The sequence below is a fragment of the Janthinobacterium sp. Bl 1 genome (assembly GCF_058215535.1).
In genome coordinates, this window is record NZ_CM177086.1 from 3644523 (window position 1) to 4558844 (window position 914322).

The 914322-nt window shown below is 62.8% G+C and carries 831 protein-coding genes, 16 tRNA genes, 12 pseudogenes and 1 riboswitch (1 of these 860 cut by a window edge); of the genes and pseudogenes, 365 read left to right on the forward strand and 494 right to left on the reverse strand.

The window, feature by feature from the left end; genetic code table 11:
- Positions 1 to 13: 13 nt before the first annotated feature.
- Complete coding sequence (locus AC4BCN_RS16225; protein ID WP_490491230.1) at positions 14 to 814, reverse strand: AraC family transcriptional regulator; 801 nt, start codon at positions 812 to 814, stop codon at positions 14 to 16.
- A gap of 125 nt (positions 815 to 939) precedes the next feature.
- On the opposite strand from AC4BCN_RS16225, the gene AC4BCN_RS16230 reads away from it, so the two are divergent.
- The gene (locus AC4BCN_RS16230; protein WP_490491231.1) at positions 940 to 2136 is read left to right on the forward strand and encodes an FAD-dependent oxidoreductase; all 1197 of its coding nucleotides are present in this window, start codon (positions 940 to 942) and stop codon (positions 2134 to 2136) included.
- Between the two features lie 73 nt (positions 2137 to 2209).
- Here AC4BCN_RS16230 and AC4BCN_RS16235 read toward each other — a convergent pair whose 3' ends face one another.
- The 3 genes from AC4BCN_RS16235 to AC4BCN_RS16245 all read right to left on the reverse strand — a co-directional run bounded on the left by AC4BCN_RS16235 (position 2210) and on the right by AC4BCN_RS16245 (position 4901).
- Positions 2210 to 3208, reverse strand: a complete 999-nt coding sequence (locus tag AC4BCN_RS16235) for an NADP-dependent oxidoreductase (RefSeq protein ID WP_490491232.1) — start codon at positions 3206 to 3208, stop codon at positions 2210 to 2212.
- Positions 3209 to 3292: 84 nt separating this feature from the next.
- The gene (locus AC4BCN_RS16240; RefSeq protein WP_128143176.1) at positions 3293 to 3595 is read right to left on the reverse strand and encodes a Dabb family protein; all 303 of its coding nucleotides are present in this window, start codon (positions 3593 to 3595) and stop codon (positions 3293 to 3295) included.
- Between the two features lie 127 nt (positions 3596 to 3722).
- On the reverse strand, positions 3723 to 4901 hold the full coding sequence (locus tag AC4BCN_RS16245) for an acetyl-CoA C-acyltransferase (RefSeq protein WP_128143175.1): 1179 nt from the start codon (positions 4899 to 4901) through the stop codon (positions 3723 to 3725).
- A 228-nt stretch (positions 4902 to 5129) separates the two neighbouring features.
- Here AC4BCN_RS16245 and AC4BCN_RS16250 point away from each other — a divergent pair, with 228 nt between their 5' ends.
- On the forward strand, positions 5130 to 6830 hold the full coding sequence (locus tag AC4BCN_RS16250; RefSeq protein WP_128143174.1) for an MFS transporter: 1701 nt from the start codon (positions 5130 to 5132) through the stop codon (positions 6828 to 6830).
- A 91-nt stretch (positions 6831 to 6921) separates the two neighbouring features.
- Here AC4BCN_RS16250 and AC4BCN_RS16255 read toward each other — a convergent pair whose 3' ends face one another.
- Positions 6922 to 7125 carry a hypothetical protein gene (locus AC4BCN_RS16255; protein WP_046682764.1) on the reverse strand — a complete coding sequence of 68 codons (204 nt, stop codon included), beginning with the start codon at positions 7123 to 7125 and terminating at the stop codon, positions 6922 to 6924.
- 116 nt (positions 7126 to 7241) lie between these two features.
- Complete coding sequence (locus AC4BCN_RS16260; RefSeq protein WP_490491233.1) at positions 7242 to 8180, reverse strand: LysR family transcriptional regulator; 939 nt, start codon at positions 8178 to 8180, stop codon at positions 7242 to 7244.
- 96 nt (positions 8181 to 8276) lie between these two features.
- Between AC4BCN_RS16260 and AC4BCN_RS16265 the strand changes: the two genes are divergently transcribed.
- The 3 genes from AC4BCN_RS16265 to AC4BCN_RS16275 all read left to right on the forward strand — a co-directional run bounded on the left by AC4BCN_RS16265 (position 8277) and on the right by AC4BCN_RS16275 (position 9962).
- Complete coding sequence (locus AC4BCN_RS16265) at positions 8277 to 8516, forward strand: DUF2798 domain-containing protein (RefSeq protein WP_070302497.1); 240 nt, start codon at positions 8277 to 8279, stop codon at positions 8514 to 8516.
- Between the two features lie 98 nt (positions 8517 to 8614).
- Positions 8615 to 9013 carry a VOC family protein gene (locus AC4BCN_RS16270; RefSeq protein ID WP_490491234.1) on the forward strand — a complete coding sequence of 133 codons (399 nt, stop codon included), beginning with the start codon at positions 8615 to 8617 and terminating at the stop codon, positions 9011 to 9013.
- Positions 9014 to 9113: 100 nt separating this feature from the next.
- On the forward strand, positions 9114 to 9962 hold the full coding sequence (locus AC4BCN_RS16275) for an alpha/beta fold hydrolase (RefSeq protein WP_490491235.1): 849 nt from the start codon (positions 9114 to 9116) through the stop codon (positions 9960 to 9962).
- A 98-nt stretch (positions 9963 to 10060) separates the two neighbouring features.
- Here the strand turns inward: AC4BCN_RS16275 and AC4BCN_RS16280 are convergent, their stop codons facing one another.
- A complete protein-coding gene (locus AC4BCN_RS16280; RefSeq protein ID WP_490491236.1) occupies positions 10061 to 12148 on the reverse strand; it encodes a 3-hydroxyacyl-CoA dehydrogenase NAD-binding domain-containing protein in 2088 nt (695 codons plus the stop codon).
- 566 nt (positions 12149 to 12714) lie between these two features.
- Between AC4BCN_RS16280 and AC4BCN_RS16285 the strand changes: the two genes are divergently transcribed.
- The 4 genes from AC4BCN_RS16285 to AC4BCN_RS16300 are packed head-to-tail and all read left to right on the forward strand — an operon-like array spanning position 12715 to position 17271.
- Positions 12715 to 14412, forward strand: a complete 1698-nt coding sequence (locus tag AC4BCN_RS16285) for a methyl-accepting chemotaxis protein (RefSeq protein WP_490491237.1) — start codon at positions 12715 to 12717, stop codon at positions 14410 to 14412.
- Positions 14413 to 14415: 3 nt separating this feature from the next.
- Complete coding sequence (locus AC4BCN_RS16290) at positions 14416 to 15240, forward strand: CheR family methyltransferase (protein ID WP_490491238.1); 825 nt, start codon at positions 14416 to 14418, stop codon at positions 15238 to 15240.
- Positions 15237 to 15761 (forward strand): chemotaxis protein CheD, encoded by a 525-nt coding sequence (locus tag AC4BCN_RS16295; RefSeq protein WP_139089177.1) that lies wholly within the window; start codon positions 15237 to 15239, stop codon positions 15759 to 15761. Before AC4BCN_RS16290 ends, AC4BCN_RS16295 begins: the two co-directional genes overlap by 4 nt.
- Positions 15748 to 17271 carry a chemotaxis protein CheW gene (locus tag AC4BCN_RS16300; RefSeq protein ID WP_490491239.1) on the forward strand — a complete coding sequence of 508 codons (1524 nt, stop codon included), beginning with the start codon at positions 15748 to 15750 and terminating at the stop codon, positions 17269 to 17271. Before AC4BCN_RS16295 ends, AC4BCN_RS16300 begins: the two co-directional genes overlap by 14 nt.
- On the opposite strand, the gene AC4BCN_RS16305 is transcribed toward AC4BCN_RS16300, so the two are convergent.
- A complete protein-coding gene (locus tag AC4BCN_RS16305) occupies positions 17268 to 18926 on the reverse strand; it encodes a 3-(methylthio)propionyl-CoA ligase (protein ID WP_490491240.1) in 1659 nt (552 codons plus the stop codon). The two genes, AC4BCN_RS16300 and AC4BCN_RS16305, sit on opposite strands and share 4 nt — an antisense overlap.
- Positions 18927 to 19151: 225 nt before the next feature.
- Here AC4BCN_RS16305 and AC4BCN_RS16310 point away from each other — a divergent pair, with 225 nt between their 5' ends.
- The 7 genes from AC4BCN_RS16310 to AC4BCN_RS16340 all read left to right on the forward strand — a co-directional run bounded on the left by AC4BCN_RS16310 (position 19152) and on the right by AC4BCN_RS16340 (position 24578).
- Positions 19152 to 20630: a protein adenylyltransferase SelO gene (locus AC4BCN_RS16310; RefSeq protein WP_490493609.1), complete on the forward strand. Its 1479-nt coding sequence runs from the start codon at positions 19152 to 19154 to the stop codon at positions 20628 to 20630.
- A gap of 9 nt (positions 20631 to 20639) precedes the next feature.
- A complete protein-coding gene (gene msrB / locus AC4BCN_RS16315) occupies positions 20640 to 21041 on the forward strand; it encodes a peptide-methionine (R)-S-oxide reductase MsrB (protein ID WP_034756083.1) in 402 nt (133 codons plus the stop codon).
- An 80-nt stretch (positions 21042 to 21121) separates the two neighbouring features.
- Positions 21122 to 21751 (forward strand): septation protein A, encoded by a 630-nt coding sequence (locus AC4BCN_RS16320; RefSeq protein WP_128143165.1) that lies wholly within the window; start codon positions 21122 to 21124, stop codon positions 21749 to 21751.
- Positions 21748 to 22050: a BolA family protein gene (locus tag AC4BCN_RS16325; protein ID WP_490491241.1), complete on the forward strand. Its 303-nt coding sequence runs from the start codon at positions 21748 to 21750 to the stop codon at positions 22048 to 22050. Before AC4BCN_RS16320 ends, AC4BCN_RS16325 begins: the two co-directional genes overlap by 4 nt.
- 113 nt (positions 22051 to 22163) lie before the next feature.
- Entirely contained in the window at positions 22164 to 22943 is a 780-nt protein-coding gene (locus AC4BCN_RS16330) for a peptidylprolyl isomerase (protein WP_034756076.1), read from the forward strand.
- 111 nt (positions 22944 to 23054) lie between these two features.
- Positions 23055 to 23831 (forward strand): peptidylprolyl isomerase, encoded by a 777-nt coding sequence (locus tag AC4BCN_RS16335; RefSeq protein ID WP_034756072.1) that lies wholly within the window; start codon positions 23055 to 23057, stop codon positions 23829 to 23831.
- Between the two features lie 66 nt (positions 23832 to 23897).
- Positions 23898 to 24578: a DNA alkylation repair protein gene (locus AC4BCN_RS16340; RefSeq protein ID WP_490491242.1), complete on the forward strand. Its 681-nt coding sequence runs from the start codon at positions 23898 to 23900 to the stop codon at positions 24576 to 24578.
- Here AC4BCN_RS16340 and AC4BCN_RS16345 read toward each other — a convergent pair.
- The gene (locus tag AC4BCN_RS16345) at positions 24541 to 25215 is read right to left on the reverse strand and encodes a TetR/AcrR family transcriptional regulator (protein ID WP_490491243.1); all 675 of its coding nucleotides are present in this window, start codon (positions 25213 to 25215) and stop codon (positions 24541 to 24543) included. The two genes, AC4BCN_RS16340 and AC4BCN_RS16345, sit on opposite strands and share 38 nt — an antisense overlap.
- 107 nt (positions 25216 to 25322) lie before the next feature.
- Between AC4BCN_RS16345 and AC4BCN_RS16350 the strand changes: the two genes are divergently transcribed.
- Complete coding sequence (locus AC4BCN_RS16350; RefSeq protein WP_490491244.1) at positions 25323 to 26021, forward strand: DAPG hydrolase family protein; 699 nt, start codon at positions 25323 to 25325, stop codon at positions 26019 to 26021.
- Positions 26022 to 26030: 9 nt separating this feature from the next.
- Here AC4BCN_RS16350 and AC4BCN_RS16355 read toward each other — a convergent pair whose 3' ends face one another.
- Positions 26031 to 26924: a GNAT family N-acetyltransferase gene (locus tag AC4BCN_RS16355; RefSeq protein WP_490491245.1), complete on the reverse strand. Its 894-nt coding sequence runs from the start codon at positions 26922 to 26924 to the stop codon at positions 26031 to 26033.
- Positions 26925 to 27077: 153 nt separating this feature from the next.
- Between AC4BCN_RS16355 and ypfJ the strand changes: the two genes are divergently transcribed.
- Positions 27078 to 27968 carry a KPN_02809 family neutral zinc metallopeptidase gene (gene ypfJ / locus AC4BCN_RS16360; protein ID WP_490491246.1) on the forward strand — a complete coding sequence of 297 codons (891 nt, stop codon included), beginning with the start codon at positions 27078 to 27080 and terminating at the stop codon, positions 27966 to 27968.
- Between the two features lie 51 nt (positions 27969 to 28019).
- On the opposite strand, the gene AC4BCN_RS16365 is transcribed toward ypfJ, so the two are convergent.
- The 4 genes from AC4BCN_RS16365 to AC4BCN_RS16380 all read right to left on the reverse strand — a co-directional run bounded on the left by AC4BCN_RS16365 (position 28020) and on the right by AC4BCN_RS16380 (position 32593).
- A complete protein-coding gene (locus AC4BCN_RS16365; protein ID WP_128143160.1) occupies positions 28020 to 28778 on the reverse strand; it encodes a substrate-binding periplasmic protein in 759 nt (252 codons plus the stop codon).
- Complete coding sequence (nadC, locus tag AC4BCN_RS16370) at positions 28778 to 29644, reverse strand: carboxylating nicotinate-nucleotide diphosphorylase (RefSeq protein WP_485877033.1); 867 nt, start codon at positions 29642 to 29644, stop codon at positions 28778 to 28780. Before nadC ends, AC4BCN_RS16365 begins: the two co-directional genes overlap by 1 nt.
- Positions 29641 to 30774 (reverse strand): quinolinate synthase NadA, encoded by a 1134-nt coding sequence (gene nadA / locus AC4BCN_RS16375; protein ID WP_034756048.1) that lies wholly within the window; start codon positions 30772 to 30774, stop codon positions 29641 to 29643. Before nadA ends, nadC begins: the two co-directional genes overlap by 4 nt.
- Positions 30775 to 30994: 220 nt before the next feature.
- Positions 30995 to 32593 carry an ABC-F family ATPase gene (locus tag AC4BCN_RS16380; protein WP_034756044.1) on the reverse strand — a complete coding sequence of 533 codons (1599 nt, stop codon included), beginning with the start codon at positions 32591 to 32593 and terminating at the stop codon, positions 30995 to 30997.
- 210 nt (positions 32594 to 32803) lie between these two features.
- Here AC4BCN_RS16380 and AC4BCN_RS16385 point away from each other — a divergent pair, with 210 nt between their 5' ends.
- The 3 genes from AC4BCN_RS16385 to AC4BCN_RS16395 all read left to right on the forward strand — a co-directional run bounded on the left by AC4BCN_RS16385 (position 32804) and on the right by AC4BCN_RS16395 (position 34530).
- Positions 32804 to 33352, forward strand: coding sequence for a DUF2939 domain-containing protein (locus tag AC4BCN_RS16385; RefSeq protein ID WP_490491247.1), 549 nt, complete (start codon positions 32804 to 32806; stop codon positions 33350 to 33352).
- Positions 33353 to 33364: 12 nt separating this feature from the next.
- The gene (locus AC4BCN_RS16390; protein ID WP_490491248.1) at positions 33365 to 34018 is read left to right on the forward strand and encodes a hypothetical protein; all 654 of its coding nucleotides are present in this window, start codon (positions 33365 to 33367) and stop codon (positions 34016 to 34018) included.
- Between the two features lie 65 nt (positions 34019 to 34083).
- Entirely contained in the window at positions 34084 to 34530 is a 447-nt protein-coding gene (locus AC4BCN_RS16395) for a GNAT family N-acetyltransferase (protein WP_490491249.1), read from the forward strand.
- A 69-nt stretch (positions 34531 to 34599) separates the two neighbouring features.
- On the opposite strand, the gene AC4BCN_RS16400 is transcribed toward AC4BCN_RS16395, so the two are convergent.
- Both AC4BCN_RS16400 and AC4BCN_RS16405 read right to left on the reverse strand, forming a co-directional pair.
- On the reverse strand, positions 34600 to 35292 hold the full coding sequence (locus tag AC4BCN_RS16400; protein WP_034756036.1) for a DUF3334 family protein: 693 nt from the start codon (positions 35290 to 35292) through the stop codon (positions 34600 to 34602).
- Positions 35293 to 35596: 304 nt separating this feature from the next.
- Complete coding sequence (locus AC4BCN_RS16405) at positions 35597 to 35965, reverse strand: DUF1488 family protein (RefSeq protein ID WP_181878108.1); 369 nt, start codon at positions 35963 to 35965, stop codon at positions 35597 to 35599.
- A 137-nt stretch (positions 35966 to 36102) separates the two neighbouring features.
- On the opposite strand from AC4BCN_RS16405, the gene AC4BCN_RS16410 reads away from it, so the two are divergent.
- The 10 genes from AC4BCN_RS16410 (at position 36103) to AC4BCN_RS16455 (ending at position 43334) form a co-directional block, all read left to right on the forward strand.
- Positions 36103 to 37776, forward strand: a complete 1674-nt coding sequence (locus AC4BCN_RS16410; RefSeq protein ID WP_490491250.1) for a DUF6138 family protein — start codon at positions 36103 to 36105, stop codon at positions 37774 to 37776.
- A gap of 97 nt (positions 37777 to 37873) precedes the next feature.
- Entirely contained in the window at positions 37874 to 38554 is a 681-nt protein-coding gene (locus AC4BCN_RS16415; protein ID WP_490491251.1) for a hypothetical protein, read from the forward strand.
- 25 nt (positions 38555 to 38579) lie between these two features.
- Entirely contained in the window at positions 38580 to 38912 is a 333-nt protein-coding gene (locus AC4BCN_RS16420; protein WP_490491252.1) for a hypothetical protein, read from the forward strand.
- A 104-nt stretch (positions 38913 to 39016) separates the two neighbouring features.
- Positions 39017 to 39652: a hypothetical protein gene (locus AC4BCN_RS16425; RefSeq protein ID WP_490491253.1), complete on the forward strand. Its 636-nt coding sequence runs from the start codon at positions 39017 to 39019 to the stop codon at positions 39650 to 39652.
- A gap of 85 nt (positions 39653 to 39737) precedes the next feature.
- Positions 39738 to 40586, forward strand: a complete 849-nt coding sequence (locus tag AC4BCN_RS16430) for an alpha/beta hydrolase (protein ID WP_490491254.1) — start codon at positions 39738 to 39740, stop codon at positions 40584 to 40586.
- 113 nt (positions 40587 to 40699) lie between these two features.
- Positions 40700 to 41554, forward strand: a complete 855-nt coding sequence (locus AC4BCN_RS16435; RefSeq protein ID WP_490491255.1) for an undecaprenyl-diphosphate phosphatase — start codon at positions 40700 to 40702, stop codon at positions 41552 to 41554.
- A gap of 58 nt (positions 41555 to 41612) precedes the next feature.
- Entirely contained in the window at positions 41613 to 42182 is a 570-nt protein-coding gene (gene mntP / locus AC4BCN_RS16440; protein ID WP_490491256.1) for a manganese efflux pump MntP, read from the forward strand.
- Between the two features lie 87 nt (positions 42183 to 42269).
- Positions 42270 to 42476, forward strand: coding sequence for a hypothetical protein (locus AC4BCN_RS16445; RefSeq protein ID WP_046682793.1), 207 nt, complete (start codon positions 42270 to 42272; stop codon positions 42474 to 42476).
- A 233-nt stretch (positions 42477 to 42709) separates the two neighbouring features.
- On the forward strand, positions 42710 to 43015 hold the full coding sequence (locus AC4BCN_RS16450; RefSeq protein WP_139089211.1) for a hypothetical protein: 306 nt from the start codon (positions 42710 to 42712) through the stop codon (positions 43013 to 43015).
- A gap of 73 nt (positions 43016 to 43088) precedes the next feature.
- Entirely contained in the window at positions 43089 to 43334 is a 246-nt protein-coding gene (locus AC4BCN_RS16455) for a hypothetical protein (RefSeq protein WP_490491257.1), read from the forward strand.
- Between the two features lie 7 nt (positions 43335 to 43341).
- On the opposite strand, the gene AC4BCN_RS16460 is transcribed toward AC4BCN_RS16455, so the two are convergent.
- Positions 43342 to 43563: a hypothetical protein gene (locus AC4BCN_RS16460; RefSeq protein WP_034756009.1), complete on the reverse strand. Its 222-nt coding sequence runs from the start codon at positions 43561 to 43563 to the stop codon at positions 43342 to 43344.
- A gap of 142 nt (positions 43564 to 43705) precedes the next feature.
- Between AC4BCN_RS16460 and AC4BCN_RS16465 the strand changes: the two genes are divergently transcribed.
- Positions 43706 to 44419 carry an SOS response-associated peptidase gene (locus AC4BCN_RS16465; protein ID WP_490491258.1) on the forward strand — a complete coding sequence of 238 codons (714 nt, stop codon included), beginning with the start codon at positions 43706 to 43708 and terminating at the stop codon, positions 44417 to 44419.
- A gap of 1 nt (position 44420) precedes the next feature.
- On the opposite strand, the gene AC4BCN_RS16470 is transcribed toward AC4BCN_RS16465, so the two are convergent.
- From AC4BCN_RS16470 to queE, 8 genes are all read right to left on the reverse strand, one after another.
- Entirely contained in the window at positions 44421 to 45602 is a 1182-nt protein-coding gene (locus AC4BCN_RS16470) for a DUF418 domain-containing protein (protein WP_490491259.1), read from the reverse strand.
- 14 nt (positions 45603 to 45616) lie between these two features.
- Positions 45617 to 46534, reverse strand: coding sequence for a muramoyltetrapeptide carboxypeptidase (ldcA, locus tag AC4BCN_RS16475; protein ID WP_490491260.1), 918 nt, complete (start codon positions 46532 to 46534; stop codon positions 45617 to 45619).
- A 32-nt stretch (positions 46535 to 46566) separates the two neighbouring features.
- On the reverse strand, positions 46567 to 47484 hold the full coding sequence (locus AC4BCN_RS16480) for an alpha/beta fold hydrolase (protein ID WP_456149859.1): 918 nt from the start codon (positions 47482 to 47484) through the stop codon (positions 46567 to 46569).
- 270 nt (positions 47485 to 47754) lie between these two features.
- Positions 47755 to 48912, reverse strand: a complete 1158-nt coding sequence (locus AC4BCN_RS16485) for a hemin-degrading factor (protein WP_456149860.1) — start codon at positions 48910 to 48912, stop codon at positions 47755 to 47757.
- A 63-nt stretch (positions 48913 to 48975) separates the two neighbouring features.
- Positions 48976 to 51339 carry a TonB-dependent hemoglobin/transferrin/lactoferrin family receptor gene (locus AC4BCN_RS16490; protein WP_490491261.1) on the reverse strand — a complete coding sequence of 788 codons (2364 nt, stop codon included), beginning with the start codon at positions 51337 to 51339 and terminating at the stop codon, positions 48976 to 48978.
- Positions 51340 to 51540: 201 nt separating this feature from the next.
- Positions 51541 to 52050, reverse strand: coding sequence for a tRNA adenosine(34) deaminase TadA (gene tadA, locus AC4BCN_RS16495; protein WP_490491262.1), 510 nt, complete (start codon positions 52048 to 52050; stop codon positions 51541 to 51543).
- The gene (gene queD / locus AC4BCN_RS16500; RefSeq protein WP_034755997.1) at positions 52043 to 52489 is read right to left on the reverse strand and encodes a 6-carboxytetrahydropterin synthase QueD; all 447 of its coding nucleotides are present in this window, start codon (positions 52487 to 52489) and stop codon (positions 52043 to 52045) included. Before queD ends, tadA begins: the two co-directional genes overlap by 8 nt.
- 8 nt (positions 52490 to 52497) lie before the next feature.
- The gene (gene queE, locus AC4BCN_RS16505; RefSeq protein WP_490491263.1) at positions 52498 to 53133 is read right to left on the reverse strand and encodes a 7-carboxy-7-deazaguanine synthase; all 636 of its coding nucleotides are present in this window, start codon (positions 53131 to 53133) and stop codon (positions 52498 to 52500) included.
- Positions 53134 to 53421: 288 nt separating this feature from the next.
- Between queE and AC4BCN_RS16510 the strand changes: the two genes are divergently transcribed.
- From AC4BCN_RS16510 to AC4BCN_RS16535, 6 genes are all read left to right on the forward strand, one after another.
- The gene (locus AC4BCN_RS16510) at positions 53422 to 54321 is read left to right on the forward strand and encodes a sensor histidine kinase (RefSeq protein WP_490491264.1); all 900 of its coding nucleotides are present in this window, start codon (positions 53422 to 53424) and stop codon (positions 54319 to 54321) included.
- 89 nt (positions 54322 to 54410) lie between these two features.
- On the forward strand, positions 54411 to 55397 hold the full coding sequence (locus AC4BCN_RS16515) for a sensor domain-containing diguanylate cyclase (RefSeq protein WP_490491265.1): 987 nt from the start codon (positions 54411 to 54413) through the stop codon (positions 55395 to 55397).
- An 82-nt stretch (positions 55398 to 55479) separates the two neighbouring features.
- Complete coding sequence (locus tag AC4BCN_RS16520; RefSeq protein ID WP_070302789.1) at positions 55480 to 55767, forward strand: type II toxin-antitoxin system Phd/YefM family antitoxin; 288 nt, start codon at positions 55480 to 55482, stop codon at positions 55765 to 55767.
- A 1-nt stretch (position 55768) separates the two neighbouring features.
- On the forward strand, positions 55769 to 56101 hold the full coding sequence (locus tag AC4BCN_RS16525; RefSeq protein ID WP_331776501.1) for a type II toxin-antitoxin system RelE/ParE family toxin: 333 nt from the start codon (positions 55769 to 55771) through the stop codon (positions 56099 to 56101).
- A gap of 79 nt (positions 56102 to 56180) precedes the next feature.
- Positions 56181 to 59057 (forward strand): M16 family metallopeptidase, encoded by a 2877-nt coding sequence (locus tag AC4BCN_RS16530; RefSeq protein WP_490491266.1) that lies wholly within the window; start codon positions 56181 to 56183, stop codon positions 59055 to 59057.
- 657 nt (positions 59058 to 59714) lie between these two features.
- Positions 59715 to 62549 carry a TonB-dependent receptor gene (locus AC4BCN_RS16535; protein WP_338678797.1) on the forward strand — a complete coding sequence of 945 codons (2835 nt, stop codon included), beginning with the start codon at positions 59715 to 59717 and terminating at the stop codon, positions 62547 to 62549.
- Positions 62550 to 62601: 52 nt separating this feature from the next.
- On the opposite strand, the gene AC4BCN_RS16540 is transcribed toward AC4BCN_RS16535, so the two are convergent.
- Both AC4BCN_RS16540 and AC4BCN_RS16545 read right to left on the reverse strand, forming a co-directional pair.
- Positions 62602 to 62856, reverse strand: a complete 255-nt coding sequence (locus AC4BCN_RS16540; protein WP_490491267.1) for a hypothetical protein — start codon at positions 62854 to 62856, stop codon at positions 62602 to 62604.
- A gap of 21 nt (positions 62857 to 62877) precedes the next feature.
- Positions 62878 to 63663 (reverse strand): DNA/RNA non-specific endonuclease, encoded by a 786-nt coding sequence (locus AC4BCN_RS16545; RefSeq protein ID WP_490491268.1) that lies wholly within the window; start codon positions 63661 to 63663, stop codon positions 62878 to 62880.
- A 217-nt stretch (positions 63664 to 63880) separates the two neighbouring features.
- Here AC4BCN_RS16545 and AC4BCN_RS16550 point away from each other — a divergent pair, with 217 nt between their 5' ends.
- Positions 63881 to 64408, forward strand: a complete 528-nt coding sequence (locus tag AC4BCN_RS16550; RefSeq protein ID WP_034755971.1) for an SRPBCC family protein — start codon at positions 63881 to 63883, stop codon at positions 64406 to 64408.
- Between the two features lie 74 nt (positions 64409 to 64482).
- Here the strand turns inward: AC4BCN_RS16550 and AC4BCN_RS16555 are convergent, their stop codons facing one another.
- The 6 genes from AC4BCN_RS16555 to AC4BCN_RS16580 all read right to left on the reverse strand — a co-directional run bounded on the left by AC4BCN_RS16555 (position 64483) and on the right by AC4BCN_RS16580 (position 71523).
- A complete protein-coding gene (locus tag AC4BCN_RS16555; RefSeq protein ID WP_128143133.1) occupies positions 64483 to 65496 on the reverse strand; it encodes a response regulator in 1014 nt (337 codons plus the stop codon).
- A complete protein-coding gene (locus tag AC4BCN_RS16560; protein ID WP_490491269.1) occupies positions 65489 to 66586 on the reverse strand; it encodes a hybrid sensor histidine kinase/response regulator in 1098 nt (365 codons plus the stop codon). The genes AC4BCN_RS16555 and AC4BCN_RS16560 overlap by 8 nt, the downstream gene beginning before the upstream one ends.
- A 1-nt stretch (position 66587) precedes the next feature.
- Positions 66588 to 67931, reverse strand: coding sequence for a sensor histidine kinase (locus tag AC4BCN_RS16565; RefSeq protein WP_034755965.1), 1344 nt, complete (start codon positions 67929 to 67931; stop codon positions 66588 to 66590).
- Positions 67931 to 69325, reverse strand: a complete 1395-nt coding sequence (locus tag AC4BCN_RS16570) for a class I SAM-dependent methyltransferase (RefSeq protein ID WP_490491270.1) — start codon at positions 69323 to 69325, stop codon at positions 67931 to 67933. The genes AC4BCN_RS16565 and AC4BCN_RS16570 overlap by 1 nt, the downstream gene beginning before the upstream one ends.
- Positions 69326 to 69589: 264 nt before the next feature.
- Complete coding sequence (locus AC4BCN_RS16575; RefSeq protein WP_490491271.1) at positions 69590 to 70615, reverse strand: AraC family transcriptional regulator; 1026 nt, start codon at positions 70613 to 70615, stop codon at positions 69590 to 69592.
- Complete coding sequence (locus tag AC4BCN_RS16580) at positions 70615 to 71523, reverse strand: GGDEF domain-containing protein (RefSeq protein ID WP_490491272.1); 909 nt, start codon at positions 71521 to 71523, stop codon at positions 70615 to 70617. Before AC4BCN_RS16580 ends, AC4BCN_RS16575 begins: the two co-directional genes overlap by 1 nt.
- A gap of 315 nt (positions 71524 to 71838) precedes the next feature.
- Between AC4BCN_RS16580 and AC4BCN_RS16585 the strand changes: the two genes are divergently transcribed.
- Together AC4BCN_RS16585 and AC4BCN_RS16590 are read left to right on the forward strand one after the other, a co-directional pair.
- Positions 71839 to 74361 (forward strand): TonB-dependent receptor, encoded by a 2523-nt coding sequence (locus AC4BCN_RS16585; RefSeq protein ID WP_490491273.1) that lies wholly within the window; start codon positions 71839 to 71841, stop codon positions 74359 to 74361.
- A 17-nt stretch (positions 74362 to 74378) separates the two neighbouring features.
- Entirely contained in the window at positions 74379 to 76247 is a 1869-nt protein-coding gene (locus tag AC4BCN_RS16590) for a phytase (RefSeq protein ID WP_490491274.1), read from the forward strand.
- 60 nt (positions 76248 to 76307) lie between these two features.
- On the opposite strand, the gene AC4BCN_RS16595 is transcribed toward AC4BCN_RS16590, so the two are convergent.
- A complete protein-coding gene (locus AC4BCN_RS16595) occupies positions 76308 to 76724 on the reverse strand; it encodes a hypothetical protein (protein WP_338678805.1) in 417 nt (138 codons plus the stop codon).
- Between the two features lie 82 nt (positions 76725 to 76806).
- Positions 76807 to 77286: a hypothetical protein gene (locus tag AC4BCN_RS16600; RefSeq protein ID WP_338678806.1), complete on the reverse strand. Its 480-nt coding sequence runs from the start codon at positions 77284 to 77286 to the stop codon at positions 76807 to 76809.
- A 219-nt stretch (positions 77287 to 77505) separates the two neighbouring features.
- Here AC4BCN_RS16600 and AC4BCN_RS16605 point away from each other — a divergent pair, with 219 nt between their 5' ends.
- Together AC4BCN_RS16605 and AC4BCN_RS16610 are read left to right on the forward strand one after the other, a co-directional pair.
- Entirely contained in the window at positions 77506 to 78384 is an 879-nt protein-coding gene (locus AC4BCN_RS16605; RefSeq protein ID WP_490491275.1) for an EamA family transporter, read from the forward strand.
- 82 nt (positions 78385 to 78466) lie between these two features.
- Positions 78467 to 78880 (forward strand): c-type cytochrome, encoded by a 414-nt coding sequence (locus AC4BCN_RS16610; RefSeq protein ID WP_490491276.1) that lies wholly within the window; start codon positions 78467 to 78469, stop codon positions 78878 to 78880.
- A 59-nt stretch (positions 78881 to 78939) separates the two neighbouring features.
- On the opposite strand, the gene AC4BCN_RS16615 is transcribed toward AC4BCN_RS16610, so the two are convergent.
- The 4 genes from AC4BCN_RS16615 to AC4BCN_RS16630 form a co-directional block, all read right to left on the reverse strand.
- Positions 78940 to 79290, reverse strand: a complete 351-nt coding sequence (locus AC4BCN_RS16615) for a hypothetical protein (protein WP_490491277.1) — start codon at positions 79288 to 79290, stop codon at positions 78940 to 78942.
- 12 nt (positions 79291 to 79302) lie between these two features.
- Complete coding sequence (locus AC4BCN_RS16620) at positions 79303 to 79566, reverse strand: DUF378 domain-containing protein (RefSeq protein WP_070302572.1); 264 nt, start codon at positions 79564 to 79566, stop codon at positions 79303 to 79305.
- Positions 79567 to 79745: 179 nt separating this feature from the next.
- On the reverse strand, positions 79746 to 80276 hold the full coding sequence (locus AC4BCN_RS16625) for a GNAT family N-acetyltransferase (RefSeq protein WP_490491278.1): 531 nt from the start codon (positions 80274 to 80276) through the stop codon (positions 79746 to 79748).
- A 7-nt stretch (positions 80277 to 80283) separates the two neighbouring features.
- On the reverse strand, positions 80284 to 80856 hold the full coding sequence (locus AC4BCN_RS16630; RefSeq protein WP_490491279.1) for a helix-turn-helix domain-containing protein: 573 nt from the start codon (positions 80854 to 80856) through the stop codon (positions 80284 to 80286).
- Positions 80857 to 80972: 116 nt separating this feature from the next.
- Between AC4BCN_RS16630 and AC4BCN_RS16635 the strand changes: the two are divergent.
- Positions 80973 to 82084: pseudogene (locus tag AC4BCN_RS16635) on the forward strand (flavodoxin family protein).
- A 12-nt stretch (positions 82085 to 82096) separates the two neighbouring features.
- Here AC4BCN_RS16635 and AC4BCN_RS16640 read toward each other — a convergent pair.
- On the reverse strand, positions 82097 to 82999 hold the full coding sequence (locus AC4BCN_RS16640; protein WP_490491280.1) for a LysR family transcriptional regulator: 903 nt from the start codon (positions 82997 to 82999) through the stop codon (positions 82097 to 82099).
- A 106-nt stretch (positions 83000 to 83105) separates the two neighbouring features.
- Between AC4BCN_RS16640 and AC4BCN_RS16645 the strand changes: the two genes are divergently transcribed.
- Positions 83106 to 84182, forward strand: a complete 1077-nt coding sequence (locus AC4BCN_RS16645) for a YeiH family protein (RefSeq protein WP_490491281.1) — start codon at positions 83106 to 83108, stop codon at positions 84180 to 84182.
- A gap of 106 nt (positions 84183 to 84288) precedes the next feature.
- On the forward strand, positions 84289 to 84930 hold the full coding sequence (locus AC4BCN_RS16650; protein WP_034755914.1) for a LysE family translocator: 642 nt from the start codon (positions 84289 to 84291) through the stop codon (positions 84928 to 84930).
- On the opposite strand, the gene AC4BCN_RS16655 is transcribed toward AC4BCN_RS16650, so the two are convergent.
- Positions 84931 to 85692, reverse strand: coding sequence for an alpha/beta fold hydrolase (locus tag AC4BCN_RS16655; protein WP_490491282.1), 762 nt, complete (start codon positions 85690 to 85692; stop codon positions 84931 to 84933). It abuts the gene before it with no gap.
- 85 nt (positions 85693 to 85777) lie between these two features.
- Here AC4BCN_RS16655 and AC4BCN_RS16660 point away from each other — a divergent pair, with 85 nt between their 5' ends.
- The gene (locus tag AC4BCN_RS16660) at positions 85778 to 86536 is read left to right on the forward strand and encodes an AraC family transcriptional regulator (RefSeq protein WP_490491283.1); all 759 of its coding nucleotides are present in this window, start codon (positions 85778 to 85780) and stop codon (positions 86534 to 86536) included.
- Here the strand turns inward: AC4BCN_RS16660 and AC4BCN_RS16665 are convergent.
- The 8 genes and pseudogenes from AC4BCN_RS16665 to AC4BCN_RS16700 form a co-directional block, all read right to left on the reverse strand.
- Positions 86533 to 87174, reverse strand: coding sequence for a CatA-like O-acetyltransferase (locus tag AC4BCN_RS16665; protein ID WP_490491284.1), 642 nt, complete (start codon positions 87172 to 87174; stop codon positions 86533 to 86535). The genes AC4BCN_RS16660 and AC4BCN_RS16665 overlap by 4 nt on opposite strands.
- Positions 87175 to 87235: 61 nt before the next feature.
- The gene (locus AC4BCN_RS16670; RefSeq protein WP_338678815.1) at positions 87236 to 87718 is read right to left on the reverse strand and encodes a hypothetical protein; all 483 of its coding nucleotides are present in this window, start codon (positions 87716 to 87718) and stop codon (positions 87236 to 87238) included.
- Between the two features lie 54 nt (positions 87719 to 87772).
- Positions 87773 to 88980 (reverse strand): annotated as a pseudogene (locus tag AC4BCN_RS16675) (MFS transporter).
- Positions 88981 to 89076: 96 nt separating this feature from the next.
- Positions 89077 to 89361, reverse strand: a complete 285-nt coding sequence (locus tag AC4BCN_RS16680) for a DUF6881 domain-containing protein (protein ID WP_338678817.1) — start codon at positions 89359 to 89361, stop codon at positions 89077 to 89079.
- A 131-nt stretch (positions 89362 to 89492) separates the two neighbouring features.
- A complete protein-coding gene (locus AC4BCN_RS16685) occupies positions 89493 to 89780 on the reverse strand; it encodes a pentapeptide MXKDX repeat protein (protein ID WP_139089252.1) in 288 nt (95 codons plus the stop codon).
- Between the two features lie 83 nt (positions 89781 to 89863).
- Positions 89864 to 90595, reverse strand: coding sequence for a molybdopterin-dependent oxidoreductase (locus tag AC4BCN_RS16690; protein WP_490493610.1), 732 nt, complete (start codon positions 90593 to 90595; stop codon positions 89864 to 89866).
- A 49-nt stretch (positions 90596 to 90644) separates the two neighbouring features.
- Positions 90645 to 91241, reverse strand: coding sequence for a cytochrome b/b6 domain-containing protein (locus tag AC4BCN_RS16695; RefSeq protein WP_490491285.1), 597 nt, complete (start codon positions 91239 to 91241; stop codon positions 90645 to 90647).
- Positions 91241 to 92047: a DUF1223 domain-containing protein gene (locus tag AC4BCN_RS16700; RefSeq protein WP_490491286.1), complete on the reverse strand. Its 807-nt coding sequence runs from the start codon at positions 92045 to 92047 to the stop codon at positions 91241 to 91243. Before AC4BCN_RS16700 ends, AC4BCN_RS16695 begins: the two co-directional genes overlap by 1 nt.
- A 131-nt stretch (positions 92048 to 92178) precedes the next feature.
- Here AC4BCN_RS16700 and AC4BCN_RS16705 point away from each other — a divergent pair, with 131 nt between their 5' ends.
- The 10 genes from AC4BCN_RS16705 to AC4BCN_RS16750 all read left to right on the forward strand — a co-directional run bounded on the left by AC4BCN_RS16705 (position 92179) and on the right by AC4BCN_RS16750 (position 103421).
- On the forward strand, positions 92179 to 92763 hold the full coding sequence (locus tag AC4BCN_RS16705; RefSeq protein ID WP_456130796.1) for a sigma-70 family RNA polymerase sigma factor: 585 nt from the start codon (positions 92179 to 92181) through the stop codon (positions 92761 to 92763).
- The gene (locus tag AC4BCN_RS16710; protein ID WP_490491287.1) at positions 92760 to 93407 is read left to right on the forward strand and encodes an NrsF family protein; all 648 of its coding nucleotides are present in this window, start codon (positions 92760 to 92762) and stop codon (positions 93405 to 93407) included. Before AC4BCN_RS16705 ends, AC4BCN_RS16710 begins: the two co-directional genes overlap by 4 nt.
- A 375-nt stretch (positions 93408 to 93782) precedes the next feature.
- Positions 93783 to 95282, forward strand: coding sequence for a DUF4331 domain-containing protein (locus AC4BCN_RS16715; protein WP_081368009.1), 1500 nt, complete (start codon positions 93783 to 93785; stop codon positions 95280 to 95282).
- A gap of 13 nt (positions 95283 to 95295) precedes the next feature.
- Positions 95296 to 95544 carry a hypothetical protein gene (locus AC4BCN_RS16720; RefSeq protein WP_128143105.1) on the forward strand — a complete coding sequence of 83 codons (249 nt, stop codon included), beginning with the start codon at positions 95296 to 95298 and terminating at the stop codon, positions 95542 to 95544.
- A gap of 66 nt (positions 95545 to 95610) precedes the next feature.
- Positions 95611 to 96822 carry a tetratricopeptide repeat protein gene (locus tag AC4BCN_RS16725; RefSeq protein ID WP_490491288.1) on the forward strand — a complete coding sequence of 404 codons (1212 nt, stop codon included), beginning with the start codon at positions 95611 to 95613 and terminating at the stop codon, positions 96820 to 96822.
- Complete coding sequence (locus AC4BCN_RS16730) at positions 96819 to 98021, forward strand: HupE/UreJ family protein (protein WP_490491289.1); 1203 nt, start codon at positions 96819 to 96821, stop codon at positions 98019 to 98021. Before AC4BCN_RS16725 ends, AC4BCN_RS16730 begins: the two co-directional genes overlap by 4 nt.
- Before the next feature lie 128 nt (positions 98022 to 98149).
- Positions 98150 to 98659 (forward strand): sigma-70 family RNA polymerase sigma factor, encoded by a 510-nt coding sequence (locus tag AC4BCN_RS16735; protein ID WP_070302608.1) that lies wholly within the window; start codon positions 98150 to 98152, stop codon positions 98657 to 98659.
- Complete coding sequence (locus AC4BCN_RS16740; RefSeq protein WP_490491290.1) at positions 98656 to 99651, forward strand: FecR domain-containing protein; 996 nt, start codon at positions 98656 to 98658, stop codon at positions 99649 to 99651. The genes AC4BCN_RS16735 and AC4BCN_RS16740 overlap by 4 nt, the downstream gene beginning before the upstream one ends.
- A gap of 93 nt (positions 99652 to 99744) precedes the next feature.
- Positions 99745 to 102207 carry a TonB-dependent siderophore receptor gene (locus AC4BCN_RS16745; RefSeq protein WP_490491291.1) on the forward strand — a complete coding sequence of 821 codons (2463 nt, stop codon included), beginning with the start codon at positions 99745 to 99747 and terminating at the stop codon, positions 102205 to 102207.
- Positions 102207 to 103421: a PepSY-associated TM helix domain-containing protein gene (locus tag AC4BCN_RS16750; protein WP_490491292.1), complete on the forward strand. Its 1215-nt coding sequence runs from the start codon at positions 102207 to 102209 to the stop codon at positions 103419 to 103421. Before AC4BCN_RS16745 ends, AC4BCN_RS16750 begins: the two co-directional genes overlap by 1 nt.
- Here AC4BCN_RS16750 and AC4BCN_RS16755 read toward each other — a convergent pair whose 3' ends face one another.
- Both AC4BCN_RS16755 and AC4BCN_RS16760 read right to left on the reverse strand, forming a co-directional pair.
- Positions 103422 to 103967 carry an RNA 2'-phosphotransferase gene (locus AC4BCN_RS16755; protein WP_490491293.1) on the reverse strand — a complete coding sequence of 182 codons (546 nt, stop codon included), beginning with the start codon at positions 103965 to 103967 and terminating at the stop codon, positions 103422 to 103424.
- 17 nt (positions 103968 to 103984) lie between these two features.
- Positions 103985 to 106063 (reverse strand): TonB-dependent receptor, encoded by a 2079-nt coding sequence (locus AC4BCN_RS16760; RefSeq protein ID WP_490491294.1) that lies wholly within the window; start codon positions 106061 to 106063, stop codon positions 103985 to 103987.
- A 110-nt stretch (positions 106064 to 106173) separates the two neighbouring features.
- Here AC4BCN_RS16760 and AC4BCN_RS16765 point away from each other — a divergent pair, with 110 nt between their 5' ends.
- Positions 106174 to 107397, forward strand: a complete 1224-nt coding sequence (locus AC4BCN_RS16765; protein WP_490491295.1) for a response regulator — start codon at positions 106174 to 106176, stop codon at positions 107395 to 107397.
- Here the strand turns inward: AC4BCN_RS16765 and AC4BCN_RS16770 are convergent.
- Both AC4BCN_RS16770 and AC4BCN_RS16775 read right to left on the reverse strand, forming a co-directional pair.
- The gene (locus tag AC4BCN_RS16770; RefSeq protein WP_128143098.1) at positions 107382 to 107762 is read right to left on the reverse strand and encodes an immunity 22 family protein; all 381 of its coding nucleotides are present in this window, start codon (positions 107760 to 107762) and stop codon (positions 107382 to 107384) included. The genes AC4BCN_RS16765 and AC4BCN_RS16770 overlap by 16 nt on opposite strands.
- A complete protein-coding gene (locus AC4BCN_RS16775; RefSeq protein WP_490491296.1) occupies positions 107763 to 110456 on the reverse strand; it encodes a polysaccharide deacetylase family protein in 2694 nt (897 codons plus the stop codon).
- A gap of 159 nt (positions 110457 to 110615) precedes the next feature.
- Here AC4BCN_RS16775 and AC4BCN_RS16780 point away from each other — a divergent pair, with 159 nt between their 5' ends.
- A complete protein-coding gene (locus AC4BCN_RS16780) occupies positions 110616 to 110738 on the forward strand; it encodes a hypothetical protein (protein ID WP_256267169.1) in 123 nt (40 codons plus the stop codon).
- A 19-nt stretch (positions 110739 to 110757) separates the two neighbouring features.
- Here AC4BCN_RS16780 and AC4BCN_RS16785 read toward each other — a convergent pair whose 3' ends face one another.
- Genes AC4BCN_RS16785 through AC4BCN_RS16820 form a run of 8 tightly spaced genes read right to left on the reverse strand, consistent with a single transcriptional unit; the run spans position 110758 to position 118553 of the window.
- Complete coding sequence (locus AC4BCN_RS16785) at positions 110758 to 111822, reverse strand: ABC transporter substrate-binding protein (RefSeq protein WP_181878106.1); 1065 nt, start codon at positions 111820 to 111822, stop codon at positions 110758 to 110760.
- A gap of 48 nt (positions 111823 to 111870) precedes the next feature.
- Positions 111871 to 112926: an ABC transporter substrate-binding protein gene (locus tag AC4BCN_RS16790; protein WP_128143095.1), complete on the reverse strand. Its 1056-nt coding sequence runs from the start codon at positions 112924 to 112926 to the stop codon at positions 111871 to 111873.
- 39 nt (positions 112927 to 112965) lie between these two features.
- Complete coding sequence (locus AC4BCN_RS16795) at positions 112966 to 113847, reverse strand: ABC transporter ATP-binding protein (protein ID WP_490491297.1); 882 nt, start codon at positions 113845 to 113847, stop codon at positions 112966 to 112968.
- Positions 113844 to 115109: an MFS transporter gene (locus AC4BCN_RS16800; protein WP_490491298.1), complete on the reverse strand. Its 1266-nt coding sequence runs from the start codon at positions 115107 to 115109 to the stop codon at positions 113844 to 113846. The genes AC4BCN_RS16795 and AC4BCN_RS16800 overlap by 4 nt, the downstream gene beginning before the upstream one ends.
- On the reverse strand, positions 115102 to 115866 hold the full coding sequence (locus AC4BCN_RS16805; RefSeq protein ID WP_490491299.1) for an ABC transporter permease: 765 nt from the start codon (positions 115864 to 115866) through the stop codon (positions 115102 to 115104). Before AC4BCN_RS16805 ends, AC4BCN_RS16800 begins: the two co-directional genes overlap by 8 nt.
- Positions 115863 to 116711 carry an ABC transporter permease gene (locus tag AC4BCN_RS16810; RefSeq protein WP_490491300.1) on the reverse strand — a complete coding sequence of 283 codons (849 nt, stop codon included), beginning with the start codon at positions 116709 to 116711 and terminating at the stop codon, positions 115863 to 115865. Before AC4BCN_RS16810 ends, AC4BCN_RS16805 begins: the two co-directional genes overlap by 4 nt.
- Positions 116708 to 117781, reverse strand: a complete 1074-nt coding sequence (locus AC4BCN_RS16815; protein ID WP_490491301.1) for an ABC transporter substrate-binding protein — start codon at positions 117779 to 117781, stop codon at positions 116708 to 116710. The genes AC4BCN_RS16810 and AC4BCN_RS16815 overlap by 4 nt, the downstream gene beginning before the upstream one ends.
- A gap of 22 nt (positions 117782 to 117803) precedes the next feature.
- Positions 117804 to 118553 carry a class II aldolase/adducin family protein gene (locus AC4BCN_RS16820; RefSeq protein ID WP_128143089.1) on the reverse strand — a complete coding sequence of 250 codons (750 nt, stop codon included), beginning with the start codon at positions 118551 to 118553 and terminating at the stop codon, positions 117804 to 117806.
- Between the two features lie 225 nt (positions 118554 to 118778).
- Here AC4BCN_RS16820 and AC4BCN_RS16825 point away from each other — a divergent pair, with 225 nt between their 5' ends.
- Positions 118779 to 119831 (forward strand): ABC transporter substrate-binding protein, encoded by a 1053-nt coding sequence (locus AC4BCN_RS16825; RefSeq protein ID WP_490491302.1) that lies wholly within the window; start codon positions 118779 to 118781, stop codon positions 119829 to 119831.
- Positions 119832 to 119972: 141 nt separating this feature from the next.
- Here AC4BCN_RS16825 and AC4BCN_RS16830 read toward each other — a convergent pair whose 3' ends face one another.
- The 15 genes from AC4BCN_RS16830 to AC4BCN_RS16900 all read right to left on the reverse strand — a co-directional run bounded on the left by AC4BCN_RS16830 (position 119973) and on the right by AC4BCN_RS16900 (position 138262).
- Positions 119973 to 122345: a TonB-dependent receptor gene (locus AC4BCN_RS16830; RefSeq protein ID WP_490491303.1), complete on the reverse strand. Its 2373-nt coding sequence runs from the start codon at positions 122343 to 122345 to the stop codon at positions 119973 to 119975.
- Positions 122346 to 122566: 221 nt separating this feature from the next.
- Positions 122567 to 123721, reverse strand: coding sequence for an LLM class flavin-dependent oxidoreductase (locus tag AC4BCN_RS16835; RefSeq protein ID WP_034755824.1), 1155 nt, complete (start codon positions 123719 to 123721; stop codon positions 122567 to 122569).
- Between the two features lie 28 nt (positions 123722 to 123749).
- Positions 123750 to 124829: an LLM class flavin-dependent oxidoreductase gene (locus tag AC4BCN_RS16840; protein WP_490491304.1), complete on the reverse strand. Its 1080-nt coding sequence runs from the start codon at positions 124827 to 124829 to the stop codon at positions 123750 to 123752.
- A 234-nt stretch (positions 124830 to 125063) separates the two neighbouring features.
- Positions 125064 to 126257, reverse strand: coding sequence for a sigma-54 interaction domain-containing protein (locus AC4BCN_RS16845; RefSeq protein ID WP_490491305.1), 1194 nt, complete (start codon positions 126255 to 126257; stop codon positions 125064 to 125066).
- Positions 126258 to 126434: 177 nt separating this feature from the next.
- Complete coding sequence (hmgA, locus tag AC4BCN_RS16850; RefSeq protein WP_490491306.1) at positions 126435 to 127739, reverse strand: homogentisate 1,2-dioxygenase; 1305 nt, start codon at positions 127737 to 127739, stop codon at positions 126435 to 126437.
- Positions 127736 to 127921 (reverse strand): DUF2783 domain-containing protein, encoded by a 186-nt coding sequence (locus AC4BCN_RS16855; protein WP_092708909.1) that lies wholly within the window; start codon positions 127919 to 127921, stop codon positions 127736 to 127738. Before AC4BCN_RS16855 ends, hmgA begins: the two co-directional genes overlap by 4 nt.
- Positions 127918 to 129690: an FAD-dependent oxidoreductase gene (locus AC4BCN_RS16860; RefSeq protein ID WP_490491307.1), complete on the reverse strand. Its 1773-nt coding sequence runs from the start codon at positions 129688 to 129690 to the stop codon at positions 127918 to 127920. The genes AC4BCN_RS16855 and AC4BCN_RS16860 overlap by 4 nt, the downstream gene beginning before the upstream one ends.
- Before the next feature lie 13 nt (positions 129691 to 129703).
- Entirely contained in the window at positions 129704 to 131044 is a 1341-nt protein-coding gene (locus AC4BCN_RS16865; RefSeq protein WP_490491308.1) for an MFS transporter, read from the reverse strand.
- A 175-nt stretch (positions 131045 to 131219) separates the two neighbouring features.
- Positions 131220 to 132038: a helix-turn-helix domain-containing protein gene (locus AC4BCN_RS16870; protein ID WP_490491309.1), complete on the reverse strand. Its 819-nt coding sequence runs from the start codon at positions 132036 to 132038 to the stop codon at positions 131220 to 131222.
- A 10-nt stretch (positions 132039 to 132048) separates the two neighbouring features.
- The gene (gene msrA / locus AC4BCN_RS16875) at positions 132049 to 132558 is read right to left on the reverse strand and encodes a peptide-methionine (S)-S-oxide reductase MsrA (protein ID WP_490491310.1); all 510 of its coding nucleotides are present in this window, start codon (positions 132556 to 132558) and stop codon (positions 132049 to 132051) included.
- A 56-nt stretch (positions 132559 to 132614) separates the two neighbouring features.
- Positions 132615 to 133958 carry an MBL fold metallo-hydrolase gene (locus AC4BCN_RS16880; protein ID WP_490491311.1) on the reverse strand — a complete coding sequence of 448 codons (1344 nt, stop codon included), beginning with the start codon at positions 133956 to 133958 and terminating at the stop codon, positions 132615 to 132617.
- Positions 133959 to 134066: 108 nt separating this feature from the next.
- Positions 134067 to 135041 (reverse strand): porphobilinogen synthase, encoded by a 975-nt coding sequence (hemB, locus tag AC4BCN_RS16885; RefSeq protein WP_100873238.1) that lies wholly within the window; start codon positions 135039 to 135041, stop codon positions 134067 to 134069.
- Between the two features lie 111 nt (positions 135042 to 135152).
- Positions 135153 to 136055, reverse strand: a complete 903-nt coding sequence (locus tag AC4BCN_RS16890; RefSeq protein ID WP_490491312.1) for a VirK/YbjX family protein — start codon at positions 136053 to 136055, stop codon at positions 135153 to 135155.
- Positions 136056 to 136230: 175 nt separating this feature from the next.
- Positions 136231 to 137583 carry a sensor histidine kinase gene (locus tag AC4BCN_RS16895; RefSeq protein WP_490491313.1) on the reverse strand — a complete coding sequence of 451 codons (1353 nt, stop codon included), beginning with the start codon at positions 137581 to 137583 and terminating at the stop codon, positions 136231 to 136233.
- Entirely contained in the window at positions 137576 to 138262 is a 687-nt protein-coding gene (locus AC4BCN_RS16900) for a winged helix-turn-helix domain-containing protein (protein ID WP_034755791.1), read from the reverse strand. The genes AC4BCN_RS16895 and AC4BCN_RS16900 overlap by 8 nt, the downstream gene beginning before the upstream one ends.
- A gap of 245 nt (positions 138263 to 138507) precedes the next feature.
- Here AC4BCN_RS16900 and AC4BCN_RS16905 point away from each other — a divergent pair, with 245 nt between their 5' ends.
- Together AC4BCN_RS16905 and AC4BCN_RS16910 are read left to right on the forward strand one after the other, a co-directional pair.
- The gene (locus AC4BCN_RS16905) at positions 138508 to 139284 is read left to right on the forward strand and encodes a DUF481 domain-containing protein (protein WP_490491314.1); all 777 of its coding nucleotides are present in this window, start codon (positions 138508 to 138510) and stop codon (positions 139282 to 139284) included.
- Position 139285: 1 nt separating this feature from the next.
- A complete protein-coding gene (locus tag AC4BCN_RS16910; RefSeq protein WP_490491315.1) occupies positions 139286 to 141160 on the forward strand; it encodes an esterase/lipase family protein in 1875 nt (624 codons plus the stop codon).
- A 201-nt stretch (positions 141161 to 141361) separates the two neighbouring features.
- On the opposite strand, the gene AC4BCN_RS16915 is transcribed toward AC4BCN_RS16910, so the two are convergent.
- The 11 genes and pseudogenes from AC4BCN_RS16915 to ppc form a co-directional block, all read right to left on the reverse strand.
- On the reverse strand, positions 141362 to 142357 hold the full coding sequence (locus tag AC4BCN_RS16915) for a response regulator (protein WP_128143074.1): 996 nt from the start codon (positions 142355 to 142357) through the stop codon (positions 141362 to 141364).
- A 13-nt stretch (positions 142358 to 142370) separates the two neighbouring features.
- Entirely contained in the window at positions 142371 to 146078 is a 3708-nt protein-coding gene (locus AC4BCN_RS16920) for a PAS domain S-box protein (protein ID WP_490491316.1), read from the reverse strand.
- A gap of 346 nt (positions 146079 to 146424) precedes the next feature.
- Positions 146425 to 146883, reverse strand: a complete 459-nt coding sequence (locus AC4BCN_RS16925; protein ID WP_490491317.1) for a GNAT family N-acetyltransferase — start codon at positions 146881 to 146883, stop codon at positions 146425 to 146427.
- A gap of 16 nt (positions 146884 to 146899) precedes the next feature.
- Entirely contained in the window at positions 146900 to 147268 is a 369-nt protein-coding gene (locus AC4BCN_RS16930) for a hypothetical protein (protein ID WP_070302650.1), read from the reverse strand.
- A 74-nt stretch (positions 147269 to 147342) separates the two neighbouring features.
- Entirely contained in the window at positions 147343 to 149802 is a 2460-nt protein-coding gene (locus AC4BCN_RS16935) for a TonB-dependent siderophore receptor (protein WP_490491318.1), read from the reverse strand.
- Positions 149803 to 150194: 392 nt separating this feature from the next.
- Positions 150195 to 151157 carry a FecR domain-containing protein gene (locus AC4BCN_RS16940; RefSeq protein ID WP_490491319.1) on the reverse strand — a complete coding sequence of 321 codons (963 nt, stop codon included), beginning with the start codon at positions 151155 to 151157 and terminating at the stop codon, positions 150195 to 150197.
- 2 nt (positions 151158 to 151159) lie between these two features.
- Positions 151160 to 151666 (reverse strand): sigma-70 family RNA polymerase sigma factor, encoded by a 507-nt coding sequence (locus AC4BCN_RS16945; RefSeq protein ID WP_490491320.1) that lies wholly within the window; start codon positions 151664 to 151666, stop codon positions 151160 to 151162.
- 134 nt (positions 151667 to 151800) lie between these two features.
- Complete coding sequence (locus AC4BCN_RS16950) at positions 151801 to 152283, reverse strand: DUF3617 domain-containing protein (protein WP_490491321.1); 483 nt, start codon at positions 152281 to 152283, stop codon at positions 151801 to 151803.
- Between the two features lie 346 nt (positions 152284 to 152629).
- Positions 152630 to 154087 (reverse strand): annotated as a pseudogene (pyk, locus tag AC4BCN_RS16955) (pyruvate kinase); the annotation flags it as partial.
- 86 nt (positions 154088 to 154173) lie between these two features.
- On the reverse strand, positions 154174 to 155184 hold the full coding sequence (gap, locus tag AC4BCN_RS16960) for a type I glyceraldehyde-3-phosphate dehydrogenase (RefSeq protein WP_490491322.1): 1011 nt from the start codon (positions 155182 to 155184) through the stop codon (positions 154174 to 154176).
- 110 nt (positions 155185 to 155294) lie between these two features.
- Entirely contained in the window at positions 155295 to 158048 is a 2754-nt protein-coding gene (gene ppc / locus AC4BCN_RS16965) for a phosphoenolpyruvate carboxylase (RefSeq protein ID WP_490491323.1), read from the reverse strand.
- A 463-nt stretch (positions 158049 to 158511) separates the two neighbouring features.
- On the opposite strand from ppc, the gene AC4BCN_RS16970 reads away from it, so the two are divergent.
- Complete coding sequence (locus AC4BCN_RS16970) at positions 158512 to 158967, forward strand: RrF2 family transcriptional regulator (RefSeq protein ID WP_490491324.1); 456 nt, start codon at positions 158512 to 158514, stop codon at positions 158965 to 158967.
- A 64-nt stretch (positions 158968 to 159031) separates the two neighbouring features.
- Here AC4BCN_RS16970 and AC4BCN_RS16975 read toward each other — a convergent pair whose 3' ends face one another.
- The 4 genes from AC4BCN_RS16975 to AC4BCN_RS16990 form a co-directional block, all read right to left on the reverse strand.
- A complete protein-coding gene (locus tag AC4BCN_RS16975; protein WP_490491325.1) occupies positions 159032 to 160714 on the reverse strand; it encodes a cation acetate symporter in 1683 nt (560 codons plus the stop codon).
- A complete protein-coding gene (locus tag AC4BCN_RS16980; RefSeq protein WP_034755744.1) occupies positions 160711 to 161019 on the reverse strand; it encodes a DUF485 domain-containing protein in 309 nt (102 codons plus the stop codon). Before AC4BCN_RS16980 ends, AC4BCN_RS16975 begins: the two co-directional genes overlap by 4 nt.
- A 129-nt stretch (positions 161020 to 161148) precedes the next feature.
- Positions 161149 to 162330, reverse strand: coding sequence for an NO-inducible flavohemoprotein (hmpA, locus tag AC4BCN_RS16985; protein WP_490491326.1), 1182 nt, complete (start codon positions 162328 to 162330; stop codon positions 161149 to 161151).
- 33 nt (positions 162331 to 162363) lie between these two features.
- Complete coding sequence (locus tag AC4BCN_RS16990) at positions 162364 to 162777, reverse strand: hemerythrin domain-containing protein (RefSeq protein WP_490491327.1); 414 nt, start codon at positions 162775 to 162777, stop codon at positions 162364 to 162366.
- A 232-nt stretch (positions 162778 to 163009) separates the two neighbouring features.
- Here AC4BCN_RS16990 and AC4BCN_RS16995 point away from each other — a divergent pair, with 232 nt between their 5' ends.
- From AC4BCN_RS16995 to AC4BCN_RS17025, 7 genes are all read left to right on the forward strand, one after another.
- On the forward strand, positions 163010 to 163897 hold the full coding sequence (locus AC4BCN_RS16995; RefSeq protein ID WP_490491328.1) for an STAS domain-containing protein: 888 nt from the start codon (positions 163010 to 163012) through the stop codon (positions 163895 to 163897).
- Positions 163898 to 163904: 7 nt separating this feature from the next.
- Entirely contained in the window at positions 163905 to 164267 is a 363-nt protein-coding gene (locus AC4BCN_RS17000) for an STAS domain-containing protein (protein WP_034755734.1), read from the forward strand.
- Positions 164268 to 164277: 10 nt separating this feature from the next.
- On the forward strand, positions 164278 to 164724 hold the full coding sequence (locus tag AC4BCN_RS17005) for an ATP-binding protein (protein ID WP_051991706.1): 447 nt from the start codon (positions 164278 to 164280) through the stop codon (positions 164722 to 164724).
- Complete coding sequence (locus tag AC4BCN_RS17010) at positions 164721 to 165806, forward strand: ATP-binding SpoIIE family protein phosphatase (protein ID WP_490491329.1); 1086 nt, start codon at positions 164721 to 164723, stop codon at positions 165804 to 165806. Before AC4BCN_RS17005 ends, AC4BCN_RS17010 begins: the two co-directional genes overlap by 4 nt.
- The gene (locus tag AC4BCN_RS17015; RefSeq protein WP_490491330.1) at positions 165803 to 167626 is read left to right on the forward strand and encodes an ATP-binding protein; all 1824 of its coding nucleotides are present in this window, start codon (positions 165803 to 165805) and stop codon (positions 167624 to 167626) included. Before AC4BCN_RS17010 ends, AC4BCN_RS17015 begins: the two co-directional genes overlap by 4 nt.
- Positions 167613 to 169127, forward strand: a complete 1515-nt coding sequence (locus AC4BCN_RS17020) for an ATP-binding response regulator (protein ID WP_128143063.1) — start codon at positions 167613 to 167615, stop codon at positions 169125 to 169127. The genes AC4BCN_RS17015 and AC4BCN_RS17020 overlap by 14 nt, the downstream gene beginning before the upstream one ends.
- Positions 169128 to 169198: 71 nt before the next feature.
- Positions 169199 to 170320: a metallophosphoesterase gene (locus tag AC4BCN_RS17025; protein ID WP_490491331.1), complete on the forward strand. Its 1122-nt coding sequence runs from the start codon at positions 169199 to 169201 to the stop codon at positions 170318 to 170320.
- A 227-nt stretch (positions 170321 to 170547) separates the two neighbouring features.
- Here the strand turns inward: AC4BCN_RS17025 and AC4BCN_RS17030 are convergent, their stop codons facing one another.
- Genes AC4BCN_RS17030 through AC4BCN_RS17045 form a run of 4 tightly spaced genes read right to left on the reverse strand, consistent with a single transcriptional unit; the run spans position 170548 to position 173133 of the window.
- Positions 170548 to 171054: a hypothetical protein gene (locus AC4BCN_RS17030; protein ID WP_338678858.1), complete on the reverse strand. Its 507-nt coding sequence runs from the start codon at positions 171052 to 171054 to the stop codon at positions 170548 to 170550.
- Between the two features lie 12 nt (positions 171055 to 171066).
- Positions 171067 to 171429, reverse strand: coding sequence for a hypothetical protein (locus AC4BCN_RS17035; RefSeq protein ID WP_338678859.1), 363 nt, complete (start codon positions 171427 to 171429; stop codon positions 171067 to 171069).
- Between the two features lie 5 nt (positions 171430 to 171434).
- Positions 171435 to 172193 (reverse strand): DUF4303 domain-containing protein, encoded by a 759-nt coding sequence (locus AC4BCN_RS17040; RefSeq protein ID WP_490491332.1) that lies wholly within the window; start codon positions 172191 to 172193, stop codon positions 171435 to 171437.
- Positions 172194 to 172209: 16 nt separating this feature from the next.
- Entirely contained in the window at positions 172210 to 173133 is a 924-nt protein-coding gene (locus AC4BCN_RS17045) for a LysR family transcriptional regulator (RefSeq protein ID WP_490491333.1), read from the reverse strand.
- A 123-nt stretch (positions 173134 to 173256) separates the two neighbouring features.
- Here AC4BCN_RS17045 and AC4BCN_RS17050 point away from each other — a divergent pair, with 123 nt between their 5' ends.
- Complete coding sequence (locus AC4BCN_RS17050) at positions 173257 to 174024, forward strand: SDR family oxidoreductase (RefSeq protein WP_485877223.1); 768 nt, start codon at positions 173257 to 173259, stop codon at positions 174022 to 174024.
- On the opposite strand, the gene AC4BCN_RS17055 is transcribed toward AC4BCN_RS17050, so the two are convergent.
- The 9 genes from AC4BCN_RS17055 to AC4BCN_RS17095 form a co-directional block, all read right to left on the reverse strand.
- Positions 173952 to 174941 carry an NAD(P)/FAD-dependent oxidoreductase gene (locus tag AC4BCN_RS17055; protein WP_490491334.1) on the reverse strand — a complete coding sequence of 330 codons (990 nt, stop codon included), beginning with the start codon at positions 174939 to 174941 and terminating at the stop codon, positions 173952 to 173954. The two genes, AC4BCN_RS17050 and AC4BCN_RS17055, sit on opposite strands and share 73 nt — an antisense overlap.
- Positions 174928 to 175380 (reverse strand): RrF2 family transcriptional regulator, encoded by a 453-nt coding sequence (locus tag AC4BCN_RS17060; RefSeq protein ID WP_456149943.1) that lies wholly within the window; start codon positions 175378 to 175380, stop codon positions 174928 to 174930. The genes AC4BCN_RS17055 and AC4BCN_RS17060 overlap by 14 nt, the downstream gene beginning before the upstream one ends.
- Positions 175381 to 175497: 117 nt before the next feature.
- Positions 175498 to 176904 carry a c-type cytochrome gene (locus tag AC4BCN_RS17065; RefSeq protein WP_490491335.1) on the reverse strand — a complete coding sequence of 469 codons (1407 nt, stop codon included), beginning with the start codon at positions 176902 to 176904 and terminating at the stop codon, positions 175498 to 175500.
- Positions 176901 to 178511, reverse strand: a complete 1611-nt coding sequence (locus tag AC4BCN_RS17070; protein ID WP_490491336.1) for a GMC family oxidoreductase — start codon at positions 178509 to 178511, stop codon at positions 176901 to 176903. Before AC4BCN_RS17070 ends, AC4BCN_RS17065 begins: the two co-directional genes overlap by 4 nt.
- Positions 178512 to 178520: 9 nt before the next feature.
- Positions 178521 to 179045: a sugar dehydrogenase complex small subunit gene (locus tag AC4BCN_RS17075; RefSeq protein WP_490491337.1), complete on the reverse strand. Its 525-nt coding sequence runs from the start codon at positions 179043 to 179045 to the stop codon at positions 178521 to 178523.
- A gap of 28 nt (positions 179046 to 179073) precedes the next feature.
- A complete protein-coding gene (locus tag AC4BCN_RS17080; protein ID WP_070302678.1) occupies positions 179074 to 180240 on the reverse strand; it encodes a porin in 1167 nt (388 codons plus the stop codon).
- A 314-nt stretch (positions 180241 to 180554) separates the two neighbouring features.
- Positions 180555 to 181010: a homoprotocatechuate degradation operon regulator HpaR gene (hpaR, locus tag AC4BCN_RS17085; RefSeq protein WP_223278727.1), complete on the reverse strand. Its 456-nt coding sequence runs from the start codon at positions 181008 to 181010 to the stop codon at positions 180555 to 180557.
- Positions 181011 to 181112: 102 nt separating this feature from the next.
- On the reverse strand, positions 181113 to 182921 hold the full coding sequence (locus AC4BCN_RS17090) for a DUF885 domain-containing protein (protein WP_490491338.1): 1809 nt from the start codon (positions 182919 to 182921) through the stop codon (positions 181113 to 181115).
- Between the two features lie 66 nt (positions 182922 to 182987).
- The gene (locus AC4BCN_RS17095; protein ID WP_490491339.1) at positions 182988 to 184037 is read right to left on the reverse strand and encodes a LacI family DNA-binding transcriptional regulator; all 1050 of its coding nucleotides are present in this window, start codon (positions 184035 to 184037) and stop codon (positions 182988 to 182990) included.
- 103 nt (positions 184038 to 184140) lie between these two features.
- On the opposite strand from AC4BCN_RS17095, the gene AC4BCN_RS17100 reads away from it, so the two are divergent.
- The gene (locus AC4BCN_RS17100; RefSeq protein ID WP_490491340.1) at positions 184141 to 185328 is read left to right on the forward strand and encodes a phytanoyl-CoA dioxygenase family protein; all 1188 of its coding nucleotides are present in this window, start codon (positions 184141 to 184143) and stop codon (positions 185326 to 185328) included.
- Positions 185329 to 185359: 31 nt separating this feature from the next.
- On the forward strand, positions 185360 to 186478 hold the full coding sequence (locus tag AC4BCN_RS17105; RefSeq protein WP_490491341.1) for a Gfo/Idh/MocA family protein: 1119 nt from the start codon (positions 185360 to 185362) through the stop codon (positions 186476 to 186478).
- Between the two features lie 7 nt (positions 186479 to 186485).
- Here the strand turns inward: AC4BCN_RS17105 and AC4BCN_RS17110 are convergent, their stop codons facing one another.
- Entirely contained in the window at positions 186486 to 188492 is a 2007-nt protein-coding gene (locus AC4BCN_RS17110; RefSeq protein WP_490491342.1) for a glycoside hydrolase family 3 protein, read from the reverse strand.
- A gap of 217 nt (positions 188493 to 188709) precedes the next feature.
- Here AC4BCN_RS17110 and AC4BCN_RS17115 point away from each other — a divergent pair, with 217 nt between their 5' ends.
- Positions 188710 to 189747 (forward strand): helix-turn-helix transcriptional regulator, encoded by a 1038-nt coding sequence (locus AC4BCN_RS17115; RefSeq protein ID WP_456149953.1) that lies wholly within the window; start codon positions 188710 to 188712, stop codon positions 189745 to 189747.
- On the opposite strand, the gene AC4BCN_RS17120 is transcribed toward AC4BCN_RS17115, so the two are convergent.
- Entirely contained in the window at positions 189744 to 190580 is an 837-nt protein-coding gene (locus tag AC4BCN_RS17120; protein WP_490491343.1) for an NADPH-dependent F420 reductase, read from the reverse strand. The two genes, AC4BCN_RS17115 and AC4BCN_RS17120, sit on opposite strands and share 4 nt — an antisense overlap.
- A gap of 5 nt (positions 190581 to 190585) precedes the next feature.
- On the opposite strand from AC4BCN_RS17120, the gene AC4BCN_RS17125 reads away from it, so the two are divergent.
- Positions 190586 to 190978: a winged helix-turn-helix transcriptional regulator gene (locus tag AC4BCN_RS17125; protein ID WP_456149955.1), complete on the forward strand. Its 393-nt coding sequence runs from the start codon at positions 190586 to 190588 to the stop codon at positions 190976 to 190978.
- On the opposite strand, the gene AC4BCN_RS17130 is transcribed toward AC4BCN_RS17125, so the two are convergent.
- The 3 genes from AC4BCN_RS17130 to AC4BCN_RS17140 form a co-directional block, all read right to left on the reverse strand.
- A complete protein-coding gene (locus AC4BCN_RS17130) occupies positions 190975 to 194052 on the reverse strand; it encodes an efflux RND transporter permease subunit (RefSeq protein WP_490491344.1) in 3078 nt (1025 codons plus the stop codon). The two genes, AC4BCN_RS17125 and AC4BCN_RS17130, sit on opposite strands and share 4 nt — an antisense overlap.
- Complete coding sequence (locus tag AC4BCN_RS17135) at positions 194049 to 195155, reverse strand: efflux RND transporter periplasmic adaptor subunit (protein WP_490491345.1); 1107 nt, start codon at positions 195153 to 195155, stop codon at positions 194049 to 194051. Before AC4BCN_RS17135 ends, AC4BCN_RS17130 begins: the two co-directional genes overlap by 4 nt.
- A gap of 83 nt (positions 195156 to 195238) precedes the next feature.
- Complete coding sequence (locus AC4BCN_RS17140) at positions 195239 to 195859, reverse strand: TetR/AcrR family transcriptional regulator (RefSeq protein WP_046682893.1); 621 nt, start codon at positions 195857 to 195859, stop codon at positions 195239 to 195241.
- Positions 195860 to 195952: 93 nt separating this feature from the next.
- Here AC4BCN_RS17140 and AC4BCN_RS17145 point away from each other — a divergent pair, with 93 nt between their 5' ends.
- Together AC4BCN_RS17145 and AC4BCN_RS17150 are read left to right on the forward strand one after the other, a co-directional pair.
- Positions 195953 to 197422, forward strand: a complete 1470-nt coding sequence (locus AC4BCN_RS17145; protein ID WP_490491346.1) for an efflux transporter outer membrane subunit — start codon at positions 195953 to 195955, stop codon at positions 197420 to 197422.
- A 122-nt stretch (positions 197423 to 197544) separates the two neighbouring features.
- Positions 197545 to 198000 (forward strand): GNAT family N-acetyltransferase, encoded by a 456-nt coding sequence (locus tag AC4BCN_RS17150; protein ID WP_490491347.1) that lies wholly within the window; start codon positions 197545 to 197547, stop codon positions 197998 to 198000.
- Here the strand turns inward: AC4BCN_RS17150 and AC4BCN_RS17155 are convergent.
- Positions 197988 to 198392 carry a winged helix-turn-helix transcriptional regulator gene (locus tag AC4BCN_RS17155; RefSeq protein ID WP_490493611.1) on the reverse strand — a complete coding sequence of 135 codons (405 nt, stop codon included), beginning with the start codon at positions 198390 to 198392 and terminating at the stop codon, positions 197988 to 197990. The genes AC4BCN_RS17150 and AC4BCN_RS17155 overlap by 13 nt on opposite strands.
- 162 nt (positions 198393 to 198554) lie before the next feature.
- Here AC4BCN_RS17155 and AC4BCN_RS17160 point away from each other — a divergent pair, with 162 nt between their 5' ends.
- The 3 genes from AC4BCN_RS17160 to AC4BCN_RS17170 all read left to right on the forward strand — a co-directional run bounded on the left by AC4BCN_RS17160 (position 198555) and on the right by AC4BCN_RS17170 (position 200172).
- A complete protein-coding gene (locus AC4BCN_RS17160) occupies positions 198555 to 199127 on the forward strand; it encodes an FMN-dependent NADH-azoreductase (RefSeq protein ID WP_490491348.1) in 573 nt (190 codons plus the stop codon).
- A 106-nt stretch (positions 199128 to 199233) separates the two neighbouring features.
- Positions 199234 to 199521, forward strand: coding sequence for a putative quinol monooxygenase (locus tag AC4BCN_RS17165; protein ID WP_490491349.1), 288 nt, complete (start codon positions 199234 to 199236; stop codon positions 199519 to 199521).
- Between the two features lie 78 nt (positions 199522 to 199599).
- Positions 199600 to 200172, forward strand: coding sequence for a hypothetical protein (locus AC4BCN_RS17170; RefSeq protein WP_490491350.1), 573 nt, complete (start codon positions 199600 to 199602; stop codon positions 200170 to 200172).
- 71 nt (positions 200173 to 200243) lie between these two features.
- On the opposite strand, the gene AC4BCN_RS17175 is transcribed toward AC4BCN_RS17170, so the two are convergent.
- On the reverse strand, positions 200244 to 200489 hold the full coding sequence (locus AC4BCN_RS17175; RefSeq protein WP_436481443.1) for a hypothetical protein: 246 nt from the start codon (positions 200487 to 200489) through the stop codon (positions 200244 to 200246).
- 73 nt (positions 200490 to 200562) lie between these two features.
- Positions 200563 to 201132 carry a sigma-70 family RNA polymerase sigma factor gene (locus AC4BCN_RS17180; protein ID WP_490491351.1) on the reverse strand — a complete coding sequence of 190 codons (570 nt, stop codon included), beginning with the start codon at positions 201130 to 201132 and terminating at the stop codon, positions 200563 to 200565.
- Between the two features lie 441 nt (positions 201133 to 201573).
- Here AC4BCN_RS17180 and AC4BCN_RS17185 point away from each other — a divergent pair, with 441 nt between their 5' ends.
- Positions 201574 to 201744 carry a hypothetical protein gene (locus AC4BCN_RS17185; protein WP_175444525.1) on the forward strand — a complete coding sequence of 57 codons (171 nt, stop codon included), beginning with the start codon at positions 201574 to 201576 and terminating at the stop codon, positions 201742 to 201744.
- Positions 201745 to 201870: 126 nt separating this feature from the next.
- Here AC4BCN_RS17185 and AC4BCN_RS17190 read toward each other — a convergent pair whose 3' ends face one another.
- The 5 genes and pseudogenes from AC4BCN_RS17190 to folE2 all read right to left on the reverse strand — a co-directional run.
- A complete protein-coding gene (locus tag AC4BCN_RS17190; protein ID WP_490491352.1) occupies positions 201871 to 203412 on the reverse strand; it encodes a cryptochrome/photolyase family protein in 1542 nt (513 codons plus the stop codon).
- Between the two features lie 42 nt (positions 203413 to 203454).
- Entirely contained in the window at positions 203455 to 205920 is a 2466-nt protein-coding gene (locus AC4BCN_RS17195; RefSeq protein ID WP_490491353.1) for a penicillin-binding protein 1A, read from the reverse strand.
- A gap of 74 nt (positions 205921 to 205994) precedes the next feature.
- On the reverse strand, positions 205995 to 206390 hold the full coding sequence (locus AC4BCN_RS17200; RefSeq protein WP_139089336.1) for a hypothetical protein: 396 nt from the start codon (positions 206388 to 206390) through the stop codon (positions 205995 to 205997).
- Positions 206387 to 207205 carry a class D beta-lactamase gene (gene blaOXA / locus AC4BCN_RS17205; protein ID WP_490491354.1) on the reverse strand — a complete coding sequence of 273 codons (819 nt, stop codon included), beginning with the start codon at positions 207203 to 207205 and terminating at the stop codon, positions 206387 to 206389. Before blaOXA ends, AC4BCN_RS17200 begins: the two co-directional genes overlap by 4 nt.
- A gap of 288 nt (positions 207206 to 207493) precedes the next feature.
- A pseudogene (folE2, locus tag AC4BCN_RS17210) lies at positions 207494 to 208405 on the reverse strand (GTP cyclohydrolase FolE2); the annotation flags it as partial.
- Positions 208406 to 208533: 128 nt separating this feature from the next.
- On the opposite strand from folE2, the gene AC4BCN_RS17215 reads away from it, so the two are divergent.
- The 3 genes from AC4BCN_RS17215 to AC4BCN_RS17225 are packed head-to-tail and all read left to right on the forward strand — an operon-like array spanning position 208534 to position 209612.
- Positions 208534 to 208869 carry an ArsR/SmtB family transcription factor gene (locus tag AC4BCN_RS17215; protein WP_034755664.1) on the forward strand — a complete coding sequence of 112 codons (336 nt, stop codon included), beginning with the start codon at positions 208534 to 208536 and terminating at the stop codon, positions 208867 to 208869.
- Between the two features lie 15 nt (positions 208870 to 208884).
- The gene (locus AC4BCN_RS17220; RefSeq protein ID WP_046682902.1) at positions 208885 to 209142 is read left to right on the forward strand and encodes a hypothetical protein; all 258 of its coding nucleotides are present in this window, start codon (positions 208885 to 208887) and stop codon (positions 209140 to 209142) included.
- A 38-nt stretch (positions 209143 to 209180) separates the two neighbouring features.
- Entirely contained in the window at positions 209181 to 209612 is a 432-nt protein-coding gene (locus AC4BCN_RS17225; protein ID WP_128143036.1) for a hypothetical protein, read from the forward strand.
- Here the strand turns inward: AC4BCN_RS17225 and alkB are convergent.
- On the reverse strand, positions 209584 to 210246 hold the full coding sequence (alkB, locus tag AC4BCN_RS17230; RefSeq protein WP_490491355.1) for a DNA oxidative demethylase AlkB: 663 nt from the start codon (positions 210244 to 210246) through the stop codon (positions 209584 to 209586). The genes AC4BCN_RS17225 and alkB overlap by 29 nt on opposite strands.
- A gap of 94 nt (positions 210247 to 210340) precedes the next feature.
- Between alkB and AC4BCN_RS17235 the strand changes: the two genes are divergently transcribed.
- Entirely contained in the window at positions 210341 to 210811 is a 471-nt protein-coding gene (locus tag AC4BCN_RS17235; RefSeq protein WP_490491356.1) for a heme-degrading domain-containing protein, read from the forward strand.
- Here the strand turns inward: AC4BCN_RS17235 and AC4BCN_RS17240 are convergent.
- From AC4BCN_RS17240 to AC4BCN_RS17250, 3 genes are read right to left on the reverse strand one after another with little or no spacing between them, the layout of a single operon-like run.
- Positions 210808 to 211500: an aspartate/glutamate racemase family protein gene (locus AC4BCN_RS17240; RefSeq protein WP_490491357.1), complete on the reverse strand. Its 693-nt coding sequence runs from the start codon at positions 211498 to 211500 to the stop codon at positions 210808 to 210810. The genes AC4BCN_RS17235 and AC4BCN_RS17240 overlap by 4 nt on opposite strands.
- A gap of 14 nt (positions 211501 to 211514) precedes the next feature.
- On the reverse strand, positions 211515 to 212273 hold the full coding sequence (locus AC4BCN_RS17245) for an SDR family NAD(P)-dependent oxidoreductase (protein ID WP_490491358.1): 759 nt from the start codon (positions 212271 to 212273) through the stop codon (positions 211515 to 211517).
- Positions 212245 to 212982 carry a GntR family transcriptional regulator gene (locus AC4BCN_RS17250; RefSeq protein ID WP_490491359.1) on the reverse strand — a complete coding sequence of 246 codons (738 nt, stop codon included), beginning with the start codon at positions 212980 to 212982 and terminating at the stop codon, positions 212245 to 212247. Before AC4BCN_RS17250 ends, AC4BCN_RS17245 begins: the two co-directional genes overlap by 29 nt.
- Positions 212983 to 213117: 135 nt before the next feature.
- On the opposite strand from AC4BCN_RS17250, the gene AC4BCN_RS17255 reads away from it, so the two are divergent.
- Both AC4BCN_RS17255 and AC4BCN_RS17260 read left to right on the forward strand, forming a co-directional pair.
- Complete coding sequence (locus AC4BCN_RS17255) at positions 213118 to 213672, forward strand: acyl-CoA thioesterase (protein ID WP_490491360.1); 555 nt, start codon at positions 213118 to 213120, stop codon at positions 213670 to 213672.
- 39 nt (positions 213673 to 213711) lie between these two features.
- A complete protein-coding gene (locus tag AC4BCN_RS17260; protein WP_490491361.1) occupies positions 213712 to 215076 on the forward strand; it encodes an amino acid permease in 1365 nt (454 codons plus the stop codon).
- Positions 215077 to 215152: 76 nt separating this feature from the next.
- Here the strand turns inward: AC4BCN_RS17260 and AC4BCN_RS17265 are convergent, their stop codons facing one another.
- Positions 215153 to 216775: a hypothetical protein gene (locus tag AC4BCN_RS17265; RefSeq protein ID WP_490491362.1), complete on the reverse strand. Its 1623-nt coding sequence runs from the start codon at positions 216773 to 216775 to the stop codon at positions 215153 to 215155.
- A 256-nt stretch (positions 216776 to 217031) separates the two neighbouring features.
- On the opposite strand from AC4BCN_RS17265, the gene AC4BCN_RS17270 reads away from it, so the two are divergent.
- From AC4BCN_RS17270 to AC4BCN_RS17280, 3 genes are read left to right on the forward strand one after another with little or no spacing between them, the layout of a single operon-like run.
- On the forward strand, positions 217032 to 218375 hold the full coding sequence (locus AC4BCN_RS17270) for a sensor domain-containing protein (RefSeq protein ID WP_490491363.1): 1344 nt from the start codon (positions 217032 to 217034) through the stop codon (positions 218373 to 218375).
- A gap of 47 nt (positions 218376 to 218422) precedes the next feature.
- A complete protein-coding gene (locus tag AC4BCN_RS17275) occupies positions 218423 to 218809 on the forward strand; it encodes a hypothetical protein (protein WP_490491364.1) in 387 nt (128 codons plus the stop codon).
- 56 nt (positions 218810 to 218865) lie between these two features.
- Positions 218866 to 219309 carry a DUF411 domain-containing protein gene (locus tag AC4BCN_RS17280; protein ID WP_490491365.1) on the forward strand — a complete coding sequence of 148 codons (444 nt, stop codon included), beginning with the start codon at positions 218866 to 218868 and terminating at the stop codon, positions 219307 to 219309.
- 93 nt (positions 219310 to 219402) lie between these two features.
- Here the strand turns inward: AC4BCN_RS17280 and AC4BCN_RS17285 are convergent, their stop codons facing one another.
- Together AC4BCN_RS17285 and AC4BCN_RS17290 are read right to left on the reverse strand one after the other, a co-directional pair.
- On the reverse strand, positions 219403 to 221634 hold the full coding sequence (locus tag AC4BCN_RS17285) for an NADP-dependent isocitrate dehydrogenase (RefSeq protein ID WP_034756379.1): 2232 nt from the start codon (positions 221632 to 221634) through the stop codon (positions 219403 to 219405).
- Between the two features lie 315 nt (positions 221635 to 221949).
- Positions 221950 to 222180: a hypothetical protein gene (locus AC4BCN_RS17290; RefSeq protein WP_128143027.1), complete on the reverse strand. Its 231-nt coding sequence runs from the start codon at positions 222178 to 222180 to the stop codon at positions 221950 to 221952.
- A 331-nt stretch (positions 222181 to 222511) separates the two neighbouring features.
- Between AC4BCN_RS17290 and vioA the strand changes: the two genes are divergently transcribed.
- From vioA to AC4BCN_RS17335, 9 genes are all read left to right on the forward strand, one after another.
- A complete protein-coding gene (gene vioA / locus AC4BCN_RS17295) occupies positions 222512 to 223819 on the forward strand; it encodes a flavin-dependent violacein biosynthesis tryptophan-2 monooxygenase VioA (RefSeq protein WP_456149981.1) in 1308 nt (435 codons plus the stop codon).
- Positions 223816 to 226833 carry an iminophenyl-pyruvate dimer synthase VioB gene (gene vioB / locus AC4BCN_RS17300; RefSeq protein ID WP_490491366.1) on the forward strand — a complete coding sequence of 1006 codons (3018 nt, stop codon included), beginning with the start codon at positions 223816 to 223818 and terminating at the stop codon, positions 226831 to 226833. Before vioA ends, vioB begins: the two co-directional genes overlap by 4 nt.
- Before the next feature lies 1 nt (position 226834).
- Positions 226835 to 228124 carry an NADP-dependent violacein biosynthesis oxygenase VioC gene (gene vioC / locus AC4BCN_RS17305; RefSeq protein ID WP_139089353.1) on the forward strand — a complete coding sequence of 430 codons (1290 nt, stop codon included), beginning with the start codon at positions 226835 to 226837 and terminating at the stop codon, positions 228122 to 228124.
- Complete coding sequence (gene vioD / locus AC4BCN_RS17310; protein WP_490491367.1) at positions 228124 to 229242, forward strand: flavin-dependent violacein biosynthesis monooxygenase VioD; 1119 nt, start codon at positions 228124 to 228126, stop codon at positions 229240 to 229242. The genes vioC and vioD overlap by 1 nt, the downstream gene beginning before the upstream one ends.
- Before the next feature lie 9 nt (positions 229243 to 229251).
- On the forward strand, positions 229252 to 229833 hold the full coding sequence (gene vioE / locus AC4BCN_RS17315) for a violacein biosynthesis enzyme VioE (RefSeq protein ID WP_490491368.1): 582 nt from the start codon (positions 229252 to 229254) through the stop codon (positions 229831 to 229833).
- Positions 229834 to 229925: 92 nt separating this feature from the next.
- The gene (locus AC4BCN_RS17320; RefSeq protein WP_072453407.1) at positions 229926 to 231089 is read left to right on the forward strand and encodes an MFS transporter; all 1164 of its coding nucleotides are present in this window, start codon (positions 229926 to 229928) and stop codon (positions 231087 to 231089) included.
- Positions 231090 to 231218: 129 nt separating this feature from the next.
- Positions 231219 to 232268, forward strand: a complete 1050-nt coding sequence (locus AC4BCN_RS17325; RefSeq protein ID WP_490491369.1) for a helix-turn-helix domain-containing protein — start codon at positions 231219 to 231221, stop codon at positions 232266 to 232268.
- Between the two features lie 121 nt (positions 232269 to 232389).
- Positions 232390 to 233748, forward strand: coding sequence for a Vps62-related protein (locus tag AC4BCN_RS17330; RefSeq protein WP_490491370.1), 1359 nt, complete (start codon positions 232390 to 232392; stop codon positions 233746 to 233748).
- A 65-nt stretch (positions 233749 to 233813) separates the two neighbouring features.
- On the forward strand, positions 233814 to 234101 hold the full coding sequence (locus AC4BCN_RS17335; RefSeq protein ID WP_490491371.1) for a hypothetical protein: 288 nt from the start codon (positions 233814 to 233816) through the stop codon (positions 234099 to 234101).
- Positions 234102 to 234194: 93 nt separating this feature from the next.
- Here the strand turns inward: AC4BCN_RS17335 and yddG are convergent, their stop codons facing one another.
- Positions 234195 to 235100, reverse strand: coding sequence for an aromatic amino acid DMT transporter YddG (yddG, locus tag AC4BCN_RS17340; RefSeq protein ID WP_490491372.1), 906 nt, complete (start codon positions 235098 to 235100; stop codon positions 234195 to 234197).
- Positions 235101 to 235276: 176 nt separating this feature from the next.
- Between yddG and AC4BCN_RS17345 the strand changes: the two genes are divergently transcribed.
- Positions 235277 to 236755 (forward strand): hypothetical protein, encoded by a 1479-nt coding sequence (locus AC4BCN_RS17345; protein ID WP_490491373.1) that lies wholly within the window; start codon positions 235277 to 235279, stop codon positions 236753 to 236755.
- 512 nt (positions 236756 to 237267) lie between these two features.
- Here the strand turns inward: AC4BCN_RS17345 and AC4BCN_RS17350 are convergent.
- Complete coding sequence (locus AC4BCN_RS17350; RefSeq protein WP_490491374.1) at positions 237268 to 238632, reverse strand: MFS transporter; 1365 nt, start codon at positions 238630 to 238632, stop codon at positions 237268 to 237270.
- 59 nt (positions 238633 to 238691) lie between these two features.
- Here AC4BCN_RS17350 and AC4BCN_RS17355 point away from each other — a divergent pair, with 59 nt between their 5' ends.
- Positions 238692 to 239687, forward strand: a complete 996-nt coding sequence (locus AC4BCN_RS17355) for a cupin domain-containing protein (protein WP_490491375.1) — start codon at positions 238692 to 238694, stop codon at positions 239685 to 239687.
- Between the two features lie 205 nt (positions 239688 to 239892).
- Here AC4BCN_RS17355 and AC4BCN_RS17360 read toward each other — a convergent pair whose 3' ends face one another.
- A complete protein-coding gene (locus tag AC4BCN_RS17360) occupies positions 239893 to 240117 on the reverse strand; it encodes a hypothetical protein (RefSeq protein ID WP_338678896.1) in 225 nt (74 codons plus the stop codon).
- Positions 240118 to 240679: 562 nt separating this feature from the next.
- On the opposite strand from AC4BCN_RS17360, the gene AC4BCN_RS17365 reads away from it, so the two are divergent.
- Both AC4BCN_RS17365 and AC4BCN_RS17370 read left to right on the forward strand, forming a co-directional pair.
- Entirely contained in the window at positions 240680 to 241219 is a 540-nt protein-coding gene (locus tag AC4BCN_RS17365) for a hypothetical protein (RefSeq protein ID WP_319991413.1), read from the forward strand.
- Between the two features lie 852 nt (positions 241220 to 242071).
- Entirely contained in the window at positions 242072 to 242278 is a 207-nt protein-coding gene (locus AC4BCN_RS17370; RefSeq protein WP_338678897.1) for a hypothetical protein, read from the forward strand.
- Between the two features lie 2 nt (positions 242279 to 242280).
- Here AC4BCN_RS17370 and AC4BCN_RS17375 read toward each other — a convergent pair whose 3' ends face one another.
- The 37 genes from AC4BCN_RS17375 to AC4BCN_RS17555 form a co-directional block, all read right to left on the reverse strand.
- Positions 242281 to 242955 carry a hypothetical protein gene (locus tag AC4BCN_RS17375; RefSeq protein ID WP_338678898.1) on the reverse strand — a complete coding sequence of 225 codons (675 nt, stop codon included), beginning with the start codon at positions 242953 to 242955 and terminating at the stop codon, positions 242281 to 242283.
- A gap of 75 nt (positions 242956 to 243030) precedes the next feature.
- A complete protein-coding gene (locus tag AC4BCN_RS17380) occupies positions 243031 to 243714 on the reverse strand; it encodes an SOS response-associated peptidase (RefSeq protein WP_338678899.1) in 684 nt (227 codons plus the stop codon).
- Positions 243715 to 243891: 177 nt separating this feature from the next.
- Positions 243892 to 244581, reverse strand: coding sequence for a hypothetical protein (locus AC4BCN_RS17385; protein WP_338678900.1), 690 nt, complete (start codon positions 244579 to 244581; stop codon positions 243892 to 243894).
- Positions 244582 to 244780: 199 nt separating this feature from the next.
- Positions 244781 to 245569, reverse strand: a complete 789-nt coding sequence (locus tag AC4BCN_RS17390) for a DNA adenine methylase (protein ID WP_338678901.1) — start codon at positions 245567 to 245569, stop codon at positions 244781 to 244783.
- Between the two features lie 112 nt (positions 245570 to 245681).
- Positions 245682 to 246206 carry a hypothetical protein gene (locus AC4BCN_RS17395; RefSeq protein WP_338678902.1) on the reverse strand — a complete coding sequence of 175 codons (525 nt, stop codon included), beginning with the start codon at positions 246204 to 246206 and terminating at the stop codon, positions 245682 to 245684.
- The gene (locus AC4BCN_RS17400; protein ID WP_338678903.1) at positions 246203 to 246727 is read right to left on the reverse strand and encodes a glycoside hydrolase family 19 protein; all 525 of its coding nucleotides are present in this window, start codon (positions 246725 to 246727) and stop codon (positions 246203 to 246205) included. Before AC4BCN_RS17400 ends, AC4BCN_RS17395 begins: the two co-directional genes overlap by 4 nt.
- On the reverse strand, positions 246724 to 247053 hold the full coding sequence (locus tag AC4BCN_RS17405; RefSeq protein ID WP_223278734.1) for a hypothetical protein: 330 nt from the start codon (positions 247051 to 247053) through the stop codon (positions 246724 to 246726). Before AC4BCN_RS17405 ends, AC4BCN_RS17400 begins: the two co-directional genes overlap by 4 nt.
- A 168-nt stretch (positions 247054 to 247221) precedes the next feature.
- On the reverse strand, positions 247222 to 249072 hold the full coding sequence (locus AC4BCN_RS17410; protein ID WP_338678904.1) for a hypothetical protein: 1851 nt from the start codon (positions 249070 to 249072) through the stop codon (positions 247222 to 247224).
- The gene (locus tag AC4BCN_RS17415) at positions 249072 to 249902 is read right to left on the reverse strand and encodes a hypothetical protein (RefSeq protein WP_338678905.1); all 831 of its coding nucleotides are present in this window, start codon (positions 249900 to 249902) and stop codon (positions 249072 to 249074) included. Before AC4BCN_RS17415 ends, AC4BCN_RS17410 begins: the two co-directional genes overlap by 1 nt.
- Complete coding sequence (locus AC4BCN_RS17420) at positions 249902 to 250564, reverse strand: DUF4376 domain-containing protein (protein ID WP_338678906.1); 663 nt, start codon at positions 250562 to 250564, stop codon at positions 249902 to 249904. Before AC4BCN_RS17420 ends, AC4BCN_RS17415 begins: the two co-directional genes overlap by 1 nt.
- 8 nt (positions 250565 to 250572) lie before the next feature.
- Positions 250573 to 251277 carry a hypothetical protein gene (locus tag AC4BCN_RS17425; protein ID WP_338678907.1) on the reverse strand — a complete coding sequence of 235 codons (705 nt, stop codon included), beginning with the start codon at positions 251275 to 251277 and terminating at the stop codon, positions 250573 to 250575.
- The gene (locus AC4BCN_RS17430) at positions 251277 to 251558 is read right to left on the reverse strand and encodes a hypothetical protein (RefSeq protein WP_338678908.1); all 282 of its coding nucleotides are present in this window, start codon (positions 251556 to 251558) and stop codon (positions 251277 to 251279) included. The genes AC4BCN_RS17425 and AC4BCN_RS17430 overlap by 1 nt, the downstream gene beginning before the upstream one ends.
- On the reverse strand, positions 251555 to 253114 hold the full coding sequence (locus AC4BCN_RS17435; RefSeq protein WP_338678909.1) for a hypothetical protein: 1560 nt from the start codon (positions 253112 to 253114) through the stop codon (positions 251555 to 251557). The genes AC4BCN_RS17430 and AC4BCN_RS17435 overlap by 4 nt, the downstream gene beginning before the upstream one ends.
- Entirely contained in the window at positions 253111 to 254580 is a 1470-nt protein-coding gene (locus AC4BCN_RS17440) for a hypothetical protein (RefSeq protein ID WP_338678910.1), read from the reverse strand. The genes AC4BCN_RS17435 and AC4BCN_RS17440 overlap by 4 nt, the downstream gene beginning before the upstream one ends.
- Positions 254577 to 260171 carry a phage tail length tape measure family protein gene (locus tag AC4BCN_RS17445; RefSeq protein ID WP_490491376.1) on the reverse strand — a complete coding sequence of 1865 codons (5595 nt, stop codon included), beginning with the start codon at positions 260169 to 260171 and terminating at the stop codon, positions 254577 to 254579. Before AC4BCN_RS17445 ends, AC4BCN_RS17440 begins: the two co-directional genes overlap by 4 nt.
- On the reverse strand, positions 260087 to 260578 hold the full coding sequence (locus tag AC4BCN_RS17450; RefSeq protein ID WP_490493612.1) for a phage tail assembly chaperone: 492 nt from the start codon (positions 260576 to 260578) through the stop codon (positions 260087 to 260089). Before AC4BCN_RS17450 ends, AC4BCN_RS17445 begins: the two co-directional genes overlap by 85 nt.
- Entirely contained in the window at positions 260521 to 260988 is a 468-nt protein-coding gene (locus AC4BCN_RS17455) for a hypothetical protein (RefSeq protein WP_490491377.1), read from the reverse strand. Before AC4BCN_RS17455 ends, AC4BCN_RS17450 begins: the two co-directional genes overlap by 58 nt.
- Before the next feature lie 131 nt (positions 260989 to 261119).
- Positions 261120 to 262322, reverse strand: coding sequence for a phage tail tube protein (locus AC4BCN_RS17460; RefSeq protein WP_139089427.1), 1203 nt, complete (start codon positions 262320 to 262322; stop codon positions 261120 to 261122).
- Positions 262323 to 262388: 66 nt separating this feature from the next.
- Positions 262389 to 262790, reverse strand: a complete 402-nt coding sequence (locus AC4BCN_RS17465) for a DUF4128 domain-containing protein (RefSeq protein WP_139089428.1) — start codon at positions 262788 to 262790, stop codon at positions 262389 to 262391.
- Positions 262787 to 263263 (reverse strand): HK97 gp10 family phage protein, encoded by a 477-nt coding sequence (locus AC4BCN_RS17470; RefSeq protein WP_139089429.1) that lies wholly within the window; start codon positions 263261 to 263263, stop codon positions 262787 to 262789. Before AC4BCN_RS17470 ends, AC4BCN_RS17465 begins: the two co-directional genes overlap by 4 nt.
- 20 nt (positions 263264 to 263283) lie before the next feature.
- The gene (locus tag AC4BCN_RS17475; RefSeq protein ID WP_490491378.1) at positions 263284 to 263658 is read right to left on the reverse strand and encodes a hypothetical protein; all 375 of its coding nucleotides are present in this window, start codon (positions 263656 to 263658) and stop codon (positions 263284 to 263286) included.
- Positions 263655 to 264095 carry a hypothetical protein gene (locus AC4BCN_RS17480; protein ID WP_338678918.1) on the reverse strand — a complete coding sequence of 147 codons (441 nt, stop codon included), beginning with the start codon at positions 264093 to 264095 and terminating at the stop codon, positions 263655 to 263657. Before AC4BCN_RS17480 ends, AC4BCN_RS17475 begins: the two co-directional genes overlap by 4 nt.
- Positions 264092 to 264604 carry a DnaT-like ssDNA-binding protein gene (locus AC4BCN_RS17485; RefSeq protein WP_338678919.1) on the reverse strand — a complete coding sequence of 171 codons (513 nt, stop codon included), beginning with the start codon at positions 264602 to 264604 and terminating at the stop codon, positions 264092 to 264094. The genes AC4BCN_RS17480 and AC4BCN_RS17485 overlap by 4 nt, the downstream gene beginning before the upstream one ends.
- Before the next feature lie 60 nt (positions 264605 to 264664).
- Positions 264665 to 266113, reverse strand: coding sequence for an SGNH/GDSL hydrolase family protein (locus AC4BCN_RS17490; RefSeq protein WP_338678920.1), 1449 nt, complete (start codon positions 266111 to 266113; stop codon positions 264665 to 264667).
- 62 nt (positions 266114 to 266175) lie between these two features.
- Positions 266176 to 266553 carry a hypothetical protein gene (locus AC4BCN_RS17495; protein ID WP_338678921.1) on the reverse strand — a complete coding sequence of 126 codons (378 nt, stop codon included), beginning with the start codon at positions 266551 to 266553 and terminating at the stop codon, positions 266176 to 266178.
- A gap of 57 nt (positions 266554 to 266610) precedes the next feature.
- Positions 266611 to 267975, reverse strand: coding sequence for a major capsid protein (locus tag AC4BCN_RS17500; protein WP_338678922.1), 1365 nt, complete (start codon positions 267973 to 267975; stop codon positions 266611 to 266613).
- Positions 267976 to 268117: 142 nt separating this feature from the next.
- Positions 268118 to 268927: a DUF6651 domain-containing protein gene (locus AC4BCN_RS17505; protein ID WP_338678923.1), complete on the reverse strand. Its 810-nt coding sequence runs from the start codon at positions 268925 to 268927 to the stop codon at positions 268118 to 268120.
- A gap of 113 nt (positions 268928 to 269040) precedes the next feature.
- Complete coding sequence (locus tag AC4BCN_RS17510; protein ID WP_338678924.1) at positions 269041 to 269445, reverse strand: hypothetical protein; 405 nt, start codon at positions 269443 to 269445, stop codon at positions 269041 to 269043.
- A 330-nt stretch (positions 269446 to 269775) separates the two neighbouring features.
- Positions 269776 to 270996, reverse strand: a complete 1221-nt coding sequence (locus AC4BCN_RS17515) for a structural protein (protein WP_490491379.1) — start codon at positions 270994 to 270996, stop codon at positions 269776 to 269778.
- Positions 270997 to 272364 (reverse strand): DUF4055 domain-containing protein, encoded by a 1368-nt coding sequence (locus tag AC4BCN_RS17520; protein WP_490491380.1) that lies wholly within the window; start codon positions 272362 to 272364, stop codon positions 270997 to 270999.
- A 14-nt stretch (positions 272365 to 272378) separates the two neighbouring features.
- Positions 272379 to 273659 carry a terminase large subunit domain-containing protein gene (locus AC4BCN_RS17525; RefSeq protein WP_139089441.1) on the reverse strand — a complete coding sequence of 427 codons (1281 nt, stop codon included), beginning with the start codon at positions 273657 to 273659 and terminating at the stop codon, positions 272379 to 272381.
- A complete protein-coding gene (locus AC4BCN_RS17530) occupies positions 273646 to 274107 on the reverse strand; it encodes a DUF2280 domain-containing protein (RefSeq protein WP_139089442.1) in 462 nt (153 codons plus the stop codon). The genes AC4BCN_RS17525 and AC4BCN_RS17530 overlap by 14 nt, the downstream gene beginning before the upstream one ends.
- A 30-nt stretch (positions 274108 to 274137) precedes the next feature.
- Entirely contained in the window at positions 274138 to 274773 is a 636-nt protein-coding gene (locus tag AC4BCN_RS17535) for a putative metallopeptidase (protein WP_490491381.1), read from the reverse strand.
- Positions 274774 to 275027: 254 nt separating this feature from the next.
- Positions 275028 to 275276, reverse strand: a complete 249-nt coding sequence (locus AC4BCN_RS17540) for a hypothetical protein (protein ID WP_338678929.1) — start codon at positions 275274 to 275276, stop codon at positions 275028 to 275030.
- Positions 275277 to 275418: 142 nt separating this feature from the next.
- Positions 275419 to 275565, reverse strand: a complete 147-nt coding sequence (locus tag AC4BCN_RS17545) for a hypothetical protein (protein ID WP_338678930.1) — start codon at positions 275563 to 275565, stop codon at positions 275419 to 275421.
- Between the two features lie 77 nt (positions 275566 to 275642).
- Positions 275643 to 275716, reverse strand: a tRNA-Gly gene (locus tag AC4BCN_RS17550).
- A gap of 320 nt (positions 275717 to 276036) precedes the next feature.
- Positions 276037 to 276225: a hypothetical protein gene (locus tag AC4BCN_RS17555; RefSeq protein WP_338678931.1), complete on the reverse strand. Its 189-nt coding sequence runs from the start codon at positions 276223 to 276225 to the stop codon at positions 276037 to 276039.
- A 172-nt stretch (positions 276226 to 276397) separates the two neighbouring features.
- Between AC4BCN_RS17555 and AC4BCN_RS17560 the strand changes: the two genes are divergently transcribed.
- Positions 276398 to 277180, forward strand: coding sequence for a PEP-CTERM sorting domain-containing protein (locus AC4BCN_RS17560; protein WP_338678932.1), 783 nt, complete (start codon positions 276398 to 276400; stop codon positions 277178 to 277180).
- 235 nt (positions 277181 to 277415) lie between these two features.
- Here AC4BCN_RS17560 and AC4BCN_RS17565 read toward each other — a convergent pair whose 3' ends face one another.
- The gene (locus tag AC4BCN_RS17565) at positions 277416 to 277910 is read right to left on the reverse strand and encodes a hypothetical protein (RefSeq protein WP_338678933.1); all 495 of its coding nucleotides are present in this window, start codon (positions 277908 to 277910) and stop codon (positions 277416 to 277418) included.
- A 357-nt stretch (positions 277911 to 278267) separates the two neighbouring features.
- On the opposite strand from AC4BCN_RS17565, the gene AC4BCN_RS17570 reads away from it, so the two are divergent.
- Positions 278268 to 279098 carry a hypothetical protein gene (locus tag AC4BCN_RS17570; protein WP_338678934.1) on the forward strand — a complete coding sequence of 277 codons (831 nt, stop codon included), beginning with the start codon at positions 278268 to 278270 and terminating at the stop codon, positions 279096 to 279098.
- An 18-nt stretch (positions 279099 to 279116) separates the two neighbouring features.
- Here AC4BCN_RS17570 and AC4BCN_RS17575 read toward each other — a convergent pair whose 3' ends face one another.
- The 5 genes from AC4BCN_RS17575 to AC4BCN_RS17595 form a co-directional block, all read right to left on the reverse strand.
- Entirely contained in the window at positions 279117 to 279464 is a 348-nt protein-coding gene (locus tag AC4BCN_RS17575) for a DUF1064 domain-containing protein (RefSeq protein WP_338678935.1), read from the reverse strand.
- Complete coding sequence (locus AC4BCN_RS17580) at positions 279461 to 279793, reverse strand: hypothetical protein (protein ID WP_338678936.1); 333 nt, start codon at positions 279791 to 279793, stop codon at positions 279461 to 279463. The genes AC4BCN_RS17575 and AC4BCN_RS17580 overlap by 4 nt, the downstream gene beginning before the upstream one ends.
- A 36-nt stretch (positions 279794 to 279829) precedes the next feature.
- Entirely contained in the window at positions 279830 to 280678 is an 849-nt protein-coding gene (locus AC4BCN_RS17585) for an ATP-binding protein (protein WP_338678937.1), read from the reverse strand.
- Positions 280665 to 281621, reverse strand: a complete 957-nt coding sequence (locus tag AC4BCN_RS17590) for a YdaU family protein (RefSeq protein ID WP_338678938.1) — start codon at positions 281619 to 281621, stop codon at positions 280665 to 280667. The genes AC4BCN_RS17585 and AC4BCN_RS17590 overlap by 14 nt, the downstream gene beginning before the upstream one ends.
- A 106-nt stretch (positions 281622 to 281727) precedes the next feature.
- Positions 281728 to 282255 carry a nuclease domain-containing protein gene (locus AC4BCN_RS17595; protein WP_490491382.1) on the reverse strand — a complete coding sequence of 176 codons (528 nt, stop codon included), beginning with the start codon at positions 282253 to 282255 and terminating at the stop codon, positions 281728 to 281730.
- Here AC4BCN_RS17595 and AC4BCN_RS17600 point away from each other — a divergent pair.
- Positions 282254 to 282460, forward strand: a complete 207-nt coding sequence (locus AC4BCN_RS17600) for a hypothetical protein (protein ID WP_338678940.1) — start codon at positions 282254 to 282256, stop codon at positions 282458 to 282460. The two genes, AC4BCN_RS17595 and AC4BCN_RS17600, sit on opposite strands and share 2 nt — an antisense overlap.
- 29 nt (positions 282461 to 282489) lie before the next feature.
- On the opposite strand, the gene AC4BCN_RS17605 is transcribed toward AC4BCN_RS17600, so the two are convergent.
- Positions 282490 to 282618, reverse strand: a complete 129-nt coding sequence (locus AC4BCN_RS17605) for a hypothetical protein (RefSeq protein WP_338678941.1) — start codon at positions 282616 to 282618, stop codon at positions 282490 to 282492.
- Positions 282615 to 283607, reverse strand: a complete 993-nt coding sequence (locus AC4BCN_RS17610; RefSeq protein ID WP_338678942.1) for a phosphoadenosine phosphosulfate reductase domain-containing protein — start codon at positions 283605 to 283607, stop codon at positions 282615 to 282617. The genes AC4BCN_RS17605 and AC4BCN_RS17610 overlap by 4 nt, the downstream gene beginning before the upstream one ends.
- Positions 283608 to 283675: 68 nt before the next feature.
- On the opposite strand from AC4BCN_RS17610, the gene AC4BCN_RS17615 reads away from it, so the two are divergent.
- Positions 283676 to 284341 carry a hypothetical protein gene (locus AC4BCN_RS17615; RefSeq protein WP_338678943.1) on the forward strand — a complete coding sequence of 222 codons (666 nt, stop codon included), beginning with the start codon at positions 283676 to 283678 and terminating at the stop codon, positions 284339 to 284341.
- Here the strand turns inward: AC4BCN_RS17615 and AC4BCN_RS17620 are convergent.
- Complete coding sequence (locus AC4BCN_RS17620) at positions 284338 to 284766, reverse strand: hypothetical protein (RefSeq protein WP_338678944.1); 429 nt, start codon at positions 284764 to 284766, stop codon at positions 284338 to 284340. The two genes, AC4BCN_RS17615 and AC4BCN_RS17620, sit on opposite strands and share 4 nt — an antisense overlap.
- Positions 284767 to 284800: 34 nt before the next feature.
- Here AC4BCN_RS17620 and AC4BCN_RS17625 point away from each other — a divergent pair, with 34 nt between their 5' ends.
- Positions 284801 to 284992, forward strand: a complete 192-nt coding sequence (locus AC4BCN_RS17625) for a hypothetical protein (protein ID WP_338678945.1) — start codon at positions 284801 to 284803, stop codon at positions 284990 to 284992.
- Between the two features lie 11 nt (positions 284993 to 285003).
- Here the strand turns inward: AC4BCN_RS17625 and AC4BCN_RS17630 are convergent, their stop codons facing one another.
- Positions 285004 to 286818, reverse strand: coding sequence for a DNA cytosine methyltransferase (locus AC4BCN_RS17630; protein ID WP_338678946.1), 1815 nt, complete (start codon positions 286816 to 286818; stop codon positions 285004 to 285006).
- A gap of 35 nt (positions 286819 to 286853) precedes the next feature.
- Between AC4BCN_RS17630 and AC4BCN_RS17635 the strand changes: the two genes are divergently transcribed.
- Positions 286854 to 287450: a hypothetical protein gene (locus AC4BCN_RS17635; RefSeq protein WP_338678947.1), complete on the forward strand. Its 597-nt coding sequence runs from the start codon at positions 286854 to 286856 to the stop codon at positions 287448 to 287450.
- Positions 287451 to 287500: 50 nt separating this feature from the next.
- On the opposite strand, the gene AC4BCN_RS17640 is transcribed toward AC4BCN_RS17635, so the two are convergent.
- From AC4BCN_RS17640 to AC4BCN_RS17660, 5 genes are all read right to left on the reverse strand, one after another.
- Positions 287501 to 287905 (reverse strand): hypothetical protein, encoded by a 405-nt coding sequence (locus AC4BCN_RS17640; RefSeq protein ID WP_338678948.1) that lies wholly within the window; start codon positions 287903 to 287905, stop codon positions 287501 to 287503.
- Positions 287902 to 288687, reverse strand: coding sequence for a KilA-N domain-containing protein (locus AC4BCN_RS17645; RefSeq protein ID WP_338678949.1), 786 nt, complete (start codon positions 288685 to 288687; stop codon positions 287902 to 287904). The genes AC4BCN_RS17640 and AC4BCN_RS17645 overlap by 4 nt, the downstream gene beginning before the upstream one ends.
- A gap of 191 nt (positions 288688 to 288878) precedes the next feature.
- Positions 288879 to 289142, reverse strand: coding sequence for a helix-turn-helix domain-containing protein (locus AC4BCN_RS17650; RefSeq protein ID WP_338678950.1), 264 nt, complete (start codon positions 289140 to 289142; stop codon positions 288879 to 288881).
- A gap of 76 nt (positions 289143 to 289218) precedes the next feature.
- Positions 289219 to 289434, reverse strand: a complete 216-nt coding sequence (locus AC4BCN_RS17655; RefSeq protein WP_338678951.1) for a hypothetical protein — start codon at positions 289432 to 289434, stop codon at positions 289219 to 289221.
- Positions 289435 to 289451: 17 nt separating this feature from the next.
- Positions 289452 to 289739, reverse strand: a complete 288-nt coding sequence (locus AC4BCN_RS17660) for a hypothetical protein (protein ID WP_338678952.1) — start codon at positions 289737 to 289739, stop codon at positions 289452 to 289454.
- Positions 289740 to 289849: 110 nt separating this feature from the next.
- Between AC4BCN_RS17660 and AC4BCN_RS17665 the strand changes: the two genes are divergently transcribed.
- Positions 289850 to 290329: a hypothetical protein gene (locus tag AC4BCN_RS17665; RefSeq protein WP_338678953.1), complete on the forward strand. Its 480-nt coding sequence runs from the start codon at positions 289850 to 289852 to the stop codon at positions 290327 to 290329.
- Between the two features lie 2 nt (positions 290330 to 290331).
- Here AC4BCN_RS17665 and AC4BCN_RS17670 read toward each other — a convergent pair whose 3' ends face one another.
- Together AC4BCN_RS17670 and AC4BCN_RS17675 are read right to left on the reverse strand one after the other, a co-directional pair.
- Positions 290332 to 290463 carry a hypothetical protein gene (locus AC4BCN_RS17670; protein WP_338678954.1) on the reverse strand — a complete coding sequence of 44 codons (132 nt, stop codon included), beginning with the start codon at positions 290461 to 290463 and terminating at the stop codon, positions 290332 to 290334.
- Entirely contained in the window at positions 290460 to 290783 is a 324-nt protein-coding gene (locus AC4BCN_RS17675) for a transcriptional regulator (RefSeq protein WP_338678955.1), read from the reverse strand. The genes AC4BCN_RS17670 and AC4BCN_RS17675 overlap by 4 nt, the downstream gene beginning before the upstream one ends.
- Before the next feature lie 80 nt (positions 290784 to 290863).
- On the opposite strand from AC4BCN_RS17675, the gene AC4BCN_RS17680 reads away from it, so the two are divergent.
- The 25 genes and pseudogenes from AC4BCN_RS17680 to AC4BCN_RS17800 all read left to right on the forward strand — a co-directional run bounded on the left by AC4BCN_RS17680 (position 290864) and on the right by AC4BCN_RS17800 (position 306221).
- Positions 290864 to 291628, forward strand: a complete 765-nt coding sequence (locus AC4BCN_RS17680) for a S24 family peptidase (protein WP_338678956.1) — start codon at positions 290864 to 290866, stop codon at positions 291626 to 291628.
- Positions 291625 to 291936 (forward strand): hypothetical protein, encoded by a 312-nt coding sequence (locus AC4BCN_RS17685; protein ID WP_338678957.1) that lies wholly within the window; start codon positions 291625 to 291627, stop codon positions 291934 to 291936. Before AC4BCN_RS17680 ends, AC4BCN_RS17685 begins: the two co-directional genes overlap by 4 nt.
- Entirely contained in the window at positions 291933 to 292262 is a 330-nt protein-coding gene (locus AC4BCN_RS17690; RefSeq protein WP_338678958.1) for a hypothetical protein, read from the forward strand. Before AC4BCN_RS17685 ends, AC4BCN_RS17690 begins: the two co-directional genes overlap by 4 nt.
- Before the next feature lie 181 nt (positions 292263 to 292443).
- Positions 292444 to 293358, forward strand: coding sequence for a BstA C-terminal domain-containing protein (locus AC4BCN_RS17695; protein WP_338678959.1), 915 nt, complete (start codon positions 292444 to 292446; stop codon positions 293356 to 293358).
- Between the two features lie 627 nt (positions 293359 to 293985).
- On the forward strand, positions 293986 to 294258 hold the full coding sequence (locus AC4BCN_RS17700; RefSeq protein ID WP_338678960.1) for a hypothetical protein: 273 nt from the start codon (positions 293986 to 293988) through the stop codon (positions 294256 to 294258).
- 127 nt (positions 294259 to 294385) lie between these two features.
- Positions 294386 to 294565 (forward strand): hypothetical protein, encoded by a 180-nt coding sequence (locus AC4BCN_RS17705; protein ID WP_139089466.1) that lies wholly within the window; start codon positions 294386 to 294388, stop codon positions 294563 to 294565.
- A 265-nt stretch (positions 294566 to 294830) separates the two neighbouring features.
- Positions 294831 to 294971, forward strand: coding sequence for a hypothetical protein (locus AC4BCN_RS17710; RefSeq protein WP_338678961.1), 141 nt, complete (start codon positions 294831 to 294833; stop codon positions 294969 to 294971).
- Positions 294968 to 295213 (forward strand): hypothetical protein, encoded by a 246-nt coding sequence (locus AC4BCN_RS17715; protein ID WP_338678962.1) that lies wholly within the window; start codon positions 294968 to 294970, stop codon positions 295211 to 295213. The genes AC4BCN_RS17710 and AC4BCN_RS17715 overlap by 4 nt, the downstream gene beginning before the upstream one ends.
- Before the next feature lie 112 nt (positions 295214 to 295325).
- Positions 295326 to 296225 carry a RecT family recombinase gene (locus AC4BCN_RS17720; RefSeq protein ID WP_338678963.1) on the forward strand — a complete coding sequence of 300 codons (900 nt, stop codon included), beginning with the start codon at positions 295326 to 295328 and terminating at the stop codon, positions 296223 to 296225.
- 36 nt (positions 296226 to 296261) lie between these two features.
- The gene (locus AC4BCN_RS17725; protein WP_338678964.1) at positions 296262 to 298043 is read left to right on the forward strand and encodes a YqaJ viral recombinase family protein; all 1782 of its coding nucleotides are present in this window, start codon (positions 296262 to 296264) and stop codon (positions 298041 to 298043) included.
- 32 nt (positions 298044 to 298075) lie between these two features.
- Positions 298076 to 298789: a KTSC domain-containing protein gene (locus AC4BCN_RS17730; RefSeq protein ID WP_338678965.1), complete on the forward strand. Its 714-nt coding sequence runs from the start codon at positions 298076 to 298078 to the stop codon at positions 298787 to 298789.
- Positions 298790 to 299119: 330 nt separating this feature from the next.
- The gene (locus tag AC4BCN_RS17735) at positions 299120 to 299569 is read left to right on the forward strand and encodes a DUF1367 family protein (protein ID WP_490493613.1); all 450 of its coding nucleotides are present in this window, start codon (positions 299120 to 299122) and stop codon (positions 299567 to 299569) included.
- A gap of 27 nt (positions 299570 to 299596) precedes the next feature.
- A complete protein-coding gene (locus tag AC4BCN_RS17740) occupies positions 299597 to 300301 on the forward strand; it encodes a hypothetical protein (protein WP_338678967.1) in 705 nt (234 codons plus the stop codon).
- Positions 300302 to 300314: 13 nt separating this feature from the next.
- Positions 300315 to 301211: pseudogene (locus tag AC4BCN_RS17745) on the forward strand (recombination-associated protein RdgC); the annotation flags it as partial.
- A gap of 75 nt (positions 301212 to 301286) precedes the next feature.
- Entirely contained in the window at positions 301287 to 301544 is a 258-nt protein-coding gene (locus AC4BCN_RS17750; RefSeq protein WP_338682309.1) for a DNA translocase FtsK, read from the forward strand.
- Positions 301541 to 301948 carry a hypothetical protein gene (locus tag AC4BCN_RS17755; RefSeq protein WP_338678968.1) on the forward strand — a complete coding sequence of 136 codons (408 nt, stop codon included), beginning with the start codon at positions 301541 to 301543 and terminating at the stop codon, positions 301946 to 301948. Before AC4BCN_RS17750 ends, AC4BCN_RS17755 begins: the two co-directional genes overlap by 4 nt.
- The gene (locus AC4BCN_RS17760) at positions 301945 to 302661 is read left to right on the forward strand and encodes a hypothetical protein (RefSeq protein ID WP_338678969.1); all 717 of its coding nucleotides are present in this window, start codon (positions 301945 to 301947) and stop codon (positions 302659 to 302661) included. Before AC4BCN_RS17755 ends, AC4BCN_RS17760 begins: the two co-directional genes overlap by 4 nt.
- Positions 302658 to 303068: a hypothetical protein gene (locus AC4BCN_RS17765; protein ID WP_338678970.1), complete on the forward strand. Its 411-nt coding sequence runs from the start codon at positions 302658 to 302660 to the stop codon at positions 303066 to 303068. Before AC4BCN_RS17760 ends, AC4BCN_RS17765 begins: the two co-directional genes overlap by 4 nt.
- A gap of 50 nt (positions 303069 to 303118) precedes the next feature.
- On the forward strand, positions 303119 to 303277 hold the full coding sequence (locus AC4BCN_RS17770) for a hypothetical protein (protein WP_338678971.1): 159 nt from the start codon (positions 303119 to 303121) through the stop codon (positions 303275 to 303277).
- On the forward strand, positions 303274 to 303396 hold the full coding sequence (locus AC4BCN_RS17775; protein ID WP_338678972.1) for a hypothetical protein: 123 nt from the start codon (positions 303274 to 303276) through the stop codon (positions 303394 to 303396). The genes AC4BCN_RS17770 and AC4BCN_RS17775 overlap by 4 nt, the downstream gene beginning before the upstream one ends.
- Positions 303397 to 303471: 75 nt before the next feature.
- Entirely contained in the window at positions 303472 to 303732 is a 261-nt protein-coding gene (locus AC4BCN_RS17780) for a hypothetical protein (RefSeq protein ID WP_490491383.1), read from the forward strand.
- Positions 303729 to 303971 carry a hypothetical protein gene (locus AC4BCN_RS17785; protein WP_338678974.1) on the forward strand — a complete coding sequence of 81 codons (243 nt, stop codon included), beginning with the start codon at positions 303729 to 303731 and terminating at the stop codon, positions 303969 to 303971. Before AC4BCN_RS17780 ends, AC4BCN_RS17785 begins: the two co-directional genes overlap by 4 nt.
- Positions 303968 to 304972, forward strand: coding sequence for a hypothetical protein (locus AC4BCN_RS17790; protein ID WP_338678975.1), 1005 nt, complete (start codon positions 303968 to 303970; stop codon positions 304970 to 304972). The genes AC4BCN_RS17785 and AC4BCN_RS17790 overlap by 4 nt, the downstream gene beginning before the upstream one ends.
- A complete protein-coding gene (locus AC4BCN_RS17795; RefSeq protein WP_338678976.1) occupies positions 304969 to 305328 on the forward strand; it encodes a helix-turn-helix transcriptional regulator in 360 nt (119 codons plus the stop codon). Before AC4BCN_RS17790 ends, AC4BCN_RS17795 begins: the two co-directional genes overlap by 4 nt.
- The gene (locus AC4BCN_RS17800) at positions 305262 to 306221 is read left to right on the forward strand and encodes a tyrosine-type recombinase/integrase (RefSeq protein ID WP_338678977.1); all 960 of its coding nucleotides are present in this window, start codon (positions 305262 to 305264) and stop codon (positions 306219 to 306221) included. Before AC4BCN_RS17795 ends, AC4BCN_RS17800 begins: the two co-directional genes overlap by 67 nt.
- 88 nt (positions 306222 to 306309) lie before the next feature.
- Here AC4BCN_RS17800 and AC4BCN_RS17805 read toward each other — a convergent pair.
- The 4 genes from AC4BCN_RS17805 to AC4BCN_RS17820 all read right to left on the reverse strand — a co-directional run bounded on the left by AC4BCN_RS17805 (position 306310) and on the right by AC4BCN_RS17820 (position 308489).
- A tRNA-Val gene (locus AC4BCN_RS17805) sits at positions 306310 to 306384 on the reverse strand.
- Between the two features lie 80 nt (positions 306385 to 306464).
- Entirely contained in the window at positions 306465 to 307181 is a 717-nt protein-coding gene (gene dnaQ / locus AC4BCN_RS17810) for a DNA polymerase III subunit epsilon (RefSeq protein ID WP_034755584.1), read from the reverse strand.
- Positions 307182 to 307282: 101 nt separating this feature from the next.
- Positions 307283 to 307720 (reverse strand): ribonuclease HI, encoded by a 438-nt coding sequence (gene rnhA / locus AC4BCN_RS17815; protein WP_034755581.1) that lies wholly within the window; start codon positions 307718 to 307720, stop codon positions 307283 to 307285.
- Positions 307713 to 308489 (reverse strand): class I SAM-dependent methyltransferase, encoded by a 777-nt coding sequence (locus AC4BCN_RS17820; RefSeq protein ID WP_219328870.1) that lies wholly within the window; start codon positions 308487 to 308489, stop codon positions 307713 to 307715. The genes rnhA and AC4BCN_RS17820 overlap by 8 nt, the downstream gene beginning before the upstream one ends.
- A 19-nt stretch (positions 308490 to 308508) precedes the next feature.
- Here AC4BCN_RS17820 and gloB point away from each other — a divergent pair, with 19 nt between their 5' ends.
- Positions 308509 to 309318, forward strand: a complete 810-nt coding sequence (gloB, locus tag AC4BCN_RS17825; protein ID WP_338678978.1) for a hydroxyacylglutathione hydrolase — start codon at positions 308509 to 308511, stop codon at positions 309316 to 309318.
- A gap of 78 nt (positions 309319 to 309396) precedes the next feature.
- Here the strand turns inward: gloB and aceB are convergent, their stop codons facing one another.
- Complete coding sequence (aceB, locus tag AC4BCN_RS17830) at positions 309397 to 310995, reverse strand: malate synthase A (protein WP_338678979.1); 1599 nt, start codon at positions 310993 to 310995, stop codon at positions 309397 to 309399.
- Positions 310996 to 311211: 216 nt separating this feature from the next.
- Between aceB and AC4BCN_RS17835 the strand changes: the two genes are divergently transcribed.
- Positions 311212 to 312123, forward strand: coding sequence for a LysR family transcriptional regulator (locus AC4BCN_RS17835; protein WP_034755572.1), 912 nt, complete (start codon positions 311212 to 311214; stop codon positions 312121 to 312123).
- A 393-nt stretch (positions 312124 to 312516) separates the two neighbouring features.
- On the opposite strand, the gene AC4BCN_RS17840 is transcribed toward AC4BCN_RS17835, so the two are convergent.
- The 4 genes from AC4BCN_RS17840 to AC4BCN_RS17855 form a co-directional block, all read right to left on the reverse strand.
- Positions 312517 to 312720, reverse strand: a complete 204-nt coding sequence (locus AC4BCN_RS17840) for a cold-shock protein (protein ID WP_010398811.1) — start codon at positions 312718 to 312720, stop codon at positions 312517 to 312519.
- A gap of 298 nt (positions 312721 to 313018) precedes the next feature.
- The gene (locus AC4BCN_RS17845; RefSeq protein WP_128142938.1) at positions 313019 to 313381 is read right to left on the reverse strand and encodes an Hpt domain-containing protein; all 363 of its coding nucleotides are present in this window, start codon (positions 313379 to 313381) and stop codon (positions 313019 to 313021) included.
- 22 nt (positions 313382 to 313403) lie between these two features.
- Positions 313404 to 314054, reverse strand: a complete 651-nt coding sequence (upp, locus tag AC4BCN_RS17850; protein WP_034755568.1) for a uracil phosphoribosyltransferase — start codon at positions 314052 to 314054, stop codon at positions 313404 to 313406.
- A gap of 145 nt (positions 314055 to 314199) precedes the next feature.
- Entirely contained in the window at positions 314200 to 315882 is a 1683-nt protein-coding gene (locus tag AC4BCN_RS17855; RefSeq protein WP_490491384.1) for an isovaleryl-CoA dehydrogenase, read from the reverse strand.
- Positions 315883 to 316278: 396 nt separating this feature from the next.
- Between AC4BCN_RS17855 and AC4BCN_RS17860 the strand changes: the two genes are divergently transcribed.
- The gene (locus AC4BCN_RS17860; protein WP_490491385.1) at positions 316279 to 318018 is read left to right on the forward strand and encodes a putative bifunctional diguanylate cyclase/phosphodiesterase; all 1740 of its coding nucleotides are present in this window, start codon (positions 316279 to 316281) and stop codon (positions 318016 to 318018) included.
- Positions 318015 to 319511: an HDOD domain-containing protein gene (locus AC4BCN_RS17865; RefSeq protein ID WP_139089488.1), complete on the forward strand. Its 1497-nt coding sequence runs from the start codon at positions 318015 to 318017 to the stop codon at positions 319509 to 319511. The genes AC4BCN_RS17860 and AC4BCN_RS17865 overlap by 4 nt, the downstream gene beginning before the upstream one ends.
- Positions 319512 to 319649: 138 nt before the next feature.
- On the opposite strand, the gene aroC is transcribed toward AC4BCN_RS17865, so the two are convergent.
- Positions 319650 to 320744: a chorismate synthase gene (gene aroC / locus AC4BCN_RS17870; protein WP_046682932.1), complete on the reverse strand. Its 1095-nt coding sequence runs from the start codon at positions 320742 to 320744 to the stop codon at positions 319650 to 319652.
- Positions 320745 to 321163: 419 nt separating this feature from the next.
- On the opposite strand from aroC, the gene AC4BCN_RS17875 reads away from it, so the two are divergent.
- Positions 321164 to 323425, forward strand: coding sequence for a putative bifunctional diguanylate cyclase/phosphodiesterase (locus AC4BCN_RS17875; RefSeq protein WP_456150008.1), 2262 nt, complete (start codon positions 321164 to 321166; stop codon positions 323423 to 323425).
- A 67-nt stretch (positions 323426 to 323492) separates the two neighbouring features.
- Here the strand turns inward: AC4BCN_RS17875 and AC4BCN_RS17880 are convergent, their stop codons facing one another.
- Together AC4BCN_RS17880 and AC4BCN_RS17885 are read right to left on the reverse strand one after the other, a co-directional pair.
- Positions 323493 to 323939 carry a CBS domain-containing protein gene (locus AC4BCN_RS17880; RefSeq protein WP_010398828.1) on the reverse strand — a complete coding sequence of 149 codons (447 nt, stop codon included), beginning with the start codon at positions 323937 to 323939 and terminating at the stop codon, positions 323493 to 323495.
- 128 nt (positions 323940 to 324067) lie between these two features.
- The gene (locus AC4BCN_RS17885; protein ID WP_490491386.1) at positions 324068 to 324691 is read right to left on the reverse strand and encodes a 2OG-Fe(II) oxygenase; all 624 of its coding nucleotides are present in this window, start codon (positions 324689 to 324691) and stop codon (positions 324068 to 324070) included.
- 285 nt (positions 324692 to 324976) lie between these two features.
- Here AC4BCN_RS17885 and AC4BCN_RS17890 point away from each other — a divergent pair, with 285 nt between their 5' ends.
- From AC4BCN_RS17890 to AC4BCN_RS17905, 4 genes are read left to right on the forward strand one after another with little or no spacing between them, the layout of a single operon-like run.
- Positions 324977 to 326287 (forward strand): O-acetylhomoserine aminocarboxypropyltransferase, encoded by a 1311-nt coding sequence (locus AC4BCN_RS17890; RefSeq protein ID WP_490491387.1) that lies wholly within the window; start codon positions 324977 to 324979, stop codon positions 326285 to 326287.
- Position 326288: 1 nt separating this feature from the next.
- Positions 326289 to 327101 carry an alpha/beta fold hydrolase gene (locus AC4BCN_RS17895; protein ID WP_490491388.1) on the forward strand — a complete coding sequence of 271 codons (813 nt, stop codon included), beginning with the start codon at positions 326289 to 326291 and terminating at the stop codon, positions 327099 to 327101.
- 25 nt (positions 327102 to 327126) lie between these two features.
- Positions 327127 to 328518 (forward strand): PoNe immunity protein domain-containing protein, encoded by a 1392-nt coding sequence (locus tag AC4BCN_RS17900; RefSeq protein WP_490491389.1) that lies wholly within the window; start codon positions 327127 to 327129, stop codon positions 328516 to 328518.
- Between the two features lie 26 nt (positions 328519 to 328544).
- Entirely contained in the window at positions 328545 to 330545 is a 2001-nt protein-coding gene (locus AC4BCN_RS17905) for a WG repeat-containing protein (protein WP_490491390.1), read from the forward strand.
- 21 nt (positions 330546 to 330566) lie between these two features.
- Here the strand turns inward: AC4BCN_RS17905 and AC4BCN_RS17910 are convergent, their stop codons facing one another.
- Both AC4BCN_RS17910 and AC4BCN_RS17915 read right to left on the reverse strand, forming a co-directional pair.
- Positions 330567 to 331964: an esterase-like activity of phytase family protein gene (locus tag AC4BCN_RS17910; protein ID WP_338678986.1), complete on the reverse strand. Its 1398-nt coding sequence runs from the start codon at positions 331962 to 331964 to the stop codon at positions 330567 to 330569.
- A 122-nt stretch (positions 331965 to 332086) separates the two neighbouring features.
- Positions 332087 to 333463: a YihY family inner membrane protein gene (locus AC4BCN_RS17915; protein WP_128142926.1), complete on the reverse strand. Its 1377-nt coding sequence runs from the start codon at positions 333461 to 333463 to the stop codon at positions 332087 to 332089.
- 67 nt (positions 333464 to 333530) lie between these two features.
- On the opposite strand from AC4BCN_RS17915, the gene wrbA reads away from it, so the two are divergent.
- From wrbA to AC4BCN_RS17960, 9 genes are read left to right on the forward strand one after another with little or no spacing between them, the layout of a single operon-like run.
- Positions 333531 to 334139 carry an NAD(P)H:quinone oxidoreductase gene (gene wrbA / locus AC4BCN_RS17920; RefSeq protein ID WP_490493614.1) on the forward strand — a complete coding sequence of 203 codons (609 nt, stop codon included), beginning with the start codon at positions 333531 to 333533 and terminating at the stop codon, positions 334137 to 334139.
- Positions 334139 to 334549 carry a DUF2069 domain-containing protein gene (locus AC4BCN_RS17925; protein WP_070302812.1) on the forward strand — a complete coding sequence of 137 codons (411 nt, stop codon included), beginning with the start codon at positions 334139 to 334141 and terminating at the stop codon, positions 334547 to 334549. The genes wrbA and AC4BCN_RS17925 overlap by 1 nt, the downstream gene beginning before the upstream one ends.
- A complete protein-coding gene (locus tag AC4BCN_RS17930; RefSeq protein WP_490491391.1) occupies positions 334546 to 335961 on the forward strand; it encodes an FAD-binding oxidoreductase in 1416 nt (471 codons plus the stop codon). The genes AC4BCN_RS17925 and AC4BCN_RS17930 overlap by 4 nt, the downstream gene beginning before the upstream one ends.
- A complete protein-coding gene (locus tag AC4BCN_RS17935) occupies positions 335958 to 336386 on the forward strand; it encodes a DUF4124 domain-containing protein (RefSeq protein WP_490491392.1) in 429 nt (142 codons plus the stop codon). Before AC4BCN_RS17930 ends, AC4BCN_RS17935 begins: the two co-directional genes overlap by 4 nt.
- Complete coding sequence (locus AC4BCN_RS17940; protein WP_490491393.1) at positions 336374 to 338965, forward strand: FtsX-like permease family protein; 2592 nt, start codon at positions 336374 to 336376, stop codon at positions 338963 to 338965. The genes AC4BCN_RS17935 and AC4BCN_RS17940 overlap by 13 nt, the downstream gene beginning before the upstream one ends.
- Complete coding sequence (locus AC4BCN_RS17945) at positions 338965 to 340041, forward strand: lipocalin-like domain-containing protein (RefSeq protein ID WP_490491394.1); 1077 nt, start codon at positions 338965 to 338967, stop codon at positions 340039 to 340041. Before AC4BCN_RS17940 ends, AC4BCN_RS17945 begins: the two co-directional genes overlap by 1 nt.
- Positions 340042 to 340075: 34 nt before the next feature.
- Positions 340076 to 341938 (forward strand): ABC transporter transmembrane domain-containing protein, encoded by a 1863-nt coding sequence (locus AC4BCN_RS17950; RefSeq protein WP_139089501.1) that lies wholly within the window; start codon positions 340076 to 340078, stop codon positions 341936 to 341938.
- 11 nt (positions 341939 to 341949) lie between these two features.
- The gene (gene leuE / locus AC4BCN_RS17955; protein WP_034755533.1) at positions 341950 to 342624 is read left to right on the forward strand and encodes a leucine efflux protein LeuE; all 675 of its coding nucleotides are present in this window, start codon (positions 341950 to 341952) and stop codon (positions 342622 to 342624) included.
- 10 nt (positions 342625 to 342634) lie between these two features.
- Positions 342635 to 343726 carry a threonine aldolase family protein gene (locus AC4BCN_RS17960; RefSeq protein ID WP_490491395.1) on the forward strand — a complete coding sequence of 364 codons (1092 nt, stop codon included), beginning with the start codon at positions 342635 to 342637 and terminating at the stop codon, positions 343724 to 343726.
- A gap of 124 nt (positions 343727 to 343850) precedes the next feature.
- On the opposite strand, the gene AC4BCN_RS17965 is transcribed toward AC4BCN_RS17960, so the two are convergent.
- Together AC4BCN_RS17965 and AC4BCN_RS17970 are read right to left on the reverse strand one after the other, a co-directional pair.
- Positions 343851 to 345284: an OmpP1/FadL family transporter gene (locus AC4BCN_RS17965; RefSeq protein WP_490491396.1), complete on the reverse strand. Its 1434-nt coding sequence runs from the start codon at positions 345282 to 345284 to the stop codon at positions 343851 to 343853.
- A 197-nt stretch (positions 345285 to 345481) separates the two neighbouring features.
- Entirely contained in the window at positions 345482 to 348244 is a 2763-nt protein-coding gene (locus AC4BCN_RS17970; RefSeq protein WP_490491397.1) for a bifunctional diguanylate cyclase/phosphodiesterase, read from the reverse strand.
- A 157-nt stretch (positions 348245 to 348401) separates the two neighbouring features.
- Here AC4BCN_RS17970 and AC4BCN_RS17975 point away from each other — a divergent pair, with 157 nt between their 5' ends.
- Positions 348402 to 349376, forward strand: coding sequence for a thymidylate synthase (locus AC4BCN_RS17975; RefSeq protein WP_490491398.1), 975 nt, complete (start codon positions 348402 to 348404; stop codon positions 349374 to 349376).
- 32 nt (positions 349377 to 349408) lie between these two features.
- Here the strand turns inward: AC4BCN_RS17975 and AC4BCN_RS17980 are convergent, their stop codons facing one another.
- Entirely contained in the window at positions 349409 to 350389 is a 981-nt protein-coding gene (locus tag AC4BCN_RS17980; protein ID WP_490491399.1) for an ankyrin repeat domain-containing protein, read from the reverse strand.
- 149 nt (positions 350390 to 350538) lie between these two features.
- Here AC4BCN_RS17980 and AC4BCN_RS17985 point away from each other — a divergent pair, with 149 nt between their 5' ends.
- Positions 350539 to 351579 carry an SMI1/KNR4 family protein gene (locus AC4BCN_RS17985; RefSeq protein ID WP_490491400.1) on the forward strand — a complete coding sequence of 347 codons (1041 nt, stop codon included), beginning with the start codon at positions 350539 to 350541 and terminating at the stop codon, positions 351577 to 351579.
- Here AC4BCN_RS17985 and AC4BCN_RS17990 read toward each other — a convergent pair.
- From AC4BCN_RS17990 to AC4BCN_RS18005, 4 genes are all read right to left on the reverse strand, one after another.
- Positions 351576 to 353855, reverse strand: coding sequence for a TonB-dependent receptor domain-containing protein (locus tag AC4BCN_RS17990; RefSeq protein ID WP_490491401.1), 2280 nt, complete (start codon positions 353853 to 353855; stop codon positions 351576 to 351578). The genes AC4BCN_RS17985 and AC4BCN_RS17990 overlap by 4 nt on opposite strands.
- 181 nt (positions 353856 to 354036) lie before the next feature.
- Entirely contained in the window at positions 354037 to 355362 is a 1326-nt protein-coding gene (locus AC4BCN_RS17995; protein WP_490491402.1) for a VWA domain-containing protein, read from the reverse strand.
- Positions 355363 to 355371: 9 nt separating this feature from the next.
- Entirely contained in the window at positions 355372 to 356619 is a 1248-nt protein-coding gene (locus tag AC4BCN_RS18000) for a TerD family protein (protein ID WP_490491403.1), read from the reverse strand.
- Between the two features lie 76 nt (positions 356620 to 356695).
- Positions 356696 to 357271, reverse strand: coding sequence for a TerD family protein (locus tag AC4BCN_RS18005; RefSeq protein WP_034755514.1), 576 nt, complete (start codon positions 357269 to 357271; stop codon positions 356696 to 356698).
- 218 nt (positions 357272 to 357489) lie between these two features.
- Between AC4BCN_RS18005 and AC4BCN_RS18010 the strand changes: the two genes are divergently transcribed.
- From AC4BCN_RS18010 to AC4BCN_RS18025, 4 genes are all read left to right on the forward strand, one after another.
- Positions 357490 to 358248: an alpha/beta fold hydrolase gene (locus tag AC4BCN_RS18010; protein ID WP_490491404.1), complete on the forward strand. Its 759-nt coding sequence runs from the start codon at positions 357490 to 357492 to the stop codon at positions 358246 to 358248.
- Positions 358249 to 358256: 8 nt separating this feature from the next.
- Entirely contained in the window at positions 358257 to 358742 is a 486-nt protein-coding gene (locus AC4BCN_RS18015) for a dihydrofolate reductase (RefSeq protein ID WP_490491405.1), read from the forward strand.
- 238 nt (positions 358743 to 358980) lie between these two features.
- Positions 358981 to 361254: an Orn/Lys/Arg family decarboxylase gene (locus AC4BCN_RS18020; protein ID WP_490491406.1), complete on the forward strand. Its 2274-nt coding sequence runs from the start codon at positions 358981 to 358983 to the stop codon at positions 361252 to 361254.
- A 151-nt stretch (positions 361255 to 361405) separates the two neighbouring features.
- The gene (locus tag AC4BCN_RS18025; protein ID WP_490491407.1) at positions 361406 to 362785 is read left to right on the forward strand and encodes a sigma-54-dependent transcriptional regulator; all 1380 of its coding nucleotides are present in this window, start codon (positions 361406 to 361408) and stop codon (positions 362783 to 362785) included.
- 6 nt (positions 362786 to 362791) lie between these two features.
- Here AC4BCN_RS18025 and AC4BCN_RS18030 read toward each other — a convergent pair whose 3' ends face one another.
- From AC4BCN_RS18030 to AC4BCN_RS18065, 8 genes are all read right to left on the reverse strand, one after another.
- Positions 362792 to 363520, reverse strand: a complete 729-nt coding sequence (locus tag AC4BCN_RS18030) for an amidohydrolase family protein (protein WP_490491408.1) — start codon at positions 363518 to 363520, stop codon at positions 362792 to 362794.
- Positions 363521 to 363529: 9 nt separating this feature from the next.
- Positions 363530 to 364180, reverse strand: a complete 651-nt coding sequence (locus AC4BCN_RS18035) for a hypothetical protein (RefSeq protein ID WP_128142907.1) — start codon at positions 364178 to 364180, stop codon at positions 363530 to 363532.
- A gap of 37 nt (positions 364181 to 364217) precedes the next feature.
- On the reverse strand, positions 364218 to 364928 hold the full coding sequence (locus tag AC4BCN_RS18040; RefSeq protein ID WP_490491409.1) for a GIY-YIG nuclease family protein: 711 nt from the start codon (positions 364926 to 364928) through the stop codon (positions 364218 to 364220).
- Between the two features lie 178 nt (positions 364929 to 365106).
- Positions 365107 to 366135 carry an aminotransferase class I/II-fold pyridoxal phosphate-dependent enzyme gene (locus AC4BCN_RS18045; RefSeq protein ID WP_490491410.1) on the reverse strand — a complete coding sequence of 343 codons (1029 nt, stop codon included), beginning with the start codon at positions 366133 to 366135 and terminating at the stop codon, positions 365107 to 365109.
- Between the two features lie 20 nt (positions 366136 to 366155).
- A complete protein-coding gene (locus AC4BCN_RS18050; RefSeq protein ID WP_128142904.1) occupies positions 366156 to 368318 on the reverse strand; it encodes a hypothetical protein in 2163 nt (720 codons plus the stop codon).
- 10 nt (positions 368319 to 368328) lie between these two features.
- Complete coding sequence (locus AC4BCN_RS18055; protein WP_128142903.1) at positions 368329 to 369684, reverse strand: hypothetical protein; 1356 nt, start codon at positions 369682 to 369684, stop codon at positions 368329 to 368331.
- 4 nt (positions 369685 to 369688) lie between these two features.
- Complete coding sequence (locus AC4BCN_RS18060) at positions 369689 to 370423, reverse strand: hypothetical protein (RefSeq protein ID WP_490491411.1); 735 nt, start codon at positions 370421 to 370423, stop codon at positions 369689 to 369691.
- Between the two features lie 86 nt (positions 370424 to 370509).
- On the reverse strand, positions 370510 to 371076 hold the full coding sequence (locus AC4BCN_RS18065) for a hypothetical protein (RefSeq protein WP_490491412.1): 567 nt from the start codon (positions 371074 to 371076) through the stop codon (positions 370510 to 370512).
- Between AC4BCN_RS18065 and AC4BCN_RS18070 the strand changes: the two genes are divergently transcribed.
- From AC4BCN_RS18070 to AC4BCN_RS18080, 3 genes are all read left to right on the forward strand, one after another.
- Positions 371075 to 371410, forward strand: a complete 336-nt coding sequence (locus tag AC4BCN_RS18070; protein ID WP_490491413.1) for a hypothetical protein — start codon at positions 371075 to 371077, stop codon at positions 371408 to 371410. The two genes, AC4BCN_RS18065 and AC4BCN_RS18070, sit on opposite strands and share 2 nt — an antisense overlap.
- A gap of 79 nt (positions 371411 to 371489) precedes the next feature.
- Entirely contained in the window at positions 371490 to 373277 is a 1788-nt protein-coding gene (locus AC4BCN_RS18075; RefSeq protein ID WP_490491414.1) for a DUF1800 domain-containing protein, read from the forward strand.
- Positions 373278 to 373287: 10 nt separating this feature from the next.
- Positions 373288 to 374727, forward strand: coding sequence for a DUF1501 domain-containing protein (locus tag AC4BCN_RS18080; RefSeq protein WP_490491415.1), 1440 nt, complete (start codon positions 373288 to 373290; stop codon positions 374725 to 374727).
- Here AC4BCN_RS18080 and AC4BCN_RS18085 read toward each other — a convergent pair.
- Together AC4BCN_RS18085 and AC4BCN_RS18090 are read right to left on the reverse strand one after the other, a co-directional pair.
- Positions 374724 to 375566 carry a dioxygenase family protein gene (locus tag AC4BCN_RS18085; protein WP_490491416.1) on the reverse strand — a complete coding sequence of 281 codons (843 nt, stop codon included), beginning with the start codon at positions 375564 to 375566 and terminating at the stop codon, positions 374724 to 374726. The genes AC4BCN_RS18080 and AC4BCN_RS18085 overlap by 4 nt on opposite strands.
- A gap of 131 nt (positions 375567 to 375697) precedes the next feature.
- Entirely contained in the window at positions 375698 to 375976 is a 279-nt protein-coding gene (locus AC4BCN_RS18090) for a hypothetical protein (RefSeq protein WP_490491417.1), read from the reverse strand.
- A gap of 193 nt (positions 375977 to 376169) precedes the next feature.
- Here AC4BCN_RS18090 and AC4BCN_RS18095 point away from each other — a divergent pair, with 193 nt between their 5' ends.
- Positions 376170 to 376859, forward strand: a complete 690-nt coding sequence (locus AC4BCN_RS18095) for a response regulator transcription factor (protein ID WP_070302760.1) — start codon at positions 376170 to 376172, stop codon at positions 376857 to 376859.
- 2 nt (positions 376860 to 376861) lie between these two features.
- Positions 376862 to 378337: a sensor histidine kinase gene (locus AC4BCN_RS18100; RefSeq protein WP_490491418.1), complete on the forward strand. Its 1476-nt coding sequence runs from the start codon at positions 376862 to 376864 to the stop codon at positions 378335 to 378337.
- Between the two features lie 39 nt (positions 378338 to 378376).
- On the opposite strand, the gene AC4BCN_RS18105 is transcribed toward AC4BCN_RS18100, so the two are convergent.
- The 5 genes from AC4BCN_RS18105 to AC4BCN_RS18125 all read right to left on the reverse strand — a co-directional run bounded on the left by AC4BCN_RS18105 (position 378377) and on the right by AC4BCN_RS18125 (position 381881).
- On the reverse strand, positions 378377 to 378718 hold the full coding sequence (locus AC4BCN_RS18105; protein ID WP_139089526.1) for a FlxA-like family protein: 342 nt from the start codon (positions 378716 to 378718) through the stop codon (positions 378377 to 378379).
- Between the two features lie 122 nt (positions 378719 to 378840).
- Positions 378841 to 379410: a dCTP deaminase gene (dcd, locus tag AC4BCN_RS18110; protein ID WP_034755486.1), complete on the reverse strand. Its 570-nt coding sequence runs from the start codon at positions 379408 to 379410 to the stop codon at positions 378841 to 378843.
- A gap of 133 nt (positions 379411 to 379543) precedes the next feature.
- A complete protein-coding gene (locus AC4BCN_RS18115) occupies positions 379544 to 380344 on the reverse strand; it encodes an alpha/beta fold hydrolase (RefSeq protein ID WP_139089527.1) in 801 nt (266 codons plus the stop codon).
- A gap of 58 nt (positions 380345 to 380402) precedes the next feature.
- A complete protein-coding gene (locus AC4BCN_RS18120; protein ID WP_490491419.1) occupies positions 380403 to 381098 on the reverse strand; it encodes an HAD family hydrolase in 696 nt (231 codons plus the stop codon).
- Positions 381099 to 381119: 21 nt separating this feature from the next.
- Positions 381120 to 381881, reverse strand: coding sequence for a sulfite exporter TauE/SafE family protein (locus AC4BCN_RS18125; protein ID WP_034756294.1), 762 nt, complete (start codon positions 381879 to 381881; stop codon positions 381120 to 381122).
- Between the two features lie 149 nt (positions 381882 to 382030).
- Between AC4BCN_RS18125 and AC4BCN_RS18130 the strand changes: the two genes are divergently transcribed.
- A complete protein-coding gene (locus AC4BCN_RS18130; protein ID WP_338679011.1) occupies positions 382031 to 382966 on the forward strand; it encodes a LysR family transcriptional regulator in 936 nt (311 codons plus the stop codon).
- 12 nt (positions 382967 to 382978) lie between these two features.
- Here the strand turns inward: AC4BCN_RS18130 and AC4BCN_RS18135 are convergent, their stop codons facing one another.
- Both AC4BCN_RS18135 and AC4BCN_RS18140 read right to left on the reverse strand, forming a co-directional pair.
- Positions 382979 to 383758: a hypothetical protein gene (locus tag AC4BCN_RS18135; protein WP_338679012.1), complete on the reverse strand. Its 780-nt coding sequence runs from the start codon at positions 383756 to 383758 to the stop codon at positions 382979 to 382981.
- Between the two features lie 29 nt (positions 383759 to 383787).
- On the reverse strand, positions 383788 to 386208 hold the full coding sequence (locus AC4BCN_RS18140; protein ID WP_338679013.1) for a DNA internalization-related competence protein ComEC/Rec2: 2421 nt from the start codon (positions 386206 to 386208) through the stop codon (positions 383788 to 383790).
- Positions 386209 to 386411: 203 nt separating this feature from the next.
- Here AC4BCN_RS18140 and AC4BCN_RS18145 point away from each other — a divergent pair, with 203 nt between their 5' ends.
- The 3 genes from AC4BCN_RS18145 (at position 386412) to AC4BCN_RS18155 (ending at position 390364) form a co-directional block, all read left to right on the forward strand.
- The gene (locus tag AC4BCN_RS18145) at positions 386412 to 387245 is read left to right on the forward strand and encodes a class I SAM-dependent methyltransferase (RefSeq protein ID WP_219329894.1); all 834 of its coding nucleotides are present in this window, start codon (positions 386412 to 386414) and stop codon (positions 387243 to 387245) included.
- A gap of 149 nt (positions 387246 to 387394) precedes the next feature.
- Positions 387395 to 387688 (forward strand): hypothetical protein, encoded by a 294-nt coding sequence (locus AC4BCN_RS18150; protein ID WP_219329895.1) that lies wholly within the window; start codon positions 387395 to 387397, stop codon positions 387686 to 387688.
- A gap of 690 nt (positions 387689 to 388378) precedes the next feature.
- Positions 388379 to 390364, forward strand: coding sequence for a helicase-related protein (locus tag AC4BCN_RS18155; RefSeq protein ID WP_490491420.1), 1986 nt, complete (start codon positions 388379 to 388381; stop codon positions 390362 to 390364).
- Positions 390365 to 390367: 3 nt separating this feature from the next.
- Here AC4BCN_RS18155 and AC4BCN_RS18160 read toward each other — a convergent pair whose 3' ends face one another.
- The 11 genes from AC4BCN_RS18160 to AC4BCN_RS18210 all read right to left on the reverse strand — a co-directional run bounded on the left by AC4BCN_RS18160 (position 390368) and on the right by AC4BCN_RS18210 (position 405676).
- A complete protein-coding gene (locus AC4BCN_RS18160; RefSeq protein ID WP_490491421.1) occupies positions 390368 to 390841 on the reverse strand; it encodes a T6SS effector amidase Tae4 family protein in 474 nt (157 codons plus the stop codon).
- 179 nt (positions 390842 to 391020) lie between these two features.
- Entirely contained in the window at positions 391021 to 392253 is a 1233-nt protein-coding gene (locus tag AC4BCN_RS18165; RefSeq protein WP_490491422.1) for a PQQ-dependent sugar dehydrogenase, read from the reverse strand.
- A 7-nt stretch (positions 392254 to 392260) separates the two neighbouring features.
- Entirely contained in the window at positions 392261 to 393058 is a 798-nt protein-coding gene (locus AC4BCN_RS18170; RefSeq protein ID WP_490493615.1) for a TatD family hydrolase, read from the reverse strand.
- A gap of 12 nt (positions 393059 to 393070) precedes the next feature.
- Positions 393071 to 393796, reverse strand: a complete 726-nt coding sequence (gene lolD / locus AC4BCN_RS18175) for a lipoprotein-releasing ABC transporter ATP-binding protein LolD (protein ID WP_490491423.1) — start codon at positions 393794 to 393796, stop codon at positions 393071 to 393073.
- A 16-nt stretch (positions 393797 to 393812) separates the two neighbouring features.
- Positions 393813 to 395078 carry a lipoprotein-releasing ABC transporter permease subunit gene (locus AC4BCN_RS18180; RefSeq protein WP_490491424.1) on the reverse strand — a complete coding sequence of 422 codons (1266 nt, stop codon included), beginning with the start codon at positions 395076 to 395078 and terminating at the stop codon, positions 393813 to 393815.
- Positions 395079 to 395143: 65 nt separating this feature from the next.
- Entirely contained in the window at positions 395144 to 396421 is a 1278-nt protein-coding gene (locus AC4BCN_RS18185; RefSeq protein WP_034755457.1) for a lipoprotein-releasing ABC transporter permease subunit, read from the reverse strand.
- Positions 396422 to 396526: 105 nt separating this feature from the next.
- Positions 396527 to 397819: a TolC family protein gene (locus AC4BCN_RS18190; RefSeq protein WP_490491425.1), complete on the reverse strand. Its 1293-nt coding sequence runs from the start codon at positions 397817 to 397819 to the stop codon at positions 396527 to 396529.
- Positions 397819 to 399132 carry an HlyD family type I secretion periplasmic adaptor subunit gene (locus AC4BCN_RS18195; RefSeq protein ID WP_490491426.1) on the reverse strand — a complete coding sequence of 438 codons (1314 nt, stop codon included), beginning with the start codon at positions 399130 to 399132 and terminating at the stop codon, positions 397819 to 397821. Before AC4BCN_RS18195 ends, AC4BCN_RS18190 begins: the two co-directional genes overlap by 1 nt.
- Entirely contained in the window at positions 399129 to 401282 is a 2154-nt protein-coding gene (locus AC4BCN_RS18200) for a type I secretion system permease/ATPase (protein ID WP_490491427.1), read from the reverse strand. Before AC4BCN_RS18200 ends, AC4BCN_RS18195 begins: the two co-directional genes overlap by 4 nt.
- Before the next feature lie 103 nt (positions 401283 to 401385).
- The gene (locus tag AC4BCN_RS18205; RefSeq protein ID WP_490491428.1) at positions 401386 to 402057 is read right to left on the reverse strand and encodes a PEP-CTERM sorting domain-containing protein; all 672 of its coding nucleotides are present in this window, start codon (positions 402055 to 402057) and stop codon (positions 401386 to 401388) included.
- Between the two features lie 115 nt (positions 402058 to 402172).
- Positions 402173 to 405676 carry an SdrD B-like domain-containing protein gene (locus AC4BCN_RS18210; RefSeq protein WP_490491429.1) on the reverse strand — a complete coding sequence of 1168 codons (3504 nt, stop codon included), beginning with the start codon at positions 405674 to 405676 and terminating at the stop codon, positions 402173 to 402175.
- Positions 405677 to 406067: 391 nt separating this feature from the next.
- Here AC4BCN_RS18210 and AC4BCN_RS18215 point away from each other — a divergent pair, with 391 nt between their 5' ends.
- The 8 genes from AC4BCN_RS18215 to AC4BCN_RS18250 all read left to right on the forward strand — a co-directional run bounded on the left by AC4BCN_RS18215 (position 406068) and on the right by AC4BCN_RS18250 (position 411747).
- Entirely contained in the window at positions 406068 to 407132 is a 1065-nt protein-coding gene (locus AC4BCN_RS18215; protein ID WP_490491430.1) for a hypothetical protein, read from the forward strand.
- Positions 407129 to 408829, forward strand: a complete 1701-nt coding sequence (recJ, locus tag AC4BCN_RS18220) for a single-stranded-DNA-specific exonuclease RecJ (RefSeq protein ID WP_034755437.1) — start codon at positions 407129 to 407131, stop codon at positions 408827 to 408829. The genes AC4BCN_RS18215 and recJ overlap by 4 nt, the downstream gene beginning before the upstream one ends.
- Positions 408830 to 409027: 198 nt before the next feature.
- Positions 409028 to 409444: a fosfomycin resistance glutathione transferase gene (gene fos / locus AC4BCN_RS18225; protein WP_490491431.1), complete on the forward strand. Its 417-nt coding sequence runs from the start codon at positions 409028 to 409030 to the stop codon at positions 409442 to 409444.
- An 80-nt stretch (positions 409445 to 409524) separates the two neighbouring features.
- Positions 409525 to 409962, forward strand: coding sequence for an MbcA/ParS/Xre antitoxin family protein (locus AC4BCN_RS18230; RefSeq protein WP_034755432.1), 438 nt, complete (start codon positions 409525 to 409527; stop codon positions 409960 to 409962).
- A 2-nt stretch (positions 409963 to 409964) separates the two neighbouring features.
- Complete coding sequence (locus tag AC4BCN_RS18235) at positions 409965 to 410672, forward strand: RES family NAD+ phosphorylase (RefSeq protein WP_490491432.1); 708 nt, start codon at positions 409965 to 409967, stop codon at positions 410670 to 410672.
- 42 nt (positions 410673 to 410714) lie between these two features.
- The gene (locus AC4BCN_RS18240) at positions 410715 to 411035 is read left to right on the forward strand and encodes a DUF2288 domain-containing protein (RefSeq protein WP_128142873.1); all 321 of its coding nucleotides are present in this window, start codon (positions 410715 to 410717) and stop codon (positions 411033 to 411035) included.
- Positions 411036 to 411142: 107 nt separating this feature from the next.
- Positions 411143 to 411415 carry a type II toxin-antitoxin system Phd/YefM family antitoxin gene (locus AC4BCN_RS18245; RefSeq protein ID WP_181878085.1) on the forward strand — a complete coding sequence of 91 codons (273 nt, stop codon included), beginning with the start codon at positions 411143 to 411145 and terminating at the stop codon, positions 411413 to 411415.
- Positions 411416 to 411423: 8 nt separating this feature from the next.
- Positions 411424 to 411747, forward strand: coding sequence for a type II toxin-antitoxin system RelE/ParE family toxin (locus AC4BCN_RS18250; protein WP_490491433.1), 324 nt, complete (start codon positions 411424 to 411426; stop codon positions 411745 to 411747).
- Positions 411748 to 411819: 72 nt separating this feature from the next.
- On the opposite strand, the gene AC4BCN_RS18255 is transcribed toward AC4BCN_RS18250, so the two are convergent.
- The 4 genes from AC4BCN_RS18255 to AC4BCN_RS18270 all read right to left on the reverse strand — a co-directional run bounded on the left by AC4BCN_RS18255 (position 411820) and on the right by AC4BCN_RS18270 (position 416637).
- Positions 411820 to 412542, reverse strand: coding sequence for an ABC transporter ATP-binding protein (locus AC4BCN_RS18255; RefSeq protein WP_456150137.1), 723 nt, complete (start codon positions 412540 to 412542; stop codon positions 411820 to 411822).
- A gap of 10 nt (positions 412543 to 412552) precedes the next feature.
- Positions 412553 to 414496: a branched-chain amino acid ABC transporter ATP-binding protein/permease gene (locus tag AC4BCN_RS18260; RefSeq protein ID WP_490491434.1), complete on the reverse strand. Its 1944-nt coding sequence runs from the start codon at positions 414494 to 414496 to the stop codon at positions 412553 to 412555.
- Positions 414497 to 414503: 7 nt separating this feature from the next.
- Positions 414504 to 415394 (reverse strand): branched-chain amino acid ABC transporter permease, encoded by an 891-nt coding sequence (locus AC4BCN_RS18265; RefSeq protein WP_010398938.1) that lies wholly within the window; start codon positions 415392 to 415394, stop codon positions 414504 to 414506.
- Positions 415395 to 415479: 85 nt separating this feature from the next.
- Positions 415480 to 416637, reverse strand: coding sequence for an ABC transporter substrate-binding protein (locus tag AC4BCN_RS18270; protein WP_034755418.1), 1158 nt, complete (start codon positions 416635 to 416637; stop codon positions 415480 to 415482).
- 377 nt (positions 416638 to 417014) lie between these two features.
- Between AC4BCN_RS18270 and AC4BCN_RS18275 the strand changes: the two genes are divergently transcribed.
- Together AC4BCN_RS18275 and AC4BCN_RS18280 are read left to right on the forward strand one after the other, a co-directional pair.
- A complete protein-coding gene (locus AC4BCN_RS18275) occupies positions 417015 to 417923 on the forward strand; it encodes a hypothetical protein (RefSeq protein WP_490491435.1) in 909 nt (302 codons plus the stop codon).
- Between the two features lie 24 nt (positions 417924 to 417947).
- Positions 417948 to 418361, forward strand: a complete 414-nt coding sequence (locus AC4BCN_RS18280) for a hypothetical protein (RefSeq protein WP_338679020.1) — start codon at positions 417948 to 417950, stop codon at positions 418359 to 418361.
- Between the two features lie 21 nt (positions 418362 to 418382).
- On the opposite strand, the gene AC4BCN_RS18285 is transcribed toward AC4BCN_RS18280, so the two are convergent.
- The 3 genes from AC4BCN_RS18285 to AC4BCN_RS18295 form a co-directional block, all read right to left on the reverse strand.
- Positions 418383 to 421520, reverse strand: a complete 3138-nt coding sequence (locus tag AC4BCN_RS18285; protein WP_338679021.1) for a heparinase II/III domain-containing protein — start codon at positions 421518 to 421520, stop codon at positions 418383 to 418385.
- Between the two features lie 167 nt (positions 421521 to 421687).
- Positions 421688 to 422176: a tetratricopeptide repeat protein gene (locus tag AC4BCN_RS18290; RefSeq protein WP_338679022.1), complete on the reverse strand. Its 489-nt coding sequence runs from the start codon at positions 422174 to 422176 to the stop codon at positions 421688 to 421690.
- The gene (locus tag AC4BCN_RS18295) at positions 422173 to 424203 is read right to left on the reverse strand and encodes a bifunctional 2',3'-cyclic-nucleotide 2'-phosphodiesterase/3'-nucleotidase (protein ID WP_338679023.1); all 2031 of its coding nucleotides are present in this window, start codon (positions 424201 to 424203) and stop codon (positions 422173 to 422175) included. Before AC4BCN_RS18295 ends, AC4BCN_RS18290 begins: the two co-directional genes overlap by 4 nt.
- A 91-nt stretch (positions 424204 to 424294) precedes the next feature.
- Here AC4BCN_RS18295 and AC4BCN_RS18300 point away from each other — a divergent pair, with 91 nt between their 5' ends.
- The 4 genes from AC4BCN_RS18300 to lysS all read left to right on the forward strand — a co-directional run bounded on the left by AC4BCN_RS18300 (position 424295) and on the right by lysS (position 427756).
- Entirely contained in the window at positions 424295 to 424489 is a 195-nt protein-coding gene (locus AC4BCN_RS18300) for a hypothetical protein (RefSeq protein ID WP_338682418.1), read from the forward strand.
- Positions 424406 to 425510, forward strand: a protein-coding gene (gene prfB, locus AC4BCN_RS18305; RefSeq protein WP_115057524.1) for a peptide chain release factor 2 whose coding sequence is annotated in 2 segments (ribosomal slippage) — positions 424406 to 424486 and positions 424488 to 425510 — 1104 coding nt in all. Because the reading frame shifts where the segments join, the coding sequence is not laid out codon by codon here. The genes AC4BCN_RS18300 and prfB overlap by 84 nt, the downstream gene beginning before the upstream one ends.
- A 2-nt stretch (positions 425511 to 425512) precedes the next feature.
- Positions 425513 to 426208, forward strand: coding sequence for an HAD family hydrolase (locus AC4BCN_RS18310; RefSeq protein WP_490491436.1), 696 nt, complete (start codon positions 425513 to 425515; stop codon positions 426206 to 426208).
- Positions 426209 to 426226: 18 nt separating this feature from the next.
- Positions 426227 to 427756: a lysine--tRNA ligase gene (gene lysS, locus AC4BCN_RS18315; RefSeq protein ID WP_490491437.1), complete on the forward strand. Its 1530-nt coding sequence runs from the start codon at positions 426227 to 426229 to the stop codon at positions 427754 to 427756.
- 70 nt (positions 427757 to 427826) lie between these two features.
- Here lysS and AC4BCN_RS18320 read toward each other — a convergent pair whose 3' ends face one another.
- The 11 genes from AC4BCN_RS18320 to ppnN all read right to left on the reverse strand — a co-directional run bounded on the left by AC4BCN_RS18320 (position 427827) and on the right by ppnN (position 438365).
- Positions 427827 to 428828, reverse strand: coding sequence for a Gfo/Idh/MocA family protein (locus AC4BCN_RS18320; protein WP_490491438.1), 1002 nt, complete (start codon positions 428826 to 428828; stop codon positions 427827 to 427829).
- Positions 428829 to 428840: 12 nt separating this feature from the next.
- Entirely contained in the window at positions 428841 to 429863 is a 1023-nt protein-coding gene (locus AC4BCN_RS18325) for a porin (protein WP_490491439.1), read from the reverse strand.
- Positions 429864 to 429882: 19 nt separating this feature from the next.
- Positions 429883 to 430857 (reverse strand): 2-hydroxyacid dehydrogenase, encoded by a 975-nt coding sequence (locus tag AC4BCN_RS18330; RefSeq protein ID WP_490491440.1) that lies wholly within the window; start codon positions 430855 to 430857, stop codon positions 429883 to 429885.
- Between the two features lie 20 nt (positions 430858 to 430877).
- Positions 430878 to 431825 (reverse strand): sugar kinase, encoded by a 948-nt coding sequence (locus AC4BCN_RS18335; RefSeq protein ID WP_490491441.1) that lies wholly within the window; start codon positions 431823 to 431825, stop codon positions 430878 to 430880.
- Entirely contained in the window at positions 431822 to 432568 is a 747-nt protein-coding gene (locus tag AC4BCN_RS18340) for a sugar phosphate isomerase/epimerase family protein (protein ID WP_490491442.1), read from the reverse strand. The genes AC4BCN_RS18335 and AC4BCN_RS18340 overlap by 4 nt, the downstream gene beginning before the upstream one ends.
- Positions 432565 to 433299, reverse strand: a complete 735-nt coding sequence (locus tag AC4BCN_RS18345) for an amino acid ABC transporter ATP-binding protein (protein WP_490491443.1) — start codon at positions 433297 to 433299, stop codon at positions 432565 to 432567. The genes AC4BCN_RS18340 and AC4BCN_RS18345 overlap by 4 nt, the downstream gene beginning before the upstream one ends.
- Complete coding sequence (locus AC4BCN_RS18350) at positions 433286 to 433936, reverse strand: amino acid ABC transporter permease (protein WP_034755387.1); 651 nt, start codon at positions 433934 to 433936, stop codon at positions 433286 to 433288. The genes AC4BCN_RS18345 and AC4BCN_RS18350 overlap by 14 nt, the downstream gene beginning before the upstream one ends.
- Before the next feature lies 1 nt (position 433937).
- The gene (locus tag AC4BCN_RS18355) at positions 433938 to 434630 is read right to left on the reverse strand and encodes an amino acid ABC transporter permease (RefSeq protein WP_128142858.1); all 693 of its coding nucleotides are present in this window, start codon (positions 434628 to 434630) and stop codon (positions 433938 to 433940) included.
- 90 nt (positions 434631 to 434720) lie between these two features.
- Complete coding sequence (locus tag AC4BCN_RS18360; RefSeq protein ID WP_046683003.1) at positions 434721 to 435527, reverse strand: transporter substrate-binding domain-containing protein; 807 nt, start codon at positions 435525 to 435527, stop codon at positions 434721 to 434723.
- A gap of 223 nt (positions 435528 to 435750) precedes the next feature.
- On the reverse strand, positions 435751 to 436800 hold the full coding sequence (locus AC4BCN_RS18365; RefSeq protein ID WP_485877662.1) for a LacI family DNA-binding transcriptional regulator: 1050 nt from the start codon (positions 436798 to 436800) through the stop codon (positions 435751 to 435753).
- Positions 436801 to 436994: 194 nt separating this feature from the next.
- Positions 436995 to 438365 carry a nucleotide 5'-monophosphate nucleosidase PpnN gene (gene ppnN, locus AC4BCN_RS18370; protein ID WP_046683005.1) on the reverse strand — a complete coding sequence of 457 codons (1371 nt, stop codon included), beginning with the start codon at positions 438363 to 438365 and terminating at the stop codon, positions 436995 to 436997.
- A 311-nt stretch (positions 438366 to 438676) separates the two neighbouring features.
- Between ppnN and AC4BCN_RS18375 the strand changes: the two genes are divergently transcribed.
- The 4 genes from AC4BCN_RS18375 to AC4BCN_RS18390 all read left to right on the forward strand — a co-directional run bounded on the left by AC4BCN_RS18375 (position 438677) and on the right by AC4BCN_RS18390 (position 442957).
- Positions 438677 to 440182: a peptide MFS transporter gene (locus AC4BCN_RS18375; protein WP_128142857.1), complete on the forward strand. Its 1506-nt coding sequence runs from the start codon at positions 438677 to 438679 to the stop codon at positions 440180 to 440182.
- A gap of 130 nt (positions 440183 to 440312) precedes the next feature.
- Positions 440313 to 440990, forward strand: a complete 678-nt coding sequence (locus AC4BCN_RS18380; protein ID WP_490491444.1) for a UPF0149 family protein — start codon at positions 440313 to 440315, stop codon at positions 440988 to 440990.
- A gap of 12 nt (positions 440991 to 441002) precedes the next feature.
- Positions 441003 to 442697, forward strand: a complete 1695-nt coding sequence (locus tag AC4BCN_RS18385) for a hypothetical protein (RefSeq protein WP_490491445.1) — start codon at positions 441003 to 441005, stop codon at positions 442695 to 442697.
- Between the two features lie 74 nt (positions 442698 to 442771).
- Positions 442772 to 442957, forward strand: coding sequence for a hypothetical protein (locus AC4BCN_RS18390; protein WP_338679033.1), 186 nt, complete (start codon positions 442772 to 442774; stop codon positions 442955 to 442957).
- A 181-nt stretch (positions 442958 to 443138) separates the two neighbouring features.
- Here the strand turns inward: AC4BCN_RS18390 and AC4BCN_RS18395 are convergent, their stop codons facing one another.
- The 3 genes from AC4BCN_RS18395 to AC4BCN_RS18405 form a co-directional block, all read right to left on the reverse strand.
- Positions 443139 to 443444 carry a hypothetical protein gene (locus tag AC4BCN_RS18395; protein ID WP_128142854.1) on the reverse strand — a complete coding sequence of 102 codons (306 nt, stop codon included), beginning with the start codon at positions 443442 to 443444 and terminating at the stop codon, positions 443139 to 443141.
- Between the two features lie 473 nt (positions 443445 to 443917).
- Positions 443918 to 444436 carry a GNAT family N-acetyltransferase gene (locus AC4BCN_RS18400; protein WP_338679034.1) on the reverse strand — a complete coding sequence of 173 codons (519 nt, stop codon included), beginning with the start codon at positions 444434 to 444436 and terminating at the stop codon, positions 443918 to 443920.
- A 97-nt stretch (positions 444437 to 444533) separates the two neighbouring features.
- The gene (locus AC4BCN_RS18405) at positions 444534 to 444761 is read right to left on the reverse strand and encodes a hypothetical protein (protein ID WP_338679035.1); all 228 of its coding nucleotides are present in this window, start codon (positions 444759 to 444761) and stop codon (positions 444534 to 444536) included.
- A 146-nt stretch (positions 444762 to 444907) separates the two neighbouring features.
- Here AC4BCN_RS18405 and AC4BCN_RS18410 point away from each other — a divergent pair, with 146 nt between their 5' ends.
- Both AC4BCN_RS18410 and AC4BCN_RS18415 read left to right on the forward strand, forming a co-directional pair.
- Entirely contained in the window at positions 444908 to 446089 is a 1182-nt protein-coding gene (locus AC4BCN_RS18410) for a prenyltransferase/squalene oxidase repeat-containing protein (protein WP_338679036.1), read from the forward strand.
- Positions 446082 to 447008, forward strand: coding sequence for an AAC(3) family N-acetyltransferase (locus AC4BCN_RS18415; protein WP_338679037.1), 927 nt, complete (start codon positions 446082 to 446084; stop codon positions 447006 to 447008). Before AC4BCN_RS18410 ends, AC4BCN_RS18415 begins: the two co-directional genes overlap by 8 nt.
- Positions 447009 to 447019: 11 nt before the next feature.
- Here the strand turns inward: AC4BCN_RS18415 and AC4BCN_RS18420 are convergent, their stop codons facing one another.
- Complete coding sequence (locus AC4BCN_RS18420; protein ID WP_338679038.1) at positions 447020 to 449833, reverse strand: heparinase II/III domain-containing protein; 2814 nt, start codon at positions 449831 to 449833, stop codon at positions 447020 to 447022.
- A 168-nt stretch (positions 449834 to 450001) separates the two neighbouring features.
- Positions 450002 to 452269 carry an OPT family oligopeptide transporter gene (locus tag AC4BCN_RS18425; protein ID WP_223278745.1) on the reverse strand — a complete coding sequence of 756 codons (2268 nt, stop codon included), beginning with the start codon at positions 452267 to 452269 and terminating at the stop codon, positions 450002 to 450004.
- A 260-nt stretch (positions 452270 to 452529) separates the two neighbouring features.
- Here AC4BCN_RS18425 and AC4BCN_RS18430 point away from each other — a divergent pair, with 260 nt between their 5' ends.
- A complete protein-coding gene (locus AC4BCN_RS18430) occupies positions 452530 to 454809 on the forward strand; it encodes a penicillin-binding protein 1A (protein ID WP_490491446.1) in 2280 nt (759 codons plus the stop codon).
- Between the two features lie 43 nt (positions 454810 to 454852).
- Here the strand turns inward: AC4BCN_RS18430 and AC4BCN_RS18435 are convergent, their stop codons facing one another.
- Positions 454853 to 455524, reverse strand: a complete 672-nt coding sequence (locus AC4BCN_RS18435; protein ID WP_490491447.1) for a TetR/AcrR family transcriptional regulator — start codon at positions 455522 to 455524, stop codon at positions 454853 to 454855.
- Positions 455525 to 455885: 361 nt separating this feature from the next.
- Between AC4BCN_RS18435 and AC4BCN_RS18440 the strand changes: the two genes are divergently transcribed.
- Both AC4BCN_RS18440 and AC4BCN_RS18445 read left to right on the forward strand, forming a co-directional pair.
- Positions 455886 to 456800 carry a lipase family alpha/beta hydrolase gene (locus AC4BCN_RS18440; protein WP_230517822.1) on the forward strand — a complete coding sequence of 305 codons (915 nt, stop codon included), beginning with the start codon at positions 455886 to 455888 and terminating at the stop codon, positions 456798 to 456800.
- 10 nt (positions 456801 to 456810) lie between these two features.
- On the forward strand, positions 456811 to 457731 hold the full coding sequence (locus AC4BCN_RS18445; RefSeq protein ID WP_490491448.1) for a lipase secretion chaperone: 921 nt from the start codon (positions 456811 to 456813) through the stop codon (positions 457729 to 457731).
- Between the two features lie 3 nt (positions 457732 to 457734).
- Here the strand turns inward: AC4BCN_RS18445 and AC4BCN_RS18450 are convergent, their stop codons facing one another.
- The 4 genes from AC4BCN_RS18450 to AC4BCN_RS18465 all read right to left on the reverse strand — a co-directional run bounded on the left by AC4BCN_RS18450 (position 457735) and on the right by AC4BCN_RS18465 (position 465177).
- A complete protein-coding gene (locus tag AC4BCN_RS18450) occupies positions 457735 to 460521 on the reverse strand; it encodes an ATP-binding protein (protein ID WP_490491449.1) in 2787 nt (928 codons plus the stop codon).
- Between the two features lie 51 nt (positions 460522 to 460572).
- Positions 460573 to 461472, reverse strand: a complete 900-nt coding sequence (locus tag AC4BCN_RS18455) for a putative bifunctional diguanylate cyclase/phosphodiesterase (protein WP_490491450.1) — start codon at positions 461470 to 461472, stop codon at positions 460573 to 460575.
- Positions 461472 to 463058 carry a methyl-accepting chemotaxis protein gene (locus tag AC4BCN_RS18460; RefSeq protein WP_490491451.1) on the reverse strand — a complete coding sequence of 529 codons (1587 nt, stop codon included), beginning with the start codon at positions 463056 to 463058 and terminating at the stop codon, positions 461472 to 461474. Before AC4BCN_RS18460 ends, AC4BCN_RS18455 begins: the two co-directional genes overlap by 1 nt.
- Before the next feature lie 343 nt (positions 463059 to 463401).
- Positions 463402 to 465177, reverse strand: a complete 1776-nt coding sequence (locus AC4BCN_RS18465) for a methyl-accepting chemotaxis protein (protein WP_490491452.1) — start codon at positions 465175 to 465177, stop codon at positions 463402 to 463404.
- Positions 465178 to 465517: 340 nt separating this feature from the next.
- On the opposite strand from AC4BCN_RS18465, the gene AC4BCN_RS18470 reads away from it, so the two are divergent.
- The 7 genes from AC4BCN_RS18470 to AC4BCN_RS18500 all read left to right on the forward strand — a co-directional run bounded on the left by AC4BCN_RS18470 (position 465518) and on the right by AC4BCN_RS18500 (position 473879).
- Complete coding sequence (locus AC4BCN_RS18470) at positions 465518 to 466450, forward strand: 5'-nucleotidase (protein ID WP_456150167.1); 933 nt, start codon at positions 465518 to 465520, stop codon at positions 466448 to 466450.
- A gap of 234 nt (positions 466451 to 466684) precedes the next feature.
- Positions 466685 to 470128 carry a transcription-repair coupling factor gene (mfd, locus tag AC4BCN_RS18475; RefSeq protein ID WP_490491453.1) on the forward strand — a complete coding sequence of 1148 codons (3444 nt, stop codon included), beginning with the start codon at positions 466685 to 466687 and terminating at the stop codon, positions 470126 to 470128.
- 55 nt (positions 470129 to 470183) lie between these two features.
- A complete protein-coding gene (gene serB, locus AC4BCN_RS18480; RefSeq protein ID WP_485878957.1) occupies positions 470184 to 471026 on the forward strand; it encodes a phosphoserine phosphatase SerB in 843 nt (280 codons plus the stop codon).
- A 109-nt stretch (positions 471027 to 471135) separates the two neighbouring features.
- Entirely contained in the window at positions 471136 to 471864 is a 729-nt protein-coding gene (locus AC4BCN_RS18485; RefSeq protein ID WP_490491454.1) for a hypothetical protein, read from the forward strand.
- Positions 471861 to 472781 (forward strand): TIGR04222 domain-containing membrane protein, encoded by a 921-nt coding sequence (locus tag AC4BCN_RS18490; protein ID WP_490491455.1) that lies wholly within the window; start codon positions 471861 to 471863, stop codon positions 472779 to 472781. The genes AC4BCN_RS18485 and AC4BCN_RS18490 overlap by 4 nt, the downstream gene beginning before the upstream one ends.
- A complete protein-coding gene (locus AC4BCN_RS18495; protein WP_490491456.1) occupies positions 472771 to 473625 on the forward strand; it encodes an MbnB/TglH/ChrH family RiPP precursor modification enzyme in 855 nt (284 codons plus the stop codon). The genes AC4BCN_RS18490 and AC4BCN_RS18495 overlap by 11 nt, the downstream gene beginning before the upstream one ends.
- The gene (locus AC4BCN_RS18500; RefSeq protein WP_490491457.1) at positions 473622 to 473879 is read left to right on the forward strand and encodes a hypothetical protein; all 258 of its coding nucleotides are present in this window, start codon (positions 473622 to 473624) and stop codon (positions 473877 to 473879) included. Before AC4BCN_RS18495 ends, AC4BCN_RS18500 begins: the two co-directional genes overlap by 4 nt.
- A 7-nt stretch (positions 473880 to 473886) precedes the next feature.
- Here AC4BCN_RS18500 and AC4BCN_RS18505 read toward each other — a convergent pair whose 3' ends face one another.
- Positions 473887 to 475776, reverse strand: coding sequence for a serine hydrolase domain-containing protein (locus tag AC4BCN_RS18505; protein WP_490491458.1), 1890 nt, complete (start codon positions 475774 to 475776; stop codon positions 473887 to 473889).
- A gap of 86 nt (positions 475777 to 475862) precedes the next feature.
- Between AC4BCN_RS18505 and AC4BCN_RS18510 the strand changes: the two genes are divergently transcribed.
- Positions 475863 to 476225, forward strand: coding sequence for a DUF4870 family protein (locus tag AC4BCN_RS18510; protein ID WP_128142837.1), 363 nt, complete (start codon positions 475863 to 475865; stop codon positions 476223 to 476225).
- A gap of 33 nt (positions 476226 to 476258) precedes the next feature.
- Here AC4BCN_RS18510 and AC4BCN_RS18515 read toward each other — a convergent pair whose 3' ends face one another.
- Positions 476259 to 477425 carry a cystathionine beta-lyase gene (locus tag AC4BCN_RS18515; protein ID WP_139089583.1) on the reverse strand — a complete coding sequence of 389 codons (1167 nt, stop codon included), beginning with the start codon at positions 477423 to 477425 and terminating at the stop codon, positions 476259 to 476261.
- Between the two features lie 218 nt (positions 477426 to 477643).
- On the opposite strand from AC4BCN_RS18515, the gene AC4BCN_RS18520 reads away from it, so the two are divergent.
- Positions 477644 to 478219 (forward strand): PEP-CTERM sorting domain-containing protein, encoded by a 576-nt coding sequence (locus tag AC4BCN_RS18520; RefSeq protein ID WP_338679052.1) that lies wholly within the window; start codon positions 477644 to 477646, stop codon positions 478217 to 478219.
- A gap of 84 nt (positions 478220 to 478303) precedes the next feature.
- Here the strand turns inward: AC4BCN_RS18520 and rimO are convergent, their stop codons facing one another.
- From rimO to phaC, 3 genes are all read right to left on the reverse strand, one after another.
- On the reverse strand, positions 478304 to 479659 hold the full coding sequence (gene rimO / locus AC4BCN_RS18525; RefSeq protein ID WP_490493616.1) for a 30S ribosomal protein S12 methylthiotransferase RimO: 1356 nt from the start codon (positions 479657 to 479659) through the stop codon (positions 478304 to 478306).
- Between the two features lie 194 nt (positions 479660 to 479853).
- On the reverse strand, positions 479854 to 480417 hold the full coding sequence (gene phaR, locus AC4BCN_RS18530; protein WP_010399000.1) for a polyhydroxyalkanoate synthesis repressor PhaR: 564 nt from the start codon (positions 480415 to 480417) through the stop codon (positions 479854 to 479856).
- A gap of 224 nt (positions 480418 to 480641) precedes the next feature.
- Positions 480642 to 482357 carry a class I poly(R)-hydroxyalkanoic acid synthase gene (gene phaC, locus AC4BCN_RS18535; protein ID WP_490491459.1) on the reverse strand — a complete coding sequence of 572 codons (1716 nt, stop codon included), beginning with the start codon at positions 482355 to 482357 and terminating at the stop codon, positions 480642 to 480644.
- 105 nt (positions 482358 to 482462) lie between these two features.
- Here phaC and AC4BCN_RS18540 point away from each other — a divergent pair, with 105 nt between their 5' ends.
- Positions 482463 to 482696, forward strand: a complete 234-nt coding sequence (locus AC4BCN_RS18540) for a hypothetical protein (protein ID WP_223278748.1) — start codon at positions 482463 to 482465, stop codon at positions 482694 to 482696.
- 16 nt (positions 482697 to 482712) lie between these two features.
- Here AC4BCN_RS18540 and pgeF read toward each other — a convergent pair whose 3' ends face one another.
- Positions 482713 to 483498 carry a peptidoglycan editing factor PgeF gene (pgeF, locus tag AC4BCN_RS18545; RefSeq protein WP_139089586.1) on the reverse strand — a complete coding sequence of 262 codons (786 nt, stop codon included), beginning with the start codon at positions 483496 to 483498 and terminating at the stop codon, positions 482713 to 482715.
- Positions 483498 to 484523, reverse strand: a complete 1026-nt coding sequence (locus AC4BCN_RS18550) for an RluA family pseudouridine synthase (protein ID WP_046683027.1) — start codon at positions 484521 to 484523, stop codon at positions 483498 to 483500. The genes pgeF and AC4BCN_RS18550 overlap by 1 nt, the downstream gene beginning before the upstream one ends.
- A gap of 89 nt (positions 484524 to 484612) precedes the next feature.
- Here AC4BCN_RS18550 and AC4BCN_RS18555 point away from each other — a divergent pair, with 89 nt between their 5' ends.
- Positions 484613 to 485416: an outer membrane protein assembly factor BamD gene (locus tag AC4BCN_RS18555; protein ID WP_086140734.1), complete on the forward strand. Its 804-nt coding sequence runs from the start codon at positions 484613 to 484615 to the stop codon at positions 485414 to 485416.
- A gap of 86 nt (positions 485417 to 485502) precedes the next feature.
- Here the strand turns inward: AC4BCN_RS18555 and yaaA are convergent, their stop codons facing one another.
- Positions 485503 to 486273 (reverse strand): peroxide stress protein YaaA, encoded by a 771-nt coding sequence (gene yaaA / locus AC4BCN_RS18560; protein WP_490491460.1) that lies wholly within the window; start codon positions 486271 to 486273, stop codon positions 485503 to 485505.
- Positions 486274 to 486303: 30 nt separating this feature from the next.
- Between yaaA and AC4BCN_RS18565 the strand changes: the two genes are divergently transcribed.
- The 3 genes from AC4BCN_RS18565 to AC4BCN_RS18575 all read left to right on the forward strand — a co-directional run bounded on the left by AC4BCN_RS18565 (position 486304) and on the right by AC4BCN_RS18575 (position 489152).
- Complete coding sequence (locus AC4BCN_RS18565) at positions 486304 to 486738, forward strand: putative toxin-antitoxin system toxin component, PIN family (RefSeq protein ID WP_035819658.1); 435 nt, start codon at positions 486304 to 486306, stop codon at positions 486736 to 486738.
- Between the two features lie 83 nt (positions 486739 to 486821).
- Positions 486822 to 488000, forward strand: coding sequence for a pyridoxal phosphate-dependent aminotransferase (locus AC4BCN_RS18570; RefSeq protein ID WP_490491461.1), 1179 nt, complete (start codon positions 486822 to 486824; stop codon positions 487998 to 488000).
- Positions 488001 to 488048: 48 nt separating this feature from the next.
- Positions 488049 to 489152 carry an HD-GYP domain-containing protein gene (locus AC4BCN_RS18575; RefSeq protein WP_490491462.1) on the forward strand — a complete coding sequence of 368 codons (1104 nt, stop codon included), beginning with the start codon at positions 488049 to 488051 and terminating at the stop codon, positions 489150 to 489152.
- A gap of 89 nt (positions 489153 to 489241) precedes the next feature.
- Here AC4BCN_RS18575 and AC4BCN_RS18580 read toward each other — a convergent pair whose 3' ends face one another.
- The 17 genes from AC4BCN_RS18580 to AC4BCN_RS18660 form a co-directional block, all read right to left on the reverse strand.
- Positions 489242 to 490339 carry a serine hydrolase domain-containing protein gene (locus AC4BCN_RS18580; protein WP_338679056.1) on the reverse strand — a complete coding sequence of 366 codons (1098 nt, stop codon included), beginning with the start codon at positions 490337 to 490339 and terminating at the stop codon, positions 489242 to 489244.
- 95 nt (positions 490340 to 490434) lie between these two features.
- On the reverse strand, positions 490435 to 491337 hold the full coding sequence (locus AC4BCN_RS18585; protein WP_331776308.1) for an alpha/beta hydrolase: 903 nt from the start codon (positions 491335 to 491337) through the stop codon (positions 490435 to 490437).
- A 26-nt stretch (positions 491338 to 491363) separates the two neighbouring features.
- The gene (locus AC4BCN_RS18590) at positions 491364 to 492428 is read right to left on the reverse strand and encodes a tetratricopeptide repeat protein (protein WP_338679057.1); all 1065 of its coding nucleotides are present in this window, start codon (positions 492426 to 492428) and stop codon (positions 491364 to 491366) included.
- A gap of 17 nt (positions 492429 to 492445) precedes the next feature.
- Entirely contained in the window at positions 492446 to 493348 is a 903-nt protein-coding gene (locus AC4BCN_RS18595) for an ExeA family protein (protein WP_034755331.1), read from the reverse strand.
- Positions 493349 to 495133 carry a pilus (MSHA type) biogenesis protein MshL gene (gene mshL, locus AC4BCN_RS18600; RefSeq protein ID WP_034756218.1) on the reverse strand — a complete coding sequence of 595 codons (1785 nt, stop codon included), beginning with the start codon at positions 495131 to 495133 and terminating at the stop codon, positions 493349 to 493351. It lies immediately after the preceding gene.
- A 38-nt stretch (positions 495134 to 495171) separates the two neighbouring features.
- Positions 495172 to 495573: an MSHA biogenesis protein MshK gene (locus tag AC4BCN_RS18605; RefSeq protein WP_219329954.1), complete on the reverse strand. Its 402-nt coding sequence runs from the start codon at positions 495571 to 495573 to the stop codon at positions 495172 to 495174.
- Complete coding sequence (locus tag AC4BCN_RS18610; protein WP_338679058.1) at positions 495558 to 496256, reverse strand: type II secretion system protein M; 699 nt, start codon at positions 496254 to 496256, stop codon at positions 495558 to 495560. The genes AC4BCN_RS18605 and AC4BCN_RS18610 overlap by 16 nt, the downstream gene beginning before the upstream one ends.
- Positions 496256 to 496918, reverse strand: a complete 663-nt coding sequence (locus tag AC4BCN_RS18615; protein WP_338679059.1) for an MSHA biogenesis protein MshI — start codon at positions 496916 to 496918, stop codon at positions 496256 to 496258. Before AC4BCN_RS18615 ends, AC4BCN_RS18610 begins: the two co-directional genes overlap by 1 nt.
- Positions 496915 to 497874 (reverse strand): agglutinin biogenesis protein MshI, encoded by a 960-nt coding sequence (locus tag AC4BCN_RS18620; RefSeq protein WP_338679060.1) that lies wholly within the window; start codon positions 497872 to 497874, stop codon positions 496915 to 496917. Before AC4BCN_RS18620 ends, AC4BCN_RS18615 begins: the two co-directional genes overlap by 4 nt.
- Before the next feature lie 131 nt (positions 497875 to 498005).
- Positions 498006 to 498434, reverse strand: coding sequence for an agglutinin biogenesis protein MshP (locus AC4BCN_RS18625; protein ID WP_319991321.1), 429 nt, complete (start codon positions 498432 to 498434; stop codon positions 498006 to 498008).
- Entirely contained in the window at positions 498431 to 499360 is a 930-nt protein-coding gene (locus AC4BCN_RS18630) for a prepilin-type N-terminal cleavage/methylation domain-containing protein (protein ID WP_338679061.1), read from the reverse strand. The genes AC4BCN_RS18625 and AC4BCN_RS18630 overlap by 4 nt, the downstream gene beginning before the upstream one ends.
- Positions 499357 to 499923: a type IV pilus modification PilV family protein gene (locus AC4BCN_RS18635; protein WP_338679062.1), complete on the reverse strand. Its 567-nt coding sequence runs from the start codon at positions 499921 to 499923 to the stop codon at positions 499357 to 499359. The genes AC4BCN_RS18630 and AC4BCN_RS18635 overlap by 4 nt, the downstream gene beginning before the upstream one ends.
- Positions 499910 to 500434 (reverse strand): prepilin-type N-terminal cleavage/methylation domain-containing protein, encoded by a 525-nt coding sequence (locus AC4BCN_RS18640; protein ID WP_490493617.1) that lies wholly within the window; start codon positions 500432 to 500434, stop codon positions 499910 to 499912. Before AC4BCN_RS18640 ends, AC4BCN_RS18635 begins: the two co-directional genes overlap by 14 nt.
- Before the next feature lie 158 nt (positions 500435 to 500592).
- A complete protein-coding gene (locus AC4BCN_RS18645) occupies positions 500593 to 501051 on the reverse strand; it encodes a type II secretion system protein (protein WP_139089601.1) in 459 nt (152 codons plus the stop codon).
- Positions 501052 to 501127: 76 nt separating this feature from the next.
- On the reverse strand, positions 501128 to 501634 hold the full coding sequence (locus AC4BCN_RS18650; protein ID WP_490491463.1) for a type II secretion system protein: 507 nt from the start codon (positions 501632 to 501634) through the stop codon (positions 501128 to 501130).
- Positions 501634 to 502869, reverse strand: coding sequence for a type II secretion system F family protein (locus AC4BCN_RS18655; protein WP_070305054.1), 1236 nt, complete (start codon positions 502867 to 502869; stop codon positions 501634 to 501636). Before AC4BCN_RS18655 ends, AC4BCN_RS18650 begins: the two co-directional genes overlap by 1 nt.
- Before the next feature lies 1 nt (position 502870).
- Complete coding sequence (locus AC4BCN_RS18660; protein WP_436481238.1) at positions 502871 to 504574, reverse strand: GspE/PulE family protein; 1704 nt, start codon at positions 504572 to 504574, stop codon at positions 502871 to 502873.
- Positions 504575 to 504787: 213 nt separating this feature from the next.
- On the opposite strand from AC4BCN_RS18660, the gene AC4BCN_RS18665 reads away from it, so the two are divergent.
- The 17 genes from AC4BCN_RS18665 to AC4BCN_RS18745 all read left to right on the forward strand — a co-directional run bounded on the left by AC4BCN_RS18665 (position 504788) and on the right by AC4BCN_RS18745 (position 525513).
- Entirely contained in the window at positions 504788 to 505516 is a 729-nt protein-coding gene (locus tag AC4BCN_RS18665; protein WP_490491464.1) for an ABC transporter ATP-binding protein, read from the forward strand.
- Positions 505513 to 506886: an ExeA family protein gene (locus tag AC4BCN_RS18670; RefSeq protein WP_490491465.1), complete on the forward strand. Its 1374-nt coding sequence runs from the start codon at positions 505513 to 505515 to the stop codon at positions 506884 to 506886. The genes AC4BCN_RS18665 and AC4BCN_RS18670 overlap by 4 nt, the downstream gene beginning before the upstream one ends.
- A gap of 107 nt (positions 506887 to 506993) precedes the next feature.
- Positions 506994 to 508943, forward strand: coding sequence for a type II secretion system protein GspD (locus tag AC4BCN_RS18675; protein ID WP_490491466.1), 1950 nt, complete (start codon positions 506994 to 506996; stop codon positions 508941 to 508943).
- The gene (locus AC4BCN_RS18680; protein ID WP_490491467.1) at positions 508940 to 510316 is read left to right on the forward strand and encodes a tetratricopeptide repeat protein; all 1377 of its coding nucleotides are present in this window, start codon (positions 508940 to 508942) and stop codon (positions 510314 to 510316) included. The genes AC4BCN_RS18675 and AC4BCN_RS18680 overlap by 4 nt, the downstream gene beginning before the upstream one ends.
- Positions 510317 to 510323: 7 nt before the next feature.
- Positions 510324 to 512027, forward strand: coding sequence for a GspE/PulE family protein (locus AC4BCN_RS18685; protein ID WP_490491468.1), 1704 nt, complete (start codon positions 510324 to 510326; stop codon positions 512025 to 512027).
- On the forward strand, positions 512027 to 513232 hold the full coding sequence (locus AC4BCN_RS18690) for a type II secretion system F family protein (protein ID WP_490491469.1): 1206 nt from the start codon (positions 512027 to 512029) through the stop codon (positions 513230 to 513232). Before AC4BCN_RS18685 ends, AC4BCN_RS18690 begins: the two co-directional genes overlap by 1 nt.
- Before the next feature lie 7 nt (positions 513233 to 513239).
- The gene (locus AC4BCN_RS18695) at positions 513240 to 514814 is read left to right on the forward strand and encodes a hypothetical protein (protein ID WP_490491470.1); all 1575 of its coding nucleotides are present in this window, start codon (positions 513240 to 513242) and stop codon (positions 514812 to 514814) included.
- Positions 514811 to 515506, forward strand: coding sequence for a hypothetical protein (locus AC4BCN_RS18700; protein ID WP_490491471.1), 696 nt, complete (start codon positions 514811 to 514813; stop codon positions 515504 to 515506). Before AC4BCN_RS18695 ends, AC4BCN_RS18700 begins: the two co-directional genes overlap by 4 nt.
- Positions 515503 to 515910 carry a hypothetical protein gene (locus tag AC4BCN_RS18705; protein WP_490491472.1) on the forward strand — a complete coding sequence of 136 codons (408 nt, stop codon included), beginning with the start codon at positions 515503 to 515505 and terminating at the stop codon, positions 515908 to 515910. Before AC4BCN_RS18700 ends, AC4BCN_RS18705 begins: the two co-directional genes overlap by 4 nt.
- Positions 515907 to 516641, forward strand: a complete 735-nt coding sequence (locus AC4BCN_RS18710) for a hypothetical protein (protein ID WP_490491473.1) — start codon at positions 515907 to 515909, stop codon at positions 516639 to 516641. The genes AC4BCN_RS18705 and AC4BCN_RS18710 overlap by 4 nt, the downstream gene beginning before the upstream one ends.
- A complete protein-coding gene (locus tag AC4BCN_RS18715) occupies positions 516638 to 517348 on the forward strand; it encodes a prepilin-type N-terminal cleavage/methylation domain-containing protein (protein ID WP_490491474.1) in 711 nt (236 codons plus the stop codon). The genes AC4BCN_RS18710 and AC4BCN_RS18715 overlap by 4 nt, the downstream gene beginning before the upstream one ends.
- Positions 517348 to 518121: an ABC transporter permease gene (locus AC4BCN_RS18720; protein ID WP_490491475.1), complete on the forward strand. Its 774-nt coding sequence runs from the start codon at positions 517348 to 517350 to the stop codon at positions 518119 to 518121. Before AC4BCN_RS18715 ends, AC4BCN_RS18720 begins: the two co-directional genes overlap by 1 nt.
- Positions 518121 to 518873: a hypothetical protein gene (locus AC4BCN_RS18725; protein ID WP_490491476.1), complete on the forward strand. Its 753-nt coding sequence runs from the start codon at positions 518121 to 518123 to the stop codon at positions 518871 to 518873. Before AC4BCN_RS18720 ends, AC4BCN_RS18725 begins: the two co-directional genes overlap by 1 nt.
- A gap of 43 nt (positions 518874 to 518916) precedes the next feature.
- The gene (locus AC4BCN_RS18730; protein WP_034755294.1) at positions 518917 to 519489 is read left to right on the forward strand and encodes a prepilin-type N-terminal cleavage/methylation domain-containing protein; all 573 of its coding nucleotides are present in this window, start codon (positions 518917 to 518919) and stop codon (positions 519487 to 519489) included.
- A 27-nt stretch (positions 519490 to 519516) separates the two neighbouring features.
- A complete protein-coding gene (locus AC4BCN_RS18735) occupies positions 519517 to 519879 on the forward strand; it encodes a YgiW/YdeI family stress tolerance OB fold protein (RefSeq protein WP_128142801.1) in 363 nt (120 codons plus the stop codon).
- Between the two features lie 232 nt (positions 519880 to 520111).
- The gene (locus AC4BCN_RS18740; protein ID WP_490491477.1) at positions 520112 to 524593 is read left to right on the forward strand and encodes a PAS domain-containing protein; all 4482 of its coding nucleotides are present in this window, start codon (positions 520112 to 520114) and stop codon (positions 524591 to 524593) included.
- Positions 524590 to 525513 carry a diguanylate cyclase domain-containing protein gene (locus AC4BCN_RS18745; RefSeq protein ID WP_490491478.1) on the forward strand — a complete coding sequence of 308 codons (924 nt, stop codon included), beginning with the start codon at positions 524590 to 524592 and terminating at the stop codon, positions 525511 to 525513. The genes AC4BCN_RS18740 and AC4BCN_RS18745 overlap by 4 nt, the downstream gene beginning before the upstream one ends.
- 123 nt (positions 525514 to 525636) lie before the next feature.
- Here the strand turns inward: AC4BCN_RS18745 and AC4BCN_RS18750 are convergent, their stop codons facing one another.
- The 6 genes from AC4BCN_RS18750 to AC4BCN_RS18775 form a co-directional block, all read right to left on the reverse strand.
- A complete protein-coding gene (locus tag AC4BCN_RS18750) occupies positions 525637 to 526092 on the reverse strand; it encodes a MaoC family dehydratase (protein ID WP_034755282.1) in 456 nt (151 codons plus the stop codon).
- Complete coding sequence (locus tag AC4BCN_RS18755) at positions 526085 to 526573, reverse strand: MaoC family dehydratase (protein WP_072453268.1); 489 nt, start codon at positions 526571 to 526573, stop codon at positions 526085 to 526087. Before AC4BCN_RS18755 ends, AC4BCN_RS18750 begins: the two co-directional genes overlap by 8 nt.
- Positions 526570 to 527715 carry an acyl-CoA dehydrogenase family protein gene (locus AC4BCN_RS18760; RefSeq protein WP_490491479.1) on the reverse strand — a complete coding sequence of 382 codons (1146 nt, stop codon included), beginning with the start codon at positions 527713 to 527715 and terminating at the stop codon, positions 526570 to 526572. Before AC4BCN_RS18760 ends, AC4BCN_RS18755 begins: the two co-directional genes overlap by 4 nt.
- Before the next feature lie 16 nt (positions 527716 to 527731).
- The gene (locus AC4BCN_RS18765; RefSeq protein WP_490491480.1) at positions 527732 to 528922 is read right to left on the reverse strand and encodes an acyl-CoA dehydrogenase family protein; all 1191 of its coding nucleotides are present in this window, start codon (positions 528920 to 528922) and stop codon (positions 527732 to 527734) included.
- Positions 528923 to 529101: 179 nt separating this feature from the next.
- Complete coding sequence (locus AC4BCN_RS18770; RefSeq protein ID WP_338679078.1) at positions 529102 to 529452, reverse strand: VOC family protein; 351 nt, start codon at positions 529450 to 529452, stop codon at positions 529102 to 529104.
- Positions 529453 to 529563: 111 nt separating this feature from the next.
- A complete protein-coding gene (locus AC4BCN_RS18775) occupies positions 529564 to 530151 on the reverse strand; it encodes a TetR/AcrR family transcriptional regulator (RefSeq protein WP_490491481.1) in 588 nt (195 codons plus the stop codon).
- 156 nt (positions 530152 to 530307) lie between these two features.
- On the opposite strand from AC4BCN_RS18775, the gene AC4BCN_RS18780 reads away from it, so the two are divergent.
- Complete coding sequence (locus AC4BCN_RS18780) at positions 530308 to 531516, forward strand: MFS transporter (protein ID WP_490491482.1); 1209 nt, start codon at positions 530308 to 530310, stop codon at positions 531514 to 531516.
- 12 nt (positions 531517 to 531528) lie between these two features.
- Here AC4BCN_RS18780 and AC4BCN_RS18785 read toward each other — a convergent pair whose 3' ends face one another.
- Both AC4BCN_RS18785 and AC4BCN_RS18790 read right to left on the reverse strand, forming a co-directional pair.
- Complete coding sequence (locus tag AC4BCN_RS18785) at positions 531529 to 533118, reverse strand: aspartate:alanine exchanger family transporter (RefSeq protein ID WP_070304919.1); 1590 nt, start codon at positions 533116 to 533118, stop codon at positions 531529 to 531531.
- A 257-nt stretch (positions 533119 to 533375) separates the two neighbouring features.
- A complete protein-coding gene (locus AC4BCN_RS18790) occupies positions 533376 to 534410 on the reverse strand; it encodes a LacI family DNA-binding transcriptional regulator (protein ID WP_139089623.1) in 1035 nt (344 codons plus the stop codon).
- Positions 534411 to 534805: 395 nt separating this feature from the next.
- On the opposite strand from AC4BCN_RS18790, the gene araD reads away from it, so the two are divergent.
- The 16 genes and pseudogenes from araD to AC4BCN_RS18870 all read left to right on the forward strand — a co-directional run.
- Positions 534806 to 536473 (forward strand): L-arabinonate dehydratase, encoded by a 1668-nt coding sequence (araD, locus tag AC4BCN_RS18795; RefSeq protein ID WP_411268310.1) that lies wholly within the window; start codon positions 534806 to 534808, stop codon positions 536471 to 536473.
- Positions 536474 to 536517: 44 nt separating this feature from the next.
- A complete protein-coding gene (locus AC4BCN_RS18800; RefSeq protein WP_490491483.1) occupies positions 536518 to 537330 on the forward strand; it encodes an HpcH/HpaI aldolase family protein in 813 nt (270 codons plus the stop codon).
- Positions 537331 to 537394: 64 nt separating this feature from the next.
- Complete coding sequence (locus tag AC4BCN_RS18805) at positions 537395 to 538498, forward strand: ABC transporter ATP-binding protein (protein WP_490491484.1); 1104 nt, start codon at positions 537395 to 537397, stop codon at positions 538496 to 538498.
- A gap of 48 nt (positions 538499 to 538546) precedes the next feature.
- On the forward strand, positions 538547 to 539797 hold the full coding sequence (locus AC4BCN_RS18810; protein WP_490491485.1) for an ABC transporter substrate-binding protein: 1251 nt from the start codon (positions 538547 to 538549) through the stop codon (positions 539795 to 539797).
- Positions 539798 to 539874: 77 nt separating this feature from the next.
- On the forward strand, positions 539875 to 540789 hold the full coding sequence (locus AC4BCN_RS18815) for a carbohydrate ABC transporter permease (RefSeq protein ID WP_139089627.1): 915 nt from the start codon (positions 539875 to 539877) through the stop codon (positions 540787 to 540789).
- Positions 540786 to 541616, forward strand: a complete 831-nt coding sequence (locus tag AC4BCN_RS18820) for a carbohydrate ABC transporter permease (RefSeq protein WP_034755232.1) — start codon at positions 540786 to 540788, stop codon at positions 541614 to 541616. The genes AC4BCN_RS18815 and AC4BCN_RS18820 overlap by 4 nt, the downstream gene beginning before the upstream one ends.
- A gap of 8 nt (positions 541617 to 541624) precedes the next feature.
- Positions 541625 to 542512 (forward strand): aldose 1-epimerase, encoded by an 888-nt coding sequence (locus AC4BCN_RS18825; RefSeq protein WP_490491486.1) that lies wholly within the window; start codon positions 541625 to 541627, stop codon positions 542510 to 542512.
- Complete coding sequence (locus AC4BCN_RS18830) at positions 542505 to 543413, forward strand: SMP-30/gluconolactonase/LRE family protein (RefSeq protein ID WP_490491487.1); 909 nt, start codon at positions 542505 to 542507, stop codon at positions 543411 to 543413. The genes AC4BCN_RS18825 and AC4BCN_RS18830 overlap by 8 nt, the downstream gene beginning before the upstream one ends.
- A gap of 27 nt (positions 543414 to 543440) precedes the next feature.
- Entirely contained in the window at positions 543441 to 544229 is a 789-nt protein-coding gene (locus AC4BCN_RS18835) for an SDR family NAD(P)-dependent oxidoreductase (protein WP_058049982.1), read from the forward strand.
- A 28-nt stretch (positions 544230 to 544257) separates the two neighbouring features.
- A complete protein-coding gene (locus AC4BCN_RS18840; protein WP_092709685.1) occupies positions 544258 to 545712 on the forward strand; it encodes an NAD-dependent succinate-semialdehyde dehydrogenase in 1455 nt (484 codons plus the stop codon).
- A 65-nt stretch (positions 545713 to 545777) separates the two neighbouring features.
- Positions 545778 to 547181, forward strand: coding sequence for a porin (locus tag AC4BCN_RS18845; protein WP_490491488.1), 1404 nt, complete (start codon positions 545778 to 545780; stop codon positions 547179 to 547181).
- A gap of 82 nt (positions 547182 to 547263) precedes the next feature.
- Positions 547264 to 549285, forward strand: a complete 2022-nt coding sequence (locus tag AC4BCN_RS18850) for an alpha-glucosidase (RefSeq protein ID WP_490491489.1) — start codon at positions 547264 to 547266, stop codon at positions 549283 to 549285.
- 7 nt (positions 549286 to 549292) lie between these two features.
- A complete protein-coding gene (locus AC4BCN_RS18855; RefSeq protein ID WP_490491490.1) occupies positions 549293 to 550054 on the forward strand; it encodes a TSUP family transporter in 762 nt (253 codons plus the stop codon).
- A 43-nt stretch (positions 550055 to 550097) separates the two neighbouring features.
- Positions 550098 to 551657, forward strand: coding sequence for a glycerol-3-phosphate dehydrogenase (gene glpD, locus AC4BCN_RS18860; protein WP_490491491.1), 1560 nt, complete (start codon positions 550098 to 550100; stop codon positions 551655 to 551657).
- Positions 551654 to 553144 carry a glycerol kinase GlpK gene (gene glpK, locus AC4BCN_RS18865; protein WP_490491492.1) on the forward strand — a complete coding sequence of 497 codons (1491 nt, stop codon included), beginning with the start codon at positions 551654 to 551656 and terminating at the stop codon, positions 553142 to 553144. The genes glpD (AC4BCN_RS18860) and glpK (AC4BCN_RS18865) overlap by 4 nt, the downstream gene beginning before the upstream one ends.
- Before the next feature lie 111 nt (positions 553145 to 553255).
- A pseudogene (locus tag AC4BCN_RS18870) lies at positions 553256 to 554221 on the forward strand (IS1595 family transposase); the annotation flags it as partial.
- Between the two features lie 163 nt (positions 554222 to 554384).
- Here AC4BCN_RS18870 and AC4BCN_RS18875 read toward each other — a convergent pair.
- Together AC4BCN_RS18875 and alaC are read right to left on the reverse strand one after the other, a co-directional pair.
- Positions 554385 to 555188 (reverse strand): alpha/beta fold hydrolase, encoded by an 804-nt coding sequence (locus tag AC4BCN_RS18875; RefSeq protein WP_139089636.1) that lies wholly within the window; start codon positions 555186 to 555188, stop codon positions 554385 to 554387.
- A 362-nt stretch (positions 555189 to 555550) separates the two neighbouring features.
- The gene (alaC, locus tag AC4BCN_RS18880; RefSeq protein WP_436481194.1) at positions 555551 to 556768 is read right to left on the reverse strand and encodes an alanine transaminase; all 1218 of its coding nucleotides are present in this window, start codon (positions 556766 to 556768) and stop codon (positions 555551 to 555553) included.
- Between the two features lie 310 nt (positions 556769 to 557078).
- On the opposite strand from alaC, the gene AC4BCN_RS18885 reads away from it, so the two are divergent.
- The gene (locus AC4BCN_RS18885) at positions 557079 to 557762 is read left to right on the forward strand and encodes a pentapeptide repeat-containing protein (RefSeq protein ID WP_490491493.1); all 684 of its coding nucleotides are present in this window, start codon (positions 557079 to 557081) and stop codon (positions 557760 to 557762) included.
- 164 nt (positions 557763 to 557926) lie between these two features.
- On the opposite strand, the gene AC4BCN_RS18890 is transcribed toward AC4BCN_RS18885, so the two are convergent.
- Positions 557927 to 559141, reverse strand: a complete 1215-nt coding sequence (locus AC4BCN_RS18890; protein WP_490491494.1) for an MFS transporter — start codon at positions 559139 to 559141, stop codon at positions 557927 to 557929.
- Between the two features lie 106 nt (positions 559142 to 559247).
- On the opposite strand from AC4BCN_RS18890, the gene AC4BCN_RS18895 reads away from it, so the two are divergent.
- On the forward strand, positions 559248 to 560174 hold the full coding sequence (locus AC4BCN_RS18895; protein WP_490491495.1) for a LysR family transcriptional regulator: 927 nt from the start codon (positions 559248 to 559250) through the stop codon (positions 560172 to 560174).
- 199 nt (positions 560175 to 560373) lie between these two features.
- Here the strand turns inward: AC4BCN_RS18895 and AC4BCN_RS18900 are convergent, their stop codons facing one another.
- Entirely contained in the window at positions 560374 to 562644 is a 2271-nt protein-coding gene (locus AC4BCN_RS18900) for a carboxy terminal-processing peptidase (protein WP_490491496.1), read from the reverse strand.
- Positions 562645 to 563164: 520 nt separating this feature from the next.
- On the opposite strand from AC4BCN_RS18900, the gene AC4BCN_RS18905 reads away from it, so the two are divergent.
- Entirely contained in the window at positions 563165 to 565135 is a 1971-nt protein-coding gene (locus AC4BCN_RS18905; protein WP_181878076.1) for a methyl-accepting chemotaxis protein, read from the forward strand.
- Between the two features lie 49 nt (positions 565136 to 565184).
- Positions 565185 to 565457 carry a putative signal transducing protein gene (locus AC4BCN_RS18910; protein ID WP_034755175.1) on the forward strand — a complete coding sequence of 91 codons (273 nt, stop codon included), beginning with the start codon at positions 565185 to 565187 and terminating at the stop codon, positions 565455 to 565457.
- Positions 565458 to 565464: 7 nt separating this feature from the next.
- On the opposite strand, the pseudogene AC4BCN_RS18915 reads toward AC4BCN_RS18910, so the two are convergent.
- Positions 565465 to 565977, reverse strand: a pseudogene (locus tag AC4BCN_RS18915) (thymidine kinase); the annotation flags it as partial.
- A 324-nt stretch (positions 565978 to 566301) separates the two neighbouring features.
- On the opposite strand from AC4BCN_RS18915, the gene AC4BCN_RS18920 reads away from it, so the two are divergent.
- Both AC4BCN_RS18920 and AC4BCN_RS18925 read left to right on the forward strand, forming a co-directional pair.
- Positions 566302 to 567693: a pyridoxal-phosphate dependent enzyme gene (locus tag AC4BCN_RS18920; protein WP_490491497.1), complete on the forward strand. Its 1392-nt coding sequence runs from the start codon at positions 566302 to 566304 to the stop codon at positions 567691 to 567693.
- A complete protein-coding gene (locus AC4BCN_RS18925; protein ID WP_456150231.1) occupies positions 567690 to 568871 on the forward strand; it encodes a trans-sulfuration enzyme family protein in 1182 nt (393 codons plus the stop codon). Before AC4BCN_RS18920 ends, AC4BCN_RS18925 begins: the two co-directional genes overlap by 4 nt.
- Before the next feature lie 107 nt (positions 568872 to 568978).
- On the opposite strand, the gene AC4BCN_RS18930 is transcribed toward AC4BCN_RS18925, so the two are convergent.
- The gene (locus AC4BCN_RS18930) at positions 568979 to 571186 is read right to left on the reverse strand and encodes a penicillin acylase family protein (protein WP_490491498.1); all 2208 of its coding nucleotides are present in this window, start codon (positions 571184 to 571186) and stop codon (positions 568979 to 568981) included.
- A gap of 15 nt (positions 571187 to 571201) precedes the next feature.
- Positions 571202 to 572038, reverse strand: coding sequence for a hypothetical protein (locus AC4BCN_RS18935; RefSeq protein ID WP_490491499.1), 837 nt, complete (start codon positions 572036 to 572038; stop codon positions 571202 to 571204).
- Between the two features lie 112 nt (positions 572039 to 572150).
- Between AC4BCN_RS18935 and AC4BCN_RS18940 the strand changes: the two genes are divergently transcribed.
- The 5 genes from AC4BCN_RS18940 (at position 572151) to AC4BCN_RS18960 (ending at position 575869) form a co-directional block, all read left to right on the forward strand.
- A complete protein-coding gene (locus AC4BCN_RS18940; protein ID WP_436482696.1) occupies positions 572151 to 572597 on the forward strand; it encodes a DUF2939 domain-containing protein in 447 nt (148 codons plus the stop codon).
- A 124-nt stretch (positions 572598 to 572721) separates the two neighbouring features.
- Positions 572722 to 573225: a DUF2939 domain-containing protein gene (locus tag AC4BCN_RS18945; protein WP_490491500.1), complete on the forward strand. Its 504-nt coding sequence runs from the start codon at positions 572722 to 572724 to the stop codon at positions 573223 to 573225.
- Between the two features lie 51 nt (positions 573226 to 573276).
- Complete coding sequence (locus AC4BCN_RS18950; protein WP_034755154.1) at positions 573277 to 573489, forward strand: hypothetical protein; 213 nt, start codon at positions 573277 to 573279, stop codon at positions 573487 to 573489.
- Positions 573489 to 573878, forward strand: a complete 390-nt coding sequence (locus AC4BCN_RS18955) for a nuclear transport factor 2 family protein (protein WP_456150235.1) — start codon at positions 573489 to 573491, stop codon at positions 573876 to 573878. The genes AC4BCN_RS18950 and AC4BCN_RS18955 overlap by 1 nt, the downstream gene beginning before the upstream one ends.
- A 266-nt stretch (positions 573879 to 574144) precedes the next feature.
- Entirely contained in the window at positions 574145 to 575869 is a 1725-nt protein-coding gene (locus AC4BCN_RS18960) for a methyl-accepting chemotaxis protein (RefSeq protein WP_490491501.1), read from the forward strand.
- Between the two features lie 37 nt (positions 575870 to 575906).
- Here the strand turns inward: AC4BCN_RS18960 and AC4BCN_RS18965 are convergent, their stop codons facing one another.
- On the reverse strand, positions 575907 to 576161 hold the full coding sequence (locus AC4BCN_RS18965) for a hypothetical protein (protein ID WP_490491502.1): 255 nt from the start codon (positions 576159 to 576161) through the stop codon (positions 575907 to 575909).
- 146 nt (positions 576162 to 576307) lie between these two features.
- On the opposite strand from AC4BCN_RS18965, the gene AC4BCN_RS18970 reads away from it, so the two are divergent.
- The 4 genes from AC4BCN_RS18970 to AC4BCN_RS18985 all read left to right on the forward strand — a co-directional run bounded on the left by AC4BCN_RS18970 (position 576308) and on the right by AC4BCN_RS18985 (position 587851).
- A complete protein-coding gene (locus AC4BCN_RS18970; protein WP_490493618.1) occupies positions 576308 to 578593 on the forward strand; it encodes a TonB-dependent receptor in 2286 nt (761 codons plus the stop codon).
- Positions 578594 to 578675: 82 nt separating this feature from the next.
- Positions 578676 to 578762 (forward strand) — tRNA-Leu (locus AC4BCN_RS18975).
- 1518 nt (positions 578763 to 580280) lie between these two features.
- Positions 580281 to 582548, forward strand: coding sequence for a phosphocholine-specific phospholipase C (locus tag AC4BCN_RS18980; protein WP_072453218.1), 2268 nt, complete (start codon positions 580281 to 580283; stop codon positions 582546 to 582548).
- Positions 582549 to 582808: 260 nt separating this feature from the next.
- Positions 582809 to 587851 carry a diguanylate cyclase domain-containing protein gene (locus AC4BCN_RS18985; protein WP_338679105.1) on the forward strand — a complete coding sequence of 1681 codons (5043 nt, stop codon included), beginning with the start codon at positions 582809 to 582811 and terminating at the stop codon, positions 587849 to 587851.
- A gap of 27 nt (positions 587852 to 587878) precedes the next feature.
- Here AC4BCN_RS18985 and AC4BCN_RS18990 read toward each other — a convergent pair whose 3' ends face one another.
- From AC4BCN_RS18990 to AC4BCN_RS19060, 15 genes are all read right to left on the reverse strand, one after another.
- Positions 587879 to 589378: a nucleobase:cation symporter-2 family protein gene (locus AC4BCN_RS18990; RefSeq protein ID WP_338679106.1), complete on the reverse strand. Its 1500-nt coding sequence runs from the start codon at positions 589376 to 589378 to the stop codon at positions 587879 to 587881.
- Positions 589379 to 589877: 499 nt separating this feature from the next.
- Positions 589878 to 590039 (reverse strand): hypothetical protein, encoded by a 162-nt coding sequence (locus tag AC4BCN_RS18995; RefSeq protein WP_161781485.1) that lies wholly within the window; start codon positions 590037 to 590039, stop codon positions 589878 to 589880.
- A 128-nt stretch (positions 590040 to 590167) separates the two neighbouring features.
- A complete protein-coding gene (locus tag AC4BCN_RS19000) occupies positions 590168 to 590494 on the reverse strand; it encodes a hypothetical protein (RefSeq protein WP_319991221.1) in 327 nt (108 codons plus the stop codon).
- Positions 590491 to 590988, reverse strand: a complete 498-nt coding sequence (locus tag AC4BCN_RS19005; RefSeq protein WP_034751859.1) for a glycoside hydrolase family 19 protein — start codon at positions 590986 to 590988, stop codon at positions 590491 to 590493. Before AC4BCN_RS19005 ends, AC4BCN_RS19000 begins: the two co-directional genes overlap by 4 nt.
- 14 nt (positions 590989 to 591002) lie before the next feature.
- Positions 591003 to 591431, reverse strand: coding sequence for a hypothetical protein (locus tag AC4BCN_RS19010; RefSeq protein ID WP_331776196.1), 429 nt, complete (start codon positions 591429 to 591431; stop codon positions 591003 to 591005).
- A 68-nt stretch (positions 591432 to 591499) separates the two neighbouring features.
- A complete protein-coding gene (locus AC4BCN_RS19015; RefSeq protein ID WP_219327189.1) occupies positions 591500 to 593329 on the reverse strand; it encodes a hypothetical protein in 1830 nt (609 codons plus the stop codon).
- Positions 593330 to 594205: a hypothetical protein gene (locus AC4BCN_RS19020; protein ID WP_490491503.1), complete on the reverse strand. Its 876-nt coding sequence runs from the start codon at positions 594203 to 594205 to the stop codon at positions 593330 to 593332.
- On the reverse strand, positions 594184 to 596778 hold the full coding sequence (locus AC4BCN_RS19025) for an autotransporter outer membrane beta-barrel domain-containing protein (RefSeq protein WP_338679109.1): 2595 nt from the start codon (positions 596776 to 596778) through the stop codon (positions 594184 to 594186). Before AC4BCN_RS19025 ends, AC4BCN_RS19020 begins: the two co-directional genes overlap by 22 nt.
- Entirely contained in the window at positions 596775 to 598244 is a 1470-nt protein-coding gene (locus AC4BCN_RS19030; protein WP_338679110.1) for a hypothetical protein, read from the reverse strand. Before AC4BCN_RS19030 ends, AC4BCN_RS19025 begins: the two co-directional genes overlap by 4 nt.
- Positions 598241 to 601420, reverse strand: a complete 3180-nt coding sequence (locus AC4BCN_RS19035; protein WP_490491504.1) for a hypothetical protein — start codon at positions 601418 to 601420, stop codon at positions 598241 to 598243. The genes AC4BCN_RS19030 and AC4BCN_RS19035 overlap by 4 nt, the downstream gene beginning before the upstream one ends.
- A gap of 51 nt (positions 601421 to 601471) precedes the next feature.
- The gene (locus AC4BCN_RS19040) at positions 601472 to 601819 is read right to left on the reverse strand and encodes a phage tail assembly chaperone (RefSeq protein WP_490493619.1); all 348 of its coding nucleotides are present in this window, start codon (positions 601817 to 601819) and stop codon (positions 601472 to 601474) included.
- On the reverse strand, positions 601816 to 602259 hold the full coding sequence (locus AC4BCN_RS19045; protein WP_034751875.1) for a hypothetical protein: 444 nt from the start codon (positions 602257 to 602259) through the stop codon (positions 601816 to 601818). Before AC4BCN_RS19045 ends, AC4BCN_RS19040 begins: the two co-directional genes overlap by 4 nt.
- Positions 602260 to 602338: 79 nt before the next feature.
- Positions 602339 to 603544: a phage tail tube protein gene (locus tag AC4BCN_RS19050; RefSeq protein WP_128142746.1), complete on the reverse strand. Its 1206-nt coding sequence runs from the start codon at positions 603542 to 603544 to the stop codon at positions 602339 to 602341.
- A gap of 331 nt (positions 603545 to 603875) precedes the next feature.
- Positions 603876 to 604418, reverse strand: coding sequence for a DnaJ-like cysteine-rich domain-containing protein (locus AC4BCN_RS19055; RefSeq protein ID WP_139089659.1), 543 nt, complete (start codon positions 604416 to 604418; stop codon positions 603876 to 603878).
- Positions 604419 to 604443: 25 nt separating this feature from the next.
- Complete coding sequence (locus AC4BCN_RS19060; RefSeq protein ID WP_128142745.1) at positions 604444 to 604860, reverse strand: FeoC-like transcriptional regulator; 417 nt, start codon at positions 604858 to 604860, stop codon at positions 604444 to 604446.
- 149 nt (positions 604861 to 605009) lie between these two features.
- Between AC4BCN_RS19060 and AC4BCN_RS19065 the strand changes: the two genes are divergently transcribed.
- Positions 605010 to 605723 (forward strand): S24 family peptidase, encoded by a 714-nt coding sequence (locus tag AC4BCN_RS19065; protein ID WP_139089660.1) that lies wholly within the window; start codon positions 605010 to 605012, stop codon positions 605721 to 605723.
- A gap of 44 nt (positions 605724 to 605767) precedes the next feature.
- On the opposite strand, the gene AC4BCN_RS19070 is transcribed toward AC4BCN_RS19065, so the two are convergent.
- The 9 genes from AC4BCN_RS19070 to AC4BCN_RS19110 form a co-directional block, all read right to left on the reverse strand.
- On the reverse strand, positions 605768 to 607720 hold the full coding sequence (locus tag AC4BCN_RS19070) for a propionate--CoA ligase (protein ID WP_490491505.1): 1953 nt from the start codon (positions 607718 to 607720) through the stop codon (positions 605768 to 605770).
- The gene (locus AC4BCN_RS19075; protein WP_490491506.1) at positions 607701 to 608927 is read right to left on the reverse strand and encodes a hypothetical protein; all 1227 of its coding nucleotides are present in this window, start codon (positions 608925 to 608927) and stop codon (positions 607701 to 607703) included. Before AC4BCN_RS19075 ends, AC4BCN_RS19070 begins: the two co-directional genes overlap by 20 nt.
- A gap of 9 nt (positions 608928 to 608936) precedes the next feature.
- On the reverse strand, positions 608937 to 610493 hold the full coding sequence (locus AC4BCN_RS19080; RefSeq protein ID WP_490491507.1) for an MBOAT family O-acyltransferase: 1557 nt from the start codon (positions 610491 to 610493) through the stop codon (positions 608937 to 608939).
- 156 nt (positions 610494 to 610649) lie between these two features.
- Positions 610650 to 611840, reverse strand: coding sequence for a 2-methylaconitate cis-trans isomerase PrpF (prpF, locus tag AC4BCN_RS19085; RefSeq protein WP_490491508.1), 1191 nt, complete (start codon positions 611838 to 611840; stop codon positions 610650 to 610652).
- Positions 611841 to 611939: 99 nt separating this feature from the next.
- On the reverse strand, positions 611940 to 614534 hold the full coding sequence (gene acnD, locus AC4BCN_RS19090; RefSeq protein WP_490493620.1) for a Fe/S-dependent 2-methylisocitrate dehydratase AcnD: 2595 nt from the start codon (positions 614532 to 614534) through the stop codon (positions 611940 to 611942).
- Between the two features lie 11 nt (positions 614535 to 614545).
- Positions 614546 to 615700 (reverse strand): bifunctional 2-methylcitrate synthase/citrate synthase, encoded by a 1155-nt coding sequence (gene prpC / locus AC4BCN_RS19095; protein WP_139089666.1) that lies wholly within the window; start codon positions 615698 to 615700, stop codon positions 614546 to 614548.
- A 69-nt stretch (positions 615701 to 615769) separates the two neighbouring features.
- A complete protein-coding gene (gene prpB / locus AC4BCN_RS19100) occupies positions 615770 to 616657 on the reverse strand; it encodes a methylisocitrate lyase (RefSeq protein WP_128142739.1) in 888 nt (295 codons plus the stop codon).
- 368 nt (positions 616658 to 617025) lie between these two features.
- On the reverse strand, positions 617026 to 617274 hold the full coding sequence (locus tag AC4BCN_RS19105; RefSeq protein ID WP_034751890.1) for a hypothetical protein: 249 nt from the start codon (positions 617272 to 617274) through the stop codon (positions 617026 to 617028).
- A gap of 123 nt (positions 617275 to 617397) precedes the next feature.
- Positions 617398 to 617634, reverse strand: coding sequence for a hypothetical protein (locus AC4BCN_RS19110; RefSeq protein ID WP_070257673.1), 237 nt, complete (start codon positions 617632 to 617634; stop codon positions 617398 to 617400).
- Between the two features lie 176 nt (positions 617635 to 617810).
- On the opposite strand from AC4BCN_RS19110, the gene AC4BCN_RS19115 reads away from it, so the two are divergent.
- On the forward strand, positions 617811 to 618668 hold the full coding sequence (locus AC4BCN_RS19115) for an MBL fold metallo-hydrolase (RefSeq protein ID WP_139089667.1): 858 nt from the start codon (positions 617811 to 617813) through the stop codon (positions 618666 to 618668).
- A gap of 121 nt (positions 618669 to 618789) precedes the next feature.
- Positions 618790 to 620196 (forward strand): annotated as a pseudogene (locus AC4BCN_RS19120) (MFS transporter); the annotation flags it as partial.
- A gap of 56 nt (positions 620197 to 620252) precedes the next feature.
- Here the strand turns inward: AC4BCN_RS19120 and AC4BCN_RS19125 are convergent.
- Together AC4BCN_RS19125 and AC4BCN_RS19130 are read right to left on the reverse strand one after the other, a co-directional pair.
- Positions 620253 to 621140 (reverse strand): annotated as a pseudogene (locus AC4BCN_RS19125) (LysR family transcriptional regulator); the annotation flags it as partial.
- Positions 621141 to 621146: 6 nt separating this feature from the next.
- Positions 621147 to 622595: a M20/M25/M40 family metallo-hydrolase gene (locus tag AC4BCN_RS19130; protein ID WP_490491509.1), complete on the reverse strand. Its 1449-nt coding sequence runs from the start codon at positions 622593 to 622595 to the stop codon at positions 621147 to 621149.
- A 175-nt stretch (positions 622596 to 622770) separates the two neighbouring features.
- Between AC4BCN_RS19130 and AC4BCN_RS19135 the strand changes: the two genes are divergently transcribed.
- From AC4BCN_RS19135 to AC4BCN_RS19145, 3 genes are all read left to right on the forward strand, one after another.
- Positions 622771 to 623301, forward strand: coding sequence for a GNAT family N-acetyltransferase (locus tag AC4BCN_RS19135; protein WP_128142713.1), 531 nt, complete (start codon positions 622771 to 622773; stop codon positions 623299 to 623301).
- Positions 623302 to 623421: 120 nt separating this feature from the next.
- Positions 623422 to 623868, forward strand: coding sequence for a glycine zipper 2TM domain-containing protein (locus AC4BCN_RS19140; protein ID WP_490491510.1), 447 nt, complete (start codon positions 623422 to 623424; stop codon positions 623866 to 623868).
- 148 nt (positions 623869 to 624016) lie between these two features.
- On the forward strand, positions 624017 to 624967 hold the full coding sequence (locus AC4BCN_RS19145) for a PP2C family protein-serine/threonine phosphatase (protein ID WP_490491511.1): 951 nt from the start codon (positions 624017 to 624019) through the stop codon (positions 624965 to 624967).
- On the opposite strand, the gene AC4BCN_RS19150 is transcribed toward AC4BCN_RS19145, so the two are convergent.
- Complete coding sequence (locus AC4BCN_RS19150; protein ID WP_490491512.1) at positions 624948 to 625367, reverse strand: DUF2177 family protein; 420 nt, start codon at positions 625365 to 625367, stop codon at positions 624948 to 624950. The two genes, AC4BCN_RS19145 and AC4BCN_RS19150, sit on opposite strands and share 20 nt — an antisense overlap.
- Before the next feature lie 148 nt (positions 625368 to 625515).
- On the opposite strand from AC4BCN_RS19150, the gene AC4BCN_RS19155 reads away from it, so the two are divergent.
- From AC4BCN_RS19155 to AC4BCN_RS19180, 6 genes are all read left to right on the forward strand, one after another.
- Entirely contained in the window at positions 625516 to 626364 is an 849-nt protein-coding gene (locus AC4BCN_RS19155) for a class I SAM-dependent methyltransferase (protein ID WP_490491513.1), read from the forward strand.
- 217 nt (positions 626365 to 626581) lie between these two features.
- A complete protein-coding gene (locus tag AC4BCN_RS19160) occupies positions 626582 to 628201 on the forward strand; it encodes an FHA domain-containing protein (protein ID WP_490491514.1) in 1620 nt (539 codons plus the stop codon).
- A gap of 390 nt (positions 628202 to 628591) precedes the next feature.
- Positions 628592 to 629191 (forward strand): metal-dependent hydrolase, encoded by a 600-nt coding sequence (locus tag AC4BCN_RS19165; RefSeq protein WP_034751900.1) that lies wholly within the window; start codon positions 628592 to 628594, stop codon positions 629189 to 629191.
- Between the two features lie 109 nt (positions 629192 to 629300).
- Positions 629301 to 629819: a sigma-70 family RNA polymerase sigma factor gene (locus tag AC4BCN_RS19170; RefSeq protein WP_490491515.1), complete on the forward strand. Its 519-nt coding sequence runs from the start codon at positions 629301 to 629303 to the stop codon at positions 629817 to 629819.
- Complete coding sequence (locus tag AC4BCN_RS19175) at positions 629819 to 630781, forward strand: FecR domain-containing protein (protein ID WP_490491516.1); 963 nt, start codon at positions 629819 to 629821, stop codon at positions 630779 to 630781. Before AC4BCN_RS19170 ends, AC4BCN_RS19175 begins: the two co-directional genes overlap by 1 nt.
- Positions 630782 to 630908: 127 nt before the next feature.
- Positions 630909 to 633380 (forward strand): TonB-dependent siderophore receptor, encoded by a 2472-nt coding sequence (locus AC4BCN_RS19180; protein WP_490491517.1) that lies wholly within the window; start codon positions 630909 to 630911, stop codon positions 633378 to 633380.
- Between the two features lie 9 nt (positions 633381 to 633389).
- On the opposite strand, the gene AC4BCN_RS19185 is transcribed toward AC4BCN_RS19180, so the two are convergent.
- From AC4BCN_RS19185 to AC4BCN_RS19205, 5 genes are all read right to left on the reverse strand, one after another.
- Positions 633390 to 634277 (reverse strand): pirin family protein, encoded by an 888-nt coding sequence (locus AC4BCN_RS19185; RefSeq protein ID WP_490491518.1) that lies wholly within the window; start codon positions 634275 to 634277, stop codon positions 633390 to 633392.
- Entirely contained in the window at positions 634274 to 634672 is a 399-nt protein-coding gene (locus tag AC4BCN_RS19190) for an OsmC family protein (RefSeq protein ID WP_230539349.1), read from the reverse strand. The genes AC4BCN_RS19185 and AC4BCN_RS19190 overlap by 4 nt, the downstream gene beginning before the upstream one ends.
- A 78-nt stretch (positions 634673 to 634750) precedes the next feature.
- Positions 634751 to 635470: an SIMPL domain-containing protein gene (locus tag AC4BCN_RS19195; protein WP_490491519.1), complete on the reverse strand. Its 720-nt coding sequence runs from the start codon at positions 635468 to 635470 to the stop codon at positions 634751 to 634753.
- Positions 635471 to 635532: 62 nt separating this feature from the next.
- Positions 635533 to 637845 carry an SUMF1/EgtB/PvdO family nonheme iron enzyme gene (locus AC4BCN_RS19200; RefSeq protein WP_490491520.1) on the reverse strand — a complete coding sequence of 771 codons (2313 nt, stop codon included), beginning with the start codon at positions 637843 to 637845 and terminating at the stop codon, positions 635533 to 635535.
- Between the two features lie 19 nt (positions 637846 to 637864).
- Complete coding sequence (locus AC4BCN_RS19205) at positions 637865 to 640183, reverse strand: coiled-coil domain-containing protein (RefSeq protein ID WP_490491521.1); 2319 nt, start codon at positions 640181 to 640183, stop codon at positions 637865 to 637867.
- Between the two features lie 332 nt (positions 640184 to 640515).
- On the opposite strand from AC4BCN_RS19205, the gene AC4BCN_RS19210 reads away from it, so the two are divergent.
- From AC4BCN_RS19210 to AC4BCN_RS19220, 3 genes are all read left to right on the forward strand, one after another.
- Positions 640516 to 640752 (forward strand): hypothetical protein, encoded by a 237-nt coding sequence (locus AC4BCN_RS19210; RefSeq protein WP_034751908.1) that lies wholly within the window; start codon positions 640516 to 640518, stop codon positions 640750 to 640752.
- Positions 640753 to 640941: 189 nt separating this feature from the next.
- Complete coding sequence (locus AC4BCN_RS19215) at positions 640942 to 641637, forward strand: YXWGXW repeat-containing protein (protein WP_490491522.1); 696 nt, start codon at positions 640942 to 640944, stop codon at positions 641635 to 641637.
- A gap of 107 nt (positions 641638 to 641744) precedes the next feature.
- Complete coding sequence (locus tag AC4BCN_RS19220; protein WP_175560449.1) at positions 641745 to 642773, forward strand: transporter; 1029 nt, start codon at positions 641745 to 641747, stop codon at positions 642771 to 642773.
- A gap of 51 nt (positions 642774 to 642824) precedes the next feature.
- Here the strand turns inward: AC4BCN_RS19220 and rnk are convergent, their stop codons facing one another.
- Entirely contained in the window at positions 642825 to 643232 is a 408-nt protein-coding gene (gene rnk / locus AC4BCN_RS19225) for a nucleoside diphosphate kinase regulator (protein ID WP_162835757.1), read from the reverse strand.
- A 184-nt stretch (positions 643233 to 643416) separates the two neighbouring features.
- On the opposite strand from rnk, the gene AC4BCN_RS19230 reads away from it, so the two are divergent.
- Positions 643417 to 643569, forward strand: a complete 153-nt coding sequence (locus AC4BCN_RS19230; protein ID WP_181878070.1) for a hypothetical protein — start codon at positions 643417 to 643419, stop codon at positions 643567 to 643569.
- Between the two features lie 251 nt (positions 643570 to 643820).
- A complete protein-coding gene (locus AC4BCN_RS19235; protein WP_490491523.1) occupies positions 643821 to 645713 on the forward strand; it encodes a putative bifunctional diguanylate cyclase/phosphodiesterase in 1893 nt (630 codons plus the stop codon).
- A 122-nt stretch (positions 645714 to 645835) separates the two neighbouring features.
- On the opposite strand, the gene AC4BCN_RS19240 is transcribed toward AC4BCN_RS19235, so the two are convergent.
- Positions 645836 to 647524 carry a peptide chain release factor 3 gene (locus AC4BCN_RS19240; protein WP_490491524.1) on the reverse strand — a complete coding sequence of 563 codons (1689 nt, stop codon included), beginning with the start codon at positions 647522 to 647524 and terminating at the stop codon, positions 645836 to 645838.
- 174 nt (positions 647525 to 647698) lie between these two features.
- On the opposite strand from AC4BCN_RS19240, the gene AC4BCN_RS19245 reads away from it, so the two are divergent.
- Together AC4BCN_RS19245 and AC4BCN_RS19250 are read left to right on the forward strand one after the other, a co-directional pair.
- On the forward strand, positions 647699 to 649756 hold the full coding sequence (locus AC4BCN_RS19245) for a methyl-accepting chemotaxis protein (protein WP_490491525.1): 2058 nt from the start codon (positions 647699 to 647701) through the stop codon (positions 649754 to 649756).
- Positions 649757 to 649981: 225 nt separating this feature from the next.
- A complete protein-coding gene (locus tag AC4BCN_RS19250) occupies positions 649982 to 650791 on the forward strand; it encodes a Crp/Fnr family transcriptional regulator (RefSeq protein ID WP_034751913.1) in 810 nt (269 codons plus the stop codon).
- 64 nt (positions 650792 to 650855) lie between these two features.
- Here the strand turns inward: AC4BCN_RS19250 and AC4BCN_RS19255 are convergent, their stop codons facing one another.
- The 12 genes from AC4BCN_RS19255 to AC4BCN_RS19310 form a co-directional block, all read right to left on the reverse strand.
- Positions 650856 to 652271: a sensor histidine kinase gene (locus tag AC4BCN_RS19255; RefSeq protein WP_139089702.1), complete on the reverse strand. Its 1416-nt coding sequence runs from the start codon at positions 652269 to 652271 to the stop codon at positions 650856 to 650858.
- Between the two features lie 144 nt (positions 652272 to 652415).
- Positions 652416 to 653048 (reverse strand): response regulator, encoded by a 633-nt coding sequence (locus AC4BCN_RS19260; protein ID WP_010399201.1) that lies wholly within the window; start codon positions 653046 to 653048, stop codon positions 652416 to 652418.
- A gap of 210 nt (positions 653049 to 653258) precedes the next feature.
- Positions 653259 to 653654 carry a MerR family transcriptional regulator gene (locus AC4BCN_RS19265; protein ID WP_139089703.1) on the reverse strand — a complete coding sequence of 132 codons (396 nt, stop codon included), beginning with the start codon at positions 653652 to 653654 and terminating at the stop codon, positions 653259 to 653261.
- Between the two features lie 10 nt (positions 653655 to 653664).
- Entirely contained in the window at positions 653665 to 654012 is a 348-nt protein-coding gene (locus AC4BCN_RS19270) for an integration host factor subunit alpha (RefSeq protein ID WP_010399205.1), read from the reverse strand.
- A 170-nt stretch (positions 654013 to 654182) separates the two neighbouring features.
- The gene (gene pheT / locus AC4BCN_RS19275; protein ID WP_490491526.1) at positions 654183 to 656609 is read right to left on the reverse strand and encodes a phenylalanine--tRNA ligase subunit beta; all 2427 of its coding nucleotides are present in this window, start codon (positions 656607 to 656609) and stop codon (positions 654183 to 654185) included.
- Positions 656610 to 656687: 78 nt separating this feature from the next.
- Entirely contained in the window at positions 656688 to 657704 is a 1017-nt protein-coding gene (gene pheS / locus AC4BCN_RS19280; protein ID WP_034751917.1) for a phenylalanine--tRNA ligase subunit alpha, read from the reverse strand.
- A 145-nt stretch (positions 657705 to 657849) separates the two neighbouring features.
- A complete protein-coding gene (gene rplT / locus AC4BCN_RS19285) occupies positions 657850 to 658209 on the reverse strand; it encodes a 50S ribosomal protein L20 (protein ID WP_010399214.1) in 360 nt (119 codons plus the stop codon).
- A gap of 26 nt (positions 658210 to 658235) precedes the next feature.
- Positions 658236 to 658433 carry a 50S ribosomal protein L35 gene (gene rpmI / locus AC4BCN_RS19290; RefSeq protein WP_038493025.1) on the reverse strand — a complete coding sequence of 66 codons (198 nt, stop codon included), beginning with the start codon at positions 658431 to 658433 and terminating at the stop codon, positions 658236 to 658238.
- A 227-nt stretch (positions 658434 to 658660) separates the two neighbouring features.
- Positions 658661 to 659221, reverse strand: coding sequence for a translation initiation factor IF-3 (gene infC, locus AC4BCN_RS19295; protein ID WP_205711303.1), 561 nt, complete (start codon positions 659219 to 659221; stop codon positions 658661 to 658663).
- 12 nt (positions 659222 to 659233) lie between these two features.
- Positions 659234 to 661141: a threonine--tRNA ligase gene (gene thrS / locus AC4BCN_RS19300; protein WP_139089705.1), complete on the reverse strand. Its 1908-nt coding sequence runs from the start codon at positions 661139 to 661141 to the stop codon at positions 659234 to 659236.
- 213 nt (positions 661142 to 661354) lie between these two features.
- A tRNA-Val gene (locus AC4BCN_RS19305) sits at positions 661355 to 661431 on the reverse strand.
- Positions 661432 to 661494: 63 nt separating this feature from the next.
- Positions 661495 to 661571: transfer RNA gene (locus AC4BCN_RS19310), tRNA-Val, on the reverse strand.
- A gap of 136 nt (positions 661572 to 661707) precedes the next feature.
- Between AC4BCN_RS19310 and AC4BCN_RS19315 the strand changes: the two genes are divergently transcribed.
- Entirely contained in the window at positions 661708 to 662172 is a 465-nt protein-coding gene (locus tag AC4BCN_RS19315; protein ID WP_070304716.1) for a hypothetical protein, read from the forward strand.
- Between the two features lies 1 nt (position 662173).
- Here AC4BCN_RS19315 and AC4BCN_RS19320 read toward each other — a convergent pair whose 3' ends face one another.
- Positions 662174 to 663280, reverse strand: coding sequence for an acyltransferase family protein (locus tag AC4BCN_RS19320; RefSeq protein WP_490491527.1), 1107 nt, complete (start codon positions 663278 to 663280; stop codon positions 662174 to 662176).
- Between the two features lie 139 nt (positions 663281 to 663419).
- Here AC4BCN_RS19320 and AC4BCN_RS19325 point away from each other — a divergent pair, with 139 nt between their 5' ends.
- Complete coding sequence (locus AC4BCN_RS19325; protein ID WP_139089706.1) at positions 663420 to 664382, forward strand: M14 family metallopeptidase; 963 nt, start codon at positions 663420 to 663422, stop codon at positions 664380 to 664382.
- Between the two features lie 161 nt (positions 664383 to 664543).
- Here the strand turns inward: AC4BCN_RS19325 and AC4BCN_RS19330 are convergent, their stop codons facing one another.
- Together AC4BCN_RS19330 and sugE are read right to left on the reverse strand one after the other, a co-directional pair.
- Positions 664544 to 664873, reverse strand: a complete 330-nt coding sequence (locus AC4BCN_RS19330; protein ID WP_070217979.1) for an SMR family transporter — start codon at positions 664871 to 664873, stop codon at positions 664544 to 664546.
- 22 nt (positions 664874 to 664895) lie between these two features.
- Positions 664896 to 665216, reverse strand: a complete 321-nt coding sequence (gene sugE, locus AC4BCN_RS19335) for a quaternary ammonium compound efflux SMR transporter SugE (RefSeq protein ID WP_046684095.1) — start codon at positions 665214 to 665216, stop codon at positions 664896 to 664898.
- Positions 665217 to 665429: 213 nt separating this feature from the next.
- On the opposite strand from sugE, the gene AC4BCN_RS19340 reads away from it, so the two are divergent.
- The 5 genes from AC4BCN_RS19340 to AC4BCN_RS19360 all read left to right on the forward strand — a co-directional run bounded on the left by AC4BCN_RS19340 (position 665430) and on the right by AC4BCN_RS19360 (position 669337).
- On the forward strand, positions 665430 to 665789 hold the full coding sequence (locus AC4BCN_RS19340) for a DUF1304 domain-containing protein (protein ID WP_034751924.1): 360 nt from the start codon (positions 665430 to 665432) through the stop codon (positions 665787 to 665789).
- 164 nt (positions 665790 to 665953) lie between these two features.
- Positions 665954 to 666535: a hypothetical protein gene (locus AC4BCN_RS19345; protein WP_139143482.1), complete on the forward strand. Its 582-nt coding sequence runs from the start codon at positions 665954 to 665956 to the stop codon at positions 666533 to 666535.
- Between the two features lie 72 nt (positions 666536 to 666607).
- Positions 666608 to 667780 (forward strand): helix-turn-helix transcriptional regulator, encoded by a 1173-nt coding sequence (locus AC4BCN_RS19350; RefSeq protein ID WP_490491528.1) that lies wholly within the window; start codon positions 666608 to 666610, stop codon positions 667778 to 667780.
- Between the two features lie 139 nt (positions 667781 to 667919).
- Complete coding sequence (locus tag AC4BCN_RS19355) at positions 667920 to 668216, forward strand: ArsR/SmtB family transcription factor (RefSeq protein WP_490491529.1); 297 nt, start codon at positions 667920 to 667922, stop codon at positions 668214 to 668216.
- A gap of 56 nt (positions 668217 to 668272) precedes the next feature.
- On the forward strand, positions 668273 to 669337 hold the full coding sequence (locus AC4BCN_RS19360) for an alkene reductase (protein ID WP_139089709.1): 1065 nt from the start codon (positions 668273 to 668275) through the stop codon (positions 669335 to 669337).
- Positions 669338 to 669442: 105 nt separating this feature from the next.
- On the opposite strand, the gene AC4BCN_RS19365 is transcribed toward AC4BCN_RS19360, so the two are convergent.
- Entirely contained in the window at positions 669443 to 669664 is a 222-nt protein-coding gene (locus AC4BCN_RS19365; protein WP_034751929.1) for a hypothetical protein, read from the reverse strand.
- Positions 669665 to 669914: 250 nt separating this feature from the next.
- Here AC4BCN_RS19365 and AC4BCN_RS19370 point away from each other — a divergent pair, with 250 nt between their 5' ends.
- Positions 669915 to 670526, forward strand: coding sequence for a 1-acyl-sn-glycerol-3-phosphate acyltransferase (locus tag AC4BCN_RS19370; RefSeq protein WP_490491530.1), 612 nt, complete (start codon positions 669915 to 669917; stop codon positions 670524 to 670526).
- On the opposite strand, the gene AC4BCN_RS19375 is transcribed toward AC4BCN_RS19370, so the two are convergent.
- The 12 genes from AC4BCN_RS19375 to tssK form a co-directional block, all read right to left on the reverse strand.
- Complete coding sequence (locus AC4BCN_RS19375; protein ID WP_490491531.1) at positions 670523 to 671083, reverse strand: HupE/UreJ family protein; 561 nt, start codon at positions 671081 to 671083, stop codon at positions 670523 to 670525. The genes AC4BCN_RS19370 and AC4BCN_RS19375 overlap by 4 nt on opposite strands.
- Positions 671080 to 671718, reverse strand: coding sequence for an urease accessory protein UreG (gene ureG / locus AC4BCN_RS19380; protein ID WP_070304690.1), 639 nt, complete (start codon positions 671716 to 671718; stop codon positions 671080 to 671082). Before ureG ends, AC4BCN_RS19375 begins: the two co-directional genes overlap by 4 nt.
- Positions 671719 to 671741: 23 nt before the next feature.
- Positions 671742 to 672422 (reverse strand): urease accessory protein UreF, encoded by a 681-nt coding sequence (locus AC4BCN_RS19385; RefSeq protein WP_139089711.1) that lies wholly within the window; start codon positions 672420 to 672422, stop codon positions 671742 to 671744.
- Positions 672422 to 672946, reverse strand: coding sequence for an urease accessory protein UreE (gene ureE, locus AC4BCN_RS19390; RefSeq protein WP_490491532.1), 525 nt, complete (start codon positions 672944 to 672946; stop codon positions 672422 to 672424). Before ureE ends, AC4BCN_RS19385 begins: the two co-directional genes overlap by 1 nt.
- A gap of 13 nt (positions 672947 to 672959) precedes the next feature.
- A complete protein-coding gene (gene ureC / locus AC4BCN_RS19395; protein WP_490491533.1) occupies positions 672960 to 674660 on the reverse strand; it encodes an urease subunit alpha in 1701 nt (566 codons plus the stop codon).
- A 1-nt stretch (position 674661) separates the two neighbouring features.
- Positions 674662 to 674991 carry an urease subunit beta gene (locus tag AC4BCN_RS19400; RefSeq protein WP_034751935.1) on the reverse strand — a complete coding sequence of 110 codons (330 nt, stop codon included), beginning with the start codon at positions 674989 to 674991 and terminating at the stop codon, positions 674662 to 674664.
- Between the two features lie 21 nt (positions 674992 to 675012).
- Positions 675013 to 675315 carry an urease subunit gamma gene (locus AC4BCN_RS19405; protein ID WP_034751936.1) on the reverse strand — a complete coding sequence of 101 codons (303 nt, stop codon included), beginning with the start codon at positions 675313 to 675315 and terminating at the stop codon, positions 675013 to 675015.
- 22 nt (positions 675316 to 675337) lie between these two features.
- Positions 675338 to 676204 carry an urease accessory protein UreD gene (locus AC4BCN_RS19410; RefSeq protein ID WP_189396508.1) on the reverse strand — a complete coding sequence of 289 codons (867 nt, stop codon included), beginning with the start codon at positions 676202 to 676204 and terminating at the stop codon, positions 675338 to 675340.
- A gap of 130 nt (positions 676205 to 676334) precedes the next feature.
- A complete protein-coding gene (locus AC4BCN_RS19415) occupies positions 676335 to 678551 on the reverse strand; it encodes a two-component system response regulator (protein WP_128142686.1) in 2217 nt (738 codons plus the stop codon).
- A 174-nt stretch (positions 678552 to 678725) separates the two neighbouring features.
- On the reverse strand, positions 678726 to 680891 hold the full coding sequence (locus tag AC4BCN_RS19420; RefSeq protein ID WP_490491534.1) for a sensor histidine kinase: 2166 nt from the start codon (positions 680889 to 680891) through the stop codon (positions 678726 to 678728).
- Positions 680888 to 683938: a sensor histidine kinase gene (locus tag AC4BCN_RS19425; protein WP_490491535.1), complete on the reverse strand. Its 3051-nt coding sequence runs from the start codon at positions 683936 to 683938 to the stop codon at positions 680888 to 680890. Before AC4BCN_RS19425 ends, AC4BCN_RS19420 begins: the two co-directional genes overlap by 4 nt.
- A 145-nt stretch (positions 683939 to 684083) precedes the next feature.
- Positions 684084 to 685430, reverse strand: coding sequence for a type VI secretion system baseplate subunit TssK (tssK, locus tag AC4BCN_RS19430; RefSeq protein ID WP_456150313.1), 1347 nt, complete (start codon positions 685428 to 685430; stop codon positions 684084 to 684086).
- 174 nt (positions 685431 to 685604) lie between these two features.
- Between tssK and tssF the strand changes: the two genes are divergently transcribed.
- The 7 genes from tssF (at position 685605) to AC4BCN_RS19465 (ending at position 694897) form a co-directional block, all read left to right on the forward strand.
- On the forward strand, positions 685605 to 687410 hold the full coding sequence (gene tssF, locus AC4BCN_RS19435) for a type VI secretion system baseplate subunit TssF (RefSeq protein WP_490491536.1): 1806 nt from the start codon (positions 685605 to 685607) through the stop codon (positions 687408 to 687410).
- Positions 687374 to 688399 carry a type VI secretion system baseplate subunit TssG gene (gene tssG, locus AC4BCN_RS19440; RefSeq protein WP_490491537.1) on the forward strand — a complete coding sequence of 342 codons (1026 nt, stop codon included), beginning with the start codon at positions 687374 to 687376 and terminating at the stop codon, positions 688397 to 688399. Before tssF ends, tssG begins: the two co-directional genes overlap by 37 nt.
- Before the next feature lie 29 nt (positions 688400 to 688428).
- Positions 688429 to 688683: a PAAR domain-containing protein gene (locus tag AC4BCN_RS19445; RefSeq protein ID WP_490491538.1), complete on the forward strand. Its 255-nt coding sequence runs from the start codon at positions 688429 to 688431 to the stop codon at positions 688681 to 688683.
- Positions 688684 to 688695: 12 nt separating this feature from the next.
- Positions 688696 to 691293 (forward strand): type VI secretion system Vgr family protein, encoded by a 2598-nt coding sequence (locus AC4BCN_RS19450; protein ID WP_490491539.1) that lies wholly within the window; start codon positions 688696 to 688698, stop codon positions 691291 to 691293.
- Positions 691290 to 693218, forward strand: coding sequence for an esterase/lipase family protein (locus AC4BCN_RS19455; RefSeq protein WP_490491540.1), 1929 nt, complete (start codon positions 691290 to 691292; stop codon positions 693216 to 693218). The genes AC4BCN_RS19450 and AC4BCN_RS19455 overlap by 4 nt, the downstream gene beginning before the upstream one ends.
- A 2-nt stretch (positions 693219 to 693220) precedes the next feature.
- Positions 693221 to 694345 (forward strand): T6SS immunity protein Tli4 family protein, encoded by a 1125-nt coding sequence (locus AC4BCN_RS19460; protein WP_490491541.1) that lies wholly within the window; start codon positions 693221 to 693223, stop codon positions 694343 to 694345.
- Between the two features lie 72 nt (positions 694346 to 694417).
- Positions 694418 to 694897, forward strand: coding sequence for a GNAT family N-acetyltransferase (locus AC4BCN_RS19465; RefSeq protein ID WP_490491542.1), 480 nt, complete (start codon positions 694418 to 694420; stop codon positions 694895 to 694897).
- 102 nt (positions 694898 to 694999) lie between these two features.
- Here the strand turns inward: AC4BCN_RS19465 and AC4BCN_RS19470 are convergent, their stop codons facing one another.
- The 3 genes from AC4BCN_RS19470 to AC4BCN_RS19480 form a co-directional block, all read right to left on the reverse strand.
- A complete protein-coding gene (locus AC4BCN_RS19470) occupies positions 695000 to 695389 on the reverse strand; it encodes an Imm1 family immunity protein (RefSeq protein WP_490491543.1) in 390 nt (129 codons plus the stop codon).
- Complete coding sequence (locus AC4BCN_RS19475) at positions 695386 to 697026, reverse strand: SulP family inorganic anion transporter (RefSeq protein WP_490491544.1); 1641 nt, start codon at positions 697024 to 697026, stop codon at positions 695386 to 695388. The genes AC4BCN_RS19470 and AC4BCN_RS19475 overlap by 4 nt, the downstream gene beginning before the upstream one ends.
- Before the next feature lie 66 nt (positions 697027 to 697092).
- Entirely contained in the window at positions 697093 to 697662 is a 570-nt protein-coding gene (locus AC4BCN_RS19480; protein ID WP_490491545.1) for a TetR/AcrR family transcriptional regulator, read from the reverse strand.
- Positions 697663 to 697789: 127 nt separating this feature from the next.
- Here AC4BCN_RS19480 and AC4BCN_RS19485 point away from each other — a divergent pair, with 127 nt between their 5' ends.
- The 3 genes from AC4BCN_RS19485 to AC4BCN_RS19495 all read left to right on the forward strand — a co-directional run bounded on the left by AC4BCN_RS19485 (position 697790) and on the right by AC4BCN_RS19495 (position 702088).
- Positions 697790 to 698776: an SDR family oxidoreductase gene (locus tag AC4BCN_RS19485; protein WP_490491546.1), complete on the forward strand. Its 987-nt coding sequence runs from the start codon at positions 697790 to 697792 to the stop codon at positions 698774 to 698776.
- A 3-nt stretch (positions 698777 to 698779) separates the two neighbouring features.
- The gene (gene ku, locus AC4BCN_RS19490; RefSeq protein WP_490491547.1) at positions 698780 to 699655 is read left to right on the forward strand and encodes a non-homologous end joining protein Ku; all 876 of its coding nucleotides are present in this window, start codon (positions 698780 to 698782) and stop codon (positions 699653 to 699655) included.
- Positions 699656 to 699775: 120 nt separating this feature from the next.
- Entirely contained in the window at positions 699776 to 702088 is a 2313-nt protein-coding gene (locus AC4BCN_RS19495) for a PAS domain S-box protein (RefSeq protein ID WP_490491548.1), read from the forward strand.
- On the opposite strand, the gene ligD is transcribed toward AC4BCN_RS19495, so the two are convergent.
- Positions 702072 to 704561 (reverse strand): DNA ligase D, encoded by a 2490-nt coding sequence (gene ligD, locus AC4BCN_RS19500; RefSeq protein ID WP_490491549.1) that lies wholly within the window; start codon positions 704559 to 704561, stop codon positions 702072 to 702074. The genes AC4BCN_RS19495 and ligD overlap by 17 nt on opposite strands.
- Positions 704562 to 704771: 210 nt before the next feature.
- Here ligD and AC4BCN_RS19505 point away from each other — a divergent pair, with 210 nt between their 5' ends.
- The 6 genes from AC4BCN_RS19505 (at position 704772) to AC4BCN_RS19530 (ending at position 708048) form a co-directional block, all read left to right on the forward strand.
- The gene (locus tag AC4BCN_RS19505) at positions 704772 to 705083 is read left to right on the forward strand and encodes a hypothetical protein (RefSeq protein ID WP_490491550.1); all 312 of its coding nucleotides are present in this window, start codon (positions 704772 to 704774) and stop codon (positions 705081 to 705083) included.
- A 222-nt stretch (positions 705084 to 705305) separates the two neighbouring features.
- A complete protein-coding gene (locus tag AC4BCN_RS19510; protein WP_490491551.1) occupies positions 705306 to 705665 on the forward strand; it encodes a hypothetical protein in 360 nt (119 codons plus the stop codon).
- Between the two features lie 39 nt (positions 705666 to 705704).
- The gene (locus tag AC4BCN_RS19515; RefSeq protein WP_034751953.1) at positions 705705 to 706046 is read left to right on the forward strand and encodes a hypothetical protein; all 342 of its coding nucleotides are present in this window, start codon (positions 705705 to 705707) and stop codon (positions 706044 to 706046) included.
- A gap of 201 nt (positions 706047 to 706247) precedes the next feature.
- A complete protein-coding gene (locus AC4BCN_RS19520; protein WP_490491552.1) occupies positions 706248 to 707261 on the forward strand; it encodes a serine hydrolase domain-containing protein in 1014 nt (337 codons plus the stop codon).
- Between the two features lie 115 nt (positions 707262 to 707376).
- On the forward strand, positions 707377 to 707739 hold the full coding sequence (locus AC4BCN_RS19525) for a hypothetical protein (RefSeq protein WP_490491553.1): 363 nt from the start codon (positions 707377 to 707379) through the stop codon (positions 707737 to 707739).
- 45 nt (positions 707740 to 707784) lie between these two features.
- Positions 707785 to 708048 carry a hypothetical protein gene (locus AC4BCN_RS19530; RefSeq protein WP_490491554.1) on the forward strand — a complete coding sequence of 88 codons (264 nt, stop codon included), beginning with the start codon at positions 707785 to 707787 and terminating at the stop codon, positions 708046 to 708048.
- A 66-nt stretch (positions 708049 to 708114) separates the two neighbouring features.
- Here the strand turns inward: AC4BCN_RS19530 and AC4BCN_RS19535 are convergent, their stop codons facing one another.
- The 6 genes from AC4BCN_RS19535 to AC4BCN_RS19560 form a co-directional block, all read right to left on the reverse strand.
- Positions 708115 to 708672, reverse strand: a complete 558-nt coding sequence (locus tag AC4BCN_RS19535; protein WP_490491555.1) for a fasciclin domain-containing protein — start codon at positions 708670 to 708672, stop codon at positions 708115 to 708117.
- A gap of 247 nt (positions 708673 to 708919) precedes the next feature.
- Positions 708920 to 710365, reverse strand: coding sequence for an efflux transporter outer membrane subunit (locus AC4BCN_RS19540; protein ID WP_072454085.1), 1446 nt, complete (start codon positions 710363 to 710365; stop codon positions 708920 to 708922).
- A gap of 44 nt (positions 710366 to 710409) precedes the next feature.
- On the reverse strand, positions 710410 to 713610 hold the full coding sequence (locus AC4BCN_RS19545; protein ID WP_128142664.1) for an efflux RND transporter permease subunit: 3201 nt from the start codon (positions 713608 to 713610) through the stop codon (positions 710410 to 710412).
- A gap of 2 nt (positions 713611 to 713612) precedes the next feature.
- Positions 713613 to 714857, reverse strand: coding sequence for an efflux RND transporter periplasmic adaptor subunit (locus AC4BCN_RS19550; RefSeq protein WP_128142663.1), 1245 nt, complete (start codon positions 714855 to 714857; stop codon positions 713613 to 713615).
- A 272-nt stretch (positions 714858 to 715129) separates the two neighbouring features.
- A complete protein-coding gene (locus tag AC4BCN_RS19555) occupies positions 715130 to 715990 on the reverse strand; it encodes an alpha/beta hydrolase (protein ID WP_128142662.1) in 861 nt (286 codons plus the stop codon).
- Positions 715987 to 716199 carry a hypothetical protein gene (locus tag AC4BCN_RS19560; RefSeq protein ID WP_485877982.1) on the reverse strand — a complete coding sequence of 71 codons (213 nt, stop codon included), beginning with the start codon at positions 716197 to 716199 and terminating at the stop codon, positions 715987 to 715989. The genes AC4BCN_RS19555 and AC4BCN_RS19560 overlap by 4 nt, the downstream gene beginning before the upstream one ends.
- Before the next feature lie 148 nt (positions 716200 to 716347).
- Between AC4BCN_RS19560 and AC4BCN_RS19565 the strand changes: the two genes are divergently transcribed.
- The 3 genes from AC4BCN_RS19565 to AC4BCN_RS19575 are packed head-to-tail and all read left to right on the forward strand — an operon-like array spanning position 716348 to position 718730.
- On the forward strand, positions 716348 to 717310 hold the full coding sequence (locus AC4BCN_RS19565) for a LysR family transcriptional regulator (protein WP_128142660.1): 963 nt from the start codon (positions 716348 to 716350) through the stop codon (positions 717308 to 717310).
- The gene (locus tag AC4BCN_RS19570) at positions 717307 to 718278 is read left to right on the forward strand and encodes a D-2-hydroxyacid dehydrogenase (protein WP_490491556.1); all 972 of its coding nucleotides are present in this window, start codon (positions 717307 to 717309) and stop codon (positions 718276 to 718278) included. The genes AC4BCN_RS19565 and AC4BCN_RS19570 overlap by 4 nt, the downstream gene beginning before the upstream one ends.
- Positions 718275 to 718730: a hypothetical protein gene (locus tag AC4BCN_RS19575; RefSeq protein WP_490491557.1), complete on the forward strand. Its 456-nt coding sequence runs from the start codon at positions 718275 to 718277 to the stop codon at positions 718728 to 718730. Before AC4BCN_RS19570 ends, AC4BCN_RS19575 begins: the two co-directional genes overlap by 4 nt.
- Positions 718731 to 718733: 3 nt before the next feature.
- On the opposite strand, the gene AC4BCN_RS19580 is transcribed toward AC4BCN_RS19575, so the two are convergent.
- From AC4BCN_RS19580 to AC4BCN_RS19610, 7 genes are all read right to left on the reverse strand, one after another.
- Positions 718734 to 719237 carry a DUF1993 family protein gene (locus AC4BCN_RS19580; RefSeq protein ID WP_490491558.1) on the reverse strand — a complete coding sequence of 168 codons (504 nt, stop codon included), beginning with the start codon at positions 719235 to 719237 and terminating at the stop codon, positions 718734 to 718736.
- 60 nt (positions 719238 to 719297) lie between these two features.
- Entirely contained in the window at positions 719298 to 720179 is an 882-nt protein-coding gene (locus AC4BCN_RS19585) for a CE1 family esterase (protein ID WP_490491559.1), read from the reverse strand.
- Positions 720180 to 720251: 72 nt separating this feature from the next.
- Entirely contained in the window at positions 720252 to 721475 is a 1224-nt protein-coding gene (locus AC4BCN_RS19590; protein WP_490491560.1) for a sensor histidine kinase, read from the reverse strand.
- Entirely contained in the window at positions 721472 to 722173 is a 702-nt protein-coding gene (locus AC4BCN_RS19595; RefSeq protein ID WP_490491561.1) for a response regulator transcription factor, read from the reverse strand. Before AC4BCN_RS19595 ends, AC4BCN_RS19590 begins: the two co-directional genes overlap by 4 nt.
- A complete protein-coding gene (locus tag AC4BCN_RS19600; protein WP_490491562.1) occupies positions 722170 to 722709 on the reverse strand; it encodes a GNAT family N-acetyltransferase in 540 nt (179 codons plus the stop codon). The genes AC4BCN_RS19595 and AC4BCN_RS19600 overlap by 4 nt, the downstream gene beginning before the upstream one ends.
- Before the next feature lie 15 nt (positions 722710 to 722724).
- The gene (locus tag AC4BCN_RS19605; RefSeq protein WP_490491563.1) at positions 722725 to 723072 is read right to left on the reverse strand and encodes an SMI1/KNR4 family protein; all 348 of its coding nucleotides are present in this window, start codon (positions 723070 to 723072) and stop codon (positions 722725 to 722727) included.
- Positions 723069 to 723632: a GNAT family N-acetyltransferase gene (locus AC4BCN_RS19610; protein WP_034751971.1), complete on the reverse strand. Its 564-nt coding sequence runs from the start codon at positions 723630 to 723632 to the stop codon at positions 723069 to 723071. Before AC4BCN_RS19610 ends, AC4BCN_RS19605 begins: the two co-directional genes overlap by 4 nt.
- A gap of 139 nt (positions 723633 to 723771) precedes the next feature.
- Between AC4BCN_RS19610 and AC4BCN_RS19615 the strand changes: the two genes are divergently transcribed.
- From AC4BCN_RS19615 to AC4BCN_RS19630, 4 genes are all read left to right on the forward strand, one after another.
- Positions 723772 to 725355 carry a GGDEF domain-containing protein gene (locus AC4BCN_RS19615; RefSeq protein ID WP_490491564.1) on the forward strand — a complete coding sequence of 528 codons (1584 nt, stop codon included), beginning with the start codon at positions 723772 to 723774 and terminating at the stop codon, positions 725353 to 725355.
- A gap of 8 nt (positions 725356 to 725363) precedes the next feature.
- On the forward strand, positions 725364 to 726125 hold the full coding sequence (locus tag AC4BCN_RS19620; RefSeq protein WP_490491565.1) for a CPBP family intramembrane glutamic endopeptidase: 762 nt from the start codon (positions 725364 to 725366) through the stop codon (positions 726123 to 726125).
- Positions 726126 to 726384: 259 nt separating this feature from the next.
- Complete coding sequence (locus tag AC4BCN_RS19625; RefSeq protein ID WP_490491566.1) at positions 726385 to 726891, forward strand: P-loop nucleotide/nucleoside kinase family protein; 507 nt, start codon at positions 726385 to 726387, stop codon at positions 726889 to 726891.
- Positions 726892 to 727011: 120 nt separating this feature from the next.
- Positions 727012 to 727716: a hypothetical protein gene (locus AC4BCN_RS19630; protein WP_139143480.1), complete on the forward strand. Its 705-nt coding sequence runs from the start codon at positions 727012 to 727014 to the stop codon at positions 727714 to 727716.
- Positions 727717 to 727756: 40 nt separating this feature from the next.
- Here the strand turns inward: AC4BCN_RS19630 and AC4BCN_RS19635 are convergent, their stop codons facing one another.
- The gene (locus tag AC4BCN_RS19635) at positions 727757 to 728902 is read right to left on the reverse strand and encodes an alpha-hydroxy acid oxidase (RefSeq protein WP_490491567.1); all 1146 of its coding nucleotides are present in this window, start codon (positions 728900 to 728902) and stop codon (positions 727757 to 727759) included.
- Between the two features lie 82 nt (positions 728903 to 728984).
- The gene (locus AC4BCN_RS19640) at positions 728985 to 729956 is read right to left on the reverse strand and encodes a phytanoyl-CoA dioxygenase family protein (RefSeq protein WP_490491568.1); all 972 of its coding nucleotides are present in this window, start codon (positions 729954 to 729956) and stop codon (positions 728985 to 728987) included.
- A 115-nt stretch (positions 729957 to 730071) separates the two neighbouring features.
- On the opposite strand from AC4BCN_RS19640, the gene AC4BCN_RS19645 reads away from it, so the two are divergent.
- The gene (locus tag AC4BCN_RS19645) at positions 730072 to 730947 is read left to right on the forward strand and encodes a helix-turn-helix domain-containing protein (protein ID WP_485878006.1); all 876 of its coding nucleotides are present in this window, start codon (positions 730072 to 730074) and stop codon (positions 730945 to 730947) included.
- 55 nt (positions 730948 to 731002) lie between these two features.
- Here AC4BCN_RS19645 and AC4BCN_RS19650 read toward each other — a convergent pair.
- The 4 genes from AC4BCN_RS19650 to AC4BCN_RS19665 form a co-directional block, all read right to left on the reverse strand.
- Positions 731003 to 731079 (reverse strand) — tRNA-Arg (locus AC4BCN_RS19650).
- A gap of 160 nt (positions 731080 to 731239) precedes the next feature.
- Positions 731240 to 731316: transfer RNA gene (locus AC4BCN_RS19655), tRNA-Arg, on the reverse strand.
- Between the two features lie 78 nt (positions 731317 to 731394).
- Positions 731395 to 731471 (reverse strand) — tRNA-Arg (locus tag AC4BCN_RS19660).
- A gap of 82 nt (positions 731472 to 731553) precedes the next feature.
- Positions 731554 to 731630: transfer RNA gene (locus tag AC4BCN_RS19665), tRNA-Arg, on the reverse strand.
- 425 nt (positions 731631 to 732055) lie between these two features.
- Between AC4BCN_RS19665 and AC4BCN_RS19670 the strand changes: the two genes are divergently transcribed.
- Both AC4BCN_RS19670 and AC4BCN_RS19675 read left to right on the forward strand, forming a co-directional pair.
- Complete coding sequence (locus AC4BCN_RS19670; RefSeq protein WP_490491569.1) at positions 732056 to 734539, forward strand: hybrid sensor histidine kinase/response regulator; 2484 nt, start codon at positions 732056 to 732058, stop codon at positions 734537 to 734539.
- A 330-nt stretch (positions 734540 to 734869) separates the two neighbouring features.
- Positions 734870 to 735859, forward strand: a complete 990-nt coding sequence (locus AC4BCN_RS19675) for a GGDEF domain-containing response regulator (protein ID WP_072453016.1) — start codon at positions 734870 to 734872, stop codon at positions 735857 to 735859.
- Between the two features lie 75 nt (positions 735860 to 735934).
- Here the strand turns inward: AC4BCN_RS19675 and AC4BCN_RS19680 are convergent, their stop codons facing one another.
- Positions 735935 to 736330, reverse strand: a complete 396-nt coding sequence (locus AC4BCN_RS19680; RefSeq protein ID WP_139089750.1) for a hypothetical protein — start codon at positions 736328 to 736330, stop codon at positions 735935 to 735937.
- Positions 736331 to 736612: 282 nt separating this feature from the next.
- Between AC4BCN_RS19680 and AC4BCN_RS19685 the strand changes: the two genes are divergently transcribed.
- The gene (locus AC4BCN_RS19685; protein WP_490491570.1) at positions 736613 to 737326 is read left to right on the forward strand and encodes a sensor histidine kinase; all 714 of its coding nucleotides are present in this window, start codon (positions 736613 to 736615) and stop codon (positions 737324 to 737326) included.
- A gap of 77 nt (positions 737327 to 737403) precedes the next feature.
- On the forward strand, positions 737404 to 737919 hold the full coding sequence (locus AC4BCN_RS19690) for a DUF6265 family protein (protein ID WP_490491571.1): 516 nt from the start codon (positions 737404 to 737406) through the stop codon (positions 737917 to 737919).
- Between the two features lie 51 nt (positions 737920 to 737970).
- On the opposite strand, the gene AC4BCN_RS19695 is transcribed toward AC4BCN_RS19690, so the two are convergent.
- From AC4BCN_RS19695 to AC4BCN_RS19760, 14 genes are all read right to left on the reverse strand, one after another.
- On the reverse strand, positions 737971 to 738465 hold the full coding sequence (locus AC4BCN_RS19695) for a hypothetical protein (RefSeq protein WP_338679168.1): 495 nt from the start codon (positions 738463 to 738465) through the stop codon (positions 737971 to 737973).
- Between the two features lie 165 nt (positions 738466 to 738630).
- The gene (locus AC4BCN_RS19700) at positions 738631 to 739929 is read right to left on the reverse strand and encodes an NAD(P)/FAD-dependent oxidoreductase (protein ID WP_490491572.1); all 1299 of its coding nucleotides are present in this window, start codon (positions 739927 to 739929) and stop codon (positions 738631 to 738633) included.
- 15 nt (positions 739930 to 739944) lie between these two features.
- Complete coding sequence (locus AC4BCN_RS19705) at positions 739945 to 740442, reverse strand: hypothetical protein (RefSeq protein ID WP_490491573.1); 498 nt, start codon at positions 740440 to 740442, stop codon at positions 739945 to 739947.
- Between the two features lie 90 nt (positions 740443 to 740532).
- Entirely contained in the window at positions 740533 to 741297 is a 765-nt protein-coding gene (locus tag AC4BCN_RS19710) for a transporter (RefSeq protein ID WP_490491574.1), read from the reverse strand.
- A gap of 77 nt (positions 741298 to 741374) precedes the next feature.
- A complete protein-coding gene (locus AC4BCN_RS19715; RefSeq protein WP_490491575.1) occupies positions 741375 to 743030 on the reverse strand; it encodes a methyl-accepting chemotaxis protein in 1656 nt (551 codons plus the stop codon).
- Positions 743031 to 743195: 165 nt separating this feature from the next.
- Positions 743196 to 744578, reverse strand: a complete 1383-nt coding sequence (locus tag AC4BCN_RS19720) for a multicopper oxidase family protein (RefSeq protein ID WP_338679171.1) — start codon at positions 744576 to 744578, stop codon at positions 743196 to 743198.
- Positions 744579 to 744580: 2 nt separating this feature from the next.
- Entirely contained in the window at positions 744581 to 745954 is a 1374-nt protein-coding gene (locus tag AC4BCN_RS19725; protein WP_490491576.1) for a TolC family protein, read from the reverse strand.
- On the reverse strand, positions 745941 to 746297 hold the full coding sequence (locus tag AC4BCN_RS19730) for a hypothetical protein (protein ID WP_490491577.1): 357 nt from the start codon (positions 746295 to 746297) through the stop codon (positions 745941 to 745943). Before AC4BCN_RS19730 ends, AC4BCN_RS19725 begins: the two co-directional genes overlap by 14 nt.
- A gap of 120 nt (positions 746298 to 746417) precedes the next feature.
- The gene (locus tag AC4BCN_RS19735; RefSeq protein ID WP_490491578.1) at positions 746418 to 746834 is read right to left on the reverse strand and encodes a hypothetical protein; all 417 of its coding nucleotides are present in this window, start codon (positions 746832 to 746834) and stop codon (positions 746418 to 746420) included.
- Between the two features lie 41 nt (positions 746835 to 746875).
- Entirely contained in the window at positions 746876 to 747412 is a 537-nt protein-coding gene (locus AC4BCN_RS19740; protein WP_490491579.1) for a hypothetical protein, read from the reverse strand.
- Between the two features lie 117 nt (positions 747413 to 747529).
- The gene (locus tag AC4BCN_RS19745) at positions 747530 to 749104 is read right to left on the reverse strand and encodes a sensor domain-containing diguanylate cyclase (protein WP_490491580.1); all 1575 of its coding nucleotides are present in this window, start codon (positions 749102 to 749104) and stop codon (positions 747530 to 747532) included.
- Positions 749105 to 749247: 143 nt separating this feature from the next.
- Positions 749248 to 749805 (reverse strand): NADPH-dependent FMN reductase, encoded by a 558-nt coding sequence (locus AC4BCN_RS19750; protein WP_490491581.1) that lies wholly within the window; start codon positions 749803 to 749805, stop codon positions 749248 to 749250.
- Positions 749806 to 749893: 88 nt separating this feature from the next.
- Complete coding sequence (gene alr, locus AC4BCN_RS19755) at positions 749894 to 751009, reverse strand: alanine racemase (RefSeq protein ID WP_490491582.1); 1116 nt, start codon at positions 751007 to 751009, stop codon at positions 749894 to 749896.
- Positions 751010 to 751022: 13 nt separating this feature from the next.
- Positions 751023 to 752312 carry a D-amino acid dehydrogenase gene (locus tag AC4BCN_RS19760; protein ID WP_070302005.1) on the reverse strand — a complete coding sequence of 430 codons (1290 nt, stop codon included), beginning with the start codon at positions 752310 to 752312 and terminating at the stop codon, positions 751023 to 751025.
- 106 nt (positions 752313 to 752418) lie between these two features.
- On the opposite strand from AC4BCN_RS19760, the gene AC4BCN_RS19765 reads away from it, so the two are divergent.
- Positions 752419 to 752919 carry an Lrp/AsnC ligand binding domain-containing protein gene (locus tag AC4BCN_RS19765; RefSeq protein ID WP_034754979.1) on the forward strand — a complete coding sequence of 167 codons (501 nt, stop codon included), beginning with the start codon at positions 752419 to 752421 and terminating at the stop codon, positions 752917 to 752919.
- A 148-nt stretch (positions 752920 to 753067) separates the two neighbouring features.
- Positions 753068 to 753415, forward strand: a complete 348-nt coding sequence (locus tag AC4BCN_RS19770; protein ID WP_128142633.1) for a hypothetical protein — start codon at positions 753068 to 753070, stop codon at positions 753413 to 753415.
- Here the strand turns inward: AC4BCN_RS19770 and AC4BCN_RS19775 are convergent.
- Positions 753381 to 754325: a DMT family transporter gene (locus tag AC4BCN_RS19775; RefSeq protein ID WP_490491583.1), complete on the reverse strand. Its 945-nt coding sequence runs from the start codon at positions 754323 to 754325 to the stop codon at positions 753381 to 753383. The two genes, AC4BCN_RS19770 and AC4BCN_RS19775, sit on opposite strands and share 35 nt — an antisense overlap.
- 58 nt (positions 754326 to 754383) lie before the next feature.
- Positions 754384 to 755157: a helix-turn-helix transcriptional regulator gene (locus AC4BCN_RS19780; RefSeq protein WP_490491584.1), complete on the reverse strand. Its 774-nt coding sequence runs from the start codon at positions 755155 to 755157 to the stop codon at positions 754384 to 754386.
- A 124-nt stretch (positions 755158 to 755281) separates the two neighbouring features.
- Here AC4BCN_RS19780 and AC4BCN_RS19785 point away from each other — a divergent pair, with 124 nt between their 5' ends.
- Positions 755282 to 756142, forward strand: coding sequence for a tetratricopeptide repeat protein (locus AC4BCN_RS19785; RefSeq protein WP_490491585.1), 861 nt, complete (start codon positions 755282 to 755284; stop codon positions 756140 to 756142).
- Here the strand turns inward: AC4BCN_RS19785 and AC4BCN_RS19790 are convergent.
- On the reverse strand, positions 756125 to 757087 hold the full coding sequence (locus AC4BCN_RS19790) for a GlxA family transcriptional regulator (RefSeq protein WP_490493621.1): 963 nt from the start codon (positions 757085 to 757087) through the stop codon (positions 756125 to 756127). The genes AC4BCN_RS19785 and AC4BCN_RS19790 overlap by 18 nt on opposite strands.
- 142 nt (positions 757088 to 757229) lie before the next feature.
- On the opposite strand from AC4BCN_RS19790, the gene AC4BCN_RS19795 reads away from it, so the two are divergent.
- The gene (locus AC4BCN_RS19795; RefSeq protein ID WP_034754976.1) at positions 757230 to 757862 is read left to right on the forward strand and encodes a cysteine hydrolase family protein; all 633 of its coding nucleotides are present in this window, start codon (positions 757230 to 757232) and stop codon (positions 757860 to 757862) included.
- An 8-nt stretch (positions 757863 to 757870) separates the two neighbouring features.
- On the opposite strand, the gene AC4BCN_RS19800 is transcribed toward AC4BCN_RS19795, so the two are convergent.
- Complete coding sequence (locus AC4BCN_RS19800; protein WP_161781513.1) at positions 757871 to 758035, reverse strand: hypothetical protein; 165 nt, start codon at positions 758033 to 758035, stop codon at positions 757871 to 757873.
- A 202-nt stretch (positions 758036 to 758237) separates the two neighbouring features.
- Here AC4BCN_RS19800 and AC4BCN_RS19805 point away from each other — a divergent pair, with 202 nt between their 5' ends.
- Together AC4BCN_RS19805 and AC4BCN_RS19810 are read left to right on the forward strand one after the other, a co-directional pair.
- Positions 758238 to 759851, forward strand: coding sequence for a restriction endonuclease (locus tag AC4BCN_RS19805; protein WP_070302010.1), 1614 nt, complete (start codon positions 758238 to 758240; stop codon positions 759849 to 759851).
- Positions 759852 to 759971: 120 nt separating this feature from the next.
- Positions 759972 to 760508 (forward strand): YdcF family protein, encoded by a 537-nt coding sequence (locus AC4BCN_RS19810; RefSeq protein ID WP_338679182.1) that lies wholly within the window; start codon positions 759972 to 759974, stop codon positions 760506 to 760508.
- Positions 760509 to 760518: 10 nt separating this feature from the next.
- Here the strand turns inward: AC4BCN_RS19810 and glpK (AC4BCN_RS19815) are convergent, their stop codons facing one another.
- The 8 genes from glpK (AC4BCN_RS19815) to glpD (AC4BCN_RS19850) form a co-directional block, all read right to left on the reverse strand.
- Complete coding sequence (glpK, locus tag AC4BCN_RS19815) at positions 760519 to 762012, reverse strand: glycerol kinase GlpK (RefSeq protein WP_338679183.1); 1494 nt, start codon at positions 762010 to 762012, stop codon at positions 760519 to 760521.
- Positions 762013 to 762089: 77 nt separating this feature from the next.
- Positions 762090 to 763817: an ABC transporter substrate-binding protein gene (locus tag AC4BCN_RS19820; RefSeq protein WP_034779106.1), complete on the reverse strand. Its 1728-nt coding sequence runs from the start codon at positions 763815 to 763817 to the stop codon at positions 762090 to 762092.
- Positions 763818 to 763880: 63 nt separating this feature from the next.
- Entirely contained in the window at positions 763881 to 764183 is a 303-nt protein-coding gene (locus AC4BCN_RS19825) for a DUF2160 domain-containing protein (RefSeq protein ID WP_338679184.1), read from the reverse strand.
- Position 764184: 1 nt separating this feature from the next.
- Complete coding sequence (locus tag AC4BCN_RS19830; protein ID WP_034754968.1) at positions 764185 to 764991, reverse strand: carbohydrate ABC transporter permease; 807 nt, start codon at positions 764989 to 764991, stop codon at positions 764185 to 764187.
- Positions 764988 to 765872 carry a carbohydrate ABC transporter permease gene (locus AC4BCN_RS19835; RefSeq protein ID WP_034754965.1) on the reverse strand — a complete coding sequence of 295 codons (885 nt, stop codon included), beginning with the start codon at positions 765870 to 765872 and terminating at the stop codon, positions 764988 to 764990. The genes AC4BCN_RS19830 and AC4BCN_RS19835 overlap by 4 nt, the downstream gene beginning before the upstream one ends.
- Positions 765872 to 766963: an ABC transporter ATP-binding protein gene (locus AC4BCN_RS19840; protein WP_338679186.1), complete on the reverse strand. Its 1092-nt coding sequence runs from the start codon at positions 766961 to 766963 to the stop codon at positions 765872 to 765874. Before AC4BCN_RS19840 ends, AC4BCN_RS19835 begins: the two co-directional genes overlap by 1 nt.
- 1 nt (position 766964) lies before the next feature.
- Complete coding sequence (locus AC4BCN_RS19845) at positions 766965 to 768059, reverse strand: ABC transporter ATP-binding protein (protein ID WP_338679187.1); 1095 nt, start codon at positions 768057 to 768059, stop codon at positions 766965 to 766967.
- A gap of 80 nt (positions 768060 to 768139) precedes the next feature.
- Positions 768140 to 769684 (reverse strand): glycerol-3-phosphate dehydrogenase, encoded by a 1545-nt coding sequence (gene glpD / locus AC4BCN_RS19850; RefSeq protein ID WP_338679188.1) that lies wholly within the window; start codon positions 769682 to 769684, stop codon positions 768140 to 768142.
- Positions 769685 to 769875: 191 nt separating this feature from the next.
- Here glpD (AC4BCN_RS19850) and AC4BCN_RS19855 point away from each other — a divergent pair, with 191 nt between their 5' ends.
- The 3 genes from AC4BCN_RS19855 (at position 769876) to AC4BCN_RS19865 (ending at position 772492) form a co-directional block, all read left to right on the forward strand.
- Positions 769876 to 770634, forward strand: a complete 759-nt coding sequence (locus tag AC4BCN_RS19855) for a DeoR/GlpR family DNA-binding transcription regulator (RefSeq protein WP_175539324.1) — start codon at positions 769876 to 769878, stop codon at positions 770632 to 770634.
- A gap of 358 nt (positions 770635 to 770992) precedes the next feature.
- The gene (locus AC4BCN_RS19860; RefSeq protein WP_046684031.1) at positions 770993 to 771496 is read left to right on the forward strand and encodes a MarR family winged helix-turn-helix transcriptional regulator; all 504 of its coding nucleotides are present in this window, start codon (positions 770993 to 770995) and stop codon (positions 771494 to 771496) included.
- 78 nt (positions 771497 to 771574) lie between these two features.
- On the forward strand, positions 771575 to 772492 hold the full coding sequence (locus AC4BCN_RS19865; protein ID WP_072452975.1) for a pyridoxal-phosphate dependent enzyme: 918 nt from the start codon (positions 771575 to 771577) through the stop codon (positions 772490 to 772492).
- Positions 772493 to 772495: 3 nt separating this feature from the next.
- Here the strand turns inward: AC4BCN_RS19865 and AC4BCN_RS19870 are convergent, their stop codons facing one another.
- The 7 genes from AC4BCN_RS19870 to AC4BCN_RS19900 are packed head-to-tail and all read right to left on the reverse strand — an operon-like array spanning position 772496 to position 783232.
- On the reverse strand, positions 772496 to 774493 hold the full coding sequence (locus AC4BCN_RS19870; RefSeq protein WP_338679189.1) for a diguanylate cyclase domain-containing protein: 1998 nt from the start codon (positions 774491 to 774493) through the stop codon (positions 772496 to 772498).
- Positions 774490 to 775053 (reverse strand): adenylyl-sulfate kinase, encoded by a 564-nt coding sequence (gene cysC, locus AC4BCN_RS19875; RefSeq protein ID WP_425324060.1) that lies wholly within the window; start codon positions 775051 to 775053, stop codon positions 774490 to 774492. The genes AC4BCN_RS19870 and cysC overlap by 4 nt, the downstream gene beginning before the upstream one ends.
- A gap of 29 nt (positions 775054 to 775082) precedes the next feature.
- The gene (locus tag AC4BCN_RS19880; protein WP_338679191.1) at positions 775083 to 777752 is read right to left on the reverse strand and encodes a molybdopterin-dependent oxidoreductase; all 2670 of its coding nucleotides are present in this window, start codon (positions 777750 to 777752) and stop codon (positions 775083 to 775085) included.
- 20 nt (positions 777753 to 777772) lie between these two features.
- Positions 777773 to 779011 carry an NAD(P)/FAD-dependent oxidoreductase gene (locus AC4BCN_RS19885; RefSeq protein WP_338679192.1) on the reverse strand — a complete coding sequence of 413 codons (1239 nt, stop codon included), beginning with the start codon at positions 779009 to 779011 and terminating at the stop codon, positions 777773 to 777775.
- Positions 779008 to 779361 carry a nitrite reductase small subunit NirD gene (gene nirD / locus AC4BCN_RS19890; RefSeq protein ID WP_034754999.1) on the reverse strand — a complete coding sequence of 118 codons (354 nt, stop codon included), beginning with the start codon at positions 779359 to 779361 and terminating at the stop codon, positions 779008 to 779010. The genes AC4BCN_RS19885 and nirD overlap by 4 nt, the downstream gene beginning before the upstream one ends.
- A 12-nt stretch (positions 779362 to 779373) precedes the next feature.
- Positions 779374 to 781926, reverse strand: coding sequence for a nitrite reductase large subunit NirB (nirB, locus tag AC4BCN_RS19895; RefSeq protein ID WP_338679193.1), 2553 nt, complete (start codon positions 781924 to 781926; stop codon positions 779374 to 779376).
- Between the two features lie 10 nt (positions 781927 to 781936).
- On the reverse strand, positions 781937 to 783232 hold the full coding sequence (locus AC4BCN_RS19900; protein WP_338679194.1) for an MFS transporter: 1296 nt from the start codon (positions 783230 to 783232) through the stop codon (positions 781937 to 781939).
- Between the two features lie 404 nt (positions 783233 to 783636).
- Between AC4BCN_RS19900 and AC4BCN_RS19905 the strand changes: the two genes are divergently transcribed.
- Positions 783637 to 785259 carry a CehA/McbA family metallohydrolase gene (locus AC4BCN_RS19905; protein WP_254798345.1) on the forward strand — a complete coding sequence of 541 codons (1623 nt, stop codon included), beginning with the start codon at positions 783637 to 783639 and terminating at the stop codon, positions 785257 to 785259.
- Here AC4BCN_RS19905 and AC4BCN_RS19910 read toward each other — a convergent pair.
- Positions 785243 to 786175, reverse strand: coding sequence for a LysR family transcriptional regulator (locus tag AC4BCN_RS19910; protein WP_072454080.1), 933 nt, complete (start codon positions 786173 to 786175; stop codon positions 785243 to 785245). The two genes, AC4BCN_RS19905 and AC4BCN_RS19910, sit on opposite strands and share 17 nt — an antisense overlap.
- A gap of 128 nt (positions 786176 to 786303) precedes the next feature.
- On the opposite strand from AC4BCN_RS19910, the gene AC4BCN_RS19915 reads away from it, so the two are divergent.
- The 4 genes from AC4BCN_RS19915 (at position 786304) to AC4BCN_RS19930 (ending at position 790396) form a co-directional block, all read left to right on the forward strand.
- On the forward strand, positions 786304 to 786699 hold the full coding sequence (locus tag AC4BCN_RS19915; RefSeq protein WP_072454079.1) for a RidA family protein: 396 nt from the start codon (positions 786304 to 786306) through the stop codon (positions 786697 to 786699).
- Positions 786700 to 786824: 125 nt separating this feature from the next.
- Positions 786825 to 787460: a DUF4304 domain-containing protein gene (locus tag AC4BCN_RS19920; RefSeq protein ID WP_072452964.1), complete on the forward strand. Its 636-nt coding sequence runs from the start codon at positions 786825 to 786827 to the stop codon at positions 787458 to 787460.
- The gene (locus tag AC4BCN_RS19925; RefSeq protein ID WP_072452954.1) at positions 787453 to 788112 is read left to right on the forward strand and encodes a hypothetical protein; all 660 of its coding nucleotides are present in this window, start codon (positions 787453 to 787455) and stop codon (positions 788110 to 788112) included. The genes AC4BCN_RS19920 and AC4BCN_RS19925 overlap by 8 nt, the downstream gene beginning before the upstream one ends.
- 178 nt (positions 788113 to 788290) lie before the next feature.
- The gene (locus AC4BCN_RS19930; protein ID WP_034754938.1) at positions 788291 to 790396 is read left to right on the forward strand and encodes a prolyl oligopeptidase family serine peptidase; all 2106 of its coding nucleotides are present in this window, start codon (positions 788291 to 788293) and stop codon (positions 790394 to 790396) included.
- Positions 790397 to 790549: 153 nt separating this feature from the next.
- Here AC4BCN_RS19930 and AC4BCN_RS19935 read toward each other — a convergent pair whose 3' ends face one another.
- Entirely contained in the window at positions 790550 to 791173 is a 624-nt protein-coding gene (locus AC4BCN_RS19935) for a glutathione S-transferase family protein (RefSeq protein ID WP_338679196.1), read from the reverse strand.
- Between the two features lie 252 nt (positions 791174 to 791425).
- On the opposite strand from AC4BCN_RS19935, the gene AC4BCN_RS19940 reads away from it, so the two are divergent.
- Positions 791426 to 794131, forward strand: coding sequence for a M1 family metallopeptidase (locus AC4BCN_RS19940; RefSeq protein WP_338679197.1), 2706 nt, complete (start codon positions 791426 to 791428; stop codon positions 794129 to 794131).
- A gap of 530 nt (positions 794132 to 794661) precedes the next feature.
- The gene (locus tag AC4BCN_RS19945) at positions 794662 to 795390 is read left to right on the forward strand and encodes a YceI family protein (protein WP_072452951.1); all 729 of its coding nucleotides are present in this window, start codon (positions 794662 to 794664) and stop codon (positions 795388 to 795390) included.
- Here AC4BCN_RS19945 and AC4BCN_RS19950 read toward each other — a convergent pair.
- A complete protein-coding gene (locus AC4BCN_RS19950) occupies positions 795353 to 795982 on the reverse strand; it encodes a LysE family translocator (protein ID WP_070302025.1) in 630 nt (209 codons plus the stop codon). The two genes, AC4BCN_RS19945 and AC4BCN_RS19950, sit on opposite strands and share 38 nt — an antisense overlap.
- 155 nt (positions 795983 to 796137) lie before the next feature.
- Between AC4BCN_RS19950 and AC4BCN_RS19955 the strand changes: the two genes are divergently transcribed.
- Entirely contained in the window at positions 796138 to 799029 is a 2892-nt protein-coding gene (locus tag AC4BCN_RS19955; protein WP_338679198.1) for a hybrid sensor histidine kinase/response regulator, read from the forward strand.
- On the opposite strand, the gene AC4BCN_RS19960 is transcribed toward AC4BCN_RS19955, so the two are convergent.
- Together AC4BCN_RS19960 and AC4BCN_RS19965 are read right to left on the reverse strand one after the other, a co-directional pair.
- A complete protein-coding gene (locus tag AC4BCN_RS19960) occupies positions 799014 to 799925 on the reverse strand; it encodes an alpha/beta hydrolase (protein WP_072452950.1) in 912 nt (303 codons plus the stop codon). The genes AC4BCN_RS19955 and AC4BCN_RS19960 overlap by 16 nt on opposite strands.
- A 2-nt stretch (positions 799926 to 799927) precedes the next feature.
- Entirely contained in the window at positions 799928 to 803011 is a 3084-nt protein-coding gene (locus tag AC4BCN_RS19965) for an NAD(P)-binding protein (protein ID WP_338679199.1), read from the reverse strand.
- A 244-nt stretch (positions 803012 to 803255) separates the two neighbouring features.
- On the opposite strand from AC4BCN_RS19965, the gene AC4BCN_RS19970 reads away from it, so the two are divergent.
- Positions 803256 to 803804 carry a phosphohydrolase gene (locus AC4BCN_RS19970; protein WP_051991807.1) on the forward strand — a complete coding sequence of 183 codons (549 nt, stop codon included), beginning with the start codon at positions 803256 to 803258 and terminating at the stop codon, positions 803802 to 803804.
- 362 nt (positions 803805 to 804166) lie between these two features.
- Positions 804167 to 804766 (forward strand): response regulator, encoded by a 600-nt coding sequence (locus tag AC4BCN_RS19975; protein ID WP_338679200.1) that lies wholly within the window; start codon positions 804167 to 804169, stop codon positions 804764 to 804766.
- Between the two features lie 415 nt (positions 804767 to 805181).
- Here the strand turns inward: AC4BCN_RS19975 and AC4BCN_RS19980 are convergent, their stop codons facing one another.
- The gene (locus AC4BCN_RS19980; RefSeq protein WP_051991806.1) at positions 805182 to 805403 is read right to left on the reverse strand and encodes a hypothetical protein; all 222 of its coding nucleotides are present in this window, start codon (positions 805401 to 805403) and stop codon (positions 805182 to 805184) included.
- Positions 805404 to 805664: 261 nt separating this feature from the next.
- Between AC4BCN_RS19980 and AC4BCN_RS19985 the strand changes: the two genes are divergently transcribed.
- From AC4BCN_RS19985 to AC4BCN_RS19995, 3 genes are all read left to right on the forward strand, one after another.
- On the forward strand, positions 805665 to 805841 hold the full coding sequence (locus tag AC4BCN_RS19985) for a hypothetical protein (protein ID WP_175444610.1): 177 nt from the start codon (positions 805665 to 805667) through the stop codon (positions 805839 to 805841).
- A 192-nt stretch (positions 805842 to 806033) separates the two neighbouring features.
- Positions 806034 to 806621 (forward strand): chromate transporter, encoded by a 588-nt coding sequence (locus AC4BCN_RS19990; protein WP_139089792.1) that lies wholly within the window; start codon positions 806034 to 806036, stop codon positions 806619 to 806621.
- On the forward strand, positions 806618 to 807202 hold the full coding sequence (locus tag AC4BCN_RS19995; RefSeq protein ID WP_072452948.1) for a chromate transporter: 585 nt from the start codon (positions 806618 to 806620) through the stop codon (positions 807200 to 807202). The genes AC4BCN_RS19990 and AC4BCN_RS19995 overlap by 4 nt, the downstream gene beginning before the upstream one ends.
- Before the next feature lie 2 nt (positions 807203 to 807204).
- Here AC4BCN_RS19995 and urtE read toward each other — a convergent pair whose 3' ends face one another.
- The 7 genes from urtE to AC4BCN_RS20030 form a co-directional block, all read right to left on the reverse strand.
- Positions 807205 to 807903, reverse strand: coding sequence for an urea ABC transporter ATP-binding subunit UrtE (urtE, locus tag AC4BCN_RS20000; protein ID WP_338679201.1), 699 nt, complete (start codon positions 807901 to 807903; stop codon positions 807205 to 807207).
- Between the two features lie 6 nt (positions 807904 to 807909).
- Complete coding sequence (gene urtD / locus AC4BCN_RS20005; RefSeq protein WP_338679202.1) at positions 807910 to 808740, reverse strand: urea ABC transporter ATP-binding protein UrtD; 831 nt, start codon at positions 808738 to 808740, stop codon at positions 807910 to 807912.
- Positions 808737 to 809858 (reverse strand): urea ABC transporter permease subunit UrtC, encoded by a 1122-nt coding sequence (gene urtC / locus AC4BCN_RS20010; protein WP_338679203.1) that lies wholly within the window; start codon positions 809856 to 809858, stop codon positions 808737 to 808739. The genes urtD and urtC overlap by 4 nt, the downstream gene beginning before the upstream one ends.
- The gene (urtB, locus tag AC4BCN_RS20015) at positions 809855 to 811438 is read right to left on the reverse strand and encodes an urea ABC transporter permease subunit UrtB (protein WP_338679204.1); all 1584 of its coding nucleotides are present in this window, start codon (positions 811436 to 811438) and stop codon (positions 809855 to 809857) included. The genes urtC and urtB overlap by 4 nt, the downstream gene beginning before the upstream one ends.
- 87 nt (positions 811439 to 811525) lie before the next feature.
- The gene (gene urtA / locus AC4BCN_RS20020; RefSeq protein ID WP_490491586.1) at positions 811526 to 812779 is read right to left on the reverse strand and encodes an urea ABC transporter substrate-binding protein; all 1254 of its coding nucleotides are present in this window, start codon (positions 812777 to 812779) and stop codon (positions 811526 to 811528) included.
- A 198-nt stretch (positions 812780 to 812977) separates the two neighbouring features.
- A complete protein-coding gene (locus AC4BCN_RS20025; RefSeq protein WP_490491587.1) occupies positions 812978 to 813766 on the reverse strand; it encodes a DUF4349 domain-containing protein in 789 nt (262 codons plus the stop codon).
- 15 nt (positions 813767 to 813781) lie between these two features.
- Positions 813782 to 814393 (reverse strand): transglutaminase-like domain-containing protein, encoded by a 612-nt coding sequence (locus AC4BCN_RS20030; protein ID WP_490491588.1) that lies wholly within the window; start codon positions 814391 to 814393, stop codon positions 813782 to 813784.
- Positions 814394 to 814658: 265 nt separating this feature from the next.
- Here AC4BCN_RS20030 and AC4BCN_RS20035 point away from each other — a divergent pair, with 265 nt between their 5' ends.
- Genes AC4BCN_RS20035 through AC4BCN_RS20045 form a run of 3 tightly spaced genes read left to right on the forward strand, consistent with a single transcriptional unit; the run spans position 814659 to position 819882 of the window.
- The gene (locus AC4BCN_RS20035) at positions 814659 to 815240 is read left to right on the forward strand and encodes a DUF2760 domain-containing protein (RefSeq protein ID WP_128142599.1); all 582 of its coding nucleotides are present in this window, start codon (positions 814659 to 814661) and stop codon (positions 815238 to 815240) included.
- Complete coding sequence (locus AC4BCN_RS20040; RefSeq protein WP_490491589.1) at positions 815237 to 817117, forward strand: Hsp70 family protein; 1881 nt, start codon at positions 815237 to 815239, stop codon at positions 817115 to 817117. Before AC4BCN_RS20035 ends, AC4BCN_RS20040 begins: the two co-directional genes overlap by 4 nt.
- 2 nt (positions 817118 to 817119) lie before the next feature.
- Positions 817120 to 819882 (forward strand): Hsp70 family protein, encoded by a 2763-nt coding sequence (locus AC4BCN_RS20045; RefSeq protein WP_490491590.1) that lies wholly within the window; start codon positions 817120 to 817122, stop codon positions 819880 to 819882.
- Between the two features lie 142 nt (positions 819883 to 820024).
- On the opposite strand, the gene AC4BCN_RS20050 is transcribed toward AC4BCN_RS20045, so the two are convergent.
- The 5 genes from AC4BCN_RS20050 to AC4BCN_RS20070 form a co-directional block, all read right to left on the reverse strand.
- The gene (locus tag AC4BCN_RS20050) at positions 820025 to 821752 is read right to left on the reverse strand and encodes a UvrD-helicase domain-containing protein (protein ID WP_338679208.1); all 1728 of its coding nucleotides are present in this window, start codon (positions 821750 to 821752) and stop codon (positions 820025 to 820027) included.
- 10 nt (positions 821753 to 821762) lie between these two features.
- The gene (locus AC4BCN_RS20055) at positions 821763 to 823808 is read right to left on the reverse strand and encodes an ATP-dependent nuclease (RefSeq protein ID WP_338679209.1); all 2046 of its coding nucleotides are present in this window, start codon (positions 823806 to 823808) and stop codon (positions 821763 to 821765) included.
- 432 nt (positions 823809 to 824240) lie between these two features.
- Entirely contained in the window at positions 824241 to 824663 is a 423-nt protein-coding gene (locus tag AC4BCN_RS20060; protein ID WP_490491591.1) for a GFA family protein, read from the reverse strand.
- Positions 824664 to 824725: 62 nt separating this feature from the next.
- On the reverse strand, positions 824726 to 826267 hold the full coding sequence (locus AC4BCN_RS20065) for a CHASE2 domain-containing protein (protein ID WP_338679211.1): 1542 nt from the start codon (positions 826265 to 826267) through the stop codon (positions 824726 to 824728).
- 119 nt (positions 826268 to 826386) lie between these two features.
- A complete protein-coding gene (locus tag AC4BCN_RS20070; protein WP_338679212.1) occupies positions 826387 to 827715 on the reverse strand; it encodes a serine hydrolase domain-containing protein in 1329 nt (442 codons plus the stop codon).
- 226 nt (positions 827716 to 827941) lie between these two features.
- On the opposite strand from AC4BCN_RS20070, the gene AC4BCN_RS20075 reads away from it, so the two are divergent.
- Both AC4BCN_RS20075 and AC4BCN_RS20080 read left to right on the forward strand, forming a co-directional pair.
- Positions 827942 to 829084, forward strand: a complete 1143-nt coding sequence (locus AC4BCN_RS20075; protein ID WP_490491592.1) for a sigma-54-dependent Fis family transcriptional regulator — start codon at positions 827942 to 827944, stop codon at positions 829082 to 829084.
- Between the two features lie 143 nt (positions 829085 to 829227).
- On the forward strand, positions 829228 to 831036 hold the full coding sequence (locus AC4BCN_RS20080) for an NAD(P)-binding domain-containing protein (RefSeq protein WP_490491593.1): 1809 nt from the start codon (positions 829228 to 829230) through the stop codon (positions 831034 to 831036).
- Between the two features lie 247 nt (positions 831037 to 831283).
- Here the strand turns inward: AC4BCN_RS20080 and AC4BCN_RS20085 are convergent, their stop codons facing one another.
- A complete protein-coding gene (locus AC4BCN_RS20085) occupies positions 831284 to 831850 on the reverse strand; it encodes a YceI family protein (protein ID WP_034756709.1) in 567 nt (188 codons plus the stop codon).
- A 464-nt stretch (positions 831851 to 832314) separates the two neighbouring features.
- Here AC4BCN_RS20085 and AC4BCN_RS20090 point away from each other — a divergent pair, with 464 nt between their 5' ends.
- The 4 genes from AC4BCN_RS20090 (at position 832315) to AC4BCN_RS20105 (ending at position 835434) form a co-directional block, all read left to right on the forward strand.
- Entirely contained in the window at positions 832315 to 832773 is a 459-nt protein-coding gene (locus tag AC4BCN_RS20090; protein ID WP_128142592.1) for a YbaN family protein, read from the forward strand.
- A gap of 324 nt (positions 832774 to 833097) precedes the next feature.
- Positions 833098 to 833907: a methionine ABC transporter ATP-binding protein gene (locus AC4BCN_RS20095; RefSeq protein ID WP_139089807.1), complete on the forward strand. Its 810-nt coding sequence runs from the start codon at positions 833098 to 833100 to the stop codon at positions 833905 to 833907.
- Positions 833900 to 834574 (forward strand): methionine ABC transporter permease, encoded by a 675-nt coding sequence (locus AC4BCN_RS20100; protein ID WP_035820173.1) that lies wholly within the window; start codon positions 833900 to 833902, stop codon positions 834572 to 834574. Before AC4BCN_RS20095 ends, AC4BCN_RS20100 begins: the two co-directional genes overlap by 8 nt.
- 32 nt (positions 834575 to 834606) lie before the next feature.
- Positions 834607 to 835434: a MetQ/NlpA family ABC transporter substrate-binding protein gene (locus AC4BCN_RS20105; protein WP_485878104.1), complete on the forward strand. Its 828-nt coding sequence runs from the start codon at positions 834607 to 834609 to the stop codon at positions 835432 to 835434.
- Between the two features lie 89 nt (positions 835435 to 835523).
- On the opposite strand, the gene AC4BCN_RS20110 is transcribed toward AC4BCN_RS20105, so the two are convergent.
- Both AC4BCN_RS20110 and AC4BCN_RS20115 read right to left on the reverse strand, forming a co-directional pair.
- On the reverse strand, positions 835524 to 836141 hold the full coding sequence (locus tag AC4BCN_RS20110; protein WP_490491594.1) for an OmpW/AlkL family protein: 618 nt from the start codon (positions 836139 to 836141) through the stop codon (positions 835524 to 835526).
- A 146-nt stretch (positions 836142 to 836287) separates the two neighbouring features.
- Positions 836288 to 837184 (reverse strand): LysR family transcriptional regulator, encoded by an 897-nt coding sequence (locus AC4BCN_RS20115; protein ID WP_338679215.1) that lies wholly within the window; start codon positions 837182 to 837184, stop codon positions 836288 to 836290.
- A 248-nt stretch (positions 837185 to 837432) separates the two neighbouring features.
- Between AC4BCN_RS20115 and fur the strand changes: the two genes are divergently transcribed.
- From fur to AC4BCN_RS20150, 7 genes are all read left to right on the forward strand, one after another.
- The gene (gene fur, locus AC4BCN_RS20120; protein WP_035820181.1) at positions 837433 to 837873 is read left to right on the forward strand and encodes a ferric iron uptake transcriptional regulator; all 441 of its coding nucleotides are present in this window, start codon (positions 837433 to 837435) and stop codon (positions 837871 to 837873) included.
- 81 nt (positions 837874 to 837954) lie between these two features.
- Complete coding sequence (locus AC4BCN_RS20125) at positions 837955 to 838320, forward strand: MerR family transcriptional regulator (protein WP_490491595.1); 366 nt, start codon at positions 837955 to 837957, stop codon at positions 838318 to 838320.
- Between the two features lie 59 nt (positions 838321 to 838379).
- Positions 838380 to 838970, forward strand: a complete 591-nt coding sequence (locus AC4BCN_RS20130) for an NAD(P)H-dependent oxidoreductase (protein ID WP_490491596.1) — start codon at positions 838380 to 838382, stop codon at positions 838968 to 838970.
- Positions 838971 to 839142: 172 nt separating this feature from the next.
- Positions 839143 to 840351: a SpoIIE family protein phosphatase gene (locus AC4BCN_RS20135; protein WP_490491597.1), complete on the forward strand. Its 1209-nt coding sequence runs from the start codon at positions 839143 to 839145 to the stop codon at positions 840349 to 840351.
- A 65-nt stretch (positions 840352 to 840416) separates the two neighbouring features.
- Positions 840417 to 840974: a SiaB family protein kinase gene (locus AC4BCN_RS20140; protein WP_034756676.1), complete on the forward strand. Its 558-nt coding sequence runs from the start codon at positions 840417 to 840419 to the stop codon at positions 840972 to 840974.
- Between the two features lie 22 nt (positions 840975 to 840996).
- Complete coding sequence (locus AC4BCN_RS20145; RefSeq protein ID WP_490491598.1) at positions 840997 to 841395, forward strand: DUF1987 domain-containing protein; 399 nt, start codon at positions 840997 to 840999, stop codon at positions 841393 to 841395.
- Positions 841396 to 841398: 3 nt separating this feature from the next.
- Positions 841399 to 842139 (forward strand): GGDEF domain-containing protein, encoded by a 741-nt coding sequence (locus AC4BCN_RS20150; RefSeq protein ID WP_070305132.1) that lies wholly within the window; start codon positions 841399 to 841401, stop codon positions 842137 to 842139.
- A gap of 1 nt (position 842140) precedes the next feature.
- On the opposite strand, the gene AC4BCN_RS20155 is transcribed toward AC4BCN_RS20150, so the two are convergent.
- From AC4BCN_RS20155 to AC4BCN_RS20195, 9 genes are all read right to left on the reverse strand, one after another.
- Positions 842141 to 842854 carry a substrate-binding periplasmic protein gene (locus AC4BCN_RS20155; protein ID WP_257620125.1) on the reverse strand — a complete coding sequence of 238 codons (714 nt, stop codon included), beginning with the start codon at positions 842852 to 842854 and terminating at the stop codon, positions 842141 to 842143.
- Between the two features lie 157 nt (positions 842855 to 843011).
- Positions 843012 to 843107: transfer RNA gene (locus AC4BCN_RS20160), tRNA-Sec, on the reverse strand.
- A gap of 12 nt (positions 843108 to 843119) precedes the next feature.
- Positions 843120 to 845075, reverse strand: coding sequence for a selenocysteine-specific translation elongation factor (selB, locus tag AC4BCN_RS20165; protein ID WP_490491599.1), 1956 nt, complete (start codon positions 845073 to 845075; stop codon positions 843120 to 843122).
- A complete protein-coding gene (selA, locus tag AC4BCN_RS20170) occupies positions 845072 to 846481 on the reverse strand; it encodes an L-seryl-tRNA(Sec) selenium transferase (RefSeq protein ID WP_490491600.1) in 1410 nt (469 codons plus the stop codon). Before selA ends, selB begins: the two co-directional genes overlap by 4 nt.
- On the reverse strand, positions 846478 to 847524 hold the full coding sequence (gene fdhE, locus AC4BCN_RS20175) for a formate dehydrogenase accessory protein FdhE (RefSeq protein WP_072452904.1): 1047 nt from the start codon (positions 847522 to 847524) through the stop codon (positions 846478 to 846480). The genes selA and fdhE overlap by 4 nt, the downstream gene beginning before the upstream one ends.
- Before the next feature lie 179 nt (positions 847525 to 847703).
- Complete coding sequence (locus AC4BCN_RS20180) at positions 847704 to 848375, reverse strand: formate dehydrogenase subunit gamma (RefSeq protein ID WP_490491601.1); 672 nt, start codon at positions 848373 to 848375, stop codon at positions 847704 to 847706.
- Positions 848362 to 849285 carry a formate dehydrogenase subunit beta gene (fdxH, locus tag AC4BCN_RS20185; RefSeq protein WP_128142584.1) on the reverse strand — a complete coding sequence of 308 codons (924 nt, stop codon included), beginning with the start codon at positions 849283 to 849285 and terminating at the stop codon, positions 848362 to 848364. Before fdxH ends, AC4BCN_RS20180 begins: the two co-directional genes overlap by 14 nt.
- A gap of 13 nt (positions 849286 to 849298) precedes the next feature.
- Entirely contained in the window at positions 849299 to 852370 is a 3072-nt protein-coding gene (gene fdnG / locus AC4BCN_RS20190) for a formate dehydrogenase-N subunit alpha (protein ID WP_485878116.1), read from the reverse strand.
- Between the two features lie 280 nt (positions 852371 to 852650).
- Entirely contained in the window at positions 852651 to 854810 is a 2160-nt protein-coding gene (locus AC4BCN_RS20195) for a TonB-dependent receptor (protein ID WP_490491602.1), read from the reverse strand.
- 382 nt (positions 854811 to 855192) lie between these two features.
- Between AC4BCN_RS20195 and AC4BCN_RS20200 the strand changes: the two genes are divergently transcribed.
- Complete coding sequence (locus tag AC4BCN_RS20200; RefSeq protein WP_490491603.1) at positions 855193 to 856908, forward strand: methyl-accepting chemotaxis protein; 1716 nt, start codon at positions 855193 to 855195, stop codon at positions 856906 to 856908.
- Between the two features lie 25 nt (positions 856909 to 856933).
- Here AC4BCN_RS20200 and AC4BCN_RS20205 read toward each other — a convergent pair whose 3' ends face one another.
- Complete coding sequence (locus tag AC4BCN_RS20205) at positions 856934 to 857386, reverse strand: hypothetical protein (protein ID WP_051991793.1); 453 nt, start codon at positions 857384 to 857386, stop codon at positions 856934 to 856936.
- 33 nt (positions 857387 to 857419) lie between these two features.
- Positions 857420 to 858907 carry a SulP family inorganic anion transporter gene (locus AC4BCN_RS20210; RefSeq protein WP_490491604.1) on the reverse strand — a complete coding sequence of 496 codons (1488 nt, stop codon included), beginning with the start codon at positions 858905 to 858907 and terminating at the stop codon, positions 857420 to 857422.
- Between the two features lie 459 nt (positions 858908 to 859366).
- Here AC4BCN_RS20210 and AC4BCN_RS20215 point away from each other — a divergent pair, with 459 nt between their 5' ends.
- A complete protein-coding gene (locus AC4BCN_RS20215; protein WP_092714238.1) occupies positions 859367 to 859921 on the forward strand; it encodes an inclusion body family protein in 555 nt (184 codons plus the stop codon).
- Between the two features lie 150 nt (positions 859922 to 860071).
- On the opposite strand, the gene AC4BCN_RS20220 is transcribed toward AC4BCN_RS20215, so the two are convergent.
- The 29 genes and pseudogenes from AC4BCN_RS20220 to AC4BCN_RS20360 form a co-directional block, all read right to left on the reverse strand.
- Positions 860072 to 860145, reverse strand: a tRNA-Cys gene (locus AC4BCN_RS20220).
- A 42-nt stretch (positions 860146 to 860187) separates the two neighbouring features.
- Positions 860188 to 860263, reverse strand: a tRNA-Gly gene (locus AC4BCN_RS20225).
- Between the two features lie 83 nt (positions 860264 to 860346).
- Positions 860347 to 860422, reverse strand: a tRNA-Gly gene (locus AC4BCN_RS20230).
- Positions 860423 to 860477: 55 nt separating this feature from the next.
- Positions 860478 to 860553, reverse strand: a tRNA-Gly gene (locus AC4BCN_RS20235).
- A gap of 71 nt (positions 860554 to 860624) precedes the next feature.
- Positions 860625 to 860700: transfer RNA gene (locus AC4BCN_RS20240), tRNA-Gly, on the reverse strand.
- Between the two features lie 92 nt (positions 860701 to 860792).
- Positions 860793 to 860868: transfer RNA gene (locus tag AC4BCN_RS20245), tRNA-Gly, on the reverse strand.
- Between the two features lie 225 nt (positions 860869 to 861093).
- The gene (gene pgsA / locus AC4BCN_RS20250; RefSeq protein ID WP_034749601.1) at positions 861094 to 861678 is read right to left on the reverse strand and encodes a CDP-diacylglycerol--glycerol-3-phosphate 3-phosphatidyltransferase; all 585 of its coding nucleotides are present in this window, start codon (positions 861676 to 861678) and stop codon (positions 861094 to 861096) included.
- 127 nt (positions 861679 to 861805) lie between these two features.
- Positions 861806 to 861943 (reverse strand): annotated as a pseudogene (locus AC4BCN_RS20255) (helix-hairpin-helix domain-containing protein); the annotation flags it as partial.
- Positions 861944 to 862000: 57 nt separating this feature from the next.
- A complete protein-coding gene (gene uvrC, locus AC4BCN_RS20260) occupies positions 862001 to 863881 on the reverse strand; it encodes an excinuclease ABC subunit UvrC (protein WP_490491605.1) in 1881 nt (626 codons plus the stop codon).
- Positions 863878 to 864318, reverse strand: coding sequence for a holo-ACP synthase (acpS, locus tag AC4BCN_RS20265; RefSeq protein ID WP_490491606.1), 441 nt, complete (start codon positions 864316 to 864318; stop codon positions 863878 to 863880). Before acpS ends, uvrC begins: the two co-directional genes overlap by 4 nt.
- A 20-nt stretch (positions 864319 to 864338) precedes the next feature.
- Entirely contained in the window at positions 864339 to 865100 is a 762-nt protein-coding gene (pdxJ, locus tag AC4BCN_RS20270) for a pyridoxine 5'-phosphate synthase (protein ID WP_139089823.1), read from the reverse strand.
- A 30-nt stretch (positions 865101 to 865130) separates the two neighbouring features.
- The gene (gene recO, locus AC4BCN_RS20275; RefSeq protein ID WP_490491607.1) at positions 865131 to 865973 is read right to left on the reverse strand and encodes a DNA repair protein RecO; all 843 of its coding nucleotides are present in this window, start codon (positions 865971 to 865973) and stop codon (positions 865131 to 865133) included.
- 28 nt (positions 865974 to 866001) lie between these two features.
- Positions 866002 to 866904 (reverse strand): GTPase Era, encoded by a 903-nt coding sequence (era, locus tag AC4BCN_RS20280; RefSeq protein WP_046683972.1) that lies wholly within the window; start codon positions 866902 to 866904, stop codon positions 866002 to 866004.
- Between the two features lies 1 nt (position 866905).
- Positions 866906 to 867721, reverse strand: a complete 816-nt coding sequence (gene rnc / locus AC4BCN_RS20285; protein WP_034749615.1) for a ribonuclease III — start codon at positions 867719 to 867721, stop codon at positions 866906 to 866908.
- Between the two features lie 74 nt (positions 867722 to 867795).
- Positions 867796 to 868713, reverse strand: coding sequence for a signal peptidase I (gene lepB / locus AC4BCN_RS20290; protein WP_034749618.1), 918 nt, complete (start codon positions 868711 to 868713; stop codon positions 867796 to 867798).
- Positions 868714 to 868716: 3 nt separating this feature from the next.
- On the reverse strand, positions 868717 to 870507 hold the full coding sequence (gene lepA, locus AC4BCN_RS20295; protein WP_034749621.1) for a translation elongation factor 4: 1791 nt from the start codon (positions 870505 to 870507) through the stop codon (positions 868717 to 868719).
- 317 nt (positions 870508 to 870824) lie between these two features.
- Entirely contained in the window at positions 870825 to 871070 is a 246-nt protein-coding gene (locus AC4BCN_RS20300; RefSeq protein ID WP_490491608.1) for a glutaredoxin family protein, read from the reverse strand.
- A 54-nt stretch (positions 871071 to 871124) separates the two neighbouring features.
- Positions 871125 to 872615 carry a DegQ family serine endoprotease gene (locus tag AC4BCN_RS20305; RefSeq protein ID WP_490491609.1) on the reverse strand — a complete coding sequence of 497 codons (1491 nt, stop codon included), beginning with the start codon at positions 872613 to 872615 and terminating at the stop codon, positions 871125 to 871127.
- Positions 872616 to 872848: 233 nt separating this feature from the next.
- Entirely contained in the window at positions 872849 to 873184 is a 336-nt protein-coding gene (locus AC4BCN_RS20310) for a sigma-E factor negative regulatory protein (protein WP_034750189.1), read from the reverse strand.
- Between the two features lie 71 nt (positions 873185 to 873255).
- Complete coding sequence (gene rpoE, locus AC4BCN_RS20315; RefSeq protein WP_034749631.1) at positions 873256 to 873879, reverse strand: RNA polymerase sigma factor RpoE; 624 nt, start codon at positions 873877 to 873879, stop codon at positions 873256 to 873258.
- A 66-nt stretch (positions 873880 to 873945) separates the two neighbouring features.
- Entirely contained in the window at positions 873946 to 874446 is a 501-nt protein-coding gene (locus AC4BCN_RS20320; RefSeq protein WP_490491610.1) for a hypothetical protein, read from the reverse strand.
- Between the two features lie 162 nt (positions 874447 to 874608).
- Entirely contained in the window at positions 874609 to 875859 is a 1251-nt protein-coding gene (gene fabF / locus AC4BCN_RS20325; RefSeq protein WP_034749634.1) for a beta-ketoacyl-ACP synthase II, read from the reverse strand.
- A 29-nt stretch (positions 875860 to 875888) separates the two neighbouring features.
- On the reverse strand, positions 875889 to 876128 hold the full coding sequence (gene acpP / locus AC4BCN_RS20330) for an acyl carrier protein (RefSeq protein WP_008449912.1): 240 nt from the start codon (positions 876126 to 876128) through the stop codon (positions 875889 to 875891).
- Between the two features lie 178 nt (positions 876129 to 876306).
- Complete coding sequence (fabG, locus tag AC4BCN_RS20335; RefSeq protein WP_070280212.1) at positions 876307 to 877050, reverse strand: 3-oxoacyl-ACP reductase FabG; 744 nt, start codon at positions 877048 to 877050, stop codon at positions 876307 to 876309.
- Between the two features lie 49 nt (positions 877051 to 877099).
- Positions 877100 to 878041, reverse strand: coding sequence for an ACP S-malonyltransferase (fabD, locus tag AC4BCN_RS20340; protein ID WP_035820249.1), 942 nt, complete (start codon positions 878039 to 878041; stop codon positions 877100 to 877102).
- A gap of 135 nt (positions 878042 to 878176) precedes the next feature.
- A complete protein-coding gene (locus tag AC4BCN_RS20345; protein WP_128142573.1) occupies positions 878177 to 879175 on the reverse strand; it encodes a beta-ketoacyl-ACP synthase III in 999 nt (332 codons plus the stop codon).
- 15 nt (positions 879176 to 879190) lie between these two features.
- Positions 879191 to 880258, reverse strand: coding sequence for a phosphate acyltransferase PlsX (gene plsX, locus AC4BCN_RS20350; RefSeq protein WP_034749647.1), 1068 nt, complete (start codon positions 880256 to 880258; stop codon positions 879191 to 879193).
- Positions 880259 to 880468: 210 nt separating this feature from the next.
- A complete protein-coding gene (gene rpmF, locus AC4BCN_RS20355; RefSeq protein ID WP_034749653.1) occupies positions 880469 to 880651 on the reverse strand; it encodes a 50S ribosomal protein L32 in 183 nt (60 codons plus the stop codon).
- A 202-nt stretch (positions 880652 to 880853) separates the two neighbouring features.
- A complete protein-coding gene (locus AC4BCN_RS20360) occupies positions 880854 to 881351 on the reverse strand; it encodes a YceD family protein (protein WP_046683963.1) in 498 nt (165 codons plus the stop codon).
- Positions 881352 to 881573: 222 nt separating this feature from the next.
- Here AC4BCN_RS20360 and AC4BCN_RS20365 point away from each other — a divergent pair, with 222 nt between their 5' ends.
- Both AC4BCN_RS20365 and AC4BCN_RS20370 read left to right on the forward strand, forming a co-directional pair.
- On the forward strand, positions 881574 to 882182 hold the full coding sequence (locus tag AC4BCN_RS20365) for a Maf-like protein (RefSeq protein WP_128143315.1): 609 nt from the start codon (positions 881574 to 881576) through the stop codon (positions 882180 to 882182).
- 94 nt (positions 882183 to 882276) lie between these two features.
- Entirely contained in the window at positions 882277 to 883026 is a 750-nt protein-coding gene (locus AC4BCN_RS20370) for an SAM-dependent methyltransferase (RefSeq protein ID WP_490491611.1), read from the forward strand.
- 186 nt (positions 883027 to 883212) lie between these two features.
- Here AC4BCN_RS20370 and AC4BCN_RS20375 read toward each other — a convergent pair whose 3' ends face one another.
- On the reverse strand, positions 883213 to 884130 hold the full coding sequence (locus AC4BCN_RS20375) for a 23S rRNA (adenine(2030)-N(6))-methyltransferase RlmJ (RefSeq protein ID WP_034749665.1): 918 nt from the start codon (positions 884128 to 884130) through the stop codon (positions 883213 to 883215).
- A gap of 275 nt (positions 884131 to 884405) precedes the next feature.
- On the opposite strand from AC4BCN_RS20375, the gene AC4BCN_RS20380 reads away from it, so the two are divergent.
- Entirely contained in the window at positions 884406 to 884834 is a 429-nt protein-coding gene (locus tag AC4BCN_RS20380; protein WP_490491612.1) for a thioredoxin family protein, read from the forward strand.
- A 6-nt stretch (positions 884835 to 884840) separates the two neighbouring features.
- Here the strand turns inward: AC4BCN_RS20380 and AC4BCN_RS20385 are convergent, their stop codons facing one another.
- Both AC4BCN_RS20385 and AC4BCN_RS20390 read right to left on the reverse strand, forming a co-directional pair.
- Complete coding sequence (locus AC4BCN_RS20385; protein ID WP_490491613.1) at positions 884841 to 887114, reverse strand: xanthine dehydrogenase family protein molybdopterin-binding subunit; 2274 nt, start codon at positions 887112 to 887114, stop codon at positions 884841 to 884843.
- A gap of 10 nt (positions 887115 to 887124) precedes the next feature.
- Positions 887125 to 890250, reverse strand: coding sequence for a sensor domain-containing protein (locus AC4BCN_RS20390; protein ID WP_490491614.1), 3126 nt, complete (start codon positions 890248 to 890250; stop codon positions 887125 to 887127).
- Positions 890251 to 890513: 263 nt separating this feature from the next.
- Here AC4BCN_RS20390 and AC4BCN_RS20395 point away from each other — a divergent pair, with 263 nt between their 5' ends.
- Positions 890514 to 891020 carry a DUF1993 domain-containing protein gene (locus AC4BCN_RS20395; protein ID WP_034779265.1) on the forward strand — a complete coding sequence of 169 codons (507 nt, stop codon included), beginning with the start codon at positions 890514 to 890516 and terminating at the stop codon, positions 891018 to 891020.
- Between the two features lie 107 nt (positions 891021 to 891127).
- On the opposite strand, the pseudogene AC4BCN_RS20400 reads toward AC4BCN_RS20395, so the two are convergent.
- A pseudogene (locus tag AC4BCN_RS20400) lies at positions 891128 to 891319 on the reverse strand (DUF1289 domain-containing protein); the annotation flags it as partial.
- Positions 891319 to 891891 carry a DUF1415 domain-containing protein gene (locus AC4BCN_RS20405; RefSeq protein ID WP_034749682.1) on the reverse strand — a complete coding sequence of 191 codons (573 nt, stop codon included), beginning with the start codon at positions 891889 to 891891 and terminating at the stop codon, positions 891319 to 891321. The gene AC4BCN_RS20405 and the pseudogene AC4BCN_RS20400, both read right to left, overlap by 1 nt.
- Positions 891892 to 892218: 327 nt before the next feature.
- Between AC4BCN_RS20405 and AC4BCN_RS20410 the strand changes: the two genes are divergently transcribed.
- From AC4BCN_RS20410 to AC4BCN_RS20430, 5 genes and pseudogenes are all read left to right on the forward strand, one after another.
- Positions 892219 to 893631, forward strand: coding sequence for a transglycosylase SLT domain-containing protein (locus AC4BCN_RS20410; protein ID WP_034749684.1), 1413 nt, complete (start codon positions 892219 to 892221; stop codon positions 893629 to 893631).
- Between the two features lie 102 nt (positions 893632 to 893733).
- A complete protein-coding gene (fabI, locus tag AC4BCN_RS20415; RefSeq protein ID WP_490491615.1) occupies positions 893734 to 894522 on the forward strand; it encodes an enoyl-ACP reductase FabI in 789 nt (262 codons plus the stop codon).
- A 72-nt stretch (positions 894523 to 894594) separates the two neighbouring features.
- A pseudogene (locus AC4BCN_RS20420) lies at positions 894595 to 894871 on the forward strand (hypothetical protein).
- A gap of 5 nt (positions 894872 to 894876) precedes the next feature.
- A complete protein-coding gene (locus AC4BCN_RS20425; RefSeq protein ID WP_490491616.1) occupies positions 894877 to 895398 on the forward strand; it encodes a helix-turn-helix transcriptional regulator in 522 nt (173 codons plus the stop codon).
- 379 nt (positions 895399 to 895777) lie between these two features.
- The gene (locus tag AC4BCN_RS20430) at positions 895778 to 897184 is read left to right on the forward strand and encodes a DEAD/DEAH box helicase (protein ID WP_035820280.1); all 1407 of its coding nucleotides are present in this window, start codon (positions 895778 to 895780) and stop codon (positions 897182 to 897184) included.
- An 87-nt stretch (positions 897185 to 897271) separates the two neighbouring features.
- On the opposite strand, the gene AC4BCN_RS20435 is transcribed toward AC4BCN_RS20430, so the two are convergent.
- The 4 genes from AC4BCN_RS20435 to AC4BCN_RS20450 all read right to left on the reverse strand — a co-directional run bounded on the left by AC4BCN_RS20435 (position 897272) and on the right by AC4BCN_RS20450 (position 898863).
- Positions 897272 to 897730, reverse strand: coding sequence for an acyl-CoA thioesterase (locus AC4BCN_RS20435; protein ID WP_034750191.1), 459 nt, complete (start codon positions 897728 to 897730; stop codon positions 897272 to 897274).
- Between the two features lie 83 nt (positions 897731 to 897813).
- Complete coding sequence (locus AC4BCN_RS20440; protein WP_034749696.1) at positions 897814 to 898182, reverse strand: hypothetical protein; 369 nt, start codon at positions 898180 to 898182, stop codon at positions 897814 to 897816.
- Between the two features lie 129 nt (positions 898183 to 898311).
- A complete protein-coding gene (locus tag AC4BCN_RS20445; protein ID WP_162995739.1) occupies positions 898312 to 898449 on the reverse strand; it encodes a hypothetical protein in 138 nt (45 codons plus the stop codon).
- Positions 898450 to 898689: 240 nt separating this feature from the next.
- Positions 898690 to 898863, reverse strand: coding sequence for a hypothetical protein (locus tag AC4BCN_RS20450; protein WP_175560443.1), 174 nt, complete (start codon positions 898861 to 898863; stop codon positions 898690 to 898692).
- Positions 898864 to 899001: 138 nt separating this feature from the next.
- On the opposite strand from AC4BCN_RS20450, the gene AC4BCN_RS20455 reads away from it, so the two are divergent.
- The 3 genes from AC4BCN_RS20455 (at position 899002) to AC4BCN_RS20465 (ending at position 902516) form a co-directional block, all read left to right on the forward strand.
- Positions 899002 to 900234: a glycosyltransferase gene (locus AC4BCN_RS20455; RefSeq protein ID WP_490491617.1), complete on the forward strand. Its 1233-nt coding sequence runs from the start codon at positions 899002 to 899004 to the stop codon at positions 900232 to 900234.
- A gap of 189 nt (positions 900235 to 900423) precedes the next feature.
- Complete coding sequence (locus AC4BCN_RS20460; protein ID WP_128142565.1) at positions 900424 to 901407, forward strand: EDSAP-1 family PEP-CTERM protein; 984 nt, start codon at positions 900424 to 900426, stop codon at positions 901405 to 901407.
- A gap of 110 nt (positions 901408 to 901517) precedes the next feature.
- On the forward strand, positions 901518 to 902516 hold the full coding sequence (locus AC4BCN_RS20465) for an EDSAP-1 family PEP-CTERM protein (protein ID WP_490491618.1): 999 nt from the start codon (positions 901518 to 901520) through the stop codon (positions 902514 to 902516).
- A 40-nt stretch (positions 902517 to 902556) separates the two neighbouring features.
- On the opposite strand, the gene AC4BCN_RS20470 is transcribed toward AC4BCN_RS20465, so the two are convergent.
- The 5 genes from AC4BCN_RS20470 to AC4BCN_RS20490 form a co-directional block, all read right to left on the reverse strand.
- Positions 902557 to 903657, reverse strand: coding sequence for a nitroreductase family protein (locus tag AC4BCN_RS20470; RefSeq protein ID WP_490491619.1), 1101 nt, complete (start codon positions 903655 to 903657; stop codon positions 902557 to 902559).
- Positions 903658 to 904527 (reverse strand): ThiF family adenylyltransferase, encoded by an 870-nt coding sequence (locus tag AC4BCN_RS20475; protein ID WP_034749708.1) that lies wholly within the window; start codon positions 904525 to 904527, stop codon positions 903658 to 903660.
- A gap of 82 nt (positions 904528 to 904609) precedes the next feature.
- Positions 904610 to 906184, reverse strand: a complete 1575-nt coding sequence (locus AC4BCN_RS20480) for a methyl-accepting chemotaxis protein (protein WP_490491620.1) — start codon at positions 906182 to 906184, stop codon at positions 904610 to 904612.
- Between the two features lie 122 nt (positions 906185 to 906306).
- A complete protein-coding gene (locus AC4BCN_RS20485; protein WP_010399555.1) occupies positions 906307 to 906504 on the reverse strand; it encodes a hypothetical protein in 198 nt (65 codons plus the stop codon).
- A gap of 95 nt (positions 906505 to 906599) precedes the next feature.
- Positions 906600 to 909434, reverse strand: a complete 2835-nt coding sequence (locus AC4BCN_RS20490) for a M16 family metallopeptidase (RefSeq protein ID WP_490491621.1) — start codon at positions 909432 to 909434, stop codon at positions 906600 to 906602.
- A 185-nt stretch (positions 909435 to 909619) separates the two neighbouring features.
- A riboswitch (FMN riboswitch) is annotated at positions 909620 to 909770 on the forward strand.
- Positions 909771 to 909865: 95 nt separating this feature from the next.
- On the opposite strand from AC4BCN_RS20490, the gene ribB reads away from it, so the two are divergent.
- A complete protein-coding gene (gene ribB, locus AC4BCN_RS20495) occupies positions 909866 to 910513 on the forward strand; it encodes a 3,4-dihydroxy-2-butanone-4-phosphate synthase (RefSeq protein WP_490491622.1) in 648 nt (215 codons plus the stop codon).
- 4 nt (positions 910514 to 910517) lie between these two features.
- Here the strand turns inward: ribB and AC4BCN_RS20500 are convergent, their stop codons facing one another.
- The gene (locus AC4BCN_RS20500; protein ID WP_490491623.1) at positions 910518 to 911870 is read right to left on the reverse strand and encodes an MFS transporter; all 1353 of its coding nucleotides are present in this window, start codon (positions 911868 to 911870) and stop codon (positions 910518 to 910520) included.
- 115 nt (positions 911871 to 911985) lie between these two features.
- On the opposite strand from AC4BCN_RS20500, the gene AC4BCN_RS20505 reads away from it, so the two are divergent.
- The 3 genes from AC4BCN_RS20505 to AC4BCN_RS20515 all read left to right on the forward strand — a co-directional run.
- A complete protein-coding gene (locus AC4BCN_RS20505) occupies positions 911986 to 912861 on the forward strand; it encodes a LysR family transcriptional regulator (RefSeq protein WP_070302052.1) in 876 nt (291 codons plus the stop codon).
- Between the two features lie 61 nt (positions 912862 to 912922).
- Entirely contained in the window at positions 912923 to 913741 is an 819-nt protein-coding gene (locus AC4BCN_RS20510; protein WP_128142558.1) for an MlaE family ABC transporter permease, read from the forward strand.
- Positions 913742 to 913793: 52 nt separating this feature from the next.
- Positions 913794 to 914322 carry the 5' portion of an MlaD family protein gene (locus AC4BCN_RS20515; protein ID WP_034749726.1) on the forward strand. 482 nt of this gene lie beyond the right edge of the window, so 529 of the gene's 1011 nt are visible here — the first part of the coding sequence; the start codon lies at positions 913794 to 913796; its stop codon lies off the right edge, out of view.

Below are 914322 nucleotides of genomic sequence, written 5' to 3' on the forward strand. Positions count from 1 at the left end.
CAGGTGCTGCGGCTCAAGCGTTCGATTTCAGGTAACGTCCAGGTGTTTCACCGAGTACCTTGCGAAACATGACGACAAAATTGCTCGCGTTCTCGTAGCCCAGGCCCTCTGCGACATGCTGGACCGTGGCGCCCCTGGCCATCCATTGCAAGGCGAGCAGGATATGCAGTTGCCTGCGCCAGCGTCCGAAACTCATGCCGGTTTCCCGGGACACGAGGCGTGACAGCGTGCGCGCACTGATGCCCATCCGCTGCGCCCATGATTCGATGTTGCCGGGATCGGACGGGCGCGCCATGATCCACTCGACCAGTTTGCGTAGCCGCTTGTCTGTCGTCAGGGGCAGATGAACCTGGCCGGGCTGCGCCAGCGCCATTTCATCGAGAAGAAGTGTCATCAGTCGTGACGCCATGCCGCCCTCTTCGTAGCGCATCGGCAATGCCGCTGAACGGATCACCAATTCACGCAGCAGCGGCGTGGTCGACAAGGTGCAGCACTCCTGCGGCAACGCGTCGTCCACCGCAGGATCGACATACACCACGTAACAGTCGACCGTGCCGGCCCCATCCATTCGATGTTGTGTGCCGCCAGGTATCCAAATGGCGCTTCCTGGCGGCACCAGCCAGAAGCCGCCGTCGACCTCGCAGGTGAGCACGCCGCGCATCCAGAGCAGGAATTGGCCTTTTCGATGCTGATGAAAATCCCGCTCCTGGCGGCTATCCATCTCGCGGCCAACGGCGCCAAGCGTGACCACCGGCCTTGGCACGCAATCGGGGTCTTCCCACTCGCTGGACGAATCGTCGCTGAAAACAGGCATCGGGCACCTTTCAAGGAACAAAATCAGTGGCAAGAATTCAATATAACATGGCCTGTTGGCTCATTGTGACCAACACGTGGCGCGCCTAACATGGGCGCTGACATCACAACCACGAAAGCTGTCACATGGAACAAACGAAGAAAATCCTGATCTGCGGCGGTGGCATCGCCGGCCCTGCGTGTGCCTGGTGGCTGGCCAGGTACGGCTACTCGGTGGTGCTCGTCGAAAAGGCCGGCGCGCTCAGGGACGGCGGGCAGAACATCGATGTAAAGGGTGCCGCGCAGCAGGTCCTCAAGCGCATGGGTTTGACGGAACAGGTCGAGGCGCGTGACACGCTGGAGTGCGGACAGAAATGGCTCGACGCCACCGGCAAGGTGGTGGCTGTTTTTCCCAAAGGTAGTATCGGCGGACTGACCAGCGATTTCGAAATCCTGCGCGGCGATTTCGCCCGTATTTTGTTCGATGCGACCAGCGGCACTTGCGAATACCGTTTTGGCACGTCCGTCAGTGGCGTTGAAGAGATTGAAAATGGCGTTCGGGCGACCTTTGCCGATGGCGCGGCAGAGGACTTCGCGCTGGTGATCTGCGCCGATGGCGTGAGCTCGTCGACCAGAGACCTGGCGCTGGCCGCTGAAACGCACATGCGTTACCTCGGTGTCTACATGGCGTTTTTCAACATTCCCCGACGACGGGAAGACGACTTCTGGGCCTGCTCCGTCAACGGCATAGGCGGTACGATGATCAACCTCAGGCCAGGTGGCCTGACGGAAACTACCGTGTTGATGACCTTTCCAGCCGCTGAGCCTGGCCTGCGGAGTCCGACGACGCCGTCGCGGCGCGAGCTGCTGCGCGCGGCGCTGACAGGCCGGGGCAAGGTCGCCGATCGTATCATCGCCGAGCTTGATACCGTCCAGGACTTTTACTTCGGGCCGATGAGCCAGGTGCAAGCATCGACCTGGTCAAAAGGCCGGCTGGTCTTGCTGGGCGATGCGGCGCACTGCCCGACGCCATTCACGGGCAAGGGCACGGCTTTGGCGCTGGTGGGAGCCTACGTGCTGGCCGGGGAAATCAAGAGGTGCGCTACCCACACCCAGGCATTCCAGGCATATGAACGCATCCTGCGCCCGTATGTCGAGCGGTCGCAGCAGGAGCTGAGCCCTCGCCTCATCCGCCTCATGCACGTGCGGACGCGGTTCGGCATAGCCATCGCGCACCTGCTACAACGGTGCGTCGGCAGCGCCCTGATCCAGTGGCTGTTGCGACCGAACGCCAAGACCAGGGCGCGCAGGATCGACGACGATTTCACGCTGCCGATGTATTGAAAGCATTGCTGTGCTACGGGGCGCGGCCGGGCAAGGAACTGGCGGCGCACCCAGTCATTTGAAAACAGCCCGCTTACAACTTCACCAGCTGCTTGCCGAAGTTGCGCCCTTTTAAGAGGCCGATGAAGGCCTCGGGCGCGCTAGCCAGGCCGTCGGCCACGGATTCGCGGAATTTCAGCTTGCCCGTCGCCACCAGGCTGCCCAGTTCCGCCAGTCCCTGCGGCCAGAATTCCGGCTGCTCGGAAACGATGAAGCCGCGCACGGTGAGGCGGTTGGTAAGGATCAGGCGCGCATTGTCGAGCGGCGTCGGTTCGCCGTTGTAGCCGGCGATCCAGCCGCACACGGCCACGCGGCCAAACGCATTGGTGCGGGCCAGCGCCGCATCGAAGATGGCGCCGCCCACGTTTTCAAAGATGGCGTCGATGCCGTCGGGCGTGGCCGCCGCCAAATCGGCCTCCAGATTGCCCGCCTTGTAGTCGACGCAGGCATCGAAACCCAGTTCCTCGACGACATAACGGCATTTTTCCGCACCGCCCGCGATGCCGACGACACGGCAGCCTTTGAGTTTCGCCAGCTGCCCCACGACGCTGCCCACGGCGCCGCTGGCGGCCGACACGACCACGGTTTCGCCCGCCTTCGGCGCCATGATCTGGTTCAAGCCATACCAGGCCGTCATGCCCGGCATGCCGACGGAGCCCAGGTAGGCCGAAGCGGGGATGTGCGTCGTGCCGACCTTGCGCAGCATCGTGCCATCGGACACGGCCACTTCCGTCCAGCCCAGGGTACCCACGACCATGTCGCCCACGGCGAACTTCGGATGCTTCGACTCGAGCACCACGCCCACCGTGCCGCCGATCATCGTTTCATCGAGCGCCTGCGGTGCCGCATAGCTTTTATTCGCACTCATGCGCCCGCGCATGTACGGGTCGAGCGACAGGTACTGGTTACGCACCAGCAACTGGCCATCCGTGATGGCGGGAATCTCTTGAGTTTCCAGGCGAAAATGTGCCGGGTTGACTTCCTCCGTGGAGGCGGGGCGCGAGGCGAGGACGATGCGTTGGTAGGTGGTCATGGTCCTGTTTGGGGGTAGAGAAGTTTAGCGGAAGGCTGGGGTCAGACCCGACGGGTCTGACCCCGGATGTCTGACGCGTAACGATTACACTTCATAGTCCATGCACTGCCGCGCTTCACGCACCGCCCCAAAAAACGGCTTGATTTTCACGTGCTCGGGATGATTCTGGTAAGCATCGAGCGCTTCGCGGCTGGCGAATTCGCTGTACAGGACGATGTCGTAGGTTGCTTCCAGGCCCGGCTGGGCCACGGCGGCTTCGAATTTCAAGATGCCGGGCACCAGGCCGGAACAGGAATCGAGCAGGGCCTTGAGTTTCAATGCATTCGTGGCGCGGTCGGCGCCTTCGGCGTGGTCTTTGAGTTTCCAGAAAACGATGTGCTTGATCATGGTGGCAGGCTGCTTGTTTATTAATGAAGCATTACTGTAACCGCTATCGGCGCGCCTTGCAGGAACCGGGCGCGCAATGCAAACGGGCGGCTCTGGAAGCCGCCCGCTGACTGGGTTCACGCAAACATCACAGCACTTCGAACAGCCCTGCAGCGCCCTGCCCGCCGCCGATGCACATGGTCACGACCACGTATTTGACGCCGCGGCGCTTGCCTTCGATCAAGGCGTGGCCCGTCAGGCGGGCACCTGACACGCCGTACGGGTGGCCGACGGCAATCGCGCCGCCGTTGACGTTCAGGCGGTCCATGGGGATGCCCAGGGTGTCGGCGCAGTACAGCACTTGCACGGCAAACGCTTCGTTGAGTTCCCACAGGCCGATGTCGGCGACAGTCAAGCCCGCCTTTTTCAGCAGTTTCGGAATCGCGTAGACGGGGCCGATGCCCATCTCATCAGGTTCGCAGCCGGCCACGGCAAAGCCGCGGAAGACGCCCAGCGGCTGCAAGCCTTTCGCTTCGGCCACTTTGGCATTCATGACGATGGCCATCGAAGCACCATCGGAAAACTGGCTGGCATTGCCGGCGCTGATGACGCCGCCAGGAATGGCCGGGCGGATCTTCGCCACGCCGTCATACGTCGTGTCGGCACGGATGCCTTCATCGGCGGCAATCGTCACTTCGCGCGACACGAGCATGCCGCTGGCTTTGTCGGCCACGCCCATGATGGTGGTCATCGGCACGATTTCCGCGTCGAACAGACCGGCAGCCTGGGCCGCGGCGGCACGCTGCTGGCTTTGCGCGCCATAGGCATCCTGGCGCTCGCGTGAAATCTGGTAGCGCTTGGCCACGGTTTCGGCCGTCTGCAGCATGGGCCAGTACAGTTCCGGCTTGTGCTGCTGCAGCCAGACCTCGCGGTACATATGCGTATTCATTTCGTTTTGCACGCAGGAAATCGATTCCACGCCGCCCGCCGCATAGATATCGCCTTCGCCGGCGATGATGCGCTGCGCGGCCAGGGCGATGGCCTGCAAGCCCGACGAGCAGAAACGGTTGACGGTCATGCCGGCCGTCGTCACGGGACAGCCGCCGCGCAAGGCCACCTGGCGCGCGATATTGCCGCCTGTCGCGCCTTCGGGAAAGGCGCAGCCGACCAGTACGTCCTCCACTTCCTCCGCTTCGATGCGCGCGCGCTCGACGGCGGCCGCCAGCACGTGCCCGCCCAAGGTGGCGCCATGCGTCATGTTGAACGCGCCCTTCCAGGACTTGGCCAGGCCCGTGCGGGCGGTCGATACGATGACGGCTTCATTCATGCTGTGTCTCCTTGTGGGGATATTATTGGGTGGGATATCTGCGGAATGAGAATAGCACATTTAAGTACGGTCGTTCGCAAAGTTCCGCCGGACATTGATTTGTAAGCTTGGCGTAAGTTTCAAGCAAGCATGACGTAAGGTTCGGAGAACACACTCGCCTCCAGCTGTTGCAAGAATGGTCAAAAAGACCGCGGCACCAGTTCACTATAAAACATAGGGAGACAAACCATGGCATCATCATCCGGCCCGGCCGACGTACGGAAAACTTCTACCAAGGGAACACCGATTACGCCCGAGGAACGCAAAGTCATCTTTGCGTCTTCGCTCGGCACCGTTTTTGAATGGTACGATTTTTATCTGTACGGTTCGCTCGCTTCCATCATCGCCAAGCAATTCTTCATCGGCGACCCCACCACCACCTTCATTTTCGCGCTGCTGGCCTTTGCCGCCGGCTTCATCGTGCGTCCGTTCGGCGCGCTGGTCTTCGGCCGCCTGGGCGACATGATCGGCCGCAAGTACACCTTCCTGATCACCATCCTGATCATGGGTGGCTCCACCTTCATCGTCGGCTTGCTGCCGGGCTACGCCTCCATCGGCATCGCCGCACCGATCATCCTCGTGTTCCTGCGCATCCTGCAAGGCCTGGCGCTGGGCGGCGAGTACGGCGGCGCAGCCACCTATGTGGCCGAGCACGCGCCTGAAGGCAAGCGCGGCTCGTTCACGGCGTGGATACAAACGACGGCAACCCTGGGCTTCTTCCTGTCGCTGATGGTCATCCTGGGCACCCGCCTGGCGACCGGCGAGAAGGATTTCGAGGCGTGGGGCTGGCGCATTCCCTTCCTCGTCTCCGTCATCCTGCTGGGTATTTCAGTGTGGATCCGCTTGGCCATGAATGAATCGCCGGCGTTTGCCAAGATGAAGGCCGAGGGCAAGACCTCGAAAGCCCCGCTGACGGAAGCGTTCGGCAAGTGGAAGAACCTGAAGATCGTCATCCTGGCCCTGATCGGTCTGACCGCCGGCCAGGCAGTCGTCTGGTACACGGGCCAGTTCTACGCCCTGTTCTTCATGATCCAGACCCTGAAAGTGGACCTGGCAACGGCCAACGTGCTGATCGCCATCGCCCTGCTGCTGGCCACGCCGTTCTTCCTGTTCTTCGGCAGCCTGTCCGACCGCATCGGCCGCAAGTACATCATCCTCGGCGGCTGCCTGATTGCCGCGGTCACCTACTTCCCGATCTTCAACGGCCTGACCCACTTCGCCAACCCGCAGCTGGAAGCGGCTCTGAAGAACTCGCCAGTGGTCGTCGTGGCCGATCCTGCTTCCTGCCACTTCCAGTTCAACATGACGGGCACGAAGAAATTCCCATCGTCGTGCGACATCGCCACCGGCTTCCTGTCGAACAGCTCGGTGAACTACACGAAGGAAGACGCACCGGCCGGCAGCATCGCCAAGGTACGCATCGGTACGAAGGAATTTACGTCGTTTAACGCCGTCATGACACCGGACGGCCTGAACTTCGATGCGGACAGCAAGGCAAAAGAAGCGGCGCTGAAGAAAGAACTGGGCGCCGGCATCAAGGAAGCGGGCTACCCTGCGAAAGCCGATCCGGACCAGATCAACAAGCCGATGGTCGTCTTGCTGCTGTTCATCCTGGTGCTGTACGTGACCATGGTGTACGGCCCGATCGCCGCCATGCTGGTGGAAATGTTCCCGACGCGCATCCGTTACACCTCGATGTCCCTGCCCTACCATATCGGTAACGGCTGGTTCGGCGGCTTGCTGCCGACCACGGCCTTCGCGCTGGTGGCCTTCAAGGGCGATATTTATTATGGCTTGTGGTATCCGATCGTCGTCGCCCTGGCGACTGTCGTGATCGGCACCCTGTTCGTCAAGGAAACGAAGGACAACAATATCTACGCCGACGACTGATACGGCGCAAGCCCCGGCTGCAAGGCCGGGGCCCGCAAAGCAAAACGCCGCTGACTGGTCAGCGGCGTTTTTTTATTATGGGCTGGCAAGCTTACTTGTCGCTCTTGCTCTTTTTCAGCTGGTCGCGCTGCTGCACGTATTCCTGGTAGCTGGTCTGGTTGCGCTTGCGGCAGGCATTGCGGTCGTCGAAATTATTGAGGCTGTTGCAGTACTCGCCGATCTTGTCCCGGTTCGCGTCATACAATACTTCGCAGCCGGTCATCGCCAGCAAGAAGGGAACGATCAGATATTTCATTGCTACTCTCATGGATAGGAACGGGATTGCGCGAAAAAACACCAGATTGCCCGCTGGATAAGCAAGCAGCTTTATCTTAACGCGATCCCGGCGGAAAGTACAAGCGCTCGGTATTACTAAATGGAAAGGATTCCCGGTGCAACGAGCTGATCGGCGCTGGCATCCTCGTTCAGCAACGGATTGCCTGCCGCGAACGCCGCCAGGTGCTCGAGCAGCACGCGCACGCGGGCCGGCAGGTAGCGCCGCTGCGTCCACACGGCGTACACGTGGCGCGGCTGCGGCATCCAGTCGGGCAAGACGCGCACGAGGCTGCCACTGGCCACTTCGTCGCGGCATTGCAGAAGCGGACACAGCAGGATACCGATGCCCGCGTCGGCCATCTCCACGGCCAGGCGCATTTCATTGACGCGCAGGCGCGCCTGCGGTTCGATCACCATTTCGGCGCCGTCGCCGGGCCGCCGCAAGCGCCAGCTGCGCAGCGGCTCGGCCACGATCAGCTCGTGCTGTTCCAGCTCCTGCAAGTCGCGCGGCACGCCCGCGCGCGCCAGGTAGGCTGGCGCGGCCACCATCACCAGCGAAGCGCTGCCCAGCCGGCGCTGCATCAGCGAGGAATCGTCGAGCGCGCCCACGCGGATGGCCAGGTCGGCGCCGCTGCCCACGAGGTCTTGCAGCAGGTTCGACAGCTCCAGTTCCAGGCGGATATCCGGGTACTGCTGCATGAAGCTGACCCAGGCCGGCGTCAGCAAGCCGCTGGCAAAGTTGACGGGTGCCAAGACGCGGATGCTGCCCGAGACGGCCGACAGGCTGGCGTCGAGCTGTTGCGTCGCCTGCCGCAAGGCGTGTACCAAGGGACGGCATTGCTCATAGTATTGCCAGCCTTCCGCCGTCGGCTGCAGGCGGCGCGCGCTGCGGTTGAGCAAGCGGTAGCCGAGCTGGCTTTCCAGCTTTTGCAGCCGGCGCGTGACGGTAGCGGCAGGCAAGTCTTCCTTGACGGCGGCCGCATGCAGGCTGCCCGCCTCGACAATAGCGACAAACAAAGCTAAATCATCAAGCATGATTGCATTTTCGGAATTTGAAATTAAAAATATGGCTCTAGTATAGATTGCTGCAAGTCGTTACGCTGCCATATCTTCACACTTTGAAAGTGCTCCATGTCCGAAGCCCTGCGTTTGCGCTGCGTATTTGCCTTCCTGATGTCGCTGCTCATGACCCTGCTGATGAGTGCCTGGGTCACCTGGCTCAATATCGGCCTGCAGGCGGACTTCCTGCCCCGCTGGCGCCATGCCTTCTTTGCCGCCTGGCCCGTGGCCTTCTGCGCCGTGATGCTGTTCGCACCCCGCGTGCAGCTGATGAGCCGCAACATCGTGGCCCGGCTCGCCAGCAGCGCTTGACCCGCAGTCGTCCGCCGGCAGTACCACTCGGTCACTCCCGCCCACGGCCGCCCTGATCCGGGCTATGCTATGGGCGTCTTTTTTACAGCGGAGTGCCCATGCTCGATCACGTTTCCCTCACCGTCAGCGACCTGGAACGCGCCGAGCGCTTCTATGACGCCGTCTTTGCCGCGCTGGACGTGCCCAAGGTGGGCAGCGACCACGCCAACGCCTGGATAGGCTACGGCGAGCGCAGCGACGCGGATCATCCTGAACGCAGCTACTTTTCCGTGCGCCTGGGCCCCAAGCCCGACGACGCGCCGCGCCGCCATTGCTGCTTCAAGGCTTCCTCGCGCGCAGCGGTGGAAGCGTTCTGGCAGGCGGGTCTGGTGCACGGCGGCATCGACCTGGGCGCGCCCGGACTGCGCCATTATCACGCCAGTTATTACGCGGCCTTTTTGTTCGATCCGGACGGCAACCGCATCGAAGCCGTCTGCCATCGCGCCGACGCCGGCTGACAGGACGGGAAATCCGGCTCTGTTCGGCATTTCCACTTCGATATGTTTTGCCTATAATGGCTGCCAAGCCATACCGGTCCGTGCACCAAGAAGGAGATTCATGCATCATCTATTCGTCGGCCGCCCCGCGCGCACCATGCTCCTCTCCAGCGCCGGCTTGCTGCTGGCAGGCTGTTTTTCTGGCTGCTCTCTGTTGCCATCGTCACCCGTCACGCCAGGCATTCCCGCCACCGCGGCCCTGCCCGACGCCAGCATCGCCTATACCTTGAGCGGCCAGAACGGCTTGCCCGTGGTCTTCCAGTCGGCCATGGGCGACGGCAAGGATGTGTGGGCCAAGGTCGTGCCCGAAGTGGCCAGGCAGCACCGCGTGCTCGTCTACGACCGCCCCGGCTACGGCGACAGCCAGAAAACCACCACGCCGCGCGATCCCTGCACCATCGCCGCCCAACAGCGGGCCCTGCTGGCGCAAGCGGGCCTGAAGCCGCCGTATGTGCTCGTCGGCCATGGCTTGGGCGGGCTGTACCAGTATGTGTATGCCAGGCTGTATCCGCAGGACGTGGCCGGCCTCGTCCTGCTCGACCCCACCCACCCGCAGCAATGGAACCGCCTGCAGACGGACGCGTCCACCTACGCCATGCTCGTGAAGACGCGGCGCAAACTCATGTTCAACAGTACGGAATCGGCCGAATTCGATGCCCAGACGCAGTGTCTGCAGCATGTCGACATGAGCAGCCCGCTGCGCGTGCCCGCCATGCTGCTGGTGCGCGACAAGTTCGGCATCGAGGAAATGGGCTCGTTCGAGAACGTGGTGCGGGCCCAGGAAAAGGATTGGCAGCGCCTGTCCGGCGCACCCGCCATCGAGCGCATCACGGGCGCCGGCTACTACATCCAGAAAGACAACCCCGTCATCGTCAACGAGGCGGTCAAGATGGTGGCGAAGAAGAAGTAGTGGTGACGTATTACGCGGGCATTTAACCCCTAGTCGACGCGAAAATCGGGGTCGGACGCCTGAGGGTCGCGTACCCCGTCTCTGCCGTTGGCGTTTTCTTAGCTATTAAAGCCCTTGCCCTCGCCCGCCAGTTTCACCAGCAGCGGCGCCGGCGTCCACGCTTCGCCGTGGCGGCCTTTGGCATAGCCGGCAATCGTGTCGAGCACGTTCGGCAAGCCGACCGTGTCCGCGTAGAACATCGGGCCGCCGCGGAACAGCGGGAAGCCGTAACCGGTCAAATACACCATGTCGATGTCCGAAGCGCGCAAGGCGATGCCCTCTTCCAGGATGCGCGCGCCTTCATTGACGAGCGCATACACAAGCCGTTCGACGATTTCCTGGTCGCTGATCTTGCGCCGCGCCACGCCGATATCGGCGGAGTGCTGGACTATCATGGCGTTGACCTGCTCCGACGGATACGCCTTGCGGTCGCCCGGCTTGTAGTCGTACCAGCCGGCGCCCGTCTTCTGGCCATAGCGTCCCAGTTCGCACAGCAGGTCGGCCGTCTTCGAATACGTGACGTCCGGCTTTTCCACGTAGCGGCGCTTGCGGATGGCCCAGCCGATGTCGTTGCCGGCCAGGTCACCCATGCGGAACGGGCCCATGGCAAAGCCGAATTTCTCGACCGCCTTGTCGACCTGCTCCGGCAGGCAGCCTTCTTCCAGCAGGAAACCGGCTTGGCGGCTGTATTGCTCGATCATGCGGTTGCCGATAAAGCCGTCGCACACGCCCGAGACGACACCCGTCTTCTTGAGTTTTTTTGACAGGGCCAGCGCCGTGGCCAGCACGTCCTTGCCCGTTTCCTTGCCGCGGACGATTTCCAGCAGCTTCATGACGTTCGCGGGGCTGAAGAAATGCGTGCCGATGACATCTTGCGGGCGCTTGGTGAACGCGGCGATCTTGTCCAGGTCCAAAGTGGACGTGTTCGAGGCGAGGATGGCGCCCGGCTTCATGACGGCGTCGAGTTGCTTGAAGACGCTTTCCTTGACGCCCAGTTCCTCGAACACGGCTTCGATGACGATGTCGGCTTGCGCGATATCCGTGTAGGCCAAGGTGCCGGAAACGAGCGCGATGCGCTGCTCGGCCTTCTCTTGCGTCAGCTTGCCCTTCTTCACCGTGTTTTCGTAATTCTTGCGGATCGTGGCCAGGCCCTTGTCCAGCGCTTCCTGCTTCGTTTCCAGCAGCATCACGGGGATGCCCGCATTGGCGAAGTTCATGGCGATGCCGCCGCCCATGGTGCCGGCGCCAACGATGGCCGCGCTGGCGATCGCGCGCACGGGCGTGTCGGACGGCACGTCGGGCACCTTGCTGGCGACACGCTCGGCAAAGAAGGCGTGGCGCAGGGCTTTAGATTCAGGCGACTGCACCAGCTGCATGAACAGTTCGCGCTCGTACTTCAAGCCATCGTCGAATTTCATCGTCACGGCGGCCGACACGGCATCGACGCATTTGAGCGGTGCGGGGAACGGGCCGGACATGGCTTTGACGGTATTGCGCGAAAACTGCAAAAAAGCTTCGTGGTTCGGGTAGTCGACCTTGCGCTCGCGCACTTTCGGCAGCGGGCGCACGTCGGCCACTTTCGTGGCGAAGGCCACGGCGGCGGCCAGCAAATCCGCGCCAGGCGCGATGACTTCGTCGAACAGGGCCGTGCCGGCCAGTTTTTCGGACGCGACGGGCGTGCCAGAGACGATCATGTTCAGCGCCATTTCCAGGCCCAGCACACGCGGCAGGCGCTGCGTGCCGCCCGCGCCAGGCAAGATGCCGAGTTTGACTTCCGGCAAGGCCATCTGCGCGCCAGGCGCGGCCACGCGGTAGTTGCAACCGAGCGCCAGCTCCAGGCCGCCCCCCATGCAGACGCTGTGGATGGCCGCCACGACCGGCTTGGTCGATTGTTCGACGACATTGATCAGGGTGTGCAGGGTCGGTTCCGTGAGCGCCTTGGGCGAATTGAATTCCTTGATATCGGCGCCGCCCGAGAAGGCCTTGCCGGCGCCCGTGATGACGATGGCTTTGACGGCATCGTCCGCCAGCGCCTGGCGGATGCCGGCCACGGCGGCCGTGCGCGTCGCCAGGCCCAGGCCATTGACGGGCGGGTTGGCCAGGGTAATGACGGCAACGGCGCCGTTCACTTGATATTCAGCACTCATGTCTCTTCCTTATTGATTTTTGCTCAGCGATGAGGTGGTTGCAAGGGATGAAGCTTCACTATACCGCATAAAAGAACGATCGTATTATTTTTGTCGTGGCGCGCCCGGCGCCAGCATGCTACGCCATGGTACAACATCGTTTGCGGAAAGATTCTGCTGCAAGCAGCAAGCTCTTGTAGAAGCTATCACTTAGATATTCATTTAATTAATCAAACAGCAATAATAATAACAACGTTTTATTATGCAAAATAATGATTTTGTTATATGCCGGCATGGGGCAATTGCGACAGTTTCTGCATTATTTATTCCCGCCCCTTGTTTTTCGACAGACGCTGGGGAATAATAAAATTGTTGATTCAAATCAATACTCTACAATTTATCTACTAAAGGCAAACCGCAGGGCAAACACTGGCGGCCGTTGATCGCGCACATTCTCACCAATTATCACCAGATGCTGGCGATGCAATAACAGCGCCGCCTTGATTCCTGCCTTAAGCCGATAGCAGAAAAAATAATAAAAGCAGCCTTATTGCCCCCATTCCTCTTCTCACCCCGAAGGAAATACTATGGACGCAGCCAGCCATGTCAGCCACTCGCAGGATCTGGACTTACAAGCGATAAATACTGCATTGAACCGTGTCCAGGCCGTCATCGAATTCGAACTCGACGGCACCATCCTGCATGCGAACGAGAATTTCCTGCGCGTCGTCGGTTATAGCCTGGCCGAAGTGCAAGGCAAGCACCATGCGATCTTCTGCGACCCCGAGTATGTCAAAACGGACGAATACAGCAACTTCTGGTCCAAGCTGGGACGCGGCGAATTCGACCAGGGCGAATACAAGCGCCGCGCCAGGGATGGACGCGAAGTGTGGATCAACGCTTCCTACAACCCCATCCTCGACGCGGACGGCAAGCCCTATAAAGTCATCAAGTTCGCCACCGACATCACGGCCCTGAAAAAGCGCAATGTCGAATACGAAGGCAAGGTCAGCGCGATCGGCAAGGCGCAGGCCGTGATCGAATTCGACATGCAGGGCAATGTGCTGGAAGCCAACGACAATTTCCTCGCCGTCATGGATTACGACTTGAGCGATATCCAGGGCGAGCACCACCGCATGTTCTGCGAACCCGAGTATGCGAGCAGCACCGAGTACAAGAAATTCTGGCAAAAGCTCAACCGTGGCGAATTCGACGCGGGCCGCTACAAGCGCTTGGGCAACCATGGCAAGGTGGTGTGGATACAGGCGACCTACAATCCCATCCTGGACCTGAACGGCAAACCGTATAAAGTGGTCAAGTTCGCCATCGACATCACGGATCAGGTGAACCTGGAAAACAGTATCCAGGCCAAGGCCGCCAACGACAGCCGCAAGGTCAATGCCCTGCTCGACTCAGTGGCGCGCGCGGCGCAGGGCGACCTGACCTGCAATATCGTGCCCGAAGGCGGCGAGCCGATCGATTTGCTGGCCGGCGGCATCAGCAAGATGATCGTCGACTTGCGCGGCGTCATCGGCAACGTGGTGTCGGCGGCCAACGGCTTTGCCGACGCGTCGAACGCCATCGCCGAGCGGGCCACGGGCGTGGCCGTGGGCACGCAGGCGCTGGGCGCCACGGTGGAAGAAATGAACGCCTCCATCGACGGCTTGACGTTTTCCATCAATTCCATCGCGGAAAACACCTCGAATGCCGATTCCCTGGCGAAAGCCACGCAGCAGGAAGCGGAATCGGGCGCGCGCGCCGTCGCCAAATCGATCGAGGCGATGGACTTGATCAACCGCTCGTCGGAAGACATCGGCGAAATCGTCAAGGTCATCAGCGAGATCGCCAACCAGACGAACATGCTGGCCTTCAACGCGGCCATCGAGGCAGCGCGCGCGGGCGAGCACGGCCTCGGCTTTTCCGTCGTCGCCGACGAGGTGCGCAAGCTGGCCGAGCGCTCGTCGCAGGCGACCAAGGAAATCTCCAAGCTGATCAACGAATCCGTCAAGCGCGTGTCGACGGGCAGCGAGATTTCGCGCCAGGCCAGCGACGCCTTCGACAAGATTGTCTCGGGCGTGGCGAAGACCACCTTGGCCATTTCCGACATCTCGAAGGCGGCCAACGAGCAGTTGCTGACGGCGCGCGAAGTGTCGACGGCGATCCAGTACATCGCCGAGGAAACGGAAAAGTCGGCCGCCAACTGCGACAGCATCGCCCGCTCGACCGATGGCTTGAACGAGCGCGCTGGCAGCCTGAACCAGACCGTCTCCGGCTTCGTGGTGTAGGCGATGAGCCAGGCGGCCACCTTGACGCCCGAGGTGCTGACGACCCTGATCGCGCTGGTGCGCCAGCATACGGGCATCGCCATGACGGCGCGCAAGAGCGTCTTGCTGGAACGGCGCTTGCAGCCACGGCTGCAGGCGCTGTCCCTGCACAGCTACCAAGCTTACCTGGAGCGCGTGGCCAGCGACCGCGACGAGGTACCCCATTTCATCGACCTGGTCACCACCAACGACACCCTGTTCTTCCGCACGCCGCAGATCTGGGATTACTTCCGCGACCGCTACCTGCCCGCCTGGGCGCGCGCGCATCCGGACGATTGCCTGGCCATCTGGTCGGCCGCGGCCGCCAGCGGCGAAGAGCTGTATTCGATCGCCATGCTGTGCGAGCAATTCAAGTTGCAGGCGCCCGCCTTCCGCTACCAGATCCTGGCCAGCGATATTTCGCAGCAGATCCTGGGCGCGGCGCGGGCCGGCCAGTACAGCGGGCGCTCCGTCGAGCGCATCCGTTTGTCGCACCCGGACTTGCTGCGCAAATATTTCACGCCAGCACCGTATGGCGTCAAGGTCAACGAGGAACTGCGGCAACACGTCAGCTTTGCCCGGCACAACCTGCTCGAAGCGCTGCGCCCGGCCCGGCAGTTCGACCTGGTATTCCTGCGCAATGTGCTCATCTATTTCGACGCCGAGCACCAGGAAACCGTGCTGCGCCAGGCGCGCCTGAGCCTCAAGGATGAAGGCCGGCTGATTCTGGGCGAGTCGGAAACCATCGCCCGCCTCGGTACCGGCTATCAATTCGAGTTTCCCATGATTTACAAGGCGGGTACCGCATGAGCATCATCATCGACCATGGCCTGCCGCTGCACCATGTTGGCATGGGTCAACTCAGCGTGGGCACGCACGGCGAGCAGCTGCAAGCCTTGCTCGGCTCCTGCATCGGCATCGGCTTCATCTGGAAGAATGGCCCATGCTGCGGCCTGGCCCATTGTCTGTTGCCGGAAGCGCCCGGCGCCGACAGCGCCCTTGGCGCGCGCTATGTGAGCCAGGCCGTGCCTTCGCTGCTGCGCCTGATGGGCGTGCGCCAGGCCGATTACGCCGACATCGACGTGGTGCTGGCGGGCGGCGCCAGCATGTTTGGACCGCGCAACGGGCGGCTGCAGATAGGCCGGCAAAACGCGGAAGCGGCGCAAAAATACCTGGACCAGTGCGGCTTGCACGTCAGCTTTTGCGCGCTGGGCGGCCGCCACGGGCGCCAGTTGCTGATCGATTGCGCCAGCCGCAGCTACGCCGTCACCGATGTGGTGGCGCAACCCGAATTGATTCCACGCAAAGAAGGCGCATATGGATATGCATGAAGCGACGGGCTTGCAAGCGCAGGGCACAAGCGACACGGCCACCGAACTGTTCGGCTCCTTCCACCTGAGCGACGATGAGTTCGCCCTGCCCGCCAGCTGCATCCGCGAAGTGGTGAACTATCCCGCGAAAGTCACGGCCCTGCCCCTGTCGCCCGCGTATCTGGAAGGCATGTTCACCTTGCGCGGCAGCGTCATTCCAGTGGTCAACCTGGGCCGCTTGTTCCGCGCCGATGCGCCGCGCGCCGTGGCCACGGACAAGATCGCCATTCTCGATTTCCAGCAAGTGCTGATCGGCATCGTCTTTCAGGATACGGGCGAAATACTGCGCGTGCCCGCCAGCGCCCGCAGCGCCCTGCAATATGCGGCCGGCGACAGCCACGCCGTCATCGCCGGCACGATCCTGCTCGATGGCGGCGCACGCCTGCTGCAGGTGCTCGACCCGCATGCCTTGCTGCGCATTGAAAACGTGCCCCATGTGCTGGCCCTGCAAGCGACGGGAGCCAAGCTGAGCACGGCCCGCTACCACGCGCAAAGCGAACGCCGCCAGTGCGTCAGCTTCCATGCGGCCGGCGCCACGTTTGCCTTTGAAATGCTGGCCATCCAGGAAATCATCCGCGTGCCGGAACTGCACAGCTCCCTGCTGAACAGCGAACTGTGCCTGGGGCGCATGCATTTTCGCGGCAGCCAGGTGGCGGTCGTCGATTTCGGCGCCCTGCTGCAGGCACCCGCATCCGGCACGGCGGCCACCTGCGATCAGCGCGTCATCGTCGTGCGCCTCGAGGACACGACCGTGGGCTTCCTCGTCGACTCCGTCGACAGCATCGTGCATTTCTTTGGCGACGAAGTGCTGCCGATTCCCCTGCTGAGCAAGGCGCGCGCCGCCATGTTCGCCGGCTGCATCACGAAAGAAGGCTTGGGCGATATCATTTTCCTCGACCACAAGGGCACCCTGTCGCAGGCCGAGATCATCGAAATGCGCGACGGCCACGCGCGCCTGTACCCGGCCGAGACGGAAACGGCAGCCGCCACGCACAAGGCACAACGCCGCGTCTACATCACGTTTACGGTCGAAACCCGCTTCGCCGTGGAAATCGGGCAAGTGCGCGAAATCATCGATTTCAGCGGCGCCATCACGACGCCACCGGGCATGCCGGCCTGCATGCGCGGCATGCTGAACCTGCGCCAGCAAATGATCAGCATCATCGACTTGCGCCAGCTGTACGCGATGCCGGCCTTGCCGGACGCCAGTGCGGGCAAGATTCTGATCGTGGAACGGGGCGCCGAGCGCTACGGCTTTCTCGTCGATCACGTCGACAACATCATGACCATCTCCGACAGCCAGCGCTTTGCCGCGCCGCAAATCATCCGCACGGGCGCGCACGAGGACTTGCGCAGCGAAATGGATGAAATGATCGATATCGGCACGGATGCGCAGCGCCAGACCCTGTCCGTCTTCCAGTGCGATCATCTGCTGGAAAAGCTGGGGGCGGCGCTGCCGCAGGCGGCCTAGTTCTGCATCCCCGGCAGCTGGTGCCCCTTGAACCGCTCGCGCAGCTTCTTCTTCTGGATCTTGCCCGTGGCGCCCATGGGCAAGGCGTCGATGAACAGCACGTCGTCGGGCGTCCACCACTTGGCGATCTTGCCCTCGAAAAATTGCAATAACGCTTCGCGCGTGACCGTCATGCCGGGACGCAGCACGACGACAAGCACGGGGCGCTCGTCCCATTTCGGGTGGAACACGCCGATGCAGGCCGCCTGCAGCACGGCCGGGTGCGCCATGGCCAGGTTTTCCAGGTCGATGGTGCCGATCCACTCGCCGCCCGACTTGATCACGTCCTTGCTGCGGTCCGTGATCTGCATGTAGCCGTCCGTGTCGATGGTGGCCACGTCGCCCGTGGGGAACCAGCCATCCTGCAGCACGTCGCCCCCCTCGTTCTTGTAATACGACGAGATGATCCACGGCCCTTTCACCAGCAGATGACCGTAGGCCACGCCATCCCACGGCAATTCCTTGCCATCGTCATCGACGATCTTCATGTCCACGCCGTAGATCGCATGGCCCTGCTTTTGCAGGATCTTGCGCTGCTCGTCCTTCGGCAAGTCCAGGTGCTTGGTCTGCAAGCCGCCCGCCGTGCCCAGCGGCGACATTTCCGTCATGCCCCAGGCGTGGATGACTTCCACGTCAAACTTGTCGATCAGGGTATCCATCATGGCCGGCGGACACGCCGCGCCGCCGATCACGGTGCGGCGGAAGGTGGAAAATTGCAGATTATTCTGCAAGGCATGGTTGAGCAAGCCCAGCCAGACGGTGGGCACGCCGGCCGAGAACGTCACTTTTTCCGCCTCGAACAGTTCATACAGCGACTTGCCATCGAGCGCCGCGCCGGGAAACACCATGCGCGCGCCGGACAGGGGCACGGAATACGGCAAGCCCCAGGCATTCACGTGGAACATGGGCACGACGGGCAGCACGGTGTCCGAAGCGCGCACGTTCAGCGCGCTGGGCATGGCCGACGCGTACGCGTGCAGCACGGTCGAGCGGTGCGAATACAGGGCGCCCTTGGGATTGCCCGTCGTGCCCGATGTGTAGCACAGGGTGGCGGCCGAATTCTCGTCGAACAGGGGCCATGCGTAGTCGTCGGAATGCGTGGCGATCAAGTCTTCATAGCACAGCAGATCGGGGATGGTGCTGCTGGCGGGCATGCGCTCGCGGTCGCACATCAGCACGAAGTGACGGACAAAGGTGCAGTCGGCGGCGATCTTTTCCACCACGGGGAGGAAAGTCAAATCGAACAGCAAGACCTGGTCTTCCGCGTGATTCGAGATATAGGCGATCTGGTCGGGAAACAAACGCGGATTGATCGTGTGCAGCACGGCCCCCGAGCCGGACACTGCATAGTACGCTTCCAGGTGGCGATAACCATTCCAGGCCAGGGTAGCGACGCGGTCGCCCATGCCGACACCGAGGCCATGCAAGGCGTTCGCCAGCCGGCGCGCGCGCTGGTGGCAATCGTGGTAGGTATAGCGGTGCATATCGCCCTCGACCCGCCGCGAAATGATTTCGCTGCCCCCATAATGACGCGCTGCAAACTCGATAATGCTGGAAATCAGCAGGGGCTGATTCATCATCTGGCCCATCACTGGACTCAAGGGGAATGCCGACATCGTGTCTCCTGGGTTGGATACTCGGTTATTGTTGGAATTTAAAGATTTTCCCTAGTTTCGTACGGTCGTGCGGAAATCGTCAACGCATTTCGATATTGCGATGCAGCATGGAATTTTCGGTTCCGTTTTTTGCCGCGCGGATACCCACTACAGCGCCCGGCGCACGCCTTGGCGCTGTGCGGTAAAATCGCATTCCAGGCTGGCGCACCGTGCCGGTCCATCTTACTGACTGGAATTGCCATCACCGCTCATACCTTACCACTGGATAATGCCTTTGCGGCCTTGCCGCCCGCGTTCTATACGCGCTTGATGCCCACGCCCCTGCCCGCCCCGTACTTCGTGGCCGCCAGCGCGCCAGCCGCGGCCCTGATCGGCCTCGATGCGGCGCGCCTGGCCGAGCCCGATTACGTAGCGCTGCTGAGCGGCAATGCCGTGGCCGAGCGCTCGCAACCGCTGTCGGCCGTGTATTCGGGCCACCAGTTCGGCGTCTGGGCCGGCCAGCTGGGCGATGGCCGCGCCATCCTGTTGGGCGATATCGCCACGGCTGATGGCCCGATGGAACTGCAGCTGAAAGGCGCCGGCGCCACGCCGTATTCGCGCATGGGCGATGGCCGTGCCGTGCTGCGCTCGTCCATCCGCGAATTCCTGTGCTCGGAAGCCATGGCGGCGCTGGGCATTCCCACGTCGCGCGCGCTGTCCATCATGGGTTCGCAGCAAGGCATCATGCGCGAAACAGTCGAGACTGCCGCCGTCGTCACGCGCATGGCGCCTAGTTTTGTGCGCTTCGGCTCGTTCGAACACTGGTTTTACCGCAAGCAGCCGGACGAGCTGAAAATCCTGGCCGATTACGTCATCGATGGTTTTTATCCCCATTTGCGCGCCGCATCAAATCCATATCAAGCCTTGCTGGCCGAAGTATGCGTGCGCACGGCGCACATGATTGCGCAGTGGCAAGCCGTGGGCTTCATGCATGGCGTCATGAATACGGACAATATGTCGATCCTGGGCCTGACCCTCGATTACGGCCCCTTCGGCTTCATGGAAGCGTTTGACGCCGAGCACATCTGCAACCATACGGACCAGCAGGGCCGCTATTCCTATGCCAACCAGCCACAGGTGGGCCACTGGAACTGCTATGCGCTGGGCCAGGCCCTGCTGCCATTGATCGGCGAAGTGGCATTGGCGCAGGCGGCGCTGGACAGCTACCAGAGCGCCTTTGCGGAGAAGATGAATGCCTTGCTGCGCGCCAAGCTTGGCTTGCAAACGAGCCAGGACGACGATACGCAGCTGTTCGACAGCATGTTTGCGCTGATGCAAGCCAATCACGTGGATTTCACCAACTTCTTCCGCGCCCTGGCGACACTGCAGGTGGCCGCCCCCGAGCACGACACGATGCTGCGCGACATGTTCATCGACCGCCCCGCCTTCGATACGTGGGCAGCAACCTACCGCGCGCGCCTGCGGCAAGAGCACAGCATCGATGCCGAGCGGCAAGCGGCGATGAACCAGGTCAACCCGAAATACGTGCTGCGCAACTACCTGGCGCAAGTGGCCATCGAGAAAGCCCAGCAGCAGGACTACACGGAAGTGGCGACATTGCTGGAAGTTTTGCAAAAGCCATTTGACGAACAGCCCGAACACCAGCACTATGCGGCCCTGCCGCCCGACTGGGCCAGCCACCTTGAAGTCAGCTGCTCATCTTAAGGAGTCATTATGACCACGAATAAAGTCAAGAAAACCGACGCCGAATGGCGCGCCATGCTCGATTCGATGCAATACGAAGTCACGCGCCACGCGGCCACGGAACGGGCCTTCACGGGCAAGTTCTGGGACCACCATGAACACGGCGTCTACACCTGCGTCTGCTGCAACACGCCCCTGTTCGCTTCGGACACCAAGTTCGACTCGGGCTGCGGCTGGCCCAGCTATTTCCAGGCACTCGATCCGGCCAACGTGACGGAAATCGTCGACCGCAGCCATGGCATGGTGCGCACGGAAATCGTTTGCGCCGTCTGCGACGCCCACCTGGGCCACGTCTTCCCGGACGGCCCGCCGCCAACCGGCTTGCGCTATTGCATCAATTCGGCGTCGTTGCGCTTCGATCCTCAGCCGTGAGACACAGGAACGCTGGGAGCGATTCTTGCTCCTAAGCCATTCCTAAGATGATTCTAATAAGACCAGTGTAAAGTCTCGCCATGAAATTTCTATTCGACATATTCCCCCTGCTCGCCTTCTTCGCCGCCTTCAAACTGGGCGGCATGTATGAAGCGGCCACGCACGACTTCGTGCAGCAATATCTGTCCGGCTTCGTGTCAGGCGGCCTGATCAAGGCCGACCAGGCGCCGTGGATACTCGCCACCCTCGTCGGCATCATCGCCACCGCCTGCCAGGTCAGCTATCTGCTGCTGCGCGGGCGCAAGGTGGACGGCATGCTGTGGCTGTCGCTGTTCATTTTTGTCGTGTTCGGCGGCGCCAGCATTTACCTGCATGATGATTTCTTCCTGAAATGGAAGCCGACCCTGATCTACTGGCTGTCCGGCCTGGCCCTCTTGATCGCCCACGTGGGTTTCAAGAAAAACCTGATCCGCAAGACCATGGAAGCGCAAGTGCAATTGCCCGAAGTTGTGTGGAACCAGCTGCTGGCCGCATGGATCATCTTCTTCGGCGCCATCGGCGCGCTGAACCTGTTCGTGGCCTTCGTGCTGTACAAGGGCGACATGGCCGCCTGGGTCAGCTTCAAGGCGTTTGGCGCGACGGGCATCTTCTTTGCCTTCATCGTGGCGCAAACCCTGTTCCTGGCCAAACATATCAAGGAAGACGCATGATGAACTCGACCACTGAAAACACCGCGCCGGAAACGCGCATGGAGCGCATTCGTACCCGCCTGGAAACGGCACTTTCCCCTCTGGAATGCGTGCTGGAAGACGACTCGGCGCGCCACCGGGGCCATGCGGGCGCCGCCTCGGGCGGAGGCCATTACAATCTACGCATAATTTCTAGTCAATTTGAGGGGCTCAGGCTCGTCATGCGCCATCGACTGGTGTATGATTCCGTGCACGATATGATGCATAATGAGATACATGCATTGGCGATTGTGGCACTGGCGCCGTCCGAAGTAGTGTAAGGACGGCGTTTTTGGCGTACCGGGGCAACCTGGTATGCCATTTGCCGCAAGCGCCATGCACGCGTTTTCTTTCCATGCGTTTTTTACGAAACTTTCCCTAACAGGATTTAATAATGACTTTTAAGCCAGCCCGCTTGCTGATCGCACTACTCGCCGTTGTCGCGGTACCTGTTTTTGCGCAAAATGTTGCCGTTGTTAATGGCAAGCCTATCCCATCGTCGCGCGTTGATGCAGTCGTCAAGCAAGTCGTCGCCCAAGGCCAGCAACCGGATTCGCCGCAACTGCGCGAAATGATCAAGAAAGACTTGATCGGCCGTGAAGTGCTGATGCAAGAAGCGGAAAACAAAGGTTTCGGTAAAGATGCAGCAGTCAAGCAGCAAATCGAGAACGCACGCCAGGCCATCGTCATCAACGCCCTGGTCGGCGACTACCTGAAAAAGAACCCGGTCAACGACGCTGAAATCAAGGCTGAATACGACAAGTTCGTGGCCCAGACCGGCGACAAGGAATACCACGTGCGCCACATCCTGGTCGGCACCGAAGCGGAAGCGAAAGACATCATCGCCAAGCTGAAAGGCGGCGCCAAGTTTGAAGACCTGGCCAAGCAATCGAAAGATACCGGTTCGGCCGACAACGGCGGCGACCTGGATTGGGCAGCCCCATCGTCGTTCCCGAAAGTGTTCTCGGACGCCTTCGTGAAACTGCAAAAAGGCCAGGTCACCGACACCCCGGTGCAAACGCCTAACGGTTTCCACGTGATCAAGCTGGACGACACCCGCGCGGCAAAACTGCCGACCCTGGAAGAAGTCAAGCCACAGATCGCCGAAGCGCTGCAGCAAAAGAAACTGCAAGCGTATCAGGAAGAAATGATCAAAAAAGCGAAAGTTCAGTAAGAACTGACCTCCCCGGCGCCCTTTTCGGCGCCGGTCGTGTATTCTGCGCCTGAATGCGCACTGCGCGACAGCCGCGCATATCGATTTTTAGTATATTTATTAGGAATGAACATGATTTTGAAGCCAGCCCGCCTGATCTTAGCCCTGGTCGCCGTTGTAGCGATCCCTGCGTTCGCGCAAAACGTCGCCACCGTGAATGGCAAGGCCATCCCATCGTCGCGCGTCGACCAGGTCGTCAAGCAAGTCGTCGCCCAAGGCAAGCAAGCGGATTCGCCGCAATTGCGCGAAGCCATCAAAAAAGACCTGATCGGCCGCGAAGTGCTGATCCAGGAAGCCGACAAGCAAGGCTACGGCACGCGTCCGGAAGTCAAGTCGCAGATCGACAATGCCCGTCAAAGCATCATCATCAACGCCCTGCTGGCCGACTACGTCAAGAAGAACCCCGTCAAGGATGCTGAAATCAAGGCCGAGTACGACAAGTTCAAGGCACAAGCGGGCGACAAGGAATACCATGCACGCCACATCCTGGTTGCCACCGAAGCGGAAGCGAAAGACATCATCGCCAAGCTGAAAGGCGGCGCCAAGTTCGAAGAACTGGCGAAAGTATCGAAAGACGGTTCCGCAGCCAATGGCGGCGACCTGGACTGGGCTAGCCCAGCTTCGTACGTGAAGCCATTCTCCGACGCCATGGTTGCTCTGAAACCAGGCCAGGTCACGCAAACGCCAGTGCAGTCGCAATTCGGTTTCCACGTGATCAAGCTGGAAGAAACCCGTCCGACGAAGCTGCCGGCACTGGAAGAAGTCAAGGGTCAAGTGGCCGAGTCGCTGCAACAGAAGAAACTCGCCGCCTACCGCGATGAGTTGATGAAGAAAGCCAAGATTCAATAATACTGGATGAGGATGAAAAAGCGCTCCTTGGGGCGCTTTTTTTACGCCTGAAGAAAGCGAGATGGAATGGATCTACATGCAGAATTGAAAGCCGCGCTGGAAGCGGCTGCCGAACCGGGCCGCGCGGCGCCCATGCAGGCCTATATGCGCGACCAGTTCATTTTTCTGGGCGTGGCGGCGCCGCAACGGCGGCTGGCCGCCAGGGACTTGCTGGCGGGCTTGGCGGGCATCGATGCCAAGACCTTGCTCGAGCACGCGCAACTGCTGTGGCAGCAGCCGGAGCGCGAATACCAGCACGTGGCGCTCGACATGCTGGCGCTGCACCGGCGCCAGCTGAACATCGGGCAAATCCCCGCCCTGCTGGCCTTGGCACGCCAGCGCGCGTGGTGGGACAGCGTCGACGGCATGGCGGGCATCGTCGGCGAGGTGCTGCAGGCGGAACACCAGCGCGGCGGCGACGGCCATGCGCACATGGATGCGCGCTTGCGCCATGAAGACTTCTGGCTGCGCCGCATCGCCATGCTGCACCAGCTGGGCTGGCGCACCCACACGGATGCCGCCTGGCTGTTCGGCGCGGCGCTGGCGCTGGCCCACGAAGACGAGTTTTTCATCCGCAAGGCCGTCGGCTGGGCCTTGCGCGATTACGCGCGCCACGCGCCGGCAGAGGTGCTGGCTTTTGCCACGGAGCACCGCCAGCAACTGTCTGCGCTCAGCTACCGCGAAGCGTTGAAGCACCAGCCACGGTGAACGCCTGCCCACCGAGCAAGCGCAGCGCCGCATCGATGCGGGGCGCGGCATCCCAGGCCGGCATGGGCGCCAGCAAGCCCAGCGCCATCTGCCGCAGCGGCTCGGCAATTACCATGGCCAGCAGCAAGCCGGCCAGTTCAGGCGCATTGCTGACCGTCATGTGGCTGCGGGCGGCCTGGCGGCCCAGCCAGTCGGCCAACATGGCCGTGCCCCGCTCGATGCCGTTGCGCTGATACACGGCCAACAAGTCCGCGCGCGCGGGAAACTCCGTGCACAGCAGGCGGAACAGGCCGACGGCATCCGCCGTCAGCACGCGCGCCGCCATCGCCTGCAATATCTCTTTTAACAGCGGCAACACTTCGCTAGGCCCGGCCGCATCGTGCGCCATGGCTGGCAGGAACGCATCCGTCCAGCCGCGCACCACCAGGGCGACCAGTTCCTCGCGGTTGGCCGCGTATTGATACAGCGACTTCTTGGCCATGCCCGCGTGGCGCGCCACCGCTTCCATGGTCGTGGCCGCATAGCCTTCGTGCAACAACAGCCAGGTGGCCGCCTGCACGGCCGCCTCGCGCGCTTCCTCGGGTGGCCGCGCTGGACGGCCCCGTCCACGGACAGCCTTGCTCTCTTCTTCCTGCATGCGGGCTCCAAGCTTGATCGATGGGCAATTTTACACTGAAATATATTTAGGAAACGCAATTCGTTTCTTTAATATATAATCGGCCCACCCCAACAAAGGAGAACGATATGACGAAACATATGGAATTCCCATGGAGCATCACCAGCACGGGCGGCTTGCTCGACCCGTTTCCCTTGCACCTAGAAACGGGCATCAAGCGACTGGAGGACGGTTGCCTGCTGGTGGCGGCGCGCACGGAGTTGCACGGCTGCAGCGGGCGCATGCTGGACTGGTGGTTCACGTTTTTCGAGACGACGCAGCACATCAAGTGGTGGCATCCGCACGACCACGTGGCGCATCACGGCTGGAACAATGCGTGGAAAAAGGGGGAGAGTTACTATGGCGCCTCGATCGAGGCAGTGGAATCCCTGGGCGACATTCCGCCCGTAAAAGCCAAGCTGAAGTTCCATGACCCGAAAGACGTGTTTGACCCGGCGCAACTGCAACGGGCCAAGGATAGCGGTGCCCTGTCGGCTGCCATCTGCGCGCGCATCGGCTTTGGCGAGCACGTGCAACTGGACCCGCACGGCGACCCGCTCGATGGCGAAATGCTGCATTTGACGCGTGATACGCCCACGGGTTGCGTGCTGCGCAGCCGCTTCTTGCTGGGCCGCAATAGCCTGGACCCCGTGCGCGACGTGCCCGACGTGCTGGGCCTGAATTTGCTGCGCCATTGCTACAGCGAATTTACCTATCTGTCGCGTTTTTTACCGTCGCTGTACTACGGCGAGCACGCCAATGGGGAAAAGGCGCCGCTGCCCTGGTAAAACATGGTTTTACAACTGCTTGTACATGCGCGCCAGCGGCAGCTTGATGTCATCGGGCAAGTCCAGATGAAACTCTTCCGTCACGGCAAAGCCGCTGGCCAGGTACAGCGGCACGCCGGGCAAGGTGGCGGCCAGTTCCAGGGCGGTAAAACCGGCGGCCAGCGCCTGGCGTTCGCAATGGCGCATCAGCATGCTGCCCAGGCCCTGGCGGGCGGCGCCTGGTTCGACAAAGAAGGCGCGGATACGGCCCGGCTGGCTGGCCGGATCGAGCAACGGGTCCGGCCCGCTCTTGGCGCGGTCGGCGCCATACAGGGTGGCACGCTGGCTCCAGCCGCCGCAAGCCAGCATGGCGCCATCGCGTTCGATCACGAAATACGTCCGGTCGGCAACGAGCTGCGTATCGACGCCGAACACGTGGCGCGTCACGGCCTCGGCCTGTTCCTGCGTATAAAACCCCGCGCTCAGTGCCACGCCGGAGCGGGCGATCAGCGCATTCATGGCAGGCACATCGGCCGGCAGCGCCACGCGCAAGCTGGTCAACGCGCCAAAGCTGAACCAGGCACGGCTGATGCGACCCCGCTCCACCTCATACGTCGCCACCAGTTCCTGGGCCGACACGCCATCGTCCGTGTCGCCATGGACGATTTCATGGTCGATCACCAGCTTGCCGCAGGCGATGCGGTTAAGCAACTGCGCACGTGGCCGGCTGGCCGCGAAACGGGCCGTGAAACGGGGACCGATCTGCGCGCCGCCCTGCGCCAGCAAGGTATCGGGATGCTGGAATTGCTGCGCATCATCTGCGTAGATGGCCAGCAAGGACGGCACGTCGTGCGCGTTGTAGGCGTCCAGTTGCGCCTGGACCACCGCCGTTGGCGAAATGAGTGTATCGTTGGCAAGCGCCATGCATGTACCTGTTGTGGAGTGGGTGGAAAGTTGCAAAGGGTAACATTGTCACCTCTGTCGCAGCGCGGTTTACTGCGATAATAACAAGATTCGTCGCGAGAAACATATTCAGGCGTCACCAATCAATCGCAAATCGCAGCAGGAGTAAATATCATGAAATGGGAAGGCAATCGCGAAAGCGACAATGTGGAAGATCGCCGTGGCGAAGATGGCGGCGGGGGCGGCGGTGGCGGCTTTGGTTTCGGCGGGCGCTCGATCGGCATCGGCACCATCGTCATCGCCCTCGTCGGCTCGTATGTGCTGGGCGTCAATCCCTTGACCTTGCTCAACCTGCTCAGCGGCGGTGGCGGCCAGATCAGTACCCAGCAAAGCCAGGCGCCAGCGCGCCAGCCGCCCGAATCGGACGAGATGGCCCGCTTCGTGAAAACCGTGCTGGCCGATACGGAAGACACGTGGAGTGCCCTGTTCAAGGCCGAGGGCGGCAGCTATGTGAAACCCAAGCTGGTCCTGTTCTCGGGCAGCACGCCGACCGCGTGCGGCACGGGCCAGAGCGCCAGCGGACCCTTCTACTGCCCCGGCGACCAGAAAGTCTATCTGGACCTCGATTTCTTTAAGCTGATGCAGCAGCGTTTCAAGGTCTCGGGCGAATTCGCGGAAGCGTACGTGATCGCGCATGAAGTGGGCCACCACGTGCAAAACCTGATGGGCTTGTCGGAAAAGGTGGACAATGCGCGCCGCACGCAATCGGAGCGCCAGGCCAACGCCATGTCCGTGCGCCTGGAGCTGCAGGCCGACTGCTTTGCCGGCGTGTGGGCGTATCACGCGAACGCCGACCGCAAGATCCTCGAGCAGGGCGACGTGGAAGCGGCCCTCAAAGCGGCCACGGCCATCGGCGACGATGCGCTGCAGCGCCAGTCGCAAGGCCATGTCGTGCCGGATTCGTTCACGCACGGCACCTCGGAGCAGCGCGTACGCTGGTTTACCAAGGGCATCGAGAGCGGCCAGATTGCCCAGTGCAATACCTTCGAGGCACGCCAGTTGTAATGATATCCGCGAGGACCCACGCATGCCGCCCTGCGGGCAGGCATGCGTCTGTCAGGGCAAGCTGACGTCGTAGCGCTTGCCCAGTCTTTTCAGCTCGCCCGTCTCGATCAGGTTATTCAGTTCCTGGTCGAACTGCACACGCAGCTTGTCGAAAGTGGGCGAGCGGGGGAAGGCGAAATAGCCGTTTTGCAGTTCGATGATTCTGGGCAGGGGTTTCACCTGGCGTCCATAGCCGAGGCGGGCGATGACGGGATCGGTGTTGCGGCGGTTGCTGACAAACACGTCGACGTGATTGTGCACCAGCATCTTCAAGCCATTTTCCACGTTGTTGGCCACGCTGACCTGCAAGCCGGGCCGCATGCGCTCCCATTCCGCGCCATACGCCCAGCCATTGAGCAGCACCACCCTGCGGTTCTTCAGCACCGCATAGTCGCCATCCCAGCTGAAGCTGGCGTTCTGGCGCGTATAAAACACCATCTGGTCCTGGTAAAACGGCTTGTCGGAAAAGGCCATGCTGACTATGCGCTCGGGCGTCTTGTAGGGGCCGATCAGGATATCGGCCTGGCCCTGCACCAGCATGGCTTGCGCGCGCGCCCACGGCACCATGCGAAAACGCACGGTGTTACCCGTGCGTGCCGCGATCAGGCGCAGCAGTTCCGCGCCCAGGCCGCCATATTCACCACTGTCCTGGTATTCGAACACGCGCTCGAACTGCGCGCCCACGGCGAGCAGCTCGCGTGCCTGCAGGGGCGCGGCAAATGCCGGCCACAGCAGCGCCAAGGCCAGCAGGCGCCGCCCGGCTTTTTTCATCAGCCGACGATGCGCAAGGAGTAATCGGTGGCCCGCACATCCTTGGTCAGGCTGCCGATCGAGATGCGGTCCACGCCCGTTTCGGCAATGGCGCGCACGGTGTCGAAATTGATGCCGCCCGACGCTTCGAGCAAGGCGCGGCCCTGCGTCAAGGCCACGGCTTCGCGCATCATGTCGTTGCTGAAGTTATCGAGCAAGACGGAGACGGCACCCGCATCGAGCGCTTCGCGCAATTGCGCCAGGGTTTCCACCTCGATTTGCACGGGCACGCCCGCGTCGAGATTGCGCGCGTTTTCCAGGGCCTGGCTGACGCCGCCTGCGGCCGCGATATGGTTTTCCTTGATCAGGATGCCATCGTACAGGGCCAGGCGCTGATTCTTGCCGCCACCGACGCGCACCGCATACTTTTGCGCCAGGCGCAGGCCCGGCAAGGTCTTGCGCGTGTCGAGAATGGACGCCTTGGTGCCGGCGATCACGTCGACATACCGGCGCGTGGCCGTGGCCACGGCGGACAGCAGTTGCAGGAAATTGAGGGCGCTGCGCTCGGCCGTGAGCAAGGCGCGCGCCGGCGCTTCAATCGTGCAGACGACGCTGTCGGCCGTCATCATGTCGCCTTCGGCGTAATGCCAGGCGATGTCGATGCTGCGGTCCAGGCTTTTCATGATGCCTTCGAACCACGGCGCGCCGCACAGTACGGCCGCTTCGCGCACGATGACACGCGCCGTGACGATGTGGTCGGGCGGCACCAGCTCGCCCGTCAGGTCGCACTGGCCCACGTCTTCCAGCAAGGCGGCCAGCAAATTGCCTTCGAACGCGCGCGCCAGGGCCGGATCGAAAGGAGCGAAAGAATTAACGAGAGTACTCATGCTGGGCCGATTCCTTGGAACAATGTGGTTTCTTTGGCCAGGTCCGCGCCCGGCTTGAGGCCCGCCTTCTTGGCGGCGGCGAAGTCGAGCATGCGGTTGATCGAGCGCACGGCCAGCTGGCCGACGGCAGGATCGACGTGGATTTCGTTGTGCATGTTTTCCAGCGTTTGCGCCAGGTTCAGCAAGCCGTTCATGGCCATCCACGGGCAGTGCGCGCAGCTCTTGCACGTGGCGCTGTTGCCGGCCGTGGGTGCTTCGATGAAACGTTTTCCTGGCGCGGCGGCGCGCATCTTGTGCAGGATGCCGTTGTCGGTTGCGACAATGAAAGTATCCGTGTCCATGGTTTGCGCTGCCGCAATCATTTGCGACGTGGAACCCACCATGTCGGCCAGCGCCACCACGTTCGCGGGCGACTCCGGGTGCACGAGCACCTTGGCTTGCGGATATTCTTCCTTGAGCAAATCAAGTTCGATACCCTTGAATTCGTCATGCACGAGGCAGCTACCCTGCCACAGCAGCATGTCGGCGCCCGTCTGCTTCTGGATGTAGGAACCCAGGTGCTTGTCGGGCGCCCACAGGATCTTCTTGCCCTGCGCATGCAGGTGGGCAACGATGTCGAGGCCGATGGACGACGTCACCATCCAGTCCGCGCGCGCCTTGACGGCGGCGCTGGTGTTGGCGTACACCACCACCGTGCGGTCCGGATGGGCGTCGCAGAAGGCCGTGAATTCATCGACCGGACAGCCGAGGTCGAGCGAGCAGGTCGCGTCGAGGTCGGGCATTAATACCGTTTTCTCGGGACTGAGAATCTTTGCCGTTTCACCCATGAAACGCACGCCGGCCACGACGAGGGTCTTGGCCGGATGGTCGCGCCCGAAGCGGGCCATTTCCAGGGAATCGGAGACGCAGCCGCCCGTGGCTTCTGCCAGGTCTTGCAGGTCAGCATCAACGTAATAGTGGGCAACGAGCACGGCTTCGCGCTCGATCAGCAGGCGCTTGATGCGCGTGATCAGTTCGGCTTTCTCGGCCGGGGACGGCGTCGCTGGCGTGCGTGCCCAGGCGTGGGCAGTGCAGCTGGCTCCGTCTTGTGGATGTTCGTACTCGACGGATTTGATGGCTAAAGTTTGCATGGCTGTGTCAAACAAAAACGGGATAGACCGGCGCGATTGCAATAAAGCAGGTGCGCCGGAACGAATGAACCGCGGCGCGTCGGTGTGGTGCAGGCGGATGACGTTGTAATGTCGGATTACGCAGCGCTAATCCGACCAACGTTACCTACAAGATTAACTCACCCTGGCGTCTGTCAAATTAGCGCACAGCGCGTAATCCGACACAACGTTACCCTACAAATTAATCAATACCCTGGCTCTTCAAATAGTCTTCGTAGTTGCCGCGGTAATCGACCACTTCATCTTCCTTGATCTCGATGATGCGGTTGGCCAGCGAAGAAACGAATTCGCGGTCATGCGACACGAAGATCAGGGTGCCTGCGTATTTTTCCAGCGCGATGTTCAGGGACTCGATCGATTCCATGTCCATGTGGTTTGTCGGCTCATCGAGCATCAGCACGTTGTGGCGGCCCAGCATCAGCTTGCCGTACATCATGCGGCCTTTTTCACCACCGGACAACACCTTGACGGCCTTCTTGACATCGTCGCCGCCGAACAGCAAGCGGCCCAGGATGGAACGCACGGCCTGGTCGTCGTCGCCCTCTTTCGTCCACTGGCCGATCCAGTCGGTCAGGTTCGTATCCTTGGCAAAATCTTCCGTCGGATCTTGCGGCATGTAGCCGACGTTGGCGTTTTCCGCCCACTTCACGCGGCCCTGGTCAGGCTGCAGGCCGGCGATATCGCCCGCGATGCAGCGCAGCATGGTGGTCTTGCCGGCGCCGTTGGCACCGATGATGGCGATGCGTTCGCCCGCTTCCACCATGATGGAAAAGTTCTTGAACAGCTGGCGGTCAAAACCTTTCGAGATGTTCTCGACTTCCACGGCCAGGCGGTGCAATTTCTTTTCGCCGTCGAAACGCACAAACGGATAGGCGCGCGACGATGGCTTGATGTCGTCGACCTTGATCTTTTCGATCTGCTTGGCGCGCGACGTCGCCTGGCGGGCCTTCGACTTGTTCGCAGCAAAGCGGCGGACGAATTCCTGCAGCTCGGCAACCTTGTCTTTCGCTTTCGCATTGTTGGCCAGCTGCTGGTTGCGCGCCTGGGTCGAGGCGAACATGTATTCGTCGTAGTTGCCTGGATAAATCTTCAGGGTGCCGTAGTCCATGTCGGCCACGTGGGTGCAGACCTGGTTCAGGAAGTGGCGATCATGGGAAATGATGATCATGGTGGAGTTGCGCTCGTTGAGCACGTCTTCCAGCCAGCGAATCGTGTTGATGTCCAGGTTATTCGTCGGCTCGTCGAGCAGCAGGATGTCCGGATTCGAGAACAGCGCCTGTGCCAGCAGCACGCGCAGCTTCCAGCCTGGCGACACATTGCTCATCGGGCCTTGGTGCAGGTCGATGGCGACACCGGCGCCCAGCAGCAGCTCGCCGGCGCGCGATTCGGCCGTGTAGCCGTCGTATTCGGACACTTTGCCTTCCAGCTCGGCCGCCTGCATGTAGTCGTCGTCCGTCGCTTCCGGGTTCGCGTAGATCGCGTCGCGCTGCTGGATGGCGGCCCACATTTCCGTGTGGCCCATCATGACGACGTCGAGGACGCGCATGTCTTCAAAGGCAAACTGATCCTGGCGCAGCTTGCCCAGGCGTTCGTTGGTATCGAGCATGACGTTGCCGCCCGACGGGTCCAGGTCGCCGCCCAGGATCTTCATGAACGTCGACTTGCCGCAGCCGTTCGCGCCGATCAAACCATAGCGGTTGCCGTCGCCGAACTTGACGGAGATATTCTCAAACAATGGCTTGGCGCCAAACTGCATCGTAATATTTGCTGTAGATAGCATGTGATATTGGGTCTTTATTCAGTTAAAACAGCTAGTTAAATACTTTTCTCCCATTATACAGCACCCACCCTCATCACTCTATAGTGGTCCGCCGAGGGCGCTCCGAGTGCATGCGGAGAAATAATGGCAAGAAAATATGATTGCCGTATTTCCATTTAGCAGATACGCTGCGTGCCATCCATTTTCCACCCTCCACCTCACAGGCTTCACTTGAAAAAAATCACCATCGCCGCGGCCGTGGCCGTCGTTGCCATCGCCGCCACCGCCTATGCCTCGCCGTATTACGCCTTGCACCAGATCAAGGCCGCGCTGGCCGAGCGCAACGCCGAAGCCCTGGCCGAACATGTGGACTTCCCCGCCCTGCGCGCCAGCGTCAATACGCAGCTGGAGGCCAGCATGGCGCGCAGCATCGCGGCGACCGCCGGCAGCGACAACCCGCTGGCCGCCCTGGGCCAGTCGATCGCCAGCGCCATGCTGGGCAAGATGGTCGACACCATGGTCTCGCCTGCCGGCGTCGTCGCGCTGGTCAACAAGAGCGCCGTCAGCCCGCAGGCGGATGCGAATACGAACGCGGATGCACCCGCCGACGGCGCGCAGAAAAAGGCCGGGTATTCGGCAGGCTATGCCGGCTTGAACACCTTCGTCGTGCGTGCGAAGGATGGTAATGCACAGGAAGGTGCGCTGGTCTTGCTGCGCCATGGCGTGTGGGGCTGGAAACTGAGCTCGATCGAGATTGCGTCGGCGATGGCTGCACGTTAACCGGGACATTTCATGCTGAAACACCCAGCTTTATCGCTGGCAATCGCCCTTGCCAGCGCCACGCCACTCGCCCATGCCCTCGATGGCACGGCCGGGAGCAGCCACTCTGTCGCCTCGCGCATGCAAGCCGAAACGTCGAAGGCCGCCGACCCCGACGCGCCCGCGCCGCTGCCCGTGCCCAGCGACATCTCGCTGGCCGAACTGGAGCGCCGCCTGGCGCTGGGTCAGGCGCAGGCCGCTGAAAAACACTATACGAGCGCGCTCGGTCCGGCCGTGCTGAGCACCTTGGCGCAACAGATGGGCTGCCACGATATCATCGGTGTGCAACCGTTCGGCTTCCCGCTCGATCCAACGCAGCCCAACGTCCTCAGCGGTGCCCACCTGCTGGCCCGCTGCCCGGACCGGGCCTACGTGACCATCACGGCGATGTCGATGGCGGGCAAGGCGGGCAAGCGCGCCAGTCTTTCACCGCAATCGTTCAACCAGACGGTGGATGGCCGGCCCGCGCGGCGCCTGTATTACAAGGCGCCCAACGGCCGCCAGAAGGAAACGCTGACCATCATCGACGGCAGTTATGGGTATGCGCTCGAATACTGGTCGCTCGACGACAGCCAGCAAGGCGGCATGGTCGGCAAGCGCCGCATGGACACATTGACGTTGCAATAATAAGCGGGCGAAAATAGCCAGAATACTGTATATTTATACAGTTATTTACTATTTTCCTGCCCAGCATGCCTACACACCCGCACAGCGAATTACCCTACACCATCTGTGTCAGCGCCACGATCGACGCGGAGGTCGAGCAAGCCATCCTCGAGGGCTTGAACGCCTACAACGATGCGATCACGGGATACCAGGACAGGCAGGTATTGAGCGTGGTCGTGCGCGACCGCGACAGCCAGCGGGTGCTGGGCGGCGCCATGGGCCGGACCTCGCTGGGCCTGCTGTTTCTCGATTTGTTTTACTTGCCCGCCGCCTTGCGGGGACTGGGCCTGGGCAGCCAGATACTGGCGCAGTTCGAAGAGGAAGGACGCCGGCGCGGCTGCGCCTCGGCGGTGCTGTACACCATCAGTTTCCAGGCGCCCGAATTTTACGAGCGCCGCGGCTGGCGCCGCTTCGGCGACATTGCCTGCAGCCCCGAAGGCACGAGCCGGGTGTTCATGAGCAAGACCTTGTAGGCTGTAAACAGCAGTGGCTGGCTGCAAAGCTGCCGCCAGCCACTGTCAACCACGCTCAACAAGCGCTGCTTACATGCCCAGCGACTTGAGCAGGTCGGCGTTGTCGTCGTCTTCCGGTTCCGCCGCAGGTGCGGGGGCGGCGTTCCGTTCGCGGTTCGCGAATTCGCCATCCATCAGCGAGTCGGCATCGACTTCGCGCGAATCGAAATCGTGCAGCTTGATGAACTCGGTACGGTCGATCGCCAGTTCCAGGTAGAAAATATTGTTCTTTTCCGTGTAGAAAGTGACGCGGCGCATTTCCGGGCGGTCCAGCGGCGTGTCGACGCTGAGCATCACCTGCTTGTTCAGCACCAGCATCTTCGGCTGGCTCTGGGTGATGTTCGTTTGCAGTTCGCGCCGCACCTTGCCCGTGAAGTCACCCACGATCTGGTTCATCAGCTCGCCCATGATGTTCGACACTTCGTCCGACGTGTAGAAGCTGGCCAGCTCCGACTTCGGCATACCCATGTGCAACATGTAGCGCTCGTAGATTTCCATCGCCGTATCGGCGGCAAAATTGAGCACGACCAAGCCCGTGAAACCGCCATCGAACATCACGAAGCAGCCGATGTCCGGCTTCAGGCCCGTCTTGGTGATGCGCTGCACCATGCCTGAATAATTGACCTTGCTTTGCGTTGCAACGTTGAGCACCCGAACCACCGAGTTGCACAAACTCATCAACAAATCTTCTGTACCGTACACAACATCCTTTTCTGCATCCATGAGCAACCTCTCCTACTATTTTAAAGATGACAGCACTGTTCCCTGTCCGCCGCGAGCCGAAACACGACCGTTTCGCTCAGCAAGCGGACGACTTCACCTTTGCATGCCTGACCTTGCTTGGCAGCGCGCGCCGCGTCGCCGCCGGCCCGAACCACCCTCGTAACTTTTTCTGTATAGAAATAAGTATCATGCGCAGAATACCGAGATGTAACATTTCCGTCCAGCCATACCTGCATTTACTTGACGATCTGTGCGGAAATACCATACCTGGCCAGGCCACGGGCATGGTCGCAGGAAAAAGTAACTAGAAATCAAGTGCGCGCAAGACCACGCCGCTGACCAGCAGATCGCGGCTCAGGTAGGAGAAGGCACGCTGGCCGATGCGCAGACGGTGGGTGTCGAAGATGGCCAGCAAGTCGCCGCCCTGCCCCTGGTCCAGGCTGTGCAATGCCGTAACGGTGATACGGCATGTCTTTTCCGCCCCAAAAACGGACAAATGGAAGCGGATCGCGTCACCCGCCTGCTCGAGCGCGATGCTGTCGCGGAGAATTTCATAGGGCATGGCCGTGCGGCTCCTGGCAAGGTTGTCGCGGCAATGGCGCAAGCTCGGCGCCATTTCCCGCTGGGAATACGCCGAGAATAGCGGCAAGGTGCGCAAGCTACCGTCTGCCACCGAACATAAGTGCATACCAGTAGTCGCTCGTGTGTGGCCCTTGTTGCAGCCAGGCATGACACCTAAAATAGTGTTTTATATTAAACATGATCGTGACGGCATGCGATGGCACCGTCGCACACAATGCAAGGAAGCCAATGAGCACACTGTTAGAACAGGCAACACAAGAAATGACGACGGCGATCCACGCCTGGTTCGATGAGCGCCTGCAGCGCACGGACCTGGAAAGCGCCGTGAATCGGACCACCTTGCAAGCGGGCGTCTTCAGCGACTTCATGCTCGATTACAAACCGGGCCGCACCACTGCCGATGAAATCGACCTGGGCTTCGACGACGACGTCGTCCCCAGGACGCCGGCATCGCGCTTCGATGATGCCGCAGTGCGTGACTTGATCGCGCCGCAGTTGGCGGCGCTGGTGCAAGCCCGTCTGGCGCCGCTGGTCGACACGCCGATGATCGACTACCGCTTCACCTTGCGCGGCAAGTTCCAGACCGCTCAGGGCATGCGGCACCTGCACCTGCTCGAATACGTCAACGACGGCAAGCGCCAGGCCTTGCTGAAAAACATACACAGCTATATCGAACACAAGCTCACGCATGGCCGGCATCCGACGAAACCGCTGGAAACCTTCTTCCTGACCCGCCACCTGCTCGATCCCCAGCTGTTTCCGCAGCCCGATATCGGCTGGACGCTGGCGCAATTCGAACGCATCGAGCAGCTGAACAAATCACGCCCGCAGGCGCTGGCCGAACATCGCGGCGATATCATCCAGGCCGTGTCGGCCTGGGCGGAAAAGCAATTTCTGCCGCAGTTCTATGATGTGCAGCAGTCAAGCTACCGCAGCGCGGAATACAGCTTGAAGGCGGGCGCGGCGCCAGACGCGCAGGCGCTGGCGCCGATTGACCTGCTGCTGTATGGCGCCGTCATGATCTTGCGGCACGAACCGAGCTACGCCAAATCGACAGGCCTCAAATTTCTGGAAATCGCGCGCGAACTGGGCAGCGAACGGGCCGTGCGCATGCTCAAGGAAGGCAGCGGCACCTTCCCCGATGCCGACATCCACGTAAAAAACGCGCTGCTGGAATGCCGCGCCAACGATGTGTTTACCACGATCAACATCACCATCACACAGGAAGAGGAAGGCGCGTATGCACAGGCACTGGCCTTCATCACGCATTTGCTGCAAGCCGGCTTTCCGAAAAGCTACCAGATCAAGCTCAAATCCAAGGTCAAGGCATATTTGCCGATCAAGGGACTGGCGAAATCCGATACGCACCGCTTCTTTGCCAACGCCCTCGCCCATGCGTCCCTGCGGCCGCAACTGGAAGCGTATGCGCGCGCCGCCATCGAGCAATTCGAATTCTATGCCGACACGGAAGGCGAAAAGAATTGCATGCCCGGCAGTTACGCCGTGTTTGGGCTGGGCTTGCTCGATGCCGGCTATTTCCCGCTCGTGCAGCATTACATGGCCAACGTCGACGAGGAACACCAGTCCGTGCAGGACCAGTTCACGGCGGCCTACGCCGAGCAACATGGCGTCACGCGCGACTCCGCTCCCGTGCTGGCGGCGTGCCTGCGCGCGTGCACGGATAACGCAAAGGTCAAGATCCAGGCGGAACTGGAGGATGTCGAGAAACTGGAACTGTTCTGCCAACAACTGCAAGGGCTGGAAGGCTATCTGGTCGAGCACATGCTGTATCCCGTCTGGGGCAAGCTGGAAAAACTGGCGGCACTGGCGCGCAAGGCGCAAGGCCGGCGCAAGGAACTGCTGCTGGCCTTGCTTGCAGCGGCCAGCAAGGCGCACGCCTGAAGTGTGCAACGTTATGACTTTCACCATCTATAATGCGGGCGCCGAAATTGCCGCAAAGCATTTTTTGGCGCCTGACATTGAATCATGGAGAAAACACATGCACAAGCCATTCCCTGCCGCCAGACTGCTGGCCGCCACCTTCGCCGCCGCGCTGATGCAGCCCGCCATGGCGGCTGAATCCACTGCCGTCGAACTGGCGCCGCTGGCCGTCGCCGACCTGTACATCAAGACCATCATCAACCAGGATGAAGCCAGCGTCGCCAAACTCAACGCCTACCTGCGCCCCACCCGCCTGGCGGGCCATCAAAGCGCCGAATACGCGTCGTACAGCGCGCTGAAGGCAGCGGATGCCCAGTTCCCAACGCAAACGGGCAAGCTGATCGCCGACCTGTTCCCCGCCGACATGCGCGCAGCCGTCACGCCGGCCGCCGAACTGCTGGCCGCCAATGTCATCGCTGCCAAGAATGGCGCCGCGTGCCAGGCCACCAAAGCGGACCCGGTGACGGTGCAAAACGGCATGCAGACGGCCGCCGTCAGCTTCGAATGCCAGGTCGTCAAGGTGCCAGTGGCATGGGCGACTGCCGCCCAGCAACTGGCGAAGAGCGGTTGCAAGGTCGAGCAATGCACGGCCGGCCTGCAAAAGATCGCCGCAACCTACACGAGCTCGCCAAAGCAGACATGGCGCGCCGTGTTTGCCGTCAGCCGCGAAAAGAACTCGGAAGCCTGGCGCAACGATTTCGCGCGCGAAACCTTCGATGAAATCTGGGAATACCTGTAATTCTTCACGGAGCTATACACTGCCGATGGACAAGCCCAAACTGACCCCGGTCGCCCAACCCGCAGGCCAGGCCTTGCTGCGCCTGCTCGTCCCCGACCATGTGGAGGTCACGCTGGGCGCGCAAGTGCTGGCGCAAGATCTGCACGCCCTGCACGGCAAGCAATTACTGGCGCTGCTGCGCCGGCTGCGCGCCGCCCAGTCCAACCAGCAGCACTATGCGGGCGCCAGCGTCGAGCAAGCCGAACAGCTGTTCGGCGCCGCCATCGCCGCCGTCAAGGCCGAGCTGGCCACGCGCCCGCATATCCCCAACAAGCAGGAAGCGAAGGCTTTGCGCCAGGCGGCGGCAAAAAAGCGCTGATCGAGGCGCAAGCCGGACTCCGTCAAGACCATCCCGTGCGCGCTAGCACGCCGGCCCCCTTCTATAATCGCAAGCTCTCCTGTTTCCGCTATTGAAAGGCGCCCATGCCCACACGATCTTCCCGCCGCGTATTGAGCGCCCTTGCTTTCTCCGGCCTGGCCGCCATGCAGGCGGCCCATGCCCAAGCTACCGGCCCCATCGACGCGCGCGCCGTCTGGCAGGAACGCTCGCTGTCGGCTTGCCGCAGCGAACAATCGACGGCGGCGCCCGACGTCTGCCTGCTGCGCACCATGCAGCGCAGCGGCGCGCGTCCGCAAGCCATCGCCGCCGCCCGGATGCTGGTCAAGGCAAACAAGGCCGGCTTCATCTCCGCCTGGCGCCCGCTGGGCAAGGCGGCCCTGGCCACCGTCACCTATCCGTTTCGCGCCAACACGAATGAAGGCACCTTGCTGATCGGCAGCGATGGCGCGGCCATCGACGTCGACGAAGGTTCCGTGCGCGAGGAAGACCGCGCCACGCCGGCCTGGCGCGCGTTTGCCACCGCCCATCCGGACTCCGTCCCGTTTGCGCCCGCCGATTTCGTCGGCAGCACGGCCACCGACGATGGCGGCCAGCGCCTGCTGTTTTCCACGCCCCTGATGACCTGCCATGCCTGCGCCGAGGATGGCGCGCTGCTCGTGGCCTACACGGTCGACAAGGCCGGCATCGTGCGCGAGCGGCAACTCTTGACGATCAAGTAATGCTGCATCAAAGATAAGATAGAATCGCCCGATGGCATGTCCATACGCGTACATGCCATCGATCCAACTCTTATCACAGGAAAACATGCGCCGCTCTTGCCTTGCACTGCACCTCATCGCCGCCCTGCTGCTGTCCAGCCCCTTCCACCTCGCCACTGCCGCGCCCGCCGCTACCGCTGCGGCCAGCGCGGCCACGCCGCTCATCATCGGTGAAAGTTTCAGCATCGATTCGCAAGCGCTGCAGGAAAAGCGCCACATCAATGTGTACATGGCGCGCGCGTGGGATACCGCGCCCGAGGCACCGTTGCCCGTGCTGTACATGCCGGACGGTGGGGTGGCCGAAGATTTTCTGCACGTGGCCGGCTTGCTGCAAGTATCGGTAGCAAATGGCACGATGCGCCCCTTCATGCTGGTCGGCATGCAAAACACGCAGCGCCGGCGCGACTTGACGGGGCCGACGGACAGCGCGGAAGACCGCAAGATCGCCCCCGTGGTGGGCGGCGCGTCCGCCTACCGGGCCTTCATCCGCGATGAACTGATGCCGGAAATTGCGCGCCGCTACCGCACGACGGGCGAAACGGCCATCGTCGGCGAATCGCTGGCGGGCCTGTTCGTGGTGGAAACGTATCTGCTGGAACCGCAGCTGTTCGACCATTACCTGGCGTTCGACCCCAGCCTGTGGTGGAATCGCGGCGCCTTGCCGCGCCAGGCGGCAACCTTGCTGGCCAAGGGCAAGCCTGGCAAGCGCAGTCTGTATCTGGCGTCCAGCAGCGAAACGGGCATCGCCATCGAAGTGCAGCGCCTGGCCGACGTGCTGGCGAAACAGGCGCCGTCCGGCTTGCAATGGCATGTGGAAAAGATGCCGGAAGAAACCCATGGCACGATCTATCACCCGGCAGCTCTGAAGGCTTTCCGCGCCGTGTTCAAGCCGTAATAAGCGGCCGGGCAGCAAGACATGGACAAACTGTAATCTGGCGCGGGGCCAGCACGGGACCTCGGGCGGGTAAAATCGGCGGCCCTTCTTTCCCCGCCCGATTACCGATACCCATGAGTTTTCTTCAACTATTTATTCTTTCCATCGTCCAAGGCTTCGCCGAGCTGCTGCCCGTGTCCAGCTCCGCTCACGTCATCATGGCGGAGAAACTGATGGGACTGGATCCGACATCGCCGGAACTGACCATGCTGCTGGTGATGCTGCACACGGGCACCATGTTCGCCGTCATCGTGTATTTCTGGACATCCTGGCGCGCCACGTATTTCAGTTCGGCCAGCGCTTTCCGCAGCAATGTCCTGCTGCTTGCAGCGGCCACGGCCCTGACGGGCATCGTCGGTTTCGGCTTGCTGAAGGGCATTACGCACGTCATGAGCAAGGATGCGCCCGGCTTTGAAATCGAACACCTGTTCGGCAACGCGAAACTGATGGCCGCCGCGCTGGCCGCCGCCGGTGTGCTGATCATCGTCTCCTCGCGCCAGCAAGCGCGCCAGCATGGCACCTTGTCCATCGGCAAGGCGATGGTGATCGGCGCCGTGCAAGGCCTGTGCCTGCCCTTCCGGGGGTTTTCCCGCTCGGGCGCCACCATTTCCGCCGGCATCGCCATGGGCGTGCCGCAGCGCCGCGCCGAGGAATTCAGCTTCGCCCTGGCCGTCGTGCTGACGCCGGCCGTGCTGTTCAAGGAAGGCTGGCGCTTTTACCAGGCCGTGGCAAATGGCAGCCTGGACCACCTGGAACACGGCAACAGCCTGCTGCACCTGCTCGGGCCCAGCCTGCTGGGCATGCTGCTCTCGTTCCTGGCCGGCTTGCTGGCCCTGCGCTGGCTGTCGCGCTGGCTCGAGCAAGGGCGCTGGCATTTCTTTGGCGCGTATTGCCTGCTGGCCTCCTTGGTGGTGCTGTACGTAGGGTAAAATCGCCGGGTTTGCAATTTGCAACCACATCCCAGCCAGGTTCTACTGAAAGCCAACGATGAATTTCGCCGCCACCGCCGCCCTCTCGCTTGCCATGTCCACCGATGCCTTCGCGGCCGCCGTGGGTAAGGGCGCCGCCCTGCACAAGCCGCAATGGCGCGAGGCGCTGCGCACGGGCCTGATCTTTGGCGTCATCGAAGCCATCACGCCCATCATCGGCTGGGCCCTGGGCAGCGTGGCGGCGCCCTACGTGGAAGCGTGGGACCACTGGATCGCCTTCAGCCTGCTGGGCATCATCGGCTTGCTGATGATACGCAATGCCTTGAGCGATAGCGACGAGGAGGAAGCGCCGGCCCAGTCACACTCGTTCTGGGTGCTGGCCGTCACGGGCCTGGCCACCAGCATCGACGCCATGGTCGTGGGCGCGGGCCTGGCCTTGCTGGGCGCGAATATTGTCGTCACAGCCGCCGCCATCGGCTTTTCCACTTTCGTCATGGTGACCCTGGGCGTGATGCTGGGCCGCGTGCTGGGCACGGTGGCGGGCCGGCGCGCCGAACTGGTGGGCGGCTTGGTGCTGATCGTCATCGGCTGCGTGATCCTGTACGAGCATATCGGCCATCAGGCCTGAGGTCCGTACAACCGATGCGCGCGGCCCCGGCGGCGCGCTTTGTGCTACATTCAATGCTCTGCATTCCTGTCTCACAAGGTGACCATCATGGAAACTATTGAGCTGCTTTTTGCCTCGCTGGTGCGCGAAACGGCCGAATCGATACGCGACCACCACATTCCTTTTGCCATCAAACACGACGAGCGCGCCTATTTCGAGTGGATGGATGGACACCCGATCAATGGCTATATCCAGGAAGCGTATCGGGAGATTGAGGAAACCGCCCAACAGATCCGCGCCATTCGCGCTGGGTGATGACGGCTGCCGCAAGCTACTGCGCGCGGCGCCTTGCGGCTGGCGATGCTCACCGCACCAAAGTGCGGTTGCGCTTCTCAGCCACACATCCCCTCCGCTCGCTACGCTTGCGGCAAACGTCGATACGCTCGTTAAAGCTTTTCTGTGAACGTATTGATTCAAATCAAACACTCAACCGTTCCAATCGAATGGATAGTCCAAAGCCATGACAATCAGGTCTGGAGGCGGGATACATGGATCAGGGACAAAAACACCAGATCAGGGGTTATGAATTTCATGTGGCGGGGGCGCTGGAGAAGGATGGGCGCTACCGGGGCATGATTTTGATCAGCAAGCGCGGTGATACGCAGCAGGTGTATGCCAAGCCCGTATTGATAGAAACGCCGAGCAGTTTCAAGTCCGTGCATGCGGCCTTGATCGAAGCATCGGCGTATGCGCAGGAACTCATCTATAACGGCGCCATCAAGGCCTTGCTGCCGGCCGATGCTCAACTCGCTGGAAAACAGGCGTCGCAGCCGCCGGATTTCGTCGGCAACTGACGCAGGCAAGCCCATCCGGTCGTCCGGGGCGGCGCGTATAATGACGCGCTTTCCCGGATGAAAACTCAACACCATGGAATTTGTGAATTTACCGCTGGTCTTCCTCGTCGGCTGCGCGCTGATCGCCTTGCTGGCCAAGAAAAATGGCTACTCGTGGTATCTGTTTTTCTTCGCGATTGCCGTGCCCGCACCCCTGTTGCTGCTGGCCTTGCCTTATGTACTGGGCATGGAAACCGCATCGCTGACTTCCGTACGCCTGGGCGCCGCCCTGCTGCTGCCGTTCGCCGGCCTGCTGCTGGCCTTGCGGGGCAAGCGCTAAGGCGATTTCAGCGCGCCGGCACGCCATCGGCCAGGCGCCAGCCGATCGACAAGGCCAGTTGCTGCGCTTCTTTTTCATTGCTGCAATCGTCATAGTCGCAGGTATCCGCATAGGCGCCGCACGCCTGGTTCTGGCTGACATACGAGCCGACCCAGCGGCCATCGCGGCGCTGGCTGGCCGTGGCGCTGATGATAAAACCTTTGTGGATGGTGGGATTTTCAAAAGACATATTTCCTCCGAGGCGAGAGCGTCAGGGACCTGACTGACCTTACTGTGCGCCCGCGCGCGCAAGCAGTCTGTACGTTTGATCACACACAGAAAGCACGCACGCGCCTGCCTCGCGGCGCCCGGTGATCGGGTATGATTTCAACATGTGTGGACGACTCGATCAAAATGACACGGCGCCCGAGCTGGCGTCATCGTTCGGCTGGACCGACGCGGTATTCGACAGCGAGGCCGAGCCGCACCTGAACGTGTCGCCCGGTACTTACCGGCCCGTGCTGCATATCCAGGATGGCGTGCACAGGGTCGACGATGTCTTCTGGGGCTACCGCCCCGCCTGGGCCGCGCAAGCCGTGCCCGCGCCCGGCAAGAAAAAAATCCCCATCGCCATCAACGCCCGCCTGGAAAAACTCGCGGGCGCCTATTGGAAACCCTTGCTGCGCGCGGGGCGCGGCATCGTCTGCGTGCATGGCTGGTATGAATGGACGGGAGAAAAAGGCAGCAAGCAGCCGTGGCACATCCACCGCAAGGACCGCGCGCCCCTGTTCCTGCTGGCGCTGGCCCAGTTCGGCCCGTACAAGCACAGCCGCGAAGAAGCGGGTTTCGTGCTGGTGACGGCCGACAGCCTCGGCGGCATGGTCGACATCCACGACCGCCGGCCCGTGGCCGTCAGCCTGGAAGACGCGCACCGCTGGCTCGACCCCGCCTTGACACCGGAGCAGGCGCTGCACCTGGCGCGCACCTGCATGCTCGACGTGGAACTGTTCGAGTGGCATGCCGTCGATAATCCGCTCGTGCCGTCGGCCAAACCCAAGCCGCCACCACCGGCCGCGGCGCAAAGCGCGTTCGACTGGGGCGACTAACTCAGGCGGGCAATCGCGCCAGCCGGCACCACAGCGCTTCCATTGGTCCCTGGCGGAAATGCCGCAGCCAATAGCAGCTCAGCAGCACCTGCCCTGCCATGATCAGCACGGCCAGTCCCAGCATCTCAGCCGGACGCAGCGTTCCGCCCCAGCCCAGTCCCGGCCCCTGCAGCAGCCAAGTGCCGATCAGGGATTGCAGCAGATAATTACTGAGCGCCATGCGTCCCACGGGCACCAGCCATACCGCTAGCCAGCGCAGCATGAAAGGACCGGCCAGCATCAGCGCCGCCACATAGCCGGCCGCCAGCACGGGGCCGCCGGCGAACAGGCCCACTTCGAACAGGGCCGTGTCGAATACGGTTTGATACGGATCGGTCACCTGCCACGCGATGGCGCCCGCCGCCAGCAGGTTGAACGGTAAGCCCACGCCCAGCCCTGCGGCACGCACGCGGCGCCATAGCAGCTGGTGGCGCTGCGGCTGCGTCAGCCAGCCCAGGCGCACGGACAAGATGCCCAGCAGGAACAGCACGATGATGTGCGGCAGCATGACGATGGCGTATAGCAGGGAGACGAGAAAATCGTTGGCGCGCAGTCTGGCCACGGCCAGCACATTGCCCTGCGTGTAGATGGCGTAGCGGTCCGCAAAGCCTTGCAGGTCGCGCGCGATGTCCGGCGCGCCGCCCTGCTGGTCCATGGGAATCAGCAAGCACATGAATAATAGAAAACCGGCGGCCACCAGCCAGGCGCGGTTGCGTATGCGGCTCAGTTTGGCGGCTGCCAGCGGCAGGATCAGCATGCCGGCCACCGCATACGAGGTCAGCACGTCGCCGCTCCAGATGAGGAAACCGTGCAGCAGGCCAAACACGAGCAGCCAGCGCAGCCGGCGCCGATAGGCCGCTTGCGCCTGCTCCCAGCTGCCCAGCTGGCGTTTCAGGGAACGTGTCTGCAGGGCAAAGCCGGCGCCGAACAAAAACGCGAAGATGGGATAGAACTTGAATTGCGCCAGCGCCGCCACGCCAAAAATGACGAGCTGGTCGAGTACAGGCGGCTGGGCCGGCAAGGTGCCGTAGCGCAGGGACAAGGTGCCCCAGGCAAAGCCCCAGATATTGACCAGCAAGATGCCAAACACGGCGATGCCGCGCAGCACGTCGAGCTGCAGCAATCTGCCGGGTTTGGCGCTCATGGAGTTCAAGGCGTTCAGGGGCGCGCCAGGGTCGGGTAGTCTGTCACTTGCAGGCTGAAGCCGGACGCATCCGATTGCAGGCGTGCGTGTCCGCCGAACGGCAAAGTGACCCGGCGGCGGATATGGCCGAACTCGAGCCCTGTCAGCACGGGCACGGGCAGGCGTTCGCGCACGTAGGCCAGCATGGCGTCGAAATCGTAGCCATTGTCCATCGGACTCAATTTATAGGCGGAAAAATCGCCGAGCACCACGGCTTGCTGGCGCTGAAATACGCCCGCGTGCAGCAATTGCAGCAGCATGCGCTCGACCCGGTACGGGTGTTCGTTGACGTCTTCCAGGAACAAAATGCCGCCATCGATCTCGGGGAAATACGGCGTGCCGAGCAAGTGGACCAGCATGGCCAGGTTGCCGCCCCACAGCTTGCCTTGCAGCGCGACCTGCGGATTGCCCGCCGCCGTGCCCGTGACCGTGTGCGTGGGGCCGGCCAGGCACGACCACAGTTGATCGAGCGTAAATTGCTCGGGCTCGTCACGGATGAAATCGTCGCAGATCATGGGGCCGGCAAAGCTGGCGCGGCCCGTTTTCGCCAGCAAGCCCATGTGGAAGGCCGTAAAGTCGCTGTAGCCGACAAACAATTTGCCGCTGTCGGCCATGGCAGTAAAGTCGATCTCGGGCAGGATGCGGCTGATGCCGTAGCTGCCGCGCAAGGCGATCACCACTTGCACGTCCGGGTCGGAGGCGGCCGCGTTCAGCTGCGCCAGGCGGCCCGCATCCGTGCCGCCGAAGCGCTGGAATGTGTGGTCGGGGTCGTAGTAATTGTGGACGGTGGCGCCTTGCGCCTGCAAGCGGGCAATGCCGCGTTCCAAAGCCGCCGCGTCGGGCGCATAACCGCCCGGTGCAACGATGGCGATGCCAATCTCAGGTGTCTTCAAAATGCCCGTGCCTTCAAAAATGGTGGGCGCGCCTAGGCTAACTGGGAGCGCATCTGGGGCGCCATCTTACCTTGCAGATGTACATCAATCAAGGCAAGCAGGCGCTCGATCAGCTGGGGCGGCATGTCGTGCCCCATACCTTCGATCACCTCAAGCCGGGCGCCCGGGATCAGCGCCGCCGTATCGATGCCGCAGGCGACGGGGATCAAGGGGTCGGCCGCGCCATGGATCACCAGCGCCGGGCAACTAATGCTCGGCAACAGGGCCGTGCGCTCGCCCGAGGCGGCGATGGCCACCATCTGCCGCGCCACGCCTTCGGGGCAGCTGCCGCGTTGCAGCGCCGCTTCGATGCGCTGGTACAGCAGCTTTTCCGACACGGGATAGGCGGGGCTGCCGATGACGCGCACGGTGGCCGCCATGTGCGCCATCAGCTCGGCGCGGCTGGCATTGCGCTTCGGGCGTTGCAATAACGCATTGCGCGCTGCCCGCGTGGGGCCGGGCAAGCCGCGCCGGCCGCTGCTCGACATGATGGACGTCAGGCTGAGCACCTGCAGCGGGGCGCGCGCCGCCATCACTTGCGCGATCATGCCGCCCATCGACACGCCGATCACGTGCGCCTGCGCAATGCGCAGGGCCGCCAGCAAACCGAGCGCGTCGTCCGCCATGTCATTGAGGGTATAGGAAGTTTTGAGGGGCCAGCCCAGCAGGTTTTTTACGTAGGCCAGCGGCAGATACGGCTTGCCCGCCAGCGCCATCTTGCTCGACAGGCCGCAGTCTCGGTTATCGAAACGCAGCACGCGAAAACCTTGCTCGACGATGCCTTCGACGAAGTCCGCCGGCCAGGCAATCAGTTGCATGCCCAGGCCCATGACGAGCAGCACGCACGGATCGTTGGGGTCGCCGTGGCTTTCATAAGCTATGTTGAGGCCGTTCGCCATGATGGTTGCCATGATTGCCTCTCTTACAGGAACCAGCACGCAGGCACGATCGCTGCGGCCTTGCAACCAGCATACCACTATTGTGCTTCAGACATGAGACCGGCACGCGGCACTCACACTGAAGTGTTGCTCTGCTTGCACATGACAGAACCTACTGCGCGTCGCGACTTGCGGCCTGCGATACTCACCGTACCTAAAGTACGGTTGCGCTTCTCGACCACAATTCGCTTCCGCTCGCTACGGCTCTGTCACGTGCTGACACTCATCAACTTGCAAAAAACATTACTTTGCCTTAGGCAAGGAATCGGCCAGATCCACCCACGCTTGCGGCTGCGGTTTGCCGCGCTCGCGCACGCCGAAGAAAGAGACCACTTGCGTGCCTTCCTTGTCGAAGAATTCGACGGAAGTCACGCCGCCGCGCTTGACGACCCAGCCGCTGCGCAGGGCCGTGTCGCGGATGTGCAGGTTGAAGTCCGGGTCCAGCACGTTGAAGAAGCCGCCGGCGGCCATGGTTTTTTCGATCTTGCCGCTGTAGATTTGCGTCAAGCCTTCATTGCCCAGGAACACCATGATGGCGACCTTGTCCTTGGCCGCGTTTTCCAGCAGGGTGCGCAGCGCTTCCGGCGCCACGCGCTCGACCACGCCGGCCGGCGCCAGGCGCAGCGCCTGTTCGCGCGACAGATGGAACTCGCGCATGATTTGCGCAAACTGGTGCACGTCCGTCATGTCTTTCCAGGCCAGCTGGAATTCCTTGACGTCGATTTCGGCGTCCGGCTTTTCAGCGGCCTTGGGCGCCACGGCCAGCACGTTCAGCTCGGCACTTTGCTGAGGCATGCGGAAGGTGGCCACCAGCTTGTCGTAGACAGGCACGCCAGGCTCGTTGCGCAGGTAGATCTTGTGCACGGCCGTGCCGTTGGCATCAAAAAATTGCAGGCTGCGCGTCGGCTTGCCATCGCGGCCCGCTTGCTCCACGGCAAATGCATATTTCCAGTTTTCAAAGTGGAAACGCAGGTCGATCTGGCCGCCCAGGTAGCCGCCTGCGATATTGCGCTGGCGCGCTTGCGTTTCCGGGTCTTGCTTGGCGTCGGCCTGTTCCGACTTGTCGCCCGCCTGCTTGAACTTGCTGGCGACGCCCGTCGTTTCGATGACGCCGTTTTCATTGCGCGTGATCGCTTGCACGATGCCCAGGTCCAGCGCGGCGCGCATGATTTCACGCGGCTGGTTGCCGTCGGCCTGCAGGCGCGTGACGCCTTTGCCGATATTGGTTGCCAGCAATTGTGCTTCGGACACACCCAGCGCGCGCGCCGCGTCGCGGATCTGCAGCTTCGGCTGTTCCGTGCGCAAGGTGGACCAGCGTTCCGCCAAAGTGGCTGGGGCCGCGTATGCGTTTGCGATCAGCAGGCTGCCTAGCAGGGATAGAACGAGTTTGGATAACTTCATAGAGAGACCATTCAATCAAACATGGAAAAACAGAGGGGCAAGCACCCCTCCCCGGTAAAAAATTTAGAAGTTCAGGCTCAGGCTGGCCGCCACATTGCGGCCCGGCTTGGCGTAGCGCTCGATCTCGGCACGGCTGGCGGCCGTGGTGCCGGCGGACAGGCTGCGCGAGGCGGCGTAATCCCAGTACTTGCGATCCGTCAAGTTGTACACGCCGACGATGATCTTCGCGTTCTTGTGCACGTTCCAGTAAGTCGACAAGTCGAAGATGGTGTACGACGGCACCTTGAAGCGCGGCGCGGTCGAGCCCATCAGCAAGTCGTTCGGCGCCTGCTTGTCGCCGGCATGCAGCGCCGTCAGTTCCAGGCCGAACAGCATGTTGCTGTGGTCGTAACCAAAGGTCAGCGCCGTCTTGGCTGGCGCCACCGAGGCCAGGCCGCCGCTCTCGCCCGTCCGGGTATTGAAGGAGCGGCCCTTGGCCACACCCGTGGCCAGGTCGACGCGATAGCCCTGCATGGCCGGTGCCCAGGCGCCCAGCTCCGCGCGCAGGCTCAGCTCGCCGCCCCAGGTACGGGCATCGCCGATGTTTTCCGGGCGGAACAAACCCTGCACGATGGTGGGATAGTTCACGGGATCGTCTTCCTGCATCACGTACTCGATCATGTTCTTGTATTCCGTCTGGTAGACGGACGCGTGCATGCTCAAGCCCTTGACGATGTCGCCCTTCAAGCCCAGTTCATAGGCCTGGCTGGTTTCCTTGCGCAAGTTCGCATTGCCCAGCACGGCGTAGCCCGTCCCGCGGCCCGTGTAGCTGAAGGAATCATAGGTACCGGTGCGCTCGGCCGCCGTCGGCAGGCGTGTGCCGCGCGTGAAGGTGGCATACGCGTTCATTTGCGGCAACACTTCCACGGACAGGCTCAGGCTCGGCGTGAAATAGGTGTCGCTTTCCTTACGCACTTCCTTGGCCGCGTTCGGCACGGCGATCACATAGTTTTGCAGGTTTTTCGGCTCGTTCTTGCGGTAGTCGGCACGCAAGCCCGGCGTCAGCACGGCTTTCTTGCCGGCCAGATTGAAACTGAGATCGTCGCGCACGTACAGGGCCAGCTTGGTCGTGTCCATGTCGGCCATGCGGTTCTTGTTGGTGATCTGATGCTGGCCCGTGGCAACGATGACACGGTCTTCGCGCCATGGACGGCGCGTTTTCAGCTGTTCCAGCTGCACGCCGTACAGCAGCGCGTTGTCCGCATTGAGCTGCTTGAGCGCTTCCGACGTCAAGCCGATGCTGTCATTCTTGAAGCTGGTGTCGATGGTACGCTGTGCCGGGCTGCCGAAGGTGTAGAGGCCTTGCGTCTTGTCATCGGTTTTCGCATTCTGCAGATACACTTTCGACGTCAGGCGGTCGAACAGGGCAAAATCCTTGAGCACCACGTCATGACCCAGGCTGACGCGCGTGCGCCTGGTGGTGGAATCCTGCTGCACGCCGGTCGGATAATACGTGCTGACCTTGTTGCGCAGATCGCGCTTGTTCTTGCGCTCGAACATATCGACCGTCAAGTCCAGCTTCTGTTCGCCAGGCAAGGTCCACACCAGCTTGGACAGCAAGGCGTTCGAATGCCAGTCGTCGGGGTTGACGGTAGCGCTGCCGCGGCTGTCAAGCTGCTCGCCATCGCGGTGCACGTACACGGCCAGGCCTTGCAGGCTGGCGCCGAGCTTGGCGGCGCCCGTCAGGGTGTGCGCATTGCTGCGGTCGGCCGTCGCGCGGCCGTATTTATAGGCCACGTAATGGTCTTGCCCTTCACCCAGGTAATCTTCGGGCGACTTGGTGACAAAGGCCACACCGCCGCCCAGGCCAGGGCTGGCGCCGCTGACGGCCGTCGTGCCCGAATCGATGCGCACTTCGCGGAAGGTTTCAGGATCGAAATAATCACGGCCCGTGCCGAAGGCGTTGAGGGTATTGCCATCAGGCTTAGGTGCCGCGTCCGGCAAGGAAATGCCATCGACGTCCAGGCTGACCCGGTTGCCTTCCAGGCCACGGATGTTGTAGCCCGTATTGCCCGAACCATCCCACACGCTGCCGGCGCCCGAGGCCGCCATTGGCGTGCTGATCAGTGGCTGGTAGCGCACGATGCCGCCCATGTCCGTCACGCCACGGCGCTCCAGGTCGTCGCTGCTGATGACCGTCTTGGTGCCGGCGCGGCGCTCGTAATCCTGCTTGGCATTGACGACAATTTCCGGGAAGACAGACAGCTTGGCCGGTTCCTGGGCGGCCGTGCCCGCGTTGATGGCGGCATTTTGCGCAACGGCAGGCAGCATCGGTGCGGCGAACAGGCCCAGCAAGGCGGCGCGCAGCACCAGGTTGTGGCGGCGGGCAGGCAGATGAGCTGGGGATACGACGGGTGCAGCGGTGCGCTGCGGAAGCACAGTAGTCATGATGGTCCGGTCTAAGAGTAAAGGCTGGCTCTTGAACCCGGATCGATAACGATGCGCAAGGAAAGTTTGCTGGCGAAAACAATACTGTAACACGAATCATTCTCATTTGAGAATGACAATTGGTCTAGACAGATGTTATTTCGCAACAATTATAAAAATGCCAGCCTGGATGGCTGGCATGGCTGGCATCTTGGACTGATGTCAGGCTGGCGGATGGGCCAGCTTGCGCGCTTCCGCCTGTGCGCGGCGGCGTTCGGCAAAGAAACGCTTGAGAAAAGCGCCGCACTCATCGGCCAGCACGCCGCCTTCGATAGCCGTCTGGTGGTTCAGCGCCGGCTGCTCGAACAGGTTCAGCACGGAACCGCAGGCGCCCGTCTTCGGGTCGCCCGCGCCATACACCACGCGGGCCAGGCGCGCATGCAGCATGGCGCCCGAACACATCACGCACGGCTCCAGGGTCACGTACAGCTCGCAGCCGGGCAAGCGATAATTGCCGAGCTTTTCGGCGGCCGCGCGCAGCGCCATCACTTCCGCGTGCGCGGTCGGATCGTGGCGGCCGATGGGCTGGTTGTAGCCGACGGCGATGACTTCGCCATCCTTGACGACGACGGCGCCAACGGGCACTTCACCGAGGTCCCACGCGTGCTGGGCCTGCTCCAGGGCCAGCTGCATGTAGCGCGCGTCCTGCGCGCTAGCGTGCGTTTCAGTCATCGGTGACTTCTGCCCAGCAATTCGGCGTTTCATGCAGCACCAGCTTATGTAGGTGCAAGCCCGTGCCGAAATGGTCGGTAAACGCGGCCTTCAAAATATCGAAGGCGATGCGCGCCAGGTTTTCCACGGTCGGGATGCGGTCGATGACGACGGTTTTATGGTCGGGCAGGCTGGCCAGGAAGTCGCGCACGGCCGTGTCTTTTTCGTAGACGAGGAAGGCGTGGTCCCAGACGTCGACCAGGTGCTGCTTGGCCAGGGTTTTCACGTCGGAAAAGTCCATGATCATGCCATTGTCGGAATTGCCTTCCGCTTCGATGACCTTGCCGACCAGAGTGATTTCCACCGTGTAGCGGTGGCCGTGCAGGTTGCGGCACTGGCTTTTGTGGTCGGGAATGCGGTGGCCCGCGTCGAATTCGAGCTTGCGTGTGATAGTCAGCATATGTGTTGTTAAGGTATTTGCAGGAGTTTATGGGTTTGCAGGCTCAGCTTCCACTTCGGGTTGCTTTTGCACGTTTCGATAGCCAGCTTCATGTTGCGCGCGGCCAGGGGGCCATCCATCGCCTGCACGAAGAAGTTCTCGAAATCCAGTTGTTCGTAGGCGGCCAGGTCTTGCTGGAACTGGGGAATGACCACCTTGATTTCATTGCCTTTGTGCACGACCAGTGTCGAACCCATCTTCGGGCTGACGCAGATCCAGTCCACGCCGGCCGGCACGGGCAAGGTACCGTTGGTTTCGATGGCGATGGTAAAGCCGACCGCGTGCATGGCGTCGATCAGGGCCGTATCCAGCTGCAGCAGCGGCTCGCCGCCCGTAAACACCACGTATTTGCTCGGTGCGTAGCTGGCCGGCCACAGGCTGTCGATCAGCGCGGCCAGTTCCTGCGGCGTCTTGAATTTGCCGCCCAGTTCGCCGTCCGTGCCGACGAAATCCGTGTCGCAGAACTGGCACACGGCCGTGGCGCGGTCGCTTTCGCGGCCCGTCCACAGGTTGCAGCCGGAAAAGCGGCAAAACACGGCCGGACGGCCCGCGTGCGCACCTTCGCCCTGCAGGGTGTAAAAAATCTCTTTGATGCTATAAGTCACTGTATTTCCTAAGAGCTGGCTGGCGTCCTCGCGCAGGGCGTACGCAGCGATGCCGGCGCATACCGCCGGAACCGCAAAAGCCGATTGACAACCCTCTATTATATGCCGCCTCGACACTTCCCGTGCAAATGCCGTGCCCGTCACCTGACCGTGCGGCGCCAAAGGACCAGAAAGCCACGGCGAAAGGCATAACTGCGCGACTTTTGCGTTTAGACAATATAAATATCCCACAGTTAATATATTTTCTGTAATAAGATTGCCTTCTGGAAAACATTTAGGGAGCGAGAAATGATGCAACGCTGGCTACGCCTGCCGTACCGTCTGAGCATTCTGGCCTGTCTGGCAGCCAGCGCACTCGCCACCCTGCACACCGGATACGCGGCGGGACCGATGCCGCCGGCCGGCGCGCCCTCCCCCTTGATGGCGGCCTGCGCCGTCCTGCTCGGTGCGCTGACGCTGCTGCTGTGGCGCCAGCACCGCCTGGCGCTGCGCCTGCAGGCGCTGGAACAGCTGCGCGAGGACGGCGAGCAGGCGCGCCTGACCAGCGGGCAACAGCAGGCGCGCGAGCAGGAACGCCTGCGCATCGGGCGCGACATCCACGACGACCTGGGCCAGCATCTGCTGACCCTGAAGATCGACCTCTCCATGCTGCAGACCAGCACGCATGAGGCGGCGCCCCAGCTGGCGCAACAGCTGGCCGTGATCGCGCGCAATGTCGACCTGACCATCGCGGCGCTGCGCTGCGTCATCCATGACCTGCGCCCGCCTGCCCTCGACGCGGGCCTGCAAGCGGCATGCGATGAACTGCTGGCCGACTTTACGCGTACCACCGGCCTCGGCTGCGGCTGCGACTACCAGCTCGACACCGCCGCCGGCCGCGCGCATGGCGCCTTGCTGTATCACGTGGTGCAGGAAGCGCTGGCGAACATTGCCCGCCATGCGCACGCCACGCATGTCCAGCTGTGTCTGCAGCAAACAGGCGCCACCGTGGCTTGCCGCATCAGCGACGATGGCATCGGACTGTCGGGCTCGCCGCCGCGCCTCGGTTGCGGCCTGTCCGGCATGCATGAGCGCGTCGCCGCCGCCGGCGGCAGCCTGCACATCGACAGCCGCAGCGGCGCCGGCACCACCTTGCGCGTATCGCTGCCCCTGCCGGTCTGCCACGACGAAGCAATGGTCCATCACTGAAAATATTGCTCAATATCAACACCATCGCTACCCCACGCTGCATCATGGCCAACGAGCCAGCCCCATTCACGCCCAAGAAGGATGCTTTCATGCCGGATAGCCACGCACATGCCAGCCCATCGCCATATGGTGAAGCCCAGGGTTTCGCCGTCAAGATGATGGAATTGCTGGTCGTGCCCACCTTTGTACTCGATGTGCATGGCAGGGTGATGATCTGGAACCGCGCCTGCGAGCAGCTGACGGGCGTGCCGGCAAGCGAAGTGCTGGGCGCACGCGAACCGGGCCGCTGCTTTTACAACGACGAGCGCCCCACCCTGGCCGACCTGCTGCTGGCCGGGCGCGGCGGCGACATGCGCGCCCTGCATACCCAGCAGCAATACCGCAGCAGCACGGGCAGCAACCTGTGCGCGGAAAACTGGTGCGACATGCCGCGCACGGGACGGCGGCGCTACCTTGCCGTCGATGCCAGCCCCATCTACGGCAATCACGGCGAACTGATCGCCGTCGTCGAAACCCTGCGCGACATGACGGATGAAAAGCGCGCACACGTGGAACTGGAACGCCTGGCCACGCGCGATGGCTTGACGGGCTTGGCCAACCGGCGCTGCTTCGACGACACCATCCTGGCCGAGTGGCAGCGCGCCCAGCGGCAGGAGCAGCCGTTGTCGCTGCTGATGGTAGACGTCGACAATTTCAAGGAATACAACGATAGCCACGGCCACCAGGGCGGCGACCTGTGCCTGCGCAAGGTGGCCGGCGCCGTGGCCAGCGAAATGCGCGCCAACGACCTGGTGGCGCGCTACGGCGGCGAAGAGTTTGCCGTCATCCTGCCGAACCAGTCGCTCAAGGGCGCGGCCATCGTGGCCGAACGCATCCGCCACCGCGTCGAGCGGCTGCAACTGCCGCGCAAGCGTCCCGACGGTGCCTGCGTCACCGTCAGCATCGGCGCCGCCACGGCCCTGCCCGGTCCCGGCACGGAGCTGGGGCAGCTGATCCATACGGCCGACTGCGCCCTGTACCGCGCCAAGCACCTGGGCCGCAACCGCATCAGCCTGCCGGAAACGACACTGACATAAGTAACAAGTCCCAGTATCAGGAAACACGACCAAATTTGGTGTATATTTGGTCCTGTCACAATTTTTCGCATCCGGAGCCGCCATGAACCTCAAGGAACGCATCAAGCCGATTTCCTACCTCAAGGCCAATACGACGGAGATCGTCAACGGCTTTGACGCAGGCCAGGACGAGCCCATCATCATCACGCAAAATGGCGAAGCGAAAATGGTCGTGCTATCGATGCACGCGTATCAGGAAGGCAAGCGGCAAGCGCAGCAGATGCAGGAACAGCATGCGTTCATGAAACTGATCGCCATGGGCAACCAGGACATCGCGCGCGGCGACGTCGTGTCCGAAGAAGATTTCCTGGCCAGCCTCGACCAGGCTTGAGATGACGCGCATCGTCGTGCTGAAAAGCGCGCAAGCCGATTTCAATGAGCTGCGCAGCGATTTCAGGGCGCGCCACACTGCCGCCGCCCATGCGCAGTTCATCGTCGCTTTCCGGCAATTATTCTCTGATCTGAAAACCTTTCCCGACAGCGGCACGCCCGTCGAAGCAGCCCGCGAAGTCGGCATGGATGTGCGGCAACGCCTGTGCGAAGAGATCCGCGTCGTCTACCACCATGACCGCGCGCACGACATCGTGTACATCCGCATGTTCCTGCCCACCCGGCGCGATTTTCTCAGCCATCTCACGGCCCGCATCCTGCGGCCCGACTTGTAAAGCCCCTATGCAGGGCGGCACGAATATTCTATGCTGCGGCGTTGCACTTTCCACATTTCCCAAAAAAGAAGGAGCCCCCGTGTCAAGAATCATGCCCGTTTTATTACCCGCTTTCGCCCTGGCCCTGTCGGCCATGGCCTCGTCGAACCTGGGCGCAGCACCCGTCAAACCGGCGGCCGCCCACAGCGCCGCTGCCAGCAAGGCCGATTTGCTGCCGTTCAAGGCGACGGAAAAGACCTTGTCCAATGGCTTGAAGATCATCATCGTGCCGACCGGCTTCCCGAACCTCGTCTCCCTGCAGATACCCGTGCAGACGGGCTCGCGCAATGAAGTCGAGCCGGGCAAGTCCGGCTTTGCCCACTTCTTCGAGCACATGATGTTCCGCGGCACCAAGGCGTACCCGCCCGAAAAATACCAGGAAGTCATCACCCGCGCCGGCGCGCGCCAGAATGCGTATACGAGCGACGACCTGACCAATTACCACACGACGTTTGCCAAGCAGGACCTGGAAACCGTGCTGAAGGTGGAAGCGGACCGCTTCCAGCACCTCGACTACGCGGAAGACGCGTTCAAGACGGAATCGCGGGCCGTGCTGGGCGAATACAACAAGAACAGCGCCAATCCCGTCTCGAAACTGTTCGAAGTGATGCGCGACAGCGCCTACACGACGCATACCTACAAGCATACGACGATGGGTTTTATCCAGGATATCGAAGACATGCCGAACCAGTACGCGTATTCGAAGATCTTCTTCGACCGCTGGTACCGTCCCGAGCGCACCACCATCATCATCGCCGGCGACGTGGAACCGCAGCAAGCCATCGCGCTGGTGGAAAAATACTGGAGCGGCTGGCAGCGCGGCAAGCAGCAGGCGGCCGTGCCCGTCGAGCCCGCGCCGCGCGGCCCCGTCTACAAGCACGTGGCCTGGCCCACGCCGACCCTGCCATGGGTGGCCGTCGGCTTCCACGCGCCCGCGTTTTCCGTGAAGGACAAGGACCAGGCGGCACTGGCAACGTTGCTGTCGCTGTCGTTCGGCCGCACCTCGCCGCTGTATAAACGCCTCGTGCAAAACGAGCAAAAGGTCGACCAGCTGTTCGAGATGACGCCGGACCGTGTCGATCCGACCCTGGCCGTGCTGGGCGCGCGCGTGAAAAATATCGATGACGCCGTCTACGTGCGCGACGCCATCCTGGCCACTGTGGCGCGGCTGCGCGACACGCCAGTGAGCGAAAAGGACCTGGCGGACGCCAAGTCGGCGGAAAAATACGGCTTGATCCGCTCGCTCGACAACACGGAGCAGATCGCCGGCACCCTGGCATCGTTCGTGCATTTCGACCGCTCGTATGCCACCATCAACCAGTACTACCGCCTGATCGATACGCTCACGCCGGCCGACCTGCAGGCAGCCGCGCGCAAATACCTGACGGACGAGGGCCTGGTGGTCACCACCCTGTCGCATCAGCCGATGGCCGCCGCCATCGCCACCACGCCGAAGCTGGCCAGCCTGCTGCCGGCCGCCTCGAACGCGAAGTTCGACGTGCTGGTGCAAAAGTCCGCGCTGCCGCAAATCCGCTACAAGCTGCTGTTTATGGCCGGTTCCGCGCAAGACCCGCAAGGCAAGGAAGGCCTTGCCGCGCTGACGGCGTCCATGGTGGCGTCCGGTGGTTCGTCCGAGCGCAAGATCGACGAAGTCAACCAGGCCCTGTTCCCGCTGGCCGGCAGTTTCAGCCAGCAGACGGACAAGGAAATGACGACGTTTACGGGCTCCATCCACAAGGATAACTGGACGCAGTTCAACGCCATCGCCCTGCCGCTGCTGCTCTCGCCCGGTTTCCGCGAAGACGACTTCCGCCGCCTGAAGGATGCGCAAAAGAACGCGCTGCTGCTGGACCTGAAAGACAATAACGAAGAGGAATTCGCCAAGGAACGCCTGCAAACGAATGTGTATGCGGGTACGCCGTACGGCCACCCGGTGCTGGGCACGGTCGCCGGCATCGACGCCATCACCCTCGACGACGTGAAACAGTTCTGGAAGAGCGCGTACGCGCAAGGCGCCGTCAAGGTGGGCATTTCCGGCGACGTCTCCGAGGCCATGACGGCGTCCCTGACACAGGCGCTGGCAAGCTTGCCGGCCGGTCCAGGCTTGCCAGCCACCGTCAAACCCGCGGGCCGCAAGGCAAACGGCCTGGAAGTGGAAATCATCGAGAAAAACACGCGCGCCACGGCAATTTCCTTCGGCCTGCCTTTGGAGGTGACCCGCAGGCACCCTGACTTCCCCGCCCTGTGGCTGGCAAAAACATGGCTGGGCGAGCACCGTGCCTCGAATTCCTATCTGTACCAGCGCATCCGTGAAATCCGCGGCATGAACTATGGCGATTATGCGTACATCGAAGCCTTCCCGCGCGGCATGTTCCAGTTCTTCCCGAACCCGAACCTGGGCCGCAAGGCGCAGCTGTTCGAAATCTGGATCCGCCCCGTGGCGCCGGACAACGCTCACTTCGCGCTGCGCGTGGCCCTGACGGAGCTGGGCAAGCTCGTCGACAACGGCCTGAAGCAGGACGATTTCGCCACCACGCGCGACTACCTGATGAAGAACGTCTTCGTCATGACGTCGACGCAAGACCAGCAACTGGGCTATGCGCTCGATTCGCAATGGTATGGCACGCCGGAGTTCACCAAGCTGATGCGTGATGGCTTGTCGAAACTGACGCTGGCGGACGTCAACCGCGCCATCAAGCAGCATTTGTCGGCGAAGAACCTGTCCGTCGTGATCGTCGCCAAGGATGCGGCCGGCCTGAAGGAAAAACTCGTCAGCGACGCGTTTTCTCCCATCAAGTACGACGGCAACAAGCCGCAAGCGCTGCTCGATGAAGACAAGGTCATCGGCGCGATGAAGCTGAACATCAAGCCGGCGGCCGTCACCGTGACGCCAGCGGCGCAGGCGTTCGCGAAGTAAGCGCAGCAAAAAATAACGCACCAAGTAAATGCAATCATGGCCGCCAGCATAAAGCTGGCGGCTTTTTTTATGCACAGAAATGGCGCATCGCAACATCAGATTACGATTATCTGCCGATATTATCTCGCCTCGCCGGGAACATCATAGAGGCTCCGCCACCGCACCAGAATAGTGCATCTGCAACATATTACAAATGTAAAAGTTTGCAACTTGAATGGACATCCGCAAAACAACAAAAAGTAACAATGACAGAGAATAATTTTAAATTATTCCTTATAAAACAATAAGTTAATAATATTATGTTGTGTTTTTTTCATTAATTATTTATCAATTTCAAGACATTTCTTAACATAAAATCTTTTTCCTGCCATCAATTTTTTACCAAATATGTAAGCATAAAAATATTCTGTATAAACTGTTGTGTCAACGTGACAATGTTGAAAAAAGCATGGCGCAACTTTTCTGAAAATGTTTTGATAAAGGTCTAGGCAATACTGTTTATACGGTTTTGCAACAAAAATCGCTGAAGCGATCCACTAGACCGGGAAAGTCGCGCATCGTACAACGATGTCCGACCATGTGTTCAGCAGTTGAAATTCGATGGAGAATATTTTGCTTAAAAAAATAGTCTTAAAACAAAGTGTGATCGCAGTCGCCTTGACCTTGTCTTCCTCGCAATTGGTCTACGCGCAACTGGCACCGCAGGAGCCAGCGCTGCAAAAAATTCTCATTACCGGTTCGAACTTGAAGCGGGCCGACAAGGAAGGCACCTCCCCTGTCGACGTGATTACCGCCAAGGATATCAAGGACAGCGGCGCATCGACCGTTGCCGAACTGATGAAACTGGTGCCATCGATGGGCACCGATACCAACCAGGACCAGCTCGGCGGTTCCGGTTTTGCCAAGGGTGTCGCCACCGCTTCGCTGCGCGGCCTGGGCTCAAGCTCCACCCTGATCCTGTTGAACGGACGGCGCATGACGCCATCGGCCTACGCCGACCCGAACAACGGCAACTCCACCCTGTATGACTTGAACAGCATCCCGTTGTCCGCCCTGGACCGCGTCGAAATCCTGAAAGACGGCGCATCGGCCGTCTACGGCTCGGACGCCATCGGCGGGGTCATCAACTTCATCACCAAATCGAACTATCGCGGTGCGCAAATCGCCGGTAACGCGGGCGCCAACGACGATGGTTTGTTCCGCCGCAAGAACGTCAGTGGCTTCTTCGGCACGGGCGACCTCGAAACCGATGGCTACAACGTCTTCGCGGCCGTCGACTTCTCGCAACGCGACCGCGTTGCCCGCCGCGACGCCAAGGATGTCGCCTACTCGACCTACCAGGACTTGAACGGCCGCTTCCGCTCCAACTACTCGAGTTCCGTCTCGAAATACGCGACCGTGTACCGCGAATCATCGCCAGGCTCGCGCAACTTCGGCGTGACGCAAGCGAACGCGCCACAGCGCGTGACGTTCAATCTGGGCTGCGACCCGTCTGAACGCATTACGGGCGGCACCAAGGATGGCCTGCTGCCAACGAGCATCCTGATTGGCCGCACCTTCTGTAACTATGACCTCGATCAATTCCTCGAAAGCCAGGGCGACGGCCGCGATGCCAGCGTGTTGAGCCGCGGCACCTTGAAGCTCAGCAGCAGCATCACCGGCTACGCGGAAGCGGCTTACACGCGCTCCTCACGCTCGTACACGGGCGCGCCGATCTCCCTCGGCACGACCTCCGTCACCAACTACATGGCGACGGGCCTGGCCGACCCATTCCAGGCCATCCTGCCGATTGGCCATCCGGACAACCCGCTGACGAATGCCCGCGCATCGGTTGCCTACCGCTTTGAAAACCTGCGTGGCGGCTCGGAAACGGTCAACCAGAACATGCGTTTGCTGACGGGCCTGCAAGGCGATCACTTCGGCTGGAGCTGGGACACCGGCTTGCTGTGGAACCGCTCGGAACGCGATGAAACGCAATATGGCCGCCTGTACCTGCCAACCTTGCGCAAACTCAATACCGGCACGTCGCTGGCGCAGTTGGCGGCCGATCCGACCATCGGCTACGATCCGAAAAGTGAAGGCGTAGCGGAAATCGTCCAGCTCGACGGAAAGGCCAGCACGGAATTCGGCAAGCTGGGCGGCGGGGCCATGGGCCTGGCCATCGGCTTCGAACTGCGCCAAGAGAAAATCCGCATCGATCCGGACAGCAAGGTGGCCAACGGCGAAATCTACGGACAGTCGAATACCATTATCGACGGCCAACGCAACGTCAAGTCGGCCTTCGTCGAGCTGCGCACGCCATTCACCAAGAGCTTCGAGATGGACTTTGCCGGCCGGGTAGACAAATATCCTGGCATCAAAACCAACTTCGTGCCGAAAGTGGGCGCCAAGTGGACCGCCACGGATACGCTGGCCTTCCGCGGCACGTATGCCGAAGGTTTCCGCGCTCCCGCACTGTCGCAAGTGACGCCAGGCGGCGCGCAATTCTTCCTGCAAGGCGTGTGGGATCCGAAACGCTGCCAGGAAGATGAAAGCACCCCGCGTCCCGGCGGCGTGACGGCCGACTGCAGCAAGTCGATCTCTGGCGTCGGTGGCGCCAATCCGGACCTGAAGCCGGAAACGTCGAAAAGCTACTCGCTGGGCCTGATCTACTCGCCAACCTCCAACATCGACGTGGTCGTCGACGTGTACCGCGTGCGCAAGGAAAAAGAAGTGGCGCTGGGTACGGCCAGCGAAGCGCTGAAGAACGAAGACCGCTCGCCGGAAAACGTCCTGCGCGACCAGAACCCGGCCAACTTCATCACGGACGCGAACGGCAATCCGATTCCCGGCACGGGCACCTTGTTGTCGGTCAAGACGCCTTGGTCCAATCAGGGTTCGACCGAACTGCGCGGCGTCGATTTCGAAGGTCGTCTGCGTAACAAGCTCGGTGAATGGGGTTCGCTCAGCACCGCCTTGCGCGGCACCTACGTCTACAGCTACAAGCTGGAACAGCACGAGGGCGACACGGTCAACAACGTCGCGGGTACCCGTCCTAACCTGTACGACTGGCAATTGTCCACCGGCACCGACATGCCGAAGGTCAAGGCTTCGCTGACCACCAACTGGACGCGTGGCGACCATAGCGTCAACGCCTCGCTGAACTTCGTTGGCAGCGTATCGCTCAAGCGTAGCCGCGACGGCGCCGAGATCTACGACCAGCCCTTCTGCTCCTTTGGCACGAAGAAGCCTACCGATGCGGCGCCGGATCGCAATACCACGATCCCTGGCTACGAAACGGCCTTCCCGGACTGCAAGGTCGCCAGCTGGACCACGGTGGGCCTCGGTTATACATACACCGGCTTCAAGAACCTGAGCCTGGGCATCAATATCCAGAATCTGTTCGACCGCGCCGCACCGTATGATCCCGACTACCCAGCCGTCGGCTACAACGAAGGCTTGCATAACGCCTATGGCCGCTACTTCACCTTCAATGCGCGCTACACGTTTTAATTAACCGCACGCAGAGACCAACGCCTCCTTCGGGAGGCGTTTTTTGTGACCACTACTCGAACGGATTGGCCACCGACGTCACCTCGGGCGGCGGCAGCTGGTCGGGCAGTTCCTGCTTTTCCAGCTGCGCCACCACGTCGGCCAGCAGTTTTTGCAGCTGTTTGGCCAGGGCCAGGCCCGGCTTGTCCAGGGTCAGGTCGATGTCGCCGCTGATGCTGAWGCGGTCCATCCGGGTGACGATGGTCCGGCTGCCGATTTCCAGCACATCGCTTTCATTGGCATACGGGACGAATTTCTTTGCGCACATGGGATTTCCTTTTTGACGGTCTTATTTCCTGGACTTGCTTTTCACCTTGGGCAAACTCAGCATGCGCAACTTTTGCTGGCGCGTCAGCGACGGTAACAGATCGATGCCGATCCTGTCTTCCAGTTGCGCAATGCTCAACACTTCATACGTCTTGGTATCGACGTTTTCAATAAAATAGGCGGCGCCGGCGCGCTGGCGCGGGCTGTACACGGCCTTGTACAGATGGCTGGGCACGATCACCCGGCCCACCTTGCGCAAGTTGCCGCCAATAAAAGCCGGCCCCGTGATCACGTACAGGTCGCCTTCTTTTTTCGCCATCTTGCGCACGGCGCCTTCGATGCCGGCCCACACATAGCGGTTGTTGCGCGAATCTTGCGGCACCATGTTGGCCAGGGTAAAGCTATCGCGCTGGCTCTGGCGGTCCGGCATGTCGCCGTTGGGCGCCATGTGGCCACGGTCGAAGCCGCTGCGCGCATAGTCGGCCAATTCCGCGCGCTGGGCGGCGGGCAGCTTGCGTTCGGCGTGGAAGGAGTTTTCGCGCGACAAGTCCTGCGCCGCTTCCAGATTGTTCGCCGTCAAGTGCTCGGCCGACCACAGCGGCGTGCGCGTGATACCCGAGTGCATTATGCCAAACACGTTGTAGCACAGCTCTTTGGTTGCCACGTCCAGCTTGGGGTTGGTGATTTCCGGCTTGCGGCCATCGACGTAATGGGCGGGGCAGGCATCGGCATGCGCCAGGTTCGCGGCAAAGGCGGAAGCCAGCAAGCCGCACGCCAGGGTCAGCCTGGCGATCGATCGTTGAATCATATTTCCCTAAGTGAAATCATTGCAGGCCAGCATTCTAGCGGACGGCGGCCATCATCACAAACCCGCGCAAACCTGGCGTGCGCGACTGGAAACTGGGTGGCAGGCGGTCCTGCGCAGAGCTGGTGCAAATAAAGGCCAACAGGCCGCGCACAGCCATTCATATCTGCTAAGATTGCCTGGATTCGTTCGCATCGACCATTCAAGATTTGGAGAGCATATGATCAAAAAAACCCTGCTGCTGATCGTTGTCGTCGTCGCCGCCATCCTCGGCTATGCCACCACCAAGCCCGACACCTTCAGTGTCCAGCGCGAAATCACCATCAAGGCCCCGCCCGAGAAAATCGCCGCCCTGATCACGGACTTCCATTACTGGGCCGCGTGGTCGCCTTGGGAAAAGCTCGATCCCGCCATGCGCCGCACGTTTACGGGCCCGGCCAATGGTCTGGGCGCGCAATATGCGTGGCAAGGCAATGACAAGGTGGGCGCCGGCCGCATGGAAATCACGGAAGCGGCCCAGCCCGAACGCACCGTCATCAAGCTGGACTTCCTCAAGCCCTTCGAAAGCCACAACACCACCACATTTACCATGACGCCCGAGGGCGACGGCACCAAGGTGAACTGGACCATGACGGGCCCCAGCCCTTACGTCAGCAAGGTCATGACGGTCTTCGTCAGCATGGATCGGATGATCGGCAAGGATTTTGAAAAAGGCTTGAACAACCTGAAGGCGGCCGCGGAACGCTAAGCCCGCTCGCAGCAAAAGGAAACAGGGCCCGCGCGGCCCTGTTTTATTTGGCGCCTCCTTTGCGGAGGCCATGCTCAGAACTGCTCGATCCAGGCGGCCAGGTGGTCTGGCGTGAGCGCCGGTTCAGCCTGCACTACCTTGCCCTGCAAGCCCGATTCCGTCTTGCTCAGCTGCAGCGACCAGCCGCGCCGCGCCAGCCACAGCAAGCTGGCCAGCCAGAACGAGTGGATGGGCGAGACGGGCGTGGTGGTCGGCGTTTCCAGGAATTCCGTCAGCAGCCGTCCATCGAGGAACAGCGCCGTGCCGCCCTGGTTTTGCAGCGCCGCGCCGAACACGGGCAGCAGCATGTCGATCGCCTGCTCCACGCCACGCCCCGGATGCTCGCGCTCGAGCGTGTCGAGCTGCTGGCGCACGGCGGCGGCAAAGGCCGTGCCGCGGAACGCTTCCGAACTGACCAGGTCGGCATAATCCATCAGCAGCCAGTCCGGCTCGGGCGGTGTGACGCCCGCCGTCAGGGCCGCCGACAGATACGCTTCCACGGGCAGTTGCTGTTCCGGACCGGCCAGGCTGGCGCACAGGGCATACAGGGTGCCGATGCGGTTGGCGACGGCTTGCCGCTGGCGCACCATCAGCTTTTCGCGCAACAACTGGGCGTGTTCATTGCGCAAGCGCGCCAGTTCCAGCGCCTGTTTCAGTTCCATGCGCAGGGCCGCGATATCCCACGGCTTCTGGATGTAGCGGTGGATCTGCCCCTGGTTGACGGCTTCCACCGTGTGCTCGAGTTCGGAATACGCGGTGGTCAGAATGCGCACGATGTGCGGATGGCGGTCCCAGCAATACGACAGCAATTCGTTGCCGTAGGCGCCGGGCATGCGCTGGTCGGAGACCAGCACGGCGATGCGGTCGGCCTGCTCGTCGAGGATGCGCTTGCCCTCCTCGACCGAGGTGGCCGTCAGCACGTCGGCCAGCGGCGCGATGGCACGCTGGAAGTATTTGAGGGCGTTGGCCTCGTCATCGACATAGAGTATCGTCGGCAAGCCTTGCGCCGGCTCACGCTGAGCCGGTAAACGCAGATTGGCGTCAATCATGCTCGTTCCTTATATGTACTGGAAAATTCAGGGTTACCGTGGTGGAGGTGCCAAACTCGGTGGCGATATCGAGGTTGCCGCCGAACGACTGCATCATGCGGTGGCAAAACACCATGCCCCAGCCCTTGCCTTCGCCGCCACCGGCACTGACGGGGTCGATCAACAGCTGCTCGACAATCTCGGGGGCGATGCCGGCGCCATTGTCGCGCACCGTGATGCGGCCGGCATCGATGCGGATGCCGATCGCTGGATGGGTTTGCTCGCCGGCCGAACGCAAGGCATTCGCCAGCACGGACGACAATATCAGCGCGACGCAATTGGGCGACTCGGCGATGGAAAAATCTTCGCCCACTTCGACCGTGATGGCGGCGCGCTGGGCCACGCTCAAGGGATAACTGCCGAGCAAGGCGTCCAGCAACTGGCGCGCGCTGCCGGCGCGGCGTCCGCCCTGCATGCCCGGCCCGGCGCTGGCCAGGCGCACCGTGTCGACAAAGCTGGCCAGGACCGACAGGCAATAGCGCGCATTGTCGTGCATCAGGGCGGCCGCTTCGCCGATCTCGGCCTGCGGCGCGGCGTCCGCCTGCGCGCGCCGCGCAATGCCGCGCGCAAAATTGGCGATGGCCGCCAGCGGCGTATTCAATTCATGCGCAAGGAAAGCCAGCGATTCTTCCATCGCCACCAGGCCCTGGCGGCGCGCGGCCCGTTCGCGGCCCGTCTGCACGGCCAGCTGCAGCGCCGTTTGCATGGCGGCCAGGTCGAGCGGCTTTTCCAGCAAACGGAACAAGGTGCCGCCGTTGATCAGCTCGAGCAGCACGTCCTTGTCCGCATACGCGGTCACCAGCATGCAGACGATGTGCGGATAGCGCTGCGCCACTTCCTGCAGCAGCTCGCTGCCCAGGCGGTCCGGCATGCGGTAATCGGTAACGAGCACGTCTATCTGGCCGGCCTCGTCTTCCAGCAAGGCCAGCGCCGCATCGACGCTCTGCGCCGTCAATACGCGGTAGCGGGGACCGACGGCGCGCTCGAAATACTTGCAGGCGAGCGCTTCATCGTCCACGTACAGCACGCTGGCGCGGCTATCGCTGTCCATGCTAGCGGCCCTCCCAATCGGAGCGCTGCAAGTCGAAATTCATGCTGGCCCATTTGCCCAGCTCGCTTTCGGCGCTCAATGTTCCCCCGTGGCGCTCGATCACGCCATAGCTGATGCTCAGGCCCAGGCCCAGTCCCTGCCCCACTTCGCGCGTGGTAAAGAACGGCTCGAACACACGCGCCAGGTTTTCCGGGGCGATGCCGGGGCCGTTGTCGCGCACGCTGATGCGCAGGCGCTTGTCATCCCAATGGGCCGTGATGCGGATCTCGAACGGCGGCGCATTGCCCTTGCGCATGGACAGGACCGCATTGCCCAGCAAGTTGATCAGCACGCCCACGATGGCCGCCTCGTCGCCGCGCACCAGGGTATCGACCGGCAGGTCGTGGCTGATGCTGACATTCTTCGTTTCATGCCCCACCAGGCGGATGGCCGCGTCGAGCGCGCTGCGGAACTGGAAGTGTCCCGTTTCCAGCTGGTTGCCGCTCTTGCGGTAGGCAAAGGTCTTCAAGTCGGACACGATGTGCTGCACGCGCAGCATGCCCTGCTTGGCGTCGGCCAGGCATTCGCTGACCAGCGCGCTTTGCTTGGCGACCGGGTCTTCGATGGCCACTTCGATGGCCATCATGCAGAAATTCACGGGGTTATTGACTTCATGCAGCATGCCGGCGGCCAGGGTGCCGATGGCGGCCATTTTCTCCTGCTGCAGCATCTGTCCCTTGATATCGGCCAGGCTTTTATTCGTTTCTTCCAGCTGCGTGTTCTTTTGCGCCACTTCCGCCTTCAGCTGGAACAGCATGAAGCGGGCGCGCTCGTTGAAATAGGTAAAGACGGCGCTGATGCTGGCCGACATGATGAGGAACAGACAGTTGACGACAAACGTGCCCGGCAAGTCGAAGCCGCCCGCATGCCAGGCGCAGGCGCCCACGTACAGCAGGCAGGAGATGGCGCCGAAGACCATGTTTTGCCACAGGCCGAAAGCGAGCACGATGCCCGACGAATAGATGGCCAGCGTCATGCCCACGTAATAGATCGAGGTGGCGCCTTCCGTGATGGCGATCATCCAGGCGATCATGATTTGCGGCAGGATCAGCCAGACAAACGTCAGCCCCTGGATGCGGTCTTGCGCCCAGCGCGTGCGCATGGCCAGCACGACGCAAAAGATCAGCACGGACACGACGATGCGCGCGCTCGTAAACGCCGATTGCTTGTCCGGATACAGTGCCGAATCGAGGCCCATGCCCAGCAGGATCAGCACGATGCCCGTGTACGCCCCGCCGCGGCTGAATTCCAGGCGGAAGTCGCGCAAAACGGCCGTATAGCCGGCGTGCAGGCCTGGAGTATCCATCAAGGAATGCTCACTTCCGCGAACACATTCACGCCCGTCGCGTCGACATAGATTTTCGGCTCCGTCGCATGCTCGGGCAGCAGGGCCGACAGGCCCGCTTCATTGCGATAGATCAGATGCCACTCGAGCAAATGCTCCATGCCGAACTTACCAGGGTTGTCGGCGTGCACATTGGTGACGAGCAAACGTCCGCCCGGCCCCACGCGCGAGGCGAAGTGCATCAGCAGGCGCGCGCACACCTTGTCGGACAGGTAGTCGAACAGGCCGGCGCAATACACGGCGTCGAAACTGCCGGGCAAGCCCGTGATGCCCGAGCCATGGCGGCGCTTGAGCAGGTTATGCACGGAATCGTGCACATAATCGATCTCGACCACTCTTCCCGTGCGCTGCATGATGGTGGTCAGGCGCGCGCGCGTCCAGTCCAGGGTCTCGCTGCTGAAGTCGACCAGCTCGAAGGCCAGCCATTGCGCATCGGGGCATGTCTCGAGAAAACGCTGCACCTCGATGGCCGGGCCGCAGCCCACGTTCAGCACTTTGTACACACGCCCGGCGGCGCGGGCCGCAGCCGCTTTCTGCGACAGGAATTCCGTCAGGATATCGATGCGGTTGCGGTGCGCCGTCGCCACAGCCGCCTGCAAGAAGGCCGCATTGACGATCTGAAAATACGTGCTCGGACCCTGGCGCGGATCGTCGAGCAGCTGGTTGACCATCTGGTAGTCGCCCGCATAGCCGAGCGGCTTGGTAAACGTGCGGAAGACGAACGGCGCGCGCAGGATCAAAGGATGCAGCGCCGCCTGGGCAAATGCGCGGTGGGCCGGTGCCCGCTCTTCCTCGACGAGCGACGCTTCCACCTCGAGCTGGCGCAAGTAAAGCTGGGTCTGCTCCATCAGCGGCAAGGCAAGTTCATCGAAGATATCGGGGCGCAGCCGGCCGTTTTCCTTCGGCAGCGAGTCGGACAAGTCGACCTGTTCGACCCAGCGCGACACTTCCGACAAAAAGGCGCGCATTTCGTTGACGACGATCTGGTAGTCGCGGCGGATGCGGAAACGCTCGCCCCAGCCCGCGACAAAGGCGCTGGACTCTTTCGCCACGGCGCCCTTGACGACGACCACGTCGCTCAATTCGCGCCACTCGTCGATCAGGGTCACGGAAACGATGGCGGTCAGGCCCGTGTTGACGCTGCTGATGACGACGGCCTTGCCGACGTAGGCGTTTTTCGCCCCCATGCGCACCGTCACGTCATTGAGCACCTCGCTGACCTGCACAATCGAGTATGGATTGTAGATTTCCATGACCAGCGAATTGCGCTGCAAGTTGAAAATCGTGCCGCGCACCGCCTCACCCTGGGTGTTGCGGAAACTGACGACTGGATCGATCTGCGATTGTGAATACACGATTGAGCATTATCAAGTTGCCCGGTTTCCGGCGCACCACACTGGTGACACCAGATTCCAGGCTGGGTTAAGGCACGGCACACCGGTCGTTTGCCGCCGGCTCCGCCATCGCAATGGCGGTATTGCGGCGTCGCGCGACGCCGTGCCGGAGCGCCTCAAAGCGCATCTGTTCGCTCTCTGATCGAGTGTACTATGGATGTAGCAGAACGGGCAATTGTTCCCTCAGGAACGACTCTCTGTGGCGCTGGCGCGCAACGCCGGCGCTCATCCCGCAATAAACAGTGCGAGCGCATGACGCAGCAACTGTGGCGTTTGCCCCGTCCAGCGCTTGAACGAGCGGCGGAAGTTGGTGGCATCATGAAAGCCGAGGTAGGCGGCCACGGCGTCGTTGTCGTAGCCATGCGCCTGGAACAGATAGATCGCCTTGTGCGCGCGCACCTGGTCCAGCTCGGCCTGAAAATGCGTGCCATGGCGCGCCAGGTGGCGCTTCAGGGTGGCGGGACTGACGCCAAACTCCTGCGCTGTGCGCTCCAGGGTTGGCGCGCAGCGGATATTGGCCAGCAGATAGTCGTACAGCGCACCGAGCAGGCTCTCTGCCGGTATGGGCGCCAGGGCCGCCGCGCGCAAGGCCAGCGCGGCCGCCGTGGCATTGCCGCGCGGCCAGGGTTTGTCGAGCCAGCTGGAATCGATGAGCATGGCGTCGACCTGGCAATCGAAACGCAGGGACTGCCCCAGGTGCACTTCGTGCTGCTCCACGTGACGGGGCCGCGCGCGGTTGAAACAGAAGCGCCACGGCAAGGACTCTCCGGCCAGCCAGCGGCACATCGCCGCCAGCGCCGTCATGTGCATTTCCACCAGAAAAGGCAGCTGGCTGGGTGCGCCGAACGCGTCGACCCAGTACAGCACATGCATGTCGCCCGCTTCGCGCAAACGCGGTTGCAGCAGCGGACACAGCAAGGTATGAAAGTCGCACAGGATGGTCAAGGCCTGGCGCAGGTTCTGCGCCTGCAGCAAGGCATGGCTGGCGGCGCCGTAATGGCCGGGCAGCATTTGCTGGCCCAGCATGAAACTCGTGTCGGCACTGTCCAGGCCGCGCGCCACGTTGGCCAGCAATTGCAGGTATTGCGCGGCGCTGACCTGGCTTTCCGCGGACGGCAGCGCACCGCCGTCGAGGCCCGTGCCCTTGAGCAGCGGCGCCACGGGCAACTCGCGGCTGCGCGCGTAATCGAGCACCAGCGCCGGCTGGTGATGGGCTGCGATGCTGGGGTCGCTTTGCTGGTTCAGCGGCATCAGGCAGGCGCGGCGGTGCCGGCCCTGGAACTGGCGCTCCGGCCCGGCGTTTCGACGGCCCGGCTCAGCTCGGCCAGCACCACTTCCGGCACGCCGTCCGTCAGCGAGCAGGCATGGCGCAGGCTCAGGCGGATTTCACGGTTGTCGTTGGCGTGGTGGCGCATCTGCCCCACCATGGCGCACAGGTGGCGCGCCTTCACTGCCCCATCCTCGCGCGACACGCCCGGCATCAGCACGGCAAAACGGTCGCCCGCATAGCGGCACAGCAAATCGTCATTGCGCAAGTTCAGCAGCAGCATGTGGCCCACGGCTTGCAGCACGCGGTCGCCTTCGCGGTGGCCATATTCGCGGTTAATCAAATGAAAGCTGTCGATATCGAGCAAGACCAGTGCGCAATCGAGACCGGGCCGGCGCTCCTGCTCCAGGCGCATCTGCGTGCGCAGGTAGCTGGCATCGGCCAGTTGCGTGATGCGGTCGAAGGCGCGGTGGTCGCGGAACAGGCGCTCGCGCTTTTGCAGGTGTTCGTTCAGGCGGAACTGCTCCTGGCGCCAGTAATACATGCCGATCGTTACCAGCAGCATGCCAAAAGGAATCAAGCCTTCGAGCCAGTTATCCCATACGGCGCTCTTGTCGACGGCGAAGAATTCGTCGAGGCAATCAGCCCAGGACCCCAGCATGATGGCGCACAGGCCGCCGGCGATCAGGCTCGTCACCAGCCCGCGCGGCCGGCTGCTGAGGGTAAACAAAAACCAGATGCCCGCCATGACGGCCGTGCCGCCTTCGCAAACGATGTCCATCCACTTCCAGATGGCAAACGGTTTAAGGTGCCCCAGTGTGGCGTACAGGAACAAGAACAGGGGCAAGGCCAGTGCGGCGGCAATCAGGCTGTTACGGTGCAATGGCAGCATGTGGGAAAACCTTTAAAAGTGGTGCTGTCGCCACGATAGCGCCCGCCCATGACGGCACGATGACATGCCCCACGCCCGTGCGGCAGGTGCAAACGGCTCAGCATTACCTGGGGCGCTCATGCAAATACGGCATGCCACGCCCCATGTGCCCACGACCGGCAGGTCATTTCAGCTCACCACGCTCCATTTCCAGCCGGAAAGCGTTCACGGGCCGTTGTTTTCAGGGTGGCAAGCCCTTGCCTGTCACGCAACCGTCATATTTGCTGCCTAGAATCCGCCCGGTTCCTTCCCCTAACCGAGCTCTTCATGAAAACCATGCACACTTCGACTCCCTCCCCGCTGCGCCTGACGGCCCTGGCCCTCGGCATCATGGCCGTCTTCAGCGGTCAAAGCCATGCGCAAGATGCGGACGGCCAGCCGGCCGCCACCGTGGTCGTCAGCGGCCAGCGCGCCAGCCTGCGCAACGCCATCGCCGCGCAAGAGAAAGCCGACAACATCATCAGCGTCATCAGCAGCGACGATATCGGCGGCTTGCCCGATAAAAACGCGGCCGAAGCACTGGCCCGCTTGCCGGGCGTGTCCGTGCAGCGCGACCAGGGCGAAGGCCGCTACATCACGGTGCGCGGCCTGGGCCCGGACCTCAACGCCGTCACCATCAATGGCGCCCTCGTGCCATCGCCGGAAGCGGGCCGCCGCGCCGTGGCGCTCGACATCCTGCCCGCCGGCCTGATCCGCACCCTGGAAGTCTCGAAGACCTTGCTGCCGGAAATGGACGCCAACTCGCTGGGCGCCACGGTCGAAGTGAAATCGCTGTCCGCCTTCGACTTGCCGGGCAAGCTGCTGTCGGCCAACGTGGGCGCCAGCTACGATGAAAAGACGGGCAAGACCAGCCCCAGCGGCGGCGCCCTGTGGGCCCAGCGCTTCCTCGACGGCAAGCTGGGCGTGGCAGCCGGCCTGAGCGCGGAAAAGCGCTCGTTCGGCTCCGATGACGTGGAAACGGGCGGTGCCTGGAGCAAGGGTAAATTGTCCAGCCTGGAATTGCGCGACTACCTGCCCGTGCGCAAGCGCGGCGCCCTGGCCGTCAACCTCGATTACCGTCCCGAAGCGGGCAACAGCTGGTTCTTGCGCTCGTTCGTCAGCGAGTTTTCCGACAATGAAGTGCGTGACCGCCTTACCATCAGCAATATCGCGGGCGGCAGCCTGGCCGAAGACCAGACGGCCAGCGCGCGCGCCGAGCGCCGCATCCGCCAGCGCAAGTACACGCAGCAAGTGCGCTCGCTCGTGCTGGGCACGCAACAGAAATCGGGCGACTGGACCCTGGACGTGAAAGGCGGCATGAGCCGCGCCACGGAAGACACGCCGGAATCCTTGAACGATGGCCGTTTCCGCGGCACCAGCAATTTCGCCGGCATCAGCTTTACAGATACGCAGGAGCCCAAGCTGAGCGGCCCCGCCTCGCTGTACGACCCGGCCAGCTACGCGCTCAACGCCATCACCCTGCAAAAGCGCTACTCGAAAGACAATGAACACCATGCGCGCATCGACCTGGCGCGCAAGTTCGACATCGCCACGCTGAAGTTCGGCGCCAAAGTCAGCCGCCGCGAAAAGACCAATGACACGGATCAATGGGCGTATAACAGCAGCAAGGCCACCAGCGGCAACTATTGGGGCGCCGGTTCCACGTCGATGAGCAATTTCGTGCAGGGCCACAATCTCGACTACGACCTGGGCAACATCGGTGTGGCGCTGGACCCGGCCCTGATACGCGCCCGCGTGGCCGGCCTCGACCGCGCCAAGGCGCGCCTGTCCACGGAATCGATCATCAACGACTACCGCATGCATGAAGACATCAACGCCATGTATGTGCAAAACAGCTACGACTTCGACGCCTGGCACATCCTCGGCGGCGTGCGCGCCGAGCGCACCAGCTTTGAAGCGGCCGGCTCCCAAGTGGACAGCGCCGGTGTCGCCACGGCCTTGACGCGCGAGCGTTCGTACACCAACTGGCTGCCGAACCTGCAAACCCGTTATGACGTGGATCAAAAGACCAGCGTTCGGGCCGCCTGGACGCAAGCCGTCGTGCGCGCCAACTTCAGCCAGCTGGCGCCGGGCATCAGCCTGGCCAGCAATACGGAAGCCGTGATCGGCAACCCGGACTTGAAACCGTTGAAGGCGAACAACCTGGACCTCGGCATCGAACGGGTGCTGGGCAACGATGGCGTGATGTCGGCTTACGGCTTCTACAAGGACATCAAGAATTTCACGTACACGACGAATCTGGCCGGTACGGGCCAGTGGGCGGGCTACACGACGGCCACATCGTATGCGAACGGCGACGCGGCCAAAGTGAAAGGTATCGAACTGGCCTACATGCAGCCGCTGCGCATGCTGCCTGCACCGTTCAACAAGTTTCTTGTCGGCGTGAACGGTACCCTGAGCACGTCGAGCGCGCAAATCGGCCGTTTCGACAAGGCGACGAACAAGCAGATGCACCGCGACATCCGCCTGCCGGGCCAGTCGAACCAGGTAATGAACTTGATGCTGGGCTATGAAACAGGCCCGGTCAGCGCCCGCCTGGCCCTCAACTACAAGTCGCCGTATCTGCTGGAAATGGGCAACGACATCCTCGACCAAAGCCAGGACCATATCGTCGCCAGCCAGAAGCAGCTTGATTTCTCGCTGTCGTACCAGATCAACAAGCAGTTCCAGGTACTGTTCGAAGCGGCGAACCTGAACAACGAGAAATACTATGTCTACCAGGGCACGAAGCAATACAACGTGCAGAACGAACAATACGGCCGCACTTTCAAAGTGAGCCTGAAAGCCAGCGCCTTCTGATGATGATTTCAACTAACATGAAAAAAAACGTACTCTGCGGCGCCTTGCTGGCCGCCTTCTGCGCCACCGGTGCCGTCTTCGCCGCCCCCGCCAACACTTTGCCTTCCTTCACGCAAGAGGCCGAGGAACTGGCGCGCCTGCCCGGCGGCGGCTGGCTGACCCTGGACAAGCACGGCTTGCGCCTGTTCAACGCCAGCGGCCAGGAGCAGGACCGCATCACCGTGCGCGCCAAGCAGCTCGACACGCGCATCAATGGCGGCAAAGTGCTGGCCGTCTTCCTGGAAGCGGACACGCAGCGCCCGCTGCCCGTCTCCGTCGACGTGCAGGCCGGCAAGCTGGTCAAGCTGGCGCCGTTTCCCGTGCCCACCTTTTCCGTGGAAGCGTCCTGCCTGTACCGCGACGCCCAGCAGCTCGACCATCTGTTCTTGATCGGCAAGGATGGGCAAGCGGAACAGTGGGTGATGCAAGGTGAACAGCGCAGCCTGGTACGCAAACTCGCTTTGCCGCCGCACGCCAAGCATTGCCGCGCCGACGATGGCGCCCAGCGCCTGCTGGTCAGCGAGGCCAACATGGGCGTGTGGTCGTATGAAGCCGATTCCGAAGGCATGGGCAAGCGCGAAGTGGTGGCCCTGCGCAAGCCGTACGGCCAGCTGGATGGCGGTGCCGGCGCCCTGGCCGTGCTGCCGGGCGGCGTGGCCGTGCTCGACGGCAAGGCGGACAAGCTGCACCTGTACTCCCATCAGGCGGGCAAGTGGTCGGCCCAGCCAGCCCAAGCCGTCGCCTTGAACGTGCGCAAGGGCGACAGCCAGCTGGCGCTCGACGGAAATTCCTTGATGTTGCGCGGCAAGAACGGTTGGCAAGCGCGGCCCTTGAAATGGGCTGGCCAAGCGGAAACATCACCTGCGGTGGCCATCATCGCCCCGCAAGCGCAGACGGAACCTATGGCGCGCCAGGGCGACGCGGCCGACGATCCGGCCATCTGGCTATCGAGCAACCCTGCCGACGCACGCATCCTGGGCACCAACAAAAAGCAGGGACTATTGGTCTACGACCTGCAAGGCAAGCAGACGCAGCTGCTGGAAGTGGGACGCCTGAACAACGTCGACGTGCGGCAAAACATCAGCCTTGGCGGCGGCAAGGTCGACTTGGCTGTCGCCACCCAGCGCGACGACAACACCATGATGCTGTTCACCATCAATGCCGATGGCGTGGTGGCGGAAGCGGGCCGTTTCCCGACCGGACTGAAAAGCATCTACGGCATGTGTTTGTATCAACCGGCCAGCGGCGGTGTGGAAGCGTTCATCAACGACAAGGACGGCACTTTCCAGCAGTACAAGCTTGAAATCAGCGGCATGAACGGCAGCAAGTTCAGCGCCACCCTCTTGCGCAGCTTCAAGGTTGCCACCCAACCGGAAGGCTGCGTGGCCGATGATGCCAACGCCAGATTGTTCCTGGGCGAGGAAACGCGCGGCATCTGGACCACCTCGGCCGACGCCGCCAAGCCCGACGCCCTCACCATGGTCCTGCCCGTGGGCGCACAGTTGACGGCCGACGTGGAAGGCATGGCCATCTACCGCCAGCCGGGCGGCAATACTGATTCTGGCTACCTGATCGTCTCCAGCCAAGGCGACAACAGCTACGTGGTACTCGATGCCAAAGCCCCCTACAAGGTGCGCGGCCGTTTCAAGGTGGGCTTCAATTTACCGGCAGGCATCGACGGCACCTCGGAAACGGACGGCCTCGACGTCACCTCCGCCAACCTGGGTGGCGCGTATGCAGAAGGCATGCTGGTGATCCAGGACGGCTACAAGCGCCTGCCCGATGGGCCGCAGAACTTCAAGTATGTGGCGTGGGGGGATGTGGCGAAGGCGTTGAAGCTGGAGTAATCACCATGGGGCGGCTAGCAATGGCTGCCCCATGTACGATAGGAGTGTTAAAGATTGCCGCTACCTTGTACGCGGCATATCGATGACAAAAGGCAGACTTTTTCCAAAAAAGTCCACGCTGCCCGTCACTGCCAGGCGTTGTGTCGACAATTCCTCCAGGCGCAGATCCGCGACATCACGGTATTTCATCATGTAGAGCGAGGATTCACACTGTGGATTGCCGGCATCGACGGCCAGCCTCCGCACGGGCGCGGCATCAGGTCCCGCGACGAGCAAGCACTGCAGAGAGAAGGACGGCGGATACAGCGCCCACGACCAGGGCGCATCGTCGTCTTCCGTCAGCCGCATGAACACGTCGTCGTCGGCCTCGATCGTGATATTAATTTCCCGCATGCCATCGGCGCGCGCCTCAAGGCTGATCCGGGATTTCGCGACATCCACTTCGAAATTGGTGTCGCCGATACTGAATACATGCATTACGCTATTACTCCTGACTGACGCGTGAATCTACTGCCCGACAGACCGCTGGCGTCAGCCAGCAAACCTGCACTGGCACGCCTCAATCGCCCTGCTGTTGCCAAACCGCCTTGCCACCCTTGATATAGATCAAGGCACTGGCAGAGCCCTCTTTCGCCACCACGATCCCGTCCGTTTTCAGCTTGAGCGCCTTTTCATGATAACTGTGCTGGAGCGAGCCCTTGTCTTCCACTTGCCAGATTTCCAGCCAGGCAAAATCCTCACCACCGTTGGACAAGGCATGTCCCGCACCGACGATCAGAGGCGCCGTCTTCTGTCTGAACAGGAAGACGATACCCTCTTTCTTGCTGTCCTTGTTTTTGACGAGGACAGCCAGGTCGCCCTTGCCGTCGCCATCGAAGTCGCCGCGCAAGACGAAGGGATTAATACGGGCGCTGACGTCAATGCCTTCGCGTTTGGCCAGGCTATCGAGCTGTTGCGCCGCCCAGGCCGGCAATTGCGCCTGCGGCGGCAAGGCCTGCGCACCAGCCATGCCGGTGGCGAACACTAAAGCGACTGTCACTGCCATGCTTCTGCAATTCATGGGACGGCTCCATCGAGACGAAGAATCGGGTGGCACCCGGCGGTTCCGGGTGTGCAGGCAGAATAGCATTATCAGAAAATACTTGCACTGCCTCAACTGTATCCGCTTCACATTCGATGCCCGTGCACACGGATAAGTTACCCTCGCTTGCTGATCTGCCAGCGACTGCCAGCCTCAGGCATATTAAAATACCGTCCCATGACCTCCCCCGCCTCGACCTCTTCCCTCCCCGACAGCATCCTGCTCCCTTCCCTGGCCGTATTGGGAGGGCAGATTTCCGTCAATTTGGGGGCGGCGATTGCGAAGAATCTGTTTCCTGTCATCGGGGTCGAGGGGATTACGGCGTATCGCGTGGGGTTTTCGGCACTGATCCTGCTGGCTATCTTCCGGCCGTGGCGCTACCGGCTGACGCGCAAGGACGTGCTGAACTTGCTGGTATACGGTTCTGTGCTGGGGTTGATGAACTTGCTGATTTACCGGGCGTTTGCGCTGATACCGATTGGCATCGCGGTCGCCATCGAGGTGACGGGGCCGCTGGCAGTGGCCATGCTGTCGTCGCGCCGGCCGCGCGATTTGCTGGCTGTGGCGTGCGCCGTGTTCGGCTTGTATTTGCTGCTGCCCCTGCAAGGCAGTCCGGGCAGCCTGGACCCTGTCGGCGTGGCGTATGCGCTGGGGGCAGCGCTGTGCTGGGCGCTGTACATCATCTTCGGCAAGCGGGCATCGACCTTGCAAGGCGGCCAAGCCGTGGCCTGGGGCATGACGGTGGCAGCCATGGTGACGGTGCCCATCGGCGTCGCGTACTCGGGGACGGCACTGCTGGCGCCATCGATTGCGCTGATGGGCCTGGCCATCGCCATGCTGTCCAGCGCCCTGCCGTACTCGCTGGAAATCTTTGCCCTGCGCCGCTTGCCGCAAGGCGTGTTCGGCATGTTCAGCAGCGCGGCGCCGGCCGTCAGCGCGCTGGCCGCCATGGTGGTGCTGGGAGAAATGCTGAACTTGACGCAGTGGCTGGCCATCGCCTGCATCGTGTTCGCGTCGGCCATGGCGGCGCTCGGCGCACAGGGCGGCAAGCGCTAGCGGTGCTCGACGGGCAGGCAGGTTTTGATGCCCGCCTGTAAAATGCGTCATTGCTTGCCATATCGCGCACTCTGCCCCACCGATGACATCGACACTTCTTTTTCGCCTGCTCTCCCCTTTCGCTGCCGCAGCCGTGCTCGTGCTGCTGGCGCCAGTCGCCGTCGCGCAGGCTGCCGCTCCGGCCGCCCTCAAGGGCAATGCGGAAGCAGGCAAGGCCGCGTTTCGCAAGTGCGCTTCCTGCCACCAGGTAGGGCCATCGGCGCGCGGCGGCTTTGGCCCCAAGCTGACGGGCGTGATAGGCCGCAAAGCCGGTGCCACCACCGACTATAAATACTCGGCGGCGATGAAAAACGCGAACATCGTCTGGACCGAGCAAAACCTGGCCGGCTTCCTGAAAGCACCGAGCGACTTCATTCCCGGCAATAACATGCGCTTCTGGGGCATCGGCAATGCGCAGCAGGTGGCCGACTTGCTGGCCTACCTGCGCACGCAGTAAGCACCGCCCATAACGCATGCACGGACAGGCGCATACCGCATCCAGCCCATGAAGCAGGATCAAGCTCCCAGCGCCTGCAGCACGCCCTTGCGCTTCTTGTGCGCCGCTTCATAGACTCGCAGCCGCTTGCGCTGGGCGGCGGACAGGCCATCGAGCTTGTCGCGGATCTGCGCCACCGTCAATTGCTGGTAGCCGGCGATGGGCAAGTCGGGCGATGACGCATCCGAGGCAGCGCCGCCGGCTTTTTTCCGCCCCTGCGCTTCCTTCGCTTCACCGGACTGCGCCCTTTGCTTGTTCACGATGCGCGCCGCGACTTCTTCCTCGCGGCCCGGATAGCGTCCTTCCTGCTTGAAATCCCGTTCCAGCTTCTTGAATTCGCGTTCACGCTTGGGGCTTGCACCGACAGGCATGTCCCCTCCCGTCTACGTTTTGGCCGGCAACTTGCGCAGGCACAGGTAAATGGAATACAGCGCCGCCAGTCCCACCAGTACATACACGCCGCGCGAAGCGGCCGTCATGGCGCCGAGGATGCTGGCCACGATGTCGATATCGAACAAGCCCACCAGCGCCCAGTTCAAGCCACCCACGATCAAGAGGATCATCGAGATCCAGTCGACCACGTTCAAGCGCTTTGCCGACATTTCCTGTTTTGCCGCACCGTCCGATCCTGCCTGGATATTCGCCATATCAGCCTCCTGTAAGAAGAAAGGACCCGCCGCCGGGTCTATCAAGGAACAGTGTAGGCGCGGCACCGGTACGCGCCAGTCAGACGATGCCGGGCATTCAAGTAGGAAGACTCTGTAATCAGGCGGGTGATTTTATCTGGCAACAAGCCAGACGGCAGCGCGCATCGGGTAACTGCAACTCATTGCCGCAGCTGCTTGTACATGATGGTGGTGGCATCCAGGCGGTTGCCGTCCGGCGCCAGCGCATAGGCGGGGATGCTGCCGGCCACCACGTAGCCGAGCGACAAGTACAGCGCTTGCGCATGGTCACCACTGCGCGTGTCCAGGGTCAGCAGGCTGCGCGGCAACTGGCGCGACTGTGCTTCCAGCGCCTGCATCAGCTGGCGGGCGATGCCATGCCGGCGGAAAGTGGGCGCGACCAGCAGCTTGCGCACTTCGGCCCGGTGCGCCTGGTTGGGATTGGTGTCCCAGTCCAGCTGCACGGCGCCGGCCACCCGGCCATCGACTTCGGCCACCAGCAACAGGCGCACGCCGCGCGTGACGGCCGGCAACACATTATCGGTCCAGAACGCCTGGCTGGCCGCCGTGTCGCAGGGCAAGATAAAGCCGATGCTGGCGCCGTCGTGCACGCAGTCTTGCAGCAAGGCGCCCAGTTCCGGCAAGCGTTCACGAATATCGGTGGATGAAAAATGACGTAGCGATGCGGACATGGCGACCTCAGACAAGAAAGAGAAAATAGCGGGCGCCGCTGTCTGGCGGCGTCATGAACGCGCTGCGGCCGTGCAGCTGGTAGCGCAGGCAGTCGCCGGCCAGCAAATCGTACGCGCGACCGTCGACGGTCACGTTCAACTTGCCTTCCTGCAGTAACAGATGGTGTTCCATGCCGGGCCGGGGCGAGGCGGCATAAGTGATCGTCACGCCCGCATCGAGTTCGCATTCGAGCGCTTCGCCGGCCAGCGCGCGTGACGGGGGCGAGACGGAGCGGCGCCGAAAACCCGTGTCCGGGTCCGTCCATACGCTTTGCTGTGCCCGCCGCAGCAGCGGTGGAAAATCGTCTTCCACCATGCGCAGCAGGCGCGACATGGCCAGGCCGTACGCCGCGCACAGCTTGCCCAGCACGCTAGTCGTCGGGCTGACTTCGCCATTTTCCAGGCGTGACAGGGTGGCGCGGCTGACCTGGCTGGCACTGGCCAGTTGATCCAGCGACCAGCCCTGCTCCACCCGCAACTGTTTCAAACGCGCGGCCAGCCGCTGTTCCGTCTCGTTATCAGTCAATGTTGAATTTTCCATATATGGGAATTTATCCCACAAAAGAGAACTTGGCAAGCAGTTGCTGCACAGTTGTTCAGCGCACAGACCAGCAAGCCCTCCCCAGGCACGATACGCCATCACTTCAAGGAAAAGCCATGGCCTCCACTCCCGCCACTCCCCAGCCACGTCTGGGTCAGGCGCCCGCGCCGCTGGGCAGGGTCGAATTCCATTTGCAGTTCATTCGCTCATATGCCGATCCCGCGTTCGACGCCGTGCGCGGCGCGTTGGTGCAGGTGGAAGAAGTGGCGTGGAAGAATTACCAGGATGGCCGCAAGGCACCCGTGACACAGAAGGCCGGGCCCGGTTTTCTTGACCCCGATTACGACCTGTCCGTGGAGTGGAAAGCCACGCGCGACCGCCTGCTGGCCGCCGAAGCGCGCCAGAAAGACCCCGCCACGGCGTCGCGCGTGCTGCTGATCTGCGGCGCGGCGCGCAATGACGGCTCTTGCCCCGGTGAAATGACGGCTCTTGCCCCGGTGAAATGTCGAAAACGTGGCGCATGACGCAATGGGCCAGGGAAGTACTGCAGGCCGACAATATCGAAACGGACGTGCTGGACCTGAGCTTGCTGACCTCCTCGTATGATTTGCACATTCACCCGTGCAAGGGCTGTGTCTCGACAGCCATGCCATTGTGCCACTGGCCATGCAGTTGCTACCCGAACCATGGCGAACGGCAGACGAATGACTGGATGGCGGAAATTTACGAGCGCTGGACGGCTGCGCACGCCGTCATCATCCTCACGCCCGTGTACTGGTACCAGACGCCCAGCGTACTCAAGCTGATGATAGACCGGCTCGTCTGCGCCGATGGTGGCAATCCCGATCCCACGTCCACGCATGGCAAGAAAGCCGTGGAAGCAAAGGCACTCGAACTGCAAGGCTGGAATTACCCGAAACACTTGGCCGGGCGCGCATATGGCCTCGTCGTGCATGGCGACGTGGCCGGCATCGAAGGCGTGCGGCGGGGCCTGTCCGACTGGCTGGACTGGATGGGCCTGGTTGACGCAGGCGCCAAGGCGCGGCTGGACCGCTACATCGGCTATTACGACAGTTACGCGCAAAGCCATGACGCCCTCGACCATGACACCAATCTGCAGGAAGAAGTGCGCAACGTGGCGCGCGCCGTGGCCGTCGCCGTCCAACGGCTGCGCGCAGGCACGCTGGCGCCGCCCGATGCGGAGCTCCAGCCTCCCCGGCCAAAATGACACCCGGCACAGCTACCCGGCCATGCGCGATGCGTGGCGGCATAGCTCCAGGAAACCGGCCAGGCGCGGCGACAGTATCTTCTTGGACTGGCGGATCAGATAAAAGTTGCGCTCCAATGGCGGCAGCATGGTTTCCAGTTCCACCAGTTGCCCGCTGGCCAGCAAATCGGCCACGACGACGCGCGAAAGGCAGGCAATGCCCAAGCCCGCCGCCGCGCCATATTTGATCGCTTCCGAATTGCTGAACTCGCCTGCGGCGCGCAGATAGTGCAGATACGGCACCAGCGCTTGCTCCACAGCTTCGCGCGTGCCTGAGCCCGCTTCGCGCAGCAGCCAGCCTGCCTGGTTCAGTTCCGTAAAGCTGAGCAGATGGCGCAGCTGCGCCAGCGGATGCGTGGGCGCGGCCACGATCAGCATCTGGTCCGTCAGCCACGGTTCCACCAGCAAGCCCGCTTCGTGGCATGGCCCTTCGATCAGGCCGATATCGACACGGAACTCCGCCACGGCGGCCGCGATGTCGGCCGTGTTGGCAATCGTCACCTGCGGAATGCTGCGCCCGTATTGCTGCGCCGCCTGCGCCAGGATCTGCGGCAGCAGATAGATGCCGATGGTGGTGCTGGCGCCGATCTGCAGGCTGACGGGCACGGACGGGTCGGCTCCCGCGAACTGGCGCTCGATGCTGGCGGCCCCGTCGCGCATCTGCCGCGCCTGCGGCAGCAGCAGGCGACCATTGTCGTTGAGCAGCAATCGCTTGCCCACCCGGTCAAACAGTTGCGTACCCAGCAAGGCTTCCAGCTCATTCAAGGACGCGCTGGTGGCCGATTGCGACAGCGCAATCAAGTCGCCAGCCGCGCTGGTACTGCCCGTGTCCGCCACGGCGAGGAAAATCTGCAACTGCCGCAAGGTCAACGCCATATCATCTACCTATTTTTCAAGTTAAACATACAAAAACAATCCGTTTTACCATTTAATCAGCGAACTGTACAGTCATGCCATACGAATCAAGAACATGGAGTACGGTATGTCATCCCTCTCAACAACGAACACAACAAGTTTCAGCGACCGCTATGGCCGCCTTCTGCCGGGCCTGCTGCTCAGCGGCGCAATCGCTTATGCCGCCATCGCGCTGGGCAAGCTGGAATGGATGCAAAGCCACGGCATGAGCGCGCTGACCCTGGCCATCATGCTGGGCATCGTGCTGGGCAACAGCGTGTACGGCCGCCTGGCGCCCACTTGCGGCGCGGGCGTGGCCTATTCCAAGCAGACTTTATTGCGACTTGGCATCATCCTGTACGGCTTTCGTTTGACCTTCCAGGATATCGGGCAAGTCGGCCTGGCCGGCATCGCCATCGATGCGCTGGTGCTGGCGTCCACGTTTGGCCTGGCCATGTTCCTCGGCACCAAGGTATTCAAGCTGGAGCGCAACAGCGCCATTTTGATTGGCGCGGGCAGCTCGATTTGCGGCGCGGCGGCCGTGATGGCGACCGAACCCGTCGTCAGGGGGCGTAGCGAGGATGTGACCGTTGCCGTCTCCACCGTTGTTGTGTTCGGCACCATCGCCATTTTTTTGTATCCCTTGCTGTACCAGCTGAATCAAGGCTGGCACCTGCTGGGCGCCACGCCTGCCGCCTTCGGCGTGTACATCGGTTCGACCGTGCATGAGGTGGCGCAAGTAGTGGCGGCCGGCAAGTCGATCGGGCAGGAAGCGGCGAATGCGGCCGTGATCGCCAAGATGGTGCGCGTGATGATGCTGGCGCCGTTTCTCGTCATCCTGTCGGCCGTGCTGGCGCGCGGCAAGGCGAAGGCCGGTGGCAAGGAAAAGGCGGCCAAGCTGGCCATCCCCTGGTTCGCCTTCATCTTCATTGCCGTGGTCGCCTTCAATTCGCTGGGCCTGCTGCCAGCGGGCACCGTGGCCACCATCACCGAACTCGACACGGTCCTGCTGGCCATGGCCATGGCGGCCCTGGGCTTGACGACACATATGTCGGCCATCCGCCGCGCCGGCATCAAGCCCCTGTTGCTGGCAGGTATCCTGTTCTGCTGGCTGATTGCCGGTGGCGCCGCCATCAACCACGTCGTTGCCAGCCTGTTTGCCTGACCTTGAGCCTGATTCAAGCCGGGGCCGCTGACGCGGGAGCCGAAAACTTCGTACAATACAGGTGTTTTGACTCTCAAACCGGCTTCGGCCCCATCCAGGAACATCCATGCACCTCTCGAACTGGCTGCTTTTCTGCAGCGTCGCCCTGCTCGTCACGTTTTCTCCCGGCCCGGCCGTCTTGCTGGCCATCTCGAATGCCATCGCCGTCGGCCCGCGCCGCGCGATGATCAGCAGCATGGGCAATGGGTTTGGCCTGTTCATCATTTCCGGCGTGGCCATGGCCGGCATGGGCGTCGTGCTCGCCACCTCGGCCACGGCCTTCATGCTGCTGAAACTGGCTGGCGCCCTGTACCTCGTGTACCTGGGCATCAAGCAATGGCGCAGCAAGACCAGCGTCGTGGCCGATGCGCCCGTGGTGGCCGGCGCGGCGAATCCGAATTCCTTCTGGAAACTGTTCCGCCAGGGCTTGACGGTGGCGCTGACCAATCCGAAAGCCATCCTGTTCTTCTCGGCACTGTTCCCGCAATTCATCACGCCGGGCGAACCCGTGGCCATCCAGTTCACCGTGCTGACGACCTCGTTTGTCGCCTGCGCCATGCTGGCCCACTTGTTCTACGCCAACCTGGCGCGCCTGCTGAAAACCCAGCTGGCCACGCCGGGCCGTGCCAAGCTGTTCAATCGCATCACGGGCGGCGCCTTCGTCTTGCTGGGCCTGAGCCTGCTGCGCCTGCGCAGCAAGGCCGCGTAATTACGCCAGTAGAAACCCTTCGATGCTGGCCGCCAGGGCCAGCGGCGTTTCATTCATCGGATAGTGTCCCGCATTGCCCAGCACTTCGAGCCGGGCTTGCGGGTACCACGCCAGATACGTGCGGCGCATCAGGGCCGCATCAAAACGGGGGTCGTGCTCCCCCACCAGCGCCAGCAACGGTAGTGCCACGCGCGCCGCCTTGATGTCTTCACTGAAATCCGTCCCGCTCCACGCGAGAAAATAGGCGGCAAACGCCGCTTGGTCCGAACTTTCCCAGGAATATTGCGCCTTCCAGTCCAGCCAGGCGGCTGGCAAGCGTTCGCCCGTACTGCGGTCGATGATGGCGCGCCGCGCCTCCACGTTCGCGTTCGCGTCGAGAAATAGTTGCCGGGCCGCCCCATCGAGCGCCACGCCACAGCTGGGTACTGGCGCCACGGCCACGAGTTTGCGCAGGCGCAAGGGCGCCAGCAAGGCCAGCCGTTCCAGCGCCATGCCGCCCATCGAGTGTCCCACCACGCTGAACGTGGAAAAGCCCAGGGCATCGGCCAGGGCCAGCGCGTCGCGGGCGACCTCGTCCATCGAGTAGCTGCCATGTGCTCCGCGCATGCCGCCATAGCCGCGATTGTCCATGAAGACATAGCTGAAAGCGCCGCCATCGAGGGCCGCTTCCATCGGCCCGAACGCGTGCGCATCGCCAAACCAGCCGTGCAGGACGATGATGGCGTGGGGACCATGGCCCACGCGATGACAGGTATTGTGCATATTCACTCCTGAAAAAGAGTGTATGGTAAGCGGCCAGCCGTCGGCCCGCCTTCGATGGCAGGTCAAATACTGTAGAGTACGGGCCATGGATGATTTTTATACGGAAGTGCCGCGCCCCTTGATCGTCACGGCGCGCGACTATGGCGCAGGCGCGATGTTTCCCAGCCACAGCCATGCGCGCGGGCAATTCGCGTATGCGGCGCGCGGTGTCATCAGCGTGCACACACCGCAAGGCAGCTGGCTGGTGCCGCCGCAACGCGCTTGCTGGGTGCCGGTCCAGCTCGTCCACGGCATGCGCATGCATGGCGCCGTGACCATGCACAACGTGTTTATCGACGCAGCCGCCATCGACGGTACCGGCTTGCCGCCCCACTGCCAGGTGCTGGACACACCGCCGCTGCTGCGCCAGTTGCTGGCCGAGGCCGTGACCGTCGACGCCCTGTATGCGGAACAATCGCGGGCCGGACGATTGATGGCCTTGCTGCTCGATGAGATTGCTGCCGCCAGGCCCCTGCCCCTGAGTGCGCCCCTGCCGCAGGAACCGCGGCTGGCAAAGCTATGCATGAACATGCTGCAGCAACCGAGCCTGGACAGCAATCTCGATGCGATGGCGGCGCAGGCAGGCATGAGCCGGCGCACCTTTACGCGGCAATTCCGCATCCAGACGGGCCTGGGCTTTGCCCAATGGCGCCAGCAAGCTTGCCTGCTGGCCGCCATCACACGGCTGGCCGAGGGGCAAGCCGTCACCAGGATCGCACTCGACCTCGGTTATGCCAGCCCCAGCGCCTTCACGGCCGCCTTCCGCCGCGTGCTGGGCCAGGCGCCCAGCGATTATCTGGACTAGGAGATGATGGCGGCGATGCGCTGCGCCAGCGCCTGCGCCAGTTTCTGCACATGGTAGCCGTCGACAAAGCCATGGTGGGCTTGCGCGGAAAACGGCACGCGCATGCGGCCATCGTCCTGCGCCGGACCGAACTTGCCCCAGGTAAAAGTCGGGATGTCGGCGTCGCGGTGACGGTAAATCGGGTGCTCGATGGCCGCCAGTTCCAGCCATGGCAGGCAGGTGATGAAGATATTGTTGCGCTGCTCGCGCTCGGACTCTCCCTCACCTGTGTTGATCAGCGCGCAGCTCGCTTCGGCCAGGCGTTTCGCTTCCAGGCTGCGCGCGATGAATAGATCGAGCTGGTCCGTCATCGCGAAGCGCGTGTAGTTGAGGTTCTCGTCGCCGTTGATGACGGTGTACGAGGCGGGGAAATCGTCGATCCTGATCACTTCGCCCTGGTAGATGCGGTACATGAAGTTGTCGATTTCCCTGACCGTATTGAGCAGGCAGAACAGGAAAAAGTGGAATACGGGGATTTTCCGTTCCTTGCACCAGGGACGGAAATCCGGCACGTCGAGCTGGAAGTTGATGTTGACGAGGGGATTGTCAAACGCCCGGAACAAGTCATAGCGGTCGCGCCGCTTTTCAAAATTTTTCATGCGGCGAGTGTAGACGATGGGGTGATCGCGGGCAAGCTGTACTGCCATCGCCCCGGATGATTCAATTGGAGAACGGCAGGCAGACAAAGTATTCGCTGCCGACGTCCTGGAACAAGGTAACTTCTTCAGCGCCTGCCTGCCTGGTGAACGCAAAGCTTGCATACTCACCCGAACGGGTGCCATCGGCATGCGCCACCTCCTGTGCATACCGCATCGCATACACGGCCTTGATGTCGCTCATATTTGGCACGTTCGTGAGCCGCCGGATGCGTCCCTTGTCCAGCGAAACGCCGAGCGTCCAATATGATCCGGCATGGAACTCCGCCAATCCGGCCTGGTCCGAGTAATGCAGCAACAGGACAGGCGCGATGCCGCTGTTGCCGAATACCGGTTTGCTGCCCAAGGCAGCAAGAAGACGGCCGCAGAGCAAATTATCGCCCTCATGAAAGAACATATTTTTGTAGAACAATTCCTTTTGCGCAAGTATATGCGCGCAGGCCAGTTCAGCAGCCTGGGCATCCCCGATGTTAGCGAGTTGTGGCATGTTTAGCTCTTGAAATGCGTCAAATGATAATTTAAAGGCAATTTTCCATACCCCTCAGTTTGCCAAACCCCGCTGCACCTTCCACGCCAGCGGCAAAGTGAGCAGCAATACGGCCGCCAGCGCCAGCAAGGCAGTGTTCACGCTCGTATGGTCGCCCAGCGCGCCGAACAGCACGGGCGAAAGCGCCCCGCCGCCGATGCTGCCCGTGTAGAACAGGGCAAACGCGTGCTCGCGCTTGCCGGGCTCGGCCAGTTCCGGCACGGCGCCGTACAGCACGGACGAGGTGCCGTTCAGCGCCAGCCCCAGCAGTGGCAGCATGGCCATGACGCCGGCCAGCGGCAGCCACAGGGCCAGCACGATCAGCAGCGAGGTCATCGATTCCGTCAGCCACACGGTCTTCATCATGCCGATGCGCGCGCCCAGATAGCCGCACAGCAGCTTGCCGAAGGCGCCGCCCACGAACAGCAAGGACAGGGCCACGCCGATGCCGGCCGTGCCCGCCCCCTTGCTTTTCAGCAGGAATGGCAGGAAAGTGAGAAAACCCATGCGCACGGCGCTGTCCAGGGTGCCCGTGGCCAGCAAGGCGCGGAAACTCGCTGGCGAGCCATTACTCGCGATGGGCTTGCTAACTTTTTTCTGGCTGACCTGGATGTCGCCGGGCTTGGGCAGCAGCCACCACAGCAAGCCGGCCGCCGCCAGCCCCAGCAAGCCCAGCAGCGAGACGCTGGCTTGCCAACTGCAGACCAATAACAGCAAGCCCACCAGCGCGGGTATCAAGGTCTTGCCGATATCGCCGGCAAAGTTGTAGTGTGACAGCGCTTCCTTCACACCGCCACCCGCCTCGTGCGTATCGGTGACGATGGACGAGGCCAGCGGATGCTGGGTGCTGGCACCCAGGCCGCCCAGCAGCAAGGCGAACAGCAGCACGGCCAGGCCGCCCGCCTGCCCCGCGACCAGGTAGGCGACGCCGGCCAGCGCCGTGCCGCCCACGAGCAGGCGCTCGCGTCCCCAGCGCCGGCCATGCGGCTGGCCAGCAACTGGAAACCGGCCATCATGCCCGAGTACGAACCGCGCAACAGCCCTACCATGGCATAGCTGATGGCAAACTGCGCCTGCCAGATGGGCAAGAGCACATAGATCACGTCCGTCAAGCCGTCATGCACGGCATGTGCACTGCAGGCGGCGAACAGCGAACGGCGGCGCAGGGACTTGTCGGTAGCGGTGGACGTGGCGGACAGCGCGGTGGCGGAGGGGTCGGTCATGAATGACGATACATGCGGGAAATCACGAGGCGATCAGCTTACACCAATCGGCGCGGATCATCTTGATTTGGCAACGCCAAGCAAGCTTGCGCCGCACTAGCATTGATTGCCTAGCGCCTGGCGCCACGCATGCTCGAAGTCCGCCTGGCAAATTTCCACGCCGGAAAACTCGGCATGGGCATTGATCTCGTCTAGCGGTGGGACTGGCACGCTCCCCAGTTCGACAGCCATCGATGCCGCCGTAACATGGGCGAAACCGACGCCGCCATCGATGAAAAATTCCAGTTTGCGCGTTTCATAACCATTACGGTCAAGCTCGGACATCAGGCGCACCGGATCAGCCTTGTTCTCATGGAACCATGTGACGTCGATATAGCGCATCGGAAAATTCCCGCATTGAGAGAAAGATAATGCAAATATAGCATGCTCCAATGGAACTCTGATGCAACTAGCGTCGCTGTCAGCTTCGGTCGAGGCTGACAGCGACGCTAGGCAAGCCGCCGTTCTTATCCTTATTTGGCCATCGCATCCTTGGCCATGCCATCTTTCTTCATTTCATCCTTTTTCATCTCGCCCTTGGCCATGCCGTCTTTTGCCATGCCATCCTTGGCCATGTGATCCTTCTTCATGTGTTTCTTGGCCATCGGCTTCTTCATGCCGTCCTTGTCCATCGCATCCTTGTGCATGGCATCGGCCGAAGCGTCCTTGGCCATGGCATCTTTCTTCATGGCGTCCTGGGCAAACGCAGCGCCCGACATGAGGATGGCGGAAGCGATGATGGCGGTGATGGTGGTTTTCATGATAGGTCCTTGTCTCAGTGTGGGATGGGCGAGATTGCCCGGTGGTAAAGCTGTTGCTGTGCTACAGGTGTTGCCAAAAGTGTTCAAGATCCGCCGAACCAGTTGTATCCCTGATTCTCCCAATACCCTCCCGGGTAGGTATTCGTGACAAAAATGGCCTGGATGTGCTTGGGGTTCTTGTAGCCCAGCTTGGTCGGCATGCGCAGTTTCATCGGGTAGCCATATTTCGGCGGCAATTCCTGGCCGTCATACGTCAGGGCCATGATGGTTTGCGGGTGCAGGGCCGTGGCCATGTCGATGCTCGTAAAATAATCGTCGGCGCATTTGAAACCGATGTATTTGGCCGTCGTGTCGGCGCCCACCCGCTTGAGGAAGTGGGAAAACGGCACGCCGCCCCACTTGCCGATGGCGCTCCAGCCTTCCACGCAGATGTGGCGCGTCACCTGCGTTTCCTGCGGCAAGGCGCGCAACTGAGGCAAGGTCCACGCTTTCTTGTCGGCGATCAGGCCGCTCAATTCCAGGCGCCAGGCCTCGCCGTCGACCTCTTCCACTTCATCTTCGCCGTAATACGCGTTGAACGGAAACGGCCGCGTGATCATGGAATCGGGATAAGTCGGCGCCAGTTTATTAGGGTCGAACAGCCAGCCTTGCACCTGGTCGTTGAAGCGCGAGACCGCCGTCAAGGCTGTCTCGATGCTGGCCGGGTCGCTGGCGCTGCAGCCCGTCAGCAAGGACAGGCCGCCCAGGCTCAAGCTGCGCTGCAGGAACAGGCGCCGCGACGGCTGCTTGATCTGGCGCAAGGCGTCGGCCAGCATGGCCTGGCCCTGCTCTTGCACGATGATGGTTTTTTTCATGCTCATCTCCTTAGCGGCCGCGCAGCATGGCGACGAGGGTCCGCGGCACCAGCGCCACCATCAGCAGGTGCACGCCGACAAAGCCTGTCAGCAGTGCCATGGCCATGAAGTGGACCCTGCGCGCGCTCTCGTAGCCGCCCATCAGCTCGCGCAGCAGGGGAAATTGCACGGATTTCCACAGCACCAGGCCGGACAGCACCAGCACGATGCAGTCGAGCATGACGAACAGGTAGGCGGCGCGCTGCACCATGTTGTAGTGGCGCGGGTCCGCATGGGCCAGCTTGCCCTTCAGCGCGGCCATGAAATCGGCCAGCAGCAAACGCGGCGACAGGGGAAAGAACTGGCGCCGCAAGCGTCCCGAGACGATATTGATGATCAGATACAGCAAGCCATTGGCCACCAGCAGCCACATGGCGGCGAAATGCCACTGCAGGGCGCCGCCGAGCCAGCCTCCCAGGGTCAGGGCGCGCGGCAGTTCGAACGGGAAGAATGGCGCCGCGTTATAGATGCGCCAGCCGCTGGTGGCCAGCACGACGATGGCCACGGCATTGAGCCAGTGCGTGATGCGCAGCCAGGCTGGGTGGATCACGCTTGCTTGTCCGTTCATCACATCGCTCCCTTCGCGCAGGATGCCGTGCTGACGGCTTGCAGGATGGCGCTGCTGTCGCTGCGCTGCACGAAGGCCACCACTTGCAGCTGCTCCGGGCGCCAGCTAGCGGGCAGCTTGACTTCACGACGCAGCTGGGCACGGCCTTGCGCCAGCGCAACCGGTCCCAGCCACAGGCGCACGGCCGCGTCGTGATGCAGGGTGGCGCCGCGGTTTTCGCCGCGCAGCACTTTGGACACGATGGCGCTTTCGCTGATGGCCACGTACAGCTGGCCGCGCGTCTGTGCGTCCGGCGCGCTGGCATTGGCTTCAAGCACCAGTTTCCCACCTGGCCCCGGCGTGGCGGACAGGCCGATGTTGACGGGCGCGGCGGTGGCGTTGATGCGGCGGATGGCGGCCGGCAGTTGCGTATCCCATCTGCGCAATTCCGTGCCGCCGACGAAGAACTGCGGCGTGTAGGCCACGTGGCGCGGCTGGTGGCGCAGCAATTCGGCCTGGCGCGCATCGAATTGCGCCTGCGCCAGCGGATCCGTCCAGCCGATCTGGTCCCAGTAGGTGACGTGCAAGGCCAGCGGCACGATCAGGCTGGCCGCTCCCGCTTCCTTGCGCAAGGCGCTCAGGCGCTGGTCGGCGGGCGGGCAGCTGGAGCAGCCTTCGCTGCTGTAGAGCTCCACCAGCGCCGCCGTCTGCGGCCCGCTTTGCACGGCGCAGCGCTGGCCGACAGCCATCTGCGCCATGGCCGGGGCGGCCACAGTCATGCTCAGTACGGGTAAAAGCAGTGTTGCGAGGCGGTGCTTGATGTCCATGGTCGTTACCCGGTATATTGAATTAAGAAGCGTGCTTGCCTGTCAATTCGCCGCATGCCGCGGATTGGTTACAGCCACCCTCCATTATTTTTTGAATTTATTTTTTCCAACGCCTGTCACCAAAGGCCTGCATGCAACGAATACCTGTAAGCGAACACCTGCATGGCACGGAATTGCGGCTGCATGGCTTGATGCTGCGCGGGCTCGATGGCGATGCGGCGGCCTACCGCAGTTTTTTGCAGGCAAGCAGCCAGCACTTGCGCGCGTTTTTCCGGCGCCGCCTGCTGCGCTGGCCGGACGAGGTGGAAGACCTGGTGCAGGAGTGCCTGCTGGCCATCCACAACCAGCGCCTGACGTACGATACGGGCGTGCCGCTGACGTCGTGGATTCATGCGATTGCGCGCTATAAATTGATCGACTGGCTGCGCCGGCATGGGCGGCGCGAGGCGCAGCACTTGCCATATGACGAAGAAGATAGCGCGCAGGAACTGTTTTCCAGCGCCGATGCCGAGGCGGCCGAAGCCAGCCGCGACCTGGGCAAGCTGCTGGCCACCTTGCCGGCGCAACAGCGCGACGCCATCGTGCATACCAAGCTCGATGGCTGGTCCGTGCGCGACACGGCAGCCGCCATGCGGATTTCGGAAGCCAGCGTCAAAGTGGCCGTACATCGCGGCTTGAAAGCACTGGCAGCCAACTTGAGGATAACGACACCATGAAAACCGATGACTTGATCGCCATGCTGGCCAACGGCCCCGACGTGGCCGCCGCGCCGCCGCCGGGCACGCACTGGCGCGCCGCGTCCACCTTGGGCGCCGGGCTGCTGGCCAGCGTGACGCTGATGGCCATGCTGCTGGGCGTGCGGCCCAACCTGGAACAGCTGGCCCAGCTGCCCGATTTCTGGATCAAGGTGGGCTTTGTCGTCTGCCTCTGCCTGGCGGCCTGGCACGTCAGCCGCCGCCTGTGCGTGCCGGGCGCCGCCACGCGCGCCCTGCCCCTGCTGCTCGCCATGCCGCTGCTGCTGATGTGGGCGCTGGGCGCCATCATCCTGCAGGCAGCCCTGCCCGAACAACGCGCCGAGCTGTTCTGGGGCGCCACCTGGCGCAGCTGTCCCTTGCTGATCGCCCTGCTGTCGCTGCCGATCCTGGCCGCCGTGCTGCGCCTGATGCGCCAGCTGGCGCCCACGCGCCTGCGCCTGGCCGGCGCTGCCGCCGGGTTTGCCGCCGGAGCCATGGCGGCCCTCGTGTACTGCCTGCACTGCCCCGAGCTGGCCGCCAGTTTCGTCGGTTTCTGGTACGTGCTGGGCATGCTGGTGCCAACTGCCATCGGCGCGGCCATCGGCCCCAAAGTGCTGGCCTGGTAAGCACACTCTCCCCGCAAGCGGGACGCCGGTCAAGCGGGTTTCGAGCGTCTATCGTCTCCATATCCGCATACTCACGCATTCCCACGCGCCCCCTGCCCGCCTTCACATACGCCTTGACATAGAGCAACATGCTATCGCCATCACTGGCGCCGCTGTCTGTTCTTGTCCACAAAATATTTTTTCTTACTGACGTGTAATAAGCACGTAGATTCGACCTCGTGCGCCAGCCCCCTGACGATCGACGGCCGTTCATTCCGCTGCCTAAAAATAATTTGCAAGAAATGAATCCGATCGTGCTGGCGCCCCGTACAACTGATGCAGCCCCGTAATTCCCGCTAGTCCTACGTATGCACATAACAATCAGGGAGAATCGACATGTCATTGTTACACTCGAAAACCGCACTGGGCGCCGCCCTCCTGGGCAACCTGCTGGCCTTGGCGATCACGCCATCGGCCTTTGCCTCCAGCCACCGCGAAGCGCCGTTCATCACGCAAAACCCCAAGGTCGACGCCACCGACTTCTATATGTTCCGCAGCTATGAAACGGGGCGCGGTGCCTACACCACGCTGGTGGCCGACTATATCCCCCTGCAGGACGCCTACGGCGGGCCGAATTACTTCGCCATGGACCCGAACGCGCTGTACGAAATCCATATCGACAACAATGGCGACGGCAAGGAAGACCTCACCTTCCAGTTCCGTTTCACCAACACCATCAAGGATGGCCAATTCACCGTGGGCGGCAAGAAGGTCTCGATTCCGCTCGTCATCAATGGCGGCGCCATCGATTCCGTCAACCCGGCCGGCCTGAACGTACGCGAAACCTACAGCGTGACGGTGGTGCGGGGCGACCGCCGCACGGGCACGCGCAGCAGCGTCACGAATGCCACGGGCGGCGGCACGACCTTCGACAAGCCCGTCGACAATATCGGCAACAAGGCCATCCCCAATTACGCCGCGTATGCCGCGCAGCATGTGTACGCCGTCAACATTCCCGGCTGCGCCACGCCGGCGCGCCTGTTCGTCGGCCAGCGCAAGGACCCGTTCGTCGTGAACTTGGGCGAAACGTTCGACTTGATCAACATCAAAGCGCCGGCCACGGAGTTTGCCGCGAATGCGGAATCGGCCGCCAAGGATGACCTGGCCAAGAAAAACGTCACGGCCATCGAGATGGAAGTGCCGACCGCCTGCCTGACGGCCGGCGCCGACCCCGTCATCGGCGGCTGGACCACGGCCAGCCTGCGCCAGGGACGTTTGCTGAATCCTGCTCCCGGCACGGCCACCGCGGCGTCGAAGGAAGGCGGCGCGTGGGTACAAGTGTCGCGCCTGGGCATGCCGCTGGTAAATGAACTGGTGATCGGCCTGAAGGACAAGGACCGCTTCAACGCCAGCAAGCCATCGGGCGACGCGCAATTTGCCGACTATGTCACCAACCCGACAGCGCCAGCCCTGGTGGAAGTGCTCTACGGCTCGGCCGGCGCCAAGGCACCCACCAACTTCCCCCGCAACGACCTGGTCGCCACCTTTTTGACGGGCATCAAGGGCGTGAACCAGCCCGTTACCGTGACGGCATCGGAAATGCTGCGCCTGAATACGTCCATCGCCGCCACCAACGTCGGTGCGCAGAACCGCCTCGGCGTCATCGGCGGCGATAACGCGGGCTTCCCGAACGGCCGCCGCCCCGGCGACGACGTGGTCGACGTGGTCCTGCGCGTGGCCATGGGCAAGCTGTGCACCCTGAACATCGGCTGCGCCCCGGCCGACGCTCCCGCCGGCGGCTTGCACTTCACGGATGGCGCCTTCCTCGACGAAACGTCGTTCACGGCAGGCTTCCCCTACCTGAAAAATCCCGTGGCCGGTTCGCCGCAGCTGTAACCAGGAGAACGCGATGAAAAAGCTCTATGTATGCGGCGCCCTGGCGCTCACGGCCCTGCTGGCCGGCTGCGGTGGCGGCGGTAGCAGCCACGGTGGCGATAATGGCGACGGCGGCGTCAATCCTCCGCCCGTCGTCCTGCTTGACGCATTTTATGTGGCCGTCAGCAACGTCATCCTGACCACCAGCGATGACAAGGATGGCGTCGGCATTGACGCCATCATGGCGACGTCTCCGGACAATACGGAGCCGGTGCCTCTGTAAGCCCCATCGGGCGCCGGGGAGTCAGCTCCCCGGCGCCTGTACCCATTCCCGTCGATGGCGTCCACGATGAAAACACCGATTTCCCTGCTGTGCGCCTGTTTGCCCTTGCTGGCATGGGCCGCGCCCTACACGCCAAAAGATGGCAGCGCCGTCATCGAGCAGCTGCCGCGCCGCGCCGACGCCACGCAGCTGGCCCTGCGCGGCCTGCGCCAGCAACTCGACGCCAAACCACAAGACCTGGCCCTGGCCAGCGGCCTGGCGCAGCGCTACATTGCCCTGGCGCGCAGCGACACGGATCCGCGCTACCTGGGCTACGCGCAAGCGGCGCTGGCGCCGTGGTGGCGGCAAGCGGCGCCGCCCGTCCCCGTGCGCCTGCTGCGCGCCACCATTTTGCAAAGCACCCACCATTTCGGCCCCGCGCTGCAGGATCTCGACGCCGTCATCGCGCAGGAGCCGGCCAACGGGCAAGCGTGGCTGACGCGCGCCACGGTGCTCACCGTGCAGGGCGACTACGCGAAGGCGACGGCCAGCTGCGCCCGGCTGTCGGCCTTGACAACGCAGCTCGTCACCGTCACCTGCCTTGCCAACATCGCCAGCGTCACGGGCCGCGCCGCCGCCAGCGAGCGCTTGCTGGACCTGACCTTGCAGCGTAGCGCCGGCGCGGCGCCCGAACTGGAAAGCTGGGCCGCAACCCTGCTGGCGGAAATGGCCACCCGGCGCGGAGAGTGGGCGCTGGCCGAGGCCCGCTACACCAAGGCGCTGGCGCGGCAGCCGCGCGACAGCTATCTGCTGGGCGCCTACGCGGATTTCCTGCTCGACCGGCAGCGCCCGCAGGAAGTCGCCAAGCTGCTGAAAGAGCAGCAGCGCATCGATGCCCTGCTGCTGCGCTACGCGCTGGCCCTGCAGGCGCTGTCCGGCCAGCAGCCCGCCTTCCTGGCGGCAAAAGCGGAACTGGCGGCCCGCTTCAACGCCGCCATGCAGCGCGGCGACACCGTGCACCAGCGCGAACAGGCCCGCTTCGCCCTGCTTTTGCAGCAGGATATTCCCGCCGCCCTGCAACTGGCGCAGAAAAACTGGGCCATCCAGAAGGAAGTCCCCGACATGCGCATCTTGCTGGAAGCATCGCTGGCCGCACGCAACTATACGGCGGCACAGCCCGTGCTGGCCTGGATCGCGGCCAATGGCGTGGAAGACGTGGCCTTGCAGCGCCTCGTCAGGCAGCTGGGGCCACAGGATGGCGCAAAAATCAGTGCTGCGAAGAAGGCAGGTGTACTGTGAAGCGATACCTGTTCATCCTGCTGCTGTGCGCCTGGCTCTCTCCCGCACAAGCCCACAAGCCCAGCGACAGTTACCTGAGCCTGGAGGTCCACGGCCAGCAGATCGAAGGACAATGGGATATCGCCCTGCGCGACCTCGATTTCGCCATCGGCCTCGATGGCAACGGCGACGGCGCCCTGACCTGGGATGAAATCCGCGCGCGCCACGAGGCCATCGCCGCGTACGCGCTGCAGCGTCTGCAAGTGGCCAGCGACCAGGGCGCGTGCCCCTTGAAAGCCGTCGAACAGCTGATCGACAACCATACGGACGGCGCCTACAGCGTGCTGCGCTTCCAGGCCAGCTGCCCCGGCGCCGCCCCTGCCAGTCTCGCCATCGGCTACACCTTGTTCGCCGACCTCGATCCGCAGCACAAGGGACTCGTCAAAATCGATAGCGGTGGCAATACACAAACGGCCATCTTCGACCCGGACAGCCCGCGCCAGACGCTTTCCCTGGCCGCGCCCGACCGCCTGGCGCAGTTCGGCGCGTACGTGAAACACGGCGTCTGGCATATCTGGATCGGCTACGACCATATTTTGTTTTTGCTGTCCTTGCTGCTGCCGGCCGTGCTGCTGCCTGAAGTATACCAGTCGACAAGCACAAACGCGCTTCAGAATCCGTTGCAACGCGCAGAAGAGAGCCGGGGTCGGACCCTGAGGGTCCGACCCCAGACCTCGATCTGGGTGTTGAGATGCGCATTTTTTGACGTTTTCAAAGTCGTCACCGCCTTCACACTCGCCCATTCCATCACCCTGACCCTGGCCAGCCTGTCGCTCATCTCGCTGCCATCGCGCTGGGTGGAATCGGCGATCGCCGCCTCCGTGATCCTGGCCGCGCTGAACAACCTGCTGCCGCTGTTCCGCGGCAAGCGCCCCGTGGCCGCCTTCGTCTTTGGCCTGATCCACGGCTTCGGCTTTGCCAGCGTGCTGCGCGACCTGGGCTTGCCGCAGGGTTCCTTGCTGGCCAGCCTGCTGGGCTTCAACGTGGGCGTGGAACTGGGCCAGCTGGCCATCGTCGCCGCGTTCCTGCCCGCTGCCTGGCTGCTGCGCAAGACGTGGCTGTACCGGCAAGTGCTGACCGTCGGCTCGCTGGCCATCGCCCTGGTGGCGGCCGTCTGGCTGGTGGAGAGAGTGGTCGACATCAAGCTGATTTCAAGCTGATGGCGTTGTTGGACAGCCACTAGCCGGCCACAAGCCGGCCACAAGCGCGCACAACCGGGCTACAATACGAACAATTCTCAATCGCATCAAGGCCTGTTTGTCCGCGGACCATGGCATGGAAAGGTTGCATGCTACGCCCCGAACTGGAACTGCACCGGCAAATCGAAGTGCTCTACAGCGACCACCACGGCTGGCTGCAGGGCTGGCTGCGCCGCAAGCTGGGCAACGCCTTCGATGCGGCCGACCTGGCGCACGACACGTATCTGCGCATCCTCGCGCGGGGCCGCGCGCCCGGACGCGACGAATCACGCCAGCACCTGGCGCAGATCGCCAATGGCCTCGTGGTCGACCTGTTCCGCCGCCGGCATATCGAATCAGCCTACGCGGACGCCATCGCCGCGCAGCCGGAAGCGGCCGCACCCACGCCGGAAATGCGCGCGCTGATCGTCGAGGCACTGATGGAAATCGATGCTATCCTCGCCAGCCTGCCGCATAAAGTGCGCGACGCCTTCTTGCTGTGCAAGCTCGAAGGCATGGGCTACGCCGACATCGCCGCGCGCCTGGACGTTTCCGTCTCGTCGGTGGAAAAATACATCGCCCGCGCGCTGCTGGCCTGCTGCGCGGCGCAATTCGCATGAGCTCCCAGCTGGACAGCGCCCCCATCGCCCCCGCCGCGCTGCAGCGCGCCGCCGAGTGGATGGCGCGGCTGTGGGCGGAAGACGCCAGCGCGGCCGATGCCGACGCCTGCGCCGCCTGGCGCGCCGCCCACCCCGAACACGAACGGGCCTGGGCCCGGCTGCAGCGCTTCGCCCGGCAATTCGACACTTTGCCGCGCGACGTGGCGCGCAGCGCCCTGGCGCCGGCGCCGCGCCATGCCGCCGGCCGCCGGCGCGCCCTGCAACTGCTGGGGCTGATCGCAGCGGGCGGGGGCACGGCCCTGCTGGCGCACGAAACGGACTTGTGGCAGCGCGCCGCCAGCGACTACCGCACGTCGGTCGGCGAGACGCGCACCATCGTGCTGGCCGACGGCACGCAAGTGGTGCTCGACACGGCCAGCGCCATCGACGTGCGCTACGGCGCCAATGAACGGCGCATCGTGCTGCACGCGGGCGCCATCCTCGTCACCAGCGCGCACGAAACGGCGCCCGTCTACCGTCCGCTGCTGGTGGCAACGCCGCAAGGCACGGCCACGGCGCTGGGCACGCGCTTCAGTGTGCGCCTCGATGACGGCGACAGCCGTGTCGCCGTGTTCCAAGGGGCAGTCGCCCTGCAGCCGCTGCAGCCGATGCAGGACGGCGCCCCCTCGCTGCACCTGCAGGCGGGCCAGCAGGCTGGCTACACGCGCCTGGAAGTACAAGATGTGACGAACGTCGAAAACAGCGCCGCCGCCTGGACCGATGGCAGCCTGGTGGCCGAGCGCATGCCCCTGGACGAGCTGCTGGCCGAGCTGGGGCGCTACCGCCACGGCGTGCTGCGCTGCGACGAATCGATCGCCGGCCTGCGCGTGACGGGCGTGTATTCGCTGCGCGACACGGACCGCTCGCTGGCCAACCTGGCCGCCAGCCTGCCCGTGCAGCTGGTTTACCGCACGCGCTACTGGGTCAGCGTGGGGCCGCGCCAGGCCATCTGAAAAAATAAGTGAAAAAACGTTGAGGGTTTTGGCTTTTCGTTCGGAATACGGGAAGAACCGATTTTTTCCCGCCACTTTCCAAGGATTTGCACCATGCCCCCTCGCCTGACCGCACCTGCGCACAAACTGCGTCCGTTCCCCCTCGCCGCCGCCATCCAGGCCCTCTTCCTCGCAGGCGCCGCCGTGGGCGCCGTCGCCGTCACGGCCCCTGCCGCCCACGCGCAGACGTTAGAGAGTACGCAAGCGAAGCGCCAGTACGCGGTCCCCGCCGGACCGCTGGAACGGGCCTTGACCACGTTCGCCAGCGCGGCCGGCGTCGAACTGTCGGCCGACGCGGCCCTGTTGCAGGGCAAGCGCAGCGGCGGCCTGGCGGGCAGCTACACGGTGCGTCAGGGTTTCGAGGAACTGCTGCGCGGCCAGGGCGTGCGCGTGGTGGCGGGCGCCAACGGCGCGTACGCGCTGCGGGCGGAGACTGCGCCGGCAGCCACGCCGGCCCAGGCCAGCGCCACCCTGCCCGCCATCACCATCAATGCCAGCAGCGAACGCGAAACGGCGACGGGTCCCGTGCGCGGCTATGTGGCGCGGCGCGCCGGCTCGGCCACCAAGACGGATACGGCCCTGAATGAAAACCCGCAATCCGTGTCGGTGGTCACGGCCGATGAAATCAGCGACCGCAATGCCGAATCGCTCGACGAAACCCTGCGCTACACGGCCGGCGTGACGCCGAACCAGCGCCCGCTGGGCAGCGACGATTCCTCGCTGCTGCGCGGCTTCACCATCGAGACGAACGGCATCCTGCAAGATGGCTTGCGCAATTCGGGCCGCACTTTTGGCGCCTCGATCGAGCCATACGGACTGGAACGCCTGGAAGTGCTGCGCGGCCCCGCGTCCGTGCTGTACGGGCAAATTCCGCCGGGCGGCATGGTCAACGCTGTCAGCAAGCGTCCCAGCGCGGATGCCGTGCGCGAAGTGGGAATTGAATATGGCAGCTACCAGCGCCGCCAGCTGAAAGCCGACGTGGGCGGCGCGCTCGATGCGCCAGGCGCCTGGACTTACCGGGTCGTCATGCTGGGCCGCGAAGCCCATACGCGGCTGGACCGCGACCGCGACAACCGCCTGTACTTCGCGCCTTCGCTTACCTGGCAGGCAGGCCCCGCCACGCGTTTGACCCTGCTGGCCCGCTACGAGCAGGACAACCAGCAGTACGCGTTTCCGAACCAGCTGCTCGTGCCTGGCCCGCGCGGCCAGGTCGCCCCAAGTGTGAACCTGATGGGCGACGATAACCGCTTCAAGCGCCGCAATACCATGCTGGGCTACGAGTTCGAGCACACATTCAACGATACGTGGTCGCTGCGCCAGAACCTGCGCTACACGCGCCTGAAAAACGACCGCACGGACATGTTCCCCTGCGGCCTGAATGACGACGGCACGGTGGAGCGCTATTTCATGCCTGTCGATACGGCGTCGAAAAGCCTGTTCGCCGACACGCAGCTGCAGGCGAAGTTTGCCACGGGCGGCCTGACGCACCAGGTGCTGCTGGGCGTCGACTACGCGAACATCCGCAACACGGACGACTACCGCCACCAGCGGGGCTTCATCGAGCCGATCGACCTGTACCAGCCCGTGTACGGCAAGCAGCCCCTGGTGCCGGCCAAGGCGCCCACGCGCGCCGAAGCGCCGTCGCGCCAGCTGGGCCTGTACGCGCAGGATCAATTGAAATGGGACCGCTGGGTCGTCACGGCCGGCCTGCGCCGCGACAAGGCCACGCAGTCGCGCGACGTCACCGATCTTAATAGCGGCGCCATCAAACCCGACTTCCACCAGTCGCCATCGGCCACCACAGGCCGCGTGGGCGCCGTCTACCTGTTCGATGGCGGCTGGGCGCCGTATGTCAGCTACGCCACCTCGTTCTCGCCCGAACTGGGCATCACGGCCAACGGCGACGCCTTGAAGCCGTCGCGCGGCAAGCAGTTCGAGGCGGGCGTGCGTTACGAGCCCGTGGGCCAGCGCGCCAGCTACACGGCGGCCGTGTTCGACCTGGTACGCGACAACGTCACCACGTCCGACATCGGCAACCCGGGTCGCCTGCAGCAAACGGGCAAAGTCAGGTCGCGCGGCGTGGAACTGGAAGCGCGCACGGAGTTCGCCAGCCGTCTGAGCCTGATCGCCCAATACACCTACCTCGATACGGAAGTCAGAAAGAGCAATAACGGCGACCTGGGTTTGCAGCAAGCGGGCGCGCCGCGCCACAGCGCCTCGGCCTGGGCCCGCCAATCGTTCACGCTGGCCGGCAGCCTGCCCGCGTATGCGGCGCTGGGCATGCGTTTTCTCGGCGCCATGCGCTCGAACTCCGACGGCGAAAACCTGAACATCCGCAATGGCGGCATCACGCAATGGGATGCGGCGCTGGGCGTGTCGCGCGGACCGTGGCAATTCGCCCTCAACGTCAACAATGTGCTGAACAAGCAAACCCTGTATGACTGCGGCTACCTGCCCAACCTGTGCTACCGCAATGCGGAGCGCACGGCCAACGTCAGCGCCATGTACCGCTTCTGATGCCATCGCTGCACATGCGCCCCGTCCTGGCGGCGCTGCACCGCTATGCCGGCCTGCTGATGGCCGGCTTCCTCATCGTCGCTGGCGTCACGGGCAGCGCGCTCGCGTGGAAGGATGAACTGGAGGCGGCCATGCTGCCCGCCGTCTTCCGCGTGGCGCCGCCCACGCCTGGTGCGGCGCCGCTCGACGCCCTGCTGCTGCGCGAGTCCGTCGCCACGCGCTTTCCCCAGGCCCAGGTCAGCTACGCGCCGCTGTCCGCGCCGGCCCGCCACAGCATGGTGTTCTACCTGCGCCAGCCCGACGACGCCCCGCTGGCCAGCAACGAAGTGTTCGTTGATCCCTACACGGGCGCGATCCTCGGCCAGCGCCGCTGGGGCGAAATCAGCGAGGGTGCCATCAACCTGCTGCCCTTCATCGAGCGTCTGCATTACGCGCTGGCGCTGGGCGACACGGGCTTGCTGATGTTCGGCCTGATCGCCATCGTGTGGACGCTCGACTGCTTCATCGGCGCCGCCCTGACCTTCCCCGCGCGCCTGAAAAAACGCTCGCCGGGGACGAAACCGTGGCTGCTGCGCTGGCGCCCGTCATGGCTGCTGCGCCGCAACGGCGGCAGCTATAAACTGGTGTTCGACCTGCACCGCGCGGGCGGCCTGTGGCTGTGGGCCATGTTGCTGGTGTTTGCGTGGAGCGGCGTCGCCTTCAATCTGTACGGCGCCTATGCGGCCGTCATGCATCCGCTGTTTGCCCACCAGGGTGCCGAGGAAGTGGTCGCGCGGCACACGCCGTCGCCGGGGCCGCAGCTGGACTGGCCCGCCGCGCGTACGCAGGGCCGCCAGCTGATGGACGCGCTGGCGCGCCAGCACGCATTCACCATCATCGAGGAAAACGCGCTGGCCTACGAACGCGCGCTGGGCGTGTACAGCTACAACGTGCGCAGCAGCCGCGACGTGCGCGCCCACAAGGGCCTGACCACCGTCTTTTTCGATGCGGCCAGCGGCCGGCAACTGGCCACCTGGCTACCCACGGGTGCAGCGAGCGGCGACACCATCCGCAGCTGGATCAGCGCCCTGCACATGGCCTCGATGTGGGGCTGGCCTTTCAAACTGTTCATTTGCGCCATGGGCGTGCTGGTGGCGGGCCTGAGCGTGACGGGCGTGCTGATCTGGCGCCGCAAGCGTCAGGGGCAAGCCAGGGCCAAAGCGCTAAGTCATTAGTCAGGGAAAGCCGATGAAGGCCACTGGCACTGCCGGCGTCAGCCACACGCCATTGTCGGACACGTAAAACACGTGGCCCTGCGCCAGCATGGCGGCCGCATCCACCGTCAGCACGACGGGCTTGCCATGGCGCGCGCCGACGGCCACGGCCGTTTCGCGATTACTGGACAGGTGCACGTGGTTGCGCGCGCCTGCCAACAAACCGCCGGCGCGGATCGCCTCGACAAAGCGGCTGGCCGTGCCGTGGTACAGCACGGCGGGCGGCGTGGACGGCGGCAAGCCGATATCGACGGCGGACAGCGAATGCCCCTGGTTGGCACGGATGCGCAAGCCGTCGGCACTGATCGCGTAGCGCGTCTTGCTGTCGCGCGCCACCACCTCATCCAATTGTTCACGGGAAAGGCGGTGGCCATGTTGGGCCGCCAGCGCCAGTAGCTGGCCGATGTCGGCCCAGCCCTGGGGATCGAGCGCGAGGCCGATTTTTTCGGGCGCGTGGCGCAGTATGAGGGAAAGAAATTTGCTGGTATTTACCAAATGATCTGTCATGCCGCAGTGTAGCCTTGTCAGAACGCATATGACAAGGTCAGGCGCACGGAGCGCGGCTCCACCGGGTGGAAATGCCGGTCGTTCACCCCATCAGCCCCTTCACCGGGCAGGCGCGAGGCATAGTAATAATCGATGTCGCTGGCGCGCTTGTCGAACAGGTTGAATACGTCGAGCGAGACGCGCGTCTTGCGGTTGAGCTGGTAAGCCACGCGCGCGTAGGCTAACGTCGTCGAGGCCGAGCGCACGCTGTTGTCCTCGATCAGCGGACGGGGGCCGAAGTAACGCAGCTGGACGGCGCCCGACCACGGGCCCTGGTCCGTCACGGTCACGCCGAACGAGGCTACCTTGTCGATGGAGCCTGGAATAAAATTGCCGGCCGGATCATTTTCCGTATAGCGCGAGCGCGAAGCGGCCAGGTCCAGGTCGAACAGCAGCCACGGTGCGGCAATGTAGTGGTTGTTCCACTCGATACCGTGGCGGCGGCTGGCGCGGCTCGCCTCCGTCTCGCCCGCGTCGCCGACGAACAGCAATTCCGACGCGATGTCGAGGCGCCACAGGGCCAGCGAGCTTTGCAGGCCCGGCAACCATTCCGTGCGCGCGCCCAGTTCCATACCCTTGGTCGGCACCAGCGGCGTGACGGGCGTGGATGGCGTGCCGTCGGGCAGGCGCCTCTGCGTCGTGCCGCGCGCATCGTTGCTGTGGAACCCTTTTCCATAGTTCACGAAGAATTCCGTCTTGCTCCACGGCCCAAGTATCAATGACAGTTTCGGCGACACCACGTGGTCGTTCGCCGAGCCGCTGTTGCCGTCTATGCTGCTGTCCACCTTGAAACGGTAGGCGTCATAGCGCACGCCCGCCACGGAGCGCAGCCACGGCAGCCATTGCACCGTGTTTTCGCCGAAGAGGCCGATGCTGCTTTCGCGCACCCGGTCTTCGCGCACCGTGCTCTGCCGCACGCGCTCCACCGTGTTGTACAAGCCCACGGGCGAGAGCCGGTCGACACGCGCCTGCACGCCCAGCTTGTTGCGCAGGGGAAGACCGAACAGCTCCATGGTCCAGCTTTCGCTGGCGTTCACGCCGGCCACCGTGCGCCGCTCGCTTTGCTGGAACTGGTCGCCCTGTTCCGGATCGGCAAGGAAATAAGTGAAGTCGCTGTTGAGTTCCAGCTGCGAGCGGATCAGGTAGGCGTCGAGCTCGAACAGCCGGTTGTCCGTGCGCTTGCGCATCGCGTACGACAGGCTGTAGCGCGAGGTGTCGCCGCCATCGCTGGGCGCGAGGCTGCCAAAGCGGCCGATCTGGCCCGATTCCACGGCGCGCAGCGGCACCTGGTCGGTGGCGTTCCAGCTGTTTTTATAGGCCATGCCCGTCACGCTGAAACCGTCGTCCGGCGTGCCCTGGCTGTAGCGCAGCACGCCGCTGTATTTACGCACGCGCTCCGGCACGTCCCAGGGACCGTTATTGCGGTGCACTTCCAGGCCGACCAACAAGGTGCCTGGCCCGGCAGACAACGAATCGGCGACGACGCCGCGCACATAACCGTGCTGGCCGACGGAGACGCTGGCCTGGCCTTGCGGCAATTTGTCGGCCAGGCGGATGCGGGCGCTGCCTGCCGAGGCGAAATCGCCTTCGCCGGCGAAATACGGCCCCTTCTTGTAATCGATGCGCTGCACCAGCTCGGGAATGAGGAAATTGAGGTCGGAATAGCCTTGCCCGTGCGCATGCGTGCGCATATTGACGGGCATGCCATCGACATAGGTGGCGAAATCCGTGCCATGGTCGAGATTGAAGCCGCGCAAGAAATACTGGTTGGCCTTGCCGTCGCCGCTGTGCTGGGTGACGATCAGCCCGGGCACGAATTCCAGCAATTCGCCCGTGCGCAAGGCGGGCCGGTTGACAATCAACTCAGTAGTGATGACGCCCTGGCTGGCCGCATCCGACGTGCCGACGGCGTTGTCGTAGTGGCCAGTCACGCGCACGGTGCGTGTTTCATCGGCAACTGGAGCCGCCTCGGACTGGGCCTGGGCCGCCGCCTGGCGCCCCAAGCCCAGCAATGCCAGCGCACAAGCTGCTACCAGTTTGCGTTTTCTCAATCGCATCGCGTCTCCAGTTTTTATGATGTCAGTATGGGTCCAGGGCTTGGTCTAGCCTACCGGATATATACGCGGCCGGCTGCTTGTTTGGATTCAGCATTTTTCAAGGAGCGACCGTGGAACTGAGCGACAGTGCCGGCAAGGCAACGAAAACCGCCGCCGCGGCCGTGCGCAAGCGCGATGCGCTACCCTACATCCTGCTGTTCATCCTGCTGGCGGGCTTGCTGGCCGTGATGGCGGGCGCCCTGCTGCCGCCCTACTACCAGGCCGTGCCGGCCCTGCTGTGGAGCCTGGGATTTTGCGTCAGCGGCATGCTGCTGGGCTTTTTGTTCGGCATCCCGCGCAGCCTGCCCTCTGGCACCGTCAGCGCCGCACCGCCCGACGAGCGGAACAATGGCAAGAGCCGTCCCACGGACGAGCCACCGGCCGCAGGGACCGACACGGCGGCCGCCGCCCCCAGCAATACGCTGTTCCTGGGCACGCCCACGCCCATGGAAATCAATTCGAATCTGGTGGAAGTGTCGGACTGGCTGACGAAAATCATTGTCGGCGTGGGCTTGATCGAACTCAAAAGCCTGCCTGGCAGCGCACGCAGCATGGCCGCCTTCATCGCGCCCAGCCTGGCCACGGATACGGCCACGGCGATGGCGGTGGTGGGCGGCATCATGCTGTTCTTTTCCGTGCATGGTTTCCTGATCGGCTACCTGCTCACGCGCATTTACCTGTCCATCATGATCAAGCGGGCCGACAGCATGGTCAAGAACGAATCCGTGCGCCTGGAGAGCGGCAAGGAAATCGAGGTGACGGAACTGAGCCGCTTGCAGCAAAAGTCGCTCGATGACATGCAGGAAGCCGTCACGCAGCTGCTGCTGGCCTACCCGCCCGATGGCGGCGCGGCCGTCACGGCCCTGGCCGGCGTGCCGACGGGGCAAAAGCCGTCCAGCCTGGTGCTGTGGCTGGACGACCATCCGCGCAACAATACCTTGCTGGTGGAACAGCTGGAACGGGAAAACATCAAGGTGGACCAGGCCGTGTCGACGCGGCAGGCGCTGGCCATGCTGCAACAGAAACCGTATGCGCTGCTGATCACGGACATGGCACGGGTGGAAAACCGCCGGCGCATCAAGGATGCGGGCGTGCGCACGGTGCGCGAAGTGCGCCAGACCTTGCCGGAACTGCCCATCGTCGTATATTGCAGCAAGGATACGGTCGCCAGCTACGGCACGGAAGCGCAGGCGGCAGGCGCCCGTTTCATCACCACGTCGGGCACCAGCCTGCTGGCGGCAATCAACAAGTTACTGCATGAGCAACGCGAGGATGGCGCTCAGCCACCGGCGTAGGCATAGCTGCCCACGTAATGGAGTGAACTGCGCTGCGGGTGCGACAGCTGGTTTGGCGCAAACACGCAGACGGCTGTGTCGGCCAGCACGCCCTGCCCATCCGCGTCCGCGCACGCCTGCGCCAGCCAGCTGTCGGGATACGACACGCCATCAAGCAACTGCGCCAGCGGCGCGGGCGACGCCAGCATGGTGCTTTCAAAACAAGCCGGCTCATAACACGTGAGGCCCGTTTCCAGGATGAATGGCGATGGCACGGCATCGCCATCCTCCGTGTACGTGGGCGACAGGTAGGCCTGCAGCGCCTCCCAGCTGGGGAAACGGCCGCTGCCGGCAAACACGTGGACGATGGGCAAAGTATTGGCCAACTACAGCTTCTCCATCTTTTGCCGCACGGCCGGCGCCGTGGCAGCCGTCGGCGCCAGTTCCAGATAGGTTTTATAGGCGGCTTTCGCCTTGGCCGCATCGCCGGCCTTGGCATACGCGTCGCCCAGGTTCAGATAGGCAATGGCGCGCGACGGGTCCATCTTGACCGTGTTTTCAAACCAGCGGGCCGCTTCGCGGTATTTTTCCTGCTTGTAGAACACAAAGCCCAGGTTATTCGCCGCCAGCGCGAAATCGGGACGCAGTTTCAACGCTTCCGTAAATTGCGCTTCCGCCGCCGCATACTGTTTCTCCTTGTACAGCTGCAAGCCACGGTCGTTGGCCCGCTGCGCCAGCTGGCGCGTCGAGCTCGGCACGGCGCCCGGCGTGACGATCTTCTGTTCGCCGCCTTGCAAATCCTTGACCGTCACGCTGGCCGCCGCCGGCTTGGCGTCGAGCTTGCTGTTCAGGGCAATGGCTTCCGTCGACAGCTGCGTCGTGTTCGGGCTGAGGAATTCCGTCTCGCCCGGCAATTCGAAGACGAAGTCGCCCCCTTCCGAACCGGGCAAGCTACCGAACGCGGGCGTCTGGTTCGACACGCTGGACACGGCAGGCGCCACATAGGCCGCCAGTTCCGTCGCCGTGATCAGGCCGTCGCCGTTCAGGTCGCCCTTGCCCGCCAGCCCTTGCAGCAGGGTCCACGTGAACACGGAGTGGCCGTTCGGCCCGCCATCGGCCACCAGCTGGTCGCCGCCGCCGGCCGTCAGCATTTGCCGGCCTATGCGCTTGGCATTGTCGCGCAGGAAGGAGCTGGAACCGGCGCCACGCGTCAGGCCCAGGCCGCTATAGCAGGCATCCATGACGAAGAACGCGTGCTTGGCCGTCAGGGACTCCGCGATATTCTGAATTTCCGTCATCGGGATCGCATCCGTGGCGAACTGCGCCGGGTCGGAGTCGACGGGCACGATGTAGCCGAGGTCGCGCCCGGAGCTCAACTTGCGCGTGGCGCCGTGGCCGGCGAAGAAGACGAAGATGCGGTCATTCTTTTGCACGCCGCCATGGGCCAGCTTGTCATGGAAGGCGGCCAGGATGTTGTTGCGCGTCGCTTCGCCATTCTTCAAGGTCACGACACGCTCGGGCGCGAACGCAAATTTCTCGATCAGGGTTTCGCGGATGCCTTGCGCGTCGCGCACCGCATATTGCAGTTTCGGCCACTTGGCGTAATCATCGATGCCGATCACGACGGCCCAGGAATTGGCGTAACCGGTGGTGACGGGCACTTTTTCCGGCGCGGGCGCCGTGCTTTTCGCCACCTGGAAGCTCGTGCCATCCCAGCCTGCGAATTGATAGCCTTCGGCGATCAGCTTGTCGAGCACGGCCGGCAGGGCTTTGACCGTGCGTTCGTGGATGTCGTGGAACAAGATGATGCCGCGTCCCGCCTTGTCGACGGACGCCAGCACCCGGTTCGTGATGGAACTGGGCACGGGGTCGGCCCAATCCAGCGAATCGATATTCCACATCACGGATTTCAGATGGGCATCGGCCAGCGCGGCCATGCCTTCGCTGTTGCGCGCGCCATACGGAAAGCGGAACAGCGCGGCGCGCTCGGGGCTGATGGCTTTCAATAACGTGTCGGTGCCGAGGATTTCGCCCTTCAGCTTGTCGCCCGTCTGTTTCGATAACTGTGCGTGGCTGAAACTGTGGTTGCCCACGGCATAGCCCTCTTTCATCAGCTTGCGGCTCACTTCCGCGCCCGCGTTCAGCTTGGCGTGGCCTTCCGCATCGAGGCGAACCGAGTTGCGGCCCACGTTGAAGAACACGGCCGGCACGCCATATTGTTTCAAAATGGCGCTGATTTCTTCCGTGTAGCGGCGGTGCGGGCCGTCGTCAAAGGTCAGCACGATGGTTTTCTTCGGCAAACCGAGGCCAAAGATTTCCGCCTCATCTTTTTTTGGCGCCGGCTTGGCTTCCGGAATGGAACCGGCCGGTGGCACGGTGTAAGGCACGACGATGCCGTTTTCCTTCAAAATCTGCTCGCGGCTGTAGAGTTTTTTCAGCTGCGCCACGTAATCGTCCCACCGTTCTCGCTTGAGCTCGATGGCGCGCTGGCCCAGGTTGCCGAAGATCTGCCGGATTTCCTTCTCGTAATTGCGCTCGATCTCGCCCAGCGCGTCGAGGTCTTCGGAAATGCGTTTGTGCAGCTTGATCGCCGGCAAGGACGAGTCTTTCGCCACGTCGGCCAGCATGCTTTGCAGCAGCTCGCGAAACGCCAGGCGGTCCGCGTCGTACAGGCCGGGATCGGATTCGATATACGTCAACAGGCTGTCGAGCGCTTCGAAGCGGCCCGGATTGGTGGGCGCCGTCAGCTGGTCGAGCGCGGCATCGAGCTTGGCGATGCGTTCCTGGTTTTCATGGAACAGCGCCTGCCCCACCTTGCGGGCTTCGTCGCGCGCGCCTTCGGGCAAGCTTTGCTCGTCGGCCAGCAGCACGATGATCTTGCGGAAATTGCCCAGCAAGTCGCGGAACTGGCTGGCTACGGCGGCCGTATCGACGGTGGACTGGGGCGCGGCGGCCGGGCTGCCCGAGGCCGGGGCGCCTGGCGTGGCGGTGGCGGCTGGACGGGTAAACGTGTAAATGCCCGCCCCAGCGGCGAGCGCCACGACGACGGTGGCGGCGATCTTGATCGGCTTGGAAGTCACAGGCTTGTCATTCCCTTCACATACTATGCATAGAATTCAGATGGCGCGGATGCGCAGATGCATAATTGTAAAGCACGCCTGGCACATGCTCAGCCCGCACGCTGAATTTCGGCAATAATATGACGGCAAACCTCAGCGAACGTACGAAACGGAAAGACGATGCACAAGAAACTCTGCGCCGCGGCGCTGATGCTGGGCGTGGCCCTGATGCTGCTGCAACTGCGCGCGCATGCGGGCGACGACGTGGTCAATGTGGCGGGACGCGTGTGCTTGCCGCACTGAACCACGCCCCACGCTGGCGCTACACCTTGGCCGGCTCCCAGTAATTGGCCAGGCCCAGCTTTTTCAAGCCTGCCGCCACGAAGCGCGGTTCCAGCAATTCCTCCGCCGTCAAGGGCTGACGGATCAGCTTTTGTTCCTGCGCAAACGCCAGCACCCGGCGGTAATGGCGGTACACGGCGTCGTCGTACAGGGGCGACCAGCGCTCCTTCCACTGCAGGCCCGGATCGTCGTAGCTGCGCCGCACCACGCTGTCGGGCGTGCCGTTGCGCGTGCCATCCTTGATGATCGCTTCGCGGTTGCCATCGAGCGCCGCCCAGTGCTGGGCCCGCAGCCAGGCCGTGGCCACCAGTTCGGCGATGTCGGGATGGGCTTGCGTAAAGTCGCGCCGCGCCCACAGTTCCGCCCGCATCTTGCGTTCGGGCAGCCCCTTGCTGGACCAGATGATGCGGCCGATGCCCTTGTCTTCCAGCGGATAGCCATTGATCATGAACAAGGCGTCGACGGCACCCGTGGCCAGCGCGGCCGTGCCAGGCTTCAAATCCATATTGATCAAACGAAAATCCGTGGGCGACATGCGCTGGTCGGCGATCAGCTGGCGCAAGCCCAGTTCCCACGGCCGGCCCCGGTGCACGCTGATACGCTTGCCCTTCAGCTCGGCCAGGGACGTGGCGCGCGAACTGGTAGGCACCAGCAGGAACTGGTCCGTGCCCCGCCCCGCCGGCACGATCACCTGCGTGCGCACGCCGCCCGCGTTGAGGATGACGGACGGCAAGTCGCCATACGCTGCCATGTCGATGCGGCCGCTGGCGAACGCTTCATTCATGGTCGCGCCCGTGTCGCCCGTGACGGGCAGCCATTCCAGCCGCACGCCCCGTTGCTTCAGTTCGCGCGCCAGCCAGCCTTCCTGCTGTACCCGGTAAGCGATGCCGCCCAGTTCCGCCTTGCCGTTTTCCGCAAAACCCGTCGAGGCGATGCGCAGGGCCGCCGGCGGCGCCCCCGTCCCTTTCGCTGCCGACACCGCCGACACCGCTTGTCCCGCCAGGGGCAGCAAAGCCAGCCCGCCCATCACCGTGCGTCGCCGCATCGCATTCTCCTCATCATCGAACATGGCCACTGTTGACGTGCTTCCCGCTCAAGCCGCCCGGCGCGTCTGCGCCAGCGCCGCTTCGAAAGGACGCGGGTCGATCCAGGCGCGCACGTCGACCTTGCTGGGCAAGAAATTCCAGCGGAACAAAAAGTCGCTGAAATCCTGCAAGCCGGCAACCGACGTTTCCGCCAGGTCCGTATCCAGGCGCAGATGCGCATCCTTGCCATACGCCACTTGCACCCAGTGCTCGCTGGCATTCGATTCGCGCGCGAGGAAACGCCGTGTCTCGTCCGCATGGCCGCGCGCCCACGCTTCGGCCCGCAGCACCTGGTCGACCAGGGTCACGGCGGAATTGAAATGCTTGTCGAGCAAGTGCGCATCGACGCTCAGGGTGCGCGGCGTGCCGTTGTTGGCGCGGATCAGGGGTTCCGGATGAATGCCCGTGTCGATCACCGTATGCAAGCCGAATTGCTGCGCCAGCTGCGCGGCCGAGGCGCCTTTCAGGAAGATGGCGTCCACCTCGCCCCGCAGCAGCCCCAGCAGTTCTGGACTTTGGCCGCCGCGCCGCGCGCCGCTGAACAGATTCGTCGCCGCGCCCTGCTCCGGCGCCGTTTCGCTCTGGCCCGTGTTGACCACATAATCGACCAGTTCCACGTCAGCCACAGCCAGCCCTTCCAGGCTCAGCGCATTTTCCAGCCCGCGCAGGGCTTGCGCGCGCGCAAAGTCGATCTGCGCCTTGGCCCATAAGGGCAAGCCGAAGCGCCGGCCTTTCAAGTCGCGCACGGTGTGGATGCCGCTGCCGGGCAAGGTCAATATCAGCTGCGTCTCGTCCGACCACGACAGGCCGATCACGCGCGTCTCGCGTCCCGCCGCGCGCGCCCACAGGGCGGGAATGTTGCCGCCGTGACGCACGGAATTCTGCAAGGTATGGTCGAAATGCGATTCGCGCACGGCTTCCTGGTCCGATTCGCGCAGCGAGCGCAAGCTGGTGCCGTCGGCGCGCAAGGCTTCTTCCAGCCAGCCTTGCTGCAGGGCTATCCCCAGGCCCGTCGGAACGGGGCAGCGCGTGTACCACAGGGTATCGAGTGTGTCATTGCTCATGGTGTATCTCCAGAGTGGGTGGACCAGTCAAAAAGGAAACTACAGCGCCATCCTGCGCGCCCATTCATTGCCATCCCACAAGCTGCTGGGGTGTTCCTCCTGCGCCACGGGCGCATGCGATTCGTCGAGGTCGCTGAAATCCGCATGCAAGCCATCGCGGATGGACACAAAACCGGGCGAGCCGCGCTGGCGCGGGTGGGCCAGCGGCACGTCCTGCACCCGGCGCACCTTGCCCGGACGCGCGTCGAGCACGACGATGCGGTCGGCCAGATAGACGGCTTCATCGATGTCATGCGTGACCATCACCATGGTGATGCCCTCGTCTTGCCACAGGCGGCGCAGTTCCTGCTGCAAGCGCAAACGGGTCAGCGCGTCGAGCGCACCGAGCGGCTCGTCCAGCAGCAACACGTCGGGCCGCCCCACGAGAGCGCGGGCAATCGCCGCCCGTTGCGACATGCCGCCCGACAATTGATGCGGGTAGGCATCCGCATAGCCATCGAGGCCCACGCGCGTGATTTCCGCCGCCACGCGGGCTTCCCGCTCGGCCAGCGGCACCCTGGTATTGCTGAAGGCCACGGCCACGTTCTGCTGCACCGTCAGCCAGGGAAACAGGCGGTGATCCTGGAACACGAGACCCCTGTGCAGATCCGTGCCACGGATCGGCACGCCATCGTGCAGCAGCAAGCCCGTGTAATCGCTGTCCAGGCCCGCCAGCAGGCGCAGCAAGGTGGATTTGCCGCAGCCGGACGCGCCCACGATGGCGACGAATTCGCCCGGGGCGATGGTCAGCGAAATATCGTCGAGCACGGGCAGCGGCGCGCCTTTTAGCGAAAACGACTTGCTCACGTGCTGCACTTGCAAGCCGCCGCTCAGGTGCTGCTGTTGCGGCGACAAGGCCGAAGGGGAAACGAAATCATTCATGGCGCACTCTCTGCGGTGGGGGCGAGGGAAGGAATGGCGGCGGGCGGCGCCCGGCGCAGCCAACGGCTGCCGTGGAAAACCAGCCAGGCGGCCAGCCACGGAGCCAGCCAGATCAGGAATACATTGCGCAAGCCCGTCAGGTCGGCCAGGCGGCCCGCCGCCAGCGCGCCAGCCGTGCCGCCCACCATGCCGAACAGGGTCAAGTGGGCCGAAACCCTGGCCTTGTCGACGGGCGCGCGGGCGATATTGTCCGTGTTGACGAGGTTATTCACGCCCAAGCCCAGGCCCAGCAGTACGGAGGCCGCCAGGTAGGCGATGCTGTTGGGCCACAGGCCGAGGATCAGCAAGGCGGCCATGATGGCCAGATGGGCGCCGCCATACAGTTGCTCGCGGTGACGGCTGGCCAGCACGATGCGCCCCAGGAACAGCAGCACCAGCACGCAGCTGAGTCCCTGCACGGCCATCAGCCAGACGGAATGATGCGCAGGCCAGTGCAACACGCGGATGGCCAGCAAGATGGAAAACACGCCCACGCTGGACGCCGTGAAGCTGGCGAGAATTTCAAACAGGTACGTCACGCGCACGACGGGCAGGCGCAGCAGTTCGCGCAGGCTGGCCGCTCCGGGCACGGCAACATGGCCTTCCAGCTTGCGCGGCGCCGTATTGCTGGGTAACACTTGCCAGCCCAGCACGGCCAGGATGGCGAACATCAGGGCGGAAATCAAGAAGCCCGCCTTCAGCCCCAGCTGCGCGATCAGGTAGTTGCCGCACAAGGGCCCGAGGAACTGCATGCCCAGGATCAATGTGCCCTTGTACCAGCCCGCCTTGCCCTGCCCCAGTTCCGGCAAGCGCACAAGGAAGACCGTGCTCATGGCTACAATGCGCAGCGAGATGCACAGGCCAACCAAGAACATCAGCAAGGCCACCCATTGCCAGCCGGGCAGCCACGGCAGCACGCAAAAAGCCAGCGCCAGGCTCAGGCTCACTCCCGCATACAAATGCTTGGGATTACCGCGCGACAAGATATAGCCGGCCGGAATGGTCCCGAGCGCCATGGCCAAGGTTTCCGCGCTGCTGATCGCGGCCAGCTGGAAATTGCTCACGTGCAGGTGCAAGCCCAGCAAGGTAGCCAGCACCTTGTTCATGCCGATGGTCACGCCCGACAGCAGGGTCAGGCCGATAAAGCGCAGCAAGAAGGCGCGCAGCTCCCCTTCGCGCGCGCTGGCGGCCGCGTCTGGCTGGAATGGCAACGATTCACTCACTGCTGCGCCCCTTCACCAGCAGGCGCGCGAGGCGCGCAAACGCCACGTTCATCGCTTGCGCCAGCAAGGCGATCACGAGCACGGCCAGCAAGACGACGTCCATGCGGCCCGACACTTCGCCATTGAGCAGCAAGGAACCCATGCCGGGGCCAGCCGAAAACAGCAGTTCGCCGCCCAGGCAAGCGAGCCAGGCAAACGCCAGCGCATGCGTGACGCCCGTCACGATGGCCGGCATGGCGCCCGGCAACAGAATCTGGCGCAGGGTCTGCGTGCGCGTCAGGGTCAGCACCTGCCCCACTTCGCGCAAGCGCCCTTCCACCTGGCGCATGCCCGCATACGTGTTGAGCACGGTCGGGTAAAAGGCGGCGATGGCGATCACCAGCAGTTTGGCGCCATCGCCATTGCCCACCCACAGGCCCAGCAGGGGAATCAGGCCCAGCAGCGGGACTTGGCGGATGCTGTGGAACAGCGGGCCGATCAGCCGGTCCGCCAGCGGCGACTGCGCCATCAGCGCGCCCGTGACGATGCCGGCGCTGCCGCCCAGCAGCAAGCCGGCCAACGTCCTGCCCAGGCTGGCGCGCAAATGCACCCACAGTTCGCCCGTCAAGACCAGATCGCGCAAGCTGTGCGCCAGGTCGCCCAGCGACACGAAGATGTAGGCGGCCGCCGCACCCTGTCCTGAGGCCCACTGCCAGGCGCCCAGCAAGGCCAGCGGCAGCAGCGCGCCCTTGATGATCAATATCAAACGCTGCTTCATTCTGCGACTCCCTTACCATTTCCGTTACGTTTCCAGCGCATCAGCCACGCTTCCAGCGCGTAGCAGAGCCGGTCCAGCCCAAAGCCGATCATGCCCGTCAGCACCACGCCCACCATCACCACGTCGAGGCGGAACATTTGCCGGCCCATTTCCATCATCTGGCCCAGGCCGCTGTCTGCGGCCAGCAATTCCGCACCCACCAGCACCATCCACGAACGCGACAGGGCGATGCGCATGCCCGTCAGCGCGGCCGGCACGATGGCGGGCAAGACGATCAGGCGGATGCGCTGCCAGCGCGAAAAGCAATACACTTGCGCCACTTCAAAATAGCGCGCAGACAGGTTGCGGATGGCGTCATGCACGGCCAGCGCGACGATAAAGAAGCTGGCCTTGGCCACGATAAACACCTTGAAACTCTCGCCTATGCCGAACAGCAAGATAAACAGGGGAATCAGGGCCACCGTGGGCAGCTGGCGCAAGACATTGAACGTGGGATCGACATAGCTGCGCAATCCCGGCGACAGGCCAAGCAAGACGCCAAACGCCAGGCCCGCGCTGGCGCCCAGGCCGAAGCCGGCCAGCAGGCGGAACAGGCTGATGCCCAGGTGCTGGCCCAGTTCGCCGCTGTCGGCCAGGTCGCGGGCCGTCAGCAGCACTTGCCATGGCGACATCAAGATGTGCGCAGGCATCCATTCGAAGGTGGTGGCGGCCGTCCACAGCAGCAGCAAGGCCAGCGGCGAGGCCCACACGGACCAGGGCGAACGCACGAAGCGCTGCAGCAAAGGAACAGAGGCTGCACGCGCTGGCGCAGAGGCGCGCGGCAAGGCGATAGTCAAGGAAGTCATGGCGCCCAGTAAGTTTGCAATTTCAGCTGCGCCAGCGCCTGGTTGACGAACTGGGGCGCGAACAGGCTGTCCACTTGCAGGGGCCGCGCTATCAGGCCCGCGCTCTTCGCATACGCCGCCTCGCCCACGTAATGCTGGCGCAGGCTGGCCGTAAACAACGGCGACCAGCGCGCCTGCCACGGCGTATGGTCGCCCGCCAGTTCGCGCCGCACCACGCTTTCCACCTGGCCTGCGGCCGCCTCGGTGCGCACATACTCATCTTCGCCACCGGCGCCGGCGGCCCGGTGGTGCTCGCGCACATAGGCCGTCACCACGAGCTGGGCCAGCTGCGGATAGCTTTTCAGAAAGCCGCTGTCGGCCCACAGCTCGGCGCGCATCTTCCAGTCCTGCGGCGGCGCCTTGCTGGCCCAGATGATCTTGCCGACCTTTTTATCCTCGAGCAAAAAGGCGTCGCTGAGGGTAAAAAAGGCGTCCGCGCCACCCGTGGCCACGGCCGCCGCGCCCGCCTGTGGATTGAGGTTGAGAATCTTGACGTCGCGCAAGCTCATGCCGTTCGCTTCCAGCAGGCGCGCGAACGGGTATTCCCACGGCCGGCCACGGTGCAGGGCGATCTTCTTGCCCTTCAAGTCCTTGATCGACTTGGCCGTGGAGCCGTTCGGCACCACCAGATAGGTGTTATTGGTGCTGCCGCCGGGCAAGATCAGCCGCGTCTGCAAGCCCGAGGCATTGGCGATAATCGATGGCAGATCGCCATACTGGGCCAGGTCGATCGAATGGTTGGCAAAGGCCTCGTTGACCTGCGTTGCCACGGAATTGGTCGTGACGGGCACCCATTCCAGCTTTACGCCCAGCTTGCCCAGTTCGGCCGCCAGCCAGCCTTGGGAGGCCACCTGGGCGGCCGAGCCGGCAAACACGGTCTTGCCGGACGGCGCCGTGCGGGCCACGACGGCGATGCGCACGGCGGCCGGCAGCGGCTCGGCCGCCGCCGCAATCGTTGGCGCCAGCAGGCTGGCCGCCAGGGCGGTAGCGAGTACTTTGCGCCAGTTCAAACGTAAGAATTGCAATGACATCGTGGGCCTGTTCTTGAAAGGGTTACACGAGGTCGGTGGCAGGCAGCAGAGACAAGGCGCGCGCCGTGTCGATCAGCTTGCTCATCTTCCATTGCTGGAGCAGCACGCCGGGGCCGAAGTCGCGCGAACCGCCGATGGCTTCGGCCGCGATCTGTATCTGCGCGCCCTCTTCCAGCAGCAGGATGAATTCGGCCAGCTTCAGCAAGCCCTGCTTGCCCCACACGGTGGCGCCGCCATTCGCTTCCAGGATGGCCGTCGCATGCGTATTGCGCGCGATTTCGCCGAGGATGAAATCGACTTCCGGCTGGCGGCGGTCGATATAGATGGGAATTTCGCGGATCAGCTGAAAGCGCTGCACGGGCACGTAGCGGATCGGCAGGGTGCGGTGCGTCTGCGCCCACGCGCCCAGGGACGGCGAATGCACGTGCGAGATCGACGTCACCTCGGGCCGTTCGCGGAACAGTTTTAAGTAACGCGCGCCGCCGTTGTTCGCGTCGCCCACGATCACCGTGCCATCGAGCGCCAGCACGGCCGCCTTCAATGGCTGGCCGCGGCGGAACGGGCCCGGATCGTTGACCACCACGACCTTGTCGCCGCCAGGTGTGCGCTCGACAAAGCCCACCGTGCCGTTGGCCGTCAGGCTGCCCGTCTCGCGCAAGCCGTCGAAGGCGATCTGCGCGTCGCGCCGCACCTGCTCGACGAAGGCCAGTTCGGTCGCCGTCAGATCCTGCGCCTGTACTTGTTGTGCTTCCGCTTGTGCCACGTCCGTCATGTCATGCTCCATTTGGTTGGGTTGGAATACGGGTCAGTCATGCCTCTACTTTCGCAAGACGCGTGCCAGCGCCGGGGCCGCGAAAATGGTGAAGCGCTGCTGCCTGCGCAACAGCGGCTGCTGGCGTGGCAGCAGCGTTGTGGAAGCGCGCTGTCGGCAAGCCAGCAAGCGGCGCGGGCACGTTTCCTGCACGGCTCAAGGCTCCACCCATCACCAAGGAATCCCATGACTACCGCACCATCTCCCGCCGTCGATACCGTCTGGTTCACCCGCTGCCCCGTGCCCACGGCGACGGGCCTGGCCTACAAACTGGGCTGGCTGGACGAGGAATTCGCCCGCGACGGCATCGCCCTGAAAACCCTGCAGGAAGTGGGCGGCGAACTGGCGCGCCACCATTACGACCACGGTCTGTCCACGCTCGTGCGCGAAGGCGGAAACCTGCTGGCCCTGCCCGCGCGCGCGCAAGGGGCGCCCACGCGCCTGATCGGCCTGACCTGGATCGATGAATGGCAAGCCATCCTCGTGCGCCCCGGTTCCGACATCACGACGCCGGCGCAGCTGCAGGGCAAGCGCCTGGCGCTGCCAGCGTTTCGCGCCGAGGACTTGCGCGAAAACCGGCGCGGGCGCAGCATCGCACGCGGCATGAGCCTGGCCGGCTACAAGGGCGTGCTGGCGTCGGCCGGCCTCACGCTCGATGATGTACGGCTGGTGGAAGTGGGAGCCGACGCCCAGGCATCGGCCAATCTCGGCGCGGGACTGTGGCAAGGCATCGCGCCGCTGCTGCGCGGCGAAGTCGACGCCGTCTACGTGAAAGGCGCGGCGGCGGCCGAAGCGGCCCGCGCGGCGGGACTGGAAGTGGGGATCGACATCGACGCCCTGCCGGACCGGCGCTTCCGCGTGAACAACGGCACGCCGCGCCCGATCACCGTGCATGAAACCATGCTGGAACAGCATTTCGAACTGGTCGTGCGCTTCCTGACGCAGACACTGCGCGCCGCGCACTGGGCCCGCAGCCACCAGGCCGACGTGCTGGCCATCCTGCAGGGCGAGACGCGGGCCGGCGCCAACGCCGTGGCGGAAGCTTATCGGGATGGCTTTCATCTGGCCCTGGCGCCCGACCTGTCCGATGACAAGGTGGCGCTGTTCCGCCAGCAAAAGGATTTTCAGCTGCAGCACGGTTTTCTTGACCGCGACGTGGATATCGAGAGTTGGATCGACCGGCGGCCGCTGGAGGAGGCGCAGCGCAGGCTGGAGGCGCTGCTGCGGGTGGCGGCTTGATGCGGTAGTGGTGTTGTCGGCTTACGCTGCGCTAAGCCGGCCTAACGCTGCGCTAAGCCGACCTACCGCTGCGCCAGGCCGGCCTACCTGATCAAAAAAATGGCCGGCGAGTTTGCCGGCCTTCACATCAATCAATCTCCATCAGAACTGGATCGTGTACGACGCGCCCACCGTGCGGCCCTGGCCGATGATGACGGTGTCGCCGTTGACGGCGCCAGGCACGAAACTGGTCAAGGTGTGGTTGCGGTAGACCTTGTCGGCCAGGTTGTTCGCATACGCCGTGATGCGGTGCTTGCTGCCCGGGAGCACATACGACAGGCGCGCATTGGCCAGCGCGAAACCGCCCTGGTTCAGCAGGTCGCGCGTGGCGTTTTGCGGGTCGACATAGTAGTACTGCTTCGATGTGTAGCGCACGTCGCCGCTGAAGACCAGCTGCGCGCCATTGCCCAGCGGGTAGCGGTAATCGGCCGCCAGCAAGGCCGTCACGTGGGGCGAGCGCACGAATTCATTGCCGGAGCGATCGCCGCCATTGTTCTGGATGGCGAAATCGTCGAATTCCGTGCGCAGCAGGCCGATATTGGCGTTGATGTGCAGGTTGTCCGTCGGCTGCGCCTCGATCTCGAATTCCGCGCCATTCACGTGAGCCTTGCGTACGTTTTGCAGGTAATTGACGCTTTGCGTGGGGTCGCCGTTGTACACGCCCGTGATATTGACCTGCACGTTCTTGTAGTCATAGTGAAAAACGTTGGCGTTGAAATTCAAACGCCCGTCCAGCCATTCCGACTTGATGCCCGCCTCGAACGAGTTCAGGGTTTCCGGCTTGACCGTGTTCAGCGCCCGCACGTCCGTGGCGCTCGTGTTGTAGCCGCCCGACTTGATACCGTGCGCGTATTTCAGATAACCGCGCAAGGTGCGGCTGAAGCGGTATTCGGGTGTCACGTCATATGTCAGCGCATTCCACGTGGTCGAGGGATTCGACGTGAAGTTGTTGTTGGCGACCGAGGCGGCCGCGTAATTGCCACCCCGGACCGTGTTCCACCAGCTGGCTGCGTCGCCAAACGTCACCGTATTCGATGCGGCCTGCACGCGCTGCAAATCGAGGTCCTTGGTTTCCGTCGTCCAGCGCAGGCCAAAGGTGGACAGGAACTGTTCGCTGAAGTTGACGGTCGTGCTGCCGAAGATGGCCGCGCTGCGCGCCTTGTGCTGGTAGATCGTGCGGTTGTAGCCGACAGGCTGGGTGCTGCCCGCCAGCGCCGGCACGGTGCCGTTGGGCAGGCGCGCGCCGGCCGAATCGGAATCGATCTTTTCATTGAAGTAGAACAGGCCCGCCACCCAGCTCACGGCGCCGTTTTGCGGCGACGTCAGGCGCAGCTCCTGCGACACTTGCCGGCTGCTGGCCTTCGAGCGGCTGCGGCCCACTTCCAGCGGCGTGTTGTCGCTGTCGCCCGTCGCTTCGTTCCTGAAATTTTCATAGCCCGTGATCGACGTCAGGGTCAGCTCGCCCAGCGCATATTCCAGGTTCAGCTGCGCGCCGCCCTGCTTCACGTCGCTGTCGGCCGGCGCGTTCGTGCTCACGTCATCGGGATTGGTGCTGGGGATGTAGCCATTACGGTAGACGCCATTGGCGCCATAGCTGGCCACCGTCGTGGTGGCGCCCTTGGTCGTGTAGTCGCGGTAATGCAGGTTCAAATTGGCCGTCAGGTCGCGCCCGATCAGGGCCTTGAGCTGGCCGCGGATGGCGCTGTCCTTGAGTTTTCCATCGCGCTCGCCCGTAAACTGGTTCTGGAAGCGGCCCTTGTCCTGCTGCTCCGTGTGGAAGGACAAGCGCCCCGCCAGCACCTCGTCGACGAGCGCGCCGCCGATGGCCCCTTCGGCCAGCTTGGTGTCGTAGCTGCTGTAGTCAAGCTTGGCGTAGCCGCTGGACTTGAACGAAGGCTTGCGCGAAATGACGTTGATGGCGCCGCCCGTCGTGTTCTTGCCCCACAGCGTGCCTTGCGGGCCGCGCAGCACTTCCACCCGGTCCAGGTCGAACAAGGGAAAGCCCGTGGCGCTGGAATTGCTGATGTAGACGTCGTCGAGATAGAAGCCGACGGGATTCGGGAAATCGATCTGCTGCTGGCCCGCGCCGACGCCGCGTATCCACCAGCGGGGGCGGCCATGCTGCTGCGTGCCGGCCGAGGCGTTCGGCACGTAATTGAGGATTTCGCTGGCCGAGCGGCCGATGCCCATGTCGAGCAGCTCCTTGCCACCGAGGACCGTGATCGCGCTCGGCACCTTCTGCGCCGATTCCTCGCGCTTTTGCGCCGTCACCGTTACCGATTGCAGGGAGGCGCCCTCGCCCCCGCCGTTCGCGTCGGCCGCGGCAATGACATCGGCGCCAGGCGCCTCGGCATGGACCATGCTGGAAGCGAGCATCAGGCCGCCGATGGCGAAGGCCGAGCGCAGCGCGCGGCGCACCGGCGTCAAATGAAAGGGGAAAGAAGAAACGGCGGCGGGGGCAGTCGAACGGCGCATGGGTGATTATCCTTGAGTAAAGTCAAAACGCGAGATGGTGATGACCTGTATTGCAAGGCGCATGCCCGCTGCCGCAGCGCAGCAAAAAACAGCTCAAGTGCTTGATTTAAAAGGAAGACTATCATCATGATAGTGCTGTTGATTTGGCAGCAGCGGCGCTGCCGCGTGCTGCCTGCGCGACAGCAGGCGGTGGTGCTGCTGTCGCGGCAACAGGGATACGATCAGGCAGCGCGCAAGAGCGCGGACGTGTGTCCGCGCACGAGCGGCAGCACTTCCTCGCCCACCCGGTACGCTTCTTCCAGATGCGGCGTGCTGGCCAGGATGAAGGCATCGGCGCCCAGTTGCACCAGTTCGTCGAGGCGTTCGGCCACTTGCTGGTAGCTGCCGACGATGCCCTGCGTCTGCCCGCCGCGCAGCAGGTTGAAGCCGGACCAGATGTTCGGCGCCGTGATCAAGTCCTTGTAGCTGTTCAGGGTCGTCGGGCGGTTGCCCCGCTGGCGCGCCGCGCCCACGGAATCGCCGCCATCGGCGCCGAGGAACTGGCGCAGGGTCGCGGGATCCACGGCGTCAAAGCCCTTGCGCACTTCGTCCCACGCTTCTTCTTCCGTGGCGCGGGCCACGATATCGACGCGCACGGCGCATTTGATCTTGCGTCCCAAGAGCGCCGTCTTTTCATGCACGCGGGCGAATTTCTCGCGCAGCTGCTCGAACGGTTCCAGCCACGTCAGGTAATAATCGGCGTGTTTCGAGGCCGACCCGAGGGCCGCGTCCGAAGATCCCGAAAAATAAATCTCGGGGAAGTCCTGCTCCGACAGCGGCGTGGCCAGGCCCGCGTCTTCTACTTGGTAGAACTTGCCCTGGTAGGAAAACGGCCCGCCGCGCCACACGCCGCGCACCACGTCGAGAAATTCCGTCGTGCGGGTGTAGCGGTCGTCGTGGCCGGCCGAATCGCCCCACCACAGCTGCGCCGGACCGCCGCCGCCCGTGATCACGTTGTACAGGGCGCGGCCGCCCGTGGCCCGCTGCAGGCTGGCCGTCATGCGCGCGGCCACCACGGGATTCAAAAAGCCGGGCTGGAACGGGATCATGAAGCGGAAGGTGCTCGTCTCGCGCGCCAGCAGCGCGGAAATGGCCCACGGTTCGTCCGTCATGGGGAAAGACGGAATCAAACCGCCCTGGAAGCCCGACAGCTCGGCCGCGCGGGCGATCTCCGCCAGATAGTCGATATAGGTAAAACCATCGGCGCCGCCGCCACCGAGGCCGGCCTGTCGCAGGTTGTCATTGCCGGGAAACCAGTCGCCGCGAAACGGCGTGCGGGCGCGGTGCGAACTCGGTTCGCCATGCGTGGGGATGCGCCAGAAAAAATCGATTGCCATGTAGTGGTACTCCTTCAAATTAGGGGATTCAGGCAGCTTGCCGTTGCGTGTACAAAGCCGCCCGCACACGGGGCAGCACATGTTCGCCGATACGGTAGGCTTCCTCGAAATGGGGGATGGCCGCCAGCACGAAGCTGGAGATTCCCGCCTGCGCGTAGGCCTCAAGCGCAGCGCTGACCTGCTCATAGCTGCCGACCAGGGCGCCGTGGGCACCCGTCTGCGCTTGCGCAAAGCCGGGCCAGAAGGCTGCGGCACCGGCATCGAATGCGCTATCGTCAGGCAATCCTGCCCCGCTGCGGTAGCGGCGCGCGTCGCGCAGCGCTTCCTCGAACGTTTCACGGGCCAGCACGTCGATGCGCAAGCCTGCGGCCACCGTGCGGCCCAGCTGGCGCGCCTGCGCTTGCAGACTGGCGATGGAAGGCTGCAGGGCCTCACGCGGCGCCGCATCGTACACGTGCACGTCGGCCTGGCGCGCCGACAGGGCCAGCGCCTCCGAGCTGACCCCGGTCAAATAGATGGTGTTAACGGGGTGGTTCGCCAGCGGCCCCTTGAAGCCGCCGTCCTGCACCTCGAAGAACTTGCCCTTGAAACTGAACGGCGAGGTGTTCTGCACGCCGCGCGCCACCGTGATGAATTCATCGAGGCGGGGCAGAATATCGGCGTCCGGCACGGCATCGCCCTGGCGCCGGCGCGCTGCCGCATCGCCGCCGTGGCCGATCTGCCAGGCGAAGCGCCCGCCCGTAAAGCGCTGGAAGCTGACGGCGTTCTTCGCCGCATACACGGCCGAACCCCAGGCCGCGTCGAATTCGGCGATCAGTTTCAGGTGCCGCGTGCTGCGGGCCAGGTAGCCGGCGACGATCCAGCTTTCATCGCCCTGCGTATCGTGGCGTATCTGGATGCCGTCGAAGCCGGAAAGGTCGGCCGCGCGGGCGATCTGGTGCAGGTAGTCGAAATAATTGAATGGCGGACGCACGCCGCGCGGGTCGCTCACGCCCGCCTGCAAGGGACTGGGCGCGCCAGCGGCCCGCTCGCCCCTGCGCGTGATGCCGGGCGCCGCGTAACGGCCGTCGCCGCTGGTGGGCAATTGCCAGATGAATTCGATGGTCATGCATGGACTCCTGTCGTGGGTCAAAGAAAAGGTCGCGGCGCATCGTGCGTGGCGATCTGCCCTTCCCTCCTCGCAGAAAACATGCCATGCGCTGGCTACACATCGGCGCCCGAAAATGCTGCTTAGGCAGCAATCGGCTGCAGCCACGGCAGCAATGTGTTGCGCGCGCAGCAGCCATGAAAAAAGCCGGAGCCGCATCGCTGCGGGTCCGGCTCCGATGCCCAAGTCGAGCACCTAATCGATGGCGCCCGCCTTTTTCAAAAAGGTGCGCAAGATGTTGCGGCTCAGGTTCAAGTGTCTGGCCGTGCGTACCTGGTTGCGCTCGTTGCGCTCCCACGCGGCGCGCACCAGTTCCTGCTGCATGGCTTCGAATTCCACGGCTTCGCCCGAGTCGAGCAAGGCTTGCCAGGCGCGGGCAAAGCGCTCGGCGGCCAACAAGTCGTCCTGCCCGGCCGCGCCATGGGTCGCATACGCGATGTCGGCGCCGCCAGCCCACGCATCTGGAGCAGGCGCAGAGACAGGTGCGGCGGCAGGCGCGCGGTGCCAGCCCGACAAACTCAAGTCCTCGTCCCGCACGACGCCGCTGCGGCATACGAGCAGCGCGCGGTGGATGACGTTTTCCAGTTCGCGGATATTGCCCGGCCATGGATAAGCGAGCAAGGCCTGCTGCGCATCGGGGCCCAGTTCCACCTCGCCCAGGTGCAATCGCTGCGCATAGATGGCCATGAAGTGGCGCGTCAGCGGCATGATGTCGCCCGGACGCTCGCGCAAGGGACGCAGCGGCAGGCCGATCACCTGCAGCCGGTAATACAGGTCTTCGCGGAAGCGCCCTGCCCGCACGGCTTCGGCCAGGTCCACGTTGGTGGCCGCGATCAGGCGCACGTCAATGGGGATGGCGCGCCGCGCGCCCAGGCGCACCACTTCGCGCTCCTGCAGCACGCGCAGCAGCTTGACCTGCATCGCCAGCGGCAGGTCGCCGATTTCATCGAGGAACAGGGTGCCGCCGCTGGCCGTCTCGAACCAGCCCGGCTTGCCCTGCTGCGCGCCCGTAAACGCGCCTTTTTCATAACCAAACAGCTCGCTCTCGACGAGGGTTTCGGAAAACGCGCCGCAGTTGATCGCCACAAAGGTCTGTTCGGCGCGCCCGCTCAAGCCGTGCACGTGGCGCGCGATCAGTTCTTTTCCCGTTCCCGTTTCGCCCGTGATCAGCACCGTCGCCTCGCTGGGGGCGATGCGTTCGATCAGTTCGTGCAACTGGCGCGAACGGGGATCGGCAAAGACAAAGGCCGTGGCGCGCACCAGCAAGCTCATTTGCTGCGGGTCGCGGAAGGCGACCAGCGCCTCGCTGTCGCCGTCATCGCCGGCGCCACGGGCAAGGTGGGCGCTGCGCGCGAAATCGCTGCTGAAATTGTGGGCTAAGAGTTCCATGGGCCGACTATACCGCGCTCCATCCGCAGGCGTGAACGAATGGTGCCGCGCTAGCTTATCCGGATTTTGCATATGCGGGGCGTGGACCCGAACCTTGCTGCGGCAAGCAAGCAGGCAATGCGGCCTGCCCAGCAACCCGCACACGCTGCTGGCGCGGGCCGCTAGACCGCCATTTGACTATGCCTGGTCGGGATCGAAATGCTTGCGCAAGCCTTGCCAGCACTCGAAATAGTCATTCTGCAGCAGTTCGCCGTTCAAGGCGAATGGCGTGGGCCTGAGGATGGTGCGCGTCTCGAACATGAAGGCCATGGTGTCGGCCACCTTCACGGGCGCCGACGTGTCGCTATGTGATGCTTTTTCGAACGTCTGCGCATCTGGGCCATGGCCGGACATGCAGTTGTGCAGGCTGGCGCCGCCCGGCACGAAGCCGGCCGCCTTGGCGTCGTAGACGCCGTGGATCAGTCCCATGAATTCGCTGGCCACGTTGCGGTGGAACCACGGCGGGCGGAATGTGTGTTCGGCGGCCAGCCAGCGCGGCGGGAAGATGGCGAAGTCGATCGCGCCGAACAGCGGATTTTCGCTCGGTGCCTGCAGCACGAGGAAGATCGACGGGTCCGGATGGTCGTAGCTGATCGATCCGATGACATTAAAGCGGCGCAAATCGTATTTGTAGGGCGCGTAATTGCCATGCCAGGCCACCACGTCCAGCGGCGAATGGTCTAGGGTTGTGCGCCACAGATGGCCGCCGAACTTGGCCACCAGTTCGCACTCGCCGTCGATGTCTTCATAGGCCGCGTGCGGCGTGAGGAAGTCGCGGCTATTGGCCAGGCCGTTCGAACCGATGGGCCCCATGTCGGGCAGGCGGAAGGCCGTGCCGAAGTTTTCGCACACATAGCCGCGCGCCGCGCCATCGGGCAGGGTCACGCGGAAGCGCACGCCGCGGGGAATCACGGCGATTTCCTGCGGTTCCAGCTCGATCAAGCCCAGTTCCGTGGCGATCGCCAGCCGGCCTTCTTGCGGTACGACCAGCAATTCGCCATCGGCCGAGTAGAAGAAACGCTGCATGGAGCGGTTGGCCGCGTACACGTGGATGGCGCAGCCGCTCATGGTTTCAGCGCTGCCATTGCCGGCCATCGTCTGCCAGCCGTCGATGAAGTCCGTTGGCGTCGCGCTGTCGGGCAGCGGCAGCGGGTCCCAGCGCAGCTGGTTCGGCGGCGTGGGTGGCATGGCGTGGAAATCGCTGACGATGCGCGTGTTGGCCAACAAGGTAAAAGGCGGATGCTGGCTGGCGGGACGGATGCGGTACAGCCACGAGCGCCGGTTCTGCGCGCGCGGCGCCGTGAAGGCCGTGCCCGACAATTGTTCCGCGTACAGGCCCAGCGGCGCCTGCTGCGGCGAATTCTGCCCCTGTGGCAAGGCGCCGGGTACGGCTTCCGTGGCAAATTCGTTGCCGAAGCCGCTCTGGTAGCCGGCGCCTATCATGCCGGCTCCGCCAGGCCATCGGCCGCGTCGCGCAGCAAGCCCTGCACCACGTCGGCCTTGCCGATGGCGCCCATGGCCAGCAAGGCGAAGCGGGCCAGGAACAGGGGCGAGCGCTGTTCGCCCAGGCCGCCCATGGTGTGGCATAGCTCGGTGTAAAGATTGTCCAGTTCGATGTCGGTCATATGATCTCCTTAATAACTTTTACTGACCCGCTGCGCAAAGTGCTGGGGTCAGACCCGGCGGGGGTGCACGCCCCAATGGGGCGCGTACCGCTCCCGAAGGGACTGACCCCGGATTTAGCCAGCGCTGCTGCCACCTGCCCCGCCCTCACCTCACGCCAGCGCCCCAGCACATGCCCATCCGGACGCACGAGGTAAAAACTGCCAGGCTGCGCGTCGAACAGCGAAAATACCTGCGCCGTGTGGTCCCAGGCGTCCCCTTGCACGCCACTGCGGGCGATCGCCACGGTCGTCAACGGCAATGTATCGCCCAGCGCCAGCAATTCCGCAGGCACGCAGCCATCGTCGCTGAAGTACAGCCCCGTGAAATCGCCATCAGTGCGGCTCACCAGATCGGTAATATACCCCGCTTTTTGCCCACCGTTGTGCAGCAGCGCCAGCGGACACTCGGGCAAGACCGTGCCCGGCGCGGGGCCGGCGGCAAACGTCGCGCTATCTGGCGTATTCAAGGCCGACTGCGCATACGCGATGGCGCTCGTCTGGCGCGGGTTGATCAAGGAGCGCACATGTGCATGCTTGCCCGCCAGGCCCAGCACGGCCGTGCGCATGAGATCGAAGGCGAACGTGGGCGGCGCCATGAATTCCGTACTTTTCGTGCCGTGGCGCAGGTTTTCATGGGCGGCGTACACGCGCTCGTCCGAATAGCTGTCGAGCAAGGCCTGCGGTGCCTGGCCCTTGACGACGTAGGCGAGCTTCCAGGCCAGATTGTCCGCATCGTCGATGCCCGAGTTCGCTCCGCGCACGCCGAAGATGGGCACCAGATGGGCCGCATCGCCCGCGAACAGCACGGGGCCGTGCCGGTATTTTTCCAGCGTCAATGCGTTGGCTCTATAGATGGTGATCCACACGGGATGCCACGGCTGTGTCTCCCCCATCATGGCCAGCAGGCTGTCTACGCGGGGTGCCACGTTTTCCAGCAGCACGGCAGCCTGCGCATCCTCGTCGTCGCGCAATTGATAGTCGATGCGCCAGATATCGTCGGGTTGCTTGTGCACCAGCACTGTCGAGCCGGGATTCGATGGCGGATCGAAATACGCGAGCCGTTCCGTCGGACGGTCGCTCTTCAGGTGGATATCGACGATCACATAGCGCCCTTCATAGCTGGTGCCCTGCAATTTCAAGCCCAGCGCCTCGCGCACGACACTGCGCCCGCCATCGGCCGCCACCAGCCAGTCCGTGTCAATCTGGTAGGTTTCGTCGGGCGTGGCAACCGTGACCGTGGCGCCATCGGCGCGCCGGTCCACGCCGGTCACCCGCGTTTGCCAGCGGATATCGATCAGTTCCGGCTGGCGTTCGGCCGCGTCGAGCAGGAATTGCTCGATATGATATTGCGCCAGGTTGACCATGGGCGGCAGCTTCTGGTTCGCGTCTTGCGGCATCGTGAAATGCAGCACTTCCTCGTCGCGGTAAAAACTGCGCCCACCGGCCCACGGCAAGCCTTTGCTGATAAAACCGTCGAGCGCGCCCAGGCGTTCGATGATTTCCAGGCTGCGCCGCGAGATGCAGATGGCGCGGCTGCCCGTGCACACGCCATCGTCGGCCTCGATCAGCACGCAGCGCACGCCGTGGCGGGCCAGGCCCAGGGCCGTGGCCAGGCCCACGGGGCCGCCGCCGATGATCAGTACCGGGACGTGCTGCGTGGATCGGCCCGCCAGCTTACTTGGCGGATACACCTTCGGCACATGGGGATAAGGGTGGAACGTGTCGCTCATGATGGTGTCCTCTTCAAGATTGTTCTTTGCCGCCACGGGCGATGGGCAGGGTCAGCACGATGGCCGCGCCCGCCACCAGCAGCACGCTGGCGTACAGCAAGCCCGTGGCAAAGCTGTGCGTGAAATCCTTCAGCCAGCCCACGACGACGGGGTTCAGGGCCGAGCCGATATTGCCCGTCGCATTGATGACGGCGATGCCGATGGCGCGCGCACCGAGGCTCAGGGCCCGGTCCGGCGTGGTCCAGAAGACGGACATGGCCGTGTACGCGCCCGTCGATGCCATGCATACGCCCAGCAGCTGCACGATGGGATTGGCCGAATACGCGGTGAAGAGCCAGCCGGCGGCCGACAGCAGCATGGGCCAGACGATGTGCCAGCGGCGCTCCTGCAAGCGGTCCGAGCGGCGGCCCCAGGCAATCATGCCGATGACGGTGCACACTTGCGGAATGGCCGCCAGCAGACCGATCTGCGTGTTGCTGGCGTTGCTGTTGAAACTTTTCACGATCAGCGGTGTCCACACGGCCACCATCGCCAGAGTATTGACCAGGCAGAAATAGGCGACGCCGAATTTCAATACCGTGGGCGACAGCATTTCCGCCATCACCGAGGTGTTGTGCCGGGGAGCCACCGGCTTGTGCTCGGCCGCCAGCATGCGCGCCAGCACCTGCTGTTCCAGCTTGCTCAGCCAGTTCGCCTTGTTAGGTGCATCGTCGAGATAGCCATACACGGCCAGGCCCAGGAACACGGATGGCATGCCTTCGAGCAAGAACAGCCATTGCCAGCCCTTCAAGCCCCAGTGCCCATCGAGTCCCAGGATCAGGCCCGACAAGGCCGAACCGATGGCGGCCGTCACGGGCATGGCGATCATGAACAAGGCATTGGCGCGTGCCCGGTAGGCGCTGGGAAACCAGTACGTCAGGTACAGCAGCATGCCGGGCAGAAAGCCCGCCTCCGTCACGCCCACCAAAAAGCGCAGCGCGTAGAGGCTGGCCGGGCCGCTGGCGAACAGGGTCGCCGTCGAGGCCAGGCCCCAGGCGATCATCATGCTGCCTATCCATTTACGCGCGCCGATGCGCGCCAGCACGATGTTGCTGGGGATGCTGCAAGCGATGTAGGCGATGTAAAACAGGGTGGTGGCAAAGCCGAACTGGGTGCCGGACAGGCCCAGGTCCTGCATCATGGTCAGGCCGGCAAAGCCGATGTTGATGCGGTCAAGAAAGGAAAACACGAACAGCAGGAACAGAAATCCCAGCAGATGGCGCGATACCTTGCGCATCACCTGCTGTTCCAGTTGATTGGCGGCCGCGTCGAGGACGGGCGCAGTGGCGGGGGTGGCCGCTTTGGCGATGGTCATGCTTGTCTCCATAAGGTGTCGCCCTCCCCTTGCTGTTTTTATTGGGTGAGAGCGGCCGGGTGATCCCGGCTTGCAACACAGTATGCAGACGACAACGACGCCGGCTGTCCCCATTTTGGGGACATTTTGCGGCCAAAACAGTCAGAAAGACGGAGCCATTGCTACGTCCAAGGAACTAGACAGGCGCTGGCGCCATGCACAGGGCGAACAACTGGCGCTGGCTGGATATGCCCAGGCGTTTATAGGCGCGCTTCTGGTAAGTCGTCACGCTGGACGACTGCACGCCCATGATCTCGGCGATTTCCACGGCCGTGAGGCCTTCGAGCACGCAGCGCAGCACATCCAGTTCACGCTTGCTCAAAGCGGGGCAATGCTGGCGCAGCCTTGCCAGCATCATCGGCGCGACGCCTTGCGTCGCCTGGCCATTCAGGCTGTAGTGATGCTTGACGGCATGGGCAAACAGCGGCGACAGGGTTTCGATGCCTGCCACTTCGCCAGGCTGGAACTGGCCCTGGCTGCTGTCGCGGTAAAAATTGACGGAGAGCCAGATATCGCCCGCCGGCTGCACCAGCAGGGACAAACGATCCGAGACATTCGGTTTTTGATAGCAGGCGGCGCGGTAGCCGGGATGGTCGATCTCGTCGCTGGCTTGCTGGTGCAGCACGATGGCGGGATCGATTTTCCGCCCCGGCGCCGGCGCGATCACGCGCTGGTTGCCATCGAGCGCATAGTAATGGCGCGCGTAGCTGTCGGCAATATCTTGCAGGAAACGTCCACCGCGCCGGTCGGCCACGGCGACAGTCCGTGGCCGGTTGCCAAATTCATAGGCAAAGATCGTGCACTGGGCAATCGGCGCGACCGTGCTGACCGTTTTCAGGATGGCCCCGGCGACGGCATTCACGTCGGCATGGCCGATGGCAGCCATCAACTCCAGGGTACGCCCAAAGTCCAGCTGCCCTTCCGCCTGCCGCCGTTCGACGCGCCAGTAACGCATATCTGCGTCCTTACTGCCCGCGCTGCGGCAAGACCCAGTCCGGCCGGATGTAGTGGCAGGTGTAGCCGTGCGGCAAGCGCTGCAGATAATCCTGGTGCTCGGGTTCCGCTTCCCAGAACGGGCCGGCCGGCGCCACTTCCGTCACCACCTTGCCGGGCCACAGGCCGGAGGCGTCGACGTCGCGGATGGTGTCTTCGGCCACCTTTTTTTGCTCATCGCTCGTGTAATAGATGGCTGAGCGGTAGCTGGTGCCGCGGTCATTGCCCTGGCGGTTTTCCGTGCTGGGATCGTGGATCTGGAAGAAGAATTCCAGGATCTTGCGGTAGCTGATGGTGGCCGGGTCAAAAATGATCTCGATCGCTTCCGCATGCGTGCCATGGTTGCGGTAGGTGGCGTTGGCCACGTCGCCGCCGCTGTAGCCCACACGCGTGGCGATCACGCCCGGATAGCGGCGCAGCAAGTCTTGCACGCCCCAGAAGCAGCCGCCGGCCAGGATCGCCGTTTCATTGTCTTGTGCCATGGTGTCTTTCCCGTTCTAGTCAGAAGCAGCTATCTTACCCTGTCACGCAACTTTCTTCAGCGGGCCAGCAAGCGCTTGAGCTGCGCCGCCTGGTAGGCGCCGATGGCGTCGTTGAACAGGCAGCGGATCAGCGGGTCGTCGACGATGTCGGCTTCCGCCAGCTCCGCCCGCGTGGCGGCATCAAAAGGACCATCGTTGATGCGCATGTACATCGACGTCAGCGATTCACCGAGCACCAGCGCCGCATGGCATTTCACCAGCGGCACTTCGGTGGTCCAGCCGGGTGCCTCGTCCGTCTCCGGCACGAGGTCGATCAAGTCGCCGTGCGTGCGGTAATGGAGCACGGTGGCCGCACCGTCATGGCCGTACAGCGACAATCGCCACAAACGCGGTTGCTGGAAGTAGCTGTCCTCGGGCAGCTCCATGTCGCGGTAGCGTTCAAGCAAACCGTGGCGGCAGAAATCGAGCACCAGCGCCGCATCGGCATCGCTCAAGGGCGCGAAACGGCGCGCGATGTCCGCCGTGGCGGGCGGCGGCGCCTCGGGACGGTAGTCGAAATCCACGTCTTGCAGGCCCACGGGTACCACCCAGGGCAAGGGTTCGGCGCTGCTCACGCCGTGCGCGTCGAGCAGCACGGCCGTCGATGGATCGAGGCGGAAGATGTGCGCCTCGGGCAGCGCGGCGCCGATTTCATCGGCAAAGCGGCGGTAGGTAACCGGGAACATCGCGTGGTTGTACCAGGACCAGTCTTCCTGCACGAACTGGCAAGAGCTGGGCACGATGTACCGTGGCGCCAGCGCGCGCAGCTGCGGCACCCAGTCGTCGGGAAGCTCGACGGGACCAGGCTGCGCTTGCGACGGCGCGATGACGGCGATTTCGCGCATGGTCTGGAATGGCCACAGCACCATGTCCCACGGTGCAAAGGCGGCCAGCTGTGCCAAAGTCTCCGGGCCGATCCAGGAATCGACGACATTGAGCACGTTCAGCCCGGCCGCGCGCACCTGGAACAGCGAGTCGACATCGTCATCGAGCGCGCGGCGCGGAATCACCTCAATGGCCCCCACCTGCACGGGCACGTCCACGTGCAGGCGCTGCACCTGTGTAAAACCGAGCGCGCGCAGCATCGCGAACAGTTCGTCGAAGACGCAGTACAGGTAGATGGGCGTGGCGCGGTCGAGCGCATCGAGGCTGTCGAGCGAGCAGTGGTCGTCGTGGAAGTGCGAGATGAAGACGGCATCCCAGCGCAGCCGGCGCACGGCGTCCAGGTCGAAGCGCACGGACGGAAACGCGTGGCAGTTGCGGCTGAACGGATTTTCGACGATGGGATCGAAGGCGATGGCCGTGCCTTCGCATTCGAAGACATAGCCGGCGTGCAGGATGCGGGAGATTTTCAGGGGCATGGGAAAAGCGGAATGCAGAAAGAACCCCAACGGCGGAAATACCGGGGTCGGACCCTGAGGGTCCGACCCCAGACTTTGCCTTCGGGGTAAAAAGAACGCCGGGCAGGCTCAGTACGGATTATTCAGCACATCCATCGCAAAATACGTAAAGATCATGTCCGCGCCTGCGCGCTTGATGGCGCCCAGGGTTTCCTGCACCACGCGGCGCTCGTCGATGGCGCCGGCCTGTGCGGCGAACTTGATCATCGCATATTCTCCGCTAACCTGGTAGGCGCCGATCGGCAAACGCGTCACTTCGCGCAGGTCGCGGATGATGTCCAGGTAGGCGCCGGCCGGTTTGACCATCAGCGCATCGGCGCCTTCGGCTTCGTCGATCAGCGATTCGCGGATCGCTTCGCGGCGGTTCATCGGGTCCATCTGGTAGGTCTTGCGGTCGCCTTTGAGGGTGCTGCCGGCCGCGTCGCGGAACGGGCCGTACAGGCCGGAGGCGAACTTGGTCGAATACGCCATCACGGGCGTGTCATGGAAACCGGCCGCGTCGAGCGCGCTGCGGATAGCCGCCACCTGGCCATCCATGGCGGCCGATGGGGCGATGATGTCGGCGCCCGCCTGCGCGGCGATGACGGCTTGCTTGCCCAGGTTCAGCACCGTGCTGTCATTGTCGACCGTGTCGCCATGCAGGATGCCGCAATGGCCGTGGTCCGTGTATTCGCAGAAGCAGGTGTCGGACATCACCACCATTTCCGGCACGGCGTCCTTGATGATGCGCGACATGCGGGCCACCAGGCCGTCCGGGTTCAGGGTGTCCGTGCCGTGGCTATCCTTGTGGTGCGAAATGCCGAAGGTCATGACGGAGCGCAGGCCGGCGCGCGCGTAGCGCTCCACTTCCTGCGCCAGCTTCGCTTCGGGAATGCGGCGCACGCCGGGCATGGACTTGATGTCGATGAAATCGCTGCTGCCTTCGTCGACGAAGATCGGCAGGACCAGGTCGCGCGGATTGATCTCGGTTTCGCGGAACAGCTCGCGCAGTTGCGGGGTCGCGCGCAGGCGGCGCATGCGCGAAGTGGGGAATTGTGCTGGCATGGAGTGACTGGCTTCGGGTTAACAACGCCGATAAGTATACGCCGATCGCGCCAGTTGCGCCGGACCGCCCGGCAAAAAAGCCGCGCAGATCAAGAAACACGCCCTGCGCCGTCATTGCGCGTGCAGCAGGGCCGTCACTTGCCAGCGCATGTCGGCTGCCAGCTGCACCAGCATGGCGCCTCGGCGGCGCGCATCGGCCCGTTTCTTCGACGGCACCAGCGCCAGGTCCGGCATCCGGCAGGGGCCGCACGGCAGACGGAAATTGCCGCCGCAGGCCGGCAGCGCATGCAGTTCACGCCACGCCAGGTCGTAGTCGCACGAGATATGCCGGCGCCGGCGCCAGTTCAGCGCGATACGGTTGGCGTTGCTCACCAGTTCCAGATGGCCGCAGCCGAACAAATCGCCCAGGTCGCGCAAGGCGGCCACCATCAGGTTTTTCGGCCGGCAGCCGTGCAGCGCCCGCGTGGTCTCTTTCACCGCCTGCGCGCCGGCGGGCGAGCGCAAGCCCTGCAAGGCGCCCAGCTGGATGACGGCGCCGCCAGACTGGGGGCGGAACAGGAAACTGGCCAAGTACAGCGGCACGCCGTCGCGCGTCAGGCGCAGGCACAGCTCCCCTTCCCGGTGGCTGTCGCGGATGGCCGTCAGTTGCAAACGGTAGGTGGCGCCATCCTTGCCCTCGATGGCGGCCAGCACCAGCGCACGGCGCGCGGCGTACTCCACCAGCGGCCGCGCGCCCGCCTGCCACAGGAAGCGGTAATGCCCGCACAGCAGGTCCACCCGCGCCGCGCAGCCGAACTGGCGGCTGGCGTAGGGACGATAAATCTTGTACAGCAGGCTGGGATGGGCTTGCGCCAGCGCCGCCAGGCCCGGCGTCATGGAGATGAAGGCTTGCCAGCGAACGCGCTGCACAGGAAAGACGATGGCGCCCAGCGCGGCCTTGAGGCGGTGGCCCTGCCGGTGCGATGGCGCCGGCTGCGGCGCGGCGTTGTCGCCGGTGGCGGTAAAAGTATGCATGCAAACGGCTCTATGACTGGTCTGATGAACGGGACGCGGCGACGGCCGCAGGCAGCCCGGAACAGGCGGCTGCGCGCACGCAGCCGCTCTACGCCGGGTAGAGCGGATGATAGAGGGAGGTGAAAATGAAGGGGGTTACAAGTTGGTAATGTGTCGGGGCGCAACCGGGGGCATTCTAGTTCAGCAGGCGTAGCCTCACCCGCAAGCCCGGCGCCGCATCCTCGATCTCCAGGCTGCCGCCATGCAGGGCCGCGATGGCCGCGACGATGGACAGGCCCAGGCCATTGCCGGGCAAGTGGCGGCTCTTGTCGAGCCGGTAAAAGCGCTGCGTCAGCTTCGGCAGCTCTTCCGTTGGCACGCCGGGGCCGTTGTCGCGCACGGCCAGCCAGTTGCCATGCGCATCGCTGCCGGCCGACACTTCCACCGTGGCGCCCGGGCCCGCGTACTTGATGGCATTGTCGACCAGGCTGGCCAGCGCGCTGCCCAGCAGATTGCGGTCGCCGCGCGCCGGCACGCCGTCGCCATACATCTGTACCAGCAGCACGCCCTGCTCGTCGGCCGTGGCCTCGTACATTTCCACGATGTCGGCGCCGATCTGATGCAGGTCGATGTCGTCGAAATTCTCGGGGCGCATGCCCGATTCGGCGGCCGCGATCTGCAGCAGCTTGTCGAACACGCGCGTGAGGTCGTCGATGTCGTCGATGGCCGCCTGCGCCGCGCTCTCGTAGCCTGCGACGCCCTGCTGCTGGCGCAAGGCGCCATCGAGCTTGTTGCGGATGCGGCCCAGCGGCGTGCGCAGGTCGTGCGCGATGGCGTTCGACACGTGGCGCACGCCTTCCATCAGGTGTTCGATGCGGTCGAGCATGCGGTTGATGTCGCGGCTCAGCAAGCCGAATTCATCCTCGCTGGAGACGGGAATGCGCCGGCTCAGGTCGCCCGCCTCGATCTCGCCCGCCGTGCGGCGGATCTGCCCGATGCGCGCTTCGAGCTGGCGCCGGAACAGCCAGGCGCCGGCCACCACCAGCAGGATGGCCACCCCGCCGCCATAAGCCAGCGAGCGCAGCACCAGCGAGCGGATCGACTTGCCCTCTTCCATGTCGCGCCCGACGAACAGGCGCGCGCCGCCAGCCAAGTCGCGGATCAGCATGCGCGCGGGCACCCTGCGCCCTTCGCGCGTGACATCGCGGTGCAGCAAGTGGCCCACGGGGCTGCCCACGTCGGGCCAGGACGACAGATTGCCCGCCACGCGGCGGCCATCGGCGTCCACCAGCAAAAAGATCTCCGTGTCGCTGTCGGTGCGGTCGGTGAGCAGATGGGCAATTTCCGCCGTCGTGCGGCTGCTGCCGCCCTGCTCGTACAGCGCGGCGAGGCGCTCCGAGAGCAGGGTCAGCTTGCGGTCCACGCTGCGATCGAGCACGCCGATGGTGCCGAAGTAGAACACGGCGCAAACGATGCTGATCGACACGACCACCAGCACGCCATAGCCAAGCGCCAGGCGGGCCGCGATCGAGCGGTGCAAATTACGCACTGTCGATCACGCCCAGCGTGTAGCCGACGCCGCGCACCGTGTGGATCAGCGGCGGTGAAAATTCCTTGTCCACCTTGGTGCGCAAGCGGCTCACCTGCACGTCGATGACGTTCGTCTGCGGGTCGAAATGGTAATCCCACACGGCTTCGAGCAGCATGGCGCGCGTGACGGACTGGCCCTGGTGGCGCATCAGGTATTCGAGCAAACGAAATTCGCGCGGCTGCAGGGCGATCTGCCGGTTGGCGCGCGTCACGCGCATGGTGCGCATGTCGAGCACCAGGTCGGCCACCTGCAGCTGCGTCGATTCGGGCACGGGTGCGGCGCGCCGCAGCAGCGCTTCGATGCGCGCCAGCAGTTCATCGATGGCGAACGGTTTCGACAGGTAATCGTCGCCGCCGCTGCGCAGGCCGCGCACGCGCTCGTCGACGCTGGACAGGGCCGACAGCACCAGCACGGGCGTGTTGCGGCCCATGCCGCGCAGGCGTGCGACGATGGCCAGGCCATCGATCTCGCCGGGCAGCAGGCGGTCGAGCACCAGCGCATCCCAGTCTTCGCCGCAGGCCAGGCGCATGCCGTCGATGCCATTGTCGCAGGCGGTGACGTCGTGGCCCGCCTCGCGCAGGCCGGCACAGATATAGCGGGAAGTTTCGGCTTCGTCTTCGATGACCAGGCAGCGCACGGGGAGTTCCTTGTAAAGATCAGGCAGCAAATAGGCGCAGCATACGCCAGGCGCGCGCCACTTGCCAGCCCCGCCGCGTGCGACGCGCGATCACAGGGTCGGGTACAATACAGCCTCGACAATGTTTGGCCGCGCCCGCGCGCGCATTTTTTATCGGCGCCTCCCGGCTTGCCGCGGCCTGCAAACCATCACTGCCACTAACGAACATCAGGCGCGCCTGGCGCGCGCCACAAACCGATACAGCCATGAAATCGACCCACTCTCTCGCACTGGCGCTGGCCATGGCCATCAGCTGCGGCAGCGCCGCCGCCGCAGACACCAAGCAAAGCATGCTGTTCGATGAAATCCCCATCGGCAGCTGGAGCACTTCCGCCGAACTGGGCGCCATCACCACCTCGGGCAACACGGTCGGCACCTCCGTCACGGGCAAGATCGACGCGCGCCAGGAACTCGATGACTGGAGCAACCAGTACATCTTCAGCGGCTATTTCAAGGAAGACGAAACGACGAACGACGATGGCGAGAAAGTGCGCGAACGCTCGGCCGAACGCTTTTCCGCCTCCGCCAAGGCGGCGTACAAGCTGATGGCCGACCATGAAAAACTGTTCGTGCTGGCCTCGCACGTGAACGACAAGTTCGGCGCCTACACCAAGTACTCGACCCTGGCCGTCGGTCATGGCTCGCGCTGGTACCAGTCGACAGACAAAAGCGTCGACGTGGAAATCGGTCCTGGCTATTTCAGCGGCACCAACGACGCGGGCGAATCGGAACACGGCCTGACGGTGCGCGGCGCGGCCGCCATGAAGTGGAAGATCAGCCAGTCGGCCATGTTCACGCAGACGGTCAGCGTGGAACGGGGCACCTCGAACACCCACTCGATCGCCGAAACGGCCCTCAGCACGAAAATCAACGGCACCATGCAGATGAAGGCCGCCTTCAGCGCCCGCAACGACACGCGCGTGCCGGACGACAAGAAGAACACGGATACGCAAACCTCGCTGACGCTGGTCTACTCGTTCTGACATGCGGGCCACGCTGATGCGGCGCCTGTGCCTGGGCGCCCTGCTGTGCGCCGCGGCGCTGCTGAGCGGCTGCGCCGCCGTCACCGTCAGCTCCATTTCACCAGCCGACTACCTGCAGCAGCGGCGCGGCGACATCCTCACAACAGGAAAACTCAGCGCCTCGGCCAGCGAGGTGCTGCGCATCATCGGCAGCGACATCGCCGCCTGCGAAGCCAATACGGGCAGCTGCCGCGCCGACCTGGCCCGCTCCGAGCTTCTCAGCGACGAGCAGCGCCTGGCGACCCTGTCCGAATTGTGGCTGGAAAGCGCGCTGGCGGAAGAAAAACAGGGCGGCCATCCGAGCGCCGAAACGCTGGCCGCCTGGCTCGAATCGGCCCGCTACGCGTATGCCTACCTGTTCTACACGACGCGCACGCCGGGCCAGCGCGCTTTCGAGGAGCGCCAGACGCAAATCCGCGACTACTACAACTATGCCGTGCAAAAGGCCGTCGGCAATCTGTTCCGCCATCGCGGCGAATACCGCCCCGACGGCAATGTGATCCGCGTCGCCGGCTGGCAGATCGACAGCGAACTGTCTGCCCTGCGCCTGCCCGACGACGGTACCCTGCCCGACGAACTGCTGCCGGCCACCTCGCTGTCGTTTTCCGGCCTGCGCAATGTGTACCGGCGCGACGGCTTCGGCGCCGACCTTGTGGCCGTCATGCCGAGGCCCCTGGCGCCGAAAGGCGAGTACGTGCCGTACCAGGAGACGCGTTTTCCCGTCGTCACGGCGCTGATCCGCTTCGACGGCAACAGCCTGCAGGAAGTGCTGGCCACGCAGCAGCTGCTGGTGATGCTGGTCGACCCGACGCGCAGCGAATCAACGCGCATGGCGGGCCATGAACTGCCCGTGGCGGCCAATTTCACGGCCGGCTACGGCCTGTGGCTGGCCCGTTCCGGCTTTGGCGTGCAAGCGCTGCGCACTCTGTTCGGCAGCGCCGACGGCATTTCGCGCCCGCAGGTGCACCTGATGCAGCCCTATGACCCGAACAAGCGCACCATCGTCATGCTGCACGGCCTGGCCAGCAGCCCGGAAGCGTGGATCAACGTGGCGAATGAACTGATGGGCGACGAACAGCTGCGCCGACGCTACCAGATCTGGCAGGTGTACTACCCGAGCAATGCGCCGCTGGCCGCCAACAACGCCGCCATCCGCAAGGCGCTGAACGCGACCCTGGCGCAGTTCGACCCTGCCGCCAAGGCCGACGCCGCGAACGACATGGTCTTGATCGGCCACAGCATGGGCGGCGTGCTGGCGCGCCTGATGGTCTCCGATGCCAGCAACACGCTGCTCGACGCCATCACGGAAGAATACAATTTGAAGGGCAAGAAGGCGGAAAAAGTGCGCGCGGGACTGGCGCCCTACCTGAATTTCACGGCCATGCCGCAGGTGAACCGCGCCATCTTCATCGCCGCGCCGCACCGCGGCACTTCGTTCGCCAACCACAAGGTGGCGCGCTGGATCGCCAACCTCGTCACGCTGCCCATCACCATGCTCGACCAGTTGTCCGACGCGGCCGGCAGTCTGGCGCAGCTCGACACGGGCAGCAGCGAACCGCTGCGCATCCCCAACAGCATCGATAACCTCAGCGACAAGGACCCGTTCGTGCGCCTGGTGGCCGACCTGCCCATCAGCCCGAACGTGCGCTACTACTCCATCATGGGCAACGACACGCCGGACCTGCCGCTGGCGGAATCGAGCGACGGCGTCGTGCCCTACGCCAGCGCCCACCTCGACGGCGCCCTGTCGGAAAAAGTCATCCCCTCGTGGCACAGCGTGCAGGAAAGCCCGCAGGCGATTCTGGAGATACGGCGGATTTTGCGGCTGGCGGATTAACAACCGTAGGTCGGATTAGGCGAAGCCGCCGAGGCCGCAGGCGGTAGTCCGACAACATTATTGGCCACGCCCATAGTGATGTCGGCTTACGCGCTCCGCGCTAAGCCGACCTACCCGACTGGTGCCAATGCCTGGGCTGGCAACCGTAGGTCGGATTAGGCGGAGCCGTAATCCGACAACGTTGTTGCCGTGCTCCCAGCATCACACCGGCTCGCGCCACTTGTCCTTGATCTCCAGCATGGCCGGCAGCTGCTCGATGAACAGCGCCAGCAAGTCCGGGTCGAAGTGCGTGCCGCTGTCGCGCTGCATGGTGGCGATGGCTTCGTCGATCGTCCAGGCGCGCTTGTACGGGCGCTCGCTGGTAAGGGCGTCGAAGACGTCGGCGATGGCGACGATGCGGCCTTCATGCGGGATTTCCTCGCCCTTCAAACCTTGCGGATAGCCGCTGCCGTCCCATTTTTCGTGGTGCGTCAGGGCGATGGTGCGCGCCATTTTCAGCAAGCCGCTCGCGTGCTCGCCGATGATGGCAGCGCCGATTTCCGCGTGGCGGCGCATGACTTGCCATTCGTCCGCATCGAGCTTGCCCGGCTTTTGCAGGATGGCGTCGGGGATGCCGATCTTGCCCACGTCGTGCATGGGCGCCGCATTGAGCAGGTCTTCCGCCCTGCCCGTGCTGTAGCCGGCCGCCAGCGCCAGCTGGCGCGCGTAATAGCTCATGCGGATGACGTGCATGCCCGTCTCGTTATCCTTGTATTCGGCCGCCTGGCCCAGGGTCTGGATCACCTGCAGGCGCGAGCGGCGCAATTCCTCGGCGTCCACCAGCGACAGGTGCGTGCGCACGCGGGCGCGCACGATGGGCGGGCTGACCGGCTTGGTGATGTAATCGACGGCGCCCGCGTCAAAGCCGTCCGCCTCGTCCTTCACGTCGCACAGGGCGGTGACGAAAATGACGGGAATGGGCGCGGTGGCCGGCATGGCCTTCAACTGGCGGCACACTTCATAGCCCGTCATGGCGGGCATCATGATGTCGAGCAGGATCAATTCGACGGGGTTGTTCTGCGCCAGCTCCAGCGCCTTCTCGCCATCCTTGGCGTACAGCAGGCGGTAATCGTCCTGCAGGATCTGGCGCAGCACCTGCAGATTCGTCGCTTCGTCGTCGACCAGCAGCAGGATCGGTTTGTCTTCGTGTAAGGTCATCGTAAGCCCAATATCAGGAAAGGTCGGCAGGCGCTGGCGTTTCCAGCCACGCCAGCAGCTGGCGCAGCACGCCCGCGGCGCGCGCAAATTCAAAGTCGTCGATGGCGCTGGCCAGCGCCTGCAGGCGCTGCTGCTGGCCATGCGGCGCCAGCATGGCGGCGATCTGCGCCATCAGGGCGTCGTCGAGCTGCCCGCCTTCCAGGCTGGCGATGGCTTGCCGCAGCAAGGCACCGGCGGCGTCGGCATCGAGTGGCGCGCCGGCAGCCGGTGTACCCACTGCCACGGCCGGCATGCCCGATTCTTCCAGCTCGCCGGCCAGCGCCATGAAGGCGGCGGCCAGCTGCACCAGCAATTCAGTCGCCGGCAGCTGGCGCGCGATCGCCTGTTCGATGCGGCCCAGCAGGCTTTCGACCTGCACCAGGCACAGGTTGCCCGCCGCGCCCTTGATACGGTGCAGCAGATGGCCCGCCACGCTGCTGCCGCCACGTTCCAGTTCGGCCGTCAGCATGGCGGCGCAGTCGCCATTGGCCTGCACGAAGCGGCCAATCGCCCGCTGCAAGGCTTCGCGGCCGCCCCACAGGGCGATGCCGCGCTGCCAGTCGACCTGGCCCGCGGCAGCACGCGCCGCCGCGCCGGCCGCCGGCGGCGGCATGGACACGGCGATATCGAGCAGGCGGGCGATTTCCGCCGTCAGCTTGTGCATTTCCAGCGGTTTCGAGGCAAAGCCGTTCATGCCGGCCGTCTGCGCGGCGCGCCGGTCCTGTTCCAGCACGCTGGCCGTCAGCGCGATGATGGGCGTCGCTTTCAAACCCTGCTCGCGCTCGTACACACGGATCAAACGCGTCGCTTCCAGGCCATCCATGCGCGGCATCTGCACGTCCATCAGGACGACGTCGAAGCTGCCCTTGCTGAACTCGCGCACGGCGCTCTCGCCATCGCTGGCGGCGATCACCTGGTGGCCGGCCGCGCCCAGGCTGATCAGGAGCAGCTCCACGTTCTGCGGCACGTCGTCGGCTGCCAGGATGCGCAGCGGCGGCAAGGCCACCACGGGCTGCTCGCTGCGGCGCGACACGGCCTTGCCCGGCGCCAGCGGCAACAGCACGTGGAACACGCTGCCCACGCCCAGGGTGCTTTCCACCGTGATGGTACCTCCCATCAGTTCGACCAGCTGCAGCGAAATCGTCGTGCCCAGGCCCGTGCCGCCAAAGCGGCGGCTCATCGAGGAATCGGCTTGCGTGAATGGAGCGAAGATTTTGTCCAGGCGGTCGGCCGGGATGCCGATGCCCGTGTCGTGCACGGCGATATGCACCTGCTCGCCCTGCATGCCGACGGCCACGCGCACATGGCCCACTTCCGTGAACTTGACGGCGTTGCCGATCAAATTCGTCAGCACCTGCTGCACCCGGCGCGCGTCGCCCAGGAAGAATTGGCCCATGCCCGGATCGACATCGACATGCAGCACCAGGTCGCGCGCATGCGCCGTGATGCGCAGGGACGCGGCCACGTGGTCGACCAGGTCCGGCAGCGAAAAGTCCACCAGTTCCAACTCGGTCGCGCCTTTTTCCAGCTTGGCCATGTCGAGGATGTCGTTCAGCAGCTCGAGCAGCGAACGGGCCGACTGGCGCACCGTGCCCAGGTGGCGGCGCTGCAGGCTGTCCAGGGCTGTGCCCAGCAGCACTTCCGTAAAGCCGATGATGGCGTTCATCGGCGTGCGGATTTCATGGCTCATGTTGGCCAGGAAGCTGGTCTTCGATTCGGCGGCCAGTTCGGCGCGGTCTTTCGCCGCGCGCAGGTTTTCCTGCATGGCGCGCCGCTCGCTCACGTCGGTGGCCAGCTTGACCACCTTGAACGGCTTGCCGTCCGTGTTGAAGATCGGGTTGTACGAGGCCTGTATCCACACTTCCTTGCCATGCTTGCCGATGCGCTTGTACTCGCCCGTATTGAATTCACCCTGCGCCAGCTGCTGCCAGAACGCGCTGTAGTCGGGCGAGGTCACGTAGCCCGGCTCGCAGAAGATGCTGTGGTGCAGGCCCAGCACGTCGTCGAGCTGGTAGCCGACCAGGTCGAGGAAGTTCTGGTTGGCCGCCAGGATGCGTCCCTGCAGGTCGAACTCCGCGACGGCCGTCGCGCGCGAGATCGCCGTCACCTTGCCTTCGTATTCGGCGTTGCGCAATTCGCTTTCCGTGATGTCGAGAATGACGCCGTCGATCCAGCGCACCACGCCGTCGTTATCGAGCACGGGGCCGCTGCTTTCGCGCACCCAGCGCTCGCGCCCGTCGCGGTGGATCATGCGGTAGACGTTCTCGAAATCGCGCCGTTCGCCGGCCGCCTGCACGCAAGTGTCGTTGACGCGCTGGCGGTCGTCCGGATGCACGAGGTCGAACAGCCTGACCCGCCCTTCTGCAAAGTCCTGCGGCAGCCAGCCCGTCAGGTTGAAGACGGCGTCGCTGATGAAGATCATCTTCCATTCGGGCGCGAAGCTGCAGTGGAAGGACACGCCGGGGATATTGCGGATCAGGGTGCGGTACTGGCGCTCGCTGTCTTTCAGCGCCTGCTCCATGCTGCGCGACGAGCGCATGTCCGTGACAAACGCCACGAACAGGGGCTGGCCCGGCGTATCGATCTTGCCGATCGCCACGCGCATGGGCAGCACGGCGCCATCCTTGTGGCGGCCATCGAGTTCGCGCCCGCTGTCGAGGATGCGCGAGGCGCCCGTTTCCAGGTAGTCGCGCAGATAGCCCTCGTATTCGGCCGCGTCGGCCGGCTGCAGCAGCACGCTGGCGTCGCGCCCCACGATTTCCGCTTCGCGCCAGCCGAACAGGCTTTCTGCGGCGGGATTGAAGGAGCGCACCTTGCCCTGGCCATCGATGGTGATCAAGCCATCGGCCGCCGTATCGACGATGGCGCGCAGGCGCGATTCGCTGACGCTGGCGTGGCGCAGCAGCTGTCGGTAGCGCAGCAAGCCGTTCGCGGCCGCCACGAAGACGGTCAGGGTGACGGTGATCAGGGCCACGGCCAGGGCCACGAACGAGGCTTGCACCGTGATCGTGTTCTCGCCTGCCGTGGGCGTGCCGGAAAAGCGCGCGGCCAGCATGCCCGTGTAATGCATGCCGGAAATGGCCAGGCCCATCACCACGCTGCTGAGCAGCAAGGACGTTAATGGGCTCAGGCGCTGGCGCATGGCGCTCAGGCCGAAGCGTACCCACAGCGCCAGCATGGCCAAGGTGACGGCCACCAGCAGCGACAGGGCGAACAGCCAGGGCTCGTAGCGCAGGGCCAGCGACGTCTGCATGGCGGCCATGCCGCTGTAATGCATGGAACCGATGCCCACGCCGACGAGCACGCCGCCCACCACCAGTTGCCGCCAGTTGATGCTCGGACGCGCCAGCAAGTGCAGCGCCACCCACGAAGCGGCCATGCCGGGCAGCATCGACAGCAGGGTCAGGCCGGGGTCGAAGGACACGCGCGTGCAGATGTCGAAGGCCAGCATGCCGATGAAGTGCATCGACCAGATGCCGCCACCGAGCGCGATGGCGCCCGTGATGATGGCCGTCTGGCGCTGGAAGCCGCGCTCGCTGCTGCGCGCCATGCCGGCGATCTGCAGGGCCATGAACGAGGCAAAGATGGCGATACCGATGGAAAACAGCACCAGCCAGGCATTGTGCGTGCCATAGATGTACTGCGTGGTATCGGCCGATACGGCAAAGATGGAACTAAACATACTGTCGTGGCATAAGAGAGTGAAACCTAACGTCGCAAAACATGACGGCACACCGCGCGCCGTCGCCGGGCTTTTTACTAAAGCGGCAATACAGCGGAAATGACAACGGTAGCAGTCGACCAGGGCAAGGCTCGGTCATCACGCCCGCGCCTGCCGCGCGGGGGAAAGGTGCCCGTTCAGAGAGAACAGGCGGAATGCGTACGAACTCTGGCGCGGATGTCTGGCCGCCAGCGTGACGATGATTTTTTAAAGAGCCATGAGTATAGTTGCTTTACGAAAATATTCATAGGACTTCAGCAATACAGTTGCCAAAACAAACATATTCTGCAGCCTCGATGCCACAGGCTCAGGAAAGCAAGCGCTCGGCCATCATCTCGCCATCGCCGTCGAGCCCTGTTTCGACGAAACCGGACTGCGCATATAGTTGCCGGGCACGCGCGTTGGCCGGCACATAGTAGAGCACCACCCTGCCCGCGCCGCGCGCGCGCATCTCGGCCAGCAGCAGGGCCAGGGCCGCGCGGGCAAATCCCTGGCCCTGCCAAGGCGCCGCGATCATCAGGCGGTACAGCACGTACGTATCCTGCCGCCCCGCACTGCCCGGCAGCGCATACATGGCAAAGCCGATCAGTTCATCGCCGGCATAGATGGCACGCGGGCGCATGTTGGCGTGACTGGCGGCCAGCGCCAGCGACTCGGCATTGCTGGCAATAAAATCGCGTTGCGCCGGATGCAGCGGCAGCCCGATGATGGCGTCGGCGTTGGCCGCGCACACGGGACGCAGACTCAAGGCAGCGTTGACGGCCATGCTTTTTTCAATCCGCTCAGGCGTTCTGCCCCAGCATGCGGCGGAACCATGCCAGTTGCTCGCGCGTCAGGTAATTGGCGCCATCGCCATGCAGGATGACGATTTCGATCTCGGCGGGAATCGAGGCGACCAGTTGCGCGCCCGTCACGGGAATCTTCGGAAACGCGATGCCGGCCAGGAAGGCCAGGTCTTCCGCCACCGTCACGCACTGGCGCTCGGGATTGGGCGACGGCACGAGGAACAGGTCGATCTGCTCGCTCTGCCCGCCAATAACGACGTGCAATTGGGCAGCCAGCAGTTCGGGCAGGATCAGCTCGATGTTATTCTCGGTGCGCGATTGCTGGAAAGCGCTTTTCAGGGGTGTGAGGACAGGAGTAGCGGTCATGGCAGAGTGAAAAGATAAAGACGGCGGCAGTGTAGCAGAGGCGCCGCAAGGGACGCGCTCTGCTGGCGCAACGGCTACATCTTGTAGTGCAAGGACAGCAGCACGCTGCGCGGCGCGCCGTAACGCTCCAGCCCGCCCGACCACGCATAGCCGAGGCCCTGGTAGTAGCGGCGATCGAGCACGTTGTCGATATTCAGGCGCAGCTGCAGCTGCTCGCTGATACGGTAGCCGGCCGTCAGCCCGACGATGGCGTAGCCGCCCTGCCGCGTCAGGTAAGCCGTATCGCGGCGCTCAATCTTGTCTTGCGCATACACGGAGGCGCCCACATTCCATTGCGCCAGACTGCCGCCCAGCTGGATGTTCGTCATCAGCTTGAACAGCTGCTTCGGTTCGTCCGTGGCGATGCGCTGGCCGATGTTGGCGGCCACGCTGTCCTTGGTGTACTTGGCCAGTACATAGGTGTAGCCGCCCGCGATTTGCCAGCCCGGCAATGGCGAGCCCGACAATTGCAGATCGATGCCTTCGCTCTGCACCTGCCCGGCCGCGCGGGCGCAGTAGATGGCGCCGCCCGTGGGGCAATTGAGCTCATCGGCCATGGCGCGATTATTCTGCTTGATGCGGAACAGCGCGCCGCTGGCATTGAGGCGGCCGCCGAAATATTCGCCCTTGACGCCCACCTCCAGGTTGGTGCCGCTCAAGGGCGGCAAGGTATTGCCGCGCACGTCCAGCGAACTTTGCGGCTCGAAAATCTGCGTGCCGCTCGCATACACGGAGTGATGCCGGTCCACATCGTAGACGAGGCCTGCGTACGGCGTGAATTTCGCATTTTCCGTCAGGCCGCGGCGCCAGGCGGGGTTGGTGGAATACCAGCCCGTGACATCTTGCGCATACCAGCCGAAGCGCCCGCCCAGCACCAGGCGCAGCGGATCGGCCAGGCTGAAGTTGCCTGCCGCATAAACGCCCTTCTCGTCCGTCTTGCGGCCCCAGTTGTACGGCTCGAACGGCGCGCCGCGCATCGGGTAGGCGTAGGGATTCCACTGGCGGATATCGATCACGCGCGTCCCGGCGCCTTCCCAGCTCTGGCCCGCGTCCGAATCGTCATGGCGGTAGCTGGCACCGACGATCACGTCGTGCTGGCGGCCGAACCAGGTGACGGGGCCGCTCAGGCGCCAGTCGGCCACGACCTGCTCCGTGTTGTACTTCCAGCCCGTTTCCGACTGGTTCAGCTTGTATATTTCACCATCGATGCGGCTGTTGGTGGTGTTGCGCGTGCTCGACGAGGCGTCGATGCGCGTGATGGCGAAGCGGCTGCGCCAGCCCTGCTCCAGCTTTGTTTCCAGGTCGGCGAAGACGACATTGTTGTCGCGCTTCTGGAACGAGTCGGCATTGTTCAGGAAGGTCGAGCGGGGCAAGTCCATGTGACGGCCGTCAAGCATGGTCGGCAAGCCGACAAACACGCCGTCCGTGCGGCTGTGCTGACGCGAAAAGCCGATGCCGGCCGTGGTCGATGGCGTCAAGTCCGCCTCGACGATTGCATACACGGTGCTGTTCTTGTTGTTGACCACGTCGACGAAGCTGTCGCTGTCGCGCCAGCTGGCCGCTACCCTGCCCCGCACGCTACCCGACGCGTTCAGCGCATTGCTGGCGTCCACCGTCAATTGCTTGTCCTTCCAGCTGCCCAGGTGAACGGAAGCGTTCAGCAAGGGCGTGGCCGTGGGGCGCTTGCGTATCATGTTGATGCTGCCCGACGGCGCGCCCGCCCCTTCCATCAGGCCCGTGGCGCCGCGCACCACTTCCACCCTGTCGTACATCAGCATGTCGGCCGAGACGTTGCGCTCGTTAAAACCCGTGACGTCCAGCGGCAAGCCATCGACGTTGACGTGGCTCAAGGCAAAGCCGCGCGCGAAATACGTGGTTTCCTGGTCGGACACGCCTTGCGTCTTGCCATAGATGCCGGGCGTGGCGCGCGCCACGTCCTGCAAGGTGGTCAGATCGAAATCTTCCATTTGCTGGCGCGAAATGACGCTGACCGTTTGCGGCGTGTGGCGCTGCGACAAATTCAACCCGGTGGCCGTCGACATATTCCTCGACGTGTATAAACCCGTGCCTTCCGTGGCGCGGTCCGCCTCGGCGCTGACGACGACGGCCGGCATGCTGGCCAGGCCGCCATCGGCCGTGTTGGTATTGATCTTGCGCAGCAGGTAATTGCCGTTGCCACCATCCGCCGCTTCCAGGCCGCTGCCCTGCAGCAGTTTTTGCAGGCCGGCCGTAACCCCATGGCGGCCTTGCAAACCCGGCGTCGCCAGCCCGTCGAGCGCCACGCCCTGCGTGGACAGGTTGATCCCCGCAGCGATGGCAAACGTGGCCAACGCATCGCGCAAGCTGCCGGCGGGAATGCTGTACTCGCGCACGGTGGCGGCCGGGCTGGACTCGGCCGCCACCGCCATGTGCGGCAAGCCGGCGCCGGCGCCGCCCACGGCGAGGAGCAGGACCAGCGCGGCGCGCACGGCGCCGGTGGTGGGATGGAGCGTCATGCGTGCTGCGGTAAAGTTACGGTGCTGCAAAGCCATGTGGACCCTTTCGATGGTTCGGATTGTTCGTTCTCTACCTTGTATGACGAAGCAATCCGGAAAAAGGGACAGGCAAACTGTAAAATAAGTGGCGCTTGTCGGCTTAGCGGGGCATCGTAGCCACGCGTAACGCGGCGCAGCAACGCGTACCAGCCAACGTTGCCTGTCGGCTTACGCCCTACGGGCCAAGCCGACCTACACGCGCACGCCAAGCCGCCCATCTCCGCACAAATCGTAGGTCGGCTTAGCGGGGCGCAGCCGCGCGTAAGCCGACAAGCTCAGCCGCCGTCGCCTGTCCGCGTAACAAATGCGGGCTAGGTCGGCTTACGGGGCGCGCCGCGCGTAAGCCGACAAGCTCAAGCCGCCTCGACACTGATCCAGTAACGCGTGCGGCGTGCCAGCCGGATCGGCAGGGAGCGCTGCAGCAGGAGCAAAATATTGTCCGGGTCGCTCAACTGGAAGATGCCGTCCACGGGCAGGGCCGTCAGCGCGGGATCACAGCGCAGCACGCCGTAACGGTAACGTGCCACCTGCTCGAGCACCTCGCCCAGCGGCATGCGTTCGGCGATCAGCACGCCCCGCAGCCAAGCGTCCGCATACGGCGCCAGCGGCGTCAAGGCAGAAACGGCCACGTCATCGAAACTGCCCTGCCGGCCCGCATCGATCCTGCGCAAGGCGTCGCGAGCTTGCGCTGGCCGGATCTCGACGGCCCCTTGGCTGACGCTGACCTGCGTGCGCGGCGCCAGCAAGGTGCCAAGGTGGCGTACGCTGAAGTGCGTGCCCAGCGCGCGCACGGCGCCATTGCTGCTGCGCACGAGGAACGGGCGCGCCGGCACGGCTGCATCGTGCGCCGTGGCGACATGGATTTCCCCCACATGCAAGCAAACCTGCCGCGCCGCGTGGTCAAAGTGGACGTCAATGGCCGTGTCCGTATTGAGCACCAGTTGCGTGCCGTCGGGCAATGTCATGTGGCGGATCTCGCCCCTGGCCGTGCGGATCGCGGCCCGCGACGCTTGCCACGGTGCGGACTGGCTGGCCAGCCACAGGGCCGGTCCGGCCGCGATCAGCCCGGCCAGGCCGTAGAGCACGGCGCGCCGCTGCGGCGAATGCGGCGCCACGTCCGCCGTCTGGCGCAGAGCGGGCGGCACGCTGGCCAGGGTGCTGCACACCAGCTCGGCCCGCTGCCACGCCAGTTCATGTGCGGGATCGCTGGCGCGCCAGGCCTGGAACGCTTGCTGCTCGTCGGGAGTCAAGGCGCCCCCGTGCAGGCGCACCAGCCATTGCGCCGCCACCCGGGCCGCGCGGGGATCGATGGCCACGTTCACAGGATCAACAGAATGCAGCGCTCGAACGCCTGCACCATGTAGCGCTTGATGCTGCGCTCGCTCACGGCCAGGCGCAGGGCGATTTCTCCGTAGCCGAGGCCGTCGACGTGGGCCAGCAGGAAGGCGCTGCGCACGAGGGGCGGCAAGCCGTCGAGCATGGCATCGATGCGCTGCAGGGTTTCGCGCACGAGCAGCCGCTCTTCCGGCGACTGCATCAGCAATTCAGGCTGTTGCGCCAGCGTTTCCAGCCAGGCCTGCTCCAGCGACAGGCGCCGGTAATGGTCGATCAGCAGCCGCTGCGCCACGGTGGTCAGGTAGGCGCGCGGTTCGCGCAAGGTTTGCCGGTTCTCCGGCGGCGCCATCAGCAGGCGCACGAAGGTATCGTGCGCCAGGTCGGCCGCATGGTCGGCGCACTGCAGCTTGGCGCGCAGCCAGCGCATCAGCCAGCCATGATGGTGGCTGTAGATACCGGCTATCGACTCGCTGGACTGCGCAATGTTCACTGGGGCTCCGATGCGCGCAAGGCAAGGCGCGGCTAATTGATAATAATTCTCATTATCACAAATCATTGCCGCTGGCGTCAATGCCGGTGCCTGCCTATCCCAGGAAACTGTTGTTTCAGCGTGGCTGCGCTCTTCTAGCGGTCGGTATACAAGCTCTTCATCACCATGCCGCCGCGCATTTTCTTTGCGCCCGGCGCCAGCCCCGCCGGACAAGCGCCCTGGAACACGGCTGCCAGTTCCGTGCGCTGCACCTCGCTCTTGCCATTGACTTGCACGGTGGTGTCGGCGCTCAGGGTATATGCCTTGGCCAGATGGCCCTTGAAGGTGCCAGCCAGCCTGGCGTCCGGACAGCTGGACGCGAATTGGTAGCTGTCGCCCTGGCGGCTTTGCGACTCGATCTTGCATTCCTGCTCGAAGCCGGACCACAGGTCGTCGTCGATCAGGCGGTCGCGCGCGTGGTCGACGCAGATTTCCCAGGAAAATGGCGAGGTGGCAGGCGTCACCTTCCACAGCCCCGTGGCGCGCTGCAAACGCTGAACAGGCTCGGCCGCCGAAGCGAACGTGGCCGCGCACAGGGGGAAAATAGTCATCAGGAGCAAGGTGGCGCTGCGCTTCATGGGCATTCCTTTAGCTAAAAGTTTGAATATAGCAAAGAGGAATGCGCGCAGGCCACACGCTTAGCAGTACATCCCGGGCTTTGCCGCCAGCACGAAGGGAATGGCAAACGGCCCCAGAAAAGTCACCAGGATGGCACGGATCGCCGTTATTCGTAAGGAACGGCGTTTGGCGATGAAGAGGCAAGCGAAGGCCGACAGCGACCAGATCAAGGCAGGCAAGTATGCAGTCATCATGAACTCCGGAGGCGCCCTGGAAGGACAGGAGACCATGCTGACACGGAAATGTGGCGACCGCAATGGCAGATTGGGCATCTGCCTTGCGGCGCGCGGCGACGCCATACGCTTWGTGCTGGCCGATCTTCATGATTTTTAGCGCGTTCGTGCCGCCGACCTTGCCCATCGGCTCGCCCCAGGTCAGCACGACGGTGTCGCCCTTGGCCACGACTTTATGCTCCACCAGCAAGTCTTCCGCCTGCTGCAAGACCTTGTCGCGGTCCGTGCCGGACGTCAGTTCCAGGGTGCTGACGTTGCGGTACAGGGCCAGCTTGCGGCGCGTGCCCACGCTCGGGGTCAGCGCGACGATAGGAATGTCGATGTTGCAGCGGCTCATCCACAAAGCTGTGGAGCCCGATTCCGTCAGCGTGGCGATGGCCTTTACGCGCAAATGGTGGGCCGTAAACAGGGCGCCATAGGCGATCGACTGGTCGATGCGCGAGAACGTGGCGTTGAGGAAATCGGCGTCCAGCTTGCAGGTGTCCCATTTTTCAGCGTCCAGGCAGATGGCGGCCATCGCTTCCACCGTTTCGATCGGGTAACGGCCCGACGCCGTTTCCGCCGACGTCATGACGGCATCCGTACCGTCGAGCACGGCATTTGCCACGTCCGACACTTCCGCGCGGGTCGGCACGGCGTTGACGATCATCGATTCCATCATCTGCGTGGCAGTAATGGCCAGCTTGTTCGATGCGCGCGCCATCTTGATCATGCGCTTTTGCAAGGCCGGCACGGCCGCATTGCCCACTTCCACGGCCAGGTCGCCACGCGCCACCATGATGCCGTCGGACGCGTCGAGAATTTCCTGCAGCGCTGGAATGGCTTCCGCGCGCTCGATCTTGGCGATCATCATCGGTTTGTGATCCCACGCTTCGCCGGCGATATTGGCCAGCTGGCGCGCCATGACCATGTCGGTGGCGTTTTTCGGAAAGGACACGGCCACGTAATCGGCCTGGAAGCTCATCGCCGTTTTCACGTCTTCCATGTCTTTCGCCGTCAGGGCCGGCGCCGACAAGCCGCCGCCCTGGCGGTTGATGCCCTTGTTGTTCGACAACTCGCCGCCGATCTTGACGGTGGTGTGGATTTCGCTGCCGACGACCTTGTCGACCGTCAGCACGATGAGGCCGTCGTTGAGCAGCAGCACGTCGGCCGTGCGCAAGTCGCGCGGCAATTCCTTGTAGTCGAGGCCGCAGCGCTCGATGTTGCCCAGTTCACCGTTCTCGCCCCATTTCGCGTCGAGGATGAACTTGGCGCCGTTTTCCAGGAAAATCTTGCCTTCTTCAAACTTGCCGACGCGAATTTTCGGGCCTTGCAAGTCGGCCATGATGGCCACTTCGCGGCCGCACAGGGCTGCCGCTTCGCGCACCATGCGGGCGCGGTCGATATGGTCTTGCGCCTTGCCATGCGAAAAGTTCAGGCGCACGACGTCGACGCCGGCCTTGAACATGCGGACCAGGGTATCGATATCGTTCGAAGCGGGGCCGATGGTGGAAACGATCTTGGTGGCGCGTTGCTGTACTTGCATGGTCATGGTTGCTGCTTTCTAAAATAAGTTGCTACAAGGGCCAGCCTTGTGGGCCGGCCGTCCTGGTGCGCTGGATCAGCGGTACTACGTTCTTACTTGGCCGCCATCAGGGCGACCGTCGTATCGAGCATGCGGTTCGAGAAGCCCCACTCGTTGTCGTACCACGACGACACTTTCACGAGGCGGCCCGAGACCTTGGTCAGGGTCGAATCGAAATTCGACGAGGCCGGGTTATGATTGAAATCGATGGAAACGAGCGGTTCCGTCTGGTACGTCAGGATGCCCTGCAGCGCGCCTTCCGACGCCGTTTTCAGCAAGGCATTCACCTCTTCCACCGTCGTATCGCGCTTGGCGATAAAGGACAGGTCGACCAGCGAGACGTTAATCGTCGGCACACGGATGGCAAAGCCATCGAGCTTGCCATTGAGTTCCGGCAAGACGAGGCCGACGGCGGCAGCGGCGCCCGTCTTGGTGGGAATCATCGAATGCGTGGCCGAACGGGCGCGGCGCAAGTCTTCATGCATGACGTCGGACAGCACCTGGTCGTTCGTGTAGGCGTGCACGGTGGTCATCAGGCCCGATTCGATGCCGATGGCGTCGTTCAGTGGCTTTACCAGCGGCGCGAGGCAATTCGTCGTGCACGAGGCATTCGAGATGACCGTGTCCGTGGCTTTCAGCACCTGCTGGTTGACGCCGAACACGATGGTGGCGTCCACATCCTTGCCGCCCGGTGCGGAAATGATGACTTTCTTTGCCCCGCCCTTCAGGTGGGCCGACGCTTTTTCCTTGGTCGTGAAGAAACCCGTGCATTCGAGCACCACGTCGACACCGAGCTCACCCCACGGTATCAGGGCCGGGTCGCGCTGCGCGAAGACGCGGATGCGGTCGCCATTGACGAGCATATTGTCGCCGTCGATGGTCACGACGCCGGGAAACTTGCCGTGCACCGTGTCGTAGCGCGTCAAATGCGCATTCGACTTGGCGTCGCCCAGGTCGTTGATGGCGACGATTTCGATATCCTGCTGCTTGCCGCCTTCATAAAACGCGCGCAAGACGTTGCGGCCGATGCGGCCATAGCCATTGATGGCAACTTTGATGGTCATGCTGTCTCCTTGATGTTTTCTGCTGAGTTCGTAAAGCCAACCCAAGTGCAAGTACCGGGGCCGTACCCTGAGGGTACGACCCCAGCCTTACTGTGGCTCTGATTTTCAAATTAACCGCTGTTACGCAAGCCCGCCGCAATACCATTGATCGACAAATGGATTCCCGTGCGCGCCGCCGCATCCTGCTTGCCCTCGCGGAAACGTTTCAACAGCTCCACCTGCACGTGATTGAGCGGGTCGATATACGGGAAACGGTTGCGTATCGAACGCTGCATCAGCGGATTGGCTTGCTGCAGCTCTTCCTGGCCCGTGATCAGTTTCAAGGCGTCCAGGGTGGCCGCGTACTCGGCGCGGATGCGGGTAAAAATGGCGTCGCGCAAGGCCTTGTCCTTGACCAGTTCCGCATACTTGCCAGCAATGGCGATGTCGCTCTTGGCCAGCACCATATCCATGTTCGACAGCAAGGACGTGAAGAATGGCCAGTCCGTGTACATGCCGCGCAGCACGTCCGCGCCATTGGCGGGATGGGCGGCCAGGTAGGCTTGCACGGCGGAACCGAAACCGAACCAGCCCGGCAGCATCAAACGGCATTGCGCCCAGCTCAACACCCAGGGAATGGCGCGCAAGTCTTCGATGGACATGGATTTCTTGCGCGAAGCGGGACGGCTGCCGATGTTCAGTGCGGCAATTTCCGCGATCACCGTCGATTCCCAGAAATACTGCTCGAAGCCATCCGTGCCATAGACGAGGTCGCGGTAGGCGTTCAGGGCCGTACCGGACAGCTCTTCCATCGCGGCCAGATGGCCGGCACCGGCCGAAGCCTTTGGTTGCAACTGTGCCTGCGGCAGCAGGGTCGACTGGATGGTGGCGGCCACCAGCACTTCCAGGTTGCGGCGCCCCACTTCCGGGTTCGCATACTTGGCCGTGATGACTTCGCCCTGCTCCGTCAGCCGGATCTGTCCCTGCACGGCGCCTGCCGGCTGGGCCAGAATGGCTTCGTAGCTGGGTCCGCCGCCGCGGCCCACAGAACCGCCGCGGCCGTGGAACAGGCGCAGCTTGATCCGATACTCCTTGAAGACGGTTACCAGCTCGATCTCGGCCTTGTAGAGTTCCCAGCCGGACGTCAAAAAGCCGCCGTCCTTGTTGCTGTCCGAATAGCCGAGCATGACTTCCTGCTGGTCCGCGCGCGAGGCAAGCAAGCCACGGTAGAACGGCAAGCCGAACGCGCGCGCCATGATGGCGGGTCCGGCGCGCAAGTCGTCGATGGTTTCAAACAGCGGGATGATGTTGACGTCCGCTTCGCGGCTGTCCTGGCGCAGCAAGCCCACCTCTTTCAGCAGCAAGGCCACTTCCAGCAAGTCCGACACGCTGGCCGCCTTTGAGATGATGCAGTTCGGCACTGATTCCTTGCCATATTTGACGTGGGCTTCGCGCACGGCGCGGAAGATGTCGAGTTCGGACGTGGTTTCTTCCGAATACTGCGCATACGGCGACGTCAGCAGGCGTGGCGACTCCAGCTCGGCCAGCAGCAGGCTGATGCGCTGCTCTTCATCGAGGTCCAGGTAGACGAGGCCCGGCTGGGCGCCCGCGAACAGTTCGCCCACGACACGCTCGTGCACGTCGGAATTCTGACGCAAGTCGAGCGGCGCCAGCGAAAAACCAAACACCTTGATGGCGCGGCGCAGCTGGCGCAGCCGGCCACGGGCCAGCGCGCGCAAGCCATTGCTGACGAGCGAATGCTGGACCACGTCCAGGTCGGCCAGCAGTTCGGCAGCCGCGGAGTAAGGCTGCACGCCGTCGGCTTGCTTGCCCTTGCCGGAAAGCACGACGCGCGTGTTTTCCAGACGCGCATGGATGCCATGCAGGGCACGGCGGTACGGCTCGTCGACGCGGTGCGGCGAGGCATCGGCCGAGCGTTCGGCCAGCGCGCGCAGCGGCTCGCTGCAGGCGTTCAGTATTTGCGCCAGCGACAGTTGCGAAGCGAGCTTGCGCAATTCGCCGAGGTAAAAGTCGAGCACCTTGTCGGCCTGCGTTTGCAGGGTGCTGCGCAGGATGTCGGCCGTGACGAAGGGGTTGCCGTCGCGGTCGCCGCCTATCCAGCTGCCGACCTTCATGAAATTCGGTAATTCCGCATCTTCCCAGCGGGCATCGCGCTGGGCCAGCATGGTTTCCAGCGAGGAATACAGTTTCGGCAATTCGCGCAGAATCGTGTGGTCGTAGAACGACAGGCCATTGGCCACTTCATCCATGACGGACAGCTTGCTCGTGCGCAGCAAACGCGTCTGCCACAGGGTGACGATGCCGCGGCCCAGCGCTTCTTCGTTTTGCTCGGCCTCTTCCGGCGTCATCTGCACGCGGTCGCGCTCGCTCAACAGGCGGGCAATGGCCATCTGGCAATTCTGGATGCTCTTGCGCTGCACTTCCGTCGGATGCGCCGTGAAAACGGGGCTGACGAACGCATCTTCGAAAAACGTTTCCAATGCATCTGCCTTGCCCGCGTCAAACACGTTGCCGACGGCATGGCTGAGGCTACCCTGGCGTGGCGGCGAGCCGGCGATCAAGTGGGCGCGCGTGCGGCGAATGTGGTGCTGGTCTTCCGCAATATTGGCCAGCAGCGAGAAATAGCTGAAAGCGCGCGTCAATTGCGTGGTTTCTTCCTGCGACAGCGCTTGCAGCGCGTCCGACAGCTGCGCGCGCGCCGCTTCATCATTGTCGCGGCGGAAACGGATGGCCAGCTGGCGCACATGTTCGATGCGCTCGAAGGCGGGGTCGCCCAGATGGTTGCGGATGGCGTCGCCCAGCAGACGGCCCAGCTGGCGGATATCGCTGCTCAGCAGCTCGTCTTTCACTTCATTCATTTGCATGGTATGTATTTCCTGGGGCGGCCATGGCGGCACCGCACAGATTGCGTAGTTCGCGCTTCCCGGCCCGGGAAACGCCCATCGTCGAATTTGTAGTAAATTTACCTTATTGTTTCACCATCCTCTTGATTTCCATCAAAAAAAATCCTACTCAAAGGGCCAACAAGGGCTCGCGAGCTATTTACCAGGGCAACAATATGAAAATTTACTACGCATTTAAGCGAAAGGCAATCAACTTTTGTCTTTCGAGGTTGAAAAGTGACGGCGCAACACACACGGCCGGCGCTCTCCTGTATGCTGCGGTTGAAACAAGGATGTAATCCACATCTTTCACACACCTGACAAAAACGTAGCGAGCGGATGAGAGTTGGGGCCGAGAAGCGCAGCTGTGCGGATGCACAGTGAGCATCGCAGGCCGCAAATCGCGACGCGCAGTAGCTTTGTCGGGTGTTTACTCTCTACTCCCATGCGACTGACTGCCTATACCGACTACACCCTGCGCACCCTGATGTACCTGGGCGTGCACCGCGACCGCCTCGTCACCATCCAGGACATCGCCGACCTGCATGCCATCTCGAAAAATCATTTGATGAAGGTGGTGCACCAGCTCGGCCTGTCAGGCATCGTGGAAACGGTGCGCGGGCGCAATGGCGGCCTGCGCCTGGCGCGCGATCCGGCCGAGATCAATATCGGCACCGTCGTACGCGAGACGGAAAACGATTTTTTTATGGCGGAATGTTTTAACAAGGAAAACAATACCTGCCCGCTGACACCCGATTGCCTGCTGAAAGCCAAGCTGGGCCAGGCCACGGCCGCCTTCCTTGCCGTGCTCGACACGGTGACCCTGGCGTCGATACTCGAAGCGACGCCGGGCGCGCCAGCGCTCGCGACCGGCGTGATTCCCCTGCGCGTGGCAAAGTAAGCGCGCCAAAAACAACAATGCCCGGCGAACCGGGCATTGTTTCCTGCAGCGACTATCTAAAACATCAATGCGCGCTGGCGCCTGCCGCGCCGATGCCCGTCTCCGAACGCATTTGCTGCGCTTCGTAGCCGGCGCGGTCGATGCGCGCGCGCGGGCTCTTGTCGAGCACCGAGAACAGCCAGATGCCGACAAAGCCTGCCGTCATCGAGAACAGCGCCGGCGAGGCGTACGGGAACAGCGCTTCGCCATGGCCGAGCACGTCGACCCACACGGACTTCGACACCACCGTCAGCGCGACGGCCGTGGTCAAACCGAGGAAGCCGCCGATGGTGGCGCCCCGCGTCGTGCAATCCTTCCACAGCACCGACATGAACAGCACGGGGAAGTTGGCCGAGGCGGCAATGGCGAATGCCAGCGAGACCATGAAGGCGATGTTCTGCTTTTCAAAGGCGATGCCCAGCACCACGGCGATAATGCCCAGCACGATCGTCGTCACGCGCGACACTTTCAATTCGTTGGCGCCCGTGGCCTTGCCCTTCTTGATGACGGTGGCATACAGATCGTGCGACACGGCCGACGCGCCCGACAGGGTCAAGCCCGCCACGACGGCGAGGATGGTGGCGAACGCGACCGCCGACATGAAGCCGAGGAAGACGTTGCCGCCCACGGCCTTGGCCAGGTGTACGGCCGCCATGTTGTTACCGCCCAGCAGCTTGCCCGCAGCATCCTTGAACTCGGGATTGGTGCTCACCAGCACGATGGCGCCAAAGCCGATGATGAAGGTCAGGATGTAGAAATAAGCGATCCAGGTGGTGGCCCAGAACACGGATTTGCGCGCTTCCTTGGCGCTCGGCACCGTGAAGAAACGCATCAAAATGTGCGGCAGGCCGGCCGTGCCGAACATCAGCGCCATGCCGAACGAGATGGCCGAGATCGGGTCCTTGATGAAGGAACCTGGGCCCATGATGGCTTCCTTGGTGGCGTGCACGTCCACCGACTTGGCGAACAGCGCTTCCGGGCTGAAGTTGAATTGCGCCAGCACGGCAACGGCCATGAAGGTGGCGCCACCCAGCAGCATCACGGCCTTGATGATCTGCACCCAGGTGGTGGCCGTCATGCCGCCGAACAATACGTAAATCATCATCAATGTACCGACGAGGACGACGGCGATCCAGTATTCGAGGCCGAACAGCAGCTTGATCAACTGGCCCGCGCCCACCATCTGCGCGATCAGGTAGAACGCCACGACGACGAGGGTGCCGGACGCGGAAAAGATGCGGATCGGCGCCTGCTTGAAGCGGTAGGCGGCCACGTCGGCAAAGGTGAAGCGGCCCAGATTGCGCAGGCGCTCGGCCATCAAAAAGGTGATGACGGGCCAGCCGACGAGAAAGCCGATGGCGTAGATCAGGCCATCGTAGCCGTTCAGGAAGACGGCGGCGGAAATGCCGAGAAACGATGCGGCCGACATATAGTCGCCCGCGATGGCCAGGCCGTTCTGGAAGCCCGTGATGCCGCCGCCGGCCGTGTAGAAATCGGAGGCCGACTTGGTCTTCGCGGCCGCCCACTTGGTGACGAACAGGGTGAAGATGACGAAGGCGGCGAACATGATGATCGCCGTCCAGTTGGTCGGTTGCTTGACGGCCTGGCCCAGGTCGGCGCCAGCCGCGAACACGGCATTGCTGGCACCCAGCAGGGCCAGGACGCTCAGGCAGGACCATCCGCGCAGCGCATGCTTGGCGGCGCTCATGCTTGCACCCGTGCCTGGATGGCGTTGCTCAGGTCGTCGAATTGCTTGTTGGCGCGGCGCACATAGATGCCGGTGACGAGCACGGTAAACACGATGACGAACAGGCCGATCGGCATGCCCCAAGTCATCACGCCGGCGCCCGTTTTCGTGGCCAGGAATTCCTTGTTGAAGGCGATGAGCAGGATGTAGCCGTAGTACACGAGCATCATCAGGCCCGTCAGCGCCCAGCCGAAGCGGGAACGCACCTTGACCAGCTGATGATAGCTGGGGTCGCTCTTGATTTTTTGAACCAGATCGTCATGCATTGTGTTGCCTCCTGTTATGTAAAAGCGTGCTCTTTTGTGCGAGCTTGGATTCACAGTACAGCGCGAGGCTTACCCGCCCCTTACGGCAGCGTTTTTTCTCGCGGGGACAACACAAGGCAGGAAGAAAAATCAGTTCAAGGCGGCAGCCGGTCCGAAGAATTCATGGTGCGTCTGCTGTTCCGGCACGCCCAGTTCGCGCAAGTATTGCTTGACGGCCCGCATGAACGGCTGCGGTCCAAGGAAGTAGGCATCGACGTCGCGCGAGGCCGGCAGCCAGTGGCCGAGCTGCTCTTTATTCAGCAAGCCGACGGCGTCCGGTGCATCATGTTCACCGCCATGTTCCGCATAGCAGTAATAGCGCTGCAACTGCGGGTGCTGCGCGGCCAGTTCGTCGATCTGCGCGCGAAACGCATGCACGCCGTGGTTGCGCGCCGCGTGGATGAAGTGCACGGGACGCTTGCCGCGCAGGGCCGCCGTCAGCATGGCCAGGGTCGGCGTGATGCCCACGCCGCCGCTGATCAGCACCAGCGGCTTGTCGCTGTCTTTCAGCACGAAGTCGCCCGATGGCGGCGTCAGCTGTACGGTGTCGCCCGCCTGCACGTGGTCGTGGAAATGGTTCGACACCTTGCCGCCCGCTTCGCGCTTGACGCTGATGCGGTAGGTCTGGCCATTGCTGGCGGCCGACAAGGAATACTGGCGGCGCATGGGCACGCCATCGACGGTGGCCACCACGCCGATGTACTGGCCTGGCGCAAAGTCCAGCACGGGCTGGCCATCAACGGGCGCCAGCAGGAAGGACGTGATCTCGCCGCTTTCCACCGTCTTGCTGCGCACGGCAAAGTCGCGCGCGCCGCTCCAGCCGCCCGGCGCGGCCGCTTGCGCCTTGTAGATGCGCCCTTCTTCGCCGGCCAGGATGTCGGCCAGCTGGCCGTAGGCCGCGCCCCAGGCATCGATGACCGCGTCGCTGGCGACCTCTGCGCCCAGCACTTCGCGGATCGCTTGCAGCAGGCTGGCACCGACGAGCGGATAATGCTCGGCGCGGATTTGCAGGGCCACATGCTTGTTGACGATGGTGGCCACGAGGTCACCCAGCGCATCCAGTTTATCGATATGTTTGGCATACATCAGCACGCCATTGGCCAGCGCGCGCTGCTGGTCGCCGCTGTGCTGGTGCGCCTGGTTAAAGTACGGCAGCACTTCCGGATGGTCGCGGAACAGGTTCTTGTAGAAGTGGCGCGTCAGCGCTTCGCCGCCCTGCTCGAGGATGGGCACGGTGGCCGTGATGATGGCGCGTTGTTCTTGGGTCAGCATGTAAAACTCCTGTGTGGATATGGGTAAGCGGTCTCAGGCCAGCGTCTCTACGGCTGGATATAACTCATGGTCTTCGCGGCGCATGCGCTCGAACAGCGCGTGCAGGACGGTATTGGCTTCGCTGCGGAAGGCTTCCGGTTCGGCTTCCAGGCGCACGGGCGTATTCCAGCGGCCGGCGAAATCGAGGTAGGCGCCGGCGATGCCGTGCATTTCGTTCTCGTACTGGCGCCCCAGCTGGGCCACCTTGGCCACGCCGGACGCTTGGGCGGCCGGATACAGGTAGCGCTGCTCGACGGCCAGGTGCAGCTTGATCAGGCCGCTCATGGCGATGATCTGTTCGGCGATGGCCTGCGCCTGCGCGGCCACACCGCCGCGCGCCAGCTGGCGCAAATCGTCGATGGCGGCCAGGATGGCCAGGTGCTGCTGTTTGAATTTGTCGATATTCATGGCGTTTTTCTCTTGTTGAGTGCTGCCAGTGTAGCGGAATTCATTTAAACATGCAAACTACATGCATCTTTTATTTATAAAAGTATCCTGGAGGAATGCGGAGCTATATGCACCACTATGTGCGGCACAGAACACAAGCTTCCGCGATGCCTGCCTATAATTTGCTCATCACAGCGCGGGCCCGTTTGCGGCCGTGCCGCACCCTCCACTCCAGCCAAGGATGAGCATGAGAATGAAGACGGACACTGCCAAGACGGGCACGGGCCAGGCGCAGCAACTGGCCGCCATCATCAACGAACACCACACGGAACTGCTGGACGGCTGGATGGCCGGCCTGATCGCCCGCCTGGTGCGTCGCGACAAGATCGCGGAAAACGAGCTGCGCCAGCAGGCATCGCAATTCCTGCCGCTGCTGGCGGGCGCGCTGGAAAGCGGCGACTCGTTCGACATCGAAGGCGGCACCTGGGACGATACGCGCCAGCTGATCGCGGAAATATCGCAGTCGCGCGTGCGCCAGGGATATTCGCCGATCGACACAGCCAGCTTCATGTTCTCCCTCAAGGAGCCGCTGTTCGGCTACCTGCGCAAGGCGATCACTGCGCAGCCGGAGCAGCTGGGTGACGCCATCGTCAGCACCAGCAAACTGTTCGACGAGCTGGGCCTGCTGACCATCGCCATCTACCAGAAGGCCCGCGAACAGGTGATTCTGCGCCAGCAGCAGGAATTGCTGGAACTGTCCACACCCGTGGTGCAGCTGTGGCAAAACGTGCTGGCCCTGCCCCTGATCGGCACGCTCGACAGCGCGCGCACGCAGGTAGTGATGGAAAGCCTGCTGCAAAAGATTGTCGATACGGGCGCCCTGATCGCCATCATCGACATCACGGGCGTGCCGACAGTCGACACCCTGGTGGCGCAGCACCTGCTGAAGACCATCGCCGCCGCGCGCCTGATGGGCGCCGACTGCATCATCAGCGGCATCCGCCCGCAGATCGCGCAAACCATCGTGCACCTGGGCGTCAACCTGGAAGACGTGATGACCAAGGCCACCCTGGCCGACGCCTTCGTCGTGGCCCTGAAACGCACGGGTTCCAGCATCAGCTACCAGCAGCAATCACACTGAGGAGCCTATGGAAAGAATCCCCATTTTACGCATGGGCCGTCTGCTGCTGGTGACGATACAGGTGGACATGCACGACCGCCTGGCGATGACCTTGCAGGACGACCTGACCACCCGCATCGTGACGGACCGTGCCACGGGCGTGCTGATCGACATTTCCGCGCTCGACATCGTCGACTCCTTCATCGGCCGCATGATCAGCAACACGGCGGCGATGGCGAAAATCCTCGACGCGCGCACCGTCGTCGTCGGCATGCAGCCAGCCGTCGCCATCACCCTGGTGGAACTGGGGCTGACCCTGGAAGGCGTGAGCACGGCGCTCAACGTGGAGCTGGGCATCAAGATGCTGGAACGGGGCGGCGCATGCGCATGACGGGGGCGCCATGCTAGGCGCGCAGGCACAGGAGCGGACGCAGGCGGGAGGGCCGCAGACGCAGCAGATCCTGCCTTTGCACAGCGACGAAGACGTCGTGCGCTTGCGCAAGCAGGTGCGCGACAGCATGGTCGCCATGGGGTTTGGCCTGATCGAGCAAACCAAGATCATCACGGCGGCCAGCGAGCTGGCGCGCAACACCCTGCGCTACGGCGGCGGCGGCGAAGCGCGCATCGCGCGCGTCTGCGATGGCGCGCGGCAGGGACTGGAACTGCGCTTTGTCGATGCGGGACCGGGCATCGACGATATTCCCCTGGCGCTGACCGATGGCTACACCAGCGGCGGCGGACTGGGACTGGGGCTGGGTGGCGCCAAGCGCCTGGCCGACGCATTTCACATCGACACGGCGCCCGGCGCGGGCACCACCGTCACCATCGCGAAATGGAAGCTGTTTTGAACCACCAGGAACCACAGCCTGACATTCTCAGGCAAAGAAGTTTTCCCATCGGCGAACCGAGCGAGATCGCTGCGGCCCGCCGCGCCGGCAACGAACTGGCGCGCCGCATCGGCTTCGACGACGTGCGCACGGGCCAGCTGGCCATCATCATCAGCGAAGCGGCGACCAACATCGTCAAGCACGCACAGCGCGGCGAAATCCTGCTGCGCAAGGTGCTGCGAGGCGGTACCAGCGGCATTGAAATGCTGGCCATCGACAACGGCCCCGGCATGGCCAATGTGCGCCAGCACATGGCCGATGGCCATTCCACCACGGGCACCTACGGCGTGGGGCTGGGCGCGATACGCCGCCTGAGCCAGGAATTCGACCTGTACACGGCGCCCGGCAAGGGCACGGTGCTGATGGTGGTGGTCTGGGGGCAGCACGCGAGCAGCGCCATTCCCGCCCATCCGAACTGGCGCATCGGCGCCGTGTGCCTGCCGCTGGCGTCGGAGCAGGTGTGCGGCGACGCCTGGAACGTCGTCTGCGAAGGCCATGAACTGAGCCTGATGGTGGCCGATGGCCTGGGCCACGGCCCGCTGGCGGCGCGCGCCTCGGAACGCGCCAGCGCCCTGCTGGAAACCGACACGCCCGGCTTGCCGCCCCTGCCCGCCCCCTTCATCGAACTGGCCCACGGCGCCCTGCGCACGACGCGCGGCGCGGCCATGGCCGTGGCGCATATCGACAGCGCGCGCCGCGAATTGCGCTATGCGGGTGTGGGCAATATCGCCGCCTGCGCCTTCGATGCGCAGCAGCGCCGGCACCTGCTGTCGCATAACGGCATCGTCGGCAGCAACCTGCGCAAGGTGCAGGAGTTCTGCTATCCATGGCAACTTGGCGCGACCTTGATCATGCACAGCGACGGCCTGCACACGCGCTGGGACCTGGAACAGTATCCGGGCCTGGCGCAATGCCACCCCAGCCTCGTCGCCGCCGTGCTGTACCGCGATTTTGCGCGCGGGCGCGACGATGTCACGGTGGTGGTGCTGCGCGAACATGAGGAATGCCAGGCCGTCACCGCGGAAAGGAGCGAAACAACATGACGCAACGCATATTGACGGCCCATATCGGCAGCGAACTCGATGTGGTGGGTGCTCGCCAGCGGGCGCGGCAGATCGCCGCCCTGTGCGGCTTCGGCGTGCAGGACCAGGTGCGCATCGCCACGGCCGTGTCGGAACTGGCGCGCAACGTCTATAACTACGCCGGCAGCGGCAAGGTGCATTTCGCCATCGACGGCCAGACGGCGCCGCAGGTGCTCAGCATCCGCATCGAGGACCAGGGCCCCGGCATCGCGCAGCTCGACAAGATATTGGCCGGCACCTACCGCTCGCCCACGGGCATGGGCCTGGGCATCCTGGGCGCCCAGCGCCTGATGGACCGCTGCCATATCCACAGCACGCCCGGCGAAGGCACGCAGATCACGCTGCACAAACTGTTCCCGCGCGACGCGCGCCTGCTCGACGGGAGCATGATCGGCACGCTGTCCGGCAGCCTGCAGGCGCTGCCTTCGGATATCACGCTGTCCGAAGTGCAGCAGCAAAATCGCGAGCTCCTGAGTACTCTGGCCGAACTGAAGACGCGCCAGGACGACCTGCTGCAGCTGACGCGCGAACTGGAAGACACCAACCGCGGCGTGGTGGCGCTGTTCGCGGAACTCGACGAAAAAGCCGACCACCTGCGCCGCGCCGACCAGATGAAATCGCGCTTCCTGTCGAACATGAGCCATGAATTCCGCACCCCGCTCAGCTCCATCCGCGCCCTGTCCAAGCTGCTGCTCGACCGCATCGACGGCGAGCTGTCGGAAGAGCAGGAAAAGCAGGTGATGTTCATCCTGCAAAGCGCCGTCAGCCTGAGCGACCTGGTCAACGACCTGCTGGACCTCGCCAAGATCGAAGCGGGCAAGGTCGACGTGCACGCCAACAGCTTCCAGGTGGCCGACCTGTTCAGCGCCCTGCGCGGCATGCTGCGTCCGCTGCTGGTGTCCGATACCCTCACCTTGACCTTCATCGACCCCGACCCGGCGCTGCACATCCACACGGATGAAGGCAAGCTGTCGCAAATCCTGCGCAACTTCATTTCCAACGCCCTCAAATTTACCGAGGCCGGCGCCATCGTCGTCAGCGCCACGCCCTTGCCGGAGCAGGACGCCATCCGCTTTTCCGTCTCCGACACGGGCCTGGGCATCGATGCCGAAGACGTGCAGCTGATCTTCGAGGAATTCAGCCAGGTGGAAAACCACATGCAGCGCAAGGTCAAGGGCACGGGCCTGGGCCTGCCCCTGTGCCGCAACCTGGCTACACTGCTCAATGGCACGGTGTCCGTGGAAAGCACGCCGGGCCGCGGGTCGCTGTTTTCCGTCGTCCTGCCCACCAGCTACCATGCGCCCGAAGGTAGCCTGCCGCCATGCGCGCCGGCCAACGACAATGGCAACGACCAGCGCGTCGCCGTGCTGGTCGTGGAAGACAATCCGCCCGTGCGCCTGCTGTATGAAAAATTTTTGGCCGGCAGCGAATTTCGCGTCGTTCCCGCGCGCAGCGTGCGCGAGGCGCAGGAGCGCTGGGAACAGCAGCGCCCCGCCGCCGTCATCCTCGACATCCTGCTGCACGGCGAAACGGCCTGGCACTGGCTGGCCGAGCTGAAGAACGACCCGCTGCGGCGCCAGGTGCCCGTCATCGTCGCCACCGAGATCGACGACGTGCGCAAGGGCCTGGCCCTGGGCGCCGAGGCCTACTACATCAAGCCGCTGTCGCGCCAGCAATTGCTGGCGACCCTGCGCGCGCTGATCGGCAATACACATCACCGGCAGGAGCCGGCTCCGCCGCAAGGCACAACCACATGGGACAATGCGCATGCTACCGGATAACAACAGCGATGCTCTGATCCTGAACGTCGATGACAGCGATGGCGCACGCTACGCCAAATCGCGCATCCTCAAACGCGCCGGCTTCAAGGTCATCGAAGCGTCGAACGGCGGCGACGCGTTGCTGCGCGCCCGCCAGGACCGCCCCAACCTGATCCTCCTCGACGTCAAGCTGCCCGACATCAACGGCCTGGAAGTGTGCCGCCAACTGAAGGGCGGCGCCGAGACGAACACCATCCTCGTGCTGCAGACGTCCGCTTCCTGCATCGGCACGGCCGACAAGATCCGCGCCCTCGACGGCGGTGCCGACAATTACCTGGTCGAGCCGATCGAGGCCGATGAATTGATCGCCAACGTCAAGGCGCTGCTGCGCCTGGGAAGAGTCGAGCGCGCGCTGCGCGACGTGGACCGCCGCAAGGATGAATTCCTGGCCACCCTGGCGCACGAATTACGCAACCCGCTGGGTCCCATCCGCACGGCGCTGGCCCTGCTGTGCAAGCTCGACCCCGTCGTTCCGGCCGTGCAGGACAATGCGCGCCGCACCATCGGGCGGCACACCGACCATCTGGTGCGCCTGGTCGACGACCTGCTCGACGTGTCACGCATTTCGCAGGGCAAAATCTCGCTGCAATGGGAAAGCGTGAGCCTGGCCAGCGTCATCCGCAGCGCGCTGGAAACGAGCTCGCACAGCGTCGAAGCGCGCGGCCATGCGCTGGACGTGAACCTGCCCAAGGAAGAACTGTGGGTCTGCGGCGACGCCGTGCGCCTGTCGCAGATCGTCGCCAACCTGCTGCTCAACGCGGCCAAGTTCACGGCGCCGGGCGGGCGCATCGCCATTACCGCCGTACGCGAAGGCGACAACGTGCGCATCCGCCTCAGCGACAACGGCATCGGCATCGCCGCCGCCAGCATCGACAGCATCTTCGGCCTGTTCGAGCAGAGCGGCCATTCGCCCGACCGGGTGCAGGACGGCCTGGGCATCGGCCTGTCGCTGGTGCGCAACCTGGTGACCTTGCATGGCGGCCAGGTCAGCGTGCACAGCCCCGGCGTGGGACTCGGCAGCACCTTCGAAGTCATCCTGCCGCTCGACGCCAACCTGCCGCAGCCGGCCGCGCCAGCGCCGGAGGCGGCCGCCGGCGGCAGCCAGCGCATCCTCGTCGTCGACGACAACTGCGATGCGGCCGACACCCTGGCAGAATTGCTGGAAATGTACGGCCATACGGTGCGCACGGCCTACACGGGCACGCAGGCGACCGAGCGCACCCTGGAATTCAAGCCCGACATCGTCTTTCTCGACATCGGCCTGCCCGACATGAGCGGCTACGACGTGGCCGTCAAAATGCGCCAGCTGCCGATACCGCAGCAGTTCCTGCTCGTGGCGCTGACCGGCTATGGCCAGGAACACGACCGGCAGGCGGCCCTGGCGTCGGGTTTCAACGAGCACTTCGCCAAGCCCGTCGATTTCGGCAAGCTGGCCATGCTGGGATTGCATATCGCACCGTGAGCGCGGTGGCGGCTGCGTGTTGCCTGGGCGTCCGCTATAATCGGCGGCCGTCTCACCTCTGGAACCATCACATGAAAACCCGCACGCCGCTGCTGCGCATCACCGTGATACTGGGCGCCCTGCATGCCCTGCTCGGCTGGCTGCTGTTGCCTGCCCTGCCTGTCGGTCTGGCCGGCTGGCTGCTGGGCGGCGCCGTCTTGCTGGCCTCGACCATGCTCATGCCGATGACCATCTTCGCCCGCGCCGTTACCAACGATGCGCGCCTGGCCGACCGTTTGAGCTGGGTTGGCTCGCTGTGCATGGGCTTTTTTTCCTCGCTGTTCGTGCTCACCGTGCTGCGCGAACTCACCCTGCTGATTCCCGCCGCCCGACCGCACGCGCAGGCGTCCGCCGTGGCCGTCCTCGTTCTGGCCCTGCTGGCCACCGTTCTTGGCTTCATCAACGCCCGCAAGGTGGCGCGCGTGCGCGAAGTCGACGTGCCCATCGCCGGCCTGCCGGCCGCCTTGCAGGGTTTGACCATCGTGCAGCTGAGCGACATCCACGTGGGCGCCACCATCAAGCGCGCCTACGTGGAAGCCATCGTCGCGCGCGCCAACGGCCTGCAAGCGGACATCATCGCCATCACGGGCGACGTGGTCGATGGCACGGTGGCGCAGCTGGGCAGCCATACGGCGCCGCTGGGCGAGCTGCGCGCGCGCCACGGCGTCTTCCTCGTCACGGGCAACCACGAATACTATTCGGGCGCCGCGCCGTGGGTGGCGGAGTTCCGCCGCCTGGGCTTGCGCGTGCTGATGAACGAGCACACGGTGCTCGAACACGACGGTGCGCGCCTGGCCCTGGCCGGCGTCACCGATTTCAACGCGGCCAGTTTCGACCCGGCCCAGGCAAGCGACCCGCAAGCGGCCATCGCCGGCGCGCCCGCCGATATCCCCCGCATCCTGCTGGCGCACCAGCCACGCAGCGCGCCCGAGGCCGAAGCGGCCGGCTACGACCTGCAACTGTCGGGCCACACGCACGGCGGACAATTCTGGCCCTGGAATCTGTTCGTGCCGCTGCAGCAGCCGTATGTGGCGGGCCTGCACCGGCAAGGCCGCTTGTGGATTTACGTAAGCCGCGGCACCGGTTACTGGGGCCCGCCGAAACGCATCGGTGCGCCGGCGGAGATTACGCTATTGAGGCTGGTGGCGGCGTAATTCGGCTTTGCAGCAGGCATTGCGTTGGAGGTAGTCGTCAAAAAACATCGCATCACAAATCGCCACCTATGCCAAAGATGCGGAATATTCCCTGATCAGAAATCCGCCGAGGCTCCACAAACTCCAGCCCCACCATCTCACAATTTTCAAGATAAGAACTCACATACTCAACGATATTCTTCATACCAGGAAAAAGACCATGCTGGCTCACATTCCCAAGCGAAGCCTCAAAAAATCTCCGGTTGCTCGAACATGCCAGCCGAATTAACGGACCAAAGCCATCCACATAAAAATCGTAGCCCAAAAAACCTGGCATCATCGGGTGGGATACTGCCAGAATTATCAATCCATATCAGATCATCTTTTTCCCGCCCACTTTCCGACAAAGATAGAATAGTTTGGACCTCGGATAAATCACGGCATATTCCACAACTATATATCTTGTTGGCAGCGAGTCCGATTTTTCGCCGCAAGTTCACCAGTTCATAGCCAAGCCTTTTGGCAAAGAAAGCAGTATCGAGACTGCGCCACGGATCTCGATCCATTCCGCGATAAATCGCTGTGCCATGAACAGTATCAATACTTCGCAAGCAGTCCCCGTGAATTTCCCCCACATTGACTGGCGCTGAAACAATCAAATATGTAGTGGCGATATCTAACATTTTATCCTTACCTCCAAGATCAATTCCTGCAAGGAAAATTCGGCCATAAGAAAAAATCTTGCGCGTTTCCACAACTCAAAGGGCTCATCCAGGGCAGCTGCTTATTTTCATGCCAGGTTTGAAGGCAGTGCGTGAATCGGGATGGCTTACCCCGTAAGAGAAAACCATGCAGCCAAAGAAGATTATAAAGACGATATAAAACCATTTTGAACGAAAAAAACCATCTCTGACGTAATCATCAGGGACAATATCGATGCCGGCCACAGTATCACTTCTTAACGTGCGGAAGAGCTTATGCGCGCCATACAACTGAAGAAATGTGCCTGCAACCACCCAGCCCCATGAAAATTCAGGGCTTAACTTTCCGCAGCCAGTTGAAAAATGTACATCGATGAATATTGCAATCGCCAATACGGATACAAAAAATATCTTTTTGGTTTTGGACATTTTATTCACCCTTGCTCCGCCCAGCTGGCCATCCAGCGCGCGAAACGCGCCACCACGGCCGGCGGATTCAAGCGTTCCATCGCGCCTTCCACTGCTTCACTGTCGCTGACCTCGAACAGCAGCACGAATTCGTCGCGCTGCGCGCCCGCGCCAAAACAGCCTTCGGCATCGAGCTGCGCCAGCGCCGCGATGCAGGCGTCGAACACGCCGCTGCGGAAGGTGTCGAAATCGACGTCGAACGGCAAATCGCGGTGCGCCTGCAGCAGCAATCGGTAGGCGCTGTCGAAATACGCGACCCCGTCCTCAAACGCCCATTCGGCCGGATTCCACAACATCTCTTCACCATATTCCGAGGCGGCCAGCGCTTCGCGGCTGTTGGCCGCCGGGCCGATGGTCATGGCGCTGTCGTCGCTCACCAGCGCGAAAGCGTCGATATGCTGGTCCGGATGGGCACGGCGCACGGCAGCGAAAGCCAGGCGCGCAGCATTCGCTACCAGTATTTGCAGCAGCGCGAAATCGAATACGGCCGGGTCGATGAGCATGGCGCGCGCCAGGGTATAACCATCGGCTGCAGCAGCCTGGCACCGGGACGGGTAGGCGGCCTGCGCCTCGGATACGCTGGCGTACTGTGCACGCGTCTCTTCGCCCCAGGTCATGGCCGCGCCGCTGGCCGTCCACACGGTCGTGCCAAAGACACGCGCTTCCTGGAAGCGGGCTGGCTGATCGTTTTCAAAGATATAAAACAGGCTGTAGTTATCAGGCATACGAATTTTTCATTGTTTAATCGGGCCGCATCTGCGCGGCGAAATCGCGCTGGCGGAACTGCTCCAGCAAAAAATCGACGAACACGCGCGTCTTTGCGGGCAGCAGCTTCTTGCTCGGATAGTACACGGACAGAGGACCGGAATCGGCATGCCAGCCGGGCAGCAGCCGGACCAGGGCGCCGCTGCGCAAATGGGCCAGCGCATGCGGCATGGGCAGCAGCGCCACGCCAACGCCGAGAATAGCCGCCTGCGCCATCGCTTCCGGATCGTCGAAGATGGCGCGCGGACGGTATTCGGCCACGCCTTCGCCGCCCACGCCGTCGCGCAGTATCCAGCTGCGCAATCTGCCGCTGCCGGCCGAGCGGCGCGCCACGCCGTCGAATTGGGCCAGATCCGAAGGATGCACGGGCATGGTTTTGCCCCGCATGAAGGCGGGCGACGCCGTGGCGACGATGTGGGCGTGGCCCAGTTCGCGCGCCACCACGCCCGGCGTCAATTCGATGCCACCGCCGATGGCCACGTCAAAACCTTCGCCGATCAGGTCCACTTGCCTGTTGTCGAAATGGCAGTCGAGGATGACGCCAGGGTAGCGGGCGATGAAGTCGCCCAGCAGCGGCACCACGTAGCTGCGCCCGAACGATGGCGCCATGCTGATTTTCAGTATGCCGGCCGGCTGGCCGCCCTCTTCGGCCACGCCGGCGATCGCTTCGCGCAAGGTGGACAGGGCGCCGCCTATCTGCTGCAGGAAACGTTCGCCCCCTTCCGTCAAGGTCAGCCGGCGCGTGCTGCGCTGGAACAGCCGCAGCCCCAGGCTCGCTTCCAGCCGCGCCACGTTCTTGCTGACGGCGGCCGGCGTCAGCCCCAGGCGGCGCGCGGCTGCCGAAAAGCTGCCCAGCTCGGCAGACAGCACAAACGATTGCAAGTGATTGAGGGCGTCCATGCCCCTATTCTACCCGCTCATTTGATACCAATGGTTGAAAGTGATTGTAGCGATTCATGGCTAGCGCGGCAGGAATGAAAGGCAGATACTGAATTCCTCGACTCCCCACTCAGAAAGCTCATCATGCAAACCCAAGCCACCACCAGCACCTCTTTGCCACTGCAAGACAAGATCGCGTTCGTGACGGGCGGCTCGCGCGGCATCGGCGCCGCCATCGTGCGCCGCCTTGCCAGCCAGGGCGCCAACGTCGTCTTCACCTATCAAAGTTCCGCCGCCGAAGCGCAGGCGCTGGCCGCCAAGGTGGAAGCGGCCGGCGGCAAGGCCTTGGGCGTGCAGGCCGATGCGGCCAACGCCACCGCCCTGACGGCCGCCATAGCCAAGGTGGCGGCGCAGTTTGGCCGTGTCGACATCCTCGTCAACAATGCGGGCGTCTTCCTGCCCGGCGCCATCGACGACTTTTCACTGGAAGACTTCGACAAGACCTTGAACGTCAACGTGCGCGCCGTGTTCGTCGCCATCAAGGCGGCCGTGGCGCACATGCCGACGGGCGGGCGCATCATCAACATCGGCAGCACGAATGCGCACCGCATGCCGTTCGGCGGCGCGGCCGCCTACGCCATGAGCAAATCGGCGCTGAGCGGCCTGACGCAAGGCCTGTCGCGCGACCTGGGCCCGCGCGGCATCACCATCAACAACGTGGAACCAGGTCCTGTCGCCACGGACATGAATCCGCCGACGGGCGACTTTGCCGACCTGATGCACGGCCTGATGGCCCTGCCCCGCCACGGCACGGCCGATGAAATCGCCGGCATGGTCGCTTACCTGGCCAGCGCGGAAGCGGCGTTCGTCACGGGCGCCGGGCTGAAGATCGACGGCGGTTTTGCCGCCTGATCGAGTCCGAACATCAGCGAACGGTGCGCCGCCACGCCAGCCATGGCGCCATCGGCCACCGCGAACGCCACGCTGCCCGCCATGCGGCCCGCGTCGCCGCAGCAAAAGACGCCAGGCACGCTGCTGGACTTTTGCTCGTCGGTGCGCACGAACGGTCCCATGGGCCCCTCTTCCAGCAAGCAGCCCAACTCACTGGCCAGGGAACTGGCCAGGCGGGTGCGGGTCGCCACGAACAGGCCGGCCATCGCATGGCAACTGCCGTCAGCCGTGACCACGTCGGCCACGCCGTCGATCCGTGCCACGGGCGTGCGCACCAAGCTTACGCCGCGCGCCTCCAGTTGCGCCAGCTGCGCCGCATCGGGCTCGAACGCGGCATTCAGGAAAAAAGTGACCGTGCCCCAGTCGGGCAGCATCAAGGCATGGTGCATGGACAAGGGGCCGGTGGCCAGCACGCCGATGGCGCCCTGCTCCAGTTCATAGCCGTGGCAGTACGGGCAGTGAAAGACGCTGCCGCCCCAGCGCTCGGCCAGTCCATCGACGGGCGGCAGTTCATCGATCACGCCGGTGGCCAGCACGAGGCGGCGGCCGTGTACGACATGGCCGTCCGCCAGGGTCACGCCGAAGCCATCGCCATCGCTGCTGGCCGCCGCCTGCACGGCCATGCCGTCCAGCCAGGTGACGGTGGCATACGCCATCAACTGGGCCTTGCCTTCGGCCGCGATGGCGGCCGTGCCGCTGCCGTCCTGGGTCAGGAAACCGTGGGAATGGCTGGCGTAGCGGTTGCGGCGCTGGCCGCCGTCGATCACCAGCACGCGGCGGCGGGCGCGCGCCAGTTGCGTGGCGGCGGACAGGCCCGCGTAGCTGCCGCCGACGATGATGGCATCGAACGGAATGCCAGGCGATTCAGGAATGTGCATGCGGTGCTCCTTTGTGTGTGGCGTATTGTTGGCTGAAACGGTTGGCCAGGTCGGCCAGGGTGACGGCGCCAAGGCGCCGGATCAGCAGCGCCTCGGCTTCGTCGAAGGCGCCGGCCAGCGACTGATTGACCACCTGCTCGACCAGGCAGCCCGGCTGGTCGACGCGGTTACCCATGGCGAAGATGGTGGGCGACCCCACGGCCACGTAGATGTCTTGCAGGGTCACCTGGTGCAGGTCGCAGACGATGCGCCAGCCGCCGCCATGGCCCTTGTCCGACGCCACGTAGCCGCGCTCGCGCAAGCCGGCCATCACGCGCCGCACCAGCACGGGGTTGGTGTCCAGGTAAGCGGAGAGTTCCTCGGAGGTCATCGGGCGTCCCGCATGGGCCATGTGCAGCAGCACATGGAGGATCGATGATAGTTTGCTGTCGCGTCTCATGTAACTAATGATAGTACATAATCCCCGCAGATGCAAACCAGTTGCAAATTCCTGCGTAATAAAAAAGGGGCCAGACCTTTTCGAGTCTGGCCCCAGCCTTTGCTTCAGGGTGTACTTTTACGCTGCTGATGTTTCCTTGCGCCTGCGACCCCGCCACCACAGCAGCAAAGCCAGCAGTACCAGCACGCCGACGATGATGCCAGCGCGGGCCAGGCCGATCAGGTTGGACGGCGCGCCGCCATTGCGCAAGGTCGTCACCTGTTCCGCCGTCACCTTGATGGCGGGATTGCCGTACATCCGCTGCACGTAATTGCCGAGGGTGACGATCTGCTCGTCCGACAGGGTCTGGCGGAAGGCCGGCATCAGGTGGCCGGCATGGCTACCCTTGCCGTCCTGCCGTTCCACGCCATCGAGGATGGCCATCACCAGGTTATTGCTGTTGCTGCGTCCCGTCGCCGAGTTGTGGAACAGCGGCGGCAAGCCGCCGTCGAAACTGCCCTCGCCCTTCGCCTGGTGGCAGCTGGCGCACTGCGCATCGTACAGCTGCGCGCCCGACATCGTGTTCAGGTTTTGCGGCAGCGGCACGCCGCGGATGCTGCTTAACTCGTCGCCCGCCTGGCCCCATTGCGTCACCGGTTTCACGTCCGCCTTGTCGCGGATGGCGGGCACGCTCTTGATGTAGTGCGCGATGGCGTTCAAGTCCGCGTCGCTCAGGTGCTTCAGGCTATGGTCGATGGCTTCGGCCATCGGGCCTGCCGCCTGACCCCGGTGCGCGGCGCGGCCCGTGCGCAGGTAGCCGGCCAGGTCTTGCTGGCTCCAGCTGCCGATGCCGCTGTTGACGTCCGACGTGATGTTCGGCGCATACCACGTACCCAGATCGGCGCCGCCCAGCTCCTTCGACAGCTGCTCGGCCATCAGCGCATTGCGCGGCGTGTGGCACGTGGTGCAGTGGGCCAGGCCTTGCGTCAGGTAGGCGCCGCGGTTCCATTCCATGCTTTTCGACGCATCGGCCACGAACGGTTTTTTATCGAGGAAGAGCAGATTCCAGCCCGCCATCGACAAACGGATATTGAACGGGAACGGCAAGTCCGTCTTTTGCGCCGGCGCCGTGTCCACCGCCACCACGCCATGCATGAAGTAGGCGTACAGGGCGGCCGTGTCGTCATCCGTCACCTTGGCGTAGGCCGTATAGGGCATGGCCGGGTACAGGTGTGCGCCATCGGCCCGCACGCCATGGCGCACGGCGGCGGAAAACTGCGCCAGCGTGTAGTTGCCGATGCCATGCGTTGTCGACGGCGTGATGTTGGTGGCGACGATGGCGCCCAGCGGCGTGGCCAGGGCCAGGCCGCCCGCCATCGGCTTCCCGCCAGGTACGCTGTGGCAGGCGATGCAGTCACCGGCCGTGGCCAGGTAGCGGCCACGTTCGATCGCCTGCACGTCCGCGCCCGGCGCTGGCGCCGCCAGCACCGGCAAGGCCAGGGACAGCAAGGCGGCGCCGGCCGCCAGTCTGAAGATCGCCATCATGCCGTGCCTCCCTGTTGTTCGTCGAGGATATGCTTGACGGTGCGCAGCGCCACGGCCAGGCCGTTTTCCGTCGAATTGCAGGTGCCGGACGTGGGCAGCACGCCCGTGCTGCACAGGAACAGGTTGGCGTGGTCGAAAGTACGGCCCCACTGGTCGCATACGGCCTTGGCCGGGTCGGAACCCATCGACAGGGTGCCGCAGATGTGCTGGTTGTTGGCAAACACGCCTTCCTTGCTGTGGCGCAGATTGGTGCCGCCCATCAGCTTGGCGATGCGCTCGAAATCCTGCTTCGAACGCTCGTGGCCCCGCTTGGTGTACTCGTCGATCGCATAATGCGCCTGCGGCTTGGGAATGCCCATGGCATCTTTCTCGCTGCTGAGGGCGATGCGGTTTTCCCGGTTCGGCAGTACTTCCAGCACGTTTTTCAGGCTCATTTCACGGGCCGAGCGGAAACGCAGTTGCTGTTCGAATGCTTCGCCGAAGACGCCCTTGCCGATCAATTCCTTCGATGCGCCGTCGACTCTCGAAATGTTCGTGAAATCCAGGCGGTACGGCGAATGCTGGCTGCGGAAGTCGCCATCGCGCATGGTATTGATGGAATTGGGGCTTTGCGGGCCCCGGCCCAGCCACAGGTCTTCATCGGCGTCGAAGGTGATCGAGGTGCTCGGGTGGTCCATCAGGTTGCGGCCCACCATGTCACTGCTGTTGGCCAGGCCGTTCGGGTATTTGTCCGAGGCGGAAACGAGCAGCAAGCGGGGGCTTTCGATACCGTTGGCGGCCAGAATAAAGGTCTTGGCCGTGACCCGGTGACTGTTCTTGTCGACGTCGTAGTACAGGGCGGCCGTGATGCGACCCTGCGCATCGTGTTCCAGCTTGTAGACATTGGCGTTGCAGACGATCTTGACGCCGGCCGCTTCCGCCTGCAGCGCGGCGATGCCGCCATGGTATTGCGCGTCGATGGGGCAGATAGGCTGGCAGCTGTTGTTGCCGCAGCAGGCCGGGCGGCCATCGTAGCTGACGCTGTTGCGCGCCACCGTGTTGCCCACCACCTTGAACGACGGGTCGAGGCGCTCGCGGATGCGGCGCATGGCGTACGGTTCCGTCACCGGGTCCATCGGGAATGGCTGCTTGCGCGGCGAACCCGTATTGTCGGCACCGGAGACGCCCATGATCTCTTCCGCTTCCTGGTAGAACGGTTCCAGGTCTTCATAGCTGATCGGCCAGTCGACGCCCACGCCATACAGGGTATGGATGCGGAAGTCGTTCGGCACGTTGCGCCACGCCTGCGCTGCCCAATGCCACGAAGTGCCGCCGAACTGGCGGATGTATTCGGCCGGGTATGGATACGGGCCGGCCTGCACCAGGTAGCCGTTGTCCTTCGGCTGGTAGATCGGGTGCGGCGCCGTGGCCACCGAGGGATACGGCGACATCCAGTCGCTGCGGCGCGTCGTGTTGCGGAAACGGGCGACGATTTCACCGCGCGACACGCGCGGTCCCGCTTCCAGGATCAGCACCGAGGCGCCCGCCAGCGCGAGCTTGCGCGCGGCCAGGGAGCCGATGATGCCGGAGCCGATCACGAGGTAATCGGCGGAGAGTTCTTCAGCCATGATGGCTCCTTAAATTGGTTTTCTGGCCCAGCTGCCGTAGGCGCCGTAGGAATACGTGGGAGGTTTGAGCACGTCGGCCACGACGGCCGCGTTCAAGGCCTGCTCGTAGGCGACGCAAACGGCCGCCTCGCCCGTGCCGACGATGCCCAGGTACCAGGCGCTGGCGATCTGGCGCGGCAAGGCCGCCAGCGGCGACTGGGCCGGATCGAGCCCGTCGAGCGCTTCCTGCAGGCCTGCCGCCTGCAATCCCTGCGCATTGATCAGCGCCAGCAGCGCACGCACGTTGGCGGGAAACGCGGCGTCCTGCGCCACCAGCGCGTCATACAGGCGTGTGGCCAGCACGGGGTCGAGCACTTGCCGTCCCACCAGCATGGCCGACACGCCGAGGAAGGCGCCCTGCTCCGCATTGGCGACCGGTTCGGCCAGCGCCCAGGGAATCAGCGCCGCGGCCGAAGCCGACAGCAGGCCGGCCAGCACCATGCGGCGGCCGGGATTCAGAGGGCCGCAGCCCTCCTTATTATGTGTAGCGTCCAATTGAAGCTCCCGTGAGTTCAGCAACCGTTCAGAAAGAATGCTTGAGACCGACCATCACCACCGTCTGCCCGCCGTTCGACGACGGCGTGCCGTTTTGCGAATCGCCGACCGAGGCGACGGCGTTGACGATGGCGCCGTCCTGCCCCAGGGTCTGGCCGCGCGCCAGCTGGCGCGCTTCGATCAGGTAGATCGCCGTGCGCTTCGACAGCGCGTAATTCTGCTCGAACGACAGCTGGCGGTAGCGTGCGCGGTCGGCGATGCCGTTGGCGTGGCTGGCGAAGGTGTCGCTGTAGCCGGCGGACAGGAACCACTGCGGCGTCAACTGGTAGCTCGAGATCAGGCCGGCCGTGTTGAAGATGGCCGTGTCGCGGAAGGCCGAGCGGCTGCCCGCCTGGTATTGCACGTTGCTGGCATTGGCGCCCACCATCCACTTGCCCATGGTGTAGCGCGCGCTGGCGGCGATGAATGCTATGCTTTCCGCCGAGGCGTAGCCCTGGTTGAGGGCGGAGATGCCGAAGCTGCCCGATGCGTTGTCGCTCCAGCCGGCGCCGTTCTGCCCATTTTTCAGTTTCAGGTAGCCGAGCGCGAATTCGGCTGGCGACGTGCTGTACTTGACGGCGGCGCTGAAGCTGCTGCCCACGGCATTGCCGTCTGCTGCCTCGCCAAAACCGTATTGCGCGCTGGCTTGCAGGCCGCGCCAGGCTGGCATGCTGTAGGTGACGGAATTGCTGATGCGCACGGTTGTATCGAGGCCGTCGATATCGCCCGGGTGGGCGCCGGTGGCGCCCGTCAAGACATTGCTCGATGCCAGGGAACCCACGAGCAGGTAGTACGGCGTGTACTGGCGGCCCGCCGTCACGGTGCCGTAGGCTGTCGATTGCAAGCCCACATAGGCCTGGCGGTTGAACAGGGAGCTGGCCGAACTTTGCGCGCCCGTATCGCTTTCAAAGCCGTTTTCCAGCAGGAACAGCGCCTTCAGGTCGCCGCCCAGGTCTTCCACGCCCTGGAAACCGATCTTGCTGGCGGACAAGCTGCCGCTACGCATATAGGTATTCGACTTGCCGCCCTGGTTGCTCGCGTACGCAGTGGCCGCGTCGACCACGCCGTAAATGGTGACATTGCTTTGGGCGCAAACGTTTGCGCCGATGAGCGTGGAGACGGCGAGCGCCGCAGCGCGCATGCATGGTGTGTTCATTTTTTTCCTGACTTTCCTGTTTTATCTGGCGAAATACGGGCGTGGCGCCGCGTTGCAGTTCCCTCCCGCGAGAGGAGCGTCCGCTGTTCTTCTTGATCTGGATCAAGTGAAGCAAATTATACGCTTATTTACTCACATGTAAGTGATTGACTGTAAGGCTTAGTCTTATAGCAAATCCGGCAGGCGTGCGGGCGCAAGCCCCGCAGCACGGGGAAATCACAGGGACAGGCATGGGAAAAGCACCGGCGGCGCATGCTGAAAAACACGCGCCTGATAGCCGTACGGAAAGGGAGAGATGGGAGCGGGGTTGCCGCTCAGCGCAGGATGGCGGGCGCCACCGGCAGGGTTTCAAGAGCAATAAACGCTTCCAGGGCGCGGCGCATGTCTTCGAACACTTGCTTGCCGTAAGCCGCTTCCAGATGCGCATATTGCAGGTCGATCAGCTTCCCCATCTGCATCAGCAAACTGGCGCCCGCTTCGGACAGGTGCACCTTGCGGCGGCGCTGGTCGCCTTCGAACTTGCTGCGCCCGATCAGGCCGATCTCTTCCATGCGCGCCAGGATGCCGCTCATGCTGGGGCTCGAAATCTGGCAGATCTCGCACAGCTCGCGCGGCTCCAGGGTCGGGCTTTCATTCAACGCGCGCATGATGCGCCACTGCTGCTCCGTCACGCCGAAGTGATTGAGGATGGGGCGGAAATGCTGGAGCAGGCTGTCGCGGGCCTTCAGCAGCAGTTGCGGCATGTTCGGATAACGGATCGGTAGCTGCAAGTGGAACTCCTGGGTGGGCCAGCACAATGAGCGTCATTATACGACTGGCCCGCGGACAATAGCGGCAAAATTCCCCTTCCCTGCCGTTCCCGTGCCACGGCGTCAGCTTTTGGTTTTTTTCTGCTCGGGGATGAAGTGTTCACGCACGGCCTTGGCCAGCAGCTCAGGTGGCAGCAAGCCCTGCCCCAGCAGGAAGTTGTTGAATGCCAGGCGGTCGAATTTCTCGCCCAGCGCCAGCTCCGTTTCCGCCCGCAGCTGCAGGATGCGTGTGTATCCATAGAAATAGCTGCCCGCCTGGCCCGGCATGTTGAAGGTGTAGCGGTCCAGCTCCTGGCGCGCCATCGGTTTCGACAGCATCACTTCATCCGTCAGGATGCGCCCCGCTTCCTCGCGCGTGACCTGCCCCAGGTTCAGCATCGGGTCGAGCATGGCGCGCGCCGCGCGCAGCATGCGGAACTGCAGCGCGATGAACTGGCCTTCGGCCGGCTCGTACGGAATCATCTCCGCTTCCGCGTACAGCGCCCAGCCTTCCACGTTGACGCTGTTGAACGCGTACAGGCTGCGCGCCTGCGACACGCCACGTTCCACCATGGCGCTGAACTGCAGCTCGTGGCCGGGGCGGCCTTCGTGCGCGCTCAGGGTCCAGGCGGCGCCCGCGAAATTGAAATCGTCATACGCTTCGCCCTTGCCGCTGGCGGCCGGATTGCTGACAGGGAGGACGAACTGGCCATGTTCTCCCGTATTGCCGATCAGCGGAGGCGGACGCATATGCGGCGCCGGCTGGGCCGCATATTCGGCGGCGGACGCCAGGCGCATGGTCATGGCGCGCGCAGGAATATCGACCACGCGCTGCCGGGCGATGCGCTGTTCCAGCTGCGTATTGACGCTCTTGTAGTGCGCTTCGAGCTGCTCATTGGGAATCGAATCGCTTTTCAGCGCGCGCAGCACCTGGCGGTAGTCCGTGCCGTCGACGCCCTTCAACGCCAGCTTGGCCGCCACCACGGGCGCCAGCGCCTGCATGGCGGCGCGCGTTTCCAGGTAAGCCACTTGCGCCCGTTCGACCAGCGCGCGCGGCTCGATATCGATGCCCACCTGTTTCAGGCGGAATGCATACAGCTCGGGCGCCATGCGGAAATCCGTGCGCGACAGGGGCAGCACCACTTGCTTTTCCCATGCCGCATACTCGTTCAACTGCTGCTCCATGGCCGCCAGCGCGCTCTCGGCGCCAGTGATCTTCATGTCGGCGAACAGCTTGCGGATGCCGGCGATATACGTCGGCACGTTTTCCAGCGACTGCTCCACCTGCAGGCGCACGGGTCCCGACAGGCCAGGCTGGCCGATCTTTTCCGTGAAACGCGCCTTGGCCTGCGCCGTGATCGGCGTGCTGCCCGGGAACTGGCCCACGTAGCGTTGCAGGCGTTCGAGCGCCTTGGCGCGGCGCGCTGCCGGACGCTGCTCCTGCAGCAGGCTTTGCATGCTGCCAAAGACCATTTGTGGCACATCGACCCACGGCAGGGTGTATTTGGCTTCCAGCTGCGTGCCCATGATTTCCTGGTCGACGGCGCCGATCAGGATTTCCAGGTCCTGGCGTATGCGCTCGTCGCGTTCCAGTTCCAGCTTTTGCTGCAATTGCGCGCGCGCCTTCTGCATGGCCGCCACATGGCGCTCGGTGATGTTCGGCCCCAGGTCGGCGGCCAGGCCGTCGTACTGGGCCAGGCCCGTGTCGGAGGCGTCTTCGGGCGAGAACTGCGCCTGCGCCGCCAGCACGATGGCCGCGTTGCGGTTGCTCGCTTCAACCCAGGCCGATGAAGCGCCGACAGTTGCAGGGGCGGCGGCCATGGCGGGCATGGTAAACGCGATGGAGAGTGCGACTACCAGCACGGTCTTGCACAATTGCGGAGTGACGGACATCGGGGGATTCCTTCCTGAGGTGAGCGATGAGCGAAGCGGCGAGTATCGGCCAGCCCCGGGTAACTGTCAATTCAGCCCGTTCAGCGCGGGCAGGTTCCACGGCGTGACGATCTGGATGGCGGACAAGGGCAACGCGTGCGCCAGGGCAGGCAGCGCGCCCTGCGCCCGCAGTATCTCTTGGCAGGCGCGGCGCATGTCCTGGCCCAGGTCATGGTGCAGCACGGCGTGGATGGCGCCCGACTTGAGCAGCGCCACGTTGTCCGCATCGAGGTCGTGGCCGATGAAAACCTGGCAAGGCCGGCCCGCCTGCGCGAATGCCTGCACGATGGCGGCATTGCCGCCGCCGATCGAATACACGGCGGCGATGCCTGGATGCGTAGCCAGTGCTTCACGCACCAGCGCGCCCGTGGCGCCGTCGATGCCGTGGCCTTCGCTCACTTCGACGATGGATAAATGGCGGTGCCGTTCGCGCAGCGCGCGGCGAAAGCCGATCTCGCGCTCTTCCTCGCCATGAAAACGGTTGCTGCTCAGGGTCACCAGTACTTGCTGTTTCCTGGGCCGCTGGCCCGCGCCCAGCCACTGGCCGATCAGACACGCGGCCGTCTCGCCCGCCGCGCGGTTATCCATGCCCACGTAGCTGCGGCGCGCGGAAGCTGGCAAGTCCGTCACCAGGGTCACCACGGGAATGCCGGCCGCCGCCAGCCGGCTCACCGCCTCGGCCACCGGCGGCAAGTCCGGCGCCTTCAGCAGCACGCCGTGGCTGCCGTTCTTGCGGATGCGCTCCAACTGGTCGACGATGCCGTCCACTTCCAGGGTTTCATGCAGATGAAAGCGCGAGCGCAGCACGGCCGGGTGCAGCGACGGTAACTCCGCTTCCAGCGCGGCGCGCACGGCGTCCGTAAAGCGGCGCGGCGCCACCATCAGCACGTCGAGCATGAACTTCCTGCCGGCCAGGCCCACCTGCGTGCTTTGCCGCGCCAGTTCATCGAGCGCCTGCATCACGCGGCGCACGGTATTGGCGTGCACGCCCCCGCGCTGCTTGATCACGCGGTCGACGGTCGCCACGCTGACGCCGGCCTGCAGCGCCACGACCTTGACGGGAAACGGATGCGTCATGCCATGCCCATTTCATTGATGGTTTTTTGATGGATTTTCTGATGAAAAATGCGGATTTTCATCCCTATACTGATTCTACAACTTAAAACTCAGGAGACACCGCATGATCACCCAAGACGCCGCGCCGCCCGCCCCCTTCTGGCTGTCGCAGCAAGATTGCCGGCTCGATGATTTCATCCGCACCGTCAGCCAACGCACCACGCTGGCCGACTATCCCCACGCCGCCGCGGTGGAAGACAATATCCTCGTCTACGACTGCGACCAGGTGCGTGCGCTGGCCGCCAGTACCGCGTCGCTGCGCGCGCTGCAGGCAGAATGGGGGAAGGCGCTGATGGATGGTCCCGGCGTCATCGTGCTCCAGCGCGCCGTCGACGATACGGCGGCGCTGGAACAGGTGAGCAGCGTCTTTCGCGCGCTGATCGCCGAACAGCATGCGAGCGGCCAGGCGGGCGGCGACCATTTCGCCAAACCGGGCGCGAACGACCGCATCTGGAACGCCCAGCAAAAACTGTGTCTGCGCGCGCCCGAAGCGTTCGCGCGCTATTACGCCAATCCCGTGTTTGCGTGGATCGCCGAGGCGTGGCTCGGACCCGCCTACCAGATGACGGCGCAAGTCAACGTCGTCAACCCGGGCGGTGCCGCCCAGGCGCCGCACCGCGACTATCACCTGGGTTTCCAGAGCGCCACCGCCTGCGCCGCCTACCCGGCGCCTGTGCACCAGATGTCGGCCCTCTTGACCTTGCAGGGCGCCGTCGCCCACTGCGACATGCCGCTGGCATCGGGCCCCACCTTGTACCTGCCGTATTCGCAGCGCTTTCAGGCCGGCTTTCTCGCCTGGCAGCAGCCGCCCTTCCGCGATTATTTCGCCCGGCATTGCGTGCAACTGCCGCTATCCCAAGGCGACGCCGTCTTCTTCAACCCCGCCCTGTTCCATGCGGCGGGCCATAACCGTTCGTCCGACATCCGCCGCATGGCGAATCTGCTGCAAGTATCGTCGCCGTTCGGGCGCGCGATGGAAGCGCTGGACCGCCGCGCCATGAGCGCCGCGCTGTATCCGGCGCTGCAGACCTTGCGCGCGCAGGGCGTCCTGTCCGCCGACGGCATTGCTCACGCGATTGCCGCCTGCGCCGAAGGCTATGCCTTCCCCAGCAACCTCGATCGCGACCAGCCCATAGCCGGCATGGCGCCGCCCACGCAGCAGCAGCTCATGCACGAAGCGCTGGCGCAAGACTGGCCCGCCGCCCGCTTCCTCGACGCCCTGGACAGCCATGCCTGGCGCCAGCAAGCCTGATCCCCTACCGCGACAACCTCGGAGACTCCCTATGCAAGACATCAACATCGGCCTGATCGGCGCCGGCTACATGGGCAAGGCGCACACCATCGCCTACAAGGCCGTGCGCAGCATTTTTCACACGGCCTTGAACCCCGTATGCGAATGCATCAGCACCAGCAGCGCGGAAGGCGCCGCCCGCAGCGCGCAGGAACTGGGCTGGAACCGCTCCACGGGCGACTGGCGCGCGCTGGTCAATGATCGCGCCATCGACGCCATCATCGTCGCCACGCCGCCGGCCACGCACAAGGACATCGTGCTGGCCGCGCTGGCCCTGGGCAAACCCGTGTTTTGCGAAAAACCGCTGGGCATGACGGCCGCGGAATCCCTGCAGCTGGCGCAGGCGGCGGAAGCGGCGGGCGTGGCCAACATGGTCGGCTACAACTACATCCGCACGCCGGCCAGCCAGCTGGCGCGACAGATCATCGAATCGGGCGAAATCGGCGAGATCATCCACATCGCCGCCGAACACGTGGAAGACTATCTGCACGACCCGCGCGCGCCTGCCTCGTGGCGCACGCGGGAAGCGACGGCAACGCGTGCCGGCGCGCTGGCCGACGTGGGTTCGCACCTGCTCAACCTGGCCCTGCGTCTGGGCGGCCCCGTCGACTCGCTGGTAGCGGACATGAATACCGTGCACGCGCAGCGACAAGGGCCCACTGGCATGGAAGCGGTGGAGAATGACGACCAGGGAAATGTGATGCTGCGCTTTGCCAGCGGCGCGCTGGGCGCCCTGACCTTCAGCCGCGTGGCGGCCGGGCGCAAGATGGGATACACCTACCGCATCACGGGGACGAAAGGCGCGCTCGCCTTCGACCAGGAAAACCAGAACGAATTATGGCTGTACGACGCCGGCCGCCCCGCGCAGCGCCAGGGTTTCCAGCGCCTGCTGATGGGACCTGCCCACCCCGACTACCTGGCGTTCAGCCAGGGCGCCGGGCACGGCACCGGTTACAACGAGCAGATCGTCATCGAAGCGCGCGACTTTTTGCAGGCGATCGCGGGCGGCCAGCCGGTCTGGCCCACCTTCCGCGACGGCTACGAGGTGGACCGGCTGATAGCCGCCGCGCTGCGCTCCAGCCAAGAGCGCAGCTGGATTTCCCTGCGTTGAACGGCGTTTAGTAGGCCAAGCCGTAACCGAACTTGTACAGCGGACGGGCCGTGTCATACGGCACGTCCGATTTCTGCACTTGCACTTCGGCCATCGACGATGGCAGCTCGAAAGGCAGCTTGCCTTGCGGCTTGGCCTTGCCCGTCAGGACATCGAACAGCGCGCCGTCGCTGACACCGAAGTTGGCGAGAATGGCGCTGGCCTTGTCCTGCACGTTGCCGAGGATGGCCGGACGGTCCAGGTACACGGTGACCACCGTCTTCGGCGCGAATTTCGCCGCGTTCTTGATCGCCTCGTAGTCGGCGTCGCCATCGACATAGTTCAGGCGCCCTTCATGCTGCATGCTGCCGAAGATGTAGTTCGGGTGCAGGATTTCATACGGCGCGGCCACGCGCAGCAGGGCCACGTCCGCTTCCTGCGGCGTGGCGACCACCGTGTAGCCATACTGCTTGGCCACGGCCGCATCGATGCCGTACAGGTAGACCTTCTTGACGGTGGCCGCCAGCGGCAAGACCTTGTCCTTGTTTTCCAGCAGGACCAGCGAGCGGCGCTGCGCGTCCAGGCCAGCCTCGATGAAGTCCGCCTTGCCCACCGTGGTGGCCGCATTGGCCGCATCGACGAACGGATGCTCGAACAGGCCCTGCTTGAATTTCTGGATCAGGATGCGCCGCGCCGACGCGTTGATGCGCTCCTCCGTCAACTGGCCACGCTGCACGGCTTGCGTCAGGTACGGCGCTTCCGTCACGCCGCCAAACTGGTCCATCCCCGCCGTCACGGCTTTCACGTAACGCTCGGCCTTGGTGGCATCTTCCATGCCCCACGGCGTGCCAAAGCCCATGAAGGAAGGCGCGACGCCAGGCGCCGTGCCGTTGCGGCAGTTGGCGTCGCAGTCGGAGGTGATGCCCCAGTCGGACAGGATCACGCCTTCAAAACCGTATTTGCCGCGCAGCAGATCCGTCAGCATGGTCTTGCTGAAGCCGGCCGCCACCTGTTCCAGGGTGATGCCGTCGATCGTGATATTGCCGTCCGGCAGAGCGTAGGTCGGCATGACGGAAGCCGCCTTGGCCGTGAAGGCGCCTTCGAACGGTTTCACGTGATAGGCGAAGTTGTTGCCCGGGTAAGTCATGTAGCGGCCATAGTAATTGTGGCCGTCGTAGCCCTCTTTCGTGGCGCCGTAGCCGACCCAGTGCTTGACGACAGCCACCACGCTGCCGTCATGCAAGCCCGTGTTCCCGTCCTGGAAGCCCTCGATATAGTGCTGCACCATGCGCTTGGCCAGGTCCGCGTCTTCGCCAAAAGTGCCGTTGATGCGCGACCAGCGCGGCTCGGTGGCCAGATCGGCCTGCGGCGACAGGGCCTGCGTGATGCCGACGGCCAGGTATTCCTGGCGCGCGATGTCGCCGAAGCGGCGCACCAGCGCATCGTCGCCGATGGCGGCCAGACCCAGGGTTTCAGGCCACTGCGAAAAACCCTTGGTGCCGGCGCTGGCGCCCACCGTGTACTGGAAATGGTGGCGCGGGTCCGTGCTGATGGAAACAGGGATGCCGTGGCGCGACGTTTCGCTCAGCGCTTGCACCTTGTTGTACTGGGCCGCCATGTTGGCCGAGTCGCCCGCCATGCGCGTGATGAAGGTATTGACGTACTGCTTGACGATCAGGTCCTGCAGGGCCGTCAAATCGTACGCGCCGCCCTGGCCGATGCCGGTGGGGTCGGCCACGGTGGGCGCCGTACCGTGCATCATCAGCCCCGCTTTTTCATCGAGGCTCATGCGCGACAGCAGATCGTCGGCGCGCACCTCGGCCGGCAGGCGCCAGTCTTCGTATCGATCGATCTTGCCGTTGCGGTTCATGTCCTTGAAGGCATAGCCGTCGACCTGGATCTGGCTGTAGGTGGTGGCGCCGAACACGGGCTGCTTGTATTCCACGCTGCCGTTATTGCCGCAGGCGGCCAGGGCAAGCGTGGCGACGCAGCCGGCGACCAGGCGGGCCATCGGTTTCAAAGTGCAATTCATCATTATCTCCAAGACTGTTTTTGTAGGTATCAAGGCGCGGCAGCAAGGCCGGCCGAAAACAATATAGCGTGAGAATGCGTGAGTTTCTTGACCGCGCAGCACGCGTTTTATACCCGCGAGAACAATTTTTGGTTAGATGGCACAACAACCAACAATCTCCTACAAAGTGCTAATATTTGTGAAAAATTACTACAACAAGCAGGATAAGCAGGAGACAGCCTTGCATAAACCCGACACGCGCACGGTTTCGAACCGGATCGCGCAGCAATGCGCGCGCGCCATGCAGGCCGATGGCCACGACCCCGCCGAGTTTTTTCAGCGCACTGGCATCACGCCGGCGCAGCTGGACGAACCGGGCGGCCGCATCAACGCCGAGCGGCACCGCCGCATGACGGCCTACGCGCAGCAACTGCCGCAGCACCGCGGCTTGCTCGACCTCGACGTGACGCACTGGTTCGCGCATTACTCGGGCATCGCCCACGTCTGCTTCAACCGCCCCACCCTGCGCAGCGCGCTGCACGAGCTGCTGCACTTGCGGGGATTGATCGGCGAATTCGATTTCATGCTGATGAGCGAAAATGGCACGCGCATCGAGATCGAATACCTGTCCGAGTTCTGCCCGTCGGGCGGCGCCATGCAGGCGCTGGCCAATTTCCGCATGCTGTCGCTGGTGGCGCGCGCCTACGACGATGGCGCGCCCACAGCCTTTCGTGCCAGCTTCCAGGGCAAGGCGCCATGGTTCGCGCCGGCCATTTCCGAGTGCTTCGGCGCCGCCGCCACCTTTGGCCAGGCGCGCAATACATTGACGTTCGATGCACCGGCGCTCGACCGGCCCTTCGCCCAGTTCAACGCCATGCTGGCGCCGCACGCGCTGCGGCACGCGCAGGGGCAATTGCAGCAGTTGCAGGGAGCGCAGCTGTTTTCGTCCCGCGTGGAGCAAGCCATCATCGATCTGCTGGGCCGGCAAGGCGCGGGCGACGCCGATAGCGCCTCGCTGCTGCCGGCCCTGTGCGACGGCCTGGCGATGAACCGCTGGACCCTGCAGCGCCAGCTGCAGCAGGAGCAGACCTCATTCCGTGCACTGGAACTGCGCGCCAAGAGCCGCGAATCGCGCCGTTTGCTGCGCGAAACAAGCCTGAGCGTGGCGGAAATCGGCGACCGCCTTGGCTTTTCCTCGCAAAGCGCGTTCACCCGCTTCTTCAAGAACCAGTTCGAACTGCCGCCGGCACGCTACCGGCAGGATGCCGCCGGAGCCTAGACGTTCAGTTGCCGGTTCATGGCGACGATGTCGTCATGGCTGGCATGCGCCCCCAGCTTGGCGAACTGCGCCGGCATCCTGTCGCGTATCGCGGCCGCCTTGCCGGGAACCGCCGCAGCAAGCGCCCTGGCCATCGCGGGCGCCTCAAGGTCGCAGCAGTAGGCGGGGGTACAGGGCTGCTGGCGCCAGGACTGCGCCAGGGTGCCGCCATCGACCGCGTCAAATCCGGCCTGCTCCACCAAAGTCCTCGCCGTCTGCATGGCCATCAGGTCGTCTCCGGCGACGGCAATGGCGAGGCGGCCCGGCGTGCCTGCGGGCTGGCCCAGCGCGGCCAGCGTATGCGCCAGCACATTGTTGAAGGCCTTGACCACCGGGCGCCCCAGCTGGGCTGACACCCAGATGCTTTCGGCCATGCCCGCATCGATCTGCGCAATCGCCGCGTCACGCATGCCAGGGTAATAATTACTGGTGTCGATCACGGTGACCTGCGGCGGCACGCCGTCGAACAGGCCGGCAGGCAGGCTGGCCATGGCCGGCAGCGGAATGGCCAGCACCACCACGTCCACGCCGTCGACGGCGCCATGCACATCGGCCGGCACCGCGCCGATGTCGTCGGCCACGCTTTGCACGCCTTTGACGCCGCCGGAATTGGCTACCTTCACCTCATGGCCGGCGGACAGCAGCTTGCGCGCCAAGGTTGCTCCGATATTTCCCGTTCCAATAATTCCTATCTTCATGTTCATGAGCTCCGTGTCGTTGATCGTCCAATGTGCTGTGATTTTAGGAGCCTTATGCAATAATGGGAAGTACCCACCAAAAAGTAAGTAACCCACATATCATGACAGAACAACGGGAATGGAATTGTAGCGATCCGCAAAATCGCCGAGACTGGGCAGACGCCACCACCGAGACCTTGCGCGTACTCGAAGGCAAATGGAAGATCATCATCCTGTGCCAGCTGTTTGCGGCCAAGGCGCCTTTGCGCTTTTCCGACCTGGAGCGTCTGATTGAGGAAGTCAATCAGAAAATGCTGATCCAGCAGCTCAAGCAACTGGAAAAGGACGGTATCGTCGTGCGCAAGGTCTATGCGCAGGTACCGCCCAGGGTGGAATATGCATTGAGCGAGATCGGCCATGCGCTGGGACCGTCGATGCAGGCACTGATCGAGTGGGCCGAACTGCGGCGCGCACGCCTGGCGCACGCCGCTGCCGATCCTGCCGCGCCAGATTAAACCTGCGGCGCCGCCCTTGCCTGCCCCCGTATCCGGAACCAGATCGCATACATGGCGGGCAAGAACACCAAAGTCAGCACCGTGCCGGCAAACGTGCCGCCGATCAGGGTATAGGCCAAGGTGCCCCAGAAAACCGAATGGGTCAGCGGGATAAACGCCAGGATGGCCGCCAGCGCCGTGAGGATCACGGGACGCGCGCGCTGCACGGTCGCTTCCACCACGGCGTCGAACGGCGCCAGTCCGGCCGCCTCGTTCTGGTGGATCTGGCCGATCAGGATCAGGGTATTGCGCATCAAAATGCCCGACAGCGCGATCAGGCCGACCAGCGCATTGATGCCGAACGGCTGCTGGAACAGCAGCAAGGTAGGCACCACGCCGATCAGGCCCAATGGGCTGGTCAGGAATACCATCACCATCGCTGAGATCGAGCGCACCTGCAGGATGATCATCAGCAAGGTCAACGCCAGCATGATGGGGAACAGCGGCAGCATGGCTTGCGTGGCCTTGGCCGATTCCTCGATGGAGCCGGCCTGCTCGATGCGGTAGCCGGCCGGCAGCTTGTCGATGACCGTTTGCAGCTGCGCCGTGATGGCGCCCGAGACGTCCGGCGGCTGCATGCCGTCGGCGATGTCGCCGCGTACGGTAATCGTCGGCTGGCGGTCGCGCCGGCGCATCACCGGTTCTTCCGAGCGCACCTCGACGCTGCCCACCTGCGACAGCGCGATGCGTTCGCCATTCGCGCCGGCCAGGGTCAGGTCGGCGATGCGCGCCGGGTCGAGCCGCACGTCGCCGGCCGCGCGCGCCATCACCTGCACCGTGCGGATATCTTCGCGCACGGCCGTGACGGGCACGCCGCTGAGCAGGAACTGCAGCTGCTGCGCCACCGCGGCCGACGTCAATCCCATCGCCTGCAAGCGCTCCTGCTGCAGGCGGAAATGCAGGGCCGGCGTGCGCGTGCCCCAGTCCGTGTTCACGGTACGCATCAAGGGGCTGGCCTGCATCACTGCTCGCACCTGGCCGGCGATGCCGCGCAACACCTCGGGATCGGGGCCGCTGACCCGGTAAGCGACGGGGAACGGCGAATACGGGCCGAACACCAGTTGCGTGACGCGCACCCTGGCCTCGGGCGCCAGCCCTGCGGCGACGGCCACGCGCAAGCGCTGCTTCAACGCGTCGCGCGCCTGCTGGCTGTCAGTGCGCACGACGATCTTGGCAAACGACGGGTCGGGCAATTCCGGTCCCATCGCCAGGTAAAAGCGCGGCGCGCCCTGGCCCACATAGGCCGTGACGATCTTCGCCTCGCTCTGGCGTGCCAGCCACGCTTCCACCTTGGCCGCCGCGCCGCTGGTCTGTCCGATCGCGCTGCCGTAGGGCAGTTGCACTTCGATCAGCACTTCAGGGCGGTCCGAAATCGGAAAAAACTGCTTCTTGACGACGGCCATGCCCAGCACGGCCAGCACGAACAGGCCGATCACGGTGCAGAACACCAGCCATTTGCGGGCGATCACGCGCCCCAGCAGCCGGCGAAAGCGGTGGTAGCGCGGCGTGTCGTACAGCGCATCATGGCCGCCGGCGACGTGTTTGAGTTCAGGCAGCAGCTTCACGCCCAGGTAGGGAGTAAACACCACCGCCACCACCCACGAAGCGATCAGGGCGATGCCGACGATCCAGAACATATTGCTCGTGTATTCGCCAGCGCTGGAACGCGCAAAGCCGTTCGGCATGAAGCCCACGGCCGTGACCAGGGTGCCGGCCAGCATGGGCGCGGCCGTGTGGCTCCAGGCATAGGCGGAGGCGGCGATGCGGCTGTAGCCCTCTTCCATTTTCACGACCATCATTTCGATGGCAATGATCGCGTCGTCCACCAGCAGGCCCAGACCCAGGATCAATGAACCCAAGGTGATGCGGTCGAAGTTCTTGCCCGTCGCCGCCATCACGATGAACACCACGGCCAACGTCAATGGCACGGCGGCGGCCACCACGATGCCGACCCGCCAGCCCATGCTGATAAAGCACACCAGCATCACCACCAGCAGCGCGGCGAGGAACTTGAGCATGAATTCGTCGACGGCCGCGCCGATATTGACTGCCTGGTCGGTGACCTTGGCCAGGCTCATACCCAGCGGCATGGCGGTGCCGATGGCCGTCACCTCCCCGTCCAGCGCCTTGCCCAGGTCCAGCCCGTTCCAGCCGTCGCGCATGACCACGCCCAAGAGCAGCGCGGGCTCGCCGCCATTGCGCACCATGAAACTGGCCGGGTCTTCCTGGCCACGACGCACGGTGGCGATATCGGACAGCGTCAAGGTGCGCCCCTGCGCCGCCACAGGCGTATCGCGGATCTTTTGCAGCGCGTCGAGCGCGCCGTCGAGGCGGATGAATACTTGCGGCCCGCGCGTCTCGACCGAGCCGGCCGGGCTCAAGGCATTCTGGCCGTTCAGCGCGGCAAACACGTCCTGCGCCCGCACGCCCAGGGTGGCCAGGCGCTCCTGCGAAAACTCGACGTAGATGCGTTCGGCCTGCTCGCCGATGATATTGACCTTTTTCACACCCGGCACGTGCAGCAGCCGCTGGCGCAGGGTTTCCGCCTCGCGCACCAGCAGGCGTTGCGGCTCACCCTTGGCTTTCAGTGCATACAGGGCAAAGGTGACGTCGGCGTATTCGTCATTGATCATGGGGCCGATCACGCCGGCCGGCAAATTGGCCGCCTCGTCGCCGGCCTTCTTGCGCGCCTGGTAAAACTCGGCCTGCACCTGCTCGGGCGGCGTGCCGTCGAGCAGGGTCAGTGTCGTGAAGGCCAGACCGGGCGTGGTATAGGTCTCGGCCCGTTCGTACCAGCGCAGCTCCTGCAGGCGCTTTTCGATCTTCTCGGCCACCTGGTCCTGCATTTCGCGCGCGCTGGCGCCGGGCCAGGCGGTGACGATAGTCATCACCTTGACCGTGAACGCAGGGTCTTCCGCGCGACCCAGCTTGAAGAACGACAGCAGACCGGCCAGCGAAATGAGGCAGATCAGGAACAGGGTGACGGAACGTTCGCGCACGGCCAGCGCGGACAGGTTGAAGCGGGCCGCGCTCATGGATGCGCTCCCGCGGCGGCGGCCGCTGGCGCCTGTTCGACCCTGACCTGCTCGCCCTGGCGCAGCAGATGGGCGCCCAGCGCAACGATGCGTTCGCCCGCCTTCAGGCCATTCACGTCGGCGCCGTCATCGTGCAGCCGCAGCAACCTGACGGGCCGCCAGCTCACTTGGGCCGGCGTGCCGGCAATCACCCACACGCCCTGTCCCTTGCCCGCATCGTGCAGGGCCGCCAGCGGCACTCGTACGCTCGCCGCGCCAGCTTGCGCGCCGGGCAGGCGCAAGGTGACGGTGGCGCCCAGCGGTGCGCTTGACAGCGCCGCGTCGAGCACATAGCGCGCCTCGAAGGTGCGCGTTTGCCGGTCCGCCGTCTGCGACAACTGGCGCAAGGTGGCCGGCACGCTGGCACCGGGCCTGCCGAACAGGGTGGCCTGGCCCGTGGAGCCGAGCGCTGGGCGCAAGGTTTCCGGCAGCTGGATCGCCGCTTCGCGCCGGCCGTCATGGGCCAGGCGCACCACCTCCTGCCCGGCCGCGACCACCTGGCCCGGTTCGGCCAGGGTGTCCATCACGACGCCGTCGGCGTCGGCCAGCAGCACCGCGTACTGCAGCGCATTGCGCGCCACCCCGGCCTGGGCTTCGGACGCCTTGAGCTGGGCGCCGGCCGCGTCGGCCGCCGCCTTCACCTGGTCGTAGTTCGATGCCGAGATGGCGCCCGTGCCGCGCAGGTCGCGGTAGCGCGCTTCTTCATCCGCCGCCTGGCGCGCGCGGGCGCGGTCGGCGATGACGGTTTCGTGGCGCGCCTGCGCCAGCAGTTGCAAGTCGTCGGCGTCGAGGCGCATCAATGGCTGGCCACGGCGCACGGCCTGGCCGGCGTCGACCAGCCGTTCGCGCACCTTGCCGGCCACGCGAAAACCGAGATCGCTCTGCACGCGCGGCGCGACCACGCCCGTGAAGCTGCGCGTGCCCGCCTCAGCGCCCTGCACCGTGACGGCGCGCACCAGCGGCGTGGCCGTGCGCGGATCGGCCTGCGCCTTGTCGGCGCAGGCGCTCAAGGCCAGGGGTAAAGTGGAAATGACAACAGATGAAGCGAGGCGGCGCCAGCGCATAGGAATTCCATGAATGAGTGATCAGAGCGCTCATTCTGGTACCAGTGACCAATTAAGTCAATCGTCACTTATCATTGAATCGCTTACGGAGACAAACTGCGCAACACCAGGCTGGACAGCTGCACCACGGCCGTTTCGCTGCTGTCGACACTGTGTTGCAGCAGCAAGGGATTGACGTAGGGGCGCATCACCAGGTAGATCGCGCTGGCCGTTTCGTCGAGCGGCGTCTTGCGCTCAAAGTCGCCCGTCTTGCGCCCCTGCTGCAAGATATCCTGCAGCAAGGCGCCCATCGCCAGCTCGTAGGCCTGCACGGCCGGCCAGCGCTCGGTGGCGGCCGAAGCGGCGATGTCGTACAGCTTGCGGTCCTGGAAAAACAGCCGCAAGCTGGCCTCGACGCTGGCCCTGAACATGCGCCGCAGCTGCTCTGGCGGCCGCCCGGCCGCCGCGACAGCCGCCTTCACCTCGGTCTCGATCTGGTGCAGGCAGTTGCCGCAGATATGCTCGCCGATGGCTTGCTTCGATTCGAAGAACTTGTAGATATAGGCCTTGGAAAAGCCGATCGCCCTGGCCAGGTCGGAGACGGTCGTCTTTTCATAGCCGTAGCGGCTGAAGTAATCGGTGGCGGCGGCAACGATCTGGTCGCGCACGTCGTGGCCGGCGGGGCCGCGTGCTGGGCTTGGAGTGTCGGGTGTGGTGGAATTCATGGCGACAGCTTAACGCGCCGCGCCGGAATGCACAATAAGTGACTAAACTGTATTATAGTCACACATTATTCTCTTTTGAACTGGAAGACCACCATGCCACTGCCACGCCTGCGCCTCCCCTTTTTGCTGATCGCCGCCGGCCTGGCCGCCACCGGCTGCACCGTCGGCAACGATTACCGCCGGCCCGAACTGCCGCAAGCGGCCCAGTACCTGCACCAGGCGGCGCTCGGCGCGCGCCAGGACGCAGACTCTGCCGAACTGCGGCAGTGGTGGACGGCCTTCGGCGATCCGCGCCTGACCCGCCTGGTGACGGTGGCGCTGGCGCAAAACCTCGACCTGGCGCAAGCGCAGGCCAGGGTCAGCCAGGCGCGCGCGGCCATCGGTGCGGCCGACGCCGCGCTGCTGCCGTCGGCCAGCCTTGGCGGCCAGGCGGCGCGCGCCTACCAGTCCGTGCAAACGCCGCTGGGCCAGGTCTTGAATGCCACGCCAGGCTATGAACGCGCCGGCAGCGCGCGCGAATTGAACCTGCAAGCGTCGTGGGAACTCGACCTGTTCGGCGGCCTGCGCCGCGAACGCGAAGCGGCGCGCGCCGATTACGCAGCCAGCGAAGCGGGATGGGCCGCCACGCGGCTGGCCGTGGCGGCGCAAACGGCCGACCTGTACCTGACGATCCAGGGACTGCAGGCGCGGCTCGAGCTGGCGCGCCGGCAGGCCGGCACCGACGCGGCGCTATTGGAACTGGCCACGCTGTTATATGACAAGGGATTGGCGAACGAGCCGGCGCTACGGCAGGCCGAAGCGTCGCTGGCGCAGGCGCGCGCCGTCGTGCCCGGCCTGGACACGGCGCGCGAAGTGGCGCTGCATGCGCTCGACGTGATGCTGGGCGCGGCGCCCGGCACCTATGGCGATGACATGGCCGCCGCTGGCGCGATGGCGCGCGCGCCGCGCATCACGGCCGGCGGCTCGCCGGGCGACCYGCTGCGGCGCCGGCCCGACCTGATCGCCGCCGAACGGCGCCTGGCCGCCGCCAGCGCGCGCACCGGCGCGGCCGTCGCCGAGTACTACCCGAAACTGAGCCTGGGTGCCCTGCTGGGCAGCGCCACGGCCGGCGGCACCCTGTTCGGCAGCGGCTCCGGCCAGGCCGCCGGCATGCTGGGCCTGCGCTGGCGCCTGTTCGATTTCGGCCGCATCGACGCCCAGATCGAAGCTTCCCGTGGCCAGGAAGCCGAACTGCTGGCGGCCTACCGGCTCGCGGCGCTGCACGCCGCCGAAGACGTGGAAAACGCCGGCTCGGCCCTGCTGCGCCACGAAGAGCAAGCCTGCTTACTGGCGCAAAGCGTGGAATCGCTAGCGCGCGCCCGCGCCGCCTCGCTGGCCGCCTACGAGAAAGGCGTGGTCAGCCGCCTTGACGTGCTGCAGGCCGACTCCCGGCTGCTGCGTGCGGCGGACGCGCGCGAACAGGCGCAAACGGCGTCGGCGCGCGCTGCCGTCGCCACCTACCGGGCGCTGGGCGGCGGCTGGCAGGCGCCGCAGGCGGGGACGGAGGCGGTGGCAGCCCTGTAAATGCGGATGGCGGCCATGCCATTATTGTTCCACCGCTGCCTGGCGCGGGCGGTGGAACAGCATTGCCTTTTGAGTAAGTTTTCCGCATACTCGTACGCCCTACCTTTTCATTGCCTTTGAACATGACCATCAGCCTGCGCCCCGTCACGGCCGACAATTTCGACATCATCAGCGAACTGCCCCTGCTGCCCCAGCAGCGCGACTATCTGGCCAGCAACGACTATTCCATCGCGCAGGCCAGCTTTTACCCCGCCACCATGCATACGCGCGCCGTGTATTGCGCCGAGGAGGTGATCGGTTTCCTGATGTTCGTCTCGCACGATGCCGACGATCCGCCCGGCCACTATCAGATCTGGCGCTTCATGGTCGATCACCGGCGCCAGGGACAAGGCCATGGGCGGGCCGCGCTCGCCCTGGCGCTGGCGGAAATCCGCGCCCGACCAGATGCGCGCAGCATTGAAATTTGCTACAAGCCCGGCAATGCCAACGCTCAAAAATTCTATGCCAGCATGGGCTTCGTGGAAAAAGGCCTGGATGCCGATGGCAACGACATGCTGGCCGTGATTCAGCTGGTCTGACGGTCTGGCGCCGCGTTTGCATCGGCCCTGGCATCGAACGCCAGCCGCGCCGCATCGATGGCGTCGCGGTGGCCATGGGCCCAGGCGCCCAGCGCGCTGATGGGGATCAGCAGCGAGCGGCCCAGGTCCGTCAAGGCGTAGTCGACGCGTGGCGGCACGGTGGGAAACACGGTGCGCGTCACGAGGCCGTCGCGCTCGAGCCCGCGCAGGGTCAACGTCAGCATGCGCTGCGAAATGCCGCCGATCAGGCGGCGCATTTCGTTGAAGCGCTTGGTGCCATTGCCCAGCAAGATCACCACCATCACGCTCCATTTGTCGCCCACGCGCGTGAGGATGTCCGTGATCGGGCGGCAGGAAGCGGCCACGCCCGCATGGCCGCCCTCGTCGCGCATGCGCCGTTCCAGCTCCGCCCCTTGCGCGGCGGCGTCGCCAATAGTCACATCCGTGTGCCCCAGTGTGGAAAAAGTGCCTTCTTGTGCGTTCATTTGATAGTCACTATATTTACCTCGGTTACAAAAACATACCACCCGATCATACCACCCAAGAAGGCCCATATGAACATCCTGCACATCGATTCCAGCATCCTCGGCGCGCATTCCATCAGCCGCCAATTGTCCACCGCCATCGTGGCCCGCCTGCAAGCGGCCGCGCCGGGCGCCGCCGTCCACTACCGCGACCTGGCCGCGCAACCGTTGCCGCAATTTACGGCCGCCCCCAGCGACGCCGACGGCGCAGCACTGGCCGGCGCGCTGGAACAAGTACTGGCCGCCGACATCATCGTCATCGGTGCGCCCATGTACAACTTCGCCATCCCCAGCCAGCTCAAATCGTGGCTCGACGCGCTGGCCGTGCCCGGCAAAACTTTCCAGTATGGCGCCAACGGTCCCGAAGGTTTACTGGGCAGCAAGCGCGTGATCATCGCCTCGACGCGCGGCGGCTACTACGGCGCCGACACGCCGATGGCCAGCCTGGAGCACCAGGAAAGCCATCTGCGCGCCTTCCTCGGTTTCCTCGGCATCACGCAGATCGAGATCGTGCGCGCCGAAGGCGTCAAGGTCAGCGATGCGGCCAGGGCGCAGGCATTGACGGGCGCTTTCGAGCAGATCGGCGCGCTGCAAGCGGCCTGAGGAATGCCGGCTGCGCCGCACGCCGTTGCGGCGCAGCCCATGGTGGCCGGCCGGCAAGGAAGCGCCAGATGCGCTAAGCTGCGGAACCCCAACCACAAGGACCACCATGACCCTGATCATCGTCGCCACCATCGATGCCCAAGCCCAACATATCGACGCCGTGCGCGCCGCCCTGGAAGCCGTCGTAGCACCGAGCCGCGCGGAAAGCGCCTGCCTGCGCTACGAACTGCACCTCGACAACAAGATTCCCACGCGCTTCATCATGCTGGAAGAATGGGCCGACAAGGCAGGCCACACGGCGCATGAAGCGACGCCGCACTTCAAGACGCTGGTCGCCGCCGTGGGCGACAAGGTCGTCAAGATCGACATCGCGGAATTGAGCAAGCTGAAGTAAGGCCGGCGCGCCGCGCTAGCGCGTGGCCGTATTAGAAAGTTGCCATCTATAATATGGCAACTTTTCTTTATGGCCATCATGATTCCATTTTCCAAGATACAAGGCGCCCTTGCGGCCGCCGCCTTGACGCTCTGCATCAGCGCGTCGGCGCAAGCTCCGCTTCCTTTGACCAAGCTGGTGGGCGAATACAATCTGGCCTCGTCGGCGACCGTGCCGGCCAGCACCTGGGGCTATTCCAAGGGACGCATTTTGGTCAAGCAACTCGATGACCGACACCTGATGATCGTCCTGTCCTGCGAGTGGAAACGCGAACCGAAAGCCGTCTGCGGCGATTATTTCTATGCCCAGCAGCGCGACGACGGCCTGTATCTGCAGGACATGAATACCTTCGCCATGCGCCTGTATTTCGATCCCGCCTCGCGCAAGCTCACCATCATTTCGCGCGGCGCCGACGCGAAACAGAGCGTGCGGCACGACGTGTTCGCCGCCACCACCGCGCCGCTCACGGACCCCGCCCTCGTGCGGCGCATGAAACGCGAGCTGTCGAATGCCGACAGCAAGGAAAACCGGCGCGTGTTCGGCCCCTACACCAAGTGGGACTACCAGGAAAACCGCATCGAATTCCAGCGCCAGGATGTGACGGCGCCGTGATGGCGCGCCCGGTCGGGCTTGAGGCACGATACGGTCTGGCACGCAGTGAGCCTGGTGGGACGGCAATGGGCCTAGCGTTTTTCAATTCCGATCATTTTTGGCGGCGATGGATCTTTTCTGCGCTCGCATACCAATACGCGCAATGCGACAGATAGCGACACGCCATTTGTGTGCAAGTATTTTGCTGCCACAGCGGTGCCAAGCATTTCCTGGAAGATAATCGCCACATCTATTTTTTGTGCTGTCAATGCATCGATGCGTCTGGGATGATCAAGCTCCACTTGCACGAGGCCACCGATGTAATTTTTATTTACCATATGAATTTATGTCGAGTATGGGACAAGCACCGTATCCTCCCGCTGCGGGACTACCGCAATGCGGCAGCCGCATTCATTGATCCTTTTCCAGTATCTTGCGTATCTCTGCCCTTACTCTGTGAATACGGCTTCGCACTGTTCCCATCGGGCATCCCATCCTTACTGCAATCTCGTCATAGCGCAGACCCTCATCCTCGCGCAACAATAATGCCCTTTTCAAGGGAGGGGGAAAATTGGCGATTAATCGAATAATTTCCATCCCCGTTTCCATTGCACTGCATATCTCTTCCGGATTATCTTCATCAACCAAGTCCAATGCATCAACGACATTATCTTCGCCATCAATCAAATCAACCGAGCTTGATTTAACTTCCCCGCCACCACAATAATGAGACCTTATACTGCGCATGGCCATTGAATATAACTCCGGATAAAACATCGAATGCCCACATCCTCTTTTAAACCATAGAAAGACATTGAGAAATATAAGCTGAACCATGTCATCAATATCTTCCTCGCGATGAATGGACTGACTTACCAAATTTCTTATACGGATACGATATCTGATATACAGCGCATGAAATGCCGATGCAGTATTCATACAATTAATTTCTAATGAGAAATTTTCATTTCCATCGGACATGCATCACTCACTGTAGCCCAAGTTGATCTCATATCCTAGCAGCAAGAATATATCCTCAAGCTAACACCAAAAAGAACATTGATTTATATCAATACATGCAATACAAGATATTTAATATTATAAAAAAATAAATATATGTTCCATCAATAAATAATTAACCAGGAAATGTTTTTTAAGCACGTAAAAATAACACTGTTCCAGACTTAATTAAATCTATCGAGGTAATTAATGTTTCCCTATGGAAATTTTATATTGCTAGCTTATTGACGTGTTTACCTTCGTGCGCAAGGGTAAATTTTTATGTAGTAATATTGAAAAAAATATTCAAAGCATTTTGGGTGAGCATTCCTGATGATAAAAAAAACAAGCACTTCATACGTCATCGAGTTTACGCAGCGAACGACGCGGGTATTACGGTCGCTCGATGTGGAGTCCGGACGAATGAAGATTGATATCAAAGACACGGCGATGCCGTTCGACACGCGGATAGTCGATGCCTGGGTCAGCATCGAAGACGGCATCCTGTGGCTGGAGCATGAAACGGGAGATGAGTATACGGTGAGAATCAGGCTTGCCACAGTGCTGCGCTGGTCACGTCAACCCAAATGGTAGCCAGGCTGCCGGCGCGACGCGACACTTTTTCCAACCTTCTCTGCTACAGTTTCTTCATGCCACCCTACTGAAAGCGGGGTCCGGCGCAATACCCTCCGAGCAGGTCGCGGGCCATATTGCCTGGCGTTACAGGGAATCGAGCCTGGCCAGCATCGTGGCCGCCTGCTGCCGGAAAGCCGCGATTGTCGCCTCGTCCATTTTCTCCAGCTGGCGATACGCCATGCCTATGCGGGGATTGCGTTCCAAGGTCTCCGCGTTGCGATGGAAAAAATCCCAGTACAGGGCATTGAAGGGACAGGCGCGCTCGCCGATGCGCGCCTTTTTATCGTAATGGCAGCCTTTGCAATAGTCGCTCATGCGGTCGATATACGCGGCGCTGGAGACATACGGCTTGGTGGCCAGCAGCCCGCCATCGGCGAACTGGCTCATGCCGACGGTGTTGGGTAGCTCCACCCACTCGAAGGCATCGATATAAATGCCCAGGTACCAGCCATGCACCTTGGCCGGATCGAGGCCGGCCAGCAGCGAGAAATTGCCGATCACCATCAGGCGCTGGATGTGATGTGCGTGCGCCTGCTCCAGCGACTGGGTAATCGCCTGCGACAGGCAATGCATCTTCGTCTTGCCATCCCAGAACCATGCGGGCAGCGGACGAGCATGGCCAAAGAAATTCTTTTCGACATACCCTGGCATCTGGGCCCAATAAACACCGCGCACATATTCGCGCCACCCCAGGATCTGGCGTATAAAGCCCTCGACCGCAGCCAAGGGGGCATGGCCGGCGTGATAAGCCGCTTGCGCCCTGGCGACGACTTCGCGCGGATTGAGCATTTTCACGTTCAGCGCGAACGACAGCAAGGAATGAAACAAGCGCCACGCCTTGACGCTCATCGCATCCTGGAAGTCGCCAAAATGCGGCAAGGCCCGTTCGATGAAGGCGTCGAGCTGCTGCAGCGCCTCATCCCGGTTCAGCGCCCACGCCAGCCGGTCCGCACGCGGCGCGCCGAAGCTTTTCACGCCGGCCGCGACGATGCTTTCCCATAGCCGAGAATGGTCATGCACGCTGCGCGGGTCTGGCGGCTCGGCGGGCGTGCCGCGCCAGGGCTTGCGGTTATCGTGATCGAAGTTCCACTGCCCGCCGACGGGTTTTTTCGCGTCCTCCATCAGCACTTGGTGCGTGCTGCGCATCTGACGGTAGAAGAACTCCATCAGCCATTGCTTGCGTCCGGCGAAAATATCGGCTGCCTCGTGGCGGGCCGTATAGAAATGGTCGCTGTCGACCATCCGCCATGGAATGCGCGAGCGGCGCCCGGCCTGGTACAACTGCTGGTCGAGGCGCCACTCGTCTGGCGCCTGGTATTCGAAGGCGCAAGCGTCATAGCGAAGAATCAGCGCTTCGACATTCTCCGGTATCGAGCGCGTGCTTGCCACCTCGTCGATGGCGATGTAATGCACGGTGTGACCACGCTGGCGCAGCTGGCGCGCCAGCTCGCGCATGGCAGCGAAGATCGCCAGGATTTTCTGCGCATGGTGCAGCACATAATCGGTTTCCTGCCGCACCTCCATCAAGACATAGATGGTGGCGTCATCGACTTCGGTGAACCAGCGGTGCCGCGCATTGAGCTGGTCACCGAGTATCAGGCGCAGCGAGGGCTTCGGTGAGGTCATGGTCATTCTTTGCAATGGTTGCATTCGCCATGGCGGTGGCGCTTATCCCTGCGGCGCTGGCACCGGCTGCGGTACGGGAGCTGGCGCGGGCGCAGGATCAGGCTCCTGCACCGCCTTGCCATGCGACTCCTGCCCGCCATCGCCTTCGGCCGGCATGGCCAGCGGCGCCGGCGGCGCGCCCTCTTGCAGCAAATCTCCGGGCTCTTCCACCGGTTCGTCCTGTGGTTCCTCAACCGGCTCCACGTGGCGCAGCGGCGGTGGTGGCTTGCCGCCGGGGAAGATGGCGTCGCGCGACAGCTTGCCCGTGTCGAGCGCCGTCTTGAAGAAGTCGCCCACCACCAGCACGGCGTTGTGGCCGCCCTGGCCCCAGTAGTTGCTGCGCATGGTCACGCGCGCGTCATTGAAGCCGACCCAGGCGCCACCCACCAGTTCCGGATGCATCAGAATGAACCAGCCGTCCGCATTGTTTTGCGTGGTGCCGCTCTTGCCGGCCACGTCGGAGCGGATGCCGAAGCGGCTGCGGATGGCCGTGCCCGTGCCGCGGTCGATCACGCCGCGCATCATGTCCGTCAGGGTGGCGGCCGATTCGGCCTGCATGGCGCGCTTGGGCTTGTCTTCGCCGAAACGGGCGATGACCTTGCCTTCGCGGTCCGTGATGTGCGTGACGACAAACGGCAGGCGCGCCTCGCCCTGGGCCGCGATGCTGGCGTAGGCGTTGACCATTTCCAGCAAGGTGACGGGACTGGTGCCCAGCGCCAAGGACGGTACTTTTTCCAGCTTGCTGTCGCGGATACCGAGAGCGCGCGCCAGCTTGATGATCGGCGGCAAGCCGACGTCCTGCATCACTTGCGCCGTGATCGTGTTTTTCGAGTAGACGAGGCCGTCGCGCATGGTCATGTCGCGCCCCGTCGTGCCACTCATGTCCGTCGGGCGCCATTTCGTGCCGTCGGCCGCCTTGATATCCATCACTTCATCGCGGTACACGTGTTCAGGGCTCAAGCCTTTTTCCAGCGCCGCGCCGTACACGATGGGTTTGAAGGTGGAGCCGGGCTGGCGCGCCGCCTGCGATACGTGGTCGAACTGTTCGCGCGCAAAGTCGCGGCTGCCCACCCAGGCGCGCACGGCGCCCGTGGCCGGGTCCATGGCCGTAAAGCCCGCTTCCAGGCGCGTCTTCGACTTGCGCAGGGCTGCCATGAACGCACGGTCGCCCTTCAGTCTCGCCAGCGCCGCTTCCGGCGTGCCGCCGGCGGCCGTCAGCTTGCGGTAATCGCCCGACTCGCGCACGAAAGCGTCGAGCAGGGCCGGATGCGACTTCCAGAAATAATCGAAGGCCACGCTGCCGCCCTGCATGCCCGCGTACATGCCCGTCGAGGTGGACGACGGCACGCCGGCGCGGCTCCATTCCACGTCGGCGATCGCCTGCAAGGCATTAGCCTGGCGCTCGACGGCACGCTCTGCCGCCTGCTGCAAGTCGTAATCGAGCGTGGTGTGTATCACGAGGGCATCGAGTTCCAGGTTGTAATCGTTTTCGTCAGCCCACTCGATCAGCCACTTGCGCACATAGGCCGTGAAATGGCTGTCCGATTGCGCCCGCTCGCTCTGGCGCTCGAAATGCAGGCGCAGCGGCCGTTTCACCAGCTGCTTGTAGCGCGCCTCGTCGATGACGTCGTGCTTGCGCATTTGCCCCAGCACCACGTTGCGGCGCTGCAGCGAGCGTTCTGGATTGCCGACGGGATTGTAGTAATTCGTGCCCTTGAGCATACCGACCAGGGTGGCGCTTTCCAGGATATCGAGGCGCGACGCGGGTTTGTCGAAATAGGTGCGGGCCGCCATCTCGATGCCGTAGGTGTTGTACAGGAAAGGCACCGTATTCAAATACGCTTCGAGGATTTCCGTCTTGCTGTAGGTGGCCTCGATCTTGAGGGCCGTGATCAGCTCCTTCAGCTTGCGGTTCAGGTTGCGCGAGCGGCCGATTTCTTCGGGGAACATATTGCGCGCGAGCTGCTGCGTGATGGTGGAACCGCCCTGGGGGTTGCCACTCGCCGTGTGCAGGATGGCGCCCGCCGTGCGCGTGAAATCGACGCCGTGGTGGTCGTAGAAACGGTGGTCTTCCGTCGAGATCAGTGCGCTGATCACGTTCGGCGAAATCTGTTTCAACGTGACCCGTTCCTGCAAGCCCTGGTCGAAGCGGGCCAGTTCCTTGCCGTCGGCGCTGACCATGGTGCTCGGTGCGGCCGCGCGCGCCTGGCGCAAGTCGTGGATGCTCGGCGTCAGGGGAATCAGCAGCAGCATGTAGAAGGTCAGCAGCGCCAGCACGGCCAGGAAAGACCAAAGCCCCAGCACCAGCGCGCGCCGCACCGGCGGCAAGGTCATCAAGTGCGCGTGACCACGCCGGTACAGGGCCACCGCCCTCGCCCACGCCGCACTTCCTACGCGCAATGCCTGCGCGCGCGCCCATATCCATGCCTGCCTTGCTTTTTCCTGAAACTGCTCCATGCCTGATGCCATGCCTGTAACCTTGTCTGATGCCGGAAAATCCGTTTCAGCAAGTATATAGGGCGGGCAACAAAGCGGGCCGGAATTTACGCCAGGCAAGCATCGAGGCGCGCCACAGTGACGCCGACATACGCGCCCACGCAGCGCGCATCATGCGTCGTAAACGGGTTTTCCAGCTGCAGCAGGCCGCAATCGCAGATGACGGGGTCGACCTGGGTCACGACGCCCAGCGCCAGGTAGCGCCAGCCGTCAAGCCGGCGCAGGCCCTGCTCCCGGCCAGGATTGGCGCGGAAGATGGCGTCCCAGTCGTCCAGCTCGCTGGGCATGGGCCACAGTTCGAGCTGGACTTGCGTGCCGGCGGCCATCTGCCCGCCACCGAACTCGTCCATCACGTGCAGGCGCTGGCCGCCCACTTCGATGACGGCTTCCAGGTACTCGCCTTCGGAAGCGATGAAAGTGGCGGCGACGATGCTGGCCGTCACTTTTGCGCCTGCTCCAGCAGCGCCGGCAATTCTTTCAGCATCGCTTCGCGCGTGCGCAGGCCTGCCGACTGCTCGCCCTTCTGCTCGTCCTGCACCAGGCGCGCGAAGACGATGCTGCGTTCGCCCTTGCTGGCCCAGCCCACGAACCAGCCATAGCCATGCGCTTCATCAAAGCTGCCGTCGGCCTTGCGCGGGAAAGCCGCGCCCGTCTTGCCGTGCACTTGCCAGCCGTCCACATCGGCCAGGCGGGTCAGGCGCCGCGTCTGTTCCATGGCCTGTTTCGACACGGGCAACTGATCGTTGACCAGCTTGCGCAGGAAACCCAGCTGCTCGAGCGGCGAAATCTTCAGCGAGGAGCTGATCCACGAGCGTTCCAGGCCATTGTCCTTGCCCTTGTCGCCCGACACGTCCGCATTGCCATAACGCAAAGCCTTCGCGTATTTCTGGAAGCGCTCGGCGCCCAGCGCCTGCGTGATCTGCTGCGAATACCAGACGACGGAATACTGCATCCAGCGCGACGGGTCCGTATCCTGGCGCCAGGCCTCGCCGCCCCAGTCCACATAGCCCTGGCGGTATGGCAGGCTGGGCTTGTGCTCGTCCTTGAGAAAGCCGGCGTCATAGCCCATCAGGCTGAGCGCGATCTTGAACGTGGATGCGGGCGTGACTCTGTCGAGGCAATTACCCTCCTGCAGCAGGACCGTGCCCGTTTTGGCGTCGGCCATGGCTGTGCAGATGGTGGCGGAATGGGCTTGCGTGGCGGCCAGTACGGCGCCTGTCAGGCCGAGGATGAACTGGAAGAATGCGCGATATTTCATGGGCCTCCGGGGTTGGGGGAGTAGGACAAAGCGAAATTGTACCGGGCAGCACGGCGCGATGCCAGCGCTGATAACATTGCCTTGACGCTAGCGGCCTGCCGCTGCGCCCGGCTGGCGCTCCCTCTTCAGCCGCTCCTCTTCCAGCTCGTCCATGCCCAGCTTTTCCTCGTCGATCAGCGCATGGTCGCGCCGCTCTCGCTCCACTTGCTCTTCCAGGCTGTCTTCGTCAGGCTCCTGCGCGATTTTCTCCGGCATGCTGTGTTCCTCCACGGTGGTTGACTGAGCACCTAACATAACCYTGCCCGCGTGCGCGATTGCGGCCTGCCGATGCTCACTGTGCATATGCCGTACGGTAACACGCGCCTGCGCATAATGTTGCGCCAGCGCCGCCTGCACGCGGCGGGCCGCGTCTTCCACATACATCAGATTAGCACCATTCAAGCGCGCGAACGCCTGCTCGTCCGCCCTTTTCACGGCCGTCTGGAGCGGCGTCGCCAGCGCCGCTTCCACCAGATCGATGAGGGGAAACAGGTCCAGTTCCGCCTGCTCCGTCAACGGCACGGTGACCGTCGCCGTGCTACGCTGGCTGTGCGGCGTGGCCAGGCTCGCGTGTTCCAGCAGCCATGTGCGCGCAGCCGCGCCGTCGATGCCGCCCGCGCCGAACTGCGCCGCAAACGCATCGGCGAGCAGTTGGCGCGCCAGCGCCGCCGAGCATGGACAGGTCGACGAATAGCCGATCTCCACCGTCAGGGATAGCGCAAAGCCCTGCGGAGAACAGCTGGCCTGCAGGCGCACGGGATACGATTTCCAGCCCGACAGTCCCGCCGTCAGCAGCGCCGGCTGGCGCCGCAGCACGGGAAACGCCAGTGCCAGGCGCGCCTGCGTGCTGCCGCAATCGGCGTGGCTGTCCACCATGCGCCGCAGCACGGCGGCCAGCGCGCCCGCATCGAGCGGCTGCGCGGCGGCAAACGCATCGAGCAGCAGATACAGGCGTGACATATGGATGCCCTTGACTGTCGGATTGGGCAAATCGACGTGCACGTCGGCCCAGGCATGCACTTGCTGCGCCTGCCCGCCCTCTTCCAGCCACAGCGGCAAGGCGATGCCCTGCATGCCGACCCACTCGAGTGGCAAGGGGCTGCCCAGGTGGGGGCCGGCCGCCACGTCGGGCAGGGGCGAGGAAATCGATTCGCGCTTCATGGTGGTGGCTCTATATGCAAACAAGTTGCATATCATGGAGAAAAGCCGCCATATTTGCAAGAATCTTGCATTAGAACGTGAGCATGATTTTTCTTGACTAGCTAACACATGTCAGATAATGTTGACACATGACAGATATCAACACACCACTGACGGGCGAGCGCTTGCTGCTCATGCTGGCGGCGCTCGACAACCCGCACCGGCTGCGCATCATCGCGGCGCTGGCCAGCGGCGGGCGCAATTACATCAGCCAGCTGGCGCGCGACCTGGGCATCAGCCGGCCCCTGCTGCATTTGCACCTGCAAAAGCTGGAACACGCGGGACTGGTCACCAGCCAGCTGGAGCTGTCGCATGACGGCAAGGCACTCAATTACTTCGAGGCCAGCCCTTTTGAATTGCGGCTGACGCCGGCCAGCATCGCCGCGGCGGCATCCTCGCTCACTCCCAACCCGGATCAATCCTGAACTGTAGAGGTCATCATGTCTGAAAATATCTTTTTTGCCGCCTTCTTCTTCCCCTGCACGGCCGCCGTCATCATCTTCGCCCTCAAATACACGTCCGGCATCGTGCAGGCGCGCGCCAGGCTGGCGCAGGACGGCGCCTACCAGGAGCTGGCCAAGTCGATGGCCGCCGCACAGGTGGAAACGGCAGCGTCGCTGGCCGCCTTGAGCGCATCCGTGGCGCAGATCCAGGCGCGCCTGGGCAGCCTGGAAACCATCCTCAAGGAAGTCGAATAAAGCCCTTCATCGCCCCCCCATGACCAGGAGACCGCACCATGAATACCGTATCGACCGCCCGTCTGTATGCGCTGCGCGCCATGTATCTGCTGGTCGTCCTGGGCCTCGGCAGCGTGCTGTGGCCCGGCATCGTCACGCCGCACGCGCCGTGGGAACTGATGCGCGGCACCGTGAACTGCATGCTGGCCGCGTTTTCATTGCTGTGTTTGCTGGGTTTGCGCTATCCGCTGCAGATGCTGCCCGTGTTGCTGTGGGAAGCGCTGTGGAAGACCCTGTGGCTGCTGCTCGTGCCGCTGCCGCAATGGCTGCACGGCGGGGTAGATCCCGCCACCATGCAATATGTGTTTGAAATATCGTTCGTCGTGCTCGTCTACCTGGCCATTCCGTGGCGCTACGTGCATGCCCAGTACGTACGCAAGCCAGGTACGCCATGGCGCCAGCTCAGGCAGCCTTGCGGAACGTCAAATTGATGCGCTGCGCGCCCAGCACCGGGTGTTCGCCTTCCTTCAGCGGCGCCACGCCGTGGAAGCGCAGGCGGTCGGCGCCGCCCCATACCACGACGTCGCCATGCAGCAGGCCGATGCGCGCCGCCTTGTCGGCCCGCTCGGCGCCGCCGAACAGGAAAATAGCGGGTAAGCCCAGCGACACGGAAACGATGGGCGCGTTGAAATCGCATTCGTCTCGGTCCTGGTGCAGGGCCATGCGCGCTCCGGGCGCATAGCGGTTGACCAGGCAGGCGTCGGGAACAAAGCCCGGATAGCCGGCCCCCAGCGCCGCCTCCTGCGCCAGGCGCAGGAATACGGGCGGCATGGGAGGCCAAGGCAAACCGCTGGCCGGATCGAGGCGCGCATAGCGGTAGCCGCGTCCATCCGTGACCCAGCCAAGAGGGCCGCAATTGCTCATGGCGACCGACATGCGCAAGCCGCCCGGCGTGGCCATGTGGCGCAGGGGGGCGGCCAGCACGATGGCGTCCAGCGCCGGCAGCACCTCATCCAGGTAAGGCAGCGCAAAACCGCGCAGCAGGATGGACGCGGACGAGCCCGGCACCAGCGGCGCGGGGCCGGCCGGGATTTGCTCTTCATCGGCGAACAGGGACAGGTTCATGTTGCCTATTTTAGCCGCGCCACACAAAAAGCGCGCGCGGCTGTGCCGTGGTGCGCTACAGTAGCGCTTCCAGCCACTACCGCCCTCTTTCACGATGGATCATTACGCCGATTTGCTGCAAACCCTGGCGCAACAGGAAGAATCCCTGCAATTCGAACGCTTTGACAACGATGCCGCGCTGGCCGTGGGCCTGTGGATCGTCGAAGAAGTGCGCAAGCGGGGCAAGGCCGTCACCGTCAACATCACGCGCAATGGCCAAGTGCTGTTCCACCACGCCATGACGGGCGCCACGACCGACCAGGCGGACTGGATACGCCGCAAGAACAACACGGTGCAGCGCTTTTGCCGCAGCTCCTACTACATGGGCATTTCGTATAAAAGCCGGGGCAGCACCTTTGAAGACGTGAAATACCTCGACGACATCGAGTACGCGGGCCACGGCGGAGCTTTTCCCCTGCTGATACGCGGCGTGGGACTAGTGGGCACGGTAACCGTGTCCGGCCTGGCGCAGGCCGACGACCACGCGCTCGTGGTGGCCGCGCTGCAGGCGCAGCTGGAACGCTAGGTTTCCAGCGCCCGGCGCAAGGCGGCGCGCGCCAGCAGCCTTGTGGAATCGAGGGTCGGCAGCGGCGAATTGGCGTCGCTGATGATCAGCGGGATTTCCGTGCAGCCGAGGATGACGGCGTCGCAACCCTGCTCGCGCAAGCCGCCGATGATGGCCTGGAAGCGCGCCACGCTGTCTTGCTTGACCACGCCCGGCACCAGTTCTTCCATGATGATGCGGTTGATCTCGCTGCGGTCGTCCTCGCCGGGGCGCACGCAAGCGATGCCGCGCGCGGCCAGCTTGTCCGGATACACGGCGCTGTCGACCAGCCAGCGCGTGCCCGTCAAACCCACTTTCTTGAAACCACGCGCGGCCGCTTCGGCGGCGACGACGTCGGCGATATGCAGCCACGGCAGCGGCGAACGGGGCGCCATCAGATCGAACGCCTGGTGGATGGTGTTGTCGGGGCAAATCAGGAACTCGGCGCCGGCCGCGTGCAGCTTTCGCGCCGACGCCAGCATCAGTTCGGCCACGCCGGCCAGGTCGCCCCCGTTCAGGCAATCCACGTAGCGCGCCAGCGGCGGCGTGTGCATCGATACTTCCGGGTGTTCATACGCGCCCAGCGCATGTGCGCCCTCTTCGCAGATCGTGCGGTAGCACAGGGCCGCGCCTTCGGCCGAACAGCCGACGATGCCGATATGTTTGCTCATGCTCTTCCTCCTGATTAAATGCGCTGGCCACCGTCAATGGGAATTTCCGCGCCCGTGATGTACGAGGCGCGCTCGCTGCACAGAAACTCCACCAAATCCGCCACTTCGGCCGTCGTGCCCAGCCGGCGCAACGGAATTTGCGTGTCGACGATGTGCGAGGTGCCCGGCGACAGGATGGCCGTGTCGATCTCGCCCGGCGCGATGGCGTTCACGCGCACGTTCAGCGGCGCCATGTCGTTGGCCATTTCGCGCGTCAGCGACGCCAGCGCCGCCTTCGAACTGGCGTAAGCGGAACCGGCAAACGGGTGCACGCGGTAGCCGGCGATCGAGCACAGGTTTACGACGGAGCCGTGCGCGTTCGACAATTCCTGCGCAAAGCCGCGCGTCAGGGCCAGCGGCGCAAAGAAATTCGTGTTGTACATTTCCTGCCACGTCTGCATGTCGGTGGTCAGCGAATTGACGCGCGAGCCGCCCGGCCCTTTCGGCGACACGCCCGCATTGTTTACCAGCGCGTGCAATTTGGACTCGCCCAGCATGGGGCGCAGGGTGTCGACCATCTGCCCGATCTGGCTCAGGTCCGACAAATCCATGCATACATGCGTGTTGTGCTCCTGGCTGCGCGGACAGCCGCCGGGAATCGGGCTGCGCGAGACGGTGATGACGCGCCAGCCCAGGCTGCGGAAGCGTTCCGCAACGGCGTGGCCGATGCCGCGGCTGGCGCCCGTGACGATGGCGGTTTTCTGTTCAATGTCGTGTTGATTCATGTTCGTCATGTTCTTCCTCGTCCTTTTCTTTCTGTGTTGCCCCGGCGTGCATGCGCTCCTGCCGCATCACATACGCGAGCATCTGCGTCCCGCCGTCGAGAATGTCCTGTTCAATCGCGCGCCGCGCGGCCGCGCCGTCACGCTGGCGCAGCGCGCTGATGATGGCGTGGTGGTGGCCCACCCGCATGTCGGGCGAGAAGCTCGCGTAGCCGGCGGCGATCAGCGGCGCCGTCTGCATCCACAAATGGTCGACGAAGCGTTTCAATGTCGGCATGCCGGCCGCCTGCGCCAGGCCCAGGTGAAACGCCTGGTTGCATTGCAGGGCCGCCGGCAAGTCGTGGCGCGCGATGGCCTCTTCGTTCGCCTGCAGCAGGCGCTCGAGGTCGGCCAGGGTGGCGTCGTCGATGCGTTGCGCCGCCTCGAACGCGCCCAAGCCTTCCAGTTCCAGGCGCAGCGCGCGGATTTCCAGGTAGCGCGCCACGCTCAGCACGGGCACGCGGAAGTCGCGCGGCGAGCGCAGCACCAGCGCCTCTTCCTGCACCAGTTGCAGCATGGCGTCGCGCACGGGCGTCACGCTCGTGCCCAGCTGTAGCGCCAGTTCGCGGATGCGCAGCCGGTCGTTGGGCTGGAAGCGCCCGGCCGCCAGCGCGTCGCGCAGCGTCGCATACACGGACTTGCCCAGATTGACGTGCACCAGGCTGTCCAGGGGATGATTCATAGTGGTTTTCAGAGTCAAACAATTATGATGCATCATACATCAATGGATAAAACAGTGTTTTTGCACGCGTGCGCCGCAGACAGGACGCAGCGCAAGCACGTACAATCAGCCGCCACCGTATCGAAAGGATTGCAATTGAACTGGGATTATCCGCACGCCCACACCCTGCCCGTCACGCCAGAACCTGGCGACATCGACGGCTTGCAGCACACGAACAACGCCGTATACGTGCGCTGGTGCGAGCATATCGCCTGGCACCACTCGGCCACCCTGGGGCTGGACCTCGACGATTACCGGCGCCTGGACCGGGCCATGGCGATACGCCGCGGCGAATACGATTACCTGCTGCCGACGCGGGCCGGCGAGGCGCTGACCCTGGCCACCTGGCTGTGCGCCAGCGATGGCCGCTCCAGCATGGAACGGCGCTTCCAGCTGGTGCGCGACAGCGACGGTGCCACCGTCGTGCGCGGACGCTGGGACTTGATCTGCATCGAATTGAGCAGCGGCCGCGCGCGCCGCCTGCCGCCCGAGTTTTTGGCCGTGTACGAACCGGCCATCGTCGCGGCCGGCGCGTGCGCGCAGACGACTAAGCCACCGTTTTGCGCGCCGTTCGGCGAAGATGCGGGGCTTTTCTTGCGCCCCCGCAGTGCAACATGCATTTCGCTCCTGCTTTGCCCGTCCATGCTTTAGAATCAGCGACCTCAGCCCCGTAAAAACAGGATAAAACATATGACGGCAGTCGGGAATACCGAACCACAAGAGCTCAAGCGCGGCCTGAAAAGCCGCCACATCCAGCTCATCGCCCTGGGCGGCGCCATCGGCACCGGCCTGTTTCTGGGCATCGCGCAAACCATCAAGATGGCCGGACCTTCCGTGCTGCTCGGCTATGGCATCGCCGGCGTCATCGCCTTCATGATCATGCGCCAGCTGGGCGAAATGGTGGTCGACGAACCCGTCGCCGGCTCCTTCAGCTATTTCGCCGACAAATACTGCGGCCACCTGCCCGGCTTTTTGTCGGGCTGGAATTACTGGGTGCTGTATGTGCTCGTCAGCATGGCCGAACTGACGGCCGTCGGCATCTACGTGCAGTACTGGTGGCCGGGCGTGCCGACCTGGGTCTCGGCCCTCATCTTCTTTTGCGCCATCAACGCCATCAGCCTGCTCAATGTGAAGGCCTTCGGCGAGATGGAATTCTGGTTCGCCATCATCAAGGTGGTCGCCATCATTGGCATGATCGTCTTCGGCGCGTATTTGCTGGCCTCCGGCGACGCGGGCCCGCAGGCGTCGGTGGCGAACTTGTGGCAGCACGGCGGCTTCTTCCCGAATGGCTGGCAGGGCCTGGTGATGGCCATGGCCGTCATCATGTTCTCGTTCGGCGGCCTGGAACTGGTGGGCATCACGGCAGCCGAGGCGGATGACCCGAGCACGACGATCCCGCGCGCCACCAACCAGGCCATCTACCGCATCCTGATTTTCTATATCGGCGCGCTGGGCATTTTGCTGTCGCTGTACCCATGGCAAAACGTCGTCACCGGCGGCAGCCCGTTTGTCCTGATCTTCCATGCGCTCGACAGCAACCTGGTGGCCACGGCCCTGAACATCGTGGTGCTGACGGCCGCCCTGTCCGTGTATAACAGCGGCGTGTACTGCAACACGCGCATGCTGTTCGGCCTGGCCAAGCAAGGCAATGCGCCGCGCGCGCTGCTGCACCTGAACCGCCGCGGCGTACCGCTGGTGGCACTGGGCGTGTCGGCGCTGGCCACGGGCGCCTGCGTGGTGGTCAATTACTTCATGCCGGGCGAAGCGTTCGAAGTGCTGATGGGCCTCGTGGTGTCGGCGCTGATCATCAACTGGGCCATGATCAGCTGGATCCATTTGCGTTTCCGCGCGCAGAAGAAGGCCGAGGGCAAGACGACCCTGTTCCAGAGCCTGGGCTACCCGTTCACCAACTACCTGTGCCTGGTCTTCCTGGCCGGCATCCTCGTAATCATGTATTTGACGCCGGGCCTGCGCATCTCCGTCTACCTGATCCCCGTGTGGCTCGCCGCGCTGGGCATCGGCTACTGGATCAAGCAAAACAAGGCCAAGGCATAGGCTTGCGCAGTATTTTGCAATCGGCAACAAAAAGCCCGTCTTCGCAGACGGGCTTTTTGCATTCAGCGCGCTATTGCTAAGCGGCGGCGGCCCCGCCCTCGTCCGACTGCACATCGGCTCGCCACATGCTGATGGTCTGGCCCGCATACGATTGCAGCAGGACGTCGTCGCTCAAGGTCAGCATCGCCTGCTGGCGCTGCTCCGCCTTTTTCTCGGGAGTCATGCCCAGCTCGCCCGTCTTGTACGGACCCAGCACAGGCAGCAGGTCGCGCAGCACGGAATAGTTACCTGGCGTGGTCTTGTCCGATTCCAGCTTGCCCAGGAAATACTTCATGACATGCTCGGACTGGTTGCCCTCTTGCCGCAAGCTCGCCTTGACCATCTTGCCATCCTTGTAGCCCACCTGCGCGTCACTGCTGGCCGTATCTTCGATCTGGTGGTAGGTATAGTTCTGCGATTCCGTATTGTCCAGCAAGCGCAGCGGCACGCCGGGAACGAGCGTCTCATGGAAACTGGCGCTCAGCTTCGATTGCTGCTGCTGCCTGACCGAACGCTCATCCTGGCTGGCGCCGGCCTGCTGCGTCTTTTGCGACACGTCATAATTGAAGCCATCCTTTTCCGAACTGCGCATGGGATTGCTGAATTTCACGGTCTGCGACACGGAGGCGCTGAAATCGGCCAGCCCCGTCAGGATGGATTTGTCTTCGGCCGCCAGGCGCCACTTGCCCGTCTCGGGTGTGTCCGTGGCCACCTGCGGCGCGGCGGTATTGCTGTGCAAGGCTGTAAAGCTATCCTTGAGCATGGCCACCAGGCCCGCGTCGCCATGGCCGCGCGACGCCGCCTGGTCGAACTGCTTCATGTAGCTGCCCAGCGCCTTCGCCTGCTTTTCCTTGCTGCCCAGGGTATTGAGCTGACTGGCATCGACCTTCAGCTCCAGGCTGCCGGCCTCACCGCTGAAGCTGACCTTGCGCTGCGCGCCATCGGCCTGGAAGTCCAGGGTTTGAATACTTTCCGGCTCGCCGCGCACCTTGACTTCCGCATGCAGTTTCACCGAAGCCAGCTGCTGCTGGTCAAATTGCATCAAGCCTTCCAGCTTGATTTTCGGCGTACTTTGCCCCATGCCGTCGATGGCTTCCTGGAAGCCCTTCGCCAAGTCGCCCAGCGCGCTCGCTTCAGCGTCGCTGAGGTCGCCACTGGTCGTCATGCTCACGGCCAGCCCGTCACCCTGGCTGTCGAGCGACAGCTTGACTTCCACGCCGCTGCTGGTGGTGATGCTGAGGGACACCCTGTCTTCGCCATTGCCATGCAGGCTGCCCGGCGCGATGCCGGACGCTCCATAGATATTCGGCGTGGTGCTTGGCGGCGGCTGCCGCATCGCCTGCGAGAAATTGTAGTTTCCCAGCTTGGCCTGTCCCAGCATTGCCGCGCCCAGGCCGCTGAAGCGGCCGCCAAACGCATACGACGAAAAACTCTTCGTCATCGCTTCGCTGACCTTGTCGCGCGTCGCGCTTTCCCACACCATCGGCGGCTTCACGAGCGCGGCCGGTTTGCTGTCGTTCACGCTCTCCGGACTGAGGGCAACGATGGAAGACGGCGTGGATGGGGACGACGGCGATGCCGCCTGCGTGCGGTTCGGCGTGGCGGAGGAAGCCCCTGACGGGGCGCTATTCCAGTTTGACAGTGGAGAAATGGAGGTCATGGCGCTGTAACCTTGCAAGTGGCGAGTAGGGGCATCATAAAAGTTCGATATGGTTAGTTTTTTTGCAATCACCTGGCGCCAGGCAAGCCTTGTGTCACGTTATCTGACGTGGTGGCAAGTACTGCGTGGCAATACTGCTATAACGGCAAGAAACGGCAAAGCATGAGTGTCGGGGAAATGAAACATTTTCATACGGATGACCCAGCCGCCCCGCAACAAGTTGATTCACCGCCGGGAATGTCTCAAAATGTATCGTATGGAACACAAGATTCTGCGCGCGCCGGTCGCCAGTTTCACCGATTTGCTGCTCGACGCCGTGTGCATGGTGGACGTGGACGGGCGCTTCGTCTTCGTCAGCGCGGCCTGCGAACGCATCTTCGGCTACACGCAGCAGGAAATGGTCGGCAAGCAGATGCTCGACCTGGTCGCTCCCGCCGACCGCGCCCGTACCCTGGCCGCCGCGCGTGCCATCATGGATGGCCATGCGCAGACGCATTTTGAAAACCGCTACCTGCGCAAGGATGGCAGCCTGGCGCACATCATGTGGACGGCCCGCTGGTCCGCCGCCGACCAGCTGCGCGTGGCGGTGGCGCGCGACATTACCCTGCTGAAACAGGCGCAGGCAAAACAAGCCGCGTTGTACGCCATTTCCGAAGCCATGCAGGCAACGCAAGACTTGCCCGCCTTGCTGCACCGCATCCAGCACATCATCGGCGAACACTTGTCCACGCGCAGCCTGACCTTGCTGCTGCATGACGAACACGGCGCCCAGCCTTTGATGACCTGCCATGCCGACGACAGCGCACCGCAGCCGACGTCGTCGCTGGCCAGCCTGCTGTGCGATGAAGTGCTGCGCAGCGGCCGCCCCCTGCTTCTGCAGGCGGGACAACTGGCCGGCCTGCCGGCGGCGCTGCAAACGGCGGCCGGCGCCCAGTCCTCGTGCTGGCTTGCCGTACCGCTGTATTCGTCCATGGGCAGCATCGGCGCGCTGGCCTTGCAAGGCGGGCAGGACGCCGTCATCGGCACCGAGCAAGACCAGGATTTGCTGCAGTTTGTCGCCAAGCAGCTTGCCACCGCCATCGAGCGCCGGCAATTGCAGACGCAAATGCAGTTCATGGCCATGCACGATGAACTGACCCGCCTGCCGAACCGCCGCCTGTTCCACGACCGCCTGCACACGGCATTCGCGCGCGCGCACCGCCAGGAAGGCCGGCTGTCGCTGCTGTTCCTGGACTTGAACAACTTCAAGCGCGTCAACGACGACCACGGCCATGCCTGTGGCGACCTGCTGCTGCAAACGGTGGCGAACCGCCTGCGCGATTGCATGCGCGAAACCGACACCCTGGCCAGGATGGGCGGCGATGAATTCGTCGTGCTTCTGGAAAGCAATGTCACGCCGGCCGACGTCAAGCTGATCGAACAAAAGATCCACGCAGCCCTGGCCGCGCCGCTGCACCTGGGCAACGGACAGCAATTGCAGATCGCCGTCAGCATCGGCGTGGCCCACTATCCGGAAGACGGCGATACCATGCAGTTGCTGCTGCGCCATGCGGACCGGGCCATGTACGCGTCGAAGGTGCTGGCCGCCGCCTCGCGCTAGCCGATGCCGCTCCTGGCGACAGTGCCCCCATGCTATACTTTCCCGCGATGCTGAGACTCTTCAAAACATGGCTGATCCTGCTGTTGATCACGGCGGTGCCGCTGCAAGCGGCCGCTGCGGGCGCCACGCGGCTGTGCGCGCCGCTCGCTGCCTCGCCTGCCGCCGCCATGACAGCCGCCTGCCAGCATCACGATGCGCAATCATCCACCGTCCCGGACAGCGCCAGCACGCCAGAAGACAGCAAGTCCCCTGCCAAGCACCCCGCGTGCGGCGCCTGTTCCAGCTTTTGCCTGGGCGCGCTGATGCCGCCCTGTTTCCCCCTGCCTACCGCCGTGCTCAACGGCGCGGAACACGCCGCCGTAGCCAATGCCACCCTGCTGACAGGATTCATTCCCGACGGCTTGCGCCGGCCGCCGCGACCGCTTTCCGCTTAAATAAAAGCAGGCCACCCAGGTGGCCACGATAGACCTACTTCGTCTGAAAGCAACACATGATCAAACATTTATTAGTGCGCGGCGCTTTCGCCGCCATGCTGGGCCTGCCCACGTTCGCCATGGCGGCCCTGCCCGTCATTGAAGTCTACAAGAGCGCCTCGTGCGGCTGCTGTTCCGAATGGATCAAGCACCTGGAAACGAACGGCTTTACGGTGCGCGCGAAAAATGTCGAGATGCCGGCGCAATACCGCAAGCTGGCCGGCATTCCCGACGCGCTCGGCTCCTGCCATACGGGCCTCGTCAACGGCTACGCCATCGAAGGCCATGTGCCGGCCAGCGAGATCAAGCAGCTGCTGCGCGAGAAACCCAAGGCGAAAGGCCTGGCCGTGCCGGCAATGCCGATGGGTTCGCCTGGCATGGAAGGACCGCGCAAGGATGCGTATGACGTCTTGCTGGTCAAGGGCAATGGCAGCACCGAGGTCTACAAGCACTACAAATAGACACTGAGGAGAAATGAAAAACGCCGCCGGAATCGCTTCCGGCGGCGTTTTTTATGTCAGGCAGCAAAGAACCTGCTGCCTGTCAGGACTGCATCAGATGCTGTCCAATACCGCATTCAGGCTGGCGCTAGGACGCATGACCGCTTCCGTCTTCGCCGGATCTGGCAGGTAGTAGCCGCCGATATCCGTTTCCTTGCCTTGTACTGCTTTCAGCTCGGCAACGATCTTTTCTTCGTTGTCGGCCAGGGCTTTGGCCACTGGCGCAAAATGCGCTGCCAGTTCCGCATCGTCCTTCTGCGCTGCCAGAGCTTGCGCCCAGTACATGGCCAGGTAGAAATGGCTGCCGCGGTTGTCCAGTTCGCCGGTACGTGGCGATGGCGACTTGTTGTTGTCCAGCAGCTTGCCCGTGGCTTCATCGAGGGTTTTCGCGAGGATTTTGGCCTTCGCATTACCCGTCTTGATGCCCATGTCTTCCAGCGACACGGCCAGGGCCAGGAACTCGCCCAGCGAATCCCAGCGCAGATGGTTTTCTTCCACCAGCTGCTTGACGTGCTTAGGAGCCGAACCGCCGGCGCCCGTTTCGTACATGCCGCCACCGGCCATCAAAGGCACGATCGACAGCATCTTGGCGGACGTGCCCAGTTCCAGGATCGGGAACAGATCGGTCAGGTAATCGCGCAGGATGTTGCCGGTCACCGAGATGGTGTCCAGGCCGCGGAAGGCGCGTTCCAGGGTGTAGCGCATGGCGCGCGTTTGCGACATGATCTGGATGTCCAGGCCCTTGGTGTCGTGATCCTTCAGGTAAACCTGTACCTTCTTGATGACTTCGTTTTCGTGCGGACGGTAGGAATCGAGCCAGAACACGGCAGGCATGCCCGAGTTGCGCGCGCGCGTGACGGCCAGCTTGACCCAGTCGCGGATCGGCGCGTCCTTGACCTGGCACATGCGCCAGATATCGCCCTCTTCCACCGTTTGCGTCAGCAGCACTTCGCCCGTTTCCAGGTCGGTGATGTTGGCGATGCCGCCTTCAGGCACTTCAAACGTCTTGTCGTGCGAACCGTATTCTTCCGCTTGCTGCGCCATCAGGCCCACGTTCGGCACGGTGCCCATGGTCTTCGGATCGAAGTTGCCATGCCATTTGCAGAAGCCAATCATTTCCTGGTAGATCCGTGCGAAAGTCGATTCCGGCATGACTGCCTTGACGTCTTTCGGACGGCCATCGGCGCCCCACATCTTGCCGCCGATACGGATCATGGCTGGCATCGACGCGTCGACGATGATGTCGTTCGGCGAATGGAAGTTGGTGATGCCCTTGGCCGAATCGACCATGGCCAGTTCCGGACGGTGGGCGTGGCAGGCGTGCAGGTCCTTGAGGATTTCATCCTTTTGCGACGCTGGCAGAGTGTCGATCTTGTCGTACAGGTTGCTCATGCCATTGTTGACATTCACGCCCAGCTTGTCGAACAGCTCGGCGTGCTTGGCGAACGCGTCCTTGTAGAAAATGCGCACGCAGTGGCCGAAGACGATCGGGTGCGACACCTTCATCATGGTGGCCTTGACGTGCAGCGAGAACATCACGCCCGTCTTGAAGGCGTCGTCGATTTCCTTCTCGTAGAACTCCAGCAGCGCTTTCTTGCTCATGAACATGCTATCGATGATTTCGCCCGCTTGCAGGGAAACCTTCGGTTTCAGTACGATGGTCTTGCCCGAGGCCGTGACCAGTTCCATCTTGACGTCGCGGGCCTTTTCCAGGGTCAGCGATTTTTCGCCATGGTAGAAGTCGCCATGGTGCATGTGCGACACGTGCGTTTGCGACGATTGGCTCCACTCGCCCATCGAGTGCGGGTGCTTGCGCGCATACTCTTTGACGGCCTTCGGTGCGCGGCGGTCGGAATTGCCTTCACGCAGGACCGGGTTGACGGAGCTGCCGATGCATTTGCCGTAACGGGCCTTCAAGGCTTTTTCTTCTTCCGTCTTCGCATCTTCCGGGTAGTCCGGCAGCTTGTAGCCGCGGCCTTGCAATTCGCGCACGCAAGCGATCAGCTGGCCTTGGGAAGCGCTGATGTTTGGCAACTTGATGATGTTGGTGTCCGGATTCTGGGTCAATTTGCCCAGTTCAGCGAGGGTATTCGGGACTTTTTGCGCGTCCGTCAGGAATTCGGGGAATTCGGCCAGTACACGTGCCGCCACCGAAATATCGCTGGACACCACGTCCACGCCAGCCGGCGCGGTGAATTTTTTGATGATTGGCAGCAGGGAATACGTCGCGAGCAGCGGCGCCTCGTCAGTCAGCGTGTAGATGATTTTGGATTTTTGTGTTGCCATGTTCATTCCCTTGTATGCGGTGATGCCTGGTGGTTAACTTTCTTCATTCCAAACACAGGACGGTTAGCCTTGCTTTGGACGGCTAGTGTGCCGGCGGTGACGCCGTGCTTGCCCACCACGTATTTTAGACTGTCCTGCCGCTGTTTGTGTATCCGATGGCGTCGAATCTTATATAAGACAGCAAATATCTGAAGCAGACGGGAGAATATGGCGGTTTTCCGCATGGAAATAGATGCAAGCAGGCACGCAAGCCATGTATGCACCCGTGGAAACAAATATGTAAACAGAAATATATTCGAGCAAATCCTGTCCCGCTCACTCGTTTTTGACGATGCCGCGCACGTTCGTCAACGCCAGGCAGACGTTCAGGATGATCAAGGCCCAGGCTCCGTCATGCCAGCCCCAGCAGACCCACAGCACATTGCTGAACAGGAAAACCCAGAAGCCGGCAAAGCGCCGCGCGGCCGCGCGCGAACCCACGAGCCAGGCCGCCAGCAGCGAAGCGGCCATGGCAGGCCATTGCAACAATTCGATGAAGTCGGACATGGCACCTCCCGTTTGCGGGGAGCGTAGCAACATTTCCGCGATATCAGCGCACGCTTGGTAGACGGCAACAACATTGATATTTATCAAATTGACAGCCCAAACCCTGGGCTACTGTCGGTGCCATCTTTGATCTGAAACAGAAACTCTGCTGCCAAGAATCGACCATTCCAGACACAACGCCAGTTTTCGCCAGGCTCTTCATTCCCCAGCTGATAACGCTCGCCAAGTGCCGTAACACGCAGCGTCCCGTCCCTTGCATACACGTGCAGGGGGAACTTTTGCTAGCGATTTTGCAGCCTTTTGATTAATGAACGTTAAAAAGGAATTTCGTATGAGCACGTATTCTGACATTTGCATCGTTGGCGCCGGCATAGGCGGCTTGATTTGCGCCAGCCGCCTGATCGGCGCCGCCGCCGACAGGAATCTGCGCATCCGGGTATTCGACCTGAATGCCACCGTGGGCGGCCGCATCCAGTCGCGGAAAATAGATGGAGAGGAAATCGCCGAACTCGGCGCCGCCCGCTATTCGCCGCAGCTGCACCCACATTTCCAGCAACTGATGCAGGGCAGCGGATTGCCGCATGCGGTCTACCCGTTCACCGAGGTCATCTCCCACGATAGCGTGCTGGACGAGCTGAAGGCGACGCTGGATGAGCTGAGCCCGAGGCTGGCAGAGCATCCGAACCTCTCCTTCCTCGATTTCGTCAGCCATTACCTGGGCGCCGCCAAGGCCAGCCACATCATCAAGGCGACCGGCTATGACGCCTTGCTGCTGCCGATGGTGTCGGCAGCCATGGCCTACGACATCATCAAGAAACACCCGGAAACGCAGCACTTCACGGAAAACGCCGCCAACCAGTGGCACTATGCCACCGATGGCTACCACGCGCTGCTGTGCCAGTTGCAGCACCAGGCCCAGGTCGCCGGCGTGGAATTCCAGCTCGAACATCGCTTGCTGTCCGTTGAAAAATCGGGCGCCGACCATGTGCTCGCCTTCAGCCACCACGGCGACACGCAGATGCACCGCACACGTCATCTGGTGATGGCCATCCCGCCATCCGCCATGCCGCGCCTGAACCTGGATTTCCCGGCCGCATGGAGCCCGTTCCAGTACGACTCGCTGCCCCTGTTCAAGGGTTTCCTTACGTTCGACACGGCCTGGTGGGACGCGCTGGGGCTGACCGACAAGGTGCTGATGGCGGCCAATCCCCTGCGCAAGATCTACTTCAAGAGCGACAAGTATGTGCTGTTCTATACCGACAGCAAAAGCGCCAGCTACTGGCGCGACAGCCTGGAACTCGGTGAAGACGTGTATCTGGAGCGTGTCCGCAGCCACCTGGAAGAAGTCCTGCCGCTCGATGGCCAGCCGCTGCCGCAGATCAAGGCGCACTTCCACAAGTTCTGGCCGCATGGCGTCGAGTTTTGCGTGGAACCGGAAGCCGAACACCCGGCCGTCCTGCTGCACCGGGACGGCATCATTTCCTGCTCGGATGCCTATACCGGGCATTGCGGCTGGATGGAAGGCAGCCTGATCAGCGCCCAGCAAGCCAGCGGTCTGTTGCTGCAACGGCTAGCTCAACTGGACGAGGTCGCGGCCGCCAATGATACCTTCATCACTTCCTCGACCGAGCGCGCATGAGCCTACTTGACTTCCCCCGCCTGCATTTTCGGGGTTTTGCCCGCGCCAATGTGCCGACGGGGAATCGCAATACGCACGGCAACATCGATATCGCCACGAATGCGGTATCGATGGCGGGCAAAGCTGTCGACCTGAGCCGGCCGCCGTCCGAATTCCATGCGCACCTGAAACAGCTTGCCCCCCGCTTCAATGCAGAGGGCAAGCCCGATCCGGACGGCGTCTTCAGCCAGGCGGCAGGCTACAACTTTTGCGGCAATAATCATTTCTCGTGGGAAAACGCGCGGATCACGGGCGTCCAGCTGCGGGATGGCGAGGTCGACACGCAGGACGCGCTGGTGGGCGCCAAGCTCGCCCTGTGGGGGCACTACAACGAGTACCTGCGCACGACGTTCAACCGCGCCCGGTGGATCGACAACAACCCGGCACAGCCGGACACCACGCTGATCTACGCCGGCCAGTTCACCTTGAGCGACAAGCTGGCCACGCCCAACACGCCCACCTTGTTCACAGCCGATATCGCGCAGGCGCACTCGGTACGCTGGCTCGGCAGCGGCCATGTCACGGAACGCAGCGGGCATTTCCTGGACGAGGAATTCGGCCGCTCCAGGCTGTTCCAGTTTTCGGTGGCCAAGCAAGATCCGCATTTCCTGTTCAATGGGGATCTGCCGCTGCCGGCCAGCATGCAGGCCTTGCGGCAAGCCCTGGACGACGACGCGGTGCTGGGCCTGACGGTGCAATATGCGCTGTTCAATATGTCGACGCCGCTCAAACCCGATTCACCCGTGTTCTACGACCTGGCCGGCAGCATCGGCCTGTGGCGGCGCGACGAACTGGCAAGCTATCCGGCCGGCCGCCTGCTGCAGCCGCGCCAGGGCAGCCTGGGACCGGTGCTGGTGAAAATGCATGAGGACCGCGTCGCGTTCAACATGCCGACCGCCATTCCCTTCACCACGCGCGACCCGCGCGCCGTCTCGGAACAGCATCCCACGCATGCCCTGGGCGACAAGCAGGCGCTCGGCGACCTGCTGCTGCAGGACGGCGCCGGCACCTTGCTGGCGCGGATACCCGAGCAGTTGTACCGCGACTACTGGCGCCATCACGGCATCTTCGACGTGCCGCTGCAGCACGCCGGCGCGGCCACGGGTTCGCTCAGCCTGGGCAGCGCGCAGGCGCAGTGGGACGAAACCGACTGGGTGCTGCAATCGGACAGCAACCAGCTGTATCTGGAAGCGCCGAACCGCAACAAGCATGAGCAATTTCCGCAGACGATCACCGTGCAAAGCCGCTTCCGCGGCGAACTGGCGGCGCCTGCCCTCCTGCCGGCGCAGGCCGAGAACGGCGCGCTGCTGGCCGTGGAACAGCAGCCGTCGGCGCTCGGAGATGGCTACACGGCGCTGACCCTGACGGGGCGCCAGCCGGGCGCGACCAGGATCGTGCTGGGAGCGGACAAGCATAAACAATACCTCGGCGTGCGCGTGCTGCCCGACGACTGGGATCTCGACGACGTACCGGCCGAACAGGTCGACTACGCTTTCCTCTACCGGCATGTGATGAGCTATTACGAGCTCGTGTATCCCTTCATGTCGGACAAGGTCTTCAGCCTGGCGGACCAGTGCAAGTGCGAAACCTATTCGCGCCTGATGTGGCAGATGTGCGATCCGCAGAACCGCGACAAGAGCTACTACATGCCCAGCACCCGCGAACTGTCGCTGCCAAAGTCGCGGCTGTTCCTGAAGTACCTGACGCAGGTCGAGGCAAAGGCCAAGGCGGCGGTGCCGGAAGCGGCGGTGCCGCCTGTCATCGGCAGCAAGGCCGAGCTGATCGAGGAACTGAAAAAAGCTATCGACCTGGAACTGTCGCTGATGCTGCAATACCTGTATGCAGCGTATTCGATTCCCAACTATGCGCAGGGGGCGGCGCTGGTGCAGGCTGGCCGCTGGCTGCCGGCCGAGCTGGAGCTGGCCTGCGGCGCCGAAGACCGGCGCCGCAACAGCGGCACGCGCGGCGCGCTGCTGGAGATCGCCCATGAAGAAATGATTCACTATTTATTGGTCAACAATGTGTTGATGGCGCTTGGCGAAGCGTTTTATAGCGGCACCCCGGTGCTGGGCCAGTTGGCGCGCAAGCGTTTCGGCCTGGACACGGAATTTGCGTTCGAACCATTTTCCGAACACGTGCTGGCCCGTTTCGTGCGTTTCGAATGGCCCGACTACATTCCCACGCCGGGCAAATCCATCGCCACCTTCTATATCGCGATCCGCCAGGCCGTTGCCGACTTGCCCGGCCTGTTCGAGAGCGGCGGCGGCAAGCGCGGCGGCGAACACCATTTGTTCCTGAAAGAACTGACCAACCGCGCCTATCCCGGCTACCAGCTGGAAGTGTCGGACCGCGACAGCGCGCTGTTTGCCATCGACTTCGTCACCGAACAGGGGGAAGGCGTGGCCGTCGATTCGCCGCATTTCGCCTCGTCGCACTTCCAGCGGCTGCGCGCCGTGGCCGGCAAGTTTTCAGCCTGCGACAAACCGTTCGAGCCGGCGCTGCCGGCGCTGAAGAATCCCGTGCTGGAAGCGCGTGCGGACTGCACCGTGGTAACCGACCGGAAGGCGCGCGCGCTGATGCAGCTGTATCAAGGCTGCTACGAACTGACCTTTTTGATGATGGCGCACCATTTCGCGCAGCGGCCGCTGGGCAGCCTGCGCCGTTCGCGCCTGATGAATGCGTCCATCGACATCATGACCGGCCTGTTGCGTCCCCTGTCGGCCGCCCTGATGAACATGCCGTCCGGCGTGCCCGGCCGCCATGCGGGACCGCCCGTGCCAGAGCCGGTCAGCAGCCTCATCAGCAGCGACTACAGCCTGGGCTGCAACATGCTGGCGCAGAAATGCCAGGCGCTGGCGCAGTACGCGCGCGGCCTTGAGAGCGATGTCATCGGCATGGCGCCGATAGAGATGTTGGAGTTTTTTAATCAGCAACTTACCGATTTATCTCGGGGAAAGATGTCAAGAGAGGCTTGAAATGCATAAAATCATTATCGTCGGCGGAGGCCTGGCAGGTAGCCTCAGCGCCATTTATCTGGCGCAACGGGGACACGATGTCCACGTTATCGAAAAACGCGGCGATCCGCTGCTGGAGAATGCTGTAAACGCGGACCCGGTCAACTCGCGTGCCATCGGCGTGAGCATGACGGTGCGCGGCATCAAGGCCGTCCTGGGAGCTGGCATCAGCAAGCAGGAGCTCGACCAGTGCGGCGAACCCATCGTCGGCATGGCATTTTGCGTGGGCGGCCGGCATCGCATACGCGAGCTGACCCCGCTCGAAGGCCTGTTTCCCCTGTCGCTGGACCGCACCGCCTTCCAGCGCCTGCTGAACCGGCATGCCGCCCTGCACGAAGTGAAGTATTACTTTGAGCATAAATGCCTGGATGTCGACCTGGAAAGAAAGATCGTGCTGATCCAGGGCCCGGACGGCGCCGTGCAGCAGCTGCATGGCGACCTGGTCATCGGCGCCGACGGCGCCCACTCGGCCGTGCGGCGCGCCATGCAAAGCGGCGTGCGCCGTTTCGAGTTCAAACAGAGTTACTTCCGCCACGGCTACAAGACGCTGGTCTTGCCGAACGCGGCGGATCTGGGTTTCAGGAAGGACTTGCTGTACTTCTTCGGCATGGATTCCAAGGGCCTGTTTGCCGGCCGCGCGGCCACCATTCCGGACGGCAGCATCAGCTTCGCCCTGTGCCTGCCTTACACGGGCACGCCCAGCTTGGGCACGCTCAACCGCGAAGCCATGGCCGACTTCTTCAGCCGCTACTTCGGCAACCTGCCGCCGGACCGCCGCAAGGAGATGATCGACCAGTTCATGGCGCTGCCCAGCAACGACCTCATCAATGTCCGTTCCAGCACCTTCCACTACAAGGCCAATATCCTGCTGATCGGCGATGCGGCGCATGCCACCGCCCCATTCCTCGGACAAGGCATGAACATGGCGCTGGAAGACGTCCACGTCTTCGTTTCCCTGCTGGAAAAGCACGGCAATACCCTGGGCCCTGCCCTGTCCGAGTTCACGCAGCAGCGCAAGGTGCAGGCGGACGCCATGCAGGACATGGCGATCGCCAACTATGAAGCGCTGAGCAATCCGAATCTGATTTTCTTCCTGCAGACGCGCTACACGCGCTACATGCACAAGAAATTCCCCCGTGTTTATCCGCCAGACATGGCGGAGAAACTGTACTTCACATCGGTTCCTTACGATGAATTGCAGCAAATCCAGAAGAAACAAAACGTTTGGTACAAACTTGGAAGGGTAAATTAATGAACATTCTCGTTATCGGCGCAGGCCCCGCAGGACTGCTCTTCGCCAGTCAGATGAAACAAGCCCAGCCCGGCTGGAATATCAGCATCACGGAAAAAAACACCCCGGAAGAAGTGCTGGGCTGGGGCGTGGTGCTGCCGGGACGCCCGCCGCGCCATCCCGCCAATCCGCTATCCTATCTGGAGCAGCCGGAACGGCTCAATCCGCAGTTCCTGGAAGAATTCAAGCTCGTGCACCACGACCAGCCCAACCTGATGAGCACCGGCGTGACCCTGTGCGGCGTGGGACGCCAGGCCCTGGTGCAAGCACTGCGCGCCAAGTGCGTGGCGGCTGGCATCGCGATCAGCTATGAAACGCCGCCGGCGCCCCGGGCGCAGCTGGAAGCCGAGTACGATCTGGTCGTGGTAGCGAATGGCATCAATTACAAATCGCTGGAGTTGCCGCCAGCGCTGGCGCCGCACATCGATTTCGGCCGCAACAAATACATCTGGTACGGCACCACTCAGCTGTTCGACCAGATGAACCTGGTGTTCCGCAGCAATGAGCAAGGCATTTTCATCGGCCATGCCTACAAATACTCGGACACGATGAGCACCTTTATCGTCGAATGCAGCGAAGAGACCTACGCCAGGGCCGGCCTGGAAGCGCTGTCCGAGCGCGACGCCGCTGCATATATCGCCAAGACGTTCAAAGCCGAGCTCGGCGAACATGGGCTGCAGAGCCAACCGGGCCAGGGCTGGCGCAACTTCATGACCCTCAGCCGCGACCGGGCCTGCGACGGCAAGTTCGTCCTGCTCGGCGATGCGCTGCAATCGGGGCATTTTTCCATCGGCCATGGCACCACCATGGCGGTGGTGGCGGCCCTGCTGCTGGTCAAAATCCTCAATACCGAAGCTGGCACGGCCGCCGCCCTGGACAGCTTTAATGCCCGCGCCGTGCCTCTGATGCAATTGTTCAAGGACCACGCCAACGCCAGCCGCCTGTGGTTTGAAACCGTAGGCGAGCGTATCGGCCTGAGCAATGCAGAGCTGACCGACAGCTTCGACGCCCGCCGCAAGGACTTGCCATCGCTGCAGGAAGCGCTGATGGCCAGCCTTGGCTACGCGCTGGGCCGCTAGGGAGATACCATGCCGACACACGTCTCCCCACCGCTGCTGCCGATGCAATGGAGCAGCGCCTATGTTTCCTACTGGACGCCGATGCAGGAGGACGACCAGATCACGTCCGGCTATTGCTGGTTCGACTATGCGCGCAACATCTGCCGCATCGATGGCCTGTTCAACCCCTGGCCGGAAAAGGAACATGGACACCTGCTGTGGATGTCGGAAATCGGCGACGCCAGGCGTGAACAAAGCCGCAAGCAGAAAGTGGCTTATGCACGGCAGGCGCAGGCAACTGGCGCACAGCTGCAGGGAACGGCGCTGGCCGACGAGGTGACGCCGTTTCAGGCGCTGTTCCTGCCGCAAGCGGTGCTGCTGGACGGCGGCGCCCGTCACGACGGCCGCCACAGCGTGCTGGGGCGGGAGGCGGATGCCTGGGTAGTCGAGCCAGCGGGCAAGCCGCCATCGGTGTTTTACCTGGAGGCCGGTGGCAACCGCCTGCTGCGCATGGTCACCGGCAACGACCCGCAGCACCGTTCGGTACGCGACTTTCCCAACCTGTCTGTCGGCGACATTCCGGACAGCATCTTTACGTCTTGCAACACCTGACCAGGGCATGGCGCGCGCCAGGGCCGCATGCGGCCGGGGCGCGCGCCATCCCTGGCTAGTGTTTTTTGTTATTACTCTCGAAGGATATTGCTATGCCGCTGGTTGTTTACATTCTGGGGTTGACGATCTTTTCGTTAACCACCTCCGAATTCATGGTGGCGGGCATGATGCCGTCACTGGCCCTGGCCATGGACGAACCGGTGACACGGATCGGCTATCTGATCTCCCTCTACGCCATGGGCATGGTCATCGGCGGGCCGCTGAGCACCATCGTCCTGCTCAAGCTGCGCGTGCCGAACAAGCAGGGGCTGCTGTGGCTGCTGGGCTTTTATGTCCTGGCCCAATCCGTGGCCGCCTCCGCCACCAGCTATGACATCCTGGCCGTCGCGCGGGTGGTCACGGGCGTGGCCGCCGCCACCTGCTTTGGCCTGTCCCTGGCGATCTGCGCCGATATCGTCAGCCCCAACGCGCGCGGACGCGCCGCCGCCGTCGTGATCGGCGGCCTCATGCTCGCTTCGGTGGTGGGCGTGCCGGTCGCCACGCTCATCGACCAGCACCTGGGATGGCGCGCCAGCTTCTGGCTGGTGGTGCTGCTCGCGCTGATGTGCCTGGCGCTCATCACCGTGCTGGTGCCGCGCACCAAGCCATCCGAAGTCGTCAGCCTCGGCAATGAACTGGCAGAGTTCCGCAATCGCCACCTGTGGGCGGCGTATGCCAGCAGCGGCCTCATCATCGGCGCGATTTTCGCGGCATTCAGCTACTTCGCGGCCATCCTGACGGAAGTTACCGGTTTTCCGGCGTCCGCTATCCCCTGGCTGCTGGGCGTTTACGGCATCGCCAATGTAGTGGGCAATGGCGTGGTCGGCCGTTATGCGGACCGCTACACCACCGTCATCATGGTCTGGGGCATGGTCATCCTGAGCATCAGCTTGGCGCTGTTCGCCGTCTTTGCGCACGACAAGACCATCAGCGTTGCCCTGCTGGTCGTCACGGGCCTGGTCGGCATGTCGATGAATCCCGCCATCATCGCCCGGGTGATGAAGACCGCCCATCCGGGGCCGCTGGTCAACACCGTCCATACCTCGGTCATCAACATCGGCCTGGGCGCCGGCTCATGGCTCGGCGGCCTCGGCATCGCCGCCGGCTATGGCTTGCGCTCGCCACTGTGGGTCGGTGTCGCGCTGGCAGTGCTTGGTCTCATCAGCTTGCTGCCTTACCTCGGGCACAAGTCGCGCGATTCGGTACTGTCGCATTAGCGGCCGGCGAGGTGTCTTGACGGCCAGGCCCAATCCCGGCAAGATCATGGTGCTGGCTGACAAGCTGCCGGCAACAGCTACCCTCTAGCGCTGGAGCCACCACCATTGAGCCAGGAATATTCCACGGCGATGCGCGACCTACTTGCCGCGCGTGACGTCAGGCATGCCCGCACGCCGCCCGTCAGCGGGCTGACGCGGCAGCACTTCAGCGTCGCCAGCGAGCACAAGGAACTGCAGCTACTGGCCTGGCGCGATTATCTGGGCCGGTTCCTTGACCTCCAGGTAAGGCGCCAGCAGCTGGGCAATGGTTTTCACGCAGAACTCGACACGTACGTGCTGCCGGACATGGCATATCTGGATAGCCGCACGGACGCGGTTACCCAGCTGCGCAGCAATGAGCGCATCTCCACCGACAGCATGCGCGATTTCGTCTTTCACATCGCCGTGCAGGGCATTATCGAGACCAGCACGGCGCGCCCCAGCGCAAAAGCGCTGCAATACACGCCAGGCATACTGGCCCTGGACATGAACCAGCCGATGCGCATGGTGCGGCCGACGCGGGCGCATGTACTGGCCTTCTTCCTGCCCCGTGCCGCGGTCAGCGCGCACCTGCCCGACGCCGAAGCCATTCATGGCCGCATCGTCGGCTATACCACGCCACTGACGCGCATGCTGCCGGCTTACCTGAATATCCTATGCCAGCGCCTGCCAGCGCTGCCGGCAGACCAGCAAGAGCAGACGCTACGCACGTGCGCCCGACTGATCATTGCCGCATTTGCCAAGCAGCAGCGCCTGGAAGAGCATGGGCGCGCTGTCGCCCGCGCCGCGCTGCAGGGACAGATCGAACACTATATCCAGGCGAACCTGCACGAGGAACACCTGACGCCGGACGGCGTGATGCGGGCGTTTCCCGTCGCGCGCTCGACCATCTACCGCCTGTTTGAATCCCAGGGGGGCCTGGCCGCCTACATCCGCCATTGCCGCCTGCGCGACGCGGCACATGAACTGACCAGCATGCGCCATCTTGCCGTGACGCAGATCGGGCTGGGACTGGGCTTCAACAGCGCCTCCGATTTCTCACGCGCGTTCAGCCGCGCGTATGGCATGTCGCCGCGAGATTTTCGTGAACAATTCGGGAACAGTTCAGGCGCAGTCCGGAATGATCTTTCCTCAAAATAATATTTTTGAAAAAGTGAAACAGGGTGTCAAGTCGGCATGAACCGGGGATGGAGAATCAAGTTCCCTACCCGCCCGCGACAGCTGCGGGACCGGTTCCTACTCTCGACGGAGTTCTGCACCCATGCGTAACGACAACAACGATGCCACCTTCGCCCCCGCCCTGGCTCCGTACAATGAAAAGGCGAACGCCGCCATCGTCAAGGCGGTGCGCGCCAGGGACTGGACAAAGACGGCGGTGCGCTACGGTGAAATTTGTTTGACTTTGGCCAAGCCGGATGAGTTCACCGAAGTATGGAGCCAACTGGACCTGAGCACGTTTCCCCCCGACCTGAACAACATGCCGTGGATCGGCCTTTACCATTTCACAGGCAGCGGGCAGCGCGATGCGAATTGCCTGCCTGTCGGCGACATCGCGGTGTCCACCAGACTGGCTCCGCCGTATCAGCCGCCCCGGGCATCTCCCATGTTTTACCTGTCACCGTGCCCGGAAGCGCCGCCGTCCGTCTTGGGCCCCGCATTGGCGCATCCGACGGGGTTCCGTTTTCTGGTCAATGACAGAGGCTCCAAAAACCCCCGGGACATCTGCTACTGGCAGCCCATTGCGCCCGATGGCTATTACGCGCTTGGCATCTGCTTTAACGCCAGGGAACCGGACAGAAGCAAGTATTGGTGCGTGAGAAAAGACCTGTGCATTTCCGTCGACAAGATCCGCGTATGGCAAGAACACGGATGGCACAGCAGCGGCAGCGTGGAAGCGCCGAAGGCGCGGCCGGACAAATGGAAGGATGTTCAGGATGGATACGTCCTTTTGTCGCCGCTGGCGTATACCTATGGCAGCTTGCCGGCATTTTACTTGCGCCTGCCCATGGCCTGCCTCGACGTGGAACCATTTGATTTTCCCGGCCCGCCACGGCCGGAGCTGGACCCGGCAATTGTGGTCAACCACAAGCTGAAGGCCGGCTTGAGCCCAGTCGTGATCGTCCCGTTTACCGCCATCCCCGGTGACGCCAGCAACGTACCCGACCAGCCATACACGTCGCCCTTCTATTTCATCGCCGCCCAGCCGTATTACTTTTGCTACAACGTTTTATCGCCGACCGGGGGCGGCACCACGACGACAACCTACCGCGTCGGCGTGACCAAAGAGGAATCCACGACCTTCGAACGGTCGACGTCGATCACCACGAATGTCGAGGTCGGTGCCGTGTTCGAAGGTCCCACCGCCTCGGCATCCCTTTCCATGACCAACACATTTTCATTAACGCAGCTGAGCGGCCGCACGGAAGAGACCAGCGTCGAATATTCGGAACAGCTGATCTTCAAGGAAACGGCGCGTGTATGGCAATGGCAATTGCTGACCGACCTGGTGGTGACGCGCTCGGATGGGACGCAGATCAGGCCGATCGCCTACCGGAATCAGGACCGCACCAACATTCCCCCGCCGGACAAGGCGAGCCCGCCAGAAGCCATGGAAAATTGAATCGCCGTTCTTTCCCAGCAGTACAACAGTGTGTTTGACATTTCTCATCCAACCAGGAGGTTTATATGAAACTGCAACGTCTGTTTTGCCTTGTCGCCTTGATCTCGGCCGTTTCCATGGCGGGTGCCGCCAAACAGGACAAGGAAACACCCAAGGAAAATGCGGCGGCCAGCCCGGCCACCACCAAGGCAGAGAAGGATGCCGCCGCGGACCAGCAAGGCCACGCCCCTTGCTGGTCCGCGCGGCAATGCAGCGGCAAATCCAGGCCCAATCTCACGCTTGAAGCGTGCAAGCGGGGCAGCTTCGGCAAGTCGTGGGGACTCGCTCCCGGTCCGGGCTGCAGGACTTTCTGATGGCGATACCTTGATCCTGCCCGCATGGCGCGGGCGTCAATAGCCCCGCCCGCACCGCCTGGCCGGTTGCGTGGCGGCGTGTTTCGGCTAGTGCTAGCTGATGACCGGCCTGGCACGTCCCGCCCGCGTCGCCAGCCAGCACAGGATGGCACCGCCGCACACCATGGCCGCGCCTTGCCAGAAGGCCAGTGACAGCGGCGTGCGCAGCAGCAGCGACGACAGCGCGGCGGACAGCACGGGAATGAAATACGAGGCGCCAGCGAGGATAGTGACGTTACCGTGAAGAATACCCACGTTCCACGCGGCGTAGCCAAAGCCCATGGCGCCCGCGGCCAGGACCAGATAGATGATGGCCTCGGCGGTGAATGCCATCTGGCTGCCCCCTTGCAGCAGGTACTTGGTCCACAAGCTGATGGAAACGAGGATGAAGAACAGGGTCACGCCATTCTTGCCCTGCGCAAGGCGCGCCGTCACGGTGCAATACGCGGCCCAGATCAGCGCGCCCGCGAAGGCCAGGCCATAGCTGAGCGGGCTGCTCCGCACATTGGCCACGGTGCCGGCCACGTCAAAGCCCTGCTCGCCGCCCAGCACCCGGCAGATGCCGGCGACGGAGAGCAGGAAGCCCGGCACGATGAGGAAATTGCTCTTTTGCCCGTTGAACAGGATGGCCGCGACAATGGTGAAGGTCGGCCACAGATAATTCACCATGCCCACCTCGATGGCCTGGCGCGCCGTGCTGGCATAGCCTATCGATAGCGCCAGGCACAGCTCATAGGTAACGAACAGCACGCTGCCCCAGACCAGGTAGCGCCGAGGAAATTCGCTCAGCCTCGGATAACCCACGGACAACAGCAGGAACACTGACGCCACGCTGTACATCATCGCCGCCCCGCCCGTGGGTCCCAGCAAGTCAGTGACACTGCGGATCAGCCCGATAATCGAGCTCCACAGCAGAATGGCGCCCAGCCCGGTCAGGGTGGCCTTGTTGGTATTTTTCATGTGTATGTCATTCAGGTGAGGCAATCAAACGCCCGGCGGCACCAGCCAGGCGCCGGGCTTGCGAGACCATACACGGTGTCGTTCGCCAGGGCAATCAGCGGTGACAATTATTGAGATTTCATCAATTATTTGCGGATACTATGTATTCCAGTAACCAAACTTAAACAGGTGCATTCATGTCCGCTCCCAAGTTAGTGTCCGCCAGCCTCGCCGTCTTGTTCTGCGCCACCGCAGCCGCCGGCACGCCCGCCTACCAGCCCTTCCCCAAAGGCTATGGCTATCTGGAACCGGCAGAAACCCGCGCGCTGCAGACGGCCGTAAAGACAGGCGACAACGCCGTCGTGCGCGCGCACGGCTGGCGTTTGTGGGCCGGCATCATGCAGCCGGCCACCGGCCTGGACTGGCCAGTCTGGTACACCTGGCCCAACGGCACCGACGCGTTCGGCGACACCGCGGCGTTGAGCGGCACTGCGGCAACCGCCACGGCGGACGTGAAGCCAGCCAAGCGCCGCATGGGCCGCATGGGGGCGAGCACTTTGACTCCCGTCAACGTGCAAAACACGCCGTTTTACCACATCCCGCAACAGGTCATCGCCGCGTATCCCGGCGCCATAGTCCGCACGACGGAAGGGGGAAAGACCAAAATCAGCATCCGCGACGGCATCCACTTCGCCTTCAATGGCGATATCATGATCGCGACGGAATCGCTGAGCAAAGAGGCGCTCGATTTCATCCGGGACCCGAAACAGCCCGTCTACAAGCAAAGCACGCTCGATGCCTTGTACAGCAAGGACGATCCAGCCAAGCGCGTGCACAATCTGAATGCGCCACCCAGCTATGTCGTGACCAAGCACATGTATTGGCCCGTAAAAGCCCAGGGATTGACCGCATTGCCCGTGTGGCACAACGACTTCAGCGCCAAATATACCGGTTATGCGGGCTACGAAAAGTGGCGTACGGCCATTGCCATCGACCCGGACGGCAAGCAGGTCGGCCAGATGGCCAAGGTCAGCTATCTGCACGGCCTGTACAAGCACGATACCACCACGCCATGGCCCGTCATCACCAAAGCCGCCAAGGTATACGGTTTGCAGGACTTCTACCACCACAAGGTGAGTGCGGCCGACTGGGCCAGTTTCGACGAAGCCGACAAGGCCATCATCAACGCCGCCAGCTACTGGCTGAACGGCCAGCCCTTCGGCGCCGGCGACTACCTGGTCACGGTCGCCATGCACATCAATACCAAGGAAATTCCCAGCTGGGGCCTGCAAAGCGTGTGGTGGTCGGACCGTCCGGACAGCATGCCGTATGCCGCCAACCGCCCGTCCGACATCCAGGCCACGGGACCATGGAAACACTATCTGCTGACGGAAGCCTACGGCATCCCGGAAAAAGGCAACCCGGACCTGCTCCCCGTCGCCACCAACCCGTACATCGAACTGGTGACGCACCCGGTCGGCACCAGCTGCTACACCTGCCACGCCAACGCAGGCTGGCCCAGCAGCTTTAAAGCCATGACCCCGGGCGTGGCCAGCTATCAAAATCCGCAATGCCCGAACCTGCGCGCCTCGCTCAACCCCAAGAGTTCGTGCCTGGCACCCTTCACCCTCACGGATTTCCAATGGATCATCCCGGATCGGGCCGTGGGTAATTAACATACGCAAGCAATTGCCGCAGCATGGCTTGATGCCGGGAAGCGCATGCTGACGACTCAGGCTGCCGCCCTGAACAACTATCTTAGCACTGCAATAACAAAAAAGAGACTTGCATTTCTACGCAAGTCTTGATTCTGTCGTGTATTCTTGGTGGTRCTGACATTAAAAATATTATTCTGGTCGGCGGTGGCGCCTTCTTCTATCGAAAAGCACTGAAACCGCATTCCCGCATCACGAGCTGCAGGAACTCAAGGATCCGATCTTTGCCAACGTCAAAGGTTTTCAGTTTGCTGGAACAGAACTGGCCAAGCAGGTACGTGCATCGAGCACGGACTAGCATAGTCCCGGCATCGGCCAACTCGTGGCGTGCCCCATCGGTGTAGCGTTCGTACGCGCTAGCAAAAGCTGGCCTTCCCTAGCCATAACTGCCGGCAAAGGATGGTTTATCCGATCGAGGCAGCAGCAGAGCGCCTGCTTTTGCGCGCGATAGCGGCACAGTTTGCTACGATAAACTAGCCCGTCTTCTGCTTCGCGCGCTCGGCCAAATCGAGGACTTTGCGCGCTGGCGGTGGACTGGTCATCACCAAACTCCCAGCCCGCCCAATTGCGAAAAGCAGTATTTGGAGCGTCTGAAGAGGCACTGGGGAGCTCGGCACCGTTCGCTGCGGCAATTCGACTCGCACTCTTGAAGCGATAACGAGAGCAGCGAACAGCATCACCACGCCAGCAATAATGAAAACGCCCGTGACTCCGCCCAACCCGAACATAATGCCACCCAATGCAGCGCCGGCAGCTATTGAAGATTGCACCGCAGCGACGACCATGCCACCAGCTGTCTCCGCTTGATCAGGAACGGCACGGGCTACCCAGTTGGACCAGGCGACAGGTACGCCGCCGAACGCCAGGCCCCACAGAGCGACCAAAAGCATCAGGCCTGTTCCTTGGACTGGCAGCAAGATCATGCCGAATGCCGCCAAGCCCACCAGCGCAGGCATGAGCACTAAAGTAGCACGCAGGCTACGCTCCATTAGCCAGCCGGCCAGCAGCGTGCCAACGAAGTTGGCGACACCAAAACCCAGGAGCATCAGAGACAAATCGTTTACATCTATTTGGACAACGCTTTCAAGAGCGGGGCGAATGTAGGTGAACAATGCATATTGCCCCGTATGGGCAAGTACGCAGCCCAACATCCCGATCCCGATCCCCGGGCGACGGAGCAATCCCAGTACCGATGTGGTGCGCATCGTCGTGCGCGGCGCCATACGGGGCAGCGTGAACAATTGAAACACAAGTGTTAGCCCTCCGACAGCCGCAGCTGCTATAAATGCACTGCGCCAGCCATATAGCCCGCCTAAGTAGCTGCCTAACGGTACAGAAACGACCGTCCCGATGGCGATGCCGCTGAATATGATGGATAGCGCTCGCGGCACCAACCTCGCCGGCACCAGCCGCATAGCCACGGCTGCCGCCATGCTCCAAAAGCCTCCTAACGCGACGCCCAGAAGAATGCGCATCACCAACAATACTGTCAAGCTTGAGGACAACGCCACCAGCAGGTTGGAGGCGATCATCAGCACGGTGAAAGCCAACAAGACGATACGCCGGTCAAAATGACGCGTGAGACCTGGCACCAACAGCCCGGCGAACATGGCCACGACGGCCGTCACCGTCACTGCCTGGCCAGCTAGTGCCTCCGATACGCCAAGATCGAAGGCCATCGGGGTCAATAGACTGGCTGGCAGGTACTCCGCCGTCAGTAAACCGAAAACCCCCATCGCCAGTGAAAACACGGCCATCCATGCTGCTGCCGCTGGCTCTAAAACAGATACATCGTTCGCGTTGGGCGTTTGCTTGGTAGCAAAAACATCGTTGTTCATCTCTAGAATCCCTAAAACAATCGGAGTCGAAAGTCTAGAGCTAAAATTCAGGATGATCTATGATGGCAAGTCTTGATGTTTTGATCGAAACACCTAAAATGAGCAAGCAAAATCAAATTTCTCCATCATCTAATCTCGTCAGTGAACTATTGACGGGTATGCGCCTGCGTGGAGTCCAGTACCGCCGCATTCAGACCGGTCCAGCTTTCGGCATGGGCTTTGAAGACAAGCCAGGCCACGCCTACTTCCACTTCCTGGCCGTTGGCACTGCCTACATCTGTACGGATGATGGTGAGTTGCATCAGCTGTCCGCCGGTAGCGCGGCGTTCATGCCTCACGGCAGGAGACATCAGCTTCTATCGGATGCGGGTATTGCATTTCAGGACATCGAAAAGTTCGATGCCGCGCCCCTTGGTGAATCCGTTAGCGGAGTAGACACATGTCCCAGTACGCACCCCATGCCCAGTGCGGTTATTTTTTACGGCTGCATGGAATTCGATCTCGGCGGGATGCAAGGGATCGGCAAGCTGATGCCAACCGTCATGGTGGCTGACACGCAAGCGCAAGACTATCCTGGGTTACTGCCTGTTCTTGATTCAATGAAGCGTGAAATCTGCGCCGGCCGTATTGGCTTTGCAGGCATTCTGGCTCGCCTCGCGGAGGTCGCGGCAGCAATGATCGTGCGCGGCTGGATTGAATGCGGTTGTGAAAACGCTTCTGGCCTCCTCGCCGCATTGCGTGATCCGCGCCTTGCTCGTGCCATATTGGCGCTGCACCGCCAGCCTGGTCGTGAATGGACAGTTTCACAGTTGGCTGCGGAGTGTCATATCTCCCGCTCTGTCTTCGCGCGACGCTTTGAAACCACCATCGGAGTGCCGCCCCTGCGCTATGCCACGGAATTGAGAATGCGTCTTGCCGCACAATTGCTCACTCACGAAAGAGTGTCCATCGACGTCGTCGCCCGACGCCTTGGCTATACATCTCAAGCCGCGTTCAGTCGTGCTTTCAAGCGCGTCATCGGCAAGCCGCCGGGCGCCTGTCGGCAAATGCCTTGAGGAGAGTCGCTGAGGGAAGCGCGGATCAATCCATTTTTCAGCGACCTCTCGCCAGAAACGCAGCAGGCCGTCGCGACCGCGCGCGCCGCTGGCCAGTTGAACGCCTCGACGTCGGGCGGCCTTGTCTTCATGAACGATGGTGCCGAGCCGAGCAACGGCGAACTGGGCTGCCCTACCTGCGGAAGCAGCGGGCATGCCAGTGATGTTAAGCCGGCATGCGAACCTGCGGTTGCTCAACGCCGATCACCGACGCTTGACGCGCGCCGTTCAGCGGCGACCGATCCTGACACGCCTGCAGGAATACCGCAGCAATCATGCCGCAACCTGCCGTCAGTTGCATGATCGGCATACGAAGGCAACGTCCCAGCGTGCTGTAGCCCGGCAAAAGATCGATGGGTTCAACCGGGAAATCGGTGAGACGGTATGTCAAATCCGAACACTGCACCAGCCTCTCACTCACCTCCCTCGTTCCCTGCGCGGGGACCGCGCTCCAGCGAGAGGGACAATGCCAGCTAATCGAACACGCCCGCTCAGCCCTTTCCATCATTCCCCAGCACAAACAATCGCTGCGCCGCCTGGAACACGCCCAGCGCCAGCAAACCGAGGTACTGTCACAGCTGAACGCGCAAATCACGGCGCTTTTTGACGCCCTGCAACACTTGACCGAAGACGATCCGTACTTCCTGAGCCGGAATCGGGACGATCGCACGGCAGCCGGATAGATAATTTTTCCGCCCAAGGAAAGGATCAAGAGCGCTATCGCATCAGCAGATAACATCCCCGATAGCTGGAAAACGTACTTGTCCTCAGTTGGAACGGGACACCACTGATGCACATCAACGATATTTTCAAAAAATTAATATTATTACATTTGAATAGTTTTTCTTCAGTAGAAACATATAGGATTTGTATTTCTTACATCCTGGATCTACTCGCCAGAGCTCAATTTGAGATAGCAGACTCAACCATTCAACCAAGTCGAAAGGAACAAGATGAAATCCCATATGCGTCATGCCGCAATGATCGTTTCGCTGTTGTCCGCCTCCTCCTGTGCTTTGGCGCAGGTTCCCAATCGATGCCCATCGCTGGCGTTTTATGGCAATGCCGCCACCAGCGGCCTCTGCAAAAGCCTCAGCCCTGCTACGCAAAACCTGCAAGTGTGTGAATTGACGGCCGCGCAACCCGACGTTCACTTGACCTTTGGCCTCCAGCCAAATGGCGTGAACCCGCCCGTACCTCTCCACCTGACAGTGCGCACTCAGGCCAACAACTGCGAACAAGCGACCAATATCGTCCAGAACGCTGCCGGAGCGTTTGTCGCGCAAAGCAACGCCCTGCTCTGTGGCGTCGACCCCGTCACCTATGTTCAACGCATGAACGCTCAAACGATTGTCCCAGGGAGCAACGGTCAAAGCGCTTGTCGCACAGCATTCATAAACGCACAGACGGGCGGCAAATTGACGCCCGCAGTGGCGCAAGGCTATCTCAACGCTTGCAACACCGGAGGCCTCGCGAATGCCGCATGTCCGTGATGTGAAGCGGCAAGCAACAAAGACGACAAGAAATGAGCTGCATTCCGAGAAAGGCTAGCGGGTGTCCAGCAGACTCGTGGCGATTCACAGTGATCCGGAAAGGAGATAAAAATGAGCAAAGGTAGCGGTAATAACGGAGGCCGTAGTGGTGGCTCCCAGGACGGTGGCGGTAAAGGTGGCGGGGCAGCTGGCGGTGGCCGTGGGCAAGGAAATGGCGGAGGGTGGCCAAGTGCAACGGGCAAGCCATCTGGCGGAGGGCGCAGCAATGCACCCGCTGGCGCTGGCAACAAATAGGTCTGGCGCTGGTTTAGCTTAACAATTCCGTCGAGAGGAAGCGCCCGCAAGCTAAGCGTGTGTACTCGCTTGACGTGAAAACGGCCGCAGGAAGCGGCCGTATCATTTGGGGCTGGACAGCGGGTTAACAACCCATTGCCCCAGATTTGCCCCAAGTTCCTATTCAGACAAGATATGAAATCCCAGGTCTTTGAATACAAACTAAAATTTTTGGTGGGAAGTGCAAGTTTCGAACTTGCGACCCCTGCAGTGTGAATGCCATTGCGCATCTGTCTGCGCAGTGCTCTCATAGGGAGAGTTCACCGAATGGGCTCCAGTGACGCCGCCTGAATTGCACTGGATTACACTGAAAATTACACTGAAATTTCGCAGCTCGCGAGGTGACGCGCCTCAAGCACCAACCGGCACACCTTGCCATAATGGTTTAAATATAACGTCCTTGGCGGATCGGTGTCCACATCTTACCCAATATATGGTGCACTTCTGTTCGCCGCGCTGACGCAGCAAGGTTGCGGTGCGGCATTTCCGCGAGTGACCACGCAACCCAGCGTTATTGGCATGAACAGCTTCGCCCTCGCCGCCCGCTACAGCACGCCTGCCAGCTATCAGCACCTCGGCGAATATCTGCAGCTGAATTACGGCAGCACAGCGGCTGGCTGCCAGGTCATCGTACTGGTCGACCAGGCGCAGCGCGTAGCTGGCTGGTCGTCATCAGGCAATCATTGCGTGAAAGCTGGGATAAGCCTAAAAGATGTGCTGGAATGACTTTATCGCAGGATGCGCGCCTCGCTCTTCGACAGCTCGCGTTCCTTGAAATCGATGTCGATCATCCACCCGCCTCGCTCCAATTGCTCGGGCCGGCTCTCAAATGCTTCCCGCAACTGCAAGCCTCCCAGTTCGAACGACTCTTCCGACATCCACTCGATGTGACAGTCTATCAAACGCCCCTCCGGAAAGGTGGAAATCTGGTGCCTGCGCAGCTCGGCGCAAGTGGTGTGCCGCTGTAGCACATTTGAGTAGTCGTCGGCCACAGCCAGCAACCCACGCGAGCCACTGCTCTCGCGCGCAAGTTTTTTCGGCAGCGCTACTCCCGATCGATATAGTTCCTTGATACGGAATCCGACGGCGTGCTCCGGCACGAAAAGCTTACACACCCAGGTCTGGGCGACCTCGCGGGCGTGGCCAGACTCATCCCTCGTTGCCTCAATGCCGCTCAGCACCAGATTCCACCCCTGTGCCCGCACCAGCTTGGGCCTGGCAAGCTGCGCCAGAATGCGCGGCGCGCCTATCGTCTGCAGGCGCGCCACTTTTGACGGGCGTCGATTCCCCTCCAGCGTGACTTCGACCACCAGCAGTTCCAATAGCATGGCGCCCTCGACTACCGGCGCGGGCGCTCCCAGCGCCGCCCCGCCCTCTCGCCGTCGCTTCGCCCATACCTTCATCACGAACTCCAAAAAATACTGTACATATATACAGTATATTGGCGAAAATGAACAACGAGAAGTCGAAATTTGTAACTAGAAGAGCCCGCCCTGCTCCACAGGCGTAACTGGCGCAGGCGCATTCGCACGGGTTCGCGGCTGCATCGGATCGGGCTGCGCAACGAGCAGCTCTGCAGGATACTGCCGATAAACGTCCTCCTCCGACACCAGCGAGCCGTCCAGCCAGCCCTGGTACTGGTCCGGGTCGAGGATCATCACCATGCGCTTTTCATCGTCGGGTTTGTGGAAGCGCTGCATCAGCAGGTGCCCGTCGGCGTTGATCGTCAGCATCGAAAACGACAGCAGCTGATCTGCCGGCCGGTATTCCCAAATGCCGGCAATGGCCACAGGGCCGCCGTCGGCGCGCTCGATGCGCCAGCGCACAGGCTTGCCGGTTTCGTAGTTGGGTTCGAAGAAGTTGGCCGCCGGGATAATGCAGAACTGCTTGCGCTTCCAGGCACTGCGGAAGGATGGCTTGCTGGCCACCGTCTCGGTGCGGGCGTTGTACGTCTGGCGGGCCAGCTTGTGGTCGGCCCAATGGGGCACCATGCCGAACATGGCGGGAGCGATCTCCAGCTCGCCATGCGCTTCATAGGAGGCACGCAGGATGGGCGCCATGTAGCCTGGCCAGGCCTCGGGCGGCAAGTCGAGTTCGGGCGGTCGAATACCGAAGCGGTCTTCGATCTGCTCTTTGCGGCTGGGGGTGTAGTCGGCGCACATACATTTACCTTTTCACAAACAAGAAAATTGAGTATGCAAGATTTTCTCAATGACAACCATGCAGCTAAACCATCATTTCTTATGAATGCTAGCTAGTGCTCTATTTTCTTAAGCATTATCACGCTACACCATCTTGTACAGAGCCGCTCGAGCCCACGAGGACTCAAATGAAATTCCCTAACTTTTAAAGTACAGAGTAAAGAAATTTATAATGCAAAAATAAAAACCAAAGATCGCCAACACATATGGAAGCATCACATCCACAAATGCCTTCCCCAACGGATGCATTTTACGCAAGGCTTTCACCACAACAATTATCTTATTAAAAAAATTAAACTTGAAATCAAATTTATTATTAAAAGTACTTTTATGATTATTTGATTTTATCATATAGCAAGTTGTAAATATAACAGAACCGCCAGACAATTTAAATCCTGTGCTTTCCGTAAAATCACAACCGCCAAAATTTAAAAATTTGCAATTTTCATCATTGTCAAATCCCAATGTCCCGGATATATCCAGAGCATTTTTAACAAGATTAATATCAAAATAGCGCACCACATTTTTCTTTGCAAATCTCGACAAATCTTTATTGAGACTTGATAAGATCGTTTCTCTCACATGTATACGAAACTCTTTCCACAATTTCTTTCTATCCGCCACAGCTTCATCGCTATGAAAAAATCTCAGAAAAACATATAATAATACAAAAATAATAGAAATCCAGGCCCTTGATAAATTTATATCTCTAAGATCAAACCCGAGACCTCCCTTATCAGAAAATTTCGGCCTTAAAAAAGTATAAATCATTATCGAAACACATAACACAACCAGATTTCTCCGAAGCTTATCAGCCGAATCTTCCAAGGCAACTCCTACAATCCAAAGATTAAAATTAAAATATATTTACATTGACATTTTCCCCTAAAAAATAAAATTAAGTCAAGTACATCCAAAAAAATAATCGCCTATAGTCCCCCTCATATTTCCAACCATGCGGCTAATCCCGCGCCAGCGCCAGCACGATCTCGCCGTCCTAGCCACTGGCGCCTGATTGTAGAACTACTTAGAATAGGCCAGCTGGCTCTGCATCCCGATCCCAACTGTAAATAATCAGCTCCCTACGCTCCACCGCCTTACCTCCACCGCCGACGTTGTACTGGATGCCGGTCGTGTCCATCTGGAAGCGCGCGAACACACGCCGGATGTCGGGATGGTCATTCAAGCTCAAGATGGCCTTGCCTTTCAGCCGGGCCATCAACTCGGCCATCTTCTCGTACTGGGCGAACTCAAATTCCACGCCATACCCAGCCATCTCCCAGTATGGTGGGTCCAGGTAAAACAACGTGTGCGGCCGGTCGTAACGCTCCATGCACTTATACCAGTCCAGGTTCTCGATGTAAGCGCCAGACAAGCGCAGGTGCGCGGCCGACAAGTTCTCCTCGATGCGTAGCAGGTTGAGCGGCGGCGCGGTGGTGGCAGTGCCCCAGCTCTGCCCGTCGACCTTACCGCCGAAGGCATGCTGCTGCAGATAGAAGAAGCGCGCCGCGCGCTGCAGATCCGTCAGGGTATGCGGTGGCGTGTCCTGCAGCCACTTAAACACCTCACGGCTCGACAGCGCCCACTTGAACTGGCGCACGAATTCCTCCAGGTGATTTTTTACGACGCGGTAAAGGTTGATCAGCTCACCGTTCACGTCGTTCAGCACCTCGACTTCGGCCGGCGGCCGCATGAAGTACAGGGCGGCGCCGCCGGCGAAAACCTCGACGTAGCAAGTGTGCGGCGGAAATTGCGGGATGATACGGTCGGCCAAGCGTCGTTTGCCGCCGATCCAGGGGATGATGGGTAGTGCCAAAATGTGTACCTCCTAGTGATAAAGTCGAATTCCTCCCATGAGGCAATCCAAGCCTACTCGCCAGGTACCGGCTGATTGCCGCTGTTAGCGCAGCGACAATCAGCCATCCTTTCTATGGCGCCATGCCATTTTCACGCACGAAACTATGGCATGCGCGGCCTGTCGCAGCCACTTCCTCTGTCTGCAGGATCAAGGCTTGAATATCTCGCGCCACCGCGTCAGGAAGTAGCCAGCTGGCGGGATCGGTTGTAGCGCCTCCTTCGGCGCCACTGCCACCGGCCGGGGCGGCAGGTCCACCACTTGCACAGAAGGCGGGCTTGCGCATGCGCTCAGCAGCAGCAAGACGAGCGCGAACATGGTTGATTTCGTCATCGTAGACTTTCTTGATGGCCAGCGCGGTGGCGGCCTGTTGTCGGGCTTGCGCCAGATTCTCGGCGGCGCGCTGCGCCACCGCCTTCGTTTCCGCTGCCGCGCGGGTCTTCCTGTCGGCATCCCACAGCGCCTGCACTGCAGCCCTCCCCTGGGCGTTGCCCTGCGCGCGCTGGTGCAGCATGCCGACGCCGGCGAGCAGGCACACCAGCATAGCGCCGTAAAGCCAGCCAGGCACCACGCTCGCCAGCTTGGCCAGCGCGATCACACCAGCACCTTGCGTGCTTCTCGATACAAAGCCAGGCGCTCGGCCAGGCCGTTCACGCCGCCATTGATGCGGCGCGTCACTCGCTCCTGGTCGCCAGCATCGGCCAAGGCATTCAGGCCGCGCGTCTGCCAGAACCAGCCGGCCGAACGGCAGGCGTTGACGGTCTGCTCGAGCAGCTCAGGCTGGGCCAGCAGATCCAGGCCCAGCGCCTTGCCGCAGGCGGCGTAGTTCGCGCGGCCCGTCACCTGCAGCAGGCCACGCCCACGGAAGCGCACGCCGTCGCCACGTTGCGTGTTGCCCAGGTCGGCGCGCCCCTCGTAGGCCTGGCCGCTGGCCAGCTCACGCACATAGCGCAGCTGACCAGACTCGTGCCCGACCTGAGACAGGAACGAGGCCTGGCGCGCCGGCGTCGTGATCCCGAATTCCACCATGGCCGCGTTCAGCGGCGCCAGGAAGGCAGCCGCGCGCAGGCGAGCCAGCGGCATGATGGACAGCAGCTGTTCCAGCGTAATGGCGCTCACAGGCCACCCCGCACGTCCTTGACAGTGGCGGCCATGTCGCGCGCCAACTCACCGATGTCCTTGTCGCGGCGCTTGTCGAACCAGCGCACCGTGGCGCCCAGCACCCACCAGGCGGGCAAGCCAGCAGCGACCATGAGCGGCGCGGCGATGAACAGGAAGCCCAGCGCCGGGTCGCTGCCGTACAGCACGGCGACGGCGCGCGCGCTGTCGAACAGGCCCGGCATCCAGTTGCGCACGACCACGACCAGGGCTGGGCCCATCAGGGCGGAAAAGAGAATGGTGACGAAGAAGCGCACGCCCGCTTCCTTGGCTGTTTTTGGCCACATGAACATGAATCCCAGTGAGGTTGCAGCAGCGCCGGCCAAGACCGGGATGCCAAAAATTTTGATCAGTGCGCCGCCGGCGGCGGTCGTTTCGATGGCCATGTAGTGCCTTTCAGGTGGTGGAAATGAAAAAACCCGCCGAAGCGGGTTTGTGGTGAATGCGTTTTTTTGCTACACGACCTTGACCATCACATAGGCCCTGCCGTCCGGTTCAATCGAGATAACACGCCCGACGGCCTCCAGATACTGCGAATGCGTGAGGTCTGCCTTGTGGATGGGAATACCCTTGATGCCGGCACCGTCCTGGACCGGCACGATGTAGTCGCCCGGCTGGGCGCCCAGCACGTTCACCGGCACGCGGCCGGCGATGGCGATGCGGTCGACCTTCTGGCGCTCGACTTCCAGAGCCGCGTCGAAGGCGGCCATTGACTCGGCATCCTGCAACAGGGCAAGTTCATGTGCGGCCAGCGCAGCTGCGAAGGCAGCCTGTTTTTCGGCCCATGCCTCATCGCTGTCGCCGGGCTCGGTTACCACGTCCTCATATTCCGGTGGATTGGTGCCGGGCACTTGCTGCTGCATGGCCACATCGGCGCGACGCAGGGGCTGGGTCGGCGTTGGCCCTGCCTGGGGCGACGGGCGCGACCCGATGACGCTTGCCCAGGAGTCGCCACCAACGAACGAGGGCGCGGTCGATTTGATCGAAAACAGGACGGCATCGGCCCACTTGTCAGTTATTTCATTATCAGCAGTGATGCCAATCAGCGCTCCCGGAGAAACAATACCGCAACCCAGGCACTTACGAGTGTACTCAGCATAGTCGTTGCCCGATGCATTGAGCGTACCCTCGGCCATAGCACTACGCCCCGTAGTACTATTAGAACCAACGTACAATACCGCACGTTGACCGCCCCAATTTTGGGTTCCCGCAGACGCCAACACCACCAGACTTGGATTCTGCCCATCACGCCCAACATATAAAATCTCATCACCTTGCGCAGCACCTCGGCAGATATTGTGACGCAACACAGAGGTATCTGTACTACCTGCTTTTAAGAGTTGAAGATAGACTAGGCCATTCCCGCCAAACCTTGCTATGTCCGCTGAGGTCGTGTTGGAGTTTTTGTCGTAAGCCCGAAGGATATACCGGTAGCCTTCTTTGCCTGGCAAGGCTCCGTTTCCACCGGACACGTACCAACCGATACTGCCAGCCGAGTAGGTGCCGACCAGTCCGCCGATGCCCGAAGAAATGACGCTGTTCACACTGCCTGCTGCAGAGCCAACTGGGCAGTTCAAAATATAAGACCCGCCCGTCGTCCAGTCACCAATAAATAAGCCGTTGTTGATCTGCACTGCGTTTTGCGTGCCTGAATACAGGCCGGCTGAGGAAATCCCTCGAATGCGTGGCGGATATACAGCAGCGTTGCCTGAGTCATAGACCAGTGTTCCAGCGGGCATCGCGGTCGCTGAGGCAGGCTGCGCGTAAGTGGTTGCGTTATAGCCTAGAAGGCTAAACGAAGCCGCCCCAAAAGTGCCAGCCCGGAAGTTCAAGTACACCTCAAACGTCCCATTTACCAGCTGGAACACCTGTATTCTGGCGTTGATCGGGACTACTCCATTAAAGGTCGAGTCATAGTAAAACCCGCCTCGAACGCCCAGCATGAGCACGAAAGGGGAGCTGGCATTTGCCGCCCAGCCATCATTCAACACCCCATCAATACGCAGATGCTGCGCATTGCTGCTGCCATCCGCAGCAAATGTGGCAATCCGATACCAGAGGCCAGTCGGCGGATTTTGTCCGAGATAGGCATAACCATATTTGCTGGTTATGCCCACCGTCACCGGAAATGATGTTGTAATTGGAATGCTGGGGTCCAACCATGCGGGCGTCATATAGCCATTCGGGCCACCAAGCGGCGACATACCCACGGCTGGCGCATACGACGCCACCACGGCGCCGCGTCCGGCCAGCTCATTCAGGCGCCGGATCACATCCTTTTGACCATAGTAAAAAAAGTCGGCCATTACAGTTCCTCGATTTCGATGTTGGTGGCGTATGCCTGGTAATACGGGGTAGTGATGGCGGAATTGCTGGCGAGGCGGCCATACACCTGGTGCGCCTGCTCGAGCTCGCCATCGTCGCTGTCCGGATACAGGCTGACCAGTACAGGGAGCGTCAGGCCATTGCCCCGCACAATGCGCCACAGCTCGGCCCGGTCCAGCGGCGTCATATGCTCGAGCGCGAGCGACAGCTTGCGATACATCGCGCCTCGCTCGACAGTCTGGCTGCCGGCGCCGGTGCGGTTCTGGGTGCTGGTATCGAATGACGTGACGCCAGCACCGTAGGAGGCGTTTTGCTCCGGACTCCAGTAGGGACCGACCACCAGGCGCGCGGCCTCGATATAGCCCGCCGGATTGTCTGGGTCCGCCAGGTCAATGACCAGTTTCTTGATGCTGACCATCGGGAGCCAGCAGCGCGCATACGTGCCGCCGCCATAGCTGAAGGCGTTCACGCCCAGCGGCAGCGCGCCCCAGTCCCACATGCCCAGCCGGGCGTACTCGCACGCTGGCACGGCGCCGGTATCGAAATCGGGCACAGCATCCCCTGGCTCGACGTAGCCGCGCACGCGAATCGTCGCCGTCGGCGTCAGGTTACAGAATGGCAGCGCCACGCAGCCGGCGATCTCGGGCGAGGGCCAGGTGGCGGTGATGGTCAGGGCCAGGCCGAGCGAGCGATGCACGTCGTACTTGTCGTCGAGCTGCAGGTTGGCCGGGCCCAGCTCTCCGGTTTGGCTCGATGCGGTCAGCGCGGCCCGATCGGCGGCGTTGTCGTAGACGATGCGAAGGTTGGCCATCAAAGCTCCTGCAGGACACGAATAGGCCAAGCCACAGCGGCGACCTGCCCTATCGTGGTGGCGGCCTCCAGCTCGCCGCGCAACGCCTGGCCCTGGTCGATGACGGCTTGCACGTGCGCGCCGGCCGCCGCGCCCAGTGCCATCGTTTCGGCGGCATCGAGCTCGCGTGTCGTGTTATCGGCCAATACCCATGTCACCTTGTACGGCGTGGCGGCAGAGACCGCCATCATGGCCAGCATGGCGGCGCCGGTGATGCGCGAGATCGACACCGGGTCGCTGTCGAACACGCTGCCATCGAACGCCATACCGCCAGCGAGCGCCGCATCGCGCGCCACCTTGATCTGGTCCCACTGGCGCAATTTCATCGCCTCCAGACCTTGCGCCTGGTCCGCCGTGATCACGCCGCCCGCAAAGATGCTATCCGCAGCACCGGTAAGCCAGGCCTCAGCCGAGGCCAACAATGGCGCGGCACATGCCGTCGCTGGCACCAGGACAGGAGTGGTGTAAATCGGCCCGGTGCCGGCAAGATACGCTGTTTCGTTCGGATAGCTCAGCACCGACAGCATGGCAATCGATTTGACAAAATCGACCTCCAGGCGCCGGGCCACGTGAAATTCGCCAACAGCATGGTTGGGCAAGGTAATGGATTTAAGAATAGGCATGATAACTTTCAGGCAAGGCCACTTGCATCGATGAGAATGGCGGAGATTTGTCGGATGGTGTCGACCGCAGAAGCGCCGCCGTCTTCACGCCGCCAGCGGTTCTGGAAAATATTGCGTTGAACAGTGCCGGCCACCAGCTGCCAGCCGCGCGCTTGGTTCCTGATGATGTAAAAGGCGCCGTCCCGAACAGAGGTCACGTTGTAATCCATCGGCGTGCCCACGATGGCAGGTATCGCCACGCCTGAAGGCATGTCCCAGGACAATGATCCCGCCGCGATATTGAGACGCGCACGGTATGTCAGCGGCTGCCGTGTGAGATCGGCGCAAACACTGGTGTCGTCGCCATACAAGGCTGCGGTGAAACCGGGCACCAGCACCGGGGCGCCGAACACATACACCTCGGTCACCTCCTGGATATCAAAGCCATTGGCATCGAAAGCGCCGTTTCCCTTGTGCACGTTGATGGTCCAAGTGTTGCCGGATTTGCTGATATTGCGCAGCGCCGTGGTGCCGTTCGCCTTAACCGGCAGGGCGACGATAATATCGCCGGCCCAATCGATGGTATAGACGCTCTGCCCTGGGGTTTTCGTGATGGTGCCGCCCCCGGCCTGCGCCACCCCAAACAGTTGCGCACGCCCGATGTAGCCGTAGGTGATGCCGCGATCGGAGATCACCAGCTCATCGGTGTCATTGACGATTTGAACAAAGGACATTAATACACCTCCACGGCAAACCGCCTGGTCGTGCTGGCAACGGATACGGTGACGCGTGGATAGCCCAGTGCCGTATCGGCCACGACGCCCATCGTGCCCGCTTCAACCCACAGCAATAAAGGCACGATTTCGACCGAGCGGCCGGCAAAAATGGGATAGGTCAACACTGCAGTTTCGGTGCTGGCATATTGGCGGACGTCGGCAATGATGCCGCCGGCAACGGTCCGGGAATCCCAGTTCTTGGTGCCGTTATCGTTGAAAAGCTGCAGCGCCGCCATCATGCGTCACCCATTTTCAGCTTCAATGTATTGGCGGAATTGAAAAATGAGAAACCTGAACTAGTAATGTCATACCCGGCGCCGGTGCCAGTGGCAGCGCGCGCTGGACTGCGGATCAGGCTAAAAGTGCCTGTTGCTGCAGCCAGCGTGCCATTAAAAGTCGCCAGACCTGCTACCACGTTGAATCCGGGAGCATAAACATCGCCGTTAGACCCAACACTAAAATATTGGCCGTTCTGCGGGTTCCCTATAAACAGTCCGTCAGCGCTGAGGTGATATCCAACGCCAAAGTTGCCGGTGGCCGGCCAGCCAGGTGCTTTTGTGGGATAGCCGGCGCCTCCGTGCAGCGTCGTACCGTACAAATCGCCTGCTGTCACATTGCCCAGGTTCGCGTTTATTGCCGCCAGGTTATCCACTGACAACGCTTTGGCCGCCACAGATCCATCCACCAGCAGATTGCCGTTCAGTACCGTACCCAGGGCCAGCCAAGCCCCATTATCAAAATACTTCGTCACCGCATGCGTCGCGTCGTACAGCGTGACCACGTCGCGGTTGATCGGCGCGCCGTAGCCGGCGTGGCCCAGCTCATAGACGGCCGAGGCATCCGACCAGGTGGAATAGCCCGGCGCCGTCACGGTGACTGTGCCACGCTGGCCAGCCGCGCCGTCGGCAGCCAGGCGTGCAGCGGCGGCCCATTCGCCGGGCGCGATGTCGTCGGTCGCGGTGCGCGAAGCGGCCGTGGCGCCGGAGGTGAACAGATAAGCGCCGCCGGCTGTTGGCACCTGCGTCGACCAGCCATTGTTCAGGCCCGTGAGCGCGCCCGTGGCAAAGGTGAACGTGCATGCCGCGCTCGGCAGCGCCGGCGCGATGTTGGTGGCACCGCGCTGGTAGATGCGCACGGGCGCCACGTTCAATCCGTCGGCACCGTCCTTGGCCAACTGCACCGCCCCCGCCCACTCATTGGCGGCGATGCTGTCCGTGGCATTGCGCGAACTGGCGGCGGCCACGCGCACGTACAGCGGCGCCGTGCCGGCCGGGATATTCTTCGACCAGCCATTGGCCAGGTCATTGCCGGCCGGCGTCGTGATACTGGCCGTGGCAAAGGTGAAGATCACGTCACCCGGCGAATCACCTGGCGCGGCATCAGCGCGCTTGTAGGCGAAGGCCTGGCCCGTATTCAGCCCGGACAGGCCCGTCTCACCGGCGACGCCGTCGAAGACCTTGCTGATCATGTAGTTGGCGACGTAATCGACGCCGAATTCACGGATGGTGGCTTGCACCAGGGCTGTATCCGTGGTCATGCTGGCAAAATTGACCGTGGCAACATTCCCGTTGACGGTGATCTGCGTGCCGGCGGATACCGAAAACACGATATCGCCCACCACGTTCACTGGCTTGGCGGTAATGGCAATCGAGCCTGGCGCACCGGCGCCGGCACTGTTCACGCGAAATACCGGCGTGCTGCCAGCCAGCAGGATCGCCTTGCCGTCGGCCGTCGTGCTGAAGCGCTCCCCCGAGGCCTGCAGCAGCGTATCGCGCGCACCACCGATGGCCGTCATACCAGCACCCCCACCGTCACGCGCCCGGCCAGCCATTGGTGTGACAGCAGCACCACCACACCAGGCACGCCGTCCCGCAGGCCGAAACGATCATCGCGCAGCACCACGGGCTGCCCCAGTTCCAACATCATCATCTCAGGCTCCCCATCAAATTCGTAAATCGTGCGCTGCACCTTGTTCAGGGCCAAGCGCCGTGCCGCTTCCGCTTGCGCGTCCGCGTTCGTTTTGAGGCAGGTTTCAATCTGCGGCGGGTCGTCCGTCAGCCGGTACCGCGCTTTTACCGCAGCATCGACAGCCGTTTCCGTCAGCCACTCCGTCGCGTACAGCTCGGCGTGCGCGGCCGGGATGCTGGTGGTCAGACTGGCCTGCACCGTGTAGTTGCGGTCGAATGCGATTTTGACGGCCGCCACGACCGGCAGGCGCTGCACGACGTGCAACGAGCCCACCCGCATTTTCTCGGGGCCGATTGGTACCGGCACGCCGGCGGCCGGCAGCGCGATCTGCACGAGGCGCAGTTGGCCGGTGCGCGACATGAGCGCCTGGGCGCCCACGCTGGCCGCCAGCTGCTGGATGGCCTGCGCCTGGTTCGTCCGGTCCGCAACGTACAGGCCCACCAACTGCGGGTGTGCGGCATCGAAGGCGGCCAGGTTGGCCAGGTCGAGGTCCGCCAAGGTGAAGCGATCCGCTGCCTTGCCATACGCGGTGGCAATGCGCTGCACCAGCGGCGCGATGCGCGGCGCGTAGCCGCCGCCCTTGTCGCCCTGCACGCTGACAGTGATCGCCGCCGAATACGGCGGAGTGGTCAGGTTGAAGCGCCCGGCCTGGTCGTTGAGCGCGACGGCAATCGGCTTGCCGTTGGTGCGCACCTCGAAGCTCGACTCGACGGCGCCCAGGAAGCCATATTCCATGGTGACCGGATCGGTCAGCAGCGGCGTGACGTTGTGGCATTCACCGAACGGGATCGGCAGGGTCGCGTCCTTGTTTGGCGAGGTGCCGCCCAGCTTGGCCTCGGCAATCGGCGTATCCAGGCGCTGCAGCTTGTCGCGCAGGGACAGGTTGAGCGTTTCCCGGCGCGAGCTGCCGATGTCAGCAATGATGCCGTCAAACACCAGGCGAAAGTCGCTGCGCGGCCAGCGCGGATCGCCGGCCAAAGCCTTGACCGGACGATTGCGCCACACGTCGCCGAGCCAGCTGTCGAGCTTGCCGTCAGCGTTGGCCAGCTCGATATCGCCGCCAGACAGTCCGGCCTCACCGGTCAGGCTGACCTGTTCGGTGAAGGCCAAGCCGCCAGTGGCCAGCGGAAGATACACGGTGTTGGCCGGCACATCCGTTGGGCCCGTGACATACGGCCGCGAGGCAATATAACGTGTGACCTCGCTGCCACCCACATTCACTTGCGCCTCGATCAGTACCATGTGGATGGCTCGCGGACTTCTCAGCCACGCCAAAAATTGCGCATCGGTCATTCGGAATACTCCACTTGTTTCGCCCAGGCGGATGCCTTGGCGGATTTGTCGATGCCGGCGACGACCGTTTTGGCCGCATGGTCGTTCGATTCGACGGTAGCCTGCATGACGGCGCCGGTTTGCTTGGCCTGATCGGCGCGCAACCCTTTGACCTCTTCCCGCAGGCCCTTGATCTCGGCTACCAGGGCATCGGTGTTGCCACCGCCCTGGCTCGGCGCGCCACCGAAGTAACGGCGCATGGCCGCTGCCGCTGGTGCGTCGACCACCACTTCACCGCGGTGCAGCTCGGCCGCGTAGCCGTCAAACGGCACATTGGCCAGCCCGCCGGCATGGGAGCCGTCGAACTGCACACCCAGGCCGTTCGCCGTGCCCATCGCCGCATGCAGGTTGGCAATGGCTTGCGCCACCGTCAGCACGCTGTCGTTGATGGTGATCAGGCCCGACACCTGGGCCTTGAGGGCATCCAGGCTGGCCTGCTGCACGTCGACCTGCGCCGAGGCCCATTTCAGCGCCTCGTTGTTGGCCGCCACCACGCGGGCGTAATCTGCCGCGTAGCGAGCATCCGAGGCGTTGACCACCTGGGAGGCCGTCAGGAAAGCCTGCTCGGCAGCCGACAGGCCGGACTGCGCCGTCGCGTCGCCGGCATTGGCCGCCGCTAGGGTTTTCTCGAACTGGGCGCGCGCCTCGGCGTATTTCTGCTCCGGCGTCAGGGTGGACTGGTTGCCCAAGGCCATGCTGGCGTTCAAGCCGTTGAGCGTGGTCACCCACGACTTCGACTTGTCCAGCGCCGTCTTGGCCGCTGCCGCCTCGGTGTCGTAGGCCTTGGCCAGCGCATCCTTGGCGGTAATGACTGCCTTGGCCGCCTGGATCTGGTCGAACAGCGCACGATTGACGGCAGCCAGGCTGGAGCGCTGGATAGCCAGCAGTTCCGTTTCGCTTTTCGTCAGCTCGTTCAGCTGCTTTTGCAAGTCCTTGCGTTCGCTGTCGATCTCGCTCGCCGTCTTCGCCACCACGCCGAATTCGTCACCGTAGCGCGTCAGCTCGATGAATGCCTGCGAAACCGCCATCATCGAGGTGTAGGTTTTCTGGCCAGCTTCCGTAGTCAGATCCTGCGCCAAGGCCAATTTTTTGAACTCTTCTACAGTCGTAATCTCCGTGCCCTTGTTCAATGGGGTCAGCACGGTATTCACGCTCTTGCGCAGGGTGTCGGCCTTTTCTTTGTCCGTGAAGAAATTCTCCAGGAAGAAAGCGCCTTGGGACGTGAATTTATCCAGCCCGCCCGACATCTTGAGCAGTTCCTCCCTGGCAGCGATCGAGGAAATCCCTACCGCACCGAAGGTCTTGTTAAACGACCCCAGCACGGCGTCGATGGTGGCGTAGTCGTTGGCGACACGAACTAGGGTTTCAAGGTATCCCTCGCCGACGGCCCGGAAGGATTGCAGCCCCGCGACACCGGCCTCCGCCATCTTGTCACCCATTTTCGAAAACGCAGTTTCCAGGGCCTTCTGTTGCTGCTCCGCGTTCAAGTCTTTGAAACTAATTTTGCCGAGATCGACAACAAATGCATTCAACCGCATTTTGAACGCATCGCCTCCTGTTCCAAGAGCGTCGGCAGCGGACGTGATCGTGTCGCGCATACCAAGGACAATTTTCGTAAATTGATCGTCCACCTCCGCGCCCAGTGCTGTAACAGGGCTGCTGTACTTATCCTTGCGGAAAAGGCCGCCATCTTTCTTGATATCGGTGAACTGACCCACTGACAAACCGCTTCTCTCAACCTGGCCCAAGGTTGCCTTGCCCGCCGTGATGCCGGTATCAAGCGCAGTCACCTTGCCACCGAATATGCCATTGACCACGCTGTTGCTGATCTTGGACAGGAAGCCACCGGTCAGCTTGTCGACAATCGCAGTCAACGGGAACGTGGAAAGTGTTTTCGCGCTGAAATCTGCCAAGCCGCTATTCGTTGCAGGGTCGAGCTTGTTCGTCACACCCGGCGTTTGCGCCAGCAGCCCGCCCAGTCCGCCAATGCCAGACTCGATGTTGCGCAGCGCGCTGAGCATGCCACTGCTGATCGCCAGATCACGAAAGGTGTTATCAGCGATGAGCGATAGTGATTTAGCAATCGATTCGGATTTCGCCGTGGGATCGCCCAGCACCGTGCCGGTGCCGTTGGCGGCCTGGCGTTGCTCGGAAGCGCTCGCGCTTCCGCCACCACCCAGGCCACCAACAACTTTCGCCCCGACGGCCACCACGGCAGCCAACGTAGCGGCGCCGGCAACCAGGTTCATAGGAAACGGTAACGATGCGATGGCTTTGACCACTGCGGTCACAGCCCAAGCGGAGGCCTGCATACCGGCATTGGCCACTGAATTTAACGTCGACCCTGTCTCCACGGTCGTTTCTGTTGCTTTCGACGCGATGAACAAACCTGTAAACGCTGTAAGTAAGCCGCTTTTCATCAGATTACTTTCGATGGCCATCGCCATTTCGTAAGCACGAAATGCTCTTTCTGCAGTTTCCATCACCTTGTAACCGGTGCTGTTTTCCTTGAAGAAGCCCTTGGCGGCGCTGGCCATGTCGCCATAAGACTTGATCTGCGCTTGCGCGCCCTGCTGGGCTGCTGTGGCTTGAGCCTTGGCGATCTTGGTCGGATCACCATGCGCGTCCCTGGTAGAGGCGGCCAATTGTGCAGTGATGGCCTGCTGCTGCACGGCATAGCCAGACAATGCCGTCGTCAGTCCGCCGATGGCAGTGCCGACAGCGCCGAACGAGGCCGTCATGCCTTGCGCTGCCGACTTAGTTGCAGTGTCGACAGCTGTCAGGATGTCCAGCAGCTCCTTGGCCTTGGCCACGTCGCCGCCCTGCTCTTGCGTCGAAGCCTTCCCTTGCACAATGCCAAGGCGGTTCAACGCGTCAATCTTGCGATTGATACCTTCAATGACCTTCTCATTGCCCTCGAAACTAGCAAGGGCAGCCTTTTGCTCTTGAAGGTCTGCGACAGCCATTGCGGTCTTTTGCGCTGGCAACAAGTTGTATGCCCGAATTTGCTCCTCAACGGCCGCGACCTGGGCATTAATAGCCGCGATTTCCTTGTTTGTTGCATCTGATGCGGCGGTTGCGATCGCCGCCTGGCGCAGGCGCTCCTCTTCGTCCCGACTGAAACTCGCGTCGAAGAAGGCCTTTTCGGCAGCATCGCGTTTGCCCAGGATCTCGTTCAACTCCTTCTGATGCTTGGCGGCCTCAACCTTGGTCGCATTATGGTGGCCTTGCAGCGCGCTGATTTGGAGGTCGTATGCATCCACTTCAGCCTCATAAGTTTTAAGGGCGTAGCTGCGCTTGTTCTCATATGCCTGCTGGACCGACAATTCACCACCCTTCAGATACATATCATCGAGCCGACCGAGCGCGTCGTAGTGCGCCTTTGCAGTCGCAGCTTCTTTCGCGTACTGCTTGATTTGATCGGCAAGCTCGGTGTTTTCGACCTGGTCAGATTTCGGCTTGGCCTGATCGGTATGTGCTTTTTTCCGAGCAGCAATACCAGCGGCAATCGCGTCAGGGGTAATAAGAGGTGAATTTGGGTCGGCAGCTCGAATGGCATCAATATTCGACTGGTATGCATCCAAGGCGACCGCAAGCTCACCCATCCCCTTCTTCTGCAGGCGGATATCTTCCGCATGGATCATCGCAGCAGCATGAACAGCACGCGAATTCTTGGTCGCGACTTCACCCTGGGCAAGCGCGACAGCGTCGGCCTTGTTCAATTTATCCACCGCGTCCGTCAGACCAAGAACAATCTGCGTGCGGGCGGCCTGAAGTTCAGGCGTAATTGCATCAGGTGCCCGCCCCAAGCGCAGATTACTATCGGCCAGCCCCTTATCAAATTCCGACAGACGAAAACTGTATTTTTTTACATCGGCCGCTGGCGTGGCCTTGGCGCCGTAGCTTCCGATGGCATCCATAGCGCCGCCGATTGCTTCCTTTACGCCATGCCAGGCGCGCGCCACACCACCAAGGTTGGCAATCATCTGGTCTGCACCATCCTTGGTCGCCTTTGCGAAAGCCGCTGTAGCGACGGCAGACGCACCTTTTGCATCGCCGTCTTTTTCCAAGGCGCGGATTGCCTCATAGACGGAAAGCGTCAAAAAGTGATAGGTATCATCCAGTTTGACGGTTGCGCGGGTAATCACCTCGGTGGCGCGATTGGTGCTGCCTGTCGACTGAACCGCCAGGGACTCGAACTCCTTAATGGTCTTTTTGACGGATTCGCCCGTCGCAGTCTCCAACGCAATGACAGCATCGGTGATGTATGCGATCTGGTCGCCCGTGAACTTGCCAGTGCCGGCCAATTCCGTTACAACCTTCTTCGCCTCGCCAATACTCCCGTGCACCGCAGTCGCGGCATGCGCCAGTTCATTCAGCTTGTCGCTGGTAACTCCTGCGTAGTTGTTGGTCGAGATCAGGGCATTGTTCATTTCTCGCTGCGTGCTGGCGCCTTTGATCATTGCGTACGCCACCGTGCCCAGCGCGGCTGCAAAGCCCAGCACGGCCAGGCCAGTACTACTGAACAGCAAGCCTGCGGCGCCAGTTTGCTCGCCCAATACCATCATCGAACCGCCGAAACGGCTGAATTGCCCTTGACTCAATTCGTGGGCGAGCACGAGCAACTCACGTTTTGCGCTGGCGGACTGGAAGCTAAAGCCCTCCATGTGCCCGCCGGCTTTCTTGGCGCCCTCGCCAGTTTCGGCCAACTTGTTGATCAGTGGCGCCGCCGCATCGGAAACGCCCAGCTGAGCGGCGCGGTATGCTTGCAGCTGCTGGGTCGTCATGCCCAGCGTGGCTACCTGGTCGTGGAGGTTTTTAATAAAGCGGTCGCCAGCCTGGGCGGCCCGATCCTGGGCTCCGGCGGCATCGCGAGCAGCCCGCTCCTCGCGGTGCATGGCATCAATGCTATTGCCCAATGCCGCAGCCTTGATTTGAGCCGCGCTGCCCAAGCCCAACTCGGCCGCGCGATAGCGCTCCAGCTCGCCGCGCGCCATTCCAAAGGTATCAATCTCGCGCTGCAGGGATACAAGCAGGGAATGGTTGGACTCTTCCAGGGTGCGCGCAGCATCGGCGGCCTGCCGCATGATACGAGCAGTATCGTTCATGGCACCGTTGTAATCAGCCTGCTTCTTCCAGGTGCGTTCGGCGGAGTTGCCGAGACTATCAATTCCATTGGCGGCGGCTTCGCTGCTACGCCAGACACCCATCGATGCGCCCATGAACCCATTAAGCGTGTTGCTGCCACCAAGGAAGACAGTGCGAATACGGGTGGTGGTGACGCCCATTGCGTCAATAGAAGCCGTCGCTGCATCAACCTTTTGGCCCACCCGTGCACCAGCATCGCCCAACGCATCGACAGCCGTCGCACCTTCGGCGGCCTTGGTCTTGGCCAAAGCGCTGGCCTCCCCAAGCTTGTCGACGGCTGCCGTGGCGCCAACGGTCTTTTGCTCGACGCGCACTCTGCCTACACCAAGGGAATCCATTGCCTTTGCGCCCTCGACCACTTGGCGCGTATCAATGGAAAGTCCAAGTTGGGCAATATCAGGCATTTATATTTGTCCTTCTTGTTTTGATGGTGCATGAAGAGCACGTCAAGGCGATCGATCAGGCTTTCTTCGAACGGATCGAAACGGACACCGTGGCGCGCCTGCCAGCCCAATATCTCGGCACTGGTCAGCGAATTCACGGCCATGCCGCATTGACGCTTCTGATTCAGCTGGCTGAACCAGGTCCAGATATAGGCCAGCTCGGGCGGCAGCTGCGGTACCGCCGGCGCCTCGGGCGCTCGGTAGAGAGGGTTTTGCCGGGCGGTGTCCAGGTGATCGCCTTTGGCGTTGCCATCGCCTGCCGCTGCCGCTCGATCAAACAGATGATCGGCATACAGCAGCAGATCCTGGGTCAGACCTTCAAAAAATTGGCGTCGTTTTCCAGGGCGGTCGTAACGCGGTCCTGCCAGGTCGGGTACTTATCGTAGGCCGCGGCGATCATGTCCTTGTCGAACGCGGCCGGCGCGCCGTTGCTGGTGAAGCCGTACCAGTCGACGACCACAGCCAGCGCCAGGCGCTTCTGATTGTCATCGATGACGTGCACCAGCTGGTTGGAGCCTTCATCGGTCGAGGCGTCGATGGCCGTCTTACGCTTTGCGGACTTGCGGTAGCCTTCGGCACGCACGGCGTGGCTTTCCTTGCGATACTCGTCGGAATTCTTGCCGACGATCTTGAGGCCGGCTACGGGCTCGCCGTCGGCGTCGAAGATCACGGGCACGTCAAAGATCACACGCGCGGCAGGCGCGGACAGGTTGGCAATGTCGAAGCCGGCAACGGCGATGGCTTGAGCGGTGTTCAGGATTGCTTGAGTGGTATTCATGGGTAATGCCTTTCGCGGGTCATAACAAGTGCCCGTGCCGCCCACCGCTCCCGCGAAGGAGACGGCGGGCGGGCGGTGCTGCGGTTGGCTTGCGCCAAAAAGAAAACCCGGCGCGGGGCCGGGCGGATGGGTTACAGGCTCGTGTCCTGGAAGGCTACGGTGGTCGCTTCGTGCTGGGTGTCGGCGCCCTGGTAGCGCAGGATGTCGAAGGCGCAGGTGATAATCTTGTTTTTCTCGCCATCATCGACCTTAGCCGAGGTGATCTTGATGCGGCCCATGGCGATCGCCATGACGTCGGCCAGCGGCGCCGTGCTGGCCGCCATGGCGTATGCCAGCGGCAGTTCGATTTCTTCTTTGAAGTAATCGATGTATGCCGAATCCTGCATCAGCACGGTGAACTGACCGCTGCCCAGCACCTTGCCGCGCGAGGCGGCCGTGGCGAACTTCGAACCGATCACCGGATCGATCTTTACCTGTCCGTCCAGCGCCAGCGACATGCCCGTGCAAATTTGCGACGGGATGCCTGCGACCGACAGCATCGCAGTGGCACCGGAGAACTTGCCGGTACCGGGCGTGGCAGCCGGTGCCGCGAAGTACGCCGCTGGCGTGGTCGGGCCTTCGAGCTTGCCCATCAGCGTGAAGTCCATGCTCGTGATGCCGTTCGGCTGCACGGCGATATCGACCTTGCTGACCAACTGGTCGATGAAGCAGCGATTCACCGCGATGCCCGGATCCTGTACTTCCGCAGTGAACCAGTCCGTGGTATGCCCGGTCAGCGGAGTGAAGCTGCGCTTGCCGGTCGCGGTCACGGTCACAGGATCGCCGGCGGCTTTGACCGTCATCGCAGAGCCGTCCATGAACTGGCCTGCCAGTACCAGGGCGGTCACCGAGGTAACGAAGAAATTCTTGCCGTTGTTGGCGGTGCCGGTCGTCAGCAGGCCGCTGATGCGCACCACGGTACCGGCACGGTGGCCGTCGGCCAACCAGGAGCCAGCGGTGCGAGTCAGGCCCGTTGCACCCGATGCAACCGTGTTTTGTGCCGTGGTGACGCCGCCAGCGGTGAAGTCGCGGCGCAGCAGCGCGGCCAGCAACACCGCGTAGGTGCCGCAGCTCGCTTCGCCCTTGATGGCCCCCGAGGTCCGGAAATTGCCCAGGCGCGTGTCGCTTTGCTGCTGACTCGGGTCAATCTCGTTGCTCGAGTACTTGTCGGCGTCCGTGTCGAACGTCGCGGTCACGCGCGGGTAGAGGCGGCCGGCGGCCGCCAGCGCCTTCGTGCCTTCCGCTGTTTGCTTGCCAATAACGAGCAGGCTGTCGATGCCGTTTGCAGTGGTCATGGTGTGGATTGCCTTTCTTTGGTCGAAAAAAAAGACCGCCGAGGCGATCTTTGTGGGTGATGCGGGTTACAGGTTGCAGAACCAGCGGATCTTGACCGGGACCATCCAGCGGTCGCCGTCCTCTCGGCCGTCTGCGATTTCAGGCGTGCGCTCGATCTGCACGGTCACATCGCCTTTCGTGAAGCCCGCGCCGCGGCGGAACAGCTCCCTGATCATTTCAGCGCGCGCGCCGGCGGCAGCAGTCCCCTGCCCTGGCGGATACATCAGGCTGACCTGAAAGATGCCGCGCTCTTGGCGCGAGCCGTCGCCCAAGGAATGATTGTCCGGTTCCGCCGGCAGCAAATAGGCCGCTTGATACGGGCGGCCAGTAACTGGCGTGTAAGGCACGTTTTGCCATGCTGTGTCGATTTCTGGCGCGAGGCTGACCAAGGCCACCTCCAGCGCCGAGCGTATTGTTGGTTGGCTCATAATTTATAGCTCGAATAGCCTTGCGCGAACTCGCTTGCAGTGGTGCCGTCGCGCACTCCGTTCACCGCGTTGTCCACAATGGTGCGGAATTCCACGACAGTCAGCATCACGACGCCGACGGGCGCCTGGCGCGACCATCCCTCCTCGATACGCTTCGCGTATGGAAGATTGTTAACTATGTAGATCACGTCGCCCGCCTTTGCCGCGCTGATCGTGCTACCGTGCGCGGCTATTGTGGCGCTGCCATCTTTGTCGATCAGGTCGCGCACGCCGGCGGCCGGCGAGCCGATGGAAAGCTGCCAATTGGCGCGGAAGCGGCCACCGGAATAACCAGGCGGCGGCTTGTGCTTCCAGAACTTGGCGTCACCGACCGGCGAGCGATGCATCACCTTGTTGTCGACCTTCATGGTGATGGCGCGTGTGACCAGGTCCACATTGCCTTTTGTCTTGGCGATGAATTCGGCGATCTGCATGGAAAAGGACATACCTGTCATCAAAGCCCCCTGAGTTGCAGCGTGTGCAGCACGGCCACGTCGACCGGAGCTGTGGTTTCGACGGCCTTCACCGTGTAGCTGGCGCCGCCAAACAGCACTAGGTCGGCGGCGGTAGGCCTCGGCATCGGCGCACCGTTGCGCTGCAGCGGCGACAGCAGCAGTTGCTGGTCACCCGCTTGGATCAGCGTGCCGTCGATGTTCTCGCCTTCGTAGTTGATTTTAACGCCCGTGCCTTCGTAGTCCGTGGTGATGATCGGCGCCGTACCCAGGTCCGGGTCATATTCGCCGGTCACTACCTGGCGCAGCACCACGATGCCGCCCTTGCGGCGCAGGGACTGGTCGGCGCGCGCGGCCGTCTTGGTGTACTCGGTCATGTCGTTCCAATCCAGTTCGCGGCTCTCATTCGCATGCCTGCCTTGCCGGCCAGGACGAATGCACGGTGATTACCGTAATCGTGACAGACCGGGCGACCTTCAAACAGCCCCCAGTTTTCGACCTTGGTATCGGCGAAGATGGCCGGAATTTTTTCCGGCAGCTGATCAAGTGTGATAGGCGTCGTCTTTGCCTGTATCAGCCAAAGCCCGCGTGGGCTGAGCCAGTACACCGGCGCTATCCAGCTGGCCAGCGACGTAGCGGCCAGCTCATTCGACAGCTGCCATTCATTGATGTTGCTGAAATTGCTACCGCTGTCATGCTTCACGACGCGGGTCTTGTCCAGGGCGCATTCAAACACGGTGCGGAAAGTGCCCTCGCCCAGCTTGCGGCCGCAAATCAGGTTGATCAGATCGTTTGTGTCGTCTGCATCCATCATGCTCGCACCACCTTAATCGAATTGCCACCGCCGGCCGAGCCGAAGTAAGGCGCCAGGAGCGCGTCCACCGCCACGAAGCGCTCGCGCGCATCCGTGGTGTTCTGGAAGTACTCCGTTTCCAGCGGCCCGGTCTTGTCTTTCTTGATCGCGTTCGAACCGGTGTCGAGGTCCGGCAGAAGATCCTCGCCGCTGCCAGCGCGCACGGCTAGGTCGATGCAGGCATTGACCACGTCCGCCGGCACGCCGGTGCTCGGCACGGTGAAGCCGTCGACTACCACGTTGTAGCGCGGCCAGTCCAGCGCCTGTTTCTGATAGACGCGGCGGCCGGCCCAGCGCGTGCGGTAAGTGGCCATGAACAGAGTCGACTTGCGCAAGGCGATCTCTTTATCAGCCTCGGCCAGCGCCGCCCAGGCGGTCCTGCCCAAGCTGGCGCAACGCGCGTCTGCCGCGGCGATGCTGGCGTAGGATTCGGCATCAGGCAGGCCGGCGCCGGTTTCAGTGATGAGCATGGATACCCTTATTAATAACAGCCACTTGCTGCACAGAGGTCTTCAGAAGCAGGCTTTTTCTTATGCCGCCAGCAACACTGCGCCATCAATCTGGGCTTGATCTGCCATCGCCACACCATTCTGATGCAAGGTGTCTGCATACAAGCCAAGCGGGTTTGCAAGCTCATACGAGCCGAAACGTGATGCATGATCAATAAGCGGCAGGCCCTTTGCCAGCGCAACGCTAGTGATTGCATCCCAGTACGGCTGGACCAGAGGCGGCGCCGCTCTTGGCCAGGAAGCCAGGCTCGCTGGTAGGAATGTGCTGAGAATGCAATTGCTCCCGCCTGTCTGCACGTTATCCACAATGGTGGTAAGGCGCTGCGAGTACGTGGCCAGGACCATCGCACTGTTCGCATCGTTGACGCCGATATCGAGAATGACGACGTCGGGTGTCATCACGCCAAGCTTGAATGGCTGGGTGCCCTCCCATGGATAGGTGTTGTAGATCAGGTTGGCCACTCCGCCACCCGAGTTTCCGAGAGTCCAAACCGAAATCTTTGGCATCGTCGAGTCATAGCAATCGCAGCCATAAACGAACACGCCAGAGCCCAGCGCCACGGGCGTGAACGTGATGGTATTCGCACCGCGCGGAAACGTCACGGTCTCCTTCTTGATGCTCTGCGCCACGTTGGCATCTATGGTCTTAATAACATTGCCGCCCACGCTGATCGTGAATGAGCCGAAGCCAGGGCGCGTCAAGTAATAGACATCCGCCGTGTCAGTTGGGTTGTCAGGAGTAAACGTCATTGCATTCAACGTTGTCAGGTTCGAGAACGCGATGCCAAAACCCGTCCACTGCACGACGTTGAAAGCGCCACTGTTGGTCCAGCCCGCCCCCATGGTGATGCGTGGATCGTATTGGGGCGCAGTCGCGCCCACCGAATTGATATTGCCATCGCAGAAGAAACTGTCTGTATGAGCTGGCAGGCCTTGCGCATTCAAAAATGCGGCAAGCTGCGCAGCCCTATTCTTTGCCCGGGCCCCGACAAAATTGGCGGTACCTGCCGCGCCGAATCCAGTAGTACGAGAATCGCCCATCAGGGCGACGACGCCACGGCCGGCCTTTGACAGCACGCGCGCTTTAGCGGCGCACCATTTTCGCATTCGAGCGGGATTGAAATTCAATACTCCGGCCGGGCCCGTTGCTGGCAGCAGCGTGCCAGCACTGTCAGCAAGTCCAGCCACATTTTTTACAACGCGCGGCGCGCCCAGCACGGCGTTACCTAAGCTCACATCAACACTCCCTGAGGAACAAGTCACCAGGAAGCGCTGCTGGTCCGCGTACGGCCCGATGGGCGCAAGCGCGCCAACGCCAATCGTCCACGATTGCAGCGAATTCGTGCCACCCAGCACTGGATCAAGGAGATACGCCACGCCAGCCGTTCCGGCGCCGCCGACGACGTTCAAGACTTGGCCCACGGGCAAGATGATGGTTTGCGGCGTGCCGCCGGCGGTGATGGTTGGCATATTGGCTTTCGGGAGTGCGGTTTATGTGGCGCCCCGGCGTGCGGGGCGGTGATGGCCAGGGATTACGCCTTGGCGGCTTTGGCTGGCTTTTCGGCCGTGGCGGTGGCCGTGGCCGATGCAACTTGCGACTGTGCAACGGCGGCATCCTTGGCGAGCTGGAGGCTTACCGCTTCGTCGCGCAAGCGATGCGCTTCGAGCTCGTTGGCCCGGGCCTGCTCGGCCACGCGGTCCTTCTCGGTGGCCAGTTCGCGCTCGCGTTCCAGCAGCTGATCGCGCGCCGCCAGCAGTTCGGCGATGGTTGGCGTACGCTCGGTTGGCGCGCCCAGGTCGTTGTCGTCGCCGTACAGCTCGTGCACGTCTGGGTTGAAGTCGGATTTGTTGATCACGACGAACGGGCCCTGCGTGCGCGGGTCCGTCGATACGATTTTGATGGTGTCCATGATGTATTCCAGGTGAGGCCCGGCAGCACAGCAGTGCTAGCCGGGCCGGGTTGATGGTTAGCCGTGCAGGATGCCGATGAATTCATCCTTGACCGAGCCGCAGCCCCATGCCAGCGCCACTTCGTACTGCATCTGGCGGTACTGGGCGTACATGCTGATCTCGAAGGTGAGATTGGTCAGCGGGTCGGTGACCAGCATGCGATCAACGGCCGAGTCACCCTGCTTCGGCAGCGCCGGTGCGCGCGTAGCCAGTTGGATGGCCGAACGGGCGAAGAACATGTTGCGGAAGCCGGAAGCGGCTACGGTGATAGCGGTGGCCGCAGCCGGAATGGCCTTCAGCAGACCTGGCGCTGCGAGGGTGATCGTGCCGCCGTTCGAGACATCGCCATCGCCGCTCGACACGACGTACTGGTTGGTATCGCCAGCGAAGATGATGGTATCGCCAGCCAGTGAAGTGCCAGTACCAGCTGCTGCCAGGGTGATGACAGTGGCGCCAACAGCATAGCCAGTGGCATTGGTAGTTGCGGCAGCGGCGGTGCCTTTGGAATGCAGTTTGATGCCCGAGCTGTTGCGCAGTGCAAAGCCCTGCAGGCGGTCAGTCATGCCGTTACGCAACATATCTTCTCGGCCGGCCTCGTTCACCTTGAACAGGCCAGATTGTTTGCCGCGCAGGTTGACCATCGCGGCCGAGCCCAGCACCAGCTGGAAGTCCAGGCCTTGGGCACCGTTCTCTTCCAGGATGCGCAGCGCGCCAGCGGTGTCGGTCAGGTCGCCAGCAGTGGCGAACGGTGCGACGTTGGCAGTGCCGCACGCGCGGGACGCTTTGACATACAGCGCTGCCAGATCGCTCTCGACTTCGTTCACCAAGGTACGCATGGCCTGAGAAATCTGATCACGCAGGATCACGTTATAGCTAGCGCCGTTGTTATCCAGGGCAAGTTGCTCTTCGCCATTCCAGCGGATCGGCACGCGGCGCGCCTTGGTGATTACCACGCCTTTTTTTCCCATGTTCTGGTCGCCGTCATTCGGCGGAGTCACGGCTGGGGCGATATCGGTAGCAGTCGCGGCAGGCGCGACTGGCGACGTAACCTCTTGGCCGACCGCCGCCCGGGTAAAGTTCATATCTGCGGAAACTGCCGGGATGAAGCCGACCAGCTCGCGTGCAACCTGGTCCGAAGCACTGTAGATGGTGGTGACCAGGCCGTTCAGCGAGTTGGCGCCGAGGATCAGGCCGGTGCGCGCAGCATAGTTGGAGATATAGCGATATGCCAGTTCGACCAGCAGGCGACCGGTGAAATCAGCTTTTGCCAGCACGGCCACCAGCATCTCGACGGCCTTATGGGCAATCGCTGTGGCCGCCGACGCGGTCAGAGACATAGTCATAGCGCACAGGGCCATGACCGACAGCAGGGTTTTCTTCATGGTAAAGCCTTTAAAAGTTGGTGATTTGGAATTTTTTAAAACAGACAGGCCATCCAGCCCAAAGCACCAACCCCCATCCAGGCGTTGGCTATGCGTTGCAATACTGCGGAAATAGAAAAGGTTTGCTCAATGTCGGCAGTGATTAATCTGTAACGGCACCGCCGCCCTTGGCGAATTCCGCCTTGGCGGCCGGCGTCGCTGCATCAAAAGCGGCGCGCGTCATGGATTTGCCTGCGCCAGCGCCTGCACCACCGCCCGTCGCACCACCACCTGATGCGCCGGAACCCTTGAGGATCTGATCCTTGAACGGGCAGGCTTGTACCAACTGCGCCAGGCCTTCATCGAAGTCGGCGATTTCGCCCGGGCGGGTCGGCGAGAAGATCTTGTTGCCGGCGGCGTCATACGGAACGGTCTTGCCGTCCTCGACTTTGAAGTTGTTGCCGAAATACGCCTTGGCCATTTCGGGTGGGATGGCCAGACGCAGCGGGTGCTTGTCGTCAGTGAACAGCTTCGAGCTGGAAAAGCCGCCGCCGATCATGTGGGTATTCAGTTCGCTGGTGCGCTTTTCCAGTTGCGCTGTCAGTTCCTGCAGCTGTGTGGCGCTTGCCTTGGCCTGCGCCGCAACCTGCTCTTGCGCGGTCTTGGCAGCCGCGTCTTGGATTTCTTTGACTTGAGCCGCCGTCTTCAATTCGCCGGAGCTCAGGCTCTTCACCGTGTTCAGTGCAGCCAAGGCGGCCACGCCGTCTTCGATGCCGTCGAACGACTTCAGGCGCTGCTCGGCAACCTCCTTCGCCTCGCGATGGGTCTTGGCCTCACCGTTCAGGCGGGTGATCGTTCCCAGCGTGGTATCCGCATCGAATGGCGCTTCGGTACCGTTGGGGTGAATGAAGATCGGCAGTTTCTTCTCGCCGTCGATCGCAATGGTTCCGTCTGCGTTGTATTTGAATGGCATGGTCGTTCTTTCCGGGCATCCGCCCTATCAGTGGCCTTCCGGCCGTGCGCCGCGTTGCGTCCGCTTGCGGCAATAAAAAACCGTCTCAAGGGCGGTCGGTGAATTCGTTTGTGCTACATGCGCTCCAGACGCTCGGCTCTCGATACATCATCGGGATGGCTCGACAGTTTGCGCAGCGCGCTGGCCAAGTGGGCGCCGTGCCCGCGCGCAACAGCATAGTCGTCGGCTTCGAGTTCCTGTCGGCGCCGGCGCTGCGGTCCGGGAGTCAAAAGCAGGCATCGCAGCACCAGGTTGGTCCAGGTATGCAGGTGATGGCCGTGACCATGCTCGTGTGCCACGACAGCGGCGATCTCAGCCGGCGCCAGCAGCGTCGGCAATGAGGTCGGCAGCCGCGCCCGGAATCCGTCGAAGTGCACCTGCTGAACCGGCAGGATGGTCACCGCGAGAGTCACCATCAGCAGGTTGAGGGCGATCCACGCGCCCCATACGGCAGCCGCGACTTGCAGTGCAATTTCCATGCGTCCTCGCTTGCGGCATAAAAAAAGCCGCCTGGTTGCACGGGCGGCCTTCATTGGTAATAAGAAAACGCCTGAGCGGTCTAAATCATCGAAACATCGGGCGATATCGCCGCATCATTTCTGGATCGGTGACCATGTTCTGGTCATACTGCTCTTGCGCCGAAAACGTAAGGGCTGTATTCGGGTGCCATGCCCCGGCGCAAGACCCACTCGTCGCCGAAGGGAGTTGACCGAGTTGCTGTTGAGCGAAAGATCCCCACATCACACAAATATTGATCATTCCACCTGACTCCATTACGTCCCCTTGTCTTGAGTCACGACCTGCGATCTTTATTTATATTTGGCCTGCAATTCTTCAAGTGTCAACTTGCGCCCCTTGAGGTTCATCAGGTCGTTCAGCGTGATCTTGCCCGCCTCGTACATCTCGGCGCGGCCTGGACCCAAGTATTCCGCCCGCCAGGCCTTATCCTTGCTGGCCAGGAAGTCCTTGAAGTTCATCTTGCTGCTGACCGCCCCGCCGTCGCTCGGGCGTGTGCTCTCGCCGGGCTCGTCCAACTCGATGCCCAGGTCCGCAAAGGACTTGGTGCGCGTGCTGAGCACGCAGCGGCAGCTGAAATGAATGGCACCAGGACCGCCCGCCCACTCGTGGGTATGATTGATCGGCTCTTGGTCGTGCAGCGAATACTCGTGCAGGTCGCGCATGGCGCACAGCAGGCAGGTGTGCGAATCGAGCGTCTGCAGCCAGACTAGACACTCGATCAGATCCGCATTCTGCTTAAACGAGGCCAGCCGCGCGGCGTTGGCCACGGCCTGCACCGAGCTGTGCACCAGTGCGCGCGCGTTTGCGGCTGAAGTTTTCAAGATGCCCTGCTCGCCCGGCGCAACAGTATCCGGCGCGGCACTGGGCGGCTTGGCGGCCGGATCAGCTGGCGGCACACCCGGCTTCGTTACCGGCCCGGCGGGCGGCGGCTTCGAATCGGGCATTGGAGGCGTGGCAGGCAATGCCGGCTTGTTGGCCAGCGAATCGGCCGCCTTCGCGCTCTTGCCCAGCACGCGCGACACGATCTGTGACGTCGTTTCGCCCTGCGCTGCGCCGAGCCGCACCTGGCTGGTGAATCGAAACTGCGTATCGAGCGCCTGGCGCTTCCACCAGTCCGCCGACGAGGCGCCCTTGATCAGGGTATCGCCGACCAGCTTTTCGAGGTAAGTGGCAGGCGGCAGCTTGGCGCCCAGCTCAATCTTGAGGCCCTGCGTCAGCACCTTAGCCGTGTAATCGGCCTCGATGCGCACCATGCCGGTCAGATTGCGGGTCATTTCGGCCTGCATGCCGGTGTAGTGCGACGAGATCACCGCGTTCGACTCGCGCAGCAGCGCGCCCAAGCGCTGCTTGCCGTAGGTCGATATCTCGCCCTCGTTCAATTTTGCCGCGAGTTCCTTTGACATGGCGCCCATCAGCAGCAGGATCTTATCCTGCGTGCCGGCCGAGAAACGCAGTAGGTTCAGGGAGTGCACGAGGAACATCTCAGCAAGCCACTCTTCGAGCGCGCCCATCTATGCCGCCACCAGATCAGGCGGGGATGACTGGATACGCTCCTGCTCGTCCTCCCACTTCAGGTCTGGCGACACGATGCCGCGGCGCTGTAGTTCGTTGAAGTAGGTTTCGCCGGAGATTTTCCCACTCGCGGCACTCTTGAACAGCAACTCGGCACTGGTCTCGGCCAGCGACGCGGCACCGAAGTCCTTGAAAATGGTGATGTGGCCGCCTTCGGCCTCCCCCACCCATTCAGCCATCAGCTGCAGCGCCTGGTCGCCGGCGTCTTCGACGTTGCCCGCAATCTTCTGCAGCGCGCAAGCGCCCTGCTCGTTGTCTGCCAGCGTCTGCGATTCGGTCACGTTGCCCGGCTTGATCACCAGCAGTTCCGCACCAGCCTGGCGCATGCGGTCTTCCAGATCGAGAATGGACAGACGTCCGGCCTCGATGGCCTTGCCGCCGTGCTCCACGAATTTCAGGTCGCCTTCGGGAGATTCTGACTTGACCGCACTGCCGGCGCCGACGGTGATACCGCCCTCGCCCAGCATCTTGGCAAACAGGATCGGCACGCGCGCGACGTGCAGGATGTTCTGCTGGTCGCTCTTGCTCTGCCAGTGCTCGACGTTGCTATGCGCCAGCTCGAGCAGCGGCGGCGTGGCCTGCATGTAGCCCAGGCGCTTGCCGTAGACGGGCACGAACGCGATGCGCTTCAGTGTGGTGACGCCTTCCTCATGCAGGAACCATTCTTTCTTCCCATTGGACTCACGCTGGCGCCAGGTCTGCCAGGTACCGCGCCCCAAGACGCGCACCTGCTCGATTTCCTTGGTGTCGAAGTCGCCATCCGGCTCGGATACGCTTTCCAGCAACCGCAGCTGGGTCAAGCCTTCCAGGCTGGTGGCATTCTTCGGCAGCCAGCCCAGGATGTTTTGCACGTGCACCTGAATGAAGTACGGACGCACGCCAGCGGCCTCTTCGTCAGCCTTCGTGACCAGGTTGCCAGCCTTTGGGAAGTCAACCAAGATGCCCGAGAAACCGTAGCCCATGGCCTCCTGGGTGATTTCCGACAGAAAGCTGTGCAGATCACGGCCGGACAGGTCGACGTTCTGCAACCAAGGCTGGAGCCGTTCTGGCACGTCCTCGCCCAGTGTCACCGGCTTGCTGAACGGCTTGGCCGACAGCACATCAATAGTACGAGCATAGGCCGGGAACAACGTGGCCACGGCCAGGCGAAGATCGTAGCTCTCGCTGTCCTCGCCCGGCCACTGCGGCAAATACTTCTTGCCAGCCGCCCGCATGGCCTTGGTGCCACCCAGCAGCGCGGCAACCAGGGCGCAATCCTCGTTCAGCTTCGCGGCTTCTGCTGATTGTTTGCGTACGGCGTCGGTCATGGAAATCCTTGTTGTTACATGCGCAGCGGCGCTGTGGTCGTCGTGCTCTTCACGATCGGGTAGCGCTTCACAAGGAAGTAGCCATTCGCATCGTTCGGGTGGTCATGGCCGGATTTCTTGTCCGGTTGGCCGTCGGCGCCCCATACCTGCTGCTCCAGCGCCTCGGTGGTGGTCGGGCACTGGTCGGTGTTGATCTTCCAGCGGCGCTCGCCCTGGGCGTTCAGGATCATCCCGTTATAGGCGTTGACCCGGTCCTTGACCGCTGGATTTGAGTGGTTCACTTCGAGCAGGAAGCCCGCCTGGCGCAAAATGGACAGGTCGGACTCGCTGGCGTTCTTGCTGCTGGTGTTCTGGCCGGAGGCATCCGGGAAAATCTTCACCTGGTGGCCCTTGTCCTTGAAGTCCTCCGCCAGGATCCTGGCCATGGCCGGCGTATCGCGCACTTTCACACGCTCGGCCAGTGTCATCGGCTGGCCCTCGCGGACCACGTTGATGCACGCCGTCATGTTCAGCACGTTGAAGTCGAGGCCTACCTGCAGCGGCTCGCCAGGCAGGATGATCTGCGTCGTGCGGTTCTTGAAGCGGTCGAAGTCCGGATAGACCGAGCCGCTGGTCAGGTTGGTGAACTTGCCGCGTAGGTAGGCATCGATCAGCGCCGGCGGGTAGCTGGCCAGCAGCGACGGGATGTAGTCGGCTGGTAGGTTGAGCTCGTTGTCGAACGTGCTGGCCTGGATCAGTCCATACAGCGTCGCCAACTCGGGCTTGTCACGCACCGCCTTCACGAACTGCTGGTAGACGAACTTGAAGCCCTCCGGCGTGGTGGTCACGTCGATGCCGTTGAGCAGGCCTGGCACGTTGTAGCGCATCCGCGCGATGATCTTGCGCCAGGCCGTCTGCGCCTTGAGCATCGGCATCACGTCCAGCTCATCGATCAGCGCGTGGCCGATCTTGAAGCCAACGATGGTTTCTGGCTTCTCCATCGAGCGGCAGATGACGGTGCCGCGATACAGCCGCCCCTCGTACACCTCGACTTCGTGATCTCCCTGCTTCACCTTGATGCGCAGGCCCATCGCATACGCGACCTCTTCCATCGTGGGATAGAAAATGTCGCGGATCTGCGGATAGGTCGGCGCGAAGTAGCCCTGGCTGATGCCTGGCCACTGCCAGAAATGCATGCAGATGCCGACGCAGCCCACAAAGGTCTTACCGGACCCGAAGCCCGCGACATACGCCTTGTACTTGTGCGGCAGGTTCAGGAATTCCGCTTGCGGAATATTAAGGTCAAGTTGGGTCATCGTTCTTTCGCGCCCCATCCTTGACGCCGATGATGATTTGCACGGGTGTTGGCAGCTGGTCGTTCGGTTCGGCCTTGCCCTTGTTCACGTAAATGTCCCCTACTTCCTTCGCGGCCTGCTCATACAGGCTTGCCACCAGCGGCAAGTTGCGCATGCTCTCGGCCTTCTGTGCCAGCCGGGCCAGGCCGCGCAGGCGAAATGCCTTGCTGGCGATCGGGATTTCCTCGGCAGTGGCGCGGAACTTGGCGCGCGTCTCTTCGAAGATCGTGCGCCATTTCAGGCTCAGGTTGCGGCCCACGTACGTGTTCGGGTCGTAGCAGGACACCTGCTGGCGGCTCACATCGAGGCCAAATTCCTCTTTTACTGCTATCGAAACCTGCGTCGGCGAGTCGAAACAGGCCAGCGCGGTGACGACGTACAGCTTCACCTCGTCCTTGAGTGCGGCCATGTTTTAGTTTCCTGTAAAGCAACGTAAAGGCTACGCAGCCTTTAGCAGACACGTTCCGCACGCCCTCGCAATGTTGATTTTCGCCACTTCTGGCGGGGTCTTTGCTGCGTCGATGATGCGCTGCACGTCCTCGCTGGCACCGTAGCGTCGTACCACGCCGATGAACTCTTCGACGTCATGCGCGCGCATGCACAGCTTCGGCAGGCCGTACTTGTTGAAGGCCGGCGCGCCGAAGTCATCCAGCTCTTGGGCGATGTGATAAAGCTCGTGCTCGAGCAGCGCGCAGAAGTCGGCGTCGCTGCAGGTCAGGCAATACGATGCGTCCAAGGTGATGAGGAAGTCCGGTACCGCGCCGAACCAGTCGGTCATCTGCTGTTGCTGGCGGCCTTTCTGCCACGGCCCACAGCGAAACGTGACCTCTTCGCACTGACCCAGCACGGTGCGGCCAGCCTTCACGAAGCCCATCGGCGCCCACAGGAACTGCACGTCGGCATATTCCAGGTGGGCGTGGTCTTCGTTGTAGAGCTCGCCGCCTTCGGTGAGGATGGTTGCGCGCGCCCACTTGAGCACCTCGGGCGCGGGCAAGTAGCGGCCGCTCAGCGGGTCGGCAAAGGACTCCGGAGGGAATGGACGAGCGCCAGGTGTGGCGAATTGCTTTTTCTTCATCGCTTGCTGCTCCTAACCCACACTATAGGCGAGACGCAGGCCTATCCCGCAATGCCCTTGCCGAGCAGTTGCGCACTTTAACGGGTAGGCGCGCGGCACCCACTGTCCAAACCTCAAAGGAGAAACCACATGAAACGAATTTACCTCAACTTCCGCCGCATTCTGGCCGTCGCCACTGACCTTGCTAAGTTCGCCTACTATCTGCGTCCGTTCTTCGAATGGATTTGGAATGTAGCGTGGCGAAGTATCCTAAATTAGCTCGCGCCGTCGACGTCGAGCATCACGGGCGGCATCGTTGCGCCCACCACCCACAGCCGAACGGCGCCGCCAGCATTCAACGCCGCCAGTTCAGCAGCATCTGGCCGCCAGTACGACACCACGGCAGGCAGATCTCCCACGTGCGTGCGCGTGATCGGCAGCGCGTTGCATGGCAGCTCGGCCTGATCCCAGCCTGCAGGCGCGCAGAGCACGCCGTTGTTTGATGAGTGCTGGGTTTTCTGCATTTCGGCTTTCGTTGTGTCACCGCCCGCCCCCAGCAGGCGCCGCGGTGCATCGCGGCTGGATTCCTCTGGATCTTTGCTACGTCGGTGAGCTGCGCCCGTTTCTTCAAGCTCTGCCACTGGAGCGCGCTGGCAGTCGCAAGTGTCAGGTGGTCAAGGTGTGCAACGCCGGCTTGGCCATCGCCCATAACCAGGGCCAGGCCAGCAACACGAGTGCGACGATGGCGCCGCCGATTACCGCACCCGCCAGAGTGATGGTGATGATCATCCGGCGGAAGTCGATATCGAACATACGGCACCTTAAATAGAAAAGCCACCAGCGCAGCGATGCGACCGGCGGCGAAACCCGGCATGCCGGGCAAGGGAAACTGGAGCGGGTGAAGGGAATCGAACCCTCGTGGAAAGCTTGGAAGGCTTCCGCTCTGCCATTGAGCTACACCCGCGTTTTGGAAAACCCACCAGAGGAATCGTATTTGCATTTCCCTCATGATTGAACAAACAACCAATGAGGCCTCTATGACCAAATACGATTTTTTCTGGCTCTACATACAGCGCACAGCTCAACTTTGCGCGATTGCGAAGATGGTAGCTGAGATATCACGTTGGATTGTTGGTGCTGGGTGACAGCGTCCCAGCGTCGGTTTGGCGCGCAGCCTCGCGGCGGCGCCCGACTGATTGATCTATTTGGTTGCTGGATCGCTACTTCACGGCGCACCTCCTTTTCAGGCCTGCGACGGCATACTCGCGCGCGCATCCGGCCAGTTCAGTTTCGTTCGTCATCCTCGGCCTGCGTCTGGTGCTCCACAGCAATCAATGTCCAGCCCAGCTCGCGGCGCACCTCTTCCCGCGTGGGTAGCCGATCTGGCGCCGGTGCGCGGCTCTCCAGGTAGTCGCGTGCCAGGTAGTGTGGCGGATGGGTGGTTTCGGACAAAGCAACCTCGAAAGCTGTCATTCACGTCGCTATGCTGGTTGTTGCGGCTGTCGAGTTTTTTTACACTCGTACCTCGTAAAACAGCAAGCTCAGGCGATTTTCATTTAAATTCAGCGACTTAGTAAAATGGCACGCTTCCTGCTCTGTTTGGCTCCGGGCATTTGCCCGACCTAACTTATTCCACAGGAAAACCATGAACCGAAAATTTTATTGGGCGACACTGGCGCTCTGGCTCGCCAGCGCCGCTGTGCAAGCGGACAATTTCAAAAATGGTGGCTTCGAAAACGGCAACGCGACCGGCTGGACCACCGGTGAAGGGTACCGCGGCAACACGCTCAACGCCTCCCTCAATCCCGGCAAGCTTCTACCTGGAGGCAGCCTTTACAGTGGCCCCGCTACGCGCTCGGACATCATCGCGGCCGGCACGGTTGACCCGATCATTGGCTCCGATCTGGGCTCGACCGTGTACGCTGGAAAATATTCGTACCGAGTCGAGGATAGGAACAGTGGCGGCTACGCTTCGGTGATCAGCCAATCGGTCAGCAACTACACCGAATCCAATATTTTCTTTACATGGAAGGCCGTGCTTGAAAACGGCGGCCACGCCGATAACGAATCAGCAGCGCTATTCATCTCGCTGCGCGATGACACCACGGGCACTGAATTGGTCAGCCGTTTTTACAATGCCGGTAATGGCGGTGGCGGCGTTGACACACGATTTGAAACGTTTGGCAATTATTACTACACGCCTCTATGGCAAGTCGAACGCCTCACAATCGATTCCAGCCTGTCCGGCCACGACTTCACGCTCTCGGTAGCAGCAGCAGACTGCTATTTCAGCGGCCATACCGGCTATGCGTACGTGGACGGTTTTGGCGGCGTCAATCCGATTCCAGAGCCAGAAACGTACGCCATGATGCTGGCCGGCCTCGGCCTATTGGGCTTCATGACGCGCCGGCGCAACAAGCAGGCCTAGAAATGGGAAAGCCACCCATGAGGTGGCTTATTTGTTTGCTCCCACGACTATAGCGCGTGGTGAGCGGCAAATTCAAGGCGTGCAGGTACGGCGCTGGGTCCGGGTACTGTCGCGAGTTCCAGCTATCGGTGGCGCGATGCGCACATTACGATTTCCGGAAGAATTTTCTTGAACTGAGGATTGAAGTATACCGCAGAAATACTGTTTGTAAACACAGGCTTAAAGAAAACTTGCGCTACATGTCTCCGCCGCGTAACAGACCGCCCGCCCGGCCAGAATGACTGTCGTGAATGGAGCTCAGCTCGCTGACCATATCCTTGACGCGCTCCAGCTCCAGGCCGGCCACGCCGTACACTGCCGCGACGCCGGTTCCTTTGCACGACGTGCACAGTCCATTCCCCAGCAGCACCTTGACACCAGTGCCGCTGCAGCCTTTGCACGTGCCGTCGAGCCAGTGCGCCAGCGACTTCTCGGCTACGCGCCGGTAAAGCGCTTGCGCCGCTGCCGCATCCCAGGCTGTATTTTCTGGCACCCAGCGGCGGAACCGGCCGCGCTTGATCACTTCGGCGGTCCAGATGCGCAGCAGCTGGGCCAGGTTCTGCTGGCTGCCCTCGAACATGCGGTTGAGCGTACCGTCGGCGTACTTCACGCGACAAAGCAGCGCGCCAATGTCGCCGGCAAGCGCTGCAGCGGCCAGCGGGTCCGTCTGGTGGTGCTGCGCGTCGTCCATGAGGTTGCTCGAACCTATCGATGCGATGTAGCGGTCTGTAAAACCCATAATTGCCTTTCGTTGTATTGGCAGATGTTAACACCCATGACGGCCTTGCAGCAGCACATGGTATTAGTCGAATTACATATTTTAAGCTGCGGTCACAATAAAAATAATACCAACTATCAATACCGCCACCTGCGAAATGTTGTACGATAGAAACTAACAAAAAAATCTTTCCAAGAAATACTAGAATGCACATCAAAATAGCACTTACAAGAGAGCTAAAATCTGACCCATTGTGTTAAATCATAAAATATTAATGGGCCATCATAATAACTTTTTCCATATAAAACTTAAATCATAAAGAAATACGATATGACAAATTTTACAGCTTGGGTAAATAACATACTGAGTCTTCTCGCTCCTGGTTGGGTTGGATCTTTGATAGGAATTGTAGGCCTAGCGGCAGCAATAGCAACGTTTTTCCTCACACGACAAAGAACTGCACTTACATTCCACTGTTCAGGAAAAAGACTATTGGGATTAGCCGGGTCTAATTTACCCACGGGAATAAAAGTTGATTACAATGGTCGAAATATACCAAGGCTGACGCGATCGATTATTACACTTTGGAATTCAGGAGAAAAAACAATTGATGGAGATCATATAGCATCATCCGATCCACTCAAGATTGTAACAGACAACAAAGGAACAATTTTATCAGCTACGATTTTACAAGTTTCACGGACTGCGAACGATTTAAAGTGTTCGCTATCCACCACAAAATCAAACGAAGTAGAATTAGTATTTTCCTTTTTAGACACTGACGACGGCGCAGTAATTGAATTACTGCACACTAGTGAGGACATCAATACGAGAATAATCGGCACAATTAAAGGAATCCCTAAAGGAATTAACGGAAAACGTCAGACTGATTATCCAAACAACATAAAGGCGATTTCCTCCATAATCAATCCCATACCATTTTTATGGATTGTCCTAATAATTGGACTCGCAGCAATTTTACTTTCTTTATTTTTCCCGGATGAAATTAAAAATTTCATGGCTTCAAGTCCGCAGCCAGAATTACTTTCGGTATATATAACAGGGGGTCTTTATGTATGTATGTCTGCTACGTTGCTTTATTTTAGGCGTCAAAAATATCCAAAATCACTTCGAATAGACACTGATACTTCGGACGTCTAATCCGATTTAGAACCACAATCAAAATTCCTCTACTTTCCCGCCGCCGCCCGCCTTCTTCGGCAGCACTTGGACGGCAACGAAGCGCAGCGGATACATGTCGGCCGCGATCTTGATCTTCGCGCGTGCATCCTCTTGCCAATGCCCTTTCACTTCGTGCGCCTCCAGCGCGCCGTCGGCCAGCTGCACGGCGAAGTCGGGCGTATAAAACGTGTTGTCGGCCAGGCGGAATTTCAGGCCTTCGAACTTGTACCAGGCCACCTCGCCGGCGGCCTTGCGCAGCTCCAGCGTCTGCGCATACGCGGCTTCGGTCTTGTTCATGGCGCCGACCTTGAGGCGTCCCAGTGCCTGCAAGCCACGGGCCATCATTGCGCTTTCTCTAGGCGATGAGTGACCGCCTTGACGATTGCTGCGCGCGCAGCTGCGTCCCTGTCCGGATAGAACCGGTACCACTCCAGGAAGCCGCTGGCATCGACGCCGACCGACATCGGCATCAGCCGGATCTCAAACTGCACAAGCAGCGGCGCGGCCGCCGCCCAGCCGCCCATCCAGTCCGGCACCATGGCCTGGCCGCGACTTGCGGCGGCGCCAGCCGGCGGCGTGCCGACCAGAGCGCCGCCCACCTCGACGATGTTGGACCAGCCCAGCAGCTCGGCCAGGCGTTTGTTTGCTGCGATTTTGTTTTCTTGATTTTTCATTTAAAGCCTTTTAAGCCGTTTTTTCTGATGGGTACGTCACTTCGTAGCGGCCATGGCCCTTGCGCAGTGCGGCGGTGCCTCAGGCAAATCCTGAGCGGCATTCGCAGCCTGGACGCTCGGGCGCTTCCCCCTGTGCGACTCCCAATCGAAGACCACCAGCCTGCCGCCGCCCTCGCGCAGTCGGTCAAACGCCCGCGCACCCAGGAACTGCTCCAGGCCGGCAGCGTCCAGATTGCTGATGACGATGGTCGGGCGCGCCGCCTCATAGCGGCCGTTGATGATCTCGAAGAGGATCAGCTTTTCCGTGTCGCTACCGTGCTGCACGCCCACCTCGTCGAGGATCAGCAGATCAGGATCGACCAGGTCGCGGATGGCCTGCGCCTCGGTGCGCCCGGCGCCCTTGGCGTAGGTTTCCTTGACGGAGCGCACCGCGCGCATCACCGACGTGAAGACCGCCTGGCGCCCTTGCGCCATGATGTGGTGGGCAATGCCCACGGCCAAGTGCGTCTTGCCGGTACCGACATCCCCGGCGAAGATCAGGCATGCGCCAATGGCCCGGGCGTCTTCGAAGTTCTCGGCGTACCGGGTGGCTACGGCCAGCGCGCGCTCGGCGCCTGAGCAGTCCGGCCGGTACGATTCGAGGCGGCGATCAGCAAAACGCTCGGGAATAGCAGCACGGCCGAGCTTTGCGCTCCATTCGCGCGCCTTAAGTTCCTGGCGCCAGGCGGCGCGCTGCTCGGCCTCGCGCACCTGGTCTTCGACGTTCATGCAGTCCGGGCAGCCGGACCAGGCGCCGCGAATCAGCATTGCCGTGTACTCGCCGTGCATTGGGCAGCGCTCGATCTTCGCGCTGACGAAGCGCTTCTTGCCTTCAAAAGGTGCCATCTGCCCCAACGCCCTTGTGGTAATCCTGCTTGCCAAAGTTTCCATGCTGTGCCGTCTTTCCGCCCAAAGGCGTTCGTTTCATCGTCAGTTGATCCCACTTCTCGCGCAACTTTGCCGGCGAGAGGATGTTCGAGCACCAGAACGCATCTCCCTGGGCCCATTGGAAAAGCTCGCAGATTTCCGCGTGGGTGCGCTTGTCCCGCTCTCGTAGCAGCCGCACGTCGTCAGCCCAGGTGTCGAAGTTCGGCTGCCTGGCGGAGTCGTTGTTCGCCAGCACCCGGCCGAACAGCCAACGTGCGCACTTCTCGTCGTCAGCGCTGTGCTTGCGTTTTTCCCTGGCTTCCTTGATATCGACCACAGGCACCGTTGGAATCGCCGAGTCGGGGATTTTCTCCGACAAGGTTTTATATATTGGTGTTTGGTGATTGGGTATTGGTGTTTGGGTAGCCGTTGCAGGCGTTGCAGGTGCCGTTACAGGTGGCGTTTCAGGTTCCGGGATTTTCGGGGCCTGCAACGCACTCGCCATCGCCCGGAGTTCCTTGATTCCGATATTCCAAGCAGCGTGCTGCCCAGCAGCCGTAAGCTGGGCAAACAGGGCTGCACGCTCGTCTCTATGTCGCCTCATGCGTGTTTCCTCGTTCGCCTTCTTCGCCTCGCGCTCTGGCTCGCCGGCCTGGAATGCGAAGATAATTTCGTCACACGTTTTGTGGTGCCAGCCATCGGCAGCGAGAGAAAAAAACTCTTTGAGAACGACGTCAACCGCCTTTTTTTCTTCACGGCTGCGTGCGCGAACGACACGTTTTATTTCCTCGATGTCCGGATCGAGTGGCATTTCCTTGTCGAGGTAGCGCCGAATCATGCGGCAATAGATCCCGTCCTCGCAGGCGGAAAGGTGCGAGGTATTCTTGTCATAGTCGCCAATATGGTGCTCGAAGTAGTTCAAGGCCGAGCCTCCTGCGCACGCGCCGCGCCGAACAGCGCAGCCACCAGCGGGAAGCCCAAGGTGCCGGGCATGCCGCCAAGCACGAATTTACGGAAGATAATTCGCGTCATTTGTGTTCCATTTTTTGTTTTTGGTCACTGGGCGCTACATCAAGCAGGCCCATCGACCGTAAAATTTCATGTGTAGTGCCGACGGCCGCGCGAAAGGCAGCCTCCAGGCCGGCCAGCGGCAGATCAACCGGGCGCCGGCGCCGGCCGTCGAGCACGTCGTGGCACGCGCTGCAACCAAACGCAGCGACCGTGTCCGGTGCCTTCAGGCCCATGCCCTTCCCGTCCGCCAAGAAGTTTGAATGGCAGAGCACGGTGGTGTCAGGGTCGAAGTTGCAGACGGCCAGGCGCAGGGTGCAGTCCTGTCCGCGCGCGGCGCGCCGGATCGGCGTCGAGACAGGGCCTTTCGACTTCAAGCCGGCCTTGCGCTTCGGCGCCGTGCGCTGGTGCGACTGTACGGAGAGCATGCCGGTGCTGGGCATGGGCGAGATACGCTTGAATGGCGTGCGCGCCAGGGGCTTGCCTGGCTTCATGGGTGAACGGCGCATCATGTTATGATGCCTTTTCGCTAACCAAGGGATCGACATGACAATCACCGCCGCAAGCCCAGCACAAACTAATTTGAACAACGAAGCAGCCGGCCTTGCGCTTCAACAACTCCAGCTCGCGCATGAGGTGCTTGTTAAATTCAGGAGCAACGCAGGCCCCCATGGAAAGGATGAAGTGATTGCGGTTGCGCAAATTATTGCGACCAATTACGCCGGGCGCGTGGGGATAAAGGCAAATGCCTAATTTCCCGAGGACAGGGCAAAGCAAGTTGTTCATAGTTCGCCCTCCGAGAGCAGCTGCGGCTGCACGGCGCCGTTGGCATAAACCGTATCCATGATGGTCGTGGTGACCGGTGAGGCGCGCTTGCCGGGCCATTTGTCGCTGGTTATATTCTTCATCATTCGCAAAGTCCGTAAGCAGAGCTGCACGCCGTTGGCTCGTCCAACGCTGTGAGCAGTGAAAATTGTTTGCCGCCGCGGCTCGTCTTCGACCACTCAACCACTGCTTCGATAGTCGATGCCTGGCCAGCATGCGCCTTGGTGCCCATGTGGAAAAACGATACGGGCGAGCGCGGTCGGCAAACTTCCGAAACCAGAGCCTCCCATTCCGCGATTCGAGCGATGTGCTGAGGGAACCGGCGTGACACCTCGTGCAGCTCCCCTTTGCTGCAGTTGATGCAAGGCATGCAGCCGACGCGCGACATCCCTTGCTTGTAGAGCGGATTTGGCTCGATGCCGGCCAGCCGATGTGCCTCGAACACGTCACCGACGTTCCAGCGCAAGATTGGCCGGTAAGTGAACAGGCCACCGCCAACCACTTCGAAGTGCTTGACGCACGCACCAGTGCCTTGCAGACGCTCGCGGCGCGACTGGCTTTCGTCGATCCGCACGCCCTGCCAGGACCAGATCGCATCGCATTCACGATCGATCAAATCCATTGCGAACTCCGTCAACGGCTTGGTCTTGAGGTATTCCGTGCAAAACTGCCGTTTGCGCGATGGGAAGCCACCCCGCACCATGCAAAGGTCCAGGTATGGGTTTCCAGATGGGTGCAGCAGCTCAAGCGCACGCTGTGCGGCCTCGGCCGTCCAGTGATACATGAACTTGCGCTTCCCATACACGGCAGACTCCGGTTCGCCGGCCGCGATGCGCGCCAGGTTGGCGCGCTTAGTGGCGAATTCATCAGCGAAATCAGCACGCACCACGTCGACCTTGATGCCAAGGGCCGCTGGCAAGTAGTCCAGTGCATATTCCAGCGTGCTCTCATGCTCGTTGCCCGTATCGGCCATGACGAAGCGGCACGCGGCCATACCGTGCTGTTCCAGCGCGAGAATAGCGGTAGCTGTGCTGTCCTTACCGCCTGAAAGTGAAATCAAGTGGATCAGGCTCATGATAATATTGCCTTTTGACAATACATCGCAGCATGAGACATCTCGGCTAGATGCGCACCGGAGAACAAATGATCGCCCCTTGGAAGAAGGAAGCTGCGCAATGGTTTTTTGCGTCCATTATTGTTATTATCTTTACATTTATGATTGTGGCGTTGAGCGCAGTTATCGTAGATCCTAAAAAGGGACCGGCCTCTGCGGACGCCGCATCGTGGGTGCAAGCCATTGGCACGGTGGTGGCGCTGTTCGCCACATATTTCTTTGGCGAGCGACAGGCGCAGCATGCTCTCCGTACTGCAACGACTATTCAGGACCGCGAGCATGCTCGAAAGAAATCTGCATTCCTCGCCATTTGCCTGGTAGCGCGGGATAATGCCGACTGTATTGGGCGGGTTTTTAGTGAAAAGCCTTATGACCCTTTCCGTCGATTTGTTGAATATCAAGAGTCGGCTACGAATGATATCGTCAAGGCACTTCGCGCCATTCCAGTGCACGATGTAGGAAGTGCGAGTGCCACTACTGCGCTGCTGAATTTGACTCAAGATTTGTCGATGCTGATCATCTGGATCGAAGCTTTCGACAGGGATTTCGAGAGCGTGAGGAACAATGTCCAGCATGCCGAACTGAGGCTTCAACTCACCCAGGACGAAATCGGCAGAAGAGTGGAAGAAATTTCCCAACACTACGCGACGCTCAAAGTTGAATTGGGCACGACCGATCAATTTAACCATCATTAATCCTCCATCGCGCGCTTGATGCCAGCGGCGTCGAGGCCAGCAGCCTTGCAACCCAGGCGGGTCGCGTGGAAGTAGGCCTGCGTCTCGCTTTCGTGGCCGGCAATGACCAGGCCTGCATCGGCCAGGCGCTGCATCGCCTCCCGCGCAGCGCCGGAAATGTTCGCGCAATAGTAGTTGCGATAGCCCCAGCGATTCTTCCGCTTGCCCTGTACGGCGCCCAGCATGTGCTGCAGCTTGGCGAAGTCGCCAGGCATGATCGCGGCACGGACGGCGGCAAGCGCGCAGGTGGCGCATTTGCCGTGCTGGGCCAACTGCTTGGCGGTGCTGGCCTTACCGCAAGCGCAGACCTTGCGGATCAACGAATAAGCGGGCGCGGCTTGATTCGCCAGATGATGGCGAATAGTCTGAGCAGGGTTAGTTATCATGATATTATTTCCTTCCCGCAATTAAGGAGGTTTTATGCACACACTCAGCGTCGTTGAAAAATCGCAACTTGAGGCAGCAACAGAGATCACCGCAAAACAGTTGAAAATTGCTGTAGACCTTCACAACAGGCAGTTCCCCGGCATAAACAACTCCGAAGTATTGGCTGCCATCATTCAGGCTTTGGCTACCAACTTCGCTGCGGCAGTAGCCGCCGACCACAAATAAATTTTTAATATTCACGCCACCCTCGCAATCTCGCGCTCATGCGCGAAGTTGGCGCGCATAGCAGCATCAATCCGGCGGCCGAGCCATGCCACGTTCGACACGGCCCAGCTGTTGCCGATGGCCTTGTAGCGCGGCCCGTCAGCTGCCGCGCGCGCAATCTGCTCGCGTGCCATCACGCCGCCGCGCATCAGGTACTTGATCCAGTCCTGATCAAGCTTTTCCGCGCGGATAGCGCGGCCGAACGGAGTGAGGGTGTAGTCGTCGGGGAAATCTTGAAGGCGCTCGCACTCGCGGGGCGTGAGGCGGCGGACTGCCATGCCAGTCAGCACCATTGGCGTACCTTGGCCGGGCTTACCGCCGCCGGTCGACAGCGCGTCGGTGCGGCTGCCGTCGCCGCCTTCCAGGCGGATTTCGGCGCGGCTGTTCTCGGCGAATGCAGCCACAATTGGCTGCCCGCGCCCAGTGCCATCCTCGCTGGCATCGAAGCCTTCGGCTTTAAGAGTGTGCGTGATGTCGCCGGTGATGCAGACCGCCTGCGCTTGCGGGCGGGACGTGCCCAGAGCACCAAAGACGCTGGTACTACTCACGCAGTCCTGGCGCGCGTCGAAGGCGATAGCCGGCGGGCTGCCGGCGTTGGCATGACTGCGGGCGTGGTTTCCAGCACGTAGCGTGGGTGACAGGTCGTAGCTGGCGTCGCCGCCGTAGTCCTTGCTGCTGAAGGCGATGGGCGCGGCCAGCACCAGGAACGTCTCGCTCTCAAAATCGAAGTGAGGCCCGGCATGCGCGCGACAAGCGGTGGCAACATAAATTTCACCTGCTTGGTTGTTGCCACCGAAAGCCATAGGGATAAGCATGCCGGCCTCGGCATCCTGCTGGGTCGCGCTGCCGGCGGCCTTGCCATTAGCCTGCAGCGTTCCAGCGATGAGCGTGTCCAGGCCATCGCCGCGCGGACGCTCAATGCTACGTGCCACCGGAGCGGCTAAGGCAGCACCGAAAGCAAGGTCTTCCCCGTCGCCCTGTGGTGCTCCGCCAATATCCTCGGTACTGACTGGCTGCAACCCGAGGCCGCATTCGTCCTGCACTCCGCCACGGCGCGCAGCGCTCGCTCTAACTGTACCGGCAATGTCTTGCGGCGATTCTCTGCTCGGCGGAGAATCCCGGCGCACGCCGTCGAACTCAAAAAGTACCGTTCCGGGATCGAACCCTTCTCCAGCACTTGCGACAACGAACACACGACGGCGTCGTTGGGCCACTCCGAAATATTGGGCGTCAAGGGTCCGCCACGCGACTGTTCGCGCGGGGCCATACACACAACCAGCGTACGCCCATTTGCCCCCTGGCGGTTCGATTGGATCATCTTCACCGGCAAGGCCAGCAAGGAAGCAGCCGAAGGCATTATCTTTTGTGGAGAGGACTCCAGGGACGTTTTCCCAGAAGACAACGGCTGGAAGAAGTCCAGCTGCTGCGCGTCGTGCGTCAATTTCATCTGCAATCTCGCAAAAAACAAGGGAAAGGTTGCCGCGTTCGTCGTCGAGCGAATTGCGCAGGCCCGCAATCGAGAACGCTTGGCACGGCGTGCCGCCGCAAAACACGTCAGGCGCAGGCACGAAGCCGTCGCGGATCAAGGCGGCGACCTTGGTCATGTCGCCCAGATTTGGTACGTCCGGATAGTGGTGCGCCAGCACGGCGCAAGGGAATGGCTCGATCTCGGCCAGCCAGGCGGCGCGCCAGTCGAGCGGCCCCCAGGCGACGCTGGCAGCCTCAAGACCGCTGCATACCGAACCGAAAGTAATAGGCATGGCCGTAGTGAAGGAATCGCGCTTCATGCTAAGATTCCTTTCAAACAACTTTCGGCAAACGCATGAAATACCCATACCTCACGGTCGTACTTTTGGTAATTTTTGGCGTTGTCGATATCGTCATTTTGGGAAACCACTACGAACTCACGAAGTCCGATTGGTCCGGATGGGTGCAGGCGATAGGATCGATCGCTGCGATTCTTGGGGCTTTTTACATTGCCGATGCTCAGACCAAGCAGGCTTTGAAAGTTGCCAAGGAAAGGCAAGTGCGTGACGATAGACGAAGGGTCGACATAGTAGACGCGCTGCTGTCGAGGATTTATGATTTGGCGGACGAAATGCTTCGCCAAAGCAGAGACAGCAACGTTCACTACTTCCATGGTTTTAATCAAAGTGTTTTGATTGATTTGCGAGAATCTATAAAAACGATTCCGATAATGGAGGTTCCATACGCAGAAATTGTCTTCCACATCACAGCGTTGCCACATGCGCTTGAAGAAGTGGCGCTTGTATTCAGGAATGTAAGATCTGATGGGGAGGAAGATCCAACTACAATTTACGAGCGACTGTTTGCCACCGATCTCGAGCAAAGAATTGATGACTTGCTGAAACTCACCACTGAAGCGCGAACTGTATGCCTCCATTGGTCGCTCCCTTAACCTGTCAAATTTAGTGAGATCCTTTCTCAGCATGCTCTCCGGATCGAAATTCATGAGCGCACCTCCGCAGCTGGCCGGCGAATGACCACGACAGGCATTGCGCCCACCGTACCGCGAAAGTGTGGCGTGGCCGCCTGGCCTGGCTGTTCTGGTTCGACGCCGAGCATCGCCGCGCGCGATGCATCTTTCAGCACGTAGCGAATGCCCACCTGGCGCACATTGCCCTGGATGAAGCGCGAGAAAATCATGCGCAAGCGATGCTCCATGCCCGCTTCTTCGATATCGAAGCCCGCGCGCTCGCAGATTTGGTAGAAAGTGCCGGGCCCGTGCAGCAAGGCCTGCAGCAGTGCGTACGAGCGGGAGCCTTGCTTAGGAAGCGTGACGCCAGAACGGCGGCGTTTCGTCTTGTTTACGCCAAAAGTCGGGCGCGGGATATTGTCATTTTGGCCAGTCACAATGCCACCTCCGCAAGTACCGAGTCGCGCCACTTCACTTGCTGGATGGGTGTGCCGCTTCCGTGCGCCTTACCGGTATCCGCCACGAAAGCATGCGCGCGGCCCTTCTCCGTCGGCACCCAATGGCCTGCGATACTCTCTTGCAGGCCGGCCTCGACCAGAAGCTGGTTGAAAGCCCTGGCGCTCTTGACGAAGCGGCTGCCCAACTCCGTCGGCGTGTAGTAAATCTCCTGGCTGGGCGTGGCCAGGTGCGTGCGCTCCATCAGCTGCAGCATATTGACGCCGGTCAGGGCGGCCGTACCCTGGTTTGCGCTGATCGCCGCGGCGTTCTTGTCGAGGCCGATCAGGCGCGCAATGCCGAAGATGGCGCGGAATTCCTTGGCGGGCGAGATTGCGCTGGGCTTGGGCGCGGCCGGTGCCTGGCCGGTGACCACGGCGTCGAAGGTGCGGATTACTTCCAGGTGGAACTTGGGGCTAATCCACATGGCGTAGGCGTACACCAGCTCCTTGCACACGTAGGTGCCGCCGTTGCGGCCCTGGGAAGTGATGGTTGGCAAACTCTGCACCGGCGCAGAGTTTAATTCCGCTTCCAGCTCCTGGATTTCCGGGCGACGGAAGAAGAATGCAGGTTGATGGCGGCTTTCCGCACCAGCTGCCCTGTGCAAGTCGTTGAGGCAAAAGCGGCCTTCTTTATCGATCGCGATCAGCGTATTCGCTATCGTGATGCCTTTGTGTTGTACAATTTCGGTCATAAATTCTTTCGCGAATTTTTGTTGTTTCAAGGAAGCCCGCCTGCAAGCGGGCTTTTTTCATTTCTGGCCTTGCAGCTCCTGCAGCATTGCTTCGTAGTGCTGGCGCGTCCGGACGTGGCCGGGATCGACCGGCAGTTCGCACTCGGCATGCCCTTTCTACTGGACGCCGTCTTCGCCAAGCGCCGCGTTGGCGCCAGGCTCGGGCTGCGTAGTCGACCAGGTCAAGCCGCCACCTCGGCGCGCGCGATGCGCTTGAGCTCGCAGATCGACACGTCGAACACCTCGTGCATGCGGATCAGCAGCGAGGCGCCGATCGGCAGGCGGCCGTGGCGAATCTTGGAAATCACTGGTGGCGCCACTTCCAGCGCGCGGGCCAGAGCGGCGTCGTTCTTTGGGCCTTTGGCCAGGAGGGTGTCGAGCAAGTTGTTGTTGCCATCGGCGTTGTTCAGCGAGCCATACGGCGTAATTGCAGTTGTTTGCGTCATGTCATATTCCTAATTGATGGTGATTAAAGTGGCAGATTCCGGTCATGTGATGCTGTAGCTGTCGGGTGCGGGTTCGTTATGGCGGCTCGCGCCGCGGCACCTCGTATTTCTTCGCCACTCTGTCGGTGGCATCGCGCCATTTCTGGCGCGCTTCCTTGTGCGCGGCCTTCGCCGCGCCTTCCCCCTTCCCGTCCTTGGCGCCCTGCAGGTCTTTCTCAGCCTGGCGGTAAATCATCGAGCGCTGGAAAACCAGCTCCTTTTCCTCGGCAGTGACCTCGGCTGGTTTATTCAATAGCTGCCTCCATGCCGTTAAACCCGCATCCGCACGACGCGCGGGACCAGGCCGAAGCTGGGGCGCTGCGGCTGGAGTGGGCCCAACTTTTCCCGTGATTTGGGTCTAGCCCCGCTCGAAAACGGCGGCGTATCATTCCGTTTCGGCCTGGCGTCCAGGTGATTGCGGATGATCACGATCGTGCATTCGTTCAGCACGTCGCTGACCGACTTGCGCATCGAAGTGCATGCGGCTTGCAAGGCATCTTTGTTGTCTTCGGTGATGTAGCCCTTGACGAGCGCGGTACGTTTTTGCTTCTGTTTCATGGTTTTCTCCTGGTGGTCGGTGTTACAGGGTTTGGGTACAGCGAAAATGGCCGGGAAATTCCTTCGTGCTACATTGCTATCTCCATAACAACAATTTGAAGGAATTTCCCATGGAACTACCAACTCTCGCGGGAGCATTGGCCTCTCTAAAGCTGGCAGCCGATGCGGCGAAAGGGTTGCTGTCCGAGCGCGATGACCGTTTAGTGACCAAAGTCATCGGGGATATGAATGATCGGATGATGGATGTCCAAAATCAGTGTCTGGCGCTCCTGGATAAGCAATACGCGCTGGCCGAGAGCGAACGTCAGCTGAAAGAGAAGCTGCGAAAAATGGAAGAGAAAGCTGCAGACCTTGATCAGTACGAGTTGCATCAAAACACTCATGGTGCAGTCATGTACCGATCCAAGGTATCGCTCGATCCTTCGGACAAACCGGTATACCTGTGCGCAAACTGCATGGCTGCCGGCGTAAAAACATTTCTTCAACTTCAACGAAGCGGAATGAAAACTGTCTTCTTTTGCAAAGAACATGGCGAAATACGATCTGAGATCCCGGACAAAGTGATGCAACCGGTGCGCATTAGGTTTTAACTTCACGTTGACTCCTTCAGTGGCTTGAGGCATTCATCGAGCGGCGCTCCTGGCGGCAGCTGGCGCGACTCGACCAGCGGGATGCGCACGAAGTCGGCCGCCGGACGAGGCGGGGAAATTGGAAGGCGGATCATGGCTTCGCGCCCACGTCGATGCCGACAGCGGCCCGCAAAGGCACGGTGTCAAAGATGGCATTGGCGGTAGGAGGCTGGCGGCCGGCGTGGCCTGGGTCGACAGCAACTAGCTCCGGCCAAATCTTTTGCCAGTCATCAGGCCGAAGCTCTTGACGGGTCACCTTGCCACCCGTCTCCCCCTCGATGGCTGGGCAGTGCTGAATAGCAACCGGACGGATGTTTTCAATCCACTGGTGCAGCAGCGCTGGGGAAACGTTGATTGCACGAGCAAATTCAGCCTTCTTCGTGCCTGACTCGATGAGGTAGTTTTTGAGGTTCATGTCGCAATAATAGCATTGCTAGTATGAAAGTCAATAGCATAGCTCGTTGCGCTCTTAAATAGCATCGCTATACTCCGCTTATGAAAAAAGAACCCAAGGCCTTAGAAAATTGGCAGATTGAAGACGCGCAGCGACTAAAGTCACTCTTTGACGCGCGCGAGCCAAAGATTTCTCAGGCTGAATTTGGCGCGAAATTCGAGATCGGCTCTCAAGGCATGGTCTGGCAGTACGTGGCTGCACGCCGCCCACTCAATATCAAAGCGGCTACCGCCTTTGCGCGGGGCCTGGGCGTGAACGTCGAAGAAATTAGTCCAACCATCGCTGAAGAAATTGCAGCAGCGGCATCCCATACCGGCGCGTCAGTCGGCGCTCAGGGTGTGCCAGGTGCCAGCCCAGTAACCGATGATGAAGAAATGGCTCCGGTGATGGTCCGTATTCGCATGGTGCCTGAGCATCTGCGCGCTGGCATTACCGGGTTTGAGGCAGATCATACTTTTGAGGATGGCGGACATTTACACGTCCCTCGCCAATGGTTAGAAGAGAATGACCTTACCCCTAACGCCCTCTTGGCCATCAAGATCAAAGGCGACAGTATGGTCCCGATGATGTACGAGGGCGACATTGCCGTAGTGAACGTCAAGGACAAAAACCGGGTAAATGGAGGCGTTTTCGCTTTGAACTACAAAGGCGAGTCGGTTGTGAAGCGTTTGAAGTATGAGCGCCGCGAATGGTATCTGACATCGGAGAATCCCGAATTCCATCAAGAGCCTTGCCGAACAAGCGACTGCAACGTCGTCGGCCGTGTAGTGCGCTTCGAACCACGGAATTTCAAGGATCGCTTATGAGCAACCCGCCCGGCAGGAATCCGACCAAAGGGGGTGCTTTACAGCAGGTCCTTTTCCCAGGTGGCGCTGCGGCTTTGGTAGCCCTGCTGTTCTTCGTTTATGGATCAGTTCACCGAGAGCCGGAAGGCGCAGTTCCAAGCCAACAGCAAGTGGTCGCCCAAGAGAAATCTGCCGCCAAGGATGCGGTTGAATTGTGCCGCAGCCGCGCCACAGCGTTACCGGCCGGTTCGAGTGAAGCGAAAATTGCCCAAGATGCCTGCCAACTTATGCAGACGCAATACGAACAAACATACCGCCTGACGCCATGATCCTAAAATCAATTTTCTTTGCGGCTATGCTGGCCCTGCCAATCGCGGCCATTGCAGCACCTTGCAACAAGGCGGCCGCCCAGGACGTGCGAAAGATGATGGCCGAATTCGCAAAATGGGAACTCGGTAGCGACACCGGTAAAATCAAAGTCACCTGGAACCACAAGACGGATAGCCAATCGACGAACGGAATATTGCGCCTCATGTCCGCATTCGCCGATGCGGATGCCTGCCTCATGGGCTACCCGCGCAAAATTCACTTCTATCGGATGGGCAAGCAGGAAGGTATCGCCTCACCTGATCATGGCGTCAAGCTCACGAACTAGATTCCCGCCACAAAGGCAGACTCACGGGCATCGCGCCGCCGACGGCGAGTATGTGGCGGGTGAGGTAGCGCAACAATTCGTTAGATTTCTTGTAAGCAATTTTATATATAATTTATAAATATGCCATTTCCGCAGTCGCGAGGTGGCCACTATAAATATCTATAAAAACAAGGACTTAACGATGAATATCCCAGGCCAGGTGGCCACCCAGAAACAGATTCCACTCGATCTCGGCATCGAAATTCAGCGCGATGTCAACGGGATTGAAATGGGCGTGTTAGACAATGGCATCCCCTATTTAACCCAACGCGGACTTTCAGGAATTACTGGGATTGCTCGTAACGCCATTCAGAACATAACAAAAGAATGGGAAGAGCACTGGAGCGATGTGGTCCTAGGTAAAGACCGCATTTCGTTTTTCAAGCAGTACTTAAATTCCAAGGGTTTCAATGAACCCAAATTGCACTTAGAGAGCATTCAAAATGGAGTTGTGCATTATGCGTATCCCGACATAGTGTGCATGGCATTCCTTGAGTACTATGCTTTTGAATCAAAAGCTGATAGCGCAACAGCACTTGAAAACTATCGTAGATTTGCTGCTTTTGGGCTTAGAACATTCATTTATGATGCACTACATTACGTCCCCAGCGATAAATGGAAGTATTATAATGACAGGGTTTCACTTCTTAAAGATAGCGCGCCAGTTGGTTATTTCACCATCTTCAAGGAAACGACCGGCCTTGTTGTCGATTTGATTTCAGCTGACCTTACAGTAAATGATAAAACCTTACCAGATATAAGCGTTGGGCTGGCATGGGCGAAATATTGGAAGGAAAACAATCTTGAAGGCTCATTTGGTCAACGCATATTATACGAACACAATTACCCAGATTACTACCCCCAAGCTTTCAGTAATCCCCAAACGCCAAATGCTTACCCCGATGCTGCACTTCCTGTTTTTCGACAATGGTTTAGAGAAACTTACTTGCTAACTAAATTCCCAAAGTACATTCTCACTAAGGCCAAGTTACTACCTGGTGGAGCCGCCGAGGCCATTAAGATTGGTGCGATGTACCAACCACCTTCGCTGTCATGATAAAAGTACTGGCGAGCTAGAACGAGCAGGATTGTTAATGGACTTTGCATCGCACCTTCTTCATTCATAGTCCCGGACACCTGCTCTTACTGCATAATGCATTTATGCAAGTATGCGCCGCCATCATCAAGATCAAGCAAATTCGTTTGGCAGTGGTCCAGGTCAAGCTAGAGGATACATGGCCGGCCACCGGCCCAGCCGCTCTGCTTCATGCACAGCGGTTCTTCCCTACCCTCCCTATTTTGTTGCTGTCGCCACGCGTCGGCGGCTTTTCGCGAAGCTACGCCACCTTCGACATCGCGCCGCTAATCCACCTGATAAACGCTGAAGAGATCGCTTGGCGGACTTACTTACGACAGCCTCCCTCAGAACTGCCCTTCTAAATCACGCAAGCCAGCCCCGACGATTAGGGGCTTTTTTTCGCCTTTCGCTCTCCGTTGCCAAAAATCTTGATTTTTACTAGCAATGCTATTGCGCTATTAAAATAGCTTTGCTATTATTCATTCATCGAAAGCAAACACAGGAGTCCGACATGTCCCCAGCAGAGCTCGCAGCACTTGAAGCGGTCCTCGTCGCTCACGGCGAAGTGATCCCGGCAATCGCAATCCCGGCGCGCGGCTGATCGCCATGAGCGCCCGCGACCACGATGCCACCCAGCTGCAGGCTGAGCTGGCCCAGGCCACGGCCGCAGCACCGGCCCCGCGCTTTCACTTCGACGTGACGATTCGCTTCACAGACGGCACGTACCGCAACAAGGTCCGCGCCCGCAACAAAAGTGTGGCGCATGCCATGGCTCTGACGGATGCGCGCATGGCCTCGCCCTGTAACACCTTCTACGGCAAAGAGCTCGGCCACTTGGTCGAGCTGGCCAAACAAGATCAGCGGTCGCCCGCGCCGTAGTTCAAGGCGGAACAGGCCGGCGGGCCGGATAAATGCCCTGTGGGATCAGCATGCTCCGATTGATCTTCGTGAGGATCAGGCGCCCGGGGAAGCCCGGCGCCACAACCAACCTTGAAGGAAATACAGCATGTCGAATTTCAAAAAAGATCAGAAGGTGAATGTGAAGGGCACGAAAACCGAGCCGCTGCCGCGCCCGGGCAAGTTCGTGCAGACGCATCCGGGCGTCCGTGGAGACTTCCTGGAAGTGCTGCTGGACGGCTCGACGCAAAGCCAGCGCTTCCGCCCTTCGCAGGTGTCGGCAGCCTGATTTCACCCCGGCCAGTCGCCCTGGCCCGTTTCGCCGGCGTAACCGGCGGCCAACAAAGCAAGGGCGGCGTGGGAAGCAGACACGCACCCGAGGGAAAGCTCCCTCGCAGTAAGTCAGTTTCGGGTCGCGTTACCACGACATAGCCAACTGACGGCTGGAGTAGCGCCCAGCCCCTTGCTTTGTTGGTGGCCCAACAGCCGCAGGAATCACACCCCCAACGGATTTTCTCGGGTCGCCAACAACACATTAACCAGAGGAGCAGGACATGAGCTACATCATCACCATCCGCACCGGCCCGCGTGCCGAGGATGTCGCGCACTTCGCGGCCATCGGCAACTTGGCCGCACTGATCGATGCGGCCTACGACGACGGCGCCCTGGGCGTGACTGCGATGGTGCGGCCGTGATCGCCCTCTTCCGCCGCCTGCTGGCCGCCCACCGCCACTACCAGGCGCAGCACCAGCAACGCATGAACAAGATGCGCCTGGCCGGCGTGTGCCGCGAGCTGGCCGGCCTCGAAGAAATGCGCAAGGAACTGATCACCGCGCAGATCGAAGCGCTGATCGACCTGGACGCATCCGCCGCGCGCGCGAAGCAGCTGGGCCGCGCCCACCGGGAGGCGCAGTGGACGTCGTCAGCCAAGCCGTGATGGACGTGGCCAGCCAGGCCCTGCGCAACTGGCATGCAGGCCACGCCATCGTCTACGCCGTCCGCCTGGCACTGCTGAAGGCAGAAATCATAAAACTCACAAGGAAAAAGTCATGAACGCAGTTACCCAAGAAAGCCGCAACGCCACGCAGACAACGCAGTCCGCAGGCGCGCTGGCACCCCGCACCGCTGGCCAGATGATCCTGGACGTCGCCCACATGGATAGCATGGTCCGCCTGGCCGACATCATGGCATCGGGCAAAGCAACTTTGCCGCCGGCATACCGCAATTCCCCGGGCGACTGCCTAGCGGTCATTATGCAGGCGATTTCCTGGCAGATGAATCCCTTCGCAGTGGCGCAGAAGACCCACTTCATCAACGGCAATATCGGGTATGAGGCGCAACTGGTCCATGCTGCGATCACGGCCTCCGGCATCCTGACCCAGGACGACTTCGACTACGAGTACTACGGCCAGTGGGAAAACGTCATTGGCAAGTACGAGATCAAGAAGAACGACAAGGGTGAATATCGTGCCCCGGCATGGTATTTGTCCGACGAAATTGGTTTGGGCGTCCGTGTTTCGGCCACGATCCGCGCCACCGGCAAGGTCAAGGTGTTGGACCTGCTGCTTGCGCAGGCGCGCACCCGCAACTCCACTCTCTGGGCCGACGACCCGAAACAGCAGCTGAGTTACCTCGCGGTGAAAAAGTGGGCGCGCCAGTATGCGCCAGGCGTAATCCTTGGCGTCTACACGCCGGACGAACTGGAAGCTGACTACCGCGAACCGGTCGATATCACACCTCCAGCAACGAGCGCCAACGCCAGAGGCACGCAAGATCTGTTGCCCGAATGCACCGATGAGCTTTTCAAGGAAAAGACGCCTGAATGGCGCCAGATCATCCTCTCCAAGAAGAAAACGCCGGATCAGCTGATCGCCTTCCTGAGCACTCGCGCCACATTCACCGAAGCGCAAAAAATAACCATCGACAGCTGGTCGCGCGAAAACGACTAATCGCCACATCCAACAATAAATCATCGAGGACACATCATGCAACGCGAAAATACTCTCACCCGAGAAATCCACAACCTGCTCCAGGGCAGCGATGACTGGCACGCCTTTCGCTTCGACCACCACGGCGCCAGCGAGGCGGCAGCGATGCTCGGCCTGTCGAAAAAAGTCACCCGCAGCGAACTGGTGCGCATGAAGGCCACAGGCCTGGCCAAGGAGTTCAGCGACTGGGCACAGGAAAACATCCTGGACTATGGCCACGAAGTCGAAGCGCTTGCGCGCCCGTTCGCCGAGCGCATCATCGGCGACGAGCTCTACCCGGCCACACTGTCGCTGGGCCGCGAGAGCGCCTCTTGCGACGGCCTGAACATGGCCGAGACCATCGGCTTCGAGCACAAGCAATGGAATGCGGAGCTGGCGGCATCGGTGCGCGCCGAAGTGTTGCCGGACGAGCACCAGCCGCAGGTGCAGCAGCAGCTGATGGTGACCGGCGCCGAGAAGTGGCTGTTCATGACCTCGGACGGCACCGAATCGAACATGACCTGGATGTGGGTGTATCCGGATACCGCATGGTTCGCGCGCATCGTTGCCGGCTGGGAGCAGTTCGATATCGACGTCTCCAATTACACGCAGGTCGACATTGCCGAGAAGCCGGCCGCTGAGCCGATCGCCGCCCTGCCCGCCTTGGTCGTCCAGACCGAAGGCAAGGTCGTCAGCAGCAACCTGGTTGCGTATAAGGCGGCCGCCGAGAAGTTCATTGCCAAAATCAACACCAAGCTGGAAACCGACGAAGACTTCGCCAATGCCGAAAACACCGTCAAGTATTGCGGCGAGGCGGAAGATAAGCTGGAACTGGCCAAGGCGGCCGCCCTGGCGCAGACCGCAACCATCGACGAAGTGATGCGCACGGTCGACCACATCAAGGCACAGTTCCGCGCCAAGCGCCTGGAGCTGGAAAAGCTGGTCAAGACCCGCAAAGAACAGATTAAGGAAACCATCCTGAACGAAGGCCGGCACGCCTTTACCGCCCACATTGCCGCGCTCGAAACCGAAATCACGCCGCTGCGCCTGCAGCAGCAACAGCCGGATTTCGCCAGTGCGATGAAGGGTAAGCGCACCTTGGGCAGCCTGCGCGATGCCGTCAGCACCACGCTGGCCAACGCCAAGATCGCCGCCAACGCCCAGGCCGCCGACTACCGCGCCAAGCAGGCCTGGTGCCGCGAGCATGCCGCTACCTACGGTTTCCTGTTCATGGACATGGCCAACATCATCGGCAAGCCGATGGATGACTTCCAGCTGGTCATTACCAGCCGCATCGCGGACCACAAGCGCGCCGAGGAAGCGAAGGCCGAAGCCGAGCGCGCCCGGATCCGGGAAGAGGAGCGCGTCAAGGCAGAAAAGGCAGCCGCCGAGACGATCCGCCTGGCCCAGGTGGAATCGGACCGCTTGGCATCTGAGGCGGCGCAAGCGGAGCGCGAGCGCGCGGCAGCCGACACGCAGCGCCAGCTGGCAGAGCAAGCATCGCAGATCGCTGCCGAGCGCGCCGTCGAGCCGGTCGCCCAAGTGGCGGCGCCGAAACCTACCGCCCCTATTGCCGCCCGCCGCGCGCCGTCCGCCGCAGCGCCAGTGCCGGCACCGAACTGCCCAGCGCCAGCACTCGACCTGCTCGACGCCGCAGCCGATGACCTCTACCCATCCGACAGCGACATCCTCGATGCGCTGTTCGACCAGTTCGGCCTGACGTCGGCCGAGGCCATCGAGCGTCTGGCCAAGTTCGACTTTGCCACCGCGCGCGCCGACCTGGTCGCCGAAGCCGCATAAAACACCGCCCCGCCCACCACCTGGAGAAACCCATGAACACAGCAGTCGCAGCACCACAAATCACCCTGCAAGCCATCCAGTCCTCGCAGATCGCCGCCATCGGCCACTGCCCGGCAACCGAGACCCTGGCCGTGCAGTTCTTCCGCAAGGGCGCGCCGGCGGACGTTTATCACTACGCGAACGTCTCGGCCACCGAATACGCAGCCTTCGCTGGCGCCGAATCCGTCGGCAAGCACTTTTACGCGCACATCAAGCCGCATGCCGACAAGCACCCGTACACGAACATGGGCACGCCGGCCGTCGAACAGGCGCCGGTCAAGCTGAGCAAGGAGCTGCTGGCCGGGCTGCTGACGGGGCGCGAGTACGGCAAGGAAATGGCCAAGGAAGAAAAACTGCAGGCCAAGGCGGCCGGCCTGATCGTGATCTTTGGCGCCAGCGACGACCTGATGGAGTTCCGCGGTTTCGTGGACGACGAGCGCGGCGCGCCGACCATCGCACTGCTCGACGCCAAGGGCTTGCTGCCGTTCCGCGAGGATATTCAGCACGACGACGATGCACTAAAGGACTATTTCGCCCGGGCGCCGCAGGTGCGCGCCGTGGATGCCCTGTGGGGCAAGGAAGACGGCTACAGCTGGACCTACCGCACCGACGTGCCGCATGCCACGTTCGAAATCGTGGAAGGCGGCGAACCGTATTGCCGCGGCATTGTTATCGACGTGGCCGACTTGGCTGCCGAGCCTGGCTAATCACATTGGTGATGGACCGTCGTCCTCCTCCGGCTCAGGGTTACCCATTTCATGATCAGTTGCCGGCCGTTGCCGCGTCAGGCCATGGCACACAGCAAGGCAGCCACCAAGGCTGCCACTAGAAAGGCACAGCACGAAGGCCTCAGCCTGTCGGGGTGACTCAAAACTGTAGACAAGGTCGGAAACAAGTACCTCGGTACTGGAGAGCTGCGTGTAAGAGGTGCTCATAGAAAGCCTAATTAAAGTTTTGACTATATCGCCAATCATGCAAAGGAGCAACTAAATGAATGTCAAATCTCAGCCCGTAGGAGCACCGCCTTGACAGAAATTGTGCTCATGAAAATGGCCAACATCCTCGTGCCGCATGACGAGGCGGCGGCCGACTTCATCCAGAAGATGAAGGCCGGCGCGCTTATGCATGCGGACTTCAAGAAGGTGCGGAACTACCAGTTTCACAAAAAATACTTTGCCCTGGTGACTTTTGCCTTTGATCAGTGGGAGCCGCGCGGCGGCCTGACTTACCAGGGCCAGCCAGTAGCGAAGAACAAGGAGCGCTTCCGGAAAGACATAGCGATCCTGGCCGGTTTCTTCGAATCAACGGTGAACCTCAAGGGCGAGGTGCGCCTGGAGGCGAAAAGCATTTCATTTTCGCAAATGGACGAGATCGAGTTCGAGGCGCTGTACAGCACGACCATCGACGTGATCCTGTCCCGGATTTTGACCAAATACACCAGGCAGGACCTGGACAACGTAATTAACCAGCTGCTGGCATTCACATGAAAGCCAGCGGCAGCAAAGAGGAAGATCATGGACCAACTGAAAGAGGCAGTCGCCGCAGCATTTGACAAGGTAGTCGCGTCCGGGGCCATCGAGGAAGCTATACAAAAGCAGATCGGCGCGGCCGTCACCGCCGGCATCATCGAGCACCTGCGCGATTACAGCGACTTCGGCAAAGCGCTCAAGGCCAAGATTGGCACCCTGATCGAAGTCGACCTGGACACGTTAGACCTGCCGTCGTACCGCCAATTGGTGGGCGACGTCATCAAGAAGCGCGTCGGCGCAGTCATGTCCACTGAATTCACCGAGAAGCTGGACAAAGATATTGCCGAGATGCTGGCGCCAGCGCCGGCCACGATCACTCTGCAAGAGCTGCTGGATGAATTCATCGAAAGCAAGAAAGACGCGTGGAACGCACACCAACTGCATGGCGAAAAATTCACGCTGAACATCAACCGTAGCGACCGGCACGACGGCTACATCGATATCTCGATCGATGAAGACCCTGATCAGGAACGGCATACCTCTTGCGCAGTCCATTTGCGGATTCGTGGCGACGGCGAGGTGTGGGGCCTGAGCCTGGCTGGGGACGATATCAAAAACAAGATTTTCGTCGGCCCGCTCTTCAATTTTGAAAAGCGGCTGTTCCAGATGTACACGGCCAAGACGCGCCTGATCATCGACGCGGACGCGGAAGCCGAGGACTTCGACACCACATTCCCTTACAACGATTAAGCGAGCAGCCGCCATGTTTTTCAAAAACCTCCAGATTTACCGCCTTCCCACCCGTTGGGCCATGACGGCCGCCGTGCTCGAGCAGGCGCTGGCGCCGCAGCAGTTCACGCCCGCCACCAGCATGGACTTGGTGCGCCAGGGCTGGGCCGCGCCACGCGGCGCCGATCAGCCGCTCGTGCACGCCGTCGGCAGCCAGTTCCTGCTGCAGCTGAAAACCGAGAAGAAGCTGCTGCCGTCGACCGTGATCAACCAAGTGGCCGCCGCCCGCGCGCTGGAAATGGAAGAAGCCCAGGGCTTCGCGCCCGGCAAGAAGGCCATGAAGGAATTGAAGGAGCGCGTCACCGACGAGCTGCTGCCGCGCGCGTTCGCCATTCTCAGCACCACGGCCGTGTGGATCGATCCGGTGAATGGCTGGCTTGTGGTGGATGCGGCCAGCCCGGCCAAGGCGGATGAAGTGATCAAACTGCTGCTGAAATCCGTCGACAAGCTGCCGCTGGAAAGCCTGCGCGTTCAGCGCTCGCCGGTCGGCGCCATGACGGAATGGCTGCAAGCGGACGAATCCCCGGCAGGCTTCACGGTCGACCAGGATGCGATCATGCGCGCCACCGGCGAAAGCAAGGCGCAGGTGGCGTACAAGCGCCACACCCTGGAAGCGGACGATATCCGCCGCCACATTGCCGCCGGCAAGCAGTGCACGCGCCTGGCCATGACCTGGAGCGACAAAATCAGCTTCGTGCTGGACGAGAGCCTGGCCATCAAGAGCGTCAAGGCGCTGGACGTGATCACGGAGCGGGAATCGGGCACGAAAAATAATGAAGAGCGCTTCGACAGCGATTTTGCCCTGATGACGGGCGAGCTGGCCAAGATGCTGGTCGACCTGGTCGATGCGCTGGGCGGTGAAGTGGACGCCGTGGCGCCAGCGGCGCGCCCAGCCGTTGACGCGGCGCCGGCCAAAGGCCACGAACCAGTGCGCGAGCAACGCGTGGTGCTGGAGTTGAATGGCCAGGCGCCCGGCACCGTCCCGCCTGGAGACGGCAGCGCAAGCGATCCGCTGTACGACCAGGCCGTCGAGGTCGTACGCACACATCGCCGCGCATCTGTATCACTGGTGCAGCGCCACTTACGTATCGGCTTCAACCGGGCCGGCAACCTGCTGGAAGCAATGGAGACGCTGGGCGTGGTGAGCGGCATGGCGTCGAATGGCAATCGCACGGTACTGGCTGCTCCAGGAGCGACAGCATGAGCGCAATATCACGCACGCCAGGACTGCTCACTCTGGGCAAATTTGCGTCAGCACATGGTGGTCCGCTAATGGAATACGCGAACGGCTCGGCCCAGCAACAGGTCTTCGCCGCGATGCCGATGGAAGGGTTTGACCATCAGGCCAACGCGCAGCGCCTGGTCGCCTGCTGGAACGCACTCGACGGCCTGTCCGACGAAGCGCTTGACGGCGGCTGGAACGCGCGCAGCATGAGTGCTTACGCCAAGGGCCTGGAAGAAAAGCTTGCCGCAGCACGGGTGCTGCTGGCCGAAGTGGTGAGACCGCACGATGATCACGTCAAGGCAGTTCAAGCCTCCGGCGAGCAGCCTACCGTTAATCCGCTGGCCATCCGGATTCACGACTTACTGAAAGGAGGTCCGACGTGAAAGAGCACCCCATCCTCATGAACGGCGCCATGGTGCGTGCCCTGCTCGACGGCAGCAAGACGCAGACGCGGCGGATCATGAAGCCGCAGCCAGAACCAGTACCGCATCGCCCGGGCGATTACCAGTGGCCTTGCAACGCGTTCCAGTCGATGGTGAGCGTAGCGGATACGCGCGCGCCTGGCGCCCACGGCATGGCTGGCGACGCATGCCCGCACGGCGCGCATCGCGATCAAATCTGGGTGCGCGAAACCTTCTTTGCCTACGGCCGCTGGGTAACTCGCTACAGCAAGAAGAAGGGCCGCGACGAATGGCACTTCATCGACATGACGGCCGAATGCGACCGCACGTACCAGTACGATGCCGATTTCCCGGGAGTGCCGCTGGCAGCCGGGCGCGGCGGCGCGCTGCCCGGCTGGTACATGCGCCCCTCTATTTTCATGCCTCGCGCGGCCTGTCGGATCCTGCTGGAGATCATATCGGTGCGCGTCGAGCGCCTGCAGGATATCAGCGACGCCGACATTGTGGCCGAGGGCATCGACATGGATGCGCTGGCTGAGGCGCAGGACCGCTACGACATCGTGTGCAAAGGATCTGGCGCCAGTGGGCGCGCAACCGAGCGCACGGCCTGGCGCGACCTTTGGGAGTCGACCGGCGGCGACTGGGATGCCAATCCGTGGTGCTGGGCGATCACATTCAAGCGGGTGACGCCATGAAGCGCCTGAAGGCTTACCAGGTCAGCGACGGCGACGACATGACGGTGATTCGCTACGCCACCAGTAGCGCGGCGGCGCGCCGGGAAGGCGGCAATGAAATCGGCTGCGAGTGGGATGGCGTCGATTCATGCGTGCGCAAACCGGAATACGACCAGTATGCGCCTGGCCCTGTGCCGGCCCAGGCGCTGATCGAAGCCGGGTGGCGGTTCGAATGCCGCCGCCACGGCTGCGGCAACTGGGCAAATCGGGACACGGAAGAATTGACGCTCAGCACTGCCGGCGATCCGTATTGCTGCGAAGCCTGCATGGCCCGCCACTTCGCCCGGCAGCGCGCGAATGCGGCGGCGGGCGCGGCACTGCAAGAACTGGTCGAGGCCAAGCTGCCAAGTTGCCAAGTTGCCATGTGACCGAGGTGTACGTCTATGGGTGGCACTTGGAGGCGGCATATGGAGGCGGCATGCGGGCTTATATCGACTTCAGCTTTCCAGGCGGTCGCTGGCCAGGGCGCTTTGTGTTCGGAGAGGAAGGCTTCCGCGTGCATGGCGATGACTTGCATGCCTTCCGGGCGCTGTATCCGCCACCTGCCGACGAAGCTGCAACAACGGAGGCGGCATGACCGACAACGACGAAGTGCCGAACAGCGAGCGCAGCCCCAGCGCCGCGCGCGTGGCGGCGGCCCTGATCCTTATTTACGTGGCAGCGACCCTGGCGGGCGTCTTGGCTACGACAACCTGAAAGGTGAATGTGAAAAAGATAATTGAATGGGCGCCGGTCGTGCGCGATGCCGAAGGATGGTATAGGCATCCAGATATGCCGGAGTTCGATGAAGATCAAGAGGAGGAATATCGCGCGTGGCTCGCTGCCCAGGGCCTGGACACTACCTACTCTAGCCTGGAATCCGAGGATGATACGCATCCAGCCCATATCGCCTACTTCGGCCAGGCAGGAACGGACGTCTCCGACTGGAACCCGGCGCCGCCTGCCGGTGATGGCTGGTTCACGCTGTCCATTCACGACTCCGAAGATGGCCCGTACTGGGTATGGGGCCGTCGCGAGCAGGCGGCGCAATGAGCAGCCGCAACCTAGCGCCAGCGCCGGAGACCCCGGCCGAGGCGGCATACAAGCTGGACCGGGCCGTGCTGCGCGCGATCCACACCTGCCAGACAGTGCTGTTCGAGGGTAAGCAGCACCACTTGCGCGGCATGAGCACCCAAGTGCTTGGTGGCGGCGTGTCTTCCGTGATTTACCTGATGGGTGACGCGACACCGCGCCAGCCCAGCGAGATAACCTTTTTGGAGCATGCAGAATGATCAACAACGATAGAAATGACGCGCTGGAGCAAGCTGCGCCCTCTTCGGTCGCCGCAGCGCTGCAACACCTGGCCGTACCGGATGGCTGGAAGTTGGTACCGGTTGAGCCGACGCCTGAGATCATTGCTGGCGCCGCAATCGCATCCTGGCCAACCGCAACGCTTGCGGACATCGACCTAGCACGCCAAGCGGCGCCGCTCGTCTTGATGCGGATGAACATGGCGCCGGGCACGACCGTCAATGCGTTGGCTGGCATGTTGGCGACGATGGCGCCGGCATATCGCGCCATGCTGGCGGCCGCACCGGCGGCTCCAGCACAAGAGCAGCTGGCGGCGCCCACCGATTCATTCCAGAGCCGCGTGCAGCCCTGGATGATGGCGTGCTTCGGCGCCGAAATCTCAGCCGATGGTGCCGAGCGCAATCACCGCTTCCTGGAAGAATCCCTGGAACTGGTGCAGGCGAGCGGCTGCACGGCCAAAGAGGCGCATCAGCTGGTCGACTATGTGTACGGCCGCCCGGTCGGCGAGCGCGCACAGGAAGTCGGCGGCGTCATGGTCACGCTGGCCGCCCTGTGCTTGGCACAAGGCCTGGACATGCACGCCGCCGGCGACACCGAGCTGGCCAGGATCTGGACGAAGGTCGAGGCGATCCGCGCCAAGCAAGCGGCAAAGCCGAAACACTCGCCGCTGCCGGCGCGGCGGCCGGCAGCGGCGGGAAGCATGGGCCTGGATGATTTGATGACTGCCTGCGAGAGCGCGTACCGAATAGGCCCATATCATGGGTTTGTCGGCTCCCTTAACGCAATCCGGAACTCTGCCATGCACAAGATTGGAATGGCAGAGGCCGAAGCCGATGAATGCGAGCGCCTGTCTGTAAAAATGAAGGAGCGCGCTGAGAAAGCAGAAGCCCGCGTGAAGGAGCTGGAGGGCGGCGAACTGGATTGCCCTGCCTGCGGCGGCAGCGGGCATGCCGACGACGACGCGGTCGGGAGCGCGCCATGAACATGAGCGAAGTCGAGATGCGCCACATTGCCGAACTGGTGGCGGCGCTGGACAAAGCCGCAGGCAAGAAGCCCGTCAGCACATCCGGGGAATTGAACAGGCAGCAGATCTGCGCCGCACTCGGCGTCAGCGAATCAACGATCCGCCGCCTCGAGCAGGCAGGATTGCCATATACACCGGTCGGCGCGCGGTCCAAGCGCTACGACCTTGAAGAATGCAAGAGCTGGTTAAAGGGAAATCAAATATGTCAGTCTGGAAAGACAGCAAGGGTAAACTCCACGTCGGAATCATGGTCGATGGCAAAAGAATTCACAGAGAGTTGCCGGACGGTTCAACTGCGAGTGATGCCAAGCTGATCGAGGCTGAGCTCCGTGCGGCAGTGGCGCGCGCGCCGAAGCAAAAGCAAGTGCACATTCCGGGCGATATACCAATGACAGCAGTTCTCGCGCTGTTTGTCGAGCATTCTCAGACCCTTCGCAGCGCGGATACGGCAAAACACCATGCCAAGCGACTGGGCGCCTGGGCGGAACGATACAAGGCGAGCCAGGCGCAAGAATTTGCCGACCACGTCATCAAGGACATGAGCAAGCTTATCCCCCACAGGAAAACCGGAAAGCTGGTGCCCGCCTACGCTCCGGCGACAATCAATAGATCATTGGCGTGCGCAAAAAAAGGCCTCCACCTGGCTTGGCGCCAGCGGCTAATTCCGGAAAACTACGGCCTACGGATCGAGTCGGTAGCCGTTAACAACAAGCGCGAAGTTTTTCTGACAGTCGAGCAGGTCAAAAAAATTGCTTCGTTTTGTACACCTATTGCCCAAGCGGCAATATGGGCAGCACTTCTGACTGGTGCCCGGCGTGGCGAACTGTTCCAGATGGAAAGCTCGCATATTGGCCACGACACTATAACGTTCCCTGCAAGCAATACGAAGACGCTGCGCATGCGCGTCATACCAATCATCCCGGCGCTTCGGCCTTGGCTTAAATACTTTCCGCTGGAAATGACATTGTACGGAGTGCAATCTTCCTGGCGCCGCGCACGCGTGAAGGCGGGCATGCCGCATGTGAATTTTCACGATCTTCGGCATTCATGCGCCAGCATCATGTTGGGGCTGGGAGTTGACCTTTACACGATCAGCAAGATTCTGGGTCACGCGAATATACAGACGACTCAGCGCTATGCGCACCTGCAGGTGGATGCGCAGCGCGAAGCGTTGAATAAGCTATCGCTGTTGGTCGTCGCAAAGTAAATTACACTGAAAAATTACACTCAACAAAAAAGCCGACCTTTTTAAAGATCGGCTTTACGTGTAAGTGATTGATTTCACCTGATATTCTTGGTGGGAAGTGCAAGTTTCGAACTTGCGACCCCTGCAGTGTGAATGCAGTGCTCTACCCCTGAGCTAACCTCCCGAAGCGAGGCGAATTATCGCATAGGTGTTGCGGCATCTGCAAGGGCTGGCAAGAGGAAATTTACCTAGCCCCGCTTTTTCTCAGGCGGCCGCTGGCGGCGACGTGACGGCGGTCCAGATGCACTGGCCTTTGGCGGCCTTGTCGAGGCCGGCGATGGTGGCTTCGTGGGCGGCGAGTTCGTCGGCCGTGGCGCTCTGGAAGATGACTTCGGCCAGGGGCACGATTTCCAGCACGGCGCCGTCGGCGGCCACTTCCACTTCTTCTTCCATGCTCAGGCTGTTTTGCCCGCGCGTCATGGCCAGGTAGACGTCGGCCAGCAATTCCGAGTCGAGCAGCGCGCCGTGCAGCTTGCGGTGAGCGTTCGAGACGCCATAGCGGTCGCACAGGGCGTCAAGCGAGTTGCGCTTGCCCGGATGCATTTCCTTCGCCTGCACCAGGGTGTCGATCACGCCAACCACTTGCTCGTGGACTGGCGGCAGGTTCAGGCGCTTGAATTCCGCGTTCAGGAAGCCGATGTCGAACGGGGCGTTGTGGATGATCAGCTCGGCGCCGGCGATGTAGGCACGGAACTCGTCGGCGATTTCCGCGAATTTCGGTTTGTCGCTGAGGAATTCCGTCGTCAATCCGTGGACGGCCAACGCGCCCTCTTCCGAGTCGCGCTCGGGATTGATGTAATGGTGGAAATTATTCCCCGTCAACATGCGGTTGTTCAGCTCGACCGCCCCGATCTCCAGGATGCGGTCGCCCGTACGCGGGTTCAGGCCGGTGGTTTCAGTATCGAGAACAATTTGACGCATGGTGAATTCAGTCTTAAAAGCAAAAAGCGAAGGGCACAGTATAGCAAACCTGTGCCCTCCGGTTACGTCCCGCCCGCTGCTGCAGGGCAGAAATTTAGTTCTCAGGCACGTACCGTTTCCACGCCCAAGTTGGCCAGTTGATCGGCCCGCTCGTTGCCCGGATGGCCATTATGGCCGCGCACCCAGCGCCATTCCACTTCGTGCACGGCCTGGGCGATGTCGAGCGCCTGCCACAGGTCGACGTTTTTCACGGGCGCCTTGGCCGCCGTTTTCCAGCCGCGCGCCTTCCAGCCGTGGATCCATTCGCTGATGCCCTTCTGGACATACTGGCTATCGGTATACAACACCACCTGGCACGGACGTTTGAGCGCCGTCAAGGCTTCGATCACGGCTTTCAATTCCATGCGGTTATTCGTCGTATTCAGTTCCCCGCCATAAATTTCTTTCTTGGCGCCATCGGCCACCATCAGCGCACCCCAACCGCCTGTGCCGGGGTTGCCCTTGCATGCGCCATCGGCGTAAATCTCAACCTTATCCATCTTGCTGTTCCCGCCTTTTATTCGTGACCGGTGCGCCTGCGGGCGCCGTCGCCGGTTTCTTGGTCCACGCCGGACCGATCAAACGCATCCCTTTGACGCGCTTGATCGCCTGCACTATATACACTGCGCCCAGATATGGCCACCAGCGCGCACCCGCCTTGTCCATGAAAGCGTTACGGCGCAGCCATTTTTCTGTCCTGCAGGCAGGTGCGTAGCAGCCGAAGTAGCTTTGACTGACGCCCATGTTGAGCAATTTTAACCAGTCTTTCATGCGCGGCATAGAGATCAGCTCGCCGGCTTGCGGCAGGTAGTGGCGCCCCGTGACCCGCCCCACCCCCTGGCGCATGCCCCACAGGCTGGCCGGATTGAAGCCGCAGACGATCACTCTCCCTTCCGGGATCAGCACGCGCTCGACTTCGCGCAAGACCTGGTGCGGCTCGGCGGCAAATTCGAGTACGTGCGGCAAGACCACCAGGTCCAGGCTTTGCGAATCGAACGGCAACTCATCGAAGGCCGACACGAGGGTCAGGCGCTTCTCTTGCGGCGGACGCGGAGGCAGGCGCGCATCGAGCAGCCATTTGTTCGGCATGCGGTTGGCGGCCAGCGCGTCGAGCTGGGGCAAGCCGATCTGCACGGCATTAAAACCGAAGATATCGACGGTCAGGCTGTCGAGGCATTGCTGCTCCCAGGCGCGCACGTACAGACCGGCCGGCGTCTGCAGCCAGCCGTCAAGCGCTATAATGGATTTTTCGGATGCCACACTGTCCATTCAGTTTTCTCTTTTGCTCATGACACACTCCCCTGAACACGCTCTATCGGTACTTGCCGTGCCCGCCTTTGCCGACAATTACCTGTGGCTGATCCACGACGGCCGCCACGCCGCCGTGGTCGATCCCGGCGATGCGACGGCCATCCTCGATGCGCTGCAAGCCCATCAGTTGACCTTGTCCGCCATTTTACTCACGCATCACCACGCCGACCACACGGGTGGCGTGCCTGAATTGTTGCAGCATTTCGCCGTCCCCGTCTTCGGCCCGCGCAATGAGGCTATCACAGCCATCACGGAACCGCTTGCCGAAGGCGATGTCGCCCATGTGCCCGAGCTGGGTTTGCAGATGAACGTCATCGACGTGCCCGGCCATACGAAGGGGCATATCGCCTACGTGCGCCAGCGTGACGAGCGCAGCGGCGCACCGTGGCTGTTTTCCGGCGACACCCTGTTTGCGGGCGGCTGCGGCCGCCTGTTCGAAGGCACGCCGGGCCAGATGGCCGATTCGCTGGGCAAGCTGGCCGCCCTGCCCGACGATACCGAGGTATTTTGCGCGCATGAGTACACCTTGTCCAATTTGCGCTTTGCCAACGCCGTCGAGCCGGGCAATGTGGCCCTGCAGGAACGCATCGCCATCGACACGGAAAAGCGCCAACAAGGTTTAGCCACCGTGCCGTCGACCATTGCCCTGGAAAAGGCCACGAATCCCTTCCTGCGCTACCGCGAACCGGCGATTTTGACCAGCCTGAAGGTGGAAGGCAAGCTGGCCACCGATGCTTCGCCCGTGGAAGCGTTTGCCGCGCTACGGATGTGGAAGAACAGCTTTTAAGCTTCTGCTTCCAAAAAGAAAAATCCCGGCGGCGCCATCAGGCACCGCCGGGATTTTTATTGATCTATTTGATCAGGATCAGATTTCCTCGTACAGCGGCAAGGTCAGAAATTCGGCGAACGATTCCGACGTCGACATTTCCTCGAAAATCTGGCCGGCACGCACATAGGTCAGGCCGTTGCCGCCTGGCGCATCGCGCTGCACCTTGGCCAGCTCTTCCGGAATCATGGCGCGCACCATCTCGGCCGTCACCTTGCGGCCATCTTCCAGCACACCCTTGCTGGAGCGTATCCACTGCCACACTTGCGAGCGGCTGATCTCGGCCGTGGCCGCATCTTCCATCAGGTTGTGGATAGGCACACAACCATTGCCAGCCAGCCAGCTGCCCAGGTAGTGGATGCCGACGTTGATGTTGTAGCGCAAGCCCGCTTCCGTGATCGGCGCTTCCGGCTGGAAATTCAGCAGGTCCGACGCTTTCACGTCGATGTCGGGACGCTGTTTCTCGATCTGGTTCGGCTTGTCGCCGAGCACTTTGGTGAACTCGCCCATGGCCAGTTCCACCAGGCCCGGATGGGCCACCCAGCCGCCGTCGTAGCCGTCGGTGGCATCGCGCGCCTTGTCGTTGCGCACGCCGCCCATGGCGATATCGTTCTTTTCCGGATCGTTCTTGATAGGGATCAAGGCTGCCATGCCACCGATAGCTGGCGCGCCACGCTTGTGGCAAGTTTTCAGCAACAGCAAGGCATAGGCGCGCATGAACGGTGCCGTCATGGTCACTTTCGCGCGGTCGGCCAGGCAGAAATCCTTGTCCAGCTTGAATTTCTTGATGCACGAGAAGATGTAATCCCAGCGGCCCGCGTTCAGGCCCGAGCTGTGCTCTTTCAGCTCGTATAGGATTTCATCCATTTCAAACGCGGCCAAAATGGTTTCGATCAGCACGGTCGCCTTGATCGTGCCTTGCGGCAAGCCCAATTCATTTTGCGTCATGACGAAAATATCGTTCCACAGGCGCGCTTCCAGGTGCGATTCCATCTTCGGCAGGTAGAAATACGGGCCGGCGCCGCGCGCCAGTTGTTCCTTAGCGTTATGGAACATGAACAGGGCGAAATCGAAAATGCCGCCGGAAATACGCTTGCCGTCGACCAGCACGTGCTTTTCATCGAGGTGCCATCCGCGCGGACGCACGACGAGTGTCGCGATCTTGTCGTTCAGCTTGTACGACTTGCCATTTTGCTCGAGCGAAATCGTCTTGCGCACGGCATCGAACATATTGATCTGGCCCGTGATCTGGTTGTCCCAGTTCGGCGTGTTCGAATCCTCGAAGTCCGTCATATAGCTGTCCGCGCCCGAATTGAAGGCGTTGATGACCATCTTGCGCTCGACGGGGCCCGTGATTTCCACACGGCGGCATTCGAGCGCCTTCGGGATCGGCGCGATCTTCCAGTCGCCTTCGCGGATGTGCGCGGTTTCTGGCAAGAAATCAGGACGCTCGCCCGCGTCGAGGCGCTTGGCCCGCTCCACGCGCACGGCCAGCAATTGCTGGCGGCGCGGCTCGAATTCACGCGTCAGCTTGGCCACCAGCGCCAGCGCGGCCGGCGTCAAGATCTGTTCGTAACCGGGCTGGATATCACCCGTGATTTGCATGCCTTCTGGAAGTGCGATCGTGTTCTGCGTCATGAAGTTCTCCGGTTTTTAGTCAATATAAGCAAAGGTAATCTGGTGATCCAAGTATAAGCTGAACGACTGCGCGGACAAGCTGGACAGAGGCGCAAAAACACTCTGCCGGGCGGCGCGTTTGTTCTATAGTATTGCACTATAAGGCATGGAAACGAGATTAAAAATCACTTCATCTATGCGTTTTTATCACAAGTGATGGCATCGCGGGAGCACGGCATGGGGCAGTTCAGACAGATATCAACGTTCGTGGAAGTGGTGGCCAAGGGCAGCCTGTCGGCCGCCGCGCGCGCGGAAGGCATCGCGCCAGCCATGATAGGCCGGCGCCTCGATGCGCTGGAGCAGCGCCTGGGCGTCAAATTGCTGCAGCGCACGACGCGCAAGCTGGCATTGACGAATGAAGGCGCCGCCTTCCTCGAAGATTGCCAGCGCATCCTCGGTGAACTGGAAGAGGCGGAAGCGGCCGTGGCCGAACGCAGCGTGAAGGCCAGCGGCCATCTGCTCATTTCCGCGCCGGCCGGCTTCGGACGCCAGCACGTGGCACCACTGATTCCCTCGTTTGTCGCCGAGCACCGCGACGTGACGGTGTCGCTGAACCTGAACGACCGCCTCGTCGACCTGATCGGCGAAGGCATCGACGTGGCCATCCGCATCGCCAGCCTGTCCGATTCTTCATTGGTAAGCACCAAGCTGGCGGACAACCAGCGCGTGCTCGTCGGCTCGCCCGCCTATTTGAAACGGGCGGGCACGCCCCGTATCCCGGCCGACCTGGCGAAACACAATTGCCTGGCGATCAGCAGCGAAGGCAGCCAGCGGGGCTGGACCTTCCGCGAAAATGGCAAGAACATCATTTTAAAGGTGGCGGGCAATATGGTCTGCAACGATGGCGAAGTGCTGCACGACTGGGCCCTAGCCGGCAAGGGCCTGGCGTGGCGCTCGATGTGGGAAGTGGGCGCCGAGATCGCCTCGGGCCAGCTGGTGACGGTGCTGGACCAGTTCGCCGCCCCGGGCAATGACATTTACGCCGTGTTCGCCCAGCGCCGCCACTTGCCGCTGCGCATACGGGCGTTCGTGGATTTTTTAAGGCACAGTTATTCGCAACCCGACTACTGGCGCGAACGGGCTATTTGAAGACGCGGGACCAAACCTGCTGCGCGTCGGCATAGGCGGCCTGTGATGCTCACCGTACTAGAGTACGGTTGCGCTTCTCGGCCACCTCTTCCTTCCACTCGCGACGGTTTTGTCCGGCGTCGTGACGCATGAGGAAACAACAACTCCCGGATCAGCATTGGCAAGCGTAGGTCGGATTAGCGTAGCGTAATCCGACACCAGCCCATACATCTTGCCAACACCACCCTTGTCGGCTTACGCGCAAGCGCTAAGCCGACCTACCTGTGACGCAAAGCACGCCGAAAAGAGCCGTGCAGTCCATAAAACACTCGCAAAACCGATGCTTCACGGAAATTCAGGCGAAAAAAAATCCTCGGAGACCGAGGATTTCTTTATTTCGTTTGATCCAGCGTATTAGATTGGCTGAATGTTCGAAGCTTGCTTGCCTTTAGGGCCAGCGGTCACTTCAAAAGAAACGCGTTGGTTCTCTTGCAGGGACTTGAAGCCGTTCGACTGGATAGCCGAGAAGTGAGCGAACAGATCTTCGCCGCCTTCGTCAGGGGTAATAAAGCCGAAACCCTTCGAATCATTGAACCATTTTACGATGCCAGTTGCCATTACAATTTCCTATTTCAGTTAAGTTGGGCTTGCGCCCGTTATATCGTTTGAAGCAAGAAAGAAATGACAGACAAACTGCACTACTACCTCGAATCCAACGATGCCCAATTATACCAACAAAACTGAGAAAAACCATTCTTTCGCAAAATAAACTTACGAACACTACTTTAATAGCCAAATCCCCGTCTTGCGGCGCCCTGTACCAGCGGCATGGACACACTATATCCTAATCTTCGTCGCGGGTGCTTTGCGTTGCATCAAATGAATCATTGCAACCACAGCTATATATTGCGGTCACTCACGCCGTGAAATGGGTGGCGGCCGCATCGCGTCCCGCCCAATCCAGCAACGCCGTCACTTGCGCCCGCACGCCGGGCCATTCCGCCACCGCTTGCGCGGGGGCATTGAGCATGGCGCGCACCAGCTGTTCGATGCGCCGGCATTCCTGGCCCAGCGCGGCGAAGCCGAAGGTGGCGGCCGAGCCGGCCACCGCGTGCAGCGCGCGGTGCAGCTCCGTCAACGGTTCCAGACGGGGACCATCGCTGTCGCAGCGGCTGCTTGCCTGCGTGATCGCTTGCAACAGGGCCGGCACGCCAGCCGCATATTTTTCATTCAGGGCGCGCAAACGCGCGCGAAAGTCCGGGTCGATCAAGGTTGCCATCGCAATACTCGCCTGACGTGGCTTATTTGGTGCCGAAGATACGGTCGCCGGCGTCGCCCAGGCCCGGCACGATGTAAGCGTGGTCATCCAGGTGCGAATCGAGCGCGGCGCAGAACATCTTGACGTTCGGATGCGCGTTCTGGAACACGGTCACGCCTTCCGGTGCGGCCACCAGGGCCAGGAAGATGATCTGCTCGTCCGTCACGCCGCGTTTTTTCAGCACGTCGACGGCATACACGGCCGAATTGCCGGTCGCTACCATCGGGTCGCACAGGATGAAGGTACGCTCGCTCAGGTCCGGCAGGCGCACCAGGTATTCCACGGGCATATGCGTGGCCGGGTCGCGGTACACGCCGATGTGGCCGACGCGCGCCGATGGCACCAGGTTCAGCAAGCCGTCGCTCATGCCGATGCCGGCGCGCAGGATGGGCACGATGGCCAGTTTCTTGCCAGCGATAACAGGCGCGTCGATGGTGACGAGCGGGGTCTTGATTTCGCGCGTGGTCAGCGGCAGGTCGCGCGTGATTTCATAGCCCATCAGCAAAGTGATTTCCTTGAGCAATTCGCGGAAGGTGCGCGTCGACGTGTCGTGCTCGCGCATGTGGCTCAGTTTGTGCTGGATCAAAGGGTGATCGGTAATGAACAAATTCGGGAAGCGTGGGTCTTGTTTCATATTGTTTTTCTTTCTCTACTGTCTGGCGCGGCGGCGAGCCTGGCCGCAAGCGCGCTGTGTATCGATAAAATGATGGATTGCGGCATTATCCCAGCCCGCAGCCCGCCTGTGGCCGGAATTTTCGAAATAATCGGATTTATTGAAATCAATACTCGCGCAGCGCGCGCGCCAGGATGGCCGCACAATCGGTGCCGGCGGGCAAGCGGCCATACGCGCCGCCCGGCGCCTGCACCAGCCGCGATTGCAGGAATGCTTGCGCGACAAACGGCGGCGCATGGCGCAGCAGCAAGGCCGCCTGCACGGCCAGCACGATGCGTTCGGACAATTGCCGGGCGCCAAATTCATCCGTCTGCGGCCCGTCCAGGTCGTCCAGCAGCCGCGCGCGGCAGGCAACAAAGGCGGCGTCATCATCGCCGGCCAGCGCCAGCTCGGCCGCCAGGGCATCGCGCGCGGCCGGCGACTTGCCGAAGGCGCGCAAGACGTCGAGGCACATGACGTTGCCCGAGCCTTCCCAGATCGAGTTGACGGGCAGTTCGCGGTACAGGCGCGCAAGCGGCGCGTCTTCCACATAGCCGGTGCCGCCCAGCACCTCCATGGCCTCGAAGCCAAAACCGGGACCGCGCTTGCAGATCCAGTATTTGCCGGCCGGCGTGAGCACGCGCGCCAGCATTGCTTGCCGAGGGTCGTCCTTTTCATCGAAACAGCGGGCCAGGCGCAGCGCAAAGGCCGTGGCCGCTTCCGATTCGAGCGCCAGGTCGGCCAGCACGTTTTGCATCAGCGGCTGCTCGGCCAGCGGCTTGCCGAACACGGCCCGCTGGCGCGCATGGTGCAGCGCCTGCGTCAAGGCGGCGCGCATGATGCCGGTGCTGCCCAGCACGCAATCAAGGCGCGTATGGCTGGCCATTTCCAGAATCGTGGGTATGCCCCGCCCCGGCTGGCCCACGAGCCAGCCGTAGGCATTCGTAAATTCCACTTCCGACGAAGCATTCGAGCGGTTGCCCAATTTATCCTTCAGGCGCTGCAGGCGGATGGCGTTGCGGCTGCCGTCGGGCAGGTAGCGGGGCAAAAAGAAGCACGACAATCCGCCCTCGTCCGCCTGCGCCAGGATCAGATGGGCGTCGCACTGGGGCGCCGAAAAAAACCATTTGTGGCCGACGATGCGCCAGACGCCGGCAGCCTCGCCGCCGAACAGGGCTTGCGCCTCGGCCGGCGGCACGGGCACGGCGCGCGTGGTATTGCTGCGCACGTCCGAGCCGCCCTGCTTTTCCGTCATGCCCATGCCGACCAGGGCGCCCCGCTTCTGCTCCACGGGCAAAGAGCGGGGATCGTAGTCACGCGAGAGGATTTTCGGCAGCCAGCGCTGCGCGATCTGCGGCAAGTCCACCGCCTGGCGCAAGGCCGGCACCGAGGCATACGTCATCGTCACGGGACACTGCGTGCCGTTTTCCACCTGCCCCACTAATAGATAGGCGGCCGCGCGTGCCACCTGGGCGCCGGGACCGGGCGCGGCCCACGGCGAAGCATGCGCGCCCGCGCCCACGAGGATGGCCATCAGTTCGTGCCAGGCCGGATGGAACAGCACTTCATCGATGCGGCGCCCGGCCCGGTCGAACTGCTGCAACTCGGGCGTGTGGATATTGGCCTGGCGCGCCAGCGCATAGGTTTCGGCGCGGCCCAGCTTTTCGCCCAGCGCGTCGAGCTCCTGCAACGCCGCGCCGCCGCCCTCGCGCAGCAGCGCTTCGATCAGCGCCGGGTCGCAGGCGAACAGATTGACGTTTTCAAACGGCGTGGCCTGGTTGAAAACTTCATGCGTGTCAAAAGCATTCATGGGGGTCTCCCGCGATTTGTTATCATGGCGCCCTTGCCGCCGCGGACGCACCGTCAACACCGTCTACCAGCCAGACTAGCGTAAAGCGCATGGCGGGGCAAGCGCGCCAGTGGAAGCAAGCGCAGATAAATGTTTCCATGCGGAATGAAAATGACTGTGGGGGTCGCGCAGCATGATTTTTTTCATGGAAGGCAGGAATATTTACAAAACCTGAAGCAATGTTGCTCTATTTCATGTAATCGGGTGCTTTTCAATGATACATTTCGTGTGGATCGCGTTCCGATAGCCGCTCTTTCGGCCCCTATGGCGCGCGTCACGCACGACGCACTCTTTCCGTTGGCGCCCTGCCCTGCAGCGAGCGCCGGCACTGATAATAAAAAGGTAAAAGCCAGCACGATGTTTTCCAGTACCCCATCCGCCGCCCACCGCGAGGCCCGCCACGAGTTGGACAACCTCATGGAAGAGGCAGGCGACGTCGTGTTCCGGCTCGATACGGACGGCCTGATCCTGTTCGCCAGCAAGCGCGCGGCCACCCTGTTTGGCGCACCATCGGGCATGACGGGCCACTTGCTGCTGCCGCTGGCCACCGAAGCGTCACGCGCCGCGCTGCAGGCGGCGCTGGAAGACGCGCTGGAAGAACCGGGCCGCCTCGAAGTGCGCCTGCAAACGCCGGACCAGGAAATCTGGTTCGAGCTGCGCCTGTCTTCTTATATGAACGCGGCCGGCGCGGCCGAATTGCTGGTGGTCGGGCGCGACACGTCAGCCCAGCACAATACGGAAGAACGGCTGCGCCACATGGCCACGCACGATGCGCTCACGGGCTTGCCGAACCGCTTGCTGCTGTCGGACCGCATCCGCATGGTGATCGCCCAGGCAGCCCGTTCGGGCCAGGGCTTTTCCGTCGCCACCATCGGCCTCGATGGCTTTAAAAAGGTCAACGATGGCCTGGGCCACCCCGTCGGCGACGCCGTGCTGCGCCTGGCCGCTGCGCGCCTGCGCAAGACCTTGCGCGACAGCGACACGCTGGCGCGCGTGGGCGGCGATGAATTCGTCGCCGTGCTGCCCGGCAGCGCCACCGACGCGCAGATCAAGCTGGTGACGGGCCGCCTGCTGGCCACCCTGCAGGCGCCGTTCGAAGTGGACGGCCACACGATCTACGTGGGCGCGTCCGTGGGCGTTTCGATCTACCCGCTGCATGCGGAAGATGAAGTGCGCCTGGTGGCGCTGGCCGATGCGGCCATGTCGCGCGCCAAGGAAACGGGCAAGGCCCGCTGCCTGGTCTACAGCCCGCGCCTGAACGGTCCGTCGGAACATGACATCTCGCTGGAAGCGGCCATGTTCCACGCCGTGCGCGAAGGCGAATTCCTGCTCTTTTACCAGCCCATCGTCGATGCGCACACGCGGCAAATCCAGGGTTTCGAAACCCTGATGCGCTGGAAGCACCCGACCCTGGGCCTGGTGCCGCCCGTGCGCTTCATCCCGATTGCCGAAGCCAATGGCTTGATCAATCTGCTCGGCGCCTGGGCGCTGAAGGCGGCCTGCGTGCAACTCAAGCAGTTCCAGGAAGTGGCCAAGCGGCCGCTGTACATCTCCGTCAACATCAGCCCACGCCAGTTCCGCAACGACAAATTCCTCGACGTGCTCGATGACGCCATCGCGTTTTCGGGACTCTCGGGCGAACACCTGGTGCTGGAAATCACGGAAGGCACCTTGATGATCGACCCCGTGCATGCGGAAACCATCCTCGTCAAGATGACGGAGCGCCGCGCGCGCATCGCCATCGACGATTTCGGCACCGGCTACTCTTCGCTCGCGTATCTGAAACGCTTCCCCATTTCCGTGCTGAAGATCGACCGCACCTTCATCAAGGACTTGCCCGAATCGAGCAAGGATGCGGCCATCTGCAACACCATTCTCGACCTGGCCAAGCATTTGAACCTGTCCGTGGTGGCCGAAGGCGTGGAAACCGAAGAGCAAATGCACTTCATCGAATCGCGCGGCTGCCAGTACGTGCAAGGCTACCTGACGGGCAAACCGATGCCGGCCCACGCCGCGCTAGCGGCCTTGAGCGACAAAACCTATGCGGCGCTGGTGCCTGTGCCGTCTGCCAATGAACCGCGCGGAGGGGTGCAATGAATCCAGGTCATTTCACGGTACCGACACAGCTGGGCAAAAACACCCTGGACCTGCTGTGGGCGCGCACGCGCCAGCAGGGCGACATGCCCGGCTTCGCGAAAGCCATCAGCGCCATCCTCGGTGCCATGCGCGGCGAGGATGACCACGAATTCGACATCACGCAAACGGTGTTGTCCGACCCTGTCCTCACACACAAGGTGCTCAGGCTGGCCAACAGCGGCATGTATTCCGCGTTTGGCCAGCGGGTCAACACGGTGTCGAAGGCCGTGCTGGTGCTGGGCATCGACGCCATCGGCCATCTGGCATTGGGCCTGAAACTGATCGAAGAGCTGTCACAGGCGTCGCCCGATTCCGTCAGCGCCCATGTGGAAATGGAAAAGGCCGTGCTGGCCGGGATGGTGGCGCAGCAGGTGGCCACCAGCGCCGGCAGCCTGCAGGCGGAGCAGGCAGTCGTCTGCTCGATGCTGCACACCCTGGGCCGCATGATGGTGACGTTCTACATGACGGACTTCTGGGCGCGCATGCAGGCGCATGCGGGTCCCGGCAACGAGGCGGCCGCCGCGCGCGAAATCCTCGGCCTGTCGCTGCCCGAAGTGGGCTATGCCACGGCCGCCCACTGGGGCTTGCCGCAGCACCTGATCAACGGCATGCGCCCGATGGAGCCGTCACCAGACAACTCTCCCGTCAGCGGCGCCGACTGGATGGCGGGCCTGTCGACGATGGCGGCGCGCTGCGCCGACTCGCTGTGGCATGACGACGCGGCCGGCGCGGCGCAGGTGCATGCGCTGATCGACGATTATGCGGGCACACTGGGCATCACGGCGACCGACCTGGTGGTGGCCGTGGACAAGGCCAAGGCGATGGCGGCGGCCGACCTGTCGATCGCGCCCCTGTCGAAACCGGCCGAACGGCGCGCGCGCCAGCTGGCGTCGACGCGCATGCGCGCCGAAGGCAACCGCGTATTGATCGGCGGCCTGGCCGACCTGCGCAGCGCCATCGGCAGCGCCAGCCCGGGGCAAATGGTCTCGATGGCGCTTGAAACGCTGCACCAGGGCTTCGATTTTTCGCGCTCGGTGGCTTTCGTGCGCAACCACAGGGATCATCTGTATTCGGCGCGCATCAGCATGGGCGAAGGCATGGCCGACTTGCAGGATTTGATGGTGTTTGGCGACGCGTATGAACCGAACGTCTTCCACGCGGCCCTCAATAGCGACCGCGTGATCTTCATCGATAATGCGCGCGACCCGAAATTTGCCGCCAAGCTGCCGCAATGGTGGAAAGCGACGCTGTCGGAAGCGCGCAGCTTCGTCGTGCTACCGCTGTCGGCCAACGGCCACCCCACGGGATTTTTATATGGCGACTGGGACGACAGCTTCCCGCCGATCCAATTGAACCAGACGGAATTCAACCTGATCAACGATATCCGGGCTTTGCTGGTGCAATCGGTGGAGATGCGGCACCAGCTGGAATTGGTGGCGAATAAGGTGGCGTGACCGGAAGCGCCAACGATGTTGTCGGATTACGCGGGGCGATGCCCCGCTAATCCGACCTACATTTTGCCGCTACGCATGGCATAGGCCGTAGGTCGGATTAGGGCCGCAGGCCCGTAATCCGACACCAGAACATTCAACTTACTTCAACTTCGGCGTACTCACCGACACATCGCCGCACTGCGCGCGGTGCATCAGGGCGTGGTCGATCAGCACCAGCGCCAGCATGGCTTCGGCGATCGGCGTGGCGCGGATGCCCACGCAGGGGTCGTGGCGGCCGAATGTTTCGACCATCACGGGATTGCCTTCTTTATCGATCGAGCGGCGCGGCGTGCGGATCGACGAGGTCGGCTTGATGGCGATCGACACGCTGATATCCTGCCCCGTCGAAATGCCGCCCAGGACGCCGCCCGCGTTATTGCCGATAAAACCTTCCGGCGTCAGTTCGTCGCCGTGCTCGGAACCCTTTTGCGCCACCGAATCGAAACCGGCGCCGATTTCCACACCCTTGACGGCATTGATGCCCATCATGGCATAGGCAATGTCGGCGTCGAGCTTGTCGTAGATGGGCTGACCCAGGCCGACCGGCACGTTTTGCGCGATCACGTCGATGCGTGCGCCGATGGAATCGCCGTCGCGGCGCAGCTGGTCCATCGCCTCTTCCATGCGCGCGATCAGGTCCGCGTCGCCGCTGGCGGCAAAGAACGGATTCGCATGCACGTGTTCCCAGGACTGGAATGGCACGGGAATGTCGCCCAGCTGGCTCATGCAACCCTTGAACGTGGTGCCGTACTGCTGCAGCAGCCATTTCTTGGCAATCGCCGCCGCGCCCACCACGGGCGCCGTCAGGCGCGCCGACGAGCGCCCGCCGCCGCGCGGATCGCGCACGCCGTATTTGTGCCAGTACGTATAGTCGGCGTGGCCGGGGCGGAAGCTTTCCGCGATATTGCCGTAATCCTTGCTGCGCTGGTCTTCATTGCGGATCAGCAGCGCGATGGGCGTACCCGTCGTCACGCCCTGGTACACGCCGGAGAGGATCTCGACCGTATCGGATTCCTGGCGCTGCGTCACGTGGCGCGACGTGCCCGGCTTGCGGCGGTCCAGCTCGGGCTGGATATCGGCTTCCGACAGGATCAATCCCGGCGGACAGCCATCGATCACGCAGCCGATGGCCGGACCATGCGATTCGCCGAAAGTGGTAACAGTAAACAGCTTGCCAAAAGAATTGCCGGACATAGTAGGAAGTGTGAGGACTGGAAAACTCAATTCTACCAGCCTGGGGGGCATGCCATGCCGCTAATGCCACACCGAGGCCCGATATTCCCCCGCCCAAATCGCCATTTTTACATCCCGTGTATTTTTTCACACAAAAACACCAAATATGAGTTGCAATAATGCAAAACAAGAAATATTGCCCCACAGAATAGATTTAAAAAAACATTTTGCTTATTAAATAGCTATATACTTGGATCAAAGCGCGCCACAAAATACTGGTTATCAAACCGATTTGGGCTGCGCCGAGAGCTCGTCACAAATGCCCAGGGCTAGGCGTCGTTGCCGAAGACAGTACGCAAGTACGGCGAGGCAACGCAACAACGCCATGGGCTTTTTTGACGCGCTCGTAAAAAAATCGAGTCATCCTGGAGAAGCTATACATGCCCGCACCGATCATCCCCCTTGACGCCAACAAGGACGATCACGACGACCTGGTATTCCTCGATGAGCAACCGGCTGCGCCCCTGACGGCCGCACCGCGCAGCGTCTGGCGGGTGATGATCATCGACGACGATGAAGACGTCCACTCCACCACCACTTTCGCCCTCGGCAACCTGGAAATGCAGCACCGCCCGCTGGAATTCGTGCATGCGTATTCGGCCGGCCAGGCGCGCGAACTGCTCAGGCATGAAGACGACATCGCCGTCATCCTGCTCGACGTGGTGATGGAACAGGATGATGCGGGCCTGCACCTGGTGCGCTACATCCGCGAAACCCTGAAAATGACGGACGTGCGCATCATCCTGCGCACGGGCCAGCCAGGCTATGCGCCGGAAATCGACGCCATCCGCGATTTCGACATCAATGACTACAAGACCAAGTCCGAACTGACGCGCATCAAGCTGTTTACCACGGTGACGGCGGCCATCCGCTCGTACGAGCAGATCCGTTCGATCAACAGCAGCCGGCGCGGCCTGGACCGTATCGTCCACGCCAGCACGCAGCTGATGGCGCTGCACGGCGTGCAGAATTTCTCGGCCGGCGTGCTGGCGCAGATCGCCGACCTGCTGGGCATCCGCGCCGACGGCGTGCTGTGCGTACAGGATTTGCAGGACAACGGCAGCAAGGAGCTGCTCGTCTCGGCCTGCACGGGCAGCTTTTCCAGCCTGCCGCACAGCGCCCTGTGCGGCTTGCAAAATCCCCGCGTGATGGCCGCCATCGAGCACACGCTGGCGCAGCGGCGCAATGTGTACGCGCACGACTACGCCACCCTGTACTTCGCGGGCAAGGCCAGCCGTGATGCGGCCGCCTACCTGGTGCTGCCGCGCCCTCTTTCGGCCATCGATGAAAGCCTGCTGGAAGTCTTCTGCAGCAACGTCGCCGTGGGCCTGGACAATGTCGAGCTGGTATCGCACCTGCACAATGCCGCCTTTTACGACCAGTTGTCGAAGCTGCCCAACCGCACGCGCCTGGTGGAGATCCTCGACGCCACCCTGGCCGGCCCCGCGCGCGACGACGCCACGTTGTCTCTGGTCGATCTCGACCATTTTGCCGAGACCAACGACGCGCTGGGCCACCAGTTCGGCGACACCCTGCTGATCGCCGTGGCGGGCCGGTTGCAAACCCAGCTGGGTCCCCAGCTGACGGTGGCGCGCCTGGGCGGTGACATCTTTTGCGTGCTGGGCGACTCGTCGCAAGTCAATCCAAACAAGATCCTCGCCCTGTTCCAGCCGCCGTTCTGCATCGACGGCCAGGACGTGCAGCTGTCCGCCACCCTGGGCCTGGTGCGGCTCGGTGAACATGCGGGCACGGGCGCCGATGCGCTCAAAGATGCCGATATCGCCCTGAAGCGGGCAAAAAGCCAGCAGCGCGCGGGCCACTTCTATTTCTCGCGCAGCATGGGCATCGAAATCCGCGAAAGGGTGCGCATGATGCATGCGCTGCGCACGGCTTTCAGCCAGGACCAGCTGTTTGTCGTGTACCAGCCGCAGATCGACCTGACGACGCGCCGCCCCGTGGGCGCGGAAGCGCTGCTGCGCTGGCAGACGCCGGACGGCAAGTTCATCTCGCCCGACCGCTTCATTCCGATTGCCGAATACTCGGGCATCATCATCGACTTGGGCGAATGGGTGCTGCGCACGGCCTGCCGCGAACTGGTGCTGCTGCGCGAACAGGGCCACCGCAACTTCGTCATGTCCATCAACGTGTCGCAGGTGCAGTTCCGCCATCCGCTATTTTTGGACATGCTGCGCGCGGCGCTGGAAGAGACACAGGCGCCGCCCGAATTCATCGAGCTGGAAATCACGGAATCGATGGCCATGGAAGAGCCGGACCTGCTGATCAAGATGCTGTGGCAGATCAAGCAGACGGGCGTCAGCATCGCCATCGACGACTTCGGCACGGGCTTTTCCTCGCTGTCCTATTTGCAGCGGCTGCAGGTGGACCGCCTGAAAATCGACCGCGCGTTTGTGACGGAAATCACCGGTTCGGCGCGCGGCAGCAGCATCGCCGAGATGGTTATCCAGCTGGGCCGCAACCTGGGCCTGGCCGTGATCGCGGAAGGCGTGGAAGACGAGCGGCAAGCGCAAATCTTGCAGGCGCTGGGCTGCCCGATGGCGCAAGGCTTTCTGTTCGCCCGCCCGATGACGGCCACGGCGCTGGGCACCTGGCTGAACAACGAGGCGCTGCAGGGAGCGGCGTAGACGCCACCCTGGATAGTCAATGCAAAACGCCGGCAGTTGCCGGCGTTGTTTTTACTGCATGGTGGTATCAGTCCGTCGTTTCGGCCGGCCAGTCGCGGATATACGCCTTGAGCATCTGGTTCTCGAAGCTTTGCGCTTCGAGCACGGCGCGCGCCACGTCATAGAAAGAGATGACGCCCAGCAGGGTCTTGGCGTTCATGACGGGCAGGTAGCGCGCATGCTTTTCCAGCATGATGCGGCGCACTTCGTTCACTTCCGTATCCGGGGTGACGGTGATCGGGTGGTCATCCATGTGCTTGCGCACGGTGCCGCCGCCGATCTGGCCCGCGTTTTCATGCAGCGCGTTGAGCACCTCGCGGAAGGTCAGCATGCCGACCAGGTCGCCAAATTCCATGACCACCAGCGAACCGATGTCTTTTTCAGCCATGGTATTGGCCGCGTCAAGCAGGGGCTGGTCAGGCGTGACCGTGTAGAGAATATTGCCCTTGACTTGGAGAATTTCAGATACTTTCATATTGGCCGTCCTGTCCGCGTGATTGGTATTTTAGTTATTCTAGCCCTTACTGCGACTGTAGCCTATGCCTGCGGAAAAATCCAGCCTTGCGCGCAATCAAATCGGGGGGGATCGCGCGCCACGTTCCATTACGCGCGGCGGCGGAACCACCCTGCGATGGACAAGCGTTCGCGCGCCGTCGGCAGCACTTCGTGCAGCATCTCGCCCGACATGAACATGGCCATGCGGCCCGCTTGCGGCAAGACGTCCACCACGGGCGCGCCTTGTGGGTGCAAACGGAGTTCACCGCCGTGCTCGGGCAGCCAGTCGTCGTTCAGGTACAGCACGACGGACACGGTGCGCTTGTCGTCGTCGCGGAAACGGTCAAGATGGGCCCGGTAAAAGGCGCCCGGTGCGTACAGCGCGAAATGGCTTTCATATTCTTCCAGCCCCAGGAACAGTTCGCGGTTCAGCATGCAACGCAGCGCTTCCATATGTTCCAGGTAGCGGTCGCACGCCTCGGAACGGCCCGCTTCCAGCCATTCGATATGGTCGCCGCGGATATCGGGTTGCAGCAGCGGCGCATGGCCGCTGCCCACGCCGGCGCCCTTCATCTTGCCGCTGAGCATGGATTGCACGCATTCGGCGGCCAGCTGACGGCTCAGTTCAGGGGAGATAAAATGCTCTTGCATGAGCCAGCCTGCCTGGCACAGGCCGTCGACGATAGAGAGTCCGGGAACGGCGAGGGAGCCGTCGAACGATATTGCGGGCATAAAATCTTTCCTGGTGGACTTGCGATGAGAGTTCGCCTGAAGCCCAGGAATTCGCTGGCACGTAGCCGCCTTCCCTGCGGCGCGGCGCACGCGCACAGGTCAAACAGCCCGAATATCACTGATCCGGTATCCTACCACCGCCGCACCGCGCCGGTCACTTTTTTTACACTACAGGTTACACGCCCTGCCCGCCAGCACGGCGCCATGCGCCCTGCACAGGAGACCTTTTGCTCAGCTGCAAATCAGGTTACGATCTTGCCACTATAAAAACTTGGCGGAGACACCATGAGCGGCCCGAAATACCCCGGTTTCGACACTTTATCCCTGCATGCGGGCGCCGCGCCCGATCCGGCCACGGGCGCACGCGCCACGCCCATCCACTTCACGTCCTCGTTTGCCTTCAAGAGTTCGGAACATGCGGCTTCGCTGTTCAATATGGAGCGGGCCGGCCACATCTACTCGCGCATCTCGAATCCCACGAACGCCGTGCTGGAAGAGCGCATCGCCGCGCTGGAAGGGGGCGTGGCCGGCATCGCCACGGCCAGCGGCCAGGCCGCCATGCACCTGGGCCTGTCCACCATCGCCGGCGCCGGTTCGCACATCGTTGCCTCGCGCGCCCTGTACGGCGGCTCGCACAACCTGCTGGCCTACACACTGAAACGCTTCGGCATCGAGACGACCTTTGTCGACCCGCGCGACGTGGACTCTTGGCGCGCCGCCATCCGCCCAAATACAAAAGTGCTGTTTGCCGAAACCCTGGGCAATCCCGGCCTCGACGTGCTGGACATCCCGACCATTTCCGCCCTGGCGCACGAACACCATCTGCCGCTGATGCTCGATTCGACGTTTACCACGCCGTATTTGCTGCGCCCCTTCGAGCATGGCGCCGACCTGGTGTTCCACTCGGCCACCAAATTCCTGTGCGGCCACGGCACGGCCATCGGCGGCCTGCTCGTCGATGGCGGCACCTTCGACTGGCAAACGGCGTACGACAGGACGGGCCGTTTCGCCGAACTGTGCGAGCCGTACGAAGGCTTCCACGGCATGGTCTTCGCCGAGGAATCGACTGTAGCGCCGTTCGCCCTGCGCGCGCGGCGCGAAGGCTTGCGCGATTTCGGCGCCGTCATGAGCCCGCACAATGCCTTCGCCATCCTGCAAGGCGTCGAAACCCTGGGCCTGCGCATGGACCGCCACGTGGCCAACACGCGCAAAATCATCGACTTCCTGCTGGCCAATCCGGCCGTGGAATCCGTGTCCTACCCCGAACTGCCATCGCATCCTGATTACGAGCTGGCGAAAACCCTGCTCCCCAAAGGCGCGGGCGGCGTGTTCACCTTCCGCCTGCACGGCGACCGTGCAGCCGGCCAGCGCTTTGTCGACAGCCTCAAGATTTTCTCGCACCTGGCCAATGTGGGCGACACCAAGTCGCTCGTCATCCACCCCGCCTCCACCACGCATTTCCGCGTACCCGACGACCAGCTGGCGCAGGCGGGCATCACGCAAGGCACCATGCGCTTGTCCGTGGGCCTGGAAGACGCGGACGATTTGATCGAAGACCTGGCCCGTGGCCTGAAACTGTCGCAGAAAGGCGCCTGAGATGCTGTTCACCATCGATAATACCGTCGCCTACTGCTACACGGGTGGCAAGGCTTTTAATCCACACCAGCCGACGGCCGTCTTCATCCACGGCGCGCAGAACGATCACTCCGTGTGGGCCCTGCAAACGCGCTATTTTGCCCACCACGGCTGGAACGTGCTGGCCGTCGACTTGCCGGGCCATGGGCGCAGCCTGGGCGCGGCGAAAAGCAGCGTTGAAGAGCTGGCGCGCTGGATACTGGCCGTGCTGGACGCTGCCGGCGCGGCCAAGGCCATGCTGATCGGCCACAGCATGGGCTCACTGATCGCGCTGGAAGCGGCGCATCTGGCGCCGGAGCGGGTCAGCCACCTGGCCATGCTGGGCTCCACCTATCCGATGAAGGTCTCGCCAGCGCTGCTGGAAACGTCGCTGAACGATGAACAGGCGGCCATCGACATGGTCAACATCTGGTCGCACTCGTCGATCGCACAAAAGCCGTCGTTCCCCGGCCCCGGCTTCTATGCCATGGGCGGCGCGCGGCGCCTGAAACAGCGCATCGCCGCCCTCAACCCCGATCACGTGTTTCATACGGATTTTTATGCCTGCAATGCCTACGCGAACGGCGAAATCGCCGCCGCTTCGGTACACTGCCCCACTTTATTCATTTTCGGCGCGCGCGACATGATGACACCGCCCAAGTCGACCAGGCTACTGACCAAGTCAATCGCGCATGGCACGGTGGTGCAGGTCGACAGCGGACACGAATTGATGGCCGAGCAGCCCGACGCCGTACTCGACGCGCTGTTTGCGTTTGCGCAAACGGCAGCCGCATGAACGCTTTTTTTTAGGATAGATGCACATGTTGTTGAATACCCTGTTTGACGAATTGACTGGCCGAGGCAGCGGCACGGAAGCGGAGCGGCACGAACGCTATAAATGGCTGGAACAGCTGCGCTTCACCAACCCGCTGGCGGACGAAGGCGGTCCCATGGCCGGCATTCCGTACTACCAATGGTGCCGGCTGCCGCAGGCGCTCGTCGTGGCGGGCCAGCACACTGATCTGCTGGTCGGCACCACGAGCTCCCAGTACCTGGTCTTCGAGGGCCGCCACGCGGCAGCATTCGCTGCCGAACTGGGCCTGCAATACGATGCCAACAACCGCATCGACCGCCCCGGTGGCCTCGACGAGCTGCTCGACGCCTATGAAGAGCAGGCGGGCGGCAGCTGGACTACCCTGCCGAATGAACCGCCACCGCCACCGCTGGCCGGCTGGGACGACGTCTACTTCCGCGTGCGCGACCTGAGCGACGGCAGAACCATCCAGAGCGTGACCACCATCGCCTATGAAAGCAGCCGCTTTCCCGGCTACACCCTGCTGGGCACTACCATGGTAGGCGTCGGCGCCATCGTCCACGACGACGAGACGGCGCAGTATATGCAGCAAATCTTCGCCGACTGGGCCATCCAGCGCGCTTGCGCCGACGCCTGCCCGGCTTCGTCCACGCCCTGGCCTTGCACGCCGCGCCAGACGCCGCCCGCACCGTTCGATTTTGCCCGCAACCTCGTCTACCTCGACGCTTTGCTGGCCGCCTACGCACGCGCACAGACGCAGGCGGAAGACGATGGCGGCGACGCGGCCTACTGGGCGTGCGCGGCCGCCAGCACGGCTTACCAAGTCTTCTCGTTGCGCTACACGGCAGGCTTGCCCTTGCCGGAAGTGGAGCCAGCGCTGGAAGCGGCCGTTGCCGCCTGCGAGACGGCGCGCGCGGCCCTGGCTACGGCCTACGATGACGACGCCTTGCCCGCCTTCGACTTCGAACAGTTGACCGATTACGCGCGCACCCTGCAGCTGCTGGGCGCGACCCTGCTGTTCGGCCGCCGCGACCTGGCCATGCGCCTGGCCGCCCTGCAAACGGCCTTCGATGGCGAAGACGGCGTGTACGAAGCGCTGCTGTCCGCTGTCGATCCCCAGCGTCCCGCCATCGACGAGTGGTATTTCGCCGAGCCTTATACCGCCCTCTACGACTGCCTGGACGCAGAAGACCCTGCGCAACAGCTCGAGCACTTGCGCCACTACCTGGCCAGCTGGCACGGCGCGCTGGTCCACGAAGACTGGTTCAACGGCCATTTGCGCGCGCAGGGGCTGGGCGGCTACTACGGCCTGTGGGCTTTCGAAGCGGCCGCCGTGGCCAAGCAGCTGGGTCTCGATCGCGGCGCGCTGGCGCACTGGCTCATGCCGCCGTCGCCCTGATCCCCCAATATTTTTAACGAAGAGACATGATCAATACCGCAGCCCTGTTCAGCACCGCATTTTTACCCGGCCAGGCCGGCTTCGACACCGACGCAATCACGGGCCTGGCCGAGTGGCGGCTGGACGTACCTACGCTGTTCAAGCTGCTCGTCGGCGCCGGCACGCAAGCCGTCGTCTGGCCCATCTATGGTGATGGCGAAGACTGCCCCTGCGTGCTGGCCGCGCCGATGGCGCAGGCGCAAGCCAGCTGGCAAGCCCTGTCCACCCTGATGGACAAGCCGCGCGACGCCGCATCCATCGTCGCGCGCGGCGCCATCAGCGCCCTGCTGGCCGGCGGCCAGCCGTGGCTGATCCTCGATGGCGTGCAGCTGATCGCGCACGATATCGGCACGCCGGACTACGCGGCCGGACTCGACGCCCTGCGCGCCGAAGCGCAAATGCTGCACTCCGCCCTGCTGCGCGGCGACCGGGACGCGCTGGCGCCGTTGCTGACCATCGGCGCCGCATCGCCGGCCACCGGCTACTGGTCGGCCACGGCCGATGCGCAGCTGGCCGATGTCGAGGAGCTGGGCACGGACGAACTGCCTTTCCTGCAAGGCCTGGAAGTGGTGGGCTGGGAAGAAGACGCGCTGTGCTATGAAGTGAGCACCGCCGGCGAACCGGACGTCACCGGCCTGGTCACGCCCTATGGCCGCTGGATCGTGCCGCTGTCGCAGCGCTATGTGGACCTGGGCGTTTATTATGCGGACGATGGCTGGATCACCTTTGCCACGGCGGACGCGCCCGACGCGCACGGCGTCATGGACTTGAATGGCACGCTGGTGCTGCCGCCCGCCCCCGGTGCCCTGTACGTGATCAGCCCCCACCTGCTGCAGAGAATCGATCCGGACGGCGCCAGCCGCCTGCTGCGCCTGCCCGACGGCGCGCTGCTCATCGACAGCGTGGATAACATATGCCTGCGCGAAGATGGCTTGATCGACATCAAGCGCCAGACAGATGAGGCTGACGATGACAACAAACGCAATGTGCACGGCGTGGTCGACAAGACGGGCAAGGTCGTGGTGCCGCTCGTCTACAACTCCGTGCACGATTTCGGCACGAAGAAAAAGATCGCCATCGTCAGCCAGCGCATCAACGGGCGCTGCCTGTTTGGCCTGGCGAATAGCCAGGGAGATTTGCTGGCGCCGTGCCAGTACGAAGCCATCGATTGCGCCACGACCTCGTCGCCGCCCAAGCTGCGCAAGAACCTGATCTTCGCCATCGATGCGCAAGGCCTCGCCTGCATGCTGACCCTCGATGGAAAACCGGCTTTCACGCCGCTGTACCCACCGGCCCACCATCTGCGCGGCGTAGCCGTGCAAAGCGACTTTTTATATGTCGTCAAGGATGGCATGGCCTGGAGCATGGATTTCACGGGCCAGCTGCTGGAGCAGTTCGACACCGTGGAAAACTTCAAGGCCAACGTCACAGCGCAGCTCAGCGAGGCCATGGGACTGGGCAAGAAAAAGCCCGCCAGGCGCCGCAGCTTCACGCCCGCGCAAATCCTGGCAAAGGCCGACTGCGGGCAATTGCGCAGCATGGCCGCCCTGCTCTTACAAGGCGATGCGGACCTGGCCGCGCGCTGCGTGGACATGACCCTGGAAGCGCTGGCGGAGGACGACCCGGAAGAAGAGTACGACGGCGACTCGCCCGAAGCGGCGTGCTTTTTCCTGCTGTGGTCCACAGCCGCCGATACGCTGGGCCACGGCACCACCCTGGACTGGAAATCGGTCGAACAGATCGCCCTCATCGGCCGACATATCGGCCTGCCCGCGCTGCGGGACTTCCGCTGGGCGGACCAGCAAGACGGCGACGCCATGGCCGAGGGACTGGCCGCCATCGCCGCCCACCTGGCGCCGCACCAGCTGCGCCTCGTGAACATGCAGGACGGTGAGGATACGTATTATCTGGGCGTGGTGCGGGCGCAAGATGCGGAAGCGTTCAAGGCAGTGGCGCTGCAGGCGGCCTTGCGGCCGGTCCTGCTATGAGGGATTGCCGGCCCGTCGTCTTTATTTGGCGGAACGATCAAATATCGCCTTGTCAAAACGCAGGGTAATGACTTCGGTGTCGTCCGGTTTGCCTGGCTTGCGGCCGTCTTCACCCGGGTAGTTCGTGTCGATTGCCACGACCAGCGTCTGGGCGTCGAGTACTTCGACGCTCTCCACCGAGTCGAAAGGCATGCTGAACTTACCCACGGGCATATTGCTCACCTGCCCGCCTATGCCTTTGGGGTCGGAGATGTTCAGCAAGTCCACCAACAGCGTTTTCTTGAGCGCGCCGTCAGCGTCTTTTTCTTTCAAGTCCACCAGGTACAGGCGCTTGATCACGGCCTTGGCGCCCCAGAAGCCATCGCGTTCGATCAGCACGAACTTGCTGCCGCCGACATTGGTCATGTCGCCGATCACGACGCCATTGTCCTTGACCGCACCATCCTTGCGGTACACGAGGTTCTTGCCCGTGTAGCGCATGGTGCCGGGGTCGAACTCGAAGATGTTCAGGTAGCGCTCATCGGCTGCGACGGGCCGCAGCGACGGGTCGCTTGGCGCCGCTTCCGGCACCGCGTAGAGCAGGCTGCGGTCGGCGTTGTAGGCCAGGCTTTCGAAGCCGCGGCTGCCTGACAAGGTGATGCTGGCGCCCTTGCCCAGCACTTCCGGGTTGGCCGGGCTGCGCAGGAAAGGATGGGGAACCGGGTCGCCCATCAGCGTACCGTTTTTGTCGAAGTGCAGGATATAGGGGCCGAATTCCTCGCCTACGAAGTAAGTACCGTCGGCAGCGCGCGCGAGCGACTCGATGTCGAAATCAAAACCGGTCAGCAAGCGGCCAGCGCGAATGCGCGCATCCACGGCGATACCGCTGTCGGCAAAGACCAGGCCGCCGGTGGTGTTGCTGGGGTAGTTGACGTAGTCGGCCGTGATTTTCAGATCGACGCCCTTGCCATCGTTTAAGAAACCCTTGGCGTCGTTGAAGGCCAGGAAGCTGTTGAGCTTGATGCTGCCAGGCGTCTTGCTGGCGTCAGCGGCCGTGCGGAAGTTGATGCTGGCGTTATACAGGCCGAGCACGAAATCGGCCGAATTGCCCTTGGCGCCATAGCCATTGTCGGCCATGGCAGTCCAGCTGCCGTCGTCATTCCTGAGCAGCGCGGAAAAGCCGGGAATCGGCACGCCACTGGCAAACGGCGGGGTGACGCCCAGCACTGCGGCTGTGAACTGTCCCGTAACCGGCCCTGGCCAGCGCGCCGTGTCAGGCAACGCTGCCCAGCCGGCAAGCTGGTGCGGCAGGCCTTCCCCGTCCTTGGGCGCAGCCTCAGGAGCGGCAGAGGAACTGCCGCCGCAGGCAGCGAGCACGCCGCTGACCACCACGATGGCCAGGCCGCGGCACACATTCAAACCGCTCAAATGACAACGCATATTTGCTTCCTCAACAAGATGAATGAAGAGGAAAGCTTACCGGCCTTCGGTGACCAGTTTATGACATGCTCGCCCTATCGTGCGGGGCATAGGCCGGCAAGGAAGCACGCGGCCGGGGCCCGTCACGCGCAGCGCACTTCCCCAAAATGCTGCGCCAAACTCAAGCCCAGGCCCTGCTCCACGGCGTTTTCCACCTGCGCCGCCAGCGCGGCCGCTTCTTCGGCCGCCTTGATGTCGCGTTCATTCGTGGAACCGGCCGGATAGCCGGAGTTCACGCGCATGCCGCCGAAGACGAATAAGCGATAGACATCGGCCAGGCTGATGCGGTTGACGTTGCCCAGCAAGACCCAGTGGTCGGAACTGTCGGCCACGCGCTTGCCCCATTGCACGCGCACAGCGCCATCCACGTTGACTCGGCCCACCCAGCCCTGCTGCACCATCTTGTCGAGCAGGGTTTCCATTTCTTCGAAACCCAGGCGCGTGCTGCGGCGGATGTCGGCCGCGCCCACCAGGGCCGAATCGGCGCATTGGCAAGCCTGGTGCAGCACTTTCAGAATCGCGACGGCGTCGACAAATTCGCTGCCCGGCGCCGCTTCGTACCACCAGCGCTCATATTTCACGACGGGCAAGGCGGCCACCAGCAAGGCGCCCACCAGGGTGATCATCCAGCTCAGGTATATCCACACGAGGAACAGCGGCAAGGCGGCCAGCGCGCCGTAGATGCGCGAATACGTGGGGAATTCCTGGATGAATTCGCCGAAGCCGCGCTTGGCCACCTCGAACGCCAGCGCCGCCAGCAAGCCGCCCCAGGCCGCGTCACGCCAGTCCACGTCGCGGTTCGGCACGGCGATGTAGAGCAGGGTAAACGCCAGCATGGTCAGGCCGATCGACACCAGCGTATAAAACACGGCGCCGATGAAAGGCACGGCGCCCACCACGCCGCTGGTGGCCATGAAGAGGCGCGAGGTCACCGTCAGCGACACGCCCACCAGCAGCGGTCCCAGGGTGACGATGGCCCAGTAAACCAGTAGACGCTTGGTCCAGCGGCGCTCCTGGCGCACGCGCCAGATGCGGTTGAAGACGCGCTCGATCAAGCCCATCATGCCTATCGACGTGACGATCAGGGCGCCCGCGCCGATGGCCGACAGGCGCGTGGCCTTCGATGCAAACGTGGTCAGATAATCGAGGATGGTGTTCGATATCCCCTTCGGCATCACGCTTTGCACGAAATAATCTTCCAGCGCGTGGCGGAAGGTATTAAACAGGGGGAAGGTGGTGAAGATCGCGAGGGCCAGGGTGAGCAGCGGCACCAGCGCGAACACGGTGGCGAACGTCAGGCTGCCGGCCACTTGCGGCAGGCTTTCCTCGCGCACGCGGCGGCGCGCGAACTGCAGCAGGTCGCGCGTTTCGGACCACGTCAGGCCTCGCACAATGTCGGCACCGATGTGCAGGGTGCGCCACAGGTATTGAAAGAACGGGAATATATATTTTGAAAACATGTGCAAAATCAGAACGGCGCCATGACAGCAGTCGTATCAGGCTGTAAAGCGCCCTATAATACCAATGATGAAGCCAACCAATCTGATTATTCTCGTATTGTTTTATTCACGCCATGGCGCCACGCGCCAGTTGGCCGAGCTGATAGCCCAGGGAGTGGAAAGCGTGCCTTGCTGCGATGCGCGCCTGCGCACCGTGCCCGCCGTCTCGACGGTGGCCGAAGCAACGGCGCCCGAGGTGCCGCCTGATGGCGCTCCATATGTGGAACTGGACGACTTGCAGGAATGCGCGGGCCTGGCCCTGGGCTCGCCCACGCGCTTCGGCAACATGGCCGCCGCCATGAAGTACTTCTGGGATGGCACGGCCAGCGACTGGCTGGCCGGCAGCCTGTCCGGCAAGCCCGCCTGCGTGTTCACGTCCACGGGCAGCCTGCACGGCGGCCAGGAATCGACCCTGCTGTCGATGATGATTCCCCTCTTCCACCACGGTATGCTGGTCATGGGCCTGCCCTACACGCATCCCGAACTGATGACGACATCCACGGGCGGCTCGCCGTACGGCGCCACGCACTGGTCGGGCATCGACGGCGACAAGGCGATCAGCGACGATGAAAAGCGGTTGGCCATCGCCCTGGGCCGGCGCCTGGCGGAAAACGCCGCGAAACTGGCAGGCGCATGATGCACGGCGTACTGCACAAGTATTTTCACTGGGGCGCCATCGCCAGCCTCGTCACACTGATCGTCTGGTGCGTGCTGTGGGAAACCGTCGTCGCCCCGCTGCAGCCGGGCGGCTCCTGGGTCGTCCTGAAGGCGGCGCCCCTGCTCATCCCACTGTACGGCGTCATCAAGCGCGACGTCTACACCCTGCAATGGTCGTCGATGGTGATCCTGCTGTACTTCACGGAAGGCGTGGTGCGCGGCTACAGCGACACGAACGCCACCTCGGCCCTGATGGCCTGGGGCGAAGCGGTCATCGTCTGCATCTATTTTGTCTGCGCCGTGCTGTATCTGCGTCCGTATAAAAAGGCGGCCAAGCGCATGGCCAAAGAACTGCTGGAAAAAGTGAATAAAGTGAGCATCAAGAAATGACTGACCGAGCCGACTTCCTTGCCGCCTGCCGCGACCTGCTGGGCGACACTTATGTACTCACCAACGACGCCGACACGGCGCCCTTCCTCACCGACTGGCGCGACCGGTTTACGGGCAAGGCCCTGGCCGTGCTGCGCCCCGCCACGGTGGAACAGGTGGCGGGCGTGCTGCGCGCCTGCGCGCAATGGCAGGTGCCCGTCGTGCCACAGGGCGGCAACACAGGCCTGGTGCTGGGCAGCATTCCCGACGACGCCGGCACGGCCGTCGTGCTGTCGCTGGCGCGCCTGAACAGCATCCGCGCGCTCGATCCCGTCAACCGCACCATCACGGTGGATGCGGGCTGCATTTTGCAAACCATCCAGGAAGCGGCCAGCGCCGCCGGCTGTCTGTTCCCCCTGTCGCTGGCGGCCGAAGGCAGTTGCACCATCGGGGGGAATTTGGCGACGAACGCGGGCGGCACGGCCGTGCTGCGCTACGGGAATACGCGCGAGCTGTGCCTGGGCCTGGAAGTGGTCACGCCGCAGGGCGAGATCTGGAGCGGCTTGCGCGGCCTGCGCAAGGACAATACGGGCTACGATTTGCGCGACCTGTACATCGGCGCCGAGGGTACTCTGGGCGTCATCACGGGCGCCGTCATGAAACTGTATCCGCAGCCGAAAGCCTGCATCACGGCGCTGGCCGCCATGCCTTCGCCCGCCCACGCGCTGCGCCTGCTCTCGCTGATGCAGGACCATTGCGGCGCCAGCCTGACAGGCTTTGAATTGATGTCGCAGTATTGTCTGCAACTGGTGGCGGAACAGTTCCCGCAACTGCCGCGTCCTTTCGCGGAGCAGCATGGCCAATATGTGCTGCTCGAATTATCGAGCAGCCAGTCCGAGGCGCACGCCGTGGAATTGCTGGAAGCGAGCATCGGCGCGGCACTCGAAGACGAGTTGATCGAGGACGCCGTCGTCGCCAGTTCCGTGGCGCAGTCCGAGGGACTATGGCAGCTGCGCGAACACATCCCGCTGGCGCAGGCGCAGGCGGGCAAGAACATCAAGCACGATATCTCGCTGCCGATTTCCTGCATCGCCGACTTCATCAGCGTCACGGATGCGGCCCTGGCAACGGCCTTCCTCGGCTGCCAGCTCGTGTGCTTCGGCCACCTGGGCGACGGCAACCTGCACTACAACGTGGCACCGCCCGCCGGCATGACGGACCGCGACTTCCTGGCCAACCAGGATGCGATCAACCGCATCGTGCATGACCAGGTCCACGGCTTTGGCGGCTCGATATCGGCCGAACACGGCATCGGCGCGCTGAAGAAGGACGACCTGGCCCGCTACAAGTCGCCGCTGGAACTGCAGCTGATGCGCGCTGTCAAACAGGCGCTGGACCCGCAGAACATCATGAATCCAGGGAAGATATTGTGACATCGCCGTCCCTCCTGCTATGTGCCATGGTCTTGCTGGCTGGTTCCGCCACTGCGCAGGACGTCTACAAATGCGTGCAGGATGGCCAGACCAGCTATAGCGCCACGCCCTGCACGGGCGGGCAGCTGCAGATACTCGAAGTTCCCTCGCCTCCGCCCGCCGTCGACAAGGGCGCGGCCACGCGCCAGGAACGGGTGGCCAGCCAGATGGAAGCGGCGCGCAAGCAGCGCGAGAAGCTCGAAGACCAGGCCCGTGAACGGGCCGCAAAACAGCTGGAGGCGCGCGACAAGCATTGCGCGCAGCTGCGCCTGGAGCAGAAATGGGCGGCACAGGACGCCGTCGGCGCGGGCGATAAAACCCGCGACGCGGCGCAACTGAAAGCGCGGCGTGCCGGCGAACGCCTGGCCGTCGAATGCCTGAATTGAGTGCGCCGCTGGCCAGCCCGGCGACGACGCGCCTGCTGTCGCGCTGGCTGCTGCTGGGCGAATGGCGCTTTCACCCCGTGCGCGCCCTCGTCGCCATCCTCGCCATCGCCATCGGCGTGTCGCTGGGCTTTGCTATCCATCTGATCAATGCGGCCGCCTTCAATGAATTTTCCACGGCCGTCAAAAGCCTGTCCGGCCAGGCCGACGTACAAGTGGCCGGGCGCGAAGCGCTGTTCGACGAAAGCATCTACCCGCAGCTGGCGCAGCGCGACGGCGTGGCCGTGGCCTCGCCCGTGCTGGAACTGCAAGCCGGCGTGGCCGGCAAGAAGGACGGCGGCCCGCTGCACATCCTGGCGCTCGACGTCTTCCACGCGGGCTTCATCTCGCCCGACCTGATCGGCGCGCCCGTCGATGGCCAGCCTTTCGACACCCTGGCCGACGACGCCGTCTTCTTATCGCCCGCCGCCCTGCGCTGGCTGGCCGTGGCCGAAGGCGGCCAGGTCGCCCTGCAATCGGGCACGGGCACGGTGTCCCTGCGCGTGGCCGGTTCGCTGCAACGGGCACGCGCCGGCCAGCGCATCGCCGTGATGGATATCGGCGCGGCGCAATGGCGCTTCAACAAGCTGGGCAAGCTGTCGCGCATCGACTTGAAACTGCGCCAGGGCGTGAATCGCGATGCCTTCCAGGCGGACCTGACTCGCGCACTGGAAGCGCAGTACCCGGGGCGTTTCCAGGTGGGCCAGCCCAATGATGAAAACCAGAATAGCCGCAACAATAACCTGAGCCGCGCCTACCGCGTCAATCTGACGGTGCTGGCCCTCGTCGCCCTGTTTACGGGCGCCTTTTTGGTCTTTTCCACGCAGGCCCTGTCCGTCATCCGCCGCCGCGGCCAGTTCGCGCTGCTGCGCGTGCTGGGCATGGAACGGGGGCAGTTGCTGCGCCAGGTGCTGCTGGAAGGCGCCAGCCTCGGCGTCGTCGGCGCCGCGCTGGGCATCGCCGGCGGCTACGCCATGGCCGCCGTGGCCCTGCGCTTTTTCGGCGGCGATCTGGGCGCCGGCTATTTCGCGGGCGTGCAGCCGCAGGTGCAGTTCACGCCCGTCGCCGCCTTCGTCTATTTCGCGCTGGGTCTCGGCGTCGCCTTGCTGGGCTGCGCCGCGCCCGCGCTGGAAGCGGCCCGCGCGGCCCCCGCCATCGCACTGAAATCGGGTAGCGAGGAAGTCGTGACGACGCGCCTGGCAAAAACCTGGCCGGCGCTGGCTTGTTTGCTGCTGGCCGGCGCCCTGACGTTCCTGCCTCCCGTGTTCGAACTGCCCCTGTTCGGCTATCTGTCCATCGCGCTGCTGCTGATCGGCGCCATCGCCCTGATGCCGCAGCTGGCCGCCGTCGTCTTCCGTTTCCTGCAACGCGCCTGGCTGCGCACGGAAACGAGCAAACATGCGCCCGTGCGCAGCCTGACCCTGGCCCGCCTGGCGAACGCCTCGGGCCAGGCTGGCATCGCCCTCGGCGGCGTGCTGTCGAGCTTTAGCCTGATGGTGGCGATGGCCATCATGGTGTCGAGTTTCCGCGTCTCCGTCGACGATTGGCTGCTGCAGATCTTGCCCGCCGACGTGTATGCGCGCACGGCCGCCAGCGGCGGCACGGCAGGCTTGAACCCGCGCGAACAGGCGAGCATCACCGCCTTGCCCGAGGTAGCCAGGGTGGATTTCCAGCGCGTGCGTTCGCTGTCGCTGGCGCCCGACCGCCCGAACGTGGCGCTGCTGGCGCGTCCCATCAATTTGCAAGACCCGGGCAAGAGCATGGTGCTGGTGGGCGACACCCTGCCCGTGCCCAATGGCGCAAAACCCGTGTGGCTGTCCGAAGCGGCGGCCGACCTGTACAACGTCAAACCTGGCCAGCAGATCGCCCTGCCGCTGGCGGGCGGCTTGCACCAGTTCTTTGTCGCCGGCATCTGGCGCGACTATGCGCGCTCGTCCGGCGCCATCCAGATGCCGCTCGACGATTACCGCACCCTGACCGGCGACAATGACGTGAGCGATGCGGCCCTGTGGCTGGCCAAGGACGCCACGGGCGACGCGCTGCAACAGCGCCTGAAAGCGCTGCCCTTCGGCGCCAGCCTGGAAGTGTCGAACCCATCGGCCATCCGCGCCCTGAGCCTGCAGATCTTCGACCGCAGCTTCGCCGTCACGTATCTGCTGGAAGCCATTGCCATCGTCATCGGCCTGTTCGGCGTGGCAGCCACATTTTCCGCACAGACCCTGGCGCGCGCGCGCGAATTCGGCATGCTGCGCCACGTGGGCGTGACGCGCGGGCAGATCTTATCCATCCTGGCGCTCGAAGGCGGCGCGCTGACGGCGCTGGGCATCGCCACCGGTTTTGTCCTGGGCCTGTTGATCAGCTTTGTGCTCGTCTTCATCGTCAATCCGCAATCGTTCCACTGGACCATGCAGCTGCACCTGCCGTGGCCCTTGATCGCCACCGTGGCCGGCGCCCTGCTGACGGCAGCCGCCGCCACGGCGCTGATCGCGGGCCGCCAGGCGCTGTCCGCTGGCCCCATCCGCGCCGTCAGGGAGGACTGGTAATGCGCCATATCGCCATCTTGTTGCTTGCGCTGGCCCTGCCTGCGCTGGCCGCGCCACCCGCCTTCGCCCCCGTCACGCCGCTGCCGGCCGGCCAGACCCTGCGCCTGCCGCACGACTTCGGCGCCCATCCCGCCTATAAAACGGAATGGTGGTATGCCACGGGCTGGGTAAAAACCGCCGGCGGCGAGCAGCTGGGCTACCAGGTCACCTTCTTTCGCAGCGCGACGGCCACCGACGCGGACAACCCCAGCGCGTTCGCGCCCAAGCAGCTGATCATCGGCCACGCGGCCCTGTCCGACCCGAAAGTGGGCAAGCTGCTGCACGACGAGAAAAGCGCGCGCGAGGGCTTCGGCCTGGCCTACGCCAAGGTGGGCGACACGGACGTGAAGCTCGACGACTGGCGCATGCTGCGGCAAAAAGACGGTACTTACCAGGTCAGCCTGGCCGCGCGCGAATTCAACTTGCAGCTGACCCTCTCCCCCACCCAGCCCGTGCTGCTGCAGGGAGAAGGCGGCTATTCGCGCAAGGGCGCGCGGCCCGCGCAATCGAGCTATTACTACAGCGAGCCGCAGCTGCGCACGACGGGCACGATCGCGCGCGCGGGCGGCAAGCCGGAAGCCGTGACGGGCACCACCTGGCTCGATCACGAGTGGTCGAGCCAGGTGCTCGATGCGGACGCCAGCGGCTGGAACTGGATAGGCGCCAACCTCGATGACGGCGGCGCCCTGATGGCCTTCCAGATCCGCAGCAAGACAGGTGCTAAACTATGGGCGCACGCGACATGGCGCGATGCGTCCGGTAAGATGACGCAGTTCGCGCCCGGCGACGTCGATTTCACGCCCACGCAGCTGTGGCGCTCGCCCCGCACGCAAGCCGAATACCCGGTCGCCACCGAGATCCGCACTGGCGCCACGCGCTGGCACATCAAGCCGCTGCAGCCGGACCAGGAACTCGATTCGCGCCGCTCGACGGGGGCCGTGTACTGGGAAGGCGCCGTGACGGTGGAGCGCGACGGCCAGCCGGTGGGCCGCGCCTATCTGGAAATGACGGGCTACGTCCAGCCGATGAAGTTATAAGCACTACCGAATATGTAAATCAAAGCGAAAAACAATGACAACCAGCACAGAAACAGGCAGCACCAGTTCAACAACCGCCGCAAGCACCGCACCCACGCCCGACACCGGCACCAGCCGCGAACTGAAAAAAGGCAGCCTGGCCGCCTTCAAGGGCTTGATGCCTTTCCTGACGCCGTACCGCAAGCAGTTCTTCCTGGCCGGTATCGCGCTGGTGGTGGCCGCCGCCTCGACCCTGGCCATCCCTGCCGCTTTCAAGCAGATGATAGACCTCGGTTTCGGCGGCGCGGCCGGTTCAAGCAGCATCCAGCACGTCGACCTGGTCTTCCTTGCCCTGTTCGGCGTGGCGTCCATCCTGGCGCTGGCCACGGCCGCGCGCTTCTATACGGTGTCGTGGCTGGGCGAGCGGGTCACGGCCGACATCCGCAGCGCCGTGTACCGCCACGTGGTCACGCAAAGCCCCGCCTTCTTTGAAACGACGCAGACAGGCGAAGTCCTGTCGCGCATCACCACCGACACGACCTTGATCCAGGCCGTCGTCGGCACCAGCATCTCGATGGCGCTGCGCAATGTGCTGCTGTTCCTCGGTGGCCTGGTGATGCTGTTCGTCACCAGTGCCAAGCTGGCCGGCATCATCATCGGCCTCTTGATCCTCGTCGTCGTGCCCATCATCGTCTTTGGTCGCCGCGTGCGCAAGCTGTCGCGCGATTCGCAAGACCGCATCGCCGACGCGTCGGCCATGGCCGGCGAAATCCTCAACGCCATGCCCACTGTGCAGGCATTCACGCACGAGAAAATCGAATCGAAACGCTTCGGCGACTCCGTCGAAGGCGCTTTCATGACGGCCATGCGCCGCATCCGCGCCCGTGCCCTGCTCACCATGATCGCCATCCTGCTCGTCTTCGGCACCATCGTCTTCGTGCTGTGGCTCGGTGCGCGCGCCGTGCTGGAAGGCTCGATGACGGGCGGAGACCTGGGCCAGTTCATCCTGTACGCGTCCATCGTGGCCGGCGCCATCGGCGCCCTGTCCGAGGTGATGGGTGAAGCCCAGCGCGCGGCCGGCGCCACCGAGCGCCTGCTGGAACTGATGGCCGTCAAATCGGAAATCGAATCCCCGGCCACGCCGCTGCCGCTGCCCGCGCGCGCCGCCACCGGCGCCGCGCTGTCGCTCGACGACGTCATGTTCTCGTACCCGTCGCGCCCTGATACCCACGCGCTCGATCACGTCAGCCTCGACATCCGCGCCGGTGAAACGGTGGCCGTCGTCGGCCCTTCCGGCGCCGGCAAGACCACGCTGTTCCAGCTGTTCCTGCGCTTCTATGACCCGCAAAGCGGCAGCATCCGCCTCGATGGCGTCGATATCAAGCAGCTGGACCTGCACACCCTGCGCGACGCCATCGGCATCGTGCCGCAGGATACGGTGATCTTCTCGGCCGACGCCATGGAAAACATCCGCTATGGCCGCGCCGGCGCCAGCGACGCGGAAGTGATCGCGGCCGCCAAAATGGCAGCCGCCCACGAATTCATCGAGCGTCTGCCGAACGGTTATAAATCGTTCCTCGGCGAACGGGGCGTGCGCCTGTCCGGCGGCCAGCGCCAGCGCATCGCCATCGCCCGCGCCCTGCTGAAAAACCCGCCGCTGCTGCTGCTCGATGAAGCGACCAGCGCGCTGGACGCGGAATCGGAACGCCTGGTACAAAAGGCGCTGGAAGCGGCCATGGTCGGCCGCACCACGGTCATCATCGCCCACCGCCTGGCCACCGTTCAGCGGGCTGACCGCATCATCGTCATGGAGGACGGCAAGATCGTCGAGACGGGCACGCACGCGTCGCTCGTCGCAATGAAAGGCATTTACGCCAACCTGGCTGCCCTGCAATTCCATCACGTACAAGTCAATTAAACAGAACCATCATGAACGCACTTTTCCACGCCAATCTGGGCATCACCGATTTCTGGACCTTTTTGCTGGGGACCATCTTCATCGTCATCCTGCCCGGTCCCAATTCCATGTATGTGCTGTCGGTCGCGGCCCAGCGGGGCGTGCGCACCGCCTACCAGGGCGCCTTCGGCATCTTCGCCGGCGACCTGATATTGATGGTGCTGTCGGCCTGCGGCGTGGCCTCCCTGCTGAAAGCCAGCCCTGCCCTGTTCTACGTCGTGAAATACATAGGCGCGGCCTACCTGGGCTGGATCGGCCTGCAAATGCTGATCGGCTGCTGGCGCAAGCTGCGCGCGCCCGCGCCGGCCGACGGTGAAGCGCCTGCCGCGCCAGCGCCTGTCAAGGAAAGCGATCCATTCCGCAAGGCGCTGATCATCAGTCTGATGAACCCGAAAGCCATTTTGTTCTTCATCTCGTTCTTCATCCAGTTCGTCGACCCTGCCTTCCCGAATCCCGTGCTGTCCTTCGTCGGCCTGGGCCTGATTTGCCAAGTGATCAGCTTTACCTATCTGACGGCCATCATCTTTGTCGGCGCGCGCCTGGCCGACACCTTCCGCCGCCGTCGCCGCCTGTCGGCCGGCATGGGTGGCGGCGTCGGCGCCATGTTCATCGGCTTTGGCGCGAAACTGGCCACGGCCACCTTGTGAGGAAAACACCGTGAACGAGCTTGAGCTGCGCCAGCGCTGCCATACCGTCCTGCCGGGCCACCGCCAGCCAACGCCAGCGGCCACCTTTACCGCCATGGCCGCCTGGTGCGACGCCAACGCTGTTGCGCACGACACCTATGGCGAAGGCGCGCTGATCGAACAGTTCGAGAACAAGATCGCCAGCCTGCTCGGTTTCGAAGCGGCCGTGTTCTGCATCACGGGTACCATGACGCAGGTGACGGCCCTGCGCCTGGCGTGCCAGGACCGCGGCTCGCGCCTGGTGGCGCTGCACCCCACTTCACACATCCTGCGCCACGAGCGCGGCAACCACGAATTGCTCGACCACTTCAAGGGCCTGATACTGGGCGACCCGCACCGTCCGTGGACGGTCGACGATTTGCGCGCCGTGCCCGATGCCCTGGGCGCCGCGCAGGTCGAGCTGCCGATGCGCGAAATCGGCGGCCAGTGCCCGTCGTGGGACGCATTGAACGACATCAAGCGGCACTGCCGCGAGCACAACATCCATTTGCACATGGATGGCGCGCGCCTGTGGGAAGCGCAAGCGGGTTTCAACCAGTCCCTGCCCGCCATCTGCGGCGGCTTCGATTCCGTCTACGTGTCGCTGTACAAGGGCATCGGCGGTTTGGGCGGCGCCGTGCTGGCCGGCAGCCGCCCATTTGTCGAACGGGCGCGCGAGTGGTTCCGCCGCCAGGGTGGCAACATCGTGCACCGCACGCCCTACGTGGTGGCCGCCGCCATGCAGTTCGACGCGCGCCTCGCCGCCATGCCGCAGTATTTTGCGCGCACGCAGTGGCTGTACGCGCTGTTGCGCGATTTTCCATCGATTGCCGTCAATCCCGCCGCCCCGCACGCCAACATGCTGCACCTGCACCTGCCCGTCTCGCGCGAGCGGGCCATCGCCATCCGCAACCAGGTGGCGGAAGACCATGGCATCTGGCTGTTCGGCCGCGCCAGCCACGCCGCCCTGCCCGGGCACAGCGTGGTGGAATGGTATGTGGGAGATAACTTGCTGGACCTGCCCGACGACACCGTGCGGCTGGCCTTGACGTTGCTGGATCAGGTCATGCGCATCAAGGAATAACCGTCGCAGGTTAGGTAGGTCGGCAGCGCGTAGCGCGAGGCGACCACCATGGTCACCACCAAAAAAAAGCGCCTGAAGGCGCTTTTTTCATTTCATGGCGGCCGGGTCGGCCGCCACTACCTGCTTAGAACTTGTAGTTGTAAGCGAGACCGATCAACTGCATGCGGGTCTTGAACAGGCCCTTGGTGGTTTCACCGTTGCCGGTGCAGCCAGGGGTCACCGGCGAGCAGTCATTCTTGTAGTTGACGTTGGCATCCTTGAAGTCGATGAAGCTGTAAGCCAGGTCGAGCGAGGAATTGGCGTTCAGCTTCCAGTTCGCGCCGATCGAGTACTGCATGCGGTCGCTGTCCGGCAGCGCTGGATGACGCAGCTCAGCGCTGCGCACTGGCGCCTGGTCATGCGCGATACCGGCGCGCAGCAGCAGGTTTTCGCTGTACTTGTAGTTGGTGCCCAGCGATACGCGGTAGGTGTTCTTCCACTGCTGGCGGATGCGCTCGGCGCCTTCGGCCGTCGGCGGGAACTGGATGTCCAGGTTCTGCAGGCGCGAAGTACGGGTCCAGGTGACGTCGCCCATCAAGGCCCAACGGTCATCCATCTGATGGAAGGCGTTGATCGACAGGGTTTCCGGCGTGCGCACTTCGACCAGCGCCTTGGAATTGACCTTGTTCGATGCCTTGGCGATGAAGGCATTGACGGCGGCGTTGTCCGACACTTGCGAGAAGTCCCAGATCGTGTCGCCTTTCAGCTTGTGCGAAATCGACGAACGGTAGGAAATACCGAAACGCGTACCTTCATTCATCTGGTACAGGTAGCCCAAATTGAAACCGAAGCCCCAGTCGTCGCCATCCATCGATGCGTGGCCATCCTTGGCGCCCTTCAGCGCGGCGCCGGCTGCCTGCGCGGCGGCCAGGCCCTGCGTCTTGGCGATATTGGCCAGGAAAGCTTGTGACGCGGCTGGCGCGTGCTGGGCCAGGAAGGCCACGGAACCCGGCACGTCGACCGCCTGGCCCAGTTCCGCCTTCATGTGTTCGGCGGTGACGCCGAAACCGAAGGAATGGTGTTCATTGACCTTGAAGGAAACGGAAGGATTCAGGGCGATCGCTTCGAGCTTGATGTTGGTGATCGCATAGCGGCCGCTCCAGTTATTGCCGTAATCGAGCTTGGCGCCGTACGGCACGAACAGGCCCATGCCGACAGTCCACTGGTCATTGAGCTTCTTGCTCGCATACAGGGCCGGCGCGAAGACGGCATCCGGCGCGTAGTCCTTGGTCGTGCCGCCCGGCGTGCGGCCGGTGAAGGTCTTCGAACCCGTGTCCTGGTAGGTCGAATGCGGTACCACCAGGGTGCCGCCGCCCAGGAATTGCGTGCCTTCCAGGCGCGACATGCCGGCCGGGTTGTAGAAAATGGTCGATGCGTCGGCCGCTTCGGCGCCGCTGGCATCGGCCGAGCCCTGGGCGGAAACGCTTTGCGAGCCGAAACGGTAGCCCGATGCTTGTGCGGTGGAGGAGATGCCGGCGAACGCGGCAACGATCAGGAGGGGCAGATATTTATGTTTCAAGTTAGTCTCTCTTTATTATATGAAGGTCTTCGGCACACTGTCGCGGGCATCTCAAGCCGCCCCGTCTTGCACTTTTCTTGCCGCCGTGAACTCCAATTCACTGACGGCATGAGCGAAGCATATAATATTTTTTAGAAAAAAGCGAACGTTCGCTCTTTTTATGAAACGGCGTTGTTTTCCACGCCAATCACGGCGTTCTACAGGGCCAGCGCCGGGGCTGGAAGCGGTATCAGAAAGCGCTGGTGCATCAGCGCCAGCATCTGTTCGGCGGGTACGGGGCGCGAGATGAAATAGCCCTGCACTTCGTTGCATTGCAGCGTGCGCAAGATGTCGAGCTGCTCGCGCGTCTCCACCCCTTCGGCCACCACGCTCATTCCCAGCGCGTGCGCCATCGACAGGATGGCGCGCACGAAGACCTCGCCCTGCTCCGAGCGGCCCAGCTCCATCGTGAAGGCGCGGTCGATCTTCAAGCCATCCATGGCGAACTTCTGCAGCTGCGACAGCGACGAGTATCCGGTGCCGAAATCGTCGACCAGCAGGCGCACGCCCAGCGCGCGGATGGCCGACAGCTGCTCCACGGCGCGGTTCTGTTCATCCATCATGGCCGATTCCGTGATTTCCACCTCGATCAGGCGCGCATCGATGCGATGCCGCGCCAGCGCCGATGCCAGCACCTGGTGCACGTCGCCGCGGCCGAACTGACGCGCCGACACGTTGATCGACACGGGCACCAGTTCCAGCCCGCTCGCCTGCCAGCGCGCCATCTGCAGGCACACCTTTTCGATGACGACTTCGCCCAGCTGCGAAATCAGGCCGCTGCTCTCGGCCACGGGAATGAATTCCAGCGGCGGCACCATGCCGTGCTGCGGATGATGCCAGCGCACGAGCGCCTCCATGCTGCACAGCTGTCCGCTCATGGCGTCGACCCGCGGCTGGTAGACGACGAGGAACTGGTCCAGCTCCAGCGCCGCCACCAGGCTTTGCTCGAGTTCGCGGCGGCTGCGGATGGTTTCGAACAGTTCGGGCTGGAAGAAGCGGTGATGGCCCTTGCCCGCCACTTTGACGGCATACATGGCGATGTCGGCGTTCTTCAGCAGCACGTCCGTTTCGGCGCCATCGCGCGGATACAGGCTGATGCCGATCGAGGCACCCATCTTGTGGCGTTCGCTGCCCAGGTAGAACGGTTCGTCGAAGGCGATGGCGATGCGCTGCGCCACCTGTTCGGCGCGGCTGTCGTCCTCCACGGGGTCGAGTACGACGACGAATTCGTCGCCGCCCAGGCGCACCACGTGGTCGCCCGGCCGCAGCACGGCTTTCAGGCGCAAGGAGGCGGCGCGCAGCACCTTGTCGCCCTCGGCGTGGCCCTGCGTGTCGTTGATATCCTTGAAGCCGTCCAGATCGATGAACAGCAGCGCCAGCATATGCCGCGCGATGGCGGCGCGGCCCAGGGCACCGGGCAGGAATTGCTGCAGCCAGTAGCGGTTGGGCAAGCCCGTCAAGCCATCCTCGTTGGCCAGGCGGCGCAAGTCGCGCTCGTGCTCCTTGGCCGTGCTGATGTCTTGCAGGGTGACGGCCAGGCGGTCGCCGCTGCGCACCACGCGCCGGCGTATCCAGCGCAGCTTGAACGGGTTGCCCTCCGGCAGTTCGATCTCTTCCTCGGAAAAACCGGAAACCATGGCGGCCCGGTAATTATGGATCAGGTCGCGGAAATACGGCTCGTGGGCGCGCGACTGCAGGCGCATGCCCAGCAATTGTTCGCGCCGCACGCCAAAATAACCGGCGCCCGGCTCGTTGCAATCGACCATCTCGAAATCGAGGATGCTGCCGTCCGCGCCGCGCAGGGCGGCAATGATATAAAAGCCGTCGCTCGTGCCTTCGGTGGCCATGCGGTAGGCATTGCGCACGCCTTCGGACTGGTGGTGGCGCCACGCCAGGCGCAGTGACAACATGGTGGCGATGGCGGTAAAGGCCAGCAGCAGCATGGTGACGGCCAGGGCGATGCCGATATAGATCGTGCGCGTTTCCTCGTAGGGGTGCAGCATTTCGCCGTCCGACAGTCCGACCACGGCCGTAAACGGATAGGCTTTCAGCGCCTGCCAGCCCACGTAGCGGCTTTGCTTGTCGGAAAAAGCGATCCTGCCGCCCGAATGCAGGGCACCGCTCTCCGTTTCCAGAAAGCTGGTGTCGAGAAACGGCGTGCCTTGTGCGCTCCGGGTCGGTAGCACGCGCGAGCCGAGGCGCGTGCTGAACAGCTCGCCCTCTTCGCCCACCATGGCGGACATGCCGAACTTGCCGAAACTGACGCTGTTATAGAATTCGGAAAAATAGCTGGAATGAATCGAGATCAGCAGCACGCCATCGAAATTGCCATCTTCATCTTCCAGCCGGCGCGTGAAATGCACGAGGCTTTCGTCGGCGCCGGGCACCGTGGCAGCATCGTCCGCATTGGCCGCATTGGCCCGCCCCAGCGCGATGCGCAGCGCGCTGGAATTGCTGCGCCAGTGGCGCAGCAGGAAATCGCTGCGCTCGTTGACCCGCAGGCGCTGCAGCGGCGCCGTGGCCGTCACGGGCTGGCCCTTGCGGTCGAGGATGGCGACGATGGCAAATTGCGGCAAGGCATACATGCCCTGCGTCTTCAATTGATCGAGACGCAGCTGGCCGCGCGAATTTTCCCATTCATACTTGAGCTGCAAGGTCAGCTGGTCCATCTGCTCCAGGGTGCGCAGCAGATACTGGCCATACGCTTTCGACAGCGAAGACACGCTGTCGAGCGCCTGCTGCTGCGCCACCTTTTTTTCCGCCTCCAGCTGCAGCAAGGTGGCCGTCCACAGCACGGCGCACAGGACCAGCCCCAGCAAGGGCCAGGCGAGGATCAGGCGCAAGTTGGCCTTGAGAAAATCGCCCCTGCTCATCTCCACCATGGCGCCGTTATTATTATTTACAAATTGTCGCAAGAACATGGTGCAGCGTCTGCCGTTTCTGTGTATTTCTTTAAGGACACACAAATTACCACAGAGTCATGTTTGCAGGTAAGACAGCAGCGTAATTATGTGTGCGGGTCGCAGACCGCCTGTCGCGCCTGCGTTACAATCACCATCCTTACCGTTGGAGAAATACATGCAGCAATATCAAGATTTGATCAAGACCGTGCTCGAAACGGGCAGCTGGCAAGACAACCGCACGGGCATCCGCACCCTGAGCGTGCCGGGCGCCATGATGCGTTTCGACTTGGCCAACGGCAATTTCCCTGCCGTGACGACCAAGAAACTGGCTTTCAAATCCGTGATCGGCGAATTGTGCGCCTTCCTGCGCGCCTCGCGCAACGCGGCCGAGTTCCGCGCGCTGGGCTGCAAGGTGTGGGACCAGAACGCCAATGAAAATGCGCAATGGCTGGCCAACCCCTACCGCGAAGGCGAGGATGACCTCGGTCCCGTGTACGGCGTGCAATGGCGCCAGTGGCCCGCCTATAAACTGCTGGCCGCCGACCAGCCCGCGCAAATCGCCGACGCGCAAGCGAACGGTTTTACGCTTGTCGCCCCCATCGTCGAAGACGGCGTGCAAAAAGTGCTGCTGTACAAGGCCGTCGACCAGTTGCGCGAGTGCCTGGACACCATCATGACGAACCCGGGCAGCCGGCGCATCCTGTTCCACGGCTGGAACCCGGCCGTGCTCGATGCCGTCGCCCTGCCCGCCTGCCACTTGCTGTACCAGTTCATCCCGAACGCCAGCACGCGCGAAATCTCGCTGTGCTTATATGTGCGCAGCAACGATATCGGCCTGGGCACGCCGTTCAACATCGCCGAAGGCGCGGCCCTGCTGCATCTGGTGGCGCGCCTGACGGGCTACACGCCACGCTGGTTCACGTATTTCATCGGCGACGCGCACATTTATGAAAACCACCTCGACATGGTGGAAGAGCAATTGAAGCGCACACCGTTCCCGGCGCCCAGGTTTGTCATTTCCGAGCGCGTGCCCGACTATGCGAAAACGGGCAAGTACGAGCCGGAATGGCTGGAAAAGATCGAGCCATCGGATTTCTCGCTGGAAGGCTATGAACATCACGCGCCAATCAAGGCCGCGATGGCCGTCTGAGCCGGGTAGCGTAACGCGCGGATCAGTTCATATTATTGAACCGCGCTTTTCAACTCACTCGCCTTCTTTGCGCCGGCCCTCAAAAGTTCCTGAACAATAGCCTGGTCCTTTTTATCGATGGCTTCGTCCAGGGCGGTTGTATGCCAGTTCCCGTCAACGTAATTGGGGTCGACTTTTTGGGCAACTAAAAACTTGACGTGATCGAGGTTCCCGAAGCGGGCCGAATACCAGAGCACATATCCGGTATTGCTGCCCCTGAAGTCGGCGTCGTGGCGTACCAGGAGATCAAAGACTTTCCTGGTGCTCGGATTATTGATATCCTTGAACGCATTTGAAAAATTCTCAATCGAGAAAAACGCATGCCTGGACTGTTTCAGGGAGAATTCAAAAGATTCTGCCCTGGAAAACAGCCATTCCAGCACCTTCAGACGTTGTTCCGGTGACAGTGTTTCGCTGTAAACAGCCGCGTACACCACGTCAGTCCAGTCCTGCTCGTGACCGGCCTCCGCGACAGGAAAACCTTTTATCTCCAGTGCTTCAAGCAGATCGACCCTGCCTGCCTTGGCCAAATCTGCCATCAGGTCACGCACATAGCTCCACGTTTTTTCCCGGTCCGGGATCTGATCGAAATAGCTGAAAAACTCGGCAGGCGTCCCTGAACTGATCGCTTTGAAAGTTTTGGTGGTCGCACTGGAATTGTATCGATAATCGGACAGCTGCCTTTTGGCGATGGATCTGATTTCATGCGATGACAATAAAAGCGCACTTGCAGCCAGCATGCCCAATGCGATCCTGGTGCCATTCTTATTATTCCTGTATAGAAAAAGCGCCAGAATGAAAGTATGGACATGCAGTATGCATGCGATAACGAAGATGAAAAAGGCAATTAACGCATCGCCATTGGGCCCACTGCCATCACTGGCCATGGGGAAGGTCTTGCGCATCAAGAACAAATAGACGATAGCCAGCAGACAGCATAAAAATACACTGGTCTTGAAATACAATTTCATCATTTGATCGAACCTGCCATCATGGAAGCAGGCAACATATTACAATAAAAATATTATTTTACCTGTCCGGCATTGTCCAGAATTTCTACTGGCGGCCGTCAGGGACAGTATCCATTCAACCGAAGTCAGCAGACAAATTAATCAGGAAGACGATGGCGATCACACCACTGGCAGCACTGCACCGCAAACTGTTCGACGAAACCGACGGCGTCAAGTTCGCCACGCTCAAGGATAGGCTGATCAAGAAACACGGCGAGAGCGACCGGCTGGCCGTGCTTGACATATTGAGCGCTTACGCGCGCGACGGCCAGCTGCTGCACTGGCGCACCTCATTGGTACACACCATGGCGGACCTGATACAAGCGCAGGAATTGCAGGAATTTTTCAGCTGGGCCGTGACCATGCCGCAACTGGCCTACTGGGGCATCGACGGCTTGCTGAAAAGCCAGGGCAAGGATGCTTACGAGACCGTGGTGGCGCTGGCTCTCTCGGACTCGCAACCGCTACAAGTCAGGGCCAAGGCCGTGAAAAGCCTGGCCGTGCTGAGCCGCCAGCCATTTGACGCCGGCTTGTCGGCCGTTCCCGACTACTGGAAAGCCGAGAGCCTGCCCCTCGACGATGTGCTGGCCTGGCAGCGCGATGGCTATCCGGACGGTGCGGGGTTTGCGCCACCGGCCACGCATGCGTCTTTGGAAGACCCTCGCTCCCCACTGGAAAAAGCGGCAGCGAAACTGGAAAAAAAACTGGCGGCCGAACGCAAGAAGGACCAGGACCTGGCGCGCCCATCGAACTGGCTGGTCATTGCGGATAATGCCGACCTGGCCGCCATCGACCAGCGCTGGGCTTTGCCGGAACAGTACCGGCGCTTTCTGGCCCGCTACTCTCCGCTGCGCGTGTATATCGACAGCAAGCGCTACTTCCAGGGCTTGAACCTGTACGGCGCGGCAGAGCTGCTCAAGGCACAGCACGGCTACTCGTACAATCCGGTTGACCAGGAAGTCATCGCCGGTTGGCCGGCCCACTACGTGGTGATTGCCGATGCGGGCGCCGATCCGTATTGCCTGGATCTATCTGCCATTGAAAATGGCGACGCGCCCGTCTACACGGCCGAGCACGGCGCAGGCGCATGGCATTTTGAACGCCACGCGGACAGCTTTGTCGACTTCCTCAAGGAAATCGCCAAAGCTGCTTAGCCCGGTTCGCCACCGGGGCCGCCCGGTCCTGGACCGCCTGGCCCGCCTGGCCCGCGTCCGCCTGGCGGACCGAAACGCGGTTCGCGCTCGCCCTCTTTCGCCGCCGACGTGGCGCCGCCGAGGCGGTACGACAGTCCCACGTAAATCATGCGTCCATCGAAGCGCCGCGTGCTCGTCTCGCGCAAGGAAGCGCTGTTGATGACGGTTTCCATCTTGTTGCTGCTGAACACATCGGTCACATTCATGACCAGGCTCAGCTGCGGCGTCACCGTGTGGCGCCAGCTCACATTCAGGGTATTGTTCGGCGAGCGGTAGCCCTGTCCGGACAGCGTCTTGCCTTGCATTTGCAGGGCCAGCTGCACCTGGTTGGCAGTATTGACCTGGTAATTGAGGCGCGCGCGGCCGCTCAGTGCATTCGCCGTGCGCGTGCTGCGGTTGCCCAGGTCGTCGGAACTCGTCTGCTGGCTGCGCGCCAGGTTGCCGCTCGTGTTCAGGGTCAGCGACGGCGTCAGCTTGCCGCTGACGCTGAACTCCAGGCCGCTCGAATGGCTACCTTCGCCGTTTTCCCGCGTGGTCAAGAGTACATTGTCGCTGATAAAGTAGCGGTAATCAACAATGGCGTCCGTGTCGCGCCGGTGGTAGGCGCGCAAGCTGCTTTCCAGGCCCGCGATCTTCGTTTCATAGCCGATTTCAAACGAATCCGTCTGCGTGGGTTTCAGCTGGGGATTACCGGCCGACACATTGAACTCGTCGCGGTAGACCACGTACGGGTTCAGGTCGCCCGCATTCGGCCGGCGGATGCGGTGCGCATAGCTGAAGCGCACATTGCTCTCGTCGCTGACCTTGTAGGTGGCGAACAGGCTGGGAATGTAGTTGACGTAATTGTTGCTGGCCTCGATGCCGCTCGTGATCTGGCGCACGTTCAAGTCCGTGTATTCGGCGCGCAAGCCGGCCAGCGCGCCCCAGCGTTCGGTCAGGCGCATCTGGTAGGAGCCATACAGGGCAACAGTGCGCTCGTCGAGCTCGAAACGGTTGCTGCGCATGGGGTTGACGATTTCCGCCAGGCTGGCCGGATTGATGTCCGTATATAAAGTGTCGAAGCTGCTCTTGTTGTCGGCCACCTTGTAACCGAGCTTGGCCGTGCCGCCCGCCAGCGGGCGCTCGTAGTCGCCGCTGAAGTCGACGATGCGGTTGCCCGTTTCGCTGTGCTGGCGTGCGCGGCTGTCGAAGGTGTTGACGGGCGCCACCGCGTAGGTATTCGCGTAATCGCTGTCGCTCTCGTTGGTCGACGACGACACGCGCAAGTCGATTTTGAGGGTTTCGCCCGGCAATTCACCCTTGTGGTCGTAGCGCGCGCCCCAGCTGTAATTGCGGCTGTCGCCATTGCGCACGGTGCTGCGCACATAGTCGCCGATGGTGCTGCCCGTGCTGTCGCCATTGATGTAGCGGTCGAGCGAGCGCTGGTCGTTGCTGCGTCCGTTATACGACACGCTGGCGGCCAGGGTGTCGTTGGCGTTCAGGTTGTAATTGACGGTGCCGTGCAAGCCCAGCGAGTCGTTCAAGCCATTGTTGGTGGATTGCTGGCTGCTGGGGGCGAAAGCGCCAGTGCCGCGTTCCAGGCGCTCGCGGCTGACCTCGCCCACGGAATTGCGGCCGTCATGGCGCACATTGATGCCGCCCTGATAGCCCCACGGGCCTTCGTTGTAGGTGCCGGACACGGCACTGTTGTAGCGCCCCGCGATGCCCGCGTTCGCGTTGACGGTGGCAAAGCCGCCCGGCTTGCGGTTGCGCCGCATCACCAGGTTCAGGATGGGGCCGCCACCGGCCTCGTTGCCGAACTGGGCGCCGGGATTGTTGATCACTTCCACGGATTCGATATCGTCGGCCGCCATGGCGTTCAGGGTGGCGCCGCGCGAATCGCCCTGCAGCATGGCCGACGGTTTACCGTCGATCAATATCTGCACATTGCTGCTGCCGCGCAGGGACACGGAACCATCGGGATCGACGGCCACGGAAGGCACATTATTCAAGGCATCGGCCGCCGTGCCGTTGCTGCTGCCCACGTCGGACTTGACGTCGTAGACTTGGCGGTCGATACGGCCCGTGGGGCGCTCGGCCGTCACGCTGACGGAAGGAGGCGCATCGGCAGCGGGCGCCTTGGCCGGTGCGGGCTTGACGACGGCGTCGCCGCTGGTAGGCGTGGTTTGGGCCTGGACAGCGGCGCCGGAAACGAGCAGGCTGCCGCCCGCCAGACAGTGAAAGAGGATTTTATGCATTTGCTTAAAAAATAATGGAGACGCTACGGATGAGGCACTACGCCGTGGCGTGAGGGCACAGGTGTGGGCACAGTTAAAGCATGCCACGACTCCATTACGCAAAGCAAATGCGAACCATTGTTATTTACTTCAATTTACAAATCTCTTGCACTTGTGGTCATACAGCCTCATCCGATGGCCACTACCTCAGCAAGCCATTGCCGCGCGCCAGTTTCAGCCAGCCCGGATATTCCGTCATCAACAAGTCATACAGTTCCGCATCGCTGTGCTCGTCGGGCGAGCTGACGGAAAAGTAATTGGCATTGTCGACCAGGCGCCCCTGCAATTCGTCGAGCTTTTCCAGAAACGGAAAATCGGAATCGGCAAAGGCGGAAAGAAACTTGCTTTTCGACTTGCGCCCCTTGCCGATGCCCATGAATTGCCAGAAGATGGGTTCATTGCTGGCCCAGCGCAATTGTTTCTCCGTCGTCGCCTGATCGCTCGTGCCGCCATCGGTGACGAACATGACGTACACGGGCAGCTCGGCCGCGACGGGCCGCGTGCGCTCGCCGCCGCCCTTGTCGGGGAAATAAAACGCGCGGATCGCCTGCATGGCGGCGCCATAGCGCGTGTCGCCTTCGAGCGGATGGCGCTGTATCGCCTGGCTTACATAGGTATTGCAGTTGCTCAAGGCCATGGGCGCCGGATGGTGGACGTTCTTGCCGAACAGGAAAACATCGATCTCGCCATCGTCGTCGAACTTGCAGCCCAGGGCCAGGATGCGTTCGGCAAAGCGCTGCACCAGCCCCTCTTTATACAGCCGTCCCATGGAGCCGGAAATATCGAGGCACAGACACACCTTGGCGCGGTGATCAAGCAGCCCCACTTTTTGCAGGGACACGCCCGCCTGCTTGACGAGGCTGACCAGTTGCGGCGCTTCGCGTTCCACGCGCTTTTCCAGATTGATCTTCGCCTGCATGACGGCCGAGGCCGCTGAGGGGGCAGTCTGCTCGACTTCACCGCCGAAGTGGCGCACCAGCGCATCGAGTCCGCCATTAAAACCTTGTCCCACGGCCATGCAGCGCCAGCCGCCATCCTTGCGGTAGATCTCTGCCAGCATGACGGCTTTTTCCTGTGCAAAATCCGCACCGGCAAACGCAAAGCGGGCCAGCTCGCGTCCACCCGCCTGCAGGCGCACGTGGCCAGCTTGCAGCTGCGACATCACGCCGCCGCCATCGATGGACGCCGTGACGACGAGGCGGTCTATGCCGGCCGGCAAGCGCGCCAGCTGCAAGGCAAACTCGGTCGTGTCGCCGCCGCTGCCGGCACGCGCTTCCACGCCGCCGCACGGCGTGCGCGGCTGGTTGAAAAAAGTCATGTAGCGTTCGTCGGACAGTTTGCCGGCCGCATCGAGGCCGAAGCAGGCCACGTCGAGCGCCAGCCCCTGCGCGGCCACGCCGATCTGCAGCACGCCATCGGGAACGAGATTGGCCAGCGGCAAGCGCTGTCCCTTGGACAAGGTTTCCATCAGTGCCTCCTAGGCGATGTAGCGGCGCGGATTGTCGGCATTGCAGTCATCTTCGTCTTCCTTGTCCTCGCCCTTGAAGACGACGGGACCGTTGAAGGCCAGCTGCAGGTTCTCGCCCTGCCAGCTCAGCCACGGTGTCGCTTCACTGCCCGGCTCCGACGTCTTGCCGGACGGCTCGAGGATGATGCTGTCGTTCGTGACGCGCGCCATGCCGATCACATAGGTGTAGACGGAGTCATCGTCGGCCGCCTTGGACAGGCGGAAGTCGAACGCGCACTCGACGACCTGCTCGCCATACTGCATGACCATCTTCGGCCGCATGGACGCGACCGAGACGGCGCCATTGGCCACCGCCGAATACACGCTGAAGACGAGGCCCACCGTGCCGCCGTAATGTTGCGCCAGCGCGGGGTTGACTTCCACCGTTTCCGTGGCCGGCTCCTTGCCCGCCGCGCCCGCCACGTCGCCCAGGTGGCGCACGTAGGGCATGGCGTCGAAGCTGCCTGCCGTGTCCGGCGCCTGGATGAAGCGCATCTGGCCATTCGGCAAGAGGATACCGACACGCAAATCGAGGTCGTCGTTATCGTCATCGCCATCGCCGTTATCGACCCAGGTGGCCTTGACGGTGAGCTTGCTCGGCGCACCCGCGCCCTTTTCCAGCGACACCTTGTGCGTCTGGCCCGCCTTGGTCAGCGAAATTTTGGACAGGGAAATCTTGGGCGCCGGTTCTGCTTGCGCCTGCGCCACTTCGCCGCCGAAATGCGCGACCAGCGCATCGAGGCCGCCATTGAAACCCTGGCCCACGGCCATGAAGCGCCAGCCGCCGTCCTTGCGGTAAAACTCGCCCAGCATGACGGCTTTTTCTTGCGCAAAATCGGCGCCCGCATACGTGTAGCGTGCCAATTCTCTGCCGCCGTCGAGCAGCCGCAAATGGCCGCTGCCCAGCTGCGCCATGGTGGCGTCGCCATCGATGGCGGCCGTGACGACCAGGCGCTCGATGAACGCAGGCAAGCGGTCCAGCTGATAGCTGAAACCGGCCGCATCGCCGGACGGCGCCGCAGTTTCCACGCCGCCACACGGCGTACGGGGCTGGTTGAAGAAAGTCATGTAGCGGTCATCAGACAGCTTGCCAGCGGCATCGAGGCCGAAACAGGCGAAATCCAGCGTCACGCCGGCGCTGGCCAGACCCAGTTGCACAATATTGCCCGTGACGAGGCCGGACAGCGCCAGGCGCTGCCCCTTGATCAGGTTTTCCATGGAGTCAGGGAGAAAGATGGGAGAGACAGAACCGGGCGGCGGTGCCACCCGGTACATTTACGCAAACAACTGGTTGTTAAGCATTAATACCGAACGAGCGGGCCAGAGGGCCCAGGCCGCCTTTGAAGCCTTGACCAATTGCCTTGAATTTCCATTCGCTGCCGGCACGGTAGACTTCGCCGAAGATCATGGCCGCTTCCGTCGAGCCGTCTTCCGACAGGTCGTAGCGGGCGATTTCCGCGCCGTTGTCGCCGTTCAGGCAGCGGATGTAGGCCTTGCCGACCATGCCGAAGTTCTGCTTGCGGTTTTCCGCGTCGTGGATGGTGACGGCCACGGCGATCTTGTCGATGTCGGCAGGCACGTTGGCCAGGTCGACGGCGATTTTCTCGTCATCGCCATCGCCGCCGCCCGTCGTGTTGTCGCCCGCGTGGACGATGGAGCCGTCGGCCGACTTCAGGTTGTTATAGAAAATGAAATCGGCATCAGAACGGGCCTTGCCATCCGTTTTCAGCAGGAAGGCGCTGCCGTCCAGGTCGAATGCGGCGCCATCGGTGGCGCGCGGGTCCCAGCCCAGGCCAATCACGATTTTCTTCAAGCCAGGAGCTTCCTTGCTCAGATTGACATTGCCGCCTTTTTGCAAACTGATCGCCATGGTGTTTCCTCTTTGTATAATTAGTGGGTTGCATTCGGTGTTTCAGGTCACGTCGCCGGTACCCTGGCTTGATGAGCCATGAGCCTACCATAAAGTGGCTGCTTGCCAGCCGCGCACTATTGAAAATAATGCCATGCAGAAAATACCATGCCGCTGCCCCAATACGCAAAATGACGGATAATGCCGCTCGACAAAAATTTTCCCAACCAAGCTTGCCCTTGAACAATACCAAGATACGGCTCGACTGCATCCCCGGCACCCTGTGCGACGAACGCCTGTGGTCGCGCCTGGCCCCTGCCTTGGGCGGCGCCTTTGATCTGCGGCACGTGCCCCTGCACGAGGCGCGCACGCGCCCGCAGATGCAGGCACTGATCGCCAGCCACAGCGCGCCACGGGCCCATCTGGTGGGCTTTTCGCTGGGCGCCTATCTGGCGCTCGAGCACGCGCTGGCGCACCCGCAGCGTGTCCAGTCCCTTACTTTGATCGCCAATTCCGCCAAAGGTTTGCTGCCGGCGGAAATCGAAGCGCGCCAGCGCATCGTCGCCATGCTGGAACGCAATGCCTATGCGGGCATCACGCGCCAGCGCCTGCGCGAACTGCTGCACCCATCGCACTTACGATACATCGGCATAACGGATCTGATCCGGCAGATGGGTCTGGACCTGGGCAAGGACGTGCTGCTGGCGCAATTCATCACCACCATCGATCGCCCGGACCTGATGGCGCGCTTGCCGGAACTCGATTTTCCCGTGCTGATCGTGGGTGCCGAAGACGACAAGCTCGTCAATCCCGACGACCTGCGCGCCATGGCCGCCCGCTTGCCGCAGGCCACCCTGCACCTGCTGAAAGAGAACACCGGCCACATGATTCCGCTGGAGGCGCCGGGACCGCTGGCCGGCGCCATGCGTGCGCATCTGGAGGCAGCGGGCAATTTCAACGATAATGACGGGCATCGGGCATCGCCCCCACCACTTTGACAGAACCAATGAGCCATCTGACCATCATCGTCGCCACCGACCAGCAAGGCGGCATCGGCATCGACAACACCCTGCCGTGGAAATTGCCGGAAGACATGGCGCACTTCAAGCGCTTGACGACGGGCCACCCCGTCCTCATGGGCCGCAAGACCTTCGATTCCATCGGCCGTCCGCTGCCGAACCGCCGCAACATCGTCATCACGCGCAATCCGGACTGGCGCCATGAAGGCGTGGAAGCGGTGCCATCAGTGGAAGCGGCCATCGCCCTGCTCGATGGCGCGGAAGCCTATGTCATCGGCGGCGCCGAGATCTACAAGCAGTCACTCCCCCTGACACAGCGTTTGCTCATCACGGAAATCGGCCAGACATTCGATTGCGACGCTTTTTTCCCCGCCGTTGACCATGCCGTGTGGCAAGAGACCGCGCGCGAAGCGCATGTTTCAGAGAAATCCGGCCTGCCTTACGCCTTTGTCACGCTGGAACGCAAAGCCTGATAAGGTTGAGAATGATGGCCAGAATGTTGCTGTAATACCCCTGTCACACCCATGCGTCACGCTAGCGTACGCTTGTGATGCTTGGGGGTGATATTTTTTTCCCGCAGAGGCCGCATTTCTGCGAGAATCCCGTTCTTATTTTTTTTCTGCGGCTGCCGGCTTGTATCACCGCCTGAGGTCGCGCCCTAGTCCGCCCCTTCACATCTGTCAGGGGCGGCTTGCTTTTTTGGAGACATGCATGAAATTTCGTTTCCCTATCGTCATCATTGACGAGGATTTCCGTTCTGAAAATACGTCCGGCCTGGGCATTCGCGCCCTTGCCGCCGCAATGGAAAAAGAAGGCATGGAAGTGCTGGGCGTGACCAGCTACGGCGATTTGTCGCAATTTGCCCAGCAACAATCGCGCGCGTCGGCCTTCGTGCTGTCGATCGACGATGAAGAATTCGGCGGCGGCTCCATCGAGGAAACCGACCATGCCTTGAAATCGCTGCGCGCCTTCGTCGAGGAAATCCGCTACAAGAACGCCGACATCCCCATTTATCTGTACGGCGAAACGCGCACGTCGCGCCATATCCCCAACGATATCCTGCGCGAACTGCACGGTTTCATCCACATGTTCGAAGATACGCCGGAATTCGTCGCGCGCCACATCATCCGCGAAGCGAAATCCTACCTGGACGGCCTGTCGCCGCCGTTCTTCCGCGCGCTGGTGCACTACGCCAACGACGGTTCCTACTCGTGGCACTGCCCCGGCCACTCGGGCGGCGTGGCGTTCCTGAAGTCGCCGATCGGCCAGATGTTCCACCAGTTCTTCGGTGAAAACATGCTGCGCGCCGACGTCTGCAACGCCGTCGAAGAACTGGGCCAGCTGCTCGACCATACGGGTCCTGTCGCCGCGTCCGAGCGCAATGCGGCGCGCATCTTCAATGCCGATCATTGCTATTTCGTCACCAACGGCACGTCGACCTCGAACAAGATGGTGTGGCACTCGACCGTGGCGCCAGGCGACATCGTCGTTGTCGACCGCAATTGCCACAAGTCGATCTTGCATTCGATCATCATGTGCGGCGCGATTCCCGTGTTCCTGATGCCGACGCGCAATCACCTGGGCATCATCGGTCCTATCCCGCTGCATGAATTCACGCCGGAGAGCATTGCCCGCAAGATCGAGGCAAACCCGTTCGCGCGCGAAGCGAAAAACAAGAAGCCGCGCATCCTGACCATCACCCAATCGACCTACGATGGCGTGATCTACAACGTGGAAACCCTGCGCGAAATGCTGGACGGCAAGATCGATACCCTGCACTTCGACGAAGCGTGGCTGCCGCACGCCACCTTCCACGATTTCTACAAGAATATGCACGCCATCGGCAAGGACCGTCCGCGCGCCAAGGAATCGATGATCTTCTCGACCCAGTCGACGCACAAATTGCTGGCAGGCCTGTCGCAGGCCTCGCAAATCCTCGTGCGCGAATCGGACACGGTCAAGCTGGACCAGGACGCCTTCAACGAGGCTTACCTGATGCACACGTCGACGTCGCCGCAGTATTCCATCATCGCCTCGTGCGACGTGGCCGCGGCCATGATGGAAGCGCCGGGCGGTACGGCCCTGGTGGAAGAATCGATCATGGAAGCGCTCGATTTCCGCCGCGCCATGAAGAAGATCGACCAGGAGTGGGGCCAGGACTGGTGGTTCCAGGTCTGGGGTCCGTCCAGCTTCAACGACGAAGGCATGGGCCAGCAGGAAGACTGGATGATACGCGCCGAGGATGACTGGCACGGCTTCGGCGACCTCGCTCCCGGATTCAACATGCTCGACCCGATCAAGGCGACCATCGTCAACCCGGGCCTGTCGCTGGACGGCCAGTTCGGCGACACGGGCATCCCCGCGTCCATCGTCACCAAGTACCTGGCAGAGCACGGCGTCATCATTGAAAAATGCGGCCTGTACTCGTTCTTCATCATGTTTACCATCGGCATCACCAAGGGCCGCTGGAATACCCTGCTGACCGCCTTGCAGCAGTTCAAGGACGACTACGACAAGAACCAGCCGATGTGGCGCATCCTGCCGGAATTTGCGGCGGCCAATCCACGCTACGAAAAAATGGGCTTGCGCGACCTGTGCCAGCAAATCCACGATTTCTACAAGGCCTACGACGTGGCGCGTCTGACGACGGAAATGTATCTGTCGGACATGATCCCGGCCATGAAGCCGTCGGACGCGTTCGCCAAGATGGCGCACCGCGAAATCGAGCGCGTGGCCATCGACGAACTGGAAGGCCGCATCACGTCCATCCTGCTGACGCCGTATCCACCGGGCATTCCGCTCCTGATCCCGGGCGAGCGCTTCAACAAGACCATCGTCGACTACCTGCGCTTCGCGCGCGACTTCAACGAGCGCTTCCCGGGCTTCGAGACGGATGTGCATGGATTGGTGAAACGCGAAGTCGATGGCAAGCGCGGTTATTTCGTTGACTGCGTCAAGTTGGACGAGAACGTTTTTAGACTTTGAAGTTCGTTAAAAATCATTAAATAGCGCCGCCTGATGCAAATCAGGTGGCGTTTTTCATTGCGTGCACTACCGCGCACGCTTGCGCCAGATCAAACGGCTGGGGTATCGGGCTTCTAAGATGGGCCACTCGTGCCCTCGTGATGGCTGGCATATGACGCTCAAGGTGTGGCTGGAAATCGTGCAGCAGGCGGCGGCTGGCAGTGGCGCCTTGCTGATGACGGCCTTGAAGCAGGCTCAGGTAACTGTAGCCCGGCGGCACGATGGCGAGGAGGATGGCGCGGGCATCGTGCTGTTTGCCGAGGCCAATGCCGCGCTGCTGCAAGCGCTGCCTGCGCTGTGCCGCCATGCCTCCGTGCTGGCCATTGCCGCCTGCGGCCAGCCCACCAGTTGCGCGCAAAAGCGTGCCCTGATGGCGGCCGGCGCGCTCGATGTGCTGCTGTGGCCGGCCGGTAGCATCGATGCAGGCCAGGTGCTGGCGCGCCTGCAGCGCTGGCAAGCCGTGGCGCAGCTGCTGGCGTCCAGCGCCGTGCGCCAGCAACTGGTGGGCGAGAGCGCGGTCTGGACCGCGCTGCTGCACCAGGTGGTGGAAATGGCCGCCTTCAGCCAGGCGTCGATGCTGATCACGGGCGAGACGGGCACGGGCAAGGATTTACTGGCGCAACTGATCCACCGCCTCGGCAACTGCAGTGGCGACTTCACCATTCTCGACTGCACCACCTTGTCGCCGGACCTCGCTGGCAGCGAACTGTTCGGCCATGAACGGGGCGCTTTTACGGGCGCGGCGGCCGCACGCGACGGCGCTTTCGCCCTGGCCGACGGCGGCGTGCTGTTCCTCGACGAAGTGGGCGAACTGCCGCTGCCGCTGCAGGCACAACTGCTGCGGGCCATCCAGGAGCGCAAATACAAGCGCGTGGGCGGCAATACCTGGCAGCCGACCCAGTTTCGCCTCGTCTGCGCCACCAACCGCGAACTGGAATACGAGGTGGCGCGCGGCGCCTTCCGCGCCGACCTGTATTACCGCATCGCCGGCTGGCGTTGCCAGACGCCACCCCTGCGCGAGCGCCAGGACGATATCCTGCCGCTGGCCCGGCATTTCCTCGCCGAACTGGCGCAGCAACAGCCGCCTGCGCTGGACACGGCCGTGCGCGAATACCTGCTGCTGCGCGACTATCCGGGCAATGTGCGTGAACTGCGCCAGACCGTCACCCGCATCTGGCACCGCCATTGCGGACCCGGCCCCATCACCATCGGCGCCCTGCCGCCCGACGAACGGCTGCTGGCACCGCTCTGGCCCGACCAGCATTTCGAAGCGGCCGTGCGGCGGGCCTTGGTCCAGGGCTGCAAGCTGTCGCACATCACGCGCTGCGCCACCGACGTGGCCATCCGCCTCGTGCTGGCCGAGGAACACGGCAACAACCAGCGCGCCGCCGCCCGCCTGGGCATAACCGACCGCGCCCTGCAGATACGCCGCAAGGCGACCGCCTGCGAGGAGCAGGCCGCTACTGCCGCGACACCGCCAGCCGCCCTTTGATCTGCCTCACGCCAGCCCCGCCAGCCGCAAAAAATTGCCGCCCGTGATCAGCGCCGCATCGAGCGGCGGCAAGCCCAGCAAATGAATCTTGTGCAATTCCAGTCCCGGATGCAGCCACGGACCATCCGAGCCAAACAGGACCTTGTGCGGCCCCGCGCGGCGCACGGCCTGCTGCAGCAAGTCGAAGCGGCGCACGCCCGAGCTATCCGTATGGATATTCGGATGCCGCACAAGGTGGTCGATCAGCGCCAGCTGCGCCGCCCAGTCGTCGCCAAAGCTGCCCAGGTGGGGCAAAATGAAATTGACGTCGGGATACTGCTGCGCCAGCAGCTCGGCCACGGCCACCTCGCCGGCCGGGTCGTACAGCACGGGCAAGCCGAAAAAGCGCGCCGCCTCGCACAGTTCGCCGCTGATGCGCGCGTCAAGCCGGTGCGCCTTGATGCCGACAAAACCGTAACGCTCGACGGCCGTGCGCACCAGGTCCTGGATACGGCCCCGGTCGCGCCGCGCATGCACGAAGGCAAAGCCGTAAAACCGCTGCGGATCGGAGGCGACCAGGCGCGCCACGCCATGGTTGGCGATGGCGTAATCGGAGTGAAAGGTGGCGAACAGCACGCTGCGGGCGATGCCGGCCGACTGCGCGCGGCGCAGATAGGCCTGCAGCGGCGCATCGCTGTCCCACGGCCCGCTCAAGCCGTCGCCCGGTCCCGCATGGCAATGGCAATCGATGATCATCTTGCCACACTATTGCCAGTCGCCCATGACGACGATGCGGTTGCCGCGCCGGCGCCAGCGTCCGCTTTCCTCTTCCTGCTGCGGCGCAGGCGAGCGGAAGTGCGGCAATTGCTGGTGCAGGGCCCGCGTCAGCGCGCTTTCCACGGCGCGCGTGCTGCCATCGCCGTCACTGGCCAGACGCGCCGCCTGTCCCGCGATGCGCACGAAGCGGCGCGCCAGTTCCAGTTCACGATCGGCCGGTGCTGCGCTCTCCATTTCCAGCTCCAGCGCATTGCTGGCCGCGCGCCCCAGGGCCGAACCGAGCGCCGTGCCCACGCCCGGTATCGGGATCATCGAACCGAGGGCGCCGCCGACAAAGGGCAAGGCCGTCTTGGCCACGGCCTTCAAGGCGCCGCCCAGCGGCTTGGCCACCTTGGCGATGGTAGCGCCCACTTTCTTGACGCCCTTCCACACGCTTTTGAAGACATTGCCGAGAAACTGGTCGAGTTCCTCCTCGCTGGCCACTTCCAGCAATTCCATGGCCAGTTGCAGTTCTTCCTCTTCGCTGAAGACGGCCGGCGCGCGGCCCTTGCCCGGCCACTCCCGGCCGAATTCCAGCACTTCAAACGCGGCGCCGGCCCGCTGCCGGCATTGCCCGCATTCACATTCGAGTTGGTGCATGATGCTCTCCTTCGCAGTCGTCAAGGTCCTGTCGTCGTCAGCCCCACATTTCGCCCAGCACGGCCATTTCCAGTTCGCGCCGCTGGTTCGTCAACACGCCGCGCCGGTGGGTAAACATGTCGCTGTGGATACCCTTTTCCAGAATGCGTCGCTGTGCGGCCGACGATAGCGGCGCCACATAGACGTCATGTGCGCTCATGTCGATGCCCATCATCTTGCCGCACAGATGGTGCTGTTTCAGGCGCCGCCGCAAATCATCGGTCTGGCCGCTGTAGGCGCGCCGGCCATCCTTGGTGTCGAACTCGATCACATACAGGCCCGGCCCCGTGGCGTTCGCATCGTTGACGGCCTGCGGAATCGCTCCCACCGCCTGGTAGCGCAAGGCGGCCGCGCCCGGCACGCGGCCCAGGGTGGACGCCAGGATGGGCGGCACTTCGCCCTGCATCTGGCCGTCATCCTGGTCCGGGTCCTGATCTTGTCCCTGATCCTGCCCCTGGCCCTGGTCTTGATACCGGCCCGTGTCCTGATACGGCGCCGGCTCCTGCTGGCCGCCGAACACGGGATACGGCGTCGGATAAATGGTGGGATAGATGGCGCCATAGCCGCCCCAGCCACGGTAGCGTGGCGGATACGGCAAGGGCGGCGGCGGATAGCGGGGCGGCCGGCGCCCCTGGCCCTGGTAGCGTGGCGGCGCGGGACGGCGCGGGCCCCGCAGCGGCGGCCTTGCGCGCAGGCCGCCACCGCGCATGGCGCCGCGCCCACCGCCAGGGCGCGCACGCTCGCCTTCCCATTCACTCTCCCATTCCCCTTCCCACTCGCCCTCGTCCTCCCCCTCTTGCGTCCACTACTGCGACCACTGCTGCGACCATTCCCCCAGCCACTCCTGCTCGCCGGGCCCTCCTGCCTGTCCCGCAAAGGGCAGCATTTCAAACGCTTCGTTCATATCGCCTCCTCGTATGATGTTCAAGCAAGTCCATCGCCTGTTCCAGTTGCCGGGGCGTCTGGTCGGCCCGCAGCAGAAACGTCAGCGCGCCGGGACCTTCCCCCGCTTGCGCCAGCGCCAGCACGCCCGCCTCGCGCAAGGCTGGCTGCAAATGGGCACGCCCGGGCAGGCGCTGCACGGGGAAGCTGCCACCCCGGCAAACGATGCCGGCCGCCGCCATTCCCGCTCTCCATTGCGCCACCCTGTCCGCCAGCCTGGCGCGCAAGGCGTCGCCGTGGCGCGCATTGAGCGCCAGTGCCCGCCGCGCCGCCGCCAGCACGGCCGCCGAGGGCGGACTGGCATGCACGCGCGTCTGGCTGTGCGCCGCGAATCGCCGCAGCAGCTTGCGGCTGCCGGCCAGCACGGCCAGCGGCACGCCGAAGCCCTTGGCCAGCGAGGCGCCGATGAGCAGCGACTCCCCATGCAAGCCATGCAGCCGCGCCGAGCCGCCCCCCTGTGTACCCGTCACGCCCAGCACCTGCGTGTCGTCGAGCAGCAGATAACCGTCGCCCTGGCGCGCCAGAGCTGCATAGCCGGCCAGCGGCAAGACCTGTTCGCTGCCCGGCACATAGCCATCGGCCAGGATCAATGGACGCCGCCCTTGCCTGCCCCAGGCCGCCACCAGTTGCCGCAGCGCCGCCATCTCGCCGCTGGGAAACACTTGCTGCGGCAAGCCCAGGGCCTGCGCCCGCTCGGCGCCCCAGCGCGCGATGGCGTAGCTGCCGCCATCGACAAGGATCACCAGCCGCTCGGCAGCCAGCATGCCGAACAGGTCCCAGAACAGGTGCAGGGTCGACGGCAGCACGCAGGCCGCTTCGCAGCCTTGCAGGGCAGCGAGATCCGCGGCCAGGGCCTGCGCGCCAGGCGGCTCCTGCAGCGCGGCCGGCTGGCCCAGGGTCAGGCTGCTCCACGGCGCCAGCGCGGCCGCCGGATGGCGCATGCCCAGGTACAGGGCACTGGTAAAGTCGAGCATGCACGCGCCCCGCTCCCGCCCTAGACGCTGCGCAGCTGCTGGCTCAGGCGCTGGCGCAGCAACACCGAGGGCATCGTCGCTTCGACCACCGGGTCGCTGCTGTCGACGGACAGGTCGACCCCAGTGGCGGCGCGGTAGCCGTGGATATAGCCCTGCACTTGCGGGCGCCAGAAACGCGCCCAGTTGAACGCCTGGGTCGGCTCATAGATGTCGCTCCAGTTGCCGTAGCGCACGGAGAGCAGCAATTGCTCGCCAAAGATGGCCAGGTTACGGAAATGCATCACGCTCGTATCCGTCCATCCCTGCAGTTTCTTCATGGCGTCAACCCTGTCCATCCACGGTTCCGGATACGCGACCATCACGCGCGTCGGTAAAAATTCACGGAATTCGGGGCGCGCCAGCATCCATTGCTGCATCAGCATCTCGATGCGCGCCGTCGACGGCAAGTCGCCGAACTGGTTGTGCGCGCCCTGCGACAGGATCAGGTGGATTTCTTTCAAAGCATTGAGCACGGGGAAGGCGTCGGCCTTCACGGTGGTGTCGTCATCCTGCTTGTAGAACGAAGTCAGCAGGCGCAGCAAGTGGTGGAACGCTTCCAGGAATTTGGAGCGGCTATCGGCTGGCCGGAAGTGCTGCACTGCCTTGCCGTCCAGGCGCACACCGTAGTGATGGTCATACTCATAGTTCCGGCGCATCACGGTCAGCCGATGCTGTTCATCCTGCGTGTATCCCCACAGCAAATTATTCAGCGGACGCAGCATGTCGATTTCCGTGTTCGACAGGGGGTCGAGATGGTTGCCCGGCGCGCGCAGGTTCTGGAAGCGTTGCGCGATGGCGTTCATGGTTTGCACCAGCATGCCCTCTTCATGCCAGTACGACCAGATCAGTTCCAGCAGGCAAGGATTGGCCAGCTTTTCCTGAATGATGCCAAAGCACAGGTCCACTTCGCCTTCCTGGCCGCGCGGGATGCTGATGGGGATGTCGGGCAGCTTGCGGCGGATCACGGCCAAATAGGGCAAGGTCTGGAAACCGTCGATGTTTTCCAGGTAGTCATTGCGCAGCACGGTTTCCAGGTCGCGCCCCTGGGGGATGTCGCGCCGGTCCAGGTAGGCGTTGTCCTCGGCCGGATTGAAGGCCAGCGGCTGGTTCAGCACGCCGCAATTGACCATCACGAACGCTTCCGTCGCCACTTTCAGCACGCGGTAGGAATCGGCATCGGAAAACGGCAGCGCGCGGCGCTGCTTGAGCTGCTGGAACATCTCCGTCTTTTTGACGAAGCGTTCCTGCTCGAAGCCGCGCACGCTGGCCAGGTCGCCGCAAAACAGGCTGTCCATGAAATGCAGGTAATTGGTAAACGACATCGCCTCGGTGCTGTTGCGTATCAGGGTCCACAGCGGCAAGTCTTCCGTCGGCTCCGTTTCCGTGCGCGTCAGCGACACGCCCACATTGCCCGAGATCGGTTGAGGCTGGCGCTCTTCCGTCTCGTATTCCGCATCCAGCGCCAGCATGGCGTTCGGGCTCATGCCTTCCGGCACGGGCAAGGCGCTGCGCAATTCGGGCCGCTGCGACAGCATCATCTGCCCCATGAAACGGTGCATGCCGGCGCGCCGCACTTGTGTGGTAAACGCGTTGTCCGCGCCGCGCATCGGTACCCATGGCGCGGCGGCCAGCACTTGCACCTGATCGCGCCCGTCGGCGCTTTGGTCGCCGTCAAACGCGATCGTGGCCACGGCGCGGTCGCCCACCCTGCCGAAATGGCAGTCGCTGGGATGGCAGTCGGCCGTTTCAAACGCCAGCGTCACCTGCGGGTTGAGCTGGGGCGTGAAGCACAGCACGGCGCTGCAGCCGGCCTGCACCGTCACGCACTGGGGCGCTGTGGCGGGGAAATTGCCATACACCCCCACGTAGCTGCCCGTCGCCAGGTCGGTAAACACGGTGCCGCCACGCCCATCCGTCCAGCGCACGCCCACCAGCATGGCGGGGTCGGGCACCCAAGTGGCGGCATTGAACAGATGGCAGTCAGCCTCGGCTCCCCGGTACAGGCTGATGGCGGCATTGACGACCATGGCCCCGCTGTCCTGCTCGTGCACGGTGACAGCGATGCTGCCGCCGTGGTGTTTCGGACCCGCCTGGCCCGCCCCTCTGTTCTTGCCACCCATATTGCTGCTCGTCTTGCTGCTCATGTCATTCTCCTCAATGGATAATCAAACGGGATGCCAGGGGCGGCAGCGGCCTGCCGGACTGGCGGCCATGCCGCACGACATCGGCGCACAGCTCCGACGTGTCCAGGGTGCTGCGCAGAGCCCAGTGGGTCAGCAAACGCCCCAGCAGCTCGCTTTCGTCTTCCGGGCTCAAGGTGCCGCTGGCGCGCGCCTGGCCCAGCACGGCGAAGACCAGAGTCGGCGCGGCCTGGTACATCTGCGCCGGCGCCAGGGTCCAGCTGCGAAACAGCTGCGCCAGCATGGCCGGCTGGCGTGTGCGCACGGCCATGGCTTCGGCCAGCGAGCCGCCACGCAAGGCAGGCGGCCGGTGCTGCACCAGCAAGCCCACGAGGGCCGCCATGCTGGCCTGCAACTGCTCCAGCAGCCGCTGCCGGGCCGGCGGCAGGCCAGCCAGCGGGTAGTACGACAGCCACAGCTGCTCCAGGCGGTCCCATTGCGGATGCGGATACAGGGCCCGCCCCATGGCGCAGCTCAGGCGTACCCGCAGCCACGGCACCGGGTGCGGATCGTCGATATTGAGGCGGAAGACAAACACGCGCGGCAGGCTGACCACGCCGATCAGGCCCAGGGTGGCGGCCACGCCGACCCGCGCCAGCGACCAGAAATCGGCCACGATCTCGGAAATCCACCGTTCCCACAGCTGCCACACGTGCACGGCACCGCTGCCGCCGTGCTGCATGGCTTGCAGCACGGGCCGCAGGGACGCCACCAGGTCCAGCAGCGCCGCGCCCTGGTGGCCCACCTCGTGCACGAGCGACGAGGCGATGCTGCTGCCGATCATGCGTTCGCGCGGCAGGCGGATGATGGCGACGGGATTGTCGCCGCCGCCCGGCAAGCGCGTGCGTGCGCGGCGGATGGCCGCGCCCGGGCCCCGGTCCAGGTAGCAGATCACGGGCGGCGCCTGGTACACATTGCCGGGCAGCGCCAGCGCGTCGGCCGCAACGATGTCGAGGCCGGCCAGCCACACACCCGTCTTGTGCTCGCTGCGCTGCGTGATGACTTCGTTGAACAGGTCGAACTGGGTCAGCGCGGCATTGAATTTCAGGCGCAGGAAGGTGAAGCGGCGCTGTGCCTCGGCGGCCGTGGCCATGCTGGCGCCGTCGGCGTGCTCGCGCCGCAGCCACCACTGGAACTGGGCCACCATGCGCCGCAATGCGCGCCGGCCCTGCACCAGCTGGCTTTCGATGGCCGACTGGGCGCTGGGCATCAGGGCGGCCGCCAGCACCGTCGGCTCGATCAGCGCGAACGGTTCCAGCCGCGCCAGCCGCGTCAGCAACGAGCGTGCTTCCTGCGCCAGCATCCAGGCAGCGTAAGCGCCGATGGCCATGATGTCAGACGCCGTACAAGACGATTTTGTGGCCCTGGCGCGCCCAGCGTCCGCTGGACTGGCGCATGCCGCCCTGGCCCTGGCCGCGTCCGCCCCCCTGCGTCATGCTGCCGCCCGCGCCGGCGCCGCTGCCTCCCTGCGTGGCCACCTGGCTGCCGGGGCGTCCCAGCAAGCCGGGCGCGAACTGGCGCGCCGCCGCGCTGGCGGCCGCCTGGGCGATGACGCGCGGGTCGCCCGCACCGCGTGCCTGCGCGGCCCGGTTGACGGTGTCGGCGGCCAGGCGCACGAACTGTTTGGCGCCCTCGAATTCGCGGTCCTCATTCGATGACGTTTCCGCTTCCAGCCCCAGCGCGTTGCCGGCGGCCGAGGCCAGGCCGCTGCCGATCTTGGCGCCCAGCGGGCCGCCAAAATAGCCGCCGATCGCGCCGCCGGCCAGGGGGATGGCTTTTTTCGCTACGCCCTTGAGCACGCCGCCGACCGCTTGCCCCACGGGCGACTTGATGATGCCGCCCGCCACCGAGGCGGCCTTGCGCAGGAAATTGCCGAGAAACTGTTCCAGCTCGGCTTCATTGCTGACCGACAGCAGTTCATTCGCCAGTTCCATCTCCTCGGTTTCGGAAAACATGGCGTTCGCGCCGCCCTCGCCGCTCCACTCGCCCTGGCCAAACTCGAACTGTTCCGCTTCAAAGCCGGACATCTCCTGCCCGTATTCCAGGGTCGTACGATCTAAGTCATGCATGATGAGCTCCTAAAAGTTAGCACCTTGGTTAACACCTCGGTTGACACCTCAGTTGACACTACAGCGCCGGACGGATGGCCGTCCGGCTAACAATCGAGCACGACGATGTGCCCGCCCTCGCGGCGCCAGCGGCCACCGTCCGGCCCCGGCGTTTGCGCCGCCTGCCTGAGCAAGCCTGGCGCCACGCTGCGTGCCACTTGCAGCAGGGCCGTCTCCACCCGCGCCCTGGGTGCGCGCGCGCCCGTACCGCCGTCCTGCGCCAGCGCCGTATTGACGGCATCGATCAGGTGCACGACCTGGCGCGCCAGTTCGAATTCCTTGTCTTCCGGGCTCAATCCTTCCAGTTCCATGCCGAAGATGCCGGCGGCGCGCCGCTTGAGCGCCTGCGGCGAACCGCCATGCAGGGGCAGCAGGGGCGCCACCACCTTGCCCAGCAGCTGACGCAGCGGCCCTTCCAGCGGCGTGCCGCGCACTTGCTGGCCCGCCGCCGTGGCACCCAGCTGGCGCGCCAGAAAGCGATCGAACTGGGCCGGCGCCTGCAATTCCAGCAACTGCGCCGCCAGTGCCAATTCATCTTCCTGCTGCAAAGGCTGCATGCCCGGCGCTTCAGGCAATTCCATTTCGGGACGATAGGCGAGCAGACGGCTGGTCATGGCAGGCTCCGGCAACAAAGGAAGGCACGCGGCCCATGCCCTGTTATTGCAAGGGCCGTGCCAGGAAGGACAAGGGAAAAGCGCGGGTAACGGCGAACGGCATTTCGCCGATGGCGTAAAAACCATGGTTTCCGGCGAAGCTGTTTTCGCTCTGTCCATGAGCTTTCGAACAAGCTTAATCCGAGGCAATTTATTACGTCGTCTATCGACCACAATAGCTGCGTTCGGTAAAAAATATTTTCCATTTGTAAAAAATAAAGTTCGCTCGACAGCATCACCAACAATCACTACAACCTGCCAAAATCCACCAACTGAAAAAGTGGACAAGACGTAAATAGTTCTTTGAGCACAGCACTTTCGTAGGCAAGGCATACAATTAACGAGGTAGATTTTGATTGCCACAAAGAAACTAAATGAACCACCCTACTTTGCGCCGCTTGCTGGCTGTAACACTCCTGAGTTTGCTCACCGCCTGTGGCGGTGGCGGCGACAGCCCGACCGGCTGCATACAGAACCCAAACGTCGCGGCGGTACCGCCCGTGGATGACGCCGGCGACCGCTTCCCGGGCGAAACCGCCCCGCCGCCCCCACTGACCACGCCACCGGACAGCCGAACGACGATGACTTTTACGCGCCAGCAGGCGTCGCGCTTCCTGGGCCGGGCCACGTTCGGTCCGAATATGGCGGCCATCGATGCACTTGCCACCAGCGACAGCAACGCCTGGTTCAGTACGCAGTTTTCCAGGCCACAAACCTTGCATCGAAAATATCTCGATGCGAAATTTCCACCGCGGGCCGACGGCCAGCAAGCCTTCCGCTTTACGGATTTTTACGAGTCGTTCTGGCAGCAGGCCGCAGGCGGCGACGATCAGTTGCGGCAACGCACGGCGTTTGCCTTGTCGGAAATTTTCGTCATTTCCACGCAAAACGAGGCCGTGTGGCCACACGTGCGCGGTGTCGCCAGCTATTACGACATGCTGGGGCAACATGCTTTCGGTAACTTCCGCACCTTGCTGCAAGGCGTCGCCACGCATCCAATGATGGGGCTGTATCTGTCGCACCTGCGCAATCAGAAGGAATCGGCGACGCGTACCCCGGATGAGAATTTCGCCCGCGAAGTCATGCAGTTATTTACCATCGGCCTGTATCAGCTGAACGCCGACGGCAGCTTGAAATTGTCCGGCGGTAAGCCCATCGACACCTACTCGCGCGATGACGTGGCAGGCCTGGCGAAAGTGTTTACGGGCTGGAGCTGGGCCGGGCCGGACCAGAGCCGCGAACGTTTCTTTGGCAGCGTGGCCGATCCGGACCGGGACTGGAAGCCGATGCAGAATTACACCGCCTTCCATTCCACCGGTGAAAAACGTTTCTTGGGCGTCAGTATTTCAGGCGCCACCACCGGCGAAGCCGACTTGGCGCAAGCCCTCGATACCCTGTTCAACCACCCGAACACGGGGCCCTTCTTCGGCCGCCAGCTGATCCAGCGGCTCGTCACCAGCAATCCCAGCCCTGCCTATGTGGGCCGGGTAGCAGCCGCGTTTGCCAACAATGGCAGCGGCGTGCGCGGCGACATGCAGGCGGTGCTGCGCGCCGTGCTGCTCGATCCAGAGGCGCTGGCCCCGGCCGGCACGACCTTGCGCACGGGGAAATTGCGCGAACCGCTGGTACGCCTGGGTAACTGGATGCGCGCCTTTAACGCCAAGGATGCCAGCCTCCGCAATACCCTCTACTACCTCGACGATCCGCTCACGGGCCTGGGCCAGAATCCCATGAATGCGCCATCCGTCTTCAATTATTTCCGTCCCAGCTATGTGCCGCCCAATTCGTCGCTGGCCGCCGCCAGCCTGGTGGCGCCGGAAATGCAGATTACGGCGGAACCGTCCGTCACCGGCTATCTGAACTTCATCCAGGATGCCATCAGCGGTGGGGTGGGAGAAAACCGCGCTCTGAAGGCGGACTATGCGGCCGAGCTGGCCCTGGCCGACCAGCCGGCAGCCCTGCTCGACCGCGTTGACCTGCTGCTATTGGCCGGCAGCATGTCGACCAAGCTGCGCGGGCACATCCTGTCCACCGTCAATAGCGTCCGCATTCCGGCCGCCACCGGGAGCAATGCCGCACAAGTTGCAACCTCGCAAGCCTACCGCGTCACGCTGGCCATCTTCCTGTCGATGGCCTCGCCTGAATACCTGGTCCAGAAATAAGAGAAGCCGCATGCCCATCTCCCCCTTTTCCCGCCGCCGCTTCCTTGGCTCCATGCTGAGCCTGGCCGGCAGCACGGCCGCGCCGTTCGCCCTCAACCTGGCAGCCATGGGCCAGGCTGCAGCCCAGTCGGCCGATGACTACAAGGCGCTCGTGTGCCTGTTCATGGCCGGCGGCAACGACGCCTTCAACACGGTGCTGGCAACCGATACATCGTCCTGGAATGAATACCAGCGCCTGCGCAACACGGGCAGCAATGATTCCATCCACTTGCCCGCCGTGGTGCAGCCGGGCGGCGTGTTGCCCATCGTGCCGGCCACCGCGCAAACGGGACGCAGCTTTGCCCTGCATCCCGCCCTCGGTCCGCTGAAAAGCCTGTTCGATGACGGCCGCACCGCCGTCGTCGCCAATGTGGGCACCCTGATCCAGCCCGTCACCCTGGCGCAATACAAGGCGGGCAGCGTGGCCCTGCCGCCCAAGCTGTTTTCGCATAACGACCAGCAATCGACCTGGCAATCGGGCTTGCCGGAAGGCGCCAGCATCGGCTGGGGCGGGCGCCTGGGCGACCTGCTTGGCTCGCGGAACGGCAACGCCATGTTCACGGCCGTGTCCGCTGCATGCGATACCGTGTTCCTGAGCGGGCGCCAGGTGCGCCAGTTCCAGGTGGGCCAGGCCGGTGCGGTGCCGATCCGTATCATCAGCGGCAGCCTGTATCGCAGCACGGGCAGGGCCGGCGGCCTGCAAGCCATCATCAACGAGGCCGGCAGCGACCTGATGGAGCAGGAACATGTGGCCATCGATCAGCGCGCCATTTCCAGCCAAAGCATCCTCAGCGGCGCCATGCTGGCGGCCGGCGCGGGCGGCGTGCCCAATCCACCGCCCTACATCAATCCGAACACGGGCGCGTCCGGCGTAAACCAGCTGGCCGTGCAATTGCAGACGGTGGCGCGCATCATCGGCGGCCGCGGCGCCTTGGGGGCGAAACGGCAAGTGTTTTATGTGACCCTGGGCAGCTTCGACACGCATGACCGGCAAAAAGTGCTGCATGGCGACCTGATGGCCCGGCTGGCCCATGCGCTCGCGTACTTCGACACGGCCCTGGCGGCCCTGCAGGGCGTGGATCTGCGGCGCCAAGTGACGACGTTTACAGCGTCGGACTTCGGCCGCACCTTCAGCAGCAACGGCGATGGCACGGATCACGGCTGGGGCGCCCACCACTTTGTCGTGGGCGGCGCCGTGAAGGGCCGCGACATCTACGGCGCCTTCCCCGTCACGGGCGTCGGCCATGCGCTGGACGTCGGTTCCGGCGCCCTGCTGCCGACCACGTCCGTCGACCAGTACGGCGCCACCCTGGCCAAGTGGTTCGGCGTGGCCGACAGCCAGCTGGCCGAGGTGTTCCCGAACATCGGCAACTTCAGCCGGCGCGATCTGGGTTTCATGACGGCGACTTAACCGTTCACGGCGATCACCAGCGTGGCGACGTAACCCTGCGTGGCATTGCCCGCCACCGTGGCCATCTGCAGGCTGGCGCCGTCGCTGAAGACATTGTCGGTTGCATAGCCGATCTGCGCCAGGTTGCGCACGCTGGCCGTGTAACCGCTGGCCGCGTAGGCCTCGTTCAGCGTTGCCAGCGGAAACGTGAATTGCGAGGTCTTGATGCGGTTCGAGGCAGAGGCCGCCATGGCCACGCTGGGATAGACCTCGACATGCACGTGCGGCATGCGTCCCGCGTAACAGCCGGGAAAGATGGTCGTGAAGCTGAGATTGCCGGCGCTGTCTGTTTCCTGCACGCCGCGCAGGTAATTTTGCGCCGTCACGCCACTCGAATACAGCGAATACAGGCCATCGCGGTCGCAATGCCATAGATACACGGCGTAGCTGGCCAGACTGGCGCAGCTGCCGCTGGCGTTGAGCAACTGCAACTGAATGGTGAGCGGCACGCCCGCCGCCACACCCGCAGCGCCATTGAAACTGGCGCGGATATCGCTGCGCACGACGCCCGACTGCTTCAGCACGTTGATGATGCTGCCGCCATGCGTGTTCGTGCCATCGGCCGGGTACGGCCCGCCCGTTTCCTCCGGTATTACCGTGCAGGCGCCCGTGGTCGGTATTGTGACGGTGCCGGCCCCGCTGCCTGCCGCCGTATCGCCGGCGTCCGAGCTGCCGCCGCAACTGATCAAAGGCAAGGTGGCGGCGCCGGCCAGCAGCCAGCGCAGCACTTGCCGCCGTTCAGCGGCCTGCCGGCGCATCATTTCGAGATCGGATGCCAGACCGTGATCATGTAATTCCATATATATTCCATCAAGTGGGGCAAACCCGCCAAGGCGGGGCTGAGGCTGGCACACAGGTACAAAACCTGCGTGGCCCGTCGCGAGAGCGCCTGGATGCGCATGCTGACTCTCCCTGTGCTCACGCCGGCCGCTTACTCGGGGCGCTCAAGGTGGCGCGGGCCTTGGCGGTCGTCGTGCAGCTGCTGCGCCTGCTGGCGCTGTTCCGGCGTCAGCACGGCCAGCAATTCCYGCAGCAAAGGCGCCTGGGCGTAGGTGGCGGCGAAAATCTTGTCCTGCTGCGCTTCGTTCAACTCGATGCCGTGCAGAAACGGCGGCAAGCCGGGCGGCGGCCCTGGCTGGGCCAGCGCCAGCAGCGGCATGCTGCAGGCGGACAACAGCAGCAGGGATAGAATGATGCTCAGGTATTTCATCGGGATTTCCTTTCGTGGCGGTCAGCCCTGATTGTCGGCGTCTGGCGTGTAAAGCAACGTCAGGGCCGCGTAAAAGCGCGTAAAGGAAGGGCAGCAAATGTAAGCGAACGTGTGTAAAAGCGGGTAAAACCGCGCTGAACAGCGCCTGTTGACTGCTATCATCGGACGATATTCACCCGAAAAAAGCACAGGCATGAGCAAGGTTTTGTTAATCGATGACGACGTGGAACTGGTCGGCATGTTCCAGGAATACCTGACGCAGGAAGGTTTCGACGCCCGCGCCGTGCATGACGGCGAAAGCGGCGCGGCCGAAGCGCTGACGGGCCTGTACGCGATCGCCATCCTCGACGTCATGATGCCGCGCATGAATGGCCTGGAAACCCTGCGCCGCATCCGCGCCGGCAGCAACCTGCCCATCCTGATGCTGACGGCGCGCGGCGACGATACGGACCGCATCGTGGGCCTGGAGCTGGGCGCCGACGATTACGTGACAAAACCATGCACGCCGCGCGAGCTGACGGCGCGCATCCGCGCCATCCTGCGCCGCGCCCAAGCGGCGCCGCACGATGCGTCGGGCCTGGCGCCGCTGACCGTGGGGCAGCTGACGATGTGGCCGGAACAGCGCCGCGTTGCCTGGGCCGGCGCGCACCTGGAGCTGACGAGCACGGAATTCAACTTGCTGGAAGTGCTGGTGCGCCATGCGGGCAAACCCGTGAGCAAGAATCAATTGTCCGAACTGGGTCTGGGACGGCCCATGGCCCGCTTCGACCGCAATATCGACGTGCACTTGAGCAGCCTGCGCCGCAAGCTCGGCAGCCTGGCCGACGGCCGCTCCTGCCTGCAGACCGTGTACCGCCTCGGCTACCAGCTGATCAAGGAGTAAGCGTGGGCCGTTTGTTCTGGAAGTTTTTTCTGTGCATCATGCTGGCGCAAGTGACGGCCACCATCGGCATCGGCGGCACCTTCTGGCTGAAAAACCGGGCTGCGCAGCAGGAACGGGCCCTCGACATCGACACCAGTCCGCCCGCGCAAATGATCATCGAGGCCGCCAGCGCCACCCTGGAAGCGGGCGGCAGCCAGGCCTTGCGGCAATTCCTGGGCAAGCTAGAGCGCATGCGCGTGTTTGCCGTCGATGCCAAAGGACAAGAATTGATGGGCCGCGCCGTGCATCCCGCCATGCTGGCCAAGGCGCGCGCCATGCTGGAGCAGGGAGAGGGCCAGGCCCATCCCGTCGTGCGCGACGCGGCCGGCAGCGACGGCAAGCGCTACCTGCTGTTCCTGCCCTCGTCCGAGCGCTTTCGCAATGCCGAGGCGGGGGCCGCGCGCGACACGCTGAACGCCGTCGCCATGAGCGGCCCGCGCGCCATGGGGCCCGCTCCACGGCCCCACGAAGCGGGCGCCCCGCCGCGCGGCGAATTCGGCCGCGGCCCGCCGCCGCGCATGGACACGCCCTACCGCAACTTCATTCCCCTGGGCGCCGCCATCGCCGCCAGCCTGCTGTTCGCCTTTTTGCTGGCCTGGTATTTTGCGCGCCCCATCCGCGACCTGCGGCAGGCATTCGAGGCCGCCTCGCACGGCAACCTGGCACCGCGCTTTCAGGCCAGCGGCAAGCGCGGCGATGAATTGACGGACCTGGGCCGCGATTTCGACCGCATGACGGGCCGCTTGCGTAACCTCATGGATAGCCAGACGCGCTTGCTGCATGACGTCTCGCACGAGTTGCGCTCGCCGCTGGCGCGCCTGCAGGCCGCCATCGGCCTGGCGCACCAGCAGCCGGAAAAGATGGCTGCCTCGATGCAGCGTATCGAACGCGAAAGCGAACGCATGGATAAACTGATCGGTGAACTGCTGACCCTGTCACGGCTGGAGGCCGGGGCCGGGCAAGCGCACAGCGAAGACGTCGGCATCGCCGACCTCGTGCACGACATCGTGGATGACGCCCGCTATGAAGCCCGGGCGCGCCAGCTGGGCATCGCGCTGGCCGGAGACGCGGCTATTGCCGACGCCTGCGTCACAGGCCAGCCGGAACTGCTGGCACGCGCCGTGGAAAACGTGGTGCGCAATGCCATCAAGCACAGTCCCGATGGCGGCACGGTGAACGTGGAGCTGTCGCGCCAGACGGACTGGCTGCGCATCGCCGTGCTGGACCGGGGCCCCGGCGTCGCCAGCGCCGACCTGGCCCGCATCTTTGAACCGTTCTTCCGCGCCAGCAATACCCAGCACGGCACGGATGGCCACGGCCTGGGCCTGGCCATCGCCCAGCACGTCATCAGCGCCCATGGCGGCCGCATCGGAGCCAGCTTGCGCAGTGGTGGCGGACTGTGCGTGGAAATGCTGCTGCCCGTCAAAACGCCAGGCTGAGCTGTCGGCGAGCCTGGCGTCTTATTTGTGGATGTGTTGTTACGCCTGCGTATCGATGATGCTGCCCAGGGTCGACGTGCTTGACCTGGCCGGGCTGGCCGCCGTTTCGGCGCCGCTGGCCGTCTGAGAGTCTTGTTGTGCCGCCTGTTGCGCGGCTGCTGCTTGCAATTGGGCAATCTGCGCCTGCAAGGCCTGGATTTGCTGCGCCAGCTGCTGCTGCAGCTTTTGCGACGCTTCCGTCTGCTCGCCCTTCTGCGACTCCGTCAACTGCTTTTGCGCCGCCGTGATCTGCTTTTGCAGCGCCGCGATCTGCGAGCCGCCCCCCGTACTGGCGCTACTGGCCGCGCCGACTGCGCCGCCTGAACCGATTGCCGCTACCATACTGTCTCCTCAGTGTTTCAATACCAAGGTTAACGGCAGGCATGGAGCGCGGATCTAGGGCGGCGGATGTAAAGGCAGGTAAAGACAAGTGAAGAAGGCGGTCGCCCCGCCCTGCACCGCAATCAGGTCTTCGGCAACGTCACGCCAACCTGGCCCTGGTATTTGCCGCCACGGTCCTTGTACGACGTTTCGCACACTTCATCGGACTCGAAGAACAGCACTTGCGCCACGCCTTCATTGGCGTAGATTTTCGCCGGCAACGGGGTCGTGTTGGAAAACTCCAGGGTCACATAGCCTTCCCATTCCGGTTCGAACGGGGTGACGTTGACGATGATGCCGCAGCGCGCATAGGTGCTCTTGCCCAGGCAAATCGTCAGCACGTTGCGGGGAATGCGGAAGTATTCCACGGTACGGGCCAGCGCGAACGAGTTCGGCGGAATGATGCAATAGCCCTTGCCCGACACGTCGACGAAGTTATTCGCGTCAAAATCCTTGGGATCGACGATGGTCGTGTTTATGTTGGTAAACAACTTGAACTCGTCGGCGCAGCGGATGTCATAGCCATAGCTGGACGTGCCGTAGGACACGATGCGGTTGCCGTCGCGTTCCTTGACCTGGCCTGGTTCGAACGGCTCGATCATGCCCGTTGTTTCCGCCATGCGGCGTATCCATTTATCGCTTTTAATCGTCATCGCAGCAGTATCTTTCTAGAATATCGGAATGGCTGGGACCGCACGCCTGGTGCAGGCGCGGCCCGGATGGCAGGATTTTACGCGAAAATCCGCCGCCGTTGGCCCCCATCGCCTGAAAATCCTCGGCGATATTCTATTGTTTCGCCAGCAATGCCGTGATCATTTCGCGCACCACTTGCGCCGTCAGCTCGGGGTTTTCCATGGGAAACAGATGGCCGCCCGGCACCTGGCGGAAAAACCTGCCGACCAGCTTGCGCGTGGCCTTCAAGCCCGCCTGGCGGCATTCCACCGATTCCGTGCCACCGATAAAGCCGATGGGGACGGGAAAACCGTCCTTGACGAGGCCGCCAATATGGTGCGGCAGGCTGCGATACACCTGCGTTTCCACTTCGCGCGTAAAGCGCAGCTGCACCCCTTCCGGATGAGGCACCAGGCCGCTGTCGATGTAGTCGCGCAACACGTTCGGCGCCCAGATGGCGAACATGTCCTTGGCGGCAAAATGTTCATACGCGGCTTGCGCATCGGGCCACAGCTTGCGCCGCCTGGCGGAAAAACGCGATGGAGAGAAGCGCTCGCCCAGCGCCGTGTTGCGCGCCAGCCGCACCAGCAAGGCGCGCCAGCCCGCCACCACGGGCGAATCGAGCAAGACCACGCAGCGCACGAGGTCGGGCCGCTGCTTGGCCACCATCACGCTGAGCATGCCGCCGAGCGAATGGCCGACGAGGATCACGGGCGCGCTGTAGCGGCGCTCGAGCTCGTCGATATACTCGCGCACCAGCTCGGGCCAGCCCGTGCTGACGGGATATGCGGGGTCGTGCGCATGCATGTCGAGCGCCTGCACGTTGTAGTGCCGGCCCAGCAAGCCGAACAGCTTGCGGTAGGTGCCGGCAGGATAGCTGTTGGCGTGGGCAAAGTGCAGTTGCGGGAGGGTCATCGTGGGGCGGTGCCGGTGAATGCGATAGGCAATTGTAATGGCATGCCGGCAAGACGGATCAGAGGAAGACCTCTAATTGCGCGTGCGCCGGCGCCATGCCGGGCACGAACGAGGCCAGCACTTCGCCCAGCTCGGCATTTGAATCCACCACGCAAAAAGCCCCATCAAATGCATGCTCGCGGTTCATGTGATTGCGCACGATGATGCACTCGAGCCCAGCCGCATTGGCGGCGCGCAAGCCGCGCGGCGAGTCTTCCACGGCCACGCAGTCGGCGGCAGCCAGGCCCAGGCGCTGCAAGCCCAGCTGGTAGCCGTCGGGCGCCGGCTTGCTTTCGCCATACATTTCACGCGTCAGCACGAAGTCGAAGTGCTGCAGCAAGCCCGTGGCCGCATGGCTGATCCGGAAATGCTGTTCGTAAGCACTGGTGACCACGCCCATGGCCACGTGTGGACGCAGCGCCGCCAGTACTTGCCCGATGCCGGGCATGGCCAGCCGGCGCGCCTGGCGCAAGCGTTCGGCAAACAGCACCGTGCGCTCGGCCCGCAGGCGCTCGACCAGCTCGATCTCGTGGCCCTGCCCCAGCAGCACATGCCAGGCGCCGTAGTTATTGTCCAGGAACCAGTCAAAGAATTGCTTCGGCGTCAGGTCTATGCCGTAAGGCAAGAGCAAGTCGCGGTTGCTTTCGTAAAACAGCTGTTCGGTATCGACCAGCACGCCATCGTTGTCCCACAGCACGCCCTGGATGGTTTTCATGGCTTGTTGTCGTTCAAAAACTTACTTGAAGAAAATGTCGTAGGACAACTTGACAATCAGCAGCACCAGCAACACGAGGAAGAGGATGCGCACGAAGGCGGCGCCACGGCGCACGGCGATCCAGGTGCCCGTCAGCGCGCCCAGGATGTTGCACACGGCCATCGGTGCGGCCACCGCATACACCACGTGGCCGGCGGGAATGAAGAAGGCCAGCGCGGCCACGTTGGTGGCGATATTCACCAGTTTCGAGCAGGCCGAGGCAAGGATGAAATCGAAGCCGAAGACGCGGATGAACAGGAAAATCAAAAAGCTGCCCGTGCCCGGCCCGAACAGGCCGTCATAAAAACCGATGGCGCCGCCGATGACGATGGCGAGGATGCGTTCGCGCGGACCGATGGGACGCGCTTCGCGGGTCGTGCCGAAATCCTTCTTGATGAAGGTGTAGATGGCCATGATGATGATCAGCACCAGCACCATCGGGCGCACCACCTGTTGCGGCACGTAGGACACGGCGGCCGCGCCGATGAAGGACATGACGAAGGCGCTGGCCACGGCCGGCAGCACCAGCAGCCACGGGATATGTACCTTGCCGACAAATGAGCGGGCGGCAAACGTGGTGCCGCAGGCGGACGCCAGTTTATTCGTCCCCAGCAAGGACGTCGAGGCCATGTTCGGCATCAGGTTGAACAGGGCCGGCAGCTGTATCAGCCCGCCCCCGCCCACGGCGGCGTCGATGAGGCCGGCAAAGAAGGCAAATAAACACAGCAGCGAGATGGTCAGCATGATAGGCAATATGGAATGATCGACAGCGGCAGTATAGGCGCCGTGGATTTTTTCCGATGCAACTTCAAATTGCGGGAAACGCAATCTGGCGTAACGCTTGACGGAATGCGCCCCATGCGGTCTACTGGCCTCTTTTGCCGGGAGTCACGATGTCGATGAAACTGATGTGGGAGATCCGCGCCTTCTGCACCGTGGTCGAAAAGCGCAGCTTCATCCACGCGGCGCGCATGCTGGGGCGCTCGCCATCGGCCGTCACGCGCGCCATCCAGTTCCTCGAAGAGGCCATCGGCGCCGAACTGATCCTGCGCACGCAAAAGCAGTTCACACTGACGACGGCCGGGGAAACGTATTACGCGTCGGCCAAGCACTTGCTGGAAACACAGGCCGAAGCGGAAGACCAACTGGCCGAGCTGAGCAACTCGCCGCAAGGCTGGGTGCGCCTCTCGGCGCCGGAGATCCTGTCCTTGGGCTTCTTGCCGAAAGTGGTGGCGCAATTTTCGCGCGACTACCCGAACGTGTCCGTGGACATCCATTTCTCGGACAAATCGATCGATCCCATCCAGGAAAAGCTCGACTTTGCCATCCGCGGCGCCTTCCCCCAGTCGAGCGAGCTGATCGGCTACCCCCTGTGGAATTACCGCCGCTACATGTACGCCTCGCCCGACTATATCGCCCGCATGGGCGCGCCCGAGGAACCGGAAGAGCTGGCCGGCCACGACATCATCATGCACTCGGCCCCCCGCATCCTGCGCGACTGGCATTTCGTCTCCGGCGAACGCAACGTGCGCTACCAGGTACAGCCGCGTTTCCGCTTCACGTCGGGCATCGCCACTTTTCAAGCTGCCCTGGAAGGCGCCGGCATCGTGCGCCTGGCCAGCTGGCTGGCCGAACCCGCCGTGGCCGCCGGCACCCTGCGCCGGGTTTGCACGGCGTACCGGCTGACCTCGTCGAAGGAGCTCGATCCCAGCATCCATGCGGTCTACGGCACTTCGCGCATGGCCAAGGGCGCGCGGCTGTTTCTCGAATATGTGCGGCAGCGGGGGCTGGAGATACCGGATGAAAGGATGCAATGGCTATCTGATTAACCGATTTCCAAGTCACGATTCAGAAGTTGCCTTCCGCTCTGATCGCGAGCGCTTTCCCTCCTTTTGCGCGGATATGGTCTTAAGGGCCGCAAGAATCTGTTGAAGGTCCCGGATACCTGTTCTAACAATCAGTGCACCGGACAGTACGCCTATTACAGTGGCTGACACATAAATTTCAGCATACTGCCTCACAGCCATAGGCAATCCTAAGGCATCACCTTTTAACATCAATACCAATGCGGTTCCCAGCAAACCAAAGATACGGGCTATATCGAGCCACTTCTCCCACACAATTAGATAGGCATCCAATCGTCTATATTGCCCGATTAAAACTGCGTTCGGAATGGCCCGAAACCTAGCAACGAGGTCACGCTCTCTAAAATACTGCCGGTCCAATTGCTGGGCCATAAATTTACTAGGGCTCGTTAAACTTCGAATCAGCTTCCAAACATCCCATAACGTTACTACTATCCAAGTGATCCACATGATAAGCAAACAGATAAGTGAAGCATTGCTTAGCAGCTCGCGGCTCCACCAGTTCATTTCATGCGCCAAAAGTAATACCAAAATTACTAAAAAACAGCATCCCATTACCGAAAGGGAAATTTTCCATGAAGTTGGCGTTTTTTTCTTCTCGCTATTGGACAACAAAGTAATCCATTCCGAAAAGCTTGGCGGTCGATGAAACAGTGCAATTCCTTTAGCATCAGGCCCATTCATTTCATGGGGGTAGCGATAATTATTCATTTTTAAAAATATACGAGTTAGTAAATGGGAAAAGTGATCGGCCAAGGGGCACATCATAAAATTGCCTTACAGCATTAATAATACCAATACCGCGGCCGGCTGGCCCGATACTGCGTCACATCGATATTGCCCCCGAATTCCAGCACCGCCGCCCCCGTCACATCCGTGCGCAGCCGGGCAATGCCCATGTCGCCATAGCGCGCATACACTTGCGGCTTCGGATGTTTATAGCGATTCCTGTGTCCCACCTGGAAAATCGCCAGGGCCGGATGGACGGCACTCAAAAATGCCGGCGTCGATGACGTACCGCTGCCATGATGGGGTGCGAGCAACACGTCGGCTGCCAGTTCCCCCTCGGCAGAACGGGCCAGCAATTGCGCCTCCTGCGCCGCTTCGATGTCGCCGGCCAGCAGGATCGCGTGCTTGCCTACCGTGATTTTCACGGTGCAGCTGCGGGCGTTCGGCTTCAGGGCAATGTCCGTATGGCTGGCGGGCAATGGGTGCAGCATGGCGAAGTGCACGCCTTCCCAGGTCCAGCTCTGGCCCGCCGTGCAGTGCAGATAAGGCCGGTGCGATTCCCGCTGGAACTCGACGGCCGGATGGCCATCGAACAGCGACGAGGCCAGCCAGCCCACCTGCACGTTCTCGAGCAGGGACATGGCGCCGCCCGCGTGATCGAGGTCGCTGTGGGAAATGATGACGCCGTCAAGTTCGGCGATGCCGCGTGCGCGCAAATACGGCACGATGACCCTGCTGGCGCCATCGGAATCGAGGCTGTAGGCGGGTCCCGTGTCGTACAGCAGACGGTGGCCATGCGTTTCCACCAGCACAGCCATGCCTTGTCCCACGTCAAAGGCCGTGATCCACATCTGGCCAGGTGGCGGGCTGGACGGCAAGGCCGTCAGCAGCGGCAGCCAGCCCAGCATGCCGGCCCAGCGGTGCGGCCATCCGCGTGGTGCCAGCAGCCATGCCGTGCCAAACAATGCCCAGCAAAAACTCCACGTTGGCGGCGCGGGCGCCGTCCACACGGCAAAGCGGCGCGCGCCCAGCCATTCCAGCACCTGCGCCAGCATCTGCACGATGGCGTGCGCCAGCAGCAACAGTCCATCGGACAAAGGCGCAGGCAGCAGGCTGCCCGCCAGCGACAAAGGCGTGACGACCAGGCTGATGACGGGAATGGCCAGCGCATTGGCCACGGGGCTGACCAAGGACACTTGCGAGAACAGCAGCATCGTCAACGGCACCAGCCCCACCGTCACCACGTATTGCGTGCGCGCGCCCAGCGCCACGGCCCCGCGCAGGCGACGCCAGCGGCCAGCCTGCGGCGGCATGGGCGCCGTGGTACGGCCCGCCGTCGCGTACAGCATGGTGGCGACGGCACCGAACGACAGCCAGAAACCGGGCCACAGCACGGCCCACGGATCGAGCAGCACGACGACGCCCAGCGCCAGGCACAGGATATGGACGATGCTGGTGATGCGCCCCAGCCACAAGGCCAGCGCCACCACCAGCAACATATACAAGGTGCGCTGCGCTGGCACGCCAAAGCCGGCCAGCAGCACATAAAGAAAGGCCGCCAGCGCACCGGCCAGCGCCGCCACTTTTTGCGCCGGCAACCGCAAGGGCAGCTGCCAGTCGGTAAAGAATGAGCGGCGCCACAATGCGCCTGCGCCCAACGCGAACAGTCCTGCGATCATGGTGATGTGCAAGCCGGAAATCGAAATCAGATGGCTGACGCCCGTGCGGTTGAACACTTGCCAGTCGGACTGGGGAATGGCGCGCTGATCGCCCACCACCAGCGCCACGATCACGCCCGCATACTGCTTGCCTTCCAGGCTGCGGGCGATGCGCGCGCGCAGGGCTGCGCGGCTGGCCTCCACCACGTTGCCGAAGCCGGGCACGAAGGCAGCCAGGCGCAGGTTCGGCATGTCCGCGCGCGGCTGCGGCCGCACATAACCGGTGGCGCGCACGCCCTGCTCCAGCAGCCACGCCTCGTAATCGAAACCCATGGGATTCGCATTGCCGTGCGGACGCTGCAGCCGCACCGTGAGGCGCCAGCGCTCGCCCGGCTGCACGTCGCCCACGGCGTTCGTCACTGCATCGCGAAAACCCGCGTACCAGGACAGGGCGATCAAGGGCGGCACCTTCGCCCCAACCGCCTTTTCTACGGCAAAGTTGAAGCGCACGCCCTGCTCGAAGCGGTAGGGCAAGCTGGCGATGGTGCCCGTAACAACAATGTCCTGCCCTTCGTCAGCCAGCGCCAGTTGCGGCGCCATGGCCGCCTGGGCCAGCCACGCGGCCCAGTAAAAGCCGAGGCCTACGCCAGCGGCGAGCGCAACAACGCAGCGCCAGCGCGCGTAGCGACGCAGCGCCAGACTAGCCGTCAACCCTGCACCAGCAATTACCCACAGCAGCGCGCCCGCCTGCGCAGGCAAGCTTGCCTGCGTCTGCAACCAGGCGGCGCCAGCGGCAAAGCCGAGTATCAGGGTGCGCATAGGGAGGCAGAATCAAGGCAGAATCAGCTCGTTGCGAAAAGGGCTCAGCTACTGTGATCGCTTTCGACTGTTTGCCGTCTGATCTGGCGCAATGATGCCAAGGATAGAAGTTCAGCACACCATCCGGCACCACCGCAGGCGAAACTTCCCCCATGCTAAGATGGCCATCCGGCGCCTGGGCGCCACGACTTAGCGGACCTGGCATGACCCCACTGACAGCGGCCGAAACCTATTTGCAAGACTTTCACCAAAGACAAGTCGGCGCGACCAGCGCCGCGTTTGCCCATCTGCCGGCCAGTTCGCCTGTCGGGAGTTGGGCTTCGTCCTACGAAGTGTTGACCAGCCTGATACCGGCCGTGGACACGCCCTTGACCGTACTCGACCTGGCCTGCGGCGATGGCCATCTGCTGGGTTTGCTGGCAGCCAGGCGGCAGCCCCGGCTGCAACTGCTCGGCGTCGACATGAGCCAGGGTGAACTGGCTGCCGCGCGCGCCGCCCTGCCGGCCTCCGTGCGGCTGCTGCATGGCCGCGGCCAGGCGCTGGAACTGCCATCGGCCAGCGTCGATTATCTCGTCTCGCACATGGCGCTGATGCTGATGGACGACATCGAACGAGTCGTGCGCGAAATGCGCCGCGTGCTGCGTCCCGATGGTCACTTTGCGGCCATCGTCGGCCGCACTTTCCTGCTGGGCGAAGTCAACGACGTTTTCATGCGCGTGTTCAAGCCCATCGCCAGCACCGAGCTGCCGCCGCTGCGCTTTGGTGACCGCCGCACAGGGTCCGAAGCGGGCTGGCGCGGGCTGCTCGATGGCGCGTTTGCGGACGTCGAATTCGACGACATCGACGTACCATGGACGCCCACGCCGAGCGAACTGTGGACGGCCCTGCTGGACACCTACGATATCGACCGCCTGGACGACGGCGCCAGGCAACGCCTGCGCAACGCGTTCCTGGATGCCGTGGCGCCGCTGCAAACCGGTGACGGATTGATCGCCACCGGCTGGGGGCTACGCGCCGTACGCGCTCGGGCGGCCTGAACTGCCATCGTCGCCAGTGACTGCCGGCATCACCGGCAACAGGCCGCGATAGTGGCTGCCACTGCGCGCAGCACTGCTACTGTCCATTGCAGGTTTGCTGGCAGGCGGACCGTTCGGCGTTGCACTCTGCTTGAGCGGTACCGCCAGCAATGCAAGCACGCCATTCGGCAGCACAGGCGCTAGCGCAGCTTGCAAAGGCTGGCGTCGCGGTCACCGCCAAACCAAGGCCGGACGCAAAAAGAAATGCAGCGAGCTTTTTATTCATGGTGTTCTCCAAAGTTGGATGGCTGATGAATCCCTGCGCGCGCCATCGACTGGCGCAGGGCCACATACACAAGTATGTCGGGTGTCATCGCAAGCTGGCCGTGCGTCAGCGCGAAGTGAAAAGTCCTGCGGCCGCCAGCGGATACTGGAGCACCGCCAAATCAAAGCCGTTCATATAAACGCGGCGCGTCCCGGCCGATAGCCAGACCAGCATCCATAATAATGCCGCGCATCGCCGTCAATTTCCGATATGTTGAAAACATGCGAAAATTCTCCTCGCGAAATCTGAGGTCATGATCAGCCCGCCATTATTAATTGTCAAGACAATTCAATTCATTTCGTACTATCGAATAATTTCTCGCGCAATGAAAAATACGGTCGCAATAAAATCGATAGAATGGGAAGGTTCGCTCAGTCATGCCGGCTGCTGCTGGCGCATGGGAGCGCGACGACAACGACTCACTGCCTGGCAGACGCAAGAAAACAATCTGCACGTGATACGAATATCATCACCATGGATATCAATAGAAACTTACTCTTTGTCATTATCGGCAGTTAAATTTTAATAATAAAATTCACAGAATAAAACAAACTTAATAAAAATACATTCACTAAATTCCGGACGAATAAAATTCAGAGAAAAGAAAATGATAAAACACGAAGCACCAGATATCGCACTCCGTGTTCAAGCAAATTGAATTCGACACAATGGAAGCGCCGCGCTGAATGCCTGCCAGTTTTTTATCCGGGCCGGGGAATCAGCACTTTAAGAATCAGCGCTCCTGCCACAGCCACTCCGTGCGCCGCAAAAAATCTTTGCCCGGCGCACGGTATAATCGGCCTCGCTTACTTCAACACCCAGGCACGACATGACTTCCTCCCCACTTCCTCCCGACACTTCCACCGACATTTCCGACAGCAGCGAAGACAATAACGACGCTACCCTCGTCGCGGAACTGGGGGAGCTGGCCGAGCATATCCGCCTCGTCAAGATGGAAGGCCGCGTTTTCGTGCGCTTTTCCGGCGTGGTCAAGGCCGGCCACCTGGTGGTGCCGTATGCGCTGGTGCCCGCACAGGGCGTGCTGGCGCGGCCAGCCAAGTGGCGCAAGATGGACCGCGAGGCCAAGCTGGCCCTCGTGCGCGAACGGGCCAGCGCGGCCGTGTTCGAGGAGCTGCGCCAGCACGTGCTCGATTTCGTCGCCGATATCGCGGGCTTGAGCGAGGACGTGGATACGGACCCGATGGTCTTCCTGCACACCTTGGCCGACATGCAGACGTCGGAGCCGGCGGGCATGGTGTTCGACCGCATCCGCCAGCGCTTCAATCACGCCATCGAGCGCCAGCAGGAAGAACAGCACGCGGCGCGCACGCGCCAGAGCATCAACCTGGCCGAATACCCGGCCTCGTTCGAAATGGCGCGCCGCCTGCCGCGCCGCTTCATCGCCCTGCTGGGCCCGACGAACTCCGGCAAGACGCACCGCGCCATGGAAGCGCTGGTCAAGGCAAAGAGCGGCATCTACCTGGCGCCATTGCGCTTGCTGGCCCTGGAAAACTACGAGCGCCTGCAGGAAGCCGCGCCGCACGGCAAACCGCTGGCAGTGAGCCTGATCACGGGCGAGGAACGTCGGGTCGTCGACGGCGCCACGCACGTGGCCAGCACGGTGGAAATGCTGGACACGAAAACCGTCGTGGAAGTGGCCGTCATCGATGAGATCCAGATGCTGGCCGACCCGGACCGGGGTGCCGCGTGGACGGCGGCCGTCTGCGGCGCGCCCGCCCACACGGTCTACCTGGTAGGAGCGCCCGAAGCGCGGCGCGCCATCGAGGCGCTGGCCGAGCGCCTCGAATGCCCGCTGGAAGTGCACGTATTAAAACGCATGGCGCCCCTGTCGATGGAGCCGACGGCCGTGCGCAAGGTGCGCAACCTGCGCCGCGGCGACGCCGTCATCGCCTTTTCGCGCCGCGAAGTGCTGATGTGGCGCGACATGATCACGGAAACGGGCCTGTCCGTGGCCACCGTCTACGGCAACCTGTCGCCCGAAGTGCGGCGCGCGCAGGCGCAGCGCTTCCGCGACGGCACGGCCGATATCGTCGTCGGCACGGATGTGCTGGCAATGGGCCTGAACATGCCGATCGCGCGCATCGTCATGACCACCTGCGTCAAATACAATGGCCGCGAAGAGGAAGAGATTTCGGCCGCGCTGGCGCGCCAGATCGCCGGGCGCGCGGGCCGCTACGGCGTGCATGAAGAGGGCCTGGTCGCCGGCTATGACAACGAGACGCATGAAGTGATGCGCGCCCTGCTGAAGGAAAAGCTGCACCCGCTGAACACGAGCGGCTTTGCCGTGGCGCCATCGCTCGAACATCTGCACCGCATTTCATCGGTGACGGGCGAGCTGTCGCTGTCAAAACTGCTGCGCCGCTTCATCCACAATATCGACGTGCCGGATGGCTTCTTCTTCCCCCGCATCACGGAAGACCAGAAGGAGCGCGCCGTCTGGCTCGATACCCTGCCCCTGTCCGTGGCCGACAAATTCACCCTGTCGCTGGTACCGATATCGAGCAAGGTGCCGTCCTTGCAAACGGCGTGGGAACACTGGGCGAAGAATCTGTCGCAGGGGAAAGTCAGCACCTTGCGCCAGCATGCATATGGCGGCGGCACGCAGAATCTGCAGCAGATGGAGGACACTTGCCGCTACTATTCCGCGTATGCGTGGCTCAGCTACCGCCTGCCCGAATTCTTCCCCGATATCGACGTGGCGCAAAACCTGTCGCGCGATGCGTCGGAGCGGGTCGATTCCATCCTGCGCGCACACAATGCGGCCTCGCGCGGACGCTCGAAGAAATTCAGGTAAACGTCAACGGAGTGGCCAGAACCAGACCTCGCCACAATCCCAGTAGCACTCGGTGCCGCACACCTTCACGCCGATGGAGGGCAACAGGATGTCGATATGCCCACCCGCGCCGCCCAGGTAGCCGGGAATGCGGAAAAAAGCGACGAGGCCCTGGCGCTGGCCGATGCCTTCGATGGCCGCACCGGCAGCGAATTTTTCGGGCGCGCCAAACATCGACGGGCTGGCCAGCATGTGCGCCAGCTTGGCCTGCCCAGGCTCGATCAGCGTGCCCTTGAATGGCCCCCTGCGGATGGCCATGCGGCCCTTGACCTTCACGCCGGCCTTGATCAGCGCCAGGCTGACGCGGATGGCGCAGGTGTTGGCAAAGCTATCCTTGCCGATCAAGTCTTCCCAGCCGATTTCGCGGAACAGGGCCGCCTGGTCGACGGCCGCCACGCTCGAGTAATTTTCACGCAGATTGATGAATGCAGGTTTCACGCCAGCCTCCCGTCGTCCCTGGTCGACAGGAACATCAGGCCGATTGTAGGACGATGCGGCAGCCCCGCACTGAGCGGGGTCAAGCATTGGCCGACAACACTTGTAACGCCAACAATGATGTCGGATTACGCGCGGCGTTGCCCCGCTAATCCGACCTACACGTACGAAACCGGTGAAAATTACGGTTTGCCCGGCGCAGCATAATGCAGTTTCAGCACCAACCCATTATGGTCGTCAGCCATATAAATATCGCCGTCCTGCCCCAGCTTCACGTCGACGGGCGCGCCCCGGCCCTGCTTGCCCTTGCGCTCCCAGTTGCTGATCAAGTCGACGGACTTGCCCAGCGGTGCGCCGGCCTTGTCGGGCAGCAGGGCCACCAGGCGGTGGCCGTTGCTGCGGTAGCCGTGGTAGCCGATGATCAGGCTATTCTTGTACAGCGCCGGGAAGCGGCTGGCAGTGTAAAAGGTCATGCCCAGCGGCGCGGCATGGCCGGGCAGCAGGCGCTCGGGCGCCGCATATTGGGCGTCGCAAGCCGTCTTCGGATATTCGGGACTGGCGACGTTGTCGTCATAGCAGTACGGCCAGCCGTAGTGCCGGTCGGACTTGATCAGATTCAGTTCCTCGTGCGGCAGGTTCTCGTCGCTTTTGAGCTGGGGCATGGCGGCCTGGATGGCGTCGCGCGAGTTTTCCGCCTGCCACAACTCGCCCGTCGCAGGGTGAAAAGCCAGCGCCATCGAGTTGCGCAAGCCGCGCGCATGCGTGCGCCAGCTTGTCACGGTGCCGGCCGGCCAGGCCATCGTGTATTCGCGGATGGCGCCCAGCGCTTCCAGTCCTTCCGCCGAAGGACATGCCTTGGCCGGATCGGGCGCCTTGTCGTCGTTCTCGCAATGGTCTGTGCTCGAGCCCACGTTCACGTACAGGTCGCCCTTGGGGCTGAAGCGCATATTCGTCAGCAAGTGCAAGCCGAGGCCCGGCAGGCGCGGCGTCTTGGCCGTGCCGCCGATCACGTCGGTCAGGGTGCGCTTGGCGTCGCGCAGGTCGAAGCGGAAGATGCGCCCTACTTCGCCCACGTAGACCATGCCGTCCGGGCCCTGCACGATACCGTTCGGGCGATCGAGCTTATCGAGCAGCAGCTTGCGCTCGTAGCCGCCACCGGCCGCCTTCGGCTGCAACAGCCACAATTTACCCTGCTTCGGCGCCCATCCCGTCATGTCGGTGACGAGGATGTCGCCATTCGTCAGCGGCAGCACGCCACGGGGGAATTTCAGGCCGTCGGCCAGCACGGCCACGCAAAAGCCGGCCGGTGTGGCGACGTCGAGACGGGGCAAGCCGTCGCACTGGGCGCTGGTCGCAGCCATCGCGGGAGCGAACGCACCGGACAGGCAGGCGGCCAGGATTATCTTGTTGTTCATTGTGATCTCATTCCATCAAAGGTAATCGGGGCATCACGGCGCGCGCGTTGGCGCTGGTGGCAACGGCCACGTCGGCCAATGCCAGGCCGCGCAGCTCGGCCAGCACGGCGCCGATGCGCGGCAATTCTTCGGGGCTGTTGCGGCCTGGGTGCACCCAGGCCGGGGAAATATCGGGCGCGTCCGTCTCCAGCACGATGGCGTCCAGGGGCAATTCCGTGGCCATGCGGCGTATCTGCAGCGCGCGGGTAAAGGTCATGGCGCCGCCAAATCCGAGCTTGAAACCGAGGTCGATATAGCCTTGCGCCTGCTGGAAGCTGCCATTGAACGCATGGGCGATGCCGCCGTTCGGGCGGATCTGGCGCGCGTGCTTGAGGACGATGTCCTGCGAGCGGCGCACGTGGGTGAGCACGGGCAGGTCGAAGTCGCGGGCGATTCTCAACTGCTCGCGCAAAAAATGCTCCTGCTTGGCGCGCATGGCCGGTTCGCACAGCATGGGGATGAAGAAATCGAGGCCGATCTCGCCGATGGCGACAAAACGCGGGTCATTCATGGCCAGCGCCACGGCCTCGCGCAGGGCGATCAAATCGTCTTCGGTGGCGTGCGGCACGTAGATCGGATGGATGCCCAGCGCATAGCAGGCGTTGGGCGCCGCTGCCGCCAGGTCGCGCACGATGGCGAAATTGGCCCGTTCGACGGCGGGGATGACAATCATGCCCACGCCCTGCTGCTGCGCGCGCGCCGCCACCTGCAGCGATTCGCTGCCGAATTCATGCGCGTCGAGGTGGCAGTGCGTGTCGATCCACAGCATGGCGGTTCCTTAGTATTGGTATTGTTGCAGCCCTTCGTCCGTCAGGCGCAGCACGCGGTCGCAGCGCTTGGCCAGTTCGATATCGTGCGTGACGATGACGAAGGCCGTGCCCAGGGTGCGCGACAGTTCCAGCATCAGGTCGAAAATCTGTTCGGCCGTGGCGTGATCGAGATTGCCCGTCGGTTCATCGGCCAGCACGCAGGCCGGCTGCGTGACGAGGGCGCGGGCCAGGGCCACGCGCTGGCGCTCGCCGCCCGACAACTCGCCCGGCGTGTGCGTGACCCGCTTGGCCAGGTTGACGCGCGTGAGGATCTGCTGCGCCAGTTCGGTGGCCGGCGCGCGCTTCATGCGCCGTATCATCAAGGGCATGGCGACGTTGTCGAGCGCGGAAAACTCGGGCAGCAGGTGGTGGAACTGGTAGACGAAGCCCAGCGAGGCATTGCGCAAATCGCCGCGCGCCTTTTCGCTGAGGGTGGCGAAATCCTTGCCCAGCAAGGTCACGCTGCCGCTGGTCGGGGTATCGAGGCCACCCAGCAGATGCAGCAGGGTCGATTTGCCGGAGCCGGAGGCGCCGACGATGGCGACCCGCTCGCCGCGGTGGATGTCGATGTCGATGCCGGCCAGCACCTGCACCTTGTAGCTGCCCTGCGTGAAAGTCTTGCCCAGGCCGCGGCAGGAAAGGACGGCAGAATCGGCGGAAGCGCCATTGGAAGCAGGTTTGTTCAGATCGGTCATGGTCGTAGTCAGTGGTTTATTCATAGCGCAGGGCTTCCGCAGGTTTCACGCGGGCAGCCCACCAGCTTGGGTACAGGGTCGCCAAAAAGGCGAGGATCACGGCCAGCACGCCGATCTTGGTGACGTCGGGCCAGCGCAGGTCGGACGGCACGGTGCTGATGAAATAGATGTCCTTCGAGAGGAACTGCACGCCCAGCAAATGCTCGATGAAGGGCACGATGACGTCGATGTTCATGGCCACCAGCACGCCGCCGCCCACGCCGAGGATCGTGCCCAGGATGCCCACCAGCGCGCCCTGGATCATGAATATCTTCATGATGGAACGCGGCGAAGCACCCAGTGTGCGCAAAATCGCGATATCGGCCTGCTTGTCCGTCACCGTCATCACCAGGGTCGAGACGAGGTTGAAGGCGGCCACCGCGATGATCAGGGTCAGGATGATGAACATCATGCGCTTTTCCGTCTGCACGGCGGCAAACCAGTTGGCGTTCAGCTTGGACCAGTCGCGCAGCCACAGGTCGCCCGGCATGGTTTTTTTCAATTCCGCCGCCACTTGCGGCGCCTGGTTCATGTCGGCCAGGCGCAGACGCAGGCCCGATGGGCCGTCAAGGCGCAGCAAACGCTGGCCGTCTTCGATGTTGATGAAGGCCAGGCCCGCGTCGAATTCATTGTGGCCCGCCTGGAAGATGCCGCTGACGGTAAAGCTGCGCATGCGCGGCAGCACGCCGGCCGGCGTGACCTGGCCCTGCGCCAGCATCAAGGTGACTTTTTCGCCGAGGTTGACGCGCAGGGCGCGCGCCAGCTCGATGCCCAGCACGATATTGAAGGTACCCGGCTGCAGCGCCTTGAAGCTGCCCATGCGCGTCTGGCCGGCCACGTCCGAGACGTTCGGTTCTTCCTCGGGCAGCACGCCGCGCACGATGGCGGGGCGCAGCGCATCGTCGCGCAGCAGCATGCCTTGCGTTTCCACGAACGGCGCGGCGCCCTTCACGGACGGATTCTTGAACGCTTGCGCAGCTTCCGCGCGCCAGTCCGGCATGCTGCCGCTGTTGTCGAACACTTCCACGTGGGCCAGCACGGACAGCATGCGGTCCGTCACTTCCTTCTGGAAGCCGTTCATCACGGACAGCACGACGATCAGCGCCGCCACGCCCAGGCCGATGCCGGCCATGGAAATGAGCGAGATAAAAGAGATAAAACTGTTGCGGCCACTGCGCTTGCCGGCCCGCGTGTAGCGCAGGCCGACCAGCCATTCGAAAGGAAGATTTTTTAACATGCTCATTGATTCGTTAATTCTTTTGGGTAAGAACATACRGGTCTGACCCCGGCAGTTTGTTGACAAGCCAGCTATTCGTAGCGCAGCGCCTCGGCCGGCTTGACTCTGGCGGCGCGCCAGCTCGGGTAGATGGTCGCCACCAGTGCCAGGCCAAAGGCGATCAGGCCGATCTGCGCCACGTCCAGCCAATGCACGTCGGACGGCACGGCGCTGATCTGGTAGATTTCCTTCGAGATGAAGTGCAGGCCGAAGATGCCTTCGATGAAAGGCACGATGACGCCCACGTTCAGCGCCAGCACGACGCCGCCGATCACGCCCAGCGCACTGCCCAGCAAGCCGACCAGCGCGCCCTGGATCATGAAAATCTTCATGATGGAGAATGGCGAGGCGCCCAGGGTGCGCAGGATCGCGATGTCGGCCTGCTTGTCGGTGACCGACATCACCAGGGTCGAGACGAGGTTGAACGCGGCCACGGCGATGATCATGCTGAGGATGATGAACATCATGTTCTTCTGGCTTTGCACCAGCGCATACCAGCTGGCGCTGGCGCGCGACCAGTCGCGCATCCACAGCTGGCCCGGCATCGACGCTTTCAATTCGCGCGCCACCTGCGGCGCCTTGTTCATGTCGTGCAAACGCAGACGCAGGCCGGACGGGCCGTCGAGCTGCAGCAACTGCTCCGCATCCTGCATGTTGACGAAGGCCAGGCTGCCATCGAGTTCATTGTGGCCCGCCTCGAAGATGCCCGCCACCTTGAGCGCGCGCATGCGCGGCATGACGATGCCATTGGCCGGATCGCCCGCCCTCGGCTCGCGTTCCAGCATCAGGGTGACGTTCTGCCCCACTTTCACGTCGAGCGCCTTGGCCAGGTCGATGCCCAGCACGATGTTGTACGAACCTGGCGTCAGATCGTTGAAACTGCCCTGCTTCATCTGGCTCGCCACGCTGGAGACGGTGGCTTCCTGCTGCGGCAGCACGCCGCGCACGACGGACGGGCGCATGGTTTCGTCGTTGAGCAGCATGCCCTGGGTTTCCACGAATGGCGACACGGCTTTCACTTGCGGGTTGGCGTAGGCGGCGCGCTCCTGCGCCTGCCAGTTCGGCATGGAGCCGCTGGTATCGAACACCTCGACGTGGGCCAGCACCGACATCAGCCGGTCCGTGACTTCCTTCTGGAAGCCGTTCATGACGGACAGGACGACGATCAGGGCGGCCACGCCCAGGCCGATGCCGGCCACGGAAATGAGGGAGATGAAGGAAATGAAGCTGTTGCGGCCACTGCGTTTCCCGGCGCGCGTATAGCGCACGCCGACCTGCCACTCGAAGGGAAATTGTTTGATGATGCTCATGCGCTCCCGCGACAACGATGATATGCGAGCGCGCAGTGTGCCACATAATGGGCATTTCATGCATCAAGTCTGCGTGATCCATGTGTGAAACCGCGCACGCCGGCCCTATTTTGCCTCCTGCGCCAGGCCGAACGCATCCAGCAGCCGCCCCGCCAGCGCATATTGCCGCATCTGCGCCAGGGTCAGACGGTGCAGCTGGTCGCTGCGCCGCTGCTGTATCGTGAAATAGCTGTCGCGCGTCTGGATGACCTGCTGCAGGTTGCGCCGGCCCGCTTCGTACTGGATGGTCCCGCCGCGCACGACGAAGGCCATCTTCTTTTCCTGTTCGTCGAGCAGGGCCAGGGTACGCTGCGCATTGGCGATGCGCGGCAGCATGCTGGCCAGGTCGGCGCGGGTGCCCTGCTCGGCGCGCGCCACGTCCGCCTCGGCCGCCTGGGCGCGGCTGATGCTCTCGTCGCGCTGCGCCAGGCTGCCCCCGCCGAGCGGGAATTCCCAGGCAACACCCACCGACCAGCCCCGCTGCTGGATGGTCGACGGCGGCGGCGTGGTCTTGTTATTGAGCAGATGGCTGACATTCAGATCGATTTTAGGGGCCAGGGTGGCCGCCAAACCACGCACGCGCAGCTGGGCAGCTGCCGCCCGCTCGCGCGCGGCGCGCAACTGCGCGTGCTGCGTATCAGCATTCTCCAAAGCCTGCGCCGGCAGCGGCGCAAAGGCGAAATCGGCAAACTGCGCCACCGGTTCGAAGGCCAGCGCTTCGAGCTTGATGCGCGCCGCCTGCTGGTCCGTCAGCAAGCCGTCGTGTACCAGTTCCGCGTCCAGCTGCGAACTTTGCGCCAGTTCGCGGTCCACTTCCGACGCCTTGCCCAGTTCCGCCTGGCGCGTCACTTGCCGCACCAGCTGCGTCACGTCGCGCAGGCGCTCCTGCGACTGCAGCAGGCTGCGTTCCAGGCGCTGCATGTCGAAATATGCTTCGGCCAGCTTTTCCGCGCTGTCCGCGCGTGCCCGTTCCACGTCAAAGGCGGCACCCGCCATCTCGCGCTCGGCCGCATCGAGTTCGGCGCGGTCGGCGCCGCCGTTGTACACATTCCAGCGCACGCTCGCCTCCACCTGGTGCGTGCGGCGTTCCACGTCCAGGGTGCCATCGAGGTCATTGCTGCGCCCCCGCGTGGCCTGCAGCGCCGCCGTCGGGAACAAACGCGAGCGGGCCTGCTTGTAGCGCGCTTCGGCGGTGGCCAGCGCCGCCTGCGCCGCCACCACCTGCGGATCGCGCGGCACGGCGCGCGCCAGCAAGGCGGGCAAGCCGCGCGTGGACTGCGCCTGGAAAGTGGCCGGTGACACCGGTTGGGCCGCCGCGTTTGCGCAGGCGAATGCCATGCAAAGTAAAAAAGCACGCATCACCGCTCCTGCAGGGAAGACTGCAAGCCGCGTAACACTGGCTTGAACACATATTGCAGCACCGAGCGGCGTCCCGTCAGAATGCCCACGTCAACGGGCATGCCGGGCGTAATCGGCAGCACCTTGCCGTGCGCCGTCAGCTGGCTGCGGTCGGTACTCAGCTGCACCTCGAAATACGGCTCGTTGCGTTCATCGGGAATCGCGTCGGCGCCCACGCGCACCACCTGCGCCTGCATGCGGCCATAGGTGGTGGCCTCATACGCCAGCACATTGGCCGAGGCGCGCTGTCCCACGTGGATAAAACCGATGTCCGACGGCTTGACGCGCACGGAGATCAGCATTTCCGAATCGGCGGGCACGATTTCCAGGATAGGTTTACCCGGCTGCGCCACGCCGCCGACAGTCGCCACCAGCACGCGGTTGACGACGCCGTCGACGGGCGCCGTCACGTCGCGCCGGCTCACCTGGTCTTGCTGGCCCTTGACCGTACTGGCCAGGGCGCCGGCCTTGGTTTCGTATTCGCTGCGCTGCGCGCCCCACTGGCCGCGCATGCGCGCTTCCACTTCGCCCGCCTGCGCCTGCGCCTCGGCCAGGGTAGCCGCCAGGCGTGGCACGGAGGCACGCAGGCTGTCGAGTTCCGTGCGCTGCTGCTGTACGCGCTGCTGCGCATTCAGGTAGTCGCCGCGCGAACCGGCGCCCTCTTTAAAAAGCCTCTCCTCGATCGAGAGGCTTTCCAGCGCGATTCTCAAACCCGTGTCGAGTTGCGCGATGCGGCTGTGCGCCTCGGCCAGCTCGCCGCGCCGGCGCGTCACGCCTTCGCGCGCGGCCGCCGTGGCCGACGCGAATTCGCGCTGGCCGTCGCGCCACAACTGCGTTTCCTTGGCGATCAGCTCGGGCGCCTCCTGCTGCCATTCCGGCGCAAACCGGGGCGTGCCGCCGGACAGCAGCGCGTCGAGGCGCGCCCTGCCCGCCAGCGCGGCCAGGCGGTTTTGCACGCTGGCGCCCAGATTGGCCTCGTACTGGGCTGTATCGAGGCGCAGCAGCAAGTCGCCGCGCCGCACGCGCTGGCCCGGTTTCACGAGCATTTCGCGCACGATGCCCCCTTCCAGGCTTTGCACTTCCTGCAGATGGGACGGCGGCGTGATCGCGCCACGGCCATTCACGGACACGTCGAGCTGGGCGAAGGTGGCCCAGGCCAGGGTCAACACCAGCAGCACGGCGATCAGCGCCAGCATGCACAGGACGATGGTCTGCGGTTCGCGTTCCGGGTCCGGGTGGGCCGCTGGCAGCGGGCGGGCGTTCAGGGCGCTCATGCCGCCACTCCCTGTTCCGCCGCAGGCCTGGCCGCCTGGCTGTTCAACACGCGCATGACCTCATCGCGCGGGCCATCAGCCACGATGCGCCCCTTGTCAAAGACGATCAGGCGGTCCACCAGCGCCAGCATGGCCATGCGGTGGGTGACGAGCACGATGGTCGTGTCTTTCAAGGTGCGCAGCCGGCCGATCAGGCGCTGCTCGGTGGCCGGGTCGAACATGCTGCTCGGTTCATCGAGCAGCAGCATGGTCGGTTTCGCGAGCAAGGCGCGGGCCATGGCCACGGCTTGCCGCTGGCCGCCGGACAGGCGCTCGCCCCGCTCGCCCACTTCCGTCGCCACGCCGTTGGGCAGCTGGGTAATGATGTCGTCGAGGCAGGCCAGGCGAATGGCATCGAGCAGGCTGGCGTCATCGGGCTGGCTGCGTCCCAGTTCGATGTTTTCGCGCAGGGTGCCGTGGAACAGGGTCACGTCCTGCGGTACGTAGCCGATCTGGCGGCGCAGGCTCAAAGGTTCGAGCTGGGTGCTGGCCAGGTCATCGAACAGCACGCTGCCGCTTTGAGGGCCGTACTGGTTCAGCAGCAAGCGCAGCAAGGTGCTCTTGCCGGAACCGAGCTTGCCGATCACGCCAACCCGCTCGCCGGGGCGGATGTGCAGGGTGAGTTTATCGAGCAGCGGCGGCGAGTTCGGGTAGGCAAAGCCCACGTCGCGAAACTCGATGCGCCCGGACAGCGGCGGCGCCTGCAGGCTGGCCGCGTCGTCATCGGTCGGCGCTTCCATGATTTTATTCAGGGCGTGGTAGGACAATTTGGTTTGCTCCCAGCGCATGATCAGGCCCGCGATCTGGCTCACGGGCGCCAGCGCGCGGCCCGTCAGCATGCTCACGGCGATGATCTGGCCCAGGGTCAGCAGGTGTTCGCCCATCAGCAAGGCGCCCGTGGCCACCACGGCCACGCCGGACAGGGCCAGCACGGCCGTGTTGATGTAATTGACGCGGCTGACGATTTCGCGCGTCTCGACGCTGTTGGCGGCAATGGCCACCGTCAGGCTTTCCCATTTGCGCCGGCTCCACGCTTCGGCGCCCAGCGCCTTGATCGTGTCGAGGCCATTCATGGTTTCAAACAGGTGCGCCGTGCGCTGCGCGCTTTCCTGCATCGAGGCGGCCACGTGGCGCGCCAGGGCCGCGCGCGAGGCAAAGGCCACCAGCAGCAAAATCGGGATGACGGCCAGGGGCACGAGCACCAGCCAGCCGCCCACCAGGGCGATCACCAGCAGGAACAGCAGCAGGAACGGCAAGTCGCCCAGGGTCGTCAAGGTCGTCGATGCAAAGAATTCGCGCACGGATTCGAAATCGCGCACCGTATTGGCCAGGGTGCCGCCGGAAGCGGGCCGGCTGGCCGCGCGCAGGCGCAAACACTGGGCAAAGATGTTCGACGACAGCGCCACGTCCATGCGGCGCGACGCCGTTTCCACCAGTTCGCCGCGCAGCAGGCGCAGGGCCAGCTCGAAGCCCGTCAGCACCACGACGGCGATCGTCAGCACCCACAGGCTGGAGGTGGCATTGTTCGGGATCACGCGGTCATACACGGCCATCGCATAGAACGGCACCAGCGCGCCGATGATATTGAGCACCAGGGTGCCCAGCAAGGCCCAGCGGAAGACCCAGCGGTTGCGGTTGAAGACATCCCAGAACCAGCGCCCCGCCACCGGCATGCTGTAGAGCAAGCTGCGCTGGTCGAAAAACAGTACGGGCCGCACGGCCACCCAGCGTGCATCGGGCACTTCCTGCGCCAGCGCGGCCGCGTCCAGCCATGCGCTGCCGTCGATGCCGGGCACGTGGCATTCGTATTTACCGTCGGCAATAGTCAGCACCACCAGCGCCTGCCCTTCCCCGTTGTACAGCAAGGCCGGCATTTCCGTAGCGCGGCGCGGCTTGTCTGCAGGCAACGCTGTGCCGGCCAGGGTGGCTTGCGCCAGCGCCTGATTGAGGAAATCGCCGGCGGCCGGGCTCACCTGCGCGGTCACGCTGGCGCGCAGGCGCTCGGCCTGCACGGCCACGCCGAAAAAGCGCGCGAGGAAGACGATGGCGTCGGCGATGGCATCGGTGGACGTACCGGCGGAAGCGGTGGAAGTGTCGGGGGGTGGGGTCATGATGGATTCACAATAAAACGCTGCGGCGCACCGGTCGGGCGCGCCGCAGCGGGAACGCTATCGCTTGCGCGATGAGCGATGAGCAATAATTAGTGAGTAATAATCAAGTCAGCTCGGAAGCGCCCTTGCGGCGGCGCGCCATGAAGCCCAGCAGGCCCAGGCCCGCGACCAGCATGGCCCAGGTTTGCGCTTCCGGCACTGGCGACACGGCCAGCAGGGTTTGCGAAGCCGGGTTGACGCTGCTCAAGCTCGTGTAGTTGTACAGATTCTGGATGGCGCCATTGCCCGTGGCCACGCCCAGCATGGTGTTGGCCTCGCTGACGACGGCATTGCTCAGGCTTTTGAAGCGCAAATCGCCCGTCAGCAGGTTCGTGTTGTCGTTATTCAATTCCCACAGGGCCAGCTGGAAGGCGGCGGCGCTGTTGGCGCTGGTCGACACACTGGCGACGGACGAGGCGTAATAGCCTTCATACAGGCGCTTGACGGAATCGCTGGCGGCGAAGGCGCCGCTGCTGTAGCTGTTCGAACTATTGCTCAGTGCGACGTGGGGATCGAGGCAGAATGCCAGGAAGGTGTTGCTGTCGTACTTGACTTCCCACAAGGTCGGCGAAATGGCGCTGCCCGAGCCAAAGGCGCCGCCGGTAGCCGTAAACAGGCTGACGCTGTGCGAATCGACGACTTGCAGGTTGGAGGCGGCCAGGGCGCTGCCGCTGGCAAGAGCGAACGTGGCGGCGGCGATGGCGCCGCGGACGAACAGGTGCATGGATTGTTTCATATTGGTTTCCCTATTTCTATTATCAAGTGTGGAAAAAACGTGGAAAGCGCCGGCGCCCCGTGACGGGTGCGCCGGTGCGGCATTGCCGGGCAGGATTACGGGCCGGCAAGGGACATCAGGCAGCCATTTCCTGGGGCTGGACATTCGCGTGGGCCATGGCGCGGCGCAAGAGGTCGGCCATCTCGCACTGGGCCTGGGCTTCGGCAGCCGGGGCAGCCTGGGCGGCAGCGACCGTGTTGACCGTGCCACCCTGGCCCAGCACCACGTCGAGCGTGCTGTCGTCGCGCAGCAGGTCAGCCATGCTGGGCAAGGTCACGCCGGCGGCGGCCGCATCCTTGGCATCGACGTTGAAATACACATCCGTCATGTCGACCGTCTTGCCGTCGGCCAGGGTGGCGCTGCTGCGCTCAAGGTGCAGATTGCTGTTGGCGTCGAGGAAAGGCAGTTCCGTGTAGCTGACCGTCAGGCTGGCCACGCCGGCGTCGTGCAAGGACATCAGCTCGCCATCGTCCGTCACGCCGTTGCTGTTGGCGTCGCGCCAGATGCGCAGTTCCGCGAACTTGTCATCGTGCGCATCGACCACGCCGTCGCCGTTCGAGTCATGGCTGGACAGCTTGGCAAAGCCCGTGCCCTTCTCGTTGCCGCCGAACAACTCGGAGATGTTGTCGATCTTGCCATTGCCATTGCTGTCAATGGCCAGCAAGCCGTCCTGGGCCGAGACCCAGCCCGTCTGGATGGCGCTGCCCGTGCCCAGCAAGTCGAAACTGCCGTGGAAGTCGGCGCGGGCGATCGTGTGCACGCCGTCACCGTTGAGGTCGATGACGATGGGCGTGATGGCCGCATCCCAGCTCATGTCGTTCTGGCCCGACGCCAGTTTCAATATGTCCGTGTAGACCACGTTGCCCGTCGTGCCATTGCTGTTGACGTCCGAATCGATGTTGTCGTTCGTGCCCACGTTCTTCGCGCCCCAGCGCCACGTATCCATGGCATAGCCGGCGTGATACACGCCCGACTTGTCGAACTTGAGCGAATAGCTGCCCGGATCGAGGTTGCTGAACAAATAGTTGCCGTAGGCATTCGTGTACGTGGTGGCCAGCAGCACGCCGCTGCCCGAGTACAGTTGCACCTTGATGTTGGCGATGCCGGCCTCGTTGTAGTCCTGTACGCCATCATGGTCGGCGTCGCGCCACACCTTGTCGCCCAGGCTGGCTTTGCGGTAGATGCCCGCATCCCAGCTCATGTCGTTCTGGCCCGCGGCCAGGTTGATCAGGCCCGAGCGCCCCGTGCTGACATCGACGTCGGAATCGGCCGTGTCAACGCCCACATTGGCCTTGGTGTAGTAAAAGCCCGATGGACGGATGACTTCCACCTTGTAGCCGCCGGCCGCCAGTTCGCTGAACAGGTAATTGCCGCTGGCATTCGTCGTCGTCGTGGCGATGACCTGGTTGTACGCATTGAGCAGGTTGACTTTCACGCCCGCCACGCCCAGTTCGCCCGCCTCCTGCACGCCGTTGTAGTTCTTGTCTTCCCACACGCGGTCGCCGATGGAAGCCGTGTTCAGTTTCACCAGGCCCGCATCCCAGTCCAGCTGCACGTCGCCCGACTTCAGGGTGGTCCACGTGGTGGTGAAGCCGGTGGCCGGATTGACGTCCGAATCGGTGGCGTAACCGCCGATGTCGGCCTTGGTGAAGCCGTAGCCGGCCGGCGGCACGAAGCCCAGGTAGTAATTGCCTGGCACCAGGTTGCTGAACAGATAGTTACCGCTGGCATCCGTGGTGGCGCTGGCCACGACGGCCCCTTGCGCGTTGTACAGGTTGACTTTCACGCCACAGACGCCCGCCTCGCCCGCATCCTGCGTGCCGTTGCCGTTCGCGTCGAACCACACGCGGTCGCCGATGGAGGCCGTCTTGTAGAGGCCGGCATCGAGATCCCTGTAGTTCTGGCCGGCAGCGACCGTCACCTGGCCGCTGTTGCCCAGCGTATTGATGTCGCTGTCGAGCGCATCGTTGCCGCCCGCATCCTTGACCGTCGTCAGATAGCCGGCTGGGGCGACGACGGCGATCGAGTAGGTACCGGGATCGACATTGAAGTTGTAATAGCCGGCGGCGTCCGTCAAGGTCGAGCCGATCACGCTGCCAGCCGCGTTTTTCAGCTGCACGGTGACGCCGACCATGCCCGCTTCGCCCGCATCCTGCACGCCATTCATATTGCTGTCATGCCAGACCCGGTCGCCCAGAGTGGCTGGCAAGGCGACGATGCCGGCGTCCACGCTGTGGTTGCTGTCGCCTGAGGCCAGCAGCACTTGCGCCGTGCGGCCGTCGGCATTCGCGTCTGAGTCGCGCTGCTCGTCGCCGCCCTGGTCCTGGCCCGTGAAGGCGTAGCCGGCTGGCAAGGTGGTTTTATCGAACTGCACGCTGTAGGCGCCTGGTTTCAGGTTCGTGAACAGGTAGTTGCCGTTCGCATCCGTCAGCAGCGGGCTGCCGACGGCGTTGCCCGACGCATCAAGCAAGCTCACTTTCACGCCTGCGGCGCCCGCTTCGCCCGCATCCTGCACGCCATTCCTGTTCGTATCGAACCAGACGCGGTCGCCCAGTTCGGCCGCGCGGTACAGGCCCGCATCAACGCTCAAATTGGTCTCGCCCGGCGCCAGAGTGACGGGCGCCATCTTTCCGCTGGCATCGATGTTGCTGTCCTTGGCCGTGTCGCCGCCCTGGTTCGCTGCCGTCGGCACGTAGCCAGCGGGCGCCACCACGGTCACCGAATAGGTGCCCGGATTGACGTCGAAGTGGTAGCCGCCGCTGGCGTCCGTCGTCGTGGAGGCGACCACATTGCCGGCCGTATCCTTCAATTGCACGACAACATTGGCGATGCCTGCCTCGCCCGCGTCCTGCACGCCGTTGGCGTTCTTGTCTTCCCACACGAAGTCGCCAAGGTGGGCCATCGGCACCTTGAAGGTCAGGTAATGGGGCGCCAGGCTCAGGTCTTGCGCATTGCAGCCTTCCGTGCCGCCGTCATCGCGCACCTTGAAACCGAGATCAAAGTCGCCGGCCACGGTCTGGCTGGGCACGAAGACCAGGTGGCCCGCGCGGATATCGTCGATGGAGACTTCCGTGCCCACCGCCACAGCCACGCCGTTGAGCAAGACCTGGCCCGCCGTGGTGGTATTGGTGATGACGATGGACTTGAAGCCGTCGTGCTCGACGTCGTCGTGGAAGCCGAAATCGCTTTCGCTCAGCACCACGCTGGAACCGTCGACCAGAGTGAAGGTCTTGTCGGCCGCATCGGGCGCATCATTGACGGGATCGATGATGACTTGCAAGCTCAGCTGGACGATGTCGCCATTGCCCTTGTCGATCGTCACCTGGATGGTCGAGAAGCTGCCATTGTAGTTGGCGGCCCAGTCGCCGGGACGCACGTACACGGTATCGGCGTCGAGCATGCCGAACAGCGGCGTGTTCTCCGTCGATTCCGTATCGTCCGGCAACAAAACCGTGAAATTCTTGATATTCAGTTCACCTTGCACCGAGTAGCCGGCCTGGATCAGCAGGTCACGGATATCGAAATTCTTGTTGATGTCTTCGCAGACGTGGACCGTGGTCGACAGGTTGTAGGTAGTCATGCGGCCTCCTGACGGCATGCCACGGCGGCTGCAGGAGCGGAAATACGGAGGGCCAGGGCGCAATCAGCCTGGCCGCGCAAAGCGGCGAATGTATACATAGGTGGGCTTCCAAGAAGGGACTTGTTTAAAAATGAAGCCGGCAGATCTTGTATACAGTTTCGAGGGACACAGGAGCCAGACGACGCAACCACGCAGCAGGGGGTGATTGTCTTTCTAATATTTAAGTTGTCGCAATTATATCCAGTATATTTTCAAAAGCAAATTGATTTCCAATAATATCAATAAAATTTTTATAATTTTTTCGCATACCCAGCGCGGGTGGTGTTGCCATCCGGGGCCTGAAAATAGATGCACCTTCTCGGCCCCCACCACAATCGCCTACAATCTCGGGATGAATCAACTTACCCTCGTCCTGCCCTTCGCCTTGCCCACTGCCGAACTGGCTGCCGACCTGCTCAAGGTCTTGCAGGCGCCCGCGCTGGCGGCGCTGCTGTCGCGCACCTCCACTTGCAATTTGGAAATTTTTGACAATACCAACCGCCTGCTGCCGCACGAAGCGTGGCTGGCGCACGCCTTGACCCTGTCGCCCGCGCCCAACGGCGAGGCGGCGCAGGCGGCCTTCGCGGCCCAGGCCATGCGCGGCTACGGCCTCGTGCCGGAACCGGGCGCGCGCTACTTCCTGCTGCATCCGGCCCACCTGGCCATCGCCCGCAGCCATATCAGCCTGGAAGACTTGCGCCAGCTCAAGCTGAGCGAGGCCGATGGCCGCGCCCTGTTCGACATTGCGGCCCCGTATTTCGACGAGATCGGCCAGCCCCTCGCGTATGGCGACGCGGGCACCTGGTTCATGCGCGCCGACGCCTGGTCCGACTTGCAGTGCGCCACGCCGGACGCCGCCACCACGCAAGATTTGTCCGTGTGGATGCCCGAAGGCGAGCATGCGCGCGCCGCGCGCCGCCTGCAAAACGAAGTGCAGATGCTGTGGCATGAACATCCCGTCAATGCAGCGCGCGAGGAGCGGGGCTTGAAAGCCATCAATTCCTTCTGGATCTGGGGCGGCAGCCTGGCAACGGCCGCATCTGCACCTGCATCGGCGCGCTGCGCAGCCGGCTTGCATACGCAGGACGCGCCGGGCTGGCTGGCCGCGCTGGCGGAACCGGCGCAGCGCGATGCCAGTCCAAACAGTGTGCTGGCCAGCACACAGGACGCGATCGTCGTGCTCGGCGGCCTGACCGAAGCGGCGCAGGCGCAGGAATGGGGCATGTGGCTGCAGCAGTTGCAAGCGCTGGAAGCCAACTGGTTCGCGCCCCTGCTGGTGGCCCTCAAGGATGGCCGCCTGGGCCAGTTGCGCCTGGTGCTGAGCCACCGCGACGCCTGGCTGGACTGCACCACCAGCAAGAACGCGCAGCGCAAATTCTGGCGCGCGATTACCCTGAACAAGTTGAAAGCATCATGACCCGTACCCGCATCGCCACCCGTCCCTGCCCCTACCGCGAATCCGAATTGCTGCGCCAGGGCGGTATCCACCCCGTGCTGGCCCGTTTGTACGCGTCGCGCGGCCTGTCCGACGCGAAAGAACTCTCGATCGAGCCGAAAGACTTGATACCACCATCGGGCTTGCTGCACATCGGCGCGGCCGGCGTCTTCCTGGCCGACGCCATTGCCGCCAAGAAGCGCATGGTCATCGTGGCCGACTACGATTGCGACGGCGCCACCGCCTGCGCCGTGGCCATACGCGGCTTGCGCGCCATGGGCGCCGACGTCGATTTCATCGTGCCCAACCGCTTCGAATACGGCTACGGCCTGACGCCGGAAATCGTCGAACTGACGGCGCGCGAAAAGTCACCGGACATCATCATCACCGTCGACAACGGCATCGCCAGCATCGATGGCGTGGCCGAAGCGAACCGGCGCGGCATCCAGGTGGTCGTCACCGACCACCATTTGCCGGCCGACACCCTGCCCGACGCGGCCGTCATCGTCAACCCGAACCAGCCCGCCTGCGGTTTTCCCAGTAAACATCTGGCGGGCGTGGGCGTCGTGTTCTACGTCTTGCTGGCCCTGCGCGCGGAAATGCGCCGGCGCGGCCTCTTTGATGCGCAAACGCAACCGAAGCTCGACAACCTGCTCGACCTGGTGGCGCTGGGCACGGTGGCCGACGTCGTGCGCCTCGATACCAACAACCGCATCCTCGTCGCACAAGGCCTCAAACGCATGCGCAAGGGCCATATGCACGCGGGGGTGGCCGCCCTGTTCCGCGTGGCGGGCCGCGAAGCGCGCAGCGCCACGCCGTTCGACCTGGGCTTTGCCCTGGGACCACGCCTGAATGCGGCCGGCCGCTTGCAAGACATGTCGCTGGGCATCGAATGCCTGGTCACGGACGACGAAGGCCGCGCCTGGGCGCTGGCGCAGCAATTGAACGACATCAATCTGAAGCGCCGCGAAATCGAAGCGGAAATGCAGGATACGGCCCTGCTGCACCTCGACGCTTTCGAACCGGCCAACAGCAGCACCATCAGCGTCTTCGATGAATCGTGGCATCAGGGCGTGATCGGCATCGTGGCCTCGCGCTTGAAGGAAAAATTCTACCGCCCGACCATCACGTTTGCGCCGGGTGCGGACGGCTGGATCAAGGGTTCGGGCCGCTCGATCCCCGGCTTCCACTTGCGCGACGCGCTCGACCTCGTGTCGAAACGGGCGCCTAGCCTGATCGACAAGTTCGGCGGCCACGCCATGGCTGCCGGCTTGACCATCCGCGCCGACGCCTTCGACGCCTTTTCCAAGGCCTTCGAAGCCGTGGGCCAGGCCTGGCTCAGCCAGCAACAGCTGGAACGGGTGGTGGAAACGGACGGCCCGCTGGAAGACGCCTATTACACGACGGCCTTCATCGAGCTGATGGATGGCCAGGTGTGGGGCCAGGGCTTCGCCCCGCCCGTCTTCTGCGACGAATTCCGCGTCGTCAGCCAGCGCATCCTCAAAGAACGCCATCTGAAACTGCTGCTGGAAAAGAACGGCGTGCGCTTCGACGCCATCTGGTTCGGGCATACGGATGCCTTGGGCGAACGCACGAGGGTCGCGTTCCGGCTTGATGCGAATGAATACAATGGCACGACGAAAGTACAGTTGATGGTAGAGCACGCCGAACCTGTGTAGTGACACCTGACCGTACCTACTGCGCGTCGGTACTGTCAGGCTGTGATGCACACCGTTTGTGATCTATTCTTGCTGTGCTAGGACACCTGACCGTACCTCTCGCGTCGGTACTGTCAGGTGTTGCAACGTTTGTGATCTTATTCTTGCTAGGTACAACGATGGCTGGAACACCCCGAAACACCACCTGAAAGCAGCACCATGCTAACCGGTCTGAACCACCTCACCCTGTCCGTGCGCGACCTGGCGCGCAGCATCATCTTTTACCGCGACACCTTGGGCCTGTGCCTGCATGCACGCTGGGACAGGGGCGCGTATCTGTCGGCCGGGGACTTGTGGCTGTGCCTGTCGCTTGACGGGCAAGACACGCCTGTGCTGGCCAGCCCCGGCTACACGCATTACGCGTTTTCCATCGCGCCCGCCGACTTCGCCCCGTTTGCCGCCCGCCTGCGCGCCGCCGGCGCGCCCGAATGGCAGCAAAACCGCAGCGACGGCGACTCCCTGTATTTTCTCGATCCGGACGGCCACCAACTGGAAGCCCATGCGGGCAGTCTGGCGCAGCGGTTGGCAGCCTGCCGGGCGGCGCCCTATGCTGGCATGCAATTCTTTGACGGCTAAGGGTATAGGCGCGCGCATTTGAACGAGGACAGCACAAATTCCCGAAAAGGAGTAATATTATTCCATAAAAGGAGTTCACCATGAATCTTGCCTACGCCTACCCCAAGAGTCGCTTCGAACCGGCCGTGCTCGTCGATCTGAATGCCAAAGCCGAACGCGAGCGATTGTCGCAGGCGGCCTTGAAGGGGTTTTTTAAGCTGGCCGCCGCCTGGAAACTGCGCGACGACGATGCGCGCGAACTGCTGGGCGGCCTGTCCAGCAGCGCCTATTACGAGTGGAAGAAGCACCCGGACCGCGTGCTGGAAGTGGACCGCATCACGCGCATTTCCTACTTGCTGGGCATTTATAAAGCCCTGCACATCCTGTATGGCGACAAGCTGGCCGACGAATGGGTCAGTTTGCCCAACAAGAATCCCGTGTTTGGCGGCCGCACGCCCCTGTCGCAGATGCTGGCCGGCGGCTTGCTGGCCATGCAGACGGTGCGCAAGCTGCTCGACGCGCGCCGCGGAGGACTGTGATCGTGCCTGCACCCCCGCAAGCACAGCTGCCGCCGCTGGCCGCGCTGCGCCAGATCGACACTTGCCGGTTGATTCCATCGCGCTTCGCGGACATGGAAGACTCCGTGCTGGCGCCGCTGGCCGAGGATGACGATCACCTGCGCGAGCTGTTCGAACTCGATAACGCGACGAATGCGCGCCTGGTGGCCGAGTATGGCGGCGCGCCAGGAATTGGCGTGGACGAACTGGTTTTTGGCGTGCCGCACTTTCGCATCATCAACGCCGCGTACACCTATGCCCGGCCGGAAGGGGCGCGTTTCAACGATGGCGAACGGGGTGCCTGGTATTGCGCCTTCGACATGAAAACGGCGCTGGCCGAGATCATTTTCCACAAGACCGTGGAATACCAGGAAATCGACTATTTCGCCGACAGCGTCAACTACCAGTCGCTGCTGGCCGATTTTTCCGCCAGCTTCCACGACTTGCGCGGCCAGGAGCGCTATGCGGCTTGCCTCGACCCGGCCAGCTACATCGCCTCGCAAGACCTGGCCGCCATCCTTCTGGAAGCGGGTTCCATGGGCATCATCTTCCCCAGCACGCGGCTGGCTGGCGGCACCAACCTGGCCTGCTTCCGCCCTGCCCTGGTCGGCAATGTTCGCAAAGGCACCGCCTATCGGTTAACATGGCAGGGTACGCCGACGCCGCACGTGGAAGCCCTCCCGGGCAAATAAACCGCGCGCATCGGCACCCGACTCACCGCAACCTGATTTCGCATGCAAACCAATCCTGAAAAAGACACCGAACTGCGCCTCAAAGTAAACAGCGAAACGGCCCGCCTGGCCTGGAGCGAGCTGGAAAAGCACTTCGCCCAAGGCAACGTCGTCTGGGTCGCCAATGAGCTGGACCTGGTCGAAGTAGCCGTGCGCATCTCGCACGACGACAAGGCCACCATCACGCAATGGATGGCCGATGGCAAAGTAGCCAAAGTCTCCGACCAGCAGGCGCTGGACTGGCAGGCCGCCGACGCGTCCCTGTGGGCCGTCGTCGTCAGCCCGTTCATTCTGGTGCAGCAGGAGAAGCCGACCAAACACTGATGCTGACAGGCTGCGCCAGAAACAAGGAAAATGTGCAACCAACTAAATTCGGTACTTAATTTGGTCATCCGGTGCTATCATCGGCCTGCCAACTTATGGAGGGGAATATGAATTTTCTAAACATTCAGCCAATTAGTTACTTGAAGACCAACACCAGCGACGTGGTCAAACAGGTACTGGAGACTCATGACCCGGTAGCCATCACGGTAAATGGCAGAGTTCAGGCAGTTGTGCTAGACCCCGTTAGCTATCAAAAGATCCAAGATCAGCTTGCCATGCTCCGCATCCTTGCTCTCGGCCGCAAGCAGATTGAGCAAGGTAAAGTCATCGGTCATGATGACGTTGTGGCCCTTCTGGAAGCTGAAGACGACGACAACTGATTACGCAAATGAAAATCATTTGGACTCAATACGCCCTGAACGATTTACAGGACATTCGCTCCTATCTGAAGCAGAGCGAATCCCTTGCTTTTGCCAGGAAGGTGACGCAAGAGATTCTGGCTGAAGTCAGTCCTCTCAAAGATTGGAACATTAAAGGTAGCTTTGTTCCTGAACTTGAAGACCTTCACTTGACGACTCACCGCCAACTGTTGGCCGGCCAGAATCGTATCATCATCGAGTACGGACATAACGATATCGTCTATGTTCATATGATTGCCCATACCAGCCGTGACCTGGAAGCATTGATTCGCCGTCGCCTGCTCAATTCGTAGCCGGCAAGTCCTGCCAGGCACACGGCTGTATAGGATTTGACAATGCGCAGCAAGCGCATTGTCAGGCCATCATTAATGCCCTCCCCCCAGATACGCCGCAATCACCTTCGGATCCGTTTTCAGGCTTTCCGCAGGGCCGTGCACGGAAATGCTGCCGTTTTCCAGCACGTAGCCGTAATCGGCCACGTTCAGAGCGGCGGCGGCGAATTGTTCGACCAGCAGCATGGTCACGCCTTCGGCCTTTAAGCGCGTGATGATGCGGAAGACTTCTTCCACCAGAATCGGCGCCAGGCCCATCGATGGTTCATCCAGCAGTATCACTTCGGGATTAAGCATCACGGCGCGGGCCATGGCCAGCATTTGCTGCTCGCCGCCCGAGAGCGTCCCGGCCAGCTGGTCGCGCCGCTCCTTCAGACGGGGGAACAACTCCAGCGCCTTGTCCAGGTCGCGCTTGATGTCGCCTTTCGGGCGCGCCCGCGTGAAGCGGGGGAAGGCGCCCAGCAGCAGGTTGTCCGTCACCGACATCGAGGCGAACACCCTCCTGCCTTCCGGCGAATGGGCCAGGCCCGCGCGCGCGATCTTGTGCGAATCGAGGCCCGTGACGTCCTTGCCGCCCAGGGTGACGGTGCCCGATTTCGGTTTGAGCATGCCGGAAATGGCGCGCATGGTGGTGGTCTTGCCGGCCCCGTTCGAGCCGATCAGGGTCACCAGCTTGCCCTTCGGGACGTCGAGCGAAATGCCGTGCAAGACTTCGACTTTGCCGTAGGCGGCGTGCAAATTTTGAATGGTCAGCATGGTCTTCCTCTCAGTGCGCCGCTGGCGCCAGGGTTTCGGCGCTGCCGCCCAGGTAGGCTTCGATCACTTTCGGATCGCTCTGCACGAGCGCAGGCACGCCTTCGGCGATCTTCTGGCCGAAGTCCAGCACCGTCACCACGTCCGACAGGGCCATCACCACGTCCATGTGGTGCTCGATCAGGATGATGGTGATGCCATGCTCGCGGATCTTGCGGATGATGGCCATCAGCTCCTTGATGTCGGGCGCCGTCAGGCCGGCCGCCGGTTCATCGAGCAGCAGCAAACGCGGGTTCAAGCCCAGCGCGCGGCCGATTTCCAGCAGCCGCTGCTTGCCATACGGCAGATTGCGCGCCTCTTCGTTGGCCAGGTCGGCCAGGCCCACGAATTCGAGGATGCTGGCGGCCCGCTCGCGCGCGGCCGTCTCTTCGCGCTTGTAGCGCGGCGTATGCAGCATCACGTCGAGCACGTTCGACTTGAAGGTGTTGTGCAGGCCCACCAGCACGTTTTCCGTCGCCGTCATCTCGCCGAACAGCTGCACGTTCTGGAAGGTGCGCGCCACGCCGCCCAGCGCGATCTCGGATGGCGTGCGCCCGGAGATCACGGCGCCGGCAAATTCCACCTTGCCCGCCGTCGGCTTGTAGATCCCCGTCAGCACGTTCATCATCGTGCTCTTGCCCGAGCCGTTCGGGCCGATCAAGCCGTGCACGGAACCTTGCGTGACGTTCAGGTCCACCTGGTTCAGCGCTTTCAGGCCGCCGAACTGCATCAGGGCCTGGTCCACGCGCAGCAGGGTCGCGCCCTGCTGCCCGCCTTGGGCGTGGTCGAACGGCGCCACGCCGTGCGAAGCGACCGCTTGCACATGGCGCCGGCCCTTGCCGATAAAGCTCATCAAGAAGCCGACGATGCCATCCTGCAGGTAGTACACGACGAACAGCGTCATCAAACCGAAGATGGTCAGGCGCCAGTCGACCATGTTTTCCAGCTTGTAGGAAAACGCGGCCAGGCCGATGGTGGCCACCAGGGGCACGATCACGCCGCGCAAGGTGGAGCGCTTTTTCGCCAGCATGAAGGCGGAACCGATCACGCCCAGCACGGCGGCGCCGACGGCGATCTTGCGGAACAATTCGATGTCCGACAGGAGGCTGGGCAGCATGACGACGATCAGGGCGCCGATCAGCGCGCCCGAACGGGTCTTGCGCCCGCCCATGATGACGGCCAGCAGGAACAATATCGTCAGCTCGAAGTTGTAGGTATTGGGCGAGATGTACTCTTCCGAATACGCATACAGGCTGCCGGCCAGGCCCGCGAAACCGGCGCTGATGACGAAGGCGTACACCTTGTAGCGGTACACGGACACGCCCATGCAGTCCGAGGCGATGGGGCTGTCGCGCAAGGCTTCGAACGCCCGGCCCAGGTTTGATTTCAAGATGCGGTGCACCACCACCAACGAGATCACCAGCAGCGCGGCGACCATGTAGTAGTACTCCACTTCCGTCAGTTTGTGGCCGAACAGCACGGGCTTGTGGATCTTGATGCCCATCGGCCCTTCCGTCAGGAAGCTCATTTCATTGATCAGGATTTGCACGATGGTGCCGAAGGCCAGGGTCACCATCGCCAGGTACGGGCCCGTCACGCGCAGGGCCGGCAAGGCCAGGATGGCGCCAAACACGGCCGCGCCCAGGATGCTGGCGGGGATGGCCAGCCAGAACGACACGCCCAGCTTGAACACCAGCACGCCCGTGACGTAGGAGCCGATGCCGAACAGGCCCGCGTGGCCCAGCGACACCTGCCCCGTGTAGCCGACGACGATGTCGAGGCCAAACAGCAGGATGGCGTAGATCAGGATGGTCTCGGCCAGGTGGATGTAATACGGGTTCGGGATGACGATGGGGAACAGTGCGAGCGCGGCCAGTCCCGCCGCGCTCAGTGCCAGCATGGTGATTTTCTTGTTCATGTCGTCCTCAGACTTTCTTGATCGCGGCTTTGCCGAACAGGCCGGACGGCTTGACGGCCAGCACCAGCAGCAACAGCAGCAGGCCTGGCACTTCCTTGTAGCCGGTGGAGATGTAGTAGCCGGTGGTCGTTTCCGCGATGCCCAGTATCAGCCCGCCGACGATGGCGCCCACGCCAGACGTCAGGCCGCCGATGATGGCCACGGCAAACGCTTTCAAGCCCAGCGACGCGCCCATGGTGGCGCCCGTCAAGGTCAGCGGCGCCACCAGCACGCCCGCAAAGGCGGCCGTGGCCGACGACAGCGCGTAGGAAAACGTGATGACCATGCCCGTGTTGATGCCCATCAGGCCGGCCGCGTCGCGGTCGTTGGCTGTCGCCACCACGGCCTTGCCGTAGATCGATTTGCGGTTGAACACTTCGACGGCCAGCATGATGGCCAGCGCGCCGACGATGACGGCCACCTGCATCTGCTGCACGTTGGCGCCAAACACCTGGAACGGCGCGGCCGACAGCGGCGACGGGAACATCAGGTCATCCTTGCCCCAGATGTTTTCCGCCACGTTCTTGAAAATGATGGCCAGCGCGATGGTCGACATGATCCAGCCGAATTCGGACTTGATCTTGATGGCGGGCCGCACGCCTATCCATTCGACGAACACGCCCTGCAAGGCGCCGAAGACGATGACGATGGGGATCATCAACAGATAGCTCATGTACGGGCCGCCGTGGATGGTGCCCACCAGGGAGAGGCCCACGAGCGCGCCCAGCATCAGGGATTCGCCCTGGCCGAAATTGAGGGTGCCGGAAGTGGCAAAGGTCAGCTGGTAGCCGAAGGCGATGACGGCATAGATCATGCCCAGCGCGATGCCGCTGAAGACGAGCTGCAGGAAGATTTCCATGGTATTCCCCGGAAGACGAACGATGAAAAAATGGCCAGTCCTGATTCCTCAAGGCTGGCCACTGCGCGGCGAATGTCCGCCAGGCTTATTTCGCGAGGACGACTTTGCCGTCCTTGACTTCACCGAAGACTGTCAGCTCGGCCGTGATCGCTTCATGGTTGGTCTTGCTGAACGGTTTGTTGTAGGTGGTGACGGCGCCTTCCACCTTCTCATTCAGGTTTTCCAGCGCGGCGCGCACTTTCGGGCCGTCCGTGCCGCCTGCCTGCTTGAAGGCGGCTGCCAGCAGGTAGATGGAATCGTAGCCTTGCGCGGCCGAGACGGCCGATGGCATGCGTCCGCCCGATGGCTTGTAGGCGGCCACGTAGGCATCGATGAAGGCCTTGCGTTTCGGCGTGCTGGCATCCTGGATGAAGGTTTGCGGCATGCGCGTGCCATTGCCGTTCTTGCCCGCGTTGTCGATGAAGTTACCCATGGCCAGGGTCCAGCTGCCGATCAGCGGCACTTTCCAGCCCAGTTTTTCCATGCCGTTGGCGATCTGCGCCAGTTCCGGGCCGATGCCGTAGGTCAGCACGACTTCCGCGCCCGCCTGCTTGGCTTTCAGCAGCTGGGCCGTCATGTCGACGTCCTTGATGTTGTATTTTTCCACGACGACGGGCTTGATGCCCTTCTTGTCGAGCGCCTTTTCCAGGTCTTCCCGGCCCAGCTGGCCGTAGTTGGTGGAGTCGGCCAGGATCGCCACTTTCTTGAACTTGCGGTTCTCGATCGCCTCATGCACGATCATGCCGGACTGGATGGTGTCATTGGCCGCATTGCGGAAGACGTAGTTTTCCGGCTGGTCGGCGAATTGCTTGGTGACGATGGAACCCGTCGCCACATTGTTCATGACGGGAATTTTCGCTTCCTGGTAGAAGCGCTGCGAGGCCAGGGCCACGCCCGTGTTGATGTAGCCGACGGTGGCGGCGACCTTTTCCTTGTTGATGAGCTCTTGGGCGATCTGCACGCCGCGTTCGTTTTTCGCTTCGTCATCGCGCTCGATCAGCAGCAGCGAACGGCCCAGTACGCCACCCTTGGCATTGATTTCAGCGACGGCCAGCTTGACGCCGTCGCGCATCGACACGCCCATCGGCGCGGAACCGCCCGTGAACGGACCTGACACGCCGATCTTGATGGGGTCGGCCGCGACTGCCGCCTGCGAGAAACCCAAAACCAAACTTGCTACAAGCAATTTCTGTTTCAAATTCATTGTCATCTCCTCTGTTACAACGTTTTTAATGCCACTTATTTTTATTGTCGTACGCTGGATAACCGCCCCATCGATAAATCATTGTAGGTGAGTAAACATGCCCCAGCAACAACTACATATGACGCGTCGCAACATGCAGAAAAGCCCAGATTGCTGGCCCGATGTCAGCCTTTTGTAAGGAAAATATGAGGCAAATTGGCGCACCTTGCGCCATCGGGCAACACTGCTGTGGCAAAACGCGACAGGCAAAAGGCGAGCTCGGCGATTCATCAGGACGCTGATCTGGCGCAATACTGGCACTGTCCAGCATGCTAACGTCGCCCTTGCCAGCGCGTACGCGCAGGTCCGATCAGCCACTCCCACCGCATGGAGGCGATATGCAGCGCCCGTCGAACTCGTCCATTTCTCCCCTGCTACTTGGCGCCATCGCCAGCCTGCTGCTGGGCGGCTGCGCCACCAACCTGGCGCCCGTGCGCACGTTTGCCGAACAGACGCAAAAGATGTCGGTCCATTTCGAGCCCATGCTGGCGGGTGGCGTCCACAGCTGCATGGACAAGGCCATGCGCAAGCGCCTGATCCTGGCCGAGCGTTTCGATGCGCAAGCGAGCGAACAGGCGGCGCGCGCCGATTGCGCCGCCATCGCGCAGGCCAGCGCCTCGATCGCCAGCCTGAACGACCTCCTGCTGCGCTATGCCGGTACCCTGGCCGCGTTGGCCGATGACAAGCTGCCTGTCTACAAGGAAGAGTTTGCCGGACTCGGCGATGCGCTGGGCGGCCTGGCACAGCCGGGTGGCGGCGCGCCCCTGCTCGATGCGGGCAAGCTGTCGAAAGTCGTCAAATTGAGCGAACACCTGAGCCGCCTGGCCACGCAGCGCCTGCAGAAATCGGCCTTGCGCGAATTGCTCGACGAGCAGGAAGCCGTCGACATTGTCAGCAACGCGCTCAAGGAGTATGCGCAGCGCAGCTACCGCGCCGGCTTGCAGGATGAATTGCGCGACCTGGACCTGCTGCGTGGCGCCGTCGACAAGGCCGCGCCGCGCGAGCCGCTGGCCGCCAACTACATCCGCACGCGCTTGCACCTGGAAGGCCGGCAATTGCAGGAAAGGGAAAAGATCGTCGCCGCGTACGTCGCCGCCGTCGACGCGCTGCAAGCGAGCGTGGCCGCGCTGCGAGCCAATCTCGACCGCCTGCAGGCGCCCGAACTGGAACAGCAGCTGGCGCAGTTTTCACGCCAGGTCGAGACGCTGCAAAAACAGGCTGTTTTCTATGGCCCCGCCCGCTGGTAAGCGGCGCGCACACAGGAGTATCCCATGGCCCAACTGACCGAACTGACAAAAGACCAAAGCTACGCCATCGCCGACAGCCTGGCGCAGGCTTCGAGCCTGGTGCTGGAATTGCGCATCCGCGAACGGGAGGCTCTGGCGCCGGACGAGCGCGCACTGCTGGAACAATACGAAAATCACCTGGACCAGATGGTGTCCCTGTTTCGCGCGTATGGCATTTACCTGACGGCCGAAGGCGCGGAGCAGGCACGCGGCGATATCGAGGGCGCCATCGTCAAGGGCAAGCTGCAGCTCAAGCGCATCGCCGACATAAAGGCCGCCATCGGTGCGGCGGCCAAACTGGTCGACCTGGGCGCCGCCATTTTGTCGCGCGACCCGTTCGCTATCGGCGAGGCGGCGGCCAGCCTGCGGGTCAAGCCTAAAAAAGACGATCAGGCTTGACCCAGCCGGCAGACAAGCGGCTTACTCGATACTGAGCACGCCCTGGTCGGAACTCAGATGCGTGCCTGTCCCTTCCTGCGTTTCAACCAGGCTCCTGGCAAAGGCGCTACCCGCCGCTGCCGACGTCAACGCATAATGGACGCCCGGTTTCAGGCCCGTGGCCAGGATGGCGCCGGCGGCCAACGGCGAAGTCCAGTCCATGCGGGCAGCTGGCGCCACGTCGCGGTTGAACAGCACCTGCAGCTGACTGCCCAGCAACAGCGCCTCGGTGTTGGCCGCGGCCGCCAGGCGCCGCGTATCGGGCGGCTGCGCTGTGCCTGTGGAACCATCGTTGTTGGCGACAAACAGCGTGTGCAGGAAATATTCGGGGCCATTCACGGCGAGCGCGGTAGGCGATGTGACTTCCAGACGCCAGACACCCACATCCTCATTGGTGGTCTTTTGCTCGCTCTTTTGTGGTGGGTGGTTGAACCACAGGTCGCTGCCATCGGCCTGGCGACGGCGCACCATGAAGCGGCAATCGCCGCTGCTGGGCATCGACTGGTTCGCCGTGACCGGACTCATCTGCCTACACACGGTGCCATCATGATCAAGGCCACCAACTTTATGCACGACAGCATTTTCTGGCAGTACGGTTTGCACGATCAGCATGCCCTCGCCGTTGCGCACGGTGGCGATGCGCCGCTGTCCCGCGCTGTAGCCGAGCTTGTAGCGGCCATCCCCCAGATTGCTGGTACTGGCGGTATTGGCCGCCGGATCGTGCGCCGTATGCAGCAAGAACGTGGCCGGCAAGCCGCGTTTGCTGCGCACGCTATCGAAGATCACCGTCACCGGCTTGCTCCAGAATGCCGGCTGGCGCAGGAACAGCACTTGACGCACGAAACCATTGTTGCGATCCAGCCGCGTTGCCGAATAGGCTTTGCTGGCATTGCCACTGGTATAGGTATATTCCGGCGTATTTTCATAGCGCACGATGCCATCGAGGGCATTGACGCCACCGGGCTGTATCTCGTCTATCGTCGGATAGTTCTGTTGCAGCGCTTGCATCCACTGTCCGCCATCGCGGCTCAGGCCGCTCGTCCCCGTCATGAGACGCTCAGTCTGATCGTCCGCCGTATCGTAGACCGTGATCGTGTTGTGCGCCACGCTGCGTGTGTAGTAATTCCACCAGTGCACGCTTTCATAGCTATCGTACAAGCCCGTATCGAGCAGCAATGGCGCCTTGTAATACAGCGCAAAACTGTTCTGGTCGGCGTGCTGGTGATTCTGTGCCGCGAACGAGGAGGATTTGAAGTCCAGCAAAGTGGCATTCGCATACTCCCACGTGTCGCGCATCACTACCTGGCCCGACACGCGAAAATGGCGCGCCAAGGGCAAGCTTGCTATCGGCACGGCCGCCACTTCCGCTGGCCAGAACAAACGCTCCAGGATCTCGTCGTTCCAGTAAGTACGCTTGCCCACTTGCTCGCGGTAAAAAGACCAGGCCACGCCGTCATCGCCAGCACTGGCCACGCCACGCGACAATTGTCCGAGCAGTGGATTACCTACACGCAAATCATAATTGTCTCCGCTGGCAGGAAAAAGACTGTCGCTACGCAAACCGTAGATATACGGATAGAGCAGCTGCGCCTGCCAATCCGCCTGCAACAGCGGCGTACCATTTGAATTATCGAGCGCCGTACGCCACAGCAACAAGCGCTCGGGGATGCTCGACACGCCATAGGCAAAGCCCATCTGATGGCCGCCATCGGCCGAAATGGCGGCGCGCGCGGCCATGAAGCCCTTGTCGAAATGCGCATACGCCGTGTCAATCATCGGCACGACTTCGGGATACTCTTCCGCGATGGCCAGCAATCCCACCGCCATGTTTGTCACGGCACTGAAGGCGTGGCCACTGACATAGTATTGGGCTACTGAGGGTCCATCAGTGCGGTTCCAGTGTTCATATATGGGTTTCTGCTCGCAATCGAAGACTGTACTCGTGTCGCGCAAGTGCTGCTTGCTGCCACACATGGATGCCACGAGATGGTCGCCCACAACTGCCGTATTTTCAGCAGCAATCGTGTCCTTGATCCTCTGCGCCAATGCGGACCGGTAAGACCCGGTACCCAGTGCGGCAGGCACATTCTCACTGCCCATCAGATCAAACAGCCAGTCATAGACGAGGCCCATGGCGGCCACCCTGCCGCCCATCGACCATTCATTACCAGCGGGAAGCGGGCTCGCCAGCAACATGTCGACATACGTCAGCAGGCCCTGCTTGTATTTGTCCTGCTCCGTTAGCAGCCATGCCATGGACAGCAATTGCGCGCTTTCATAAATCGTTCCACGATGTCCGGTCGCCACCTTGCATGGTTTCGGGTAGTCGGACGACGTCGGTGCGATCGTGGCACAGCTGCGGATGTCCGCCAGGCGGATGTCGGCGGCATCACGGTAATCGGTCCAGGACTTTCTCAGACCGGTATCGAGCGATGCATGCTGCATCAATTCCTGTCCCTGGCCGTCGCGCAAGATGAAATTACTCATGACTTCATTGCGCCGCGCACCGACATCGAATATCTGTTCGTTCGCCGTCCAGTCGGTGAACGGAGCGTCGGCCTTGCCCCAAAATGCACGCACCGGGAGGCCATTAACCTTGATATCGATCGCATGCAGCTGGGCGTCCCACGCCACCCTGATCTCGGTCCACGCGTCCGCCTTAAGATGAACGACGGTCGACGACATCGTTGTCGTGGTCGACGGAGATGTCGGCTTGCCGATAAACATAATTTGCAGACTGATCGTCCCGGGCGTGTCCAGGTGATCCACATGACGGACGAGGATGGTGTTATTCGTGCCGCGGTACTGTCCAAAAATGGCTTGATCACCGCCATCCTGGCTATCCTTGTGCTTTGCCAGCAAACTGAATTGTATGCTGCCTTTAACTGCAGGAAATTTAGCGGATGGATAGTATGGCAATTGCCGTTTCAGTCCATCAATTCCCGCCTGCGTCAGGAACAACTTGGGATGCCCGGCTTTGAGCGGCGCCGGCAGTTGCGCCACGGCCGACGATGCCATCGCCACCAGCAGCAGGCCCAGGCCCGCATGCCGCCATTTCTTCGCCAGCGCCCTCCGACTCACGAGGGGGAAAGATTGCCTTGCCTTTGCCCGGAATGCCATGCGCTTCCTCTATTCAATATTATCAAAAAGATATCTACAGTATAATGCCATGAATATTCCTTGATTGATAATAAATTTACAATGAAGAGAAATAAAATATAAGGAAGGACGCTATTTAAGAAAATTAATATTTCTTGAGAAAAATAAGCAATTCCCCAGCCGCATCATTACGGCTCGGCGGACCGGTGCCCCATCGCATGCGTCGCCATCTTCAGATACAGGAACGACTGCTCCTCGTTGTGCGCATAACCCATCTGCCCCTCGGCCAGGGCCACGGATTTCTGCTGCAGCGCTTCCGGGTAGTCGAGGTCGCAGGCGGCGTCTAGCCAGTAACGCGCCCGCACCTCATCGCTGTCCAGCAGCATGTTCGCCACGATGAACATGGCTGGCGCCACGCCGCGTTGCGCGGCCAGTTCCAGCCAGCGCAGCGCGGCGGCGCCGTCCTGCGGGCCGCCCATGCCGTTCTTGTGCATCAGGCCCAGGTAATATGCGGCCGGGCCGCTGCCCTGCCCCGCGGCCTGCTCGAACAGGGCGCGTGCCTGCGGCTGGGTCGATTCTCCCGCGCGCATCAGGACCTTGGCCCGGGCCGTGAGATCGGGCGCGGCCACAACGGGCGACGCCAACGCGGCGGCCAGCAGCAAGTTTGCCAGCATCATTTCGACAGGTCGAGCTGGTACAGCGCAAAGCCCTTGCCAGCGCCGTCGTCAGCCTTCAGCTGAGTGACGTTGTCGATGCCGGCCGCTTTCGCCAGGTCGATCACGTTTGGCGCCGAGTGGAAAACCACGGGGCCTTTCGTAGCCACCTTGGCGAAGCGCCAGCTGCGCGCCGAGCCGTTTTTCGCGCGTGTCAGGTTTTTCTGCTGCGTGACGTAAGCGATCAGCAGTTCGCGGTTGTTGTCGGGCGAAGCCACCACCGTCTTGCTGCCGTCGAGGCCAGGGAAATTGCCGCCGCCGCTGGCGCGGTAGTTATTCGTCGCGATCAAAAATTCCTGGCTGGCGTCCACCGGCTTGCCCTTGTACGTGAGGCCCTTGAGGCGCTGGCCCGGCAGCTGCGTGACGTCGATCTGGTAGCACACGTCCGCGCTCGTGATCGCGTCGAAGTTGTAGCTCGGATGGGCCGTATTGACCAATTCCTGCGCTTCCAGCTTGTTCGGGTCGATGGTATTGAAACGCTGCGCCGACTGTTCCAGCCAGGCTTTCAGGTCCGCGCCATTCATCTTCACGCCGTACAGCGCATTCGGATACAAATACAGATCGGCCGCGTTATTCAGCGCCACATTTCCCGCCTTGACGTCCGTGTAGTCGGACACGCCGGCCGAACCGCTCTTGAACGGCGACGACATCGACAGCACGGGCAAGTGCGCAAACTGCGGCAAGTTCGCCTTCACATACGCGGCCAGATAGCCCGCTTGCGCCTGATTCACCACCTCGATGGCGCTGACGTCGCCCACGTCGGCAAAATACGTCGACATGCGGAAGTCCGTCTTGCCCACGGGCGTCTGCACGTAGGCAATCGTCGCCGCATGTTCCTCGGCCACCAGTCTGGCGATGGCAGGATCGGGCTGCACGTAACTCTTGTCCGCGTTCTGGATGCCGCGCGCTTCCACCGTCGTGGCGCTCTTGTCGACGACCCACTGCTTGCCGTCGTGGCGCAGGCGCAGGCCGATCACGCCCAGGTGCTTGCCCCACAGATTGGCCATCACCGTGGGTACGCCATTGACCAATCCCTTGACCTTGTCGACGCCGGGCAAATTAAATTGCGGCACCGTGCTGGCGGCGTTCGGGAACAGCTGGTGCGAGTGGCCGATCAGCATGGCGTCCACGCCCGGCACTTGCGACAGGTAGTAATTACCGTTTTCCATGCTCGGCGAATACGGGCTGTCATCGAGGCCGCCGTGCGAGATCGCCACCACCAGTTCGGCGCCCTTGGCGCGCATCTCGGGGATGAATTTTTCCGCCGTCTCGCGCACGCCCTGCGTGTAAACGCGGCCTTCGAGCCAGCGCTTGTCCCAGGCCATGATGGTGGGCGGCGCAAAGCTGATGATGCCCACCTTCACGCTGCTCGTAACGGGCTTGCCATCGGGGCCGGTTGCCGTGATCTGCTTGGCTATGATGTGGTATGGCGCAAACAGGGGCTGGCCCGTCTTGACGCTGTAGACGTTGGCCAGCACTTGCGGGAACGTGGGGCCAGCGCAGCGCGGTTTGCCGGCGTCGACGCTGTCGACGTCGAAGCGGTTGCCCGTCACCTGGCTCAGGAACGCCAGGCCATAGTTGAATTCGTGGTTGCCGATGCCGCCGCCGTCCACTTTCAACAGGTTCATAGCCTTGTAGATGGCCAGGGTCTGGTCGCAGGCCAGCGGTTTCACGAGGGCCTGATAGTCGGCCAGCGCCGTGCCCTGGATGGTGTCGCCGTTGTCGAGTAAAAGGTTGTTCGGGAACTGCGCGCGCGCCTGGGCGATCAGGGCCGCCGTGCGTTCCAGGCCGATCGACGGCTCCGCCTGCAGCTTGTAGTAATCATAACTGAGCACATTCGCGTGCAAGTCCGTCGTCTCGAGCAGGGCCAGGGTGGCGCTGCTGCCGGCCGGCGCGGCCAGCGGCTGGACCGGTCCGGTGGCGGCGGGCGGCAAGGTGCCGCAGCCGGCCAGCAGCAACGGTAACAGGGCAAGACGGGGAGATTGAAGCATGATGTATTCCTGTGGAAAGACAATATCGCCAGCATCATACGCAGCACGGCAGCCCCTATCAAGGCAAAAATATTGTCGCAAATACAGCGAAATGATGATTTTATTGCCCTGTGCGGCATCGATTCGGCACCGCCGGCATCAGAAACGCGCCGCGCTCGCGTATAATTCAGGGTTTGATTTCACCATAGAAGACCAGAACATTATGGAAGCCGAACGCATCAATATCATCTCCGCCCTGCTCAACGACCTGACGGTCCGCGAAGCCGAACTTCGGAGGTATCTTTGACTTCACTGTCAAGTCGGAGAAACTAGAGCAAGTCAACGAAGAACTGGAAGATCCAACCGTCTGGAACGATCCCAAACGCGCCCAGGACCTCGGTAAAGAGAAGAAGGCGCTGGAAGCCATCGTCTTCACCCTGGCCAAGGCCGATGCCGACCTGCGCGACACCCGCGACCTGTTCGACATGGCCCGCGAAGAAGGCGACGACGACACGCTCGAAGCGATCGAGCAGGACGTACAGGAAATCCGCAAGGTCATCGAAAGCATGGAATTCCGCCGGATGTTCAACAATCCGATGGACCCGAACAACTGCTTCATCGACATCCAGGCCGGCGCCGGCGGCACGGAAGCCCAGGACTGGGCTTCGATGCTGCTGCGCCAGTACCTGCGCTATTGCGAACGCAAGGGCTTCAAGGTCGAAATCCTCGAGCAGTCCGACGGCGAGGTCGCCGGCATCAAGACGGCCACCCTGAAGGTCGAGGGCGATCACGCCTACGGCTTCCTGCGCACGGAAACGGGCGTGCACCGCCTGGTGCGCAAGTCGCCATTCGACTCGGCCAACGGCCGCCACACCTCGTTTACGTCGCTGTTCGTGTATCCGGAAGTCGACGATTCGATCGAGATCGATGTCAACCCGGCCGATATCCGCGTCGATACCTACCGCGCGTCGGGCGCCGGCGGTCAGCACATCAACAAGACCGACTCCGCCGTCCGCATGACCCATGCGCCGACCGGCATCGTGGTGCAGTGCCAGAACGACCGTTCGCAGCACCGCAACCGCGCCGAAGCGATGGAAATGCTGAAAGCGAAGCTGTACGAGCATGAACTGCGCAAGCGCATGAGCGAACAGCAAAAGCTGGAAGACTCGAAGACGGACGTGGGCTGGGGTCACCAGATCCGCTCCTACGTGCTGGACCAGTCCCGCATCAAGGACTTGCGCACCGGTTTCGAGACGGGCAATACCAAGGGCGTGCTCGATGGCGACATCGACGACTTCATCTCCGCCTCGCTCAAGCAAGGCGTATAAGGATGAATACATCCGCTCCAGCGCAGCGCGCCTTCCTGTTCGACATGGATGGCACGATCGTCGACAACATGGCCTTCCACACGACGTCGTGGCTGGCGTTCTTTGAACGCCACGGCCATGCGCTGGATGCGGATGCCTTTTTCCGCGACACGGCAGGACGGCAGGGACATGAAATCATCGCCAAGTACCTGGGCGAGGATGCCGACCACGTCACCCTGCTGGCTGAAAAGGAAGTCGTCTACCGCGAGCTGTATGGCCCGCACCTGGCGACAGTCGCCGGTTTCGACCGGCTGATCGCCAGCGCGCGCCAGGCTGGCGTCGGGCTGGTGGTCGGCACGGCCGCGCCGGCCGAGAACATCGCGTTCACGCTCGACGGCCTGGACCTGCGCCACCGCTTCGACGCCATCGTCGGCGCCGCCGACGTGGAACGGGGCAAGCCGCACCCGGACGTTTTCCTGAAAGGCGCGCTGCTGGCTGGCGCGCAGCCGCACAACTGCATCGTCTTTGAAGACGCGCCCCTGGGCGTGGAAGCGGCGCGCCGTGCCGGCATGCGCGTCGTGGTACTCACCACCACCCTGCCGGCCGAGGCATTTGCCGCCTTCGACAACGTCATTGCCATCGTGCCGGATTTCTCCGCACTCGACGTCGACGCACTGTTTGCCAGCGTGGCGCCAGCGCTGGCACCACATCATCAATAATCACCAACGAAGAACACCATGACTACGGATATCCAAGAACAAGCCGCCGCACCCGATGAAAACAAGATCATCGCCGAGCGCCGCGTCAAGCTGGCAGCACTGCGCGAACAAGGCGTCGCCTTCCCGAACGATTTCCGCCCCGAGCACAAGGCGGCCGATCTGCACGCACAATACGGCATCAAGACGCGCGAAGAGCTGGAAGCCGAACCTGTACACGTGGTGCTGGCCGGCCGCATGATGTTCAAGCGCGAAGCGGGCAAGAAAGCCGCTTTCGCCACCCTGCAGGACGCTTCCGGCCCGAAAGCCGACGGCCGCATCCAGATCTACGCCACCTTGGACCTGACCGGCGAAGCGGCCATGGCCGCCCTGCACCACTATGACCTGGGCGATATCCTGGGCGTGACGGGCACGCTGTTCAAGACCAAGACGGACGAACTGACCATCAAGGTGTCGGAACTGCGCCTGATCACCAAGTCGCTGCGCCCGTTGCCAAACAAATTCCACGGCCTGGCCGATCAGGAAACGAAGTACCGCCAGCGCTACGTCGATCTGATCATGAATGCGGAAACGCGCCGCACCTTCAAGGCGCGTACCGCCGCCATCTCGTCGATCCGCCGCTTCATGGAAAAGAACGAGTTCATGGAAGTGGAAACGCCGATGCTGCACACGATCCCTGGCGGCGCGGCGGCCAAGCCGTTCATCACGCACCACAATGCGTTGGACATGCAGATGTTCCTGCGTATCGCGCCCGAGCTGTACCTGAAGCGCCTGGTCGTCGGCGGCTTCGACCGCGTGTTCGAGATCAACCGCAACTTCCGCAACGAAGGCGTGTCGATCCGTCACAACCCTGAATTCACGATGATGGAATTCTACGCGGCCTACACCGACTACAAATGGCTGATGGATTTCACGGAAGCCGTCATCCGCCAGGCCGCCATCGACGCGCACGGCACCGCCACCCTGACCTACGGCGGCCGCGAGCTGGATCTAGCAAAACCGTTCCACCGCCTGACCATCGTCGAAGCGATCAACAAGTACGCGCCGGGCTACACGCCGGAGCAGCTGAACGATGCGGACTTCATCAAGGAAGAGCTGAAGAAATTCGGCGTCAAGCCGTTCGCCACGGCCGGCCTGGGCGCGCTGCAACTGGCGCTGTTCGAAGAGACGGCTGAAGCGCAGCTGTGGGAACCGACCTACATCATCGACTACCCGGTCGAAGTGTCGCCACTGGCGCGCGCTTCCGACACGGTGGCCGGCATCACCGAACGTTTTGAATTGTTCATGGTGGGCCGCGAAATCGCCAACGGCTTCTCCGAGTTGAACGACGCGGAAGACCAGTCGGCCCGCTTCCTGGCACAAGTGGCCGCCAAGGACGCCGGCGATGAAGAGGCGATGTTCTACGACGCCGACTACATCCGCGCGCTGGAATACGGCATGCCGCCAGCCGGCGGCTGCGGCATCGGCATCGACCGCCTGATGATGATCATCACGGATTCGCCGAACATCCGCGACGTGCTGTTGTTCCCGCATTTACGCCGCGAAGAGTAATCACGGACGCAAGCCGATAAAAAGCCGCCTGTTTTTTTAATCAGGCGGCTTTTTTTAATGTGCGGCCGTATCAGCCGGCCACGGTCACGCGCTGGTGGCTGCGGCTGGCCTGCTGCGCCGCCAGCGCCGTGGCCAACGCGCGCATGCCGTCGTCGCCGGTGGCGGCCGGCTGCCCTGCGCCGCGCATGGCGCGCTGGAAGGCGCGCACCGAGCACACGTACAGGTTTTCATGCTCGACGGGGATGTCGATGCTGCCGCCGTCGCGGGTCAGGCTGATGGTGCCGACGGGGCGCTGCGTCATCACGCCGGTGGCGAAGATGGTGCCCTTGCTGCCGATGATTTCCACGCCGGACAGCGAATACGGCGCATTGAACGCATCGTGCACCTGCACCAGGGCGCCGTTGTCGAACTCAATGACGGCCATCAGGCCCTCTTCCAGCCCGGCCACCGTCATGCCGCCGCTGGTGGCGCAGGCGGTGACGTGGCGCGGTTCAGAGTCGAGCAGGAAGCGCAAGGTGTCGACGTCGTGCACGAACATGTCGAGCGTGACGCCGCCCGACTCCGGCGCGTCCAGGCGCCAGCCGCGCAGGTGCTGCGGCAGGTTGTTCGCGTGCAGCACGCGGCCATACAGGGGCTGGCCAATCTCGCCGGCGCGTATCAGCTCGCGCACCTTGCCGTGGCTGGCCGCGTTGCGCAGGTGGTGGTTAATTCCCAGCACCACGCCCGCCTCGGCGCAGCCGTCGACCATGCGGCGGGCGTCGTCAAGGTTCAGCGCCAGCGGCTTTTCGCACAGCACGTGCTTGCCGGCGCGCGCCGCCTGCAAGGTCTGCGCCATGTGCAACTCGTTGGTGGTGCTGATGTACACGGCGTCCGCGCCCGGATGCGCGAGCGCCGCATCGAGGTCCGTGTAGCTGGCGGCGATGCCGAACTGCCCGGCAAAAGCGGCGCCGCGTGCAGCGTCGCGGCTGACCACGGCCAGCACTTCGGCATCGCCCTGCTGGCGGATCGCGTCGACCATCCATTCGCGCGCCACGGTGCTGGCGCCGACCAGTATCCATCCAATTTTCTTCATTCGATTCTCCCGTTAAAAAGTGTGGCGCAGGCCGAGGTTCCAGGCCTGGTTGCCGGTACCGTTGTCGGTGGCGTTGCCCACCACATAGGCGGCGCCGTTGCGGTTGTCGATATGCGCGTAGGCCGCATACAAGGTGCTGCGCTTCGACAGCGCGTAGGTGTAGCCGATGCCGATCTGGGTAGCGTCGCCGTTGGCGGCGCGCCGGTCGTCGCGCCGCACGTACGAGAACAGGACTCTGTGCGGGCCCACCGGCACCGTGGCGCCCAGCATCAGGTCCGCGCTGTCGACCGTGGTAACGGCACCCGCCGTGCTCTTGCTGACGGCGACGGCGCCATGCGCCTTGGCGACGCCGAAGTCCCAGGTGGCGCCCAGCACAGTATTGCGTGCCCTGCCCGCCACCAGCGCGGTCGACAGCGTATTGGCGTCCTGGTGCGCCATGCGCACATACAGCGGCCCGCTGGCATAGGTGGCCGCCGCGCCCGCGTAGCGTTTGGCCGAGGCGTCGCCCGGCACTTCGCCGAAGCCGTACGCCAGTTCGCCGGAAAGGCCGCCGCGCACGGGCGAGCTGTAGGTGATGCTGTTGTCGACCCGGCTGATGTAGCCGGCCGTGAAGACGTTGCTTATCCTGCCCGCAAAACCCAGGTAAAACGGGTCCAGCGCCCCCAGGCTGCTGTCGATGAAGGTGTACTGGCGGCCCAGCCGCAGCGTGCCTGCCGCGCCGGCCAGGCCGACGAAGGCCTGGCGTCCGAACAGCAGGCCGCCCTGGGCCGAAGCGCCCGTGTCGGCCAGGATGCCCGCATCGAAGGTAAATATCGCCGTCATGCCGCCGCCCAGGTCTTCGCTGCCCTTGAAACCGAGGCGCGAACCGTTGGCGATGCCGCTCGTCAGCTTGAGCACCCGGCCCCCGGGGCCACCGTTCTCGGACACCACGCCCAGGTCCGCGATGCCGTACATGGTCACGTTCGACTGCGCGCAACACAGGCCGCCGCAAGCGCCCGCGCCGATGATGATTGCTCTTGCTACCTTGTTCTTCATTTCTTTCCCTGTCTGTGTTTTATTGATACTGTTCTTGGCCGACCAGGTGGCGCGGACGCTCGCCACGCAGGCCGGCCAGCAGGTTGTCCACGGCTTGCTGCGCCATGGCGTAGCGCGTTTCGTGCGTGGCCGAGCCGATGTGCGGCAGCGCCACCACGTTGGCCATGTGCGGCAGCGGATTGTCCGGCGCCAGCGGTTCGCGCTCGAACACGTCGAGACCGGCGCCGTGGATGGTGCCCTGCTGCAGCGCCTCGATCAGGGCTGCCTCGTCGACGATGCGCCCGCGCGAACCGTTGATGAAGATGGCGCCGGGGCGCATCAGCGCGAACTCGCGCCGGCCCATCATGCGTTCCGTCTGCGCCGTCAGCGGCAGCACCACGCAGACGAAATCGGAGCCGGCCAGCAGGTCGTCGAGCGCCACCTGGCGCGCGCCCAGCGCCGCCTCCACTTCGGGCACCGCCTCGCCATTCACGTACAGCACCTGCATGCCGAAGCCCAGCGCGGCGCGGCGGGCGACGGCGCGGCCGATGCGGCCCATGCCCAGCATGCCGATGGTCTTGCCGTGCACGTTGACGCCGTACTGGCTCTCGCCCACGCTGCGCGTCCAGCGGCCCGCCTTGACGAATTCGGCCAGTTCGACAACGCGCCGCGCGCTGGCAAGGATCAGCGCGAAGATCGTGTCGGCCGTCGTTTCCGTCAGCACGTCCGGCGTATTGGCCAGCAAGACGCCCCGTTCGCGCAGGTAGTCAACGTCGAACTGGTCGACGCCCACGGAAATGGTGGAAATGATGCGCAGGTCGACGGCCGGGTCCAGCAGTTCGCGGCCCAGGCGCACGCTGGCGCCCAGCAAGCCATGCGCGCTGCGGATCGCGGCGGCGAACGCGGCGCGGTTGCCCGCGTCGATAGCCTCGAAATACGTCACCTCGCATTCGGCGCGCAGGCGCGCCAGCAGCGGTTCGGCCAGCTTTTTATAGACAACCACATGTTTTTTCACGAGTGTTTCCCCTGTACGTTTCAAGATGGGACCAGCGCGTCGAGCTGGGCGCGTGTCGGCAAGCCTTCCATGTCGCCGGCCACCTGGATGGCAAAAGCGCCGACCCGGTTGCCGCGCCCTACCGCCTGCGCCAGCGGCAAGCCTTCCAGCAAGGCGCTGACCAGGCCGGCCGCGAAGCCGTCGCCGGCGCCCACAGTGTCGACCACGTTGGCCACGCGCTCGCCCGCCACCATGCCGCTATCGCCATCGGCCGTGCGGTAATAGGCGCCCTCGGCGCCCAGCTTGATGACCACGAGGCGCGCGCCCTGCTGCAGATAAAAGCCGGCGACGTCGTGCGGCAGGTCGTGGCCGGTGAGGATTTTTCCCTCCCCCAGGCCGGGCAGCACCCAGTCCGCCTTGGCGGCGAGGCGGTTGATCTGTTCGACCATGACGGCTTGCGACGGCCACAGCGAGGGCCGCAGGTTCGGGTCGAACGACACGGTGCGGCCGTTGGCGCGCATGAAATCGAGCGCCTGGCCGGCGAACGCCAGGCTGGTCTCGGACAGCGCCGCGGCCACGCCCGTGGCGTGCAAGTGGCGCGCGGACAGGAAATAGGCGGGGTCGAAGTGTTCGGGCGCCAGCCGGCTGGCGGCGGAACCCTTGCGGAAGTATTCGACCAGAGGATCGGCGCCGTTCTCGGCCTTCTCCTTGAGCAGGAAGCCGCTGGACTGGCCGGCGACGGCGACGACGCGGCTGCAATCGACGCCCTCGGCCTGCACGCTGGCGCGGATGAAGCGGCCGAACGAGTCGTCGCCCACGCGGCTCAGCCAGCCGACTCTCAGGCCCAGGCGCGCCAGGCCGATGGCGACATTCGTCTCGGCGCCGGCCAGGCGGCGCGTAAAGTGCGCCACGGTCGCCAGGTCGCCCGTTTGCTCGGCAACGAACATCGCCATTGCCTCGCCATAGGTAACAACGTCAAGCTTCATCATGCAGCCTCCAGGATTTGAATGTAGCGGCCCGTTTCGGCCACCAGGTCGGCGCCCTCAAGCGGGAATTCGATGGCCCGCTGCACGCCCGGCGCAAAGTGCGCGAAGACGGCGCGCCAGGCCGGATCGGCTGCAGAAACGGCACACGCGGACAGCCGCCCTCCGTCGTCAAGAACCCCCTTGCAGTGCACATAGCGCACATACGGCGCCAGCAGGCGCGCCGCCTGCTGCGCGTCCTCGCCCACCCAGCGCCAGTTGCCGATGTCGAAGGTCAGCCCCACAGGCAGCCCGATGTCGCGCGCCGCCGCCAGAAAGCCCGCCATGGGGGCCAGCCTGCCGCCATGGGCCGTCTGGTCGTTTTCCACCAGCAGCGCCACGGGCGCCGCCTCCAGCTGCGCCTTCAAGTCCGGCAAGTCCGGCGCGGCCGGGTAATGGCCCAGCGACACCTTCAGGTAGCGCGCCCCCAGGCGCGCCGCCTCGTCCAGCATCTGCCGCAGCAGTTCTTGCTGCAGCTGCCCGTCCGCGTCCCACAATTCGATGGGCGTGGAATACACGCAGTACAGGCCGCGCGCGGCCACCGCCGCGCCCATGCGCGCGAGGTCCGGCAAGTCGGACGTAAACAGTTCGCGGCGGATCTCGATGCCGGCACCGCCCGCATCGGCCACCACGTCGATGAAATGGCTTTGTCCCAGCTGCCTTACCCTGCTTGCGCCGTAGGCCGACGCCGCCACCAGGACGGGGCTCACTTGATCGCTCCCGCGCCGACGAACTGGCGCGCTTCGGGCGTTTGCGGGTTGCTGAAGAAGGCTTCCGACGGCCCACTTTCCCACACCAATCCCTGGTGCATGAAGACGGTGACGTCGGCCATGCGCCGCGCGAACTCCATCTCGTGCGTCACCAGCAGCATCGTCATGCCAGCCTGCGCCAGCTCTTCCATCACCTTCAGCACTTCCTGCGTCAGTTCCGGGTCGAGCGCCGACGTCACTTCGTCGAACAGCATCACTTGCGGCTCCATCGCCAGCGACCGGGCGATCGCCACGCGCTGCTGCTGGCCGCCCGACAGCTGCTCGGGATAGGACTCGCGCTTGTGGTCCAGGCCCACCTGCTTGAGCACGCGCAGCGCCGTGGCGCGGCCCTGGGCATCGGGCACCTTCTTGACGATGCGCGGCGCCAGCATGACGTTTTCTTCCACGGTCAGATGCGGGAACAGGTTGTAGCTCTGGAAGACCATGCCGACGTCCTTGCGCAAGTCGAGCAGGTGTTCCTGGCGCGCCGTCAGCGTGTGGCCGGCCACGACGATGCTGCCGCTGTCGATGGTTTCCAGGCCGTTGATACAGCGCAGCATGGTGCTCTTGCCGGAGCCGCTGCGGCCGATCACGGCGATCACCTGCCCCGGCTCGACGGCGAACGACACGCCCTTGAGCACGTGGTTGGCGCCGAAGCTCTTGCTGATATTGTCGATTTCAACGATGGGCATGGAATTTCCTTTCCAGTGAATGGCTGTAGCGCGACAGCGGATAGCACATCGCGAAGTAGATCAGGGCGACGATGGGGAAGACGATGAACGGCAGGAAGGTCGCATTGCTGACCAGTTGCCCTGCCCGCGTCAGTTCCACCACGCCGATGATCGAGGTGATCGAAGTGTTCTTGATGATCTGCACCATGAAGCCCACGGTCGGCGGCAGCGAATGGCGCAGCGCCTGCGGCAGGATGACGTAGCGCAGCTGCTGGTAGCGGTTCAGCGCCAGCGCGGCCGACGCTTCCCACTGCTGCCGCTGCACGCCTTCGATGCAGCCGCGCCAGATCTCGCCCAGGTAGGCGCTGGCAAAGATCGTCATCGCCGCGCCGGCCGCGATGACCGGCGACAGCTTGTAGCCGAACAGGGCCAGGCCGTAATAGGTCAGGAACAGCACGATCAGCACGGGCGTGCCCTGGACCAGCTGGATGTACAGGGCGCTGATGAAACGCAGGAACGGGCTGCGCGCCGTGCGCAGCAGCGCCACCGCGAAGCCGGCGATGCCGCCCGTGATGAAGACGATCAGCGACAGGCCGATGGTCCAGCGCGTGGCCTCGAGCAGGAATTGCAGGTTATCCCAGGAAAAGTCACTGATCATGTCATGCTCCCATGCGCACCGCGCCCAGACGGCGGCGGCGTTTGAAAACGATCTGGCCCAGTACCCAGAAACTGAAGCGGAACAGCAGGGCCAGCACGATGTACAGCACCATCACGACGATGTAGATCTCGAAGCTGCGGAAGGTTTCCGAGTCGAGCAGGTGCGCGGCGGCAGTCAGCTCTTCGGCGGAAATGGCCGACACAACGCTCGAGGCCAGCATCATCAGGGTGAACTGGCTGGCCAGCGCCGGATAGACTTTTTCCAGCGCCGGCAGCAGCACCACGTGGCGCATCACCTGCCAGCGCGTCATGCCCAGCGCCTGCGCTGCTTCCAGCTGCGACGGATGCACGGCGCCGATGCCGGCGCGCACGATTTCCGCCGCATAGGCGCCCAGGTTGACCGTCATGGCGACGAGCGCGGCGCCGTTCGCGTCGAGCTGCAAGCCCAGCGACGGCAAGCCGAAGTAGATGATGAACAGCTGCACCAGGAACGGCGTGCTGCGGATGATCTCGACATAGGCGCGCACCACCGCGCGGGCATAGGCGGGACCGTTCTTCAGGATGACGGCGGCGCAGACGCCCACCGCCAGCCCCAGCACCATGGACAGGGCGCTCAGGCGTATCGTCAGTGCCGCGCCCCACAACAGGCGGTCCAGCGATTGCATGACGAGTTCGAAATGAAATTCATACGGCATACTCAACTCCTTTATACGTGCGCATCCCCGGCCGCGCCACCGTGGCGGCGCGCCGTGCGGACGAGCACTATCGCTGTACGGGTGGCGGTATCAGAAGGTCGGCAGCGCCGGCAGTGGCGCGCCGCTCCACTTGCGCGCGATGGCATCGAGTTCGCCGTTCAGCTTGACGTAGTAGATGAAGTTGTTGAGCCACTGGTGCAGCTCGAAGTCGCCGCGGCGCACGGCCATCGAATTCGGCTGCAGCGAGTACGAGAAGCGGACCTCGATCTTGCCCGCGCCGCGCGTCTTGATGATGTCGAGCGCCATCGTGCTGGGAATCGAAACGGCGTCGACCTGCTTGCTGAGCAAGGCCTGGGTGACGGTGGCGTCATCCTCGAAACGCACGATGCTGGTGCCGGCCGGCGCCATGCGGCTCAGCGCCGTGTCATTCGTGGTGCCGCGCGTCACGCCCACCTTCTTGCCCTTCAGGTCGGCCAGGGCCTTGAATTTGCCGCCGACCGGCGCGACGATGGCCAGCTCGAACGCGCTGTAGGGCATGGTGAACATCAGGGTCTTGGCCCGTTCCGGCGTGGGCGCCAGGGTCGCCACGAGGAAGTCGACCTTGCCCGATTCCAGCGACGGCACGCGCGACGGCGCCGTCAGCGGTACGATTTCCACGGGCAGGTTCAGGTATTTGCCGATCAGGTTGGCGACGTCGACGTCATAGCCGACGGGCACGCCCTTGGCGTCGATGCTGCCAAACGGCGGCGTGCCGCTGACCACGCCGATGGTCAGCTTGCCCTTCTTGATCAAGTCGCCAAGCGTCTGGGCGCCGGCGTCGGCCGCCGCACCGAAGGCGCATGTTGCTGCCAGTGCGCAGGCCACGATTTTCGCGTAAAACAGTGTCGTCATCTTCATGCTTCAGTCTCCTGTGATCCCGGTACCGGCCTCGTCGAGGCACTTCCGGGAATATTGTCAAATGGACGATTTATTTCGTCTCTTGCCGTGTCATTACAACTTATGCCAACTTCGTGCCAACCATTGCCCTGCCTGTCTATCCATGCCCCTTTCCTGGCTGAATACAATCTATGAAACCGGTTCCATAACCTTCCCAAAAAAAAGGGCAAGGCCCTTTTCCCCGTCAGTCGCCGCCCCGGGTGGAGTTGCGCACAATCAGTTTGCCTGGCAACAGCACCTCGCGCGGCGGGCATTGTTCACCCTGCAGGCGCGACAGCATGCAGGTCATCGCCGAAAAGCCGATCTCGTACGTCTGCTGCTCGATCGTGCTCAAGCCGGCCAGCGGCGACCATGGCAATTCGTCAAAGCCCAGCAAGCCCACGTCCTGCGGCATGCGCAATGCGAGGCGCTGCAGCATCAGTGCCAGTTCCAGCGCCACCATGCCGTTCGAGGCCAGCAGCGCCACGCGGCGGCCGCGCCATTGCGCCAGGCATAGCCGCACCTGCGCGTCGATGGCGGGCCGGTCGTCCAGGTCCACCGCCAGCACTTCGCCCACGCAGCCCGGATGCTCGGCCATCACGGACTGGAAACCGTCGGCGCGCATCAGGCGCGAACTGACGCCCGTCAAGGGCGGCGCAACGAAGGCGATGGCGTCGAAACCCTGCTCGATCAGATGCGCGGTGGCCAGCCGGCCCGCCTGCACATTGTCCAGGCCCACGAGGTCGAAGTCGGCGCCCTCGATGCGGCGGTCGACCAGCACGATGGGCATGCCCGCCTGCTGCAAGTCGGACGACTCGATGTTGCGTCCCTGCGTGTTGACGATCAGCCCTTCCACGCTGTACGAGCGCAGCGCGGCCAGCGACTGGCGTTCGCGCTGTTCGTCATTGCCGGTATTACATAAAATCAGGGTATAGCCATGCTGCTGGCAAGCCGCTTCCACGCCTTGCAGCACGGCCACCGTGTAGGGATTGAGCATGTCCGCCACGACCATGCCGATCAGGCGCGTGCGTCCCCGCTTGAGGCCGCGCGCCATCTGGTTCGGCTGGTAGCCGAGGCGCGCGATGGTGCTGGTGATCTGCTGGCGGATATTCTCGGACAGGGCATCGAGTTCGCCGCCGAGAAAGCGCGACACGCTCGTCTTCGACACGCCTGCCTCGCGCGCCACCTGGGCGATGGTCACGGGCCGTGCCGGCTCGCCGGAAACTGTTTTTTTACTGCCGCGTACTGAATCCAAGCTTGTTCTCCACTACCTGTTGACCTGCATATTTTTATTTTGGAACCGGTTCCAAAGATAGCACCCACGAATCGTTGACGCAAGCGATTTGATTGCCTGTGGCGGCGAAGGAACACGATGGGTGCATCAATGGAAAAGCGCCACCCTCCCCCGACAAACGCAGAGGACGGGCGGCGCGGTGACTAAAAAACTGTTTACTGGACGACGGTATAGCACGGCACGTATGCCGTACCCGCCAGTTTCATGCGGTGCTGCGCCACGAATGAGGCGAGCAGCGCATCCATGGGGCCGGCGATGGATTTGTCGCCGTGGATCTCGAAGTTGCCGTACTTTTCGATCGAACGGATGCCGTCATCCTTGACGTTGCCCGCCACCACGCCCGAAAACGCGCGGCGCAGCTGGGCCGCCAGCAAGTGCGTGGGCTGGTTCTTGTGCAGGCTCAGGTTGCGCATGTTTTCATGCGTGGGCTGGAACGGTTTCTGGAACTCGTGGTCGATCTTCAACAGCCAATTGAAGTAATACGCGTCGCTGTGCGCCTTGCGGAATTCGCGCACCTGGCGTATGCCTTCGAGCATTTCGCGCGCCACCAGTTCCGGATCGTCGATGATGATCTTGTAGCGCTGCTGCGCTTCCGGGCCCAGGGTGTCGTGGATGAACTGGTTGATCTGCACGAAGTATTCGCGCGAGGTTTCCGGGCCCGTGAAGATCAGCGGGAAAGGAATCTCGGCGTTATCCGGGTGCAGCAGGATGCCGAGGATGTACAAAATCTCTTCGGCCGTGCCCGCGCCGCCAGGGAACACCACGATGCCGTGGCCGGCGCGCACGAACGCTTCCAGGCGTTTTTCGATGTCCGGCATGATGACGAGGTCATTGACGATGGGGTTCGGCGACTCGGCCGCGATGATGCCCGGCTCCGTGATGCCCAGGTAGCGGCCATTGTGCAGGCGCTGCTTGGCGTGGCCGATGGTGGCGCCCTTCATGGGGCCTTTCATGGCACCGGGGCCGCAGCCGGTGCAGATATCGAGGCCGCGCAAGCCCAGCTGGTAGCCCACTTCCTTCGAATAGTTGTATTCGGCGCGGTTGATCGAGTGCCCGCCCCAGCACACGACCAGGTTCGGGTTGAGCTGGGTTTGCAGCACGTTCGCGTTGCGCAGGATGTGGAAGACGGCGTCCGTCACGCCTTCCGTGCTCTGCAAGTCGAATTTCGGGTTGCCCGTCACTTCATCGCTGACGAAGATGATGTCGCGCAACACGGCAAACAGATGCTCGTGGATGCCCTTGATCATCTTGCCGTCGACAAAGGCGATGGCCGGCGCACCCTTGATGTCGAGCTTGATGCCGCGCTCGCGCTGGATGATCGAGATTTCAAACGACTGGTAGCGCTCCAGCAGGGCGCGGCCATCGTCGATGGTGCTGCCGCAATTCAAGACCGCCAGCGCGCAGCGGCGGAAGGTGTTGTACAGGCCGCCCTGGCTGGTGTCGAGCAGTTTGTTGACTTCAGTCTTGGAGAGCACGTCCAGGCGGCCTTCCGGTGAAACCAGAGTATCGATAACGTCGTGTTCCATAATGCGAAAAATCCCTTTAAAAATCGATGCTCGAAGGTCTTGCAGCCTTAATATACGACAAGTCAGGCAAGTTGTGCTGTGCCGCCGCAAAATCGCCGGGCCCGCCCTTGCCTGCAAACCGGTTTGACTAATATGAAACAGTCATTCTTGCTAATGCGAATCGAAACCTTCGCTCAGCGCAATTTGTAGATTAGAATGCCAGCCTATTGGAATTCCCGTGCGTGAGGTTCTTCATGAGAGTCCCCGCCGCCCGCAGGCTTCCATAAGTTCGTTGTATCGATTGACTATAATAATTTTTCAGGAGGAACCGCATGAGCGGTGCGACTACGCCCAACAAGGAAGCCGTTATTCCCGAGTTCAAGCAGATTATGGGCCATCCAAGCCCATTGTGGATGTTGTTCATGACTGAATTCTGGGAACGCTTCGCGTTCTACGGAGTTCGCTGGGCGCTGGTCCTGTACATCGTGGCCCAGTTCCATGGCGGCGACGGTTCGGGACAGGCAGCGGCCAACCTGACCTACGGTTCCTTCCTCGCGCTGGTGTACGCCGGCGCCCTGTTCGGCGGCTACATCGCCGACCGTGTCATCGGTTACCAGCGCTCCATCCTGCTGGGCGCCGTCTTCATGGCTGCAGGCCTGTTCTGCATCTCGGTACCGAACCAGGACATCTTCAACCTGGGCCTGGCCACCATGATCGTCGGCAACGGCATGTTCAAACCGAACATTTCGACCATGGTCGGCAAGCTGTACACGACAGCCGATCCGCGCCGCGACAGCGGCTTCACGATCTTCTACATGGGTATCAACATGGGCGCCATGGTTGCCCCTGTCTTCACCCAGTGGCTGGCCGAGTCGATCTTCGGCACCAGCGCCATGCCATCGTACAAGATGGTCTTCATGGCATCCGGTTTCGGCATGCTGATCAGCCTGGTATGGTTCGCCATCGGCCGCCGCGCCCTGAAAGGCATCGGCGCTCCTGAAGCCGGTTCCGGCAACCCGATGCGCGTCGTCTGGGTGGCCGTCGGTTCCCTGTGCGTGATCCCGCTGATGTACTTCCTGCTGACCGTCGGCGCTGAAAAGCTGCAAATCGTCCTGACCGTGCTGTTCGTCGGCCTGGCCGTGATGCTGATGATCGAAGGCATACGCAACGGTAAAGTTGCGCGTGACCGCGTCATCGCCATGCTGCTGATCTTTGTCTTCAACATCCTGTTCTGGATGTTCTTCGAACAGGCAGGCAGCTCGTTTACCTTCCTGGCCGACAAGATCGTCAACCGCGACCTGGGCTTCTGGATCTTCCCGACCGCCTACTTCCAGACCGTCAATTCGGTCGCCATCATCGTCTTCGCGCCGATCATCGCCGCCATCTGGGTCTTCCTGGCGCGCCACAACGTCAATCCTTCGATCCCGCGCAAATTCGGCCTGGGCTTGCTGGGCAATGCGCTGGCCTTCGGCCTGCTGATCTTCGCTCTGTCGAGCCTGGTTGGCGCCGATAACAAGATCCCGTTCTGGACCCTGACCACCGTCTACGTGCTGCAATCGATCGGCGAGCTGTGCCTGTCGCCTATCGGCCTGTCGATGGTCACCAAGCTGGCGCCAGTGCGCCTGGTCGGCCTGGGCATGGGCGGCTGGTTCCTGTCGACCGGTATCGGCAACAACCTGTCGGGCATCTTCGCCAGCCACGTCAGCGGCACCAGCGGCATGTCGGTACAGTCGGCCCTGTCCGGCTACACCTTCGGCTTCTGGTCCCTGCTGGGCGCCGGTGTCGTGCTGTTCCTGATCGCACCGCTGATCAACAAACTGATGCACGGCGTGAAGTAAGCTTCTGCCTTAGCTGACAACGGCGGCCTGCGGGCCGCCGTTTTTCATTCCAGCGCCGGTTTTTGCCCGGCCGGGCGGTACAATACGGCCAGGGCCGCCGGCCACTCCACTCACATCACCAAAGAATATTATGTCCAGCATCTCCACCACCACGCCCCTCTCCGACGACGAATACGCCGAACTCGACACCCTGCTGGCCGCGCCTGCGCTGGAAAGCCGCGCCATGGACGTGTCGATGCTGGAAGGTTTTCTCACGGCCGTCGCCCTGAGCCCGAAACAGATCGCGCCGGAACAGTGGCTGCCATGGGTGTGGGACAAGACGGCCGGCAGCGCCTTGCCAGCGCAGGACGAGGCCAGAGATCGGGCGGCCAGCCTGGCGCAGCGCCACCACGCCTACATGGTCGAATGGCTGGCGAAGGACCCGGACAGCTTCGAGCCCATCTACGTCTGCGGCCCCGAATGGAGCGTGCCCGCCTGGTGCGCCGGCTTTGTACTTGGCACGAGCCTGGACAAGCCCCAGTGGGCGGCCCTGGCCGTCAGCCACCCTGAGTACCTGGCGCCATTCCAGCACCTGGCCACGGCCAGCGAACTCGATGACGATGCAGCCGAAACAGCCATGGATGGCGTGATTCCCGCCGTCATCGCCATCAACGCGGCCTGGGCGCGCCAGCGCCACCTGAAACAAAGCCAGCCCGGCGCCACCGTGCTGCGCGAACTGCCGAAGACGGGCCGCAACGACCCGTGCCACTGCGGCAGCGGCAAGAAGTACAAGAAATGCTGTGCCGACGCCGATAGCGCGGCCGCCTAAGACGGTATCTCCTTGCGCCAGCTGCTGACGGCCACCCTGCGCTTCCTGCTGCGCCACGCGCTGCAGTTTGCCCTGTTCATCGTCATCCTGCTGGCCGGACGCATGCTGCTGGCCGAATGGCGCGCCTACAGCGCCGGCAGCGAGGCCGTGGCCGCACTGAGGCTGGCCGCCGACGGCGCCGATCATCATGGCGCCGGCATGGCCGCTGCCGCCACGGCGCGGGTCAACGCCTTGCAAAAGGCCTCGCAAGCGGCCATCGCCACGCGCCTGGCGCAAGTGCAGGTGCAATTGACCGCCTTGCGCGCGCGGCAGCAACCGTCGCTGTTCACCCTCCCTCTGCCCGACACGACCACCCTGGCCCTGCACGCGCAGGAAGAAGCCACGCGCCGCGTGGAGATCGAAGTGCTGGCGCAGGAAGCCCGCTATCTGACGGCCCTGCAAGCGGCGATCAGTGGCGAAGATGCGCGGCAGACCCTGGCGCGCCTGCACGCGGAACATGTGCGCGCGTATGCCGCGCTGCAAGCCAACCTGCGCCAGCGCCGGCAACTGGAAGCGCAGCACCCGCTGGCGGCCCGCCTGCCCGGCAGCGACGTCTACGCGCAGCTGTCGCAGCTCGAAGCGCAAGGCCAGCGCCTGCGCGACATCAACCTGCAAGCGTATCAGGCCTGGACAGCGCAGCGCGCGCGCACCGGCCACCCCGCCCGCCCCGCCCCGTTCGCCATCGACACGCAAGCCTTGGCCGGCGCGCTGGCGCCCGTGCAAAAAGCCATCGCGGCCGGCGAAACGCAGCTGGCGCGCAACTGGATTGCCCGCTGGCGCGCGCCCGTCATGGACGTGGCGCCCACGGCCGCCCTGCTGGTGCTGTCGGCCATTTTGCTGCCCGTGGCGATCAAAGCCTTCTTTTACTTCGTGCTGGCGCCCATCGCTGCCCGTTTGCCGCCGCTGTCGATCGCGCGCGACATGCAGCTCAACGGCACGTCCCTGCCCCTGCCGCCGCAGGGCGAATCGCGCATTTCCGCCGTCTCGCAGGGCTTGCTGCTGCAGCCCGGGCAGCGGATGCTGATCCATCCCGAATACCTGCAATCGTCGCCCGTCTGCAGCACCAAGCGCACGCAATGGCTGCTGGACTGGCGCTTCCCGTTCACCAGCCTGGCCGCCGGCATGGTGGCGCTGACCCGGCTGGAAAGCGGCGAGCCGGCATCCGTGACGATATCCGCCAGCGACGATCCGCTGCTGGAAGTGGCCATCGTCCACCTGCCAGCCGGCAGCGCCCTCGTGTTCCAGCCGCGGGGACTGGTCGGATTGATTGCCGATGCGGGCCAGCCTTTGGCGATCAGCAGCCACTGGCGCCTGGCCAGCCTGCACGCCTGGCTCACCCTGCAGCTGCGCTTCATCGTCTTTCGCGGCCCCGTCACCCTGATCGTGCGCGGCTGCCGTGGCGTGCGCCTGGAACGGGCCGGCCAGGGACGCTCCATCAGCCAGTCCGCCACTCTGGGTTTCAGCACCGACGTGCTGTACTCGACTCTGCGCAGCGAAACCTTCATCCCCTACCTGCACGGCCAGCAAGCGCTGCTCAACGACCGCTTCGATGGCGGCAACGGCATCTACCTGTACGAAGAAACCCCGCGCCACGGCAAGCATCCGGGTAAGGTGGGCAGCTGGTTCGAGGGATTGACGGACACGATCTTGAAAGTGTTCGGCATCTAGCCGGCCAGCCATTCCATGACGGCAATCCCATCGTCAACCTGGCGGACAGAAACGCCGACAAGGCGGCGCGCATCGTGCAGCAATGCCCGCGTGAATTCGGCCACGGCTACACGAGCTTCGAGCAAGCCATCGAACTGGCCGTCGGCGATGACCACCGCCCGGCGCGGGAAAAGATCATCGTGCTGACCTTGACGCAGGCAACGGCGCGGAGGGCCGAGGATGAGCTGCGGGTGTGGTTTGCCCCAGCCCCACCCACCTGAGGCAATAACGAAAAAATGACTCGACAATGAATCAATCGAGGTAAGCAAGAATGTAAAAGTCATCGGTCCGTGTGGCCATATACTGTGCATTGCTGCTATCGCTACGGCCTGACTCGGGCAGTAGTAGAAAAATCAAGCCTTGGTGGTATCGGCAGGTCATTCAGACTTAAAATAGAAGCAACTAGCGACTTTTGCAGCGCAAAGCTTCAGCAGTGACTGCTACGCCATCCAAACCGCTCGTTCCCGTCGAAACCAAAAATATCGCATTCCCACCCCGTCGTGCAACTTCATTAATTGCCTTATTCATCGAATTGGACGCTTTATTGAGTCCAAGTTGTTGATCTGTACTAACGATGCCCAACGATTCACAATACTCTTTTTGAGTAGCCGTTACTATACGTACTTTTTCCGCACCAACATCTAACTGCGTCGCGCAGCCGGATAACGCGGCCAACAAGGAAAAAGAGACAAAAACAGATTTCTTCATACCAAACAATATCCCATTGAGTTTATTTTTAATTACGTACACGAAAATATAACGGTAGCCTTCGGGTAATTCCCGAAGACATAAGGCCCGGGGTTTTCAACGATCGATAACAATTTCATTGCTTTCCCGACAGTCGCACATTTGGCATTTGCCTCTACAAGGGCTTCTGCCAGAAGTGGCTCCCTTCCACTCGGAAATGCGCCAGCTTGACGAGAAACAACAAAGGTATCAGGCCCAGCTGCAACTGGTCCGGTACTGGAGGTCGCACATCCAACAATTGCCGACATTAACATTAAGACAGAAAGGATACGTATCATTTATTCCTTTAAATATCGGACAATTACATTCAACAATTTTTCTTCACATGCTCTCTTATCGATCATCCATTTTATTACAGACGCTAACCTTATATCCACTCTATTTTACGTGGGAAATGATTAACGCTCTCGCAATTTTACAATTTGGAAGCGCCATTAAATAGGCAACGCTGCGCCTTCCGACACAAAGTCCGGCTGCAGCAAACCAAAGACATGCAGGTCGACAAATACGCCATTTAACAGTTCTCCCTGCCGCAGCACGCCTTCATGCGCAAATCCCAGCCGCTCGGCCAGCGCGATGCTGGCGTGATTGCCGGCCGCGCACTCCAATTCGATGCGGTGCAACTGCAGCGCGCCAAACGCATGCGCGAGGACGGCGCGCACCGCGGCGCTGGCGATGCCCCGGCCCTGGAACTGGTGTCCGAGGTAGTAGCCAATTTTCGCTTTCCGGTCCACTGTGTCGATGTCTTTCAGGCGGATGCTGCCGCACAAGGCCGTGCCGGAGAAAACATGCCATTCCAGGACTTCGCCGCTGGCCACGCGCGCGGCAGCGGCCTGCAGATAGGCCTGCGCCTCGCCGAACGAGTCCAGCTGCACCACGGCGGGCAGATAAGCTTGCAGGGGCTCACGGTTTTGCGCCACCAAGGCGGCCAGCGCTTCGGCGTGTTCAGGCAAGGTTGGAACAATGAAAATATCAGGAAATGCTGAAAGAGTCAGATGCATAGGTCCCTGGCAGGCCGGTAAAGTTAAAGTAAAAACACACAGCGTATCGCTACGCCGCAATCGAATGCGACACCGTCAGCCACTCGCCCGGCCGAAGATTTTCCGCCGCCTCGCGCGTGGCCAGCACGCTGTCGGGGTCCAGGTCCGAGCGTTTCAGCTTGTAGGAATAGGCGAAATCATCGGCATCGAATGCTTGCCCCGCCTTGACGTAATACTTGAAGCCGACAAAGGAATCGGGATTGGTGACGATCGAGTACTCAAGCGTGACATTGTTCATGGCGGGCCTCGTCAACGGTGGTGAGGCGTCCATTATGCGTCAATTCCGGCGGCGGCGATGCGGCGGCTGATCCTTGCGGCAAGTCAATAGCCGTGCCGGCTGCCGGCGCTACAGTAGCCGGAGCCCACCACTACGCCGTCACTGCCATGCGCACCTTGCTCACGAAAATACGGAACACACTGGCGCCGCAGGCAAGCCTGCCGGCCGCGGCGCGCATGGAGCGGCTGTCGGACCGGCGCGGCCTGCCCGCCCTTGACCCCGGGCCGCAAGCCATCGTCAAGGCTTGCACGGCCTGGCTGTGCGCGGCGCAAGACCATTCCAGCTCAAAGGACGGCGGCGTCGCGCGCGACTACAGCCTGCTGACAGGCTGGTCGAGTTCCTACCCGGAGACCACCGGCTACATCATCCCCACGGTCATCGCCCTGGCGCAGCGCACGGGCGACGATGCCCTTCACGGGCGGGCGCGCCGCATGCTCGATTGGTGCGTGGCCATCCAGTTCCCCGAAGGCGGTTTCCAGGGCGGCAAGATCGACTCCACGCCGCGCGTGCCCGTCACCTTCAACACGGGGCAGATTTTGCTGGGCCTGGCCGCCGGCGTGGCAGCGTACGGCGAAGCCTACCAGGACGCCATGCACCGCGCGGCAACGTGGCTGCGCGACAGCCAGGATGCCGACGGCTGCTGGCGCCGCCATCCGACGCCCTTCGCCAGCGCCGGCGACAAGGCCTACGAAACGCACGTGGCGTGGGGCCTGTTTGAAGCGGACCGCGTCGCACCGGGCCACGGTTATGGCGCGGCCGGCCTGCGCCAGGTCGACTGGGCGTTGACCAAGCAGCGCCCCAACGGCTGGTTCGCCTCGAACTGCCTGGACAACCCGCTGCTGCCGCTGACCCATACCATCGGCTACGCCTTGCGCGGCCTGCTCGAAGCGCACCGCTTTTCGGCGCGCGCCGGCCTGCTGGACGCCGCCGCGCGCACCGGCACGAGCGTCGCCAAGGCCGTGAGGGACGACGGCTATCTGGCGGGTCGCCTCGGCCCGGACTTCCAGCCGGGGGCCGGCTACGCCTGCCTCACAGGTTCCGCGCAAAACGCCCATTGTCTGTTCCTGCTGTACCAGCTCACGGGCGAGCGGCGCTACCTCGACGCAGGGCGCCGCCTGAACCGTTTCGTGCGGCGCTCCATCAGCATCGACGGTCCCGCGCATGCGCGCGGCGGCGTCAAGGGCTCGTTTCCCGTCGATGGCGACTACGGGACATGGGCTTACCTGAACTGGGCGGCCAAGTTCTGCATCGATGCCAACCTGCTGGAAATGGAAATCGGAGATGCTTGACGAGGCCAAGCGCGCCGCCAGGGCCGCACTGGAAGCATGGCGCCGCGCCGCCAGCGCCCGGCGCGTGCGCCACAGTGCGCCCCACGTGACGCGTGCCGGATTGGCCGCCGATCTGGCGCGGCTGGGCATCGCGCACGGAGATACGCTGTTCATCCATTCTTCGCTGAAAAGCCTCGGCTACGTGGAAGGCGGCGCACCGGCCGTCGTACATGCCCTGCAGGACGCCGTCGGCCCGCAAGGCACCCTGCTGCTGCCCACCTATTATCTGCCCGGCGGCACGGTGCGCGCCACCTGCGCCATGTCCGACTATGTGTTCGACCCGCGCCGCCATGGCACGCACATGGGCCGCCTGCCCGAAGCCTTCCTGGCCAGCGCCGGTGTCCGGCGCAGCATCCACCCTACTCACTCCGTGTCCGCGTGGGGCCGCCATGCCGTTCACCTTACCGAGGCACACCACCACGCGCCCTCGATCTTCGGCATGGACTCGCCCTGGCAGCGCTTCATCGGCTGCGATCAGGCGAAGGTGCTGGGCCTCGGCATTTCCATGGGACCGGTGACGTTCTATCACGCGCTGGAAGACGCCATGGGCGACACCTTTCCCGTGCGCGTATGGGAAGACGATACACAGCTGCTGGCCTGCCTGGACCATGACGGCCGACGCTGGGACGTGCCCGTGCGCCCGTTCGATTCGGCAGTCGCCCAGCGCCGCATCGACCATCCCGGCCGCGCCGACCTGCGCGACTACTTTCACCGGGAATTCGACGCGGCCGGCCTGCGCGTCAACGGGATAGTGGGCGACGCGGCGTCGTGGCTGATACCGGCGCTGGCGTTTTATGCGCACCTGGGCCGGCTCGCGTTCGACGACGTGACGATCTACGCCACAGCGGCACAGCTGGCGGCACGGCCGGTGAGGCAGTGACACGCCAGCGACTACTTGCGCTGCAGGTCGTACACACCGCCCCCATTCGCAACAAAATACAGGGTGCCGCCGCCGTCACTCACCTCATCTTCGATGGGGCCATCCGTGCCACGCTTGCTCACCGTCCAGCTTCCCGCCTGCAAATCCGCCACCAGCACCTGCATGGATGCGCTGTGCGCCGGCAACTCGACGGTGACGGTCCCGCCCAGCGGCAAGCCGCTTTTGGAAAACAGCACCACGCGGTCCTGGATTTTCACGCCAGCCAGCAGGGCCGAATCGATGGCCGTCGTCGGCAGCGCAGGCAGCGTGCTGCTGGCATCCATCACCTGCATCACGTTCAGGAACACATCCGTTTCGTTCCCGCCCGGCGGCGACACTTCCAGCCGCCACGCGCCTGCTTCCTCGGTCGAATAATCGGCTTCAGGCTGGATAGGATAGTTCGTGCCGCCGACGCTGAATTCATTGCCGCTGCCGCCGACCTTGGCCAGCAACGCATTCGCCGGCAGCAAGGTGCGGTTGATCAGCTTGCCGTTGTACTGCAAGGTGCTGTTGTAATCCCAGTCCGTGCGCTGGATAAGCACCGTGTCGCCGCTGATTTGCGGCTCAAACTGGCTGTGCAGCAGCCAGGTCTTCTTGAACCCCGCGTCGCTGGCGCTGACTTTGTCGAACACGATCAGGGCCGCCGGGTGATCCGTATTCTTGAGATTCAAGAACACGAATGAGCGCTGGAACTGGCGCACCTTGCTGCTGTACGCGGCAGTCAGGTCGCCCTTGATGTAGCTGAAGTCGGGCGCCCCGGCCGCGCCGCCGACCTGCTGCTGGCGCAGGACAGTGGCCACCTTGTAGCCATTGGCCAGTTCCGCCACGGATGACGGCTCGTCGCCCGGAAAGCGCTGCCCGCCATCATTGGCATAGCCGTCGAAATTCTCGTCCGGGTCATGCACCAGCATGGTGTTGTGCGCGATGCTGCGCTTGTGATAATTCATGTCGTGCGCACTGCCGTATTCCAGGGGGATGCTGGGATCGGCCACATCCCTGCCGCTATAAATACCGGAATCGATGGCCAGGCCGCCCTTGTAGTAAATCTGAAAATGCCCGGCGTCATAATGCTCGTGGTTGCCGAACCAGTCGCCGCCGAGCTTCATCGTCGCCACGACATTGCCTGACTCCACATGTATGCCATCGGTCCACCCCGTGCGGGCGATCATCAGGCCGGCGGGATCCGGAAAATATTTGGTCAAGGGCAATGCCACCGGGCTCGGCGTGCTGCCCATGGCCGTATTGCCCAGCAGGATAGGCCAGATGCTGTCCTTCGGGTGGATAAAGCTGGTCGACGGCTGCAGCGACTGCTTCAAATACTCATGCTTCAAGGTGGGATTGTTGTAGTAGGTGGCGGGCAGCATGAAGGCCAGCGGTTCGCTCCAATACTCCCTGCTGTTGGTGTAGGAGGAGTGATAGACGTCGCCATCACGCATCCATTGTCCGTCGGGGCGGCGCGTGTACAGCCAGTGATATGGCGTCATCTGCTGTACGGGATCGAACACGGGCGCGGCGCCCATGCGCCGGAATATCCATGCGGCGTACATATCCGCCAGGAAACGCACCGTGCCATACGACGCACCCTGGTGATACGCTTGCGCCGCGTAGGCATAGTTACGCGGCGCGATATAGTCGGCAAAGAAGCGCCCGGCAACGATGTTGTAGACCAGCGGCGCCTCGTCATAAAAGGCGATGGCGGCCGACAGCTGGTCGCGCAGCAGCTGGTTGTCGCTGCCATGGCCGACGACGGGGCCTTGCCGCGATGGCGGAAAGCCGATTTCCATCGTGGCCGCCAGCTGCGTAAAACGCGCGACGACATACGCGCGCTGCTGCGCGCTCATCAGATGGAAGCACCAGTCATACACCATGGCGCTGGCCAGGATGATATCGCCTTTCTCGTTCGGGTGATTGTAACCAGGCGCAAACTGCACGGCCGCCAGGTAGTCGAGCAGCATCTGCACGGCTTCCCGGCCCCGCTGCGCCTGCGCCGCCGAACCGCCGCGTTCGTACAGCAGAGAGTACAGCGCCTTCGCCTTGATCGCGCTCACGGCATCGACCTGGTGATTGCTCCTGGCCGGGCCGCCAGGCACGAACACGGGCAACGCCACCACCGCCGGTGCCGCGACAAACCCGTTCAGGACAGCGCGATGCTGCACCATTTCCTGCGCGCCGGACTCGAAACGGCTACGTATCGCGGCCAGGTCCCCCACCCGGGCAAACACGCGCGGATGCTCGCCGGCGGGCGGCAGCACGGTGGGCAGCGGATACACGCCATAGCCTTGCGGGACAAAATCGGCCAGCGCCGTGACCAGCAAGCAATCGATCCCCAGGCCGCCCTCGCGGTACTGGAGTTTCAGTTCGCGCTCGCCCGCCGCGAGCCAGCGGGTGACGGGCAGCCAGGTCCACTTCGGTGGCTGGCCGGTGGTGAACGGCACGGATGCACTGGCATAGGCGCCATTGTCGACCGCCAGGTACAAGGACGCGGCGTTCGCCGCCGGCGCCAGCACGCGCAGCCAGATCGTATAGTTGCCATCGCGGGGCACGGCCACGCTGTACGACAATTGCGTCGCCGCGCCTGGAGACTCGGCACGCGCCAGGTCAGCCGGCGTACTCAGATAGCCGCCGCCGGAAACCACGTTGCCGCCCTGGCTTTCCAGCACCCATGGCGCGCCAGGCGCCGTACTTTCCGCCTCAAACATGGCCTCGACGGGAAAAGGCGTGGCATGCAGGGCCGGACTGGCTGCCAGCAAGGCAAAAGAGATAAAACCGCGTCGCAGTGGGGACATGAGGAGAACTCCAGATTGTTGTATTTTAAACAGCAACAACAATACACCACCTGGCGATATTTGATTCCATTTTTATAACAAAAATACCTAAGCCGGCCGGCGACGCGCATAAGAAAACCGCCCGGATCATCATGACACCGGGCGGCTCTCATAGGATAGGCTGGGACATCAAGCCTGCGGGCGATCCGCCTTCTTCTCTCTTGCCACGATATACAGCAGCACGATGATGACGGCATACGGCAGCAGGGACAGCGCGTCCGAGTGCAGGCCAGCGTAGAACGGGTTGCCGTGCTCGGCCCAGTCGGCCATCATCTGGTCGAAGTGCGTGAGCACGCCGGCCGTGATGGCGATGATGATGCCGGCCAGCGCGCCACCGGCGATGTAGCCGGAGGCCAGCAGCACGCCCGAACTGCGGTCGCCGGCCAGCTGGCGCTCTTCCTCGTTCAGTTTCGCATTGTGTTCCAGCTTGTTGTTGCGGCGGTCCGCCAGCCAGCGCACCAGGCCGCCGACGAAGATCGGCAAGGTCGATGACAGCGGCAAGTACACGCCCACGGAAAACGCCAGCGACGGGATGCCGGCCATTTCCAGCACCACGGCGATCATCACGCCGAACAGCACCAGGGTCCACGGCAGCTGCTGGTCGAGGATGCCCTTGATGATGTAGGACATCAGCACGGCCTTCGGCGCATCGTATTTTTTCACTTCCGAACCGTCCGGACGCTTGCTGTAATGGCCATTGATGCCCGGATCGACCAGGTAAGCCAGCTGGCCATCTTCCTTGACGAAATACTTGCCGGCCGGGCCGCCGACGGTATCCGTCTTTTGCCAGACCTTATACGTATTGTGGTCGGTATCGGCTTGCGGGCCATGCAGCTCGCCCGTCACGGTCAGCTTCGACGCATCGACCGTCAGGCCGGGCGCCACTTGGGCGGCCGGCACGTAGACGGTGCTCGCTTCGTTCAGTTTCAGCAGAATCGGGCCGAGGATCAGCGCGGACGACAGCGCGCCCGCTAAAATCGCATACTGCTGCAGGCGCGGCGTGGCGCCCACCAGATAGCCGGTTTTCAAGTCTTGCGAGGTGGTGCCCGCATTGCTGGCGGCGATGCAGACGATGGCGCCCACCGACAGGGCCGTCACATAGTAACGCCCGCCCGTCCAGCCCATGATCAGGAAGATCAGGCAGGTAAACAGCAAGGTGGCCACGGCCATGCCCGAGATCGGATTCGACGACGAGCCGATTTCGCCCGTCAGGCGCGACGACACGGTGGCGAACAGGAAGCCGAAGACGAGGATCAGCAGCGCGCCGAGGAAATTCATGTGCAGCGGCGTGGCGAAGGTGATCACGGCGATGATGGACAGGCAGCCGATGACGACCCATTTCAGGGGGATATCCTGGTCCGTGCGCAGGGTGGAATTGCTCTTGACGCCCTTGCCGATGCCTTTCAGGCCGGCCGACAGGCTGCGCCAGATCATGGGCATGGCGCGCACCAGAGAAATCAGGCCGCCTGCGGCCACGGCGCCCGCGCCGATGTACAGGACATAGGCGCTGCGCACGTCGTCCGCGCCCATTTCGCTGATCAACTTGGTGCCCGGCGAGAGCACGGTGGTCAGGCTGTCGCCGAAGAACTTGATCATCGGGATCAGCAGCAGGTAAGACAGCACGCCGCCGGCCGCCATCGTGGCGGCGATGCGCGGGCCGATGATGTAGCCCACGCCCAGCAATTCAGGGGAAATCTCGGCGCCGATGGAGCCGCCCTTCAGCGGCGCGGCAAATTCCACGCCCGGCGTATCCTTCCAGCCCTTGAACGAGATATTGAATACCTTGTACAGCAGGCCGACGGCGAAACCGCCGAAGATGATCTTGGCGCGGCGCTTGGCGTCCAGCGCGGCAGCCGAATCCTTCTCGATGCTTTCGCCGGCGGCGATGCGCGATTCTTCCGTGGCGGCCGCCTTGAGCACTTCGGCGCACGCCGTGCCTTCGGGGAATTTGAGTTCCTTGTGCTGGTCGACGATCATGGTGCGGCGCATCGGGATCATCATCAAAATGCCCAGCAGGCCGCCGAGGACACCGACCAGCATGACCCGCGAGATTTCCAGGTCGAAGCCGAGGATCAGAATGGCGGGCATGGTCACGCCCAGGCCGAAGGCCAGCGATTCGCCGGCCGAACCGGCCGTTTGCGTGATGCTGTTTTCCAGGATCGACGAATCCTTGCCGCCCACCTTCTTGGCCAGGCCGAACAGGGTAATGGCGATCACGGCGACGGGAATCGAGGCGCTGACGGTCAGGCCCACTTTCAGCACCAGGTAGAGCGAGGAGGCGCCAAAGACCATCCCCAGGATGACGCCCATGAACAGCGCGCGGAAGGTCATCTCGGGCAGTTTCGCATCGGCCGGAATATACGGCTTCACGGCGCTCGGCATTGCATCTTTTGCCATAAATCAATCCTTAATCTTTTAAAATAAACAGCCCGGATCGATGCCCGGGCTATTTGCTTGAAGCCGAGACTATCGCACAGCCGCGTTTCGATGAAAAGGTTTTTTGCTCCCCCTCCTGGCGGCCAGCCCTGGCACCCCGCCCGCGCCGGAACGGCTGGCGCATTGGTCTATAATCGCTGCCACCGTGCCCTGCACGCTCACGTGAGACTGCCTTGACTGCCAAACGAACCGGATTCCCCTGGCCTTCCCGCCGCGCCACCGTGCGCGCTATCATCATCGCCGGCTGCGCCGCCCTGGCCGCTGGCCTGCTGCTGGCCGCCTACCTGTTCCTGTACGTGCGCCCCCGCCTGCCCGAACTGGGCGTCATCACCGATTACCAGCCGAAGATACCGCTGCGCGTGTACACGGCCGACAATGTGCTGATCGGCGAATTCGGCGAAGAACACCGCGACTTCGTGCCGATTGCGCAAGTGCCGGAAATGATGAAGAAGGCCCTGCTGGCCATCGAGGATGGCCGCTTCTACGAGCACCACGGCATCGACTTCGTGCGCGCCGGCGGCGCCGTGCTGTCGAACCTGCGCCACGGCTTCGGCCACGGCGGCGGCTCCACCATCACCATGCAGGTGGCGCGCAATTTCTTCCTGACGCGCGAAAAAGTCGCTTCGCGCAAGCTCAATGAAATCATGCTGGCCCTGAAAATCGAGTCGGCCCTGTCGAAAGACCAGATTCTCGAGCTGTACATGAACCAGATGTACCTGGGCCAGCGCTCGTTCGGCTTTGGCAGCGCGGCGCAGACCTACTTCGGCAAGCCATTGTCCGAACTGTCGATCGCGGAAATGGCCATGCTGGCTGGCCTGCCGCAAAACCCGTCGCGCCACAACCCGATCAGCAATCCGAAAAAGGCGCACGCGCGACAGCGGCTGGTCCTGAAACGCATGCGCGAACTCGATTACATCAGCGAAGGCCAGTACCAGCAGGCGCTGGCGCAGCCGCTGCATATCAATAGCCGCGGCAAGCAGGGCTTCGACACGCACGCCGAATACGTGGCAGAACTGGCGCGCCAGGCTGTCTACGCGCAGTTCAAGGAAGACAGCTACACCAAGGGCATCAGCGTCTACACGACGATCCTGAAAGCGGACCAGGATGCCGCCTACGCCTCGACGCGCCGCAACGTCATCGCCTATGACCAGCGCCACGGCTACCGCGGCCCGGAAACCTTCATCGACATGCCGGCCGACCCCGAGCAGCGCGACGACGCCATCGACGCGGCGCTGCAAAAACGCCCGGACAGCGATGGCCTGATCGCCGCCGTCGTCACGGACGTGGCCAGCGGCAAGGTGGTGGCCGATACGGGCGACGGCGACGCCAAGACCATCACGGGCGACGGCTTGCGCTTTGCCACCCCTGCGCTGTCCGCCAAAGCGAGCGCCGGCATCAAGCTGCGCCCGGGCGCCGTAATCCGCATCACCAAAGATGGCAAGGACAACTGGGCCATCACGCAAGTGCCGCTGGTGGCCGCCGCCTTCGTATCGCTCGACGCGGACACGGGCGCCTACCACGCCATGGTGGGCGGCTTCGATTACAACCTGCAAAAGTTCAACCACGTCACGCAAGCGTGGCGCCAGCCCGGTTCGGCCATGAAGCCCTTCGTGTATTCGGCGGCGCTGGAAAAAGGCTTTTCGCCGGCCACCCTGATCAATGACGTGCCTTTGGAAATGCAGGCGGGCGGCAAGGTGTGGGCGCCGCAGAACGACGACTTCAAGTTCGACGGTCCCATCACCATGCGCTACGCGCTGGCGCAATCGAAGAACGTGGCATCGGTGCGCATCCTGCGCGCACTGGGCGTGTCGTACACGCACGACTTCATGGAAAAATTCGGCTTCGACCCGGCCCGCCAGCCGAACAATCTGACCATGGCGCTGGGCACGGGCTCCGTCACACCCGTGCAGATGGCGGGCGCCTACGCCCTGTTCGCCAATGGCGGCCACCAGGTGGAACCGTACCTGATCGACCGCATCGTCGACGCCAAGGGCGCCATCCTGATGCAGACCAAGCCGCCCGCGCCGAACGACGACAAGACCCTGGCGCTGGACCCGCGCAACGCCTTCGTGATGGACAGCATGCTGCGCGAAGTGGCGCGCACGGGCACGGGCGCGGCGGCAACGAAAAAACTGGGCCGGACTGACATCGCCGGCAAGACGGGCACCACCAGCGACGCCGTCGACGGCTGGTTCGCCGGCTACAGCGGCGGCATCGTGGCGGTGGCGTGGATGGGCTATGACGAGCCCAAGTCCCTGGGCGGACGCGAATTCGGCGCCACCCTGGCCATGCCGATCTGGATCGACTACATGCGCACGGCCCTGTCGACGCGCCCGCAAATCACGCGCGCCGTGCCGGAGGGTCTGAGCCAGGTCGACGGCGAGTGGCTGTACGATGAATTCATCGACATGAACGGGGTCAAGACGCTGGATATGGACGCGGAGACGCCGACGGATCCGGCAGCTGTGCCGGAGACGCTGCCGGTGGAAACCACGAACTGATCAGTAGGACGGGTTAGCCGGRACTGCTTGTCGCGATTAGTCGCTATCGGCGACCTACTTCCGGCGCCTTGACCATGCTCAAATACCCGCGCGCCGTACTGACGACGCTGTCGGCGAAATCGTCGACATTGACCTTCGCGGCGCGGTACTTCCAGCGTTTCACGTACCAGTCCTGGAACAGGGCCAGGCAGTGCGCGGCCAGCAAGGTGGGATCGCCCTGCGGCTTCGGTTCGATTTCGGCGATGGTGGTGGCGATCAGGGTCTGCACATACAGCTCCGAATTCTTCGCCATGCTGCGCTGCTCGACCTGCAGCACGCGCGAATCCATGAAGACAAAATAAAACCACGGCTGCAGCACTTCGGACAGGTAGATCGACGAGCGTATCATCGCTTCGAGGCGGTCCAGCGGCGACTTCACGTCGACGAACAGCAGCGGCAAGGCTTGCGTGGCATGGCGCACCACGTCCTCGATCATTTCGGCCAGTTGATCCTTGCTGGTGATGTAGCCATACAGGCCGCCCATCGACAGCCCCGTCTCGCGGCACAGGTCGCGCAAGCTCATGGCGCGAAAACCCACGTCATTGGCCAGGCGAAAGGTGGCGACGAAGATGCGTTCAAGATTTTCCAGCGCCGGCTTGCGGCGCTTGACGCCGATACGTTCCGCGTGGCGGTCAAGAATATATTCCCAGATGTTTTCGCCATTTAAAGGCGTCATCTGCTGAAACTGTTCAAAATTAAAATGGGTCGACAAGTGCATTCCCAAATAACGGTGTAAGAGCGATATCCATGCAATGCCTGGGCAAGGCACTGCAAGACGGCGGGACGGCTGATGCGGGGCCGATTATAGCTCAGGAAAACAACTATTTTACTTTTCAACTATGCAATGGGCGCATAAGCCACGCCAAATACCCACAGTTATTGCGCTGCATCATGCAATTCAAATGCAATTTACATCGAGCGGTGCTACATTTAAAAAACCGAGCGCTCGCTATTTTTAATGCATCGAGAATGCAAGGAGCGCACGGTTCACCGCTACAGCATCGACATTTCCATATTATTCAAATAACGGAGACAAAATGAAGACTCGCTTTTGGCAATTGCTATCCACCCTGCTGTTCACCCTCGCCATCCTGCCCGGCAGCGCCAGCGCCGCCGGCTACACGCAGACGAAGTACCCGATCGTGCTCGTGCACGGCCTGTTCGGCTTCGACAAGCTCGGTCCCGTCGATTATTTTTATGGCGTCTCCGACGCCTTGCGCAGCGGCGGCGCACAAGTGTATGTGACCACCGTGTCGGCCGCCAACAGCACGGAAGTGCGCGGCGAGCAGCTGCTGTCGCAGGTGCGGCAAATCCTCGCCGCCACGGGGGCGGCCAAGGTCAATTTGATCGGCCATAGCCACGGCGGCCCCACGGCCCGCTATGTCGCTTCCGTGCGCCCCGATCTGGTGGCGTCCGTCACCAGCGTGGCCGGCGTGAACAAAGGCTCCAAGGTGGCCGATATCCTCAGCGGCGCCATTCCCAACACCAGCAACGCGCTGGGCAATGCGCTGGCCTCGCTGATCGGCATTTTGTCGGGTAACAAGGGCTTGCCGCAGAACGCGGGCGCCTCGCTGGCGTCGCTGTCCACGGCCGGTTCGCTCGCCTTCAATAGCCGCCATCCGCAAGGCGTGCCCACCTCCGCCTGCGGCGAAGGCGCCTACCAGGTGCAGGGCGTGCACTATTTTTCCTGGAGCGGCGCGCAGCCGTACACGAACGTGCTCGACGTGGGCGACCCGCTGCTGGCCGCCATCAGCCTGGCCTTCGGTGGTGCCAAGAACGATGGTCTGGTCAGCAGCTGCTCCAGCCACCTGGGCAAAGTGATCCGCGACGACTACGCCATGAACCATCTCGATGAAGTCAACCAGTTCGTCGGCATCGTCAACCTGTTCGAAACGAACCCCGTCACCGTCTTCCGCCAGCAGGCCAACCGCCTGCAAGGCCTGGGACTGTAAGGAGAAGCGCATGCACGCGAAATCGATCATCGGCGGCAGTCTGGCGGCCCTGGCCTTGTACCTGGCGCTGCGCCCTGGCGAAGCACCGGCCCCGCCGCCGGAAAAGGCGGAACCGGACCTGTTCGCGTTCGTGCGCTCGATGGAAGGCACGCGGCCCGACGGCAACGTGACGGTGGCCACCGGCGACAAGCTGGTGGTCGACGCGGAACTGGCGCACCTGTTCGACTACTACCTGGCGGGCCTCGGTGAAAAGCCGCTGGCCGCCATCCGCAGCCAGATCGAAGCGGAACTGGACCGGCGCCTGGCGCCCGTCCCCGCCCGCGAAGCCAAGCGCCTGCTGGGCGCATACCTGGCCTACAAGCAGGCGCTGACCGGCGCGGAACAGGCCTTGCCGGCGCAAGCCGATGCGGCCCTGGCGGCGCGCGCGCGCCTGCAAGCCATGCGCGCCTTGCGCGGCAATTACTTTACGCCCGAGGAAAGCGCGGGCCTGTTCGGCGCCAGCGACGCGTACGACGACGATGCCGTGGCGCGCATGGCCATCCTCGGCGACACGTCGCTCGATGAAGCGCAGCGCCAGTCGCAACTGGCGGCACTCGATCAAAAAATGACGCCCGCCCAGCGCGCCGCGCGCGACGCGCCGCTGCAGGTGGCGCAGCTGGACGCCTCGGTCAGGACCTTGCGGGCACAGGGCGGCGGCGAGAATGAAGTGTACCGCCTGCGTGCCAGCACCTTTACGCCAGCGGCGGCGGCGCGCCTGGCGGAACTGGACCGCGAAGAATCGCAGTGGCAGCAGCGCATCATCGCCTATCAAGCGCTCAAAGCCCATAAGGCCAGCCTGCCCGGCGGCGCGCAGGATGCGGCAGCCCTGCAGCAGCTGCGCGACGCCAGCTTTACCCCGGACGAACAGCGCCGGCTGGGCGCCTACGAATAGCGTTCAAGCCAGCTGCGCCAGCAAAGCCGCTGCCGCCATCACGTCCGTCGTGTCGCGCCCCTGCCGGTAGCCCGCATGGACGGGGGCCAGCACGGCATGCGCGGCGGCGCGGCGGCCTTGCGCCTGCAGCACGGCCGCCAGGCTGGTGGCACAGCGCAGCTCCCAGCCGGGCGCCTGCTGGCCCCTGGCCAGCCGCAGCGCTTCTTCCAGCTGCACCCGCACCGCTTCCAGGCCGGCAGCATCGTCTTGCGCCAGCGCCCGCCAGCGGTGGTGCGCGTCGCGGCGCAGCACTTCCGGCGCACTCCACGGCGCCATGCCCATGCGCGCACGCCGCAGCGCCTGGCTATCGGCGGCCGCGTCGTGCAGGGTGGCCATCAAATCGACCTGTATCGGCCAGCTGCGCACCGCCGGCCAGGGGAACTGCGTCAGCGCCTCGCCCCCATCGAGCAGGCGCTGGTAGGCGGCGCCCCAGGCGCTCCAGTACAGCAAGCCATAGCGGGCCGCATGCTCGCACAGCAGGCAAGTCCACGCATGCGCCAGTTCCCGCTGCCCGCACCACAGGGCGACGGGAATGGCATTGACGGCCAGCGCCACGCACAGCGTGACGCCATTGTGCTCGAAGCCCACCGCGACGGCCTCGCGCACCAATTCCAACGCCTCGTCGGGGCGGCCCTGCATCCACAGGCAGCGCGCCAGCGTGCCGCGCAGGCAAACCTGGTGGTCGGCCAGCAAGACATTGTTGAAGCCAAGCTGCGCAGCGCCCTCGGGATGGGCGAGCACCATGCGCGCCAGCGCCGCCGACTGCGCGTAGCGTCCCTGCACATACTCGCCCACGGAGCGCATGCGCGCCAGCACCAGCCGCATCGGCGCGTCATCGCGGGCCTCGCGCGCGTCGCACAGGACGGCAAGCTCGGTGGCGTAACTGTCGGCGCGCTGGAAATCGGCCAGCTTCAGGCAGCAGATCCACATGCCGCAAATCGCCTCACAGCGACGGCTGCCATCGTCCGTACGCATGGCCAGCGCATAACCGTGCTGGAACGAACGCAGCATGGTGCCGGTAATGCCCTGCGTATGCAGCAGCAGGTGCGCCTGCGAGGCATGCAGCCGCATCTCGCTGTCCGGGTCGTCCAGCCCACGCGCGACCATGCGCTCGAGCGCCCGCCCGACGCGCACGCGGTATTCGTCCATCAGCGACAGCTGATAAAACAGGGTTTGCGCGGCCAGGGTCAGGGACACGCCCAACGCCACGTCGCCCTCCTCGCCGAAAGCCCAGTCGATGGCGGCGCGCAGGTCGTCGACATGGCGGCCGTAGCGCGCGCTCCAGCTGGCCGGCGGCATGCTGCCCCAGTCGGCCGCGATGCGTTGGGTCAGGCCCAGGCAATGGCGCGCGTGGCGCAGCAGCACGGCGCCCGCATCCCCGCCCGCCGACAGCAGCGCGCCGGCATAGGCGCGCGTGGTGTCGAGCAGCCGGTAATACACGTACTGGCGGCAAAACTCGATGCTGACGAGGGACTTGGCCGCCAGGTCGGCCAAGGTGTCGAACACGTCGCAGCCGGCCACGGCGCTGGCCGACTCGAGGCGGAAGCGGCTCCTGAACACGCTCAGCGCCTGCAGCACCTGGCGCTCTTGCGCATCGAGCAGGCCATAGCTCCAGTCGAGGGTGGCGCGCAGGGTCTGGTGGCGCAAGGGCATGTTGCGCGCGCCGCGCGTCAACAGGCGAAAACGGTCGTCGAGCTGGCGGCGCAATTCGTGCAGGCCGAAATGGCCGATGCGCCCGGCCGCCAGCTCCAGCGCCAGCGGGATGCCATCGAGCCGCCGGCAGATGTCCACCACCACGGGCACGTCGGCGTCGGCCAGCACGAAAGCATCGTCGACGGCCGCGCAGCGTTCGCAAAACAGCTGCACCGCGGCGAAATGGCGTACTGCCGCCGCATCGGGCACGGCATCGGCCGGCGGCAATTCCAGCGCAGGCAGGCGCTGCAACTGCTCGCTCGTGATGCGCAGCGGCTCGCGGCTGGTGGCCAGCACGTGCAGCAGCGGCGCACCCTTAAGCAAGGCGTCGGCCAGCGCGGCGGCCGCGCCGATCACGTGCTCGCAGTTATCAAGCACGATCAGCATGTGGCGCGGGCGCAGGTAGGCCAGCAGCACCGGCATGGCGTCGCCGGCCGCCACGGCCACGCCCAGCGCCGTGGCCAGCGCCAGCGGCACCAGGCGCCCCTCTTCCAGCGGCGACAGGTCGACGAAACACACGCCGTCGGCATAGCGGCGCAGCACGCGCGTGGCCAGGACGACGGCCAGGGTGGTCTTGCCGATGCCGCCCGGGCCGGCAATGCACAGCAGGCGCAATTGCAGCAGCTGGTTGGCCATCGTCTGCAGCACCTCGGCGCGCCCCAGCATGCGCGTCAGCATGACGGGCAGGTTGTGCCGCGGCTCGGTGCCCGCAGCACCGGGCGCCGGCCGGCCCGTGTGCGCGAGCGGCGCCAGGAAGCCGTAGCCGCGCCCGGGAATGGTGGTGATGTAGCGCTGGCCATCGCGGCCATCGCCGAGCGCCTTGCGCAGCGCCGCCAGATGCACGCGCAAGGTCGCGTCGTCGACCACGGCATTGGGCCAGACGATGGCCACCAGTTCATGCTTGTCGACGATGTCGCCGGCGCGCTCCAGCAGGGCCAGCAGCAAGTCCATGGCCCTGCTGCCCAGGCGCAGCGCGCGTTCGCCCTCGAACAGCAGGCGCTCCAGCGGCAAAAGGCGAAACGGGCCGAAGACATAGGCCGGGGCAGGACTGTTTATCATTCTTGCGTGGGGGAGTAGGTGTTAAAGCACGCGGCTTGCAGTGGCCATATTCTACTGAGCATCCGCGCCAGGCCGTACCAGGCCACGGCGCGGCACTGTACCAGGGCCGGCCGGCGCGCCCGCGGCCAGCAGCGCGGCCACATCGGCCGCGGGCGCCGGGCGGTGCAGATAAAAGCCTTGTACCTGCGGGCAGCCCAGCCGCCGCAGCTGCGCCAGCTGTTCACCGTTTTCCACGCCCTCGGCCAGCGCCTGCAAGCCGAGACCGCGCGCCAGCGCAATGGTCGAGGCGACGATGACAGTGTCACAATCTGCGCTGCCACCGCTGCCCAGGTCGCGGATGAAGGAGCGGTCGATCTTGATGGTGTGAATCGGCAGCAGCCTGACATGGCTCAGGCCCGAATGGCCGGTGCCGTAATCGTCGAGCGAAATGGACAGGCCCAGCGCACGCAGCCGGCGCAATCCCTGCGTCGCCTGCGCCATGTCGTCGATGCAGCAGCTTTCCGTCACTTCCAGCTCCAGCAGGCCGGGGGGAATGGCGTGGCGCCGCAGGCAGCCCAGCACAAAATCGGGCAACTGCGGCTGGCACAGCTGGCGCGCCGAGACATTCACCGCGACAGGCACCACAGGCAGGCCCTGCGCGCACCACTGCGCCAACTGGCGGCAGGCCGCGTCGATGCCCCAGTTGCCCAGCGCGGCGATGGCGTTCGTCCGCTCGGCCAGACCGATGAATTCGTTCGGGTAGACGAGGCCGTGGCGCGGATGGTTCCAGCGCAGCAGCGCTTCCAGGCCGACCAGGCGCAGCTGCGCCGTATCGAACTTGCCCTGGTAGTGAAAGCAGAATTCGCCATCGACGATGGCCCTGTCCAGGCGCCCCTGCAACTCCCGGCTGCGCGCCGGCGCCCGGCACAGCAGCGCCAGCGCGCCGTGCCAGAACCTTGCCAGGCGCGCCACTAGGCCAGCAGGCGCGGCACGGCAGGCGCAGGGCGGCCCGCCAGAACCGCCGGCCCCTGGCGCAGGCGAAACACGCTGACCACCTGCAGCAGATTCGCCGCCTCGCCTTCCAGCGATTGCGAAGCGGCCGCAGCTTCCTCCACCAGGGCCGCGTTCTGCTGCGTCACTTCGTCCATCTGCACGACCGCCTGGCTGACCTGGCCGATGCCCGTGCTTTGCTCGGCGCTGGCCGCCGTGATGTCGGCCACCATCTGGCTCACGCGCCCCACGGCCGCCACCACTTCCTGCATCGTGGCGCCGGCCTGCGCAACCAGCGCCGCGCCTGCGCCCACCTGCTGCGTCGAGGTGGCGATCAGGGCGCGGATATCGCGCGCCGCCGCCGCGCTGCGTTGCGCCAGGTTGCGCACTTCCGTTGCCACGACGGCAAAGCCGCGCCCCTGCTCACCCGCGCGCGCCGCTTCCACGGCCGCGTTCAGGGCCAGGATATTCGTCTGGAAGGCCAGCATGTCGATCACGCCGATGATGTCGGCGATCTGCGCCGACGACGCACTGATGGCGTCCATCGTATGGATCACCTGGCCCACGGCTTGCCCGCCGGCGCCGGCGATATTCGCCGCCTCGACGGCCAGCACGCTCGCATGGCGTGCATTGTCCGCGTTCTGCTGCACCGTGGAGCTCAGTTCCTCCATGGCCGACGCGGTCTGTTCGAGCGAGCTGGCCTGCTCCTCCGTGCGCGAGGACAGGTCGATATTGCCGGCCGCGATCTGCGACGAGGCCGTGGCGATGGTGTCAGTGCCGCTGCGCACGCGCTGCACGATGTCGAGCAGGTTGCCGTTCATGATGCACAGCGCGTCGAGCAGCTTGCCCGTTTCATCGCCGCCGTGGCGGCCGAAGGTCGACGTCAGGTCGCCGGCGGCCACGGTCTGCGCCACGCTCAAGGCATGGCGCAGCGGATCGACGATGCTGCGCGTGACCAGCCAGGCCGTGACGAGCGAAAAGAGCACGGCCAGCGCGCTCAGCGCCAGCATCATGTTGCGCGCCGTCGCGTATTCTTGATGCACCTGGGCGCCCGCCTCCTCCATCAGCTCATGCTGGTACGCGATCAGGCTTTCCAGCGCCGCCATGTAGCGCAGCTGCTCGCCGCGCACCGTACCGAGCAGCAAGCTGGTCGCTTCATCGCGCGCGCCCTCTTCCAGCAGGGCCAGTACCTTGTCGCGCCCGCCGTTGAACGCGGCGCGCGCCTGCGTCACGGCCGCCATCAGTTGGCGGCCCTGCGGCGACTGCACCGCCTTTTCCAGCTGCGCCAGCCTTTTTTCCGTTTCGCCGCCCGCCCTGGCGATGGTGGCGCGTTCCTGCGCCAGCTGCTGCGGTTCCGTCATCAGGAGCAGGTTGCGCGAGGAGCGCGCGATGATGTTGACATTCTTGATGATGTCGTTGGCCAGCACGGTTTTCGGATATTTGTCATCGATCACGTCGCGCATGCGCAGTTCCAGACTGGACAGGCGCAGCATGCCCAGCACGGCGGTCGCCAGCAGCAGCAAGGTCAACAATGCAAAGGCGCAGCGCAGGCGTGTGCCGATTTTCATATTTGCCATCTTTATTCGCATCCTTCAGTGTGGTGCATCGGTCATCGCGCCGGGCTCGCATGCAAGGCTGACGGCAATGGCTGCCGCCTGCCAGGTATGGCCGGACGCAGCAGGCGGAAGGGTCAGCCGGGATGTGGCCGAGGCGGGAACAAGGGTGGTACGGCTGGCAGTGTGAGTTATCTCACAGGCAATGTCGCGTTAAGTTTTGAAAAGATTTGCTTAGATGACAAAACAGCTATTTTTGTAACGCTGTTTTTTTAGTAAGTAGTAACCGCAGTGCGCGCATGTAAAAACGGCCGCGCAAGGCGGCCGTCCGGTAGCGCATGCGGGCGCCGTCAATCGATCAAAACACTTCCCACTCGTCGTCACGCGGCGCGCTCTGGCGCTGGGTCGTCACGGCGTGCAGGGCCGGGCGGCCCGCGGCGGGGCGCGAAGCATGTCCCGGTGCCGGACGCTTCAGCGCGGCGCTGGCGGCCACGGTGCGCGGCGCGGCCGGCTTTGCGTTTGTGTTTTCGTGCGCGGCAGGCGCCTGCGCGCCATCGAGCTTGAAGACGCTGACCACCTGGGCCAGCTGGCCCGATTGCTCCTGCAGCGATTCGGCCGCGGCGGCCGCCTCTTCCACCAGGGCCGCGTTTTGCTGCGTCACCTGGTCCATCTGGCCGATGGCCTGGTTGATCTGGTCGATGCCCGAGCTTTGCTCCTGCGTGGCCAGGCTGATCTCCGCCATGATGTCCGTCACGCGCTGCACGCTGGCGACGATTTCAGCCATCGTGCTGCCCGCCTCGGCCACCAGCTTGCTGCCCGTGTCGACGGCCACGACGGAGTCGCCGATCAGCGTCTTGATTTCCTTGGCGGCGGCTGCGGAACGCTGCGCCAAATTACGCACCTCGGTGGCCACCACGGCGAAACCGCGTCCCTGCTCGCCCGCGCGCGCCGCTTCCACGGCGGCGTTGAGCGCCAGGATATTCGTCTGGAAGGCGATGCCGTCGATGACGGAAATGATGTCGACGATCTTGCGCGACGAGTCGTTGATGGCGTCCATGGTCTCGACCACCTTGCCCACCACGGCGCCGCCCTTGACCGCCACGCCCGAGGCGTTCAGCGCCAGCTGGTTCGCCTGCTGGGCGTTGTCGGCGTTCTGCCGCACGGTGGACGTCAGTTCTTCCATCGACGACGCCGTCTCTTCCAGCGAACTGGCTTGCTCTTCCGTGCGCGAGGACAGGTCCAGGTTGCCGCTGGCAATTTCCGACGACGCCGTAGCGATGGTCTCCGTGCCGCTGCGCACCTGGCCGACGATGCTGACCAGGCTGGAATTCATGTCTTTCAGCGCCCGCAGCAGCTGGCCCGTTTCTTCCGTCGTGTGCACTTCGATCTGGCTCGTCAGGTCGCCCGAGGCCACCGTCTGCGCCACTTTCACGGCCGCATTGATCGGCTGGGTGATGGCGCGCGTGATGTAGGCGGCGCAGCCGATGCCCAGCGCGGAGGCCAGCAAGCCGAGGATGACCATCAGGCTTTCCGAGCGGATCACGGCCGCGCTGCCATCCTTGACGCTGGCATCGGCCACGCCGTTATTGAGCTTGATGATCTCGTTGAGCGTGCCTTCGGCCTTGCCGAACAGCGCGCGCGAGTCCTGGTACTGCTTGTAGAACACCGCGAACAACTCTTTCTGCCGCGGCTCGTCGCGGTTGTCGGCCAGCTGGCGCAAGATGGCGCGCACCTTGTCGTCGTCCGCCTTCCAGGCCGCCCACTCGCCCTGGAAGCGCTGCCACAGCACGGCTTCCTCGGGGGTTTGCGGCAGCGGCTCGTACAGCTTGCGGCCCGCCTCGATATTCGTCCATGCCTTGGTGCGCAGCTGCAGCGCTTCCGCGAACTTGTCCTGTGCCTGGTAATTGTTTTCATACATGGCGGCCGTCAGGGTAGCGGCGGCGACGGCCGTCTGGCCTTCGCTCATCATCATCAGGCCCTGGATCGACGGCAGGCGCACCACGCCGATTTCATTGACGGCGCGCCCGACGGTGGCGATGCCCGAATATCCGCTGACGCCTACCACCAGCAATGCCGCCATCATCACGGCGACAAGCGTCGCCAGCTTCCATTTGATCAGTAAATTCTTAAACATGGCTAGGTCCTTTATAAAGTCACGAAGACTGCTGGCGAAGTCGGGGCTGGCATGTTCGAGTAAAACAGCTGACACTTGTATAAAGGTGGCGGGGATAGGGCGTACGCTTCGTTACAATTGGCGAGATTTCATAAGTGGAAGCATAGTGGAAAAAGAGCGCGCTGGCTGCCATATACTTGATACAAGACAATATTTATTTCTTTACTGTGGCGCGTATTGCACAGCGGTCAAAAAAATTGACATGACGCCCCGCTTTGGTGCAAAAAGTGACCGTGCTTCACTATTGGCTACGCAGTTGATAGTCGTATAAGATGAGCAACAAGCAAACAACAGGCAGACCATGGCTTATCCTATCGAACACAAACTGGTGATCGGGGTCGCTTCCAGCGCCCTGTTCGACCTGGCCGAATCGCACCAGGTCTACCTCGACAATGGCCCCGAGGAGTACCGCAAGTACCAGGAAACGCATATCGACACGGTCCTGCCGCGCGGCGTGGCCTTCCCCTTCATCCGCCGTTTCCTGAACATCAACAAGCACTATCCGCGCCAGTCGCCCGTGGAAGTGGTGCTGTTTTCGCGCAATTCACCGGAAACGGGCCTGCGCGTCATGCACTCGATCGCCCACTACGGCCTGGACATTTCACGCGCCGCCTTCATGACGGGCAAGTCGCCCTACCCCTACCTGCCCGCCTTCAATGCGTCGCTGTTCCTCAGCGCGAATGAAGGCGACGTGCGCAGCGCCCTGGCCTGCGACTACCCGGCCGGACTGGTACTGCCGTCGCGCACGGAAGACGACGAGGACGACGAGGAATTGCGCGTGGCCTTCGATTTCGACGGCGTGATCGCCGATGACGAAGCGGAAACCGTCTTCAAGCGCAACAACGACGTCGATGAATTCCACGCCCATGAAACCCTGAACGTGGGCACGCCGCACCGCCCCGGACCGCTGGCCGGCCTGTTCCAGAAGCTGGCCACCATGCAGCGCCTGGAGGAACGGGCCCAGCGGCGCGACCCCGGCTATAAAAAGATCCTGCGCATCGCCATCATCACGGCGCGCAACGCGCCTTCGCACGAGAGAGTAGTGACGACCCTGAAAAGCTGGGGCGTGGCGGCCGACGAGACGTTTTTCCTCGGCGGCATGGACAAGTCGCGCGTACTGGCCGTGTTCAAGCCGCATATCTTCTTCGACGACCAGCTGAGCCACCTCAAATCGGCGGGCGGCACCATCCCGATGGTGCACGTTCCCTTCGGCGTTGCAAATATGCGCACATGATAAAACCTGCTGCGCGTCGTGCTTTACGGCCTGCGATGCTCACTGCCTCGGCGGCCCCGTGCAAAGCACAGTTGCGCTTCTCGACCGCAAATCACTTCCGCTCGCGACGGTTTTCTCAAGCGCGGAGATATAGGCGATGGTCTATAATCCTGCCTGTCAGCGCCGTCACTGGCGGCGCGGCGCGCACCACAGCTGTCCCATTCAACTGCCTCTGCCACTAGTGTCATCGCCTGCATGTCCTTAGACTTAACAAAAGCCCTCCCCAAGCCCGGCAACCGCTATGCGCTGCCCGCCCTGTATGGTTCATCCGACGCCTATGCCCTGGCGCTGGCCGCTTCGGCCTTGAAAGCGCGGGGCCAGATGCTGGCCGTGGTGGTGGCGCAGGCCAGCGACGGCCAGCGCCTGCTCGATGAAATCCCGTGGTTTGGCGGCAAGGACCTGCGCTGCCATCTGCTGCCGGACTGGGAAACCCTGCCCTACGACGCGTTTTCGCCGCACCAGGACCTGGTCTCCGAGCGCCTGGCCACCTTGCACGAAATCCAGACGCGCCAGTGCGACGTGCTGATCGTGCCGGCCACCACGGCGCTCGTGCGCCTGGCGCCGCCATCGTTCCTGGCCGCCTACACCTTCTTCTTCAAGAAGGGCGAAAAGCTCGACGAAGCGCGTCTGAAGTCGCAGCTGACCCTGGCCGGCTACAGCCATGTCTCGCAAGTGATGTCGCCGGGCGAATACTCGGTGCGCGGCGGCCTGCTCGACCTGTTCCCCATGGGTTCGGCCCTGCCCTACCGCCTGGATCTGTTCGGCGACACCATCGAGACCATCCGCACGTTCGATGCCGACACCCAGCGCTCGCTGTATCCCGTGCATGAAGTGCGGCTGCTGCCGGGCCGCGAATTTCCCATGGACGAAGCGGCGCGCACCACCTTCCGCAACCGCTGGCGCGAACAGTTCGAAGGCGATCCCTCGCGCTCGGTCGTCTACAAGGACATCAGCAGCGGCATCGCCTCGGCCGGCATCGAATATTATCTGCCCTTATTCTTCGAACAGACGGCTACCCTGTTCGACTACCTGCCGCCCGACGCCTCGCTGGCCCTGGTGGGAGAAATCGACGCTGCCATTGGCCGCTTCTGGACCGATACCCAGTCGCGCTACCGCTTCCTGAAGGCGGACCGCGAGCGGCCTATCCTGCCGCCCGAATCGCTGTTCCTGTCCGACGAGCAGTTCTTCGGCCTGGCCAAGCCGTATGCGCGCCTGGCGATCGCCAAGTCGAACGATGCGCTGGCATCCGAACTGTCGGCGCCCGTGCCGAACATCGCCGTCAACCGCCGCGCCGACGATCCGCTGGCCAACCTGCGCAGCTATTTGCTGCAATCGGGACGCCGCGTGATGATCTGCGCCGAATCGAACGGCCGCCGCGAAACCTTGCAGCAGTACTTCACCGAATACGATCTGCACCTGACGCCGGTGGAAGGCAGCGATGGTTTCCTGCAATCCGACGCCAAGCTGATGCTGGGCGTGGCGCCGCTGCATGCGGGATTCGAGCTGTTTACGCCGGACGGAAATTTATCCTTCATCACGGAGACGGAGTTGTACGCCGGTTCCGGCCGCCGGGTCGGCACCAAGAAACAGGAAGGCGTGACGCAGGTCGAGTCGATGGTGCGCGACCTGTCGGAGCTGAAAATCGGCGACCCCGTGGTGCACATCAACCACGGCATCGGGCGCTACATGGGCCTGACCAGCATGGACCTGGGCGAAGGCGAGACGGAGTTCCTGCATCTCGAATACGCGAAGGACACCAAACTGTACGTGCCCGTGTCGCAGCTGCACGTCATTTCCCGCTATTCGGGCGCGTCGCCGGAAGACGCGCCGCTGCACTCGCTCGGTTCGGGCCAGTGGGAAAAAGCGAAGAAGCGCGCGGCCGAACAGGTGCGCGATACGGCCGCCGAGCTGCTCAACCTGTATGCGCGCCGCGCGCTGCGCCAGGGCCATTCGTTCGAATTCTCGTCGCACGACTACCAGCGCTTCGCCGACAGCTTCGGCTTCGATGAAACACCGGACCAGGCCGAGGCCATCCACAACGTCATCAAGGACATGACTTCCGGGAAACCGATGGACCGCCTCGTCTGTGGCGACGTCGGCTTCGGCAAGACGGAAGTGGCGCTGCGCGCCGCGTTTATCGCCGTCATGGGCGGCAAGCAGGTGGCCATCCTGGCGCCCACCACCCTGCTGGCCGAGCAGCATGCGCAAACCTTCGCCGACCGCTTCGCCGACTGGCCCGTGCGCATCGCGGAATTGTCGCGCTTCCGCAGCGGCAAAGAGATCACGCAGGCGTTCAAGGGCATGGCCGACGGCACCATCGACATCGTCATCGGCACGCATAAACTGCTGTCGGACGACGTGAAGTTCACGCGCCTGGGCCTCGTCATCATCGACGAGGAACACAGGTTCGGCGTGCGCCAGAAGGAGGCGCTGAAAGCCTTGCGCGCGGAAGTGGACGTGCTGACCCTGACGGCCACGCCGATCCCCCGTACCCTGGGCATGGCACTGGAAGGCTTGCGCGACTTTTCCATCATCGCCACGGCGCCGCAAAAGCGCCTGGCCATCAAGACGTTCGTTCGCAGCGAAGGCGAAGCCATCATCCGCGAAGCGTGTCTGCGCGAACTCAAACGGGGCGGCCAGATCTACTTCCTGCACAACGAGGTGGAAACCATCCAGAACCGCCTGGCCATGCTGACGGAATTGCTGCCCGAGGCGCGCATCGCCGTGGCACACGGCCAGATGCACGAGCGCGACCTGGAAAAAGTCATGCGCGACTTCGTCGCCCAGCGTTTCAATATTCTGCTGTGCACGACGATCATTGAAACGGGCATCGACGTGCCGACGGCGAACACCATCATCATGCACCGCGCCGACAAGTTCGGCCTGGCGCAGCTGCACCAGCTGCGCGGCCGTGTGGGCCGCTCGCATCACCAGGCCTACGCCTACCTGCTGGTGCACGACGTGCAGGGTCTTACCAAACTGGCGCAGCGCCGCCTGGACGCCATCCAGCAGATGGAAGAACTGGGCAGCGGCTTTTACCTGGCCATGCACGACCTGGAAATCCGCGGCGCCGGCGAGGTGCTGGGCGAGAGCCAGTCGGGCGAGATGACGGAAATCGGCTTCCAGCTGTATTCGGACATGCTCAATGAAGCCGTGCGCTCGCTGAAAGCGGGCAAGGAGCCGGACCTGGCCGCGCCGCTGGCGTCGACCACCGAGATCAACCTGCACGTGCCGGCCCTGCTGCCGGCCGATTTCTGCGGCGACGTGCACGAGCGCCTGTCGATCTACAAGCGCCTGGCCAACTGCGCCACGCAAGAGAAGATCGACGATATCCAGGAGGAGCTGATCGACCGCTTCGGCAAGCTGCCCGACGCCGTCAAGGCGCTGGTCGAGACGCACCGATTGCGCATCGCGGCGAAAACCGTGGGCATCGTCAAGATCGACGTGCATGGCGAGGCGGCCACCCTGCAATTCATGGCCAAGCCACCGATCGATCCGATGCGCATCATCGACCTGATCCAGAAAAACCGCCATATCAAGCTGCATGGCCAGGACAAGCTGAAAATCACGGCCGCCATGCCGGACCTGGCCGCGCGCGTGACGCAGATCAAGACCACTATCAAGCAATTGACGGTGTAGACCATTTCGATAATTAATGCAGGACTGCCCCATGACCAATACCAAGACCATCACCATGAATCTGATCCTGCAGGGCCTGGACGGCGATAGCGCCCGCCTCGAACGCATCGCCGCGCTGGCCGCGCCGACGTCCGTCACGCGCCTCGGTCCGAACGCCGTGCGCTGCGAACAGATCGCCTATTCGCCCGCGCTGCGCCCCACGATCGAAGTGGCGGCGCAGGCGGCGCAGCTGGACGCCACCTACATGATGGGACAGCGCGAACTCGCCGAATTCAAGCTCGTGGCGATGGACATGGATTCGACCCTGATCACCATCGAGTGCATCGATGAAATCGCCGACATGCAGGGATTGAAACCGCAGGTGGCGGCCATCACGGAAGCGGCCATGCGCGGGGAACTCGATTTTGCGGCCAGCCTGAAACAGCGCGTGGCCCTGCTCGAAGGCCTCGATGCGTCGGCCCTGCAACGCGTCTACGACGAGCGTTTGAAGCTGTCGCCGGGCGCGGAAGCCATGCTGGCGGCCGTGAAAAAGGCCGGCCTGAAAACCCTGCTGGTGTCGGGCGGTTTCACCTTCTTCACCGAACGCCTGAAGGAGCGCCTGGGCCTCGACTTCACGCATGCGAACGCACTGGAAATCATCGACGGCAAGCTGACGGGCAAAGTCCTGGGCGGTATCGTCGACGCCGAGGAAAAGCAGCGCACGGTGGAGCGAGTGTGCGCAGAGATGGGCATTACGCCATCGCAGGCCATCGTCATGGGCGACGGCGCCAACGATTTGAAGATGATGGGCATCGCCGGCCTGTCCGTCGCTTTCCGCGCCAAGCCCGTGGTGCGCTCGCAGGCCGACGTGGCGCTGAACTTCGTGGGACTCGATGGTTTGCTCAACGTCTTGAGCTGAGTCGGCGCCAGCTTGGCGCTATCTGGCGGGCGGTGCGCGCACGGCGGCACAAGTTTGCTATATTGCAAACTTGTGATCACCCCGCCAGCCCATCGTGAAAGAACACCGCATGCCGCCACCACTGCCAGAAGAAATACAACGCCACCTCGATATATTCGTCGCCGCCGCGCAAACGGCCTTCGGCGCCGACCTGGCCGCCGCCGTGCTGTTTGGCTCGGCCGCCGATGGCCAGTTGCGCGCCACCTCCGACGTCAACCTGCTGTTGCTGCTCAAGCGCTTTACGCCCGCATCGGCCGATGCGCTGCGCGGTTCCTTGCGCCTGGCGCACGCCGCCATCGATTTGCAGGTGATGTTCCTGCTCGAAAGCGAATTGCCCCAGGCCGCCGACGCCTTCGCCGTCAAGTTCGCCGACATCATCGCGCGCCACCGGGTGCTGCATGGCGTTGATCCCTTCGCCAGCCTGCACACGAGCCGCGACGCCGTGCTGCACCGGCTGCGGCAAGTGCTGCTGAACCAGCAGCTGCGCATGCGCGAACGCTATATGCTCCTAAGCCTGACTGAAGAACAGCTGGCCGGCGCCATCGCCGATGCGGCCGGCCCCCTGCGTTCGGCGGCAGCCTCGCTGGCGCAGCTCGAGGGCAAACCTGCGCAGTCCGGCAAGCAGGCGCTCGAAGCATTTGTCGACCAGCTGGGCGACCCGGCCCTGCACGTGGCTTTGCACACCATGTCGGCCGCGCGCGAAACGGCGCGCCTGGCACCGGGGCAAGCCCTGCCCGCCTTTACGGGTTTGATGACGATTACCGAACGCCTGCGTGAACACGCGGAGCAGATGCGGTGAACGGCTACAATCCGTTTGACTGGAGCGGGCCATCGTTCCTGCTGGCCTACCTGATCTTCGGCACGCTCGTGTACTACCTGGCGCGCGAGCTGCTGATCCGCATGGAATTGCGCAATCCGCACGCCCAGCTGTCGCTGGCCGATGATCCCTACCGCATTGCTTTTTTGCGCGGCGGCGCCCTCGAAGCCGTGAAAATCGCCGCCATCGTGCTGGTCGACCGCGGCTTGCTGCGCGCCGACGGCCCGCTGCTGGAAACGGCCAGCGCCGACAGCCTGCGCTTTGCCAGCCACGACATCGAACGCGACGTGCTGCGGCTGTACCTGGGCCGCCAGGGCCACAGCAAGGAACTGGCCGTGCAGGCCGACATGCTGCCATCGTGCCGCGCCTACCAGGAGACGTTGACGCGGCAGGAATTGCTGGTCGGCCCGCCGCTGCTGCGCCGGCGCGAACGCATCACCTGGGCCGCGCACTGGCTGCTGCTGACGGTGGCCGGCGTCAAGGCCGTCATCGCCATCAGCCGCCAGCACTACAATCTGCTGTTCCTGGCGGTCCTGCTGGCGATTTTTCTCCTCATGCTGCGCGGCTTGCGCACCCAGGCGACCAGCTGGAGCGCGCAGCGGCTGCTGACCGACCTGCGCATGCTGTTCGGCCGGCTGAACATGCGCTCGGCGCGCCTGCAGGCGGGCAGCAGCAGCGCCGACATGGCCCTGCTGGCCGCCATCTTCGGCATCGGCGCCCTGCCCTTGTCCGTGTACGCCTATGTCGCCGAGCTGTATCCGGTGCCGCGGCAAAATGGCGGCGGCGACTCCTCGTCCAGCAGCACGGGCGACTCGGGCGACTCGTCATCGGGCGGTGGCGGTGATGGCGGCGGCAGCGGCTGTGGCGGTTGCGGTGGTGGCGGCGGCTGTGGCAGTTAGCAAGGACGCCACGCGCGACCGCGTCGGCCTGGGCTGGCGCGGCGAACTGGCCGCCGGCATTCTGTCCAACCTGGCGCGGATCGACATGCTGGAAGTGATCGCCGACGATTATTACGGCGCCTCGCGCGCCGGCATTTCGGCCTTGCGCAGCCTGGCGCACCAGGTGCCAGTCAGCCTGCATGGCGTCGGCATGGGCTTGGCCTCGACGATTCCCGCCGATCCGCGCCGCCTGCATGCGATGGCGCGCCTGATGCAAGCGGTGCAGGCGGAATCGTGGTCCGAGCACCTGAGTTTCGTGCGCGCCGGCGGCGTCGAGATCGGCCACCTGGCGGCGCCGCCGCGCACGCAGCACAGCGCCGCCGGCGCAATCGCCAATATCGCGCTGGCCACGCGCATCGTCGGCAGCGCCCCGCTGATGGAAAACATCGCCACCCTGGTCCAGCCACCGGCCAGCACCATGGACGAAGCCGATTGGCTGACGCACATCATCCACGGCGCGCAAGTGCCGCTGCTGCTCGACCTGCACAACCTGTATGCGAATGCCGTGAATGCCGGCGAGTCGCCGCAGGAACTGCTGCTGCGCCTGCCGCTGGACAGGGTCGGCGCCGTGCACCTGAGCGGCGGCCACTGGATCGCTGCGCCGGGCGGCGGCCAGCGCTTGCTGGACGACCATCTGCACGACGTGCCGCCCGAAGTCTTCGATCTGTTGACCGTGCTGGCGCGCCATGCACGGCAACCGTTGACGGTGATCGTCGAACGCGACGGCAATTATCCGTCGTTCGAGCATGTGCTGGGCCAGCTGGAATTGGCGCGCGCGGCCTTGCGCGCGGGGCGAGCCGCATGAGTTCTCCCGCACTGGAAACGTACCTGGCAAGGCTGTACACGGACGACGCCTTGCGTGCCGCCTTCCTGCTCGATCCCCATGCGCAAGCCTTGCTGCATGGCTTGTCGCCGCAGGAAGCGGAGGCGATGGCGGCAATGGACCGCATCGGCCTGCAGATGGCGGCGGCCAGCTACCGCGCCAAGCGGGCCGGGCGCACAGGTCAACCCAGGCCGGCGCAACGCTGGTGGCGCCGGCTGCTGGCTGCCTGGCGCTGAGCGCCCGCTACAGCTGCCACATACGCAGCGGCAGCAAGCCCCACCAGGCCAGCACCAGCAGAAGCTGCAAGGCCGCCAGCAAGGCCACCCAATCCCATTTCGCCAGCGAGCCCGCCTCGGCCGCCGTGCCGCGACTGCGCCAGCAGCGGGCCAGGCCGAACGCCGTCGCCAGCGGCAGCGCGCCCGTCGCCAATGCCAGCAGCACGCTGGCGATGGTGACGTCACCCAGGCGCAGGTAGGACTGGAAATAGAAAAACGGCAGCGGCAAGAGCAACGCCAGCATGGCAAGCAAAGGCGCGAACAGATGGTCGCCCCGTTCCAGGCTGCGCCGCGCGGCCCGCCACACGCCCACCAGCAGCACATACAGCAAACCCGCCGCACCCAGGGCCAGGCTGCCCCACAGCACCAGCATGCGCAGCATCGACGCGCGCTCATAGCTGCGCAATCCATCGCTGAGCACATGCTTGCCATCCTCCTGCATCAGCACGTGCGATGGCGTGCTGCGGTCGCTGGCGCGGAACAGCAAGCCGCCCACCGGTTCCAGCTCCTTCGGCTCGCCCTGGAACGGGATCAGGAACAGCGACTCGCCATCCCATTTCACACGCGTAAAGCCGAAGACGGCGTCGACCCAGGCCATGCTGGCCATGGGGCTGGGCGACGGCACGTAGACGCCCTGCCAGTTTTCCACCGTCGGCGCGGGCGTACCGCGTGGGGCCGGCGCGCGCAGCGGCAGTTCCAGGTCGCGCAGCAGCAGGCGGTTGAAGCGTTCATAGTCGGCCTGCTCCGCATCCGTATTGAAGGCCACGAAGAAGGCGCTGTCCTGCTCCGGGTAGATGCACAGCATGGCGCGAAAACCGACAGTCGTGCCGGGATGGCAGGCACCCACCACGTTATGGCGGTCGCGCACGGCCAACGCCAGGCCGTGGCCCGTTGCCAGGCCCGCCTGCGCCGCATCCGTGCCGGCCGGTTCGGACAAGGCACCCATCAGCGCCAGGTCGATGAACTGCGCGCCCTGCAGCTTGCCATCGCCCATCAGGAACTGCGCCAGCTTGCCCATGTCGGCCGCCGTGGTGGTAAATTGCGCGGCCGGACGCAGATACTGGGGCACGGCCGGCTGCGCCACGCCATGCTCGAAGTGGCCCATGGCCAGGCGCGGGTCCGCATGCGATCCCGCCTGGGTGCTCATTTGCGTACGCATTTGCGTAACATAGGCAAACGTGCTGTCCGCCATGCCCAGCGGCTGCAGCAGCTGCGCGTCGAGGTAGCGTTCATAGGGCTGGCCCGTGACCTTCTCGATCACCATGCCCAGCAAACCATAACCCATGTTCGAGTACGCATAGCGGCTGCCGGGACGCGCGCGCACGCGCAGCAGATTGCGCCCGCCGTCAAACGCCTCGGCCAGCGGCGTCTCCGGCGCCGGGTTCAGGCTGAACGCCTGCCAGAAGCGCACGTTATCGAGGCCCGACGTATGCGCGAGCAGGTGGCGGATGCGCACGGGGTCGCTGGCCTGCCACGGGTTTTTCAGTGCCAGTTCCGGCAGCACCTGCTGCAGGGGCGTGTCGAGCGTGAGCTTGTCTTCGCTGACCAGGCGCAAGACGCCCAGCGCCAGCGCCACCTTGCCCACGGAGCCCACCTGCATGCGCGTGTCCGTCTGCATGGGTATGTTCTTGGCGGCATCGCGCAAGCCGGACGCGCCGACTTTGACTGTTCCGTCAGGCAAGACTTCACTCCAGACGGCGCCCGCCAGACCCTCGTCCTTCAAGCCGGCGGCAAACTCCGCCTCCAGGGTGGGGCCGGCCGCATGAGCCACGGTGACACACAGCAGCAAGGCTGGCACGGCGCGCTGCAGCCACGACCTGGCGCGCGCGGCCAGGGTAGGATATCGATCTCGTTTCAACAATGTATTCTGCCTTTTTCCATGGACTGCGCTCCTGCGCCGCTTTGCTTGTTACAATTAAAAATTGAGCAACGACGGGAGCTTTCATGTCACAAGATATTATTTTGGATACCCAACTCCAGCAGACCAAAAACCTGGCCTGGTGGTTGTACCTGATACATGGCGCCAGCTTCGTGTTTTCGCTGGGCGCGTTTTCCTTCATTCCGCTCATCATCAATTACGTGAAGCGGGACGAGGCTGCCGGGACCTTCGTTCACAGCCATCACAGCTGGATGATCCGTTCCTTCTGGTGGTATGTGGCCTGGGTCGTCGTCGGCGCCATCCTGTGGGTCACGCTGATCGGCATTCCGCTGGCCATCATCGTCTGGGGCGTGGCCTGGCTGTGGAAAGCGTACCGCCTGCTGCGCGGCTTCCTCGACCTGAACAACAACAAGCCCGTACCCATGTAACAGGTGCTTCGCGGCAAGCCAACGGCTTGCCGCCTACATCGCCGCGAACGCCCGTTCGATATCGGCGATCAAGTCCTGCGGATCTTCCAGTCCCACGTTCAGGCGCACCAACTGGCCCGGCAACTGCCATCCCTTGCGCATGGCGGCGATGCGGTACGGCATCACCAGGCTGTTCGCGCCACCCCAGCTGTAGCCAATCTTGAACAACTGCAAGGCATCGACGAAACGGTCCGTCTGCGCCTCCGTGTAGCGGGCATCGAACAGCACGGAAAACAGACCGCCCGCGCCCGTGAAATCACGCTGCCAGATGGCGTGGCCCGGGCAATCGGCGAACGCCGGATGCAGCACCGTGGCGATCTCGCTGCGCCCCTTGAGCCAGGCGGCCACCGTGCGCGCGCCCGCATCGTGCGCGTCGAAGCGCAGCTTCATGGTAGGCAAGCCGCGCAGCACCAGATAGGCGTCGTCCGCCCCCACGCCCATGCCCAGACGCATGTGCGCCTGCGCCAGGCGGTCGTGCAGCGCCCGCTCGCGCGTGATCAGCGCGCCCATCAGCACGTCCGAGCCGCCCGACTGGTATTTCGTCAGCGCCTGCATGATGATGTCCACGCCCAGGTCGAAACCGCGCAGGGCCAGGCCGGCCGACCAGGTGTTGTCCAGGGCCACCAGCACGCCGCGCGCATGGGCGGCCGCGCAGATGGCGGGCAAGTCCGGCACTTCCATCGTCACGGAACCGGGCGCTTCCGTCCAGATCAGTTTGGTGTTTGGCTGGATCAGGGCGGCGATGCCGGCGCCGATGAGCGGATCGTAATAGCGGGCCGTGATGCCGAAGTCCTGCGACAGCCAGCGCCCCAGCTCGCGGTTCGGGTTGTATATATTTTCCGGCAATAAAACGTCGTCACCCGTTTTCAGCAGCGCAAAGTCCGCCATGGCGATGGCCGCCAGGCCCGACGGCGCCAGCAGGCAGTATTGTCCCCCTTCAATCTCGGCCAGCCGCGCTTCCAGGGTGAAGGTAGTCGGCGTGCCGTGCAAGCCGTAGGTGTAGGCGTTCTTGTCTTTCCAGTCGCCCGAACGCATGGCCGCCACGTCCTTGAACAGTACGGTGGACGCATGGTGTATGGCGTTCGGGAACGCGGCAAAGCCTTGCGGCGCCTGGTAATCGCTGTGGATCAGCGCGGTTTGCGGAGATTTGGGTGTGGTCATGGCGTCGGGAAAGGGTCGTAGGCAATAAAAGAGCGGATCGCACATTGCTGGTCCGCCTTGATTGTAAGGGCTTTGCTCAAAAACTGCCGTACAACTGGCGCCAGATGTATAGCGAACGGAAGAATAAATCCAATAATGCCTACACATTTATCATGTATTATTAGCATGCTTTATTTTTAATATTTTAATTTTATACATTCCAATCTGAAGGATATCCCATGTTGAAAAATGCAGTGCTCGCTTGCGTCCTGGCTGTGGCCACGACAACGGCGCTGGCCGCTCCGGCCAAGCCTAATGTGGTCAACTTTTCCTATACCGGTTTTTATGATGAATTGAATGGCGGTGCGTGGAACCCCGACTTGCGGCTGGAAGGGAGCTTTAATTTCAACAATGCCAATGGCGACAATGTCATCACGAAAAACGAAGCCTACAACTTGGTATTCAATGGCCGGAACTACTACCATGACTGCAACAATGGCAATATCTACATGCGCTGTGGAGTAGATATACTGGAGTATTCTGCTGCAGGCGGCTTGAATATCTCCGCGTATTTCACCGGCAGCTATCCCGACGAAACCTATTTTGGCAGATTGAAGACGGGTGACTCTTTTGCCTACACTTATTACCATCCTTTTGATCCCGGTTCGAGCAGCATCAGCGTACGCTGGTCGCCAGACACCAAGCTGACGATCAGTCCCGTACTGGTCCCGGTACCCGAGCCTGAAACCTATGCCATGTTACTACTCGGCCTGGCCGGTATCGGCTGGATGCAGCGCCGGCGTCGCGCCATCTGAAGCAACACAAAAAAAAGGGACCGCCAAACTGGCGATCCCTCTTTTCAAAACAGTATCAACGCTGTCGGCCAGACCAGGACAGCATTACTCGGCAGCGCCCCACAGGTCATGCGCGTCCGCGGAGGTGATGGTCACGTCGACGAATTGGCCCACGGCAAGCCTGCGGTGCGGCTCGAACGGCGGCTTCACATACACGACGCCGTCGATTTCCGGCGCGTCGGCGGACGAGCGGCCCACGCCGCCCGAGCGGGTGACTTCATCGATCAGCACGCGCACGGTCTTGCCGACCTTGGCTTGCAGGCGTTTCTTGGAAATTTCTTCCTGCAGCAGCATGACGCGGCCGCGTCGCTCTTCGCGCAGCTCTTCCGGCACAGGGTTGGCGATGGCGTTGGCCGTCGCGCCTTCGACAGGCGAATAGGCGAAGCAGCCGAGGCGGTCGATCTGCGCTTCCTTGAGGAAGTCCAGCAGGTACTCGAATTCCGCTTCCGTTTCGCCTGGGAAACCGGCGATGAAGGTCGAGCGGATGGTCAGGTCCGGGTTGATGGCGCGCCAGGCCTGGATGCGGTCGAGGTTTTTCTCGCCGCTGGCCGGACGCTTCATGCGTTTCAGGACGTCAGGGTGCGCATGCTGCATCGGAATATCGAGGTAAGGCAGGATGTGGCCGCCGCTCATCATCGGGATGATCTGGTCCACGTGCGGGTACGGATACACATAGTGCAAGCGCACCCAGGCGCCGTAGGACTTGGCCAGCTCGCCCAGCGCTTCCGTCAGCTGCGTCATGTGGGTTTTCACGGGACGGCCATTCCAGAAGCCGGAGCGGAATTTCACGTCCACGCCATATGCCGACGTGTCTTGCGAAATGACCAGCAATTCCTTGACGCCCGACTTGAACAGGTTTTCCGCTTCGATCATCAGTTCGCCGATCGGACGCGAAACGAGGTCGCCGCGCATGGACGGGATGATGCAGAAGCTGCAGCGGTGGTTGCAGCCTTCGGAAATTTTCAGGTAGGCATAGTGCTTCGGCGTCAGCTTGACGCCTTGCGGCGGCACCAGGTCGAGGAATGGCGCATGCGGTTTCGGCAGGTGCAAGTGGACGGAATCCATCACTTCGGCCAGCGCGTGCGGGCCCGTGACGGACAGCACTTTCGGGTGTACCTTCATGATGATGTCGTCGCCGGCAGCATCTTTCTTGGCGCCCAGGCAACCGGTCACGATCACTTTACCGTTTTCAGCCAGCGCTTCGCCGATGGCGTCCAGCGACTCTTGCACGGCGGCATCGATAAAACCGCAGGTATTGACGATCACCAGATCGGCGCCAGCGTAGGATTTCGCCGTTTCGTAGCCTTCGGCGCGCAGTTGGGTCAGAATTTGTTCGGAGTCGACCAGCGCTTTCGGGCAGCCGAGCGAGACAAAGCCCACTTTCGGCGCCGCACCTGGCATGGCCAGCATGGCCTCGGGCTGGGCGGAAGGAACAGGAATACGGTGAATTTCAGACATAGTTGGCAGCTAGTAAAATGGTGAGGCGAATCGGCTATTGTACCCCGAGCCGCCCCTTGCTGTCAGGGCCGTGCTTTTTTGCTGCCGCCGGCACAAGTTCCTGGCGTTGCGATGGACCGCTGGGCGTGCGGCTTAGACTATTTCTTGTCGGTTGGCGGAACCGGCGGAACAAACGGGAACGTGCCGAACAGATTCTTGCTCTGGCTTTGCATCTGCTCCTGCATTTGCACGAACAGGCTCTTGCTCTGGTCGATGTAGTTGTTCATCATGCCTTGCATCATCGGGCCCTGGACATTCATGAACTGTGTCCACATTTCAGGGCTGAATGGCTTGCCTTCGAAGCTGCCGGCCGACGTACCCGTGAATTTGTGCTGGATATCGGTGAACGCTTGCACGTTCTTTTCCAGGTAGGATCCCATCATGCCCTGCATGGCGTGGCCATAGTAGCGGATGATCTGCGACAACACGCTGCTCGAGAACATGGGCGCGCCGTTCGCTTCCTCTTCCAGAATGATTTGCAGCAAGATGCTGCGCGTCAAATCTTCATTGGATTTGGCATCGACGACGGTAAACACCTCATTGTCCAACACCAGCTGCTTGACGTCCGTCAAGGTGATGTAGGAACTGGTTTGCGTGTCATACAGACGGCGGTTAGGATATTTTTTAATCAGGCGGTCTATACTTTTTTTTGCACTACTCATCACAAGTTCCACTTATTGCGCCGCAGCGCATACTGAGTTAATCCGAAAAAAAAGCGAACGAGGGTCCGCTTTCGCACCTGCCTACGTTTTCCATTATAGAGTGGAAAACGGCTCCATTGCACATCAGGGTAGTAGATTCCCGCATTTATTGCAACGCAACTAAAAGTAGATTCCTGACAAGACCGGAGATTACGCCGTTCTTGTCAGCGAGAACGCTTTGTAAACTAGTCCGCCCTGACTTTAACATACCGCCCTGGCGCCGCCTCGATTGCCGCGTGGCGCTTGTTGCCCGGTTTGCCTGGCGCCTTCACCTGGGTGCCGCCGTGTTCGGCCAGGAAAGCCGCCCATTCGGGCCACCAGCTGCCCACGTGCTCGGTCGCGCCTTCCATCCATTGCTCGGCGGTTAAGGGCTTGGCTTTCGCCGTACGTGGCTTGTCATTGCTCCAGTAGCTGCGCTTTTTCTTCGAGGCAGGATTGATCACGCCGGCGATATGGCCCGACGCGCCGAGGATAAAACGGTTGGCTTTCGGTTTTTTCGGATTCAGCAAGGCCGTGCTGGCGTAGGCCGCGCCCCAAGGCACGATATGGTCTTCGCGCGAACCGTAGATGAAAGCGGGCGCGTCGATGCTGCTCAGGTCGACCTTTTCCCCCGCCACCGTCAGCTTGCCCGGCACTTTCAGGCTGTTTTCCAGGTACGTGTTGCGCAGATACCAGCAGAACATGGGGCCCGGCAAGCCCGTGCCGTCGCCGTTCCAGTACAGCAAGTCGAACGCAGGCGGCTCCTTGCCCTTCAGGTAGTTCGACTGCACGTAGTTCCACACGAGGTCGTTCGGCCGCAGGCTCGAGAAAGTGCTGCCCAGGTCGCGGCCCGTCATCAGGCCGCCCTTGGCCAGGGTCTGCTCGCGCAGCGCCACTTGCGGCTCGTCGATAAAGACGTCGAGCGCGCCCGTATCGCAAAAGTCGAGGAAAGTGGTCAGCAGGGTCAGGCTGGCGGCCGGGTTCTCGCCGCGCGCCTTGAGCACGGCCAGCGCCGTCGAGACGATGGTGCCGCCCACGCAAAAGCCGAACATATTGAGCTTGTCCTGGCCCGAGATTTCCTGCGTCACCTTGATGGCTTCGATCACGCCTTGCTCGACGTAATCGTCCCACGTCAGGTGCTGCATGCTCATGTCGGGATTGCGCCAGGACATCAGGAACACGGTATTGCCCTGCTCCACCGCATAGCGCACGAGCGAATTTTCCGGCTGCAAGTCAAGGATATAGAATTTATTGATGCACGGCGGCACCATCAATAGCGGCCGCTGGTGTACTGTGGCCGTCGTCGGCGTGTACTGGATCAGCTGGAACAGGGCGTTTTCAAACACCACCGTGCCCGGCGTGGTGGCCACGTTGCGGCCCACTTCGAAAGCCGACTCGTCGGACTGCGAAATGCGGCCCTTCTGCATATCGGCCAGCATATTGCTCAAGCCCTTGGTCAGGCTTTCGCCCTTGGTCTCGATCAGGGTTTGCTGGGCGTCGGGATTGGTGGCAAGAAAGTTGGCCGGCGACATGGCGTCGACGATTTGCTGCACGGCAAACGCAATCTTTTGCTTCTGGTGCGGCGTCGCTTCCACGGCATCGGCCATGGCGCCGAGAAACTCCGCGTTCAGCAGGTAGGCGGCCGCATTGAAGGCCGACAGGGGGCTGGCGTGCCAGGCGGGCGCGGCGAAGCGGCGGTCTTTCAGTTCCGGCACCTTGCCGGCCATAAAGTCGGCCCACAAGCCCGTCAGCTTGGCCACGTAGGCGTTTTTCAGTTGCTCGATCGCTTCCGGCTTGATGCTGGCGCCCGCATCCTGCAAAATGCCGGCAATCGGATTGCCCTGGGGCTGCGGTACCATGTTGAACCACGTCTTCCACTGCTCAGGATTGCTGATCTGCGCCATCCATTCTTTGGTCATCATTTGAGGATCGGGCATATTCATAGGTATATGTAAGTCCATTCAAGAATTAATAAATAATTACTTCCGGGCCACCTGCATGCAAACTTTTACTGACTGGCAATACCAATGATGCTCATGACCGCTGTTGCCTGGATCTATGTCGTTGGCCTCATGGCGCTGACGGAACCGTCCATCGTCGCCGGGGTGATGACCTTCGTGCTGTACTGCGTCATCCCCCTGTCCATCCTATTCTATCTGACGGGCTCGCGGCGACGCAAACGCAAGGCGGCGCGCATCGCGGAACAGAAGGCGCGCGCCCAAGCCTCAGCAGACGATAAAACAAAAACGGCAGACACATAAGTGTCTGCCGTGCAGATTATTTGCGCCAGATCAAGCTGGCCTGTCTTCCCGTGACGCCATCGCGCCGGTACGAGTAAAACTGCGCCGCATCGCTGACGGTGCAGTATTCCCCTCCCGCCACTTGCGCCACGCCATCGCGCAGCAGCATGGTGCGCGCCAGCGCATAGATGTCGGCCAGGTACTTGCCCGGCTTGCCAGCGATGGCGACGAAGGCGGCGCTCAACACTTGCCGTTCAACATCATCACGCGCGCCGTCGCGGAACGCTTGCAGCACGTCCTGACCCACTTCGAATTGCTGCGGACCAATGGCCGGCCCCAGCCAGGCGAGGATATCCGTCGCGCCCTGCACCCGCATGCTGTCTACCGTACGCTGCAAGACGCCGTTGGCCAGGCCGCGCCAGCCCGCGTGGGCCGCACCGACGACCAGGCCATCCGTCGAACAGAACAGTACCGGCAGGCAATCGGCCGTCATCACCACGCACACGGCGCCAGGCAAGGTGGCGATACTGGCGTCGGCGTCCGGCACGTGGCCGTCCAGCTTGCCAGCATCGGCCACGGCCACGCCGTGCACCTGCGACAGCCAGGCCGGCTCGGCAGGCAATATGGCAGCCAGCCGCGCGCGGTTGGCCGCCACGTGCGCGGGTTCGTCGCCCACGTGCGTGCCCAGGTTCAAGCCACCGCCGCCCTGCCCGTCACCATACGGCCCCTGGCTGACACCGCCCGTGCGCAAGGTCGCCAGCGCGCCCACGTTCGCGGGCAAGCCGGGCCAAGCGGGTATAAGGCAAGGCAACGGCGACGTCATCAGACTTGTTCCGGCTCGGGAATACCGGCGGTAGCGATCAGTTGCGCGAAATCATCGGCCAGCGGCACGATCCATTCGCACGCTTCCAGGGTGCCCGGATGCACGAGGCCCAGGCGGCGCGCCTGCAATGCCTGGCGCGAGAAGACGGACACCAGGTGCTGCTTGCCGTACACGTAGTCACCGACCAGTGCGAATCCCAGATGCTGCATGTGCACGCGAATCTGGTGCGTGCGGCCTGTTTCCAGGCGGCATTGCATCAGGCTCACGGGGCGGCGGTCGAGTTCGCCGCTGCCGATCAATTCATAGTGCGTGATGGCAGGCTTGGCGGTGAAATTCTCCGAGACGGCCATCTTGACCCGGTCGCGCGGGTGGCGCGCGATCGATGCATCGATGGTGCCCGCCATTTTCGGCGTGCCCCACACGAGCGCGAAATATTCGCGCTTGACGGTGCGTGCTTGCAACTGGCGCACGAGGTCCGTTTGCGAAGCAAGGGTCTTGCCGACGACCATCAGGCCGCTCGTATCCTTGTCCAGGCGGTGCACGATGCCGGCGCGCGGCACGCCAGCCAGCTGCGGACAGTGGTGCAGCAAGCCGTTGAGCAAGGTGCCCGACCAGTTGCCGGGGCCCGGATGCACGACCAGTCCGGCCGGTTTGTTGATGACGATGATATGCTCATCTTCGTGCACGATGTTCAATTCCATCGCTTCCGGCTTAAAAGCCTCGTCTTCCGGCGCGCTTTGCGGCAGAATGACGATCTTTTCGTCGCCATAGGCGGTCATGTTGCGTTTGGCAACTTTTCCATCGACGGTCACGAAACCGGCTTCCAGCCACAATTGCAAGCGGCTGCGCGAGTATTGCGGCACCAGCTTGGAGATGACTTTATCGAGGCGGTGGCCGCAGGCGTCCGGCGTCAGTTCCAATGTAATCGGGGCCATTTCCTCGAAGACGTCGTCGGCGGCAAAATCGCCGTCAAACGCCTCTTCGGCAGCATGGTCAGAAAGGGAGTCAAACGCGGGGTCAGCCAAATTAGGCTTCGGAGTTAATATCACAGCATTCCCATCGGCTATAATCAGCCTATTGTAAAATCTTGGTTAAAACCTTCTTGCAAAACGTCATGCAAAAAAAATTATCGTTGGTAGTCGCTTCAGTCGTTCTGCTCGGCATGTCCGCTTGCAGCTTGTTGCCTGAAAAAGTGGATGAGACCAAAAACTGGTCCGTTACGAAATTATACTCGGAGGCGCGTGAAGAAATGGCCGGGCAGCACTATGAAGCTGCAATCGGCCTGTTCCAGAAGCTGGAGGCTAACTATCCTTTCGGCAACTATGCTCTGCAAGCGCAGATGGAGATCGCTTACGCGTATTATAAGTCGGGAGACCAGGCGCAGGCACTGGCTGCCGTCGAACGCTTCATCAAGTTGCATCCGAACCACGCCAATGTAGACTATATGTACTACTTGCGTGGCCTGATCAGCTTTAACGACCAGATCAGCTTCCTGAACTTCCTGTACGAGCAAGACCCGACCGAGCGCGATCCGAAAGCCACGCGCGAAGCGTTTGCCGCCTTCAAGCAACTGGTCGACAAGTTCCCGAATAGTAAATATGCGCCCGATTCGCTGGCCCGCATGAACTATTTGATCGATGCTATGGCGAAATACGAAGTACACGTGGCGCGCTATTACTACCGCCGCGGCGCCTACCTGGCCGCCGCCAACCGCGCGCAAACGACGATCAGCGACTTTTCCGCCTCGCCGGCCATCGAAGAAGCGCTGTTCATCATGTACCGCTCGTATGACAAGCTGGGCCTGACCGACCTGCGCGACGATGCCTTGCGCGTGCTGACGAAGAACTACCCGAACACGGCATTCCTCAGCCCGGAAGGGGTGAACAAGGAACGCAAGTGGTGGAAATTCTGGCAGTAAGATAAGAAAAAACCGGGCTAGCCCGGTTTTTTTACTTATGCCCACTGGCCAAACACCTCAGCTCTTGYCCCAGCCGTTTTTTTACTTCATTCGCCCACTTTGCGCCGAAACACCCAGCTCGTATCGTTTGATGCTTGCGGCACATACGCGTAACCATCGACGTCGAACTGCTTCAGCTGCTCGGGGTCGCGGATCTGGTTGACGGCCGCATAGCGGGCCAGCATGCCGCGCGCGCGCTTGGCGTAGAACGAGATGATTTTGTATTTGCCATTCTTCCAGTCCTCGAACACGGGCGCGATGACGGGCACGTCCAGCTGGCGCGGCTTGACGGATTTAAAATATTCTTCGGAAGCCAGGTTGACCAACACTTTCGCGCCCTGCTCCTTCGCCGTGCGGTTCAGGCCGTTGGTGATGGTGTCGCCCCAGAACGCATACAAATCCTTGCCGCGCGCGGTCGACAGCCGCGTGCCCATTTCCAGGCGGTGCGGGTGGATCAGGTCCAGCGGGCGCAGCAAGCCGTACAGGCCCGACAGGATGCGCACGCGCGACTGGGCATAGTCGAGCTGGGCCGGCTGCAGGCTGCGTGCCTCGAAACCGGCATACACGTCGCCATTGAAGGCCATGATGGCCTGGCGCGCGTCATCAAGCTGGGGTGTCCACGACGCGTAGCGGGCCACGTTGAGGGCGGACAAGGCGTCGGAAATGCCCATCAGGCTGCCCACTTCGGCGGGCGAAAACTGGCGCATGCGGGCGATGAGCTGGGCGGAATGGTCGAGAAAATCGGGAGTGCTGTGCAACGAGGTTGTTGGCGGCGTCTCCAGGTCGAGACTCTTGGCGGGCGAAAGCACGATCAACATAAATTATCACTACAGAATAGAATTGCCGACATGATACCTGCTCCACAAAAACTCGTCCTCGACACCAACGTTTGCCTCGACCTGTTCGTCTTCAACGACCCGCGCTGGGCGGGCCTGCTGGCGGCCATGGAAAGCGGCGCCGTACATGCCATCACGCGCGAAGATTGCCGCGCGGAATATCTGGTCGTGCTGCATTACAAACACTTGCCGCTCGATGAAGCGAGCCGCGCCGTTGCCGCCGCCCGCTTCGACGCCCATATCAGCGTGGTGGCGCCACCCGTCTCCGGCGTGCGCCTGCCCGTCTGTACGGACAAGGATGACCAGAAATTCCTCGAACTGGCGCGCGACGCCAACGCCGACATCCTCATCACCAAGGACAAGGCCCTGCTGAAACTGGCCCGCAAGACGGCCAAGGCCGGCATGTTCAAGATCATGGTGCCGGAAGGCTGGGCCTTGCCAGGCTGAGCCTTTAAAGCCCCGCACGCAACGGGGCGCGCTGCGCTAGAATGGGACACGATTCCACTTTCCGCACCGCGCCCCTACCGTTCATGAACAGCCCGTCCCTGCCCTACACGACTCCCACCCTGACCACCCGCTTGCCTGCTGTGGGCACCACCGTGTTTACCCGCATGTCCAGCCTGGCGGCCCAGCATGGCGCCGTCAACCTGGGCCAGGGTTTTCCCGACTTCGATTGCGCGCCTGAACTGGTTGAACGCGTCAGCGACGCCATGCACGCCGGCCACAACCAGTACCCGATGATGACGGGTGCCGCGCCCCTGCGCGTAGCCATCGCCGCGAAGATCGCCAGCCTGTACGGCCACAACTATGATGCCGGCACGGAAATCACGGTCACGGCCGGCGCCACGCAGGCGCTCACCACGGCCATCCTGTGCTGCGTGCACCCGGGCGACGAAGTCATCGTCATCGAACCGGCCTACGACAGCTATCTGCCGGCCATCGCGCTGGCCGGCGGCGTGCCCGTGCTCGTTTCCATGGAGTTGGGTGAACACGGCTACAGCGTGCCGTGGGACAAGCTGGCCGCTGCCGTCAGCAGCAAGACGCGTTTGATCATCATCAATACGCCGCACAATCCGACGGGCACAATCTTGCGCCCCGCCGACGTGGCGGCGCTGGCCGACATCGTGCGCGGCACGCAAATTTTGATCCTGTCCGACGAAGTCTACGAACACATGGTGTACGACGGCGTGCCGCACGCTTCATTGAGCCGCAACGCGGAACTGGCGGCGCGCAGCTTCATCGTGTCCAGCTTCGGCAAAACGTATCACGTGACGGGCTGGAAGGTTGGCTATGTAGCCGCCCCAGCCGCGCTGACGGCGGAGTTTCGCAAGGTGCACCAATACAACGTCTTTACCGTCAACACGCCGATGCAGCACGGCCTGGCCGGCTACATGGCCGACCCGCAGCCCTACCTGGACTTGCCCGCGTTCTACCAGCGCAAGCGCGACTTGTTCCGCGATGGCATAGCGGGCAGCCGTTTCAGCCTGCTGCCGGCCGACGGCACGTATTTCCAGTGCGTGCGCTACGATGCCATTTCGCAAGAGACCGAAGCGCAGTTCGCCGAATGGCTGACGACGGAAATCAAGGTGGCCGCCATTCCCGTGTCCGCGTTTTATACGCAGGGCAAGGAGTCGGGCATCGTGCGCTTCTGCTTTGCCAAGAAAGACGAGACCTTGCGCCTGGCGCTTGAGCGCCTGCGCAGCATATAACCGAGCACTGAACATGGCTTCGCTGCGGCGGGGCAAAGGATGACAAGCATGGTACAGCGTCGCATCGGCCCGGCCGACCTGGTTCCCGGCGAACCCCTGCCCTGGGATCTGTTTCTGGCCGACCACAGCGCGGGCCCGCAACTGCGCAAGGGACAGATCATCACGGACGGCGCGCAGCTAGGGCGGCTAATGCAGCTGGGCCTGTACGTGGGCGCGCCGGACCAGCCGTCCGTCTTGCGCCTGCTCAACGAAGCGGCCCAGCGCCTGGAACGCTTGCTGCTGGCCTTGCGCAGCGAAAACAATGCCGAGCGCGACGTGCGCGACATCGCCCGCGAACTGCTGCGCGCGCTCGAACACGATGCCGACATCGCCCTGGCCAGCATACTGCTCAACCAAATCGCCGGCAGCTACGCCGTGCGCCACTGCATCGAAACGGCCTTGCTGGCCATGCTGGTGGGACGCAGCATGCACAAGTCCCACGACGAATTGCTGTTGATCGGTGCGGCCGCGCTGACGATGAACGTGGGCATGCTGCGCCACCACGACAGCTTCCAGGACCGGCCCGGCCCCCTGAATGACGAAGAAATGCGCATCGTGCGCCAGCATCCGCAGGAAAGCACGGAACTGTTGCGTTGCGCCGGTGTCGACGACGAGGAATGGCTCAGTTGCGTGCTCTTGCACCATGAAAACGACGACGGCAGCGGCTACCCGCAGGGGCGCACGGCCGATGAAATCCTGCAAAATGCCAAGCTGATCGGCCTGGCCGACCGCTATTGCGCCCGCGTTTCCGCGCGCAACTACCGGCGCTCCATCGTGCCCGACCAGGCGCTGCAGCACATCTTCCTCGACCAGGGCGTGCCCATCGACCCGCTGCTGGGAGAACAATTCGTCAACCTGCTGGGCAAATATCCACCGGGCACTCTGGTGCGCCTGCGCAGTGGCGAACTGGGCGTCGTGACGCAACGGGGTGCCGGCCACGTGCATCCACTCAGCGACCCGCTGGGCGCGCCGCTGGCCGCCGCCCAGCTATCGCAGATGACGCCGCGCGACACGGCCGACAGCCAGTTCGCCATCGTTTCGTCGCTGCACGAAGATGATGCGGGCGTGCGCTTCAGCATGCGGCATGTGTGGGGGGATGAGGCGCGGTTGTAGCGCTTATTGGCATGGGTCGCAATACGCGAATGCCTTGATGACAAGTTTCGCAGGCAGCCTGCAAAATTGATGATTCGAAGTGATCTTTACTATCTCAAAAGATTGCTATTCATCACTATTTCTCTTATTTTTATTTCAAAATAGTAATGAAGGGCGCTGTCTTCGCTGAACTGATTTTCCAGGACAACAACGTCGACATCTTTTTCAGGGAAATACATTTTGATTGATGCAAAGCCCAAGCCTTTTCCGGAGTGGCCGATGTATTTGATCGGCGTCTTGTCACTGACATAGACACCATAACCATAGCCATTTTTTTCAGCACCGAAAGCGACGTGCTGACTGGATATGTCATAATTTGTCATCAGCTTGTAGGTTTCCGGCTTTAAGATTTTCCCCTTATGAAGTTTTTCATCCCATGCATTCAAATCCCTTGCATTTGAAACAATGCCTCCAGCGGGAATAAAATCAACCCAGCCTTGCCCCTGAACCGGATGCACTTTCAATTCGAATACATTTTTCGAATTGACGTACCCATTGATGACGTTATTATTCTTGCCTTCCTCATAGCAAAAACTATTGTCCATTGCCAGCTCTTTGAACAAGTCATTTGCCGCTTCGATATACTTTTTCCCGCTTGTTTTTTCAAAAATATGTCCCAGCATGGCGTACGTTGTCACGCCGTATAAAAAATCCGTCCCGGGCTGGAAGCTCAGTGGCTGGTCAATCTCAGTGATTCCTGCCGAAAAGTTGAGCAGCTGATGCACGGTCACTTTGTCGGCCCACGCCTGCGGCAAATCAGGCAAGTATTTTCTAACGGGACTATGCAAGTCGATCCTGCCTTTTTCAACTTCCCGCAAAATCAACGCTGCCGTGATCTGCTTGCTATTCGACATGATCCTGAAGTTATCGTCCAGTTTCAACGGCACCTTATTTTCAAAATCCGCATAACCATAGGCTTTTGAGTATATTGTTTTCCCATGTTGCGTGATGAGAATCACCCCATTGAAACTTCTAGGGCTTGTTTCCTTGATCAAGCTGTCAATTTCCACAGCGTAGTCACCCGACTTGTCCGCAGATGAATTACCTTCAGCATGGGCATTGGCGAATACAGCGTTTGTCAATAGAAATGAAATCGCCAATATTTTCAGTGGCGAAGTCGCTTTTTTATCAGCATCAGAAGTTTTCATGGGGATATTGTCGTTTGGTTTACAACCTTCAACTGGGGAAATTATACCCCCGCCCACTGCGTGGCTGCGAATTCAAACGGTCAGCACCAAAGCCGTCAGTTTGAAGACTTCAAATACGCGCGCAAGCCATGCGTCAAAATAAAGGGAAACACGCTCGCATGGTCTTCATCCTCGAACACGCGCAAGCGCGTCTTCAGGCCAGGGTACTTGTGCGATTTCAGCTTGCCATCGAACTCGCGCAAGTCGGCCAGCATGTCGGCCTCTTCCTCCAAACGCGAACGCTTCTTGCCCGCCGCCAGCTTTTCCAGGCCGCCGATGCCGAAGAACACGGATGCAGGCAAGTCCTTGTGGCTGGCGGCATACGCCTGCTCGCGGTCGAACATGACGCCGGCGTCGTACCACAGCGACGGGCTGCCGAGGATGTAGTGCTCGAAGGTGCGTGGTTCCGTCAGCAGGAATTGCAGGCCCAGCAGGCTGCCGTAGGAATGGCCGATGAAGACCTTGCGCTGCATGTTGACGCGATAGTTACTGGCGATAAAGGGAAACACCTCGCCCGAGATGAACTGGCCATACGCCTTCGCTTCGCCAAACGCCGGTTGCCGCCCCGGCATGTCCGAGCGGTAGTCGTGCTTGCGCGGCGTGGTGGGCGTGTAGTCGCGGCGGCGGCTGTACACCCCGCCATCGCCGTTGGCGTACGACAGGCCGACCACCACGACTTCTTCCATCCCCGCATGCTTGTTCAGGCGCTGCGCGATATTGCGCACGATGGCGAACGAGTAATTGGCATCCACGACGAACAGCACCGGATAGCGTTTATTTCCCTGCCGATAGGAATCGGGCAAGGCGACATATAGCTGATAGTCGCGTTTCAGGGCTTGTGCACGGATGTCGCGCACTTCCGTATTTTCCAGCACGTAGTTGGCAGGCGGGCTGGCGGGTGCGGCCAGGGCGCTGCTGGCCAGGCAGCACAGGACGATGAGCAGATTGCGAGGTTTCAAGCTGGTGTCTTTCATTGAGGTAAAAGTTACTTCGCCGCAGCCGCCGTCAGTTGCACCAATTTGCGTTCGACAAACGCCTGCAATTGCGGCGACAGGGTTTGCAAGCCCTTGGCCCGCTCGAACGCCTGGCGTGCCTGGGCTGGGTGGTTGTCCGCTTGCAAGGCGATGCCCAGGCCCATCCACCAGACGCTGTTGTCGGGCGCCGTCTGCAGGGCCTGCTGATAATGTTCCGATGCTTCGCGGTAGCGCTGTTCGCGCTGCAGCACGCCGGCCAGGAAGGCGTGGTATTCGCCGTTGTCGGTCGCATACGGCAAGCTGCGCGTGAGGGTATCGAGTGCGGCCACGCCGCCGTTGGCCTTGTCCAGCTGCAGACGGGCCAGCATCATCGCTTGCGCCGGCTGTTTCGGGTCCAATGCCAGGCTCAGCTGCAACTGGCGGGCCGCCTCGTCGGGGCGCTGCGCTTCGAGCAGCAGGCGCACCAAAGTTTCGCGCGCGCCCTGGTGGCGCGGGTCCAGCTGCAGGGTCTGCTGTAAGGCCAGCATGGCGTCGGAGACGCGGCCATCCTGCAACTGGGCCAGCGCGCGCCGGTATTCGTTCTCCACGCGCTGCTGGGCAGTGACGTGCTTGCCGTCGATGATGCGCTCGCTGGCGGCCGGTGCTGGCGTTTTTACCACCGACGCAGCGGCAGGCTTGGCCGCTTTTTCCACGATGCGGCGCAACTCGGCGGGCCGCGCCTTGGCGGCCGCGGGGGCAACTTCCTCGGCCTGGAACACGGGCTCGGGTTCAGCCGCCACGACGGGCGCAACTGGTGCAGCCACCACGGGAGCGGTTGCAACGACAGGCAACGGTGCCGGTGCCAGAACAGGCGTACTGGCCACATTGATCAGCACGGGCGGCACGGCCGGGCGCTTCAGGTAGACCCAGCCCAGGGCGATGGCGGCGGCCGTCAAGCCGGCAGCGCCGCCGAAGACCAGCGCGCGCGGCAGGCCCCGCTCGCGTTCGGGCACGGAGCGGATGCCGGCCGCGTCGCCGCGTCCATCGGGGGTGCCGCGCGCATCGAGGTCTTGCAACATCTTGTTAATCAGGCTCATCTACAGGCTCATCTTCGTCATCGGTTCAATAAAGTCCAGCTCACGCCGCAGGCGGCGGCCAGCACGCCGGCGCCGGCCAGCCATGGCCAGGGCTTCTGCCAGAAGCGCGGCTTGCTGGCCAGGGTATCGCTGGCGGCCAGCGCCACGTGGCGCCCGCTGACCTGCTGCCGCCCTTCGCCATACGCCACCATCAGCGCCTTGTGCGCCATGATGTTGATCAGGCGCGGAATGCCGCCGGAAGCCTGGTACAGCTTGCGCACGCCGCCACGGCTGAACAGGCGCGCGCCATCGAAGCCGGCCACGCGCAGGCGGTGCGCCACATAGAAATCCACGTCGTCGCGCGACAGCGGACCCAGGTGGTAGTGAAAGGTGATGCGCTGCGCCAGCTGGCGGATTTCCGGCAGGGCCAGCTTGACGTCGAGTTCCGGCTGGCCGAACAGCACGATTTGCAGCAGCTTGCGCTTTTCCGTTTCCAGATTCGTCAGCAGGCGCAGCGCTTCGAGGCTGTCGACGGGAATCGCCTGCGCTTCGTCCAGACACAGCAGCACGCGCTTGCCTTGCGCCGCCAGGTTGAGCAGGCGCAGGTTGAGGGACTTGAGCAACTGATGCTGATCAGCATCTTTCTCCAGCAGCACATCGAGGTCGTCCGCCAGCGCCAGGATCAGCGAACGGGGCGGCAAGTTCGGATTCGGGATGTAGGCCGTGACGAAATCCGGCCCCAACGATTGCATGAACTTGCGGCACAAAAAGGTTTTACCAGTCCCCACTTCGCCAGTGATCTTGATGAAGCCCTCGCCATTGCGCGCCGCCACCAGCAGGGTATTGAGGGCCTTTTGCGACTGCGGGCCGTTGAAGAAGAAACTGGTATCGGGCGTGAGGCCGAACGGCGCCTCGCGCAAGCCGAAATGGGCCTGGTACATTTAGCGCCGCTCCGACGGCCGGCGCGGGTCGAGCGCCTCGATGCGCTTGCCCGAATCGAGCAAGTCCTCGTTCCAGCTATTGGCGCCATCAACGATGGTCGGCTTGATCAGCACCACCAGCTCGCGCTTCTGGATCACCTGCCCCGTGTTGCGGAACAGCGCGCCCAGCACGGGAAGATCGCCCGCGCCCGGCACTTGCGAGCGGTCCGCCGTCGTGGCCTGGCGCATCAGGCCGCCGATGGCGACGATGCGGCCATCCTGGCTGCGCACCATGCTGTCCATCTCGGACGTGCTCGATGCGGCCAGCGGCAGTTTCAGCGAACCGGCGCTGCCCAGGTCGATTTCCTTGCTGATGGTCGACACCTGGCTCACGGACGGATGCACGTGCAGGATGATGTTGCCATCCGCATCGATCTGGGGCGTCACGTCCAGCACCACGCCCGAAAAGAATGGCTGCAAGGTCACGTTGGGGCTGGTCGTCGCGCCGCTGGCCGTCGTGTTCGTCGTGGTCGACACGCCCGTCACGTAAAACTCGTCCGTGCCGATCTTCAGCACGGCCTTCTGGTTGTTCATGGTGGCGATACGCGGGCTCGACAGCACGTGCACGGAACCTTGCGATTCCAGGAAGGAAATCATGGCGGCAAAATTGGCCGTCTGGAAAGCCAGGCCGAACATGGAACCGGCCGCGTTGGCCGCCGAACTGAGGCCAAAGCCGCTGCTGGCCGTCAGGCCATTGCCGGTGGTCATGTTGGGCGGCTGGCCGCCGTTGAACGGCAGCGGCGCCAGGGTGCCGCCCGGCTGGATGAAGCCGGTCGAGATGCGGTTCGTGTGGCCGCTCTTGATCGAGGCGAACGAGGCCCAGTTGATGCCCGTCTGCGTATTGTCGTTGAGCTCGACTTCGAGGATTTTCGCTTCCAGTATCACCTGGCGGTCGACGGACAATTGCGTGGCCTTCAGGTACATGTCGACATTGCGCAACTCTTCCGGCATGGCGCGGATGACGATCACGCCCGACTGCGGGCTCAGCACCACTTGGCGCCCGCCTTCGCTGCTGCCGACGATGGCTTCCAGCGCCGCTCTCAATTCCGGCCAGAAATCGGCCGTCGACGAGGTGGTCAGGTTGCTGCTGTCCAGGGTGCGGCCGCCCTGGCCGCCATTGGTTTGCTGGTTCTGCTCGTTATTCTGGTTATTGCCCTGGTTGTTATTGCCGCCATTGCCCGAGCCGCCCGAATTGGTCGAGCCCACCGAACCCACGGACGTCGACGAGACGCGCAGGTTGGAACTGCCGCGGCGCGCGCCCGTCAGGTAATTGACGTGAAACAAACGCGTCTGCATGGTCAAGGGCTTGATGTAGATCTGCGTGCCCTCGACCTTGTAATCGTAGCCATACAGTTCGCGCACGGCATCGAGCGCCTGGAACAGGGTCACGTCCTTCAGGTTGGCGGAAATCGTGCCGCCGATGTCAGGGTGGACCAGCATGTTGTAGCGCGTGCCGGCCACGATGGAAGTGAAGAACTGGCGCGCCGGCACATTGTTGAACGCCACGTTGAAGCGCTCGTCGAGCGCGGCGCGGGCCTTTGGCAATTGCTGGGCCAGGGCCGCCACGGGCGGCAGCAGCGCCGCTTCCACGGCATCGGGCTGGGCCGCTGGCGCCGTGGTGGCCGCCGCGCCCTTGACGGCATCGGAGATCGCATTGTAGGTGTCGCGCTTGACGGGCGCGACATTGCAGCCGCCCAGGCCCAGGCTGACGCTGATGACAGCCGCCATCGTACTGATCTTGAACATGCTCGCCTTGTGTTGATTGAGTTGCTTGGCCACTTCTTCTACTCCTGCTTGCTGCCGGTCTTGCTATCGGTCTTGCGATCGGCCTTGTTATCGGTCTTGCTGCTCGGGTACAGCTTGAAGGTTTCCAGTGATTTGCCACGCCGCAACAGCACTGCCGTGTCGTGGATCTCCGTCACCACGGCGTCGCCCACCCTGCTGCCGACCTTGACCGTCTGGCCATCGATGACGGCCAGGCGGCGTCCGCCCGGCTGGGTGGAAATGAGCACCGATTGCAGCTGAGGCCGGGCCGCAACGACAGGCGCGGCGCTGGCGGGCGCCCACAGGGCCGCGGGCGGACGCGTCGGATCATCGAGCGCCTGCGCCTGCGCGCCAGGCCATGCCAGATTCAGCATGAGCAAAGGCGCCAGCAGCGCGGGACCAAAGGTCAGAGTGCGATCCATGTGTCGTCCATGCTGAGGGTATGTAAGGTCAGGGTCAGGGTGGCGCTTGGATAGCTGGCAGCGTCGAGGTGGGCGGCGCCCCAGAAGACCCGCGTCGGCATCGCTTGCAGCGCCTGCATGTATTGCACCATGTCCGCATAGCTGCCCTGCAGCACCACTTCCACGCCATGCTGGTGCAGCAACGGCGCCGGGGCCGGCGCCTTGGCTGCATCCGCCTTGGCTGCCGGCTCGCCGTTCGCCGTTTCAGCCTGATGTGCGCCGACTGCGCTGCCGGGCAAGGTTTTCAGCGACACCAGGCGCAATCCCGCGTGCCGGCGCAGCAGGTGCTCGAGCAAGGTAACCATGCGCTCGGGCGCCACCAGGCCATGCTGCTTCTCGCGCAGCGCCTGCGCCAGAGATGCCGTTTCCGCCTGCAGGGCCAGCAGGCGCGCGCGCGCTTCCTTGTCGGGATCGGTGGCATGGGCGAGCATGGTCAGCTCGATTTCCTTGTTCGTCGCGGTCAACAGGCTTTGCTTTTGCGCAATGCTCGCTTCCAGCGCTGCGTGCTTCGCCAGCAAGGGATTGAGGCTCATGAAATAAAACACGAACAGGATGGCGGCCGCACCGGCGCCAAATACCATCAGCCGCTCGCGCAGGCTGAGAGCGTCGAAGGCGGTGGCCCATTTCTTCAGCAAGGGCAGCATCAGCGTGTTCCTCCCGCAACAGGTTTGGCCGGCGTGGCGGCACGCTCCGCCGACTGCAGGCTGAACGCGACATACGGCAGGCTGGCCGCCTTGCCCTCGGCCACGGCCGGCTGCTCGGGCTGGCTGATGTCGAGGCTGCCGAAGGTTTTGCCTTTGAGTACCTCCTGCTGGCCCAGGCGCGTGATGTACGCAGGCAGCAGCGACGCGTGCAAGGCGCGGCCCTGCAAGCCGAAGTCATTGCCGGCGCCGGCTATGTTCACGCCCGTCAGCCATACGCCTTCGACCCTGGCCTGCGCCAGCGCGCGGAAATAGCCGGCATAGCCGAGGGTATTGCCCAGCTTGCCGCTGTCCAGCACGCTTGAAGCGTCCTGCAGCAACTGGCGCTGCGCCTCGACGGCCGACAGTTCCTGCGCCAGGGCCGGATCTTTCTTGCGTGGCGGGTAATCGCGCAAAATCTGGTCGCGCTTCGCCTCGACTTGCGCCAGCGCCGCCTTGACGCCCGCTTCGCGCTGTTCCAGGCCGGCCATTGCCTGCCGGGCCAGCACGCCCAGGACCAGCAAGACGAGCGCCAGCGCGCACAGGCCCAGGCCGGCCGTGCTTGCCGACATATGGTGTTGTTTCAGTTCAAACTGGGGATTGAACAGATTGATCTGCTGGCTCATGCGCCCTTCCCTTCGTGCTTGCCCGGATGCGGGCCAAGCTCGCGCAAGGCAGCCCCGATGGCCAGGAAGTAGCGCGCCTGCATGGCGGGATCGCGCAATTCGGCGGCCTGCGACAAGTCCAGCACGGTGGCCAGGTCCAGCTGCTCGACGGGCATGTAGAGATTGTCGGCCAGGTAGGCGTGCAAGCCATCGCTGGCGCCCGTCATCAGCATCAAGCGGGCCAGCGAAATGAAATGGAACTGGCGGTCGAAGTGGTCGAACGAGCGCTGCAGTTCCAGGGTAACGCGGTCGTAGTACTGGCTGGCGTCGGGCGACTGCAATTGTGCCAGGGTCACGTCGATGCGGCGCGCCTGATACAGCTCGCCATTGAAACTCATGGTCAGCAAGCCGCCGTCGCCATCGAAGAACAGCACGGCGATGCCGCGTCCCGGCGTTTCCAGCAAGGTGGCGATATTACGCTGCGCCATTTCGGGGATATCGATCACGGACAGGCCGATCTTGCATTCGGCGTACTGCGCCTGGCGGCGCGACACGGCGCTGTTGCGCGCGGCGACGGCAAACACGCTGCTGCCCCGCTGGGTGCCGTTCGGATCGCCGGGAATGTCGAACACGTCGATAGTGGCGTCGGCCAGCGGAAAGTCCAGCATATCCTTCAGGCGCCAGCCCACGGCCGTCTTCAACTCCTCGCGCGGCACGGCCGGCGCTTCCAGCGACAGCAGCTGGTATTCGCCGCCAGCCAGCACGCTGGTGCAATGGCGCGAGGGGGCCTGCAGCTCCTTGCCCAGTTTTTCCAGCACCTCGGCCGGCGCCGGTCGTGCGGCCGCCTGGTAGCTGGCACGCAGCACGCGCGGCATCCCGCCGGCGGGACGTTCGACAACGACAGCGCTGACGCCCTCGCGGCCAAACGCCGTGGCCAGCCAGCCATCGTACTTCTTTGCTCTTGCGAATAAACCCATGCGAACTATCCAGTGTAAGTGCCTGCCCGATCTTGTCGCGCAGTTAATGCATCCAGCCAATTTTAATTCATGAAGCCAACTTTATTGTGTAAAAACAATAAATTAGCGATCTTTTTTTCACGCAGTTGACCTTACTGCGACAACACGGCTTGCAGGCGGCGCTGGACGTAATCGGGGTTATTGCCCGCGTTCGGGCAGCCGGCAGGCCCAGGCTGGTTGCAAGCGGTGGCCGTGATGGTCCAACTGGTCAAGGTGCCGGGACCGGTGCCGCGACTGCACTGCACGTTGACGGAAAAGATAGACAGCGAGGTGCCTGCAGGCAAGGCAAACGACTTGACGGGATCACACTGTCCATCGACCAACTGCCGGTACACGCCCCACTCGATACCTGCACGGGCGGCCTGCTCGGCGCGCACGCCCTGCACGTCCAGTGCAGACTCAACCTGCTGCAGGGTAAAAATATTCACCATCGCGGCGCCCAGACCCGCCAGCACCACCAACAGGAAAATCGCCGTGACCAGGCTGAAACCGCGCATGCGGCGCAAGGAAAATGTCGTCATGGCGTATTGCTGACCTGTACCTGCTGCACCAGGCGCAGCGTTCCCGTGTTGCTGTTTTCCGCGCCGAGGCTCAGCACGATGCTGAGCAAGCCGCGCGGCACATTTTTCAGTACTTCATAGGTAAAGCAACCTTCGGGCGGAGTTGCTTCCGTCGCGGGAACGCCAGACCTGCCAAGCGTGTTCTTCAGGATTTTTTGCGCCAGCAAGGCACGCACAGGAGCAGTCGACAGCGGCGCAGCCGCCGCATTGAGCGGCTGCGCTGCCTGGATGGTATAGCCGGAATAGCGCGTCAGGGTACCGGTCTGCGGATCACAAACATAGCTGACAGGCGTCGTCACGACCTGAAAACGGTGCGATGGCGAAGGAAATTTTTGCGGCGACTGCGCGAGGAAGGGATTGCCCTGCAAGGTCACCACGGCGCCGCTGACAGCCGCGACCTGCGCCAGATTGCAAATGCCGCCGTTGACAGCACAGCCGTAGGCGTCCGGCAGGTTATCGCCCATATTGTAGACGGCAATAAAGTCGCCGGGCGCGATCGCCGGCACGTTTCCGACGACAGTGAATTGATTGGGATCGACACCAGGGCCGACGGGATTGAAAGCCAGTACGGCCCCGAGGCCTGGCGGATCATCCTCAGACAGGTAGCGGCCGCCGGATTTCGTCAGCAGCAGCTCCAGGTACTTGCCATTCGTGCTGACACGCACACTATTGGGCAGCGCAAGACGCACGTCGCGCGCGATGCGCCGCACGGCCGTATCGGCCACGTCGGCCAGGTCGGCGCGGGCATTGGCATCAACATAACCTTGCACGGGCAGGCGTATGAACATGGCCACCATGCCGCCGATGATGCCGGTGATGACGATCACGATGATCATCTCCACCAGGGTAAAGCCGCGCGCGCGGCGCCGGGAAAAATAGATATTCATGGGATGCTGTTCGGCGCGTAGCGCGTGCGGTAGCCGTCGAGCACGACCTGCTGCTTGTCGCCATAAGCGACGCTGACCTGGATATGCAGCACATTCGGTGCCGCGATGCCGTTCAGCGCGACGGAATTCATGCTGACTGTCGCCGCATATTGGTTGGCAAGCGATGAAAAAGGATTGCCGGCCACATCCGTGGTGTACGTGATGGCGCTGCCATCCTTGGCCACGTAATCGTTGACGTTGTCATAAGGCCGCTGCGTTGCACCACCCTGTATCCCGGGCGCCTCCACGACACCACAGTCGGCCACACTGATGGCCGTCTCGGCTGCCGGGTCGTTCACTGCGCAAAAAGTAAACCGCGCGCCCTCGATTTCGTCGAGCATGCCTTCCGCAATGGCCAGCGCCTGCTTGCGCAGCTGCGGGTCGACGCTGTTGCGCGTCGTCAGGTCCATCACGCCGAGGATGCCCACCACCGCTACGCCCACAATGACGATGAAAAGCACCAGTTCGATCAAGGTCACGCCGGCCTGGGTGCGCCTGGCGGCATGGCGCCTAGCGGTACACATAGCCGGTCTCCGGTGATACCTTGATCTGGTATTGCTGCCCGCCACCCGCCACGGCCAGCACCAGTATCTCGCGAAAATCGCCATACACCGTGTAATACGGACGCCCCAGCGGGTCAAAGTAAAAGCCGGCGGGGCCGTCCGACAGCGTGACGGACGACGGCCATCCTTCGCACAGCCAATTGCTCCACCCAGCGCAAGCTAGTAGCGTCTCCTTGCTGCCGCTGTTGCTGCCCGTCGGCGGCACCACGCTTCTGGCATTGCTGTCACAGGCCGGCGTGAAGCACAGGGCCACGCTTTTGGTATCGATGCTGACAAACACGGCACGGTTTTGCGCCACCGCCAGCTTTTGCCCGTAGCGCACGATATTCGTCACCTGATCGGCAAAACCGCGCGCGTCGAACGTGTCGCGCTGGAAAAACCGGTTGACGGCAAAGGTGGCCAGCAGGCCGGCGATCACGAGCACCGCGACCAGCTCGATCAAGGTGAAGCCGTGCGCAGCCGTGTGTCGCAGCGGACCTGGTGGCCCTGCGTGACGATGCGGAAAGACTGTCGGTGGCTGCTGCAATGGGTGGCCCGTAAAAAAGCCCAACGGGCTGGCGCCTGGGGTTGGGCTGGTGGTGCGCAAGGAAGGCCAAGTATTACCTGGCCATCCTTGCAAGTCAGTACAAATTATTTACAATCTGCAGTCGCCAGAGCAGGCGTGATGGTCGGCGCGCCGCCAGCCGCGGCAGGAGCGACATAGGTAACCTTGCACGCTGTGCGCGTTGCATCAGGCGTCACGACACCACCAGAAAACTTGTAGTCAGGATCAGTCAAACCTGCAGCATCGATGATGCTGGCAGTTGTCGGGTAACCAAATGCACCGTCGATATCCTTGCCTTCCATCTGCACCTTCGGCGTATCGACCGAGCCCTTGACCAGCCACTGCGCATGGTACAGCGCCGCACCTGCCTTCATGGCGCCTACCGCCGCATTCATCTTGGCAATACGCGCATCAGTCGACATGTCGATAAATTTAGGAATCGCCGTCGCCGCCAGGATGCCGAGGATCACGATGACGACGATCAGTTCGATCAGGGTAAAACCTGCCTGGGCGCCGCTTTTCATACTACGTAAAGACTTGTTCATTCTTGCTCTCCAAAATCAAATAAAAACATCAAAACCAACGCCATGAAACTGTCGCTGCACCGGACCAGGAAGTGCGTCAGTTTGCTGCCGAGTCCGGCGATTTCCACACCACGATATCGGGCTCCCGGGCGAGCTTGCCAAGATCGGCGTCTGCACCCGGCAAGGTTACATTAAATTTCACTGAATCAACCCTTGTAGTCGGAAAAATATTGCCATTACTAAACAAATAGATAATTTTTTGTTCTTTTTTGTCGTACAACCAATTCCCCGCTGGTAATTTTGCAAGGTCCGGCTGCGCAAACTCGCCCAGATAGTTGGCTGGCTTGTCGGCCAGCCACTCGAACGGGTTTTGCCGCGCCAGCGCCGGCATTCTGTCGCGCTGGTCCGCCAGGTACAGCTGCAGCACCTGCACCCGCAAGCTCGTGCGCAAGATGCCGAGCATCTGTGCCACGGCCACTTGCTGCGCCTGCTGCTGGTAATAGCCGACCCGGTTCAACAATACCGCCACCAGGATGGCGAACACGCCCGCCACCACCGCCAGCTCGAACAGGGTGAAACCGCGCTGGCGGAGCGGCCTTGCCATCAGTGCAGGGCCGCCCGGCCCAGGTCCCAGATCGGCAGGAAGATGCCCAGCGCCAGCACCAGCACCATGGCGCCGAGGAAGACGATCAAGATCGGCTCGATCTGCGCCGAGAGGGTCTTCAATTCATAGTCGACTTCGCGCTCGTACATGTCCGCGATCTCGTCCATCAGGTCGTCGAGCGAACCGGATTCCTCGCCCACGGCGATCATCTGCAGCACCACGGGCGTAAACACGCCGGCCGCGACCGAGGTGCGCAAGATGCTTTCGCCCCGTTCGACCCCGTCGCGCATCTGCTCCACGCGCGCGCTCAGATAAGTATTGTCGACCGTTTGCGACACCACCGTCAGTGCCTGCACGATGGGTACGCCGCTCGTGCTCGACAAGGCGAAACTGCGCGCAAAGCGGGCCATCGTGCCCTTCAGGATGATCTTGCCGGCGATCGGCAGGCGCAGCTTGGCGCGGTCCCATTTGTATAAGCCCTCTTTCGTGCGCAGCCAGGCCCGCCAGCCGAAAAAGCCGCCCACGCCCAGCATCAGCAGGATGGGCCAGTACGTCACCGTGAAGCGCGACGTACCGATCAGGATGCGCGTCATCAGCGGCAGTTCCGCGTGGAAGCTGGCGAACACTTTCTCGAACTGGGGAATGACGAAGATATTCACCACGATCATGGCGGCGAGCATGGCAAAGACGACGAAGGTCGGGTAGCGCGTCGCCGTTTTCACGCGCGCGCGCATGTCGCGGTCGAATTCCAGGTGGTTGAACAGGCGCAAAAACACTTCGTCGAGGCGCCCTGTCATTTCGCCCACGCGCACCATCGACAAGTAAAACGGCGTGAAGATCGTGGGGTGGCGCGCCATGGCGGCCGACAGCTCGCGCCCCGCGTCGAGCGACTCGCGCACATCCTTGATGATGCGTCCGAACGCGGGGCTGATGGCGGACTCCTGCAAGCCGGCCAGGCCGCGCATGATGGGCACGCCCGCCTTGAGCAGGGTGTACAGCTGGCGGCTGAACAGCTGCACGTCCATGGGCGTGACTTTTTTCTCGGTCAGCCTGGCCCACCAGCCCAGCTGGTTGGCGCCGGCCTTCGTCACCGTCTGTTTCGTCGCGCTGATATCGACGGGCGTGCTGCCGCCCGCCATCAACTGGTCGGCCACGGCGCCGCTGTCGGCGCCTTCCATCACGCCGGTCAGCAGTTCGCCGCTGGCGCTACGTGCCTTGTAGGAGAAAAACGGCACCTCAATCCTCGCTCTGGTTGCTGATGCGCATCGCTTCCATCACCGTCGTGCGGCCCTGTACCACCAATTGCACGGCGTGGCGGCGCAAGGTTTCGCCCGCCATCTGCGCCGTCGCCACTTTCATGAAGTGCGATGGGTCGGCGTGGTTGGCGGCGTCGGCCACGGCGCGCGTGATTTCCAGCAATTCGTACACGCCCGTACGGCCACGGTAACCCATGCCGTTGCAATGCGAACAGCCCTTGCCGTGGAAATACTGGTTGCGCTCGACCAGCTCGCCCAGTTCCAGGCGCAGCCATTCATATTCGTTCGGCGTGGGCTGGTATGGCGTGCTGCAGCTTTCGCAGATCACGCGCACCAGGCGCTGCGCCAGCACGGCTTGCAGCGAGCTGCCCACCATGTAGCGGGGCACGCCCATGTCCATCAGGCGCAGCGGCGTGCTGATGGCGTCGTTCGTATGCAGGGTCGACAGCACCAAGTGACCCGTCATGGCGGCGCGCAGACCGATCTGCGCCGTTTCCTGGTCGCGCATCTCGCCGACGAGCACGATGTCGGGATCTTGCCGCAAGGCCGAGCGCAGCACCCTGGCAAAGTTCAGCTCGATCTTCTCGTTCACTTGCACCTGGTTAATGCCGGGCAAGCGGTACTCGACAGGGTCTTCTACCGTGATGAGCTTTTTTTCCACGGAATTGAGTTCGGACAAGGCGCAATACAAGGTCGTCGTCTTGCCGCTGCCGGTCGGGCCCGTCACCAGCACGAGACCGTTCGGGCGGCTGACGATGGCGCGGAACTGCGCCACCAGCGCAGGCGGCATGCCGATGGCGTCCAGGCGCAAGGTCGTGCCGCCCTGGTTCAGCAGACGCATCACGACCGATTCGCCGTACTGCGTCGGCATGGTGGAAATACGCACGTCGATGCGCTGGTTTTTCACGCGGATGGCGAAACGGCCATCCTGCGGCAAGCGCTTCTCGGAAATATCGAGGTCCGACATCAGTTTCAAGCGCAGCGCCAGCGAACTGGCGATCTTGCTGTCCGCTTCCGTCTGCAGGTGCAGCACGCCGTCGATGCGGAAACGGATTTGCAGCCGGCCTTCCTGCGGCTCGATGTGGATGTCCGAAGCGCGCACCTGCGTGGCATCCTCGAACACCGATTGCAGCAGCTTGACGATGGGCGCCTCTTCCAGGCCCGGATTGGCGGCCAGCGCGCCGAAGTCGACGGACACGTCGCCCAGGTCCTGCTCCAGCTCGCGCGTCAGGGTCGAAATATCTTCCGTGCGGCGGTAGATGCGGTCGATGGCGGCCAGCACTTCCGTTTCATTGACGACAGCCAGTTCGATCTGGCGCTTGACCAGGCGCGAAATTTCATCGTACGCGAACAGGTCGGTCGGATCGGACATGCCGACCAGCAAGCCTTCGCGGCGGTCTTCCAGCACCAGCGCGCGGAAACGCCGCGCCTGGGTTTCCGGCAGCAGCCGCACCAGTTCGGGATTGATGTTGAAAAACTTCAGATTGATGTAGGGAATGTCGAGCTGGCGCGCCAGCGCGCCCGAAATCTGCTCTTCCGTGACGAAGCCGTGCTCGACAAAAACGCGGCCCAGCTTGCGTCCCGAACGCTTCTGTTCCGTCAAGGCCTGGCCCAACTGTTCTTCCGTCAGCAATTTCTGCTGCACCAAAATTTCACCGAGCCGGACTTTCTCTGGCCTTGCCATTGCATGCTCCTCGACAAACAAATTCCACAGACGATACACGCCAGCGGCGCGCGGGGGTATTTTATTCCAGAACCTGTTGTTTCTTAAAGAAAATACATTCCAACGTTTGATTTTTGCGCATTTCAACACACTGCAAGGAAACGCTTGCCGCCCACCTGCGCCCATGGCAATAATGGAGGTCCTTCCCCGTCTTCCCTGCCGATCATTGCCCCTATGAATGCCTGTGCCATCGAGTTCCACAACGTGCATCTGCAACTGGCGGGCAGCGCCGTGCTGCGCGGCGTCGACCTGCAGGTGCGCGCGGGTGAACTGTTCGGCCTGGTCGGCGTGAATGGCGCGGGAAAGACGAGCCTGCTCAAATGCCTGCTGGACTTTTGCACACCGGAGCGTGGCGACATCGCCATCTTCGGCCAGCCGCACCGGCACGGCGCGGCGCGCCAACCGCTGTCGTTTCTGCCGGAACGTTTCCAGGCGCCCTACTACCTGACGGGCGGCGACTTCCTGCGCTACCTGTCGCGCCTGCACGATGTGCGCCCCGATGCGCAAGCCGTGCAGCAAGCCCTGGATGCGCTGGACCTGGCGCCGGACGCCCTGCTGCGCCCCGCGCGCGCATATTCGAAAGGCATGATGCAGAAACTGGGACTGGCCGCCTGCCTGCTGTCGGGCAAGCGGCAACTGGTGCTCGATGAACCGATGAGCGGACTCGACCCGAAAGCGCGCGCGCAATTCAAGCAAGTGCTGCGGCAAGCGCGGGCGCAGGGCCGCGGCGCCCTGCTCACTTCGCATGCGCTGGCCGACGTGGAAGAATTGTGCGACCGCATGGCCATCCTGCATGCGGGCCGCATCGTGTTTACAGGCACGCCCGCCGAATGCCGCGCCCGCCATGGCGGCGCGGAAGACGCCAGCCTGGAGCAGGCTTTCCTCAATTGCATCGCGACATGAACGCCGACACGCAGGCCTCCAGCCACTACGCGCCCTCGCCGCACGGCATGTATCTGCGCCATTTCGGCTTGCGCACGGCGCCGTTCGGCATCACGCCGGACCCGGCCTTTTTTTATACGGGCAACACACGGGGCGAACTGCTCGACGCGCTGCTGTATGCCGTCACGCAAGGCGAAGGCATCATCAAGCTGACGGGCGAAGTGGGCAGCGGCAAGACCATGCTGTGCCGTATGCTGGCCGAGCGCCTGCCGCCCCAGGTCGACGTGCTGTATTTGCTCAATCCCCGCCTGGAGCCGGACGAAGTCCTGCACGCCATCGCCGCCGAACTGGGCCTGGAACTGGACGACTGCCGCGCCGATGCCGTGCTGCGCGCCCTGCATGGCGAGCTGATCGCCCGGCATGCGGCGGGGCGCCAGGTGGTGCTGCTGGCCGAAGAAGCGCAAGCCATTCCGGGCGCCACCCTGGAAGCGCTGCGCCTGCTGACGAACCTGGAAACGGCCAGCCACAAGCTGCTGCAGATCGTCCTGTTTGGCCAGCCGGAATTGCAGCACACGCTGGACTTGCCCCAGTTCCGCCAATTGAAGGAGCGCATCACCCACAGTTTCACCGTGCCGCGCCTGCCGCAAGCCTTGCTGAACGATTATCTGACATGCCGCCTGAGCGCCGCCGGCCGCATGGCGCCGCTCGTGTTTACACCGGCCGCGCTGCGCCGCCTGGCGCGCGCGGCGCAAGGCATCGTACGCAGGGTCAATATCCTGTCCGACAAGGCCTTGCTGGCCGCGTTTGCGGACGATGCGCAGCAAATCAGCGCGCGCCACATGCGCCTGGCCATTGCCGACAGCCCATTTCACCGGCCGCCCTGGCATGCGGGCAAGCTGGTGGCGGGCGCCTTGAGCGCGCTGATGCTGCTGCTGGCCGCCGCGCTGCTGTGGCAATGGCTGGCGCCGGGGACGACAGCGGTCCCGCGCGGTCCGCGCGCGCCGTTGCCCGCGCCGTCGACGCTGCTCGACAGCAAGCTGGCCGAATCGCGCGGCTGGCTGGCACGGCAAGGGCCGCAGCAACTGGTGCTGCACATCGCCAGCTTGCCCGCTAGCGAAACGGCCGCGGCGGAAACGTTCCTGCAGCAGGCGCAGCAAGCCATCGGCCTGCGCGACCTGCACGTGTTTCGCCTGCCCGGCGCGGCGTCCGCGAGCGCCGCCGGGCGCCTGGACATCGTCTACGGCAGCTTCGCCGACCGGGCCAGCGCCGAGGCCGTCTGGGCCAGGCTGGCCCCAACGTCGCCACAGAAAATATTGCTGTATGACATAGATAGTATCCGTGCGGAAATGAAAGCCGCGACGCCGGCACACACGGGGCGTGGCGCCCCCTGACTTTATTTCGGTATATTGCCTCCGGGGCCCGCACACCCGATTGCTTTTAGGCGATCATGCTGGGTAAAATTACAAAAGCACAACACGACTCAAAGGGCGAACTTTTCATGAATCAACACCCTATTCCTGTGCTGGCCTCCTGGGTCGCCCTCGCCTGCAGCACCGTGCTGTCCGGCTGCGCCACGCATCAAACGCCGCTGTCGCCTGCCCACATCAATACCCCGCCCCGCCCAGCCGGCGCCATTCCCGAACCGGTGCAGCAAAGCAGCGCGCTGGCCGCGCCCCTGCCTGCGCCCAAAGTGGAAACCTACAGCGTCACCGTGCACAAGGTGCCCGTGCAGTCGCTGCTGTTTGCGCTGGCGCGCGACGCGGGCATGAATGTCGACATCCACCCGCAGATCGAAGGCAGCGTCACCCTGAATGCGCTGAACCAGACCCTGCCGCAATTGCTGACGCGTATCGGCAAGCAAGTCGATATGCGCTACGAAATCGATGGCAAGAACCTGACGGTGCTGCCCGATGCGCCCGTATGGCGCAATTACAAGGTCGATTACGTCAACATGGCGCGCAGCACCAACAGCAGCGTGAATATCGCCACGCAAATTTCCACGGCGGGCGGAGGATCGAACAGCGCCAGCAACCCCGTCGGCGGCACACAAGGCAGCGGCGGCAACGGCAATAACAACTCGACCACTCTGGTCGTCAATCGTTCGGAAAATAACTTCTGGTACAGCCTGGAAAAGAATATCCGCGACCTGCTGCGCGAGACCACGCTCAACGACGTGCAGGTGGACCCGCTGGCGCAGCTGAACCAGCAATTGACGAGCATGCCCGGTCAGCAAGGGCAACAAGGACAGCAGGGACAGCAAGGCCAGCCTGGCCAGCAGCAGAATCAGGCCGGCAATCAATATGGCAGCCAGGCGCCGATGCAGACTGGCGGCCAGTATGCGCCAGGCCAGCAGCAGGGCAACAGCAACGCGACCCCGTCCCAGCCGCTCGACGCGAACGGCATGCCGCTGCTGAAACTGGCCAACAAGGGCACTCCCTCGTCCGTCGTCGTCAACGTGGAAGGCGGCTTGATCGCCGTGCGGGCCACGGGCCGCCAGCATGAAAAAATCGCCGAATTCCTCGACGCGGTATTGCACAGCGCCAAGCGCCAGGTGCTGATCGAAGCGACCATCATCGAAGTGCGGCTGAGCAATGAGTACCAGCAAGGCATCAACTGGTCGCGCCTGACGGGCAGCCTGCAGCTGACGCAGAGGCAAGTGGGCACCCAGGCGCTCAGCAGCGGCGTCACGCCCGGCGCCACGCCTGGCATCTTCGTGCTCAATTACCTGAAGGACAGTTTCAGCACGACCATCCAGCTGCTCGAATCGTTCGGCAAGGTGAAAGTGCTGTCCAGTCCGAAGATCAGCGTGCTCAACAATCAGACGGCCATGCTGAAGGTGGTCGACAACAATGTCTTCTTTACCATCAAGGTGACGCCCGCCGTGATCAGCTCCACGGGCACCATCACCACGCCGGCAACGTACGAGTCGAAACTCGAAACCGTGCCCGTCGGCTTCGTCATGAGCGTCACGCCGCAGATTTCCGAGAGCGATGAAGTGACCTTGAATGTGCGCCCCACCATTACGCGCATCGTCGGCTACGTGCAAGACCCGAATCCGGCCCTGGCCGCGCTAACCGTGATCAGCCGCGTGCCCGTGATCCAGGCGCGCGAACTGGAATCGATCATGAAAGTGGGCAATGGCCAGATCGCCGTGATGGGCGGCCTGATGCAGGACTCCGTCGACAATGCCAAGGATGGCGTGCCCGGCCTGTCCAGTCTGCCCCTGGTCGGCAATTTGTTTACCTATCGTAACGAGGCAAGCAGCAAGACGGAATTGGTGATCTTCATGCGCCCCGTCGTGGTCAAGGATGCCAGCGTCGAAGGCGATTACCGCGACTACCGTTATCTGCTGCCCGGCCAGGCGCCGCTCAACAGCCAGCCGTACACGGATGGCCCGCCGGCGCCCGCCGTCCAGCCGCAGGCACGCCTGCAGGGAGACGTCCCATGAGCTTGCTGATGCAGGCGCTCAAGAAAGCCGAGCGCGCCAAGCAGAACAGCCTTTCCGACGAGGAACTGGAAAAGCCGTCCGAAGCCTACGACCAGGTGCTGGAACTGGCGCCGGCCGACGCCCTGCCGCCCCGTCCCGCGCCGGTTGCGCCACCGCCCGTGCAGCCGGCAAGCACCTTGCGCCTGGAACCGCTGACGGACGCTCCCGCGCCGCGGCCCGAGCCGAGCAGCGCCCAGCCCGCTCCGCAAGCGGGCCCGCCCCCCGAGCCACCGCGCGCCCGTCCGGAACCGCCGCCCGCCAAGCCGCGCGCCAGCCGCAGCAATCCGCCGCCGAAAGGTCCCACCGGTCCCATCAGCGTCGACCCGGCCACCGTGCGCCTGGCCGTGCTGCTGGCGATCCTGCTGCTGGTGGCAGGCTCCATGGCCTACTGGTACTGGCGCGCCAGCAGCAGCCCCGGCGCGGGCGCCAACCTGCCCGGCGTGCCCATGCCGCTGACGGACGCCCCGGGCACGTCCGGCGTTGCCGGTCCCATCGTGGTGTTGCCCGGGGCCGGCGGCGCCCTGCCGGATGCCACGGCGCCCGCACCGTTGCCGCAAGACATGCCGCGCGAACAGCGCCAGCCCGCCGGCGCGGCGGAACAGCAGGCGATGATACAGGCCGCCGCGCAAGCGGCCGTGGCCGCCCAGCTGGCGCAACTGCAGCCGCCTGCGCCGCCCAGCCTGCCACCGGTGGCCGCGCCCGACAACAGCCAGATCCAGGTAGTACGCAACGATACGGCGCCGCAGATCAACCCCGGCGTGCAGCAAGCCTACCAGGCCTTCAACGAGGGCCAGCTGGGCGCGGCGCGCCAGCAATATGAAAGCGTGCTGCAGCAGGATGCCAACAACCGCGATGCCCTGCTGGGCCTGGCGGCCGTGGCCCAGCGCGAGAACCAGGGCGCGCAAGCGGCGTCGCTGTACGTACGTTTGCTGGAAATCAATCCCGATGATGGCGTAGCGCTGGCCGGCCTGATCGGCCTGCGCCAGGGCGACGTCGTGCAGAGCGAGGCAAAACTGAAGGCCATCCTGGCGCGTACCCCCGACAGCGGCCCCGTGCTGTTTGCACTGGGCAATGTGTACGCCAAGCAGCGCCGCTGGAACGAAGCGCAGCAGCAATTTTTCCGCGCCTACAGCGCCGCGCCCGGCAATCCCGATTACGCATTCAACCTGGCCGTGGGCCTGGACCGCCTGAACCAGCCGAAACTGGCCGCCACCTATTACCAGCACGCCTTGACCCTGGCGCAAACCACGCCGGCCGCGTTCGACCAGGCCGTCGTGCAAACGCGCTTGCGCGAACTGGCGGCCACCGCCCCCAYCACACCCCGTCAGGAATAAGCATTACATGGCAGAACAGGCAAAACTTCCGCTGGGCAAATTGCTGATCCAGAAAGGCGTGATCAGCGAAGACCAGCTGCGCATCGCCCTGATCGAGCAGCGGCGCAGCAGCGAACCGCTGGGCAAGCTGCTGATCACCCTGGGTTTCGTTACGGAAGCGACCGTGCGCGAAGCGCTCAGCGAAAACCTGAAACAGGTCAGCGCGGACCTGTCGAGCCTGGTGGTCGACGCCATCGCCCTGAAACTGATCCCGAAGGACGTGGCCAAGCGCTACCGCGTCTTCCCCATCGTGTATGAGCGGCAGGCGGACAATTTGATCCTGGCCATGGCCGACACCAGCAACATCGTCGCACTCGACCAGATCAGCGCCATGCTGGTCAAGGGCATCACGATTTCCACCGTGCTCGTCAACGAGTCCGATATTTCACGCGCCATCGACCAGTACTATGGCTTTGAACTGTCGATCGACGGCATCCTGCACGAAATCGAAACGGGCGAAGTCAGCTACCAGAGCATGGCCTCGCCGTCGGACGAGTACAGCCAGCCCATGGTGCGCCTGATCGATGCGCTGCTGGCCGATGCCGTGCAGAACGGCGCCTCGGACATCCATTTCGAGCCGGAACAGTCGTTCCTGCGCATCCGCTACCGCATCGACGGCATCCTGCGGCAAATCCGCAGCCTGCACAAATCGTACTGGCCGGCCATGGCCGTGCGCCTGAAGGTGATGTCGAACATGAATATCGCCGAGGCGCGCGCGCCGCAGGATGGGCGCATCAGCATCAAGTTTTCCGGGCGGCAAATCGACTTCCGCGCCTCGGCGCAGCCCACCACGCACGGCGAAAACTTCGTGCTGCGCGTGCTGGACCGCCAGAAAGGCATCGTGCCGCTGGACGCCCTGGGCCTGGCCGAGGCGGAACTGAACTTGCTGAAACTGATGATCGCGCGGCCCGACGGCGTGATCCTCGTGACGGGCCCGACGGGCAGCGGCAAGACCACGACCCTGTATTCGATCATCAATCACATCAATACGGAAAGCGTCAACATCATGACCTTGGAGGACCCGGTCGAGTATCCGATGAACATGATACGCCAGACCTCCGTCAACGAATCCGTCAAGCTGGGCTTTGCCGACGGCATCCGCTCGATGATGCGGCAAGACCCGGACATCATTTTAGTTGGCGAGATCCGCGACCGCGAAACGGCGGAAATGGCCTTTGCCGCCGCCATGACGGGCCATCAGGTGTATTCCACCTTGCACACGAACTCGTCCATCGGCTCCATCTCGCGCCTGCTCGATATCGGCATCCTGCCCGACATCATGGCCGGCAACATCATCGGCATCGTGGCGCAGCGCCTCGTGCGCCGTTTGTGTCCGCATTGCAAGGAAACCGCGTTCGCCGACGACGTCGAGCGACGCCTGCTGGGCCTGGCGGCAACCGATGCGCCCGTGTCCATCTGCCGCGCCGCCGGTTGCGAGCGTTGTGCGCACCAGGGCTACAAGGGCCGCCTGGCCATCATGGAAATCCTCAAGATGACGGCCGAACTCGATGAATTGACGGCGCGCCGCGCCAGTTCGCGCGAATTGAAGAACGCGGCGCGCGGGGCCGGCTTCAAGGGCCTCGTCGACGACGGCATGCGCCGCGTGATGGAAGGCGTCACCACGCTGGAAGAAGTGGGCCGCGTGGTCGACCTGACGGAAAGGCTGGCCTGATGGCGCAATATGTCTACCGCGCCATGGATGCAGCCGGCACATTGATTCCCGGCAGCATGGAGGCGGCCAACGTGCCGGACCTGGAAGCGCGCCTGCACCGCATGCAGCTCGACTTGATCGACTGCAAGATCACGGGCCAGTATCTGGTGCTGCTGGGCAAGCGGGTCATCCACCGCCGCGACCTGATCAATTTCTGCTTCCACATGGAACAATTGACGGGCGCGGGCGTGCCCATCCTGGACGGTTTGAACGACTTGCGCGAAAGCACGGACCACCCGCGCCTGCGCGAAGTCGTCACGGACCTGATCGAAAGCATCGAAGGCGGCCTGCCCCTGTCGGGCGCGCTGGCCCAGCATGGCGACATCTTCGACGCCACGTTCACGAGCCTGATACTGGCGGGTGAACAGAGCGGCAAGATCGCCGAAGTCTTCAAGAACCTGTCGGAAAGTCTGAAATGGCAGGACGAGCTGGCCTCGCAGACGCGCAAGATCATCATGTATCCGATCATCGTCGCCATCGTCGTGGCGGCCGTGACGTTTTTCCTGATGATCTATCTGGTGCCCCAGCTGACGGCGTTTATTCGCAACATGGGCGGCGAGCTGCCGCTGCACACGCGCGTGCTGATTGCCGTGTCGAATGTCTTCATCGCATACTGGTATGTGCTGCTGGCCTTGCCCGTGCTGCTGTTCTTCGGGCTGCGCGCGCTCATCCGCCGCAGCGAGGCGGCCCGCTATGCCTGGGATGGCTTGAAGCTGCGGCTGTGGCTGGTCGGACCCGTGCTGCACAAGATCATCCTGGCCCGCTTCGCCACGTTTTTCGCCCTGATGTATGCTTCCGGCATCACGATACTCGAATGCATCCGCCTGTCCGAAGGCATCGCCGGCAACCAGGTGGTGGCGGCAGGCCTGCGCCGCGCCGCGCAGCTGATCAGCGAGGGCTACGGCGTGACGGCCGCCTTCCAGCACACGGGCATCTTCCCGCCGCTCGTGATCCGCATGCTGAAGGTGGGCGAGGCCACGGGCTCGCTGGACACGGCCTTGCGCAATGTCAGTTACTTTTACAACCGCGAAGTGAAGGAATTGATTGAAAAAGTGCAAGCCATGATCGAGCCGACCATGACGGTCATCCTGGGCCTGCTGCTGGGCTGGATCATGTTGTCGGTGCTGGGGCCGATCTACGACACCATCAGCACGATCAAGACCTGAGACCGCCGTGTTCCGCAAACAATTACTCTACATCACCAGCGACGCCCTGTGCGCCTACGACTGGGACCATGGCGTGCTGGGCCCGGGCCAGGCCTTTCCCGCCAGCGCGGCCGGGCTGGACGGTTTCGCCGCGTGGCTGGAAGACCCGCAGGCGCACCGCCTCGACGTGCCCGCCTACCTGCTGACGGACTTGATCGAGGAAGATTTCCAGCGCCAGCTGCTGCCCCACGTGCGCGGCAAGGCGGGCCGAGCGCTGCTGGAGCGGCGCAAGCAGCAATTGCACCGCGATACGCCGTACCGGGGCAGCACCCTGCTGGGCCGCGAAAGCACGGGCCGCCATGACGACCAGGTGCTGTTCTTCGCCCTGACCAACCCATCCTTGCTGCAGCCGTGGACGGAGGCGCTCGAGCACTTGCGCGTGCCCGTGGCCGGCATTTATTCGACCAGCCTGCTCAGTATTGCGCTGGTAAAAAAGCTGTCGATCGCGCATGAACACTTGCTGCTGGTGACGCAGCAGTCGGGCGGCTTGCGGCAAAGTTACTATGAAAAGGGCCAGCTGCGCTTTTCGCGCCAGACGGCCACCATCGCGCTCGACGGCGTGGCCGTGAATATTGCGCTGGAAACGGAAAAGACGCGGCAATTTCTCACCAGCACGCGCATGCTGGCGCGCGGCGACGTCTTGAATACCGTCATCCTGGCGCCGGCCGCGCAGATCGCCAAGCTCGAACTGCTGTGCGATAACGGCGTCGAAGTGGCGTATCACTTCATCGACCTGCAGCTGGCCGGCGAACGGGTGGGCTTGCGCCGGACGCCGGCGCTGGCCGATGAATTGCTGCTGACCTTGCTGGGCAAGCATCCGCCGCCCAGCCACTATCCACCCGGCGCGCTGGCCCGCTATTACCACTTCCAGCGCGCGCGCAAGACGCTGTATGGCGCCAGCACGCTGATCGGCGCGTCGGCAGCCCTGTGGTGCGCGATTAACTTGCTTGGCGGCATAGCCGACGGGGCCGCCATCGAACGCCTGACGCAGGAAACGGCGACCTACCAGGAGCGCTACCGCAGCGTCATGTCGACCCAGCCGCCGGCGCCGGCCAAGACGCAGAACATGAAAGTGGCCGTGACCCTCGGTCACATGATCGCCAGCCAGGCGCCGGAGCCGGGCCGGCTGCTGGGCATGCTGAGCGCCGCACTGGACCAGGCGCCGCAGGTGGCGCTCGGCCAGCTGCACTGGCATGCGGGCCAGGCGCCCGCACGCGTGGCCGGCAATCAGCCGCCGCAACAGCAGCAACAGCAGCAAAGTACGGGCGGGCCGACCGGCAGCGCCATGGCCGGCATTCCCGTCGCGCCGCCGCAGGCGCTGCGCCTGGAAGCGGACGTGGCCATGCCGAACAACGATTACCGCGCGGCCCTGGCCGCCATCACGGCCTTCGCGCAAACCCTGGCGCACCAGCCGGGCTTGCAGGTGACGATCGAGGAAACGCCGCTGGACCTGCGCCCCAGCGCGGCCCTGTCCGGCAAGAGCGCCGTGCCGGCGCCAGCCAGCCAGGCCCGCTTCACCCTCTTGCTTGCGTGGCAGCCATGAGCGGCCCCGTCAAACAGCCGCCCCTGCCCGGCATGCAACGGACCGGCACGCCCGCGCGCGCCCTGCCCGCCTGGCTGGGCGAACTGCACCTGATACGCCGCGCCCTGCTGTGCTTTACGCTGACCATGCTGGCCGGCCTGGTGCTGCTGAGCCTGAGCATCGCCTACCGCGAGCGCGAGGCGCAGCAGCTGGACCTGGCCCAGCGCACGCGTTCGGCCGCCGCCATGCTGTTCAACCACGTGGAAGCGGAAAAGCAGGAAATCCGCGCCTACGAACCGCGATTCCTCGCCTTGCGCCAGCGCGGCCTGATCGGCGAGGAAAACCGCCTCGCCTGGATCGACGCCATCCGCCGCAGCCAGGAACAGCGCAAACTGCTGCCGATCAGCTATGACATCAGCCCGCAGCAAGGGCTGCAAGTGCCATTGCCCATGGTGATGGGACAATATCAGCTGCGCGGCAGCCGCATGCGCCTGCAGATGGATTTGCTGCACGAGATGGATTTGCTGAACCTGCTGGACGATTTGCGCCAGGCCGGCTATTTCGCCGTGCAGGATTGCACGCTCAAGCGGCATGCCACGGCCGGCGCGGGTCCAGGCACAGGCAACGCAAGCGGGGCGGCGCCCGCCCTGGGCGCCGAATGCGAGCTGCTGTGGCTGACCCTGGGCAGCACGCCCGTGCCGGGGCGGCCATGAAGCGTCCCCTCGTCCTCAGCGTGCTGCTGGCTGGCGCCGCGCTCGCGGCGCAGGCGCAGCCACCGCAGCTGGGGCGGTTGTTCCTGTCGCCCGAGCAGCGCGCCCAGCTCGACGCGCAGCGCTACGGCCCGCCGGCGCCCGATCCGGCCCTGGCGGCGCCACCGTCCCCGCCACAGCCACCGCCGCCCGCCCCGCCCGTGGAATTGAATGGCGTGGTACAGCGCAGCAGCGGCCGCACCACCGTCTGGCTGAACCAGGAAGCACAGAACGAACCGCACAACCACCTCGCGCGCGGCCAGCCCGGCACCCTGACCTTGCGCCTGTCGAACGGCCAGGTGCTGCTGCTCAAACCCGGCCAGCGCTACGATCCGGCCAGCGGCACGGTCACCGAGGCGCCGCCATGACGCCGTGCCAAGCGCATCACCAACTTCGTCGCCAGCGCGGCGCCGCCCTGTTGCTGCTGGTGGCCGTGCTGGGCCTGGGCACGGCCAGCCTGCTGATCAGCGCCTTCGGGCGCAACACGGGCGAAGCCGAACGCCAGCAGCGCACCTTGGCCACCCTGGCGCAGGCGCGCGACGCCTTGCTGGGCTTTGCGGCGACCAATGGCCGCCTGCCCCGTCCGGCCGCCTCCGCCCTCGACGGGCGCGAACGGGCCACCGACTGCGCCAACGATACCGAGTGCAGCGGCTTTTTGCCGTGGGTCGCGCTGGGCGTGGATGGCGTGGATGCCTGGGGCAAGCTGCTGCGCTACAGCGTCACGCCGGAAATGGCGCGCGCGCCCATCGTCTCGTTTTCCGCCGTCGCCAACAGAGTCGTTGTCACGCGCGACGGCCGCGGCGCCATCTCCTTCGTGGCGGGACAGGAGCAGTGCGACGTCAGCGCCCAGTGCCTGCCCGTCGTGCTGTTCTCGCAAGGCAAGGATCACTATGGCACGGCCGCCAGCGGCGTGCCGCAGATCAATACGGCGCGCGGCAATATCGATGAAGCGGCCAACGACAGCGCCAGCCGCAGCTTCATCACCCGCCCCGCCACCGGACTTGCCACGCTGCCCGGTGGCGCCTTTGACGACATGCTCACCTGGATTACCTTGCCTACCCTGTACCAACGCATGCGCGCCGCGCGCAACCTGCCATGAGCGCCCGCCATCCGCGCCGCCAGGGCGGCTTTTCCCTGATCGAGATCGCCATCGTGCTCGTCATCGTCGGCCTGATGATAGGCGGCCTGGTCACGCCGTTGACGGTGCAACTGGAACAGCGCAAGGTGGCCGAGACGCAGCAGGCGCTCAATGAAGCGAAGGAAGCGCTGACGGGCTACGCGCTGCGCTACGGCTACCTGCCGTGTCCCGCCATTTCCGCAATGAGCGGCCTGGAAGACCGGCGCGGCGCGCGCTGCACGGGCGAAAAACGCGCCGGTTTCCTGCCTTGGGCCACCCTGGGGCTGCGCCAGGGCGACAGCTGGAACAATCTGTTCCGCTACAGCGTCACGCCGGCCTTCAGCGACAGCGAGCAGCAGTTCAACCTGGGCACGCCGCGCGACATCAGCATCGTCACGCGCAATGGCGGCGCGCTGCTGCAGGCGACGGCCTTGCGGGACATCCCCGCCATGATCATGTCGCATGGGAAAAACGGCTTCGGCGCCACGGGCGTGCAGGGCCAGCGCCAGGCTGTGCCTTTCGGTAACAATGTCGACGAGCGCAACAATGCATCGAACGCCACCACCTTCATCAGCCGCGCCGCCAGCGGCCCGCAGCAGCCGGGCGGCGAGTTCGACGATATCATCGTCTGGCTGTCGCCCAACATCCTGTTCAACCGCATGGTGGCGGCGCAAAGGCTGCCCCGCTGATGCGCATGCTCTTGCCCTCGTTCACCATCGCCCGCTACACGCTGCTCGAAGCGCTGCGCAGCCGCCTGCCGTGGCTGTTCGTGCTGGTGGCCTGCGCTTGCGCCGGCCTGGCCGGCTTCCTGCAGCAACTGGCGCTGACGGAAAGCGGCGCCGTGCAAACGTCCCTGCTGGCGGCCGCCTCGCGCCTGGCCAGTGTCTTCCTGCTGGCAACGTTCATCATCACCAGCATGGCGCGCGAAGCGGCCGACCGGGGCCTCGAGTTGCTGCTGGCTCTGCCCATGCCGCGCGCAGCCTACCTGCTGGGAAAACTGCTGGGCTACGCAGTGCTGGCGGCCGTGCCCGCCATGCTGTTCGGCCTGTTGATGGCGCTGTTCGCCGCGCCCGCGCAAAGCGCGCTGTGGGCGCTGTCCCTGCTGGGCGAACTGTGGATCGTCGCCGCCTTCAGCCTGCTGTGCGCGGCCAGCCTGCATCAGGCCTTGCCTGCGCTGGCCGCCACGGGCGGCTTCTATGTGCTGGCGCGCATGCTGGGCAGCCTGCAACTGCTGGCGCACGGCCCGCAAGCGGGCGAGTCATGGCCGCAGCGGGCCACGGCCGGCGCCATCGACGTGCTGGCCCTGCTGCTGCCCCGCCTCGACGCCTTTACGCGCACGGAGTGGCTGCTGTACGCAACCGGCGACTGGCAAGCCCTGGCCGGCGTGGCGGCGCAAACGGCCATCTATGTCGGCTTGCTGGCCAGTTGCGCGCTGTGCGATTTTTACCGCAGGAACATCTGATGGCCGCCGCCCAGCGTCCCTGGAGCAGCGTGCCGCGCCCCCTGTGCTGGCTGCTGGCGGCCTGCCTGCTGCTGCAGCTGGGCTGGCGCCTGGCGCAGCAGTACGCACCGGCACAGGCACGGCCCCTGCCCGCCGCGCCGCCGGCAAGCGTGGCGCGCCTGGCCAGCCTGGGCGAACCGCTGGCCATGTCGAAGGCCATGCTGCTGTACCTGCAGTCGTTCGAGGACCAGCCCGGCGTCAGCCTGCCGTGGCGCGCGCTCGACTATGACCGCCTGGCCGGCTGGCTGGAGACGGCGCAAACGCTCGATCCGCGCAGCCGCTACGCGCTGGTAGCCGCCAGCGAAGTCTACGCGGGCGTGGCCGACCCGCAGCGGGCACGGCGCATGCTGGCCTTTGTCGCCGCCAGCTTCGCGGCCGACCCGCAACAGCGCTGGCCCGCCATGGCGCAGGCGGTGCTGGTGGCGAAGCACCAGCTGCACGACCTGCCGCTGGCGCTCGGCTATGCGCGCACTCTGCGCCAGCTGGCGACGGGGCCGCACGTGCCGCCGTGGGTGCGCGAAATGGAAGCGTTCATCCTGGAAGACATGGACCAGCTCGACAGCGCCCGCCTGGTGATCGGCGGCCTGATCGCCAGCGGCCAGATCAGCGACCCGCACGAGCTCGCTTTCCTCGCGCGCAAGCTCGAGGAACTGGCCAAAAAGAAAAAAACGCCCTGCGCGCGCGGCGCCATTTGCAGTAAACTGCGATCCTGAAGCTGCCATACCCAGCACCAGCACTTTTTTCCAAGGAAATCCCATGCTCCCACGCCGCCAGCACGGCTTTACGCTCGTAGAAATCGCCATCGTCCTGGTCATCATCGGCTTGCTGCTCGGTGGCGTGCTCAAGGGACAAGGCTTGATCGACAGCGCCAAGGTGAAAAACATCATCCAGCAGTCGAATGCGCTGACGGCCGCCGTCAACGCCTACCAGGACAAGTTCCGCGCCCTGCCCGGCGACGATATCCAGGGCACCGTGCACGTGCCCAATTCGGCCGGCAACGGCAATGGCGATGGCCAGATCGGCGACGGCCAGCCGCGCGAATTCACCTTGGCGCCGCAGCACCTGGCGCTGGGCGGCTTCATCACCGGCTCGTTCAACGGCACCTCGCAATTCATGACCAGCGCCCAGGGCGGCGCCGTCTACCTGTACAACGACGAAGTGGGCGGCCGGGCCGGCAACGGCATCCGTTTCGACAACCTGCCCGAAAGCTATGCCGAGCAGATCGACAGCAAACTCGACGATGGCGTGGCCAGCACGGGCAGCGTCCGGGCGAACATGCCCTATGGCAATGCCGGTGCTATCATTCCCCGCACCGCCGTATTTTTCTGAGCCACCAGTCACTATCGAAGGAATACCATGTCACTGCACCGCACACTCATCGTCTCCCTGGCCGCCTGCGCCGCGCTGGCCGGCAGCGCGCAAGCCCAATATGTGGGACCGACGACCGGCCCGGCCGCGCCCGCCAATGTGGCCGCCATTCTGAAAAATCCCGTCGACGACCAGGCCGTCGTGCTGCGCGGCAACCTGCTGCGCAAAGTGGGCAACGAGAAATATACCTTCTCAGACGGCACGGCGGAAATCCGCGTGGACATCGACGACAAGGTCTTCATGAACCGCAAGATCGACGCCAAAACCCGCGTGGAAATCCGTGGCGAAGTGGAAAAAGATTTCATGGAAAGCCCGGAAATCGATGTCGACGTATTGACCGTGGTCCCGTAAGCTGCCTTGCCATCCCGCCGCCATGGCGGGATGGGCGTCACCCTCTTCTGTATGCCTTGCGCAACCTTTTTTCCATTCCAGAAACTAGGCTTGTCAGAACAATCAATTTCGTCTAGCATCTTTTCATTCAAGGTCAGCCAGCGCCAGCGTGAGCCTGCCTGTCGACTCATCCATTCTGGGAGCTTTCCGGGTGCAAGATTTGCCTTCGATACGCTCAAGAATTTCATGGCTGGTGCTTGCCTGGGTCATTCCGACGGCCCTCGTGTTTCTCCTGCTCGTGGCGCAAAGCTACACGCGCGAACGCGACCATGTCGTCAGCGAAACGGCGCAGGCGGCGCGCGCCGTCACGGCCGCCGTCGAACGCGACTTGAGCGGCGCCCAGCTGGCCGCGCACATCCTGGCCGCCTCGCCCGCCCTGCAAAACGACGACATTGGCGCCCTGCGCGCCCTGGCCGGCAGCCTGCTGCAGCCGGGCCTGGCCGTCAGCGCCTTCATCATCTCCGACGCGAAGGGACGCCAGCTGGTCAATACAGCCCTGCCCGCCGGCCAGGCGCCGCCCCCCTTGCCGCAAAAATGGGCCGCCAGCATGGAGCGCACGCGCGAGCACGGCAAGGCACGGCTGACCAGTTTGCTCATCGCGCCGGACGAGGTGCCGCGGCTGGCCCTGAACCAACCTTTGCCGCGTGACAAGGGCCCCGCCTATGTGCTGACGGCGCTGTACCCGTCCGACTACCTGCCCCTGCTGCTGCGCGAGCTGCACCTGCCCGCCTACCTGGGCGCGGCCATCGTCAATGCCGACGGCATCAACGTGGCGCGCACCCTGGCGCCGCAGCGCTATGTGGGCCGGCGCACCGCGGCGCCCCTGCTCGAGCAGATACGCCAGGCGCGCGAAGGCGTGCTGCGCCATACCACCCTGGAAGGGCTCGACGTATATACGGGCTTTCGCCGCGCGCCGGACGACGCCTGGACGGTGGCCGTCACCATGCGCACCAGCACGGTGGCCGAAGCCCTGCTGGGCTCGGTGGTCACCGGTTCCCTCATCCTGGCCCTGCTGCTGGGCACCGGCTTTGCCCTGGCCTGGCGCGTGGGCGGCCGCCTGGCCCGCACCTTGCAGGAACTGACGCAGCAGATCCACGCGCTGGCGCAGGGCAAACCGCTGCTCTCGCACCGCCACGCGGACCGCGAATCGGCCGACATGGCAGGTGCCCTGGGCGCGCTGGAGCGCGATTTGCGGCGCCACCGTACGCAGCTCGAAAGCCTGGTGGCCGAACGCACGCTGGCCCTGGAAAAATCCACGCGCCTGCTGGAAACCGTGTACGCGACGGCGCCCATCGGCATGCTGTTCGTGGGCCTGGACTTGCGCATCGTCATGATCAACCACTACCTGGCCGCCATCAGCGGCGCCAGCGTGGCGCAGCATCTGGGCCAGCCCGTGGGCGCCATGCAGTTCGACGACGCCGTGCGCATGGAGGTGGAGCGCTGCGTGCGCCAGGTGATTGACACAGGAACGCCCATCGTCGACCTCGAATTGCAAGGCCATGGCGGGCGGCAGCGCGAACAGCTCAGCCACTGGATCGTCTCGTATCACCCGATCTTCGGCCCCGAACAGAAATTGCTGGGCGTATCGGGCCTGTGGCTGGACATTAGCGAGCGCAAACGCAGCGAAGCGGAGTTCCGCCGCTCGAAACACCTGTTCGGCACCATCATCGAAAACATCCCGGCCATGGTCTTCGTCAAGCGCGCCGACAAGCTGAGCTTTGAAATGATCAACCGCCACGCGGAACTGACCCTGGGACGCTCGCGCGAGCAATTGCTGGGCAAGACCGACCACGATTTCTTCCCGCCGCAGCAGGCGTCCGCCTTCGTCAGCGCCGACCGCAAGCTGCTGGCCACGGGGCAGATGGTGGAAATCGAACAGGAGGCGATCAACACGGCAGACGGCACGACGCGCCACTTCACCACGCGCAAGGTGGTGTTGCGCGACGATGCGGGGCGCGCCAGCCATGTGCTGGGAGTGTCGATCGACATCACGGAACGCAAGCGCGCCACCGAGGTGCTGCACGCCACCACCTTGCGCCTGGAACAGAGCGAGCGCTTCATCCGCACCGTCACCGACAACCTGCCCGGCATGGTGTCGTACTGGGGCGCCGATCTGCGTTGCCGCTTCGCCAATAATTTCTACAATGAATGGTTTGGCCGCAGCAGCGCCGAGCTGGCCGGCATCCACATGAGCGAATTGCTGGGGCAGGAACTGTTCGACGTGTACGCGCCCCACGTCGAGGGCGTGCTGGCGGGCCGGCCGCAAAGCTTCGAGCGCGACCTGCTCGACCCCACGGGCCAGGTGTGCCACACGTGGACCAATTACATTCCCGACCTCGACGACGGCGGCGGCGTGCGCGGCTTCTTCGTGCTGGCCTCGGACGTGTCCGAACTCAAGCGCACGGAATTGCGCCTGCACGAACTGAACGAGCAAATGGTGCGCGCGCGCGACAAGGCCGAGGCGGCCAGCACGGCGAAGAGCGAATTCGTCGCCAACATGAGCCATGAAATCCGCACGCCGATGAACGCCATCATCGGCCTGGCGCGCCTGCTGGAAGAGTCGCCGCTGGAACGGCGCGAGCGCAGCTATGTGGGCAAGATCCAGATGGCCACGCAGTCGCTGCTCCATATCGTCAACGACGTGCTCGATTTTTCCAAGATCGAGGCGGGACAAATGGTGCTGGAACAGCGCCGCTTCCAGCTCGAACGCATGCTGGGCAGCGTCGGCGTGCTGCTGGCCAGCAGCGCCTGGGCGCGCGGCGTGGAGCCCGTGTTCGTGCTCGATCCGGGCGTGCCGGACGAACTGATCGGCGACGCCCTGCGCGTGGAACAGATCCTGATCAACCTCATGGGCAACGCAGTCAAGTTCACCTCACATGGCGAAGTGGTGCTGGCCATCACCATGGTGGCCGAGGATGCGGCCAGCGCCACCCTCGAGTTTTCCGTGCGCGACACGGGCATCGGCATCGGCGCGGCCGAGCAGGAACACATCTTCGACGCGTTTTCCCAGGGCGACAGCGGCACCAGCCGCAAATACGGCGGCACGGGACTGGGGCTGGCCATCTGCCGGCGCATGGTGGAATTGATGGGCGGCCAGCTCAGCGTGAAAAGCACGCTGGGCCAGGGGTCCGACTTCCGCTTCAGCTGCCGCTTCGACAAGGTGGCGCCACCGCCCGAGCCGCACGGCAAGGGCGCGTCCAGGGTGCTGTCGCTGCTGATCATCGACGACAACGCCAGCGTGCGCGCCATGCTGGAAGACTGGTGCGCGGCGCAGGGCTGGCGCAGCCGCAGCGCCGACAGCGGCGCGGCCGGCCTGGCCCTGCTGCGTGCCCAGGCCAGCGGCGAACCGGCGGCCGATCTCGTGCTGCTGGACGCGGCCATGCCGGGCATGGATGGCATTTCCATGCTCACCGAGGCGCGCACCGAGGAACACCTGGTGCTGCCGCCCGTGATCATGCTGGTGGCCGACCAGGACAGCGAAAACCTCGAACGCCTGGCCGACAGCCTGATGCTGGCCGGCATCGTCTCGAAACCGGCCACCCCGGCGCGCCTGCTGGCGGCCGTCACCGCCGTGCGGGATGGACGCCATGGCCGCAGCGCGCCATCCATGCTGCCCGTGTCCACGCCCCTGTCGGGCTTGCTGGAAGGCATGCGCGTTTTGCTGGTGGAGGACAATGAAATCAACCAGGAAGTGGCGCAGTACATCCTCCTGCATTCGGGCGCGCGCGTGGCCGTGGCCACCAACGGCAGGCTGGCCGTCGACATGCTGGCGCACAGCCCGCAAGCGTGGGACGTGGTGCTGATGGATTTGCAGATGCCCGTCATGAATGGCTACGACGCCACCCTGGCCATCCGCGCGCTGGGCTTGCCGGACTTGCCCATCGTCGCCATGACGGCCAATGCCATGGACGAAGACCGCCTGCGCGCGATTTCCAGCGGCATGAATGCGCACGTGGCCAAGCCCATCGACGTCGACGACATGATCGAGACCCTGACCCGCCTGGTGCCGGCGCCCCACAGTGGCGGCAGCAGCGCCGCGCAGCCAGGCAGCGGCGCCACGGAGGTGCTGGAAATGCCGGCCTCGATACCCGGCATCGACCTGGCTGCCGCCCTGCACCGCTTCGGCGGCGATTACGGCGCCTTCCTGGCGCTGCTCAAGCGCTTTGAAAATTCGCAGGGCGACGCCGTCGAGGAAGCCCGGCGCCTGCTGGCCGATGGCCAGACGCCGCAGGCGGCGCAGCTGCTGCACCGCGTGTGCGGCGTGGCGGCCAACCTGGGCGCGACCCATGTCGCCAGCCTGGCCGCCGAAACGGAAAAAGCGCTGAAAACAGGGCAATCACACGCTACGGCCGCCCTGCTGGAACAGCTGAAACGGGCGATGGCCGAAGTCATCGATGCGGCGCGCACCCTGCCCTCGCCCCTGCGGCGCGGGCAGCCGGCCCAGGCCGCGCCCGGCAGCGCACCGGTCGACCTGCGCGCCGGCCTGGCCGAGCTGCTCGTGCTGATCCGCAACAATAACCTGAAGGCGCTGGCCCAGTTCCACGTCCTGCACCCCGCCCTGCAACAGTCGGACCGGGAAGCGGCCCTGGCGCTGGCCAACGCGATTGAAACGCTGAATTTTTCCGAAGCGGAAAAACTCGTGCTCGATCAGCTGAAACGAGAGGAAAACAAGTGAGCTGGACCAACCTTGCCATGAACGGGCGCATCCTCATCGTCGATGACGCCATGGAAAACATCCAGATCCTGCACCAGCTGCTGCGCGAGGAACACGACGTGCTGTTCGCCCTGAGCGGCGAGAAGGCGCTGGAAATCGCGCACAATCAACTGCCGGACCTGATCCTGCTCGACGCCGTCATGCCCGGCATGGATGGCTATGCCGTCTGCAATGCGCTGCGCGAATCGGCCATCCTCAGCGCCATTCCCGTCATCTTCGTCACTGCCCTGAACCAGCCCGAAGACGAAACGCGGGCGCTGGAAGCGGGCGCCGTCGATTTCATCACGAAACCGTTCAACGCGGCCGTCGTGCGGGCCCGCGTGCGCAGCCAGCTGACCATCAAGCGGCAGGCCGACGCCATGCGCGAACTGTCGCTGACGGACTCGCTGACGGGCGTGGCCAACCGGCGCAGCTTCAACGACACGATGGACAGCGAATGGCGGCGCTGCGCACGCGACGGCATGCCGATGGCCCTCATCATGGCCGATATCGACCATTTCAAGGATTACAACGACACGTATGGCCACCAGGCGGGCGACCTGTGCCTGCAGCAGGTGAGCGCCGCCCTGCGCCGCTGCGCCGTGCGCCCGCCCGACCTGCTGGCGCGCTACGGCGGCGAAGAATTCATCATCCTGCTACCGCAGGAAACGCGCGACGGCGCCGAAGTCGTTGCCCAGCGCATCCTCGACGAAGTGCGCGCGCTGCATATTCCCCACGCCAGATCGAGCGTCGGCCCGCACGTCACCGTCAGCCTGGGCATGGCCAGCGTCATGCCCACGGAAGGCATGGACCCGAGCGCCCTGATCCGCGCCGCCGACGCCCTGCTGTACCGCGCCAAGCAGACGGGGCGCGACAGGTATTGCGCGTCGGAGGGGGAGTGAACAGGAGGCGCGCGCCTACTGCGTGCCTGCTTGCCTGCGTCGGCTTACGCCCTGCGGGCTAAGCCGACCTACGCCGACCTACGCCAACCTACTCAGACCTACGCGGCGAGCCAGGCTTGCCGCTCAGGGATAGCAGCGCATCAAAAACTCCGCCACGCACACGGGTTTCGTGTCGCCTTCGCGCTCCATGGTGACGGCCCAGTTCACTTGCGCGCCTTCCGGCAAGTCGTCGACGGAAAGGATGTCGAGCCGCGCGCGCAAACGGCTGCCGACGGGCACGGGCGCGGGAAAGCGCACCTTGTTTAAACCGTAGTTGATGGCCATGCGGATGCCGGCCATGTGCAAGGCGCCCTGCAACATGGCCGGCAGCAGCGACAAGGTCAGGAAGCCGTGCGCCACCGTGCAGCCGTACGGCGACTCGCGCGCGCAGCGCTCCGTATCGACGTGGATCCACTGGTGGTCATCCGTGGCGTCGGCAAAGGTGTCGATGCGCTGCTGGGTGATGGTCAGCCAGTCGGAAACGGCCACGTGCTGCCCCGCCAGCGCTTGAAAACCGGCGATGCCGGCGATATCACGCATGCTGCTCTCCGGCAGGACGGCGGCCGAACATGCCCATGCCTTCGACGGTGGTCACCACTTCGCCATGCTGGTTGCGCACGCTCCACACGGAAATGACGATGCCGCGATCCGGTTTCGACGTGGACGGGCGCACTTCCTTGACCTGGTAGGTCAGCTGCAAGGTGTCGCCCGCGCGCACGGGCTTGAGCCAGCGGATGCTGTCCAGGCCGGGCGAACCCATGCTGGACGAATGCTTGAGCAGGTTGTCGACCACCAGACGCATCATCATGCCGCACGTATGCCAGCCACTGGCGATGACGCCCTTGAAGATCGTCTTTTCGGCGGCGTCATGGTCGACGTGGAATGGCTGCGGGTCGAAATCCGTGGCGAAGGCGATGATTTCCTTTTCCGTCACATGGCGCTGGCCCAGGTCGATTTCCAGGCCTTGCGTAAAGTCTTCGAAATACCAGTGTTTCGGGGTGATGGCAGGCGATGCGGTCATGCGGTCTCCGTCGGCAAGAAGCCCGGCTGGGCGATAAAGCGCTCGATGTGATGGTCCACGTCGCCCAGGGTCAGGGCGATCATGGAGAGACGCTTGAAATGGTGGGCGGCGGGCAATTCGTCCGTGACGCCCATGCCGCCATGCAATTGCACGGCTTGCTGGCCGACAAAAGTGGCGGCCAGTCCCACCCGCGCCTTGGCGGCGGACACCGTACGGCGGCGTTCAACCGCATCGTCGCTGTCGGCCTTGGCGGCGGCCAGCATGGCCATCGAACGGGCCTGCTCCAGGTGGATGAACATGTCGGCCATGCGGTGCTGCAAGGCCTGGAACTTGCCGATGGGCGCGCCGAACTGCTGGCGCGTCTTCAGGTACTCGAGGGTGGCGGCAAAGATGGCGTCCATGGCGCCCACGGCTTCCGCACACAGCAAGGCGGCACCGTAATCCACTGCCGCGTCGAGCACGGGCCAGCCCTGCCCCGTTTGGCCGATCAGGGCGTCTTGCCCCAGCACCACTTGCACGAGGGTGACCGTGGCGGCGCGCTGGCCGTCAATGGTGCGGTAGTCGCGCACGGAAACGCCGGGCGCGTCAACAGGCACGAGGAACAGCGAAATGCCATCCGTATCGCTCTGGCCGCCGCTGCTGCGCGCCGAGACGATCAGCGCACCCGCCTGGGCGCCATGGATGACGACGGTTTTCTCGCCGTCGAGCACGAAACCGTCGCCGCTGGCGGTGGCCGTGGTGGCGATATCGTGCATATCGTGGCGCGACTGCCGCTCGCCCAGCGCACAAGCGAGCTTCAGGCTGCCGCTGGCGACCTGTTCCAGCACAGCATCGTGGCCTCCGGCCAGGCTCAAGAAGCGCGCGCCCAGCACGGTAGCCAGGTAGGGCTCGACCACCAGGCCACGGCCCAGTTCCTGCATCACCAGCAGCATGTCGACGGCCGTGCCGTCGAAGCCGCCCGCGCTGGCCGGCAGCGGCAAGGCCGTCATGCCAAGCTCGGCCAGGGTGGCCCAGGCCTCGTCAGACGTACCCGTGGCCGAGTGGACGATCTGCTTGCGCGTTTCAAACGGGTAATCCTTGTCCACCCAGCGCCTGAGCGCATCGGCGAATTGCTGCTGTTCCTGATTAAATTGGAAGTCCATGTCGTCTCCTTCTGGCTTACAGGCCCAGGATCATCTGCGTGATGATGTTTTTCTGGATTTCATTTGAGCCGCCATAGATCGATGTCTTGCGGTAATTGAAGTAGTACGCGGCCAGCGGGGCGGCCAGGTCGTCGCCGCCAGCACTGTGTTGCGCGCCGCCGTCGAGGAAATCAGGGTCGAACGGCAAGGCTTGCGGGCCGATGGCTTCGACCATCAGTTCCGTCAGCTGCTGCTGCAGTTCAGATCCCCGCACCTTCAGCATCGACGCCTGCGGCCCTGGTCCCTTGCCTTCTTCGCTGATGACGCGCAAGACCGTCATTTCCAGCGCCATCAATTCGATCTCCAGAGTAGCGACCTTGGCGGCAAACGCGGGATCGTGCAGCAGCGGCGCGCCGCGCTTGGTCTGCTGCATGGCCAACTGCTTGAGGAACGTCAGCTCGCGCTTCGAGCGGCCGACGGCGGCGATGCCCGTGCGCTCGTGGCCCAGCAAATACTTGGCGTACGTCCAGCCCTTGTTTTCCTGGCCAACCAGATTGCTGACGGGCACGCGCACATTGTCGAAGAAGACTTCGTTCACTTCATGTTCTTCATCGAGCATGATGATGGGGCGCACGGTGATGCCCGGCGTTTTCATGTCGATCAGCAAGAAACTGATGCCTTCCTGCTTGCGCACCGTGCTGTCCGTGCGTACCAGGCAAAAGATCATGTCCGCGTGCTGGCCCAGGGTCGTCCAGGTTTTCTGGCCATTGACGATGTAATGGTCGCCGTTGCGCTCGGCCGTGGTTTTCAGCGAGGCCAGGTCGGACCCGGCGCCTGGCTCTGAGTAACCCTGGCACCACCAATCGTCGCAATTCAAAATGCGCGGCAAGTAGTATGCTTTTTGTTCGGCGCTGGCGAAGGCCATGATAACGGGCGCCACCATGTTGACGCCGAATGGCAGGATCGGCGGCGTGGCGGCGCGCGCGCATTCGTCTTCCCAGATATGGCGCTGCACGGACGTCCAGCCCGTGCCACCATATTCGACGGGCCAGGCCGGCGCGGCCCAGCCCTGCTGCGCGACAATCTTGTGCCAGCGCACGTAGTCGTCGCGGTTCAGGCGCAAATGCTGGCGCACCTTGCGCTGCAAATCCGCCGGCAAATGGGTGTCGAGGAAGGCGCGCACCGTGTCGCGGAAGGCCATCTCCTCGGCCGTGTAATGCAGGTCCATGTCTGTCTCCTTGTTCTTGTCGGTTGCCGTGATAACTGCACGCAAGGAAGCTCAGCGCACAAAAAAGCACGACCGTTCTCAAGGATTGTACAACAGATTGGGAGCAGCACCAGCGGTTTTACAATGGCTGGCGCGGCAAGGCAAGCGGGTGGAATCGGCTGGCTGCCGTGGCGCCGCGTCTATGTGTGCGACAGGATATTGATGAGCTTGCCGAAAGGGTCGCGCACGAAAAAACGCCGGACACCCCAAGGTTCATCGGCAGGGCCATATTCAATAGGAAACCCTGCTCCGGACATGCGTTCGAAGGCGGTATCCACGTCATCGACTTCAATGGAAAGGTCAGGCACGGCAGTGTTCGAGCCGCCTTCCGTCGCAAAGCTCACTTGAACGCTCATCTCGGCTTGCGAACCATACGTCATGATCCAGCCATGGTCCATCAACAGGCTCAGGCCCAGCACGTCCTCGTAAAACGTCCGCGCCAGGCCCGGATCCGACGCCGGGAAATTTGCAACGATACGCGTGACTTGCATAGTTTTCCTCCGTATCAATATAAGCTTCGACGCTATTCCCCCACCCTGCTCAATATCGTCATCGACTTCTGCAGGCATGTCCGCTACTGGCGAGATTAGCACTTTTCGCCATTACCGTTGAAGCAGCAGCCCCCGTAGCAGCAATTCCAATGCCGCCACTGCTTTTACCAGGCGCGCATTGCCTTCGTCGCCGTCGGCGATCCAGAATGCCGCTTCCGCCAGGCTGCCGTAGATCAGCGAAGCCAGTGCCTGCGGACAAGCGTCGGCCACGATGCCTTGGTGAATCAGCTGCTGGATAAGCGCTTGCATCGACTCGAGGCAATGGCGCTGCGAGTCCGGTGAAGCGCCGCCCAGGACCGCCCTGGCATCGCGCAAGACGATGCGCTGAATTTCCGGCTCCAGGGCCATCTCCAGATAGGCACGGCAGCGATGGCGAAAGCCCTCCCACAGGTCCCCGGCGCTGTCGGAGATGGTTTGCAGGCGGCCATCCATTTCCGCATCGATCTGCTCCACCACCGCCAGCAGCAAGCCTTTCTTGTCGCCGAAGTGATGATACAGCGCCCCACGCGTCAGCCCTGCCTGCGCGGTGAGGTCGTCCATGGACGTGTCGGCATAACCGCGCTCGCTGAACACTTTGCGGGCGGTGGCCAGCAGCGAGGCGCGGGTTTCTTCCATTTCCACACGGGTGCGGCGAACCATTGCTTTCTCCTTACATACGTAACGTATGATTGTTTGCATTCACTCCGTATGTATATATACTTTATTCATACGCGATGTATGTATTATCGCTGCGGCGTGTTTCCGTTGCAAGCGGGACACACCCGTTTATCGCCTGATCACATAAGGATATGCACCATGAGTACGTCTTCCTGCGCTGCCGCAGAAACTTCTGCCCGCCACCCGTGGCTGGCGGTCACCGCTGTCGGCATGGCCACCTTTTCGGTCGTGACGACGGAAATGCTGCCGGTCGGCCTGTTGACGCCGATTGCCGACACCCTGGGCACCTCCCCGGGAACGGCCGGCCTGATGATCTCGCTGCCCGCATTGCTGGCGGCCTTGTTCGCGCCGCTGGTCGTGCTCGCATCGGGAAGCGTGGACAGGCGCAACATTCTCTGTGGTTTGCTGACACTCCTGGTGATCGCGAACATTGCCTCGGCCCTGGCGCAGAACATGGCGTGGATGCTGGCGGCGCGTGTACTCGTCGGTTTCTGCATAGGCGGCATCTGGGCCATCGCCGGCGGCCTCGCTTCCCGGCTGGTTCCTGCCCGTTCGGTTGGCCTGGCAACGTCGGTCATCTTCGGTGGCGTGGCGGCCGCTTCTGTGCTGGGCGTGCCGCTTGGCGCACACATCGGCGACCTTGCAGGATGGCGCTGGGCCTTCGGCGTCATGGCGCTGTTCAGCAGCCTGGTACTGGCGCTGCACCTGGCCGTCATTCCCGCCCTGCCCGCCGCCGGCTCGACGACCTTGCGACAATTCGGCCGACAGCTGCGCAACAGGCGGTTGCAAGCAGGGCTGCTTCTGACCCTGCTGCTGGTGACCAGCCATTTCATGGCCTTTACCTTCGTGCGCCCGCTACTGCTGTCCGTGTCGGGCTTCGATACGCAATGGCTGGGCGCGCTGCTGTTTGCCTATGGCTTCGCGGGCATCATTGGAAACTTCCTGGCCGGTGTCGGCGCAGCGCGGCGCACGGCGACTATCATCATCGCCATCTCGGGCGGCCTGCTGCTCACGCCACTGCTGTTCCTGGCTGTCGGCGACTCCGGCATCGGCGGCGGCATGGTGTTGCTGGCCTGGGGACTGGCCTACGGCGGCGTATCGGTCGGCCTGATGACCTTGATGATGAAGGCGGCGCCCGGCGCCGTGGAAATCGTCGCCGCGCTGTATGTGGGTGTCTTCAATATCGGCATTGCGCTCGGGGCGTGGACCGGTGGCCAAGCCGTGGACAGGCTGGGCCTCTCCGCCAACCTGTGGCTTGCCGCAGGATTCGCCGCTGCCGCCTTGCTGCTGTCGTTTGGCATCAGCGTTGCTGGAGCCGACAAGCAGCCTGGCGCTGCAAGGGATTGATGGTGGCCGCCATCAGCCATACAAGTGCAGCAACACCTGCACGGCAACGATCTTGACGATGGTCATGCTGGGGAAAATCATCGCATAGCCGAGGTTCGGCCGGTCCGACTTGGCCAGGCGGTTGGCGAACACCAGCACGGCCGGGTTGCCCGTGGCGCCGGCCGCGATGCCCAGCAGTTCGGGAAACGGCAGACGCAGGAAGACCTTGCCCAGGATGACGACGAGCGCTACCACCACCAGCACCGTCACGGCACCGAGCGCCAGCATGGGCAAGCCATCGGCGCCCACCTGCTGCACGAAGGGCAAGCCGGACGCCATGCCGACGGAGGCGAGGAAAATCGTCAAGCCATAGTTGCGCATGACCAGGTTGGCCGACAGTGGCAAGCGCCAGCTGATCTTGCCGACTCGGCCCAGGCGCCCCAGGATCAGCGCCATCACCAGCGGCCCGCCGGCCAGGCCCAGGCTGAACGAGCCTATCCACGGCAAGGGGATCGGCACCAGGCCCAGCAGCACGCCCAAGACCATGCCCATGCCCAGCGACACATAGCTGAACTCAGCCGTGGCCGTGATGGAGTTGCCGAACAGTTTGCGCACGTCGGCCGCATGTCTGGCCGGCGCGATGGCCATCACGCGATCGCCAAATTCCAGGGTCAGGAAGGGATGGGGCAAAATCATGGCGTCGCCGCGGCGGATGAAGGCGATCTGCAGGGGAAAGTCCTTCGCCAGATTCAGCTCGCCCAAGGGCACGCCGACGATTTCCGCGTCCGATACGAACACTTCCGTGCCGTCGAAATCGCTGCGGTCCTTCATCAGGCGGCCGGGGTCCAGGTGGCCCAGCGCCGTGCGCGCCGCTTCCACGCCCGCCACCGTGCCCGACACCATCAGCGCGTCGCCCACGCCAAGCACGAGGCCCGGATCAGGCAAGCGGTTCTGGTGGCCCTGGCGCACACCGATCACTTGCACGCCAGCCAGCGGGCCATCGGCCAATTCGGACAGGGCCGCGCCCGCCAGTTTGGCTGCATCGATGGTAATTTCGGAGACGACGATGGGCGCCGGTGGCGGCGTCAGCACGGGTTTCAAGATGCGCCCGGCCAGGTACAGGCCCAGCATGGGACCAACGACGCCGAACGGATACGCGACGGCATAGCCGACGGCCGCGTCGCCATTGCCGTGCGACGCTTCCAGCGCCGCCTGCAGGGCGGCCGTGCTGGTCATTGCGCCGGCAAACACGCCGCTGGCCATGCGCAGCGAGATATCGATCCACTGCCCGCCCCAGATCGATACGGCCAGGCCACCCATGACGGCGGCAAAGGCGATCAGATTGTGTTTCTGTCCCGCGCCGCGCAGACCGGCGAAAAACTGCACGCCGTACTGCACGCCGATGCCATACAGGAACAGCAGCAAGCCGATTGAGCCGACCATCGGCGGCGGCACGGAGCCGGGAGCAAAGGCGCCCAGCGCCAGCCCCGCGAACAGCACGCCGCCCACGCCCAGCGAAAAGCCGAACACGCTGATACGCCCCAGCGCATAACCGGCGCCGATGACGAGGAACAGGGCAAGGATGGGCGTGGACTCCAGCGTGTGGCGAAATAATTGAAGCATCGAGGAACCTTGGTCTGGGGATGGCCCAGTTTAGCATGCACAAAAGCAACACGATGGCGATGATGACAAGCAAGCGTGCGCAGCTTTATGCCATAAAAACGGGCAAAAAAAAGCCCGCTGCGGGAGCGGGCTGAATCTAATTCCTGTGAGGAAGTAGAGGAGACAGGTGCATGATGCCGCATCGCAGCATATCAAGCCAATTGCATGTTGTGATGATAGAAATACGATTCATCAATATCTGCGGCAAGCACGGTATCTCAAGCGCTGGCCCGCGCGATCAGCTCGTAAGGCAGCGGCGCCAAGGGCGGTGGCGCGGCGCCCTCGTCCAATTCGCCCAGGCGCTGCAGGATGGCTTGCGCGGCCAGGCGGCCGATGTCATAGCGGGGCACGCGTATCGTCGTCAGCGCCGGCATGAGTTTTTCCGAGAACGGGAAGTCGCCGAAACCCGCCACCGCGCATTGCTCGGGAATGCGGATGCCGAGGCGCGCCGCTTCATAGATGGCGCCGGCAGCCATGTTGTCGTTGGCAAAAAACAGGGCGTCGGGCCGCTCGGCGCGCGCCATTTGCTCGCTGAACACTTGCCCGCCCGCATCGAGCGGCGCCGTCACCGACGCTTGCACGATTTCCGCACGCAAGCCCAGCTGCCGCATGGTTTCCTCATACCCCTGGGCTCGCTTGCGCGCGCGGAAATCGCTGCCGATGCCGCTGTCGACGTAGACGATGCGCCGGTAGCCTTGCCCGTGCAAATACAAGGTCATGTCACGCCCCGTGGCGATATGCGAAAAACCGATCTGCGGATACGGCCGCTCGGGGCGGATATCCCACGTTTCGATGACGGGAATCTGCAAGCCCGCCAGCAAGGTTTCCGTGGCGGCGCTGTGATCGGCGCCCGTCAGCACGAGCGCGCGCGGCGACCAGCCGAGAAAGGCGCGCACCACCTTCTCTTCCGTCTCGATCGAGTAATCGTGGGTGGCCAGCAGCAACTGGTAATTGTGCTGCGACAAGGTGGTCGACAAGCCCTGGATGGTTTCCGCAAAGATGGAGTTCGACACGCTGGGCACGATGGCGCCCACGATGCGGCCCTGGGTCGAAGCCAGGCCGCCGGCCGCCTCGTTGCGGATGTAGCCGAGCTGGTCGATGGCGCGCTTGATACGGTCGCGCGTTTCCTGCGACACGCGGTCCGGCTCCTTGAAATAGCGCGACACGGAAATGGCCGAGGTCTGTGCCAATTTGGCCACATCGAACACGGTGCTGCGGCCGAGGCCGCGCCGCTTGCGTACTGGGTCGTTCATGGGTACTGCCTTCTCAAAAATCGGTAATCACCACGCATCATGCCATGGCCGGCCGCACGGGGATGCCGGCGTAACGCCGCTGCGCCACGGCTCTTCGGTTGGGCCGCAGAAATTCCACCCTGGAAATTGGCGTCAATGAAATCATGCCGATAGTGTAAGGGCTTTGCGCCTGCACCCTGCATTAAATCTGTTGACAGCCCCGTGCGATTCAAATTATATTTCGCTGTACTTGCAATGTTAGCGCTAACAAAGACAGCAAGCAAGACCCGAGACAGCAGCACTGGAACGCCATACGCAGCGGGCCAGGCAACCAAAAAGGACACACATTGAGCTCCGCTACCTCCCGCCGCACGCTGGAATCCCTGCGCAGCCAGCGCTGGCTGGCCCCAGACGACATGCGCTCGTTCGCCCACCGCCAACGCCTGCAGCAGATGGGCTTGCGCCGCGAGGAATTCCTCGACCGCCCCGTCATCGCCATCATCAATACCTGGAGCGACCTGTCGCCGTGCCACTCGCACTTGCGCGAACGGGCCGAGGCCGTCAAGCGCGGCATCCTGCTGGCCGGCGGCTTCCCCGTCGAACTGCCGGCCCTGTCCTTGGGCGAAGTGATGGTCAAGCCCACGACCATGATCTACCGCAACTTCCTCGCCATGGAAACGGAAGAACTGCTGCGCTCGCTGCCGATCGACGGCGCCGTGCTGCTGGGCGGCTGCGACAAGACGACGCCCGGCATGCTGATGGGCGCCATCAGCATGGATATCCCCGCCATCTTCTGCCCTGCCGGCCCCATGCTCAACGACCGCTACCGCGGCCAGAGCGTGGGCGCGGGCACGCACACCAAGAAATTCTGGGACGATTACGTGGCCGGCGACATCGCCAAGCCCGAATGGATCAAGCTCGAAGCGAAGATGACGCGCTCGCCCGGCACCTGCAACACCATGGGCACGGCTTCCACCATGACGTCCATCGTCGAAGCGATGGGCTTTACCTTGCCCGGCGCCACCAGCATTCCCGCCATGGATGCCAACCACGTACGCATGGCCTCGCAATGCGGCGAGCGCATCGTCGGCATGGTGTGGGAAGACTTGAAGCCGTCGCGCTTCTTCACCCGCGCCGCGCTGTCGAATGGCGTGGCCGCCTACATGGCGCTCGGCGGCTCGACCAATGCGGCCATTCACCTGGTCGCCATCGCCGGGCGCGCCGGCCTGGCCCTGTCGCTCGATGAAATGGATGCGATGGCGCAAAAAGTACCGGTCATCGCCAACCTCTTCCCGTCCGGCGACAAGCTGATGGAAGATTTCTTCTATGCGGGCGGCATGCCGGCCCTGCTCAAGGAAATCGCGCCGCAGCTGGACTTGACGGCCTTGACGGTCACGGGCCGCAGCCTGGGCGAAAACATCGCCGACGCCGTGTGTCTCGACGATAGCGTCATCCGCAAGGTGTCGCAGCCGGTGGCCGACGGCGCGGCGCTGGCCGTGCTGCGCGGCAACCTGTGTCCTGGCGGCGCCGTCATCAAGCCGTCGGCCGCCAATCCGAAGTTCGCCAAACACCGGGGACGCGCCCTCGTGTTCGACTCGAACGCGGAGATGCTGGCGCACATCCATGCGCCGGACCTCGACATCGATGAAAACACGGTGCTGATCCTGCGCAACGGCGGCCCCATCGGCGCGCCCGGCATGCCGGAATGGGGCAATCTGCCTGTGCCGAAAAAGCTGCTGCAACAGGGCATCCGCGACATGGTGCGCATCTCCGACGCGCGCATGAGCGGCACCCACTACGGCACTTGCGTGCTGCACGTGACGCCGGAAGCGGCCGTCGGCGGTCCGCTGGCCCTGGTGCGCAACGGCGACATGATCGAACTCGACATCGCCGCGCGCACCCTGAACATGGACGTGACGGACGAGGAACTGGCGCGCCGCCGCGCCGAGTGGCAGGCGCCGGCGCAAAAATATGCGCGCGGCTACACCAAGCTGTACATGGAGCATGTGACGCAGGCCGACCAGGGCTGCGACCTCGACTTTTTGCTGGGTAACGCCGCCACGCCCGAGCCGCCAATCTTCTGACGCCGCCGTCTTCCCTACATATATAGAGAGAGCACAAAGTAAATATGGATATCCTGGACAACCCGTTCCGCGCCCTGCTGGCGGACAAAGCAGTACCACTGGGCAGCTGGCTGATGGCCGGCACGCCCGTGACGGCCGAAGCCATGGGCTGCGCCGGCTTCGACTGGCTGGTGCTGGACATGGAACACGTGCCCATCGACTACCAGGACGCCTACCAGATCCTGCAGGCCGTGGGCGGCACGCCGGCCTGCCCCGTCGTGCGCCTGGCCTGGAACGACCTCGTGCAGATCAAGCGCGCGCTCGACATCGGCGCGCAGACCCTGATGTTCCCGTTCGTGGAAAACGCCGCTGAAGCGCGCAGCGCCGTGGCCGCCACCCGCTATCCGCAGCCGGGCCAGGCTATTCCCGGCACGCGCGGCTTTGCCGCCATGCACCGCGCCAGCCGCTATGGCACCGTGCCCGACTACGCCACCCGCGCCAATGGCGCCGTCTTCTCGATTATCCAGCTGGAAACGCCGGCCGCCCTGGCGCAGCTGGAAGAAATCGCCGCCGTCGATGGCGTCGACGCCCTGTTCGTGGGTCCCGGCGACCTGTCGGCAGCGATGGGCCACATCGGCAATATCGGCCACCCCGAAGTGCAGGCGGCGATCGCCGACGCGGCCCGCCGCGCCCGCGCCATCGGCAAACCCATCGGCATTGTCGGCCCTTCCCCCGAAATGGTGCACACTTTCATCCATTACGGCTATGACTACGTGGCCATCGCCTCGGACATGGGCATGATGATGCGCCAGGCCAATGCCTTTATCACGGCCCTGAAACCGTCGCTGGCGAAAGCCCTCGACACGGGCGCCTACTAATCTATTTCTGTTGCAACGCACGTAGCGCGCTCAGACGCGTCATTCGCATCTTTTGGAGACAAGCATGTCAGGTGTAAAACTGGAAAAGGTCGTCAAGAAGTACGACAACGGCGTCGAAGTCATTCATGGCATCGACCTGGAAATCAAGCAAGGCGAATTCGTCGTCTTCGTGGGACCTTCGGGTTGTGGAAAATCCACACTGATGCGCATGGTCGCGGGGCTCGAGTCCATCACGGGCGGCACCATCTCCATCGAGGGACAGGTCGTCAACGACTTGCCGCCGCGCGAGCGCGACATCGCCATGGTCTTCCAGGACTATGCGCTGTATCCGCACAAGTCCGTGTTCGACAACCTGGGCTTTGGCTTGAAGCTGCGCAAGTTTCCGAAGGCGGAAATCGAACAGCGCGTGCGCGCCGCCGCCACCATCCTGAAAATCGACCACTTGCTCGACCGCAAGCCGCGTGCCCTGTCCGGCGGCCAGCGCCAGCGCGTGGCCATGGGCCGCGCCATCGTGCGCCAGGCCAAGCTGTTCCTGTTCGATGAACCGCTGTCGAACCTGGACGCCCTGCTGCGCTCGGAAATGCGCACGGAAATCAAGAAGCTGCACCAGCGCATCGGCGCCACCACCATTTACGTCACGCATGACCAGGTCGAAGCGATGACCCTGGCCGAACGCATCGTCGTACTGTCCGGCGGCAACATCATGCAGGTCGGCACGCCGGACCAGATCTACAACGAACCCGTGTCGAAATTCGTCGCGGGATTCACGGGCTCGCCACCGATGAACTTTCTCGGCGCCAAGGTGGCGCGCAATGGCACCGGCCAGGCCGAGATCGTGCTGGGCTCAGCCCGCCTGGCCCTGCCGCTCGAGCGCCAAGCCGCCTGCGGCAAGCTCGATGGCCGCGCCGTGGAATTCGGCATCCGCCCGGAAGACATCACCCTGGAAGCGGCCGGCAGCGCCAGCGCCGCCCTGGCCGCCACCGTGGTGGTGGTCGAGCCGCTGGGCGCGGAAACGCTCGTCATCTTCCAGTGCGAAGGCGGCGAATTGACGGCGCGCCTGCCGCCCACGTTCGCCCTGGCGCCAGGGCAGCAAGTCACGGTACAGCTGGACATGGAGAAATTCCATCTGTTCGATCCGCAGGGCGGCGCGGTTCTGCCATCCCGATAAGCCGCGCACAAGCGGCATACCCATACCAAAAAACAGGAGACAAGCATCATGCGTATCAAATCCCTCGTCCTGGCGCTCGGCGCCACCTTCGTCCTGGCCACCGGTGCGCACGCGCAGACGGTCAAGGTCTTTGTCGGCGGCCAGGAGCGCCCCGAAGTCATGCGTGAACTGTTCGCCAAGTTCATGGCCGCCAATCCCGGCGTCAAGATCGACCTGGAAACGGGCGGCGCCACGTCCGAATTGCAGCAGAAATACCTGAACACCGTGCTGTCGGCCGGCGACACCACCCTGGACGTGTTCCTGATCGACATCATCCGCCCGGCCCAGTACGCGTCGGCTGGCTGGATCGAAAGCCTGGACAAATACCTGGGCGCCGACCGCGACAAGATCATGGGCCAGTACCTGCCGGCCTACAAGCAAGCGAATATGGTCGACAACAAGGTCGTGGCCCTGCCCGCCTTTGCCGACGCCATGTTCCTCTACTACCGCAAGGACTTGCTGGCCAAGTACAAGCTGGCGGCGCCGAAAACCTGGGATGAGCTGGCCACCGTGGCGCGCACCATCCAGGCTGGCGAAAAGAATCCGGAATTGCAAGGCATCAGCTTCCAGGGCAAGGCCATCGAAGGCGCCGTCTGCACCTTTTTACTGCCGTACTGGAGCCAGGGCGGCGAGCTGATCACCAACGGCAAGCTGAGCCTGGACAAGCCCAAGGCTGAAGCGGGCCTGGCCATGTGGCGCAAGCTGGTCGACCAGGGTGTGGCGAAAAAGAACATCGCCGAAGTGGCCACTGACGATACGCGCAAGGAATTCCAGGCCGGTAACGTCTTGTTCGCCGTCAACTGGGGTTATGCCTGGAATCACTTCCAGGATGGCGCCGACAGCAGCGTGAAGGATAAAGTCGGCGTTGTCAGCCTGCCGGCCATGGCGGGTGGCAAACCTGCGTCGTGCATCGGCGGCTGGCAGTGGGCCGTGTCCTCGTTCTCGAAGAACAAGGAAGCGTCGGCCAAGCTGGTGCGCTGGCTGTCGAGCCCGGAAGTGTCGAAGCAGCTGGCCATCAAGGCCTCGAACCTGCCCGTCTACCCGTCCGTCTACCAGGACAAGGAAGTGCTGGCCGCCAATGGCTGGTTCGCCGACGCCCTGCCGGTCGTGCAAAGCGCCCGTTCGCGCCCCGTCACGCCGCGCTACAGCGAAGTGTCCGAAGCCGTGCGCGTCAACACGAATGCCGTGATGGCGGGCGTGAAGACGCCGGCGGCCGGCGTGGCCGAGATCGAAAACCGGGTCAAGCGCATCCTGCGCTAACCGCGCATGCGCCCGTGCCGCCACGACGGCGGCCCGGGCGGCACACGCATACGCACACCGCAACAGACGAGGAAATCATGAGGCAACGCACCCTGAAAAGCCGCATCACGGACCCCAGCGAAACGACGCTGGCCTGGGTCCTGCTGACGCCGGCGATTCTGTTCTTACTGCTGATCGTGGCCTACCCGGTCAGCAAACTGATCTACAACAGCTTTTTCGACATCCGCCTGTCCGGCGGCAGCCTGCCCAGTTTCGTGGGCCTGGACAACTACAAGATGGCGCTGGAAGACAGCCTGTTCTGGAAGTCGCTGAAAAACACCATCATCATCACCGTCGTCACCGTGCCGGGCGCGCTGGTGGCGGGCCTTGGCCTGGCCATGCTGGCCAACATGCCGTTCAAATACCGCTGGCCCGTGCGCCTGGCGCTGCTGCTGCCGTGGGCGCTGCCGCTGGCCTTCGTCGGCTTGATCTTCGCCTGGTTCTTCCACAGCGAATACGGTCTGGTGAACGACATCATCCGCCGCATCGACCTGCTGATCCCCGGCCTGGGCTGGGAACCGCAAATCTGGTTCAACTCGCCCGCGCTGACCATGGCCGCCATCTGCATCACGACCATCTGGAAAACCTCGTCGTTCATGGCCCTGATTTTGCTGGCCGGCCTGCAAACCATTCCCGCCTCGCTGTATGAAGCGGCCGAAGTGGACGGCGCCAGCAAGTGGAAGCAATTTACGGAAGTGACCCTGCCGCTCTTGGTGCCATCGATGCTGGTGGCGCTGATCTTCCGCACCCTGACGGCCATCCAGTCCTTCGATATTCCGTACAACATGCCCGGCCCTGGCGACGAGACCAAGACCCTGGCCATGTACATCCAGTCCAATACGGTGGACTACCTTGACGTGGGCTACGGCTCGACCCTGGCGGTCTTCATGTTCCTGCTGTCGATGGCCACCACGTTTGTATATCTGAAATATGTAAGAGGAGACAAAGAATGAGCGGCCTGTTTTCATCGAAGCGCCTGCGCTGGTTCGCCGCCGCGATCGTCATCCTCAACGGCGTCTTCCCCGCCCTGTGGATTTTGTTCACCTCACTGAAAACCGAGAGCGAACTGACGCAAAAGCCGATCACCTACTGGCCGCACGAACCGACCATCGGCAATTTCATCTCGGCCTTCCAGGACCAGCCGCTGCTGACGTTCCTGACCAACAGCCTGATCGTGGCCGGCCTGTCGACCCTGCTCAGCCTGTTCATCAGCGCGCTGGCCGCGTATGCAATCGCCCGACTGCGCCTGCGCTTCCGCGGGTTGATCCTCACGGCCATCATCGGCGTGTCGATGTTCCCGCTGGTGACCCTGATGGTGCCGCTGTTCGAGATCATGCGCAGCCTGGGCTTGCTGAACTCCTACTGGGCGCTCGTGCTGCCGTACACGGTGCTGAACCTGCCGATTTGCACGCTGATGATGGTGAGCTTTTTCCAGGATATCCCGCGCGACATCGAGAACGCGGCCATGCTTGACGGCTGCACCCGCCTGAGCGCCCTGTGGCGCATCGTGCTGCCGCTGGCCGCGCCTGGTGTGGCGACGGCAGCCATCCTCGCGTTCGTCAATTCCTGGGATGAGTTCCTGCTGGCGCTGTCGATGAATTCGGCCGTGGCTTACCGCACCCTGCCCGTCGGCATCCAGCTGTACCAGGGCGAGTTCGCCTTCCCGTGGCCGATCATTTCGGCGGCGCTGGTGGTGGCCATCGTGCCCATCGTCGTGCTGATCGTGATCTTCCAGGAAAAGGTCGTCAGCGGCCTGACCTCGGGCGGCTTGAAGGGCTGAGGCTGAAAATGAACCACCAGCCTCCCTTCACCCTCGCGCATGGCGACTGCCGCGCCGACGTCCACCCGGCCACGGGTGGCGCGCTGGCGGCGCTCCGCTGGCGCGGGCGCGACATCCTGCGCGCCGCGCCGGCCAGCGCCGGTGTGCGGCAGATGGCGTGCTATCCGCTGGCGCCGTATTCGAACCGCATCGGCAACGCCGTGCTGCAGGCGCCGGAACAGACGCATGCGCTGCGCGCCAACTTCGCGCCCGAGCCGCACAGCATCCACGGCTTCGGCTGGCAGCGCGCCTGGCACGTGGCGGCGCGAACAAGCGACAGCGCCGAACTGCTGCTCGTGCATGGCGGCGACGCGGACTGGCCGTTCGCCTGCACGGTGCAGCAAACCGTGCTGCTCGACGAAGCCGGCCTGCGCCTGACTTTATCGATGCGCAATGACGACGCGCGCACCATGCCCGCCGGCCTGGGTTTTCACCCCTACTTCCCGCTGGCCCCTGGCCTGCGCCTGCAGACGCAGTGGAATGGCGTGTGGAGCATGGGCGACGACCGCTTGCCGGCCGGCCTGGCGCCCGTGGCGCAGGCATCGCCATTCGCCACGCCGCAGCCGGTGGCCGGCTGGCAGGCGGACAATTGCTACAGCGGCTGGACGGGCCGCGCCAGCCTCGATTACGGAGACTATGCCGTGCACCTGTCGGCCAGCGACAATTGCGGCCACCTCGTCTGCTTCGCGCCCAACGATGAGCGCAGCTTCATCGCCATCGAACCCGTCACGCACGCGAATAACGCGTTTGCGCTGGCCGCGCGCGGCGCGCAAGGCACGGGCATGCGCTTGCTGGCGCCCGGCGAGAGCCTGCACATCGCCATGCGCCTGGCAATCGAGGAGAAACAGCATGCGTGAATGGCAAGCCGAACTCGTGCTCGATGCGCGCGCCCAGCTGGGCGAATGCCCGCTGTGGAGCGTGGCCGAGCAGTGTTTATATTGGATCGACATCGCCGGACGCCGTTTGCACCGCTACGATCCGGCGACAAACCTCGACCGCGTCTGGTGGGTACCGTGCGAGCCGGGTTGCATCGCCCTGGCTGAAAAGGGCGGCCTGGTGGTGGCCCTGCGCGACGGTTTCTACCGTTTTTATCCGCAGGAAGGCTTGCTCGACAAGCTGGCCGATGCACCGTACGACAGCCGCGACATGCGTTTCAACGATGGCCGCTGCGACAGCGCCGGGCGTTTCTGGGCCGGCGCCATGTACGAGCCGCGCACGGCGGAACTGGCCTCCATGTTTTGCCTGGAACGGGGCGCCACGCGGCTGGCCTGGGGGCCGCAGCAGGACTTCGGCGTCAAAGTGAGCAACGGCCTGGCCTTCGCGGCCGACGGAAAATTCATGTTCCAGTCCGACACGCCGAATCACGTGATCTACCGTTTTGAATTCGATGCGGCCAGCGGCCAGGTCGGCGAGCGCCAGGTGTTTGCCCGCCTTCCCGTCAAGGGCGAAGAGGCCGTGTATGGCGGCCGTCCCGATGGCGCGGCATTGGACGCCGAAGGCTGCTACTGGAGCGCGCAATACGAAGGCGGCCGGGTGCTGCGCTTTTCGCCGCAGGGCGAAATCATCGGCGTCGTGCACGTGCCCGTCACGCGCCCCACCATGATCGCCTTTGGCGGCGCCGACCTGCGCACCCTGTACATCACCAGCGCGCGCGAAGGCGCAGGCGACGACGAACTGGCGCACCAGCCGCAGGCCGGCGGCCTCTTTGCCGTGCGCCTGGACGTGGCCGGCCGCCCCGAACCCCTTTACCGGGATTGATCCCCACAATTTGCCCCCGAGGACAGCATGAACGCCAACATCACTCTCTACCCCAGCCTGCAGGACCGCGTGGTCTTCGTCTCCGGCGGCGGCTCCGGCATCGGCGCTGCGCTCGTCGAACACTTCGCCCTGCAAGGTGCGCAAGTGGCTTTTTGCGACATCGACCGCGACGCCAGCGCCGCCCTGGCCACGCGCCTGGCGCCCCTGTGCCGCCATGCGCCCTATTTTGTGTACAGCGACATCCGCGACATCGCCGCCTACCAGGCCAGCCTGGCCGACGTCGAGGCGCGCTTCGGCGCCATCCGCGTGCTGCTCAATAACGCGGGCCGCGACGACCGCCACAGCCTGGCCGAACTGACGCCCGAGTACTGGGACAACTGCCTGGCCCTGAACCTCAAGCACCATGTGTTCGCCATCCAGCAGGTGGCGCCCGGCATGGCGGCCGCCGGCGGCGGCTCCATCATCAACCTCGGCTCCATTTCATGGATGCGCGGGCGCCCCAACCTGGTCGGCTACACCACGTCCAAGGCCGGCATCGCGGGCCTGTCGCGCACCCTGGCGCGCGAACTGGGCGAACAGAATATCCGCGTCAACGCCATCGCCCCGGGCGCCATCGCCACGGATCGCCAGGCCGCCCTGTGGCGCGATCCGGAAGAAGACCGGCGTTTCATCGAACTGCAATGCCTGAAATACCGGCTCGATGCAGGCCACGTGGCGCGCACGGCCCTGTTTCTCGCGGCCGACGATTCGGACGGCATCACAGGCCAGAACATCATCGTCGACGCGGGGCTGGCCCAAGTCTCGGTCGCCGGATAAGCAGCATCCCCCATTCAAGGAGAACCCCATGTTGAACCTGCAAGACGCAAGCCTGTTGAAACAGCAATGCCTGATCGACGGCGTCTGGTGCGACGCCGATGATGGCGCCACCATCGATGTCACCAACCCGGCCACGGGCGCAGTGATCGCCACCGTGCCGCGCATGGGTGCGGCCGAGACGCGGCGCGCCATCGCCGCCTCCCACGCGGCCTTCCGGCTGTGGCGCAAGCAGACGGTGAAGGCGCGCGCCACGGTGCTGCGCGCCTGGCATGCCTTGATTTTGCAGCATGCGGACGACCTGGCGCTGATACTCACCAGCGAGCAAGGCAAGTCGCTGGCCGAAGCGAAGGGCGAGATCGTCTCGAACGCGGCCTACCTGGAATGGTTTGCCGAGGAAGGCAAGCGCGCGTATGGCGACGTGATCGCCCCGCCGTCGAACGACAAGCGCATCGTCGTCATCAAGCAGCCGATCGGCGTGTGCGCTGCCATCACGCCGTGGAATTTCCCGAACGGCATGATCACGCGCAAGGCCGGCCCCGCCCTGGCGGCCGGCTGCGCCATGGTCTTGAAACCGGCGTCGCAAACGCCGCTGTCGGCTCTGGCCCTGGGCGAACTGGCGCTGCGCGCCGGCGTGCCGCCCGGCGTCTTCAATGTGGTGACGGGCGCGGCGCAAGCGATCGGCACGGAACTGTGCCACAACGACCTGGTACGCAAGATCACGTTTACAGGATCGACGGAAGTGGGCGCCTGGCTGTCGCGCGAAGCGGCCGGCACGATCAAGAAACTGTCGCTGGAACTGGGCGGCAACGCGCCCTTCATCGTCTTCGACGATGCCGACATCGACGCGGCCGTCGAAGGCGTGCTGATGTCGAAATACCGCAACAGCGGCCAGACCTGCGTGTGCGCCAACCGCATCTACGTACAGGACAGCATCTACGACGACTTCGCCGCCCGCCTGGTGGCCAAGGTGGCCGAGCTGAAACTGGGCAATGGCCTGGACGCTGGCGTCACGCAAGGCCCGCTGATCGATGAAAACGCCGTGCGCAAGATCGAGCAGCATATCGCCGACGCGCTGTCCAAGGGCGGCAAGCTGGCCATCGGCGGCAAGCGCCACGCGCTGGGCGGCAGCTTTTTCGAGCCCAGCGTGGTGCTGGAAGCGAACAGCGACATGTTGGTGGCCACCGAGGAAACCTTCGCCCCGCTGGCACCGCTGTTCCGCTTCGGCAGCGAAGACGAAGTCGTCGCCATGGCCAACGCCACGCAGTTCGGCCTGGCCGGCTATTTCTACAGCCGCGACCTGGGCAGGGTCTGGCGCGTGGCCGAAGAACTGGAAGTGGGCATGGTCGGCATCAACACGGGCATGATCGCCAATGAAATGGCGCCATTCGGCGGCGTCAAGCATTCGGGCATGGGCCGCGAAGGCTCGCACTACGGCATGGACGACTTCCTCGATATCAAATATTTGTGCATGGGAGGGATTTGATTATTTAATGTAGGCAAGGCAGGGATCAGCAACAATACACCTATAAAAACACAGGAGACAGGATCATGCAAACGACGTTACGCAAGACCACATTGGCCGCGGCCATCACGGGCGCTCTTTTCTCGGCGTCATTTGTTAGCGCTAACGCGCGCGCCGATGAACTGAGCGACATGAAAGCCATGCTGGCGCAATTGCAGGACCGGGTGGCGCAGATGGAAGCGAAGGCGGCGCAGCCGGCACCCGCAGCGGCACCTGCCGCGGCCATGGCAGCAGCGCCAGCGGCGGCATCCGTGAAGCCCGTCACCGGCTTCAACTGGAAGCTGTACGGCCGTGGCGACATCGGCTACACGGTCTCGCGCGGCAAGGATGCCAGCGGGCGCCAGCTGACAAACCACCGCCTGAACCAGGGCGAGATGGCCAGCCGCCTGGGCCTCACGGGCGCCTGGGTCTTCAGCGATGAATACAAGGCCATCTTCGGCGTCGAGACGGGTCTGAACCTGTTCAACGGCAACGCGGGCGGCGGCACGCAAAACAACACCACTTCGTCCGTGCTGTTCAACCGCGGTTCCACCGTCGGCTTTGCCTCGACCACCTGGGGCTCGATCGAAGGCGGCACCATGTACATGGCGCCGTTCTGGGTCTCGCTGGGCGCTGACCTGGCCTCGGCGCACAACTATGGCGCCAACGACTTCAGCGCCCTGTTCTCGCTCACGCGCCCCGAATCCCTTGGCCGCTACCTGAAAGACCCCGTGACGGGCAACGCCAGCAAGACAATGAGTTTGGCCGGCAACAATTCGGGCACGGCCCTGTTCTACGGCAATGCGCTGCGCTACCGCAGCCCCACCTGGAACAATATCTCGGCCGAGGTATCGTATTCGGCCGGCCAGCAGGCGTCTTCCGCCACCGACCTGGAAAACGATGGCCGCAGCTGGGCCGCCAATGTGCTGTACAAAAAGGGCGATCTGTTCCTCGGCTATGCGCACATGGATTACCAGCAGAGCAACGACATCAGCACGGCCGGCACGCCGAACTTCATCAAGCGCAACCAGGTCACGGACATCGTCGGCGCGCGCTACAAGTGGAACGACTTTACTTTGGGTGGTTCCTACACCTCCTACCGCGTGTCGAACGCGGGCGGCTATGCGGCCGACGCCTTCGGCGTGTCGGGCGCGTACGACATCGGCAAGCACCGCATCGAAGGCAGCCTGGCGCACATCAGCTACGACGGCGCCAACGCCAGGGGCGCGTTCGGCGCGAACACGGGCGACGGCGTGGGCAAGCCGAAGTCGACGGCCTACTCGCTGGGCTATCTGTACAACTTCCAGCCTACCCTGTCGTTCTATGCGTATGCCACGCGCATCGCCAACAACAGCCACGCCAAGCTGGGCGTATTGCAGTTCCGGGGGGACAATAACTACTTCGGCTACAGCCCCGTCGAGCTGACCGCCGGCATGTTCCTCGTCTTTTAATTAGTACTTAATTGTTGATGCACCGCCGGCCCGCCCGCATGCCCCGCCATGCGGCGGCCGGTTTTCACAGGAGTTGATCGTCATGCAGTACACACTACACCAGGAAAATGACAGCGTCGCCCTGCGCTGCGCCGGCCGCTTGCTGCTGCGCCACAGTGCCGCTGCGCCATGCGTGTTCGTCGGCCAGGGCCGCGAAAGCATGGAAATGTACCGTGGTAACTTCGAGATCGAGGATTACGTCGAGGAGCGCAATGCCCTGCGTGCGCTGACCGTCACGCAGGAAGACGCCGCCACCACCCTGAGCTTCGCGCGCCATGCGGGCGAAGCACCGCAACTGGTGCTGGCCGTGCAATCGCAGCCGCATGGCGTGCACCTGGTGGTGCGCTACGCGGCGCCGGGCTGGAACCGGCTGTGGCTGCGCCTGCCCGCAGAACAGGACGAACATGTGTGGGGCTGCGGCGAGCAGATGTCGTACTTCGACCTGCGCGGACGCCACTTCCCCCTGTGGACGTCGGAGCCGGGCGTGGGCCGCGACAAGTCGACCCATCTGACGTGGCAAGCGGACGTGACGTCCAAGTCGGGCGGCGACTACTACCACACGAATTATCCGCAACCGAGCTTCATCTCGTCGCAGCGTTATTGCCTGCATGCGGAAACGACGGCGTATGCGGACTTCGATTTCCGCCAGCCGGATTTCCACGAATTGCAATTCTGGGCCATGCCAGAGCGCCTGGAATTCATGCTGGCCGACACCTTCGCCGATCTGGTCGGCGTCGTCTCACAGCGCTTCGGCCGCCAGCCACAGCTGCCAGCATGGCTGCAGAATGGCGCCATGCTGGGCCTGAAAGGCGGCGAGGAACACGCGCGCGCCATCCTCGCGCAGGCGCAGGAACACGGCTTGCCCGTCAGCGCCCTGTGGTGCGAAGACTGGGTGGGTTTGCGCCAGACCTCGTTCGGCAAGCGTTTGTTCTGGGACTGGCGCTGGCAACCGCAGCGCTACCCTGACCTGAAGAACTGGATCGCCGACCTGGCCAGGCAGGACATCCGCTTCCTCGGCTACGTCAATCCGTATTTGTGCAACGACGGCACCCTGTATCAGGAAGCGCTGCAACAGGGCTTTTTGGCAACAAGCATCGATGGCGGCGCCTACCTGGTCGACTTCGGCGAATTCGATTGCGGCGTCGTCGACTTCACCAATCCGGCCGCCGCGCTGTGGTTCGAGGAACGCATCCTGCGTCAGGAAATGCTCGATTTCGGCCTGTCCGGCTGGATGGCCGATTTCGGCGAATACCTGCCGATCGACCTGCGCCTGCACAATGACGCGGACGCGCGCCTGATGCACAACGCGTGGCCGACCCTGTGGGCCGAAGTCAATGCGCGCGCCATCGAGCGGGCAGGCAAGACGGGCGACGCCACCTTCTTCATGCGCGCCGGCTACACGGGCGTGCAGGCGCACTGTCCGCTGCTGTGGGCGGGCGACCAGTCGGTCGACTTCAGCCGCCATGACGGTTTGCAGACAGTGATCTGCGGCGCCCTGTCGTCTGGCCTACTGGGCAACGCCTACCACCACAGCGATATCGGCGGCTATACGAGCTTGTTCGGCAATCTGCGCACGGCCGAACTGTTCCAGCGCTGGACCGAGATGGCCGTGTTTACATCGATGATGCGCACGCACGAAGGCAACCGTCCCGACGAAAACTTCCAGTTCTACCAGGATGAAAACGTGTTCCGCCACTTCGCCCGCATGACGCGGCTGCACGTGGCGCTGGCGCCGACCATCCGCGCCCTGGCCGAAGAGGCCGTGGCGCGCGGCCTGCCGCTGCAACGCCCGCTGTTCCTGCACTATGAACACGACCGCGCCACCTACGCCATCCAGGACCAGTACCTGTTCGGCCCCGACCTGCTGGTGGCGCCCGTGCATGCAGCCGGCGCCGCGCGCTGGAGCGCCTACCTGCCGCAGGGCGACGCCTGGATTCACCTGTGGAGCGGCGCCGCGTTCGAAGGCGGCCAGCGCGTGGAAGTCGACGCGCCGCTGGGCCAGCCGCCCGTCTTCGTGCGGCGCGGTTGCGCGCAGCAAGACTTCTTCCTGTCGCTGGCGAAATGAGTCTGGCATGAGCGTGGCGTCGCACCTGCTGTTCCTGGCTTGCGTGGCGCTGGCCAGCGTGGCGCAGAACCTGACGGGCTTTGCCTTTGGCCTGATCCTGCTGGGCCTGACGGCCGTGCTGCACCTGGCCAGCCTGGGCGACGTCGCCAACGTGGTCAGCGTGCTGGTGCTGGTCAATGCCGCCATCACGTTTGGCCGAACGCGCCCGCAACTGGCCTGGCCCGTGTTCGGCCCCTCGCTGGCCGTCAGCCAGCTGGGCGTGGGCGCGGGCGTGGCCCTGCTGGGCTGGTTCAGCGCGCAGCAAGTGAGCGTGCTGCGCTTCCTGCTCGGCTGCGCCATCGTCGTCTGCGCCTTCATGCTGGTGCTGCGCGCCAGCGCGCGGGCACGGCAGTCAAGCCTGTCCGCGTTTCTGTTCTTCAGCGGCGTGTCCGGCGTGATGGGCGGCCTGTTCGCCAGCGCCGGCCCGCCCATGGTGTACCACCTGTACCGCCAGCCATGGCCGGCAGACATAATCCGCCATTCGCTGATCGTGCTGTTCGCCGCGAATGCCGTGCTGCGCCTGGTCCTCGTGCTGGCGCATGGCCAGTTCAGCATGACGGCCTTCTGGCTGACGCTCGAAGCCTTGCCGCTGGTGATGGGCCTGACGTGGCTGGCGCGCCGCCACCCTTCGCGCCTGCCCATCGAACACGTGCGCCGCGCCGTCTTCGTGCTGCTGCTGATCGCCGGCCTGGCCCTCGTGCTGCCGCCCGTGCTGTCGCTGCTTGCCTGAGGCGGCACTTAATTACCTTTTACTTTTACAAGACGAACCTTCCATGTCCGCTTCCCGCTTTTCCTCCCTGCCCGCCCACTGCGACCTGCTGGTCGTCGGCGGCGGCATCAACGGCGCCGGCATCGCGCGCGACGCGGCCGGCCGCGGCTTGCGCGTGGTGCTGTGCGAACAGCACGACCTGGCGCAGCACACCTCGTCCGCGTCCACCAAGCTGATACACGGCGGCCTGCGCTACCTCGAATACTATGAATTCAAGCTGGTGCGCAAGGCGCTGCAGGAACGCGAAGTGCTGCTGCGCGCCGCGCCCCACATCATGTGGCCGATGCGCTTCGTCATGCCGCACGACGCCGCCCAGCGCCCCGCCTGGATGATACGCGCGGGCCTGTTCCTGTACGACCACCTGGCCAAGCGCGCCTTTTTGCCCGCCTCGCAAGGCATCGCGCTGGACCGCCATGCAGCAGGCGCGCCGCTGAAGGCCGGCTACCGCAAGGGCTTCGTGTACTCCGACGGCTGGGTCGACGATGCGCGCCTGGTGGTGCTCAATGCGCTCGACGCGCAGGAACACGGCGCGCACATCCTCACGCGCACGGCCTGCGTGGATGCGCGCCGCGATGGCGGCGCCTGGCAAGCCACCCTGCAAGCCGAGGATGGCCAGCGCAAGACGCTGCGCGCACGCGCCATCGTCAACGCGGCGGGACCGTGGACGGCGCAATTCGCCGGCGCGGCCGGCGGCGGCAAGACGCAGGGGCTGCGCCTGATCAAGGGCAGCCACATCATCGTGCCGCGTCTGTTCGAGCATCCGAACGCCTACATCTTCCAGAACCCGGACCAGCGCATCATCTTCGCCATTCCCTACCAGGATGACTTCACCCTGATTGGCACCACGGATGAGGAATACAAGGGAGAGGTCAGCCAGGTCAAAATCAGCCAGATGGAAATCGATTACCTGTGCCAGGCGGCGAACCGCTATTTCAAGCGCGAGATTCGCCCCGCCGACGTCGTGTGGACGTATTCCGGCGTGCGCCCGCTGCTCGACGACAGCGCGCAGAACGCGTCGGCCGTCACGCGCGACTATCTGCTGGAAGTGGCGCGCGGCGAGGCGACGACGGGTGCGCCGCTGCTCAATATCTGGGGCGGCAAGATCACCACCTACCGCAAGCTGGCCGAGGAAGCATTGGGCTTGCTGGCCCCCCTGCTGGACAATACCGCCGCGGCATGGACGGCCGAGGCGCCCCTGCCCGGCGGCGACCTGCAGCAGGCGAACCGGCTGGTGGACAGCCATGATTTCGACGCTTTTCTCGCCCGCTTCCAGCGCGACCACGCCTGGCTGCCGCCCGCGCTGGCGCGCCGCTATGCGCGCGCCTACGGCAGCCGCGCCACGCGCCTGCTGACGGGCGCCGCCTCGATGGCCGATCTGGGCGCGCAGCTGGCGCCCGGCCTGTACGAAGCCGAAGCGTGCTATCTGATCGAGGTGGAATGGGCCAGGAGCAGCGACGACATCCTGTGGCGGCGCAGCAAGCTGGGATTGCGCTGCACGCCCGCCGACGTGGCGCGCCTGCAGCAGTGGCTGGCGGTGCATCTGGCGCAGGAGGTGGCGGCATGACGTATTTGCTGGCCCTCGACCAGGGCACTTCCAGCTCGCGCAGCATGGTGTTCGATGAATCAGGCGCCATCGTCGCCGTGGCACAGCGCGAGTTTCGCCAGTTATTCCCGCAGCCGGGCTGGATCGAACACGACCCGATGGAAATCTGGCATAGCCAGTTGGCGACCTGCCGTGAAGTGCTGGCCAAGACAGGCTTGCAGGCCGATGCGCTCGGTGCGCTGGGCATCACCAACCAGCGCGAAACGACGGTGGTATGGGACCGCGCCACGGGCGAACCCGTCTACAACGCCATTGTCTGGCAAGACCGCCGCACGGAAGCGCTGTGCGAAGACTTGCGCGCGCGCGGCCTGGCCGGCGCCATCCACGCCAAGACGGGCCTGGTGCTCGACCCGTATTTTTCCGGTACCAAGCTGCGCTGGATACTCGACGCCGTGCCCGGCGCGCGCGCGCGAGCCATGCGCGGCGAACTGGCCTTCGGCACCATCGATACGTGGCTGGCGTGGAAGATGACGGGCGGCCGCCTGCACGTGAGTGACGTCAGCAATGCTTCGCGCACCATGCTGTGGAACCTGCATGAAGGCTGCTGGGATGCCCAGCTGCTCGACTGGCTGGGCATTCCCGCCAGCCTGCTGCCATCCGTCCACCCATCGAGCCACATATATGGCGAAACGGATGCCGAGGTGCTGGGGAGCCCCGTGGTCATCGGCGGCATCGCCGGCGACCAGCAGGCGGCGCTGTTCGGCCAGACCTGCTTCAAGCCGGGCATGGCCAAGAATACCTATGGCACGGGCTGCTTTCTGTTGCTGAATACGGGCGAACAGTGCGCGCAATCGCAGCATGGCCTGATCAGCACGGCCGCCTGCCAGGTGGGCGCGCAGCCGGCATATGCGCTCGAAGGCAGCGTCTTCATCGGCGGCGCCGTGGTGCAATGGCTGCGCGACGGCCTCGGTGCCATCGGCCACGCGGGCGAAGCGGAAGGCCTGGCCGCCTCCGTGCCCGATTCGGGCGGCGTCGTCTTCGTACCGTCATTTACGGGACTCGGTGCGCCGTACTGGGTGCCGTCGGCGAAAGGCGCCATCCTGGGCCTGAGCCGCGGCAGCACGGTGGGCCACATCGCCCGCGCGGCATTGGAAGCGATCGCCTTCCAGAGCGCCGCCCTGCTGGGCGCCATGACGCGCGACGCGCAAGCACCGATCACGGAACTGCGCGTGGACGGCGGCGCCTGCGCCAACAATCTGCTGCTGCAATTCCAGGCCGACTTGCTGGGCATTCCCGTCGTGCGCCCGCAAGTGATCGAAACGACGGCATTGGGCGCCGCCTACCTGGCGGGCCTGGCCATCGGCCTGTATCAAGGCACCGACGAACTAGCGTCGCACTGGCGCGCCGACCGGACGTTTTTGCCCACCATCGGGCGCGACCAGGCGGCCAGCCTGATGCAGCAGTGGGAAGTGGCAGTGCGGCGGTTTACCGGTAATGGGGAACACTGACAAACGGCAGGCATAAAAAAAGGCTCTGTCATCGACAACTAGGGGAAATACCGGAATTTTCCTGTGGTTGTGCTGTCTGACTCTGCATACTCACCACGCAGGGAGCAGATCATGCAGCCAGCCGAATGGATCACCTTGATTGCGCAGTTTGCTCAGTTGAGCCAGCGTCAGCGGCAAGCAGGTATTGCCCTGCTGCGTGGCAGCGCGCCACACGACGCGACCGTCGCACTGCTGGAAAATGTGGCGCAGCCGCGATTGGCCTGTCCCGTCTGCCATTCAGACCACTTGCACCGACATGGTCACGCGCACGGCTTGCAGCGCTACCGCTGCGTGCCCTGCGGACGCACCTTCAATGCGCTCACCGGCACGCCGCTGGCCCGCTTGCGCCATAAATCGTTGTGGCTCGACTATGCCGATTGCCTGCTGGCATCGGATTCCGTGCGCAAGGCGGCCAGTCAGTTAGGAGTGCACCGCAACACCACGTTTCGCTGGCGCCACCGGTTTTTATCGCTGGCAAAGACCGACCGGCCGCATGGCCTGCACGGCATCGCCGAGGCCGACGAGTTATATCTGCTGGAATCGGAAAAGGGAGCGCGGCAGATGACGCGTCCGGCGCGCCGCCGGGGCGGCCATGCCCACAAGCGCGGCATTTCCAATGAACAGGTCTGTATCCTGGTGGCGCGCGACCGCACGGGCCAGACCCTCGATTTCGTCACGGGCAAAGGGGCGTTGACCAAGGCGCAGCTGCATCATTGCCTGTTACCCGTTATCGACAAGGACGTGTTGCTGGTCACCGATGGTCATGCGGCCTATCGGGCCTTTGCCAGGGAAGCGGGTATCAGCCACCAGGCCGTCAACTTGCGCGCCGGCATCCGCGTGCAGGGCGCCGCTCACGTGCAGAACGTCAACGCCTATCACAGCCGCTTGCGGGAATGGCTACGGCCGTTTCACGGCGTGGCGACGCGCTACCTGCCGAATTACCTGGGCTGGCGCTGGATACTCGACGCCGGGCGCATCCGCTCGCCTGAAACGTTATTGAAAGCAACACTGGGCGCCTTCCCACATTTGACGGAGACGTCGGGGCAAAAAAAAGCCCGCTGCGGGAGCGGGCTGAATCTAATTCCTGTGAGGAAGTAGAGGAGACAGATGCATTTTGACGCATTGCGGCATATCACGCCAATCATGTGTTGTGATGAGCAAGATAAGCCCCATCAATATCTTGGCGTGAGGCCCTTGTTGCTTACTTGACGCTGCCAGCCGCTTCCTCGATCAGCTTGGCCACTTCCGCAGGATGCGAGCTCATCACCACGTGCGAGGCGCCGTCGATCACGATGGTTTTCTTCGCATTGGCACGCTTGGCCATGAAGGCCAGCGCTTCCGCGGGAATATTCTTGTCTGCCTTGCCGTAGACAAACCAGGACGGGATACCCTTCCAGCCTGGCGCAGGCGAGGCTTCGTTCAGCGCAGCATCCGTGATCGGACGCTGGCCGACCGCCATCAGGCGCGCCTTGGCCGCCGGCAAATCGGCGGCGAACTGGTCGTGGAACTTGGCCTGCTCGATAAACAGATCGTTGCTGCCATCGGCCAGCGGTACGGGCTTGGCCAAGGCCGTACCCAAGGTGCCGCCCGGATATTTGCCGGACAGGCCAGCTGCCGTCTCGCCAGCATCGGGAGCAAACGCCGCCACGTAGACCAGCGCCTTGACGTTGCCGCCTGCCTGGGCAGCCGCACTGATCACCGAACCGCCGTAGGAGTGCCCCACCAGCACGACCGCGCCAGGCACGCTGTTGACGACGCGGGCCACGGAATCGGCGTCACTCTTGACGCTGCGCAGATGATTGGCCGCGCCGATGACGGTGTAGCCGTCTTTTTGCAGGATGGCGGCGACGCCGTCCCAGCTCGATGCATCGGCAAACGCGCCATGGACCAGGACGATGGTGGGCTTGACAGCACCCGCCGCCGAAGCCGGGCTGGCAGGAACGACGCTGGCGAACAAGGTGCCCACGACGGCGGCAATGGACAATGGCTTGATGAATGAGGTCATGATGATTCCCGATATGATTGGAGAGTGGTGACGAGCTGCCCGCATCGGCAGGCGAGTCGAAATACTAGCACTCAACAATGTCATTTTTGCAGCTTTGGCGGCGACCTGATCTTCTTGCAGGGGCAAGGTCTGGCCCTATGATCTGGCGGCGGGCCGCTGGTGTTGCCGGCGGTGGACAGCGGCGATGGCGACGCGCAAAAAAAAGCCCGCTGCGGGAGCGGGCTGAATCTATTTCCTTGGAGGAGATAGAGGAGACAGATGAATGATGCCGCGTCGCAGCATATAAAACCACTTTATATTCGTGATGTCAGAAATACGCGATAGTGATATTAGGGGCAACGAAGCATTCCACACGGCAACTTTTATGCTGCCGCTTCCGTTTTCCCGTCGCCAGAACGCAACATATTCTTGATGCCCCGCAGCGCCTGCCGCACGCGCGCCTCGTTTTCGATGAGGGCAAAGCGCACGTATTCATCGCCATATTCGCCGAAACCGATGCCGGGCGACACACTGACCTTCGCCTTTTGCAGCAGCAGCTTGGCGAACTCCAGCGAACCCAGGTGGCGATACGCTTCCGGAATATGCGCCCAGATATACATCGACGCCTTCGGTTTCTCCACCATCCAGCCCGCTTCATGCAAGCCTTTCACCAGCACGTCGCGGCGGCGCTGGTACTGGGCGCAGATGTCCGTCACGCAGCTCTGGTCGCCTTCCAGCGCGGCAATGGCCGCCACTTGCACGGGCGTGAAACTGCCGTAGTCGTGGTAGCTCTTGATGCGCGCCAGGGCCGCCACCAGTTCCGCGTTGCCCACCATGAAGCCGATGCGCCAGCCCGCCATGTTGTAGCTTTTTGACATGGTGAAAAACTCGACGGCCACGTCGCGCGCACCGGGCACCTGCATGATGGACGGCGCCTTCCAGCCATCGAAAGTAATGTCGGCATACGCGAGGTCATGCACCACCAGAATATTGTGCTGCTTCGCCAGCGCCACGACTCTTTCAAAAAATTCCAGTTCGACGCATTGCGCCGTCGGATTGGACGGGAAACCGAGCACCATCATCTTCGGTTTCGGATAGCTTTCGCGGATGGCCCGTTCCAGTTCGGCAAAGAAATCCACACCCGGGCCCATGCGCACGGAGCGGATATCGGCGCCCGCGATCACGGCGCCCCAGATGTGGATCGGGTAACTGGGGTTCGGCACCAGCACCGTGTCGCCACGGTCGAGTGTTGCCAGCATCAAGTGGGCCAGGCCCTCTTTCGAGCCGATGGTGACGATGGCTTCGCTGTCCGGGTCGATGTCGACCTCGTAGCGCTTCTTGTACCAGTGTGAAATGGCGCGGCGCAGGCGGGGGATGCCTTTTGACGCGGAATAACCGTGCGTGTCGGGGCGTTTCACCGTCTCGACCAGCTTGTCCACGATGTGGGCCGGCGTGGCGCCATCGGGATTGCCCATCGACATGTCGATGATGTCCTCGCCACGGCGGCGCGCGGCCATCTTGAGCTCGGCGGTGATATTGAAAACGTAGGGGGGAAGGCGATTGATGCGCGAAAAGCTGCGCGGAGCTTGGCTGTCGGTCATGGTATCTCTATACGTAAGCGCCCGGATCCGTCCGAGCGACGTTGGCACAATGCGTGTGCCTGCAGTGATACTAACCCGGCTTCGCGAGAACTGGCAAGGCCGTATTCGGACCGCTACAATACGTACTGATCGAAAATGAGCGCACCGGTTGGTAACCCGGTAAGTGCCCGGTGCAGTCCGGCATGCTCCCGCCCACGCGGACCCACGGCGCTGACTCTTGGCTGTACCACCAGCCGGGGAGGTGTTCTGGTTCGTGCATTTTTCCCGCCGCGCCGTCCCTCCCCTGTCATTGACTTGAGGAATAATACGGATGGCAACACACGACACCGCAGTAGATGGCATGACCCTGGACCGCGCCGGCATGGAACAGCAGCTGGCCAATCCGGTACGCCACTTCATCGATTGCGCGTTCGATGGCGAAGACTTGTCACGCCTCGATTTGCAAGGCTGCACTTTCGAGCGCTGCACCTTTGCCGACACCAGCTTGTTCGCAAGCAAACTGGCGCGCAGCACCTGGCGCCGCTGCCGCGCGGGCAGCGCCGATTTCGAATCCGTCGACGCCGTCGACGCCAGTTTCGAAGGCTGCGACCTGAACAACACGAAATGGCGGCGCGCCAAGCTGGCCTCGGCCACCTACCGCGGCTGCAAGCTGACGGGCGCGTCTTTCGAGGAAGTGGCCCACCTGGGCCTCACCTTCGAAGACAGCCTGCTGGTGGGCGCCGACTTGCGCGGCTTTTCGTTCCGCAAGGCGACATTAAAACAGCTGGATTTTTCCGACGCCTACCTGGCCGGCTGCGATTTCCGCGAGGCCGTCTTCGAAGGCGGCAGCCTGCGCAATGCCACGATCAAACTGGCGAAGTTCCAAGGCGCGGACTTGCGCGGCGCCGATATCGACGGTTTCAAATTGAGCGAAGCGGCCTTGCTGAAAGGCGCCGTCATCACGCATGCCCAAGCGGCAAACTTCATGCGCGCGCTCGACCTGGTGGTGATTTGATCTGAACAGACAAAAAAAAAGCCCGCTACGGAAGCGGGCTGAATCTATTTCCTTGGAGGAGACAGAGGAGACAAGTGCATCTTGCGGCATTGCGGCATATCACGCCACTTTATCTTCATGATGATAGAAATACTCATCAGTGATAATGAGGCCCCATCAGGGTTTCAAGCCGTACGGCGCGTGGCCTGCGGTAAAAATTCTCCCAGCCACACCAACAAGGCCAGGCCTGGAAACGCCATGCCGGTCAGCAAGGTTGCCTGCCAGCCGTAGCTGGCATACACCCAGGCACCGATGGCCGAGCCGGCCGCGCCGCCGGCGAAGAACAGCGCGAAATACAGGCCGTTCAGGCGCCCCCGCACTTCCGCACCCAGGCTGAAAATGGCGCGCTGACCCAGCACGAGATTGGCCGCCACGCCCATGTCGAGCACGATGGAGGCGACTACCAGCAGCCCCAGCGCCACATGTTTCGATTCCGGCGCAAACATCGGCAAGGCAAAGGCGACGATGCCCAGCGCCAGCGCAACGGCCGTGGCCGGCAAGGTGTGGCCCGCATCGGCCAGGCGGCCGGCGATGGGCGAAGCGACTGCACCGGCCATGCCCACCAGGGCAAAGATGGCGATACCCGTTTGCGACAGGCCGAACGCGGGGCTGGACAGCACCAGCGGCGTGACGGTCCAGAACAGGCTGAAAGCACCAAACAGGCCGGCGTGATAGGCGGCGCGGCGGCGCAGCACGGGCGTGCCCAGCAGCAAATGCCACAGCGAAGCCATCAGGGCTGGATATTTCATGCTCGACACGGGCTGGCGCACGGGCAAGGCGCGGTGCAGCACCGGCGCCAGCGCCAGCATCAGTACTGCGGCACCGCCAAACACCACGTGCCAGCTCGCATGGGCCGCCACCAGCGAGGCCACGGGGCGGGCCAGCATGATGCCCAGCAATAAGCCGCTGACTACCTTGCCCACCGTCTGGCCCCGCGTCGCTTCCTGCGACAGGTGGGCGGCAAACGGCACGATCACTTGCGCCGCCACGGAACCGAGGCCGATGGCCAGTGCGGCGGCCAGGAACACGATGGCGCCCGTGGAGAGGGCCGCCACCACGAGGGCCGTGGCCGTCACCAGCAAGGCGGTGACGATCAGGCGGCGGTTTTCCAGCAAGTCGCCCAGGGGCACGACAAACAGCAGGCCCAGGGTATAGCCCACTTGCGTCAGGGTGACGATCAGCCCGGCCGCTTTGGCCGACAGGCCCGTCGAGGCGCTGATGGGCCCGACGAGGGTTTGTGCGTAATACAGATTGGCGACGATCAGGCCGGAAGCGATGGCCAGCAGCAGCACCATGGCGGGTGAAATGTCGTGGGGAGCAGACGATGAGGCCTTGTTCATGTTGTTTCCTCGGTTCGATAGGGATGTTGCCATTCTAGGCAAAACTGGGGCAAAGATAATTAGGGCATAATCTCCTCATACTTTTCACATAAGATGAACAATCACCATGGACAAGATCAAGGCCATGCAAACCTTCGTGCGCATCGTCGAGGCCAACAGTTTTTCCAAGGCGGCCGAAACATTGAATTTACCGCGCGCCGCGCTGACGGCCACGCTGCAAAAGCTGGAAGCCTACCTGGGTACGCAATTGCTGCAGCGAACCACGCGCCGCCTGTCGCTGACGCCGGAAGGAGCCGAATACTTTCGCCACTGCATCGAGATCCTGAAAGCCGTCGATACGGCGGAACTGGCGTTTCGCGGCCCGGACGCGAAAAAACCGCGTGGCTTGCTACGCATCAACCTGCCCAATACCGTGGGCCGGCGCCTGATCATTCCCCATATCGCGCAATTCCATGCCGCGTATCCGGACGTGCAATTGCAGCTGAGCCTGACGGACCGCCTGGTCGACCTGACGCAGGAAGGCATCGATTGCGCCTTGCGCGTGGGCACCTTGCAAGATTCCGCCTTCATCGGCAAGCAGATCGGCCTGATGCGCTTCGCCACGTGCGCCTCGCCCGCCTACCTGGCGCGGCACGGCACGCCGCACACCCTGGCCGACCTGGCTGCGCACCAGGGCATCATGCATTACTCGGGCCGCACGGGACGCGCCTTCGACTGGGATTTCCAACAAGGCAAGGAAGTGGTGCGCGTGCAGATGGCCGGCCCCATCGCCGTCAACGACGCGGACGCCAGCGTCGATTGCGCACTGCAAGGGCTCGGTGTGGCGCAGGCGGCCATGTACCAGGTGCGGCAGCACCTCGACAGCGGCGCGCTGGTGGCCGTGCTGCTCGACTGCCCGCCAACGCCGATGCCGATGTCGCTGCTGACGCCGCAAGGCCGGCTGGCCACGCCCAAGCTGCAGGCGTTTGCCGGATGGCTGACGACTTTGCTGGCGGCCCACCCCGATGTGCAACTGCCCACGCACAATATCTGAGGCAAAAAAAAGCCCGCTACAAGGAGCGGGCTGAATCTATTTTCTTGGAGGAGAATAGAGGAGACAAGTGAATTATGCTGCATCGCGGCATATCAATCCAATTGATTGTTAGAATGATAGAAATACGCGAAACGAATAACTACTGTTTACCCCAAAGCAAAAGCTGGGGTCASTCCCGACGGGTCTGACCCCGCATTCATTACTTCGCTGTCGCCGCCACCGGCGTCGCCTTCACATCCGCGGCATACGGCAAGACCTTGGATGCCAGGCGGGTGTCTGCCTTGATCAGCGCCACTTCGTCGGCCAGGATGCGCGCCGCTTCGTTCAGCAGCACGTCCTTGGCGCTCTTGGCGGCCGTTTCGGCGTCCAGTTCGGCACTCAGCGCACGTTCGTCGCCCTGCAGGCCGTCGTCGGTGCGCAAGGCGCCCTTCACGGCGGCGATCTGCTTGGCCGTCTTGTTGGCCGCTTTCGCGCCCTTCAGCACGTCTTTCGGATCGGGAATCACCACCAGGTCGTCGGCAGGATTCGAAATCTGCGCGATCAGGCGTTTTTCACGGGCCTTGGCGCGCGCTTCCTGGGCATCGCGCTCCTTGCGGCGCACGGTTTCATTGAGCGAAATCTGGTTTTCCTTGCGCTGCTTGACGACGAGGGCGATGTCATCGAGCAGGTACTGGAAATCCTTGTCCTTGGCCACGCGCGCTTCATGCTTCTTGTCCAGCAGCGGCACGATATCCTTCAGGTCGCCCGTCGGCATGTACGGCGCCGGCTTGATGGCCACCCATGGCAGGGCATTGTCATAGCTCGATTCGCCGAAGTTTTCCGTGTCCGACATGGCGGGCAGCTTGATGTCGGGGGTGACGCCGCGCAACTGCGTGGTGCCGCCATTGATGCGGAAGAACTGGGCGATGGTCATTTTCAGCTCGCCGAAACGGGCTTTCTCGCTGCCGCCGAAGCGGTCGAGGTTGAACAAGGTTTGTACGGTACCCTTGCCGAAGCTGCCTTCGCCGATGATGACGCCACGGCCGTAATCCTGCACGGCGGCGGCGAAAATTTCGGACGCCGAGGCGGAGCCGCGGTTGATCAGCACGCCCATCGGGCCATCCCAGGCCAGACCGGTATTGGTGTCGCTTTCCACGTCGACCTTGCCTTCGGCATTGCGCTGCATCACGACAGGGCCCTTGTCGATGAACAGGCCCGTCAGTTCGACGGCTTCGTTCAGCGAACCGCCGCCATTGTTGCGCAAGTCGATCAGGACGTTGTCGACCTTATCCTTCTTCAACTCGACCAGCAAACGGCTGACGTCGCGCGTGGCGCTCTTGAAATCCTTGTCGCCACGGCGGCGCGCTTCGAAGTCCTGGTAGAACGTCGGCAGGGCAATGACGCCGATGCGGCGCTTGACGCCGTTGTCGCGCACTTCGATGATCGATTTCTTCGCCGCCTGCTCTTCCATGCTGATTTTCTTGCGCACCAGCGGCAAGACCACGTGCTTGGCGTCGGGGCCGGCGTCGGCCGGCAAGATATCGAGGCGCACGACAGAATCCTTGGCGCCGCGGATCAGCTGCACCACGTCGTCGATGCGCATGCCCAGCACTTCGACGATGGGGCCGCTTTCGCCCTGCCCCACGCCGACGATGCGGTCGCCTACTTTCAGCTTGCCCGACAAGCCGGCCGGGCTGCCCGGCACGACTTCGCGCACGACCGTGTATTCGTCGCGCGTCTGCAGCACGGCGCCGATGCCTTCGAGCGACAGCCGCATGGCGATGTCGAAGTTATCGGAAGCGCGCGGGCCCAGGTAATTGGTATGCGGCTCGATCGACATGGCGTAGGCGTTCATGAAAATCTGGAACACGTCTTCGCTGTTGAGCTTGCGCGCACGGGTGGTGTAGCTTTCATAGCGCTTGTCCAGCGTTTCGCGGATGGCCTTGTCTTCCTTGCCTGCCAGTTTCAAACGCAGCCAGTCGTTCTTGACGCGCTTGCGCCACAGGTCGCGCACTTCCTCGTCATTCTTCGGCCAGGCGGCTTTTTCGCGGTCGATCTGGTAGCTCTCGTCGGAGGCAAAGTCGAACTTGGTTTTCAGCAATTCACGCGCATACGCCATGCGCTCGTCGAAACGCTGCTGGTACAAATTGTAGATGGCAAACGGCGACGTCAGGTCTTCATTGATGATGGCGTCGTCCAGCTTGGTGCGCAGCGGGGCGAAACGGTCGATGTCGGCCTGCACGAAAAACAGTTTTTCCGCGTCCAGGGACTTGAAGTAGCGGTCGAAGATTTTCTCGGACATGACGTCGTCGAGCGGCATGGCCTTGTAATGGACGCGCGTCAATACGCGCGATGCCCACAACGCGGCCTGCGTTTGCTGGGCCAGCGGCTTCATGGGTAGCGGAGGAGCGGCGCTCTTGTCCGTCTGGGCTGCGCCAGCGTTGGCTGACAGGGCGAGCACCAGGGTGACCAGCATCATTTGCTTCTTCATCGGCTTCTCCGAAAATTAGTTGAATCAATTCCAGGCGGCGCAGCTATTCATGCGCCAGCCAGCAAGACAGTAAGGGGAATACACGACTGGTCTGCATATTATTCTACAGGATACGGCCTGGCAGTCTCCCAAGGAATATCAGTTTCTTCCCGGAAGCTTAAACGCGGATTAAGGATGGCGTCTCATTCATTACAAAGTGAAACATTCGTGACAAAAATTGCATCACCACTCAGCGACGAAGACCAAAACGCTTCATTGGAATCAAAAAAGTCAATGGACTGTTTTTGCGATCCTTGATGTGGATGATGTTTTTACGCGAAAAATTAATTCCTGCGGGAAACACTTAGTAACAAAAGGCAAGCAACATGCTATCATCGCGCCCTGAAATCCAGCTTGCCCGTGCGCCGCTCCCACAGCCGGCGCGCCTCCGTTTCAGCAGTATCCCCACCAGATCCCCTCCCCGCGTGTCATGTCATGACCAGGAATGGCCGAGCTGATTACCCTTTGCCAGACTCAAACTATGCCTACAATTTCGTTCTCCCCCCGCCACTGGAGTGTCGGCGGCAAGATTACCGTGTTCACGTTTGCCCTCGTCAGCCTGATCCTCGCCAGCCTGACGACCTTGATCAGCATCCGCACCTCGACTGCGCTGGAACAGCGCGCCGAAGCGGCCGTCACCAGCGAACTCAATAGCGTCATGACGACCACAGAAGTGTTCCACACGGCCATGGTCAACGAGGCGGCCAGCTTTGCGCGCCTGTTCGCGGCCGAGTTTCCCGGCCCGTTCACGGTCGACGCGGGCGCCATGGTGGCCGTCGCAGGCAAAGCCACGCCCGCGCTGGCCAACGGCGGCAAGGTGCTCAACCTCGACACGGCCCTGGTCGACCGCTACACGGCCCAGACGGGCGTGATCGCCACCATCTTTGCCGCCAATGGCGATGAATTCGTGCGCATCAGCACCTCGCTGAAAAAGCAGGATGGAGAACGGGCCATCGGCACCCAGCTCGACCACAACCACCCCAGCTATGCACCGCTGCGCGCGGGCCAGCGCTTTGTCGGCATGGCCACCTTGTTTGGCAAGCAATACATCACACAATATGACCCCGTGCGCGACGCGGGCGGCAAGGTGGTCGGCGTGCTGTTCATCGGCCTCGATATCAGCAAGAATCTGGCCATGCTGAAAGAGAAGATTCGCCAGGTCAAGATCGGCCAGACGGGCTACATCTATATCGTCGACACGGCCCCCGGCGCCAATTACGGCCACCTGGTGCTGCACCCGAACAGCGAAGGCAAGAGCGCGCTCGAGTTCAAGGCCAGCGACGGCCGATTGTTCATCCAGGACATGCTGGCGCAAAAAGACGGCGCCATGCGCTACACGTGGACGGCGCCCGGTGAAACGGCTGCCAGCGCGCGCGAAAAGCAGCTGTACTACCGTCAATTCAAGGATTGGCAATGGATCATCGCGGGCGGCACGTTCACGGACGAGATCACGGCGGAAGCGCGCCAGATGCGCAACCAGCTGGCCGTTTCCGGCTTCATCGCCCTGCTCGTCTTCGCCCTGCTGCTGTACTGGCTCGTGCGCACCCTCGTGTCGCGCCCGTTGGCCGCCGCCGAAACGGCCGCCGCGCAAATCGCCGCCGGCGACCTGACGGTGCACCTCGATACCAGCAGCCTGGATGAAATCGGCCGCCTGCTGCTGGCCATGAACCGCATCAGCGACAACCTGTCGCAAGTGGTCGGCAACGTGCGCGGCAGCGCCGGGCAAATCGCCACGGCGTCCGGTGAAATCGCCAGCGGCAACCTGGATTTGTCGAGCCGCACGGAACAGCAAGCCAGTTCGCTGGAAGAAACAGCCGCCTCGATGGAGGAACTGAGCTCCACCGTGCGCCAGAACGTCGATCACGCCCAGCAGGCAAGCCGGCTGGCGCACGACTCGTCCAGCCTGGCAGCGACAGGCGGCGCGGCCGTGGCGCAGGTGGCCAGCACCATGGACGCCATCCGCAGCTCGTCAAGCAAGATCGCCGACATCATCGGCGTCATCGACGGCATTGCCTTCCAGACGAATATCCTGGCCTTGAACGCGGCCGTGGAAGCGGCCAGGGCCGGCGAGCAGGGACGCGGCTTTGCCGTCGTCGCCACCGAGGTGCGCACCCTGGCGCAACGTTCGACGGCAGCGGCGAAAGACATCAAGGACCTGATCCAGGCGTCGGCCAGCACGGTGGACCTGGGCCACGCGCAAGTGAGCCAGGCCAGCGCCACCATGGATACCGTGGTGGCCAGCGTGCAGCAAGTAAGCACCATCATGGCCGAAATCGCGCAGGCCAGCGAAGAGCAGCGCAGCGGCATCGAGCAAGTCAACCAGGCCATCGCCCAGATGGACCAGGTGACCCAGCAGAATGCGGCCCTCGTGGAAGAAGCGGCCGCGGCCGCCGACGCCTTGCAGGAGCAGGCGCAGGAGCTGAACCAGGTGGTGAGCGTGTTCAAGCTGTAAAAGCGGGCGCGGTGCTAAGATGGCGCATACCACCTTGCCAGGAGACGCGATGCACGACGACTATGTTTTGATTGCCCGGCTGATGATCCCCACGGATGCGCACGTCATCCGCGGCTGCCTGGCAGCGGCCGGCATCGACGTGCTGCTGACGGACGACCAGCACATGCAGGCCGACATGCTGCTGGCGGCCGCCATCGGTGGCGCCCGCGTGATGGTGCGCGAACACGACGTGGCGCGCGCCAATGACATCCTGGCAGCCTTCGAGCGGGGCGACCTGGCGCTGTCGGATGATGCCGATGTAGGCGCGCCCGTCGCCGACTAAAACACCAGTAGAAACAGCGCCCGCACGCCTGGCGGTAGCTTTCGTTGCCGCCTATGCTGATCTGCTCGCCTTCCTTGATGCGGCGGCCCTGCTCGTCGACGCGGATGTTCATCGTGGCCTTCTTGCCGCACGTACAAATATTCTTCAATTCCTCGATATCGTCGGCCAGCGCCAGCAGATAGGCCGAGCCGGGGAACGGTTCGCCCTTGAAATCCGTGCGCAAGCCGTAGCAGATGACGGGCACGCCCTTCACTTGCGCCAGCTGGTGCAACTGCTGCACCTGGGCCGTGCTGAGAAATTGCGCCTCGTCCACCAGCAAACAGGCGACCTGGGGAATATCGTCGAGGAAATTCGTGTCGGCATGGAAGACGTCGACCTGGCGTTGCGGGCCCAGGCGCGACGTGACACGTCCTACGCCGTAGCGGCTGTCGATGGCGGCCGTGTACAAGCGCACCTGCTGGCCCTGCTCTTCATAGTTGTGCGCGACCTGCAACAAGGCCGTCGACTTGCCCGCGTTCATCGCGGAATACCGGAAATAAAGTTTTGCCACTGCCGCCTGCCCTGTCTGTCAGATAATTCTCAATACTATTTAGTATCTTTTCGAGCCGTGATTATAAATCGCAATGGCGCGCTTGCGGCAGCTTAATAGTCGTGCCATTGGCGCGGCAAGCGGGCAAAAAACGGCGCATACTCGCATCGCGAACCTTGCCGCCGATATGCGAAGAGCGCATATGCAAGCATATAAACATTCGTTCGCCGCACTCGTCCACGCGCCTACACTGCGCGGCACGGAAGGCGGCTCGGGACACAATCCAGAGCCGTTGTTTCTCTGACAGGAGCCACCATGAATGATCGAATGCCATCCCCATCCCAGCCGCCAGCGCTATACAAGCTGATCGGCAATACCCCGCTGGTCGAAGTGACCAGGCTCGACACGGGCCTGTGCCAGCTGTTCCTGAAACTGGAATCGCAAAACCCCGGCGGTTCCATCAAGGACCGCATCGGCCTGTCCATCATCGAGGCGGCCGAAGCGGACGGCCGTTTGCAGCCGGGCGGCGCCATCGTCGAGGCGACGGCCGGCAATACCGGCATCGGCCTGGCGCTGGTCGGCCGCATCAAGGGCTACCGCGTGATTCTCGTCGTGCCCGACAAGATGTCGACGGAAAAAGTGCTGCACCTGAAAGCCCTGGGCGCGGAAGTGCACACCACGCGCTCGGACGTGGGCAAGGGCCATCCCGAGTACTACCAGGATTATGCGGCGCGCCTGGCGCGCGAACTGCCGGGCGCCTTCTTCGCCGACCAGTTCAACAATCCCGCCAATCCGCTGGCCCACGAAATGACGACGGCGCCCGAAATCTGGGAGCAAAGCGGCCATGACGTGGACGCCATCGTCGTCGGCGTCGGTTCATCCGGCACCCTGACGGGCCTGACCCGCTACTTCCGCAAAGCGCAGCCGAAGCTCGAATTCGTGCTGGCCGACCCGCAAGGCTCCATCCTCACCGAATACATCGACACGGGCAAAGTGGCCGACACGAGCGGCTCGTGGGCCGTCGAAGGCATCGGCGAAGACTTCATCCCGGCTATCGCCGACATGGACAGCGTGACGAAGGCCTACACCATCACGGACCAGGAGAGTTTTGACTCCGCGCGCGCCCTCTTGCGCGCCGAAGGCATTTTAGGGGGCTCATCCACGGGTACTCTGCTGGCCGCCGCCCTCAAATACTGCCGCGAGCAGACCAGCCCGAAGCGCGTCGTCACTTTTGTGTGCGACACGGGCACGCGCTACCTGTCGAAGGTCTACAACGATGGCTGGATGCGCGACCAGGGTCTGTTGCAGCGCGCCGTGTCCGGCGACTTGCGCGACCTGATCGGACGCCGCTACGACGAGGGCGACGTCGTCAGCGTGGCCCCGGGCGACACCCTGCTCACAGCCTTCAACCGCATGCGCGCCAGCGACCTGGCGCAGCTGCCCGTCATCGACGACGGCAAGCTGGTTGGCATCATCGACGAATCGGACTTGCTGCTGCACGTGTCCAGCGACGCGGCCCATTTCGCCTCGCTGGTGGGCGCCACCATGACGACGCAGATCGAAACCCTGGCGCCGTCAAGCGGCTTGCCCGCCCTGCGCGCCACCCTGGACCGGGGCTTGACGGCCGTCGTTGCCGACGATGCCGCCTTCTATGGCCTGATCACCCGCTTCGACCTTCTCAACCACTTACGCAGGACACTATCTTGAGCCAGGAAACCACCCGCAAGAGCCGCCTCGCCACGCGAGTCATCCACGCCGGCCAGTCGCCCGACCCGTCGACGGGCGCCATCATGCCGCCCATTTACGCCACCTCCACCTTCGTGCAGGACAGCCCCGGCGTGCACAAGGGCCTCGACTATGGCCGCTCGCACAATCCCACGCGCTGGGCGCTCGAGCGCTGCGTGGCCGACCTGGAAGGCGGCAGCGCGGCGTTCGCGTTCGCCTCGGGCCTGGCCGCCATTTCGTCCGTGCTGGAATTGCTCGATGCTGGCAGCCATATCGTCGCCGGCGACGACATGTACGGCGGCACCTACCGTTTATTCGAGCGCGTGCGCCGCCGCTCGGCCGGTCACGAATTCAGCTATGCCGACCTGACAAATCCGGAAAACCTGCTGGCCGCGCTGCGCCCGGAAACGAAGATGGTATGGGTCGAGACGCCCACCAACCCGATGCTGAAGCTGGCCGACTTGCGCGCGATCGCCGACATCTGCCGCGCGCGGGGCATCATCGCCGTGGCCGACAACACGTTTGCCAGCCCACTGGTGCAGCGCCCGCTCGAACACGGCTTCGACATTGTCGTCCATTCGACCACCAAGTATTTGAACGGCCACTCGGACATCATCGGCGGCATCGCCATCGTCGGCGCGGAAGCACGCCAGGCGGAATGGCGCGAGCAACTGGGCTTTTTGCAAAACTCCGTGGGCGCGATTGCCGGGCCGTTCGACAGCTTTTTAGCGTTGCGCGGCGTGAAAACCCTGGCCATCCGCATGCAGCGCCACTGCGAAAGCGCGCTGGCCCTGGCGCAGTGGCTGGAACAGCAGAAGGAAGTGCGCAAAGTGTTTTATCCGGGGCTGGCCTCGCACCCCCAGCACGCACTGGCGCAGCGCCAGATGGACGGTTTCGGCGGCATCATCTCCATCGACCTCGATACGGACCTGGCCGGCGCGCGGCGCTTCCTCGAGCGTTGCGAAGTGTTCGCCCTGGCCGAAAGCCTGGGCGGCGTGGAAAGCCTGATCGAGCACCCTGCCCTGATGACGCACGCCAGCATCCCGGCCGAACAGCGGGCCAAGCTGGGCATCGGCGATGGCTTGATCCGGCTGTCGGTGGGGATCGAGGATATCGAGGATTTGCGGCATGATCTGCGCACGGCGCTGGATGCGATTTGAGGGGTTGATTGTCGGATTACGCTACGCTAATCCGACCTACGGCATGCCGTGGCAGGTAGGCCGGATTAGCACGGCAACGCCGTGCGTAATCCGACACTTCACCAACTTCACTCCCCCGGCCGATACCTGCGCTCCAAGTGCTTCGCCACGTCCTCGGGATAAAACAGCACCTCCTTGAATTCGCCGCGTGCATACATGGCCGCCTGGTCCTTGAAATGCGGCGACGTCGGGTCGCCGCTCTGGCCACCGGCGAGGATGCTTTTCGCCTTGATGCGCGGACCGAATTCCACGGCCGCGACAAAGCTGTTGCCACGTTCGCCGTAAATCCTGCGCGTGGTGCTCTTGCTGCTCTGGCCATACGCGGCCAGCGCGCCCCAGTTGCCCGACGCATAAGGCACGGGCAAGCTCGGTCGCGCATCGTCGAACGGCTGCACCACGTCGCCCGTCAGGCGCTGGAAGCGGTTGATCTCGCCCCACGGCGTTTGCCAGTTGCCGAAATCGCGCTGCAATTTATCGGCCGCCGTTGCCAGAGCCGCCAGCCGCTGCGCCGCCGTGACCTTCTGCGTCGCCAGAAAATCGACCACGGGCACGCCCTGCTCGCGCGCCTGCTTGCCAGCCAGTTCGGCCAGCTCCTGGCCCCAGAACACGGCCAAGGAAGTGGCCGTGGACGTCAGCGAATAGCGCCAGTCCCAGGCGCGCAGTAAGGCCACCTTGTCGGCCAGCGCCAGCTGTTGCGCGTCGCCCGCTGGCAGCGCATCGTATGCCGCAAACAGCGGCGGCAGCAAGGATTCAAACGCCGTCAGTTCGCTGTCATACGAGGCGGCGATCAGGCTGTCGAGCGTAAATCCTGTCTTGTTCTGGAAAACCTTGACGGCATGCAGGCCGCGCGCGTTTTCGCCATACACGGACATGTAGGCGGGGTAATCCTGCTGGCGCGGGCTGTTGGCGCCGGCCGCCGAATACGGCCAGTTGTTCGTGTTCTGTATCCAGCCATTCTGCGGGTTGAGCAGGGTGATGGTTTGCGCCACCGTGTGCAACCCTTTCCATTCCGTGGCCGGATCGCTGCCGTCGACGGGCTGTTTCCAGTTGAAGCGCGGGTCGCGCACGGGGATGAAATTGCCATGAAAATAGGCGATATTGCCATCCGCATCTGCGTACACGGTATTGTTCGAGGAATTCGTGCGCAGTTCCATCGTCTTGTAGAACGCGGCGTAATCGCGCGCCTTGGTGCGCGTGTACGATTGCGTCAAGGCCTTCAAGGGTTCGTTCATCAGGCGCACGGCCACCCAGCGTCCATCCTGGGCACGCACGATGGGACCGTGATGGCTGTAGTAGACGGTGATGGTTTTCGAGCCCATGCCGCCGTTCGCGAGCTTATATGGCAAGGTAATCGGCACGGCTTTCAGGGGACGCAGGCCGCCGTCATAGCGGTAGAACCATGCGCCATCCTTGTCGACGATGCTTTCCAGGTATTCGTCGATAACGTCGCCGCCGCCCGAGGTATGCATCCAGCCGAGACGGTCGTTAAAGCCCTGGTAAACGAAGAACTGGCCCCAGGTAACGGCGCCATACGCGTTCAAGCCTTCGCCGCTGGTCACCTGCACTTCGGGGCGGAAGTAGAACGAGGTGTGTGGATTGATCATCAGCAGCGCATGGCCATTTTTCGTGATCGCGGGCGCGATGGCAAAGCCGTTCGAGCCGCTCGGCTCCGGCTCCAATCCAGTTTCCACGCTGGCCAGGGCCACGGTGGCAGGCTTGGCTTGCTGGCCGTAGAACGCTTCGAGCTGCGCCAGGTTGATCGATTCAATATCGCCGCCGATGCTGCCCTCGCTGAAGCTCAGGGCCATCCACGGCTCGAAATGCGCGATCAGCCTGGGTTTGACGTGCGGATGCGTGGCCAGGTAAAAATTCAGGCCATCGGCAAACGCATCCATCAACTTGCGCAGCCACGGCGGGCTGGCGCGGTACTGCGCCTGCAGCTCAAGCGGATCGATGAAAAGCTTCATGCGCAGGTCGCGGTACAGCTCTCGCTCGCCCTCCACTTCCGCCAAGCGCCCCATGGCGTTGATGTAATTGAGTTCCACGCGCGGGAAATCGTCCTCGGCCTGCGCATACATCAGGCCAAAGATAGCATCCGCATCCGTCTTGCCCGTCACATGGGGCACGCCCCAGGTGTCGCGCGCGATGCTGACATGGGCGGCCTGCGCCTGCCAGCGGGCCATGTCCGTGACAGAAACGGCGGACGCCGCCAGCACGGGAGGAGCGGCGACGGCGCCGCAGGCGATGGCGGCAAACAAGGCACGGCGAGCTGGCATTCACTACTCCATTAATCAGGATGCGTCGATGAGGGTTGCAATCCGCTGGTTGAGTTCCACATTTTCCGCCTGCAGTTGCGCCACCTTCTGTTTCAGGCTGGCGATCTCGCCGCGCAAGCGCTCCGCCTCACCAGGCGCCTGGGCCGCGTTGTCCGCCCATGGCTCGTTACCCGTCTCCGGCGTATCCTGCGACACGTGCACCTTCGGCTCGCGCGGCGTACGCGTGGCGGCGCGCTGTTCGCGGATTTCCTTGGCCGCCTGGCGCAGCAGTTTTTTACCACCGGCGACGGCTGCCACCTGTTCTTCCGGCGGCAGGGACGCCACGGTGGCCGCCGCATTGATGGAGATCGTGCCCGAACGGACGGCTTCCACCAGTTCCGGCGACGCCGCTTTCTGGATCTTCTCGATCTGGCTGATCTGGTTGCTGCTCAGTCTCGCCGCCTTGGCGACTTCTTCGCGCGTGCTCATGGGGGGCTTGGGTGCGTTTTCGCCATCGGGCGCATCGGCCGCGCTGACGGGTGCCGGGCTGCGCGCGGCGACGATTTCCTTCTTGCGCAGGGCCAGCACGCCGCGCTGGAAATCCGACACGCTGCGGCGCGCCAGGTGATTGTCGATCATCCACAGCATGACGTCGTCGAGCGAGCTAAAGCTGGTGTTCTGGATGGTCTTGAATTCGATGCCGTGCTGGCGGCAGATGGCGTAGCGGTTATGCCCGTCGATCAGCACGTCGTTCCACAGCACCAGCGCATCGCGGCAGCCTTCGGCCAGCAGGCTGCGCTCGAGCGCCGCGTACTCGCTGGCGGTGAGCGGGTCGATATACGACTGCAGCACCTGATTGATAGTGATATTCATGGTTGTCCTCAATATTACGGCGCGATGGTCCGCGCCGGCACGAATGCTACACCATCCGACATGCCTGGCCGGGTAAAATCACGGCGGCACAGCTCATACAAAAACACGGACCATGAAAAGAAAGTACGCCACCGCGATCATTTTTGGCGTTGCCGCCATCGGCTTCACCTGGGTCAGCCCCTACATCGCCATGTACCGCATCAGCATCGCGGCAAAATCCGTGCGCCTGGAAACCCTGGCGCAGCAGGCCGACCTGCCCGCCGTGCGTGCCAGCGTGGCGCGCCAGCTGCGGGCGGCCGGCGAAACGGCCAATGAAGACGATTTCAAGGAAATGCTCGACACCATCGTCTCGCCGCCCGGCATCACGGTATTGATCCTGCACGGCAAGCAGGGAGCGGACGGCAAGCGCCACGACTTCGGCATGGCGTACCGCTCGTGGAATGAAGTGGTGCTGCGGCGCAGCGGCGCCGGCCCCGCCGCCAGCCAGTTCCTGCTGCGCCGCCATGGCATCTGGGACTGGAAACTGGCGGACATTACCTTGCCGCCGGAATTACTCTGAAAAAACTTGATCTAAAACAACACTTACCTAAACCACCATATTGATTTTGGGAAATATTATGTAGAATGCCAACACTTCAGGCGCACCGGGTCGCCAGGGATCCGAGAGATCGCAGATGAAAAGAATGATGCTTCTCGCTGTAGCGGTACTGGTCGCGCTGGCCGGCCTCTTCTATGGCAGCCCGTATTTCACCATGAACAAGATCCGCGCGGCAACCATGGACGAGGATAGCCAGGCCCTGGCTGCACAGATCGACCTGTCACAGCTGCGCGGCAGTCTCGGGCAGCAACTGCATGCCCTGTTCTCGGCGCCGGAAGTGGCTGACGACATCAGTCCCGACGTCATCGATCCCTTGCTTGACACCATGCTGATGCCCGAAGGCATCGTCGCCTTGATGAAGCTCAATGACCGCTACGAAAAGCCACTCGCCAAGGTCAGCGACATCAGCGGCCGCAAGCGCAACACCAAGCCCGACTACAAACTACGCTACACATCCTGGAACAGCGTCGTCGTGCAGCGCACCCACAGCAAAAGCCATATCGGCGAACTGACCCTGACGCGCGACGGCCTGTGGAGCTGGAAACTCACGTCGGTGGCGCTGCCCAAGAATCTGCTGGCCGACGCTTAAAACGGCCGCGCACTGCTATCATCTGCCCAACCACATTTCTTTGGAGGCAGCATGTCAGACCTGGTACAACACGCCCTGACCCACGCAGGCAAACCAGCCACCACGCCGTGGGTGGTGACCTTGATCAACGGTGAAAAACTCACCGGCCCCATTTCCCCGCTCAGCGACGGCTGCTACGCCATCGGCCTGGGACAAATCAAGTATTTTTCCAGCGACAAGGTCGCCTGCCTGAATGTATCGGGCGCCGGCGCGTTTCCCATCTGATGACGGGGCCGGAGGGGTCGGACGCCACGGATCTGGCGGCACATCTGCAGGCGCTGGAAGCGGCGCTGCAAAGCCAGGCCGTGCGCGCCGACGGCGCCAGGCTGGCGGCACTGCTGGCTGACGAGTTCGTCGAATTCGGCAGCTCGGGCATGCTATGGACGCGCGCGGCGACCTTGGCGGACTTGCCGGCGGAAGACTTTTGTCCGCGCAGCATCAGCGATTTCCAGGCCCGCTTGCTGGCCGACGACGTTGCCTTCGTTACCTACCGCTCGCAGCGCCACGCCAGCGGCACCCTGCCCGCCAGCGCCAGCTTGCGCAGTTCGCTGTGGAAGTGGCGCGATGGCCGCTGGCAGATGACCTTTCACCAAGGTACGCCGATACCTGTCTGAACAAGTATCCGATGTCGAAAAGTTGTTTTTTGACACGCAAAATGTCATTGATTTACTGAATTTTTTGTGCGACAATGAATTTAATAAATAAAACAAATAAATTATTGAAATCGGTTTTTTGAATTAATTCGATCCTCACACCACGAATCCGTGTCCTGGATAGAAAAGCACTGCGCAGGGAACGACCCGCTGCCAGGCAAGCGCCTGCCACTGGTCCCACGCAAGCCCCCTTTCTAATCGTCACCACGTATTTTGGGAGAGACATCATGGATAAATTCACCGTACGCACCCAGCTCACTCTGGCTTTCGGCCTGCTGGTCTTTTTCCTCATCGGCATTTCGATCCTGTCCGTGCGGAGTTTTTCCACCTTCAACACGGGCTTTGAGCAGTATGTCAACGGCATCACGGCCCGCACCAACGCGGCCCACCGCGTGCGTGACGCGATCGACATGCGCGCCGTGGCAGCTAGGAACCTGGTGCTCGTCACCAAACCGGAAGACCTGGAAACCGAACGCAAACAAGTCTTGCAGGCGCACGCCGACGTCGTCAAGAACATGCAGCATCTGCTGCAGCTGGCACAGCAGCCCGAGGTGTCTGATCAGGTGCGCGCCATCATCAGCAAGATCGACGGCATCGAAAAACGCTATGCTCCCGTGGCCCTGGCCATCGTGGACCTGGCGCTGCAAAAGAAAACCGAACAAGCCATCGTCAAGATGAACGAGGAATGCCGTCCCCTGCTGGCCGCCCTCGTCGCCGCCAGCGATGAATATTTCGCCATGACGGACACGCACTCCGCGGTCATCCTGCAGGAAGACAAGGAGCACTACATCCTCAACAGGAATATCCTCATCGGCGCCAGCTTGCTGTCCATCGTGCTGGCTGGCCTGGCGGGCTGGCTCATCACGCGTAGCCTGCTCAAGTCACTGGGCGCCGAACCGAAACAGCTGTGCGACGCCGTCAGCCTGCTTGCCGCCGGCGACCTGACAGGCAAACTCAGTGTTGCACCGAACGATAGCGTCAGCGTGCTGTCGGCGCTGCAGCGCATGCAGGAGTCGCTGACCACGGTCGTGTCCTCCGTGCGCCAGGATTCCGACACGGTCTCGCTTGCCGCCGAAGAGATATCGACCGGCAATAGCGACCTGTCGCTGCGCACGGAACAGCAAGCCAGCTCACTGGAAGAAACCGCTTCCTCGATGGAAGAACTCACCAGCACCGTGCGCAAGAATGCGGAAAATGCCCGCGAAGCCAATGTGCTAGCCACGACCGCATCGGACGTCGCCAGCAAGGGCGGCGCCGTGGTGGGCCAAGTGATGGGTACCATGGACCTGATCAGCGAATCGTCGCGCAAGATTGTCGACATCATCAGCGTCATTGACGGCATCGCCTTCCAGACCAATATCCTGGCCCTGAATGCGGCAGTGGAAGCGGCGCGTGCCGGCGAACAGGGCCGCGGCTTCGCCGTCGTGGCGACCGAGGTGCGCGGCCTGGCCCAGCGCAGCGCCAGCGCGGCCAAGGAAATCAAGGCGCTGATCGACGATTCCGTGAGCCGCGTCGATGCGGGTTCCCGACTGGCGGCGCAGGCGGGCACGACGATGTCCGAGGTGGTCGCCAGTGTCGCCCGCGTCAGCAACATCATCGCGGAAATCACGGTGGCCAGCCAGGAACAGTCCGCCGGCATCGAGCAGATCAACCAGGCCGTCGCTCAGATGGATAGCGTCACGCAACAAAACGCGGCCCTGGTGGAAGAAGCGGCGGCGGCGGCCGAATCCTTGCGCGACCAGGCCAGCCACCTGGTGGAAACCGTGAGCGTCTTCAAGACGCACGACAGCCATGCGGCGGCGCCCGCGCCAGCGCCAGCGCGCGCCAGCCACAAGCCGCTGCGCCTGGTACCGGCACAGGCCAGCAGCAGCGTCAAGCGCCAGGCCGCACCGGCAAAACCCCGTTCGGTACAAGCGGAAGCCGTGACGGCCGGCGATTGGGAAGAGTTTTAATTGAGCAGATCGGGCATGCGGCCACGCATGCCCCGCCTCACACGCACAGGGGAATAGCCGCAGGCCGCGCTTCCCTGTCGCGCTGCAACAACAAGCCCCTTTCCAAAAAAATCCGCGGCAGCTGTTGTATTTCCAGTGCCCGAGCACGGTCAGCACGGCAAAAAACATCGCTCTTTTTGCGCTCCCGCAGGAAACCCCATCGCCATGCCCAGCCGCTGTTGCGCTCGCACAAGCCTGCCGGCACTCCACTATGCACCCGCCAGATATTGACGACAAATACGATTTTATTCATGTATTCAGTCGAAACGGATATGAATAGCCGTCGCTGGAAAATGGCATGAATACCAAAACTTTCCGTGCTAGCATGATTTTTCGTTCAGCTGGCCAGCGCCAGCCTACATGCCCCCAACAACCTCGACCGACAGGAGCCGTTTCATGATGACACCGCATGCCAGCACAGTACGCCACACCCTGATTGCCCTGGCAATCACTGCCGCCTTCCCCTTGCAGGCGATGGCGCAGGACAACATCCCGGCGCCTGCCGCCGACGCCCCTGCCGCTCCGGCGGCACAGGCCGGTCCTGGCCAGCTGGAAACGGTGATCGTGACGGCACAGCGGCGCGCGGAAAACATCAAGGACGTACCCATGTCCATCGCCACCCTGAAGGGCGACAAGCTCGACACCCTGACGGCCGGCGGCGCCGACATCCGCTTTCTCAACAGCCGCTCGCCCAGCGTCTCGGTCGAATCGGACTATGGCCGCACCTTCCCCCGCTTCTACATTCGCGGCCTGGGCAATACCGACTTCGACCTGAACGCCTCGCAACCGGTAGGCCTGGTGATGGATGACGTGGTGCAGGAAAACGCCATGCTGAAAGGTTTTCCCGTCTTCGACGTCGACCAGGTCGAGGTGCTGCGCGGCCCGCAAGGCACCCTGTTCGGCCGCAACTCGCCGGCCGGCGTGATCAAGTTCGATTCCGCCAAGCCCGTCTTCAAGACGGAAGGCTACCTGAGCGGCGGCTTCGGCAAGGATGGCATGAAGAACCTGGAAGGCGCCTTCAACGTACCCGTCAGCGACACCGTGGCCCTGCGCTTTTCCGGCCAGACCCAGCGCCGCGATGACCGCGTGCACAACCCGCGCCCCACCGGCACGCGCGACTTCGAAGGCTATGAAGACAGCGCCGCCCGCCTGCAGGTACTGGTCAAGCCCACGCGCGACTTCAGCGCCCTGTTCAACGTGCACGCGCGCAACCTCGACGGCACGGCCACCTTGTTCCGCGCCAACATCCTGAAACAGGGCACGAACGACCTGGTCGACGGCTTTGATTACGATAACTACCCGACCGACGGCATCAACCGCCAGCACCTGAAAACCAAGGGCGGCAGCATGCGCCTGAAATGGGACTTGCCCGGCGTCACCCTGCATTCGATCACCGGCTACGAAAAACTCGATTTCTTCAGCCGCGCCGACGTCGACGGCGGCTATGGCGCCGTGTACGCGCCGCCAATGGGCCCCGGTTTCATCCCCTTCGTCGTGGAAACGGCCGACGTGATCCCCAACCACAAGCAGATTTCGCAGGAATTCCGCGCCGAGTCGTCTGCCCGCGGCCCGCTGCAATGGATAGCCGGCCTGTTCTACTTCAAGGAAGATATCCAGATCGACAGCATCAGCTTTGACAGCCTGGCGCCCGGCAATCCGCAAAGCCCGAACTACGCGACGCAAAACCAGAGCTCGAAGTCGTACGCGGCCTTCGGCTCGCTCAACTACACGGTGTCGGACGCCCTGAAACTGCGCGCCGGCCTGCGCTACACGACAGACAAGAAGGATTTCTCCGCCAAGCGCGTGGAAGCGACCACGGCCGGCCCCTTCAACCTCAACGACACGTCGCACAACATCAGCTGGGACTTGAGCGGCACCTATGTGCTCACGCCGGCAACGAATGCCTACGCGCGCATCGCCACCGGCTACCGCGCGCCATCGATGCAGGGGCGCCTGAACGGCCTGGCCGACCGCCCTTCGTTTGCGGGTGCCGAGAAAGCGCTGTCCGTCGAGGCGGGCATCAAGCAAGACCTGTTCGACAAGCGCGCGCGCCTGAGCCTGGCCGTGTTCCAGTACCGGGTCAAGGACAAGCAACTGACGGCCGGCAGCGGCGCTGTCAACATGAACCAGCTGCTCAACGCCGACAAAGCCACGGGCCGTGGCGTGGAACTCGATTTCCAGGCTAACCTCAGCGATTCGCTCAGCATGACCCTGGGCGGCAGCTACAACCACGCGGAAATCCAGGACAAGAAGCTGTTCGTGCAAAGCTGCGGCAATGCGCAAAACAACCCGGCCAGCGGCTGCACCGTCACCGACCCGCTGGGCCCGTTCAAGGGTACGGCCTACATCGACGGCAACCCGCTGCCCCGCGCGCCGGAATGGCAGACCAACTTCACCCTGAAGTACAGCATTCCCCTCGCCAATGGCGAGTTCTACGCCTACACGGACTGGGCCTACCGCACCAGCTACAACTTCTTCCTGTATGAAGCGAAGGAATACAAGGCCAAGGAACTGCTCGAAGGCGGCTTGCGCGTCGGCTACAAATGGGACAAATACGAGCTCTCCGCATACGGCCGCAACATCACCAACCAGGTCCAGTCGCTGGGAGCGATCGATTTCGACAACCTGACGGGCATCGTCAACGAACCGCGCACGTATGGGGTGCAGTTCAAGGCGACGTTCTGACGGCGGGTAGATAAACCGGACAGCGTGGCTCAGGCACAAGATGGCGTGATGCACATCACCTGTGCTAGAATCTCGCCGCGCTGCCCGGATGGTGAAACTGGTAGACACTGGAGACTTAAAATCTCCCGCCTGTAAGGGCGTGCCGGTTCGATTCCGGCTCCGGGCACCAGCGCACAGAATTTGGAAACGTCAGAAAAGCCATTAACTCCCAAGGGGTTAGTGGTTTTTTTTCGCCCTGGCATTTCTCTTAATCGAGAGTAAACCCGGCAAAAGCCAGCGGCTAACAATTCTTATCAAAATCGCCTCGATCGGAAGGAAGTTGTGGTCCAGAAGCGCAACTCTACGAAGTACGGGGCCGCCGGAGCAGCAAGCATCTCAGGCCATAAATTACGACGCGCAGGCGGTTTTGACAAGCGTTCTATGCGAGATAGGATTCATTATCAACCATGCAAGTTATGAATTATTGAAATTTAAACTATATGCGCATGCTAAATTGATTCGATCTTCTTGAGGCAAAGAGCGCAATCGAGATGACGCACTCCGCTTCTTTGGAGAAAATCAAAGGAATTTGCAATATTAAGTTTTCAACAGAACATATTGCGCCAAATTATCCATGGCCTTGCTGCGGAAATGAATGCTCGAATTGGTCGGGATAGACGATAAATCAGTACCACTTATTAACCGACGCAAGACCTTGCCAAACGCGGCAAACCGGTCCGCAAGTGTGGAGGAAATGAAGGATCAGGTCATTTTTCATCTACTGCCGGCGCTTCGCAGTGGTCAAGTGGCATGAGGCGCCATGATGGTTTCCATGCTAAAGAGCTGCTTTACATCAACATTGTGGATTGCCGCAAGAATAGACTCCAATGCAGAACGCAGTAATTATATGCATGGCGAGCCGGTGCTTCTATTTCGGTTGATTGCACATCCCAACAAACGTCATTCTCATTACCATATGTCAGGCATTTTTCCTGCGGGTCTACCCACTCATCTTCCTGGATGAAATTTAGAGATTTCATTCAGTTTTCTTAAGGAAGCATTGATTATTTCACCGGTCGCCATTCCCTACGACGCATTGATCTGAGACAATATCGATATCACAATAGGCCGCCATTGATCATGCAAAAAAGCTTTTCCGACCTTGAATACGCCGCCCAAAAAAAACTGCCCCGGCGAATGACTCGCCGTTCGACCATTTGGCACGTCAACCTCGCCAGGAAAGGGAATTGATCAGCATTTCCCTGGCTAACGGTATTGCGGTGCAAAGCAAATACCCATGAACAAACTTGCGACAGTGGCCAAGACTGGGTAATCACACGATGCACCCAGGCAGGTCGTTGCGTTTGCAATCAACTTTTTGCGTACTCAAATGAAAAAAACTTTTGCAACCTTGTGCCTTTCGCGTGACCGCTTCCAGCGCGTATTGCCATTGTCACTGCTATGCGCACTCGCAGCCTGTGGCGGCGGAGGCGGAACTTCGGCGTCGACCCCAGCTCCGATCCTGGTTCCGGGCACGACTCCGTCAACATGCGAGAAATCGCAGTGCGCCCCCTCTCCCTGACGCCATGAACGCGAATCGTCCGATTGGCATCCAGGATAGACGTGCCAGCCCGCGTCAGCTTCGCCAAGCAACCTTTGCCACCTGATCATCTATCCACCAAACATCGCGCCCTGCAGCCACTCCACCATGTCCACAAACAATTCCAAACGCACGTTCCTGCGTAATTCGTTCGGTACGATGGCGTCTATTGCCGCATTGTCCGCATTCCCACCGGCAATCCGTCGTGCCCTGGCGATCGAAGCCAACAACGTCACCGGGACGATCAAGGATGTTCAACATGTCGTCATGATCATGTTGGAAAACCGCTCATTCGACAGCCACTTCGGAACCTTCAAGGGCGTTCGGGGATACGGTGACCGGTTCGCAGCACCATCGCCGAACGGGTACAACATCATGTACCAGACCTATACTCAGGCAAAACCTGCCGGAACGTATATTCCCTTCCGCCTTGATGAAACAAAGGGCAATGCGCAACGCGCCGGCAGCACACCACACACATGGGCCGACTCGCAGGCAGCGTGGGACCACGGCCGGATGAATCGTTGGCCAGACGCCAAAGGCCCCTTGTCCATGGGATATTTCGATACAGCGGAAGTGCCGTTTCAACGCGCGCTAGCCGATGCCTTTACCGTCTGTGACCACTATCACTGTGGCATGCACACGGGGACAATTGCAAACCGGCTATTCTATTTTACGGGCACAAACGGCCCCAACGGCCGGAGCCCCATCGATGGCAAAAAAGTGGAGATCGCTGTACTCAACAACCAGTACAACGGAGGCAATGACATCGGGCCTTCGAGCGAAGGATGGACTTGGACCACCTATGCAGACCGCCTGGAAAAGGCCGGGGTCCGTTGGAAGGTCTACCAGAGTCTGATCGACAACTTTGGTTGCAATGAGATGATGAGTTTTCGCCACTGGCGCGCTGAAATTGAAAAACTGCCCGCCAGTCGCCGTCCACTCCATGTTTCCGCAGTCGACATCACCCAGGATGTCACCCGCGCAGGTCCATTCTATGAATCCAGCATCGACGACGCCCTCAGCCCGTTGGCGAAGGGATTCCACAACACCATGCCCCATGGCTTTCTGGAAACCTTCCGCGAAGACATCAACAAAGGCAAGCTGCCAGCCGTTTCATGGATCATTGCACCTTCGGCCTACAGCGAGCATCCTGAGTGTTCCAGTCCTGCCCAGGGCGGCTGGTATGTCCAGCAGGTTCTCGATGCGCTCACGGCGAATCCGGATGTATGGAGCAAGACCGTTCTGCTGATCAATTTCGACGAGAACGACGGTTTCTTCGACCACCTGCCACCGCCGTGCGCACCATCGGTCAATCCTGACGGCAGCGTCGCAGGTGCCACCACGCTCAGCAAGGCCGACATCGCGGCCGAGTACCACAACCACAAGCCGGCAACCAATCTTCAACCGGGCATTGATGGCCGGCCATATGGGCCAGGACTGCGTGTGCCGATGTGGGTCGTTTCACCGTGGAGCCGTGGCGGCTGGGTCAACTCGCAGGTCTTCGACCATACCTCCGTGCTGCAATTTCTCGAGAAGCGGTTCGGCGTCCTCGAGCCACAGATCAGCGCTTACCGGCGTGCCGTCTGTGGTGACCTGACCTCCTGCTTTAATTTTGTCAACCCGAATGCGGGGGCGTTGCCAACGCTCACCGGGCATGGCAGCAAAGCAGATGTCGACGCGCTGGCACTAAGCCAGAGCACTGCCCGCACGCTGGCGAGACCGTTGGCGTCTACAACATCGAGGTTACCCGTGCAGGCTGGTGGTACCCGTCCATCGCGTGCCCTGCCGTATGTACTGCATGTGACGGCCCGCGCCGACTCAGGCGCAAAAAAAGTGACGCTGGTGTTTGCCAACGACAGCGGCAACCAGGCCGGCGCGGTGTTCCATGTGTATGACGAGCTGCATCTCGACCGGATCCCGCGGCGCTATGTCGTAGAGGCCGGAAAGACACTGGAGGGAAGTTGGGAAGTTGCGTCCGATGGGGGAGCGTACCGCCTGTGGGTGCTCGGCCCCAACGGCTTCCACCGCCACTTTATTGGCGACCTCAAGGAACAGGGCGATCCGAGAGGCCCGGAAATTCAGGCCTGCTATATGACGTGCAGCCCTACTGAACTCGCGCTCAAACTGCACAACAAAAGCAGCGCGCGCTGCTCATTCATAGTAGCGGCAGAAGCATATCGAAGCGACGGTCCCTGGATGGTAGAGGTACCCGCCGGCGAGGTGAGAACGCTTAACTGGTCGTTGGCCGACAGCGGCAACTGGTATGACTTCTCGATTACCTGCAGTACTCAGAAGACTTTCCGGCGCCGTGTCGCAGGGCGAATCGAGAATGGCAAGGATTCCGTGAGCGACCCGTCGCTGGGAGTTTCATAGCTCAAAAATTGATCCTGAAGGTGCAAATAAGACTGCGGCGTATACCCCACCCGGTACGGGGATGCGCCGCAAGTTCGTACTGTCATCACGATAAGTTCCCGCCTCCGCACTAACCTCTCCACTGGCATTTTTACAACACCCCCCATCAACCCGCCGTCTCCCCCACGGTTCCCTGCTGATATAATACTTACAATCAAGTAATATTCCGAAATGTGCGCCTTCCGGCTCCCGCAACCGTCTGTGTACTGCTAGCCCAGCCCATGCGCTCCCTTTTCGATCACGAGATCATCAAACAGCTACACAGCGGTGCCCGCTCACGGGTTTACCGCGCCAGGGCTGCGGATGGTGCCGCGCTGATCGTCAAGAAACCCAATCAGCCGTTCCCCTCCTTTCAGCAACTGGCGCAATTCAAGCGCGAGTATGCGATCGCGCGCCGCTGCCGCCATCCTGGCGTGGCGCATCCGCTGGCGCTGCAGCTGCACGGCGGGTGCTGGACGATGGTCCTCGAGGATACTGGCGGCCAGGCGCTCGACCACGTATTGCGCGCGCAGGTGGCGGCGCGCAGGACGCCGTCGCAGCCCGCATTGGCGCTGGACGACTTTTTCGACATCGCGCTGCAACTGTGCGCGGCGCTGGAGGAGGTCCATACGCATGGCGTGATCCACAAGGACATCAATCCCTCCAACCTGGTGTGGAATGGCGAGCGGCGGCGGCTGCAACTGATCGATTTCGGCATCGCCTGCGAACTGCCGTACGAAAGCCACGGCATCGTCAATCTGCAGACGCTGGAAGGCACGCTGCGCTACATGGCGCCGGAACAGACGGGGCGCATGAACCGGCGGGTCGATTGGCGCGCCGATTTCTATGCGCTGGGCGCCACCTTCTACGAACTGCTGGCCGGCCAGGCGCCGTTCGAGACGGGCGACGAGATGGAACTCGTGCACTGCCACATTGCGCGCAGTCCCGACTGGTCGCACCCGGCGCTGGCAAGCCTGCCTGGCCAGCTGCTGCCGATCATCCAGCGGCTGCTGGAAAAAAATGCCGACCAGCGCTACCAGAGCTTGCAGGGCTTGCGCAGCGACCTCGAAGCCTGCCGCGCGCAAGAGCCGGCGCTGTCGCTCAAGCTGTCCGACCACAACGGCCGCTTCCTCGTGCCGCAAACGCTGCATGGGCGCGAGGATGCCATCGCCGAGCTGCTGGCGGCGTTTGAGCGCAGCGCCGCGGGCAGGTGCGAGATGCTGCTGGTGGCCGGCCATTCGGGCATTGGCAAGTCGGCGGTCATCAACGAAGTACAAAAGCCCATCATCGCCCGGCGCGGCTGTTTCCTGTCCGGCAAATTTGACCAGCTACAGCGCGACGTGCCGTATGCCTCGCTGATCCAGGCCTTCCAGGGGCTGGTGCGCCAGCTGCTCGGCCAGCCCGAGGAAACGCTGCGCCAGTGGTCCGCCAAACTGCACCAGGCGCTGGGCAGCGGCATCGGCATGCTGGTCGAGCTGATTCCCCAACTGGCGTTGATCGTCGGCCCCACGGACCCGATCCCCGCGTCGGCGCCGGCACAGGCCCAGCTGCGCCTCGACCGCCTCTTCCCCCGCTTCGTCGAAGTATTCGCCTGCACCGGGCATCCGCTGGTGCTGTTCCTCGACGATCTGCAATGGGCCGATGCGGCCACCTTGCGGATGATCGAACTGCTGATGGTCTCGTGCGACAAGAGCTGCATGCTGTTCATCGGCGCGTACCGCGACAACGAGGTGAGTCCCGCGCATCCACTCATCGCACTGCGCGACAAGCTGCTCGCCCGTGACGTACGTCTGTCGACACTGTCACTGGGCGCACTGACCGAGCCGCAGGTCGCGCAAATGGTCTCGGCCACCGTGCGCGTGGCTGCCACCGACTGCGCGCCACTGACCAGCATTTGCTACCGCAAGACGGCCGGCAATCCGTTTTTCCTCAACCAGTTTCTCGCTTCGCTCAATGAGACGGGCCAGCTGCGCTACCGGGCCACCGACGATTGCTGGGACTGGGACTTGCCCGCGATAGAACAGGCCAGATATACCGACAACGTGGTCGAGGTGCTGCTGGAGAAAATCCGCCGCCTGCCCATCGCGACGCAGCACCTGCTGCAACTGGCCGCCTCGTGCGGCAACCGCTTCGCACTCGACACGCTCGCGCTGGCAGTGGACCGCGCGCCCCGGAAAACGCAGCAAGACCTGTGGCCGGCGCTCAGTGCAGGCTTGATCCAGCCGCTCGACGAACGCTATAAATACGTGAGTGGCGACACCGATGCGGCCAACAGCGGCGTCAGTTACCGCTTCCTGCATGACCGGGTGCAGCAGGCCGCCTACCTGGTCGCTGACGACGATGCGCGCGCGGCCAACCATCTTCTCATCGGCCGCCTGCTCCTGCGGCATGCGACGCCGGAGCGTCGGGACGAGACACTGTTCGAGATCGTCGAGCAGCTCAATGCCGGCCGCGCGCTGATCAACGATGCGGACGAGCGCGCGCAGCTGGCGATGCTCAATCTCCAGGCCGGCGTCAAGGCACGGCGCTCCGCCGCATTCCAGTCCACGCTGGAGCACATGCGCACCGGTCTCGACCTGCTGTCGGCGCAGGCATGGAGCGTCCACGCCGACCTCTGGCTCGACCTGCAGCTGGGCGCGGCCGAAGCGGCCTATTTGTGCGGCCAGTTCGATGCGGCCGAGGCGATCTACCCGCAGGTGCGCGCCCGTACCCTGATTCCCTTGCTGCAGGTGCGCTGCATTGCCATCCAGGCGCACCAGTATCAATTGCAGGGCCGCCTGCTCGACGCCATTGCCGTCCAGCGCGACGGCCTGGCGCTGCTGCACATTGACATTCCGCACGATGTGACGCAGATGAAGGCGCGCTTCGCCGATATCCTCGCCGACATCGGGCGGCAGCCCGGCGCGCAGGCGCCCGACACCTTGCTGGCGGCCGATGAGATGTGCGAGCCGGACGCGGTGGCCGCGATGCAGATGATGCAGGGCCTGTGGATGGCCAGCTATTACGCCGGCCAGCAGGATCTCAGCGCGCTGATGGTGGTGTCGATGACGCGGCTGTCCATACAGCGGGGGAACAGCGATTTCAGCGCCGTCGCCTATGTCGGCTACGCGATGATGGTGGCGCTGTACAGCGGCGACATCGCGCGCGGCTACGCCTTCGGCGCGATGGCGATGGCGCTGGCCAGGCGCCGTGCCAACCTGCAGACGCGCACGCTCACGGGCCTGATGTTCGGCGCGCTCAGCAACCACTGGACGCAGCCGCTGCGCAGCTCCGACGCCCTGTACGAAGAAGCGTTTGGCTGGGCGCTGGAAATCGCCGATTTCGTGCAGGTCGGCGTGGTGGCGGCCGTGCGCGCCACCGACCGGCTCATCCTCGGCGACTACCTGCCACACCTGATGCACGACATCGAGCATGACTTGGCGCTGATGCGCGCCAACGGCCAGCAGGCGATGGCCGATTGCTGCGTCGCCGCCGCGATCCAGCCGATCAAGTGCCTGATGGGTCTCCTGCCCCGCCACGACAGCTACGACGATGGGGCCTTCAGCGAGGCGCGCTTCCTCGATCAGTATGGCGGCTCGCACCTGTACCGCGCCTACTTCTTGCAGGGGAAGATACGCAACGCCTACCTGTTCGACGGCGCCGACGCCGAACAGCTAGCCGGCCAGCTCGGCAACGTCACCCAGATCATGCGCGGCCAGGCCAAGGTTGTCGAGTGCAGCTTCTACGCCGCGCTGATCCTGATCCGTGCCTTGCGGCGCGATCCTGCGCGCCCCGATGCGGGCGATATGCTGACCGTGATCGGCACGCTGCAGGCGAGTCTCGCCAAATGGGCCAAACAAGGCTCGGACAACAGCAAAGCCAAACACCTGCTGGTGCAGGCCGAGATGGCACGCTACCGGGAAGAGCTGCAACTGGCCACACGTTATTATCAACAGGCGATCGACGCGGCAGGCCTGGCCGGCTACGTCAACATGCAAGCGCTGGGCAATGAACTGTGCGGCGAATGCTGGTTCGACCAGGGACATGCGCGCGTGGCCGGCGTCTTTATCCAGGACGCCATCGCGCATTACGGCCAGTGGGGTGCGCAGGGCAAAGTGGCGCAGCTGCATGCGCGCCACGGCGTACTGTTGTCAAGGATGGAAGGCCGCAGCACGCAGCGGCATTCTGTCTCCCACACGCACGGCAGTTCCGCGCTCGACCTCGTGTCGCTGCTGAAGGCATCGCAGATCCTGTCGAACGAGGTGGGCCTGCGCAAGGTGCTGACACGCCTCATTGCCATCGTATGCGAAAACGCCGGTGCGCAGGTGGCGCGCCTGCTGCTGCTGTCCGAAGGCAGCTACCAGCTGGAGGCCAATATCGATGGCGATGGCGTCACCGTTTTGCAATCGCGCCAGCTCGACCTGAGCGCCGCCAGCGACCCGCAGTTCCCGCTATCGCTGCTGCGCTACGTCGTGCGCACCGGTGCCGAGGTGATCGAAGACTGCATCACGGGCGCTTCGCGCTTTGCCGCCGACCCGTACGTGCAGTTGCACCTGCCGCGCGCCGTCATGTGCCTGCCGATCCGGCACGGCGGCCAGATCGGCGGCATCCTGTACTTCGAGAACAGGCTTGCCGACGCCTCGTTCACGGAAGAACGCGTGGCGTTCCTGCGCATGCTTGGCGCGCAGGCGATGATCTCGATTTCCAGCGCCAGGCTGCATGACAGTCTCGAACGGCGCGTTGCCGAACGCACGGAACAGCTGGAGGACGCCAACCGCAAGCTGGCGACCCTGTCCATCACCGACGGCCTGACGGGCCTGGCGAACCGGCGCCATTTCGACGACGTGCTGCGCGCCGAATGTGCGCGTGCCACGCGCGTCGGCCAGCCGCTTGCCGTCGTCATGCTCGACGTCGACTATTTCAAGCGCTTCAACGACCGTCACGGCCACCAGGCCGGCGACGCATGCCTGATCCGGGTCGCGCAGGCGCTGGCGGCCGGCATGCGGCGCGCGGGCGACCTGACGGCGCGCTACGGCGGCGAAGAATTTTCGATCGTGCTGCCAAACACCGGGGCGGACGAAGCGCGCCAGATCGGCGAAGCGCTACGGCGCGCCATCGAAGAGCTGGGCATCGCCCACGTGAACGCGGATGCACTGCAGGTAACGATCAGCGTCGGCATCGCGGTCCAGTCGGCACCGGGTGCCGCCGATCCGGACGCCCTGCTGCGCCTGGCCGATGCCGCGCTGTACTACGCCAAGGATGCGGGGCGCAATTGCGTGGTGCTGAGAATTCTGCCGCCTGGCTAATCCGCGTTCACGGCGTGGGGCGACTCCTCAATCGCTGCCATGGCTGTTCTCGCGCGCCTGCTCCTGCGCCTTTTCCTGCGACACCAATCCATTGAAGAACAGATTGAGCAGCACGGCAACGATGGCGGCCAGCAGGATGCCGCTGTGCAGCAGCGGCGACAGGGCTTTCGGCATGTGCTGCGCGTACTGTTCCGCCACCAGCGGCAGCATGCCGAAGCCGATCGACAGGGCTACGATGAACAGGTTGTTGCGGTTGCTCTTGTAGTCGACGCCGGCCAGGATGCGGATGCCCGTGGCGGCAACCATGCCGAACATTACCAGCCCCGCCCCGCCTAGCACGAACGCCGGCACGGCTTCGGCCGTCTGCGCAACCTTCGGTATCACACCCATGACCAGCAGGATGACGCCGGCCGCCACGCAGACCCAGCGGCTGCGCACGCCCGTCACGCCCACCAGGCCCACGTTTTGCGAGAACGAGGTGTACGGGAAGGTATTGAAGATACCCCCGATCAAGGTGCCCAGGCCATCGACGCGCAAGCCGCGGCTGATGTCGGCCTGCTCGATGCGCTTGCCAGTCATCTCGCCCAAGGCCAAAAACATGCCCAGCGACTCGATCATGACGACGATCATCACCAGGCTCATGGTGACGATGGCCACCACGTCGAAAGTCGGCATGCCAAACTGAAACGGCGTGACGATGGCAAAAGCCTTGGCGCTGGCCACCTTGGCGAAATCGGCCTTGCCCAGCGCAAACGACAGGGCCGTGCCGGCGATGATGCCGATCAACACGGCGATATTCGACAGGAAACCGCGGCCATACTTGGCCACCAACAAGATGACGGCCAGCACGAAGAAGGCGATGCCCATGTTGTCCAGCGCGCCATAGCCGGGGTTGGCGATCATGGGCACTGGGCCGGCCGGCGCGGGCAAGCCGGCCGCCGTGGCGGCCGCGGCCATTTTGACGAAAGCGGGATCGGCGATCTGCGCCATGGCGGGCGGCCCGCCCATGGCCCAGTTCACGCCCACGCGCATCAGCGACACGCCGATCACGGCGATGATGCTGCCGGTAACCACGGGCGGAAACAGCGCCAGCAATCGACTGATGAAGGGCGCGATCAGCATCGAGACGACGCCGGCGCCGATCACGGCGCCAAAGATGCCCGTGATGCCCAGGGCAGGATTGTTCGCCATGGCCAGCATGGGACTGACGGCGGCAAAGGTGACGCCCATCATGACGGGCAGGCGGATGCCGAAATGCTTGCCTATGCCCAGGGACTGGATCAGGGTCACGAGACCGCAGCAGAACAGGTCGGCACTGATCAGCGCCGCCACCTGCTCGGGCGGCAGCTTGAGGGCGCGCCCGACGATCAGCGGTACGGCGATGGCGCCCGCATACATGACGAGCACGTGCTGCAAGCCCAAGGTAAACAGTTTGCCAGCTGGCAGGATTTCATCGACGGGAGATGGCGCGGCAGGCGTACTGCCGGGCACGCTGCGGTGGATGGATTTCAGACGGGGAGAGGCCATTTACGCTCCACTTCCTGGGTTACCGCGGCCCGGATGGGCGCAGGTGAAAGGGAAAAGCAAGACAGAAACAGGACGGCAGGAACACGACGGTGACGGCTGATGCATGCGAAGCTCCTTGGATGGGACGACCAAGATAGCCATGCATGCTTCGTGCCAGGTGGATTGTATACAGAAATTGTGGCAAAAATCACCAGGGATTGGTCAATTTGACCGTGGATGCACCGTTTTCTCGCATGCCGCCCCGCGCACCTGCACCAGAAGGCGGCAAAGGCGGCGGCACTGGCAGGCCGCTGGTGACTGCTGCTTGGAGTGCCTGTCAATACCTGCTGCCCGTCGTGATTTGCGGCCTGCGATGCTCACTATCTCGGCGGCTCCGTACTTCGTGCAGTTGCGCTTCTTGGGCCAGCAGCGGTGCCAAGCCCTCCTTCCGCCCGCAGCAGTTTTGTTAGTTGCCAGGCATTTTACGCGTTGCCAGGCGTTGTTAGCCTTTGCTAACCGCTTAGCCGCCGCAAGCATCGAGCAGCGATTCCAGCTGGCGTACATGGGCGGCACGCAATTGCTCGCGCGCCAGCAAGGCTTGCACTTGCTCGAAGATGCCGTGCGATGGCACCGTCGGCAAGACGGGCGCGGCGGGGCGCGTGGCTATGCACGGCGCGCTCACGGGCCAAGCTTCCAGCGTCGATGCCGGTGCCCAAGCCGCGCAGCCGGTCAACAAGCTCCCCAGCAATAAAGTAGCTAGCCTGCTGGCGAGGCCGCCTGCATGCCTTTCGGCACCTTCACGCGGCGGCCTCATGGCATTTCGCTGGCGATCAGCGCCTCGGCGGCACGGCAGGCGTCGCCTTCGGGCTGCAGCGCCAGGATACGCGCCGCAGCCGCTTGCGCATCTGCCTGCCCGGCCTGCGCCGTGGCCAGCGCCTGCCCTACCCGCGCTGACCGGCGCGCGCCCTCCTCGCGCATCGCATTCAGGGCCTGGTTCTGGCGCCGCAACACAGCTTGCACCTCCAGCACTTGCGCCGCGCACGCGGCACGGCCCGTTTCGCGACCCCAGCGCTGGGCGCAAAACACGGCTGCCCCCAGCAACAGCAGCATGGCCACAATGCTCAATGACGGCTTCATGCCAGCACCTTGCGCGCTGCCTGGTACAAGGCCAGACGCTCGGCCAGGCCGTTCACGCCGCCGTTGATGCGGCGCGTCACCCGTTCCTGGTCACCCGCGTCGGCCAGGCGGTTCAAGCCGCGCGATTGCCAGAACCAGCCCGCCGAGCGGCAAGCGAAAAACGTCTGCTCCAGCAGTTGCGGCGCCGCCAGCAAATCCAGGCCCAACGCCACACCGCACGCCGCATAGTTGGCGCGCCCCGTCACCTGCAGCAAGCCGCGCCCCTTGAAACGCACACCATCGCCGGCGATCACATTGCCCAGGTCCGCGCGTCCTTCATAGGCCGCACCGCTGGCCAGTTCGCGCACATAGCGCAACTGTCCCGATTCGTGGCCCACCTGCGCCAGGAACGAGGCCCTACGCAGCGGCGTGTCGATACTGAATTCGGCCATCGCCGCATTCAAGGGCGCCAGGAACAGCGTAGCGCGGCGACCGGCCAGCGGCATGATCTGCATCAATTGGGCGCCTGTCACAGCATGCCCCGCACATCCTTGACGGCAGCGGCCGCGTCGGCCGCCAGTTCGCCGATATCCTTGCCGCGTCGCTTATCAAACCAGCGCACGCAGGCACCCAGGACCCACCAGGCAGGCAAGCCGGCCGCCACCATCACTGGGGCGGCGATGAATAAAAACCCCGTGGACGGGTCGCCGCCATACAAACCCGCCACGGTCTTCGCGCTGTCGAACAGGCTGGGCCACCACGACAGCACGACGGCCACCAATACCGGGCCGAGAAAGGTGGAAATGATGATGCTGGAACAAAAACGAATAAATGCCTCCTTGGTGGATCGGGGCCACATGAACATGAAGCCCAGCGACGTGGCGGCGGCGCCGGCCAGCACGGGCACGCCAAACAGTTTGATCAATGCGCCGCCGGCGGCGGTGGTTTCGAGGGCCATGGTTGCCTTTCAGGTGGTGGAAATGAAAAAACCCGCCGAAGCGGGTTTGGATATAGCAAGCACAATCTTTATGCCACCTTCACGATTACACGAGCACGGCCATCGTCTTCGATGGCGATGACCTTGCCGATGGCACGCGTGTATTGCTGGAACGTCATGTCGTCCTCGCGCACGGCCAGGCCGCCGATGCCCTCACCTTTCTGCACCGGGACAATGTACTGCCCCGGCGTGGCATCCAAGACGTTCACAGGTACCTGGCCGCAGAAAGCGATACGGTCAACCTGCTGGCGCGCCGCTTCCAGAGCCGCCTCAAATGCCAGGCCAGGTGCACATTTAAGGCCCCATTCTTCATCGGTATCTCCAGGTATTGTTTCTTGGCGATATTGCGCTTCGCGGGCCGGCACGGCAGGCGCAACCTCAACCAGCTTGCCATCGACCACTTCCAGCACGGCGTCAATGCCAGCAACAGCCTCACTGAGCAGCACTTGACGCGTGGAAGGCATGAGACGTTCAACAGGCACTGGCCGCTCCCCCAAATGCCGCGCCCACCGGTCCCCGCCAACCATACAAGGATCAGTCGATTTGACAGCAAAGGCAATGGCGCGCTGCCATTGGTCGGTTAGTTTTCCATCAACATCAATGCCGATAATCTGCCCCGGAAGAATACCCGTGCATCCAGGTGCCTTTAACATATACTCAGCGTAATCGGTACCGCCGGCGTTGATGGTGCCAGCGGCGCTAATCGAGCGCGATGTCGTGGAGTTTCTCCCTATGTATGCAACCGAAGCACTGTTGCCCCAACCGCCGGCGCCATTGGACGCTCGAATGGCAAAACACGAGGAAGTTACACCCGTCTCTACGCGCCCGACGTAGCAAAGTTCGCCGAACTCTACAGTCCTACGGGTTAACTGATGCGCACTTAACGGGAGAACTGGGCCAGCAGTAATAACGCCTGGCAGGGTAAGGTCGCCGGTGCCATTAATATCCAGAACTGATGTGACATTGTCAGGCAAGCTTGCATCGACAGCATTCAAACGTAGTTGGAATCCTTTTCCAGAGCTCCCCGGATGACTACGGGCACTCCAAAAAAATCTACCTGCATTGGAATAGCCTGGAACCGATGCGACGCCCATGGAGAGCACCTCATAATATATGCCAGCGCCCCCCGCCGCCCCATCATTCGGCGCCCGAAGAGCGCTTGCCCAAAGAGTACTAGATATCCCTCCGGCAATTATTTGTTTTGGACCAACCAAAACTGACGAAGAATCGAAAGTAGTCCGCTGCCGCTCGAAGGTTACAGTATTCTGCGCACCAAGTTTCAAGCCGAAGATGGAGCTAGCCAAGGTTCCGGCCGGGGGTTCAGCAGCCACGCCGTAATACGATACGTCAGAATCCTGCCAGCAGGTGGACTCACAATAAACGGCAAGGGAGAAGAAGGTGCCGCACAGGATATATACCTGACCATCATCCGCGATGGTCACTTCCGATACCGTGTTATTTGTCGTGCCACCTTCGTTATGGAAAACACCGCGTATCTTGCTGTCGTTGTCTACCCGGAGCTGGATAATGGTTGCCATGGCGTTCGACATCCCGACAATAGCGCCGTATGACGTGGTTCCACTTACACGAATTGATGCCTCCGTTCCCTGCTGTGCGGAATTAAACTTCCCGATTCGCCACCAGCCTGTCTTCATACCAGTATTCACAATTGGGCCTGGGCCATACGCGCAAGCTTGCACATATTGAGATGTGACGATCGGGGCATTCGAATAGATCGTGCCCTTCATATTCCCCCCGGACAATGGCAATGCATTGTACGGTCCCGCCGCAAACGCCCGATCCATGTCATTCAATTTCTCGTTGACGTTAGGCATACCATCATAAAATTTATCAGCCATTTAAATTCCTTCGATTTGTAGTGGTGCAGAATAAGTTTCAAAGTACGGCGTAGTAACGGCCTCGATATTGCTGACCTTGCCATATAGCATGTAGTCCTGCTCCAGCAGCGGGTCCGGATTTTCAGGGAACAAGCTGAACAGCATCGCCTTGCCCTTGCCGTTCTCGCGCAGGATGCGCATGAAGCGCGCGCGGTCCATCGGTGTCAGGTGCGCCAAGTTAATGCTCAGCTTGTCGCTGGTTGTACCCGGCACGGTTTTCAGGTTGCCTGCACCCGTGCGGTAATTTTCACTGCTATCCTGCATCTGCACCTGGGCGCCATACTCTGCGTTATGTTGCGGTGACCAGTAGTTGCCCACCACCAGACGCGAGATTTCCAGGTAGCCTTCCGGGCTCTGCGGCGCAGACACGTCGATCACTAGGCGACGCACGCGCACAGGGGCGAACCATGCCACGCCGTCGGAACCTCCGCCGAGCGGCCAAGTGTTCACGCCACCCCACTGATAGGTATTCCATCCAAGCGGCAACACACCCCAGGGGTAAGAACCGTGCACAGCAGCCGGGCACGGGAAAATGCTGCCGGTGTCGAGTACCGGCACGGCGTCGCCCGGCTGGGCATAACCGCGCACGCGCATGCGCGCGCTGCTGGTCATGTTGGTGAAGATCAGCGCCACACAGGCCACCAGTTCAGCCGTCGGCCAGGTCGCCACAATGTTCAACTGAGCACCCGCCGAGCGCAGCACGGAAGACTTGTGGTCGCGTTGCAGGTTAGCCGGTCCCAAGGTGCCAGCCTGACTCGATGCAGTCAAGATCGCGCGGTCCGCGGCGTTGTCGTAGAGAATACGTAGATTTTTCATTAAACTTTCACCAGTTTCCATGTGACCTCAGTTGGCTCGATCCACCCGTTACCATTGACAGGTGTCCATGTGAATCGAATGTAAATTCGACCATCAACAGGCAAAAACACATTGCCACTGTTGAGGCCATCGCCAACAACAACGGTTGATTCGCTGTATCCATTGCATCCAATACCTGGAAGGGTTAAGCCATGTGCAATGGTCGCGTTGGCCAAAAAGGTATCCGAAGCAACCTGGTTCCACGTCGGATCGAAAGGTACTTCGGTATCGATATAAACGGTAAACGGGCGGTATTCGCCGTTAATCAATCCGACACGCCCCGGCGCAATTTTCGTCACACCCTTGGCCCTGACGTTCGGCGGCGATAATATCTCGCGAGCGAAAGACCCTTTTCCATCGGCGGTGATAAGCACTGCTCCTGAACCGGCATAAATAAACGGCATACTGCCGGTAGCATTAAAATCGATGAACGTCGTATTATTTTCGTTTTGACCACGTCCGGCAATAACGGTTTCTGCCGTCAACTTCCCGGAAAACGAACCAGAAGCACCACTCAGTTCACCGCGAAAAGTGCCACTATTCGCGTGCAAATTTCCATTTCGATCCAGACACCATCCCGTCGTGCTGCCACTCCCACTCCAGTTGCTGCTGTAAATATCGCCGCCAATCTGCGCATTAACGATGGCCGCGTTGCCGATGTAAGTCGGAGATGAGGACGGCGTGATCTGGCCGAAAACATTGTCGCCGAAGCTCGCCCCAGGTCCATCCGCCCAGGCTGACGGCACCGTCTGCGCGGGCAATGCCATACCGAAGTACCACATGGAGAGGAAAAGATACGCGTCGGTTCCCCCGTTGCCAACTAGCACGCTACGTAACATTGCGTAAGCGGCGCCTGCGGGAGCGGCAACAAACAGCGTTGACCGGGGGAAATTAGCCAACGCCCCCGAAGCCGACACGTTATCTACAATACTTCCGGCTAACTCCGACACATAGGCCCCGCTGCCGTCGTAAAAAGCAACGTTTACAGCCCCACGGCAGCGGTGAGCACCCATGTACACACTAAACTCATAACGCACGCCAGGAATCACGGGGAACTTACGATTTACTGCTCCCTGCCTTATACCCACAATAGCGGCGGTGGTGCCAGATGGCACAACTCCAGTGCAGCGAACATAGACACCACCAGCGCCGCTTGGCACGTAGGGAGCATAGCCCGGCGCAAAAGTAGTCGTACCGAGTGAGTAGGTGTAGTCCAGGATAAAGCCCCCAAGTCCTCCTACACCTTCTGCTGGCGGTGAGGGAGCGGAATTGCTGATCAAATTGCCCGCGCCTATCCCTGCATTCATATAGTTCGACGTCAAGGGCGTACCAGCGCTGAGAATAATCTTGCCAGTTGAATCCTTGATGCTCAGGCCGCGCGCATCAATCTTTTCTACTGTCACAGAATCTGCCGCCAGCGCCTGGGTAGCCACCGACCCGTTGACCAACAAATTGCCGTTCAGCACCGTCCCAAGCACCAGCCATGCGCCATTCTCAAAATACTTCGTCACCGCATGCGTCGCGTCATACAAGGTCACCACGTCGCGGTTGATCGGCGCGCCATAGCCAGCACGCCCCAATTCATACACGGCCGAGGCATCCGACCAGGCCGAATAGCCGGGCGCCGTCACCGTCACCGTGCCGCGCTGGCCGGTGGCGCCATCGGCGGCCAGGCGCGCAACGGCGGCCCATTCGCCTGGGGCGATGTCGTCGGTCGCCGTGCGCGACGCGGCCGTGGCGCCGGATGTGAACAGATAGGCGCCGCCCGCCGCCGGCACCTGGGCCGACCAGCCGTTGTTCAGACCCGTCAGTGCGCCGGTGGCAAAGGTGAACGTACATGCCGTACTCGGTAGTGCCGGTGCGATGTTGGTCGCGCCGCGCTGGTAGATGCGCACGGGCGCCACGTTCAAGCCGTCGGTGCCATCCTTGGCCAGTTGCACCGCCCCCGCCCACTCATTGGCGGCGATATTGTCCGTGGCATTGCGTGAACTGGCGGCTGCCACGCGCACGTACAGCGGCGCCGTGCCGGCAGGGATATTCTTCGACCAGCCATTGGCCAGGTCGTTGCCGGCCGGCGTCGTGATGGCCCCCGTGGAAAAGGTGAAGATCACATCGCCAGGCGAATCGGGTGGCGCAGCGGCGGCGCGCTTGTAGGCGAAGGCCTGGCCCGTGTTCAATCCGGCCAGGCCCGTCTCGCCGGCAGCGCCGTCAAAGACCTTGCTGACCATGTAATTGGCGAGGTAATCGACACCAAATTCGCGGATGCGTGCCTGCACCAGTGCCGTATCGGTAGTCATGCTGGCGAAATCGACGGTGGCCACGTTGCCATTTACCCGCAACGCCGTGCCGGCCGATACGGAAAAGACGATATCGCCCACCACATTGACCGGCTTGGCGGTGATGGCGATCGATCCGGGCGCGCCGGCGCCGGCGCTATTGACGCGAAAAACGGGCGTGCTGGCGGACATCAGGATCGCCTTGCCATCGGCCGTCGTGCTGAAGCGCTCCGTCGTCGCCTGCAGCAGCGTATCGCGTTCCCCCACAATCGCGCTCATACGAGCACCCCCACCGTCGCTCTGCCCGTCAGCCAGAAGCGCGACAGCAGCACCACCACGCCCGGCACGCCGTCCTGCAAGCCAAAGCGTTCAGCGCGCAGTTGTACGGGCTGCCCCAATTCCAGCATCATCATCTCGGGTTCTCCATCGAATTCGTAAATGGTGCGCGGCACCTTGTTCAGGGCCAGGCGCCGCTGCGCTTCCGCGCGGGCATCGGCCCGCGTCTTGAGGCAGGTATCGATCTGCACCGGATCGTCAGTCAGGCGATAGCGTGCGCGCACGGCTTCATCGACCACCGTCTCCGTCAGCCATTCCGTGGCATACAAATCCGCATGCGCGGGCGGAATGCTGGTCGTCAGGCCAGCCTGCAGCGTGTAGTTCCGGTCGAAGCCGACCTTCACGGCGGCCGTCACCGGCAGGCGCTGCGCGGGACGCAGCGAGCGCTCGCGCATCTGCTCCGGGCCGATCGACAGCGGCAGGCCGGCCGCAGGCAAAGCGATCTGCACCAGGCGCAGCTGGCCGGTGCGCGACATGATCGCCTGGGCGCCCACGCTGGCCGCCAGTTGCTGGATGGCCTGCGCCTGATTCGTGCGGTCCGCCACATACAGCCCCACCGGCTGCGGGTGGGCCGCATCGAAGGCGGCCAGGTTGGCCAGATCCAGATCGGCCGCGGTAAAACGGTCGGCCGCCTTGCCGTAGGCGGTGGCAATGCGCTGCACCAGCGGCGCGATGCGCGGCGCATAACCGCCGCCCTTGTCGCCCTGCACGCTGGCCGTGATCGTGGTGGAAAACGGGTCGGTCGTCAGGTTGAAACGGCCCGCCTGGTCATTCAAGGCCACGGCGATCGGCTTGCCGTTGGTGCGCACTTCGAACGTCGCTTCGACCGCGCCGAGAAAACCGTATTCCAGAGTGGCGGGGTTGGTCAGCAAGGGCGCCACGTTGTGACATTCGCCGAACGGAATCGGCAAGATGGCGTCCTTGTTCGGCGTCGTGCCTCCCAGCTTGGCTTCGGAGATCGGCGTATTCAAACGCTGCAGCTTGTCGCGCAGGACCAGATTGACCGACTCGCGCCCGGCACTGGCCACGTCGGCGATGATGCCGTCGAAGACCAGCTGGAAGTCGGCACGCGGCCAGGAAGGATCGCCGGCCCAAGCTTTGACCGGCCGGTTCATCCAGACGTCGTCCAGCCAGCCATCGAGCGCGCCATCGGCGTTATCGAGTTCGATATCGCCGCCCGACAGGCCCGCCTCGCCGGACAGGCTGACCTGTTCCGTGAAGGCCAGCCCGCCCTTGGCCAGCGGCTGGTACGCGGTATTGGCCGGTACTTCGCGCGGCCCGGTGACATAGGGCCGCGAAGCGATATACCGCGTCACCTCGCTGCCGCCCACATTCACCTGCGCCTCGATCAGCACCATGCGGATGGCCGACGGGCTTTGCAGCCATTCCTGAAATTGCGCATCGGTCATGCGTATTCTCCTTTCACTGCATTGGCCCAGGCGGATGCCCGGGATGATTTATCCACGCCATCGACCACCGTCCTGGCGGCATTGGCGTTCGATTCAAAGGTGGCCTGGATGGTGGCACCCGTTTGCGCCCGCTGGTCGGCGCGCAAGCCTTCCAGCTCCACGCGCATGGCCTGGTTGTCTTCGCGCAGGCCGCGGATTTCGGCCACCAGCACGTCGGAGCCGACGTTCGCAGCCGACGAGTAGCGCACGGGGTCGAAGACTGCCGCTGTCACGGGAGAAGTCATCGCGGCCAGCGCGGCGACCACGGGAGGATTACCGAGCTGCACGCCCAGATCCGCCGCACCACCCATCGCAGCCCGCAGACCGGCAATGGCTTGCGCCACCGTCAGCACGCTGTCGTTGATTTTGATCAAGCCCGACACCTGGGCATTGAGCGCATCGAGGCTGGCCTGCTGCACGTCGACCTGCGCGGCCGCCCATTTCAACGCTTCCTTGTTCGCTTCCACCACGCGGGCATAGTCGGCCGCATAGCGGGCGTCGGAAGCATTGACCACTTGCGAGGCCGTCAAAAATGCCTGTTCCGCGGCAGACAGCCCCGATTGCGCCGTCGTGTCGCCCGCATTCGCAGCCGCCAGGGTTTTCTCGAACTGTGCCCGCGCTTCGGCGTACTTCTGCTCCGGCGTCAGCGTCGACTGGGCACCCAAAGCCATGCTGGAATTGAGCCCATTCAAGGTCGTCACCCACGATTTCGACTTCTCCAGCGCCGACTTGGCCGCCACGGATTCCGTCTCGTAGGCTTTGGCCAGCGCATCCTTCGCGCTGGTCACCGCCTTGACGGCCTGGATCTGGTCGAATAATCCGCGATTGGCATCGGCGACGCCGGCGCGCTGGGCAGCCAGCAACTGCGCTTCTGTTTTCGTCAGTTCGTTCAACTGCTGCTGCATGTCCTTGCGTTCGCTGGCGATGTCGCTGGCCGTCTTGTTCACTTCGGCCAGTTCACCGGTGGCGGCGGTGAGGTCGGCCGCATAATCGGCCGCCTTCTTGAACGGTTCGGCGATGGCAAGCAGTTGCACGTACATGTTCTGACCAGCAGCCGTGTTCAAGTCCTGCGCCAGCACCAGCGCCTTGAATTGCTCGCTCGTCGTCACGCCGGACTGTCCCAGCGCCGCCATGGCGCTACGCACCGACTTGGTGACCGGGTCCATCTGCTCGGCCTCGGTCAGGAAATTCTGCACGAAGAAGCTGGTGCCGCTGGTCAGGGTATCGAGGTCGCCCGCCGCTTGAATCAGGCTTTCGCTCAGCGCCACGGCGGAAAGACCGGAGCTGTTGAACGACTTGCCCAGCACGGCCAGCACATCCGACACCTGCATGTAGTTGTTGGCCACACGCGCCAAGGTTTCCAGATAGCCCTCGCCCACGGCCTGGTATTTTTCCAGCCCCCCAACGCCGAACTTCGCCATGTCGTCACCCAGCTTCGAAAAGGCCGCTTCCAGGGCCTTTTGCACTTCCTCGCCCTTCAAGTCCTTCAGGCTGATCTTGCCCAGGCTGACGACGAAGGAATTCAAGCGCGCGGTGAAGGCATCGCCACCGACACCCAGCAAGTCGGCCGCAGAGACGATACTCGTGCGCAGACCAAGCACGATTTTCGTAAACTGGTCATTCGTTTCCGTCCCCATGGCCGTGAGATTCGTGGACTTCTTGTCGCTGGAAAACCAGCCGCCGGACTTCTTGAGATCGACATAGGAATTCACGTTGAAGCGCTTAGTATCAAGGTCGCCCAGGCTCGACGAGTTGGTGACTATCCCCACATCCTGCACCGTGGTCTTGCCGCCAAAGATGCTGCTGACGACATTGCCAATGACGCCGCCGCTGGAACTGCCTTTGGTGCCCAGCGCGGACGTCAGGATGTCCGAACGCACCAGCAAGCTGCCCAAGCCACCGATGCCCGAGACGATCTGCTTGAGCGAGACCACCATCGACGAGGAATACGCGAGGCCCAGGCCGGAGTTTTTCTCCATGATTTCCAGGCTGTTTGCGATCGACGCCGATTTCGCGGATGAATCACCAAGCACCGTGCCGGTGCCTGTTGCAGCCTGCCGGTCCTTGGCGGTGGTATCGGCACCGCCACCGCCGCCAGAAACGGCAACGCCGATTGCTAGCAGCATGCCGGCCACCATGGCAAATGCGCCGATATTGGCAGGAAACGGCGCCGCCAAAGCCGATGCCAGCGCCGACACGCCATACGCGCTGGACTTGGCCGTTTCCGCGGCGGTTACCGGTCCGACCGATGCCGCCGCGCCTGCGACTTCCGCCGTCGTCGCGGCAGTTTTTGCCGTCGTCACAAGGGTGATACTCGTCAGTTTTTCAAACAGCGACTTCGTATTCATGGCGAATTCATAGGCGCGGAAGCCTTTTTCCACCTTTTCCATGAGTTCATAGCCGGCCGACTTTTCTTTGAAAAAGCCCTTCGCGGCGGTCGCCATGTCGTGATACTGCTTGACCGTGGCCTTTTTCTTGTTTTCCTGTGCCTTTTCCTGCCCTTTTTCGGACGGGTCCTCCTTCACTTCCTTGGCAAAGGTAAAATCGATATCGTCCTGCGCCTTCCCGAATCCCAGCAAGGCAGTGGTCATTTTGCCGATGGTGCCGCCGACATTGCCAAAGGCCTTCTCCAGTTTTGTCGCCAATTGACCGGCAAATTCACCTGCCTCCTTCCACTCCGCCTCGCTATATTTGCGCGTGGGCGCCTCCGGTGACGCCTTTGCCTTGGCATCGGCAGCCTCTTTGCCTGCGGTGTCCAGCTTGTCCTGGCGCTGCTCTTCAAACGCAAAAGCGCCATATTTGGCGCCTGCGCCGGCTGTGGCGGGGCTACCTGCGGCGCGGAAAGCCGCCAGCCGCGTATAGGCATTACCCAGACCGTTGACCACCTTGCTGGCATCGGCCAGCGACTTCGCTTCGCCCGCATTCGATGCCCCAAGGGCCTTTGCGGCGGCGGTGGCATCGCGTGCCTGCTCCGCCTGGGCGCGCAGCAACAACGCCGACGATTCCGCCTCCGTATTGACGACTTTCAGGCCTTCGGCCGCGGCCAGGCTGGCCTCGCTGATTGCTTTCAGCACTTGCACCGTGTCCGTTGCCTTCGTCAAGTCGATGACAAGTTTTATTTCCGTTATCTCTGGCATGTTTGGCCCATAAAAAAGGCCGCGCATGGCGGCCGGGTTGGAAAATGCGGGTCAGCCCGCCGCATGCTGGTGCGACAGGAACAGCGCGTCGAGCTGGTCGAGCAGTTGGTGCTCGAACGGCTCGATGGCGATGGCGTGGCGCGCCTGCCAGGCGAGGATTTCCGTGCTGGCGATGGGGTTGACGGCCATGCCGTTCTGCCGCTTGCGGTTCAATTGTGCGAACCATTCCCACACGTGGGCCAGCTCGAACGGCATCGGCGGCGTCGCCTCCTCGGGCGGCGCGCGGTACAGCGGATGGCGCCGGGCGGCATCGATATGCTCGCCCTTGGCATGGCCATCGGCCGCGCGCGCGCCGCGCTCGAACTGGTGCCCGGCGTAGCGCAGCAGGCTGGCCGTCAGAGTTTCAAAAAATTCGACTCATTTTCCAGCGCGGTGGTCACTTTTTCCTGCCAGGTCGGGTACTTTTCAAAGGCCGCTTCCAACAGCGCCGGATCGAGCGGCACGGGTGCGCCGTTGCTGGTGAAGCCGTACCAGCCCGTGACCACGGCCAGTGCCAGGCGCTTCTGGTTGCCGTCGATGGCTTGCACCAGCAGTTCCGCGCCTTCGTCAGTGGACGCGTCGATGGCCGTCTTGCGGCGTGCCGATTTCTTGTAGCCTTCGGCGCGCACGGCGTTGTTGGCGACGCGGTATTGCTCGCTGTTCTTGCCGACGATGGTCAGGCCGGCCACCGCTTCGCCGTCCGCGTCGAAGATGACGGGCACGTCGAACGTGACGGGCGTGGCCGCCGCGTGGATATTGCCGATGTCGAAACCTGCCTGGATTTTTTGCGCGTTGTTCATGTGTGATGCTTTCTGGATGAAGTAGAAAAATATAAAAAAAAGCCGCCATCACGGCGGCCCCGGTGCAGGTGCTGGCTGCTTACAGCGCGCTGTCCTGGATGGTCAGGGTGGTCGCTTCATGCTGCGCGTCCGTGCCCTTGTAGCGCAGGACGTCGAAGGCGCAGGTGACGATCTTGTTTTTCTCGCCGTCGTCGATCTTGGCCGAGGTGATCTTGATGCGGCCCATGGCAAGCGCCAGCACGTCGGCGGCCGGCGCCGTGCCCGACGCCATGGCGTAGGCCAGCGGGATTTCCGTCTCGGACTTGAAGTAGTCGAGGTAGGTGGCGTCCTGCAGCAGCACCGTGAACTGGCCCGAGCCCATCACCTTGCCGCGCGAGGCGGCCGTGGCGTACTTCGAACCGATCACCGGGTCGACCTTGACCTGGCCATCGAGCGAGACGGACATGCCGGTGCAGATTTGCGACGGGATGCCGTTCACCGACAGCATCGCCGTGGCGCCCGAGAATTTGCCGGTGCCCGGCGCGGCCAGCGGCGTGGCGAAATGCGGCACGGCCGTGGTCGGGCCTTCCGACTTGCCCATCAGGGTGAAGTCCAGGCTGGTGATACCGTTCGGCTGCACGGCGATGTCCATCTTGCTGACCAATTGGTCGACGAAGCTGCGGTGCACGCCGATGTTCGGGTCCTGCACTTCGGCCGTAAACCAGTCCGTGGTATGGCCGGTCAACGGGGTGAAGCTGCGCTTGCCCACGGCTGCCACGCCGACCGAGTCGCCGGCCGCCTTGACGATCATCACCGAACCGTCCATGAACTGGCCATTCAGGTTGGTGGCCGTCACCGACGTGACGAAGAAGTTCTTCGCGTTGTTGGCGGCAGCCGGTGCCGTCATGCCGGTGATGCGCACGACGCTGCCGGCGCGGAAGCCTTCGGCCAGCCAGGAACCGGCGCTGCGCGTCAGGCCGGAGGCGGCAGCGGCGATGGTCGTTTGTGCGGCAGCAACGCCGCCCGCCGTGAAGTCGCGGCGCAGCAGCGCGGCCATCAGCGGCGCATACGTGCCGCACGCCGCTTCGGCCTTGATGGCGCCCGTGGTGCGGAAGTTGCCCAGGCGGGTATCGCCCTGCTGCTGGCTGGCGTCGATTTCGGCGCTCGCGTATTTGTCCGCCTCCGTGTCGAAGGTGGCCGTCACGCGGGGATAAATCTGGCCGCCGCCGGCGGCGGCCTTACTGCCTTCCGCGCTTTGTTTGCTGATAACGATCACGCTGTCGATGCCGTTTGCTGTCAGTGCCATAAGTAATACCTTTCGTGGGATGAAAACCGCCGGGGCGGTCTTGTGGGAGAAACTGAAAAATGGGAGATGAAACGAAAAAGCCCGCGCGCGGTGAGGCGGCGGGCTGGCGTCCGGATGGCATGGGGCCATGCCGGATGGATGTTGGGCGAAGGGGCCATGAAGGCCGTTCGCTGCGCTGATTTCCCCTATCGGTGTCGCGCCGAAAGCGCGTCTATTACGAGTGGAGAAGCATGTGGTGTACTGCTGTGTTGCCGGTGTTTCTGTTGCTGCGTGATCGAGACTCTATTGTAGGGGCGTTTTTTTCAGTGCCAGGCATATTGCAAAAAAATTTTCAGTGACCGAGGCGGCGCATGGCGCGGGCACCGTGCGACTGGAAGATGCCTTCCAGTTCGCTGACCATGTCCTTGATGCGTTCGAGCTCGAAGCCGCCGGAGCAGCTGATGGCCGCTTCGCCCCCACCGTGGCACGCCTTGCAAACGACAGGCGCGCCAGCCTGCATGGCGGCGACGACGCCCGTGCCGTGGCAGACCTTGCATTTGCTGTCGAGCCAATGCGCGAGCGACGCTTCGGCCACGCGGCGGTACAAGGTATTGGCCGCCTGCGCATCCCAGGCCGTCTGCGCCTTGACCCAGCGCCGCGCGCGGCCCTTCTGCGTCACGGCCGCCGTCCAGGCGCGCAGCAGCTGCGCCAGGTTGCCTGCATTGCCTTCGAACAGGCGGCTGATGGTGCCGTCCGCGTATTTGACGCGGCACAGCAAGGCGCCCATGTCGCCGGCCAGCGCGGCCGCCGCGATCACATCCAGGTCGTGGTGGACGGCATCGTCGCGCAGGTTTTGCGACGACAGCGATGCGATGAATTTTTCTGCGAATCCCATGATTTCTCCTCGTTCCTCGTTGATACTAATCGTTGTTACTTGCGGGGCCAAACAGCGCCGCCACCAGCGGATCGCGGCTGGCCGTGCCGCGTGCCCAGCTGGCCGTGCGGCGCACTTGCGGCGGCAGCTCGGCCCAGCCGTCGACCTCGTCGTCCTGCTCGCCCAGCGCGTACAGGGCGGGCCGCTGTCGTCCCGGTTCGGTGCAATGGCGCTGCGCCAGATGGATCTGCCCCATGCCGCACATGTGTCGCAGATAGCGGCTCATGGTGCCCGCATCGAGTCCCAGCAAGGCGGACAACTGTGCCGCGCTGGCCTGGCCCTGCTCGCGGATGTACTGCGCGATGCGGGCGATATGCAGCTGCGACTTCTTGCTGCGTCCCTGTAACTGGCGCCCCTGCCGCGGCGCCGCCCTGCTTTCAACCAACTGACTGCTGTTCAACATCTGCCTGACCTCCCGTGGTGTCGCCAACCGGCAGACGCTGTAGTGCGTTTGCGACAGGCAACAAGTGGACTTTATCAATCGCTAATGTTAAAGTCAAGCATTTGGTAATTTATCAAACGGTAAATTTCAGGTTTAATGTGGAGATGAATATGTATCAATACAGACGCGATCGCCTGCTGGCCCTGATCCGCGAGCACTACGACAACACGCGCAAGAAAATTTCCGACGTCAGCGGCTGGAGCGAGGCGCGCATCTCGCAAATCCTCTCGCCCACCTACCGCGAGGGACGCGCGTTCAGCGAAAAGATCGCGCGCAAGTTGGAAGCGGACCTGCAGCTCGACAGCATGTACTTCGACCAAGGCGCGGCGCCCGACCAGGCGGCCATGGCCGCGCGCGCGCTGGCCGGCGCGCGGCCCGTGGTCGTGGAAGATGGCGAGGATGAGCGTTTTTACCCGATCCGCAAGGTGAAACTGCGGCTGTCGGCCGGCATCACGGGCTTTGCCATCGAACCGGAAACGCACGACGGCAGCACCATCAGCGTGCCGCGCAGCTGGGTCGAGCGCAATGGCTACCACCCTGAAAAACTGGTGGCGATCAAGGTCAAGGGCGAGAGCATGGAGCCGGCCCTGTACGAGGACGACGTGGTGATCATCAATACGGCCGACAACCGGCCAGCCGACGGCATCGTGTTTGCCATCAATTACGAAGGCGAGCCGGTGGTCAAGCGCATGGCGCGCGATATCGGCGAATGGTGGCTGACGTCGGACAACCCCGATCAGCGCAAATACCACCGCAAGCTGTGCCGCGGCAATGAATGCCTGATCGTGGGCCGGGTCGTGCGCAAGGAAAGCGACCGGATCTGAAAGCAAAGTTTATCGATTGATAAACACCGCTTTCATCGTGGCGCTTATGCCAGCGCTGCCTGGATCTGCTGCAGCGCGGCCGGATCATCCATCGACGTCAGATCGCCCGGGCTGCGCCCTTCGCAAATGGCCTGGATCGAGCGGCGCAGCAATTTGCCCGAACGCGTCTTCGGCAACTGGGCCACGAACAGCACGCGCGCAGGCCGCGCCACGGCGCCCAGCTGGCGGTCGACGACGGCCATCACTTCGCGTTCCAGCACCGCTTTCGCTTCCACGCTGTCGAAGCCCTGCGGGTCCTTCAGGATCACGAACGCCATCGCCACCTGGCCTTTGAGTTTGTCTTCCACGCCCACGACGGCCACTTCCGACACGTTCGGATGGCTGGTGATGCTTTCCTCGATTTCGCGCGTGCCCAGACGGTGGCCGGCCACGTTGATCACGTCATCCGTGCGGCCCAAAATAAAGTAATAGCCGTCCGCATCGCGCACGCCCCAGTCGAACGTGGAATACACTTGCCGGCCGCCGAAGGTGGACCAGTAGGTGTCGACGAAGCGCGCATCGTCGCCATACACAGTCTGCATGCACCCGGGCGGCAGCGGGCCTTCCAGCACCAGCACGCCCTTCTCGTTGGCGCCGCACTCCTCGCCCGTCGCTTCGTTGAGCAGCTTGACCTGGTAGCCGTACATGGCCAGGCCCGGGCTGCCCAGGCGCGTCGGCGTGTCGGCCACGCCTTTCGCCACGGATAAAATCGGCCAGCCCGTCTCCGTCTGCCAGTAGTTGTCGATGATGTCCACTTTCAGTTCGTCGGCGATCCATTGCGACGTGGTTTCATCGAGCGGCTCGCCCGCCAGGTACAGCGCCTTCAGCGAGGACAGGTCGTGCTTGCGCATCAGCTCCACCGGGTGCTTGCGCAGCACGCGGATGGCCGTCGGCGCCGAGAACATGCGCGTGACCCTGTATTTTTCGACGATGCTCCACCAGATGCCCGCATCGGGACAGATGGGCAAGCCCTCGTACAGGATGGTGGCCATGCCGGCGATCAGCGGGCCATACACGATGTAGGAATGACCCACCACCCAGCCGATATCCGAGGTGGCAAAGAAGGTTTCGCCGGGCTTGCCGCAGAAGTTGTACTGCATCGACGACGCCAGCGCCACCGCATAGCCGCCCACGTCGCGCTGCACGCCCTTCGGTTTGCCCGTCGTGCCCGAGGTGTAGAGCACATACGACGGCTCGTTCGATTCGAGCCAGGTGACGGACACCTGCGCGTCCAGATGCTGCTCGCGCAGGGCCGCGTAGTCGACGTCGCGGCCCGGCGTCAGTTCCATCGGCACGAGATGGCGGTTGACCAGCAGCACCTGCCGCGGCTTGTGCGCGGCGATGCGGATGGCTTCGTCGAGCAGCGGCTTGTAGGCGATCGCCTTGCCATTGCGCGAACCGGCATCGGCGGAAAACACCAATTTTGGCTGCGCATCGTCGATGCGGCTGGCCAGGCTGTTGGCGGCAAAACCGCCGAAGACCACGGAATGCACGGCGCCGATACGGGCGCAAGCGAGCATGGCAAACGCCGCCTCGGCGATCATCGGCATATAGATCAATACGCGGTCGCCCTTGACCACGCCCAGCGACAGCAAGATGGCAGCGCAGCGTTCCACTTCGCGCTGCAGCTCGCGAAAGCTGTAGCTGCGCTCCGTGTTCGTTTCGGTGGAAATGGCGATCAGCGCGGCGGCATCGCCCTGGCTGTCCACCCAGCGGTCAACGGCGTTGTGGCACAAATTCGTCGTGCCGCCGACGAACCATTTGGCAAACGGCGGCCGGGAATAATCGAGCACTTGCGAAAACGGGGTGTTCCAGTCGATCTTGTCCGCTTCCTCGCGCCAGAAAGCGTCTGGCGTGTCGATCGAGCGTTGATAAAAACTTGCGAAATTCATGTCTCCTCCGGTAGTGGTTGTTTTCCGTGCTTTTTTACTTATCTGTTCATCTGCGCCCCCCGCCATGGCCATGCTGTTCAGCCAGCAGCTGCCTTGCAAACAATCCCGGCTGCGCCGCCACGCAGCTGCCGCGTTCCTGCGCGATCCGCACGCGGTTTGCCTCCAGTCTGGCAGCATCGAGCGGCATGCCGAACTGGCCGTCGTCCGGCGCAGTTTCCTGTGGCGACATCACGCGCCGCAGCACGATGTCGCCCAGCGCCTTCTTGAAATGCCCCGCTTCCCAGTACCAGCGCGTGGCCTTGCTCCGCTCGTTGGCGGCGGGTATCGGCTCGCAGTTGTATGCGCCATAGCCGCTGAAATCAGTCAGGGAAATGTGCGCGTCCGGGTACCGCGCCCTGACCGCGTCAATTTCCTGCACCAGCTGCGCTTTCCATTCTTCGAACAAGGGCCACAGCCCGGCATCCTCGAACATGGCCAGCATTTGCGCGTGATACGGATAGATCACCAGCTTGATATCGGCCTGCGTGGCCGCCATCGCCAGCAAGAAGGTGCGCAACAACTGGAAGTCTTCGGTGGCGAGGCCGCGCGTCGATTTGCGGCCCAAGTTGGCGGCGCTTTCCCGCGCCCGTTGCGCGAACATCTTGTGGTAGCCGTCCCGGCGCACATGGGCGCCATAGTCGAGCAAGGGATTGAAGCCGTCTGCCGACATGGTCGCCGCCTCGCCATCATGCTGGATGCGCAGCGTGTGCACGGCATCCTTGACGGAGGCCAGCGAAAAGAGCGCATCGAAGCGCCAGTCGGCGCGGCCATGCGCGGGCGCAGCGGCCGCTGGTGCTTGGCGTACGGCTGGCGCAGCGGCGGGATTGAGAAAGTCGATGAACTCCATGCCCACGATGACCGTGCGCGGCTTGACGCCAGCCTGGCGCAATTGCGCGAACTGGCTGGCGGACGTGGCCAGCCCCGTGCCGGGTATCGCCAGGTTGTAGCCGGCACCCTGCGCAGCAAGAGCGCTGGCGCGCGGGTCGAATCCGATCTCGGCGCGCGAGTTCCCCAGGATGATGAATTGCGGCCGCAGACGCAGCGCATGTTCCTGCTTGATCTGGCTTTGGTAGCGGGTCAGGCCCGGCTTGACGGCATTGAAATGATCGCGGCGCACGATCCCATACACGCCATACGGATCGACGATGAGCACAAAAGCGCAAACGACGATGGCTCCCGACACCAGCAGGAGCAGCAAGGTGAGCAAATAAAACCTGTATGGGGAGCGTGTCATGGCGGTCCCCTAAAATTGAAAGTACAGGAATTCGGCGGGCCGGTTCAAGGCCAGCGTGCTCGCCAGCGCCAGCGCGGCGATGGCGGCTGCCCACGCAGGCGACGCGCGCCAGGTCAGCCTGCGCAAGCCGCCCAAGCCGCCCGCCCCTGCCGCGGCCTGGCCGTCCTGGAAGTCCAGCGCCGGCTCGAAGCGCCGCATGATCTGCTGCGTATTGGGCATGGCGAAAACCAGCACGGCCGCCATCGCGATCCACGTCCAGCTTTCGACAAATGCCGTGCCGCCGCCCAGATAGAAGGACACGCCCATCGACGCGAGCACGGGCTGCACTGGCAGCAGATAGGGAGCCAGCGCATCGGGCAAGGCCATGCCGAAGCCGCCACCCATGCCGGTTAATATTGTCAGGGCACTGGCCATATCGGGAGCCCGAAAGAAAACCCAGGCGATGCAAACGGCGGTAAAAGTGAGGCAAGTCGCCACGACATTGCCCGCACGCGTATCGGACGGCAGGTGAAGCGTGCGCGCCACCGTGCCCCAGCCCTTGTGGATAGCCAGGTAAGCGCCATGCAGCGCGCCCCAGACGATGAAATTCCAGCCGGCGCCATGCCACAGGCCGCCCAGCACCATGGTGATCATCAGATTCAGGTAGCGCCGCGCGGGGCCGCAGCGCTTGCCGCCCAGCGGGATATACAGGTAGTCGCGCAGGAAGCGCGACAGGGTCATGTGCCAGCGGCGCCAGAATTGCGCGATATTGCGCGCTTTGTAGGGCGAGTCGAAATTGAGCGGCAGGCGCACGCCAAATAATCTCGACAAGCCGATGGCCATGTCGGAATAGCCGGAGAAATCGAAGTACAGCTGGAACGCGTACGCCAGTACCCCGCCCCAGGCGGCCAGCAGCGATGGCGCGGCCGGATCGCTGAATAAGGGCGCCGCGTACGGGCCGATGTTATCGGCGACCAGTACTTTTTTCGCCAGCCCGATGATGAAAATCGTCGAGCCGATGGCCACATTCCTGGCCGAGAGCCGGAAGATCCGCTTGTCGGCGAACTGCGGCATCATCTCCTTGTGGTGCAGCACAGGGCCGGCGATCAGGTGCGGAAAATACGTGACAAACAGCAGATAGTGGACAAAGCGGCTTTCCCGCGCCTTGCCCTGGTAGGTATCGACCAGGAAGGCGATCTGCGTAAACGTAAAAAACGAGATCCCGATCGGCAGCACCACGTGCAGGACGGGCATCGGTTGCGCCAGCAATTGCGCCAGGCTGGCAACGAAGAAACCCGCATACTTGTAATAGGCGAGCATGCCCAGGTTGGCGGCGATAGCCGCGATCAACAGGCCCTTGCGGTGGCGGATGCGTCCCGGCCCAAGCAAGGTGGCGCAACCGTAATTGAAGACGATGGAGCCGAGCAGCAGCGGCAGGTAGCGGTAATCCCACCAGCCATAGAAAAACAGCGAGGCGCCGGCCAGCCAGGCGGCGCCCCATGACTGGCTGCGCCGTCCCAGGATGAAAAAGCCCGCCACCGTGATGGGCAGATAGGCAAACAGGAAGACGTAGGAGTTAAATAGCATCTGTTCACCAGTCAGGAAGCGTGGGAGGCGGCCAGCGCCTGCACTACGCTCACGCGCATCGCGGCTGACGCCCCCCATTTTCCTTGTCGCTCAGTTTCTTTGCTAGCAGAAATATCAACTGATCTGCATGCGCATCCGCCTGTTTCGCCTGGCAGCTTAAAACGCGTCGCCGGGAATGCGCACGACACCTTCCATCAGCACGCGCGCGCTGCGGCTCATGATGGCCTTGGTGACGCTCCATGCGCCATCGGCCAGCGCCGCTTCCGCGCCCACCATCAGGGTGCCGGACGGGTGGCCGAAGCGCACCGAGTTGCGGGGACCGCCGCCGGCCGCCAGGTTGACCAGGGTGCCGGGAATGGCTGCCGCCGTGCCGATGGCGACAGCGGCCGTGCCCATCATGGCGTGGTGCAGCTTGCCCATGGACAGGGCGCGCACCAGCAGGTCGATATCGCCCGCTTCCACGTTCTTCCCGCTGGACGAGACATAGCCGGCCGGCCTGGCGACAAACGCCACTTTCGGCGTGTGCTGGCGTTTCGCCGCTTCATCGAGGTGGGAAATCAAACCCATGCGCAGGGCGCCGTGCGCGCGGATGGTTTCGAAGCGAGCCAGCGCGACCGGATCGCCGTTGATGGCGTCCTGCAGCTCCGTGCCCGTGTAACCGATCGCGTCCGCGTCGACAAAAATGGTCGGGATGCCGGCGTTGATCATCGTGACTTTCAAGACGCCGATGCCGGGCACGTCGAGGTCATCGACGAGGTTGCCGGTGGGGAACATCGCGCCACCGCCGCCCTCTTCCTCCGCGGCCGGATCGAGGAATTCCAGTTTCACTTCGGCGGCCGGGAAGGTCACGCCATCGAGCTCGAAGTCGCCCGTTTCCTGTACTTCGCCATCCGTCATGGGGACGTGGGCGATGATGGTCTTGCCGATATTGGCTTGCCAGATGCGCACCGTGGCGATGCCGTTTGCCGGCACGCGGGCGGCGTCCACCAGGCCGCTGGCAATGGCGAACGAGCCAACGGCGGCCGACAGGTTGCCGCAGTTGCCGCTCCAGTCGACAAACGGCTTGTCGATGGACACCTGGCCGAACAGGTAGTCGACGTCGTGCTCCGGCTTGGTACTTTTCGCCAGGATCACCGTCTTGCTGGTGCTCGAGGTGGCGCCGCCCATGCCGTCAATCTGCTTGCCGTACGGGTCGGGGCTGCCGATCACGCGCAGCAGCAAGGCATCGCGCGCCAGGCCCGGCACTTGCGCGCTGGCGGGCAAATCCTGCAGGCGGAAGAACACGCCCTTGCTGGTGCCGCCACGCATGTAGGTGGCGGGGATTTTGATTTGGGGGGTGTGGGTCATTAGAGTTCCTGCGTTGAATGACTGATTAAACCCAACGGCGAAATGCCGGGGTCGGACCCTGAGGGTCCGACCCCAGATTGCCTTTGGGTGAGTCGTGCATTACGCTGCCTTCGAAGACTCCAGGAAATCCTGCGCAAACCGTTGCAGCACGCCACCGGCCTCATAGATCGACACCTCTTCCGCCGTATCGAGGCGGCAGGTGACGGGCACTTGCACCGTTTCGCCGTTCTTGCGGTGGATGACGAGGGTCAGGGTGGAGCGCGGCGTGCGCTCGCCGACGACGTCGTAGGTTTCGCTGCCGTCCAGGCCCAGGGTCTTGCGGTTCACGCCAGCCAGGAACTCCAGCGGCAGCACGCCCATGCCCACCAGGTTGGTGCGGTGGATGCGTTCAAAACCTTCGGCCACGATGGCTTCCACGCCGGCCAGGCGCACGCCCTTGGCGGCCCAGTCGCGCGACGAACCCTGGCCATAGTCGGCGCCGGCGATGATGATCAATGGCTGCTTGCGCTCCATGTAGACCTCGATCGCTTCCCACATGCGCGAGATCGTGCCTTCCGGCTCGATGCGCGTGAGCGAACCCGCCTTCACTTTGCCGTCCTCGATGACCATTTCGTTCTTCAGGGTCGGGTTGGCGAACGTGGCGCGCTGCGCCGTCAAATGGTCGCCCCGGTGCGTGGCGTAGGAATTGAAGTCTTCCTCGGGCAAGCCCATCTTCGCCAGGTATTCGCCGGCCGCGCTATCGAGCATGATGGCGTTCGATGGCGACAGGTGGTCGGTCGTGATGTTGTCGCCCAGGACCGCCAGCGGACGCATGCCTTTCAACGGACGCGCGCCAGCCAGCGCGCCTTCCCAGTACGGCGGACGGCGGATATACGTCGTCTGCGGACGCCAGTCATACAGGGGGCTGACCTTGATGCCGTCGTCCGCCTGCGCGGCAAACATCGGGATATACACCTTGCGGAACTGCTCCGGCTTGACGCTGGACGCGACGATGGCGTCGATTTCCTCGTCCGACGGCCAGATATCTTTCAACATGATGGCCTTGCCATCCGCATCATGGCCCAGCACATCCTTCTCGATATCGAAGCGGATGGTGCCGGCGATCGCGTAGGCCACCACCAGCGGCGGCGAGGCGAGGAAAGCCTGTTTCGCGTACGGGTGGATGCGGCCGTCGAAGTTGCGGTTGCCCGACAGGACGGCCGTGGCGTACAGGTCGCGCGATACCACTTCATCCTGGATCACGGGGTCGAGCGCGCCCGACATGCCGTTGCACGAGGTGCAGGCAAACGCCACGACACCAAATCCCAATGTTTCAAGCTCCGGCATCAGGCCCGCTTCCTGCAGATACAGTTCCACGGTTTTCGAGCCTGGCGCCAGCGACGATTTCACCCAGGGTTTGCGCGTGAGGCCCAGGCGGTTCGCATTGCGCGCGATCAGGCCGGCGGCGATCATGTTGCGCGGGTTGTTCGTGTTGGTGCAGCTGGTAATCGCCGCGATGATGACGGCGCCGTCCGGCATCTTGCCCGGTTCGTTCTCGACCACGCCGGAAATGCCGCGCGCGGCCAGTTCCGACGTCGGCACTCTGTTGTGCGGATTCGAAGGGCCGGCGATATTGCGCACGACGGACGACAGGTCAAACGTCAGCACGCGCTCGTACTGCGCATCCACCAGGCTGTCGGCCCACAAGCCCGTCTCTTTCGCGTACAGCTCCACCAGTTTCACCAGTTCGTCGTCGCGGCCCGTCAGTTTCAGATACTTGATGGTTTGCGCGTCGATGTAGAACATGGCGGCCGTGGCGCCGAATTCCGGCGCCATATTCGAGATCGTCGCGCGGTCGCCCAGGGTCAGGTGCGATGCGCCTTCGCCAAAGAATTCCAGGTAGGACGAGACGACCTTCTGCTTGCGCAGGAACTCCGTCAGTGCCAGCACCGTGTCCGTGGCCGTGATGCCGGGCTGCGGTTTCCCCGTCAGCTTGACGCCGATGATGTCGGGCAAACGCATCCACGAGGCGCGGCCCAGCATCACGCTTTCCGCTTCCAGGCCGCCCACGCCGATGGCAATCACGCCCAGCGCATCAACCATGGGCGTATGCGAATCCGTGCCGACCAGGGTATCGGGATAGGCCACGCCATCCTGCACCTGGATCACGGGCGACATGCGCTCGAGGTTAATCTGGTGCAGGATGCCGTTACCCGGCGGGATCACGTCGACGTTTTTAAAAGCCTTCTTGGTCCAGTCGATGAAATCGAAACGGTCTTCGTTGCGGCGGTCTTCGATGGCCCGGTTCTTGGCGAAGGCGTCGGGGTCGAAACCGCCGCATTCGACGGCCAGCGAGTGGTCGACCACCAGCTGCGTGGGCACCACCGGGTTGACCAGCGCCGGGTCGCCGCCCTGGGCCGCGATGGCGTCGCGCAAGCCGGCCAGGTCGACCAGGGCCGTCTGGCCCAGGATGTCATGGCAGACGACGCGGGCGGGGAACCACGGAAAATCGAGGTCGCGGCGGCGTTCGATGAACTGGCTCAGCGAGGCGTCCAGGGTGGCCGGGTCGCAGCGGCGCACGAGGTTTTCCGCCAGCACGCGCGAGGTGTAGGGCAAGGTGGCGTAGGCGCCTGGCTGGATCGCATCGACGGCGGCGCGCGTGTCGAAGTAGTCTAGCTGGGTGCCCGGCAAGGATTTGCGGTGCAAGGTATTCATGGTGGTGCTCATTATTTGCGGTCCTTGATCGGCACGAATTCCAGGTCTTCCGGGCCCACGTAGTTGGCGCTCGGGCGGATGATCTTGTTGTCGATGCGCTGTTCGATGATGTGGGCGGCCCAGCCCGAGGTGCGCGAAATGACGAACAGCGGCGTGAACATCGCCGTCGGCACGCCCATCATGTGGTAGGACACGGCCGAGAACCAGTCCAGGTTCGGGAACATGTTCTTGATTTCCCACATGACCGATTCCAGGCGCTCGGCGATGTCGAACATTTTCGTGGAACCGGCTTCCTGCGACAGCGAACGGGCCACTTCCTTGATGACCACGTTGCGCGGGTCGGAGATCGTGTAGACGGGGTGGCCGAAGCCGATCACCACTTCCTTGTTGGCCACGCGCTCGCGGATATCCGCTTCCGCTTCGTCGGCGTTGTCGTAGCGTTTCTGGATTTCCAGCGCCACTTCATTCGCGCCGCCGTGTTTCGGGCCGCGCAGCGCGCCGATGGCGCCCGTGATGGCCGAGTGGATGTCCGAGCCCGTGCCGGCGATCACGCGGCTGGTGAAGGTCGAGGCGTTGAATTCGTGTTCCGCGTACAGGATCAGCGAGGTGTGCATGGCTTTTTCCCACGACGCCGACGGTTTTTCGCCATGCAGCAAGTGCAGGAAGTGGCCGCCGATCGAATCGTCGTCCGTTTCCACTTCGATGCGCTTGCCGTTATGGCTGTAGTGGTACCAATACAGCAGCATGGAGCCGAACGACGCCATCAGGCGGTCGGCGATATCGCGCGCGCCCGGTGCGTTATGGTCGTCTTTTTCCGGCAGGGTGCAGCCCAGCACGGACACGCCCGTGCGCATCACGTCCATCGGGTGGGCGGCGGCGGGCAGCGCTTCGAGCGCCAGTTTCACTGCCGACGGCAAGCCGCGCAAGGATTTCAGTTTGGCCTTGTAGCCTTTCAGTTCGGCGGACGTCGGCAGCTTGCCGTGCACCAGCAGGTAGGCGATTTCCTCGAACTCGCAGCTGTCGGCCACGTCCAGGATGTCATAGCCGCGATAGTGCAAATCGTTGCCGGTCTTGCCGACCGAGCACAGCGCCGTATTGCCGGCGGTGACGCCGGACAGGGCGACGGATTTTTTAGGCTTGAAAGTGGCGGCTTGCGGTGCGGTCATTGTGTTCTCCAAAAATTGACTAGTCTCGTTTGCATCACTGCGGGGCCGGAATGCGGCCCCTGCTTCTGTTTATTTCTTTTGCGCGGCGAACAGCGCGTCAAGCTTTTGCTCGAAGTCGTGGTAATTGATCGATTCATACAGCTCCATGCGCGTCTGCATGGTGTCGAGCACATTCTTTTGCGTGCCATCGCGGCGCAGCGCCTGGTAGACGTTTTCCGCCGCCTTGTTCATGGCGCGGAAGGCGGACAGCGGATACAGCGCCAGGCCCACGTGGGCGCTGCGCAGTTCGTCCAGGGTGAACAGCGGCGTGGAACCGAATTCCGTGATGTTGGCCAGAATCGGCACGTTGACGGCCTTGGCGAAGGTGGCGTACATGTCCAGGTCCGTGATGGCTTCCGGGAAGATCATGTCGGCGCCCGCCTCGACGCAGGCGACGGCGCGTTCCAGTGCCGCTTCCATGCCATCGACGGCCAGCGCATCGGTGCGCGCCATGATGACGAAGTTCGGGTCCGTGCGCGCATCGACGGCCGCCTTGATGCGGTCGACCATTTCTTCCTTGCTCACGATTTCCTTGCCCGGACGGTGGCCGCAGCGCTTGGCGCCCACCTGGTCTTCGATGTGCAGGCCGGCCGCACCGAACTTGATCATCGATTTCACCGTGCGCGCCACGTTGAAGGCGGATGCACCGAAACCCGTGTCGGCGTCGACCAGCAGCGGCAGGTCGCACACGTCGGTGATGCGGCGGATGTCGGTCAGCACGTCGTCCAGGCTGGAAATGCCCAGGTCGGGCAAGCCCAGCGAGCCGGCCGCGACGCCGCCGCCGGACAGGTAGATGGCCTTGTAACCGGCGCGCTTGGCCAGCAAGGCGTGGTTGGCGTTGATGGCGCCGACGACTTGCAACGGGGATTCTTCCTGGACGGCCTTGCGGAATGCGGCACCTGCGGAGTATTGAGTCATGTGTTCACCTTATGGGTTTCGGATGGTCCCGAATGTTTCACGGAGTGGCTATGAGCATCAGTATTGCAAATGCCGTGCCAGGACCCTTCTGTCTGGACGGAAACCGTCGAATGCAGAGTGAAAAGGCAGGCAAATGGCCATGAGGCCACGCACCATGCGCTGTGGCGCAGCGGAACAACGATGTCACGTTTGGCGTCAAAAACGTTTCACTATTGTTTCATGAAACTCATTTTGAAACATTTATTGAAATATGAAACAGACGCGCAGACAAGGCGATGAAAGCCCAGGCTGGCAAGACGCGCAATAAAAACAGCCGGCGGGCGCCGGCTGATTTATACAACTGATACCACTGATACTACCAGGGCAAATTAGGCCAGCCGCACCAGCGGATTGGCGATGATATTGTCGATCTGGCGCACGGCCTCTTCGCAGGCGGCGGCAATGGCGCCCTCCTCGTCGTCGCGCACGAACTGCATGGTCGAGCCTTCGAACACTTCCAGGCCTTCCGCCGTGGCGCGTTCGATGTCGCAACTGGCCGACCATTTGCCATCGGTGGTGGGCACGGCCAGGGGAACGATTTCCCAGCCTTTATAGTGAATTTTAGAACTGCTATTCATGGGGTGCCTCCTTGGTGACTGACTCAATACTGGAAATCGTAGCATGAAGCGCGACTGGCAGCGACGTGTTTCACGCGCCGGCCGTCGCCAGGCGCACTTTCGGGCTAAACGATTTATGCTGGCTCAAGGGCGCAGCAAATTGTCCACTTCCGTCCTGGCCACTTCCAGGCCCGCCGTGCAAGCCGTCTCGGGCGCCGCATAGCCGCCCAGGGTGCGGCTGCGCGTGATCGCCTGCGCCTCGGGTTCACCTTCGCGCTGCAGGCGGTAGGTAAAATCCCATAAGTCGTCGTTATCCTTTTGCGGGGTCACGGAAATCGTAAAACCGCGGTATTGTTCGCTGCGTGCAGTGATATCGTTCATGAATTCCTCCTTGGAAGAATGAGGTTAGCACGCAGCAAGACACAGGGTGCGCACGGTAGTCGCGCGCATAGCCCTCTCGCTTATCTGTTTTTCGCATGTTAAATGTTAATTTTCAACATTTTTCGAACGAACTCTGGCGATATAATGTTATTCCCTGCCCGCCCCCTGCCGCCGTGATGACTCCACAAATCCAAGCTTTCTTCGACCCCGCCACCGCCACCGTCACCTATGTTGTCTACGAGGCCGATGGCCGGGACTGCGCCATCATCGACTCCGTGCTCGACTACGACCCGAAAGCAGGCCGCACCTCGACCGCCTCGGCCGACAAGGTGATCGCCTTCGTGCGCGAACACGGCTTGCAGTGCCGCTGGCTGCTGGAAACCCACGCGCACGCCGACCATCTGTCCGCCGCGCCCTATTTGCAGCAGCAACTGGGCGGCGACGTGGCCATCGGCGCCGCCATCCAGACGGTGCAGCAGGCGTTCGCTGCCGTCTACCACCAGGACGGCGCCAGGGCCGACGGCTCGCAGTTCGACCAGCTGTTCGCGCCCGACCAGGTATTTCATATCGGCCAGCTGGAAGTGCGCGCCCTGCACGTGCCAGGCCACACGCCGGCCGACCTGGCGTACCAGATCGGCGACGCCGTGTTCGTCGGCGACACCCTGTTCATGCCCGACGTGGGCTCGGCCCGCTGCGATTTCCCCGGCGGCTCCGCTGCCCTGCTGTACCGCTCCGCGCAGCGCTTGCTGTCGCTGCCGCCGCAGACGCGGCTGTTCATGTGCCACGACTACCCGCCCAACGGCCGCGAAGCGCGCTGGGAAGTGACGGTGGCCGAACAGCGGGCCAGCAACATCCATTTGCGCGACGGCATTACGGAAGAACAGTTCGTGGCCATGCGCACCAGCCGCGACGCCACCCTCGACATGCCGACCTTGATCCTGCCCGCCATCCAGGTCAACATCAATGCGGGCAAACTGCCCGAGCCGGAAGACAATGGCGTGCGCTACCTGAAGATACCGCTCAACGCGCTGTAGACTGTCCACGCGGGCCACCCTGTTGGCGTCAAACGCAACAACAAAGTGCACTTGCTGCGTCTTCCGCCATGCCAAATCCCTCAGTACCATGTAATGACCTTATTGGAGGATAAGCCACCTTATGAATTCGCCGTCAAAACCCGTACCACCCGAGCAGCAGGCCGGCCCGCTACCCGTGCGCGGCGCCCTTGCCAGCCTGTCCCTCGCGATGCTGCTGCCCGCGCTGGGCACCAGCATCGCCAACGTGGGCCTGCCCGACATGGCCAGGGCCCTGCATGCGCCGTTCCAGGATGTGCAATGGATCGTGCTGTCCTACCTGCTGGCCATCACCGCGCTGATCGTCAGCGTGGGCCGCCTCGGCGACATGATCGGCCGGCGCCGCCTGCTGCTGGCCGGCATCGCCCTGTTCGCCGTTGCCTCCATCCTGTGCGCGCTGGCGCCCACCTTGTGGCTGCTGGTCGCCGCGCGCGCCCTGCAGGGCCTGGGCGCGTCCGTCATGATGGCGCTGACCATGGCCTTCGTCGGCAGCATCGTGCCCAAGGCCAGAACGGGCAGCGCCATGGGCCTGCTCGGCACCATGTCGGCCGTCGGCACCACGCTCGGCCCCGCGCTGGGCGGCCTGCTGATCGCCCGCTTCGGCTGGCAATCTATCTTTCTCGTCAACGTGCCGCTGGCGGGCGTGGCGCTGCTGATGGCCTGGCGCTTCCTGCCGGCCGACCAGCGCGGCGCCAACGCCAAGCGGCCCGTGTTCGACCACCGCGGCACCCTGCTGCTGGCGCTGACCCTGGCCGCCTATGCGCTGGCCATGACGCTGGGGCGCGGCCATTTCGGCATGCGCAACGTGGCGCTGCTGCTGGCCGCCTGCGTGGGCGCCGCCCTGTTCGTGTATGTGGAACTGAAGGCGCCGGCGCCGCTGATCCGCCTGGCCATGCTGCGCGCTCCCGTGCTCAGCGCGGGCCTGGCGACCAGCATGCTGGTGTCGACGGTCATGATGTCCACCCTGGTGGTCGGCCCGTTCTACCTGGCGCGCGGCCTGTGTCTGGGCACGGCCGTCACCGGCATGGTGCTGGCGGCCGGACCGCTGGTGGCGGCGTTCTGCGGCGTGCCGTCCGGCTGGCTGGTGGACCGCTACGGCGCGCAGCGCATGGGCGGCGCAGGCCTGTGCGGCGCGGCCGCCGCCTGCCTGGCGCTGTCGCTGATGCCCGCCAGCCTGGGCATCCCCGGCTACGTCGCACCGATCATGCTGCTCACGGCCAGCTACGCGCTGTTCCAGGCGGCCAACAATACGGCCGTGATGGGCGACATCGTCCCCGACCAGCGCGGCCTCATTTCCGGCATGCTCAATCTGTCGCGCAATCTGGGCCTCGTCACGGGCGCCTCCGTGATGGGCGCCGTCTTCGCTGCCAGCGCCAGCGATCTCGCCAGCGCCCAGCCAGCCGCCATGATCCGTGGCATGCACGCCACCTTTGCCGTCGCCAGCGCGCTGATACTCGCCGCGCTGGCCATTTTCGCGCTCGGCCGCGCCCTGACCAAGCCCCCTACGCCTTCTGGAGACGCGCGGCGGCATGAGCCCGCGGCGCTTCTGGCCGCGCAGGCGTCGACCACGCAGCCGCGCAGCCAGCGGTGGGCGGGGTCGGCATCCATGCGCGGATGCCACATCAGGGAAACAGTCAGGTCCGGCATGCGCAGCGGCAGCGCAAAGCTGAACATGCCGGCGCGCAGATTGCCCGTATGCCGCTCCGGCACGGTGGCGATCAGGTCGGAGCCGGCGGCCAGCGCCAGCGCCGCCGTAAAGCCGCCGACGATGCTGGTGATGCTGCGCTGCAGTCCCAGCGCGGCCAGCGCGTCATCCATCGGTCCCTTATCCTGGTCGCGCCGCGCCACCAGCACGTGCTGGCCGGCCGCATAGCGCTCGGCGCTGATCTCGCCCTGCGCCAGCGCATGGCCGCTGCGCACCACGCCCACGAAACGGTCGCCGAACAGGCGGCGCGTGCGCACTTCCGGACTCGTGAAACTGCCGATCACGCCCGTCTCCAGGTCGATGCTGCCCTCGCGCAGCTGCACGCTTTCACGGTCGACCTTTTGCACGAAGCGCAGACGCACGCCGGGCGCCTGCGCGCCGATATGCGCAAGCAGCGCGGGACCGAAATTTTCCACGAAACCGTCGCTCGAACGCAGCGTGAACGTCTGCTCCAGCTGGCGCGGATCGAGCCGTTGCGCCGGTCCCAGCACGGCCAGCACCTCGCCCACCAGGGGCCCCACCCGTTCGCGCAATTCCAGCGCGCGCGGCGTCGGCACGAGTTCACGCCCGGCGCGCACGAGCAGCGGATCGCCGGTCGTCTCGCGCAGGCGCGCCAGGGCGCGGCTCATGGCCGATGGACTGAGGCGCAAGCGCCGCGCGGCGCGCGTGACGCTGCMTTCCGCGGGCCCGGCATCGCGGGCAGCCCGCCGGTCAAGGGCGGCCCGCGCTATTGGCGCTTACTCGCCCTGCTCCGGCGCGCGGCCGATCTCGCCGTCGATATTGGCCAGGAACCAGGCCAGCGACGACATCAGCGCCACGTTGCGCTTGAGGTTATCCGGGTCGACCTTGTCCAGGGTGTCGGCCGGCGTGTGATGGTAGTGGAAGTAGCTGTGGCTGTCGACCAGCGGCTCGAAACTGGGCACGCCACCCGTTTCCAGGCGGTGCAAGTCGCCCGTGCCCAGCGCGTCGCGGCGCGTGAACGCGTGCGCGCCCATCGGTTGCAGGGCTGCGCGCAGCGGGGCAAACAGTTTTTCCGACTTCGACCCCACGCTGGCGAGGATGCCGAACGGGCGGCCGGCGCCGCTGTCCATCTCGATGGCCGCATATTGTTTGCCGAGCGCCTGCTTGTGGGCCTCGAAATAGGCCTGGCCACCGCGCCCGCCGTTCTCCTCGTTCATCCAGGCGATCACGCGGATGGTACGGCGCGGGCGGTAGTCGAGTTTTTTCAGGGTTTCCACCACGCCCATGGCCGCCACCACGCCGGCGCCGTCGTCATGCGCGCCCGTCGCCAGGTCCCAGGAATCGAGGTGGCCCGAGACCACCACCACTTCGTCGGCCTTGTCCGTGCCCGGCCAGTCGGCGATCACGTTGTAGCTGTCCGCTTCCGGCAGGTTTTGAGGCGTCAGGGTCAGGTGCATTTTCAAGGGCCCGCGCGCGGCCAGGCGGCCGATCAGCAAGGCGTCTTCCACGGTGACGGCGGCGGCCGGAATGCGCTTGTTGTCGTCCAGCCCAGTGGCGCCCGCGTGCGGGATGCGGAAGTTCGCGCCGCCGATCGAGCGCACCAGCGCAGCGGCCGCGCCCAGGTCGGCCGCCGCCTTCGGCCCGAGGAAGCGCGAGCGCGAACCCTGGCCATAGGTGACGCCGGCCAGGCCCCGCTCGGCCATCTCCTGGTCGAACGGCGTGTCGATCAGCACGATGGCGCCCTTCACTTCCGGCGCGCGCGCCTTGAGTTCTTCCAGGCTCTTGACGATGATGAGGGGCGCCGTCAGGCCGGCGGCCGGCGTCGCGCCCGAGCCGCCCAGGGCCGTCAGCACCACGCGCTGCGACACGCCCTGCGGACGGCCCGCATAATCGACGATTTCCGCCGTTTCCACGCCGCGCACCCAGTGCGGCACTTTCACGGGCTGCAAGGTGACGGTGGCGCCCAGCTGGCGCATGGCGTCGGCCACCTGCCGCACGGCGGCGGCAGCACCGGCGGAACCGGACAGGCGCGGGCCGATCAGATCCGTCATGTCGGCCAGGCGGGCATAGGCCCAGTCGCTGTGCAGCGCCGTGTCGCGCACCTGCGCCAGCGCTTGCGGGGTATTGCCTGGCGCGGCGGCAAAGACCCCGGCGCTGACGATGCAGCCAAGGGCGATGGATAAAACGGAACGGCGCAATGGCGCGCCAGTCAGGATGGTAGGCATGTGATATCAGATCCAGTCAACGAGGTCGAAACGGGTACGCCTTGGCCATGGGCAAGGCGCGGCTTTCTACGATAGCGTATTTGTTCTGTCATTGCAGCAACTTTTACGGGATCGATTGCCTGTTCCCCCCGGAGTCGATTACCATCAGGATTCGTGATCGCTACCGGAAACCGACATGCTCAAGGGAACCCTCTGCACCATCCGGCACTTGCAAGCCGCCGACCTGAATACCTATATTTCCCTCGTCAACGACCTGCCCTCGCGCGGCGAATTTTTCTCCATGCAATTCAAGTCGCCCGAGGCCATGCGGCGCGATTTCCTGCAATCGGGCTTTGTCACCGAGGACAGCGAATTGTTCCTCATCGAAGATCACTCACAGCACATCATCGGCACGATCACGCACTTCAAGAGCCGCACGCCAGCCTCGCGCGAGATCGGTTACCGCCTGTTCGACCGGCAGCGCGACGGGCAAGGCTACATGAGCGAAGCGACGCGCCTGGTGGTCGATTACCTGTTCAGCGCCTATCCGTATCACCGGCTGGAGCTGCTGATGGATCCACTGAACATCGGCTCCGAGCGCATCGCGCAAAAGAACGGCTTTACCCAGGAAGGCTTGATACGCCAGGCCTTCTTCATCAATGGCGTGATGCGCGATGTCAAAATGTACAGCCTGCTTCGTCCCGAATGGCAGGCGCGCCGGCGCTGACTTGTTACGGCCGTGGCGGGATTGTAATAAGTTGTATTAGACATGGAACAAGCTTGCGGCAGCAGATATAGTCCACTTCATGCAGATCATTGTGATCTCGCCGGAATGGAAGGAAATGCCATGTTGAACAAGAAACTCCTGGGTGCGGTAATGGTAGCGGCAGTGGCTGTGTCTTCGGCCGCAGTCGCCGGTGACCGCGACTTCAATACCGTTGCAGGCGCCGTTGTCGGAGCGGCCATTGGCAACAGCACCGGCGGGCGCAATGGCGCGATCGTCGGTGGCGTGCTGGGCGCCGCCGTCGGCAACAGCATCAGCACGAATGACCGTTATTACGACCGTGGCGGCTATCGCGGCGGCTACCGCGAAACCTATTATGCGCCTGCGCCGCAACCGGTGTACTACGCCCCGGCGCCGCAACCCGTGTACTATGCGCCGCCACCGCGCTACTACGGCCCGCCGGCTGTCGTCTACGTGCAACCGGGCCGCGGCTACTACCGTGATTATGGCCGCCGCGACTACTATGACCGTGGCCATGGTCACGGCCATGGCTGGGGCCATCGCCGTTAAGCACCGCCCCACACTGCACCATGAAAAACCTGCGCCAGCTTGCTGCCGCAGGTTTTTTTGCGCGACAGGCAAGGTATCGCCCCCGCACGATTTCGGCTAAGCTGTGTCCTACGATCAACATTGCTGGCCGCCTGGACCGCAACAACCGATGCATTTAATCAAAGACGGGCTCGACTTTGGCCCCTGGCTCGATGCCGCCGCCGGCACCAGCGTGGGCGCGGGCGCCATGCCGCGCCGCGAAAACCAGGATAACTTCCTGCTGATCGATGCCAGCGGCCACGCCGTGTGCCTGTCGCGGCAGGCGCCGTTCCACTGCCAGGTGCCGGGCTGGCCGCGCGGCCATGTGCGCGCCGCCGTGCTCGACGGCATGGGCGGCCACGGCCATGGGCGCGAAGCGGCGGAGGCGGCCGTGCAAGGCTTGCTGGCCATGCCCGCCTGTCTCGACACGGCCAGCCTGGCAGGCTGGCTCGACCAGTTGCACACGCGCTTGCAGGACACCTTCGCCAGGACCGCGCCAGCCCAGGCGCGTCCGCCCGGCACCACCCTGACCTTGCTGGAAGTACCGCCCGGCGAAGCGCCGCTGCTGTATCACGTGGGCGATTCGCGCCTGTATGAAATTGCCGACGGGGTGGCCGGCATCCTCACCGTCGACCACGTGCCGGCCACCGTGTACGCCATGCGCGGCGCACTCGACGAGACCCGCTGGCGCGCCGCCGTGCATGGCGAACACCATCCGCAAATCTCGCAGGCCTTTATTTTAGGCAACGCCATCAGCGACAGCTTGCAGCTCGACAAGCCCTTGATCGGCCTCGACGCGGCCACCTTGCCGCCCTTCCTCGCGCACCTGGGCGACCGCCGCGTGCTGCGCGTGCGTCCCGGCGCCCACTATCTGCTGGCCAGCGACGGCTTCTGGGCGTGCGAGGATCCGCTGGCACTCACGGCCCGCTGGCCCGCCCTGTGCGCCGGCAAGACTGCGGCGCAGGCCGTCAGTGCCCTGTTCGACGACTTTGTCTTGCATCCGCCAAAAGGCTTGCATAGCGACAACATTACCATGCTGGCGCTGCGCTTCGAGGCGGAGTTCACCGTTCCGATCGGCTAGCGGCCAGGTAGCCGGCAGTTGCCGACACGGCCGACAGCACGCTGCCCCAGGCCATGTCGATCGCCGTCAAGGCCAGCGGCCAGTCGCGCAAGGTCGCATAGTTGCTCAAATCATAGGTACCGTAGGCAAGCAGGCCGAGCAGCGCTCCCAGCGCTGCCGCCGTGCGTCCACGGCGCGCGCGCAAGCCGGGCAAAATGGCAAACACCACCAGCCCCGCCACATACAGCAAATAAAACAGCACGGCCGGCGCCCAGCGTGGCGTGTCCGCCAGCAGCGGCCCCAGCGCCGCGGCGTACACGGGCTTCATCAACACGGCCAGCCACAGGGCATCGATGGCCAGAAACACACACAAGGTGGCGCCATAGGCAATGGCAAGCTGGAGCGGGCGTTGGGCAGGCATGGTCATCTTTCGGCATCAGGCGGCGCGGGGGAACTGTTGCGCCAGCATAATGCAAAACGCCGCCGCGCTCACGACGGACCGAATAAAAGGAACCACGGTCACCGCACGCGGTCTGACGGAATGACTTCTCCAACGTCAGGAGCACGCCATGAGCAACACCATCCCGACACCGCAGGCCGCCACAGGCGCACCCGACTACGCCGCCATCAAGCAGCGCCAGCAAGCGAGCTGGGCCAGCGGCGACTTCGCCATCATCGGCGTGACCCTGCAGCCGGTTGGCGAATCGCTGGCCGAGGCCGCCGATATCCGCGCCCACGAAGACGTCATCGACATCGCCGCCGGCAACGGCAACGCCACCCTGGCGGCCGCACGCCGCTTTGCCCGTGTAGTGTCCACCGATTATGTGCCGGCGCTGCTGGACAAGGGCCGCGCACGCGCCGAGGCGGAAGGGCTGGCCGTGACTTTCCGCGTGGCCGACGCCGAAGCCCTGCCCTTCGCCGATGCCAGTTTCGACGCGGCCCTGTCGACTTTTGGCGTGATGTTCGCGCCCGACCACCAGCGCGCGGCCAGCGAAATGCTGCGCGTGGTGCGCCCCGGCGGACGCATCGGCATGGCCAACTGGACGCCGGACGGCTTTGTCGGGCAACTGTTCAAGACCATAGGCAAGTATGTGCCGCCCCCGGCAGGCATGGTGTCGCCGGCCCGCTGGGGCGAAGAGGCGTATGTGCGCGACCTGTTCGGCCAGGGGGCGGAGCAGGTGCACGGCCAAAGCAAGGTCTTCAATTTCCGCTACGCTTCCGCCCAACACTGGCTGCAAATCTTCCGCGACTATTACGGCCCCGTCCACAAGGCGTTTGCCGCGCTCGACGCGACTGGCGCCGGAGCGCTGGAACAGGAACTGCTCGCCATGCTTGAACGCCTGAATACGGCCGGCGCCCACTCGCTGGTGGTGCCGGGCGAGTATCTGGAAGTCATCGTCAGCAAACGGCGCGGCTAAGACACTGCTGGCAAAACAACATATCAAAAAAGATATAAAATGTGTTTTTAAGAAATAGTTTCCATGGCATTCATGGCAAGGTGTGACCAGAGGCACGAATTTGGGCAAAAAGAGCGCGTTCCGACGCTGCGAAAGTTGCCAAGCAGGCGCAAAAGCGCGTAAGCTCTCATGTATAACAGAGGGCAGAATGTCCCCGCTCGATTCGAGTCAGAATGTCATGAAAAAATGCAGCAACCCGGAGCACCCGCACTGTACGTTCTGGGTCTTGCCTGGGGAAACAGTCTGCGCGGGCAACCACCCGCAAGCAACGACTGCCTCCAGCAGCTACGACCTGTTGACCGCACTGCGCAGCGCCCGTTCCGAACCATCGGCAACGGCGCGTCCGCACGCCCCTGCACATGATTCTGATATTCGCGATGCTGTTATTCGTGATGCCGTTATTCGCGATGCTGCCATTCAAACGGTAAGCCGCTCCGCGGGGGCCTCTGCCGCCACCCCAGCGTCCACGACAGCGCCCGTTGCGCCGCCAACGGCGCCATCAGCTTACCAGCCAGTGCAAGCCCACCTGCACATCAGCGGCTTCGATCCGCGCGCGGCAGGCGGACGGCAAACCCTGAAAATGGAATTGCGCGGCATGAGCGCCGCCTGCGCGCCGCAGCTGACCTTGCGCCTGCGCTCGGATCTGATCCCGCGCGGGCACGTGCAGCATGATTTCGTACGCACGACGCGCGGCGACTGGCGTCCCGTGTTTGTCGAGTTTTCCTCGCGCAACAAAGAACACGGGCAATACCAGATCGAAGTGGAAGTGCACAGCCATGTCGATGGCGCCGTGGCGCAGAAATGGGTGTGCACGTTCGTCATCCTCGTGCCGCGACGCGACGCAACCCTGACGGAAATCCACCAGATCTTCCTCAGCACGCACAAGAACGTGCGCGTGATGGCCGACGACGCCTCGATCGCCCGCGTGACGGGCGGCGATGGCTGCAACCTCGACGTGACGGCGCGCAATGCCGGCATCGCCCACGTGGATCTGTCCGCGCCGCAGGGCAAGATCGACATGGGTTTTACCACGATAGCCTGGGACGAGGAGTTGATCGAAGTCGACCTGCCCGCCGCCAGCCACTGCCATCCGCACCCGAGCCAGGCCGCCTGCCTCGTCAATGCGGCGCCGGAAGCGGGCGAACAGCGCCAGATCCGCCTGTTCGCGCTGGAAGAATGCATGCTGGGGCGTTTCGAGCTGGTGGACCCGGAAGCCGATGTGCTGCTCAGCCATTTCAGCCCCGACGGCCAGGACAACAATGGCTTGACCCGCCGCCTGTCGGGCCGCCACGCCATCATCCGGCGCAGCCAGCAAGGCTTTGAAATCGAGGACGTGTCGCGCTACGGCCTGCTGCTCGACGGCGTGTGGCCCGGCAAGCACAAGCCCGTGCCCCTGCGCTTGGGCATGCGCATCGAATTGTCTGCGAGCATCAAGGGCATCGTCGTGCTCAGCGTCACGGCCCTGCTCGCGCACGGCGTGATCCTGCACCGCATCGACCACGGCGCCCGTGCCGAATGCTTTTATTTACTGCTGCCCGACACCCAGCCCACGCCGGCAAGCCACCTTGCCACGCCGCAAGCCAGCTGCCTTCCCGTGCTCTTCCACCGCAACGGCGGTTTCTGGCACCTGGACACGGCCAGCGGCAAGGAAACGGCGCTGGCCCCCGCCACCGCGCTCGACAAGCTCAGCGGCTTCGCGCGGCACAACCGCTTCGCCAGCGAACCGTATCCGGAATGCTGGATCATCCGCACCGAGGGCGCGGTGCTGTGCGACAGCACAACCGTGCTAACCGTCTGATACAACACGCCCCGACCCCCGATCACTAACGGGGCACGAGCACGAGAAAAATCAGCGACAGCCCAATAATAAACACCGCTTCCAGCGAAAACACGAGGGCGGGAATCTGCAATTCGCGCGGGATTTTCATGGCGACACCTCCTCAAAACGTCAAACTGCTTTCAGCATAGCGCGCCCTGCGCCGATTACATTATCAGCCGCATAACAAAATTAACCGGACGGCATGACTTGTCGAGTCCGCTGGCCACACCATCCCGACACACAATTTAACAAATTATCAGCAGATATTCTGCAAATAGCACCCCTCCACGCCCTTGCATACTGTATATTCATCCAGTTAATATCCTCCTGCATTTCACACAACGCCACGCATGGCGTTTTACATTTTCTATGGCTTCCAACAAAGCGCATCATGCGACCGGTTGGGCTGCCGGCGTGATCGCCGCGGCCCTGGTCGCGCACGCTGGCGCCGGTGGCCCCTATCAAGTGCTGAGCGTGCTCGCCTTTGTCATGGGAGCACTGGGCGGCACGGCGCCGGACTGGCTGGAAGTGGCCTGGTGGGCGCGCACGCACAAGCTGTGGATCACGCACCGGACATGGACGCACTGGGGCCTGGCCTGGATCGCCCTGCTCGTCTACACGTATCTGCAATTGCCGCACCACCTGTGGGCACCGCCCCTGTTCGGCTTTGCTGCCGGCGGCATCATGCATCTGCTGGCCGACTGGCCCAATCCGCTGGGCGTGCCGTGGATTTTTCGCCGCCACTCGCTGCGCTGGTGGAAAAGCGGCCGCCACGACATCATCGTCATCATCGCCGCTTGGCTAGCCGCCACCATCGTGGCCGACCACGTGTTTTTTGACGGCATCCACTGGCAGCGCACTGTGCTGGCGTTTGATGGCTTGCTGCACTGGTCCGGCGCTGCTCTGCAGCAAGCCTGGACGGATCTGCAACAGTGGCAGGAGCGCTGGCGTCTGGGCGACCAACAGTAATTGACGCAAGACGCATGGCAATGTGATAATGAGTATCATTCTCAAACAGCCCAGCCAGCCGGCACCCCGCGTTCCGTCAGCCCAGCTCTTCCCTTGCCTGGAGAACGCAGTGAGTACCGTCAGTCCCGCCCATGCCAATCACCTGAGCACCCTGTACAGCGAGCATCACGGCTGGCTGTATGGCTGGCTGCGCGGCAAGCTGGGCAACCGCGCCGAGGCGGCCGACCTGGCGCAGGACACGTTCTTGCGCCTGCTGGGCAAGCGCGATTTGACACCGCTGACACCGCTGCGCGAACCGCGCGGCTACCTGGCGACCATCGCGCGCGGCTTGCTGATCGACCGCTACCGGCGCCAGGCGCTGGAACAAGCCTACCTGGAAGCGCTGGCGCAGCAAACCGAGCCGGTATCGATCAGCGCCGAAACGCATGCCATCATCATCGAAACCCTGCTGGCCATCGACCGCCTGCTCGACCGCCTGGGTACGCGCACGCGGGACATCTTCCTGCTGGCGCAAATCGAGGAGCTCAGCTATGTCGACATCAGCCGGCGGCTCGGCGTGTCCCTACCCACCGTGAAAAAGCACCTGGTGCGCGCCTACACGGAATGCCTGATGCTGGCGGCCGGCTGATGTTCGGCGCATCCTCGTCCACTCCCATCGCCCGCAAGGTCCTGGCCGCCGCCGCCCACTGGCATGTGGAACTCCAGTGCGGCGGCGCCGACCCGGCCGCCCTGCAGGCATGGCGCGATGCCAGCGCCGAGCATGAACGGGCCTGGGAACTGCTGCAGCGCATGGACGGCCAGCTGGGCGCGATACCGGCAGCGCTGGCGATGCCTGCCCTGCAGGCGGCGCAGCAGCGCCGGCGCGCCGCCGCGAAAGTGCTGGCCATGCTGGTGGCGGCCGGCGGCGGCATCGCGCTGGGCCAGGCGGGCCTGCAATCCGCCCCATGGCAAGCGTGGACGGCGTCCATGCGCACGGTGCCGGGCCAGCGCCGCCACGTGACCCTGGCCGATGGCGGGCGCATGGAAATGAACACGGATAGCGCGCTCGATGTCGCTTACGGCGCCACGCACCGCCGCATCCGCCTGCACCATGGCGAAATCATGATCACGACGGCATCCGATGCCCGTCCCTTCCTCGTCGACACGCCGCACGGCGTGATCCGCGCGCTCGGTACGCGTTTCGGCGTGCGCTGCGATGCGCAGGGCAGCACGGTCAGCGTCTACGAACACGCCGTGGAAGTGCGCTGCGCGGCGCGCCCGGACGCCGTGCGCCGCCTGGAAGCGGGCCAGCAGCTGCGTTTCAGCGCAAGCGGCTCGGAGGACGTACTGGCCATGCCCGCGCACCAGGACAGCTGGCTGCGCGGCATGCTGGTGGCCGCCGACTGGCCCCTGCAGCAACTGGTGCAGGAGCTGGCGCGTTACCGGCGCGGGCGCCTCGCGTGCGACGCGTCCGTGGCGCGGCGTCCCGTCACGGGCACTTACCGGCTCGACGATATCGACGCCGTGCTGGAAAGCCTGTGCGTCTCGCACGGACTGCAAGTGACGTACTTCACGCGCTACTGGGCCACGGTGTCGGCCAGGGCCACATAATTATTTTCAGTTTTTTTGCGCCAGGGGTTGGTGTTTCGCTGCGCTGCTTCGGCTTCCTAGATAAGTAGCCAATTCACGTAGCCGATTCACACGCCAATTCTTATCCCTTAGAGCAGAAAGACCGAGCATGCAGCTGACCACCCCCGTCCTCCATCCCGCCGCGCGCGCCATCCGCCTGGCCGTCCTCGCCATGGCTTGCGCCGCCCCCGCCGCCTTTGTCGCCGCGCCCGCGCTGGCGCAAGGCCAGGCTGCCACTGCCCAAGCCTACGCCGTACCGGCCGGCCCGCTGGCCACCGCCCTTAACGATTTTGCCGTGGCCGCCGGCGTCAGCCTGTCGACCGACCCGGCGCAGACGCGGGGCCTGCGCTCGCCCGGCGTGCGCGGCAGCTTTGGCGTAGCCCAGGGCTTTGCCCAGGTGCTGGCCGGCAGCGGCCTGGAAGCCGTGCAACTGCCAAACGGCGCCTACGTGCTGCGCCAGGGGGCGCCATCGTCCGCAGCGGCGGCCGGCGTGGAAAAGACCATGACACCCGTGACGGTCAGCGCCAGCATGGAGCGCGACCCCGTCAGTGAACACAGCAACTCGTATGCGGCGCGCGCCGTCACCGTCGGCAAGGGCGTGCAAACCCTGCGCGAAATTCCGCAATCCGTCAGCGTCGTCACGCGCCAGAAAATGGACGATCAGAACCTCAACACCATCGACGCCGTGCTGGCCAACACCACCGGCATCACCATGTACGACAGCCCCATGGGCGGGCGCTATGTGTATTCGCGCGGCTTCATGGTCGACACTTACCAGTTCGACGGCGTGAACCGCGCCATGTACTACCCGCAGGCGAACAGCTTTACCAGCAACACGGCCGTGCTGGACCGCGTGGAAATCGTGCGCGGCGCCACGGGCCTGCTGCAGGGCACGGGCTCGCCGGGCGCCGCCATCAACATGGTGCGCAAGCGTCCGCTGGCGGAAAAGCAGGTGCAGCTGGCGCTGAGCGCAGGCCGCTGGAACGACGTGCGCGGCGAAGTCGACGTCACCGGTCCGCTGAACGCATCGGGCAGCATCCGCGGCCGCGCCGTGGCCGCGCACGAGCAGCGCGATTATTTCTATGACGTGGCCGACAGCCGCACCGACGTGCTGTACGGCGTGCTGGAATTCGACCTGGCGTCGGGCAGCAAGCTGACGACGGGCGCCAGCTACGAAAAACTGCATTCGACGCCGTTCTTTTCCGGCATGGCCCGCTACCGCGATGGCAGCGACCCGAAACTGCCGCGCGAAACCTTCCTCGGCGCCGACTGGAACCGCTGGAATAGCAAGCAGACGGCCGTCTTCGCCGAATTCGAGCACCGCTTCGACGCCGACTGGTCGCTCAAGGCCAGCGCCAACTACACGCGCGAGCGGCATGACGTGAAATACATGTTCAGCCAGGGCGCGCTCGATCCCGCCACCATGGCCGGCATGATGATGTATGGCGGCGTGTTCGACTACGGCAGCACCAACAAGGGACTCGACCTGTCGCTCGACGGCAAATTCAACGCCTTCGGCCGCCGCCACGGTTTCAGCGCCGGCATCAACACGAACCGCCTGGAAAGCGACAGCGATTTCAGCCTGGCCTTGCTGCAGCAGCCGAACAACCCGCTGCGGCCCAATCACGGCGTGGCCGAACCGAGCGACGCCTGGTTCCGCGAAAACAGCTACCGCGGCGATCCCAGCGTGACGAAAATGACGCAGACGGGCGCCTATGGCGTGGCCCGCTTCAGCGTCAGCGATCCGCTCACCGTGGTGGCGGGCGCGCGCGTATCGAACTACAAATGGAGCAGCGTGTACCGCGACACGGGCGAGGTATACATCGACCCCTACCGCGAAAACGGCGTCGTCACGCCGTATGGCGGCGTGATCTACGCGTTCGACAAGCGCTGGTCCGGCTACGCCAGCGTGTCCGACATCTTCCAGCCGCAAAACCAGCGCACGGCCGAAGGCGCGCTGCTCGACCCGCTCAAGGGGCGCAATCTGGAAGTGGGGGTCAAGGGTGAACTGTTCGACGGCAAGGTCAATACCTCGCTGGCGCTGTTCCGCATCGAGCAGCGCAACCGCGCGGAGCTCGACCTGGTCAACACCTGCTCCAGCGGCACGGAGTGCTATTTCTCGGCGGGCAAGGTGCGCAGCGAAGGCCTCGACGCGGAAATCAGCGGCGAAGTGGCGCCGGGCTGGCAGCTGTTCGCCGGCTACACCCTGAACAACTTCAAGTACCTGGAACAGACGTCGAATGCGGGCGTGATGTTCGCCAGCACCTACTCGCCACGCCACATGCTGCGCGCGTGGAGCGACTACCGCCTGCCCGGCGCCCTGCAAAAGTGGAGCGTGGGCGGCGGCGTGAACTTCCAGACGGAGAGCTCGCGCGTCACGCAGAACGTCACGGTGGCGCAAGGCGCGTATGCCTTGTTCAGCGCGCGCGGCGCTTATCAGATCGACCGCAACTGGACGGCGTCGCTGTCCGTGACGAACTTGCTCGACAAGCGCTACTACCAGACGGTGGGCGCGCCGGCGTGGGGCAATTTCTATGGCGAGCCGCGCAAGGCGCAACTGACCTTGCGCGCGCGATTTTAGACGAAACGCTTATGCCGGAGGACGCAATGGCGCCTTCGGCAGCGGAATGAATTCCGTCTCGCCCGGCACTGCTCCCATGCGCTGGGCGGTCCAGTCGTCGGCCGCCTGCGACAATCGCTCCTTGCTCGACGAGACGAAGTTCCAGAACAGGAAGCGGTGGCCGTCCAGCGGTTCGCCGCCGATGACGACGAACTGCACCGGGCCGCCGCCTGCCGTCACCACAGGCACCGGCCCCGCTTCCAGCAAGGCCATGGTGTGCGGCACGAGCGCCACGCCATCGACCAGCACGTCCCCGCTGATCGGATAAATCGCCGCTTCCGGCGGCAAGCCTTCCAGGCGCAACTCGCGCCCCGCCTGCAGCGCCACGTCCAGGTACACCGTCCGCATATAGGTGCGCACGGGCGAGGTCTGGCCAAAGGCCGTGCCGATCAACACCTTCACCACGGCGCCATCGAGCGGCACGACGGGAATGTCGGCTTGCGGCGTGTGCGTGAAACTCGGTTCGTCCTCCTCGTGCGCCTTCGGCAGCGCGGCCCACAGCTGCAAGCCGTGCGTGCGATGCGGTTGTCCCGCAAGGTCGTGCGGCGTGCGTTCCGAATGCACGATGCCGCGCCCGGCCGTCATCCAGTTGATGGCGCCCGGTTCGATGCGCTGGTACGAGCCGATGCTGTCGCGGTGGTCGATCGCGCCCTCGAACAGATAGGTGACGGTGGCCAGGCCGATATGCGGATGGGGGCGCACGTCGTGATTGGCGTCGGGCGCCACGTCGATGGGGCCGAAATGGTCGAAGAAAATAAAGGGGCCGACGGCCTGTTTTGCCGCGGAAGGCAACAGACGGCGCACGACGAAGCCGCCGCCCAGGTCCTTTTCGTGGCTTTTCAGGATGGCCGCGCTCATGCCAGCACCGTCGTGATTTCCGTGGTGACGGCCGTCATCAGCTTGTGGATCGGGCATTTGCCGGCCACGGCCAGCAATTCCTGGCGCTGCGCGTCCGTCAGCTCGCCCGTCAGGTGCAGGGTGGCGGCCAGGCGGTACACACCCTTGCGCTCTTCGCTGGCATCGCGCTCGGTCGACACTTCCACGTGTTCGAGCGGGATGCCCTTGTGCCGGGCGTACCAGACGACGGTGAGCGCCTTGCAGGCCGACAGGGCGGCGTCGTACAGGTCGTGCGGCGAAGGGCCGGCGTCGCCGCCCCCCTCTTCCACCGAGGCGTCGGCGGAAATGATGTGATCGCGCACGTGCACGATGTGGCGCATGGCTTGCGACTGGTCGCGGATGGCTTTGATGGTCATGGCGTTCCTTGGTGCGTTTGGAAAGCCACAATTTACACCGTTTGGCCGCTTGGCGCAGCCCGCTGCCCTGCTACCTGGTCATTTGATACGGAACACGGCATCGACCGTCTGTCCCATCTTGAGGACGGTGACCATCAGCATGTCGTCGGGATTTTGCCGCTGGCGGCTGTTCGCGCGCTGGTAGCGGTCGGGCGGCACCAGGCCCACCGCATTGCCCAGGTTTTTCAGCTGGTCAGACGAGATGCCGGCCACGGCGCCCACGCGCTTGCCGAAGCCGCGCGCCATGGCGTCGGCCTTGCGCTGCGCATCCTTGACGGCCTCGCCCATCAGTTCCTCTTCCAGGCGGATGCGCTGCGTGGCGCCGAAGGTGACGGCAAACGCATCGAGGTTGGGCATGGCCAGCAGCGGCCCCATGACGGCGGACCATTTCGACAAGTCAGCCATGTTGATATGCACGCTGGCCTTGATCAGGTACTGCGGATTGGCCGGGTCCTGTTCCGCGCCCTTGCGGATTTCCTTGCGCACGTCGCGCACCTCGATGCCGGCCGCCGCTTCCGGCAAACCCTGCTCCACCAGCAGCGCCTTGATTTCCGTGATGCGCGTCTGCACCAGGGCCGTGGCCACCTCCGGCGCCGGGTCGAAAACGCTGACGTCGAAATCGATCTCGCCCAGGTCCGGCGTGACGAAGCTGTAGGCCGTGCCCGTCGCGTGGATGAAGGGGTAGGAGGGCAAATCGCCGGCCAGGGCTGAGATGGGCAGGCAGGCGAACACGATGGACAGCAGGCGGCGTTTGAACACGGAGACTCCAGCACGGTTAAGGTGCATGAAGTATCCGTCAAGATAGCCAATATAACAATGGATTAGTCGAGTGTGCGCGCCACGCGGAAGCCCACGATATCGTTCGACAGCACGGTGGAAAAGCCGTTGCGCAGGGCCGAGCGCAAATAGCGCGGGTGGTACAGCCATGAACCGCCGCGCAGGATGCGCCGGCTGCTGTCGCTGCCCTCTTCCCACGCGCTGCCATCGACGGGCGCACCTTCGTAATTGTCGTGCACGACGTCCTGCACCCATTCCCACACATTGCCATGCATGTCGAACAGGCCCCAGGAATTCGGCGCGAAAGTGCCCAGCGGCGTCGTGCCGCCCCGGTACACGCCGCGCGGGCCGCCGTTGTACACGTACAGGCCGTCGTAGTTGGCTTGCTCGGTGCTGATCGTGTCGCCCACGTTGAAGGCCGTGCGCGTGCCGGCGCGGCATGCGTATTCCCATTCCGCTTCGCTGGGCAGGCGGTAGTGGCGGCCCGTGCGCTCGCTCATCCACGCCAGGTACAGCTGCGCGTCATTCCAGCTCACGCCCACCACCGGGTGCTGGTCGTTCTGCACGAAACCGGGATTGTCCCAGTCCGTCTCGGAACCGCCCGCCCAGCCGGTCGCCTTGACGAAGGCGCGCCATTCGCCCACGCTGACGGGGTGCCGCGCCAGCGCGAACGGGCGCTCGATGCCGACCCAGTGCTGCGGCATTTCGCGCTCAAGCCACGTCTGCTGCGAGCCGGCCTGGATGGCGGCCTTGTGTTCCGTCTCGTGCGCACCCATCTGGAAGCGGCCGCTGGGAATCAGTACCAGTTCCGGCCCCTGTCCCGAACCATCGAGGAAATCGTCGCGCAAGACGCCTTCCGCATTGGGCACCGGCTCCACGTGCTCGGCTTCCGGCGCTGGCGCGGATGCCGGCGCAGGGACAGCTGCGGCGGCGGCGCGGCTGGCCTGTTCCTTGCGCGCACGTTCCTGCTCGGCGCGGTAAGCTGCTTCCGCCTTGGCGACAATGGCCTTGCGCTGCAATTCCTGGTGCTCCTGCAAGGCGGTGGCCGCATCGGCTTCGCGGCGCGCGCGCAACTGGCCGCGCAGCGCTTCCTTGCGCAGCTTGCGCGCCTCTTCCGCTTCGAAATGGCGCTGCGCCTCCTGTTCGCGGCGCAGTTTATCTTGCCGCTGCTTTTCCAGCGCGGCGGCCTGGATCTCGGCCTTGCGGCGCTGGTCCAGTTCTTCCTGTCGCAACCGCGCCTCCTTGAGCGCCGCCTCGCGGGCCTGTTCGGCCGCCAGCGCCGCTTCCCGTTGTTGCTGCGCCGCGCGCGCCTGCTGCTGGCGCGCCTGTTCCGCCAGTTCTTCGGGCGACGGGCCGGCCGCGCGCTCCAGGCTTTCCAGCAAGGCTTGCACCGATTGGGGCCGCAGTTCCGGCGTCAGCGAAAAACCGTTCTGCAGCACCTGCCACTGCTGCGCGTTGAGCGCTTGCGGCGCCGACGGCAAATGGCTGGCGCTGCGCGCGTCGTCGAACGGCATGCGCCCTTCGAGCATCTGATAGATCATCACGGCCACGGCATACACGTCCAGGCGCGGGCTGGGCTGGCGCTGGTTGGCGCCGGCCTCGGGCGCCCGGTAGCCGTGCGTGCCCGCATTCGGCATGTCCAGCGCCAGGCTGCTGTCCGCATTGCGCACGCGCGATGCGATGCCGTAGTCGAGCAGCTTGACGTCGCCTTTCGCCGTCAGGAAGACATTGCCCGGCTTGATGTCGCGGTGCACGAGCTTGTGCTTTTCCCACGCATACGACAGGGCGTCGGCCACCGGCTGCAGCAATTCCTGCACGGTGGACAGGGGCAGCGCGCCCTCGCGCGCCAGATAGTGCTCGAGGTCTTCGCCATCGAGGCATTCCATGATGATGAAATAGCTGGCCGTGGCCGGGTCCTGCGCCCACTCGTAGACGCGCACGATGTTTTCATGCGCGAGTTTGCGCGCCTGGGTAGCTTCCTCGATCAGCAGCTTGGCGTGCGTGGCGCTTTGCGTCAGCTGCGGCGGCAAGATCTTCAGCGCCACCATTTCGCTGCTGCCCAGCTCCGCGTGCGTGGCCAGGTCGGTCGCTTGCCACACCTGCCCCATGCCGCCCGTGCCGATCAGCCGCTCGAGCCGGTAGCGGCGGTTTTGCGGGCCGATTTCCTGGCCCGTCATGAAGCCCAGCTCCGTGCCCTGGCGTACGGGCGGCGGCGCCGGCACAGGCGCGGCGCCGGGCGGCGCGTACTCGGCGTCGAGGATGGCGTTCTTGCGGCGTTCAAATTCCTGCTCGCTGAGCAGCCCGTCGTCGTGGAGGGCGCGCAGTTCCCGCAGTTTGTCTCGTGCTTTTTGCATCATCTGGGGTGAAACGCTTCCATCAAGGCTGCAGGGCGACGCCGCAGGCGGCGCAGAATTTATCTTCAGGATGGCCCGCGCGCTGCGCGTGGCCGTTCTTGCAGCGGACCAGCGCTGCTGCTGCGACGGCGCCCGGCTGCAGCGCCTGCGCCACGGCCACGCCCAGCTGCGCCTGCGCCGACAGGCCATGCGCGTGCGCCGCGTTCTGCAAATTGATCAAATCGAGCTGCTGGCGCCGTTCGCGTTCCGCCTGGCCTTCCAGGTAGCTGCGCTCCTGCGCCACGCTGTCCTGCGCCATGCGCATGGCGTCCAGCGGCGCGACGCTGTTCTCGGCCGCCGCCAGCGCGGCCAGCGCGTGGATCTGCTCAGCGCTCATGCCCGCTTGCAGCTGCGTTTTCAGCACTTGCGCCAGCACGGCCGCATTCTGCCCGGCGGCCATGGCTACCTTGCCCGTGTCGCTCAGCGAGCCGATTTTCTCGATGCGGTCGATGTCGATGCGCGCCAGTTCGGCCGCATGCGCCTGTTGCGCCAGCAGGGCTTCATATTCACCTTTCCAGCGCGCGTAATCACTTTCGCGCTGCTGCGCCATGGCCAGCAAGTCGCGCTGCCATTGCGCTTCCTGTTCCAGCTGGCGCAGTTGCTGGCGCTGTTCCTCGATGGCCAGCGCGTCGAGCTGCGCCAGCTGCGTTTGCTGCTGCAGCTGGCGCGCGTGCACGCCGTCTGCCTCGATGGTGCGCAGCAGCTTTTCCTGCTGCGCGATGGCGTCTTCGCGCGCGCCGCCGCGCCGCAGCGCCGCCACTTTTTCCGCGATTTCCGCCGCCTGCACCTGGGCCGCTTCATCCTTGTGTGCTTCGGCGCGCAACAATTCGCGCTGGCGCGCCAGTTGCATCTGGTCTTCCCACTCCTGTACCCGCTCGGCCTCGCGCTTGCGCGCCGCATTCGCCAGCATCAGCCCCTGCCACGCGGCCTGGTGCTGCTCCGCCTCCAGCTGCGCCTCGCGCTGGGCCGCATCCGCTTCCGCCTGGCGCAGGCGCGCCAGCTGGGTGCGACGTCCCGTCTCATCGTCGATCAGCAACGCGCTTTCCACTTGCTGCGCGATCGACTGCAAATGGACCTGATGCGTAAAGCGCTGCTGCGCCAGCTGGATCTGCTCGCGCCCGTGCAGCTGCGACAGTTCCAGCTCGCTGCGCATCTTGATGGCCGCCAGCGCCCGCACGTGTTCCCAGTTGGCCGCTTCATCGGCCCGTTGCGCACCCTTCTGCGCCAGTTCCTGTTCCAGCTCGCCCAGCGCCAGGGCGGCGCCATGGTCGAGCGCCTGGCGCCGCGATTTCGCTTCCAGAATGCGGCCATACAGGTCGATCTGGCGCCCGCGCAGCGCTTGCAGGCGCTCCGCTTCCTGGTGGTTCAGTTCCGCCTTTTCCACCGCCGCATCCTGCCGCAGTTCGGCGCGGCGGTGCGCGTGGCGCGCCGCCAGTTCCTCGCGGCGGATGCGCTGCCATTCTTCCTCGTCATACAGCTGGTCGAGCTGTTTCATGCGTTCCAGGCTGTGCTGCTCGAGTTCCTGCGCCGGCAAGCCGCCCAGCCACAGGGTGCCGATGCCGGCGCCGGTGTCGCCCTCGCGCTTGTCGTGCCGCAGGCTCAGCGTTTCCACGCGCGACACGGCCAGGCCGCTGGGCGCCAGGCGCTGCGTCAGCGCCGATTGCAGGCGCTCGTTCAATTCGGGCCGCAAGTCGGCATTCGCGTCCATCTCGCGCAGCGCGCGGCTGCCGATGAATTCCAGCGCGATCTGGCGCACGGACGGCAGCAGCAAGGCGTGCAGGTGGGCGCGCGTGACGGCGCCCGGCGCGCGCATGAACTGGCGCGCGAACGCGTCGGGCTGGCCCAGCGAGATATCCACGCGCAGCGATGCGGCGACGTCCAGCAGCTCCGTGCTGGCCAGGGCCGGCAGGTCGAATTCCAGGCTGATGGCGTCGGCGCGCGCGATCAGCACCTCGGCCGGGCGTGCCGGCAGCAGCGCGGGCAAGCGCGCAAAGAAGGCGGCGCTGTCGTAATCGCCAGCCGGTATCAAGGTGAAAGCGTCCGATTGCACGATCCAGGCGCGCGACTCGGCCGGCACCTGCAGGCGGCGCGCCGCACTGCCGAACAGCGAGGACAGTTCGCGTACGCCAAAGAACAGGGCTAGTTGCCCATCAGCAAGATGCCATTGATTGGCATGCAGCACCGCGTCGCTGTCGGGGGCGCCCAGCGACAAGCCGCATTGCGCGCAATAGCCGGCGGCAGCGCCGTTCTTGTGCTCGCAGCGCGGGCAGCGGGCGCCGCCAAAACCAAACAATTGGAACATGTGTGACTCCTGATGAGAATGATTGTGTGCGCAACACGGCTGCCATGCCGATTCTAGCAGGATAGCCGGGCCTCACTTGCCGCGCACGGCATGGGCACGGCAGTGCGCAGCATCAGATAATGCCATAGGGCAATTGCATTCATATGCGCGGATACAGGGCTAATTAGGCCTCAATTCAAGCCGTCGCCTGTCCGCGCTGCGCGCAGGCATTTCAGCGCCGTTTTTTTGCAGGCCATCCCGCCAAAACCACGGCTGGTCGCATGCGCATGGCGCGCCGGCCCGCGCATGGCTACAGTGCATGCATACCCACCCGCCACCCGAAAGGAACGATCATGAAAACCCTGAAAAACATGGAAGCCATCTTTACCGTCGCCGTCGCCATCGCCTGCGGCGCCAGCTATGCCAGCTTCAACCAGCCACAGGCCGCGCAAACCGCCGCTGCTGCGCAAGCGAACGCCATCCCCGTCGTGGTGGTCAGCGCCAAGCGCCTGACGGAACAGGAAAAGAAAATCTCGCTGATCGAAGAACGGCAAGCCTTGCTGGGCAACGCCACCGCCAGCACCCTGTGAGCCAACTATGCTGACACCACGCCGCCTGGCGCCAGTTTGAATAGCGCCGCGCCAGGCCGCCATTTGTATCTGCCACGGATACACGGACACCCAGCATTGTGTCAATTGTAATAAGTTGAATCAAAGGCGATCTGCCCGCCTGCAAGCGCCTATAGTCCATTTCAAGCAATCACCGAAATGGAGCACATCATGAAACCCATCACACTCTACGCAGCAGCCATGCTTGCCATCAGCACCGCGGCCTTCCTGCCTGCGCAAGCGATGGCACAGAATCAGCTCGGCGTCAGCATTGTCATCGGCGACGCCCCGCCTCCGCCACGGTTTGAAAGCGCGCCAGCGCCGCGCGCCGGCTATGTCTGGGCGCCAGGCTACTGGAACTGGGATGGCCAGCGCCACGTCTGGACCGGCGGCGAATGGCTGCGCGAACGGGGCGGCAACCACTACCGCCGCGCCGCCTGGATACAGGAGAACAACCGCTGGCGCCTGGACCGTGGCGGCTGGGTTGCCGCGCAAGTGCAGCCCGTGCGCTATGACGATATCCGCATCGCACCGCCGCCACCGCGCCGCGAAGCCATCCCCCGCGCACGCCACGGCTACGTCTGGGCGCCCGGCCACTGGGAATGGCGCGGCCAGCGCTACACCTGGACGCCAGGTGTATGGATCGCCGAACGCCGCGGCTACGTGTATGCGCCGCCCGCCTGGAACCAGCGCGACGGCCGCTGGCAGATGGAGCAAGGCCGCTGGTCGCGCGGTCCGAACGGCGACCGCGACCGCGACGGCATCCCCAACCGCTATGACCGCGACAATGGCAACCGCCACGACCGCGATGGCGACGGCGTCCCAAACCGCGACGACCGCCGCCCGGATAATCCCCGCCGCGATTAAGCAGCTAACACCAAGGCCACCCATCGCGGTGGCCTTGTCATTTTCCCGACACATCCGTGTATTAACATCGCGCGACGATCAATCACACTGCACGAGAAAGATTCACGATGGCGATGGAAACTGCCGGTTTTACCTACGGCTCGGACACCTCGGGCCTGGTCTGGGGCTTCCTGTTTGGCCGCGACGGGCAGCCACTGGCGCTCGACTCGACGGCGGCGCTGGCCTGGCTGGCCGATGGCGCGGCGCGCCCGGCGCAGGAATTCGTCTGGCTGCATTTCAATTTGTCGCATGCGGCCAGCGAAAAATGGCTGATGACGCATACGCAGCTGGCCGACGAATTCTATGAAACCCTGCACCAGGGTTCCCGTTCCACGCGCATCGAACAGGCGGAAAACACCCTGATCGCCGTGGTCAACGATGTGGTGCACAACTTCTCGTTCGAAGCGTCCGACATTTCCACCATGTGGGCCAGCGTGGCGCAAAACCTCGTCATCACGGCGCGCCGCGCACCGCTGCAGTCGATCGAACGCCTGCGCCAGGCCGTCATCAAGAATCACGAGCCGATCCGCTCGTCGGTGGAATTGCTGATCCATCTGCTGCGCGACCAGGCCGACGTGCTGGTCAACATCGTGCGCGACGCCGTGGCGCGGGTCGACGATATAGAAGACCACTTGCTGGCCGGGCGCCTGGTGCCGAAACGCGAAGATCTGGGCGCCATGCGGCGCGTGCTGGTACGGCTGCAGCGCCTGCTGGCGCCGGAACCGGCCGCCCTGTTCCGCCTGCTGCAACGCCCGCCATCGTGGGTGTCGGAACTCGACAGCCTGGAACTGCGCCAGTCGACGGAGGAGTTTTCGGTGGTGCTCAGCGATATGTCTTCGCTGCAGGAACGCATCAAGCTGCTGCAGGAAGAGATCGCCGCCAGCGTCAACGAGGAAAACAGCCGCAGCCTGTTCGTGCTGACCATCGTCACCGTGCTGGCCTTGCCGATCAATATCATCGCCGGCATGCTGGGCATGAATGTGGGGGGTATTCCGCTGGCCCAGCATCCGCAGGGCTTCTGGATCATCGTCGCCATCATCGTCACGTTTACGGTCGTGGCGGGATGGCTGGTGGTGCGCGTGCAGCGAAACAGTTAAGTCCCGGCACGGCCTGGCAGGCGAACGGCAGGCGCCGTCCGCCGTCACTGCTTAGCGGTGGTATTCGCCGGCCCGTTCAGGCTGGTAAACGATTTCCTCGATTTTCACCTTCACGACGCCGCCCGGCATGGGCCAGGCGATACTGTCGCCCACGGACAGGCCCAGCAGCGCGCTGCCGACGGGCGCCAGCACGGAAATACGGTCGGCCTGGCCTTCCACGTCCTTCGGATACACGAGCGTCAGGCAGAATTCCTCCTTGTTTTCCACCGTGAAGCGCACGGTGGAATTCATCGTCACGACGGTCGGTGGAATTTCTTGCGGCTCGAGCACCTCGGCGCGGCCCAGCTCATCGAGCAAGGCGGCCTTGTCCGGCGATAAGTTATTACCCAAGGCATACAACAACGCTTCCAGTCGTTCCAGGTCTTGTGACGACAAAATAATTTTTGGTTTTTTTTCCAAGATATCCTCACTATTGATCATCAGGGCGGCGTCCGGTTTTGCTGGCGGCAGTTTACTTGGCCGCGGCAGACAAAACAAACAGCATCAGGACGTCCATCATCAGCGGATTATGGACGAACTCGCGGAGCAAGGCCATAGCGTTCGCGCATTCTTCATTAAAATTTATTAAAATCAATGACTTGTAATGGCTTATAGCGTAAAAAAGTTTATCCGTGCCGCGATGGCCGGGCGCATTGAAGTTATTCTTGCTGGTATTTTGTTTACCATCAGCATTGTTTTAAGAGAAAAAAAACGGCGGGCAAAAAAAGGATTAAAATTCAGCATGAATTATTATTAGAAAGACACGCTTTCCTTTCCGCCTGTCTTGTCGCCTTGCCTGCTGTCACCGGTGTGCTGCATGGATATAAATTGCCGCACGCCCTGTACTTTCACGCTGCAAAATGACAATATGTCGGCCTTAGCAACACTTGGCAACACGTTGAGAGTTCCGGCTCACTTCGGTTTTCATCAGACTGGAACGTAAAGTATGGCAGGGCGAGGCGTGATCACACGGGGCGGCGGCAGGCGGGGCCGGCAGGAAGAAGCGTCATGATGACGCCATTGATACTGCCGTCCGTGCAATTGCGCGGCGACCGGATAGCCCGGCTGAACTTGCTGGCCGCGGCGGCCATGCTGGCCACGGCCAGCCTGCTGCTGATCCTCTTTCAATTGTTTTCCCTTCAGGAATCCTTCCAGCGCAACCTGCACATCCAGGCCGACATGCTGGCACCGGCCGCCACCCAGGCCATGCGCGAGGACAATCGTCTCGCGGCACAACAACTGCTCGCTCCCCTCGCCGCCGCCCCGCATATCCGGCAAGCCCTGCTCTACAGCCCCTATGGCACACCGTTTGCCCGCTACGCACGCAGCGGCAACGATGTCGTGCCGGCGGCGCCGCGCAACGGCCTGCACCTCGATTACCTGGACGGCAGCGCCGCGATATTGAAGACCCTGCCCGGCGGCGGCGCGCTCTACCTGCGTGCCAGCCTGGCGCCGCTGTACGCGAGCCTGGCGCAATTTTCCGCCTTCACCGTGCTTGTCTGCCTGTGCGCGTTCGGCCTGACGTTCCTGATGGTGCGCCGCACGCGCACCGCGGCCCAGCATGCGGAAAACCATCTGCACTACCTGGCCCACGTCGACTCCGTCACGCAACTGCCGAACCGCCATGAATTCAACGACGCCCTGGCCTACGCGCTGGCGCGCGCCGACCGCCAGGACAGCAGCGTAGGCCTGCTGCTGCTGGACCTGGACAACTTCAAGGTAGTCAACGATACGCTGGGCCACCACTGCGGCGACCAGTTGCTCAAGCTCGTCGCCGAGCGCCTGGTGGCCATCCTGCGCGGCACCGACATCATCTGCCGCATCGGCGGCGATGAATTCGTCGTCATCGTCGAACCGGCCGACGACGCCTCGGAAATGGCCAGCGTGGCGCGCAAGATCCTCGCCGTGCTGGCCGCGCCGTTCGACCTCGAAGGCCACCAGCTGTATGTCAGCGCGAGCATCGGCGTGAGCCTGTATCCGTTCGACGCGCAGGACGTGGCCACCCTGACGCGCAATGCCGATACGGCCATGTACCACGCCAAGCACCAGGGCAAGAACCGCTACGCCGTGTTCAAGGCCGAAATGGAATTGCGCGCCCAGCGCCGCCTGCGCATGGAAGCGAACCTGCGCCGCGCGCTGCAAAACGAGGAACTGTATCTGCACTACCAGCCGCAGATCGACTTGCGCAGCGGGCGCATCGTCGGCGTGGAAGCGCTGATACGCTGGAACTGCCGCGAGATGGGCCAGCTGAGCCCTGCCGAATTCATCCCCGTGGCAGAGGAAAGCGGCATCATCGTCGACCTGGGACGCTGGGTGCTGCAAAGCGCCTGCCGCCAGGCGGCCGTCTGGTGCAAGGCGGGCCTGCTCGATTCGCTCGAGCACGTAGCCGTCAACCTGTCGGCCTGCCAGGCGCGCGACCCGAGCCTGATGGACGACATCCGCGCCATCCTGGACGAAACGCAGCTGCCGCATGGCTTGCTGGAGCTGGAAATCACGGAAGGGGTCTTGATGGACAATATCCACGCCAACGTGGAATTGATGCGGCGCCTGCAGGACACGGGCATCCATCTGTCGATCGACGATTTCGGCACCGGCTATTCGTCGATGTCCTACCTGAAACGCCTGCCGATCGACCAATTGAAAATCGACCGCAGCTTCGTGCACGACCTGCCCGGCGAGGGCGAAGCCATCGTCACGGCCATCATCGCCATGGCGCACAGCCTGCATCTGAAAGTGGTGGCCGAGGGCGTGGAAACCTTGCGACAGGTGGAGTTTTTACGAACAGCGGGCTGCGACAACGTGCAGGGCTTTTTCTTCGCGCGCCCGATGACGGCGGCGCAGCTGACGGCATTGCTGCTGGAACGGCGCGACTGGAGTACGCGCACGATTTTGCCGGCTTGAGTTGATGCCAACGATGGTTGTCGGATTACGGCCGTTGGCCTAATCCGACCTACGCCATGAACAGGTAGGTCGGCGTAGGTCGGGTTAGCGCAAAGCGCGTAACCCGACACCACTACGCTACATCAAGCCAGCTTGGCCGAATGCTCGCGCGTCGCGTGGAATTTCAATTTCGGCCAGCGCTCTTCCGTCAAGCGCAGGTTGACGCCCGACGTGGCCAGGTAGGCCATGTTGCCGGCCGCATCGTAGGCCACGTTGTGGCCCAGCGCGTTTTCGAAGTCTTGCAGGATGCGCTTGTCGTCGCAGCTGACCCAGCGCGCGCTGCTGATGCTCGTGCCTTCGAACACGGCGTCGACGCCATACTCGTTGAGCAAGCGGCTGGCCACCACTTCGAACTGCAGCACGCCGACGGCGCCCAGCACCAGTTCGCCGCCCTGCACCGGCTTGAAGACTTGCACCGCGCCCTCTTCGCCCAGCTGCTGCAAGCCCTTGTGCAGCTGCTTGATCTTCAGCGGATTGCGGATGCGCACGGAACGGAAGAAGTCCGGCGCAAAGTACGGGATACCCGTAAAGGTCAGCATCTCGCCTTCGGAAAAACTGTCGCCGATCTGCATGTTGCCGTGGTTCGGCAAGCCGATGATGTCGCCCGCGTACGCTTCTTCCACCTGTTCGCGCGACGATGCCATGAAGGTCACCACGTTCGACACCTTGATCTCGCGCCCCAGGCGCAAATGCTTGACCTTCATGCCGCGCTCGAAACGTCCCGAGCACACGCGCAAGAAGGCGATGCGGTCGCGGTGGGCCGGGTCCATGTTCGCCTGGATCTTGAAGACGAAACCGGTAAACGGCTGTTCGGACGGAGCCACCGAACGCACGGTCGCATCGCGCTCGCGCGGCGCCGGCGCCCAGTCGACCAGCGCGGACAGGATCTCGCGCACGCCGAAGTTGTTGATGGCCGAACCGAAGAACACGGGCGTCTGCACGCCGGAGAGGAATTCTTCCAGATTGAACGGGTTCGACGCGCCGTGCACCAGTTCCACTTCCATGCGCAGCTGGTCCATCTCGAGCGGGAACATCTCCTGCAGGCGCGGGTTGTCGATGCCCTTGATGATTTCGAAGGCGCCGTCGGCCTTTTCTTCGCCGGCCTTGAACAGCATGATCTCGTCGTTCAGCAGGTGATACACGCCGCGGAAGTTCTTGCCCATGCCGATAGGCCAGGTGACGGGCGCGCACTGGATCTTCAGCACCGATTCGAGTTCGTCGAGCAGGTCCAGCGGATCGCGCGTCTCGCGGTCCATCTTGTTCATGAAGGTGACGATCGGCGTATTGCGCATGCGGCACACGGCCAGCAGCTTGATCGTCTGCGCTTCCACGCCCTTGGCCGCATCGATCACCATCAGCGCCGAGTCGACCGCCGTCAGCACGCGGTAGGTATCTTCCGAGAAGTCCTGGTGGCCGGGGGTGTCGAGCAGGTTGACGACGTGGTCGCGGAATTCGAACTGCATCACCGAGGAAGCGACGGAAATGCCGCGCTGCTTCTCGATCTCCATCCAGTCCGACGTCGCGTGGCGGCCCGATTTGCGCGCCTTGACGGTACCGGCCATCTGGATCGCGCCCGAGAACAGCAGCAGTTTTTCCGTCAGGGTGGTCTTACCGGCATCCGGGTGGGAAATGATGCCGAAGGTGCGGCGGCGCTGCACTTCGCGCGCGATCACGGCCGGGGCCTTGCTGCTCGCTGGCGCTGCGGCGATGTCCGCGTTGTCGCTGGAATCGGGGATAGTGATGTCGTTCTCGTTGGCCATATTGGTGACCATAATATGGCCCTCGCAAAAAACCCTCGATTTTACAGAAGGATCGGCCTTCCGTGTGAACTGCTTCACTCTGGCGAACGGCAAAAATGACTGCATCAGGGCGCACTTCATCAAGGGGTCACAATCCACAGGCAACATTGCACTGCAGAAATGTTGTCACCCTACCCTGGAAACCCGATGAAAATCCTCCTCACCCCCGCCATCCGACTCATGCAGCGCTTGCGCCTGCTACCCAAATTCATGCTTGTCTGCCTGGTCTTCCTGCTGCCGCTGGTGCTGGCGACCACCCTGCTGATCTCGGAACTGGGCAAATCGCTGGCCCAGGCGCAGGATGCGCAGCGGGGCGTGGCCTATGTGCGCCAGTTGCAGGAAGGCACGCGCCTGCTGCAGCAGCGGCGCGGCCTCGAACACTTGCGCCTGAGCGGCAAGGCGGGCATGGACAACACGGCCCTGAACGCGCGCATCACGGCCGCCCTGGCGGCCCTGGCGCGTCTGCCTGCCGGCGCCGGCTTGCCGCAGGCGGCCGAGCTGACGAAACAGTGGCAAGCCCTGCTGGGCCGCCAGGCCGGCCTCGCGGCGCGCGACAGCTACGCGGCGCATACGGCGCTGCTGCGCCAGGCGGCGAAACTGGGCCAGCTGGTGGCCGACCGTTCGCACCTGAGCCTGGACCCGGACGCGGGCGCCAACCACCTGAGCGCCGTCTTCACCGCCACCCTGCCCGACCTGGCCGAAAGCCTGTCCGACATCGCCGGGCGCGGCGCCGCCTACATCGACACGGGCCTGTTCGAGGCGAATGAAGATCAGCTCGTCAACGCCAACGCGCTGATCGCGCGCCACGAACTGGAACGCCTGCCGGCCCGCTTCGACGAAATCCTCGCCACCCGGCCGGAATTGCGCGCCAGCGTGCAGCCGACCCTGAAAGCCGTGCCAGCCGCGCTGGCCTTTCTCGAACGCACGAAAAACGAAGTGACGAATTCCTACGACCAGACGTCGGGCGCACAATTCCATGCGGCCGGCATGCAGGCAATCGACGCCCTGCAGGCGCTGTCCGGTGCTTCCGCCGGCGCCCTGGACGGTTTGCTGGCGCAGCGCATCGCCCGCGACGAGGCGCGCCGCGCCCTGATCCTGGCCACCATGCTGCTGGTGCTGCTGGCCGCTGCCTACCTGTGCGCGGGCTTTTATGCCGCGTTCGCGCGCGACGTGACGCAATTGCGCGTGGCTGTCGGCGCGGCGGCGGCGGGCGACCTGTCGCAGCGCATCACCTCGCAGGCACACGATGAAATCGGCGACCTGGTGCGCGACTTCGGCGCCATGACGCACGGCCTGGCCACCCTGGTGCAGGAAATCCGCGGCGGCGCGGCCGTCATCGCGGCGGCCGGCGCCGATATCGCCCAGGGCAACGCCGCCCTGTCCGGCCACACGGCCACGCAGGCCGATGCGCTGGGCGCCACCGTGGACTCGATGCGCGAGCTGACGGCCACCGTGGGCCGCAACGAGGCGCACGTAGGACAAGGGCGAACCCTGGTGGCGACGGCGGCCGACGTGGCCCTGCGCGGCGGCCAGACCGTGGGCGCCGTGGTCGACACCATGGCCTCGATCAAGGCCAGCTCGCACAAGATCGTCGACATCATCGGCGTCATCAACGGCATCGCCTTCCAGACGAATATCCTGGCCCTGAACGCGGCCGTCGAAGCGGCTAGAGCCGGCGAGCAGGGGCGCGGCTTTGCCGTCGTCGCCTCCGAAGTGCGCAGCCTGGCACAGCGCTCGAACGAGGCGGCGCTGGAAATCAAGCGTCTGATCGGCGATTCCGTCGCCACCGTGGATGCCGGCGGCGACCTCGTCAATGCGGCCGGCAACACCATGCGGCAAGTGGTCGACGCCGTGCAGCAGGTGGCCGTGGTGATCGGACGCATCAGCAGCGCCGGCGCCGAGCAGAATGGCGAGATCGCCCGCATCAACCAGGCGCTGGCGCAAATCGACGACATGACGCGCCAGAACGCGGGCCTGGTCGACGAGGCCCGCGCCGGTTCGCAGCGCCTGCACCAGGAAGGCGAAGCGCTGACGCAGGCCGTCAGCCGCTTCCGCCTGGGCGAGCACGAGGCGCCAAACCCGCGCCAGGCGCCGGCCGCAGCCGTGCGCGACGGCTTGCCCAGCGTGCGTCCGGCCGGCCTGTGGAGCGCCAATAAACCGCGCGTCATATCACAAAATCGCGCGGAACGGCGCAAGGCTAGCTAGTCAAAAGTGTGCACGTAGGACAAGGACTACAATTCCGCCTCAAATGAGACTACAAAGTGGCGACTGCTAATCTTATGTTCGCCACTTACATAAGCTTTTAAAGTAGCTACATCGCGATCTGCACCGCGCGGTCGAACAAAACGCCGTTATCACATGAGCACGGCAGCTTCTTTGACCAGCAACGCGGCAGTCGCACTCCGATGTAAAAAGCCTGTGAGGAATACTATGAACCAAACTCAACTTAGCACCCCGGTCCAGAAGAACCAGTTGCTGCCGCGCGCCATGCCGGCGGCCGGACGGGAAATCAAGCTTGCGTCGCGGGTTAGCCTCAGCAGTGCCCAACAGAATGAATTGCTGGCCGCCCTGCCGCGCGCCGCGCTTGAATCGCTGTTCGAAGACCTGGAACTGGTGGAACTGCCGTTCGGCAAGGAATTGTATGCCTACGGTAACAACCTGGAATACAGCTACTTCCCCACCACCGCCATCATTTCGCTGCTGTATGTGATGGAAGATGGCGCCACGACGGAAATCGCCGTCGTCGGCCATGAAGGCGTGGCCGGTGCCTCACTGCTGGCAGGCGAGCGCGCCATGTGCACGGCTGTCGTGCAAAGCGCCGGTTACGGCTACCGCCTGAAAACGCAAAGCTTGCGCGACGCGTTCAATCAAGGCGGCGCCCTGCCCCAGCTGCTGATGCGCTACACCAACGCCCTGTTTGCGCAAATGGCGCAGAACGCCGTCGGCGGCCGCCACAGCTCGATCGAACAAAAGCTGTGCCGCTGGCTGCTGGACCGCCTGGACCGTTCGCCATCGAATGAATTGAAAGTCACGCAAGAGCTGATCTCGATCATGCTGGGCGTGCGCCGCGAAAGCATCACGGCCGCCGCCGGCAAGCTGCAGGAAGAAGGCTTGATCCACTATCGCCGCGGCAATATCACGGTGCTGGACCGCGCCGGCCTGGAATGCTATGCAGGCGAGTGCTACAAAGTGGCCAAGACGGAATACGACCGCTTGCTGCGCGACGTTTCGCGCTGCTGATCATGCAAGATAAATAAAAAATGGCCGGGCTGCATGCCCGGCCATTTTTTTATCTCAAAGAAAATTACGCTTCGATATCCGCGTCGATGTCTTCCGGCTCCGGCGTCAGCGGCAACGGAATCACGGCTTCCACGCATGTCCCCTTGCCTTCCGGTCCCTGGCGCACGGTGAGAGTACCGCCCAGCAGCAAAGCGCGTTCGCGCATGCCCAGCAAGCCGTGCGACATCGGTTTTTGCAGCGCAGCTTCCGTGATGCCGATGCCGTCGTCGATCACGCGCAGCACCAGGCCGTGTTCATTGCGTTTCAAGGTCACGCTGACCATGCCGGCACGCGCATATTTCATGATATTCGTCAGCGATTCCTGCACGATACGGAACAGGGCAATCGTCAGGGTGGCTTCGCGGTTGTCGATATTGATGGCCACATCCGTTTCGCAACGAACCGAGCTCATGCGCGCAAAATCCTCGCAATAGCTTTCGATGGCGGCGCACAGGCCCAGGTTGTCCAGCAGGCTGGGGCGCAAATCCTCGACGATGCGGCGCTTGAGCTCCACCGTTTCCAGCAAGGTGGCCTTGGCGCGGCGCAATTGCATCGCCAGTTCCGGCTGCGTGTGCGCCAGTTGCTGCGTGACGGCACCCAGGTCCATGCTGATCGACGTCAGGTTGGCGCCCAGCTCATCGTGCAGCTCACGCGCCAGCCGCGCTTTTTCCACTTCATTGACGCTGATCAAATGACGCGACAGTACGGATAGCTGCTCGGTACGCTTGCTGACCGTCGATTCCAGAGTATCGTTGGCATTTTGCAATGCATACTCGACGGCCGCGCGGTTCTGGAAGCTGCGCCGCACCAGCTGGTAAAACATGATCAGCACAAGAATGGCCAGGGCATTGATGCCGATACCGAGCAGCACGGCTTTCTGGTACTCATGATAAAAGGCGGCGCTGCCGGTCGACAGCGCTTCATTCTGCTCGCGCGTCATGATCACCACCTGCAGACGGATCTCGTCCATGGTGGCGCGGTCATCGGTGACGCGCGAGATGTTGACGATCTCGGCCAGCCCGCCCTGCTTGTAGACATCGATCGATTGTTGCAACATCGACATCTTTCGGCGGATCAAGCTTTTCAGCTGGCCCAGGTTTTTCAGCTGGGTGGGACTGCCCGCGAGCAAGGTTTGCAGCTCGTTGAATTCGTTTTCGATTTCGGTGGTGGCGGTCTTCGACGGCCCCAGATAGGTTTCGGAGCCGGAAATGAAATAGCCGCGCAAGCTGCTTTCCGCATCGAGCACGAGCACATTCAAATACTGCAGGCGGTCGGCCACACGGGCGCTCTGGCTGAGCAAGGCGTTCGTGCCCTTCAACGACTGCAGGTTGTGATAAAGACTGAAGCCATTAAGTACAAGCAACAAGGCGCACGTCACGCACAGGATCGTCTTGTACAGGGGCAGGCGGTGATTCGGGGCCGGTTCAGCGGTGAAATACATCCTGATGTGCATCCTTAGCAAGGTTCGGCGCGGGAGAGAGCGCCGGCGCCGGCCAATTATAGTCCTCGCCACAAACTGCTGCACTGCACAAGTCGTGCTGGCTAGCTGGCTGAGCGATCATGTTTCAATGATCGCACCGCAGCGCTAGTCAAGCAAATTGTTTTTCATTGCGTAATAGGTCAAGTCGCTGTTAGATTGCAAGCCCATTTTTTCCATGATGCGCGTACGGTAGGTACTGACCGTCTTGATGCTCAGCGATAAGGCCACGCCGATATCGGACACGGTGGCGCCGCGCGCCAGGCGCAGGAAGACCTGGAACTCGCGGTCCGACAATTCCGTATGCAGGGCCGCATTCGTGTCGCGGTCGAACGACTGCGCCAGCAACTCGCCCACGGTGGAGCTGACATAGCGGCGTCCCTGGAATACGGTGCGCACGGCCGTCATCAGCTCGTCGGCTTCGCATTCCTTGTTCAGATAGCCGTTCGCGCCCATCTTGAACAGGTTCAGCGCGTACTGCTGCGCGGGATAGCCGCTGAGTATCAGCACGGGCAATTCCGGCTGGCCCTGGCGGATCGTGCGCAAGGTATCGATGCCGCTTTGATCGGGCATGGCTATATCGAGCAGCAATACATCGCAAATTTCGCGGCGGGCGATATCGAGCGCTTCGCGCCCGGTACCGGCTTCCGCCACCACACTGAAATCGTCAGAAGACGAAAAAATCTGTTTGAATCCAGCTCGTACTATTTGGTGATCATCACAAATGGCAACGCGTATCATTGTTTCCCCTTAAATTTTCCTGGCCTGGGAAAGACTACCGGAACCTGAACGCTGCTCCGGTTCAGCGTCACTAACAAAAACGCAACATTAACATTATATTCAAAATATGGCGCGCCGTACGGTAGCGTGAGCGCCAAGGCGGGGCGCCCATGCAGTATAGTCAACTTGGTCAACTGCTACCGGACAACCCCACCTATATTGGTACAAATCTTATTTTAGCAAGGTTAAAATCGCCATTAATTCATTGCGTATCCACACGCGGTCCAACGGCACTTCCTGCGGCACGGCAGGCATGGCCGGCAGCTCGTCGGCGATGGCATGCGATGCGCCACGGCTGTCGAGCTTGTTGCGCGCCCCGCTGATGGTAAAGCCCTGCTCGTACAGCAATTCGCGGATGCGGCGTATCAGCAGCACCTCATGGTGCTGATAATAACGGCGGTTTCCACGTCGTTTGACCGGCTTGAGCTGGGAAAACTCCTGCTCCCAGTAGCGCAATACGTGCGGTTTGACGCCGCACAACTCGCTCACCTCGCCGATCGTGAAATAGCGTTTCGCCGGAATCGGCGGCAAGGCGATCAACTCGGTTTTACTGATGCGCTCGTTCATCGCCACTCACTCAGGCAGCACGTGCCAGCGGACTGGTCTCTTCGACCATGCTTTTCAGCTTCTGGCTCGCATGGAAGGTCACGACACGGCGCGCCGTGATGGGGATCTCTTCGCCCGTCTTCGGATTGCGGCCCGGCCGTTGCGGCTTGTCGCGCAACTGGAAATTGCCGAAACCGGACAACTTGACGGCCTCGCCACGCTCGAGCGCGTTGCGGATTTCGTCGAAAAAGGTCTCGACCATATCCTTCGCTTCGCGCTTGTTCAGGCCCACTTGCTCGAACAACAGTTCGGCCAGTTCCGCCTTGGTCAAGGTCGGTAAATCTTTTTCCGCTTCCTGGCGCACCTTGGCAACCAGCATGGCCCGATGCAAATCGGCGGCCAGTGCGGATTGCAGTACGGCGGAATCAACGTCGCTGTTATTAATTTTCCTGCCCTGCCTTTTCTGTGCGCCCGAGCTCGCCACATGGCAAGCTCGTCTACGATTGACGACGGAAAGGCCGTCACGCAAGGCGACGGCCAGTCCGGTAATTACGAACGCAGTTTCGCGTCGTGGCCCTGCTTGGCCGCATCGATCAGAACAGCCATCAGGCCATCGACGACATCGTCTTGCAGGGTGTTTTGAGTATCTTGCAAGCTAATCCGGAAAGCAAGGCTTTTTTCATCCGCTTCCAGACCTTTTCCACGATATTCATCAAATAAAACAATGGCTTGCACGATACGCGCTGCCGGGCTCGCCTTCGCTGCCGCGTGGAAGCTGTCGAGCAGATCCTGCACGGCCACCGATTGCTTGACGACCACGGCCAGGTCGCGGCTGACGCCAGGGAATTTCGAGATTTCCTGGTACGCGGGCACGACTCTTTGCGTCAGCGCAGCAGCATCGACTTCGAACAGCACGGGTGCCAGCGGCAAGTCATACTTTTGCATCCAGCGCGGGTGCAATTCGCCGATGAAACCGATGACCTTGCCATCGAGCTCCACGTTGGCCGAACGGCCCGGATGGAGGGCCGGATGCTCCGCCTTGGTGAAACGCAAGACCAGCGGCGCGAACAGCGCTTCCAGGTCCGCCTTCACGTCGAAGAAGTCGACCGTGCGCGCAGCCTGGCCCCACTGCTCGTCGGCAACCGCGCCGTAGGCCATGGCGGCCACGCGCTTGGGCTGGGCGTAGCCGGCCACCGACAACGGGCCGTTTTCCACGCTGTCGTCGCGCTGGTAGATGGCGCCCACTTCGAAGATGCGCACGCGGTTCGTCTTGCGGTTCAGGTTGTAGCGCACATTGGCGATCAGGCTGCCGATCAGCGAGGAGCGCATCACGCTCATCTGGCTGGCGATCGGGTTCTGCAATTTGATCGGGTTCGTGTTGCCCGAGAAATCGCGCTCCCATGCCGTATCGACAAAGCTCATGTTAACCACTTCCTGGAAACCCAGGTCGGCCAGTTCATGACGTACCGCAAACAGCGAGCGGGTATTTTCCGGTGCAATCTGCATCACGTTCGCAGCCACGGGCGGCAAGGCCGGGATGTTTTCAAAGCCGTACACGCGTGCCACTTCCTCGATCAGGTCTTCCTCGATCTCGATGTCGAAACGGTAGCTGGGCGAGGTCACGGAAAACACGCCGTCCGCCAGGGTGTATGGCAGGGCCAGGCGCGTGAAGATATCGGCGATCAGCTCATCGTTGAGCGGCACACCGATGACTTTTTGCGCGCGCGCCGTGCGCATCGACACGGGCTGGCGTTGCGGCAGGTTCACCACGTGGTCGTCGACGGGGCCGACGGTCGTCGCCGGCGTGCCGCAGATTTCCACGATCAGTGCCGTGATGCGCTCGATGTGTTCGACGGTGGTGGCGAAATCGACACCGCGCTCGAAGCGGTGCGCCGCATCGGTCGAGAAATTCAAACGGCGCGCGCGGCCTTGAATGGCGTTCGGCCACCAGAATGCCGCTTCCAGATAGATGCTGTCCGTATCGTCCGATACGGAGCTGGCGTCGCCGCCCATGATGCCGGCCAAGGATTCGATTTCTTTATCATCAGCAATGACGCCGATCCACTCGTCGACGGCAATGGTATTGCCGTTCAACAGCTTGACGGATTCGCCCGCCTTGCCCCAACGCACGTCGAGACTGCCGTGGATCTTGGCCAGGTCAAACACGTGGCTGGGACGGCCCAGTTCCAGCATGACATAGTTCGAGATATCGACCAGGGCCGACAACGGACGCTGGCCGCTGCGCTCGAGGCGCTGCTTCATCCAGTCCGGCGTGGCTGCCTTGGCGTTCAAGCCGCGGATGACGCGGCCCGTGAAACGGCCGCACAGGTCCGGCGCGCTGACTTTCACGGGCAGGATTTCATCGCTGGAAACAGGCACGGTGCGGAACTGCGGCGCATTCAGGGGCACACCCGTCAAGGCCGACACTTCGCGCGCCACGCCCAGCACGGACAGGCAATCCGCCTTGTTCGGCGTCAACTTGATGGTGAATTTCAAATCGTTGAGCGCAAAGTAATCGCGGAAGTTCTGGCCGATCGGCGCGTCGTCCGGCAATTCCATCAAGCCGGCGTTTTCTTCCGACAATTTCAATTCGCGCGCGGAGCACAGCATGCCTTGCGACTCGACGCCGCGCAGCTGGCCCACCTTGATTTCAAACGGCTTGCCATCGGCGCCAGGCGGCAGCACGGCGCCGGCCATCGCGCAGACGACTTTCAAGCCCGGGCGCACGTTCGGCGCGCCGCAGACGATGTTGAGCATGGTGCCTGTGCCGACGTCGACCTGGCACACATTCAGGCGGTCCGCGTTCGGATGTTTTTCCATCTCCAGGACCAGGCCCACCACCACGTTCGAGAACGGGGGCGCGACAGGATCGACGTCCTCGACTTCGAGACCGGACATGGTCAGCAGATGGGCCAGTTCGTCCGAAGTCATCTTCGGATCGACCATGGTACGGAGCCAGTTTTCGGAAAATTGCATAATCAAGCCTTCAAAGGGTCAAAGCTCACAGCGCGAGCGCACAGGCGCTCAAGCGCCATGAATCAAACGGAACAACGCTTAGTTGAATTGCTTCAAGAAACGCAAGTCGCCTTCATAGAACAGGCGCAGGTCGTTGATGCCGTAACGCAGCATCGTCAAGCGTTCCAGGCCGGAGCCGAAAGCGAAACCGATGAATTTCTCGGGATCGAGGCCGAAGTTCTTCACCACGGTCGGATGCACCTGGCCGGCGCCCGACACTTCCAGCCAGCGGCCTTTCAATGGGCCGGAGCCAAAGGCGATGTCGATCTCGGCCGACGGTTCCGTGAACGGGAAGTACGACGGGCGGAAGCGCACCTGCAGGTCGTCCGTCTCGAAGAAGGCCTTGACGAAATTCAGGTACACGCCCTTCAGGTCGGCAAAGCTGATGTCTTCGGCAATCCACAGGCCTTCGACCTGGTGGAACATCGGCGAATGGGTGGCATCGCTGTCGACGCGGTAGGTGCGGCCCGGCGCGATGACCTTGATCGGCGGCGTATGCGTGCGCGCATAACGCACCTGCATCGGGCTCGTGTGCGTGCGCAGCAGCAAGGGCTTGCCATCGGTGTCGTTGCCATCGATGTAGAACGTGTCTTGCATGGAACGGGCTGGATGGTTTTCCGGGCTGTTCAGCGCCGTGAAGTTGGTCCAGTCGTTTTCGATTTCAGGGCCGTCGGCCACGTCGAAACCGATGGAGCGGAAGATTTCCTCGACCCGCTCCCACGTACGCATCACGGGATGGATGCCGCCTGGCATGCGGCCACGGCCTGGCAGGGTCACGTCGATCGCTTCGGCGTTCAGACGGCCTTGCATCTGGGCATCGGCCAGCGCATCACGGCGCGCCGTCAGCGCGTCTTCGATCTGCACTTTAACGGCGTTGATCAGGGCGCCCTGCGCCTTGCGCGCGTCCGGGTCCAGCTTGCCCAGGCCCTTCATCATTTCGGTAATCTGGCCAGTCTTGCCCAGGTAGCGGGCTTTGGCGTTTTCAAGTGCGGCAGCGTCTGCGGCGGCGATAAAGTCAGCCTGGGCCGAGACGACGAGTTCTTCTAGGGAGTTCATGCGGCATTTCCTGTTTTGGACATCAATTCTGGACTCGGCTATCAAAAGTCCAACAATCAAAAACGGAAACGGGGCATAAGGTTCACACCCCTGCCCCGCTCTTTATGACGTCACCCTACGGATGACGTTGTGCAATGACCGATGCTTACGCAGCGATTTTTGCTTTAACTGCGTTGACAATCGCAGCGAATGCTGGCTTGTCCATCACAGCCATATCGGCCAGGACTTTACGGTCCAGTTCGATATTTGCTTTTTTCAAGCCGTTCATGAATACGCTGTACGTTACGCCATGCTCACGGGAAGCGGCGTTGATACGGGCGATCCACAGGCGGCGGAAAACGCGCTTCTTGTTGCGGCGATCGCGGTAAGCGTATTGGCCAGCGCGCATAACTGCTTGCTTGGCAACACGGTATACACGGCTGCGGCGACCACGGTAGCCTTTAGCTTGAACAAGAATCTTCTTATGACGGGCACGAGCTGTAACCCCACGTTTTACTCTAGGCATAGTAACTCCTTAAATTGAGTGTGAGATTAAGCAGTCGGCATCATGCGCATGACGGATGTGACATCCGATGCGTTGATGTTACGGGTACCGCGCAACTGACGTTTGTTTTTGGTGGTTTTCTTGGTCAGGATGTGGCGTTTGAACGCGTGACCCGACTTGACTGTTCCACCTGGACGCACGCGAAAACGTTTTTTCGCGGAGCTTTTGGTCTTCATTTTAGGCATAGCAATCTGTCCTCTTACGGACAGCTCCATTTATAACAGGATTGCAGGTGGCAACACGACGCTGCGCTTAGATGCCTGCTTTCACATGTTGTGCAGCGGATGCGAGTCCACTACAGTTCACGCGGCCCGGGCATTGCTGACCGGGCCGCGCAAATTCTGCCTGGAATCTGGTGTCGCGCCCATGCAGGCACAAACCACGTCGATCCACAGTAAAACGCTATTGTATCTTACTTCTTCTTCTTAGGCGAAAGAACCATGATCATTTGGCGGCCTTCCATCTTCGGGAACTGCTCGACCTGGCCATACGGCTCCAGATCGGCTTTCAGACGTTCCAGCATGCGGAAGCCAATATCCTGATGCGCCATCTCACGACCGCGGAAACGCAAGGTGATCTTGGTTTTATCGCCATCTTCAAGGAACTTGATGAGATTACGCAACTTGATATTGTAGTCACCATCATCAGTCCCCGGACGGAATTTGACTTCCTTCACGAGGATGATCTTTTGCTTCAATTTGGCTTCGTGAGCTTTCTTTTGCTCCGAATACTTAAATTTGCCGTAGTCCATCAAACGGCACACCGGTGGCTGCGCGGTAGGCGCAATTTCCACCAGATCGACGTTTGCCTCTTCCGCCAGGCGGAAGGCTTCAGCCAAACTTACGATACCGAGTGGCTCGTTATCGACCCCGCTTAAACGCATTTCAGGGGCAGTGATTTCGCCATTGATGCGATGTGACTTGTCAGTAGCTATTGTAATTTCCTTTAAAAATCTTGTAAGACGGTCGTGCAGCGAGTTTCCTCGTCAGGCCTTGGTGTCGACTTCATGTTTGAGTCGCTCTATCAGGGCATCGACGGACATCACGCCCAGATCGACATTGCCCCGCGCCCGCACGGCCACTGTATTCGCATCCCGCTCTTTGTCGCCAATCACTAAGATGTAAGGCAATTTTTGTACGGAATGTTCACGTATTTTATAGGTAATCTTCTCGTTACGCAAATCAGCCTGTACGCGCAGCCCCGCTTTGCGCAGTTTTGTTGTAACTTCCTGTACATAGTCGGCTTGAGCGTCGGAAATATTCAACACCGACACTTGCACCGGCGACAGCCACAACGGCATGGCGCCCGCATAGTGTTCGATCAGGATGCCGATGAAACGTTCCAGCGAACCGACGATCGCGCGGTGCAGCATGATCGGCACCTGGCGCGTGTTGTCCACGGCCACGTATTCGGCACCCAGGCGGCCCGGCATCGACGGATCGATCTGCACGGTGCCCACTTGCCATGCGCGGCCCAGACTATCCTTCAGGTGGTATTCGATCTTCGGACCGTAGAACGCGCCCTCGCCCGGCAATTCCGTCCATTCCACGCCGCAGGCGCGCAGGGCCGAACGCAGGGATTCCTCGGCGAAATCCCACGATTCTTCCGTGCCGATGCGGTTATCGGGACGCAAAGCCAGTTTCACATCGATATTCGTGAAGCCGAAAGCCGTGTACACATCCATCGCCTGCTGGTGGAACGCCGTCACCTCACCGGCGATCTGCTCTTCCAGGCAGAAGATGTGGCCATCATCCTGCGTAAAGCCGCGCACGCGCATCATGCCGTGCAAGGCGCCCGACGGCTCGTTGCGGTGGCATTGGCCGAATTCGCCGTAACGCAATGGCAGGTCGCGGTAGCTGCGCATGCCATTGTTGAAAATCTGAATATGGCCAGGGCAATTCATCGGCTTCAGCGCATAGGCGCGATTTTCCGATTCCGTGATGAACATGTTTTCACGGTAATTGTCCCAGTGGCCCGTTTTTTCCCACAGGCCACGGTCGAGAATTTGCGGCGCCTTGACTTCCTGATAGCCATTGACCTGGTACACATTGCGCATGTATTGCTCGACTTGCTGCCAGATCGACCAGCCTTTCGGGTGCCAGAAGATCAGGCCCGGCGCTTCTTCCTGGAAATGGAAGAAATCGAGCTGCTTGCCCAATTTGCGGTGGTCGCGCTTTTCGGCCTCTTCCAGGTTGTGCAAATACAGTTCCTGGTCTTCCTTCTTGGCCCAGGCCGTGCCATAGATACGCTGCAGCATCTCGTTTTTCGAGTCGCCGCGCCAGTAGGCGCCGGCCAGCTTCATCAGCTTGAACACTTTCAGCTTGCCCGTCGATGGCACGTGGGGGCCGCGGCACAAGTCCGTAAACTTGCCTTCGGAATACAGCGACACTTCCTGGTCGGCCGGGATCGAACCGATCAGTTCAGCCTTGTACGCTTCGCCGATACCCTTGAAGTACTCGATGGCTTCGTCGCGCGCGACAACCTTGCGCGTGACTTGCTCATCCTTCTTGGCCAGTTCCGCCATTTTCTTTTCGATCGCCGTCAAATCTTCGGGCGTGAACGGACGCTTGTAGGCGAAGTCATAGTAAAAGCCGTTGTCGATCACGGGACCGATGGTCACTTGCGCGTCGGGGAACAATTCCTTGACGGCATACGCCAGCAAGTGGGCCGTCGAGTGGCGGATCACTTCCAGGCCATCGGCATCCTTGTCCGTCACGATCGCCAGTTCCGCGTCGTGCTCGATCAGATAGGAAGTATCGACCAGCTTGCCATCAACCTTGCCGGCCAAGGCAGCCTTGGCCAGGCCGGTACCAATATTGGCCGCAACCTGGGCCACGGTGACCGGGCCGTCGAATTGACGGGCGGAACCATCGGGAAGTCGGATTGTAAGCATATTGATCTCCATATCGGCGCTGGCGCCAGGTAAAACTGCAATGTGGTGTGAACTGAAAAACTGAAAGGAAAACGCGGACGCAAAAAAACGCGGACTAGCCGCGTTTTTCACTTTCTTGAGACAAAGGAAACCCGTTCGACTAGCGTCACTCCCAAAGCTTGGTAGTAGTTCGCGGTGTCATAACCGGTTTACCCTTTCTCTCTAACTGCATTCTGGTGGGCGGTGAGGAATTCGAATCCCCGACCCCTTGGATGTCGACCAAGTATTCTAACCAGCTGAACTAACCGCCCGTAAAACTTTTTTATCGATCACTGCATCAGCAATCGTCTTTAAAACCATCTACTGCCAAATTCTGGTGGGCGGTGAGGAATTCGAATCCCCGACCCCTTGGATGTCGACCAAGTATTCTAACCAGCTGAACTAACCGCCCCGAAGACCAGCATTATAGAGAGGCTTTCCCAGAATGACAAGGGCTGTTTTACAGGAAACTTTAATCATTCTCCGGGCGTCAGCCTCCTTTATATGGAGAGGGCCCGCAGCGCATGGAATGCCGCTAGAATCGGGGCATGAATTCCACCATACTAACTTGGCTGAAAACCCTGAGCCGCATTTGCGGTTTTGAAACGGCCGACTCCTTCCCGCCCCATCATCCGTATGCGCGCACGCGCTGGGACGCCGCGTATTTCGATATTGCCTCCGACGTGAAGCCCGACGAGATCGAGCGGCGCATCTGCGCGGCCATCGCCAACACGCCGAGCGTCTTCGCCTACATCACCAACCCCACGCCGCGCATGCAGCGTGCGCTGCTGAACGTGATCCACGACCGGCTGCGGCGCCAGCCCGGCGCGGGCGCCACGGACCTGGTCTTGTTATTGATCAACGCCTACGCCAGCGACCACATCACGGAAGCCGTGCCCGGCCTGCGCACCCTGATCTTCAACACGGAACACGAAGACACGAACCTGCGCGTGCATGCAATCCTGGAATTGCTGGTGGGCACGCCGCGCGGGCTCGACGTCATCGATATGTAAATCAGGCGTGATTGGCGGGAACATAGCGCGCCCGCAAACGCATGAACGGCGTTTCCACCAAAGCATATAAAAGCCAGCCCGTGGCGATGCTGGCAGCAATACTGGCCAGTATCGCTGTGAGGCTATCGGCGCCATGGCCAACGTCTTGCAAATAGGGCCGCAATAAGATGCACAGCTGCTTGTGCAGCAAGTAAATCGCATACGACCACAGGGCCAGGCTGGCCGCGCCCGGCACGCGCAGTCGATAGAGTGCGCTGGCGGGACTGAGCGCCGCGATCAGCAGCAGGGTAAAACTGGCGGCCAGGGCCGGATAGCCGAACACCGTCACCCAGTAGCCATAGTGATCGTTGAGGAACACATAAAACATCAGCGCCGTACCTGCGATTCCGGCCAGCAAGCTGCGGTTGCCATGGGATGTCAGGCGCGTCCAGGCGGCCGGATGGTAGTTCTTCAGCAGCGCCAGCGCCACGCCCGCCACCAGCTCGTCGAAGCGGCACCACGACGCGTAATAAATATACTTGTAATAGCCAAGGCCGCCGCGTGGCACTTGCACATACTCATCCCACAAATAGGCGCGCACCAGCATGCCCACGATAAAGCTGGCGGCCACGGCCAGCCACGCCCACAGCAAGGACTTGCGGCAAGCGGCGATCAGCAGCGCCACGGCCGGCAGCAGCACGTAGAACTGCTCTTCCACGCACAGCGACCACGCATGGGAAAACGCCGTACCCGGCGTTAAATTGATGTTTTGCGTAAAGGTCAGGAATTTCCACAGCGGCAATAACGCACTATCGCCGCGAAACGCGGGCCACAAGTAATACAGGGCCAGCACGGCGTAGAAACTGGGCAAGGTGCGCAGGAAGCGCCGTGTATAGAAACGCGGCAAGGAAAAGCCGTGCTCGCTGCGCAAGGCCGCAAAGATCTGATTGCCGATCAGGTAGCCGCTGAGGGCAAAGAACAGGTCCACGCCCGTCCAGCCGATTTCGCCCCAGAAACCGAACGCCCCCTCGCTGACGAACAGCAAATAATGGTTCATGAAGACGAGCACGATGGCCAGCGCACGCAGGGTATCGAGGCCGTACAGGCGGGAAGGATGGGAAGTGGGCATGGATATCGGCAAGGGAAAACAACGGTGGCGCCGATCATGCCATGCCGGGGCCGACGATGCGCACATTTTTACGGGAGCCTGTGGCGAATCCCGCTAAAATATGCCGACCCCGCTTTCCCTTCCCGCAACAGCATAGGATATGTCCAGCATGAGCAGCGCACTCCACTTCAAGTCCATCAACTACACGGGCCAAGGCAGCGGCCCCCGCCTGATCGTCACCGGCGCCGTACACGGCAATGAAACCTGCGGCACCAAGGGCATCCACCGCGTGATGGCTGAACTCGACAGCGGCGCCCTTTCCATCGTGGCCGGCAGCGTCACGTTCGTGCCCATCACCAACCCGCTTGCCTACGCCAAGGGCGTGCGCAGCGGCGACCGCAACCTGAACCGGAACCTGTTCCCCAACGACAATCCACAGGATTTCGAAGACCGCATCGCCAACTGGCTGTGCCCGCTGCTGGGCCAGCACGACGTGCTGCTGGACTTGCACTCGTTCAATGCCGACAGCCAGCCCTTCGTCATGGTGGGTCCGCGCAACAACGATGGCCCGCTGCAACCGTTCAAGCACGAAGACAAGGAACGCGCGCTGGCGCGCCGCCTGGGCGTGCGCCGCTTCGTCGATGGCTGGCTGCAAACGTATGGCGCCGGCGTGCAGCGCCGCCTGGGCAGCAGCGACCAGGTGGGCATGGTCTTGCGCTACGGCGTGGGCACGACGGAATACATGCGCTCGACGGGCGGCTATGCGCTGACCCTGGAATGCGGCCAGCACGCGGACCCGGCAGCGCCGGACATTGCCTACCGCGCCATCATGAACACGCTCGCCTTCCTCGGCTTCATCGACGCGCCGCAGCCCGAACCGATTGCCGATGCGGACATGGAAGCGCTGAACATGGTTGTCGTGCACGACAAGCTCGATGCAGGCGACCGCTTCATCAAGACCTGGTCCAGCTTTGACAAGGTGAAACAGGGCGAGCAGATCGGCGTGCGCGCGGACGGCACGCCCGTGACGGCCGAGTTCGACGCCTACATCCTGTTCCCGGACGTCAACGCGCAAGCCAATGCCGAGTGGTATTACCTGGCAAGGGTTGCCAGCAGTTTTTGATTAGAGCCTATTCCAGTAGGGAGCGTCATCTGCTGGTAGTTCATCAGGAGCGCGGACAAGGCGTGAGGAGGACGCGTGGCGAGCCACGCGACGACGATCAACGCAGTCCCCGCTTCTGAGGGGCGCCAGCAGGGGATGTATTCATCTACTGGGATAGGCTCCTAGTGCCCGACGGACTTGGAAAACAAGTTAATCACGAGCACGCCGGCAATGATCAGCCCCAGGCCGATCAAGGCTGGCGTATCGAGGCTCTGCTTGAACCAGAACCAGCCGACGGCGGAAATGAGCACGATGCCCACGCCCGACCAGATCGCATACACGATGCCGGTAGGAATGACCTTCAAGGTCAGGGATAGGCACCAGAAAGCGATGCTGTAGCCAACCACGGTGATGACACTGGGCCACAAGCGGCTGAAACCCTCGGACGCCTTCAAGGCGCTGGTGGCAATCACTTCGGCGATGATGGCGATGGCCAGGTAGAAATAGGTCATGGCAAGACTCATGCGGGCGTCCTTATTGTGGGCTGAGCAGTTTCAAGCCCAGGATGCCGGACACGATCAGGGCGATGCAGGCGATGCGCGCGGCACTGGCCGGTTCGCCCAGCACCATGATGCCAAAGATGGCCGTGCCAACGGTGCCGATGCCCGTCCAGATGGCGTAGGCCGTGCCCAGCGGCAAGGTGCGCAAGGCCAGGCCCAGCATCACCACGCTGCCCACCATGGAAACAGCCGTCAGCACGGAAGGCACGAGGCGCGTAAAGCCGGCGCTGTATTTGAGGCCGATGGCCCAGCCGATTTCCAGCAAACCCGCCAATACCAGAATGATCCATGCCATACTTTTCTCCCGAGGCGGCAGGGTCGTCCCCGCCATACAGCCCCCACATCGAGCGGGGTCGTCCCCACAGGAGCAAAGGGAAAAGTATACCATTGGGTGAAAAATCTTGCCCCAAGCACACTATGCGCTAGTGCGGCTGCTCTAATCGAAAGTTGCCAAAAAACATGCACTTGGCAGCATAATTGCCGCATCCATTCACTTTCGGGAACAACAATGCTGCTACTGGCCCAAATCCTTACCGCCCTCATCCTGCTGCTGCACGTGTACATCGTGCTGCTGGAAACCGTGCTGTTCGATGCGCGCGGACGCAAGGTGTTTGGCCTGTCCAAGGAAAAGGCGGAGATCGTGCGTCCCGCCATGTCGAACCAGGGTTGCTACAACGGCTTTCTCGTCGCCGCGCTGGCACTGGGCTTTTTTCACCCGGACGCGGCCATCGCTTATGCATTCACCGTGTTCGGCCTGGCGTGCATCGCCGTGGCCGGCGTGTGGGGCGCGGCCACCGTCATGACGCGCATCCTCTACCTGCAAACGGTGCCTGCCGTCATCGCCTTGCTGCTGTTCCACTTCGCCTGATGCCTGCCGGGGCGGCCAGCCGGCCGCCCTCCCCCGCTCCGTGCTGCCCGCGCATACCCCATATGGGTGATGTTTCCAAAAAACATGCCCGATACAATTCCTTGTAGCAATAAAAAAGATACCACCAGATACATGGTGGCACGTCACAGTCCACAGGGGAAATCATGCAAGCACATCCAACCACCTTTGCCGTCACTTTACTCGGCTGCCTCATGCTGTCCGCCTGCGGTGGCGGCGGCAGCGACGACACCAGCTCGGGCAGCGGTTCCACCAGCGCCGGCGGCACCAGCGGCACCTCGGCAAACTGCCAGTACAGCAATCTGATCAGCGACGCGGAACGCAAGCAGGCCAGCGCCTGCGGCATCCAGGTATCGGGCAACTATGCGCAGGCCGATTCCGGCTATGACAGCGTGATCGCCGCCTGCAAGCTGGGGGAAAAAGCCAAGGCCGATGCCTACTACAGCGGCACGTACCAGAAAATGGTCGACTATGCGCGCAGCGTGAGCAAGGAACTGGGCTGCGGGCAAAACAATGGCACCACCTTGCCCAACAACACGACGGCAAGCAACTACAATTTCTGTGTCAAAAGCACCACCGTCAATGGTAAGCTCAGCTATGAAGGCGCTTGCTACGGCCCCGTCAAATCTGGCGAAGGCGGCTGTGGCAGCGGCTATAACTATGTGAGCCAGTACGCCAGCCTCAGCACGTGCACGTCGGGCGGCAAAAGCTGGCTGGAATCGCGTTAAGGAAGCCGGGCGGCCGCAGCAAAGGCCGCCCTTGTCTGTCTTGCCCACCGCTTGCCGCCATGAGGATCGCCAATGACGCCATCGCTCGCCGTCGCCAGCCAGGCACTGATTACCCTGATCTACGAAGCGGCCACGCAACATGGTGCCTGGTCGCAATTCCTGGCCGCCCTGGCGCAACAGTTGCAGTCGCACGCAGGCTTGATCTGGGCCAATGATTTCAGCAACCGCTCAGTCGATGTCCAGCTGCCGGGCAGCGGCCTGGCCGCCACGTATGGCTTCGCATCGGACGCCATGGCCAGCTTTGCCAGCTATTACGGTGCGCGCAACGTGTGGCTGGAAGACGCCTCCCTGCACCGCGAAGGCGCCGTCGTCACCGGCTCCATGCTGTTTCCCGACCATTGCCTGAAGAAAACTGAATACTGGACGGACTGGCTGCGCCCGCAAGACATCTTTTATACGGCGGCGGCCATCGTCGAATTGCGCGCCGAACGCTCCACCAACGTCACCGTGGTGCGCCGCGAACGGGCGGGCGCCTACGACGCGGGCGAGCTGGCGCTGATGCGCAAGCTGATGCCGCATCTGCAAACGGCGTTTTCCCTGCAGCGCAAGCTGCGCCGGCTCGAAGTGCTGTCCCAGAGTTCCACCCAGGTACTGGAATTGCTGCCGTTTGGCGTGCTGCTGCTCGACGCCACGTCGCAATTGCTGTACGCCAACGAGCGGGCGCTGGCCATGACGGCGTCGACGCGGCTGCTGCGACTGCGCGAAGGCGCGCCCCTGTATTGCCCGCGCGAAGCGGACAACGGCGCGCTGCGGCGCTTGCTGCATGAGGCGGCGCAAACGGGAACGACGGCGGCAGGCGGCCCCGGCGGCGTACTCAATCTGAACGGCTTGACGGGCGAGCAGCTGCGCCTGCGCGTCACGCCCCTGCCCTCCTGGCACAGCCCATTCGGCTCGGCCAGCGCCATCGCCGTTTTCCTCAGCGACAGCAGTGACCTGATCACCTCCCTGGCCGCCACCTTGCGCAATTTCTATGGCATGACAGTGGCCGAGGCGCGCCTGACGGAAGCGCTCGTCAACGGCTATTCCTTGCAGGAATACGCCGAGCGCCAGCGCATTTCCATCCACACGGCGCGTACGCAGATCAAGAGCGCCACCGCCAAGGCCGGCGCCCAGCGCCAGGTGGACCTGGTGCGCATCGTGCTGACAGGTCCTGCCGTGCTTCAGCGCAATCCCCTTCCCGCCTGAATCCTTCAAAAATGCGTGCCGCCAGCACGCTTTTCATTTATATCGTAAGATAACCATATCGTAAAATAGCGATATTAGAATTGAACAATCACGATATATACATCGCTGAAAAGCGAATCGTATATTCAGGAGAAACAATATGGATATCGACGCCATCCACAAGGCGCTGGCCAATCCCGTGCGGCGGCAGATCCTGCAATGGCTGAAGGAGCCGGAACAGTATTTCCAGGAGCAGGATCACCCGCTGCACCTGGGCGTGTGCGCCGGCCTGATCGACCGGCGCCTGAACCTGTCGCAATCGACGGTGTCGGCGCACCTGGCCAGCTTGCAGAAGGCGGGCCTGATTTCGACCACCAAGGTGGGCCAATGGAGTTTCTTCAGCCGCAATGAAGCGACCATCCAGGCCTTTCTCGATCACATGCAGCAAGGTTTGTAACAGCAACCCCATCCACATCGCCGCACGCGGCACTCTCGACAGGAAAGACAACCATCATGGCAACTTTATTCGATCCCATCACCATTGGCAGCCTGCAACTGAAAAACCGCATCATCATGGCGCCGCTGACGCGTTCGCGCGCCGGCAATCCGGGCCGCGTGCCCAACGCCCTGATGGCCGAGTACTACACGCAGCGCGCTTCGGCCGGCATGATCATCTCGGAAGCGACGGCCGTCACGCCGCAGGGCGTGGGCTATGCCGACACCCCGGGCATCTGGTCCGAGGAACAGGTGGAAGGCTGGAAACACATCACCAAGGCCGTGCATGACGCGGGCGGCCTGATCGTGCTGCAACTGTGGCACGTGGGCCGCATTTCCGCACCACTCTTCCTCGACGGCGACCTGCCCGTGGCGCCCAGCGCCGTCAAGCCGGCCGGCCACGTGAGCCTGGTGCGCCCGCAACAGGAATTCGTCACGCCGCGCGCGCTCGATGTGGAAGAGATTCCCGGCATCGTCGCGGCCTACCGCCTGGGCGCGGAAAATGCGAAAAAAGCGGGCTTCGACGGCGTGGAAATCCACGGCGCCAATGGCTATTTGCTCGACCAGTTCCTGCAAGACAGCACCAACTTGCGCACCGACAACTATGGCGGGTCGATAGAAAACCGCGCCCGGTTGATGCTGGAAGTGACGGACGCGTGTATCGAAGTATGGGGCGCGGACAAGGTCGGCATGCATATGGCGCCGCGCCGCGACGCGCACGACATGGGCGACTCCGACCCGCGCGCCACCTTCGGCTACGTGGCACGCGAACTGGGCAAACGCGGCATCGCCTTCATCTGCGCGCGCGAAGCGCTTGGCGACGACCGCCTGGGTCCGTACCTGAAACAGGAATTCGGCGGCGTGTACATCGCCAACGAAAAAATGGACAAGGCGGCGGCCGAAGCCCTGCTGGCCAAGGGCGAAGCCGATGCCGTCGCCTTTGGCCTGTGGTTCATCGCCAACCCCGACCTGCCCATCCGCCTGCACAGCGACGCGCCGTTGAACCCGCTGAACCCGGCCACCCTGTACGCGCCGGACGCGGCCGGCTACACGGACTACCCGGCGCTGGCGGCCCACGGCTGAACGGCGCCCTGAGCAGCAACTAGCGGCTCCCCCCGGCGGCGGGCGCAACGATACCAACGCAAAGGACTGCGTGACGATCGCGGCGCCCGCCGTTTTGTCTGCGCTTCAGCGCCATCGGCGCCGTGCCGGCCGGGCCGGACGGCGCGCCTGCACGCTGCTGAAGACACGGCGTATCACCTCGGCCGGCACCGCGTGCTCGCGCAAGTAGGCCGTCGCCACCGTTCGCCCCAGCGCATGATGAAACGCCACGCCCCGCTCGACGAGTTCGGCCATCACTTTGTCCGTTCGGACTTGCTGCCCATGTCCATCATCGATATTGTTTTTCATGCCATGGCTCCCTATCGGGTGGATCAACCTTGCATCAAGTTTTGACCACATTGTGCACATTTAGTGCCCGACACCGTGGCAAAGCATCGTTAAAATAGCAGCGGCAATCGCCCCGACACCGCATGAATAGCGGCCTCGGCTGCTTGTCGCCACCGCCAGCCCCGTATAGAATGCCTGCGCAGAATTTTTGCTTCAAGGAAAATGGCCACCAGCGCCATCCCATTAAGAATAGTGTCACTGAAGGGTATCAATGGACGATTTATTTGTACAAGCGGGCGACTTGCCGACCTGGCACCAGCGCTGCGCGCTGCGCGTGCTGCACCTGTTCGGCTGGCGCATGCGCTTTCGCCCCTTGCCGGGGCCGCGCGGCATCGCCGTCGTCTACCCGCACACGTCCAACTGGGATTTCATCGTCGGCCTGTTCGGCAAATGGGCGCTGTCGCTGCCGTTTCGCTGGCTGGCCAAGGATTCGCTGTTCCGCGGCCCCATGGGCAAGGTGCTGCGCTACCTGGGCGGCGAACCGGTCGACCGCAGCACCACCAGCGGCACGATACAGCGCCAGGCCGAACGCATGCTGGCCGCCGACTGGTACTGGCTGGCCATCACGCCGGAAGCGACGCGCAGCTACCGCCCGAACTGGAAAAGCGGCTTTTATCACCTGGCCGTGGCGGCCAAGGTGCCGTTGCTGCTGGTCTACATCGACTACCCGAACAAGGTGCTGGGCGTCGTCGACCATTTATATCTGACAGGCAACAAGGACGCCGACATGGCGGCGATTGCCGCCGTGTATGCGGGCCACCAGGGCTTGCACCCTGAAAAGGCGGCGCCCATCGTGCTGTCGGACAAGCGTCCCGGCGCCTAAGCAACTCCCATCAGCACCACGCCGGCGGCCGTCAAGGCCACGCCAGCCACCCGCAACATGCGCTCGGCCAGCACCTGGCCGGTGAAACGTCCCGTCCCAAGCAAGATGGCCGAGGCCAGCATGAAGCCGCAGGCGGCCGAGGCGGCCGGCAATTCCTGACCGTGGGCATTGCCATGCGCCAGCGCAAACAGGCCCACCAATCCCATACCGAGCCAGTTCGGCAAGGCCAGCGCCAGTGCGATGGCCAGGCCCACCAGCGCCACCGTGGCGGCGATGCCCGTTTCCAGCCCGGGTACCGTCAAGCCCGCCATGCCTGCCAGCGCGCCAAGCAGCATCATGCCGAGAAATGTGGCGGGCTGGGCCAGGCCGCGGCGCTGCTGGCCGCCCCAGATGCCCACGCCCAGCATGGCCAGCAAATGGTCGATGCCCGTGAACGGATGGGCGAAACCGGCCAGGAAGCCCACGCTCTCGCCGTGGCCGGGGTGGGCCATCGCAGGCAAGGCCAGCAGGCACAGGGCAGCCACGGCGGTGGTTTTCTTCATCAGTGTTGCGCTCATTGCAGCTCCTTGCCTGGTTGATCGAGCAAACCTTGCTCGCGGATAAAATCGATGACCACCTGCACGCCATCGCCGCTGCGCAGGTTGGTGAACACAAACGGGCGCGCGCCGCGCATGCGCTTGGCGTCCTGCGCCATGATGTCCAGATTGGCGCCCACGTACGGCGCCAGGTCCGTCTTGTTGATGATCAGCAAATCGGAACGCGTGATGCCGGGCCCGCCCTTGCGCGGGATTTTTTCGCCGCCCGCCACGTCGATTACGTAAATCGTCAGGTCCGACAATTCCGGGCTGAAGGTGGCGGCCAGGTTATCCCCGCCGGATTCGACGAGGATCAAGTCAAGCTCGGGAAAATCCGCCTGCATGCGCGCGATGGCTTCCAGGTTGATGGAAGCGTCTTCGCGGATGGCCGTGTGCGGGCAGCCGCCCGTTTCCACGCCCATCAGGCGCTCGGCCGGCAAGGCGTCCGCGCGCAGCAGGATTTCCATGTCTTCCTTGGTGTAGATGTCATTCGTGATGACGGCCATGTCGTAGCGCTCGCGCATGCCCTTGCACAGCATTTCGCACAGGGCCGTCTTGCCCGAGCCGACGGGCCCGCCGATGCCCACGCGCAGCGGATTGGAGGTGATCGATGTCATAGTATGGTCTCTCGTTATAGTGTTCAGGAACGGTACAGGCGGCTGTACTGCACTTCGTGGCGCATCGACAGCAGCGACAGCCCGGGCGCCCAGTTGCCCATCTCGTCGTCTTGCAAGGTTTGCGCCGTCAGCGCCGCCGCTTCCAGGTCAGGCCGCAGCGACAGCAGCAGGCGCTGACCGGCCACCTGCCCCAGCGGCACGGATTTCACGCAGACGAGTACCTGGTTTTCCGCCCACGCGAACAGCATGGCCAGCAGCGCCTCTTCGCGGGGAATCGCCAGTGCCGCCACGGCGCAGGCATACGCGGTAGGCAAGGCCACTTCCGGCTGGCCCTGCAGCATGTCGATCAGGACGCCGTCGGCCACGCCCAGTTCGGCCAGCAATTTGGTCAAGGAATAGCCCATCTGGATGGTTTCGGCGCGAAATTCCGCCGTGTCGCGCGACGCGATGAAACGCTCGCTCCAGCGCTGCACGGCGCGCAAATCCTGTTCTTCAAACGCCTGCATCAGCCGCCAGCACAAAGGCGCTTCCCAGCGCGCCACCACCTGCGCCAGATGCTCGGCGATCCACGCGCGCGCCGTGGCCGCGTCGTGCACCAGGCTTGACTCCAGCGCCGCTTCCAGCCCCTGCGAATAGCTGTAGGCGCCGATCGGCAAGGCCGGGCTGGCGAACTGCAGCAAATGCAGCAGGGCCGATGCCTGCATCACGCAGCGCCTGGCACATCGCCGGGACGGTGGATTTTCTGCCGCAGCGGCACGGGCGCCAGCAAGTGCTGGCCGTGGCCGTCGTGGTGGCCATGGCCGCCGCCGTACGCGCCCGCCTCGGGCTCGAACGGTGCGCTTTCTTCCGTCACCATCGCCTGCAAGCCTTCGAGCATCTCCTTCAGCACGACGTCCTTGCGGATGCGCAAAAAGCCGTCGCCCACCTGCGCCTGCGTATGGCGGTTGCCCAAATGGAAAGCGCAGCGCAGCAGGGTGTGCGCATCGGCGCAGCGCACCAGGTAAGTCGGCTCGCGCGCGGCAACGATCTGCACCACCTGCCCTTCCGGCCCCGTCATGCGTTCGCCGTCGCGCAGCACCGTGCCGCGCACGGTGAACACGGCCACGTCGTCGCCATTCGACAGCACGGCGCGCAGCCGGCATTTTTCACGCTGGTCGTAGGGCAGCACCAGTTGGGCAAACGGTGCGCGCTGGTCTTCTGGTCCCAACTTGGTATGCAAAGTCAGCATGCTTGTCTCCTGCTTAGAATAGAAAATAGCGCTGCGCCATCGGCAGCACGGCGGCCGCTTCGCACACGAGCAGCTGGCCGTCGGCGCGCACGGCGTAGGTTTCCGGGTCCACCTCCATGTGCGGCGTGGCGCTGTTGTGGATCATGTCGTGCTTGCGCAAGCCGCGCATGTTCTTCACGGCGATGACGGATTTATTCAGTTTCAGCTGATGCCCGATATCGAGGTCGTAGGCCGCCTGCGATACAAACGTAAACGACTTTTTCAGGCCACCGCCGAAGGCGCCGAACATCATGCGGTAGTGCACGGGCTGCGGCGTGGGGATCGACGCGTTCGGGTCGCCCATCTGCGCGGCCGCGATCATGCCGCCTTTTAAAATCATCGACGGCTTGACGCCGAAAAAGGCCGGTTTCCACAGGACGATGTCGGCGATCTTGCCGGCCTCGATGGAGCCCACCACGTGCGCAATCCCGTGCGTGATGGCTGGATTGATCGTGTACTTGGCGATGTAGCGCTTGGCGCGGAAGTTGTCGCTGCGCGCCGTGTCGGGCGCCAAGGCGCCCCGCTGCACCTTCATCTTGTGCGCCGTCTGCCAGGTGCGCATGATCACCTCGCCCACTCTCCCCATCGCTTGCGAGTCGGACGACATCATCGAGATGGCGCCGATGTCGTGCAGGATGTCTTCCGCGGCGATGGTTTCGCGGCGGATGCGCGACTCGGCAAACGCCACGTCTTCGGCAATGGCCGGGTCCAGGTGGTGGCAGACCATCAGCATGTCCAGGTGCTCGTCGAGCGTGTTGACGGTAAACGGGCGCGTCGGGTTGGTCGACGAAGGCAGCACGTTGGACTGCCCCACGGCGGCGATGATGTCTGGCGCATGGCCGCCGCCCGCCCCTTCCGTGTGGAACGTGTGGATGGTGCGGTCCTTGAAGGCGGCCAGCGTGTGCTCGAGAAAACCGCCCTCGTTGAGGGTATCGCTGTGCAGCGCCACCTGGATATCCATGCTGTCCGCGACGGACAGGCAGTTGTCGATGGCGGCCGGCGTGCTGCCCCAGTCTTCGTGCAGTTTCAGGCCGATGGCGCCCGCGCGCACCTGCTCTTCCAGCGGCAGCGGCAGGCTGACGTTGCCTTTGCCCATGAAGCCCAGGTTCATCGGGAAGGCGTCGGCGGCCGCCAGCATCGCGTGCAAATGCCACGGTCCCGGCGTGCAAGTGGTGGCGGCCGTACCCACGGCCGGTCCCGTGCCGCCGCCCAGCATGGTGGTCACGCCACTCATCAGCGCTTCCTCGATCTGCTGCGGGCAAATGAAGTGGATATGCGTGTCGACGCCGCCGGCCGTGACGATCATGCCTTCGCCGGCGATGATTTCCGTGGCGCCGCCGATGGCCAGGGTCACGCCAGGCTGGATGTCCGGGTTGCCCGCCTTGCCGATGCCGAAAATCAGCCCGTTCTTCAAGCCGATGTCGGCTTTGACGATGCCCCAGTGGTCGAGGATGACGGCATTCGTGATGACGGTATCCATCACCTCGGCCGCGCAGCGCTGCGACTGGCCCATGCCGTCACGGATCACCTTGCCGCCGCCGAATTTCACCTCTTCGCCGTAGATCGCATAGTCATGCTCGATCTCGATGAACAGTTCCGTATCGGCCAGGCGGATGCGGTCGCCCTTGGTGGGGCCGAACATCTCGGCATATGCGCTGCGGGGAATGCTGGCCATCTCAATCCTTTCCCGGTGGCGTGTCTTGCAGTTCGCCCATCACTTCGCCATTGAAGCCGTAGACCTTGCGCTCGCCCGCCAGCGCCACCAGTTCCACGGTGCGCTGCTGGCCCGGCTCGAAGCGCACGGCCGTGCCGGCCGTGATGTTCAGGCGCATGCCATAGGCGCGCCAGCGCTCGAAAGCCAGCGCCGGGTTGACTTCAAAAAAATGGAAGTGCGAGCCGACCTGTATCGGCCGGTCGCCCCGGTTGGCCACCACCACGGTGGCCGTGGCGCGCCCGGCATTCAAGCTGATTTCGCCTTCTTCCAATTGGTATTCACCTGGGGTCATGATGGGCTCCTTCTCAAAAAACTACGGTATAGGGTGGTGCACGGTCACCAGCTTGCTGCCATCGGGGAAGGTGGCTTCCACCTGGATGTCGGGGATCATCTCGGCGATGCCGTCCATGACGTCGGCGCGCGAGAGTATCTTGGTACCGTCCGACATCAGCTGCGCCACCGACTTGCCATCGCGCGCGCCTTCCATGATGGCGGCGCTGATCAGGGCCACCGCTTCCGGATAATTCAATTTCAAGCCGCGCGCCAGGCGCCGTTCGGCCAGCAGCGCAGCCGTAAAAATGAGCAGCTTGTCTTTTTCGCGGGGAGTCAGGTCCATAGTTTTCCTTCTTCTTTCCTGATTAAGTGTTCCAGATGCGGGGCACGACGGCGTCGCGTCCCAGCATGGCGGGGCGCAGCAGCTGCCAGGCGGCCAGCATGACGCGGCGCGCCGCCTCGCTGTCGCCGCACAACAGGCGCACCACCACCAGCGATTTCATGTGCGTGGCACCAAACGCTGCGCCGGCCGGCGCGGTGATCCCGCGCACGGCCGCCAGCACGTCGGGAGAAACGGGCATGCCGACGGCGATCAGGGTGGCGCACACCGTGTGGCCCGCCAAGCCCAACGGACTGGCCATCAGCGCGCCGCCGCCAGCCAGCACGCCCTGCTCCCACCACAGCAGTTTGCCGCCACGGCGGATCTGCACCTGCTGGCTGATGCTGCCCGTATTGAAAACTTCGCCCGAGGCGCTGCGGCCCAGGCAGACGATGTCGCAGCCGATGTAGCTGGCGTCCGGCGCCAGTTCCACTTCGTGGCGCAGGCGCACGCAGGCCTGGTCGAAGAAAATGCTCTCTTGCGGCAGCCACTCGATGGCCGCGCCGCTACCAGCGCGCAGCACGATGTGCTGGCCCGAGACGTGGCCGTTGGCGCGGTACCACTTGGCCGCGCCCGGCGACGTGAGCAAGGCGTGCGCGCCCTCGCCCACCGTGGCGTCGACGGCCAGCTGGTCGCCGCCCACGACGCCGCCGGGCGGATGGATGATGATGGCGTGGCAGACGGCGCCGCCTTCCGGGTACAGGGGCTTTTGCACGCGCAGGGGGCCGCTGTGCGTGCGCTCGACGAGACGGCTGACGCCATCGTGCAAGGCAAAACCCAGGCGCAGCTGCGCCTGCCAGGCGCTGTGCGCGCTGGCTGGTAAAGGCGTGACTGGTCGGGTGCTGTCTGGCATGCGGGGCAATCGCGTAAATAAGCGATTACCTAAGCAGGATATGTGCCAGCGTCAGGGGAAGGAAAAGTGAGAATCGTGCACCGCGCTGCGGCGGGCGCACCGGCATGGTGCATCGGCCGCACCGCGGCGCTTAGGCCACGGCCACTGTCACGGCCAGGGTGCGCCGTTCGCGCAGCAAGGCCGTGAAGGCTTCCGCAGCGAGGGGGCGGCTGAAAAAATAGCCCTGCATTTCATCGCAGCCGTGTTCCGTCAGGAAGTCGACCTGTTCGCGCGTTTCCACGCCTTCGGCGATGACGCGCATGTCGAGGTTGTGCGCCAGCGAGATGACGGAACGGGCGATAGCCGCGTCGCTGCTGCTGGTGGTGACGTCGTCGACGAAGGATTTGTCGATCTTCAGCACGTCGATGGGAAAGCGTTTCAGGTAGCCGAGGCTGGAATAGCCGGTGCCGAAATCGTCGAGCGAAATGCCCACGCCGATATCCTTCAGGCGCGTGAGGGCCGCCACGGCCTTGTCCGGGTCGCCCATCACCGTGCTTTCCGTGATCTCGATGCCGAGGCAGGCGGGCGCGATGCCGTATTTGCGCAAGGCCGCCTCGACGAAAGGCACCGTGCGGTCCTGTGCGAACTGTTTGCCGGACAGGTTGACGGCCACCTTGATGCTGCCCAGGCCCGCGTCGTGCCAGGCGCGGATTTGCGCGCACACGCTTTCGAGCACCCATTCGCCGATGGCCGTGATCGAGCCGTATTCCTCGGCCAGCGCGATGAACAGGCCGGGCGGCACCTTGCCCAGCACCGGGTTATCCCAGCGCAGCAGGGCTTCCGCGCCCAGCAAGGCGCCCGTGCGCAAGCACATCTGCGGCTGGTAGTGCACTTCGAATTCATCGCGGCAGATGGCGCCGCGCAGCTGCTGCTGCATCGCCAGGCGGGCGCGGATATCGCTGCCCATGCGTTCCGTGAAGAAGGCGTAATGGTCGCGCCCCATTTCCTTGGCGCGCACGAGGGCCGTGTCGGCGTGGCGCAGCACGTCGTCGAGGCTGTCGCCGTCGGCCGGGCACATCGCGATGCCGATGCTCGTCGTCAGCGCCAGGCGTTCGCCATCGACGCTGAGTTCCTCGCGCAAGCCGGCCAGGATGGTTTGCGCCAGCCCCAGGGTACGCCCCAGCAGGGCATCGTCCTGCAGCAGGATCTGGAATTCGTCGCCGCCCTGGCGCACCACCGTGTCGCCTTCGCGCACGCAGCCGGACAGGAAACGCGCCACCACTTGCAGCGCCTTGTCGCCGACGGCCTGGCCGTGCGAATCGTTGATATTCTTGAAACGGTCCAGGTCGAGGCACATCAGCACCACCTGCTGACTGTCGCGCACGGCATTCGCACGCGCCTGCTCGAAGCGCTCGCGCAGCAGCACGCGGTTCGGCAAACCGGTCAGCGCATCGTGGTAGGAAAGGAAATCGATCAGATGCTGCTCGGCCTTGCGTTCGCTGATGTCGAGGAAGACGCCGATATAGTTGACGACGGCACCGTCGGGTCCGTGCACGGTGGAGACGCTGAGCAGGCAGGGATAGGTGTCGCCGCTCTTGCGCCGCGTCTGCACCTCGCCGGACCAGCAGCCGCTGCTGCGCAAGCCCTGGCGCAGGGCCAGCAGCACCGCTTCGCCCGTGTATTCTGCATGCAGGCGCATGATGTCCGTGCCCACCACTTCCTGCGCCGCGTAGCCGGTGATGCGAGTGAAAGCGGGATTGGCCGTGACGATGACGCCGGCCGCATCGGTGATCAGGATGGCGTCCTGGGTCGCTTCGAAGACCTGGCCCGATAGCCGCAGCAATTCTTCATTGGCGCGGCGGATCTGCACTTCGCGCGCCAGGGTGCTGGCCACCTGCTCCAGTTCGGCCGTGCGTTCGGCCACCCGCCGTTCCAGGTTGGCGCGTTCCTGCGCCAGCTGCAGCTGCGCCCGCGCCAGGCGCACGTGGGCGTCGGTGCGGGCCAGGATTTCCTCGGCCTGGAAGGGCTTGGCGATGAAGTCGACGGCGCCCAGCGCAAAGCCGCGCACCTTGTCGTCCGTATCGTACTGGGCCGACAGGAAGATCACCGGCACCTGGCACAGGGACGGTATCTCCTTCAGGCGACGGCACACTTCAAAGCCGTCGAGGCCGGGCATGCGCACGTCGAGCAGGATCAGCTCGGGCGGGCGCGCCTGGGCCGTCCACAGGGCCAGTTCACCGTTCGGCGCCTGGCGCACGGCATAGCCGGCGCCGCCCAGCAAATCGCTCAACAGCTTCAGCGAAGCCGGCGTATCTTCAACGATCAGTACTTCGCCCTTCGAGTTCACTTCCGAAAAATCGCGGTGCATGTAGCAGTTCTCTCAGCTTTGGATGAGGCGCGGCGGTCGGTTGCCACGCTGGACAAGACATTTCTTTGCGATGAACTACGTACTATCATCATAATCTTTATTGCAATTTAGCACCATCCATCGGCGCTACTTAGTCGTTCTTTTCAGCGAATCCGATGTTGTCAGCCCACACTTTCAAGCGTGCGCCAGCACGCCTTCATTCTCCAGCAAGTCGCACAGCTGGCGGTACTGATGCAGGTCGAGCATGGCTTGCAGCGGCGCCAGCAACGGCGCCGCCACCGCGGGAAGGGCCGCCAGCAGCTGCGCCACCCTGGCCAGGTTCAATTCGCGCAGCGCCACCAGCAAGGCGGCGCGTTCTTCCCCGGTCAACAGCAGCAAATCTTGCGCCCGCAGTGCCGGCCGCGCCTCGGGCGCCGGCGACACGGGCTGCGGCACGGGCACCTGCAGCGGCGCCTCGGCCGCCTGCGCGGGAATGCGGAAGCTGAAGACGGCGCCCTGCCCCGGCGTCGATTCCACCGTCAGTTCGCCTTCCATCAGTTGCACGAATTCGCGCGAGATGGCCAGGCCCAGGCCCGTGCCATCCTTCGGTCCCGCGCTGTCGGCCTGCACGAAGGGCTCGAAAATGCGCTGCTGGTCTTCCGGCGCGATGCCGATGCCCGTGTCGCTGACGGCGAACGACAGCATCCATTGATCGCCACCGCGCCGCTCGCCGCGCACGCGCAGGGTGACTTCGCCGCCGCCGGCGAACTTGACGGCGTTCGACATCAGGTTCAGCAGCACCTGGCGCAAGCGTGTCGCGTCGAGCAGCACGGCCGCCGGCAGGTCCGCGCAATCGAGGCGCAAGGCCAGCCCCTGCTGCTCGGCGCGCATGCCCAGCATGTCCATCACTTCCTGCAGCAGGGGCGTCAGCGCCACCACGGCCGTCTGCGCCTGCAGGCGCCCCGCCTCGCCCTTCGACAGTTCGAGGATTTCATTGATCAGGATAAGCAAGTGATTGCCGGAGCGGTGGATGATGGCCAGGTTACGCTTTTCATCGTCGTGCATATTGGGCGAGGCGGCCATCAGGCGCGAAAAGCCGATCACGGAATTCAAGGGCGTGCGCAGTTCATGGCTCATGTTCGCCAGGAATGTGCTCTTGGCGCGGTTCGCGGCCTGCGCCTGGCTGACGGCCACCGACAGGGCGCTCGTGCGCTCGGCCACCAGTTCTTCCAGGTGATGGCGGTGGCGCAGCAGTTCCAGTTCGGCCTCGCGGTGCGCCGTGATGTCGTAGTTCGACCCCACCATGCGCATGGGCTGGCCCTGCCCGTCGCGGAAGATCACGGCATCGACCTTGATGTAGCGGATGGCGCCATCGGGCCACAGGATGCGGTATTCGTGCGTGAACGCCTGGCCGGCGTCCAGCGCGGCGCGCAGGGCTTCCTTGGCGGCCGGCACGTCGTCGGGCATCAGCGCCGCGCGCCAGATCGCCGCCGGCGCCGTGCCGCTGTCCGCATCGGCCTTGAACTGCGCGTACATCTGTTCGTCCCACTGCAAGGCGCCGCTGCGGACGTTCCAGTCCCAGATGCCGATGCTGGCCGCGCCGGTGGCCATCTGCACGCGCTCCTCGCTGCGCTGCAAGGCGCGGTAGCGGCTGTCGAGCAGCGCCACCATCTCGCGGATCGAACGGTACAGCGTGCGCAGCTCGCCCAGGAACCACGCTTTCGGCGGCGTGCCGAACGCTTCGCCCTGCCCTGCCTGGATGCCGGCCGCATACTGGCCGATCGCCTTCAGGGGCTTGAGCATCAGACACCACATGAGCAGCCAGATGCTGGCCACGAGGATCACGTCGAGCGCCACGATCATGGCGCCGATGCCCAGCGCGCGTTGCCGCAGCTGCGCATGCAGCAGAGCCGGCGTCGCATACACGGCCACGCTGCCGATGACTTGTCCGCCCATCGTCACGGGACGCCGCTGCACCAGCCAGTCGGGCTCCGCGGACAGCGAGGAAAAGCTGCCGATGGAACCGTCCGCGGTGCGGCGCAGGACCAGCGCTTCCTTGCCGATGCCCGGCGTCAGCGAACTGGCCATCAAGTCGCGCTTGCCCAGCATGCTGCGCATGATGGCCTGCATCTGCTTTTCATCGAGATTCCACAAGGGCAGTTCGATGGCCACGGCCAGCTGGTCCGCGCTGACGGACAGGCTGCGCTGCAGCTGCTGCCAGCGCTGCTCGCGTTCGGACTGGTAAAACAGCACGGCAAACACCAGCAGCAGCGCGGTGACGACAAAGGTCAGCGCCACGCTGACGGCCAGCACGATGGACACGCCGCCTAGGCGCGCGCCCTTGGATGGGTGAAGCGTCATGCGTCTTCGCCCTGCGGCTCGCTGGCCAGCTGCGCCAGCATGGCGCACAGCGGCTGGTATTGATGCTGTTCCAGCATGGCGGCGATGTGCGCGGCCAGCTGCGGCAGGCTGGTCGCCACGCCGGCCAGCACGATGGCGCTGCGCCGCAAATCGAGGGCTTGCACGGATGCGAGCAGCGCCTGGCGCTCGTCCGCGCCCAACTGGCCCAGCAACTGCTGCAGGTCAAATGGCGCGACCGGCACGCGCGGCGGCACGGCGCCGGTGCGCTGGAAGCGCACGCCCAGCTGCTGCTCCAGCATGGCGAACAGGTGTTCCTGCTCGATCGGCTTGCGCAGGAAGCCGTCGGCGCCGGCCGCCAGCGCTTCCTGCTTTTCTTCCTCGAAGGCGGAAGCGGTCATGATCACCAGGCGCGGCTGCACCAACGCCGGCTGCGCGCGCAGCCAGCGCGTCAGCGCCAGGCCGTCCATGTCCGGCATGCGCCAGTCGCTGAGCACGATGTCGTAGCGCTGCGCCGCCAGCATGGCTTGCGCCTGCACGCCGCCCGCCGCCTCCTGCAGCTGGAAGCCCAGCGGCTCCAGCAAGCCGGTCAGCAGCTTGCGGCAGTTGTCGTCATCGTCGACCAGCAGCACCGTGCGCCCGCGCTGGGCCGCCGGCAGGCGCGCCACGCGGCCCGGAGCCAGCGGCGCGACGGCAGGGCACTGTACGCGGGGTGCGCGCAAGTCGAAATGGAACATGGAGCCGGCCCCCAGGGTCGATTCAACGCGCAGCTCGCCGCCCATCAGGCGCACGAATTCGCGCGAAATGGTCAGCCCCAGTCCCGTGCCGGCCTGCGCCACGGCGCTGTCGGCCTGCACGAACGGTTCAAAGATGCGCTCCAGGTCCTCTTCCGCGATGCCGCTGCCCGTATCGCGCACGGCAAAGGCCAGCGCCACTTGCCCATCGTCCTCCGCCTGGCAAGCCAGCGACAGGGTCACGCTGCCCTGCTTGATGAACTTGAGCGCGTTCGACAGCAAATTGAGCAGCACCTGGCGCAGCTTGGCGCCATCGAGGCGCACCAGCGGCGGCACGCCGGCACGTTCGAGCCGCAGCGCGATGCCCTGGTCGCTCGAACGCATGCGCACCATCTCGAGCACTTCGTCGAGCAAACCGTTCAAGTCCACGGGCCCCGCCTGCAGATGCATGCGGCCCGCCTCGATTTTCGATAACTCCAGGATATCGTTGATCAAGGTGAGCAAATGGTGGCCGGCACGGTTGATGATGGCCAGGTTATGCTTTTCTTCCTCGAACATGCTGCTCGAATCGGCCATCATCTGCGAAAATCCGATCACGGAATTCAAGGGCGTGCGCAACTCGTGGCTCATGTTGGCCAGGAAGACGCTTTTCGCGCGGTTCGCCGATTCGGCCTCGGTGACGGCCACCGACAGGGCGGCCGTACGCTGCTGCACCAGTTCCTCCAGGTGGTCGCGGTAGCCGAGCAGTTCCTGCTCGCTTTGCTTGCGTTCGGAAATGTCGACGATACCGCTGCGCACCAGGCGCCGCCCTTCCATCGGCAAGCGCACCAGCCGCACTTCGCAAGGGAATATGCTGCCGTCGGCGCGCCGCACATTGCGCTCGACCAGGATGGGTTCACCGAGCATGGCGCGGCGCAGATGCTCTTCCATCATCAGTCCCAGCGGCAGCCCATCGGGCTGCTCGCCCGTGTACAGGTCGAACGGCCCGCGCGCCAGCAGCGCTTCGCGCGACATGCCCAGCATGCGCTGCGCACTGCTGTTGGCGTCGATAAAACGGTCCAGGTCCAGGTCATACACGACGATGGCTTCGGGCGCATGCTCGACGAGGATGCGGAAGCGCTGTTCGCTTTCGCGCGCCTCGCCCTCGGCGCGGCGCAAACGGCGGCGCTGCAGCAGCAAGGCGCTCAGCATGCACGCCATGGCGAGAAACACGGCGCCAGCCGACAGCACGGCCGCGCGGTGCTCGTGCCACAGCTGCGGCGGGCGGTTGAAGAACAGGGTGTTCGGCGGCAGCCGGCTGATGTCGGCATCCCAGCGCTGCAGCTGCTCCCAGTCATACATGGGCACAGGACGGACCGGCGGCAGCAAGGCGCCCGGTGCGGCTGGCGCCTTGCCGGCCAACACGGCCAGCGACATCTGCGCCACCTGCTGCGCGGCCCCTTCGATGTGCAGGATGGAGCCGCCGAGGATGCCCTTGCCCACGTTCGTGTTGTACATGCCGAAGGCGGGCACGTTCGCCAGCCGCGCCAGTTCACCGGCAAACTGCACGGGCGTGGCGATGGCGCCGTCCACGTCGCGGTTGACATTGCCCGTCACCAGCAGCGTATCGGCGGGCAGGCGCGCCACCTTCGCGCGCATCTGCGCCAGGGTCAGGCCGTCGAGATACTCCATGAAAACGATACCCTGCCAGGCCTGCGCCGCCTGCTGCATGCTGCGCTTCAAGGCCTGGTCGGCCTCGCTGGCACCGACGGCCATGACGATGGTTTTGGTTTCAGGGAACAGCGCCATCGCTTGCGCCAGTGTGCCGGGAAAATCGACGTTCGCCTTTTGCTGCCAGATGGCCAGCGGGCTGCCTACCGGCAAGGCCTTGCCCGAGGTGTTAATCGCCAGCACGGGCACGCCGCGCGCCAGCGGCGCCAGGTCCGACAGCAAAAAATCGAGCGCCGGCTGCTGCATCGCGATGATCAGATCCGCCTTGCGCCCCATCATCTGGGTGTATCTTAAAAGCAACAAATCACGCATCTCGTTGCGCAGCGCCGGGTCGCCCTGGGTATTGAGGTTCAGGTGCTCGACCATGATGTCTTCGCTGGCCAGGCCCGCGGCGGCCATGGCGGCCACATAGGTGCGCGTGTACGATTCCACGCCGGCGCGGCCGTAATCGTAGGCATTGAGGACCAGCACGCGCTGCCCCTGGTGCGGCGGCGCAGCCGGCATGGCCGCAGGGGCGGCGACGACACACAACGCCAGCAGCAATGCGCGGCCGCAGCGGCGCACCGCTGCCCTGCCCATCCCGCCGCCAGGCACATCACGCATCATTCGCCATGCCCATGCTCACTCTCGCTGTCACCATGTTTCACCATTGCGCTGACTGCTCAGCGACCGACACTTACAAAAACATGATAACGTCAACTGCCGGGGCAAGTCTATTGCTTAGGGCAATCTTTTGACAAGGCAACCATCATTACGCGGCGGTGCCGCTGATGCCGAACAATTCCAGCTTCAGCCCTTTTATGCCAGACGGCACATAAATCGCAATCGCCTGGGCCTTGATCATGCCGTCATAAATGCTGCCCTTGTTATCGATCGAAAAGTAATAGGTATTGGGCCGCACTGGCACTTCAGCAGGAACCTGGGCCATATGACGCAACTCGGCACCCGGAAGTGCCCTGCCAAGCAATAGTTCGATATTGTCCGGAGACGATATCTTGAACTGCAACGGCACCGTGGCAACCAGTTCCAGCGCCGGCATATCGGCGTTGACCGCAAGGCAGAGTTCGGTCTGACGGTCAATCCGCTTGGCATCGAGCAAGCCGTGATAGTGGGTGTTTTGTTGCGTGTCGTTGGACAGTGGAATCGGGAAGTAACGCGACAGGAGCACCGTATCGATCAAGTCGCGAATGATGCCATCGAGCTTGCCGAAACCGGGAGCCGCGTCATCGTGACAATACGCGGGCAAGTCGCTCAGCGTGTACTTTTTCGAGAACGTCATCAAGCCGCCGGCCAATGCCATCAATTTTTCAAACAAATACACGGGGTGGTGGCGCCGGTAACTGGCGCAATGACTGAGCGTGGCGCTGGCCGTGCTCAATGTATTGAGCATCCAGAACGAGGAAACATCCCCGCCATGAAATTCAACCGTATTGTTACCGGGTTGACGGTGGCGGCTGTACAGCGCCTCGATTTTCGCGCCCATGCGGTCGATCAGCGAATCGAGCATTTTCTGCAGCGAAGACTCGGCGCAGATGGTCAGACCGGGCGGAATGAAGGAGGCATCGATTTCAAAGCTGCCATTGCCAGCGCGGTACAAACGGATCACCGGAATGGCAAGATAATCATGGAGCGGGTCCAGCTGCGACAGCAGATACACGCGCTTCTTCAGGTAAGCCACATCGATGCTGACTGCCTCGCTGTACAGATCCGGGGTTTCGATATCCGCCTGGACATAGCGCGCGCCGGCGGAACTCACATTGCCGCCGTGTGCCTGCAGCGCCGGCAGCGCGGCGTAAAAAGTAAAACTATGTTCGCTGGAAGGCAGCTTGGACAAGTCAACTGCACTGGGCAATACATCGCCGAGAGGCGCCTCAAAGAATTCTCCATCCTGAAAGACGAGCGACATGGCGTCCGCCCGCAGGCTATTGTTGGCCAGTGCATCCACATTCCAGCTGACGCCGTGCACGCCCCATAAATGCGGATTGATGAGTGAGGCCAGGCGTTGCAGGCGCGCTTCATGGTAGCGGTCCAGCTGCTGGAATTGCTGGGGACCGATGGCCAGCCCCTCGGACCACAGTAATTTGGATGGCAATGTCATGGCGTTCTCCATGTTGACCGTTGGAATCATGCTGCCTTGCCAGTCTGAGGTTGCCAGCTTGGAAGTTCTTGATGTTGCGCAGCAACCCTGTTCAATTATTGCGCAAACGCAATTTACCTTGGAGCAAACGCTCGGATACTGACCATTCCGCCGCGAAGACACAGGAAAAGAGAGATGGAGGACTTGCTGCCGTATTTCGAACGCGAGCTGGTGATGCTAAGGCGGCATTGCCGTGAGTTCTCCGAGCGCTATCCGAGAATCGCCGGCAAATTGCACATGTCCGGCGAGTCTTGCGAGGATCCGCACGTCGAACACTTGATCGAATCGGTGGCCATGCTGGCGGCCCGCATCTCGAAACGGCTCGATGACGACTATCCGCAATTTACCGAAGCCCTGTTCGAAGCCCTGTTTCCACATTATCTGCGCCCCTTTCCATCGTCCACCATCGTCCATCAGCCTGTCCCAGCGGCTGGAGCGGGTGTAATGCACCTGCCGGCCGGCAGTGAAATGGACGCAATGCCTGTGCGTGGCGTGCGCTGCCGCTTCAAGACGGTCTACGACATCACGACCGGAGCATCGGTACTGGAAAGTGCGGTTTTCGATGCGATGATCAAGCCGCCGCCAGGCGTACGCCTGCCAGCATCAGCCAGTTCCTCGCTGAACATCGGCATCCGGCATCTCGATGCGGCACCCGCATCACTGCGCGTTTTCATCGATGGTGAAGCTTCTTTTTCCGCCGCCTTGCGCGATGCCCTGTTCATGCATGCAGTCTGCGCTTTTGTGTCCATCGACGCGGCGCAGTGGATGGCCCTGCCCGCCGTCCCCCTGGCGCCCGTCGGCTTCGCCGACACGGATGCCTTGATACCTTTCGGTGCCCGTTCGCAACCGGCCTACCGCATCCTGAGCGAGTATTTTGCGTATCCGGAAAAATTCAATTTCTTCGACATCGATATCGCGGCGCTGAGTGCTGCCCTGCCGCCTGGTTGCCAGCGCCTTACCCTGCATCTGTGCATGGCCGGTTTGCGACCCGATTCCGCTGCGGCGCGCATGTTGTCCAGTATTTCCAGCGACAACTTAAGGCTGGGCTGCAGTCCGGCGATCAACCTCTTCCGCCAAGAAGGCGTGCCGATCGCCATCACCCGGCAAAAAATCGACTATTCCGTGCTGGCCCATGCTACCCATGCCCATGGTTACGAAGTCGTCACTGTCGATGCCGTGCGTTTGCTGCGCCAACGCGGAGGCGAAAGCACGCTGACCGAATTTCGCCCGCTGTACAGCCTGCGCCATGGCGAGGGTGCGGCGCAACAAGGCCATTACTGGATCGTGCGCCACGACATGGCTTTGGCCATGAAAAGTCCTGGCCACGAAAAGAAAATCACGCTGGTCGATAGCGGCTTCAATCCCTTGATCAACGAAAAAGCCAGCTTGTCGCTGTCGCTGACCTGCAGTAACCGCGACCTTCCGCTGTCGCTCAAATACGGCCAGCCACAAGGAGACTTGCAACCGTGCGGCGGCGGACCTGCACTGCACATGCTGCGACGCCCCAGCCAGCCGCGATGCTTTTCACCGGGCGCGGGCCTGCACTGGCGGTTGATTTCGCACCTGACGCTGAATCATCACGCGCTGGTTCAGGAAGGCCTGCCGGCACTGCGTGAAATGCTGACACTGTATGACCTGTCTCAATCGGCAAGCTCGCAACGCCAGATCGGCGGCATCGTCGCGCTCGCGCACTCGCCGACCACAACATGGCTGCGGCACAAGCGCGGCACGTCGCTGGCGCATGGCGTGGAGGTACGCCTCACGCTGGACGAGGAAGCGTTCGTCGGCAGCGGCATGCACCTGTTTGTGCAGGTGATCGATCACTTTCTTGGGCTGTATGTGCAAATCAACAGTTTCATCGAACTGGTGGTGCTGTCACTGCAAAGCGGAGAGGAGCTGATCCGATGCAAACCAAGAAGCGGACTGCAGAATCTGGTGTAGTACAACACTTGCTGGCCGAACCGTACCGCTACCAGTTCGTGCAGGCGGTGCGAATTCTGCTGTGCTGGCTACGCGAGCAGAACGTGTCCCATGCGCAAGCCTTCGGCCAAGTGTTGCGCTTCAAGAACAGCTTGTCGCTGAGTTTTCCCGCCAGTGAAATCGAACAGCTCTCGCTCGACGGCAATGAACAACTGACCTTGATGCCCACTTTCATGCGTTTTCTGGGCGTCGGCGGCACCCTGCCCTTGCACCACTCGGAACGCATTGCCGCCTACCGCTTGTCGAGCAAAGATGCTGGCGTCTCGGCCTTCCTCGATATCTTTTCGCACCGCATGCTCACGCTGTATTACCAGGCATGGGAAAAGTATCGACTGGAATCCACGCTCCAGACCCAGGCAAGGGATGTACAACTGCCTTTGCTGACGGCACTGGCCGGCGTGCGGCGCGGTGCGCTGCCGTCGAGCCGCGAAGCTGATGCCGTGACGCAGGATGTCGCGGCCTGGTACGCGGGTCTGCTGCGCTGCCGCCCCGTCTCCGCGCAGGCGATTGGCCCCGTGCTGGCCGAGTACTGCGGCGTACCCGTCACCGTGCAGCAATTTGTCGGTGGCTGGGACTATCTGGAAAAGAACCGGCGCAGCCTGCTGGGCAGTGTCAACTTTACCCTGGCGCGTGGCGCAACGCTTGGCCTGCGGCTTTGGCGTCAGGACATGCGCGTCTGCCTGCATATCGGCCCGCTGGATCCCGCTGGCCTGCAACGCTTCCTGCCGCGCAGTACAGGCGCGGCGGCACTGGCAAAGGTGCTGGCGCTGTTTGGCGTACCAGACCTGCAATATGAAGTGCGGCTGATATTGAGTCCGCCATGCATTACCCCCCTGCTCCTGAGTTCCAACCCGTCAGAAAGACGGCGGCTTGGCTGGACGACGTTCTTGCAGACAACACCAGGCAAGGTACGCGGCGCCGAAGTGCGTTATCTGCTGCAACTGGCCTGAGCAGCCCATCACTGGAAAGCGAGGCAAGCATGAAACATGCGGGACGCGGCGTCATCCGGCTCGGAGACGCAACCGATCACGGCGGCAAGGTCACCAGCGCATCATCGGGCAGCAACGTGATGGGAAAGACGGCGGCGCTGGCCGATGACACCACCTTCTGCCCCAAGTGCAAGGGCAACTTCCCGATCACGCCCGATGGCGCCGGCGCAAAACACATGGGCAAGCCGTACGCCTATGACGGCGACGTCACCGCCTGTGGCGCCCACCTGATCACATCCCTGTAACGGAGGCAGGCCATGCATGCAAACATCCAGGCGGCACTGTCGGCCTTCGACCTCGCCGCGCAAGAACGGCGCCTGCTGAAGATCGACTTTCCCCATGAAGATGGACCTGCCGGCGCCATACTGCTGGTCAATTCGCTGACCGCCAGGGAAGAGGTGTCGCGCGACTTCCGTTTCGAGGCCGAATTGCTGTCCGATGATGCGCATATTGCGCTCAAGGCCATGATGGGCCGCATGGTAACCATTTCCATGGTGCGCGACGATGGTACGCTGCGCTACTTTAACGGCTATGTGGGCGAGTTTTGCCTGCTGCGCGCCGATGGCGGCTTTGCGTGGTACCGGATGGTGCTGCAACCATGGCTGGCCTTCGCCCGGCTGCGCCAGGACAATGTGTCCTTCCATGGCCAAAGCGTAATGCAGCTGACCGAAACGACATTTGCGCACTACGATCAGCGCGACTGGAAAACCAGCATCCATGGCGACGATCCGCAAATCACCTGCGCCAACCAGCACAATGAAACCGACTACAACCACCTGCACCGGCGCTGGGAGGCGCTGGGCTGGCATTACTGGTACGAGCACCGCGCCGATGGCCATACGCTATGGCTCGCGGAAAACACCACCCTGGCTGACATGATCGCCACGGCGTCCGGCGACGGCGCCATGCATTTTCACTCAGAGTCGGGCTCCATGGAAGACGATGGCCTGCAACAGTGGCAAGCCGTGCGCCGGATCGGCTCCGGGCAACTGACCTTGGCCAGTTTCGACTATAAAAATCCGCAACCGCGCCTTGCCAGCGGCTACTCGCTGAATCGCCAGGGTGATGTATTTGCCCACGAACTGTATGAAAACACGGGCGCCTATGGCTATAAGGATGTCGATGCCGGGGAAGCTCTGGCACAACGCCGCATGGAGGAAAGCGACCATTTGCGCCAGTATTTCGAGGCGGCCGGCAATCACCGTGGCGCGCAGCCCGGTCTTTGTTTCCGGCTCGATGGACATTTCAGCGCCGAGGAAAAACGCTATCAGCCTGGCGAGGAGCGCCCTGACAGTATTGCCGAACGCGAGTACCTGATCCTGTCAGTCGAGCATAGCGCCAGCAATAATTATCAGGTCGGCCCGAATGCACCCTCCCACTATGTCAACAATATGCTGTGCGTGCGCCGGGACATCCGCTGGCGCCCGGGACGCGGCTACAACAGCACGCCATGCATCGTTGCCGGTGTACAGACGGCGCTGGTCGTCGGACCGGCCGGGGAGGAAATCCATACCGATGCACTGGGGCGTATCCGCCTGCAATTTCACTGGGACCGCCTCGGTGAATTCGATGAGCGCAGCTCGCCTTGGATACGGGTCATGATGCCGATGGCGGGTCCGCAGATGGGACAAATCGCCCTGCCGCGCGTGGGCCAGGAAGTCGTCGTGCAATTCCAGGACGGCAATATCGACCATCCGATCGTCATTGGCGTGGTCTACAACAGCGCCAATCCACCGCCTTGGCAATTGCCGCAGCAACGCGCCCTGTCCGGCTTGCGCAGCCGCGAACTGGGCGCCCGCAGCGCCAACCACCTTGTACTCGACGATACCAAGGGCGCGATTCAGGCACAGCTGCGCAGCGAGCATCAGGATAGCCGCCTTTCACTGGGCAACATCACCCGCATTGACGACAACGCCGGCCGCAAGGAAGCGCGCGGTGTGGGCTTTGAATTGGCCAGCAGCGCCTGGGGCGCCCTGCGCGCAGCCAAAGGCATGCTGATCACCACAGAAACATCAACAGGAACGGGATCAGTCAAACAGCTCGACGAAACACAGGCCCGCCTGGCGCAAGCACGCCAACTGCAGCAAGGCTTGGCCGGCATGGCCGTCGATGCGGGGGCGCAAGACAGCGCAGCACAACAGGGCGCCGTCGCTGAATCCATCCAGCGGCAAAACGCCGCCATCAAAGGCGCCAGCGGCGATTTCCCGGAGCTGTCCGAACCGCATTTGCTGCTGGCCAGTCCGGCCGGCATCGAGCTGAGCACGGCCCAGTCCATCCACCTGGCCGCCAGCGAGCATGTGGCGCTCACCAGCAGCAAGCATATTTCACTTGCCAGCGGTGACAGCATGTTTGCCAGCATCGCCAAGACTTTCAGCCTGTTCGTGCACAAGGCCGGCATGAAACTGATTGCCGCCAGCGGCAAGGTGTCCATCCAGGCCCACAGCGACGAGGTGGAAATCCTCGCTCAGAAAGTCTTGTCGCTGATCAGCGAAGCGGACTGGGTCAACATCAAGGGCAAGAAAGGCGTACGCCTGCACGGCGCCAACCATATGCTGGAAATCAGCGACAAGGTGCAGTTCTTCACCTCTTCCCCCGTGCTCTTCAACGGCAACCTGGAAACCTTGGCGCCGAAGAGCGTGTCGCAGGAATTTAATGAGAGGCCCGTGACCCGTTTTGATCAGGCCGTCCGCTTGCTGGAAGTGGACGGGAAACCTGCATCCGATATTGCCTTTGAACTCATACGTGACGACGGCAACATTATTAGCGAAAAAAGCGGCGCCGACGGGCTGACGCCATTACAAAAAGGAGATGGCATGGACAGCTATACGATACGTTACAAGGGAGAACTGCCATGAGTGATGATAACGACTTGAATGAACACGGCAATCATCAAGGCGAGTTTCGGCAGAGTGTCGGCGGATGGGCGGAATACACAGTCAATATGACAGAAATAAACGATACCATTCGTCATGACCTAACTATTCCGCCTAAAAAAATAATCCCTATTATATTTTTACCTGGGGTTATGGGTAGCAATTTAAGAATGAAAAAACAACGCCAAGATGATCTGAAGCGACAGGATAACAGATCATGGAGGCCAGATGACATGGTCGACAAATCTGGTAATTTGGCGGTTGCAACCGGTAGTGGTTTAGGTGGTTGGTTTAGGGGAGCATCTCCCAGAGATCGACAATTGGTCTTTGATCCAAATGAAACTGAAGTTGAGTACTATCAATATTCTATCGAAAATGAGCGTTTCTTCCCTGGTGGAGACGTAACCAAAGGATCTGACGCACGTCATAACAACGTTCCTGACGATTTTCCTGGTGTTCCTCCATTGATTTCTGTTAGTCCTAAAAAAAATGCTCAGGTAGATGCAATTCAGAAACCTGGTGTAGCGGGAAAATTTATTCCCCGAGAAATACGTGAAACTCCAGCGCATATTGCACGGTGGCGTGGATGGAGCGAAGTTCTTTTCGCCGGCGCCTATGGCGAAATGCTTAAAAAAACAGAATTCTTCATGAATAATATAATAAAAAAAGGAGAAATTTTACCTCATTGGAAAATTGATCCTTCCGATCAAGTTACTGGACGATATTCATTTGGTCAACAAGCCTATCCGCCTATTGCTAAGCTCCTAATACAAAATCCGAAAGAATTTGGTGGTTCGTCCGGAGCACCAATTAACACTTCCGACATGCTAAAAATTTCCCCATGCTGGTATCCGGTTCATGCGTTGGGATACAACTTCCTGCAGAGCAATGCCATTACTGCTATTATTATTGCCAAACGCATACGCGGCATAGTAATAGGCTATCAGAAATGCGGCTTCAAATGCAGTGAGGTCATTCTCGTCACACATAGCATGGGAGGTCTGCTCGCCCGAGCCTTAATGCATCCTAGATATGGAAATATGCTTAATGATAAAAGTGTAAAAATACTTGGAATATATCATAATGTGATGCCTACCTTAGGGGCCGCCAGTGCATACAAACGCATGCGTTTCGGCTTTAAGGAAAAGGGTGGTCCAATTAATACTCTCGAAGCCCAAATTCTTGGCATTGATGGTGAACACACCACCGCAATTCTCGCAAATGCACCTGCACCATTAGAAATGTTGCCAAGCATGGCATATGGTCAAGAATGGATCAAGGTTGTTGATGCAACAGATAAATTACTTTGGAGCTGGCCACGAGGTAAGGATAGTGCGGTGGAAAGTATCTATTTACAACCTGCGAATGCTTGGTGGAGGATGATAAATCCTTCCTGGGTGAATCCTGCAAATATTCCGCCAAAAAAAGGGGGAGGCATCAACAATGTCATGCGACGATTGAAAGATGCATCAGAATTACTAAAGGAAATAGAACAAATATTTCATCCAAATACATATGCAAGCTATTGTGCCTCAAAAGAATTCTTAAGCTATGGAGAAATCACTTTCAAAGTTACCGAGGGTTTAGAAATTAAAAACTCATCCGATCCAGAAAAAATTATACCATCACCAAATAAGTGGCAGCTATTGACTGACGATGCAAAAGGTAACCTTACTGTACAAGCAGGAACACGTGTTTTGAAAATAAAATTACAACCACCAAATTCTACTGGCGATGAAACCGTCCCATCGGATCGCTCAGCAAAACACATACCTGGGGAAAAATTTTCCCATGGCGCCAAATCTGAAAATGGATATGAACATCAAAATAGCTACTCTCATCCACATGTCCTGGCATCTATGCTCTATTCAATTGTGCAGATTGCCAAAAAAGCAGAATGGAAATGAAAATGTTAAATTATAAAAAAATTCTCATTATTTCAATTATTTCAATAATTGCACTACCATCAAAAACAATGGCAAATAAAGCAATGTCAAATAAAAAACATGAGGAAAATAAAATGCATATACACACAAAAACAATAAAAAAAATAGAAAATTTATTTCAAAAAACAAAAAAACTTTGCTTTGGAAGATATTTATTAAATCTACCAAACGAGGCAGAATTAATAATCGGAAATTCTGAAGTTGAACTATTTAAAGGAGGACCTGAATCCTTAAAAAACCAAGCGGAAATTGATTTAAAAAAAATACGATCTTTGAATATTTCCCCTGAAATTATTTATAATGGGAATGGCCCAATAGAAAATAGTTGGCAACTTCGATACTACAATAGCAAATCAGCCAAAAAAGACAATTTCATAATTTATCGAACATTAATCAACAAAGGGGATTTCATATTTACCATAGGCGACGCAGTAGATAATGGCGACACCGAAAGAGCAACAGCGGAAAGACAATTCCTTCAAGCAAAAAGTCTGCGTTTGCGTGCTACTGAAGAAATTCCTGTCACCCCAGGCCTTTGCGTAGAGCATGGATTCATAAGTGAAAATCAGTATAAATATCAAGAAATAGACGACATAGGTATTTATATTCCAAGCCTTCCCGATGTGCGTTTTTCCATCAGCTCAAACAAGGATGCATACGGCGATTACCCACCGACAGAATTTGAGACAAGAATGAGCGGGGAATTATCATTGCTTAACCGCATACAAAGCGCAAAAGATATACAGGGTAGCGATTATCCCAAGCGCACCTTGCTGCGCGAAGGCAAGCGCACTGTTCAACACTGGAAAGGCGAAGAGTCGCTGATACGGCGTACCGATGGTGTCCATGATTTTGAATGGGCATTGGTCGGCAAACCGAAAGACATCGCAAATCCGTCCGTGCTGGAAGTCAAGATGTACACCAAAGTCGCCCACAACCTGGTCGGCGCCGCCGAAGCATCGTCGCTGACCGATGAGGAGGCGATTGCCTTGTGGGACAAGCTGTTGTCCGGCCTGAAGTTCCGGGTGAAGGTGCCGGGTGCGCCGCCGGGTTCGTACTATATCGATCCCGACAAGCCGGCGCAGTGACAGCTGAATAAGCTCATGCTGGCGCCATGCCAGCCATTGCGCTAGCATGATCCTTTTGCCCCGAAATCTTCCATGCCCATCACCCTGCGCCCCGCCCTGCCCTTTGACGTCGACACCCTGTGGACCCTGCGCACGGTGGCCGTGCGCGTCAGTTGCGCGACGCATTATGCGCCGGAGCAAATTACTGTGTGGACGGCTTCGCCCGTACCGCCAGCTTATGCCGCCATGTTGGCTGCCGGTGGCGGCATCGTGGCGATGCAGGGCGAGGCCATTGCCGGCTATGCCATGCTGGACGTAGATAAACACGAAGTCGATGCCGTGTTTGTCGATCCTGCCCGCGCGGGACTCGGTATCGGCAAGCGGCTGCTGGCGGCGCTGGAGCAACTGGCGCGTGAGCGCGGCATTGCGCGCCTGCACCTGTCCGCGTCGCTGAACGCCGTGCCGTTTTACCAAGCCGCAGGATTTATCTCCTTGCGCGAGGAAGCGTATGCGCATCCGAGCGGCATCAGCCTGGCCAGCGTGGCAATGGAAAAGCTGCTGGTGGTGGCCTGAGCATTCAGTCGTTGCTGGCAGCAGCTTCGGACTCGCTCAGGCATTGCTGCAGTTTCGCGATCAGGGCAGATGGACGTCGTCCAGTACCAGCGGATTAGCATCTCAATCCGCTTCCCACGCGATGCCAGCCGGCCGCGCGCCGCCTGTCTTGAAAAACGCGACGAAAGCGCGCTGGCACTGCTCTACATCCACGCACCACGCTTCCGGATACTCATCCACCTGGCCATTCGACAGCAGATAGCTGCATTCCCCCGTCTCCTCCTCGTCGCCCAGCGAGTGAAAACTCAGCTCGTCCTGCCCCGACAGATACATCAGCCAGGCATTGCCGCCATTGCGCAGCATGCACAGGGCCGGGCCTTGCTCGGCATCTTCGGCCATGGTCAGCCACAGTTCGCACTGGGCCAGCGTGCGCGCGTCCAGCAGCGCCTGTTCCAGCGCAGCGATAGTGCCAACGGCGCGCGGCTCGCCGTGCAGATTCAGTGCCATCGTCATGCTTTTTTTCCGCTCAGGTCATCCATGGCCAGCGCTGTGCTCAGATACAGCTTGCCGCTGAGGTCCTTTAACAGGCTGCTCTGGCGCAAGCGGTCCATCACGGGTCCCTTCACTTCGGCCAGGTTCAGGCTGATGCCGCGCTTGGCCAGCGCGCTGTTGAGTTCGATCAAGCCCAGCAAGGCCGTGCTGTCGATCTGGTTGACGGCCGACAGCACCAGCACCAAGTGGCGCGCCGTCGGGTGTCCCCGCAGCTCGTCTTCCACGCGCTCCGTGACGGCTTCGACGTTGCCGAAGAACAGGCCCGCATCGATGCGCAGCAGCAAGACGTCCGGCAGGGTTTGCGCTTCATAGCGCTCCACGTTGCGGAAGTGCTCGCTATTCGGGATACGGCCCAGCACGGCGATGTGCGGGCGGCTGGCGCGCCAGATCAGGGTGCCCATCGACAGCAGCACGCCGATCACCACGCCCGCTTCCACGCCCAGCACCAGCACGCCGGCCGTCGTCGCCAGCAGGGCCAGGGCATCGCTGCGGTCGTAGCGCCACGACAGTTTCAAGGTATCCCAGTCCAGCAGGCTGCTGACGGCAAAGATGATGGTGGCCGCCAGCACCGGCAGCGGCAGCAGGGCCAGCCAGTTCGTGGGCGCCACCAGCGCCAGCGCCAGCAATCCCGCCGTGATGATGCTGGCCAGGGGCGTGTTGGCGCCCGCCTGGAAATTGACGGCCGAGCGCGAAATCGATCCCGTGACGGGGAAACCACCCGACAGCGCGCTGGCCACGTTGGCCGCGCCCAGGCCCAGCAGTTCACGGTTCGTGTGCAGCTTTTCACCGCGCTTTTGCGCCAGGGTCTGGGCCGCGGACATGCTCATCAGGAAGATGATGAAGGCGATCAGCAGCGCCGGCGACAGCAAGGTGCGCCAATGGGCGCTCGAAGCGGCCAGGTTCAGGCCCGGCAAGCCGCTGGGCACGTGGCCCGTCGTCTGCACACCCATCGTTTCCAGACCGCCATAGGCGACGAGCGCGATGCCGGCCAGCACCAGCGCCATCGGCGCCAGGCGCGCGCCCACGTCGGCTGCCACCTTGTTCAGGCCGCAGCGCTGCAACAGGCGCGACAGATAGCGCTTGGCCAGCCACAGGAACAGCAGGCCGGACAGTCCCAGCACGAGGCTGGGCGTGTGCCAGTGGGGCCAGGTGGCGCCCAGGAGCGGCGTGATTTGCCCCCAGATGATCAGGATAGCGGCGCCATTGCTGAAACCGCTGATCACGGGACGCGATAAAAAACTGGCCATGAAGCCCAGGCGCAGCACGCCGCACAGCAGCAGGACAAGGCCGCTGATGAAGGCCAGCTGGGCGGCCAGCACGATATACAGGGAGGAGCCGGGATCGGCCAGCGGCGCCAGGGCGGCGGCCGTCATCAGGGAAACGATGGCCATCGGGCCCACCGATTGCGTCATGCTGCTGCCGAACAAGGCGTACAGCACGGGCGGCAGAATGCTGGCATAGATGCCCACCACGGGCGGCAAGCCCGCCACCAGGGCGTAAGCCATGCCTTGCGGCACCATCATCATGGCGACAACGATACCGGCAGTGATGTCTCCGGCCAACAGAGGACGCCGGTATTGCCTGAGCCAGAGCAGCATGGATGATCCCAAAATCTGAAAACCGAAGCCTATCATGCGACGAGGCCGGCTGACAGGGGGACGTACTTACTCTTGCAGCAATTGCGCCTTCACGGCGTCGAGGATTTCCGTCGATAACACCTCGTCATCGACGCAGCGCGCCAGCACCATGGCGCCCACCATGGCGGAAAACGTGGCGATCGCCTGCCTGCGCCGTTCTTCCGGTGCGCCTTCGGGCTGCAAGCCTTCCAGCAGCGCGAACTGCTGCTGCGTCGCCTTTGTAAACGCGGGACGCGCGCCGGGCGACATGCGCGCAGCATCGACGCCCATGGCCGCCGCCGGGCAGCCGCCGCCGGGCTGGTCGCGGTGCCGGGTGGTCAGGTAGTTGTCGATAATCGCCGGCAGCGCCCGCTGCGGGTCGCTGCCGACCTTCGCCCGCCAGCCTTCCAGCGATTTCTCCAGGGCATGCTGGCACGCCTCGATCATCAAGTCTTCCTTGGACGCGAAATGGCCGTAGAAGCCGCCATGCGTGAGGCCCGCGTTCTTCATCAGGTCGGCCACGCCGATGCCGTCATAGCCCTTTTCGCGGAACAATCTGGCCGCTACGTCCACGATGCGCTCACGGTTCAGCGCCGCCTGTTCCCTGCTTACTTTCATGCTGCCCTCCCATATTTATGTCAATCATCATATAACTTTACGCCCGTTTGCGCCACTCTGTTAGCGAGCGCACCGTTTGATGCGGGTGCCGCGCCGATACTGGACCTTCGTTTACAAGGAGGCCAGCATGAACGAGAACAAGGACCAGTCCGCCGGCAATTTGCAGCGCAGCATCCAACAGGAGCAGGATCAGCACGATCAGCAGCACGATGCCGCCAAATCCGGCCAGGAAAGCAAGCAGCCCGTGCAGACGGGCCACCGCAGCCAGCCCGTCCCTCCCCTGCCCGCCCAGCACCTGGACAAGCCTGGCATGGAAGGCGAGATGCAGTTGCAACCGCGCTTCCTGGCGCCCGATTACTGCGGCAGCGGCAAGCTGACCGGCATGGTGGCCGTCATCACGGGCGGCGATTCGGGCATCGGCCGCGCTGTGGCCGTGCTGTACGCACGCGAAGGGGCCGATGTCGCCATCATTTACCTGAACGAACACGCGGACGCCCACGAAACGAAGCGCTATGTGGAAGCGGAAGGCCAGAGCTGCCTCCTGATTCCCGGCGACGTGCGCGACCAGGGCTTTTGCCAGGAGGCCGTCAGCCAGGTGTTGGCCAAGTTCACGCATATCGACGTGCTGGTGAACAACGCCGCCTTTCAGGAACATGCGGAATCCTTGCTCGACCTGAGCGAGGAACGCTTCGACCTCACCATGAAAACCAATGTCTACGGTTACTTTCACATGGCCAAGGCCGTGCTGCCGCATTTGCAGCGGGGCGCCTCCATCATCAACACGGGCTCCGTGACGGGTTTGCAAGGCTCGAAGCACTTGCTCGACTATTCCACCACCAAGGGCGCCATCCATGCGTTTACCATGGCGCTGGCCGGCAACCTGCTCGACAAGGGTATCCGCGTGAACGCCATCGCGCCCGGACCCGTCTGGACGCCGCTCAACCCGGCAGACAAGTCGCCCGAGGACATCCAGAAATTTGGCCAGGACACGGACATGCGCCGCCCTGCCCAGCCGGAAGAACTGTCGCCCGCCTACGTCTTCCTGGCCTCGCCCGCCTGTTCCAGCTACATCAGCGGCATCGTCCTGCCCATCACCGGCAGCGTGGGGGAATAAGCGATGGCGCGCGCACTGTGGAAAGGCGCCATCAGTTTCGGCCTCGTGCACATCCCCGTCGAGATGATTTCCGCCAGTCTCGACCATGAACTGGACTTGTCCATGCTGGACAGGCGCGACTTCGCCCCCATCGGCTACAAGCGCTACAACAAGAAGACGGGCAAGGAAGTCGAGTGGGACGACATCATCAAGGGCTATGAATACAAGACGGATGAGTACGTGGTGCTGTCCGAGGAAGATTTACGGCAAGCCAATGTGAAGGCCACGCAAACCATCGACATAGACACCTTTGTCGATGCGGCCGAGGTACCGTTGACCTTTTACGAGCACCCGTATTATTTGCTGCCCGCCAAGGGCGGCGAGAAAGTCTATGCGCTGCTGCGCGAAACCTTGCGCAAGGCCAACAAGGTAGCCATCGCCAGCGTGGTGATGCGCACGAAGCAGCATTTGTGCGCGCTCGTGTGCGTGGGCGACGCCATCGTGCTCAACACCCTGCGCTACGCCGATGAAATCCGCCCCACAGATGACCTGGACTTGCCGCCCAACACCATGAGGGCGGCAGGTATTTCCGACAAGGAGCTCAAAATGGCCCTGTCTCTGGTCGAAGGCATGAGCGACGAGTGGGAACCCGGGCAATACCACGACAGCTACCGCGAAGACGTGCTGGCGCTGGTGAAGAAGAAAATCAAGGCCCGACAGACCAAGACCATCACACCGCCCGCCCCCGAGCGGGAAGAAGAGCAAGGCAGCAACGTCATCGACCTGGTCGCCCTGCTGCAGCAAAGCCTGGGCAAGAAAGCGCCCGCCGCACCGGCCCGCAAGCGCGCGGCCTCGTCCACTGCCCGCAAACCGGCACCATCGAGACGCAAGGCGGCCTGAACCACCCATGCGGCCCGGGAGACTCTTCAATAATACAAATGCATTGACTTTGATCAGGCTTCTCGCTACGTTATGCACAGGCGTGCCGCCCGGCAAGCCCTGTCACGCGTGCGGGAAAAAATGGATGCCGAGTTAGATCAGCTTATCCTCAGCGGTGCCCCTGGCGGCGTTGTCATCACGAACGAAGATCATGTCGTCGTGCGCTGGACGCCCGGTGCGCAGCGCATTTTCGGCTATGCCAGCGAAGAAGCGCTGGGTCAGACGCTGTGGGAGCTGATCTCCCTGCCGGGACAGGCCGAAGCGTCCCCGCTGATCGACGAGCAGCTGGCCCAGCACGGCAGCTACGACCGCGAATCGCTGCGGCGGCGCAAGGATGGCGAGCTCATCTACGTCGATGTCGCGTGCCAGACCGCGCAGGCGGGAGTGGACGCGCCACGCTACCTGATTTCCACCATGAAGGACACGACCTTGCTGAAGGCGGCGCGCGACGCCCAGTTCGTCGACGTGCGCTACCGCGTGCTGTTCGAATCGACGCCGGACAGCGTCATCATGGTCAATGCCACGGGCGCCATCGTGCTGGCCAACGAGCAGGCACAGCGCCTGTTCGGCTACGCGGAAGGCGAATTGAACGGCAGGCAAATCGATAGCCTGCTGCCGCAACGCCTGCGCCATTCGCACGTGGCGCACCGCTCGCGCTATTTCGACCAGCCGCGCACGCGCACCATGGGCGCCGACCTGGAATTGCTGGGCTTGCGCAAGGACAACATCGAATTCCCTGTGGAAATCAGCCTGTCGCCGATCCAGACGGAGATCGGCACCTTCGTCATCAGCGCCATCCGCGACGTCAGCGACCGCCGCCGGGCCGAGCAGAAGTTCCGCGGCCTGCTCGAATCGGCGCCGGACGCCATCGTCATCGTCAACGGCGATGGCGAGATCGTGCTCGTCAATTCGCAGACGGAACGCCTGTTCGGCTACTCGCGCGCGGAGCTGCTGGGGCGCAACGTGGAAGTGCTGATCCCGGCCCGCTACGCACACGACCATCCGCGCCACCGCCAGTCGTTTTCCACGGCGCCGCGCGCCCGCTCCATGGGCGCGGGCCTGGAACTGTACGGCTTGCGCCGTGATGGCACCGAGTTTCCCGTCGAAATCAGCCTGTCGCCGCTGGAAACGGACGAAGGCGTGCTGGTCTCGTCGGCCATCCGCGACATCACCGAGCGCAAGCGCATCGAACGCACGCTCAACGAACAGAAAATCGAACTCGAGCGGGCCAGCCAGGCGAAAGACCGCTTTCTCACCAGCATGTCGCATGAACTGCGCACGCCGCTGAACGCCATCCTCGGCTTTGCCCAGCTGCTGGCCAACGAATCCCTGCCCGCGACCGTGCCGCAAAAGCGCGCCTTCGTGCAAAACATCGTCACCTCGGGGCGCCACCTGCTCACCCTGATCAATGAAATCCTCGACCTGGCCAAGATCGAATCGGGCAGCCTGAGCCTGTCGATGGAAGCGGTGACGCTGCCCGCGCTGATCGAGGAAGTGCGCGTGATGGTGGAAGAGCAGGCGCAGCAGCGTCATATCCACCTGATTTTTCCGGCCTGCGAGCCGCTGACGATCCGGGCCGACCATACGCGCCTCAAGCAAGTGCTGCTGAATCTGCTGTCGAACGCCATCAAGTACAACCGCCCGGACGGCAAGGTGGAGCTGGAAATTTCGCAGCCCGATGCGCAGCACGTGCGCATCGCCATCCGCGACACGGGCAAGGGACTGGACGAGGCGCAGATGGCCGAACTGTTCCAGCCGTTTAACCGCCTGGGACAAGAGGCGGGTAGCGAGGAAGGCACGGGTATCGGCCTCGTCGTCACCAAGCGCCTGGTCGAACTGATGGGCGGCTGCATGGGCGTGCACAGCTGCATTGGCGTGGGCAGCGTATTCTGGATCGAACTGGGCACCACGGCCGCGCCGCCCGCCAGCCGGCAGCCGGACACGGAATATCTGCCCGAGCCCGCCGGCGACACCGGGGACGATGACGGCGGCCAGGCGCTGCTGCTGTACGTGGAAGACAATCCGGCCAGCCTGCGCCTGGTGGAAGACATCGTCAGCTTCCTGCCCCACCTGCGCATGATCTCGGCCACCGACGCGCGCCAGGGCATCGCGCTGGCGCTGGAACGCCATCCCGACGTCATCCTGATGGATATCAACCTGCCCGGCATGAATGGAAACCAGGCGCAGCGCATCCTACGCAACGATGCGCGCACGGCGCACATCCCCGTCATCGCCCTGACGGCCAACGCCATGAAGGGCGATATCCGGCACGGTCTGGCCTCGGGCTTTTTCCGCTACCTGACCAAACCCGTCGAGATTCCCCAGCTCAACGCTGCCATCGAGGAAGCCCTGCAACTGGCGCGCGCCACCCTGCCGCTCAAGCCGGAGGCGTAAAAGCCAGCTTTTTCATGGCTGCGTCAAGGCCTTTCGCGCTGCGCGCATAGCCGTCCCACGGGGTATTGCCCACGCCGAGACGGCTGTGCACATTGCCCACGTTCCACTGGTCGCCCGCCTCCAGCTCGTCGAGCTCCTCCCAGGCCAGCGGCACGGAAATGCCCAGCCCCGAGCGCGTGCGGGCCGACCACGCGCACACGGTGGTGGCGCCCCGGCCGTTGCGCAAATAATCGATGAAAATCTTGCCGACGCGATTCGCGGGACCGCTCTTGACGACAAACCTCTCCGGGATGTGCTGCGCCATGTGCGCCACGATGGCTTGCGAAAACGCTTTTACCGTATCCCAGTCGTGCTTGGGCCGGATCGGCACGACCACGTGCAAGCCCTTGCCGCCGCTGGTTTTCAGCCAGGCGGGCAAGCCCAGTTCCGTCAGGACGGCGCGCAGCAGCATGGCCGCTTCGCGGATGGCGGGCCAGGCCACGCCCTTGCCCGGGTCCAGGTCGAACACCAGGCGGTTCGGCGTGTCGTAGGCGCTGGCCAGCGCGTTCTGCGTGTGAAATTCCACCACATTCCACTGCGCCGCGGACAACAGCCCTTGCAGGCTGGCCACTTCCAGCATGGGCGGGTGTTCCGGGTCCAGCCGTGCATCAAGCTGTTTGATGCCCGGCATTGTCGAAGTGTCAATATGTTTCTGAAAAAATAGCTCGCCTCCGACGCCAGCGGGTGCACGCACGAGCGACACGGGGCGCCCGCGCAGGTGTACGAGCATCAGCTTGCCCACCAGCGCGTAATAGCACACCAGGTCGATCTTCCTGGCGCCGCTGTCGCTGTCAATCACGCGATCCGCATGGCTGACCTTGAAACTGGCCGGCAAGACACAGTCCGGCATGGATTTGCTCTCCATAGTCTTCTCCTTCTCGATTCGCCGCGCCCGCTCACGCACGATGGCGGCCGGCTTTTTATCTTCGCGCAAGCCGTGAAACACGGCATGGCGCACGGCACCGCCACTGGTCCATTGCGCAAAACCGACCTCGGCCACCAATTGCGGCTGGACCCAGATGGGTTGGCGCACGCCGCCCGCCTTGCCTTCAAACGGACTCGTCTCGATAGCCAGCGCATCGAGCCGGCGCCGCAAGTCGCGCAGGCTGGCATCGTCAAAGCCGCTGCCCACATTGCCCGCATAGCGCAGCTTGCCCTGTTCATCATGCACGCCCAGCAACAGCGAACCTATCCCTTCGCGCGCACCCTGCGGCGCCGTATAGCCGCCGATGACGAATTCCTGGCGCAGCCCGCATTTGAGCTTGATCCAGTCGCCCGAGCGGCGCGTGACGTAGGGCGAGCCGCGCCGCTTGCCGATCACCCCTTCCAGCCCCAGGCGGCAAGCGTGGTCCAGCAGCCGCTGCGGTGCGGCATCGAGCGCGTCGCTGAAGCGCACCAGCGGCGACGCGGGCAAGCTCTGCAGCAGCCCTTGCAGCAGCGCCCTGCGCGCCTCGACGGGCTGGCCCCGCAGATCGTGCCCATCGAAGTACGGCACGTCGAACAGGTAATACACGATCTCGCTGGTCGTTTCCGCGTCGAACGCGCGCTGCAAGGCGCCAAAATCCGGGTGCCCGCTGCTGTCGTTGACGACGATTTCACCGTCATACCAGCCTGGCGGCAAGCTCAACTGTTCCAGCGCTTGCCGCAGCTTCGGCAGTTTCGCCGTCCAGTCATTGCCATTGCGCGTGATTAACGCAATATGATCGCCATCGCAACGCGCGAGGATGCGGTAGCCGTCGAATTTCACCTCGAAAATCCAGTCTTGCGCATCTGGCGGCGGTGCATCGACGAGGGTGGCCAGCTGTGGCGACAAGGTGGCGGGCAACCCGGCAGCCGGCGGCGCGGCCGCCACCTTGCGCTTGGGCATGGCCTTGCTCCTGACGCTGTCGGGGAACTCGTCCACGACAGAAAATTCCTCTGCCGGCCGCGCATAGTCGTCTTTTTCCTTGATCAGCAGCCAGGCAGGCTGCTTTTCGCTGCGTTTGTCTCCCTTGCCTTTCATGCGCACCAGCACCCACTTGCCATGCATCTTGTGGCCGTGCAAAGTGAACTTCAGCTCGCCGGCCGCCAGCGCCTTGCGCGCATCGGGCGTGGCTGTCTGGGGTTGCCACGTCCCTTTATCCCAGATGATGACCTTGCCCGCGCCATATTGTTTCTCGGGGATCGTGCCTTCAAAACTCGCATACGCAATCGGATGGTCTTCCACCTGCACGGCCATGCGTTTGTCGCGCGGGTCGTAGCTGGGGCCTTTCGGCACGGCCCAGCTTTTCATCGTGCCATCGAGCTCCAGCCGAAAGTCATAGTGCAAACGGCTGGCCCAGTGCTTCTGGATGACAAAGGTGAGCACGCCGTTCGCAGCCTCGTCGCCACCTGCAGGCTCGGGCGTGACAGCGAAATTGCGTTTGGCTTGATACGTTTTCAAGGCGGCTTTCATGGCGGCCCCATGCGGTGATGATGTCGTCTAGTCTAGTCTGCGACAGATCATGGCGCGGTACGCCAGCTAACAGAGTGCCTGCCCTGGCAAATGTAAGTGTTTGTAATTAGAAAAAAACGTGTCAACGGTATTGCCGCACGGCGCGTTTTTGCCTCAGTGACAGGGGACTGATCTCCTGAACTACAACCCCACTTCTTGAGGAACTGCACCATGAAAAAAGTAATCGCTACTCTGATCGCCGGCTTGTTCGCTACCGCAGCCTTTGCTCAAACGCCAGCTGCGCCTGCCAAGGACGAAGCCAAGCACACCAAGGAAGTGGCAAAAGCGGAAGCCAAGGAAACCAAGGCCGTAGTCAAAGCCGATGCCAAGGAAGCGGCCGCCGTCGCCGATGCGAAAGCCGATGTTGCCAGCGCCAAGGCCGACGCCAAAGTCACCAAGGAAAAAGCCCATCACAAAGCGAAAAAAGCCAAGGCCAAAGCTGACGAAGCCAAAACTGAAGCGACCGCAGCAGCAGCCAAATAATCCATACAGCGCGTTTCATGCGCCATGCAAAAAGACAGCTTCGGCTGTCTTTTTGCATTTTTACGCCGCCTTCTTCAATTAACCTCACTTAACTCACCCGATTGTAAGAAAGTGTAAACAAGGTCAACGGCAAGCTTCGGGGCCGCGTTTTATGCTCAGTGACACGGGAATCATCCCTGTACCAACAGACGTACCAGACAAACCACCACTGAGGACTGCACCATGAAAAAACGCATTTTCAATCTGAGCGCTACCCTGATCGCCGGCCTGTTCGCAACTGCAGCCTTCGCCCAAACCCCGGCAGCTCCTGCAGCCTCGGTTCCTGCCAAAGTGGAAGCGGCCCACACCAAGGCCGTAGTGAAAGCGGACGCCAAGGAAGCGCAAGCCGTCGTCAAAGCGGATGCAAAAGAAGCGAAAGCAGTCGTCGCCGCAAAAACGGAAGTGGCCAGCGCCAAAGCGGAAGCGGCTACCACGAAAGCCAAGGCACACCACAAGGCCAAGAAAACCAAGGCCAAGGCTGACGAAAAGCTGGCATCGGCCACCGCCGAAGCAGCACCAGTCGCACCAGCAGCAGCCAAGTAATCCCCCACACCATCGCTTGTCACTCGCCAGGAAAATACAATGAAAAAAGTTATCGCCACCCTCATCGCCGGCCTGTTCGCTACCGCAGCCTTCGCTCAAACCCCTGCCGCTCCGGCAGCATCGGCTCCTGCCAAGGCGGAAGCGGCCCACACGAAAGCCGTGGTCAAGGCTGAAGCCAAGGAAACCAAGGCCGTCGTGAAAGCCGATGCAAAAGAAGCGGCCGTCGTCGCCGATGCGAAAGCCGACGTGGCCAGCGCCAAGGCCGACGCCAAAGTCACCAAGGCCAAAGCCCATCACAAGGCGAACAAGGCCAAGGTAAAAGCGGATGCGGCCAAAGCGGCGGAAACCGTTCCGGCAGCACCGGCAGCGCCAGCGAAGTAAGCGCGAACGACGCCACGCAAGCGCATCCGCCGGGTCTGCGCTTGCGTGGGCACTTCGCCGGCATTCCCTGGGACAGCTTCGGCTGTCCTTTTTGCATGGCGCGCCTTCATGCAAACTTCAGCGAACAAAGCAGCTTGCGCACGACAAAGCGGCGCAGATGGTGGACACTGGCACTCCGACCATCGCCGCGAAGCCTATTCCATGCGCCACCTGCTGCTGATTACCGCCCTGTCCCTGCCTTGCGCCGCCAATGCGCAAAACGCCCCCACCGCCCTCGAGCAAGTCCTGCTCGCCCAGGACCATGACAGCCATGGCGACTTGCGGGCCGTCGTCGTGCTGCGCAATGGCGCCATCGTCGCCGAACGCTATTACAACGGCGAGACGGCCGACACCCTGCACGACATCCGCTCGGCCGGCAAGAGCATCACCGCACTGCTGGTGGGTGCGGCCGTGGCGCGCGGCCAGCTGGCGACGACAAAGACGGTGGGAGATTACTGGCCTGAAGTGGCTGGCAGCCCGGCAGGCAAGGTGCTCATCGACGACCTGCTGACCATGCGTTCGGGCTTGGCCGCCTTCGATGAAGACGAGCAGTCGCCAGGCAATGAAGACAAGCTCGATGCGGCGCCCGACCCTGCCGCCTTCGTGCGCGGCGTGCCGTCTGCAACGGCGCCGGGCAGCACGTACCGCTACAACTCGCTGGGCGCGTATATCGCGGGCAGAGTGGTGGAAAGCGCCAGCGGCGCCGACCTGGAAGATGTCGCCGCCAAGGCGCTGTTCGCGCCGCTGGGCATCACGCGCTGGCGCTGGGGCCGCGACGTGGCCAACCATCCGAAGGGCCAGGGCAATCTGTCGCTGCGCGCACGCGACACGGCAAAAATCGGCCAGATGGTGCTCGACGACGGCGTAGTTGACGGCAAGAGGGTGATCGATACGGCCTGGCTGCACGCAGCGCTGGCGCCGCGCGTGGCCATCGGCGCCGGCGACCGCTATGCCGACAGCTACGGCTATTTCTGGTACGCGAAGACGCAGGACATCGGAGGCCAAAAGATCGCCGTGCATTTCGCCTCGGGCAATGGCGGCAACAAGATCTACGTGATACCTGCGCGCCGCATGGTGGTCAGCATCGCGTCCGGCGCGTATGGCAAACCCTATGGACAGCGCCGTTCGCAAGACATCTTGAAAGCCATCCTGCACGCGGATGGCACGCAGATGTAAGCGTTTGTAATGACCGTCAACGGCAGCGATCCGGGGCGCGTTTTATGCTCAGTGATACGGGAATCATCCCGGCACCAACAGACATACCAGACAAACCACCACTGAGGACTGCACCATGAAAAAACGCATTTTCAACCTGAGCGCTACCCTGATCGCCGGCCTGTTCGCAACCGCAGCCTTCGCCCAAACCCCGGCAGCACCTGCAGCCGCTCCGGCAGCCTCGGTTCCTGCCAAAGTGGAAGCAGCCCACACCAAGGCCGTCGTGAAAGCCGATGCCAAGGAAGCGCAAGCCGTCGTCAAAGCGGATGCCAAAGAAGCGAAAGCAGTCGTCGCCGCAAAAACGGAAGTCGCCAGCGCCAAAGCGGAAGCGGCCACCACGAAAGCCAAGGCCCACCACAAGGCCAAGAAAACCAAAGCCAAGGCTGACGAAAAGCTGGCATCGGCCACCGCCGAAGCGGCACCAGCAGCAGCCAAGTAATTCCGACACCCTTTACTGACCCGACACATCACCAAGGATCTCATCATGAAAAAAATCATCGCCACCCTGATCGCCAGCCTGGTCGCCACCGCCGCTCCTGCCGCCACGCCAGCCGCTGCGCCAGCCACCCCAGTGGCACCAAGGCCTGACGTCGCACCGGCAGTCAAGGCCGAAACGCCAGCCGCCGCCGTCAAGCCGGCGGAGCACAAGAAAGCCAAGCATCACAAGGCAAAGAAAGCCGCGCCAGCCGACAAGGCAACGCCTGCGGAACCAGCAGTGCCGGCAGTACCAGCAACGCCAGCCAAGTAATCGCGGCGGCACCAAGCAAAAAGACAGGGTTTTCCCTGTCTTTTTTTTCGTCCGTTTTTCGTCCGCTTATTTAGGCATCAGCACCGAGTCGATCACATTGATCACGCCATTCGACTGGTACACATCATAGGTGCTGATGTTGGCGCTGTTGCCGCCTTCGTCCGTCACCACGATGTTGTGCATGCCGTTCATGGCGAACATCAGCTTGCCGCCGCTGGCCGTGGGCAAGGTGGCTTTACCGTCATGCATCTTGATTTCCTTCGCCAGCGCCTTGAAGTCGTATTTGCCGGGTACCACGTGGTAGGTGAGGATTTTCGTCAGGGCCGCCTTGCTTTCCGGTTTCACCAGGGTCTCGACGGTGCCGGCCGGCAGCTTGCCGAAGGCCGCATTCGTCGGCGCGAACACGGTGAATGGGCCCTTGCCTTTCAGGGTGTCGACCAGGCCGGCCGCCTTGACGGCGGCGACCAGCGTCGTGTGGTCGGCCGAATTGACGGCGTTGTCGACGATGTCCTTGGATGGATACATGCTCTGGCCACCGACCATGGTCGTCATGTCGGCGGCAAACGGGGCGCTGGCGGCCAGCATGGAAGTGATGAACAGTGCTGCGGGAACGAAGGTGCGCATGATGGTATCTCCTGGATGACTGCGTTTGCGTGATTGCAGGAGTATTTACGTGGTGGGCCGGGGATTGGATTCAACTTATTTTTTTGGTCTGGCCTGGGTTGGAGGCGCGGGTGGTGTCGGCTTACGCGCTATGCGCTAAGCCGACCTACCGCGCTGCATGCCAAGCCGGCCTGCGCAAGCCATAAAAAAACGGCGCCGTGCAAAGCACGACGCCGTTTTCGACAGGCTTATCGCCGCGGACCGGAAACTAGTTGGCCGCCACTTGCGGCTCCGTCTCGCCCCAGCCGCCGCCCAGGGAGCGGATCAGCGCCACCGTGGTAACGGCGCGGTTACCGCGCAATTGCACGGCGTTGCGCTCGATGGCCGCCAGGTTGCGCTGCGCGTCGAGCAGGTCCAGGTAACTGGAACGGCCAGCGTCGTACAGTTTTTGCGCCAGGTCGGCCGAGCGGCGCGCCGAGACGACGGCTTCGTCGATCTGCTGCGTCTGGCCCGACAGGATGCGCAGGCCGGCCAGGTTGTCTTCCACCTCGGCGAAGGCCACCAGCACGCTCTGGCGATACGTCGCCACCGACTCTTCCAGCTGCGCTTCGCTGCGGCTCACGGCCGCCTTGTTGCGGCCACCGTCGATGATCGGCATCGACATCAAGGCGCCCAGCAGCCAGGAGCGGCTGCTCCACTTGAAGATGTCCGAGAAGGTATCGGACGCGCCGCCGCCGGAGGCGTTCAAGGTCAGGGCCGGGAACATGGCCGATTTCGCCACGCCGATGCGCGCATTCGACGCTTCCATGGTGCGCTGCGCCGACGCGATGTCGGGACGGCGTTCCAGCAAGGACGATGGCATGCCGGCCGGGATCACCGGCAGGAAGCCGCTATCCTGCAACGGATTGACGGTCGCCGTGAAGCTGGCGGCAGGTTTACCCAGCAGGACAGCCAGCGCATGTTCGCTGGTGGCGCGCTGGCGCTGCAGGCCGATGGCTTCGGCGCGCACGGTCGACAGCTCCGTGCGGGCACGCGACAGATCGAACTCGCCGATGTCGCCCAGGTCGTAGCGACGCTGGTTCACATGCACGCTTTCTTCGCGCAGGCGCACCGTCTGTTCCAGGGTCGCCAGTTCGGCGTCCGTGGCGCGCAGCTGGAAGTAGGTTTGCGCCACGTCGGCCTGCAAGGACAGCAGCACCGAGCGGTACGTCGCTTCCACGGCCAGCGCATCGCTGCGCGAGGCGCTGACGTTGGACGCCACGCGGCCGAACAGATCGACTTCGTAGCTGGCCGTCAGGTTCGCCTGGTAGACATTCGTGGCCGCCACCGGCGCGCCGTTCGGCAAGCCGAGCGACACGGCGGAAGCGCGGTTACGCTGGCCGCCCACGTTCACGCCCACTTGCGGGATGCGGTCCGCTTCGGCGATGCCAGCAATCGCCCTCGCCTGCTTGACGCGGGCGGCGGCGATGGCCAGGTTGGCATTCGCTTGCGTGGCTTCGTTGATCAAGCTGGTCAAAGCCGGATCATTGAAAGCCAGCCACCACTCGCCGCGCGCCTGGCGCTCGGCGGGTACGCCTTGCTTCCAGCGCGTGCCGTCGGCCGCCGTCTGCACGGCCGGCAAGGTTTGCGCTTCCTTGAACGCGGCCGGCGTCTCGATCTGCGGCTGCTTGAACTCGGGCGCCGCGCAGGCGGCCAGCAGGACTGCGGCGGCCATGGCGGTCAGCACGGGCTTGACGCGCCAGATGATTTCCTTGGTTTTCAATATATATCTCCTTCCAGGTCCAGCGCTGGCGCGGCGACAGGCTTGGCGGCAACGGCGGCTGGTTTTTTCTCAAAACGCTGCGCCAGGGTGCGCAGCAATACATAGAACACAGGCGTCAGGAACAGGCCGAAGAAGGTCACGCCCAGCATGCCGGCGAAGACCGCCACACCCATGGCATGGCGCATTTCCGAACCGGCGCCGTTCGAGAACACCAGGGGCACCACACCCATGATGAAGGCGATCGACGTCATCAGGATCGGACGCAGACGCAGGCGGCACGCTTCCAGCGCCGCTTGCACGACGGTGCGGCCATGCTCTTCCAGTTCGCGGGCAAATTCCACGATCAGAATCGCATTCTTCGACGCCAGCCCCACCAGCACGAACAGCGCGATCTGGGTAAACACGTTGTTGTCGCCACCGGTCAGTTTCACGCCCAGCAGTGCGCAGAGGATCGACATCGGCACGATCAGGATCACGGCCAGCGGCAATGTCCAGCTTTCGTACTGGGCGGCCAGCACCAGGAACACCAGCAGCACGCACAGCGGGAACACATAGATCATCGTATTGCCGGACAAGATGTCCTGGTAGGTCAGCTCCGTCCATTCATACGAAATCCCCTGCGGCAGCACTTCCTTGGCGATGCGTTCCAGCGCGGCTTGCGCCTGGCCGCTCGATACGCCAGGTGCTGCGCCGCCATTGAAGTCGGCTGCGGCATACGCGTTGTAGCGCTGCACGCGGTCCGGGCCATAGCTGTCCTTGACGCGCATCAGGGACGACAGCGGGATCATCTCGCCCTTGTCGTTGCGCACCTTCAGCTGCGCGATATCCTGCGCATGCGAACGGAACGCCGCATCGGCCTGCACGCGCACCTGGTAGGTGCGGCCAAACTGGTTGAAGTCGTTGACGTACAGCGAACCGAGATTGATCTGCAAGGTCTGGTAAATCGTTTGCAGCTGCACGCCCATCTGCTTGGCTTTCACGCGGTCGACGTCGGCGAACAGCTGCGGCACGTTGATCTGGTAGCCGGAGAACACGCCCGCCAGTTCCGGCGTCTGGTACGCTTTCGCGGCCAGCGACTGGGTAGCGTTGTACAGCGCGTCGTAACCGAGGTTGCCGCGGTCTTCGATCATCATCTTGAAGCCGCCGATGGTGCCGAGGCCGTTGACCGGCGGTGGCGGGAAGACCATGATGAAGGCGTCCTGGATACCGCCCAGGCGCTTGTTGATCTCGGCCGCGATGGCGCCGCCCGACAATTCCTTGCTGGTGCGCTCGTCGAACGGTTTCAGGGTGGCGAAGACGATACCGGCGTTCGGCGCATTGGTGAAATCGTTGATCGACAGGCCGGGGAAGGCGATGGTCGATTCGACGCCAGGCACCGACTTGATGACGTCGGACATGCGGCGCACGACATCTTCCGTGCGGTCCAGCGACGCGGCGTCAGGCAATTGCGCAAAGCCCACCAGGTATTGCTTGTCCTGCGCTGGCACGAAGCCGGCCGGCACGGACTTGAAGGTGAAGATGGCGGCAATGACCAGCAGCGCATACACGCCCAGTGAAGCGCTCTTGCGGCCCAACACGCCTTTTACGCCCGCTTCATAGCGGTGCGAAGCGCGGCCGAAGAAGCGGTTGAACCAGGCGAAGAAGCGGCCGAAGACCATGTCCATGCCGCGCGTCAGCGCGTCTTTCGGCGCATCGTGCGGTTTGAGCAGCGCGGCCGACAGGGCTGGCGCCAGGGTCAGCGAGCTGAAAGCGGAGATCACGGTCGAAATGGCGATGGTCAGCGCGAACTGGCGGTAGAACTCGCCGGACAAACCAGGCACGAAGGCGATCGGCACGAACACGGCGCACAGCACCAGGGCGATGGCGACGATAGGACCGCTGACCTCTTTCATGGCCTGGATGGTGGCGTCGCGCGGCGACAAGCCTTCCTCGATATTGCGCTCGACGTTTTCCACCACCACGATGGCGTCATCGACGACGATACCGATGGCCAGCACGAGGCCGAACAGCGACAGCGTGTTGATCGAGAAGCCAAAGCCCAGCATCACGGCAAAGGTGCCGACGATGGAGACGGGAACGGCCAGCAACGGGATGATCGATGCGCGCCAGGTTTGCAGGAAGATGATCACCACCAGCACCACCAGGGCGATCGCTTCGAGCAGGGTATGGATCACGGCTTCGATGGACGAACGCACGAACTGCGTCGGGTCGTACTCGATACGGTATTCCACGCCTTGCGGGAAGTCTTTTTTCAGTTCGTCCATCTTGGAACGCACGTCGGAAGACAGTTGCAGCGCGTTGGCGTTCGGTGCTTCGAAAATACCCATGCCGACGGCCGGATTATTGTTCAGCAGCGAACGCAGCGAGTAGCTGTTGGCGCCCATTTCCACGCGTGCCACGTCCTTCAGGTGCGTCACGGCGCCGTCGGCATTCGTGCGCACGATGATGGCGCCGAATTCCTCGGGCGTCTGCAGACGGCCCTGGGTGTTGACGGTCAGCTGGAAGTCCGAGTTCTTCGCTGGCGAGGCGCCGATCACGCCGGCAGCCACCTGCACGTTCTGCTCGCGAATCGCGTCGACGACGTCATTGGCCGTCATGCCGCGCGCCGCTACCTTTTGCGGGTCGAGCCAGATGCGCATGGCGTAGTCGCCGGCGCCGAAGATCTGGATGTCGCCCATGCCGGGCAGACGGGCCAGTTGATCCTTGACGTTCAGCACCGCGTAGTTACGCAGGTACATATCGTCATAGCGCTTGTTTGGCGAGACCAGGTGCACCACCATGGTCAGGTTGGGCGAGGACTTGACGGTCGTCACGCCGATCTGGCGCACTTCCTCGGGCAGGCGCGGCAAGGCGCGCTGCACGCGGTTCTGCACCTGCGTTTCGGCCTGCTCGACGTTGGTGCCGATCTTGAAGGTCACGGTCAGCATCATCGCGCCATCGGACGTGTTTTGCGAGGACATGTAGAGCATGTTCTCGACGCCGTTGATCTGCTCTTCGAGCGGCGCGGCCACGGTTTCGGCGATCACTTTCGGGTTGGCGCCAGGGTACTGGGCGCGCACCACCACGGATGGCGGCACGACGTCGGGATATTCGGAGATGGGCAGGCCGAAAATCGACAGCAGCCCGGCCACGAATATGACGATCGACAGCACCGCCGCGAAAATCGGCTTGTCGATGAAAAAGCGGGAAAAGTTCATGTTTATTCCTTGGAAGTCGATGCTGCTTTCGCGGCGATCTTGGCATCTTTTGCTTCAGGTTTTGCGGGAGCGGCAGGCGCGGTCGGATCGAAATCCATCGCCACCATCTGCGGCGTCACCGGGGCGCCCGGGCGCACGCGCTGCAAACCGTTGACGACGATTTTCTCGCCCGCTTTCAAGCCTTCACGCACCACGCGCAAGCCGTCCGAAGTCGGGCCCAGCTTGACGGCGCGGTATTCGGCCTTGTTGTCGGCGCCCACCACGTAGACGTATTTGCGGCTTTGGTCCGTGCCGACGGCGCGGTCGCTGATCAACAGCGCCGTGCTTTGCGCCTGCGGGCCGTTGCCGCCATCAAGCTGGATGCGCGCGAACAGGCCAGGCACCAGCTGGCGCTCGGCGTTGGCGAAGGTGGCGCGCATGCGCACGCTGCCCGTGGCCGGGTCGAGCTGGTTGTCGACGAATTCCAGCTTGCCTTCATGCGGGAAGCCCGTTTCGTTGGCCAGGCCTACCTTGACGGTAACGGGCGTGCCCTTTTGCGCCGTACCGGCCACGCGCAGGTAGGTATCTTCATCGCCGTCGAAGCTGGCGTAGATGCGGTCCGTCGACACGACCGAGGTGAGGATGGCGGAAGCGTCGATCAGGTTGCCGACGGTGATTTCCGCCTTGCTGACACGGCCGCTGATCGGCGCCTGCACCTGCGTGTACGACAAGTTCAGTTTCGCCGCTTCATACGCGGCTTGCGCCGAACGGACATTCGCGTCCAGCTCTTTCAGGCCCGACGCTTTTTCATCGAATTCGCGCTGGGCGATGGCTTTTTCGGCCAGCAGCTTTTCAGCGCGCGACAGTTCCAGCTTGGCCAGTTCCGCCTTGGCGCGGGCCGAGGCGGCAGTGCCTTCGGCGCGCGACACTTCGGCCTGGAATGGGCGCGGATCGATGACGAACAGCACGTCGCCCTTTTTGACTTCGCTGCCCGGCTTGAAATTGACGGCCGTGATGAAACCGCCGACTCTCGAGCGGATTTCCACGCGCTCGATCGCTTCCAGGCGACCCGAGAATTCCTGCGTTTCCGTGATCTGTTTTTCAACGACGGCGGCGGCCGAGATGGGCGGGCCGCCGGCCGCTGGCGCGTCGGGCACCTTGCTATTGGCCGAATCGCAGCCAGCCAGACTCACGGCCACCAGTCCTGCCAGCGCGAGCGAGGCAGCCAGGGGCTTGAGCAGAGTGGAAAATTGTTGAACGTTTTTCATTTTATTTCCCTGTTTTATGAAAATTTCTAATGGTATGGGCGGCAGGAAGCAACCCAGCTAAAAAGAGTGAATGGTGGTGCCATGGCGCCCGACGGCGCTCGATCAAAGGTAAACAGGCCGCCAGCTGCTTAAAAGCGGACGGGGACGACAAAGCTGGCTGTGCGAACGCACAACTCAGGCAAGATGGGAACTACACTGCATAGTGTAGCAACCGAAACTTAAAAAGTAAACTGATTAGTGTAAGTTATTTTGCGGTGCCGCAGATGGCGGCGTCATGACTCGGGCTCCTGCCCCAGTCCAGCGACAAAGCTGGCGATTTCACTCAATACCTGCACCTTGCAGGCGCACTCATTGCGGGCGCCGGCATCCTGCAGCGGCGCGGCGGCCATGCGCCGCACGGTGGTCTTGATGCCGCAGGCAATCAATTTGCTGCCGTATTGTTCAGCCTCGTCGCGCAATGGGTCGTCTTCACTGGAGAGGATGAGCGCTGGCGGCAGATTCTTCAGGCGGCTCGACTGCAATGGCGACGCGTACGGATGGGTACGGTCAGCGGCATTCGGCAGGTAGCCACGGTAGGCGGCGGCGCATTGATCGGCCACTTCCGCCAGGTCAGGGCACGTCGGCAAGTGGCGCATCGAACAGGTCGACAGGCCGGGGTCGAGCATGGGCATGATCAGCACTTGGCCCGCGAGGGGCGGTCCGCCCCGGTCGCGCGACATCATGGCGCACACGGCGGCCAGATTGGCGCCCGCCTCGATGCCCGACACCAGCATCTGCTTGCCCGTCCAGCCCAGCTTGGACTTGTTCTTTTTTGCCCACAGCAGCACGGCGTGCGCGTCTTCCACGGCGGCGGGGAAAGGCCGCACCTTGGCCAAGGTGTAGTTCGCGGCCAGCACCACGTGGTCCGGATTGCTCAGCACGAGGCAGCGCAGGAAGTCGTCTGCATCGTCCAGGTCGCCGTCGACAAAACCGCCGCCATGGAAGAAGACGATCAGGCTGGCCTGCTTGGCGCCCGGCACGCCGGCCGTGTAGACGCGCGCGCCGAGCGCATCCTGCGCGCCCTGGACCTGGATGTCGCGTATCTTCAGCGCCTGGCCAGGAGCCAGTTCAGCCACGGTGCCGGCAACGCTCATTGCGCCACCACCGGCTGCACCGCAGCATCAAGTACCGTGTCGTTCAGGCACAACAGGGCGACGCCGCCCACTTCATGGGTCAGGGCGCTATAAGCACTGGCTTCGCTTTGCGCCGCCAGTGAATACGCATCCGTCGATACCATCGCGGCCAGAGCGAGCGCAACCGCAACCAAGGCGGGTACTGCAAAGTGTCCATTCCGATAAGCCATGATGTTTCTCCTGTTGTACTTCCTGCGGCATCACATTTATGCTGCAGTACAACAACTATAGACTTGATCTACAATCTGATAAAGAGTGCAATGACGAATTGATTGTTCAGGATTCTGAATAATCAAGCCTAAAGTGACAGGAATTCAAGTGAACAAGCTGCAAGCAATGGAAGTTTTCATCCAAGTCGTCGATGCGGGCGGCTTTACGCGCGCGGCGGAAAACATGCAGCTGCCAAAAGCCACCGTATCGACCCTGATCCAGTCGCTGGAAGCGAGCCTGTCGGTCAAGTTGCTCAACCGCACGACGCGCCACGTCAGCATCACGTCCGACGGGGCCGCCTATTACGAACGCTGCGTGCGCATCCTGTCCGACGTGCGCGAGGCCGAGGAATCGCTGTCTCGCACGCGATTGAGCCCCAGCGGACGGCTGCGGGTGGATGCGCCCACGGCCCTGGCCAGCGAACTGATCATCCCTGCCCTGCCCGATTTTTTTGCCCGCTACCCGGACATCTCGCTGGAACTCGGTTGCAGCGACCGCCCCGTCGACCTGATCGAAGAAGGCGTCGACTGCGCCGTGCGCGGCGGAGAACTGGGCGACCTGAACCTGATCGCGCGCCGGGTCGGCGTGCTGCACTTCATGACGTGCGCCTCGCCCGGCTACCTGGCGCACCACGGCACGCCGCTGCATCCGAACGACTTGCCGCGCCACCGCGGCGTGAATTTTTTCTCCGCCAAGACGGGCAAAACGTTTGACTGGGATTTCACGCGTGCCGGCGAACGCATCCAGATCGCCATGCCCAGCCATATCGCCCTGAACGACTCGAACGCCTACACAGCCGCCGGCCTGGCGGGCCTGGGCATCGTGCAAATGACGCATTTCATGCTTGCCCCATTGATAGAACAGGGCAAAATGGTGGAATTGCTCAATGAATGGGAATCCGACCCGCTGCCCATCCACGTGATCTATCCGCCCAACCGCCATCTGTCCGCCAAGGTGCGCGTGTTTGTCGAATGGGTCGCCGACATGTTTACCAACCACCCGGCCACGCAGCTCAAGAGCAGAAATGCCAGCCCGAGCCCGCGCGCCACCCTGACCGAGGCCCAGCCATGACCGCAGCAAGCACATCGCCCCACCGCATCGTCTTCCTCGACCGCGACAGCCTGATCGCCACCGTGCGCCCGCCCGCCTTCGCGCACAGCTGGGAAGAGCATGCGCACACCAGGGGCAGCGAACAGACGGTATCCCGCCTGCAAGGCGCCACGATCGCCATCACGAACAAAGTGCCGCTGCGCGCGGCCGAGCTGGCGCAGCTGCCTGACCTGAAGATGATTGCCGTGGCCGCCACCGGCACGGATATCATCGACCTGGCCGCCTGCCGCGAGCGGGGCATCGTCGTGGCGAATATCCGCGACTATGCGCGCGCCACCGTGCCGGAACATACCTTGGCCCTGATGCTGGCCCTGCGCCGCCAGCTGGTGGCCTACCGCGCGGACGTGGAAGCGGGCCTGTGGCAGGCATCGGACCGCTTCTGCCTGTTCGGCCACCCGATCCGCGACCTGGCCGGCAGCCGTTTGGGTTTGCTCGGCTACGGCGCGCTGGGCAAGTCCGTGGCGCAGCTGGGGCGCGCCTTCGGCATGCAGGTGCAAGTCCACAACCGCTCCTCCATCGATGAGGACGGCGTGACGCAAGTGAGCTTCGATGACTTGCTGGCCACGTCCGACGTACTCAGCCTGCACCTGCCGCTGACGGACAAGACGCGCAACATCATCGGCGCGCAAGAACTGGCGCGCATGCAGCCGACGTCGCTGTTGATCAACACGGCGCGGGGCGGCCTTGTCGATGAAGCGGCGCTGGCTGAAGCATTGAAAAACGGCGTGATCGCCGGCGCCGGCTTCGACGTGTTATCGAAGGAGCCGCCGCTGCCCGACAATCCGCTGTTGAATTTACGCCTGCCCAACTTCATCCTCACGCCGCACACGGCCTGGGCCAGTGGCGAAGCCATGCAAAAGCTGGCGGACATCCTGATCGGCAACGTGGAAGCGTTCGAACGGGGCGCGCCCACAAACGTGGTGGCATGAGCGTATTGCACGAACTCGATGAACTGCTGTGCGGCGACGACGAGGAATACGACCGCCTCGACCTGTTTCACGAAGCGGACGAGCTGATCGGACAACTGCGGGTGGCCGACGTGCCCGCACTGCTGGCCCTGTGGCAAGCGCGCAGCCTGTGCTGGCGGCAACGCTACACGCAAGCGAGCGGCTCCATCGACGGCGCCGTGCTGCGCGCCCTGCTGGCCAGTTTGCTGCAGATCAAGGAGGCCCCACACGGCGTGTTCGAACTGATGAACCGCCTGCCGCGACAGGCCGACGCCTCCCCGCTCAGCGACGCCCTGCTCGATTACGCCGAGCAAGCCTGGCATGCGAACCCGGCACGGCACCGGCAAATCCAGATCAGCTGCTGGAGCTGCGGACTGTCGGGCCGGCTGCTGAAACGGCTGGGGTTTTCCGCCTGGAAGGAAGCGGGACTGTAGTTCTTACGATGCGGCCGGCGTCTCGAAGGAAAATCCCGGCGCATACGCGTGATAGCCATCGAAATCGCCCTTGCCGATGCTGGCTCCCTGGCTGCGGGCAATCGCATACGCCATGCTGAAGTGGAAATAGAAATTCGGCAGGATATACAAGTTCAAATATTCGCCGGCCGGCAGCGCGATGTCGGCAAAGCCGGCGCGGTCGCGGCAGATGCGCCCGGGCGGCCCGTCAAAACGTTCGGCAGGAATATCCTTGAGGTAGCGTATGGTCTGCGCGATCTGCTCCTGCAGGCTGGCGGCGGCGCTGAAATCGGCCACCTCCAGCCCCGCCAGCGGGCAGCAGCCGCGCAGGGAAAAGCTCACGGCCGCGCGCACCTGCTGGGCAAATGGCAACATGTCCGGATGCAAGCGCGCCGCCAGCATCTGCGGCGCGGTGCCGGTCTTGTCGAGCATGGCGGAAAGCTGCGCCAAGGAGCGGCAAAATACGGTGACGGGGTGGCTGTTCATCATTTCCTTGTGCAAGATTCAATATGACAAGAGTGTGCCACAGGCAACCGCGTCCCCGTCACCTTAACGCCGGTGCTTGCTGAAAAATTCCCAGATGACGTCATTCGCATCGACGGCGCGCGTGGTCTTGCCGATGGGCAGCCCGACATTGAAGGCATCGGCGCCAGGCCACGTGTGGCCGCCATCCTTGACGGTGAGCAAGGCAACGCTGGCGCCGCCGTCATCGCCACCCTGCTCCAGCCAGCTTACTTGCGTCGTATCGCCGGCAGGGCCAGGAATCAGGCGCGGCTGCGGCGTGGCGCCATCGATGCCGTTGTGCTTGCGCCAGTAATCAAAGGTGCCCTGCGCCGACAGGTAGCCGGCGGCCTTGCCTTCGTACAGCACGACCTTGTCGGCCGTCCCCTGTATCAACAGCATGCCGACCTTTCCGCGCTGTTGATGGTGCCGCACCACGGGTTCCGGCATGGGCGCGCCCACCGAGGCGACGGCGGCGAACTGCTGCGGCAGCTCGGCCGCCAGGCGCAGGGCAAAGAAACCGCCGCGCGACAGGCCCGTCGCATAGACTCTTTTGTCATCGATGCGGTAATCCTGCCTGAGTTTACTCAGCATGGCTTGCGTGAAACCGACGTCATCCGTGCCCGCCAGGTAATCCATGCCGAAGCCCACGTTCCAGTCCTGCTTGATGCCTTGCGGATACACGACGATGAATTGGTGCCGCTCGGCCGTCTTGTTCATTTGTGTGTACAGCATTTGTTCCGCCATGCTCATGCCGCCGCCATGGAAATTGAAGACGACGGGAAAGGCTTGCTGCGGCGCGCTTTGGTAAGACGGCGGCGTGTAGACGATGTAGCGGCGCTTGTCTTCCTTGTGGACGAGGCTGCTCACCTGGGCCAGCGCGGATGTGCACACGCAGGACAGGATCAACAGGCTGATGGCGATTTTCATGGGCTTCCCTTCAAGTCAAAGAGCCGCCAGCATAAGCAGGAGCAGGTGAAATCGCGGTGAAATCCGCCGACTTTATGGCGCCGGGGCAGGAACGATCGCGACACGGTACTGCGTCGCGCCGGGGTGGAAAGCAATGTCCCAGCGCATCGCTTGCGCCAGGCGCAGCAGCAGATTCTGGCCATGCGCGAAACCGTGGACGCGCCGTGGCTGCCCCGCCTGCACGGTATTGATGATGTTCAGGTGGCCTTGCGCAAACGCAATGCTGATGCGGCAATCGGGGCCGCCATGAAACAGCGCATTCGCCAGGCAATTATTGATAAGCAACATGACCAGCTGCCCGTTGCCGGCCACGTCCAGCCGCTCGGGCAAGTCCAGGGTCAGCAGGCTGGCGTCCCACGGATGTTCGTCGAGCAGACGCAGCAGGCATTGCTCCATGCAGCCGCGCAACTCCACCACGTCGCCCGGCAGTTGCTCTGCCCGTGCCAGCGCGAACAGCACGTCGATGGTAGCGCGCATCTCGTCCGAGGATTGCCGCAGCTGCGCCTGCTCTTGCCTGCCCAGGGGCCGCGCCTCGGCCAGCGCCAGCGTGTTGTGCATCAAGGTCAGCGGCGTGCGCAGTTCATGGCTGACGTCGCGGGCGAAGGCCTGTTCGCGCTGCAACACCGCCTGCAGTTCGGCAAACGTGGTTTCCAGGCGGCGCGCCAGGAAACCGATTTCGTCGGGGCGGTCACGCTCGCTGAAATGGACGGCGCTGCCGGGCGCCAGCTGGCGCGCTTCCTGGGCCAGGCGCTGCAGGGGCAGCACGAGGCGCCGCGCCAGCCAGTACGCCAGCAGCAAGGCCAGCGCGATCAGCGCCAGCGCCACGCCCAGCACGACACCGCCCACCTCTTGCGCCAGGCGCTGCACCACCAGCACAGGTGCCACGTCGGCCAGCAGATAGCTGCGCTGCGGCTGGCCAGCGGCGACGAGGTCCAGCGCCAGCACGTGATAATGCTGGCCCGTGGTGGTAAACACTTCCCCGCGCGGGGCTGACGGTGACACTTGCTCGCGCACCACTTGAGGCAGATCATGGTAGTTGGCGTAAGTCTTGATGAGGTCGTTACCGGAAGGCGTAAGCTCACCGTGCTGGCGCAAATGCTGGCTGACCACCGCCGCTTCGCGTTCGAGCAGGCGCTGCACCAGCATGTCTTCCGTCACGTAGGCGATCACCAGCGCCAGGCCCGTGTAGCACAGGCACAGCAAGACAGTAAAGCCGGCCAGTGCAGCGAACAGGCGCTGCCGGATCGACTTGCTCATGGAAACGCCGCAGTGTCGAAGGCAAGGCGGTAGCCCAACTGCGGTATGGTCACCAGCATGCCCGTGCCGCCGGCCAGCTCCAGCTGCTTGCGCAGCGCGTAGATGTGCGATTTGAGCGCATCGCTGTCGGGCGGCTGGCTGCCCCACAGATGCTGCAGCAAGGCCGAACGCGACACGGCGTGCGGATGCTCGCGGCACAGCAGCAGCAATATCTTGAAACCCGTCTGCGTCAAAGGCAGCGCCACGTCACCGAGCAGGGCGCGTCCTTCGCGCGTCTGCAAGGTGAAGGGGCCTACGCGCATTTCCTGGTGCACGTGCAGCTGGTGCCGGCGCGCCAGCGCTTCGCAGCGCAAGGCCACTTCGCGCAAGTCGAACGGTTTGCTCAGGTAATCGTCGGCGCCGTCGCGAAAGCCGCGCGCCTTGTCTTCATACGCATCGCGCGCCGTCAGCATCAAGATCGGCACATTGCTGGGCGCGCCCGCCTTGATGGCGCGGCACACTTGCAAGCCATCGATGTCGGGCAGGTTCAGGTCCAGCAGCACCACGTCATAGTTGTTGCGCGTGGCCAATTGCACGGCCAGCGCCCCCGTGCCCGCATGGTCGGTCTGCCAGCCCAGGCCGTCGAGGAAGTCGAGCACCTGGCGCGCGATGGCCAGGTGGTCTTCCACCAGCAATATGCTCAAGGGCAAGCGATTCATGGAGTGCCGGCAATGCGCGCATACAGCCAGAAGTTGCCGGACCTACCGCGAATTTGCCGGTAGCAGCGCAGATAGCCTTCGCGCTCGAAACCGCAGCGTTCCAGTACGCGGATCGAACGTTCATTGCTCTCCAGCACAGTTGCCTGGATACGCAGGAAGCCCAGGCGCTGGAAGCCCCAGTCCATGACCGACGCGGCGATGGACGTGGCCACGCCCCGCCCCCATACGGCAGGAGACAGATCGTAGGCAATCTCCGCCGTGCGGTGCTGCGGGGAAATCGCATTGAAGCCGATCGTGCCCACCAGCTGGCCGCCCTCGCGCAGCACGATGGCCAGGCGGATGGACGACGCTGGCTGGGCCGAGGCGTAATCATCGAAATTGGCCTGCAGATCGTCGACGCAATGCAAGTCCCAGCTCGTGTGCTCCACGACGACAGGATCGGCCAGGTAGGCATACCAGGCGGGCGCGTCGCTGCGTTCCAGCTGGCGCAACGTCACGAGGGGATGATCCGAACTGGGTAAATCGACAGCTTTCATTGCTTGGCATCCTCCTCAGGCTAGTGGGCAATCGGCGGCCAGCCAGGATGTAAAATCATTGGCAGCCACCTCAAAATCATCGCGCTGCATCGAACCATGCCCCACCAGATACACGGCGCGGTCGCCATCATCGAGGGCCAGCATGACGGCGCGCCCGCCGCTGTCGTCGCCGATGGTGATGTAGCCGGGGCAGGATTGCAGCGTGTCATATGTTTCGTTACGCTCCACCAAACTTTCTGCGCCATACAGCAATACCTGCTCGCCGCGGAGACCTTCCTGCCAGTCCTGGAGAAAGCACAGATAGTACGCCGGCAAGGCGCGGCCCAGCCAGCTCTCGAGCGCTTCGGTTTCCTGCTGGCTCACGCGGCGCCTTTGCGCCGTGCCTCCCACGTACGCCGCAGCAAGCCGTACAGGGCCGTATCGCTGACGTGCCCTCCGACGATCCAGCGTTCGGGCAAGAAACCTTCCTTGCTGAAACCCTGGCGTTCCAGGGCGCTGGCCGAAGCCGTATTGAGCGGATCGATATCGGCTTCCAGGCGGTTCAGGTCGCGCTCGATGAACGCGTATTCCAGCAGCGCCGACAAGGCTTCCTGCATATAGCCCTTGCCCCAGTGCGGGCGCGCCAGCGCATAGCCGATTTCGGCACGGCGGTTCTGGCGGTGTTCGGAAAACAGGCTGCAGCTGCCCATATATTCGCCCGTCGCCTTCAGCGTGACGGCGAAGCGGAAGAATTCCTCGCTCTCGAAAGCGGCGATGTCCTCGGCAAGCTTGCGCGCGGCGATGCTGGCATCCTGCCATGGCGGCTCGCTGAAATAGCGCATCACTTCGGGATCGGCATGCATGGCGAAGAAGTCCGCTTCATCTGATGGTTGCGGCTTGCGCAGGATCAGGCGTTCAGTGGTGATGGTTTTCGTGTAGGCCATGCGACTCCAATCAAAGGTTCAAAGGGGCAATGCTTATTATTCCATGCAACTATAACGAAGTGGCAATTTTGTGATCGTGCGTTTTAATGTAGTATGGCAATATTTCACCATATCATTGATGCAACTTCATGATCCGCTTATGCCCGCAGTAAAAGAAGCAGCACATACCGACGCCGTCCCGGCGCAGCCCGAGATCTTGAGCAAGCACAAGCGGCCAGTGATCGTCTGGGCCAGCATCGCCTTCTTTTGCATGTGCGCCATGCTGCTTGGCATGACCATCTGGATCGTCTGGTCTTCGCGCGAAGTACGCTTGCACGAAGCGAAGGCGACGACGGAACACATGGCGCGCACCCTGGCGACCCAAGCGTACATGGAACTGGAAGTCGCCGATGTGATGCTGGAAGATATCGTCGAACACATCCGCAACGAAGGCAATAATGACGCGACCGGCGAGCGGCTGCAATCGCATCTGCAGCAGCTATCGAAAAATATCGTGGAAATTGCCGGCGTCTTCATTTTTGACAGCCGCGGAGACTGGCTGGCCAGCTCGTCCGGCGCCGGGCAGGACGGCAACAATGCGGACCGCGGCTACTTTACTTATCACAAGACGCATGCGCAGCTGGGCAGCCGCATCAGCGCGCCCGTGCGCAGCAAATCCAGCGGGCAATGGGTCTTGCCCGTGTCGCGCCGGGTGGAATTGGCGGACGGTTCCTTTGCGGGCGTGGTGCTGGTCACCCTGGGGCTCGCCTCCTTCGAACGCATCTACGATAGCCTCAACCTTGGCAATACGGGCACGGCCTTCTTTGCGCTCGACGACGGCACCTTGATCTACCGCCGGCCATTCCAGCCCGGCGTCATCGGCATGGATATTTCGTCGGGTGCGGTCCTGCGCGCCTACCGCGAAAAAGGGCCTGTCGGCACGGCCATGATGACGGCGAAGGTGGACGAAATCGAACGGCTGTACAGCTATCGCCACCTGCAGCGCTTTCCCGTTATCGTGGCGGCGGGGCTATCGGAGGAAGATATTTTCGCCGAGTGGCAACGCTTGAGCATGCAAATCGTGCTGGCGTCGCTGGCGGCAGGCGCGGCGCTGATCTACCTGTTCCGCAAGCTGATGCGGCAGATTGCCGTACGCGACCGTATCGAAGCCAGCCTGCGCGTGGCCACGACGGAGTTGCAGCACGCCAATGCGGACCTGGCGGCGCGGGCCTCGCAGGACGGCTTGACGGGGCTGGCCAACCGCCGCTGTTTCGACGAGACCTTGGCGCATGAACTCAAGCGCGCCCAGCGCAGCGGGCATGAAGTGTCGCTGATCATGCTCGACGTGGATTTCTTCAAGAAATTCAACGACCAGTATGGCCACGTGGCGGGCGACGAGTGCCTGCAGGCAGTTGCTGGCGCCGTGGCGCGCAGCGTCGGCCGGGCCGAAGACCTGGCGGCCCGCTATGGCGGTGAAGAGTTCGCCGTCATCATGCCCGGCACGGGCGCGGCGGGCGCCCTGGAAGTCGCGCAAGCCATCCGGGCGGCCGTGGAAGGCTTGCAGATTCCCCACGCGGCCAGCGCGAACGGCGTCGTGACCGTCAGCCTGGGCGCGGCCACGCTCCAGCCTGGCCAAGACCGCCCCACGGATAGCAGCGAGCTGATACGCGAGGCCGATGCCTTGCTGTACCAGTCGAAAAACACGGGCCGCAACCGCGTCAGCGGCGGCGTACCAGCAGCATGAGGCCGCTTATGTCCGGGAAAAGAATCGCCCTCACCATGCCGCTGTCCCTCATCGCACTGGCCATCTGGCTGGGCTTGAGCATGGGCGGCCGCTGGCTGGAAGCCGCCGGCTACGCCTTGCCGGGCGCAGCCGTCACCGGCCGTATCGGCCTGTCGTGGGCGCTGGCCGCACTGTTCGCGCTGGCGCTGCTGCTCGCGTCAAGCCAGCGCCGCGCAGCGGGCCTGTGTGCGCCGCAGCCATGGAAAACCCTGTGGCTCGTCTGGCCGCCTTTGCTGTATGCGCTGCTGATGCTGTTGTTGGCCTGGGCCGGCGGCTGGCCGCAGCCGCGCGTGCTGCTGATCGTCGCGTGCAATGCGGCGCTGGTGGCCATCTCGGAAGAACTGATGTTCCGCGCCATCTTGTTGCAGGGCATGCTGGACCGCTACGCAGTCTGGCCGGCCGTCCTGATTTCCTCGGCGCTGTTCGGCCTGGCCCATACGGCCAACGGCCTGGCCACGGGCGACGTCAGCGGCGCCCTGTGGCAAGCCGTGGCCGCCACCTTGCAGGGCGTCGGCTATGCGGCCATCCGGCTGCGCACCCGCTCGATATGGCCGATGGTGCTCGTGCATGGGCTATGGGATTACGCGCTGGTAACGGCCACCTTGCCGAACCCGGCCGAAGACGGCGCGTCCATCCTGCCATACGTCGCCCTGCTGGCGGTGCTGCCCTTGTGCCTGTACGGCGTCTACCTGCTGCGCCCGAGCCAGCGCTCGGCCTTGTTGCAACCCTAGGAATCATGTCATGGCGTTTTTTTCATCGATGGACTACGAGGATTCCTGCGCATAAGGCAGGCTTGACAAGGCCGCCCATCGCATGGCATCGTTACCCCATGCAATCACCACCACGTTCCCTGTCATCGATTATTGCCACCATTTCAACAATGGTGGCTTAGCAGCAGTGTGATTGCCAAAGCCGCCTGAGAGGCGGCTTTGATGTGCAGTCACTGGTCAAACCGTCTCGCAGGCTTCATTTCTTTTTTTGCGAGCGACCATGTCCATGACTTCCAGCACCAACGCTTCCCCCACCCTGCACCTCGTCTGCGGCAAGATTGCTTCCGGAAAATCCACCCTGACGGCCCGGCTGGCCAGTGCGCCACAGACCGTGCGCATCAGCGAAGATACTTTATTGGCACAGCTGTATCCGGGCCAGATCGCCAGCCTGGCCGATTACGTGGCGTGCGCTGCGCGGCTGCGCGCGGCCATCGCCCCTTTGGCCCTGCAGATGCTGCAGGCGGGCGTGTCCGTCGTGCTCGATTTTCCCGCCAATACGCCTGCCAGCCGCGCGTGGATGCGCGAGCTGTTCCAGCAGGCGGGCACGCCGCACGTGCTGCACTTTCTGGACGTGCCGGACGAAGAATGCAAGGCGCGCTTGCGCCAGCGCAATGAAAGCGGGCTGCACCCGTTTTCCACCAGCGACGCGCAATTCGATGAAATCACGCGCCACTTCGTGCCGCCCGACTCTTCGGAAGGCTTTCACATCGTTCAAACAAGCCGTTAATGTTTCCTGGCTGGCTGTCGGCAAGAGCTTGTGTACTTTCGACCAGGATGCTTTTTTTGACATGTCTTCGTTTCGGCTGATACTCTGCATGTCTCACAATAAGAAACAGGACAGCACTCCGTGAAAATAATGAAGTTCGCCGGCAGCGGCCTGGCCATTCTGCTTGCCTTGCTGGCTGGATCCGCACAGGCGCAATATGCGCCGGTCGATGCCGCGCGGACAAAGAACGAGGCAGCGGCCAAATTGATGCTTGAGTCCTTGAAACAGACCAGGTATTGGATCGTTCCCAATCCACAAGCCATCTCGCGCTATGAGTTCCAGGAATTGGACGAGGACGGGAATCCCGCTGGAAAAAAGTTTGTCGTCACGGAAACGACGAGTTTCACCGTGCATAGCTATGTAGATAAAGACTTCCGGCACTATGCGCGGATCGTCTTCGAAGATGACAAGGACGCGGCGCTGGAGCTCTCCTTCTATCTATTCGAGTCCAGGCCGGGACCGCTGACGCTATTTCGCAATGTCTACGATCCGGCCAAACGCTCGCGGTTGGATTTTGTCGAGTATCTTTTCACCTCGCCACCCAAAGATATCGAGATAGCAGAGGCCAAAGAAGGCATCCTGGAAATTATCTTCGAGACCGCCCTGCGAGCAAAAGGCGACGTCAACATTGGCATGAGCGCGAAGCAGGTACGCGCCTCCGGCTGGGGAAAACCTGTCAGCATGCACAAAAAATCCGATGCGGCCGGCGCGCACGAAGAGTGGCTATACGAAAGCAGGCGTTCCTTGCTTTTCACAAATGGCAGACTGGCCTCCATCCGGCGCTGATACGTGACAGCACGGCCAGGCAATTGCCGCCCCACTGGCCTTAAAACGTGCCCGGCAGCAGGATCTTTTTATCCACCTGCTGCAAGTCGCGCAAGCCGCAAAAGGCCATCGTCAGGTCCAGCTCGTTGCGGATGATGTCCAGGCATTTCGTCACGCCCGGCCCGCCCATGGCGCCCAGGCCGTATAAAAACGGGCGGCCGATGTATACGCCTTTCGCGCCCAGGGCCACGGCCTTGATCACGTCCTGGCCCGAGCGGATGCCGCCATCCATATGCACTTCGATCTGGCTGCCGACGCCGTCGACGATGGCCGGCAAGGCTTCGATCGACGATTGCGCGCCATCGAGCTGGCGCCCGCCGTGGTTCGAGACGATCAGCGCGTCGGCGCCGCTTTCCACGGCCAGGCGCGCGTCTTCCGGGTCCATGATGCCCTTGATGATCAGTTTGCCGCCCCAGCGTTGCTTGATCCATTCCACGTCCGCCCACGACAGGCTCAGGTCGAACTGCTGCTGCGTCCAGGCTGACAAGGACGACATATCGGACACGGACGTGGCGTGGCCGACGATGTTGCCAAAACCCCGGCGTTTCGTGCCCAGCATGCCCGCCACCCAGCGCGGCTTGGTGGCCATGTTGATGATGTTGGGAATCGTCAGCTTCGGCGGCGCCGACAGGCCGTTGCGCAAGTCCTTGTGACGCTGGCCCAGCACCTGCAAATCGAGCGTCAATACCAGCGCGCCGCATTTCGCCGCCTTGGCGCGGTCGATCAGGCGGTTGATGAATTCGCGGTCCTTCATCACATACAGCTGGAACCAGAACGGCTTCGTCGTGTTCGCCGCCACGTCCTCGATCGAGCAGATGCTCATCGTCGACAGGGTGAACGGCACGCCGAAACGCTCGGCCGCCTGGGCCGCGAGGATTTCGCCATCGGCATGCTGCATGCCCGTCAAACCCGTGGGCGACAGGGCCACCGGCATCGACACGTGCTGGCCGACCATGGTCGAGGCCAGGCTGCGGTTTTCCAGGTTGACGGCCACGCGCTGGCGGAATTTGATCTTGGCGAAATCGCTGGTGTTGGCGCGGTACGTCGATTCCGTCCAGGAGCCGGAATCGGCGTAGTCGTAAAACATGCGCGGCACCCGTTTCTGGGCCAGCACGCGCAAGTCTTCGATGCTGGTGATGATACTCATGCGTTTCCTCGGTCGATGGCAAGTCGGACCATGATCGTGCATTTGCCTGCAATTGTCTATCCGGCAGGCAATGCCGCCACACTTACCAAGCGCGCGCGCCGAGAATTTTCTCGCCCAGTTCAGTCAACTGCGCTTGCGGATAGCGCAGCTTTTCCTTTTCCTCGGGGTCGCCGGGAAACGCATAGCCTTGCGGCGCGCTGCGTTCGCGCCAGCTTTGCACCCTCCAGTCGCGCAGGGATTGATTGTCTTCCTGGGCCGGCGTAAAAGAGATGTATTGGGCCAGGCGCACCTGGTCCGTGGACGTGTTCGGGCGGATGCCGTGCGCCAGCAGGCTGTTGAAGATCAGCAGCTCCCCTTTCTTCATGGCGATGAATTCCATCGGATACGGCACCGTCGCCAGGTCCGGCTGCCATGGATTGCGGTCCGCCGGCACCGTCTTGCGCCACGCCAGCAAGTTGTTGAACAGTTCCGGATAGCATTGAAAACCGCCGCTCTCGGGCGACGTATCGGACAGGGCCAGCACGCCTTGCACGTTGACGGGCAGCGGGTCGAGCGTCGTATCGGCATCCCAGTGGATGAAGCCGCCAAACTTGCGCTTGCCATTGTTCGGCGTGTTCAGGTTGGCGCGGTCGATGGTCACCCACAAATCCTGACGGTCCCAAATGTCGACAAAGGCGTCATACACGCGCTGGGTCTGGCGGTTGTCCCACAGGGTCTGGTTGTGATACGCCTCGACCATGCCGGAACCGTTGAGTTCCTTCATCGCGTGGTCGCGCAACTGGTCCCGGTTCCAGGTGGCCGGGTCGTTCTCGTTGAGTCCTTGGAATTCCCACAGGAAATCGGTTGTGCGGCGCACCTGCTCGGGCGACACGGCATCCTTGACGATGACGTAGCCGTAGGTTTGCCAGTGCAAGAAGTCGCTGTCGGACAGCACGCGCAGCGGCAGCTGTTTCTGGATGTCGCGCAACTGGGTTTGTTCCGTGTAGGCCACGGACGGGTTGCCGGGACGGTCTTCGCCGTACTGCGGGTTTAGATACTGAACCTGGTCTTGCATCGCTGTCTCCTGTGTTGGTGTGAGACAGATTGTGCTCCGGCCGAGCCGAGCAAAATGCGCGTTGAGCGGCCAATACTGATACTATCCTCACCATCAACTCCTTCAAAACGTCACGATGACGCCTTTATTCGAACAAGTCACGATCCCGACCGGCCACTCCTGGGGCTTGCTGTGGCGCGAACTCGATGCCATTCCCTTCATCTGGCATTACCACCCGCAATTCGAGCTGACCCTGACCGTGAATGCGCGGGGGCAGCGCTACATCGGCGACCATCTGGGCGACTTCGAACCGGGCGACCTGGTGCTGCTGGGGCCGAATTTGCCGCACACGTGGTCGGCCAGCGAGCGCATCGACAGCGCGCAACCGATGCTGGCCGTCGTCGTGTGGTTTTCGCTCGAGTGGGTGGAGCAGCTGGCGGCCTGTTTTCCGGAGTTGCACGGCGTGCGGCAGCTGGCGGCCCGCGCCGGCCCGGCCCTGCATTTTTCAGCGGACACGAGCGCGCGCTGCGCCCATCAACTGCTGCAACTGAACGCCCTGCCCGTGCCGCAGCGCCTGCCGCTGCTGCTCGACGTGCTGCTGGCGCTGGCGGGCGATGGCGCCGCGCGGCCGCTGGCCTCGCAAGCACAGACGCCGGTGCATGCCGATGGGCAGCAAAAGCGCATGGCCATCGTGTTTGACTTCATGCACGCGCATTTCCGGGAAGAGATCGCACTGGAAACCTTGGCGCAGCGGGCCGCCCTGTCGCTGGGCGCGTTTCACCGCTGTTTCAAGCGCCACGCGCATTGCACGCCGGGCGAATACCTGGCGCGGCTGCGCATCGGCCGCGCCTGCCAACAGCTGATCGAAAGCAATCTCGCCATTGCCGTCATCGCGCAAGAGGCGGGCTACCGCAACCTCGCGCATTTCAACCGCCAGTTCCGCGCCGCCAAGCACGTCACGCCGCGCGCGTTTCGCCGGCAATACCGGCGCGGCGCCAAAGACTTGGCGTAAATCCGTTCGGAAACGAAAAAGGGGATCAGATTTTACAATCTGACCCCCAATATTCTGGTGCGGCTGGCAGGAATTGAACCCACGACCCCTTGGTTCGTAGCCAAGTACTCTATCCAGCTGAGCTACAGCCGCCTAAGACAAGATTATAGCAGGGCTTTGCAGAATGGCAAAGGGCGTCGTGCGGATATTTCACAATTGCCCAGGCCGCCATCATGGTCGCTGCGAAGGCGCCGTGATGACGAAAAAAAACCCGGAAAGCGGACTTTCCGGGTTTTTTCTTTACTGCTAATACTGGTGCGGCTGGCAGGAATTGAACCCACGACCCCTTGGTTCGTAGCCAAGTACTCTATCCAGCTGAGCTACAGCCGCAAACTCTGACACACTTCGCCGTACGGCGCGAAGCTTGAAACTTTCATCAAAACGAAGCGAACTCCATCTTGGCAATACTGGTGCGGCTGGCAGGAATTGAACCCACGACCCCTTGGTTCGTAGCCAAGTACTCTATCCAGCTGAGCTACAGCCGCAAAACTTCGACAACATTCCACGAACAACATGGAGGTGAAACTTGTTACAACAAAACCAGGAAAAGTCTGATTTTCAGTATTCTGGTGCGGCTGGCAGGAATTGAACCCACGACCCCTTGGTTCGTAGCCAAGTACTCTATCCAGCTGAGCTACAGCCGCGCAGGCAAACATTATAGCGTATTCATTTCGCTTTGAAAAGTTCGATTTTTCAATCGCTTAGCTGATTTTGCAGAATACCGCCCCGCTCCATCGACTACCTTTTCACTGCCAAAAAGCGCACGCCTTTTTATCGGTGGACACTTCTGCTTTCACAGTGGCGCCCAGCGAATCGAGAAGTTGCTGTCTCGAAAGAAGCGGGATTATAGGGACTGCTTCCCAGCCTGTCCAGTGCTATCTGCAGGTGGCGCGCAAGCGTGCGGTGGCGGCGCGCCGCTTGGGGCTACAATACCAGCCAGACAGGGGCGTTTGTGCCTCCCCTGATGCATGACGGCGGGCATTGAACATCATGACCTATTTAACTGAGCTTAGCGGCGGCCCGGCGGGGCAAGAGCCCGTGCGGCAGACTCACTGTTGCAGGATTTCCGATGGCCAAACATGACCGCGAGCAAGACCTGCTACCCCCATCAGCGCCGCTGAGCCTCTCCGACGAGCGCCTGTCCAACTTGCTGGAAAGTATTACCGACGGCTTTTGCCTGCTCGACCACGACTGGACCATCCGCTATCTCAATACGCGCGGCGCCGCCATGCTGGCGCCGCAGCACGCGCCTGGCGCCAGCCTGACGGGCAAGAACCTGTGGCAAGCCTGCCCCGACCTGCATGGCACGGAACTGGAAACGCAGTACCGGCGCGCCATGGCGCAGCAGCACAGCTGCAGTTTCGAGCTGCTGTATCCGCCGCTGGGGCGCTGGCTGGAAGTACGCATCTTCCCTTCCAGCGACGGCCTGACCACGTATATCCAGAACATCAGCCAGCGCAAGGCGGCCGAGGAAAGCTTGCGCCACAGCGAGGAAGATTTGCGCGCGCTGGCCAATTCCATCCCGCAACTGGCCTGGATCGCCAGCTTCGACGGCACCATTGCCTGGTACAACCAGCGCTGGCACGACTACACGGGCACCACCGCCGAGCAGATGGCGGGCGACGGCTGGAGCATCGCCTATGACGCGCAGCACCTGCCACCCATGCTGCAAGCGTGGAAGGCCGCCTTGCGCGATGGCACGCCCTTCGAAATGGAGTTCCCCATCCGTGGCGCAGACGGCCAGTACCGCTGGTTCCTGACGCGCGCCAATCCCGTGCGCGACCAGGGCGGCCAGCTGCTGCGCTGGTTTGGCACGAGCACCGATGTCGACCAGGTCAAGCGCGCGCAGGAAGCCTTGCGCGATGAAACGCGCGTGCTCGAGTTGCTCAACAATACGGGCGCGGCCCTGGCCAGCACCCTCGATTTGCCTGCCCTGCTGCAGGAAACCGTCGATGCGGCCACGCGCATCAGCGGCGCGCGCTTCGGCGCCTTTTACTATGACGATGCGGGCGAGGTCCACGACAGCGTCGCCCCCCTGCCATCGGCAAGCGCCGTCAACGGCATCAGCCTGCGCGAGGCCGACGCCATCGCCACGGAACTGCGCCAGGGGCCGGCCATGCGCCAGAACGACTTGCTGGCCGCGCCCGACGCCAGCGCCGGCGGCGCGCCGCCGCTGCGCAGCTGCCTGAGCCTGCCCGTCAGTTCGCGCTCTGGCCTGTTGCTGGGGCGCTTGCTGCTCGGCCATCCGCAAGCGGGCATGTTCAGCGCACGCAGCGAACGCATCGTTTCGGCCATCGCGGCCCAGGCCGCCGTCGCGCTCGACAATACGCGCCTGTACGCGGCCGCCACGCGCGCCGCCGAAGAGCGCAAGGTGCTGCTCGACAGCGAACGCGAGGCGCGCGCCGACGCCGAGCGCACGAACCAGCTGAAAGACGATTTCCTCACCACCCTGTCGCACGAACTGCGCACGCCGCTATCGGCCATCCTGGGCTGGGCGCAGGTGCTGCGGCGCGGCACGCGCGACCAGGCCGACCTGCACCGGGGCCTGCAAAGCATCGAACGCAATGCGCGCGCGCAGGCGCAACTGATCGAAGACTTGCTCGACATGAGCCGCATCACCTCCGACAAGGTGCTGCTGGACCTGCAAACCATCGTGCCCGCCAGCATCATCGCCTCGGCCATCGAAACCCTGCGCCCGGCGGCCGACGCCAAGCACATCGCCATCCACAGCAACATCGCCAGCGATGCGGGCACCATCACGGGCGATCCCAGCCGTATCCAGCAAGTGATCTGGAACCTGCTGTCGAATGCCCTGAAGTTCACACCGCAAGGGGGACGGGTCGAGATCGGCGTGCGCCGCGAGGCGAGCCGCCTGGCCATCACGGTGGCCGACAACGGCGTCGGCATCAAGAAAGACTTCCTGCCCCATGTGTTCGACCGCTTCCGCCAGGCCGACGCCTCCACCACGCGCCGCCATGGCGGCCTGGGGCTGGGGCTGGCGATTGTCAAACACCTGGTGGAACAGCATGGAGGCACGGTCACGGTCAGCAGCGCCGGCGACATGCAGGGCGCCAGCTTTACCGTGCGCCTGCCCTTGGGGACGCGGGCCGCACCGGCGCGCCCGAAGGGCGACGAGCTGTCCGCCAGCCACGACTTGCGCGGCGTCACGGTGCTGCTGGTCGATGACGAGGCCGATGCGCGCGAACTGACGGCGCGCATCCTGCGCGACAGCCACGCCGACGTGCATGGCGCCGGCAGCGTGGCGCAAGCACTGCAACTGCTGGACCAGGTGCACCCGCATGTGCTGGTCAGCGACATCGGCATGCCCGACGCCGACGGTTTCGACTTGCTGGCGCAAATCCGCGCGCATGCGTCCCCCGATGCGGCCAACCTGCCCGCGCTGGCGCTGACGGCGTTCGCGCAACCGCAGGACCGCCAGCGGGCGCTGGCCAGCGGCTTCCAGGCCTGGGTCTCGAAACCGCTCGACCCGGCAGAGCTGCTGGCGGCCGTGGCGCAGCTGGCCGCGTCGCGCGTCACGTCACCGGCGCCGTGAACAGGGGCGCAATATACGGCCCTAAAAAGATGATGCAAAGAAATACATAGTGCAGTACAAAATGACTATTTTCATGGGTTAGCCTTCCTACTTTCAGACGCGGCACTGTCCTACAAGCAACTAAGCGAAAGTTTGCTACACTGAAATGCAGAAGCACACCTGCACGGCAGGCTGGAGACGGCGGCCTTGGCCGGCTAGAACGGCATAAGCGAACTCAAGCGCTGTTGTGCGCCCTATCTTGTTGCAAGGCGCTACTATCTTTCCACTGCCGTCAGCCCATCAGCTGCGGTAGAAGCCAGCGTTGCATAGACCGTATAACCGAGACCTTACATGCCCAGCCAAGATGAGATTTTGAAAGCCAAAATTTTGGTCGTCGATGATTCACCCGACAATGTTGACCTGATGCTGGAAATCCTGCGCGATGCAGGCTATACCAATGTCACGGCCACCATGCGTCCGGCCCAGGTTTGCCCCCTGCACCGGGAGCATTGCTACGACCTGATCTTGCTGGATCTGCAAATGCCGGAACTCAATGGTTTCCAAGTCATGAAAGGCTTGAAGGAAATCGAGCATGGCGGCTACCTGCCCGTGCTGGCCCTGACGGCGCAACCGAGTTTCAAGATCGCCGCGCTGGAAGCGGGCGCGCGCGACTTCATCAGCAAGCCCTTCGACCTGATGGAAGTGCACAAGCGCATCCACAACATGCTGGAAGTGCGCCTGCTGTACAAGGAACTGGCGCAATACAGCAAGCAGCAGCAGGAACTGGCGCTGCACGATCCGCTGACGGGCTTGCCGAACCGGCGCCTGCTGGAAGACCGCATCGAGCATACCTTGCAACAATCGGCCCGCAGCCGCGGCAAGTCGGCCATCCTGTACCTGGACCTGGACGGCTTCAAGGCCATCAACGACAGTTACGGCCACGGCTATGGCGATGAAATCCTGAAAATGGTGGCGGCCCGCCTGGTGGGCGCCTCGCGCAAGGAAGACACGGTGGCGCGCATCGGCGGCGACGAATTCGTCATCGTGCTGGGCAACCTGGCCGGCAAGGGCGACGCGCGCGAACCGGCCGCCAAGCTGATCGAAGTCATTTCCGAGCCGTATTTCATCAACGACCTGACCCTGCGCCTGTCGACCAGCATCGGCATCGCCATCTACCCGGACGACGCCAGCACCGTCGACTCGTTGCTGGGCGCGGCCGACACGGCCCTGTACGAAGCCAAGCGCGCCGGCAAGAACCGCTTTTGCTGCATCCCGCACGAGGTGATCGCCGCGCAGACGCAGGTGAACATGCAAAAAAACAACATCCCGTCGATCGCCTGAGTTTTCTTACCGCACAGCACGCAAAAAAACCGGCAAGCCTTCATGGCCAGCCGGTTTTTTTATGCGCAGGACGCTTTATTTCTTGCCAGCGGCCACTTCTTGCTGGCCTGCGTGCTGGTGGTCCGTTTGCGCATCGACCGTTTCGGGCGGCACTTCGATGCGCGTGATGCCGGCATCGACGGAAATCGGGTCGCTGGCGGGGAAGGTCATTTCCACGGCGTCGTCGAGCAGCTCTTCCTTGGCCCGCTCTTCGCCGCTCATGCCCTCTTCATCGGCCAGGATGGCCAGCGCGCTGGCCCATTTGACGAAATTGAGGTTGGCCAGTTCGCGCACGGTGTGCACGCCAAACGCTTGCTGCAAGGCTTTGGCATCCTTCGGGCTGACGCCGCGCAGGGCGCTGATGGGCGCATTGACGATGTCGCGGAAGCTTTTGTCGGCGTATTCCTGGTCGACGATGGTATCGATATTCATGGCATATCCTTTCGTTTCGGTAAGCGGGCCTGTGCTGCATGGAGAAAATGCATGACACCACTATGGCAGCGTGCGGCGCCCCGGTATGTGCGCAGCCGTACGTAACGGCAGGAACGGCAGCTGCTGGCGCAAACGATAATATTGCCGACAATATAAAAGTGATGGAAGGAGATCAAAATTGCCGAAAAGACAGAAATTTTCCATCCATGCGCCCCGCGATGAAATCCTCATGTATGATCCACAACTTGAATTTGGTCCACCTTTCACCATTCACGGGGCGCTATGTCCGCACAAACAGATCCGAACAAGGAAACGGCCCAGGCCGATGCGGAACGCGCCGCCGATCTCAGCGAGTTGCTCGGCCATGTCAACACCAGCTGGGACAATGAACGGCGCGCCCTGTCGCGCCAGCTGCACGACAGCCTCGGCTCGTCGCTGACGGCGCTGACCATGCACCTGTCGCTGCTGACGCAAAAGATGCCGCAGGAAGCGGCCCTGCTCGACCGCGCGGCGACCATGAAGCAATTGCTGCTCAATGTGATCGAAACCAACCGCCAGATGCAGATGAAGCTGTGGAACGACAAGCTCGAGTTTCTCGGCGTGAATGTGGCGCTCGGCGAGCTGGCCGCGCAGTTTGCCGAACAGCACAAGATCACCGTGCGCTGCAGCCTGCCCGAAGATGAACTGATTTGCCCGCGCAACGTGGGCGTGGCCCTGCTGCGCACCCTGGAAGAAGCGCTCGGCAACATCGCCGCGCATGCGCAGGCTAAGCAAGTGGACATCATCATCGACGACAATGACGAAGCGCTGATGATGACCGTCAAGGATGACGGCGTGGGCTTGCCCGCCAGCGAGCCCGTCGAAATGAGCAAGCACGGCCTGCGCTCCGTGCGCGAGCGCGTGCATTACCTCGGTGGCAGCCTGAGCCTGGCAACCAATCCGCAAGGCGGCACAGCCCTGACCGTCGTCTTGCCCCGTGTGACTCCGAAAGAATAGTCTTTGCCAGGCCGCATCACGCCAGAACACTGCCGGAACGCCCCGCACCGCAGAACGATTCGACGACAGGAGACCGCATGCAAGGACTGATCCCCACCCTGCTGGCAGCGCTGCTGGCCATGGGCACCGCCCAGGCCGCCGACAATACCGTGCCGCCGCCGGAAACCGTGGACAAGCTGGCCTGGCTGGCCGGCTGCTGGAACGTCGACGGCGCCGAGCCCGGTTCCGGCGAACAATGGAGCACGGCCGCTGGCGGCACCATTCTCGGCACCAGCCGCACCGTCAAGGGCGGCAAGACGACAGCGTTGGAATTCGTGCAGATCCGCCTCACCGACCCGGGCCAGCTGGCCTACATCGTGCAGCCGTCGGGCCAGCCGCCCGTGATCTTCAACCTGCTGCGCCAGGACAAGCCGAATGAATTCATCTTCGCCAACCTGGACAATGACTTCCCAAGCCGCATCATCTACCGCCACGACAGCGAGCGCATCTTGCACGCCAGCATTACCGGCACCTTGAAGGGCAAACTTACCACCATCGCCTTCCCCATGACGCGGGGCCGCTGCGAAGCGGCGCCAATTCCGCGCAGCAAATAACAACCGGCGTCAAGGCAGGAACCAGGGCCGCATCTTGCGGCCCTTCTTGCGTCAAGGCTGCAAGCGAACGCCCGCACCCGCAGGAGGCGGCATGGTGAAGGCGGCGGCCATGCCCAGCCAGCCAGCGAACCAGGCAATGAAGGCCGCCACGTGGCCATACTCCCAGCGTGCACGCAGACGCGCATAGGCTGCGGCAAACTCCGCCTGGCTCACGTCGGCGCTACTCCCCCACTCCCCATTGACGGGGGCGACAAGGAAAGCCCACAGCAGCAAGGAGGCAAGCAGTGCGGCTGCCGACGCGGCCAGCAGGCGGCCCTGGGGCAGGCGCCTGGAGCGAAAAGCCAGCACGGCCACGGTCACCATGGCGGCCATTTGCACGGCGCCCCCTATCGGGCCAAACAGGGCATACAGCGTGCTTGTCACCTGCGCATACAGCGCTGGCGGATACGCCAGCTTGACGGGCAGTTCCAGCAGATGGGCGGCACCCGGCGCGAGCCCCAGGGCCGTCAAGGTCAGGGCAATGACTTGCAGTAAGCGTGATGGCATGCCTGCCTCCCCTCATCAAGCTGTCCGCTCATGGCGCGTGTGCTTGCCCTTGTTCTGACCGCGGGACGGCGCTGCGGTTCCCGGCCAACGCCACTCGCGCAATGCGTACGCTGCCATAAAAAACGGGGCACTGCGGCCCCGTTGGATTTCCCTACTTACCGCACATCAATGCAGCTTGACCTGCGGCGTGCTGCGCTTGATCAGGAAGCGGCCCATGGCCATGACGGCCGTGCGCACGCTGCCCAGCACGGCATTGTGGTGCATCAGGTGCAGGCTCACATACATCATGCGCGCAACAAAGCCTTCGACGAACCAGCTCAGGCCCTTCAGCGAACCCATCAGAGTCCCCACCGAGGTGGTGCGGCCAAACGACACGAGCGAACCGTAGTCCAGGTATTCGTATGGCTTGGTTTGCGGCGGCCTGCCCTTCGCTTGCAGCAGGAATGTTTTCACCAGGTAATCGGCTTGCTGGTGGGCAGCCTGGGCGCGCGGCGGCACCAGTTTGCCGTCCGGCCCTATACAGGCGGCGCAGTCGCCCAGCGCGAAAATATTCGCGTGGCCCTGCACGTTGAGCATGCCCGTCACTTCCAGCTGGCCGGAACGGTTGGTCGGCAAGCCCAAGGTGGCGAGGAATTCCGGCGCGCGGATGCCGGCTGCCCACACGCAGATGTCGGCCGCATAGCTGGTGCCGCTGGCCACCGTCACCTTGTCGGCTTCGATCGTGGTGACGCGCGTATCGGTCACCACGGTGATGCCATGCTGGTGCAGCAGTTTCGAGGCGGCAATCGATACGCGTTCGGGCAACGGCGCGAGGATGCGCGGCGCCCCTTCGAGCAGCGTGATGCGCACATCCTTGATGGCGTTGAGATTCTGAAAACCATACGCCGCATACACGCCGCTCGCTTCGCGCAATTCGGCCGCCAGCTCCACACCCGTGGCGCCGCCGCCGATGATGACGATGTCGACACCGGGATGGCCCGCGTCGCCCTGGCGCTGCTCGGCCATGGCCAGCAGTTTCAGCAGGGTCAAACGGAAACGTTCCGCGTCTTCCGTGGCATTGAGGGAAATCGTGTTTTCCTTGGCGCCAGGCACGCCGAAGTAATTCGACGTGCTGCCCACGGCCAGCACCAGCTGGTCGTAGCTGACAGTGCGCTGCGGCAAGAGCTGCTCGTCCTTGTCGGTGGCGATGGCGCCCACGGTAAGGCTGTTCGAGCCGGCGTCGAGCGCGATCAAGGGACCATAGACATAGGTAAAACCATTGTCATGCGCCAGCATCTGGTACGACAGGCCCTCTTGATGAATGTCCAGGGTGCCGGCCGCCACTTCATGCAGCGACGGTTTCCAGATGTGGTACAGGCGGCTGTCGACCAGGGTTACCTGGCCGGGGCCGAGCTTGCGGCTGAGTTTGCAGGCCAGCTCCAGGCCGCCTGCACCTCCTCCTACGATAACGATTTTACTATGCAAATATCCTCCTGCCTGTTAATCCTTGTGCCCGTTGCCGTTACCGCTGCCATTGCCATTGCCATGACCCTTGCCCGGCTTGTCATCATGCTTGTCGCGCTTGCCTTCATGCTTGTCGCGCTTGTCATCATGCTTGTAGTCGTGACGGCCGCGGTCGCCGTAATCGGGACGGCCATGGTCGCCATGCTGCTGGCGATAACGGGGCACATATTGGTTGTTATACCAACTATCTTGGACGAAATATACCTCTTGGTTGCAGGCATTATACTTGCGGCAGTGCTTGGACCAGTGCTTGGCATGGCCAGGCGGCACGCGCAGGTAGATCGGACGGGCCGAATAGTATTGCGGGCGCTGCACGATGACGGGCTGGGCATAGATCAATTGCGGCGCGGGATAATCGCCGATATCGAGGCGTCCGTAAAAGCCTGGCTGGCCGACGGTAACGGAGACGCCGACCTGGGCGACGGCGGCGGTGGCTGCCGACAGCAAGGCGGCAGCAAGAATCAGGGTTTTCATGGTGACACTCCTTTTAGTTATGCCGTCATTGTAGACCTTGTGTGACTAACTGTTTGTTCGCAAGGACACATAAGGAACTCCGTGGCAATCTCACCACAGTTTGCCCAAGGGCACGACCACACCGCTGAACAACGACCAGTCCGGCGACGACGCCGTCAAGCCGCGCGCCATGCCGATGTCGATGGCCAGCCGTGGCGTGGGAGTGTAGGTGGCGGCCAGCAGCAGCTGCGCCGTGGCCGGCGCACCGCGCAGGCGCGTGCCCGACACTTCGGCCGTGGCGCCCCAGTGCTCGCTGACGGGCGTGGAAAAGGATGTCGCCCAGCCCGTTTGCACCCTGCCCGCGCCAGGGTCCGATGCCCCCAGGCGCGTGGCGTTCAGGTTGGCATCCACGTGCACGGCGCCCAGGTCGCGGCTGAAAATACCGTTCAGCGACACGTCGCTCTTGCCGCTGCCGATGCTGTCCTTGGCCGTCGGCAACTTCCAGCCCAGTTCCAGGCCCAGCGCCGTGGCGCTGTCGAGCAAAAAGGCCCGCTTGAGCACGACCGTCGTGTCGCCCACGCCCGTTTCGCGCCGCCCCGTGTCATCGCGCGCACGCACAACACCCTCGCCTTCGAGCAGCATGCCCCATTCGGGCGTGAACGCCAGTTTGAACGTGTATGGCAGGCTGGCGCGGCGCGTGTCGTCCGTTTTCGACAGCAGGCCGCCGGCCTCGAATTCCAGCTGGCCCGGCACGGGCAGCTGGGCCGGACTGGCGACGGAAGGCCGGTAAGGCAGGACGGGATCGCCCTGCTGCGCCTGCGCCAGCGGCGCCAGGGACAGCAGCAAGGATAAGCAAAGCAAGCGGGGAGACGGCATGAAAGATCCGGAAGTGGCAAACGCGCAATAGCAACAGCCTACCACCGCCGCGGCGATTGCGCCCGAGCCCGCCGTTGTCAGGCCAGGCGCCGCACGTCCTGCCTGGCGGCCGGCGCCGAGCGGCGCAGCGGTGTGACGTTGCTGACCGCCGGCACGGCCATCTGTTGCGCCTGGGCATGCAGACGGAATACGCCCACCAGTTCCGTCAAGGTCTGCGCCTGGTCTTGCAGCGATTCGGCCGCCGCGGCGGCCTCTTCCACGAGGGCCGCGTTTTGCTGCGTTACCTGGTCCATCTGCAGCACGGCCTGGTTGACTTGCTCGATGCCGGCGCTTTGCTCGGCGCTGGCGGCCGTGATTTCCTGCATGATGTCGGCCACCTGGCGCACGCTGGCGACCACCTCATCCATCGTCCTGCCCGCATCATGCACGAGTCTGGAACCGATTTCCACCTGCTCGACGGAGTCGCCGATCAGTGTCTTGATTTCCTTGGCGGCACTGGCCGAGCGCTGCGCCAGGTTGCGCACTTCGGCCGCGACGACGGCGAAACCGCGTCCCTCCTCGCCCGCCCTGGCCGCTTCCACGGCGGCGTTCAAGGCCAGGATATTCGTCTGGAAGGCGATGCTGTCGATGACGCTGATGATGTCGACGATCTTGCGCGAGGACGCATTGATCGACTCCATCGTCTGCACCACCCGCCCCACCACGGCGCCGCCCTTGCCGGCCACGTCGGACGCGGCGCCGGCCAGCGCATTGGCCTGGCGCGCATTATCCGCGTTCTGCCGCACGGCCGACGTCAGTTGCTCCATCGACGACGCCGTTTCTTCCAGCGAACTGGCCTGCTCTTCCGTGCGCGACGACAAGTCGAGGTTGCCCTGGGCGATTTCGCCCGAGGCCGTGTTGATGGTGTCCGTGCCCGAGCGCACCTGGCTGACGATGCCCACGAGCTTGTCGCGCATGGTTTTCATGGCGAACAGCAGGCTGGCGCTGTCGTGGCCGGCCGTGCGGATCTCGACGGTGAGGTCGCCCTCGGCGATGGCGCCGGCGATCTTGACGGCATACGCCGGTTCGCCGCCCAGTTGACGCGTCAGCCCGCGCGTGATCAGCGCCCCCAGCGCCAGGCCGGCCGCCACGCTCCCCAGCACGAGCGCGATCATGAAGCTGCGGCTGGCCTGGTACACGCCGGATGCCTGCTCGGAAGCGGCCTTGGCGCGCTCTTCCTTCTGCAGCGACAGTTTATCGAGCACGCCGTCGAGTTCGTCAGCATGGTGGCGCGTCTTGTTGAGCAGTTCGACCAGTTGCGCGCTGCGCTGCTCCAGCGGTTCGCCCGCCGCCAAGGTCAGCGCCTGCCGCATGGTGGCGACGTACTCGGCTTCAACGGCGGCGAAGCGGGCAAACAGCTCCTTGGCCGCCGGCGTGACGAACAGCGGCTGGGCCTTGGCAAGATAGGCCTTATTGGATTCGAGAAATTTCGTGATGTCGGCCTGACGCGTGGCGCGCTCCTCGGCGGTCGTGGCCAGCAAGAAATTACTGCGCGCGCGGCCCACCTTGATCAGGGCGATATTGGCTTCCTTGATGTATGACAGCCCCAGCAATTCATTGTTGTACATCTGCCCCGCCATGGTATCGATCTTGCCCATGTTGAAAATGCCGATGCCGGCCACGATGGCCCCCATCAGCGCGACGCAAAAGAAGGCCGCGAGCAGGCGCGTCCCCACTTTCATTTGATTCAACATGTTTCCTCCTAGGCAAGACGGTAGCCAATAATTCAAGCGTATGACTTGAATATAAGGAAAAAACAGTCACTAAAATGCTCGGATTGTCACTAAGCAACAATTCATTGATTTGAAGCAACACACCCCGGGGCTTGCCGTGTTAGCAAGTCCCCGGGAGGGGGCGCATCAATGCCCGCTGTGCCCACCCGGCTTGCGCACCGTCATCTCCACGCCGCTTTTTGTGGCCGGCTTGCCCGCGCCCTGGCCGCGCACCGGTGCCGGCAAGGCGCCCGTCCATTCATGGGCCACGCTGCCGGCCGGATGCTTGTACCAGCCCGGGTCGCGGTAGTCGCCCGGTTTCTGGTCCTTGCGCACCTTGACCGTGGTAAACATGCCGCCCATGCCGATGGCGCCGAACGGGCCGTCTCCGGCCATCATCGGCAGGGTATTGTCGGGAATCGGCATCTGCATTTCGCCCATGTCGGCCATGCCCCGCTCGCCCATCACCATGTAGCCGGGCACGAGCTGGTTGATCTTCGCGGCCACGCCCTGGTGGTCGACGCCGATCATGGTCGGCACGTCATGCCCCATGGCATTCATCGTATGGTGCGACTTGTGGCAGTGGAAAGCCCAGTCACCGAGGTCCGTGGCGGTAAACTCCACGGCGCGCATCTGGCCCACGGCAATATCGGTCGTCACTTCGGGCCAGCGCGATTCGGGGCGCGTCCAGCCGCCATCGGTGCCCGTCACCTCGAATTCGTGGCCATGCATGTGGATCGGGTGGTTCGTCATGGTCAGATTGCCCACGCGCACGCGCACCTTGTCGCCCTGGCGCACGACCATCGGGTCGATACCGGGGAAGACCCTGCTGTTGAAGGTGAACAAATTGAAATCCGTCATGGTCATGATCTTCGGCGTGTAGCTGCCCGGATCGATGTCGTAGTTGCTGAGCAAGAAGACGAAATCGCGATCCACCTTCATGAAGTTCGGGTCTTTCGGGTGCGTGACCCAGAAACCCATCATACCCATGGCCATCTGCGTCATTTCATCGGCATGCGGGTGGTACATGAAGGTGCCGGGCCGCTTGGCAACGAATTCATAGACGAAGGTCTTACCGGGGGCGATGCCCGGCTGGGTCAGACCCGTGACGCCATCCATGCCGTTCGGCAAGCGCTGACCATGCCAGTGCACGCTCGTGTGTTCCGGCAATTTGTTGGTGACAAAAATGCGCACGCGGTCGCCCTCCACCACTTCAATCGTCGGGCCTGGCGACTGGCCGTTATAGCCCCACAGGTTCGCTTGCATGCCGGGCGCCAGTTCGCGCACGACGGGTTCGGCCACCAGATGGAATTCCTTGACGTTGTTGTTCATGCGCCAGGGCAAGGACCAGCCGTTGAGGGTGACGACGGGATTGTATGGACGCCCGTTCGGCGGCGGTGGCGGGGCCTTGGTGTCCGCGCCAGCCATGCTGACGGCTTCCGGCAACGATGCCGCACCGACTCTGCTCACCGCTGCGGCACTGAGGGCGACGGCGCCCGCATTCATGAAAAAGTTTCTACGTGTAATCATCATTATTCCTTGTTGGCTGGGCCGCTGCCATTGATGGCTGACTGCAATTCGGTTTGCGCGATCCAGAAATCGCGCTGGGTTTCGATGGCGCTGTTGACGCTGGCGACCTGTTCGCGCGCGTCGGCCAGCAGCTCGAAGACGCTGGCCAGCATGCCGTTGTAGCGCAGCAATACTTCATGCGAGATCGTCTTGCGCAGCGGCACGACTTCATCGCGGTAGTGGCGCGCCAGGTCGTAAGCCGTGCGGTAGCTCGAATACGCCTCGCGCACTTCCGAGCGGGCTTTGACAGCAGTGCCCGCCGTGCGCTGCAGCGACTGCTCGTACAGCGCTTGCGCCTTCGCATTGCGCGCCGAACCCCAGTCGAACAGCGGCAATTCCAGCGACACTTCATAGCCGTTTTCGCGCGGCGCCTCGCTGCTGCTCTTGTTGGTGTAGCCCACGTCGAGCACGTTGACAAAGCCCGTCACCTTGGACAAGCCCAGCGCATCGGCCGTCGCATGCGCGTCGAGTTTCGCTCTTTGCACATCGAGGCGCTGTTCCATCGCCTGCGCCTCGATATTGCCCGCGTCCGCCGCCCGGGCCGGCAAGTCGGGCAAGCGCGACGGCAAAGTAAAGCCGGTCTGCTTGCCCCACAGGCCCAGCAAGCGCGTCAGGTGCTCGCGCGTGGCCGTGGCCTGGTGGCGGGCGCGGGCCAGGTCGCCGACGGCATCCGCATAAAATACTTGCTGGCGCGCCTGGTCGAGGCGGCTCCAGTTGCCCGCCTGCTGCAAGCGCGTGGCCAGTTCGGCGCCCGCCTCGGCCGACAGCAGCGCGCGCTGCATGAACGCTTCCGTCTGCACGGCGGCCACGGCGTTGAAGTAGGCGCGGCGCGTATCGGCCGCCAGTTGCACGGCGCTGCTGGCGGCCTGCAGCTTGGCTTGCTCGAAACGGCCCCGCTCGATGTTCACGCGCATCGGCATGGTCAGCAGGCCGGCCAGGTCGAAGCTGACGCCGCGGTCGATTTCATTGCCGTGGCTGCCGTGCGAGCGGCCGAACGACAGGCCGGGATTGCGCAAGCGCCCTGCTTGCACGAGGTCCGATTCGGACGCGCCCAGCTCGGCCAGCGCCACTTTCATGCCGTGGTTGTTCATCAGGGCGATGCGCACGGCGCTGTCGGCGTCCAGGGGCTGGGCCAGCAGGGTAGCCAATTTTTCCTCTCCGCCCTTGTCGGCCAGCGCCGCCGGGGCGCCCGTACGGGCGTCGGTCAGCGCGGATACCGTCTGCATACCGCCATCCTGGCTGAAGCTGGCGCAGCCGCTGAGCAGCAGGACGGCTGCCAGGGCCAGCGGCGTCAGGCCAAGTTGATTGTTGAAGCGGGCCATGTCAGTGTCCTTCATGCTGGTGGTGCTGATGTTGCGGGGCGGGCTTGGCATCGGGCTTGGGGTTGGGGCTGGGCTGAGCCATCGGCATCTTGTGCCCTTCCATCTTGTGCCCTTCCATTTTGTGACCATCCATTTTCATCATGCCCATGTGGCCGCCGGCCTTGCCGACTTTGTCGTTGACGGCGCGCCAGGTCTGGTCGGGCGTGGCCTCGTCCTCGGCGGCGGAACGGTAGCCGGCGAAGGCGGAGCGGTAGGTGGTGGCCGGCACGGATGCTTGCGCCTCTTGCGGGGCGGACTGGGACTGCGCTGCGGCAGCCAGCGGCAGCACAGCCAGCGCGAGGCTGAACAGGTGTTTCATGGTATTCCTTGAATGACAGGGTATGGCGCGGCGGGCGCGCGACTGGAACGCTGGCGCGGCCGGTGCAAGGCTCAGGATGCTGGGACGTGCGACGGCGGCACCGCCAGGTTCAACGGGCGGTCAGGCGGAGCGCGTGCTTCTCGGGGGACGTTCGGGACCAGGCGGGATATGCCCGGCGAACAGGGAATCGGGCGCCAGCGCCGGAGGCGGCGCGCGCAGGGTCAAGGCGTGCAAGGCAGGCATGCCGGGCGGCGCCGTGGCACCCACGGTGCAAGCGCCATGGTTGCTGCAATCATGGCCGTGGTGCGTGGCGCCGCCATCGTCCATGGCCATTTTCATCGGCTGGTCCTGCATCTGCATATCCGCCATGTCGTGGCACGGGGGCGCCTCCATTGCGGCAGCAGTGACCGTGACAGCGACCGCCAGCTCATCCACGCAGCAGCTGCGCATGGCCGACGCAAAGCCCTGCAAGGGCAGCGTGACGGCCAGCAGCCAGAGCAGCGAGCGGGCGAGAAAGCGGAAAAAGGCACGGTTCATGGCACAACTATAAACCTTCCCACATGAGGAAGGTCAAGTCCCTACTTGCCGTCATCGCCATGCGTCAGCCAGATCACGTACACGCCGTAGTAGCCCTGCCCTTCGAAGATGGCCTGGCCATTGGCAAAATGGACTGTTTCCACTTCATTGATGGTGAAATAGGCGCGGCCGTCGGCCGCCTCCACGTCACCCCAGTGGCGTGGCGCGTGGCGCCGGTAGCCGCTGGCGCGGCCGATGGCAGCCAGCAAGTCGCCGATCATGAAGTCGAGCAGCATGTCGGCCAGCAGCGGCCGGTGGCCCGCCAGCATGGCCGTGATATCGGGATAGCCCGCTTCCTTGAGCGCGGGCAAGTCGCTTTCTTCGTATTGCAGGTCGTCTTCGCGGCACGTCTGGATAAAACTGTTGAACGGTTCGTCGAGCAGGCCCGCCAGCGCCGTTTCCGGCACGCTCAGGCGAAACGGGTGCAGCGGCAGCTCGCTGCGCTGGCCGTAATTGAGTTCGCGGCAGCCAAGATAGGCCAGCGGGTGGAGCTGGCCAGCGACTTCGCAGCGGATGCCAGGTGCTTGCTCAAACGTCATTCATATCCACCCCTGCCATGCACGTTGTCCTCGTTGTAGCGTTTCAGGGCCACATGGTAAGCGCTGGCGGGCAAAGCGGACAGGCTCAGATGCAACAGAAAACAACGGATCAGTTTATCAGGCAGGCTCCGTGATGCCCACGCAATTGCGGCCGTTTTCCTTGGCCACGTACAGGGCGGCGTCGGCGGCCAGCAGCACGGCGTCCGTGTTGCCCGCCTCCTGCTCCGACGACACGACACCCAGCGAGACCGTGATGGCGCCCGCGCCGGGAATCACGGCGGCGGCCACCCTGGCGCGCAAACGCTCGGCCACCTGCAGGGCCGCGTCGAGGTCGGCGTCGGGCAGCAGCATGATGAATTCATCGCCGCCAGTACGGCACAGCACGTCGGCATCGCGCGAACAGGCGCGCATCAGCTGTGCCAGGCGCAGGATGACGTCGTCGCCCACGGCATGGCCCCACTGGTCGTTGACTTGCTTGAAATGGTCGATGTCGATGGCGATGACGGAAAACGGCCGCGCCTGCGCCTGCCAGACGTCGAGCGCCGCCGCCATGCCGCGCCGGTTCGACAGGCCCGTCAGCGGGTCCGTCTGCACGTCGGTCTTCAACTTGCCGATCTTGTTCTGCAACAACGCCAAGCCCTTCAGCAGGGCTTTCTTGATTTGCGCCGCCTCCACGTACCAGGCACGGATGCCGGCGATGTGCTCGGCCGTGCCGGGCGCATCCATGCGCCGCGCGCCGTCGGCCAGCTGCATCAGGGGGCGTGAAATCAGGCTGGCCAGCCACCAGATAAATGGCAGGCTCAGCAAGGCGATCGGCAGCGAATGCCATACCGTGTTGGCCATCAGCTGGTTCAGCGGGGCCAGGGTCATGGCCGTGGGGCGCTGCGCCACGATGCCCCAGCCCGTCGATGGCATGACGGCGTAGCCGGCCAGCATGTCCACGCCCAGGCTATTGCTCATGCGCCGGTTGCCGCCGCCCTGCTGCGCGACGATGGTGTCGATGACGTCATTCTTGCCGGCCAGGTCGCCCAGGCGCTCGGGGTCCGGGTGGTACAGCAGGCGCCGGTTCTGATCCACCACATACAGGTAGGAACCGTCGCGGTAGTAATGCTGGCCCAGCATGGTGTACAGGATGTTTTTCTGTTTCAGGTAGATGCTGCCGCCCACATAGCCGAGGTAGCGGCCATCCTTGCCAATGATGGGATGCGAAATGAAGACCACCAGGTTGCCGGCCGAGGAAACGTAGGGCTGCGTCACCAGCGGGCGCCGTTCGCGCAGCGCCTGCACGGCGCCGACGGAGTCGAGCGTGCGGTTTTTCAGGGCCAGGGTTTCAGGCGATACGCCCAGCACCTTGCCGTCCGCATTGACGATGAGCACGGAATTGAAACTGTTGGTTTGCAGGCGCAAACGCTGCGCCTCGTCCGTCAGCCACCCATCGTCGCCCATGCGCGAGGGCAGGCTGCCGGCGCTGTAAGCCAGTTGCTGACGCGCCGACTGCAGGAAATCCTCGGCCGTGCTGGCCAGCTTGCTCGCATACGCGTGGTTCGCTTCCAGAGTCGTATCGATCAGCAGCTGGCGCTGCACGCTGTAACTGGCATAAAACGTATTGGCCAGGGACACCAGGGCGCTGGCAAAGGCCACGAGCACGATCAAACGGCGCAGATTCATGCGCAGAACAGGTTTAGTCCACATGGGGTCGGCAAGAAATTGGAAAGTATTGCGCTAAAGAAAGAGCGCATTATACCGAGACGCCCGTGCCAATATTGAAATGTTGGCATCCATGGTCAAAGAAAATGTACAAGCGGCAACGCAGAACGCTGCCGCTTTGATCTGCATCAAGCGTGGATAGCGTGCTTGCGGACCCAGTCCACGTAGCGCTGCATCCAGCCCTGGAAGAAACCGAGGCTGGCTGGACCGATGCCGCCATGCTCGTCAAACAGGCCATCCTTGGCCTGGATAAACATCTCGGGCTGTCCCAGCAGCGGCACGTCCAGGTAGGACAGCACATTGCGCAAATGCTGCTGCGCCAGGGCCGTGCCCGTGGCACCGACGGACACGCCGAGCACGGCGCCCGGCTTGCCGCCCCATACGCTCTGGCCATACGGACGCGAACCGTGGTCGAGCGCGTTTTTCAGCACGCCGGGAATCGAGCGGTTGTATTCGGGGGTGAGGAAGAGCAAGGCTTGCGAGGCGGAAATGTCGGATTTGAGGCGCAGCACCTGCTCGGCCTGCGCGCCATCGTCATCCTGGTTGTACAACGGCAAGTCGCCGATTTCAATGTGCTTGAAGGAAAACTCGGGCGGCGCCAGCTTGACGATGGCGTCGGCCAGCTTGCGGTTGAAGGAACCCTTGCGCAGGCTGCCGACGATGATAGCAACGTTATATTGGCTCATATATATCCCCGATGATGGTTAAAAAGAAGCCCCGGAGTGGAGTTCACACCGGGGCTATCTTGCCACACAATCATGGGTTTCGCGCTGCTTAGCGTGCGCCAGCCAATCCCTGGTATTCGCGGTAGTAGCGCCCGCCCAGATTGGTCAGCACCTCGTAGCCGATGGTATTGGCCATGGCCGCGACGGCGTCGACCGGGTGTTCGGCGCAGATCAGGTCAACCAGGCTGCCCGGCGCGACGCGCTCTTCGGCGATGGCGCTCACGTCCAGGGTGATGGAATCCATCGAGATGGCGCCGATCTGCGGCACTTTCACGCCATCGACGATGGCCAGGCCCTGGTTGCTCATGCTGCGCAGCCAGCCATCGGCGTAACCGACGGAAACAGTGGCCACCTGGCGCGGCTCGCTGGCCGTGTAGCGGCGGCTGTAGCCCACGTGGTCGCCAGCGGCAATCGTGCGCGTCTGCAAGACCTTGCCTTGCAGACGCACCACGGAGCGCAGGGGATTCGGTTCGCCGCCCTGCGGCCCGATGCCGTACAGGGCCGCGCCCGGGCGCACCAGGTCAAAGTGATAATCGGGCGACAAAAAGATGCCCGAGGAATTGGCCAGGCTGGCGCGGTACTGCGGCAAACGGGCGCGGATGGCCGTGAAACGGGCCAGCTGCTCGCCATTCATCGGGTTGCTGCGCTCGTCGGCGCAAGCCAGGTGGCTCATGAGATAGCGCACTTTGATGCCGTCAAGGAAGTGTTCATCCAGCAGCCATCCATCGATTTCCTGCGGCGACAAACCCATGCGCGACATACCGGTGTCGACCTGCACATTCGCTTCCAAGGTTTTGCCCAGCGCCTTCGCATGCGCGCGCCAACCAGCCACCTGCGGCTCGCTGTTGAGCACGGGAATCAGGCCATGGGCCGTGAATTCGCCTTCCGTGCCGACGGGCGGACCGTGCAGCACGAAGATGTCGGCGTCGGGCGCCACGTGCGGGCGCAGGCTGATACCCTCTTCCAGGTGGGCGACAAAGAAATGGCGGCAGCCTTCTTCATACAGGGCCGCGCCCACTTCTGCGGCGCCCAGGCCATACGCGTCGGATTTGACGACGGCAGAGCAGGCGGCCGGGTGCGCCTTGTCGCGCAGCAAGCGGTAGTTGGCGCGCACGGCTTCCAGGTCCACCGTCAGGATGGCGCCGCTACGTTCTTTCGGAGGCATGCTGGCCCCCATTTCAGGCCGCCGCGTGCTGCAGTTTGCCATGGCCCTGCGCGCCGCTGTAGCGGCTGACGGACAGGTCGTCGGCCAGGATGGCCGGCTTCTTCGACGACATCAGGTCGGCCAGCAACTGTGCTGAACCGCAGGACATGGTCCAGCCCAGGGTGCCGTGGCCCGTGTTGAGGAACAGGTTGCGCAGCGGCGTACGGCCGACGATAGGCGTGCCGTCCGGCGTCATCGGACGCAAGCCCGTCCAGAAGGTCGCTTCCGCCGTGTTGCCGCCGCCCGGGAACAGGTCGTTGACGACCATTTCCAGGGTTTCGCGGCGGCGCGGGTTCAGGTTCAGGTTGTAGCCGGCGATTTCCGCCATGCCGCCCACGCGGATGCGGTCGTCGAAACGGGTCACGGCAATTTTATAAGTTTCATCGAGGATGGTCGACACGGGCGCCTTGGACGCGTTGACGATAGGCACGGTGATCGAATAGCCCTTCAATGGATACACGGGAATATCGAGCAGCGGCTTCATGAAGCCCGTCGAATAGGAACCGAGCGCCACCACATAGGAGTCGGCCTTGACGATTTCCGCGCCGCACTGCACGCCGGCGATTTCATCGCCCTGCGTCAACAGCGCGTCGATCGATACGCCATAGCGGAACTTCACGCCCAGCGCCACGGCCATCTCGGACAGGCGCGTGGTAAACAGCTGGCAATCGCCCGTTTCATCGTTGGGCAGGCGCAGGCCGCCGAACAGTTTATCCTTGACCGCTTCCAGGGCCGGCTCGGCGCGCGACAGCTCGTTGCGCTGCAGTACTTCATACGGCACACCCGCGTCTTTCAACACTTCGATATCCTTGGCGGCGTCGTTGTATTGCTTTTCGGTGCGGAACAATTGCATCGTGCCTTGCTGGCGGCCTTCATAGGTGATGCCCGCCTCGGCGCGCAGTACCTTGAAGCAGTCGCGGCTGTATTCGGCCAGACGCACCATGCGTTCCTTGTTCACGGCATATGCTTCCGGTGTGCAATTACGCAACATCTGCCACATCCATTTGAGCTGGGCGGCGCTGCCGTCGAGCGAGATGGCCAGGGGCGCGTGGCGCTGCATCATCCACTTCACGGCTTTCAGGGGAATGCCGGGCGCTGCCCATGGCGAAGCGTAGCCGGGCGAGATTTGCCCCGCATTCGCAAAGCTGGTTTCCAGTGCCGGGCCCGGCTGGCGGTCGATGACGGTCACCTCATGCCCTGCCTTGGCCAGATAGTAAGCACTGGTGACGCCGATGACGCCGCTACCCAGAATCACGATACGCATAGTTTCCTCATTATATTTTTTTAGGCTGACGCCAGATTAACCGCTATCATATTGGGAAAGAGCCAGTATTTGTTCACGTATAAATCGAGATATTCAGCAATAAATCATGAGAATCCTTAAAGAATCGGCACGTGGCCTCGACAAGCTGGATCGCCACATCCTGCGCATCCTGCAACAGGATGGCCGCATCTCGATGAAAGACCTCGGTGAACAGGTGGGGCTGTCAATCACGCCCTGCATCGAGCGGGTCAAGCGCATGGAGCGCGATGGCGTCATCACGGGCTACCATGCCAAGGTGAACCCGGCCGCGCTGGGCGCCAAGCTGCTCGTCTTTGTAGAGATTACGCTCAATCAAAAATCCGCGTCCGCCTTCGAGCAATTCCGCCGCGAAGTGCTGCAAATTCCCGAGGTACAGGAATGCCACCTGGTGTCGGGCGACTTCGATTACCTGATCAAGGCGCGCATCCATGAAATGGCCGAGTACCGCAAGTTGCTGGGCGACATGCTGCTGCAGCTGCCCGGCGCCGCGCAATCGAAAAGCTATGTGGTGATGGAAGAAATCAAGGAAACCCTGGCGCTGTCGACCGACGTATTGCAGAGCCGGTAAAAGTACCGTCAGCCGGCACCAAAGGCATCGTTTTGTGCACCTTTGTATAATCTTGTAGCACATTGCCTGGTTCGCAAGCACACTCCGCTCCTGACATCACGCCCGTCCCCTCTGAGATTGGAAGCAGTGATGCACACTGGGAGTCCCTATGAACACATTGATCAAACTGGCAGTTTCCTGCCTCGCGGGCCTGGCCGTGGCCATGTGCACCGCCAGTGAATACAAGGTCAACCGCGCGCCGGACAATGGCGCCATCTATCAGAACATCAAGGTCGGCAAGACCACCCGCCTCGACCTCGACGCGGCCCTGGGCAACGCCACCGTCGTCAGCTTCGATCCCGGCTATGAAGTCTGGGTATACAAGAACCAGCTGCAAGCGCCCAAGGTGACGCGGCTGATCCCCCTGCTCGGGGAAAAAGGCACGCGCGAAGTGGCCGTCATGTTCGACCAGGCCGGTATCGTCAGGAAATTCCGGATACACGAGCCGCGCAAGTAGGCGGCCGGTGCGCCGCGGCGCATGCCGCCACGCCTGCCAGCAACAGCATGGTGGCCGCTGCCTCGGCCAGCGTAGGCCAGCGCTGCTCCCACAAGTAGCCGTACAGCAAGGCAAACAGGAATTCAAAGACGATCATCTGCCCCATCAGGGTGAGCGGCAGCACGCGGCTGGCATGGTTCCACAAGCCATTGCCGACGACGGAACACAGCAGCGCGACACCCATGACGACACCCGCAAACTGCAGCCAGGCCGTGCCGCCATGCGCGGCAGGTGCGGCAAGCGCGACGGGAATGGCCAGCAGCAGCGCGGCAGCGCCCGTCACCACGCCTGTAAGCAAATTCCACTCCTGCGCCGAAACCGAGTGCAGCCGCCCCAGCCAGCGGCTGTTGCCGACCGCATACACCGTCCACGACAGCAGCGCCGCCAGCGCGCACAGCAGCCCCAGCAGGGACGCATGGCGGGGGCTGGCCAGCGACTGCCAGCTGATGCAGGCCAGCCCGCCCGCGCTCAGCAGCAAAGAAGGGATCAGGCGCCGCAGCGGCACGGCATGCCGGTCGCGGCTGCCCACGAGCGTGACGACCAGCGGCAGCAAGCCGATCACCATCGACGTCATCGCCACGCCGCCCGTCTGCACGGCGCTGGCCAGCAGCACGTAATACACGATATTGCCTATCAGGCTGAGCCAGACGAGCCCGCGCCATTCGCGCCAGCTCAAGGTGCGCAGCAGGCGCCGCCACGACGGTGCGACGAGCACGGCCGCGATCAGGCCATACGCCAGGTAGCGGCCCACGGACAGTTCCAGCGGCTGGAAAGCGGGGATCAGTGCCGGCGCCAGGAATACCAGCCCCCATAGCGCACCTGCGGCGATGCCGGCCAGCATGCCCAGCCGGCTCTTGTTTTCTTGATGCATGGTCAATCTCCTGAAAAGGAGATTGTGGCAAGTCTGCCGCGTCGATTCTTGGCGCCAGCTACTGCCTTGTTGACCGTTTCTCCCATTTATCGCGACACGCGCGCCGGTAGGCCGCTGGCGTAATATCCATGCTGTCGCGCATGGCGCGCGTCAACGCGCTCTGTTCGGAAAAGCCGGCCGCCAGCGCGATCTCGGCGAGGCTGGCGTCGCCGGCGGCAAGCAAGTCGCAGGCGCGTCCTATGCGCTGCTGCAACAGCCATGCATGCGGGCTGGCATCCATTTCTTCACGAAACAGCGCGTGCAGGCGGCTGACGCTGAGATTGGCAAAGTGCGCCATCGACGCCGTCGACCACGGCAAGCCCGGCTCGGCTTGCACACGGGCAAGCAGTGCGCCCAGGCGCGAACGGGGCTGCGGCTCTCCCAGCAACAAGGTATCGAGCAACAACGGCGTCCAGCCCGTGACGATGGCCGGCGTCAGCGCCCGCTGCTGCGCCATGACGCCCAGGTAATCCATCAGCTTGCGGGCGCCCGGCCCGATCGCCGTGTAGGGGCCATCGAGCAGGCGTTGCCAGCCGCTGTGCGCCACGGCGGCCGCGTCCACGTCGACGATGATGGAATGGTTCGCCACCTGGCTATGCTGGGCATGCCAGGCGTGCGCCGCGATCACCACGCCCAGCTGCGTATCGACTTTCCCCTGCCTGCCGTCGATTTCCAGCAATAGCTGTCCGCTGATGGGCAGCACCAGCTGCACGAAATCGTGGCGGTCCGGCGCGCCGATATCTGCATAGCTGCGAAAGCTGAGGCCGATGGCAGAATGTGATGGACTGGACATGGCGAGACCGCCTGGGCGAAGAAGTCTCCATTTTATCAGTTCAGTGATCGCTTGCTGCTGCGCAGATGCGCGCGCCCGCCGCGTCCTCTTGCCCTACACTGGCGTTTTCTCCTCCGGTGCTTCCATGCAATTACCCGCAAGCCTCGCCCACATCTCGGCGGAACAAGACTGGCAACACACGACTGCGTATCCACCACTCGGCTTCACCCCATTTGCCGAAGGCGCGCTGGGCAATGGCGACACTTTCGGCCTGTACTGGCCCATCGGCCGCGAAGCGAGCGAGCCCATCGTCGTCGAAACGTGGCACGACGAGTGGCGCATCCAGCCGCACTTTTCCAGCCTGACGACGTTTTTGCAAGCCTACGCAGCAGCGGAAGACGAGTATGTCGGCACGCCATCGCTAACCGACGACCCCGCCTCGCCTCGCGCCGCTTTCCTGGAAGCCAAGGAACAGATCGCTCAGCGCAAGCCGGAGGCGGCCATCGCCTTGCTGGAAGCGGCGCTGGCCATCGTTCCCGAATATACGGATGCCTTGATACTGCTGCATGGCCAGTATGTGCGCGCGGGAAGAACCGATGACGCCGTCAGGGTGGCCATCCAGGCCATCATCTCCCCGCCGTCATTTGGCGGCCCGCCCCTGAAAGCCCTGCAATGGCTGCGCACGCAACCGGTGCCGGAGGGGGAGCTTGACCCCATCTGGCGCGCCTGCGGGCAGTTGTCGTTCCACTTTGGCGGCAGCAAGGAAAATGGGGATTATCGCGTGCTGCTGGCCGCCATAGCCACCTACCTGGAGCAAGGCAACATGATTTGCGCCTCGACCCTGATGCAAACCTACACCGAACTGATGAGCGCGGAAACCGTCTCTTTCCAGGAACGCTACGCCTTCGATCCAGCCGCCTTCATCGCGCGGCAAATCGCCGTCAGCGCGGGGCTGCCGCACGGAAGCCGGGATCCGGCCATGCTATGGTCAGGCGACCTGACCTAACTGCTGCCGGAACAGCTTGCGATACGCCGATGGCGACGTCTGCAAGTTCGCCCGGAAATGCTGGCGCAGCGACAGGGCCGTGCCGAAGCCGGCCTCTTGCGCCACGACGTCGATCGAGGCCGCGCTCTTTTCCAGCAAACCCTGCGCATGCGCCAGGCGCTGGTTCAGCAGCCACTGCTTGAACGACGTGCCCATGGCCTGGCGGAAGTGGCGCGTGAAATTGCGCCGGCTCATGGCGGCCTGTTCAGCCAGCGCGTCGATGCTGTGCGCCTGGCCCAGGCTGGCCGTCACGCTGGCGAGCACGTCGGCAAAGCGCCCTTCGCTGCCGGACACGGGCAGCGGACGCTCGATGAACTGCGCCTGCCCGCCCTGGCGGTGCGGCGCCACCAGCAGGCGGCGCGCCACCCGGTTCGCCACTTCGGCGCCCGCCAGCTGGCGCAGCAAATACAGGCAGCAATCGAGGCCGGCCGCCACGCCGGCCGACGTCAGCACGGCGCCATCGTCCACGTACAGCACTTCCCGGTCCACCTTGACCTTGGGATAGCGGGCCGCCAGCCGGTCCGCCATGCCCCAATGCGTGGCAGCGCTCTTTCCATCCAACAAACCCGCCTGCGCGAGGGGAAATGCGCCCAGGCACAGGCCCACCATGCGCGCGCCGCGCCGGCTGGCCGCCTGCAGCGCCGCGACCAGGGGCGCGGCAGCATCGCGGCAATCGTCGTGCCAGGCCGGCATGATGACGATATCGGTCCCGTCCAGTCCTTCCAGGCCGAACTCGGGCGTGATGCCGAAACCGGCCGCCGTGCGCAACGGCATGGGATCGGCGGCGCATACGCGCACGTGGAAAGACGGCAGATCAGCCTCGTCCGTCTGGGCGCCAAACACGAGACAAGGCACGGACAAGTGAAACGGCGTCATGCCGTCGAAGGCGATCACGGCCACCGTCAACGGAGCGGCATGGGCAAGAGAAGTAGTCATGGCCCGATTTTATCGCAGATAGTCCTTCGGGCCACTTTTTATTTGCACCCCGCAGCTTGAAAATGGCTGTATCGAGGAACTGTCTCCTCTTTCAACCACTCAAGGAGAACCCATGTCCAGCACCCCACGCCGCGCCCTGCTCGTCATCGACGTACAAAATGAATACTTCACGGGCGACATGCCCATCGAATATCCGTCCGTCGACATTTCCCTGCCCAACATCGTCCAGGCCATGGCCGCCGCGCGCGCCGCCGGCGTACCTGTGATCGTCGTCCAGCACGACGCGCCGGAAGCCTCGCCCATTTTCGCCAAGGGCAGCGACGGCTGGCAGCTGCATCCGCAAGTGGCCGCCTTTGCCGCAGACCACCGCATCAACAAGACCATGGGCAGCGCCTTTGCGGGCACGGACTTGCGCGCCTGGCTCGATAGTCACGGCATCGACACCCTGAGCGTCATCGGCTACATGACGCACAACTGCGACGCGGCCACCATCTACCAGGCCGCGCACGATGGCTTGCAGGTGGAATTCCTGCAGGACGCCACCGGTACCCTGCCCTACGCCAATGCGGGCGGCACGGCCAGCGCCGAGGAAATCCACCGCGTCTTCAGCGCCGTGTTCCACTCGAATTTCGCCGCCGTCGCCAGCACGCAGGACTGGCTCAAGGCCGTAAGCGAAGGCAAGCCGCTGGAAATCGACAATATTTATCTGTCGAACCAGCGCGCGCGCAAGGCTGCGTCCGTCTGACGCGGTAACTAAAAGCGCCGGTGCCCGTCATCGGCGTCGCAGCGCCCGCTGAACTTGATCACGCCGTCGACCGTGATCACGCCGCTGCGGCGGTTGATCACCACGGTGGGACGGTTCAGGCTATTGAGCTGGAACGGGCCACGGATGTCATCGCGGCCGATGAGGATATCCATCCGGAGGTCATTCCTGATCGCAGGCCAAGATCTTTGGGTGCAATCGCTTCATCCATTTTGAATGCAGATACACCTAGTTAACCTCGCGGGCTCCTGGGCATATGGTAAAAATGCAATGATCACTTGGGAATATCAATTTATTGTCCAGATAAAAACTTTCTTGCGGTATTCTATTATTACCACAATGAACTAGGGATATGACATGGGCCGACGCTCTGGATTGGAAGGTTTCATCCGTGCCACGAGCAGAGCTATCGCAGCTGCCGAGAGAGAGCAAGCAAGACAAGCACGAGGCGCAGCCACGATACGGCGGGTTCATGAACGCAACGAACGCATGGCTGCTGCGCAATCGATGCGCGATACAAAGGCGGCAGAAAAGCAGGCAAAGATCGACTATCTGGATTTGAGGCAACAGGAGGTCGCAGACAAGAATGAAGAGATTGAGGATTGCCTCGCTGGTTTGCGCGGCGTGCTGGCCCACACCCTTGATGTCGACGATACGATCAGTTTCGACAGTCTTCGGCCAACAGAAAAATTCGCCCCGTTTGAAATATCCCCCCGTTTATTCAGCACCTCCGCTCCGGAGGAAGTTCTGCACCACCCGCCTCCTTCATGGTCAGCATTCATGCCCCATGTAGCAAAACGTCATGAACTTAAAATAAAAAATTCAACAGAAAACTATCACCGGCAGTTAATCGCTTTCAGTATCCAGGAAATCGCCAAACAATTTTTCAAAGATCAAGAACGTCGCGAATACGATGCGCGAAAAGCGGCCTTCCATGCTGGCCAAGCCGAAAGGAACAGTGCAATTGATCAGTTCAAGGCGGAATATTTCTCGCACGACTGCGATGCCGTGGTCACCTATTGCGACATGGTGCTATCCAGATCAGAATACCCACTGAACGACTTTCCCCAGGAATTTCGCGTTGCCTATGACGGTTTGAATGGCACACTGGCTGTCGAATATGAGTTGCCCTTGATTTCCATCGTGCCGACGACAAGCGAATTTCGCTACGTCAAAAGTAAGGACAGCATCGAATCAAAGATCCGCAAGCCATCGGAAATTCAGGATATTTACCGGCAGCTGATCGCTGAAATCGCCCTGCGCACCATGCATGAACTGTTTGAGGCGGATCAGGCATCGGCAATCAAAGTACTCGCCTTTACGGGAATCATTAATACCCATGACCCCGCAACGGGCCATGACATCCGCGTGCCCGTTATTTCAGTGCGTACGGCGCGTGACACGTTTCTTGCCATAAATTTGCAGCGGGCGGATCCCGTTGCATGCTTGCGCACCTTGGGCGCCCATGTTTCACCCCGTCCCGAGGAACTGCTCGCGGTCAAACCTATCATCGAATTCAACATGGTCGACAAGCGCTTCATTGTGCAGGGCAATTCCTTGAACGAGTTGGAAAACCGCTCCAACTTGCTCGAACTAAGCCCATCGCAATTTGAAGACCTGGTCGCCAATTTGTTCAGCAAAATGGGACTCGAAACCAAGCTCACCCGCGGTTCGCGCGACGGTGGTGTAGACGCCGTGGCATTTGATATCCGTCCTGTGTTGGGTGGCAAGGTGGTCATCCAGGCCAAACGATATAAGGATGCGGTTGGCGTGAGCGCCGTTCGCGATTTGTACGGAACCATGCTGAATGAAGGTGCGAACAAAGGCATATTGGTTACGACCAGCCGCTATGGACCCGATGCCTATGTTTTTTCATCTGATAAGCCGATCGAACTGATAGACGGATCAGCCTTACTGTACCTGTTGCGCGAGCACGCCGATGTGCATGCCAGGATTGTCCCGCTGAACTAAGTTGCAACTTTACTTGGCCGTTCACCGCGCCTGCAGAACTGACACATGCAGGAGTGGGCGCGTATGATGCGTCCACGACAAGTTTCACCATCAACGATGCGAAAAATCATACTCCTGAGCTTGAGTGCTCTTGCTGTTTTCCTCCTGGCCACCGCCGCCCTGGTGCTGGCGGGACTCAACGACAAACTGGCCCCTGCCGACGTGATCGTCGTGCCGGGCAATACGATCCTGTCAGACGGCACGCCCAGCCCCCGGCTGCAGGCGCGACTCGACGTCGCGCTCAAGCAATTTCAGGAACACAGGGCGCCGCGCATCCTCGTCAGCGGGGCGACGGGCAAGGAAGGTTTTGACGAGGCCGCAGCTATGGCCCGCTACCTGCAATCGCGCGGCGTGCCGGCTGGCGCCATCATCAAAGATAATCAAGGCTGGACGACGGACGCCACGGCCCGCAACGCTGCAGCCCTGATGCGCCAACACGGCTGGCACACGGCCATGGTGGCTACGCAATACTTTCACGTGCCCCGCTTCCGGCTGGCGCTGGAGCGCAGCGGCATCACCGTCAGCGGCAACGTGCATGCGCCCTATTTCGAGCTGCGCGACGTGTACTCGGTGCCGCGCGAAACGGTAGGTTACGCCGTGTATTTTGCGCTGCACTGAGCCAATACATTTACTCGCTCCAGTCGCGCGACCTTTCCACGGCGCGCTGCCACTTGTGCAGCCGGCTCAAGCGTTCATCGGCCGCCATCTTCGGTTCGAAGCGGCGCCCCACCTGCCACTGGGCGGCGATTTCTTCCTGCGATTCCCAGAAACCCACGGCCAGGCCCGCCAGGTAGGCGGCGCCCAAGGCTGTCGTTTCCGTTACCACGGGGCGCACCACGGGCACATTTAATATGTCGGCCTGGAACTGCATCAGCATGTCGTTGCGGGCCGCGCCGCCATCGACGCGCAGTTCGGAAAGCCCGATGCCCGCGTCGTCCTGCATGGCGGACAGTACATCCACGTTCTGGTAAGCCACACCCTCCAGCGCCGCGCGCGCGATGTGGGCCTTGCCCGTGCCGCGCGTGATGCCGATCAGGGTGCCGCGCGCATACGGGTCCCAGTATGGCGCGCCCAAGCCGGCAAACGCGGGCACGAAGACCAGGCCGCCCGAATCGGGCACGCTGGTGGCCAGCGCTTCCACTTCGGACGAGTCGCGGATGATGCCGATGCCGTCGCGCATCCATTGCACGGCAGCACCGGCGATAAAGGCGCTGCCTTCGAGCAAGTAATCGGTCTTGTCGCTGCCCGCGCCCAGGCTCCAGCCCACCGTCGTCAACAGACGGTTTTTCGATGGCAAGGGGCGCTTGCCCACGTTCATCAGCATGAAGCAGCCCGTGCCATAGGTATTCTTGGCCATGCCCGGCTTCAGGCACGCCTGGCCGAAGGTAGCGGCCTGCTGGTCGCCCGCGATGCCGGCGATCGGCACGGACACGCCCAGCAGTGCCGCATGCGTGTGCGCGGCCACGCCGCTCGAGGGCACGACGTCGGGCAGCAGGGAGGCGGGAATGTCGAGCAGCGCCAGCAGGTCCGTGTCCCATTGCAGGGTGTGGATATTGAACAGCATGGTGCGCGCCGCGTTGCTCGTGTCCGTCAAGTGGGCGCCGCTCATCTTGTAGATCAGCCAGCTGTCGACGGTGCCGAAGGCCAGCTCGCCCCGTTCGGCGCGCGCGCGGGCGCCGGGAACGTTGTCGAGCAGCCATTTAAGTTTGGTGGCGGAAAAATAGGCGTCCAGCACGAGCCCCGTCTTTTGCTGGATCACGTCCGCCTTGCCCTGCTCGACCAGCTGCTCGCAGTAAGCGGCGTTTCTGCGGTCTTGCCAGACGATGGCGTTGGCGACGGGTTCACCCGTGGCGCGGTCCCACAGCACCGTCGTTTCGCGCTGGTTGGTCACGCCGATGGCGGCCACGTCGGACGCGGCCACGCCGCTGTCGCGCAGCACTTGGTGCAGCACGCCCTCTTGCGAGGCCCAGATTTCGTTCGCGTCATGCTCGACCCAGCCCGGCTGGGGGAAAATCTGGCGGAACTCGCGCTGCGCGCTGGCGTGCGGCCGTCCCGCATGGTCGAACAGGATGGCGCGCGAACTGGTGGTGCCCTGATCTAAAGCAAGTATGTATTTGGTCATTGTCTGGTGGTGCGAAAAACGGGTAAAAACAGGCACGGAGCCATCAAGCTCCGTGCCCTCAGCACTGCGGCGGCAGTTTACCTTACCTTGCCTTCTTTCCAGGCTTGCAGCAGCTTGTCGTAGGCTATCGTTTCACCCTTCGGCTTTTCATTCGCCAGCTTTTTCCATGGAGCGTGCTGGTCCGACAGATACTGGTTCGGATCGACCTTCGGATTGAGCTTGGGCGCGCACGCCTTCATGCCGGCACGCTGCAAACGCGCCATGACCTGGTCCATTTCCTCGGCCAGGTTATCCATGGCCGCTTGCGGCGTTTTTTCCGCTGTGATCGCCGTGGCCACGTTCTTCCACCACAGCTGCGCCAGCTTCGGATAGTCGGGCACGTTGTTGCCGGTCGGCGTCCACGCCACGCGAGCGGGGCTGCGGTAGAACTCGATCAAGCCGCCGTATTCGTTCGCGTGTTTCGTGAAGTAATCGTGGCGGATGTCGGAATCGCGGATAAACGTCAGGCCGACGATCGATTTCTTCAGCGACACGGTTTTCGACGTGACGAATTGCGCGTACAGCCAGGCGGCGGCCTTGCGGTCATCGGGCGTGGACTTGAACAGGAACCAGGAACCCACGTCCTGGTAGCCGTTCTGCATGCCCTCTTTCCAGTACGGGCCGTGCGGCGACGGCGCCATGCGCCATTTCGGCGTGCCATCCTTGTTCACCACTGGCAAACCCGGTTTCGTCATGCCGGCCGTAAACGCCGTGTACCAGAAGATTTGCTGGGCGATTTCGCCCTGCGCCGGCACGGGGCCCGATTCCGAGAAATTCATGCCGTTCGCCTGCGGCGGCGCGTATTTCTTCATCCAGTCGATGTATTTCGTCAGCGCAAAGACAGCCGCCGGCGAATTGGTGGCGCCGCCGCGCGACATCGAGGCGCCAACGGGCGTGCACTTGTCGGCCGCGACCTTGATGCCCCACTCGTCGACGGGCATGCCGTTCGGAATGCCCTTGTCGGCCGCGCCAGCCATCGACAGCCACGCATCGGTGAAGCGCCAGCCCAGCGACGGATCTTTCTTGCCGTAATCCATGTGGCCATAGACTTTTTTGCCGTCCAGTTCCTTCACGTCATTCGTGAAGAAATCGGCGATGTCTTCATACGCGGACCAGTTTTGCGGCACGCCCAGCTCGTAGCCATACTTGGCCTTGAACTTGGCTTGCAAATCCTTGCGCGCAAACCAGTCGGCACGGAACCAGTACAGGTTGGCGAATTGCTGGTCGGGCAGTTGATAGACCTTGCCATCGGGCGCCGTGGTAAAACTGATGCCGATGAAATCTTTCAGGTCCAGGCCCGGATTCGTGAATTCCTTGCCCTTGGCGGCCATGTAGTCGGACAGCGGTTCGACGGCGCCGTAGCGGTAGTGGGTGCCGATCAAATCGGAATCGGAAATCCAGCCGTCATAGATGCTCTTGCCGGACTGCATCGACGTTTGCAGCTTTTCCACCACGTCGCCTTCCTGGATGATGTCGTGGCGCACCTTGATGCCCGTGATTTCCTCGAAGGCCTTGGCCAGGGTCTTCGATTCGTAGACGTGGGTGTCGATGGTTTCCGAGACCACGGAAATTTCCTTGATGCCCTTGGCTTTCAGCTTGGCCGCCGCATCGATGAACCATTTCATTTCAGCAAGCTGCTGCTGCTTGCTCAGGCTGGATGGCTGGAATTCCTTGTCGATCCAGGTTTGCGCCTGCTTGGCGTCGGCCAGGGCCGCATTCGACACGAGCATGGCCGCAGCCGCGAAGACCGTGAACTTCAATTTCATCGTGAATCTCCTTTTTAGTTGTCATCTGGCCTGCGATAGCGGGCCAGTGTTCTCATCTACGACTTATCCCCAACGCATTACCACTAACAACACTACAAAACTGATGGCAGCACCAATCGCCTGCTGCATTTCCGTAAACCCCGCCCACGCCAGGTTCACATAGGCCGCCGTGAGCAGCCCGATGAACAAACGGTCGCCGCGCGTGGTCGGCATGGGCAAAAAACCCTTGCGTTCGATGCTGGGCGAACGGATTTGCCACACAGTCATGCCGGCCAGCATCAAGCCGATACAAATGAAGAAGATGGCCACTTCCGGCGTCCACGCCATCCAGCCGAACAGGCTGGCCGTGCTATCGGTATTTTCCATGTCACACCCTCCCCATCGCGAAACCCTTGGCAATGTAATGCCGCACGAACCAGATCACCAGCGCGCCGGGCACGATGGTCAGCACACCGGCCGCCGCCAGCACGCCCCAGTCCATGCCGGCCGCCGACACGGTACGCGTCATGGTGGCGGCGATCGGCTTGGCATTGACGGACGTCAAGGTACGCGCCAGCAGCAACTCCACCCAGCTGAACATGAAGCAGAAGAACGCCGTCACGCCCACGCCCGACTTGATCATCGGCAAGAAGATGCGGATGAAGAAGCGGGGAAAGCTGTAGCCGTCGATATACGCCGTTTCGTCGATTTCCTTCGGCACGCCGGACATGAAGCCTTCCAGTATCCACACGGCCAGCGGCACGTTGAAGACCATGTGCGCGAGCGCCACGGCCAGGTGCGTGTCCATCAGGCCCACCGTCGAATACAGCTGGAAGAAAGGTACGAGGAAGACGGCGGGCGGCGTCATGCGGTTGGTCAGCAGCCAGAAGAACAAATGCTTGTCGCCGACAAAGTTGTAGCGCGAGAAAGCATAGGCGGCCGGCAATGCGACCGTGACCGACATCACCATGTTCAAGGCCACGTAGATCATGGAATTGATGTAGCCGCTGTACCAGGACCGATCCGTGAAGATCGTGTGGTAGTTGGCGAACGTCAATTGCTGGGGCCACAGGCTCAGCACGCCGACGATTTCCTCGTTGGTCTTGAGCGACATGTTGAGCATCCAGTAGATGGGCAACAGGGACGCGAGCAGGAAGACGACGAGGATGGTGCTGCTCATTTTCTTGTGCATCATTTCTGGTCTCCCGTGCCAACGCGCTGCATCCACGTGTACAGCACAAAGCAGAACAGCAGGATGATGAGGAAATAGATCAGGGAAAACGCGGACGCCGGCCCCAAGTCGAACTGGCCCACGGCCTTTTGCGTCAGGTACTGCGACAGGAACGTGGTGGCATTGCCCGGCCCGCCGCCCGTCAGCACGAACGGTTCCGTGTAGATCATGAAACTGTCCATGAAGCGCAGCAAGACGGCGATCATCAGCACATTGCGCAGTTTCGGCAGCTGGATGTAGCGGAACACGGCCAGGCGCGAGGCGCCGTCGATGCGCGCCGCCTGGTAATACGCGTCGGGAATGGCGCGCAAGCCCGCATAGCACAGCAGCACGACGAGCGGCGTCCAGTGCCAGATATCCATCACCATCACGGTCAGCCAGGCGTCGAGCGAATTGCCGTTGTAGTTGTAGTCAAAGCCCAGCTGGTTCAGGGTATAGCCCATCAGGCCGATGTCGCCGCGGCCAAAGATTTGCCAGATGGTGCCCACCACGTTCCACGGTATCAAGAGGGGCAGCGCGATCAGCACCAAGGCGAGGGACGCCTTCCAGCCATCGGCCGGCATGCACAGGGCGATCAGGATGCCCAGCGGAATCTGGATGGCCAGCACGGAGCCGGAAAACAGCAACTGGCGCAGCAAGGCGCTGTGCAAGTCGCCGTCCAGCATGACCATGCGAAACCACTCCGTACCCACGAACACCTTTTGCGTGGGGCTCAGGATATCCTGCACGGAATAATTGACCACCGTCATCAGGGGCAGGATGGCGGAAAAGGCCACGCACAGCAGCACGGGCAAGATCAATAGCCAGGCGCGGCGGTTGTTATCGGTTTTACCGTTATGTATCATCAGGCCACCCGCTTATCGTTGACATAGTAAAGGGTGCGTTGCGGCGGAAAGCGCAGCCGCACAGCATTCCCGGCGACGGCATCGATGGCGCGCAGCTTGGCCGCCACCGTCGCGCCGCCCAGCTGGAATTCCGCCAGGTAATGCGTGCCCATATTGCGCACGGCCGTGACCGTGGCGTCCAGGCAATGGTCGCCACCCTCGCCCGCTTTCACGCATTCGACAAATTCCGGCCGCACGCCCACCGTGATTTTCCCTTGCGCGCCAGACAGCGCCGCACGGGCGGCAGCGGACACGGCCAGCAGCTGCCCCGCCACGCGCACACCGCCGTCGTCCAGGGTGCAATCGAGCAAGTTCATGCCCGGGTTGCCGATGAAATAGCCGACAAACGTGTGCTCGGGCTCCTCGAACAGCGCTTGCGCGCTGCCCGTCTGCACCACTTCGCCCTGCGTCATGACGACCACCTGGTCGGCAAAGGTCAGCGCTTCCACCTGGTCGTGCGTGACATAGATCAGGGACAATTTCAGTTCGTGGTGGATTTCCTTGAGTTTGCGGCGCAACAGCCATTTCAGATGCGGGTCGATCACCGTCAGCGGTTCGTCGAACAGCACGGCCGCCACGTCGGGGCGCACGAGACCGCGTCCCAGCGAAATCTTTTGCTTGGCGTCCACCGACAGGCCGCTGGCGCGCAGCTTCAAGTCGCCCGTCAATTCCAGCATCTGCGCCACCTGCTGCACGCGCTTTTTCACCTCGATCTCTTTCCAGCCGCGATTACGCAGCGGAAACGCCAGGTTGTCGTGCACGGTCATGGTGTCGTAGATGACGGGAAACTGGAACACTTGCGCGATATTGCGCGCCTCGGTCGGCAGTTGCGTGACGTCCTTGCCGTCGAACAGCACCTTGCCATGCGACGGCTTGACCAGGCCGGAGATAATATTGAGCAAGGTCGTCTTGCCGCAGCCGGACGGCCCCAGCAAGGCGTAGGCGCCGCCGTCATGCCATTCCATGCTCATGGGCCGCAGCGCATAGTCGGCGGGGGCCGTCGGGTTCGATTTGTAGGCGTGGGCCAGGTCGACCAGTTCGATGCGCGCCATGTCACACCCCTCCTTGCACAGGAGCGAACAGCAGGCCGCCGTCTTGCGCAAAGATCAGCAAGGCATGCGGCTGGCAATACACGGTACAGGCGCTGCCGATCTCCAGGTTGTGCACGCCGCCCAGCTGCGCCACCAGGGCCAGGTCGCCCCGGCGCGCATGCACATAAGTTTCCGAGCCGCTGATTTCCGCCAGGTCCACCGTAGCTGCGATAGCCACGTCGCCATCGGACTGCGGCGACAGATGCAGGCTGTGCGCGCGCACGCCGAGGATCACCTCCGTGCTGCCACCCAGGCGGGCGCGCTGTGCGCCGCTCAGGCGGATGGCCAGGCCATCGGCCGATTGCGCCACACCGGCAGCATCCACGCGGGCGGGGATCAGGTTGATGGGCGGGTCGCTGAAGGTGCGCGCCACGTCGATGGAATTGGGGGCGTTGAAGACGTCCAGGGTCGGTCCCTGCTGCAGCAAACGTCCCTCGTGCAGCACGGCCACGTGGCCGCCCAGCTGCAGCGCTTCCAGCGGTTCCGTGGTCGCGTACACGACCGTCGTACTGCCGCTGGAAAACAGTTCCGTCAATTCGCGGCGCAATTCCTCGCGCAGCTTGTAGTCAAGATTGACGAGTGGCTCGTCGAGCAGCAGCAGCGACGCATCCTTGATCAGCGCGCGCCCCAGCGCCGTGCGCTGCTGCTGGCCGCCCGACAATTCTCCCGGTGTGCGCTGCAGGTAGGGCGTGATGTGCAGGCGCTCGGCCAGCGCCAGTACCTTCGTGCGGATCTGCTCCTCGGGTACCTTGCGCAGGCGCAAGGGCGAGGCGATATTATCGTAGACGGTGAAGGCCGGATAGTTGATGAATTGCTGGTACACCATGGCCAGGTTGCGTTTGCTGACGGGCACGCCCGTCACGTCGACGCCATCGGCCGTGACCGTACCCCCGCTGGGCTTGTCCAGGCCCGCCATCACGCGCATCAAGGTCGTCTTGCCGGCACGCGTGGTGCCCAGCAAGACGTTGATGGCACCCGGCACCAGGGCCAGCGACATCGGATATAAAAAGTCGTCAGCCCCCTGCTTCCTGCTGATCTTGTCCAGTACCAGTTGCACGCGCTTCTCCTCCAGTGATGTATCTTATTCTTCGCCGCACCCTCTGCGGGGCGCGGTCGCCTACGTGTGCTGCTTACTGCTTACGGCAAAGGGTGCTGCAACAGCCAGGCGTCGAGCGTGTCCGCCGTCTGGCGCGGCAGGTGCAAGCCCAGCTTGGAGCGCCGCCACAGGATATCGGCCGCGCTGACGGCCCATTCATGGCGCCGCACATAATCAACTTCCGCCGCGTACAGGCCGGCGGCAATTTCCTCGCCCATGGCCGCCACGTCCGCCCGCCCTTCGAGCAGCACGTGGACGCGCGTGCCGTAGGCGCGTGCATAGCGCGCCACCAGCGCCGCCGGCAGCCATGCATACTCGCGCTGCAAGCCTTGCACGAACTGGCCGAACTCGCGCACGGCCCGGTTCTGCGGCACGGCGCCATACACGTCGCCGCCGGGCAGGCAAGCGTGCTCCGTCCAGGCCGGACGCGCGTTGCCCAGCAAGGGCGCCAGCATGTCCATCGCTTCCTCGGCCAGCTTGCGGAAGGTGGTGATCTTGCCGCCGAAAATACTGAGCAGCGGCGCACCTTCCTGGTCCAGCTCGAAGCGGTAATCGCGCGTGACGGCCTTGGCGTCGGCCGCCGCGTCTTCCACCAGCGGGCGCACGCCCGCATACGTCCAGACCACGTCGGCCGGCACAATGGGCTTGCTGAAATAGTAACTGGAAAGCTCGCACAAGTAACGAATTTCCTCATCATCGATTTCCACCTTGCCACGGTCGCCTTGGTAGTCGAGGTCGGTGGTGCCGATCAGGGTGAAATCGTGCTCATACGGAATGGCAAACACGATGCGCCCATCCGGATGCTGGAAGATATACGCGTGATCATGCTCGAACAGGCGCTTGACGACGATATGGCTGCCCTTGATCAGGCGCAAGTGCCGGCCCTGCCCGCCGGGCGCCGCCTGCTGCAGGAACTCGGCCGTCCACGGCCCGGCCGCATTGACGACGCTGCGCGCGCGCACAGTCGTCTGCGTGCCGCTGGCGTGCTGCAAGGTGGCCAGCCAAGCGTCGCCTTCGCGCGCCAGCATCGTGCAGCGCGTGCGCGTCAGCACGTGCGCGCCGTTGTCTGCCGCGTCGACGGCATTGAGCACCACGAGGCGCGCATCGTCGACCCAGCCGTCGGAATACACGAAGCCGCGCTTGAACTGGGGTTTTAATGGTGTGCCGGCCGCATGGCGCGTCAGGTCGATGCCGCTGGAGGCCGGCAAGATTTCCCGCTTCGCCAGCATGTCGTAGAGGAACAGGCCGGCGCGTATCAGCCAGGCCGGGCGCTGGCCCTTGGCGTGCGGCATGACGAAGCGCAGCGGCCACATGATGTGCGGCGCCGAGCGCAGCAGCACTTCGCGCTCGATCAGCGCCTTGCGCACGAGGCCAAATTCATAGTATTCGAGGTAGCGCAGGCCGCCATGTATCAGCTTGGTGGAGGCCGAAGAGGTGTGGGAAGCCAGGTCATCCTTTTCGCACAGCACCACCGACAAGCCCCGTCCCGCCGCGTCGCGCGCGATGCCGGCGCCATTGATGCCGCCGCCGACCACCAGTACGTCGCATTTGATCGCTGTCTCCACACCTTGCTGTGCTGCGGCCATCGGGACTCCATGTAGGTCAGGACACGCCGGCGAGGAAAGACTAGGCATCGCCGGCGACTGTCGTTAAGATCACCATTTCGTAATACGCATGCAATATGAATAAGGTTACGCCAGAATACGAACCCATAGCAACATATTTTTAGTACTATTTGTTCGTTTCTGTTCGTTTTGTGATTTTTAAAGAGAGCACCATGATCTTGAATCCCCGCCAGCGCCGACTGCTCGAAGTGGTGCGCCAGAAGGTCACCATGTCCGTCGAAGAGCTGGCCCAGCAGCTGGACGTGACGCCGCAAACCGTGCGCCGCGATGTCAAGCAGATGGAAGAAGCGCGCCTGCTGGCCCGCTACCACGGCGGCGTGGGTTTGCCCTCGTCCGTGGAAAATATCGACTACAGCCAGCGGCAGGTGTTCAACAGCGACGCCAAGCGGCGTATCGCGGCCGCCGTCGCCGCGCAAGTGCCGCACGGCTGCTCGCTGCTGATCAATATCGGCACGACGACCGAGGAAGTGGCGCGCGCGCTGGGCCGGCACACGGGCTTGCACGTGGTGACGAACAACCTCAATGTGGCCGCCATCCTGGCCGACAACGCGGCCTGCGAAGTCATCGTGGCCGGCGGCGTGGTGCGCGGGCGCGACCGCGGCATCGTGGGCGAAGCGACCATCGACTTCATCCGCCAGTTCAAGGTCGACATCGGCATCATCGGCATTTCCAGCATCGACGAGGACGGCAGCCTGCGCGACTTCGACGCGCGCGAAGTGAAAGTGGCGCAAGCCATCATCGAGCAGTCGCGCGAAGTGTGGCTGGTGGCCGACCAGCATAAATTCGGCCGCAAGGCGCTCGTGCGCCTGGCCGACCTGGCGCAAATCGACGTCCTGTTTACGGATGCGCCACCGCCGCCCCGCTTTGCCGAAGTGCTGCGCGAAGCGGGCGTGAAGGTGGTGCTGGCCTGAGGGGAAGTTACATTTCCGCAGTAAAACTGCGCGCTGTCGCGTGGGCAATACGTCTTGTGTGGGCCAGCATACAGAATGATATGAAATATTTATCAATTCGGCAAAAATGCTGTTACCATTGATGCAACATGAGTTATTTTTTTAATCTTCCTCTCTCGCAATACGATTATTTGCTTGATATTGCTTTTTATTTATCTAGAGTAAGGAAAAAGGAAAAAACTCTTTGCCGCTGAGTGATTTCCTGTGAAAACAGTGTTAAAAATACCTCAAGCACGATGATTGTTCCCAAACAAACCACTCGACAGCAAGCGTGAAGGCCTTAACCATGCCGGCAACGCCGCCCAGTGAAGGAAGAGAAATGAGCCATAATTTTGAATCGGCCGCCATGCCGCAAGCCGCCCATCCCAACAGCGTCCCCGTCAGCGAGCTGGAAGCCCACCTCGGTTACTGGCTGCGTTTCGTTTCCAACCACGTTTCCCACAGTTTCCAGAAAAAAGCCGAAGCCAATGGCGTGACGGTGTCCGAATGGGTGGTGCTGCGCGAAATGTTCCGCCTAGGCTGCACCTCGCCCACGGTGCTGGCGCAAGTGTCCGGCATGAGCAAGGGCGCCGTATCGAAACTGATCGACCGCCTGGAAAGCAAGGGCATGGTCAGCAAGTCCATCCTGCTGGCCGACCGCCGCCAGCATTCGATCGAGCTGACCACGGAAGGCGAGGCGCTGGTGCCCGTGCTGGCCGAGATGGCCGACCAGAACGACGAGGAATTCTTCGGCAAGCTGCCGCGCCAGCTGCGCGACGACCTGCTCGAAGCGATGAAGGAAGTGGCGCGCACGCACCAGCTCAAGAGCGCCCCGCTGAACTAAGTCAATACCGGCAAGGGTGACGCGGCGGCGCGCGCGCTTCGGCTATGATGCTGGCCTGACTGTTTACCAGGAACACGCATGGCCCTGCACATCGAAACTCCCTTGCTCAACTCGCGCGCCCTGAGCCTGCACAGCGAGCGCGCCATCTGGCTCAAGCTCGAAGCCTTGCAGCCGCCCGGCTCCTTCAAGATCCGCGGCATCGGCCTGGCCTGCGAAGAATACGCGCGGCGCGGCGCCAGCCGTTTCATCTCATCTTCCGGCGGCAATGCCGGCATCGCCGTCGCCTATGCGGGACGCCAGCTGGGCATTCCCGTCATCGTCGTCGTACCGGAAACGACCAGCGAACGGGCCAAGGCCCTGATCGCGCAGGAGGGCGCCGAAGTCATCGTGCACGGCGCCGCCTGGCAGGAAGCGAACGCGCTGGCGCAGTCGATGCTCACACCGCAAGACGCCTTTTTGCATCCGTTCGACGACCCGCTGCTGTGGCAGGGCCATGCCGGCATGATCGATGAAGTGGCCAGCGCGGGCCTGAAACCGGACGCCGTGGTGCTGTCAGTCGGTGGCGGCGGCCTGCTGGCCGGCGTGGCCGAAGGCTTGCAGCGCAACGGCTGGGACGACGTGGCCATCGTGGCCGTGGAAACGCAAGGCGCCGCCTCGCTGTCGGCGGCCGTGGCCGCGCGCGAACACGTGGCCCTGCCGGCGGTCAACAGCATCGCCACCTCGCTGGCCGCGCGCCAGGTGTGCGCGCAGGCATACGCCATCAGCCAGACGCGCCTGCTCCATAGCGTGGTGGTGTCGGACCGGGACGCCGTCGACGCCTGCCAGCGCTTTATCACCGACCAGCGCCTGGTGGTGGAACCGGCCTGCGGCGCGGCGCTGGCGGCCGTCTACGGCAAGGCGCCGGAACTGGCGCCCTACCGCAATGTGCTCGTCATCGTGTGCGGCGGCGTGACGGCCACCACGCAGCAGCTCGACCACTGGAGCGCCACCCTGTAGCCGCTACGGCGCCGCCTCGAGCAGCGCCACGCCATCGCGGCCCTGCCCCTTGGCCGCGTACAGGGCCTGGTCGGCCAGGTCCAGCAGCTGCGCCGGCGTCAGCGTGCCTTCGCGGAAGATGGCGATGCCGATGCTGGTCGTCACCGGCAGCGGGCCGCTGGCCAGCTCGAAGGGCTGGCGGATGGCGTCGACGATCTTGGCGCCGACCTGGCGCACTTCGGCCGCGCCGTTCACGCCTTGGAGAATGATCACGAATTCATCGCCTGCCAGGCGCGCCACCAGGTCGCTGGCGCGCACGCTGCGCACCAGGCGCGAAGCGAATTCCTTCAACACCTCGTCGCCCGCCTTGTGTCCCAGGCTGTCGTTGATGGCCTTGAAACGGTCGATATCGAGATAGGCGAGCGCCATCGGCGCGCGCGCGGCCCGCGTGCGCTGCATGCTTTGCGCCAGCTGCTCGTCAAAGCGGCGCCGGTTGGCGATGCCCGTCAGGGTATCGGTGGCGGCGGCGAACTGCAGTGCCGTGTGCATCGCCTTGGTCTTGGTGATTTCGTGAATCAGGCCATACACGCCTTCCACCGCGCCGCTCTCGCCCACATCGGGCACGTAGCTGGTATGGAAGGTGCGCTCCCCCGCCTCGTTGTCGACCGTGAACTCATAGTCGACCTCTTCGCCCGCGAAGGCGCGCAGCAGGTGCTGCTCGCGCAGCTGGTAGGCTTCCTCGCCCAGCACCTCGCGCATGGAATGCATCAGGCTCTCCCTGGCCGAGACGCCGAACCATCGCTCAAACGTCGCATTGATGAACTGGTAGCGGTGTTCGCGGTCGATATACACGATCACCACGGGCACATGGTCCGTCAGCAGTTTCAAGCGCCGCTCGCTGTCGCGCGTTTGCGCCTCGGCGATTTCACGCTCGGCCACCAGCGAGTAAAAATCACGGCTCAAGTCGCCGATCTCGTCGCGCCGCTCGATTTGCAGCGCCTCGATGCCCAGGCGCTGGCGGCGGATCTGGTGCACCTGGCGGCGCAAGCGCTCCAAAGGCTGCAACAGGCGCAGCACGATGCGCCAGCCGGCCAGGCCAGCCAGCGCCGCCAGCAGCACGGCGGCCAGCAGGATCTTGCTGCGGATGGCGTGCAGCGGCGCAAAGGCCTCGCTCATCGGATACACGGACGCCAGTATCCAGCCCGTCGAGGCGATGCGGTGGTAGGCGAACAGGGCATCGATGCCCTGCGTGGTGGTCCCCGTCATCCAGCCTTCGTAGCCCTGCATGGCGCTTCGCGTGGGCACGCTGACGGGGCCGTGGGCTTCGATATGCTGCATGATGCGCGATTTGTCGGGATGCTCGACGATGACGCCTTCGCTGGTCATGATGTACAGGTAGCCGCCAGGGCCCGGCTTGAGGGCGCCCAGACGGCCGAGGAAATCGGGCTGGCGCAGGTTGACGCTGGCCGCCAGCACATAGCGCACGCCGCCGTGCGCGTCGAACACGGGCTGCGTCACCACCACGATGGGCATGCCGGAAATGCTGCCGTTAAGCGGCGAGGAAATCACCGAACGCCGGGTCGCCAGCGTCTGTTCAAAGTAAGGGCGGCCCTTCACGTTCAGCCCCGCCTGCGGCTTGAAGGGACTCACGCTGGCCAGGACGATGCCATCGATATCGACGACGCCGGACGAATAAAACTCCTTGCCCAGCACCGTTTGCGCGGCCAGGAAGCGCTGCAGGCTGGCGCCGTCGTGCGCACCGCTGGCCGCCAGGCTGTCCGCGATCGCGCGCAGCACATTGCGCTTCGCGTCGAGTTCCTCGTCGATGAAGACGGCGGCGCTGGCCAGCGATACGTACTGCTGGCGCCCCATCACGTCGCGCATGCCGCGCTCGGCCACGGCCAGGGTGGCCAGCGCCAGCGAGGCGACCGCGCCCAGCACGAGCAGGAAGACGACCATGCTCATGCGCGCCTTCAGGCTGGCGGGCAGGCGCCGGCGCAGCTGTTTTCGCCAGTTCGTCACGTACGTCGCTGAAGGTAGTGGCACAGGCGCTCGACCGATTCGTCCAGCGCCAGGGTGCCCGTGTCCAGGGTCAGCGCCGCCGCCAGCGGCGCCTCGTACGGCGCGGAAATGCCCGTGAATTGCGCGAGCTGCCCCGCGCGCGCCTTTCCATACAAGCCCTTGGCATCGCGCGCCTCGCACACGGCCAGCGGCGTGCTGACGTGAACTTCGATGAAATGCGCAGCGCCGATGATGTCTGCAGCCATGGCCCGGTCGGCGCGGTACGGGGAAATGAAGGCGGCGATGACGGTCAGGCCCGCCCCGTTCATCAGGCGCGCCACTTCGGCCGCGCGGCGGATGTTTTCATGCCGGTCTTCGGGCGTAAAACCGAGATCGCGGTTCAAGCCATGGCGCAGCTGGTCGCCGTCGAGCACCGCCACGGCGCGGCCCTGCGCCTTGAGCTGGCGCGCCAGCGCGCCGGCGATGCTGGACTTGCCGGCGCCGCTCAAGCCCGTCAGCCAGACCGTGTCGTGTTGTCCTGCTGTCATCACACTGCCTCTCTCCTGTAGAGCTGGCAATATAACAAAGCCGCGCAGGAAAGGACAGACTATCAGGCAGCGCTGCGTGCCTCAAGCAGCAACTGTCGTATCTCCGGCACGCAGGAGCCGCAATTGCCGCCCGCCTTGACGCAGGCCGTCACCTGCGCCGTCGTCGTCAATTTTTGCTCCACGATGGCAGCGCAAATGGTGTTGCGCCCCACGCCAAAGCACGAGCACACGGTGGGACCGGCGTCCACGCCCTTGCCGATGGGCTGGCCCAGCAGCACGCCAGCGCGGTCGGCCGCATCCATCTGCGCGTGCGCAAACAGGCCCGCCAGCCAGCTGCGCGACGGCAGGTCGGGACGAGGCGAGACATACACGCATTGCGCGATGCGTCCCTCGTCCAGGTGCACGGCGCGGTACACGCCGGCGCTGGCGTCCGCGTAATCGAGCCAGTCGGCGTTGTCGTCCGTGACACCGAGCAGCGCGCGCGCCCAGGCGCCCAGGTCGTCGATGCGCTGGCGCCCGGCCAGCTCGTAGCGCAGGAACTGCTCGCCCTGGATGCGCGTCCAGTGCGCCACGCCGTCCAGGCCCAAGGGCGTGCGGCTCAACACGAACGCATGCCAGTGCACGCGGAACTGCTCGATGCGCACGGGCGTATGCTTGAATTCGGGTTCGCCCGAGACGGGGTCGACAACGGGATTGACGACGGCGCCCACGCGCGCGTCGGAGGCATTCGCGTCGCTCCAGTGGATCGGCACGAAGACCTGGCCGCGCGCGATGCCGCCGCCATGCACGACCCTGGCCACCATCGCGCCCCAGGCGCTGGACACGCGCGCCAGCTCGCCTTCGCGCACGCTGTACAACAGCGCGTCCTGCGGGTGGATATCGATGAACGCTTCGGCGATATGGCCCGACAGTTTCGCCGCCTTTCCCGTACGCGTCATCGTATGCCACTGGTCGCGCACCCGGCCCGTGTTCAGGATGAGTGGATAGTCTTCGTCGGGTATATTGCGCGGCGCGCGCGGCGCCGTCGGCACGAAGCGCGCGCGCCCGTCCGCATGCGCGAAGCGGCCGTCGCCGAACAGGCGCGCCTGGCCCTGCGGCCACTGCTGCGGCGCCAGGGCATCGTAGCGCGCCGCATCCAGTCCCGCCAGGTGGCCCAGGTTGAACAGGCGCTTTGTGGCCCCGTCGTTGCGGAAGGCGGACAGGCGCGCGTGTTCATCGAAGATGGCTTGCGGCGCCGTGAAATCGAAGCCGGCATAGCCCATGCGGCGCGCCACGTCGCACAGCACGTCCCAGTCGGCGCGCGCTTCGCCGGGCGCCGGCAAAAAGGCGCGCTGGCGCGAGATGCGGCGCTCGGAATTGGTCACCGTGCCATCCTTTTCACCCCAGCCCAGGGCGGGCAGCAGCACGTCTGCGTGGGCGTTCGTGTCCGACCCGGTGCTGATGTCGGACACCACCACCAGCTCGCACTTGGCCAGCGCGCGGCGCACCTGGTCGGCGTCCGGCATGCTGACCAGCGGATTGGTGGCGATGATCCACACGGCTTTCACTTTACCCGCCTCGATGGCGTGGAACAGCTCCACCGCCTTCAGGCCAGGCTTGTCGGCCATGCGCGGAGAGTCCCAGAAGGTTTGCACGGCTTCGCGGTGCGCCGGCTTGTCGAGATCCAGGTGCGCCGCCAGCATATTGGCCAGGCCGCCCACTTCGCGCCCGCCCATGGCGTTCGGCTGGCCCGTGAGGGAAAACGGTCCCATGCCGGGCTGGCCGATGCGCCCCGTCGCCAGGTGACAGTTGATGATGCTGTTGACCTTGTCCGTGCCGGAAGACGACTGGTTGACGCCCTGCGAAAAGGCCGTGACGACCTTGCGCGTGGCGGCAAACGCCTGGTAGAACGCCAGCAAGGCTTGCGGGTCGACCTTGCAGATTTTCGCCACACGCAAAGGATCGGAACAGTCGACATGGGCGGCGGCCAGCGCCTCATCGAGGCCGCTGCTGTGCCGCGTCACAAAATCATCGGCGATCACGCCTTCCTTCGCCAGATAGCACAGCAAGCCGTTGAACAGCCACACGTCGGTGCCCGGTTTCACGGGCAGATGCAGGTCGGCCAGCTCGCAGGTGGCCGTGCGGCGCGGGTCGATCACCACCAGTTTCATCTCCGGCCGGGTTTCGCGGATGCGGGCGATGCGCTGGAACAGGATCGGGTGGCACCAGGCCGTGTTCGAACCCACCAGCACCACCATGTCGGCCAGTTCCAGGTCTTCATAGCAGCCGGGCACGATATCCTCGCCGAACGCGCGCTTGTGGCCGGCCACGGCCGACGACATGCACAGGCGCGAATTGGTGTCGATATTCGCGCTGCCCACATAGCCCTTCATGAATTTATTGGCGATGTAATAGTCTTCCGTCAGCAGCTGGCCCGAAACGTACAGGGCGACGGCGTCGGGGCCATGCTTGTCGATGATGGCGCGCAGGCCGCCCGCCACCTGGTCCAGCGCGGCATCCCAGGAGGACGGCTGCAGGACGCCATCGACGCGTACCTGCGGTTGCAGCAAACGGTTCTCCAGGTCCAGGGTGTCGCCGAGGGCAGAGCCTTTCACGCACAGCTTGCCCAGGTTGGCCGGGTGGTTGGCATCGCCGGCGATGCGGATGGCGCCGTCGGGCAGGCGTGTCGCTTCCACGCCGCAGCCGACGCCGCAATACGGGCAAGTGGTTTTCACGGGCGTGCAAGTGGTCATGGAGGTCCTGTTGGTCGCTGTCAGGCGGCCTGGGCGCACAGCGCCTGGCCAAACAATAAATGGGCGCGCAGCTTGCTGATGTCGCGGCGCTGCTGGATCAGGTCGAAATACCAGGGGCCGTCCTGCACGTCGCCATACAGCACGGCGCCGGCCAGGCGGCTGCCCTGTACCACCAGGCGCTTGTAGACGCCGCGGCGCGGATCGCGCAGCACCAGGTCTTCGCTGCCCTCGCCGCCGATGATGTCGCCGGCCGAATACAGGTCGATGCCCGTCACTTTCAATTTGGTGGCGCTGGCCTGCTGCACGTAGCGGCGATGCCCTGCGCCGGCCAGGTGGGCGCCGCACACGCGCGCCTGCTCCCAGATGGGCGCGACGAGGCCAAACGTGGCGCGCCGGTGCTGCACGCATTCGCCCACGGCGTACACGCGCGGGTCGTAGCTTTGCAGGCAATCGTCGACGACGATGGCCCGTTCGCAGTGCAGGCCGGCCGCTTGCGCCAGCGCGATGTTGGGGCGCACGCCGGCCGTCATCACCACCAGGTCGGCGGGGATCGACGTGCCATCGGCAAAACGCACGCCTTGCACCCGATCGCTGCCGAGGATTTCCGCCGTCTGCGCGTGCATCAAAAACCGCAGGCCGCGCGCTTCCAGCGCCGTTTTCAGCAGCATCGACGCGGGTGCGTCCAGCTGCTGATTCATCAGGGCGCCGCTCATGTGCACGACGGTGACGTCCATGCCCTGGCGCTGCAAGCCGTTGGCCGCTTCCAGTCCCAGCAAGCCGCCGCCGATGACCACCGCGTGGCGGTGCGTGCGCGCCGCCTGCAGCATGGTGTCGACGTCGCTGATATCGCGAAAACCGATCACGCCCGGCAGATCATGCCCGGGCACGGGCACGATGAACGGCGTGGAACCGGTGGCCAGCAGCAGGCGGTCATAGGCGACCGTGATGCCGGACAGCGATTGCACGGTGCGCGCCTTGCGGTCGATGCGCACAACGGGGTCGCCCGCGTGCAGGGTGATGCCGTGCTGCGCATACCAGTCGCGCGTGTGCAGCATGATGTCATCCACCGACTTTTCGCCGGCCAGCACGGGCGACAGCAAAATGCGGTTGTAATTGCCGTGCGGTTCGGCGCCGAACACGGTGATGTCGTACAGGTCCGGCGCCAGCTTCAATAGTTCCTCGACCGTGCGCATGCCGGCCATGCCGTTGCCGACGACGATGAGCGAGGGACGCGCAGTGGCCTTGGCTGGCGGATTCACAGGGCCACCCACACCATGTCGGCAAACACGCGCGCGGGCCAGGCGGCGACCGAATGCTCGGGCGCTTCGATGCACTCGCCGCTGGCCAGGTCGAAGTGCTGCTTGTAGATGGGCGAGGCGACGACGACGCGCTCGCCGATGCTGCCGACGAGACCCCGCGACAGCACGGAGGCACCCGCATTCGGGTCGATATTGTCGATGGCGTACACACGCGGCGCCGCATCGCCGACGCGGAACACGGCCACGTGGCGGCCACCCAGCAACGCGCACACGCCCGTGTCGGGCACGATGTCGGCCAAGGGACAGATGGCTACCCAGTTGTCGGCGGTGGCGCCGGAAAGTTCATTCATCGCATTCATGGCTCACGCCTCCACGGCAAGGATGGGGATCACGGTGCTGCGGCGTTCCAGTTCGGTGGCGGGCCGGATCTGCCCCCGCTCTTCGACGAACACCACGTTTTCATCGCTCTTCTCGCTGTTGACGAAATGGCGGAAGCGCTGGCGCACGGCGGGGTTGGAAACGGCTTCCTTCCACTCGCAGGCATAGGTGTCGACCACGTGCTGCATGTCCGCTTCCAGCTCGTGGGCGATGCCCAGGCTGTCGTCGATGATGACGCGCTTGAGGTAATCGAGGCCCCCTTCCAGGTTGTCGCGCCATACGCTGGTGCGCTGCAGGCGGTCGGCCGTGCGCACGTAAAACATCAGGAAGCGGTCGACATAGCGCACCAAGGTGGCTTCATCGAGATCGGAGGCGATCAGTTCCGCATGGCGCGGCTTCATGCCGCCATTGCCGCACACGTACAGGTTCCAGCCCTTTTCCGTGGCGATCAGGCCGATGTCCTTGCCCTGCGCCTCGGCGCATTCGCGCGTGCAGCCGGAGACGCCGAACTTGATCTTGTGCGGCGTGCGCAAGCCCTTGTAGCGGTTTTCCAGCTCGATGGCAAAGCCCACGCTGTCGGCCACCCCATAGCGGCACCAGGTGGAGCCGACGCACGATTTCACCGTGCGCAGCGACTTGCCGTAGGCGTGGCCCGACTCGAAGCCGGCCGCGATCAGTTCTTCCCAGATGGCCGGCAACTGATCGACGCGCGCGCCGAACAGGTCGACCCGCTGGCCGCCCGTGATCTTCGTATAGAGACCATATTTTTTCGCCACCATGCCCACGGCGATCAAGCCGTCGGCCGTCACTTCACCGCCCGGCATGCGCGGCACGACGGAATACGTGCCATCCTTCTGGATATTGCCGAGGAAGTAGTCATTGCTGTCCTGCAGGCTGGCGTGCACGGGAGAGAGCACGAAATCGTTCCAGCACGAGGCGAGGATATTCGCCGCCACGGGCTTGCACACGTCGCAACCGAGGCCCTGGCCATGCGCGGACAGCAGCGCGCCGAAGCTGCGGATTTTGCCCACGCGGACCAGGTGGTGCAATTCCTGGCGCGAGTACGCAAAGTGCTCGCACACGTGGTTGTTCACCATCAGGCCCTGCTTCTGCATTTCCGCCTTCATGATCTGCGTGACCAGCGGCACGCAGCCGCCGCACGCGGTGCCCGCCTTGGTGCAGCTTTTCAGGGCGCCGATGGTGGTGGCGCCCTCGGCGACGGCCGCGCACAGCGCGCCTTTCGACACGTCGTTGCATGAGCAGATTTGCGCCGACTCGGGCAAGGCATCCACGCCCAGGCCCACCTTTTGCTGGCCATCGGCCTGTGGCAGGATCAGGAACTCGGGGGATGCCGGCAGCTCGATCTTGTTGAGCATCATCTGCAGCAAGGTGCCGTATTCGCTGGCGTCGCCCACCATCACGCCGCCAAGCAGGTATTTGCCGCAATCGGAAACGACGATTTTCTTGTAGATCTGCTTGCGCTCATCCATGAACTGGTAGGAGCGGCTGCCCGGCGCATTGCCGTGCGGGTCGCCGAGGCTGGCCACATCCACGCCCATCAGTTTGAGCTTCGTGCTCATGTCGGCACCCTTGAACGATGCTTCGCCCTCTTCCTGCAACAGGTGGCGCGCCGCGATGCGGGCCATTTCGTAGCCGGGCGCCACTAGGCCGAAGACCAGGCCGCCCCACAGTGCGCATTCGCCGATCGCATAGATGTCAGGGTCGGAGGTGACGCAGCTGTCGTCGATGGCGATGCCGCCGCGCGGGCCCACGTCCAGGCCGCAGGCGCGCGCCAGTTCGTCGCGCGGACGGATGCCGGCCGAGAAGACGATCATGTCCGCTTCCAGGTGGCTGCCGTCGGCGAACTGCATGCGGTGCGTGGCTTCTTCGCCGTCGACGATGGCCAGCGTATTTTTTTGCGTGTGCACGGTCACGCCCAGCTCTTCGATCTTGCGGCGCAGGACGCGCGCGCCGCCTTCATCGACCTGCACGGCCATCAGGCGCGGCGCGAATTCCACCACGTGGGTATCGAGTTTCAAATCGCGTAAGGCTTTCGCGCATTCGAGACCCAGCAGCCCGCCACCGATCACCACGCCAGTTTTGGATTTGCCCCCCCAGGCCAGCATGGCTTCCAGGTCTTCGATGGTGCGGTAGACGAAGCAGCCATCGCGCTCCTTGCCCGGCAGCGGCGGCACGAACGGCGTCGAGCCGGTGGCGAACACCAGCTTGTCGTAGGCCAGCACTTCACCGGTGCTGGCCGTGACGGTTTTCGCCACGCGGTCGATGGACACGGCGCGCGCATTGAGTTTCAGGACGACGTTGCCCTTGTCGAAGAAGCCGGGCGCCACCAGCGACAGGTCGTCGGCCGATTTGCCGCTGAAAAATTCGGACAGGTGCACCCTGTCGTAGGCGGGGCGCGGCTCTTCGCACAAGACCGTCACGGACAGGTGCGGCGCGTTTTCCAATGCCAGGCGTTCGAGGAATTTATGCCCGACCATGCCATGGCCAAGGACGACGATGTTCAAAGGGTGAGTCATTACTGTCTCCTCAGGCCGCGGCCATGTTCGGTTCGGCCGCTGCACGGGTAAAACGCACGGCGATGGCGCACAGGGCCGAGATCACCACCAGCGCGCTCAGGATGATCAATGTCTGGCGGATGTCGCCCGTGCCCTTCATCAGGAAGCCGGCCGCCACGGCGCCCACGTTGCCGCCCGCGCCGATGATGCCGGCCACGCCGCCCAGCGCCTTGCTGTCGATGAAAGGCACCAGCGCGTAGGTGGCGCCGCACGCCATGTGGGTGAACAGGCCGAAGACCAGCATGGCGATGACGGCCCAGGTGACGCTGTCGACCTTGGCAAACCACAGCAGGCCCACGCCTTCGCCGATCATCAGCATGAACAGCAGGGTCACGCGGCTGTTCAGGTTGCCGCGCAGGGCCAGTTTATCGGACATCCAGCCACCCAGGGCGCGGGCAAACAGGGCCAGCAAGCCGAAGCTGCCGGCGGCCAGGCCGGCCGATTTCAAGGACAGGCCGAAATGGTCGACGTAGTACACGGCGGCGATGTTGTGGATGAAAATTTCGATGCCGAAGCAGGCGCCATAGGTGACGAACAGCAGCCACACGCGGTAGTTGGTGCTGGCCGCCTTGAAGCTGTCCCAGCCACCCTTCTTGCCACCTTCGATGGCGGTGCCGGCGGCGCGCAAGTCCGAGTAATTGCCTTCAGGGCAATCCTGCGTATAACGCCAGTAGAGAACGGCCATCACCAGCATCAGCACGCCCGGCACCAGCAGGGCCACGCGCCAGCCCATCGATTCGGACACGCCCAGCATGACCACGGCACCGAGCAGCAGTGGCATCAGCGCCTGCGCCGCGCCGCCGCCCGCATTGCCCCAGCCGGCGGCGGCGGCATTCGCCGTACCGACAACGCGCGGGGCGAACATCACGGAGGTGTGATATTGCGTGATGACAAAGCTGGCGCCGACGGCGCCGATGCCCAGACGGAAGAACAGAAAGCTTTCATAGCTTTGCGACGCGGCCACGCCCAGCACGGGAATGGCGCCCAGCAGCAGCAAGCCCGTGTAAGTCTTGCGCGGGCCGTAGCGGTCGCACAATGGCCCGACGATCAGGCGCACGAGGATGGTGATAGCGACGGCCGCGATATTGATGTTGGCCACTTGCGCCAAGGAAAGGCCGAACTCGCCCTTGATGACAGGCATCAGGGGAGCGCAAGCGAACCAGGCGAAGAAACACACGAAAAATGCCATCCACGTCAGGTGGAATGCGCGCATGGGCGGCGTGGCGAGGGAGAAGAGCGCGATGCGCGTTGCTTTTTGGCTGGCCATGATAGGTTCCCGAAATATCCCGTTGATAAAACAAAACGGCGCCCGCCCCCGCCGATGAAAAATCAGCCTGGGCGGACGCCGTTGTCCATGTGGTCCGTCGTTGGACCGTTGTTCGTTTATTCAGGGGATCGCCGTTGATCCGTACCTTCTGTTTAGCAAGCGCCGTGCCAGCTTGTCTGACGGGCAAGCGGCACCATTCGCACTGGCTTTGCGCCAGATCATGGCCAATCACGGTGCAAGCACGCCACTTGCTGGTGCATGCGGGGAACCAGCGATGGCATTTCTTGTCTAAACTGCATCTGAAGCAGTAGCGGGAGGCCACGATGGTCAAGACACTGCAACGACGACGCCTAAGGCCACCTTGGTCGCCATGGATGGCATGTGCGTGCGCGGGTTTGTTGCTGATGACATGGAGTAACACTGCCGCCGCGCAAGAGACTAAGGAACACAGCGAGCTTGATGCCACCGTTGTCGCGCCCTTTCACGCCGCGCGCGGTGAGCGTGTCACGCAGGCGCGTACATTTGTCGTGCGGCTCACCTATCCCGACGAAGGCCGCAGCCATGCCGTGCGCTGGACCTTGACACTATCGGGTCCCGGCCCGCAAGGCGCCGTGCTGCGGCGCTGGTCGGGCACGGAACAGGTGGGGGCCAACGGCAAGAGCGTGAACTTGCCCTGGGATGGCCGCGCCGACGCCGATGCGCGCGAACGGAGGGTGCTGGCACAGGACGGCTTGTATCAGTTACGCCTGCTGGCGGTGGCCGATGCCGGCACGCCGCGGGAAGCGCAGGTGGAACAGCAGTGGCCCATCCAGGTGCAGCGCGGTGCAAGCACGGCGCCCATGGTGCGCGCCTTCCAGGCCGGCCTGCAGCAACTGCCCGGCCTGGAAGGCCAGCCCGGCTACCGCATCGTCTACGCCAACCTGCACAGCCAGACGCGCCACAGCGATGGCGGCGCGGCGCTCGACGCCTGCCATGGCGCGCAAGACCCGCAAACGGCGCCCTACGGCCCCATCGATGCCTACAAGTATGCGCAAGAACACGGGCTCGACGTCCTGCTGACATCCGAGCACAACCATATGTACGACGGTTCGGACGGCACGAATAGCACTGCCACCCCTGCCGAAGCGATCGCGCTGTACCAGACGGGGCTGGCTGAAGCGGCCGCTTACACTGCCGCCCATCCCGGTTTCCTGGCCCTGTACGGCATGGAATGGGGCGTCATCAACAAGGGTGGCCACCTGAATATCATCAATAGCGAGCAGTTGCTGGGCTGGGAAAAAAATGCCGGCGGGGAACTGCTGGCCGACGTGGAGACGCCGAAGGGCGATTACGCGGGCCTGTACACGCTGATGCGCGAACGGGGCTGGATCGGGCAGTTCAACCATCCGGCCCAAACGGGCCAGTTTCTCGTCAATGAGCAGCCGCTCGGCTACACGCCGGACGGCGACGTGGCCATGGTGCTGTGCGAAGTCATGAATACGTCCGCGTTTTCCACGAACGATCAGGAAACGGAGAGCAGGCGCAGCAATTACGAGGCGGCCTGCAACCGGGCCCTGGCGGCCGGCTACCACGTGGCCTTCAGCAGCAACCAGGACAATCACTGCGCCAACTGGGGCGCGTCGTATGGCAACCGCACGGCCGTGCTGGTGGCCAGCCCGGCCGCCGGCACGCCCGTTTCACGCGACAGCTTCCTCGACGCGCTGCGCGCGCGCCGCGTCTACGCCACGATGGACAAGCATGCGCAACTGCTCTTCACGGCCAATGGCAAGCTGATGGGAGAGCGCTTCGACAACCGCGGTCCCTTGCGCCTGGCCACCAGCTTCAGCAACAGCGCCGGGAGGCAAGCGGCCGCCATCGCCATCCTCCACGGCGTACCGGGCGGCAACGGCTCCGTCACACAAGTATCGGACCAGGCCGAGCTCACCATCACGCCCGCGCCCGGCCCCCATTTCTATTACGCGCGGCTGACGCAGGATGACGGCAACATCGTCTGGTCGGCGCCCGTGTGGGTCAATCAGCTGCCGTGATGGCGGTAGCGCGGGCGGAATGCCGGGCCATCAATTCGGCCACCCAGTCGATAAAGACGCGTAGTTTCTTGCTGACATGGCGGTTCGGCGGATAGGCGAGATAGAGCGGCATGGGATCGACCGTCCATGCTTCGAACAACGGCAGCAGGTCGCCCCTGGCCACGTGCGGGCGCGCCATATAATCGGGCAGCCACAGCACGCCCAGCCCCGCCACCCCGGCCGCCAGATAGGCGTTGCCGTCGTCGATCGACAACACATACTGGCCATGGATCTTGACGCTCTTGCCCTCGCGGTGCATCACGTAGGGAAAACCGTTGCCGCTGCGTCCCCAGCGAAAGCGCACGATGCGGTGCGCGCTGTCCTGCAAGTCCAGCGGATGCAAGGGCGTGCCCACCCGTTGCAGGTAGGCCGGTGCCGCATACACGCCCAGTGGCAAGTTGGCGAGCTTGCGCGCCATCAGCGACTGGTCGGTGATGTCACCGCCGCGTATCACGCAATCGACATTGTCGGCGATCACGTCGACCATGCGGTCGCTGGCGCCCATGTCGAGCACGATATCGGGATACAGCGCATGAAACGTGGGCAGCGCCGGCACCAGCAGCAAGGCGGCGAGCGGACTGGGCACGTCCACCCGCAACTGGCCCCGCGGCAAGGCGGCGGCATGCGGCAAGCTCGTTTCGATTTCTTCCAGGGTATCGAGCACCTGCACGATGCGTTCGTAATAGGCCGCGCCATCGGCCGTCACATTGACCTTGCGCGTGGTGCGGTTCAGCAGTTTCAGGCGCAGGCGCGCCTCGAGCTGTTGCACCAGCTGCGTCACCGTGGTGCGGCTCATGTGCAAGGTCGCGGCCGCGCGCGTAAAACTGCCCGTCTCGACCACCCGTACGAACGCCTTCATCGCATCAAACCTGTCCATCCACACCTCCGCCATTCGATTGTTTGGATTATACAAATAGTCCAGTCCGATCTGGCCGCTTTATCCGCAGGTTGGCAGCAGATAAAGTGTTCTCCAGGCAGCAACTTCGCTGTATCAATAAAGGAAAGCTGATGAAACGCGACGTCGTATTCCCTGCGGGCCGCCAAGCCCTGTATGAACAGAACCGCTATTCCCCTGCCGTGCGCGCCAACGGCCTGCTGTTTGTCTCGGGACAGGTCGGCAGCCGCGAAGATGGCACGCCCGAACCCGGGCTCGACGCCCAGGTCCGGCGCGCCTTCGACAACCTGAACGCCATCTTGCACGCCGCCGGCTGCACCTTCGACGACGCGCAGGACGTGACCATTTTTATCGTCGACCCGCAGGCTAACTTCCAGCGCATCTGGGATATCGTGCAGGCAGAGTATTGGGGCCAGGCGCCGCACCCGACGGTCACGGCCGTTGGTGTGACGTGGCTGTATGGTTTCCAGTTCGAGATCAAGGTGGTGGCCAAGCTGCCGGGCTAGAACACGGCGTCCGCCAGCGTGCAGGGAAATGGCAGCAGGCTTTCCCTCGCACGATTGCCCGTCGCAAGGTGCGCTGGCACTGATCTATGGCAACATTGCGCAACCGACGCATGCCAGGAAACGCAATGAAACCAAAAGCGCTGATCATCGCCAATATTGAAGCGTACTTGCTGGAGCCGCTGAGCGCAGCGGGCTTCAAGTTCTCGCCTAGCCAGCTGACCTTCAAGCGCACGCAGAACGAATTCGTCCAGGCCATCCATTTCCAGGCCAACCGTCACAACGAAGAAGATGTCTGCGCAGCATTCTGGAGCCACTATCAAGTCTCGTCCAGATCCTATGCAACATGGCACACGGCGCGCTACGGCCGTGAACCTGTCAACAATATCGTTGGCGGCGTGGCGGACTGGAATATCAGAAACTGGCAATTCCCTATCCTCGATGGCAAGCAGGACAAGGAACTCCAGCTCGTCGATCCGTCCCATCGGGCAACGGTCATGGCCTGCCTGCGGGACAATCTGCTGGAGTTGGCCGTCCCCTGGCTTGAGCGCCTGTCCAATTGGGAAAATGCGGCCCTGGCTCTCGTCGAAGCGCAAGAATCGCATGCGAGGGCCTGCGATTTTTATCTGATGGCGGGCAAGCAGGAAAAAGCCTTGTGGGCCTTGAACGAAGGCATTGCCTATTGGCAGAAAAATCCCGCAGCCTCTTTTCCGGAAGAAAAAGAAGAGATCGCTTTGCGGATGGAGAAATACGCCTATGCTTGACATCACGTGCCCCTACGATGGCGACTGCGGGCGCCACTTCGACAGCAGCGCAATGGATGCCTCGGATGGCGCGTTCTTGAAAACGGCCATCGGTAAAAAAATGACGTTCATGTTCCTGCACTGCCCCGCATGTGCAAGGATGTTCCAGTTCAATCCAGTCGCCTGGACAGCGCAGGCGTGCGAAGCCGTCGCGCCCAAGGCCGTCCGCGTAGCGAAGAAAAGCGGCAAGCAGCTGGAAAAATTGCTGGCCAGGGAAAAAGTGGCCCTGCCCCAGGCCTATCTCGCTCACCTCCGCAGCGCAAAGCCACGTCCCGACGTGGCGATTTTCACCGATGAAGAACCCTTCACGCTGTACAGCCTGGACGCGCTGTGCAAAGACGTCGAGGTGGATGGAACAAGCTATCTGGCAGTCAGGCAACTGGCTGGCTTTGCGCAGGCGCTGGCAGAAGCGGCGGGAACGGGGTCGAAGCAGGCTGCACCGTTCAGTCCTGCCGAGCTGGCGGAGTGCCTGGCCATCGGCGAGGAAAACACGCGCATCCTGTTCATCGACAGCCGCGACAACGATTCCTTATGGATTTATCACTGCGACGGCGGCGATGTCGAAAAGACGCGGCTCACCGTAACCTCGCTGATGGGCCCTGGCGTATCCTGAAGGGGGCAGTACGCCGCAGATTCTGCGGCCAGCTTCCATTCCAGCAAACAATATTGGAAAAGTAATTATTTTTTAATTAGCCGTCCATAGACACTGGTTCCTCGCAGCAATCCATGGCACCATGGCTGCGCCGTTTTGCCTGCAACGCGGCCTCCATCGGACCAACCAGGAACCCTACATGTCGTCATATCGTACCTTCGCCGGCAGCATGCTGCTCGGCCTGGCCGCAGCGGGCATCGCCCATGCGCAAGCCCCCGCCCCTGCCGCCGCCAACATCGATCCCCATTTGTGGCTGGAAGAAGTCCTCGGCGACAAGCCGCTGGCCTGGGTCAAGCAGCACAATGCCGTCAGCACCAGGGAATTGGAAGCCCAGCCCGGCTTCCCCGCCCTGCAGGCGCGCCTGAAAACCATCCTCAACTCGAAGGAACGCATTCCCTACGTCAGCAAGGAAGGCGAGTTTTACTATAATTTCTGGCGCGACGCCCAGCACGTGCGCGGCATCTGGCGCCGCACGACCCTGGCGCAATACCAGCTGGCCGAACCCGTATGGGAAACCGTGATCGACCTCGACCAGCTGGCCGCCGGCGAGAGTGAAAACTGGGTCTGGGGCGGCGCCTCTTGCCTGTATCCGAAGGGCGAACGCTGCCTCATTTCCCTGTCGCGCGGCGGCGGCGACGCCAAGGTGGTGCGCGAATACGACGTGGCCAAGCGCGCCTTCGTCGAGGGTGGCTTCACCTTGCCCGAAGCGAAGGGCAGCACCAGCTGGATCGACCAGGATACCCTGTTCGTGTCCACCGATTTCGGCCCCGGTTCGATGACCAGCTCGGGCTACCCGCGCATCATCAAGCAGTGGCAGCGCGGCACGCCGCTGGCGCAGGCGCAAACGCTGTATGAAGCCAAGCCCGACGACTTGAGCGCGGCAGCCTACAAGGATTTCACGCCAGGCTACGAACATCAATTTATCGAGCGGCAAATCGATTTCTACAGCGGCGAGATGTTCCTGCGCGACGGCGCCGAGTTGAAGAAGGTGCCGAAGCCGGACGACGCTACGGCCTTCACCGTGCGCGACCAGCTGGTCATCACCTTGCGCTCGGACTGGAAAGTGAACGGCAAGACCTATCTGCAAGGCTCCTTGCTGGCCACCGATTTCAAGGCCTTCATGCAGGGCAAGCAGGAACTGGAAGTGCTGTACGCGCCCACGGCCACGTCGTCGCTGGACAATGTCACGGCGACCAAGTCCGCCATCCTCGTCACCACGCTGGACAAGGTCAAGAACCGCCTGACGGAACTGCGCCACGTGAACGGCAAGTGGCAGCGCCGCGCCGTCGATGCGCCCAAGCTGGGCACCCTGGCCGTCAGCGCGCTCGACTCCGTCGACTCGGACCAGTACTTCCTGACGGTGACCGACTTCCTCAACCCGACCACCCTGTATCTGGCCACGGCGCAAAGCGACAAGCGCACGAAGATCAAGTCGCTGCCCGCCTACTACGACGCCACGCCGTACAAGGTGGAGCAGTTCGAATCGACGTCGAAGGATGGCACCAAGGTGCCATATTTCGCCATCATGGGCAAGAAGACGAAGTTCGACGGCAGCAACCCCACCGTGCTGTATGGCTACGGCGGCTTTGAAGTGTCGCTCAAACCAAGCTACAGCGGCACCACCGGCGTGGCGTGGCTGGAAAAGGGCGGCGTGTACGTGCTGGCAAATATCCGCGGCGGCGGCGAGTTCGGTCCCCGCTGGCACCAGGCGGCGCTGAAGGAAAACCGCCAGCGCGCGTATGACGACTTCATCTCGGTGGCGCAGGACCTGATCAAGCGCAAGATCACGAGCCCGCGCCACCTGGGCATCATGGGCGGCAGCAATGGCGGCCTGCTGACGGGCGCCGTGCTGGTGCAGCGTCCCGATTTGTTCAACGCCGTCGTCAGCCAGGTGCCGCTGCTCGACATGCGCCGCTATAACAAGATGCTGGCGGGCGCCTCGTGGATGGGAGAGTACGGCGACCCGGACGTGCCGGAACAATGGGCGTACATCAGCAAGTACTCGCCGTACCAGAACGTCTTCAAGGACAAGAAATATCCGCGCGTGCTGTTTACCACCTCGACGCGCGACGACCGGGTCCACCCTGGCCATGCGCGCAAGATGGTGGCAAAGATGGAAGAGCAAGGCCACGACGTGCTGTACTGGGAAAACACGGAAGGCGGCCATGCGGGCGCCGCCAATAACGACCAGCAGGCGCTGATGTGGGCGCTGACCTACACCTTCCTGCTGGAGCAGCTGAAGTAATGTGGTGGTGTCGGATTACGCGCTCACGCGCCTCGGCGGCCCCGCTAATCCGACCTACCCGGAATACAGGCCGAAGTCGTAGCTGTAGGTCGGGTTAGCCCAGCGGGCGTAACCCGACAAACATTGTTGACGTGGGCCGGTAGCAAAATATCCTTACTTCGCCTGCGCGCTGGGCCGTTCCGCGATGCGGTCGCGGTAGGCCTGCAGGTTGGCCAAGCCTTCCGCGCCGGGCCGGTACTTCATCAGGCCGCGCACAAATTCCAGCGCGCAGAAGGCCGTGATGTCGGCAATCGTAAAGCGGTCGCCGCCGATGTAGGGCTGGTGAGCCAGCACCTGATCCAGCCATTGCGCCGTCTCGCGCAGCTTGCCCGCCTGCGCCGTGGCGAAATCGGGAAACTGCGGGTTTTCCAGCGCCACCAGGGCCGGATGGCCGTGGCGCACCCAGTTGGCGGCTGCGCTGAACAAATGCAGTTCCACGCGGCGGTCTGCCATTTCAATGAACGCGCGCTCCTCGTAACCATCTCCCATCAGGTTCGGCTGCGGCTGCAAGCCCTCCAGGTAAGTGCAGATGGCGCGGGTCTCGGTCAGCACGCGCCCGTCGTCCAGTTCCAGCACGGGCACGCGGCCCAGCGGGTTTTTCGCCAGGAAGGCGGGATCGCGATGATGGCCCGCCATCAGGTCGAGCGCCACTTCCTCGATACCGGTGATGCCCTTCTCGGCGATGAACATGGTGACGCGGCGCGGATTGGGCGTGCGGGGGCTGATAATCAGTTTCATGTGCTTGGGTCTCGTCTTGTTATGTTAGTGGGCGCGGCTGCGGGACTGGCCTGCGGCAGTACAATCATGCGCCCATCATACCAGCGCACCGCCATGGTGCGGCGCCCCTGGCGCGTTGACTTTGCCCCCGTTTCACCTTAGATTGCTGTACGGGAACGCTGGCCGCCAGTTCCAGCGATGTCCCGCTACCGCCATCAACGCCCGCAGCCCATCCGGCTGGCGGGCGTTTTATCCATGAAACTAGGGCATACCATGCATCGCACACCGACTCCGCGCTTCCGCCGCAGCCAACTGGCCGCCGCCGTCCTGGCACTGGCTTCCATCACCGCCGCCCATGCGGGCCACGCCGCACCCGCCAGCAGATACGCCTCGGCCAGCCACGCCACCACGACCACCACGCAGTTGCCGCGCGGCGTCACGCCTTTGCACTATGCGCTGTCGATCACGCCGGACGCCGCCGCCTCCACCTTCAAGGGCGCAGCCGCCATCAAGGTCGCCGTCGACGCGCCGACCGCCAGCATCACCTTCAACGCCTTGAACCTGGAGTTTGCCGCTGCCGCCATCGAAGGCGCGGGCGGCGGCAAGCAGGTGACGCGCAAGATCGATTTCGATGCGGACAAGCAGACGGCCACCGTGCATTTCGCCCAGCCGCTGGCCAAGGGCGAGTACCTGTTGCGCATCGATTACAGCGGCAAGATCGGCACGCAGGCCACGGGCCTGTTCTCGCTCGACTACGACACGCCGCAGGGCCGCCAGCGCGCGCTGTACACGCAGTTCGAAAATTCCGACGCGCGCAGCATGCTGCCGTCGTGGGATGAACCGGACTACAAGGCCACCTTCGCGCTGGACGTGATCGTCCCGAGCAGCCAGATGGCCGTCGGGAACATGCCGATCGCCAGCAGCGAGGACCTGGGCAATGGCACCAAGCACGTGCGCTTCGCCACCACGCCGCGCATGTCGACGTATTTGCTGTTCTTTGGCCTGGGCGACTTCGAGCGGGCCACGGCCATGAGCGACGGCACGGAGATAGGCGTCATCACGAAGAAGGGCGCGCTGGCGCAAAGCCGCTTCGCGCTCGACGAGTCGGTCGCCCTGCTGCGCGAATACAACGATTATTTCGGCGTGCGCTACCCGCTGCCCAAGCTCGACAACATCGCCGCACCGGGCCGCAGCCAGTTCTTCGGCGCCATGGAAAACTGGGGCGCCGTTTTCACCTTCGAATACGGCCTGCTGCTCGACCCGACCATCTCGACGCAGACAGACAAGGAAAACATCTACACCACGCTGTCGCATGAAATGGCACACCAGTGGTTCGGCGACCTGGTCACCATGCGCTGGTGGGACGACCTGTGGCTCAACGAAGGTTTTGCCTCGTGGATGGAAAGCCGCACCACGGAGCGTTTGCACCCGGAGTGGAACACGGCCCTGTCCAGCGTCGGCGGACGCGAGTCGGCCATGAGCCAGGATGCGCTGCGCACCACGCACCCCGTGGTGCAGCGCATCGCCACGGTGGAGCAGGCCAGCCAGGCGTTCGACGGCATCACCTATCAAAAAGGCGAAGCCGTGATCCGCATGCTCGAAGCGTATGTGGGCGCCGACACGTGGCGCACGGCCGTGCGCAACTACATGCGCAAGCATGCGTATGGCAATACGGTGTCCGACGACCTGTGGCGCGAAGTCGATGCGGCCGCGGGCAAGCCTGTCAGCGCCATCGCCCATGATTTCACCCTGCAGCCGGGCGTGCCGATGATCACGGTGGGCGACGCCGTATGCAGAAACGGCAATACGCGCGTGACCTTGACGCAGACGGAATTTTCCAAGGACCAGCCGAATAAGAAACCGCTGTCGTGGCAAGTGCCCGTGATCGCGTCGACGGTCGGCAACGGCAAGCTGGCCAAGGTGGTGCTCAAGGATGGCAAGGCCACCCTGAACGTGCCCGGCTGCGGCGCCCTGCTCGTGAACGCGGGCCAGAGCGGCTACTACCGTACCGTGTACGCGCCGGCCAACACGCGCGCGCTGGCGGGCAGCTTTGCGCGCCTGGCGCCGATCGACCAGCTGGGCTTGCTGGCGGACAGCCAGTCGCTGGGCCTGGCCGGTGCGCAAAACCTGGCCGACTTCCTGGAACTGGTGAAGGCGACGCCGCTGTCGGCCGATCCGCAGGTGCTGGGCAAGGTGGCCAGCTCACTGGGCAGCCTGTACGAACAGTATGCCGGTGATGCCGTTCGCCAGCAGGCTTTCGGCCGCTTCGCCATGGCGCGCCTGGCGCCGATGATGGCGCAGACGGGCTGGGAAGCGCGCGCGGGCGAGGCGTCGAGCGTGGCGACCTTGCGCGGCCGCCTGATCGCCATCCTCGGCGACATGGGCGAACCGGGCGTGATCGCGGAAGCGCGCCGCCGCTATGAGGCCAGCGAACAGGCCGGTGAGCAAAATGCGGCCGCCATGCCCGCGCCATTGCGCCGTACCATCCTGGGCGTGGTGGCGCAGCATGCGGACGCCGCCACCTGGGAGCAGCTGCACGCCAAAGCGCGGCAGGAAAAGACGCCGCTGGTCAAGAATCAGCTGTACGATTTGCTGGCCTCGAGCGACGATCCCGCACTGGCGCAGCGCGCGCTGGCGCTGGCACTGACGGATGAACCGGGCGTGACGAACAGCCCTGCCATGATCTCGCGCGTGTCGCGCTCGCATCCGGAACTGGCCTTCGACTTCGCACTGGCGCACCTGGAGCAAGTCAATGCGCGCATCGACGCCAGCTCGCGCAGCCGCTATTTCCCGCGCCTGGCCGCCGGTTCGGCGCAGCCGGACATGATCGCCAAGCTGGAAGCGTACGCGCAAGCGAACCTGCCGGCCGGCGCGCGCGGCGACGCCGACAGCTCCGTGGCCGGCATCAAGTACCGTATCAAGGTACGCGCCGAGCGCCTGCCGGCAGTCGATGCGTGGCTGGCGAAACAGGCAGGCTAAGTAATTGGCATCCCGGCCCTGGTGCCGGGAACTGATGAAAACGCAGGCAAAAAAAACCGGCTTCGCAAAGTGCGGTAGCCGGTTGAAACGCTGTTTCAGAGCGCAGGGATAAAACGGGAAAACACATGAAAAAGTGGAAATCGTGCCGGTCATTGAGGTGTCCGGCAACCTTGCGCTCGGGGTTTCCGTGCGCCATGTATCCACTATGCCAGCCCTTCGTTGAAACAGGCTTAGGACTTCATTAAATCCCCGCCCGTTTCCCGTATTTCCCCTGCCCCGCCCTGCAATCATTACTATAAAACAAGTTTAACGTATCTGGTGCCGATGGTTGAGCTCACCGGCTAAGCTGTTGAGTCATGCCTGCATCCTATCGCTCCCGGAACGTAGTGATCTGCGCATCGCATGCTGTGTGCCAACAAAAGCATCATAACAGCGTCATATGACCGCCATATGACCTAGCTCTAACATTGCACGCGCACCTCCGCGCGGATCGCGTACTATGCCCCCATCGCCCTTGCCTCTTCTGCCCCATGTTCAGCCAGAATCTTCGCACCGTTTTCCTGCTTGCCTGCGCCTTGCTGGCGTCCTGCACACCCCTGCCGCCCGCGCCTGCCCCGGCTTCCGCGCCGGCTACCCCTGCCGCGATGCCCGCGCCCGCGTGGCAGCGGCAGGGCGTGCAGCTGCTGCACATTGCGCCCGACGAATCCCTGCTGACCATCACCGTGCGCCGTGGCGGTGCGCTGGCGCGGCTCGGGCATGACCACGTGGTGGCCAGCCGCAGCCTGCAGGGCGTCGTTGCGCCCGCGCTGGGGCGCGCGCAATTCCGCTTCCGGCTTGACGAGATGAGCGTGGATGAAGAAAGCCTGCGCCAGGCGGCCGGTTTGACGACGACGCCGTCGGCCGACGCCATCGCCGGCACGCGCCACAATATGCTGGTGCGCGTGCTCGAGGCGGAACGCTATCCGTGGGTCAGCATCGCCGCGCGCCGCACGGGCAACAAGCAGGTGTTTGATGCCGACATCACGCTGCATGGCGTGACGCGCACGGTGCAGCTGCCGGTGCGGGTCGAGCAAGCGGCCGATGGACGCCGCCTGCAGGCCAGCGGCAGCCTGCTGCTGAAACAGAGCGACTTCGGCATCGTGCCGTTCGCCGTCCTGGGCGGCGCCATGGCCGTGCAGGATCAGATGGAACTGGCGTTCCGCATTACCGCCCGGCAAGAACTCAGCGTGCCAGGATCAATCGCAAGCCCAGGCCGATGAAGATGGTGCCGGCCACCCGGTCCAGCCACAGGCCGGCGCGCGGGCGGCGGTTCAGCCACAGGCCGACGGCGCCGGAAAAATAGCCGAGCAGGCCGAACAGCACGCACGCCTGCGCCGTGAAGACCAGGCCCAGTTGCGCCGTCTGCCAGCTGGCATTGCCTTGGCCAGCGACGATGAACTGCGGCAGGAACGACAGGAAAAACAGCACGACTTTCGGATTGATACTGTTGGCAAACAGTCCCTTGCCGAACAGGCGCAGCAAGGATTCGTCGGGCAAGGCCGCCGCGCCATCGACTCTGGCGCCGCCACGGCTGCGCAAGGCGCCGATGCCCAGCCACACGAGATACAGCCCGCCGGCCACTTTGAGCGCCGTAAATGCCATGGGCGAGGCGGCCAGCAGGGCCGACACGCCGATGGTCGCCAGCACCGTGTGCGTGAGGCAGCCAAGGGCGCAACCGAGGCCGAACGCCATGCCCTGGCGGCGTCCGCGCGACATGCCCACGCCCAGCACCATCAGGTTGTCGGGGCCGGGGCTGGCGGTGATCAAAACGGCGGCGGCCAGGAAGGCCAGGAACTGGTCGGGACTGAGCATGAATATCTCGCGGGCAAAGGCGCCATGATACCGGAGCGGGCGCCAGGCGGACAGGACATGAAATTGCCCGTGTGTCACCGAGAGTCGATTAAAATGGGCACTCCAATGCAAACGGCGTTGCCGCCATTTCCGCGCGACCATCACCAAGCCCATCGATGCCAGCCCACCCGCCCCCTCCCTGCCACCGCGCTTCCAGCTACCGCGTCTGCGCCTGGCTATGCGGCTGGCCGCTCCTGCTCAGCCTGCTGTTCGGCTTGCTGGGCATGGCGGGCGCGGCGCAGGCAACTCCCATTCCCCTGGGCAAGCAAGGCATCCACCATTTGGGCATAGGTGGGCAACTATTTCTCGCCGACAACGAAGCCGCACCGGCCGATGCGGCCGCCCTGCCCGCCTGGCTGGCGCGCCAGCGTCCGGCCGGCCAGGTCGACCTGTTCGGCGGCGCCTACTGGCTGCATGCGCAGGTGCGCAACGACAGCGCTGAAACCGCCTGGGTCATCGACCCGAACGACACGCTGATCGACCTGGTGGACGTGCACGTGTATGGCCCCGGGCAGCACACGGCGCCGCAGACCTTGCTGACGGGCTACCAGCGGCCGCACGAGTATTTATTGCACTACGGCGGGAACGTGCAGCTGGCGCCGGGTGCCACGTATGACATCCTGATCCGCTTTTCCAGCCCGTATTACGCGCGCGCGCCCATGTTCGGCGTGAAGACGCAGCGCGATTACCGCAAGCTGGTGGGCAAGGAAAACTTCCTGATGGTGGCATCCATCGGCGCCCTGCTGGCGCTGGGCCTGTTCAATTTCTTCATTTTTTCCATCACCCTGGAAAAAGCCTCGGCCTATTACACGCTGTACGTGCTGACGTATGGCCTGGCCTGGGCCATGACTTTCCACGTCTTTGCCGACCTGTTCGACTGGCATATGCTGCAGCTCCATTACGTGCCGTTTTTCCTGTTGCCCGTCTTCAGCACGCTGTTCTACATGCATTTCCTGCGCCTGCGCGACTACTCGCCCCGGCTGCACAGCATCAGCAAGATCAATCTGGTGCTGCCCTTGCTGCTGCTGCCGAGCTGCTTCTTCGCCCTGTCGTATGCGCATACCCTGGCCACCATCGCCATCAGCATCTGGATGCTGCTGGCGCTCATCTGCGGCATCGTCGTCTGGCGCCGCGGCTACCAGCCGGCGCGCTTCTTCGTGCTGGCCTTCGTCGCCCTGATGCTGCCCGGCTTTCTGATCCTGCCGGCCAACCTGGGCCTGATGCCGGCCATGGTGGCCAACGCCCAGCTGGTGACCCTGCTCGGCGGCACGCTCGACGGTTTGCTGCTGGCCTTTGCCCTGGCCGACCAGATCCGATTGCTGCGCAATAACCTGGAACAGCGCGTGCAGGAACGCACCCTGGCACTCACCCTCAGCAACGACGCCCTGCTGAAGGCCAAGGAGCACGCGGAAGTGGTCAGCCGCCACCGCATCGATTTTCTGTCGGCCATGAGCCACGACATCCGCACGCCGCTGGCCGGCGTGATCGGCATGCTGAAATTCGCGCTGCGCGACCAGTCCGTGCGCGGGCGCACGCAGGAATACCTGCGCATCGGCTTGCACAATGGCGTGTCGCTCTTGACCATCCTCAATGACATCCTCGATTTCTCGAAGATCGACGCGGGCAAGCTTACCCTGGAAACCGTGGACTTCGACCTGCTGGCGCTGATCGGCGACGCAGCCGGCATCGTGCAGGGCCAGGCCGACGCCAAAAGCCTGCTGCTGCGCCGCGAACTGGCGCTGGACCTGCCGCGCTACGTGCGCGCAGACCCCACGCGGCTGCGGCAAATCCTCATCAACCTGCTGGGGAACGCGCTGAAATTCACGGCCAATGGCGAAGTGCTGCTGGAAGTGCGGCGTGCCCGCACGCCACCGCGCCAGGACGGTCGCAACGCCATTGAATTCATCATCAGCGATACGGGTCCCGGCATCGACGCGGACACCTTGCCGCGTTTGTTCCAGAAATTCGAGCAGGCAGACCATTCCACCACGCGCCGCTACGGCGGCACGGGCCTGGGCCTGGCCATCTGCAAGGAACTGGTCGAACTGATGAAAGGCACGATCGGCGTGGAAAGCCGGGTCGGCATCGGCTCGCGCTTCCATTTCACCTTGCCGCTGGAAGACGGCAGCGCGCCGGCGGCCGACGCGCGCCGGCCCGCACGCCACGCGCGCCACGCCTGCCGCCTGCGCATCCTGTGCGCCGAAGACGTGCGCACCAACCAGATCATCATCGGCACCCTGCTCGAAAGCATGGGGCATGAGGTGACCATCGTGGAAAACGGCGAGCAGGCGCTGCGCGCGCTGGGCACGAGCGCCTACGATTGCGTGCTGATGGATGGCCGCATGCCGGAGATGGATGGCGAACAGGCCGCGCGCCTGATCCGCGCCGGCGGCAACGCGCAATTCCCCATTGCCGACGCGCAGATTCCCATCCTGGCGCTGACGGCCAACGCCAGCGAACATGACCGGCAGCGCTACCTGGCGTCCGGCATGGACGACTTCCTCAGCAAACCCGTCGACGAAGCGCTGCTGTTCGAAAAAATCGACGCCATCATCGACTTGCTGCTGGCGCGCGGCCACGCGCTGCCGCCTGCCGTACCCACCGAGGACGATACCCTGGCGCGCCAGTTCGGCCTGGACGGCGCCGAGGACCAGTCACCCGCGCCGGCCGATCCCATGACGGCACCAGTGCACATCCTGCCGCTGGCAGGCCTGTCGCAGCAGCACCTGCAGCGCATCGCGCAAGCGTTTCTGACGGAAGCGCCGCGGCGCCTGGACCTCGCTTGCCACGCCGTGCGCGATGGGAACGCCAGCGCGGCCGCTGCCGCCTTCCATGCCTTGAAGGGCAGTGCCGGCTACCTGAGCCGCCCCACCCTGCACGGCCTGTGCCACCAGATGGAAACCCTGGCCTCGAACGGCCAGCTCGATAACGTGGAACAGTTCCTGCCGCAGCTGCAAGAGGCGCTCGATGCGGCGCGGCGGGACCTGGAAGCTCAGCCAGCAGGCTGAGGCATCCAGCCATGCGCTTGCAGCCACGCCAGCAACAGCTGCGGCCACGCGGCCGGTTCGCTGCCCGGCTTGCCCAATCCCCAGCCATGCCCTCCGCTCTGGAACTGATGCAGTTCGACGGACACGCCCGCGCGGCGCAGGGCGCCGGCCATCAATATACTGTTTTCGGGCGGCGACACGCGGTCGTCGAGCGCCTGCGCGATGAAGATTGGCGGCGTGCGCGCATCGACGTGCAATTCCACCGATAGCGCGTCGCGCGCCGCCAGCGTGGGATGGGCGCCCAGCAGCTGTTTCTTCGCATGCGTCGTGTCAAATGGTCGCTGCATGGTCAGCACGGGATACAGCAGCACGGCAAAGTCTGGCCGCGCGGAGACGCCATCCACCGCATCGACAGGCGCATAGCGGACGGCATCGGGCTGCACGGCCGTCATGCCGGCCAGGTGCGCGCCGGCGGAAAAACCCAGCATGCCGATGCGCACCGGGTCGATGCCCCATTCGGCCGCGCGCGCACGGATCACGCGCATGGCGCGCTGGCCATCCTGGAATGGCGCGGCTACCCCGCCGCCTTCCTGCGGCAGGCGGTACACGAGTTCAAACGCCGTGATGCCCTGCGCCTGCAGCCAGCTGGCGGTGGGGCCGCTCTCCTTGCCCGCCTCGATATGCGCATAGCCGCCGCCACTGACCAGGAGAATGGCGATACCGTTCGGCTGCGCCGGGCGGTGCGCGATCAGATACGGTTGCTCGACCTGCGTGATGGAGCCCTTGGCGCTGTCGCGCTGCGGACCCGGTGCCGCACCACCGGGCGGCTCGCCCGGCCACAGCACAATCGCGCCGGGCGGCGCCGCGCCCGCGTGCAGGTGGAACAGAACCAGACACGACAGCATCAGGCGCCGCATGCCTAGAAATCCTTCTCGCCCTGGATCACGGCCGGATAGCCCGTCATGGCGCGCGACGTCTGCATGCCCGCCATCACGGCCGCCTCAACGCAGCCAGCGTTGAGGCCCGTCTTGATCCAGTCGCCCGTGAGGAACAGGTTGCTGAACCCTGACTGGTCGGTGGCCAGCCGGTACTGCGTGCTGCCCACCACCGACATCACGTAGCGTTCGGATGGGTCGACGTTGGCGCGCCAGTACTGGCTGTCGAAGCGCGCCGGTCCCGCGCTCTCCTTCGCGTCGACCAGCCATTGCCACGGAAACGCGCCAGGCGCGCCCGCCTCGGACCACAGCGCGCCGATCTCGCGCTCGAGCTGGTGCACGGCGCCCTGCTTCGCCCTGGCCGCGCAGCGGGCGGGAAAATCCGTATCGGTGACGGGCGGGTAGCTGTCGACGGGGAAGGCGCTGCAAAAGTACGAGACATTTTTCGGCTCCAGCCCGACCGGCCAGTCTTCGTGCGCCAGGAGCTGGTCCATCGGCGCCCACGTGTCGTACGGCTCCGTAAAGGCCGACAGCACCGGCTGCTGGCCTTTCGGCTGCGTGGTCCAGCCCATCTGCGCCAGGTTCTTGTTGAGCCACACCTGGTAAGCCTGCGTGGCCACGGTTTTCACCTTGTCGGCCGCCAGCTGCAAGGCCGGGCTTTGCGCCAGCAGCTGCGGGCACAGGGCCTGCAGCGAACCGATGGAAATGCCGAACACCACCTTGTCGAAATCGACGCCCTTCTTCAATACCGTGGCGGGCAGCGCGCGGCCGAACGCTTGCTGGTACTGCTGCGGCCAGGCGCTCCAGTACGATTCCAGGTTGACTTCCTGCGCCTGCAGCAGCGCCGCCTGGGCCGGTTCGATCTGCGCGTAATCGGGCGCGCTGGGCCAGCAGGCAAGGCCCTTGACGTCCACCAGCGGCGCGTAGCCGGCGGCCGGGTCCTTCAATTGCACCTGCTGCGTGATGCGGATGCTGTCGATGTCGCCCGCGCCCGGCACCAGTTCTTCCACGCGCTGGAAGAATTTGAATTCCACGCCCCTTTTCTTCAGCACTTCGTACATCGGCGTAAAGATGGTGTCGCCCATGCCGGCCTGCATCTTGAACATGATGCCGCCCTTGTAGGCCAGGCCGATGCGCGCCATCGAGCGCAAGAGCGTCCCCGCCTCGATGTTCGGCTTGGAAAAATCGCCGCCTTCGTAGGCAAACACCAGATCGTAAAAGCCGCGCACGGGCGCCGAGTTGACGCTGAACTGCTCGTCGCCGCCATGTTTTCTCAGCCAGGCACGGAAATCGATATCGTTGATGACGTCAAAGCCGTTCTTGAACACGCCATCCTCGAACATGCCTTTCATGACCGTGATGCCCAGGTCCAGGCAGGTGAACAGGCGGCGCAATTCATCGTCGCCATCGATCAGGGCGCGGTAGCGCAGGCGCAGCCACGCGCGGATGCCGTTCAGGGTGCTGGCCAGCAGCTGGTGGCGGGCCTGATCGTGGCGCGTGGAATCGGGCGCCAGGTCGGCCACCAGCGCCACCAGCGCGCCGACGGACAAGCCCACGTCGAGGCCCAGTTCATCAGCCTGCCCCACCACTTCATCGGCCAGGCGGCGCAGCCAGCCCGGCCACACGCCTTCGCCTTGCGACGCGCTGGCGCGCACGATGCGCGCATCGGCATCGGCCACTTGCCGGATCTGGCGTATCCACTGCTCGATCCAGCCCACCATGGCGATGGCCATCTGCCACAGCGTGATGTCTTCGCCACCCTCGCCCGGCTCGCCCGGCAAGGTGGGAAAGACGATGGACCAGTTGCGCCACTGCCCCTTGACGTCTTCCGACAGGGCCACGTAATCGTGCTGTTTGAATGCGTCGCGCCAGGTGGCCAGCGGCGCGCCGGGCGGACGCTCCAGGCTCGCATACGCTTCCTTGATCATCTTGAAGGCGTTCGCGTAGAAGCCGAACCAGATGTGCAAGCCGTGTTCCTCGATGCGCTGGCCCGCTTGCGCATTGCGCCCGCTGGCGCCCTTGCCGCCAAGGCGCCAGCCCAGCTGGTAGACGGTGATGGTGTGCCGGTTTTGCCAGCCCGGCTGGTTCGTCAAGTAATACGCGGTGGTCATGGCCGCCACGCCGCCGCCGAGGATGGCGATCTTTTCAGGCGCGATGCGGGAATTGTCGACCAGCTCCTCGCCCGGCATGGCCGTAAAATCGAAGTTCACATTGAAGGGCAAAATCGCCGTTTGCGGTCCCAGCTGCAAGCCCAGGGTCTGGTCCAGAGGGAAGCTGTCGAACGCATGCAAGGTGCATTCGTATTCATAACCGAGCAGGCGCGCGCTGTGCAGGCGGTTGATCTCGGCCGGCGCAGCCACCAGGGCCTGGTACACGGCTTTCACGCCCGCGCTGTCGGGGAATTGCTTGAGGAAAATCTGGTCGATGCGCGGGTTGCGCAGCAAGGACAGAATATCGGCCCAGCCGGCCTGGTCCATGTCGAAGAAATCGGGAATGGAGAGGAAAATCTGGAACGCCTGCTCGATGAGCTCCAGGAAACTGTTGACGGGTTTGTGCGGCCCCGTCTGCACGGTGGCGTTGACTTCCAGCAGCGGGTGCAGCGCCAGTTTCGTTTCCGGTGAGAAATGCTGGAAGCCCTTGGCGGCGACGGAACAGCGCAGCGGCTCGCTGCCGGCGGCGGGAATCTCGTAGTCGCACAGGTATTTCGGATAGCCGAACAGCTCGCGCCCGTTGATCAGGGCCATCGCATCATCGACGAAAATATGGCACGGGTACCAATAGATATGCGCAAGCTTGCCTGCCGCATCCATCTGGCCGACCATGATCCAGGTGACGATATCGACTTCCGTGATCCAGCCCTTGGCCTGGTCGACGGGGTTGGCGGAATCCGCATGGTTGACGCGCGTAAACGTCAGCATCACATACGGCGACAGGGCTTTCAGGGTCATCTTGCTGCCCGCCACCTGGTTCAAGGTGGTATTCACGGTGGCCTGCAATTTGGCCAGGTCGCCCTTGACGAAATAGCCATACATTTCCGACTGTTTCAATTGCAGCGGCGAGTGCATCATCACCGAACCGCCCTGATAGATATACGAAGGTCTTGCCGAAGGTTGCGCCGTCATTGCCCTGCCCCCAATTAAAGTTTCAGACAAACAAGATTGCTACAGTGTATTTCAGAAAGAGCATTGCATGATATGAAATAAATTAAAGGATTTGCCAAGATGCATAGCATGGGCTTGCGCACGGCAGCCGGGGCAAGCCCATGCCATCGGGTGTACGATGAAGCCTCTTGAGCGTTCCGAGCACCATGCCATGGCAATGATTACCACCGACTACGTTTCCACCTATTCCGGCAACCGTTTTTATCCCTTGCGCCCGCATATCGACAAGGTCGCCATCGAGGACATCGCCCACGGCCTCGCTTACCAGTGCCGCTTCAATGGACAGACGCAAGTGTTTTACTCGGTCGCCCAGCACAGCCTGATCGTCGCCGAACTGGTGCCGCCGCCCCTGCGCCTGGCCGCCCTGCTGCACGACGCGGCCGAAGCCTACCTGGGCGACATGGTGAAACCCTTGAAAGTATTGCTGCCGGAATTTGCCGTGCTGGAAGACAAGGTCAGCGCCATCATCGCCGCCACGTATGGGCTGGATTTTTCCGATTACGCGCCCATCAAGCGGGCCGACCTGATCGCGCTGGCGACGGAAAAGCGCGACCTGATGCCGCACTCGGCCGAGCGCTGGGCTTACCTTGACGGCATCGCCCCCTTGCCCGGTATAATCGAAGCCATGGGTCCGGCCGAAGCGAAGCAGCGCTTCCTGCATGCCTTTGCCCAGCTGAGCGGGCTTGGACTTGCCGCATGAATGCTACGACCCTGCCTCACGAACGGGCGCTAAGCCCCGGTTTTTGCACGGCTTTTTTAGATATCCACAGCAACTGTGGATAAAGTTGTTGATAAGCCCCTCTTGACAAGCCGCAACACCAGTATTGATGCGGGTTTCAACAATTTGCTGATTTCACAGGCAATTTTTTACCCCAATGAAATCAATGACTTGCAATCACGAATTTGCGCTGGAGCAAAGTTACTTCACCACCATGAAAATATATTTTGCTGTGCATAAGCAATCCTGGCGCCAGGCCGTCTTGCTTGAACAGCATTGTTTTGACAAACCCCGTAGACTGGCATAGTGTGGAGTAGCGAGCACGATCAACGGTGGATAAACGCATGAACATGGATAGCGATAGTGCCGCCAAGGGGGCGGACGAACCGGACTGGCTGGTCGACGAACCGCTGGAACGGGCAGACGCGCCGGCAGAGCCTGCCACCGCGGCGCCATGGCGCGTGCTGATCGTCGATGACGATGTCGACGTGCACGTGGTGACCAAATTCGCCCTCAGCCAGGCCAGCTTCCAGGGACGAAGGCTGAGCTTTTTGCACGCGTATTCGGGCGCCGAGGCGCTGGACTTGCTGCGCAGCACATCCGATATCGCCGTGGTGCTGCTCGATGTGATCATGGAAACCCAGGATGCCGGGCTGCAAGTGGCGCGCCAGATCCGCGAAGATCTGCACAACAGCGCCGTGCGCATCATCCTGCGCACGGGCCAGCCCGGCCAGGCGCTCGAGCACCGCATCATCATCGACTACGACATCAACGATTTCTGGTGCAAGACGGACCTGACCACGCGCAAGTTGTTCACCACCGTGATCGCCTCGCTGCGCACCTACGCCACCTTGCGCGAAGCGGAGCAACAAGTCGCCGAACTGGCCGCAGCCCTGGCCCAGTGCGGCAACACGCCAGCGGCGCCGGCCGGCGGCACGCCCTGAACACGGCCGCTACTTTCAGTCACAAAACCAGAGCACTGGATAGGCATACAGGCTTGTGGCATGCCCCATTTTGGCCCATCCTGCCGGCCCATCGCATGTGCCGGGCGGCCCCAATTTCCTAAGTGGCGGATTGTTAAGCGCTTTTTCAGATATCCACACGGACTGTGGATATCTTTGTGGATAAGGGCCTATTGACAGCCCTCAAAGCCACAGCCCGTGCGGCTTTCAATAAACTGCTCAATCAAACAGCAAAAATAAAATCCATTAAAATCAAGCACTTGGAAACTCACACATAATCACAGGAAAATTATTTCAGCAATTTCGTTAACCCATCATTTGTGCATAACTGAGCCGTAATGATCAATCCGACAACACCGAGCTAACGCTGCCGGCAACACAGTTGCAATGCGGATACTCAATGCACGGTCTGGCGGCGCTGCTCCGGATGCAGCAGCACGCGCTCGATCAGCTCGGGGGCGATATTGTATGACTTCAGGTATTCCAGCGCGCACAAGGTGCTGAAGGCTGCCTGCACGGCGATGCCCAGGTTGACGATATCGCACATCTTCTGGTCGACGCGGGCATGCAGCGCCACGGGTTTGACGGGCATGTGCAAGGTTTCTTGGGAACTCAGCATGATGAATGACTCCTGCGGAAGGTAGACATGGCGGGACATGGCGGCGGAGAACGGCGCCGGGATGGCAGCGAGGAAGAGTGACAGCGAAAGTATTGCCGAAAAACGCGCGATGTCAATGCCAGCCAGTTATTCCCATGCAGTTTTTTTCTGATACACAAGGCCGCACGTCTAAGGCAGATCAAACGCAGCGCCTGTCGCCAGCCTAGTATGGAATGGCTGCCATCACGCGGCGTTCGCGCTGCATGGACGAGGAGACACGACATGAATACAACACCCGAACCAGCCAAAAATCCCGGCGACATAGCCCCTCCCGGCACCCCCGGCACCGGTGAAAACGTCTGCACGCATTGCCAGGGCCGGGGCGCCAGGGCCGATGGCCAGCCCTGCCCCATGTGCGGCGGCACGGGCGTGGTCATCGCCGGCATAGGCGGGGGCTGAGAACACCTATCAAAACCTACTGCGCGTCGTAATTTGCGGTCTGCGATGCTCACTGTACCTTCGTACAGTTGCGCTTCTCAACCGCAACTTACTTCCGCTCGCTACGGTTTTGTTAGGTGTTATAAGCCACGCCAGCAACTATGTATGGACATAAGCATGGACAAGGCGAAGCAGGCACGGCGATAATCAGCCATGCCCGCACCTTCCACGCTTCCGCCCGACCTGCCCCGTCCGCAACCAGCTTCGCTTGCCGACCTGTTCTTCTCGTTCACCTGGCTGGCCCTGCAGGGCTTTGGCGGCGTGCTGGCCGTGATCCAGCGCGAGATGGTCGAGCGCAAGCGCTGGCTGACGCAGGAGGAATTCCTCGAAGACTGGGCCGTGGCGCAAATCATGCCCGGGCCGAATGTCGTCAACCTGTCCCTGATGGTGGGCGGGCGCTATTTCGGCTTGAAAGGCGCGCTGACGGCGCTGGCCGGCATGCTGGCCGCGCCTCTCGTCATCGTGCTCGTGCTGGGCGTGCTGTACACGCGCTTTGGCGACAATCCGCAGATGGCGGGCGCCTTGCGCGGCATGGCGGCCGTCTCGGCCGGCATGATCGCCGCCACGGGCGTGAAACTGGCGACCGCGCTGGCCAAGCATCCGCTGCCCCTGTGGCTCACCTTGTCCATCACCGTGCTCGGTGTGCTGATGGTGGCGATCTTGCGCTGGCCCCTGCTGTACATCCTGCTGGGCCTGGGCGGCATCGGCTGCCTGCTCACCTATCGAAAGCTGTCCCCATGAATCCGCCTTTGCAACTGGTGTTGAGCACAGGCGACTGGCTGAACCTGTTCGGCCACTACCTGATGCTGTCGCTGATGTCGATCGGCGGCGCCATTTCCACCACCTCCGAAATGCACCGCTTCCTTGTCGAACAGCATGGCTGGCTGACCCAGGCGCAATTCAACGAGTCGATCGCCATCGCCCAGGCCGCGCCCGGGCCAAACGTGCTGTTCGTCGCCCTGATGGGCTGGAACGTGGGCATGAACGCGGGCAGCTACACGGCCGCCTACCTGGGCGTGTTCATCACCATGGTGGGCATCATGCTGCCCAGCACGACCCTCACCTACGTGGCGGCCCAATGGGGCTACCGCAACCGCGACCTGCGCCCCGTGCGCGCCTTCAAGCAAGGCATGGCGCCCATCGTCGTCGCCCTGCTGATTTCCACGGGCATGATTTTGGGCGGCGCCAACCATGACATCCGCACGGACTGGCCCTTGTGGAGCCTATCCATCGTGACCGGCCTCATCATCTGGCGCACGAAGATCCATTTGCTGTGGCTGCTGGCGGCCGGCGCCGTGCTGGGCTGGTTCCAGCTCGTCTGACCTTACACGGCCAGGTGCCGCTTCACGTCCTCGCCATCCATCTGTTCCGCCTTGCCGCTGGCGACGACACTGCCGCGCGACAGGACGATGAATTCATCGGCCAGCTCGCGGGCAAAATCGAAATACTGTTCGCACAGCACGATGGCCATGTCGCCACGCTGCTTCAGCAAGGAAATGACCCTGCCGATATCCTTGATGACGGAGGGCTGGATGCCTTCCGTCGGCTCGTCGAAGATGATCAGCTGCGGCTCGGCCAGCAGGGCGCGGGCGATGGCCAGTTGCTGCTGTTGCCCGCCAGATAAATCTCCGCCGCGCCGCTGCAGCATCTCTTTGAGCACTGGAAACAGCTCATACACATGGGAATCGATGCACGACGCTTGTTTTCCGCGCTTCACCGCCATGCCCATCAGCAAGTTTTCCTCGACCGTCAGGCGCGCAAAGATGTCGCGCCCCTGCGGCACGTAAGCGATGCCCAGCTTTGCCCGCGCATGCGGCGTCAGCTTCGTGATGTCGCGCCCCTGGAAGACCACCTTGCCCTGCGCCACGGGCAGCACGCCCATCAGGCATTTGAGCAAGGTCGTCTTGCCCACGCCATTGCGCCCCAGCAAGGCCAGGCATTCGCCCTTGCGCGCCGACAGATTGATGCCGCGCAAGGTGTGCGAGGAGCCATAGTATTGATTCAATTGCTCAACTTCCAGCATATGTGTTCACCTTCCCAGATAGACTTCGATGACGCGCTCGTCCGCCTGCACTTCGTCCATGCGCCCCTGCGCCAGCACGGCACCCTCATGCAGCACGGTGACGATGCCTTGCTGGGCAATGTCAGTCACAAAACCCATGTCGTGCTCGACCACCATGATCGAATGCTTGCCGCGCAATTCATTGAGCAATTCCGCCGTGCGCGCCGTTTCGGCATCGGACATGCCGGCCACCGGTTCGTCCAATAGAATCAGCTGCGGCTCCTGCATCAGCAGCATGCCAATTTCCAGCCACTGCTTTTGCCCGTGCGACAGCAAGCCGGCTGGCCGCGCTTCCTGGCCGTTGAGGCGAATCAAGCGCAAAATCGCTTCGATCTTGCCTGCCTGCTCCGAGCTTAAACGCGCAAACAGGGTGGGCGCCACGCGCTTGTCCATCTTCATCGCCAGTTCCAGGTTGTCGAACACCGTGTGCTGCTCGAACACGGTGGGGCGCTGGAACTTGCGACCGATACCCGCGTGGGCAATCTGCGCTTCCGTCATCGTCGCCAGATTCATGGTCTGGCCAAACCAGGCCGTGCCGGACGTGGGCCGCGTCTTGCCGGTGATCACATCCATCATCGTCGTCTTGCCCGCGCCGTTAGGGCCGATGATGCAGCGCAATTCGCCCACGGAAATGTCGAGACTGAGCTTATTGATGGCCTTGAAGCCGTCGAACGACACGCTGATGTCTTCCAGATACAAAATGGCGCCATGCGTCGTATCGACGCCCTCGCCTTTCACGCGCGAATAACTGGCGCCCGTTTCCGCGCTGGCCATGCCGGGCAACATGCGGATACTCATGCGGCCTCCTCTGCCACGACGGCCGTTTTCTTGCGTTTGAGCTTGTTCAACACGCCGAGCATGCCTTGCTGCATGAACAGGGTGACGACGATGAACAGCAAGCCCAGCGCGAACAGCCACAGTTCCGGCAAGGCGGCCGTGAACCAGCTTTTCAAGCCGTTGACGGTGAAGGCGCCCAGGATGGGACCGATCAAAGTACCGCGTCCGCCGACGGCCACCCACACGACCATTTCGATGGAGTTCGCCGGTGACATTTCGGACGGATTGATGATGCCCACTTGCGGCACGTACAGAGCGCCAGCGATGCCGCACAGCACCGCCGACAAGGTCCAGACGAACAGCTTGAACCACAGCGGGTTGTAGCCAAGGAACATCAAGCGCGCCTCGCTGTCGCGCACGCCTTGCAGCACCCTGCCCAGTTTCGAGCGGACGATGGCGCGCGCGCCCACCAGCGCGGCCAGCAGGAAGGCCAGGGTCAGCAGGAACAGCACGGCACGGGTAGCGGGCGCCGTGATGTCATGGCCAAGGATGGTCTTGAAATCCGTGAAACCGTTGTTGCCGCCAAAGCCGGTGTCATTACGGAAGAACAAGAGCATGAAGGCATACGTCATTGCCTGCGTGATGATGGAAAAATACACACCCTTGATGCGCGAACGAAAGGCAAAGTAGCCAAACACAAAGGCCAGCACGCCCGGCACCAGCACGACGAGGGCCATGCAGTACCAGAAATGTTCCGTGAAGGCCCAGTACCACGGGTAGGTTTTCCAGTCGAGAAAGACCATGAAGTCGGGCAAGCTGCTCTGGTACTGGCCCTGGTCGCCAATCGCGCGCATCAGATACATGCCGTGCGCATACGCGCCCAGGGCAAAGAACACGCCGTGCCCCAGCGACAAGATGCCCGTGTAGCCCCAGACGAGGTCCAGCGCCAGCGCGGCCAGCGCATAACACATGAACTTGCCCACCAGCGCCACCGTATAGGCGGACACGTGCAAGGCATGACCTTCGGCAAACGCCAGGTTAAAAATCGGCAATAGCGCCGCCAGCAGCGTGCATGCGGCAATCGCCAGCCAGACGGGCCGCGTGAACAGGCCCTGCTTGGATTGATAGGAGGTAGTCATTCGACGCTGCGTCCCTTCATGGCAAACAGGCCCTGCGGCCGGCGCTGGATGAAAATGATGATGAATACCAAAATGGCGATTTTCGCCAGCACGGCGCCCGCCACCGGTTCGAGGAATTTGTTCACTTCGCCCAGGCCCAGCGCGGCGATGACGGTGCCGGCAAGTTGCCCTACGCCGCCCAGCACCACCACCATGAAGGAATCGACGATGTAGCTTTGGCCCAGGTCCGGCCCCACATTGCCCAGCTGCGACAGGGCCACGCCACCGAGCCCGGCGATGCCGGAACCGAGGCCGAAGGTCAGCATGTCGACCTTGCCCGTGGCCACGCCCACGCAATCGGCCATGCGGCGGTTTTGCGTGACGGCCCGCACGAATAGGCCCAGCCGTGTCTTGTTGAGGATCAGCCACACTGCCACCACGACAAGGACGGCGAAGACGATGATGGCCAGGCGGTTGTACGGCAGCACTAGGCCGCCCAGCACCGTCACGCCGCCCGACATCCAGGCGGGATTGGCCACTTCCACGTTTTGCGCGCCGAAGATCGTGCGCACCGTCTGCATGAGGATGAGGCTGATACCCCAGGTGGCCAGCAGGGTTTCCAGCGGCCGCCCGTACAGCCAGCGGATCACCGTGCGCTCGAGCGCCACGCCCACCAGTCCCGCGACGAGAAAGGCCGCCGGCAAGGCGGCCAGCAGGTAGGCATCCTGCAGACCAGGCAGATAGGTGCGGAAGAACAGCTGGCATAAATAGGTCGTGTATGCGCCTATCATCAGCAGTTCGCCATGCGCCATGTTGATGATGCCCATCAAGCCGAACGTGATGGCCAGCCCCAAGGCGGCTAACAGCAGCACGCTGCCCAGTGAAATGCCATAGAACACGTTGCCGGCGAATTCCATGCGCGCCACCCGGCCCTTGATCTGGCCCATGGTCTCGATGGCGGCCAGCTGCACGGCTTCGTCGGGCTCGCCTCCCTTCTCGAGCATGGCTTGCAGCACGGGTAGCAGGCGCGCATCGCTGCTGCCGGCCAGCGCCTGCACGGCCTGCTTGCGCGTGGCGGCGTCTGGCGCATGCAGGTTGGCGCTGGCGATCAGCACTTGCAATATCTGCTGGATCTCGGCATCGCTCTCTTGCGCCAGCGCCTTGTGGATCAGGGGCAGCTGCGCCGGATCCACGGATTGCTGCAATGCCTGCGCGGCGGCCAGGCGCGTAGAGCGCTCGGGCGCCAGCAGTTTCAACCCGGACAAGGCGCCCGCCACGGCCGAGCGCAAGCGGTTGTTGACCATCACGCCATCGATGCCGTCCGGCAGCGGCACGCTCTTGCCGAGTGCAGGGTCATACGCCTGCTCGCCGTCGACGATATACACCTTGCCGTCGGGTGTTGCGTATAAAGCGTCGTCCTGCAAGGCTTGCAGCACACGGGCGGCCTCGGGTGTGGCCAGGGCGGCGATCTGGGCGACGGCAGCGACTCTGGCGTCGGGGTCGTCGCCGGATAGCGGTTTGAGCAGGTCGGGGGGAATGGCGGCCTGCGCAGACAGCGGCAACAGGCAAAGTAATAACAAAATACGACGTAGCAGACGCATGCGGAAAGACCTCTCATCGTTACTTCAGCCCAAGCGAAATCTGGGGTCAGACCCGTCGGGTCTGACCCCGGCCTTTCTGCTGCTAACTCATAACTTCTGCTTACCCTCATTCCCCTTGATAAACGGGCTCCACGGCTGTGCACGTATTGGTTCCTTGGTTTTCCACACGACATTGAATTGCCCATCTGCCTTGATCTCGCCGATCATCACGGGCTTTTGCAGATGGTGGTTCGTGGCGTCCATGGTCAGGGTGAAGCCCGATGGCGCCTTGACGCTCTGGCCGGCCATGGCAGCGATCACCTTGTCGGTATCGGTCGACTTGGCTTTTTCCACGGCTTGCGCCCACATGTGGATGCCGACATAGGTCGCTTCCATCGGGTCGTTCGTCACGACCGAACCCGCGTTCGGCAGCTTTTGCGCCACGGCATACGCCTTCCACTGCTTGATGAAGGCCGTATTCACGGGGTTCTTGACGGACTCGAAATAATTCCATGCCGCCATGTGACCGAGCAGCGGCTTGGTATCGATGCCGCGCAGCTCTTCCTCGCCGACGGAAAACGCGACGACAGGCACGTCCGTGGCTTTCAAGCCTGCATTACCCAGCTCCTTGTAGAACGGCACGTTCGAATCGCCATTGATGGTGGATATGACGGCCGTCTTGCCGCCCGTGGAAAACTTCTTGATGTTGGCGACGATGGTTTGATAGTCGGCGTGGCCGAACGGCGTGTAGACCTCGCTGATATCGCTATCCTTGACGCCCTTGCTTTTCAGGAAGGCACGCAGGATCTTGTTCGTGGTGCGCGGATACACGTAATCCGTACCCAGCAGCACGAAGCGCTTGGCGCCGCCGCCATCCTTGCTCATCAGGTATTCCACGGCCGGGATCGCTTGCTGGTTCGGCGCAGCGCCCGTGTAAAACACATTCTTTTCCAGCTCCTCGCCCTCGTATTGCACCGGGTAAAACAGCAGGCTGTTGAGTTCCTTGAACACGGGTAAAACCGACTTGCGCGACACGGACGTCCAGCAGCCGAACACAACGGCAACCTTGTCCTGCGCCACCAGTTGTCTCGCTTTTTCCGCGAACAAGGGCCAGTTTGACGCCGGGTCGACGACGACGGCTTCCAGTTTCTTGCCCAGCACGCCACCCTTGGCATTGATCTCGGCGATCGTCATCAAGGCCACGTCTTTCAGCGTCGTTTCGGAAATGGCCATGGTGCCCGACAGCGAGTGCAAAATACCTACCTTGATCGTATCGGCGGCCAAGGCTGCCTGCATGTAAGTGGACGTGGCCAGGGCCAGTGCGCCGGCGGCGGCCGCTTTCAGGATGATGCGTCGTGACATGGGGACTCCTGTGATGGGTTCGTGGGGGTCGAGCTGGGCATACGATGTTGTTAAAGCAGAATGCATGCCAGCACCAGCAGGTGTCCGCCATGGTGCACGCGGCTCCCGCCGCACGAAAAAAAACCTGGCTGCACAAGGACTGTGCAGCCAGGTTTCAAATTGCCGTAAAACGGTGCGCCGGACGCAACAATCCCGGCATCAATCCTTGCGCGGCACGCCACGCAGGCGGCGCCAGCCCTTGCGTCCCAGCGGGAACAGCAGCACGAAGGCGATCAGCCACGGCAGGATGTAGGCCATGGCCGTGATGGCGTTGGCCACGCCTTCCGACAGGTTGTCCGTGAAATTGCCCAGCGAGCGCTTGACCGGTGTCCAGAACGATTGCTTGCCTTCGGCGCTGATGGCCACGTTCAGCAAGTCCGTGTCGATGCGCTGCATCAACAGCGCGTCTGCCGCCGTCGCCTGCTCCAGTTCCACTTGCACGGTAGCCAGTTCCTTGGTCACCTTGATCAGGGCGTCGACGTTCGCGCCCGAGCGCTTTTCCAAGTCTTGCAATTGCGCCTGGTATTGCCTGAGCATCTCCAGGCGTTTCTTGCTGTCGAGCACGGGACGGCCCAGGTCTTCCACCTTGGTGCCCTGGCTCGTGACGTCGCCTTCAGTCGCGACCAGCGCGACGAGCTTCCTGATGCCGGCCGGCTTGGCGCGCATGCTGATGCGCGCGTGCACGTAGCGCCCGCTGTCGAGGCTGGAATCGAGCAGCAAGCAGCCGTTTTCCGTATCGGCCTTGCAGGCGGCGACCACTTTTTCATACAGGGGCCGCACTTGCGCCTCGTGCGTATCGACGCTGACATTATGTTCATAGGCAAGAAACTCGCTGCCCTTTTCCTTGCCTTCGAGACGCGCGGCGCTCGATTGCCCGCCGCTTTCGCCCTTGCCGCCGCAACCGGCCAGCAACATCAGGCCGATCAGACCTAGATACACTTTTTTCATGATTTCTTTCCTGGATTATTTTTGCAGCGGCAACAATTCGATATCGGGCAAGTGCGCCGCCACGTCCTGCACGGTCGCGTATGGCGTCAGCGATGCCACCACCTGCGGCAACGGTTCCGCCCAGATTTCCGGCAAGTCGCGTTCCTCGGGTGCCAGCACGGGAAAGGCCAGCTGCTCGCGCGGCGGCGTGAAGGCAGCCGCGACGCCGGGCTTGTTGCCGCGCGCATCGATGCGGTACCAGCCAAAATCCTGCAGATACACGGCATTCAAGCCATGCAGACAAAACGGCGGCCCCATTTCGCCGACGGCCAGGCGCTGGTAGCACAGGCCGGCAGGAATGCCGTTGGCGCGCAGCAGCGCGGCCAGCAGATGGCTCTTCGCATAGCAATAGCCGGTGCCATGCTGCAAGACGTCGGAGGCGCGGCAGGTGACGGGATTGCGCTGGTAATCCCAGCTGTGGGCCACCTCGTCGCGCACGAAGGCAAAGCAGCGGGCCGCGATGGCCGCGTCGCCCACGGCACCTGCCGCCAGTGCGGCCGCCTTGGCGCGCACGGCCGGATGGTCGCTGTCGATGTAGGTGCTGCTGGCTAGATATATGGAAAAGTCGGGGGAAAAGTCGGTAGACATGGCATAAAGGCAATGCGAAAAGATAATGCGCGATTTTAGTCGAAGCAGCGTAACATTCACCGTTTCTTTGCGCAGGAACAAAGAAAATCCACGCGCCGGGCCAGCTGCGCGGGGGCCGGCGACTTTGGCGGCGGCCCGGTAGCTGGTATCATGCGGGCAAACGCAGCCAGCCCTACAGGCCCGGCACAAGCACTACCCTGCGAAGCGGCCCCGCCACCGGGCGCGCCGCCGACGCCACCCTACAGATCAGAGAAACGAGTTCCCTATGAGCACTTCATCGTCCCACCCATCGTTCTGGCGCCGTGTCCCGCTGGCTTTCGGCGCCTTCTTCAGCACCCTGTCGGATGCCGCCTATGCGGCCCGCGTGGAAAAGCTGTCCCTGCCCGAGGCTGCTCCCGTCGCGCCAGTGGCCCCGGCGCCAGCTCCCGTGCCGACACCTGCCGCCGCGCCCGTCATCTTGAAAGAAGCGACGCCGGATGCGGCCCTGCAGTTGCTGGCCCTGCTGCAACGCGAAGCGCGCTTGATCGATTTTACGCAGGAAAACCTGGGCAGCCATGCCGACGCCGACATCGGCGCGGCCGCCCGCGTCGTGCATGAAGGCTGCGCCAAGGTCATGCGCGAATACTTCACCATCGACGCCGTGCGCCAGGAAGCAGAGGGTAGCCGCATCGTGCTGCAGGAAGGTTTTGACAGCGCCCAGGTGCGCCTGACGGGCAACGTCGTCGGCTCGGCGCCATTCACGGGTACCTTGAGCCACCGCGGCTGGCGCGCGTCCAGCGTGCGCCTGCCGAAACTGAGCGCGCAGCACGACGCCGCCATCCTCGCACCGGCCGAGGTGGAACTGTGAACGACACAAGGAACGCCACCCCGAACACCCCGCGCTACGCCATCGGCATCGACCTGGGCACCACCCACAGCGCCCTGTCGTATGTGAACCTGGTCGAAAGCGACGGCGAGCAATCGAGCCACGGCGTGCTGAAAGTGCCGCAACTGTCGGCGCCGGGCACCGTCGAAGAATTGCCGCTGCTGCCATCGTTCGTCTACCTGCCGCACGCCGATGAAGTGGCGGCGGGCGACCTGGCCCTGCCCTGGGTCACCGAGGAAGCGCAAGCGCCGTTCGTCGTTGGCGAAATGGCCCGCAGCCGCGGCGCCACCACGCCGATCCGTCTGGTGTCGAGCGCGAAAAGCTGGCTGTGCCACCCGGGCGTGGACCGCCGCGCGGCCATCCTGCCAAACGACGCGCCGGCGGAAGTGGCGCGCATCTCGCCCATCACGGCCGCCACGCGCTACCTGACGCACTTGCGCCAGGCCTGGGACAACGCCCACCCGCAAGCGCCGTTCGCCGAACAGGAAATCACGGTCACGATTCCCGCTTCGTTCGACCCGGCCGCGCGCGAGCTGACGATGGAAGCCGCGCAGGCGGCCGGCTACACCTCATTGACCTTGCTGGAAGAGCCGCAAGCGGCCCTGTACAGCTGGATCCAGACGAGCGAAGGCCGCTGGCGCAAGGAAGTCAAGCCGGGCGACATCATCCTGGTCGTCGACGTGGGCGGCGGCACCAGCGACTTTTCGCTGATCGCCGTGCTCGAGCGCGACGGCGTGCTGGAGCCGCATCGCGTGGCGGTCGGTGAACACATCCTGCTCGGTGGCGACAATATGGACCTGGCGCTGGCCCACCTGGTGGCCCGCAAGCTGGCCGCCAACGGCACCCAGCTCGACGCCTGGCAAATGCGCGCACTCACGTATGGCTGCCGCAGCGCCAAGGAAAGCCTGCTGGCCGACAGCGGCCTCGATGTGGCACCGATCGTCGTGCCGAGCCGCGGCTCGAAACTGATCGGCGGCTCCATCCGCACGGAACTGACGCGCGCGGAAGTGTCCACCTTCATCCTCGACGGCTTCTTCCCGCAGGTGGAAGCGTCGAGCCGCCCGGCCGTGCGCACGCGCGCCGGCCTGACGCAACTGGGCTTGCCGTATGCGCAGGACGCTGCCATCACGCGCCACCTGGCCGCGTTCCTGGGCCGGCAAGTGGCGGCGACCAGCGAACTGGAAGGCTTTGCGGGCCGCCAGTCGGCGGAAGCCAGCTTTTTGCACCCGACGGCCGTGCTGTTCAACGGCGGCGTCTTCAAGTCCGACTTGCTGGTCCAGCGCATCATAGCCACCGTCAACGACTGGCTGTACATGGAAGGCGCGGAACCGGCGCGCATGCTGGCCGGGGCCGACCTGGACCTGGCCGTCGCCCGTGGCGCCGCCTACTACAGCTACGTGCGGCGCGGCCATGGCGTGCGCATCCGCGGCGGCACGGCCAGTTCCTTCTATGTCGCCATCGAGTCGGCCATGCCGGCCATCCCCGGCATGGAACCGCCGATCCAGGCCCTGTGCGTAGCGCCGTTCGGCATGGAAGAAGGCAGCGAACTGGAACTGCCGGGCCAGCAATTCGGCCTCGTCGTGGGCGAACCCGTGCACTTCCGCTTCTTCGCCTCGTCCACGCGCCGCAACGACCAGATCGGCGACTTGCTCGACTTCTGGGGCCCCGATGAATTGCAGGAACTGAGCGAAATCCAGGCGACGCTATCCGCCGAAGGCCGGTCGGCCGGCGACGTGGTGCAGGTCAAACTGCACGCGCGCGTGACGGAAGCGGGCACCCTGGAACTGCTGGCCGTGTCCCCTGACGGCGCCGAGCGCTGGAAAGTGGAATTCGACGTGCGCGGCACGCCGCAGCAATAAGCATGCGCGGCGCGAAGGTGCAGCCGGCCTTCCTGGTCGGCATCGACCTGGGCACCACCAACACGGTGGTGGCCTATGCAGATGCCAACGATACGCAGGCGGGCATCGAGCTGCTTCCCATCGAGCAGCTGGTCGCTCCCGGCGAAGTGGGCGCACGCCCGCTGCTGCCGTCCTTGCGCTACCACCCCGCTGCCGGTGAACTGGCGGCGGGCGACTTGCAGCTGCCGTGGCCACAGCAAGACGTCGAACATGCCGTGCTGGGCGTCCTGGCGCGCCAGCTGGGCGCCCAGGTGCCGGGCCGGCTGGTCACCAGCGCCAAGAGCTGGCTGTCGCATGCGAACGTGGACCGCCAGGCACCCATCCTGCCATGGGGCGCCGATGCCGACGTGGCCAAGGTGTCGCCCGTGGCGGCCAGCGCCAGCTACCTCGCCTACGTGCGCGCCGCGTGGAATCACCGCTTCCCGGATTCTCCTTTGGCGCAGCAGGAACTGGTACTGACCATCCCCGCCTCGTTCGACGAGGGTGCGCGCGCACTCACCCTGGAAGCGGCCCGCATGGCGGGCTTGCCCACCTTGCGATTGGTGGAAGAACCGCAGGCGGCCTTCTACGATTTCCTGCAGCGCCGGCGCGCCACCCTGCGCGACGACCTGGCCGACACGCGCCGCATTTTAGTCTGCGACGTGGGCGGCGGCACCACCGATTTCAGCCTGATCGACGTCGCCTTTGATGGCGACGGCGAACCGCAGCTCACGCGCAGCAGCGTGGGCAACCACTTGATACTGGGCGGCGACAATATGGACCTGGCGCTGGCCCACCTGGTGGAAACGCGCATGGCGGCAGGCAGCGAAGGCGGCATGAAGCTGTCTGCCGCGCGCTTGTCGCAGCTGATGGAACGCTGCCGCGCCGCCAAGGAACTGCTGCTGTCGCAGGACGCGCCGGACAAGGCCACCGTCACTTTGCTGGGCGGCGGATCGCGTTTGATCGGCGGCAGCCGTTCCGCCGACGTCACGCGCGAAGAAGTGGCGGCCATGGTGGTCGACGGTTTCTTACCGAAGGTGGAATTCACCGAGACAGCGAAAAAAGGCCGCGCGGGCATCGTCGAATTCGGCCTGCCGTATGCGCAGGACGCGGCCATCACGCGCCACTTGGCCAGCTTTCTGCAACAGCATCAAGGGGCATTGCCCGACACCCTGCTGCTGAACGGCGGCGTGTTCCGCGCCGACGCGCTGGCGCGCCGCCTGGCAGAAACCCTGGCGCACTGGCGGGGTCAGCCCCTGACCATCCTGCATAACGATAATCCCGACGTGGCCGTGGCCCGTGGTGCCGTCGCCTACGCGCTGGCGCGACGCGGCCAGGCACCGCGCATCGGCGGCGGCTCGCCGCGCAGCTATTTCCTCGTGCTGGGCGACGCGGGCAAGGACCACCGCGCCGTGTGCATCCTGCCCCGTGGCAGCGCCAGCGGCGAAGAAATCCGCCTGACGGAGCGCCTGTTCGCGCTGCGCCTGGGCCGGCCCGTGCGCTTCCACCTGGCCACATCCCTCTTTGAGGCGGGCACGCCGCCGCAACTGGGCGAGATCGTCGATCTGGACGCCGGGGAATACTTGCGCCTGCCACCGCTGGCCAGCGTGCTGCAAGCGGAAAGCGGCGAGAAGCGCGACATCATCGTGCAGCTGGCAACCGTCATGACGGAAGTGGGGACACTGGAAGTGCACTGCGTGGCCGAAGCCGATGCCGGCCAGCGCTGGCTGCTGGAATTCCAGCTGCGCGCTGGTAAGGAAGAGCAAGGCGATGGCGAGGCTCAAGCCGTTTCGCCACGCATCAAGGAAGCCATCGAGAAGATCGAGCGCATCTTCGGCGGCAAGGCGCAAAAGGTCGAGACCAAGGAAGTGCGCCAGTTGCGCCAGCACCTGGAACGGGGACTGGGTGGGCGCGAAAGCTGGGACACGCCGCTGCTGCGCCAGCTGTTCGACGCCCTGATGCTGCGCGCCCGCGGCCGGCGCCGCTCCGCCGAGCATGAGCGGGTCTGGCTGAACCTGACTGGCTACTGTTTGCGCCCCGGCTATGGCGATACGCTCGATCCATGGCGCATCGAGCAGCTGTGGGCCCTGTTCGACACGGGCGTCCAGCATCACAAGGATAACCAGGTGTGCGCCGAATGGTGGACCCTGTGGCGTCGGGTGGCCGGCGGCTTGAGCACGGAGCAGCAATTGCGCCTGCTCGACGACTTCGCCTTCAACCTGCAAGCCGATGCGGCCCAGCGCGGCAGCCGCCCCGTCACCCTCGTCAACGGCAGCGACGACGACATGCTGCGCCTGGGCGCCTCCTTGGAGCGCATCCCCGGCGCCTACAAGGCCGAAGTGGGCGCGTGGCTGATCAAGCGCTTGCAAAAAGCCGGCAGAGAAGCGGTGGACACGAACACCCTGTGGGCATTGGCCAGGGTCGGCGCGCGCCAGCCCTTCCACGGCAGCGCGCATGAAGTGGTCGACAGCGCCACCGTGGCTGAATGGCTGCACGTGTTGCTGGCGCTGGACTGGAAAAAGACGGAACCGGCGGCGTTTGCCGCCACCCACCTGGCGCGCATGACGGGCGACCGCTCGCGCGACATCGGCGACGAGCTGCGCGCCACTGTGCTGACCCGCCTGAAAGCCGTGGGCGCCCCACAGCTGTGGCAGGCGATGGTCAGCGAAGTGACGCAGCTCGACGAAGCGAATACCAAGCGCATGCTGGGCGAGGCACTGCCGCCGGGGTTGAAGCTGATAATTTGAAAGCTATGCGGGACAATCAGACTGACCAAACACTTGTTTAACAGACCGGTAACTTCCAAGTGCTTCAGTTTATCTAACGACAGTGGGGAGGAGCCGCCTCTTGCCTTACCTATTAGGTCAGGTGAAATCTAGGCTACTAAATCTAAGGAGCAAAAGCATGTACATTTTCCTCACCAAACCATTTTCCTAACCTTCCGAGTGATGCCTCCGACAAATGCTGCGTAAAGAGTACAGCCAATCGTTTCTTTGGTCGCGAGCATGCCACATAAAATAAATTTCTGTTTCGCTGGAACTTTGCTTCGTCGGCAGGGACATCGAACGTTTCTAGTAGCTCATTGAAATTGTACTGGCTCCAGCCACGCCCAGCGACAACTAGCACGTTCTCGAATTCAGCTCCCTTGACACCGTGTTTTGTGGAGAAAGGGGTGCTGTCATCGACGAATCGCGCGAGCGCCGAGACTTGCTTATAAGGCACGCTTCGAAGGCTACGCACCCGCCCAATCAGTTTAGGCTCTTCTTCTCCAGGTTCAGCATCCCACTTTTGAAGGTCTCGCTCCCTGCGCTCTACAGCGTCTGGGATCCGTGGTCTCCGCGTAGTCATCAAATGATCCATAACATCCCCCACAGTCCCGTTTTCCCTGAAGTTCAACAGCGTGGCCATATCTTTTACCCAAGCGGCCTTTTCAGTAAACGAACGGATATTCGGTGTGCGCGCATCGAGTGCAGCAAACATCTCACCGAACTTCTTCTTATCGTACGCAGAGCAAACCGGCTCGACAGTATCCAGTAGAAACTTAACGTGAGCGTCTTCTTTCTTTAGGAACGACTCATTTCGACTGTACACCTTTGCAAGTTGATCGTATCCCTGCTCAGTAGCAAGAACGCTATGTGTAAGCATGAGAATCTTTGTTTTCTCCGCAGAGAAGTCCCATCCTTCTCCCTCCAGCCTGAGGCGCAACGCTTCGAGGTGTTCGTGCGCCACATCAGATGGAAGATCGTTGGTCCAGTGCCCGCCCCCCTTGCCATCCCGACGCACTCCTTTCCAACCGTTAGTGTGAAACGCGACAGCAATGCCTGCGCTTCCAGGCTCGCTGCATGACTGCGGCAACCCAGGCCGCATTCGGTTCAAAACGTTTACTACTGTCTCAACCGAACGGAAATTTGACTTCTGCGGAACAGTGATGAGATCGGTGTTTTTGATTCCTCCGGTGCCTTCCGCATAAATCTTTTGCCAGTGATCACCAAAGAAACCAATCAACGGACTATCAGCCTTCCCAACAAAATGTTCCAGCAGCGATTCTACAAATTCTTTGTCCGTGTCCTGATATTCGTCGATGAAAAGAACGGGATAACGTGCGGCGAATATCCTCCGAAACTTTGGCAGCCTCATGAGCTTTACTATGAGTGCAAGCACGTCATTGTGGCCCAACGATACCATGCTGTCTTCCGGTGCAGCAGAAGGATAGCCGAGGTCATATTCGATTGGTCTACCTGCCACGTCACCACCTTCGTCGAGTCGCTCCTTCCATTTTGGAAGGTTTGGCAACTCTGCCCTCAGGTTTGGCTGGAAGTCCTTAATGAGGGACCAACAGAAAGCGTGGATTGTCGATGTAACGACTGAAGGATGTCCGTCAATACGCGACTTTATCTCGTCACTAGCGACGTTAGTGAACGTGATGCAAGCAACCTTGGCATTGCGTCGAGCGAATTCACGGCCCTGATTGCCGGTCACATATCGCAGCGCTTTGACCAACGAGTAGGTCTTTCCGGAACCAGCTCCAGCTTCGAGCAGGAAGCTCTGCCTTTGGTCGATACATTCGAAAATCGCATTAAGCGATTCTTCGGCGGCTACTATGGCTGGATTCGGCATGAGTGGGTTCTTAGGCATCTGCTGCCTCGTTCGGGATAATAACTTCCAGGATCACAGCAGCCGCAGTAACAAACGATCCAGCAGTCGCTAGCCATTCCAAGCCCTCTGTAATATAACGAGGGACTGACCATTCGCCATCTTCAATAGCGTACTTGAGCGCAAAAGTGGACTTCTTCTGCCTAGAAGCATAATCCCATGCAAACTGCTCCGGATCCTTTGGATCAACATCAAATTTGACGGCATTCGCAAGAACGAATGCATCCTCGAAGCTACGTCCGCAAGGTTTCGCCCCCTCTTCGGGTACCTGATAAGCGATTCGGCGGTTTCCCTTGGCCTTATCTTCAGGTTTCTTGTCGAGTAATGCAGCAAGGCTCACATTAGCCCCACCGAACCAATCACGGATACAGGCATTGCTCGTGCCTTTTCCCTCCGATACCTTGCAGGCAGTGCCGCTATTCGGCCCCGTCACAGAGTCGAGATCCGTTATTATGAGGGCAGGAAGTTCCAAGAAGTCGAGTAGCCGTGCGAATATGTGAGCGTATGCGCCTCCGACCTCCAGAATCGCAACATACTGGCTACCAAGCTTCGCGCCAGCAACTAAGCCGGCATCTACCTTTTCCGTCATACGTGGGAGGAGAAGGTGTTCGGCCGTTCCTTCGATCAGCATGACCTTGTCCGCGAACAAAAGATCGCACCGCGTCTGGCTCATGTACTGATGTAAAAACTCATTGTCCTTGTTGCTCTTATCTCCAAAATCTTTCTTTAGATCTCTAATTCGACTGCTAAAGAATCCTACTGCGGCTGGGTCAGTGGACACGAGGAAATATCTGATCGCATCAAACGGTGCTTTGTTTGCCATGTGCGACGAATGCGTACTCACGACAAACTGAACTGGCCAGGGACGCTCGTCGCCTGAAATTTGTACGAATATCCGTGCAATTTCATTGAGCTTCTGGATAAAGACCTCCTGCATTTGCGGGTGCAAGTGAGCCTCAGGCTCCTCAATGAATACAAGATGAACCACCGGAGTACATGTTAAAGCCTTATAGGACTTATACGCCTCGAACAGTTTCAAAAGCATGTAAATAAGGTTACGTGTACCAAGTCCGTTATAAGCCTCGGGTAGATGGATCCCACCACTCCCCGAATACTTTATCTTCGTGTGGTTCTTCAACAGCAACTCGACGTCAAGCGTGGTTTCGGTACGCAACTTGGGATCTGGCAGTCGGTAACCAAACAGATCAAGGGCGGGAAGCAGATTTGTGAGCTGGCCATTAAAGCTCTTGTCTATGTTCCCTTGTACGTCCTTGACTGCAGCTTTCAGTTCAGCGACAGTTTTACGATCAGCAGCATCAGCAGAGTCCGAACCTGCCGTCGCAAAGAGAGTACTAAGGATCTTCCCTAACGAATCATTATCCTTATGTGTCGTGTCGTCCAGGCCACGGTGCGCTGTGATGAGGTCACCTTGGATCGTCGCCTTTAACTGTGCCCACTCCATGGGCTTTCGATTTGTCGGATCGTTCGGATCGACACCCGCAAGACTGCACTTGTATAGTTTTGGTAGACGCTCTCTTAAGACCTCGAAGAGCGCTACCTTTTTCGCTTCCTCGCCAGCACCGTCGACGAATTCAATTTCTCCGAGCAGCGCTTTCACCTTTCCGTCTCCAAGTTGATAGCACACATGGATTCGTGCCTCGGTACAGTCCGGATCAAGATCAACGACAAAGTCACCAAGCGGACCAAGGTTCATCTCGTCCTTCTCGTATCTCAAGGTTAGCCAAATCTCGATTTCAGGAAGTAAAGCACGAACTTCTATTTCTTCCTTGCCAGCTGAGAATAGCTCATACGCAGACCAAAAGCAGGAGTGTGCACCGAGGGAAAAGTCTTCAAGCCGAAATGCAGCCGAACTTTCGAGGAGGAGCCGACGAAAAAGTTCTGCAAGCGAGGTCTTTCCGCTGTTGTTCCTGCCGACGACCATGGTGGTCCCGTCCTCGAGGTACAAATCAGCGTTCCGAAGCAGGCGAAAATTACGGATCTCGACCTTCTTGATTTTCATGTAGCTCCTTAGAGTTATCCACCCATCTCGTGGGCAATGCCTACCACCATCAGAGGGCAGCAATTCCTGAGAGTATCAAACTACAGAAGGAGAAATGCCACAAATTGTCACAACCCTTAAAATTTACTCAGGATTTAACGGTGAATAAAAGAGAATCACTTGAAATAGTGAAAAATACTGAAGCGCAGGCAGTTTCTAAATATTACGGTGCCTGGGAGTATATATATCAAAGATGAGCGCGTAGCCATGGAGGTTGCGTTGCCAAAGCAGTCAGGTATACCACCAATGCCAATTGGATCTCTAGAGATAGTCAAGGCCCGAACACACAGTGGACGGTTCGGGCATCCCAAACCATGGAGCAGCACTGATCAACCACATCCATATGCTGGACTTAGAAGCACGTGGCGCAAAACACGTCGAGACCCCGTCTTACTAGGGACTGAGCCCCTGATCTCCCTCAACATCAACGCGCGAGCCCGAATACCGTGGTAAACCATCTGCCAGTTTTACCCATTCCACTTGCGTGTCCGTATAGATATGGCTGTGCGGCGGCCAACCCCCTGGCTCATCGAGACTGCCAGTGGTCAGCCCGACCTCGTCCGGGTCGCGCTCATCCTCGAACGTCAGCTGCGTGCCGCAGCGGGGGCAAAAACTGCGGGTGCAGTGTTCGCTGGACGCATACGGTGTGGCCTGCCCCTGCAGCCAGCGAAAATTCGCCCTCGGCACGCTGAACCAGGCGACAAACGGCGCACCTGAGGCGCGGCGGCACATCGAGCAATGGCAGGCCGTTTCATGAAAGGCGCCCGTGCCCGCTTCGTAGCGCACGTCGCCGCATAAACATCCTCCGCTCAGCATGGCATCCTCCTGCAAATGAAAAAGGCGCCCAGTGTAGCGCCGCTGCCGCGCCACGTTTTGCGCTAGATCACGGCGACGATCAACAGCAGCACCGCCAGCGGCGCCTGCACCAGCACGATGCCCGGATGCGTGCGGCGCAGCTGGGCCCACACGGACAGGCCCGGCACTTCCTCATGCGGATGGTGGGCTTCGTCGCGCAGCGACATCGCGTGCAGGAACATGCCGGCGATCAAGGGGCCGGGATTGACCCACCAGCCCTGCTCGAGCAAGCCGCGCGACAAATAGATGGCCAGCGCGCCGATGGCAAACGGCGAGGCCCACACGAGCGCCAGCATCAAACGGATGCCATAGAATTCGGCCAGTGTCCCCATGCGGTGCAAGCGGCTGACATCGTGGTTTTCCATGCGCCGGTCGATGGCCAGCTCGGCGCGGCCGTACAGGGTCCACAGGCCGCCGAACAGGCAGCCCAGCAGCACGCCGATGACGATGTCGGCCACGAACACCGCATATTTATTGACGTCGGCCGTGCCGATACCCAGCGACGTGTGGGCGGCCGCATGCAGGTGCAAGCCGGCCTGCTCGCCTTCGGCCGTCGTATAGCGGTCGCGCACGTCATGGGTGCTGCCGATATATACGACGTTCTTGCGCGGCGCCCCGGCATCCACGCCGGCCTGGCCATCGATCAGCTTGACGCGCGTGCGCGTAGGGTTCAGGAATGCCGGCGCCACGGCGGCAGGATGAAACGGCGCGGTGACGGCATTCTGTTCGGCCGCCGCCTTGGCGTCGCCGCGGATGACGGGTTCGAACGCCCAGCGCGCCAGCTCCTTTTCGCTACCCGTGCGCCGCGCCAGCTGGCACACGCGGCCGGCCAGCGCCACCACTTCCTTTTGCTCGGACAGGGCGGCTGGCATGGGCTGCTTCTGCTCCTGCTCGTCGGCGCCATGCGCCAGCTCGAAGGCCACGGCCGCCAGCACGGGGCTTTTCAGCTCGATGCGCGTGACGGCGCCCATGCGTTCGCGGATACGCGGGCTGGCAAAGTGGATGCCGGCCGCGCAGCGCGCGCGTATCCACGGCAGGTTCTCGTTGCGGTCCGACTGTTCGGGCAGGATCAGCACAAGCTGCCGACCATCGGCGGCCAGCCGGTCGAGCAGGCTGTCCAGCGGCCGCTCGCCCGCCTTGTGCTGTTCGTACACGGCCGGCGCCAGGTCCAGGTCGATGGCCAGCACCTTGCTGCCGCGCGCGGCGGCGCTGGCGATCAATTGCTCCAGGCGAGAACGCTCCAGCGGTGCGCGCTCGTCGAAGACCTGTTCGAACGCGGGCTGGTCGATTTCGATGATGCCGGGCCGGTAGGCGGCACCCGGGTCCTTGCCCCGGTCCAGCAACTGCTCCTGCGCCGCGCTGGCGCGCAGCATGGCCGCATCGAGCCATTCGAGCACGTGAAAACCCTCGAGCGCCAGCATCAGCGCGGCGATCAGGCTGGCGCCGATCACATGGTGCAGCAGATGCGTGCCCGTCAGCTTGAAGGCCGAGCCCAGCTGAACGGCCGGCCATAGCAGGCGCCGCCAGAGTGGCGGGCGCGGTTGATCCGGCTGGCTGCTTTCCACGGTGCGCTCCCTTGCGTGCGATGCCTGAATATCATTCAAGCAATAAATGATGACGAAAGGATAGTGTATTGCAGTTGTGTCCGTTTCGCCGCACGGCTGGCACGGGCCAATCCGGCAGCCTACTTCGGCCTGGCCAGCAGCAGCTTGCCCAGCGCTTCGAAGGCCGGCGTGGTGGTCGGATCGTTGGCCGCATTGGCCGCCGTCGGCGTCGAGGCGAAACGCACGATCACCATTTCCGCCTTCGGATCGATGTAGATGCGCTGGCCGTACACGCCGCGCGCCATGTAGGCGCCATGGTCGTTATGCGTGACCCACCACATGTCGCGGTAGCTCCAGCCCTTAAGCAAATCGTAGCCGCCCTTGGCGAACAGCTGCTTGTCGCCGCCACGGCGGATATCGTCGACGGCCGCCTTCGGAATGATTTGCTGGCCGTTGTGGCGGCCATCGTTGCGCAGCATCTCGCCAAAGCGGGCCAGGTCGCGCAGGCCCGCGCTCAAGCCGCCGCCGGCAAACGGCGTGCCCGTCGAATCGACCGACATGTAGCCATCCTGCTCGGCGCCCAGCTTTTGCCAGACATGCTCGGACAGGTAGTCGTTGACGCTCTGCCCCGTGACCCTGGCGATGATCCATCCCAGCACATCCGAGTTGACCGTGCGGTAGCCGAAGCCCTCGCCGTGTTTTCCCTCATGCCGCACCGTTTGCAGGTATTCGAAATAGCTGCGCGGCCCCGTGTAATCCTTGGGCTTGGGCAGCGGATTGCCGGCCGCCGCGTGCTGCCACACTTCCGCGTTCGGGTCGGCGTAATCTTCGCTGAATTTCAGGCCCGTGGTCATGTCGAGCACCTGGCGCACGGTAGCGTCGCCAAACGCGGATTTGGCCAGTTCCGGCACGTACTCGGCCACCTTCTTGACCGGATCGAGCTTGCCTTCGGCCACCAGGGCCGCGCCGATGGTGCCCATCACGGACTTCGTCACCGACATGGCGCCATGCTGGCCGCCCTCCTTCAATACGCCGAAATAGCGTTCGTACACGATGCGGCCCCGGTGCAGCACGACGATGCCGTCCGTGTAATTGGCGCCCAGCGACTGCTCCCACGTCATCGTATCCTTGGCGCCAAGCGGCGTGAAGCGCAGGCTGTCGATATCGTTGCGCAGCGCGCGCGGCAAGGGCACGGGCGCCTTCAAGCCGCGCGCCACTGCCACCGTCGGCATCAGCTGGCGGAAGTGCGACACGCTCCAGCGCAGCTGCGGGAAATTGAAATAGCTGCCATCGTCGAAGCGGATGATTTTATCGGCCGGCGGCGGCGCGCCCACCATCCATTGCAATGCAGCCGGATCGCTGGCGGCGGCCGACAGCGGCGCCGTCGTCTCTGCCGCATGGGCGCCGGCGGCCAGCGCCAGGCAGGCTGCGGCCAGAGCCAGGCGGCGGATTGGTGGCAGTGTCGTCATGCATTTCTCCTGTCATGGCTGGCACCCGCGGCGGCGCTCGCTTCATGCGATGCATGCTAACAGAGAAACTTTTTATCTTGTTCTACGGCATCCTATTGTGCGGGCCACGCGCTGAGACGAACGTCTCACGCGCGCGCCATGCTGCAGCGCAGGATGCGCGGCCCCGCGCTTCGTGCTAAAAACGAAAACACCATAAAAAAACAGACACGAGACACTGGAGAGCGCCATGCCCTACGTCCGCCAGACCAGCCATATCGACCGCGTGCGCGACCTGATCGCCGGCCGCATCGTCAATCCAGGCGCCGATACGGCCAGGCTGGCGTCGTCGTACCGGCGTTCGCTCGACGACTACCGGCTCGACCCCGCTTCCACCACGGGGCCGCGCATACTGACGGGCGCCGAACTGCGCGCCATCCAGCAGTCCGAGGAGGATTTTCTGCGCTCCACGGGCCAGTGCCTGCCCCGCCTGCACGCCATGGTGCGCGAGGCGGGCTACTGCGTCATCCTCGCCAATGCGCGCGGCGTGACGATCGACTACGTGGTTGACACGGACCAGCGCAAGGATTTCAAGAAGGCGGGCCTGTACCCGGGTTCGTGCTGGTCGGAAGAAGAGGAAGGCACGTGCGGCATCGCCTCCGTGCTGCTCGACCACGAAGCCATCACCGTGCACAAGACCGACCATTTTCGCGCCGCGTTCACGGGCCTGACCTGCAGCGCGGCGCCGATTTTTTCGCCGCACGGCGACTTGATCGGCGTGCTCGATGCGTCTGCCCTGCGTTCTCCCGACGCGCGCGACAGCCAGCGCCTCGTCAAGCAGCTGGTGCGGCAAGGCGCGACCCTGATCGAGGACGGCTTTTTTCTGAAGTCCTACAGCCATTGCTGCATCCTGCTGGCGCACCGCAACCGCCACTTCGTCGAAGTGCAGCCGGAAATGCTGCTCGCCATCGACGAACATGGCGACATCGTCGCCGCCAACCGCTGCGCGCGCGACGTCATCGGGGGCCTCGACAGCCTGCCGCGTCCCGTCGCCGAGGTGCTGGACGTGCGCGCCGAGAGGCTGTTCGATGCGCGCGCGGGACGCAGTCTGCTGTCCTTGCGCCTGGCCGGCGGCAGCACGTGGCTGCACGCGCGCGTGCGCGCGCCGCTGCGCCAGGCCAAGGCGCGTCCGCGCGCCATGCGCGAGGCCACCGTCGCGCAAGACGTGGTGGCCTACACGGCGCCGGAACTGGCCGAACGCACGCGCATCGTCCACGCCATGAACGCCGCCAAATGGCGCCCGCTGCAGGCGGCCGCCATGCTGGGCATCTCGCGCGCCACCCTGTACCGGCGCCTCAAGCAGCTGCACATCGTGCCACCGCACCGGCAATGATGCGACAAACGCGCTGAGACTTCCGTCTCAATCGCCGCCATGCTGCGCTGCGCAATGCGGCGCAAGAACGCCAGTGTTACAACATCGTCAGCGGCAACACAGCCGCATCCCATCATAAAGTCAGCAGACTTGGAGGAGACACGATGCAAACCGATATCAACCCGCACGACCTGGCCGTGGCCGGCATCCTGGAACAGCTCGAAGGCTGTCTTCGCGCCAGCGACAGCACGGGCGCCGCGCAACTGTTCGAACAGGATGGCTACTGGCGCGACCTGGTGCTGTTTACCTGGAACCTGAAAACCCTGGAAGGCCGCGAGCAGATCGCCGCCATGCTGGCCGCCCAATTGGGCGCCGTCCAGCCAGTCTCCATTCGCATCGCCGACGGCGAACATGCGGTGGAAGCCGGTGGCGTGCTGCAAAGCTGGATCACGGTGGAAACGAACGCGGCGCGCGGCGTGGGCTTCGTCCGCATCCGCGACGGCAAGATCTGGACCCTGCTCACCACCATGAGCGAATTGAAGGGTTTTGAGGAAGCCAAGGGCGGCCGGCGGCCCATGGGCGCGGAACACGGCGCGCGCACCAACCGCAGCAGCTGGCTGGAAAACCGCGAGCAGGATGCAAAGGAACTGGGCTACACGCGCCAGCCTTACTGCGTCATCATCGGCGGCGGCCAGGGCGGTATCGCGCTCGGTGCGCGGCTGCGCCAGCTGAACGTCCCCACCATCATCATCGAGAAAAACGCCCGTCCCGGCGACAGCTGGCGCAAGCGCTACAAGTCCCTGTGCCTGCACGATCCCGTCTGGTACGACCACATGCCGTATATCCCGTTTCCCGACAACTGGCCCGTCTTCACGCCGAAGGACAAGGTCGGCGACTGGCTGGAGATGTACACCAAGGTGATGGAACTCAATTACTGGGGTTCGACTTCCTGCGAATCGGCCAGCTTCGACGAAGCCACCGGTGAATGGACGGTGCAGGTGCTGCGCGATGGCCAGCCCGTCACCCTGAAACCGAAGCAGCTGGTGCTGGCCACGGGCATGTCGGGCAAGGCGAACATGCCGAAGTTCAAGGGCATGGACGTGTTCCAGGGCGAGCAGCAGCACTCGTCGCAGCATCCGGGGCCGGACGCCTATGTGGGCAAGAAGGTGGTCGTCATCGGCGCGAACAATTCCGCGCACGATATCTGCGCCGCCCTGTGGGAAGCGGGCGTGGACGTGACCATGGTGCAGCGCTCGTCGACGCACATCGTCAAGTCCGATTCCCTGATGGACCTGGCGCTGGGCGACCTGTACTCGGAACGGGCGCTGGCGGCCGGCATGACGACGGCCAAGGCCGACCTGACGTTCGCCTCGATCCCGTACAAGATCCTGGCCGACTTCCAGAAACCCGTCTTCAAGGCCATCCGCGAACGCGATGCGGATTTTTACGCGCGTCTGGAAGAACGGGGCTTCATGCTCGACTTTGGCGACGACGATTCCGGCCTGTTCATGAAATACCTGCGCCGCGGCTCCGGCTATTACATCGACGTGGGCGCCTCCGAGCTGGTCGCCGAAGGCAAGATCAAGCTGAAAAGCGGCGTCGGTGTACAGGAACTGAAAGCCCATTCCATCGTGCTGTCGGACGGCACGGAACTGCCGGCCGACCTGGTGGTGTACGCCACCGGCTACGGTTCCATGAATGGCTGGGCGGCCGACCTGATCTCGCCCGAGGTGGCGAACAAGGTGGGCAAGGTGTGGGGCCTCGGGTCAAGCACGACGAAAGACCCTGGCCCGTGGGAGGGCGAACAGCGCAATATGTGGAAACCCACGCAGCAGCAGGCGCTGTGGTTCCACGGCGGTAACCTGCACCAGTCGCGCCACTATTCCCAGTACCTGTCGCTGCAGCTGAAGGCGCGCATGGAAGGGTTGAACACGCCCGTGTATGGGCAGCAGGAGGTGCATCACTTGTCGTGATTGTCTTGCATCCCGGCGCATGTCAGCTCATGTCGGATTACGTGCGGCTTTGCCGCGCTAATCCGACCTACTGTCGAAAAAGCGGTGGATTTTGGCCCGCCGCTTCTTGCGGCACCTGTAAAACCACGTAGGTCGGATTAGCGCGCAAGCGCGTAATCCGACACAATGTTGGCGCATGCCGGATTACACACGAAAAAATGGCGGTGGACCGAAGTCCGCCGCCATTTTTACGTCATGCAGCCAACGATTACTGTTTGATGGCTTCGATCGCGAATGTCAGGGTGACGTCATCGCTGACGGCTGGCGCATATTTGCCGGCGTTGAATTCCGAGCGCTTGATCTTGGCCGTGGCGTTGGCGCCGCAAGCGTCTTTTTTCAGCATCGGGTGCGGTGCGCAGGCGAACGAGGTGACGGTCAGGGTCACTGGCTTGGTCACGCCTTTCAGGGTCAGGTTGCCTTCAACGGAGGCCAGCTTGTCGCCGTCGAAATTGAACTTGGTCGATTTGTAGGTGGCGACAGGATACTTGGCCGTGTCGAGGAAGTCTTCGCCCTGGATGTGCGAGTTGAACAGGGTCGAACCCGTGTCGACGGACTTGGTATCGATCAGCACTTCGACGGCGCCCGTCTTGGCGGCGCGATCCAGCGTGACCTTGCCGGTGGTGTTATTGAAACGGCTTTGCTGCGTCGAGAAGCCCATGTGGGTGTACTCGAAACGGGGGAAAGTGTGGCTGCCATCGATGACATAGACTTCTGGAGCGGCAAAAGCGGACAGCGAGAAGCCGGCGGCGGCGATAAAAGCGAGCAGTTTTTTCATAATGGATTCCTGATAGGAGTGGAGGATGTCAAAACCGCAAGCAGCTGCAGGCGGGAAGCGCTGCGGCTGATTGTCTGGCTTCAGTTGCAACAGATTATGCATGGCATGAAGATCGATGTAAAACGGAAAATATGCCTAGTTAGCATCGAAAAAATCGATAATAAAGGCAATGATGTCCATGACAGCGCCTTCTGCTGCCGATTATTGTCTGCATTGCCAAAAATATCCAGCGTTATCAAATGCAAAGATGAGAATGATTCTTGTTATTATTCTGTGCAATGGTTATCATCACGGCCCGGGCGGACATGCAGCGGCGCCTTGATTCATCCATAATAGAGCAGAACACAGCACAGAAAAAACATGACGGCCACCCGCCACACCCGCCACGATATGCGCATCTTGAACGCCCATCCCACCGCCTCCCCGCCCCGCAGCCAGGGCCTCACCGCCGGCGCCCTCGCCTGATGCGGGAGCCGCACGCCCAGCCGCCACTGCGCGAAGCGCACGGCGTGCGCCTGCGCCGCTGGGCCTGGACCGCCGCCGGGGCCCTGATGGTGCTGCTGGGGATCATCGGCGCCATGCTGCCCGTCATGCCGACGACGATTTTCCTGATCCTCGCCCTGGCCTGCTTCAGCCGCGCCTCGCCGCGCCTCGAGCACTGGCTGCTGCACCATCCCCGCTTCGGTCCGCCGCTGCGCCAGTGGCGCGAACACCGCGCCGTTTCGCGGCGCGGCAAGACCATGGCTTGCCTGGGCATGGCCATCGGCTTTGTCGCCATGTGCCTGGGCCACCCGCCGTGGTGGGTCATCGCACTGGTGGGCGCCATGGAAATCGCCGTCCTCGTCTACCTGCTGCGGCGCCCGGAAGGCCCCGCCACTACCGGGGCAGAATCTGCCCGCGAAGAGGGTAATGGCGGGCAGTAAACCGCCCTTCCCGCATCCAAAAAATGGCAAGTGAGCCGAACTGCACATAAAAGCACAGCGATACGTCCGCAGGGCGCGGCGAACTTTTCACCAAGATGCGGCCCCTGTCGCGCCCGCCACGTGATTAAATTCGGCAAGAACGCTACTTTCCCGCTTTTTTAACTTGAAAACAGGCACATAGACATTATTTGCATATTCAAAGCAAGATTCTGTCGTAGGAGTAATAACACGATCGGAGGTATACTACGCAACCGACGTAACAGGCTGGGCGATTTGGCCCCTGCAAGCGCGCCTGTCACGGTCCAATAAAAAAGGAAACACTGCATGACCACACCACACCGTACGCCGGTGATTCGCATCGATGGCGCGAACAAGACCTTCGCGCTGCCCAAAGGCGAACAATTCCACGCGGTCAAATCGGTCACGCTGGAAGTCTATCCCGGTGATATTTTCGGCCTGATCGGCAAGAGCGGCGCCGGCAAATCGACGCTGCTGCGCCTGATTAACCTGCTTGAGCGCCCTGACAGCGGCACCATTACCGTGGCCGGGCGCGAACTGACACGCCTGGGCAAGAGCGAATTGCGCGACGCGCGCCAGAATATCGGCATGATTTTCCAGCAATTCAATCTGCTGCAAAACGCCAGCGTGTTCGACAACGTCGCCTTCCCCCTGAAAATCCATGGCACGACCAAGGGCGAGCAGATCGCCGCCAGAGTCGAGGAATGCCTGGCGCTCGTCGGCCTGTCCGACAAGCTGCACAGCTATCCGGCGCAATTGTCCGGCGGGCAGAAGCAGCGCGTGGCGATTGCCCGCGCCCTGGCCAGCCATCCCGACGTGCTGCTGTGCGACGAGCCGACGTCCGCGCTGGACGCGGAAACGACGCGCGCCCTGCTCGACACCCTGCGCGACATCAATGCGCGCCTGGGCGTGACCATCGTCATCGTCAGCCATGAGCTGTCGGTGCTGGGCGCCATCTGCAACCGCGTCGCCGTCGTGGAAAAAGGCGCTATCGCCGAACAATTCGATCTGAGCGACACGGCCACCCCGCGCAAGACGGCGCTGGGACGCGAGCTCGCTTATTACGGCACCGAGGCGTTTGAAGCCACCGCATGGAAGGATGCAACACATGTTTGAAGAATCGATCAATAACGTCATCAACCTGCTGCCGGAAATCTGGGTGGCGCTGGGCCAGACCATGACCATGCTGGGCATCGGCCTCACGGCCGCCATCCTGATCGGCGGCCCGCTGGGCATCTTGCTGTTCCTCGTGTCGGAAGGCCAGTCGCTGGAAAACCGTCCGCTGTCGATGATCCTCGGCTGGCTGGTGAATACCGTGCGCAGCTTCCCCTTCATCATCCTGCTCGTCGCCCTGACGCCGTTTACGCGCATCATCGCGGGCACCTCGATCGGCCCGCTGGCAGCTGCCGTGCCGCTGTCGTTCGCCGCCATTCCCTACCTGGCGCGCCTGGTGGAACAAAACCTGCGCGAAGTGCCGCGCGGCGTGATCGAGGCGGCGCACGCCATGGGCGCATCGGAAATGCAGATCATCTTCCGCGTGCTGCTGGTGGAAGCGCGCTCCGGCCTCGTGCTGGCGCTGACCGTGCTGTCGATCAGCTTCCTGTCGTATTCGGCCGTGGCCGGCGTGGTGGGCGGCGGCGGCATCGGCGACCTGGCCATACGCTACGGCTACTACCGCTTCGAGACGGACATCATGGTCGCCACCGTGGCCATCCTGATCGTGCTGGTGCAAACCATCCAGTTCGCCGGCACGCGCATCGCCAAGCGCCTCGACAAACGTTAATTCATATTCAGTATTTCAGTACAAGGAAAAGCATGAACCACATTCGCCGCACCCTGCTCGTCGCCGCCACCAGCCTGGCCTTCGCCACCGCCGCCCACGCCAAGGACCCGAAAGAACTCGTCATCGGCACCAGTTCCGGCCCCTACTCGGACCAGCTGAAGCTGGGCATCAAGCCTATCCTGGAAAAACAGGGCTACAAGGTCAAGATCGTGGAATTCAACGACTACGTGCAGCCGAACTACGCGCTGGCCGAAGGCTCGCTGGACGCCAACGTGTTCCAGCACATCGTATATCTGACCAAGTTCGCCACCGATAACAAGCTGCCATTGAGCCCCTTGATCACCGTACCGACCATGCCAATCGGCCTGTACGGCGGCAAGCAAAAGTCCCTGGCGGAAGTCAAAAACGGCGCCACCATCACCATGCCGAACGACCCGACCAACCAGGCGCGCGCGCTGGTCATGCTGGCCAAGATGGGCTGGATCAAGCTCAAACCGAACGTCGACCCGCTGCGAGCGTCCGAACGCGACGTGCTGGAAAACCCGAAGAAGCTGAAACTGGTGCCGCTGGAAGCGGCGCAGCTGCCACGTTCGCTGGCGGACGCCGACTACGCTTTCGTCAACGGTAACTTCGCCCTGGCCGCCGGCATGAAACTGACGTCGGCCCTCGCCGTGGAAAAGATCTCGGACAGCTACATCAACCTGGTTGCCATCCGCACGGCCGACAAGGCCAAGCCATGGGTCAAGGACCTGGAAGCGGCCTACCGCTCGCGCGCCTTCCTCGACGCGACGAACAAGTATTTGGCCGGCTACGAAAAGACGGACTACCAGCTGGCGCTGGAAAAGACGCTGAAAAAATAAGACAGCGCATGCCACGCAAAAAAACGGCCAGGTTCGCACCTGGCCGTCTTTTTTATTGTCCACGCCGCGTGGGCGCAGCCGGTCAATGCTTAGAAACGGTAGCCGACACCGACACCGATCAGGACAGGATCAACCTTGACTTCGCTGATCTTGGCGCCACCGGTCAGTACATCGCTGCGGATCTGCACTTTCTTGATGTCGAAGTTCAGGGACCAGTTTTTGTCCAGTTTGTAGTCAACACCGGCTTGCAGCGAGTAGCCCCAGCTGTCGTGTTCCAGGCGGCAGGCGCAGTTCAGCAATTTGACATCCGAGATATTCGTGTAGTTGATGCCGGCACCCACGTAAGGGCTGAACTGTTTTTCAGGCATGAAGTGGTATTGCAGCGACAGGGTCGGCGGCAAATGCTTGAAGGTACCGATCTTCGTGCCGGCAAGGTTGACGTCATGCTTTTGCGGATACGTCAGAATCAGCTCGGCAGCGATATTCGGGGTGAAGAAATACGAAATATCGATTTCAGGAATCGTCTTGCTGCTGACCGTGAAAAGGTCGGATGCGCCGACGCCACCAACAGGAGCAGATTTGTTGGCCGGATCGAGGTGCACGGCGCGCGCACGGACCAGCCATGGGCTTTCCTGTGCCATTGCGTTGCCGGCGAATGCGCCGATGGCGGCCAGGACGATTGCTGCTGCAGTTGCGGACTTTTTCATTCTAGTTCCCTCTTTTTGTCGTTAAGTAACGCTGCGAAGTCTAAGAGTGCAGTGCAACAAAAACTTTGATCCACATCAAATAGTGCTAGATGGCATCACTAGAGGCATTTTTTCCTTTGCCCAGGTCAAGAAAATGCCGCAGCGCGTCAATTCGCCTCGGCAAACACGCTGGCGACCCAGTCGGCAAACACGCGTACGCGTCGCGACAATTGCCGGTGATGGGGATACAGCACGGACACGGGCAGCGGGTCGGGACGCAAGTCCCGCAGCACTTCCACCAGGTCGCCCGCAGCTAGCGCCGATTCAAGGTGATACCGGGGCGCCTGAATCAGGCCCATGCCCGCGCGGCAGCAGGCGTGGTACGCGTCCGCATTGTTGACGGACACCGTGCCCGGCAAGGCCACGCTGTGCCGCTGCCCATCCACCTTGAAATCGAAGGGCCAGACCTTGCCCGTTTGGGCGGAAAAGAAATTGACGGCGCGGTGGCCCGCCAGTTGCGCCAAATTTTCCGGCGTGCCGTGCGCGGCCAGGTAGGCGGGACTGGCGCAGGTAAGCTGTTCGAGCAACGCCACCCTGCGCGCCACCATCGACGAGTCGCCCAGTTCGCCCACGCGCAGCACGCAATCGACGCCTTCGCGCACCAGGTCGACGAGGCGGTCGCCCATGCCGATTTCCAGTTCGATCAAGGGATAGCGGGCGCAGAACTGGTCCAGCACGGGCATGACGAAATGCATGGCCAGGGTCGCGTGCAAGTCGATGCGCAGCTTGCCGGCCGGCTGCTGCGCCGCCGAGGAAAACACGGCTTCCGTTTCTTCCAGGTCCGCCAGCAAGCGCACGCAGCGCTGGTAATACGCTTCGCCATCGGGCGTGGGCGTGACTTGCCGCGTGGTTCGCTGCAGCAGGCGCACGCGCAGCCGCGCTTCGAGCTGCTTGATCGCATGCGTGACCGTCGCTTTCGGGTAGCCGAGGTCATGCGCCGCCTGCGTGAAACTGCGTAACTCGACGATGCGCGTAAATATCCGCATCGCATCAAATCGGTCCATGCCGTGCTCCATTGTTATTCCCTGGTGCACAGTGTAGCGATTCAACGGGTATTTTTCGATTCTTCATGATAACTGCCGGCATATGTTGCCCGCCACGCAATCACTACTTGCGCCGATGTCACTGGTTGGCAGGCAGCTAGCGCAGCATAATATTCCAGTTCGCACGATACAAATGAGAATAGTAATGATTATCATTTGCGATATAATGAATGACCTCGCTAGGCGATTACAAAAAAGGAATGGGAGACATGGATATATTGAGGGAACTGCGTGAATCGGGCTTGAAAGTGACCATCCCCCGCTTGCGGATTCTGCAGCTGTTTCAAGAAGGCACGATCAAGCACCTGAGTGCGGACGATGTCTACAAACTCTTGCTGGCCGAAAAGATCGACGTGGGCCTGGCCACCATCTATCGCGTGCTGATGCAATTTGCCGAAGCGGGCATTCTGTTCCGCCGCCACTTCGAATCGGGCCACGCCGTCTTCGAACTGAACGAAGGCCAGCACCACGACCACCTGGTCTGCACCGGTTGCGGCAAGGTCGATGAATTCGTCGACGAAGGCATCGAACTGCGCCAGAACGAAATCGCCGCCGAGCGGGGCTTCGTGCTGCATGAGCATGCGCTGTCGCTGTACGGCACCTGTGCCGAGTGCACGGCGAAGAAAGTGCCGCCGCGCAAGCCCTCCTGAGGCAGCGCACAAGGTAGCGCCAGGCGAGCCCGCTGCGCTACACTGCGTGCGCCGTGACTCGATAAAAGGACAAGGACAAGCATGTACATCGGAGAAATCGCCCGCCTGGCGGGCACCTCGCCCAAGGCCTTGCGCCACTATGAAGCGCTGGGCTTGCTGGGGGACGTGCGCCGCTCGGGCGCCTATCGCGTCTACACGCAGCAAGACCTGGCGCAAGTCAAGCTGATACGCCAGGCGCAGGTCCTGGGCTTCCGCCTGGCCGAACTGCTGCCCGTTCTGGCCGGCGACGACACCGACTGGGCCGCTCTGTCGCAGCACATCGCCGCCAAGCGCGCGCAGGTGCAGCAGGATATCGCCCGCCTGCGCCAGCTCGACGCGCAATTGGCTGACATCGACACGGAGATCGGCGACTGCCTGGTGCGCCAGTGCATGCAAGAGGCCGCTTGACTCTGCCACTAGGGGCAGGCTTTAGCATGCAAGCTCTTCTTTAACGGATAGCCTGCATCATGACCAAGACGACACCCAAGCGCATTTTGATACTCCTCGGCCACCCGTCCAGCGACAGCTTTTGCGCCGCCCTGGCCGATGCCTACGCCGCCACGGCCCGCAGCGCAGGCCACACAGTGCGCGAGCTGCGCCTGGGCCAGCTCGACTTCGATCCCATCCTGCACGAAGGCTACCGCCAGGTACAGCCGCTGGAAGCGGACTTGCTGGCGGCCCAGGAAGCCATCAGCTGGTCCGAACACCTGGTGTTCGCCTACCCGATCTGGTGGGGTGGCGCGCCGGCCCTGCTGAAGGGTTTTGTCGACCGCGTCTTCCTGCCCGGCTACGCCTTCAAGTATCGCCCGGGCAAGGCATTCCCGGCGCAGCTGCTGTTGGGCCGCACGGCCCAGCTGCTGGTGACGATGGACACGCCGCCCTGGTATTTCCGCTGGGTCTACCGCATGCCCGGCATCCACCAGCTGCGCAAGACGACGCTCGAGTTTTGCGGCATCAAGCCCGTCAGGGTGGCCAGCTTCGGTCCCATTTTGAACGCCACAGAGCCGCAGCGCGCGCGCTGGCTGGAACAGGCGCAGGCGCTGGCCCGGCGCCTGTAGGTTGCTTGCCATGCAGCCATCTTGCATACGGTTTTGACAAGCTGGTAATCAAGCCGTCATATTCAAAGGCTACCATGATGATATTGCCTGTTTGTCAGTCGCCTTGCTCTCGCGACAACAAGGGTCCGACCGTCATCTAAAGGTAGCCGCTGTGGAGTTCAACGCTTCTCGATTGCATCTTCCCCGTTATCGCACGTCCGTGGCGTCCGACCTGTGCATCGCCACGGAATCCGTGCAGGCCGACGCCAGCAATTTCGCCGTGCTGGAACTGTTCACGGAACGGCGCGACATGATGAGCCTGCCCGTCACGGAACAGCACAAACCCATCGGCTTGATCAGCCGTAACATCTTCATGTCGCAGATGTCCAAGCCCTTCTATCACGAGGTGTACGGCAAGAAGAGCTGCATCGCCTTCATGGACAAGGAACCATTGATCGTCGACGGCGCCATGAGCATCGAAGACCTCACCTTCCGCGCCGTGGAAGCGGGCGAGAAGGCGCTGGCCGACGGCTTCATCATCACCGAGGATGGCGCGCTGGCCGGCGTCGGCTTCGGCTTGCAGCTGATGAACGTGGTGGCCACCATGCAGGCGGAAAAGAACCGGCAGATCATGCACAGCATCGATTACGCCAGCGTGATCCAGCGCGCCCTGCTGCGCACCTCCGATGCGGAACTGCGCGCCACCCTGCCCGACGCGCACCTGGAATGGCAGCCGCGCGACGTTGTCGGCGGCGATTTCTACTTTTTCGAACGCCATGCGGGCGGCTGGTTCGCCGCCATTGCCGACTGCACGGGCCACGGCGTGCCGGGTGCCTTCATGACCCTGATCGCCTCGTCGGCCCTGAGCCAGGCCCTGCGCGAACTGGGACCGCACGACCCGGCCGCCCTGATCGGCGCCGTCAGCCGCGCCATCAAGACCCTGCTGGGCCAGGATGGCGCCAGCACCGGCCACCACGCAGGCTCGAATGACGGCATGGATTGCGCCTTTTTGTGCTACGACACGGCCAGCGCCAGCCTGCGTTTCGCGGGGGCGAAACTGGCGCTGCACGTGGTGGCGCCCGGCGAGGACAGCGTGCGCGCCATCGACGGCGCGCGCATGGGCGTGGGCTATGTCGACACGCCGGCCGGCTACTGCTGGCACAACGAGACGCTGACCGTACCCGCCGGCAGCCTGCTGTTTCTCACCACCGACGGCTTGCTCGACCAGATCGGCGGCGCGCGCGACATCGCCTACGGCAAGCGGCGCATGCGCGAGCAGCTGCTGACGCGGCGCGACGCTCCCGCCGGCGACGTGGCGGCGGCCCTGCTGCAGGATAGCGCCGCCTGGCAGGGAGCGCAGCCGCGCCGCGACGACCTGACCTTTTTCTGTTTCCGCCTGTAGTTTTGGCGCCATCGCGCCACCTTATCAACAAGAAACCGGGTCACCGGCTAGCCAGGAGCACGGACGTGCTGTACGAAGAATTCAACGAGTTTTGGGATGTGGCCCGCAAGCGCAACATCATCTTTTTTTACGTGGGCTATTTCTCGCAGCACGTGGTGAACGCCATTTCCGAAACCATCAAGGCGCGCCTCGACACGGCCGGCGCGGCAGGACCCACGCGGCGGCGCATCTTTTCCTCGTTCATCGAGATGTCGCAAAACATCATGCACTATTCCGCCGACAGCCTGACCCCCGATGCGCAGCTGGACCAACAGATGCGGCGCGGCTCGTTTTGCATCGGCACGCGCGGCGACAGCTTTTTTCTGCTGTGCGCCAACCCCGTCTCGACGGACAACGTGGCGCAGATCCGCGCCCGCCTGGAGCCGCTGCACACGATGACGATGGAAGAAATCCGCCTCGCCTACAAGAAGGCCCTGCGCGAGGAAGCGCCGGCCGACAGCAAGGGCGCGGGCCTGGGTTTTCTCACCATGGCGCGCGACGCCAGCGAGCCGCTGGAATTCGAATTCGTCCAGGATCCCCAGGAGCCGGGCCACACCATCTTCTGCATCAAAGCCATCATTTGAAAGAGCCGACTCAGGAAAGCATATGCAATTACCGTCACCACTGTTCATCGCCGCGACCCCGAGTTCGCCCGAAATCGACTTCCGTTTCGAGCAGCACACCCTGTCGATCAAGGGCGAGTCGTATCCGGAAAACGCGGCCGCCTTCTATGGCCCGCTGATCGCCGCCGTGCGCGCCTATCTGGAAGGCTGCCGCGAAGCGGCCATCACCGTCAACGTCTCGCTGGCCTACTTCAACAGCTCGAGCACGAAGATGCTGTTTACCCTGTTCGACACCCTGAACCAGGCGGCCGTCGATGGCAACCAGGTACGCCTGAACTGGTACCACGACGAAGACGACGACACCATCCTGGAATTCGGCGAGGAGCTGCAGCAGGACTTCACGGCGCTGGACTTCCAAGACCATCCCGTGCAAGGCAGCTAGGACATGCGCGCCGCCCTCTCCGAGTCCGGCCTGGAGCCCGACCTGTTCACCGTGGAAGCGGCGGCGCTGGCTGCCGCGCGCCGCATGCACGCCGACGCCAATGCCTCGGGCGCGGAGCAGCGGCGCGTGCTCGGTGAACTGATCGTCCACTACGAGCGGCTGATGCGCGAAACGCGGCGCCTGATCGGCCGCAGCGACCGTGCCGAGCGCGACATGCACCTGCTGAACCGCCAATTGCAGACGCTGGCCGGCCAGCTCGAATACCGCGCCACGCACGACCCGCTGACGGGCGCCCTGAACCGCGGTGCCGTCATCGACCACGCGTCGCGCTGCCTGGCGCAAGGCGACATGGCGCTGATCGTGCTCGATATCGATTTGTTCAAGCAGGTCAACGATGACTTCGGCCACCCGGCCGGCGACGGCGTGATCCAGGCCGTGGTCGACTGCCTGAAGGGGCTATTGGGACAGGAAACGGCCATCGGCCGGGTCGGCGGAGAAGAGTTTTCCGTCGTCTGGCCCACCTCTTCGCGCGACGACGCGGCGCAAGTGGCGCAGCGCATCTGCGAGACGGTCGGCCGCCAGCGCCATGCGGCGCCCATCACGCGCGCCATCACCGTCAGCGTGGGCCTGAGCTGGAACCGCGCCGGCACGCCGTTCGAGACGGCCTACAGCCACGCGGACCAGGCGCTGTACCAGGCCAAGCGCGAAGGACGCAACTGCGTGCGCCAGTGGCTGGAGAGCTGAATCAGTGCAGCTGTTCACGCGCCATGCTGCCGTCGCGGCGCATGGCCGCCGCCGCGCGCTGCATGGCCGCCACCTGCGCCTCGGGCAATTGCTTGTTGCAGGCGAGGTAAGTCTGCACGCGGTTGAAGGTCAGCAGCGGCACCACCTTGCCCTCCCACTCCTTGCCGACGAAAGGCTTGCTGCCCACCGCCATGCCGACGGCCCACAGGTCGATGCGCCCGAGCAGCAGCTTTTGCGGATTGAGCCACTCCTGCGTCACGGGCGCCACGTTCATGCCGCGCTGGCGCAGGTAATCGTCGCGCGCGTCGCCGAGCACCGTGCCGATCACCAGGCCGCGCGCATCGGCCAGCGTGCGCAAGGTGAGGTGCCGCTCGGCCAGGCCATATAGTATCCATTCCGCTTCGTTGAGGGGGCCGATCCAGCGAAATTGTGCTTCGCGCTCCTGCGTGCGGCTGGTGGAAAAGATGCAGGTGTCGGCTTCGCGCAACGCCTGCGCATACGCGCGCTTCCACGGCAGCAATTCGATGCTGTAGGCAATACCGGCGCGCGCCATGATGCCGCGCACCTTGAGCGTTTCACGCCCGACGACGACATTGCCTTCCATCATGCTCGATGGCGGCAAATGCTCGCCGACGATGCGCAGGCCGGCCGCCGCGGCCAGCGCCGGCATCAGCAGCGCCGCTGCCAGCAGCCGTGCCATGCTTGCTTGTTTCATGCTTGCTTTCTTCTGCTACAGGGGATTCAAGCCGATGTTACCATCGGCCCGCAGCGGCATCGCCGCATATGGGCAATTCAATCAACTATTTTCGGCAACGTGGCAACAAGCCAACGCCGGCAGAACGTCATGCGGGAGGGGATGGGAGGAAAGTAACTGGCGGAAAACAGTAGGAGTCGAACCTACGGGAGAACGTCTGACGCCCTCCACCGGGTTTGAAGCCCGGCCACATCACCGGATGAGTGTGCTTTCCGCGGTGCCTGAGCTAGCTGTTGGGCGAGGCTGCCGTATAGGACCACAGCGCTTGCGGGCGCAATAGATGCCCATTGCCAACACGGCGAGTATAACCGACGCGGTCAAAGAATTCCAAGACCTGGATCGCCCGCTTGCGGCCCAGGCCGCTGGCGTCGCGGAAGGTGGCCGCACCGACGGCGCCGGCACCGGACGACAGGCCTTCGTCCAGCTCCGCTTTTTCGGTCAGGGTGCGTACCAGTTGCGCCAGCTCGGCCAGCGCCGCCTGGTGATAGAACAGGTCGTGCACGACCTGGCTGATCTGGCCTGCCTTGGCAAGTTTGCGCAACAGCCTGCGCGTCTCGTCCTCGGCCAGGCCGAAGCTGCGCGCCAGGTCGCGCGTCCATGGCGGATCGGCTCGCCCCTGCTCCAGCGCGGCCAGCAAGGGTTCGGCCACCGATTGCTCCTGCGGCGTCAGTTCCACGCTGTGCGTCGGCAAGTGCAGGCTGGCACCGCGCGCCAGGATCTCGCCGCGCGCCAGCAAGCCTTCGACCAGATGGCTCCACAAGGCGTCTTCCATCTCCGCGTCGACGATGCGTTTCAGCCGCCACAATTCCGGCCCCGCCTCGTCGGGCGCGCGCGCGTGGAAATTTTCCAGTGCGGCCAGCACCCGCTCCTGCAGCGCCAGCAAGGCCGGCGGCGCCACCAGCAGGGCGTCGCCGCCGCGCAGGGCGATGCGCCGCGTGTCGGGCGGCAGCGCCAGCGCGTCCGCCGGCAACAGGGACAGGCGCACCAGCAGCGACTCGCGCAGCCCCAGCGGGCTTTGCGCCAGCAGGGCCGCATAGTCGCCGTGCGCGATGAAGGCGGCCAGCGCATCAAGCCAGGCCAGCCTGGCCGGACTGCGCCGCTTGCGCGCGGGACCAAACGGATCGAGTACCATGCCGCCGCCCACCGTCTGCGTGGCTTGCGCATTGCGCACGACGAAGCGGTCGCCCGGCACGCCGTGCATGGGGGCGTCGAACACCAGCTGTACTCTTCCCGTCTGTCCCGGCGACAGGGTCTCGCCATCGAGCATGACGGCGCGCGCCAGCTGGTGCGCCGCGCCCAGGTGCACATGCAGCGGCGACCAGGCTTTCAGCTGCACGCCCGCGTCGGGCAAGAGCGTCAGTTCCACGTCGAGGCGCTCGGAGCACTGCGCCAGCTCGGGCGCGACGATCCAGTTGCCCCGCTCGATGCGCTCGCGGTCGATGCCGGCCAGGTTCAGCGCCAGGCGCTGGCCCGCCATGCCCGTCTCGGCCGCGCGGTTCTGCGCATGGATGCTGCGCACCCGGGCCTGCGCGCCGCCGGGCGCCAGCTGCAGCATGTCGCCCACCTGCGCGCGGCCCGCCAGCGCCGTGCCCGTAACGATGGTGCCCTGGCCCGACAAGGTGAACACGCGGTCCACGCCCAGGCGGAACAAACGCCGCTCGTCGCGCTGCGGCAGGCTGCGCGCCACTTGCGTCAGGTGTGCCAGCAAGGCGGCCACGCCGGCATCGTCGTCGCGGTTGGCGGCAGTGGGAAAGATCGGGCTGCCCGCCAGCGGCGTGCCGGCCAGCAGCGCTTCGATGTCAAGCTCCACCTGCGCCACGCGGGCGCTGTCGGCGCGGTCGATCTTGGTCAGCGCCACGGCGCCGCGCGCCACACCGAGCAGCTGCAAAATGGCCAGGTGCTCGTGCGTCTGCGGCATGATGCCGTCGTCGGCCGCCACCACGAGCAGGGCGAAGTCGATGCCCGTCACGCCGGAAGCCATGGTGCGGATGAATTTTTCGTGGCCCGGCACGTCGATCACGCCCAGCACCGTGCCGTCCGCCAGCGGCAGGTAGGCATAGCCGAGTTCAATCGAAATGCCGCGCGCCTGCTCTTCCTTCAGGCGGTCCGTGTGCACGCCCGTCAGCGCGCGCGTGAGGGTCGTCTTGCCATGGTCGATATGGCCTGCGGTGCCGACGATCATGCGGACAACTCGGCGAGCTGCGTGATGAAGGCCGTCTCGTGCGCCGCTTCCAGGCAGCGCAGGTCCAGCCACAGAGTGTCCTGGCCGATGCGCCCGATCACGGGGCACGGCAAGGCGCGCAAACGCTGTTCCAGCACACCCAGGGGATTGCTCAGGCGCGAGGCGGGCGCGCTGCGAATGGCCAGACCAAAACTGGGCAGCTGGTCGACGGGCAAGGCACCGCTGCCGATCTGGCTTTTCATGGCTTCGGCAGTGACCACATAGGCGGCACCGAGTACGCTTTGCAGCAGCGGCAGCACGGTTTCCGCCTGCGCGCGCATGGCGGCGGCGGGACGCGTCAGCAAACGCAAGGTGGTCAGCCGTTCGGCCAGCAAGTCCGGTGCGCGGTACAGCTGCAGCACGGGGGCCAATGCGGCCAGGGTCAGCTTGCCGACCCGCAGTGCACGTTTCAATGGGTTGCGCTTGATCTTCGCGATCAAGTCTGCCCGCCCGACGATGACGCCGCACTGCGGGCCGCCCAGCAATTTGTCGCCGCTGAAGGTCACCAGGTCAGCGCCCGCTTCGATGGTTTCGCGCACCGTCGTTTCATGCGGCAGACCGTACTGCGCCAGGTCGACCAGGGTACCGCTGCCCAGGTCCACGGCCGTCGGCACGCCGTGTTTTACGGCCAGCGGCACGAGTTCATCGAGCTCCACGCTTTTCGTGAAACCGGTAATCGCGTAATTGCTGCAATGGACCTTCATCAAGAGGGCCGTGTCTTCGTTCACGCCATGCGCGTAATCGGCCAGGTGCGTGCGGTTGGTGCTGCCCACTTCGCGCAGCACGGCGCCCGCGCGCGTCATGACGTCGGGGATGCGGAAGGCGCCGCCGATTTCCACCAGCTCGCCGCGCGAGACGACGACCTCTTTATTCTGCGCCAGGGTATTGAGCATCAGCAGCACGGCGGCTGCATTATTGTTGACGATGGTGGCCGCTTCGGCCCCCGTCAGTTCGCGCAGCAATTCCTCGACCAGGTCGTCGCGGTCGCCGCGCTTGCCCGTTTCCAGGTCGAATTCCAGATTCATCGGCCACTGCAGCGCTTCCACCACGGCCTGCACGGCCGTATCGGGCAGCAGCGCGCGGCCCAGGTTCGTGTGCAGCACGGTGCCCGTCAGGTTGAAGACGGCGCGCAGCTGCGGACGCGCTTGCGCCTGCAGCCGTTCGTCCATTTGCACGGCGATGGCGGCGATCGATGCGCCCTCCTCGCACACTGCGCCCGCCAGCATGGCCGTGCGCAGTTCGGCCAGCACGGCGCGCGCGCAGGCCAGGGTCTGCACGCGGCCGTAGCGCGCGATCAGGGCCAGGCAAGCCGCGTCGCCCAGGATGCGGTCTACCGACGGCAGGCGCACGGTTTGCCCCGTCGTCATGACGGCTGATCCGAGCTTTTACCCAGCCACAGCAGCGGATTGCCGCTGGCGCGCTGGTAGCCCGCTTCGCCCACCAGCAGGTCGAGCATCAGGCTGGCCAGGTCGTCGGCCAGCGGTTCGACGTTGTAATCGTGTTCCTGGTTGAAGACCTTGCGGTAGGTGTGGCAGTCGTCGCAGGTTTCCGCGCGCGCCACCTTCTTCGGATCGTTCGCCTTGTTCGGCAATTTGTCGTCTTTGGCCGTCACGGGATCGAACGGCTTGGCATCGGCCGCGTCCAGGCCCTGGTAGGCGATCTTGCCATTCTGTTCGCAGGTCGAGCACTTGACGCGCACCATATGCCATTCGCTTTCGCAAATGCCGCAGTGCAGGTAGCGGTAGCCCTGCGACTGGCCGCCGATGCGGATCACGCTGGCGACCGGGTGCGAACCGCAGACGGGACACAAGGTGCCCGTTTCCAGGTCCGGCACGCGCGCGGCGCGCAGTTCGCTGGCCGATACCGACCACAGGATTTGCAGGGCGGCCGCGACGAATGGCGCATGCATGGGATTGAGGTTATCGCCGTTTTCATCGAGCACGGCATCGGCGCAGGCGTCCAGCGCTTGTGCGTCGAGCGCGCGCAGCTGGGCCAGCACCTGGGTGAGGCCGCCGGACAAGGCCGGCTGGCTTGCCGCCGTGGCGGCCAGTTCATCGAGCAGGCTGGCGAAAATGTCGCGCCAGACGGGTGGGCGGGCGCCACTGACGGGCAGCACCGGCATGCGGTGCTGGATAGCCCGGCGCAGCGCGTCGGGGTCGGCGGCAGGCACGGCGCCGGGCGCCAGTTTTCCCACCACGGCCGCCTGCGCATCGGCCAGCGCGGCCATCAGCACCAAGTAGCCCTGCATGCCCGCGTCGACGGGGATGCCCTTGATGTTACCTTGCGCCAGTTCGCGCAGGCGCAAGGCACGCGCCGTAAACAGGCTGCCAGGCTGCGGCAGCAGCAGGCGCGGAATCGCGTTATGGTCCAGGCCTTCGATTTCGCCTGGCTGGAGTATGCGTTGTACCAATGGAGTTTTCCCATCAAAAAAGGGGGCTGTAAAGTATTCTAATCGATATAGTGCAGCGCAAGCCGCAAAGGAAAACCGGGGTCAGTCCCTTCGGGATCGGAATGCGTTCCATTGGAACGCATTCGCCCGACGGGTCTGACCCCAGCTCTTGCACTTGGGGCTAATCGTAAGCAAAAAACCTACTTTCTCGTATTGCGAATGACAGCCTCAAACCACTTCGGATGGTGCTTGCGCGCCCAGCCGTAGGTGACGGTGCCGCGCACCATGGCGCCGATCGAGCCCTTGACCCACAGGGCCGCGTAGATGTGCACGATGATGGCGCAGATGATGGCAAACGCGCAACCGGCATGCAGCAAGGCGGCAAAGCGCACCACGTCGATCGGGAAATAGAACGCGAAATACGCGCGCCAGATCACGATGCCCGACAGCAGCAAGCCGATCATGCTGGCCAGCAGCACGAAGAACAGGATCTTCTGGCCGGCATTGTATTTGCCGATCTTCGGAAGCTTCTCTTCGCGGTTGTTGAGCACGTCGTCCATCTGTTTCAGCCACTGCTTGTCGCCGTCCTCGAACTTGTTGTGGTGCCAGAAGCGCACCACGAGGATCGCGAACGAGACGAACATCACCAGGCCGGCGAACGGATGCAGGATGCGCGTCCATTGCCCGCCGCCGAACAGGTTCGCCAGCCACGCCATCGACGGATGGAACATGGCCAGCCCGGACAGGGCCAGCATGACGAAGGTGATGGCGGTCACCCAGTGATTCGTGCGCTCGTTCGGGTTGTAGCGTTCGATCAATGGATTGCCATCCTTGTCGCGCAGCTTGCCATCATGCAGATCACTGTGGCTCATGGTCTTCCTCCCGTATGCGCTTGGCCTCTTCCAGCGCTTCGTGCTCTTCGTCCTTGCTCACTTCGTTCGGACCGACACGCGTGTAATGGAACAGCCCTGCCAGAGCCGTGGCGGCCATGCCGGCCACCGCCAGCGGCTTGGACCAGCCCTTCCAGAAGCCCACCATCGGGCTGATGCGCGGGCGTTCCGGCAAGTTCGAATACAGCTTCGGCTTGTCGGCATGGTGCAGCACGTACATCACGTGCGTGCCGCCCACGCCCAGCGGATCGTACAGGCCCGCGTTCTCGAAACCGCGCGACTTCAGGTCGACGATGCGCTCTTCCGCATGCACCTTCATGTCTTCCTTGGTGCCGAACACGATGGCGCCCGTCGGACACGTTTTCACGCAGGCCGGTTCCTGGCCCACGGCCACGCGGTCCGAGCACAAGGTGCACTTGTAGGCGCGGTCGTCCTTTTTCGAAATGCGGGGCACGTCGAAAGGACAGCCGGCCACGCAGTAGCCGCAGCCGATGCAGTTTTCCTGGTGGAAGTCCACGATTCCGTTCGTGTACTGCACGATGGCGCCCGGCGCCGGACAGGCTTTCAGACAGCCCGGGTCCTCGCAGTGCATGCAGCCGTCCTTGCGGATCAGCCACTCGAGGTTGCCGTCGTTGTTTTCGTGTTCGGCAAAACGCATCACCGTCCACGATTGCGGCGTCAGGTCCGTCGGATTGTCATAGGTGCCATGGTTTTCGCCGACTTCATCACGCAAGTCGTTCCATTCCATGCACGCCGTCTGGCAAGCCTTGCAGCCGATGCACTTCGACACATCGATCAGCTTGGCCACCGTGCCCGTCACCGGGGTACGCGCTTGCGGCGGCGTCACCGTGGTGGCGGACAGGCGCCGGATATCTAAGGATTGCAGTGCCATTATCGATCTCCCATCATGCTTTTTCCACCTTCACGAGGAAGGACTTGAATTCCGGCGTCTGCGAATTCGCATCCCCCACGCCCGGTGTCAGGGAATTAATCAGATACCCCGGCTTGGCCACGCCCGTAAAGCCCCAGTGCAGCGGCAGGCCCACGGTATGCACCTGCTTGCCTTCGATCTTCAAGGCCTTGATGCGCTTGGTGACGACGGCCTTGGCGATGATGTGGCCGCGCTTGGACGTGACACGCACCTTGCCGCCGGCAACGACGCCGATGCTGGCCGCCAGTTCCTCGCCGATTTCCACGAACTGTTCCGGCTGGATGATGGCATTCAGGCGTGCATGCTTGGTCCAGTAATGGAAATGCTCGGTCAAACGGTAGCTGGTCGCCACGTGCGGATATTCCTCATGCGTGCCGAACAGCTTGCGGTCGTCGGCAAACACGCGCGCGGCAGGATTGCTGGTCGCTTGCGGGTTTTTCGGATGCATGGGGTTGTAGCCGAGCGGATTTTCAAACGGCTCGTAATGCTCGGGGAACGGACCTTCGGCCATGGCGCCACGCGCAAAGAAGCGCGCCACACCCTCGCCCAGCATGATGAACGGCCCCATGCCGTTTTCCGGCGGTTCATCGACCTTGAAGTCGGGAATATCGGCCCCGCTCCAGTTCGTGCCATTCCACTCGATCAGCTTGCGGGTCGGGTCGAAAGGCTTGCCCTTCAAGTCGCACGAAGCGCGGTTGTACAGCACGCGGCGGTTCGCCGGCCACGCCCAGGCCCAGCCCAACGTCTGGCCGATGCCGGTCGGGTCGCTATTGTCGCGCCGTCCCATCTGGTTGCCCGCCTGCGTCCAGCTGCCGGCGAAAATCCAGCAACCGCTGGTGGTCGTGCCATCGTCGCGCAATTGCGCAAACGAGGCCAGCTGCTCACCCTTCTTCACCAGCAGCTTTGTCGGATCCTTCGGATCGTACAAGTCGGCCAGCGCCTTGCCGTTGAATTCGCGGGCGATTTCTTCGGGCTGCGGGTTATGCGGCTGCGCATAATTCCACGTCAGGTTGACGATAGGATCGGGGAACTTGCCACCCTCTTTCTGGTACATGCTGCGCATGCGCAGGAACAGGCCCGACATGATCTCGAGGTCGCTGCGCGCCTGGCCCGGCGGTTCGGCCGCCTGCCAGTGCCACTGCAAGACGCGCGAGGAACTGACGAGCGAACCGCGCTCTTCGGCGAAGCAGCTGGTCGGCAGGCGGAACACTTCCGTCATGATCTTGGTGGGATCGACTTCGTGGTACTGCCCGTGCGCCTTCCAGAATTCGCCCGTTTCCACGGCCAGCGGATCCATGATGACGAGGAACTTCAGCTTCGACAGCGCTTCCGTGACCTTCTGCTTGTTCGGCGCGGACGCCAACACATTGAAGCCCTGGCAGATATAGCCCGTCATTTTGCCTTGGTGCATGTTCTCGATCGCTTGCATCAAGTCATACGGCTTGTCGAGCTTCGGCAGGTAGTCGAAGGCGTAGTTATTGTCCGCCGTGGCAAAGTCACCCCACCACGTCTTCATGAAGCTGACGTGGAATTTGCGGTAATTGCTCCAGTAGCTGAGCTGGTTCGGCCGCAGCGGCTTGGTGGCGCGCGCGGCGATATAGCCATCGAAATCCTGCTCGGACTCATTCGGCAAGGTCATGTAGCCCGGCAACAGGTTCGACATCAGGCCCAGATCGGTCAGACCCTGGATGTTCGAGTGGCCGCGCAAGGCGTTCATGCCGCCGCCGGCGATGCCCATATTGCCCAGCAACAGCTGCACCATGGCGCCGGTGCGGATGGTTTGCGCACCCGTCGAGTGGTGCGTCCAGCCCAGCGCGTACAGGATGGTACCGGCGCGTCCCGGCACGGCGGTCGAAGCCAGGGCTTCCGCCACCTTGTGGAACTTGTCGGCCGACACGCCGCACGTACGTTCGACCATCTCGGTCGTGTAGCGTGCGTAGTGCTTCTTCATCATCTGGTAGACGCAGCGCGGGTGTTCCAGGGTCGGATCGACCTTGGCATAGCCGTCTTCGCCGATCTCGTAGTCCCAGGTGGCCTTGTCGGTGTACTTGCCTTTTTCCTTGTCGAAACCCGAGAACAGGCCGTCCTCGAACGCATAGTCTTCGCGCACGATGAAGGGCATGTCCGTGTAGTTGCGCACGTACTCATGCTGGATCTTGTCGTTCGTCAGCAGATAATTGATGATCGCGCCGAGGAAGACGATGTCCGTGCCGGTACGCGTGGCGCAGTAGTAATCTGCCACGGATGCGGTACGGGTAAAACGCGGATCGACAACGATCAGCTTGGCCTTGTTATGCGCCTTCGCTTCCGTTACCCATTTGAATCCGCAAGGATGTGCTTCTGCTGCATTGCCGCCCATGACCAGGATCACGTCGGCATTCTTGATATCGACCCAATGATTCGTCATCGCGCCACGGCCAAACGTCGGGGCAAGACCTGCCACCGTCGGTCCGTGTCATACACGCGCCTGATTATCAAAGGTCAGCATCCCCATGCTGCGCACTGTCTTGTGGGTCAGATACCCGACCTCGTTGCTGCCGGCGGACGCGGCAAGCATGCCGGTGGAGAGCCAGCGGTTGACGGTCTTGCCGTCGGCATTCTTTTCGATCAGGTTGGCGTCACGGTCATCCTTCATCAGGCGCGCGATCTTGTCGAGCGCCACATCCCAGGAGATTGGTTGCCATTCCGTGCCGCCCGGTGCGCGGTACTCGGGCACTTTCAGGCGGTTCGGGCTGTGGATGAAGTCGACCAGGCTGGCGCCTTTCGGGCACAGGGTGCCGCGGTTCACCGGGTGATCGGCATCGCCTTCCACGTGGATGATGCTGGAGACGGCATTTTTCGCGCCGTCGCCCAGCCCATACAGCAGGACGCCGCATCCTACCGAACAGTAGGGACAGGTATTGCGTGTCTCGGTCGTGCGAGACAGCTTGTATTGCCGCACTTCCGCCATCGCCTGGCCCGGTGCGAAACCGAGCAGAGCGAGGCTGGAACCAGCAATGGTCGCGCCAGTTACCCGAAGGAACTGGCGCCTGGACATCTGAACCATATTCAGGCCTCTATGATGTGAGTAAATAAAAGTCATACGGCGCCGTAGTCGTGTCATATCACCAAGATATAAGCACCATGCCTGTGCCGTATGACATCATTTTACCCCTCAATCCCGATCAAGGCTCAGTTCGCCGGAGAAAGTTTCCTTTAGTCAACGTTAATTTGACGGTACCGAACGTTCCCTCTAAACAATGCCAGCCTGCCCCGCGCGCTTGCACATCGCCACCCACCCATGCAAAAAAACCCGCTCGCAAGCGGGTTTTCGGGGGCAGAAAAAGTTACAGGCTGTAGCGCAAAGTCAGCGCCACATTGCGCGGCGCGCCCGGCAGACTCAGGTTCGGGCTGGAACCGTGGCCCGAGACGATGTAGCGCGTGTCGCCGATATTGTTGACGTTCAGCTGCACTTCATAGCGGCCCGTGCGGTATGCGGCCATGACGTCGGCCGTCACGTAGCCTGGCAGCACCACCGTGTTGCCCTGATTGGCGAAGCGGCTGCCGACGGCATTCGCGCCACCGCCCACCGTGAAGCCGTGGCCCAGGTCTTTCGTCACCCACAAGTTGGCCATGTTGCGTGCCGTCAGGGTAGCGCGCTTGCCCTTGATGGCGACGGCACTGGCCGTCGTCGTGCCCGGCACATTCACGCTGCGGTCGACGGCGATGGAATCGGTGATGGTGGCGTCCAGCCAGGCGTAGCCGGCCATCATTTTCCAGCCATCGTGCAAGTCCGCGTTGAAGGTCAGTTCCAGGCCATCGGTGCGCTGCGTGCCGACAGGCACGATGCGGTTCGTGATCGGGTCGCTGGTCTTGATATTGTCGCGTTCCAGGCGGAACAGCGACACGGTGGCGTTGGCGCGGCCGCCCCACAGCTCATACTTGGCGCCCACTTCCGTGTTGCGCGTGGTTTCCGGCGCCAGGTCGGCATTATTCGCGGCCAGGGCGAAATTCTCGCCGCTAGGCTGGAACGAGCGGCTCCACGACGCGTAGTACGACTGCACGGCGCTGGGTTGCCAGACGAGCCCGGCGCGGGGGCTGTAAGCCGAATCCGTGCGCGACAGATTGGCCGTCGTCACACCAAGCGCATTGGCCAGGCGCGACTGCTGCTTGTAGCGGTCGTAGCGCAGGCCGGCCAGCGCCTTCCACTCGTCGCTGATGCTGATGGCGTCCTGCACGTAGGCGGCGGCCGTGTCGTAGGTACCGAAGGTATCGCTGCGCACGCCCAGCTTGCTGCGGTTGACCTGCGGCAGGACGGGATGGAAGATCGACACAGGCTTCGCAGGTCGCCACACAGCGTCGACGGCCCAGCTGATGGCATCCTTGTTTTGCTTGCCGAATTCGGCGCCGTACAGCACTTCATGGCGCAAGGTGCCCGTGACCAGCTTTTGCGTCAGTTCCGTCTGGTTGAACCAGCCGCTCTCGTCACGGTTCAGCTTGGCGTGACCGAGGCTCATCGTGCCCTTGACTTCGTTGACGTTGCCGGAAATATTCGTGTTGTTGCGGTCCAGGTGGTAATCGTAGTAGCGGAAGGCATTGCGCAGCGACAAGCTATCGCTGAACTTGTGCGTCAAGGTGGCGGCCGTGGACACGACGCGCGACTGGCTGAAGTCCGCATCGCGGGCATTCGCGGCGCCAAAATAGGTGCGCGCATCGACGGCGACGGGGCTGCCCTGGTAGGACGGGATGCCGAAGTCCGTCAGGCGGCGGTCTTCCAGGTAATCGCCCTGCAGCAGCAATTTGGTGACGCCGGACAGGCGGACGGCGACGGAAGGCGACAGCGCCGTGCGGTTGATGAATTGCTGGTCGCGGTAGCTGTCCGACAATTCGCGCGCGCCCGTGAAGCGCCAGTCCACGGTCTCGCCGACACGGCCCACGTCGACTTCGCCGCGGCGCCCTGCCGTGTTGGTCAGGCTCAAGGCCACGTCCGTGATGTCCACGCCCGGCTTCTTCGTGATACGGTTCACCAGGCCACCCGAGGAACCGCGGCCGTACAGCACGGCGGCCGGTCCCTTGATCACTTCCAGACGCTCCACATTCGACAGGTCGCGGAAATACAGGGCGTCATCGCGGAAGCCGTCGACGAACTGGTCGCCGATGGCCGTGAAGCCGCGGATGAATATCTGGTCGCGCTGGCCGTCGCCCGTGGACAAGCCCACGCCGGGGATGTTCTTCATGATGTCCTGGATCGACATGGCGTTCTGGTCGCGGATGACGGCGGCCGGCACCACGTTGATCGTCTGCGGCACGTCGCGCAGGGCCATTTCCGTCTTGGTGCCGCTGGCGGAGGTGGCGGCGACATAGCCATCCTTGTCCTTCGATGCCGTCACGGTGACGGCTGGCAAACTTTCCTGCGCCCAGGCCGCCAATGGCGTGGCGCCCAAGGTCAAGGCGCCCAGTACGGCGATGGTGATCGGTTTGAATCCTGGCTTGCGACGTTGCTGCATACAATTCCCTGGTCGATGTTTTAATACGAATGATTATCATTAGTATTTTATCAGGCAAGCATGCCTAAAGTAAGCACTTCTGTAAGTGATAGTACTTATGGACTAGGTACTTGATGTAAAAACACAACAGGAAATCAATATCAAAAAATAATTAAAATTGCTTTGAAAAACTATTTCCCTGCGTCAATGCTATACTTGCGGCTTGCTGGGCAGCGGTCAGCCTGACCGACATGCCCCTTGCTTCACCTCCAACGCCACGCTCAGCGCGGCGCGCCGCACAGCCATCACGCGGCACCCGAAGACCCCGATCCCCTGCGCCTTGCGGCGCCTGTCCGCCCCTGCTGGCGGCGGCGATCATGACTATTAAACTGTTAGGAATTACATGAAAAACCTGAACATCGGCAGCCGCCTTGGCGTCGGCTTTGCTGTCGTATTGCTGTTGCTTGCCGCCTTGACCATCACCGCCCTCGTGCGCATGCAAACGGCCAGCGACCTGACTTACCGCCTCATCAATACCAGCATCAAGAACCAGCGCATGGTGGCCGAATGGTCGAAGATCATTGAACTCAACAGCGTACGCGGCGTCGCCTCGTTCGAGATCACCGATCCTGTCGTGCGCGCCAAGATCGAGGAAGACTTGAAAGTCGATGCGGAGCGTTCCAGCAAGCTGCAGGACGACATCGTCGCCTCCCTGCTCAACCCGGCCGTGATCGAGCAATTCAAGGTCGTGCGCAAGGTGCGCACCGACTACGTGACGACGCGTGCGCGCGCCTTCAAGATGAAGGCCGACGGCGACATGGCGGGCGCCAAGGTCGTGTTCGACAAGGAAGTCGCGCCGATCACCGTGGCCTATCTGGCCGAAGTCAAACGCTTCGCCACCATGCAGATCAAGGCTGCCGACGGCGTCGGCAACAGCATCATCGAGGCCTACAGCGGCACCCGCGTCTTCCTGATCACCATGGGCGTGCTGGCCGTGCTGATGGGCATCGGCTTCGCGTGGTGGATCACGCGCTCGATCACCGGCCCCATCCGCGCTGCCGTGAAAGTGGCGGAAACCGTGGCAGCGGGCGACCTCACCAGCACCATCACGGCGCAAGGCCGCGATGAAACGGGCCAGCTGATGCATGCTTTGAAAACCATGAACGACAGCCTCGTCGGCATCGTGGGCCAGGTGCGCAGCGGCACCGACACCATCGCCACGGCATCGGCGGAAATCGCCGCCGGCAACCAGGACCTGTCGTCGCGCACGGAGCAGCAAGCCAGTTCGCTGGAAGAAACGGCTTCGTCGATGGAAGAACTGACCTCGACCGTCAAGCAAAACGCGGACAACGCGCGCCAGGCGAATAAACTGGCCGGCGACGCGGCCGGCATCGCCAGCCGCGGCGGCGCCGTGGTGGCCGAAGTGGTCGCCACCATGAGCGAGATCAATACCTCGTCGAAGAAGATCGTCGACATCATTTCCGTCATCGACGGCATCGCCTTCCAGACCAACATCCTGGCACTGAACGCAGCCGTGGAAGCGGCGCGCGCCGGCGAACAGGGCCGCGGCTTCGCCGTCGTGGCAACGGAAGTGCGCAACCTGGCGCAGCGCTCGGCAGCGGCGGCAAAAGAAATCAAGGGCTTGATCGACGACTCCGTGCAAAAAGTCGACGTGGGCACGGACCTGGTCGACAAGGCCGGCAAGACGATGGAAGAAATCGTGCAAAGCATCGGCTTCGTCACGTCCATCATGAGCGAGATCAGCAACGCCAGCGAAGAGCAGAGCGCGGGCATCGAGCAAGTCAACCAGGCCATCTCCGAAATGGACCAGGTGACCCAGCAAAATGCGGCGCTGGTGGAAGAAGCGTCGGCAGCGGCCGAAGCGATGCAGGAACAGGCGAGCGAACTGGCGCAGGTGGTCAGCGTCTTCCGCCTCGACGCCAATGCGGCGGCGACCGACCGTTTCAGCGCCAAGGCGGCGCAGCGCAGCGCGCCGGCCACTCCGACAACTGCGGCCGCACCAGCCCGCAAGGCCTCGGCTCCTGCCCTGCGCCTGCCCGTGACACGCACCAGCAGCAAGGCAACGGCACCGGCCGAAGGCGAGTGGGAAGAGTTCTAAATTTTCTTCAGCAAGCCCTGCGGCATCAAGCCGCGCGGGCTTGCGCTTGGGCGATCAGTGCCGCCAGTTCGCGCGGCACGGATTGCCCCAGGAATTCCAGCGCCAGCGCCTCCGGATCGATGGCGGCGTCCGCTGGCAAGCCATGCTCGAAACCGCCCACCATGGTGCGGCAAAAATGCGGCGACTCCGCCCGCGTTTCCACATACCAGCAGCCCGCATGGCCTTGCACGAAGTATTCGCCGATAAAGTAGCCGAGCATGGTTTTCACCCATTGCCAGCTTTCGTCGCGGATGACGATGGTGCGCATGGCCGCATCGATGTACGGCAGGTATTCGGCCGCATTGGTCAGCACTTCGTGCGCGGGCTGGATGCCCAGGCGCTCGACAAAGTTCACCAGCGACGCGCCCAGCGCGTCATAGTAGGCATCAAAAGCCGTTTGGCTTTGCTGCAATAATTGCTCTTGTTCGTACGACAGCATTCACACTCCACAGACATTCAACAATCGCCTATTTTACGCCACGCTCACATCGACACCAGCCCGCTGCAGCAAGGCCTGGTTGCGGGGAGACAAATGCGTCACCTGCAGGTGCTTGCCCGCCTTTTCATAACGCTCATACAAGGCTTCGATGGCGGCGATGGCCGAGTGATCGGCCATGTGCAGGTGCCGGCAGTCGAGGATGACGCGGGCCGGGTCGGTCGCCGCCTGGAACAGTTCCAGGAAGTGCGTGGTCGAGGCGAAAAACAGGGTGCCGTGCGGCAGGTAGACGCGCACGCCCGCGCCAGTGTCATCGATGTCGGCACGCATGTCGCGCGCATGTTGCCAGGCGAAATTCAAGGCGGCAATCACGATGCCGCACAGCACGGCCAGCGCCAGGTCCGTGAACACCGTGATCACCGTCACGGCGACGATCACCAGCGCATCCTGCAACGGCACCTTGCCCAGCACGCGCAGCGAGCCCCAGGCAAACGTCTGCTGCGCCACGACGAACATCACGCCGACCAGGGCTGCCAGCGGGATGCGCTCGATCAGCGGCGACAGGAACAGGATAAACAATAAAATCATCACGCCGGCCGTCACGCCCGACAGGCGCGAGCGGCCGCCCGAGCTCAGGTTGATCATCGTCTGCCCGATCATGGCGCAGCCGCCCATGCCGCCAAAGAGGCCCGAAACGACGTTCGATGCACCGAGGGCGATGCATTCGCGGTTCGGCTGGCCCCGCGTTTCAGTCATCTCATCGGTAAGATTAAAAGTGAGCAAGGTTTCCAGCAAGCCCACCATGGCCATCAGCGCCGCGTACGGGAAGATGACGTGCAAGGTGGCCATGTCCAGCGGCACCGTGGGCCAGTGGAGTGCTGGCAGGCCGCCGGCGATATGCGCAAGGTCGCCCAGGGTGCGCGTAGGCAGCTGCAAGAAATGGCTGAGCACGCCCACGCCCAGGATGGCCACCAGCGCGGGCGGCACCGCCTTCGTGATGCGCGGCAGCACGTAGACGATGGCCATGGTGAGCAGCACCAGCGCGCCCATTACGTACAAAGGACTGCCTTGCAGCCAGGTTTCACCTTGCGGCGTGGCCTGGCGGAAGTGTTCCAGCTGGGCCATGGCGATGACGATGGCCAGACCATTCACGAAGCCCAGCATCACCGGGTAGGGCACCATACGGATCAATTTCCCAAGGCGCAAGATGCCGAACAGCGCCATGATGATGCCGCTCAACACCACGGTCGCCAGCAGGTATTGCACGCCATGCTGGGCCACCAGGGCCACGATGACGACGGCCATGGAACCGGCGGCGCCCGAAATCATGCCGGGGCGCCCGCCAAAGATGGCCGTGAATGCGCAAATGATGAAGGCGCCATACAAGCCCATCAGGGGATTCAGTTGCGCCACGAGGGCAAAGGCGATGCATTCGGGCACCAGCGCGAATGAGGTGGTCAACCCCGCCAGGACGTTTTTTTGTATGTTCGAGAACCACTCGTCCCGAAAAGTTGCGTTGATCATTGATACACATCCAGGGTCGGAACAGAGAAATGCGCGCGCGATGCACAGTCATCGGGCGCAGCCATGCCAGCGGTCGTCAAAACGAAGCCATGCCGAGGTCGCACGCAGAGGAAAATCGTCGGTGACTACATGGGATTGGCGGACAGAGGAAGATTCAGCAGCGCCATGCGGCGCGGCCGAGCCTGCACACATTATACAAGATGCAGCCGGGCCCGATGGACGGCGCGGCGGCGCGCAGCGGGAGCGGACACTGGCAAACAAATAATGTTTCCAATAGTTTTATTTTTAAAATAAAAACAATTTAAGTGGAATATTTTAAATAATCTCCGCCGTTTCAATTGGAGAGTATCTATTCAATTTTCTCCACTATTCTACTCAGCAGTGGTGGAGACTGTTGACCACATTAAAAAACGGGGCGTATCCGAAAAGCCAGACGAGTAGGGAAACTCAGGAGGAATCATGACCGACGCGCAATTATATGCCAGTAATATTACAATCAACATTCTCGTTGTAATAGACACCGATCTGATCATGGCCCAGCATCCACGTCAGACGAGTCCCGACCAGACCAAGCCTGTTGGCCTGGCGCATACCAGCCAGTACATGATTGCCACCGACCCGCGCGGCATCAATAGCGGGCAAGGCACCGCCGACCTGAGTTTCAAGGCCAATGTGGGCGACTTCGTCTCGTTCACCGGCGCTTCCATCTATGACAACGCCGATTCGGCCGTCATTGTCTACGGCATCAATTACTGGAATGGCGACAAGGTCTTCAATACCTTTGTTTCCAATACCATTACACGGAGAAATGCGGCCGTGCCGAATACGGATTCGTCGAATGGTTTGCCGGCCGTACAGCAATCGCGCAATTTCTCCAATTTCACGGCGCAGGTATCAAAATCGGGCACGGAAAATTTCTACGTCTATATTGCCGTATATAGCCTGAATGACGATGGCCAGACGCAAAGCCTGTATGGTTATTTTTATTGGGATCCACAGATTACTGTCGGTTAGTCATTTCCCGGAAACCAAATAAATATAACCCATTTATTTAATTAGCGCCGACTTCAGCCGGCGCAGAGATACGCCGGGACGGCCCCGCAGGCAAAAAAAAGCCCACAGAAGTGGGCTTTTTTATTTGCGCATGTATCACATGCACTTATCTGGAGGCGAGGACGGGAATCGAACCCGTCTAAACGGCTTTGCAGGCCGCTGCATAACCTCTTTGCTACCTCGCCAGAGGAACTGCTTGGATGTGCCTTGCGGCGCACCTTGAAAACTGGAGCGGGAGAAGAGTCTCGAACTCTCGACCTCAACCTTGGCAAGGTTGCGCTCTACCAACTGAGCTACTCCCGCATTGGAGCTTGGTTACCGCCTAATCGCGCCGCGTACCGCGGCGGATAAAAAAAGGAAGCCAGCTTAGCTTCCCTTTAGAATTCTGGAGCGGGAGAAGAGTCTCGAACTCTCGACCTCAACCTTGGCAAGGTTGCGCTCTACCAACTGAGCTACTCCCGCATTGGAGCTTCTATTTTCTGCTACTGCCATCTTGCTGTACTGCTTCAGCTATCGCTGGAGCGGGAGAAGAGTCTCGAACTCTCGACCTCAACCTTGGCAAGGTTGCGCTCTACCAACTGAGCTACTCCCGCATACGAACCGCTATTTTACTGCTTTTTGCTACCGTTTACCAGTGCTGCTTTACTGCTGATCCAGTGCTCACTGGAGCGGGAGAAGAGTCTCGAACTCTCGACCTCAACCTTGGCAAGGTTGCGCTCTACCAACTGAGCTACTCCCGCAGTGGACAACATTGTATCAGAAGCTCTACTACATCGCCAGTACTACTTTTTACTGCATTCGCTGTTTTTACCTATGACACGATCCAGAAAACTGGAGCGGGAGAAGAGTCTCGAACTCTCGACCTCAACCTTGGCAAGGTTGCGCTCTACCAACTGAGCTACTCCCGCGTCATCAACAACAGGCCAGCATTATAGAGGGATTACAGGGGCTGTCAACGGGCAATATCTGGTCTTTTGCAAAATATTCCGCAGAAAGTAGCCAATACCGTCTTAAGGTCCTCCGAATAGCGTAGCGAGCAAGCGCAATATCGTGTTGAGTAGCGGAGCTGTACGAAGGTACAGCGAGCAACGGAGACGCGAGAGTGCGCTGCGCAGTAGCTAGGCGGAGCGGCCTTAATGCAGATTGCCGGCCTTTTCCTTGATCAAGGGCCATGCCAGGCGCAAGTAATAGAACATCGACCACACCGTCAGCACGCAGGCGATCCACAGCAGCTTCTCGCCCCACACGTGGGTATCGATCGCGCCAAAGATCACTTCGTGGTACAGCAGCAAGGGAATCGCCGTCATTTGCGCGGCCGTCTTGATCTTGCCGATCGAGCTGACGGCCACCGATTTCGATGCACCGATCTGCGCCATCCATTCGCGCAGCGCGGAAATCGTGATTTCGCGGCCGATGATGATGAAGGCCAGCACGGCATTGACACGGTCCAGCTGCACCAGCACCAGCAAGGCGCCCGCCACCATCAGCTTGTCGGCGACCGGGTCGAGGAAGGCGCCGAAGGCCGACGTCTGGTTCCAGCGCCGCGCGAGGAAGCCGTCGAACCAGTCGGTCACGGCCGCAACGATGAAGACCAGGGTGGCAACCAGGTTCTGGTCGCCATGCAGCAGCATCGACGGCGGCAAATAAAACACGCCGACGACGAGCGGTATCAGGGCCACGCGCAGCCAGGTCAAAAGGATGGGAATATTAAAAGGCATAAGAGAGCAATCGGCCGACGGGTAAATTGAACATGAAGAAAGCGTGAAGAAAGCGCCACTAGTCTACATGGCCCCGGGGTATTAGCCTAGTCCGCTTGCCGCAGCACCGGACCAGGCCATTGATCCATCAATGTAATTGCTTGTAGATCTCTTCCGCCAGTTGCGTGGAAATCCCCTCCACCGACATCAGATCCTCGACACTGGCGTCGACCACGCCGCGCAAGCCCCCAAAGCGCGACAGCAGTTTTTGGCGGCGCTTGGCGCCTCATTGTGCCCCTTTCGATCTCCGCYTGCCGCGAGCACCGGACCGGCCATTCGATCATCAATGTAATTGCTTGTAGATCTCTTCCGCCAGTTGCGTGGAAATCCCCTCCACCGACATCAGATCCTCGACACTGGCGTCGACCACGCCGCGCAAGCCCCCAAAGCGCGACAGCAGTTTTTGGCGGCGCTTGGCGCCTATGCCTTCGATCTCTTCCAGGCGCGACGTCTGGCGCGTCTTGGCCCGCTTGGCGCGCATGCCGGTAATGGCAAAGCGGTGCGCCTCGTCGCGGATTTGCGCGATCAGCATCAGGGCCGCCGATTCCTTGCCCAGTTCCTGCGCCGCGCGGCCATCGACGAACAGCAGGGTTTCCAGGCCCACCTTGCGCCCTTCTCCCTTGGCCACGCCGACAATCAAGCTGATATCGAGTCCCAGCTCGGCAAACACCTGGCGCGCCATTTCGATCTGTCCCTTGCCGCCGTCGATCAAGACCACGTCGGGCATCACGCCGTCGCCATTCGCCACCTTTTCATAACGGCGCATGAGGACCTGGCGCATGGCCGCGTAATCGTCGCCGGGCGTGATGTCGTTGATGTTGTAGCGCCGGTATTCGCCGTTCTGCATGGCGTGGTGGTGGAACACGACGCACGACGCCTGCGTCGCTTCGCCCTGCGTGTGGCTGATGTCGAAGCACTCGACGCGCAGGCTGTCGAGATCTTCCGTTTCCAGGCGCAGCGCTTCGGCCAGCGCGCGCGTGCGCGACTGCTGCGAACCCTGCTCGGACAACAAGCGCGCCAGCGAAATCTCGGCGCCCTTCTGCGCCATTTCCAGCCACTGGCGGCGTTGCCCCTGCGGCTGGAAGATCAGGTTGATGCGGTGGCCGCACTGCTCCATCAGCGCCACCATCAAAGCCGGCTGGTCGAATTCGATATTCAGGATCAGGGTGCCGGGAATGAATTTTTCCGTGTAGTGCTGGGCCAGGAAGGCGGCCAGCACTTCCACCTCGATGGCTTCCTCGGCAATCGCCGCCGCATCGCTGAGCTGGCTTGGGAAATACGCACGGTCGCCCAGGTGGCGTCCGCCGCGCACCATGGCCAGGTTGACGCAGGCGCGTCCGCCCTGCACCAGCACGGCGATGATGTCGACATCGGCGTCGCCCGTCGTTTCCATGCTTTGCTGGTGCAGCACACGCGACAGCGAAGCGATCTGGTTGCGCACCACCACGGCCTGCTCGAATTTCAATTCGGCGGCAAACGCATGCATCTTCGTTTCCAGATCGGCCAGCACTTCGCTCTGGCGCCCGCGCAGGAAGCGCGCCGCGTTTTCCACGTCGTTCTTGTAATCTTCCTTGCTGATCAGGTCCACGCACGGCGCGCTGCAGCGACCAATCTGGTGCAGCAGGCAGGGCCGCGTGCGGTTGGCATACACGCTGTCCTCGCAGGTGCGGATCAGGAATACCTTTTGCAGGATCTGCATCGATTCCTTGACGGCCCAGGAACTGGGGAACGGCCCGAAATACTGGTTTTTCTTGTCCACGGCGCCCCGGTAATACACCATGCGCGGCGCATCGCCATTCGTGATTTTCAGATACGGATACGACTTGTCGTCGCGGAACAGGATGTTGTAGCGCGGCTGCAGCGCCTTGATCAGGTTGTTTTCCAGGATCAGGGCTTCCGCCTCGCTGTGCGTGACGGTCGTTTCCAGGCGCGCGATGCGCTCGACCATCATGGCGATGCGGGGGCTGGCCAGGTTTTTCTGGAAATAACTGGAGACGCGCTTTTTCAGGTCGCGCGCCTTGCCGACGTACAGCACCTTGTCCGCGGCGTCGAAATAGCGGTACACGCCGGGCAGGTTCGGCAGCTTGGCGACGGTGGCCAGCACCTGCGCGCGCGGGTCGGGCGGCGTCTCCGTGGAATTAGGTTCGGGGTTTGCTTCAGTCATTGCTGGCTCACGTTACACTCTTGCTCCACGAGTCTCATCGTTACATCTGCTTGCTCCACGATCACGAACGCGACCGCATACTCTTCCTCATCGCTGATCGTCACTTGCGCGCTCAGGCGGTTTTTCTCCATGAAGTCCGCCAGCACGCCGCTGCAGACGATCATCGGCTTGCCGCTGGGATGGTTCAGCATCTGCGCGGCGGGCCAGGTCATCGGCATGCGCAAGCCCAGGCCGATGGCCTTGGAAAACGCCTCCTTGGCCGCGAAGCGCGTGGCGAGGAAGCGCACGCCGCGCACGGCATTCTTGGCGCTGCGGGCGCGGAATTTTTCCAGCTCCTGCGGCCCCAGTATCTTTTTCGCGAACCGCTCGCCATGGCGCGCCAGTGCCGCCTCGATGCGGGGGATCTTGCAGATATCGGTACCGATGCCGTAGATCATGCTGCCTCCTTTGTGCGCGCTTATGCCTTGCCGGCGAGGCGCGTGGCCACCATGATGGCCTTCATTTCGCGTACGGCGTTTTCCCAGCCGACAAACACGGCATGCGCGACGATGGCGTGGCCGATGTTAAGTTCCGCAATATCGGGAATGGCGGCAATCGCCTGCACATTGGTGTAATGCAAGCCGTGGCCCGCGTTGACCTTCAAGCCGCGGCCCACGCCGAACAGCACGCCCGCCTTGATGCGCTCCAGCTCCGCCAGTTGCTCGGTGCCTTGCGTGTCCGCATAGCGGCCCGTGTGCAGCTCGATCACGGGCGCGCCCAATTCAGCTGCGGCGGCGATCTGCTGCTCGTCCGCATCGATGAACAGGCTCACGCGGATGCCCTCGCCCTGCAATTGTTTCACGGCCGCCTGCACTTCCTTGAAGTAGCGCACCACGTCCAGGCCCCCTTCGGTCGTCACTTCCGTGCGCTTTTCCGGCACCAGGCAAACGTCCGCCGGGCGGATGCGGCAGGCGAAATCGATCATTTCCTGCGTCACGGCCGCTTCCAGGTTCATGCGCGTGAGCAGCTGCGGCGCGATGGCGATGACGTCCGCATCCTTGATGTGGCGGCGGTCTTCGCGCAAATGCAGGGTGATGGCGTCGGCGCCCGCCTGTTCGGCCAGCAGGGCCGCGCGGATCGGGTCCGGATACGCGGTGCCGCGCGCATTGCGCAAGGTGGCCACGTGGTCGATATTGACGCCCAGGTCGATGACGGGGCCGGAAGGCTGCAAAAAGCTCATATGATGGTGTCCGTAAAGTGCTGAAATCTATTACAGCTGCATTAAATCGATCAGTATCTGGCGCGTATTCAAGGTGGCGCCACCCAGTTGATGGGCCAGCAAAAAACGCATCAGCAGCTTGCTTTGCGCCTGCGTGGCCACGTCAAGATAATCTTCGCGCTCCATGTCGAGCAGGGTCTTGCCCGTGATCTTGGGCCAGGCGTCGGCGGCGCGCGCCGGGCGCGGTCCCCGTTCCGGGTCGACCACGTACACCTGCCCCGCATCGACGGCCTGGCGCGTGCCCGTGCAGCGCGTCAGGTCGGCCGCCACGCCCGTTTCCTTGAGCAGGGCGCGCTCGAACTTGCGCAGCACGATGGGCGGCGGCTCATTGTGCGCCAGTTGATTCAAGGTAGCAACGTAGTGGTCGAACAGGACGGGATGCGGGTCGTCGCGCGCCAGCAGTTTCACCAGCAATTCGTTCAGGTAAAAACCGCACAGCAGCGCAGTTTTCTCCAGCGGCAGCATGCCCCCTACCCACTCGGCTCCCGTGAGGATGCGCAGTTCGGACTTGCCCGTCCAGCCCGCCTGCAGCGGCTGGAAGGTCTGCAGCACGCCGCGCAATTGCGAATGGGGCCGCTTGGCGCCCTTGGCGACGAGCGCGATGCGGCCGTACTCGCGCGTAAACACGTCGACGATGAGGCTGGTTTCTTTATGCGGATAGCTGTGCAGCACGAAGGCGGGCTGGCCCGTGACCTTGCCGTCGCGCGCGAGCGGACGGCTGCGCCGGGGCGCGGCGGATGCGGGAGTTGCGGCCGGCGGCGCAATGGCCGCCGGCGCGGGGACAACGATGGAGGCTGGCGCAGGATCGTGCAGCGCTGGCGTGGTGGTGCTCATGCGTGTGGCGTCGCCCCCGGGTTGCGGATTACTCGTAGCCGTAGGCGCGCAAGCCCGCCTCGTTGTCGGCCCAGCCCGACTTGACCTTGACCCAGATTTCCAGGTACACGGGGCCGCCGAACAGCTTTTCCATATCCAGGCGGGCCTGGGTGGAGACTTCCTTCAGGCGCGCGCCCTTGTTGCCGATAATCATGGACTTGTGCGTATCACGTTCGACCAGGATGGCGGCGAACACGCGGCGCAAATCGCCTTCCTGCTCGAATTTCTCGATCAGCACGGTGCTCGTGTAGGGCAGTTCGTCGCCGACGAAGCGGAACAGTTTTTCGCGCACGATTTCCGAAGCGAGGAATTTCTCGCTTCGGTCCGTGATGTCATCCGGGCCAAAGATCGGCTGGTTTTCCGGCAGGAAGCGTTTGATTTCGTTCTGCAAGCCTTCCAGCTGGAAGTGCAGCTTGGCGGAAACAGGCACGATGGCGGCGAAGTCGCGCATGGCGGCGACCTTTTGTGCGAACGGCAGCAGCACGGCCTTGTCTTTCACGCGGTCCGATTTATTGATGACGAGGATGCATGGCACTTCCTTCGGCAGCAGGTCCATCACTTGCTGGTCGGCCGGGCCAAACGTGCCCGCCTCGATCACGTACAAAATCACGTCCGAGGAAATCAGTGTGTTCGTGACGGTCTTGTTCAGCGTCTTGTTCAGCGCGTTCGAATGGCGCGTCTGGAAGCCAGGCGTATCGACGTAGATGAATTGCGCGTCCGGCACCGTCTGGATGCCCGTGATGCGGTGGCGCGTCGTTTGCGCCTTGCGCGAAGTGATGCTGACCTTCGCGCCGATCAGCACGTTCATCAGGGTCGATTTGCCCACGTTCGGGCGGCCCACGATGGCGATATAGCCGCAGCGGAAGTTGTCGGGCATTTTGGTGGCTGTCATGCTAGTGTCGATTCTGTTTAGTGTGAGCGGCGATCGCCGGTGCAGCCGGGGCTTGCGCGTCGTCGCTCTGGATGGTGGCAATGCCGGCCAGCTTGAGCTGGGCGGCGCGCGGTTTGGGCTTGCGGCTGGCGGCAGGCGACTTCAGCAGCGCCTGCTCGGCCACGTCCAGCGCCAGTTTGGCGGCGGCTTGCTCACCGGCGCGGCGGCTTCCGCCACGGCCGTAAACCTGGATGTTCAATTTCGGCACCAGGCATTCGATCTCGAATTCCTGGCTGTGGGCGGCGCCGTGGGTAGCCACCACGTTGTACTGTGGCAGCGAAATTTTCTTGCTTTGCAAAAACTCCTGCAGCAGGGTCTTGGCATCCTTGCCCAAGGTTTGCGGATCGACCGAGTCGAGGATGGGGATGTAGAACGCGCGGATCACCGTGCTGGCCGCATCGAAGCCCGTGTCGAGGAAGATGGCGCCCAGCAAGGCTTCCAGGGTGTCGGCAAGGATCGATGGACGGCGGAAACCGCCCGATTTCAGTTCGCCTTCGCCCAGGCGCAAGAATTGCGACAATTCCAGCTTTTGCGCGATTTCATACAGCGACTGCTGTTTCACCAAATTGGCGCGCAGGCGCGACAGATCACCCTCGTCGATGGACTTGAAACGTTCGTACAGGATGGAAGCGACCACGCAGTTGAGGATGGAGTCGCCGAGGAATTCCAGCCGCTCGTTATGCAAACTGCTGTGGCTACGATGCGTCAAGGCTTGCTGCAACAGGCCAGCATCCTGGAACGTATAGCCTAAACGGGTTTGCAATAGCTGAAGATTCATTGTTGTTTCTGTGTCATCTGAGTAATTCGGCTGGCCGCCGCGCGGGGAATCGGCGCGGCAGCCATAGGTTGGTCCTAGTGTATGCCGCCCACACGTTTCGGGTTGCTGAAGTTCATCCACACGAGGAAAGCCTTGCCGACGATGTTCTCGTTCGGCACGAAGCCCCAGTAGCGGCTGTCCGCGCTATTGTCGCGGTTGTCGCCCATCATGAAGTAATTGCCTTGTGGCACTACACACGTAAAACCGTCTTCGTTGTAGTTGCACGCATCCTTGTGCGGGAAATCCTTCACTTCGCGCAAGTTCAACGTAGGAGCAGGCTCGTCGTTGAGGATGCGGTGGCTGACGCCCGTCAGGTTTTCTTCCAGCTGCTTGTGGTAGACCGTGCTTTCATCATCCAGGTAGTCGTCCAGCGGCGTGTACGCCACTTCCTTGCCGTTGACCGTCAAGCGCTTGTTTTCATAGGTGATTTTATCACCGGGCACACCGATCACACGCTTGATATAGTCTTGCGACATATCTTTCGGATACTTGAACACCATCACGTCGCCGCGCTGCGGATCGTTGACTTCAATGATGCGCTTGTTGACGATCGGCAAACGAATACCATAGGTGAACTTATTCACCAGGATCAGATCGCCCACCAGCAAGGTCGGCACCATCGAGCTCGACGGGATCTTGAATGGCTCGTACAGGAACGAACGCAAGCAGAATACGAGGGCGATGACGGGGAAGAAGCTGCCCGAATACTCGACCCAGGTCGGCTGGCGCAACAGGGCCGCCTCGATGCTCGCGCGGCTGCCGCCCGCATCGGACTTGATGCCCTCGGCGGCCAGCTTGGACTGGCGCGCATCAAATTCAGCCAGGGCACGGTCGGCCGCCTTGCGGCGCTGCTTGGACAGATAAAATACATCGAGGCACCAGACCAGGCCCGTCAACACCATCAGCACGAACAGGATTAAAGCGAAATTTCCTAAAATCACTTGCAGGTTCATTGATTAACCATCCACTTGTAAAATTGCCAGGAATGCTTCTTGCGGGATCTCCACGGAACCCACTTGCTTCATGCGTTTCTTGCCCGCTTTTTGTTTTTCCAGCAATTTTTTCTTGCGGCTGATATCGCCGCCATAGCACTTGGCCAGCACGTTCTTGCGCAAGGCTTTCACGTTCTCGCGCGAAATGATGTTCGCGCCGATGGTCGCTTGAATCGCCACGTCGAACATCTGCCGCGGGATCAGTTCACGCATCTTGGCAGCCACCTGGCGGCCACGGTACTGGCTGTTCGAACGGTGGACGATGATGGCCAGCGCATCGACTTTTTCGCTGTTGATCAGCATGTCGACCTTGACCACGTCGGCCGCGCGGTATTCCTTGAACTCGTAATCCATCGAGGCATAGCCGCGCGACGTCGATTTCAGGCGGTCGAAGAAGTCCAGCACGATCTCGGCCATCGGCATTTCATACACGAGCTTGACCTGGCGGCCGTGGTAGCTCATGTCCATCTGGATACCGCGCTTGCCGATACACAAGGTGATCACGGAGCCCACGTATTCCTGCGGCATGTACAGATTGACGGTGACGATAGGCTCGCGCACTTCCTCGATGCGCGACGGATCGGGCATCTTCGACGGGTTGTCGACGTTGATCATGGTTCCGTCGCGCTGGATCACTTCGTACACCACGGTTGGCGCCGTGGTGATCAGGTCCATGTCGAATTCGCGCTCGAGGCGCTCCTGCACGATTTCCATGTGCAGCAAGCCCAGGAAGCCGCAGCGGAAGCCGAAGCCCAGCGCCTGCGACACTTCCGGCTCGTACATCAGGGCAGCGTCGTTCAGTTTCAGCTTTTCCAGCGAGTCGCGCAGCGCGTCGTACTGGTTCGCTTCCACGGGGAACAGGCCGGCGAACACTTGCGGCTGCACTTCCTTGAAGCCGGGCAATGGCGCGGCGGCAGGACGGTTGGCCAGGGTGACGGTATCGCCCACTTTGGCTGCTTTCAATTCCTTGATGCCGGCGATGATGAAGCCCACCTGGCCTGCCGACAATTGCGGCAAGGATTGCGAACGTGGCGAAAACACGCCGATGTCTTCCACCAGCTGCACCGAATCGGTGGCCATCAGGCGAATCTTGTCTTTCGGTTTCAGGGTACCGTTGATGACGCGCACCAGCATGACCACGCCCACATAGGCGTCATACCAGGAGTCGACGATCAGCGCCTGCAGCGGCGCGTCCGGGTCGCCCTTCGGTGGCGGTACCTTGACGATCAGTTGCTCGAGCACGTCCAGCACGCCGAAGCCCGTCTTGGCCGAGCAATGCACGGCGTCGCCCGCGTCGATGCCGATCACGTCTTCGATCTCGGCAATGGCGCTCGGCGGGTCCGCGTTCGGCAAGTCGATCTTGTTCAGGACGGGCACCACTTCCACGCCCAGGTCCAGCGCCGTGTAGCAGTTGGCGACCGTTTGCGCTTCCACGCCTTGCGACGCGTCCACGACCAGCAGCGCGCCTTCGCACGCCGACAGCGAGCGCGACACTTCATAGCTGAAGTCGACGTGGCCCGGCGTATCGATCAGGTTCAGGTTGTAGATCTGGCCATCGCGCGCCTTGTAGTGCAGGGCCGCCGTTTGCGCCTTGATGGTAATGCCGCGCTCGCGCTCCAGATCCATCGAATCGAGCACCTGCGCCTCCATCTCGCGGTCGGACAAGCCGCCGCACAATTGAATGATGCGGTCAGCCAGGGTCGATTTACCGTGGTCAATATGGGCGATGATGGAGAAATTGCGTATGTTGTTCATTAACTAATATATGTGCGAAGTTGACGACACTGCTTTAACAGGAATCAAGGGGATCATGCTCGGGCCAAGCCGGGCCAAACCCGGGCGCCCCGCTCATGATAAAAAAAGCGCTCCGAGCAGGACATCTGCATGCCCAGGCGAGCGCTTTTGAAGCGACAGAAGCTGCTGCCTCGGACAGTAGCTTTTTCGACCTCCCCATTTTACCGGATTTCAGAGTAGAAAGCCCGTCTTATGAGGCCGACACCGGGGCAAGCCGAGATTTTCAGCTGTTTTCAGCACCAGAATGGTGCAATGCAGTGTCAATATTGACAATCAAGCTACACCAGGCAGCGCCGCACGGCCTGCTCGTCGAGAAAATAATGGCAGAGCTCAGGCTGCGCCAGGCCGGCAAACAGCACCGGCACCAGCTCGTCGAAACGGGTCAGCAGCTTGGCATCAGGCGACTCATCGATGTCGATCACGTCCACCGTGAACGGTTTTCCGGGCGGCTGCAGCAGGAGCAAGGCGTCGAGCATGTCCTGGCAAAGGTGGCAGTAACTGCGGGAATAGAGGGTGAAGTGCATGGCGGGCAGGATACCGCATCCCGGCCGCAGCCGGAATGCGGGATGATCACATTGTTACTTCGCCGATGGACGCAGCGACACGAATTGCGCCACGTCGCCACGGCGTACCAGCAAGGCCGACGTCTTCTTCGGATCGAGCTTGGCGACCAGAGCATTGAACTGCCTGGCGTCTTTCACTGCAACGTTATTCAGTTGCAAGATCACATCGCCAGGCTGCAGGCCGGCCAGGGCCGCCACGCCATCGGCCTCGTCAACCTGCACGCCCGCGTCGATCTTCATTTCCTGCTTCTTCGCGGCCGGCACGTCGCTGACCTTCAGTCCCAGGGCATTGACGGCTTGCGCTTCCGGCTCCTTGGCGCTCTTCTTCGCCGTTTTCTCGCTTTCCAGCTCGACGACGGTGACGGGAATGTCCTGCTGTGCCCCCTTGCGCCACACGGTGAGCGTGGACTTGCCGTTGACGGCGGCGCCACCGACCAGGCGCGGCAGGTCGGAAGAGCGCTCGATCGCGGCACCGTTGAATTTCAGGATGATGTCGCCCGGCTTGATGCCCGCCTTGTCGGCCGGACCGCCCGGCTCCACCATCGACACTTGCGCGCCCTTGGCATTCGGCAAGCCCAGCGATTCCGCCACGTCCTTGCTGACTTCGCCGATCTGCACGCCGATGCGGCCGCGCACGACTTTACCCGTCTTTTTCAGCTGCTCGCCCACGCGCATGGCTTCATCGATGGGCACGGCAAACGAAATGCCATTGTAGGCGCCGGACAAGGTAGCGATCTGCGAATTGATGCCGATCACTTCACCGCGCATATTGATCAGAGGACCGCCCGAGTTGCCGGGATTGACGGCCACGTCGCTCTGGATCAAGGGCAAATAGTCGCCCGTGTCGCGTGACTTGGCGGAAATGATACCGGCCGTCACCGAGTTTTCCAGGTTGAACGGCGAGCCGATGGCGATGACCCACTCGCCCACGCGTATCTTGTTCGAGTCGCCGATGGTCAGGCGCGGCAGGTTCCCGCCCTCGATTTTCAGCAGGGCCACGTCGGTGCTGCCATCGGCGCCGATCACCTTGGCCTTGAATTCGCGCTTGTCCGTCAGGGTCACGTAGACTTCATCGGCGCCGTCGACCACGTGGGCATTGCTCAGCACATAGCCATCGGCCGAAATGATGAAGCCGGAACCGACGCCGCGCTGCACTTCCTGCTCCTGCGGCACGGCGCGGCGGCCGCCGCGTGGCGCCTGCTGGCGCGGCGTCGGCATGGCGCCGCCAAAGAAGCGGCGCAGGAATTCCTGCATTTCCTGTTCATCCTGGCTGCCGACGCCGCCCATTTTCAGGCGCTCGGTGGTGCGGATATTCACGACGGCCGGGCCGACGGCATCGACCAGGTCCGAGAAATCAGGCAATTTCACGGCCGGCACGGCAGCCTGCGCCTGTGGCGCCAGGCCCAGCATGGAGGGGGCAAAAAAGACGCCAGCCGTACCGAACAATAAGGCGGAAAGCGTCTTCACTGAAAACGACTTGCTGGCAGCACACATGTTTTTTTTCATGGAAAAGATCTTCTCGAATATAGAAACGGATCAAACCGGATCAGACTATTGCCTGCGTGCATGATTGGCCGTCACGACGGAATCCCGGGGGCAAACACACCCGGCAGCGCGCATGGCAGCAACAATATATCGCAAAAGCAAGATATTGCCTGCGCACAGTGTCAATCGTACCGAACTCCAGTGTCAAGAGGGCGACAGGAACGTTAAGCCTGGCATAAGATGGCAAACAGTTCTTAGCGTTGCGCCAGCGGCCCCGCCTCCAGCGGCTCGGCAGTGCCCGGCGGCACGATGGCGGCGGACAGCGGCAGCAGCGGCTCGGCATGAGCAGCCGGCCCCTCAGGCGCCGCCTCGGCGGCCAGGCGGCTGGCCAGGCGCGCATCGAACTGGGCGCTCAGTGCATGGCCGCACTGCTCCGAGCGCAGCACGTCACCGATATGGCGATAGGCATCCCAGATCTGCCGCCCCTCATCCGTGTCAAGGGCGGCAAAAGCCAGTTCGAGTTCGCTCGCCGCCAGCTCGCCATCGGCCAGGGCGGAAATAGTCTCGTGCAATCTTGTATGCGTATCCATGATGGGTCCTGCCATTTCAAAGGGATCGGTGCGGAAACCGGACACAGCCATGCCAACCTCATACTCCCAGATTACCAGCGCTTGTCAATTGGCATGTCCAGCAACGGTTTCAATTTCTCCGCAATCACTTCGCGCGCGCGAAAAATCCGGCTGCGCACGGTGCCGATGGGGCACGCCATGATCTCCGATATTTCTTCATAGCTCAGGCCCTCGATCTCGCGCAGCACGATGGCCGTGCGCAATTCGATGGGCAGTACATCCATGGCCGCATTGACGGTGGCCGCAATCTGCTTGCTGGCCAGCACCGATTCGGGTGTATTGTTGTCCCGCAATTTATTGCCATCATCGAAGGACTCCGCCTGCTCGGCGTCGGTATCGCTGGACGTGGCCGCGCGGCGCCCCTGCGTGACAAGATAATTCTTGGCCGTATTGATGCCGATGCGGTACAGCCAGGTATAAAAGGCGGCCTCGCCGCGAAAATGGCGCAGCGCCCGGTATGCCTTGATAAAGGTTTCCTGCACCACATCTTCGGCCTCCGCCGGGTCATGCACAAGGCGCGACACAAGGCGCATCAAGCGGCGCTGGTATTTCGATACCAGCACATCAAATGCCCGTTTGTCGCCAGCCTGCACCCGCTCGACCAGTAACTGATCATACTCGCGCTCTGTCCTCACGCCCAATGTCCCTGTAGTCATGCAGCGTGGGCGCCTGTATGGATATAGAGTTGGCCCGCTGCAAGAAGTTCAGTGTTCGCCCCATTTTTATTCTTTCCCATTCCGCGCTGCGATGGCCCGGCACGCCACGGCCAGCGGGCGGAAGGTGGCGCAGCTGCTGCCGCGCTGCACCAGCACCTGCGTGCGCCGCCCCACGGCATCGGCCAGGCACAGCACCAGCAGCGACGGCCACAGGGTCGAGCCCGGCAACAGGCGCAGCCCCGGCGGCACCAACGCCACGCTGCTGACCATCCCCGCCACGCTGCTGGCATCCATCCCTGGCGCTCCGCCATGCTCCAGATATACCGCCAGCCGCAACTGGCCAACCGGCGAAATATCAAGCGTGTGCGGCTTTCTGCGCCTGCGCAGCAAAGCCAGTAAAAACACGCCGCCAGCCGCACTCAGCAGTGCACCGCTCCAGCCCAGCGCATAAGCACCCACCATCTGGCCGGGGCCTGGGCCGGACACGGCCGCAACGCGCCACGCACCGCTCAAGGGCCAGGCAGCCAGCAAGGCACACAGTCCCAGCGCCGCTTGCAACAGACGCAAACAGACAGGCGTGCGAATAACAGCCGCTACCGCGATTGACATACTTCATGGGAAAAAAAGGCGCGCCGGCAACATGCCGGGCAAATTCAGGCACCAACGAACGTTGGCGCCGAATCAGCGCTCACTACAGTTTGACCGTAGCGAGCGCTTGAAAGTTCCTGCTTATTTCGCTTTACCGAAAATCAGCGTGCCATTCGTTCCGCCGAAGCCGAACGAATTCTTCACTGCATAATCGATCTTCATATCCCGCGCCGTGTTGGCACAGAAATCGAGATCGCAAGCCGGATCCTGGTTGAAGATGTTGATGGTCGGTGGCGACACCTGATGGTGCAATGCCAGGACCGTAAACACCGCTTCCAGACCGCCCGCGCCGCCCAGCAAATGGCCCGTCATCGACTTGGTCGAGTTGACAACCAGATTCTTGGCGTGCTCGCCGAAGGTGCGTTTGATGCCCATCACTTCCGCCACGTCGCCTTGCGGGGTCGACGTGCCGTGCGCGTTCAGGTACTGAATTTGATCCGCGTTCAAGCCAGCGTTGTTGAGGGCCGCGATCACCGATTTGCTGCCGCCGCTACCATCTTCCAGCGGCGAGGTCATGTGATAAGCATCTGCGCTCATCCCGAAACCATGCACTTCGGCATAGATCTTGGCACCACGGGCCACCGCGTGCTCGTACTCTTCCAGCACCATGACGCCAGCGCCCTCGCCCAGCACGAAGCCGTCGCGGTCGGTATCCCACGGACGCGATGCCGTTGCCGGATCGTCGTTGCGGGTCGACAAGGCACGCGCCGAAGCGAAACCGCCCAGGCCCAGTGGCGACACGGTCGATTCAGCACCGCCGGCGATCATGACGTCGGCATCGCCGTACTCGATCATGCGCGCTGCGGCACCGATGCTGTGCAAACCGGTGGTACACGCTGTAACGATTGCCAGGTTCGGGCCCTTCAGACCATATTTGATCGAAAGGTTGCCAGAGATCATGTTAATGATCGAGGCAGGCACGAAAAATGGCGAGATACGGCGCGGACCGCGCTTTTCGTACTCGGACTTGGTTTCCTCGATCAGCGGCAAGCCGCCGATACCGGAACCGATGATCACGCCGATGCGCTCGGCGTTTTCTTCGGTCACTTCCAGGCCAGAGTCCTGCATCGCCTGGATGCCCGCAGCCATGCCGTAATGGATAAAGGTATCCATGTGGCGGGCTTCCTTACCGGAGATGTACTCTTCGATATTGAAGCCTTTGACTTCACCAGCGAAATGCGTGGTGAATGGCTGTGCATCAAACTTGGTAATCGTGGCAATGCCGGATTTACCTTCAATGATTGCGCCCCACGCCTCGGCAATAGTATTGCCGACAGGTGAAACGCAGCCCAGGCCGGTGACAACAACACGACGGTTTTTAGAACGGCTCAAGCGATTCTCCTGAAGTCGGTCAGACAGGCTTAGGCCTTGACGTGTGCGGTGGCGTAGTCGATCGCCTGTTGCACGGTGGTGATTTTTTCAGCTTGTTCGTCAGGGATTTCCATTTCGAATTCGTCTTCCAGGGCCATGACCAGTTCCACGGTGTCCAGGGAATCGGCGCCGAGATCGTCGACGAAGGAGGATTCGATTTTGATGTCTGCTTCTGCAACGCCCAGTTGCTCAGCGACGATTTTCTTAACGCGTTGTTCGATATCCGACATGTTATGGCTCCAAAGTGTGTGTTACGGAAAGTGCGCGCATTTTATCAGGTTTGCGCGTCCGAATACTAATTTCGGTGTCTGCTGCTAATTCGACCGAAGCTGCTGCTAAAAGATGCGATTATAGACAAAAACGACCGTTGAATCATGCCACAAACGCCCGCCCCGTCTAGCTTTCACATCAATTCATGTACATTCCACCGTTCACGTGCAGGGTCGTGCCCGTGATATAGGCCGCTTGCGGCGAGGCCAAAAAGGCTACCGCTGCTGCCACGTCTTCCGGTTTGCCCAGACGGGACAGGGGAATTTGCGTCAACAGGGCCGCGTGCTGCTCTTCACTCAGGGCCTTGGTCATGTCGGTATCGATGAAGCCCGGCGCGATGCAATTCACGGTAATGTTGCGGCTGCCGATTTCGCGCGCCAGGGCGCGGCTCATGCCTTCCACGCCGGCCTTGGCCGCCGCGTAATTCATTTGCCCCGGATTGCCCGACGAAGCCACCACCGACGTGATATTAATGATACGCCCAGTTTTGGCTTTCATCATGCCACGCAGTACGGCGCGCGACAGGCGGCCGACGGCCGACAGGTTGGTGGAAATGACGCTGTCCCACTCTTCATCCTTCATGCGCATGGCCAGCTGGTCTTGCGTGATGCCCGCATTGTTGACGAGGATCGACAGGCTGCCGTAGGTTTTCTGCACTTCATCGACGACGGCCGCGCAGCGCGCCGCGTCGGTCACGTTCAGGACCAGGCCCTTGCCCGTCACGCCTTCGGCGGCCAGGTAATCGGTGATCGCTTGCGCGCCGCTTTCCGAGGTGGCGGTGCCGACGACGGTAGCACCCTGTTTGCCCAGTTCGGTGGCGATGGCGCGGCCGATGCCGCGCGAGGCGCCCGTGACCAGCACGACTTGATTTACTAAATTCATGAGTATCCTTAAAAGCAAGCGCGGCAGGCAAGCTGCCGCGATCTGATGTTTATTTGAGCTGCGTCAAAATACGTTCCAGCGATGCCTGGTCGACGATGGCGTCGCCCACGAGCACGGGATCGATGCGCTTGGCCAGGCCCATCAGGACCTTGCCCGGACCGCATTCGATCACTTGCGTGATGCCGTCGGCCGCCACTTTTTGCATGGTTTCCACCCAGCGCACGGGGCTGGCCGCCTGGCGCACGAGCGCATCCTTGATGCCGGCAACGTCGTTGACGATGGCCACGTCGACGTTATTGATCAGCGCGATCTGCGGCGCCGAGAACGTCAAGCCGGCCATGTATTCGCGCAAGCGGTCCGATGCGGGCTTCAACAGCGACGAGTGGAATGGCGCGGAGACGGGCAGCTTCATGGCGCGCTTGGCGCCCTTGGCCTTGGCCAGTTCGCAGGCGCGCTCGACTGCCGCCGTATGGCCGGCGATGACCACTTGCGCTGGCGCATTGAAATTGACGGGCTCGACCACCAGGGCCGGATTTTCCGCCGCCGCTTCCGCACAGGCGGCGCGCACGTCGTCATCCGACAGGCCCAGCACGACAGCCATCGTGCCCTGCCCCACCGGCACGGCTTCCTGCATGGCTTGCGCGCGGAAACGCACGAGCGGCACGGCATCCTTGAACGAGATGACGCCGGCGGCGACCAGCGCCGAGTATTCACCGAGGCTGTGACCGGCCACGACCGTCGGCACGGGGCCGCCGGCCGCCAGCCAGGCGCGGTAGAAGGCCACGGCCGCCGTCAGCATCACCGGTTGCGTGTTGGTGGTCAGGTCCAGCTCTTCCTTCGGACCTTCGGCGATCAGCTTGCCCAGGTCGAATTGCAGGGCATCCGACGCTTCAGCGACGGTTTGCGCAACCACGGGGTTGCCGGCGAAACCGTCGAGCATCGCAATCGCTTGCGAGCCTTGGCCTGGGAAAACAAATGCAAATTGTGTCATGTCGACTCCGTTTTTTTTTACTATTTACTCAGAGAACCAAATGCAACTGCTGGGGTACGACCCTCCGGGATCGGAATTCACTCCATTGGAATGCATTCCCCCAACGGGTCGGACCCCGAAATCAGCCTTCGGCCATCACATTCTTGCCAGCACGGCGCCCCAGGTAAAGCCGCCGCCTACGCCTTCCATCATGACGTTGTCGCCCTTCTTGACCCGGCCGTCGCGCACGGCGATGTCGAGCGCCAGCGGGATCGAAGCGGCCGAGGTGTTGCCATGCTGGTCGACGGTGACAACCATCTTTTCCAGAGGCAAGCCGAGTTTCTTGGCCGTGCTGTTCATGATGCGGATGTTCGCCTGGTGCGGGATCAGCCAGTCGATCTGGTCCGACGTCATGTTGGCGTGTTCCAGGGCTTCATGCGCGACTTTTTCCAGTACGGACACGGCCAGCTTGAAGACGGCCGGGCCATCCATGTACAGGAAGGCGCTACCGTCGAGCGCGCCGCCAGCCAGGCTGCCCGGCACGCTGAGGATGTTCGAGTGGCGGCCGTCCGCATGCAGCTTGGTGGCCAGAATGCCTGGCTCTTTTGACGCCGTCATGACAATGGCGCCGGCGCCGTCGCCGAACAGCACGCAAGTACCGCGGTCGTCGAAATTGAGGATGCGCGAAAACACTTCGGCGCCGATCACCAGCACGTTCTTGTGCATGCCCGACTGGATGAAGCTGTCGGCCGTGGCCACCGCATACACGAAACCGCTGCAGACGGCTTGCACGTCGACGGCGGCGCAGTTGTTCGTGATGCCCAGTTTGTTTTGCACGATGCAGGCCGTGCTGGGGAAGCTGCCGAAGAAATCAGGAGTCGAGCTGGCGACGATGATCAGGTCGAGGTCGTTGCCGTTCAGGCCAGCCATTTCCAGGGCCTTCTTGGCCGCTTCCACGCCCAGGTCCGAGGAATTTTGCGTTGGCGCCGCGTAATGGCGCGCCGAGATGCCGCTGCGCGAGACGATCCATTCATCCGACGTCTCGATGCCCTTGGCGGCGAGCTGTTCGGTCAAGTCCTGGTTGGTGACGCGCTTCTCCGGCAAGTAGCTGCCGGTACCGATAATTTTGCTGTAAGTTTTGCTAAAAACAGTCATGCAAGTACCCGTCCACTAAATGGTAGAGCTTGTTGATGTAGGTTCATCCGGAACTGGCGTGCGGGGCATCAGCTCGGCGATCATGCTGGCCAAGTGCGCTTGCACGTCATTTTTTGCCGCATCGAAAGCGCGGCGCAAGGCCCATTCGAAGGAATAGGCATCGGCGCTGCCATGGCTCTTGAAGACGAGACCACGCAAGCCCAGCAGGCTGGCGCCGTTGTAACGTGAAGGATTCAAACGGTTGCCGATGGCTTTCAGGGCCCCGCGGGCGATCAGTGCGCCCAGCATGGTAATCGGATTGCGCTTGAATTCGGAAGTGAGCACGTCTTTCATGAAGCGCGCCAGGCCTTCGATGGCTTTCAGGGTGACATTACCGACGAAACCGTCGCAGACGACGATATCGGTCGTGCCCTTGAAGATATCATTGCCTTCCACGTTGCCGTAGAAGTTCAGCGCGCCACGCTCGTGGTCGGCCTGCAGCAGCTTCGAGGTGAGTTTCACCACTTCATTGCCCTTGATATCTTCCGTGCCCACGTTCAGCAAGCCGATCGTCGGGCGCTCGATACCTTCCATGGCGGAAACGAGCACGGAACCCATGATGGCGAACTGGTGCAAGTGATGCGGTTCGCAATCGACGTTCGCGCCCAGGTCCAGCATGTAGGTCGGGCCGTTCTTTTGATTCGGCAAGATGCTGCAGATGGCCGGGCGATCGACGCCGGACATGGTTTTCAATACATAGCGCGACACGGCCATCAGGGCTGCCGTATTACCGGCGGAAACGGAGGCTTGCGCCACGCCGTTCTTGACCTGTTCGATGGCCACGCGCATGGAGGAATCCTTCTTGCGGCGCAGGGCCACTTCCAGGGGATCGTCCATGGTAACTTGTTCGGATGCATGCAATACCGACAGGCGCGGATGCGTGTCGGCTTTATGTTTCTTCAGTTCGGCACGGATCACGTCTTCCAATCCAACAAGGATCAGTTCGGCTTCAGGCTCATGTTTTACGAAGGAAATTGCTGCGGGGATAGTGACTGAGGGACCGTGATCTCCGCCCATGCAGTCGATAGAAATTTTGATTGTCATTTGTGTTGATTCAATACCGCTGCGGGCGTGCGGCAAGATGTGAATCGGACTGGAGCATATGCAGGGTGCAGCATGTCATGCACAGGCCTGGACAGCGTGATTCAAAATGACGGGTGTGCAAGATGAATTGCAGCCGATAAAAAAGAAGAAGCGGCGCCACGCCGAATAACCACGCAACACCGCTTTCATCTTACCCAACAAAAACGTCGATTACTCGTCGTTTTTGGTCTTCAACACTTTACGGCCACGATAGAAGCCGTTAGGGCTGATATGGTGACGCATGTGTGTTTCGCCGGTAACTGGCTCGACGCTCAATTGCGGCGCGACCAGGAAGTCGTGCGAACGGTGCATGCCGCGCTTGGAAGGGGTTTTCTTGTTCTGTTGAACTGCCATGATGACTCCTAATACATAAGTTCTAAAATTTTAGCACAATCGATTGGCAAATACATGCGAATCGAGTATCCCAGCGGCAAAGACTACCCGAAAATAGCCCGGACCGACATCGTTTATTACAACTACATTTCACTACACTTGCCATACTCGATTACTACACGCGTTTGACACGTCCTTTACTTGGGAAAGCTTCTTTACTACTTTATTCTGGCTTCAAGTCTTTCAGTGCCGCAAACGGCGACTTCTTTTCAGTCTTGAGAGCATCGAGCTGCGCCGTATCGGGGCAGACGTCGTGTTTGGGTACCTGCGGCAGGGCCAGCAAGGCTTCATCTTCGATCAGGGCCGCGGCATCCATGTTGCGGCTGCCGACGATCACGTCGATCGATTCATCGTTGATGATTTCTTCGATCTCGTCCGCGTGCTCGTCATCCTTGCCCAGCATCAGAGTGGTCGTCGAATCAATTGCGTAAGCATACGGAGTCAGGCAGCGCTGGCAAACCAGCTGAACGGTGCCGTTGACCGACAAGGTCAGTTGTGGGTAGCCCAGCTTGCTGGTGCCGCCGACGATTTTCCAGGCGATTTCGCCGGAACTATCTGCACAATCCTTGGTCAACCGGGTCATTTCAGCGACAGGAGTTACACCCTCGCGGCTCCCGCTGATACGACAAAAATCAAAGGCGTCGATCACAAAAGCATTCATTGGTAGAAAATTTCCCCGGAAAACCTGCGATAATAACAGGGTTTTTAGCACGGAGTCAAAGGCTAAGCATCTTTTTTGACGCAATTATTGCCATTAACATGACACTTCATCAACACCGTCATGCCGCATGGAGCCTCAGTTATGGGCTCTGCGCCCTGGGATTTGCGTGAAATTCCACTGACATCGACCAGCGCGGCCATGCCGGCCGCCATCCACTACCGAATGATACCAACTTCCGCCCCATCGCGCTTGATTCTTGCATCGAGCTCGACCTACCGCAAGGAATTGCTGGAACGCCTGCGCCTGCCTTTCGAGGTGGCAGTGCCCGATCTCGACGAAAGTCCCCTGCCAGGCGAAAGCCCCAGCGCCACGGCCCTGCGCCTGGCCCAGGCCAAGGCGCAGGCCGTGCTCGACCGCTATCCTGGCAGTCTCGTCATCGGCTCCGACCAGGTCGCCACACTCGATGGCGCCCAGATCGGCAAACCCGGCAACCATGCGAATGCCCTGCTGCAACTGCAAACCATGCGCGGGCGCCAGACCGTGTTCCACACGGCACTGTGCCTGCTCGATGGCCGCCAGAGTCCGCCTGTAGCGCAGGTGGAAGACGTCCAGACCCTCGTCACCGTACGCGACTTGCCCGATGCCGAGCTGGACGCCTACCTGCGCATCGAGCAGCCGTACGATTGCGCCGGCAGCGCCAAGAACGAAGGCCTGGGCATCGCCCTGCTCGAACGTATCGAAAGCACCGACCCGACCGCCCTTACCGGCTTGCCGCTGATCGCCCTCACGGGCATGCTGCGCAAGGCAGGTGTGGCGTTTTTCACCATTTAATCACCCTGGGGTCAGACCCGACGGGGGAGTGCGTTCCAGTGGAGCGCACTCCGATCCCGAAGGGACTGACCCCGGCCAATACAAAGCTAACAATATGACCGGCACCCTGTACCTGATTCCCAACCACCTCGGCCTGTCCGACGGCGCAAGCGACCCGCTGGACCACATCATTCCAGAGCAAGTGCGGCAGATCACCTCGCAGCTCGATTATTTCGTTGCGGAAAATGCCAAGACGGCGCGCGCCTTCTTGAAATTGATCGGCAACCAGCACCCGCTGGCCAAGCCGCTGCAGGAAATCACGATTTCCGAACTGAACGTGAATACCCCGGCGCAAGCGCTGGCCGGCTTGCTGGCGCCGCTGCTGGCGGGACGCGATGCGGGCCTCGTGTCGGAAGCGGGCGTGCCCGCCGTAGCCGACCCCGGCGCCGACCTCGTGCGTCTGGCGCATCAGCACGGCATTAAAGTGCGCCCGCTGGTGGGCCCGTCGTCGATCCTGCTGGCCGTGATGGCCAGCGGCCTGAACGGCCAGAGCTTCGCCTTCAACGGCTACTTGCCCACGGACGCCGCCCTGCGCGCCAAGCGCATCAAGGAACTGGAAAGCCGCTCGCGCAATGAAAAGCAAACCCAGCTGTTCATCGAAACGCCGTACCGCAACGCCGCCATGCTGGAAGCGCTCGTTGCACAATGCGCGCCGTCGACCCTGATCTGCGTCGCCACCGACCTGAGCCTGGACACGGAAAGCGTGCAGACGTGGAATGGCGGCCAGTGGAAAAAACAATTAGCCGCCGGCAAGGCGCCCGACTTCCACAAGAAACCGACCGTGTTCTTGCTGCTGGGACAGTAAACGACAAACGCCACGGAAATATTTACCGTGGCGTTTGCTTTGCTTTGCCTTACTACGATAGTCACGACAACTGACAAAACCGTAGCGAGCGGAAGGGAGAGGTGGCTAAGAAGCGCAACCGTACTCTAGTACGGTGAGCATCGCAGGCCGCCTATACCGACGCGCAGTAGGTTTGGTCAGGTGTCTTCAGACGCGACGGGTGCCCGTGTTCTTCTGTCCGCCCTTGCCCGTTTCCAATACAAACTTCGCGCCATCATCGCGGCCCAGCACCTTCACCAGGTACGGCATGACTTCGCGCAACATCGGCTCCAAGGTGTACGGCGGGTTCAAGATGAACATGCCGCTGCTGTGCAAGCCGAAGCCGTCCGGCGACGGGGTGTTGACCGTCAGGGTCACGTGCAGCCAGTCCGAGCTGGGCAGTTGCTTGAGCTTGTCGGCGAACTGACGCGATTCCATGCGCTGCAGCACCGGGTACCAGACGGCATACATGCCGGACGGGAAGCGCACGAGGGCGTCAGCCAGGGTGTCCTTGACCTTGCGGTAATCCATCTTGTCTTCATACGGCGGGTCGATCAGCACCAGCGCGCGGCGCGATGGCGGCGGCAGCAGGGCTTTCAGGCTCTGGAAACCGTCAGCCTTGGTGATGAGCACGCGCTTGCCGCGCACGGTCGGACGCTCGCCCTGGGCCAGCGCATGCGCCTCGACCTTGCGGAAGTTGTCGGCCAGAATCTTTGCATCGGCTGGATGCAGTTCGAACAGGCGCAGACGGTCTTGCTCGCGGCTGACCTTGTCGGCACAGTACGGCGAACCCGGGTAGTAGCGCATCTTGCCGCTCGGATTCATTTCCTTGATCAGCTTCATGTACTCGGCCAGCGAGGCCGGCAGGTCCGTGCGGTCCCACAGGGGCGCGATGCCCGTTTCGTACTCGGCGTTTTTCGAGGCATAACCGCCGTCGAGCGCATACACCCCTGCGCCGGAGTGGGTATCGATATAACTATAGGCGGTATCTTTTTGATTCAGATATTGCAACAACTGAATCTGCACATAATGCTTCAACACATCGGCGTGATTACCCGCGTGAAAGGCGTGGCGGTAACTCAACATAAGCTGGCTAATTCCATAATAAAAATAAATAAAGGCGGGAGCGCTGACACCGGGCAGGGCATGAAAACAGACTGGAGGGGTCAGGCTGCGGGGCCAGGAAACAGCATGGACCAGCGTAATCAGCGCGCAATTACCAGCATTATCCACCAGAAAGGTGTATTGCATCAAAAAACACGGCTAAACAAGCCCATGCATTCCCGGGACTGGCATCGCCGGGCGCGGTAGAATACGCGCATCGGGCGCCCGCGCCCATCCGCCTACTAATAGAAACGACCATGCACAGCCTGACCCTCACGACCGATAACCGCGCCGACGTTGCGGCAACCCTGGCCGGCCCGCGCTGGACGGTGGCTTGCCTGTGCGCGCTGTGGTGCGGCACTTGCGGCAGCTACCGCGCCACGTTCGAGGAACTGGCCGCGCGCCACCCGGACACCGTCTTCGTCTGGATCGACATCGAAGACCAGGCCGACGTGGTGGGCGACCTCGACATCGACAACTTCCCCACCCTGCTGATACAGCGCGAAGACAATGTCGCCTTCTTCGGTACCGTGCTGCCCGATGGCGGCCTGGCGCACCGCATGGTGCAGGCGCAGCAGGCGCTCAGCGCCGAGGAACTGGCCGCGCTGGCCGTCAGCACGCAGGAACGGCGCGACTGGCAGCGCGACTGCAATCTGCGCCAGATGCTGGCCGCCACCCTGGCCTGATCCACATCAAGCCAGGCGCAGCGGCAGGCTGCGCAGCCTTTTCCCCGTCAGACTGAACACGGCGTTGGCCACGGCCGGCGCAATCGGCGGCGTACCCGGTTCGCCCACGCCTTCCGGATGCTCGGCGCTGGCGATGATGATGGTTTCCACCTCGGGCGTCTGCCCCATGCGCAGCACGGGGTAGTCATGGAAGTTGCCCTGCTCGACTCTCCCCTCCTTGAAGGTGATCTCGCCGCCCAGCGCCGCCGACAGGCCGAACAGCACGGCCGATTCCATCTGCTGGGCGATGATGTTCGGATTGACGGCAATGCCGCAATCGATGGCGCACACGACGCGCTGCACGCGGATTTCGCCGTTTTCCACAGACACCTGCGCCACTTGCGCGACGATGCTGCCGAACGACTGGTGCAAGGCCACGCCATGCGCATGGCCGGGCGGAGGGCTTCCCGCCCTAGCGACGGCCGCATCGAGCACGGCCAAATGGCGCGGATGCCGCACCAGCATGGCGCGGCGGAAGACGATGCCGTCCTGCCCTGCCGCATGCGCCAGTTCGTCGATAAAGCTTTCCTTGAAAAACGCGTTGTGCGAATGCCCGACCGAGCGCCAGTAGCCGATCGGCACGGCACTGTCGGCGATCACGTGGGCGATGCGCTGGTTGGCGATTTCATACGGCATGTCGAATTCGCCTTCGGCCGTCGTCTTGTCCGGCCCCGCGCCGGGCAAGCCGAAATTGCGCTGCAAGTATTGATGCGTGATGGAGCCGCTGACGGATTTATTGTCCCAGGAAGCGATGCGGCCATGCTCGTCGAGGCGGGCCGCAAAGCGGGCCAGCGCGGCGGGACGGTACATATCGTGCTTTGTGTCCTGTTCGCGCGTCCACACCAGCTGCACGGGCGCGCCATCGCACTGCAGCGCGATGGCCACGGCCTGGGCTACCATATCCACTTCCAGGCGGCGGCCGAAACCGCCACCAAGCAGCAGCACCTCGATGCTGACGTCCTTCGCGTCAACGCCGGCCACTTTCGCCGCCACGTCGACGGCGATGCCGGGCGCCTGCGTCGAGGCCCACAGCATCACCTTGCCATTTTTCACCTGCGCGGTGCAGTTGACGGGCTCCATGGCGGCATGCGCGAGGAACGGTGCGCGGTACTCGGCGCTGACCTGCCGCATGCCCTGCACGGCTTTGCTTTCCACCTCGCCACTGGCGTGATAGGCATAACCGGCTTCGGTATCCAACAGGCGGGCAAATTCCGCGTAGACGTCGGCGCTGGACAAGTTCGCTTGGGGGCCAGCCTTCCACTGCGTTGGCAAGGCGGCCGCCGCCTGCTTGGCGCGCCACCAGGTGTCGGCCACCACGGCCGCGCACGAGACGCTGCGCTGCGCCAGCTGCGGCGTCAGGTCCAGCACTTTTTTCACGCCGGGCATGGCGAGTATGGGCGCCGCGTCGAACGCGGACAGGGTATCGCCCAGGCGCGGCGGCAAATGCAGGGCCGCATACAGCATGCCGGGCGGACGCGCATCGATGCCGAAACGCGCGCTGCCATTGACTTTCGATGGCGTATCGCGGCGCGGCGCCGGCTGGCCGATCAGCTTGAAATCCTTGGGCAGTTTCAGCACGGGCGTGCCGGGGGCTATGCTGGCGGCACGCTGCGCCAGGCTGGCGTAGCTGGCGCGCCGGCCGTCCGGGTGCAGCACTTCACCGTCCTGCGTGCGGCACTGCGCGGCCGGCACCTGCCACAACGCCGCGGCGGCGCCTACCAGCATGGCACGCGCCGACGCCCCCGCCTCGCGCATGGGGCCCCAGCCATCCTTCACGCTCGACGAACCGCCCGTGACGATCACGCCCAGTTCGCGCGCCGCCTTGGCCACCGTCCACTGCGCCAGCGCCTTCAAGCGTCCCTGGTCGTCCGGATGGAAAGGCAGGCTGTCCTTGAGCATGGCGACATTGCCGAAGATTTTATCGTTCGGCGCCTGTATCAGTTTGACGCTGGCCAGCGGCACGTCGAGCTCCTCGGCCACCAGCATCGGCAAGGCCGTGTGCACGCCCTGCCCCATTTCGCTGCGCGGCATGGCCAGGGTCACCGTGCCATCCGTGCCGATGGCCAGCCAGCCGTTGAGGGCCACCGCGCCATCCTGAAGCGGCAGCGGCGCGCTGCCATGCAGGCGCTGGCGCGGCGGCAGCACGCCCCAGCCCAGCACCAGGGCGCCCACGCCGGCCACGCCGAGACCAAGGCCACCGAGCAGGAAACGGCGACGCGACGGGGAGGAGTGTGCGGCCATGGGCTGTCCTTTATAGTAGTGAGTGATCGATCCAGCGCTCCAGCATATCCTGTGCCAGCACCGGACGGCTATAAAAATAACCTTGCGCCAGCTTGCAGCCATGGCGCAGCAGGAAAGCGGCCTGCTCTTCCGTCTCCACGCCTTCGGCAATCACGGACAAATGCATGCTCTTGCCCAGCTGGATGATGGCAATCGCAATCGCCTCGTCGTTGACGTCCGTCGAGATATCCTTGATGAAGGAGCGGTCGATCTTCAAGGTCTGCACGGGCAGCTGTTTCAGATACGCGAGCGAGGAATAGCCGGTGCCGAAATCGTCGATGGCCAGGCCCACGCCGATGGCGTGCAAGTCGTTGATGAAACCGAGGGCGTCCCCCGTGTTCATGATGACGGATTCCGTCACTTCCAGCTGCAGGCGCTGCGGCTCGAGGCCCGTTTCCTTCAATATGGCGGCCACCATGCCGGCGATGCTGCCCCGCTCGAACTGTTTTACGGACAGGTTGACGGCCATCTTCGGCACGTGCAAGCCCTGCGCCTGCCAGCGCATCATCTGGCGGCACGCTTCGTCGAGCACCCATTTGCCCAGCTGGTTGATGAAACCGCTGTCTTCGGCCAGCGGGATGAAGCGGGCCGGCGGCACCAGGCCCAGTTCCGGATGGTTCCAGCGCACCAGCGCCTCGACGCCGACCAGGCGGCCCGTGTCGATTTCCACCTGCGGCTGGTAATTGAGGAACATCTCGTTCTTCTCGATCGAGCGGCGCAGGAAGGTTTCCAGGCGCAGCCGCTCGACGCCCTCGCCCGTCATCGATGGCGCATAGAAGCGGTAGCCATTGCGCCCGCGCGCCTTGGCCTGGTACATGGCCACGTCGGCATTGCGGATCAGCATGTTCAAGTCCAGCGCATCGTCCGGATACAGGCTGATGCCCACGCTGCAGGTGACGAACAGTTCGTGGCCGGCCACCGTGAACGGCTGGTCGAACATGGTCATCAGTTTTTCCGCCACCTGCGTGGCGCCATACTCGCCGTCGATGCGTTCGAGCAGGACGATGAATTCGTCGCCGCCCAGGCGCGCCAGGGTATCTCCTTCGCGCAGGCGGGCCGCCAGCTGGCCGGCCACCTTTTGCAGCAATTCGTCGCCCACATGGTGGCCCAGGGTGTCGTTGACGTTCTTGAAGCGGTCCAGGTCGATGAACAGCACGGCCAGCTGTTCCTGGTCGCGCGCGGCGCGCAGCAGCGCGTGCTGCAGGCGGTCGTGGAACAGCAGGCGGTTCGGCAGCGCCGTCAGCGGATCGTGGTGGGCCATGTGGTCGAGCTTTTCCTGCGACTGCTTGATCAGGGTGATGTCGCTGAACACGCCCACGTAATGGGTGGTGACGGCGCGCGTGTCGCGCACGGCGCTGATGGTCAGCCATTCCAGGTACACCTCGCCGTTCTTGCGCCGGTTCCATATCTCGCCGCGCCAGAAACCCGAGGCGGCCAGTTCATCCCACAGGGCCTGGTAAAACGCGGCGTCGTGGCGCTCGGAACGCGTCAGCGACGCATGCTGCCCCAGCGCCTCGGCTTCGGCGTAACCGGTGATCTGCGTGAAGGCAGGATTGACGGTGACGATGATGCCATCCGCGTCGACCACCATCACGCCGTCGGCGATGTGTTCGAGCACGGTGGCCGACAAACGCAATTTCTCCTCGGCTTCCTTGCGCGCCGTGATATCGGCATACACCCAGATGCTGCCTTCGTTGGGGCGCAGCGGATCGAGCGCGCAGCCGCTGACCAGCGCCCAGAACAGGCTGCCGTCGCGGCGCTTGTACTGGCGCTCCTCGCTGAAATCGCCGCCCGCGGCCAGGGCCGGATACTGGCGCTCGCCCGCCTCTTCGAAGTCATACGAACTGGTAAACACGATGGCGGTGGAACTGCCCGTCATTTCGGCATGGCCGTAGCCGAACAGTTCCTCGCAGCGGCGGTTGACGGAAATGATGCGGCGGTGGCGTACGAACATCACGCCGAACATCACATTGTCGAGGATGGCGCTCTGCTCCGTCAGCAGCGCTTCGATACGCATCTCGTGGTGCTTGCGCTGGCTGATGTCGGCGATGATGCCGTCGATCCAGATGACACCCTGCTCGCCCACCTGCGGCTGGCCATTCTCGGCCACCCAGCGCTCGATGCCGAAAGCGTCGATGATGCGGTATTCCAGCGCATATGGCCGTTCGTCAAGCACGGCCTGGCCGACGGCGCGGCGGTGCTCGCGGCGGTCTTCCGGGCAGATCAAGTCGGCCCAGGCATGCGTGGTGCCACGCATGAACTGGCGCGCCGAATAGCCGGAAATGTCTTCGATGGCATCGCTGACGAAATCGATGGGCCCATCGGGCCGGTAGCGGAAGACGGCGCCCGGCACCTGCGTGACGATGGTGCGGAAACGCTCTTCGCGCTGGCCCACATCCTCGAACAGCTGGCCGATGGCCGCGCGCATTTGCTCGAGCTGGGACGTCAGGCGACCCAGCTCGTCATTGCTGTGCGATGCCAGCGGCGTGTCGAAATCGCCGTGCGACAGGCGGTCGGAAAAGCGCGTCAGGCGGCGCAGGGGTTTCAACAGGCGGCGGTTCAGGAACAGCACGATCAGCGCCATCGACACGGCCAGCTGCGCGCCCAGCACGAAAATATAGGACATCTGCTTTTCGCGCAGTTCCTGCTGGCTGCGCGCGTCGTCCATCTCGACGATGACGTGGCCGATGCGTTCGCCGCGCACGAGGATGTCGCGCCCGGCGCGGTACAGATTGCCCACGGGCCGCTGCGGCGCCTGCAAGCTGATGAATTCCGTGTCGCCCTGCCCCAGCACCTTCACCAGCAGCACGGAACGGTCGCGCATCACCGACTCGACCAGCGAATGGGCCGATTCCGCATTCATGTTCCACAGCGACTCCTGCATGCCCAGCGCCAGGATATCGACATTGCGCTGCAAAGCCTCGTTCAGGCTGGTGCGCGCCGACTGGCGCTCATGCACGCCGACGAGCACATAGCTGCCGAAGATGGCGGGCACGACAAGGCCGCCAAATACCACCAGCAGCAAGGCGCCATAGATCGACGAGCCGTACAGCACGCGCAGGCTGGCGCGCAGGCGCTGGTAAGGTGAGTTAAACATGCGGCAACAGGGCAACAGGGATCAGGCGGGCGATCATTGAACTTTACAGGGGAAGTCGGGTGGTCAGGCGGGAAGAAACTTTTTTCAGGAGCAATTATGCATGGAAAAAGCGGGATAAGTCACCAATAAACACGCGCCAGCGGCAACCTCATGTCATATAGACAGGGTTGAAAAACCACACGCGGGCCGGTGCGTCAGGCCGGCGCCAGCAGAAAAACGCTTGGCTTGCTATCATCGCGCCACTTTACCCTAGAGGAACCACCATGACCTTCTCCATCTACTCCGCTTCGATCCCCGTCTTCAAACAGATCCTGGGCAGCCTGGCCGCCATCCTGGACAAGGCGGAAACGCACGCGCAAGACAAGAAAATCGACCCGAACGCCCTGCTGCAGTTCCGCTTGTTCCCGGACATGCTGCCGTTCGTGCGTCAGATCCAGATCGCCACCGACTTCGCCAAGGGCTGCGGCGCGCGCCTGGCCGGCGTGGCCGTGCCACCGTATGAAGACAGCGAGCAGAGCTTTGCTGAACTGAAAGCACGCATCGTGAAAACCATCGCTTTCCTGGAAAGCCTGCCGCAAGCGGACATCGACGGCAGCGAAACGCGCGCCATCACCACGGGCAGCGGCGAAAAGACCAAGCACTTCACGGGCCAGACCTATCTGTTCCACTACGCGCTGCCGCACTTCTTCTTCCACGCGACGACGGCGTACGACATCCTGCGCCATAACGGTATCGAAGTCGGCAAGAAAGATTTCATCGGCAGCTATTGATCGTTAGCGGTGAAAATGGGGTCAGTTCCTTCGGAATCGGAATGCTTCCCATTGGGAAGCATTCCCCCGTCGGGTCTGACCCCAGCAGTTGCCCTTGGGTTGGCTAAGGTATTCCTGCGCGGATACCCCTGCGCCAGTATCCTCACCCACACTACTTCCTTCTCTTCATCCGTCATCGATACCCAGTGGGCCACTTCCACCACGGTGCGGCCGCAGCCGCGGCAGATTTCATCGAAAGTCGTCGAGCACACGGCCACGCAGGGCGTGTCTGGACGCGGCGGCAATTCCTTGTCAGCCATCAGGATACCTTCGGCAGGCCGAGCTTTTCCCATCCTTCGGTGCCCAGCGCCTCCAGGGTAGCGATATTCTTGTCGAAGATGTCCGACGCTTCCGGGAATGCCTCGACGGCGCGCTCGATGCTGTCTTCGCGCAGCAGGTGCAGGGTCGGGTACGGCGAGCGGTTCGTGTAGTTGCTGATGTCGTCCTCGAACGTCTCGGCAAACTGGTAGTTCGGGTGGAAACTGGCCACTTGCAGTTCGCCGGCCAGGTGCATGTCTTCCACGGCCGCGTCGGCCACATCGAGAAACTCGTTGTAGTCGAGGAAATCGTTCAGGGTGTACGGGTGGATCAGCAGGGTCGTGTCGATCTGCTCGGGATCCGTGTCGGCCAGCGTTTGCAGCTCGTCCATCAGCATCGCCAGCAAATCTTCGGGATTGCTCGATTCGCACACCACATAGCGGATCTGCTTCTTGACGTGCACGGCCTTGGCAAACGGGCACAGGTTCAGGCCGATCACGGCCTTTTCCAGCCAGGCAACAGTATTGGCGATGATGACGGCGTTGTCGTCGTCGTGGCGCGGCGGGGTGTTCATATACTTGACTCTCTATTAATAAAGCGGCCGGCGGCTGAATGGCCGGCCAAAGCCAAATTGTACGCACTTTTGCGCAGCCTCATACCGGGCGGCCGCCAGGCTTGCGCCATGACCGTGGCCATGTATGCTATAACAGCGGCCAAATCGCACATCCAGCAAATTAAATTTGTAATAATTGCATTATTAGCGACTGGAAACATCGCTATTGACGCCTATGTGCTGTCATCATGCTGACATAATTCTTGACTCCGGCATGTGGATATACGTACACTCGCAGCTTAATCATGGGTCTGTCCGATGTTTCTCCGACGACAACAATGGAACACTATGCACGAAAACTCCTTTAAATCTACCGTCCTGGCGGCGTTGGCCCTGGCGCTTGCGCCCGCCCTCAGCCAGGCGTACGAAGCCGGTGTTGAGAGCGATAACGCGCCAGTCGCCGCCACCACGCCCGCCCTGATCCCGATGACCGCCCAGGTCACGGCGAAACTCCCCACCCTCGACAACCGCCTGCAAAAGACCGACCGTCTGCTGAAAAACCTCAGCGACAATTCCGATCCGCTGCGCGAAGCCGACGTCTGGGGCCGCATCCGCAGCGGCTATGCGATTCCCGACATCAACAACCAGCTGGTAGCGAATCACGTCAACTGGTACGCCACCCGCCCCGACTACATCGCCCGCACCACGGCGCGCGCCTCGCGCTACATTTTCCACGTGGTGCAGGAACTGGAAAAGCGCGGCATGCCGACGGAACTGGCCTTGCTGCCATTCATCGAGTCCGCCTTCAACCCGCAAGCGTTCTCGAGCGCCAATGCGGCCGGCATGTGGCAATTCGTGCCCGCCACGGGACGCGATTTCAACCTCAAGCAAAACATGTTCAAGGACGAACGCCGCGGCGTGCTGGCCTCGACCGATGCGGCCCTGACCTACCTGCAGCGCCTGTATGACATGTTTGGCGACTGGCAACTGGCCCTGGCCGCCTACAACTGGGGCGAAGGCTCGGTGCAGCGCGCCATCAAGAAAAACCAGGCGCTGGGCAAGCCGACCGACTTCGAAAGCCTGGCCGACCTGATGCCGGCCGAAACGCGCAACTACGTGCCGAAACTGCAAGCGGTGAAAAACATCATCGCCAATCCGGCCCAGTTCGGCCTGACCCTGCCCGTGGTCGACAACCAGCCCTACTTCACGGCCATCGACAAGACCAGCGACATCGACATCACCGTCGCCGCCCAGCTGGCCGAACTGTCGATGGATGAATTCAAGGCCTTGAATCCGCAATTTAACCGCCCCGTCATCATCGGTGGCGAAAAGACCAAGATTCTGTTGCCACAGGAAAACGCCGCCAAGTTCACCACCAATCTGGCGCAATGGGGCCATGCCTTGTCGAGTTGGACCACGCACAAGATCACCAATGCGCGCGAACGCATCGAAACCCTGGCGTCGAAATTCGGCACCACGGCCGACGTGCTGCGCCAGGCCAACAACATTCCCCAGCGCACGCGCCTGCGCGCCGGCTCTACCATCCTCGTGCCGAAAACCTCGGCCACGATGAACAGCGACATCACCCAGGAAATCGCCGACAGCGCCACCATGCTGCTGGAAGCGGACCGTCCTGAACGGGTCGCCAAGGCTGTGCGCCGCGTCACCAAGGGTGGCAAGGTGCAAGCGGCGCCAATTTCCCTGGTAAAACCACGCATCCAGCGCGGCGGCGGTAACAGTCGCGCCAAGGCACGTCACTGATCGCCTGATCCGTATTGAGACACCCCACCGGCCGCCACAGCTTTGCTGTCGCGGCCGGTTGCACATCCGCCTTCCCGCCCACCTACCCAGACAGGAGTCGTCATGGCTTTCTTGCAAGGCAAAAAAATCCTCATCACGGGCTTGCTGTCGAACCGTTCCATCGCCTATGGCATCGCCAAGGCTTGCCACCGCGAAGGCGCCATCCTCGCCTTCACGTATGTGGGTGTACGCTTCAAGGAGCGCATCACGGAATTTGCGGCGGAATTCGACAGCGAGCTGGTATTCGACTGCGACGTGTCCAGCGATGAACAGATCAGCGCCGTCTTCAGCGACCTGGCGCGCCACTGGGACCAGTTGGACGGCCTGGTGCACGCCATCGGTTTTGCGCCGCGCGAGGCGATCGCCGGCGACTTCCTCGACGGCCTGTCGCGCGACAGTTTCCGCATCGCGCACGACATTTCCGCCTACAGCTTTCCCGCCATGGCCAAGGCCGCCCTGCCCCTGCTGCATCCGGGCGCGTCGGTCCTGACCCTGACCTACCTGGGCGCCGTGCGCGCCGTGCCCTACTACAACACCATGGGCCTGGCCAAGGCGTCGCTGGAAGCATCCGTGCGCTACCTGGCCGAATCGCTGGGTCCGCGCGGCATCCGCGCCAACGGCATTTCCGCCGGCCCCATCAAGACCCTGGCCGCTTCCGGCATCAAGGATTTCAGCAAACTGCTGGGTTTTGTGGCCGAGCACGCCCCGCTGCGCCGCAATGTCACCATCGAAGAGGTCGGCAACACGGCCGCCTTTCTGCTGTCCGACCTGGCCTCGGGCATCACGGGCGAGATTACCTATGTCGATGGCGGCTTTTCGCAAGTAATGGCCGTCAATCCCGAAATAGAGTGATGCGGTGACCGTCGACATTGGACGGCAGTCGCTTCCCGAAATAGAGTGATCGACCTACATTGGAGGCATCGCATGACGCGCTCCTCGCACCCCAGGAAAGAAATCGAAGCGGCGCTGCGCCACGCGGAAAGCCAGGGCTGGCGAGTGGAAGTGGGCGGCAGCCATGCCTGGGGCAAAATGTCGCCCCTACAATGACGACGGCTGCCGCTGCGGCGAATTCTGCATCGCCTGCATCTGGAGCACGCCAAAAAATCCGGGCAATCACGCGCGGGCGATCCGGCGGGTGGTCGACAATGGCACTTTCAACAAACTGATGCACGACTGCATGCAACGCAAATCCAGGGGATAACCATCATGGATTACATCGTCACTCTCAAGTACCGCCTGCCCGACCACGAACACGACCTCGACGCGCTGGCCGGGCGCCTGGGCAGCGGCGGTTGCGACGACGCCCTGGTCGGCGTCGGTCAAGCGGGACGCCTGGCACTGAAAATCACGCGCGAGGCCAGCAATGCCAGGGAGGCGCTGCTCAGCGCCCTGGCCGACGTCAAGGCCATCGTGCCCGAGGCCGTGCTGGTCGAGGCCTCGCCCGACTTCGTGGGCCTGACCGACGTGGCGCAAGTGCTGGGCCTGTCCCGGCAAAACCTGCACAAGCTGATGAGCAAATACCGCCACAGCTTTCCCGTGCCCGTGCATGAAGGCAGCGCCACCATCTGGCACCTGGACGATGTGCTGGCGTGGCTGCACGCAAAGGGAACGTATCAGCTGGAACGCAGCTTGGTCGAACTGGCGCAGGTCACCCGGCAAATCAACCTGACCAGGGAAACGCGACAGGTCCCGCCGCTGCCCGCCGACATCGTCGCCATGCTCAACTGAACGGGCGAAAACTACGTATTCCTACTGATTTCGCATAGGAAACATGCGCAAAACGTGGTAGGACTTTCGTTTCTTCCCATTTAGACCGTGCAAAACGACGTCAAATACGGTATAGTGTCGTTGTGCGCTGCAATATGTTCCCTTGAAGCGATGGCAACACCGCAGTCATGCACTACAAACTTAGCAGCTTCGCAAGCCTTAGCGCATCCACAGGATGCCGCTTATAAAGCCCTCCCGCCTTGTGTGTCGCACCTGACACCGTCCCGGCGCAAAGCTTTTGTGCCGAAATTTCTTTCTAGTTGAGTCATTTCGTTTTGGTTGGCGTTGCTATTTTGCGTTCTGCTTTTTGCAAGAACGCTGATTTTTACGAAAGAAAAGAATGACATTTGAATCCTTAGGCCTGCATCCGTCCATCATCGCCGCTCTGACCGAATCGGGCTACACCGCGCCAACCGCGGTACAGTCGCAAGCGATTCCAGCCGCGATCGAAGGCCGTGACCTGCTGGTCTCGTCGCAGACCGGTTCGGGCAAGACCGCAGCTTTCATGCTGCCGTCGCTGCACAAACTGGCCAGCGCCGAACAAAGCGCCGCCGGCAAGACGCCGAACCAGGAAATGCAAGCATCGCGCGCCCGCGGCGAGCGTCCACGTTTCAAGGCTGCCCAGCCAAAAATGCTGGTGCTGACGCCAACGCGCGAACTGGCCCTGCAAGTGACCACCAACACCGACAAGTACAGCACCGGCATCCGCCGCATCAAGGCTGTGTCGATTCTGGGCGGCATGCCTTACCCTAAACAGATGCAATTGCTGGCCAAGAATCCTGAGATTCTGGTCGCCACCCCTGGCCGTCTGATCGACCACATGGACTCGGGCAAGATCGACTTCTCGCAACTGGAAATCCTGGTGCTGGACGAAGCCGACCGCATGCTGGACATGGGTTTCATCGACGACATCGAAAAAATCGTGGAAGCGACGCCAGAAGGCCGTCAAACCATGCTGTTCTCGGCAACGCTGGACGGCGTCGTTGGCAACATGGCCCGCCGCATCACGAAGAACCCGCTGGTCATCCAAGTGGCAAGCTCGAGCAACAAGCATGAAAACATCACCCAGCGCGTCCACTTCGTCGACGATCTGTCGCACAAGAATCGCCTGCTGGACCACCTGCTGCGTGACGAATCGCTGGACCAGGCTGTTGTGTTCACCGCCACCAAGCGTGACGCCGACACCATTGCCGACCGTCTGAACATCGCCGGTTTCTCGGCTGCCGCCTTGCACGGCGACATGCATCAGGGCGCGCGTAACCGCACCCTGGACGGCATGCGCCGCGGCCAGGTCAAAGTGCTGGTTGCCACCGACGTTGCCGCCCGCGGTATCGACGTGCCAACGATCACCCACGTGTTCAACTACGATCTGCCGAAGTTCCCGGAAGACTACGTCCACCGCATCGGCCGTACCGGCCGCGCTGGCCGCAATGGCCTGGCCATCTCGCTGGTGAACCACGCTGAAGGCATGAACGTCAAGCGTATCGAACGCTTCACCAAGCAATTGATCCCGGTCAATGTCATCGAAGGTTTCGAACCGAAGAAAACAGCATCGGCACCACGTTCGAGCGCCCGTCCAGGCGGCTGGAAACCAGGCGACAACCGTGGCGGCGCGAAGCCAGGCCAACGCACGTTCAGCAAGCCGGGCGCACCACGCAAGGACGGCGCTCCTAGCACCGGCGGCGGCTACAAGGGTTCCAACCCGCGCAGCACCGACGGCGCACGCCGCAGCTACGGCGACCGTTAATCACGGCGCCATGCCGCCAACCGGCGGCAAGCAATAAAAAACGGCCACCAGATCGCTCTGGTGGCCGTTTTTTCATGTCCGCGCCACTTACTTCTTCGACACCTTCTGGCGCGACAGCTTGCGCAGCTTGGCCTGCTCGAAGCGCGCGTGCTGTTCCGGTGTCTCGAGCACCAGCGGCGGCACGGCCACCGGCTTGCGGTTGGCGTCGACGGCCACCATCGTGAAATAGCAGCTGTTGGCGTGGCGCACCAGGCGCTGCTGGATGTTTTCCGTCACCACGCGGATACCCACTTCCATCGACGTCGTACCCGTGTAATTGATCGAGGCGAGGAACGTCACCAGCTCGCCCACGTGAATAGGCTGCAGGAACATCACCTGGTCCACCGACAAGGTCACCACATAGCTGCCCGAATAGCGGCTGGCGCAGGCGTAGGCGACGCTGTCGAGGTATTTCAGGATGGTGCCGCCGTGCACGTTGCCGGAAAAGTTGGCCATATCGGGCGTCATCAGGACCGTCATCGTCAGTTCGTGGGCCGACCAGTTCATCGCGCTGTCCAAAGTGTTCTCCAAGGGGGGAATTAAAAGTGAGGGAAGATGTGAAAACCGGCCCCAGGGGCCGGTTGTGAGCCTTACAGGCCCAGGGTGTCGATGTCGGCCAGCGATTCGCGGCCCTTGTCGGAAATGTCGTGGCCTTCGCCTTCGGCGCGCGCCACGATGTGGGCTTTCTTGCCCAGGAAATACGCCACGTCCGTATCGAGCTTGGTCAGCGGATCGGTGGCGACAGCGCGCAAACCCATGATGCAGCGGCGCAGAAACAGCAGTTGTTGTGCTTTCTCGGTGATGGACAGACGGCCGTCGCGTGCATAGCTGAGCAGCTTCAGGCCCGACAGGCGCTTGGCATTGCGGGCAACGCAAGCACTGGGGCGCTCGGTCTTGATGCCGCGTGCAACTTGCTCCAGCGCGTCATATTCATCGGTTGTTAATTTCTCGTTCTTCATTACTTTTCCATAAAAGGCCAGGTGTTCGGCCCCCATGGTACGCGCCCCGCTGCGCATCGGCAACAGGCAACGTGAATCTACCGCTGCCCGCCATGCGGCCAGGCGACGGAAACACGGGCGTGACGAGCGTTATTTGTAGCTGCGCAGCAGCAGCCATGCCAGGCCGCAACCAGCCACGGCGCCCGCCAGGGCCAGCGCCACGAGGTGTTTGCTGGTGATCACAGGCCGCCGGCCCAGGTAGATTTTGTTATGCAAGGAATTGCCCACGATGGTCTCCTGTACAAGAATTTTTATGATGTCTCATTATAAGAACAGAATCGTGACGGCCGCATGACACTCAGCAGTTGGAGCTTGATTTGTATCCGCTCGGCAACATTTATGCGCATTTTTGTTGTTTAAATGGCGTGCCTCTGGCGAGGCCCGCGCCTTCCATTTCCGATTGGAAATAAACATGGCGCGCGCCTGCCCGCTGCAAGCCATGACGCGGCGCCATGGTCCGAAAACCGCTCAATGCATTTTCACGGGCGGTGGTGGCGGCGTCGGTTCCTCGACCGGCACGGGATCGATGTGCGGCGGCGGTTCCGGCGGCGGCTTGAGGGGATCGCCTTCCGGCGGTGGCGGCATATCGGGTTCGGGCGTGCTGTGCGCACGCAGCGGGGCAAAGCGGAATTGTGGCTGCATGGTGGCCTCCTTTGCTCCACTGTAGCCGATGCAGCCAAATCCTGGCGCCCGCCATTGAGAGGCGGCAGGGGAACTAAACGGCGTGGCGCCACTCCAACTTTGCAGGCATCCTCTCCAGCACGAGTGCAAGCGATCTCCATGGCGCGCAAGAAAATCCTCTTTATGGCCGAGGCAGTGACCCTGGCCCATGTTGGCCGCCCCCTGAGTCTGGCCCAGGGGCTGGACGAAGCAGAATACGAAGTGCATTTTGCCTGCGCCGATGGGTATGACTTTTGTTTCAAGCAAGTCCCCTTCCGCCGCTGGCGCATCGACAGTATTTCATCGCTGCAATTTCTGCAGGCGCTGGCGCACGGCAAGCCCGTGTATACGGAAAGCACCTTGCACGCGTATGTGGAAGACGACTTGCGCCTGCTCAATGCCGTCCAGCCCGACCTCGTGATCGGCGACTTCCGCCTGTCGCTGTCGGTCAGCGCGCGCCTGCAGCGCATCCCCTACATTACCGTCAGCAACGCCTACTGGAGTCCCTGGGTGCGCCAGCACTACACGGTGCCCAACCTGCCCCTGACGGGCGTGCTGCCCATCTGGCTGGCCGATCCCCTGTTCCGCCTGATCCGCCCGCTGGCCTTCGCTTCGCACGCCGTGCCCCTGAACCGTGTGCGCCGCCGCCATGGCTTGCCATCGCTGGGCAGCGACCTGCGGCGCATCTATACGGATGCCGACCGCACCTTGTACGCGGATATTCCGCAACTGTTCCCGCCGCACGGCATGCCGTCCACGCACGACTACCTGGGCCCCATCATCTGGGCGCCGCCGCTCGACTTGCCGGACTGGTGGCAGCGCCCGGAACTGAGCAGCGGACGGCCCATCATCTATGTCACCCTGGGCAGTTCCGGCCAGGGGCAATTGCTGCCGCGCGTGCTGCGCGCGCTGGCGCCCCTGCCCGTCACCGTACTGGCGGCCACGGCCGGCACCATCCGCGTCGATGCCGTGCCGCCAAATGCCTATGTCGCGCCTTTTTTACCAGGCGACGCGGCCGCCCGGCGCGCCAGCCTGGTGATCTGCAACGGCGGCAGCCCCACCAGCCAGCAAGCGCTGACGGCAGGCGTGCCCGTCATCGGCATCGCCGGCAACCTCGACCAATTTCTCAACATGCACGGCATCGTGGGTGCCGGCGCCGGCCTGCTGCTGCGCGCCGACCGCTTCCAGGAAACCGCTTTGCGCCATGCCGCCACGCGCATGCTCGACGATGGCAGGGCCAAGCTGGCGGCGCGCCAGCTGGCCACGGCCATGCGCGACTATGTGCCAGGGCAACGCTTGCTGCCCCATATGCACGCCCTGCTGGGCTCGTTGCCGCATGGCTGCCAGCCCTGACGGGCAGGCGTCGGTTTTTCTTACAGCGCATCCGGCAAAGCCTGCACCGCGTCAACAAAAGCACGCCAAGTCGTTGATTTCAAAAGAACCTCATGCGTTGGCATGGAAGTCGCTAGGTACTGGCCATGAGCACCTGCCGACAGGTCTCAGGCAAGACTTCCAGACTCACTCAACCATGAGGTGAATATAATGAAACTCTCGAAACTGAAACTGCTCCCGGCCGCAGCGGCATTGGCCATGCTGTGTGCCGCCGGTAGCGCACAGGCGGGCGCTTACGGCTATTCGTACAACAACATCTTCGGCCTGGTGATCGCCGTGCCGACGGGCCAGATCACGGTGGCCAACAGCACCACCATCTCGCGCAGCACGGCTACCCTGAATGGCGTGAGCGTCATCAATGGCGGCGCCGGCTCGCTCGATGCCCCACGCGCCAACGTCGGCCCCGTCATCAAGGGCGAAAACGACTTCACGCAACAAGGCCCAGCAGGCAACTATTCACGCGGCGATGCCCAAATCGTCAGCACGCAGTTCCCTTCGTTCCCGCCGGGCTCCACCTCTACCCAGGCCGTCAACGTGGCCGAAGCCCACCTTGACGGGCCTGCCGGCACGGCCGATGCGTCCGGGCGCAACGGCTCGACTACGGGCTTCTCGGTCGATTTCGTCGTCGGTTCGCCCACGGCAACCCTGAGCTTCGACTTCCTGGCGTCGCCCTTCATGCAGGTCTTCCTGCAAAGCACGGTCGGGCAGCTGTCCACGGCCACGGCCAACCTGGTCGTCACCTTCACCATCACGGACGCGGCCGGCGCGACGGTATTCAACTGGACGCCAGACGGCGTGATCGGCTCGGGTATCTTCGGCGGCACGGAAAACGCCGACGGCGCCAACCTGAACACCAGCCTGGCGACCAATTTCCTCACGCGCGGCAACCTGTTCACCTACGACCCTTCCGGCTGCGGCACGCCCACGGGCACCGGCGTGGGTACAGCGTGCGGCAGCAACTTCAGCTCCGTCAGCAATGCTTTAACGGCCGGTAACTACACCTTGACCTTGAATGCGGTGGAAAGCGTGGACTTGGTGAAACAGGCGGCGACACCCGAACCGGGCACCTTGGCCTTGCTGGGCCTGGGCCTGGCGGGTCTGGGCTACGCCCGCCGCCGCAAAGTTACCGTCTGAACCAGGCAACAGGGGGGATTCACAGGCGAGGGAGTCTCCTCGCCTTTTTTTTATGCGGCAAGCCTGTCGGTTTTCCTTACAACGCGGCCGACCAGGAGATGAGGATTTTCATGACTACATTTTTATGCATCCGACTGTCAACGGCCCTGCTGGCCTTGCTGTTACTGGCCGGCAGCGGCACTGCCAGCGCCGCCGCCTACGGCTATTCCTACACCAGCGTCTTTGGCCTGGTCATCAGCAATCCCACCGGTTCCACCACCTTGATCAGCAATATCGACGTGTCGCGCACCACCGCCACGCTCAATGGCAGCAGCGTCATCAACGGTGGCAGCAACGAGATCGACGCGCCGCAAGCGACACGCGGCGCCGTCACCAAAGGGCAAAACGATTTTACCCAGCAAGGCATGGGCAACGCCGCGTATGCGCGCGGCGAGGCGCAAATCATCACTTCGCAAATTCCCCCGTTCCCGCCGGGCTCGACCAGCACGCATACGGTGAATGCGGCGGAAACCTTCCTGACGGGCGGCGGCAGCGCCGACGCCTCGGGACGCAACGGTTCCAGCACGGCCCTGGCCATCAATTTCGTCGTCGGCCAACCGGGCGCAACCCTGGCCTTCAGCTTCCAGGCCCTGCCCTTCATGCAGCTGTACCTGGACGCGCTGGCCGGCACGGGCTCGGCGGCCACGATGAATATGGCGATGACGTTCAGCATCATCGATGACAATGGCCAGATCGTCTTCAACTGGGCGCCCGACGGCAGCCTGGGCTCCGGCATCATTGGCGGCACGGAACTGGCCGACGACGCCAACCTCAATACGGGCTACGCGCAAACGCCACTCACCAGCGGCGGCGTATTTACCTACGACCCCAGCGGCTGCGGCGCGCCCACAGGCACGGGCACCGGCAAGACGTGCGGCGGGCAATATGGCGCCGTCACGGACAACTTGGTGGCGGGCAACTACACCCTCGTGTTGAACATGCTGAACAGTTCCGAACTGGCCTACGTGCCAGGCGTCACGCCAGTGGCGCTGCCCGGCACCTTGCCGCTGCTGGCGGCTGGCCTGGCAGCACTGGCTTGCCTGACGCCACAGCGCCGGCGCCGGCGCTGACGCCGATGCTGACGCCGAAGCACGCATGGCGTCATGACCGCTACTGCCCCGTTGTGGCGGCCACCAGCAAGTCTTGCAGCGGACGGCGCAAGGAGCGTGCACTGGCCACCGGCCCCGCGCCGATGCGCCCGAGGAACACGGCCCGCTCGACCGCCGTGGCACCCAGCACGGCCTGGCATTGCACGGCCAGTTCCTGCGCCATTTCCTGCATGCCATCGGTGCGCGAAAAGGTGCGCCGCTCGCGCACATAACGGGCAAAGATCAGCGGCGTCAGTTCCGGCTGCAATTGCAGTCCCAGCTGCGTGGCCGTGAGCCAGAAGCGCTGCATGGCGCGGCCGGCCGCCACGTAATCGTCGATATGGCGCGGCGGCGCATCGGCCAGCAACACGAAATGCGCGGCGCAATACAGGCCCGGCAGCAAATCCATCTGCAACCGCGGAGCAATGGTGCCGCCCAGCCAGGTATTGAAAAAATCCACGCGGCGCCAGCTGTGCATGACCCAGCGCATCAGGCGCGCCGTCATCGCGTCGACGCCGAGCGCCTGCTCCGGGATGCGGTCGCTGCTGAAGCGCGCCCCCCATTCGATCACGTCGCGGTGCACCTTGTGCGCTTCGGGCATGGTCAGGCGCAGCTTCGCATTGTCGAACATCAGCCGCGCGCAGGCCAGCCGCGCGCGCCCGCCTTCGAACCAGTGCACGCCGTAGCCCGGCGGCAAGCTGGCCGCCAGCGCCGCCTTTTCGCTGGCGCGCAGGCTGCGCGTGCTGAGCCGCCGCCGCTGCACGCTGCGCTGCGGCAGGAACGCCGCCAGCGGATCGGCTTGCATGCCAGTGCTGTCGATCAGGTGCACATCGAAGGTGGGCAGGGTATCGGGCATGGACAAACGCCGGCGCGCTTCCATGCGCAAGCCATGGCTGCTGGCCGCCAGCGCCATGCTTTCGAGCAAAGCGCCCAGCGATAGCTGGCTGGGATGGCCGTCGAGGTCGTACACGCAGTGGCTGCGCGTATCGAAGCCATGCACGACCACGTGCCGCGGGTCCACGACTTCAAAGCGCCACGGCTGCGTGTTGTCGCCGCTGGGCGCCCAGCGCGCCTGGTCGAGGATGCTTTCCAGCACGGGATCGTTCAACAGTGCTTGCGCCATTTATGCCCCCTGCGCGGCGCGTCGCCGCTTGATGATGGCCATCGTCAGGCGCTGCAGCGGATGACGGTTGCCGCCGGGACGCCAGGTATGCACGAGCTTGTTACGGTAGGCGTCGAAATGCACACCGTGCGGCGCCGCCATCACCTTGCCGCGTTTCAACAAAATTTTCAAGGCTTCCGTGGCGGCCGCGCCCGCGCACAGCTGGCAGCCCATGATGGTCGACGGCCCGCGCCGCTCCTTCAGGTTGATGGCGGACGGGTCGACCAGGTAAGGACCGTGCAAGCCGGCCGGCGCCAGCCCGACGAGAAAGCGCAGCGCTTTTTCTTCTTCGGGCAAGTCGCCCCAGCCGAAATACTCTTCGAACGTCATGCCGCCCGGCATGAAGCTGAGCACGGCCGTCCCCATGCCCAGCGGCGCGGCCGTGATGGCGGGAATGCCCAAGCGGGCGCACGTGGCGAAAGTGGCCTGGCGCGCGGGGAAAGCGAAGAAATCCAGGCCGTCCACGTACAGGTCGACACCGGCAAAGAACTCGGCCAGGTTGCTGTCGTGTATGCCGTCGGGAAACTGCTTGATGTCGAGTTCGGGATTGATGTCGCGCGCCATCTGCGCCAGCACGGCCACCTTGGGCTGGCCCAGGGTGGACACCATGGCGCCGGCCTGGCGGTTGAAGTTGGCGATATCGAAGGTGTCGAAATCGGCGATGTGGAAAGCGCCGATGCCCAGCCGCGCCAGGGTCAGCAAGTGCACGCCACCGACACCGCCCATGCCGGCAATGGCCACGCGCTTGCCGCGCAAGCTGTTTTGCTCCGCCTGCGTGACCCAGCCCAGGTTACGGGCAAATGCCGCGTGATAGGAAAAACCATCTGTCATGCTTACCTCTACTGTACGTCCGCTAAGGACCAAGAAGAGTTCGACAGATGGTCAGGCGATAAGTTCCCGTTATGACGAAAACTTAGTGGGCCAGCCGGCGCTCGGCCGCCTGCGCCGGGCGTGGCGTCCCTGCCACTGCGCCCACCTTGAACACGCTGACGATCTGCGCCAGGCCCGCCGCCTGCTCGTTCATCGCCTGCGCCGCCGCCGATGCCTGCTCGACGAGGGCCGAGTTTTGCTGCGTCATGTTGTCCATCTCGACGATGGCCTGGTTGATCTGCTCGATGCCAGCGCTTTGCTCGGCGCTGGCAGAGGAAATCTCGGCCACGATATCGGTCACGTGCTGCACGCTGGAAACGACTTTTTCCATCGTCTCGCCGGCCAGCGCCACCAGTTTTTCACCGGCTCCCACTTGCTCGGCGGAACTGTCGATCAATTGCTTGATCTCCTTGGCGGCCGCGGCCGAACGCTGCGCCAGGTTGCGCACCTCGCTGGCCACGACGGCGAAGCCACGGCCCTGCTCGCCTGCGCGCGCCGCTTCCACGGCCGCGTTCAGGGCCAGGATATTCGTCTGGAAGGCGATGCCGTCGATGACGGCGATGATGTCGCCGATCTTTTTCGACGAGGCATTGATGGCGCCCATGGTGTCGACCACCTGGCTCACCACGCCGCCCGCCTGGCTCGCTACTTGCGAGGCGGAAATGGCCAGCTGGTTCGCCTGGCGCGCATTGTCCGCATTCTGGCGCACGGTCGACGTCATCTCTTCCATGGTCGACGCCGTTTCTTCCAGCGAACCCGCCTGCTGCTCCGTGCGCGCCGACAGGTCGTGGTTGCCCGAGGCGATCTCGCCCGACGCCGTGGAAATCGATTCCGCATCGGTGCGCACCTGGCTCACCAGATGGGCCAGGTTATCGCGCATGGCCTTGATCGCCATCAGCAAACTCGACGTGTCGCCGGGGCGCGTATCGATGTGCGTGGTCAGGTCGCCCTGGGCGATTTGCGCCACGATGGCCGCTGCATAGTCGGGTTCGCCACCGAGCTGGGCCAGGATGCGGCGCAGCATCAGGGCCGCCAGGGCCCCCACCACCAGCATCAGCGCCCCGCCGATAGCCAGCAGCACGCCCGCCTGGGCCCAGAATTTGTGGTTGATGTCATCGATATACGTGCCCGTGCCGATCAGCCAATCCCACGGCGCAAATTTCACCACGGCATACATCTTTGCCACCGGGTCCTTCAGGCCGGGGCGCGTGCCGTCCGCCTGCACCAGGCCGATGCGGCTGGCGGCCAGGGCCACGCGGTAGCGGTCGCCCGACTGCTTCATGTTCTTTTGCGGCACGCCGATGCGCGACGCATTCGGGTGCACGTACAGCAAGTCGGTGCTGAAATCGCGCACGAAATAATACATATCGTCCTTGGCGAAGCTGCCGATGGCCAGTTTGGCCTGCTGTTGGGCCTGCTCACGCGTGAGCTTGCCCGACTGTTCCAGCGCATACGCTTTTTCCACGGACGCGTTGGCCAGCTCCACCAGCACCGTCAATTGCTCGACCCTTTCCGCCATCATGGTCTGGCGCAAGGAATACAGGGAGAATGAAGCGATGAGGACGATGCCCAGCAAGGTGCTGAAACACAGGAGGAGAATGCGCGAACGGAGTGTCATGGGTGCCTGGAAATAAATAGAAGAATTAATTGCCCAATGGAAATCTTTTCAGAAAAGCAAAACGGGCGGCGCTACCGAGCTGTGCCCGGCAGGCACCGCCCGCTGTAAGTTCGTGTTGAAGGTCAGGCCAAGGCTTCCTTGGCCGCCTCTTCCGGCGTCAAGCCGTCGTAGAACTGGTCGGTAAACCACTCGACCTGCTCTTCGATGTGGTCCTGCGCCTGCGCCACGGTGGCGCCGCCAGCCACGAGGAAGCCTTCGACCTCGATACACCAGTTGATCAACTCCAGGGTTTCCGGATCGAGCTCTTCTTTCTTAGCCATCGTATTTCCTTGCTTGTTAAATTGCGATATCACATCAATAAGCGGCAGTTTAACAGCTTCGCCACGCTGCCGCCCATGCAGATCAAACACGACGGTTACTTGGCGGCAACGTTTTTGCGTTCCGGATACATTACCACCTGCACATAATTGTGCATGTCCAAGTAGCGCTGCGCCGCCAGCTTGACGGCTTGCGGCGTGATGGCGCGCACGCGCTGTTCGTAGCGCAGGATATGCGCGGGGTCGCGTCCCTGCGTCACGGAACCCATCAGCTGACTCATCCAGTAGCGGTTTTCGCGCAGCGACTTTTGCTGGCGCGTGATCCAGTTCAGCTTGACCTTTTCCAGGTCGGCCGCCGATGGCCCGTCCGTCTTCATCTTGTTGATTTCGGCAAACGCGGCGGCGATCACCTTGTCCACGTTTTCGGGTCCCGTCGGCAAGTTCAAGGCCACCGAATAATGGCCATACGGGTGCTGGCCCATCGAGGTTTCGAAGCCGCCGCCATAGATCATGCTCATCTTTTCACGCAGCACTTCGATGACTTTCAGGTTCAGCACTTCGCCCAGTGCCTGCAAGGTCAGCTTTTGCTCATCCGAATACGCCACGTCGCCATTGAAGGTGATGGAAATCGTGCTCTTGGGCTCGCTACCCATGTAAATCTCCTTCTTGACGACCCCGGTCACCGGGCGCATGCCCACGTCGCGGTAGGCATGCGGCACGTCGCCCACGGGCAAGGTGCCCAGGTAGCTGGCGATCAGCGGCTTGATCTTGTCGAGCTCGAAGCTGCCCGCGAAGATGAAGGTCATGCCGCGCGCGCTGGAAAAGCGCTGGCGGAAGATGTCCAGCGAACGGTCCAGGCCCACCTTGTCGAAGTCGGCCGCGCGCGGCACGCCATCGACGCGCGGGTTGTCGCCAAACATGGCGTGCTGGATGGCGTCGTAAAACACGGCTTCCGGCTGCGCCATGCTGTTTTTCGCCAGGTCCTGCTGCTTGCCGATGAAGGACTGGTACAGGCCCGCATCCTTGCGCACGTCATTGAAATACAAATACACCAGTTGCAGCATGGCTTCCACGTCGGCGCTGCTGGCCGAGCCGCCAAAACCTTCGCTCAGCTCGCCCAGCGACGCGCCCACGTTGACCGTTTTGCCGGCCAACACTTTTTGCAAGTCCAGCGGCGCCAGGTCCTTCAAGCCCATGCTGCCGACCACGGCGCTGGCGTAGCGGGCGTTGTAGATGTCGGCGTCGCCAAACAGCGACTGGCCGCCGAAGCGCGTCGAGCCCATCAGCACCTGGTCATTCTTGAAGTCCGTCGGTTTCAGCAGCACGCGCACGCCATTGCCCAGGGTCAGTTCCGTCACGCCGATGGCGCTGTTCAACTTTTCCGAGACGATGCCGCCGCCAGCCGGCGGGCCATCCATCAGCTTGCTGGCCAGGACTTTTTCCGTGCGCGGCTCGACCTTTTGCTGCTCGGCCTTCGCCACGGCGTCGAGCAATTGCTGCTGCGTCGGCACGCTGGCACCCGGTTTAGGCTCGGCGCCCATGAAGACCACCAGTTTCTTTTGCTGGTCGGGAATCACCTTGGCCACCGTTTCGTTGATTTCCTGGAGCGTTACCTGCGGCAAGAGTTCCTGCGCGTACAGCAATTCATTGGCGATGCCGGGGATGGCTTCCTGCTCCAGGAAGTTGCGCGAATACTCGGCCACGAAACCGGCCGAATCGGACTTGTCGCGTTCGCTGTAGGCGCGCTCGTAATTACGCAGCATGTCCTTGCGCGCGCGGTCCAGCTCATCCTGGCTGAAGCCGAAGCGGCGCGCCCGCTCATCTTCCTGCACCAGCGCATCGACAGCCGGTTGCACGCCGCCCTTGCCCAGCAAGGCATACGCGCTGAACGATTCATAGCCGCGCACCAGCTTGCCCATGCTGCTGCCGCCCTGAATGAACGGGGGATTGACTTGCTGCGTCAATTCCTGCATGCGCGCGCTGAGCATTTGCCCGTACAGGTTTTCGATCATCTGGCGGCGGTAGTCGGCGATGGTGACAGGCTCTTGCGCGGCGCGGATCGGGTAGCGGATGAAGACACTGTCGTCCGGCGCTTCCTTGTCCGTGATCACCAGCGCTTCCGTCTGCGAGCGCTGCGGCACTTCCGCATACAGGCGCGGACGCGGTTTCGCGGGATTTTTCAGCTTGCCGAAATGCTGGCGGATCAGCTTTTCAGCCTGTTTCGGCTCCACATCACCGACCACCATCACGGCCATCAGGTCGGGACGGTACCAGTCTCTATAGAAACGCTTGATGGCTTCCGGCTTGAAGGTTTTCAGCACGGATTCCTTGCCGATCGGCATGCGTTCCGCATAGCGCGAACCGTTCAGCAGCTTCGGATACAAGACCTTGTTCATGCGGTCGCTGGCGCCCTTGCCCAGGCGCGCCTCTTCCAGCACGATGCCGCGCTCGCTGTTGATGTCGGCCGGGTTAAATTTCAAACCATGCGCCCAGTCTTCCAGCACGAGAAAACCTTTTTCCAGGTTTTCCTTCTTGTTCGTGGGAATCGGCAGCACGTAGACGGTTTCATCGAAACTCGTGTAGGCGTTCAAGTCGGCGCCGAACTTCACGCCGATCGATTGCAGATATGAAATCAGCTCATTGCGCTTGAAATGCGTGGAACCGTTGAAGGCCATGTGTTCCGTGAAGTGGGCCAGGCCTTGCTGGTCGTCATCTTCGAGGATGGAACCGGCTTTCACCACCAGGCGCAATTCCACTTTCTGCGCGGGACGGGCATTTTTCTTGATGTAATAGGTCAAGCCGTTCGGCAGTTTTCCAACGGTAACTTCTGGTGCCAGCGGCAGGGGATCGCTCAAACGGATTTCCGCCTGGGCCATGCAGGCGCACGCCAGCAAGACGGCGCCCGAGATCAGGCGTAATTTACTCAGCTTCATGTATTCTCAACGGTAAGATTCAGTAAGCGTACCTTACACTGAAATCCTGTTTCCGCCATTAAAAACAGCTTAGGAAAAACTGCTTTCCCCAGGCAACTTTGCCGAATAACAAACTCAGCAGTGCCCTGCCCCTTTTTTTCAATTGTGCTAAAGTATTGCCGCCGGTCATGTGGACCGGCACAACAATACGTCTTCGGGGCGGGGTGCGATTCCCCACCGGCGGTAAGACCGGCAACGGTCAAGCCCGCGAGCGCCTGTCCAACTCCGTTTGGCAGGGTCAGCAGATCTAGTGTGAACCTAGAGCCGACGGTATAGTCCGGATGAAAGAAGATGTGCAGTAAACGCGATGTCCGCTCGACCTGTCGATGCGGCCGGCTGCGTCTATTCGCTTGCCCTGCAGCGTTTTTCGCCTATGCGAGGAGCGTTTCACCATGTTAGTCAACAGCTATACCCTGCTTTCCAACGACCTCGAAGGTCGCATCCAATCCGCCCTGGCCGCCATGCGCGCCGGCATTCCCGTCATCCTGCTCGACGATTTCGACCGTGAAAACGAAGCCGACCTGATCCTGTCTGCCGAGAAACTCACGCACGAAACCATGGCCCTCTTGATCCGCGAATGCAGCGGCATCGTCTGCCTGTGCCTGCCGACGGACGTCGTCAGCGCGCTGGAATTGCCACCCATGTCGTCCGACAATGGCAGCCGCTACGGTACGCCGTTTACCGTCTCCATCGAGGCGCGCGAGGGCGTCACGACGGGCGTGTCGGCCGCCGACAGGGTGACCACCATCCGCGCCGCCATCGCGCCGAACGCCAAGCCCGCCGACCTGGTGCGCCCCGGCCACGTGTTCCCCCTGCGCGCCGCGCCCGGTGGCGTGCTCGAGCGCCGCGGCCATACGGAAGGCTCCGTCGACCTGTCGCGCATGGCGGGCCTGAACCCGGCCGCCGTGCTGTGCGAGCTGATGAACCCGGACGGCACCATGATGCGCGGCGACGATATCGAGCGCTTCGCCGAACTGCACGGCATGCCGATACTTACCATCGAAGAACTGGTGGAATGGCGCAGCACGCGCAAGCAATAAACTGTCAGGCGGCGACGGCCTTCGGCAAATGTACGTGTTTGTACACGAGGCCCGCCGCCAGCCCATACGCGACGGCAATCGTCGCGTAAGCCAGCGGCAAACGCAGCGACCAGTCCTGCACCATGTGCAGGATGCTGCCGATCAGGGCCACGCCCACGAGCGCGCCGATTTGCCGGTTCGCATTCAGGGCCGCCGCCGCGCTGTTCGCATGCTGCTTGCCGGCCACCCGCATCACGGTGGCCGTCATGGCGGGAATGGCGATGCCGATGGCCACGTTCATGACGGCCGTACCCAGCGCCAGCAGCGCAAACGGCGTGCCCGGACGCAAGCCCATCAGCAACAGCGCCATCATCGCTCCCACCAGCAAGCCGGCCAGCATGGGCAAGCGCGTGCCATGGCGGGCCGCAATACTTCCCGCCATGAAATTTCCTACCGTATAGGCCGCCATCATGGGCAGCAGGCGCAAGCCCGACTGCAAGGCGTCGGCGCCGCCCGACTGCTGCAGGAACAGGCTCAATAGGAACAGCTGGCCGAAGACGCAGAAATTGATCAAAAAACCCACGCCATTGGCCGCGCCAAAGCTGCTGCTGTGGAACAGTGCGCGCGGCAACAGCGGATGGCTGCCACTGCGCTCGCGCCGCAGCAATTGCCCGGCCGATAGCACCGTCAATGCCACCGCCGCCAGCACGCCGGGCGACAGCCAGCCCAGCACGGGCCCTTCGATCAGCACGAAACTGAGGCCCGCCAGCGCCGCCACGCCCAGCGCATGGCTGAACAGCGACAGATCGCGCGACTGGCGCGCCGGTGCCGCCAGCAGCAATTGCGCCATGACGATGGCCAGCACGCCCAGCGGCACGTTCACCCAGAACACGCTGCGCCAGCCGAACTGGTGCACGAGGATGCCGCCGATCAGGGGGCCGGATGCACCGGCCACACCCACCAGCGCCGACCAGGCGCCCAGCATGCGCGTGCGTTCGCGCTCGTCGTCAAAGCTGTGCGTGAGCAGGCTGAGCGAACTGGGCATGAACAGGGCCGCGCCCGCGCCCTGCAGCAGGCGCGCGGCCGTCAGGAAATGGCCATCGGGCGCGGCGCCACACAGGATCGAGCCGAGCAGGAAGACGCCGAGGCCGCCCTGGTACACGGCTTTCGGCCCGTAGCGGTCGGCCAGCGCACCGCCTGCCAGCAGCAGCGCGGCAAACGTCAGGGTGTAGCCGTCGACCACCCAGACCAGGCCCGTCAGCGGTATGGCCAGGTCCAGCGCGATATCGGACAGGGCCACGTTGACGGCCGTGACATCGATCATCGCCATGACGAAGCCGAAGGCCAGGGTCAGCAGGATCAAGCCGGGGGCAGACATAATATTCCTTGCAGGGACAGCGGGGCAGCCATTATGCGAGCGTTGCATGATGCAGTAAACAGGCATAAAATCGGCACCATGATGTAAAAATGCATCAGCAATCACAAGGAAACGGATGGACTGGGATAACGCACGCATCTTTCTCGCCATCGGCCGGGCCGGCACCCTGCGCGGCGCGGCCGCCCTGCTGCGCATCGATCAGGCCACGTGCGGGCGCCGCCTGGCCGCGCTGGAAAGCTCGCTGGGCGCCACCCTGTTCCTGCGCACGCCGTCGGGCTACGTGCCCACGCCGGCCGGCGAGCTGGCGCTCACGGCCGCCGAAGCGATGGAGCGGGCGGCCGACAAGCTGCAGCGCGAGATGCAGGGCGTCGACAACCGTCTGTCCGGCCTGGTGCGCGTGGCCACCACGGACACCATGGCCAGCCATTTCGTCATCCGCGCCATGCAGCAGCTGCACGCGGCCCACCCGGACATCCGCATCGTGCTCAACGTGGCGCCCGCGCTGGCCAGCCTGACGCGGCGCGAAGCGGACCTGGCCGTGCGCGGCGTGCGCCCCACCGACCCGGACCTGATCTCGCGCCACCTCGTCAAGCGCAGCCTGGGCCTGTATGCGTCGAAAAGCTACCTGGCCGAACGGGGCGAGCCCGTGCGCGGCACGGCACTGGCCGGCCACGACATCGTCATCTACCACCATTCCGTGACGCCGCGCCATGGCGAGAAAATCGCTGGCGAATCCGTCGCCAACGCCCGGGTCGCCATGGAAGTGAATTCGGCGGCGATGCTGCAGGAAGCCACGCGCGCGGGCCTGGGCGTGGCCGAGCTGGCCACCCACCTGGGCGACATCGACCCGCAGCTCGTGCGCATCTGGCCCGAGCGGGCGGAAGCGTACGACGTATGGCTGGTCATGCATGCGGACCTGAACCGCTCGGCCCGCGTGCGGGCGGCGGCCGACGCGATTATCCACAGCGTCGCCAGCGTGGCCGGTCAATAAAGGGCCTGCCGTGCACGGCTGCACAATCGCTTGTAACGAACGCATCCAATGTTAAGATGCCATGATGACCCTATCCGTCTCCCTCATCATCAGCCTGCGCCGCCTGCACCGGGCCACCATGGCCTGGCTGGTCAGCTGGTGGCGCATGCTGCATTTCGCCATCCTCGTGTTTTCGCTGGCCCTGTCGCCATCGAGCTATAACCGCGACAACCGCCCCATCCTCGCGCACCGCTTGGTGACGAACACGGCGCCCAATCTCGTCTGGTTCAGCGTCGCCTGCGCGCTCGTCAGCCTGGTGCTGATACGCATCGTCGTCGTCAGCGCGCAAAGCTACGGCCTGTCGCGCTATGCGCTGGAAATGGTGGTGCGCGTGCTGGTGCTGGAACTGATCCCCCTGACGGCCGCCCTGTTCGTCGCGCTGCGCCTGACCCTGCCCGACGGCATTGCGTTCGCGCAAATGCGCTCGTCCGGCATGCTTGAGAAAATGCAGCGCCAGGGCGTCGACCTGCTGCGCCGCGAATACTTTCCGCGCGTCATGTCCGGCATCTTCGCCGTGTGGATGCTGGCCATCGTCAGCTGCGTCACCTCGCTGATCCTCGCCTACATCACCATCTACGGTTTTACGCCGTGGGCGCTGCAGGGCTACACGCGCGTCGTGGGACAGATCTTCAATCCGGCCGTGGCGCTGATCCTGATGCTCAAGGTCATCTTCTTCAGCTTTGCCGTGGCCCTGATCCCGCTGGCCTCGTCGTACTATCCGGAAGAACCGCACGGCCGGCGCAACCGCCTGTGGGCCGCGCACGGCCTGTCCGAAATGCTGCGCCTGTTTTCCGTCATCCTGCTGGTCGAAGTGGCTTCGCTGATGGGCAATTACTACTGATGCCCGCCACCGCCCAGCTAACCTTGAACCACCCATACCAGAGCCAGAAGCCATGAGCCAACCTCAAAATCCCGACCAGACCGACGTCACGGCGCCCGACGCTGTGCTGCCCGCCCCGCCGCCCGTACGCCACGCCGAACTGAAGGCGGCCATCCTGCTCGTCTTCATGTTCGTGCTGGTGGTCGGCTCCGTCGTCTACCTGATGTATGCGCGCGGCGCCTTCGAAGCCACGCAAACCCTGGTGCTGACGGCCGACGATTCGGACGGCGTCGGCGTGGGCGCCGACCTGACCTTTTCCGGCTTTCCCATCGGCCGCGTGCAGCGCATCGAGCTGGCGCCGGACGGCCGCGCGCGCGTCATCATCGACGTGCCGCGCAAAGACGCGCACTGGCTGCGCACCAGCTCCATCTTCACGCTGGAGCGGGGCATCGTCGGCGGCGCCAAGCTGCGCGCCTACAGCGGCATCCTGACGGACCCGCCGCTGCCCGACGACGCCACGCGCGACTTGCTGGTGGGCGACATGGCGGCGGAAATCCCCCGCCTGCTGGCCGCCGCCAAGGACTTGCTGAACAACCTGGGCA

Excerpts from the sequence above, each read along its gene's own strand:
- AC4BCN_RS16225 (WP_490491230.1), bottom strand. The coding sequence starts at position 814 with ATGCCTGTTTTCAGCGACGATTCGTCCAGCGAGTGGGAAGACCCCGAT.
- AC4BCN_RS16230 (WP_490491231.1), top strand. The coding sequence starts at position 940 with ATGGAACAAACGAAGAAAATCCTGATCTGCGGCGGTGGCATCGCCGGC.
- AC4BCN_RS16235 (WP_490491232.1), bottom strand. The coding sequence starts at position 3,208 with ATGACCACCTACCAACGCATCGTCCTCGCCTCGCGCCCCGCCTCCACG.
- AC4BCN_RS16240 (WP_128143176.1), bottom strand. The coding sequence starts at position 3,595 with ATGATCAAGCACATCGTTTTCTGGAAACTCAAAGACCACGCCGAAGGC.
- AC4BCN_RS16245 (WP_128143175.1), bottom strand. The coding sequence starts at position 4,901 with ATGAATGAAGCCGTCATCGTATCGACCGCCCGCACGGGCCTGGCCAAG.
- AC4BCN_RS16250 (WP_128143174.1), top strand. The coding sequence starts at position 5,130 with ATGGCATCATCATCCGGCCCGGCCGACGTACGGAAAACTTCTACCAAG.
- AC4BCN_RS16255 (WP_046682764.1), bottom strand. The coding sequence starts at position 7,125 with ATGAAATATCTGATCGTTCCCTTCTTGCTGGCGATGACCGGCTGCGAA.
- AC4BCN_RS16260 (WP_490491233.1), bottom strand. The coding sequence starts at position 8,180 with ATGCTTGATGATTTAGCTTTGTTTGTCGCTATTGTCGAGGCGGGCAGC.
- AC4BCN_RS16265 (WP_070302497.1), top strand. The coding sequence starts at position 8,277 with ATGTCCGAAGCCCTGCGTTTGCGCTGCGTATTTGCCTTCCTGATGTCG.
- AC4BCN_RS16270 (WP_490491234.1), top strand. The coding sequence starts at position 8,615 with ATGCTCGATCACGTTTCCCTCACCGTCAGCGACCTGGAACGCGCCGAG.
- AC4BCN_RS16275 (WP_490491235.1), top strand. The coding sequence starts at position 9,114 with ATGCATCATCTATTCGTCGGCCGCCCCGCGCGCACCATGCTCCTCTCC.
- AC4BCN_RS16280 (WP_490491236.1), bottom strand. The coding sequence starts at position 12,148 with ATGAGTGCTGAATATCAAGTGAACGGCGCCGTTGCCGTCATTACCCTG.
- AC4BCN_RS16285 (WP_490491237.1), top strand. The coding sequence starts at position 12,715 with ATGGACGCAGCCAGCCATGTCAGCCACTCGCAGGATCTGGACTTACAA.
- AC4BCN_RS16290 (WP_490491238.1), top strand. The coding sequence starts at position 14,416 with ATGAGCCAGGCGGCCACCTTGACGCCCGAGGTGCTGACGACCCTGATC.
- AC4BCN_RS16295 (WP_139089177.1), top strand. The coding sequence starts at position 15,237 with ATGAGCATCATCATCGACCATGGCCTGCCGCTGCACCATGTTGGCATG.
- AC4BCN_RS16300 (WP_490491239.1), top strand. The coding sequence starts at position 15,748 with ATGGATATGCATGAAGCGACGGGCTTGCAAGCGCAGGGCACAAGCGAC.
- AC4BCN_RS16305 (WP_490491240.1), bottom strand. The coding sequence starts at position 18,926 with ATGTCGGCATTCCCCTTGAGTCCAGTGATGGGCCAGATGATGAATCAG.
- msrB (WP_034756083.1), top strand. The coding sequence starts at position 20,640 with ATGACCACGAATAAAGTCAAGAAAACCGACGCCGAATGGCGCGCCATG.
- AC4BCN_RS16320 (WP_128143165.1), top strand. The coding sequence starts at position 21,122 with ATGAAATTTCTATTCGACATATTCCCCCTGCTCGCCTTCTTCGCCGCC.
- AC4BCN_RS16325 (WP_490491241.1), top strand. The coding sequence starts at position 21,748 with ATGATGAACTCGACCACTGAAAACACCGCGCCGGAAACGCGCATGGAG.
- AC4BCN_RS16330 (WP_034756076.1), top strand. The coding sequence starts at position 22,164 with ATGACTTTTAAGCCAGCCCGCTTGCTGATCGCACTACTCGCCGTTGTC.
- AC4BCN_RS16335 (WP_034756072.1), top strand. The coding sequence starts at position 23,055 with ATGATTTTGAAGCCAGCCCGCCTGATCTTAGCCCTGGTCGCCGTTGTA.
- AC4BCN_RS16340 (WP_490491242.1), top strand. The coding sequence starts at position 23,898 with ATGGATCTACATGCAGAATTGAAAGCCGCGCTGGAAGCGGCTGCCGAA.
- AC4BCN_RS16345 (WP_490491243.1), bottom strand. The coding sequence starts at position 25,215 with ATGCAGGAAGAAGAGAGCAAGGCTGTCCGTGGACGGGGCCGTCCAGCG.
- AC4BCN_RS16350 (WP_490491244.1), top strand. The coding sequence starts at position 25,323 with ATGACGAAACATATGGAATTCCCATGGAGCATCACCAGCACGGGCGGC.
- AC4BCN_RS16355 (WP_490491245.1), bottom strand. The coding sequence starts at position 26,924 with ATGGCGCTTGCCAACGATACACTCATTTCGCCAACGGCGGTGGTCCAG.
- ypfJ (WP_490491246.1), top strand. The coding sequence starts at position 27,078 with ATGAAATGGGAAGGCAATCGCGAAAGCGACAATGTGGAAGATCGCCGT.
- AC4BCN_RS16365 (WP_128143160.1), bottom strand. The coding sequence starts at position 28,778 with ATGAAAAAAGCCGGGCGGCGCCTGCTGGCCTTGGCGCTGCTGTGGCCG.
- nadC (WP_485877033.1), bottom strand. The coding sequence starts at position 29,644 with ATGAGTACTCTCGTTAATTCTTTCGCTCCTTTCGATCCGGCCCTGGCG.
- nadA (WP_034756048.1), bottom strand. The coding sequence starts at position 30,774 with ATGCAAACTTTAGCCATCAAATCCGTCGAGTACGAACATCCACAAGAC.
- AC4BCN_RS16380 (WP_034756044.1), bottom strand. The coding sequence starts at position 32,593 with ATGCTATCTACAGCAAATATTACGATGCAGTTTGGCGCCAAGCCATTG.
- AC4BCN_RS16390 (WP_490491248.1), top strand. The coding sequence starts at position 33,365 with ATGCTGAAACACCCAGCTTTATCGCTGGCAATCGCCCTTGCCAGCGCC.
- AC4BCN_RS16395 (WP_490491249.1), top strand. The coding sequence starts at position 34,084 with ATGCCTACACACCCGCACAGCGAATTACCCTACACCATCTGTGTCAGC.
- AC4BCN_RS16400 (WP_034756036.1), bottom strand. The coding sequence starts at position 35,292 with ATGGATGCAGAAAAGGATGTTGTGTACGGTACAGAAGATTTGTTGATG.
- AC4BCN_RS16410 (WP_490491250.1), top strand. The coding sequence starts at position 36,103 with ATGAGCACACTGTTAGAACAGGCAACACAAGAAATGACGACGGCGATC.
- AC4BCN_RS16415 (WP_490491251.1), top strand. The coding sequence starts at position 37,874 with ATGCACAAGCCATTCCCTGCCGCCAGACTGCTGGCCGCCACCTTCGCC.
- AC4BCN_RS16420 (WP_490491252.1), top strand. The coding sequence starts at position 38,580 with ATGGACAAGCCCAAACTGACCCCGGTCGCCCAACCCGCAGGCCAGGCC.
- AC4BCN_RS16425 (WP_490491253.1), top strand. The coding sequence starts at position 39,017 with ATGCCCACACGATCTTCCCGCCGCGTATTGAGCGCCCTTGCTTTCTCC.
- AC4BCN_RS16430 (WP_490491254.1), top strand. The coding sequence starts at position 39,738 with ATGCGCCGCTCTTGCCTTGCACTGCACCTCATCGCCGCCCTGCTGCTG.
- AC4BCN_RS16435 (WP_490491255.1), top strand. The coding sequence starts at position 40,700 with ATGAGTTTTCTTCAACTATTTATTCTTTCCATCGTCCAAGGCTTCGCC.
- mntP (WP_490491256.1), top strand. The coding sequence starts at position 41,613 with ATGAATTTCGCCGCCACCGCCGCCCTCTCGCTTGCCATGTCCACCGAT.
- AC4BCN_RS16445 (WP_046682793.1), top strand. The coding sequence starts at position 42,270 with ATGGAAACTATTGAGCTGCTTTTTGCCTCGCTGGTGCGCGAAACGGCC.
- AC4BCN_RS16450 (WP_139089211.1), top strand. The coding sequence starts at position 42,710 with ATGGATCAGGGACAAAAACACCAGATCAGGGGTTATGAATTTCATGTG.
- AC4BCN_RS16455 (WP_490491257.1), top strand. The coding sequence starts at position 43,089 with ATGGAATTTGTGAATTTACCGCTGGTCTTCCTCGTCGGCTGCGCGCTG.
- AC4BCN_RS16460 (WP_034756009.1), bottom strand. The coding sequence starts at position 43,563 with ATGTCTTTTGAAAATCCCACCATCCACAAAGGTTTTATCATCAGCGCC.
- AC4BCN_RS16465 (WP_490491258.1), top strand. The coding sequence starts at position 43,706 with ATGTGTGGACGACTCGATCAAAATGACACGGCGCCCGAGCTGGCGTCA.
- AC4BCN_RS16470 (WP_490491259.1), bottom strand. The coding sequence starts at position 45,602 with ATGAGCGCCAAACCCGGCAGATTGCTGCAGCTCGACGTGCTGCGCGGC.
- AC4BCN_RS16480 (WP_456149859.1), bottom strand. The coding sequence starts at position 47,484 with ATGGCAACCATCATGGCGAACGGCCTCAACATAGCTTATGAAAGCCAC.
- AC4BCN_RS16485 (WP_456149860.1), bottom strand. The coding sequence starts at position 48,912 with ATGAAGTTATCCAAACTCGTTCTATCCCTGCTAGGCAGCCTGCTGATC.
- AC4BCN_RS16490 (WP_490491261.1), bottom strand. The coding sequence starts at position 51,339 with ATGACTACTGTGCTTCCGCAGCGCACCGCTGCACCCGTCGTATCCCCA.
- tadA (WP_490491262.1), bottom strand. The coding sequence starts at position 52,050 with ATGACTGAAACGCACGCTAGCGCGCAGGACGCGCGCTACATGCAGCTG.
- queD (WP_034755997.1), bottom strand. The coding sequence starts at position 52,489 with ATGCTGACTATCACACGCAAGCTCGAATTCGACGCGGGCCACCGCATT.
- AC4BCN_RS16510 (WP_490491264.1), top strand. The coding sequence starts at position 53,422 with ATGATGCAACGCTGGCTACGCCTGCCGTACCGTCTGAGCATTCTGGCC.
- AC4BCN_RS16515 (WP_490491265.1), top strand. The coding sequence starts at position 54,411 with ATGCCGGATAGCCACGCACATGCCAGCCCATCGCCATATGGTGAAGCC.
- AC4BCN_RS16520 (WP_070302789.1), top strand. The coding sequence starts at position 55,480 with ATGAACCTCAAGGAACGCATCAAGCCGATTTCCTACCTCAAGGCCAAT.
- AC4BCN_RS16525 (WP_331776501.1), top strand. The coding sequence starts at position 55,769 with ATGACGCGCATCGTCGTGCTGAAAAGCGCGCAAGCCGATTTCAATGAG.
- AC4BCN_RS16545 (WP_490491268.1), bottom strand. The coding sequence starts at position 63,663 with ATGATTCAACGATCGATCGCCAGGCTGACCCTGGCGTGCGGCTTGCTG.
- AC4BCN_RS16550 (WP_034755971.1), top strand. The coding sequence starts at position 63,881 with ATGATCAAAAAAACCCTGCTGCTGATCGTTGTCGTCGTCGCCGCCATC.
- AC4BCN_RS16555 (WP_128143133.1), bottom strand. The coding sequence starts at position 65,496 with ATGATTGACGCCAATCTGCGTTTACCGGCTCAGCGTGAGCCGGCGCAA.
- AC4BCN_RS16560 (WP_490491269.1), bottom strand. The coding sequence starts at position 66,586 with ATGGACAGCGATAGCCGCGCCAGCGTGCTGTACGTGGACGATGAAGCG.
- AC4BCN_RS16565 (WP_034755965.1), bottom strand. The coding sequence starts at position 67,931 with ATGGATACTCCAGGCCTGCACGCCGGCTATACGGCCGTTTTGCGCGAC.
- AC4BCN_RS16575 (WP_490491271.1), bottom strand. The coding sequence starts at position 70,615 with ATGCCGCTGAACCAGCAAAGCGACCCCAGCATCGCAGCCCATCACCAG.
- AC4BCN_RS16580 (WP_490491272.1), bottom strand. The coding sequence starts at position 71,523 with ATGCTGCCATTGCACCGTAACAGCCTGATTGCCGCCGCACTGGCCTTG.
- AC4BCN_RS16585 (WP_490491273.1), top strand. The coding sequence starts at position 71,839 with ATGCACACTTCGACTCCCTCCCCGCTGCGCCTGACGGCCCTGGCCCTC.
- AC4BCN_RS16590 (WP_490491274.1), top strand. The coding sequence starts at position 74,379 with ATGAAAAAAAACGTACTCTGCGGCGCCTTGCTGGCCGCCTTCTGCGCC.
- AC4BCN_RS16595 (WP_338678805.1), bottom strand. The coding sequence starts at position 76,724 with ATGCATGTATTCAGTATCGGCGACACCAATTTCGAAGTGGATGTCGCG.
- AC4BCN_RS16605 (WP_490491275.1), top strand. The coding sequence starts at position 77,506 with ATGACCTCCCCCGCCTCGACCTCTTCCCTCCCCGACAGCATCCTGCTC.
- AC4BCN_RS16610 (WP_490491276.1), top strand. The coding sequence starts at position 78,467 with ATGACATCGACACTTCTTTTTCGCCTGCTCTCCCCTTTCGCTGCCGCA.
- AC4BCN_RS16615 (WP_490491277.1), bottom strand. The coding sequence starts at position 79,290 with ATGCCTGTCGGTGCAAGCCCCAAGCGTGAACGCGAATTCAAGAAGCTG.
- AC4BCN_RS16620 (WP_070302572.1), bottom strand. The coding sequence starts at position 79,566 with ATGGCGAATATCCAGGCAGGATCGGACGGTGCGGCAAAACAGGAAATG.
- AC4BCN_RS16625 (WP_490491278.1), bottom strand. The coding sequence starts at position 80,276 with ATGTCCGCATCGCTACGTCATTTTTCATCCACCGATATTCGTGAACGC.
- AC4BCN_RS16630 (WP_490491279.1), bottom strand. The coding sequence starts at position 80,856 with ATGGAAAATTCAACATTGACTGATAACGAGACGGAACAGCGGCTGGCC.
- AC4BCN_RS16640 (WP_490491280.1), bottom strand. The coding sequence starts at position 82,999 with ATGGCGTTGACCTTGCGGCAGTTGCAGATTTTCCTCGCCGTGGCGGAC.
- AC4BCN_RS16645 (WP_490491281.1), top strand. The coding sequence starts at position 83,106 with ATGTCATCCCTCTCAACAACGAACACAACAAGTTTCAGCGACCGCTAT.
- AC4BCN_RS16650 (WP_034755914.1), top strand. The coding sequence starts at position 84,289 with ATGCACCTCTCGAACTGGCTGCTTTTCTGCAGCGTCGCCCTGCTCGTC.
- AC4BCN_RS16655 (WP_490491282.1), bottom strand. The coding sequence starts at position 85,692 with ATGCACAATACCTGTCATCGCGTGGGCCATGGTCCCCACGCCATCATC.
- AC4BCN_RS16660 (WP_490491283.1), top strand. The coding sequence starts at position 85,778 with ATGGATGATTTTTATACGGAAGTGCCGCGCCCCTTGATCGTCACGGCG.
- AC4BCN_RS16665 (WP_490491284.1), bottom strand. The coding sequence starts at position 87,174 with ATGAAAAATTTTGAAAAGCGGCGCGACCGCTATGACTTGTTCCGGGCG.
- AC4BCN_RS16670 (WP_338678815.1), bottom strand. The coding sequence starts at position 87,718 with ATGCCACAACTCGCTAACATCGGGGATGCCCAGGCTGCTGAACTGGCC.
- AC4BCN_RS16680 (WP_338678817.1), bottom strand. The coding sequence starts at position 89,361 with ATGCGCTATATCGACGTCACATGGTTCCATGAGAACAAGGCTGATCCG.
- AC4BCN_RS16685 (WP_139089252.1), bottom strand. The coding sequence starts at position 89,780 with ATGAAAACCACCATCACCGCCATCATCGCTTCCGCCATCCTCATGTCG.
- AC4BCN_RS16690 (WP_490493610.1), bottom strand. The coding sequence starts at position 90,595 with ATGCTGGCCGACGCCTTGCGCCAGATCAAGCAGCCGTCGCGGCGCCTG.
- AC4BCN_RS16695 (WP_490491285.1), bottom strand. The coding sequence starts at position 91,241 with ATGAACGGACAAGCAAGCGTGATCCACCCAGCCTGGCTGCGCATCACG.
- AC4BCN_RS16700 (WP_490491286.1), bottom strand. The coding sequence starts at position 92,047 with ATGGACATCAAGCACCGCCTCGCAACACTGCTTTTACCCGTACTGAGC.
- AC4BCN_RS16705 (WP_456130796.1), top strand. The coding sequence starts at position 92,179 with ATGCAACGAATACCTGTAAGCGAACACCTGCATGGCACGGAATTGCGG.
- AC4BCN_RS16710 (WP_490491287.1), top strand. The coding sequence starts at position 92,760 with ATGAAAACCGATGACTTGATCGCCATGCTGGCCAACGGCCCCGACGTG.
- AC4BCN_RS16715 (WP_081368009.1), top strand. The coding sequence starts at position 93,783 with ATGTCATTGTTACACTCGAAAACCGCACTGGGCGCCGCCCTCCTGGGC.
- AC4BCN_RS16720 (WP_128143105.1), top strand. The coding sequence starts at position 95,296 with ATGAAAAAGCTCTATGTATGCGGCGCCCTGGCGCTCACGGCCCTGCTG.
- AC4BCN_RS16725 (WP_490491288.1), top strand. The coding sequence starts at position 95,611 with ATGAAAACACCGATTTCCCTGCTGTGCGCCTGTTTGCCCTTGCTGGCA.
- AC4BCN_RS16735 (WP_070302608.1), top strand. The coding sequence starts at position 98,150 with ATGCTACGCCCCGAACTGGAACTGCACCGGCAAATCGAAGTGCTCTAC.
- AC4BCN_RS16740 (WP_490491290.1), top strand. The coding sequence starts at position 98,656 with ATGAGCTCCCAGCTGGACAGCGCCCCCATCGCCCCCGCCGCGCTGCAG.
- AC4BCN_RS16745 (WP_490491291.1), top strand. The coding sequence starts at position 99,745 with ATGCCCCCTCGCCTGACCGCACCTGCGCACAAACTGCGTCCGTTCCCC.
- AC4BCN_RS16750 (WP_490491292.1), top strand. The coding sequence starts at position 102,207 with ATGCCATCGCTGCACATGCGCCCCGTCCTGGCGGCGCTGCACCGCTAT.
- AC4BCN_RS16755 (WP_490491293.1), bottom strand. The coding sequence starts at position 103,967 with ATGACAGATCATTTGGTAAATACCAGCAAATTTCTTTCCCTCATACTG.
- AC4BCN_RS16760 (WP_490491294.1), bottom strand. The coding sequence starts at position 106,063 with ATGCGATTGAGAAAACGCAAACTGGTAGCAGCTTGTGCGCTGGCATTG.
- AC4BCN_RS16780 (WP_256267169.1), top strand. The coding sequence starts at position 110,616 with ATGCACAAGAAACTCTGCGCCGCGGCGCTGATGCTGGGCGTGGCCCTG.
- AC4BCN_RS16785 (WP_181878106.1), bottom strand. The coding sequence starts at position 111,822 with ATGCGGCGACGCACGGTGATGGGCGGGCTGGCTTTGCTGCCCCTGGCG.
- AC4BCN_RS16790 (WP_128143095.1), bottom strand. The coding sequence starts at position 112,926 with ATGAGCAATGACACACTCGATACCCTGTGGTACACGCGCTGCCCCGTT.
- AC4BCN_RS16795 (WP_490491297.1), bottom strand. The coding sequence starts at position 113,847 with ATGAATGATTTCGTTTCCCCTTCGGCCTTGTCGCCGCAACAGCAGCAC.
- AC4BCN_RS16805 (WP_490491299.1), bottom strand. The coding sequence starts at position 115,866 with ATGAAGCAGCGTTTGATATTGATCATCAAGGGCGCGCTGCTGCCGCTG.
- AC4BCN_RS16810 (WP_490491300.1), bottom strand. The coding sequence starts at position 116,711 with ATGACTTCCTTGACTATCGCCTTGCCGCGCGCCTCTGCGCCAGCGCGT.
- AC4BCN_RS16815 (WP_490491301.1), bottom strand. The coding sequence starts at position 117,781 with ATGTCATTGCAATTCTTACGTTTGAACTGGCGCAAAGTACTCGCTACC.
- AC4BCN_RS16820 (WP_128143089.1), bottom strand. The coding sequence starts at position 118,553 with ATGACGGACGTGGCACAAGCGGAAGCACAACAAGTACAGGCGCAGGAT.
- AC4BCN_RS16825 (WP_490491302.1), top strand. The coding sequence starts at position 118,779 with ATGACTACCGCACCATCTCCCGCCGTCGATACCGTCTGGTTCACCCGC.
- AC4BCN_RS16830 (WP_490491303.1), bottom strand. The coding sequence starts at position 122,345 with ATGCGCCGTTCGACTGCCCCCGCCGCCGTTTCTTCTTTCCCCTTTCAT.
- AC4BCN_RS16835 (WP_034755824.1), bottom strand. The coding sequence starts at position 123,721 with ATGGCAATCGATTTTTTCTGGCGCATCCCCACGCATGGCGAACCGAGT.
- AC4BCN_RS16840 (WP_490491304.1), bottom strand. The coding sequence starts at position 124,829 with ATGACCATCGAATTCATCTGGCAATTGCCCACCAGCGGCGACGGCCGT.
- AC4BCN_RS16845 (WP_490491305.1), bottom strand. The coding sequence starts at position 126,257 with ATGGAACTCTTAGCCCACAATTTCAGCAGCGATTTCGCGCGCAGCGCC.
- hmgA (WP_490491306.1), bottom strand. The coding sequence starts at position 127,739 with ATGATAGGCGCCGGCTACCAGAGCGGCTTCGGCAACGAATTTGCCACG.
- AC4BCN_RS16855 (WP_092708909.1), bottom strand. The coding sequence starts at position 127,921 with ATGACCGACATCGAACTGGACAATCTTTACACCGAGCTATGCCACACC.
- AC4BCN_RS16860 (WP_490491307.1), bottom strand. The coding sequence starts at position 129,690 with ATGAGCGACACGTTCCACCCTTATCCCCATGTGCCGAAGGTGTATCCG.
- AC4BCN_RS16865 (WP_490491308.1), bottom strand. The coding sequence starts at position 131,044 with ATGACCATCGCCAAAGCGGCCACCCCCGCCACTGCGCCCGTCCTCGAC.
- AC4BCN_RS16870 (WP_490491309.1), bottom strand. The coding sequence starts at position 132,038 with ATGCGTTACTGGCGCGTCGAACGGCGGCAGGCGGAAGGGCAGCTGGAC.
- msrA (WP_490491310.1), bottom strand. The coding sequence starts at position 132,558 with ATGGCACAAGACAATGAAACGGCGATCCTGGCCGGCGGCTGCTTCTGG.
- AC4BCN_RS16880 (WP_490491311.1), bottom strand. The coding sequence starts at position 133,958 with ATGCCCCTGAAAATCTCCCGCATCCTGCACGCCGGCTATGTCTTCGAA.
- hemB (WP_100873238.1), bottom strand. The coding sequence starts at position 135,041 with ATGCCAGCACAATTCCCCACTTCGCGCATGCGCCGCCTGCGCGCGACC.
- AC4BCN_RS16890 (WP_490491312.1), bottom strand. The coding sequence starts at position 136,055 with ATGCATACTTTTACCGCCACCGGCGACAACGCCGCGCCGCAGCCGGCG.
- AC4BCN_RS16905 (WP_490491314.1), top strand. The coding sequence starts at position 138,508 with ATGAAATCGACCCACTCTCTCGCACTGGCGCTGGCCATGGCCATCAGC.
- AC4BCN_RS16910 (WP_490491315.1), top strand. The coding sequence starts at position 139,286 with ATGCGGGCCACGCTGATGCGGCGCCTGTGCCTGGGCGCCCTGCTGTGC.
- AC4BCN_RS16915 (WP_128143074.1), bottom strand. The coding sequence starts at position 142,357 with ATGACCTTACACGAAGACAAACCGATCCTGCTGCTGGTCGACGACGAA.
- AC4BCN_RS16920 (WP_490491316.1), bottom strand. The coding sequence starts at position 146,078 with ATGTTTAGTTCCATCTTTGCCGTATCGGCCGATACCACGCAGTACATC.
- AC4BCN_RS16925 (WP_490491317.1), bottom strand. The coding sequence starts at position 146,883 with ATGGCCGTCAACGCTGCCTTGAGTCTGCGTCCCGTGTGCGCGGCCAAC.
- AC4BCN_RS16930 (WP_070302650.1), bottom strand. The coding sequence starts at position 147,268 with ATGACCGCTACTCCTGTCCTCACACCCCTGAAAAGCGCTTTCCAGCAA.
- AC4BCN_RS16935 (WP_490491318.1), bottom strand. The coding sequence starts at position 149,802 with ATGACGCTCCATCCCACCACCGGCGCCGTGCGCGCCGCGCTGGTCCTG.
- AC4BCN_RS16950 (WP_490491321.1), bottom strand. The coding sequence starts at position 152,283 with ATGAAGCGCAGCGCCACCTTGCTCCTGATGACTATTTTCCCCCTGTGC.
- gap (WP_490491322.1), bottom strand. The coding sequence starts at position 155,184 with ATGACCATCAAAGTTGCCATCAATGGCTATGGCCGCATCGGCCGCAAC.
- ppc (WP_490491323.1), bottom strand. The coding sequence starts at position 158,048 with ATGCAAATGAATGAAGTGAAAGACGAGCTGCTGAGCAGCGATATCCGC.
- AC4BCN_RS16970 (WP_490491324.1), top strand. The coding sequence starts at position 158,512 with ATGCGACTGACTGCCTATACCGACTACACCCTGCGCACCCTGATGTAC.
- AC4BCN_RS16975 (WP_490491325.1), bottom strand. The coding sequence starts at position 160,714 with ATGAGCGCCGCCAAGCATGCGCTGCGCGGATGGTCCTGCCTGAGCGTC.
- AC4BCN_RS16980 (WP_034755744.1), bottom strand. The coding sequence starts at position 161,019 with ATGCATGACGATCTGGTTCAAAAAATCAAGAGCGACCCCAGCTATCAT.
- hmpA (WP_490491326.1), bottom strand. The coding sequence starts at position 162,330 with ATGCTGACCCAAGAACAACGCGCCATCATCACGGCCACCGTGCCCATC.
- AC4BCN_RS16990 (WP_490491327.1), bottom strand. The coding sequence starts at position 162,777 with ATGAATATCGACAAATTCAAACAGCAGCACCTGGCCATCCTGGCCGCC.
- AC4BCN_RS16995 (WP_490491328.1), top strand. The coding sequence starts at position 163,010 with ATGAAGACGGACACTGCCAAGACGGGCACGGGCCAGGCGCAGCAACTG.
- AC4BCN_RS17000 (WP_034755734.1), top strand. The coding sequence starts at position 163,905 with ATGGAAAGAATCCCCATTTTACGCATGGGCCGTCTGCTGCTGGTGACG.
- AC4BCN_RS17005 (WP_051991706.1), top strand. The coding sequence starts at position 164,278 with ATGCTAGGCGCGCAGGCACAGGAGCGGACGCAGGCGGGAGGGCCGCAG.
- AC4BCN_RS17015 (WP_490491330.1), top strand. The coding sequence starts at position 165,803 with ATGACGCAACGCATATTGACGGCCCATATCGGCAGCGAACTCGATGTG.
- AC4BCN_RS17020 (WP_128143063.1), top strand. The coding sequence starts at position 167,613 with ATGCTACCGGATAACAACAGCGATGCTCTGATCCTGAACGTCGATGAC.
- AC4BCN_RS17025 (WP_490491331.1), top strand. The coding sequence starts at position 169,199 with ATGAAAACCCGCACGCCGCTGCTGCGCATCACCGTGATACTGGGCGCC.
- AC4BCN_RS17035 (WP_338678859.1), bottom strand. The coding sequence starts at position 171,429 with ATGTCCAAAACCAAAAAGATATTTTTTGTATCCGTATTGGCGATTGCA.
- AC4BCN_RS17040 (WP_490491332.1), bottom strand. The coding sequence starts at position 172,193 with ATGCCTGATAACTACAGCCTGTTTTATATCTTTGAAAACGATCAGCCA.
- AC4BCN_RS17045 (WP_490491333.1), bottom strand. The coding sequence starts at position 173,133 with ATGGACGCCCTCAATCACTTGCAATCGTTTGTGCTGTCTGCCGAGCTG.
- AC4BCN_RS17050 (WP_485877223.1), top strand. The coding sequence starts at position 173,257 with ATGCAAACCCAAGCCACCACCAGCACCTCTTTGCCACTGCAAGACAAG.
- AC4BCN_RS17055 (WP_490491334.1), bottom strand. The coding sequence starts at position 174,941 with ATGCACATTCCTGAATCGCCTGGCATTCCGTTCGATGCCATCATCGTC.
- AC4BCN_RS17060 (WP_456149943.1), bottom strand. The coding sequence starts at position 175,380 with ATGAGACGCGACAGCAAACTATCATCGATCCTCCATGTGCTGCTGCAC.
- AC4BCN_RS17065 (WP_490491335.1), bottom strand. The coding sequence starts at position 176,904 with ATGATGGCGATCTTCAGACTGGCGGCCGGCGCCGCCTTGCTGTCCCTG.
- AC4BCN_RS17070 (WP_490491336.1), bottom strand. The coding sequence starts at position 178,511 with ATGGCTGAAGAACTCTCCGCCGATTACCTCGTGATCGGCTCCGGCATC.
- AC4BCN_RS17080 (WP_070302678.1), bottom strand. The coding sequence starts at position 180,240 with ATGAACACACCATGCATGCGCGCTGCGGCGCTCGCCGTCTCCACGCTC.
- AC4BCN_RS17090 (WP_490491338.1), bottom strand. The coding sequence starts at position 182,921 with ATGTCCGTCACTCCGCAATTGTGCAAGACCGTGCTGGTAGTCGCACTC.
- AC4BCN_RS17095 (WP_490491339.1), bottom strand. The coding sequence starts at position 184,037 with ATGACGCATCCGTTTCCCGTCAAGGTCGTGGCGCTGCAGGCCGGCGTC.
- AC4BCN_RS17100 (WP_490491340.1), top strand. The coding sequence starts at position 184,141 with ATGATCACCCAAGACGCCGCGCCGCCCGCCCCCTTCTGGCTGTCGCAG.
- AC4BCN_RS17105 (WP_490491341.1), top strand. The coding sequence starts at position 185,360 with ATGCAAGACATCAACATCGGCCTGATCGGCGCCGGCTACATGGGCAAG.
- AC4BCN_RS17110 (WP_490491342.1), bottom strand. The coding sequence starts at position 188,492 with ATGATGAATTGCACTTTGAAACCGATGGCCCGCCTGGTCGCCGGCTGC.
- AC4BCN_RS17125 (WP_456149955.1), top strand. The coding sequence starts at position 190,586 with ATGACAGAACAACGGGAATGGAATTGTAGCGATCCGCAAAATCGCCGA.
- AC4BCN_RS17130 (WP_490491344.1), bottom strand. The coding sequence starts at position 194,052 with ATGAGCGCGGCCCGCTTCAACCTGTCCGCGCTGGCCGTGCGCGAACGT.
- AC4BCN_RS17135 (WP_490491345.1), bottom strand. The coding sequence starts at position 195,155 with ATGCGCTGGCGCCGCCTCGCTTCATCTGTTGTCATTTCCACTTTACCC.
- AC4BCN_RS17140 (WP_046682893.1), bottom strand. The coding sequence starts at position 195,859 with ATGAATTCCACCACACCCGACACTCCAAGCCCAGCACGCGGCCCCGCC.
- AC4BCN_RS17150 (WP_490491347.1), top strand. The coding sequence starts at position 197,545 with ATGACCATCAGCCTGCGCCCCGTCACGGCCGACAATTTCGACATCATC.
- AC4BCN_RS17155 (WP_490493611.1), bottom strand. The coding sequence starts at position 198,392 with ATGCGCGACGAGGGCGGCCATGCGGGCGTGGCCGCTTCCTGCCGCCCG.
- AC4BCN_RS17160 (WP_490491348.1), top strand. The coding sequence starts at position 198,555 with ATGAACATCCTGCACATCGATTCCAGCATCCTCGGCGCGCATTCCATC.
- AC4BCN_RS17165 (WP_490491349.1), top strand. The coding sequence starts at position 199,234 with ATGACCCTGATCATCGTCGCCACCATCGATGCCCAAGCCCAACATATC.
- AC4BCN_RS17170 (WP_490491350.1), top strand. The coding sequence starts at position 199,600 with ATGATTCCATTTTCCAAGATACAAGGCGCCCTTGCGGCCGCCGCCTTG.
- AC4BCN_RS17175 (WP_436481443.1), bottom strand. The coding sequence starts at position 200,489 with ATGGTAAATAAAAATTACATCGGTGGCCTCGTGCAAGTGGAGCTTGAT.
- AC4BCN_RS17180 (WP_490491351.1), bottom strand. The coding sequence starts at position 201,132 with ATGTCCGATGGAAATGAAAATTTCTCATTAGAAATTAATTGTATGAAT.
- AC4BCN_RS17185 (WP_175444525.1), top strand. The coding sequence starts at position 201,574 with ATGAAGATTGATATCAAAGACACGGCGATGCCGTTCGACACGCGGATA.
- AC4BCN_RS17190 (WP_490491352.1), bottom strand. The coding sequence starts at position 203,412 with ATGACCTCACCGAAGCCCTCGCTGCGCCTGATACTCGGTGACCAGCTC.
- AC4BCN_RS17195 (WP_490491353.1), bottom strand. The coding sequence starts at position 205,920 with ATGGCATCAGGCATGGAGCAGTTTCAGGAAAAAGCAAGGCAGGCATGG.
- blaOXA (WP_490491354.1), bottom strand. The coding sequence starts at position 207,205 with ATGAAATATCGCGCATTCTTCCAGTTCATCCTCGGCCTGACAGGCGCC.
- AC4BCN_RS17215 (WP_034755664.1), top strand. The coding sequence starts at position 208,534 with ATGACAGATATCAACACACCACTGACGGGCGAGCGCTTGCTGCTCATG.
- AC4BCN_RS17220 (WP_046682902.1), top strand. The coding sequence starts at position 208,885 with ATGTCTGAAAATATCTTTTTTGCCGCCTTCTTCTTCCCCTGCACGGCC.
- AC4BCN_RS17225 (WP_128143036.1), top strand. The coding sequence starts at position 209,181 with ATGAATACCGTATCGACCGCCCGTCTGTATGCGCTGCGCGCCATGTAT.
- alkB (WP_490491355.1), bottom strand. The coding sequence starts at position 210,246 with ATGAACCTGTCCCTGTTCGCCGATGAAGAGCAAATCCCGGCCGGCCCC.
- AC4BCN_RS17235 (WP_490491356.1), top strand. The coding sequence starts at position 210,341 with ATGGATCATTACGCCGATTTGCTGCAAACCCTGGCGCAACAGGAAGAA.
- AC4BCN_RS17240 (WP_490491357.1), bottom strand. The coding sequence starts at position 211,500 with ATGAGCAAACATATCGGCATCGTCGGCTGTTCGGCCGAAGGCGCGGCC.
- AC4BCN_RS17245 (WP_490491358.1), bottom strand. The coding sequence starts at position 212,273 with ATGACGAACATGAATCAACACGACATTGAACAGAAAACCGCCATCGTC.
- AC4BCN_RS17250 (WP_490491359.1), bottom strand. The coding sequence starts at position 212,982 with ATGAATCATCCCCTGGACAGCCTGGTGCACGTCAATCTGGGCAAGTCC.
- AC4BCN_RS17260 (WP_490491361.1), top strand. The coding sequence starts at position 213,712 with ATGACGGCAGTCGGGAATACCGAACCACAAGAGCTCAAGCGCGGCCTG.
- AC4BCN_RS17265 (WP_490491362.1), bottom strand. The coding sequence starts at position 216,775 with ATGACCTCCATTTCTCCACTGTCAAACTGGAATAGCGCCCCGTCAGGG.
- AC4BCN_RS17270 (WP_490491363.1), top strand. The coding sequence starts at position 217,032 with ATGGAACACAAGATTCTGCGCGCGCCGGTCGCCAGTTTCACCGATTTG.
- AC4BCN_RS17275 (WP_490491364.1), top strand. The coding sequence starts at position 218,423 with ATGCTGAGACTCTTCAAAACATGGCTGATCCTGCTGTTGATCACGGCG.
- AC4BCN_RS17280 (WP_490491365.1), top strand. The coding sequence starts at position 218,866 with ATGATCAAACATTTATTAGTGCGCGGCGCTTTCGCCGCCATGCTGGGC.
- AC4BCN_RS17285 (WP_034756379.1), bottom strand. The coding sequence starts at position 221,634 with ATGGCAACACAAAAATCCAAAATCATCTACACGCTGACTGACGAGGCG.
- AC4BCN_RS17290 (WP_128143027.1), bottom strand. The coding sequence starts at position 222,180 with ATGTCCGACTTCATCGAATTGTTGCAATGGCCTGCCATGGCCGCTTCG.
- vioA (WP_456149981.1), top strand. The coding sequence starts at position 222,512 with ATGAGCACGTATTCTGACATTTGCATCGTTGGCGCCGGCATAGGCGGC.
- vioB (WP_490491366.1), top strand. The coding sequence starts at position 223,816 with ATGAGCCTACTTGACTTCCCCCGCCTGCATTTTCGGGGTTTTGCCCGC.
- vioC (WP_139089353.1), top strand. The coding sequence starts at position 226,835 with ATGCATAAAATCATTATCGTCGGCGGAGGCCTGGCAGGTAGCCTCAGC.
- vioD (WP_490491367.1), top strand. The coding sequence starts at position 228,124 with ATGAACATTCTCGTTATCGGCGCAGGCCCCGCAGGACTGCTCTTCGCC.
- vioE (WP_490491368.1), top strand. The coding sequence starts at position 229,252 with ATGCCGACACACGTCTCCCCACCGCTGCTGCCGATGCAATGGAGCAGC.
- AC4BCN_RS17320 (WP_072453407.1), top strand. The coding sequence starts at position 229,926 with ATGCCGCTGGTTGTTTACATTCTGGGGTTGACGATCTTTTCGTTAACC.
- AC4BCN_RS17325 (WP_490491369.1), top strand. The coding sequence starts at position 231,219 with ATGCGCGACCTACTTGCCGCGCGTGACGTCAGGCATGCCCGCACGCCG.
- AC4BCN_RS17330 (WP_490491370.1), top strand. The coding sequence starts at position 232,390 with ATGCGTAACGACAACAACGATGCCACCTTCGCCCCCGCCCTGGCTCCG.
- AC4BCN_RS17335 (WP_490491371.1), top strand. The coding sequence starts at position 233,814 with ATGAAACTGCAACGTCTGTTTTGCCTTGTCGCCTTGATCTCGGCCGTT.
- yddG (WP_490491372.1), bottom strand. The coding sequence starts at position 235,100 with ATGAAAAATACCAACAAGGCCACCCTGACCGGGCTGGGCGCCATTCTG.
- AC4BCN_RS17345 (WP_490491373.1), top strand. The coding sequence starts at position 235,277 with ATGTCCGCTCCCAAGTTAGTGTCCGCCAGCCTCGCCGTCTTGTTCTGC.
- AC4BCN_RS17350 (WP_490491374.1), bottom strand. The coding sequence starts at position 238,632 with ATGAACAACGATGTTTTTGCTACCAAGCAAACGCCCAACGCGAACGAT.
- AC4BCN_RS17355 (WP_490491375.1), top strand. The coding sequence starts at position 238,692 with ATGATGGCAAGTCTTGATGTTTTGATCGAAACACCTAAAATGAGCAAG.
- AC4BCN_RS17365 (WP_319991413.1), top strand. The coding sequence starts at position 240,680 with ATGAAATCCCATATGCGTCATGCCGCAATGATCGTTTCGCTGTTGTCC.
- AC4BCN_RS17370 (WP_338678897.1), top strand. The coding sequence starts at position 242,072 with ATGAACAGCTTCGCCCTCGCCGCCCGCTACAGCACGCCTGCCAGCTAT.
- AC4BCN_RS17375 (WP_338678898.1), bottom strand. The coding sequence starts at position 242,955 with ATGAAGGTATGGGCGAAGCGACGGCGAGAGGGCGGGGCGGCGCTGGGA.
- AC4BCN_RS17380 (WP_338678899.1), bottom strand. The coding sequence starts at position 243,714 with ATGTGCGCCGACTACACCCCCAGCCGCAAAGAGCAGATCGAAGACCGC.
- AC4BCN_RS17405 (WP_223278734.1), bottom strand. The coding sequence starts at position 247,053 with ATGTGGCCAAAAACAGCCAAGGAAGCGGGCGTGCGCTTCTTCGTCACC.
- AC4BCN_RS17410 (WP_338678904.1), bottom strand. The coding sequence starts at position 249,072 with ATGGCCGACTTTTTTTACTATGGTCAAAAGGATGTGATCCGGCGCCTG.
- AC4BCN_RS17415 (WP_338678905.1), bottom strand. The coding sequence starts at position 249,902 with ATGGCCAACCTTCGCATCGTCTACGACAACGCCGCCGATCGGGCCGCG.
- AC4BCN_RS17420 (WP_338678906.1), bottom strand. The coding sequence starts at position 250,564 with ATGCCTATTCTTAAATCCATTACCTTGCCCAACCATGCTGTTGGCGAA.
- AC4BCN_RS17425 (WP_338678907.1), bottom strand. The coding sequence starts at position 251,277 with ATGTCCTTTGTTCAAATCGTCAATGACACCGATGAGCTGGTGATCTCC.
- AC4BCN_RS17430 (WP_338678908.1), bottom strand. The coding sequence starts at position 251,558 with ATGATGGCGGCGCTGCAGCTTTTCAACGATAACGGCACCAAGAACTGG.
- AC4BCN_RS17435 (WP_338678909.1), bottom strand. The coding sequence starts at position 253,114 with ATGACGGCCATCGGTGGTGCGCGCGATACGCTGCTGCAGGCCTCGGGG.
- AC4BCN_RS17440 (WP_338678910.1), bottom strand. The coding sequence starts at position 254,580 with ATGACCGATGCGCAATTTTTGGCGTGGCTGAGAAGTCCGCGAGCCATC.
- AC4BCN_RS17445 (WP_490491376.1), bottom strand. The coding sequence starts at position 260,171 with ATGCCTGATATTGCCCAACTTGGACTTTCCATTGATACGCGCCAAGTG.
- AC4BCN_RS17455 (WP_490491377.1), bottom strand. The coding sequence starts at position 260,988 with ATGAATACCACTCAAGCAATCCTGAACACCGCTCAAGCCATCGCCGTT.
- AC4BCN_RS17460 (WP_139089427.1), bottom strand. The coding sequence starts at position 262,322 with ATGACCACTGCAAACGGCATCGACAGCCTGCTCGTTATTGGCAAGCAA.
- AC4BCN_RS17465 (WP_139089428.1), bottom strand. The coding sequence starts at position 262,790 with ATGAGCCAACCAACAATACGCTCGGCGCTGGAGGTGGCCTTGGTCAGC.
- AC4BCN_RS17470 (WP_139089429.1), bottom strand. The coding sequence starts at position 263,263 with ATGCAGATCGCCGAATTCATCGCCAAGACAAAAGGCAATGTGGACCTG.
- AC4BCN_RS17475 (WP_490491378.1), bottom strand. The coding sequence starts at position 263,658 with ATGACCGAGTACACCAAGACGGCCGCGCGCGCCGACCAGTCCCTGCGC.
- AC4BCN_RS17480 (WP_338678918.1), bottom strand. The coding sequence starts at position 264,095 with ATGATGGATGCAGACGACACAAACGATCTGATCAACCTGATTTGCGGC.
- AC4BCN_RS17485 (WP_338678919.1), bottom strand. The coding sequence starts at position 264,604 with ATGCTCATCACTGAAACCGGCGCCGGCCTGCCTGATGCCGAATCCTAC.
- AC4BCN_RS17490 (WP_338678920.1), bottom strand. The coding sequence starts at position 266,113 with ATGCCAACCATCACCGCCGGCGGCACGCCGCAAACCATCATCTTGCCC.
- AC4BCN_RS17495 (WP_338678921.1), bottom strand. The coding sequence starts at position 266,553 with ATGGACACCATCAAAATCGTATCGACGGACCCGCGCACGCAGGGCCCG.
- AC4BCN_RS17500 (WP_338678922.1), bottom strand. The coding sequence starts at position 267,975 with ATGAAGAAAACCCTGCTGTCGGTCATGGCCCTGTGCGCTATGACTATG.
- AC4BCN_RS17505 (WP_338678923.1), bottom strand. The coding sequence starts at position 268,927 with ATGCCATTCAAATACAACGCAGACGGAACCATTGCGATCGACGGCGAG.
- AC4BCN_RS17510 (WP_338678924.1), bottom strand. The coding sequence starts at position 269,445 with ATGGAAATTGCACTGCAAGTCGCGGCTGCCGTATGGGGCGCGTGGATC.
- AC4BCN_RS17515 (WP_490491379.1), bottom strand. The coding sequence starts at position 270,996 with ATGGGCGCGCTCGAAGAGTGGCTTGCTGAGATGTTCCTCGTGCACTCC.
- AC4BCN_RS17520 (WP_490491380.1), bottom strand. The coding sequence starts at position 272,364 with ATGACCGACGCCGTACGCAAACAATCAGCAGAAGCCGCGAAGCTGAAC.
- AC4BCN_RS17525 (WP_139089441.1), bottom strand. The coding sequence starts at position 273,659 with ATGACCCAACTTGACCTTAATATTCCGCAAGCGGAATTCCTGAACCTG.
- AC4BCN_RS17530 (WP_139089442.1), bottom strand. The coding sequence starts at position 274,107 with ATGGCCGCACTCAAGGACGAGGTGAAGCTGTACGTCGTCACCGCGCTG.
- AC4BCN_RS17535 (WP_490491381.1), bottom strand. The coding sequence starts at position 274,773 with ATGAAGAAAAAGCAATTCGCCACACCTGGCGCTCGTCCATTCCCTCCG.
- AC4BCN_RS17540 (WP_338678929.1), bottom strand. The coding sequence starts at position 275,276 with ATGCAGAAAACCCAGCACTCATCAAACAACGGCGTGCTCTGCGCGCCT.
- AC4BCN_RS17545 (WP_338678930.1), bottom strand. The coding sequence starts at position 275,565 with ATGTTCGATATCGACTTCCGCCGGATGATCATCACCATCACTCTGGCG.
- AC4BCN_RS17555 (WP_338678931.1), bottom strand. The coding sequence starts at position 276,225 with ATGACAGCTTTCGAGGTTGCTTTGTCCGAAACCACCCATCCGCCACAC.
- AC4BCN_RS17560 (WP_338678932.1), top strand. The coding sequence starts at position 276,398 with ATGAACCGAAAATTTTATTGGGCGACACTGGCGCTCTGGCTCGCCAGC.
- AC4BCN_RS17565 (WP_338678933.1), bottom strand. The coding sequence starts at position 277,910 with ATGGACGACGCGCAGCACCACCAGACGGACCCGCTGGCCGCTGCAGCG.
- AC4BCN_RS17570 (WP_338678934.1), top strand. The coding sequence starts at position 278,268 with ATGACAAATTTTACAGCTTGGGTAAATAACATACTGAGTCTTCTCGCT.
- AC4BCN_RS17575 (WP_338678935.1), bottom strand. The coding sequence starts at position 279,464 with ATGATGGCCCGTGGCTTGCAGGCACTGGGACGCCTCAAGGTCGGCGCC.
- AC4BCN_RS17580 (WP_338678936.1), bottom strand. The coding sequence starts at position 279,793 with ATGAAAAATCAAGAAAACAAAATCGCAGCAAACAAACGCCTGGCCGAG.
- AC4BCN_RS17585 (WP_338678937.1), bottom strand. The coding sequence starts at position 280,678 with ATGGCACCTTTTGAAGGCAAGAAGCGCTTCGTCAGCGCGAAGATCGAG.
- AC4BCN_RS17600 (WP_338678940.1), top strand. The coding sequence starts at position 282,254 with ATGACAATCACCGCCGCAAGCCCAGCACAAACTAATTTGAACAACGAA.
- AC4BCN_RS17595 (WP_490491382.1), bottom strand. The coding sequence starts at position 282,255 with ATGTCGATCCCTTGGTTAGCGAAAAGGCATCATAACATGATGCGCCGT.
- AC4BCN_RS17605 (WP_338678941.1), bottom strand. The coding sequence starts at position 282,618 with ATGATGAAGAATATAACCAGCGACAAATGGCCCGGCAAGCGCGCCTCA.
- AC4BCN_RS17610 (WP_338678942.1), bottom strand. The coding sequence starts at position 283,607 with ATGAGCCTGATCCACTTGATTTCACTTTCAGGCGGTAAGGACAGCACA.
- AC4BCN_RS17615 (WP_338678943.1), top strand. The coding sequence starts at position 283,676 with ATGATCGCCCCTTGGAAGAAGGAAGCTGCGCAATGGTTTTTTGCGTCC.
- AC4BCN_RS17620 (WP_338678944.1), bottom strand. The coding sequence starts at position 284,766 with ATGATAACTAACCCTGCTCAGACTATTCGCCATCATCTGGCGAATCAA.
- AC4BCN_RS17625 (WP_338678945.1), top strand. The coding sequence starts at position 284,801 with ATGCACACACTCAGCGTCGTTGAAAAATCGCAACTTGAGGCAGCAACA.
- AC4BCN_RS17630 (WP_338678946.1), bottom strand. The coding sequence starts at position 286,818 with ATGAAGCGCGATTCCTTCACTACGGCCATGCCTATTACTTTCGGTTCG.
- AC4BCN_RS17635 (WP_338678947.1), top strand. The coding sequence starts at position 286,854 with ATGAAATACCCATACCTCACGGTCGTACTTTTGGTAATTTTTGGCGTT.
- AC4BCN_RS17650 (WP_338678950.1), bottom strand. The coding sequence starts at position 289,142 with ATGACGCAAACAACTGCAATTACGCCGTATGGCTCGCTGAACAACGCC.
- AC4BCN_RS17660 (WP_338678952.1), bottom strand. The coding sequence starts at position 289,739 with ATGAAACAGAAGCAAAAACGTACCGCGCTCGTCAAGGGCTACATCACC.
- AC4BCN_RS17665 (WP_338678953.1), top strand. The coding sequence starts at position 289,850 with ATGGAACTACCAACTCTCGCGGGAGCATTGGCCTCTCTAAAGCTGGCA.
- AC4BCN_RS17670 (WP_338678954.1), bottom strand. The coding sequence starts at position 290,463 with ATGATCCGCCTTCCAATTTCCCCGCCTCGTCCGGCGGCCGACTTCGTG.
- AC4BCN_RS17675 (WP_338678955.1), bottom strand. The coding sequence starts at position 290,783 with ATGAACCTCAAAAACTACCTCATCGAGTCAGGCACGAAGAAGGCTGAA.
- AC4BCN_RS17680 (WP_338678956.1), top strand. The coding sequence starts at position 290,864 with ATGAAAAAAGAACCCAAGGCCTTAGAAAATTGGCAGATTGAAGACGCG.
- AC4BCN_RS17685 (WP_338678957.1), top strand. The coding sequence starts at position 291,625 with ATGAGCAACCCGCCCGGCAGGAATCCGACCAAAGGGGGTGCTTTACAG.
- AC4BCN_RS17690 (WP_338678958.1), top strand. The coding sequence starts at position 291,933 with ATGATCCTAAAATCAATTTTCTTTGCGGCTATGCTGGCCCTGCCAATC.
- AC4BCN_RS17695 (WP_338678959.1), top strand. The coding sequence starts at position 292,444 with ATGAATATCCCAGGCCAGGTGGCCACCCAGAAACAGATTCCACTCGAT.
- AC4BCN_RS17700 (WP_338678960.1), top strand. The coding sequence starts at position 293,986 with ATGAGCGCCCGCGACCACGATGCCACCCAGCTGCAGGCTGAGCTGGCC.
- AC4BCN_RS17705 (WP_139089466.1), top strand. The coding sequence starts at position 294,386 with ATGTCGAATTTCAAAAAAGATCAGAAGGTGAATGTGAAGGGCACGAAA.
- AC4BCN_RS17710 (WP_338678961.1), top strand. The coding sequence starts at position 294,831 with ATGAGCTACATCATCACCATCCGCACCGGCCCGCGTGCCGAGGATGTC.
- AC4BCN_RS17720 (WP_338678963.1), top strand. The coding sequence starts at position 295,326 with ATGAACGCAGTTACCCAAGAAAGCCGCAACGCCACGCAGACAACGCAG.
- AC4BCN_RS17725 (WP_338678964.1), top strand. The coding sequence starts at position 296,262 with ATGCAACGCGAAAATACTCTCACCCGAGAAATCCACAACCTGCTCCAG.
- AC4BCN_RS17730 (WP_338678965.1), top strand. The coding sequence starts at position 298,076 with ATGAACACAGCAGTCGCAGCACCACAAATCACCCTGCAAGCCATCCAG.
- AC4BCN_RS17740 (WP_338678967.1), top strand. The coding sequence starts at position 299,597 with ATGGACCAACTGAAAGAGGCAGTCGCCGCAGCATTTGACAAGGTAGTC.
- AC4BCN_RS17755 (WP_338678968.1), top strand. The coding sequence starts at position 301,541 with ATGAGCGCAATATCACGCACGCCAGGACTGCTCACTCTGGGCAAATTT.
- AC4BCN_RS17765 (WP_338678970.1), top strand. The coding sequence starts at position 302,658 with ATGAAGCGCCTGAAGGCTTACCAGGTCAGCGACGGCGACGACATGACG.
- AC4BCN_RS17770 (WP_338678971.1), top strand. The coding sequence starts at position 303,119 with ATGCGGGCTTATATCGACTTCAGCTTTCCAGGCGGTCGCTGGCCAGGG.
- AC4BCN_RS17775 (WP_338678972.1), top strand. The coding sequence starts at position 303,274 with ATGACCGACAACGACGAAGTGCCGAACAGCGAGCGCAGCCCCAGCGCC.
- AC4BCN_RS17780 (WP_490491383.1), top strand. The coding sequence starts at position 303,472 with ATGCCGGAGTTCGATGAAGATCAAGAGGAGGAATATCGCGCGTGGCTC.
- AC4BCN_RS17785 (WP_338678974.1), top strand. The coding sequence starts at position 303,729 with ATGAGCAGCCGCAACCTAGCGCCAGCGCCGGAGACCCCGGCCGAGGCG.
- AC4BCN_RS17790 (WP_338678975.1), top strand. The coding sequence starts at position 303,968 with ATGATCAACAACGATAGAAATGACGCGCTGGAGCAAGCTGCGCCCTCT.
- AC4BCN_RS17795 (WP_338678976.1), top strand. The coding sequence starts at position 304,969 with ATGAACATGAGCGAAGTCGAGATGCGCCACATTGCCGAACTGGTGGCG.
- AC4BCN_RS17800 (WP_338678977.1), top strand. The coding sequence starts at position 305,262 with ATGGTCGATGGCAAAAGAATTCACAGAGAGTTGCCGGACGGTTCAACT.
- dnaQ (WP_034755584.1), bottom strand. The coding sequence starts at position 307,181 with ATGCGTCAAATTGTTCTCGATACTGAAACCACCGGCCTGAACCCGCGT.
- rnhA (WP_034755581.1), bottom strand. The coding sequence starts at position 307,720 with ATGGATAAGGTTGAGATTTACGCCGATGGCGCATGCAAGGGCAACCCC.
- AC4BCN_RS17820 (WP_219328870.1), bottom strand. The coding sequence starts at position 308,489 with ATGGACAGTGTGGCATCCGAAAAATCCATTATAGCGCTTGACGGCTGG.
- gloB (WP_338678978.1), top strand. The coding sequence starts at position 308,509 with ATGACACACTCCCCTGAACACGCTCTATCGGTACTTGCCGTGCCCGCC.
- aceB (WP_338678979.1), bottom strand. The coding sequence starts at position 310,995 with ATGACGCAGAACACGATCGCACTTCCAGAAGGCATGCAAATCACGGGT.
- AC4BCN_RS17835 (WP_034755572.1), top strand. The coding sequence starts at position 311,212 with ATGGGGCAGTTCAGACAGATATCAACGTTCGTGGAAGTGGTGGCCAAG.
- AC4BCN_RS17840 (WP_010398811.1), bottom strand. The coding sequence starts at position 312,720 with ATGGCAACTGGCATCGTAAAATGGTTCAATGATTCGAAGGGTTTCGGC.
- AC4BCN_RS17845 (WP_128142938.1), bottom strand. The coding sequence starts at position 313,381 with ATGGCAACCTTGATCGACCCGGACTTTCGCGCGCGTTTGCGCGCCCTG.
- upp (WP_034755568.1), bottom strand. The coding sequence starts at position 314,054 with ATGAAACAAGACCCACGCTTCCCGAATTTGTTCATTACCGATCACCCT.
- AC4BCN_RS17855 (WP_490491384.1), bottom strand. The coding sequence starts at position 315,882 with ATGAATGCTTTTGACACGCATGAAGTTTTCAACCAGGCCACGCCGTTT.
- AC4BCN_RS17860 (WP_490491385.1), top strand. The coding sequence starts at position 316,279 with ATGTTTTCCAGTACCCCATCCGCCGCCCACCGCGAGGCCCGCCACGAG.
- AC4BCN_RS17865 (WP_139089488.1), top strand. The coding sequence starts at position 318,015 with ATGAATCCAGGTCATTTCACGGTACCGACACAGCTGGGCAAAAACACC.
- aroC (WP_046682932.1), bottom strand. The coding sequence starts at position 320,744 with ATGTCCGGCAATTCTTTTGGCAAGCTGTTTACTGTTACCACTTTCGGC.
- AC4BCN_RS17875 (WP_456150008.1), top strand. The coding sequence starts at position 321,164 with ATGCCCGCACCGATCATCCCCCTTGACGCCAACAAGGACGATCACGAC.
- AC4BCN_RS17880 (WP_010398828.1), bottom strand. The coding sequence starts at position 323,939 with ATGAAAGTATCTGAAATTCTCCAAGTCAAGGGCAATATTCTCTACACG.
- AC4BCN_RS17885 (WP_490491386.1), bottom strand. The coding sequence starts at position 324,691 with ATGCCCGCAATATCGTTCGACGGCTCCCTCGCCGTTCCCGGACTCTCT.
- AC4BCN_RS17890 (WP_490491387.1), top strand. The coding sequence starts at position 324,977 with ATGAGCGGCCCGAAATACCCCGGTTTCGACACTTTATCCCTGCATGCG.
- AC4BCN_RS17895 (WP_490491388.1), top strand. The coding sequence starts at position 326,289 with ATGCTGTTCACCATCGATAATACCGTCGCCTACTGCTACACGGGTGGC.
- AC4BCN_RS17900 (WP_490491389.1), top strand. The coding sequence starts at position 327,127 with ATGTTGTTGAATACCCTGTTTGACGAATTGACTGGCCGAGGCAGCGGC.
- AC4BCN_RS17905 (WP_490491390.1), top strand. The coding sequence starts at position 328,545 with ATGATCAATACCGCAGCCCTGTTCAGCACCGCATTTTTACCCGGCCAG.
- AC4BCN_RS17910 (WP_338678986.1), bottom strand. The coding sequence starts at position 331,964 with ATGCGTTGTCATTTGAGCGGTTTGAATGTGTGCCGCGGCCTGGCCATC.
- AC4BCN_RS17915 (WP_128142926.1), bottom strand. The coding sequence starts at position 333,463 with ATGTTTTCAAAATATATATTCCCGTTCTTTCAATACCTGTGGCGCACC.
- wrbA (WP_490493614.1), top strand. The coding sequence starts at position 333,531 with ATGAAGCCAACCAATCTGATTATTCTCGTATTGTTTTATTCACGCCAT.
- AC4BCN_RS17925 (WP_070302812.1), top strand. The coding sequence starts at position 334,139 with ATGCACGGCGTACTGCACAAGTATTTTCACTGGGGCGCCATCGCCAGC.
- AC4BCN_RS17930 (WP_490491391.1), top strand. The coding sequence starts at position 334,546 with ATGACTGACCGAGCCGACTTCCTTGCCGCCTGCCGCGACCTGCTGGGC.
- AC4BCN_RS17940 (WP_490491393.1), top strand. The coding sequence starts at position 336,374 with ATGCCTGAATTGAGTGCGCCGCTGGCCAGCCCGGCGACGACGCGCCTG.
- AC4BCN_RS17945 (WP_490491394.1), top strand. The coding sequence starts at position 338,965 with ATGCGCCATATCGCCATCTTGTTGCTTGCGCTGGCCCTGCCTGCGCTG.
- AC4BCN_RS17950 (WP_139089501.1), top strand. The coding sequence starts at position 340,076 with ATGACAACCAGCACAGAAACAGGCAGCACCAGTTCAACAACCGCCGCA.
- leuE (WP_034755533.1), top strand. The coding sequence starts at position 341,950 with ATGAACGCACTTTTCCACGCCAATCTGGGCATCACCGATTTCTGGACC.
- AC4BCN_RS17970 (WP_490491397.1), bottom strand. The coding sequence starts at position 348,244 with ATGTTCTTGCGACAATTTGTAAATAATAATAACGGCGCCATGGTGGAG.
- AC4BCN_RS17975 (WP_490491398.1), top strand. The coding sequence starts at position 348,402 with ATGCAGCAATATCAAGATTTGATCAAGACCGTGCTCGAAACGGGCAGC.
- AC4BCN_RS17980 (WP_490491399.1), bottom strand. The coding sequence starts at position 350,389 with ATGATGAAATTGTATTTCAAGACCAGTGTATTTTTATGCTGTCTGCTG.
- AC4BCN_RS17985 (WP_490491400.1), top strand. The coding sequence starts at position 350,539 with ATGGCGATCACACCACTGGCAGCACTGCACCGCAAACTGTTCGACGAA.
- AC4BCN_RS17990 (WP_490491401.1), bottom strand. The coding sequence starts at position 353,855 with ATGCATAAAATCCTCTTTCACTGTCTGGCGGGCGGCAGCCTGCTCGTT.
- AC4BCN_RS17995 (WP_490491402.1), bottom strand. The coding sequence starts at position 355,362 with ATGGAAACCTTGTCCAAGGGACAGCGCTTGCCGCTGGCCAATCTCGTT.
- AC4BCN_RS18000 (WP_490491403.1), bottom strand. The coding sequence starts at position 356,619 with ATGGAAAACCTGATCAAGGGGCAGCGCCTGGCGCTGTCCGGCCTCGTC.
- AC4BCN_RS18005 (WP_034755514.1), bottom strand. The coding sequence starts at position 357,271 with ATGGCGATCAGTTTGCAAAAAGGCGGCAATGTCAATCTGAGCAAGGAA.
- AC4BCN_RS18015 (WP_490491405.1), top strand. The coding sequence starts at position 358,257 with ATGAGCCATCTGACCATCATCGTCGCCACCGACCAGCAAGGCGGCATC.
- AC4BCN_RS18020 (WP_490491406.1), top strand. The coding sequence starts at position 358,981 with ATGAAATTTCGTTTCCCTATCGTCATCATTGACGAGGATTTCCGTTCT.
- AC4BCN_RS18025 (WP_490491407.1), top strand. The coding sequence starts at position 361,406 with ATGACGCTCAAGGTGTGGCTGGAAATCGTGCAGCAGGCGGCGGCTGGC.
- AC4BCN_RS18030 (WP_490491408.1), bottom strand. The coding sequence starts at position 363,520 with ATGATCATCGATTGCCATTGCCATGCGGGACCGGGCGACGGCTTGAGC.
- AC4BCN_RS18035 (WP_128142907.1), bottom strand. The coding sequence starts at position 364,180 with ATGCACCAACTCGAATGTGAATGCGGGCAATGCCGGCAGCGGGCCGGC.
- AC4BCN_RS18040 (WP_490491409.1), bottom strand. The coding sequence starts at position 364,928 with ATGCGCGGTGGCGGCCTGCGCGCAAGGCCGCCGCTGCGGGGCCCGCGC.
- AC4BCN_RS18045 (WP_490491410.1), bottom strand. The coding sequence starts at position 366,135 with ATGCTCGACTTTACCAGTGCCCTGTACCTGGGCATGCGCCATCCGGCG.
- AC4BCN_RS18050 (WP_128142904.1), bottom strand. The coding sequence starts at position 368,318 with ATGAGCAGCAAGACGAGCAGCAATATGGGTGGCAAGAACAGAGGGGCG.
- AC4BCN_RS18055 (WP_128142903.1), bottom strand. The coding sequence starts at position 369,684 with ATGGCCATCGGCGCTTACGCTGCCTGGATGCTGGCGCAGGAAGCACGC.
- AC4BCN_RS18060 (WP_490491411.1), bottom strand. The coding sequence starts at position 370,423 with ATGCATGACTTAGATCGTACGACCCTGGAATACGGGCAGGAGATGTCC.
- AC4BCN_RS18070 (WP_490491413.1), top strand. The coding sequence starts at position 371,075 with ATGGCAGGCTCCGGCAACAAAGGAAGGCACGCGGCCCATGCCCTGTTA.
- AC4BCN_RS18065 (WP_490491412.1), bottom strand. The coding sequence starts at position 371,076 with ATGACCAGCCGTCTGCTCGCCTATCGTCCCGAAATGGAATTGCCTGAA.
- AC4BCN_RS18075 (WP_490491414.1), top strand. The coding sequence starts at position 371,490 with ATGAACCACCCTACTTTGCGCCGCTTGCTGGCTGTAACACTCCTGAGT.
- AC4BCN_RS18080 (WP_490491415.1), top strand. The coding sequence starts at position 373,288 with ATGCCCATCTCCCCCTTTTCCCGCCGCCGCTTCCTTGGCTCCATGCTG.
- AC4BCN_RS18085 (WP_490491416.1), bottom strand. The coding sequence starts at position 375,566 with ATGGAATTACATGATCACGGTCTGGCATCCGATCTCGAAATGATGCGC.
- AC4BCN_RS18095 (WP_070302760.1), top strand. The coding sequence starts at position 376,170 with ATGAGCAAGGTTTTGTTAATCGATGACGACGTGGAACTGGTCGGCATG.
- AC4BCN_RS18105 (WP_139089526.1), bottom strand. The coding sequence starts at position 378,718 with ATGGTAGCGGCAATCGGTTCAGGCGGCGCAGTCGGCGCGGCCAGTAGC.
- dcd (WP_034755486.1), bottom strand. The coding sequence starts at position 379,410 with ATGACGATTAAAAGCGATAAATGGATACGCCGCATGGCGGAAACAACG.
- AC4BCN_RS18115 (WP_139089527.1), bottom strand. The coding sequence starts at position 380,344 with ATGACCCTCCCGCAACTGCACTTTGCCCACGCCAACAGCTATCCTGCC.
- AC4BCN_RS18120 (WP_490491419.1), bottom strand. The coding sequence starts at position 381,098 with ATGAAAACCATCCAGGGCGTGCTGTGGGACAACGATGGCGTGCTGGTC.
- AC4BCN_RS18125 (WP_034756294.1), bottom strand. The coding sequence starts at position 381,881 with ATGCTGACCATCTCGCTGCTGTGTTTATTTGCCTTCTTTGCCGGCCTC.
- AC4BCN_RS18130 (WP_338679011.1), top strand. The coding sequence starts at position 382,031 with ATGTCGATGAAACTGATGTGGGAGATCCGCGCCTTCTGCACCGTGGTC.
- AC4BCN_RS18140 (WP_338679013.1), bottom strand. The coding sequence starts at position 386,208 with ATGCGCACCCTGATACTCGGCTTTGCCGCTGGCGCCGCCTGGTTGCAG.
- AC4BCN_RS18145 (WP_219329894.1), top strand. The coding sequence starts at position 386,412 with ATGACCCCACTGACAGCGGCCGAAACCTATTTGCAAGACTTTCACCAA.
- AC4BCN_RS18150 (WP_219329895.1), top strand. The coding sequence starts at position 387,395 with ATGCAAGCACGCCATTCGGCAGCACAGGCGCTAGCGCAGCTTGCAAAG.
- AC4BCN_RS18155 (WP_490491420.1), top strand. The coding sequence starts at position 388,379 with ATGACTTCCTCCCCACTTCCTCCCGACACTTCCACCGACATTTCCGAC.
- AC4BCN_RS18165 (WP_490491422.1), bottom strand. The coding sequence starts at position 392,253 with ATGAACAACAAGATAATCCTGGCCGCCTGCCTGTCCGGTGCGTTCGCT.
- lolD (WP_490491423.1), bottom strand. The coding sequence starts at position 393,796 with ATGACCGATCTGAACAAACCTGCTTCCAATGGCGCTTCCGCCGATTCT.
- AC4BCN_RS18180 (WP_490491424.1), bottom strand. The coding sequence starts at position 395,078 with ATGAGCATGTTAAAAAATCTTCCTTTCGAATGGCTGGTCGGCCTGCGC.
- AC4BCN_RS18185 (WP_034755457.1), bottom strand. The coding sequence starts at position 396,421 with ATGAGCATCATCAAACAATTTCCCTTCGAGTGGCAGGTCGGCGTGCGC.
- AC4BCN_RS18190 (WP_490491425.1), bottom strand. The coding sequence starts at position 397,819 with ATGCGTGCTTTTTTACTTTGCATGGCATTCGCCTGCGCAAACGCGGCG.
- AC4BCN_RS18195 (WP_490491426.1), bottom strand. The coding sequence starts at position 399,132 with ATGAGCGCCCTGAACGCCCGCCCGCTGCCAGCGGCCCACCCGGACCCG.
- AC4BCN_RS18200 (WP_490491427.1), bottom strand. The coding sequence starts at position 401,282 with ATGACCCCACCCCCCGACACTTCCACCGCTTCCGCCGGTACGTCCACC.
- AC4BCN_RS18205 (WP_490491428.1), bottom strand. The coding sequence starts at position 402,057 with ATGAAACAATCCATGCACCTGTTCGTCCGCGGCGCCATCGCCGCCGCC.
- AC4BCN_RS18210 (WP_490491429.1), bottom strand. The coding sequence starts at position 405,676 with ATGACTACCTACAACCTGTCGACCACGGTCCACGTCTGCGAAGACATC.
- AC4BCN_RS18215 (WP_490491430.1), top strand. The coding sequence starts at position 406,068 with ATGAATCAACTTACCCTCGTCCTGCCCTTCGCCTTGCCCACTGCCGAA.
- recJ (WP_034755437.1), top strand. The coding sequence starts at position 407,129 with ATGACCCGTACCCGCATCGCCACCCGTCCCTGCCCCTACCGCGAATCC.
- fos (WP_490491431.1), top strand. The coding sequence starts at position 409,028 with ATGCTAACCGGTCTGAACCACCTCACCCTGTCCGTGCGCGACCTGGCG.
- AC4BCN_RS18230 (WP_034755432.1), top strand. The coding sequence starts at position 409,525 with ATGAATCTTGCCTACGCCTACCCCAAGAGTCGCTTCGAACCGGCCGTG.
- AC4BCN_RS18240 (WP_128142873.1), top strand. The coding sequence starts at position 410,715 with ATGCAAACCAATCCTGAAAAAGACACCGAACTGCGCCTCAAAGTAAAC.
- AC4BCN_RS18245 (WP_181878085.1), top strand. The coding sequence starts at position 411,143 with ATGAATTTTCTAAACATTCAGCCAATTAGTTACTTGAAGACCAACACC.
- AC4BCN_RS18250 (WP_490491433.1), top strand. The coding sequence starts at position 411,424 with ATGAAAATCATTTGGACTCAATACGCCCTGAACGATTTACAGGACATT.
- AC4BCN_RS18255 (WP_456150137.1), bottom strand. The coding sequence starts at position 412,542 with ATGCTGACCATTCAAAATTTGCACGCCGCCTACGGCAAAGTCGAAGTC.
- AC4BCN_RS18260 (WP_490491434.1), bottom strand. The coding sequence starts at position 414,496 with ATGAACAAGAAAATCACCATGCTGGCACTGAGCGCGGCGGGACTGGCC.
- AC4BCN_RS18265 (WP_010398938.1), bottom strand. The coding sequence starts at position 415,394 with ATGGAAATCTTCCTGCAGCTCGTCTTCAGCGGCATCGCGCTGGGCATG.
- AC4BCN_RS18270 (WP_034755418.1), bottom strand. The coding sequence starts at position 416,637 with ATGAATTTGAAACAGAAATTGCTTGTAGCAAGTTTGGTTTTGGGTTTC.
- AC4BCN_RS18275 (WP_490491435.1), top strand. The coding sequence starts at position 417,015 with ATGCAGCGCCCGTCGAACTCGTCCATTTCTCCCCTGCTACTTGGCGCC.
- AC4BCN_RS18280 (WP_338679020.1), top strand. The coding sequence starts at position 417,948 with ATGGCCCAACTGACCGAACTGACAAAAGACCAAAGCTACGCCATCGCC.
- AC4BCN_RS18285 (WP_338679021.1), bottom strand. The coding sequence starts at position 421,520 with ATGGCATTCCGGGCAAAGGCAAGGCAATCTTTCCCCCTCGTGAGTCGG.
- AC4BCN_RS18290 (WP_338679022.1), bottom strand. The coding sequence starts at position 422,176 with ATGATGCTGGCAAACTTGCTGCTGGCCGCCGCGTTGGCGTCGCCCGTT.
- AC4BCN_RS18295 (WP_338679023.1), bottom strand. The coding sequence starts at position 424,203 with ATGCTTCAATCTCCCCGTCTTGCCCTGTTACCGTTGCTGCTGGCCGGC.
- AC4BCN_RS18300 (WP_338682418.1), top strand. The coding sequence starts at position 424,295 with ATGATGATTTTATTGCCCTGTGCGGCATCGATTCGGCACCGCCGGCAT.
- AC4BCN_RS18310 (WP_490491436.1), top strand. The coding sequence starts at position 425,513 with ATGAATACATCCGCTCCAGCGCAGCGCGCCTTCCTGTTCGACATGGAT.
- lysS (WP_490491437.1), top strand. The coding sequence starts at position 426,227 with ATGACTACGGATATCCAAGAACAAGCCGCCGCACCCGATGAAAACAAG.
- AC4BCN_RS18320 (WP_490491438.1), bottom strand. The coding sequence starts at position 428,828 with ATGAAGAAAATTGGATGGATACTGGTCGGCGCCAGCACCGTGGCGCGC.
- AC4BCN_RS18325 (WP_490491439.1), bottom strand. The coding sequence starts at position 429,863 with ATGAAGAACAAGGTAGCAAGAGCAATCATCATCGGCGCGGGCGCTTGC.
- AC4BCN_RS18335 (WP_490491441.1), bottom strand. The coding sequence starts at position 431,825 with ATGATGAAGCTTGACGTTGTTACCTATGGCGAGGCAATGGCGATGTTC.
- AC4BCN_RS18345 (WP_490491443.1), bottom strand. The coding sequence starts at position 433,299 with ATGCCCATCGTTGAAATCGACAATATCAGCAAGAGCTTCGGCGCCAAC.
- AC4BCN_RS18350 (WP_034755387.1), bottom strand. The coding sequence starts at position 433,936 with ATGATCAGTGACTTTTCCTGGGATAACCTGCAATTCCTGCTCGAGGCC.
- AC4BCN_RS18355 (WP_128142858.1), bottom strand. The coding sequence starts at position 434,630 with ATGCCGTATGAATTTCATTTCGAACTCGTCATGCAATCGCTGGACCGC.
- AC4BCN_RS18360 (WP_046683003.1), bottom strand. The coding sequence starts at position 435,527 with ATGAAGATGACGACACTGTTTTACGCGAAAATCGTGGCCTGCGCACTG.
- ppnN (WP_046683005.1), bottom strand. The coding sequence starts at position 438,365 with ATGGAACACGACGTTATCGATACTCTGGTTTCACCGGAAGGCCGCCTG.
- AC4BCN_RS18375 (WP_128142857.1), top strand. The coding sequence starts at position 438,677 with ATGAGCGGTGCGACTACGCCCAACAAGGAAGCCGTTATTCCCGAGTTC.
- AC4BCN_RS18380 (WP_490491444.1), top strand. The coding sequence starts at position 440,313 with ATGTCCAGCATCTCCACCACCACGCCCCTCTCCGACGACGAATACGCC.
- AC4BCN_RS18395 (WP_128142854.1), bottom strand. The coding sequence starts at position 443,444 with ATGAAGAAATCTGTTTTTGTCTCTTTTTCCTTGTTGGCCGCGTTATCC.
- AC4BCN_RS18405 (WP_338679035.1), bottom strand. The coding sequence starts at position 444,761 with ATGAACAATGTCACGCTTGAGTACTCGATCGTCACCAATCCCGATTCC.
- AC4BCN_RS18410 (WP_338679036.1), top strand. The coding sequence starts at position 444,908 with ATGCGCACCTTGCTCACGAAAATACGGAACACACTGGCGCCGCAGGCA.
- AC4BCN_RS18415 (WP_338679037.1), top strand. The coding sequence starts at position 446,082 with ATGCTTGACGAGGCCAAGCGCGCCGCCAGGGCCGCACTGGAAGCATGG.
- AC4BCN_RS18420 (WP_338679038.1), bottom strand. The coding sequence starts at position 449,833 with ATGTCCCCACTGCGACGCGGTTTTATCTCTTTTGCCTTGCTGGCAGCC.
- AC4BCN_RS18425 (WP_223278745.1), bottom strand. The coding sequence starts at position 452,269 with ATGGCAAAAGATGCAATGCCGAGCGCCGTGAAGCCGTATATTCCGGCC.
- AC4BCN_RS18435 (WP_490491447.1), bottom strand. The coding sequence starts at position 455,524 with ATGACGCCTTTAAATGGCGAAAACATCTGGGAATATATTCTTGACCGC.
- AC4BCN_RS18440 (WP_230517822.1), top strand. The coding sequence starts at position 455,886 with ATGAAGACTCGCTTTTGGCAATTGCTATCCACCCTGCTGTTCACCCTC.
- AC4BCN_RS18445 (WP_490491448.1), top strand. The coding sequence starts at position 456,811 with ATGCACGCGAAATCGATCATCGGCGGCAGTCTGGCGGCCCTGGCCTTG.
- AC4BCN_RS18450 (WP_490491449.1), bottom strand. The coding sequence starts at position 460,521 with ATGATAAACAGTCCTGCCCCGGCCTATGTCTTCGGCCCGTTTCGCCTT.
- AC4BCN_RS18460 (WP_490491451.1), bottom strand. The coding sequence starts at position 463,058 with ATGAAAATCGGCACACGCCTGCGCTGCGCCTTTGCATTGTTGACCTTG.
- AC4BCN_RS18465 (WP_490491452.1), bottom strand. The coding sequence starts at position 465,177 with ATGTTTAAGAATTTACTGATCAAATGGAAGCTGGCGACGCTTGTCGCC.
- AC4BCN_RS18470 (WP_456150167.1), top strand. The coding sequence starts at position 465,518 with ATGGCTTATCCTATCGAACACAAACTGGTGATCGGGGTCGCTTCCAGC.
- mfd (WP_490491453.1), top strand. The coding sequence starts at position 466,685 with ATGTCCTTAGACTTAACAAAAGCCCTCCCCAAGCCCGGCAACCGCTAT.
- serB (WP_485878957.1), top strand. The coding sequence starts at position 470,184 with ATGAATCTGATCCTGCAGGGCCTGGACGGCGATAGCGCCCGCCTCGAA.
- AC4BCN_RS18485 (WP_490491454.1), top strand. The coding sequence starts at position 471,136 with ATGCCGCCACCACTGCCAGAAGAAATACAACGCCACCTCGATATATTC.
- AC4BCN_RS18500 (WP_490491457.1), top strand. The coding sequence starts at position 473,622 with ATGAGTTCTCCCGCACTGGAAACGTACCTGGCAAGGCTGTACACGGAC.
- AC4BCN_RS18510 (WP_128142837.1), top strand. The coding sequence starts at position 475,863 with ATGTCACAAGATATTATTTTGGATACCCAACTCCAGCAGACCAAAAAC.
- AC4BCN_RS18515 (WP_139089583.1), bottom strand. The coding sequence starts at position 477,425 with ATGACCACACCCAAATCTCCGCAAACCGCGCTGATCCACAGCGATTAC.
- AC4BCN_RS18520 (WP_338679052.1), top strand. The coding sequence starts at position 477,644 with ATGTTGAAAAATGCAGTGCTCGCTTGCGTCCTGGCTGTGGCCACGACA.
- rimO (WP_490493616.1), bottom strand. The coding sequence starts at position 479,659 with ATGCCAGGTGCGGCGCCGAAAGTGGGCTTTGTCTCGCTCGGCTGCCCG.
- phaR (WP_010399000.1), bottom strand. The coding sequence starts at position 480,417 with ATGAGTAGTGCAAAAAAAAGTATAGACCGCCTGATTAAAAAATATCCT.
- phaC (WP_490491459.1), bottom strand. The coding sequence starts at position 482,357 with ATGATGACCAAAGAATGGATGGCGCAGATCAGCAATCCTGAGCAGTGG.
- AC4BCN_RS18540 (WP_223278748.1), top strand. The coding sequence starts at position 482,463 with ATGATGCTCATGACCGCTGTTGCCTGGATCTATGTCGTTGGCCTCATG.
- pgeF (WP_139089586.1), bottom strand. The coding sequence starts at position 483,498 with ATGACGTCGCCGTTGCCTTGCCTTATACCCGCTTGGCCCGGCTTGCCC.
- AC4BCN_RS18555 (WP_086140734.1), top strand. The coding sequence starts at position 484,613 with ATGCAAAAAAAATTATCGTTGGTAGTCGCTTCAGTCGTTCTGCTCGGC.
- yaaA (WP_490491460.1), bottom strand. The coding sequence starts at position 486,273 with ATGTTGATCGTGCTTTCGCCCGCCAAGAGTCTCGACCTGGAGACGCCG.
- AC4BCN_RS18565 (WP_035819658.1), top strand. The coding sequence starts at position 486,304 with ATGATACCTGCTCCACAAAAACTCGTCCTCGACACCAACGTTTGCCTC.
- AC4BCN_RS18570 (WP_490491461.1), top strand. The coding sequence starts at position 486,822 with ATGAACAGCCCGTCCCTGCCCTACACGACTCCCACCCTGACCACCCGC.
- AC4BCN_RS18575 (WP_490491462.1), top strand. The coding sequence starts at position 488,049 with ATGGTACAGCGTCGCATCGGCCCGGCCGACCTGGTTCCCGGCGAACCC.
- AC4BCN_RS18580 (WP_338679056.1), bottom strand. The coding sequence starts at position 490,339 with ATGAAAACTTCTGATGCTGATAAAAAAGCGACTTCGCCACTGAAAATA.
- AC4BCN_RS18590 (WP_338679057.1), bottom strand. The coding sequence starts at position 492,428 with ATGAGCCTGATTAACAAGATGTTGCAAGACCTCGATGCGCGCGGCACC.
- AC4BCN_RS18595 (WP_034755331.1), bottom strand. The coding sequence starts at position 493,348 with ATGTACCAGGCCCATTTCGGCTTGCGCGAGGCGCCGTTCGGCCTCACG.
- mshL (WP_034756218.1), bottom strand. The coding sequence starts at position 495,133 with ATGTTCAAGATCAGTACGATGGCGGCTGTCATCAGCGTCAGCCTGGGC.
- AC4BCN_RS18605 (WP_219329954.1), bottom strand. The coding sequence starts at position 495,573 with ATGGATCGCACTCTGACCTTTGGTCCCGCGCTGCTGGCGCCTTTGCTC.
- AC4BCN_RS18610 (WP_338679058.1), bottom strand. The coding sequence starts at position 496,256 with ATGCTGCCCTTGCTGAAGAAATGGGCCACCGCCTTCGACGCTCTCAGC.
- AC4BCN_RS18615 (WP_338679059.1), bottom strand. The coding sequence starts at position 496,918 with ATGAGCCAGCAGATCAATCTGTTCAATCCCCAGTTTGAACTGAAACAA.
- AC4BCN_RS18620 (WP_338679060.1), bottom strand. The coding sequence starts at position 497,874 with ATGGGTTTATTCGCAAGAGCAAAGAAGTACGATGGCTGGCTGGCCACG.
- AC4BCN_RS18625 (WP_319991321.1), bottom strand. The coding sequence starts at position 498,434 with ATGACGACATTTTCCTTGCGCCGCATGCGCGGTTTCAGCCTGGTCACG.
- AC4BCN_RS18630 (WP_338679061.1), bottom strand. The coding sequence starts at position 499,360 with ATGAATATCTATTTTTCCCGGCGCCGCGCGCGCGGCTTTACCCTGGTG.
- AC4BCN_RS18635 (WP_338679062.1), bottom strand. The coding sequence starts at position 499,923 with ATGTGTACCGCTAGGCGCCATGCCGCCAGGCGCACCCAGGCCGGCGTG.
- AC4BCN_RS18645 (WP_139089601.1), bottom strand. The coding sequence starts at position 501,051 with ATGAACAAGTCTTTACGTAGTATGAAAAGCGGCGCCCAGGCAGGTTTT.
- AC4BCN_RS18650 (WP_490491463.1), bottom strand. The coding sequence starts at position 501,634 with ATGGCAAGGCCGCTCCGCCAGCGCGGTTTCACCCTGTTCGAGCTGGCG.
- AC4BCN_RS18660 (WP_436481238.1), bottom strand. The coding sequence starts at position 504,574 with ATGGCAAGGCCAGAGAAAGTCCGGCTCGGTGAAATTTTGGTGCAGCAG.
- AC4BCN_RS18665 (WP_490491464.1), top strand. The coding sequence starts at position 504,788 with ATGAATGCCTGTGCCATCGAGTTCCACAACGTGCATCTGCAACTGGCG.
- AC4BCN_RS18670 (WP_490491465.1), top strand. The coding sequence starts at position 505,513 with ATGAACGCCGACACGCAGGCCTCCAGCCACTACGCGCCCTCGCCGCAC.
- AC4BCN_RS18675 (WP_490491466.1), top strand. The coding sequence starts at position 506,994 with ATGAATCAACACCCTATTCCTGTGCTGGCCTCCTGGGTCGCCCTCGCC.
- AC4BCN_RS18685 (WP_490491468.1), top strand. The coding sequence starts at position 510,324 with ATGGCAGAACAGGCAAAACTTCCGCTGGGCAAATTGCTGATCCAGAAA.
- AC4BCN_RS18690 (WP_490491469.1), top strand. The coding sequence starts at position 512,027 with ATGGCGCAATATGTCTACCGCGCCATGGATGCAGCCGGCACATTGATT.
- AC4BCN_RS18700 (WP_490491471.1), top strand. The coding sequence starts at position 514,811 with ATGAGCGGCCCCGTCAAACAGCCGCCCCTGCCCGGCATGCAACGGACC.
- AC4BCN_RS18705 (WP_490491472.1), top strand. The coding sequence starts at position 515,503 with ATGAAGCGTCCCCTCGTCCTCAGCGTGCTGCTGGCTGGCGCCGCGCTC.
- AC4BCN_RS18710 (WP_490491473.1), top strand. The coding sequence starts at position 515,907 with ATGACGCCGTGCCAAGCGCATCACCAACTTCGTCGCCAGCGCGGCGCC.
- AC4BCN_RS18715 (WP_490491474.1), top strand. The coding sequence starts at position 516,638 with ATGAGCGCCCGCCATCCGCGCCGCCAGGGCGGCTTTTCCCTGATCGAG.
- AC4BCN_RS18720 (WP_490491475.1), top strand. The coding sequence starts at position 517,348 with ATGCGCATGCTCTTGCCCTCGTTCACCATCGCCCGCTACACGCTGCTC.
- AC4BCN_RS18725 (WP_490491476.1), top strand. The coding sequence starts at position 518,121 with ATGGCCGCCGCCCAGCGTCCCTGGAGCAGCGTGCCGCGCCCCCTGTGC.
- AC4BCN_RS18730 (WP_034755294.1), top strand. The coding sequence starts at position 518,917 with ATGCTCCCACGCCGCCAGCACGGCTTTACGCTCGTAGAAATCGCCATC.
- AC4BCN_RS18735 (WP_128142801.1), top strand. The coding sequence starts at position 519,517 with ATGTCACTGCACCGCACACTCATCGTCTCCCTGGCCGCCTGCGCCGCG.
- AC4BCN_RS18750 (WP_034755282.1), bottom strand. The coding sequence starts at position 526,092 with ATGCGTGATATCGCCGGCATCGCCGGTTTTCAAGCGCTGGCGGGGCAG.
- AC4BCN_RS18755 (WP_072453268.1), bottom strand. The coding sequence starts at position 526,573 with ATGACCGCATCGCCTGCCATCACCCCGAAACACTGGTATTTCGAAGAC.
- AC4BCN_RS18760 (WP_490491479.1), bottom strand. The coding sequence starts at position 527,715 with ATGGACTTCCAATTTAATCAGGAACAGCAGCAATTCGCCGATGCGCTC.
- AC4BCN_RS18765 (WP_490491480.1), bottom strand. The coding sequence starts at position 528,922 with ATGGACCTGCATTACACGGCCGAGGAGATGGCCTTCCGCGACACGGTG.
- AC4BCN_RS18770 (WP_338679078.1), bottom strand. The coding sequence starts at position 529,452 with ATGCAAGTCACGCGTATCGTTGCAAATTTCCCGGCGTCGGATCCGGGC.
- AC4BCN_RS18775 (WP_490491481.1), bottom strand. The coding sequence starts at position 530,151 with ATGGTTCGCCGCACCCGTGTGGAAATGGAAGAAACCCGCGCCTCGCTG.
- AC4BCN_RS18780 (WP_490491482.1), top strand. The coding sequence starts at position 530,308 with ATGAGTACGTCTTCCTGCGCTGCCGCAGAAACTTCTGCCCGCCACCCG.
- AC4BCN_RS18785 (WP_070304919.1), bottom strand. The coding sequence starts at position 533,118 with ATGCTTCAATTATTTCGCCACACGCTGGAGTCCACGCCCATCCTTGCC.
- AC4BCN_RS18790 (WP_139089623.1), bottom strand. The coding sequence starts at position 534,410 with ATGAACGACCCAGTACGCAAGCGGCGCGGCCTCGGCCGCAGCACCGTG.
- araD (WP_411268310.1), top strand. The coding sequence starts at position 534,806 with ATGCGCTCGTTCGCCCACCGCCAACGCCTGCAGCAGATGGGCTTGCGC.
- AC4BCN_RS18800 (WP_490491483.1), top strand. The coding sequence starts at position 536,518 with ATGGATATCCTGGACAACCCGTTCCGCGCCCTGCTGGCGGACAAAGCA.
- AC4BCN_RS18805 (WP_490491484.1), top strand. The coding sequence starts at position 537,395 with ATGTCAGGTGTAAAACTGGAAAAGGTCGTCAAGAAGTACGACAACGGC.
- AC4BCN_RS18810 (WP_490491485.1), top strand. The coding sequence starts at position 538,547 with ATGCGTATCAAATCCCTCGTCCTGGCGCTCGGCGCCACCTTCGTCCTG.
- AC4BCN_RS18815 (WP_139089627.1), top strand. The coding sequence starts at position 539,875 with ATGAGGCAACGCACCCTGAAAAGCCGCATCACGGACCCCAGCGAAACG.
- AC4BCN_RS18820 (WP_034755232.1), top strand. The coding sequence starts at position 540,786 with ATGAGCGGCCTGTTTTCATCGAAGCGCCTGCGCTGGTTCGCCGCCGCG.
- AC4BCN_RS18825 (WP_490491486.1), top strand. The coding sequence starts at position 541,625 with ATGAACCACCAGCCTCCCTTCACCCTCGCGCATGGCGACTGCCGCGCC.
- AC4BCN_RS18830 (WP_490491487.1), top strand. The coding sequence starts at position 542,505 with ATGCGTGAATGGCAAGCCGAACTCGTGCTCGATGCGCGCGCCCAGCTG.
- AC4BCN_RS18835 (WP_058049982.1), top strand. The coding sequence starts at position 543,441 with ATGAACGCCAACATCACTCTCTACCCCAGCCTGCAGGACCGCGTGGTC.
- AC4BCN_RS18840 (WP_092709685.1), top strand. The coding sequence starts at position 544,258 with ATGTTGAACCTGCAAGACGCAAGCCTGTTGAAACAGCAATGCCTGATC.
- AC4BCN_RS18845 (WP_490491488.1), top strand. The coding sequence starts at position 545,778 with ATGCAAACGACGTTACGCAAGACCACATTGGCCGCGGCCATCACGGGC.
- AC4BCN_RS18850 (WP_490491489.1), top strand. The coding sequence starts at position 547,264 with ATGCAGTACACACTACACCAGGAAAATGACAGCGTCGCCCTGCGCTGC.
- AC4BCN_RS18855 (WP_490491490.1), top strand. The coding sequence starts at position 549,293 with ATGAGCGTGGCGTCGCACCTGCTGTTCCTGGCTTGCGTGGCGCTGGCC.
- glpD (WP_490491491.1), top strand. The coding sequence starts at position 550,098 with ATGTCCGCTTCCCGCTTTTCCTCCCTGCCCGCCCACTGCGACCTGCTG.
- glpK (WP_490491492.1), top strand. The coding sequence starts at position 551,654 with ATGACGTATTTGCTGGCCCTCGACCAGGGCACTTCCAGCTCGCGCAGC.
- AC4BCN_RS18875 (WP_139089636.1), bottom strand. The coding sequence starts at position 555,188 with ATGACCTCATTCATCAAGCCATTGTCCATTGCCGCCGTCGTGGGCACC.
- alaC (WP_436481194.1), bottom strand. The coding sequence starts at position 556,768 with ATGACCGACAGCCAAGCTCCGCGCAGCTTTTCGCGCATCAATCGCCTT.
- AC4BCN_RS18885 (WP_490491493.1), top strand. The coding sequence starts at position 557,079 with ATGGCAACACACGACACCGCAGTAGATGGCATGACCCTGGACCGCGCC.
- AC4BCN_RS18890 (WP_490491494.1), bottom strand. The coding sequence starts at position 559,141 with ATGAACAAGGCCTCATCGTCTGCTCCCCACGACATTTCACCCGCCATG.
- AC4BCN_RS18895 (WP_490491495.1), top strand. The coding sequence starts at position 559,248 with ATGGACAAGATCAAGGCCATGCAAACCTTCGTGCGCATCGTCGAGGCC.
- AC4BCN_RS18900 (WP_490491496.1), bottom strand. The coding sequence starts at position 562,644 with ATGAAGAAGCAAATGATGCTGGTCACCCTGGTGCTCGCCCTGTCAGCC.
- AC4BCN_RS18905 (WP_181878076.1), top strand. The coding sequence starts at position 563,165 with ATGCCTACAATTTCGTTCTCCCCCCGCCACTGGAGTGTCGGCGGCAAG.
- AC4BCN_RS18910 (WP_034755175.1), top strand. The coding sequence starts at position 565,185 with ATGCACGACGACTATGTTTTGATTGCCCGGCTGATGATCCCCACGGAT.
- AC4BCN_RS18920 (WP_490491497.1), top strand. The coding sequence starts at position 566,302 with ATGAATGATCGAATGCCATCCCCATCCCAGCCGCCAGCGCTATACAAG.
- AC4BCN_RS18930 (WP_490491498.1), bottom strand. The coding sequence starts at position 571,186 with ATGCCAGCTCGCCGTGCCTTGTTTGCCGCCATCGCCTGCGGCGCCGTC.
- AC4BCN_RS18935 (WP_490491499.1), bottom strand. The coding sequence starts at position 572,038 with ATGAATATCACTATCAATCAGGTGCTGCAGTCGTATATCGACCCGCTC.
- AC4BCN_RS18940 (WP_436482696.1), top strand. The coding sequence starts at position 572,151 with ATGAAAAGAAAGTACGCCACCGCGATCATTTTTGGCGTTGCCGCCATC.
- AC4BCN_RS18945 (WP_490491500.1), top strand. The coding sequence starts at position 572,722 with ATGATGCTTCTCGCTGTAGCGGTACTGGTCGCGCTGGCCGGCCTCTTC.
- AC4BCN_RS18950 (WP_034755154.1), top strand. The coding sequence starts at position 573,277 with ATGTCAGACCTGGTACAACACGCCCTGACCCACGCAGGCAAACCAGCC.
- AC4BCN_RS18955 (WP_456150235.1), top strand. The coding sequence starts at position 573,489 with ATGACGGGGCCGGAGGGGTCGGACGCCACGGATCTGGCGGCACATCTG.
- AC4BCN_RS18960 (WP_490491501.1), top strand. The coding sequence starts at position 574,145 with ATGGATAAATTCACCGTACGCACCCAGCTCACTCTGGCTTTCGGCCTG.
- AC4BCN_RS18965 (WP_490491502.1), bottom strand. The coding sequence starts at position 576,161 with ATGAATAAAATCGTATTTGTCGTCAATATCTGGCGGGTGCATAGTGGA.
- AC4BCN_RS18970 (WP_490493618.1), top strand. The coding sequence starts at position 576,308 with ATGACACCGCATGCCAGCACAGTACGCCACACCCTGATTGCCCTGGCA.
- AC4BCN_RS18980 (WP_072453218.1), top strand. The coding sequence starts at position 580,281 with ATGTCCACAAACAATTCCAAACGCACGTTCCTGCGTAATTCGTTCGGT.
- AC4BCN_RS18985 (WP_338679105.1), top strand. The coding sequence starts at position 582,809 with ATGCGCTCCCTTTTCGATCACGAGATCATCAAACAGCTACACAGCGGT.
- AC4BCN_RS18990 (WP_338679106.1), bottom strand. The coding sequence starts at position 589,378 with ATGGCCTCTCCCCGTCTGAAATCCATCCACCGCAGCGTGCCCGGCAGT.
- AC4BCN_RS19000 (WP_319991221.1), bottom strand. The coding sequence starts at position 590,494 with ATGAAGCCGTCATTGAGCATTGTGGCCATGCTGCTGTTGCTGGGGGCA.
- AC4BCN_RS19005 (WP_034751859.1), bottom strand. The coding sequence starts at position 590,988 with ATGCAGATCATGCCGCTGGCCGGTCGCCGCGCTACGCTGTTCCTGGCG.
- AC4BCN_RS19010 (WP_331776196.1), bottom strand. The coding sequence starts at position 591,431 with ATGGCCCTCGAAACCACCGCCGCCGGCGGCGCATTGATCAAACTGTTT.
- AC4BCN_RS19015 (WP_219327189.1), bottom strand. The coding sequence starts at position 593,329 with ATGGCTGATAAATTTTATGATGGTATGCCTAACGTCAACGAGAAATTG.
- AC4BCN_RS19020 (WP_490491503.1), bottom strand. The coding sequence starts at position 594,205 with ATGGAAACTGGTGAAAGTTTAATGAAAAATCTACGTATTCTCTACGAC.
- AC4BCN_RS19025 (WP_338679109.1), bottom strand. The coding sequence starts at position 596,778 with ATGAGCGCGATTGTGGGGGAACGCGATACGCTGCTGCAGGCGACGACG.
- AC4BCN_RS19030 (WP_338679110.1), bottom strand. The coding sequence starts at position 598,244 with ATGACCGATGCGCAATTTCAGGAATGGCTGCAAAGCCCGTCGGCCATC.
- AC4BCN_RS19035 (WP_490491504.1), bottom strand. The coding sequence starts at position 601,420 with ATGCCAGAGATAACGGAAATAAAACTTGTCATCGACTTGACGAAGGCA.
- AC4BCN_RS19045 (WP_034751875.1), bottom strand. The coding sequence starts at position 602,259 with ATGAACAACGCGCAAAAAATCCAGGCAGGTTTCGACATCGGCAATATC.
- AC4BCN_RS19050 (WP_128142746.1), bottom strand. The coding sequence starts at position 603,544 with ATGGCACTGACAGCAAACGGCATCGACAGCGTGATCGTTATCAGCAAA.
- AC4BCN_RS19055 (WP_139089659.1), bottom strand. The coding sequence starts at position 604,418 with ATGGGATTCGCAGAAAAATTCATCGCATCGCTGTCGTCGCAAAACCTG.
- AC4BCN_RS19060 (WP_128142745.1), bottom strand. The coding sequence starts at position 604,860 with ATGTTGAACAGCAGTCAGTTGGTTGAAAGCAGGGCGGCGCCGCGGCAG.
- AC4BCN_RS19065 (WP_139089660.1), top strand. The coding sequence starts at position 605,010 with ATGTATCAATACAGACGCGATCGCCTGCTGGCCCTGATCCGCGAGCAC.
- AC4BCN_RS19070 (WP_490491505.1), bottom strand. The coding sequence starts at position 607,720 with ATGGCGGGGGGCGCAGATGAACAGATAAGTAAAAAAGCACGGAAAACA.
- AC4BCN_RS19075 (WP_490491506.1), bottom strand. The coding sequence starts at position 608,927 with ATGACACGCTCCCCATACAGGTTTTATTTGCTCACCTTGCTGCTCCTG.
- AC4BCN_RS19080 (WP_490491507.1), bottom strand. The coding sequence starts at position 610,493 with ATGCTATTTAACTCCTACGTCTTCCTGTTTGCCTATCTGCCCATCACG.
- prpF (WP_490491508.1), bottom strand. The coding sequence starts at position 611,840 with ATGACCCACACCCCCCAAATCAAAATCCCCGCCACCTACATGCGTGGC.
- acnD (WP_490493620.1), bottom strand. The coding sequence starts at position 614,534 with ATGAATACCTTGCACCGCAAATCCTTGCCGGGCACCCAGCTAGACTAC.
- prpC (WP_139089666.1), bottom strand. The coding sequence starts at position 615,700 with ATGACCGCACCGCAAGCCGCCACTTTCAAGCCTAAAAAATCCGTCGCC.
- prpB (WP_128142739.1), bottom strand. The coding sequence starts at position 616,657 with ATGACTCAATACTCCGCAGGTGCCGCATTCCGCAAGGCCGTCCAGGAA.
- AC4BCN_RS19105 (WP_034751890.1), bottom strand. The coding sequence starts at position 617,274 with ATGAATAGCAGTTCTAAAATTCACTATAAAGGCTGGGAAATCGTTCCC.
- AC4BCN_RS19110 (WP_070257673.1), bottom strand. The coding sequence starts at position 617,634 with ATGAACGATATCACTGCACGCAGCGAACAATACCGCGGTTTTACGATT.
- AC4BCN_RS19115 (WP_139089667.1), top strand. The coding sequence starts at position 617,811 with ATGACTCCACAAATCCAAGCTTTCTTCGACCCCGCCACCGCCACCGTC.
- AC4BCN_RS19130 (WP_490491509.1), bottom strand. The coding sequence starts at position 622,595 with ATGCCTACCATCCTGACTGGCGCGCCATTGCGCCGTTCCGTTTTATCC.
- AC4BCN_RS19135 (WP_128142713.1), top strand. The coding sequence starts at position 622,771 with ATGCTCAAGGGAACCCTCTGCACCATCCGGCACTTGCAAGCCGCCGAC.
- AC4BCN_RS19140 (WP_490491510.1), top strand. The coding sequence starts at position 623,422 with ATGTTGAACAAGAAACTCCTGGGTGCGGTAATGGTAGCGGCAGTGGCT.
- AC4BCN_RS19145 (WP_490491511.1), top strand. The coding sequence starts at position 624,017 with ATGCATTTAATCAAAGACGGGCTCGACTTTGGCCCCTGGCTCGATGCC.
- AC4BCN_RS19150 (WP_490491512.1), bottom strand. The coding sequence starts at position 625,367 with ATGCCTGCCCAACGCCCGCTCCAGCTTGCCATTGCCTATGGCGCCACC.
- AC4BCN_RS19155 (WP_490491513.1), top strand. The coding sequence starts at position 625,516 with ATGAGCAACACCATCCCGACACCGCAGGCCGCCACAGGCGCACCCGAC.
- AC4BCN_RS19160 (WP_490491514.1), top strand. The coding sequence starts at position 626,582 with ATGAAAAAATGCAGCAACCCGGAGCACCCGCACTGTACGTTCTGGGTC.
- AC4BCN_RS19165 (WP_034751900.1), top strand. The coding sequence starts at position 628,592 with ATGGCTTCCAACAAAGCGCATCATGCGACCGGTTGGGCTGCCGGCGTG.
- AC4BCN_RS19175 (WP_490491516.1), top strand. The coding sequence starts at position 629,819 with ATGTTCGGCGCATCCTCGTCCACTCCCATCGCCCGCAAGGTCCTGGCC.
- AC4BCN_RS19180 (WP_490491517.1), top strand. The coding sequence starts at position 630,909 with ATGCAGCTGACCACCCCCGTCCTCCATCCCGCCGCGCGCGCCATCCGC.
- AC4BCN_RS19185 (WP_490491518.1), bottom strand. The coding sequence starts at position 634,277 with ATGAGCGCGGCCATCCTGAAAAGCCACGAAAAGGACCTGGGCGGCGGC.
- AC4BCN_RS19190 (WP_230539349.1), bottom strand. The coding sequence starts at position 634,672 with ATGACCATCAAAGCCATCCGCGACCAGTCGCAAGCCATGCGCCACATC.
- AC4BCN_RS19200 (WP_490491520.1), bottom strand. The coding sequence starts at position 637,845 with ATGATGCAAAAAGCACGAGACAAACTGCGGGAACTGCGCGCCCTCCAC.
- AC4BCN_RS19205 (WP_490491521.1), bottom strand. The coding sequence starts at position 640,183 with ATGTTCCAATTGTTTGGTTTTGGCGGCGCCCGCTGCCCGCGCTGCGAG.
- AC4BCN_RS19210 (WP_034751908.1), top strand. The coding sequence starts at position 640,516 with ATGAAAACCCTGAAAAACATGGAAGCCATCTTTACCGTCGCCGTCGCC.
- AC4BCN_RS19215 (WP_490491522.1), top strand. The coding sequence starts at position 640,942 with ATGAAACCCATCACACTCTACGCAGCAGCCATGCTTGCCATCAGCACC.
- AC4BCN_RS19220 (WP_175560449.1), top strand. The coding sequence starts at position 641,745 with ATGGCGATGGAAACTGCCGGTTTTACCTACGGCTCGGACACCTCGGGC.
- AC4BCN_RS19230 (WP_181878070.1), top strand. The coding sequence starts at position 643,417 with ATGGCTTATAGCGTAAAAAAGTTTATCCGTGCCGCGATGGCCGGGCGC.
- AC4BCN_RS19235 (WP_490491523.1), top strand. The coding sequence starts at position 643,821 with ATGATGACGCCATTGATACTGCCGTCCGTGCAATTGCGCGGCGACCGG.
- AC4BCN_RS19240 (WP_490491524.1), bottom strand. The coding sequence starts at position 647,524 with ATGGTCACCAATATGGCCAACGAGAACGACATCACTATCCCCGATTCC.
- AC4BCN_RS19245 (WP_490491525.1), top strand. The coding sequence starts at position 647,699 with ATGAAAATCCTCCTCACCCCCGCCATCCGACTCATGCAGCGCTTGCGC.
- AC4BCN_RS19250 (WP_034751913.1), top strand. The coding sequence starts at position 649,982 with ATGAACCAAACTCAACTTAGCACCCCGGTCCAGAAGAACCAGTTGCTG.
- AC4BCN_RS19255 (WP_139089702.1), bottom strand. The coding sequence starts at position 652,271 with ATGTATTTCACCGCTGAACCGGCCCCGAATCACCGCCTGCCCCTGTAC.
- AC4BCN_RS19260 (WP_010399201.1), bottom strand. The coding sequence starts at position 653,048 with ATGATACGCGTTGCCATTTGTGATGATCACCAAATAGTACGAGCTGGA.
- AC4BCN_RS19265 (WP_139089703.1), bottom strand. The coding sequence starts at position 653,654 with ATGAACGAGCGCATCAGTAAAACCGAGTTGATCGCCTTGCCGCCGATT.
- AC4BCN_RS19270 (WP_010399205.1), bottom strand. The coding sequence starts at position 654,012 with ATGCTGGTTGCCAAGGTGCGCCAGGAAGCGGAAAAAGATTTACCGACC.
- pheT (WP_490491526.1), bottom strand. The coding sequence starts at position 656,609 with ATGCAATTTTCCGAAAACTGGCTCCGTACCATGGTCGATCCGAAGATG.
- pheS (WP_034751917.1), bottom strand. The coding sequence starts at position 657,704 with ATGAACTCCCTAGAAGAACTCGTCGTCTCGGCCCAGGCTGACTTTATC.
- rplT (WP_010399214.1), bottom strand. The coding sequence starts at position 658,209 with ATGCCTAGAGTAAAACGTGGGGTTACAGCTCGTGCCCGTCATAAGAAG.
- rpmI (WP_038493025.1), bottom strand. The coding sequence starts at position 658,433 with ATGCCTAAAATGAAGACCAAAAGCTCCGCGAAAAAACGTTTTCGCGTG.
- thrS (WP_139089705.1), bottom strand. The coding sequence starts at position 661,141 with ATGCTTACAATCCGACTTCCCGATGGTTCCGCCCGTCAATTCGACGGC.
- AC4BCN_RS19315 (WP_070304716.1), top strand. The coding sequence starts at position 661,708 with ATGAATTCCACCATACTAACTTGGCTGAAAACCCTGAGCCGCATTTGC.
- AC4BCN_RS19320 (WP_490491527.1), bottom strand. The coding sequence starts at position 663,280 with ATGCCCACTTCCCATCCTTCCCGCCTGTACGGCCTCGATACCCTGCGT.
- AC4BCN_RS19325 (WP_139089706.1), top strand. The coding sequence starts at position 663,420 with ATGTCCAGCATGAGCAGCGCACTCCACTTCAAGTCCATCAACTACACG.
- AC4BCN_RS19330 (WP_070217979.1), bottom strand. The coding sequence starts at position 664,873 with ATGACCTATTTCTACCTGGCCATCGCCATCATCGCCGAAGTGATTGCC.
- sugE (WP_046684095.1), bottom strand. The coding sequence starts at position 665,216 with ATGGCATGGATCATTCTGGTATTGGCGGGTTTGCTGGAAATCGGCTGG.
- AC4BCN_RS19340 (WP_034751924.1), top strand. The coding sequence starts at position 665,430 with ATGCTGCTACTGGCCCAAATCCTTACCGCCCTCATCCTGCTGCTGCAC.
- AC4BCN_RS19345 (WP_139143482.1), top strand. The coding sequence starts at position 665,954 with ATGCAAGCACATCCAACCACCTTTGCCGTCACTTTACTCGGCTGCCTC.
- AC4BCN_RS19350 (WP_490491528.1), top strand. The coding sequence starts at position 666,608 with ATGACGCCATCGCTCGCCGTCGCCAGCCAGGCACTGATTACCCTGATC.
- AC4BCN_RS19355 (WP_490491529.1), top strand. The coding sequence starts at position 667,920 with ATGGATATCGACGCCATCCACAAGGCGCTGGCCAATCCCGTGCGGCGG.
- AC4BCN_RS19360 (WP_139089709.1), top strand. The coding sequence starts at position 668,273 with ATGGCAACTTTATTCGATCCCATCACCATTGGCAGCCTGCAACTGAAA.
- AC4BCN_RS19365 (WP_034751929.1), bottom strand. The coding sequence starts at position 669,664 with ATGAAAAACAATATCGATGATGGACATGGGCAGCAAGTCCGAACGGAC.
- AC4BCN_RS19370 (WP_490491530.1), top strand. The coding sequence starts at position 669,915 with ATGGACGATTTATTTGTACAAGCGGGCGACTTGCCGACCTGGCACCAG.
- AC4BCN_RS19375 (WP_490491531.1), bottom strand. The coding sequence starts at position 671,083 with ATGAGCGCAACACTGATGAAGAAAACCACCGCCGTGGCTGCCCTGTGC.
- ureG (WP_070304690.1), bottom strand. The coding sequence starts at position 671,718 with ATGACATCGATCACCTCCAATCCGCTGCGCGTGGGCATCGGCGGGCCC.
- AC4BCN_RS19385 (WP_139089711.1), bottom strand. The coding sequence starts at position 672,422 with ATGCAGGCATCGGCCCTGCTGCATTTGCTGCAGTTCGCCAGCCCGGCC.
- ureE (WP_490491532.1), bottom strand. The coding sequence starts at position 672,946 with ATGCTGACTTTGCATACCAAGTTGGGACCAGAAGACCAGCGCGCACCG.
- ureC (WP_490491533.1), bottom strand. The coding sequence starts at position 674,660 with ATGGCCAGCATTCCCCGCAGCGCATATGCCGAGATGTTCGGCCCCACC.
- AC4BCN_RS19400 (WP_034751935.1), bottom strand. The coding sequence starts at position 674,991 with ATGACCCCAGGTGAATACCAATTGGAAGAAGGCGAAATCAGCTTGAAT.
- AC4BCN_RS19405 (WP_034751936.1), bottom strand. The coding sequence starts at position 675,315 with ATGGACCTGACTCCCCGCGAAAAAGACAAGCTGCTCATTTTTACGGCT.
- AC4BCN_RS19410 (WP_189396508.1), bottom strand. The coding sequence starts at position 676,204 with ATGCCAGACAGCACCCGACCAGTCACGCCTTTACCAGCCAGCGCGCAC.
- AC4BCN_RS19415 (WP_128142686.1), bottom strand. The coding sequence starts at position 678,551 with ATGCACCGCGATTTTTCGGAAGTGAACTCGAAGGGCGAAGTACTGATC.
- AC4BCN_RS19420 (WP_490491534.1), bottom strand. The coding sequence starts at position 680,891 with ATGACGCTTCACCCATCCAAGGGCGCGCGCCTAGGCGGCGTGTCCATC.
- AC4BCN_RS19425 (WP_490491535.1), bottom strand. The coding sequence starts at position 683,938 with ATGATGCGTGATGTGCCTGGCGGCGGGATGGGCAGGGCAGCGGTGCGC.
- tssK (WP_456150313.1), bottom strand. The coding sequence starts at position 685,430 with ATGACATTGCCATCCAAATTACTGTGGTCCGAGGGGCTGGCCATCGGT.
- tssF (WP_490491536.1), top strand. The coding sequence starts at position 685,605 with ATGGAGGACTTGCTGCCGTATTTCGAACGCGAGCTGGTGATGCTAAGG.
- tssG (WP_490491537.1), top strand. The coding sequence starts at position 687,374 with ATGCAAACCAAGAAGCGGACTGCAGAATCTGGTGTAGTACAACACTTG.
- AC4BCN_RS19445 (WP_490491538.1), top strand. The coding sequence starts at position 688,429 with ATGAAACATGCGGGACGCGGCGTCATCCGGCTCGGAGACGCAACCGAT.
- AC4BCN_RS19450 (WP_490491539.1), top strand. The coding sequence starts at position 688,696 with ATGCATGCAAACATCCAGGCGGCACTGTCGGCCTTCGACCTCGCCGCG.
- AC4BCN_RS19455 (WP_490491540.1), top strand. The coding sequence starts at position 691,290 with ATGAGTGATGATAACGACTTGAATGAACACGGCAATCATCAAGGCGAG.
- AC4BCN_RS19460 (WP_490491541.1), top strand. The coding sequence starts at position 693,221 with ATGTTAAATTATAAAAAAATTCTCATTATTTCAATTATTTCAATAATT.
- AC4BCN_RS19465 (WP_490491542.1), top strand. The coding sequence starts at position 694,418 with ATGCCCATCACCCTGCGCCCCGCCCTGCCCTTTGACGTCGACACCCTG.
- AC4BCN_RS19470 (WP_490491543.1), bottom strand. The coding sequence starts at position 695,389 with ATGACGATGGCACTGAATCTGCACGGCGAGCCGCGCGCCGTTGGCACT.
- AC4BCN_RS19475 (WP_490491544.1), bottom strand. The coding sequence starts at position 697,026 with ATGCTGCTCTGGCTCAGGCAATACCGGCGTCCTCTGTTGGCCGGAGAC.
- AC4BCN_RS19480 (WP_490491545.1), bottom strand. The coding sequence starts at position 697,662 with ATGAAAGTAAGCAGGGAACAGGCGGCGCTGAACCGTGAGCGCATCGTG.
- AC4BCN_RS19485 (WP_490491546.1), top strand. The coding sequence starts at position 697,790 with ATGAACGAGAACAAGGACCAGTCCGCCGGCAATTTGCAGCGCAGCATC.
- ku (WP_490491547.1), top strand. The coding sequence starts at position 698,780 with ATGGCGCGCGCACTGTGGAAAGGCGCCATCAGTTTCGGCCTCGTGCAC.
- AC4BCN_RS19495 (WP_490491548.1), top strand. The coding sequence starts at position 699,776 with ATGGATGCCGAGTTAGATCAGCTTATCCTCAGCGGTGCCCCTGGCGGC.
- ligD (WP_490491549.1), bottom strand. The coding sequence starts at position 704,561 with ATGAAAGCCGCCTTGAAAACGTATCAAGCCAAACGCAATTTCGCTGTC.
- AC4BCN_RS19505 (WP_490491550.1), top strand. The coding sequence starts at position 704,772 with ATGAAAAAAGTAATCGCTACTCTGATCGCCGGCTTGTTCGCTACCGCA.
- AC4BCN_RS19510 (WP_490491551.1), top strand. The coding sequence starts at position 705,306 with ATGAAAAAACGCATTTTCAATCTGAGCGCTACCCTGATCGCCGGCCTG.
- AC4BCN_RS19515 (WP_034751953.1), top strand. The coding sequence starts at position 705,705 with ATGAAAAAAGTTATCGCCACCCTCATCGCCGGCCTGTTCGCTACCGCA.
- AC4BCN_RS19520 (WP_490491552.1), top strand. The coding sequence starts at position 706,248 with ATGCGCCACCTGCTGCTGATTACCGCCCTGTCCCTGCCTTGCGCCGCC.
- AC4BCN_RS19525 (WP_490491553.1), top strand. The coding sequence starts at position 707,377 with ATGAAAAAACGCATTTTCAACCTGAGCGCTACCCTGATCGCCGGCCTG.
- AC4BCN_RS19530 (WP_490491554.1), top strand. The coding sequence starts at position 707,785 with ATGAAAAAAATCATCGCCACCCTGATCGCCAGCCTGGTCGCCACCGCC.
- AC4BCN_RS19535 (WP_490491555.1), bottom strand. The coding sequence starts at position 708,672 with ATGCGCACCTTCGTTCCCGCAGCACTGTTCATCACTTCCATGCTGGCC.
- AC4BCN_RS19540 (WP_072454085.1), bottom strand. The coding sequence starts at position 710,365 with ATGGCCGCCGCAGTCCTGCTGGCCGCCTGCGCGGCGCCCGAGTTCAAG.
- AC4BCN_RS19545 (WP_128142664.1), bottom strand. The coding sequence starts at position 713,610 with ATGAACTTTTCCCGCTTTTTCATCGACAAGCCGATTTTCGCGGCGGTG.
- AC4BCN_RS19550 (WP_128142663.1), bottom strand. The coding sequence starts at position 714,857 with ATGAAAAACGTTCAACAATTTTCCACTCTGCTCAAGCCCCTGGCTGCC.
- AC4BCN_RS19555 (WP_128142662.1), bottom strand. The coding sequence starts at position 715,990 with ATGAGCGTTGCCGGCACCGTGGCTGAACTGGCTCCTGGCCAGGCGCTG.
- AC4BCN_RS19560 (WP_485877982.1), bottom strand. The coding sequence starts at position 716,199 with ATGGCTTATCGGAATGGACACTTTGCAGTACCCGCCTTGGTTGCGGTT.
- AC4BCN_RS19570 (WP_490491556.1), top strand. The coding sequence starts at position 717,307 with ATGACCGCAGCAAGCACATCGCCCCACCGCATCGTCTTCCTCGACCGC.
- AC4BCN_RS19575 (WP_490491557.1), top strand. The coding sequence starts at position 718,275 with ATGAGCGTATTGCACGAACTCGATGAACTGCTGTGCGGCGACGACGAG.
- AC4BCN_RS19580 (WP_490491558.1), bottom strand. The coding sequence starts at position 719,237 with ATGATGAACAGCCACCCCGTCACCGTATTTTGCCGCTCCTTGGCGCAG.
- AC4BCN_RS19585 (WP_490491559.1), bottom strand. The coding sequence starts at position 720,179 with ATGAAAATCGCCATCAGCCTGTTGATCCTGTCCTGCGTGTGCACATCC.
- AC4BCN_RS19590 (WP_490491560.1), bottom strand. The coding sequence starts at position 721,475 with ATGAGCAAGTCGATCCGGCAGCGCCTGTTCGCTGCACTGGCCGGCTTT.
- AC4BCN_RS19595 (WP_490491561.1), bottom strand. The coding sequence starts at position 722,173 with ATGAATCGCTTGCCCTTGAGCATATTGCTGGTGGAAGACCACCTGGCC.
- AC4BCN_RS19600 (WP_490491562.1), bottom strand. The coding sequence starts at position 722,709 with ATGAAAGCTGTCGATTTACCCAGTTCGGATCATCCCCTCGTGACGTTG.
- AC4BCN_RS19610 (WP_034751971.1), bottom strand. The coding sequence starts at position 723,632 with ATGGCCTACACGAAAACCATCACCACTGAACGCCTGATCCTGCGCAAG.
- AC4BCN_RS19615 (WP_490491564.1), top strand. The coding sequence starts at position 723,772 with ATGCCCGCAGTAAAAGAAGCAGCACATACCGACGCCGTCCCGGCGCAG.
- AC4BCN_RS19620 (WP_490491565.1), top strand. The coding sequence starts at position 725,364 with ATGTCCGGGAAAAGAATCGCCCTCACCATGCCGCTGTCCCTCATCGCA.
- AC4BCN_RS19625 (WP_490491566.1), top strand. The coding sequence starts at position 726,385 with ATGTCCATGACTTCCAGCACCAACGCTTCCCCCACCCTGCACCTCGTC.
- AC4BCN_RS19635 (WP_490491567.1), bottom strand. The coding sequence starts at position 728,902 with ATGAGTATCATCACCAGCATCGAAGACTTGCGCGTGCTGGCCCAGAAA.
- AC4BCN_RS19640 (WP_490491568.1), bottom strand. The coding sequence starts at position 729,956 with ATGCAAGACCAGGTTCAGTATCTAAACCCGCAGTACGGCGAAGACCGT.
- AC4BCN_RS19645 (WP_485878006.1), top strand. The coding sequence starts at position 730,072 with ATGACGCCTTTATTCGAACAAGTCACGATCCCGACCGGCCACTCCTGG.
- AC4BCN_RS19670 (WP_490491569.1), top strand. The coding sequence starts at position 732,056 with ATGGCCAAACATGACCGCGAGCAAGACCTGCTACCCCCATCAGCGCCG.
- AC4BCN_RS19675 (WP_072453016.1), top strand. The coding sequence starts at position 734,870 with ATGCCCAGCCAAGATGAGATTTTGAAAGCCAAAATTTTGGTCGTCGAT.
- AC4BCN_RS19680 (WP_139089750.1), bottom strand. The coding sequence starts at position 736,330 with ATGAATATCGATACCATCGTCGACCAGGAATACGCCGACAAAAGCTTC.
- AC4BCN_RS19685 (WP_490491570.1), top strand. The coding sequence starts at position 736,613 with ATGTCCGCACAAACAGATCCGAACAAGGAAACGGCCCAGGCCGATGCG.
- AC4BCN_RS19690 (WP_490491571.1), top strand. The coding sequence starts at position 737,404 with ATGCAAGGACTGATCCCCACCCTGCTGGCAGCGCTGCTGGCCATGGGC.
- AC4BCN_RS19695 (WP_338679168.1), bottom strand. The coding sequence starts at position 738,465 with ATGCCATCACGCTTACTGCAAGTCATTGCCCTGACCTTGACGGCCCTG.
- AC4BCN_RS19705 (WP_490491573.1), bottom strand. The coding sequence starts at position 740,442 with ATGAAAACCCTGATTCTTGCTGCCGCCTTGCTGTCGGCAGCCACCGCC.
- AC4BCN_RS19710 (WP_490491574.1), bottom strand. The coding sequence starts at position 741,297 with ATGCCGTCTCCCCGCTTGCTTTGCTTATCCTTGCTGCTGTCCCTGGCG.
- AC4BCN_RS19715 (WP_490491575.1), bottom strand. The coding sequence starts at position 743,030 with ATGTTGAATCAAATGAAAGTGGGGACGCGCCTGCTCGCGGCCTTCTTT.
- AC4BCN_RS19720 (WP_338679171.1), bottom strand. The coding sequence starts at position 744,578 with ATGATTACACGTAGAAACTTTTTCATGAATGCGGGCGCCGTCGCCCTC.
- AC4BCN_RS19725 (WP_490491576.1), bottom strand. The coding sequence starts at position 745,954 with ATGAAGGACACTGACATGGCCCGCTTCAACAATCAACTTGGCCTGACG.
- AC4BCN_RS19730 (WP_490491577.1), bottom strand. The coding sequence starts at position 746,297 with ATGAAACACCTGTTCAGCCTCGCGCTGGCTGTGCTGCCGCTGGCTGCC.
- AC4BCN_RS19735 (WP_490491578.1), bottom strand. The coding sequence starts at position 746,834 with ATGAACCGTGCCTTTTTCCGCTTTCTCGCCCGCTCGCTGCTCTGGCTG.
- AC4BCN_RS19740 (WP_490491579.1), bottom strand. The coding sequence starts at position 747,412 with ATGACGTTTGAGCAAGCACCTGGCATCCGCTGCGAAGTCGCTGGCCAG.
- AC4BCN_RS19745 (WP_490491580.1), bottom strand. The coding sequence starts at position 749,104 with ATGTGGACTAAACCTGTTCTGCGCATGAATCTGCGCCGTTTGATCGTG.
- AC4BCN_RS19750 (WP_490491581.1), bottom strand. The coding sequence starts at position 749,805 with ATGAGCCAATATAACGTTGCTATCATCGTCGGCAGCCTGCGCAAGGGT.
- alr (WP_490491582.1), bottom strand. The coding sequence starts at position 751,009 with ATGCCTCCGAAAGAACGTAGCGGCGCCATCCTGACGGTGGACCTGGAA.
- AC4BCN_RS19760 (WP_070302005.1), bottom strand. The coding sequence starts at position 752,312 with ATGCGTATCGTGATTCTGGGTAGCGGCGTCATCGGCGTCACCAGTGCT.
- AC4BCN_RS19765 (WP_034754979.1), top strand. The coding sequence starts at position 752,419 with ATGAGAATCCTTAAAGAATCGGCACGTGGCCTCGACAAGCTGGATCGC.
- AC4BCN_RS19770 (WP_128142633.1), top strand. The coding sequence starts at position 753,068 with ATGAACACATTGATCAAACTGGCAGTTTCCTGCCTCGCGGGCCTGGCC.
- AC4BCN_RS19775 (WP_490491583.1), bottom strand. The coding sequence starts at position 754,325 with ATGCATCAAGAAAACAAGAGCCGGCTGGGCATGCTGGCCGGCATCGCC.
- AC4BCN_RS19780 (WP_490491584.1), bottom strand. The coding sequence starts at position 755,157 with ATGTCCAGTCCATCACATTCTGCCATCGGCCTCAGCTTTCGCAGCTAT.
- AC4BCN_RS19785 (WP_490491585.1), top strand. The coding sequence starts at position 755,282 with ATGCAATTACCCGCAAGCCTCGCCCACATCTCGGCGGAACAAGACTGG.
- AC4BCN_RS19795 (WP_034754976.1), top strand. The coding sequence starts at position 757,230 with ATGTCCAGCACCCCACGCCGCGCCCTGCTCGTCATCGACGTACAAAAT.
- AC4BCN_RS19800 (WP_161781513.1), bottom strand. The coding sequence starts at position 758,035 with ATGGATATCCTCATCGGCCGCGATGACATCCGTGGCCCGTTCCAGCTC.
- AC4BCN_RS19805 (WP_070302010.1), top strand. The coding sequence starts at position 758,238 with ATGGGCCGACGCTCTGGATTGGAAGGTTTCATCCGTGCCACGAGCAGA.
- glpK (WP_338679183.1), bottom strand. The coding sequence starts at position 762,012 with ATGACCAAATACATACTTGCTTTAGATCAGGGCACCACCAGTTCGCGC.
- AC4BCN_RS19820 (WP_034779106.1), bottom strand. The coding sequence starts at position 763,817 with ATGAAATTGAAGTTCACGGTCTTCGCGGCTGCGGCCATGCTCGTGTCG.
- AC4BCN_RS19825 (WP_338679184.1), bottom strand. The coding sequence starts at position 764,183 with ATGGAAAATACCGATAGCACGGCCAGCCTGTTCGGCTGGATGGCGTGG.
- AC4BCN_RS19830 (WP_034754968.1), bottom strand. The coding sequence starts at position 764,991 with ATGATGCACAAGAAAATGAGCAGCACCATCCTCGTCGTCTTCCTGCTC.
- AC4BCN_RS19835 (WP_034754965.1), bottom strand. The coding sequence starts at position 765,872 with ATGATACATAACGGTAAAACCGATAACAACCGCCGCGCCTGGCTATTG.
- AC4BCN_RS19840 (WP_338679186.1), bottom strand. The coding sequence starts at position 766,963 with ATGGCGCGCATCGAACTGGTCGACCTGGCCCACGCCTACAAATCGAAC.
- glpD (WP_338679188.1), bottom strand. The coding sequence starts at position 769,684 with ATGGCCGCAGCACAGCAAGGTGTGGAGACAGCGATCAAATGCGACGTA.
- AC4BCN_RS19855 (WP_175539324.1), top strand. The coding sequence starts at position 769,876 with ATGATCTTGAATCCCCGCCAGCGCCGACTGCTCGAAGTGGTGCGCCAG.
- AC4BCN_RS19860 (WP_046684031.1), top strand. The coding sequence starts at position 770,993 with ATGAGCCATAATTTTGAATCGGCCGCCATGCCGCAAGCCGCCCATCCC.
- AC4BCN_RS19865 (WP_072452975.1), top strand. The coding sequence starts at position 771,575 with ATGGCCCTGCACATCGAAACTCCCTTGCTCAACTCGCGCGCCCTGAGC.
- AC4BCN_RS19880 (WP_338679191.1), bottom strand. The coding sequence starts at position 777,752 with ATGACCACTTGCACGCCCGTGAAAACCACTTGCCCGTATTGCGGCGTC.
- nirD (WP_034754999.1), bottom strand. The coding sequence starts at position 779,361 with ATGAATGAACTTTCCGGCGCCACCGCCGACAACTGGGTAGCCATCTGT.
- nirB (WP_338679193.1), bottom strand. The coding sequence starts at position 781,926 with ATGACTCACCCTTTGAACATCGTCGTCCTTGGCCATGGCATGGTCGGG.
- AC4BCN_RS19900 (WP_338679194.1), bottom strand. The coding sequence starts at position 783,232 with ATGGCCAGCCAAAAAGCAACGCGCATCGCGCTCTTCTCCCTCGCCACG.
- AC4BCN_RS19905 (WP_254798345.1), top strand. The coding sequence starts at position 783,637 with ATGACATGGAGTAACACTGCCGCCGCGCAAGAGACTAAGGAACACAGC.
- AC4BCN_RS19910 (WP_072454080.1), bottom strand. The coding sequence starts at position 786,175 with ATGGACAGGTTTGATGCGATGAAGGCGTTCGTACGGGTGGTCGAGACG.
- AC4BCN_RS19920 (WP_072452964.1), top strand. The coding sequence starts at position 786,825 with ATGAAACCAAAAGCGCTGATCATCGCCAATATTGAAGCGTACTTGCTG.
- AC4BCN_RS19925 (WP_072452954.1), top strand. The coding sequence starts at position 787,453 with ATGCTTGACATCACGTGCCCCTACGATGGCGACTGCGGGCGCCACTTC.
- AC4BCN_RS19930 (WP_034754938.1), top strand. The coding sequence starts at position 788,291 with ATGTCGTCATATCGTACCTTCGCCGGCAGCATGCTGCTCGGCCTGGCC.
- AC4BCN_RS19935 (WP_338679196.1), bottom strand. The coding sequence starts at position 791,173 with ATGAAACTGATTATCAGCCCCCGCACGCCCAATCCGCGCCGCGTCACC.
- AC4BCN_RS19940 (WP_338679197.1), top strand. The coding sequence starts at position 791,426 with ATGCATCGCACACCGACTCCGCGCTTCCGCCGCAGCCAACTGGCCGCC.
- AC4BCN_RS19945 (WP_072452951.1), top strand. The coding sequence starts at position 794,662 with ATGTTCAGCCAGAATCTTCGCACCGTTTTCCTGCTTGCCTGCGCCTTG.
- AC4BCN_RS19950 (WP_070302025.1), bottom strand. The coding sequence starts at position 795,982 with ATGCTCAGTCCCGACCAGTTCCTGGCCTTCCTGGCCGCCGCCGTTTTG.
- AC4BCN_RS19955 (WP_338679198.1), top strand. The coding sequence starts at position 796,138 with ATGCCAGCCCACCCGCCCCCTCCCTGCCACCGCGCTTCCAGCTACCGC.
- AC4BCN_RS19960 (WP_072452950.1), bottom strand. The coding sequence starts at position 799,925 with ATGCGGCGCCTGATGCTGTCGTGTCTGGTTCTGTTCCACCTGCACGCG.
- AC4BCN_RS19965 (WP_338679199.1), bottom strand. The coding sequence starts at position 803,011 with ATGATGCACTCGCCGCTGCAATTGAAACAGTCGGAAATGTATGGCTAT.
- AC4BCN_RS19970 (WP_051991807.1), top strand. The coding sequence starts at position 803,256 with ATGGCAATGATTACCACCGACTACGTTTCCACCTATTCCGGCAACCGT.
- AC4BCN_RS19975 (WP_338679200.1), top strand. The coding sequence starts at position 804,167 with ATGAACATGGATAGCGATAGTGCCGCCAAGGGGGCGGACGAACCGGAC.
- AC4BCN_RS19980 (WP_051991806.1), bottom strand. The coding sequence starts at position 805,403 with ATGCTGAGTTCCCAAGAAACCTTGCACATGCCCGTCAAACCCGTGGCG.
- AC4BCN_RS19985 (WP_175444610.1), top strand. The coding sequence starts at position 805,665 with ATGAATACAACACCCGAACCAGCCAAAAATCCCGGCGACATAGCCCCT.
- AC4BCN_RS19990 (WP_139089792.1), top strand. The coding sequence starts at position 806,034 with ATGCCCGCACCTTCCACGCTTCCGCCCGACCTGCCCCGTCCGCAACCA.
- AC4BCN_RS19995 (WP_072452948.1), top strand. The coding sequence starts at position 806,618 with ATGAATCCGCCTTTGCAACTGGTGTTGAGCACAGGCGACTGGCTGAAC.
- urtE (WP_338679201.1), bottom strand. The coding sequence starts at position 807,903 with ATGCTGGAAGTTGAGCAATTGAATCAATACTATGGCTCCTCGCACACC.
- urtD (WP_338679202.1), bottom strand. The coding sequence starts at position 808,740 with ATGAGTATCCGCATGTTGCCCGGCATGGCCAGCGCGGAAACGGGCGCC.
- urtC (WP_338679203.1), bottom strand. The coding sequence starts at position 809,858 with ATGACTACCTCCTATCAATCCAAGCAGGGCCTGTTCACGCGGCCCGTC.
- urtB (WP_338679204.1), bottom strand. The coding sequence starts at position 811,438 with ATGCGTCTGCTACGTCGTATTTTGTTATTACTTTGCCTGTTGCCGCTG.
- urtA (WP_490491586.1), bottom strand. The coding sequence starts at position 812,779 with ATGTCACGACGCATCATCCTGAAAGCGGCCGCCGCCGGCGCACTGGCC.
- AC4BCN_RS20025 (WP_490491587.1), bottom strand. The coding sequence starts at position 813,766 with ATGAAAAAAGTGTATCTAGGTCTGATCGGCCTGATGTTGCTGGCCGGT.
- AC4BCN_RS20030 (WP_490491588.1), bottom strand. The coding sequence starts at position 814,393 with ATGTCTACCGACTTTTCCCCCGACTTTTCCATATATCTAGCCAGCAGC.
- AC4BCN_RS20035 (WP_128142599.1), top strand. The coding sequence starts at position 814,659 with ATGAGCACTTCATCGTCCCACCCATCGTTCTGGCGCCGTGTCCCGCTG.
- AC4BCN_RS20045 (WP_490491590.1), top strand. The coding sequence starts at position 817,120 with ATGCGCGGCGCGAAGGTGCAGCCGGCCTTCCTGGTCGGCATCGACCTG.
- AC4BCN_RS20050 (WP_338679208.1), bottom strand. The coding sequence starts at position 821,752 with ATGCCGAATCCAGCCATAGTAGCCGCCGAAGAATCGCTTAATGCGATT.
- AC4BCN_RS20055 (WP_338679209.1), bottom strand. The coding sequence starts at position 823,808 with ATGAAAATCAAGAAGGTCGAGATCCGTAATTTTCGCCTGCTTCGGAAC.
- AC4BCN_RS20060 (WP_490491591.1), bottom strand. The coding sequence starts at position 824,663 with ATGCTGAGCGGAGGATGTTTATGCGGCGACGTGCGCTACGAAGCGGGC.
- AC4BCN_RS20070 (WP_338679212.1), bottom strand. The coding sequence starts at position 827,715 with ATGACGACACTGCCACCAATCCGCCGCCTGGCTCTGGCCGCAGCCTGC.
- AC4BCN_RS20075 (WP_490491592.1), top strand. The coding sequence starts at position 827,942 with ATGCCCTACGTCCGCCAGACCAGCCATATCGACCGCGTGCGCGACCTG.
- AC4BCN_RS20080 (WP_490491593.1), top strand. The coding sequence starts at position 829,228 with ATGCAAACCGATATCAACCCGCACGACCTGGCCGTGGCCGGCATCCTG.
- AC4BCN_RS20085 (WP_034756709.1), bottom strand. The coding sequence starts at position 831,850 with ATGAAAAAACTGCTCGCTTTTATCGCCGCCGCCGGCTTCTCGCTGTCC.
- AC4BCN_RS20090 (WP_128142592.1), top strand. The coding sequence starts at position 832,315 with ATGCGGGAGCCGCACGCCCAGCCGCCACTGCGCGAAGCGCACGGCGTG.
- AC4BCN_RS20095 (WP_139089807.1), top strand. The coding sequence starts at position 833,098 with ATGACCACACCACACCGTACGCCGGTGATTCGCATCGATGGCGCGAAC.
- AC4BCN_RS20100 (WP_035820173.1), top strand. The coding sequence starts at position 833,900 with ATGTTTGAAGAATCGATCAATAACGTCATCAACCTGCTGCCGGAAATC.
- AC4BCN_RS20105 (WP_485878104.1), top strand. The coding sequence starts at position 834,607 with ATGAACCACATTCGCCGCACCCTGCTCGTCGCCGCCACCAGCCTGGCC.
- AC4BCN_RS20110 (WP_490491594.1), bottom strand. The coding sequence starts at position 836,141 with ATGAAAAAGTCCGCAACTGCAGCAGCAATCGTCCTGGCCGCCATCGGC.
- AC4BCN_RS20115 (WP_338679215.1), bottom strand. The coding sequence starts at position 837,184 with ATGGACCGATTTGATGCGATGCGGATATTTACGCGCATCGTCGAGTTA.
- fur (WP_035820181.1), top strand. The coding sequence starts at position 837,433 with ATGGATATATTGAGGGAACTGCGTGAATCGGGCTTGAAAGTGACCATC.
- AC4BCN_RS20125 (WP_490491595.1), top strand. The coding sequence starts at position 837,955 with ATGTACATCGGAGAAATCGCCCGCCTGGCGGGCACCTCGCCCAAGGCC.
- AC4BCN_RS20130 (WP_490491596.1), top strand. The coding sequence starts at position 838,380 with ATGACCAAGACGACACCCAAGCGCATTTTGATACTCCTCGGCCACCCG.
- AC4BCN_RS20145 (WP_490491598.1), top strand. The coding sequence starts at position 840,997 with ATGCAATTACCGTCACCACTGTTCATCGCCGCGACCCCGAGTTCGCCC.
- AC4BCN_RS20150 (WP_070305132.1), top strand. The coding sequence starts at position 841,399 with ATGCGCGCCGCCCTCTCCGAGTCCGGCCTGGAGCCCGACCTGTTCACC.
- AC4BCN_RS20155 (WP_257620125.1), bottom strand. The coding sequence starts at position 842,854 with ATGAAACAAGCAAGCATGGCACGGCTGCTGGCAGCGGCGCTGCTGATG.
- selB (WP_490491599.1), bottom strand. The coding sequence starts at position 845,075 with ATGATCGTCGGCACCGCAGGCCATATCGACCATGGCAAGACGACCCTC.
- selA (WP_490491600.1), bottom strand. The coding sequence starts at position 846,481 with ATGACGACGGGGCAAACCGTGCGCCTGCCGTCGGTAGACCGCATCCTG.
- AC4BCN_RS20180 (WP_490491601.1), bottom strand. The coding sequence starts at position 848,375 with ATGAGCCACAGTGATCTGCATGATGGCAAGCTGCGCGACAAGGATGGC.
- fdxH (WP_128142584.1), bottom strand. The coding sequence starts at position 849,285 with ATGGCACTGCAATCCTTAGATATCCGGCGCCTGTCCGCCACCACGGTG.
- AC4BCN_RS20195 (WP_490491602.1), bottom strand. The coding sequence starts at position 854,810 with ATGCAGCAACGTCGCAAGCCAGGATTCAAACCGATCACCATCGCCGTA.
- AC4BCN_RS20200 (WP_490491603.1), top strand. The coding sequence starts at position 855,193 with ATGAAAAACCTGAACATCGGCAGCCGCCTTGGCGTCGGCTTTGCTGTC.
- AC4BCN_RS20205 (WP_051991793.1), bottom strand. The coding sequence starts at position 857,386 with ATGCTGTCGTACGAACAAGAGCAATTATTGCAGCAAAGCCAAACGGCT.
- AC4BCN_RS20210 (WP_490491604.1), bottom strand. The coding sequence starts at position 858,907 with ATGATCAACGCAACTTTTCGGGACGAGTGGTTCTCGAACATACAAAAA.
- AC4BCN_RS20215 (WP_092714238.1), top strand. The coding sequence starts at position 859,367 with ATGACCGACGCGCAATTATATGCCAGTAATATTACAATCAACATTCTC.
- pgsA (WP_034749601.1), bottom strand. The coding sequence starts at position 861,678 with ATGCCTTTTAATATTCCCATCCTTTTGACCTGGCTGCGCGTGGCCCTG.
- uvrC (WP_490491605.1), bottom strand. The coding sequence starts at position 863,881 with ATGACTGAAGCAAACCCCGAACCTAATTCCACGGAGACGCCGCCCGAC.
- acpS (WP_490491606.1), bottom strand. The coding sequence starts at position 864,318 with ATGATCTACGGCATCGGTACCGATATCTGCAAGATCCCCCGCATCGAG.
- pdxJ (WP_139089823.1), bottom strand. The coding sequence starts at position 865,100 with ATGAGCTTTTTGCAGCCTTCCGGCCCCGTCATCGACCTGGGCGTCAAT.
- recO (WP_490491607.1), bottom strand. The coding sequence starts at position 865,973 with ATGAGCACCACCACGCCAGCGCTGCACGATCCTGCGCCAGCCTCCATC.
- era (WP_046683972.1), bottom strand. The coding sequence starts at position 866,904 with ATGACAGCCACCAAAATGCCCGACAACTTCCGCTGCGGCTATATCGCC.
- rnc (WP_034749615.1), bottom strand. The coding sequence starts at position 867,721 with ATGAATCTTCAGCTATTGCAAACCCGTTTAGGCTATACGTTCCAGGAT.
- lepB (WP_034749618.1), bottom strand. The coding sequence starts at position 868,713 with ATGAACCTGCAAGTGATTTTAGGAAATTTCGCTTTAATCCTGTTCGTG.
- lepA (WP_034749621.1), bottom strand. The coding sequence starts at position 870,507 with ATGAACAACATACGCAATTTCTCCATCATCGCCCATATTGACCACGGT.
- AC4BCN_RS20300 (WP_490491608.1), bottom strand. The coding sequence starts at position 871,070 with ATGCACTTCACCCTCTATTCCCGCAGTTACTGCCACCTTTGCCAGGAC.
- AC4BCN_RS20305 (WP_490491609.1), bottom strand. The coding sequence starts at position 872,615 with ATGAAAAAAAACATGTGTGCTGCCAGCAAGTCGTTTTCAGTGAAGACG.
- AC4BCN_RS20310 (WP_034750189.1), bottom strand. The coding sequence starts at position 873,184 with ATGGATACGCATACAAGATTGCACGAGACTATTTCCGCCCTGGCCGAT.
- rpoE (WP_034749631.1), bottom strand. The coding sequence starts at position 873,879 with ATGACTACAGGGACATTGGGCGTGAGGACAGAGCGCGAGTATGATCAG.
- acpP (WP_008449912.1), bottom strand. The coding sequence starts at position 876,128 with ATGTCGGATATCGAACAACGCGTTAAGAAAATCGTCGCTGAGCAACTG.
- fabG (WP_070280212.1), bottom strand. The coding sequence starts at position 877,050 with ATGAATTTAGTAAATCAAGTCGTGCTGGTCACGGGCGCCTCGCGCGGC.
- fabD (WP_035820249.1), bottom strand. The coding sequence starts at position 878,041 with ATGACACAATTTGCATTTGTTTTCCCAGGCCAAGGCTCGCAAGCGATT.
- AC4BCN_RS20345 (WP_128142573.1), bottom strand. The coding sequence starts at position 879,175 with ATGACTGTTTTTAGCAAAACTTACAGCAAAATTATCGGTACCGGCAGC.
- plsX (WP_034749647.1), bottom strand. The coding sequence starts at position 880,258 with ATGACAATCAAAATTTCTATCGACTGCATGGGCGGAGATCACGGTCCC.
- rpmF (WP_034749653.1), bottom strand. The coding sequence starts at position 880,651 with ATGGCAGTTCAACAGAACAAGAAAACCCCTTCCAAGCGCGGCATGCAC.
- AC4BCN_RS20360 (WP_046683963.1), bottom strand. The coding sequence starts at position 881,351 with ATGAATGCTTTTGTGATCGACGCCTTTGATTTTTGTCGTATCAGCGGG.
- AC4BCN_RS20365 (WP_128143315.1), top strand. The coding sequence starts at position 881,574 with ATGATACCAACTTCCGCCCCATCGCGCTTGATTCTTGCATCGAGCTCG.
- AC4BCN_RS20370 (WP_490491611.1), top strand. The coding sequence starts at position 882,277 with ATGACCGGCACCCTGTACCTGATTCCCAACCACCTCGGCCTGTCCGAC.
- AC4BCN_RS20375 (WP_034749665.1), bottom strand. The coding sequence starts at position 884,130 with ATGTTGAGTTACCGCCACGCCTTTCACGCGGGTAATCACGCCGATGTG.
- AC4BCN_RS20380 (WP_490491612.1), top strand. The coding sequence starts at position 884,406 with ATGCACAGCCTGACCCTCACGACCGATAACCGCGCCGACGTTGCGGCA.
- AC4BCN_RS20385 (WP_490491613.1), bottom strand. The coding sequence starts at position 887,114 with ATGGCCGCACACTCCTCCCCGTCGCGTCGCCGTTTCCTGCTCGGTGGC.
- AC4BCN_RS20390 (WP_490491614.1), bottom strand. The coding sequence starts at position 890,250 with ATGTTTAACTCACCTTACCAGCGCCTGCGCGCCAGCCTGCGCGTGCTG.
- AC4BCN_RS20395 (WP_034779265.1), top strand. The coding sequence starts at position 890,514 with ATGACCTTCTCCATCTACTCCGCTTCGATCCCCGTCTTCAAACAGATC.
- AC4BCN_RS20405 (WP_034749682.1), bottom strand. The coding sequence starts at position 891,891 with ATGAACACCCCGCCGCGCCACGACGACGACAACGCCGTCATCATCGCC.
- AC4BCN_RS20410 (WP_034749684.1), top strand. The coding sequence starts at position 892,219 with ATGCACGAAAACTCCTTTAAATCTACCGTCCTGGCGGCGTTGGCCCTG.
- fabI (WP_490491615.1), top strand. The coding sequence starts at position 893,734 with ATGGCTTTCTTGCAAGGCAAAAAAATCCTCATCACGGGCTTGCTGTCG.
- AC4BCN_RS20425 (WP_490491616.1), top strand. The coding sequence starts at position 894,877 with ATGGATTACATCGTCACTCTCAAGTACCGCCTGCCCGACCACGAACAC.
- AC4BCN_RS20430 (WP_035820280.1), top strand. The coding sequence starts at position 895,778 with ATGACATTTGAATCCTTAGGCCTGCATCCGTCCATCATCGCCGCTCTG.
- AC4BCN_RS20435 (WP_034750191.1), bottom strand. The coding sequence starts at position 897,730 with ATGAACTGGTCGGCCCACGAACTGACGATGACGGTCCTGATGACGCCC.
- AC4BCN_RS20440 (WP_034749696.1), bottom strand. The coding sequence starts at position 898,182 with ATGAAGAACGAGAAATTAACAACCGATGAATATGACGCGCTGGAGCAA.
- AC4BCN_RS20450 (WP_175560443.1), bottom strand. The coding sequence starts at position 898,863 with ATGCAGCCACAATTCCGCTTTGCCCCGCTGCGTGCGCACAGCACGCCC.
- AC4BCN_RS20455 (WP_490491617.1), top strand. The coding sequence starts at position 899,002 with ATGGCGCGCAAGAAAATCCTCTTTATGGCCGAGGCAGTGACCCTGGCC.
- AC4BCN_RS20460 (WP_128142565.1), top strand. The coding sequence starts at position 900,424 with ATGAAACTCTCGAAACTGAAACTGCTCCCGGCCGCAGCGGCATTGGCC.
- AC4BCN_RS20465 (WP_490491618.1), top strand. The coding sequence starts at position 901,518 with ATGACTACATTTTTATGCATCCGACTGTCAACGGCCCTGCTGGCCTTG.
- AC4BCN_RS20470 (WP_490491619.1), bottom strand. The coding sequence starts at position 903,657 with ATGGCGCAAGCACTGTTGAACGATCCCGTGCTGGAAAGCATCCTCGAC.
- AC4BCN_RS20475 (WP_034749708.1), bottom strand. The coding sequence starts at position 904,527 with ATGACAGATGGTTTTTCCTATCACGCGGCATTTGCCCGTAACCTGGGC.
- AC4BCN_RS20480 (WP_490491620.1), bottom strand. The coding sequence starts at position 906,184 with ATGACACTCCGTTCGCGCATTCTCCTCCTGTGTTTCAGCACCTTGCTG.
- AC4BCN_RS20485 (WP_010399555.1), bottom strand. The coding sequence starts at position 906,504 with ATGGCTAAGAAAGAAGAGCTCGATCCGGAAACCCTGGAGTTGATCAAC.
- AC4BCN_RS20490 (WP_490491621.1), bottom strand. The coding sequence starts at position 909,434 with ATGAAGCTGAGTAAATTACGCCTGATCTCGGGCGCCGTCTTGCTGGCG.
- ribB (WP_490491622.1), top strand. The coding sequence starts at position 909,866 with ATGTTAGTCAACAGCTATACCCTGCTTTCCAACGACCTCGAAGGTCGC.
- AC4BCN_RS20500 (WP_490491623.1), bottom strand. The coding sequence starts at position 911,870 with ATGTCTGCCCCCGGCTTGATCCTGCTGACCCTGGCCTTCGGCTTCGTC.
- AC4BCN_RS20505 (WP_070302052.1), top strand. The coding sequence starts at position 911,986 with ATGGACTGGGATAACGCACGCATCTTTCTCGCCATCGGCCGGGCCGGC.
- AC4BCN_RS20510 (WP_128142558.1), top strand. The coding sequence starts at position 912,923 with ATGATGACCCTATCCGTCTCCCTCATCATCAGCCTGCGCCGCCTGCAC.